The organism is Rhizobium aouanii (genome assembly GCF_037002925.1).
Lineage (GTDB): Bacteria > Pseudomonadota > Alphaproteobacteria > Rhizobiales > Rhizobiaceae > Rhizobium > Rhizobium aouanii.
On the sequence record NZ_JBAMYD010000001.1, the window covers coordinates 1 to 709429 of the forward strand.

The 709429-nt window shown below is 60.6% G+C and carries 663 protein-coding genes, 2 tRNA genes, 1 other RNA gene and 18 pseudogenes; 362 read left to right on the plus strand and 322 right to left on the minus strand.

Going from position 1 to position 709429, the window contains the following annotated elements; all coding sequences use genetic code 11:
• Window positions 1-38: 38 nt before the first annotated feature.
• Entirely contained in the window at window positions 39-278 is a 240-nt protein-coding gene (locus V8P77_RS00005; RefSeq protein ID WP_131714492.1) for a DUF6894 family protein, read from the minus strand.
• A 224-nt stretch (window positions 279-502) separates the two neighbouring features.
• Here V8P77_RS00005 and V8P77_RS00010 point away from each other — a divergent pair, with 224 nt between their 5' ends.
• Complete coding sequence (locus tag V8P77_RS00010; protein WP_335910694.1) at window positions 503-751, plus strand: hypothetical protein; 249 nt, start codon at window positions 503-505, stop codon at window positions 749-751.
• 291 nt (window positions 752-1042) lie between these two features.
• On the opposite strand, the gene V8P77_RS00015 is transcribed toward V8P77_RS00010, so the two are convergent.
• The 7 genes from V8P77_RS00015 to V8P77_RS00045 all read right to left on the minus strand — a co-directional run bounded on the left by V8P77_RS00015 (window position 1043) and on the right by V8P77_RS00045 (window position 6646).
• On the minus strand, window positions 1043-1258 hold the full coding sequence (locus V8P77_RS00015; protein ID WP_335910086.1) for a hypothetical protein: 216 nt from the start codon (window positions 1256-1258) through the stop codon (window positions 1043-1045).
• Window positions 1259-1469: 211 nt separating this feature from the next.
• Complete coding sequence (locus V8P77_RS00020) at window positions 1470-1901, minus strand: CBS domain-containing protein (protein ID WP_335910087.1); 432 nt, start codon at window positions 1899-1901, stop codon at window positions 1470-1472.
• Window positions 1902-2028: 127 nt separating this feature from the next.
• On the minus strand, window positions 2029-4011 hold the full coding sequence (locus tag V8P77_RS00025; protein ID WP_335910088.1) for a protein-L-isoaspartate(D-aspartate) O-methyltransferase: 1983 nt from the start codon (window positions 4009-4011) through the stop codon (window positions 2029-2031).
• Window positions 4012-4310: 299 nt separating this feature from the next.
• Window positions 4311-4796 carry a DUF305 domain-containing protein gene (locus V8P77_RS00030; protein WP_335910089.1) on the minus strand — a complete coding sequence of 162 codons (486 nt, stop codon included), beginning with the start codon at window positions 4794-4796 and terminating at the stop codon, window positions 4311-4313.
• A gap of 211 nt (window positions 4797-5007) precedes the next feature.
• Window positions 5008-5433 (minus strand): GNAT family N-acetyltransferase, encoded by a 426-nt coding sequence (locus V8P77_RS00035; protein WP_151520079.1) that lies wholly within the window; start codon window positions 5431-5433, stop codon window positions 5008-5010.
• 321 nt (window positions 5434-5754) lie between these two features.
• Window positions 5755-5994 (minus strand): hypothetical protein, encoded by a 240-nt coding sequence (locus tag V8P77_RS00040; RefSeq protein ID WP_335910090.1) that lies wholly within the window; start codon window positions 5992-5994, stop codon window positions 5755-5757.
• Window positions 5995-6145: 151 nt separating this feature from the next.
• Window positions 6146-6646: a YciE/YciF ferroxidase family protein gene (locus V8P77_RS00045; RefSeq protein ID WP_335910091.1), complete on the minus strand. Its 501-nt coding sequence runs from the start codon at window positions 6644-6646 to the stop codon at window positions 6146-6148.
• A 412-nt stretch (window positions 6647-7058) separates the two neighbouring features.
• Between V8P77_RS00045 and V8P77_RS00050 the strand changes: the two genes are divergently transcribed.
• Together V8P77_RS00050 and V8P77_RS00055 are read left to right on the plus strand one after the other, a co-directional pair.
• Window positions 7059-7586: a sigma-70 family RNA polymerase sigma factor gene (locus V8P77_RS00050; RefSeq protein ID WP_335910092.1), complete on the plus strand. Its 528-nt coding sequence runs from the start codon at window positions 7059-7061 to the stop codon at window positions 7584-7586.
• A 187-nt stretch (window positions 7587-7773) separates the two neighbouring features.
• A complete protein-coding gene (locus V8P77_RS00055) occupies window positions 7774-8574 on the plus strand; it encodes an SDR family NAD(P)-dependent oxidoreductase (RefSeq protein ID WP_335910093.1) in 801 nt (266 codons plus the stop codon).
• A 43-nt stretch (window positions 8575-8617) separates the two neighbouring features.
• On the opposite strand, the gene V8P77_RS00060 is transcribed toward V8P77_RS00055, so the two are convergent.
• Window positions 8618-9718, minus strand: coding sequence for a flavodoxin family protein (locus V8P77_RS00060; protein ID WP_335910094.1), 1101 nt, complete (start codon window positions 9716-9718; stop codon window positions 8618-8620).
• A 167-nt stretch (window positions 9719-9885) separates the two neighbouring features.
• Here V8P77_RS00060 and V8P77_RS00065 point away from each other — a divergent pair, with 167 nt between their 5' ends.
• Entirely contained in the window at window positions 9886-11283 is a 1398-nt protein-coding gene (locus tag V8P77_RS00065; RefSeq protein ID WP_335910095.1) for a cytochrome P450, read from the plus strand.
• A 42-nt stretch (window positions 11284-11325) separates the two neighbouring features.
• Here V8P77_RS00065 and V8P77_RS00070 read toward each other — a convergent pair whose 3' ends face one another.
• Genes V8P77_RS00070 through V8P77_RS00105 form a run of 8 tightly spaced genes read right to left on the minus strand, consistent with a single transcriptional unit; the run spans window position 11326 to window position 20764 of the window.
• Window positions 11326-12090 (minus strand): TIGR04290 family methyltransferase, encoded by a 765-nt coding sequence (locus V8P77_RS00070; protein ID WP_131665395.1) that lies wholly within the window; start codon window positions 12088-12090, stop codon window positions 11326-11328.
• Between the two features lie 32 nt (window positions 12091-12122).
• Window positions 12123-13178, minus strand: coding sequence for a UDP-glucuronic acid decarboxylase family protein (locus tag V8P77_RS00075; RefSeq protein WP_335910098.1), 1056 nt, complete (start codon window positions 13176-13178; stop codon window positions 12123-12125).
• A gap of 10 nt (window positions 13179-13188) precedes the next feature.
• On the minus strand, window positions 13189-14307 hold the full coding sequence (locus tag V8P77_RS00080; RefSeq protein ID WP_335910099.1) for a CgeB family protein: 1119 nt from the start codon (window positions 14305-14307) through the stop codon (window positions 13189-13191).
• Window positions 14304-15392 carry a CgeB family protein gene (locus V8P77_RS00085; protein ID WP_077977129.1) on the minus strand — a complete coding sequence of 363 codons (1089 nt, stop codon included), beginning with the start codon at window positions 15390-15392 and terminating at the stop codon, window positions 14304-14306. The genes V8P77_RS00080 and V8P77_RS00085 overlap by 4 nt, the downstream gene beginning before the upstream one ends.
• Complete coding sequence (locus tag V8P77_RS00090; protein WP_131665396.1) at window positions 15389-16519, minus strand: CgeB family protein; 1131 nt, start codon at window positions 16517-16519, stop codon at window positions 15389-15391. Before V8P77_RS00090 ends, V8P77_RS00085 begins: the two co-directional genes overlap by 4 nt.
• Window positions 16516-17595 carry a glycosyltransferase family 4 protein gene (locus tag V8P77_RS00095; protein ID WP_131661768.1) on the minus strand — a complete coding sequence of 360 codons (1080 nt, stop codon included), beginning with the start codon at window positions 17593-17595 and terminating at the stop codon, window positions 16516-16518. The genes V8P77_RS00090 and V8P77_RS00095 overlap by 4 nt, the downstream gene beginning before the upstream one ends.
• Window positions 17596-17618: 23 nt before the next feature.
• Entirely contained in the window at window positions 17619-19661 is a 2043-nt protein-coding gene (locus tag V8P77_RS00100; RefSeq protein ID WP_221944931.1) for an NAD-dependent epimerase/dehydratase family protein, read from the minus strand.
• Window positions 19658-20764: an NAD-dependent epimerase/dehydratase family protein gene (locus V8P77_RS00105; RefSeq protein WP_335910100.1), complete on the minus strand. Its 1107-nt coding sequence runs from the start codon at window positions 20762-20764 to the stop codon at window positions 19658-19660. The genes V8P77_RS00100 and V8P77_RS00105 overlap by 4 nt, the downstream gene beginning before the upstream one ends.
• A gap of 231 nt (window positions 20765-20995) precedes the next feature.
• Between V8P77_RS00105 and V8P77_RS00110 the strand changes: the two genes are divergently transcribed.
• From V8P77_RS00110 to V8P77_RS00125, 4 genes are all read left to right on the plus strand, one after another.
• A complete protein-coding gene (locus V8P77_RS00110) occupies window positions 20996-21982 on the plus strand; it encodes an MDR/zinc-dependent alcohol dehydrogenase-like family protein (protein ID WP_335910101.1) in 987 nt (328 codons plus the stop codon).
• Window positions 21982-23004, plus strand: coding sequence for a Gfo/Idh/MocA family protein (locus V8P77_RS00115; protein ID WP_335910102.1), 1023 nt, complete (start codon window positions 21982-21984; stop codon window positions 23002-23004). Before V8P77_RS00110 ends, V8P77_RS00115 begins: the two co-directional genes overlap by 1 nt.
• Window positions 23005-23169: 165 nt before the next feature.
• Window positions 23170-23379, plus strand: coding sequence for a helix-hairpin-helix domain-containing protein (locus tag V8P77_RS00120; RefSeq protein WP_025396608.1), 210 nt, complete (start codon window positions 23170-23172; stop codon window positions 23377-23379).
• A gap of 75 nt (window positions 23380-23454) precedes the next feature.
• Window positions 23455-24009: a DUF1003 domain-containing protein gene (locus tag V8P77_RS00125; protein ID WP_335910103.1), complete on the plus strand. Its 555-nt coding sequence runs from the start codon at window positions 23455-23457 to the stop codon at window positions 24007-24009.
• 366 nt (window positions 24010-24375) lie between these two features.
• Here the strand turns inward: V8P77_RS00125 and V8P77_RS00135 are convergent, their stop codons facing one another.
• From V8P77_RS00135 to V8P77_RS00150, 4 genes are all read right to left on the minus strand, one after another.
• Window positions 24376-26178: a thiamine pyrophosphate-dependent enzyme gene (locus tag V8P77_RS00135; RefSeq protein ID WP_335910104.1), complete on the minus strand. Its 1803-nt coding sequence runs from the start codon at window positions 26176-26178 to the stop codon at window positions 24376-24378.
• 125 nt (window positions 26179-26303) lie between these two features.
• Window positions 26304-26474, minus strand: a complete 171-nt coding sequence (locus V8P77_RS00140; RefSeq protein WP_335910105.1) for a hypothetical protein — start codon at window positions 26472-26474, stop codon at window positions 26304-26306.
• On the minus strand, window positions 26474-26626 hold the full coding sequence (locus tag V8P77_RS00145) for a hypothetical protein (protein ID WP_335910106.1): 153 nt from the start codon (window positions 26624-26626) through the stop codon (window positions 26474-26476). The genes V8P77_RS00140 and V8P77_RS00145 overlap by 1 nt, the downstream gene beginning before the upstream one ends.
• Before the next feature lie 59 nt (window positions 26627-26685).
• Entirely contained in the window at window positions 26686-27105 is a 420-nt protein-coding gene (locus V8P77_RS00150) for a response regulator (protein WP_151520095.1), read from the minus strand.
• 335 nt (window positions 27106-27440) lie between these two features.
• Between V8P77_RS00150 and V8P77_RS00155 the strand changes: the two genes are divergently transcribed.
• Window positions 27441-27701, plus strand: coding sequence for a hypothetical protein (locus V8P77_RS00155; RefSeq protein WP_003551523.1), 261 nt, complete (start codon window positions 27441-27443; stop codon window positions 27699-27701).
• A gap of 100 nt (window positions 27702-27801) precedes the next feature.
• On the opposite strand, the pseudogene V8P77_RS00160 reads toward V8P77_RS00155, so the two are convergent.
• Window positions 27802-28476 (minus strand): annotated as a pseudogene (locus tag V8P77_RS00160) (PQQ-dependent sugar dehydrogenase); the annotation flags it as partial.
• Between the two features lie 153 nt (window positions 28477-28629).
• On the opposite strand from V8P77_RS00160, the pseudogene V8P77_RS00165 reads away from it, so the two are divergent.
• A pseudogene (locus V8P77_RS00165) lies at window positions 28630-29342 on the plus strand (Crp/Fnr family transcriptional regulator).
• A gap of 32 nt (window positions 29343-29374) precedes the next feature.
• On the opposite strand, the gene V8P77_RS00170 reads toward V8P77_RS00165, so the two are convergent.
• Both V8P77_RS00170 and V8P77_RS00175 read right to left on the minus strand, forming a co-directional pair.
• Window positions 29375-29602: a hypothetical protein gene (locus tag V8P77_RS00170; protein ID WP_335910107.1), complete on the minus strand. Its 228-nt coding sequence runs from the start codon at window positions 29600-29602 to the stop codon at window positions 29375-29377.
• Window positions 29603-29697: 95 nt separating this feature from the next.
• Window positions 29698-30069 (minus strand): hypothetical protein, encoded by a 372-nt coding sequence (locus tag V8P77_RS00175; protein WP_335910108.1) that lies wholly within the window; start codon window positions 30067-30069, stop codon window positions 29698-29700.
• A gap of 260 nt (window positions 30070-30329) precedes the next feature.
• Between V8P77_RS00175 and V8P77_RS00180 the strand changes: the two genes are divergently transcribed.
• On the plus strand, window positions 30330-30629 hold the full coding sequence (locus V8P77_RS00180) for a hypothetical protein (protein ID WP_335910109.1): 300 nt from the start codon (window positions 30330-30332) through the stop codon (window positions 30627-30629).
• Complete coding sequence (locus V8P77_RS00185) at window positions 30629-30904, plus strand: hypothetical protein (protein ID WP_335910110.1); 276 nt, start codon at window positions 30629-30631, stop codon at window positions 30902-30904. Before V8P77_RS00180 ends, V8P77_RS00185 begins: the two co-directional genes overlap by 1 nt.
• Window positions 30905-31280: 376 nt before the next feature.
• Here V8P77_RS00185 and V8P77_RS00190 read toward each other — a convergent pair whose 3' ends face one another.
• Both V8P77_RS00190 and V8P77_RS00195 read right to left on the minus strand, forming a co-directional pair.
• Window positions 31281-32021 carry a Crp/Fnr family transcriptional regulator gene (locus tag V8P77_RS00190; protein WP_335910111.1) on the minus strand — a complete coding sequence of 247 codons (741 nt, stop codon included), beginning with the start codon at window positions 32019-32021 and terminating at the stop codon, window positions 31281-31283.
• 171 nt (window positions 32022-32192) lie between these two features.
• A complete protein-coding gene (locus tag V8P77_RS00195; protein WP_335910112.1) occupies window positions 32193-33572 on the minus strand; it encodes a sensor histidine kinase in 1380 nt (459 codons plus the stop codon).
• 281 nt (window positions 33573-33853) lie between these two features.
• On the opposite strand from V8P77_RS00195, the gene V8P77_RS00200 reads away from it, so the two are divergent.
• Complete coding sequence (locus V8P77_RS00200; RefSeq protein ID WP_335910113.1) at window positions 33854-34582, plus strand: Crp/Fnr family transcriptional regulator; 729 nt, start codon at window positions 33854-33856, stop codon at window positions 34580-34582.
• A 23-nt stretch (window positions 34583-34605) separates the two neighbouring features.
• Here the strand turns inward: V8P77_RS00200 and V8P77_RS00205 are convergent, their stop codons facing one another.
• The 5 genes from V8P77_RS00205 to V8P77_RS00225 form a co-directional block, all read right to left on the minus strand.
• Window positions 34606-34857, minus strand: coding sequence for a hypothetical protein (locus tag V8P77_RS00205; protein ID WP_373694570.1), 252 nt, complete (start codon window positions 34855-34857; stop codon window positions 34606-34608).
• A 71-nt stretch (window positions 34858-34928) separates the two neighbouring features.
• Window positions 34929-35189, minus strand: a complete 261-nt coding sequence (locus V8P77_RS00210; protein ID WP_335910114.1) for a hypothetical protein — start codon at window positions 35187-35189, stop codon at window positions 34929-34931.
• Window positions 35190-35264: 75 nt separating this feature from the next.
• A complete protein-coding gene (locus V8P77_RS00215; protein WP_335910115.1) occupies window positions 35265-35792 on the minus strand; it encodes a DUF4142 domain-containing protein in 528 nt (175 codons plus the stop codon).
• 187 nt (window positions 35793-35979) lie between these two features.
• The gene (locus tag V8P77_RS00220) at window positions 35980-36306 is read right to left on the minus strand and encodes a cytochrome c oxidase assembly protein (protein ID WP_335910116.1); all 327 of its coding nucleotides are present in this window, start codon (window positions 36304-36306) and stop codon (window positions 35980-35982) included.
• Window positions 36222-36671, minus strand: a complete 450-nt coding sequence (locus tag V8P77_RS00225) for a cytochrome c oxidase assembly protein (protein ID WP_335910117.1) — start codon at window positions 36669-36671, stop codon at window positions 36222-36224. The genes V8P77_RS00220 and V8P77_RS00225 overlap by 85 nt, the downstream gene beginning before the upstream one ends.
• 230 nt (window positions 36672-36901) lie before the next feature.
• Between V8P77_RS00225 and V8P77_RS00230 the strand changes: the two genes are divergently transcribed.
• The 4 genes from V8P77_RS00230 (at window position 36902) to V8P77_RS00245 (ending at window position 39253) form a co-directional block, all read left to right on the plus strand.
• Window positions 36902-38071 carry a zinc-dependent alcohol dehydrogenase gene (locus V8P77_RS00230; RefSeq protein ID WP_335910118.1) on the plus strand — a complete coding sequence of 390 codons (1170 nt, stop codon included), beginning with the start codon at window positions 36902-36904 and terminating at the stop codon, window positions 38069-38071.
• A gap of 53 nt (window positions 38072-38124) precedes the next feature.
• Complete coding sequence (locus V8P77_RS00235) at window positions 38125-38385, plus strand: hypothetical protein (protein ID WP_335910119.1); 261 nt, start codon at window positions 38125-38127, stop codon at window positions 38383-38385.
• Between the two features lie 86 nt (window positions 38386-38471).
• Complete coding sequence (locus V8P77_RS00240; RefSeq protein WP_335910120.1) at window positions 38472-38885, plus strand: gamma-glutamylcyclotransferase family protein; 414 nt, start codon at window positions 38472-38474, stop codon at window positions 38883-38885.
• A gap of 245 nt (window positions 38886-39130) precedes the next feature.
• Window positions 39131-39253 carry a hypothetical protein gene (locus tag V8P77_RS00245; protein WP_335910121.1) on the plus strand — a complete coding sequence of 41 codons (123 nt, stop codon included), beginning with the start codon at window positions 39131-39133 and terminating at the stop codon, window positions 39251-39253.
• On the opposite strand, the pseudogene V8P77_RS34755 reads toward V8P77_RS00245, so the two are convergent.
• From V8P77_RS34755 to V8P77_RS00275, 7 genes and pseudogenes are all read right to left on the minus strand, one after another.
• Window positions 39242-39529: pseudogene (locus V8P77_RS34755) on the minus strand (integrase core domain-containing protein); the annotation flags it as partial. The gene V8P77_RS00245 and the pseudogene V8P77_RS34755 sit on opposite strands and share 12 nt — an antisense overlap.
• A gap of 102 nt (window positions 39530-39631) precedes the next feature.
• Window positions 39632-39769: pseudogene (locus V8P77_RS34760) on the minus strand (DinB/UmuC family translesion DNA polymerase); the annotation flags it as partial.
• A gap of 115 nt (window positions 39770-39884) precedes the next feature.
• Window positions 39885-40358, minus strand: a pseudogene (locus V8P77_RS00255) (4-hydroxythreonine-4-phosphate dehydrogenase PdxA); the annotation flags it as partial.
• A gap of 455 nt (window positions 40359-40813) precedes the next feature.
• Window positions 40814-42013, minus strand: coding sequence for a mandelate racemase/muconate lactonizing enzyme family protein (locus V8P77_RS00260; RefSeq protein WP_335910123.1), 1200 nt, complete (start codon window positions 42011-42013; stop codon window positions 40814-40816).
• Between the two features lie 17 nt (window positions 42014-42030).
• A complete protein-coding gene (locus V8P77_RS00265) occupies window positions 42031-43392 on the minus strand; it encodes a mandelate racemase/muconate lactonizing enzyme family protein (protein ID WP_335910124.1) in 1362 nt (453 codons plus the stop codon).
• A gap of 55 nt (window positions 43393-43447) precedes the next feature.
• Window positions 43448-44614, minus strand: coding sequence for a mandelate racemase/muconate lactonizing enzyme family protein (locus V8P77_RS00270; RefSeq protein WP_335910125.1), 1167 nt, complete (start codon window positions 44612-44614; stop codon window positions 43448-43450).
• A gap of 55 nt (window positions 44615-44669) precedes the next feature.
• A complete protein-coding gene (locus V8P77_RS00275; RefSeq protein ID WP_132613942.1) occupies window positions 44670-45380 on the minus strand; it encodes a GntR family transcriptional regulator in 711 nt (236 codons plus the stop codon).
• A 207-nt stretch (window positions 45381-45587) separates the two neighbouring features.
• On the opposite strand from V8P77_RS00275, the gene V8P77_RS00280 reads away from it, so the two are divergent.
• The 10 genes from V8P77_RS00280 (at window position 45588) to V8P77_RS00325 (ending at window position 55610) form a co-directional block, all read left to right on the plus strand.
• Window positions 45588-47066: an ABC transporter substrate-binding protein gene (locus V8P77_RS00280; protein ID WP_335910126.1), complete on the plus strand. Its 1479-nt coding sequence runs from the start codon at window positions 45588-45590 to the stop codon at window positions 47064-47066.
• Window positions 47067-47140: 74 nt separating this feature from the next.
• On the plus strand, window positions 47141-48100 hold the full coding sequence (locus tag V8P77_RS00285) for a carbohydrate ABC transporter permease (protein WP_335910127.1): 960 nt from the start codon (window positions 47141-47143) through the stop codon (window positions 48098-48100).
• Window positions 48097-48987: a carbohydrate ABC transporter permease gene (locus tag V8P77_RS00290; RefSeq protein ID WP_131642828.1), complete on the plus strand. Its 891-nt coding sequence runs from the start codon at window positions 48097-48099 to the stop codon at window positions 48985-48987. Before V8P77_RS00285 ends, V8P77_RS00290 begins: the two co-directional genes overlap by 4 nt.
• A 10-nt stretch (window positions 48988-48997) precedes the next feature.
• On the plus strand, window positions 48998-50095 hold the full coding sequence (locus V8P77_RS00295; RefSeq protein WP_335910128.1) for an ABC transporter ATP-binding protein: 1098 nt from the start codon (window positions 48998-49000) through the stop codon (window positions 50093-50095).
• Window positions 50096-50119: 24 nt separating this feature from the next.
• Window positions 50120-51283 (plus strand): mandelate racemase/muconate lactonizing enzyme family protein, encoded by a 1164-nt coding sequence (locus tag V8P77_RS00300; protein ID WP_335910129.1) that lies wholly within the window; start codon window positions 50120-50122, stop codon window positions 51281-51283.
• A 21-nt stretch (window positions 51284-51304) separates the two neighbouring features.
• Window positions 51305-52054, plus strand: a complete 750-nt coding sequence (locus V8P77_RS00305; RefSeq protein ID WP_335910130.1) for a ribonuclease activity regulator RraA — start codon at window positions 51305-51307, stop codon at window positions 52052-52054.
• A 74-nt stretch (window positions 52055-52128) separates the two neighbouring features.
• A complete protein-coding gene (locus V8P77_RS00310; protein ID WP_335910696.1) occupies window positions 52129-52380 on the plus strand; it encodes a methyltransferase in 252 nt (83 codons plus the stop codon).
• A gap of 138 nt (window positions 52381-52518) precedes the next feature.
• Window positions 52519-53076 carry a c-type cytochrome gene (locus tag V8P77_RS00315; RefSeq protein ID WP_003542585.1) on the plus strand — a complete coding sequence of 186 codons (558 nt, stop codon included), beginning with the start codon at window positions 52519-52521 and terminating at the stop codon, window positions 53074-53076.
• A gap of 315 nt (window positions 53077-53391) precedes the next feature.
• Complete coding sequence (locus V8P77_RS00320; RefSeq protein ID WP_335910131.1) at window positions 53392-54195, plus strand: SDR family NAD(P)-dependent oxidoreductase; 804 nt, start codon at window positions 53392-53394, stop codon at window positions 54193-54195.
• A gap of 20 nt (window positions 54196-54215) precedes the next feature.
• The gene (locus tag V8P77_RS00325) at window positions 54216-55610 is read left to right on the plus strand and encodes an FAD-dependent oxidoreductase (RefSeq protein WP_335910132.1); all 1395 of its coding nucleotides are present in this window, start codon (window positions 54216-54218) and stop codon (window positions 55608-55610) included.
• Window positions 55611-55654: 44 nt separating this feature from the next.
• Here V8P77_RS00325 and V8P77_RS00330 read toward each other — a convergent pair whose 3' ends face one another.
• The 3 genes from V8P77_RS00330 to V8P77_RS00340 are packed head-to-tail and all read right to left on the minus strand — an operon-like array spanning window position 55655 to window position 58060.
• Window positions 55655-55990: a hypothetical protein gene (locus tag V8P77_RS00330; RefSeq protein WP_128400618.1), complete on the minus strand. Its 336-nt coding sequence runs from the start codon at window positions 55988-55990 to the stop codon at window positions 55655-55657.
• A complete protein-coding gene (locus tag V8P77_RS00335; RefSeq protein WP_335910697.1) occupies window positions 55990-56856 on the minus strand; it encodes a DUF6772 family protein in 867 nt (288 codons plus the stop codon). The genes V8P77_RS00330 and V8P77_RS00335 overlap by 1 nt, the downstream gene beginning before the upstream one ends.
• Window positions 56857-56914: 58 nt before the next feature.
• Entirely contained in the window at window positions 56915-58060 is a 1146-nt protein-coding gene (locus tag V8P77_RS00340; protein WP_335910133.1) for a mandelate racemase/muconate lactonizing enzyme family protein, read from the minus strand.
• Between the two features lie 160 nt (window positions 58061-58220).
• Between V8P77_RS00340 and V8P77_RS00345 the strand changes: the two genes are divergently transcribed.
• The 6 genes from V8P77_RS00345 (at window position 58221) to V8P77_RS00370 (ending at window position 63983) form a co-directional block, all read left to right on the plus strand.
• Window positions 58221-58976, plus strand: a complete 756-nt coding sequence (locus V8P77_RS00345; protein ID WP_335910134.1) for a FadR/GntR family transcriptional regulator — start codon at window positions 58221-58223, stop codon at window positions 58974-58976.
• On the plus strand, window positions 58976-59767 hold the full coding sequence (locus V8P77_RS00350; RefSeq protein ID WP_335910135.1) for an SDR family NAD(P)-dependent oxidoreductase: 792 nt from the start codon (window positions 58976-58978) through the stop codon (window positions 59765-59767). The genes V8P77_RS00345 and V8P77_RS00350 overlap by 1 nt, the downstream gene beginning before the upstream one ends.
• 131 nt (window positions 59768-59898) lie before the next feature.
• Window positions 59899-61146, plus strand: a complete 1248-nt coding sequence (locus V8P77_RS00355) for an ABC transporter substrate-binding protein (protein ID WP_335910136.1) — start codon at window positions 59899-59901, stop codon at window positions 61144-61146.
• A gap of 11 nt (window positions 61147-61157) precedes the next feature.
• Complete coding sequence (locus V8P77_RS00360; RefSeq protein WP_129421426.1) at window positions 61158-62081, plus strand: carbohydrate ABC transporter permease; 924 nt, start codon at window positions 61158-61160, stop codon at window positions 62079-62081.
• The gene (locus V8P77_RS00365; protein WP_335910139.1) at window positions 62078-62920 is read left to right on the plus strand and encodes a carbohydrate ABC transporter permease; all 843 of its coding nucleotides are present in this window, start codon (window positions 62078-62080) and stop codon (window positions 62918-62920) included. The genes V8P77_RS00360 and V8P77_RS00365 overlap by 4 nt, the downstream gene beginning before the upstream one ends.
• Window positions 62921-62933: 13 nt before the next feature.
• Entirely contained in the window at window positions 62934-63983 is a 1050-nt protein-coding gene (locus tag V8P77_RS00370) for an ABC transporter ATP-binding protein (protein ID WP_335910141.1), read from the plus strand.
• A gap of 30 nt (window positions 63984-64013) precedes the next feature.
• Here V8P77_RS00370 and V8P77_RS00375 read toward each other — a convergent pair whose 3' ends face one another.
• On the minus strand, window positions 64014-65015 hold the full coding sequence (locus V8P77_RS00375) for an ABC transporter permease (RefSeq protein WP_335910143.1): 1002 nt from the start codon (window positions 65013-65015) through the stop codon (window positions 64014-64016).
• Between the two features lie 40 nt (window positions 65016-65055).
• Window positions 65056-65796, minus strand: coding sequence for an ATP-binding cassette domain-containing protein (locus V8P77_RS00380; protein ID WP_335910145.1), 741 nt, complete (start codon window positions 65794-65796; stop codon window positions 65056-65058).
• 257 nt (window positions 65797-66053) lie between these two features.
• On the opposite strand from V8P77_RS00380, the gene V8P77_RS00385 reads away from it, so the two are divergent.
• From V8P77_RS00385 to V8P77_RS00395, 3 genes are all read left to right on the plus strand, one after another.
• Window positions 66054-67034 carry an NAD-dependent epimerase/dehydratase family protein gene (locus V8P77_RS00385; protein ID WP_335910146.1) on the plus strand — a complete coding sequence of 327 codons (981 nt, stop codon included), beginning with the start codon at window positions 66054-66056 and terminating at the stop codon, window positions 67032-67034.
• A gap of 48 nt (window positions 67035-67082) precedes the next feature.
• The gene (locus V8P77_RS00390) at window positions 67083-68069 is read left to right on the plus strand and encodes a substrate-binding domain-containing protein (protein ID WP_335910698.1); all 987 of its coding nucleotides are present in this window, start codon (window positions 67083-67085) and stop codon (window positions 68067-68069) included.
• 194 nt (window positions 68070-68263) lie between these two features.
• Window positions 68264-69046, plus strand: coding sequence for a FadR/GntR family transcriptional regulator (locus tag V8P77_RS00395; RefSeq protein ID WP_335910147.1), 783 nt, complete (start codon window positions 68264-68266; stop codon window positions 69044-69046).
• A gap of 100 nt (window positions 69047-69146) precedes the next feature.
• Here V8P77_RS00395 and V8P77_RS00400 read toward each other — a convergent pair whose 3' ends face one another.
• Window positions 69147-70934, minus strand: a complete 1788-nt coding sequence (locus V8P77_RS00400) for a tetratricopeptide repeat protein (protein WP_335910148.1) — start codon at window positions 70932-70934, stop codon at window positions 69147-69149.
• 147 nt (window positions 70935-71081) lie between these two features.
• Window positions 71082-73400 carry a membrane-bound PQQ-dependent dehydrogenase, glucose/quinate/shikimate family gene (locus V8P77_RS00405; protein WP_335910149.1) on the minus strand — a complete coding sequence of 773 codons (2319 nt, stop codon included), beginning with the start codon at window positions 73398-73400 and terminating at the stop codon, window positions 71082-71084.
• Between the two features lie 142 nt (window positions 73401-73542).
• Between V8P77_RS00405 and V8P77_RS00410 the strand changes: the two genes are divergently transcribed.
• Entirely contained in the window at window positions 73543-74763 is a 1221-nt protein-coding gene (locus tag V8P77_RS00410; RefSeq protein ID WP_335910150.1) for an acyltransferase family protein, read from the plus strand.
• A 589-nt stretch (window positions 74764-75352) separates the two neighbouring features.
• Complete coding sequence (locus tag V8P77_RS00415) at window positions 75353-75649, plus strand: hypothetical protein (protein WP_335910151.1); 297 nt, start codon at window positions 75353-75355, stop codon at window positions 75647-75649.
• A 150-nt stretch (window positions 75650-75799) separates the two neighbouring features.
• On the opposite strand, the gene V8P77_RS00420 is transcribed toward V8P77_RS00415, so the two are convergent.
• Window positions 75800-76456: a sugar transferase gene (locus V8P77_RS00420; protein ID WP_335910152.1), complete on the minus strand. Its 657-nt coding sequence runs from the start codon at window positions 76454-76456 to the stop codon at window positions 75800-75802.
• A 454-nt stretch (window positions 76457-76910) separates the two neighbouring features.
• On the opposite strand from V8P77_RS00420, the gene V8P77_RS00425 reads away from it, so the two are divergent.
• Window positions 76911-77660, plus strand: coding sequence for a Crp/Fnr family transcriptional regulator (locus V8P77_RS00425; RefSeq protein ID WP_335910153.1), 750 nt, complete (start codon window positions 76911-76913; stop codon window positions 77658-77660).
• Between the two features lie 191 nt (window positions 77661-77851).
• Here the strand turns inward: V8P77_RS00425 and V8P77_RS00430 are convergent, their stop codons facing one another.
• Entirely contained in the window at window positions 77852-78874 is a 1023-nt protein-coding gene (locus tag V8P77_RS00430) for a glycosyltransferase family 2 protein (RefSeq protein ID WP_335910154.1), read from the minus strand.
• A 133-nt stretch (window positions 78875-79007) separates the two neighbouring features.
• Window positions 79008-79919: a glycosyltransferase family 8 protein gene (locus tag V8P77_RS00435; protein ID WP_335910699.1), complete on the minus strand. Its 912-nt coding sequence runs from the start codon at window positions 79917-79919 to the stop codon at window positions 79008-79010.
• 308 nt (window positions 79920-80227) lie between these two features.
• Between V8P77_RS00435 and V8P77_RS00440 the strand changes: the two genes are divergently transcribed.
• Window positions 80228-80527: a hypothetical protein gene (locus V8P77_RS00440; protein WP_335910155.1), complete on the plus strand. Its 300-nt coding sequence runs from the start codon at window positions 80228-80230 to the stop codon at window positions 80525-80527.
• A 185-nt stretch (window positions 80528-80712) separates the two neighbouring features.
• Here V8P77_RS00440 and V8P77_RS00445 read toward each other — a convergent pair whose 3' ends face one another.
• The 5 genes from V8P77_RS00445 to V8P77_RS00465 form a co-directional block, all read right to left on the minus strand.
• Window positions 80713-82179, minus strand: a complete 1467-nt coding sequence (locus V8P77_RS00445) for a hypothetical protein (RefSeq protein WP_335910157.1) — start codon at window positions 82177-82179, stop codon at window positions 80713-80715.
• Window positions 82180-82302: 123 nt separating this feature from the next.
• Entirely contained in the window at window positions 82303-83688 is a 1386-nt protein-coding gene (locus V8P77_RS00450) for a polysaccharide biosynthesis/export family protein (protein WP_335910158.1), read from the minus strand.
• 6 nt (window positions 83689-83694) lie between these two features.
• Window positions 83695-84717 (minus strand): glycosyltransferase family 2 protein, encoded by a 1023-nt coding sequence (locus tag V8P77_RS00455; RefSeq protein ID WP_335910159.1) that lies wholly within the window; start codon window positions 84715-84717, stop codon window positions 83695-83697.
• The gene (locus V8P77_RS00460; RefSeq protein ID WP_335910160.1) at window positions 84714-86480 is read right to left on the minus strand and encodes a GumC family protein; all 1767 of its coding nucleotides are present in this window, start codon (window positions 86478-86480) and stop codon (window positions 84714-84716) included. Before V8P77_RS00460 ends, V8P77_RS00455 begins: the two co-directional genes overlap by 4 nt.
• 117 nt (window positions 86481-86597) lie before the next feature.
• The gene (locus V8P77_RS00465) at window positions 86598-87299 is read right to left on the minus strand and encodes a sugar transferase (RefSeq protein WP_335910162.1); all 702 of its coding nucleotides are present in this window, start codon (window positions 87297-87299) and stop codon (window positions 86598-86600) included.
• A 468-nt stretch (window positions 87300-87767) separates the two neighbouring features.
• On the opposite strand from V8P77_RS00465, the gene V8P77_RS00470 reads away from it, so the two are divergent.
• The 5 genes from V8P77_RS00470 (at window position 87768) to V8P77_RS00490 (ending at window position 93532) form a co-directional block, all read left to right on the plus strand.
• Complete coding sequence (locus V8P77_RS00470) at window positions 87768-88505, plus strand: Crp/Fnr family transcriptional regulator (RefSeq protein WP_335910164.1); 738 nt, start codon at window positions 87768-87770, stop codon at window positions 88503-88505.
• Window positions 88502-89851: a glycosyltransferase family 4 protein gene (locus V8P77_RS00475; RefSeq protein WP_335910166.1), complete on the plus strand. Its 1350-nt coding sequence runs from the start codon at window positions 88502-88504 to the stop codon at window positions 89849-89851. Before V8P77_RS00470 ends, V8P77_RS00475 begins: the two co-directional genes overlap by 4 nt.
• Window positions 89848-91092 (plus strand): glycosyltransferase family 4 protein, encoded by a 1245-nt coding sequence (locus V8P77_RS00480; RefSeq protein ID WP_335910168.1) that lies wholly within the window; start codon window positions 89848-89850, stop codon window positions 91090-91092. The genes V8P77_RS00475 and V8P77_RS00480 overlap by 4 nt, the downstream gene beginning before the upstream one ends.
• Before the next feature lie 80 nt (window positions 91093-91172).
• A complete protein-coding gene (locus V8P77_RS00485; RefSeq protein WP_335910169.1) occupies window positions 91173-92654 on the plus strand; it encodes a lipopolysaccharide biosynthesis protein in 1482 nt (493 codons plus the stop codon).
• A 50-nt stretch (window positions 92655-92704) separates the two neighbouring features.
• Window positions 92705-93532, plus strand: coding sequence for a glycoside hydrolase family 16 protein (locus tag V8P77_RS00490; RefSeq protein WP_335910170.1), 828 nt, complete (start codon window positions 92705-92707; stop codon window positions 93530-93532).
• 29 nt (window positions 93533-93561) lie between these two features.
• Here V8P77_RS00490 and V8P77_RS00495 read toward each other — a convergent pair whose 3' ends face one another.
• The 6 genes from V8P77_RS00495 to V8P77_RS00520 form a co-directional block, all read right to left on the minus strand.
• The gene (locus tag V8P77_RS00495) at window positions 93562-94635 is read right to left on the minus strand and encodes an ABC transporter ATP-binding protein (RefSeq protein WP_335910171.1); all 1074 of its coding nucleotides are present in this window, start codon (window positions 94633-94635) and stop codon (window positions 93562-93564) included.
• Window positions 94632-95561, minus strand: coding sequence for a PfkB family carbohydrate kinase (locus V8P77_RS00500; protein WP_335910172.1), 930 nt, complete (start codon window positions 95559-95561; stop codon window positions 94632-94634). Before V8P77_RS00500 ends, V8P77_RS00495 begins: the two co-directional genes overlap by 4 nt.
• The gene (locus V8P77_RS00505; protein ID WP_335910173.1) at window positions 95562-96584 is read right to left on the minus strand and encodes an SIS domain-containing protein; all 1023 of its coding nucleotides are present in this window, start codon (window positions 96582-96584) and stop codon (window positions 95562-95564) included.
• Window positions 96581-97426, minus strand: coding sequence for a carbohydrate ABC transporter permease (locus V8P77_RS00510; RefSeq protein WP_131630057.1), 846 nt, complete (start codon window positions 97424-97426; stop codon window positions 96581-96583). Before V8P77_RS00510 ends, V8P77_RS00505 begins: the two co-directional genes overlap by 4 nt.
• Window positions 97426-98310, minus strand: a complete 885-nt coding sequence (locus V8P77_RS00515) for a carbohydrate ABC transporter permease (RefSeq protein WP_335910175.1) — start codon at window positions 98308-98310, stop codon at window positions 97426-97428. The genes V8P77_RS00510 and V8P77_RS00515 overlap by 1 nt, the downstream gene beginning before the upstream one ends.
• A gap of 75 nt (window positions 98311-98385) precedes the next feature.
• Window positions 98386-99624: an extracellular solute-binding protein gene (locus tag V8P77_RS00520; protein WP_335910176.1), complete on the minus strand. Its 1239-nt coding sequence runs from the start codon at window positions 99622-99624 to the stop codon at window positions 98386-98388.
• A 223-nt stretch (window positions 99625-99847) separates the two neighbouring features.
• Here V8P77_RS00520 and V8P77_RS00525 point away from each other — a divergent pair, with 223 nt between their 5' ends.
• The 5 genes from V8P77_RS00525 to V8P77_RS00545 all read left to right on the plus strand — a co-directional run bounded on the left by V8P77_RS00525 (window position 99848) and on the right by V8P77_RS00545 (window position 105832).
• Window positions 99848-101059, plus strand: coding sequence for an ROK family transcriptional regulator (locus V8P77_RS00525; RefSeq protein ID WP_335910177.1), 1212 nt, complete (start codon window positions 99848-99850; stop codon window positions 101057-101059).
• Between the two features lie 358 nt (window positions 101060-101417).
• Window positions 101418-102773: an extracellular solute-binding protein gene (locus tag V8P77_RS00530; RefSeq protein WP_335910178.1), complete on the plus strand. Its 1356-nt coding sequence runs from the start codon at window positions 101418-101420 to the stop codon at window positions 102771-102773.
• 127 nt (window positions 102774-102900) lie between these two features.
• Window positions 102901-103785 carry a carbohydrate ABC transporter permease gene (locus tag V8P77_RS00535; protein ID WP_018446921.1) on the plus strand — a complete coding sequence of 295 codons (885 nt, stop codon included), beginning with the start codon at window positions 102901-102903 and terminating at the stop codon, window positions 103783-103785.
• Between the two features lie 10 nt (window positions 103786-103795).
• The gene (locus V8P77_RS00540) at window positions 103796-104710 is read left to right on the plus strand and encodes an ABC transporter permease subunit (protein WP_025395745.1); all 915 of its coding nucleotides are present in this window, start codon (window positions 103796-103798) and stop codon (window positions 104708-104710) included.
• A 12-nt stretch (window positions 104711-104722) separates the two neighbouring features.
• Entirely contained in the window at window positions 104723-105832 is a 1110-nt protein-coding gene (locus V8P77_RS00545) for a sn-glycerol-3-phosphate import ATP-binding protein UgpC (protein ID WP_064652204.1), read from the plus strand.
• Window positions 105833-105918: 86 nt separating this feature from the next.
• On the opposite strand, the gene V8P77_RS00550 is transcribed toward V8P77_RS00545, so the two are convergent.
• The gene (locus V8P77_RS00550) at window positions 105919-106392 is read right to left on the minus strand and encodes a cupin domain-containing protein (protein ID WP_335910179.1); all 474 of its coding nucleotides are present in this window, start codon (window positions 106390-106392) and stop codon (window positions 105919-105921) included.
• Between the two features lie 129 nt (window positions 106393-106521).
• Here V8P77_RS00550 and V8P77_RS00555 point away from each other — a divergent pair, with 129 nt between their 5' ends.
• Window positions 106522-107064 (plus strand): carboxymuconolactone decarboxylase family protein, encoded by a 543-nt coding sequence (locus V8P77_RS00555; protein WP_335910180.1) that lies wholly within the window; start codon window positions 106522-106524, stop codon window positions 107062-107064.
• Between the two features lie 4 nt (window positions 107065-107068).
• On the opposite strand, the gene V8P77_RS00560 is transcribed toward V8P77_RS00555, so the two are convergent.
• The 8 genes from V8P77_RS00560 to V8P77_RS00595 form a co-directional block, all read right to left on the minus strand.
• A complete protein-coding gene (locus tag V8P77_RS00560) occupies window positions 107069-109171 on the minus strand; it encodes a beta-galactosidase (protein WP_335910181.1) in 2103 nt (700 codons plus the stop codon).
• A 221-nt stretch (window positions 109172-109392) separates the two neighbouring features.
• Window positions 109393-110268 (minus strand): 2-hydroxy-3-oxopropionate reductase, encoded by an 876-nt coding sequence (locus tag V8P77_RS00565; RefSeq protein ID WP_335910182.1) that lies wholly within the window; start codon window positions 110266-110268, stop codon window positions 109393-109395.
• Entirely contained in the window at window positions 110265-111059 is a 795-nt protein-coding gene (otnI, locus tag V8P77_RS00570) for a 2-oxo-tetronate isomerase (RefSeq protein ID WP_335910183.1), read from the minus strand. Before otnI ends, V8P77_RS00565 begins: the two co-directional genes overlap by 4 nt.
• Window positions 111060-111069: 10 nt before the next feature.
• Entirely contained in the window at window positions 111070-112797 is a 1728-nt protein-coding gene (locus V8P77_RS00575) for an ABC transporter ATP-binding protein (RefSeq protein WP_335910184.1), read from the minus strand.
• A 10-nt stretch (window positions 112798-112807) separates the two neighbouring features.
• On the minus strand, window positions 112808-113998 hold the full coding sequence (locus tag V8P77_RS00580) for an ABC transporter permease (RefSeq protein ID WP_335910185.1): 1191 nt from the start codon (window positions 113996-113998) through the stop codon (window positions 112808-112810).
• Between the two features lie 10 nt (window positions 113999-114008).
• On the minus strand, window positions 114009-114995 hold the full coding sequence (locus V8P77_RS00585; RefSeq protein ID WP_025395736.1) for an ABC transporter permease: 987 nt from the start codon (window positions 114993-114995) through the stop codon (window positions 114009-114011).
• A 104-nt stretch (window positions 114996-115099) separates the two neighbouring features.
• Window positions 115100-117208, minus strand: a complete 2109-nt coding sequence (locus tag V8P77_RS00590; RefSeq protein ID WP_335910186.1) for a family 10 glycosylhydrolase — start codon at window positions 117206-117208, stop codon at window positions 115100-115102.
• Window positions 117209-117295: 87 nt separating this feature from the next.
• Window positions 117296-119221 (minus strand): ABC transporter substrate-binding protein, encoded by a 1926-nt coding sequence (locus V8P77_RS00595; protein WP_335910187.1) that lies wholly within the window; start codon window positions 119219-119221, stop codon window positions 117296-117298.
• A gap of 179 nt (window positions 119222-119400) precedes the next feature.
• On the opposite strand from V8P77_RS00595, the gene V8P77_RS00600 reads away from it, so the two are divergent.
• The gene (locus V8P77_RS00600; RefSeq protein ID WP_335910188.1) at window positions 119401-120420 is read left to right on the plus strand and encodes a LacI family DNA-binding transcriptional regulator; all 1020 of its coding nucleotides are present in this window, start codon (window positions 119401-119403) and stop codon (window positions 120418-120420) included.
• On the opposite strand, the gene V8P77_RS00605 is transcribed toward V8P77_RS00600, so the two are convergent.
• Complete coding sequence (locus V8P77_RS00605; protein ID WP_335910189.1) at window positions 120417-121187, minus strand: TIM barrel protein; 771 nt, start codon at window positions 121185-121187, stop codon at window positions 120417-120419. The two genes, V8P77_RS00600 and V8P77_RS00605, sit on opposite strands and share 4 nt — an antisense overlap.
• A gap of 143 nt (window positions 121188-121330) precedes the next feature.
• Between V8P77_RS00605 and V8P77_RS00610 the strand changes: the two genes are divergently transcribed.
• Both V8P77_RS00610 and V8P77_RS00615 read left to right on the plus strand, forming a co-directional pair.
• Window positions 121331-122119 carry an SDR family NAD(P)-dependent oxidoreductase gene (locus V8P77_RS00610; RefSeq protein ID WP_335910190.1) on the plus strand — a complete coding sequence of 263 codons (789 nt, stop codon included), beginning with the start codon at window positions 121331-121333 and terminating at the stop codon, window positions 122117-122119.
• 176 nt (window positions 122120-122295) lie between these two features.
• Window positions 122296-122760 (plus strand): RrF2 family transcriptional regulator, encoded by a 465-nt coding sequence (locus tag V8P77_RS00615; RefSeq protein WP_026158834.1) that lies wholly within the window; start codon window positions 122296-122298, stop codon window positions 122758-122760.
• 1 nt (window position 122761) lies between these two features.
• Here the strand turns inward: V8P77_RS00615 and V8P77_RS00620 are convergent, their stop codons facing one another.
• On the minus strand, window positions 122762-123889 hold the full coding sequence (locus V8P77_RS00620) for an acyl-CoA dehydrogenase (protein ID WP_335910192.1): 1128 nt from the start codon (window positions 123887-123889) through the stop codon (window positions 122762-122764).
• Between the two features lie 164 nt (window positions 123890-124053).
• Here V8P77_RS00620 and V8P77_RS00625 point away from each other — a divergent pair, with 164 nt between their 5' ends.
• A complete protein-coding gene (locus V8P77_RS00625) occupies window positions 124054-124830 on the plus strand; it encodes a metallophosphoesterase family protein (protein WP_335910194.1) in 777 nt (258 codons plus the stop codon).
• Window positions 124831-124859: 29 nt separating this feature from the next.
• Here the strand turns inward: V8P77_RS00625 and V8P77_RS00630 are convergent, their stop codons facing one another.
• The 3 genes and pseudogenes from V8P77_RS00630 to V8P77_RS00640 all read right to left on the minus strand — a co-directional run.
• Window positions 124860-128048, minus strand: coding sequence for an efflux RND transporter permease subunit (locus V8P77_RS00630; protein WP_131710030.1), 3189 nt, complete (start codon window positions 128046-128048; stop codon window positions 124860-124862).
• Entirely contained in the window at window positions 128045-129220 is a 1176-nt protein-coding gene (locus V8P77_RS00635; protein ID WP_335910196.1) for an efflux RND transporter periplasmic adaptor subunit, read from the minus strand. Before V8P77_RS00635 ends, V8P77_RS00630 begins: the two co-directional genes overlap by 4 nt.
• A gap of 262 nt (window positions 129221-129482) precedes the next feature.
• Window positions 129483-129806, minus strand: a pseudogene (locus tag V8P77_RS00640) (cation:proton antiporter); the annotation flags it as partial.
• Between the two features lie 318 nt (window positions 129807-130124).
• On the opposite strand from V8P77_RS00640, the gene V8P77_RS00645 reads away from it, so the two are divergent.
• The 3 genes from V8P77_RS00645 to V8P77_RS00655 are packed head-to-tail and all read left to right on the plus strand — an operon-like array spanning window position 130125 to window position 133345.
• Window positions 130125-130589: a MarR family winged helix-turn-helix transcriptional regulator gene (locus V8P77_RS00645; protein WP_335910197.1), complete on the plus strand. Its 465-nt coding sequence runs from the start codon at window positions 130125-130127 to the stop codon at window positions 130587-130589.
• Window positions 130582-131811, plus strand: a complete 1230-nt coding sequence (locus V8P77_RS00650; protein WP_335910198.1) for an HlyD family secretion protein — start codon at window positions 130582-130584, stop codon at window positions 131809-131811. The genes V8P77_RS00645 and V8P77_RS00650 overlap by 8 nt, the downstream gene beginning before the upstream one ends.
• Window positions 131804-133345 carry a DHA2 family efflux MFS transporter permease subunit gene (locus tag V8P77_RS00655; RefSeq protein WP_335910199.1) on the plus strand — a complete coding sequence of 514 codons (1542 nt, stop codon included), beginning with the start codon at window positions 131804-131806 and terminating at the stop codon, window positions 133343-133345. The genes V8P77_RS00650 and V8P77_RS00655 overlap by 8 nt, the downstream gene beginning before the upstream one ends.
• Before the next feature lie 58 nt (window positions 133346-133403).
• Here V8P77_RS00655 and V8P77_RS00660 read toward each other — a convergent pair whose 3' ends face one another.
• The 3 genes from V8P77_RS00660 to V8P77_RS00670 are packed head-to-tail and all read right to left on the minus strand — an operon-like array spanning window position 133404 to window position 135336.
• On the minus strand, window positions 133404-134021 hold the full coding sequence (locus V8P77_RS00660) for a DNA-3-methyladenine glycosylase (protein ID WP_168287580.1): 618 nt from the start codon (window positions 134019-134021) through the stop codon (window positions 133404-133406).
• A gap of 52 nt (window positions 134022-134073) precedes the next feature.
• Window positions 134074-134388, minus strand: coding sequence for a hypothetical protein (locus V8P77_RS00665; protein ID WP_025395721.1), 315 nt, complete (start codon window positions 134386-134388; stop codon window positions 134074-134076).
• Window positions 134389-134427: 39 nt separating this feature from the next.
• Window positions 134428-135336 carry a LysR family transcriptional regulator gene (locus V8P77_RS00670; RefSeq protein WP_335910200.1) on the minus strand — a complete coding sequence of 303 codons (909 nt, stop codon included), beginning with the start codon at window positions 135334-135336 and terminating at the stop codon, window positions 134428-134430.
• Between the two features lie 119 nt (window positions 135337-135455).
• Between V8P77_RS00670 and V8P77_RS00675 the strand changes: the two genes are divergently transcribed.
• The gene (locus V8P77_RS00675) at window positions 135456-136196 is read left to right on the plus strand and encodes an SDR family oxidoreductase (protein WP_335910201.1); all 741 of its coding nucleotides are present in this window, start codon (window positions 135456-135458) and stop codon (window positions 136194-136196) included.
• A 247-nt stretch (window positions 136197-136443) separates the two neighbouring features.
• Here the strand turns inward: V8P77_RS00675 and V8P77_RS00680 are convergent, their stop codons facing one another.
• Complete coding sequence (locus tag V8P77_RS00680) at window positions 136444-137355, minus strand: LysR family transcriptional regulator (protein WP_335910202.1); 912 nt, start codon at window positions 137353-137355, stop codon at window positions 136444-136446.
• A gap of 164 nt (window positions 137356-137519) precedes the next feature.
• Between V8P77_RS00680 and V8P77_RS00685 the strand changes: the two genes are divergently transcribed.
• The 7 genes from V8P77_RS00685 (at window position 137520) to V8P77_RS00715 (ending at window position 149017) form a co-directional block, all read left to right on the plus strand.
• Window positions 137520-138332, plus strand: a complete 813-nt coding sequence (locus V8P77_RS00685) for an alpha/beta hydrolase fold domain-containing protein (RefSeq protein WP_335910203.1) — start codon at window positions 137520-137522, stop codon at window positions 138330-138332.
• A gap of 46 nt (window positions 138333-138378) precedes the next feature.
• On the plus strand, window positions 138379-139569 hold the full coding sequence (locus tag V8P77_RS00690; protein WP_335910204.1) for an efflux RND transporter periplasmic adaptor subunit: 1191 nt from the start codon (window positions 138379-138381) through the stop codon (window positions 139567-139569).
• 119 nt (window positions 139570-139688) lie between these two features.
• Window positions 139689-142889 carry an efflux RND transporter permease subunit gene (locus V8P77_RS00695; protein ID WP_335910205.1) on the plus strand — a complete coding sequence of 1067 codons (3201 nt, stop codon included), beginning with the start codon at window positions 139689-139691 and terminating at the stop codon, window positions 142887-142889.
• A gap of 271 nt (window positions 142890-143160) precedes the next feature.
• Window positions 143161-144072, plus strand: a complete 912-nt coding sequence (locus V8P77_RS00700; protein WP_335910207.1) for an NAD(P)-dependent oxidoreductase — start codon at window positions 143161-143163, stop codon at window positions 144070-144072.
• Entirely contained in the window at window positions 144069-145853 is a 1785-nt protein-coding gene (locus tag V8P77_RS00705) for an IlvD/Edd family dehydratase (protein ID WP_335910208.1), read from the plus strand. Before V8P77_RS00700 ends, V8P77_RS00705 begins: the two co-directional genes overlap by 4 nt.
• 129 nt (window positions 145854-145982) lie before the next feature.
• Complete coding sequence (locus tag V8P77_RS00710; RefSeq protein ID WP_335910209.1) at window positions 145983-147800, plus strand: putative bifunctional diguanylate cyclase/phosphodiesterase; 1818 nt, start codon at window positions 145983-145985, stop codon at window positions 147798-147800.
• A 368-nt stretch (window positions 147801-148168) separates the two neighbouring features.
• Entirely contained in the window at window positions 148169-149017 is an 849-nt protein-coding gene (locus V8P77_RS00715; RefSeq protein WP_335910210.1) for a GNAT family N-acetyltransferase, read from the plus strand.
• Here the strand turns inward: V8P77_RS00715 and V8P77_RS00720 are convergent.
• Window positions 149014-149931, minus strand: a complete 918-nt coding sequence (locus tag V8P77_RS00720) for a DMT family transporter (protein WP_335910211.1) — start codon at window positions 149929-149931, stop codon at window positions 149014-149016. The genes V8P77_RS00715 and V8P77_RS00720 overlap by 4 nt on opposite strands.
• 191 nt (window positions 149932-150122) lie before the next feature.
• Between V8P77_RS00720 and V8P77_RS00725 the strand changes: the two genes are divergently transcribed.
• Together V8P77_RS00725 and V8P77_RS00730 are read left to right on the plus strand one after the other, a co-directional pair.
• Window positions 150123-151421, plus strand: a complete 1299-nt coding sequence (locus V8P77_RS00725) for an adenylosuccinate synthase (RefSeq protein ID WP_011653210.1) — start codon at window positions 150123-150125, stop codon at window positions 151419-151421.
• Window positions 151422-151481: 60 nt separating this feature from the next.
• Window positions 151482-154004: a hypothetical protein gene (locus tag V8P77_RS00730; protein WP_335910212.1), complete on the plus strand. Its 2523-nt coding sequence runs from the start codon at window positions 151482-151484 to the stop codon at window positions 154002-154004.
• Window positions 154005-154124: 120 nt separating this feature from the next.
• Here V8P77_RS00730 and rpoH read toward each other — a convergent pair whose 3' ends face one another.
• Window positions 154125-155033, minus strand: a complete 909-nt coding sequence (gene rpoH / locus V8P77_RS00735) for an RNA polymerase sigma factor RpoH (protein WP_003542378.1) — start codon at window positions 155031-155033, stop codon at window positions 154125-154127.
• Between the two features lie 189 nt (window positions 155034-155222).
• Complete coding sequence (locus V8P77_RS00740; RefSeq protein ID WP_335910213.1) at window positions 155223-156248, minus strand: RluA family pseudouridine synthase; 1026 nt, start codon at window positions 156246-156248, stop codon at window positions 155223-155225.
• A 42-nt stretch (window positions 156249-156290) separates the two neighbouring features.
• On the opposite strand from V8P77_RS00740, the gene V8P77_RS00745 reads away from it, so the two are divergent.
• Complete coding sequence (locus V8P77_RS00745) at window positions 156291-156677, plus strand: hypothetical protein (RefSeq protein WP_335910214.1); 387 nt, start codon at window positions 156291-156293, stop codon at window positions 156675-156677.
• Between the two features lie 7 nt (window positions 156678-156684).
• Entirely contained in the window at window positions 156685-157509 is an 825-nt protein-coding gene (locus V8P77_RS00750; protein WP_335910215.1) for a TrmH family RNA methyltransferase, read from the plus strand.
• Window positions 157510-157595: 86 nt separating this feature from the next.
• Here the strand turns inward: V8P77_RS00750 and V8P77_RS00755 are convergent, their stop codons facing one another.
• On the minus strand, window positions 157596-158759 hold the full coding sequence (locus V8P77_RS00755; RefSeq protein ID WP_335910216.1) for a coiled-coil domain-containing protein: 1164 nt from the start codon (window positions 158757-158759) through the stop codon (window positions 157596-157598).
• Between the two features lie 116 nt (window positions 158760-158875).
• A complete protein-coding gene (locus tag V8P77_RS00760) occupies window positions 158876-159463 on the minus strand; it encodes a DUF1134 domain-containing protein (RefSeq protein ID WP_335910217.1) in 588 nt (195 codons plus the stop codon).
• Between the two features lie 194 nt (window positions 159464-159657).
• Between V8P77_RS00760 and chpT the strand changes: the two genes are divergently transcribed.
• Entirely contained in the window at window positions 159658-160305 is a 648-nt protein-coding gene (gene chpT / locus V8P77_RS00765) for a histidine phosphotransferase ChpT (protein WP_003542366.1), read from the plus strand.
• A 120-nt stretch (window positions 160306-160425) separates the two neighbouring features.
• The gene (locus tag V8P77_RS00770) at window positions 160426-160788 is read left to right on the plus strand and encodes a response regulator (protein ID WP_003542364.1); all 363 of its coding nucleotides are present in this window, start codon (window positions 160426-160428) and stop codon (window positions 160786-160788) included.
• A gap of 218 nt (window positions 160789-161006) precedes the next feature.
• On the opposite strand, the gene ctrA is transcribed toward V8P77_RS00770, so the two are convergent.
• Window positions 161007-161708, minus strand: a complete 702-nt coding sequence (ctrA, locus tag V8P77_RS00775) for a response regulator transcription factor CtrA (protein ID WP_003542362.1) — start codon at window positions 161706-161708, stop codon at window positions 161007-161009.
• A gap of 436 nt (window positions 161709-162144) precedes the next feature.
• Here ctrA and V8P77_RS00780 point away from each other — a divergent pair, with 436 nt between their 5' ends.
• The gene (locus V8P77_RS00780; protein ID WP_335910219.1) at window positions 162145-162495 is read left to right on the plus strand and encodes a flagellar export protein FliJ; all 351 of its coding nucleotides are present in this window, start codon (window positions 162145-162147) and stop codon (window positions 162493-162495) included.
• Between the two features lie 206 nt (window positions 162496-162701).
• Here the strand turns inward: V8P77_RS00780 and V8P77_RS00785 are convergent, their stop codons facing one another.
• Complete coding sequence (locus V8P77_RS00785; RefSeq protein WP_335910221.1) at window positions 162702-162980, minus strand: GNAT family N-acetyltransferase; 279 nt, start codon at window positions 162978-162980, stop codon at window positions 162702-162704.
• A 55-nt stretch (window positions 162981-163035) separates the two neighbouring features.
• Here V8P77_RS00785 and V8P77_RS00790 point away from each other — a divergent pair, with 55 nt between their 5' ends.
• On the plus strand, window positions 163036-163602 hold the full coding sequence (locus V8P77_RS00790) for a paraquat-inducible protein A (protein WP_335910223.1): 567 nt from the start codon (window positions 163036-163038) through the stop codon (window positions 163600-163602).
• A 21-nt stretch (window positions 163603-163623) separates the two neighbouring features.
• On the opposite strand, the gene sciP is transcribed toward V8P77_RS00790, so the two are convergent.
• A complete protein-coding gene (sciP, locus tag V8P77_RS00795; protein WP_007533628.1) occupies window positions 163624-163899 on the minus strand; it encodes a CtrA inhibitor SciP in 276 nt (91 codons plus the stop codon).
• Window positions 163900-164281: 382 nt separating this feature from the next.
• On the opposite strand from sciP, the pseudogene V8P77_RS00800 reads away from it, so the two are divergent.
• A pseudogene (locus V8P77_RS00800) lies at window positions 164282-165090 on the plus strand (helix-turn-helix domain-containing protein).
• A 131-nt stretch (window positions 165091-165221) separates the two neighbouring features.
• On the opposite strand, the gene V8P77_RS00805 reads toward V8P77_RS00800, so the two are convergent.
• Both V8P77_RS00805 and cysQ read right to left on the minus strand, forming a co-directional pair.
• Window positions 165222-165947 carry a sugar transferase gene (locus tag V8P77_RS00805; RefSeq protein ID WP_335910229.1) on the minus strand — a complete coding sequence of 242 codons (726 nt, stop codon included), beginning with the start codon at window positions 165945-165947 and terminating at the stop codon, window positions 165222-165224.
• A gap of 662 nt (window positions 165948-166609) precedes the next feature.
• A complete protein-coding gene (cysQ, locus tag V8P77_RS00810; protein ID WP_335910230.1) occupies window positions 166610-167407 on the minus strand; it encodes a 3'(2'),5'-bisphosphate nucleotidase CysQ in 798 nt (265 codons plus the stop codon).
• Between the two features lie 543 nt (window positions 167408-167950).
• Between cysQ and V8P77_RS00815 the strand changes: the two genes are divergently transcribed.
• From V8P77_RS00815 to V8P77_RS00840, 6 genes are all read left to right on the plus strand, one after another.
• Window positions 167951-168853, plus strand: coding sequence for a branched-chain amino acid ABC transporter permease (locus V8P77_RS00815; protein ID WP_003542342.1), 903 nt, complete (start codon window positions 167951-167953; stop codon window positions 168851-168853).
• A gap of 4 nt (window positions 168854-168857) precedes the next feature.
• A complete protein-coding gene (gene livM / locus V8P77_RS00820) occupies window positions 168858-170249 on the plus strand; it encodes a high-affinity branched-chain amino acid ABC transporter permease LivM (RefSeq protein ID WP_335910231.1) in 1392 nt (463 codons plus the stop codon).
• Window positions 170249-171127, plus strand: a complete 879-nt coding sequence (locus V8P77_RS00825) for an ABC transporter ATP-binding protein (protein ID WP_027663854.1) — start codon at window positions 170249-170251, stop codon at window positions 171125-171127. Before livM ends, V8P77_RS00825 begins: the two co-directional genes overlap by 1 nt.
• Window positions 171127-171870, plus strand: a complete 744-nt coding sequence (locus tag V8P77_RS00830; protein ID WP_335910233.1) for an ABC transporter ATP-binding protein — start codon at window positions 171127-171129, stop codon at window positions 171868-171870. Before V8P77_RS00825 ends, V8P77_RS00830 begins: the two co-directional genes overlap by 1 nt.
• Before the next feature lie 19 nt (window positions 171871-171889).
• A complete protein-coding gene (locus tag V8P77_RS00835) occupies window positions 171890-172243 on the plus strand; it encodes a DUF6867 family protein (RefSeq protein WP_017961754.1) in 354 nt (117 codons plus the stop codon).
• A 120-nt stretch (window positions 172244-172363) separates the two neighbouring features.
• Window positions 172364-173485, plus strand: a complete 1122-nt coding sequence (locus V8P77_RS00840; RefSeq protein WP_017989237.1) for a branched-chain amino acid ABC transporter substrate-binding protein — start codon at window positions 172364-172366, stop codon at window positions 173483-173485.
• A gap of 270 nt (window positions 173486-173755) precedes the next feature.
• On the opposite strand, the gene V8P77_RS00845 is transcribed toward V8P77_RS00840, so the two are convergent.
• Both V8P77_RS00845 and V8P77_RS00850 read right to left on the minus strand, forming a co-directional pair.
• Window positions 173756-174673, minus strand: coding sequence for a response regulator transcription factor (locus tag V8P77_RS00845; protein WP_011653196.1), 918 nt, complete (start codon window positions 174671-174673; stop codon window positions 173756-173758).
• Window positions 174666-178052, minus strand: a complete 3387-nt coding sequence (locus V8P77_RS00850; RefSeq protein WP_335910235.1) for a hybrid sensor histidine kinase/response regulator — start codon at window positions 178050-178052, stop codon at window positions 174666-174668. The genes V8P77_RS00845 and V8P77_RS00850 overlap by 8 nt, the downstream gene beginning before the upstream one ends.
• 179 nt (window positions 178053-178231) lie before the next feature.
• Between V8P77_RS00850 and V8P77_RS00855 the strand changes: the two genes are divergently transcribed.
• The 18 genes from V8P77_RS00855 to ureG all read left to right on the plus strand — a co-directional run bounded on the left by V8P77_RS00855 (window position 178232) and on the right by ureG (window position 194896).
• Window positions 178232-180136: an acid phosphatase gene (locus V8P77_RS00855; RefSeq protein ID WP_335910236.1), complete on the plus strand. Its 1905-nt coding sequence runs from the start codon at window positions 178232-178234 to the stop codon at window positions 180134-180136.
• A gap of 196 nt (window positions 180137-180332) precedes the next feature.
• Window positions 180333-181625: an urea ABC transporter substrate-binding protein gene (gene urtA / locus V8P77_RS00860; protein WP_335910237.1), complete on the plus strand. Its 1293-nt coding sequence runs from the start codon at window positions 180333-180335 to the stop codon at window positions 181623-181625.
• A 115-nt stretch (window positions 181626-181740) separates the two neighbouring features.
• Window positions 181741-183378 (plus strand): urea ABC transporter permease subunit UrtB, encoded by a 1638-nt coding sequence (urtB, locus tag V8P77_RS00865; RefSeq protein ID WP_335910238.1) that lies wholly within the window; start codon window positions 181741-181743, stop codon window positions 183376-183378.
• A complete protein-coding gene (gene urtC, locus V8P77_RS00870) occupies window positions 183375-184538 on the plus strand; it encodes an urea ABC transporter permease subunit UrtC (RefSeq protein WP_335910239.1) in 1164 nt (387 codons plus the stop codon). The genes urtB and urtC overlap by 4 nt, the downstream gene beginning before the upstream one ends.
• Before the next feature lie 5 nt (window positions 184539-184543).
• Window positions 184544-185299 (plus strand): urea ABC transporter ATP-binding protein UrtD, encoded by a 756-nt coding sequence (urtD, locus tag V8P77_RS00875; protein WP_168331022.1) that lies wholly within the window; start codon window positions 184544-184546, stop codon window positions 185297-185299.
• A 224-nt stretch (window positions 185300-185523) separates the two neighbouring features.
• Window positions 185524-186219 carry an urea ABC transporter ATP-binding subunit UrtE gene (gene urtE / locus V8P77_RS00880; RefSeq protein WP_335910241.1) on the plus strand — a complete coding sequence of 232 codons (696 nt, stop codon included), beginning with the start codon at window positions 185524-185526 and terminating at the stop codon, window positions 186217-186219.
• A gap of 150 nt (window positions 186220-186369) precedes the next feature.
• Entirely contained in the window at window positions 186370-187191 is an 822-nt protein-coding gene (locus V8P77_RS00885; RefSeq protein WP_335910242.1) for an urease accessory protein UreD, read from the plus strand.
• A gap of 33 nt (window positions 187192-187224) precedes the next feature.
• Entirely contained in the window at window positions 187225-187527 is a 303-nt protein-coding gene (locus V8P77_RS00890; protein ID WP_003561955.1) for an urease subunit gamma, read from the plus strand.
• A 10-nt stretch (window positions 187528-187537) separates the two neighbouring features.
• Window positions 187538-187789 (plus strand): DUF1272 domain-containing protein, encoded by a 252-nt coding sequence (locus V8P77_RS00895; RefSeq protein WP_335910244.1) that lies wholly within the window; start codon window positions 187538-187540, stop codon window positions 187787-187789.
• Window positions 187790-187799: 10 nt separating this feature from the next.
• Window positions 187800-188105, plus strand: coding sequence for an urease subunit beta (locus tag V8P77_RS00900; protein ID WP_003561953.1), 306 nt, complete (start codon window positions 187800-187802; stop codon window positions 188103-188105).
• A 22-nt stretch (window positions 188106-188127) separates the two neighbouring features.
• Complete coding sequence (locus tag V8P77_RS00905) at window positions 188128-188535, plus strand: lysozyme inhibitor LprI family protein (RefSeq protein WP_335910245.1); 408 nt, start codon at window positions 188128-188130, stop codon at window positions 188533-188535.
• 16 nt (window positions 188536-188551) lie between these two features.
• Window positions 188552-189175, plus strand: coding sequence for a Urease operon accessory protein (locus V8P77_RS00910; protein ID WP_335910700.1), 624 nt, complete (start codon window positions 188552-188554; stop codon window positions 189173-189175).
• Window positions 189176-189178: 3 nt separating this feature from the next.
• Window positions 189179-190891, plus strand: a complete 1713-nt coding sequence (gene ureC / locus V8P77_RS00915; RefSeq protein WP_335910246.1) for an urease subunit alpha — start codon at window positions 189179-189181, stop codon at window positions 190889-190891.
• A gap of 31 nt (window positions 190892-190922) precedes the next feature.
• The gene (locus V8P77_RS00920; RefSeq protein WP_335910247.1) at window positions 190923-191594 is read left to right on the plus strand and encodes a TIGR02117 family protein; all 672 of its coding nucleotides are present in this window, start codon (window positions 190923-190925) and stop codon (window positions 191592-191594) included.
• A 331-nt stretch (window positions 191595-191925) separates the two neighbouring features.
• Complete coding sequence (locus tag V8P77_RS00925) at window positions 191926-192789, plus strand: GGDEF domain-containing protein (protein WP_335910248.1); 864 nt, start codon at window positions 191926-191928, stop codon at window positions 192787-192789.
• A gap of 86 nt (window positions 192790-192875) precedes the next feature.
• On the plus strand, window positions 192876-193517 hold the full coding sequence (gene ureE, locus V8P77_RS00930; protein WP_335910249.1) for an urease accessory protein UreE: 642 nt from the start codon (window positions 192876-192878) through the stop codon (window positions 193515-193517).
• Between the two features lie 6 nt (window positions 193518-193523).
• Window positions 193524-194195, plus strand: coding sequence for an urease accessory protein UreF (locus V8P77_RS00935; protein WP_335910250.1), 672 nt, complete (start codon window positions 193524-193526; stop codon window positions 194193-194195).
• A gap of 89 nt (window positions 194196-194284) precedes the next feature.
• The gene (ureG, locus tag V8P77_RS00940; RefSeq protein ID WP_003542294.1) at window positions 194285-194896 is read left to right on the plus strand and encodes an urease accessory protein UreG; all 612 of its coding nucleotides are present in this window, start codon (window positions 194285-194287) and stop codon (window positions 194894-194896) included.
• 71 nt (window positions 194897-194967) lie between these two features.
• Here the strand turns inward: ureG and V8P77_RS00945 are convergent, their stop codons facing one another.
• The 8 genes from V8P77_RS00945 to V8P77_RS00980 form a co-directional block, all read right to left on the minus strand.
• The gene (locus tag V8P77_RS00945) at window positions 194968-195651 is read right to left on the minus strand and encodes a Crp/Fnr family transcriptional regulator (protein ID WP_335910252.1); all 684 of its coding nucleotides are present in this window, start codon (window positions 195649-195651) and stop codon (window positions 194968-194970) included.
• Between the two features lie 168 nt (window positions 195652-195819).
• A complete protein-coding gene (locus tag V8P77_RS00950) occupies window positions 195820-199146 on the minus strand; it encodes an efflux RND transporter permease subunit (RefSeq protein WP_335910253.1) in 3327 nt (1108 codons plus the stop codon).
• A 12-nt stretch (window positions 199147-199158) separates the two neighbouring features.
• The gene (locus V8P77_RS00955) at window positions 199159-200349 is read right to left on the minus strand and encodes an efflux RND transporter periplasmic adaptor subunit (protein WP_335910254.1); all 1191 of its coding nucleotides are present in this window, start codon (window positions 200347-200349) and stop codon (window positions 199159-199161) included.
• Between the two features lie 397 nt (window positions 200350-200746).
• Window positions 200747-201718 (minus strand): ABC transporter substrate-binding protein, encoded by a 972-nt coding sequence (locus V8P77_RS00960; protein ID WP_335910255.1) that lies wholly within the window; start codon window positions 201716-201718, stop codon window positions 200747-200749.
• A gap of 58 nt (window positions 201719-201776) precedes the next feature.
• Entirely contained in the window at window positions 201777-202904 is a 1128-nt protein-coding gene (locus V8P77_RS00965; RefSeq protein ID WP_335910257.1) for an ABC transporter permease, read from the minus strand.
• A complete protein-coding gene (locus tag V8P77_RS00970) occupies window positions 202901-203830 on the minus strand; it encodes an ABC transporter permease (protein WP_335910259.1) in 930 nt (309 codons plus the stop codon). The genes V8P77_RS00965 and V8P77_RS00970 overlap by 4 nt, the downstream gene beginning before the upstream one ends.
• The gene (locus V8P77_RS00975; RefSeq protein WP_062943511.1) at window positions 203827-204207 is read right to left on the minus strand and encodes an endonuclease domain-containing protein; all 381 of its coding nucleotides are present in this window, start codon (window positions 204205-204207) and stop codon (window positions 203827-203829) included. Before V8P77_RS00975 ends, V8P77_RS00970 begins: the two co-directional genes overlap by 4 nt.
• A 179-nt stretch (window positions 204208-204386) precedes the next feature.
• Window positions 204387-205163: an ABC transporter ATP-binding protein gene (locus V8P77_RS00980; protein WP_335910261.1), complete on the minus strand. Its 777-nt coding sequence runs from the start codon at window positions 205161-205163 to the stop codon at window positions 204387-204389.
• Between the two features lie 94 nt (window positions 205164-205257).
• On the opposite strand from V8P77_RS00980, the gene V8P77_RS00985 reads away from it, so the two are divergent.
• Window positions 205258-205671 carry a cupin domain-containing protein gene (locus V8P77_RS00985; RefSeq protein WP_335910262.1) on the plus strand — a complete coding sequence of 138 codons (414 nt, stop codon included), beginning with the start codon at window positions 205258-205260 and terminating at the stop codon, window positions 205669-205671.
• Between the two features lie 58 nt (window positions 205672-205729).
• Here V8P77_RS00985 and hydA read toward each other — a convergent pair whose 3' ends face one another.
• The 3 genes from hydA to V8P77_RS01000 are packed head-to-tail and all read right to left on the minus strand — an operon-like array spanning window position 205730 to window position 209077.
• Window positions 205730-207184, minus strand: coding sequence for a dihydropyrimidinase (hydA, locus tag V8P77_RS00990; protein WP_335910263.1), 1455 nt, complete (start codon window positions 207182-207184; stop codon window positions 205730-205732).
• Window positions 207185-207218: 34 nt separating this feature from the next.
• Window positions 207219-207824 carry a hypothetical protein gene (locus V8P77_RS00995; protein WP_335910264.1) on the minus strand — a complete coding sequence of 202 codons (606 nt, stop codon included), beginning with the start codon at window positions 207822-207824 and terminating at the stop codon, window positions 207219-207221.
• Window positions 207824-209077 (minus strand): Zn-dependent hydrolase, encoded by a 1254-nt coding sequence (locus tag V8P77_RS01000; protein WP_335910265.1) that lies wholly within the window; start codon window positions 209075-209077, stop codon window positions 207824-207826. The genes V8P77_RS00995 and V8P77_RS01000 overlap by 1 nt, the downstream gene beginning before the upstream one ends.
• Before the next feature lie 301 nt (window positions 209078-209378).
• Here V8P77_RS01000 and V8P77_RS01005 point away from each other — a divergent pair, with 301 nt between their 5' ends.
• Window positions 209379-210029: a TetR family transcriptional regulator C-terminal domain-containing protein gene (locus V8P77_RS01005; RefSeq protein ID WP_335910266.1), complete on the plus strand. Its 651-nt coding sequence runs from the start codon at window positions 209379-209381 to the stop codon at window positions 210027-210029.
• Between the two features lie 5 nt (window positions 210030-210034).
• On the opposite strand, the gene V8P77_RS01010 is transcribed toward V8P77_RS01005, so the two are convergent.
• The 3 genes from V8P77_RS01010 to V8P77_RS01020 form a co-directional block, all read right to left on the minus strand.
• Window positions 210035-212602, minus strand: coding sequence for an HWE histidine kinase domain-containing protein (locus tag V8P77_RS01010; protein WP_335910267.1), 2568 nt, complete (start codon window positions 212600-212602; stop codon window positions 210035-210037).
• On the minus strand, window positions 212599-213135 hold the full coding sequence (locus V8P77_RS01015; protein ID WP_077979082.1) for a biliverdin-producing heme oxygenase: 537 nt from the start codon (window positions 213133-213135) through the stop codon (window positions 212599-212601). The genes V8P77_RS01010 and V8P77_RS01015 overlap by 4 nt, the downstream gene beginning before the upstream one ends.
• A 141-nt stretch (window positions 213136-213276) precedes the next feature.
• Entirely contained in the window at window positions 213277-214176 is a 900-nt protein-coding gene (locus tag V8P77_RS01020; protein WP_335910268.1) for a LysR family transcriptional regulator, read from the minus strand.
• A gap of 102 nt (window positions 214177-214278) precedes the next feature.
• Here V8P77_RS01020 and V8P77_RS01025 point away from each other — a divergent pair, with 102 nt between their 5' ends.
• Complete coding sequence (locus V8P77_RS01025) at window positions 214279-215301, plus strand: zinc-dependent alcohol dehydrogenase family protein (protein WP_335910269.1); 1023 nt, start codon at window positions 214279-214281, stop codon at window positions 215299-215301.
• Between the two features lie 57 nt (window positions 215302-215358).
• Here V8P77_RS01025 and V8P77_RS01030 read toward each other — a convergent pair whose 3' ends face one another.
• Window positions 215359-215769, minus strand: a complete 411-nt coding sequence (locus tag V8P77_RS01030; protein ID WP_335910270.1) for a rhodanese-like domain-containing protein — start codon at window positions 215767-215769, stop codon at window positions 215359-215361.
• A 67-nt stretch (window positions 215770-215836) separates the two neighbouring features.
• Between V8P77_RS01030 and ftrA the strand changes: the two genes are divergently transcribed.
• Together ftrA and V8P77_RS01040 are read left to right on the plus strand one after the other, a co-directional pair.
• A complete protein-coding gene (ftrA, locus tag V8P77_RS01035) occupies window positions 215837-216838 on the plus strand; it encodes a transcriptional regulator FtrA (RefSeq protein WP_335910271.1) in 1002 nt (333 codons plus the stop codon).
• A 470-nt stretch (window positions 216839-217308) separates the two neighbouring features.
• Window positions 217309-218319 carry an SDR family oxidoreductase gene (locus V8P77_RS01040; protein WP_335910701.1) on the plus strand — a complete coding sequence of 337 codons (1011 nt, stop codon included), beginning with the start codon at window positions 217309-217311 and terminating at the stop codon, window positions 218317-218319.
• 168 nt (window positions 218320-218487) lie between these two features.
• On the opposite strand, the gene V8P77_RS01045 is transcribed toward V8P77_RS01040, so the two are convergent.
• Complete coding sequence (locus V8P77_RS01045; RefSeq protein ID WP_335921685.1) at window positions 218488-220173, minus strand: glycoside hydrolase family 13 protein; 1686 nt, start codon at window positions 220171-220173, stop codon at window positions 218488-218490.
• A gap of 179 nt (window positions 220174-220352) precedes the next feature.
• Here V8P77_RS01045 and V8P77_RS01050 point away from each other — a divergent pair, with 179 nt between their 5' ends.
• The 4 genes from V8P77_RS01050 to V8P77_RS01065 all read left to right on the plus strand — a co-directional run bounded on the left by V8P77_RS01050 (window position 220353) and on the right by V8P77_RS01065 (window position 223429).
• Window positions 220353-220727 carry an alpha-amylase family glycosyl hydrolase gene (locus V8P77_RS01050; protein ID WP_373694569.1) on the plus strand — a complete coding sequence of 125 codons (375 nt, stop codon included), beginning with the start codon at window positions 220353-220355 and terminating at the stop codon, window positions 220725-220727.
• A complete protein-coding gene (locus V8P77_RS01055) occupies window positions 220724-221731 on the plus strand; it encodes a TIGR03885 family FMN-dependent LLM class oxidoreductase (protein ID WP_335910274.1) in 1008 nt (335 codons plus the stop codon). Before V8P77_RS01050 ends, V8P77_RS01055 begins: the two co-directional genes overlap by 4 nt.
• 119 nt (window positions 221732-221850) lie before the next feature.
• Complete coding sequence (locus V8P77_RS01060) at window positions 221851-222114, plus strand: DUF6766 family protein (RefSeq protein ID WP_335910702.1); 264 nt, start codon at window positions 221851-221853, stop codon at window positions 222112-222114.
• A 478-nt stretch (window positions 222115-222592) separates the two neighbouring features.
• Window positions 222593-223429, plus strand: coding sequence for an SIR2 family protein (locus V8P77_RS01065; RefSeq protein WP_025395659.1), 837 nt, complete (start codon window positions 222593-222595; stop codon window positions 223427-223429).
• On the opposite strand, the gene treZ is transcribed toward V8P77_RS01065, so the two are convergent.
• The 5 genes from treZ to V8P77_RS01090 form a co-directional block, all read right to left on the minus strand.
• Entirely contained in the window at window positions 223426-225414 is a 1989-nt protein-coding gene (gene treZ / locus V8P77_RS01070; protein WP_335910275.1) for a malto-oligosyltrehalose trehalohydrolase, read from the minus strand. The two genes, V8P77_RS01065 and treZ, sit on opposite strands and share 4 nt — an antisense overlap.
• Before the next feature lie 156 nt (window positions 225415-225570).
• A complete protein-coding gene (preA, locus tag V8P77_RS01075) occupies window positions 225571-226884 on the minus strand; it encodes an NAD-dependent dihydropyrimidine dehydrogenase subunit PreA (RefSeq protein ID WP_335910276.1) in 1314 nt (437 codons plus the stop codon).
• A gap of 15 nt (window positions 226885-226899) precedes the next feature.
• On the minus strand, window positions 226900-228261 hold the full coding sequence (locus V8P77_RS01080; protein WP_335910277.1) for an NAD(P)-dependent oxidoreductase: 1362 nt from the start codon (window positions 228259-228261) through the stop codon (window positions 226900-226902).
• A 408-nt stretch (window positions 228262-228669) separates the two neighbouring features.
• On the minus strand, window positions 228670-229665 hold the full coding sequence (locus V8P77_RS01085; RefSeq protein ID WP_335910705.1) for a sensor histidine kinase: 996 nt from the start codon (window positions 229663-229665) through the stop codon (window positions 228670-228672).
• A 192-nt stretch (window positions 229666-229857) separates the two neighbouring features.
• The gene (locus V8P77_RS01090) at window positions 229858-230652 is read right to left on the minus strand and encodes a response regulator (RefSeq protein ID WP_335910278.1); all 795 of its coding nucleotides are present in this window, start codon (window positions 230650-230652) and stop codon (window positions 229858-229860) included.
• 269 nt (window positions 230653-230921) lie between these two features.
• On the opposite strand from V8P77_RS01090, the gene V8P77_RS01095 reads away from it, so the two are divergent.
• Both V8P77_RS01095 and V8P77_RS01100 read left to right on the plus strand, forming a co-directional pair.
• Window positions 230922-231128 carry a NepR family anti-sigma factor gene (locus V8P77_RS01095; RefSeq protein WP_024319398.1) on the plus strand — a complete coding sequence of 69 codons (207 nt, stop codon included), beginning with the start codon at window positions 230922-230924 and terminating at the stop codon, window positions 231126-231128.
• A 9-nt stretch (window positions 231129-231137) separates the two neighbouring features.
• Window positions 231138-231695 carry an RNA polymerase sigma factor gene (locus tag V8P77_RS01100; protein ID WP_003542247.1) on the plus strand — a complete coding sequence of 186 codons (558 nt, stop codon included), beginning with the start codon at window positions 231138-231140 and terminating at the stop codon, window positions 231693-231695.
• Between the two features lie 256 nt (window positions 231696-231951).
• Here the strand turns inward: V8P77_RS01100 and V8P77_RS01105 are convergent, their stop codons facing one another.
• The 7 genes from V8P77_RS01105 to hemP all read right to left on the minus strand — a co-directional run bounded on the left by V8P77_RS01105 (window position 231952) and on the right by hemP (window position 236969).
• On the minus strand, window positions 231952-232353 hold the full coding sequence (locus V8P77_RS01105) for a hypothetical protein (RefSeq protein WP_335910279.1): 402 nt from the start codon (window positions 232351-232353) through the stop codon (window positions 231952-231954).
• 9 nt (window positions 232354-232362) lie between these two features.
• Complete coding sequence (locus V8P77_RS01110) at window positions 232363-232707, minus strand: DUF883 family protein (protein ID WP_017961708.1); 345 nt, start codon at window positions 232705-232707, stop codon at window positions 232363-232365.
• 146 nt (window positions 232708-232853) lie between these two features.
• Complete coding sequence (locus V8P77_RS01115; protein ID WP_335910280.1) at window positions 232854-233663, minus strand: heme ABC transporter ATP-binding protein; 810 nt, start codon at window positions 233661-233663, stop codon at window positions 232854-232856.
• A 9-nt stretch (window positions 233664-233672) separates the two neighbouring features.
• Window positions 233673-234785, minus strand: a complete 1113-nt coding sequence (locus V8P77_RS01120; protein WP_335910281.1) for a FecCD family ABC transporter permease — start codon at window positions 234783-234785, stop codon at window positions 233673-233675.
• Between the two features lie 2 nt (window positions 234786-234787).
• On the minus strand, window positions 234788-235717 hold the full coding sequence (locus tag V8P77_RS01125; protein ID WP_335910282.1) for a heme/hemin ABC transporter substrate-binding protein: 930 nt from the start codon (window positions 235715-235717) through the stop codon (window positions 234788-234790).
• Between the two features lie 11 nt (window positions 235718-235728).
• Entirely contained in the window at window positions 235729-236778 is a 1050-nt protein-coding gene (locus V8P77_RS01130) for a hemin-degrading factor (protein WP_335910283.1), read from the minus strand.
• 8 nt (window positions 236779-236786) lie between these two features.
• Entirely contained in the window at window positions 236787-236969 is a 183-nt protein-coding gene (gene hemP, locus V8P77_RS01135; RefSeq protein ID WP_011653154.1) for a hemin uptake protein HemP, read from the minus strand.
• Between the two features lie 175 nt (window positions 236970-237144).
• Between hemP and V8P77_RS01140 the strand changes: the two genes are divergently transcribed.
• The 5 genes from V8P77_RS01140 to hmuQ all read left to right on the plus strand — a co-directional run bounded on the left by V8P77_RS01140 (window position 237145) and on the right by hmuQ (window position 240086).
• The gene (locus V8P77_RS01140) at window positions 237145-237567 is read left to right on the plus strand and encodes a hypothetical protein (protein ID WP_168273102.1); all 423 of its coding nucleotides are present in this window, start codon (window positions 237145-237147) and stop codon (window positions 237565-237567) included.
• Between the two features lie 54 nt (window positions 237568-237621).
• Window positions 237622-238977 (plus strand): TonB family protein, encoded by a 1356-nt coding sequence (locus tag V8P77_RS01145; protein ID WP_335910284.1) that lies wholly within the window; start codon window positions 237622-237624, stop codon window positions 238975-238977.
• A gap of 108 nt (window positions 238978-239085) precedes the next feature.
• Window positions 239086-239493 (plus strand): DUF2325 domain-containing protein, encoded by a 408-nt coding sequence (locus tag V8P77_RS01150; protein ID WP_168343803.1) that lies wholly within the window; start codon window positions 239086-239088, stop codon window positions 239491-239493.
• Window positions 239490-239762: a hypothetical protein gene (locus V8P77_RS01155; RefSeq protein WP_335910285.1), complete on the plus strand. Its 273-nt coding sequence runs from the start codon at window positions 239490-239492 to the stop codon at window positions 239760-239762. The genes V8P77_RS01150 and V8P77_RS01155 overlap by 4 nt, the downstream gene beginning before the upstream one ends.
• Window positions 239763-239771: 9 nt before the next feature.
• The gene (gene hmuQ, locus V8P77_RS01160; RefSeq protein WP_335910286.1) at window positions 239772-240086 is read left to right on the plus strand and encodes a heme-degrading protein HmuQ; all 315 of its coding nucleotides are present in this window, start codon (window positions 239772-239774) and stop codon (window positions 240084-240086) included.
• A gap of 243 nt (window positions 240087-240329) precedes the next feature.
• Here hmuQ and V8P77_RS01165 read toward each other — a convergent pair whose 3' ends face one another.
• Window positions 240330-240701 (minus strand): DUF423 domain-containing protein, encoded by a 372-nt coding sequence (locus tag V8P77_RS01165; protein WP_221981380.1) that lies wholly within the window; start codon window positions 240699-240701, stop codon window positions 240330-240332.
• Window positions 240698-241108, minus strand: a complete 411-nt coding sequence (locus V8P77_RS01170; protein WP_335910287.1) for a group II truncated hemoglobin — start codon at window positions 241106-241108, stop codon at window positions 240698-240700. The genes V8P77_RS01165 and V8P77_RS01170 overlap by 4 nt, the downstream gene beginning before the upstream one ends.
• 168 nt (window positions 241109-241276) lie before the next feature.
• On the opposite strand from V8P77_RS01170, the gene V8P77_RS01175 reads away from it, so the two are divergent.
• From V8P77_RS01175 to V8P77_RS01190, 4 genes are all read left to right on the plus strand, one after another.
• The gene (locus V8P77_RS01175; protein WP_003542198.1) at window positions 241277-241840 is read left to right on the plus strand and encodes a TetR/AcrR family transcriptional regulator; all 564 of its coding nucleotides are present in this window, start codon (window positions 241277-241279) and stop codon (window positions 241838-241840) included.
• A gap of 18 nt (window positions 241841-241858) precedes the next feature.
• The gene (locus V8P77_RS01180; RefSeq protein ID WP_335910288.1) at window positions 241859-242200 is read left to right on the plus strand and encodes an SMR family transporter; all 342 of its coding nucleotides are present in this window, start codon (window positions 241859-241861) and stop codon (window positions 242198-242200) included.
• Window positions 242201-242391: 191 nt separating this feature from the next.
• Window positions 242392-243177, plus strand: a complete 786-nt coding sequence (locus V8P77_RS01185; protein WP_335910289.1) for a ThuA domain-containing protein — start codon at window positions 242392-242394, stop codon at window positions 243175-243177.
• A gap of 9 nt (window positions 243178-243186) precedes the next feature.
• Window positions 243187-244230: a Gfo/Idh/MocA family protein gene (locus tag V8P77_RS01190; protein WP_335910290.1), complete on the plus strand. Its 1044-nt coding sequence runs from the start codon at window positions 243187-243189 to the stop codon at window positions 244228-244230.
• A 157-nt stretch (window positions 244231-244387) separates the two neighbouring features.
• On the opposite strand, the gene V8P77_RS01195 is transcribed toward V8P77_RS01190, so the two are convergent.
• The 6 genes from V8P77_RS01195 to V8P77_RS01220 form a co-directional block, all read right to left on the minus strand.
• On the minus strand, window positions 244388-244783 hold the full coding sequence (locus tag V8P77_RS01195; protein WP_131710281.1) for a DUF1236 domain-containing protein: 396 nt from the start codon (window positions 244781-244783) through the stop codon (window positions 244388-244390).
• Between the two features lie 130 nt (window positions 244784-244913).
• Entirely contained in the window at window positions 244914-246023 is a 1110-nt protein-coding gene (locus V8P77_RS01200) for an ABC transporter permease (RefSeq protein WP_168305460.1), read from the minus strand.
• Between the two features lies 1 nt (window position 246024).
• Window positions 246025-247152, minus strand: coding sequence for an ABC transporter permease (locus V8P77_RS01205; RefSeq protein ID WP_027663907.1), 1128 nt, complete (start codon window positions 247150-247152; stop codon window positions 246025-246027).
• On the minus strand, window positions 247149-248906 hold the full coding sequence (locus V8P77_RS01210; protein WP_335910291.1) for an ATP-binding cassette domain-containing protein: 1758 nt from the start codon (window positions 248904-248906) through the stop codon (window positions 247149-247151). Before V8P77_RS01210 ends, V8P77_RS01205 begins: the two co-directional genes overlap by 4 nt.
• Window positions 248903-249916 (minus strand): secretion protein HlyD, encoded by a 1014-nt coding sequence (gene hlyD, locus V8P77_RS01215; protein WP_335910292.1) that lies wholly within the window; start codon window positions 249914-249916, stop codon window positions 248903-248905. Before hlyD ends, V8P77_RS01210 begins: the two co-directional genes overlap by 4 nt.
• Entirely contained in the window at window positions 249913-250614 is a 702-nt protein-coding gene (locus tag V8P77_RS01220) for a CerR family C-terminal domain-containing protein (RefSeq protein ID WP_335910293.1), read from the minus strand. The genes hlyD and V8P77_RS01220 overlap by 4 nt, the downstream gene beginning before the upstream one ends.
• Window positions 250615-251058: 444 nt before the next feature.
• Here V8P77_RS01220 and V8P77_RS01225 point away from each other — a divergent pair, with 444 nt between their 5' ends.
• Window positions 251059-251211, plus strand: a complete 153-nt coding sequence (locus V8P77_RS01225; protein ID WP_009988813.1) for a hypothetical protein — start codon at window positions 251059-251061, stop codon at window positions 251209-251211.
• Window positions 251212-251463: 252 nt separating this feature from the next.
• Complete coding sequence (locus tag V8P77_RS01230) at window positions 251464-251778, plus strand: hypothetical protein (protein ID WP_335910294.1); 315 nt, start codon at window positions 251464-251466, stop codon at window positions 251776-251778.
• A gap of 21 nt (window positions 251779-251799) precedes the next feature.
• Here V8P77_RS01230 and V8P77_RS01235 read toward each other — a convergent pair whose 3' ends face one another.
• Window positions 251800-252816 (minus strand): NAD-dependent epimerase/dehydratase family protein, encoded by a 1017-nt coding sequence (locus V8P77_RS01235; protein WP_335910295.1) that lies wholly within the window; start codon window positions 252814-252816, stop codon window positions 251800-251802.
• 282 nt (window positions 252817-253098) lie between these two features.
• Here V8P77_RS01235 and V8P77_RS01240 point away from each other — a divergent pair, with 282 nt between their 5' ends.
• Window positions 253099-254055 carry an endonuclease/exonuclease/phosphatase family protein gene (locus tag V8P77_RS01240; RefSeq protein ID WP_335910296.1) on the plus strand — a complete coding sequence of 319 codons (957 nt, stop codon included), beginning with the start codon at window positions 253099-253101 and terminating at the stop codon, window positions 254053-254055.
• Between the two features lie 97 nt (window positions 254056-254152).
• Here the strand turns inward: V8P77_RS01240 and V8P77_RS01245 are convergent, their stop codons facing one another.
• From V8P77_RS01245 to V8P77_RS01255, 3 genes are all read right to left on the minus strand, one after another.
• On the minus strand, window positions 254153-254458 hold the full coding sequence (locus V8P77_RS01245) for a hypothetical protein (protein ID WP_026188498.1): 306 nt from the start codon (window positions 254456-254458) through the stop codon (window positions 254153-254155).
• Between the two features lie 119 nt (window positions 254459-254577).
• Window positions 254578-256005 carry a mannose-1-phosphate guanylyltransferase/mannose-6-phosphate isomerase gene (locus tag V8P77_RS01250; protein WP_335910297.1) on the minus strand — a complete coding sequence of 476 codons (1428 nt, stop codon included), beginning with the start codon at window positions 256003-256005 and terminating at the stop codon, window positions 254578-254580.
• A gap of 39 nt (window positions 256006-256044) precedes the next feature.
• Window positions 256045-257469, minus strand: coding sequence for a phosphomannomutase (locus V8P77_RS01255; protein WP_335910298.1), 1425 nt, complete (start codon window positions 257467-257469; stop codon window positions 256045-256047).
• A 239-nt stretch (window positions 257470-257708) separates the two neighbouring features.
• On the opposite strand from V8P77_RS01255, the gene ung reads away from it, so the two are divergent.
• From ung to V8P77_RS01270, 3 genes are all read left to right on the plus strand, one after another.
• Window positions 257709-258410, plus strand: coding sequence for a uracil-DNA glycosylase (ung, locus tag V8P77_RS01260; RefSeq protein WP_335910299.1), 702 nt, complete (start codon window positions 257709-257711; stop codon window positions 258408-258410).
• A gap of 135 nt (window positions 258411-258545) precedes the next feature.
• Window positions 258546-259478, plus strand: coding sequence for a VOC family protein (locus V8P77_RS01265; protein WP_003542166.1), 933 nt, complete (start codon window positions 258546-258548; stop codon window positions 259476-259478).
• A gap of 11 nt (window positions 259479-259489) precedes the next feature.
• Window positions 259490-260095 (plus strand): alpha/beta hydrolase, encoded by a 606-nt coding sequence (locus V8P77_RS01270; protein WP_168305470.1) that lies wholly within the window; start codon window positions 259490-259492, stop codon window positions 260093-260095.
• 104 nt (window positions 260096-260199) lie between these two features.
• Here the strand turns inward: V8P77_RS01270 and V8P77_RS01275 are convergent, their stop codons facing one another.
• On the minus strand, window positions 260200-260442 hold the full coding sequence (locus V8P77_RS01275) for a KTSC domain-containing protein (RefSeq protein WP_003542164.1): 243 nt from the start codon (window positions 260440-260442) through the stop codon (window positions 260200-260202).
• Window positions 260443-260800: 358 nt separating this feature from the next.
• On the opposite strand from V8P77_RS01275, the pseudogene V8P77_RS01280 reads away from it, so the two are divergent.
• A pseudogene (locus V8P77_RS01280) lies at window positions 260801-261043 on the plus strand (TolC family protein); the annotation flags it as partial.
• Window positions 261044-261116: 73 nt separating this feature from the next.
• Window positions 261117-261908 carry a metallophosphoesterase gene (locus V8P77_RS01285; RefSeq protein ID WP_335910300.1) on the plus strand — a complete coding sequence of 264 codons (792 nt, stop codon included), beginning with the start codon at window positions 261117-261119 and terminating at the stop codon, window positions 261906-261908.
• Window positions 261909-262020: 112 nt separating this feature from the next.
• Here the strand turns inward: V8P77_RS01285 and V8P77_RS01290 are convergent, their stop codons facing one another.
• Both V8P77_RS01290 and V8P77_RS01295 read right to left on the minus strand, forming a co-directional pair.
• Complete coding sequence (locus tag V8P77_RS01290; RefSeq protein ID WP_335910301.1) at window positions 262021-263349, minus strand: UDP-glucose dehydrogenase family protein; 1329 nt, start codon at window positions 263347-263349, stop codon at window positions 262021-262023.
• Between the two features lie 269 nt (window positions 263350-263618).
• The gene (locus V8P77_RS01295) at window positions 263619-264218 is read right to left on the minus strand and encodes a transglutaminase-like cysteine peptidase (RefSeq protein WP_025395622.1); all 600 of its coding nucleotides are present in this window, start codon (window positions 264216-264218) and stop codon (window positions 263619-263621) included.
• Window positions 264219-264527: 309 nt separating this feature from the next.
• Here V8P77_RS01295 and V8P77_RS01300 point away from each other — a divergent pair, with 309 nt between their 5' ends.
• From V8P77_RS01300 to V8P77_RS01320, 5 genes are all read left to right on the plus strand, one after another.
• Window positions 264528-265952, plus strand: a complete 1425-nt coding sequence (locus tag V8P77_RS01300) for an O-antigen ligase family protein (protein WP_335910302.1) — start codon at window positions 264528-264530, stop codon at window positions 265950-265952.
• 289 nt (window positions 265953-266241) lie between these two features.
• The gene (locus tag V8P77_RS01305; RefSeq protein WP_335910303.1) at window positions 266242-267453 is read left to right on the plus strand and encodes a polysaccharide biosynthesis/export family protein; all 1212 of its coding nucleotides are present in this window, start codon (window positions 266242-266244) and stop codon (window positions 267451-267453) included.
• 74 nt (window positions 267454-267527) lie between these two features.
• Window positions 267528-268241, plus strand: coding sequence for a sugar transporter (locus V8P77_RS01310; protein ID WP_335910304.1), 714 nt, complete (start codon window positions 267528-267530; stop codon window positions 268239-268241).
• A gap of 51 nt (window positions 268242-268292) precedes the next feature.
• On the plus strand, window positions 268293-270569 hold the full coding sequence (locus tag V8P77_RS01315; protein ID WP_025395618.1) for a polysaccharide biosynthesis tyrosine autokinase: 2277 nt from the start codon (window positions 268293-268295) through the stop codon (window positions 270567-270569).
• Window positions 270569-271273 (plus strand): hypothetical protein, encoded by a 705-nt coding sequence (locus V8P77_RS01320; RefSeq protein WP_335910305.1) that lies wholly within the window; start codon window positions 270569-270571, stop codon window positions 271271-271273. Before V8P77_RS01315 ends, V8P77_RS01320 begins: the two co-directional genes overlap by 1 nt.
• 148 nt (window positions 271274-271421) lie before the next feature.
• Here V8P77_RS01320 and rapA2 read toward each other — a convergent pair whose 3' ends face one another.
• Entirely contained in the window at window positions 271422-272117 is a 696-nt protein-coding gene (gene rapA2, locus V8P77_RS01325) for a calcium-binding lectin RapA2 (RefSeq protein WP_335910306.1), read from the minus strand.
• A gap of 690 nt (window positions 272118-272807) precedes the next feature.
• Between rapA2 and V8P77_RS01330 the strand changes: the two genes are divergently transcribed.
• The 4 genes from V8P77_RS01330 to V8P77_RS01345 all read left to right on the plus strand — a co-directional run bounded on the left by V8P77_RS01330 (window position 272808) and on the right by V8P77_RS01345 (window position 278779).
• The gene (locus tag V8P77_RS01330) at window positions 272808-274418 is read left to right on the plus strand and encodes a right-handed parallel beta-helix repeat-containing protein (protein ID WP_335910308.1); all 1611 of its coding nucleotides are present in this window, start codon (window positions 272808-272810) and stop codon (window positions 274416-274418) included.
• Between the two features lie 425 nt (window positions 274419-274843).
• Entirely contained in the window at window positions 274844-276610 is a 1767-nt protein-coding gene (locus V8P77_RS01335; RefSeq protein WP_025395614.1) for a type I secretion system permease/ATPase, read from the plus strand.
• A gap of 15 nt (window positions 276611-276625) precedes the next feature.
• The gene (locus V8P77_RS01340; RefSeq protein ID WP_025395613.1) at window positions 276626-277933 is read left to right on the plus strand and encodes an HlyD family type I secretion periplasmic adaptor subunit; all 1308 of its coding nucleotides are present in this window, start codon (window positions 276626-276628) and stop codon (window positions 277931-277933) included.
• 150 nt (window positions 277934-278083) lie between these two features.
• Window positions 278084-278779, plus strand: coding sequence for an SGNH/GDSL hydrolase family protein (locus tag V8P77_RS01345; RefSeq protein WP_335910706.1), 696 nt, complete (start codon window positions 278084-278086; stop codon window positions 278777-278779).
• A gap of 42 nt (window positions 278780-278821) precedes the next feature.
• Here V8P77_RS01345 and V8P77_RS01350 read toward each other — a convergent pair whose 3' ends face one another.
• From V8P77_RS01350 to V8P77_RS01415, 14 genes are all read right to left on the minus strand, one after another.
• Window positions 278822-279298, minus strand: coding sequence for a glycosyltransferase (locus tag V8P77_RS01350; RefSeq protein ID WP_029872367.1), 477 nt, complete (start codon window positions 279296-279298; stop codon window positions 278822-278824).
• The gene (locus V8P77_RS01355; RefSeq protein WP_011653119.1) at window positions 279295-279753 is read right to left on the minus strand and encodes a glycosyltransferase family protein; all 459 of its coding nucleotides are present in this window, start codon (window positions 279751-279753) and stop codon (window positions 279295-279297) included. Before V8P77_RS01355 ends, V8P77_RS01350 begins: the two co-directional genes overlap by 4 nt.
• Window positions 279754-279962: 209 nt before the next feature.
• Entirely contained in the window at window positions 279963-280946 is a 984-nt protein-coding gene (locus tag V8P77_RS01360) for a glycosyltransferase (protein ID WP_335910311.1), read from the minus strand.
• Window positions 280943-281827, minus strand: coding sequence for a glycosyltransferase family 2 protein (locus tag V8P77_RS01365; protein ID WP_335910312.1), 885 nt, complete (start codon window positions 281825-281827; stop codon window positions 280943-280945). The genes V8P77_RS01360 and V8P77_RS01365 overlap by 4 nt, the downstream gene beginning before the upstream one ends.
• Window positions 281824-282798 (minus strand): glycosyltransferase family 2 protein, encoded by a 975-nt coding sequence (locus tag V8P77_RS01370; protein ID WP_335910313.1) that lies wholly within the window; start codon window positions 282796-282798, stop codon window positions 281824-281826. The genes V8P77_RS01365 and V8P77_RS01370 overlap by 4 nt, the downstream gene beginning before the upstream one ends.
• Window positions 282799-282889: 91 nt before the next feature.
• On the minus strand, window positions 282890-283858 hold the full coding sequence (locus tag V8P77_RS01375; protein WP_335910315.1) for a glycosyltransferase: 969 nt from the start codon (window positions 283856-283858) through the stop codon (window positions 282890-282892).
• A gap of 157 nt (window positions 283859-284015) precedes the next feature.
• Window positions 284016-284960, minus strand: a complete 945-nt coding sequence (locus V8P77_RS01380; RefSeq protein WP_335910316.1) for a glycosyltransferase family 2 protein — start codon at window positions 284958-284960, stop codon at window positions 284016-284018.
• Window positions 284961-285042: 82 nt separating this feature from the next.
• Entirely contained in the window at window positions 285043-285864 is an 822-nt protein-coding gene (locus V8P77_RS01385; protein ID WP_335910317.1) for a glycosyltransferase family protein, read from the minus strand.
• A 12-nt stretch (window positions 285865-285876) separates the two neighbouring features.
• Window positions 285877-286908 (minus strand): polysaccharide pyruvyl transferase family protein, encoded by a 1032-nt coding sequence (locus V8P77_RS01390; RefSeq protein ID WP_025395603.1) that lies wholly within the window; start codon window positions 286906-286908, stop codon window positions 285877-285879.
• Between the two features lie 30 nt (window positions 286909-286938).
• The gene (locus V8P77_RS01395; RefSeq protein ID WP_335910318.1) at window positions 286939-288441 is read right to left on the minus strand and encodes a lipopolysaccharide biosynthesis protein; all 1503 of its coding nucleotides are present in this window, start codon (window positions 288439-288441) and stop codon (window positions 286939-286941) included.
• Window positions 288442-288588: 147 nt separating this feature from the next.
• The gene (pssM, locus tag V8P77_RS01400) at window positions 288589-289491 is read right to left on the minus strand and encodes an exopolysaccharide glucosyl ketal-pyruvate-transferase (RefSeq protein ID WP_335910319.1); all 903 of its coding nucleotides are present in this window, start codon (window positions 289489-289491) and stop codon (window positions 288589-288591) included.
• Window positions 289488-289994, minus strand: coding sequence for an acyltransferase (locus tag V8P77_RS01405; protein WP_003542119.1), 507 nt, complete (start codon window positions 289992-289994; stop codon window positions 289488-289490). Before V8P77_RS01405 ends, pssM begins: the two co-directional genes overlap by 4 nt.
• Entirely contained in the window at window positions 289994-291145 is a 1152-nt protein-coding gene (locus tag V8P77_RS01410; protein WP_003542111.1) for a glycosyltransferase, read from the minus strand. The genes V8P77_RS01405 and V8P77_RS01410 overlap by 1 nt, the downstream gene beginning before the upstream one ends.
• Window positions 291146-291176: 31 nt before the next feature.
• Window positions 291177-292253: an endo-1,4-beta-xylanase gene (locus V8P77_RS01415; protein ID WP_335910321.1), complete on the minus strand. Its 1077-nt coding sequence runs from the start codon at window positions 292251-292253 to the stop codon at window positions 291177-291179.
• 204 nt (window positions 292254-292457) lie between these two features.
• On the opposite strand from V8P77_RS01415, the gene V8P77_RS01420 reads away from it, so the two are divergent.
• Window positions 292458-292832, plus strand: a complete 375-nt coding sequence (locus V8P77_RS01420) for a hypothetical protein (RefSeq protein WP_335910707.1) — start codon at window positions 292458-292460, stop codon at window positions 292830-292832.
• A gap of 31 nt (window positions 292833-292863) precedes the next feature.
• Here V8P77_RS01420 and V8P77_RS01425 read toward each other — a convergent pair whose 3' ends face one another.
• Complete coding sequence (locus V8P77_RS01425; protein ID WP_335910708.1) at window positions 292864-293754, minus strand: DUF6030 family protein; 891 nt, start codon at window positions 293752-293754, stop codon at window positions 292864-292866.
• 493 nt (window positions 293755-294247) lie between these two features.
• Between V8P77_RS01425 and V8P77_RS01430 the strand changes: the two genes are divergently transcribed.
• From V8P77_RS01430 to V8P77_RS01455, 6 genes are all read left to right on the plus strand, one after another.
• Window positions 294248-294673 (plus strand): helix-turn-helix domain-containing protein, encoded by a 426-nt coding sequence (locus V8P77_RS01430; protein WP_335910322.1) that lies wholly within the window; start codon window positions 294248-294250, stop codon window positions 294671-294673.
• A 9-nt stretch (window positions 294674-294682) separates the two neighbouring features.
• Window positions 294683-296530 (plus strand): peptide antibiotic resistance protein, encoded by a 1848-nt coding sequence (locus V8P77_RS01435; RefSeq protein ID WP_335910323.1) that lies wholly within the window; start codon window positions 294683-294685, stop codon window positions 296528-296530.
• A 20-nt stretch (window positions 296531-296550) separates the two neighbouring features.
• Window positions 296551-296763 carry a hypothetical protein gene (locus V8P77_RS01440; protein ID WP_335910324.1) on the plus strand — a complete coding sequence of 71 codons (213 nt, stop codon included), beginning with the start codon at window positions 296551-296553 and terminating at the stop codon, window positions 296761-296763.
• A gap of 42 nt (window positions 296764-296805) precedes the next feature.
• On the plus strand, window positions 296806-298014 hold the full coding sequence (locus tag V8P77_RS01445) for a YcaO-like family protein (RefSeq protein WP_335910325.1): 1209 nt from the start codon (window positions 296806-296808) through the stop codon (window positions 298012-298014).
• Window positions 298011-298718, plus strand: coding sequence for a TfuA-like protein (locus V8P77_RS01450; protein ID WP_335910326.1), 708 nt, complete (start codon window positions 298011-298013; stop codon window positions 298716-298718). The genes V8P77_RS01445 and V8P77_RS01450 overlap by 4 nt, the downstream gene beginning before the upstream one ends.
• A gap of 103 nt (window positions 298719-298821) precedes the next feature.
• The gene (locus V8P77_RS01455; RefSeq protein WP_003542090.1) at window positions 298822-299070 is read left to right on the plus strand and encodes a hypothetical protein; all 249 of its coding nucleotides are present in this window, start codon (window positions 298822-298824) and stop codon (window positions 299068-299070) included.
• Window positions 299071-299451: 381 nt separating this feature from the next.
• On the opposite strand, the gene V8P77_RS01460 is transcribed toward V8P77_RS01455, so the two are convergent.
• The 8 genes from V8P77_RS01460 to V8P77_RS01495 form a co-directional block, all read right to left on the minus strand.
• The gene (locus tag V8P77_RS01460) at window positions 299452-299658 is read right to left on the minus strand and encodes a hypothetical protein (RefSeq protein WP_003542083.1); all 207 of its coding nucleotides are present in this window, start codon (window positions 299656-299658) and stop codon (window positions 299452-299454) included.
• A gap of 1306 nt (window positions 299659-300964) precedes the next feature.
• Entirely contained in the window at window positions 300965-302089 is a 1125-nt protein-coding gene (locus V8P77_RS01465; protein WP_335910327.1) for a glycosyltransferase family 2 protein, read from the minus strand.
• A complete protein-coding gene (locus V8P77_RS01470; RefSeq protein ID WP_335910328.1) occupies window positions 302086-303840 on the minus strand; it encodes an ABC transporter ATP-binding protein in 1755 nt (584 codons plus the stop codon). The genes V8P77_RS01465 and V8P77_RS01470 overlap by 4 nt, the downstream gene beginning before the upstream one ends.
• Window positions 303833-304906: a glycosyltransferase family 2 protein gene (locus V8P77_RS01475; RefSeq protein ID WP_335910329.1), complete on the minus strand. Its 1074-nt coding sequence runs from the start codon at window positions 304904-304906 to the stop codon at window positions 303833-303835. The genes V8P77_RS01470 and V8P77_RS01475 overlap by 8 nt, the downstream gene beginning before the upstream one ends.
• Window positions 304903-307905, minus strand: coding sequence for a trifunctional glycosyltransferase/class I SAM-dependent methyltransferase/polysaccharide deacetylase (locus V8P77_RS01480; protein ID WP_335910330.1), 3003 nt, complete (start codon window positions 307903-307905; stop codon window positions 304903-304905). The genes V8P77_RS01475 and V8P77_RS01480 overlap by 4 nt, the downstream gene beginning before the upstream one ends.
• Window positions 307899-309119, minus strand: coding sequence for a glycosyltransferase family 2 protein (locus V8P77_RS01485; protein ID WP_335910331.1), 1221 nt, complete (start codon window positions 309117-309119; stop codon window positions 307899-307901). Before V8P77_RS01485 ends, V8P77_RS01480 begins: the two co-directional genes overlap by 7 nt.
• 31 nt (window positions 309120-309150) lie before the next feature.
• Window positions 309151-310104, minus strand: a complete 954-nt coding sequence (locus tag V8P77_RS01490) for an NAD-dependent epimerase/dehydratase family protein (protein WP_335910332.1) — start codon at window positions 310102-310104, stop codon at window positions 309151-309153.
• Between the two features lie 104 nt (window positions 310105-310208).
• Complete coding sequence (locus V8P77_RS01495) at window positions 310209-310529, minus strand: hypothetical protein (protein WP_335910716.1); 321 nt, start codon at window positions 310527-310529, stop codon at window positions 310209-310211.
• Window positions 310530-310960: 431 nt separating this feature from the next.
• On the opposite strand from V8P77_RS01495, the gene V8P77_RS01505 reads away from it, so the two are divergent.
• Window positions 310961-311122, plus strand: coding sequence for a hypothetical protein (locus V8P77_RS01505; RefSeq protein ID WP_335910717.1), 162 nt, complete (start codon window positions 310961-310963; stop codon window positions 311120-311122).
• A 2-nt stretch (window positions 311123-311124) separates the two neighbouring features.
• On the opposite strand, the gene V8P77_RS01510 is transcribed toward V8P77_RS01505, so the two are convergent.
• Window positions 311125-312495, minus strand: coding sequence for a peptidoglycan L,D-endopeptidase MepK (locus tag V8P77_RS01510; protein ID WP_335910333.1), 1371 nt, complete (start codon window positions 312493-312495; stop codon window positions 311125-311127).
• 609 nt (window positions 312496-313104) lie between these two features.
• On the opposite strand from V8P77_RS01510, the gene V8P77_RS01515 reads away from it, so the two are divergent.
• Together V8P77_RS01515 and V8P77_RS01520 are read left to right on the plus strand one after the other, a co-directional pair.
• The gene (locus tag V8P77_RS01515; RefSeq protein ID WP_335910334.1) at window positions 313105-313296 is read left to right on the plus strand and encodes a hypothetical protein; all 192 of its coding nucleotides are present in this window, start codon (window positions 313105-313107) and stop codon (window positions 313294-313296) included.
• Window positions 313297-314110: 814 nt separating this feature from the next.
• Window positions 314111-314920: a DUF8758 domain-containing protein gene (locus V8P77_RS01520; RefSeq protein WP_335910335.1), complete on the plus strand. Its 810-nt coding sequence runs from the start codon at window positions 314111-314113 to the stop codon at window positions 314918-314920.
• Here V8P77_RS01520 and V8P77_RS01525 read toward each other — a convergent pair.
• The 5 genes from V8P77_RS01525 to xylF form a co-directional block, all read right to left on the minus strand.
• Window positions 314917-315498 (minus strand): DUF488 domain-containing protein, encoded by a 582-nt coding sequence (locus V8P77_RS01525; protein WP_335910336.1) that lies wholly within the window; start codon window positions 315496-315498, stop codon window positions 314917-314919. The two genes, V8P77_RS01520 and V8P77_RS01525, sit on opposite strands and share 4 nt — an antisense overlap.
• A gap of 111 nt (window positions 315499-315609) precedes the next feature.
• Window positions 315610-315686, minus strand: a tRNA-Arg gene (locus V8P77_RS01530).
• 205 nt (window positions 315687-315891) lie between these two features.
• A complete protein-coding gene (locus V8P77_RS01535; RefSeq protein WP_003561812.1) occupies window positions 315892-316674 on the minus strand; it encodes an ATP-binding cassette domain-containing protein in 783 nt (260 codons plus the stop codon).
• 14 nt (window positions 316675-316688) lie between these two features.
• Window positions 316689-318002 (minus strand): sugar ABC transporter permease, encoded by a 1314-nt coding sequence (locus V8P77_RS01540; protein WP_168331108.1) that lies wholly within the window; start codon window positions 318000-318002, stop codon window positions 316689-316691.
• A 267-nt stretch (window positions 318003-318269) separates the two neighbouring features.
• Window positions 318270-319310 (minus strand): D-xylose ABC transporter substrate-binding protein, encoded by a 1041-nt coding sequence (gene xylF / locus V8P77_RS01545; protein WP_011653094.1) that lies wholly within the window; start codon window positions 319308-319310, stop codon window positions 318270-318272.
• 226 nt (window positions 319311-319536) lie between these two features.
• Between xylF and V8P77_RS01550 the strand changes: the two genes are divergently transcribed.
• A complete protein-coding gene (locus V8P77_RS01550) occupies window positions 319537-320760 on the plus strand; it encodes an ROK family transcriptional regulator (protein WP_335910337.1) in 1224 nt (407 codons plus the stop codon).
• A gap of 311 nt (window positions 320761-321071) precedes the next feature.
• Here the strand turns inward: V8P77_RS01550 and iolG are convergent, their stop codons facing one another.
• Entirely contained in the window at window positions 321072-322064 is a 993-nt protein-coding gene (gene iolG / locus V8P77_RS01555; RefSeq protein WP_335910338.1) for an inositol 2-dehydrogenase, read from the minus strand.
• A 281-nt stretch (window positions 322065-322345) separates the two neighbouring features.
• On the opposite strand from iolG, the gene V8P77_RS01560 reads away from it, so the two are divergent.
• Entirely contained in the window at window positions 322346-322627 is a 282-nt protein-coding gene (locus V8P77_RS01560) for a hypothetical protein (protein ID WP_003542043.1), read from the plus strand.
• 132 nt (window positions 322628-322759) lie between these two features.
• Window positions 322760-322921, plus strand: coding sequence for a hypothetical protein (locus V8P77_RS01565; protein WP_335910339.1), 162 nt, complete (start codon window positions 322760-322762; stop codon window positions 322919-322921).
• A 67-nt stretch (window positions 322922-322988) separates the two neighbouring features.
• On the opposite strand, the pseudogene V8P77_RS01570 reads toward V8P77_RS01565, so the two are convergent.
• From V8P77_RS01570 to V8P77_RS01580, 3 genes and pseudogenes are all read right to left on the minus strand, one after another.
• Window positions 322989-323797, minus strand: a pseudogene (locus V8P77_RS01570) (Hint domain-containing protein).
• A 214-nt stretch (window positions 323798-324011) separates the two neighbouring features.
• A complete protein-coding gene (locus tag V8P77_RS01575; RefSeq protein ID WP_335910340.1) occupies window positions 324012-324485 on the minus strand; it encodes a hypothetical protein in 474 nt (157 codons plus the stop codon).
• A 62-nt stretch (window positions 324486-324547) separates the two neighbouring features.
• Window positions 324548-325552: a LysR family transcriptional regulator gene (locus V8P77_RS01580; RefSeq protein WP_335910341.1), complete on the minus strand. Its 1005-nt coding sequence runs from the start codon at window positions 325550-325552 to the stop codon at window positions 324548-324550.
• 270 nt (window positions 325553-325822) lie between these two features.
• On the opposite strand from V8P77_RS01580, the gene chvE reads away from it, so the two are divergent.
• The 6 genes from chvE (at window position 325823) to araD (ending at window position 334138) form a co-directional block, all read left to right on the plus strand.
• Window positions 325823-326887, plus strand: a complete 1065-nt coding sequence (gene chvE, locus V8P77_RS01585; protein WP_335910342.1) for a multiple monosaccharide ABC transporter substrate-binding protein — start codon at window positions 325823-325825, stop codon at window positions 326885-326887.
• Window positions 326888-326979: 92 nt separating this feature from the next.
• Window positions 326980-328518, plus strand: coding sequence for a multiple monosaccharide ABC transporter ATP-binding protein (gene mmsA / locus V8P77_RS01590; protein ID WP_029872334.1), 1539 nt, complete (start codon window positions 326980-326982; stop codon window positions 328516-328518).
• Complete coding sequence (mmsB, locus tag V8P77_RS01595) at window positions 328515-329720, plus strand: multiple monosaccharide ABC transporter permease (RefSeq protein WP_335910343.1); 1206 nt, start codon at window positions 328515-328517, stop codon at window positions 329718-329720. The genes mmsA and mmsB overlap by 4 nt, the downstream gene beginning before the upstream one ends.
• A 117-nt stretch (window positions 329721-329837) precedes the next feature.
• On the plus strand, window positions 329838-330833 hold the full coding sequence (gene araD1 / locus V8P77_RS01600; protein WP_335910344.1) for an AraD1 family protein: 996 nt from the start codon (window positions 329838-329840) through the stop codon (window positions 330831-330833).
• Window positions 330834-330902: 69 nt separating this feature from the next.
• A complete protein-coding gene (locus tag V8P77_RS01605) occupies window positions 330903-332336 on the plus strand; it encodes an aldehyde dehydrogenase family protein (protein WP_131639671.1) in 1434 nt (477 codons plus the stop codon).
• A 62-nt stretch (window positions 332337-332398) separates the two neighbouring features.
• Entirely contained in the window at window positions 332399-334138 is a 1740-nt protein-coding gene (gene araD / locus V8P77_RS01610) for an L-arabinonate dehydratase (RefSeq protein WP_335910345.1), read from the plus strand.
• A gap of 140 nt (window positions 334139-334278) precedes the next feature.
• Here araD and V8P77_RS01615 read toward each other — a convergent pair whose 3' ends face one another.
• The 3 genes from V8P77_RS01615 to V8P77_RS01625 are packed head-to-tail and all read right to left on the minus strand — an operon-like array spanning window position 334279 to window position 337466.
• Window positions 334279-335103 (minus strand): transglutaminase family protein, encoded by an 825-nt coding sequence (locus V8P77_RS01615; RefSeq protein WP_335910346.1) that lies wholly within the window; start codon window positions 335101-335103, stop codon window positions 334279-334281.
• Between the two features lie 12 nt (window positions 335104-335115).
• Window positions 335116-336057 (minus strand): alpha-E domain-containing protein, encoded by a 942-nt coding sequence (locus tag V8P77_RS01620; protein ID WP_335910347.1) that lies wholly within the window; start codon window positions 336055-336057, stop codon window positions 335116-335118.
• Window positions 336057-337466, minus strand: coding sequence for a circularly permuted type 2 ATP-grasp protein (locus V8P77_RS01625; protein WP_168344519.1), 1410 nt, complete (start codon window positions 337464-337466; stop codon window positions 336057-336059). Before V8P77_RS01625 ends, V8P77_RS01620 begins: the two co-directional genes overlap by 1 nt.
• Before the next feature lie 581 nt (window positions 337467-338047).
• Between V8P77_RS01625 and V8P77_RS01630 the strand changes: the two genes are divergently transcribed.
• Window positions 338048-338950, plus strand: a complete 903-nt coding sequence (locus V8P77_RS01630) for a DMT family transporter (protein WP_335910348.1) — start codon at window positions 338048-338050, stop codon at window positions 338948-338950.
• 53 nt (window positions 338951-339003) lie between these two features.
• On the opposite strand, the gene V8P77_RS01635 is transcribed toward V8P77_RS01630, so the two are convergent.
• The 4 genes from V8P77_RS01635 to V8P77_RS01650 all read right to left on the minus strand — a co-directional run bounded on the left by V8P77_RS01635 (window position 339004) and on the right by V8P77_RS01650 (window position 343622).
• A complete protein-coding gene (locus tag V8P77_RS01635) occupies window positions 339004-340710 on the minus strand; it encodes a DEAD/DEAH box helicase (protein WP_335910709.1) in 1707 nt (568 codons plus the stop codon).
• 247 nt (window positions 340711-340957) lie between these two features.
• Window positions 340958-342073, minus strand: coding sequence for a DNA alkylation repair protein (locus V8P77_RS01640; protein WP_335910349.1), 1116 nt, complete (start codon window positions 342071-342073; stop codon window positions 340958-340960).
• Between the two features lie 14 nt (window positions 342074-342087).
• Entirely contained in the window at window positions 342088-343008 is a 921-nt protein-coding gene (locus tag V8P77_RS01645) for a hypothetical protein (protein ID WP_335910350.1), read from the minus strand.
• A 305-nt stretch (window positions 343009-343313) separates the two neighbouring features.
• On the minus strand, window positions 343314-343622 hold the full coding sequence (locus V8P77_RS01650) for a hypothetical protein (protein WP_138330303.1): 309 nt from the start codon (window positions 343620-343622) through the stop codon (window positions 343314-343316).
• A 319-nt stretch (window positions 343623-343941) separates the two neighbouring features.
• On the opposite strand from V8P77_RS01650, the gene V8P77_RS01655 reads away from it, so the two are divergent.
• Window positions 343942-347298, plus strand: a complete 3357-nt coding sequence (locus V8P77_RS01655; protein ID WP_335910351.1) for a PAS domain-containing hybrid sensor histidine kinase/response regulator — start codon at window positions 343942-343944, stop codon at window positions 347296-347298.
• On the opposite strand, the gene V8P77_RS01660 is transcribed toward V8P77_RS01655, so the two are convergent.
• The 3 genes from V8P77_RS01660 to mnmC2 form a co-directional block, all read right to left on the minus strand.
• Window positions 347292-347600 carry a type II toxin-antitoxin system RelE/ParE family toxin gene (locus V8P77_RS01660; RefSeq protein WP_335910352.1) on the minus strand — a complete coding sequence of 103 codons (309 nt, stop codon included), beginning with the start codon at window positions 347598-347600 and terminating at the stop codon, window positions 347292-347294. The genes V8P77_RS01655 and V8P77_RS01660 overlap by 7 nt on opposite strands.
• The gene (locus tag V8P77_RS01665; protein WP_335910353.1) at window positions 347597-347845 is read right to left on the minus strand and encodes a type II toxin-antitoxin system ParD family antitoxin; all 249 of its coding nucleotides are present in this window, start codon (window positions 347843-347845) and stop codon (window positions 347597-347599) included. The genes V8P77_RS01660 and V8P77_RS01665 overlap by 4 nt, the downstream gene beginning before the upstream one ends.
• Window positions 347846-347927: 82 nt before the next feature.
• Window positions 347928-348644: a tRNA (5-methylaminomethyl-2-thiouridine)(34)-methyltransferase MnmC2 gene (mnmC2, locus tag V8P77_RS01670; protein WP_335910354.1), complete on the minus strand. Its 717-nt coding sequence runs from the start codon at window positions 348642-348644 to the stop codon at window positions 347928-347930.
• Here mnmC2 and V8P77_RS01675 point away from each other — a divergent pair.
• The 8 genes from V8P77_RS01675 (at window position 348643) to V8P77_RS01710 (ending at window position 354141) form a co-directional block, all read left to right on the plus strand.
• Window positions 348643-349821, plus strand: coding sequence for an NAD(P)/FAD-dependent oxidoreductase (locus V8P77_RS01675; protein WP_335910355.1), 1179 nt, complete (start codon window positions 348643-348645; stop codon window positions 349819-349821). The two genes, mnmC2 and V8P77_RS01675, sit on opposite strands and share 2 nt — an antisense overlap.
• 114 nt (window positions 349822-349935) lie before the next feature.
• Window positions 349936-350643, plus strand: coding sequence for a DUF1045 domain-containing protein (locus tag V8P77_RS01680; protein ID WP_335910356.1), 708 nt, complete (start codon window positions 349936-349938; stop codon window positions 350641-350643).
• Between the two features lie 114 nt (window positions 350644-350757).
• Entirely contained in the window at window positions 350758-351681 is a 924-nt protein-coding gene (puuE, locus tag V8P77_RS01685) for an allantoinase PuuE (RefSeq protein WP_335910357.1), read from the plus strand.
• The gene (gene uraD / locus V8P77_RS01690) at window positions 351681-352181 is read left to right on the plus strand and encodes a 2-oxo-4-hydroxy-4-carboxy-5-ureidoimidazoline decarboxylase (RefSeq protein WP_025395557.1); all 501 of its coding nucleotides are present in this window, start codon (window positions 351681-351683) and stop codon (window positions 352179-352181) included. Before puuE ends, uraD begins: the two co-directional genes overlap by 1 nt.
• Complete coding sequence (locus V8P77_RS01695; RefSeq protein WP_025395556.1) at window positions 352178-352540, plus strand: HepT-like ribonuclease domain-containing protein; 363 nt, start codon at window positions 352178-352180, stop codon at window positions 352538-352540. The genes uraD and V8P77_RS01695 overlap by 4 nt, the downstream gene beginning before the upstream one ends.
• The gene (locus tag V8P77_RS01700) at window positions 352524-353045 is read left to right on the plus strand and encodes an ureidoglycolate lyase (RefSeq protein ID WP_335910710.1); all 522 of its coding nucleotides are present in this window, start codon (window positions 352524-352526) and stop codon (window positions 353043-353045) included. Before V8P77_RS01695 ends, V8P77_RS01700 begins: the two co-directional genes overlap by 17 nt.
• Window positions 353042-353398 (plus strand): hydroxyisourate hydrolase, encoded by a 357-nt coding sequence (uraH, locus tag V8P77_RS01705; protein WP_003541961.1) that lies wholly within the window; start codon window positions 353042-353044, stop codon window positions 353396-353398. The genes V8P77_RS01700 and uraH overlap by 4 nt, the downstream gene beginning before the upstream one ends.
• A gap of 2 nt (window positions 353399-353400) precedes the next feature.
• Window positions 353401-354141 (plus strand): metallophosphoesterase family protein, encoded by a 741-nt coding sequence (locus V8P77_RS01710; protein ID WP_335910358.1) that lies wholly within the window; start codon window positions 353401-353403, stop codon window positions 354139-354141.
• A gap of 22 nt (window positions 354142-354163) precedes the next feature.
• Here V8P77_RS01710 and V8P77_RS01715 read toward each other — a convergent pair whose 3' ends face one another.
• The 4 genes from V8P77_RS01715 to V8P77_RS01730 form a co-directional block, all read right to left on the minus strand.
• Entirely contained in the window at window positions 354164-355921 is a 1758-nt protein-coding gene (locus V8P77_RS01715; RefSeq protein ID WP_335910359.1) for a flotillin family protein, read from the minus strand.
• Window positions 355918-356565 carry an OB-fold-containig protein gene (locus tag V8P77_RS01720; protein ID WP_335910360.1) on the minus strand — a complete coding sequence of 216 codons (648 nt, stop codon included), beginning with the start codon at window positions 356563-356565 and terminating at the stop codon, window positions 355918-355920. Before V8P77_RS01720 ends, V8P77_RS01715 begins: the two co-directional genes overlap by 4 nt.
• 4 nt (window positions 356566-356569) lie before the next feature.
• The gene (locus V8P77_RS01725; RefSeq protein ID WP_335910361.1) at window positions 356570-357709 is read right to left on the minus strand and encodes a PspA/IM30 family protein; all 1140 of its coding nucleotides are present in this window, start codon (window positions 357707-357709) and stop codon (window positions 356570-356572) included.
• A 150-nt stretch (window positions 357710-357859) separates the two neighbouring features.
• On the minus strand, window positions 357860-358468 hold the full coding sequence (locus tag V8P77_RS01730; protein WP_335910362.1) for a CDP-alcohol phosphatidyltransferase family protein: 609 nt from the start codon (window positions 358466-358468) through the stop codon (window positions 357860-357862).
• Window positions 358469-358668: 200 nt separating this feature from the next.
• On the opposite strand from V8P77_RS01730, the gene V8P77_RS01735 reads away from it, so the two are divergent.
• From V8P77_RS01735 to V8P77_RS01745, 3 genes are read left to right on the plus strand one after another with little or no spacing between them, the layout of a single operon-like run.
• Window positions 358669-360453: a bifunctional alpha/beta hydrolase/class I SAM-dependent methyltransferase gene (locus tag V8P77_RS01735; protein ID WP_335910363.1), complete on the plus strand. Its 1785-nt coding sequence runs from the start codon at window positions 358669-358671 to the stop codon at window positions 360451-360453.
• Between the two features lie 9 nt (window positions 360454-360462).
• Complete coding sequence (locus V8P77_RS01740; protein WP_335910364.1) at window positions 360463-361791, plus strand: phosphatase PAP2/dual specificity phosphatase family protein; 1329 nt, start codon at window positions 360463-360465, stop codon at window positions 361789-361791.
• Window positions 361788-362228, plus strand: a complete 441-nt coding sequence (locus V8P77_RS01745) for a hypothetical protein (protein ID WP_335910365.1) — start codon at window positions 361788-361790, stop codon at window positions 362226-362228. Before V8P77_RS01740 ends, V8P77_RS01745 begins: the two co-directional genes overlap by 4 nt.
• A 64-nt stretch (window positions 362229-362292) precedes the next feature.
• Here the strand turns inward: V8P77_RS01745 and V8P77_RS01750 are convergent, their stop codons facing one another.
• From V8P77_RS01750 to V8P77_RS01760, 3 genes are all read right to left on the minus strand, one after another.
• Window positions 362293-363435 carry an alpha-hydroxy acid oxidase gene (locus tag V8P77_RS01750; protein WP_335910366.1) on the minus strand — a complete coding sequence of 381 codons (1143 nt, stop codon included), beginning with the start codon at window positions 363433-363435 and terminating at the stop codon, window positions 362293-362295.
• Window positions 363436-363558: 123 nt separating this feature from the next.
• Window positions 363559-364869, minus strand: a complete 1311-nt coding sequence (gene guaD / locus V8P77_RS01755) for a guanine deaminase (RefSeq protein ID WP_335910367.1) — start codon at window positions 364867-364869, stop codon at window positions 363559-363561.
• Complete coding sequence (locus tag V8P77_RS01760) at window positions 364866-366104, minus strand: urate hydroxylase PuuD (protein WP_335910368.1); 1239 nt, start codon at window positions 366102-366104, stop codon at window positions 364866-364868. Before V8P77_RS01760 ends, guaD begins: the two co-directional genes overlap by 4 nt.
• A gap of 112 nt (window positions 366105-366216) precedes the next feature.
• Between V8P77_RS01760 and V8P77_RS01765 the strand changes: the two genes are divergently transcribed.
• Window positions 366217-366903, plus strand: coding sequence for a Type 1 glutamine amidotransferase-like domain-containing protein (locus V8P77_RS01765; RefSeq protein ID WP_335910369.1), 687 nt, complete (start codon window positions 366217-366219; stop codon window positions 366901-366903).
• Between the two features lie 163 nt (window positions 366904-367066).
• Window positions 367067-367399: a hypothetical protein gene (locus V8P77_RS01770; RefSeq protein ID WP_003541942.1), complete on the plus strand. Its 333-nt coding sequence runs from the start codon at window positions 367067-367069 to the stop codon at window positions 367397-367399.
• An 87-nt stretch (window positions 367400-367486) separates the two neighbouring features.
• Here the strand turns inward: V8P77_RS01770 and V8P77_RS01775 are convergent, their stop codons facing one another.
• Window positions 367487-368383, minus strand: coding sequence for a LysR substrate-binding domain-containing protein (locus V8P77_RS01775; RefSeq protein WP_020051190.1), 897 nt, complete (start codon window positions 368381-368383; stop codon window positions 367487-367489).
• 101 nt (window positions 368384-368484) lie between these two features.
• Here V8P77_RS01775 and V8P77_RS01780 point away from each other — a divergent pair, with 101 nt between their 5' ends.
• Window positions 368485-368676: a hypothetical protein gene (locus V8P77_RS01780; RefSeq protein WP_335910370.1), complete on the plus strand. Its 192-nt coding sequence runs from the start codon at window positions 368485-368487 to the stop codon at window positions 368674-368676.
• On the opposite strand, the gene xdhC is transcribed toward V8P77_RS01780, so the two are convergent.
• From xdhC to V8P77_RS01800, 4 genes are all read right to left on the minus strand, one after another.
• Entirely contained in the window at window positions 368652-369467 is an 816-nt protein-coding gene (gene xdhC / locus V8P77_RS01785; RefSeq protein ID WP_335910371.1) for a xanthine dehydrogenase accessory protein XdhC, read from the minus strand. The genes V8P77_RS01780 and xdhC overlap by 25 nt on opposite strands.
• A 302-nt stretch (window positions 369468-369769) precedes the next feature.
• A complete protein-coding gene (gene xdhB / locus V8P77_RS01790) occupies window positions 369770-372109 on the minus strand; it encodes a xanthine dehydrogenase molybdopterin binding subunit (protein ID WP_335910372.1) in 2340 nt (779 codons plus the stop codon).
• 214 nt (window positions 372110-372323) lie between these two features.
• Window positions 372324-373790 carry a xanthine dehydrogenase small subunit gene (gene xdhA / locus V8P77_RS01795; protein ID WP_335910373.1) on the minus strand — a complete coding sequence of 489 codons (1467 nt, stop codon included), beginning with the start codon at window positions 373788-373790 and terminating at the stop codon, window positions 372324-372326.
• A gap of 27 nt (window positions 373791-373817) precedes the next feature.
• Complete coding sequence (locus V8P77_RS01800; protein WP_335910374.1) at window positions 373818-374594, minus strand: 3-hydroxybutyrate dehydrogenase; 777 nt, start codon at window positions 374592-374594, stop codon at window positions 373818-373820.
• 157 nt (window positions 374595-374751) lie between these two features.
• Between V8P77_RS01800 and glpK the strand changes: the two genes are divergently transcribed.
• The 7 genes from glpK to map all read left to right on the plus strand — a co-directional run bounded on the left by glpK (window position 374752) and on the right by map (window position 381228).
• Window positions 374752-376245: a glycerol kinase GlpK gene (gene glpK / locus V8P77_RS01805; RefSeq protein ID WP_335910375.1), complete on the plus strand. Its 1494-nt coding sequence runs from the start codon at window positions 374752-374754 to the stop codon at window positions 376243-376245.
• Between the two features lie 106 nt (window positions 376246-376351).
• The gene (locus V8P77_RS01810; protein ID WP_003541922.1) at window positions 376352-376726 is read left to right on the plus strand and encodes a YciI family protein; all 375 of its coding nucleotides are present in this window, start codon (window positions 376352-376354) and stop codon (window positions 376724-376726) included.
• A complete protein-coding gene (locus tag V8P77_RS01815) occupies window positions 376723-377982 on the plus strand; it encodes an RNA polymerase sigma factor (RefSeq protein ID WP_335910376.1) in 1260 nt (419 codons plus the stop codon). The genes V8P77_RS01810 and V8P77_RS01815 overlap by 4 nt, the downstream gene beginning before the upstream one ends.
• Before the next feature lie 100 nt (window positions 377983-378082).
• A complete protein-coding gene (locus V8P77_RS01820) occupies window positions 378083-378550 on the plus strand; it encodes an SRPBCC family protein (protein ID WP_335910377.1) in 468 nt (155 codons plus the stop codon).
• A 163-nt stretch (window positions 378551-378713) separates the two neighbouring features.
• Window positions 378714-379004 carry a GIY-YIG nuclease family protein gene (locus tag V8P77_RS01825; RefSeq protein ID WP_064247886.1) on the plus strand — a complete coding sequence of 97 codons (291 nt, stop codon included), beginning with the start codon at window positions 378714-378716 and terminating at the stop codon, window positions 379002-379004.
• Between the two features lie 362 nt (window positions 379005-379366).
• On the plus strand, window positions 379367-380428 hold the full coding sequence (locus tag V8P77_RS01830; protein ID WP_335910378.1) for an LLM class flavin-dependent oxidoreductase: 1062 nt from the start codon (window positions 379367-379369) through the stop codon (window positions 380426-380428).
• 41 nt (window positions 380429-380469) lie between these two features.
• Entirely contained in the window at window positions 380470-381228 is a 759-nt protein-coding gene (gene map / locus V8P77_RS01835) for a type I methionyl aminopeptidase (protein ID WP_020051178.1), read from the plus strand.
• A 267-nt stretch (window positions 381229-381495) separates the two neighbouring features.
• Here the strand turns inward: map and V8P77_RS01840 are convergent, their stop codons facing one another.
• A complete protein-coding gene (locus tag V8P77_RS01840; RefSeq protein ID WP_335910379.1) occupies window positions 381496-382071 on the minus strand; it encodes a PadR family transcriptional regulator in 576 nt (191 codons plus the stop codon).
• A gap of 166 nt (window positions 382072-382237) precedes the next feature.
• Between V8P77_RS01840 and V8P77_RS01845 the strand changes: the two genes are divergently transcribed.
• Both V8P77_RS01845 and sbmA read left to right on the plus strand, forming a co-directional pair.
• The gene (locus V8P77_RS01845; protein ID WP_335910380.1) at window positions 382238-383422 is read left to right on the plus strand and encodes a YbfB/YjiJ family MFS transporter; all 1185 of its coding nucleotides are present in this window, start codon (window positions 382238-382240) and stop codon (window positions 383420-383422) included.
• Between the two features lie 125 nt (window positions 383423-383547).
• Window positions 383548-384816 carry a peptide antibiotic transporter SbmA gene (gene sbmA / locus V8P77_RS01850; protein WP_335910381.1) on the plus strand — a complete coding sequence of 423 codons (1269 nt, stop codon included), beginning with the start codon at window positions 383548-383550 and terminating at the stop codon, window positions 384814-384816.
• Between the two features lie 97 nt (window positions 384817-384913).
• On the opposite strand, the gene V8P77_RS01855 is transcribed toward sbmA, so the two are convergent.
• The gene (locus V8P77_RS01855; RefSeq protein ID WP_335910382.1) at window positions 384914-385900 is read right to left on the minus strand and encodes a polysaccharide deacetylase family protein; all 987 of its coding nucleotides are present in this window, start codon (window positions 385898-385900) and stop codon (window positions 384914-384916) included.
• Between the two features lie 166 nt (window positions 385901-386066).
• Between V8P77_RS01855 and V8P77_RS01860 the strand changes: the two genes are divergently transcribed.
• From V8P77_RS01860 to der, 3 genes are all read left to right on the plus strand, one after another.
• A complete protein-coding gene (locus V8P77_RS01860) occupies window positions 386067-386651 on the plus strand; it encodes an NnrU family protein (RefSeq protein WP_335910383.1) in 585 nt (194 codons plus the stop codon).
• Window positions 386652-386857: 206 nt separating this feature from the next.
• Window positions 386858-387541, plus strand: a complete 684-nt coding sequence (locus tag V8P77_RS01865; RefSeq protein WP_335910385.1) for a tetratricopeptide repeat protein — start codon at window positions 386858-386860, stop codon at window positions 387539-387541.
• Window positions 387542-387559: 18 nt separating this feature from the next.
• The gene (gene der / locus V8P77_RS01870) at window positions 387560-388981 is read left to right on the plus strand and encodes a ribosome biogenesis GTPase Der (protein WP_168270630.1); all 1422 of its coding nucleotides are present in this window, start codon (window positions 387560-387562) and stop codon (window positions 388979-388981) included.
• 211 nt (window positions 388982-389192) lie between these two features.
• Here the strand turns inward: der and V8P77_RS01875 are convergent, their stop codons facing one another.
• Entirely contained in the window at window positions 389193-389630 is a 438-nt protein-coding gene (locus V8P77_RS01875) for a MarR family winged helix-turn-helix transcriptional regulator (protein ID WP_335910386.1), read from the minus strand.
• Window positions 389631-389790: 160 nt separating this feature from the next.
• Between V8P77_RS01875 and V8P77_RS01880 the strand changes: the two genes are divergently transcribed.
• Window positions 389791-390804 carry an alpha/beta hydrolase gene (locus tag V8P77_RS01880; protein ID WP_335910387.1) on the plus strand — a complete coding sequence of 338 codons (1014 nt, stop codon included), beginning with the start codon at window positions 389791-389793 and terminating at the stop codon, window positions 390802-390804.
• Between the two features lie 6 nt (window positions 390805-390810).
• Here the strand turns inward: V8P77_RS01880 and V8P77_RS01885 are convergent, their stop codons facing one another.
• On the minus strand, window positions 390811-391992 hold the full coding sequence (locus V8P77_RS01885) for a glycosyltransferase family 4 protein (RefSeq protein ID WP_025395522.1): 1182 nt from the start codon (window positions 391990-391992) through the stop codon (window positions 390811-390813).
• 244 nt (window positions 391993-392236) lie between these two features.
• Window positions 392237-393277 (minus strand): glutamine synthetase beta-grasp domain-containing protein, encoded by a 1041-nt coding sequence (locus V8P77_RS01890; protein WP_222022361.1) that lies wholly within the window; start codon window positions 393275-393277, stop codon window positions 392237-392239.
• Window positions 393278-393709: 432 nt separating this feature from the next.
• Between V8P77_RS01890 and gstI the strand changes: the two genes are divergently transcribed.
• A complete protein-coding gene (gene gstI, locus V8P77_RS01895) occupies window positions 393710-393901 on the plus strand; it encodes a glutamine synthetase translation inhibitor GstI (protein ID WP_335910388.1) in 192 nt (63 codons plus the stop codon).
• 235 nt (window positions 393902-394136) lie between these two features.
• Here gstI and V8P77_RS01900 read toward each other — a convergent pair whose 3' ends face one another.
• The 6 genes from V8P77_RS01900 to V8P77_RS01925 all read right to left on the minus strand — a co-directional run bounded on the left by V8P77_RS01900 (window position 394137) and on the right by V8P77_RS01925 (window position 400745).
• Window positions 394137-395057, minus strand: a complete 921-nt coding sequence (locus tag V8P77_RS01900) for a sugar kinase (RefSeq protein ID WP_335910389.1) — start codon at window positions 395055-395057, stop codon at window positions 394137-394139.
• A 232-nt stretch (window positions 395058-395289) separates the two neighbouring features.
• On the minus strand, window positions 395290-396276 hold the full coding sequence (locus tag V8P77_RS01905) for an ABC transporter ATP-binding protein (protein WP_335910390.1): 987 nt from the start codon (window positions 396274-396276) through the stop codon (window positions 395290-395292).
• Entirely contained in the window at window positions 396269-397276 is a 1008-nt protein-coding gene (locus V8P77_RS01910) for an ABC transporter ATP-binding protein (protein ID WP_335910391.1), read from the minus strand. The genes V8P77_RS01905 and V8P77_RS01910 overlap by 8 nt, the downstream gene beginning before the upstream one ends.
• Before the next feature lie 2 nt (window positions 397277-397278).
• Complete coding sequence (locus V8P77_RS01915) at window positions 397279-398196, minus strand: ABC transporter permease (RefSeq protein ID WP_018495229.1); 918 nt, start codon at window positions 398194-398196, stop codon at window positions 397279-397281.
• On the minus strand, window positions 398193-399116 hold the full coding sequence (locus tag V8P77_RS01920) for an ABC transporter permease subunit (RefSeq protein WP_222338577.1): 924 nt from the start codon (window positions 399114-399116) through the stop codon (window positions 398193-398195). The genes V8P77_RS01915 and V8P77_RS01920 overlap by 4 nt, the downstream gene beginning before the upstream one ends.
• Window positions 399117-399164: 48 nt before the next feature.
• A complete protein-coding gene (locus tag V8P77_RS01925; protein WP_335910392.1) occupies window positions 399165-400745 on the minus strand; it encodes a peptide ABC transporter substrate-binding protein in 1581 nt (526 codons plus the stop codon).
• Window positions 400746-401031: 286 nt separating this feature from the next.
• On the opposite strand from V8P77_RS01925, the gene bglA reads away from it, so the two are divergent.
• On the plus strand, window positions 401032-402678 hold the full coding sequence (gene bglA / locus V8P77_RS01930; RefSeq protein WP_335910393.1) for a beta-galactosidase BglA: 1647 nt from the start codon (window positions 401032-401034) through the stop codon (window positions 402676-402678).
• Window positions 402679-402681: 3 nt separating this feature from the next.
• On the opposite strand, the gene V8P77_RS01935 is transcribed toward bglA, so the two are convergent.
• The 3 genes from V8P77_RS01935 to ade are packed head-to-tail and all read right to left on the minus strand — an operon-like array spanning window position 402682 to window position 404889.
• The gene (locus V8P77_RS01935; protein ID WP_335910394.1) at window positions 402682-402936 is read right to left on the minus strand and encodes a ParE family toxin-like protein; all 255 of its coding nucleotides are present in this window, start codon (window positions 402934-402936) and stop codon (window positions 402682-402684) included.
• Window positions 402933-403133 (minus strand): hypothetical protein, encoded by a 201-nt coding sequence (locus V8P77_RS01940; RefSeq protein ID WP_335910395.1) that lies wholly within the window; start codon window positions 403131-403133, stop codon window positions 402933-402935. The genes V8P77_RS01935 and V8P77_RS01940 overlap by 4 nt, the downstream gene beginning before the upstream one ends.
• A 58-nt stretch (window positions 403134-403191) precedes the next feature.
• Window positions 403192-404889, minus strand: a complete 1698-nt coding sequence (gene ade, locus V8P77_RS01945) for an adenine deaminase (protein ID WP_335910396.1) — start codon at window positions 404887-404889, stop codon at window positions 403192-403194.
• A gap of 45 nt (window positions 404890-404934) precedes the next feature.
• Between ade and V8P77_RS01950 the strand changes: the two genes are divergently transcribed.
• Window positions 404935-405330 carry a hypothetical protein gene (locus V8P77_RS01950; protein ID WP_335910397.1) on the plus strand — a complete coding sequence of 132 codons (396 nt, stop codon included), beginning with the start codon at window positions 404935-404937 and terminating at the stop codon, window positions 405328-405330.
• A gap of 72 nt (window positions 405331-405402) precedes the next feature.
• Here V8P77_RS01950 and V8P77_RS01955 read toward each other — a convergent pair whose 3' ends face one another.
• The gene (locus tag V8P77_RS01955; protein WP_335910398.1) at window positions 405403-406506 is read right to left on the minus strand and encodes a branched-chain amino acid ABC transporter substrate-binding protein; all 1104 of its coding nucleotides are present in this window, start codon (window positions 406504-406506) and stop codon (window positions 405403-405405) included.
• 490 nt (window positions 406507-406996) lie between these two features.
• Between V8P77_RS01955 and V8P77_RS01960 the strand changes: the two genes are divergently transcribed.
• The gene (locus V8P77_RS01960) at window positions 406997-407911 is read left to right on the plus strand and encodes an HD-GYP domain-containing protein (RefSeq protein ID WP_335910399.1); all 915 of its coding nucleotides are present in this window, start codon (window positions 406997-406999) and stop codon (window positions 407909-407911) included.
• A 45-nt stretch (window positions 407912-407956) separates the two neighbouring features.
• On the opposite strand, the gene aptA is transcribed toward V8P77_RS01960, so the two are convergent.
• Complete coding sequence (gene aptA, locus V8P77_RS01965; protein ID WP_018243099.1) at window positions 407957-409282, minus strand: omega-aminotransferase AptA; 1326 nt, start codon at window positions 409280-409282, stop codon at window positions 407957-407959.
• A 286-nt stretch (window positions 409283-409568) separates the two neighbouring features.
• Between aptA and V8P77_RS01970 the strand changes: the two genes are divergently transcribed.
• Window positions 409569-411542, plus strand: a complete 1974-nt coding sequence (locus V8P77_RS01970; protein WP_335910405.1) for a PhoX family protein — start codon at window positions 409569-409571, stop codon at window positions 411540-411542.
• A 231-nt stretch (window positions 411543-411773) separates the two neighbouring features.
• Here the strand turns inward: V8P77_RS01970 and V8P77_RS01975 are convergent, their stop codons facing one another.
• From V8P77_RS01975 to V8P77_RS01995, 5 genes are all read right to left on the minus strand, one after another.
• On the minus strand, window positions 411774-412091 hold the full coding sequence (locus V8P77_RS01975) for an ArsR/SmtB family transcription factor (protein WP_003561417.1): 318 nt from the start codon (window positions 412089-412091) through the stop codon (window positions 411774-411776).
• Between the two features lie 115 nt (window positions 412092-412206).
• Complete coding sequence (locus tag V8P77_RS01980; protein WP_335910413.1) at window positions 412207-412956, minus strand: HugZ family pyridoxamine 5'-phosphate oxidase; 750 nt, start codon at window positions 412954-412956, stop codon at window positions 412207-412209.
• Between the two features lie 31 nt (window positions 412957-412987).
• Window positions 412988-414040: a choline ABC transporter ATP-binding protein gene (gene choV, locus V8P77_RS01985; protein ID WP_335910414.1), complete on the minus strand. Its 1053-nt coding sequence runs from the start codon at window positions 414038-414040 to the stop codon at window positions 412988-412990.
• Complete coding sequence (choW, locus tag V8P77_RS01990) at window positions 414037-414882, minus strand: choline ABC transporter permease subunit (RefSeq protein WP_017961531.1); 846 nt, start codon at window positions 414880-414882, stop codon at window positions 414037-414039. The genes choV and choW overlap by 4 nt, the downstream gene beginning before the upstream one ends.
• A gap of 70 nt (window positions 414883-414952) precedes the next feature.
• On the minus strand, window positions 414953-415909 hold the full coding sequence (locus V8P77_RS01995) for a choline ABC transporter substrate-binding protein (RefSeq protein WP_335910415.1): 957 nt from the start codon (window positions 415907-415909) through the stop codon (window positions 414953-414955).
• A 237-nt stretch (window positions 415910-416146) separates the two neighbouring features.
• On the opposite strand from V8P77_RS01995, the gene V8P77_RS02000 reads away from it, so the two are divergent.
• The 3 genes from V8P77_RS02000 (at window position 416147) to V8P77_RS02010 (ending at window position 419181) form a co-directional block, all read left to right on the plus strand.
• Window positions 416147-416749 (plus strand): thymidine kinase, encoded by a 603-nt coding sequence (locus V8P77_RS02000; protein WP_065280862.1) that lies wholly within the window; start codon window positions 416147-416149, stop codon window positions 416747-416749.
• A gap of 76 nt (window positions 416750-416825) precedes the next feature.
• A complete protein-coding gene (locus V8P77_RS02005; protein ID WP_335910418.1) occupies window positions 416826-417899 on the plus strand; it encodes a hypothetical protein in 1074 nt (357 codons plus the stop codon).
• A gap of 151 nt (window positions 417900-418050) precedes the next feature.
• The gene (locus V8P77_RS02010) at window positions 418051-419181 is read left to right on the plus strand and encodes a DUF2333 family protein (RefSeq protein ID WP_335910420.1); all 1131 of its coding nucleotides are present in this window, start codon (window positions 418051-418053) and stop codon (window positions 419179-419181) included.
• An 11-nt stretch (window positions 419182-419192) separates the two neighbouring features.
• Here V8P77_RS02010 and V8P77_RS02015 read toward each other — a convergent pair.
• Window positions 419193-419653 (minus strand): annotated as a pseudogene (locus tag V8P77_RS02015) (PAS domain-containing protein).
• 46 nt (window positions 419654-419699) lie between these two features.
• The gene (locus tag V8P77_RS02020) at window positions 419700-420425 is read right to left on the minus strand and encodes a helix-turn-helix transcriptional regulator (RefSeq protein WP_335910422.1); all 726 of its coding nucleotides are present in this window, start codon (window positions 420423-420425) and stop codon (window positions 419700-419702) included.
• Between the two features lie 478 nt (window positions 420426-420903).
• On the opposite strand from V8P77_RS02020, the gene V8P77_RS02025 reads away from it, so the two are divergent.
• Together V8P77_RS02025 and V8P77_RS02030 are read left to right on the plus strand one after the other, a co-directional pair.
• Complete coding sequence (locus tag V8P77_RS02025; protein ID WP_335910424.1) at window positions 420904-422583, plus strand: COG3904 family protein; 1680 nt, start codon at window positions 420904-420906, stop codon at window positions 422581-422583.
• 193 nt (window positions 422584-422776) lie between these two features.
• Entirely contained in the window at window positions 422777-424456 is a 1680-nt protein-coding gene (locus V8P77_RS02030; RefSeq protein ID WP_335910426.1) for a formate--tetrahydrofolate ligase, read from the plus strand.
• An 8-nt stretch (window positions 424457-424464) separates the two neighbouring features.
• On the opposite strand, the gene V8P77_RS02035 is transcribed toward V8P77_RS02030, so the two are convergent.
• From V8P77_RS02035 to V8P77_RS02045, 3 genes are read right to left on the minus strand one after another with little or no spacing between them, the layout of a single operon-like run.
• Entirely contained in the window at window positions 424465-424755 is a 291-nt protein-coding gene (locus tag V8P77_RS02035; protein WP_222273674.1) for a type II toxin-antitoxin system RelE/ParE family toxin, read from the minus strand.
• On the minus strand, window positions 424752-425105 hold the full coding sequence (locus V8P77_RS02040; protein WP_335910428.1) for a CopG family ribbon-helix-helix protein: 354 nt from the start codon (window positions 425103-425105) through the stop codon (window positions 424752-424754). The genes V8P77_RS02035 and V8P77_RS02040 overlap by 4 nt, the downstream gene beginning before the upstream one ends.
• Entirely contained in the window at window positions 425083-426096 is a 1014-nt protein-coding gene (locus tag V8P77_RS02045; RefSeq protein WP_335910430.1) for an extensin-like domain-containing protein, read from the minus strand. The genes V8P77_RS02040 and V8P77_RS02045 overlap by 23 nt, the downstream gene beginning before the upstream one ends.
• Before the next feature lie 208 nt (window positions 426097-426304).
• Here V8P77_RS02045 and V8P77_RS02050 point away from each other — a divergent pair, with 208 nt between their 5' ends.
• The 6 genes from V8P77_RS02050 (at window position 426305) to queF (ending at window position 433604) form a co-directional block, all read left to right on the plus strand.
• Window positions 426305-428563, plus strand: coding sequence for a TonB-dependent hemoglobin/transferrin/lactoferrin family receptor (locus V8P77_RS02050; RefSeq protein WP_335910432.1), 2259 nt, complete (start codon window positions 426305-426307; stop codon window positions 428561-428563).
• 265 nt (window positions 428564-428828) lie between these two features.
• Window positions 428829-431018 (plus strand): anthranilate synthase, encoded by a 2190-nt coding sequence (locus V8P77_RS02055; protein ID WP_335910433.1) that lies wholly within the window; start codon window positions 428829-428831, stop codon window positions 431016-431018.
• A 126-nt stretch (window positions 431019-431144) separates the two neighbouring features.
• Window positions 431145-431384: a hypothetical protein gene (locus tag V8P77_RS02060; protein WP_335910435.1), complete on the plus strand. Its 240-nt coding sequence runs from the start codon at window positions 431145-431147 to the stop codon at window positions 431382-431384.
• 15 nt (window positions 431385-431399) lie between these two features.
• Window positions 431400-432071: a DUF2161 domain-containing phosphodiesterase gene (locus V8P77_RS02065; RefSeq protein WP_335910437.1), complete on the plus strand. Its 672-nt coding sequence runs from the start codon at window positions 431400-431402 to the stop codon at window positions 432069-432071.
• 154 nt (window positions 432072-432225) lie between these two features.
• Window positions 432226-433140: a CDF family cation efflux transporter EmfA gene (gene emfA, locus V8P77_RS02070; protein WP_335910438.1), complete on the plus strand. Its 915-nt coding sequence runs from the start codon at window positions 432226-432228 to the stop codon at window positions 433138-433140.
• Window positions 433140-433604, plus strand: a complete 465-nt coding sequence (queF, locus tag V8P77_RS02075) for a preQ(1) synthase (RefSeq protein ID WP_335910440.1) — start codon at window positions 433140-433142, stop codon at window positions 433602-433604. The genes emfA and queF overlap by 1 nt, the downstream gene beginning before the upstream one ends.
• Before the next feature lie 179 nt (window positions 433605-433783).
• On the opposite strand, the gene V8P77_RS02080 is transcribed toward queF, so the two are convergent.
• Window positions 433784-434563 carry a DUF2076 domain-containing protein gene (locus tag V8P77_RS02080; RefSeq protein WP_335910442.1) on the minus strand — a complete coding sequence of 260 codons (780 nt, stop codon included), beginning with the start codon at window positions 434561-434563 and terminating at the stop codon, window positions 433784-433786.
• A gap of 332 nt (window positions 434564-434895) precedes the next feature.
• Between V8P77_RS02080 and V8P77_RS02085 the strand changes: the two genes are divergently transcribed.
• From V8P77_RS02085 to leuA, 4 genes are all read left to right on the plus strand, one after another.
• On the plus strand, window positions 434896-435480 hold the full coding sequence (locus V8P77_RS02085; protein ID WP_017961514.1) for an ATP-dependent Clp protease proteolytic subunit: 585 nt from the start codon (window positions 434896-434898) through the stop codon (window positions 435478-435480).
• Between the two features lie 162 nt (window positions 435481-435642).
• Window positions 435643-436872, plus strand: a complete 1230-nt coding sequence (locus tag V8P77_RS02090) for a benzoate/H(+) symporter BenE family transporter (protein ID WP_335910445.1) — start codon at window positions 435643-435645, stop codon at window positions 436870-436872.
• Window positions 436873-437021: 149 nt separating this feature from the next.
• On the plus strand, window positions 437022-437147 hold the full coding sequence (locus tag V8P77_RS02095; protein ID WP_335910446.1) for a hypothetical protein: 126 nt from the start codon (window positions 437022-437024) through the stop codon (window positions 437145-437147).
• Between the two features lie 154 nt (window positions 437148-437301).
• Window positions 437302-439053 (plus strand): 2-isopropylmalate synthase, encoded by a 1752-nt coding sequence (gene leuA / locus V8P77_RS02100; protein ID WP_335910447.1) that lies wholly within the window; start codon window positions 437302-437304, stop codon window positions 439051-439053.
• A gap of 91 nt (window positions 439054-439144) precedes the next feature.
• Here the strand turns inward: leuA and V8P77_RS02105 are convergent, their stop codons facing one another.
• The gene (locus tag V8P77_RS02105) at window positions 439145-439654 is read right to left on the minus strand and encodes a winged helix-turn-helix transcriptional regulator (RefSeq protein WP_335910449.1); all 510 of its coding nucleotides are present in this window, start codon (window positions 439652-439654) and stop codon (window positions 439145-439147) included.
• 5 nt (window positions 439655-439659) lie between these two features.
• Here V8P77_RS02105 and V8P77_RS02110 point away from each other — a divergent pair, with 5 nt between their 5' ends.
• Entirely contained in the window at window positions 439660-440640 is a 981-nt protein-coding gene (locus tag V8P77_RS02110) for a quinone oxidoreductase family protein (protein WP_335910450.1), read from the plus strand.
• Window positions 440641-440697: 57 nt separating this feature from the next.
• On the opposite strand, the gene V8P77_RS02115 is transcribed toward V8P77_RS02110, so the two are convergent.
• The 4 genes from V8P77_RS02115 to V8P77_RS02130 form a co-directional block, all read right to left on the minus strand.
• Window positions 440698-441537 carry an anti-sigma factor family protein gene (locus tag V8P77_RS02115; RefSeq protein ID WP_335910451.1) on the minus strand — a complete coding sequence of 280 codons (840 nt, stop codon included), beginning with the start codon at window positions 441535-441537 and terminating at the stop codon, window positions 440698-440700.
• 2 nt (window positions 441538-441539) lie between these two features.
• Window positions 441540-442049 carry an RNA polymerase sigma factor gene (locus V8P77_RS02120; protein ID WP_129419689.1) on the minus strand — a complete coding sequence of 170 codons (510 nt, stop codon included), beginning with the start codon at window positions 442047-442049 and terminating at the stop codon, window positions 441540-441542.
• A 187-nt stretch (window positions 442050-442236) separates the two neighbouring features.
• Window positions 442237-442797 (minus strand): tetratricopeptide repeat protein, encoded by a 561-nt coding sequence (locus V8P77_RS02125; RefSeq protein ID WP_335910456.1) that lies wholly within the window; start codon window positions 442795-442797, stop codon window positions 442237-442239.
• Window positions 442798-442956: 159 nt separating this feature from the next.
• On the minus strand, window positions 442957-443865 hold the full coding sequence (locus tag V8P77_RS02130; RefSeq protein WP_335910711.1) for a metallophosphoesterase family protein: 909 nt from the start codon (window positions 443863-443865) through the stop codon (window positions 442957-442959).
• Window positions 443866-443935: 70 nt separating this feature from the next.
• Between V8P77_RS02130 and V8P77_RS02135 the strand changes: the two genes are divergently transcribed.
• Window positions 443936-444415 carry an NUDIX domain-containing protein gene (locus V8P77_RS02135; protein ID WP_335910457.1) on the plus strand — a complete coding sequence of 160 codons (480 nt, stop codon included), beginning with the start codon at window positions 443936-443938 and terminating at the stop codon, window positions 444413-444415.
• A 23-nt stretch (window positions 444416-444438) separates the two neighbouring features.
• On the opposite strand, the gene V8P77_RS02140 is transcribed toward V8P77_RS02135, so the two are convergent.
• Window positions 444439-445449, minus strand: coding sequence for a glutathione S-transferase family protein (locus V8P77_RS02140; protein ID WP_335910458.1), 1011 nt, complete (start codon window positions 445447-445449; stop codon window positions 444439-444441).
• A gap of 254 nt (window positions 445450-445703) precedes the next feature.
• Here V8P77_RS02140 and V8P77_RS02145 point away from each other — a divergent pair, with 254 nt between their 5' ends.
• Complete coding sequence (locus tag V8P77_RS02145; protein ID WP_335910459.1) at window positions 445704-446267, plus strand: GNAT family N-acetyltransferase; 564 nt, start codon at window positions 445704-445706, stop codon at window positions 446265-446267.
• An 84-nt stretch (window positions 446268-446351) separates the two neighbouring features.
• Here V8P77_RS02145 and V8P77_RS34895 read toward each other — a convergent pair.
• Window positions 446352-446499: pseudogene (locus V8P77_RS34895) on the minus strand (IS6 family transposase); the annotation flags it as partial.
• A 131-nt stretch (window positions 446500-446630) separates the two neighbouring features.
• On the opposite strand from V8P77_RS34895, the gene V8P77_RS02150 reads away from it, so the two are divergent.
• From V8P77_RS02150 to V8P77_RS02170, 5 genes are all read left to right on the plus strand, one after another.
• The gene (locus V8P77_RS02150) at window positions 446631-448502 is read left to right on the plus strand and encodes a sensor histidine kinase (protein WP_335910460.1); all 1872 of its coding nucleotides are present in this window, start codon (window positions 446631-446633) and stop codon (window positions 448500-448502) included.
• Complete coding sequence (locus tag V8P77_RS02155) at window positions 448499-449833, plus strand: sigma-54-dependent transcriptional regulator (RefSeq protein WP_335910461.1); 1335 nt, start codon at window positions 448499-448501, stop codon at window positions 449831-449833. Before V8P77_RS02150 ends, V8P77_RS02155 begins: the two co-directional genes overlap by 4 nt.
• 288 nt (window positions 449834-450121) lie before the next feature.
• Entirely contained in the window at window positions 450122-451003 is an 882-nt protein-coding gene (locus V8P77_RS02160; protein ID WP_335910462.1) for a transporter substrate-binding domain-containing protein, read from the plus strand.
• Between the two features lie 97 nt (window positions 451004-451100).
• Window positions 451101-452549: an alanine/glycine:cation symporter family protein gene (locus tag V8P77_RS02165; protein ID WP_335910463.1), complete on the plus strand. Its 1449-nt coding sequence runs from the start codon at window positions 451101-451103 to the stop codon at window positions 452547-452549.
• Window positions 452550-452671: 122 nt separating this feature from the next.
• Entirely contained in the window at window positions 452672-453940 is a 1269-nt protein-coding gene (locus V8P77_RS02170) for a Na+/H+ antiporter NhaA (RefSeq protein WP_335910464.1), read from the plus strand.
• Between the two features lie 425 nt (window positions 453941-454365).
• Here V8P77_RS02170 and V8P77_RS02175 read toward each other — a convergent pair.
• The 5 genes and pseudogenes from V8P77_RS02175 to V8P77_RS02195 all read right to left on the minus strand — a co-directional run.
• Window positions 454366-454473 (minus strand): annotated as a pseudogene (locus V8P77_RS02175) (GNAT family N-acetyltransferase); the annotation flags it as partial.
• Window positions 454474-454477: 4 nt separating this feature from the next.
• Entirely contained in the window at window positions 454478-456547 is a 2070-nt protein-coding gene (locus V8P77_RS02180) for a hypothetical protein (RefSeq protein WP_335910466.1), read from the minus strand.
• Window position 456548: 1 nt separating this feature from the next.
• Window positions 456549-459362 carry a DUF4159 domain-containing protein gene (locus tag V8P77_RS02185; RefSeq protein ID WP_335910467.1) on the minus strand — a complete coding sequence of 938 codons (2814 nt, stop codon included), beginning with the start codon at window positions 459360-459362 and terminating at the stop codon, window positions 456549-456551.
• Complete coding sequence (locus V8P77_RS02190) at window positions 459359-460279, minus strand: DUF58 domain-containing protein (RefSeq protein WP_020051068.1); 921 nt, start codon at window positions 460277-460279, stop codon at window positions 459359-459361. The genes V8P77_RS02185 and V8P77_RS02190 overlap by 4 nt, the downstream gene beginning before the upstream one ends.
• Window positions 460280-460292: 13 nt before the next feature.
• Window positions 460293-461303 (minus strand): AAA family ATPase, encoded by a 1011-nt coding sequence (locus V8P77_RS02195; protein ID WP_017961495.1) that lies wholly within the window; start codon window positions 461301-461303, stop codon window positions 460293-460295.
• A gap of 158 nt (window positions 461304-461461) precedes the next feature.
• Between V8P77_RS02195 and V8P77_RS02200 the strand changes: the two genes are divergently transcribed.
• Genes V8P77_RS02200 through V8P77_RS02210 form a run of 3 tightly spaced genes read left to right on the plus strand, consistent with a single transcriptional unit; the run spans window position 461462 to window position 463982 of the window.
• On the plus strand, window positions 461462-462085 hold the full coding sequence (locus V8P77_RS02200) for a DUF1285 domain-containing protein (RefSeq protein WP_335910468.1): 624 nt from the start codon (window positions 461462-461464) through the stop codon (window positions 462083-462085).
• Window positions 462082-462732, plus strand: a complete 651-nt coding sequence (locus V8P77_RS02205; RefSeq protein ID WP_128405964.1) for a CoA pyrophosphatase — start codon at window positions 462082-462084, stop codon at window positions 462730-462732. The genes V8P77_RS02200 and V8P77_RS02205 overlap by 4 nt, the downstream gene beginning before the upstream one ends.
• A complete protein-coding gene (locus V8P77_RS02210; protein WP_335910470.1) occupies window positions 462729-463982 on the plus strand; it encodes a CCA tRNA nucleotidyltransferase in 1254 nt (417 codons plus the stop codon). Before V8P77_RS02205 ends, V8P77_RS02210 begins: the two co-directional genes overlap by 4 nt.
• Here V8P77_RS02210 and V8P77_RS02215 read toward each other — a convergent pair whose 3' ends face one another.
• The 3 genes from V8P77_RS02215 to hemF form a co-directional block, all read right to left on the minus strand.
• Complete coding sequence (locus tag V8P77_RS02215) at window positions 463983-464168, minus strand: DUF1059 domain-containing protein (protein ID WP_003565542.1); 186 nt, start codon at window positions 464166-464168, stop codon at window positions 463983-463985.
• 115 nt (window positions 464169-464283) lie between these two features.
• A complete protein-coding gene (locus tag V8P77_RS02220; RefSeq protein WP_335910471.1) occupies window positions 464284-464553 on the minus strand; it encodes a hypothetical protein in 270 nt (89 codons plus the stop codon).
• A gap of 102 nt (window positions 464554-464655) precedes the next feature.
• Window positions 464656-465567 (minus strand): oxygen-dependent coproporphyrinogen oxidase, encoded by a 912-nt coding sequence (hemF, locus tag V8P77_RS02225; RefSeq protein ID WP_335910472.1) that lies wholly within the window; start codon window positions 465565-465567, stop codon window positions 464656-464658.
• Between the two features lie 176 nt (window positions 465568-465743).
• Here hemF and V8P77_RS02230 point away from each other — a divergent pair, with 176 nt between their 5' ends.
• Entirely contained in the window at window positions 465744-466004 is a 261-nt protein-coding gene (locus V8P77_RS02230; RefSeq protein ID WP_017965345.1) for a hypothetical protein, read from the plus strand.
• Window positions 466005-466007: 3 nt separating this feature from the next.
• Here the strand turns inward: V8P77_RS02230 and V8P77_RS02235 are convergent, their stop codons facing one another.
• Both V8P77_RS02235 and V8P77_RS02240 read right to left on the minus strand, forming a co-directional pair.
• Entirely contained in the window at window positions 466008-467654 is a 1647-nt protein-coding gene (locus tag V8P77_RS02235) for a Na/Pi cotransporter family protein (RefSeq protein WP_335910473.1), read from the minus strand.
• A 209-nt stretch (window positions 467655-467863) separates the two neighbouring features.
• Complete coding sequence (locus tag V8P77_RS02240; RefSeq protein ID WP_335910474.1) at window positions 467864-468325, minus strand: tRNA (cytidine(34)-2'-O)-methyltransferase; 462 nt, start codon at window positions 468323-468325, stop codon at window positions 467864-467866.
• A gap of 386 nt (window positions 468326-468711) precedes the next feature.
• On the opposite strand from V8P77_RS02240, the gene V8P77_RS02245 reads away from it, so the two are divergent.
• The 3 genes and pseudogenes from V8P77_RS02245 to V8P77_RS02255 all read left to right on the plus strand — a co-directional run.
• On the plus strand, window positions 468712-470568 hold the full coding sequence (locus V8P77_RS02245; protein ID WP_335910475.1) for an ABC transporter ATP-binding protein: 1857 nt from the start codon (window positions 468712-468714) through the stop codon (window positions 470566-470568).
• Between the two features lie 99 nt (window positions 470569-470667).
• The gene (locus V8P77_RS02250; RefSeq protein ID WP_003541771.1) at window positions 470668-470937 is read left to right on the plus strand and encodes a ribbon-helix-helix domain-containing protein; all 270 of its coding nucleotides are present in this window, start codon (window positions 470668-470670) and stop codon (window positions 470935-470937) included.
• A 165-nt stretch (window positions 470938-471102) separates the two neighbouring features.
• A pseudogene (locus V8P77_RS02255) lies at window positions 471103-471246 on the plus strand (type II toxin-antitoxin system RelE/ParE family toxin); the annotation flags it as partial.
• 35 nt (window positions 471247-471281) lie between these two features.
• Here the strand turns inward: V8P77_RS02255 and V8P77_RS02260 are convergent.
• Window positions 471282-471512 (minus strand): CopG family ribbon-helix-helix protein, encoded by a 231-nt coding sequence (locus tag V8P77_RS02260; RefSeq protein WP_062944444.1) that lies wholly within the window; start codon window positions 471510-471512, stop codon window positions 471282-471284.
• A gap of 162 nt (window positions 471513-471674) precedes the next feature.
• On the opposite strand from V8P77_RS02260, the gene V8P77_RS02265 reads away from it, so the two are divergent.
• Window positions 471675-473588, plus strand: a complete 1914-nt coding sequence (locus V8P77_RS02265) for an ABC transporter ATP-binding protein (RefSeq protein WP_335910477.1) — start codon at window positions 471675-471677, stop codon at window positions 473586-473588.
• Here the strand turns inward: V8P77_RS02265 and V8P77_RS02270 are convergent.
• Window positions 473544-474476: an endonuclease/exonuclease/phosphatase family protein gene (locus tag V8P77_RS02270; RefSeq protein ID WP_335910479.1), complete on the minus strand. Its 933-nt coding sequence runs from the start codon at window positions 474474-474476 to the stop codon at window positions 473544-473546. The genes V8P77_RS02265 and V8P77_RS02270 overlap by 45 nt on opposite strands.
• Window positions 474477-474759: 283 nt before the next feature.
• Between V8P77_RS02270 and petA the strand changes: the two genes are divergently transcribed.
• The 4 genes from petA (at window position 474760) to V8P77_RS02290 (ending at window position 478201) form a co-directional block, all read left to right on the plus strand.
• Window positions 474760-475338, plus strand: coding sequence for a ubiquinol-cytochrome c reductase iron-sulfur subunit (gene petA / locus V8P77_RS02275; RefSeq protein ID WP_335910480.1), 579 nt, complete (start codon window positions 474760-474762; stop codon window positions 475336-475338).
• A gap of 14 nt (window positions 475339-475352) precedes the next feature.
• A complete protein-coding gene (locus tag V8P77_RS02280) occupies window positions 475353-476633 on the plus strand; it encodes a cytochrome b (RefSeq protein ID WP_335910481.1) in 1281 nt (426 codons plus the stop codon).
• Window positions 476634-476658: 25 nt separating this feature from the next.
• Window positions 476659-477543 (plus strand): cytochrome c1, encoded by an 885-nt coding sequence (locus V8P77_RS02285; protein ID WP_335910482.1) that lies wholly within the window; start codon window positions 476659-476661, stop codon window positions 477541-477543.
• A gap of 115 nt (window positions 477544-477658) precedes the next feature.
• Window positions 477659-478201, plus strand: coding sequence for an adenine phosphoribosyltransferase (locus V8P77_RS02290; RefSeq protein ID WP_335910484.1), 543 nt, complete (start codon window positions 477659-477661; stop codon window positions 478199-478201).
• A gap of 13 nt (window positions 478202-478214) precedes the next feature.
• On the opposite strand, the gene V8P77_RS02295 is transcribed toward V8P77_RS02290, so the two are convergent.
• Entirely contained in the window at window positions 478215-478682 is a 468-nt protein-coding gene (locus V8P77_RS02295) for a MaoC family dehydratase (RefSeq protein WP_335910486.1), read from the minus strand.
• 16 nt (window positions 478683-478698) lie between these two features.
• A complete protein-coding gene (locus V8P77_RS02300; protein ID WP_335910488.1) occupies window positions 478699-479208 on the minus strand; it encodes a MaoC family dehydratase in 510 nt (169 codons plus the stop codon).
• 81 nt (window positions 479209-479289) lie between these two features.
• On the opposite strand from V8P77_RS02300, the gene V8P77_RS02305 reads away from it, so the two are divergent.
• Window positions 479290-480372, plus strand: a complete 1083-nt coding sequence (locus V8P77_RS02305; RefSeq protein WP_335910489.1) for a hypothetical protein — start codon at window positions 479290-479292, stop codon at window positions 480370-480372.
• 366 nt (window positions 480373-480738) lie between these two features.
• Here the strand turns inward: V8P77_RS02305 and ychF are convergent, their stop codons facing one another.
• On the minus strand, window positions 480739-481842 hold the full coding sequence (ychF, locus tag V8P77_RS02310; RefSeq protein WP_027664117.1) for a redox-regulated ATPase YchF: 1104 nt from the start codon (window positions 481840-481842) through the stop codon (window positions 480739-480741).
• Between the two features lie 264 nt (window positions 481843-482106).
• Between ychF and clpS the strand changes: the two genes are divergently transcribed.
• The gene (clpS, locus tag V8P77_RS02315; RefSeq protein ID WP_335910491.1) at window positions 482107-482418 is read left to right on the plus strand and encodes an ATP-dependent Clp protease adapter ClpS; all 312 of its coding nucleotides are present in this window, start codon (window positions 482107-482109) and stop codon (window positions 482416-482418) included.
• A 31-nt stretch (window positions 482419-482449) separates the two neighbouring features.
• Here clpS and V8P77_RS02320 read toward each other — a convergent pair whose 3' ends face one another.
• The 5 genes from V8P77_RS02320 to V8P77_RS02340 all read right to left on the minus strand — a co-directional run bounded on the left by V8P77_RS02320 (window position 482450) and on the right by V8P77_RS02340 (window position 487714).
• A complete protein-coding gene (locus V8P77_RS02320; RefSeq protein ID WP_373694568.1) occupies window positions 482450-482902 on the minus strand; it encodes a GNAT family N-acetyltransferase in 453 nt (150 codons plus the stop codon).
• Window positions 482903-482907: 5 nt separating this feature from the next.
• A complete protein-coding gene (pth, locus tag V8P77_RS02325; RefSeq protein ID WP_335910493.1) occupies window positions 482908-483639 on the minus strand; it encodes an aminoacyl-tRNA hydrolase in 732 nt (243 codons plus the stop codon).
• 191 nt (window positions 483640-483830) lie between these two features.
• On the minus strand, window positions 483831-484544 hold the full coding sequence (locus V8P77_RS02330) for a substrate-binding periplasmic protein (RefSeq protein WP_335910494.1): 714 nt from the start codon (window positions 484542-484544) through the stop codon (window positions 483831-483833).
• 25 nt (window positions 484545-484569) lie between these two features.
• On the minus strand, window positions 484570-486921 hold the full coding sequence (locus tag V8P77_RS02335) for an EAL domain-containing protein (protein WP_335910495.1): 2352 nt from the start codon (window positions 486919-486921) through the stop codon (window positions 484570-484572).
• A gap of 184 nt (window positions 486922-487105) precedes the next feature.
• On the minus strand, window positions 487106-487714 hold the full coding sequence (locus tag V8P77_RS02340; RefSeq protein ID WP_003541728.1) for a 50S ribosomal protein L25/general stress protein Ctc: 609 nt from the start codon (window positions 487712-487714) through the stop codon (window positions 487106-487108).
• Window positions 487715-488062: 348 nt separating this feature from the next.
• Between V8P77_RS02340 and V8P77_RS02345 the strand changes: the two genes are divergently transcribed.
• Window positions 488063-489601 carry a hypothetical protein gene (locus tag V8P77_RS02345; RefSeq protein WP_335910496.1) on the plus strand — a complete coding sequence of 513 codons (1539 nt, stop codon included), beginning with the start codon at window positions 488063-488065 and terminating at the stop codon, window positions 489599-489601.
• A 220-nt stretch (window positions 489602-489821) separates the two neighbouring features.
• Here V8P77_RS02345 and V8P77_RS02350 read toward each other — a convergent pair whose 3' ends face one another.
• The 6 genes from V8P77_RS02350 to lgt all read right to left on the minus strand — a co-directional run bounded on the left by V8P77_RS02350 (window position 489822) and on the right by lgt (window position 495803).
• Window positions 489822-490754 carry a ribose-phosphate pyrophosphokinase gene (locus V8P77_RS02350; RefSeq protein ID WP_335910497.1) on the minus strand — a complete coding sequence of 311 codons (933 nt, stop codon included), beginning with the start codon at window positions 490752-490754 and terminating at the stop codon, window positions 489822-489824.
• 105 nt (window positions 490755-490859) lie between these two features.
• Window positions 490860-491681: a hypothetical protein gene (locus tag V8P77_RS02355; protein ID WP_335910498.1), complete on the minus strand. Its 822-nt coding sequence runs from the start codon at window positions 491679-491681 to the stop codon at window positions 490860-490862.
• 91 nt (window positions 491682-491772) lie between these two features.
• Window positions 491773-492924 carry a M24 family metallopeptidase gene (locus V8P77_RS02360; RefSeq protein WP_017961468.1) on the minus strand — a complete coding sequence of 384 codons (1152 nt, stop codon included), beginning with the start codon at window positions 492922-492924 and terminating at the stop codon, window positions 491773-491775.
• 5 nt (window positions 492925-492929) lie between these two features.
• Window positions 492930-493724 carry a peptidoglycan editing factor PgeF gene (gene pgeF, locus V8P77_RS02365; RefSeq protein ID WP_335910499.1) on the minus strand — a complete coding sequence of 265 codons (795 nt, stop codon included), beginning with the start codon at window positions 493722-493724 and terminating at the stop codon, window positions 492930-492932.
• 111 nt (window positions 493725-493835) lie between these two features.
• Entirely contained in the window at window positions 493836-494936 is a 1101-nt protein-coding gene (locus V8P77_RS02370) for a class I SAM-dependent methyltransferase (protein WP_335910500.1), read from the minus strand.
• Window positions 494937-494954: 18 nt separating this feature from the next.
• On the minus strand, window positions 494955-495803 hold the full coding sequence (gene lgt / locus V8P77_RS02375; RefSeq protein ID WP_335910501.1) for a prolipoprotein diacylglyceryl transferase: 849 nt from the start codon (window positions 495801-495803) through the stop codon (window positions 494955-494957).
• A 201-nt stretch (window positions 495804-496004) separates the two neighbouring features.
• Here lgt and V8P77_RS02380 point away from each other — a divergent pair, with 201 nt between their 5' ends.
• The 5 genes from V8P77_RS02380 (at window position 496005) to V8P77_RS02400 (ending at window position 498724) form a co-directional block, all read left to right on the plus strand.
• On the plus strand, window positions 496005-496265 hold the full coding sequence (locus tag V8P77_RS02380) for an accessory factor UbiK family protein (RefSeq protein WP_003541711.1): 261 nt from the start codon (window positions 496005-496007) through the stop codon (window positions 496263-496265).
• A 389-nt stretch (window positions 496266-496654) separates the two neighbouring features.
• On the plus strand, window positions 496655-497155 hold the full coding sequence (locus V8P77_RS02385; RefSeq protein ID WP_003541709.1) for a type III secretion system chaperone family protein: 501 nt from the start codon (window positions 496655-496657) through the stop codon (window positions 497153-497155).
• Between the two features lies 1 nt (window position 497156).
• Window positions 497157-497984, plus strand: a complete 828-nt coding sequence (proC, locus tag V8P77_RS02390) for a pyrroline-5-carboxylate reductase (RefSeq protein WP_335910504.1) — start codon at window positions 497157-497159, stop codon at window positions 497982-497984.
• Between the two features lie 10 nt (window positions 497985-497994).
• On the plus strand, window positions 497995-498336 hold the full coding sequence (locus V8P77_RS02395) for a tRNA-binding protein (RefSeq protein ID WP_072637683.1): 342 nt from the start codon (window positions 497995-497997) through the stop codon (window positions 498334-498336).
• 49 nt (window positions 498337-498385) lie between these two features.
• Window positions 498386-498724, plus strand: a complete 339-nt coding sequence (locus V8P77_RS02400) for a hypothetical protein (RefSeq protein WP_335910505.1) — start codon at window positions 498386-498388, stop codon at window positions 498722-498724.
• 3 nt (window positions 498725-498727) lie between these two features.
• Here V8P77_RS02400 and V8P77_RS02405 read toward each other — a convergent pair whose 3' ends face one another.
• Both V8P77_RS02405 and V8P77_RS02410 read right to left on the minus strand, forming a co-directional pair.
• The gene (locus V8P77_RS02405; RefSeq protein WP_335910506.1) at window positions 498728-499321 is read right to left on the minus strand and encodes a hypothetical protein; all 594 of its coding nucleotides are present in this window, start codon (window positions 499319-499321) and stop codon (window positions 498728-498730) included.
• 141 nt (window positions 499322-499462) lie between these two features.
• Window positions 499463-500107 (minus strand): MBL fold metallo-hydrolase, encoded by a 645-nt coding sequence (locus tag V8P77_RS02410; RefSeq protein ID WP_335910508.1) that lies wholly within the window; start codon window positions 500105-500107, stop codon window positions 499463-499465.
• A gap of 286 nt (window positions 500108-500393) precedes the next feature.
• On the opposite strand from V8P77_RS02410, the gene V8P77_RS02415 reads away from it, so the two are divergent.
• Window positions 500394-501011 carry a DUF1236 domain-containing protein gene (locus V8P77_RS02415; protein ID WP_335910509.1) on the plus strand — a complete coding sequence of 206 codons (618 nt, stop codon included), beginning with the start codon at window positions 500394-500396 and terminating at the stop codon, window positions 501009-501011.
• A gap of 183 nt (window positions 501012-501194) precedes the next feature.
• A complete protein-coding gene (locus tag V8P77_RS02420) occupies window positions 501195-501464 on the plus strand; it encodes a hypothetical protein (RefSeq protein ID WP_003541697.1) in 270 nt (89 codons plus the stop codon).
• A gap of 139 nt (window positions 501465-501603) precedes the next feature.
• Here the strand turns inward: V8P77_RS02420 and V8P77_RS02425 are convergent.
• A pseudogene (locus V8P77_RS02425) lies at window positions 501604-501871 on the minus strand (aminotransferase class IV); the annotation flags it as partial.
• A 217-nt stretch (window positions 501872-502088) separates the two neighbouring features.
• Here V8P77_RS02425 and V8P77_RS02430 point away from each other — a divergent pair.
• The 3 genes from V8P77_RS02430 to V8P77_RS02440 are packed head-to-tail and all read left to right on the plus strand — an operon-like array spanning window position 502089 to window position 504683.
• Window positions 502089-502580 carry a MarR family winged helix-turn-helix transcriptional regulator gene (locus V8P77_RS02430; RefSeq protein WP_335910512.1) on the plus strand — a complete coding sequence of 164 codons (492 nt, stop codon included), beginning with the start codon at window positions 502089-502091 and terminating at the stop codon, window positions 502578-502580.
• On the plus strand, window positions 502581-503282 hold the full coding sequence (locus V8P77_RS02435; protein ID WP_011652933.1) for a response regulator: 702 nt from the start codon (window positions 502581-502583) through the stop codon (window positions 503280-503282). It abuts the gene before it with no gap.
• 24 nt (window positions 503283-503306) lie between these two features.
• On the plus strand, window positions 503307-504683 hold the full coding sequence (locus tag V8P77_RS02440) for an ATP-binding protein (RefSeq protein ID WP_025395442.1): 1377 nt from the start codon (window positions 503307-503309) through the stop codon (window positions 504681-504683).
• Here the strand turns inward: V8P77_RS02440 and V8P77_RS02445 are convergent.
• Entirely contained in the window at window positions 504680-505141 is a 462-nt protein-coding gene (locus V8P77_RS02445; protein WP_335910513.1) for a winged helix-turn-helix transcriptional regulator, read from the minus strand. The genes V8P77_RS02440 and V8P77_RS02445 overlap by 4 nt on opposite strands.
• Before the next feature lie 34 nt (window positions 505142-505175).
• Here V8P77_RS02445 and V8P77_RS02450 point away from each other — a divergent pair, with 34 nt between their 5' ends.
• A complete protein-coding gene (locus V8P77_RS02450) occupies window positions 505176-506054 on the plus strand; it encodes an oxidoreductase (protein WP_335910514.1) in 879 nt (292 codons plus the stop codon).
• 260 nt (window positions 506055-506314) lie between these two features.
• Here V8P77_RS02450 and V8P77_RS02455 read toward each other — a convergent pair whose 3' ends face one another.
• From V8P77_RS02455 to V8P77_RS02465, 3 genes are all read right to left on the minus strand, one after another.
• Entirely contained in the window at window positions 506315-506770 is a 456-nt protein-coding gene (locus V8P77_RS02455; protein ID WP_017961454.1) for a BA14K family protein, read from the minus strand.
• 140 nt (window positions 506771-506910) lie between these two features.
• The gene (locus V8P77_RS02460) at window positions 506911-507126 is read right to left on the minus strand and encodes a cold-shock protein (protein WP_003561293.1); all 216 of its coding nucleotides are present in this window, start codon (window positions 507124-507126) and stop codon (window positions 506911-506913) included.
• Between the two features lie 486 nt (window positions 507127-507612).
• Window positions 507613-508503 carry a DMT family transporter gene (locus V8P77_RS02465; protein WP_335910529.1) on the minus strand — a complete coding sequence of 297 codons (891 nt, stop codon included), beginning with the start codon at window positions 508501-508503 and terminating at the stop codon, window positions 507613-507615.
• 98 nt (window positions 508504-508601) lie between these two features.
• Between V8P77_RS02465 and V8P77_RS02470 the strand changes: the two genes are divergently transcribed.
• Entirely contained in the window at window positions 508602-509072 is a 471-nt protein-coding gene (locus V8P77_RS02470; protein ID WP_335910530.1) for a DUF3052 domain-containing protein, read from the plus strand.
• Window positions 509073-509076: 4 nt separating this feature from the next.
• On the opposite strand, the gene V8P77_RS02475 is transcribed toward V8P77_RS02470, so the two are convergent.
• The 4 genes from V8P77_RS02475 to V8P77_RS02490 form a co-directional block, all read right to left on the minus strand.
• Window positions 509077-510219, minus strand: a complete 1143-nt coding sequence (locus V8P77_RS02475; RefSeq protein WP_335910531.1) for a PQQ-dependent sugar dehydrogenase — start codon at window positions 510217-510219, stop codon at window positions 509077-509079.
• Window positions 510220-510276: 57 nt separating this feature from the next.
• A complete protein-coding gene (locus V8P77_RS02480) occupies window positions 510277-511050 on the minus strand; it encodes a class GN sortase (protein WP_335910532.1) in 774 nt (257 codons plus the stop codon).
• On the minus strand, window positions 511040-513433 hold the full coding sequence (locus tag V8P77_RS02485) for a marine proteobacterial sortase target protein (RefSeq protein WP_507237384.1): 2394 nt from the start codon (window positions 513431-513433) through the stop codon (window positions 511040-511042). Before V8P77_RS02485 ends, V8P77_RS02480 begins: the two co-directional genes overlap by 11 nt.
• A 228-nt stretch (window positions 513434-513661) precedes the next feature.
• Window positions 513662-515290 carry an ArnT family glycosyltransferase gene (locus V8P77_RS02490; protein WP_335910534.1) on the minus strand — a complete coding sequence of 543 codons (1629 nt, stop codon included), beginning with the start codon at window positions 515288-515290 and terminating at the stop codon, window positions 513662-513664.
• 376 nt (window positions 515291-515666) lie between these two features.
• Here V8P77_RS02490 and V8P77_RS02495 point away from each other — a divergent pair, with 376 nt between their 5' ends.
• The 5 genes from V8P77_RS02495 (at window position 515667) to V8P77_RS02515 (ending at window position 519624) form a co-directional block, all read left to right on the plus strand.
• On the plus strand, window positions 515667-516869 hold the full coding sequence (locus V8P77_RS02495; RefSeq protein ID WP_018495440.1) for a pyridoxal phosphate-dependent aminotransferase: 1203 nt from the start codon (window positions 515667-515669) through the stop codon (window positions 516867-516869).
• A gap of 101 nt (window positions 516870-516970) precedes the next feature.
• Window positions 516971-517231: a type II toxin-antitoxin system Phd/YefM family antitoxin gene (locus V8P77_RS02500; RefSeq protein WP_335910535.1), complete on the plus strand. Its 261-nt coding sequence runs from the start codon at window positions 516971-516973 to the stop codon at window positions 517229-517231.
• Between the two features lie 2 nt (window positions 517232-517233).
• The gene (locus V8P77_RS02505) at window positions 517234-517620 is read left to right on the plus strand and encodes a type II toxin-antitoxin system VapC family toxin (protein ID WP_335910536.1); all 387 of its coding nucleotides are present in this window, start codon (window positions 517234-517236) and stop codon (window positions 517618-517620) included.
• 182 nt (window positions 517621-517802) lie between these two features.
• Window positions 517803-518708: a glycosyltransferase family 8 protein gene (locus V8P77_RS02510; RefSeq protein ID WP_335910537.1), complete on the plus strand. Its 906-nt coding sequence runs from the start codon at window positions 517803-517805 to the stop codon at window positions 518706-518708.
• Between the two features lie 46 nt (window positions 518709-518754).
• The gene (locus V8P77_RS02515) at window positions 518755-519624 is read left to right on the plus strand and encodes a 3-deoxy-manno-octulosonate cytidylyltransferase (RefSeq protein WP_335910538.1); all 870 of its coding nucleotides are present in this window, start codon (window positions 518755-518757) and stop codon (window positions 519622-519624) included.
• Between the two features lie 105 nt (window positions 519625-519729).
• On the opposite strand, the gene V8P77_RS02520 is transcribed toward V8P77_RS02515, so the two are convergent.
• Window positions 519730-520827 carry a calcium:cation antiporter gene (locus tag V8P77_RS02520; protein ID WP_335910539.1) on the minus strand — a complete coding sequence of 366 codons (1098 nt, stop codon included), beginning with the start codon at window positions 520825-520827 and terminating at the stop codon, window positions 519730-519732.
• A gap of 231 nt (window positions 520828-521058) precedes the next feature.
• Here V8P77_RS02520 and V8P77_RS02525 point away from each other — a divergent pair, with 231 nt between their 5' ends.
• On the plus strand, window positions 521059-521340 hold the full coding sequence (locus tag V8P77_RS02525) for a DUF2188 domain-containing protein (RefSeq protein ID WP_335910540.1): 282 nt from the start codon (window positions 521059-521061) through the stop codon (window positions 521338-521340).
• Here the strand turns inward: V8P77_RS02525 and V8P77_RS02530 are convergent.
• Together V8P77_RS02530 and V8P77_RS02535 are read right to left on the minus strand one after the other, a co-directional pair.
• Window positions 521317-521935, minus strand: a pseudogene (locus V8P77_RS02530) (GrpB family protein); the annotation flags it as partial. The gene V8P77_RS02525 and the pseudogene V8P77_RS02530 overlap by 24 nt on opposite strands.
• Window positions 521913-522839 (minus strand): LysR family transcriptional regulator, encoded by a 927-nt coding sequence (locus tag V8P77_RS02535; RefSeq protein ID WP_335910541.1) that lies wholly within the window; start codon window positions 522837-522839, stop codon window positions 521913-521915. The gene V8P77_RS02535 and the pseudogene V8P77_RS02530, both read right to left, overlap by 23 nt.
• A 94-nt stretch (window positions 522840-522933) precedes the next feature.
• Here V8P77_RS02535 and V8P77_RS02540 point away from each other — a divergent pair, with 94 nt between their 5' ends.
• Complete coding sequence (locus tag V8P77_RS02540; protein WP_335910542.1) at window positions 522934-523956, plus strand: NAD(P)H-binding protein; 1023 nt, start codon at window positions 522934-522936, stop codon at window positions 523954-523956.
• Here V8P77_RS02540 and V8P77_RS02545 read toward each other — a convergent pair.
• From V8P77_RS02545 to trxB, 6 genes are all read right to left on the minus strand, one after another.
• The gene (locus V8P77_RS02545) at window positions 523953-524753 is read right to left on the minus strand and encodes an aminoglycoside phosphotransferase family protein (RefSeq protein ID WP_335910543.1); all 801 of its coding nucleotides are present in this window, start codon (window positions 524751-524753) and stop codon (window positions 523953-523955) included. The genes V8P77_RS02540 and V8P77_RS02545 overlap by 4 nt on opposite strands.
• 75 nt (window positions 524754-524828) lie before the next feature.
• The gene (locus V8P77_RS02550; protein ID WP_335910544.1) at window positions 524829-525953 is read right to left on the minus strand and encodes an alkene reductase; all 1125 of its coding nucleotides are present in this window, start codon (window positions 525951-525953) and stop codon (window positions 524829-524831) included.
• Between the two features lie 25 nt (window positions 525954-525978).
• Complete coding sequence (locus V8P77_RS02555; protein WP_335910545.1) at window positions 525979-527145, minus strand: MFS transporter; 1167 nt, start codon at window positions 527143-527145, stop codon at window positions 525979-525981.
• Between the two features lies 1 nt (window position 527146).
• A complete protein-coding gene (locus V8P77_RS02560) occupies window positions 527147-527440 on the minus strand; it encodes an ArsR/SmtB family transcription factor (RefSeq protein ID WP_180694499.1) in 294 nt (97 codons plus the stop codon).
• Window positions 527441-527993: 553 nt separating this feature from the next.
• Complete coding sequence (locus tag V8P77_RS02565) at window positions 527994-528890, minus strand: LysR family transcriptional regulator VtlR (RefSeq protein ID WP_018446649.1); 897 nt, start codon at window positions 528888-528890, stop codon at window positions 527994-527996.
• A 22-nt stretch (window positions 528891-528912) separates the two neighbouring features.
• Window positions 528913-529887: a thioredoxin-disulfide reductase gene (trxB, locus tag V8P77_RS02570; protein ID WP_335910546.1), complete on the minus strand. Its 975-nt coding sequence runs from the start codon at window positions 529885-529887 to the stop codon at window positions 528913-528915.
• 230 nt (window positions 529888-530117) lie between these two features.
• Between trxB and V8P77_RS02575 the strand changes: the two genes are divergently transcribed.
• On the plus strand, window positions 530118-530585 hold the full coding sequence (locus tag V8P77_RS02575; RefSeq protein ID WP_025395421.1) for an Lrp/AsnC family transcriptional regulator: 468 nt from the start codon (window positions 530118-530120) through the stop codon (window positions 530583-530585).
• Between the two features lie 32 nt (window positions 530586-530617).
• On the opposite strand, the gene V8P77_RS02580 is transcribed toward V8P77_RS02575, so the two are convergent.
• Entirely contained in the window at window positions 530618-531964 is a 1347-nt protein-coding gene (locus V8P77_RS02580) for a sigma-54-dependent transcriptional regulator (RefSeq protein WP_335910549.1), read from the minus strand.
• A 4-nt stretch (window positions 531965-531968) separates the two neighbouring features.
• Complete coding sequence (locus V8P77_RS02585) at window positions 531969-533837, minus strand: sensor histidine kinase (protein ID WP_335910551.1); 1869 nt, start codon at window positions 533835-533837, stop codon at window positions 531969-531971.
• A gap of 223 nt (window positions 533838-534060) precedes the next feature.
• Between V8P77_RS02585 and V8P77_RS02590 the strand changes: the two genes are divergently transcribed.
• Window positions 534061-535395: a dicarboxylate/amino acid:cation symporter gene (locus V8P77_RS02590; protein WP_335910553.1), complete on the plus strand. Its 1335-nt coding sequence runs from the start codon at window positions 534061-534063 to the stop codon at window positions 535393-535395.
• Window positions 535396-535467: 72 nt separating this feature from the next.
• On the opposite strand, the gene V8P77_RS02595 is transcribed toward V8P77_RS02590, so the two are convergent.
• From V8P77_RS02595 to V8P77_RS02615, 5 genes are all read right to left on the minus strand, one after another.
• Window positions 535468-536526: a glycosyltransferase family 4 protein gene (locus tag V8P77_RS02595; protein WP_335910555.1), complete on the minus strand. Its 1059-nt coding sequence runs from the start codon at window positions 536524-536526 to the stop codon at window positions 535468-535470.
• 27 nt (window positions 536527-536553) lie between these two features.
• The gene (gene greA, locus V8P77_RS02600) at window positions 536554-537030 is read right to left on the minus strand and encodes a transcription elongation factor GreA (protein ID WP_003541639.1); all 477 of its coding nucleotides are present in this window, start codon (window positions 537028-537030) and stop codon (window positions 536554-536556) included.
• A gap of 185 nt (window positions 537031-537215) precedes the next feature.
• Window positions 537216-538481: a T6SS phospholipase effector Tle1-like catalytic domain-containing protein gene (locus V8P77_RS02605; protein ID WP_335910556.1), complete on the minus strand. Its 1266-nt coding sequence runs from the start codon at window positions 538479-538481 to the stop codon at window positions 537216-537218.
• A gap of 138 nt (window positions 538482-538619) precedes the next feature.
• Window positions 538620-542108, minus strand: a complete 3489-nt coding sequence (gene carB / locus V8P77_RS02610; protein ID WP_335910557.1) for a carbamoyl-phosphate synthase large subunit — start codon at window positions 542106-542108, stop codon at window positions 538620-538622.
• Between the two features lie 170 nt (window positions 542109-542278).
• On the minus strand, window positions 542279-542446 hold the full coding sequence (locus tag V8P77_RS02615; protein ID WP_335910558.1) for a hypothetical protein: 168 nt from the start codon (window positions 542444-542446) through the stop codon (window positions 542279-542281).
• Between the two features lie 341 nt (window positions 542447-542787).
• On the opposite strand from V8P77_RS02615, the gene ypfJ reads away from it, so the two are divergent.
• Complete coding sequence (gene ypfJ, locus V8P77_RS02620; protein ID WP_335910559.1) at window positions 542788-543708, plus strand: KPN_02809 family neutral zinc metallopeptidase; 921 nt, start codon at window positions 542788-542790, stop codon at window positions 543706-543708.
• Between the two features lie 168 nt (window positions 543709-543876).
• Here the strand turns inward: ypfJ and V8P77_RS02625 are convergent, their stop codons facing one another.
• A complete protein-coding gene (locus tag V8P77_RS02625) occupies window positions 543877-544872 on the minus strand; it encodes an aldo/keto reductase (protein WP_335910560.1) in 996 nt (331 codons plus the stop codon).
• A 386-nt stretch (window positions 544873-545258) separates the two neighbouring features.
• Here V8P77_RS02625 and V8P77_RS02630 point away from each other — a divergent pair, with 386 nt between their 5' ends.
• Together V8P77_RS02630 and V8P77_RS02635 are read left to right on the plus strand one after the other, a co-directional pair.
• Entirely contained in the window at window positions 545259-546503 is a 1245-nt protein-coding gene (locus V8P77_RS02630) for a TCR/Tet family MFS transporter (protein ID WP_335910561.1), read from the plus strand.
• Window positions 546504-546645: 142 nt separating this feature from the next.
• Complete coding sequence (locus tag V8P77_RS02635) at window positions 546646-548049, plus strand: MATE family efflux transporter (protein WP_335910562.1); 1404 nt, start codon at window positions 546646-546648, stop codon at window positions 548047-548049.
• Window positions 548050-548066: 17 nt separating this feature from the next.
• Here the strand turns inward: V8P77_RS02635 and V8P77_RS02640 are convergent, their stop codons facing one another.
• Window positions 548067-548387 carry a hypothetical protein gene (locus V8P77_RS02640; protein ID WP_025395407.1) on the minus strand — a complete coding sequence of 107 codons (321 nt, stop codon included), beginning with the start codon at window positions 548385-548387 and terminating at the stop codon, window positions 548067-548069.
• A gap of 280 nt (window positions 548388-548667) precedes the next feature.
• A complete protein-coding gene (gene carA, locus V8P77_RS02645) occupies window positions 548668-549873 on the minus strand; it encodes a glutamine-hydrolyzing carbamoyl-phosphate synthase small subunit (protein ID WP_222291107.1) in 1206 nt (401 codons plus the stop codon).
• Between the two features lie 269 nt (window positions 549874-550142).
• Here carA and V8P77_RS02650 point away from each other — a divergent pair, with 269 nt between their 5' ends.
• Window positions 550143-550598 carry a GatB/YqeY domain-containing protein gene (locus V8P77_RS02650; RefSeq protein ID WP_335910563.1) on the plus strand — a complete coding sequence of 152 codons (456 nt, stop codon included), beginning with the start codon at window positions 550143-550145 and terminating at the stop codon, window positions 550596-550598.
• A 3-nt stretch (window positions 550599-550601) separates the two neighbouring features.
• Here V8P77_RS02650 and V8P77_RS02655 read toward each other — a convergent pair whose 3' ends face one another.
• Window positions 550602-551492, minus strand: a complete 891-nt coding sequence (locus tag V8P77_RS02655; RefSeq protein WP_335910564.1) for a hypothetical protein — start codon at window positions 551490-551492, stop codon at window positions 550602-550604.
• A 668-nt stretch (window positions 551493-552160) separates the two neighbouring features.
• On the opposite strand from V8P77_RS02655, the gene dnaG reads away from it, so the two are divergent.
• From dnaG to V8P77_RS02730, 15 genes are all read left to right on the plus strand, one after another.
• Window positions 552161-554170 (plus strand): DNA primase, encoded by a 2010-nt coding sequence (dnaG, locus tag V8P77_RS02660; protein ID WP_335910565.1) that lies wholly within the window; start codon window positions 552161-552163, stop codon window positions 554168-554170.
• Window positions 554170-556038, plus strand: coding sequence for a DNA helicase RecQ (gene recQ / locus V8P77_RS02665; RefSeq protein WP_335910566.1), 1869 nt, complete (start codon window positions 554170-554172; stop codon window positions 556036-556038). Before dnaG ends, recQ begins: the two co-directional genes overlap by 1 nt.
• Window positions 556039-556107: 69 nt before the next feature.
• Window positions 556108-556836: a class I SAM-dependent methyltransferase gene (locus tag V8P77_RS02670; RefSeq protein ID WP_335910567.1), complete on the plus strand. Its 729-nt coding sequence runs from the start codon at window positions 556108-556110 to the stop codon at window positions 556834-556836.
• Window positions 556837-556900: 64 nt separating this feature from the next.
• Entirely contained in the window at window positions 556901-558088 is a 1188-nt protein-coding gene (locus tag V8P77_RS02675; RefSeq protein ID WP_335910568.1) for a glycine C-acetyltransferase, read from the plus strand.
• A 191-nt stretch (window positions 558089-558279) separates the two neighbouring features.
• A complete protein-coding gene (tdh, locus tag V8P77_RS02680) occupies window positions 558280-559317 on the plus strand; it encodes an L-threonine 3-dehydrogenase (RefSeq protein ID WP_335910569.1) in 1038 nt (345 codons plus the stop codon).
• A 466-nt stretch (window positions 559318-559783) separates the two neighbouring features.
• Window positions 559784-561841: an RNA polymerase sigma factor RpoD gene (rpoD, locus tag V8P77_RS02685; RefSeq protein WP_017961411.1), complete on the plus strand. Its 2058-nt coding sequence runs from the start codon at window positions 559784-559786 to the stop codon at window positions 561839-561841.
• Window positions 561842-562159: 318 nt separating this feature from the next.
• Window positions 562160-562453 carry a GYD domain-containing protein gene (locus V8P77_RS02690; protein WP_020050986.1) on the plus strand — a complete coding sequence of 98 codons (294 nt, stop codon included), beginning with the start codon at window positions 562160-562162 and terminating at the stop codon, window positions 562451-562453.
• 120 nt (window positions 562454-562573) lie between these two features.
• On the plus strand, window positions 562574-563704 hold the full coding sequence (locus V8P77_RS02695) for a DUF930 domain-containing protein (RefSeq protein ID WP_335910570.1): 1131 nt from the start codon (window positions 562574-562576) through the stop codon (window positions 563702-563704).
• A gap of 101 nt (window positions 563705-563805) precedes the next feature.
• Window positions 563806-563967 carry a hypothetical protein gene (locus V8P77_RS02700; protein WP_164986508.1) on the plus strand — a complete coding sequence of 54 codons (162 nt, stop codon included), beginning with the start codon at window positions 563806-563808 and terminating at the stop codon, window positions 563965-563967.
• Window positions 563968-564055: 88 nt separating this feature from the next.
• Window positions 564056-564853 carry an APH(3') family aminoglycoside O-phosphotransferase gene (locus V8P77_RS02705; protein WP_206987686.1) on the plus strand — a complete coding sequence of 266 codons (798 nt, stop codon included), beginning with the start codon at window positions 564056-564058 and terminating at the stop codon, window positions 564851-564853.
• Window positions 564854-564932: 79 nt separating this feature from the next.
• Window positions 564933-565739: a helix-turn-helix transcriptional regulator gene (locus V8P77_RS02710; RefSeq protein ID WP_206987688.1), complete on the plus strand. Its 807-nt coding sequence runs from the start codon at window positions 564933-564935 to the stop codon at window positions 565737-565739.
• A 378-nt stretch (window positions 565740-566117) separates the two neighbouring features.
• The gene (locus V8P77_RS02715; RefSeq protein WP_335910572.1) at window positions 566118-567014 is read left to right on the plus strand and encodes a DMT family transporter; all 897 of its coding nucleotides are present in this window, start codon (window positions 566118-566120) and stop codon (window positions 567012-567014) included.
• Between the two features lie 3 nt (window positions 567015-567017).
• Complete coding sequence (locus tag V8P77_RS02720; RefSeq protein WP_335910573.1) at window positions 567018-567734, plus strand: B3/B4 domain-containing protein; 717 nt, start codon at window positions 567018-567020, stop codon at window positions 567732-567734.
• Window positions 567735-567812: 78 nt separating this feature from the next.
• The gene (locus V8P77_RS02725; RefSeq protein WP_168329928.1) at window positions 567813-568211 is read left to right on the plus strand and encodes a DUF427 domain-containing protein; all 399 of its coding nucleotides are present in this window, start codon (window positions 567813-567815) and stop codon (window positions 568209-568211) included.
• A gap of 80 nt (window positions 568212-568291) precedes the next feature.
• Complete coding sequence (locus V8P77_RS02730; protein ID WP_025395393.1) at window positions 568292-568525, plus strand: DUF6894 family protein; 234 nt, start codon at window positions 568292-568294, stop codon at window positions 568523-568525.
• Between the two features lie 167 nt (window positions 568526-568692).
• On the opposite strand, the gene V8P77_RS02735 is transcribed toward V8P77_RS02730, so the two are convergent.
• Complete coding sequence (locus V8P77_RS02735) at window positions 568693-568938, minus strand: DUF6894 family protein (protein ID WP_020050977.1); 246 nt, start codon at window positions 568936-568938, stop codon at window positions 568693-568695.
• Window positions 568939-569071: 133 nt separating this feature from the next.
• Here V8P77_RS02735 and V8P77_RS02740 point away from each other — a divergent pair, with 133 nt between their 5' ends.
• The 4 genes and pseudogenes from V8P77_RS02740 to V8P77_RS02750 all read left to right on the plus strand — a co-directional run bounded on the left by V8P77_RS02740 (window position 569072) and on the right by V8P77_RS02750 (window position 570719).
• The gene (locus V8P77_RS02740; protein ID WP_335910574.1) at window positions 569072-569791 is read left to right on the plus strand and encodes a Crp/Fnr family transcriptional regulator; all 720 of its coding nucleotides are present in this window, start codon (window positions 569072-569074) and stop codon (window positions 569789-569791) included.
• Window positions 569787-569871 (plus strand): annotated as a pseudogene (locus tag V8P77_RS34765) (IS5-like element ISNeu3 family transposase); the annotation flags it as partial. The gene V8P77_RS02740 and the pseudogene V8P77_RS34765, both read left to right, overlap by 5 nt.
• A 47-nt stretch (window positions 569872-569918) precedes the next feature.
• Window positions 569919-570017, plus strand: a pseudogene (locus V8P77_RS02745) (IS5-like element ISNeu3 family transposase); the annotation flags it as partial.
• A 30-nt stretch (window positions 570018-570047) separates the two neighbouring features.
• Window positions 570048-570719, plus strand: coding sequence for a DUF922 domain-containing Zn-dependent protease (locus V8P77_RS02750; RefSeq protein ID WP_335910712.1), 672 nt, complete (start codon window positions 570048-570050; stop codon window positions 570717-570719).
• 93 nt (window positions 570720-570812) lie between these two features.
• Here V8P77_RS02750 and V8P77_RS02755 read toward each other — a convergent pair whose 3' ends face one another.
• Entirely contained in the window at window positions 570813-571571 is a 759-nt protein-coding gene (locus V8P77_RS02755) for an HAD family hydrolase (RefSeq protein ID WP_335910575.1), read from the minus strand.
• Window positions 571572-571712: 141 nt separating this feature from the next.
• Between V8P77_RS02755 and V8P77_RS02760 the strand changes: the two genes are divergently transcribed.
• The 4 genes from V8P77_RS02760 (at window position 571713) to V8P77_RS02775 (ending at window position 573679) form a co-directional block, all read left to right on the plus strand.
• The gene (locus tag V8P77_RS02760) at window positions 571713-572066 is read left to right on the plus strand and encodes a DUF1428 domain-containing protein (protein ID WP_025395387.1); all 354 of its coding nucleotides are present in this window, start codon (window positions 571713-571715) and stop codon (window positions 572064-572066) included.
• A gap of 154 nt (window positions 572067-572220) precedes the next feature.
• The gene (locus tag V8P77_RS02765; protein ID WP_335910576.1) at window positions 572221-572643 is read left to right on the plus strand and encodes a secondary thiamine-phosphate synthase enzyme YjbQ; all 423 of its coding nucleotides are present in this window, start codon (window positions 572221-572223) and stop codon (window positions 572641-572643) included.
• Window positions 572644-572848: 205 nt separating this feature from the next.
• A complete protein-coding gene (locus V8P77_RS02770) occupies window positions 572849-573154 on the plus strand; it encodes a hypothetical protein (RefSeq protein WP_003541573.1) in 306 nt (101 codons plus the stop codon).
• 177 nt (window positions 573155-573331) lie between these two features.
• The gene (locus V8P77_RS02775; protein ID WP_335910578.1) at window positions 573332-573679 is read left to right on the plus strand and encodes a hypothetical protein; all 348 of its coding nucleotides are present in this window, start codon (window positions 573332-573334) and stop codon (window positions 573677-573679) included.
• Window positions 573680-574180: 501 nt separating this feature from the next.
• On the opposite strand, the gene V8P77_RS02780 is transcribed toward V8P77_RS02775, so the two are convergent.
• Entirely contained in the window at window positions 574181-574921 is a 741-nt protein-coding gene (locus tag V8P77_RS02780; protein ID WP_131639557.1) for an SIMPL domain-containing protein, read from the minus strand.
• A 223-nt stretch (window positions 574922-575144) separates the two neighbouring features.
• On the opposite strand from V8P77_RS02780, the gene V8P77_RS02785 reads away from it, so the two are divergent.
• Window positions 575145-575564 carry a GNAT family N-acetyltransferase gene (locus V8P77_RS02785; protein WP_335910579.1) on the plus strand — a complete coding sequence of 140 codons (420 nt, stop codon included), beginning with the start codon at window positions 575145-575147 and terminating at the stop codon, window positions 575562-575564.
• Between the two features lie 101 nt (window positions 575565-575665).
• On the opposite strand, the gene V8P77_RS02790 is transcribed toward V8P77_RS02785, so the two are convergent.
• Entirely contained in the window at window positions 575666-575812 is a 147-nt protein-coding gene (locus V8P77_RS02790) for a hypothetical protein (protein ID WP_003541569.1), read from the minus strand.
• A gap of 253 nt (window positions 575813-576065) precedes the next feature.
• Here V8P77_RS02790 and V8P77_RS02795 point away from each other — a divergent pair, with 253 nt between their 5' ends.
• The 5 genes and pseudogenes from V8P77_RS02795 (at window position 576066) to mauJ (ending at window position 580745) form a co-directional block, all read left to right on the plus strand.
• Window positions 576066-576257, plus strand: a complete 192-nt coding sequence (locus V8P77_RS02795) for a hypothetical protein (protein WP_335910580.1) — start codon at window positions 576066-576068, stop codon at window positions 576255-576257.
• Between the two features lie 140 nt (window positions 576258-576397).
• On the plus strand, window positions 576398-577024 hold the full coding sequence (locus V8P77_RS02800; RefSeq protein ID WP_335910581.1) for an outer membrane protein: 627 nt from the start codon (window positions 576398-576400) through the stop codon (window positions 577022-577024).
• Window positions 577025-577170: 146 nt separating this feature from the next.
• Window positions 577171-577419: pseudogene (locus V8P77_RS02805) on the plus strand (OB-fold nucleic acid binding domain-containing protein); the annotation flags it as partial.
• Between the two features lie 885 nt (window positions 577420-578304).
• Entirely contained in the window at window positions 578305-578439 is a 135-nt protein-coding gene (locus tag V8P77_RS02810) for a hypothetical protein (protein WP_335910582.1), read from the plus strand.
• Window positions 578440-579392: 953 nt separating this feature from the next.
• Window positions 579393-580745, plus strand: coding sequence for a methylamine utilization protein MauJ (gene mauJ / locus V8P77_RS02815; RefSeq protein WP_335910583.1), 1353 nt, complete (start codon window positions 579393-579395; stop codon window positions 580743-580745).
• Between the two features lie 151 nt (window positions 580746-580896).
• On the opposite strand, the gene V8P77_RS02820 is transcribed toward mauJ, so the two are convergent.
• Window positions 580897-580972 (minus strand) — tRNA-Ile (locus tag V8P77_RS02820).
• Between the two features lie 199 nt (window positions 580973-581171).
• Between V8P77_RS02820 and V8P77_RS02825 the strand changes: the two genes are divergently transcribed.
• Window positions 581172-581540 (plus strand): response regulator, encoded by a 369-nt coding sequence (locus V8P77_RS02825; RefSeq protein ID WP_335910584.1) that lies wholly within the window; start codon window positions 581172-581174, stop codon window positions 581538-581540.
• Between the two features lie 122 nt (window positions 581541-581662).
• Here V8P77_RS02825 and V8P77_RS02830 read toward each other — a convergent pair whose 3' ends face one another.
• From V8P77_RS02830 to V8P77_RS02840, 3 genes are all read right to left on the minus strand, one after another.
• Complete coding sequence (locus tag V8P77_RS02830) at window positions 581663-581866, minus strand: hypothetical protein (protein ID WP_017961378.1); 204 nt, start codon at window positions 581864-581866, stop codon at window positions 581663-581665.
• Entirely contained in the window at window positions 581863-582528 is a 666-nt protein-coding gene (locus tag V8P77_RS02835; RefSeq protein WP_335910585.1) for an acyl-homoserine-lactone synthase, read from the minus strand. The genes V8P77_RS02830 and V8P77_RS02835 overlap by 4 nt, the downstream gene beginning before the upstream one ends.
• Before the next feature lie 143 nt (window positions 582529-582671).
• Window positions 582672-583397: a LuxR family transcriptional regulator gene (locus V8P77_RS02840; protein WP_335910586.1), complete on the minus strand. Its 726-nt coding sequence runs from the start codon at window positions 583395-583397 to the stop codon at window positions 582672-582674.
• A gap of 123 nt (window positions 583398-583520) precedes the next feature.
• On the opposite strand from V8P77_RS02840, the gene V8P77_RS02845 reads away from it, so the two are divergent.
• Window positions 583521-583715: a hypothetical protein gene (locus tag V8P77_RS02845; RefSeq protein ID WP_335910587.1), complete on the plus strand. Its 195-nt coding sequence runs from the start codon at window positions 583521-583523 to the stop codon at window positions 583713-583715.
• Window positions 583716-584155: 440 nt separating this feature from the next.
• On the opposite strand, the gene V8P77_RS02850 is transcribed toward V8P77_RS02845, so the two are convergent.
• Entirely contained in the window at window positions 584156-584395 is a 240-nt protein-coding gene (locus V8P77_RS02850; RefSeq protein WP_025395376.1) for a DUF2934 domain-containing protein, read from the minus strand.
• Window positions 584396-584417: 22 nt separating this feature from the next.
• Window positions 584418-584624 (minus strand): hypothetical protein, encoded by a 207-nt coding sequence (locus tag V8P77_RS02855; protein ID WP_335910588.1) that lies wholly within the window; start codon window positions 584622-584624, stop codon window positions 584418-584420.
• Window positions 584625-584982: 358 nt separating this feature from the next.
• Here V8P77_RS02855 and V8P77_RS02860 point away from each other — a divergent pair, with 358 nt between their 5' ends.
• Both V8P77_RS02860 and V8P77_RS02865 read left to right on the plus strand, forming a co-directional pair.
• A complete protein-coding gene (locus V8P77_RS02860) occupies window positions 584983-585366 on the plus strand; it encodes a BRA0787 family protein (RefSeq protein ID WP_222247039.1) in 384 nt (127 codons plus the stop codon).
• Between the two features lie 122 nt (window positions 585367-585488).
• Entirely contained in the window at window positions 585489-585902 is a 414-nt protein-coding gene (locus V8P77_RS02865) for a DUF4174 domain-containing protein (RefSeq protein WP_335910589.1), read from the plus strand.
• Window positions 585903-585967: 65 nt separating this feature from the next.
• Here the strand turns inward: V8P77_RS02865 and V8P77_RS02870 are convergent, their stop codons facing one another.
• Complete coding sequence (locus V8P77_RS02870; protein ID WP_335910590.1) at window positions 585968-586678, minus strand: GntR family transcriptional regulator; 711 nt, start codon at window positions 586676-586678, stop codon at window positions 585968-585970.
• Window positions 586679-586945: 267 nt separating this feature from the next.
• Here V8P77_RS02870 and V8P77_RS02875 point away from each other — a divergent pair, with 267 nt between their 5' ends.
• From V8P77_RS02875 to V8P77_RS02910, 8 genes are all read left to right on the plus strand, one after another.
• The gene (locus V8P77_RS02875) at window positions 586946-588034 is read left to right on the plus strand and encodes an ABC transporter ATP-binding protein (RefSeq protein ID WP_335910591.1); all 1089 of its coding nucleotides are present in this window, start codon (window positions 586946-586948) and stop codon (window positions 588032-588034) included.
• A gap of 54 nt (window positions 588035-588088) precedes the next feature.
• Window positions 588089-589387, plus strand: a complete 1299-nt coding sequence (locus tag V8P77_RS02880) for an ABC transporter substrate-binding protein (RefSeq protein ID WP_335910592.1) — start codon at window positions 588089-588091, stop codon at window positions 589385-589387.
• A 166-nt stretch (window positions 589388-589553) separates the two neighbouring features.
• A complete protein-coding gene (locus tag V8P77_RS02885) occupies window positions 589554-590468 on the plus strand; it encodes an ABC transporter permease (protein WP_027664196.1) in 915 nt (304 codons plus the stop codon).
• Between the two features lies 1 nt (window position 590469).
• Window positions 590470-591291: an ABC transporter permease gene (locus V8P77_RS02890; RefSeq protein ID WP_335910593.1), complete on the plus strand. Its 822-nt coding sequence runs from the start codon at window positions 590470-590472 to the stop codon at window positions 591289-591291.
• Between the two features lies 1 nt (window position 591292).
• Window positions 591293-592036, plus strand: coding sequence for an aspartate/glutamate racemase family protein (locus tag V8P77_RS02895; RefSeq protein ID WP_335910594.1), 744 nt, complete (start codon window positions 591293-591295; stop codon window positions 592034-592036).
• A gap of 4 nt (window positions 592037-592040) precedes the next feature.
• Window positions 592041-592652 carry a flavin reductase family protein gene (locus V8P77_RS02900; protein ID WP_335910595.1) on the plus strand — a complete coding sequence of 204 codons (612 nt, stop codon included), beginning with the start codon at window positions 592041-592043 and terminating at the stop codon, window positions 592650-592652.
• Window positions 592653-592820: 168 nt separating this feature from the next.
• The gene (locus V8P77_RS02905; RefSeq protein WP_335910596.1) at window positions 592821-593318 is read left to right on the plus strand and encodes a heme-degrading domain-containing protein; all 498 of its coding nucleotides are present in this window, start codon (window positions 592821-592823) and stop codon (window positions 593316-593318) included.
• A gap of 134 nt (window positions 593319-593452) precedes the next feature.
• Window positions 593453-594076 carry a DUF2799 domain-containing protein gene (locus V8P77_RS02910; RefSeq protein ID WP_335910598.1) on the plus strand — a complete coding sequence of 208 codons (624 nt, stop codon included), beginning with the start codon at window positions 593453-593455 and terminating at the stop codon, window positions 594074-594076.
• Between the two features lie 8 nt (window positions 594077-594084).
• Here the strand turns inward: V8P77_RS02910 and V8P77_RS02915 are convergent, their stop codons facing one another.
• Window positions 594085-595344, minus strand: a complete 1260-nt coding sequence (locus tag V8P77_RS02915) for an AGE family epimerase/isomerase (RefSeq protein ID WP_335910599.1) — start codon at window positions 595342-595344, stop codon at window positions 594085-594087.
• Between the two features lie 169 nt (window positions 595345-595513).
• On the opposite strand from V8P77_RS02915, the gene metH reads away from it, so the two are divergent.
• The 3 genes from metH (at window position 595514) to V8P77_RS02930 (ending at window position 600115) form a co-directional block, all read left to right on the plus strand.
• Window positions 595514-599287, plus strand: a complete 3774-nt coding sequence (metH, locus tag V8P77_RS02920; protein ID WP_335910600.1) for a methionine synthase — start codon at window positions 595514-595516, stop codon at window positions 599285-599287.
• Between the two features lie 196 nt (window positions 599288-599483).
• Window positions 599484-599717: a type II toxin-antitoxin system Phd/YefM family antitoxin gene (locus V8P77_RS02925; RefSeq protein ID WP_222285900.1), complete on the plus strand. Its 234-nt coding sequence runs from the start codon at window positions 599484-599486 to the stop codon at window positions 599715-599717.
• Complete coding sequence (locus tag V8P77_RS02930) at window positions 599714-600115, plus strand: type II toxin-antitoxin system VapC family toxin (protein WP_335910601.1); 402 nt, start codon at window positions 599714-599716, stop codon at window positions 600113-600115. The genes V8P77_RS02925 and V8P77_RS02930 overlap by 4 nt, the downstream gene beginning before the upstream one ends.
• A 3-nt stretch (window positions 600116-600118) precedes the next feature.
• On the opposite strand, the gene V8P77_RS02935 is transcribed toward V8P77_RS02930, so the two are convergent.
• A complete protein-coding gene (locus V8P77_RS02935) occupies window positions 600119-600883 on the minus strand; it encodes a GntR family transcriptional regulator (RefSeq protein ID WP_335910602.1) in 765 nt (254 codons plus the stop codon).
• Complete coding sequence (locus V8P77_RS02940; protein WP_335910603.1) at window positions 600880-601764, minus strand: glucosamine kinase nucleotide-binding domain-containing protein; 885 nt, start codon at window positions 601762-601764, stop codon at window positions 600880-600882. Before V8P77_RS02940 ends, V8P77_RS02935 begins: the two co-directional genes overlap by 4 nt.
• 521 nt (window positions 601765-602285) lie before the next feature.
• Between V8P77_RS02940 and V8P77_RS02945 the strand changes: the two genes are divergently transcribed.
• From V8P77_RS02945 to V8P77_RS02965, 5 genes are all read left to right on the plus strand, one after another.
• Window positions 602286-603545, plus strand: coding sequence for an ABC transporter substrate-binding protein (locus tag V8P77_RS02945; protein ID WP_335910604.1), 1260 nt, complete (start codon window positions 602286-602288; stop codon window positions 603543-603545).
• Between the two features lie 218 nt (window positions 603546-603763).
• Window positions 603764-604711, plus strand: a complete 948-nt coding sequence (locus V8P77_RS02950) for a carbohydrate ABC transporter permease (RefSeq protein WP_335910605.1) — start codon at window positions 603764-603766, stop codon at window positions 604709-604711.
• A gap of 9 nt (window positions 604712-604720) precedes the next feature.
• Window positions 604721-605560, plus strand: coding sequence for a carbohydrate ABC transporter permease (locus V8P77_RS02955; protein WP_017961350.1), 840 nt, complete (start codon window positions 604721-604723; stop codon window positions 605558-605560).
• Window positions 605557-606615, plus strand: a complete 1059-nt coding sequence (locus V8P77_RS02960; protein WP_335910606.1) for a Gfo/Idh/MocA family protein — start codon at window positions 605557-605559, stop codon at window positions 606613-606615. The genes V8P77_RS02955 and V8P77_RS02960 overlap by 4 nt, the downstream gene beginning before the upstream one ends.
• A 10-nt stretch (window positions 606616-606625) precedes the next feature.
• A complete protein-coding gene (locus V8P77_RS02965) occupies window positions 606626-607627 on the plus strand; it encodes an ABC transporter ATP-binding protein (protein WP_335910607.1) in 1002 nt (333 codons plus the stop codon).
• A gap of 41 nt (window positions 607628-607668) precedes the next feature.
• Here V8P77_RS02965 and V8P77_RS02970 read toward each other — a convergent pair whose 3' ends face one another.
• The 6 genes from V8P77_RS02970 to V8P77_RS02995 all read right to left on the minus strand — a co-directional run bounded on the left by V8P77_RS02970 (window position 607669) and on the right by V8P77_RS02995 (window position 613178).
• Window positions 607669-607998, minus strand: a complete 330-nt coding sequence (locus tag V8P77_RS02970) for an NIPSNAP family protein (RefSeq protein ID WP_335910608.1) — start codon at window positions 607996-607998, stop codon at window positions 607669-607671.
• 188 nt (window positions 607999-608186) lie between these two features.
• Entirely contained in the window at window positions 608187-609248 is a 1062-nt protein-coding gene (locus V8P77_RS02975; protein WP_335910609.1) for an ABC transporter ATP-binding protein, read from the minus strand.
• 12 nt (window positions 609249-609260) lie between these two features.
• Window positions 609261-610049: an ABC transporter permease gene (locus tag V8P77_RS02980; RefSeq protein WP_026265357.1), complete on the minus strand. Its 789-nt coding sequence runs from the start codon at window positions 610047-610049 to the stop codon at window positions 609261-609263.
• Complete coding sequence (locus tag V8P77_RS02985) at window positions 610046-610939, minus strand: ABC transporter permease (protein WP_131639526.1); 894 nt, start codon at window positions 610937-610939, stop codon at window positions 610046-610048. Before V8P77_RS02985 ends, V8P77_RS02980 begins: the two co-directional genes overlap by 4 nt.
• A gap of 71 nt (window positions 610940-611010) precedes the next feature.
• The gene (locus V8P77_RS02990) at window positions 611011-612114 is read right to left on the minus strand and encodes an ABC transporter substrate-binding protein (RefSeq protein ID WP_335910611.1); all 1104 of its coding nucleotides are present in this window, start codon (window positions 612112-612114) and stop codon (window positions 611011-611013) included.
• Window positions 612115-612305: 191 nt separating this feature from the next.
• On the minus strand, window positions 612306-613178 hold the full coding sequence (locus V8P77_RS02995; RefSeq protein ID WP_335910612.1) for a MurR/RpiR family transcriptional regulator: 873 nt from the start codon (window positions 613176-613178) through the stop codon (window positions 612306-612308).
• A gap of 179 nt (window positions 613179-613357) precedes the next feature.
• Here V8P77_RS02995 and V8P77_RS03000 point away from each other — a divergent pair, with 179 nt between their 5' ends.
• The 6 genes from V8P77_RS03000 (at window position 613358) to V8P77_RS03025 (ending at window position 621028) form a co-directional block, all read left to right on the plus strand.
• On the plus strand, window positions 613358-614128 hold the full coding sequence (locus tag V8P77_RS03000) for an N-formylglutamate amidohydrolase (protein WP_335910713.1): 771 nt from the start codon (window positions 613358-613360) through the stop codon (window positions 614126-614128).
• Between the two features lie 118 nt (window positions 614129-614246).
• A complete protein-coding gene (locus tag V8P77_RS03005) occupies window positions 614247-615809 on the plus strand; it encodes an amino acid permease (protein WP_335910613.1) in 1563 nt (520 codons plus the stop codon).
• 144 nt (window positions 615810-615953) lie between these two features.
• A complete protein-coding gene (locus tag V8P77_RS03010) occupies window positions 615954-617321 on the plus strand; it encodes a glutamine synthetase family protein (RefSeq protein WP_335910614.1) in 1368 nt (455 codons plus the stop codon).
• A gap of 230 nt (window positions 617322-617551) precedes the next feature.
• On the plus strand, window positions 617552-618937 hold the full coding sequence (locus V8P77_RS03015; RefSeq protein WP_335910615.1) for an aldehyde dehydrogenase family protein: 1386 nt from the start codon (window positions 617552-617554) through the stop codon (window positions 618935-618937).
• On the plus strand, window positions 618934-620085 hold the full coding sequence (locus tag V8P77_RS03020; protein WP_335910616.1) for an iron-containing alcohol dehydrogenase: 1152 nt from the start codon (window positions 618934-618936) through the stop codon (window positions 620083-620085). Before V8P77_RS03015 ends, V8P77_RS03020 begins: the two co-directional genes overlap by 4 nt.
• Window positions 620086-620314: 229 nt before the next feature.
• The gene (locus tag V8P77_RS03025; RefSeq protein WP_335910617.1) at window positions 620315-621028 is read left to right on the plus strand and encodes an AAA family ATPase; all 714 of its coding nucleotides are present in this window, start codon (window positions 620315-620317) and stop codon (window positions 621026-621028) included.
• Between the two features lie 75 nt (window positions 621029-621103).
• Here the strand turns inward: V8P77_RS03025 and V8P77_RS03030 are convergent, their stop codons facing one another.
• Window positions 621104-622504 (minus strand): L,D-transpeptidase, encoded by a 1401-nt coding sequence (locus V8P77_RS03030; protein WP_335910618.1) that lies wholly within the window; start codon window positions 622502-622504, stop codon window positions 621104-621106.
• 357 nt (window positions 622505-622861) lie between these two features.
• Between V8P77_RS03030 and V8P77_RS03035 the strand changes: the two genes are divergently transcribed.
• The 3 genes from V8P77_RS03035 to V8P77_RS03045 all read left to right on the plus strand — a co-directional run bounded on the left by V8P77_RS03035 (window position 622862) and on the right by V8P77_RS03045 (window position 624530).
• A complete protein-coding gene (locus V8P77_RS03035) occupies window positions 622862-623701 on the plus strand; it encodes an aldose 1-epimerase family protein (protein WP_335910619.1) in 840 nt (279 codons plus the stop codon).
• A gap of 71 nt (window positions 623702-623772) precedes the next feature.
• The gene (locus V8P77_RS03040; protein WP_017961334.1) at window positions 623773-624111 is read left to right on the plus strand and encodes a protein tyrosine phosphatase family protein; all 339 of its coding nucleotides are present in this window, start codon (window positions 623773-623775) and stop codon (window positions 624109-624111) included.
• Window positions 624112-624185: 74 nt separating this feature from the next.
• On the plus strand, window positions 624186-624530 hold the full coding sequence (locus V8P77_RS03045) for a RidA family protein (protein ID WP_025395342.1): 345 nt from the start codon (window positions 624186-624188) through the stop codon (window positions 624528-624530).
• Between the two features lie 143 nt (window positions 624531-624673).
• Here V8P77_RS03045 and V8P77_RS03050 read toward each other — a convergent pair whose 3' ends face one another.
• Genes V8P77_RS03050 through V8P77_RS03065 form a run of 4 tightly spaced genes read right to left on the minus strand, consistent with a single transcriptional unit; the run spans window position 624674 to window position 629494 of the window.
• Window positions 624674-626332, minus strand: coding sequence for a thiamine pyrophosphate-binding protein (locus V8P77_RS03050; RefSeq protein ID WP_335910621.1), 1659 nt, complete (start codon window positions 626330-626332; stop codon window positions 624674-624676).
• A gap of 13 nt (window positions 626333-626345) precedes the next feature.
• A complete protein-coding gene (gene caiB, locus V8P77_RS03055; protein ID WP_335910622.1) occupies window positions 626346-627548 on the minus strand; it encodes a succinate--glutarate CoA-transferase in 1203 nt (400 codons plus the stop codon).
• A gap of 26 nt (window positions 627549-627574) precedes the next feature.
• On the minus strand, window positions 627575-628531 hold the full coding sequence (locus V8P77_RS03060; RefSeq protein ID WP_335910623.1) for a DMT family transporter: 957 nt from the start codon (window positions 628529-628531) through the stop codon (window positions 627575-627577).
• Window positions 628532-628564: 33 nt separating this feature from the next.
• A complete protein-coding gene (locus tag V8P77_RS03065) occupies window positions 628565-629494 on the minus strand; it encodes an alpha/beta fold hydrolase (RefSeq protein WP_335910624.1) in 930 nt (309 codons plus the stop codon).
• Window positions 629495-629652: 158 nt separating this feature from the next.
• On the opposite strand from V8P77_RS03065, the gene V8P77_RS03070 reads away from it, so the two are divergent.
• The 4 genes from V8P77_RS03070 (at window position 629653) to metF (ending at window position 634237) form a co-directional block, all read left to right on the plus strand.
• The gene (locus V8P77_RS03070; RefSeq protein WP_017961328.1) at window positions 629653-630393 is read left to right on the plus strand and encodes a ribonuclease T2 family protein; all 741 of its coding nucleotides are present in this window, start codon (window positions 629653-629655) and stop codon (window positions 630391-630393) included.
• 98 nt (window positions 630394-630491) lie between these two features.
• Window positions 630492-632141 carry an energy-dependent translational throttle protein EttA gene (gene ettA, locus V8P77_RS03075; protein WP_011652822.1) on the plus strand — a complete coding sequence of 550 codons (1650 nt, stop codon included), beginning with the start codon at window positions 630492-630494 and terminating at the stop codon, window positions 632139-632141.
• A gap of 163 nt (window positions 632142-632304) precedes the next feature.
• Complete coding sequence (locus V8P77_RS03080; RefSeq protein WP_020050858.1) at window positions 632305-633330, plus strand: ArsR/SmtB family transcription factor; 1026 nt, start codon at window positions 632305-632307, stop codon at window positions 633328-633330.
• 1 nt (window position 633331) lies between these two features.
• Window positions 633332-634237: a methylenetetrahydrofolate reductase [NAD(P)H] gene (gene metF / locus V8P77_RS03085; protein ID WP_335910630.1), complete on the plus strand. Its 906-nt coding sequence runs from the start codon at window positions 633332-633334 to the stop codon at window positions 634235-634237.
• Window positions 634238-634716: 479 nt separating this feature from the next.
• Here the strand turns inward: metF and V8P77_RS03090 are convergent, their stop codons facing one another.
• The 5 genes from V8P77_RS03090 to V8P77_RS03110 all read right to left on the minus strand — a co-directional run bounded on the left by V8P77_RS03090 (window position 634717) and on the right by V8P77_RS03110 (window position 639883).
• Window positions 634717-635622 (minus strand): DMT family transporter, encoded by a 906-nt coding sequence (locus V8P77_RS03090; protein ID WP_335910631.1) that lies wholly within the window; start codon window positions 635620-635622, stop codon window positions 634717-634719.
• Window positions 635623-635745: 123 nt separating this feature from the next.
• Window positions 635746-636963 carry a lytic murein transglycosylase gene (locus V8P77_RS03095; protein ID WP_335910632.1) on the minus strand — a complete coding sequence of 406 codons (1218 nt, stop codon included), beginning with the start codon at window positions 636961-636963 and terminating at the stop codon, window positions 635746-635748.
• 81 nt (window positions 636964-637044) lie between these two features.
• The gene (locus V8P77_RS03100; RefSeq protein WP_335910633.1) at window positions 637045-637842 is read right to left on the minus strand and encodes a glycoside hydrolase family 25 protein; all 798 of its coding nucleotides are present in this window, start codon (window positions 637840-637842) and stop codon (window positions 637045-637047) included.
• Between the two features lie 125 nt (window positions 637843-637967).
• Window positions 637968-638642, minus strand: coding sequence for a class I SAM-dependent methyltransferase (locus V8P77_RS03105; RefSeq protein WP_335910634.1), 675 nt, complete (start codon window positions 638640-638642; stop codon window positions 637968-637970).
• Window positions 638639-639883 carry a BtaA family protein gene (locus V8P77_RS03110; protein WP_335910635.1) on the minus strand — a complete coding sequence of 415 codons (1245 nt, stop codon included), beginning with the start codon at window positions 639881-639883 and terminating at the stop codon, window positions 638639-638641. Before V8P77_RS03110 ends, V8P77_RS03105 begins: the two co-directional genes overlap by 4 nt.
• A 193-nt stretch (window positions 639884-640076) precedes the next feature.
• Here V8P77_RS03110 and V8P77_RS03115 point away from each other — a divergent pair, with 193 nt between their 5' ends.
• Window positions 640077-641501, plus strand: a complete 1425-nt coding sequence (locus tag V8P77_RS03115) for a serine hydrolase domain-containing protein (protein ID WP_335910636.1) — start codon at window positions 640077-640079, stop codon at window positions 641499-641501.
• A 101-nt stretch (window positions 641502-641602) separates the two neighbouring features.
• On the opposite strand, the gene V8P77_RS03120 is transcribed toward V8P77_RS03115, so the two are convergent.
• From V8P77_RS03120 to V8P77_RS03130, 3 genes are all read right to left on the minus strand, one after another.
• Window positions 641603-642547: a transglycosylase SLT domain-containing protein gene (locus V8P77_RS03120; protein WP_335910637.1), complete on the minus strand. Its 945-nt coding sequence runs from the start codon at window positions 642545-642547 to the stop codon at window positions 641603-641605.
• Between the two features lie 125 nt (window positions 642548-642672).
• Entirely contained in the window at window positions 642673-643308 is a 636-nt protein-coding gene (locus V8P77_RS03125) for a LysE family translocator (RefSeq protein WP_335910638.1), read from the minus strand.
• A 57-nt stretch (window positions 643309-643365) separates the two neighbouring features.
• Complete coding sequence (locus V8P77_RS03130; RefSeq protein WP_020050848.1) at window positions 643366-644577, minus strand: pyrophosphate--fructose-6-phosphate 1-phosphotransferase; 1212 nt, start codon at window positions 644575-644577, stop codon at window positions 643366-643368.
• Between the two features lie 409 nt (window positions 644578-644986).
• On the opposite strand from V8P77_RS03130, the gene V8P77_RS03135 reads away from it, so the two are divergent.
• From V8P77_RS03135 to murB, 17 genes are all read left to right on the plus strand, one after another.
• Window positions 644987-645694, plus strand: coding sequence for a J domain-containing protein (locus V8P77_RS03135; RefSeq protein ID WP_003541438.1), 708 nt, complete (start codon window positions 644987-644989; stop codon window positions 645692-645694).
• Window positions 645691-646452, plus strand: a complete 762-nt coding sequence (locus tag V8P77_RS03140) for an N-acetylmuramoyl-L-alanine amidase (RefSeq protein WP_335910639.1) — start codon at window positions 645691-645693, stop codon at window positions 646450-646452. Before V8P77_RS03135 ends, V8P77_RS03140 begins: the two co-directional genes overlap by 4 nt.
• 262 nt (window positions 646453-646714) lie before the next feature.
• Window positions 646715-647335 carry a lytic transglycosylase domain-containing protein gene (locus V8P77_RS03145; RefSeq protein ID WP_335910640.1) on the plus strand — a complete coding sequence of 207 codons (621 nt, stop codon included), beginning with the start codon at window positions 646715-646717 and terminating at the stop codon, window positions 647333-647335.
• Between the two features lie 83 nt (window positions 647336-647418).
• Complete coding sequence (locus tag V8P77_RS03150) at window positions 647419-648594, plus strand: NAD(P)/FAD-dependent oxidoreductase (protein ID WP_335910641.1); 1176 nt, start codon at window positions 647419-647421, stop codon at window positions 648592-648594.
• A 53-nt stretch (window positions 648595-648647) separates the two neighbouring features.
• Window positions 648648-649045, plus strand: an RNA gene (gene rnpB, locus V8P77_RS03155) — RNase P RNA component class A.
• A 415-nt stretch (window positions 649046-649460) separates the two neighbouring features.
• Window positions 649461-649898, plus strand: a complete 438-nt coding sequence (mraZ, locus tag V8P77_RS03160; RefSeq protein ID WP_335910642.1) for a division/cell wall cluster transcriptional repressor MraZ — start codon at window positions 649461-649463, stop codon at window positions 649896-649898.
• 17 nt (window positions 649899-649915) lie between these two features.
• Window positions 649916-650941, plus strand: a complete 1026-nt coding sequence (gene rsmH / locus V8P77_RS03165) for a 16S rRNA (cytosine(1402)-N(4))-methyltransferase RsmH (protein ID WP_335910643.1) — start codon at window positions 649916-649918, stop codon at window positions 650939-650941.
• 1 nt (window position 650942) lies between these two features.
• Window positions 650943-651419: a cell division protein FtsL gene (gene ftsL / locus V8P77_RS03170; RefSeq protein WP_335910644.1), complete on the plus strand. Its 477-nt coding sequence runs from the start codon at window positions 650943-650945 to the stop codon at window positions 651417-651419.
• Entirely contained in the window at window positions 651419-653179 is a 1761-nt protein-coding gene (locus tag V8P77_RS03175; RefSeq protein WP_335910645.1) for a peptidoglycan D,D-transpeptidase FtsI family protein, read from the plus strand. The genes ftsL and V8P77_RS03175 overlap by 1 nt, the downstream gene beginning before the upstream one ends.
• A 6-nt stretch (window positions 653180-653185) precedes the next feature.
• On the plus strand, window positions 653186-654706 hold the full coding sequence (locus tag V8P77_RS03180) for a UDP-N-acetylmuramoyl-L-alanyl-D-glutamate--2,6-diaminopimelate ligase (protein ID WP_335910646.1): 1521 nt from the start codon (window positions 653186-653188) through the stop codon (window positions 654704-654706).
• The gene (locus V8P77_RS03185) at window positions 654703-656136 is read left to right on the plus strand and encodes a UDP-N-acetylmuramoylalanyl-D-glutamyl-2,6-diaminopimelate--D-alanyl-D-alanine ligase (RefSeq protein ID WP_335910647.1); all 1434 of its coding nucleotides are present in this window, start codon (window positions 654703-654705) and stop codon (window positions 656134-656136) included. The genes V8P77_RS03180 and V8P77_RS03185 overlap by 4 nt, the downstream gene beginning before the upstream one ends.
• A 22-nt stretch (window positions 656137-656158) precedes the next feature.
• A complete protein-coding gene (gene mraY, locus V8P77_RS03190; RefSeq protein WP_130729266.1) occupies window positions 656159-657259 on the plus strand; it encodes a phospho-N-acetylmuramoyl-pentapeptide-transferase in 1101 nt (366 codons plus the stop codon).
• Window positions 657260-657266: 7 nt separating this feature from the next.
• Window positions 657267-658679: a UDP-N-acetylmuramoyl-L-alanine--D-glutamate ligase gene (gene murD, locus V8P77_RS03195; RefSeq protein ID WP_335910650.1), complete on the plus strand. Its 1413-nt coding sequence runs from the start codon at window positions 657267-657269 to the stop codon at window positions 658677-658679.
• 1 nt (window position 658680) lies between these two features.
• Window positions 658681-659835: a putative lipid II flippase FtsW gene (gene ftsW / locus V8P77_RS03200; RefSeq protein ID WP_017988955.1), complete on the plus strand. Its 1155-nt coding sequence runs from the start codon at window positions 658681-658683 to the stop codon at window positions 659833-659835.
• Window positions 659836-659841: 6 nt separating this feature from the next.
• Window positions 659842-660966, plus strand: a complete 1125-nt coding sequence (gene murG / locus V8P77_RS03205) for an undecaprenyldiphospho-muramoylpentapeptide beta-N-acetylglucosaminyltransferase (protein WP_335910653.1) — start codon at window positions 659842-659844, stop codon at window positions 660964-660966.
• Window positions 660963-662378, plus strand: a complete 1416-nt coding sequence (murC, locus tag V8P77_RS03210; RefSeq protein ID WP_335910654.1) for a UDP-N-acetylmuramate--L-alanine ligase — start codon at window positions 660963-660965, stop codon at window positions 662376-662378. The genes murG and murC overlap by 4 nt, the downstream gene beginning before the upstream one ends.
• On the plus strand, window positions 662375-663349 hold the full coding sequence (gene murB, locus V8P77_RS03215) for a UDP-N-acetylmuramate dehydrogenase (RefSeq protein ID WP_335910655.1): 975 nt from the start codon (window positions 662375-662377) through the stop codon (window positions 663347-663349). Before murC ends, murB begins: the two co-directional genes overlap by 4 nt.
• Window positions 663350-663353: 4 nt before the next feature.
• On the opposite strand, the gene V8P77_RS03220 is transcribed toward murB, so the two are convergent.
• The gene (locus tag V8P77_RS03220; RefSeq protein ID WP_335910656.1) at window positions 663354-664283 is read right to left on the minus strand and encodes a UDP-glucose 4-epimerase family protein; all 930 of its coding nucleotides are present in this window, start codon (window positions 664281-664283) and stop codon (window positions 663354-663356) included.
• Window positions 664284-664545: 262 nt separating this feature from the next.
• Between V8P77_RS03220 and aqpZ the strand changes: the two genes are divergently transcribed.
• The 10 genes from aqpZ to ligA all read left to right on the plus strand — a co-directional run bounded on the left by aqpZ (window position 664546) and on the right by ligA (window position 677372).
• Window positions 664546-665232 (plus strand): aquaporin Z, encoded by a 687-nt coding sequence (aqpZ, locus tag V8P77_RS03225; RefSeq protein WP_335910658.1) that lies wholly within the window; start codon window positions 664546-664548, stop codon window positions 665230-665232.
• Window positions 665233-665504: 272 nt separating this feature from the next.
• Complete coding sequence (locus V8P77_RS03230) at window positions 665505-666431, plus strand: D-alanine--D-alanine ligase (protein ID WP_335910714.1); 927 nt, start codon at window positions 665505-665507, stop codon at window positions 666429-666431.
• Window positions 666419-667351, plus strand: a complete 933-nt coding sequence (locus tag V8P77_RS03235) for a cell division protein FtsQ/DivIB (protein ID WP_335910659.1) — start codon at window positions 666419-666421, stop codon at window positions 667349-667351. Before V8P77_RS03230 ends, V8P77_RS03235 begins: the two co-directional genes overlap by 13 nt.
• The gene (gene ftsA, locus V8P77_RS03240) at window positions 667348-668679 is read left to right on the plus strand and encodes a cell division protein FtsA (protein ID WP_003561012.1); all 1332 of its coding nucleotides are present in this window, start codon (window positions 667348-667350) and stop codon (window positions 668677-668679) included. Before V8P77_RS03235 ends, ftsA begins: the two co-directional genes overlap by 4 nt.
• 56 nt (window positions 668680-668735) lie before the next feature.
• Entirely contained in the window at window positions 668736-670451 is a 1716-nt protein-coding gene (ftsZ, locus tag V8P77_RS03245) for a cell division protein FtsZ (protein ID WP_335910665.1), read from the plus strand.
• Between the two features lie 261 nt (window positions 670452-670712).
• Window positions 670713-671669 (plus strand): UDP-3-O-acyl-N-acetylglucosamine deacetylase, encoded by a 957-nt coding sequence (gene lpxC, locus V8P77_RS03250; RefSeq protein ID WP_020050823.1) that lies wholly within the window; start codon window positions 670713-670715, stop codon window positions 671667-671669.
• Window positions 671670-671927: 258 nt separating this feature from the next.
• Complete coding sequence (locus V8P77_RS03255; RefSeq protein ID WP_335910667.1) at window positions 671928-672797, plus strand: outer membrane protein assembly factor BamD; 870 nt, start codon at window positions 671928-671930, stop codon at window positions 672795-672797.
• Between the two features lie 5 nt (window positions 672798-672802).
• Entirely contained in the window at window positions 672803-674476 is a 1674-nt protein-coding gene (gene recN / locus V8P77_RS03260; RefSeq protein WP_335910668.1) for a DNA repair protein RecN, read from the plus strand.
• A 99-nt stretch (window positions 674477-674575) separates the two neighbouring features.
• Window positions 674576-675103 (plus strand): DUF6886 family protein, encoded by a 528-nt coding sequence (locus tag V8P77_RS03265; RefSeq protein ID WP_335910669.1) that lies wholly within the window; start codon window positions 674576-674578, stop codon window positions 675101-675103.
• Between the two features lie 112 nt (window positions 675104-675215).
• Window positions 675216-677372: an NAD-dependent DNA ligase LigA gene (ligA, locus tag V8P77_RS03270; protein WP_335910670.1), complete on the plus strand. Its 2157-nt coding sequence runs from the start codon at window positions 675216-675218 to the stop codon at window positions 677370-677372.
• A gap of 32 nt (window positions 677373-677404) precedes the next feature.
• On the opposite strand, the gene V8P77_RS03275 is transcribed toward ligA, so the two are convergent.
• A complete protein-coding gene (locus V8P77_RS03275; RefSeq protein ID WP_335910671.1) occupies window positions 677405-677935 on the minus strand; it encodes a GNAT family N-acetyltransferase in 531 nt (176 codons plus the stop codon).
• 280 nt (window positions 677936-678215) lie between these two features.
• Here V8P77_RS03275 and V8P77_RS03280 point away from each other — a divergent pair, with 280 nt between their 5' ends.
• Complete coding sequence (locus V8P77_RS03280) at window positions 678216-678806, plus strand: 3'-5' exonuclease (RefSeq protein ID WP_335910672.1); 591 nt, start codon at window positions 678216-678218, stop codon at window positions 678804-678806.
• Window positions 678807-678884: 78 nt separating this feature from the next.
• The gene (locus V8P77_RS03285) at window positions 678885-679379 is read left to right on the plus strand and encodes a CreA family protein (RefSeq protein WP_335910673.1); all 495 of its coding nucleotides are present in this window, start codon (window positions 678885-678887) and stop codon (window positions 679377-679379) included.
• Between the two features lie 276 nt (window positions 679380-679655).
• Here V8P77_RS03285 and V8P77_RS03290 read toward each other — a convergent pair whose 3' ends face one another.
• Complete coding sequence (locus V8P77_RS03290; protein ID WP_003541378.1) at window positions 679656-680126, minus strand: chemotaxis protein CheW; 471 nt, start codon at window positions 680124-680126, stop codon at window positions 679656-679658.
• A 320-nt stretch (window positions 680127-680446) separates the two neighbouring features.
• Here V8P77_RS03290 and V8P77_RS03295 point away from each other — a divergent pair, with 320 nt between their 5' ends.
• Together V8P77_RS03295 and V8P77_RS03300 are read left to right on the plus strand one after the other, a co-directional pair.
• Window positions 680447-681049 carry an SCO family protein gene (locus V8P77_RS03295; protein ID WP_335910715.1) on the plus strand — a complete coding sequence of 201 codons (603 nt, stop codon included), beginning with the start codon at window positions 680447-680449 and terminating at the stop codon, window positions 681047-681049.
• Between the two features lie 68 nt (window positions 681050-681117).
• Entirely contained in the window at window positions 681118-681996 is an 879-nt protein-coding gene (locus V8P77_RS03300; RefSeq protein ID WP_335910674.1) for a 50S ribosomal protein L11 methyltransferase, read from the plus strand.
• Between the two features lie 405 nt (window positions 681997-682401).
• On the opposite strand, the gene V8P77_RS03305 is transcribed toward V8P77_RS03300, so the two are convergent.
• Window positions 682402-682575: a hypothetical protein gene (locus tag V8P77_RS03305; protein WP_003541368.1), complete on the minus strand. Its 174-nt coding sequence runs from the start codon at window positions 682573-682575 to the stop codon at window positions 682402-682404.
• A gap of 279 nt (window positions 682576-682854) precedes the next feature.
• Between V8P77_RS03305 and V8P77_RS03310 the strand changes: the two genes are divergently transcribed.
• Window positions 682855-684690, plus strand: a complete 1836-nt coding sequence (locus V8P77_RS03310) for an aminopeptidase P family protein (RefSeq protein WP_335910675.1) — start codon at window positions 682855-682857, stop codon at window positions 684688-684690.
• Between the two features lie 67 nt (window positions 684691-684757).
• On the opposite strand, the gene V8P77_RS03315 is transcribed toward V8P77_RS03310, so the two are convergent.
• Window positions 684758-685066, minus strand: coding sequence for an AzlD family protein (locus V8P77_RS03315; protein ID WP_017965080.1), 309 nt, complete (start codon window positions 685064-685066; stop codon window positions 684758-684760).
• A gap of 3 nt (window positions 685067-685069) precedes the next feature.
• Window positions 685070-685801, minus strand: coding sequence for an AzlC family ABC transporter permease (locus V8P77_RS03320; RefSeq protein ID WP_335910676.1), 732 nt, complete (start codon window positions 685799-685801; stop codon window positions 685070-685072).
• Window positions 685802-685933: 132 nt separating this feature from the next.
• Between V8P77_RS03320 and V8P77_RS03325 the strand changes: the two genes are divergently transcribed.
• Complete coding sequence (locus tag V8P77_RS03325; RefSeq protein ID WP_168330171.1) at window positions 685934-686188, plus strand: DUF2164 domain-containing protein; 255 nt, start codon at window positions 685934-685936, stop codon at window positions 686186-686188.
• An 83-nt stretch (window positions 686189-686271) separates the two neighbouring features.
• The gene (locus tag V8P77_RS03330) at window positions 686272-687864 is read left to right on the plus strand and encodes a hypothetical protein (RefSeq protein ID WP_335910677.1); all 1593 of its coding nucleotides are present in this window, start codon (window positions 686272-686274) and stop codon (window positions 687862-687864) included.
• Window positions 687865-687917: 53 nt separating this feature from the next.
• On the opposite strand, the gene V8P77_RS03335 is transcribed toward V8P77_RS03330, so the two are convergent.
• Complete coding sequence (locus V8P77_RS03335; protein ID WP_335910678.1) at window positions 687918-688583, minus strand: dihydrofolate reductase family protein; 666 nt, start codon at window positions 688581-688583, stop codon at window positions 687918-687920.
• Window positions 688584-688677: 94 nt separating this feature from the next.
• Window positions 688678-689304 (minus strand): bifunctional nicotinamidase/pyrazinamidase, encoded by a 627-nt coding sequence (gene pncA, locus V8P77_RS03340; RefSeq protein ID WP_335910679.1) that lies wholly within the window; start codon window positions 689302-689304, stop codon window positions 688678-688680.
• A 673-nt stretch (window positions 689305-689977) separates the two neighbouring features.
• Between pncA and V8P77_RS03345 the strand changes: the two genes are divergently transcribed.
• Window positions 689978-690325: a hypothetical protein gene (locus V8P77_RS03345; RefSeq protein WP_335910680.1), complete on the plus strand. Its 348-nt coding sequence runs from the start codon at window positions 689978-689980 to the stop codon at window positions 690323-690325.
• Between the two features lie 138 nt (window positions 690326-690463).
• Here V8P77_RS03345 and V8P77_RS03350 read toward each other — a convergent pair whose 3' ends face one another.
• Window positions 690464-692944, minus strand: coding sequence for an ATP-dependent helicase (locus V8P77_RS03350; RefSeq protein ID WP_335910681.1), 2481 nt, complete (start codon window positions 692942-692944; stop codon window positions 690464-690466).
• A gap of 246 nt (window positions 692945-693190) precedes the next feature.
• On the opposite strand from V8P77_RS03350, the gene V8P77_RS03355 reads away from it, so the two are divergent.
• The 11 genes from V8P77_RS03355 to V8P77_RS03405 all read left to right on the plus strand — a co-directional run bounded on the left by V8P77_RS03355 (window position 693191) and on the right by V8P77_RS03405 (window position 707697).
• Window positions 693191-693667, plus strand: a complete 477-nt coding sequence (locus V8P77_RS03355) for a VOC family protein (RefSeq protein ID WP_335910682.1) — start codon at window positions 693191-693193, stop codon at window positions 693665-693667.
• A gap of 445 nt (window positions 693668-694112) precedes the next feature.
• Entirely contained in the window at window positions 694113-696056 is a 1944-nt protein-coding gene (locus tag V8P77_RS03360) for a PrkA family serine protein kinase (RefSeq protein ID WP_335910683.1), read from the plus strand.
• Between the two features lie 12 nt (window positions 696057-696068).
• Window positions 696069-697343 (plus strand): YeaH/YhbH family protein, encoded by a 1275-nt coding sequence (locus tag V8P77_RS03365; RefSeq protein ID WP_335910684.1) that lies wholly within the window; start codon window positions 696069-696071, stop codon window positions 697341-697343.
• Window positions 697340-698890 carry a SpoVR family protein gene (locus V8P77_RS03370; protein WP_335910685.1) on the plus strand — a complete coding sequence of 517 codons (1551 nt, stop codon included), beginning with the start codon at window positions 697340-697342 and terminating at the stop codon, window positions 698888-698890. The genes V8P77_RS03365 and V8P77_RS03370 overlap by 4 nt, the downstream gene beginning before the upstream one ends.
• A 123-nt stretch (window positions 698891-699013) precedes the next feature.
• Entirely contained in the window at window positions 699014-699268 is a 255-nt protein-coding gene (locus V8P77_RS03375; protein ID WP_335910686.1) for an antitoxin, read from the plus strand.
• 5 nt (window positions 699269-699273) lie between these two features.
• Complete coding sequence (locus tag V8P77_RS03380) at window positions 699274-699687, plus strand: type II toxin-antitoxin system VapC family toxin (protein WP_335910687.1); 414 nt, start codon at window positions 699274-699276, stop codon at window positions 699685-699687.
• 178 nt (window positions 699688-699865) lie between these two features.
• Window positions 699866-700786: an adenylate/guanylate cyclase domain-containing protein gene (locus tag V8P77_RS03385; protein WP_335910688.1), complete on the plus strand. Its 921-nt coding sequence runs from the start codon at window positions 699866-699868 to the stop codon at window positions 700784-700786.
• Between the two features lie 268 nt (window positions 700787-701054).
• Window positions 701055-702266 (plus strand): efflux RND transporter periplasmic adaptor subunit, encoded by a 1212-nt coding sequence (locus V8P77_RS03390; protein ID WP_335910689.1) that lies wholly within the window; start codon window positions 701055-701057, stop codon window positions 702264-702266.
• Window positions 702263-705418: an efflux RND transporter permease subunit gene (locus V8P77_RS03395; protein ID WP_335910690.1), complete on the plus strand. Its 3156-nt coding sequence runs from the start codon at window positions 702263-702265 to the stop codon at window positions 705416-705418. Before V8P77_RS03390 ends, V8P77_RS03395 begins: the two co-directional genes overlap by 4 nt.
• Window positions 705419-705691: 273 nt before the next feature.
• Window positions 705692-706690: a flagellin N-terminal helical domain-containing protein gene (locus V8P77_RS03400; RefSeq protein WP_335910691.1), complete on the plus strand. Its 999-nt coding sequence runs from the start codon at window positions 705692-705694 to the stop codon at window positions 706688-706690.
• 341 nt (window positions 706691-707031) lie between these two features.
• A complete protein-coding gene (locus tag V8P77_RS03405) occupies window positions 707032-707697 on the plus strand; it encodes a YiaD family glycine zipper/OmpA-like lipoprotein (RefSeq protein WP_003541337.1) in 666 nt (221 codons plus the stop codon).
• Window positions 707698-707748: 51 nt separating this feature from the next.
• Here V8P77_RS03405 and V8P77_RS03410 read toward each other — a convergent pair whose 3' ends face one another.
• Window positions 707749-708156 (minus strand): DUF2000 family protein, encoded by a 408-nt coding sequence (locus V8P77_RS03410; protein WP_335910692.1) that lies wholly within the window; start codon window positions 708154-708156, stop codon window positions 707749-707751.
• Between the two features lie 45 nt (window positions 708157-708201).
• Between V8P77_RS03410 and V8P77_RS03415 the strand changes: the two genes are divergently transcribed.
• Window positions 708202-709092, plus strand: coding sequence for an AraC family transcriptional regulator (locus V8P77_RS03415; protein WP_335910693.1), 891 nt, complete (start codon window positions 708202-708204; stop codon window positions 709090-709092).
• Window positions 709093-709429: the final 337 nt, after the last annotated feature.

Below are 709429 nucleotides of genomic sequence, written 5' to 3' on the forward strand. Positions count from 1 at the left end.
CGAAAAGTTGCTGGGTCTTCCGCTCCGCGCCAGGTAGATCAGCCCATTCGCTTAACCGCTTCCGAAAAAGGCAACACGAGCAGGATATCGCCTGTTTCGTTTCTGATCTCGACGCTTCTTGACGCAATGTCATATCCAAGCAGCACGGCACTGCTCATCAATGCACGCGCATCACGCACCGCTTCCATGCGAGCGGCATCCAAATCAGGAAGCTCGGTTCCTTCCCAGTCGTCGAGCGATCCTGCTTCAGACAGAATGTTGAAGTAGAAGCGTGGCATTCGAAATCCTTCAAAGCCCGGCACGGCCGGCAGGATAGCCTGTGCATTTTGCCTTTCCGTCGCGCTCAAAGCAACAGCATCGGCAACGCGTTCGCCACTGTGTCATGTCATCGCCGGCAATTGTGCGTAACCGCACTGACGGTTGGCCTTGGAAGATTGATGCACTACGGTTTTCTTATCGCGATCCGGGTGAGCTGTTGCGACGCTCAAGGAGGATGATTGATATGACGGAGTTAAATCTCTCACTCCAGATAGAAGACGTGAATGTGCTTTCGGATGCTGTTCGGACCTGGTACCGGCATAACCACGCCACGCCAACGGAACAATCAACACAGCTGCTTTGCAGCGCGGCGGTCGACCTCTATAATCAAGGACACAGGACGCGCGAGGAACTGATAACGCTGCTGATCATGAAGTTTGATAGCCTTCACTCACTGGACGTTAACGCGCTGACGTCCACGTCTCACCACTAGTGATATCGGTCTCCTCTCCTGGAGCGACTTCGGAGGGTGAAAAGGCGCTCTTATCGGATATTGGAGAACATCTAACTGCTGCAATCCCTCATTTCATTGTTCGATCAAGACATCGAACTCGTCACCGCAGCGGTTCGGCGATGGTGTACAGAGAACCACTGTGAGATCGATAGGCAGAAGGCCGCCGCGCCCTGACCCTTGCCATCGACCTCGTTCAGTACTCCACACATGTCCGTTCGTTTTTGGCGACCCGGCGGTTGGAAGGCAAAGTGCACGCGAGCAACTCGACGATCAGGCTGGATCACGGTTGGCGCCGTGATCTCGAAGCTGCTCAGTTTCGACGCGCTTGCTGTCCAGCCCACGCTCCTTCGAATGACGCGCCTTATCGCGGTTGGATAGGACGGCATTTTCGGGAACGTCACGGGCGTTCAGATCGGTCATGGCACCTGAACCGTCACCTTTGCCCGAGCGGCCCGGGCCTACATTCTTTGGGACTTGCTTGACCATGTGATTTCTCCTTTTAAAGCGTTTGCCGGGAATTATTTGTTTGTCCTGCCCTGTTGGCGCGGGTTCACGCCACCTTGAGGTGTCGTATCGTTCGCGACATCGCCTCCGACGGTATTCTCACCCTGGAGTTCGGCATCCTCGGGTGGCGTCTTGCCTCCGTCCACAGTCTCCTTGTGTCCATTGTCGTCTAAGTCCTCAAGCAGATTGTCTTTCAGGTCTGCGAATGCTCGCCACCGGGACGGGAAATGGCTGCGAGCGCCGGTCCTGCCGAACCGTCCGTCGCTGATACCGCCACATCGCCGAGCGAGAGAACGCCGACTAGCCGCTTGTCCCTGTTGAGGACGGGTAGACGGCGGATCTGGAGATCGCCAAAGTTGCCGAGCACGCTGTCGATGTCATCATCCTCGAAGCAATAGTTCACCTCTCGAGACATGACCTCGCCGATCTTCGTATCGGGTCCCATTCCCTTTGCGATCGCGCGAACCGCGATGTCGCGATCTGTCAACATTCCCACCAGGCGATCGTTTTCGCCGACTGGCACCACGCCCGCATCGAGCTCTGCCATAGTTGTAGCGGCATCACGGATCGTCTGCTCGGGATTGGCGATGTGAACGTCGCGGGTCATCGCTGCACTGACTTGCATGACGCGTCCTCCTCTGTGAAAGGACTCCAACTTCGCCAGCACGGAAATGTTCCAGGCCTAATTAAAAGCGGCTTCCGGCCTTCAAGCAGTTAAGGTCCGGCTCGTTCTCAGATGGAGGTGAGGCCGATCATAATCCGAAGGGATAGGTCTCATCGCCGCCGCCGGCGGCCATTGCCGGATCTTCGAGGGGTGTGACCGTGTGTGTCTCGTCCAGCCAGACGAATGCGTCATACTGGCGGGGCATCGACGTTTGCATGTAATGACTAAGCCGCTCGGATTCCGGTCGATAGATCACACCGATGAACCGCTGAAGCCGATCGTCGACAAGTTCCGCGTGAAGTTCCTTACTTCTATCGAAATCGAGGAGGAAACGCTCCTTGCCCGTTTCGTGGCACAGGCGTTCATAGCTGCCGGCGAGAGATGGCTTGATTTTCTTGATCTCGGCCGGACCATCCCAGTTGCTAGCGGCCAGGACCTCGCCGGAATTCGTGCCGAAGCCGATCAGGCTGGTTGATCCATCGAAGCGCTGGCGGCAGAGCTGACCAAGATTAAGTTCGTCGCGACCGGCGGCCATTTCGGTGAAGCGGGCATCGCCGATATGGGAGTTGTGCGCCCAGACGATGATCTTGGCGTCAGGCCCGTGAAAATCCACCAGATGCTCGATCGTCTCCGCCATATAAGTATCGCGAAGGTTCCACGCCTCGGGACCACCATAATACATGGTGCGATAGTAACGTTCTGCCGCGGCGAGCAATCGGGCCGACTGGGCGGCATCCAGGAACTCGTCTCCGTCGGTAGCCGCCGCTTCCAGCGATCGCTCCAGCAAGTCCTTGCATTGCTGGAGCACCGCGTCCTCGCAGGATCGGTGAGCGTCGGTCAGAACGGCTCGGCCATAGGTGGCGGGGTTGTTCTGCCAGGGACTGAGGCAACCATATCGTTCACGAGCGGCTGCGGCTGCGTGCGGATCGACACCGTCGAGGAAGTCGAGGACGGCCCGGATCGAGCCCGACATGTTATAGAGATCGAGCCCGTAAAAGCGGATTGGCTCGTTGCGCGAAGAGCCGCGAGCGCTGTTTTCTGCCTGCATCCAGGAAACGAAGTCGGAGAACTCCCTATTTCTCCACATCCAGGAGGGGAAGCGCTGAAACGGAGGATCACCACTCGCACGTCGTCCATTGATTATTCTGTTGATTGCGGCGGCATCGGGCCAGTCGGCTTCGACAGCGATCAGATTGAAGCCGTGGTTCTCGATAAGGTATCGGCTGACGGCTGCTCGCGCGCGGTAAAACTCCGAAGTTCCGTGTGTCGACTCGCCGAGAAGAACGATGCGGCTCCTTGCGAATCGATCGAAGAGCGTTGTGAAGCTCCGATCGTCAATCGATAGGAACTCTTCCGCGGCGTTCGCGATCAGGTCTTTCGGCGTCCTGGCCTGCGGCGCGGGCGTTGTCGGCGTGTACATCGGATGCCTTGCCGTCCAGGCGTCTTCTCCAATCAGCGGAACGAACATGACGCCGCCAAGGTCTTCCTCCTCGAATTGGGAAACGCCGGTTCGCGTGATACGCTTGAGCCGCTGCGGCTCGCCTTCGCCAACCGGAATGACAAGCCGTCCGCCAAGATCCAACTGCTCCTTCAGCGAAGACGGCACCTCCGGCACACCAGCCGATACGATGATGGCATCGAAAGGCGCGGCCTTGATCCAGCCCTTGCTGCCATCGCCGATACGCACATCGATATTGCGGTAACCGAGCTTTTCGAAACGCCGTTTTGCCTGGTTTGCCAGGGGTTCGTGCCGCTCCACGGTGTAAACATGCCTGGCGATACGGCTGACGAGAGCTGCCGCATAGCCCGAACCGGTCCCGATCTCCAGCACATTGTCGCCGGCGTCGAGATCGGCTTTCTCGATCATCAACGCGACAATGTAGGGTTGGGAGATCGTCTGGCCTTGGCCGATCGCAAGAGGTGCATCCTCATAGGCAAATTCTTCAAATCCCGGATCGACGAACAATTCTCGCGGAACGGTTCGCATCGCCATCGTAACGCTGCGGTCGTTGATGCCACGGCGGATGACATGCTGTTCCACCATTCGGTCACGGCTCTGGGCCCAAGTCATGGTCGGCTCCTATGATCGATTTCGAGTGTATCGAATCCGAACTTTTAGGGGATGCGCAGGTTCCATCGCTGGCGAATACAGGAGAACACTTCCCATCGGCCGGCGTTCGGTTTTATCGATTGGCGCGACGATCGGTCTTCGCCGCCGTGTGATCCCGGAGACAATACAGGAAGCAAAGTGGAACTCATCCATGACGGAAGAACGCTCGAAGGTACGTCAGCAAAGCGGACGCCTTCTGCCGATCGGAAGCAGTTTCATGACGGGCTGCGGATCACCGTGTGGCGCCGTACTGAAGGCGATCAGTCGAGATCGTTAAGGCGAGCTTGGATCGCATTCATCTGTTCGATCTCCTCGCGCTGGCCACGCGAAATTTTCGAGCATAGTGCAACGAGTTCCGGATCCTTCAGCGCCGCTTCTCCGCACATGAGAATTGCACCCGAATGATGGGGAATCATTGAGGCGATAAACTGCCTGTCGCCTATGAGAGCCTGCTTGCGCGTCCCTGCGAAGGCGACGGCGAGCAGGATCACCAGGCCGACATGTATGAGTGCGTTTAACCTCTTGTACATGCCGCCCATGGTCGCAAGCATGATAGTGCCCATCGGCGCAACCATCGTCAGCGCCATGTAGAGCATGTTGAGGTTATTCCGGAAGTCGCTCCATCCGTCGATCATTGAGAACATGACGAAGTACATGACGACGAGGCTGAGGAGTATGTTGACGGCGAACATTGCGTATGGATGCCTGCCCATGCCTTCATGTTCAGTATGGTCGCGATGTCGCATGACCGGCTTCCTTTGACCCTCAGATGCTGCACGATGGAAAATTTCCGCGGTGCATCGCTGGAAAAGAGATTTCGCTTAACTTTCCGGGCGCGGTTTGGTTCCCGGTCGCCGAAGTCGGTCTTCGGCGACCTCACGGCCATGGGCGGATGTCCCTCTCATACACATCAATTTCACCTGGCCTTGGCCCCGCGGCGCGACCCGGGGGGACTCGTTACAAGTGCTTTGACAGAAAGATACGAGCGTGCGCTGCAACTCCGAATTCTATCCGACCGAATTCTTGATAGCCTCGATGAACATAAAAACCCGGCGCCTGAAAGCTGCTCGTCTCAACAACAGCGCGGTGGCAGCCGCGCCTCTTGGCTTCCTCTTCCACAACAGCAAGAAGCCGCGCTCCATAGCCACTTCCGCGCAGGCGGTGCGGCAGAAAAAACATGTCGAGAAACAAGAGGCCCAGCTCAGTGCGGCCCCACAATCCACCCAAAACCTTTCCGGCAGGATCGTAAAGCTCCGCTCCGATTGGAGCGCGATCGTCAATTCCAGTTGCTTTCGTATTATACCGATAGAGCGCTACGGCGGCTCGTGCCTTTGCCTCTTGGCTGTGGGAAAGGTTGATTTTAAGATTGCCCGTTATAGACATCACGAATCCTTAAATGCCGACAGAAACCTTTTCAGACAGGGCTTCGCGTTATCGTTCCCAATCCAGGAATGCCAACTTAGGATGCGTCGTTAAATTACGACTCCGTTTTGGCGGTCTTGGGCTGATTGTATAGTTCCATTTGCCGTGGAAGGTGTGGTGGAAGATATTAATCGCGGCCATTTCGGCGTCGGAGATTTGATCCCGGCGGGATAGAGATTTTCATCGAGTTCGCAGCGATCACCGACACTGTCTACAAACAAACAGCAAAAAGGGGGAATCCACCAAATCCGATTTCCCGATTCAGAAATTTATCGATGCTTCCTAACCTCGTATCGATGCATGAAGCTGACCGCAGACCGTAAGGCTCTCGCGCATTGCCTTCACTCGCATTTCGGCATCTTCGAATGAGTAGGCCCAGATTTTGGCAGCCCAGACCGACGGACCCATCTTGTATTCGAGTGCGAACAGATAGATTGCCTGCCCGTCTTCGTCCTTTCTAACGAATTGAGCGTCGGGCCGTTCCCGCGTTTCGCGGAGCTTGTCAAAACTGATTACGCTCATATCGGAACTCATCCAACACTGAGGCATGATGCCTGTCGTCTACAGCTGGGCCTGCCGCCACTTCGTTCAGCGTCCACCGTTTTGGCTGCGAAACGCCAGATGATGAACGGCCGCCGCGCGGCGGCCGTGGAAGAGGCGAAGGCATCAGGAATCAGGCCGCTCGCTTTCCCTTGGCATTTGCTGAGGACTCGGCAATCTGCGTGAGCTTCTTGTCGGTCGCCTCTTCTTCCGCAAGCGTTGCCTGCAGCAGCGGCACGGCGTCCTTGAGCCCGAGTTGCTTTGCCCACGCGATCAACGTGCCATAGCGCGCGATCTCGTAGTGCTCCACGGCCTGTGCCGAAGAGATCAGTCCGGCATCCAGGGCAACCGCGCCCTTGAACTCCTCCATGATCTCATCAGCTTCGGCAATGATTCCCTGAATGGCTTCGCAGGTCTTGCCACGTGCCGGCTTGCCGATCATTTCAAAAACCTGTTCGAGACGTTCGACCTGGGCTTGGGTCTCGTCCCGATGTTGCAGAAAACCGGCCTTGCCTTCCTCCGACTGGGCGGCGCGGGCCATTTTCGGCAGCGCCTTCAGGATCTGTTTTTCGGCGTAGTAAATATCCTTGAGCGTGTCGAGGAACAGATCGTTCAGCGTCTTTTCGGTTGCCATTGAGTCCTCCTATGGCGTGTTGATGAGTTCTCGCTCGGTCGGACAGAGGCGGCGCCATCTCTGTCCGGCCAAGGACGAGACCGACTCAACGGGTTGCAGTCGGCGATAGATCAAACCATTGCCTACGTTTGTTGTTCCTGCCCTGCCTATCTTTTCACGAGATGTGGCCCGTTACACAACGGCGCTCGCCGGATAACGTGAATGTTATCAATGCTGTGCGGCATCGCGCAGGAACGATTTTTGCCGGATCGTCGTTTCGAGTTCGGTCGCCTTCCAGCGATTTCTTTGGGACGATCCGCCACCGCCTTCCGACATCTTCCTGCGTTCTGCTGCTTTGGAAGATTTTCGTCCGATATCGTACAGCAACAATTTAGATGTCCGGAACTTTCCTTTTCATCCCAGGAGAGAAAAAATGACGTCTCTATCTTCATCACGTCCCGCGTCGCATTGCCAAGAAGCATCCTCAATCGAGCTGGAGATTGTCGAACTGACACCGGCGTTGCACGCATTTGCCCGAAGATTCCTGCGTAGTGAGGACGACATCGATGATCTCGTGCAGGAAACGCTGCTGAAGGCGTTGAATTCGATCCAGCTCTACCATCCTGGCACCTCTCTCAAGTCCTGGCTCTTCACCATCCTTAGAAATACGTTCTGCAGCAACTATCGTCGGCGGAAGCGCGAGCCGGTCGGAATGGATGTGATCCTTGAACAAGTCGCGGTCGCCCCGAGCCAGGAGTGGGCGCTTCGCGAGCGTGAACTGCAACAGGCATTGACGCGCCTCTCCGACGACAGACGCCGTGCCCTGACGCTGGTGGCCGCCGGAACGAGCTATGAAGATGCCGCCAGGATCTGTGGCTGCCGGATCGGCACCTTGAAAAGCCGCGTCAGCCGCGCTCGGGAAACCTTGGTGTCGCTGCTTGGGGACCAGCTCATCGACTGATCACGCTTCGCCCCCGCAATCAACACCTATGGATATCGTCGGCCGCGCGTAGGTCGCAGCTGAACATACACACGCGTCCGCCGAGGCTCCCCGCATCGCACGTTGAAGGCCTAGCTCTTCGCCGGAACATATCGTCTCGTTCCCGGTTCGGTGGCTTCAGTTTTTTCCGAGGTTTAGGAGAAGAAACATGGACAGGAATGAATTTGGCAAAGGTCTTGCGGTGGTCACTGGCGCCTCCACCGGCATTGGCTATGAACTCGCCAAATGCGCCGCCCGGGAAGGCTATGATCTGATCATCGCCGCCGACGAGACACGCATCCAGCAGGCAGCGGCGAGCCTCAAAGAGTTTGGCACTTCGGTCGAGGCGATCGAAACCGACCTTTCCACCGAAGACGGCGTCGACCGGCTGATGGAAACCATCGAAGCTTCCGGACGTTCGGTCGATCTACTGATGGCGAATGCCGGGCGCGGTCTCGGCAAGGGTTTCCTCGACCAGGATTTTGCGGAAGCCAGGAAAGTCATCGATACAAACATCGTCGGGACCATCTATCTTGTCCAGCAGGTCGGCAATCTGATGCGCAGCCGCGGCGAGGGTCGCATTCTGCTGACTGGCTCCATCGCCGGTTTCATGCCAGGTTCCTATCAGGCCGTCTACAACGGCACGAAAGCCTTTATCAACAGCTTCTCCTTCGCGCTGCGCGAGGAATTGAAAGAGACTGGCGTGACCGTCAGCTGCCTGATGCCCGGCGCGACCGATACCGAATTTTTCCAGCGTGCCGATCTCATGGATACCTCCGTCGGACAGGCCAAGAAAGATGATCCGGCTGACGTCGCCAAGATCGGCTTCGATGCCATGATGGACGGTGAAGGGGATGTCGTCAGCGGCTGGAAGAATAAGCTGCAGGCAGCCGTCGCCAATGTGACGCCGGCAAGCATTCTTGCTCACCAGCATGCCAAAATGGCTGAACCAGGTTCAGGCAAGGAGTAGATTGCCCTGACGCGTCGATCCGGACGAGATCGGCAATCACCGTCTACTTTTCGCGCGGCTGCTTCAATCGTCTTCCGGCCGCGACCATCTTGCCGTTGCGTTGCGACGTGATGCCTTCCAACAGCGTTCGGGCGGCATTGCGCACCTCTTCCTGAAAGGCTTTATCTCTTTCGAAAGCATCGTGGCTGGTGGCGTAGGGCTCCCAATAACCGATGTAACGTTCGACCTCGGCCAAGGCGCCGGCCAGGATGAGGTCCATTGACGTCAGCCAATTCGAGACGCTGCGCCGGACATTCTCGACCCCTTCGGTATCGCCGTGGACGACGACCGAAAACAGGCGGCCGGAGAGATGGCGCGGATAGTCCCATCCCTGCATCTCAAGCGCCTTGGCCTCCTTGGCATGTTTGCCATGCGTGCTTGTCGGATCCGGGTTGCCGCCGTCGGCGCAGACGAGCCGGTCGATCATCAGTTTCAGCGGCGAGGGCGTCTGGTACCAGTTCACCGGGCTGACGATCATGATGCCATGTGCCTCGACCCACATCGGATAGATGTCGTTCATCCAATCGTGGATCTGTCCGAGAGAGTAGTTCGGGTAGCAGGAGCACGGCCAGTGACAGAGTGCGGCCGATGTCGAGAAGCACGCCTTGCACGGATGGATCTGTCGGCCGTATTCGGAAGCGATGCGGCTGAGGTCGAGGATATTGACCATGACGCCGGCGGCGGCAAACACCTCCTTTGCGATTTCGACCATCCGAAAACTTTTGGAAAGCTCGCCCGGACAGGTATGTTCGCTTCGTGACGAACCATTGATGAGGAGGACGCGCAATGGCGCGGTTTCGTCCTCGAAGCGCGCTTGCGCAGCGCGGATTTCGTCTCTCGCCGCGAGCCAATCGACGGCGAGATCATAGTCGGGATCGGCAAAGCCCGGTCCAGCCTTCCTGGTTATCGGGCTCTTTCGCGAATGGGCGTAAGCATCCCAGGCAGCCGCGGCGACTTTGCCGAGTTCGTCTTCCAAAGTCTCATACGCCCGGTCCTTGAACTGGCTCAGGAAACGCTTCTTGAATTCGCTCTCGTCGAGGCGAGGGCTCGGGCTGCCTTTTCGCGGTTCGAGGTCAGGGGTGGTTGCGGCTGGTTCATCAGGCATGGGACCTCCATTCATGCGCTCGAAACGCGGTGAGCCGGCTTCTGTTCCGCTGCCTCCAAGTTGCATCGTCTATCGAGGATCGGTGTTCAGGCCGGAACAATCGGCCGTTGTCCTGGTTCGGAAATAGCGCTGATCGGATATCCCATGCAGCAAGGGGCTTCGGGATCATGAATTCTCGCAACCAAGCCGTCTTTTCGAACGCAAGACCCGCCGGCTTCGTCCGGATAAATCGTGCCAGCTGGATCGACACATTGCGTGTGGTTGCGGCTGTCATGGTTCCGACGGCTGCCAAAGGTGTCATCATTCGCCGCCCGATCATGGAACGCCTGGCACAGCGGCAGGATCTGGACACCGGTGCTGTCAGGCAGATGCAGCGGCTGGTGAAGAAATATGGCAGGGCGCCTCTGCTGTTGCCTATCCCATTCCGGCCGCAGTTGCTGGTGCTCGACCCTGCCGACGTCTCGACGGTGCTCGAGTGTTCACCCCAGCCATTTGCCACGGCAACCTGGGAGAAACGCGCCGCTCTTGCGCATTTCGAACCGAAAAACGTGCTGATCTCACCTGCCTCGCGGCGGGCCGAGCTTCGGCCGATCCATGAACACGCTTTGGCAAGCGCGGACCGGCTGCATCCCTCTTCGGCCCGCTTCAAGACGATCGTCGATTCCGAACTCCTGGAGATTTTGGACGGCATCGGTTCCGGCGGGCCGAACGAACTCGATTGGTCTGCGTTCTCGCAAGCCTGGTTCCGGATTGTCCGCCGCACCGTACTCGGCGATCGCGCGCGCAACGACGTCACTTTGACGAAGACCTTGAACGACCTTCGAAGCCGGGCGAATTGGGCTTTTGCAGCTTCCATCGATCGGCACAAGCTTCGGCAGTTTCAGCAGCAGCTGGGTCAATATCTGCGCCAGCCGGAGGAGGGCAGCCTGATTGGTCGACTGCCGAAAGGCAGCGATTTCGATTTGGAAAGCCAGGTGGCCCAATGGCTGTTTGCCTTCGACGCCGGCGGGATTGCTGTTTTCCGGACGCTTGCGCTGCTTGCTTGCCATCCGAGCTACTGGGACAAAGCCGTTGACGAAGTTAAAGATCCCGAACTTGAGCGTCCCTTCACACGCAATTGCCTGCTCGAGGCTCTGCGTCTCTGGCCGACGACACCCGTCATTCTCAGAGAGCTGACCGAGGATATCAGATCCGGCGACAGGACCGTGGCGCGCGGCACGGGCGTCATTATCTTCGCACCCTTCTTTCATCGAGACCCCGAGCTGGCTTATGCCAACCGGATGGAACCGAGTATCTGGGGGCCCAACGACACCCTGCCGACAGTCGGATTCGTACCTTTCAGCGCCGGTGCTGCCATTTGTCCAGCCCACAATCTCGTACCGACGATTGCCAGCCTCGCCATCGGTGCGCTGTTGTCGCAGGCAGATATCACGCTGCTTCAGCCATCTCTGACAGTCGGCGACCTGCCCGGCACCCTCAACCACTTCGATATTCGGCTACGGCTGAGCAAGCGGCCGGTTGAAGCCCGTGCACCGCATGCTGCGGCAGGCTTTCCGCCTTATTGAAATCCAATGCTTCCCGCAGCTGTGGCCCGACGAACGAGTCTTTCAAGGCGCGGCCACCCGGGGCGGCTCCTCAACCGCATAATGGCGTTGGCCTCGTCGGCACAGATAGACCTCGCGTTCCGGATGATCGTCGATTCGAAAGCCGGCGCTGCGCAGCATCGCCTCGACCGCCGCCTGGTTGGGAATGAACCAGTTTGTCGGATCGGACGCGTAGCGTTCCTCGACAAAGAAAAGCTTCGGATATTCCGGCTGGTCGAAGATGCTCCATTCGGAAAAGTCGTAATCTTCCCTGAGGTCGGGAATGCGCTCGTCGCCGCGCTGGAGGCACTGGAACAGCATCATGTCGCCGACAGCGTGTTCATAAAGAAGATCCAGCGCCAGCAGGGGGTGGCGCAGGTGATAGAGCACGCCCATGAAGATCACCAGATCGAATTTCTCGCCTAGTCGAGCGACGTCATAGACCGACATCTGCCGGAACTCGATTTCGGCTTGCAATTGTTCCGCCGCGAAGCGGGCCTGCGCCAGGTAGCGCGGGTCGGAATCGATGCCGACGACACGGGCGGCGTTGCGGCGTTTCATCTCAAGGGCATAGAAGCCGGCGTTGCAGCCGACGTCGAGCACGCTGAGGCCGCTGAGATCGGCCGGCAGCACATGCTGAAACCCTTTCCACTTGAAGGTGGGATAGTCTCCGAGGAAATGATCGGCCGCTGTCATGTGGCCGCCGATGTTCAAATTCTGAAACCACGGCCCGAGTTCCTGAATCCGCTTTTGCAGTTCCTGATCTCTTGTCGGCTGTGCGGCATCCATCTGGCTCTCCTTCGTCGTTCATCGCTCACATGTCAGACGCCGATCGCAGTGCGTCCGGCTTTTGCACCTTGCCTCCAGTTCGAGCGCCGCGTGACCTTCGCGCCGTCGAAGCCGCCGTCAGGACGGGCCGCGGCGATGAACCAATCGGCGGTCAGGCGCAGACCTTCGGCAAGCGGGATCGTCGGCTGCCAGCCGAGAAGGTCTTTTGCCCGCGAAATGTCGGGCCGTCTGCGCTGCGGGTCGTCTTGCGGCAGCGGCCTGTGGACGACGACCGATGTCGACGGCATCATGGCCAGCACCATGTCGACCAGCTGGTTGATCGTGAATTCGCCGGGATTGCCGAGATTGACCGGGACGCCCGGATTGGGATCGACATCCATCAGCGCTATCAATCCTGCGACGAGGTCGCTGACGAAGCAGAAGGAACGCGTCTGGTCGCCGCTTCCAAAAATCGTCAGCGGCGCGCCTGATATGGCTTGCACCAGCAGATTGGAGATGATCCGCCCGTCGCTCGGCTGCATACGCGGCCCATAGGTGTTGAAGATGCGGGCAACACGTGCGTCCACCTTGCCGGCCCGCAGCATATCGAAGCAAAGCGCTTCCGCCGCCCGCTTGCCTTCGTCGTAACAGGCGCGCGGACCTGTGCAGCTGACATTGCCACGGTAGTCCTCCGTCTGCGGATGCTCGACCGGATCGCCATAGACCTCGCTCGTCGACGCCTGCAGGAGCGAGGCGCGATGCTGTTCGCCCAACGAAAGCAGATTGCCGGTGCCGGCAACGCAGGTCATCATCGTATGCACCGGGTCTGCCTGATATTGTGGGGGAGATGCCGCACAGGCGAGGTTGTAGATCTGGTCCAAAGGCTCTTCGAGGCTGAAGAGATGGCAGATGTCCTTTTCGATCAAACGGAACTTCGGATGGTTGATCAACGGCCGGACATTGTCCTCCGATCCGGTGATATAGCTGTCGACACAGATCACCCGGTCGCCGCGGGCCAGCAGCGCATCGCATAAATGCGAACCGACGAAACCGGCTCCTCCGGCGACAAGCACAGTCTTCACTCTTCCGTTTCGCGTCCTCTGCAGCATCATGCGTCTCCTAGGCTGAAATGGATTGAGGCTGGGGGCGACTGTCGTTCACCCCATCTTCTGGCAGTTCTCGCAAGGCGGCGGCGAGTTCACGAGCCCGCACCTCGCCGGTATGGCGCTCAAGCACCGTCGCCCTGGCGGCCGATGCCAGCGCACGACGCCCCTCGGGAGAGATTTTCGTCAGGGCGTCGATCACATGATCCGATCCTTTGGCGATGATGATCGCCTGACCGTCGGCAAAGAGTTCTTCCAGCCCGCGCCAGTCGTCGCTGATGATCGGCGTGCCGCAGGCAGCGGCCTCGAACAGCCGCACGCTGGGTGACCAGCCCGCGGCAATCATGTCGCTTCGCGTGACGTTGAGCGTAAAACGCTGCCGGCTGTAGAAGCTCGGATGATCGGCAGGTGGCAGGTGCTCGATCCGCTCGACATTTGCCGGCCAGTCGATATCCCCGGGATATTGAGGACCGGCAACTACGAAGCTCAGATGCGGCAGCTGCCTGGCAGGCTCGACCAGCAGCCGCTCCAGCGTTGGCTGCCGGTCGGAACTGTAGGTGCCGAGATAGCCGAAATCCCAGCGGAACGGCTCGCCCGTTGCCTGATATCGACTCGCATCGACGGAGCAGTAGAGAGCGATCGCCTTGCGCGCGCCGTATCGACGTTCGAGCCGCGCCAACACCTCTCCGCCCGAAAACGAGAAGCAGGCGTCGAAGGTCGCAAGCTGTCGGCGCGCCAGATATTCCTCGTCGCCACGGTCGAGTTTCGCCAGTGTGACCGGGGTGTCGATGTCGTAAAAGCACAGCCGTCGTGGCTTAAGGGCGGCGATCCTGTCGATAACGGAGACGCCGGATGGGACATATGACCCTATGATCACGGCGTCCGCCGCCTTGATCCGATCGGCATGGTTTTCGATCATCTCATCGATGTCGCTGTAGTGGACGAGCTGGCAGAAGCCGGGATCCGGAAGATCTCGATGCGCTGCGTACCAGGGCACGTCGCGCTCCAGGAACAGCACCCGGTGCCCCTCAGCGTGCAAGCCGCCGATGAGGGCGCGATAGGTCGTTGCGTGACCGTTGCCCCAGGACGACGACAAGGAGAGGCCGAGGATGACGATATCGAGCGGACCGGTCATTCGGCAGCCTCCGCTCGCGTGGCCCGGGCGCGGAAGATGGCATTGGCGGTCTCGGCGCGATTGCTATAGGTATGTTCGGCAAGCACGCGTCTCAGCGCCCGCTGTCCGATCGCCCTGGCCTGCTGCCATGTCAGACCGGCCAAAAGATCGGCGACATCCTGGCCGTCGCGCGCCACCAGGATTTCGTCGCCGGGCTTGAGAAACAGGTCGATGCCCTGCCAATAGTCGGTGATCAGGCAGGCGCCTGCGCCGGCCGCTTCGAAAACGCGGGTTGCCGGCGAAAAGCCATTTTCCGCCATGCTTGCACGCGAGATATTGAGCACCGCTTTCGGCGTCGCGTTGAAAGCGTTGTGGTCGCGGGTCGGGACATGCCCGATGTGAACGATGTTCGACGACAACGCTTTGTCACTCCAGCCGGACCCGCCGAGCAGAAACTTTTGCTGCGGCAGGCGTGCAGCCGGTTCGAGGAAAAATTGCTCGACCCGCGCTTCACGATCGGGCAGACGATTGCCGAGAAAGACTAGATCTGCGGTGAACCGCGCCTCTTCCTGCACCGGATGATGGGTTTCAGGATCGAGCGCGTTATAGATCGGCACACAGTCGGCTGCACCGAGGCTGCGATAGGCGTCGACCACGGGATTGCCGCCGCCATAGGTAAGGATGAGGTCTATCCGGCTCAAGGATTTGCGAAGCGGGTGCTCAGGGCTCTGCCGCAGCTCTGAGAGCGTTGCCGGCGCATCCACATCCCAAAAGATTTTCAGAGCCCGTTGTCTGGCGTGGCGAAGAACTTCCTGCAGCAGGAGATCGTCCTCGAAACCGACGCCGCTGGCTTTGACGACGATATCGGCCTCGGCCGCAGCCGCCGTCACCTCCTTCAGCGCCTCGATTGTGCCTTGGTAGACGACGACCTTGCACCATTCCGGCGGATCGATATCGCGGTTTTTCTGCCGGTCGTAGACGTCGGGCTCGTAGAAGGTGATGTCATAGCCCTTCTGCGCCAGAGCGCGCAGCAGGCCGCGATAATAAGTAGCGGCACCGTTCCAATAGGCGGAAACCAGGCTTGATCCGTAAAAGGCGATTTTCATTCGGCAGCCTCCTTGGCTGGCAGCTGCCCGACGACGCCCGCCGTGCCGCATTGCTCCAGAATCGAGAAGAGTTCATCGACGCGATGCCGGCAGGTATGCCGCGCGCGGATCGTCTCGAGACCCGATGTGATCAGCGCAGCCGCGAGAGCATCGTCCGTCATCACCTCGCGCAGCAGGCGCGTCATCTCCCGGCCATTCTCGGCGACGAGATAATCCTTGCCCGGCCTGAAAAGCGCCTCGGCATCGTGCCAGGGTGCTGAGATCAGCGGGATGCCGCAGGCCAACGCTTCGAAGACACGGATCGTCGGAATGCCGGGTAGGTTTTCGACATAGGGGCGCCGCGGGATATGCACGGTCGCTTTGTGGCCTGCGAAAGCGAGCGGCGCCTCTGCATTGGCGATCCAGCCGCCATAGACGATGTCTGCATCTTCGAGAGCATCGAGCGCCTGTTGAGGGTAACGCACACCGCGAACGGTCGTCTTCAACCGGAGCTCACGCGCGGGGCGGACGAGGAATTCCATCAGCTCGGTGGAGCGCTCGTCGTCACCCCAATTGCCGATCCAGATGAGATCGCCGGTCTTTTCGATCTCCGGCCTCGGATAAAACAGCGCGTCGTCGGCCGCCTCATGCCAGGTAAAGACCGATCTGCCCCAACCGGCCTGCAGATAGCGCTGCCGTAGCGTCTCGCCGAAGGCGAGCACGCCGTCATAATCTTCAAGCGTCAGTCCGGCGATATCGCCTTTTGCCGACACGGCCCGGTGATGTGTGTCGTGGAACAACAGGGTGAAATCGGCGCCGCTGCGCCGGGCTCGGCCGATCCGTTCCACCAGCGCCGGTTCCGTCCATTCGTGGACGACAACGACGTCGGCCTCGGCGATCGCCGCTTCGTGATCGAAATGCGGTCCGTAAATTTGCGAACGGAGCTGCGGGAACAGGTCGTGAAATTTCTCGACCGCCCTCGGCCCTTGATCGCTGAGCAGGTTGCTGCGGCTCCAGGATTCCTCGGGTTCGAGCGCCAGCGCCTCGTGATGGCGGCGGGTCAGCTCGCGCATGATGCCGCGCAGGAAGTGGGCGTTGCCATGGTTCCAGTCGGAAACCAGCGAATGGGTGTAAAATAGGAATTTCATGATTGCTCCGCCGCTACCGGGGTAAATTTGTCGTTCAGCAGCTGCGCATAGGTTTCGAGCACCGCTGCCGCCTGCCGTTCCAAACTGAAGGCTCGCGAGCGCTCCAGCGATCGCACCACGAGTTCGCCGCGCAATTGCTCGTCTTCGCTGAGGCGCATGCACACTGCTGCCAGGGACTGGGGATCATGCGGATCGAAGAACAGCGCGCATCCGTCCCATAACTCGCGATAGGTCGGGATATCGGACAGCACCAGAGCCGCGCCGCATCGCGCCGCCTCCAGGGCGGTCAGGCCGAAAGGCTCGTAAACGGATGGCGATACGACGATTTGCGCGCGCTGCATCAGGGCGATGGTCTTCGGATAGGACAGCGGTCCGCGATCGTCGGCGTCATTGAGCTGCAGTCGCTGTCCGTTGGGACCTGCGCAAGAACCTGCCATGACGACGGGCAGAGGCATCGCCGCTGCCGCCCTGTCGAGCACCGCGCCGTTTTTGCCCTCGTCCCACCAGCGCCCGGCCGCGAAGACGAAAATCTTCTTCGGACGCGGATCGGATCCGACGCGGCTGGCGTTGTGGACCACCTTCAGTCCGGAGAGTGGACCGTAGGCGGCTTGCAGTGCGTCCGCATGGCTCAGGCTCGGCGATAGTACCGCATCGGCGCGGTCGAAGCCCTCACGGTTTGCCTCGCGCTGCCAGACCCAGTCCGGCGGCACCGGCGTCCCGCGCACCGCGGCAAACCACGTGACGACGCAGGAATGGGAAACCGCGACAACGGGCAGCGGCGTATCGATGCCGGCGGCGTGGGACGGCAGGTTGAGATGCAGCAGATCGACGCGATAGTCTCTGGCGATCCGGGAGATTTCGGCGGGCGCGGCTGATATTTCGGCGCTGCTCGCCGCCATCCAGTCGAGAGGGGCATCGAGCCACACCAGCTGTCCCAGCGCTTTCGCCTCTGCGGTCTGCGTTGCCGACGGTGCGGGTCCGAGGCCTGCAAAGACGATTTCCATCCCCTGGTACCGAAACCCGGCGGCGAGATCCATCGCATAACGCCAGACGCCGCCAACCGCATCGAGGGTCATCAATATCCGGTTTCGTCGACGAATCATGCCGAGACCTTTCGATCGCGGCGCGGGATCGGCCGGCCGCCGAAACGGTTTTCGATGAGCCACTCGGCCAGATGCTGCAGTCCGCTTTCCCAGCCGACACGCGCGCTCCAGCCAAGCGTGTGCTGGAGCGCGCGGGTGTCTGCGACGAAGAAATACTGGTCGCCGGCTCGCCAGTCGTCGAAGGAGGTCTCGACCGGGCGCCCAATCAGCTTGCCGATCTCGCGCAGGACTGCGAGCACGCTGACGGCATTCGCCGGACCGCCTCCGAGGTTGAAGACGCGGCCCTTGATCCCGTCAATGCCATCGAGGACGCTGCGATAGGCGGCAATCGCATCCGCGACGTGCAGAACATCCCGGACCTGCTTGCCGTCGCCGTAGATCGACACGGGCTCTCCGGCGAGCGCCCGGATCAGGAAATGCGCCACCCAGCCCTGGTCCTCGGTGCCGAACTGGCGTGGGCCATAGATGCAGCTCATGCGCAGCACGGCCGTCGGGATGCCGAAGGATTTCGCATAATCCAGCACATATTGGTCGGCCACGCCTTTCGAGCAGCCATAGGGGGTGCAGAAATCGAGCGGCCTGTCTTCGCCGATTCCGTATGACCGGATGGTCGCGTCGACCGGCAGGTAGCGATCCTCGGCCTCACGCATGGCAATGTCATCGAGCCCGCCATAGACTTTGTTGGTGCTGGCAAAGATCACCGGAGCCTGGCGGCCGGCCTTGCGCACCGATTCCAGCACGTTGATCGTGCCGCGCGCATTGGCCTCGAAGTCGTCGATCGGATGGATGAGGCTCGTCGTGACCGCTGTCTGGGCGGCGAAATGAAAGACCGCCTTGGCGTCGGCAAAGGCTGCTTCGATGCTTCTCGCGTCGCGCACGTCGGCAAGCACCGGATGTACGTTTGAGCCATGTCTTTCGGTCAGCCAGCCGAGATTCTGATCGACGCCCGGCCGGCCGAGATTGTCGAGCACGACAACGTCTTCACCGTCCTGAAGGTAGCTGTCGGCAAGGTTGGAGCCGATGAAGCCGCAGCCTCCGGTGATGACGATCGGGGCGGCTCCCTTGGCGACGTTGGGGGTGGCGAGCCGGGCGACCTGCTCGAGCCGTTCGACGCCGCCTTCCATCAGCAGGCGCGCGAGCAGCTTCGGCTGGTTCTCATGGGTGACGGCACCGAGATGGTAATGCCGGGGGTCGAACCAGAGGCCTTCCTGCACCGGCACATCCGGCGGCACATCCCGCCAGGAATACCAATACATCCGGTCGGCCGGCACGCTCAGAGCCTTCACGAAACGCCGTGCCTGTTCCATCTCGTCGTTACGCCAGGTCGAATAACCGGTTTCGGTAATCCAGATCTCGGCCTTGTCGTTGAAACGGCCGATAATTTTCCGCATCTCGCCGAGATGCATGTCCCAGCCGCCCCAGGTGCCTTCCTCACTGTCCCATGTGCCGGGGAACCCGTGGAAGCCGACGGCATCGACGACGCCGAGCACGCCGCGCTCGCCCATCAGGTTGAGCCAATAGGGATCAAAGGGGCATGGTCCGCCGAGCACCGGCCGCCAGCCGCGATGTTTGGCCCAATAGGCGGCGGCGCCGACCATCTCGCAAAACAGCAGAAAGTCCTTGTCTTCGCGCCAGTCCCAGTCGAGCAGGTTGTTGGGCTCGTTCCACAATTCGATGTGACTGAAATACCGACCGTATCGGCTGAGCACGTGGTCGACGAAGTCGGCATAGGATTTGAGATCGGCCGGTGCGCCGGAAGACCGTCCTGTCCGGGATAAGGACGGCGGCGTGTAGTGAATGCAGGGCAGAAGATCGATCTCGCGCCCAAGCTTCGGGATCAGCCAATCAAACCATGCTTCGCCTCCTGGAGCGAGATATTCGGCCCATGAGAGATGCGTGCGCAAGTAGCTGGCGCCGCTTATACCGACATCTGCGATCGTCTGCGACGTCCGCTCGTATTCGCCCGGGCGGAACCACTCGACAAAGCCATAGGATCTCGAGGACGTGCCGGTCCCGGCCGACAATGCGGATTTTGTCATGATACCAGCCCTCTTTCCTCCAACTGCCGTTTCATCTCCGCGCCGCGATCGATCGCTCCGGCATGTCTCACCCAATCGGCGAAAGGTCCGAGCGCGTTTTCCAGCTTGAAGCGCGGCTCGAAGCCGAGCAGCTCGCGCGCCTTTGCGATGTCGGCAAAACAGTTGCGGATATCGCCGGAGCGCGCCTTGTTCATGATCTCGGGCCGTATTTCCGGCACGCCCATCGCATCGGCGAGAAGCGTTGCGACCTCAGCGATCGTGTAGGCTTGGCCGCTGCCGATATTGATCACATGTCCCGGAGCGTTGGGTTTTTCGAGCGCCAGGCGGAAGGCGCGCGCAACGTCGCGTACATGCACGAAATCCCGTCGCTGCTCGCCGTCCTCGAAGATCATCGGCGGCTGGCCATTGGCGAGCCTCGAGGCGAAGTTCGCCAAGACGCCGGTATAGGGGTTGGACAAAGCCTGGCCGGCGCCGAATACGTTGAAGAGACGGAGCGCCACCGCCTCGATGCCATAGGCTTCGCCAAAAATCAGGACCTGTTTTTCCTGCGCATATTTGGTCAACGCATAGATCGAGGCGAGATCGACGGGCTTTTCCTCATCCGTCGCAACCGGCCTCAGGATTTTGCCGTCAGCGCCGCGCAGGTTCCATCGGCCGGCCTTGATCTGGTCGCCGCGTCGCCTGACCAGATCAAGCTGCGCACCGTCGGCGGTTTCATAGCGGCCCTCGCCATAGACACTCATGGACGAGGCGACGACAACGCGTTTGAGCCGGCGACCGATCATCGCCTCCAGAAGAACGGCCGTGCCGAGATCATTGCCGCCGACATATCGGGCGATCTCGTACATCGACTGCCCGACGCCGACCTCCGCAGCGAGATGGATGACGCCATCGGCACCCAACAAAGCCCGTTCGACCGCGGTCTTATCCCTGACGTCGCCGCGCATGAATTCGGCAGCCTCGGGCAGCGCTGTTTCAGCATCGCCGTGAACCTGATCGATCAACGCATCGAGGACCCGCACCTCATAGCCGTTGTCGAGAAGCTCCTCGACGACATGTCTTCCGATGAAGCCGCAGCCGCCGGTTACAAGGATCATCGCCATCTGATTTCCGTCCGCTCAAGTTGAAGATGACCTGCCGAACCAAGCGCGGCGAAGATTGTTCCGGCTTCAATGTCATCTTCTTTGACATGTTCTTTGACATCATCCGGAACATCTGGCGGCGTCGCTGGTTCGGCGGCCAATCTATGAGCGAAATATTTCCTCGAAGATTAAGAAGCGGCCACCGGCGTCTGTAGGCAAGCAGACCGGCCATGGCAAACGAAGGAGCAATTCATGAACATGTTGGCAAGAGCGGCCGAGGGAGCAATCCGGGCGGCGATCATCACCGGCCCCGGAGAAGTGTCCGTCGAAGAGAGACCTCTTCCCCAGCCGAAGCCGGGCCAGGTCAGGATCAGGCTCGAAGGCTCGGGCGTGTGCGCCTCTAATCTTGGCCCTTGGGCCGGCCCGGAATGGATGACCTTTCCGACGGAGCCGGGTGGTCTCGGTCACGAGGGCTGGGGCAGGATCGATGCGCTGGGCGACGGGGTGTCTGGCCTTAACCTGGGAGATCGGGTCGCTGCGCTCTCATATCATGCCTACGCCACCCACGACATCGCGGATGCCGACATGGTCGTGCCGCTGCCGCCGGCGCTCGACCGCCAGCCTTTCCCTGGCGAGCCGCTCGGCTGCGCGATGAACGTATTCCGGCGCAGTCGCATCGAGGCGGGCCAGACCGTCGCCATCATCGGGATCGGATTTCTCGGCGCCTTGCTGACGCAGCTTGTCAGTGGCGCCGGCGCGCGCGTCATCGCCATCTCGCGCCGTCCGTTTTCCCTCGAAATCGCCAGGCGCATGGGCGCCGCCGAGACGCTGGCGATGGACGACCACTGGCAGATCATCGAAGCTGTAAGAGAGTTGACCGACGGTGCTTTCTGCCACCGCGTCATAGAGGCGGTCGGCAAGCAGTGGCCGCTCGACCTGGCCGGCGAACTGACTGCCGAGCGCGGCCGGCTGGTGGTGGCCGGATACCATCAAGACGGTCCGAGGCAAGTCAATATGCAGCTCTGGAACTGGCGTGGCCTCGACGTCATCAATGCTCACGAACGCGATCCCCTGATTTATATCAGTGGCATGCGCGAGGCGATCGAAGCGGTCGTTTCCGGCAGGCTCGATCCGTCATCACTCTATACCCATGTCTATCCGCTGGAAGGCCTGGGCGAAGCGCTCGACGCCACCCGGGACAGGCCAGATGGTTTCCTCAAGGCGATGGTGACGTGCTGATGAACAGGATGGTAGATCGCTCCCTGCAGACGCGGGTCAAGCCCGTGAGACTCGGCTTCCTCGGTATCGGCTGGATCGGCAGGAACCGAATGGAGGCAATTCTTCGCACGCGGATGGCCGAAGCCGTTGCCATCGCCGATCCCTGCGAGGAAATGATAACAGAAGCCCTGCGCCTTGCGCCCGATGCGGAAATCGTCGGCGGTCTCGATGCGCTCCTGTCGCTCGACCTCGACGGCGTCGTCATCGCCACGCCGAGTGCTCTGCACGCCGAGCAGTCGATCCGGGCGCTGCAGGCCGGTGTTGCCGTATTTTGCCAGAAACCGCTCGGCCGATCCGCGGCGGAGGCGGAAGCGGTCGTGGCCGCCGCCAGATTAGCCGACAGGCTGTTGGGCGTCGATCTCTCCTATCGTTATACGCAAGGCATGCAGCGCATTCGCGATCTGATCAGAAATGGCGAGCTCGGCACTGTCTTCGCCGCCGATCTGGTCTTCCACAATGCGTTTGGCCCCGACAAATCCTGGTTTTACGACAAGTCGCTGTCGGGTGGAGGATGCGTCATCGACCTCGGCGTCCACCTCATCGACATGGCGCTCTGGTGCCTCGACTTTCCGCAGGTCACCGACGTCACGAGTACACTAATGAAAGGCGGCGAGCCGATCAGCGCAGCGGGGGATGTCGAAGATTTCGCCATCGCCACTCTGACGTTGGCAAATGGCGCGATTATCCGCCTCGCCTGCTCCTGGCGGCTGCAGGCAGGATGCGATGCGGTCATCGGCGCCGACTTTTTCGGAACATCCGGGGGTGCATCTTTCAGGAATGTCGGCGGGTCGTTCTATGACTTTGCGGCCTGTCGCTTCCGCGGGACATCGACCGAAGAACTTGTTCGGCCTCCCGACGACTGGGGCGGCCGGGCGGCGGCGGACTGGGCGGCCCGGCTCGCCAGTGGTCAGGCTTATGATCCGTCCTGCGAACGGCTTGTCGAGGTCGCTGCAATTATCGACGACATCTATCGGCACGCATGAAGCGGCGGCGTCGGCACGGCCGGACAAAATCTTTGCAGTCATCGGTGAATCGGCTGGAACCGCCGAGCCTCTCGCCGGTTTTGGCGGTCGCAAATCATCTGCGGGATGGACATGGCCTCTCGACCAGCAGGGAAGACGTCGAAGCCGCGGGCAGCCTCGAGCGATATGCTCGCCCGCAGCAAAATCCCTGTCTGGATCGTCAAGGCGCTTCTGTCCAGCGGCATAAAGCGTGTCAGTAAATTGTCTTCGATGACCGACGACGAACTGCTGGCGCTTCCCGGCATCGGCAAGCGGGCGATCGAACTGATCCGATCATTTCAGAGCGCCCGCGAAAGCGGCGGGAGCCAGGCTCGGGGATTGCCTGTTCGTCGATGAAATGAGCGGCGCTGGTCAAACGCGAAACTCTCCGCCTTCACAGAGGTTGGATTTGCTTAAACATGGAAGCATTCAATGACGGCACCGAAATCCGAGCAGCAGCAGAGCATGATATCCAGACGTCTCGACCGCAACATCGATGCTCTGCTGAAGCGGCGGGAGCAGGAGGCGCGACAATCGAGCCGGCAGGAGCGGGCGGCCGATGCCATTACCCGTTTCGCGGGATCGATGATGTTCGTCTACCTGCACCTGCTGGTCGTCACGCTCTGGATCGTCGTCAATACCGGCCTGCTTCCGCTGATACCCGCCTTCGACCCGTCATTCGTCATTCTGGCGATGGTCGCGTCCGTCGAAGCGATTTTCATCTCGACATTCGTGCTGATCAGCCAAAACCGTATGGCGGAGGCCGACGACAAGCGCGCCGATCTCAACTTGCAGATCTGTCTTCTGGCAGAGCATGAGGCGACGGAGGTGTTGACCCTGGTTTCGGCCATCGCCGAGAAACTCGGCGTCGAAATCGAGACGAGAGAGGAGCTCGAGGAACTGAAAGAGCAGGTGACGCCGGAAGAGGTGCTGGACGAAATCGAAGAGAAAATGCGGCGTCGGGAAACCAACACGCCGCTGGCGTAAAGCGGCGCAATCGCGGAACCTGGCCTAAACCGGCAAAGACGCATTTGGTGGAATTGTGCGAAAACCTCGCCAAGGCGACTATACGGAAGGCGACGAACCAACGGGCAGACCGCGCTTTTTTCGAAGCATTAGCGAGATCGGCGATCGCCCATGTTCCGATGCCGTCTGCCGGATCCGGCGAGATGTTCGGCGGCCAGAAGATGCCGGATGGCGAGGCGAGAGCGAGACCGGACCTACCGGAGCGGACGATAAGAACCGGCGCAGGCGATGAGCTGCGGCGCGAAAGTTGCCACCGGCTGAAGACAAGCTGTTCACAATGCTCTTTCCACCAGGTCACGCGCGGGTCGGCGCACCTCCTTCGACGGCTCAAGGGATGCCCGGCAAATCGGTCGTGTTTTCGGATAGTTCCTTTTCCTGCTCTCCGGCGGCCATCATCTCGCGAAGCGGCGAACGCGACACATTTGCCTCGATCGCCTGATGACCCGACGTATCGGCAAGCGCCTCGCGGAAATTCTTGGCGTAGTTTTTCGGCATCTTCGGCGGCATCATCGGCTCGTATTGATCGACGAAGGCTTGAATGACCACAGGACCGGCCACAGAAAAAGCTTCCTCCAAAGTCGGCTCGATCTGATCGAAGCCGCTGATCGTGAAGCCGTGGCCTCCCATTGCCTCTGCCGCCTTGGCAAAATCGATCGGCGCCAGTTCGCAGGCAAATTGCGGGTTGCCGAGGAACATCATCTGCTCCCAGGCGATCTGGTTGAGCATGCCGTTGCAGATCACCAGTATTTTCAACGGCAGAGCCATTCGGACAGCGGTCGAGAACTCCCCGAGCTGCATGCCGAATCCGCCATCGCCGATGACCGCGTAGATCGGCCGTTTCGGATCGGCAGCGCCCGCCGCAATCGCATAGGGCAGGCCGGAGGCCATCGAGGCGAGCGCGCCGGAGACGGCGAACTGATTTTCCGTGCCGAGGTCGATGTGGCGCGCCGTCAGCTCGGTGTTCTGTCCGGAATCGGCGACCAGCACGCCATCGGCCGCGACGCGCCTGCCGAAGGCTCGAACCACGGCCTGCGCCTTCAAGGGAGCGCTGCGATCCGTCTCCATCGTCTCCATTTTGCGGCGCCAGTCGGACATCGCCGTTTGCGCCTGTTCCAGAAACGACCGATCCGTTTTGCTGTTCAGCCTGGGCTTCAGCAGCCGCAGCGTTTCCCGCGCCTCGCCCACGAGACCGGCATCGACGGGGAAGCGCAGGCCAATGCGCTGGGGATCGCTGTCGATCTGCACGCCGCGGGCGGCTTCGGGCCGCGGGTAATATTCGATATAGGGAAAGGAGGAACCGACGATCAGCACTGCGTCGCACTGCTCCATGATCTCCTGCGACGGGGCCGTGCCGAGAATTCCGATCCCACCGGTCGTCAAGGGATCGTCGTCGGCGAGAGCCGTCTTGCCGAGCAGGGCTTTGGCGACCGGCGCGGCGAGCAGGTCGGCAATCTCGCGCAGTTCCGCCTGGGCGCCTACAGCACCCCGGCCGGCGAGGACCGCCACCTTGCGCGCATCATTCAGTATCCGGGCCGCACGATCGAGCTCGCTGTCGTCGGGCACTTGACGGCCGTGGAAATAGCGGTTCGGTACATGTTTGGGGCGATTCCGTTTCGAGCGCGATTTCGCGTCCATCTCCTGAACGTCATTGGCGACGGAGAGATGGGCGACGCCGCGGCGCGAGAGCGCCGAGCGGCAGGCAAGGCTGGCGACGTTTTCCATGTGCGAGGCATCACTGACATGCGCATTGTAGATCGCGACATTGTCGAAGACGCGGGTCAGGTCGACATCCTGCTGGGTAAAGGTCTCGATCAGGTCGTGATACTGCGTCCCGGTGATGGCAAGCACCGGCATCTGATCGAGCTTGGCATCATAAAGACCCGTCAGCAGATGCGTGCCGCCCGGTCCGGACGTTGCAAGGCAAACGCCGAGATTTCCGGTGAATTTGGCGTAGGCGCTCGCCATGAAAGCGGCCGATTCCTCATGCCGGACCTGAATGAAGCGGATCTGGTCCTGGCGCTTGCGCAACGCCTCCATGACCCCGTTGATGCCGTCTCCAGGAAGGCCGAAGATCACCCTCACGTCCCACTCAATCAGCGTGTCTATCAATATGTCGGCGGCATTGCGCATCGAATTCGTCCTCAGTTTGTCAAAGATCGCAAACCTGCATCGCAGTGAAAGGTTCCGAGTGCACGTCCCTGGAAAAGCTGCGCGGGCGGCGAACCGATGTGGCAGGCAGGTATGCCAGAGCGCATTCACATCCTATGCGCCAAGCCGTAGACGAGGATCGTGACGTAAAGCAGGAAGGCGATGACGGCCACGGTCGCGATCAAGGTGACGGCAATGCGTCCGCCTTTCAGGCTGTTTCGCTGCTGTTGAGCGCTGGGACGGGTTGCCTGTACGGGATCGTTTTCGGGCTTGTCCATCAGGGCTTCGCTTCCGTCGACATCTTTGCAGGTTCGCCATTTCTGCCGCTTGCGTTAAACGAGATTATCGAGCCGAAAACGATCAAAAGCCCAACCAACGTGATGGCGCCGATGTAGATGATGAAAGCCTGACCGTCCGATCCCTGGTTCATCTGCCTCTCCCTTGGTTCGCCAAACCAAAGAACAACGGCAATGTTCCCGCCAGATGGCCTTATCGCGTCTTTTTGCTTTCCCTGCAGTCATCGACCACAATCGACGTCGGCCCCTGACGTATGCAGCGCATCACTTCCGTCAGCAATGTCGCGGGCTCGCATGGTTTTTCTAACCACACGCCCTCGGAAAATGATAAGGCATCCGGGTGCATCTTCCGCTGAGCACCGGTGTAAACGATGAATGGGATACGGCGGCCGCGCAAAGATCTGGCGATCGCTCCAGCGACGCCGTCTGTCAATTCGATGTCCATCACCACGAGATCGGGATCGTTCGCTGTCAGCCACTCTTCGGCCGCTCGACAAGACGACACTGTCTCTATCCGATCGAAGCCGGCGCCATGAAGGATGTCTTCCACGTCCATCGCGATGATAATCTCATCCTCCATCAGAAGGATGGACCTCGTTCCTGCAACGCTCATGGCCAAACTCCTAAAACAGGGAATTATACAATAGACCTTCCAGGCCGAAATGCAGGCTTCGTGCGCTATCGCACCGTTATCTACCTCGCTTTTTCTGCTGCGCCATGTCGTCATGGGAGATCAGTACCAGCGCGATTTGGTCGCTCGTATTCCTCCTCGGATTTACAACAAGGGTCGGGAGCGAAGTGCTCCAGCGCGGCATGATCCCGGAAGATGACCACGCACCCTCCGCGTCATTGCTCAAGCACGCCATCGGCTGGAACTTTCCCTCGCGCGGTCGGTTCGACGCCGTGCCCCGGGACAGACCGCGGGGCCCAAATCGAACGGAGGTTTCCATGACGACCGCAAATACGACGACCGATCATTCAGCAATTCGCAAATGGGTGGAAGCGCGCAAGGGACAACCTTCTCGCGTCAAAGGCGCCAAGCAAGGTGGCATATTGCGCATAGACTTCGGAGAGCCGGAAGAGAAGTTGGAAAAGATCTCCTGGGATGAATTCTTCGCCATTTTCGATGAAAACGAGCTGGCCTTTCTTTACCAGGACAAGACCGAGGATGGGATAAGCCGGTTCAACAAATTCGTCAGTCGAAAATGACTGGCTGATATCGTCGAGTAGGCCGTGCTGCCATCTGTATGCGCGCGAGGAATGCAGGCAAAGGCGAGACAGGACCGCGTCAAGTTTGTACACGATCGAGCTAAGGCGCGCCGGTGATGCGCCAGATCGTGTCGCCGACGTCGTCGGCGATCAACACCTCCAAAGGGCACATAGACAACCTTCTAGCCGTTGATTTGATATCGGTTCCAGCTTCCATGTTCGCCGATAAACGCTCCGCCTTGATATTCGCCCGGCAGATTTTGGGCGGTGTAAAAAACCATGCCGAGAGGTGCCACGTGGGAGCTCAGTGCATAGTCCGGACCGATCGCCTTGGCGACGAGGTCGGGCCGTTGCGGATTGACCCGCGGGTCGACATTCTGGCCGAAATAGCTGTAGGGCCATCCGTAAAAGCCACCGTCCTTGACCGACGTCATGCAATCCCGAACCAGGTTCGGGCCGAGTTCGTCACGCTCGTTAACGACGGTCCAAAGGGCAGGGGTCTGCGGTTCCCAACTCAATCCGTTGGGATTGCGCAAGCCATGCGCAAAAATACGGAGGCGGCCCGTCGGTCTGTCGACCTCCCAGATCGAGGCGCGATCCTTCTCGGCCTCCATACCGTTCTCGGTGATATTGCTGTTCGAGCCGACGCCGACATAGAGCGATCTGCCGTCCTCGCTGGCAACGAGGCACTTCGTCCAGTGGTGGTCGATCGGTCCACCGGGAGTTCGGTCAACACCGTGCCGGGTGCCGTGATTTTGGTTTCGCCCGGTTGATACGATTGAACCGTCGGGCCCTCTTGTTCACAGGAAACAGGGTCGCGCGGACGTCGGACCGTCTGTACGCTATGGCACAGTGTATTGCTCAATGATTCTAGACGGTTAGGTTCGCCGCAGCAACGGGCGAAGGAAGGCCGTATGTGGACGAAACTATGGATGATGAGCAATTGAATTTTAGAAATGAGCTGTTGCGGGCCATGGGCCCACAAGAGCGCGATCTGATCGTGCCTCATATGGAGCCAATCAGTCTCGATGTCCCCTTGATCCTTGAGATGGAGAATACGCCGGTCGGCGACGTCTATATCCTCGAGTCGGGGCTAGCATCGATCGTGGCGAGATTTCCGGGCGGGCGCGATATCGAAGTTGGCATCGTCGGCCGGGAGGGAATGACAGGTGCCGCCGTGATGCTCGGCGGCGACCAGTCCGCCAATCGGACATTCATGCAGGTCTCAGGCCACGGGTTCAAATTGCCGGCACCCATCCTTTCCGCGGCCATGGAAGGAAGCCCGGCCTTGCGCAGCCTGTTGCTCGCATATGTCCAGGCGTTGCTTGCGCAAACGACGTCGACGGTGCTGGCCACGCCAAACTAGAGGAGCGGCTCGCACGGTGGTTGCTGATGGTCCATGACCGAACGGACGGCATGACGATATCCCTGACTCACGAATTTCTCGCCGTGATGCTGGGGGTCCGCCGCGCCGGAGTGACGGTCGCGTTGCATCTGCTGGAAGGCAAAGGACTGATCCGGTCCACCCGAAGGCAGATCGTCATTCTCAACAGGCGCGGATTGATCGAAGAGGCGCATGGCTCCTACGGTGCGGCGGAAGAGGAGTATCGGCGGCTGATCGGCAGCGCTCTCGCGCGTTGAGCGATCTTTTGATCAACCGGCCGTGATCCGCGTCAGCGGCGGCGCTTGCGGGCCGATGCCAGGCGACCCACCGAAAGCAATTTGTTCTGGTCTGCCACTCCATGCCGGTAAAGGCTGATCAGCAATGCCGCAATCTCCTGCGTTTCAGGCGCTCGCAGAGGCTTGCCCGTCTCGCAACAGATGGCATTCAAAATCGCCCGCAGATGACTGAGATCAGCTGAATCAAGGGCTTTCAAATGAGCAGACTGAGAATCGAGCATAGCGCCGTTCCTGACACAAAGACTTCGGATTATGCATGCCTCATCATGAGGTCCGCACACGCCCAGTGCAACGCTCGGTACGCAAACGCACGCATCTAGTGATAATAGCCGGCACCGGGTCCGAACAATGCTTCTACGATCGCGTTGATGTCGGCGGCACGATTGCTGAGGACGAAGCCGGCTGAGAGTGCTTCGGCCCGATGCCCTTGAGCGAAGACGAAGGGTATGCGCCGCGTCTCCAGCCATTCGTTCATTAACAGCATCGCCTCGTCGGGGATGGTGACGTCGATGATCGCCGCGTCACATGCCAAGGTTTCATTTGAATTACGCATCGTGACCATATAGACGCTGCTGGTGACGACCACGGCTTGACGCGCGGCCCATGCCTTCTTGACGCCGTCTGAGACAAAGCCGGGTTCACCAATGATGACGATCGTCTTGCCAGCGACCGGACTGAGCGATTTCATAGCGGACGCCTGCAAAAGTTGTTTGGACCGTCATCACGCTGCCAAACGGCAGTTCAAGCCGGCGCCGACAGGCTGTGCGTACCATATTCAAGCTTGCCATGCGACGTTCCTTTAATCTGCCGAACCCGATCGTGCTGCGTTGGTTCCCGAGCCTATGGTGAGAGGAGGGGAGGCGAGGCGGATTCGTACGATTCCGCACCAGCGGTTGAAATCGAAAATCCGAAATTTTAGGATCGCCTTACATAGTGGGGAGGAACACGATGATGCAGCACTCGGGAATTACGAAGCCGGCTCTGCAGCCTGGTGATATCGCCATGTTGCAGACTGTTTTGCAGGGATGGTGCCAAGAAAAATCCTGTGGGATTGCCAGTCCGGCGGCGCAGCATGTTGCCAGAGAACTTGTATCCTGGTTCGAGTGTGGCATTCGAGATCAGCGTAAACTCAGCGGCTTGATGCGATATATGCATATGGACTTCAATGGTTTGCCGATCTCGGCGAAGACGCCGCGTCGTGAGCCTCTGCGGTCGGCCGGCAACATTGGCGAAACCGGTGTGCTGTGATGGACAAACTTGTTTATTTCAAAGCGATCGCCGCGGATCCGGCTGCTCTCGATGCCGTCGATCGGCAGATTATTGTGCGAAAGATCGTTGATGAGCTTCAAGAGATTTGCGACAGCGACGCAAGCGGCGGTGCCAACCGCTACCCGGCGCTCATTCGTCTGCTCCAGACGATCCGAGCGTCGACCATATCGATCGCCAAAGCCGATGACGAATGTTGGCAGAGGATTATCGATGAACTCTTCCAGCTTCGTGCGACGATGGTTGATCTTAGGTAGGTTGCAAGGCCACCCATTGATACGGCTGGGACAACCGTGATGCAGGACCTGCCTCAATCGACGTCTGTTTTTTGGAGTTGACTCGGCTGGCGACCTTTTTTTGAGGAACGGACCGAAGGTTATGGCATTGAATCCGCAGCGATGGGCGGCGATGCCAAGATTTACTTCAACATCGTTTCCTGTGCAGGGACGATCGCCGACTTCGAGGGTACCGAGCGAGCTAGAGACACTCGGTGATGCCAGGCATGAGGCTGTACGCGACGCCAGAGCGTTGATGAGCCATGCAGTGCTTTTCAGGGAAGGTATTTCAGCCAGAGAAATCCACGTGTGTTATGAAGGGCCGCCGTTCTCCCGGTCGTGCCTTTCACCGAAACGATCAGCCCTTCCGAGTAACCGATCGCCGGATCGGCAGTCCAATCAGGCGCTCATATTCCCGCTCCGGTATGCCATAGCTTCCTGCGGCAATCTCTTCTAATTTTGCTCTATCGATGATCCTGACATTGCCGCGGGTGGCCTTGATCGCCTTTATTCCTTCGATGATATGCAGCTCGTTGGTGACGCCCGATCGGCGTACGCCAAGCATAAGCGACAGGAATTCATGCGTGAGGGGCAGATCGTTTCCGACCAGCCGGTCATGGCACATCAGCAGCCAGCGCGCGAGCCGCTCATGCATATTGTAGCGCCCGTTGGCGAGAGCCGATTGGGACAGCTGTATGTCGCAACAATGCACGTAATTGAGGAGCAGATCGTTGACCACCGGAAATTCAGCCGACACCCGCTTGAGCGATTCGACGGCGACCAGCAGGCCGGAGCCGGCGACTTGAAGGAAGGTCCGGTTGGGTGTCGTATTGGTCTTCAGCACCACATGGGCTCCCACCATGCCCTCATATCCGACATGCCCCACCTCGACAGCTTCGTCTTCGGCGCTGGTCGCCACCATCGACGCCAGACCCTCCTCGATGAAACAGACATGGTCAATCGGCTGATCGGATTCGACCAGGACATGCCTGGTCGGCAGGTGGACCGTTTCGGCATCGGCAGTGAGCAGGTCGAAGGCATCAGCGGACAGAGCCTTCAGCAGCAAGTTACGAACGTCACGCTGATCGAGTGCGGGCATGCACGTCTCCTTCGGGAGGGAGCCCGCGCTCATACCAGGAGCCGTTGCGATCGTGGCAATGATCAGCTTATGCGTCAAAAAGGCTGATATGGCCATAATCGGGAGGGGCTTTGTGCGGTTTTGACAATTCCAACACCAGGCGCCAGACCCGATCCATCGCCCGGAATATCGTTATGGATTGCGTGGCAAGCGGATCAAAAATCTCGCGCCCGGCCGTTGATCCTCGATCTCAAGTTCCGCCTTCAGCTGCTGCACGAGACCCCGTACGACCCTCATCCCCAGGCTCTTGCCGTCGTTTTCAAAGGATGAAAATTCTGCCGGCAGTCCTTTTCCGCCATCGGCGACTTCGAGGAGGATTTCGTCGTCGGTACTGCGCGCCCTGACGGTGACACGGCCGGAGGCGTCGGGATAGGCGTGTTTGAAGGCGTTTGTCACCAGCTCGTTGACGAGAAGGGCGATCTGGATCGCGCGATCCGCATCGACGACCCATGGCTCCACGTCAACGGACACGTCGTGCTGCGAGGCTGATTGCTGCAGGCGTTGGCAGAGGCTCGACAGGAAATCCGCCAGATCCACCGTCTCGATATGTGGCTGACGCCACAATTGGTCATGCACCTGGGCAATGGTTCCAACGCGTGCCTCGGCATCGCTGAGGGCGCGCCCGACTTCCGGCTGTTGCGCCAAGCGAGCCTGCATCGCCAGCATGCCCGCTACCAGCATCAGGCTGTTTTTGACGCGGTGGCTGATCTCGCGCATCATGACCTGCTGATGTTCATCGGCAAAATGGCGCTCGGTGTCGTCGCGTAGAACTTTCAGGTAGCCGGCTCTGTCGCGATGGGCGCGAAGCGGCATGGTCAAGCCACTGCCCCAAAACGTCGTTCCATCCTTGCGCAGGTGAAATCGTTCGTTCTCTGCACGTCCGCGTTCGAACGCCGTTTTCATCTCGCTTTCCAGAGCATTCTCTTCACGATCCTCCGGCAGGAACAGGATGCGTGCGTCGCGACCGACGATATCCTGTTCCTCAAAGCCGAAAATGCGGCACGCCCCGGTATTCCAGCTGATGATCTGCCCGCCCTGATCAAGGGTGAAGATCGCATAATCCGTGGCGCTTTGGAGAATGAGCTGCAGGCGCTCCTGGCTGGAGCGCAATGTCTCGTCCTGCTGAAGCGTTTGTGTGCGGTCGCGAACGACCTTCATCAGGCCGTAGACGCCGCCGGCGTCGTTGCGAAGCGGCATCATCAGCCCCGAAGCCCAAAACATGCTGCCGTCTTTTCCAACGTGCCATCGATTGTCGTCGGCGCGGCCTTGGCGGAGTGCAACCCGCCTCTCCTTGAGCGGCACACCGGCGAGTTGGTCATCGAAGGAGAAGATGATCGCGCTGTTTTGGCCGATCATCTCATGTGGGGAATAGCCGAAGAGGTTTTTCGCACCCGCGCTCCATGTCGTCACCGTGCCATCGAGGTCCGTGGTGAAGATAGCATAGTCCAGGGCGCTCTCGACGATATGCCGATAGATGTCGGTGTCTTCACGCGGAAAGGCATATCGATCCATGCCGGTGAGCTCCCAGGAATGAATATCGGCTTACATTAGCATCTCCGCGGACAATTTCGCTGCGAGTGCGTTTGCGTACAGAGCAGAGCTAGGATCGACCAGCGCCGCGGAAGATTCGACATCACGCGAAAAGCGATAGATGGTCCGTCTACATCCGCGGCCGATGGACAAACGGCTTGCAATGAGATCTCTTGCGGCCCATAATTCGACCATCGTTGGCAGAATTCTTGGCGCCGACGGCTGGGAGACGATCCGCTCTTGCCACACAAGAGGGCAAAGTGATGCGTCCTTTCGAAAGCAAAAATCTCTTCCTGTTACACTTAACGACGCCACAGCTTGTGGTTTTCGAGAGAATCCTCGAACCGCTTGCGCTGCCACGCGATTTAGAACTTGCCTCGTTCGGTTTGCCGATCAGCCACTATTATTTCCTGGAAAGCGGCATCGCTTCGATGGTGGCGACTTCGCCTGAAGGTAAGAAAGCCGAGATCGGCCTGGTCGGCAAAGAGGGAGTATCGCCGCCAGCCTTGACGATGGAGGCGGAGGCATTTTCGTTTGACGTGATGATGCAGGTCGGCGGCGCGGGACGTCGTGTGGAAGCGCGGGCTCTTGCAGGGTTTCTGTTTGACCACCCCGCCGTTCGGCAACTGCTTGCGCGCTTTCTTCAAGGCTTCTTTGAGCAGGTCGCCCACACCGCCCTTTCCAATGCCGTTCATAAGATCGACGTCCGATTGGCGAAGTGGATATTGATGTGTCACGATCGTATGGATGGCGACGAGATTGCATTGACGCATGAATATATGGCGACCATGCTCGGAGTGCGCCGCTCCAGCGTCACCGAAGCGCTGCACATCCTCGAAGGCGAGCACTTCATCTATTCTCACCGGGGACTTGTTATCGTTCGCAATCGCACAAGCTTGGAAGCGTTTGCGGCTGACGCTTACGATGTTCCGGGAGTATCAGGCCGCAGCTGGCCCGATCTCGGCCATCGCTCATTGGCTGCGGTTCAGTAGCTCGTTGATATGGGACGTGCGTGCTATTGCAGGGTCAACCGTTCGGGCCGGCCCTTCCATTCCTTGTACGGCAACAGCATCTGGCCGGGAAACCGCCTTTCGATCGCGCTCTCCGTCAGAACGATCTTTGCGAAGACTTCATCGGTCGGCGAAGCTCGATTCAATGTTTCACTTCGCTTCTCCAGATCAGCCATCAGTTCGAAAAGCTCGTCGTCCGTCATCGCCTCGAGAGCCGAGGCGAACTCACGCTCCGAGACAGCTGCTAAATTCGTCACGATATACCTCCTGCCGATAGCGCGCTTGTGGCCTCAGCCAGAACGCATGCTGATCGACGATTGTTTGGGCGTCACTTTCCCGGCAGGTCCTTCTCCGTCGTCGCAGCAGCCGGAAGCCTTTGCTGCGACTGCTCCCTGTCCGAGGCGCGCACCGGGGCGGCCGGCGCCCGGGCAATGTAGACGCCCAATCCTAGCGCGCCGATGGCAACGATGAAAGCACCGGCTATCGCGAAGACAGACCGTCGCCCGTCCTGCTTGATCATTCCGAAAGCAAGGGCAATTCCGAGCAGCGCCGCTCCTCCTGCCACTGCAAACAACCAGAGATAATTCATCAGCTGGGCTCCCAATGTCCGGCCGCCTAACCCTGAAGGGCAAGGAAGGTTCCTGGAGGATGCTTCGGCGCAATTTTATTTGTTAAGCTCCTCCGCCATCTGCAGATGGTGTTCAAGCGCAGGTCTCGTGCTTGCTGCCCAAGCTTTCAACTCGGCATTGTCGCCGCCTTCGCCATAGCGCTTGAAGAGGTCGACCGCGTCCTCGTGCGCGGATTCCTGATCGGAATGATACTGCTTAACGAAATCATCGCCTTGAAGTCCCTTCAGCTTTTCGAGCATGTCCTGCTGGGCGCTCGTCATGGCGCTTGGCAGCTGCGCCTGCACCTTGCCGCCGGTAATCAGCGCCTTGAGTTCGCTGCTGGTCTTCTCGTGTTCCGTCACCATCTGTTGAGCAAAGACCTTGGTTGCAGCATCACCGCGCTCGAGTGCCAACTTGCTGGATTCGATCTCGAACATGTCGCTGGTGGCGGCCTCCTGCACGAAGTCCACAGTCTTCGGTGCAACGCCGATCAGCGAGTTGACTCCGGTCTTTTCCGCGGCGGATTGAGCCATGACGGGTCCAGCAAGCGAAACGGCGATTGAGGCGATGATAATGTTCTTCATGGTCTGGTCTCCTGGTTGGTGGCATCAGAACTTCAAAAGCGCCAAACTGTTCCCGTCCCGTGCAGCAATTGTCGCCGCGCCGGCCTTGATGCCTTGCGAACGGTATGCCTGCCGCCGAGCGGCTGCACGAAGAGACATGAGTACCACGGAGCTGCTTGGGCGCACGCTCCCGGTATTGCGCCGAGGTTCAACGCGGCGATCTCGCCGCGGCTGCGCTCCCTCCGGCTAAAAGCTCACCGGCCGACCGGATGATGGCTTGGGCGATCCTGATCAGGAACGCCGCGGCAAAGGGCAGTGATGCGGGAATCCACATCAAGAGCCCTGCGAGTTGCTGATCTTCAAGGGGCGGCAGGCCATAGGCCGGCGACGTCAGGAAGTGCGGACTGAACAGAGGGTGGGATGCAAAGGTCAGGTACGCCCCGAGCGCCGTCATCTGCAGAAGGGTTGCGGCGCAGACCACAAGTGCGCCGCCTGAAGGCCGTCGAGCATCGCGTAGGGCAGGGGCAGATGCCATAGCCAGAGCATCGTCGTGTGAAAGACGAATATGAAGATCGACGGCACTCGATCCAGAAGCATCGCGTGGCTAAAGACAAAGCGCCACGCGAGCGGCGCAACGAGCGAGATCAGTACGATATGATGAACTGCTCTTGCGGAGAATAATGCTGAACTGAGCGTACAAAGCGGGGAAACGAAGGCGACAGTGAAAAGAGCGATTGCGACGAGCCATTGTCCGACGCGCTTGTCCCGACGCGCCGGCAGCCAGGTTAACGCCGCCGCAATGCCGATCGCGAGCAGCAGGTAGGGGTCGAAATTCCAGTCCGACATCAGCAGTTGAGGTGCCGGCGCGCTGCCGCAGTAAGGATCAAGATTGAAGGTCATTTCATGCCCGCCATTGTCGATTCGGCCGCTAAACAAGCCCAAGGCGGATTTGTTCCGGCAAATGGATCCCCCTCGCTTTCTGATGGAACAACTCCCGCGGATCACGGTTTGGCTGTCTTGAGTTTCAAGACCAGGGACGGAAAAAATCGTCTCGCGGACGTTTCCAAAACCGAAAGAGTTGCAAGGCGGCGCGTCCGCTTTGCGCTCGGGATCGAAAGGCGGACGACGACATGAAAGCTCTGATCTGGCACGGCAAACACGACATCCGATGCGAGAGCGTTCCAGATCCTCAAATCGAGGAAGGGCGCGATGCTATCATCAAGGTGACGGCCTGCGCGATCTGCGGGTCGGATCTTCACCTCTTCAACGGCGTGATGCCGGACATGCATAGCGGCGACATCATGGGCCACGAGACCATGGGCGAGGTCGTCGAAGTCGGCAATGATAATAAAAAGCTCAAGGTCGGTGACCGTGTCGTGGTTCCCTTCACCATCTCCTGCGGCGAATGCTTCTTCTGTCAGCGCGGCTTTTATTCCGGATGTGAACGCAGCAACCCCGATCCGTCGAAGGTCAAGAAGATGTGGGGGAATTCACCCGCGGGCCTGTTCGGCTACACCCATCTTCTTGGCGGTTACAGTGGAGGTCAAGCGGAGTACCTACGCGTGCCTTACGCGGACGTCGGCCCGATCAAGGTGCCGGACGGACTGACGGATGAGCAGGTGCTCTTTCTCTCCGACATCTTTCCGACGGGCTACATGGCCGCTGACTTCTGCAATATTCAGCCGGGGGACACGATCGCGATCTGGGGCTGCGGCCCTGTCGGACAGCTGGCGATCAAGTCGGCCTTCATCCTCGGCGCCGAGCGCGTCATCGCGATCGACACCGTGCCTGAGCGGCTTGCTCTTGCCGAAGCGTCGGGAGCAACCACTCTCGATTTCATGGACGAAGACATCTACGACAAACTCATGGAGCTGACCAACGGGCGCGGCGCCGACGCGTGCATCGACGCGGTCGGCACTGAAGCCGATCCGTCGGCGAGCTGGGACTCACGGCTTGACCGCATTAAGGTCGCCACGTTCATGGGAACCGATCGCCCCCACGTGCTTCGGCAGGCAATCCATTGCTGCCGCAACTTCGGCACGGTTTCGATCGTCGGCGTCTATGGTGGTTTCCTCGACAAGATCCCGATGGGATCGGCGATCAACCGCGGCCTAACGTTCCGAATGGCGCAGACGCCGGTGCAGCACTACCTGCCGCTACTCATGGAGCGCATCCAAAAGGACGAAATCGATCCTTCGTTCATTATCACGCATCGTGCGACCCTCGACGAAGGTCCTGACCTCTACAAAACTTTCCGCGACAAGAAGGATGGCTGCATCAAGGTCGTTCTCAAACCGTAGGGAAAGTCGCGGACGTCCTAGTGTCACCGCCGGCATGGAAGAAAGGTCCGATCATGCAGAAGAAATCGAACGACCCTATCGAAGACCGAAATAAGCTGCGCCCACCGGAGATGGAGCTCGGGCCGATCCGACCCGAAGGTGAAGGCCCCGGTGCAGCTGTCGGCAAGCGCGTTAAAGCTCGAGCCGGCAGTCCTCCGGCGAGATCGCCAGCGACGCGCCGCGCCCAGCCGGACAATGAAAGGGTAGAAGGATTGCCCGAAACAGACGCAACAGAAAGCCTGGCGACGGCGCCACCTGTGATGAAGCGCGACTGAGCGTATTCCTCCTCGGCCGGATGGACAGGCGATCACGATCGCTCCAATCTTTAGGGGATTAGCCGATAACGCATGGGCTGGCCCGGATGACATCGAACCTTTTCGTTTTTGGAACTTTGAAGAAAGGTTTTCCTCTTCATGAGCAAGGACTTTCCCGCGCCAGGTTTCTTGGAATTTTCCAGACCCGGGAATGTTATCCGATGCTTATTGCCGGCCCTTGGTTTGCTCCGATGATGTTCAATGAACCCGGCATTGGCTATCGCGTCGTCGGTGAACTTTATGAGGCTGGCGAGAATACGATAGCAAGCTTGGATCGGCTGGAATCGATAGGCACACCCGGCAACCTGCGAGTGGCGGTAGACGTGGAACCAGTCGCCGGCGGGTCAATATGTTCAGCACTGGCATACATGAAATCGCGTCGGCTCGCCGATCCTGTTCACTCGACTTATCTGCGAGTCTACGAAGACTGGCGGTTTATTCCATTCGATCGGAGGGGCTGAGACGCCTGCAGCTTGGCACGAAATCCCATAAGCGCCGCATTGGCGGCGATGCAGACGGCTAGGGGTGCGGACAGCGGTTCTGCAGATGGCGGATCCTAGTCCGCCTCCGAAGTGCGTATCATCGCACGGCTGAGAGCGGCTGACGACGCTTAGTTCATCAGCCCACGCCGGCGCCGCATGAGAGCGGATCAGCTTAATTCTTGATAAAATGAAGTCGGAGACATGGATATGCTGGGGCGAAGGAAATGAAGCCAGCAAATATCGGGATCGCCGCGCTGGTTTTTACGATTGCTGTCTGGATTGTTATCGTGATGGCTGCGATGGGGCTTTCTGATATCGAGACGCCCGCGTCACTTCTAGATGCTTAGTCCCGGCATTTGCTGGAGCGGATCGAGGGTAAATCGTTCGGGCTGTGAAGCCCATGTCTTGCAGATGAACTCGTAGGGTGTGAGTCCCTTGAGGGTCTTGAGTCTGCGGCCGAAATCGTAAGCGGCGACGAAGTCGGCGAGGTGCTGACGAAGTTGATCGTGGCTTTCATAGTAGAAGCGTCTGACGGTGGCATCCTTGATGGTTCGGTTCGTCCTCTCGACTTGACCGTTGGTCCATGGATGCTTCGGCTTGGTCGTGCGGTGCTCGATATCGCTGGTGGCGCAGGTGTATTCGAAGGCATAGGCCCAGAAGCGTTCGCCATTGGCGATCGCTTCTTTGATCAGCGGCACAGCCGACCCTCCTGGGATCAAACATCTAATGCCCTGCGCCTCACAGTAGCGCCAGACCTTTTCGGCAAGCGGCTTCAGCTCAGCCGTCGCTCGGTCGAGATCATCAATATCCTCGACGAACGTGTCTTCCGCTCCCACCGATTTGGGGATGCGGTCAGGTCTGACCTAACGCTCGCCATGCACGCAATGATAAGGGATTTCTTCATCTTAGCTCCTCCTTTGAGATGAATCCGGCATGAGACCTCCTCCATGCCGGCATAGGCTGAATGCTGTGCGAAAATCAGGCGGCAGCGCAAACCGCGGCGGCTTTTTTCGCCATGCGGGCGGCAAGAAGCAGCGCTTCGCGGCTTGCGCCGACATCGGCGATGCCCTTGCCGGCAATGTCGTAGGCCGTGCCGTGGGCCGGCGTGCAGAGCGGGAACGGCAGCCCGCCCATCATGGTGACGCCCTTGTCGAAGCCCATGAGCTTCATGGCGATCTGGCCCTGGTCATGATACATGGTCATCACCGCCTAGGAGCCGCCGTCGCCGGCATGCGGGTTTAGGCCGGCCACCGCAATCCTCGGATTGTCGTAGCCGGCATTTTTCAGGCAGTTGCTGGTGAGTTCGATCTCGGCGAGGATCGCCTCGACGGAGCGCGCCGCCGCAACGTCCTTCAGCGGGATATGCGACGTTACGCGTGCATTCCAGATCTTTTCGAGGACGTTGAATTCGCGGACCTTGCCCTTGAAACCGATGACGTCCGCAACGAAGCGGGCGGGCGTCAAAGCCCGGCAGCGGAGTAGGCCGGACATAGTGGTTGTCACTGTCGCCGGGCACGATTGCGCCTAGATGGATGATGTTCCCGTTTGCGGGAATAAGTTCCATAAATGTGCTTACGCCTCATTGTTATAGTAAGTATTTGATATTATGGATTTATGTAGTGATTGTAGGCTTAAGTTATCGCGGTGATCCACTTTACAAGTCTCTGTGTTATCAGGCCCCCGCAACCAGATTCCAACATACACATACTCAAAAGCCCGCCTCGTGCGGGCTTTTTGCATTCCAGAAGTGACGCGTCCAGGATGCGGTAATCCGGATCCTTCAGTTCAACTCACTCCGAGCCAGGAATTCGGCTGCCTGTATTGTATCCAAGGCACCCGCTGTCTCCCTGAAGTAGGCAGGGTTTCCCAGAGGCAGCGATCGCCGACGATATAGAGTGGAGAGAGGTTCAGTCGAAGAAGCCCGCATCCTCTTCCCTGAGATATGTCCTGGCCGCTTCGGCGTCGATATCGAGGCCCAGCCCCGGCGCTTCCAGCAGGTCCACCATGCTGTCCTTCACGATCTGCGGCGGCAAGCCGATTACCAGGTCCTCCCACCAGGGGTCGGAGGCGGTCGGATATTCGAAGGCGATGTAATTTGCCGGCAAGGTGGCGCAGACATTGATCAACGCGCCGAGGCCTAGCAGGCCGTTAGCGATGCCGTGCGGTGCCATCAGGATCGAGTGCATGTAGGCGTGCTCGGCGACCCATTTGAGCTCGGCAATGCCGCCGACATCGGCTGGATCGGGGCCGATGACGCGTACCGCCTGCGTCTCGATCAGTTCCTTGAAATTGTGCCGCAGATAGATCTGCTCACCAGTGTGGATTGGAGTCGAGGTGGAAGTTGTCAGTTCCCGATAGGCCTGCGGATTGACCCACGGCACATAGTCGCCAGTCAGCATGTCCTCGAGCCACATCAAATTGTACTTCTCGACCGCGCGAGCGAACTTGATCGCATCAGGCAGCATCCAGCCCGGGCCGCAGTCGAGCGCCAGGCTGACTGTGTCGCCCAGCACTTCCTTCATCGCGATCACGCAGTCGAGCATGTGATTGAAGCCGCGCTCGCTGATCATGCCCTGATCCATGGCGCCGTGATAGCCTGCCTTCTTCTGCGTCACGCCGTAGTGGAAGTCCTCGAAAGTGTCCTTCATGTTGGAGTGGAAAGAGATTCCTTGCTTGACCATGAAGAAGTTCTGCGGCTGCTCCATCATCCATTTGACGTCGGCGGCGTAATCCTCCGGCCGGTCGCCCGTGCGTTCCTGGCGAATCGAACCATTGTAGACGCGCACCTTGTCCCGCACCTTGCCGCCGAGCAGTTTATAGACGGGCACGCCCGCGGCCTTGCCAGCAATATCCCACAGCGCATGCTCAATAGCGCTCACCGCCGCGCCGTACGGCTTGAAAGAGCCGCGTTGGCGGATCTTCAACATTACTCTTTCGACGTCGGTCGGGTCCTCGCCGATTAGCGCCTCGCGGAAATGCAGCACCCAGGGCTTGAGGTGGGACTTGGTGAATTCGACTTCACCCAAGCCATAGAGACCCTCGTCCGTAACGATGCGGACGATCGGGTGTTTGCCGATAACGGCGCAGCGGAGATCGGTGATCTTCATCTTCGTTCCTTTTCGCCTCAGCTCCAGGTGCGATCCCAGGAATACTCGTCGTCCCAGTGATCCGTAGGCTGCCAAATGCCGGTGATACCCGGCTGCAGATGCTGCGAGATCACCTCGTCGACGACGTCGTCAATCCCCAGGCCCGGCTTGTCCGGAACAGTGATGAAGCCGTTCTTCACCAACGGCTTGGGAAGACCCGTGACGATATCGTCCCACCAGTCAACATCGGCGGAATGGTATTCGAGCGCCATGAAATTTTCGGTCGCGGTCGCGACATGTGCCGCGGCCATTGCGGCGATTGGGCTTTCTGCCATGTGGATCGCCATGGCGACACCATGGTCCTGCGCCATGTCGCCGATCTTCTTGGTCTCGAGGATGCCCCCACTGGTGAGCAGGTCCGGGTGGATAACGGAGACGCCGCCACTGTTAAGCAGAGGCTCGAAGCCTTCCTTGAGGTATATGTCCTCGCCGGTGCAGATCGGCACCGTGGTTGAGTCCTGCAGTTGTCGGTACTGCTCGGTATACTGCCATGGGATCACATCCTCGAGCCAGGCTGGCACGTATTTTTCAATTCGCCTGGCAAGGCGAATGCCGTTCTGCACTGAGATGTGGCCGATATGGTCGATCGCGAGCGGAATAGCCATGCCGATGACCTCACGAACCTCGGCAATGTATTGCTCAAGGAAGTCGAGGCCCTTGTCGGAAAAGTGGAGGCCGGTAAACGGGTGTGGGACGTTATGCAAATCGTATGCAGCGTTGCGGACACGCCGCTCTTCAATGGTCTTCAGCGGACCGCGGCCGGGGTGGTCGCGGTAGCCTTCAAGTGAGCCGGCAGGAGACACGACCGCCCCGGGCACATCCGCGATCTGCATCAGTCCCAAGTCCATCTTGAGGAAGGTGAAGCCGAGCTCCATGCGCTGCTTGAGGCGCTTGCCGGTCTCGGTGCCGCTCGGCACGGTGGCGTCGGTATCGCAGTAAACGCGCACTTTCTCCCGAAAACGGCCGCCGAGCATCTGGTAGACGGGGACGCCATAGGCCTTTCCAGCAAGATCCCACAACGCGATTTCTACCGCCGATACGCCGCCGCCTTGCCGGCCGTGCCCGCCGAATTGCTTGATCCGGCGAAACAGTCGATCGATGTTGCAAGGGTTCTCGCCAAGCAACCGGCTCTTCAGCATCAGTGCGTAGGTGGCGCTGGCACCGTCGCGCACCTCGCCAAGCCCGACGATGCCCTGATTGGTGTAAATCTTAAGCAGCACTGAGGTGAACGGCGCGCCGATAATTTCGGCTACCCGCATGTCGGTAATACGAAGGTCGGACGGCTTGGAATGCGTGTTCACACGATCGAGCGCCTCGTCGGCTCCATCTGCCTCTAGCATGAATTAATCCTCGTTCTGATCGGCGGGGCTCATCCGCACACCCTTAGAGCGTTGGTTAGGCCAGCTCTATCTCGTGGCTTTGAAGGTAGTCGCGGTTCATTTCAACGCCGAGACCAGGCTTGGGCGTAAGCTTGAGGCTGCCGTTCGAGACATCGAGTGGCCTGTCGATGAGGTGATCGTATTTGCCCAGGTTCCACTCCGACGTTTCGAGTTTGTAGAAATTGGGAACCGTCATCATCACCTGCGCTCCCGCAACCACGTTGATTGGCCCTGCCGCGTCATGCGGCGAGACGGGAATGTAGTAGGCTTCGCATAGGGCAGAAATCTTCTTGAGTTCGGTAATGCCGCCGGTCCACGTGACATCAGGCATAATGTAGTCAGCTAGTCTGTTTTCGAGCACCGCCACGAAATCCCATTTCGTATGGCCGCGTTCACCCCACGAGATAGCGGCGCTGACCTTCTCACGGACCTGTCTAAGCGCACTGAGGCTCTCCGGTGGACAGGGCTCCTCGAACCAGTCGATCTGACCGGCTTCCTCGAGGCTTCGACAAAGGCGAATGGCGGTGGGAACGTCGAACCGGCCATGCGCATCGATGAGGATGTCGATGTCAGAGCCTGCCGTTTCGCGGATCAGAGCCGTGAGTTCGGCGGCTTCGCGCTCATCCTTGCGGGTCAGGCTGCCATCGAGGTAGCCGTCGCGCTGTTCGCGAGGCTGTCCATCGGCGGTGCGGCCTTGCTGGGGGAAAGGATCGAACTTGAGCGCAGTGTGGCCGGACTCGACGATGTCTCGGATTTCGCGGACAACAGCCTCATTGCTGGTAAATTTGGCCTGGTTGGGGTGGGTGTAGAGCGCAATTTCATCGCGTACCGGCCCGCCCAACAGCTCGTAAATCGGCTTACCCAAGACTTTGCCTTGGATGTCCCAGAGCGCTATGTCGATGGCGCTCACGCATTCGACCGCGGCGCCGCGACTGCCCATGTAGGTGAAGCTGCGGAATATCTTGTGCCACAGATACTCGATACGCGCCGGGTCCTCGCCTGTCACAGCAGCACCTATCTGCCTTAGGATCGTGCAGAGGGCGCGATTGGCGAGTCTCGTCGTGGTGGTGATCTCTCCCCAGCCGCTCACCCCCTCATCGGTCGTTACTTCGACGAACAGAAACTCTCCCCAATAGGAAGCATCGGACTTGATGAGCCACGGCCGCACGCTGGTGATTTTCATCTCAACTGCCCTTATCTGAGGTGGTTCGGTATAGCGATACTCCGGGCGAGGTATTCTATCCTGCCCGAGCGGCGTTACGCGCACGCATGTGTTCGAGGATGTGCCGGCCGGAGCCTTCGACATGGCGTGCAATGAGTTCGCCTGCCTCGTTTGCATTACCCGCTTTGACATGCGCGATGAGCTCGCGATGCTCGCTCAGGATCGCGGCACGCCGGGCGAGCGTGAAGTTGAAACGCCGGCTCACGGCTCGAAGCACTTCGCGGTGCTTCCACCAAAGCTCGGCGGCATGGCGGTTGTAGTGCCTTTGGTACATTACGGTGTGAAAGGCGGTGTCCAGCTCGCTGTGCCTGAACGTGTCGGCGAAGTTGTTCTCTTCGATCAAGCCTTGGATGCGTTCGAGTTCAGCAATGTCCTCGACGGTGGCCATGTTCACGAACCATCGCGTCAGGGCCGGCTCGATCAAGACTCCTATCTCGTAGATGTCCCGAACAAAATCCTGATCTATGGGCCGGACGCGCGCTCCGCGGTTGGGAAAGAAGGTGACAAAGCCCTCACCGCGCAACAGTTGCAGAGCCTCGCGCACGGGGTTGGTCGAGGTGCCGTGGCGCCGGGCGAGATCCGTGACCACAAGCCGCTCGTTAGCAGCGAGCCGCCCTTCGATGATGTCGTCCCTGATCAATTGATAAAGCGAGGCGCCCTCGCTGGAGGCCCCGATAGCGTCGATCCCTTCGGGTGGTTGTGCTTTAAAATCGCTTGTTTCGGCCAATGCTATCCCCAATCAATACATACACTGCTCGGATATCACGCGAGTTTTGGTTAAACAATGTACGATTTCTCTTATTGACAGGCAATCTACGATCTGAAAACGTATGATGAGGTCAAAGGGATACATTGGGTGGAAAGTCCCGCGGCCGGGGAGCAAAGACCGCTCGCCTCGACGCAGAGCGGCATGGGAGAACCTGGAGGATACCCTATGACGAGGATTTCACTCGGCGGTGCCGTCCTGCGCGGCACTATATCGACTGCTTTGATGCTATCACTGATGTCGGCCTCGGCGCTCGGCGCGCCGGTCGACTTGAGCAAATGGTCGCCGCAATATGTGCGCTCCATTGCCGGCACACAGAATTTTGACACGGCAGCTGATTGCGGCAAGGTCACCCCTCTCGACTACAAGGGGCGGCTGACTTTCTGGTATCAGGGCGTGTTCGAGGGCGACCCCGACCTCCTGCGCCAGTATTACAAGGAGTTCTTCGAGACCTTCCGCAAAACCTATCCAAACATCCAGCTTGAGGAACAAGCCCTCACGTATAATGACCTGTTGGACAAGTTCCGGACCGCGCTCTTGGGCAATGCAGCGCCCATGGCGGTCCGCCTGCAAATCCTGGGTGGCACCGAGTTCGCCTCAAAGGGATATTTGGAGCCGCTCAAACCTGAGGATGTAGGGTATTCGACCGAGGATTTCTGGCCCGGCGCCATGAAGGCTGTAACCTGGGAAGACGTCACCTACGGCATTCCAACCAACAACGAGACGATGGCGTTCATCTGGAACGCCGACATCTTCAAGCGTGCAGGCCTCGATCCGGACAAGGCCCCGGCAACCTGGGAGGACGTCGTCAAGTATTCCAAGCAGATCCACGACAAACTCGGCATTGCCGGTTACGGCCTCGTGGCTCGCAAGAATGCCGGCAATACGCCGTACCGCTTCATGCCGCAGCTGTGGGCCTATGGCGGCGGCGTCTTCGATGAGGCCACCGCCGATCCGACCTATAAGGAGGTCGAGCTCAATAGCCCGCAGAGCAAAGCGGCATTGCAAGCCTCCTACGATATGTACGTTCGCGACAAGTCGGTTCCGGTTTCGGCGCTCACCAACCAGCAGGCCGACAACCAGCCCCTCTTCCTCGCTGGCCAGCTCGGCATGATGATCTCGCATCCGTCCGACTACAACGTCATGCTCGATCTGCAGAAAAAGGCGACGGCCACCGACAAGGACAAGGCGCAGACCGTGATCGACAACATGCGCTATGGCTTGATTCCGACTGGCCCCGACGGCAAGCGTGCCGTCGTGTTTGGCGGCTCCAACATCCATATCCTGAAGCCCGAATATGTAGAAGGCGGCAAGGTAGACGAGCCGGCGGCAAAAGCTATCATCTGCATGTGGACAAGCCCCGAATGGTCACTGAAAATGGCTTATGCCGGCTCGAACCCGGGAAACCTCAACGGCTTCAAGACAAAATGGATGAAGGAACGCCTGGACAGCATCAAGTTCCTTGATGTCACGACCTCGATGCTGCCTTACGGCATCCCGTTCCCCGCACTGCCACAGTCCCCCGAGATCATGAACATCATCGTCCCGGACATGCTCCAGAATGCTCTGACTGGGGCCATGACCGTCGATCAGGCAGCGGACGACGCGGCCAAGAAGGTCAAAGACCTGATGGACGGTGGGCTCTAGTCCAAGTCCGACGATCTGACCGGCTGCGCAACGATCGCAGCCGGTTTCGTTCCCAAGGATGAGGGCTCTGCACAGTGACGATCTTGACTGCGAAGGCCGAGGTTCCCCGACGACTACGACCTCATAGGTCCGGAGTGCTGCGAAAGGTCTGGGAGCATCGCGCTGACTACGCGTACGTGCTTCCTGCGATCGCCGTCATGCTCATCGTCATAGCCTACCCTATCTATTACACGATCGAGCTGTCGTTCTTCAATACACCGCCTGGTCTGCAGCTTCGGGACAAGATTTTCGTCGGTTTCGACAACTACACTTCCATCCTCAAAAGTCCGGTATTCTGGACGGTTACCTCGAACACTCTTATCTGGACATTGGGATCGACCATCATCGCGTTTGTCCTGGGGTTCGGTTGCGCCCTCGCACTTCATCGTGACTTTGCCGGCCGCGCCATCCTGCGCGCGGTCCTGATCATTCCCTGGGTTATCAGCGCGGTTGCCGCGTCCTATATCTGGAAGTGGATCTACCATTCGGACTTTGGGATCATCGGCGCAGTGCTGGTTGGCCTGGGATTGAGCGATCGGCCACCGAATTTCATCGACAGCGTCAGTACCGTGCTGCCCTCGCTGATCGTCGTGAATATCTGGCGAGAGTTTCCGTTCGCCATGATCATGATGATGGCTGGCCTGCAGACGGTTCCCGACCAGTTGCTGCGCGCCGCAAAAGTCGACGGAGCCAATGCATGGCAGCGGTTCTGGCACGTCACCTTTCCGCACTTGAGAAACGTCTCGACGGTGACGATCCTTCTGTTGGCTGTGGCCAACTTCAACTCTTTCATCATCCCCTGGATCATGACAGGCGGCGGGCCGTCGAATGCATCGCATATCTGGATCACCCACATTTACGAACTCGCCTTTGGCCGCCAGCGCTGGGGAGTGGCATCGGCCTATTCGGTGCTGCTGTTCCTGATCCTGATGTCGCTCGGCTACTTCTACGTTCGTGCGCTGAGCGGCAATGACCGGAAGGGTGGAAGCGAATGAACACGATTGCCGAGACTGCTTCTCGAGGCCAGGCGCGTCACCGTATGCGCATCGATGGGTGGCGGTGGGGCGGACGTATCTTCCTTGTGTTCATGCTGCTTTACACCGCATTGCCGATGATCTGGATGCTGATCACCTCGATCAAGTCCGGTTTCGCGGCCATGCAATTCCCGCCGCAATGGTGGCCGGACGAACCCACTCTTGCCAGCTACCAGAAGCTGCTCGATCCGCAAAACAGCGTCGGCCAGGACTTCCTTCGTTTCTTCTGGAACAGCCTTTTCGTCTCCACTGCCACGACCATTCTTTCGGTGATCGTGGCGGTTCCGGCGGCCTACGCGTTTTCGCGCTTCACTTTCCCGGGCCGGAACTTTCTGTTCTTCGCCGTCTTGCTTCGCAATATGTTCCCGGCGGTTATCTTTCTCGTGCCGCTCTTCATCCTGATGCGCGCGATAGGGCTGGTGAATACGCATGGGTCGCTCGTTCTCACCTACCTCACATTCGGACTGCCGCTGGCAATCTGGCTCCTCAAGGGCTTCTACGACAATATCCCGGTGCAGCTCGAGCAGGCCGCGCGCATCGATGGGGCAACTCGGTTACAGGCCTTTCTCCTGATCGTGATGCCGCTCTCGGCGCCAGGAATTATCGCCACGGCGATCTATTCCTTCATCGGCGCGTGGAACGAGTACATCTACGCCTACACCTTCCTCTCCAAGAACGACCAGTTGACACTGCCGGTCGGCATTCAGCGCTTCTTCTCAGAAAATACGACGGACTTTCCCGGCCTTATGGCGGCCAGCTTTATGATGAGCGTGCCCGTCGTGGTCCTGTTCCTCGTCCTGCAACGATACTTCGTACGCGCCCTCACAGAGGGCGCAGTCAAGCACTAGGGAGTTGCCGGTGGCCCACGTGGTCCTCAAAGATCTTGTCAAGACCTATGGCAGCTTCAAAGCTGTCAACGATGTTTCGCTGACGGTCAACGATGGCGAATTTGTTGCGCTCGTCGGCCCTTCAGGCTGCGGCAAGACAACCACGCTCAATCTTGTGGCGGGGCTCATCCCCATCACATCTGGCGACATCGTCATCGGCGACCGGGTGGTTAACGACCTCGACCCCAAGGACCGCGACATCGCAATGGTGTTCCAGAACTACGCGCTCTATCCGCAGAAATCTGTCTATAAAAATCTGGCTTTCCCGCTGCAGATGCGCAAACTGCCAAGGGACGAGATCGACAAGAAGGTCAAGGAAGCAGCGCGCGTGCTCGACATGACGCAGCTGCTCGAGCGCAAGCCGCGCGAACTTTCGGGCGGTCAACAGCAGCGCGTGGCGCTCGGCCGTGCCCTCGTTCGCGACCCGGCGGTATTTCTGATGGATGAACCACTCTCCAACCTCGACGCAAAGCTGCGCGTGCAGATGCGGTCGGAAATCAAGCGTTTCCACCAGGACCTCAAGGCGACGATCATCTACGTGACGCACGACCAGCTCGAAGCGGTAACCATGGCCGACAGGATGGCGGTGATGAACGGCGGCTACCTGCAGCAATACGATTCACCGGCGCAGGTCTTTGCCCATCCGGTGAACATGTTCGTCGCCAGCTTCGTCGGCAGCCCGGCAATGAGCCTTGTTCCGTTGGAGGCATCGACGGCAAGCGGCAACACTGTGTTGACGAGTGCGGAGGGCTGGCGCCTCGAGCTTTCGCCAAACAACGCGCAGAAGGTCGCGAGGGCAACCACCAGGAAAGTCGTGCTCGGCGCACGTCACTCGACGATCAAGCTGCACAAGAGTGCGGTGCCAGGCAGCATTCCGGCCAAGGCCTACACGGTCGAGCCGACCGGAGACGTCACCTTCGTTCAGGCGTTTTTGTCTGGCGCCATCGTCAACGTCAGCGTGCCGCCGACCATTGCCGTCGCGCCCGACGAACAGATTTGGCTCGAGTTCGATCAGGAGCGGATGCATCTGTTCGACGGCGAAACAGAAATGGCCCTCAAGGCCAACTGAGACCAAGCGGATGCGTGTGAAACGATGACTAGGAAGCTTAAAATCACGGCAATCAAACCCTATCCGGTGTGGGTGGGAACGCGCAACCAGATGCTGGTCAAGGTCGAGACCGACAGCGGCATCTTCGGCTGGGGCGAGAGCGGCTTGAGCGGTCGCGAGAAGGCCGTGGCCGGCGCGATCGAGCATTATCGCGAGTTTCTCATCGGCCGCGACCCGATGCAGATTGGTCGGATCTGGCAAGAAGTTTATCGCAGCCAATACTTCGAAGGCGGGCGCGTTCTGCAGGCGGCGATTTCCGCGATCGACATTGCCCTTCACGACATCAAGGGCAAGGCGCTGGGCGTGCCGGCCTACGAACTTTTGGGCGGCAAACAGCGCGACCGCATTCCTACCTTCGCCTCGACCGGTGACGAGGCCGAGGGCGATGTTGCCATCGAACGAGCCCGCGAACTACGCGAACAAGGGTGGCAGGCGATCCGCTTCTTTCCCATCGGGCAAAACAGCAAGGACATCTTTGAACCGCGCCAGTCGATCGGCGCGACCGCAACTATGCTGAATAAGGCGCGCGAAGCGCTGGGCGACGAGGTCGTCCTCGGCATCGACTATCATCATCGGCTGTCGGTGGCAGAGGCGGCTAGCTTCTGCAACAAGCTCGGCCGTGGCGTGCTTGATTTCCTCGAGGAGCCGATACGAGACGAGACACCCGAGGCCTACGAATCCCTGCGCACGATGACCGACATCCCCTTCGCCATCGGCGAGGAATTTGCCAGCAAGTGGCAATTCCTGCCCTACATCGAACGCGGCATCCATCAGTTCAACCGGCTCGATGTTTGCAATGTTGGCGGGCTCACCGAAGCGATGAAGGTCGCTGGTTGGAGCGAGGCGCACTATGTGGACCTGATGCCCCACAATCCCCTCGGCCCAGTCTGCACGGCCGCGACCATCCATCTCGCCGCCGCGGTACCGAATTTCGCCTGGCTCGAGACCAGGGCACCCGAAGCAAAACTGGGCTTCGATAATTCCGACTTCTTCCCCGTGCAACCACGGCTCGACGGCCCCGACTATCCGGTCAGCGATCTGCCGGGGCTCGGCGTCGAGGTTAACGAAGAGGCGGTCAAGGCGGAGAGCTTTCGTTTCTGGGAAGCGCCTCACCTGAAGCGCCGCGACGGTTCTGTCACGAACTGGTAGTTTCATCCACCGGAGCCTAGAATGACGCATATACCCGACATAACGCGACCGACCAAAGAGCTGATCGACGCATTGAAGGAAATCGGCGCCGCGACGGTTTCCGGCACGCTTGGCCACATGGGCTTCCGCAATCCGCACATGGTCGGTCCCGTGCCGCAGAACCGCGGGAAGTCGATCGTCGGGCCGGCCCTGACGCTTCAATTCATGCCTCAGCGGCCGGACCTCTTCACCGAGGGAGAATATGCCGATCCGGAAACGCAGTTGCACCGGCACGTGCTCTATCATGTGCAGGAGGGCGATGTGGTCGTGGTCGACGCTCGCGGCGACATGAGCTCGGGCGTCTTTGGCGATATGATGTCGACCTATTTCAAAGGCAGAGGCGGCGCTGGCATCGTGATCGATGGCTGCATGCGCGATCGGCCCAATGTCGAGAAGCTGGATCTCCCCCTATGGCTACGTGGCTGGACTCCCAACTACCATGTGCAGACCAGCATCTATCCGAATGCGGTCAACGTTCCGATTGCCTGTGGCGGTGTCACGGTAATCCCCGGCGACATCATCGTCGCCGACGATGACGGGGTGGTGGTGCTTCCAGTCGCAATGGCCGCGAAGGTAATCGAAGAGTCGCAAAAGCATCACGATTGGGAGGAGTTCTCGCGAGTGAAGCTTATGGAGGGCGGGTCGTTGCAGCGCTACTATCCGCTGCATGACGATGCCCGCGGAGAATACGAAGAGTGGCGCAAAACAAACCGCTTGGAGAACCGAAGTTAGCCTATTGATTACCCTCGGCGGGTCGCGAACCTTCTGAGGTATCGCCGACGTCTACGCAAAAAATAGGGAGTCGAATTTCGCCGTGCGAGACCGCTGGCGGCAACTTCTTCGTACAGCTTCCCGGGGATCACGAGGTGGATCTCCTGTCGATGATCCTGCACGATTGGGACGAGGCCAAGAACCGCGCCCTGCTGCGCCGGTCCTTCGAGGCTTTGCCGAGCGGCGGCGCAGTGATCATTAGCGAGCTTCTCGTCAATGGCGAAAAGACCGGGCCGGCGCCGGCCGCGCTGATGAGTCTCAACATGCTGATCGAGACCGAAGGGTGAAACTACACGCCGGCCGAATATTCGGCGTGGCTCGAGGAAGCCGGAGTCCGGCACATCGAGACGGTTTGGTTCGACGCACCCGGCGCGAACGGCGCCGTAATCGGCCGCAAGCCCTAAAGCCATGGGATGGAGGTAAGTATGAGCATTCACGATTTCGGATCTGCTGTCACGCGCGTGGCGTGGCGGGCGGCCAGGCGGGTGTTGCCCGCAGCATTCGCAGCGCTGGCGGCGGCGATTGGATCGTCGCCTGCCGGCGCGGCCGACAGCGAGCTGGTCGAACGGGGGAAATACCTGGTGACCATCACGAGCTGCACCGATTGCCACACGCCGGGACATTTCCTCGGCAAGCCGGACATGACGCGTCACCTCGGCGGCTCCGAGGTCGGTTTCGAGATCCCCGATGTCGGGGTGTTCTACGGCCCCAACCTCACGCCCGATGAGGAGACGGGTCTCGGGCGTTGGAGCGAGCGCGATATCGTCACTGCGATCCGGACAGGCAGGCGCCCCGACGGACGCATGCTCGCTCCAATCATGCCGTGGCCCGCATTGGCGAAGCTCACCGACTCTGACGCCGCGGCGATTGCGGCCTATCTCAAGAGCCTGCCGCCGGTGAGCAACAAGGTGCCCGGACCGTTCGGGCCGGGCGAGGCGCCGACTTCGTTCGTGATGAAGATCGTGGCGCCGGCGGAGAAATAGGGCCGGCGCATTGCAGGGCGGCGCCCCTCCCATTGCCGCCTCGCGACTCGCGCGGAGTCGCCCCGGACGATTGCGCCGGAGTTCATTTCGGGAAGAGAACCTCGCCCTTGCCAAGCCCGCATTTTCGCCACCTGCCGCGCTTTTTGAAAGCAGCGCGATCAACGGCTTGCTCCCTCCGTCCTGAGTATTTGCCAAGCGAAACTCTGCTTCCAGACAGCGTATTGCCTCGACATTGCGCTTTACAACTATATAACATAGTTGCTACGTTACTAGCGATGGAAGCGGGCCTGCTGACTGGTTGTTAGACTGCCCTTAATGAAGGACGCTGCGACGATGTCTGGGACCTATGCCACTTTTTCCGACGATAGTTTTGCGGGCCGAAGCGTCCTTATCACGGGCGCAGCGAGCGGAATGGGTCTTGAAACGGCAAGGGCCTTCGCCAGCAAGGGCGCGGAAGTCGTCATGGCCGATCGTGACGAGGCGGGGCTGAAGCGCTACGGTGCGGAACTGCGCAGTGGCGGCGCGGCTGTTCACACCGTGACGGTGGATGTCAGCGATCAGGAAAGCATCGACAAGGCCTTCGATTATTGTGACGCCAATCTCGCGCGTCTCGATAACGTCGTGACATGTGCGGCGATCATCACAGCCAAGCGTATATTCGAGCAGGATCGGGCGCATTGGCATCGCGTGCTCGATGTCAATCTGCTCGGCACCTTCTTCGTCGTGCAGGGCGCAGTCAAACGCATGCTCGACAACCCCGATGGCGGCAACATCGTCTGTATCGCCTCGGATGCGGGCGTGCATGGCGGCGGCGGGCTGATTGCCGATACCGCCTATGCGGCATCGAAAGCCGGGACCCTGTCGATGGTCAAGTCGGTGGCGCGCGAACTTGCCGGCAAGAAGATCCGCATCAACGCGCTGAACCCCGGGCCGACGGATTCCCCGATGCACTCCCATATCGACCAGTCGCTGAAGGACCGCATCGCCGGCAATCTGCCGATGCGGCGCATGGGACGGCCGGAGGACATGGCGGCGGCAATCATGTTCCTGTGCTCGGATGCAGCCAGCTTTACCTACGGTGCCGCGCTCGATGTCGATGGCGGATCGATGTTCCGCTAGATCGGGGAGGGGATAAAGGCATGCAGCAGACAGCCCGCCGTTACGCCTATTCGGCTGATATTCCCGAACTCGATGATGTCGATGTGCTCGTCATCGGGGGCGGACCATCGGGATTATCGGCCGCGGTCGCGGCGGCACGTCTTGGCGTGCGGGTACGCCTCGTGGAGCGCTACGGCTTCCTCGGCGGCAATCTCACGGCGGGCCTCGTCGGCCCCTGCATGACCTCCTATTCGCTCGACGGCAGCCAGCAACTGATCCGCGGCATCTACGAAGAATTCGTTCAGCGGATGATGGCGCTCGGCGGCGCGCTGCATCCGAGTACGATCCCGGCAGGTTCGGCCTATTGTGGCTTCATCGTCTACGGCCACGACAAGGTGACCCCTTTCCAGCCTGAGGCGGCGAAGGTCGCGGCGCAGCGCATGTGCGTCGAGGCGGGAGTGGAATTGTTGCTGCACACCATGGTCGTCGATGCGATCGTCGATGACCATGATGCGGCCAACCCCCGGGTGCTCGGGGTTGTTTGCGCCGGCAAGGGCGGGCTGAGGAGCATTCGTGCCAAGGTCGTCGTCGATTGCTCGGCCGATGGCGATGTCGCCCATTATGCCGGTGTCCATACCCGTCAGGGCCGGGAAAGCGACGGCCTTTCCCAGCCGCAGACGTTGTTCTTCCGCGTGCAGAACGTCGATGACCAGGTGGTGGAGGATTACATCCGCGCGCATCCGCAGGATTTTCGGCCTTTCGCCTCGATCGTCGCCAAGGCGACGGCCGAGGGCCGCTTTCCCGCGCCTCGCCGCGGCATCGGTCTCTACAAGACCATGGAACCGGGCGTCTGGCGCATCAATACCGGCCGCGTGTTGCGCCGCAATGGGGCTGACGCCCTTGAGCTCTCGCTTGCCGAGGTCGAAGGCCGGGAGCAGACCGTGGCGCTGCTCGATTTCTTCCGGAACAACCTGCCCGGCTTCGAGCAGGTGGAGCTGCGGGACACGGCAACCCAGATCGGCGTGCGGGAAACCCGACGGATCGATGGCGCCTACGAACTGACGCTGCAAGATCTGCATTCCGGCCGCGCCTTCGAAGATGTCGTGGCGTTGTGCGGCTATCCGCTCGATATTCACGACCCCACAGGTTCGGGCGGTGGGACCGGTGGCCAGGGGCTTGATGCGGCCAATATCTACCAGATACCCTACCGTGTCATGCTGCCGCGCGTTCATGAGGGCCTGCTGGTGTCCGGCCGCGCGGTCTCGGCGACGCATGAGGCGCTCAGCGCCATTCGCGTCATGCCGCCCTGTTTTGCGCTCGGCCAGGCGGCCGGTGTTGCCGCAGCGCTTTCGGTCGGCAACAGGGCAAGCCCCCGGCATGTCGACTACGCGGATTTGCGCAGGGAACTTCTGGCCCAGGGCGCCTATCTTGGCTGACGGAAGGAGAAAGCGCGGAAGCTATATACCCGTGTTTTCTCAAGTCAGGCCTTCAGATGAAGGGTCACCAGCACGGTGCATTCGGCGCCATCGGCAAAGCGGGTTGCAACGCGCAGCCAATTGCCGAAGGCGTTGAGCCGGGCCACGGCAATGCCGTCCTGTTCGCCCGGCATGGCGAATTCCGTTCCTTCGCGAACCCAGTGCATGCCGTCAGGCGAGATTTCCACCCAGCCCTTGGGTGCAGTGCCGACGGGAGGCTTCAACGCCCGAATAAAGAACACGGCTTCATGCGCCCAGCCGGCCTCATAGGGTTCGCTCGCGGCGTCGCCGCTCCAGCGCTCATTGCGGGTTATCACCGCCGTGATGTTTTCGGGAAGCATCAAAAATCCCCAGAAATGCAGATGGAATCGACATAGAGAAAGGCGCGTTTGGCGACATCCGTCTCGGCGAACAGGCAGAAGTTCAACATGCACCAGAGGTTTCTCATCGCCGGAATGCGGATCGACTCGAAGCCGGATACATCGAAATTCCGGTCGTTGCATTGCAAGCCGGTCGCCTTCATGGAGGCGAGGTCGAAATCGAAGCGCATATAGCTCCAGTTCACCTTCGTCGGGATCTCGTTGTAGCAGAGCCGTTGCTCACCATCCGGCAAGTCCAGCCAGCCTTCGGGCGCCAGGTGATAGTGGCTTACGGTCTTGTCTTCCCGGCCGATGGCGGTGAAGGACGTGGTCTCACGTTTGTACTGCCATTTCTGCAAGTGCTTGCCGTCGAGTGCATTGAGAAAGCGCAGATGCGGCATAACCCGCTCGCCGTCTCCGTCCCGATCGCCGCATTGCAGGTCGAACAGGAAGCCGATCGATCGCACGTCGGTTTCCGATAGTTTCAGTTCCGTCGCCTCCGGCTTGAACGTAAAGAAAATCTCGAAGCGGATCGGGCCGCGCTTGCGGAAGGTATGGCGCTTGATTGCAACGTTCTGGGCACCCGGTTTTGCCTTTGTGGCGATCTTCAGCGCATAGGACGAATCCATGCCGCCGTGGGACCCTGCATCCCAATGTCCGAGAGTTGAGAGCATGGCGCTCGAGTGCTGGGCAAAGCCCGGCAGCATGGCGTCGAGGCTGTCCTCGTAGTTGCCGACCAACTGCGACCAGCCGCAATGCCCGCGCGAAAAATCGTCAAACGACAGGATGCGCGGCAGAGGATCGAAACGGCTGAGCGCCGGATCTGCGCGAAGCATGGCGAGCCTCATGGCTTCCATCATGTCTGCTGTGGAAGAGGGGGCTGATGTCGTCATTATGGCGTTGACCTCACTGTACGCGGAGCCGTTTGACGGCGTCCCAATCGATTTCGATGCCGAGACCCGGCCGTGTCGGCACGTCGAGCTGGCCATTCTTCTGGCGCAGGCAGCCGGGCGCCAGATCGGCCAGGTCGCGCTTGAAGGGGCTAAGATCGCATTCGCATTCCATCATCCGGAAATTCGGAAGGGCGGCCGCCAGATGCGCGCTGGCCGTCTCGCAGATAATGCCGGACATGCCGATATGCGGGGCGTAGCCCACATCATGCAGGGCGGCATAGTCTGCCATGCGCCGTGTTTCGGATATGCCGCCGGCACGGGCGACATCCGGCTGCAGGATTGAAAGGGTGCGGTTGGCGACAAGACGCTGCGCCTGATCGGCGGTAAAGTTGCTCTCTCCTGCTGCGAGCGGCACGTCGCAGCGTTTGCGAAGTTCTTCGTAACCTTGCTCGTTTTCCGGCGCCAGCGGCTCCTCGAACCAGAAGTAACCGTTGGCCGAAAGTGCCCTGCCGACTTCGACCGCCTGGTCCAGATCATAGGCCCAGTTGGCGTCGACACAGAGTTCGATATCGTCGCCGGCGCGCTTGCGCAGCCGTTCGATGCGCCGACAGGCTTCCTTGACGGGATTGGCCATCTTGACTTTGATGCGCGAGAATCCCTCGCCGATATAGCGCTCCAGTTCCCGATCCGCCTCAGCATCGTCGACCCAGTTTACGGCGGCGGCATAGACTTCGATCGTTTCCCGGCCGATGCCACCAAGCAGCTTGGCGATCGGCATGCCCGCGGCCTTGCCCATGATGTCCCACAGCGCAATGTCGACGCCTGCGATCGCCTCGATCAGCATGCCGCCGGCGCGGCCTGACAGCGAGCGCCGCATGGATTGCCAGAGCGCGCCGATGTTGCGTGCGTCCTGTCCGATCAGCCGTGGCTTTAAAGAGGTTTCGATCAGTTCCGCATAGGCCTTGGGCGAAAACCGGGCTAGAACCTCACCGACGCCGACGATGCCGGCATCGGTGCGCACCTCGATGAGGACCATCGAGACCTTGTGATAGGTGCCCCAGGACGTGACGGTCGGTTTGGGCAGCGTCTGGCTGAGCGGATGAGCGACGACATCTGAAATGAGGATCGCCGGCCCGGTCGAACGTTGCACTGAATCCATCGGCTCTTTCGTTCCCAATGTTTTGCTTGTTGCTCCGGGTTTTGCTCGCTGCTTTGGGGCGTGTCTGTTATTCCTAGCCAGATGTTGGCGACTTGGCAACTGATAAACCTAGTTGCTAAGTTGGAAACTGCATGTTAGCTTTATGAATATGAGGACCGAGATGAGTGAAATACCCGAAAGGAAACCCGTTTTCACCGCCAAGCCGCCCAACCCTTCGCGGTTGGCGGATGGGGTGTCCGATGCGATTGCCGCCGCGCTCTTTGATGGACGCATCTCGCCTGGCGAGCCGTTGCCGCCCGAAGGGGAGATCGCCAGGGAGTTCGGCGTCTCGAAGCCGATCGCCCGTGAGGCGCTTCGCCAGCTGACGGCAGCCGGGCTGATCTTCACCCAACAAGGCAAGGTTGCCCGGGCCAAGGCGCTGAGCGGCGAATCGATGGACAAAATCTACGGCTACGCGGTCCGCTCCAGTCTCAAGCGGCTGCGCGAAGCCAATGAAATGCGCCGCGTCGTCGAGACGGGAATTGCCCGGCTCGCCGCCGAACGTCGCGATCCGGAAGGTCTGGAGATCATGCGGCAGGGTTTGGCAGGCATGCTGGCTTCCGTGAAGGAGCCTTCCGGCTTTACCGCCGCCGACATCCTGTTTCACCTCGGTCTTGCCGTGACGACGGGTAATTACATGATCCGCGTGCACATGGAGAGCATGCGTTCCGTGCAGCGCGAAGTGTCGGAATTGTTTTCACGTCGCGCCAATCGCAGCGACGCTGACTGGCGAGCAACGATTGACCGGCATCAGGCGATTTACGACGCAATTGCAGTTGGTGATGCCGATCTCGCCGAGGAAAAAATCAGGCAGCATTTCGAAGCTGCCGACATTGCCTCGCTCGAGGTGGCCGACAAGTTGAAAGATGCCGAGTGATGAGCGCCGCGCGCTTCTCACTGAAAGACCGGCGCGTGCTGGTAACCGGTGCCAGTTCCGGCATCGGTCGGGCTGTTGCGCTTGGCCTTGCGGAGCATGGAGCGGAACTGATCCTGCATCATTTCGGTAATGAGACGGGCGCGTGTGAGGTGGCCCAGGCGACCGGCGGGACGGCGCCGGTACTGGAAGCAGACTTCACCGACGGGCGTGCGACGCAGGCTTTTGCCGATGAAGTGCTCAAAACACACGGCCCGATCGATATCCTCATTGCCAATGCCGCCATCGAACGTCGGCGGCCCTGGCAGGAATTGGATGAGGCGCATGTCAACGCCCATGTGGCATCGAATTTCTCGGCGCTGCTGACGCTGACGGCAAAGTTGGTTCCCCCGATGGCCGAGCGGGGCTGGGGCAGGGTCGTCGCCACAGGCAGTATCATGGCGGTGCGACCGCGGGCGGAAACGGTTGTTTATGCGTCGCTAAAGGCGGCGCAGTTGACTGCGATCAGGTCGATTGCGCGCGAAATCGGCCATCGCGGCGTCACGCTGAATGTGGTTTCGCCGGGTGCGATCGAGATCGAGGCCAATGCCGCGCGCTACGGCGACCCGGCGTTCCGCAAAGCGGTAGCCGCCAAGATCCCTGTAGGCAGGCCGGGCCAGCCGCAGGACCTGGTTGGGGCGTTTGTCTTTTTGTGCAGCGATGCTGCCAGCTACATTACGGGTGCAAATATCCCGGTCGACGGAGGATGGTCGATCGGAGACGCGCCCGGGAGCCTTCCGCACGCTGCCGGGTGAGCGGCCTGCGGCAGGTTTTCGAGATCATGCGGCGGAACCATCCGCCGTAGCTTGCAGCCAAATTCCAGGCGAATGCCGTTTGCATTCAGTCGGTGAAGGCTGATTGCCGACGACCAAAAAGGGAGGAAACCATGAAGGCCGCATTAGCAGGTATCGCAGCATCCGCGTTGACATTGTGCATATCGACGTCTGCCGTCTTCGCGACGGATCTCCGCATGACCGTCTGGACCGGGAGCGAGGCTCATCTGAAGATGCTGAATGGCATTGCGGAGAGCTTCAAAGCCACACATCCCGACGTCAACGTGAAGTTCGAGACCGTGCCGGTCAACGACTACACGCAGAAACTGACCTTCCAGATCGCCGGCGGCAATGCTCCCGATGTAGCCTGGATGATGGAGGATGCCGCTCCGGCTTTCGAAAACGCCAATCTTCTGATGGATCTCGGCCCGACGCTCAAGGCGGCGGAAGGCTATGATTTCGACGATTTCTCAAAGCCGGCCATGGGCCTGTGGCAGAAGGATGAAACGGTCTACGGCATTCCGTTCTCGACCTCGCCTTTCATGATCTACTACAACAAGGACATGTTCGATAAAGCCGGGCTCGAAGATCCGCTGACGCTCGCCGCCAAGGGCGAATGGAACATGGACAAGTTCCAGGAAGTCTCCAAGAAGCTCGCGGCAGCCAATCCCGGCAAATGGGGCTTCGAGTTCAAGGATGGCGAAGGCTATGCCTCTCGCATGACCCATGCCCTTCTGCCGCCAATCCGCGCCTATGGCGGCGACATCTGGTCGAACAAGGAATGCGGCTTCGACAAGCCAGAAGCCGTCAAGGCGGTCAAGCAGCTGCATGACATGGTCTTCAAGGACAAGTCCATCGTTCCGCCGGGCGAACAGGGCGATTACTTCTCCGGCAATTCGGCGATGACGGTCAACCAGATTTCCCGTGCTTCGAAGATGGCGGAAGCCGGCTTCAAGTGGGGCATCGCACCGTTGCCCACCGGCCCAGGTGGTGAGTCACCCGTTATTGGCCAGGCCGGTCTTGTTGTGTTCGCCGAAGGCAAGAATACCGAAATCGCCGCGGAATTCGTGGCGCATATGACCAATAAGGAGAACGTCGCCACCATGGCGCAGTTCTTCCCGCCGGCCCGTAAGAGCGTTCTGCAGGCCGATGCATTCATCAACGGCAACAAGCTCGTGCCGCCCGAGATGATGAAGAATGTGGCTGCCGCGATAGAAAAGGGCCGGGTGGTCTCGGCTAACGAAAAAGCGCCCCAGATCCTTGCCGCCATGGCGCCTCGCGTGGATGCCCTGTGGAAGCCGGATGCCGATGTCGATGCCGCCATCAAGGGCATCTGCGCGGCAATCCAGCCGCTGCTTTGATCAGAACGAAGATGGCCGATACCGTTCATAACTCCATTCGAACCGGCCAAAAGACCTGGCTGACGTTGAAGATGAGAGAGATGATGGAGGCGTGGCTGTTTGTCAGCCCCACCTTCATCGGCTTCCTCATCTTCTTCCTCGGTCCGCTCTGCGCAGTGGTCTATTATTCGATGACCGAATGGAACCTGCTCAGCCAGCAAGCCACCTTCGTCGGCCTTGCCAATTTTCAGAATGCGCTCCTCGAAAACCCTGACTTTTGGCTGGTGGTACGCAATTCGGTTATTTTCGCGATCGGTCTCGTGCCGCTCAACATGGCGCTCGCGCTCGCCTTGGCGCTCGCCCTTTCCCGGCCGTTCTTCGGGGTCGTGTTTTTTCGCACGGTGTTTTTCGCTCCCGTCATCACCTCGGCCATCGCCTGGGCGATCGTCTGGAAATTTCTGCTGCAGGGAGAAGGTGGTTTCATCAACCAGGTACTGGCGCTGGTCGGGATCACCGGTCCAAACTGGCTGCGTGAACCGAGCTGGGCCATGGCGGCGGTTATCGTCACCCGCGTCATCAAGATGGTCGGCCTCAACATGATCCTCTACATTGCGGCGCTGCAGGCGATCCCGCGGGACTATGAAGAGGCAGCGCGCCTGGAAGGCGCCTCGCGCCGGCAGATCTTCAGCATGATCACCTGGCCGTTGCTGGCGCCGACCACGCTCGTCATCATGGTCATCACGACGATCGGCTCTTTCAAGGTCTTCGATCACATATATCAGATGACCGGTGGCGGCCCGGAAAACGGCACGCTGGTGCTTGCCTTCTACATCTACCAGCAGGGCTTCAAGTTCTTCAATGTCGGCTATGCCTCGGCGCTCGCGATGATCATGTTCGTGATGATCATGGCGCTGACACTGGTGCAGGTGATGCTGCGGAGAAAGGGATCGGAGTGACCCAGCGCCAAATCCAGATCCTCTACCGCACCTGCTGGACGATCGCACTGCTGATCGCCGCCATTCCTTTTGTTTTCCCATTCGTTTGGATGGTGTCTGCCGGCTTCAAGAGCGTGACCGAGATATTCGGTGCGCCGACGCTTATTCCGCGCGTCTGGCGCTGGCAGAATTTCGTCGAAGTGTTCACCTACCAGCCGTTCGCGCGGCAGTATTTCAACTCGCTTTACATCGCGATCGTGGTGACGGCGCTCACCCTCGTCATCTCGTCCCTGGCCGGCTATGCGCTGGCGCGCATGCGGTTTGCCGGTGCCGGGCTGCTGATGCTTTTTCTGATCTCGGCGCTCATGGTGCCGGAGGAAGTGACGATCATTCCGAACTTCTTCCTGATACGTTGGTTTGGTTTGGTGGATACTCACTGGCCGCTGATCCTGCTGCCCACCTTCGGTCCTCATGGGGTGATGGCAACGTTCCTGATGCGCCAGTACTTCCTGGCCCTGCCCAAGGAACTGGAAGAAGCCGGCAGGATGGACGGCCTCTCACGCTTCGGCGTTTGGTGGAAGATAGCGCTGCCGATGGCGCGTCCGGCCCTGGCTGCGGTTTCCATCATCACCTTTCTGTTCTCGTGGAACCTGTTCCTGGAGCCGCTGATCTTTCTGAGCTCGCTCGACATGTTCACGCTGCCTTTGGCCTTGTCGAACTTCAACGACAGCTATGGCTTGCCGCTGTGGAACCTGCAGCTTGCCGCTACCAGCCTTGCCGTGGTGCCGATCCTGATCGTCTATCTGATCGCCCAGCGGCAGATCATCGAAAGTTTTGCGCTATCAGGCGTGAAGGGATGAGGAATTTTCATTCATGAGCAGTGTATCGCTTAAAGGCATCGAGAAACGCTTCGGCGCCGTCGAGGTCATCCGCGGCGTCGATCTCAGGATCGATCCGGGCGAGTTCGTCGTATTCGTCGGTCCGTCAGGCTGCGGCAAGTCCACCTTGCTGCGGCTGATTTCGGGGCTGGAATATCTCAGCGGCGGTGAACTTGCGATTGGCGGCCGGGTGGTCAACGAAGTGCCGGCTTCGAAACGCGGCGTTGCCATGGTCTTCCAATCCTATGCCCTTTATCCGCATCTGACCGTCCGGGACAATATGGGTTTCGGGCTGAAGGTCCGCAAAGTTCCGGCACCGGAGCGTCAGAAGCGCGTCGATGAAGCAAGCGCCACGCTGAAGCTCGAAGCATTGCTCGATCGCTACCCCCGCGAGCTTTCCGGCGGTCAGCGGCAGCGCGTCGCGATCGGCCGGGCCATCGTCGGAAATCCCGATGTCTTCCTGTTCGACGAACCGCTGTCGAACCTCGATGCAGAGTTGCGCGTGCACATGCGCTCTGAAATCGCCGCACTACACAAGCGGCTCTCCACGACGATGATCTATGTAACGCACGACCAGATCGAAGCGATGACGCTCGCCGACAAGATCGTGGTTCTGCGCGACGGCCGTGTCGAGCAGGTCGGCTCCCCCCGGGAACTATACGAGCGGCCGGCAAATATCTTCGTGGCCCAATTCATCGGAAGCCCAAAAATGAATCTGCTCCCGGCAGATATCGCGCCTTTGCTGATAGGCGCAACGGCAGCGGATACCGCCGCCGAAACCATCGGGATAAGGCCGGAGCATCTGATCGTCGTGGAACCTCGAGACGGGACGCTGCGCGGAACCGTCGGGCTTTGCGAATATACCGGGGCGGTAACGCTGCTTCACGTCAAGTTGCCCGCTGGGCATGATTGCCTCGTCCTGCACGACGGTCGTGACATGAAGGCGGGAAAACATATAGGGCTCACCGCCGATGTCTCGAAGGTGCACTTTTTCAATGGCAACGGGCAGAGAATAAAGAACACGGCTGCTCTTGGCGCGGGGTGAGACCAAAACGTGTAACAGGACCGGATACGTCTATTCGTCGCCCTGTCGCAAGTTGCGAAGTCGGTCGAAAAGCACGGCGAGCACGATTGCCCCGCCGATAAAGCATCCTTGCCAGAATGCGTTGATGCCGAGCAGACCAAGACTATTGCGGATGATCTCAATGAGCGCGGCGCCGACCAAGGCTCCGAAGGCGGTGCCGACGCCGCCGGCCAGATTGGCGCCGCCGATAACTGCGGCGGCAATGACCTGAAGTTCCATCCCGGCGCCGATGTTTGTGGTGACGGCGCCGAGCCAGCCGGTTTGAATGATGCCGGCCACTCCCGCCGACAAGGCCGAAATCATATAGACGATGACCTTGATCCTTGGCACGGGAACGCCGGTCAGTGTCGCGGCGTGCTCATTGCCGCCGATGGCAAAAACATAGCGGCCGAACTTGGTCCAGCGCAGCACGAAACCGGTAATAAGTGCCAGCACGACCATGTAAAGCACTGGATTGGCGATGCCGAAAACCCAGGCGCCGCCACCGAGCGCCAGGAGCTTATCGTGATCCGGTCCGAACTGGAAAACGACCGTGTTGTTGGACGCAACCATCGCCAGGCTGCGCGCAATCGACAACATGCCGAGTGTGACGACGAAAGGCGGGAAGCCGAGATAGGCAATCAATACGCCGTTGAAAGCACCGACCAGAAGAGCAGTGCCGATTGAGGCGGCGATGCCGACTTCAATACTGTATCCCGCGTGCATGACGACCGCCAGCACCATGCTGCACAGGCAAAGCACGGAGCCGACTGACAAATCGATGCCGCCGGTGATGATGACCAGCGTCATGCCGAGCGCGATAATGGCGACAAACGTGACGTTGCGGGTGATGTTGTAGATGTTCTTCGCCGTCGCAAAGGAGTCCGTCGCCGTCGACAGAAAAATGCAGGCGAGAATGACCGCAATCAGAACCCAGAATGTCTGGCCGCCCATGATGGTTGCAAGCCAGCTCCGTTGCTTCTGTCCGATCGTCTGGTCAAGTGTAACCGCCATCGTCGACCTTCTTCTTTCCTGTTGCAACGGACAGCATCGATCACACCTGTTCGATGGCGCCGGTGATCAGTCCCGTCACTTCCTCCGGCGAACTTGCCGCAATCTGCTTGTCGGCCACTTTTCTGCCCCGCCGCATCACGATCACGCGGTCGGCGACCGAGAAGACGTCGGGCATGCGGTGACTGATCAGGACAACGACAATGCCCCGGTCCCGCAATTGGCGGATCAGATTCAGAACCTCAGCCACCTGGCGTACGGAAATGGCTGCGGTCGGCTCGTCCATCAATACGATTTTCGCTTCAGACAGCATCGTGCGGCCGATCGCGACCGCTTGTCGCTGGCCACCTGACATTTGCTTGACGAGATCGCGCGCCCGCGTCTCAGATTTGAGCTCGCGAAATATCTCGCCGGCACGCTTGTACATGGCCTTGTGGTCGAGGATGCGAAGCGGCCATACGCCGCGGCGCAATTCTCGTCCGAGGAACACGTTCGCTGCCGCCGTCAGATTGTTGCAGAGCGCCAAATCCTGGTGAACGATCTCGATGCCATGCTGACGCGCTTCCTTCGGCCGATGAAGCACGAGGTCGGCGCCGTCGAGGCGCATGGCACCATCGCTCGGCCGGAAGTTGCCGGCGATCATCTTCACCAATGTGGACTTGCCAGCGCCGTTATCGCCCATCAGGCCGACCACTTGCCCCGCTTCGAGCGAAAACGAAACATCGTTGACTGCCTGGATGGCGCCGAAATGTTTGGAAATATTGGTGAGTTCGAGAACCGCCACCAGCCTCCTGGCCTCCCAAAACTTGCAGGCTATCCATCGCTCCGAACCGTGCTTATCTTCGACGCGAGGCTTGAGCGCGTTCGCTTTTCCAATGTCCTCCCTGGAAAAGCGATCAGGATCATTTACGCAAAACCCTGCGGCAGCGTCAACTGATTGTCCGGGTTATCGGCTTTATTGTCGCAAAAATCCGTTTTGTCAGACAAATATCATTTGACGAGAATAGCGCCCGGATATTAGCTATCAGTGGGAGAGAGAGCATGCTGATCCTTGTGACGGGTGCGACGGGCAAGGTCGGGCGGCGCTTCATTGCTGGGCTGCTTGACGATCCGAGATTTTCCAAAGCCCGTATTCGCGCGCTTTGCCATAACCGTGTGTGCGACGAGAGCGACCGTGTCGACGTCATCCACGGCTCGATCGCCGATCGCGATGTTGTGGCAGCGGCGCTGGCTGATGTCACGCATGTCGTGCATCTCGCCACATGCAAGGAAACGCCTGAAGACATCATGGATGTCACGGTCAAGGGTCTCTTTTGGCTGCTCGAGGAGTTTCGTCAGAACGTCACGGCACGCCAGTTCATCCTGATCGGCGGCGATGCGGGCATCGGGCATTTCCACTATCGCCACAATGGCCCGATCACCGAGAACGCTCCTCATTGTGCTTATCCGGGAAGTTATGCGCTCTCCAAGGTTCTGGAAGAGGTCATGCTGGAGCAGTTTGGCATTCAATACGGCCTCAATGGCTGTTGTCTACGCGCGCCCTGGATCATGGAGAAGGACGATTTCAAGTATTCGCTGTCTTTTGGAGACGACGTCTTTGGCGGTCCGGACTGGAAGACGCTCGTTCCGGAAGACGCGGCACGGCGCTATGCGGCGATGGGTACGGTGCCGCTGCTCTTGGATGCCGACGGACGTGCACTGAAGCGCAATTTCGTCCATGTCGACGACCTTGTATCGGCAATATTGGCAGCGATCGACAATCCGCGGGCGGAGCGGCAGCTCTTCAATATCTGCATGGATCGCCCCGTCGACTATGCTGAAGTCGCCGCCTATCTCTTGCGCACGCACAATCTCGGCTCTGTCGAGATACCGAGCCGCTTCCATTCCAATTGGATGGACAACAGCAAGGCGAAATACCTGCTGGATTGGCAGCCAAACTACGATCTCGAAATGCTTATCGACTCGGCCTGGCAATACGAGCGTTCGAAGGAGGAGCCTCGCATCGTGTGGTATCCGGGTTGATTTCGTGTGGCGGGCACGTGGTGTCCGTCTGTTTCAAGGGAGGAAACTATGAGGAAGGCATTACTACTTGCAGCCGCAGTCTTAGCACTCACCGCCGGACAGGCGTTGGCGAAGAAGCAACTCGTCATCGTCGTCAAAGGCCTCGACAATCCGTTCTTCGAAGCAATCAATCAAGGTTGCCAGAAATGGAACAAGGAGAACCCCACTTCGGAATACGAATGCTTCTACACCGGTCCGGCATCGACATCCGATGAAGCCGGTGAAGCGCAGATCGTTCAGGATATGTTGGGCAAGGCAGACACGGCTGCAATCGCAATTTCGCCGTCAAATGCAAAGCTCATCGCCCAGACTTTGAAGACCGCCAATCCGACGGTTCCGGTGATGACACTCGATGCCGATCTTGCCGCCGAGGATGCAGCCTTGCGCAAGACCTATCTTGGCACGGACAATTACCTGATGGGCGCCCGCATCGGGGAGTACATCAAGAAGGCCAAGCCGAATGGCGGCAAGATCTGCACGATTGAAGGCAATCCGGGCGCAGACAACATTCTACGCCGCGCCCAAGGCATGCGCGACACGCTCACTGGTCAGAAAGGCCTCACCGCTCTGAAAGGCGAGGGTGGTTGGACCGAGGTCGCCGGTTGCCCGGTGTTCACCAATGACGATGGTGCCAAGGGTGTTCAGGCAATGACCGATATTCTCGCGGCCAATCCCGACCTGGACGCTTTCGGCATTATGGGTGGCTGGCCATTGTTCGGTGCGCCGCAACCCTATCGCGACCTGTTCAAACCGATGGCCGACAAGATCGCCAGCAACGATTTTGTCATTGGTGCGGCCGACACGATCGGCGACGAGGTGGCCATTGCAAGGGAAGGCCTCGTGACTGCGCTCGTCGGCCAGCGGCCATTCGAGATGGGCTACAAGGCACCTTCGGTGATGATGGATTTGATTGCCGGCAAGCCGGTTGAAGATCCGGTCTTCACCGGGCTCGATGAGTGCACAAAGGATACAGTCGACACCTGCATTCAAAAGTAGGTTCACGGTTTGGCGCACCCGGTTCAAGGGTGCGCCGACTGTCCTCACGAGACGGATCGAGAGATCCGCTGGGCTTGACGCGCCCTGAATTCCGCGCTTTGTGCCGGCGTCAATCGCAGGCGACTTCCTCGTTATTACGATTGTTTTGATCATACGTGCAGACAGTCGAAAGAATGCTGAGGCAGTAGAAATAAATGCCTGACAAAAAATCGGGAAAGCCAACGGCTGCGGTCGAGGTGGTGATGGTTGACCGTTCGGCCACCACAAGGCGCCCAAATTCTCCCCGCATGACTGGGGCGAGTGTTCATGTGTCTTTGGCAGGCGAGATCGGTCTGCGAATCGTGCGCGGCGACTATCCGCCCGGTACGATCCTGCCAAATGAGGCAAAATGGTCGGAAGTCTTTGACGTCAGCCGATCGGCGGTGCGCGAGGCGATCAAGATGTTGATGGCCAAGGGCCTGCTTTCTTCCCGCCCGAAAATCGGCAGTTGGGTCGAACCCAGGGAGCGCTGGAACCTGCTGGATCGGGATGTCCTGGGCTGGTATGCCGCATCTCCCGATCGCGAATCCTTTCTGAGGGCCGTGCAAGAACTCAGGCATATGATCGAGCCGGAAGCGACCGCGCTTGCTGCGGAGCGGCGAACTGAGGAGCAAATGAACGCGATCAGCCAGGCCCTGCGTGACATGGACCAGGCGACATCGCTCCAGCAGCGGACAGAATCCGATACGCGATTTCACATCGCGATCTTACGCGCCTCCGGAAATGACCTGCTGGTGCCGCTCGGCGTCTTGATCGAATCGGCGCTGAACCACCTCTTCGCCCATGTCACGCGGGAGGAAGACAATTTGCGATATGCGCTGAAACTTCACGAAAATATTGAGAAAAACATCCGATTGCAGCGACCGAACATGGCGCGCAACGCAGTCCGCAAGGTGCTGGCAAATACCGACGAAATCATTGCACGGTGGTCACGATAGACGTTTGCGACCGGCGGGCTGAGGAAGCGGTCGCCAGCCCGCGTGCACGCGTCCGTCATAGAACGAGCTGTTCGCGGTATCGGCTCGACAGCTGCTCTTCTCAGCACAGGCCAAGATCCGCCACGGTAAGTCCTGCCTTACGAAGTCCTTCCGCGCGGCGGTCAAAATCCTCGGGGTTTCGAAATGGAAGGACCCGCCGGCGGCGCTCGACAGAAAAATCAGGATTGATCCGGAGGGCCCTCTCCCAGGCCTGCCGGCTCTCCTCCGGCCGGCCGAGGTGCCCATAGCATGAGGCAAGCAGGGCGTAGGCGGTCTCCGACTGGGAGTTTTGCTGGAGCCGCTGCTCGATCGCGACAATCGCTTGTTCATATTCGCCGAGAGAAAAGTGCGCATCGGCGCGAAATTGGAAGAGAATTTCCGGATGGTGCGGGTCGAGCCGCATCGATGCATCGAGTGTTTCCAGGGCGCCGGCAGGATCGCCGGAGAATATCTGGATATGGGCCAGCAGTATCAGGAGATCTGCGGAGTTGGGGGAAAGCGTGAGGCCCTGCTGCACTTCTGCCCGCGCCCGGTCCAGTTCCCGGTTCCACATGCAGGCCATGCCCAGTGCGAAGCGGCCGTTGGGCTGTTCCTCGGCCATTTCAACGGCCTGCTGCGCGAGATCCATCCCGATCCGCAGCGAGCTTTCCGGATCGGTGCTCCAGGCGTTGACGTAGTCGAGCACGTGGGTGAAGGAAATGAGTGCCTGGGCGGCCGCATATTGCGGATCGATGGCGAGGGCGTCGGCCGCCAGGCTGCGGGCGGCTCTGTTTCCGGTTCGAGTATGGGCCGACGCCTGCTCGCGGCCACGTAATAACAACTCGTAAGCGTCGACATTGAGTGCGCGCCCTTGGGCTAATCGATCCTGGTCGCCATGCGTGAGGTTCAGCCTGAGCGCGGCCACGATCTCCTGCGTGAGCTCATCCTGAACTGCGAAAATGTCGGTGAGGTCGCGATCAAACCGGCTGGCCCAGATATGTCCGCCATTGCTCGCGTCGATCAATTGGGCGGTGACACGCACACGGTTGCCGGCCTTGCGCACGCTGCCTTCTAGGACATAGCGGACGCCGAGCGCCTTGGCCATCTCAGGCACGGAGGCTGTTACATTCTTGTAGACGAAGGATGAGTTGCGGGCGATCACGTGCAGCTCGGACAGCTTCGAGAGATCGGTGATGATGTCCTCGCTGATACCGTCGGAGAAATACTCCTGTTCGGCATCGCCGCTCATGTTGTTGAACGCCAGTACGGCGATGGAGGGTTTGTCGGGAACGGCCGGAACTGACGGCATTTCGATTGCGGACCGCACCTGTGGTGCCGGGTTCGGCCGCGGAGTTCCGATCTGAAGCGAATAGACCTGCATCGGTTCAGCGATATTCTTGAGCTCAATTTTGCCGAGATCGGTCACGGCAAGATCAAGCCGCGCTTTCACCTGGCGGTAGGCGTCTTCGGAAAGACAGATGGCGCCAGGCTTGGCAATTCCCTCCAACCGCGCAGCGATATTGACGCCGTCGCCCATCAAGTCGCCGTCATTCTCTTCGACCACATCTCCCAGATGGATCCCCACCCGGAACTCGATGCGATGTTCGGGCGACACGCCGATATTGCGCTCGACCATGGCGGTCTGCACTTCGATCGCACAGCGCACGGCGTCCACAACGCTGCGAAACTCGATGAGGCTTCCGTCACCGGTACGCTTGACGACACGGCCATTGTGCACGGCAATGGTCGGATCGATCAGGTCGCTGCGCAACGTTCTCAGCCGCGCCAGGATGCGATCCTCGTCCGCACCGGCGAGACGGCTGTAGCCGACCACATCTGCGACCAGGATCGCCGCCAGTTTTCGCGTCACGCTCGTAAGTCCCAATTCCTCGTCGGATCAAAATAACACAGTGTGACCGGCAACGCCGCCAAATCCGATTGCCTTCGCTGAGAAGCGGTCCGGTGGCGGGTTGCTTGGATTTGAAGATGGTCGGTGAGGCTTACGCGATATCCGCGGCTAAGCTCCGTCTTTCAGAGAGAAGGCAAGGACGTAATCGCCGACATCCTTCGAATAGGGTGCGCCGCCAACCGATATCAGGACATATTGCTTGCCTGTCTTCGGTGAGACGTAGGTCATGGGCGTTGCGCTCGAGCCAACCGGCAGGGGATATCTCCAGAGCTCGGCACCGTTCTCGGCGTCATAGGCGCGGATATAATAGTCCTGGAAGCCGGCGAAGAAGACGATTCCGCCTGCGGTCGCCGAAGTGCCGGCATAGCTTGGCAGGCCCATCGGCATAGGCAGCTTGGTTTTGATCTTGAACGGCCCGAGTTCTTCGGCTGTGCCGGCCGGAATCTGCCACGCGATCTTGCGCGTCTTCAGATCGACTGCAGTGACAGTGCCGAAGGGTGGTTGGGTGCAGGGAACGCGGAGCCTCGATGTCCACATCTCGGTGGCCATGGCGTAAGGCGTACCGCGCTGCGGGGCGGAGGGGCCGTGTGCCGTTGTGGTCAGAGCAAAGTCGACGTATTCGGCGCGCGGAATGAGTGTGAAGAGACTGGGGACGCGGATATCGTTCATGAAGACCCTGTGGTTGGGCAGATCGACCGATACACTTCCCCAATTGAGGCCACCCAGATTTCCCGGCTGCTGGATCGCATATTGCGTGCCGATCGGGGTGAAATCGCCGTCGTAGCGCATCTTGCGGAAGGCGATGCGGCATGCCAGCTGATCGAACATCGTCAGGCCCCAGGCCGTCTGCTCCGTCACGCGCTCCGCACCGATCGTCGGCATGCCGACGGAGTAGGGCTGCGTCGGGGAGAGTTTCTCTTCCGGCACGCCGCCTTGCTGCGGCACCGGCTTCTCCTGAACTTCGGCAAGCGGTGTGCCGGTTCGGCGGTCGAGGAGAAAAAGCTGCCCGCGTTTGGTGGTCTGCAGCAGAGCAGGCACAGTGGCGCCATTGCCGTCAGGCAGGTCGACCAGGACCGGTTGGGCCGGCAGATCATAGTCCCAGATATCGTGATGGACGGTCTGGAATTTCCATTTCTCCCGACCCGTCGTCACATCGAGTGCCACCAATGTCGCATTGTATTGATCGGCGAAGGCAGGGCGATTGACGCCGTAATAATCCGGCGTGGTATTGCCGAGCGGTGCATAGATGAGGCCAAGCTTGTCGTCGAATGCGGCCGTCGTCCACATGTTGGGCGTGGCCCGCGTATAAGTCTGGCCCTCCGGCGGGAGTTTGGTGATCTCCGGGTTGCCGAGATCCCATGCCCATTCGAGTTCGCCGGTGACGACGTTGAACGCACGGATGACGCCAGAGGGTTCGCCGACCTCCTGATTGTCTGTGACCCAGCCTCCGACGACGATCAGGTTGCGGGCAATCAGTGGCGCCGATGTCTGGAAATAATAGCCCGTCTTGACTTCGCCCATGCCCTGGGAAAGCTGGACGGTGCCGTTGTCTCCGAAGTCCTTGCAGGGCGCGCCCGTCTTGCTGTCGATCGCCAGGAGACGGGCATCGATCGTCGTCTGTACCATGCGCTCATTGCAAAGACCATCGGCGGACTGGGCTTCCGTCGGCATCTTGTAGTAACCGAGGCCGCGGCAGCGTTGCCAATAAGGCGCCGTCGCCTTGGGATCGAAAGTCCAGCGGGGTTTGCCGGTATCTGCATCGAGCGCTGCGATCACATCTGTCGGCGTGCAAGTGTAGACCGTGTCGCCGATCTGCAGCGGTGTGTTCTGATCGGCGCCATCGCCTTTTCCAGTGCGATATGTCCAGGCAAGATCGAGCTTGGAAACATTGCCGCGGTTGATCTGATCGAATGGGGAATAACGATCGCCTGCCGTGGTGCGGCCATAGGATGTCCAATCGGAGGGAGAGTTGTCGCCCTTGGCGGTTTTATAGGCGGTGATGTCGGCGGAGGGGCGGATGATCCCATGCGGCACGAAGCTGAGACCGAAACCGGCGACAAAGATGAGAGCGGTCACCAAGGCGCCGCCATAAGAGAGCTTCCGGTTGGCGGCCGGGGAAAGCGACGGTGCAAAGAGAAGAGCAAAGCCCGCCAGCGCGATAGGGGACATCAAGCGAGCAAACAGCGCCCAGAAATTGAGACCCGACTCCCATAGCGCCCAGGGAAGGGTGAAAACGGCGACAAGCAGGACGATGAGCCCGCCTGGCGTCTTCCGGCGCCACAGCAGAAGCGCGGCAACCAGATAGGCAAGCCCGACGATGGCGTAATAGGGCGAGCCGCCGAGGCGCAGCAGCCAGGCGCCGCCTCCGATCAGCCCCAATCCGATAAGGGCGAGAACAATACAAAACAGGGTGGCCAGAAATTTCATAGTCTCCTCATCCAATCCGCCGCCCGATCACCTGGATTCCAACTCCGACCGTCGCATCGCCCTCGGGAAGCACAGGGCCATGGGTTGATGGTCAGAGACGTGTCTTCGGGAGAGGGCTGCTCTCTCGTTCAATTTTTACCTGATGTACCTGTGGTCACTGACACGCGGCCCCGACCCGGCAATGATGTCGCCGCCGCTCTGCGGCAACGGCTTGCCATTCCAAATCGAGTCAATACTTCTGAAAGGGGCACAGATGGTTCTCGGCGAAAAGCTTGATCTAGCGAACGGGCGACCGACAGGATTCGACTATATGCGATTACTGTTAGCCTTTTCAGTGCTTTGGATACACACGGCTCGCGTCACCTATGGCGATGATCTGTTTCTCTGGGAGTCACCCTTCCGCCCTGTCATCAAGTCAGTTCTGCCCATGTTCTTTGTCCTGAGCGGGTTTCTGGTGGCTGGCAGTCTCGAACGATCGAAGACATTGATCTCTTTTCTCGGCAATCGATTTATCCGGATCTATCCCGCTCTCGCGGTAGAAGTGTTGCTGGCTGCCTTTATACTCGGAGCGATCTATACAGAGTATGACCTGCGTGACTATTTCACCGATCCTCAGTTCTTTACATATCTGATGAATGTCACAGGGCACATTCACTTCAATCTACCCGGGGTATTCCTTGATAATCCTGACGCCGCAATGGTGAACGGGCAGCTCTGGACGGTGCCCTTCGAGCTTGAGTGCTATGCCGTGATCGCCGTGCTCTTCCTGCTCGGCGTGGTCAGGCGGCGGGTGATTGCCCTTATCGCCACGCCGGCGTTGATCATAGCCTTCGGTATTGCAAGATATTGGAAACATGGAAGCGATTGGGCAACCATGCCGACGACCGCGTCGGGCAATCTGCTCATTTGTGCTTTTCTTGTGGGGGTGACCTTCCATCTCTACAAGGACAAGGTTCTTTGGGATATCCGAATTTTCCTCGCCTCTGTGGCAATGATTTTGTGGGCCTACTGGTTCACCTCCTTTGGGGACTTCATTGCCATTCCGGCCATGGGATATGTCACGGTCTTCCTTGGTCTTACCTCGCCCCGCAAGCTCGGCGTTCTGCGTGGGGCCGACTACTCCTACGGCGTCTTCCTCTATGGCTATCCGATCCAACAGGCGTTCGTAGCGCTCGGCCCCTGGGCGCATAACTGGTGGTTGAACGGCATCGTCTGCAGCATTGTTGCCGCTTGCTTTGCCGCCTTCTCGTGGAGATTCATCGAAAAGCCGGCGTTGAAATTGAGGAAACAAGTCACCTGGCTGGAAAACCTCAGTCTCCAACGCGGCGTAAAACGGCAACTGGCCAGCGCGGTCTCGAAATAGGTTTGTCGATATCGGCCTCGAGGCTGGCAATTCCATTCAGGTGCTCAACCGGCAAGGACATCAGCAGGGCTCGCCATAGCGGCGGCCCTGTTTCGTTGTTGCCTGACCGATCACCTCGGACAAGTATCCGGATCTGTCGATGGGCCGTGTTTCCGTAGGCTGCTACGCAACCTTGATGCGGTCGATGTTACGCGCCGGATGAGCATAAGCCCGTTCGTTGCCAGGCGCATATGCGCTCGAGCGTAAGCCTATGGCCAAATTCATCTTTTCAGGAATATCAAATGAGTGTTCAGCTCGGCGAGAGAACGCCACAGCTGCATTATCGGCTCCTGTATAAGCCTCAGATACCTAAATCTTTCTGACCGCAATATCCAAGGATTTCTTGGGTTTAATCGGTAGAGCGGCCCCGCTGGATGAATAGTCGAATATTCTCCGGCGTTGTTCCGTCGATTTGCTGGGCTGCTATTAGCAATATTTTAACCGCAATAGGTAAAATACTTTAATCGGACTTCGTTTCGACTTTGGGTTTTTGTCATGTCATCGAGGGCTGACGGTGGCTTGAAGGAGGTGTGAAGAGAGGATCAGAATAATGCTGAAGAGCACGCTCGTCGTGGTTGCCGTCTCTATCGCCGCCGGAGCGACCATTCGCGCCTCGGCCTTTGCAATCTTTGCATTTCTGGTGGTCACGGCCTTGGGCGGCGTGATCCTGCTGAAAGGTTCCTCCTTGACGGAGGCGATCGTTTCTTGCGTCGAAGTGCTTGTATTGATGGAGATATGCTATCTGGCGGGTCTATTCGCTTTCTCCTTGTGGCATATTCAAAAGCGTCGGAAAAAGAACTCCATTACTGAGCGCTCCCATCTCACGGGCAAACGCCCTCATGGGTAATGACATGACCGAGGTGGCAGGACGCTCGGTTGCGCTATCTCAGTGTGTCTAAAGCGCGTCGCAATATTTTAGGTTCGCTTGCCGCGCCTTGGTCTTTGGTTTGCGCACGTCTTTATCGCAAAACCGCAACACAGTTTTACGCGACATGCTTTAGGAATCGACTTTGGGCAGCAACGCGTGCCGGGAAAGCAGCGCCGACAGCGTTTTTGCCATGATCACGAAATCCAGCCTGAGCGTCCATTTGGACAAATATTCGACGTCGAGGGAAATTCCATTCGGATCGCTGACGTCGTTGTGCGCGCTGGTTTGCCAATGGCCAGTCAGGCCGGGACGGACGGCCATGTAGGCATAGGCATGTTCACCGTAACGCGGCAGCTCTTCTTTGGTAATGGCGCGAGGCCCGACGAGGCTCATTTGACCCAGCAACACGTTGATCAATTGCGGAAGCTTGTCGAGGCTAGATCGCCTCAAAATATCGCCGACGACCGTGACGTGCGCGTCGGTCGCTGCGTCGGATCCTGTCGTCCGAAACTTGAGGCAACCAAACTCTTTTCCCTTATAACCGATCCTGCGATGGGAATTGAAAACAGGGCCCCAATCGCTTAGCGTGACGATGACTGCCGCCGACAGGAGGAGTGGCGACAGAAAAAATAAGAAACTTGCCGCAATGATGATGTCCAATGCGCGCTTCAGAATTCTGCTGATCAGACGGGGTTGTGACGAATTGAATGGACGCCTTTCCTGTCGAGCCCTGTCGAAATCCCGCCAAGGTCCGGTTGGGTTGATACCCTGATTTTTTCCCGCCACCCGTGTCTCCGTTAGACGAATTCCAGAAATCACAATCAAAGCTTTGTTTTAATGCAAGTTTGATGTCTGTGACCGAGGTCATAATTATGAATAAATTATTTATACACTAAAGAAATTCTTGCTAATATTTAGAATATTACCTTTGTTTCTGAGCGTACAACAGTAATGTTATTTAGTTATTTTAAAGCTGTAATGTTTTTATTATGTTTTGGCGGAGGTATTCTATATATAGACAATTGTCATAAATTGTATAAAAATCGTCATACAGGCCAAAAGAATTGTCTGCGATAGATTTCAATATGAATTTTATTATATATAAACGTGAGGAGCCTTCATATTTTATGTATAGTTTAAATACGACATTTTTATTTTATTATTATTTGACTTTCTAATTTAACGTATTACGAATGTCGCTCAAGACAATAGATCAGTTAGTCTGCGTGGAGTTGCGCGTATGGACGGGGCGATTAGCACCAGGGACAACAGGACTAGAAGAAGCGCGGCGCGAATAAGCGAAGCGGTTACTTGCGGGTCTGCAGGTATTGTTTACGACGGCAGGGCGGATTTGGATCACGAGTTCCCGTTTTACCGCTCGAGTGTTCGAAAGTTTCGCCGCGGTGAGATTATTGCCGGCGCCGGCGTCGTCCTCGACGTGTTCGCCCGCGTACAGCGCGGAATGGTAAGCGCAAGCACCCCGCTTGCCGATGGACGAGAGTTCATCGTGGAAATTGTTCCGAAAGGTGGCTTGATCGGCGAATTGGAGGTGCTCCGCAAGCAGTCTCTCAGCCTGGAATATCGGGCCTCGTCGGATTGCGAACTGCATTACTTCGACGGTCGGTTGCTGCGGGACCTGTGTGCGAACGATCCGCAATTTCAGGTGAAGATTCTGTCGAAGGCGCTGGCGCGTGTTTCCGAACTCGAACTGCGGATCATTTCCAATGCCGGATCGAGTCTAAGGCAGAGACTTGCCCGAACGCTGCTGCGTCTTTCTGCCCTCTACAGAATGGATGCGCAAAATAGCGGCGACGAGCTGATCATCTCCCAGCACGAGCTGGCCGCGACACTGCCGGCGTCGCGTGAAAAGGTCAACCAATGCCTGCGGCGCTTGCGCGAGAGCAAAGTGGTCGACGGAACACAGGGCAAAATCCGCATTCTCAATCGGAAGGCGCTGGAGGCTTATGCCGAGGGGGCGGGTCTCGGCTGAGGTCGTTGCCGCGATAAAAAACGGAACGGCAGAAAGCCTCGACAGAACCCGCCGCCGGCGGGTTTTGTGTTTGATGACAGTGCGAGTTGATAGTCAGACGAAGCAGGCTGAAGGATCAGGTTGGCGTCTTAGCACTTGTCTTCATGCATCTCGTCCCAAAATCGCTGCGCATTTTGGGACGGCATGCATACTTAGACTTCGCTCTCGGAAGCATTCCTCCAATATTTCCAGCCTTCACCCTGTATGAGCCCGTGATCGGACAGGTCCTTCCAGCTTCTGTAAGTGCCCGTATCGTCATAGACGAAGTCATCCATGTCCTTGCCTGAGGAGTATACGGTATATTCTTCCGTATGTTGGGACCGGTGTGCCGCATCGGCGACCTTGTGCACGAAGGTCGACAGGAACTTGAAATGCAGAAGGGCGCCGGATACGCCGAGCGCTCCGCGCATGTCGCCTAAATTCAGGGAGAGCGGCCAGACCTGGTGTGACGATTTGAGAAACAGACGTTCACCCGCCACATAGACAAGGGGTATTTTGTTCAGCGCGGGGCCGTCCCAGAGCCGGTCGTGGAAATAGACGCGCCCGCGAATGCCGCCCTTGATCCATATCGTCCGGTTGCGTTTGTCGAAATGCGCCACATAGCCGGAGCGGTCGAAGAGATTGCAGACCTCGAGCGGGTTGCGACCGGGTTCGCATATGTTTTCGAGAACGGGATGCGGGCTGTACATGTCGATCATGACCGAACGGAGGGAATGGCCGCCCATGGAATCGATATAGGAAGTCAATTGATCGATCGGCCGTGTGTCGCAATGCGGATAGACCAGGAACTCGTCTGCATCGACATACAGGACCCACTTCTCCCGGCAGTGGCGGTTGATGACTTCGTTGATCCAGTCGTTTCCGAACCTCGCCGCCTTGTAGGAACCGTGAGCCGAAAGAAGGGAGACATCGTCGAAGCCGGACAGCAACTCGGCCGTGCCGTCGGTCGAGCCGTTGTCAATACAGATGAAATGCTCGAAGCCGAGATCGCGATAATACTGAAGGAAGAAGGCCAACCGGTGCCCCTCGTCACGGATGACGCAGATGACGACGTGGCGCGCCTGCTTGAGCCCGTTGCGCAGCAGGTCGTAGCGAACCTGCCGAGCCTTGAGCGACCGGCGCAGACGGGCTTTTACGTAATGCGAGATACTGGCGGCGGAAGCCCTATAACTCATATTCTGTCCTGAACATTATCCATTCCTGGAATGAATGGATGAATAGTTTGCGCTTCCGTCTGCAAATCCACGGCTCGGTCGGCGACGCTGAGTTCAGTCACGCGGACACTCAGCTCGTACCAACAATACATCATCATACGGCGTAATCGCCAACCAGCAGGCTCTGGACCCGAGGATTGGATTCGTCTTTCTCAATCGCGTGTTCGATACGCGCCCGTATCGATCGATATTTATAGAGCATCTTACGATCGAAGCTTATTCCGCGATATAGCGAGTTGTAAATCGGGTGTGCTTTGCGCAGGTCGACGTACACTTGGCTTTCTTTATCGGTCCAGGGAAAGAAGGTTCCATGCCATGGCTTCGGATGCGCCATATAATGGACGATCGACAAGGAGGACATGTTCACCAGATGAAGGAATTGTTTGGGAAAGTTCCAGCGGTTCGATACCAGGATCAGCGATGAACCGCAGACATAATTTAATGCACCCTGATCGTGTTTGCCCTCGCAAGCCTCGGGATTTTTAGCAAAAAGATCAAGCGCCTCCTGCCCGATCCAGCCGTTGCGATGGAATTTCAGGACGCCTGCGTTGAAATAGTGGCTGTCCTTTCCGGTGTCGAGGAAGTCATGGATCGCCGTGTAATCGCGCGCCGCGAAAAACCTGCCCTCGGGCACAGCGGCACTTTCGAATGCACCGAGATCGCTGACGATCTGGGTATCCCCATCGAGGTAGATGATCTGGGTATAGTTGGAAGGCAGGATCTCGCAAAGGACCAGCTTGGCCATCGTGCTGACGCTGATGCGTCCCTGGAAATGCGAACTGTCGAGCTTGCCGAGCGAGTCCTGCAGCGCTTCGGTGGCATCGGTCAATATGACCCCACTCCTTGCGAGCAGGGCTTTCAGCTCTTCGAAATTGTCGAGATGTTCCGACATCAGAACGCAGACGTCGGTCGCAGGGCTTGCGAATTTGCGAGCCTGAAGCGCCGAGAGAATGGTCGGAAATGAATACTCGACATCCGTGACGTAGACGACGCACTGGTTGTTCATGTCATCACCTTTCCGATTGTACGCAATGCAAATAAACCGGTGTTGTCTTTGCGAGGCGAGGGAACCTTTGTGAATTGAGCCGACGGGTCTGTCATATGAAGGCCCCGTTCGGTATATATAGGCCAGCATCCAGTGCGCTGGTGCTGAATCGGTGTCTGGCTTTCGGCGGCTTTTGTATGTTTCATTGTTGAGATGTTCACCATGAAGAGTGCCTTGCCTGTCATAAGGCTATGTTTCGACATGTTGTTTCGCGGTGCGGCGATTGGTGCCGGGACCCTTGTCGGAATGCGGAGGGAAGGGGGATTGTCATGTTGATCACCACGCTCGGGGCAGCCGTGATTTCGATCGCTGCCGGGGCTTCCATCCGCGCCTGGGCTTTCGCGATTTTTGCAATCCTGGTGGCAATCGGCTTCGGCGGCGTGGCTTTTGCCGGCGGGTCTTCCGTGATCGCGGCCATGCTCTCCGCTATCGCCATCCTCATGCTCATGGAAATCGGCTATCTGGCAGGCGTGTTCCTGTCGGGGCTTTTGCGGCGCAGTGCCAAGCTGCGCGAAAACAATTCCGTTGCAGATAGCGTCGCGACCACCAGCGAGCGCCCGCAAGGCTGATGTCGACATAAAACCTACAGCATGGCCTTCCGCGACTGACCTTCGACGGCGTTTGTTCGATGGACTGCTTTTACAGGCGATTCTGGAAAGATGCGGTGCGGCAGGCCGGCTTCGGCCCAATGCGGGCACACCGATGGCTCGACGAGATTGCCATCCCGCGCCGTGGCGGAGTTCCAAAGCGGGCGTCATCGTGTTGAAAACATCGGCGCTCTCATCAGAGATGTCGATGTCTCCAGCGGGGTTCGATTAGTGAGCGATCGGGTCGCGCGCCGGGGAGAGGTATTGGTTGCCAGGCAGCCGGCCGCCAGACCTGCCGTTGTGCTGAACAGCAAGCCGAGATCCGTGCCGCTCCCCGATATCGCCGCGGAGGCGACCTGCGCGATGGATGCCATAACCGCAGCGTTTCCGATTGCATGCGTCTCCCGATCGCCTGACATGTGCCGGCCGGAGGCCCTTGCAAGGCTGTACAGGAAGGCGGCGAAGAGAAGAGTGCCGGTCAATCCGACATTGGAGAGCAACGCAGCGATAAAACTCGAGGCCCGAACCGTGCCGAGCCCAGCGCCGAAGGTGGCGGTATCGACGAATGCGATCAATGCAAGTGTATTCCAGGCGGTGCGCTCTTCACCGGATTGCGATTGGAGCTTGTCCGACAAGGTGGTGCTCATCAGGCCGGCGATGGAATTCCACGCATCGGGGACAAGGCTGAGTGCGACGATGGCGCAGGGAATCAAGAACAGCGTTATCACCAGGAAAGTCACATGCGGGGTCTTGGCGGGGCTGCTAATCAGTCGTTTCAGGCAAAACAGAACGAACATGCAGACAACGAAAATGCCGGCAATATAAGCGGTTGTCGATGTGCAGAGGACGATCGTCGGGCCGATGAAAAGCGTTGCAAGTCCTGCCATACGGCTTTGGACGCGCTCCAGCCAGAGCAGAAGCGTGAAGGAAAAATAGGCTAATGCGACTGCGCCATAAGTGCTTGCTTCGGGGAACGGGCCGACGATGCGTTTGAAGCCGCTGATCGTCTCGGCCGTATGCATCGTATAGTTGGCGTTTCTGATGACATCGAGCAGGTAGGACTGGTCGGTCAGGAATGTTCCGATATCAATCAATGCCAGGGTAAAACATGCGATCGAGGCGACGATTAACTGCAGTGCGATGAAACGGGCATAGCCGAGCCTGGCAAGCCCCGAGACGACGGCAAAGCAGGCGAGGTCGCCGAGCAGATAGACAGACTGGCTGAGATTGGACGAACCCGGCGACAGCGGAGCGGCCACCGTCGACATCATGCCCGTGGCGTCTCGTGCAGAGGAGTAGACGAGGGTCGCGCCTGCAAAGATGCGCGGCAAAAAGAAAGATGATGCCACGGAAAACAGAACGTAGGCGGCAAACCAGAAACCGGGACCCGGATAGGCCATGCTGGCGAGCGTCGCCTGTGTTTGAGCCGGGCGCAGCAGGGCGGCTACCACGAGAAAAAGCACGAGAAGATGGCTTGGCTGGATGCTGCTGCCGCCGAGCGCGGGCAATTGCAGAGCTGCTGCGGCTCCGAGCAGCGTCGACAGGCAAAGAGTCGTGATCGCAAAACGCGCGCCGTTGACCATGCTGAGCAGGCCAAGCAGCAGAACGATGAAGCCGATCGGTTCTATCGACATGCTTCAGATCCCGATCCGGACGGAGCGGGGGAGGCATCGGGTTTGCCGAAAACCGGCATCCGCCTTCCGACGCAATGCCCGACGCGAAAGCCGCCAGCTGTCGTTAATGGTCACGACCGCCCCCTAATTCGATCCCGTCTGGGATATCCAGCCGGGAGCCGCCTGATTGTCGCCTGCTACATCAGACAGCGGGACTGCCGAGCTTTGCTGCTGTGGCGCGGACTGCAGCTGCAGCTGCAGCGACGGCGTCTGGAGATCCGTGTCGATGCCGATTTCGACGACATCATGTGGCCGCAAGGTGGTCGTCTCGTCCGCCTCGATGTCGCGATAAGTGCCATCGTCGTTGCGACGCACGATCCTGTAGTTCTTTTGCGCCCTGCCAAGACCCGGCGTGTCCGTATTCATCTGGGCGAGTTGCGCGCTGTAGCCCGCCTGTTCGCCCAGAAGCTGAGCCACTTGAATGTCGATTGCCGCCCTGCCGATCGCGAGATTGACCTGGTTGAGGAGCTCCTGGTTTTCGCTGTTCTGCCGGTTGACGATATTGATCTTCGAGCGATCGGCTTCGCTGAGCCCCTGGCGAGCCGTGGTCAGGGCGACCTCGAGATCGATCAGGGTGCCTTGTGCATCCGCAACGCCGCGGTCGACCGTGATCTGCCGGGAATTGCTGACCAGACCCTTGCTCACCAGGCTGTTGACATTATCCAGTTCCTTTTGCGCAAGGTCGATCTGCCGCTTTTGCGAATTGATCTTGGCCTCGAGCGATTGGACCTGCTGACCGTAGAGACGGGCGAGGTCGCTCGCCGCTTCGATCTGGCTTTCGATATCGACGCGTCGCAGCCGCATCAGGTTCAATTCCTGCGCCTTCAGCTTGTCCACATCGGGTGTTCCGGCGAGTTCGGCAGGGATCTCGAAACTCTGTTCGCCGGCGATCTCGGCGCGCAACCGCGCCTGGCGCATCAGAAGATCGCGCCGGTTGAGAATGGCGGTTCGGTAGGCGCCGGCGGCCTGGATCCGGTCGCGCTCGAAGACAGTATTCTCTTCGCGCTCCCGAAGGAAGCCGCCGGCGATGCTGACGGCCTTCATGACCGTCATATCGGCCTCAAAAGCATAGCGCCCGGGGGTCTGCACGGTCCCGGTTACGAAGATCGGCGCATGCTGGGCAATTTCCACGGCGATGAACGGCTTTCCCGGCAGTTCGGCCTTTTCGGAGAGCGCAGTGGCGATCGCATCGGAAACCTGCTCCGTCGTCTTGCCGATCGCCTGCACCTGGCCGGCGATCGGAATCGCCAGATTACCGGCATCGTCGACTGTATATGTTCCGCCGAGGGCTTCCCAGCTGGCATACCGGGAATCCGACGATCGCCATTCGACGACACGCAGTCTCACCTGATCTTCCGGCACGAGGGTATAGTTTTCCGCACGGGCGACGCTCCAGCCGCTCACGCAGGAAAATACCAGCAAGGCAAGGGCGACGGAGATGAGGCGACCGGACAAGGATGTACGCTGCATTGTCTGCTATCTCCGTTTCGTTGCGATCGACGGCGAAGGCATTTCGCGCGGCGCGGGATTGCCGAATTCCAGGATGCGGGCCGGAGAGACGCGGCCGACAAGAAGATCGGATAGCGCCAGCAAATTGCCGTTCAAGCGTCCCCATCGGTCGATCAGGCGGTCATTGAATAATAGACCCCGCGTATTCGCCAGGATGTTGCGGCCGATCTGTGCGACAGCACGGCCCTTCGACATCGTGCCCTTCCGGATCAGGTAGACAGGATTGGCAACCTGCGAATAGCCGAGTCTTCGGCCGGGCTGACGCCCGGATCTGACGCCGAGATGGACGCCGCGAGCGCCTTCGACACGCACGGACCTGCCGTAGCGGGCGAGGGACCGGCTGAAATCGACATCCTCGAGCCAGCCGTAGAGCGGTAGCTGTTCATCGAAGGCCAGCGCGTGCTGGAGAACGGGTGAAAGGCGAATCGCCATGTTGCATCCGTAGGCGTTATAGACCTCCGTCACCTGCTCAGCCCCTTCACCGGCTGTTTCAAGAACCTGCAGGGCCTTTGGCATGCCGAGGCCGCCCTCGAGAACGCCATCGGCCAGGACCTCGCCGGTAGCGATCGCCACGTCGGGGTTTGCCGCAAAGACAGCCGCCATCCGCGACAGGAAGGTCGTGGCGGGAATGAAGTCGTCATCCAGGAAGATCAGAATATCCGTATCGGCCGCAGCGGCCTGGATGATCCTGTTGCGCTGGGAGGTCAGGCCACGGCTGCCGACGATGACTTCCACATCGAGGCGGTCGGCGAGCCCGGCGGCATCGTCGATCACCGGCACGCAGACGATCAGCCGCTCGGCCTGGTCCGGCAGGGCGGTGAGATAATCGACGGTCTCCCGCAGTATCGAGGGGCGGCCTGCCGAAGCAATCCCCACGGCCATTCGCAATGGGTGGTGCGCGCGGCCCGCCATGGCTTCAGCGCCACAAGGCATAGGCGCCGGTCCGATCGGGCTGTCCTGCCTAGTTGCCTCTGCCGAAGGTGAAGTCATGACTGTAATCTTTTCGGTGCATGGTTGATGATCGCGCCGAGGATCTCCGCGCCGACATTCCGCAGGGTGTCGATGACGTGCATGGTATCGTCGATCGAGGTGTGTCCGTGCGAGGTGACCACGAGGACACCATCCAGTTCCGGAGCGATCGCATTGGCATCCGGCGAAGCAGAGAATGCGGAAATGTCGACGAATATGGCGTCGAACTCCTTTTTCAGGTCGGCGAAGCTCAACTGCGTGCGGCGGGAACTGAGGCGAATGGCCGGCGTCACCGCTTCGACTTTGCCGAGGGGTAGGAATTTCAGCGTCGGGGTGAGGGGCAATGCCGCCGTACGGATCAGCTCGCCATTGTCGAGAACATCGACGAGGCCTGTGGAACTATGGGGCGCGATCGATTTGCTGAGCGACGATTTCTGCGCAGCCGCATCGATCAGTAGCGTCTGCGCTCCCGATATCGACGAGAGTACCGCAAGTTCGCATGCTATGGTCGATGCCCCGCTGCCGGGATTGACGGCGACGATTCCAATGACGACCCGGCGTTTGCGCCGAAGACCAACGACCGTCGCGCTCAGCTCCGCCATGCCTGAAATAACAGGATAGGCGGCTGCGGTGCCGCTGCTGCCGGTACCGGCGGCGAGGAAACGCGCAGAGTGACCATTGCGGGTCCTTGATGACGCCAGCAAAGTGACAAAGGGCAGCCCGCCGGCTTCCGCGATCTGATGGGGCCGGACGATCCGGCGATCGCCGGCGTGCCTTATCATGGCGAGTGCGAAGCCGACGCCAAGACCAACCGCCGCCGCAAAGGCGATGATGAGCGTGCCGCGTGGTCTGGCTTTCGAAAGAGGCAGGGTGGCCCGGGAGACGATCGTGGCATCCGACACCGGGTAGGTGATGCGCTGCTTGGCTTCGGTCAACTGGTTCAAGGTATTTTCATAGAGGGTGCGGCGGGCGTCAGTCGCGCTCTGCAGCTCCGCAAGCTTGAACTGATCGCGCGGATTGCTCGTGAAGCTGGCCAGGGCACTGGCAGCTTCGGCCAGTCCACGCTGCTGCTCGCTTACGAATCTTGACAGCCAGTCGCTGTATTGCCGGGACGCATTGGCCTTCATCGCGATATTCTTCTGGATATATTGCCTGGCGAGCGTGTCGGCGATGTCGACGGCCTTCTGCGGGGTCGATGCTGCAGCCGATATCTCGATGATCGTCGAACTCCCGATCCGGCGTACTCCCATCATGTTCAGCAGCCTGGCGATCGCCCGATTATGGATCCGCCCGTCCTCGATCTGCTGTTGCGGCTGTGCGTCACGCGGTCCTGCGCCTGCCGCTTCCTGCAATGCCGTATCCGGCTCGGAAGAAACCCCCATCAACCAGTTCTTTGCCCTATCCTGCAGCGAAGGCGTCTGATCGACAAAATCAGGATCGGTATCGAGACCAAGTGCCCTTACCGTTCCACCGACGACATCGCTGGATTTGGCGATCTCCAACTGTCCCTCGATGAACGCGTCTTCCGCAAAAGACCTCTGTGCTTCGGAGCCGCTGACCTGGGGGACGATCACAAGTTGCGTGTTGGCAACGAACGTCGGTTCGGCGGTCAGCACGTAGCTCCCTGCCATTACGAGGAAAGCGAAAGTCGTCGCCGCAATCCACAGCCAGCGCATTCTGAGAAAGAAGAGCATATCCCGCAAGGTGAGCGGCGAATTCCCGCCAGTGGCTGCGGTAGGCAGAGATATCGGAGAAACACCGCTGAAGATCGTGCTTGAGGTCATGTCGTCCTAATCCAAAATAGCGAGATCACGGAGTAGCCAGTAGTGGCAGCTTGGAGGGACGGGGGAGTAGCGTGTCTTCCGATTCCAGGCATGATCGGCGGCTCTCTCCATGAATGCTCAATACGAGCCGCGCTGCGAAAACAGAGCGGGAATGGTCTTGGCAATGATGACGAAGTCCCTGCCGAGCGACCAGTTGTTGAGATAGTGAACGTCGAGGGAAACCCGGTACTCGTAACTGACATCATTGCGCCCGCTGGTCTGCCAGTGACCGGTCAGGCCCGGGCGGACGGCCATGTAGGCCCATATATGCTCGCCGTAGCGCGGCAATTCCTCGGCCGTGATCGGCCGGGGGCCAACAAGGCTCATGTCGCCACGCACGATATTGATCAGTTGGGGAAGCTCGTCGATGCTCGAACGCCTGAGGATATCACCGACGGCCGTGATCCTCGGATCGTCCTTCAGCTTGCGTGTCTCTTCCCATTCGCTTCGCGCAGCCGGGTTGTTTTGCAGCAATTCGGCAAGCTGAGCACTCGCGTCGGTCTTCATCGTGCGAAACTTGAGGCATCCGAACGGCGTTCCGCCGACGCCGATGCGCGTATGGGAATAGAAGACCGGGCCGCGGTCGCTTATCTTCACGATCATTGCGACGATCAACAGAAGCGGGGAAAGCAGGATCAGGGCCGTGACTGCGATGAGCAGGTCTAGCGCGCGCTTCGACGATCTGCCTGCCGCACGGGGCCGGGAGGAATGGAGATCGCCGCCTTTCGCGGACCGTCCGACACGCGACCAAGCCTCGAAACTATGTGCTTCCCATGTCATCGGTGGTCTCCAAAACATTCCGATTAAGAACCGTTCAAAGTTTGCTGCGCCGCACTCTGGTTGTCTGTTACCAAGGTCATAATCCTTAATAAATTCTTTATGCTACTAACGGGCATTCGAGAATTCGGATTATACCTTGATGGCCTTCTTTTCATTTCAAGCGACAATCTAATCTAATTCGTGGTGATTATCCGCTGACAGTTATTTATCAGTTTTGATATCATCATTTCGATTATTGCCTCTTTTTATTCAGTAAGGCATTTTAATAGGCAGTCATCTTCGATCGCGTGGCGGTTTTTTGGCTTCATCGAGATTTTGAGTTCCTTTTATGGTGTATATTTTGTTTTGAAGCTAAGTATATACTTTATCTTTACGTCATATCCCCGTGATGTTATTTGACTCTCATATTAAGACAATATAAATGATGCAGTGCAGCATTGCCTATGGTTATCGAGTGGAGTTATGCGCATGGATGGGGCGACACACGCATCAGATCGCAGGGCCGGCATCGGCAAGGCGGCGATATCGGCTAACGGCGGCGTTCATCTGAACAGCCGCATCGTCATCGACGACGAATTCCTTTCCTGCCGGTCGAGCGTCCGGCGTTTCCGGCGCGGCGAGATCATCGCCGGGGCCGGCGTCCTCGTCGATACGTTCGCGCGCGTCCATTCGGGGGTGGTCAGCGCAAGCACGATGCTGCCCGACGGCAGGGAATTCATCGTCGAGATCGTTCCGAAATCCGGCCTCATCGGCGAGCTCGAGGTTCTGCGCAGGCAGACATTGAGTCTCGAATACCGCGCCGGGTCCGCCTGCGAGCTGCATTTCTTCGAAGGCCGGCTGCTGCGCGACATGTACGCCAGCGATCCCTGCTTTCGCGAAAAGGTCTTCTCCAGGGCGCTGGCGCGTATTTCAGAGCTTGAACTTCGGATCATTGCGAATGCGGCGTCGAGCTTGCAATCGAGGCTGGCCAGCACGCTGCTGCGGCTCTCGACTGTTTATGGAAAAGATGCGGCAAACAGCGGCGACGAGCTGATCATCTCGCAAAATGATCTGGCCGCGACGCTGCCCGCGTCCCGCGAGAAGGTCAATCAATGCCTGCGGCGCCTGCGGGAAGGCAAGATCATCGACGGGGGCCAGGGCAGGATCCGCATCCTCAACCGCAAGGCGCTGGAGGCCTGCGCCAACGGCGCGGTTTCGGTGAAGTGATGCGCCCGTCGCTTCCCGAGGCCCTTCGATCCGCCGCAAACGTCGGCCGCTTTCCCGGCCCCGGCACCACAAAGATCGATCGCGTGGTCATCATCGACGACTATTCGGTGGCCAGAGGCGGTGCGACGGCGCTGGCGGTGCTGTCCGCCAAGCTTTTTCGGGGCCTCGACATCCCTGTGACCTATATTTGCGGGGATGACGCCGCCAATGCGGAGCTCATCGCACTCGGTGTCTTAATGGTCGGGCTGAATAGCCGCGACCTCCTCAGTGCCGAGCGTGCGAAGGCTTTCGTGACCGGCATTCACAATGGCGCCGCCGTCCGCATGGTCGCGAACTGGATTGCCGCAAACGACACCGCCAACACCGTCTACCATGTGCATGGCTGGCACCAGATCCTGTCCCCGGCAATTTTCAGGGCGTTGATGCCGGTCGCCAGACGATGTGTGGTGCACGCGCATGATTTCTTCACCGCCTGCCCCAACGGCGCCTTCTTCGACTATCAGGCGCAGGAAATCTGCCTTCGACGTCCGCTCGGCGGAAGCTGTATTGCGACGGCCTGCGACAAGAGAAGTTATTCGCACAAATTGTGGCGGGTTGCCCGCGGTTCCAATATTCTTCGGCGGCTGAAGGATCAGGCCGATTTCGGCCGAATCATCCTGCTGCACGAGAAGATGGCAAGCTTCCTCGTCAGCGCCGGATATCGGCCCGAACGACTGACGACGATCCGCAATCCCGTCGCTCCGCTCTCCATCAAACGCATCGAGGCGGAGGCCAACGAGGAGTTCGTCTTCATCGGACGGCTGGACGAGGAGAAGGGCATAGAGGACGCCGTGGCCGCCACGCGCAAGGCCGGCGTCAAGCTCTGCGTGATCGGAGACGGGCCGCTGATGCCGCTGGTCGCGGCTTCGGGAGATCATATCAGGGCCGTCGGCTGGCAGTCGCATGCGGAGATCGGCCCGACCATCCGCAAGGCGCGTGCACTGTTGATGCCGTCTCGCTATCCCGAGCCGTTCGGCCTCGTCGCTATCGAAGCGGCCAGAAGCGGTCTGCCGGTCATCATGTCGCGCAGCGCCTTTCTTGCCGAAGAAATGCAAAGAGCCGGCATGGCGATCGCCTGCGATACGGCCGACGAAAGCGCCTTTGCCGATACTTTGACGCGATTTAGCCAAATGCCGAGGCATGAGGTCCGCGCCATGAGCGAACGGGCTTTCCGGCTGTCGCCGGATCTCGCCTCGACCCACGAGGAATGGCGCGACGCGCTTCTTGCCGAATATCACGGTCTGATTTCGGCAAATGTGGTTCCCGAGCTGACGGACGGTGTGGCGATACAAGGAGTATTCAGTTGACCCTGAAAGCAACAACCTCTCTTCCCGATGCGAGGGCATTTCTCGGCGATGCGCCCGTGATGGCGAAAAGACGTGTCACTGATGCCGGAAGCTCGGGCGAAACCAAGCAGCTTCGTGTCGCCATCGTGCATTATTGGCTCGTTTCGATGCGCGGCGGCGAGAAGGTCGTCGAAGAGCTGTGCCGCATGTTTCCGCAGGCCGACATCTTCACCCTCGTCTGCAACCGCGATCGCATTAGCGATTTTCTGAAGACGCGGAACATCCGCACATCCTTCCTGCAGAAGATCCCCGGTGCAAAGCGGCATTATACCAAGATGTTGCCGCTGATGCCTTTCGCGCTCGAGCAGTTCGATCTGCAGGATTACGATCTCGTGCTGTCGAGCGAATCTGGACCCGCCAAGGGCATCATCACGCGCGCCGACGCCCTGCATGTCTGCTATTGCCATTCGCCGATGCGCTACATCTGGGATCAGTTCCATGTCTACCGCCATGGCCTGCCCTGGGTCGGTCGCGCCTTGATGTCGATCACCGCACCCATGCTGCGCGCCTGGGACGTGACGACCTCCTCGCGGGTCGACGTGTTCGTTGCCAATTCCGATTATGTCGCAAGCCGCATCCGCCGCTTCTACGACCGGGACTCCATCGTCATCCATCCGCCGGTTGCGACCGACGATTTTGCGGTGGGGAAGGGGAAAGGCGAATTCTATCTCTATGCGGGACAGCTGACCACCTACAAGCGGCCCGATATCGCCGTTCGCGCCTGCACCGAGGCCGGCAGGAAACTGGTCGTGATCGGCGAGGGAGAACAACTGGCCTATCTGAAGTCGATCGCCGGACCGACCGTCCAGTTCCTCGGCCATCAGCCCTTCAACGTTCTGCGCGACCATCTGTCACGATGCCGCGCCCTGTTGTTTCCGGGCACGGAGGATTTCGGCATCCTTCCGGTTGAGGCCATGGCATCAGGGCGGCCGGTTCTGGCTTTCGATGCCGGCGGCGCCAGAGAAACCGTGTCCTCGCCGAAGGTCGGATTTCGTTTCGCTGAGCAGACCACGGAAGCTTTGTTGGAAACGATGGCGGCGTTCGAAGAGGTGGAGGACGATATCGATCCGCATGCCATCCGCGCGCACGCGCTGAAATTCTCTTCCACCGTGTTCCGCGATCGTCTGTCCAGTCTCATCGAGCAACAGCTATCCACCCATGGCGACCGATCGGCCGACGTCTTCAGAAGACGGCCGGGCTGAGGGCAAGGAACGGAGCTGCCTGCCCTGCCGCCGCGACCGAAACCGTCTCAAACCCTCGACGAGGAATAGATAAACAGACCATGTCAAGCGTATCTCAGAGGACAGCGACGGCGAGCATCTGGACCATCAGCGGAAAATTCTTCGCGCGGATGCTCGATTTCGTCAGTCTCCTTGTTCTGGCAAGGCTTTTGAGTCCGGCGGATTTCGGCCTGGTCGCCATCGCGACCTCGGTGCTGGTCATCGTCGAGGCGATTCTGGACCTGCCGTTGACGCAGGCCCTGATGCGCCAGCCATCGCCTTCGAACGAGATGTTCGCCACGGCCTTCACGCTTAGCCTGCTGAGGGGGCTCGCCATCAGCCTGCTGATGATGATCATTTCCTGGCCGATGGCGCTGATCTACGGCGATTCCCGGCTTTTCGCCCTTGTCGCCGTTCTGTCGATTGCGCCCGCCATGCGCAGCATCGTCAGTCCGCGCATGGTTCTTTTCATGCAGCGGTTCGATTTCAAGCGCGAGTTCGCTCTCGATCTCATCGCCAAGGGATCGACATTGCTGTTTGGGGTGGGTGTAGCTGTGGCAACAGGCAGCTATTGGGGGCTGGCGATCGGAGCGGTCGCCGGCCCGACCGCGGCGATGATCACGTCCTATGTCTTCGCGCCGATGCGACCGACGTTCAGCCTCTCCGAATGGAAGCATTTTCAGGACATGATCAGCTGGAACACCGTCTCGCAGGTGCTGAATTCGATCAACTGGCAGCTGGACCGGCTGCTTCTACCCCGTTTTACGGGCCTGTCAACCTTCGGCGCCTTCAGCGTCGCCGACAATATCGCGGGTATTCCATACCAGACCTTCGTCGGACCGTTGCTGCGTCCGCTGATGGCGGCATTCTCCACTGTCGAAGACCGCCGCAATCTGGTCGTCGCCTATTTGAAGGCGACGAACGCGATCACCTTCGTCGCGGCGCCCATTCTCATCGCGCTCGCCCTTCTCGCCGAGCCGACCGTGCGGATCCTCGTCGGCGAGAAATGGGCATCATCCGCGCCGATCCTGCAATGGCTGTGCCTTGTCAGCCTGCTCGGTCTGCCCGCGAACATGATGCCGCCATTGGCGATGGTCATGAACAATACCCGTTATGTCGCCCTCAGGATGTTTGCCGAGTTCGCCGTCAGGGTTCCGGTCACCATCCTGGGCATTGCCTATTTTCAGGTAGCAGGAGCACTGGGCGCGCGGATCGTGGCGGTGCTTGTCGCCTATGCCGCATCGCTGATCATCACGCGGCGGCTGATCGGCGCAACATTTGCCGCTCAGTTGAATGCCTTTTTACGGCCTCTGGCCGCGAGCTTGCCGATGATCGCTTTCCTGCTGTGGATGGAGCCGATGCTTGTCGCCATGCCTGCCGGCCTTAACCTGATCGTCAGCCTGGCGCTCTGCGGCGGGGCGGCAGTGGCGATCTTCTGGGTCTTTGCGCTGCTCGTGTGGCAAATTGTCGGAAGGCCCGACGGCATCGAGACCATCGTCGTCCAAAGGCTCATGCCGCGACGAAACGGAGTTCTCATTTCATGATCGAGACAAGTGTAGTCCAACGATTGATTTGGCGTTTTCGGAGGAGCAGAATGCGTTACGGGATATCTTCTAAGGCTTTGGGTTTGCTGATCGTTATCGGTCTGGGGGCGTTGCCCGGCCAGCCCAGCGTGGCTCAGGAACCACTCAATATCAATGCGTACCAGCTAACGTTCGAGGAGAGTTTCGACAGTCTCGACGTCTCGGCCTGGGGGGAGAGAAGCTCCCGCTGGATCGCCCATACGCCGTGGAACGGCGATTTCGGTGACGCCCGCTTCACAGATCCCGCCCCCGGCTTTCCGTTTACTACCGATCAGGGAATTCTGAAGATCGAAGCGCGTAAGGAGGCCGATGGAACCTGGCGCTCGGGCCTGTTGTCGTCAGTGAACCCCAAAGGCGAAGGGTTCTCGCAGCAGTTCGGCTATTTCGAAGCAAGGATGAAGCTGCCGCCGGGCAAGGGCGTTTGGCCGGCCTTTTGGCTCATCGGACTCGACCGGTCGAAATACACCGCCGAGATCGACGTCCTCGAATATTATGGACGCGCGCCCTACGAATTCAGCATGGGCTTTCATATCTGGCGTCAGAGCCAGGGCGGCCAGAACAGCACCGGCGGCCATTGGCAAAAGGTCCAGGACGGAATTTTGAACAGCGATTATCACACCTACGGCGTCGATATCCAGGCCGACAAAACGAGCTTCTACTTCGACCGTCAGTTCATCTGGAGCTTCGACACGCCGAAGGAATTCCACATGCCGTTCTATCCGCTGGTGAACCTGGCACTCGGCTCGGGTTGGCCGATCGATGAAACGCCGAATCCTTCCATTCTGCTCGTCGACTATATTCACGTCTACCAGCGTAAGCCTACTGACGCGGCGAATTGAACAGCCGACGGGGGATTGCCGTTCCGTCGCTAACGGCCGCAGCTGAGGCCGGTTTGCGGGTCGAAGAGATGCATTGCTTCCTCGTCGAAAAAGAGGGTGAGCTTTTCGTTGTCGCGGATCGGCGTACGTGGCGGCAGGCAGGCCATCAGGCGCTGATTTCCGGCAAGGGCGGTGACGACGAGTTCCGGGCCGGTCAGCTCTGCGACCTCAAGGGTTGCCTCGATCGACGGGCCGGCGCCGTCCGTGCGAAGCGCCTCGGGACGGATGCCGAGGATAAGGTCGCGGCCATTGCCGGCCGCCTGGCGGAAACGGGTGGGCAGCGGCAGGATCGCATCGGAGCCTGAAAGCGCCAGGCCACCGTCGCGCGCTGTCGCCTTCAGCAGGTTCATCGGCGGCGCGCCGACGAAGGTCGCGACATAGAGCGTTGCCGGATGGTTGTAGATCTCCTCCGGCGTGCCCAACTGCTCGATGCGGCCGTCGCGCATGACGGCGATGCGGCTTGCAAGCGTCATCGCCTCGATCTGGTCATGGGTGACATAGACGACCGTGGTCTTCAGCATCTGATGCAGCCGCTTGATCTCGGTGCGCATCTCCATGCGCAGTTTGGCATCAAGGTTGGAGAGAGGCTCGTCGAAGAGGAAGACCTCCGGCTTGCGCACCAGCGCCCGGCCGATCGCGACGCGCTGGCGCTGGCCGCCGGAAAGCTGGCTCGGCTTGCGGTCGAGGAGGTTTTCGATCTGCAGAAGTTTGGCGGCATCGCGCACGGCCTTGTCGCGCTCGGGTGCTGCCACCTTGCGCATTTCCAGGCCGAAGCCGATGTTCCGGTGCACCGTCAGATTGGGATAGAGCGCGTAGGATTGAAAGACCATGGCGATGTCGCGGTCCTTCGGATGCACGCCGAGCACCGAGCGGCCGCCGATCCTGACATCGCCGCTCGTTGCCTCGGCAAGGCCGGCGATGATGTTCAGCAGGGTGGATTTGCCGCAGCCGGAGGAGCCGAGCAGCACCAGGAATTCGCCGCTTTCCAGCGAGATGTCGATGCCTTTCAGCGTCTCGATGTCGCCGTAGGCCTTGCGGATGTTCTGAATGTCGAGCGCGCTCATCGCAAGGGCTCCTGAAGAGATGTCGGGCCGCCATAGCTGCGGGGAAGAGTGGAGATGGCGCGCGAGGCAACGCCGGTTCCCGCCATCAGGCAGGAAACCAGCGGCTCACCGCTTGCGAGCGCGGCAAGGAAGGCGGCGTTGAAGACATCGCCGGCGCCGATCGTATCGACGACCTCGACAACGGGCGCTGCCACCGAAACCAAGCTGCCGTCCGGCCCGATCGCGAGAGCGCCGTCCGGGCCGCGTTTGACGACGACGATCGCACCCGCCGGCATATGCGACCTGATGTGACGCGCGGCCTCGATCGGATCGGCGATGCCGGCAAGCGTCGTCGATTCGACCTCGTTCAGCAGCGCGACACCGCTGCGGGAAAGCCAGGCGCGTGTCGCTGCGCAATTCTCGTCTGTCCAGCCGTCGAGCGGCCAGCCGGTATCGAGCGCAACGGTGATGCCATGGCTGTCGGCCCAGTCGAAGAACTTGCCGTATTCTTCTGTCAGATCGTCGGTCAGGAACGAGCCGCAGAGAAGCGCGTAACCGCCCTGCAGTCTTGCGCCCTCGATGACGGCGAACACGTCGGCCAGGCTGAAACGCGGCAGGTGGCCCCTCGTCGTGAAGAAGGTGCGCTCGCCGTCCGGATGGGTGATGCCGACGGAGAGCGTCGTTTTCTCAGGACGTACCGGCCACCTCTCGGAACGGTGGCCGAAGGCATCGCTCAGCCAGCGGCCGAACTGGTCGCTGCCGATATTGGCAGCGATCTCGAATTCGACGCCGAGCGCTTGCCAGGCGAGCGCGCTGTTGCCGGCGGCTCCGCCGACGCGCAACTCGTCATGATCGACGATAATTTCCGTCCCGGCCTTCGGCCAGGGGGTGGTCGGTCCAAGGATCAGGTCGACGTTGACGTTGCCGATGACTGCAAGCGGCCGCATTCATTCGCTCCGGGTGATTTTGGTGGATCGAACCGGCGTTCCGGCATTCTCCACGCGGGCATCGGCAAAGGCGATCATCAGCCGCTGGGCGACCGGCAGCATGGCGAAGATCGCGGCAAGACCGGTTGCAGGCGCAAAGCGGATCGTCACCGCGCCGGCGACGGGCGCTTCGCCCGAGGCGTCGAACAGGATGACCGGGGCGCCTGTCTCGACGGCGGATGTCGCCATTGCCGTCACCAGGCCAGCCGTCTCGTCCAAGCCGCGGAATAGCACGACGCCGATCTCCGGCCCCAGCATCTCCATCGGACCGTGGCGCAGCTGGCCGCCTTCGAGCGAGAAGCAAGGACGGCGCGACAGCTCGGTCAATCCGAGCGCGAGCGCCTCGGCGATACCCTGCAGCCGGCGGCCCGACGTGACAATGGTCGCGACGTTTTCCAGCGCCGAGAGCGCGGCGGTGATGTCATGATCTTCCGGCGCCCTGAGGGCGGCAAGGGCGGTGTCAGGATCTTCGCCGAGGGCGGAAAGGATTGCCAGATGCAGGGCGAAAGTCACCGTCAGGCTGCGGGTCGCGGCGAAGGCGAGCTCGGTGCCGCCGGCGCCGACCAGGGATGGTGCGGTTTTAGCCAGGAAGGAGCTGCCTTCGAGTGTCAGGCCGAAAGTCTCCTCCGTGCCCCCGGTTTCGCCGAACCAGCGCACGACTTCGGCGCTTTCGCCGGATTGCGAGGTGACGAAGATCGTCCTGCCGGTAATCGGCAACGGCTGGCCGAGCTGCTCGGAGAGGGGCAGGGCGACGGCATCGATGCCGAGCGCCCGGTAGAGCGGCTCGACGGCGCGGTTGACGGCATGCGAGCCGCCCATGCCGACGAGTAGCAGTCCGCCGGTCTTCTTCAGCGAAGCGGCGGCCCTGACGGCCATCGGCTGGGCCGCTCCATAGGAGGCGATCGCATCGGCATGCTGGCGCGCCATTTCACGATCGATTGCCGCAAGTCCGGCCGGTCGGATTCTTTCTGCTGTCATGTTCATCCCTTGACGCCGCCGCTGGTGAGCCCCGAAATCAGGGCGCGTTGCATGACGAGACCGATCAGCACCGGGGGCAGGGCGGCGAGCACACCTGCCGTCGCGATCAGTCCGTAATCGGAAACGCGGCCGCCGGCGAGATCGGCAATGGCGACGGTCAGCGTCTTGGCGCGCTGGTCGGAAGTGAAGAGCAGCGCATAGAAGAATTCATCCCAGGCAAGCAGGAAGGCAAAGAGGCTGGACGTCGCGACCACGGGGGCGGCCAGCGGCAGCGTGATGATCCTGAGCGTCTGGAACAGGCCGGCGCCGTCGATCATCGCGGCGGATTCGATCTCCCTCGGGATGGAATCGAAGCCCGACTTCATCAGCCAAGTGGTGAAGGGCGCAAGGATGGTGAGATAGACGAGGGCGAGACCGAAGACGTTGTTCAGCATGCCGAGATGGGAAAGGCCCATGTAAAGCGGCACGGCGAGCGCCACCGGCGGCAGCATATAGGTGGCGATGACCATCGACAGCGACCATCCCACAGCAGGCGTGCGCGACACGGCCCAGCCGGCCGGTATGGCCAGCACGATGGCGGCGATCGTCGCCATACCCGCCACCTCGATGCTGTTTCGCAGCGACGAGGTGAAGGCGGCGCCGGCGCTGTTTTCGAGCGTCGAGAGCAGCACGCCGTAGCGAGAGAAATCCGCCGTCTGCGGCCACCAGCGCAGCGGCTTGGCCGCAAGGTCGGCGGCCGGCGAGATGCTCATGATGAACAGCCACAGGATCGGCGCCAGGATGACGGCGGCAAGCAGCAGCGCGCAGAGGTGGATGAAGGCGGAAAAAAGTGGACTCTGGCGTTCCATCACGCTGCACTCCCCGCGGTCTTGCGCACCAGGGCGGCGTAGCCGGCAGCAAGCAGCGTCACCAGCAGCGTGACGATCAATGCCAGCGATGCGCCCGAGCCCGCCCGTTGGAACGAGAAGGCCTCCTGATAAACGAGGATAGACAGCGTACGCGTGCTGTTGGCCGGGCCGCCGCGGGTCATGACCCAGATGATGTCGAACACCTTGAAGGCTTCGATCGTGCGCAGCACCAGGGCCACCATCAGCGGGCCGGCGAGATAGGGCAGGATGACGAAACGGAAGCGGGCGAAAGCGCCGGCGCCGTCGACCAGCGAGGCGGCGTTGATGTCGCGCGGCACGGCCTGGAGGGCGGCCAGCGCGATCAGCGCCACCAGCGGGAAATTCTTCCAGCAATCGGCGACGATCAGGGCCGCCAGCGCCGTGCCCGGTTCGCCGAGCCAGGAACGGTAGGCTTCCAGCAGGCCGAGTTGAGTGAGTGCGGCGTTCAGCGCGCCGTATTCCGGATTGTAGATCAGCCGCCAGAGCGTGGCGTTGACGACGGTCGGCAGCGCCCAGGGCAGGATCATCAGGGCGCGAAGCGCGGTGCGACCGCGGAATTGCTGGTTCAGCAGCAGGGCGGCGAGCACGCCGATCACCATTTCGGCGGCGACCGAGACGATCGCGAACCATGCGGTGGTGATGAGCGTGCGCTGGAAATTCGAACCGGAGATCATCTTCACGTAATTGTCGATGCCGACGAAGCTGCCTTCGGTGCCGACCAGCTTGGCGTCGGTGAAGGAGAGGCCGACGGTATCGATCAGAGGCCAGCCGATGACTGATATCATGACCACGAGAAGCGGCAGCATCAAAAGCCACGCGCGCGTTGTCAGCCAAGTGCTCGACATCGAGGCGACCCTTTATTCTTCATAGGTTCTGAAGACCGGGCGACGGCGGGCGCCGCCCGGGGTTTCATGCGTTGCTCAGAGGCCGCTATTGTCGGCTGCCGACTTCAGCGCGTCCTCTGGCGAGGACTGGCCAAGCAGCGCTTCCTGGATCGCCTGCTGCAGCGCGGTCGAAAGCTCCTGATATTTCGGCGTCGTCGGGCGCGGATACATGGCGGCAAGGCCGACCTTGGCAGCCGAGATCAGCTCTTCCTGGCCCTTGGTGACCGCCGGATCCTCATAGGAGGACGCCCAGATCGGCAGGCTGAGCTTGGCATAGGCATTCTGCGTTGTCTGCGAGGTCATGAAGGTAATGTATTTCCAGGCTTCATCAGGATGCTGGCTGGCCGAGGTGATGCCGAGACCCATCGAGCCGTTGACGGCAGAAGCCTCGCTCTTGCCTGTAATACCCGGCGCCGGCACGACGCCGACCTTGCCTGCGACCTTGCTGTCCTTCGGATTGTTGGCCATGTTGTACATGTAGGTCCAGTTCAGCGCGAAGGCGGCCTCGCCGTTTTCGAAGACCTTGCGGACGTCCTCTTCGAGGAATTCCTTGGAGTTCGGATTGGTGAGGCCGGAGGAATAGCTGGAAACCATGTATTTCAGAGCATCGAGGCCGCCGCCGGTCTGGAAGGCCGGCTTGCCGTCCTTCAGGAAATCGCCGCCATAGGCGCTGACGAGCGTGGTATAGTCGCAGATCGCGGCTTCGGCCTGCGACCAGCTCCAGGCGATCGGCGTCGCGAGCAGGCCCTTGTCCTTGATCGTTTTTGCCTGCTCGGTCAGTTCGTCCCAGGTTTTCGGCGGAGCCTTGATGCCGGCCTTTTCGAGGATTTCCTTGTTATAGAACAGATATTTGGTGTCGAGAATCCACGGCATGCCGTAATGTTTGCCGTCATATTGCACGGTGGTCCAGGCACCCGGCAGCACGCCCTTCTTCATCTCGTCGGTGACGCGCGAGGAGACGTCGACCAGCACCTTGTTGGTGGCGTATTCGGCCGGCCAGATGACGTCGAAGAGGACGACGTCATAACCGCCGCCGGAGCCTTGCGCCAGCACCGTCTTGTCGTGCAGGCCTTCATAAGGAACGAATTCGAGATTGACCTTGATATCGGGGTTCGCCTTGGCGAAAGCGTCGGTCATGGCGCGTACATCGGCCTCGCTATAGGCGGCCTGCGCCATGAAAAGCGCGTTCAGCGTCGTTTCGGCGAAAGCGTGCGGCGCAAGGGATGCGCCGATCAAGGCCGCACCCAGAAGCGTCTTGTTAAAGGATTTCAGCATTGCAGCCTCCAGTTTTTGATATTTACGCATTGCCGAGGGCGATCCTCCGCCATCGGTGTTCGAGAGGGCACGCGCGGAAAGCGTGCCGGTTCGTCGTCTCGGAGCGTCGTCGGAGCCGTTGCCCGGCTCCCGTGTTCCCTGGAACACTCCGGTTCCTTAATAAGTCAAGTGTCTTGACTTATTACTTCTTCAACATTCTATTGGAGTCAAGAGGGAATTGCACATGAATGACAGCCGCCCGATCCGGGCCAAGAGCGGCACTAATCACGAAGGCACCAGCGCGCATAACCGGCGCGTGATGATCGATGCCCTGCGGGTCAACGGCGCGCTTTCACGCGCCGATCTGGCGCGGGCGACGCGGCTGACCAAACAGACGGTATCCAATATCATCGAGGAACTCGAGCGAGACGGTCTTGTCACTTCGCAAGAGGCGGTGAGGAGGGGCAGGGGGCAGCCGTCGACACCCTATCGGCTCGTGCCCGAAGGCGCCTTTGCAATCGGCCTGCAGATCGACCGGCATGTGACGCGGGCGGTCGCCGTCGATCTCGTCGGCAGCGTTCTCGTGCGTGACGAGGCCGGCCTTCCGCACGGAGGTCCGTCGAACGGGACGAAGGTCATCCTCGACCTCGTCGCCGGCATACGCTCAAAGCTTGCCGGGATCGTCCAGCAGTCGGAAAAGCGGTTGGTCGGCCTCGGCGTCGCCATGCCCGGGCCTTTCGGGGTTGCCGGCAGTGGCGACGATCCTTGGATGATGGAGGCCTGGCAGAAATTTCCGTTGTTGGAAACGCTGACCGCCGGCACCGGGCTCGATGTCGGCCTGCAGAACGATGCGGCGGCGGCGGCGACCGCCGAGCGCATGGTGGGAGCCGCCCATGGCCTCGACCACGCTGTCTGCCTCTTCGTCGGCTATGGCATCGGCGCCGGCCTCATTCTGAACGGCGAACTCTACCGCGGCACCAACGGCAATGCCGGCGAGATCGGCATGGCGTTATTGTTTGCCGACGGCAAATCGACGCCGCTCGAACATCGCGCCTCGCTCGCCTCGCTCTATCAGCATCTATCGGTCGATCCCGCCGATCCTCATCTCCACGCACGCATCAACGGTCTTGCCTTGAGAGGCGATCAAAGCATCCACGCCTGGGTCGACGCAGCGGCAGTGGACCTGCGCTGGAGCATCCATCTGATCGAGACGCTGTTCGATCCGCAGACGGTGATCCTCTGCGGCAGCGCACCTGAGGCGCTGGTGAACAGGTTGATTGCGGCCATCGGCCCGTTGCTGCCCTCGATCGCCGAACGTCGTGGCCGCACGCTGCCGCGCCTGCAGCCCGGCATGGCTGATCCCTGGTCGGTGGCGCTTGGCGCTGCCGCCGGACCGATCAGCCGTGCATTCGATCCTCGTTTTGCGGCGATCCTGAAGGATTCCCTTCAATCCTGAGGCCTAGACCCTCAGGTTGCACACCAGTGCAACGGCCAAAATGTCAGCGTTTTTGCAAGTTTCGTTGCGGTGGAGTAGCCGAATAAAGGCACTCTGTCACAATATAAATGAATATTAAATATCCCCCAAAATTCCATTGTTTCGAATATAGCTATAATTTATTTACAATATGCTGAAGCAAGATTTGAAAATTCTCTAAATATTTCCCTGAAATTTGCGAATAACGGTTGTGTGAAGGTTTTATGACGACTGTGTTTAGATAATTTCATGTCATGTAATATTCATTGGCCGCGGCAATTTGAACCAGCTAATAGGGCGTGCGCTGAAAGTGCGCGTCCCTTTTACGTTCGAGGTTCTCATGCAAGCCAAGCTTCTCGGCGCCGTCGGCGCCCTTCTCGCTACAGCGTTTCTTGCTGGTCCCGCTGCCGCCGCCGATAAGACCAAGATTGACTTCTGGTTCGGCAATTCCGGTGACATCGCAAAGCGTGTCCAGGAGCAGTGCGATCGCTTCAACCAGTCGCAGGCCGACTACGAAGTCGTCTGCACCAGCCAGGGCAGCTACGACGCGTCCCTGCAGAACACCATTGCTGCCTTCCGCGCCGGCAAGCAGCCGACCATCGCCCAGGTCTCCGACGCGGGCACGCTCGACATCATGCTCTCTGGCGCCTACTACCCGGCGAACAAGCTGATGACCGACATGGGCTACACCGTCGACTGGAAGGACTACTTCTCCGGTATCTCCGGCTACTACGCGACATCGAAGGGCGAGATGTACTCCTTCCCCTTCAACTCCTCGACCGCTCTTCTCTACTGGAACAAGGATGCCTTCGCCAAGATCGGCAAGGATCATGCTCCGGCAACCTGGAAGGAAGCAGGCGAGGACCTCAAGGCTCTGAAGGATGCAGGCTATGCTTGCCCGCTCGGCTTCGACATCTCCAACAACGAAGTCTGGCAGTACATCGAGCAGTTCGAAGCCGTAAACGGCGAAGCGATCGCCACGAAGAAGAACGGCTTTGAAGGTCTCGACGCCGAGCTGGTGTTCAACAAGAACCCGCTTCTCGTCAGCTACATCAAGGACCTCAAGTCCTGGTACGACAACAAGCTTGTCGTCATCAAGAATAAGGCTGTCGGCCAGACCTTCGTCGAAGCCTTTGCCGCTGGCGATTGCCAGGTTATCCTAACCTCGGTCGGCGATCACGGCAACGTTGGCCGCACCGCCAAACAAGGCATGAACTGGGACGTTGCCATGCTCCCGACCTACGGCGATGCAAGCCGTCACAGCTCTTACGTCGGCGGCGCTTCGCTCTGGGTTCTGAAGGGTCATTCCGACGCTGAATACAAGGCCGCCGCGGCCTTCTTCAACTTCATTGCAAAGCCGGAAGAAGCTCTTACCTGGTCGACCGTTACCGGCTACATCCCGGTTCGTAACTCCGGCTTCGAATATCTGAAGAAGCAGGGCTTCTACGACAAGGCTCCTTATGCCGGCCGTGAACTCGCCATTCAGAGCCTGACCGCATCGCCTGCTGACGATGCGGCTCCGCAGGGCATCCGCCTCGGTGGCCTGCTGCAGGTCCGCACCGAAATCGCCAATGGTCTGCAGGCAATCTTCGTCAACAATGCCGACGTCCAGGCTTCGCTCGACAGCGCTGCCGAACGCGGCAATACGCTGCTGCGTCGCTTCCAGCAGACTTACAAGAACGTTCAGCTCCCCTGATCGCTTGATATGAGCCGCACCCGGCCCGCGTTTCGCGCGCCGGGTGCGTCTTTGTAAGTCTCTAATTTGTCGCGGCTGCGAACTCGCTGCCCGCGCCTAAACCAAATCAGGCCGAAAACGACCACTCATGGAAAAGCGCGTCACTTTCTCGTCGACGACGATCGGACTGCTCTTCGCATTTCCGATGCTGTTGCTGATCTTCGTCTTCTTCTATTGGCCGAGCGCGCAGGCGCTCTATTGGGCGTTCACGCTCGAGCAGCCATGGGGCGGCGGCAATGCCTGGGTCGGTTTCGACAATTTTAGACAGCTGCTCACCGATCCGATCTATTGGGACTCGATCACCCGCAGCATGATCTTCGGCTTCAGCTCTACGGCCATCGCCATGGGGCTGGCGCTGATCCTGGCGCTTTTGACGGATCGTGAACTGCGCGGCCACAAAGTCTACCGGTCAGTCTTCATCTGGCCTTACGCAATTGCCGCTCCCGCTCTCGGCCTCGCCTTCCGCTTCATCCTGGCGCCGGAGGCCGGCCTTCTGTCTGTTATCAACCATGTCTGGCCAGGCCTCTGGAACCCCGCACTCGACGGCAAGGATGCGATGATCGCCGTCATCGTCGCCTTCTCCTGGAAATATATCGGCTACAACTTCATCTTCTTCCTCTCGGCGCTGCAGGGCATTCCGCGCTCGCTGATCGAGGCCGCCGCAATGGATGGTTCGGGGCCGATGCGCCGGATCTGGGATATCCAGCTGCCCCTGTTGACGCCGACGCTGTTCTTCCTGCTCGTCATCAACATCACCGAGAGTTTCCAGGATTCCTTTGGTATCGTCGACGTCATGACGCAGGGCGGCCCGGCGCGCGCCACCGAGCTCATGGTCTACAAGATCTATTTCGACGGCTTCAGGGGTCTCGACTATTCGGGCGCTGCAGCGCAGTCCATCATCCTGATGGTGCTCGTTGTCCTTCTCACCATCTTCCAGTTCCGCTTCATCGAGCGGCGCGTGCACTACAAGTGAGGTCGCGGACATGATCGAACGCACGCCGATATTCAACTTTATCTGCTATAGCCTTCTCGCGCTCGGCATGGTGATCGCGCTTCTGCCTTTCGCCATTGTCATCATCGCCTCGACGCTTGATCTGGAGACGGTCAATCGTGTGCCGCTGCCGCTGATGCCGGGCTCGCATTTCTGGGAAAACGCTGAGACCGCCTGGGTTCGCGCCGATCTCGGCAACAAGCTGTTCCACAGCATCATCTTCGCCGCAACGGTCGGCGCCGGCAAGGTCATGCTGTCTTCCATGGCAGCTTTCTCGATCGTCTACTTCCGCTTCCGTGGCCGGTATGTGATTTTCTGGATCATCTTCATCACGCTGATGCTGCCACTGGAAGTCCGCATCGTGCCGACCTATTCGATTGCGGCCAATGCGCTGCAGCCTTTCCAGACGATCCTCGACGTTACTGGCATAAGCTGGCTCGTTGCGCAGATCACCGGTCTTCAGATCAAGCTCGAATGGGGTCTGCTGAATTCCTATCCCGGTCTCGTTTTGCCGCTGGTCGCAACCGCAACCGGCACCTTCCTCTACCGGCAGTTCTACCTGACGGTTCCCGACGAGCTTGCCGAGGCCTCGAAGATGGACGGATCGGGCCCGGTCCGGTTCTTCTGGGATATTCTGCTGCCGCTCTCGCGGCCAAATATGATCGCGCTCTTCACCATCATGTTCGTTTGGGCCTGGAACCAGTATCTCTGGCCGCTGCTGATCACCACCGATCCGAATTTCGGCATCGCCGTGACGCAGCTCAAGACCCTCATCCCGTCCGAATTCGGCCTGCCCGATTGGAACGTCGCCATGGCCGGAACCCTGATCATCATGTCGCCGCCATTGATCCTCGTCATTCTGATGCAACGCTGGTTCGTACGCGGCCTTATCTCCACCGAGAAGTGAAGGAGTACTCCCTTGGCACCGATCTCCATTCGTGGCGTGAAGAAAAACTACGGCAAGACCCCAGTCGTTCACGGCGTCGATCTCGACATTCAGTCGGGCGAGTTCATCGTCATCCTCGGTCCGTCCGGTTGCGGCAAGTCCACGCTGCTGCGCATGATTGCCGGTTTAGAGGAAATCACCGGCGGGGAAATCGCCATTGACGGGCGCGTCGTCAACCAGCTGGAGCCGCGCGAGCGCGGCTGCGCCATGGTGTTCCAGAACTATGCGCTTTATCCGCATATGAGTGTTGCCGAGAATATCGGCTATGCATTGAAGGTGGCCGGCGTCTCGAAGGCGGAGCGTCAGCGGCGCATCGGCGAGGTCGCCAAGGCGCTCAGCCTCGAACCTTTCCTCGAACGCCGGCCGGCCGCCCTTTCCGGCGGCCAGCGCCAGCGCGTCGCCATGGGCCGGGCGATGATCCGCGAACCGAAGGTGTTTCTCTTCGACGAGCCGTTGTCGAACCTCGACGCCAAGCTGCGTATCGCCATGCGCGCCGAAATCCGCCGCCTGCACCGCCGCCTCGGCGCAACCTCGATCTTCGTCACGCATGACCAGACCGAGGCGATGACGCTGGCCGACCGGCTGGTGGTGATGAACGGCGGCAGGGTGGAGCAGGTCGGCACGCCGGAAGAGGTCTATCATCATCCGGTTTCGCGCTTCGTCGCGGGCTTCGTCGGCACACCGGCGATGAACCTGCTCGAGGGTACGATCAATGATGAGGGCGTCTTCGTCTACGATCAAAGCCGCAAGGTCGCACTGCCGCGCGAGCGCGCCGCACCGCTGAAAGGCAAACGAGTCGTGCTCGGCATGCGCGCCGAGGCTGCCCGGCTGGTGGCCCCTGATGCGCCGGGTGCCCTTGTCGCAACGGCCGATTTCATCGAAGAGCTCGGCGCAAGCCGCATCGTCCACGCCGATTTCGATGGGCTGCCCTTTGCCGTGGCGCTGACTGAGGCCGTGAAGGTGAAGTCGGGCGATCCGATCGGCATCGCAATCGATTACGACCAGATCCACCTCTATGCCGCCGATACCGGCCGGATCATCGAGAACCCTGTTATGAACAGCGCAGGCGCCGTCCACGCCTAAAGCGGTCTGCGACGATCCTTTGCGATGATCTTGACAGAGCGTTCGGCGGCTGAGGATGTCAGCCACGTGCGCGAAGGTGAATTGCTCTAACGGTGTATCGGGTCGATCCACGCGACGTCCTCCGGCTTTTCTACCGGCTCGATGTCGAGGTTGACGACGACCGGTTCCTGGCCTGAACGGACGAGAACGCATTCCAGCGTCTCGTCGCGGCTGGCGTTGATCTCCTGATGCGGCACATAGGGCGGTACGTAAATGAAGTCGCCGGGGCCGGCCTCGGCGGTATATTCCAGATGCTCGCCCCAGCGCATGCGGGCCCTGCCCTTGACCACGTAAATGATGCTTTCGAGGTCACCGTGATGATGGGCGCCGGTCTTGGCGTTGGCATGGATCGTCACCGTACCGGCCCAGATCTTTTCGGCGCCGGCGCGCGCATTGTTGATCGCGGTCGCACGATTCATGCCCGGCGTCTGCGCGGTGTTCGGATCGAGCGAATTGCCAGGAATGACCTTGACGCCACGTTCCCGCCAGTCGACATGATGATGCTCGTGGTCGTCGCTCATGCCTTGCCTCCAGCTTCGATTTGGTCAGTCTAGGCGTCAGGTCGGCAGCGGCCAAGCAAATTTGCCGCTGCGCAGCCCACAATATCTCGCGCCTGGCGGCTTCTGTGCAGCAACGAAAGAATGAACCCGATGAGCCACCTCCCGCAGATCGACTACAACAGTGCTTCTGAAGAGGTTCGTGCGGCGCATGACGAAGAAGTCAGGCTGCGCGGACGCATGACCAACATGAAGCGGACGCTGCTGCATTCGCCGGCCGCCCATCGCATCTATGCCGAATGGTTCACGCTACGCGCCGAACTCGATCCTGCCGTCAGCGACCGGGCGATCTGGATCTTCTCGCATGCGATCTCGAAGGCGGCGAAATCGAAGATCGCCATCACCTTCTTTCGCCGGGCGCTGATCAACAAGGGTTTCAATCCCGATGCGCTGGAGTTTTCAGACGAGGAAGCGCTGCTCGACGCCTTCGGCAAGGCGATCGTCGCCGATTCCAACGCTGTTCCCGCCGAACTCTGGGCGAAGCTGAAAGAGCGCTACGAGACCAAGGTGCTTGTCGATCTCGTCGCCTTTGCCGGCATCATGCTGGCCACCGCCGTCTTCAACAATGTCGTCGAGGTCGACTTCGATCCCGAGCTTGAAGCCTTTTCCGAAGGCGCCAGTTCATCCGCATCCTGAAATTTCAGCTATCGAGCGGCAGGATCAGTGCGTCGCGCGCCGGCACAACGATGGCGCCGTCACTGACATAGTCGATGGGCCAGGCGGCCTTGCCTTGCGCCAGTGCTCCCTCGGCCAGTGTCACCTCGGTCGTCTGTGCCGTCCTTGTCGGGTTGACGAGCCAGAGGAAGCTGCCTTTCTCCCCCTCGTGGATGCGGGCGAAGAGTGCGGCATTCGACAACGTCACGTGGCGCTTCTTCCCACTCCATCTCAAGAGCTCAGCAAAGAAAGCGCCGTTCGCCTTCCCCTGGGTGCGGTAATAGGCCACGGAAGGATTGGTGCCGATCAGCAGCGTGCGGCCCTTGCCATAGGCGTTTTCGACCACGGCAAGACGACCGTCAGTGAAATGGCCGCGCCCGGTTCCGCCCGCCAGCCGGTAGGATTGCAGGAATCCGCCGCCATTGACGGCGGCACCGTCGAGATCGAAATGGATGCGGTCACCGATATCGGGCATGAACTCGACCTCTTCCTCTCGCGCGCCAAAAACCTCGTCGAGGCCCATGTTCGGCTGAACGGTGCCGACATGGCCGCGATCGCCGAAATAGCCGGGGCATGCTTCGGCAATCAGCGTGCCGCCGTTTTCGACCCAGGCTTTCAGGCTCTTTGCCTGCTCCGATGTGAACATGATCGGATAGGGGAAATAGAGGAAATCATAGGCCGCGATATCGTCGATATGCACCCAGTCCGGCTGCACGCCATTTTCGAGAAAGGCGCGATAGGCCCCCCACATGGCTTCGGGATAGGGTTTCTCCTTGCGGTCGTGGTTCAGGAGGTAATCGAATTCCTGCGTTTCGCGAACGACGAGGATGCCGACTTCGCCGCGCAGGGGCTTTGCCTCCCAGAGGGGGCCTTGCGCCTTGTCATTTGCCCATTTCGCCATGGCGCTTGCCATGTCGGAGCGCGGCGTGCGCGAGCCGTCCATGCCGTAGGAGCCGAAGGCGCCGAAGAGCGGGCCATCGAGCAGCGGGCGCCAGCGCAGATTGATCACGCCGCGGGCGCCGCCGGCAAGCGAGGTCATGCTCCAGAGGCGGATATCCTCGGGCTCGGCGATGCGGCCATCCTCCTTGTCGCGGCCGATCACCTGCGGCTGCAGCCAGAGCGGGCCGCCCTGGCGCTCGGCGTGCCAGAACGGCTTGCCGCGGGCGGCAGCGCGGTTGATGTCGACGCCGTACCAGTTCTTCCAGGCTTCCGACCCCTTGCGGGCCTGGATCCAGGTGAAGCCGTAAACCTCGACCTTGGAGGCGGCGAGCCAGTCGTCGCATCCGTTGGCCGCCATGTTGGGAATTGCGCCGGATATGCCGTGGGCAACGATGGTGTTCTTCTGGTCGACGGCGCGGATGGTGTCGATGCGCCATTGCATTTGGTCGTAGAAATTGTCGCGCTTGAACCGCAGCCAGTCGATACATTCGGGGTAGGGCGCCATGTGCACCGGCGGCTCGATATCGTCCCATTCGCCATAGCTGTAGCGGTACCAGGCTTTCGCCAGGACCTTCAGGCTGCCGTACTTCTTCTCCAGCCATTTGCGAAAGGCTGATTTGGCATAGGGGCTGTAATCGACATCGGCGGAATAGTTGCACTCGTTCCAGACGTCATAGCCATAGATCGCCGTATGATCCTTGTAGCGGGTGGCGAGCGCGGTCAGGAACTTGCCGGCGGCTTCCTTCACTTCGGGGCAGTTCAGCGTCAAGGCGCCGGCGCCGCCGCCATTGTTGGAGAAGCCGCCGGTTGCCGACGACACGCCCATATAGGAACCGAGTTTGGTGCCGTCGGCATTGACCTGCAATGCATGAGCATATTTGCGCACCGCCCAGTCCGGCACGGCATGAATCAACTCGGCGATAACGGTCTTGATGCCGTTTGCGGCGGCAAGGTCCATCTGGCGGTCATATTCCTCCCAATCGTAGACGCCGGGGGCGGTTTCGATCGCGCTCCACATGAACCAGTGGCGGAAGATGTTGAGGCCGTCCTGCCCGGCGGTGGCGTAGTCGCGTTCCCAATCTTCGCGGGGCGGATTGGACTTGCGGAAATAGACGGCGCCGTAGGGGAGCTGGATATCGTTGTTGAGCATTTTCCTGTCCTTCTCTGTCGATGCTCGGACATGGCTTCGCCGTCCGGAAAGAAGGCTCCGGCACTCGGCAATCGAAGATGTCGTCCGGCTGTTCTAAAAAGCGTTGATCTAGAGCATGATGCCGAAAAGTGTGAGCGGTTTTCGGACGACATCATGCTCTAACTATTTAATTTAGAACAGGATTCAGATTTTAGGCCGAACAGGCCTAAAATCATCCTGTTCTACCGCGGTCCTCCGGCGAGGAGTTCCAGGGTGCGGATGAGGGCGGAATGGTCGCGTTCGCCGTCGCCATTGGCGATCGCGGCATTCATCAGCTGTTGCGTGGCGGCTGTGTTCGGCAGCGACAGATCGAGTGCGCGGGCGGCATCGACGGCAAGCGTCATGTCCTTGCGGTGCAGGCGGATGCGGAAGCCGGGCTCGAAGGTCTCCTTGACCATGCGCTCGCCGTGCACTTCGAGGATGCGCGAAGCGGCAAAGCCGCCCATCAGCGCGGAGCGCACCTTGGCCGGGTCAGCACCTGCCCTCCTGGCAAAAAGCAGCGCTTCGGCAACAGCCTCGATCGTCAGGCCGACAATGATCTGGTTGGCGACCTTCGCCGTCTGCCCGTCGCCGCTGCCGCCGACATGGGTGATGTTCTTGCCCATCTTTTCGAAAAGCGGCCTGGCCCGCTGGAAAGCCTGCACCTTGCCGCCGACCATGATCGTCAGCGAGGCGGCCTTGGCGCCGACCTCACCGCCGGAAACCGGAGCATCGAGATAATCGCAGCCGAACGCCTCGATGCGCTTGGCGAATGTCTTGGTGGCGACCGGCGAGATCGAACTCATGTCGATGACCAGCTTGCCATTGGAAAGGCCGGAGGCGACGCCGTCTTCGCCGAAGAGCACCGCCTCGACATCCGGTGTATCCGGCAGCATCAGGATGATGATGTCGGAGGCCAGCGCCACCGCCCTGGCGCTGGCGGCGGCTTTGCCGCCCTTGTCGACAAGATGTTGCGAGGCTTCCTTCACGCGGCTCAGATGCAGCGTGTGGCCGGCATCGATCAGGTGTTCCGCCATCGGGCGGCCCATGACGCCAAGTCCGATAAATCCAATGTTCATGCTGCCCTCGCTGACTTCAGATAGGGTTTCATCCAGCCGAGGCCTTCGCTGGTGCCGGATTTCGGCTTGTATTCGCAGCCCACCCAGCCGTGGTAGCCGAGGCGATCGAGTTCGGAGAGGATGAAGCCGTAATTGATCTCGCCGGTGCCGGGTTCGTTGCGCCCGGGATTGTCGGCGATCTGGACATGGGCGATCTTCTCCTTCAGCCGGATGAAGGTGGGGATCAGGTCGCCCTGCATGATCTGCATGTGGTAGAAATCATACTGGATGTAGAGATTGTCCGAGCCGACCCGGTCGAGAATGCGTTCGGCATCAGCGGTGGTCGACAGGAAGAAGCCGGGAATATCGCGCAGGTTGATCGGCTCGACCAGCAGCTTGACGCCGGCGTCGGCACAACGCTTTGCAGCATATTTCAGATTGTCGACCAGCACCGTTTCCAGCGTTTGAAGGTCCGCACCCCTAGGCACCAGGCCGGCGATGACATTCACCTGCCGGCAATCGAGCGCTGCGGCATAATCGAGCGCCTGCGCGACCCCGTTGCGGAACTCCTCTACGCGGTCCGGCAGGCAGGCGATGCCACGCTCGCCGCCGGCCCAGTCGCCTGATGGCACGTTGAAGAGCGCCTGTTTCAGGCCGCTCCCCTTCAGCGCCTCGGCGACTTTCTCCTTGGGTTCGGCATAGGGGCCGAGATATTCGAGGGCGCCGAAGCCGTCCTTTGCGGCTGCCGTGAAGCGGTCGAGAAAGGGCAGGTCCTGGTAGAGGAAGGAAAGGTTGGCGGAAAATTTCGGCACGGGAACGTCCTTAGATATTGGCAGGCGCGACGAAACGATGCCGGTGCAGCATGCGCTTGTCGCGAGGGTCGGGATTGGGAACGGCGGAGATGAGGCTCTTGGTATAGGCCTCCTCGGGAGCGGTGCAGATCTGTTCGGCCTCACCGAGTTCGACGATTTTGCCGCGATGCATGACGGCAACGCGATCGCAGAAATAACGCACCACCGAAATATCGTGGGAGATGAAGATGAAGCTCAGGTTCAACCGCTGGCGGATATCGAGCAGCAGGTCGAGGATCTGGCTGCGGATCGAGACGTCGAGTGCCGACGTTGCCTCGTCGGCGATGATGATGCGTGGATCGAGCGCAAGGGCGCGGGCGATGCCGATGCGCTGGCGCTGGCCGCCGGAGAAGGCATGGGGATAACGCTCCATGCCCATCGGGTCGAGACCGACCAGGCGCATCAGTTCGGCGACGCGGTCCTCCAGCGCCTTGCCCTTGGCCAGCCCGTTGACAACAAGCGGATCGCCGATCACTTCCTTGACGGTCATGCGCGGATTGAGCGAGGCGAACGGGTCCTGGAAGACCAGGCGGACTTCGCGGTGGAAGGTGCGGAGTTCGCGCTTGGTGAGTTTCGTGACGTCGATCTCGCTGCCGTCCTTGCCGCGATAGCTGATGCTACCCGATGTCGGCTCGACGGTGCGCAAGATGAGCCGGCCAAGCGTCGTCTTGCCGGAGCCGCTTTCGCCGACGATGCCGAGGTTTTCGCCGGGATAGAGATCGAAGCTGGCGTCGTCGACGGCGCGTAGCGTATTGGCCTTGCCGTGCCAGCCGTAGATCTTGCCAAGGTTACGGACGGACAGGATCGGCTGCGGCGCCTCTGGCGAGAGCGCCACGGCGGGCAGCCGGCCTTCGACATGGTGAGTCAGCTTGACCGTCGAGGCCAGCAGTTGGCGGGTATAGGGATGCTCGGCGGCATGGTAGATCGCATCCACCGGTCCGCGCTCGACGATGCGGCCGAAGCGCATGACGGCAACATCATCCGCCACTTCGGCGACGATCCCCATGTCATGGGTGATGAGCAGCATGGCCATGCCGCGTTCGACCTGCAACCGCTTGATCAGGTCGAGGATTTCGGCCTGGGTGGTGACGTCGAGCGCCGTCGTCGGTTCGTCGGCGATGAGAATGTCGGGATTGCCGGCAAGCGCCATGGCGATCATGGCGCGCTGGCGCATGCCGCCGGAGAATTCGAAGGTGTAGCGGTCGGCCATCTTGTCGGGGTTCGGAATTTCGACCTGGCGCAACAGCTCGACAGTCCTTTCGCGGGCGGCGCGATGATCGAGATTGCTGTGCAGGCGCACCGCCTCGATGATCTGCGAACCGATGGTGTGAACCGGCGACAGCGAGCTCATAGGCTCCTGGAAGATCAGGCCGATGCGGCGGCCGCGGATGGCGCGCATCGCCCGGTCGGACGGCTTCAAGGCGGCAATGTCGATGACCCCGTTACCCCGCGTGACCCCGTCGCCATTGCTGAGCAGGATGCGGCCGGAAACGATGCTGCCGGGGCTGTCGACGATCTGCAGCAGCGAGCGGGCGGTGACGCTTTTACCGGAGCCGCTTTCGCCGACGAGGCAGAGCGTCTCACCGCGTTTCAGCTCGAAGCTGACATTTTCGACGGCGTGCAGGATGTGGGTGCGCAGCCGGAAATCGATCGAGAGGTTTTCGACGGAGAGAACGACGTCGTCTGAAAGATCGGTCATGGTTTCCTCCTCAATTGTCGTAGGGGTCGGCGGCATCGCGCAGGCCGTCGCCGAAGAAATTGAAGGACAGGACGGCGACGACGACTGCGAGTGACGGCCAGATCAAGAGCCACGGCGCGGTGGCGACGGTGCGGATGTTCTGGGCGTCCTGCAGCAGCACGCCCCAGCTGACGACCGGCGGCTTGAGGCCGATGCCAAGGAAGGAAAGCGAGGTCTCGGCGACGATCATGGTCGGCACGGCCAGCGTGACGACCGCAAGGATGTGGCTCGTCAGCGACGGGAGGATGTGGCGGAAGATCAGCCGCGCTTCGCTCGATCCGTCGAGCCGGGCGGCGACGACGAAATCCTCGCTGCGCAGCGCCAGGAACCGGCCGCGCACCTCCCGCGCCAGGCTGGTCCAGCCGAGCAGCGAGACGATGATCGTGATGACGAAATAGACATTGACCGGCGACCACGTCAGTGGGATCGCCGCCGCCAGGCCAAGCCATAGCGGGATGGTCGGCATGGCGCTGACGACCTCGATGACGCGCTGGATCAGTGTATCCACCCAGCCGCCATAGAAGCCGGAGATCGAGCCGAGCACGACGCCCAGGATCAGCGACATGGCGACGCCGACGAGGCCGATCGACATGGATACGCGGGTGCCGTAGACGAGGCGCGAGAAGACGTCGCGGCCGAGCCGGTCGGCGCCGAGAAGGTACATCGGGTCGTTCTGGTTGAGGGGGCCGATCAGGTGGCGGTTCATCGGGATCAGGCCCCAGAGATCGTAGGTCGCACCTTTGACGAAGAAGCCGATCGGAACGACCTTGGTGTCGTCGACAACGAACGTGCGGCGCAGCGCCACCTTGTCGATCTCGACCTTGTAACCCTTGACGTGGAAATTGAACTCCGAGCTGCCGTCCGGCTTTTCGACGAAGAAGCTGAAGCCCTGCGGCGGGGCATAGGTATATTGCGGCCGTGAGGTGATCGGCAAAGCCGGCGCCAGGAATTCGGCGAAGAGGCCGACCAGATAGAGGAAGAGGATAATGGCGCCGGCCACCATCGCCACCTTCTGACGGATCAGTTTGCCGGCGACCAGCCGCCAGGGGCCGATGGCAGCGGTCGAGACGGTCTTGCCCTGTTTCAGCGGGCTGATCGAGGGGCCGTCGGCAACGGTGTGAAGCGGACCCGCATGAGTTCCGAAGGTTTCGTGCGTGCTCATCGCATTCCCCTCAATTGAACCGGATGCGCGGATCTAGCAGCGCCAGCAGCAGGTCCGACAGCAGCATGCCGACAAGGGTCAGCGCGCTCAAAAGCAGGATGAAACTGCCGGCGAGATACATGTCCTGCGAGATCAGCGCGCGGAAAAGCAGCGGGCCGGCGGTCGGCAGGTTCAGCACGATGGCGGTGATCGTCACGCCCGAGACGAGATGCGGCAGCACCCAGCCGATCGCCGAGACGAAGGGATTGAGCGCGATTCTGACCGGATATTTGAGGATCACCTTGTATTCCGGCAGTCCCTTGGCGCGGGCGGTGACGACATAGGGCTTGTGCAGCTCGTCGGTCAGGTTGGCGCGCAGGATACGGATCATCGCTGCCGTTCCGGATGCGCCGATGATGATGATCGGGATCCAGAGATGGGCGAGGAAATCGCCGACCTTGGCGAGGCTCCAGGGCGCCTCGGCATACTCAGGCGAGATCAGTCCGCCGACGCTCTGGCCGAGATATTTATAGGCGATGTACATCAGCGTCAGCGCCAGGATGAAGTTCGGTACGGCAAGGCCGATGAAGCCGAGAAAGGTGAAGACGTGATCGCCGATGGAGTGGCGGCGGACGGCCGAGTAGATGCCGATCGGCAAGGCGACGATCCAGACGAAGAGCAGGCTCAAGAGCGAGATTACCAGCGTCGAGCCCATACGCGCCCAGATCAGCCCGGAGACGGGCTGGCCCCACTCGAAGGAGTAGCCGAAGTCGCCGCGGCTGACGATGCCCCAGATCCATTTCAGATATTGGACATAGAAGGGGTCGTCGAAGCCGTAGATTTCCTTCAGCCGCTCGATCTGCGCGGGATCGACGGTCTGGCCGCTGTCGCTCATGGTGGCGATCATCGAGGTCAGGTAGTCACCCGGCGGCAGCTGGATGATCAGGAACGAGATCAGCGACATGCCAAACAAGGTCGGGATCATGTAGAGCACGCGCTTGAAGATATAGCCAAGCATCGAAACGTTTCTCCTCCCGTCGGGAACGCTGTGACGCGCTTCCCCCGGATCTTCACCCGCCTTCGGCCCTCCAGGCCGAAAGCGCTCCTTCGTCGCGTGTCACCTCATTTCCAGGTGAGATGCAGGACCTCCAGCCGATCGATACCAGGCACCTCCACCTGCGCGCGGCCATTCCCGAAGCTGAAGCTTGCGGCGCGGTCGGCAACGACGAGCCACGCCTTCGCCACCGATCGGCCCTCCGGAATCTCCACCGAAACGGTCTGCGCCGCCAGAGGGTAGTTTTCGCGGATCGGGCCCTTCATCATCATCGGGTTGGTAAGGTTGAAGAGGCTGAGCGCCATGCCCTCGTCGTTTTCGCGTAGCGCCAGGTCGACAACACCCTTGCCTTCGACGGTGACGCGCGGCGTCTTGCCGAGCGCCCAATGGACGGCATTGGCGATGAGGCGGGCGTGATCGACGGCGAAAACTTCCCAAAAGATCTCGCCGATATTCCAGGGGATATAGACCGTGCGCCCGCCCTTGCCAGTTTCGCGGGCGATGACAGCAGCACCATTCGGGTCTTCACGCGGATAGACTTCTTCCATCGGCAGGTCAGGGAAGTCGGGAACGTAGAGGAAGGGTGTCGTCGCGTCGTCGGATGGATCGACATGGATGAGGCGGGTGCCGCCCATGATGCGCTCGGCGTCTTCATAACCCCGGTTGATCGGGTGATCGCCGGAAAGGGCGACATAGGTATTCTTGACGATGCCGCGCGGGCCGGAGACAAATTTTGCACCGAGTACGTCGGCAAGGCCGAAATCCAGCCGCTTCTTGCCGAATTCATCGCGTAGCGATGTCTCGTAGGAGGCTATCACGCTGCCGCCGCGATCGACATAAGCGCGGATCGCCGCGTTCTGCGCATCCGAAAGACACGAAGCGTTGGCAAGGATGATCAGCTTGAACCGATCGAGGTTTTCTGCGCTCAGCACCTGATCCGAAAGCAGTTCGAAGGGCAGGCGGGCTTCGACGAGGGCATGGTAGAGACCGAGATCGTGCTTCTCGGCAGAATGGCGTTCTTCCGGCGCCCAGTGGCGCAACGTCGTCGAGGGATCGATGACGGCGATTTCGGCGGTCGGCTTCATGCTTTCCAGCACCGGCTCGACGGCTGCCTGCAGGCCGAATGCGTCGGCCACCGGCTCGACCCAGCGTTTGTCGGGCACGACACCGTTGAACTTGGTGAACCAGGCATAGAGACCGTGGGCCGTGCCGTCGTTGATCCAGAGCTGCATCTCCTCACCCGAGGTGACGGCATCCTTCCAGCGATATTCCTCCTCGGGGCCGATCGAGGTGATCAGCACGACCGGGCGGTCGGGGAAGGTGGCGCGGATACGCTTGCCGTTGCGGCCAGCCGACCAGCCGAGCTCGAGCCCCTTGCGGCCCTGGTGATCGACGACGAGGAAGGGGCAATGCTTGGCGATGACCGAGAGGTCGAACTCCATCAGCGAAGCGCCGCCCATGTTCGGGATGAAGCTCGCATGCGGGCGGATCGCCTTCACCGCGTCGTCCCACTGGGCGATCATGTCTGTCAGTACGCGGCGGCGCCACTGCACCCAGGCCTGCCAGGCCGGATCCTCGGCATCGGGCTTCTTCGGCAGGGCGTGGCCGGACATGTCCTTGAAGCGGCGGGCGCTGTCTTCGCTATAATCGACGCCGTGGCCCTGCCAGCGATTGGCGAAGACCGCGTCGATATCGTATTTGCGGACGATCTCCTTGACCACCTCAGGCATGAAGACGCTGTTGTAGTCGCCGTAAGCATTGGTCACCCAGACATCGGGATAGGCCCAGTGGCGGCGCGGCGTGCCGTCGGCATTGATCATCACCCATTCCGGATGGGCTTTGGCGGCGTCGTCATGGATCGCATGCGGGTCGACGCGGGCCATGACATGCATGTCGAGCTTGCGGGCGGCATCGACGAGCGCGCCGAAGATATCCTTGTCGCCGAGATATTTGCTCACATAGTGGTAGGGCACTTCGCTCGGATAATAGGCGATATAGCCGCCGGCACTGAGGCAGACCGCGTTCGATTTCGTGCGTTTGAAGACATCGATCCAGAAGGCCGGGTCGTATTTCTCCGGGTCGTCTTCCACGAAGGTCAGCTGGGTCCAGCGGGTCGCCGTCTTGAACCAGTCCGGCGTTCTCAGCGTGTGGGTATTCTGTTTCCTGGCATCGAGCATCGTCTTCATCCAATCATTAGCAAAAGAAGAGCCTCGGCGCCAACCGGAGGGCCGGCGCCTGGCATGCCTCATGGAGAAAAAAGGCCATCAGGCCTTATAGAACTGCTCCGGCATGGTCGGAGCGGGTGTCGGCCAGCCGAAGGAGTTCGGCATGATCTTGGTGATGTTCTTCATGTTGTTCTTGACGATGCCGTATCCATCAGGCGGCAGCGAGATGCCGAAGACATAGAAATTGTCGGCGGCGCCTTGAAGGATCTGCTTCATGACCTCGCGCTGGCCTGATGAGTCGGAAGTCGCCTTCAGCTTGTCGTAGAGCGCAAGCTGGCTCTTCGTGCTTTCCGGCGGTTCCTCGGCATTGGCATTGGCGCGGTCGCGATACCAGAGTTGCCAGGCCGGGGCGTACATGGCGTTGGCATCGGTCGGCACGTAATAGCGCGGGTCGAGCATGGCGGCGACGCCGCCATTTGCGCCGAACTGGTGGGCGGTCGCATCGAAATCGCGACCCTGGCGGACGCGCGTCTCCCAGAGCGAACGGTCCATCGAGCGCATCTGCGCATCGATGCCGACCGCCTGGAACATCGGGATCACCAGCTGGAAGAGATCGAGGAAGACGGCGCGCGCCTGGTCGATCTCGAAGATGATCGTCAGGCGGCGGTCCTTTTCGTCGAGGCGGAAGTTCTGGTCGTCGCGCTTCGGCACGATCTGATCGAGCATGGCATTCGCCTTGTCGACGTCATAGGCCGTGAACTGCGTGGCGAGCTGCTCGTTGTAGAGCGGGTCTTCCTTCTTGATCGATGCCTGGGCAGGTGCCCCCTGGCCGACGAGCACCGCGTCGATCAGCGACTGCCGGTCGAGGGCGGTCGAGAGTGCTGCACGGAAATCCTTGTTCCGGAAGAGCTTCCGCTTGGTCTCGTCATTGTGGTTCAGGTTGAAGATGAAATTCATCACATTGGCTTCAGTCGAAGTCAGCGTGTAGAAATCATAGCCGCCCTGTTCACGCGCATCGTAGAGAACCGACTTGTTGTTCGGCGTGGCGATATACTGGTCCATCAGGTCGACTTCGCCCTGCATGGCCTTCAGCAGCAGAACCTGCGGGTCGGCGACCATCTGGTAGACGATACGGTCCATATAGGGCAGCTGGTTGCCCTCGGTGTCGACCTTCCAATAGTAGGGATTGCGTTCGGCAACGGCGCGTTCGGTGTTTTCGCCGGGCGCTATCGTGAACATCCAGGCATGCACGCAGGGTTTCTTCGAGGAGTTCAGGAAGAAGGCGTTGTCATCCTGGAAACCGGCGGCCGCCTGGAAGGAGGCGATCCAGCTTTCAAAGCCGCGTTGCTTGGCGAGTTCATCGGCTTTCGGATTGAAGTCGATGTGGAACTGCTCGAGATAATGTTTCGGTGTGCGTGTCGTCTGGTCGTTGTTTGCCCAGGCGACCTGCAGCGGGAACAGGCCGTTCGGCTTGTCGAAGGTGACCTTGAAAGTCTGCTCGTCGACGATCTCCAGCTTGGCCGGCTTGCCGCCGGACTTCCAGTGATCCTGACCGACGAAGGCGACGCGTTTGTCGGTGAAAACGGTGTCGTACCAGAACTTGATGTCGGCGGTGGTGTAGGGATGGCCGTCCGACCATTTCATGCCCTTGCGCAGGCGGATCGTATAGACCTTGGAGTCGGCGTCGCCCTCGAAGGACTCGGCGACATTCAGCGTCACGCCAGACCAGTCAGGCGTATAACGCAACAGCGGCTCGTAGGCTTGATAGCGGAAAAGCATCGACAGCGACCCGCCGCCGACCAGCGCCATGTTCCAGTCGCCGCCGTATTTGCCGACGCTTTCGACCGGTTTGACGACGAGCGGATTTTCAGGAAGCCGCTCCTTCAGACCCGGCAGGGCGCCGCTCGACACCTTCGTTTTCAGGATATCCGCTTCCTTGAAGTCAGCGGCGAAAACCGGCAGAGCCGGCAATATCAGAGCGGCCGACGTCCCGGCCAGAAACGCACGTCGTTTCAGCTTGATCATAGGGATCTCCTCCAAAAATCCGTGCCCTTATCATTATTTTTTGCTGTGGGCTGGGATGAGGGAAAGATTACATTTGGATATTGTTAGGTAAAGCGTTATGTTTCCGTTAGTGTATAAATTTGCTTTACCGGCGCGGTTGCTATAGCCAGCGCGCATCAATCGAACGCTGAGGGTGCCACGTGGGAAGCAGGGGCCGGGTTACGTTACAGACGATCGCGCGGGAGGTCGGCCTGTCGAAATACGCCGTGTCGCGGTCGCTTGCCGGCAAGAGCGGCGTCAGCGAAGAAACGCGCGCGCTGATCCGCGAGACGGCGCAGCGCCTCGGCTATACCAAGCCCGCCGGGCAGGGTGGTGCGGGCGAGGTCGCGGTCGTCTTTCACGATCTCGATGCCATCAACAGTGAGCTCTATATGCAGGTGCAGAACGGTGTGCAGCGCGAGGCTCATCGGCTGGGCATGACGCTGCGCGTACGCTGGACCCATGATTCCGGCCAGTTGGAAGAGCTGGCGCGCAGCTGCGACGGGCTGATGCTCGTCGGTCCGCATGCCCGTGAGGCCGTGGCGGCGGTGAGTGCCACCGGCGTTCCAATCGTGCGTTTCGGCTGGGTCGATGCGCTCGAACAGATCGACCATGTCGGCGGCACCGACCATGAGGCAGGGCAGGCGGTGGTGGAGTATCTGGTCGGGCTCGGCCATCGGTCCATTGTTTACGTCTATGGCATGCCAGGCCTGCGGGGGCGCCAAGAGCGGCACTACGGCGCCCGCGAAATCGCCGAACGTTATCCTGACGTTGCGCTTCATGTTATGCAGTTTGACGAAGAGAATGGCTTCAGCGCGGCCTTCCGAGCGCTCGTGGAAAAAGGCATCCGGCCGACGGCTTTTTTCTGCGCCCATGACGGGCTGGCACTGACCGTGGTTTCCGAACTGCTCGGCCAGGGATACCGCATTCCCGACGATATTTCGGTCGTCGGTTTCGGCGACTACTCGCCGGCAACGCAGATCTCACCGGCGCTGACGACGGTGAGGATGGAGGGGCAGGAATGTGGAGCGGTCGGGCTGCGGCTTTTGCTCGAGCGCATCGAAAATCCGCGCCTGCCGGGCATGCCGGCGCGGCGCATCATGATTGCCTCGCGCATTATCGAGCGCCGCTCGGCCGGACCCTGCAAGGCGGCGGCAAGCGTCGATGCCGCCGAGGTTTAACCGCCGAGCGAAGCAATCGCGGCCTTGACCGCGTCCGCGCCGGGTCTGGTCGGCCGGTATTCCAGACCGACGGCGCCGTCGTAACCGTTGGCAAAGATCCAGCCGAGGCGTCGGGCAAGGTCGATATCGCCGGAGCCCGGTTCGTTGCGACCAGGGTGATAGGCGACATGGACGTGGATGATACGGTCGAGACGGCCGTTTAGCACCTCCTCGGTGCGCTCGTCCATCACGGCGGAATGGTAAATGTCGTAGACGATGCCGATTTCAGGGCGGGCGACGTCATCGATGATGTCGAGACCTTCGCGGGTCGAATCGAGGAAATAGCCGACATGGTCGATGCGGATGTTGAGCGGCTCGACGCCGAGGCGGACACCGCTGCCTTTGAGGATATCGGCGCCGGCTCTCAGCGTTTCGGTGAGCGCCCTGCGCTGTTCTCTGCGGGTCAAGCCCGGGAGATCGTCGCCCGCCTGGGCAATCAGCACCGGCGCGCCGAGACGTTTGGCGACAATGACGGATTCGGCAAGGCCTTTCAGCCAGGTCTGCCGATTGGCGGCGTCGGTCAGCGCGATCATCGGTTCGGCGACGAGGCTGGAGACGGCAAGGCCGGTTTCCTTCAGCGCCGCCTCGATCGCGTCCAGATCCTTGTCGGTCCAGCGCCAGAACTCGATCGCCGGGAGGCCGGCCGCATGGGCGCGGCGGATGCGATCGGCAAAGCTGTCGCCCTCTTCGGCAAACAGCCACTCTATGCAGGCTGAATAACGTCGCATGAAAACTCCTCCCATCTGTTGATGCAGGCATGCGACAGATCGGCGCCTGCCGCAAGAGGAGTGCAGGCGCTTGACGCCCGGGGCTCATTGGCGGAACACTCAGCACATCAGGCCGGGATCTCCGGCCGTTTGCGGAGGAAGACATGGATCTCGGATTGAAGGGAAAGACTGCCGTGATAACAGGTGCGTCGGTCGGCATCGGGCTGGCGATCGCCGAGGGACTGGCGGCTGAGGGCGCCGACCTTGTGCTGGCAGCCCGTGGCGGCGAACGGCTCGAGGCGGAAGCCGTCCGTATCGCCGAGAAGTACGGCGTCAGCGCCGCCGCTGTCGCGGCCGATGTGGCGACGGTTGCGGGAACCGAGGCGATCATCGCGGCGGCGGCCGAAAAAGGTGGCGCTGATATCCTCATCAACAATGCCGGCACCGGATCGAACGAGACGGTGATGGAGGCGCCCGACGAGAAGTGGCAGGACTATTGGGACCTGCATGTGATGGCCGCCGTGCGGCTGGCGCGCGGCATCGCGCCGCAGATGAAGCAACGCGACGGCGGGGTAATCCTGCACAATGCCTCGATCTGCGCCGTCCAGCCACTCTGGTACGAGCCGATCTACAATGTCAGCAAGTCGGCGCTGATGATGTTTTCGAAGACGCTTTCGACCGAGCTCATCAAGGACAATATCCGCGTCAACTGCGTCAATGCCGGCCTGATCCTGACGCCCGACTGGATCAAGACCGCCAAGCAATTGACGGCGGAAACCGGCGGCAACTGGGAGGGCTATCTGCAGAGCGTCGCCAACGAGCACGCCGCCTCCAAACGCTTCGGCACGCCCGAGGAACTGGCCAACGTCTTCGTCTTCCTGAGTTCGGAGCGTGCGAGCTATTGCATCGGCTCGACCTATTTCGTCGATGGCGGCATGCTGAAGACGATCTAATCGAGGCGGCTGACGAGGTGCGCGGCGGCCGCTCCTTCTTACGGCTGCCGCGCGCACCTGTGGACGTTGCCGATACAAGCTATAAATAATAGCTATTTTGTTGTATGTTCACGCTTTTGACGCTATTTGCCTGCTATTGGCAGGATAGATACTGCGATTTCTACAAGGCGACGACGATGCTGACGAAAAAGGGAAAATACGGGCTGAAGGCGCTGGTCGACCTGGCGCGGCTGGCGCCGGGTGAGACCGCCTTCATCAACGACATCGCGGCCCGCAACAATATCCCGAAGAAGTTTCTCGATACGATCCTGCTCGAACTGCGCAATGTCGGCATCCTGCGCTCGAAGAAGGGACCGGGCGGCGGCTATTCCCTGTCGCGGCCGGCAACCGAAATCCGCATCGGCCATGTCATCCGCACGCTCGACGGGCCCTTAGCGCCGATCCGCTGCGCCAGCCGTACGGCTTACGAGGCCTGCGACGACTGTGCCGATCCGGAAACCTGTCAGGTGCGGCGCTCGATGACCGATGTTCGGGACGCGATCGCCGCCATTCTCGACAATATGACCCTCGAGCAATTCGTCGCCGATGGCGGCCGTATCGACGGACCCAAGGAAGAATTCCCGATCTCCGCCGCCAGCTGAATTAGGCTCTCCCGGGCTCCGACATATATTCACCTGCGGTATGCACCAGCTTATCCCGCGGCAACGATAGCGCGTGAATGCGGGCATTGCGCCAATGGCGATCGAGATTGAGCCCGATGCCCACCGACGTTTCCCCTGCAAGTTCAAACAGCGCGTTTGCGGTGTCGAGCGCCGTTTCCCCGGCAAGGATCGCGGCCGCCGAGCAGGAGAAATGCGCGTCCGCCATCGCGGCCTCAACTGGATTGACCTGGGCAATGTCGAGTTTGCGGCCAGCCCGTTCCAAGGCTGCCGCCGTTGCTTCGATGCGAATGGCGCGTTCGCCGATCTGGGGAAGGACGGTCGTGCTGCGATCGCCAATTGCGGTCATCAGGTCGCTCCATGCGGCCCGGGCGATGCCCAGGCTGACGCCCGCCTTGAGCAGCAGGCCGAGCGAGATGCCGGTCGAATGTCCGGAGGAGGGAGCAGGCGCAATCGCATCGGCATTGACATGAAGCGTTCCGACGATCGCCGTCGCTGATCCATTGGTGCGCTGGCCGAAGCCGTCCCAATCATCGACCACCTGCACGCCTTCTTCACCGCGTGCGAGGTAGAGCGTCACCGGGCGGCTGGGAGGAGCGGTGGCGGCAGCGGCGATCCAGTCGGCGAATAGAATACCGGGCACTTGGCGCGTGCGCCCGCTCAGGCGGTAGCCCGGGCCTTCGGCGGTCAGTTCGGTCCCGTCGGTGAGGGCGGTGCCCGCGAAGCGGTCGCCGAGCAGCACGCGGGCAAACAGCGATGCCTTCAAGTCCTCGGCAGCCTGCGTGCGGAGCGTTTCCAGCGCAGAAAAATGCCTTTCCAGCGCCTCGCCGATCGATGCATCGCCCTCAGCGATGATTGCAACGATTTCGGCAAGCAGGGCGTTCGACACGTCGAGCCCTTCATGGTCTGGCGGAACAGTGATTGCCGTCAGCCCCGATACAGACAGCGCATCAAGCTCGGCAAAGGGCAGGATGCGGTTGATATCACGTTCGCTCGCCTGATGCCGGAATGCGGCGGCGAGGTCGCGGGCCGTGGATATCGCCTCCTCTTCGCTTTCGATGCGATGCGCGGGAGGCCTCAGGCTCTCATGAAATTGCGATACCGTTCCCATCGGTCACTCTTTTCTCGACGGATACAGGAGTGAGGGATTGCCCCTCAAATGATAAGGCCGGTTTTTCTACAAAACCCGGGTGCTTTGAATTTTCTTACCAGCTTGATTGCCCTGTTCTCCACGCTACTTACGGTGAAGTGGGGCTTCCTTGATCGAGAAATATGATGAGCGACTCTCGTGCTCGCAACAGCGAGGTTTCGAAAATGGCACGCCAGCCGAGACCGCGCCTGACGCTGGATATTGCCGCGATCCCAACCTATGCGATCGGCGATATTCACGGTCGGTACGATCTGCTTGTGAAAGCCGAGGAGGCGATCCTGCGTGATGGCGCGCGGCTGCCCGGGCGAAAGCTGATCGTCACGCTCGGCGACTATATCGACCGCGGCCCTGAGTCGGCACAGGTCATCACCCATCTGATGGAGCCTCCACCTAATGGATTCGACCGCATCTGCCTTGCCGGCAATCACGAAGTCGCCATGCTCGACTATATCGACGGCTGGATCTCCTATGACGATTGGATGCAGATGGGGTCGGCGGAGTCGCTCAAATCCTATGGCCTCGATCCGGAGCATCTACCGCTGGTCTTTCCCTCCGGCGCGAAGCTCGATGCCTTCATCCGCCAGTCGCTGCCGCGTACGCATATCGATTTCATGCGGGCGATGCCTGTCCTGCTGGAGACGCCGAGCGTGATTTTCGTGCATGCCGGCATCAATCCGAAGCTGCGGCTCAGTGAGCAGACGGACGAGGATCTGGTTATCATCCGCCAGCGGTTTCTCGAAAGCCGGGTGCCGTTGCCGAAACTCGTCGTTCACGGTCATACGCCGAACGATGAACCCGACATACGGCCGAAGCGGCTCAATATCGATACGCGCGCCTATCGCAGCGGCAAACTCACCGTCGCTCGCTTGTGGCAAGGCCGAGTGCATCTGTTTTCGACCTGACTTCCGTTTCCTCAGCCGATGAGATCGTCTCAGACGACCCCTTCCTCGACCGGCTCTGTCTTCGCTGGTTCCACAGTGGCCGGCCGTTTACGGCGCCAGCCGCGTAGCACGACGTAGAAGACCGGGGTCAGGAACAGGCCGAAGATCGTCACGCCGAGCATGCCCGAGAAGACGGCGGTGCCAAGCGACTGGCGCATTTCGGCGCCGGGGCCGGTGGCGATAGCAAGCGGCAGAACACCGAAGATGAAGGCGAATGCCGTCATCAGGATCGGGCGCAGGCGAAGATGGCTGGCCTCGATGGCCGCCTCCACCGGCGACTTGCCCTCGTCTTCCGCCTGCCTGGCGAACTCGACGATCAGAATGGCGTTCTTGGCTGCAAGGCCGATCAGGACGATCAGACCGATCTGAGTCAGGACATTGTTGTCCATTCCCCTTAGCGAGACCCCGATCAGCGCCGCAAGCACCGCAAGCGGGACGATGAGAATGATCGCGAGCGGTAGAACCCAGCTTTCATATTGTGCCGCCAGCGCCAGGAAGACGAAGACGACGGACAGGGCGAAGATGTAGATGGCGGTGTTACCTGTGTGGGTCTCCTGATAGGCGAGTTCGGTCCATTCGAAGGTCGTCCCCTGCGGCAGGATCTTTGCCGCTAAGGCCTCCATCTTGGCGATGGCATCGCCCGTCGACGTGCCTGGCGTCGGATTGCCCTGAAGCGGCACCGAGACATACATGTTGTAGCGCTGGACAAGGGCAGGGCCGCTGGCATCCTGGATGTCCATCAGGGTTCCGAGCGGAACCAGCGCGCCGGTCGCCGAGCGGACCTTCAGGGCAAGGATGTCATCCCGGTCCATGCGGTATTGCCGGTCGGCCTGGGCGCGAACTTGGTAGACGCGACCGAACGCATTGAAATCGTTCACATAGGCGACGCCGAGATTGATGGAAAGGGCGTTGAAAATGTTGGGGATCGGCACATTCAGGAAACGCGCCTTGTCGCGGTCGATCGCCAGGAAGTATTGCGGGCTGGCATCGGAGAATGTCGTAAAGACGCCGGTCAGCCCCTCGGTCGTTGCCGCCGCACCCATCATCTGCCGGGCGAGGCCGAGCACGCGGGTCATATCGGCGTTTTCGAGATCGGATATCTGCATCTTGAAGCCGCCGGAATTGCCGACGCCACGCACGGATGGCGGTGGAATGGCAATGATGAAGGCTTCCTGGATGCTTTGCAGCTTTCCGTAAAGCTCGCCAATGATCTTGTTGGCGTTCTCGCCGCCTTCTTCACGTTCGGCAAAGGATTTGAACGGGACGAAGACGACGCCGGCATTCGAGGCATTGGTGAACGTCGCCCCGCTGAAGCCGGCAAATTGCACGGCATTGCCGACGCCGGGCACGGTGCGGGCGATATCGCCCACCTGCTTGACGACGGCATCGGTACGCGCGAGCGAGGCTCCATCAGGTAGCTGTATGACGATGATGGCGTAACCCTGGTCCATGGTCGGGATAAAGCCCGCGGGAACTTTCGTGCCCATGTACCAGGTCGCTCCGAGCAGGCAGACGAAGGTGACCATCGCGGCTGTCAACCCAATCCAGCTGCTGACCAGATGCCGAACGGTCCATGAATAGCCGGAACTCAGGCGATCGAATCCATGATTGAAGCCGTCTGCAAGCCCTCTTCCCAGACGGGACGCGACATTCGTACGCTTGGTTTCATGGTCATGGGTTTTCAGCAAGATGCCTGCCAGCGCGGGCGAAAGCGTCAGCGAATTCAATGCGGAAATTGCAGTGGTGACGGAGATCGTCACCGCGAACTGCCTGTAGAATTGTCCTGAGATGCCTGGAATGAAGGCTGTCGGCACGAACACGGCGATCAGCACCAGCGAGATGGCGACGACGGCGGTTCCGACTTCGTCCATCGTGACATGCGACGCCTGTTTCGGCGTCATCCCGCGCGCCAGATTGCGCTCGACATTTTCCACCACCACGATCGCATCGTCGACGACGATACCGATTGCCAGCACGAGGCCGAACAGGGTGAGCATGTTGAGCGAGAAGCCGAAGGCCAGCAGAACGGCGAAGGTGCCGATCAGCGATACCGGGATGGCGATGATGGGAATGATCGCGGTTCGCCAGGATTGCAGGAAGACGAGAACGACAATCGCCACCAGGATGGCCGCTTCGGCGATGGTTCGATAGACCTCAGTGATCGAGTCCGAGATGAATTCGGTCGTGTCATAGACGATGCGATATTCCAGGCCCTGCGGGAAATTCTGGGATATGTCCTTCATGATCGTCTGGACTTGATGGGCGGTGTCCAGGGCGTTGGTTCCCGGCCGGGCGAAGATGCCGAGGGCAACCGCGGGATCGTTGTTGAGATAACTGTTGGTGACGTAATCCTGTGCGCCGAGTTCTATCCGGGCGACATCCTGCAACTGTACGAGCCGGCCCGATGTCGTCGATTTCACAATGACATATCGGAACTCGCGCACGTCGGAGAAGCGGCCGTCCGTTCGCACCGTATATTCGAATGCATTCTTGCCGGTGACGGGTGGGGCACCGATCTTGCCGCCTGACACCTGGACATTCTGATCTCTCAGCGCAGCGACGACGTCGTCGGATGTCATCCCGTAGGCGGAGAGCTTTTCCGGGTCCAGCCAGATTCGCATCGAATACTGGCGCTCGCCGAAGAGCTGCACGTCGCCGACGCCGTCAAGGCGAACGAGAACGTCACGGATACGGTTGCGGGCGTAGTTCGAGACGTAAAGCTGGTCATAGCGGTGCGATGGCGAAAGCAGGTGCACCACCATCATCAGATCGGGCGAGCTTTTGTCGGTGGTTACGCCAAGCCGCTGGACTTCCTCGGGAAGACGGGGAAGGGCGATGGAAACGCGGTTCTGGACAAGCACCTGGACCTTGTCGAGATCGGTGCCGAGCTTGAAGGTGATCGTCAGCGACATGGCGCCGTCGGCGCTGGAGTAGGACGACATGTAAAGCATGTCTTCGACGCCGTTGATCTGTTGTTCAAGCGGCGTCGAAACGGTATCGGCGATCGTCTGCGGGTCGGCACCCGGATAAGAGGTGCGCACGACGATTGTCGGCGGCGCTATCTCGGGATACTGCGATACCGGCAATTGCGTATAGGCAATGCTGCCGACGACGAGAAAAAGGATCGAGATGACCGCCGCAAAGATCGGCCGGTCTACGAAAAAATGAGCAAATCTCATTGTCCGTTCTCCGCGCCGGCGGTTTCCGGCGCAGTGTCCTGCCGCTCCGGCGGCAGTTCGGTCATCTGAGGCGTGATCTTTGCACCCGGCCGGGCGCGCATCAGGCCGTTGACGATGATCGTCTCGGTGCCGTCGAGGCCCTCGCGTATGACGCGGTAGCCGTAGAGACGCGGTCCGGGCCTTACGGGCTTGGTCGACACCGTGCCGTCTTCGGCGACGACATAGACGACGCGCTCATTCTGGTCCGAGCCGATTGCCTCGTCGGGGACGAGAATGGCCTGGTAGGTGTTGGAGGCTTCGACCTGTATGCGACCGAAGAGGCCGGGCTGAAGGACGAGATCGGGGTTGGGGAAGCGGGCACGCAGACGAATGGTGCCGCTCTCATTGTCGACCCGGTTCTCAGCGAAATCGAGCTTTCCCTTGAATGGTTTGGCAGTGGGATCCGAGATCGTGACCGATACATCCAAGCCGCCGCCACCCTGCTGGAGATCCTTGCCCAGTTTGCGCGCCGTGTCGGCGAAATTCAGCAGGCGGCGCTCGTCGACGTCGAAATAGAAATCGATCGGGTCGAGAGAAACGATCGTGGTGAGCACGGTCTGATCGGTCTGCACGAGGTTGCCGGCCGAGATCAGCCGGCGGTCAATGCGGCCGCTGAGCGGCGCCTTGATCTCGGTATATTCCATGTCGAGAGACGCGCGATCGGCTGCGGCCTGCGCGCCGCGGACATTGGCTTCCGCCGAATTGAATTCGCGGCGGCGATCTTCCAGCGTCTGCGCCGACTGGCTGCCGCTCGCAGCAAGCGATTGCGCGCGCTTATATTGCGCATCGGCAAAGACCAGGGCGGACTGCGACGATTCGAGCGTCGCCTTTGCCTGATTGAGCGCGGTTACGAACGGCCTCTGGTCGATGATGAAGAGCAGATCGCCCTGCTTGACCAAGGCACCGTCCTGGAAATGGATTTCCTGCAGGTAACCACCGACGCGCGAACGAACGGAGACTTCGTCGACCGGCTCGAACCGGCCGATGAACTCGTCGCTATCGACGACATCGCGAACGACCGGCTTGGCGACCGTGACGGGCGGGGGCGGCGGGGCGCTCTGGGCCAATGCGGGCAGAGGCATGAATGCGGCGATACAGCCAAACACCACCATCTGTCGAAGCGCGTAAGTCATGCCGGTCCTCCAATCTTGGCGGCCGATTCACTGCCGCCAACCTCAAGATGAAGCGCTGCTGTTCATGTCTTGCTGCTTTGAACGAAGGCCTCTGGCCCCCGTGATTTCTCCGGCGTCCAATCCGTTGGAAAAGAAGGCCGGCAGGCAATGCCGATCAGAAAAATCGTAACCCTATGGAATTGGACTATAAACGGCAGCGGAGAAAAATTGCAAATGCCAATTGGTAACGATTCCGGAATCCATGAAAACGTCACACATGGCGTCAGTTTTCGACGATCTCGTCTCTGCCGGGCGGCAGGGCTGCGAGTTCGGCCCAGTCGAGTTCCTGTTCCAGCATGTGAAAGACATCATCGTCGATCTCGTCGGCGCGGCGCATCGCTGCCAATCTGCGGCGTTTCGCGACGGTGGCGTTGCGGCGCTGCTTGTCGAGCCTGCTGACCTCCCGCGGGTGTTTTCCGTCAGCGGCGATTTCGCGCTCGGAGGTGTAGACGTCGCGCAGGATACGGGTGGATTTGTCCTCGTCGCCGGCGAGTTCGGCAAGCGCCGCATCGATCAACGTGACGCGGGCTCTGGCGAGGTCGCGATCCCGAATTTCCTGGAGAACTGCAGAAAGACGATCGCCACCAGCAGCAGCGTCAGCATGCTTTCGAAGAACGCCATCGAGCTCCCCAATGCGCGCCTCCGGAGGAGGCTGTTCTTGCCGCTGAATTAGGGCGGAGCTGTGCTGCGGCTACCGGCTGGTGCTTGTAAACGGCGAAAGGAGAAACTGCAGGCTATGCTTGGCCCCGTCTGCGGCATTTTAGCCGCCTTTACTGAATCTCCGTCCATGCCCTTGTGCCGTGCATATGCTCAATATATCTACCGATATTATAAGGATGCTTATAAATAACGGTCACAGGTTTTCATGAACGCCACTCCGACCCTCGGTTTCCTTCTCCACGACGTCGCACGGCTGCTGCGTAAGCGGTTCGAGCAGCGCGCGAAGTGCCTTGGGCTGACCCGGTCGCAATGGCAGACGCTTGCCTATCTCTCGAATAACGAAGGTATCCATCAGGGTGGCCTTGCCGAAATCCTCGAAGTCGAGCCGATCACGCTGGTTCGCATTCTCGACAAGCTCGCCGAGCGCGGGCTGATCGAGCGCCGCCAGCACCCGACCGACCGGCGTATCTGGCTGCTCTACATGCGCGACGAGGCGCACCCGCTGCTCGCCGAAATGCGCGAGTTGGGCGACACCACCCGCGCAGAGGCGTTGCAAGGCGTCTCAGTCGAGCAGCGCGAGCAGCTTTTCCACATCCTATCCTTAATGAAGACGAACCTGGTTCAGGCGTGCCGGAGCCCGGTTGACGAGAATGAGACGAACGATGGCTGATCAATCCCCTCTCCGCGTCGTTGCTGACGCCAATGTCAAGACCAAGACTCCTGTCGAAGACAACGAAGCGAAACAGCAAGAAACGGTAGCCGAAGCGCCTTCATCCAATTCAGCGCCGGCTGCCGCCGTGGCTGCGCCTGGCGGCAACAAGGTCCGCCGCCGGCGCAGTCTCACGCGGCCGATCCTGTTCGCCCTGCTGCCGGTGGCACTCGTTGTCGGCGGTTATTATTACGTCAATGGCGGCCAGGTAATGTCGACCGACAACGCTTATATCCAGGCCGACATGGTCGGGCTTACCACCGATGTCTCGGGTATCGTCGACCAGATCAACGTCCATGAGAACCAGGCGGTCGAGGCGGGGCAGGTGCTCTTCAGCCTGCGGTCGGATTCTTTCAAGATCGCGCTTGATGGCGCCAAGGCGCAGCTCGGCGCGCAGCGCAACCAGATCATGAATCTCAAGGCCAGCTATCAGCAGTCGCTTGCCGAGATCACGCAGGCGCAAGCCGATCTGCCCTATTATCAGGATCAGTTTGACCGGCAGCAGAACCTCGTCAACAACGGCAGTGCGACGCAGTCGGCCTATGACGAAGCCAAGCACAATCTGGAAGCCGCGCAGCAGAAGGTTGCCGTCGCCAAGGCGGAAGCCGCAACGACACTGGCCCAGCTAGGCGGTAATGCCGACCAACCGATCGAAGAGAACCCGCTCTACCTGCAGGCCAAATCGCAGGTCGACAATGCCCAGCGTGAACTCGACCACAGCGTCGTCAAGGCACCGTTTGACGGCATCGTCACCAATGTCAACGCCCTGCAGGTGGGCTCCTACCTGCAGGCTTCGCAGCAGGCCTTCTCGCTTGTTGCCACCGACCACCTGTGGATCGCCGCCAGTCCGAAGGAAACCGAGCTTACCTATGTCAAGTCCGGCCAGACGGCCGAGATCTATGTCGACACCTATCCCGGCGTGACATGGAAGGGCAAGGTCGAGAGCATCAGCCCGGCCTCCGGCTCCAGCTTCTCGCTGCTGCCGGCGCAGAACACCACGGGCAATTGGGTGAAGGTCGTTCAGCGCATTCCGATGCGCGTCAGCATCGAGGACGCCGACGGCAAGCCGCCGCTGCGCGTCGGCATGAGCACGGTGGTCGATGTCGAGACCGGTCATGCCCGCGGCCTGCCTGATTTCGTCAACAAGCTTCTGGGTCGGCCTCAGGGCAAGGATCATGAGTAACGCTCCCGCTTCTCCGGCGACGCCGATTGCCAATCGCGGTGCGATCACGGCCTGCGTCATTCTCGCCGTCATCATGCAGGCGCTGGACACGACGATCGCCAACGTGGCGCTGCCCTATATCCAGGGCAGCGTGTCGGCCTCTGCCGACCAGATCAACTGGGTGCTGACCTCCTATATCGTCGCGGCGGCGATCATGACGCCGCCGTCGGGTTTCCTCGCCGCCAAGTTCGGCCGCAAACGCGTGCTGCTCGTCGCCATTGCCGGCTTCGTGGTGGCCTCCGTCCTCTGCGGCCTGGCGCAATCGCTGAACCAGATCGTCGCGTTCCGCCTGTTGCAGGGCCTGTTCGGCGCGTCGCTGGTGCCGCTTTCCCAGGGCATCCTCCTCGACATCTATACGGTCGAGGAGCGCGGTTCGGCGATGGCCCTTTTCGGCGTCTCGGTCATGGTCGGGCCGGTGCTTGGGCCTGTCATCGGCGGCTGGCTGACCGACAATATCAGCTGGCGCTGGGTGTTTTATATCAACGTGCCGATCGGTGCGCTGGCATTCATAGGCATCGTCGTCTTCGTCACCGAGACCAAGAGGGATCTGCTGGCCAAACTGGACTGGTTCGGCTTCGGGATGATGAGCCTCGGCATCGCTGCGCTGCAGCTCTTCCTCGACCGCGGCGAGCAGCTCAACTGGTTCTCTTCCGGTGAGATCATGCTCGAGGCGTTGATCTGCGCCTCAGCCTTCTATCTGCTGATCGTGCATACGCTGACGGCGGAGAAATCCTTCGTGAACCCGAAGCTGTTCCTCGACCAGAACTTCTCGATCAGCATGATCTTCATCTTCGTGGTCGGCATTACCTATCTCGCCTCACTGGCGCTGATGACGCCCTATCTGCAGACGCTGATGGGCTATCCCGTCATCACCGCCGGCATCGTCATGGGGCCGCGCGGGCTCGGCACCATGCTCTGCATGTTCATCGTCGGGCGGATGGTCGGCAAGGTCGATACGCGCGCGTTGCTGGCGCTCGGCTTGGGGCTCACCGCGTGGGCAATGTACGACATGACCGGCTGGACACCCGACGTCTCGCAATGGACGATCGTCTCGGTCGGCTTCATCCAGGGCGCCGGCCTCGGCTTTCTGTTCGTGCCGCTGACGACGATCGCTTTTTCCACGCTGCCCGCCCATATGCGCGGCGACGGCACCGGTCTCTACAACCTGTCGCGAAACATCGGCTCGGCGGTCGGCATCTCGATCGTCTCGGCGCTGATCGTCGAAAACACGCAGAGCAATCATGAATCGATCGCGGCCTATGTGACGCCGTTCAACCACGCCTTCAATGCGGTGGCCGCGCAGGGGCTCAGCCCGGTGACGGCGGCCGGCCGCGCCTCGCTCAACGAGATCATCACGCTGCAAGCGACCATCATCGCCTATATGGATGATTTCAAGCTGCTGATGCTGATGTCGCTTGCGGTCATTCCGCTGGTTCTGCTGCTGCGCAAGCCGAAGGCAGCACCCGCCGTCGACCATAGCGCGGTGATGGAATGAACTCCAGATTCGCGCAATTCCGGACGAAAAACCGCTTCGCACTTTTCCTAGAATTGCTTTAGCGGAATGGCTTGCTGAGAAAACGCGATCCTTGAATGCCGAAGCGCCATGGTGCTTCGGCATTTTTCGTGATTCCGATGCGTTTTCCCGAGACGATCGGTACAGGTGCTGACGGCGTGATCGCATAGGGCGGGCGATCGAGCAGCCTGTCATTGATACCGATATCGATGCCGAGTGCCTGGCAGAGCTTGCCGGGGCCGCTGCAGAGCGCCGTCAGCATATCGGTGCCGCGCCGCTCCATCATCTGAGGGATTCCCGTTTCCGGCTCCAGGGCGCGGATGAGTGCAGCCGAACCCGGATGGCAGACGAAATTCAGGCACCAGTACATGCCATAGATGCGGTAGATATAGACATTGCCCGGCTTGCCATACATTGCGCCGTTGCGCTTGGTCGGGCCGCGGAAGCTGTGCGAGGCCTCGTCATCGGGAAAATAGGCTTCGGTCTCGGTGATGCGTCCGCCGACGCCGTCCACGGTCAGATGGCAGCCGAGCAGGTCGCGAGAGACGGCGATCGCATCGCGCTCGAAAAACGTCCTGAGGCTTTCGCCGGTGAGGGTGCCGGTGCCGATCGCACCTGATATCGTTCCACCATCGGTCATGGTCGACGCAGATAACATTCAGCGCGCTCGCCGTCATCCCGAAACGCTTCATGTTTTTCGGCAGGAGACATCAGCGGCCGGCATTCGGATCGCGCATCGGGATTGAGGATGATGTGACCGAGACGGGGTCGCTCGCCGGGAAGGAATCTTCCAGACCCTCCTCCAGCTCTTCTTCGAGCAAAGCAGGGTCCTTGCTGCGCGCGCCGTCGCTATGGACAGGTTCGATCGCTGCGGCAAGCAGGGCTTTGGCCCGCAAGACGGCGTTTTCCGACGTCAACTCAGGCGTGCTCCGCAGCGTCACGGCAATGCTGTCTTCGCCTTCGCCGCCGAACTCGACGACGAAGCCATCTTCCGTCTGGTAGACGGTGATATCGTTGAGTGCCATGGCCGATCTCCGAGGGCGCTCATATTAGCAAGGCGCAAATTAGTGAAGCGCGTTTTTGGAATTTTGTCGAGCAAAGACCTTCACCAGCCAGTCGATGAAGACGCGCACGCGTGGCGAAAGCTGGCGGTTGCGGGGGTAGAGCAGGGAAACCGGTGTCGGGGTCAGCGGAAAATCCTGCAGTATCTGGACCAGCGTTCCCGCGGCAAGGTCTTCTTCGGCGTGATAGCGCGGGATCTGGATCATGCCGAGGCCCATCCTCGCCGCTGAAATATAGCTTTCGGCGGCGTTGACCGCGACGGTGGCGGGAATGGTGATGTCACGCACCGTGCCGCGGACGGTGAATTCGAGCGGCAGCAGGCTGCCGGTGCCGCTGGAGTGGAAGCCGACCATGCGATGGCCGGCAAGCCGGTCGGGATGCTGCGGCAGACCGTGGCGGGCAATGTAGGCAGGAGAGGCGAGTGTCACCTCATCAAGCATGGCGACGCGCCGGGCGACCATGTCGCTATCTCCAGGCGTGCCGACGCGCAGCACGCAATCAATGCCCTCACGCACGAGATCGACCAGCCGATCGCCCTCGCTCATGTAGAATTCGATCTCCGGATAGGTCTCCAGGAAGGACGGCAGGCTCGGCAGCACGAAATGGCGGACGAGCGTGCCGTGCACGTCGACACGCAGCATGCCCTTCGGCCTGGCGCCGGCAAAGGCGCCTTCGGCTTCTTCAATATCGGCAAGGATCGACAGGCAGCGCTGGTAATAGGCTTCGCCATCGAGCGTCGGACTGACATGGCGCGTCGTGCGCTGGAGCAGGCGCACGCCGAGGCGGGCTTCCAGCCCCTTGACCGCATCGGTGACGGTCGAGCGCGGCAGGCCGGTGTCCTCGGCGGCAAGCGTGAAGCTGCGGCGTTCCACGACACGGCAAAACACGCGCATGGCGTCAAATCTGTCCATCTGTTTGTTCGCTATTCCCGGATAGTAATGCCGAATAATGCCCGATTATCCGCAAAAGGAAAAGGCGCATCTTCTCCTCATCGAAAACGCGCTGCGGCGCAGAATGAAGGAGAAGGACAATGGCTTCCAACGAAAACAAGGTCGCATTGGTGACCGGCTCGTCCCGCGGCATTGGTGCAGCGGTCGCCGAGCGTCTCGCCAAGGACGGTTTCACCGTCGTCATCAATTATTCCGGCAATGCCGTTTCGGCCGAGGAACTGGCAAAGAAGATCGAGCAGGCCGGCGGCAAGGCGCTGACGGCGAAAGCCGATGTCAGCGACACCGAAGCCGTCCGCCGCATGTTCGATGCCGCGGAAACCGCTTTCGGCGGCGTCGATGTGCTCGTCAACAATGCCGGCATCATGATGCTCTCTGCGCTTGCCGAGGCCGACGACGCCAATTTCGACCGCCAGATCGGCGTCAATCTGAAGGGCACCTTCAATACGTTGCGCGAGGCAGCCAAGCGTCTGCGCGACGGCGGCCGAGTCGTCAACTTCTCGACCTCAGTCGTCGGCCTGAAGCTCGAAACCTACGGCGTCTACGCCGCTACCAAGGCTGCCGTGGAAACGCTGACGGCGATCATGGCCAAGGAGATGCGCGGCCGCAACATCACCGTCAACGCCGTCGCGCCCGGCCCCGTCGCCACCGACCTTTTCCTCAACGGCAAGTCGGACGAACTCATCGCCCGCACGGCGAAAATGAACCCGCTGGAACGCCTCGGCACAGCGGAAGACATCGCTTCTGCGGTTGCCTTCCTCGCCGGCCCGGACGGCGGCTGGATCAACGGCCAGACGCTACGCGCCAATGGCGGCGTGATCTGACGAAGCCGGCGGCGGCCCGCCGTCATCGCAAATATGTGAATGCGATTGCGGAATTTTCCCTTATAATGCTGCGGGGAGTGCGTATATCTGCTCTATCGCGAGAGAGTGGAATTCCCTGCCACTCTCTTTGCGAACCTCCAGCGCCTGCCGCGCCCTTGCTACGGTGCGACAGGCTTGATGTTCAAAGTTGCAGATTGCGGCCCGTCGAAGGTTTCCCCCGCCTTCCGGGCCGTATTTGTCTTGGCGCTCAGCCGTCGTTCAGTCTCGCCTCGACCAGAAGTTTCACCAGCCAGTCGACGAAGACGCGGACCTTGTTGCTGAGATGGCGGTTCGGCGGATAGACCACATAGAGCGGCAGCGGATCGCGGCGCCAGTCCGGCAGCACGCGAACAAGTTCGCCCTTTGCCATCGGCTCGCGCGCCATGAAGATCGGCACCTGCGCGATGCCGAGGCCGGTCAGCGCCGCCGTCAGATAGGTGCGGCTATCATTGACCGAGGCGATGTAACGCGGACTGGTCTCGATCACCTCGTTGTGCCGGCGGAATTCGAAGGGCAGCGTCCGGTTGTTCTGGGCGCGGAAATAGTTGACGGTGTAATGATCCGCCTCCAGATCCTCGGGCCGCTCGGGCATGCCGAATTTCTGGATGTAGCTCGGCGCAGCACAGGTGATCATCTCGACTTCGGAGACGCGCCGCGCAATCAGCGACTGGTCGGCCGGCGTGCCGGCCCTCAGCGCGCAATCGACATTTTCTGCAAGATAATCGACCGTGCGGTCGCCGACGCCGAGGTCGATACGGATATCGGGATAACGCTGATAGAAATCGCAAAGTGCCGGAACGACGATCCAATCGGCGAAAGCGCCGGCCATCTCGACGCGCAGCCGCCCGCTCGGCAGGCTCTGCGAATTGGAAAGGCTGCCGTCGAGTTCCTCCAACTCCGAAATGATATGGGCGGCGCGCTCGTAATAAAGCGCGCCGTCCGTGGTCACCATGACCCGGCGCGTGGTACGGTTCAAAAGCTTGGTGCGCAGATGCGCTTCCAGGCCCTGGATGAGATTGGTCACCGTCGCCTTGGGCATGGCGAGCATGTCGGCGGCGCGGGTGAAATTGCCCGTCTCCACAACACGAATGAAGACGCGCATTGCCGAGAGCTGATCCATCGGTTTCAAATCCGCAGTTTGCGTTGCACCATTGTTCGAGATCTGGAACAGTGTTATCGCGTTATAGCTTCTTATTCCCTGGTTGGAATAACAATATCTTTTTTATGCAAAATGCAAGCGGCAGCCGTTGTCGGCTTGTGGCTGACGCAAAAGAGACCGGAACCATGACGGTGGAATGGAAAGATATGATGCTGGATAAGGTGGCTATCGGCCCCGTTTCCGCACGTATCTACATGGGCGCCGATTATGGTAAGGGCCCGCCGATTGTGCTTTACCTGCACGGCGGGGCTTTTCTCGACAGCGACAAGGCGGCCGACCGGCCGGTAGCGATGAGCCTCGCCAAAGCCGGCGCCATCGTCGTCGACGCTGATTACAGCACGCTGTCCGGCAACATATTTCCGAAGGCGCTGGAAGTTTCCTTCTCCGTTTTTACCTATCTCGCCAACAAACGCGCCGGGCTTGGCGACCGTAAGTCGTTGCTCTTCGTCGCCGGCGAGGAGGCGGGCGGCAATGTTGCCGCCGGCGTGGCGCTGAAGGCGCGCGACCAGATGCCGGACGCGCTCGACGGCCAGGTTCTGATTTCGCCACTGCTCGATCCCTTCATGGGCACTTCCTCGATCCGCAAGGCTGAAGCCATCGGCATGCGCCAGCGCTGGACGGAGGGCTGGAGCCACTATCTGAGCGGCGGCGGTTGCCACCCCTATGCGGCGCCTTGCCTCTGTTCGCGTATTTCAGGCGTCGCGCCAGCGCTGATATTTACCGCGGAGGATGATCCTCTGCACGACGAAACGATTGGTTACGGTGTCCGCCTGAAACAGGCCGGCGTCGGTGTGCGCCAGCATGTCCTTCCCGCCGGGACGGGCTGGCCCTCGATATATGGTGGGAAATCCGACGGAGCGCCCGACTGGCAGGAAAACGTCAGCCGCCATTTCGGAAGCTTCCTTCGGGAGGTAAGCGTCCAACCGCAATTGCATTGAAGAAGACCTGATATTTCGGCGGCTTAGAGCCGCAAGGAGAGTACTAATGACGTCCAGAAGTAAGCGCTGGGCCCTGATGGGCGCCGGCATAGCCCTTATTGCGTCCATTTCCGGCGCTGCGTTGTTTTTCGAATTGCCGATGAGCACGACCGCCACGGCTGCTTCCGCCCCCGCGCAGGCTCCCGCTGTGCCGGTGACGGTTGCCGTCGTCGCGGCGCGCGACGTGACGGCCTGGGAAAGTTTCTCCGGCCGTCTCGAAGCAGTCGACCGGGTGCAGGTGCGTTCCCGTGTCGCCGGCGCCATCCTCTCGGTGGCGTTCCGCGAAGGGGCGCTGGTGAAACAGGGCGACCTGCTCTTCACCATCGACCCGGCTCCCTACCAGGCGAGCGTGGCGCAGGCGCAAGGCCAAGTCGCTTCGGCCGAAGCCAAGGTCAGTCTGGCGCAGACCGAACTCGACCGCGGCCGCAGGCTTTCCGACAACCGCACCATCTCGCAGAGCGATCTCGATCAGCGTCAGAGTGCGCTGGCTGAGGCCCAGGCGGGACTGCGTTCGGCGCAGGCCGCACTGCAATCGGCCCAGCTCGATCTCGATTATACTGAGGTGCGGGCTCCGGTGTCCGGCCGCATCGGCAAGATCGAGGTGACCGCCGGTAACCTTGTGGCGGCCGGGTCGGCCTCGCCGGCGCTGACGACGCTCGTTTCGGTCGATCCGATCTATGCGAGCTTCAATGCCAGCGAAGAGATGGTGACGCGGGCGCTCGCCCAGCTTCCGCAGACGGACAGCGCCCTGCCTCCGGTCGAAGAGATTCCGGTCGAGGTCGGCACGCTGACCGATACAGGCACGCCGATCAAGGGCAAGCTGCAACTGATCGACAACGAGGTCGATGCATCAAGCGGCACGATCGGCGTTCGCGCCGTCTTCGATAATCCGGGCGGACGTCTCATCCCCGGCCAGTTCGTGCGGGTGCGCATGGGCCAGCCGAAGGCCGAGAACAAGATCGTCATCAGTGACCGCGCCGTCGGCACGGACCAGGACAAGAAGTTCGTCTTCGTCGTCGATGGCGAGAACAAGGTCGCCTATCGGCAGGTCCAGCTCGGCACCGTGGCTGACGGTCAGCGGGTGGTCGATGGCGGCCTGAACGTCGGCGAGAAGATCGTCGTCAACGGTCTGCAGCGCATCCGTCCAGGCGCAGTCGTCGCGCCTCAGATGGAAGAGAAGGTCGCGACCGCGCAGTAAAGACTTTCGCCTTCCCCTGAGGGGGAGGGCCAATACTCGAAATGATACGACCCGCCGGCGGCTCCCAAACCGCCGGAGAGGGACTTTGCATCCATGTTCACCCCGGAGAGGGCTTTGATATGAACATCTCCAGATTCTTTGTCGACCGCCCGGTCTTTGCCGGCGTTCTTTCGGTCCTCATCCTGGTTGCCGGCCTGATCGGCCTGCGCGCGCTGCCGATTTCCGAATATCCGGAGGTCGTGCCGCCGTCGATCGTCGTGCGCGCTACCTATCCCGGCGCCAACCCAAGCGTCATCGCCGAAACGGTGGCGACGCCGCTCGAAGAGCAGATCAACGGCGTCGAAGGCATGCTCTATATGGCCAGCCAGGCGACATCGGACGGCGTGCTCAACGTCACCGTCACCTTCAAGCTCGGCACCGATCCCGATAAGGCGCAGCAGCTTGTGCAGAACCGCGTTTCACAGGCCGAACCGCGCCTGCCGGCGGAAGTCCGTTCGCTCGGCATCACCACAGTCAAGAGCTCACCCAACTTCATCATGGTCGTCAACCTCGTCTCCGACGGGAACAATCACGACATCACCTATCTTCGCAATTACGCGACGCTCAACGTCAAGGATCGGCTCGCCCGCATCGCAGGCGTCGGTCAGGTGCAGGTCTTCGGCGCCGGCGACTATTCCATGCGTGTCTGGATCGACCCGCAGAAGGCAGCCGAGCACAATCTTGCCGCCAGCGACATCAGCAGCGCGATCAGTTCCCAGAACATCCAGGCCGCCGCCGGTATCATCGGCGCATCGCCGAGCCAGCCTGGTGTGGACCTGCAGCTCAACGTCAATGCCCAGGGCCGCCTGCGCACGCCCGAGGAGTTCGGCAACATCATCGTCAAGACGGGCGCCAATGGCGAGATCACCCGCCTTCGCGATGTCGCCCGTATCGAGCTCGGTGCTGCGGACTACACGCTGCGTTCGCTGCTCGACGGCAAGCCGGCCGTTGCCGTCGCGGTTCTTCAGGCGCCCGGTTCGAACGCGATCGAGATCGCGGACAATGTGAACGCGACCATGGATCAGCTGCAGCTCGCCATGCCTGAGGGCGTCAAATACGAGATCGTCTACGATACGACGAAATTCGTGCGGGCCTCGATCGAGAAGGTCATCGACACGCTGCTCGAAGCCATCGCGCTCGTCGTCCTCGTCGTCATCCTGTTCCTGCAGACGTGGCGCGCCTCGATCATCCCGCTGATCGCGGTTCCTGTCTCGATCATCGGCACTTTCGCGGTCATGTATGTCTTCGGCTTCTCGATCAACGCGCTCAGCCTGTTCGGACTGGTGCTTGCGATCGGTATCGTTGTCGACGACGCGATCGTGGTGGTCGAAAACGTCGAGCGCAATATCGAGGAAGGCCTGTCGCCGCGGGCTGCCACCTACAAGGCGATGAGGGAAGTCTCCGGTCCGATCGTCGCGATCGCGCTGGTGCTCGTCGCGGTCTTCGTGCCGCTTGCCTTCATCTCCGGTCTGTCGGGTCAGTTCTACCGCCAGTTCGCGCTGACGATCGCGATTTCGACCGTCATCTCGGCCTTCAACTCGCTCACGCTGTCTCCGGCTCTGGCAGCCCTTCTCCTGAAGAGCCATGATCAGCCGAAGGATTGGCTGACGCGGTTCATGGACGCTATCTTCGGCTGGTTCTTCCGCGGCTTCAACCGTGTCTTCGGCGCGGGCTCGAACGCCTACGGCAAGGGCGTTGGCGGGCTGTTGTCGCGCAAGAGCATCGTCATGGTGATCTATCTGGCGCTGGTCGGTACGACCTACAGCCTGTTCAGCACGGTCCCCGGCGGCTTCGTGCCGTCGCAGGACAAGCAGTATCTGATCGGCTTTGCCCAGTTGCCGGATGCCGCAAGCCTTGACCGCACGGAAGACGTCATCAAGCGCATGACCGACATCGCGCTGGCGCAGCCGGGCGTTGCCAATGCGATTGCCTTCCCGGGCCTGTCGATCAACGGCTTCACCAACTCCTCGAATGCCGGCATCGTCTTCGTGACGCTGAAGGACTTCGAAGAGCGCAAGACGCCTGATCTCTCGGGCGGCGCAATCGCCATGGCGCTGAACCAGAAGTTCGGCGTCATCCAGGATGCCTTCATCGCCATGTTCCCGCCGCCGCCGGTCAACGGTCTCGGCACGACGGGCGGTTTCAAGCTGCAGATCGAGGATCGTGCCGGCCTCGGCAATCAGGCGCTCGACGAGGCGACCAAGGCCGTCCTTGCAAAAGCCTATCAGACGCCTGAGCTCGCCGGGCTGTTCTCCAGCTTCCAGATCAATGTGCCGCAGCTCTATGCCGATCTCGACCGTGCCAAGGCCGAGCAGCTCGGGGTTTCCGTCACCGACGTTTTCCAGACGCTGCAGATCTATCTCGGTTCGCTCTATGTGAACGACTTCAACGCCTTCGGCCGCACCTACAGCGTCCGTGTACAGGCCGATGCGAAATTCCGTGCCCAGCCGGAAGATATCGGCCAGTTGAAGGTCCGGTCGGCATCAGGTGAGATGATCCCGCTTTCGGCCCTCTTGAAGGTGGAACCGAGCACCGGTCCGGAACGCGCGAACCGCTACAACGGCTTCCTTGCCGCCGATATCAACGGCGGTCCGGCACCGGGCTTCTCGTCGGGTCAGGCGCAGGCGGCAATCGAGAAGATCCTTCACGAGACCCTGCCTGCGGGCATCGACTTCGAATGGACGGATCTGACCTATCAGCAGATCCTGGCCGGCAATTCGAGCATCGTCGTCTTCCCCCTGGCACTGTTGCTCGTCTTCCTCGTGCTGGCCGCCCAGTATGAAAGCCTGACGCTGCCGCTTGCGATCATCATGATCGTGCCGATGGGCGTGCTGGCTGCGCTGACCGGCGTCTGGCTCACCGGTGGAGACAACAACATCTTCACCCAGATCGGTCTTGTGGTGCTTGTCGGTCTATCGGCGAAGAACGCGATCCTGATCGTCGAATTCGCCCGCGAACTGGAGTTCGAGGGAAGGACACCGCGGGAGGCCGCGATCGAGGCCAGCCGCCTTCGCCTTCGCCCGATCTTGATGACTTCGCTCGCCTTCATCATGGGTGTGGTGCCGCTCGTCGTCTCCACAGGCGCGGGCGCGGAAATGCGCGCGGCCATGGGTGTCGCGGTCTTCTCGGGCATGATCGGCGTGACCTTCTTCGGCATCTTCATGACGCCGGTGTTCTATGTGCTGTTGCGGCGGCTGACGGGCAACCGTCCGCTCATCCAGCACAAGCCGGACGAACACAAGGAAGAAGAGGCGGAGGTCATCCGGCTCGCGGCGGAATAAACGGTATTCAACCTTCCTTTGTCGAGTAAATCGGGCGGGAACTTCGGTTCCCGCCCGTATCGGTTTCAGGGCATGACGCTGAAAAGTGCGCGCGGGTTTTCGGACGACATCCTGCTCTATTTCTGTGATCTGGATGCGGATGATTTATGCCCATCCCGTCTAAAGTTATCCGCATCCAGGGTGTTCCACAAAAATGCGTTACGTCCGTCAAAACGGTTTGCAACGATGGGCGAGGGGACTATCAAGGACGGACAACAGTTGGGAGGACTGAATGACGAGTTCGAGAAAAGGTCACGACGGCAGGCGGATCGCCTTTCTCGGCACCGGCCTGATGGGGGCGCCGATGGCTCGCCGGCTGCTTGGCGCGGGCTTTGCCGTCACCGTCTGGAATCGCGATTCCAGCAAGGCCGAACCGCTTGCGGGAGACGGCGCGATCTGCGCGAGAACACCTGATAATGCCGTTTCGGGCGCCGACGTCGTCATCACCATGCTGACCAACGCCGAGGCGGTGAAGGACGTGTTGTTCGACCGCGGAGCAGCCAATGCGATGGCGCCTGGCACAACCGTCATTGACATGAGTTCGATCGCCCCGCATTTCGCCCGCGATCATTCCACGCGACTTGCCGACCGCGGCATCCAGCATGTCGACGCGCCGGTATCAGGCGGCGTCGTCGGGGCGCAAGCCGGTACGCTGGCGATCATGGCGGGCGGCGACGACGGGGTGATCGACGGGCTTCAAGACGTCTTCGCGCCGATGGGGCGCGTGACCCGCGTCGGCCCGAGCGGGGCAGGCCAGCTTGCCAAACTTGCCAACCAGCAGATCGTCGCGGTGACGATTGGTGCCGTCGCCGAAGCCATGATACTGATTGAGGCTGGCGGCGGCTCGCCGGCGGCCTTCCGGGACGCCATTCGCGGCGGCTTTGCCGAGAGCCGTATCCTCGAGCTGCACGGCAAGCGCATGGTCGAGCGGCAGTTTACGCCAGGCGGTTCATCCAGCAACCAGTTGAAGGATCTGACCGCCGCCATGGAGACGGCCAAGAGCCTGTCGTTGACGCTGCCGCTGACTGCGGCGGTACATGCCGAATTCAGCGAATTCGTCGCCAATGGCAATGGCGAAAAGGATCACAGCGGCCTGCTCCTCCATCTCGAAGAGAAGAATGCCCGGCCAGGAGGAAAACAGTGACGGACAGCCATTCGCCGAAGCGGCCCCTGCGTTCACAGGACTGGTTCGACAATCCCGATCATATCGACATGGCAGCGCTCTATCTCGAGCGCTTCATGAATTACGGCATCACGCCGGAAGAGTTGCGCTCCGGCAAGCCGATCATCGGGATTGCCCAGAGCGGCAGCGATCTTACGCCCTGCAACAGGGTGCATGTCGAGCTCGCCAAGCGGGTGCGCGACGGCATCCGCGATGCCGGCGGCATTCCGATCGAGTTTCCGACGCATCCGATCTTCGAGAACTGCAAGCGCCCGACGGCGGCACTCGACCGCAATCTCGCCTATCTCGGCCTCGTCGAAATCCTCTACGGCTATCCGCTCGACGGTGTCGTGCTGACCACCGGCTGCGACAAGACCACGCCTTCGGCGATCATGGCGGCTTCGACGGTCGATATTCCGGCGATCGTGCTCTCCGGCGGCCCGATGCTCGACGGCTGGCACGAGGGGGAGTTGGCGGGCTCCGGCACGGTGATCTGGCGGATGCGACGGAAATATGCGGCAGGCGAGATCGATCGGGAGGAGTTCCTGCAGGCGGCGCTCGATTCTGCGCCTTCCGTCGGCCACTGCAATACGATGGGCACCGCATCGACGATGAATGCGCTGGCCGAGGCGCTCGGCCTTTCGCTGACCGGCTGCGGCGCCATTCCGGCCGCTTACCGCGAACGCGGCCAGATGGCCTACCGCACCGGGCGGCGCGCCGTCGAAATCGTGTTCGAGGATCTGAAGCCGTCGGATATCCTGACGCGCGAGGCTTTCCTCAATGCGATCCGCACCAATTCGGCGATCGGCGGCTCGACCAACGCGCAGCCGCACCTGGCCGCGATGGCGAAGCACGCCGGCGTCGAACTCTATCCCGACGACTGGCAGGTATATGGTTTCGATATCCCGCTGCTGGCCAATGTCCAGCCTGCGGGCGCCTATCTCGGCGAGCGCTTTCATCGCGCCGGCGGTACGCCGGCGATCATGTGGGAACTCCTGCAGGCCGGAAAGCTCGATGGCAACTGTCGTACGGTGACGGGTAGAACGATGGCCGAGAACCTGGACGGCAAGGAAGCCCGCGACCGCGAGGTCATCACGCCGTTCGCCGAGCCGCTGAAGGAGCGGGCGGGCTTCCTCGTTCTCAAGGGCAATCTCTTCGATTTCGCGATCATGAAGATGAGCGTGGTCTCGGAGGATTTCCGCCGGCGCTATCTTGAGGAACCCGGGCGCGAAGGCGTGTTCGAGGGCAAGGCGGTGGTCTTCGACGGTTCCGAGGACTATCACAAACGCATCAACGACCCCGAACTCGGCATCGACGAAAATACCATCCTCGTCATCCGCGGCGCCGGGCCGATCGGCTGGCCGGGTTCGGCTGAGGTCGTCAACATGCAGCCGCCGGATCATCTGCTGAAGCGCGGCATCCGCAGCCTGCCGACGATCGGCGACGGCCGCCAATCGGGCACTGCGGACAGTCCATCGATCCTCAACGCCTCGCCGGAAAGTGCCGCTGGCGGCGGTCTCGCCTGGCTTCATACCGGCGATACCATCCGCATCGATTTCAACCACGGGCGCTGCGACATGTTGGTCGAGGACGCCGAGATCGAACGGCGCAAGGCTGATGGCATCCCGCCGGTGCCGGCGGATGCGACGCCATGGCAGCAGATCTACCGCCGCTCGGTGACGCAATTGTCGGACGGCGCAGTGCTAGAGGGGGCGGCGGAATTCCGCCAGATCGCGAAAAATCCGCCGCGGCACAACCACTGATCTTGAAATGGTATAGACTGCAAGGCCTTTGATCCAAAAGGGGAAGTCGTAACGAACAGTTCACCTATTCACTAGTTCGGTCATCAGGACAAGGCTTCCTTAATGCCGGCTTGAGACCATATTGCCGTTATGCAAGCTTCTAAGGCTGGGACCGCGTTGCCAGAGAACAAAGCCACACGATCCGAACACGAGTTTCAGGATCTTCTGCGTCGGCTCGAACTCGCTCTCGATGCATCCCGGATCGGTGTCTGGGAGCATAGCATCGAGCAGGGCGGAATCTTGTGGGATGCGCAGATGCATCGTCTCTACGAGACCGGCGAGACGTGCCGGCTGGTGCCGGCATCACTTTGGTCCAATGCCATCCATCCCGATGATCGCGAGCGAGCCGAACGCGACTTCGAGCAGGCGATCGCGATGCGCGGCGCCTATAACTCGCAATTCCGGATCGTGCTGCCGAGCGGTGAAATCCGCCATATGCGCTCGCGCGCCCATTTCTACGTGGATGCGGAAGGGGAGCCCTCCTTTATCGGCGCCGAATGGGATGTGACGGCCGACGTCGTGCTCAACGCGGAACTGGCGCGGCAGAAGGTGGTGGCCGAGGCGAGGGCACTGGCGCTCGAAGAGAGCAATGCGCGCATCGAGCATGTCGCCGATCACGACTATCTCACCGGTTTGCCGAACCGGCGCCTTCTCGACAAGCGGCTGGCGGAGCTGCCGGCCGACAAGAGCATCACGACGCTTGGCGTGCTGCATCTCGACCTCGACCAGTTCAAGCAGATCAACGACAGCCATGGTCATGCGGCAGGTGACGCGGTGCTCCGGGCCGCAGCCCTTCGCATCACCGCGGCCATTCCTGCGAATGGCATGGTCGCCCGCGTCGGCGGCGACGAATTCGTCATCGTGCTGGTCAATTTCACCGATCTGGCGGAATTGAAGCTGATCACCGAGGATGTCCAGCGCCGGCTGCGGAAAAAGATCCGCTTCGGCCAGGAGATGCTGCAATCAGGCGCTTCGCTCGGCGTTTCCTGGAGCGGCGATCGGCGGGCGCGCAATCTGCTGGCCGAATCCGACCTGGCGCTATACCAGGCCAAGAAGCTCGGCCGCAACCGTGTCGAATTCTTCACGCGGCAATTGCAGGAGGATCTGCGCTCCAAGCGCCGCCTCGCCGAAGAGCTGAAGCTCGGGCTAGAGCGCGGCGAAATCCTTCCCTATTATCAGGTGCAGCTCCACGCCCGAACGCGGGAAGTCATCGGCTTCGAGGCGCTGGCGCGCTGGAAACATCCGGAGAAGGGCGTGCTCGCCCCGGGGGTATTCCTGAAGATTGCCGACGAACACGGGCTTGCGGCGGAAATCGATGCGGCGATCCTCAAACGCGTTCTCGAAGACCGGTTGTTCTGGCTGTTGCACGGCCTTGCGGTTCCGCGCATCGCCGTCAATATCTCGGCGTCACGACTTGCCGATCCAGCGCTGCTCGACAAGCTCAGGAGACTCGACATTCCGCCCGGCGCGATCGTCTTCGAACTTGTGGAGACGATTTTCCTCGACGACAGCGACGAAAAACTGCTCGATCATATCGGCGATATCAAACAGATGGGCATCGACATCGAGATCGACGACTTCGGATCCGGCCATGCTTCGCTGATCGGTCTCGTCAAGCTGCGGCCGAAGCGGCTGAAGATCGACCGGCAGCTCGTCAACGAGGTCGTCACCTCCGCCGAGCAGCGGCGCGTGGTGGGGTCGATCGTGGAAATCGCCAAGGCACTCGATGTCGAGGTGATCGCCGAGGGCATCGAGACCGAGGCGCATGCCGTCGTGCTGGCGCAGCTCGGCTGCGACGGCCTGCAGGGCTATGCCTTCGGTTATCCCGCACCGGCGGTCGAGACAGACTGTCTTTTCTCATCGATGACGCGCCGAGTCGAAAAGCAGAAGACCGCGATGGGCAGTTGAATGGCCGGTGATCCTTCCGCGGGCGACTGTCGTCGCTCCCGGTTTTAGCTGCGTCGCGGAGGTGATTTCGGACGAATGCTTCTCTCGTCTTTCAAATTGGCAGGCAGTATCTTTTCGGCGCGGCCTTTTATTCGCATCGGCTGGAAGATAATTGAGGCGCAAGTAATTTTCTTGAGCTTGCAACGGCATTGTTTCATGGTAATGCGGAAACGAAGCTTTCTGTATTGCATCGAAAAATGATTATACGCGTCGTCAAGTCAATGAGCGCGGCTCTCCATCGTTCGCAGATGCAATCGGGGGCTGGGGCCTGACAATTGCTTTGCCGTTGCCGGGATGGACTTGCGGGACATTCAATCTGGGAAAGTTGCATGAATTCGGAATTTGCCGTTCGTTCGATGCGGCCCGGCGAACTGGAACTCGTGCTCGAATGGGCGCGTCAGGAAGGCTGGAACCCTGGCCTCGACGATTCGCTTGCATTCAACGAGGCCGATCCGTCGGGATTTTTCGTCGGCTCCATCGGTGAAGTCCCCGTCGGCTCCATCTCGGTCGTCAAATATGGCGATATTTTCGCGTTCCTGGGCCTCTACATCGTCCATCCCGATTTTCGCGGCAAGGGTTATGGCAAGGCGATCTGGGCGGCGGGCATTGCCAGCGCGGGAGATCGCACGATTGGTCTCGACGGCGTCGCCGCACAGCAGGACTACTACCGCAAGGCCGGCTTCGAACCCGCCTATTCCACCATTCGTTACGGCGGTCTCGCTACTTCCTTGCCGGTTTCGACGCTTGTCGCGCAGCCTGTACTGGATTCACGCCTCGAAGGCCTGCAGCGATATGATTCGGCGATCTTTCCGCAGCCGCGAGGCGCCTTTCTCGCTGCCTGGTGCACCGCCCGCAAGGGCCGCCGTTCGGCGGTAGTGCGCAAGAGCCACAAGATCCGCGGTTACGGCACGATCCGCCGCTGCTACGAGGGCTACAAGATCGGCCCGCTCTTTGCCAACGATGCCGACAGCGCCGCGGCGCTGCTTGCCGAATTGATCCCCGAGGCGAAGGGGGCTGCGGTCTTCATCGACATTCCCGCAGAGAACCGCGAGGCGGTCGCGCTTGCCGAAGGCATCGGCCTTCAACCGGTGTTCGAAACGACACGCATGTATCGCGGACCGGCCCCGGCCATCCCGCTGAAGCACGTCTTCGGCGTGACGACGCTGGAGCTTGGTTAATCCACTGGTGAGGCTGGAACGGTCGGAGCCGAAGCTTTCGGCCGGCCCTTTTCGGCAATGGCGATACCGCCCAAGGTCAGCACCAGCGCGATCACATGGAAAGACTGCAGCTTCTCGCCGATCAGGGCGACGGAGAGCAGCGTTCCGAACACCGGCACCAGATTGATGAACAGGCCGGCCCGGTTGGCGCCGATCGCCACGACGCCCTTGATATAGAGGATCTGCGCCACCAGCGAGGGAAAGATCGCCGTGTAGAGAGTGATGACCCAGCCGGCTTGGTCGGGCCATTGTGCCGCACCCCGGCCCGCTTCCCAAAGGAGCAGCGGCAGTGAGGTCAGCATGGCGCCGAGCGCCGGGACCGCCATCAACGTGCGCCAGTCGAGCGGCGGTTTCCAGCGCAGGAAGATCGTGTAGACCGAATAGGCGGCAATGGCGATCAGCATCAGCCCGTCGCCGCGGTTGAGGCTGAGTTGCAGCAGCGTTGCGAGGTCGCCATGTGCGGCAGTCAGAGCGACGCCGATCAGCGTCATCCCGAAGCCGAGACATTGCGCCAGCGAGATGCCGGTACGGAAGAACATGAAATTCAGCAGGAAGATCAGCATCGGGATGCCGGCCTGCTCGATGGCGACGTTGATCGCCGTCGTATATTGCACGGCTGAATAAAGCATGGCGTTGAAAAGGGTGTAGCCGATGACGCCGTAGAAGAGGAGCAGCGGCAGGTTCTTCCTGACCACCGGCCAGTCCTTCCGCAGTTGCGGTACTGAAATCACGGCGATCATCGCGACGGCGAGGAACCAGCGCAGGAAGGTCAACATCATCGGGCTGATGTGCCCGAGCGCGAGTTTGCCGGCGACGGAGTTGCCGCCCCAGCAGAGGGTGGCGATAACGAGGCAGATATAGGCCGTGGCTTGCAAGAGCGTTCTTCCCGTCTTTCCGCGATCGCCGAGCGGCGTTTTGTGAGGGGAAATAGCCTGTCGGCTGCTGATTTGTCACGTAAAAAGCCCAATCTGCTGTGACAACAGGGTCGCTTTCCAAAAAACAAAGCTTTATAGATGCGCGGGTTTGAGCAGGTGCGCGGTTTCGCGCCGGTAACAGGAAGAGTTGGATGACGAACGTAGTCGTGGTCGGTTCGCAATGGGGTGACGAAGGCAAGGGCAAGATTGTCGACTGGCTTTCGGAGCGTGCGGATATCGTTGTGCGCTATCAGGGCGGACACAATGCCGGCCATACGCTCGTCATCGACGGCACCAGCTATAAGCTCTCGCTGCTGCCGTCTGGCGTCGTGCGCCCGGGCAAGATGGCCGTCATCGGCAACGGCGTCGTCGTTGATCCGCATGCGCTGATCGCCGAGATCGGCCGGCTGGAGGCGCAGGGCGTGACGGTCACGCCTGACAATCTGCGCATTGCAGACAATGCGACGCTCATCCTGTCGCTGCATCGCGAACTCGACGCGATGCGCGAGGATGCGGCGTCGAACAGCGGCACCAAGATCGGCACGACGCGCCGCGGTATCGGCCCGGCCTATGAAGACAAGGTCGGCCGCCGCGCCATCCGCGTCATGGATCTTGCCGATCTCGACAGCCTTTCCGGCAAGGTCGACCGTATTCTGACGCATCACAATGCGCTTCGCCGCGGCCTCGGCGTTGCCGAAGTCAGCCACCAGGCGATTATGGACGAACTGACCTCGGTCGCCGATCGGGTGCTGCCCTTTCGCGATACGGTCTGGCTCTTCCTCGACAAGGAGCGTCGCAAGGGCTCCCGCATCCTCTTTGAAGGCGCGCAGGGCACTCTGCTCGACATCGATCATGGCACCTATCCCTTCGTGACCTCGTCGAACACGGTGGCCGGTCAGGCCGCTGCCGGTTCCGGCATGGGACCCGGCTCGCTCGGTTATATCCTCGGCATCACCAAGGCCTATACGACGCGCGTCGGCGAAGGCCCGTTCCCGACCGAGTTGAAGGACGCGATCGGTGAGTTCCTTGGTGAAAAAGGTCATGAGTTCGGCGTGGTGACCGGACGCAAGCGGCGCTGCGGCTGGTTCGACGCCGCACTGGTGCGCCAATCGATCGCCACCAACGGCATCACGGGCATCGCGCTCACCAAGCTCGACGTGCTCGACGGTCTCGAGGAATTGAAGATCTGCGTCGGCTATATGCTCGACGGCGAACAGATTGATCATCTTCCCGCAAGCCAGGGAGCGCAAGCTAGAGTCGAACCGATTTACATCACGTTGGAGGGATGGAAGGAATCGACCGTCGGCGCCCGCAGTTGGGCGGATCTGCCGGCACAGGCGATCAAATATGTTCGCCAGGTCGAAGAGCTGATCGGGGCACCCGTCGCGCTCCTTTCCACCAGCCCGGAGCGGGATGACACGATACTTGTGACCGATCCGTTTGAGGATTAAGCTCACGGGTCACTGTGGAGGATGGTTCGGTAGAGTGCCGGACTTCTTGAGAAAGTACTGATGGCGGATTTTATTGCAGTCATTCGGCGGGCCGTCGACGGCCTGGCTGAAAATACCCCCGAGATGCGGGTGAAAGTCTACGAACGTGCCCGCGGCGCAGTGCAGCGGCAGCTCGAGAATATGAAGCCGCGTCCGCCGGAAGCCATGCTGCAACGCCAGCTCGAAAAGCTCGAGGCTGCCATCCGCGAAGTGGAAGGCGAACACTCCGAGGCGATGCCGCTCGATGAGCCGGTTGCGGCTGTCGCCGCGGCGGAATCCTTCGAAGAACAAGCGGTTCCCGACGAAAGCGAACCGGCGCCGGAGACGGCTGTCGAGGAACCGGTCTACGAAGCCTATGCGGAACCGCAGGCGGCCGAGGCCGCCGACGAGCCCGATCATGTGGAAACCGCCGCGCCGGAGGAAGCTGAGGAAGAGGTCGCTGCGGAGGAGCCTCTTTCCCAGGAAACGCTCGTTTCCCCTGAAGCACCCGTTCCCGAGGAAGCCCCTGTTTCCGACGAGACACCGGATTCGCCGGACATATCGGGTCCCGCCGAGACATACTGGCATCCCTCGCATGAGGAGGAAGCGCCGGCCGAGGAATGGCATGCCGGCGAGGCGCGCGACGTCGCTGCCGAGGACGTGCCGGCCGAACATGACGGCTGGGAAGCGCCACCCGCCGGGCATCGCGAGGAGCAAGCCCACGAACAGCGTGCTGGCGAGCAGCATCCCGTGGAAGCCGAAGAGATTGCGGCCGAACCGGCGGCGGTGGAAAGCGACGAGCCTGACGCGGAGGAGGCTTCCGAGCCCGCCGAGCCGCTTCAGCCGGTCACGCGCGGCATAGATCACGCATCGAACCGGCTGGTGGAGCCGGTTGCCGATTTCGATCGCCCGCAGGAGTTCGTCGAGCACAGCCGCGAGGAGCCGTTGCAGGCCGAAGCTGCGGCGCATTTCGACCCCGTCTGGACCGAGCCCGTTGCTGAAACGCCGGCTCCGGCACCCAAGGATGCGGAGACTGAATGGGCGGAAGAGGAACTCCGGCAATATTCGGAGACGGCGCCGGCGCCGATGACCGCCGATGCCTCGGCGCGCGCCTTCGAAGACGTGATAGCAAGCCTCGAAAAAGTTGCACCCGCCGCCGTCATGCCGGCCGCCAAGGAAAGTTTCTCCTGGGAGACGGCTGCCTTCGACGATCTGCCGCCGATCGAGGCCGGCAACAATAAGAAGACGCCGGTTGCCTCTCATTTCGACGATGTCGATATCTTCGCGGAAGTGCACAACGGCAAGCCGGCGCCTGCTAGCGGCGCGGCGAGCGAGGACTGGCGCGAGGCGAAGGCGCTGCGCGGCTACGACCGCCGCGGCTCTGTCGCCGCTGATGACGATGACGCCAATCCGTCGATGGATATCGATCAGATTGTCGCCTCCAAACTGCAGGGCAAGAGCTTCCGTATGGAGCCGAAGCGCCGCCGCATCGGCATCGGCACAGTGATCACGCTCATCTTCGCACTCATCCTGATCGGTGGCGGCGCCTATGCCGGCTGGACGAACAGGGAGGCGCTGGTGGCGATGGTCGACGGGCTCGTCAGCTCGGCACCGTCGCAGGCGACCCGGAACGAGGCGGCAACGCCGCCGGATGGCTCGGCGACGCCTGCCCAGCCGGGCGCGGTGACGCCAGCCCAGCCAACCACACCAGGAGCGCAGAATACTCCAGCGGCGCCGGCGAATCCGCAGGTAGCGTCCATGAACAATGACGGCGCTGCGGCCAATTCGAAATTCACCCAGCGGCTGCTGACGGATGGAACCGAGGTCGACAGTGGCCCGGCGACTGTGCCGGGAACGCCGACCGCGGAAGGAAAGTCGGTCGCCGAACAGAATGTTGCGGCAGCCGATACGCCGCCTGCCAGCGCACAGGGCGATGCGGCACCCCCCGACACGCGGACGCCGAACGGCCCGGTGGCATCGCCGCCGCAGACCGCGCCCGTCGGTTCGTCGCAAAAGATGTTCCTCTATGAGGAGCGCATCGGCCAGAGCTCGCCGACGGCGATCGAGGGATCGGTCGTCTGGAGCGTGCAGCACGAGGCCGGCCAGGATGGCCGGCAGGAAGCGACGGTGCAGGGCAATGTCACGGTTCCCGAGCGCAATCTCTCGGCTCTCGTCACCTTCAAGCGCAATTCCGATCCGTCGCTGCCGGCAAGCCATCTCGTCGAGATCGTCTTCTCGGTGCCGCCGAATTTCGAAGGCGGCAGCATCGACAGCGTCCAGCGCATCTCGATGAAGCGCACGGAGCAGGATCGCGGTGACGCGCTGATCGCGGTTCCGGCCAAGATCACCGACGATTTCCACATGATCGCGCTCAACGACTACCCTGATGCGCGCAAGGCCAATCTCGACCTGATGTCGACCCGCAACTGGATCGATGTTCCGATCACCTACCGCAACGGTCGCCGCGCGCTGCTGACGATGGAAAAGGGCGGTACGGGAACGGACGCCTTCAATACCGCGATCAAGGAATGGACTGCGCTCGGAGATGTGTCGACGAGCCAGTGACGGTTCCGCGACGCCAGCGTTCCCGGATCTTGGCGCGGTGCCGAGGCTGCGGACAAAGATGAATGAAAAAGGGCGGGCCGCAAGGACCCGCCTTCTTCAATTGTATCACGCGACAGGTTTTTATGCCGTGGCTTCGACGACCCGGACGGCCTTGGCGCGTTCCAGGGCTTCCTTGCGGACGGCGTCCTGCACCTTTTCGAAGGCGCGGACCTCGATCTGGCGAACGCGTTCGCGGCTGATGTCGAATTCAGTCGAAAGGTCTTCCAGGGTCACTGGATCCTCGGCGAGGCGGCGAGCCTCGAAGATGCGGCGTTCGCGCTCGTTCAGCACGCTCATCGCTTTCGCCAGCATGCGCCGGCGGGTGTCGAGCTCATCCTGTTCGATCAGCACGTCTTCCTGGCTGTCATGGTCATCCACCAGCCAATCCTGCCATTGGCCGCCGTCACCTTCGGCTGCCTTGATCGGCGCGTTCAACGAGGCGTCGCCGGAGAGGCGGCGGTTCATCGAGATGACCTCCTCCTCCGAGACGTTCAGCTTGGTGGCGATCTCCGAGACGTGCTCCGGCTTCAGGTCGCCGTCATCGATTGCCTGGATGCGGCCTTTCAGGCGGCGCAGATTGAAGAACAGGCGCTTCTGGTTGGCGGTCGTGCCCATCTTCACCAGCGACCACGAACGCAGGATATATTCCTGGATCGAAGCCTTGATCCACCACATGGCGTAGGTGGCGAGGCGGAAGCCGCGCTCGGCATCGAACTTCTTGACGGCCTGCATCAGGCCGACATTGCCTTCGGAGACGACTTCGCCGATCGGCAGGCCGTAGCCGCGATAACCCATCGCGATTTTCGCGACGAGGCGAAGATGGCTGGTGACGAGCTTGTGGGCGGCATCCCGGTCGCCATGCTCGGCATAACGCTTGGCGAGCATGTATTCCTGCTGCGGCTCCAGCATCGGGAACTTGCGGATTTCGTCGAGGTAACGATTGAGACCGGCTTCACCGGCGGTAATGGACGGCAAGGTATTTCGGGCCATAGTGCACCCTCCTAAAGTGAATTCCGGTTCCCGATGAAACGCATCCTCGCGTTAAAAAAGGCAAACCGGGACGTGCGGCTCTACTGCGAGCCCGCACTAAGTCAATATACAGATAAGTGTGGCGAAACGGCGGTTCAAGGTGCCGCTCACGCAGGTGTGAGTTGCGCAGGCGGCATTCGGAGCTCGGCTTTATCGCCGCAGCGCTTCGACCAATTCGACCATATCATCCGGCAGCGGTACCTCGAAATGCATGATTTCGCCGGTGCGCGGATGCTCGAACTGCAGCATGAAGGCATGCAGTGCCTGGCGGCCGAAACCGTTGACGACTGTGCGGATCTCTCCGGGGAGGAGATTGGCCTTGGTCTTGAAGCCGGCGCCGTAAACCGTGTCGCCGAGCAGCGGATGGCCGATATGGGCCATGTGGACACGGATCTGGTGGGTGCGGCCGGTTTCGAGGCGGCACTCGACCAGCGAGGCGAACGCGGTTGCGTCCGGCTTCTCATGGAAGCGCTCGATCACCTGGTAGTGTGTGATCGCCTCGTCGGCGTCCTGACTGTCGGGGCGTTTGACGGCGCGGCGCGTGCGGTCGCCGGTGGCGCGGCCAAGCGGCGCTTCGACCGTGCCCGACAGTGAGCGGGGCCGGCCCCAGACGATTGCCTGATAGGCCCGCTCCAGCGGCATGGTGCGGCCATGGTCGGCAAATTGCAGCGACAGGTGGCGATGGGCAATATCGTTCTTGGCGACGACCATGACTCCTGTCGTATCCTTGTCGAGACGGTGGACGATGCCGGGGCGGCGCACGCCGCCGATGCCGGAGAGCGTATCGCTGCAATGGTGGATCAGCGCGTTGACCAGTGTCCCCGTCCAGTTGCCGGCGCCGGGATGGACGACGAGACCGGAAGGCTTGGAGATGACGATGACGTCGTCGTCCTCATGGAGGATATCGAGCGGGATGTCCTCGCCCTGCGGCGTCGGATCTTCCGGCTCCGGCAGCGTGAGTTCGAAACTATCGCCGGTGCGCACCTTGCGCTGCGGGTCGGTGACGGGTTCGCCGCGCAGAAAAACCTGGCCGTCCTTGATCAGCGCCTTGATGCGGCTGCGCGAAAATTCCTCGCCGATCTGCGCCGTCAGCCAGGCATCCAACCGGCCTTCGGCAGTTTCATCGGCGGTCAGGACTTTTCTATTGCCGGCTGCTTGTTTAAAGGGGTCGCTCAAGACGCTTCTTCTCCGACGTATTTTTTAGAACGGGACGCACAGATGACAGCAATCGAGCCAGACGACCAGGAAGAGAAGCCCCTTGATCCGGCGATGGAAAGTGTCCGGCGCAAGATGGTCCGCCTGCAGATCGTCTCCGGCGCCATCATGTTCGTGAGCCTTATGGCGGTCTTCGGCGCGGTTGTCTACAAGGTGATGCACAGCGAGCCGAAGGAGACGGCGTCCGCTGTTGCAGCCTCCAGCGTACCCTCGGATGCGCCGCTTGCGGCAATCGTTTCCCTGCCGCTCGGCTTCAAGGTGCAGTCCACTTCGTTTTCGGCAGGGCAGCTTCTGTTCTACGGCGAAACGGTCGAGGGCAAGAACAAGGCGCTGGTCTACGATCTCAGGACCGGCCGCACCGTCGCCGACGTCACTGTTACGGGCAATTGAGGCCGGCATGGCCGCCGTCCCGATCGACATCGACAGTGCCGACGATCCGCGCGTCGCTGAATTCCGCGAGATCCGCGAGCGCGACCTGACGGGCCGAGAGAACCGCTTCATCGCCGAAGGCACCGTCGTGCTGCGCATGCTCGCCGAGGCGCATGCTGCAGGCAGCGGCTTTTTCGCCGAGAAGATCCTGCTGCTGCGCAACCGCGTCGAGGGCGTGCTGCCCATCCTGGAGCGGTTTCCGGCCGATGTGCCGGTCTATGTCGCCGGGGCGGATGTGCTCGACGGCGTCGTCGGTTTCCATCTGCATCGCGGCGTTCTCGCGCTCGGCCGGCGTGAGGAGCGCGGGGAGGCGGCACTTCTCGACGCGCTGCCGGAACGGGCGCTGGTGCTCGTCGGCTGCGGCATTTCCAATCACGACAATGCCGGCTCGATGTTCCGCAATGCGGCCGCCTTCCGGGCGGATGCGGTGCTGCTCGACGAAACCTCCTGTGATCCACTCTACCGCAAGGCGCTGCGTGTCTCGGTCGGTTCGGTGCTGAGTGTCCCGCACCGCCGCGGCGGCAAGGCGCTCGATGGACTCGTGGCGCTTGCCGAACGGGGCTTTGCCATCTGGACGCTTTCACCGCACGGCAAGACCGATATCCGCGCCATTCCGGCCTCGACGCGCATGGCGCTCGTCGTCGGGACCGAGGGCGAGGGGTTGCCGGAGGCGCTGCTTGCGCGGTTCCAGAGCGCGCGCATTCCACAGTCGGAGGAACTCGACAGCCTCAATGCCGCGACGGCGACGGGGATCGCGCTGTTTTCCATGGCCTCAGCGATGGGCCGGCTCTAACGCATATCCCTCTCAAATCGGATTGACTTTCAGGGGTCTGCGTCAATTCAAACATGATGGTCAAACATGATGGCGCGCCGCGCGTCCTATCGGACGCTCGCGGGATCGGCGAGGATTGCGGTTGCCCTGTCGGCAAGGCTGACACGATCGTTCGGGTTCTTTTCCGCAGCTTCGACGAGCAGCGTGCGGATCGGCGAGGAGGGACCCTCGTTCAGGGCGGTCAGCGCCACCATATTGGCGGCGATCGAGGCAATCTCCTCTCGGATCGCACCATCGCGTCCGGCTACGGCCTTTGCCTTTTGCAGGCGCTCGGCCAGGTCGGCGCTGCGTTTACGGACATCCTCGCCCAGCTCAGCCGTGACGATGGCGGTGTCGAGCGTGGATGTGGTCGTCTCTTCCGTCATTTCCGCCGGCAGTTCCGCGGCCATCCCGGCAAGGCCGGCGTCGCGCAGCACCCGGTTGACCTTGCGGATCTCGGCGTTGGCGGCCTTCAACTGCTCCTTCAACCTGGCGATCTCCTGCTGGCGGCGAGCGACCAGGTTTTCCTTTTCGATGGCGGAAGCGCTCTCGCGCGCGGCCTTATCCTCCAGGCGGATCACCATATGCTGCTGCTGCGTCAGTTTCTGTTCGGCATCCTTGGCGCGCTTCTGCAGCAGGCTGACGTCCTGGCGCAGCGTGTCGCGTTCGTCGCGCAGCGCGTTGACGCGGAATTTCAGGCTCTCCGCCTCGGTCTCGCGCGCGGCCAAGTCTATTCTCAGACCATCGGCCTGTTCACCGAGCTTGCTCAGCCGCGTCCGCATCGTCGCCAGTTCGCTCTCCTTGTTGGCAGCGGACTGCTCGGCAATATGCAGATTGGTCTTCAACTGGCTGATATAGTTCTCGTCCTTGCGCAGATGCGAGCGCTGGTCGGCCGCCTCGACATGCATCTCGCCGATCTGGGCCTGCAATTCGCCGATCTCGGCGGCAAGCCTGCCGGCATCGACGGCGAGGGCGTCGTGGCGAAGCTGGAACGACAGGGATTTCTCGCGCTCGCGCAGAAGGTCCTGGGTGGTGCGGGCGTTTTCGGCGGCATAAAGCGCGCGCACCATGTCTTTCTGGGCGCGAACCTCCTGCGGGCTCAGCGGCATCGTCGCTTTCAGCCGGTTCTCAGTATACCAGACGATGCGGCGGTGAACGGCGGGCGAGACCAGAAAGACGAGAAAGGCCGCAGTCAGGAAGCCCAATCCGAACAACAGAGCATATTCGATCACGGCGCGGCCATCAGTAAAAAGGTTGATACGAGGTCAGCCGCGATGATTAAGCACGCGTGACGCGCATGGCAAGGCCGCCGGTGGCGCCGGCGGCAGATTCGAGCGGCTTTGAGGCCTCAGAAGGGGTTCCAGGTCGGCGCCTGGGTGATTTTGAGATAGCCGACATTGACGCCGAGGCGAGCACCGACGCCGGTGCGGATCGGCACGACCAGCACGTCGTTGTTCTTGAGCAGCGTCATGCCGAAGCCGGCGATCACATAGGCCGAGCCGCTGACGCCGCCGAAGCGGGCATAGATGCCGTTGACGGAGGGCAGGTCGTAGACCAACATCATTACACGTGAGCCCTGGCCGCCGTAGTCGAGGCCGAGCGAGGGGCCTTGCCAATAGAGATTGTGCTCGCCGGCGTTCTTGGTGTTCAGCTGGCCTTCGCCATAGGTAAGGCCGGCGATGAAGGCGCCGCCGCCTTCCTGTCCGAGGATATAGCCGTTCGGCAGGCCGTATTTCTGGAAGGCGCTCTCGACCACCTTGGCAAGTCCGCCGCTAGCGGAGCCGAAGAAGGAGTGGCCGGCGTCGACGATTTCCTGCATCGTGTACTGACCGTTATCCTGGGCAGCGGCCGGTGCGGCAACCATCAGCGAGGAAAAGATGAGGGCCGAAAGCAACTTGCAGAAGCCGATGAATCGGTGCGGAAATCGAGGGCGCATGGTGTCATCCGTTCGTCGTTTGGCTGAGAGCGGGCAACCGCTCGCGGCGATTGGTGCATTTTGCGCCGATGATCTTAACAATCGGTTTACCAAATATGGTGTCATTATGGCACCGAGTACGATCGCAAACTTCGCGCAATTTTGATGAAGCATATTCCGGGCGCAATGAAATTGCCGCCCATCAGGAGACAATGATGTCCAAGAACCCCAATCTCACCCTGTCCGGCCCGGATCTGGCCGCGCTTCTTTGCAGCCGCGTTTGCCACGATGTCATCTCGCCGGTCGGCGCGATCAATAACGGGCTGGAGCTCCTGGATGAAGGCGGCGCCGATGCCGATGCGATGGACCTGATCCGCACCAGCGCGCTCAATGCTTCCGTCCGCCTGAAATTTGCACGTCTCGCCTTCGGCGCGTCGGGCTCCGTCGGCGCCTCGATCGACACCGGCGAGGCCGAGCGTGCAGCCAAGGATTTCGCCGTCGCCGAAAAGAAGACCGAGGTGATCTGGAACGGACCGCGCGCCATCGTCGCCAAGAACCGTGTCAAGCTGCTGCTTAACCTCTTCCTCGTTGCCTATTCCGCCATTCCGCGCGGCGGCGTGCTTGAGGTAACGCTCGAAAATCCCGAATTCGATGCGAAGTTCAAGCTCACGTCCAAAGGCAAACTGATGCGCCTGCCGCCGAAGTTCGTCGAGATATCGACCGGCACTATCGAGGAAGCGATCGATGCTCATTCGATCCAGCCCTATTACACCGTGCTTTTGGCGCAGGAGTGCGGAATGACGCTTGATCACAGCGCCAGCGCCGACGAACTGGTGTTCACGGCAGTGGCTGCGGCAGCCTGACTTCGGGGTACGGGCCTGTGTCGGCGCCCGTCCGGTAACGTTTCGTTAGGCTGATGGACCTATTCTCCTAGGTTGTAAGAGGCCTCTTGCTGCGACGAATGCGGGGGCAAAGGAGCGGCCATGCAAAGGTTCATGATCACCGATAATTCGGACATCGTCCGCAAGGTCGGCAAGCGCATTCTCTCCGAACTCGACTTTCTGGTCAGCGAGGCCTCCAACGCCGGCGAGGCGCTGCAGCGCTGCCAGGCGGAGCTGCCGGAATATCTGATCGTCGATTCCGGCATGGAAGGCGCCCTCGATCTCATCGCCGCTATCCGCGCCATGGAGGGCGGCAAAGAGGTCAAGATCTATTACTGCGTCGTCGAGGCCGATCTGAAGAAACTGATGGCGGGCAAACGGGCCGGGGCCACCGACTTTCTGCTGAAGCCGTTCGATCGCAAGATCCTGACCGCCGTTTTCGGAAACCGCGCGATCGCCGCCTGACGGGCAGATCTCTTCCGCCGATATCGGCACCACCGGAGCATGATGCCGCGTGCAAGCGGTTTCGGCCGCCCCAGGCTATTTCCTAGATCGAAAGAACAGAGGATTTCAGGCCGATCCGGCCTGAGGTGAGAGCGGATTCTTATTGCGCGGGCCGAAACGAAAAATCCCGCCGAAAAGGCGGGATCTTCGTTTATCCGATAAGGGGATCGGAAAAAATATCAGGCGGTTTCGGCGTATTCGGCACCATCCGGCTCGCGAAGAACGTAACCACGGCCCCAGACAGTCTCGATGTAGTTGGCCCCGCCGGCGGCGTTGGCAAGCTTCTTACGGAGCTTGCAGATGAAGACGTCGATGATCTTCAGTTCTGGCTCGTCCATGCCGCCGTAGAGGTGGTTCAGGAACATTTCCTTGGTGAGGGTGGTGCCCTTGCGGAGCGAAAGCAGCTCCAGCATCTGATATTCCTTGCCCGTCAGGTGGACGCGCTGGCCGCCGACTTCGACCGTCTTGGCATCGAGGTTGACGATCAGCTCGCCGGTCATGATGACCGACTGGGCGTGGCCCTTGGAGCGGCGGACGATGGCGTGGATGCGGGCGACAAGCTCGTCCTTGTGGAACGGCTTGGTCATGTAGTCGTCAGCGCCGAAACCGAGGCCACGAACCTTGTCTTCGATGCCGGCCATGCCCGACAGAATGAGGATGGGCGTCTTGACCTTGGACAGCCGGAGAGTGCGAAGCACTTCATATCCGGACATGTCGGGCAGGTTCAGATCGAGAAGGATGATATCATAATCATACAGCTTGCCCAGATCGACGCCTTCTTCACCGAGATCGGTGGTATAAACATTGAAACTCTCTGATTTCAGCATCAACTCGATGCTCTGCGCCGTCGCGCTGTCATCCTCGATTAGAAGTACCCGCATAATTATCCCCTTTACCGCCGCCGAAAGGTGGTCTGGCCCCCTACACGATACCGAACACGCTACGTGATTTGAAAGCTGCCACGAAATGGTTAACAAATTCTAATTCACTCTGGCAAGGAGTATCGAATTTATTAAACAATTTTTCCATTTCTCTGTTTTCCAATAGGAATCTCAAAAAGGCGCCCCTCAACTTTAACATTAGGAAACAGCGCTAAGTGATTCATCCGACTCGCCAATGAAAAGGTTCGAACTTCATGCCTCTGCATTTACCGACCCTTAAATCATCGGGCCTATCATTAACGATGCCCGTAAACGAAAGGTTACCAGCGGTAGGTATTTGTTAATATCGCGGGAAATTTTTTAGCAAACCGTGTCAAAGCGGCGCGCAGGGCGGTTTCAAGTTGAGCCGGGGTCTCGCATCACGGGAGTAATGCGTATGAAGTCGCGAGAAAATCTCGTTCGCCTGAAGGAATTTCAGGTGAACGAAAAACGACGTCAGTTGCAGCAGTTGCAGATGATGATGTCCGAATTCGAACGGATGACGAAGGATCTGGAGAGCCAGATCGTCGTCGAGGAAAAGAAGTCCGGTATTTCCGACCCGAATCACTTTGCTTATCCGACCTTCGCCAAGGCCGCGCGTCAGCGGGCCGACAACCTGCAGGTTTCGATCAAGGAACTGAAGATGCAGGAAGAGACGCTGGAAATGGCGCTCGAGGAGATGCAAGCGGAATATGCAAGGGCCACAGCGCTGGAAGAGCGTGACGGCGGCGCCAGAGCAAGGGCGTAAGAGAAACGGCTGGGTGCCGGCTTCGGCGCCTTGGGATCGCCACTGAGAAGCCATGTATGATGGGCGCGCTGTCCGTTATACATGGCTTTTGGTGTTTGCCTTATGTCGTCGCTCCCACCGGAAACGAGTTTCGTCCGCCCGCCGGGACGATTTATTTTATGCATGTCCTTGTCCCAAACCCGCTGTGCGCTTTTGGGCGACATGCATTAATTCACGACATCCTTCCATTCCGGATGGCGTTGCGCCTGCGCCTTGAAGAATGGGCAGAGCGGGATGATCTTCCAGCCGCCGGTGCGGGCTGCCTCCACGGCGTGGAGCGCCAGTGCCTGGCCGACACCTTTACCGCGCAGCGATTCGGGAACGGCCGTGTGATCGATGATGACCAGCTTCGGCGATGTGCGTGAATAGGTCATCTCCGCCTCGTGCCCTTCGACCTCGGCCGCATAGCGGCCGCCCGAGACGCCTTCCTCACTTCGAATGTCCATTGTCTTTCCTCACGAGCGATATTGTCGTAGCGGACCGTGACATGGCGGCGCGGTCGTGCCAAGCCGTGGAGGCAATACAGACAGGAGACAGAGTGTTCATGCAAAATGTCGGATCGATGAGAGGTTCAGGGCAATGAGTGCGCTTTCGATGGCTCGCCCCGTGCTTCTCGTGGCTGCGCCGTTCTTCCTGGCGCTCGGCCTCGTTTTGCCGCTGGTCCGTTTCGAGACGCTGTATTTCTTCGACGAAACGCCGTCGCTCATCGAAATCATCGTCTCGCTTTGGCAAGGCGGGGACAGGCTGCTGGCGGCAATCGTCGCCCTGGTTTCGATCCTGCTCCCGTTTCTGAAGATGATCGGCATCACCGTGGAGGCGATGGGGATCACCGCAGAAGGGACGGCCGCTGGGGGTGGGGCCGGCAGCCTGTTCTATCGTCGCGTCGTACCGCATCTGTCCAAGTGGTCGATGATGGATGTGCTGCTCGTCGCGATCGTCATTGCGGCGGCGAAGACGACGGGGCTGGCGGATGCCTTCACGCAGCCCGGTCTCTGGTGCTACGCGGCCTCGTCAATGATTTCGGGCCTTCTTCATTCCCTCATGGGAGATGCGTCCGGCCCGAAATGATGTCGTCGATGCTGGGTGTGATCAGTGACGATATTGCTGAATGCGCGTGGTGCGCAGGCCGGCAAGACCGTGGCTGTTGATCGACGACTGCCAGGACAGGAATTCTTCGACCGTGAGCGTGTAACGCTCGCAGGCCTCTTCCAAGCTCAACAAGCCACCGCGGACAGCCGCGACAACCTCTGCCTTCCGGCGAATCACCCAGCGCCGCGTATTGGGCGGCGGAAGATCCGCGATCGTCAGGGGGCTGCCATCGGGGCCGATGACATATTTTACTCGGGGACGTATCATTTCGGTCATTGGACTCTCTACACAACGCAAGACCACGAGCCCCACTCTAGCTTGCCACATTTAAAAATTGCCTAAACCCATCGTAAGACTTTGATAACAAATTTAGACGCCCGCCCTGGCCGGTGATGGGGGCGGCTGACTGCCGCTACGTCAATTTGTAGCGCCTGCATGGGAGCCATGCGGAATAAATATTAGCTGATTTCCCGGGACGATCTTATAAGTGCGACAACATAAGAATGAGCGCAAGACTTCGTCTCCGTTCTTCCCGTTGTATCAGTCCAGTTCGCGTTTTTGATGCTTCGTATCCTCGGGATGCGGGCAGAAGCTGCCTTTGCTGATGCCCCGGCGCGAACTTTTCGGCGCCGGTAGCAAGGTCGAGCCGAAGTTGGCCATACGAGGATACGAAGATGAAAGACGTGAACGCGCAGTCGGCGACTGCGCTGAGGATGCTGCATTTTCGCCTTCGCAGGCCGATGGCGCCGGGGTTTCGTCCGACGACGGCAACGAACGGCTCGACGAGATGGCGAAGCTTGCGGGCTTCGATTTCTATCTGCTCTCGGCCTTCCCGCGGGGCGACCGCACAGCTTTCACCGAAAACCGGTTGATCAGCAATTGGCCGCAAGCCTTGTTGGCTTTTACGAGGCTGCCGATCTCTTCTATACAGGAGACTGGTGACCGCGATGAAGCGGACGATCGTCCCGATCTTCTGCGAGGAGGGGTCGTTTGCGGGCAGCGCCGCCAATCAGGAAGACCGCAAACTCAACACGCTCTTTCAGATGCACGGGCTGAAGAATACCTTCGCCTTCACGCTGCACGACGCTGACCTGAAACAATACATCTTCGCCTTCTCAGGCCGCGGTCCTATGCCCACCCGAGAGCAGGCGATGGCGCTGCTCTACGGCGGCATGGAGCTTCTGGACAAAGTTTCGCGTAGCGGCAGCGCGGAGGATGATCCGTTGGAGACGCTCATCCGGCGCGAAATCGAATGCCTGCAATTCAACGTGCTACAGCGTCCTTTGCGCGTCTAAAAAGACGCGGGGTGCTGTAGTCGGCGGCCGCAAGAGCAGCGACGAGATCGCGATTATTCTGGATTTCTCGGCGCATACGGTGATGGGTTATCTGAAGAGCGCGATGCGCAAGCTCAATTCGGTCAGCCGCATGCAGGCGGTCGCCAGAGCATTCCGGTACCGGCTGCTCTGAGGCAGCCGGCCCTTTCTCACAAAGCTAAAGCTGGAAAGCATGTCGCGCAAAGTGTGCATCGCTTTTTGTGCGACATGCGCAAAAACAAAGACTAAAGCGCGAGGAGCGAATCTGAAAGATCGCGACGCGCTTTAGAAGCCTTTTCCGCGGGTCAGCTCCGACACGACGGTTCCGACAATGATGCGCATGTCCATCCAGATTGAGAAATTTGCAACATAGTAAAGATCGCTGGCGATGCGGGCGCGGGCCTTGGCCGGACGATCGGTCGGGCCGCGCAGGCCGCGCATCTGGGCAAGACCCGTCATCCCGGGGCGCATCGCATGGCGCTGATGGTATTCCGGTACGAGCTCTTCGTAGAGCACGCCGCCGGCGCGCATGCCGATTGCATGGCAGCGCGGACCGACGACCGACATGTGGCCCAGCAGCACGTTCAGCAGCTGCGGCAACTCATCGACATTCGTGCGGCGCAGAATAGCGCCGACGCGGGTGACGCGCGGATCGTTCATCACCGTCTGGGCAACGCCGGAGACGTCGCAGAGGTCGGTGCGCATGGAACGGAACTTGTAGACCTTGATGGCCTTGCAGTTCTTGCCCCAGCGGGTCTGCTTGAAGAGCACCGGTCCCGGGCTGTCGATCTTGATCAGCAGGGCGACGAACAGAAGGAAAGGGGCGAGGACGAGGAGGGCGCTCAACGACGAAACAATGTCGAACGCCCGCTTCAGGACCAGATCCACCAACGGCGCCTGCGGCGCATCGCTATGGATAACAGGGGTCTGGATCTTCAGGCTCGGCTGCTGGCGGCGGCTCGGCCGGAAGGACTCTGTCGAAATGCTGTTGTTTAATTCCGTGATGCTCAAGGATCGTACTCTGTTGTCTTCGAGGGGGCGCGGCGGCAATAGGCGATCAATGGTTTAACCCTGTCACCAGGGCTGCACTCAGGTCTTTAGTAACCCTACTAAAACGGAAAAATGCGACAATTGTGTAATGGTGTCCAGAGAAATATCGCATCGCAGCAAATCTTTCGCATTTGCGTTAAGTTGAGGCAAGCTCATGATATTTCGTTAATAATTGGAATTTCGTCAAGGTTTTTAGGACTTTGGCGAGGGTTCGCCGGGGCTGGCGACGCGCCGTTTCGGCACGTGACCTAGGTCTCCTAAGCGTATTTCTTAATGGAACACGAGGCGAAATTTCTCTGATGAAGATATCGATCATTCTGGAAGGCGTATCAGAATGTGACAGAATCAAGGCAGGATTGGTGGTGGGACAGCGTCTAGAAAAGATGCGGACGACGAGTTCACGGCCAGAATCAGTTGGTGAGACCCGATCGCGTGAATCACTCCACAGCTGGAAATGGACACGCTTCCAGATACGCAGGGGGAGGTTATTTGGCGTGCAAAAAGACGGCCCGCTCAGATGGGGCGCTGGTCGGAGATCGCGGATTGTCGCGGCAGGCCTCAACGCGTTGCGGCAAGGCAAGGGAATGCGCCGCCGGCCGGTATTCAGCGATATCCGCGGGTGATTACACCGGTTCGAGGACGCGTTTCCTGCCACCCCAGGAGATGAAGTTCGGGTTGGCGAAGTCGAAATCGGCCGCCGTTCCGGTCTTTCCGTAGGTCAGCGGCATTCCGTCCAGCGTCACCGTCGAACCGCCGGCAGCACGCAGCACCGCATCACCGGCCGCGGTGTCCCATTCCATCGTGCGGGTGAAGCGCGGATAGACGTCGGCTTTGCCTTCGGCCAGCAGGCAGAATTTCAGCGAGGAGCCGATATTGGTGCATTTGAAGATTGCGTGGTCGGCGAGGAAGCTTCCGGTCTCCGGGCTGTTGTGGCGAAGGCTAGCAAGCGCCAGTCTGTCGGCCGGCTGTTCGCGCACCGTGATTGCGCTGCGTGCGCCCACCGTGAAATCGTCCATGACGACGAGCCTTTCGGCGTGACCACGTTCCCCCGAAAAGGCAAGCGCGAGCGCCGGCGCATAGACGATACCGGCCACTGGGGTGCCGTTCTCGATATAGGCGATGTTGACTGTGAATTCCTGTCGCCCGTCGACGAATTCACGGGTGCCGTCGAGAGGGTCGACCAGGAAGAAGCCTCGGCCGGCGATGTCAGGCACCTTGCCGGCGGCGACCGATTCTTCTGCCACGATGGGTATTTCGGGATAATCTCTGGCAAGATGAGCGAGGATGATGCGTTCGGCCTCCTCGTCGGCGACCGTGACCGGACTTGCATCCGCCTTCATGGCGACGGGGAAGCCTTCGCGCAAGACCGTGATGATGGCCTTGCCGGCTTCGAGCGCCGCCTTTTCAAATGTCCTCAGCATTGTCCTTTGCCGTTCGCCACGCGGCGAGCACCCCGCTGTCGCTCGTCCGCAAACCATCCCAGTCACAACCAGATACTCAAGCTATATATGGTGTTCCCCATTGTGCTCCGCATCCCTCAATACGCAGCCTGATGATGCTACCATAAGTTTTCAGCCTTGTCAGATGAAGATGCGGCATCGCTGGTGAAATGGCATTCGTCAAAGGGGCTGCCTTGGGGTCTGAATTTGCTCCATCTTCCGATTCTGTGGAATAGCTTACGCAGCAAACCGTGTAGGAAAGCGACGGCGATATCTCCGGGTGGTTAACCCGGTGGTGGTTTCTGGCTAAAAATAGGCCCCACTCTGCCGTTTTTCTGTGGATTTTGGTTCAAAACGCGCCATTTAGGCCTGTTCTGACAAGAATCTGTCGGAGTAAATCCTTTTTGTCTTCACATTTCCAACGAAACCGCTATGCATTCGGCCTATGAGGTTCTCTGAAACGGAGAACTGAAGAACCAAAAAGAGATGCAGCATGTTTCGCTCGCATCCAGGGGAAAATGACATATGGAGTATTTCGTCCAGCAGCTCTTAAATGGGCTGACGCTCGGATCCATCTATGGCCTTGTGGCTATTGGCTATACGATGGTTTACGGCATTATCGGCATGATCAATTTCGCCCATGGCGACATCTTCATGCTCGGTGGCTTCGCCGCTCTTATCGTCTTCCTCGTCCTCACATCCATCTTCGCAGGTCTCCCGGTGGCCGTTCTGCTGCTGGTGATGCTTGTCGTTGCGATGCTGATGACGAGTTTGTGGAATTGGACGATCGAGCGCGTCGCATACCGGCCCCTGCGCGGGTCCTTCCGCCTGGCGCCGCTGATTACCGCGATCGGCATGTCGATCACGCTGTCCAACTTCATCCAGGTGACGCAGGGTCCACGCAACAAGCCGATCCCGCCGATGGTGAGCTCGGTCTACCAGTTCGGCAACATCTCGGTGTCGCTGAAGCAGATCATCATCATCGTGATCACCGCAGTGCTGCTCACGATCTTCTGGTACATCGTCAATCGCACCGCACTCGGCCGTGCCCAGCGCGCCACCGAGCAGGATCGCAAGATGGCCGCGCTGCTCGGCGTCAACGTCGATCAGACGATCTCCATCACTTTCGTTATGGGTGCGGCACTCGCGGCCGTGGCCGGTACGATGTACCTGATGTATTATGGCGTCGCCTCGTTTAACGACGGCTTCACCCCTGGTGTGAAGGCCTTCACGGCAGCCGTTCTCGGCGGTATCGGTTCGTTGCCCGGCGCCGTCTTCGGCGGCCTCCTTATCGGCCTTATCGAGTCGCTGTGGTCGGCATACTTCACCATCGCCTACAAGGACGTCGCGACCTTTGCGATCCTGGCTTTCGTGTTGATCTTCAAGCCGACCGGCATCCTCGGGCGGCCGGAAGTCGAGAAGGTATAACGTCATGGCAAATTTCGAAAATTCTGCAGGCAAGCCCGATGCCGGACTTGTCCGCAAAGGCCTTACCGAAGCTCTTTTCGCCGCCGTCCTGTCGTTCGGCATGTTCGTTCTCTATGTCGGCCTCAAGACCGACCAGAACATCAGCAACGAGTTGATCATTGTCCAGCGCTGGGGCCTGCTTGCGATCTTCGTCGCGATCGCCGCCATCGGCCGCTTCGCCATGGTCGTTTTCATCAGGCCGAATATCGACCGCCGCAAGCTCAGCAAGGCGCGCGAGGGCGAGCTCGATATCTCGACAGAGAAGAGCTTCTTCCACCGGCATTTCCTGAAGATCGCGCTGATAGCGCTGCTGCTTTATCCCATGGTGGTGGTGGCGATCAAAGGCCCTCAGGGCTCGCTGACATATGTCGACAATTTCGGCATCCAGATCCTGATCTATGTGATGCTCGCCTGGGGGCTGAACATCGTCGTCGGCCTCGCCGGCCTGCTCGACCTCGGCTATGTCGCCTTCTATGCCGTCGGCGCCTATTCCTACGCGCTGCTGTCCAGCTATTTCGGGCTGTCTTTCTGGGTGCTGCTGCCGCTTTCGGGCATCTTCGCGGCACTCTGGGGCGTCATTCTCGGCTTCCCGGTGCTGCGCCTGCGCGGCGATTACCTTGCCATCGTGACGCTTGCCTTCGGTGAAATCATTCGTCTCGTCCTCATCAACTGGACTGAAGTGACGAAGGGCACCTTCGGCATCTCGAGCATCCCGAAGGCAACACTCTTCGGCATTCCCTTCGATGCGACGGCCGGCGGCTTTGCGAAGCTCTTTAACCTGCCGATCTCCTCGGCCTATTACAAGATCTTCCTGTTCTATTTGATCCTGGCGCTCTGCATGCTGACGGCCTATGTCACCATCCGGCTGCGCCGTATGCCGATCGGACGCGCCTGGGAAGCTTTGCGCGAAGATGAGATCGCCTGCCGTTCGCTCGGCATCAACACGGTGACGACCAAGCTCACCGCCTTTGCGACGGGCGCGATGTTTGCCGGTTTCGCCGGCTCGTTCTTCGCCGCCCGCCAGGGCTTCGTCTCGCCGGAGTCCTTCGTCTTCCTCGAATCGGCCGTCATTCTCGCCATTGTTGTCCTTGGCGGCATGGGATCGTTGACCGGCATCGCGATCGCCGCCATCGTCATGGTCGGCGGCACCGAGTTGCTGCGCGAGATGAGCTTCCTAAAACTCATCTTCGGACCCGATTTTACGCCGGAACTATACCGCATGTTGATCTTCGGCCTCGCCATGGTTGTCGTCATGCTGTTTAAGCCGCGCGGCTTCGTCGGATCGCGTGAGCCGACAGCCTTCCTCAGAGAGCGCAAGGCGATATCCGGAAGCTTCATCAAGGAGGGCCATGGTTGATGAGCCCCGTAACGACGAATACGATGTCTGACGACACTCTTCTCAAGGTCGAACACCTGTCGATGAAGTTTGGCGGCCTGATGGCCATCAACGACTTCTCCTTCGAAGCCAAGCGTGGCGATATCACCGCGCTGATCGGGCCGAACGGCGCCGGCAAGACCACCGTCTTCAACTGCATCACCGGCTTCTACAAGCCGACGATGGGCATGATCACGTTCAACCAGAAGAGCGGCAAGCAATACCTGCTGGAGCGCCTGCCGGACTTTCGCATCACGAGGGAAGCCAAGGTCGCGCGTACCTTCCAGAACATCCGGCTGTTCTCCGGCCTGACCGTTCTCGAAAACCTGCTGGTTGCCCAGCACAACAAGCTGATGAAGGCATCGGGTTATACGATCCTCGGCCTTATCGGTGTCGGCCCCTACAGGCGGGAAGCGGCCGCTGCAATCGAGCTTGCCCGTTTCTGGCTCGAGAAGGCCGACCTGATCGACCGCGCCGACGACCCCGCCGGCGATTTGCCCTACGGCGCCCAGCGGCGTCTCGAAATCGCCCGCGCCATGTGCACCGGCCCGGAGCTGCTTTGCCTGGATGAACCGGCTGCCGGCCTCAACCCACGGGAATCGGCAACGCTCAACGCGCTGCTGAAGAGCATTCGCGCCGAAACCGGAACGTCGATCCTGCTGATCGAGCACGACATGTCTGTGGTCATGGAAATCTCCGACCACGTCGTTGTCCTCGAATATGGTCAGAAGATTTCCGATGGCACGCCGGATCACGTGAAGAACGATCCGCGGGTCATCGCGGCCTATCTCGGTGTCGAGGATGAAGAAGTGGAAGAGGTGATCGCAGCCGTCGAGCAGCTCGAAGGAGGCGCAAACTGATGGGCGATGAAGTAATGACGGGTCAACCGCTCCTTCAGGTGAATGGCGTCGAAACCTATTACGGCAATATCCGGGCGCTGGCCGGCATCGATGTCCACGTCAACAAGGGCGAGATCGTCAGTCTGATCGGCGCCAACGGCGCCGGCAAGTCGACACTGATGATGACGATCTGCGGCAGCCCGCAGGCCCGCACCGGTTCGGTGGTCTTCGAGGGCCGCGACATCACCCGCATGCCGACGCATGAAATCGCCCGTCTGCGCATTGCACAGTCGCCGGAAGGCCGCCGCATCTTCCCGCGCATGACGGTTCTGGAAAATCTTCAGATGGGTGCAGGGCTCGACAATCTGAAACACTTCGCCGAAGACGTCGAGAAGATCTTCACGCTCTTCCCGCGTCTCAAGGAGCGTCACGCCCAGCGGGGTGGAACACTTTCGGGCGGCGAGCAGCAGATGCTGTCGATCGGCCGCGCGCTGATGGCGCGCCCGAAGCTGCTGCTTCTCGACGAACCCTCGCTCGGTCTTGCGCCGCTGATCGTCAAGGGCATTTTCGAGGCGATCAAGAAGCTCAACGAGGCGGACGGGCTGACCGTTTTCCTCGTCGAGCAGAACGCGTTCGCCGCCCTCAGGCTTTCTCACCGCGCCTACGTGATGGTGAACGGCAAGGTGACGATGAGCGGCTCCGGCATGGAGCTTCTTGCCAATCCCGAGGTCCGGGCCGCCTATCTCGAAGGCGGAAGACACTAGGTCGAAAGGAGAGTTTGACATGCAGGGACTTTTCTTCGAAGCGGATGCCGGCCCCCTTGTGGCGATCCGCGTCATCGTCTTGCTCTTAGGCTTCTGGACGGCCTGGCGCGCCGGCAAAGCGGTTGCCGAGGGCTGGAGCGACTATCCGCTGGTCATCGTCTATACATTTCTGCTCGCCTGGGCGATGCAGTTCCTGCATCATGCCCTGTTCAATGGGCCGATGCTCAACGCCTTCTACTATATCCTCGACTTCGTGACGCTGCTGGTGTTCTCGACGGCCGGCTTCCGCTACCGCCGCACCAATCAGATGGTTAACAACTATTACTGGCTGTACGAAAAAACTTCCGCGTTTTCGTGGAAGGACAAACATTGACAGTCCGTTGAAACTAGGCATGAATTGCCTTCCGAGTGGAACAGCTTTCCTGGCGCAGTCAATGGTGGGTAGTGCGCTGGGCCTTGGACCGGAACCCGCCCAAAAATTGGGAGTAATAATATGAAGAAGTCTCTTCTGTCGGCAGTGGCTCTGACGGCGATGGTCGCCTTCAGCGGCAACGCGTGGGCCGACGTACTTATCGCTGTCGCTGGTCCGCTGACTGGTCCGAACGCCGCGTTCGGCGCTCAGCTCCAGAAGGGTGCTGAACAGGCAGCCGCCGACATCAACGCGGCTGGCGGCATCAACGGCGAGCAGATCAAGATCGAGCTCGGCGACGACGTCTCCGACCCGAAGCAGGGTATTTCGGTCGCCAACAAGTTCGCTGCTGACGGCGTCAAGTTCGTCGTCGGTCACTTCAACTCGGGCGTTTCGATCCCGGCTTCGGAAGTCTATGCCGAAAACGGCATCCTCGAAATCACCCCGGCCGCGACGAACCCGACCTTTACGGAGCGGGGCCTCTGGAACACCTTCCGCACCTGCGGCCGTGACGACCAGCAGGGTGCCATCGCCGGTAAATATCTTGCCGATCACTTCAAGGACGCCAAGATCGCTGTCGTTCACGACAAGACCCCCTACGGTCAGGGCCTTGCCGACGAAACCAAGAAGGCTATGAATGCCGCCGGCGTCACTGAAGTCATATATGAAGGCATCAACGTCGGCGACAAGGACTTCTCGGCCCTCATCGCCAAGATGAAGGAAGCCGGCGTCTCGATCATCTATTGGGGTGGTCTGCACACCGAAGCCGGTCTCATCATCCGTCAGGCGGCTGACCAAGGCCTGAAGGCAACGCTGGTTTCTGGCGACGGTATCGTTTCGAACGAACTGGCCTCGATCGCTGGCGACGCCGTCGCCGGTACGCTGAACACCTTCGGCCCCGATCCGACGGCGAACCCTGCGAACAAGGAACTCGTCGAAAAGTTCAAAGCCGCTGGTTTCAATCCGGAAGCTTACACGCTCTATTCCTACGCTGCGATGCAGACGATCGCCGGGGCCGCCAAGGCTGCCGGTTCGCTGGATCCTGAGGCCGTTGCCAAGGCCATGAAGGAAAAGGGCCCGTTCCCGACCGTTCTCGGCGACATTTCGTTTGACGAAAAGGGCGACCCGAAGATTCCTGGCTACGTCATGTACGAATGGAAGAAGGGTCCGGACGGCAAGTACAGCTACTTCCCGCAGGGCATGTAAGCCTCGCTCCCCTTTATGGGACATGATTATCGAAGCCCGGTTCCGACCGGGCTTCTTTCTTTTTGCGGGTGTTTCAATTCCGGCCTGGCTACCGTGCCGCAATCGCTCATCGATCGATCCCACGAAGACGGCGCGTTATGGCGCCCGGCAGCTCGCTTCGGAGGGGTTGCTGACGGCGAAAAACGGTACGATCCCGCGCTTCGGCGGATGGAGACCGTCATGGTCCCGCGGCATCTCGGCAGCGCCACGGAACTAGCCTCCATCACCCTCTTACATCTCGTACAGCACGTGCGTGGCTTTCACGGCGGCCGAGGCGCGGTTCTCGACGCCGAGCTTCACGTAAATCTGTTCGAGGTGTTTGTTCACCGTCCGCGCCGACAGTCCCAATATTTCGCCGATGTCGCGGTTGGCCTTGCCCTTGGCGATCCAGAGCAGCACTTCGGATTCGCGCTGGGTGAGCGAGAAGCGCTGGCGCAGCACCTCGTCGTCGCTGCGCTGACTGGCGGCGGTGAGGCGGAAGAGATATTCGTCAGGGCCGATTGCGCCGAGGAAGGCGAGCTGCAACGCTGCCTGGCCGGCATGGGCGATCGAGATGATGCCGTCGCGCACTGCGGCGACGCGGTCGCGCATCCAGCCGGCGATATGGCGGGCGACGATTTCCATGCCGTCGTCGCTGCCCATGGCGGCATTAACCAGCCGTGTCGCTTGCGGCGTTGACCAGTGGATGGCGCCGTCGCCCTTGACTGCCAGCAGATGGCGGCCGGCTGCGTCGAGGGCGATGCGGGCGCTTTGGGCCGAGCGAGCGTTGCGCAGATGGACGCGGATGCGGGCGCGCAGTTCATCGATGTTGATCGGTTTGCTGAGATAATCGACGCCGCCGGATTCCAGCGCGTGCACGACATGCTCGGTCTCGGTCAGGCCGGTCATGAAGACGACAGGCACCTGCGCCACCGCGGCATTCGCCTTCAGCCGGCGGCAGGTCTCGAAGCCATCCATACCCGGCATCACCGCGTCGAGCAGGATGAGATCGGGCGTGATGCGCTCGACGATACCAAGTGCCGCCGTGCCCGATGTGGCGATCAGCACGGAGAAGCCGGATTGTTCGAGCGCGTCGGTCATGAAGCCGAGGGCTTCGGCGGAGTCGTCGACGAGCAGAACGATGTCGCGGGGGAGGGCCGGCTCAGCCAATGGATTCCACCTTTTCGTCGAAGTCGTGCAGGAAGGTCATGAAGCCGGCGAGATCGAAGGCGGCGACATAGGCGCGAAGTTCCTCCGTGAATGGCTGATTTGCCTCCACCTTGGCAAGGTCCGAAAGCTTGGCTTCAATGCCTCTGATATAGCCGATCTCGCCGAGCCGCAGCAATTCCTGCAGATGGGCAGCACCTGGACTTAGCATCGGCGCTTCGATCTTGACAGAAACGGCTGGCGTGGCATCGGCATAGATCCATGTCACGCCGAGATGCAGGGCGAGCTTGTCGCGCAGTTGGCGGATGTCGACCGGCTTGCCGATCGCATCATTGTGGCTGTCGTCGCTGTCGCTGAGAACGGCCGCATCACCGATATTGGCCGACAGCATCAGCACCGGCGCCGTCTGGCCGGCCTCACGCAGACGCGAGACGAGCTGCCAGCCGTTCATGCCGGGCATCAGAATATCGACGAGGAAAAGGTCCGGCATGATGCCCTCGATCAGCGTCAGGCATTCGCCGCCGCCTGCCGCTGTCAGCACGATGAAATCGAGCGGCGCCAGGATCTCGCGCATCATCTCGCGGTGGTCCTCGTTATCGTCAACGACGACGACCGTGCGGCGCGGGCCGTCATAACCGACAATCCGCTTCTCCTGCGGCGCGGCGGCCACGGCACGCATGACAGCGGACAGCATCAGCCGGACGCGGAAGGTCGAGCCTTCGTCCTTCACGCTTGCAACCGAGATCTCGCCGCCCAGCGTATTGGTCAAAAGCCGGGTGATGGTGAGGCCGAGGCCGAGTCCCGGCATCGGCCGCACGCTTTCGGCCTCGCCGCGCTGGAAGGGTTCGTAGATACGGGGCAGGTCTTTCTCCGTGATGCCTCGGCCGGTATCGGCAACGGTGAAGGTCGCGACCTGGCTGCGATAGCCGACGTCGAAGGTGACGCTGCCCTCATCAGTGAACTTGATGGCATTGGAGAGCAGGTTGACCAGGATCTGGCGCAGGCGCTTTTCGTCGGTGCGGACGAATTGCGGCAAGGCCGGCGCGCGCTCATGGATGAAGGCAAGCCCCTTTGCCTGTGCCTGCGGGCGGAACATATCGACGATCTGGTCGAGGAAATCCTGGATGTTGATCTCGTTGGAATAGACCTGCAGGCGGCCGGCTTCGATCTTGGAAATATCGAGCAGGCCGTCGATTAGCCCGGAGAGGTGCTCGGCGCTGCGGCGGATGACCTTGATCGAGGATTGGCGCGGCGCCGGGATGGTCTCGTCGCGTTCGAGGATCTGGGCGTAGCCGAGCACGGCGTTCAGCGGCGTGCGTAATTCATGGCTGAGCCCGACGACATAGCGGCTCTTGGCACGGTTGGCGGCCTCGGCGGTTTCCTTGGCGTTCTGCAAGGCGGCGTCGGTCTTCTTGTGGGCGGCGATTTCCTTGAGCAGCAGCGTGTTCTGGCGTGAGGATTCCTCCTCGGCAACGACGCGGCTGTCATGGGCGAGCACATAGAACCAGCAGACGACGCCTGAGATCACCGAGAAGACGAAGAAGACGATGAGGATGGTGCGATTGACGACCTCGCCCGTCTCGGGCGAGGCGGAGGCGACCTGATGGGCAATCATCGCCAGGATTGCGCCGATGGCGGTCAATGCCAGCACGACGGCGATGCCGTAGCGGCCAAGGCGCGTCGTCAGCTTCCCCAGAATGGCTTCCGGCAGCAGCGCCTTGGCGACGGTGCCGACCTGCGCGTTGAAACGGGCGGCCGGCTTGCACATGTCGTGGCAGCGGCTGTCGAGCGAGCAGCAGAGCGAGCAGATCGGCGCGGCATAGGCCGGGCACCAGGCCATGTCCTCTGGCTCGAAGGGATGCTCGCAGACCGAGCAGGTGATGTTCGTCAGGTTTTTCCAGCTCTGGCGCGGCTTGCGGGCGAGATAGAACTTGCCTTTCGTTGCCCAGGCGATGACAGGCGAGGCGACCAGCGCGATGACGAGGGTAATATAGGGAGCGAGCGAGGCGGCGATTTCCCCGAAGGCGCCGAAATGGGCAATCAGCGACACCGTCGCCGACAGTGTCATGGCGCCGAGGCCGACCGGGTTGATGTCGTAGAGGTGGGCGCGCTTGAACTCGATGCCGGGGGGAGCCAGCCCCAGCGGCTTGTTGATGAAGAGATCGGCGGAGATCGTGCAGAGCCAGGCCATGGCGATGATCGAGAAGATGCCGAGCGTCTCCTCCAGCAGCCGGTAGATGCCGAGTTCCATCAAAAGCAGGGCGATTGCGACGTTGAACACCAGCCAGATGACGCGGCCGGGATGGCTGTGGGTCAGCCGCGAAAAGAAGTTCGACCAGGCGAGCGAACCGGCATAGGCGTTCATCACATTGATCTTCAGCTGCGAGACGACGACGAAGGCAGCCATCAACAGCAGCGCGCCATTGTGCCAGGGGACCATGTAGCCGAAGGCGGTCAGATACATCTGCGCCGGGTCGGCGGCGCGATCGAGGGGGACGCCCGAGGTGAAGGTCAGCACGACCAGAAATGAACCAGCAAGCAACTTCGGCGCGCCGATGATGACCCAGCCGGGCCCGGCGAGAAAGATCGCCAGGCGGTGGCGCCACTTGCGCTGCGGGTCCGGCGGCAGGAAGCGCAGGAAGTCGGCCTGTTCGCCGATCTGCGACATCAGCGCCAGGATGACGGCGGAGGCCGCGCCGAACTCCACCAGATCGAATTCGGCGATGGTGCCGGGCGGGCCGGAGGCATGGCGGATGCCGGCAAAGGCGCGCCAGAGATCGAATTTTTCCCAGTCCAGCAGGGCGATAAAGATGAAGGGCAGGATATTCAGCACGATCCAGAAGGGCTGGGTTATCAGCTGGAACTTGCTGATCAGCCGTACGCCGTGCGTTACCAGCGGGATCACCATGACGGCGCTGATGATGTAGCCGATCCAGAGCGGGATGCCGAGAGTGAGCTCCAGCGCCCCGGACATGATCGATGCCTCGATCGCAAACAGCATGAAGGTGAAGCTCGCATAGATCAGCGAGGTGATGGTCGAGCCGATATAGCCGAAGCCCGCGCCGCGCGTCAGCAGATCGATGTCGACGCCGTGGCGGATGGCGTAGCGGCTGATCGGCAGGCCGATCGCCAGCATGGCGACCGAGGCGACGACAATGGCGTAAAAGGCGTTGGTGGTGCCGTAGGAGAGGGTGATCGCGCCGCCGATCGCCTCCAGCGCCAGGAAGGAGATTGCGCCGATCGCCGTCTGCGAGATGCGCTGCGAGGAGAAATGCCGGGCGCTCTTGGCAGTGAAGCGCAGCGCGTAATCTTCCAGCGTCTGGTTGGCGACCCAGCGATTGTATTCACGTCTTACCGGAATGATGCGTTGGCGCGCTGCCATGTCTTCCTTTCCGGCATTCCGGTTGGGCTCATCGTCTCTCCGGCAGTTTTGGCGGGATGGTTGGGAAAGGCAAGAGGCAGGCACCGACTGGTTCACAGAATGGCAATATTTTTGCAATTGATCTGTCACATAAGGGCTCTAACTCTCCCGGCGTTCGTTCAACCATTTCGGGTATCACCATGTCTGTTTTAAGCCTTTGCCGCCTGAGCACCGCCCTCGTCTGCCTCCTTTCGATCGTGCCATCGCTTGCCAGCGCCGAGCAGGCCACGGCGGCGAAAGCGCCTTATGCGGAGGCCGGAAACACCAACAAACGCGGTGATGCCTGCTTCTCGACGGTGGACACCAACGCCGCCGTTCATCTTCTCTCCGGCTTCCTCGAAATCTGGACCCCGCGCACGCCTTTCGTCGATGCGGGTGTCGAGGCCCCGGCCAAGGACAATTGCCCAGCGATCGCCAAGACGGATTGGGAGGGCATTCCCGCCAGTAAGACCGACGGCCATATCGTCAACCAGGCTGTCCATGACGCCAACATTGCCTATGTCGTCAATGCGACGCGGGCGCGGACGGCCGATCAGGCGGTGGCCGCCTATCTCGACGATCGGCGCGGCAAGAATGCCAGCATCGTCGATGGCCTCGGCCCGCTGACGGATGCCTGGAAGGCAGGCTCGAAGCAGACCACCACGATCACCGAGGTGGCGGCCGATGCGACAACGGTCAAATATGACGACAAGGGCAATAATCGCGGCGCCGGCAGCAAGCCGGACACGGAAAACAAGACCGATGCCAATCCCGACATGGGCCTTGCAGTCGACTTCATCATTGCCGCAAGCGGTGACGGCTCGACGGAGCCTGCCAAGCGCTACTTCAAATACGCTCGTCCCTACCGCTGGAGCCAGGAGGTATCGGTCGTCCCGACGCTGGAGCCTGCCAAGAGCGGCAAGCCGGTTGAGGACGGCGGTTTCCCGAGCGGACATACGGCGGAAGCCTGGCGGGATGGGCTCGCCATGGCCTATCTCGTGCCGCAGCGCTTTCAGGAAATGATCACGCGCGCCAGCGAGTTGGGTGAAGATCGCATCCTCGCCGGCATGCATTCTCCTCTCGACGTGATGGGCGGCCGGATGCTCGGCACCGCCACGGTCGTCTACAATCTGAACAAGGCCGACAATGCGGCGCTGAAGAGCGATGCTTACGCCCAAGCGCAGGCATGGCTCGTCGCCAAATCAGGCGTTGCGGATGCGGGCGCGCTCGAGGTTGCCGCCCATGCGGCACCGCTGACTGCAGATCGTTTCGCCGATCATGACGCCAATCGCGCTTACGTGCTGCAGCGCCTGAGCTACGGCCTGCCGACGATCCATGCGACCGATCAGCCGGCGCGTGTGCCGCAGGGCGCCGAAGCGCTTCTGGAAACGCGTCTGCCCTATCTGGACAGCGAGCAGCGCCGCGACGTGTTGAAGACGACGGCGGTTGCGTCCGGCTACCCGCTCCTCGACGATGCGGAAGGTTACGGCCGCCTCAACCTGTTTGCCGCCGCCGACGGGTACGGCGCGTTCGAACAGGACGTGACCGTGACGATGGACGCGGCAAAGGGCGGTTTCGATTCGATCGATACCTGGCGGAACGATATCGGCGGCAAGGGCAGGCTGGTGAAGCGCGGCGACGGCATCCTCGGGCTGTCGGGTGCGAACAGCTACGCCGGCGGCACTGTGCTGGAAGAGGGCGCGCTGGTGGCCCTGTCGCCGTCGGCCTTCGGTCTTGGCGGGCTGACAGTTAACGGTGGTTCGCTGGTTCTGGCGACCGACAGGCCGCTGACCGTGAGCGGCGATTATCAGCAGCTCGCCAATGCCGCGGTGAAGCCGGCGCTCAGCGCGAACGGCGGAGGTACGTTGGTCGTCGAGGGCAAGGCGGCGCTGGCCGGCGACCTTAACGTGACGGTTGTCGATGGCTATGTCCTGACGCCCGGAACCAAGATCGAAATCCTGAAGGCGAGTGCCGTGACCGGCACCTTCGGCAAGTTCACCGTCTCCGGCCACAAGGCGAGCCTCTCCTTCGGCCCGACATCAGTCACCTTGACGATCGACGGATAATTCCTCCGAGAGAATCGACAGGGCATCTCCCGCGGTGGGGGATGCCCCCTCTCTCCCGGCCTGCTGCCTGTTTGCCCCCCGCGCCTACGTCAATCGACGTATGTGTTTTCGCGCTGCAGCACCCGATAGTTCTTTAAGCAACAGTTAATCTCCGTTTCCGGTCTGTTGCGGAACAAGAAGAGGGGAGTTCAACCAGATGAATCTCAAATCCACTATTACGGGCGCAGCGCTCGGCGCCGTCATGGCGGCGTCGTCCGCCTTCGGCGGTGCAGTTGCCGCCGATGACACGATCAAGGTCGGCATTCTGCACTCGCTCTCCGGCACCATGGCCATCTCCGAGACCACGCTCAAGGACGCCATGCTGATGCTCATCGACGAGCAGAACAAGAAGGGTGGCCTTCTCGGCAAGAAGCTCGAGGCCGTCGTCGTCGACCCGGCTTCCGACTGGCCGCTGTTTGCCGAAAAGGCACGTGAGCTGATCCAGAAGGACAAGGTTGCCGCCGTCTTCGGTTGCTGGACGTCCTCGTCGCGCAAGTCCGTTCTGCCGGTTTTCGAAGAGACCAACTCGATCCTCTTCTACCCGGTCCAGTATGAAGGCGAAGAGTCCTCGCGCAACATCTTCTACACCGGTGCTGCTCCGAACCAGCAGGCTATTCCTGCTGTCGACTACCTGATGGAAAAAGAAGGCGTCAAGCGCTTCGTTCTCGAAGGTACGGACTACGTTTATCCGCGCACGACCAACAAGATTCTCGAGGCATACCTGATTTCGAAGGGTATCCCGAAAGAAGACATCATGACCAACTACACGCCGTTCGGCTTCTCCGACTGGCAGACCGAAGTTTCCAAGATCAAGGAATTCGGTTCGGCCGGCAAGAAGACCGCCGTCGTCTCTACGATCAACGGCGATGCCAACGTTCCGTTCTACAAGGAACTGGGCAACAAGGGCATCAAGGCAACCGACATCCCCGTCGTCGCCTTCTCGGTCGGCGAAGAAGAACTTGCCGGCCTCGACACCAAGCCGCTCGTCGGCCATCTCGCTGCCTGGAACTACTTCGAGTCGGTCGAAAGCCCTGCGAACAAGAAGTTCATCAAGGAATGGCACGCTTTCACCAAGAACGACAAGCGCGTAACGAACGACCCGATGGAAGCTGCTTATATCGGCTTCAACGCATGGGTTAAGGCCGTCCAGGCTGCCGGCACGACCGATACCGACAAGGTTCTCGATACGATCATCGGCGTCAGCGTTCCGAACCTCTCGGGCGGCTATGCGACCGTCATGCCGAACCACCACATCACCAAGCCGGTGCTGATCGGTGAAATCCAGGCCGACGGCCAGTTCGAAATCGTCCAGCAGACACCTGCCGTCGTCGGCGACGAATGGTCGGACTTCCTGCCTGACTCCAAGGACCTGATCTCCGATTGGCGCAAGCCGATGTCCTGCGGCAACTTCAACGTTGCTACGGGCAAGTGCGGCGGCAAGGGCTCCTGAGTACGACCTCGATCCGATGATTGCCTGAAGGCTTCCGTCCGGGTTTGATCCCGGGCGGAAGCTCCGTCCCAGCGATTGCGCCGCGAGGCCAACACTATCAAGGGCGAGAAAGCCGATGTATCGCGCCATAAAGATTTTCCTCATCACGGTTTGCCTGGCATTTTCAGGCCTGACATTTTCGGGCGTGATAATCTCGAGCGAAGTCCACGCCCAGGACGATATCCACGTGCTTATCGATGCGCTCGGCGTCGGCGACTTCCCGGAACGAGAAGCGGCCATCAAAGCGCTGGTCGCATCCAAGGACCAGCATGTCAGCCAGATCCTGCAGCAATTGAGCGACGGCCTTCTCTACGTCAATTCCGATGGCGGCCCGGTTCTTCTCCAGGGCGGTACCGATGACGAACCGACCTATTCCGATCCGATCACCGGCGAAGCCGCTGCCGATGTCGATCCGGATCTGATGACGAAGGTCAAGATCAACAACGCGCTTCGCGGCGTCATCGGCACCGCCACCAGCCAGCTGACGCTGATGAGCCCGGACCGTTCCGCGCGGCTTGCCGCGGCGCAGGGCCTCCTGAAAGATGCCGAACCCGCCAATCTCGACCTGCTGAACACGGCGCTTGCGGCCGAAAAGGACGCTGAGATCAAGAATACGATGGAAGCGGCGCGCGCAGTGCTGCTGCTCAAGACGGATGCGAGCGTCGAAGACAAGAAGGCTGCGATCGATACGATCGCGGCGCGCGGCAATCGTGATGCGCTGACCATCCTCACGACCGCACTCGAAACCGCGCCTGACGACCTGAAGCCTGCGATCCAGGCGGATATCAGCTCCATCAATCGCAGCCTGGCGCTGTGGGATATCGTCCAGAATATTTGGTACGGATTGTCTCTCGGCTCGGTACTGCTGCTTGCCGCGATCGGCCTTGCCATCACCTTCGGCGTCATGGGCGTCATCAACATGGCGCATGGCGAAATGGTGATGATCGGCGCCTACACCACCTATGTGGTGCAGGAATATATTACCTCCGCCTTTCCTGAACTTGCCGATTATTCGCTGGCCTTTGCCGTGCCTGCGGCCTTCGTCTTTACCGGCTTCGTCGGTCTGGTGATCGAGCGCGCCGTTATCCGCTATCTCTACGGCCGGCCGCTCGAAACCCTGCTCGCCACCTGGGGCGTGTCGCTCATCCTGCAGCAGGCGGTGCGCAGCATCTTTGGCCCGACCAACCGCGAGGTCCGCAATCCGACCTGGATGTCCGGCGTCTTCGATCTCGGCGGGCTCTCCATTACCTGGAACCGACTGTGGATCATCGTCTTTTCGATGGTGGTCTTTGTGGCGCTGCTCCTGCTGCTCAAACGGTCCGCCTTCGGCCTGCAGATGCGTGCCGTTACGCAGAACCGGCGCATGGCGTCGTCGATGGGCATCCGCACCGGCTGGGTCGATGCCTTCACCTTCGCGCTCGGCTCGGGCATTGCCGGCATTGCCGGCGTGGCGCTCAGCCAGATCGACAATGTCTCGCCGAACCTCGGTCAAGCCTACATCATCGACAGCTTCATGGTCGTCGTCTTCGGCGGTGTCGGCAATCTCTGGGGTACGCTGGTCGGTGCACTCTCGCTCGGCGTCGTCAACAAGTTCCTCGAGCCCTTCGCCGGCGCCGTACTCGGCAAGATCCTGGTGCTCGTCATCATCATTCTCTTCATCCAGAAGCGTCCCCGCGGGCTCTTCGCACTCAAAGGAAGGGCGGTGGAAGCATGATAACGGCCTTCCTTCTCCGATCACTCGATCGCAAGATCGTCATTGCCATCGGCCTCCTGCTTCTGGTCGCCGTCCTTGTGCCGGTCCTGAACCTGATGACGGGGCCGACCAATCCGCTGCACGTGCCGACTTATATCATGTCGCTGTTCGGCAAGTATCTGACCTATGCGCTGCTGGCGCTGGCGCTTGATCTGGTCTGGGGCTTCTGCGGCATCCTCTCCCTCGGCCACGGTGCCTTCTTTGCGCTCGGCGGCTATGCCATGGGCATGTATCTGATGCGCCAGATCGGCACGCGCGGCAGCTACGGAGACCCCATCCTACCCGACTTCATGGTGTTCCTGAACTGGAAGGATCTGCCCTGGTTCTGGTACGGCTTCAACCATTTCTGGTTTGCGGCGCTGATGGTGCTCGTCGTGCCCGGCCTGCTCGCTTTCGTCTTCGGCTGGTTTGCTTTCCGCTCACGCGTCAACGGCGTCTATCTCTCGATCATCACCCAGGCGATGACCTATGCACTGCTGCTGGCCTTCTTCCGCAACGACATGGGCTTCGGCGGCAATAACGGCCTTACCGATTTCAAGGACATTATCGGTTTCAACGTCCAGGCTGACGGCACGCGTGCAGTCCTCTTTGCGGCAACTGCGATCTTCCTTGCTCTATCGCTGCTGCTCGCCTCGGCGATCGTGCGCTCGAAGTTCGGCAAGGTGCTGGTCGGCGTGCGCGATGCGGAAAGCCGCACGCGCTTCCTCGGTTACCGCGTCGAGCACTTCAAGCTCTTTACCTTCGTCGTCTCGGCGATGATGGCTGGTATTGCCGGTGCGCTCTACGTGCCGCAGGTCGGCATTATCAATCCCGGCGAATTCGCGCCTGCCAATTCGATTGAAGTCGTCATCTGGACGGCGGTCGGCGGGCGGGCGACGCTGATCGGCCCGATCATCGGCGCGATCCTCGTCAACGGCGGCAAGACGATCTTCACCGGCCTCTTCCCGGAGTTCTGGCTGTTTGCGCTCGGCGGCCTCTTCGTTGCCGTCACGCTGTTCCTGCCGAAGGGTGTCGTCGGCACGATTGCGCAATATCTCGGCAAGCGGAAGGTCGTCTCCAAGGCGGCACCACCGGCGGCTGCGGAAGACGGTATCGAGCCGAAAATCCAGGCAGCGGAGTGAGCGCCATGATCCCCGACGTCAAACCCACCAGCGTGCTTTATCTCAACGGCGTTTCGGTTTCCTTCGATGGCTTCAAGGCGCTGAATTCACTGTCGATCGTCATCGAGCCCGGCGAGTTGCGCGCCATCATCGGCCCGAACGGCGCCGGGAAGACGACGATGATGGATATCATCACCGGCAAGACCAGGCCCGACGAGGGTGAGGTGTTCTTCAACGGCACGATCGATCTTACCAAGAAGGACGAGGCCGATATCGCCCAGCTTGGCATCGGCCGCAAATTCCAGAAGCCGACGGTCTTCGAGAGCCATACGGTCTGGGACAATCTGGAGCTGGCGCTGAACCGCCGTCGCGGCGTGTTCTCGACGCTGTTCTACCGGCTTTCGGGCGAGGACAAGGCACGTATCGAGGAAATCCTCGACACGGTGCGGCTGACGCACCGCCGCGACGAATTCGCCGCCAATCTTTCACATGGACAGAAGCAGTGGCTGGAGATCGGCATGCTGCTGGCACAGGAGCCGAAGCTGTTGCTGGTCGACGAGCCGGTGGCCGGCATGACGGATGCGGAGACGGCGGAAACTGCGATCCTGCTGAAGGATATCGCCAAAACCCGGTCGGTCGTCGTCGTCGAACATGACATGGGCTTCATCCGCGACCTCGGCGTCAAGGTGACCTGCCTTGCTGAGGGATCGGTGCTGGCCGAAGGGTCGATCGATTTTGTGAGTTCGGATCCGAAGGTCATCGAGAACTATTTGGGGCGGTGAGGGATGATGGATACATCGGATGTTGATGGGTGTGTCACCCCTCCCCAACCCCTCCCCACAAGGGGGAGGGGCTTAACCCCGGCGCTCGCTCATCGCTACGATTGCCAGCTTTCCTATGATCTCCTGAGAAGTGGGACGGCAGCTCCGAGTTTGCCCCTCCCCCTTGTGGGGAGGGGTTGGGGAGGGGTCTTTTTTGGACCCGCAAAGATTCAGGAGACGGCATCATGCTGACAGTCGAAAACGCAAACCTCCACTACGGCGCCGCTCAGGCGCTGCGCGGCATCTCGATCAAAGCGGAGATGGGCAAGATCACCTGCGTGCTGGGGCGTAACGGCGTGGGGAAGAGTTCTCTTCTGCGCGCCGTTACCGGCCAGCATCCGCTGTCGGCCGGTACCGTCACCTTCAATGATACCAAGCTCAACGGCCTACCGCCTTTTGCCCGCGCCAAGCAGGGCATCGGCTATGTGCCGCAGGGGCGCGAAATCTTCCCGCTGCTGACAGTCAAGGAAAATCTGGAAACCGGCTTTGCTCCGCTTGGCCGCCGCGACCGCAACATCCCCGATGACATCTTCAGTCTCTTCCCGGTGCTGAAGTCGATGTTGTCACGTCGCGGCGGCGATCTTTCCGGCGGGCAGCAGCAGCAGCTGGCGATCGGGCGCGCCATGGTGACGCGGCCGAGGATTCTCGTGCTCGACGAGCCGACCGAGGGCATTCAGCCATCGATCATCAAGGATATCGGCCGGGCGATCCGCTTTCTGCGCGACTCCACAGGCATGGCGATCCTGCTCGTCGAACAGTATCTCGATTTCTGCCGCGAGCTTGCCGACTATGTCTACATCATGGATCGCGGCGAAATCGTGCATGAAGGTCTTGCCGAGACGCTGGATACGCCGGAGGCCCGCCGCCACCTGACTGTCTGACCGGCAGATGCCGCATTTTGCAGCAGAGCGCGCGGCGCCTGGAAAACCGTCCGCCGCCGCCAGAGGTCTGCTCGGGACGGCATAGGAATTGCTTGCTTTCCGTTATCCGCGCGCTTGAATGAAAACAGGGGCGCGACCGAAAGGGACGATATGACGATTGCGGCGGCAGGCACGAGACCGCAAAGGGCGGAAGGGCGTGGGCATCTGGCGGCAAAGCTGTTCGATGGCCGCACGCGCATCCGTGAACTCTATCAGGAGGGGGCAGCGAAGATCCGCCTGCCCGATACCTTCGATGCCTCCATGGAAGCCGTCATCATCAATACCGCTGGCGGTTTGACAGGCGGCGATCGGATGGATTGGAGCGTTGATGCCGGCGCCGGCACGCGCATCGACGTCACCACTCAAGCTTGCGAGAAGATCTACAAGGCATCGGCCGGCATCGCCGAGGTGGCAACCAGCATCACGGTCGGAGCCCAAGCCCGCGTCGACTGGCTGCCGCAGGAAACCATCCTCTTCGACCGGGCCGCACTTTTCCGCCGGCTGGATGTCGATCTTGACGAGAGCGCCGAATTTCTGGCTGTCGAAGCCGTGCTGCTCGGCCGCAAGGCGATGGGTGAGACGGTGATATCAGGGCTCTTCCGCGACCGCTGGCGCATCCGCCGCTCGGGTCAACTTATCCATGCCGAGGAACTCAGATTTTCCGAAGGCGTGGCGGCGCTCGCGGCGCGGCAGGCCGTGCTCGGCGGACAGGTGGCCTTTGCGACGCTGCTTTATGCCGGGCCGTTTTCAGAAGCCTATCTCGGGAAGGTCCGGCCGCTCGTCGAAGGATCGATGGGCGGCGCGAGCGCTTGGAATGGCAAGCTCGTCGTTCGCCTTGCCGCAGCCGACGGCTTCTCGCTCAGAAAAATCCTGATCCCCGTCATTTCCGCCTTGCGCAATGGTGCGCCTGTGCCGAAAGTCTGGAATCTATGAACTTAAGCATTCGGTCAAGCAGATGGACAAGCGATGAACCTCACTCCGAGAGAAAAAGACAAGCTGTTGATTTCCATGGCGGCGATGGTGGCGCGGCGGCGGTTGGAGCGCGGCGTCAAGTTGAACTATCCCGAAGCGATCGCGCTGATCAGCGACTTCGTCGTCGAAGGCGCCCGCGATGGCCGCCCGGTTGCCGAGCTGATGGAAGCCGGCGCCCATGTGATCGGCCGCGACCAGGTGATGGAGGGCATTGCCGAGATGATCCATGACGTGCAGGTGGAGGCAACGTTCCCTGATGGAACCAAGCTCGTCACCGTGCACGAGCCGATCCGGTGAGGAGATAGGGATGCTCGAGCTCAGGCCCAATTGCGAATGCTGCGACAAGGATCTGCCGCCTACTAGCGCTGAGGCACGGATCTGCACCTACGAATGCACCTTCTGCGCCGATTGCGTGGACGGCGTGCTGAAGGGTGTCTGCCCGAACTGCGGCGGCAATCTCGTTGCCAGGCCTATTCGGCCGGCGGCGATGCTTGCCAAGAATCCGGCGTCGACGAAGCGTGTGCTGAAAGCCGAGGGCTGCGCGCCCAAGGCGGCTTAAGGAGGACGAGATGATTCCAGGCGAGATCATTGCCGCAAGCGGCGACATCGAACTGAATGCCGGCGCGCCGACGGTGACACTGGAGGTTTCCAATACGGGTGATAGGCCGGTGCAGGTCGGCAGCCACTATCATTTCGCCGAGACCAATGCGGGACTTTCCTTCGATCGCGCGGTAGCGCATGGCAAGCGGCTCGATATTCCGGCGGGAACGGCGGTGCGCTTCGAGCCGGGGCAGACTCGCTCGGTGACGCTGATCCCGCTTTCCGGCAAGCGCGAGGTCTACGGTTTCCGTCAGCTGGTGATGGGCAAGCTTTAAGAACAATAGGCTGGAGGAATGCATGCGCTTGAATATCTGCCTCGTCGGGGCGGCGATGCTGCTGACGGCAGGTGCTGCCTCTGCTGAGGATATCGATTGCAACAGTCCCAAGACGCAATCGGACATGACTGCCTGCGAGGCGATGCGCCATGAGGCCGCCGACAAGACTTTGAATGTGCAATACAAGAAGACCCGCGCCGTGCTGGCAGCGATCGACAAGGACCTGGATGGCGACTTGAAGGGCGCGGAGCAGGCGCTGGTCAAGGCGCAGCGCGCCTGGATCGATTATCGCGACGCTGAATGCGACACCTTCGGCTTTCAGGCCCGCGGCGGCACGATGGAGCCGATGCTGGTCGCCGGATGTCTCGCCAATATTACGGACAAACGTACACAAGAGCTGAAAGAGCTCGAAGATGCGATGAGCAACTAGGGTGATCAGGAAGATCATGATCGTCGGTAATGGCGAAGTCGAAGAAGGGGTGGCGGGCATCATCGATGCCGCCGATTTCGTCATCCGCTTCAATGATTGCCGCTCCTATGGCGCCGGCGGCAGCCGCACGGATGCCGTTGCGGTCTGCAATACCGGCCGGCCGGCAAAGGCGATGCTCGGTTCGCGTGAGTGGCGGGCCCATCCCGGCGTCGTGTCGGCTGGCGAAATCTGGAGTGTGCGCGACCCTGAAAAATTCGCCGCGATGCGGGCGCCGCTTGCCGTCTCGCATCCGGAACTCGACGATTTCTGCGACGACTATACCGATGAGTTCAGTGTTTTCTGCACAGACACCGGCAAGAAGCACGTCGTCATCGGCAACTCGGTTCACGAGGCCGTCGATGCCTCGCTTTCGGCCTTTGCTCCTTCGCCCTATGTCGTGCCGAGCAGTGGTATGATCGTCATTGCCGAAGTGCTGAACACATCTGCCGAGGCCGAGGTGACGCTCGCCGGCTTCGGCCACGCCGGCTGGGAATGGCACCCGTTTTCGGCCGAACGACAGCTGGTCGATAGCTATATTGCCGCTGGCCGCCTCAAGCGGCTCGGCGGGAAAACACTTGTCTCTTCCTCCCAAGGAGCCTGATAGATGCCCTACAAGATCTCGCGCGCCGCCTATGCCGGCATGTTCGGACCGACCACTGGAGACAAGGTGCGCCTTGCCGATACGGAGCTCTTCATCGAGATCGAGAAGGATTTCACCACCTATGGCGAGGAGGTAAAGTTCGGCGGCGGCAAGGTGATCCGTGACGGCATGGGCCAGAGCCAGGTGACGCGGGCCGATGGCGCGGTCGATACGGTCATCACCAATTCGGTAATCGTCGATCATTCGGGCATCTACAAGGCCGATATCGGGCTCAAGGACGGGCGTATCGTTGCGATCGGCAAGGCCGGTAATCCCGACATGCAGCCGGGTGTCAACATCATCGTCGGCCCCGGCACGGAGGCGATCGCCGCCGAAGGCAAGATCGTCACTGCTGGCGGTATGGACAGCCATATCCATTTCATCGCGCCGCAACAGATCGAGGAAGCGCTGATGAGCGGCATGACCTGCATGCTCGGCGGCGGCACCGGTCCGGCACACGGCACGCTTGCCACCACCTGCACGCCCGGCCCCTGGCATCTCGCGCGCATGATCGAAGCGGCCGACGCCTTTCCGATGAACCTCGCCTTTGCCGGCAAGGGCAACGCCTCGCTGCCGGGAGCGCTGACCGAAATGGTGCTGGCGGGCGCTACTTCGCTGAAGCTGCACGAGGATTGGGGCACGACGCCAGGCGCCATTGACTGCTGCCTGTCGGTTGCCGACGAATACGACGTGCAGGTGATGATCCACACCGACACGCTGAACGAAAGTGGCTTCGTCGAGGATACGATCGGCGCGATCAAGGGCCGCACCATCCATGCCTTTCACACGGAAGGAGCCGGCGGCGGGCATGCGCCTGACATCATCAAGATCTGCGGCCAGCCGAACGTCATCCCCTCGTCGACCAATCCGACGCGTCCCTATACGGTCAATACCATCGCCGAGCATCTCGACATGCTGATGGTCTGCCACCATTTGTCGCCGTCGATCCCTGAGGATATCGCTTTTGCCGAAAGCCGGATCCGCAAGGAAACAATCGCCGCCGAAGACATCCTGCACGACATCGGCGCCTTCTCGATCATCTCGTCCGACAGCCAAGCCATGGGCCGAGTCGGCGAGGTGGCGATCCGCACCTGGCAGACGGCCGACAAGATGAAGCGTCAGCGCGGCCGGCTGAAGGAGGAGAAGGGCGACAACGACAATTTCCGCGTCCGCCGCTATATCGCCAAATATACGATCAACCCGGCGATCGCCCATGGTCTCAGCCGTGAGATCGGCTCGGTCGAAGTCGGCAAGCGCGCCGACCTCGTGCTGTGGAATCCTGCCTTCTTCGGCGTGAAGCCCGATATGGTGCTGCTCGGGGGCTCGATCGCGGCCGCGCCGATGGGCGATCCGAACGCCTCGATCCCGACGCCGCAACCGGTGCACTACCGGCCGATGTTTGCCTCCTATGGCAAGAGCCTCACCAATTCCTCCGTCACCTTCGTCAGCCAGGCCTCGCTCGATGCCGGCCTGAAGGGCCGGCTCGGTGTCGCCAAGGACCTGGTCGCGGTGAAGAATACGCGCGGCGGCATCTCCAAGGCATCGATGATCCACAACGATCTGACACCCGAAATCGAGGTCGATCCCGAGACCTACGAGGTTAGGGCGAACGGTGAGCTGCTGACTTGCGAGCCGGCGACGGTGCTGCCGATGGCGCAGCGCTATTTCCTGTTCTAGGCCCACCTCCGATGCGTGATGGACGGCTGCGATGAGGACAGGCATCCGCTGGTTGTTACGCATCGTATTCCTGCTCGTGCTTGCGGCGGCCTGCGGAACCTTCATCCCCCGGCCGCTGATTGCGCCGGTCGAGGCGTCGTCTGCCGCAGTGACGCATCGGATTCTGCTGCTGTCAGGCCCGATCCATACTGATATTGCCATTCCGCTCGACGCGGAAACGCGGGCTGCCTTTTCCTTCCTCGACAATACCGATTTTCCGCTCAGCCATCCGAACGCGGAGTGGCTCATTATCGGCTGGGGCGGTCGTGCGTTCTATCTGGAAACTCCTACATGGGCGGAGCTGAAGCCGCTGCCGGTGTTGCGCGCGCTGACGATCGACCGTTCAGTGCTGCATGTGGACCTTGCGGGCCCTATCAATGAGCCGCAGCCCACCGTTACGGCATTCAATGTCAGTGACGATCAATTGGTACGGCTGCGCGACTTTATCTCCGAGAGCTTCGTCCGCGACGCGGGCGCGGTGGTGCCGATTACGGGTGCGGGCTACGGCGAGATCGACCGGTTCTTCGAGGCCAGGGGATACTTCAACGCCCTCTTCGGCTGCAACACCTGGACTGCCGCTGCCTTGCGCTCGGCGGGGCTTCGAACCGGCATCTGGAACCCGCTTCCACAAGCATTGCGATTGTCTGTTTCTGTCTACAATTGAAGCAGCTGTCGGGCGAGTCCGCTCTTAAAGTGAATTGTGAATAGCGCTCTCCATTTGGTTGTAAAAATCGATGGAAAAACCGGTATTTTCTTTAGCTAAGCCATTCTGAAACATCGACATCTCGAAGCTCGATAAATTCCTTTTATTTCAAGTACTTAATCGTATATCCGCGCTGTTCGATTCAGGGATTGGAAAGCTGCATCCCTTGCTAGAAAAGTTCTGTCTACCGAAACGTCCTATACCGTTCGAATTTTAACGAGTCAATTAAGACACCCGCAGCAATTGGGCTCTTATCAATGCCTGGAAACGCCGAGCAGGAAGGTTGATTCTCATGAGAAACTGGATTTCGCTGCAGGCCGATTTCGGCGATCTTCAATACCGCAGGAACGTCTATGTCTTCGCCCTGAAGATGGCTTTTCTTGCCGTTATTCTGTCAGGAGTCATTATCGCATTGACGATGCCGTCGCTCGATCTCCTCGGGCTCCTGCCGGTGACGCTCGCGCATGCGATCGGATTCAGCGCGATCTTTTCCTGGCTGATCGGCGGCACCGTTTCCGGCATGCTGTCGCTGTTTGCCGGTTTTGCCATGCGCGACCTCGCGCTCTCGCGAGCTGAGTTCGAAAAGCTCAGCCGCACGGATACGCTTTCCGGACTGCTCAACCGGCGCGCCTTTACCGAGGCGCTTGAGAATACCGATGGCAACGCGTCGCTGGTGATTTTTGACGTCGACCGTTTCAAGACGATCAATGACCGCTTCGGCCATGGCTGCGGCGATGCTGTCATCATCGCCGTGTCGGCCATGCTCACATCCGCCTTCGATGAGATGTCTGTCGTCGCGCGGCTGGGTGGGGAGGAGTTCGGCGTCATCGTTTCCGGCGAGCCGCTGGAGGCACGGATGGAGCGCATCGAAAGCGTCCGAGCCCGGATCGCCGGCGGCGCCATCAGGGCCGAGGGACACGATATCCGCATCACCGTGTCCGGCGGCGTTGCCGATCTGGTCGCCGGGCGCAACAAGCAGGCGGTCTATGCCTCCGCCGACCGGGCGCTCTATCTCGCCAAGGCGCTTGGGCGCAATCGCGTCGTGCACGAACGGGAGGGTCTGCATCATGCCTGGCACGGACTTATCGATAACGGCCGCGACGGCGAGAACAGAGGGCCGGAGAGCGACAATGTGATGCAGGCTTACGGAATATAAGAGTGGGGCCTGGACGAAAGGCCATTGGTGCTTGCATCGGGAAGAGCTATTTTGCATGGTCGTCCTCTCAGCAAAACGGACATGTCATGCAGCGCGTCACCTCCTATCTTCCCGCCGGAACCCCTTCTTCCCACCCGATCGCCCAGGTCAAGCTGCCGCATGATCTGCGCCATTTACGCCGCAAGCTGCTGCATCTGGAAAATGGCGAGATGGTCATGCTCGATCTCAAGGATCCGGTGCTTTTCGCCAATGGCGACCTCCTCGTGCGCGACGATGGCGAACTGATCGAGATCCTCGCCGCCGACGAGAAGCTTTTCGAGATTCGCGGACGCGACCGCACGCATCTGGTCGAGCTTGCCTGGCATCTCGGCAACCGGCATCTTGCCGCCCAGATCGAGGAAGACCGCATCGTCATCCTGCGCGATCACGTGATCCGCACAATGCTGCAGGGTCTCGGCGCCGTCGTCCTCGAGATCGACGAGCCGTTCCAGCCGGCACGCGGCGCCTATCATTCCCAAGGCGGGCATTCGCATGGGCATGATCACGATTACAACCACGGGCATGATCATAATCATGGCCACGACCATGATCACGAACATGGCTACGAGCATGAGCATGAGCACCGCCACGATCGCGGTCATGATCATGACCACGGACAGGATCATAGTCATGACCACGGACGGGATCATAGTCATGACCACGGACATCGCGACCACAAGCATGACTAAGCTTTGATGACGCAAGACCGCGAGCTGCAGGCACTGCTGCGCCTGACGGCATGGCTCTCACCGGCCTTTCCGATCGGCAGCTTTGCCTATTCGGGCGGGCTGGAACGGGCGGTTGCCGACGAGCTCGTCACGGATGCTGCCTCGCTTGCGGCCTGGACCGACACGCTGATCGGCAATGGTTCTGTCTGGAACGATGCCGTGCTTCTGGTCGAAAGCCACAGGGTCCACGTGGAAGCCATGCGCCTTGCCGAGATCGCCGCGCTCGCCGAGGCGCTTGCCGGATCACGCGAGCGCCACCAGGAAACGATGCTGCTCGGCGAGGCTTTCCTCGCAGCGGCGCGGGCCTGGCCGGACGGGGTGTTCGAGCGGCTGCCCGACAAGGTCGCTTATCCCATTGCGATCGGTGCGGTAACGGGCGCCCATGGCATAAAGCCCGAGAAGGCGCTCGCCGCCTTCCTGCACGCCTATGCCTCACAAGCCGTTTCATCAGGCATCCGCCTCGGCGTCGCCGGACAGAGGAATGGCGTGGCCGTGCTTGCCGGGCTCGAAGATCGTATCGCCGAGGTCGCCCGGCTGGCGGCGGCCTCGACGCTCGACGATCTGGGTTCGGCGACGGTGCAGGCCGATATTGCCAGCCTGCGCCACGAGACGCAGGCGACGCGGCTGTTCCGCTCGTGATTGTCCGAAATTATCGCGAAGGCTGCGTCATTTGACGGTGGCGCAGGCGGGCGGCTTCGCTATCATCGGGTTCGATTGGAGTAAGACACATGAAATCAAGAAACGGACCTTTGCGTGTCGGCATTGGCGGGCCGGTCGGCTCGGGCAAGACGGCGCTGACCGAAAAGCTCTGCAAGGCGATGCGCGACGATTATTCCGTCGCCGTCGTGACCAACGACATCTACACGACCGAGGATGCCGAGGCGCTGGTGCGGATGCAGGCATTGACTTCGGACCGCATCGTCGGCGTCGAGACAGGTGGCTGCCCGCATACTGCCATTCGCGAGGATGCGACGATCAATTTGCAGGCGATCGCCGGCCTCAACCAGCGGATCCCCGATCTCGACGTCGTCTTCATCGAATCCGGCGGCGACAATCTGGCAGCGACCTTTTCGCCCGATCTTGCCGATATCACCATCTATGTCATCTCCGTTTGCCAGGGCGAGGAAATCCCGCGCAAGGGAGGCCCCGGCATCACCCGATCGGACCTGCTCGTCATCAACAAGAAGGATCTGGCGCCCTATGTCGGCGCCGATCTCGAGGTGATGGACCGGGATGCAACGCGCATGCGTGCGAGCCGCCCTTTCGTTTTCTCCGACATGAAGCGCGGCGACGGCGTCAGCTCGATCGTCAGCTTCCTCAGGGAGCAGGGCGGGCTCTAAAGCGCGTCACGAAACCGCTGCACAGTTTTGCGCGATATGCTTTAAAGCTTTTTGGCATCGTCCTCTGACGGTCAGATCTGCCGCAGCACGGTGATGTCACTGATGGTGATCGCCCGGCCGCGGACAGTTACACCTTTCGTCTTCAGCGCCGAGAAGGCGCGCGAAAGCGCCTCCGGTGCGAGGCCGAGTTTGCGGGCAAGTAGATTTTTCGGAAAGGGCAGCCGCAGCGAAGCGGTCGCACCGTTCTCGACGCAATGGGTCAGCAGATAGTTTGCCACGCGCTGCGGCGCGGTCTGCATGCGGTCGCTTGCCAGGCATTCCATCGTCGAGATCAGATGCAGCGACAGGCTGCGCATGATCGCCTTGCCGATCCGCGGCCGCTCGTCCAGCAACAGCCGAACCTTGGGAATGCGGAAGCGCGCCAGCACGGCACGATCCATCGCCTGCGCACCGTAGCGATAGGTTTCGTCGGTATGGATCAGGCATTCGGCGAAACTGTCGCCGGGCTCGCAGATGCGGATATCGGCCTGCCTGCCGTCGCCATTGTGGCGATGGAGTCTGACATAACCGCTGAGCACGCAATAGAAATAAGCCGCCTTGTCGCCCTCCTCGAAGAGAACGGCGTGCGGATCGCAGAGGAGAATGGTGGCGCAGGCGCGCAGGGCTTCAGCCTCGTCGTGGTCGAGCCCGGCCATGAAGTCAGCCTTGGCGAGCACAGCGGCCTCATGGCTGTCGAATGTCGGCGTCCTGTTCATCTCCCGGTCTCCTGATATGGCCGGTCCTTCGAATTCCATGTGCATACGGGGTAAAATAGGGGAGGGAGACGATGGCGGAATTGATTTCGGTCAATCGCCGGAAGTGAACAGCAAAAACGAAACGGGCCGGGAGATCGCTCCCGGCCCGTTCATTTCCTGAGTTTTGCTTTATTCCGCCGCGAAGGGCGGCAGACGGAGCACGTTGGTGTCGTTGCCGTGGGCGCTCTTGCGTTTGCTTTCCGGCTTTTCGATCGCGGTCAGGCGCTCCTCCAGCGAGTCGATGTCGTCGCGGTTCTCGCGGGTGACGCGGGTGAGATCCTCGCGCGACAGCGGCAGCTCCTCGTCGTCCTTCCTGCCGACCAGGCGGCCGAAAGCCCAGCCGAGCAGGCGGGACAGATCGTCCATGATCAGGAAGAAGGAGGGCACGACGACGAGCGAGAGCACGGTCGAGACGATGATGCCGCCGATCACTGCAATTGCCATCGGCGCGCGGAATGAGCCGCCTTCGCCGACGCCAAGTGCGGAAGGCAGCATGCCTGCCGACATGGCGATCGAGGTCATGATGATCGGCCGGGCGCGCTTGCGGCCGGCTTCGACCATGGCCTCGACGCGGGCCATGCCTTGATGGCGCATCTCGATCGCGAAATCGACGAGCAGGATGGCGTTCTTGGTAACGATACCCATCAGCATCAGGATGCCGATCATCACGGGCATCGACAGCGGATTGTTGGTGAGGATCAGGCCGGCCGCGACACCGCCGATGGCGAGCGGCAGCGAGAACAGGATGGTGAAGGGCTGGATCACGTCCTTGAAGAGCAGGATCAGCACCGTCAACACCAGCAGCAGGCCCATCAACATGGCGTTGACGAAACTCTGCTGCATCTCGGTCTGCACCTTGGTGTCGCCGCTTTCTGCAAGACGCACGGAAGCCGGAATATTGGCCCCATTGACTATCTCGCGGAAGCGGGCGGACGCTGTGTCGAGTGCGACGCCCTGGGGCAGGTCCGAACCGATCGAGACGACGCGGTAGCGGTTGTTGCGCTTGATCGAGCTTACGCCTTCCGAATAGTCGATATTGGCGACGCTTGCGAGCGGAACGGTGCCGCCGCTGGCGGTCTGGATCTTCAACGTCCGGATGGCCGCGAGATCGCGACGCATGTCGACTGCGGCCTGGACCCGGATCGGAATCTGGCGATCGTCGAGCGAGATCTTGGCAAGGGCGGCATCGACGTCGCCGATGGTGGCGACGCGGATGGTCTCGGAGATCTGCTGCGGCGTGATGCCGAGGCGAGCGGCTTCATCCATGCGCGGATGAACCTGCAGTTCCGGACGGGGCAGGGAGCCGTCGGCGCTGACATTGGCAAGCAGCGGATCGGCGCGGAGCTTGGATTCCAGGATACCGACGGCGTCGTTCAGGTCCTTCTCGTTCTTGGAAAGAAAGTTGAAGGAGAGGTCGCGTTCGCCGCGGTCATTGAGCTTCAGGATTCGGACATCGGGAATGTCGCGCAGCTTGGCAAAGACTTCCATTTCGATGTCCCATTGCGGGCGTTCGCGGCCATGGACTTCCACCTTTGGCAGTTTCGGGCCAATGACCGGGATATCGCCGAGCACGTCGTTGACCACCTTCTTGACGAGCGATTGATCGAGCTTGTGAAGCGCGAGCGTGATGGTCGCACGGCGCAGTTCGAGATCGCCCTTCGGCGACGCGCCGCCGAGGACGAAGACGCTTTCGACGCCGTTGATGTCCTTGACCCTGTCATAGATCGCATCCGTCGTCTTCTCGGTATCGTCGAGCCGTGCATTGGGCGGCAACTCGACGGAGAGAACGATGCGTGAGGCATCTTCCGGCGGCAGGAAGCTGCCTGGAACCTGCATCAGCAGCAAAACGGAGCCGATCAGGAAAGCGAACGCGACAATCAGCGTGGCATAACGCGAATACCAGCGTCCAGTCGTGCCGCGTATGAGACGCGTGTATCCCCGCATCAGCAGGCCGTCATTGTCGTGATGGTCGTCGACGCCGTCTTCGGCGCGCATGAGATAGGCGGCCATCATCGGGGTGATGAGGCGCGCGACCATCAGCGAGAAGAAGACGGAGAAGGCGACGGTCAGACCGAACTGGATGAAGTATTGGCCCGGAATGCCCGGCATGAAGGAAACGGGCACGAAGACAGCGATGATGGTGAAGGTAGTGGCGATGACGGCAAGGCCGATCTCATCAGCTGCCTCGATCGCCGCCCGATAGGGCGTCTTGCCCATCTTGATGTGCCGAGCAATGTTTTCGATTTCCACGATCGCGTCGTCGACAAGGATGCCGGTCGCGAGCGTCAGAGCGAGGAAGCTGACGAGGTTCAGCGAGAAGCCCATCATGTCCATGACCCAGAAGGTCGGGATCGCAGACAGGGGAAGGGCGATTGCAGAGATCAGGGTCGCACGCCAGTTCCTAAGGAACAGGAGGACGACGATGACCGCGAGTAGCGCACCTTCGAGCAGCGTATGAATGGCGGCTTCGTAGTTGCCGTAGGTGAAATAGACCGAATCATCGATCAGTTCGATCTTCACATTCGGATTTTCGGCTCGCACCTTGTCGAGGTTTTGTGCCACGGTTTCGGCGACGCTGACTTCGCTGGCGCCCTTCGAGCGGAAAACGCCGAAGGTAACGACCGGCGTAGCGTTGAATCGCGAGAAGGATTTCGGCTCCTCATAGGTGTCCTTGATAACGCCGAGATCGGATAGTTTGACGAAGCGGCCGTTCGGCAGGCCAATGGTGGTATTGGCGAGGTCGGCGACGTTGCGGGCGTCGCCGAGAACACGGATCGCCTGTTCGCTGCCCGCCACCTGGCCGCGACCCGAACCGAGGTCGATGTTGGTGCCGCGCAGCTGCTGGTTCACGCTCGCGGCAGTGATGCCATAGGCATTGAGCTTGTCAGGGGTGAGTTCGATACGCACTTCGCGATCTGCGCCGCCGTAACGGTCTACACGGCCGATGCCGGCCTGGCCCTGCAGCGAACGTTTGATCGTGTCGTCGACGAACCAGGAAAGTTCTTCCAGCGACATGGCAGGCGAGGAAACGGCGAAGGTCTGGATCGCCTGCCCCTCAACATCCACCTTGGAGACGATCGGTGCTTCGGCCGTTGCCGGCAGATCGCTGCGAATGCGGTCGATCGCATCCTTGGTGTCCTGGACAGCCTGTTCGGTCGGCACTTCCATCCGGAACATGACGTTGGTTTGCGAACTGCCGTCGGTCACCGTCGACTGGATTTCGTCGATGCCGGTGATGGAGGCGACCGCGTCTTCGATCTCCTTCGTCACCTGCATTTCGAGTTCAGCCGGCGAAGCGCCGCTCTGCGTCACGCTGATCGAAACGAGCGGCACGTCGATGTTCGGAAAGCGCGTGATCGGCAGCGCATTGAAGGACTGCATGCCGATGAACATCAACAGGCAGAAGGCCAGGAGCGGCGCGATCGGATTTCGAATGGACCAGGCTGAAAAATTCATCGGATGGTCTCTTTAGTTGGAAGCCGGGGGCTGTTCACGCACCGGTGTGATGTGGTCGCCGTCGCGGACGTAGGCGCCCGCCTTGGCCACGACCTCGTCGCCGGTCTTCAATCCTTCGACGATCTCGACATAAGCACCGTCCTGGATGCCGGTCTCGATCTTGGCGAATTTCACCACGCCATCCTCGACCTTGCGGGCGGAAGAGCCTTCATTGCCGGTGAGCACCGCTGTCAGCGGAAGTGATACGCCCTCCGTCTCGCGCACGATGATCTCGGCGCTGCCGTACATGCCGGAACGCGCCTTGCTGTCATCGTCGATGGAGATATGGACGAGGCCGAGGCGGGTGACGGGATCGACGGTCGGCGAAACCAGACGCACGGCGCCGGAAAGTTTCTCGCGGCTGCCGGAAAGCGAAATCGTGGCCTTCTGGCCAGCCGTCACCCTGACGATATCGCTTTCGGCGATTTCGGCGACAAGCTCGATATCGCCGTTGCGGATAAGCGTGAACATCGGGTCGCTGGTGCCGGCGGCAATGGCGCCGACCTTGGCGTTCTTTGCCGAGATCGTGCCGGCGACCGGCGTCTTCACATCGGTGCGCGCCAGCTTCAAATCCGCATCTGCGATCTGGCTGTCGAAGACCTTGAGATCGGCTTCGGCGACCTCGATCGCCTGTTCGGCGGAGACGACGCGGGCATTGGCGGCGGCGGCAGTCGCATCGGCCTGTTCGACCTGGGCGGTGGAAACGGTGCCCTTCTTGACCATTTCCTGGGCGCGGGCCTGTTGCTGCCTTGCCTGCTCGGCATTGGCCTGCGCCTCGATGAGCTGGGCGCGCAACTGGGCGAGACTTGCCTCGCCCTTGGCCTTCGTCGCCATCATCTGGCTCTTTTCCAAGACCAGTGCGTCATCGTTGAGCGTCGCCAACGTGCTTTCGGCCTGAACCTTGTCGCCGACATCGGCCTTCAGCGTGCGGATCGAGAGGCCTTCGACCTGCGGCTGGATATAGACTTCCTCGACGGGTTTGACCGTTCCCGTGCCAATGATTCGGTCGACGAGGGTGCGGTTCACCGCCGTGGTGACGACGATCGCCGGCAGGTTCTGCTGCGGTTTTGCGACCGGCGCTTCCTGCGAAAATGCGGTGGATGCAGCAAGTGCCGCTGCAAAAAGTGTAGAGGCGCCTAGAATTCCAATCGGCTTGCGTGCCATGCGTCGTCGTCCAATCTTATGATAAGGTTGGCCGAACTCGAGCGTCTGCCACTCAGCGCGCGATCAGGCCACTGCCCTTCCTGCATTCTCAGAGGTATCCGCCGATCCTTTGCCGTCTTCATCCCTCGCCGGCAAATTCGGCTTGTAGGTGGTATCGATTTGCTCGATCTACAAGTCCGGCAGAAAACAATTCCCCTTCAGGCAATAATAATTACCATTCCGACGTCAATCAATCACCGCAAGGTTATGTCAACATTACGAAGATTGATCGCGCTCATCCCTAAGACGTTTGACGCCCGATAAATGCGACAGTTGCAAGGCATTTTTTTCGGTTGGGCCGAAATAGACAAAACGCGCGGGAGATCTCCCGCGCGTTTCGCTTCGCAATCTCGCCGAATTATTTGGAAGCGGCGTCGGTGATGTCGTGCGTCCAGGCACCCGACGGCTCCTTGCTGATGATCTTCTGATCGAGCAGCGCCTTTGCCGTGCGGGCATAGAGCGCCTCGTCCAGCTTGCCGGAACTGTCGCCGACCAGCTTGGCGACTTCGCCCATCATGCGCTTCTGATGGTTGTCGTCCTGGCCGCCATTGTCCATGACGATCTCAGCGGCTTCGTCGGGATTCTCGGTGGCGTATTTCCAGCCCTTCATCGAAGCGCGGACGAACTTGACCATCTTCTCCTTGAAGGCCGGGTCTTTCAGCTTGTCTTCCATCGCATAGAGGCCGTCTTCGAGAAGGTCGTTGCCCATTTCAGTGTAGTTGAAGACCGTCAGTTCTTCCGGCTTGAAGCCGGCATCGATCGCCTGCCAGTATTCGTTATAGGTCATGACGGAGATGCAGTCGGCCTGCTTCTGGACGAGCGGCTGCACGTCGAAGCTCTGCTTCAGCACCGTGACGCCGTTCGGCCCGCCGTCGGTAGAAAGGCCCAGCTTGTTCATCCAGGCGAAGAAAGGATATTCGTTGCCAAAAAACCAGACGCCCAGCGTGCGGCCCTTGAAGTCGGCTTCGGTCTTGACCGGGCCGTCCTTGCGGCAGACCATTTCCAGGCCCGACTTCTGAAAGGGCTGGGCGATGTTGACGAGCGGAACGCCCTTTTCGCGGGCAACCAGGGCGCCGCCCATCCAGTCGACGATGACATCGGCACCACCGCCGGCGATCACCTGCTCGGGGGCGATATCGGGACCGCCCGGCTTGATGTCGACGTCGAGGCCTTCTTCCTTGTAAAAGCCCTTGTCCTTGGCGACGTAATAGCCGCCGAACTGGCTCTGCGTGACCCACTTCAGCTGCAGCACCACCTTGTCGGCGGCCATTGCATGGGCCGATGCAAGCGACATCGCGCTCGCCATCATTGCAACCATCAACTTTCTCATTTTCTTATCCTTACCCTCTGAAGTTATGCACGGACCCGTTTCTGGAGCCCGCACGCGCCTAGCCACCACGGATAGACGGATGCCAGAACGTCACCGCCCGTTCGGTCAGGGCGATGATGCCATAGAAGATCGAGCCGGCCAGCGCCGCGACGGCGATTTCCGCCCAGACCATGTCGACATTCATGCGGCCGATCTCGGTGGAGATGCGGAAGCCCATGCCGACGATCGGCGTCCCGAAGAATTCCGCAACGATGGCACCAATCAGCGCCAGCGTCGAGTTGATCTTCAGTGCGTTGAAAATGAAGGGCATGGCTGCCGGAAGTCTGAGCTTCAGCAGCGTCTGCCAATAGCCTGAGGCATAGGTGCGCATCAGGTCGCGCTCCATGCTGCCGGAGGCGGCAAGGCCGGCGACGGTATTCACCAGCATCGGGAAGAAGGTCATGATGATGACGACGGCGGCCTTCGACGGCCAGTCGAAGCCGAACCACATGACCATGACAGGGGCGACGCCGATGATCGGCAGGGCCGAAACCATGTTGCCGATCGGCAGAAGGCCGCGGCGCAGGAAGGCGATGCGGTCGGCCAGCACCGCGACGACGAAGCCACTGAGGCAGCCGACGATATAACCGATCAGCACCGCCTTGAAGATCGTCTGCCTGACGTCAGCGCCGAGGATCGGCAGCGACGCCATGAACCGCAGCCCGATGGCGCTCGGCGGCGGCAGCAGGATGAAGGGAACGCCGGCGCCACGCGTGACCGCTTCCCAGAGAATGAGGATCCAGGCGCCGAAGATCGCCGGGATCATGAGCTGGAGCGCCGACTTGCCGGAAGTGGTGACGGGCTGCAGTGTCGACAGCTCGGTGACGCATCGCCAGGCAAGCAGCCAGCAGGCGAAGAGCAACAGGAAGAAAGCCCGCGTCGCCGTACCCTCGTTGCCGGAAAGAGCGGAAAGCAGCATCCAGGCGGCGCCATCCGCGCCGATAAACAGCACGGTGGCACGGTAGGCCGGCGGCTGCGGCGCCAGGGACAGCAGGGCAGCCGCGATGACGATGGTGAAAATGAGGCTTGCCGTGCCGTCGGTGAGGGGGCGCGCCGCGCCCTCGGCCAGGAGCGGCAGGGCCGTCAACGCGCCGACGCAGAGGAGGAGGGCGACCACGGCTTGCCAGGAGAAAGCCAGATGTTTCATGCCGCCCTCCCGCCCATGGCGCGGTCGACGATCTTCGCCGCAACGCCGACGATCGCAACCAGGATACCCGCCAGCAGCGATCCGGCGACGAGGGCGGCCCAGATATCGATAGTCTGGCTGTAATAGGAGCCGGCGAGTAGCTTCGAGCCGATGCCGGCGACAGCACCCGTCGGCAGCTCGCCGACGATGGCGCCGACAAGGCTGGCTGCGATCGCGACTTTCATCGAGGTGAAGAGGAAAGGGATCGAGGCTGGAACGCGCAGCTTCCAGAACGTCTGCATCGGGCTGGCATAATAGGTGCGCATCAGGTCGAGATGCATGATCTCAGGCGAACGCAGCCCCTTCACCATGCCGACGGCGACCGGAAAGAAGGAGAGGTAGGTGGAGATCAGCGCCTTGGAGACGAGGCGGGAGGCGTCGGAATCGAGGTTCAACAGATGCGCAACGGCATTGTCGCCGGTCAGTACGTTGTAGGAGATGATGACGATCATCGGCGCGATGGCGAGGATCGGTATGGTCTGGCTCGCCACCAGCCAGGGCATCAGCGAGCGGTCCATGGCGCGGTTGTGGACGATCAGCACGGCGAGGAGGATGCCGAGCAGCATACCGAAGCCGAAGCCGAGCAGGGTGGAGGAGAGCGTTACCCAGCTGTGATAGACGAGGCTGCGATTGCTCGAAAGGCTGCGCAGAAAGGTGTTCTCGTAGACGTTCTGCGCCACCTGATGCGGCGCCGGCAGGATAGGCTTTGGCTGCGCCAGCGTCTTGCCGATGAATTCGAGGGTGGTGGGTGTGGCGCCGGCGCGGCCGTCCATGTCGCGCTGGAACGGCGCGTTCATCAGGATGGCGGCGACATACCAGATGACGACAAGCGCCAGCAGGATGGTGGTGACGGGGACGATCTTATCCTTGAAGGTGTCGGGTTTCATGCCAACGGCTCCTTCAAGAATGGAGCAGCGTGTTTCTCGACGGTGAGAAACACGTAATCGGGTCCATCAAGTACTTGGGCATTGTCGAAGCGCAGCACTTTGAAACCCTCATTGCGCAGGAATGCATCCCTGGCAAGATCGTGGCGGCGGCCGTCGGCAGTCTCGTGGCTGTCACCGTCGACCTCGACGATCAGTCGTGCTGAAAGCCAGGCGAAATCGGCGATATAGGGGCCGATCGGCGTCTCGCGCCTGAACCGCGCGCCATAGGGCCTGAGATCGCGAAGCATATCCCACATGGCAGCTTCCGCCTTTGTCAGTTCGCGGCGGAGGCGTTTTGCCGTTTGGCGGGTTTTGAGGGTGATGTTTGAGTGTGGCATCTAGACCCCTCCCCAACCCCTCCCCACAAGGGGGAGGGACTTAACCGTCGAACCCGTGGGTCGCTGCAGCGCTCTCCCGCGACGTTCCATAGAGAATTCAGCGAGCGCCGCGTGCTTGCCCCTCCCCCTTGTGGGGAGGGGTTGGGGAGGGGTCTTGCCAAACAACACGCTCCCGCTCCTCATGCGTGCCCCGTCCTCAGCCCTTCGCGGACGCGATGGGCGATTTCCAGGAACTCGGGGGTTTCGCGGATGTCGAGCGGGCGTTCGGCCGGCAGGGTCGAGTCGATCACATCGGTCACGCGGCCCGGGCGGGGAGACATCACCACGATCTTGGTCGAGAGATAGACCGCCTCGGGGATGGAATGGGTGACGAAGCAGATCGTCTTGTTGGTGCGGGTCCAGAGTTTCAGCAGTTCTTCGTTCAGATGGTCGCGGACGATCTCGTCCAGGGCGCCGAAGGGCTCATCCATCAACAGTAGATCGGCGTCGAAGGCGAGTGCACGGGCGATCGAGGCGCGCTGCTGCATGCCGCCGGAAAGCTGCCAGGGGAATTTCTTCTCGAAGCCCGAGAGACTGACGAGATCAAGCGCTTCGGCGATGCGCCGCGTCCGCTCGGCGCCGGAATAGCCCATGATCTCCAAGGGCAGGGCGATGTTGTTTTCGATGGTGCGCCAGGGATAGAGCGCCGGCGCCTGGAAGACATAGCCGTAGGCGCGGGCCTTGCGAGCCTCTTCCGGTGTCATGCCGTTGATCGAGATCTCGCCAGACGTGCTCTTCTCGAGATCGGCGATGACACGCAGGAAAGTGGTCTTGCCGCAGCCCGACGGGCCGATGAAAGAGACGAAATCGCCCTTGTGGACATCGAGATTGACATTGCTCAGTGCACTCACCGGGCCGTCATTCGCGTGGTAGGTGAGACAGAGATCCTTGGCGGATACGACGGAGGGTGCTTGCATCAATGCGACCAGTCTTGTTTTCGCCGCGGGAGCGCGGTTTGCGTGCTATCATTACCGCCGGTTTTATCGGCGACACACTCCATGGAGGATGAGGATGGACGCGACATCAAAGCCCACCTGCCACATCGTTCGCCCCAATCATGCCTATGACGGCAAGCAGGGGCTCAGCTATTTCCAAGGGGTCGCGGCCGAGACGGTCGGCGCCAAGGGCATCTGCATGCACCTCCTGACGATCCCGCCGGGCGTACGCGCCAAGGCGCATCTGCACGAGGCGCACGAGACGGCGATCTACATGCTCTCCGGCGAGGCCCATACCTGGTACGGAGACCGGCTCGAGCATCACGTCATCGTCCATGCCGGCGAACTTTTCTATATCCCGGCCGGCGTGCCGCACCTGCCGGCAAACCTCAGCAGCACGCCGTGCACGGCGATCATCGCCCGCACCGATCCGAACGAGCAGGAAAGCGTCGTGCTTCTGCCGGAGTTGGACGCTTTGGTGACGGCGTGAGGTCATTGGCATAGGGGCAGCGGTCCCCGGTTGATGGCCGTATCGTCATGCGCCATCGTCATACGCCGCTTGCCGGAATGCCGCTCCGCGTCACCTTGCGCGGCGCGGTGATGTCCTTCCACTGGGAAAGCGCCTTGCTGACAGCCGTGACCGGCTCGCGCCTGACAAATTCGCCGTGGCCCTCCTGCGTCTTGATGGTGTTTTCCTCGATCGCGACTACGCCGCGCGTCAGCGTATAGCGCGGCAGGCCGGTCACTTCCTTGCCTTCGAAGACGTTGTAGTCGATCGCCGACTGCTGGGCCTCGGACGAGATGGTCTTGGAACGTTGCGGGTCCCAGACGACGATGTCGGCATCGGCGCCGACAAGGATCGCGCCCTTCTTCGGATAGATGTTGAGGATCTTGGCGATGTTGGTCGAGGTGACGGCGACGAATTCGTTCATCGTCAGCCGCCCGGTGTTGACGCCATGGGTCCAGAGCATCGGCATGCGGTCTTCGAGGCCGCCGGTGCCGTTCGGAATCTTGGTGAAATCATTGAGCCCGAAGCGCTTCTGCGCCGTGGTGAAGGCGCAATGGTCGGTGGCGACGACCTGCAGCGAGCCGGAGGCAAGCCCTGCCCAAAGCGAGTCCTGATGCTGCTTGTTGCGGAAGGGCGGCGACATCACCCGGCGGGCCGCGTGATCCCAGTCGGGATTGGAATATTCGCTCTCGTCGAGAGTGAGGTGCTGGATCAGCGGTTCGCCATAGACGCGCATACCCTTGGCACGGGCGCGGCGGATCGCCTCATGCGCCTGTTCGCAGGAGGTGTGGACGATATAGACCGGGCAGCCGGCCATGTCGGCGATCATGATGGCGCGGTTGGTAGCCTCGCCCTCGACTTCGGCCGGGCGGGAATAGGCATGGGCCTCGGGGCCGTTATTGCCCTCGGCGAGCAGCCTTGCCGACATCGAGGCGACGACGTCGCCGTTTTCGGCGTGCACCAGCGGCAGGGCGCCGAGTTCAGCGCAGCGCTGGAAGGAGGCGAACATCTCGTCATCATCAACCATCAGCGCGCCCTTGTAAGCCATGAAGTGCTTGAAGGTGTTGATGCCCTTGTCGCGGACGATGGTCTCCATCTCCTTGAAGACCTGCTCGCTCCACCAGGTGACCGCCATATGAAAGGAATAGTCGCAATTGGCGCGGGTCGATTTGTTGTCCCACATGGTCAGCGCCTCGAGCAGCGACTGGCCGGGGGCGGGCAGGGCGAAATCGACCACCATCGTCGTGCCGCCGGAAAGGGCGGCGCGCGTGCCGCTCTCGAAATCGTCGGAAGAATAGGTGCCCATGAAGGGCATTTCGAGGTGGGTGTGTGGATCGATGCCGCCGGGCATGACATAGCAGCCGGTCGCATCCAGCGTCTCGTCGCCCGAGAGGTTCGGACCAATCTCGATGATCTTGCCGCCGTCGATCTTCACGTCAGCCTTATAGGTCAGGTCGGCGGTGACGATGGTGCCGTTCTTGATGACTGTGGTCATGGCTGCTGTTCCTTTTCCCTGCGATCTTATTGTCTTACGGCTCCACTGCCATCGTGGGCGTGCCGTTTCTAAACAGCGCCGCACCCTTGGCGATAAGGCTGTAGACGGCCTCCTCACTCAACTCATTCGGCTTGTCGTGCTTCTCTTCGTAATACCAGTCGGGCTGCTCAAGGACGTCAATGCCACCCACCGACAAGGACCAAAAACCATCGCATTCGCGAAAGTAAAAATCCTTGCCGTCGATCAGCCCGGTTGACTGTACGGGTTGGCTGCCCTTGGGACGTTCGATCAGTATGCCGGGCATGGAAGGGGCGAGTTCTATCCGAACGACGCTAGGCCCAGGCCCGGAGATATAGTAGGTTTGGTGGAGCGCATCTGGGTCGCGGTCATCTGAATCGGCCAGCTGAACACCAGAAGGTTCATATCGCCAAAGGCTTGATATTTGCGGAAGCCTGATCCGCTCGCCTGCTGTATTGATGCCAATGTAGAAAATCTGCACACTAGGGACGTCACCCCACGGTCCTTCGCTCACTGGTGTCACATTGGCGGTGGCCCACGCGAGGTCGTCGGCGGTTCGCTGAGTTTCGAACTTAAAGATATCAGCATAATCGAGATAAGTCGTTGGCAAGTCTGGCGCCATCACACCACAATCTCCGCCGTTTCCACCACCGCATGGAACAGCACATCGGCTCCCGCCATCGCCCATTCCTTGGAGATTTCTTCAGCCTCGTTGTGCGAGAGCCCACCGACGCAGGGGCACATGACCATCGTCGCAGGTGCCACCTTGGCCGCCCAGCAGGCGTCGTGGCCGGCGCCGGAGATGATGTTCATGTGGCTGTAGCCGAGCCGCTCGGCAGCCTCGCGCACCGACGTGACCAGTTTCGGATCGAAGGTGATCGGCTCGAAGTGGCCGATCGCCTCGATGGAACAGCCGACGCCGAGTGCATCGGTGATCTCAGGCGCTTTCGCCTCGATCTTTGCCCGCATACGGTCGAGTTTCTCTTTGTCGGGCGAGCGGATGTCGACGGTGAAGACCACCTTGCCAGGCAGCACGTTGCGGGAGTTTGGCGAGAAAAACACCTGGCCGACGCCGCCGACGGCGCCCGGCTGTTCGCCCATCGCCACGTCCTGGACCATTTCCAGAATGCGGGCCATGGCGAGACCGGCATTGACGCGCAGGTTCATCGGCGTCGAGCCGGTATGGGCTTCCTTGCCGGTCAGCGTGAATTCCAGCCACCAGAGGCCCTGGCAATGGGTGACGACGCCGATCTGCTTTTCCTCGGCTTCGAGGATCGGTCCCTGCTCGATGTGATATTCGAAATAGGCGTGCATCTTGCGGGCGCCGACTTCTTCGTCGCCAACCCAGCCGATACGCTTCAATTCGTCGCCGAACAAATTGCCCTCGGGGTCCCTGCGATTATAGGCAAAGTCCAGGCTGTGCACGCCGGCGAAGACGCCTGACGCCAGCATGGCAGGGGCAAAACGCGCGCCTTCCTCATTCGTCCAATTGGTAACAACGATCGGATGTTTGGTCTTGATGCCGAGATCGTTCATGGTGCGCACGACTTCGAGGGCCGCAAGCACGCCGAGCACACCGTCATATTTGCCGCCGGTCGGCTGGGTGTCGAGATGCGAGCCGACATAGACGGGCAGAGCATCGGGATCGGTGCCGGGGCGGGTGGCGAACATCGTGCCCATGCGGTCGACGCCCATGGTCAAACCGGCATCGTCGCACCATCTTTTGAAAAGGCTGCGGCCTTGCGCATCGGCATCCGTCAAGGTCTGGCGATTGTTTCCGCCTGCAATACCGGGGCCGATTTTCGCCATCTCCATGAGACTGTCCCAGAGACGGTCGCCATTGACGCGCATGTTCTCGCCTGGTGCTGCCACCATTTCGTATGCCCTCACCTGTTTGCGGCAGTCATGCAAAGGGCATGCCCGCCTGTTCCCGTGGTCCTTTCCTGCGCCCCCTTATTGGTTTTGTCGAGCGCCGGAAAATCGCCAGTTGCCTTTGTTTTGCATCTGGCGGATAATTTGACCGATTGGTAAACATTACAACTTCCACCGCCGGGCTCAAGACGAAAATCACGAAAATTGCCGATAAAAATACGGGCAGTTGCTCAAGAAGGCGGCGGGGATCGCTTCCGGAAAAACTTGAGCGAAGAAGTTGAATTTCAAGGGGAAATAACAGCCTGTGACCATACCGAGAGCAGCGAAAACCCTGAGGCGGACGCGAATCCAGGAGGAGAAAGAAGAGCAGATCCTGGAAGCGGCCCTCGATGTGTTTTCGGCAAGCGGCTTTCGCGGCTCGACCATCGACCAGATTGCCGAAGTGGCCGGCATGTCGAAACCCAACCTGCTCTATTATTTCCGCACCAAGGAAGCCATGCACCGGGCGCTGATCGACCGGGTGCTCTACACTTGGCTGGAGCCGTTGCGGGCCTTTAACGCCGAGGGCAATCCGGAGTCGGAAATCCGCAGCTACATCCGCCGCAAGCTGGAGATGGCCCGCGATTTTCCCCGCGAGAGCCGGCTTTTCGCCAACGAGGTGCTGCAGGGCGCGCCGCATATCGAGGACGAGCTGAAGGGACCGCTGAAGGAACTGGTCGACGAGAAGGCGGAGGTCATCCGCGCCTGGGCGAAATCAGGCAAGATCGTCAAATGCGATCCCTATCACCTGATCTTCTCCATCTGGTCGACAACGCAGCATTACGCGGATTTTGACGTTCAGGTGCGTGCCGTGCTGGGGCAGGAACATTCGGGCGAAGGGCGCTTCGAGGATGCGGCGCGGTTTCTGGAACAGCTCTTCATCGGCGGCCTGCGACCGGATCCCCTGGAGGCGTGAGGCTCTTATCCTCTCCGCGAGAGCGGAACCCGGGCAAGAATATCCGTCATGCCCTCCATCGTATAAGGCTTCTGTAGCACGGGCGCGTCCGAGTGGCTGTTGGCCTGGGCGATGCCCTCCCCATAGCCCGTGGCAAAAACGAAGGGCACGCCTTCGGCAGCCAGCCGGTCGGCAATTCCGAAACTCGTCTCATCGCCAAGATTGACATCGAGAAGCGCCAGATCGAAGGACTGGCCTGCCAGAATTTCCATCGCCTCAGTGACACTTGGCGCCGTAGCCACGTCGGCGCCCAGGCGGCGCAGGATGTCCTCGCCATCCATGGCGATGATCAGATTGTTTTCCACCAGCAGCACGTTCAGGCCGAAAAGCGGCTGATCGTCGGGATTGGTCTTGGGTTCGGTCGTTCCGAGCGGAGCCGGATTTGATCGTTCGCTCGTGGGGCCGACGACATGTCGCGCGGGGATGGAGAAATCGGCCTCGAGCCCATCCTTGGCGTAGCGGACCTCGGCTTTGCCGCCAAGGTCATAGGGGATCGAGCGGCGGATGATCGTCGAACCGAAGCCATGGCGTTTGGGTTCGACGACGGGTGGACCATTCTTTTCGCGCCAGCTAATGCGCAGATTGCCCTCGTCGTCGCGATGCCAGCCGAGTTGGACGGTGCCGCTGCCAATTCCGGAAAGGCTGCCATATTTGGCGCTATTGGTCATCAGCTCATGGAAAACAAGGGCGGCGGTGGAAAAGGCCTGCGGTTCCAGCAGCACATCCTCGCCGCTCATCTGGATGCGTTGCGCGTTTTTCCCGAGATAGGCGGCGGTCTCTGCGAGCAGCAATTGCCGAAGCGAAGCGGGCGCCCAGTGATCGCGGGTGATCTGGTCATGGGCGCGGGCGAGTGACTGGATGCGGCCCTCGAGCTGGCGAATGTAGTCGCCAAGGCCGACCGACGTTGCCTGCGACTGCCGGATAATGCCGGTGATGAGGCTCAATATGTTGCGGACGCGGTGGTTCAGCTCGGCAATCAGCAGTTCCTGGCGCTCGTTTGCCGTCTGGCGCGCCATGCTGACCTCGTCGGTGAGGCGCAACACCACTTCGATCAGTGTGACGCGGATGGTTTCGGCGACACGGCGCTCGGCGTCCGTGAAAGGAAGGGAGCGGCCGCGCACCAGTTCCGACCAGGCTTCGAAACTCTTGCGCGGCGTCAGCCTCGGGCCGTTCGGCCCGTATTCCACCGGCTTGTGTGGGTCGCCGCCCCAGCGGACGGTGCGCACCAATTCCTGACGGAAAAGCACGACATAATCGCGCGGCGAACGCGAGATCGGGATGGCGAGCATGCCTGCCACCGCATCGTCGACCTCAAGGTCCGGATAGGTTTCTGAGAGCCTGTCCACGGCATAGATTCGGCCGGCAGCGCTACGGTTGAGGTGGCGGACGAGGGCTGCGAAACTTCTCTCATTCGGCCCGATGCCGGCGAGTGCCAGCCGGCCGTTGATCCAGACGCCGATCCCGTCAGCAGGAATGGCATCGGCGAGCGCCTCAATCAGCCAGGCCGGATCGTCGAGCAGGCTCGCATTGTCTGCCACGGAGGTGAGAAGCCGGTCGGCGATGCGGCGCGCCTTGGTCTCGTAGTCGAGAGCCAGCCGCCGTTCGCGGCTTTCAAGACGCGACGCAAACATCTGACCGAAGAGTTCGGCAGTGGAGCGGCTTTGGGCCGAAGGCAGACGCGGGCCGTAATGATGGCAGGCAAATAGGCCCCAGAGCTTACCGTCCACGACGATCGATATGGAGAGCGAAGCGCCGACGCCCATGTTTTTCAGATATTCGATGTGGATCGGCGAAACAGAACGCAATACCGACATGGAGAGGTCGAGCGGCTGGCCGTGCTCGTCGCGTTGCGGCAGGATCGGGACCGGGACGGCGTCGACATCGGCAATGATGCGGAACAGGTTGCGCAGATAGAGCGCGCGCGCCTGCACCGGAATGTCGGAAGCCGGATAGTGCAGCCCGAGAAACGAGCCGATGCCGGCCCGGGCGGCTTCCGCCACCACTTCGCCGGAACCGCCTTCGTCGAAACGATAAACCATGACCCGATCGAAGCCAGTCAAGGCGCGCGCCTGTCTTGCACCTTCGCGGAAGAAAGCCTCCAGTGTTTCCGTGTGGTCGAGGCGGGACATCATGCTGCGCATGGAGAGCGAAGCGGCGTCGCGCCGGTCATCCTGGCAGCGCTCGCCTTCGATGATGACCTCACCTCCGTTCAGGTGCAGGGCAATGTCGAACCTGTTTTGATCGGGCATCAGGGCAATGCCGAAAATGCGCTCGGCGACGTCGGGACCGCGCAGCGTGGTAAGCTTGTTGCGGACGGCGTGGAGTGCTTCGGGTGTGATCAGCGAAACAACGGGACGGCCGATCGCGTCGGCCTGCGCAACATCGAGAAACTCCACCAGATTTGCGGAGGCGCGGGTGACAATCCAGTCTGAGGATATCGCCAGGAGAAAGCCGAAAGGTTGAACCGATCCAAGCTGGTGGATCGGTTCACGGTCGCAGTTGGTGAGATCGACAGGTTCGTGCGTGCCGCTCATGGCACGGTTTCCAGCGTGAGTTGCCCCGCTTTTAGGAAGAGATCGAAGACATTGCGAGCGGCCGTGACGGCAGCGCCGGGATCGTCCACCTTGCTCGCGTCAAGACGATCCATGAAGAGCCGCATGGCGCCCTTCGGGCCTTGGGGGGTCAGGTAGCTGCTGGGCAAATGATCAGGCACGGCCTTGGCGAGCAGCGCGCCGCCGAGCTTGGAGCCTTCCAGGACATAGGCAGCACCCCAGACCGCTGCTTCGCAATGCAAGGCGGGTTGAGGAAGGGGCGCGGGCAATCGATCGCCGAGTTCCCTAATGTCGGCAGCGAGCAGGTGAGCGCGCCTTCGTTCCGACCAGTTGGGCAGCAGGCGAGCGATCCCGGCTTCCTCAAGCGCATGTTCGACTGATGGTACGACCTGGGCATGCGCGCGGAGGAATGCCTTGTAATCCTGGGTGCGTGAGAGATTGAAACTGCCGAAGAGAGCGTCGACCGCGGCGTGGCAATCTGCAGTTTGTGCGCGGAGAGCGCTGCGAAGTGACATGCTGACCGTGTTCCGAGTGATATGGCGGTCGTCCACAACGGACGGTGAACTATCGGATATACTGCTGCATCGGGTGATTTCCAGGGAAACGTATAGGAATTACATGGGTTTCTCGTCGCTCGCAGACGCGTGGCGAGCGCTTCAGCCCATCATTGCCGGCAGTCCTGCGGCGAGCGTATCGATCGCGAGCCGCACCTTCGGCAGCATGACCGGAGAGCGCAGCCAAACGGCATGGGCATCGAAGACATTGGCCGGTTCCTGCTTCAACACCTGAATGAGCCGGCCTGCCAGCACCTCCTCGCGGACCAGCCAGCAGGGGAGCCAGGCAAGTCCGCGCCCGGCGACGGCCGCATCGGAAATCGAAGCAAGGTCGTCGAGCCGCAGCCGCGCCTTTGGCGGCATCCGCCGCCCGGGATCGGTTGCAGTGGGAAAGATCCAGCCCCTATCGTCATCGCCCCGCCTATAAACGATGCCTTCATGCTGCGGAATATCGAAGACCGTCTGCGGTGTGCCATGTTTTTCCAGATAGGCGGGCGATGCGCAGACGGTCATGCGCTGGCGAGCGATCGCCCGGGCCATCAGATCCGGATTGTCCTTCAGCGGCCCGTTGCGGACGACAAGATCGAAGCCGTCCTCGAGCAGGTCGACGACACGGTCGTTAAAGGAAAGGTCGAGTTCGAGGTTCGGATGCTCATCGAGCAGGCGTGCGAGGACCGGCGCGATGCAGTGGCGGCCGAAGAGCACCGGCATTGAGATGCGCAGCCGGCCGCGCACATCACGCCGTCCGGATTCCAGCATCGCTTCCCCGAGGCGGATTTCCTCGACCGCGCGAAGGCAGCGCTCGTAGAAGAAGCGGCCTTCCTCGGTAAGGCTCTGCATGCGTGTCGTACGGTTGAAGAGGCGCACGCCGAGACGCTGTTCCAGCCGTGCGATGGTTTTGCCGACGGCCGAACGCGTGAGATGGAGCCGCTCGGCGGCAGCCGAAAAGCCACCTGCCTCGACGGCTTCGACAAAGATCGAGATACCCTTCAGCTGTTCCATTTTGTTTCCTCTTTGGAACCATTCTGGAGAATTAATATCGCAACTGGTGCGAAATATTCAACGATATCCTTGTCCTCCCTGCAATGAACAAGGAGCAAGACAATGCAGACAACACGGCAATGGCAGATCGACGCGGTAGGGCCGGAGCGCCAGCTGGCGATCGGCGAGCGGAGGCTCGAACCGGTTTCGGGAAATAGCGTTCTGGTGCGGACGGAAGCCGTCTCGCTGAATTTCCGCGACCGGTTGGTGATGGAGAGCGGCATGGGGTTGCCGCTGCAATTTCCCTTCGTGCCGGCTTCCGATATGGCGGGTGTCGTCGAGGCGGTCGGACCCGAGGTCAGCCGTTTCAAGCCGGGAGATCGGGTCATCTCGACCTTTTCACCCGACTGGATCGACGGACGCGGCTTGGGCGATGCGCGCACGCCACCTTACAAGACGCGCGGCGGCTTTTATCCCGGCGTCCTCTCCCAATACACCGTGCTGTCGGAGGAATGGTATTCGCGCGCGCCTGACACGCTCGATGCGGCGCAGGCGAGCACCTTGCCCTGCGCCGGGCTAACAGCCTGGTTCGCACTGATCGAACGCGGCGGTCTGAAGGCCGGCGATAAGGTGCTGGTGCAAGGCACCGGCGGTGTGGCGCTCTTCGGTCTGCAGATCGCCAAGGCGCATGGCGCGGAGGTCTTCATCACATCGGGCAGTACGGAGAAGCTCGAACGCGCCGTTGCCCTTGGCGCCGATCACGCGATTAATCGCCATGAGGGCGACTGGGTTGAGCAGCTCTATCAGTTGACCGGCGGCTATGGCGCCGATCACGTGCTTGAGATCGTCGGCGGCCCACATCTCGGCCAGGCGCTGAAGGCGGTGGCGATCAATGGCCGCATTTCCGTCATCGGCGTGTTCGAGGGGTTCGAGGTTTCCGGCCCGGCCGGCCCGTTCCTGCTCAAGGCGCCTGTTGTGCAGGGCATTTCCGTCGGCCATCGCCGTGCGCTTGAAGATCTGGTGCGGGCAATCGACCAGACCGGTCTGAAGCCTGTGATCGACAAGCGTTATGCCTTCGACGAATTCCCTGAGGCGCTCGATCATCTCTATCGCGGGCCTTTCGGCAAGGTGGTCGTCGAGTTCTGACGGTCGCGGTTTTCTCTTCTCCCCGCTGCAATAATTGTAGGGGGAGAAGGGAGGCCATCAGGCGGCAGCAGGGACGCCCTGTTCGAAGGCGAAGCCTTCATCGGCCCAGCCGGTCATTCCGCCGATCATCAGCTTGGTCTGAAGGCCGAGATTGGCGAGGCGGAAGGCAGCCTTGTCGGCGCCGTTGCAGTGCGGGCCGGCGCAATAGACGACGAGGAGTGTATCGCTTGCCCATGTCGACATGCGGTGCGCCGTCATCTTGCCGTGCGGCAGGTTGATGGCTCCGGGAATGTGGGACTCTGCGAAGAGCTGCGGCGAGCGCACGTCGAGGAGAACGAAATCGACTTTGCCGGCCGCAAAGGCGGCATGCATGTCGGAGCAATCGGTTTCGAAAGCGAGCTTGGCGGCAAAGTGAGCGACGGCGGCATGCGGAGCTGCAGCAGGTGTTTGGGAAATGGGGCTTGGCATCGGTTTTCCTTTTTCTGAAGTTGCCGCCTGGTATTGCCGATGCTAAAGCTTTGCGAAATTGGCCATCATGACCGACAGCGTAAAGATCATGCCAAATTCATTGCCGCCGCAGACGAAAGGACCGCTGGTCGCCGCACTTGCCTATGACGGGCTCTGCACCTTCGAATTCGGCATCGCCTACGAGGTCTTCGGCCTGCCACGGCCGGAAATGGGCGAAGGCTGGTATCGCTTCTCGGTTTGCGGCATCGAACCGGGTCCGCTTCGCGCTGCGGGAGGGCTGACGGTGGCAGTCGACAAGGGACTGGAAGTGCTTGACGAAGCGGACCTGATCGTCGTGCCGGGTTGGCGGTCGATCGATGCCGCCGTTCCTGAGCCGCTGGTTTCAGCGCTCAAGGCCGCGCATGAACGCGGCGCAAGGATCATGTCACTTTGCTTAGGTGTTGCCGTTCTTGCCGGGTCGGGTCTGCTAACGAACCGCAGGGCGACGACGCATTGGCGTTATGTCGCCTCGATCGCCGCGCGTTATCCCGACATCGCACTCGACGCCGACGTTCTCTACATGGACGAAGGCAGCCTGCTGACGGCGGCGGGCAGTGCTGCCGGCATCGATCTCTGCCTGCATGTGGTGCGCGGCGATTTCGGTTCGGAGGCCGCAAACCGCGTCGCCCGCCGTCTGGTCGTGCCGCCACACCGCGAAGGCGGACAGGCGCAGTTCATTCACGCGCCGGTTCCCGAGGAACGCGAGGGTATCCGCTTGGGGCCGCTGATCGAATGGATGCGCGAAAGCCTTTCCGAGGACCAGCCAATCAGCCTGCTTGCGAAAAGAGCGGGCATGAGCATGCGCACCTTCCAGCGGCGCTTCGAAGCGACGACGGGCCTCAGCGTCGGCGAATGGCTGCTGAAGGAGCGGCTGCGTCATGCCCGCGATCTGCTGGAGAAGGAACTTGCCGTTTCGCTCGATGACATCGCCGCTGCCAGCGGCTTTGGAACACTGGCAACCATGCGGCATCATTTTCGCGGGCGGCTCGGGACAAGCCCTCATGCCTATCGAAAATCATTCGGTGGCTAAGGCATCCTTTGCCTGCATTTAACCTAGCTAGAGCCTTTCCGGGTTAGATTGAAGCATTCTGTTGGCTCAAACGGAGTTGGATGGTCGACCGGCCGGCGCGCGTCGTAGCCAAGTTCTACGGCCAAGCCGGCCGATCGATCAGCCGGCCCGTTTCAGCCAACCCGAAGGGCCGGGCATCTTTCCGCCAGGGCAAAGGCGATCGGCTCGGACGTACCTAGGGGTATGCCCTTCGCCAATCGCCTCTGCCCTGACGAAAACCTGCTCCGGCAGAATGCTGCAATCTAACCCGGAAAGGCTCTAAATGGCCGCTCTCGATCGCATCTCGAGAGGGCGCGTGGTGATGAGCGACATCTCAGCACGCTCCGAGACAGCAAGAGTTGCCTGAAAAGGCGCGATGTTCGCTGGCCGGGAACTTCAATGGCGCCGGGTTGTTTGCGCAGAAAGTGGTAAATCGGAAGGACGCTTCGACTATGACAACCAATCTCAAGCATGCTGTCGTCGTCATTACCGGCGCATCGAGTGGTATCGGCCAAGCCGCAGCCGAGGCATTCGCCAGGCAGGGGAGCAGGCTGGTGCTCGCGTCGCGCAACGGTGCCGCGTTGGAAAAAGTGGCAGAGGGCTGCCGCCTCCTTGGCGGCGAGGCCACTTCAGTTGTTGCGGATGTCACCGACCCCGATGCCGTCAAGGCTCTTGCCTCGAAAGCTGCCTCGTTCGGCAAGATAGATGTCTGGGTCAGCAATGTCGGAGTCGGCGCGGTTGGTCGGTTCGAGGAGACGCCCATTGAAACGCATGAGCAGGTCATCCGCGCGAACTTGTTGGGACATATCAACGACGCACACGCGGTTCTGCCGGTGTTTCTGCGCCAGGGGAGAGGCGTCTTCATCAATATGATTTCGCTCGGCGGTTTTGCAGCGGCGCCGTTCGCCACAGCCTACAGCGCCAGCAAGTTCGGGCTTCGCGGATTTTCCGAGGCCTTACGGGCGGAGGTGGCGGATAAGCCTCGCATTCATATCTGTGATATTTACCCCGCCTTCGTCGATACGCCCGGCCTGATGCATGGCGCCAACTATGTCGGCCGGAAGGTCTCCGCGCCGCCGCCGCTGATCGATGCTCGGCGCGTTGCCGAAGCCATAGTCCAGGTGGCAAAACATCCGCGAGCAACGACCACCGTTGGCGCCGTAACTAACGCAACACGTCTCGCTCACTTGCTGGCGCCAAACCTGGCGGCGCGTTTGCTCGGCCGCTTCATGGCGGCCTATTTCAACCGCGCATCACCTGTCGCGAAAAGTGACGGTAATCTCTATCGGCCTTCCCAGGACACGGCACATATCGATGGCGGTTTACGCTCGCGCTCGCGGTCATCGCTGCCGGCGCCTCTGATGCTGGGCCTTGCAGCCCTTGCTTCCTTCGCGGTCGGCGCGGCCATAGGATCGAGGGGCAGCCGGCGCCAGCCTCTTTCTCTGCCCCGGCGCTTGCGATAGCCGAGAAGATCCCAGCCTCGAGCACAGCAAAAGCCCAAGCAACTGTGATCGGATACCAGCTTCACCTAGAGCATGATGCCGAAAACTATGAGCGGTTTTCGGGCGACGTCATGCTCTAACTCTTGAATTGAGAACAGGATTCAGATTTTAGGCCGACCCGGCCTAAAGTCATCCTGTTCTAGACGCTATGGCGAAGGCCTCGTATGGGCTGAGTTCAATGGTCTCGTTGATCATGTTCACCGGTTCATAATTGCAGATGAGACATCCTCCGTTCATGCCGAGCTCCGATGGCAAACTCAGCGCAATGTGCCGTGGGGTGAAGTTGGCGACGACGATCATCCGAGTCCTCTCGAATGTACGGGTATAGACGAAGACATCAGGGTGTTGGTCGAGCCAGGATCGGTATTCCCCGTATACGATGACAGGGCACGTCTTCCGGAGAGCGATCAATTTGCGATAGTGGTTCCAGATCGAGCTCTCGTCCCTAATGGCCGCTTCAGCGTTGACCTTCGGATAATTGGGATTGACTTCGATCCAGGGCACGCCGGTCGAGAAACCGCCATAAGGGGCAGCACTCCATTGCATCGGTGTGCGGGCGTTATCGCGGCCGTTCTCGTTTGCTCCGCGAATAAACTCTTCTGGGGAAAGGCCGGCCTCCACGTGCAGCCTGTGCATGTTGAGGGTTTCGATATCCCGGTACTGTTCGATGGAGGTGAACGGGACGTTCGTCATGCCGATCTCCTCACCCTGATAGATGAAAGGCGTGCCTTTCAGGAGATGCAGCACGGTCGCCAGCATCTTGGCGGACTCCACGTGATAGCCGGTGACATCGCCGTAGCGCGAGACGGCGCGTGGCAGATCGTGATTGCCCCAGAAGAGCGAATTCCACCCATCTTCGGACAAGGCAAGCTGCCACTTGCTGAGGACCGTCTTGAGATTCACGAGGTCAAGCGGTTTCGGGCGCCATTTCCCATAGACCGTGTCCCATTGCTGGGTGACGTGCTCGAACTGGAAGATCATCGACAGTTCTTGGCGGTCACGCCCGGAATAGAGGAGGGCCGCGCCGGGAGTGGCGCTCCAGGCTTCACCAACCGTAAGAATGTCGCGGCTGCCAAACGTCCTGGCATTCATCTCCTGCAAATAGTCGTGCAGATGCGGTCCGTCCTTGATGAGCTCCCGGTCCACCTGCTTGCCGATGTAATCAATGACATCCATACGGAAGCCGGCAATGCCGCGCTCGAGCCACCAGTTCATCATGTCATAGATTTCCGCCCGTACCCTTTCGTTCTCCCAATTGAGGTCCGGCTGACGGCGGGAAAACATATGCAGGTAATATTCGCCTGTTGCGGGGTCCAGTGTCCACGCCGGCCCGCCGAAGGAGGACTTCAAGCCGTTCGGCGGTCCTCCGCCCGGCGCAGGCTTTCGCCAGATGTAGAAGTCGCGGAATGGGTTGTCCGAACCCTGACGGGATTGAAGAAACCACGGATGCTCATCGGAGGTGTGGTTCACGACGAGGTCGAGCATGATGCCGATTCCTCGATCTTTCGCCTCCGCCACCAACAGGTCGAAATCTGCGAGCGTGCCAAACTCGGAGGCGATGTCCCGATAGTCGGATATGTCGTAACCATTGTCGTCCATCGGCGACTTGTAGATCGGCGATAACCAGATGATGTCGATCCCGAGCTTCTTCAGATAATCGAGCTTTGATGTAATGCCGGGGAGATCGCCGATGCCATCTCCGTTCGAGTCGCAGAAGCTGCGCGGATAGACCTGGTAGACAGTTGCCGTATGCCACCATTTCGGTTGGAGAGGTGATCGCTCGGGACCTCCCAGCGGTGTCGTGGACTGATCCATCGGAGGCTTTCCTATCTGTTCGGGATATTGGAAAACACCGGTGATGTCTGCAGGTTCCACCGGGCCAGACCTTCCTTCCGCTTCCCCCGACACCCATGGACTTGGCGCAATCCGAGGAACCCGCTCGTTCCGGAACCGTTAGAAGGGGTGGCAACACAGATTATCGGGAGACCGTCGCGGTGCCGAACCGAAGCAGCAGCTGGTATGAGGAGGCAGTGATCTACAGCATTGATGTCGAGGAATTCGCCGATGGAAATGGCGACGGCATTGGCGACTTCGTGGGCCTGACTGAAAAGCTGACCTACCTTTCAGAACTCGGAATCGAGGATCCGGCTGTTTTAGTCCACGGCTTTGAAGACGCCGGGTCGCTTCTGTTGCTCGTCCACAACCTTGCTGGCCGGCGTATTAAGACGGAAATCAATTTTGGCGGAATGCAGCCTGGGAAGTTTCGAGATCTGATCGGCGAGGTGGAGTACGCAGGCGCCATCCAGCCACGCCTGGAACTCGAGCCCTATGCCTACCACTGGTTTATTTCCGAGGGCAACGGATCATGACTCTCATCGGCTATCACGCGTCCCATGAACAGTTTTCGCCAAGCGAGCTTCTCGGATATGTGCAGGCTGCGGAAACTGTAGGTTTCGGTGCCGTGATGTCGTCCGATCACCTGACGCCGTGGAGTGAGAGGCAGGGTCAGTCGGGCTTCGCTTGGGCTTGGTTAGGGGCGGCGCTCCAGGCCACGCGATCTATTCCCTTCGGTATCATAACAGTCCCTATGGGCTGGCGTTATCATCCAGCGATTACCGCACAGGCTGGCGCGACGATCGCGGAAATGTTTTCGGGACGGTTGCCGTGGATAGCGGTGGGTAGCGGGCAGGCCATGAATGAACACGTCATCGGTGAACGCTGGCCTTCCAAGGCGGAAAGAAATGAACGGCTGCAGGCGGCGGTAGAGATCATGCGGGACTTGTGGTTGGGGAAGCTTGTCAGTCGGGCAGAGCCCATCAAAGTCGATCAAGCCCGCGTTCATTCTCTCCCTGATGAGATCCCGCGCATTGTTGCCGGCGCTCTTTCGCCAGAAACGGCCGAGTGGGCGGGAGGCTGGGCGGACGCGCTTATCACCATCAATCAGCCGCCCGACAAGCTCGGCAAAGTCGTCGACGCCTTCCGGCGTGGCGGCGGGCAGCAAAAGCCGCTCTATTTACAAACGCATATTTCCTATGCCGGCTCCGAAGAGGAAGCCAGAGCAAGCGCTTTCGAGCAGTGGCGAAGCAACGCAATTTCTGCTGCGATCTCGGAAACCCTTCGTTTGCCCGAGGAGTTCGATGAGGCGTGTCTGAAGGTGCGGCCGGAAGATATGGACGAGCATGTGCGCATCTCGGCCGATCCGCAACAGCATGTCGAGTGGCTAAAAGCCGATGTCGAGATGGGATTTGAAGAAATCTATATTCACAATGTGGGGCGCAATCAGCGCGAGTTCATCGAAGCCTTCGGACGCGAGGTCCTCCCCGCCTTCAGGACTGGCACACCGGTTGCGGCATCGAGCTCCCTAGGGGAATGACTTGAAAGGCCGGCCAGGGGATTAGCTGATGAGGATCTCAACAAATGCGGCTGATCTCGCACTCACCGCCCCAGTTGTCCAAAGGAGGTATCATGTTCAAGAAATAGGCCTACGCCTGGATCACCGTCGGCTTCTTTCTATTTTCGCTCACCGGCCATTGGTTATTTGGTTGGTTTGCTTTTGTCGGCGAGCAGCAGAACCACGGTCAGGTGCCTGATGTTAATGCCTATCTCATGGAGATGGGCAGAGACACCTTTGAAAATTGGCAGTCCGAATTCCTGCAATTGCTCTGGCAGGTCGTCGGTCTTGCCGACTTTCTCTATATCGGATCTCCGTCTTCGAAGGAAACGATGACCGTACCGAAGCGAAGCTGGACGCTCTGATCAGATTAAATGCCGGAGAGAAGGCTGATGCGATCATTGCCGAAATCGACAAGCACTTCATGAGAACCGGCGGACATGCGGGACCGTACGCCCACGACTTGAAACGCGCAGAGGCCCACAGAGGATCGGCGACGCCACTTAGCGGTTCAGCTTTTCATGGAAGCGCAGGACCGCTCTAACCTTTTGTTTTCGCGCAATTCCGGACAGAAAACCGCTTCGCACTTTTCCTGGAATTGCTCTGGGCAGGCTCAGGCGGACCACGAAGCTGCCGCATCCTTGCAGCCGGACCCGCCGAGAGAGGCGCGAACCGTGCTGCGTGGTGACGGATTGCGGAGGACAGCAGTCATGCGCGCCAAGGAAATCCAAAGCGGTCACGGCTCTTCCTGCGCAACGTCTTTAAAGCACCTCACGGAGGTACGCTAGCGCACGGAAACAACTCTCTCCGGACCACGTTCGGTCTACGGCATCAGGAGGATTCGTGCCACACGATGAACAGATACTGGCGATCGCCAGCGCGCTTGAACGCCGGCAGGCCATTTTATTCGTTGGGGCAGGAATATCGATGAGCGTCGGTTTGCCGTCATGGACCTGCCTCATCGACCACATGTTGACGGACCTCGGCCTGCCTTCGTCGTTCGCCGCCGCTCACGGCACGACCTACCAGGAAATTGCCGAATATTACCGGTTGAAGCACGGTTCATTGTCTCAATTGGTCGAATGGATGAAATGCGAGTGGCAGATTTTGCCGGAGCAACTGAGGACATCGGAGTTGCATCGGCTCATCGTCGAATTGGATTTTCCTCTCGTTTACACCACTAATTACGATGCAAATCTCGAAATGTCCTATGAGACGTTCGGGCGGCCATTCACGCGGATCACAAGCGCGAAAGACATGGCGACCGCGCCGGTCGGCAAAACTCAAATCGTCAAATACCACGGCGATTTCTCCGATCCGGACACACTGGTGCTGACAGAATCGGATTACTTCGATCGCCTGTCTTTTGATGCTCCTTTGGACATTAAATTCAGGAGCGATGCTTTCGCCTCGACATTGCTGTTTATCGGCTACAGCATGTCCGATCTGAACATTCGCTTTTTGCTCCATCACCTGTGGTCGACATGGCGGCGAACCGGACTAGACCGACACCGGCCGCCGCTGTTTCTCTTCATGCACGAGCCGACCGAAGTTCAGGTGCATGTTCTGAAGAGGTGGGGCGTTACCGTCCTCAGCGGCGATGGCGAGAGTTCAGGCGACTCCCTCTCTCATTTTCTCGAACGTCTGCTTCAACGACGAAACGCGAAGGCCCGCAGTTAGGTGCCAGGGTCTCCGGCTCGCAAGATGCCGGCTTGCCAGTCCTCTATAGGCATTGCTGAGGCGTTTTGCCGATTCTGGAGTTTTAATGGGGCGAGGACCAGGGCAATATCCCCGTTCAATACCCAACGCTTCCGAAAATCACACGGGCGGCGTCCGCTGCCACCGTAGGCGGCATCTTCACTCGACCAAGAGAGATGCCATTGGTGAGCTTCTGGTGGAGAAAAAAGCGGATCCGGCAGACTATCGATCACGAGGTCATTGCCGAAGTTGATCAACAATATTCTCTCGTCCGACGGTTTCTCCGCGAAGAACCTCAGGAGGAAGGCGCAGCTGGACAAAATATTACCGTCCATTTGGCCGTCACGAGCGCAGGCTTGGCGAGAAAATGCCTTGTTCGTCTGACGTAGATTCAGCAGGTCGCGATGAAGCAGCACGACCGCCACGTTCCTCTCCCATTCAGCCCAATCGAGCTTCACCTTCTCAAACGTCGTGCGAGCACACGGATCCGCCATCTGTCTGATGAGCTCTTCATCCCTCAGGTTCGGGAATTGGCTGATGAAACCGCGCCGCCCCTGCCGGACGATGTCGGCGATTTCCCCTTGGTGATCTGCAAAATAATAGAACGGAGAAGAGGAACCAAATTCCTGCCCCTGAAAGAGCATGGGCGTTTGCGGCCCCAGCAGTTGGAGCGCCGTCAGAGCCCGAAGGCGGGCTGGCGATGTTATCTGGCCGATCCTGGCGCCTGTGCCGGAATTGGCGACCTGGTCGTGATTCTGGAGGAAGTGCACGAAATTCCACGGCTTGAGGTCGAGCCCAGCCGTTCCACGCGGTTTATCCTGCCAATCATATCGCTGCCCCTGAAACAGGCAGCCATATTTGGCGGCAGAAACGAGCTCCTGGGCCGCACCGCGGTGATCATGATAATAGGCTTCGCTGCGGCCGGTTAGCGCCACCGTCGCGGAGCGGTGGAAATCGTCATTCCATAAGGCGTCCAGCCCATGCCCTCCCGCATCAGCCGGCCGCACCATGTTGGTCTGTTGCGGCTCATTTTCGCTCACGAGGTAGATCTGCCGCTGTCCCGCTGCTGCCCGAGCCTCCCTCGCGATGACCGTGATGATGTGTTCGTGGCTCGAATCAAACAAGGCCTGCGTGGCGTCGATACGCAGTCCATCAAAGTGGAATTCGTCGATCCAGTAGGCGGCATTCTTCGCGACATATTCGCGAACGCCACGGCTGTTCGAACCGTCGAAGTTGATCGACTTGCCCCATTCGTTCGAGTAACGCTCTGTGAAATAGTCGGGCGTGAATTCGCAAAAACGCTCGCCGTTACCGAAGTGATTGTAGACGACGTCGAGGATCACCCCAATGCCGATCCGGTGGGCTTCATCGACGAAACCGCGCACATCATCCGGTGTTCCATAGAGCCGGGTCGGAGCGTAGAGCAAAGTGCCGTCGTAACCCCAGCCGAATTCGCCTTCAAACTCATTTATCGGCATTACTTCCAGGCAGTTGATGCCGATAGCGCGAAGTCTTTCCAGCTTTTCCCGGGCTGCCGCAAAGGTACCTTCCCTTGTGAAGGTGCCGATGTGCATCTCATAGAGGGCAGCTCCGAAGGCGGGTATTCCTTGCCAATCGTGATCACTCCACTGGTACCGCGCCGGGTCCACGACGACTGATGGCCCCGATGGGCCATCCGGCTGAAAACGCGAGGCAGGATCGGCAAGAAGATCATCCGCGTCTCCAAAGTGAAATTGGTATCGCGTCCCTGCATCCAGGCCGGGCAGATGGAGGCAGAAGTAGCCGCCGTCCTCCGCCGTCATCTGATGTTGGGAATTTCCCTCGATCACGAGGAAACAGCGTTCTCTGGCAGGGGCCCATAGCCTGAACGAAACGCCGCCGGCATCAACCTCCGCTCCGATCGGGAGGCGTCGGCGCGAACGGCGACGCATCGTTTTCGACTTTTCGCTGCTTGAGTGGTCGTGCATGGCTCTCTCGTGGAATCGCCTGCGCTAACTTCGGCAGCCTTATGATGTTCCCGTAATCGCCTTTAGCCACCTTTGGAGCCGCCCATCAAGCCCGAAACTTGCATTGCGGTACAGGGCAATACCGCGAACCGAGCTTGTCCGCGGCATTGCAAGTCCTCACTCCGCCGCCTGACGCGCCATCGGGTTGTTCGGGTGTGTGGTCCAGTTGGCGTAGTTCGGGTCGACGACGCGGCCGGTGCGTTTGTCGAGGGTGCCGGCGGGAAGCTGCTCCATGGTGATGCAGTTCTCGACCGGGCAGACGCTGACGCAGAGATTGCAGCCGACGCATTCCTCGTCCACTACCTCGAAATGGCGAACGCCATCGACGAAGTTGGTGATCGCCTGGTGCGAGGTGTCCTCGCAGGCGATGTAGCAGCGGCCGCATTTGATGCAGGCGTCCTGGTCGATCTTCGCCTTGGCGATGTAGTTGAGGTTCAGATATTGCCAGTCGGTGACATTGGGCACGGCGCGGCCGGTGATATCTTCAAGGCTGCGATGGCCCTTTTCGTCCATCCAGTCGGAGAGGCCAGTGATCATCTCCTGGACGATCTTGAAGCCGTAGGTCATCGCCGCTGTGCAGACCTGGACGTTGCCGGCGCCGAGGACGAGGAATTCGGCGGCGTCGCGCCAGGTGGTGATGCCGCCGATGCCCGAGATCGGCAGGCCGTAAGTTTCGGGATCGCGGGCGATCTCGGCCACCATGTTGAGCGCGATCGGCTTTACCGCCGGGCCGCAATAACCGCCATGGCTGCCCTTGCCGCCGACCGTCGGGTTGGGGGCGAAGTTATCGAGATCGACGGAGACGATCGAATTGATCGTGTTGATCAGCGACACGGCATCGGTGCCGCCGGCCTTGGCGGCGCGGGCCGGGCGGCGGATATCGCTAATGTTGGGCGTCAGCTTGGTGATAACAGGCATGCGGGTGTACTGCTTGCACCAGCGCACGACCATCTCGATATACTCAGGCACCTGGCCGACCGCCGAACCCATGCCGCGCTCGGACATGCCGTGCGGACAGCCGAAGTTGAGCTCGATGCCGTCGGCGCCGGTCTCTTCAACCAAGGGCAGGATCGCCTTCCAGGCCTCTTCCTCGCAGGGAACCATGATCGAGGCGATCAGTGCCCGGTCCGGCCAGTTCATCTTCACCTGCTTCATTTCCCGCAGGTTGGTGTAAAGGTCGCGGTCGGTGATGAGCTCGATATTGTTCAGACCGAGCAGGCGGCGGTCGGCGCCCCAGATCGCGCCGTAGCGCGGGCCGTTGACGTTGACGACGGGCGGGCCTTCCTCGCCCAGCGTCTTCCAGACGACGCCGCCCCAGCCGGCCTTGAAGGCGCGCTCGACGTTGTAGGCCTTGTCGGTCGGCGGCGCAGACGCCAGCCAGAACGGGTTCGGGGATTTGATGCCGACGAAATTATTGCGTAGATCAGCCATTGTTCATTCTCCCCTTCAAGCAACGGCGACAGCCGGAGCGGCTGCTACGGACAGGGTGCGATGGATGGATTCAGCCGCGTCGCGGCCGTGGGCGACGGCCGAAACCGTGAGATCGTCACCGCCGAAGACGCAGTCGCCGCCGGCCCAGACGCCATCGAGCGACGTACGGCCTTCGCCATCGACAGCGATGCGGCCGGATTCCATGCGCAGCGAACCGAGACCAGAGGCGTCAAAGCTCTGGCCGATCGCTTTGAAGATCTGGTCGGCGGCAATCACACCGGTTTCGCCGGTGCCAACGAGGCGGCCATCGAGGATTTTGGTATATTCCACTTCGATCGCGGCGACTTTGCCGTCCTGCGACAGGATCGATTTCGGCGCCAGCCAGTGGCGGATGATGACGCCCTTGGAGCTTGCCAGATCCTGTTCGAATTCGGAGGCGTTCATTTGCTCCTTGCCGCGGCGGTAGCAGATCGTCACCTCCTCGGCGCCAAGCAGCTTTGCCTGCACGGCAGCGTCGATCGCCGTCATGCCGCCGCCAAGGACGACGACGCGGCGGCCGATGGCGATGTCGCTCTTGTCTTCGGCCTGGCGGAGGGCGGCGATGAAGTCGACGGCGTCGTCGACGCCTGTAAGGTTTTCGCCCTCGATGCGCAGCGCGTTGACGCCGGCAAGGCCGATACCGAGGAAGACGCCGTCAAATTGCGCCTGTAGATCGGAAAGCGAGAAGTCGCGACCGAGACGCTGCCCATGCCGAACCTCGATGCCCCCTATCGATAGGACGTAGTCGACTTCCCTCTGGGCGAAATCGTCGACCGTCTTATAGGTGGCGATGCCGTATTCGTTGAGGCCGCCGGATTTTTCCCTGGCATCATAGATGACGACGGAATGGCCGTTCACGGCCAGGCGATGGGCGGCGGCAAGGCCGGCCGGGCCCGCGCCGACAACGGCGATCGTCTTTCCGCTCGGTTCGGCCCTGGCATAGAACTGCCGGCCGGCCTGCATGGCTGCATCGGTCGCATAACGCTGCAGGCGGCCGATCTCGACCGGCCGCTCTTCAGCCGTGTTGCGCACACAGGCCTGTTCGCAGAGCTCTTCGGTGGGACAGACGCGGGCGCACATGCCGCCGAGGATGTTCTGGTCGAAGATCGTCTTTGCCGAGCCGATCGGATTACCGGTCGAAATCTGGCGGATGAACAGCGGAATGTCGATCGAGGTGGGACAGGCCGTCATGCATGGCGCGTCATAACAGAAATAACAGCGGTCAGCGGCGACCAGCGCCTCATGATTATCGAGGCGCGGATGAAGATCGGAAAAATTAGCGTCATACTCGGCGGGCGAAAGCCGGCCGGCATGAATCCCGGTTTCCAGTCGTTCCATTGAAGTTCCCTCATTATTGGTAAACGGCCTGTGAGGGAAAGCGTAACTCAGGTTTAAAAATTTATCAAACGGTAAAATTTTGAAGATTTTTGTGTGTGTTCCCGCAAGTAATCGATTGTTTTTGCTGGAAGAATTTAATCGACCTTCATCGTTGAAACGGCTGAGCGCGCGACGAGGGAAGGGCATCCGAAAAAAGATGTAAAAAAGCCGAATTTTTTTCGGATGGCAGGGAACCAAAGTTTGATGTCGTCGTTATTGCGATATCCGGATGGTGATCGCATCGACCCAACATGCGCGCCCCCAACCCACTATCCGGACGTACTCACGGTCCCCTCCCGGTGAGTGAAGACAGCCGGTGCGCCGCCCTCGCACCGGCTGTTTTTCCGTCTTCGGCTGTCTCCAGGGCTTTCACACTCGCTTGAAGATCTCGAATTCGGTTTCCGGAATGGTCAGACGATACTCGATGCGGCCGGGAACGAGGTTCAACTCCGCCTTGCCGTTGACCGACGAAGGCACGACACGCTCCAGCACGGTGCGGCCGAAGCTGTTGTCGCTGAATTCGTGGACTTCTGCCTGATCATGCAGAACTTCCGCCCAGGCGACTTCGATCGCCTTTCTGTCGTTGATCATGGCTTCGCGGCAATTCAGCGTGATAGAGGCGGCACCGCCAGCAATCGCGCCGAAGGAGGCGGAGTTGACGATGAGTTCATGGAGGGCGAGCCCGAGATGGACGGCGGCATTCGGTGTCAGGTGAGCGTTGATGCCATAGATCGGCATGGAGCCGGCCGTCTCCGGCCAATAGGGAGCAAACTGCTTTTCGGCGAGTTCGAAGAGATAGGCGCCGCGCCAGCTCGAATCCGTGATCAGGTCCTGCGAGTTGGAAAGCGATTGCAGCCGTCCGCGGAATTTGAGGAGGAAGCTGTCGAGAGAGAGCGTGTTGCGGGCCGTCTGGGTGGCAATGCCTTGAATTATGGCGAGAAGGTTCTTCGAGCGGTGTGAGAGTTCGCGCAGCAGCGATTTCAGAACTTTTTCGCGATGCCGGCTTTCGGTGACTTCAGCGATGACGGACAGAAGTCCATATGCGCCGCGTTCGCCGGTGCGCTGGATCTTCAGTTCATAAGTGCGCCGTTCGCCGTCGACGTCGATCTCGACCTCGGCATTGTTGGGGATGCCGGTTTCCAGCACCTTGTGCTTCAGCGCCGTCAGATATCGGCCGTGCGCATCGCCAAAGAGGACAGCGTCGCTGCTGCCGGGCGCAAAGAGTGCTGCAAAATGCGGCGGCAGATTTTCGGCGTAGAAAATCGACAGTCGGGCGTCCTGGCAGAGGATCGAAATCCCGGCGCTGCCGAGCGCGCGTTCCATCATTGCGGCTTTGCCTTCGAAGGTAAAAGGCATGCCGGACAATGGTTCAGTCGTATTCACTCGGCCGCCTTTCCTTGTGACATCTTGAACGTCGCTGAAGGGAGCGCCCTTCCAGACACCGCCTGCCAACTCTAGAACAAAGCGCTGCAAAAACCGTTAAAGCCACCGGAGCGTCCCGGTAGCACCGGAACGCCTGCTTTGGCGATTTGGTTCCGAAGGCCGGAAAATTGCGTCTCAGGCGGCTACTCTGGTCGATTCATTGAAGAAAAGAGCTTGGCTGATCAATGCCTTGACCATGTCGGGATTGAACGGCTTGGTGACAAGGAAAGTCGGTTCCGGGCGCTCGCCGGTGAGAAGCCGTTCCGGGAAGGCAGTGATGAAGATCACCGGTACGCTCGACGTCTTGAGAATGTCGTTGACTGCGTCGATACCGGAGCTGCCATCGGCAAGCTGGATGTCGGCCAGCACCATGCTCGGCTTGGTCTTATTGTAGAGCGCCACGGCCTCCGCATGCGTACGGGCAATGCCGGTGACGCGATGGCCGAGGCTCTCGACCATCTGCTCGATATCCATAGCGATCAGCGGTTCGTCCTCGATGATCATGATATCGGTTGCGACCTGACGGGAAATCTCCTGCGACGCGACGTCGAGCAGATGCATGACATCCTGTTCTTCGGTTTCCAGGATTTCGGAGATTTCGGCGACGCGGAAATTCTCCACGGAGGCGAGCAGGAAGGCCTGACGGGCGCGCGGCGAAACCTTGGAAAGGTTCAGCGTGGCACGCTGCTCCCACGCATAGGGCGAGGTCGGCTCTGGAATCTGGACTGCGGTGGAACCAAACAGTTGCGTGAACAGTTTGTAGAGTGCGACCCGGTCATTCGCCGTATCCGGGAAAATCGACAGATCGGCGATGATGGCTTCAAGAACGGCGGCGACATAAGCGTCGCCCGAAGTCTGAGTGCCGGTAAGGGCGCGGGAATAGCGGCGCAGATAAGGAAGGTGCGGCGCAATCCGAGTAGAAAGTGTCATTAATGGGCTCCTGCATACAGGCCGGCATTGGCTTCAATGAGCGGTTAACGTCGCCTTGATAAAAAAGTTCCGGAACGGCAGGAACTTTTTTCGTCGCGCCGCATTATTCCAGCCGACGAAGAAAGGGCGTAGCGTTTTGACCCATGCAACGGCAAATGCCAGCGACATCGACAATCAAACGTTCGATGTCGATGGTTGAAATCGTTTTTGATCCCATCCACGCCCCTCGACACGCCCCTCGAACAGACAACCGGCGAGAAGACGAATTGATGACTACACGCAAGAAAGAAGCAGCCGATCAGCGAAAGCTGGAGCTGCGGGCAAGCGACATCCTGGACCCGAACAATCAGATAGGCGTCAGGCTGCGGTCGCTCTATGCGGCTGCACAGGATGAGGCAATTCCCGATCGTTTTCTCGACCTTCTCGAAAAGCTCGACCATGCTGAAATGATGGCTTCTGCCAAGATGGCCGAATAGGATCGTCGCATGGAAGATAAATCGCAACCCAGCTTCAAGCGGGAACTGCTGGCGGCACTCCCAAGCCTTCGCGCCTTCGCGATCTCGCTTATCGGGCGGCACGACCGTGCCGATGATCTCGTCCAGGACACCATCATGAAAGCCTGGGCCAAGCAGGATCATTTCGAGATGGGCACCAATATGAAGGCCTGGCTCTTTACGATCCTGCGCAACGAACTCTATAGCCAGATGCGCAAGAGCGGCCGCGAAGTGCAGGACAGCGACGGGCTGTTCACCGAATCGATGGCGATGCACCCCTCGCAATATGGCGCGCTCGATCTGCAGGACTTCAAGAAGGCGCTCGACCAGCTGCCGCCGGATCAACGCGAGGCGATCATCCTCGTCGGCGCCTCGGGTTTTTCCTACGAGGAGGCGGCCGAAATCTGCGGCTGCGCCGTGGGCACCATCAAGAGCCGCGTCAACCGGGCCCGCCAGCGGCTGCAGGAGTTGCTGCAGATCTCAGGCGAGGCTGATTTCGGCCCCGACGCCACCTCGGCGCCGTTGACATCGAAGGCTTTCGCGTTCTGACAAGAGTTATATTTTGGAGGAAAGCCGGCCGCCCTCGGGGCGCCGGCTTTTTGCGTTTTTCGGTTATGCCATTGATATAATTGGGTGTATTCGCCTCTCATCCGGCTGCCGCCACCTTCTCCCCGCAAGCGGGGCGAAGGGACATGTCGCACACCCTCACCGTTCCCACCTCGCTCTCGAAGGGCACGTCCCCTCTCCCCGATTTTACGGGGAGAGGGTTAGGGTGAGGGGCAGCCGTTTGCTGCACGTCTCTCAATCAATCCTCGCGCTTTGACCCTACCAGATTGGCCGCGACGATTGCTGCCAAAACACCGGCGGTCAGGAGCGGCTGGGCGCGGATTAGACCGAGCCCGACTGTTGCCAGCGATTCGAGCGCCGCACGGCGTTCGCGGGTGCGGCGTGCTTCCCGGGCGTTGATGATCGACATCACCACCAGGGCGATGATGGCGATGAGCAGCGCGCAGGCGGCCAGGAAGAGAGCAGCGCTGACAGGGCCGTAGATGCCGGCAAGCCAGATGGCGCCGGCGGTGACGGCCAGCGCGTAGGCGGTGAGAAGGAAGAGCGCGGCAAGCGCAATGAAGATGCTATTGCGCTTGGCGCGCGCAACGGTCCGGTGCACGCTTGCGCCTGTCAACAGGCTGAGGATCGGTAAGAGCATCGCGCTTCCTCAGCGGCGGGCGAGGAAGGCGATGGCAAGACCAAAAGCGGCCGCGGCGCCGATGGTCGCTAAGGGATGCTTGCGCACGGTCTCGCGCATTTCCGTCGCGCCGCGCTCATAGCCGTGCTGCAATTCGCGCAGCAGGTCCTCGCTACGGCCAAGCAGCTCCTCATAGCCGGCACCGGCCTGGCTGCGGATTTTCTCGCCCTGGTGGCGTGAGCTCTTGCCGACGAGGCGCGTCAGTTCCGCGAGTTCGTCGCGCAACGCTACGATCTGCTCCTCGATGCCCGATTCCAAATTGTGGAAGGTGCCGTTGCGGCGGCTGCGGCCGGACTGGAAGATAGAATAGCTCATGGCTGTCTCCATTGGCTGGGGCGCGCGCAAGCCCGCCTAATTCGCACGAGGGTCACCACCGTCCGTTGCATGAATGATATCGCCCGGCATTGACCCAGATCACTGCCGACAACGTGCCGGGCGCTCAAAAGTTCCGCTCGCGGCGCTCAGCGGCGGGAAATGGCGCTGTGGGCGAGCACGAAGGGCGTGCCATCTGATGGTACCTGGTTGATGCGCAGCGCGCAGCCGAACACCGAAAGCATCGTTTCGTTCGTCAGCACTTCACCAATGCTGCCGGCGGCAGCGAGTCGGCCAGATTTCATCAGCACGATGCGGTCGGCAAAGAGCGCCGTCAGGTTGAGATCGTGCATGACGGCGATGACACCGCCGCCGAGTTCGCAGAAATTGCGGGCGAGCGTCATGATGGTCAACTGGTGGCTGATGTCGAGGCTCGAGACCGGCTCGTCGAGCAGCAGCCAGCAGGGCTTGCCGTCGACGACAGGCTCGGCGATCTGGCAGAGCACTCGGGCAAGCTGCACACGCTGCTGCTCGCCTCCAGAGAGTTCCTGATAGAAACGGCCTTCGAAGCCGGTCAAGTCGACGGAGGCAAGCGCTGCTGCCGCCGTCTGCTCGGCCTTGTCGGGATGCAGGTTGAGACCTGACGTCAGGCCCATGCGGACGATCTCGCGCACGGTGAAGGGAAAGGAGATGGTGCTTGCCTGCGGCAGCACGCCACGAATGGCGGCAAGCTGCCAGGGTTTCAGCCCCTTCACCTCGTCGGCGCCGATGCGCACCGAGCCGCCATAGGCAAGTTCGCCGGAGATGGCTTTCATCGTCGTCGTCTTGCCGGAGCCGTTTGGCCCGGCAATCGCCGTCAGCTCGCCGGCTCTTGCCGTAAAAGTGACGTCGCTGATGATGGTTTTGCCGGAAAGGCGCACGGAGACGCCGGAAGCTTCGATCGTCTCAATGTCGCTCACAGGGGGCACTCACAGGGCAAGGCGCGAACGCTGCCGCAGCAGGATCCACAGGAAGAACGGTCCGCCGACCGCCGCGGTGATGATGCCGATCGGCAGCTCGGCCGGGGCAACCAGAGTGCGCGCCAGGACATCCGCGAAGATCAGCAGGGAACCGCCGAGAAGAGCTGCGGCCGGCAGCAGGAAACGATGGTCGGGGCCGATCGCCATGCGCAGGATATGCGGCACGACGATCCCGACGAAACCGATGCCGCCGCTGACGGCGACAGACGCGCCGGTCGCCGCAGCGACACCGACGATCGCGACATTCTTCAGCCGCTGCACTGGAACGCCCATATGAAAGGCGGCCGCCTCGCCGAGCGTGATGGCATTGAGGCCGCGCGCCATGAAGGGCAGAGCGGTGAAGGACAACAGGATGATCGGGCCGGCGGCGGCGATCTTCATCCAGGTGGCGCCGGCAAGCGAGCCCATGCTCCAGAAGGTCAGGTCGCGCAGCTGCTGGTCGTTGGCCATGTGGATCAGCAGTCCCGTGATGGCGAGGGCGAGTGCGCCGAGCGCGATGCCGGCAAGCAGCATCGTCGCCACCGAGGTCTGTCCGTGACGGGTGGCGATCCTGTAGAGCAGCAGCGTCGTGACGAGCCCGCCGCCGAAGGCCGCCGCCGGCAGAGCGTAGATACCGAGAAGCGCCTCGAGCGGAGCTGCGAGCCCGCCGCCGAGCACGATCATCGCGACCGCGCCGAGGCTTGCGCCGGAGGAGACGCCGACGAGGCCGGGATCGGCCAGCGGATTGCGGAACAGGCCCTGCATCACCGTGCCGGAAACGGCCAGTGAAGCGCCGATCAGGAAACCGAGGATCGCCCTGGGCAGGCGGATATCGAAGATGATGATCCGGTCACGCGTGCTGAGCGCCGCCTCGGAGCCGGCCATGTTGCTGATGACGTCGAGGATCGAGGCATCCGAGGCGCCTGTTGTCACCGAAAACAGCATCGAAAAGACCGAGCCGACGACGAGCAGCGCGATCGCCAGCAAGGCGAGCCGCGTCCTGTCGCCCGCCTGCCTGATTTCGCGGATGTCCGCCATCGGGAATCGTCGCCTTCGTTCCACCATGGCTTGCGGCAGGGCCATGATCAGCCCCCGTAGATCGCCGTGTTGAGCTCACGCGCGGCGGCTGCGGTGCGCGGGCCGAAGCCGAGCAGGTAGATGCCATCCATTCGGATGATCGCTTTTTTCTCGCCTGCCGGCGTCAGTGCGATCGCCGGCTGAGCCAGCAGGTCCTCGTTCTTGGTGCCGGCGCCGTCGCCGCGATTCATCATCAGGATGATGTCGGGCTTGGCTTCGATGATCGCCTCGTCCGTCAACGGCTTGTAGCCGGGGAATGCGCCGACGGCGTTGATGGCGCCGGCGAGCTTGACGATGCCATCGGCGGCCGTGCCGGTGCCCGATGCCATGATCCGGCCGTTCTGGGCGCTGAGGATGAAGAGAACGCGCTTGCGCTCGGCCTCCGGGCGCTTTTCGGCATCGGCGATCGCCGCGTCGAGATCGGCCGCGACCTTTTCTTCAAGCGCCTTCGCCTTGTCGGGCACGCCCAGCAGCGTGCCGACACGGTCGATCTTGGCGATGATGCCGTCGCGGGTAAAGGCGCTCGGCACGGTCTCGAAGGGCACGCTGGCATTCTTCAGCACAGCCAGCGCTTCCTGCGGGCCCGAACCTTCGACGGCGATGATCGCCGTCGGGTTCATGGCGAGGATGCCTTCCGGCGAGAGCGCACGCATGTAACCGACGTTCGGTAGCTTCAGCGCCGCCTCCGGATACATGCTCGTCGTGTCGCGGGCAATCAGCCGGCTTTCCTCGCCGAGCGCATAGACGATCTCGGTGATGTCGCCGCCGACCGAAACCAGGCGCGACGTGTCGAGCTTCTTTTCCTCGGCGTGGGCGGCGCGGATGAAGGCGAAGCCTTCGACGGTCGACGCCGTCGGGATCAGCGGCAGCGCCATGACCGCCGCCGTCAGGGCCAGTTCCCAAGGGCGGATCCGGCGCAGGTTGTTACGCATCGTCATCGTTGCGATCCTTATGCGGCCACGCTTGCTGCCCGCGGCAGGTTTTCCATGATCTCGCGCCACTCGGCGCGTTCGTCGGAACCTTCCTTCCGCTTGCCGAAGAACTGGATGATCATCTCGCCTTCGGCATTGTAAGCCTCCAGTGAGGTGACGTGGCCGTCCGTGGTCGGCTTGCGTACGGCCCAGGTCTCGGCGATGTGATCCTGGCGCAGATGCAGGTGAAAGGTCGGATCCATGATATTGATCCACGGACCCATCGGCTGCACGTTGAAGATCGGGCCGGAATGGATCTGGACGATGCCGTTATTGGCGACGAAGCACATGATCGGCAGGCCGGATTTCACCGAGGCATGCATCATCTCTGCCGTCGCGCTATTGTCGAGCTTCCAGGCATAGTCGTCGCCGACGGTGCGCACGGCCGCCCGGCGGCCGATCTTCAGGCGCTTCAGCATGCCGAAGAACTCATGCGTATCGGTGAGCTTGCTCCAGTTGTCGCGCAGCTCGTCGCGGTTGACGTCGGCGGTTTCATCGACGGCATTTAGGGTCTCAGCTTCGACAAATTCCTGCGACTGGTCTTCCAGCTTCAACTCGGCGACGATCGCGTGATAGGCCCCGACATTCGAGCCCGGGCGCAGGTGCACCTTATGCACGGCGTTGCCGGCTTTATCGAAATATTGCAGGCTGAGGCGCTCCTGGTCGCCATCCTTCTTGGAGACGGCGAAACCATGCGCCCAGCGGCTCGGGAAGATGCGCAGATCGATATTCTCGCCGAGAACGATCGCGGCCTGCGCACCGCTCTTGATGTTTTCGAAGACACCGATCTTCTCGTGAACGGCACTTTCGTTGCGCGACAGCGCCATCACTTCGCCGAGGCCGGCCACGCGCTCGAGAAGCTTCAGCGCACTGCCATCGATGCGGGTCACGCTGATGCCTGTTTCGGCGGCGACGAGGGCTGCTTCGGAAATCTTCAGCTGGGCGGCGATATCGCGCTCGCGCATTTTCGGATTCTCGGCGCGAAACGCACGGATTTCGGCTGGCGCCGGTCTTGTCTGTTCGGTCATGTCCTACCCTACTTATTGAGAATGAGCTTGCCCTGACGGGTGATCTTCAGGCGATAGACCAAGCCGTCATGTCTTATCATGATCTCGTTCGTGCCGCGGAAAAGATCCGCGCTTTCGACGATCCGGTGCTGCGCCGCAGGCTCGCTCTGCAGCGGCACATGCTTAAAACTATCTGGCTTTTCAACCATCATTTGGTTGGCAATTCCGTGAGGCCGGTGATCAGGGTCCCCGGTTGTGATGACAATTATCTTGACTTTATTACTCACAGTTTTTTAAAGACGCAATAGGAGACTAATGCAGTCAAGTTTTTGAGATTGCTGATATGAGGCCGCCTGGCGGCGGTTCGCGACAATAGCGGAGAAGATGATGACGGTTAGGTTTGCGGCTGTTGCAGCCGGCATGGTGATGGCAGTTTCAGGCATATGCCAGGCGCAGGATGCGGCAACCGCCAAGCTGGATGTCGAACTCAATGCTCTGGCGCCATCGCAAAAGGGCTGCATGATGACTTTCGTCGCCGAGAACAATCTCCAGACCCCGATCAACAAGATCTCCTTCGAGCTTGCCTTTTTCAACGACAAGAATGCCGTCGACCGCATCACCGTGCTCGACTTCCGCGATCTGCCGCAGGGCAAGAAGCGCGTGCGCCAGTTCGATATGCCGAATGTGAAGTGCGAGACGGTCACCCGCATCATCATCAATGACACGCCGGTCTGCGACGGTCCGGCGGCCGGCGAATGCATGAAGGGTCTCGTCACCCGCTCGCAGATTTCGGTTCCCTTTGAGGGCTAAGAACACGCCGGGAATGAACCCCGGCGGGCATGTCCAGACTGTCCGAGGCATAAGATGGCAATTTCAGCGAAGACCAGATCGAGACAGGTGCTCATCGGGGAGCCGGACGCTGACGGCAGTCTGAACGACAACCACATGCATCCCGGCCACGAGCTTTCCGATCTGCGTAATGTGCAGCGGCAGCCGGCCGGCGAGGCGGTAGTCCACTATGCGCGTTTCGCGCAGATACCCCCCTTTCCCGATCATCCGGAAGCCGAGCCGACAGCCTCTGTTCCTGCGCCGCCGATGGATGCGGCGGTGGAAAAGCAGGGGGACGAGAAGAAGCCGGTGCGGCGACGGGTGGCGCTGACCTGCATCTGCTCCCTGATCTTCCATGCGACATTGGCCGCCGTGCTGATCGTTGCCTTTCCCGAGGCGCCGGAGGAGGCGGTCGAAGAAGCCGGTCAGGCGATGAGCGTCGTCATGTACGGTGATTTCGATGTCGATCAGACGGCAGCCGGTGAGACCGAAACGACCGTGCAGCAGGAAATTATTCCGGAGCCTGTGCAGCCTGAGACGATCCAGCCGACGGAAACGGCCGAATTGCAGCCGGAAGCCGTGCAGCCGACCGAAGTCGCCCCTGTCGAGACGCAGGATCCCATTCAGCAGGCTCCTGCGCCGGGAGTGACGCGTGTTTCGCCGGAAACGGCTGCGGCTGTCGAACCTGAGATCCTGGTGTCCGAAGTGCCGGCGGAGGAGTCCGTCGCGCAGCCGATGTCGACGGTCGTTCCCGAACAGCAGCAGGTGCCGGTCGATACGGTTTCGCCTGGGGTGCAGCCGACTGCGGTCCAACCGACCGAAGTGCAGCCCGCGGAAACCCAGCCGGAAGTCGCGGAGACCCCGCAAGAGGTGAAGCCTGTCGAAACCGCCGAAGTCCAGCCGGAGCCGGTACAGCCTGAGGAAGTTGTCACGCCGACACCGAAGCCCAAGGTGACGACGCAGGAGAAGCCGAAACCGGTCGAGAAGAAGCGGCCGCCGCAAAAGGCAGCGGGCAGGAATGGCGAGCAGCAACAGAATTCGAAGCGCGGCATTACCGAAGGCGATCCGTCAGCCCAGTCAGACCGTAATTCGCAAGCCGCCAGCAATAATAACGGGGTAGGCACAGCTGCCCGCGCCAACTATGGCGGAAAGGTTCGTGCACGCATCCGGCGCGCCCTTCGCGAGCCGAAGAATGTTAGTGGGACGGCCGGAGTGAGGCTGACCATCGCTGGAAGCGGTAATCTTGTCTCTGCTGTCATCTCCAGAAGCTCGGGCGTTCCGAAGATCGATCAGGCGGCTGCCGACGCTGTGCGGCGTGCATCACCCTTCAGTCCGCCTCCAGGCGGAATCTCGATGAGTTTCACGCAGGTCTTCGAGATCGGGAGGAAATAAATATGACAAAAGCAATCAACTTTATACTTTACTCTAAAAATCAAGTTTAATAAGGTCCACCCGCACACGCAGGAATCGTGTGACGATCAACGAGCGAACGGGTGGCATATGGCTCGCAAGGGCAAGAAGGGTTCGAACCGGGAGGTCCGCGACAGCGCGGGCGAGGACGCTGGTCAGGCATCCTCCGGGCGATCCAAACTGGATGGCCGCAGTTTCCTCTATGTCGGTGGCCGCGACTGCCAGGTGGCGCATCTTCGCCAAATCGCCAGCAATTTCGGCGCTGAGCTCATCCACCATGATGGCGGTCTGCGCGAAGCGGTTTCTCGCATCGATACTCTGCTTCCCTCGGTCGACTGCGTCTTCTGCCCGATTGACTGTATCAGCCACGATGCCTGCCTGCGTGTGAAGACCGGCTGCAAGAAGTTCAGCAAGACCTTCATCCCGCTTCGCAACGGCAGCAAGTCCAGCCTGGAGCGTGCGCTGCAGACGATGAACGAACGAGACAATTCCCGATGAACGACCAGCGCCCCGACGGCTTCACCATGATCGGCCTGCATAAGCTCGCCGCGCAGACAGGCGAGGGCCTCGTGCCCGAACTTTACGAACTTTTCCAGCAGCATGCTGAACGCCAGCAGATCTACCAGACTGTGACGCTGTTCCCGACCTGGGAAGCGCGCATGCCCGGGGAAGCGACAACAAGACCGCTTGGCCCAGCAGCGGCAAACGGCGATAATGTTCTCGCCTTTCCCTTGCGTTCTGCAAGGGCGGGCAAGAGGAAGGCGTAGGGAGATCCCATGTATATCGCAATGAACCGCTTCAAGGTTGCAACCGGGAGCGAAGGCGATTTCGAGACGGTCTGGCGCAATCGCGATTCCAGCCTGCCCGAGGTGCCCGGTTTCATCGAATTCCGCCTGCTGCGCGGCAAGGCCAACGAAGAGGAGGGCTATACGCTCTATTCCTCGCACACGGTCTGGAAAAGCGAAGCGGATTTTCAGAACTGGACGAAGTCCGAGAGCTTTCGCACGGCGCACCGCAATGCCGGCGATCACAAGGCGATCTACAAGGGGCCGCCGGTCTTCGAGGGTTTCAACGTGGTCGAGGGCATTTAATTGTAATTGATGCGGCGTGACTTAGCTCTTGGTTGAAATTTTGACTTTGTATTCGCCTTGGCCCCACGCACACCCTCATTCCTGTGCCCGTCACAGGAATCCAGCCACGGCGCGTCCGCGCCGTGAGTGAACCAATGCCGAGGGGAAAAGTCTTTTGCGCCCAAGGACTTGGGCGCACTGGATTCCTGTGACAGGCACAGGAATGAGGGAGGAGAGGGCTTGAGCGGTCAGTAAAAAGCTCTCTCAAGGCCTGACGCGCAGAACCGCGCCTGCCGCAACGGCCAGCCAGCCAAGCATCATCGCCCAGCCTCCGGTCGGCGCGGCGTAGGGGAAGAGGCCGGAGCCGGAGAAGCGCAGGGTGACGAGATCGCCCGCAAACAGCAGCGTTCCGACAATCATCAGCAAACCGGCCAGCCAGGCGGTTCTGAGCCTGACGTTGCCGAGAGCCAATGCCAGCAGCGCAGGGGCGTGGGCAAGGCACATGGCAGATGCGGATGCCGCAAGATTGGCCTCGCCGCCGCCATGGGCAGCAAGGGCGGCAAGCGCCACGCCGGCTACGCCAAACAGGCCGGCGAAGAGATAAAGCACCGGCTCCAGACGCGCGTTCAAGCTCATGATTGTTCCTTGTTGTCGGTGGCCTTGTTCTGCAGGTGATAGGCGAGCCGTTCCACCGGCGCCCATATGAGATCGCGCAGCGCCTGGCTTGATATCGTCTCGTCAAGCGCGCGGCGGAAGCAGAGCAGCCATTCGTCGCGCTCGACAGGGCCGATCTCGGCGACGAAATGGCGGCTGCGCAGACGCGGATGGCCGCGCTTGTCGGTATAGAGCGGCGGGCCGCCGAGATAGCCGGTCATATATTCGTAGAATTTTTCTTCGCTGCCCGTAAGGCTCGGCGGGTGCACGGCGCGCACGTTTCTCGCCTCCGGCAAGCTGTCCATCAGTTCGTAAAAACGGTGCGTCAGCGCCCGCACGACAGGATCGCCGCCGATCGCCTGATATAAGGCGGTGATCTTCTCCGTCACGAAACCATCCCCATTGCCTCAACCATTCCCCGGCCTCTTCATGCACCGGGCGGAAAATGATCGCAACTGTCATCAAGGTGCCGCGGCATTTCGCGCATAATGCCGGGGCGGCAGGATGGCGATCGATTCTCCTTGACAATACCGTCCGGACGGTATCTTTTAATCTGCATGTCGAACGCTCATCATCGCAAGAAGCAGCCCGTGCTCGTGCGCCAGCAATTGCTGGAGGTTGCCGCGCGCCTTGCTGCCAGCGACGGGATGGCCGCCGTCACGCTCGATGCGGTTTCCGCCGCGTCCAGCGTCAGCAAGGGCGGGCTGCTGCATCACTTCCCGACGAAGAATGCCCTGCTCGATGCGCTGTTCGAGAGCCTGCTCGAAAAGTTCGACGCCGATATAGAGGAGCTGATGCGCGGCGATCCGCTGCCGCAGGGCCGCTTCACCCGCGCCTATCTCAGGGCGGTATCCGGTCTCAAGGAACGTCCCGACGATTCCAGGAGTTGGACGCAGGTGACGATCGCGCTCCTTGCCGAACCCCGGCTGCGTCTTCGCTGGCGCCAGTGGGTGCAGGCGCGGGCCGAGGAATATATCGGCACCGATTCCTCCCTCGACGCACAAGTCGTGCGTTTCGCCGCCGACGGACTTTGGTTCGCAGATACGTTGGAAAGCCATGATATCAACGGCGTTCTGAGGCGGGATCTCATCGATCGCCTAGTCGAACTGACCGGCAGGTAATTCGAAAAGGAATCCGCCATGAGCCAGGCCGCCGTCTACGGGCTGCTGTTTGCAGCCATTGTGCTCGAGGTCATCGGCACGACCGCGCTGCAACTGTCGCAGCAGTTCACCCGCATCGGGCCGACGGCACTCGTCGTCGCCTGTTATGCGGCCGCCTTCTATTGCCTGTCGTTGACGCTGAAAAGCATCCCCGTCGGTATCGCCTATGCGATTTGGAGCGCTTTGGGAATCGTGCTGATTTCCTCGATCGGCTTGGTGTTCTTCAAGCAGCGCCTCGACCTGCCGGCAATCGTCGGGCTCGGGCTGATCATAACAGGCGTTTTGATCGTCAATCTATTTTCTAAATCGGTTTCGCATTGATATTGCTGTAATATTGCCAGGCGGGTTTTCCGTCTTCGGCCGGTAAATTTTCCCCTTTGTCAAAATACTGACAAAGGTCTATGTGTTCCTTGGACGTGGTGGAGACGAGGCGCAGCCAGCGACGTTTTCCAAAGCGCTTTGAATCCCGCCTTCCCGCCTATCGATATTTCCATGTTCTACAGGAGCACATCATGGCCATTCGCACCGTCGTCTGGGGAGAGAATATCCACGAGAATACCAATGATATCGTCCGGGGGATCTATCCCGAGGGCATGCACACGACGATCGCCAATGCGCTGAACACCGATCCAAGTATATCGGCCACGACAGCGACGCTGCAGGAGCCGGAACACGGCCTCAGCGAAGCCCGCCTTACTGAGACCGACGTCTTGACCTGGTGGGGCCACAAGGATCACGGCGCGGTCTCCGACGTCGTTGTCGAGCGTGTCGCCAAGCGCGTCTGGGAAGGCATGGGCCTGCTGGTGCTGCATTCCGGCCATTTCTCCAAGATCTTCAAGCGGCTGATGGGCACACCCTGCGCGCTGAAATGGCGCGAGGCGGGCGAACGCGAGCGTTTGTGGACGATCAACCAGCGCCATCCGATCGCCGCCGGCATCGGCGAGCATTTCGAACTCGAGAACGAGGAAATGTACGGCGAGCAGTTTTCGGTACCGGAACCGCTTGAAACGGTATTCATCTCCTGGTTCCAGGGCGGCGAAGTGTTCCGCTCGGGCCTGACCTGGCGCCGCGGCGCCGGCAACATCTTCTATTTCCGCCCGGGCCACGAGACCTATCCGACCTATCACGACGTCAATGTCCAGAAGGTGCTGATCAACGGCGTGAAGTGGGCCTATAACCCTGAGGGGGCGTTGACTGGTATAGCCGACGCTCCAAATGTGCCGGTAGAAAAGGCATTGGAGCCGATCGTCGAACGCGGCCCGAGACTGCACCAGGCCGGCGAAGCCGGTTACCGCTGAGGAGCATCCATGCGACTACTCGTTCTTGGCACGGGGGTGATGGCGAAAAACCAGCTCGCCCGCTTTCCGCTTATCGACGGCGTGACGGTGGTCGGCGCCGTCGACACCGATCCCGAGCGGCTTTCGGCTTTTGCCGACAAATTCAACATCGAAAAGCGGTTTCTTTCGCTGGAGGAGGCGATTGCCTGGGGTGAATTCGATGCGGCGACAAATGTCACGCCCGACCGCATCCATCACCCGACGACGATGGCGCTGATTGCTGCGGGCAAGCATGTGTTCTGCGAAAAGCCGCTGGCGGAGAACTATGCGAAGGCGCTGGAGATGACGGAGGCGGCCGAAAAGGCCGGCGTCATCAACATGGTCAACCTCACCTATCGCAACGTCGCGCCGCTGCAGCGCGCCCGTGAGATGGTGCTCGCCGGCGAGCTCGGCACGATCAGACATGTGGAAGCCTCCTATCTCCAGAGCTGGCTGGTGTCGCGTGCCTGGGGCGACTGGCGCACGGAATCGACCTGGCTGTGGCGGCTTTCCACCGGCCACGGTTCGAACGGCGTGCTCGGCGACGTCGGCATCCATATTCTCGATTTCGCCGCCTATGGCGCGGCGACCGACATCGACCACGTTTTTGCGCGGCTGAAGACCTTCAACAAGGCGCCGGGCGGCCAGATCGGCGAATATCTGCTCGATGCCAATGACAGCTTCACGATGTCTGTCGATTTCGCCAATGGCGCGCTCGGCGTCATCCATGCCAGTCGCTGGGCGACAGGCCATCTGAACGAGTTGAAGCTGCGCATTTATGGCGAGAGAGGCAGCCTGGAGGTGATCCATCGTCCCAGTGGTTCCGAGCTGCATGGTTGCCTCGGCGAGGATGTCGAGAGCGCCACCTGGACGAAGATCGAGGTTGAACCGGTGGCGACCAACTACCAGCGTTTTGCCGAGGCCGTGGCAAGCGGCATCCAGCCGGACCCGAACTTCCGCCACGCCGCCAACCTGCAGAAGGTGCTCGACCTTGCAATGGTGACCGAACGCGAGCGCCGCGAGCTGAAGGTCTGATCCTGCTTCAGAGGCGCTGCCGCAGGGGTTTACGCTGCCGCGTCATCTTCTCCGCCTATTTGCGCTGATCGGCACCTGGCGCAGGCGCACGAAAGACGGCCCCGCCGAAGCGGGGCCGGAAGTTGCCGAGCCGCAACAAGCGGCTTCGGTTGCCTGATTATTCGATGACCTGCACCACGCGGTGGGTGCGGGGTTCGACAATCACGCGTTGATTGTTGATCACCGTATAGGCATATTTCGGATTGTCAGGCACCGGCGTCACGACGACATCCGCCGGAAGCGGCTTGCCGACGACGATCGGTTCCTGGACGACCACGGAGGCGGTCGGGGCCGGCTGCTGCTGGACGTAGGTGACGACCTCGCGCGGCGGCGGATCGATCACTGCGCCGGCGACACCGCCGGCCACGCCGCCAACGGCGGCACCCACAGGACCGCCGACGATTGCGCCGGTGATGGCGCCGCCGGCTGCACCGGTGACGGCTCCGTCAGCGAGCGCATTGGTGGCGAGCGACGACAGCGCAAGGGCGCTGGAGACAAGTAGGATCTTGTACATTTTGCTTCTCCTTTGCTGGGGTTGCGCTTGGGTAACGACCGCGTCAATCCGAGGTTCCGGCCGCAGAGAGTCACGCTTTGGAAGGCCGGTTCACATTCTGTGAGGCGGCTGAAGCCTGAGTCCGGAGGCATTATTCCAGCCGCCGGCGGAAGAGCCAGGCTGCGGCGCTGAGGGTGACGGTAGCAATCAGCGCCAGCGGGATCGTCTGGTTCACCACCTCGCTCAGCGGGATATCCTTGAGGAAAACGCCTTTGACGATCACCAGGAAATAGCGCAGCGGATTGATCAGGGTTACCGGCTGCAGCCAGCCCGGCATGTTCTCGATCGGTGTCGCAAAGCCGGAGAGCAGCATGGCCGGGACCATGAACAGGAAGGCGCCGAGGATCGCCTGCTGCTGTGTCATCGACAGCGCCGAGATGAACAGGCCGAGGCCGGCGACCGAACCGAGATAGAAAATTGCGCTGCCGTATAGCAGGAAGAGCGAGCCGCGCAGCGGCACGTCGAAGAGGAAGACGGCGGCCAGGATATAGACGGTGATGTGGAAGAGGCCGATCATCATCGGCGGGATCAGTTTGCCGATCAGGATCTCGTGAATGCGCAGCGGCGAGACCATCAGCTGGTCGAAGGTGCCGAGTTCGCGCTCGCGGGCGATCGACAGCGCCGTGACGATCAGGCCGATCAGCAGCGCGATGCTGGCGATCAGGTTCGGCACCATGAACCATTGATAGGTGAGGTTCGGGTTGAACCAGTTGCGCGGCACTGTCGAGACGATGTCGGCGCCGGCACGTTTGCCGGCCGGCGTCTCGGCGGCGAGGGCGGCGCCGATCTGCGAGAGATAGCCCGCGACGATCTGCGAGGCGTTGGAACGGCGGCCGTCAAGCACCACCTGCAGATCGGCCGGCGCTCCCGCCTCAATATTGCGGGAAAAGTCCGGGCCGATCTCAACGGCGGCAATGGCCGTCTGGTTGTCGATCGCCACCCGGACTTCCGCCTGGCTTCCTGCAATCTCGATTTTCCGGAAGGTCGGCGAGCCATCGATGCGCTCGATCAGTTCCTGGCCCCAGTGGCCGCTGTCGCGGTTGAGGATCATCACGTCGACATTGCGGACTTCGAGCGTCGCCGCATAGGAGAAGACGAGAAGCTGGACGATCGGCGGGCCGATCAGGATGGCGCGGCCCTTGGGATCACGCAGCACGGCGAGCAGTTCCTTGACGATCAGGGCGTAGAGCCTTGTCCACATCTCAACCGATCCTCTTTCTGGTGCTGCGCGCCGCAAGCACGAACATGATGGCGCCGATCGTCAGCATCACGCCGATCGCCTGCAGAAACATCGGCCAGATATCGCCGGCCAGGAACACCGTCTGCAGGCTGGGGATCAGATAGCGCGCCGGCACGATGAAGGTGATCCACTGGATCACGGTCGGCATGGAATTGATCTCAAAGAGGAAGCCAGACAACAGGAAAGCAGGGAGGAAGGCCGAGATCAGCGCCAGCTGCGAGGCGAGGAACTGGTTCTTCGTTGCCGTCGAGATCAACAGGCCCTGGCCAAGCGCCGGGATCAGGAAAGCGGCCGACAGCGCGTAAAGAGCCGCGACCGAGCCGCGGAACGGCACGCCGAAGAGAAAGACCGCAAGCAGCACGCAGAGCGTCATCGAGGTGAGGCCGAGCAGGAAATAGGGCAGGATCTTGCCGGCGAGCAGTTCGACCGCCGTTACCGGCGTCGCCATCATCGCCTCCATCGTGCCTCGCTCCCATTCGCGGGCGACGACGAGCGAGGTCAGAAGCGTGCCGACCAGCGTCATGACGATGGCGATCGAGCCGGGCACGAGGAAATTGCGGCTGGTCAGTTCGGGATTGAACCAGAAGCGCTGCTCGACCGAAATGGCGGGACTGTGGGAGGCGACATCCGCCTGCCTCTGCCGCTCCCAGTTGGCGACAGTACCTTGGGCATAGTTCTGCACGAAATTCGCCGTGTTCGGTTCGGAGCCATCGACGATCACCTGGATATCGGGACGGTTGCCGGCGGTATAGCGCGTGGTGAAATCGGCGGGAATGACGACGATGCCGCGCAGCTTGCCGAGCACGAGGTCTTCCTCGAACAGACGCCGATCGCGGCTGATGGCCACATCGAAATAGCGCGATGCCTGGAAACTGGCCGACAGATCCTGCGTCAGAGGCGTCATCTCCTCGGTCACGAGGCCGATGCGGGTGCGGGTGGTATCGAGCGAGACGCCGTAGCCGAAAAGAAAAAGCAGAATGAGCGGCAGCACGAAGGCGATGAGGATGCTGCTCGGATCGCGGATCGCCTGAAAGCTTTCCTTGCGCACGAGGGCCAAGAGACGTCGCATCCGGCCGGAGGAGGTGCTCATGCTGCATCCTCCTTCTCGGATTGCTGCACCAGGGCGATGAAGGCATCCTCCATTGTCGGGTCGGGCAGCTCCTTGGTCGCGACGCGGGCCTTCAATTCATCGGGCGACCCGAGCGCGATCGAGCGGCCGCGATAGATCAGCGAGATACGATCGCAATATTCGGCTTCGTCCATGAAATGGGTCGTGACGAGCACGGTGACGCCCTTTTCGACCAGGGCGTTAATATGCGTCCAGAATTCGCGCCGGGTGATCGGATCGACGCCGGATGTCGGTTCGTCGAGGAAGAGGGCGCGCGGCTCGTGCATGACGGCGCAGGCGAGCGCCAGACGCTGCTTCAGGCCAAGCGGCAGGTCCTTGGCCGGCTGACTGATATGGCGGCCGAAATCGAAGATGCTGGCCATCAGCGCGATGCGCTCGTGCCGGTGTCTTCCGCGAAGACCATAGACGCCGGAGAAGAATTCGAGGTTCTGCATGACGGTCAGATCGCCGTAGAGCGAGAATTTCTGCGCCATATAGCCAAGCTGGTTGCGGGCCTCGGCGGCATCGCGGCGAAGGTCGAAACCGGCAACGCGGCCTTCGCCGCCGGTTGGCTTCAGCAGGCCGCAGAGCATCTTGAAGGTGGTGGATTTGCCGGCGCCGTTCGGGCCGAGCAGTCCAAAGATTTCGCCGCGGCGGATATCGAAGCTGATATTGTCGGCAGCAGTGAAATCGCCGAAGCGCTTGGTTAGCCCCTTGGCCTCGATCACCGGCCGGTCGTCCTCGCCTTTCGTTGGTTCTTGCGCCTCGGCCAGCCTCGAACGGCCGCCAGGACCACCACCCAGCATGTCGATAAAGGCATCCTCGAAGCGTGGCGGGGCAGGGGTGAGTGTTGCGCCATCGCCGGCCGAGCCGATATTCGGTTTCTTGTCCCTGGCGGCGACGAGGCGGATCGCTTCGCCCTGGATCACGCCGTCGATGACGCCATCGGCCTGCAGAAGCCCGGCAAGCACCTGCCGGCGGCGCCCTGTCATGCCCGAGACGCGGAAAACCCGGTCACTGACGCGGCCGGTCATGTCATCAGGTTTTCCCGAAAAGAGCAGCTTTCCCTGGTTCAAGAGCAGCACATGGTCGCAGGCTTCAGCCTCGTCGAGATAGGCGGTCGACCAAAGGACACCGATGCCTTCCTTCGTCAGGTTCTCGACCATCTTCCAGAGATCGCGGCGCGAGATCGGATCGACGCCGACGCCCGGCTCGTCGAGCAGCAGCAGGCGCGGCTTCTTCAGAAGCGCGCAGGCAAGGCCAAGTTTTTGCTTCATGCCGCCGGAGAGCTTTCCGGCGAGCCGGCCGGTGAAACGCTTGAGATCGGTGAAGGTCAGCAGCTCGTCGAAGGCGCTTGCGCGTTCGCTTTTCGGCAGGCCGCGCAGATCGGCATAGAGATCGAGGTTTTCCTGCACCGAAAGGTCCTCATAGAGGCCGAAGCGCTGCGGCATGTAGCCGATCGCCGCCTGGATGCCGGCGGGGTTCTTGCGCGTGTCGAAGCCGAGAACCTCCATCGTTCCCGTGTCGGGCAGCATCAGGCCGGTCATCAGGCGGATCAGCGTCGTCTTGCCGGCGCCGTCAGGGCCGACGAGGCCGGTGATTGCGCCGCCGCCGATCATGCCGGAGACGGCGTCAAGGGCGGCTGGCGCATCGCCAAAGCGCTTGGTGACGCCGTCGATCCGGACGAGCGGCTTGTCGCCCGAACCTGTCTGGGGGCCGGTCTCGGCGGCGGTCATTGTCCGCCCGCCGTCGGCGTGGGAAAACGCACGGTAACCGGCATGCCCTGGCGCAGATCCGGGCCGGGCTTGTCGATGACGATCCTGAGGCGATAGACGAGGTCTGTTCTCAGCTCCGGCGTTTCCACCGATTTCGGGGTGAATTCGGCAACCGGCGAGATGAAGCCGATCGTGCCTTCATAGGGTTTGTCGGGTGCCGTATCGGAGGTGACCGCAACCTTCATGCCGGGATGGATGCGGCCGAGATGGGGTTCGGCGACATAGGTGCGCACCCAGACGGGTTCTGTCAGCGACAGCACGAAGACGGTGTCTGCCGGCGAAACGATCGCGCCATTCTCTCTGACGCGGGAGAGGATGACGCCGTCGTTCGGCGCGCGCAGTTCGGTATCATCAAGCGAGGTGCGGGCGGAGGCAAGCGTTGCCTGCGCCGCCTTCAACTGGGCGTCGGCGGCGGCGATATCCTCAACACGGGAGCCTTCCAGCAGCAGTTTCAATGCCTCGTTGGCGGAGTCGGAGCGTGCGGCGGCCATGGCCCTTGCAGCGGTCGCCTGATCAAGGCTTGCCTCGGAGATCGTGCCCTGCGGGCGCAACTGGCGGGCGCGGTCATAGGCGAGGTTGGCATTGCGGAGATCGGCGATACTTTCGTCATAGGCGGCGCGCGCCTGGGCAATCTCTGTCGGCCGCGGACCGGCCTTCAGCTTGTCGAGCGTTGCCTGGAGGGCTGCGACATTGGCTTCGCCCGAGCGGACCGCGAATTCATAGGGTGCTGCATCGAGCTTTGCCAGAACCGTTCCCGTTTTGACGACATCGCCTTCGTCGGCATGGAGTTCGGCGAGACGGCCGCTGACACGGAAACCGAGCGAGACCTGGCGGATATCGACATTGCCGTAAAGGACGAACTCGCGGCGGGCCTCAGGCAACCAGCCGAGCTTTTGGGGCAAGGCGTACCACCAGGCGGCGGCACCCGCCGCAACGAGAAGAAGGATGGCGATGGGAAGGATGCGTTTCATGCCGCGCCTCCATTCAGCGGTCCGATAGTATCGACCAGCTCGGCGGCAAGGCGGCGCACGGTTTCCACCTGTTCCGGGCCGACGCCGTCCCACTCCATCTGGGCGAGCACGGCTGCATGGGCGACGCGAAAGACGAGGATGCTGCCGAGAAGGGTGAAGGTGCGCAGGCGCACATGTTCCGAGGCGGGATCCTCATGAAGGATGGCGCCGATCAGCCGCCGGCTCATCTCGATCATCGGCCGCATGAGGCCCTGATAGACCCGTGCGAAGGCTTCTGTCGGCTCCATCTGCTCGCGGATCAGGAAGCGCGCCCAGGATTCGGACTCCTTGCTGACGAACAGCGTCACCATGGTCTGCAAAATCTCGGTCAGGAAACGGCGAGCCTCCGCTTCAGCAAGCGGTTTGCCTCCAGCGTCGAGCGCCAGCAGATGCGCGCCGACGCGCGCCCTCATGTCACCGACATGCGTATTGATCCGCATCATCAGATATTCGGCGGTGGCGATGTAGAGTCCTTCCTTGCTGCCGAAATAATAGGGGATTGCCTGCAGGTTGACGCCGGCCGTGTCCGTGAGCTGGCGCGTCGAAGCACCGTCGAAGCCATAACGGCCGAAGACGTCGAGGGCGGCGGATAGCATCTTCTGACGCGCGATCTCGGCACGGGCGGAGGCCGGTGACTGGTTGTCGTGTTCTTGGGTCATGACAGTTTTATAACGCCGATAGACAAATAAGTCAATCGAATGATATATTCTGAAAGCGATGTTATCGGCCGATGCCTTTGCTGAGGCAAAGGCAAGAACGTGGCATCGCTCATGGCTGGACGCGTGATCTGATTAGGGATGAGATATGCCGTTCAACGGTCCAGCGTCAATTCGGATCAGGGCGATCTCAGCTGTTCTGGAAAACGTTCGGAAACAAGGCAAAGAGACCCGTGGGGACGGGTCTCTCAGGGTTCTCGGGGTGGGAAGAGGAACCAAGCCTCGGGGTCGGCTGCTAACAGGTAGCGATACAATATCGCTAATTTTCACGACACTAATATGTCTGGTGCCGACCGGCTGCGAAACAAAAAGCCCGCCACTTTTTCGTGATCCCTGTGACCATGTTTTGACACAAAACTGCCTTGCTCGTTCCGTATCGCCGGTTCGATGCGTATTCAGATTTATATTATCGCGCTGCTGCTTAGCGCCATCATGTGGTCGATCTCGTTCGATGCGGCGCGGGAATCCTATCATGCCGCGCAAAGCGCGGGACTGATGCCGAACCTGCACATCAATAAGAAGCTGGATCGCATTCTGTAGTCTGCGATGCAGCGTCCGGTCATGGCCGATGTTGCATTCTCGGCCGCAGGCGGTACCTATTTGCTTGTGCCTCCCGAGCCCTTCCGGACAGAAAATCAAATTTCGTAAAATTTGACCGATCCGCTTAAAAGCCCTGAAAATCCTGATGTGTAGAGTGGTCTCATGAAAGCGACCGAAGCGTGGACAGACGCATCGATCGTTTGGAGCCCGGGCGAACCGAAAGCCCGCCGATCCACAAACGGGGATTTCGACATGCACAAAACTCTTGCCGCCATTGCCTTGAGCCTGACCATCACTGCGGCTGCCGGGCCGGCATTCGCCATTGGCCCAGCCAGCCTTGCCCGCGACCTGATGTACACTTCCGCCATCGGCCATTCGCCCGAGGTTCCGTTGACGACACGCGCCGGCTTCGTGCGTCCAGGCGTTCCGTTCGTCCTGCGCAGCCCGGCTGCAATCGAAGGTGAGGGCTACCGGCTCAAGACCTATTCGCAGCGCCTGACCGTTGTCGTTGGTTACGTATTTTCGACGGCCGTCGAGGCCGTGCAGGCCGTTACGCTTCTCCGCTGATATCTCGCCAGATTTCCTGTTCTAGGCGTCGAGTTGACTGCGCACGTCGATGTACCAGTCGATGAAGGCCTTGACCCCGACTTCCAAGGTCGTATCCGGCTTGTAGCCCGTCAGAGCGACAAGCAGATCGGGGGCTGCGAAGGTGCGCGGCACGTCACCCTTCTGCATCGCCAGCATCTTGCGGATGGCAGGACGGCCGAGCGCCTTTTCCACGGTTTCGACGAAATCCATCAGGCTGACCGGCTGGCCGCCGCCAATATTGACGACGCGAAAGGGCGCCTGGTGCGAAAGCGTTTCGACAGCCGTGTTTTCGAGGCGATTTTCCTCGGACGGGACGACCGCCGATAGCCTGGCGATCGCCTCGATGAGATCGTCTATATAGGTGAAGTCACGGCTCATATTGCCTTCGCCGTAGATCTCGATCGGCTGGCCTTCAAGCATGTTCTTGGTAAATTTGAACAGCGCCATGTCGGGCCGGCCCCACGGGCCATAAACGGTGAAAAAACGAAAGGCCGTGGTCGGAATCTTGTGAAGATGGGCATAACTGTGCGCCATCAGTTCCATCGATTTCTTCGTCGCCGCATAGATGGTCAGCGGCTCGTCGGCGCGATCGGTCTCGCGAAAGGGGACGGTTGCATTGGCGCCATAGATCGATGATGTCGAGGCCAGCATCAGATGGCGGATTTCGACGCGCCGCGCGATTTCCATGATATTCCACGAGCCTTCGACGTTCGAACGAAGATAGGCCTCGGGATTTTCCAGGCTGTAGCGTACGCCGGCCTGTGCGGCGAGGTGAATCAGGATGTCGGGCTTGGCTGCCAGAACGGCCGCTTCCAGCGCTGGCCGGTCCTCGAGCATTGATATAACGGGTTTGAAGGCCGGAAACTGGGAGAGTGCCGCATGGCGCATCTCCTTGAGCTTGACGTTGTAATAGGAAGTCAGGCCGTCGAAGCCTGTGACGTCATGCCCCTCTTGCAGCAGGCGCCTGGCCAGATGAAAACCGATAAAGCCGGCAGTCCCTGTAATGAAGTAGCGCATTCCCACCTTTTCTCGACTTCCTGCCGACGGCAAAGAGCCGATTCCGTATCAAGTGACCCCACTTACAAGATAAAAAGAGACCGAGTCGATAGGTCTTTGAACGAGAAGGCCACAGCACCGTCTCTACCGCGGCGGGACTGTCCGCTGTTGCCTTGCCGGATGAGGGCGGGACCATCGATATCGTCTGTCGGTCGGCCGCAACTCCTAGCCGTTATGCTGCATTGCAACATGGTGGCTTTGCATGTTATGGCCGGCCGGTCGTCTGCAAGCAGGTCAGGGTCGATGAGAGATATAATTTATTGGATTCTCTGCGCGTTTCTGACCGTTGCCATCGCGATCGTGTCGTTACGCTATGTCACGAACTTCTGGCTCCTGTCCTTCGTCTACAGTTTTCAACTTCACCTCGGCGTTGTGTTCGTCGCTGCCAGTCTCGTCGTTCTGGCTATCAAAAGGCAGATTTACGGCTTTATCCTTCTGCTTGCCTCGCTTCTTCTCATCGCTCACAGCGTCATCATGCTGCGCGAGTTCTCGCAGGGCGACAGAGGCACCGACAGGCCGCCGCTTTTTCGTCTGATATCGTTCAACATCGCGATCGACAACTGGAAAAACTCGACTGAAATCACCGACATGGTGATCGCGTCGAATGCCGACGTCGTCAATCTGCTCGAAGCCAAGCCGCTGACATTTCACCTGCAGCAATTGTTCAAGGCCTATCCCTACCATATCGGCTGCGATACCGGGAAGGATACATGCGATACGCTGGTGCTGTCCAAACGCCCGTTCGTCAGCCGGCAGGTCGCAAGTATGGGCAGCCTGCGAAAAGACAGGCTTTTTATAGCAAGCGTCGACTTCGGCGGCGAGACCATCAATCTGGTTTCGGCGCACCTGACCAAACCATATTTCGACGATTTCCAGATGGCTGAATTGGAAGATCTCGGCAAAGCGCTTGGCGCGATCGACGGCCCGCTGGTGCTGTCAGGCGATTTCAACTCCTCGGCGATTGCCCCGAGCATCCAAGCTTTCTTGCGCGAGCAGAAGCTGAAAACGATCACGCCAGAACCGGCAACATGGCCGATCGGCGCCGGCGCGCTCGGGATCGCCATCGACCACATATTTGCGCGCGCGCCGCTTCATCTGACATCGCTGAAACGTCTCGATGACAACCTCGGCTCGAACCATTCGGGTCTGATCGCCGACTTCGTTCTCGACAAGGATGGCGAAGCGTCACCGGCAAAATGATTTTGCCCGGGCAAAGACAAGCTTGCCTGGGCAAAGACAAGCTTGCCTGGGCAAAGACAAGCTTGCCCGGGCAAGACTAGCTTGCCGGAGGCATAAATCAGAATCTGGTTCGGCCGCCTTTTTTGTCGATCATCTGAAAGGTCTTGCCGTCGGTCTTCACGTTGACGCAATCGGTCTTCTTGCTGGGGAACAGGACGCACACCTGGCCATTGGTTATCTTGTAGCCATTCTTATTGCCGTCGCGATATTCGTAGCCGTTCTTGCCTTCTTTCAGTTCGGACGTACCGGGCAGGTGCTGGCGAATTTCCGATTCGCTTGCGGTTCGCATGCTTGCCGTTTCGGCAAACGCCATTCCCGGCACCATAATTGCAAGAAATCCGGCGAGGACGGGCAAGGTACGCATCAGGGGGATATCTCCGGTCATGTCTGTCGGTACATCCATTCTACGAGAACCCCAAGAGGAAATTCAACAGCGAGGATGGTTGCGCTGGAAAAGGCCCGACCGTCGCTCCGGCTGCGATTTTACGTTCTTCCAAACTCATCGACGATACGGATGATGTCGTCCTCTCCGAGATAGGAGCCCGTTTGAACCTCGATCAGCTCGAGAAGAATCTTGCCGGGGTTGGCGAGGCGGTGGACTTCGCCCAGCGGAATGTAGACGCTTTCGTTCTCGCGCAGCATACGCACGTTCTCGCCGACCGTCACCTCAGCCGTTCCCTTGACGACAATCCAGTGTTCGGAGCGATGGTGGTGTTTTTGTAGCGAAAGCTTCTTGCCCGGCGTGACGAAGATGCGCTTCACCTGGAAGCGATCGCCGTTGAAGATGGAGGTATAGCCGCCCCACGGGCGATAGGATGTCGGATGGGTTTCGGCGAATTTCGCAGTAGTGGAAGACGAGGCCAGCATTTTGACCAATTGTCCAACATTCTGGCTGTCTTTGAGCGGCCCGACATAGACGGCGTCCTCGCTGGCGATGACGGCGACATCCTCCATGCCCTGGACGGCAAGATGCACGCCATGGGTCATGACGAGCGAGTTGCGGGTATTGACGACGGTGGTGTTTGCAGCGGCGACATTGCCGTTGTCGTCGCGTGCGCCTGATTTCCAGACGGCATCCCAGCTTCCCATGTCCGACCATTTGAACGGCGAGGGGACGACGGCGGCCTTGGAGGTCTTTTCCATGATCGCGTAGTCGATTGATATATCGGGGCTCTTGGCGAAATGGTCGGCGTCGAGGCGGGTGAAATCGAGGTCGCGGCTTGCCTTCGAAACGGCCTTGCTGGCCGCCTTCAGCACATCGGGTGCATATTCCTGCAGTTCGGCGATGAGTTCCGTCACCGGGAACATGAAGATGCCCGAGTTCCAATAGAAGCCGCCGTCGGCGAGCATCTGCTCGGCTTTCTCGAGTGCCGGCTTTTCGATAAAGCGCTTGACCTTGTGCGCACCGTTTTTGAGCGCGTCGCCGATCTCGATATAGCCGTAGCCTGTCGCCGGCTCCGTCGGGTTGATGCCGAAAGTGACGAGGCTGCCTTCGGCAGCGGCATCGCGGGCGATGCGGATGCAATCGAAATAGCTATCATCGGCAAGGATCTCGTGATCCGAAGCGAGCATCTGGATGATGGTGCCCTTGCCGAACAGCTCGCCAGCGAGCGTTGCAGCGGCGGCCACTGCCGCGGCAGTGTTGCGGGCGACCGGTTCAAGCAGCACCGCAGCGAGAGGGACGGCGAGCGCGCGGGCCTGCTCGGCGACCAGGAAGCGGAATTCCTCATTGGTGACGACGATCGGGGCTTCATAGAGCTCCGGATTGGAAACGCGTTCAAGGGTTTCCTGAAACAGCGTCTTGTCGCCGACGAACTGGATGAATTGTTTCGGTGCGGTGGCACGGGAAAGCGGCCAGAGCCGCGTGCCTTTGCCGCCGGCCATGATCACGGGAACGATTTTCTGCGTCATAGGCGGGTTCCTTGAAAAAAAAGCGTGTTCGTCGCATGTTTAGCGGGCTTCTGCCCAGTCTCGTATACGTGTTAGCCCGGCGGTCAGAAGATCCAGGGCTGCTGTCTCGCTCCTGGCCTCCACGTAACAGCGCATTTCCGGCGCATTGCCGGACGGGCGGAAATGGATGATCCTGCTGTCTTTCAGTGTCACGCGAAGTCCGTCGATGTCGGACTTCGTCGCCACTTCGCCGATCGGCCGCAGCAAGGCCGAAAGATTTTCATCGGTGGCACGCAGATACTGCATCAGCGCCGCGCTCGTCTCGACCGGAAAATTCTCCAAGCGGTCGGCGGCGGCAAATGGCAGATGATAGGAGGCGGCAACGGCCGAAAGCGGCTGCTTGCGGGTGGCGGCGAGCGACAGGATCGCGAGCATCGGGATAAAACAATCGCGCGTCGGCAAGGCACGCACGTTCCGGCCGTTGATATCAAAGGCGGTTGCGGTCAGCAGCCCGCCATTGGCTTCAAAGCCCATGACATGATCCCTGCCAGCCGCCACGGCCTCTTCCATGCCTGATATGACGAAGGGTGAGCCGACGCGGGTGCGCCGGACGGCGAAAGAGCCCGCGGCCTCGATGCCGGAATTGGAGGTAACCGGTGTCACCACCGTGCCGGCACCGAGGAAATTGGCTGCCACTAGGCCGAGAAGGTCACCGCGCAACGGCGTGCCGGTTTCGTCTGCGACCAGCGGGCGGTCGCCGTCGCCATCGGTCGAGACGATCGCATCGAACTTGTGCTCGGACACCCAGCGCTTCATCAGCGTGATCGTCTCGTCGGAAACGGCTTCGGTGTCGACGGGAATGAAACTCTCCGAACGTCCAAGAGCGGTGATCTCGGCGCCGTAATGGGCGAGAACGTCAACCAACAGGTCGCGGGCGACGCTGCTATGCTGGTAGACACCGACCTTCATGCCGGACAGCGCGCCTTGCGGAAGCAGGGCTGCATTGCGTTCGAAAAAGAGCTGCCGGCAGATCGCTTCATGCTCCTCCGTCTCGGCTGGCGCCTGCGTCACCGCTTCACCGGTTCGCTCGATCTCGGCCGCCAATGCGGTGATATCAGCCTCGTCCGATTTGTCGATCTCACCATCCGGGCGATAGAATTTGATGCCGTTGCGGTCCGCCGGAATATGCGAGCCCGTAATCATCAGGCAGGCGGCGTTGCTCTCGAGGCCATAGAGGGCAAGGGCGGGTGTGGGGACGGTGCCGCAGTCGAAGATCCGGAAGCCGAGCGCGGCAAGCGCACCGGCACAATTCCCCGAGATTTCAGGGCTTGAATCGCGAAAATCGCGGCCGATCAGAATGACGTCGCCGGCCTGCGCCTTACCGGTCTGCAGCAGATATTTGCCGAACGCGGTGGCGTAGAGGGCGGAGGCGCGTCCCTTGAGGTCGACTGAAAGTCCGCGAAGGCCGCTCGTGCCGAATTTCATGGGAAGACATGGCTCCGATTTCACCATCAGAGTTCTACTCAGGCCGCCTGCCGGCGTAAATACCGAAGCCATCATATAGTTAAATACGGACGATGATGCCTCGGACAGCCTCTCGCAATCTTCTCTCACCGAATTCTGAAGGTGCAGACGCATTGCCGCGCCGGCAGGCATTGCAGCGTAGATCGATTTTGTTAGAACCGTGTGTCCGTTGTTTCGTCATATGCGAAGGATTTTCCTAGATGAGCGATACATCCGTCAGTCTCGAGGAGAGCTGGAAGGCCGCGCTGGAGGGGGAGTTTTCAAGCCCCTACATGCAACAGCTCAAATCCTTCCTCGTCGCGCAGAAGCAGGTCGGCAAGCGGATTTTTCCCAAGGGCAGCGAATATTTCCGCGCCCTCGATCTGACGCCGATCTCCAACGTCAAGGCCGTCATCCTCGGCCAGGACCCGTATCATGGAGTCGGGCAAGCCCATGGACTGTGTTTCAGTGTCCGGCCGGGCGTGCGCATACCGCCCTCCCTGGTCAATATCTACAAGGAGATAGAGACTGATCTTGGCATAGCGCCGGCACGTCACGGTTTTCTCGAACATTGGGCAAAGCAGGGCGTACTCCTGCTAAACAGCGTGCTGACCGTCGAGGAAGGGCAGGCGGCTGCTCATCAGGGCAAGGGGTGGGAACGCTTCACCGACGCCGTCATCCGCAAGGTCAACGATGAATGCGAATCCGTGGTCTTCATGCTGTGGGGTTCCTATGCTCAACGCAAGGCCGCCTTTGTCGATACGACGCGGCATCTCGTGCTCCGGGCGCCGCATCCCTCGCCGCTTTCGGCCCATAACGGTTTTTTTGGCTGCGGGCATTTTTCGAAAGCGAATGCCTTCCTGCAGTCGCGCGGACGTGCGCCGATCGACTGGCAATTGCCGGCCGATCCCCATGGGGCGTAGGTGTGAACGGACTTTGTCGTTCGTTCACTAAAAGAAGACAATGCGTTTTGGTCTACGGGTCTGTTCGACGGGAGTTTCAGCGCGCATCTTAGCCTCATCGAAAGCCCGCAACGGCGGGCATGAAAGGGGTTTGACATGCTCGATCAGATCAAGGGTCTGCACCACGTCACGTCGATGGCGCAGGATGCCCGCACCAACAACCAGTTTTTCACCAATGCGCTCGGCCTGCGACGCGTCAAGAAGACGGTGAATTTCGACGCGCCCGATGTCTATCACCTCTATTATGGTGACGAGACCGGTGCGCCCGGCACGGTCATGACCTATTTCCCGTTCCCGAAGATGGCGCAGGGCCGTCCCGGTACCGGCGAAGTCGGCACGACGGTGTTTTCCGTTCCGCAAGGCTCGCTCGGCTTCTGGAGCGATCGCTTTGCCGCGCTTGGTGTCGGCGGCCTGAAGGCCGAGGAAAGTTTCGGCGAAAAACGACTGAATTTCTCCGGCCCGGATGGCGATGGCTTCGCGCTCGTCGAGGTCAAGGATGACGCCCGCCAGGCCTGGACACATGGCGGCATCAGCGAAGACCATGCCATTTACGGCTTCCACTCCGTCGCCATGCGGCTGAGGGACGAAGGCGCTACGGCCGAACTCTTGAAGTTCATGGGTTACGAGGTCGCCGAGGAAAGGGACGGCGTCAAGCGGCTGATCAAGCCCTCCGGCAATGGCGCGCATCTCATCGATCTCGAGACCATGCCGAACATTGCCCGTGCCCTTCCGGGTGCCGGCTCCGTCCACCATGTCGCCTTCGCCGTCGAAAACCGCGAGAAGCAACTCGAAGTGCGCAAGGCGCTGATGGACACCGGCTATCAGGTCACGCCAGTGATCGACCGCGATTATTTCTGGGCGATCTATTTCCGCACGCCGGGCGGCGTGCTGTTCGAGGTCGCGACCAATGAGCCCGGCTTCGACCGCGACGAGGATACGGCCCATCTTGGCGAAGCCCTGAAACTGCCGCAACAGCACGCCCATCTTCGCGCGCTGCTCGAGCAGCATCTGCAGCCGCTCGAAGTGTGAGGAGAGGCGATATGACCGAAACCGGATATGTGCACCGGCTGCATGCCGGTGCACCTGATAAACCCATCCTGCTGGTGCTGCACGGCACCGGCGGCGACGAGAACCAGTTCTTCGACTTCGGCCGGCGCCTGCTGCCTGAAGCAACGATTCTCTCGCCGCGCGGCGATGTTTCCGAACACGGTGCGGCGCGGTTCTTTCGCCGCACCGGGGAGGGGGTCTACGACATGCCCGATCTCTCACGCGCGACGGAGAAGATGGCCGCCTACGTCAAGGCATTCGCTGACGAGTACCAGGCTTCCCATATTCTCGGCCTGGGTTTTTCGAACGGCGCAAATATTCTTGCCAATGTCCTGATCGAGAAGGGTATCTTCGATGCCGCGGTTCTGATGCACCCGCTCATTCCGTTTCAACCCGAAGCCCAGTCGACGCTGGCGGGAAGAAAGGTGCTGATGACGGCCGGGCAACGGGATCCTATCGCGCCCATCTCCATGACCGAGGCGCTGTCCGAGCATCTGAAAAACCGAGGGGCGGAGATCAGGGTGGTCTGGCATCCCGGCGGTCACGAGATTGCGCCGCTCGAGATCAATGCGGTCCGCGATTTTCTCGGCGGTTATTGACGGCGTGCACCATCGGTCGGCGGGAAACTGGTTTGCGGGACCGGCGAATGCCGGTCCCGCATCTTTGCTGAAACAAGGATCCTATCGTCGTGATCGATAGGACATTAGGGGCGAGGAGGATATTTGCCCCTGATTGCCTTCATGTAGAAATTTCCCGGTGATTCCGCCATCGTCAACCCGACGACGACGCCCTTGGGAACGCCTTCATATTCTCGCCTCTGACCGTTGGTCAGATAGACCCGTAGATGCCGGCTGTCTTCGTCGTAGGTGATCGCCTCGATAAGTTTCGAATCAACCGCAGTTTCCACTTTGCACCCCGCAATTTTGGATCTGAGATTCCTGATCAAGAAATGTCATTCACACTCGCAACGCACCATCATTATGCTGCGCTGCAGGGGCGTCAAGCATCATCTTCTTTAACGTTCATTTTTTCCTGATGGCTATCGTTATGGTTGATTTTTACAGCTTTTTCGGAGGTGTGGCCTGTGGAAATCCGATACCTGTGGCTCCTCCATTTGGGGAATATTAGCCGATAACGTCGCGAGAAACGCAATAATCGCCGGTTTAACGCCAGATTAACCATCATATAGCAAATTATAGCGTAATATTAACCGCGGCACCCTCCCAAGTATGAATGATTACATCCGCAAGGCGGGGCGTGACCTCGCCGCTGCAACGGCCAATATCGGCGTTGCCGAGTCGCGGGCGCTGCGCGCTCAGGTGAAGACCACGCAGGAGACTCTTGCGCTTTCAATCGGGAGCTACAAGGATGGACAATCATCCTTGCTTGATGTGCCGGATGCGCAGCGTTCGGCCGCGACCAGTCAGGCCAAGCTGGCGCAGGCGGTGCATCAAATGGCGAAGGACTATGTCACTCTGAATGTGGCAATCGGTTCGGGTTACAACTTCGGTGGGGCCGCGATCAGGCCAAATTCTTATGAACACTGAGCCTCATGCCGTTTCAGCGATGGATAAGAGATGGATTGTTTCCGACAACCCGCGATTCGGTCGGGTCTCATAAATGGGTTCCATGTTTAACTATCTAGCGCCGTGGCGACAACAGATACCGATACTGGCTGGCAACCGTAAAAGACGCGCTCGCCTGACGTTTGCCGAAGGCGAATTCGCTGCGGTCTACGCGATGAGCGATGTTCACGGATGTTATAAAGAACTCGTCGAGGCGCATCGCCGCATCGAGGAGGATGCCGCGCGCATTCCGGGGCCGAAGCTCATCGTCATGCTCGGCGATTATGTCGATCGCGGGCCGGATTCGAGCGCGGTGCTGGAATTCCTGAGCAGGACCCCGCCGCCGGGGTTTCAACGTTTCGTCCTGTGCGGCAATCATGACGCGGAGCTGGTGAATCTCTATCGCAAACCGGCGCGCATTCTTGAATGGCTTGGCTTTGCCGGAACGGAGACGTTGCACTCATACGGTATCGATATCGAGCATCTGCTGCAGTCGGCGGCTGGAAGCGAAACAATCGCCCGCGTCATTCGCAACATGATACCCGAGCGGCATATCCAATTTCTGGAATCGCTGCCGGTCATGCTGCAGATGGGAAGGATCCTCTTTGTTCATGCGGGCATCAGGCCCGGCATCGACCTCAAGAGGCAGAAAGACAGCGACCTTATGTGGATCCGTCAGCCCTTCCTGGATGAAGGGCCGCAGCTTCCTGTCCTCGTGATCCACGGCCACACCCCGGCGCGAATCCCGACATTCGGTCCGCAACGCATCGGTATCGACACTGCGGTTTCGGCGACGGGCCGGCTGACTGTGCTGACAATAAAGGGGACACGGGTCGGAATTCTTTAATCGGTGAGTATGATGTCGTCCGAAACGCTTACACCTCGGGGGCATGCTCAAAACCAAACGCCGCGGATTATGCTCCGCGGCGTTAGGACGATCAAATGTTCAGGAGGCTATCTCAGGCGCCGGTCGTTTCCTGATAAAGGTTGGTGCCGATGCCGGTATAGGTAAAGCCGTGTTTGCGGACTTCGTCGCTGCGGTAGATATTGCGCAGATCGATCAGGATCGGAGCGCGCATCGACTGCTTGAGGCGACTGAAATCGAGCGCGCGGAACTGGTTCCATTCGGTGACGATGACAAGCGCATCCGCACCAGCAGCCGCTTCGTAGGGGCCGCTCGCATATTCGATGTTCTCGATCACCTTGCGGGCGTTTTCCATTCCCTCGGGATCGTAGCCGACCACTTGCGCGCCGTTGTCCTGGAGGGTCTGGATGACTGCGATCGCCGGGCTGTCGCGCATATCGTCCGTGTTCGGCTTGAAGGTCAGGCCGAGGATCGCGATCTTTTTGCCGCGAATGTCTCCGCCGACGGCCGAAATGACTTTGCGTCCCATCGCCCGCTTGCGGTTGTCGTTGATCGAGATCGTCGTCTCGATGAGACGCATCGGCGCGTCGTAATCCTGCGCCGTTTTGGCAAGGGCAAGCGTATCCTTGGGGAAGCACGAACCGCCGTAACCCGGGCCGGCATGCAGGAACTTGGAGCCGATACGGCCGTCGAGACCGATTCCGCGCGAAACGTCCTGGACGTTAGCGTCGACCCGTTCGCAGAGATCGGCGATCTCGTTGATGAAGGTGATCTTCATCGCGAGAAATGCATTGGCCGCATATTTGATCAGTTCTGAGGTCCGGCGGGTGGTGAAGACCAACGGGGCCTGGTTGAGATAGAGCGGGCGGTAGACCTCGGTCATGGTTTCGCGCGCCCGGTCGTCGTTCAGGCCGACGACGATACGGTCGGGGCGCTTGAAGTCTTCGATCGCCGCACCTTCACGCAGGAATTCCGGATTGGAAACGACGGCGACATCCGCCGCAGGATTGGTTTCGCGCATGATGCGCTCGACCTCGTCTCCGGTGCCGACCGGCACCGTCGACTTGGTGACGATAACGGTGAAGCCTTCCACATAGGTGGCAATCTCGCGTGCAGCGGCGTAGACATAGGAAAGGTCTGCGTGGCCGTCGCCGCGCCTGGACGGCGTGCCGACTGCGATGAACACGACATCGGCGCTGCGGACGCTTTCGCCGACATCCGTCGAAAACGACAGCCGGCCGGTGCTGGTATTTTCGGCGACCAATTGCTCCAGGCCCGGCTCGTAGATCGGAATGCGGCCTTCGCGAAGGGCTTCGATCTTACTCAGATCCTTATCGACGCAGATGACGTCGTGGCCGAAATCCGCAAAGCAAACGCCTGAAACGAGGCCGACATAGCCTGATCCAATCATCGTGATGCGCATATTTCCCTCAAATCATTAGAGTAGAACGTCATGCTGCGTCGCAGCATGACGTTCGTCATAGTTAATCTGGACGAAAAGACAATACCGAAGATCGCCTGAAACCCACATCGAAAATCGAACTCCGGGCACAGCAAGTTGCTGCACGCTGCCCCGTCGATAGCCAAAACATAGGTTTGTGTGGGCGATATGACAAGTCGAGCGGCTCGTCAGAGCAGGCTCGACTTCAATCCGGAAACAGGATCAATCAGTCTATGTCGCTGCCTCGGCTGTTATAGCCGGTACCAGACATAGGGGTCTGTTCCCGATTGAATCTTGTCCCAGCGCAGATCGGTATCGCGCCAGTTCTTGATGCTGCTTTTCCTGTTGTCGAGGACGAGATCGCCCTTGTCGGTTCTGACGACGAGGACCGCATGTCCTTCACCGGAGGGGGTATATGCCGTCGCGATGCGCAAAGCGCGCGACGACCAGCCCATCGCGATCAGCCGACTGCGCTTGGTCAGTGCGAAATCTTCGCAGTCGCCGCTGCGCACATTCACTTTCCAGACGTCGCCATTCAGTTCGTTGCGGGAGTCGTTCCGGCCGATCATCGTACGATTGACGGCGGTGTTGACGTCCTTCAGTTGCAGCATTTGCTTGTCCGTCATCGCAACGACCGCCAAACCATTGTTGTCGCGGCATTCGGTCGGGTTCTGAGCGCAGAACAGCACCTGGGCGAAAGGCGGAATGATCTTGCCTTTTTCAGAGATATAACTGACCGCCGAACTACCGGTCAGACCGCGGGCAAAACCAGCGGGGCCGGCGGCAAATGCCGAGCATGCATTACCTGCTGTAAAGGCCAGTGCCAGAAGTGTAACGACTGTTTTCTTCATCTCTTAAATCCCCGTTACGGGCAACCGATTGAGATCAGGCTTGCCTTTTGTCTCGGTCAATGGCATGGCGATCTGATGATCTGCCAAGTATTGGGCGCAGAATATCTGTCCCGTTTCTGCTGCTTGGAAGGAGCATAGCCAGGCCTTGTCTCGATTGGCTTAAACCTTTCGCGACAATTTTAGACGATGTGGAATTCTGTTACACTTTAGCACGCAAGCGCTTGATGTTCAACTTATGTTAGTACGAGTAAATTAATCTCTTCGGTTGCAATCACTTTGGTCGCCGCCTTCTCTGGTAAACGAATTCACATGTTCTCCAACCTCATCAATAAGCGGGTCTTGCGAGAGGTTTTGCTTTTTGCCTTTATCGGCCTCGTTATATTGACTCTCATACCGTTCGGGAGCGTTACACCCTTGGCCTTCGCCTTCTCCGCGATCGGGATGTTTGCCCTCGCCATCATCTCGGGACTGCTGTTCGGAGAGCCGAGACAAAGCAGATGGGTTTTCAGTATCGCTTTGTTTCTACTCGTCGTACTGGCGGGCTGGACGTTCATCCAAACCATCGAACTGCCCTCCAATTGGTTGGCGAATCCCGCCTGGAATGCCGCGCGTGACCTGGCTGGTGCGCAATCCGCGGCGATCTCGGTCGAGCCGGCCGACACGCTCGCGTCGATTCTCTGGATTGCCCTGCCTTTCGTCACATTTCTGACCGGGCTGCTCTTATGCGATACTGACCAGCGCGCGCGGAAAGTGCTGACAGGGCTCGGGCTTACGGCGGGCATTGTCGCTGTTTTCGGCCTGCTGCAGTTTTTGCTGTTTCCCAACATCCTGATCGTCGTGGAGAAACGCGCCTACCTCGACAGCCTGACTGCGGTCTTTGTCAACCGTAATACCGCCGCGACCTTCCTCGGGCTTGGAACGCTGCTGATGCTGACCCTGGTCAGGGACATTACCCGAGCCTATTCGAACTATCTGCCCGGCGAGCCGGGCCGAAACGCGCTTCTCTTGAGATCGTGGATCTATATCCTGCTCTTATGCGCATGCTTCACCGCGCTGATGCTGAGCCGCTCGCGCGCGGGGATATTTGCCACCTTTGTTGCCGCTCTCATCTATTTTCCATGGCTTGTCATCAATTGGAACGGCTCGAGGCGTCATCTGAGACCGGCGCCAAGATGGCGTTCGTTGCTGAAACTCCTCTCGGCGATTGGTTTCGTCGTGCTGCTGCTGACGGTGTTTGCGGGCCAGGCGATTTTGCGCGCGCAAGAGCGGCGACTCGAGGATGATGATCGGTTTTGCATTCTGCCGGGCATATGGCGTGCCATTTCGGATCATTGGTTGACGGGAACGGGGCTCGGAACCTTCCGGACCGTGTTTTCCGCCTACCGCGATCCGGCTTGCGGAATTTTCGGGGTCTTCGACCGCGCGCATAATTTCTATCTCGAAGGATTTCTGGGCCTCGGAATATTGTTCCCGATCGCGACGGTCCTTGCCTTCTCCGTGCTTGCCAGAGTGTTCCGGCGCGGGTTCGCCCAAAGACGGCGCCTGAGGCCCTATGTTCTTCTTGGCCTGGCGGCGACCGTTTTGGTCGCCCTTCATGCGACGGTCGATTTTTCGCTGCAGATACCGGGTTTTGCGGTGTTTTACTCCGCCTTCCTGAGTGCGGTTGTCGCGATATGCCTGGGACGCAGCAACGGAGAGGCGGACATGGCATATGAGCGGCCGTTAACCACGTAAAGCTTAAATGGATGGATTTTAATAAGATTTTCGGAAAAGATCGATTGTGCAGGTGCGAACGGTTGACTCTGAAACCCAAGAAATTTTATAGCGGGTGCAGCCTTCGGATTGTTGCGACGCAAGAAAAGTCGGACCGAAGTCGTTTTTCGCTTCCTAAGAGGCTCGGCGTTGCCAGCCTGCCACAGTTAGGGGAATGTTAATCGGCTTTCAGTGTTATTGATCGGGGATTGTCTTGTATTTTGTCAGATTGCGGGGCAGTAGCTTCAGGGGCGTAAACGCAGGGTATTCTATGGGTTGTTCTCGTATCGGTAGTACACGCGTCGCCATTGTTGTAGCGCTAACGACTATATTGGCAAGCTGCACCTCGTTGCCAAGATCCGGTCCCGATCACAAAGACGTTGATCGAGGTGCGGCGGTGAAAGTGACAACGAAGGAACGTCGCGTCGGTATCGACTACGCCCTGGTTGATCTCAGCAAGAACGTCCTGTCATATTTTACCGCTCCGCAGCCGACCTCGTTCAAAGGGTTTGGTGGTGGTCGAGGCGGGGCGCCTGAAATTCCGCTCGGTTACGGCGACGTCGTCCAGGTCGCCATTTTCGAAGCTCAGTCGGGCGGTCTCTTCATTCCGTCTGATGCAGGTAGCCGACCCGGCAATTACATCTCGCTGCCGGAGCAAACCATCGATAGAAACGGAACGATCACAATTCCTTATGCGGGCCGGGTTCCGGCTGCCGGTCGCCTGAAGGAGACCGTGGAGCAGGACGTCGAGGATCGCCTGGCGAGCCGCGCGATCGAACCGCAGGTGGTTATTACGACAACGACAAGCCGCTCCAGTCAGGTGGCTGTGCTCGGTGATGTCAACAATCCCCAGCGCGTCGAGATCAGCCCGGCCGGTGAGCGTGTTCTCGATATCATTTCCGCCGCGGGCGGTTTGACGACCAACAATATCGAAACGAATGTGACGCTGCAGCGCCGCGGCAAGACGGCAACCGTCGCCTACACTACGCTGTTGAAGAACCCGGCCGAAAATATCTATGTTGCACCGGATGATACGATCTCGATCGATCATGAGCGCCGCACCTATCTTGCGCTCGGTGCCGCAGGCACCAGCGGTCGCTTCGATTTCGAAGAGTCCGATCTGACCCTTGGAGAGGCAATTGCCAAGGCGGGCGGCCTACGCGACGATCGCGCCGACCCGGCTCAGGTCCTGCTCTATCGTCTTGTCCCGAAGAAAACGGTTCAAGCGATGCATGTGGACACGACGAGATTTGCGGGTGAAATGGTTCCGGTGATCATTCGTGCGAATATGCGCGACCCGGCAACCCTGTTTGCTGTTCAGCAATTCAAGATGGAAGACAAGGATATTATCTATATTTCCAATTCGGACTCTGTTGAACTGGTCAAGTTCCTTGACATCGTGAACTCGGTATCTTCCACTGTTTCCGGAGTGGCCGACGATGCGAATGATACCCGCAACGCGGTACAGGATCTTGGAAATTGATTGCAATAGGCGGGCCGGCATCGATCGCGGATGATCAATGCCGGCGGCCTATATAGCGGATTTGGTGAAGGACTATGGTTATGGCAGGGTCAGGTGTTTATCGTAAGCTTGCATATAGCGGAATTGTCGTCGCGATGTTTGCCGGCATGAATTCAAGCGCTTTTGCGGCAGCTTGCTTGGGTCCGGCAAATCTGACTTCCGTCGATGTCAGCGGATTTACGGCTAACCCGGCCGTTCTGCTCGACATGTCCGATCCGTTGGTTTTGTCATCGCTTGTTCGCGCGTTGGTTGGAAGCAGCAATGATGCGCTGTCGCCAGTGATCGAGCAGGCCAAGAAGGCCGGTGCCGCACAGATGGCGGCTATCGGCTCCGGTCTCGGACGGGCCGCAAACAGCTGCCAGGTGACGGATCCGCAATTCAAGCTGGCGATCGAAAAGGCTGTTGCCGAGGCGGCGAGCGCCGATCCGAACCTGGCGCCGCTGCTTGCAGCCTTTGCAAAGGTCCTTGCCGAAGGCGGGACCGCGGCACTCGGCCCGGGTGCAAGTGCTGCCGCCGCCGCATCCGGCATCGGCAATGACGGGCAAGTTGGACAAACCGGGCCTGGAGCGGACGATGGTACGCCGTTCGACGGCGCTGCGACAACAGCGGGTACGCTGAAGGTTTCGAATGCCGGCGCAGATGATTCATCGTCAACTTCAACGACGACGATCCTCAGCACCGGAGCGGGAGGGCAGTCGTCTACCGATACGACGGAGTCGACGAGTCAGAGTGTCCCGGTCATACAATAGCTGGAATTGCCCTTAGATCTTAGCGCTTGACGCCTTTGTTGGAGATCGAAATTGCTATCGCCAGATAAACTTACACCGCGTATCGACCCCTCCCGCGATACCGGGAATGATGCTGATTTCATCGATTTCGACAAGCTCATCGCAATCGCCCGCCGACAGTGGCGGATGGTTGCGGCGTGCGGTTTCGCCTTTGCCATTCTCGGCATTGTGTATGTGTTGACTTCGGTGCCTGTCTACACCGCCGACACGAGCGTGCTGATCGACCGCAGCGATAGTCAGGTGATCAACCAGTTGGCGGCTTTCGGCCAGATGGACGACGACGAAGGTACTGTCCTCAGTCAGGTCGAGCTTTTGAAGTCCGACACCATCGCCTATGCTGTTGTCGATAAACTGAAACTCGTCGACAATCCGGTGTTCACGGCACCGAAAAGCTCGCTTTTTTCTGTTTCAACGTTGAAATCATTCGTGAATTTTCGGTCATGGTTTGCCGATGACGCAGCCGTCGCACCCGATCCGGAAAGGAAGCGGCGAAGCGCTGCGGAGACCGTCGCGGGCAACATCGACGTCGAACGCGTCGGTCGCTCCTATGTCCTCGATGTCAGCTATACCGCGCAGTCGCCCGATCTGGCGCGTGATATCGCGGCTGCCATCGCCGACGTCTATCTCGTCGACAAGCTCAATTCGAAATACGAGGCGACACGCCGGGCCGGCCAGTGGCTGCAGGAGCGTATCGAAGAGCTCCGGCAGCAGGCGCTGGACACGGACCTTGCGGTTCAGAAATTCCGCGGCGAGCATGGGCTTGTCGAGGCCGGATCCGGTACGCTGATCAGCGAGCAGCAGCTTTCCGAGATCAATACCCAATTGATCAATGCGCAGGCCGAGACAGCGAAGGCCGAGGCAAGATATGCGCGCGTCAAGTCGATCATCGACGCCAAGCAGACCGATGCGATCGTCACGGATGTGCTCGACAGCTCCATTTCGAACGACCTGCGCAAGAAATATTTGGAGGCTTCGAAGCTCGAGACCGAAATCGAGGCGCGGCTCGGCCCTGACCACGTCCAGGCGGTTCGGCTTCGTGCGGAAATGGAAGAATATAAAAGGCTCATGTTCGATGAGTTGAACCGCATCGCCGAGAGCTACCAAAGCGAGCTGCAGGTCGCAAAGTCGCGGGAAAATTCTTTGCGCGACAGTGTCACGCAGGCGACGGGCGTTGCCGCAACGGCTGGCGAAACGCAGGTGCAGCTTCGCGAACTCGAGCGTACGCGCGATACCTATAAGAATCTCTATCAGAGCTTCTTGACGCGCTACCAGGAAGCAATTCAGCAGCAGAGCTTTCCGATTACCGCTGCGCGCATCATCACGACGGCGGAGACGCCGACGAAGCCGAGCGCTCCGAAGAGAGCTCTCGTTGTTGCTTTCGCGATGTTCGTGGGATGTGCATTTGGAAGTGGTATAGCTGCATTCCGCGAATTCCGGGATCGGTTCTTCCGCACCGGCGATGATGTCCGGGACGTGCTCGATGTCGAGTCTCTCGGTGTCATGCCGCTGATTGAAAACAACGTCGACGATCCGACGCTTGTTGATCCCAGCAATCCGCGAAGCATCGCCAGGGGCGGGAAGACCACGACCTATGTCGAGGAGCATCCGCTCTCGGCATTTGCCGAGACGCTTCGAAGCGCCAAGATTGCCATCGACCTCAGTGCTGCCGATCAGCGCTGTAAGGTCATCGGTGTCGTGTCGAGCTTGCCCGGCGAGGGGAAATCGACGACATCCATCAATTTTGCCAAGCTCCTGGCAATGCAGGGTGCGCGTTGCCTGCTTATCGATGGCGATATGCGCAATCCCGGTGCCACCCGGGCGATCGGCCGCCATGCCGAGGCCGGCTTGCTCGAGGCGATCGTCGACAGCCGTCCGCTCAAGGATCTGATCCTTCTGGATCCAAAAACAAAGCTCGCATTTTTGCCGACGGTGGCACGATATCGTGTTCCGCATTCGTCGGAGCTACTCGCGTCACGCGGCATGGATCAGCTTCTTGAAACGGCGCGTCAAAGCTTCGACTATATTATCGTCGACCTGCCGCCCTTGGCGCCGGTTGTGGATGCGCGCGCTATCAATTCGAAGCTCGATGCGGTGGTTTTCGTTATCGAGTGGGGAAAAACATCACGCAAGGTCGTGCAGTCGACCCTGCTGTCCGAGCCGGAACTCTATGCGAAATGCGTCGGTACTATCTTGACCAAGGTCGACCCGTCGCAGATGAAACTCTACCGGACATTCGGTTCGAGCGAATATTATTATAAGCGTTATTCGCGATACTATACCGAAAGCTGATGATCCGCAGTCAGTCCGTTTCGATTACCAGGATCGCCTTCGTTATCGTCACCGTCGTCTTGGCGGTGCTGGCCGGTCGAGAGCTCTACGCTTCGATAAGAACGGCCAGCATCTCGATCGTCGCCGAAAGGATCGAGCGTGGCGAGACCGTTGCGGATGATGTCGTGACCAAATATGCGTCGCGCAGTGTCGACGTCGTTGGCGGACACTATTGTCGATCCGACATCGTGGCTGCTGGCGTGACCCTCGTTCTGGCGCAACTCGATCGGCAGAACGTCAATGTCAATTACGACGGCTGGGCCGCTGCGGCCTCGAGTGCGCGCCAGTATCTGCGGCATGCGCTTTCGTGCATGCCGACGAACAGCAATTTTTGGCTTCGTCTTGCGGCGGTGCAGTCGACAATTGCGGAAGAGCCGGTCTCGATCGCGGGAATGATGAAGCGTTCGGTTGTGCTCGCGCCCAACGACCAGGTGATGATCCTGGCGCGATTTTATTTCTGGAACGGTTTCACTGATGCAACACTTGCCGCGGCAAAGAGCGTGCTCGACAGCGATCTCATGACCATGCTGAAGCGGGGCGATCGCTGCAGGGTCAATGCCACGATAAGAGAGATCAGCCCACAGCTCCGACCGATCTTCGATCGAAGCTGGACGAGCGTCGGAGAGGCCGCGACGGCGCGGTTCCGACAGCGCTGCAGCAAGTAATCATCGAGGCTGGTTCTTAAAGACAGTTCCGAGATCGTGGCCGGCAGGCTGAGCAGCTACGGCTCTTTCTCTTGGGCGAATTCAACTTGCATAAAACAACGCCCGCAGCCTGCGCGGCGGGCGTCGCTTTTTGGTTGGCGATTGATGATCAGACTTCTGCGTCCGCGCCAGTGATATTGAGTGTCAGAACGCCGGCGTCGGTGTGGCCTTCGCCGTCGGAGATCTTGTAGAACTGGATGGTCTCCGTGACCTGGTCCCCCGGAGCGATATCTGCTGTCAGATCATAGGTGAATGATCCATCCGCTTTTACATGGAACGTGCCATAGGTGCCGGCGACGTCGGTCGTTGCGCTCGGGTCGCCGTTTACGGTCGTGGTGCCGAATAGGCGGAGGAAGAGATGACCATTGTCGCCGGCAATGTCGTTGTCCAGGGCGTTGCCGCTGATGGCGTCGCCTTCGGTGAAGCTGTAGTTGTCGTCGACTGCGATCGGCTTGACTTGGGTTACGCCCTGAATATTCAGGGTGAACAGGCCGACATCGGTGTGACCGGCACCATCAGAGATCTTGTACGAGACCTTCTCCTGGAGCAATTCACCATTGGTGAAGCCGACCTTGGCAGCGTCGCTCAGAACATAGGTATAGCTGCCGTCCGGCTTGACGAAGAAGGTGCCGTAATCGCCCTGGATCTCGGTGACCTGGCTGTTGCCTTGCTTGGAGCCAACGCCCTGCTGATCGAAGAAGCGAAGGAACAAGTTCCCATCGGATGTATCGTTCGCCAGCAGATTTCCGGAAATAGCGTCGGTTTCCAGGAATGTTGCACTATCATCTGTAGCATGAATAGCCATTACTGTCTCTCCTCGAATTGTTTCTTTGCTAGGCCAATTCTGACCTTTAGCGAGCTGGGCGATTAAGGATATCTTAATACAGAGAGTCAAGGGTGCAATTAACAGCAAGTGAACATTTTCGGGGGTATTATACAATAATGACACACCTGTAACACGCATAAGGCAATGAAACGCATGGTAATTATTACGTTAATAATAAGTGAAAATACCAAATGGTAGATTCTGACCTCTGTTTCTTCAGAGTAGAAGAATGTTTATTCAGGGGCAATTTATAAGAATACGCGGAGGTGCTTATGCGCAGATGAGATGTTGATATAATCACTACGGGCTACAGCCTGAAATCTCAGTCTTGCTTCGGTTCCCGCACCGGCGTCTGCTTTTTGACGAAGTAACCGATGTCATCATTTTGTAACATTTGTTTATCAAGTAATGTTTCTCTCGAGACGCAATTGGCGTAAACTTATATGCGATGCGTTGAGAATAATCTTATTTACACTAGAGATATTGTGTAACATCGTCATAACTGTGCGACGCAATTTTTGTCGCAATGCAATATATTCGAGAAACGAAGATGTTTTGTGGGGAGCGTAAGAATTATCGCGAGATAGAACGCATTTTAGTGTTCCATTTTAGCAGGCAGAGAGAGATCCGCGGGTAAAAGATTTTCCAGTATCTTTGGGAGATCACGGCGTGACCGTCTACTATGTAAATTCGGCGACAGGATCCAATCAGAACAGTGGAGTGAGCGAGCAGTCGGCTTTCGCGACGCTTTCCGCTGTCGAATCCTTGAGGCTAAAGCCGGGAGACAGCGTGCTGCTTGCCGCTGGCAGCGTGTTTAACGAGCAATTCGACCTGAAATACTCCGGCACTGTCAGCTCTCCGATTACAATTGGCAGTTACGGCGTTGGCGATGCGCCGGTTATTCACAGTAGCAATGACGGCATCCACGGCTCGAAGGCTTCAAACATCATCGTGGAGAACATCAAGATTGCTGATACCGGCGGTGCGGCGATATATGCGGGAAATGTCTCCAACTGGACCGTCCGCAACGTCGAGGTCGAAAATACCGGACTTGCCGGCAAGCCCGGTTCCGTCAATTTCCAGAGCAGCCAGAACATTACCATCGAGAACAGCAAGATTTCCGGGGTAAATGGAGACGGCATCTGGATGGATAAAGTGATGGGCGTTACCATCGTTAATAATCTGGTCATCAACAGCCAGGGCGCTGCGGCAGACGCCGTTCAGTTGAACGACAGCAGCAATATCCTGATCAAGGGTAACCACCTAGAGCAGACAGAGACCAATAGCGCGAAGGGCGTCCTGGTGCTTGTTCGGGCTGTAAATGCAGCAGTCGAGGACAACACTGTGATCGGCGGCGGTTTCGGGATAGGTGCCAACGCGGGCACGAATATCGCCATCCACGACAACGACATCTCGGGATATGGCGGCTATAGTTGGTCCTACGGTATCGGCCTTGGCGATCAGGGCAATGCGACAAATTATGATATCAGTGGAAACTATATTCATGACGGCGTCTGGGGCGTGTCGATCAGCGCCGCAGGCTACCCAAGTTATGCACGCACCGATATCGATATTTATGGCAATGTCTTTGACGACCTGTCGTCCTCGGCGCTGAAGGTCGACAGGCCTGCATCAGGCTCTTTCCATGAAAATATCATCGACAGCGCGGTGTCGACGTTGATGATGCCCGTCGCAATTGCCCTCCAGAGCACCTTCTTGATCAACGACAATAAGACCTTGGAGCAAGCGCAGGCCGAACTCGACGCCACGAGTGGCAACACCCCGTCCAACAGTGAGACGCCTACCACGCCGGTTGTGGAGCCGCCTGTCGAACCGTCAACACCGACGCAGACAAGCACTCCTCCGCCCGCGGACGAAGTGCAGGTTCCGACCGCACCCACCGTCGCCGTTCCCAGGATTGTCGCAGCCCATGACAGCCTGAAAATCTCCACGGATACGGGCAGCACCTATCATGGCAACCTCCTCGAAAACGATAGCGCAATCAATGGAACCGTGCTGCTTCGTCGCTTCGGTGACAGTGCCGTGGACAAGCATGGCCTGACGCTGACCGGGAAATACGGCGTCATCCACGTGGAGAGCGATGGTGATTACACCTATACGGTCGATGCGGAGAAAATCGCCGGTCTCAGCGGAAAGGTCAGTGAAACCTTCCAATACAAGATTTCTGACGGCGCTTCTCACATCGATACCGACTCGCTCGGCGTGTATATCAATGTGGACGCGTTCCATAGCAGCCAAGCGTCGCACCTGCTGGTTTGAGTCACGCCAAATTAGAGAGCGCCGGCGGCGGTCGAAGGCGCGGATAAAAAATAGTTCCGCCGTTCATAGGAAAAATGAACTATAGATTGAATTTATAGTTAGCGCCCCAGTAAACGTCGATATTATGCGCGCGATACGTTCATCCCTCTGCGCCGTTGTTGGCCAATTTTCGATTTTCACTTGCTTAGGTTGGTATATTTAGCGTAGCGTTAAGTTAGAATCCCTGAAGCCGCTCGTTATAAATTGGAATTTTTGGTCACTTTTTGGTTGGATTCATGTAATAGGTCGTGGGCTTGCAAGCGGGTCCTGGGCCGGTGTCGGGGGTCCAAGGCAGTCGTGTCATTGATCGGGCGTGATGGACCCGGAGCTGGAGTGTGCGCCAGCATATTTGCTTTCGTGCGATGCGGTAAGAGAGGGATTACTTCGTGTTTCAGAGTTCAGCAGCTGATGTCAGCGAGCCATCCAAAGCATTAAAGAAATGCAAGGGCGGGCTTGTTTTCATTGGAATAGCAAGCGCGCTTATCAACATCCTATACCTTACAAGTTCATTTTTTATGCTTGAGGTGTATGATCGGGTCATTCCCAGCAAAAGCATACCTTCGCTGGTTGTCCTGGCAATACTTGCGTTGATGCTTTACACGTTTCAAGGAGCGTTCGAGGTTCTGCGAAGCAGGATGCTGGTGCGTGTTGCCGGAGCGCTTGACGAGATGGTGAACGGGCGCGTGTTCCGGGCGCTGATCAAGGCTCCGTTGAAGGTCAAAATCGGCGGCGACGGGCTTCAGCCATTGCGCGACTTCGACCAGATCAGAACCTTCCTGTCCGGCCAGGGCCCGACAGCGATGTTCGATCTGCCATGGTTGCCGTTCTATATCGTGATCTGCTTCCTCTTTCATCCGGCGATCGGCTATATCGCGATTGGTGGATCGCTGGTTCTTGCCATCCTGACATTCATGACCAATCAGGGAACACGTACGCTCTCAAAAAAGCAGTCTGACTCCGCCAATATGCGAAATGCCTTCGCGCAGACCTCGATCCGCAACTCCGAGGTCATCCACGCCATGGGCATGGCAGGCACGATGGCCGAAATCTGGGACCGCAAGAACAGTGAATACCGGACGATCACCCGGCAGGCATCGGATATCGGCAATGGATATGCGACCTTGTCGAAGATTTTCCGTATTGCTTTGCAATCGGGAACGCTCGCGACCGGCGCGATCCTGGTCATTCAGGGGCAGGCCTCTTCGGGCATTATCATCGCCGGCTCGATATTGACCTCTCGCGCCCTGGCGCCTGTCGAAGCGGCGATCGGGAATTGGCGTGGTTTCGTTTCTGCTCAGCAGAGCTGGGCGCGGCTTTCGAGCCTGTTAAAAACCATTCCCGAGATTCCGGCTCCCCTTGCACTCGCGGCTCCTACCAAGCAAGTCACTGTCGAAGGACTGGCGAGCGGGCCACCGGCGGGTCAGCGCCTGGTCATTTCGGATGTCAGCTTCGGCTTACGGGCAGGGAGCGCGCTTGGGGTCATTGGGTACAGCGCCTCGGGTAAGTCGTCGTTGGCGCGGGCGATGATGGGTATCTGGCCGACCGTCAGAGGATCCATTCGCCTCGATGGCGCAGCACTCGACCAGTGGGACGGAGACGCACTTGGCCGGCATATCGGTTATCTCCCACAGGATGTGGAGCTTTTCTCGGGGACTGTTGCCCAGAATATCTGCCGTTTCGCGAAGGAGATGTCGCCTGAGGCGGTGGTTGCTGCGGCGAGGGCGGCGCGTGTTCACGATCTCATTCTTCGTCTGCCGAACGGTTACGAAACCGAAATCGGCGAAGGCGGTGCTGCGCTTTCGGCTGGCCAGAGACAGCGTATAGCGCTTGCAAGAGCGCTTTACGGCGACCCATTCCTCGTCGTGCTCGATGAACCAAACTCCAATCTCGATGAAGAAGGCGAGCGGGCGCTGAGTGCCGCGATCATGAGCGTGCGGGCGCGGGGCGGCATTGTGGTCGTCATCGCACATCGATCCGGCGTTCTGGCGGTCTGCGACTTCGTGCTGATGATGCAGGATGGCCGCATGATCGCGTTCGGTCCCAAAGAAGAAGTTCTGGCGAGAGTCAGCCGGCCGGAAGCGGCGCGCACGCCGATTGCCGAGCGCGTGGCTCAGCTTAAAGTCGTCGTCGATGGCATGAATGCGGCCGAATAGGCCAGAGGGAAGATTGTGAGCAAAGTTATCAGTGAATCGAAACGCTCCCTCAATCGGCATGTTGCCGTTGTCGGTGTGCTGTCGATAGCCCTCGTTTGCGGCATTGGCGGTTGGGCGGCGACGACAGAGCTTTCGAGCGCAGTCATCGGCGAGGGCGTGATCGTCGTCGACGGCGATGTCAAGAAGGTCCAGCACCTGACAGGTGGTATCGTGTCGGAATTGCTGGTTTCCGAAAACGACCATGTGACGGCAGGGCAGGTGCTGATACGGCTCGATGGGACGACGACGAGAGCGAATCTCTCGATTGTCGAAAGCACGCTCGCTCAGCTTTATGCGCGCCGCGCCCGTCTGAAGGCGGAACGAATCGGGGCAGATTCGTTCGAGGTCGAGGAAAACATCAGGGATTTGACATCCAGCACCTCCGCAGAGAAGCTTCTCGATGGCGAGCAGAAGTTGTTCGACAGTCGCAGGACGGCGCTTATCGGAATGAAGAGCCAGTTGGCATCGCGCAAGGACCAACTGGGCGAGCAGGTAAAGGGATTGGTCGTTCAGATCAATGCCACCAACGATGCCTTGGCTTTGATCGAACAGGAGCTCGAGGGCATTGATACGCTCTACAAGAAGGGGCTCGTCACGCTTCAGCGTCTGAATACGCTCAAGCGCGCTCGCGCCGATCTCCAGGGCAACAGCGGCCAGGAAATCGCAGCTAAGGCGGAGGCCGAAGGTAAGGCAATCGAGATCGATCGCCAGTCGATCCAGCTGGATGAGGATCGTCGTTCAGAGATTGCAAAAGACCTGACCGACGTCGAGGCGCAGATCGCCGAATATGAAGAACGCCGCGGAACCGCAGTCGATCAGCTGCACCGTCTCGACATTACCGCACCGTTGACCGGGCGAGTTCACGAACTTTCGGTTCACACCGTCAATGGTGTTATCGATCCCGGTCAGACGTTGATGCTCGTCGTTCCCGAAAATAACGAGCTTACGGTCCAGGCGAAAGTCGCCACCCGCGATATTGATCAGGTTCACGTCGGCCAGTCGGTCGATGTGCGTTTCAGCGCTTTCGATCAACGCACGACGCCTGATGTGGCCGGTGAGATTACCTCGATCGCGCCCGATATCGTCAAGGATGAGCGCACGGGCATCAGCTACTATCCCCTGCGCGTCAAGCCGAAAGCTGAAAGCATTGCCAAATTGAAGACGATAAAGCTCTATCCCGGCATGCCGGCGGAGGTCTTCATCAAGATCGGCGACCGGACCGTGATATCCTATCTGACGAAGCCGCTGACCGATCAGATGCAGCACGTATTTCGCCAGGAGTGATTGGCGGCTGTTTCACGCCGTTAAGAGCTCCGACGTTTCAAAGCCGCCGTTGTCATCTACCAGGATGGGGATTGGATGGTTTCGCATTGCTCGAACAGGCATGCGCGGCCATTTCACGAAATTGTCTCAAGCCTGCTGCAAGGTCTCCTCATGATATGTTTGCAGTTTTGGCGAGCGGTGCTGATTGAGAGGCGACCGGCCTATGGACTGGTTGTGTTTCTGGCGTGTCTGTTGATGCTTTCGGCGGTCAGGAACGGCTATGCCGATAGTCCTCTGCCGCTGAAAATAGTGGCCTTCGGCACATCCTTGACGGCGCGGGGGGGATGGCAGCCTGCCCTTGAGACAGAGCTTGCAGCCTGCCTGCAGAAGCCGGTGAAGGTCGAGAGCGTTGCAAAAAGCGGGGAAACGTCACTGTGGGCTCTGACCCAGATCGATCGCGTCGTTGCCGAGCAGCCGGATATCATCCTGATTGAGCTCTACGCCAATGATGCGACATTGCATCGGTTCGTGTCGCTTGCGCAAAGCCGAAAGAATATCGGCGACATCCTCGACCAGCTTCAGAAGCGCCTGCCGCAAGCGCGGATCATCGTCATGGCCATGAATCCGTTTTCAGGATTGCGTGGGCTGATCCGTCCCTTTGTCGACAGTTATGTCTCCGCACATCAGGCGGAGGCGCAAAAACGTGGTCTGGAGTTTGTCGACCACCGGCCCAACTGGGAGCGTCTGACGCCGGATGACCTGGCCACGGCAATTCCTGATGGCGTGCATCCTCTGCCCGACACAGCCTCCAAAATCATTGCGCCTGAACTCGTCAAACGTATCGCCGGCAACAATTGCGGAGAATGAAAATTCGCTCGTAAGCGTCAGAGGCTATGACGGCTCTCGGGGTCAGACTGCCGTAATATAGTTTTTCAGGTAGGTGACCAGTGAAGCCCGACCGGCTTCCGACGAATCTTCGTGAGATGGGCTATCCAGCTCTTCAAGCAGATAGTTCCGGAGATCGTCATCGGTGTGTGCGACATAGATGCCCGGCCGGCCCACGAGCTGGCTCACCGTGGCGAGCTGATGGTCGTTTCGGTGCTCGCCGAGAGCCGCCTGTCGGGGAACGAGAATGATCGGCTTCCCAAAACGCTTGGCCGTAAGCACGGTGCCAATTCCCGCATGAGAGACGATGACACTTGCATCGCGAAAGACTTTGTCAAAGTCCTTGGGCTCGATATTCTTGATCCATTTCATATTCTGTGGCGTGTAGGTGCCCTTGCCGATCTGCGCCAGAACCGGTTTCGACAGTTCGTTTGCGAAGGTGTCGACAGCCTTGACGAGGCGATCAAACGGCAGCTGCGTTCCAACGGTGACAAGGATCAAAGGACAGCTCCTGCGTAATGGGGGCCATCCGGCCTCGACAGATGTTGCCATTGCGTGAGCCAGAGCGTCGCAATATGGCCGGCCAGTTTACCCGATAGAGACAGCTTCTCGACATTGGCGACGCTATCGATCCAGATCGTCCGCTTGCCCGTCAATTTGCCGGCCAGCAGGCAAAAAAGCCCTGGTGCGGCACCGGTCGAGATGATGACGTCGGGCCTGTGCTTGATGACGATGGAGAAGGCGGTGAAAAAGCACCGGATCGACATGGTAATCGAGTCGCGGCTGCAATCGGGAAGGACTAGTCCGCCCCGAATGTCGTATTTTGCAAGCAGTCCCGGGATGGTCGTTGCAAAGACGATATCGCAGCCCTCGAATGCGCCGCGCATGGCCATCAGCTGTTCCCAGTGGCCGCCTCCTGACGAGGCAGCGAGAACCTTCAATTTTTTCTCAGTCATAGACAGGCATCTCCTATATTTGACCGATGGATAAGGGCGAAAACCGTTCTGTTCGAACAGCGATCGTGTCACGATAGTTCAGTAGAAGTGTACCATTTCTGGCCCGGTCGGTTGAAGCCATGAAGTTGATAAACCGGCAATTACGCATGATGTTTTCGTCTGAAACAGCATAACGGCCAAGTCTCATCCGAGCGCGCCCGCGCAAATGATCAGTGAGCGGCATTGGGTTTGTACTCCTGATATGCATGCCCGAGAATCCCGTTAACCATGCCCGCGCCGCGCAGAACATGGGTGAGGGCACGCATGCCCCAATAGGGTGAAATCAGGATCGCCGGCAGCATGGCCAGCCCAAGCATGACTCTCGTGGCGCCATAGGCCGCTCGGTAGATCCGGCGCTTCAGGTTGCCGTGCAGTACCTCGCTGACTGCGAAGGTATTGCCGAGCCGGTATTGTCTTTGCAACACCCATTTCCAGGTCATTCGGTTCGCAGGTACGATATCGTAGACGAGTGCCTTGTCAGCCCAGAAAACCTGCATGCCACGGCGAATGGCCTGGTTGAAGAAGAGGTAGTCCGTGCCCCCGGTGAAGCGCATCTTCTCTTCAAAACGCAGGCTCCAGGAGCGGATCAGGGGATAGTCGAACATGACGTTGTTCGAGGCTGCATAGGAAATACGTTGACCGTCGGTGTTCTTCTTACGCTCGAACACTCTTGCCTTGATGAAATATTCCGGTGGGTTTTCCGGATAGACCGGTTGGACGGGGCCATAGACGCAATCGGCGCGGTTTTTCTCCCGGGTCTCCAGCATCGCGTCCAGCCAGCCGTCGACGGGCCATTCGTCATCATCGAGAAAACAGAAGAGGTCAGTGCCTGGAGGTGCCGAGTCCAGTGCGCGATTGCGTGCAAAGGGTATGCCCTGGTTTTGTTCGATGACGTAGATCAGGTCGTAGGCGCCTGTCTGGCCAAAGCCCTCCACCGTGGCCTTTGCGCTGCCGGCCGCATCATTGTCCACTATCACCATGGTGAGATGATAGGGACGGTCCGGATGCCGGATTTGGCGGGTCATGACGTCAAGCAGCTTGGCGATCCCGTCCAGACGCCGATAAGTCAGCACACCGACCGCAATGTTCAACGGCGAAGCACCTGCCTGATCGGCGCCGACAGATGAATGCGGAAAAGTCTCTTGCTGATTCATGACTGTCCTCTCCGCAGCATATTTCCCAAACGCTTGCGCGCCGCCATCAAGGCCACTTCGGTCGCGGCGGCATCGCCGAACGGGCCGCCGGCTACGGTATTGCGAGCTTCGCTCCTCAGTTTCAGGAGCGATGTCGTTTCGGCAATTCCGCCGGCCACGAGGCTCTTGCCGAGTGCCTGGAGGCCGTCATAGCGGCGTGCCAGTTCCAATCCTGTCGCGATCATGATCCGCGGGCGCAGTGTTTTTGCCCTGCTCGTGCCCGTATAGCGGTTCGAGGCATGAATGCGTTGAAAGGTCAGCGGTGTTTCGACGATGGCGCCGCGGCCGAGAAAGGCAGCAGCAAACTTGATATAATTGTCGCTGAGGACGACGTCTGTCGCGACGGACATTGGCAGTATCTGGGACAGCAGATTGCGGCGGAAGCTCAAGCCCGATGTCGGAACCGGAAGCGAGGGAAAGCCGCCCCTGCGAAGCGTATCCCGCTTGTCGAACAGCGTCACCTGCAGCTCCGCGGGAGGCTGATCGTCTTCATTGGTCGTCACGCGGTCGAAGCACCAGTCGATCTCGTTGCGATCGTAGATCTCGGCGATGCGCGCGAGTTTGCCCGGCAAAAACGCATCATCGGCATCGAGGAGAAAGAGGATATCGCCGCTTGCGGCCGCAAAACCCGCATTGAAGCTCGATGCCTGCCCACCATTTTCCTTCAATACGGTCAGGATCCGCTCGCCATAGGAAGCAAGAATCTCTTGGGAATCATCGGTGGAGCCATCGTCGACCACGATCACTTCGAAGTCGGGATAGACCTGCGACAGAACACTGTCGATGCATGGGCGCAAATACTGGCCGTAATTGAAATTGTTGATAAGCACCGATATTTTCAATGCACGACCTCCTGCGCTAGTCGACCAGAATGATTTACCGCCGGTGCGTACCGGCGAAGTCCGGCGCGGTAGCCACGCATGTAATAGTACTTCCAGATGGCCCAGAACCGCTTCTTTGATCGCGGCAACGGATAAAGGAGGGCTGCCCGAACCGCCCAGTTGGCGCTCTCGATCCAGGTTCTTAAGGGGATTCCCCCGATCCTTATACCTTTTGGAATGTCCTCGGCGAAGAGCGCTGGCATTCCATAGCCAAGACGTTCCCCACGCTTCTGTACCCAAGCCTCTGTCACGCTAGAGGCTGGAATCCAATGATGAACAATGGCCTCGGCGCACCGATAGGATTTCACGCCGCTTCGCGATAGGCGGCTGACAATTTCCGTATCCTCTCCCATTGCGAAAAGACCTCCTGGAAGCGGCCCGATATCTTCGCGGAATCGAATATTGCTGCCAAGCAATTCGCGACGCACAGTCGTGTTCGGACCCCAAATTTTTGTCGGGTCGCATGGGCCATTGGATTCCTGGTCGGCTATGGCGAAGGTTGATCCCATGGGAATCCAGTCCAACAGCGGATCCCCATGGGGATAATGCTCCCAATTTGGAAGAATTCGGCCGCCTATAACGCCGAAATCCGGGTTCGCCTCCGCGCATGCAGCGATTGAACTCAACCAGTTCGCATCTGCCTCGACGTCGTCGTCCGTAAAAACGATCAGCGCTCCTCGAGCTATCGCCAGAGCTGCGTTCATAGCTCCTGATTTGCCTGGGCGGGTATGACTAACAACAAACATTGGAAGCTTCTTCGCATATTGATCGAGAAGCTGCTGTGTTTCGTCTTGACTGTTGTTGTTGACGGCAATCAGTTCCCATTGTTCGACTGGAAGGTTTTGCCCCAACATCGAATCCAGCATCTGTTGAAGCCGTCTACTGGCGCCGTTGAAGGACGAAAAGATGACACTAATTCTCGGATCCGTCATCAAACCCACTCGCCTCCTGACGTGCGAAAATCCTGCCCGCTGCTTCCGTAGCTGGAGCGCTTCCGGTCGATGCCACGGTTTAATACTTTCGTCATTTGGCACCGACCTGAGAGTAGATCGTTTTATTTATCGTAGATCGCTGCTTGAGAAATTGGCGCAGGATCCCCTGTCTCACTGACTGCGCCCAGAGCAATTTGAAGCGAACGCCGCTTAGCGGAAATCTCTTGACGACGACGCTGGCGGGCACCATCAGAAGCCATCTCAAGGCGCTAAGGATGGGCAGACCGGCAATTTTCGTTTTGCTGTCGAAGAGGTCCGGCCGAACGATAACCAAGCCCATGCCATAACGCTCGCCGCGTCGCAAAACCCAGCCTTCGTTCACATAGCCCTTCCTGACAATGTGCCGAACCCTAGGATGCCGCGAGTGAAAAGCCTTGGCTCCATTCTTCTCCAACCTGAGAGCGAAAGCAGTATCCTCCCCCATGGGGAACTGAGCGACAGTGGCATCCGGGCCGAGGCCGTCGTGAACGATATAACCGGATCCTAAAATGGAACGACGGAAGGCCGAATTCGGCCCCGATATCAATGCCGCTGAAATCGGCCCCTCGGGTAGACCGCCATTTAGCGCGTAAAGAATCCCCAGATGCCCATACTTGACTAACCACGGTGCAGGCCTTTCCTCCCATTCGGGCGTGATTAAGCCGCCGAATATGGCAAACTGTGGCTGCTCATCTGCCAAGGTGAGAAACTGCTCGATCCAATCCGGCGCGGGAATGACGTCGTCATCGGTTAAAATGACGAGTTCGCCCTCCAGATGGCGGAAGCCCAAAGTCAATGCGTACTGCTTACCTTGTTTTGGCTCAAAATAAACTTCCAGCGGAAGCCGCGCCTTAAAGGAATTCAAGACTGATGCTGTGTTGTCGCTGCTGTTGTTGTCGACTGCGACGATTTTCCATTCTTCCTTCGGTAGGGTCGAAGCGCATAGTGCGTCAAGCATCGTTGGCAGGGTTTTCTCGCCGTTATAAGTTGAGAACAGTATTGTGACCTTGACTTTGCTCATTTGATGCTCCGGACTCATTTGGTCGGATCGCTCTCCAGTGCGGATTGGGTCACGCCTTACCGATGGCCTGTCATAGAACGCTGTCGCTGCGTGGCCGCATACTGCCATAAATTGCTGATGGGCACCGTAGATTTTAAATTACTGCCTCGGCAATGAATTACTGTGTCATCGTCTGAGAAACGTATCGGCGAATTCCGGCGCGATAGCCACGCATGTAATAATATTTCCAGATCGCCCAGAAACGTTTCTTCGATCGCGGCAGGAGATAAAGCATTGCTGCCCGGAAGGCCCATTGTGCGCTTTCGATCCAGGTCGGAAGCGGAACTCCGCTTAACCTCACCCCTCCAGGCACCTCGTCGGGAAAGAGCGCCGGCATGCCGTAGCCAAGCCGCTCGCCTCTTTTCTGTACCCAATCCTCCGTCACGCTCGATGCCGGAATCCAATGATGGACCACGGCCTCGGCGCATCGATAGGACTTGGCGCCATTGGCGGCCAGGCGAATGATGATTTCCGCATCTTCACCCATGGCAAAAATCTTTCCGGGAAGAGGACCGATATCTTCGCGGTAGCGCACGCTTGTTCCAAGCAGCTCTCGCCGGACGATCGTATTCGGACCCCAGACTTTCGTCGGGTCACACGGTCCGCTTTGGGTGTCATCGACTATCGCAAAGGTGGATCCCATCGGAATCCATTCGATAAACCTGTCTTTTGGTTCTTTCTCCCAGTCAGGGACGATTCTGCCGCCGAAGACGCCATAACTCGGATGGGCTGCGGCGCAGTCGACGATCGCTTTCAGCCAGTTCGGTTCGGCACGAACATCGTCGTCCGTAAAGACGACGAGATCCCCCTTCACCCGATCCAGGGCGATATTCAGCGCGCCGGACTTTCCCGGCTTGCGCTGCTGCAGGATGGTGATGGGAAGCTTGTCGCTATAGGTTTCCAAAAGATCAAACGTGCCGTCATTGCTATTGTTGTCGACGGCTATCAGTTCCCACCGATCATGGGGAAGCTCTTGGCGCACCAAGGAATCCAAAGTATGGCGCAGCCGGCGGCTGGCGCCATTGTAGGATGAAAAGAGCACGCTGACCAATAGATCCGACATCAGTTAACAACCCTCTTGGTGAAGTCGAAAAAGAAGAGCTTCATATTTTGACCGCCTGTGCGATGTTGAATGGGATCGACGTTTACGCGGGTTTCGACCTCGTCTTACCGAAAAACTCGCGCCTGTGACCCTCGCCGAGTATCCTCAGCCTACGAAGATTGCGCAACCACCGTCGCGGTTTGGTGAGTACACCGCGGTTCAGGAAATACTGTCGCAGCAGGCTCGGTGCCTGACTATGCGATCCGCCGTGGGCGACCCGATAGACCGCCCCGCGAAAGGGAAGCTTCGTGAGCGGCGCTCCCCGTTGCGCAAGAATATCCGCTATGCGGACATGGCTGCCGAGCATCGACTTGATCCAGTCGAGCGAAGCATCCTCAAAGCGGGTCGGCAGTTCATAGAGATCGGCACGAATGATCAACGAGGTACCGCAGAGATGGCTGAAGTCGTCGTGGCCAAACAGGAAATTGCCGCCATCGTCCCAGATGTAACCGTGGTCGATCGTCCATCCGTTGGCGTCCCGATGATCGGATACGTGCTGAACGAGCCTGGAGCTGACGAAGTCATCGTCATCGACAATCATGAAGAAACGACTGTCGGTGGCGTTCAACATGCCACTGAGTACGCGACGACCTTTGTCTGCCCGGAAGGCATCAAGGAAGTCTTCCTTGCTGCCCTTCCCGAGTTCATGCAGGTCGTTCGGCGGAAAGGTGACGCGCACCGCGGAGAATTTCTCCGGCAAGTCGGGCAGGTCGGCTCCTTCGTTTGCGACGATGATTCCGCGCCAGTCTCCATTGGTCTGGTTGGAAATGGAGGCCACGGTCTGGGTCAGATTTGCCTTCAGCCTGCTCCAGTCGCGGGCATTGTCCTGATGTCGGACCGGGATAATGAAGGTGACAAGTGGCATCGAATGACCCCCTTAAGCCCGCAAGCTCACAGCTTCTTTTTGATCGACACGCCCCTTGGCCGCCTGACCACGCGCCCACTCGATTCCGTCCTCGAGCGAGGTAGCCTTGTATGAAAGGTCGGTTCCGCCGGAGAATGCATTCATGAAGCGGCGGATCTTTCCATAGCTGTTGTCCAGTACGGCATGCGGGCGGCCGAGCAGCAGCGAGCAGATATGGACGTGCAGGCGATCGGTCACGATTGCGCGAGCACGCGAAATCTGGCTGATGCCGCGCTCGAAGCGGTTGTGTGCCGCAGCGTCCAGCCTGCGCAAGGCAACTTCGCTTGGCTTCAATGCGAGATAAGCCGAAGCTACCCCCAGCTTCTTGGCGATATCCACCTTGCGTTTCGACTCGGTAATCCAGTCTTCCACAGGAATATCGGAAGGAATCTTGCGATCGCTACCGCCAACCCGTTCCGCATCCTCGCGCAACATGGCGAGGACAGGAATCTGTGTCGCCCTTTCCGGAAGCGGGCCGATGGCAAAAGCCATATCGGGGCATAGTCGTACGGTGCAGTCGAAGTGTTTCTCGGAAAACTCCTTCGATTCTTCGTCGCGCACGAGCAGTACGAAATTCTTGTGGCGCCCGATTGCCCGTTTGGATTGCTCGATGCGCTCCGGCGAACTGTAGTGGATCGACTGCGGGAACTGGATGATCTGCCGATCCGGGAAACGCTCCATGATGGCTTCACGGAAATCCTGGTGGGCAACCCAGATATCGCCGAAATTGCCGCCGCCGTGAATGAAGATCGGGCCGGTCGGTACCCGCCGTTTTAGTTCGTCGGCGGAGAAGTCGTACAGCCTGGAAACATAGTCCGGGCGCTTGCCGAAGCGGTCCTTGAGATAGGCCATCTCCCCCAACCAAATTGCCGAGTCGCCGCAATTGCGGATGTCGGGAAAGTCGAGAATCGCAAGCGGTTCGTCGCGCGAGACATAGTCCTTCAGGCAATCATGGATCATGCCATTGAGTTTTGCGATCAGCTCCGATCTGGATTGGCTGGTCATTCTGCCTCTCTTGTTGATGTTCGTTTAACTTCAGGCCGACTTGGCTACGGCAATACGTTTGGCTTTTGACAGGAACTTGACAATAATGCGGTGAACTTCGGTTTCCGGGCCGTTTGGCTTGTTCATCGCGAGCCAAAGAACAAAGCTCGATCCGACATAGATGATGCCGCCGGTGATAACCAGAACGGCGAGATGAAGGGCCAAGTGCAGCTTGTCGGTGGGCATGCTGAGAATATTCGACAATCCCCAGACGCCGGCGGCCATCAAGGCGACGCTGGCAAGCGCGCGAAAGTTGGCCGCGAGCTGCTGGAAGAATGGCAGGTTGATCAAGCGCTTGACGAGAAGCATGTTGACCACGGTGGAAATCAGGCCCGTCAACACGCGTGCATAAACGACGCCCGGAAGCCCGGCCATCATGAGACCAGCGATGATGATGGGAACGCGAACAACCAGCATCTGCGAGTCGCGGATAAACAGCATCTTGGTATGACCCTTTGCCATGCCCAGCGGCTGGACGAGCGAACCCAGCGTCTGCAGGGCAAAGACCGATGCGAGCGCCTGCACGATGAAGATCGCAGGAACCCACTTCTCTCCCAGGGCAAGCCGCATCATCGGATCAGCCACAACAGCCATGCCGATTCCCGCCGGAAGCGCCACCGCCGCCAGAAGCGCCTGTGCGCGCTGATAGGCCGCGATCAGCCGGACCGGGTCGTTGCGGACTTTGGAAAAGCCCGGATAAATCGTCTGGTTCAACGGCGCTGTGGCCTCGCGGGTCGGCAGCGTCGAAAGGGTGTTGCCGACAGTATAATGGCCAAGCTGCGTGGCGCCCAGCATCTTGCCGATCAGCAGATATTCGATCCGCCAGTTCAGCGTGTTGACGATCTGTCCGGCGGTCAGCCAGAGCGAGAACGAAAACAGTTCCCGTGCATGGCGGAAGGTTATGCGCGGCCAGAACGGCAGCACGGTATAGGAAACGATGATATTGGTCACCTGATAGGCGAGGGTGCCGATAACGAGAGCCCAATAACTCTGGTAGATGGCAGCAATTGCCACCGTTACGACGAAGCCGACCAGCTTTTGCGAGACGTTGAGTACGAATTCCTGCCAGAAGATCAGGTCACGCTGGAGCATGACGCGGCGTGGATTGGCCAGCCCACTCAGAAGCAGGCTGAAACTCAAGGCAAGCATCACGCTCGTCAGCCGCGGCTCGTTATAAAACTCGGCGATCGGATAGGACGCGGCGGCAAACAGCAGCGCCAATACCGCGCTTCTCGTCACGCTCAACGTCCACACCGCGCTGAAGTGAGTTTCGCTGGGAGACTCGTGGCGGATAAGTGCCTGGTTGAGCGAGAGTTCGGTCACCGAACTCAAGATGATCTGGATCGTTGTTGCAATGGCGACGAGACCAAAATCGGCCGGCACGAGATACCAGGCGAGGACAAAGGTGCTGAGTGCCGAAAGCCCGTTGACGATGGCACGGGACAGACTCAGCCACATGCTGCCCTGAATCAACCGGTCGGTAACGCTTCTCATGGGCGAACGGCTCCTGAGGTCGACGACGTCGACCATCCAAGCGGGCTGCGCGCCCATCCCGAGTGCTTCTCCCTCTTGCAGGTGCAAGGGGTGTTGATGGAGTTGGAAAGCATCATGCCTTGTTGCCTCGTCACGGGGTCTGCGACATTAAAGGGCGCCTGCCGCTTTCGCGGAAAAATCTTGCTTCAGCCGGCTCAGCTCGACCAGCATTCTCTCGTGCGCTCTTACGATAGACTCATCGGAGCTGAGCTGTCCCGGCTTCTCGGCTACCCGCTGAAGGGTCTTGACCGTAGAACCGAAGACATAGTTGCCGGTCATCTGCCGGATGCGGCGGTGGCGGAACGTTATGTTCTTCAACAGGTAAGTGTTTTTTCGCACCAGCGACGCTCCTGCTTCAACGAGGTTCGATGGACCGATTGGATCGAAGTCGATCTCCAGATCGAGCGCACTCGCCCAATCATACCACTTGGCGCGATTGCCCGGCGCGATCGGCCGGATCGCCCGCCAGGGAACGCGCAGCGCGTCTGAGATAATGCAGCCATGCATCGCCTCGGAGACCACCTTATGCGATGCGCTGATTTCGGTCAGAACCTTTTCCACCGACCAGCGAGGATCGATATAGTGAATGCCGGCGAGATCGCAGACTTTATCCCAGCTGCCGTACATGGCGCTTTCATAGTGCGGCATGAAGGAGACCGGATAACGCTTCTCGATGCTTTTGGCATCCCAGCAGCTGCGCGTGAGGATGCCCGAATCGCCGATGGCGTAGCTCGGATCGATGCCGAGGATTTCCGCGGTCTTCTTTCCGCGCACGAAATAGAAGGTCCAGTTGCCGTCGACTTTTGGCGGGTTGGTGTAGCCGCCATAACCCGAGCCGAAGACAATCTTCTGTATGTTCGGGTCGAAATTATCGTAGAGGATCGAACCGATGCCGAGAAAAAGCTGGCCTTCGTCGTCGTCGAAGAAGCCTGGCAGCAAGCGCTCCCAAAGCCAATGATTCAGTTCGTCGCCAAAATTCTCGTGCTTCCCCCGGTAGGCAAACATCTTCATCGTGCTTCTCCAGTCGGCAAATGCGTCACGATCTGCGAGACCGTCTCGTCTTCGCGTGCCATGCGTCCGTAACGCGAAATGATCTTGATGTCGCTGCGGATAATCTTTGCCGGGTTGCCCGCCACGAGCGAGCGCGGCGGCACGTTCTTGGTCACCACCGAGCCCGAGCCGATGACACATTCGTCGCCGATCTCGACGCCGGGCAGAATGATGCTGCGGGCGCCGATGAAGCAGCGCTTGCCGATCCTCGTGTGGAGGTAGAGCCCGCGTGTGAGATCGTGGGTGAGAATCGCAGCCTCAAAGGCGACGTAAGTTTCCGCGCCGATATGCAATCCCTTCGGGTTGGTCTTGTCGAAACGAACGCTCAAGGAAAAGCTTGCCGTCGGATCGATGTCCATTCCCCAGAACTTCGTATAGTAGAGCCATTTGGCCGTCACAATGCTGTTCCGCAGCGGCCGAAATACATTCAGTCCCCACTTCGGCTTTTTTCCTGTCTGCACCATCAAGTCCGACCCCGGCTGGAAAATTCGTCTAGCACGGAACTGTAATAGTCCTCGAGCATCCCCGTTTGGCGACGTAAGTCGAAACGCTCGGCCACCAGAAGCGGTGCCCGCGCGCTAAAGGCTGTCCACAGAGCCTGGTCGTTGAGCAGCCTTCCGACCGCCTCCGCCATTCCTGCGACATCCCGCTCCTCCACGAGATAACCAGTTTTCCCCTCTTCGATCGCTTCGCCTACGCCTCCCGAGCGAAATGCGACGACCGGAGTACCGACGGCTTCCGCCTCTAGATTGGCGAGGCCGAAAGCTTCGGCGTGACCATTGTCGAGGGTCACGCTTCCATGAAGATAAAGCTCCGCACTGGCGAGCAGATCTCTTATCTCAGTCTGCGACAGATTTTCATGGATCGTGACGCTTGGCAAGGAACGACGCGCCAGTGCTTCGATTTCCTCCTTCAACGGACCCTGGCCGACCATGACGAATTCGACCGGGGTGCCGGCGGCGGCCACCCGTGAAAGCGCATCGATCATGAAGCGATGGCCCTTGTAGTCGACGAAGCGGGCAATTGAAACCACGAGCCCTTTTTTTCGCGGACGAGGCTCCATTTTGAAGAGATCGAGATCGATGCCGATATGATGGCGATAGACGCGTTCAGCACGAAAGCCGAGCGCCAGGAGCCGGTCGCGGATGAAATCGGAAACGGCGATGTTCCAGCTGTTCCAGCCGGCCATCTCGCTCCGGCCCTTGGCGAAGAAACGCACCTGATTGAAGCCGCCCGGCTTTTTCGGGTCACCGCGATAGGTGGCGTCGAAGCCGTGGAACGTCGTGACCAGCGGCTTGCCGGCGGCGCGTGCCAATGGGCCGATGACGTACCCGTTCTTGCCAAAATGGGCGTGAACGAGATCGGCTTTGCCGATCGCGGGAAAGAGGAAGGGAAGGCCGATCTGCGGGATTTTCAGAAGCAGTTCACCGGCCCGTGCAACGGGCGACCGACGGATGTCATGAACCGGAACAGTGGATTTTTTTGTATGGGCCGAGGAAATTCGCGAGCCAGCAAGGATTTCAGCTTCGAAAGAACGAAACGCTACCGCCTGGTTGAGAACAAATGCCTGGCTGGCAGGCAAAAATTTTTCCACATAAATAACGGCTTTTTTCATGAATCTGTTTGCGTCTCCGTTGTCTTGTGCATCACATCGCCTCTATTGCCCGCCGGATTCCGTCAACCGCACTTCTTGGCGCATTGTTTTCGTCGTAAAGATTAACGCGCTTCGTGCAAGCCGCAGCGGGATCGGTCGCTTTCTCATCGGGCTCGCCGTATTTTTCCGACATGCCCCATACCGTCACGCCTTTCAAGTCACCATGTTCGGCGGCAACGGCAATCACGTCACTGAAAATATCGGCGTAGGATGCCGGCGTGAAGGCTTTGTCGCGGTTCAGGAAGTGACAGGACGCATCCAGTTCGGTGATGAAAACACCGACACCCATGCCCTTCAGCGCCGCGCAGAAGCGCCCCATTCCTTCCGGATCGATCCGGTCGAGGCCGGGGCGGAAATGCGCCTGCAGACCTACCGCATTGATCGGCGTTTTTTTGGCGACGAGATTCTCGACGATTTTCAGGATGCGCGCGCGCTTCTGTTCGAACACGTCGGATTTTTTCTCCAGATGCGTTTCGTTGAGCACCAGCGTCGCGCCCGGATTGGCCTGGTGTGCCATGTCGAAACTCATACGGATATAATCGTCGCCAAGAAGGCGTCGGAAAACACAATCCCGCAGATCCGGTGCATCATACTCCAACGGTTCGTTTACCACATCCCAAGCATCGATCGAGTTCTTATAGCGAGTGACAACCTGTTTTATATGACGGTTCATCGTCGCCTGAATGGTCTTTGCGTCGGTGATGTCAGACACCCAGCCCGGGACGCGATACCAGATCAGCGTGTGGCCATAAACCCTCATGTTGTTTTTGCGTGCAAATGCAACCATACGGTCAGCGCTGCCGAAGCTGAAGACACCCGGTCTCTTTTCGGTCGCACTCCACTTCAGTTCGTTTCGCGGCGTTATTGAATTGACGTTGTCGATGTAGATCTCGGCAGCGATTGGATCGTTGATGTTTTGCAGATCGATTGCCGATCCGAATCGGAACGACTTCCTGTCGGCAAGGACGCGCAGCCCTGCAGCGGCAGGCATCTGTGCCAGGGCCTGGCGGCCCGTACGGACATACAGCAGAGCGAGCGGAACCGAGGCGAGGAAACGTCTTCTATTCATTCTATCTCTCACTGTTAGCTTTTTCATGTCCGTGGTGGAATTTGAAAGGCGGACTCGTCGGCACCGATCCATCACAAGATTCGTGTTCAATTCAGCAGAGTAAATACAACCTCAAATATACTTTCCCCGCAGGGGATATTGTCAGTGTCTTCTAGACTTTTCAGCATATTCCAAGATATATACCGCTCGGGGAGGGCGCTCGTGATGGAAGATTGGTCCAGCTATCTGATGAGCTATTTTCACATGGCATTTCAAAATGCCGTTTTTTTTATGGCGACCGTTCGAAACGGTCTGTCTCTTCTCGATGACTGGCAGTTCGCGGTTCTTGTTCTCGCTATCATCGGCATCATTTCCCTCCCGTTCGCAGCGCTGGTCAGAATGTCGTGGCGGTTGCGCCGATCGGAAATCGTCATTCGCTCGCTGAACGAAGACCTTGCGCAAGTCACCCAGGACCTCAATGTCGAGCGTGTCTGGCGTCTGGCGGGTGGGGACAGCACCGAACGGCCGAGTGCGGACAGTTTGAAAGAGCTCTACAAGATAATGGCGAGACATCATGACGATGCGAGTCACATGGCGTGATCAGTCCGTGCGTGGCATGAAGCCGAAGACCCTAATGCCGATGTTCCTGACTTTCAGCCGGCGCTTCGGTATGGGGAGGCTTGGAGACTGATTCCGGTTGCGCGCTGTCGATCTCGACTGCGGGGTCCGGCAACGGCAGCCATCTTCTGCCGGAAAAATAATTTCTGGTACTTTTCTGAGGTCCTGAAGTCGCATCCAGCGAGAGCGTGAAGTTGTAATTCCCGGGATTGAGTACCTCGCGGGTGAAGCCGATACTGGCTCCGAAGCCGTCTTCCTTGATGTCGTTCAGATTCTTGATCGCGTTCAGGGTCTCGTGAAAATCGAGCCATTGCGGTTGCCGCAGCATGATTTCGAAAATTCGCAGAATGCCGGGATCGAGCTGGCCATTTTCATCGGTCTCGGGATTGATGATTTTCACGCGCATATTGTTGATCGTGCCGGCGGCGTCGCCGCGAACGATGACGAAGATGGAACTCGGGAGCTGATCCTTCTCCCGCTTGCCGCTCTGCTCGAAAAAGCATTCAAATGTATCGGCGTTGAAACTCGCCGCAGCCCAATCGCTGGTTTCGATGCCGGCATTGCGCAGCGCCGCACACATTGCGGCGCCGGATATCCGCCATGTCCGCAGGAAAGTCGACGCGGTCTGTGCCATCGGCGGTTCGATGATATGCAATGGAAGCATGAAGGTGGCCGGTGGTGTGGGGCGGGGAAGGGCTTTGGGGGGAGGCGGTCTGACCTGCTGGGGAAAGAGATCGAAGCCAAAATAATGGCTAACCGTCTTTAGGTGTTTCATGTTGTTGGAAAGCAGCACCGTTCCCATGACCAGCGAGAGGGAAATCGTCAGCAGCAACCAGAAGACCACGGGAACCCGCGGTTTCCCCACCGGCTGTTTTGCATATGCGGACGACGAATTATCGGGCAAGCTTGTCTTCTCCGGCGCGCGAGAAGGGGTTTCGATCGGGCTGTCTAAATCCAGCAGTATACATTTATCCGTTAAACATCTTTGGCTTCTTGTCGGCAATTGGCACCTTTGTGCCTCGTCATTGGGCATATCAAATTTTGGTCGAAAAACACGCTGAGCACGCTGCTGCTGGATGCCGGCTTCGACAATGTTCGTTTTGAGTATGTCGGAAGAATTCCCGTTTTCGCCAAGTCGATGATCGCCGTTGCACACAAGCGTCCTAGAGGCGGTGTCGGAGCGGCATTGATTTCGGGCGGCATTCCCGCTGCGAAGTGTGTGATAGAGCGCGGGGTGCATCCGCGCCAAATGGATGCCGGCTGCGATAATCCACAGGTTGTTTTTACTGTGTGTGCTGCTGAAAAAAATCCTTACGAAATATTTACTTTTAGTTGCATTCTTGCTTAAACTCTCCATTATGCAGCCGGCGTGCTGATAAAGCGGGAGACTTATTCACATGAAGGCTAAATCGCCGAATTCGATCGACGTCTATGTTGGCAACCGCGTAAGAGTTCGGCGGAAGACGCTCGGGATGACCCAGAACGGCTTGGCCGAACTTCTGGGCATTACCTTCCAGCAGATCCAGAAATACGAAAAAGGAACGAATAGAATAGGTGCCAGCCGCCTTCAGCGCATATCGGAGATTCTTCGCGTGCCCGTCGGCTTTTTCTTCGAGAATGGCGGCTCCGGGCCGGTCGACGGCGAGACCAGTGAATTGAACAGCTTTTTGTCCTCGAAGGAGGGGCTGGCGCTCAACAAGGCATTCATCGCCATCGAGGATCCGAATATCAGGCAAAAGCTGGTGGCGTTGGCCAAAAGCCTGGCAGTCGCGGGATTGTCCGACAATGACAGCGAGTTGCAGGATTCGGTTGTGAACAGCTGAGGACGGATTGTGCTCCACCTGCAGACATTCGGCGATCTGCGGTTGATCGAGACAAATGGCGACGCAATTCGCTATCCGATCAAGGGCCTGTTGATGATGGCCCATCTCTATGCCGGCGCGAGCCATGAACTCAGCCGTTATGAATTGGCGCAGTTTCTATGGAATGACGTCGAACCCGAGCCGGCGCGGCTCAATCTGCGCAAACTGCTTTCCCGCATCCGCGAGACAGACGGCGGACGCGCCGAAATGCCCTTCGATTTCACCGCCACCACGGTTCGCCTCAACACGCAGGCGGTTTTCAGCGATCTCGATATTTTTCGCGCCGGCGGTTCGCCGCTGGAGCGGCTGAACGCGATCGCCGAATTAACCCAGCGTGGGTTCATCGGAAATATCAAACCAGCGACAAAGTTGATAGAGGCGTGGATCAGGGCGCAACGAGACGCTCAGGCGCTGCAATTGCGGCAGGCATTGCTGGATGCGTTGCCGGATGCGCAAAAGCCCGGCGCGACGCGCTCCATTTCCGGTGCCGCCCTGCAGATCCTCGAACGGGATCCGAACGACGAGCAGGTCAGAGCCTTGCTGCACCGGCTATCCGGCGGTTCGTCCCTCAGCGAGAGATTGCCGAACGGCGACGGCCAAGCAAGGGTGCAGGTGACGCGTTCCGAGGCCGGCGGTGAGACAACTGCCGACATCGAACGCATATCGCAGGCGCCGCTGATTCTACCGCGTCTGGTGCTGCTTCCCCCGACATCGAAACATGCCGATGCCGGGCTAGCGCTTGCCAACGCCCTGATCGAAGACGTGACGATCGAACTCTGCGCGCTCAGAAATATTTCCATTGTGGCGCCTCATACGGCTGTCCAGATCCGCCGCGACTCCGAGAAGGCTGCCGTGGTCGCCCGTCACTCGATCGCCTATCTTCTGGATACACGGCTATCCGAAGAGGGGTTATTCGCCCAGCTGGTTTATTTTCCCACGGACGAGATCATCTGGGCCAATCGCTTTACGATGACGCCCGATATATTGCCGCGTCAGAGACGGCTGATCGCCCAGCAGTTGACCATGTCTGTGGCCCGCGAGCTGGCTGAAAACGAGGAAGAGCGCTTACGCTTTGAAGCCAATCCTGAGGCCTATCACGCCTATCTGGTCGGCTCGAGCCTGATGGGCAAGTTGACATTGCCGCATATCCGCCGGGCCCGAAAAGCTTTCAAGCAGTCGCTGTCGCATAAGGCGGATTTCTCTCCGTCATTTACCGGGCTGGCAAGGACCTTCACCAGCGAGTGGCTCGTGACGGCGCAGGGAAACAATGAGCTGCTGCGTCTGGCGGAGCAGAATGCGCTTCGGGCCATCGAGCGGGATCCGGCATCGGCGGCGGGCCATCGCGAGCTTGGCGTCACCAAACTCTATCTCGGCGATGTCGATGCCAGCGTCGCCGCACTTGATTTGGCGGAACAACTCAGCCCGCATTTTGCCGATGTCATCTACAGCCATGCCGACACGCTCGTGCATGCATCTCGCCCCGGCGATGCGCTCGCCAAGATCAAACGCGCGATTTCGCTCAATCCGATCGCCCCTGACGCCTATCTGTGGTGTGCTGCAGGAGCGAGTTTTTTCCTGGAACAGTACGAGGAGGCTATCGCCTATGTCGAGGCGATGAAAGACAAAGCGCCGGCCCATCGCATCGCCGCGGCCAGTTGCGCAATGATCGGCGATCGGAAACGGACGCTATTCCATCGGCAACGGGCCGAAAGCATCAACCCGGTCTTCGACGTCGAGAAGTGGCTCGCCATCGTTCCCTTCAAGGAAGATTGGCAAAAAGAGCTTTATCGGGAGGGCCTGCTGAAGGCCGGTTTTTAACAATAGCTGAGGGGCACTACATGGCGAAAGCTGTTATTATAGGAATTCCTGGTGAGGCGGGTCTCTGGCTTGCCGATCTCGGCGCAGGTGCGGTCACGCCTCTCAATCCAACGGGGGAATTGGCGACTGCTAACGGCCTGCGCAAAGCCGGCGGCACATTCGTGAAGGGCGTCGACCTCGCTGTCGCGGTTTCCTCGGCGCAGGTTGCCCTTTCCGGTCACGTCGACGGCTGAACCAGCATTCTGACGCACCGGTCCATATATTCCGACAGGGTCATGTCGCCGCGGGAAACCCTTTCCCGCGTCGAACCTCTTTTGGCCGGGTTCGGCATCACCAGGGTTGCGCGACATACCGGACTGGATGACATCGGAATCCCCGTCTGGTGCGCATACGCCCCGAATTCCCGCTCGATCGTGATTGCTCAGGGAAAGGGCCTGACCGATCTCGATGCCAAAGTATCCACCGTCATGGAAGCCCTCGAACGGGCGGTCGCCGGCGAACCGTCCGTCGATCTCGTCCATGGCAGCTCTTCTCGTCTGCAGGCAATGGGGCACAAGACCGACACGCTGAACTGCCTGATCGCTGTCCACAAACCCGATCTCGGAACCGACGAGCAGACGGAATGGGTTGTCGGCGTCAATATCCTCACTGGCGACGAGGTTTATATCCCCTTTGAAGCGGTGGTGCTCGACCGCACACGTGACGCGCGATACTGGATGTCGTCCGACGGCCTGGCCTCGGGAAACAATGACGAGGAGGCGATCTTTCACGGCGTCCTGGAGCGTATCGAGCGTGACGCCCATGTGTTGTGGCAGGTGGGCGCGGAAGCCGATCGTTATGCCGGCTGCACCGATCCCCGCGGCTTTCAGGACGGCGCCCTGGACGGGTTGATCGACAAGATCGAAACATCGGGGTTGGCGCTCAGGCTCTTCGATATCACCAGCGACATCGGGATCCCCTGTTTCACCGCCATGCTGGGTCCTGGGGATCTCCTTCTAAGCCCTCGGGATCTTCACGGCGCCGGGGATATTAGGCTTGGGGACACTCGCCTCGTCGAGGTGACCGGCGGTACCGGGGCTCATCCGTCTCCCGTGCGCGCGGTCATTCGGGCGGTGACGGAAGCCGTGCAATCCCGGCTGACCTATATCAGCGGAGCCAGGGACGATATTTCTCCGGCAAGTTTCTCACGATGCCTGCCGCCGCTGATGCGGCGGGCCTTCGATGCCGTTGCCGCACCGCCCGCTGCCACTATCGGCGGTGACGGGATGTCAGGACACAGGCAACAGGATCTGGCGCAATTGCTGCAGCATGTGCTCGACGCGCTCAGAAACAGGCGGATCGCTTCGGTGATCGCCGTGCGCCTCAGCAAGGACACGCTTCCGTTCAGTGTTGTCAAGATTGTCATTCCCGAGCTCGAAAATCCGGAGGGCGCGCGCGCCCGGCAGTTTGGAACGAGGGCGCTTGCCAGGGCGATAGGGTTTTGAAGCTCATTTTCGCAGGTCCCAGTCTTCCCGATGCGGCGTCGCTTGCCGGCGAGGGGATACGCGTCCTGCCGCCTGCCACGCAAGGTGATGTCCTGGCGGCGGTGGAGCAGGGCGCCAATGTCATCGGCCTGATCGACGGTGGCTTCGAATATGCCGCACCGGTCTGGCACAAGGAAATTCTCCATGCTCTGTCGCTGGGCGTCGCGGTTTTCGGGGCGGCAAGCATGGGCGCGTTGCGCGCTGCCGAATGCCATCCGTTCGGCATGATCGGAATCGGCCGCATTTTCGAAGACTATCGCACCGGCCGGCTGGTCGACGATGCCGCCGTCGCGCTCACGCACGCACCGAGCGCGCTGGGCAGCCAGCCGCTGACGGTACCGCTCGTCAACATCAGCGCAACGCTCGATGCGATGGAGGATCGCGGACTGCTGGAAGGTCGGTTGCGCCAACAGCTCGAAGATGCCGCAAGCGCGATATTCTTCAAGAGGCGAACGTGGCGGGCTGTCGTCGAGCAGTGTGCAGGGCTGGCCCAGCCGGATCGGGCGGATCTGCTGGCGGCAATTCTGTCGAATGCCATCGATCAAAAACGCATCGATGCCTTGACGTTGCTGAAAGCCGTGCAGGGCGCCCGCGACATTCGCTCGGGTGCCGATCTGCCCTGGAAACTGCATGACACCTCATTCCGGACACGCTCAGCATTGTGAATCGAAGACGACAATAGTCACCGAGGGTTGTGTCACGCTTTTTTCACGGGCTGGATCATCTCCACACGCGTATCATTTCTTCAATTCATTGGAGAAATGGGGCATGGGCGTGACATCGGTTGTCAAGATAGATGCAGACCAAGGGGCGGAAGACGGTCTGGAAGAACTCGTCGCGTTGGCGCGGATGATCGCCTATGCGCGACAGGTGGCTCAGGATGTCAAACTGCCGTTCGCGACGAATTGCCTCGACCTTGCGCTCGAGGCCGTGAAGCAGGAGGTCGGGGAGGGCTTGACCAGGGAATTGGCCGAATTGAGCTCCCCGGTTCCGCAAGTGAGCGTGAGAAGTCATTAGTACGGCGCGTCCGATAGGACGCGCCGAGAACGCTCCATCACTTCAATCCCGCGATAACCCCGAAAATCAGCTTCGATTTTCGGGGTTATGCGTGTGGTTGCGCGCAGCCGCGCAGTCGTCAATCGAACGGAGCCGTTTTCAATCGCAGTGAGATAACGCGCTGAAACGGACGCCCGGTGTGGGCTGCTTCGGCGCTTCGGGTCAATTGTAGGTTAGGGAAGCCCGGCTCGTTTCCGGCCGCTGGCGCTTTATTCAGAAGCTGTTCGACATCCGAGCGAGGGGCAAGCGGCTTCGCTGACGTTGCCTCCGGGCAGGGAGGCGGCGCGATTTCGCACTCGATGTCTTCTGCACGACCAGCCGATTAACGACCGACCCTTCATCTTAATGGGTCAGGTTGCGCTTCTGGGCCAGCAACAGAATGTAATCGTCGGCAATGTCTGCGATGGCCATTGCAACTTCCGCCGGATCGCATCCCTCGACCTTCGTATTTGCAATGAACTGATAGACCGCCTTTTCGATCTGCTTCCGGCAGATCATCACGCGCTCATCGTAACCAAATTCCGGAATCTGCGATGCTATATCACTCATCAGGTCGGCTCCCTCACTACTTACAGTGACCATGACACAAATTATAAGTTGAGCAAGCAAATGCTTTATGAAGGGTTAATTCGTTGGCGAGGTGCGACCATTTCGACACAGGTCCGGATGTGAGACAGGCCATTGGCGTGTTGAATCAGGACTGAACAACTTCGCCAAAGCATATCGGTTGTTTCGTATCGGGAGGCTCCTCAAAGAGGACAGGCATGTCCTACGCCGCGGGTTTTGCGTCGATATTTCTATTGGCGAGTACAGGCTTATATGCCGACCTTCGAAATGACAGACCGAATGCTGTTGGCTGAATCAAATCGGTACAGGTCGCAGGGAGTTTAGAAATATCTTTATTTATCTATATATTAGGCTTTCATCCGGCAGTCTTGAATCGCGTCAGCAACTTTTTCCCGCGCAACCATCCCAGGATTGTTGGGCCATCGGCTGTGACAACCTCACCAATGATGAAGGCAGTTGCCGGGTCGTTGAGGGCCAGGGGCGGGAAGTGGCGGTCGGTAGATCTTCTGTTCCCGCGTCGAAGGTAATGCCGATGTTTAGGCACAATAAGTTGGTATCGATAATTGAGTGTAGTAAGTAAAATTTTATCAAAAGGTAAAATTATGAATTGCAAATAATGGTTGTATTCAAAAATCAGTTATAAGATTACTAAGTTTCCATATCCTAATAATCGTAGGATGTGTTCTTCTTTGATGCGGTATCGATACTTATAAAATTCTATCGGATAATAATTTCGACTTAATGACGATCTTTCTGTCTCTGCAATTTCATTGTGGATCCGAAAGCATCCCCAAGATGAATTGAAGTGTCGGGCGAAATATTGACAAAAAAGAACCAGAACTTTGATCTTCACTTGTCGATGATGGAGGATTTTCTGATCAAACCGATCTCAACAGCATAATATCGTCATCCGAAGTAAGATCTATTTATGCTGAGTAGAGATAATCGCGATCGTATTTTGTGGTAACCCGCCGAGAAGCAAAGTTGAGGACCCGTCGGGGTGGGTGACGGGTCCTCGGGCAGGAATGCTTGCACAGTGCGTATGTATTATTACAGTTAAAATCGGTATTGTCGAAGATTATTATTGGGGTGATTGCTTTTCTCATAACTTGTTCGATTTTTTGCTAATTACTATTCTGCTAAACTATCAAGGTTTGTAATGCAAAGTAACGAGGTAGTCGCTACGCCGATTGAAGTGATGGGTTGTTAAACCTTTAGCTGTTTCAGCGGCCGAGCAAAAAACTGCCATCAGCGCTGGTGCCACCGACAGACGTGTAGCCGACAGGCATCAAGCCTCCTGCGACGAGGTCGCCGCAGAGCATTCGCCGGAGCGATCGATCTCCGACAAGCGGCTGAGCAACGCCTTCGTTCTAAAGCGAGACCAACCGCCGACCAATGGGAGAAGCGGATCTATCTCTTCGAATTTCCTGAGATTCTTTTGCCTTTGTTCTCTAGCTGGCCAGATTTTCGATAGCGCCCTGCGTGTGGTTCTCTTGGCTTTTGAAAGGATCAATTTAGCGAGGGTGCCGGAAGCAAGCATTGGGCTATGATGATAAATGTGTTTGAGCGAGGTCGCGGCGCTGTTCCAATCTTTCAAAGCCGCAAATTTTGAAAATGCATAAAGATGGGCCGACGCGCGGGCGCAACTAACGACCAAAGTAGGAAGCTGTGGATTGCGGGCGATACATTGCTCGGTCACCGCCAGAAGCGATCGCGCCATCCGCGACATGTCTGAAGACATGGCTGCTGAATGGATACGATAACCCACCAGACCCAACGGTACCGTCTCGATCTTGAAATGCTCAGCGGTACGAAGTTCGAAATCGAAATCCTCGCAACCTCCAATTCCCTTGCTGACATAGCTTGGATCGTAGCCGCCGATCTTGCCAACGACGGCACGGCGGATCATGAAGCCGCTGCCATTGCCGACGAAGCGGAATACGAGATGACGGGTGAGAATAGAGTCCCGAGCGTTAAGCGACGAGCCGGATCTTGTGCAAAATCCCTCGGGGTCGATGATACGGTGAAGAGAGTAGACCGCGCCCCAGGTGTTCGGCAAAGGCTGGAGAGCTGAAAGCATTCTTTCGATATAGGTCGGATGCCATAGGTCGTCCGCATCGAGGAAGGCGATGTAGCTGGACTTCGATGCCTCTATCCCGGTATTGCGGGCTGCGGCGACTCCGCGGTTTTCTGTCGACAAAATCCGGATCCTTGGATCACTCGCGGCGAAACGGCGACAAATCGAGGCTGTGTCGTCCGTCGAGCCGTCGTCGACGACGACGATCTCCAGCGCCTTGTGGGTCTGGTCGATGACGGACTGGAGCGTCTGGGCAAGGTAGTCTCTGGCGTTATAGGCGGGGATCACGACGGCCACCCGAATCCCGGACATCGTTGACATATCCATCTCCGTCACCCGAGCTTCGACGTGGGAGCGGAGGGGCGGAGATCGATCCGATTCTTCATCAGCCTGGCCACAGCGGGTCGATGGCTAACGACGATGAGCGTTCTGCCGGCGTCTTCTTTCATCGCCGAAAACACCCGCATCTCGGTCTCTTCGTCGAGCGCGCTCGTCGCTTCGTCCAACAGCAGGATCTGAGGCCGGCCGGCGAGCGCGCGCGCCAGGCCTATGCGCTGCCTTTGTCCGCCCGAAAGCCGGATCGCCTCGTCGCCCAGCCATTCATCGAAGCCATACGGCAGATCGTTGATGAACTCCGTTGCGCAGGCCACATCGGCCGCCCAGCGGATATCCTGCTCCGAGATATCGCGACGAAACCGGATGTTGTCGAGGACTGTGCCCTCCATCAGTTCTACGTCCTGACCCGACACGGAGAGCAGTTTCAGCCAACTGGAACGGTCGATGGCTGCGAGGTCCCTGCCGTCAATGGTGATCATGCCTTGGGTCGGCGGGTTGAGATCGAGAATCATGTTGAGGATTGTGGTTTTGCCGGAGCCGCTCGGCCCCGTCAGAGCCGTCGTTTCGCCCGCCCTGATCGAAAAGCTGAGATCGTGAACCGCCGGTGCGTTCGCCCGCTCATAGATGAACGAGACCTCGTGGAAGACGATCGCCTCCGCCAGGCGGGTGACTTTCTCCCCTTGCGCGGTCTGCTTGATGTCATCCTTCTCTGCAAGCAGCGCCAGGACGTTCTGCAGCGACGCTTCCATCTCGTAAAGGCTCAGGATCTGGGAGTCGAATCCCTTGATATGTGGCTGAAGCCTGTAAAGAAGGATCGTCGCCGAGAGCGCCGCCTTGAAATCCACCGGCAGGAATTCCGAGGATAGAATGATCGTCAGGATGACCCCGAAGGTCAGGATTTCGCTGAGAAGCGAGGTCGTCGCCCCCATCCAGTCCGAACGGCGCCAAGTCTGGCCGACGTCGCTGGAAAGCGCCCCGAAGAGTTGCTGGTGGCGCTTCTCCAGGCCGAAGCTTTTGACGGCCTTCAAAGTCTGCAGCGTCGTCCAGCTCAGCTGGGTCAGGGCTTCCACCGCAGCCAGCGCCGATGCGCCGAGACGGCGGTAGGCGCCGGCGAAGAGGCCGAGTGCAAAATTATGGATGAAACCGAAGGCGAGGGCGAGCAGGGCGATCGGCCAGGCCATCACCAGCATGCCGATGCCGAAGATCACGATCGTGCCGAAATTGACCCCCAGCCGCACCAGGCTGGAATGGGCCGAGGAGACCGCGTAAACTTCGGTGGCGATGACGTTGATCAGGTCGCTGCGCTCATAGTCCTGAAAGCGCTGGAAGGGCATGGTCAAGATCTTGCCGTAGAGGCGATCTCGCATGCGATCGCTGATCTGGTGGTTGACCGCGCTGGCAATGAGCGAATTGGCGCATCCGAGCAGAATCCGGAACAGGATGGAGCCGATGAGGATGCCGATCATGACAGGCTTGGAAAGACTGAGATCGATGCCGCCGAAAAACGAAGGAAGCCATGCAACAGCCGAGCCGGAAACGGGAGCCTGCTGCCCGAGAAGAAAGACCAGGCTGACCAGAAAGGTAATGCCGACCATTTCCGAGAAGCCGGTGAGAATGCCGAGGATGATCATCACCGTCATCTTGAGCCGCAAAGCCGGCACCAGTTGCCGAAGCTCGCGAAACCGGGCGGCGACGACCAGGTTATAGGCGCGTCCCGGCTTCGAGGAGGCGGGTTTCCGAAACCTATTCATGGCCGGCCACCTGCGATGATATCGGGCTCACCGCCTGCCCGGCAGGCATGAATCGATCGCTGAATGCTGTTCCGGCTTGCGGAATGGTCGCTCCCGCAAAGCGGGTCCTCGGGCGAGGCGAAGGTTTTTTGAGGAGGCGCTTTGCTATCTGGATGCCGTGGCGTTTTACCTGGCGCCAGCTCTGCCGCATGCCATGGATGATGAGCTTAGCGGGGTATTTCGCCATCATCGGCGCCAGTTTCTTGACCTGGACATAGTCGCGATCGGCAAGCGCCTTGTTGAAATACCAGTGCGTCGTGTTGAACTGGGCCGTCCGGATGTCGCTCATCAGTCCCGGATACCGGGCGATGATCGGGGCCATCACCAGGGCGTGGGATTTCAGCATCCGATAGGCGTTGCTGGACATGTTTCCCCTGGTGAAGCGATAGCCGGTGAGGAAATCGGGAACAAGCGCAAAGGGCAGCGTTTCGGCCAGGGCGAGGTAAAGTTTCAAGTCTTCGCAGCCCTCGGCGCCGTTGTCGCGAAGGCCTGCGTCATAGCCGCCGCAGCGAAGCAGCTCGGCTCGCGGCATCAGCGGCGTGCTGCCATTGCCGATGAAGTTTTCCCGCAACAGAGGTTCGAAGATGTTCCCCTCGTGCATGACGGGGCGGGAATGGCCGAAAATAACACCGTTCTCGTCGATCGCTGCGTACCAGTTGTAGGCGACCCCATGTCCGTCGGGCAATTTCCGCACGGCCTGAAGTTGCAGCTCGATTTTCTCGGGATGCCATATGTCGTCGGCATCGACCGGGGCGATATAGAGGCCGCGCGCCTCCCTGATGCCGTGGTTGCGAGCGCGCGCAACGCCACCATTTTCCTGGCGCAGGACACGGACACGGCGATCGCTCCGGCCATAGTCCTGCGCGAGATCGAAGGTCCCGTCCCGGGATCCGTCGTCGACCACCAGTATTTCGAGTTTGTCGTAAGACTGTTTGGAAACGCTGGTCAGCGTTTCCAAAAGCGTCTTCTCGGCGTTGTAAGCCGGTATGACGACGGAGATCAGAGGGGCCGCTGATTTGGTTGTCATCCGATGAATTCTCCCGGCAGGCCGATCAGTTCAGGAAAGGCTTCCAAGGGACGATCGCCGCGGACCTCGAGGCGCGGCAGGGCGAAAAGACTATCGGAAAAATTGGCCGTCGCCGGCCGCGTGGTAAACCCGATGCCGTAGCCCGCCAGCGCCAGAATGCCCGGGACCCGGAAGTCCGTCGCGCCATAGGGCAGCGCAATCGCCTCCACCGTGGCGTCCAGGCGGCTCTGCAGCGCATGGCGCGACAGCATGGCTTCGGCCAGCAGGGTTTCGTTGTCCATCGCACTGGCCGGTGTGTGGGATGCGAGGTGGGAGCCGAAGCTGATGCCTTTTTGGTGCAGCGCCTGGATATCCGGCCACGACATCAGCGCAGCAGGCTCTCCATGGGCCGAATCCCAGTCGGACCGGCCGCCGACCTTGTCGGTCACGACAAAAACGTCGGCGCTGAGATCATTCTCGGCCAGGATCGGATAGGCGTTGGTACTGAAATCCAGGTAGGCGTCGTCGAAGGTCAGCATAACCGGCCGGCCCTGGATCGGCCTGCCGCTGCGGAAAAGATTTGTCAGCGTCGGCGCCGTCACCGCGTAATAGCCGTGGCGGCGAAGGAACTGCATCTGCTTGCGGAAGATCTCCGTCGGCGTGCGGAAGCGGCGCAGTGCGGCCGGTCCATCCTCGGCGATCCTGTGATACATGAGAATGGGAACCGAGTTCGTCACCTCCGTCGTCCACGCCGCCTGGCGCGACACGCCGGCCGGTCCGCGGACGACGTGCTTTGCCACATCGACATCCATTGGCGTTCCATGCGGCTCGACCCGCAGCACAGGATCGGTCACGGCGGCCTTTCGGAACCGGTGGATCGCGTAAAGCTCGGTGTCGATCGTCTCCTCAAGAGCGAGCCTGGCCTCTTCGATCAGGACCTGTTTGATCGTTGCGACGCCGAAAGGATGGCCCCAATCGAAACCGGTACGGCCGGGTTCGTCGTGGCGGATATGGGCATGGGCGGTGATCAGACAGCCACCGGGCTTCAGCGCCGCCGCCATTTTCCGGCAGGCTGCGGCAAGCATCTCCTCGTCCTTCATGTAATAGAGGACTTCGGAGCAGATAATGAGATCCTGCTCGGGCGGAAGATCTTGTCTGACGAAATCGAGAACGCGGAGCTCGACATTGTCATGGCCGCGGCACCGTTCGATCGCCCGGGCGATCGCGCGCTGGGAAATATCGGTGGCCGTCAGATGGCCGACCTTTTGCGCCAGCTTCTCGGTGAAGATTCCCTCGGCGCAGGCGAGCTCGAGAGTTTTGTCGATCCCCGGCGGGATGAGGCTCAATGTCTGCGCATATTTGACCTGCTCGTAAACCGAGAGGTAGTTCCATGGATCCGGGCGTTCGAAGATATGTTGCCAATAGTCTTCTTCGGAATGAACGGCGGAAGCCCGCTTGTCTTTCTCCGGCTTGATGCCGGCGGCATGCCGGACGGACGGCGACAGGCCGCGTCTGATGTCGCGCAGGATGGCAGACAGCCGGGCGTCGTTATCCTGCTTGTCGCTTGGCGCAGAGGCAAGGAGGGCCTCGCGCCCGACATGCGCCAAAAGCCGTTCGAGACGTCCTCGCCGCCGGCCGCTACGGATGATGAGGCCGCCGAACGCTCGGTAGCCGCGCAGTGCCTCCCTTGTCCAGGAACCGGCATAGGCGAGCGTGCGCGGCGTCTGTAGATGCTCTTCGGCCTGCATCTCCTGCATGATCAGCCGGATCTGCGCCCGGATCGAAAGATCGCCCCAGAACAGCCCGACGAAAGAGCCGACATGCTCGTCGGCTGAGAAGGCGTGCATGACGAGCGTATCTGCCTGTTTGCCTTTAGGGATCCTGGCAAGCCTGCCAAGCTCGACACTGACCACCTGGAGGTTGCCGAGTGTGAAGGAGCGCAAAAGATTTCCGGCGGTCAGCTGCCAGCCGATGGTTTCGATGATCTTGCGCCCGGTGCCAGGGAAGGAATGTCGCTCGATCACGCGGATTAGCGAAAGGAAAGTCGGCTGCCATTTGGCGAGGGCATCGATGAGCTCGTCGTTCCCGTCGGCGAGCAGCCCCGTCCGCAGCCCATGCAGGATCACTTCGACAAGAAAGCCCTCCTGTCCGGCGAGGTCGGGGATCTCAGGCAGCAAGGCCGCAAGGGTTGCGACATCAGGCGCCGGATCGAGCCTGGCGCAGGCGGCCCAGGCGAGCATGCGCAACTGGCTGAGAGCCGGCGTCATCCATCCGGTCTCCGGCCCTTCGGTCGACACTTCTTCCTGCATCCGCAGTGCTTCCGCCTTGGTCGTGACGCGGACGGCGTCACGCACCAGCTTGAGCGGGTCGCCGGAGAGCGAGCCCGCCTTCATGCGGTAGAAAGCCAGGCATTGCTCGACACGGCGAAATTCGGCGCCTGCAAAGGCCATGCGCAGCCAGAGCTCCCACTCCTCGCCGGTCTGCAAGGTCTCGTCCATGCCTCCCAGCCGCTCGAAAAGGCTTTTGGGAAAGACGACCGTATGGATGGCAAGGGCGCAGAAGGAGGAGAACTCGCGCTTGGCGGCGTCGCCCGCCAGGGCGGGGGGCTGCTCCACCCGCATCAGCCTGCCATCCGGGGCAACCCGGCGGAAGGCGCAATAGGCGATAACTGCTGAAGATGAATCCTCTGCCACCGGCTGCATGCTGTCGATGAAGGTCGGATCCAGCCAGTCATCGGCATCCAGCATGCATAGCAGGGGTGCGGCTGCCAGTCTTGCGGCGTGGTTTCGTGCCGCCGCGGCGCCGGCATTCGGCTGACGGGCGGGGAGAATGCGGCTGTCCGTTTTTGCGATGGCCTCGAGAACCTCCCAGGTGCGGTCGGTCGAACCGTCATCGACCACGACAGCCTGCCAGTTCGATCGCGTCTGCTGCTGCAGGCTGGCAAGACATTCGGCAAGCGTATCGGCTGCATTATAGGCGGGGATGAGGAATGAAATGTCAGGCGTCGCGGCGATCACCATGCGGGCCTCTTCCATCGCCGCAGAACGTATAGAGCGCCGTTTACGCTTCCGAGCATTTCCTGCTTCAAGAAGAAGTCATGCGACGTCGCGCCTTTGCGCAGGCGTTTGCGGATCCGTCCGACATAATATCTAGGAAAGGAGATGAGGATGCGCCTGAGGTTGCCGCCGTTTCCGGTATTCTGATACTGGACGAGCAGCGCCGCTATATGGCCGCTCATATATTGGTAGATCTGTTTGGCGAGGCCTTTCATATCCTTGCGATGAAAGTGCCAGGATACGGCTGTCGGCTCGTAGCGGCAGACATGGCCATGATGGAGGAGTCGGTTCCAGTATTCGGAATCGCCTGAGCATCCGGCAGCGCCCATATCCAGGCGGACATCGAAGAGGCCGATCTCCTCGAAGACCTTGCGGCGGAAGGCCTGACTTGCGCCGGCTCCGATCGTCCAGACCGGAGCGCCGTAACGCCTGTGTAGGCCATAGAAATCCTGATCGAAATCCTGCCGCAGATAGCCCCTGCCAAAGCTCCAATGCTTCTCGAAGATAAATTGTGCGGGCGTTGCAAGTTCTCCGGGAAGAACCAATCCGGTTACGCAGGCGATCTCCGGCAGATCGAACCCCTTCATCAGGTTCTCCAGCCACCGCTCGTGGAGGACGACGTCATCATCCGTAAACGCGACGAATTCGGTTCTCGCCGCACGAACTGCCGCATTGCGCGCATAATCCAGCCCGACCCGGTCTTCGCGGACATAGGTTGCGCCCGATTCCTCCACCACACGACGTGTCGCATCACCGGAGGAGGCATTATCGACCACGATGATCTCGATGGGGCTGAGCGACTGTTTGGGGATCGAAGCCAGGCACCGGCGTAGTTCCTCCGGCCGGTCCTTGGTGCAAATCAGAATGCTGACGTCGGGGTTGCGCACCGGCGTTTGCGCGACATGACGCGCATGCTCGAGGGTCTCGGGCCGCACGATACGATCGGCGAGTGCCGCCGCCGTCTCGGGCCTTTCGATATAGGTCTGTCCGACGGGAAGACCATCCGACAGAAAGACCACGAGCCCATCGGAGATCGGGGGCGAAACGGCATCGAGACGAGAGGAGGCGAGATCGAGATAGTGAATCGGTACGGGAAAACTCATATCCTTCAGATCGGACGGAATTGCTTCTCGCATCATCACTCTCTCAATCGCACCGTGAACATACGCCGCGTGCATCCAAGACGCGAGTCTCGAAAGCCGACATGGTTTATTCCGCGGCGTGCCTCATTTGGTCCCTGAACCAGTCGAGAGTCATCGCCACGCCCTGTTCGTAGGTGATCTTGCATGACCACTCGGGCATGACATAGTGCGCATTGGTCAAGTCCGGCCGTCTGTTCGTGGGGTCCTGCGGAGGTGACGGTTCGAAGATGATCGGCACGTTGCCGACAAGTCTGGAGACATATTGCGCGACTTCGAGAACCGAAATCTCGCGATCATTGCCGACGTTCAGGGGTCCCTTGTAATCGGTTTCATTCATCCAGAAATATCGCGCGAAACCATCGACGACGTCATCGACATAGCCCCAGCTGCGAGACTGAAGGCCGTCGCCGAACACGGTAATCGGGCGGCCCGAGAGCGCCTGGGTGATGAAGTTGGAGACCGCGCGGCCATCGTCGGAACGTGTCCGCGGGCCATAGATGTTGAAGGGACGAACGATCTTGACGTCGAGCCCCTGGGTGCGCTGCATCTCGAACAGCAGCGACTCCGTGCATCGTTTGCTCTCGTCGTAGGACGATCGCGGTCCCGTGCAGTCGACCTGGCCTTTGTAGGATTCTGGCTGCGGCGACACCAGAGGATCGCCATAGACTTCGGAAGAAGAGGTGAAACCGAAACGTCCGCCCTTCTTCAGCAAGTCGAGCAACCGGAATGCCCCGAGAAGATTGGCGGAGATCGTCCTCTTCGGCTCCTTCATGTACCACGGCGGCGATGCGGGGGATGCAAGGTGATAGATTTCGTCGAATTTCTCCGAAGTCTGCAGCGTCTCGACGTCGGATTTCACGAAGTGGAAACGGGGGTCCCTGATGTGCGCGATATTTTCGAAAAGCCCGGTCCAGAGGTTGTCAACAACGACCAGCTTCTGAATGTCCGTCCTCAGCAAAAGTCGATCACACAAGTGGGATCCGATGAAGCCAGCCCCGCCAGAAATCAATACGCTTTTCATTGCATTGCGCCTCGTGACTTGAGAAATGTACCTGTTTATTAGCATCACCTGTAATGCACGACAATTATTTAGAATGGTTCTAAAAAAATACTCGCTTATTAATGTTAATTATTAAATTTGCCTACTTTAAGGTGATACGTGTCGCTGCCGATGCCGCGCTCGATGACGAGCGACCGCGCCGGACCGGATGATACAGATGAGCGTTGCGCGATCATCACGACCTGCCCTATCTCGACTATCCGTGCCATGAGAAGGCCGCCCCCATCTGCGGGTACGATCGAAGGAATCCGCATGGTTTCGAGAACCTCTCCGACGCGTTCCGGATCCAGAGCTGAGGTTGCTCGAAAAGCATGTCGCTCGGCGGCAACGGGGATCCTTGATGTGTGGTATATTTTCGAAAGGTCCGGTGTAAAGATTGTCAACAACAACCGGTTTCCGGACATCACTTCCTAAGTAGAAGTCGGTCACAGGCGATCCAATGAAGCCGGCTCTGCCAGAAATTGATACGCTTCTCACATCAACGCGCCTCGTTACTTTAAGATATATTATTGTTATTACAGCGATCGAACATTTAGTATGGGCACGAAGTCCGGGGTTGAATCGGACTTTGGTCTGAATTTCCTGCGCGCGGAAACGGTCGTCGTCGTCGTTCGAAAATCCAAACTATGGCGCCTGCGCGTCTTCTCAAGCGCCTGGACAACGTTTTAACACATTGGATCTACCTCATTTTTCCCGAGCATAGATTCCGATTTTCGGGCCGATGCGCGCGCATCGGCCATAAAGTGTGGCAATTGTTTAGGAGGTCCAAAAAAAAGCTAGTCGGCCACAGTGCGGTCCTCCATTCCTACGCAGATACATGGAATGTCACACCTTCGTGGTGCCGCTCGGCTGTTGCTGGTGGCCGCACAGGCTTCTGGCACTGGGCGGCGACGCCTGGTTTCTCGGGACTGCCAGCCCGGTTCTCACCATGGTCGTTCTGGCGGTTTCGACCGGCTTCGTGCTGCGCATCAAGGATTGAGGTCAGCCCTCCGGGGACGACGCAAGCCGGTTGGCATCGAACTGGGCGGCGACCGGAATGATATCCTCACCGGAGGTCGCGACATTCGCCTGACGATGAACCGTGCGCGGGGAAACGCGAGGCGCGCTCAATTCCATCATCTCGCCAGGAGAATGCAGCGCCCATTTCATCAGCGCCGTTTCGGACGTCGATCCGAGGAAATTTGCTTCTTCCCAGGAAGCGGTCATGGGCAGGGAGGCGATCATATTCGTGCCCTGCTTGGAGGCCTGGTGTGCAGCAAGGCGGGGTTCGAAGCGGGCGTAGGCCGGCAATGCCGGCGCCGGCTTATCCGGAAGGACATCAATTGGGCCGATCGACGCAGTCTCTATTTTGTCATCCAGGCCCGCGTCGTGCTTGAGGGCGGGCGGGCGCATCGCCGGTATCGGAATCGGGAAAGATGAAAGATCCGGAGCGGACCGTTTGTCATCGCGCGGGGCGGCGCCGGTCTGGAGTGCCAGCGCATTCAATGCCCGGCTTTTCGGCGTGGGCAGAAGCGCCGTCACGAGTTTATTGTCTGTGGTATCGCCGCTCGACCTGGTCGACGCGCTCACGTCTTCGTCTTCTCCCGCGGTGCTGGCGATCTGGATCGAGGCAGTGCTGCCCCGCTTCCTGTGGTTCGCAACCGCCTGATTGTATCCCGGCAGCGGCCGGCCATCGGCCGGCAGATGCATCGTCTGCCCATTCGGGAATATGCGAGCGAGTTCCTGCCGGGACATGCGGGGCCAGGCCCTGACGTTGCCGACGTCGAGATGCACGAAGGGCGACCCCGAGGTCGGATAATATCCGACACCGCCGACCTGCATCTGCATTGCCAGCGCACGCAGCGTCGAAAGCTTCACGCCGGGAACGTAGAAATCCATCGCCTTGCCCAGCATGTGCTGGCTCTTTTTGGCGACGCCCGTGCTGCGCGAACGGTTGCGGAGCATGTTGTTGGTGCTGGGCGAACGATAGGCGGAGACGATGTGGATGTAGTCCTTGCCGCCGCTGCGCTTGTATACTTCCCAGACCAGGTCGAGCAGCCGGGGATCCATCCGGGTCGGCTCGTTCCTTCGCCAGTCGCGCAGAAACCGATTGATCTGGGCGAGGCCCTTTGGATCGAACTTTCCGTCCCGCTTATAGGTAATCGTGGCCCTCTCGCCCGTATGGGTAAAAAACAACTTCAGGGCACGATCTTCCGCCGAGGCAAATGATGCAGAGCCGACAAGTGCCGGCAGCGCAAACAGAGCCGGCAGAATGGTCTTGGCGACAAACCGTTCCGCACGCGACAGGAGCGTGGCAAGTCCGCCCAAGGCTCCGCCCGATAATCCTTGCACTGGATACTTCAACACGAACAATTCCGTCCTACATCAAACACTCGATGACGTGCGGGAATCTCCGCATCCCTCACGCTCAGTAAAGCCAGCTTATGGTCAACAAATTGCTAACAAGGGGATGAGGAAGCTCGGTGAAGTGAGGATGTGGGTCATCTGAGGTGCGATATAGCCTTGCCAACGAGTTTGAGTGCATGGGGATTGCCGAAGTGCATCGGCTGAAGTGGAGCGGCCGCCGGTCGTACCCGCGGGGAGTTGGCATAAGCGCGACCCGGCCGATCGAATCTCCGGCGCCCGTGCGTCCAGCCCAATTCATTTCCGAAGCCTCAGCAGCGCAACAGTCGCGAAGATCGCCACCAAGGCAACAATGGCAAACTGCCCGCTGGCTGTGGCGTTCATTCCGAGAACGGAAATCGTGAGACTGTCAGATTGCATGGCGCACCTTTCACTAAAAGAAACGGTGCTGCCTGCTGCTGCGCACTTATGCGCCCTATCGCTCGGAAGCAAGTGGCCAAGTGTTCGTAATTGCTAACCACAACATGTTTTGGATGCGGCTGTGGACATCTTGAGGAACGCTCTTGGCACGTAATCGCACTCTGTTCCCCTCATTGGAAGGCGCTGAAGCGCGCCCCCATGAGCGCGACGGCTGACGCCGGCAGCACAGTCTCATCAGATAGCGGGCGGACCGTTCTGCGTTTTGACGAGTACCTGCCAGCGAATGTCGCCTTTGCCGGGGGAGTGTTGACGATGATTCTGCGGTGGGAGGGGATTGCCAGCATTGCAGGCCGCTTCATCTCGGCAGTTCGTGCAGATGTAAATGCCTGACCATGGCGCTGTGGTACCCGGTGTATAGATTGCATCGAAATCGGCACTGTCACTCTTCACGAGTTCACTGGCATTTTTGTATAGCGCCATCTGTTTCTTCCTTTTTGGGTTGCATTAGTACGGAAGCATGCACGCAGCAAGTCGACAACACTAGAAGTGGAATTTCTCGCACGTCTGGCAGTTAATCCACATTTTTACACAACTCATGGGAGGTAAAGTGGACGCTCTTTTCGCCGTCGACGAAAGGGCATTAACCAATCCTCCGAATTCAAAGATGATTCGGGTGCTTCAAATCGGAGCGCGATCACCGTGACGGCGAGGCCCGTCACAAAACACCAGCGTGACGCTGGGAGGGATGATCACAAGAGCAGGGATCCAGCGCCCATTGCGCACCCGAAATGCTTGAAGGAACTAGTGAGCACCTTTCAAAATACCGAATACCTGCCGCCAGTTGCGGTTAAGTCGTCGATTTCCGCCCTGGGCGTTTTCGAGGGCTATGGTTCGACGTTTGGCGGTGATCCAGCTAGCGCCTCCGGCCGTTCCTTCTCCGGCGGCACCCAAAGCTGCCGCTGAACGAGTGGCGGGAGCAAAAGCCCGTCTCGCACAGGCGCCGCGCGCCTAACAAAATCTGAATAGCTTGAATGGGTCGGGGATGCGGCCGCCGGAACGGGAGGAAGCGGGTGATTTCACGAAAACCAGAAATGGTTGTGCGTCGTCCGGACCAAACAGCAACGCTGGATTGACTTCATTCTCTGCTGGTGGCTGGAATTCCAAACAACCGTGATTCAACGGCGGATTTGTCCAGGAGCAAAGCATGGCAATCGTCGATGCCCGCATCCTCATTCTCTGCAAGACGTATCCCTCGCCCAGCGGCAAGTATGCGGAGACTACATGTGTGGCCGGGATGGATGAAAAGGGCAATCTGGTTCGCCTCTTTCCGGTCCCGTTTCGCCTGATCGCAGAGGAGCAGCAATTCAAGAAGTGGCAGTGGATCAAGGCCAAGGTCGAGAAGGCTAAGAAGGATCATCGTCCGGAAAGCTTCACCATCAAGGTGGATACTATTGAAGGTGGGATCGTAATCCAGCCAGGAAAGGATTGGGCCGAACGGCGACGGTTGCTAGCGGCGATCAAACCCTACGACCATTTCGATGACATCGAGGCGGCGCGTCTGGCCGGCCGTATTTCCCTTGCCATGCTGAAACCCGCGCGGATCCTTGGTGTGGATATCGAGGCTGTTTCCAATCCGGACTGGACGGACGAGGATTTGGCAAAGCTCGTGAATGGCCAGACGCAGGGAGGCCTTTTCGATCGAGAGGACAAGCCGTCGATCAGAACCCTCAGGAAGCTGCCGTTCGACTTCTACTATCGATACGAATGCGGCAAGGGAACCACTGCGAAAACCTTCAGGCACAAGCTTGTCGACTGGGAGGTTGGGGCACTCTATTGGAATTGTGACCGACTGTACGGCGCGGACTGGGAACGCCACTTCCGGGAAAAGCTCGAGAAGGACATACCGTCGAAGGATCTGACGCTGCTGATGGGAAACCAGCATCGGTTCCAGGATCAATGGCTGATCATCAGCTTGATTTATCCGCCGCACCAGATGCAGGCAGAACTTTTCTAGGCCGGCGACCGCTTCGGTAGCTTTTCTTGATTGCGCAGGTAACGAGCGGGATCGTCACCGAACAGATGCAGCATCTGGTAGCCGAAAGCTCCCATTCGTTCGCCTACGATAAAACGATGACAGGTTTTCGGATCGCGCTCGAAGCAGAGCAAACAGACAGCCTGATCTTCGGAGGCGGCTGCGAGCTTTTCGATGGCAGCCGCAGATTCGGGCTGGTCGACATGCGCCGTGTAGATCGTTCTGAAACGATCGAAGTCACCAGCCTTCGCTGCTTCTCTTCCTTCCTTCGGATCTCCAAGCTCCTGCATGGGGAGGTACTTAATCCCGACACTCTCCAGATGCTCACGAAGAGAATTCTTCGAGAATCCTTTTTTGCGAGATAGGGGAACTGCCCGGACGTCGGCCACTGCTTCGACACCAACAACGGTGAGCGTCTTCACGAACCGTTCGATGTCGGTGCCTTCGTAGCCGATCGTGTACACAGTTTTCATCCGGTGCTCCTTGTCCGCCACATTGAATGGCGTCGCTGGCTCCTCGCTTGCGCGGGCAGCGCGCCTCGGTACGACATCGATAGTCATGCCGCCAGAGGCTTCATCAATTGCGTTTGTTCGTGAAGCTCTGGAAGCAAGAGCTCCAGCGCGCGGTGGCATCATTCGTTATCTATGTCTTCGGTATGGACAAAATAAAAATGGCGCACCCGACAGGATTCGAACCTGTGACCTTTGGAATCGGAATCCAACACTCTATCCAGCTGAGCTACGGGTGCATGCCGAAGGCGGTTTGAATCGCCTGTCCGATGGGTGGTTCTTAGCCTAGCTTGCGGCCGGCTTCAATCGCGAAATTCTCAGAAATACGGGTGCTTGCGGTTTGGCGGGTGTTTTTATCCATCAACCTGGGAACCGTTGCATGAAAACTCCGCCGGCCTTGCGGGCGGCGGAGTGTGATTGTTGTGGGCTGTCGCCTTACGGCGGTCAGATCTGCATGGCGCCGGGGCCGGGGATGGCCTTTGACGGCACCTTGCCGAGGATAATCATGCCGAGGACTTCGTCCTTGGTCACGTCCTCGGTGCGGGCGTGGCCGACGACCTGGCCGTTTTTCATCACCGAGACGCGGTCGGCGAGGTCGAAGACGTCGTGGATGTCGTGGCTGATGAGGAAGATGCCGATGCCTTCCTTCTTCAGCTGCTTGATCAGCTCGCCCACCTGCGCCGTCTCCTGGGGGCCGAGGGCCGCCGTCGGCTCGTCCATGATCAGGATGCGGGCGTTGAAGAGGATCGCACGGGCGATCGCCACCGATTGCCGCTGACCGCCCGAAAGCGCCTTCACCGGCTCCTTGAAGCGCTTGAAGTTGGGGTTCAGCCGCCCCATTACCTCGCGGGCCGAGGCTTCCATCGCGACGTCGTCGAGCGTGCCCCAGCGGGTCTTCAGCTCGCGGCCGAGATAGAGGTTGGCGGCGGCGTCGACATTGTCGGCGACGGCGAGCGTCTGGTAGATCGTCTCGATGCCGTATTTCTTGGCATCGCGCGGATTGCGGATGTCGGCGGGCTCACCGTTGATCAGGATCTCGCCGCCATCACGCTTGTAGGCGCCGGAGAGGATCTTGATGAGCGTCGACTTGCCGGCGCCGTTATGCCCGAGCAATGCCACGACTTCGCCGGGGTAGAGATCGACCGAGGCATTGTCCACGGCGTGAATGCCGCCGAAGGAGATCGAGATGTTTTTCAGTTCCACGAGGGGAGTGCGTTGATCAGCCATGTCTAGGGCTCCTCTCACTTGGCACGGGCGCGGTAGACGGTGTCGAGCCAGACCGCCACGACGAGGACGGTGCCGACGACGACGCTCTGCAGCGGCGTATCGACATGCGCAAGCACCATGCCCGATTGCAGCGACTGCATGACGAGCGCGCCGAGCATGGCGCCGGCGATGGTGCCGGTGCCGCCTGCCAGCGACGTCCCGCCGATGACGGCGGCGGCGATGGTGTAGAGCTCGTCGAGCGTACCCTGCGAGTTCGTTGCGGCGTTGAGGCGGGCGGTGGAGATCGCCGCTGCTATGGCTGCGAGGATGCCCATCAGCGCGAAGATGCGCACGGTGACCCAGCGCGTCTTGATGCCGGCGAGCTCGGCCGCTTCGGGGTTGCCGCCAATTGCGAAGACGTAGCGGCCGAAGCGCAGCCTTGTCGCGATGAAGGTCATGATGATGCCGACGACGATAGCGATCAGCACCGGCACGGCGATGCCGTAGGGAATATCCAGACCGGTTTCGGGCCAGGGAATATTGTTGGTCTCGGCATATTTCTTGGCGATGTTGATCGGCCAGTAATAGCTGTTGGCGATCCAGACCGCACCGAGGATGAGCACGCAGCTCAGGACGGCGAGGAAATATTCAGCCCATATCGGCCGGCGCGGGAAACCGAAGCGGCGGCGCTGCCGGCGCGAGCCGACGATACTGGCGATGACGAAGAGGCAGGCGCAGATGCCGACGATCCAGCTCCAGGTGGCGCCGATCGAGCCTTCCGCGCCGCCGCCCATGATGCGGAAGGTCTGGTCCATCGGGGCAACCGTCTGGCCGCTGGTGACGAGCCAGGTCGCGCCACGCCAGACGAGCAGGCCGCCGAGAGTGACGATGAAGGAGGGAACGTTCAGGAAGGCGATGATGATGCCCTGGAAGGCGCCGATGAGGCAGCCTGCCGCCAGGCCGACCAGCAGCGTGATCGCCCAGGTGAAGGGGCTGTCGAAGCCGATATATTCCGGCAGGATCTTGGCCTGCGTCACGCCCATGATCATGCCGCAGAGGCCGAGCACGGAACCGACGGACAGGTCGATGTTGCGGGTGACGATGATCAGCACCATGCCTGTCGTCATGACCGCGATGTCGGTCGTCTGGACCGAGAGGTTCCAGAGATTGCGCGGGGTCAGGAAGAGGCCGCCGGTGATGATGTGGAAACCGATCCAGATGATGATCAGCGCGCCGATCATGCCGAGCAGACGTGTGTCGATCTCGGTGGCGCGGAAGAAGCGGGTCACCGGACTGGCTTCCGCCGCTCGCGGTCCGCTTGATGTTGTGGATTTTACCATTTCGGCCATGGGTTTGCCGTTCCCCCACTTTGTTTGGACGGATGCGCCGGCGCGCTAGAGGCTGCCATCGGCGTCATGCGTCTGTTCTTCAACTTAACCATCGCGATGCTTCCGGAAGCCGGTCGCGTGGCGTCGCGACACCCTTCCGGCAGGGAATGAAAACCCGCGATGGTGCGGTGAGGCGGAGAAAACTTCGTCGTTGGAATTCTCATCCGCATCCGGCGCCGCAACGGTGTTCCGCTGCGGCGCCGGCAATTTTAGCTTACAAGCCTTGGCTTACTTGCAGGCAGCGACGCTGTCGGCCTTGACGCCCTGGCACGCTTCCGCCTTGGAGATCCAGCCGGCGTCGATGACGACGTTCAGGTTTTCCTTGGTGATCGCAAGCGGCTTCAGGAAGACCGACTGCATTTCGACGCCCTTCGGGCCGCCTTTGAAAGCCTGGGCGCCGTCGATCTTGCTCATGTCCTTGCCGCCGGCGAGGTCGAGAGCGATTTCTGCGGCGCGCTGGCCGAGTTCGCGGCTGTCCTTCCAGACGGAAACCGTCTGCGTGCCGAGAGCGATGCGGTTGAGCGCTGCCTTGTCACCGTCCTGGCCGGAAACCGGAACGGAGCCGGCGAGGCCCTGTGCGTCGAGAGCGGCGATGGCGCCACCGGCGGTGCCGTCATTCGAGGCGACGACGGCGTCAACCTTGTTGTTGTTGGCGGTCAGGAACTGCTCCATGTTGCGCTGAGCGTTCTCCGGCAGCCAGCCGTCGGTATAGGCTTCGCCGACATTCTTGATCTTGCCGGCGTCGATGGCGGCCTTCAGCACTTCCTGCTGGCCCGAGAACAGGAAGTCTGCGTTCGGATCGGAAGACGAGCCCTTGATGAAGACGTAGTTGCCTTCCGGCTTGGCCTTGAAAACGCCCTCAGCCTGCAGGCGGCCGACTTCCTTATTGTCGAAGGTGATGTAGAAGGCAGCCGGGTTTTCGATCAGGCGGTCATAGCCGACGACGGGGATGCCTTCAGCGGCGGCCTTTTCAATCGCCGGGCCGATCGCGTCGGAGTCCTGGGCGAGGATGATCAGTGCGTTGGCGCCCTGCGAGATCAGCGATTCGACGTCGGTAAGCTGCTTGGCGGCAGAAGACTGCGCGTCAGCGGAAATATATTTGGCGCCCTTGGCTTCGAGAGCCTTCTTGATGGCGGCTTCGTCCGTCTTCCAGCGTTCTTCCTGGAAATTCGACCAGGAAACACCGACGACGAGATCGGCAGCCATGGCAGCAGTATGCACGGAAACGAGGATGGCAGCACCCGCCATCAGTTTCAAAATAGACTTCATAATGTCCTCCCGAGTGGATTGCGACCGGCCCAGCCCATGCTTCCTCCGGCCACCGCGAATAGCTGTCGAGAAAGGTTCGGATTTTTTTCTCGACAGTCGAGAAATTTAGTGTCAGAGATTTTTTCAACTGTCAACACTGCACTGCCGGCTTAATTTCCTTGCAGAATAACGGCCGGAGATGCAGTGGAAACCGAGGGTGGCATCAGCAGGAGGAGAGGCGGCATTCATGCTGACCAAGTCGAGCACGGAGCTGGTCCGGCAGAGAAACAGCGTGCTCGTGCTGTCCGTGCTGCGTCGCCACGGTGCGCTCGCGCATACCGAAATATCCGATTTCACCCGGCTTTCGTCGGCCACCATTTCGGCGATCACCGCTGAGCTGGAAAAAGCCCAGATCATCGAAAAATCGGAACAGCAGCCGGCAAGCGGCCGCGGCCGGCCGCGCGTGCTGCTGCGCCAGCGGCGCGATTGCGGCTATCTCATCGTCGTCATCATCTCCTCGGATGCGGTGCAATATTCGCTGGTCGATTATGCCGGCAAGCTGATCGACCGCTTCAGCGAGGAACGTTCGCATGATCCGGCAGGGGCCGTCCGCTTCGTCGCGGCCGTGCGGGCCGGGCTTTTGCGCATTCTCGATCGCTCGAAGATCAGCCAAGAAAAGGTGCTGCTGATCTCGATCAGCAGCAAGGGGCTGGTCGATTCCACCGAGCCGGTTCTCGTCTGGTCACCGATCTTCGGCAGCGAGCAGATCGATTTCGAATCAGCACTTCGGCCGGAATGGCAGGCCAAGGTGATCCTCGATAACGAGACGCTGCTGGTCGCGGCGGCACTCGGCGCGCGTGAAGAGATGGTGAAGGGCGCCGATTTCCGCTCGCTCGCCGCCCTTTCGCTCGGCCATAGCGTCGGGCTCGGCATCGTCAGGCGCGGGAACCAGACGGGCCAGGAGATATCGGCGCCCAATTTCGGGCACATGCTGCACATGGCCAATGGCGGGCTCTGCCGCTGCGGCACCCGCGGCTGCATCGAGGCCTATGCCGGTTTCTACGCGATCCTGCGCAGCGCCTTCGAAGTGCCGCTCGACACGATTCCGGCAAAGTTCGTGCCGGTGGCGGAACTGGACAAGATCGCCGCCAAGGCGCGCCAGGGCCACCGCGTCCCCGCCTTCGCCTTCCGCCAGGCGGGGCTGGCACTCGGCAACGGGCTGTCGCGCATGCTGAGCTTGACGGAGCGCATGCCGATCGCCATCACCGGGCCGGGCACGCGTTATTACGACCTTCTTCGGCAAGGGATCGAAGAGGGTCTGGGGCAGTCGCATATCGTGCGCATGGAAGGCATGCCCGAAATCAGGGTGGTGGCCGACGAGCAGATCCTCGTCTTCGAAGGACATCTGAACCGGGCGCTATCCGTCATCGACGAGGATATCGTTGTCTCGGGCATCCCGGGAGCGGATTGAGGATGCATCGCTAAGGGCGAATGATTGGGCTTCGGCACAGGTCAAAGCTATCAGATTCATTCATCAGTCCGGTCTGTACCCCAAAGAAAACCCCTCCCCACAAGGGGGAGGGACTTAAATTGCCGCACCCGCTTTCCAAATCTTCGGCGTTTCGGGATGGGCGGCGCAGCTGCCGCAGGTTAGCCCCTCCCACCTGTGGGGAGGGGTTGGGGAGGGGTCTTTTTTGAGGTCCGCCCGCACTTCATTAAACGCGAAATGGCCGGGCTAGCGCCCGGCCATCTCATGCATGGCTTCCGGTCGGGAGAGGGCCGTCAGCCGATCTTGATGAGCTTGCCTTCCTTGACGGACTGGACCGCGGCATCGGCGAGTGCCAGCGCTGCGAGACCATCGGCGCCTGATGGAGAGATCTTGGTACCCTTCTCGATCGCGGCGATGAAGCCGGCAATCTCGTTGGCATAGGCTTCGGTATAGCGGGTCATGAAGAAATCGTGCAGCGGCGGGCGGGTATAGCCGTCGCCGTTTGCAACCTCGATCGAAACAGGACGCTGGTTCTCGGCCGAGACGAGGCCCTTGGAACCATGCACCTCGATGCGCTGATCGTAGCCATAGGTGGCGCGGCGGGAGTTGGAGATGACGGCCTGCTTGCCGGATTTCGTCTGCAGGATCACCGAGACGCTGTCATAGTCGCCGGCTTCGCCGATCGCCTTGTCGACGAGCACGGCGGCGGTCGCCAGCACCGAGACCGGCTCCTCGCCGAGCAGGAAGCGGGCCATGTCGAAATCGTGGATCGTCATGTCGCGGAAGATACCGCCCGAGCGCTTGATGTAATCCACCGGCGGGGCGCCGGGATCGCGCGAGGTGATCGTCACCATCTCGACATCGCCGATCTTGCCTTCGTCGATGACCTTGCGCACAGCCATGAAATGCGGGTCGAAGCGGCGGTTGAAGCCGACCATCAGCTTGGCGCCGGTCTCCTCCACCACCTTGATGCAGGCCTTGACGCGGGCGACGTCGAGATCGATCGGCTTTTCGCAGAAGATCGCCTTGCCGGCGCGGGCGAAGCGCTCGATCAGATCGGCATGTGTATCCGTCGGCGTGCAGATGACGACGGCGTCGATATCCTTGGCGGCTTCGATCGCCTCGATGGTGCGGACCTCGCAGCCATAGGCGGAGGCGATGGCTTCGGCTGCCTGCGGAAAGGCGTCTGCGACCGCGACGAGCTTTGCATTGGCGTCGCCGCTGACAGCCTTCGCATGAACCTTGCCGATGCGGCCGGCGCCGAGAAGACCAAATCTCACTGTCATTCCAACCTCCCTTGAATTCGGAACAAATAAACCGAATTGTCAAATTTCTGGAATTTTCATTCCACCTTCTCTGCGTCGCGTCAAGCCCGCGGATCTTTCACATTTGCAAGATTCGACCCGGAGCATTTCCGGCTCGGAATGAAGCGTTCTGCTGCAGCGGGCTTGTCGAACATTCGATACCGTTTGAGCCAACAGAATACTTTAATCTGGCCAGGAAAGGCTTTAGAGACAAGCGCGGCACAGGCCGAGGGCAGTGCGACATATCCGAGCGCGGGGTAAAGATGCAGCTGATCGATCCGAACCATCCGGCATACCGGCGCCTCTGGGTGCGAGTTGCCATCGTTGCCGTCTGCTTCGGCTGGGCCGTGGTCGAGTTCGTCACCGGCGATCCGTTCTGGGGCGTGCTCGCGGGCGGGGCGGGGGCCTATTCCTTCTATATATTGTTCTGGACCTTCAAGCCGCAGCCGCCGGCCACCGAACCGGCCGCGCAGCCTGACGCCGAGGAAGAAGAAGGGCCTGCGGCGACCGCTGAAAAGCCTTCCAAGGACGGGCAGGCGGAATAATCAGCGGGCGATTCGCCGCAGCGCTTCGTCGCATTGTCGCGAAGGGCGGGGCAACACCGTCGGGGGTGATTGGCGCGGGCATGCTGGCCGGCGGTGCGGGTGTCTATTCCTTCTATATGCTGATCTGGCTATATGCTGATCTGGGCCTTCGATCCGAAGCCGCCGGAGACGGCGACAGTTGTCACACCCGATGACGCGGACGGGGACGGGCCGGCAGGCGACGAGAAGAAAGCCGAAGAGAAGAAGCGCGCCGCGATCTTTCCGATGCGCGCCACGCTTGAGGTCTTTGTTTGATACGATCGCAAAACCGACGCACGGCTTCACGTGCAGCCAGCCCGATCCCCGGCGCATTCCCGTCCTGTCAGAGTGACAGTTCCTTGGCTTGCGCGTCGATCTTTTCGCAGGCATTCCCGAATGGATCGTGCATCGGTACCAGCGGCGAGACGCCGAGCAGGAAAAGCGCTTTCAAATGTGACCAGCCACCTCCCAGCAACGGCGCAAAGGATGTCATCACAATGCGTTCCTTGCCATAGAGACGTTCGTACTCTGCAAAATTGCAGAAGTTCTCGTGATTGCTGTTCTTCAGATGGAAGGACTCGGTCTCAGCGCCTTCGTCGTGCCGTTCACGAGGTCCTTCACCTGGATCAAAACGCCGTCCAGATATAACGCATGGCCAGGCGACAGATAGAGATCCGAATGGGGTGTGTGCCCGTCCAGGGCGTGGCGGGAAACCCGGATCGGCACGACGTCCTTGTGCCAGCGCGCGCCGCTCTTCTTGAAGCTTTGGCGGCCGACCCACTTTACCGGACGGGTGCTGCCGTCAGGAAGGGCAACGCGATCGCCGATGCTGAGATCCTCGACAGGCTTCTCACCGCAATCCGTGAGGATCGCCGTTCCCCGCAGGAAGCAATTTGGGCCGCTCCCGCTCCCGCTGCCGCCACCGCCACTGGAGCCACCACTTCCGCCTGAGCCACCGCTCCCGCCCGAGCCTCCGCCTCCACCGGAGCCACCCCGTCCCCAAAGCCGCCCCAGCGCGTTGGCCGGAGAGGTGGTAATTGCTGTAGCCAAGGCGGCCACGCCGGCAAGACGAGCACCAGCGGCTGCGGCTACACCTAGAAAATGTCTGCGCGCAGTATTGCGTGGTAGCTTCGGATCTTCCGTAGATGACATGTCGGCGCTCCCTGAAAACATCCCGAAATACGCTATTGCCGGTAGCAAAAAGCAGCATATTTCTCTGCTACCCGAGCGCGAAAGAATCAGACTGAGCACCATGAGCATCGGTTGAAGCGCAGGAAAAACAGCCCATATAAGAGCTCGCGAATCGAGCCGGAAACGGCGGCTCTTCCAAAGCTTTGGAACGTTTGCCTGCGTTCGCGAGAAAGCGTCAGCTGTGCGGCAGGCGGCGCATCGCCTCGTCGATCAGCAGATTGGCGATCATCATGCGCCTGTTGGCATTGTCGCGGAAAAGCTCCGCGACGCCATCAGGATGATTGGCCTTGGCAAAGGCGCGGCGCTTCTCACGGAGTGTCAGCGGTGTATCGGCGGCGGAGATCGACAGTTCCGCGGCAACCTCCTGCGGTGTCGTGCGGGCGAGATGATCCGGCATGACGGGCTCGGGTGGAGGCGCAGCCGTCGGTTCCTCCGCGATCGCGGCGGCGGGATCGAGTTCCAGATTCTCGAAATAGGCCTGGCCGACGCGTTGCGAGGCGGCCGAGACACCTTCCATGACATCGAAGGCAAGCCCGGTGGCAAGGCCGGAGACCCGATGGGCGGCCGGCGCTTCGGCGTCTTCGTCCGTCTCGTCCTCCGCCTTCAGCCGCTCGAGGACTGATTGAAATACCGACTGTCCGAACAGCATCCGCCCCCCTTTCGACGCGTGCATTAAAGGCGGGCAAGATGGCGCAGGGCTTGCGGGTGTCGTCAGCTGGCCTGCTTGCGGCTCTCCTCGAGGATGATGTCGTAGAGCAGCCTTGCGCTTGGCGGCAGCGCCCGTTCCCTCGCCGTGATCATGCTGTAGGGCTTGACGTTGATGTCAAAATCGATCGGCAGCATGTGCACATCGGAGGCATTTGAGCCCTGGTTGGCGAGGAATTGGGCGACGTCGACGGCGACGGGAGCGATCGCATCGGTTTCGCAGATGATGGCGCAGGTGAGCAACAGCGAGGAGGTGTTGACGATGTTCTCCGGCAACGCCACGCTGCGCGACAGGAAGACGTCCTCGATCGTGCGGCGAAGCAGCGTGCCGGGCGGCTGGAACACCCAGTCGTAATCCCTGACGTCGGCGAGGGTGCTCACCTTCTGCTTCATAAGCGGATGGCTGCTGCGCACGATCAGGCAGGCCCGCTCGATGCCGATCTCCGTCACCTCGAACAGGCGGGGGTTGAGATCATCGGGAATGCGGCCGATGATGAAGTCATGGCGGGCGGCGAGCAGCTCGCGGGCAAGCACGTTGCTCGTCTCCACCTGGATGTTGATCTCGATGCCGGGATAGGCCTTGCGCACCTTGTTGATTGCCGGAACGACGAGGCTCATGGCCGGCGCCGTCACCGCGCCGATGAAGACCGAGCCGCCCTTGCCGCTCTTCAATTCGCCGATCTCGCGGCTTGCCTCGCGCAGCTCCAGGAGGATCTTCCGAGCCCTCCGGGCAAGCGCTGCGCCGAAGGTCGTCAGCACCACGCCGCGGGCGACGCGCTCGTAGAGCGGTGTCTTGGTGATCGCCTCCATTTCCGACAGCATGCGCGATGCGGCGGGTTGGGAAATGTTCAGAACGTCGGCTGCGGCGGAAATCTGTCCGCTATCTTCGATTGCGACGATCATGCGCAGGTGATTCAGCTTAAGTCCTGCACGTAAAAGGCCGTCGTCGCCGAAGTTGTCGCTGTGGATATCGACGTGATCCATCGAAAATGGCTCGGAAACAATCGTCATGGTTGCAGCCTCCTCACTGCGCTCCATCAAAAGTAATACTTTTTAACGATATACCAAAATTGTTATGCATATTACCACTTATTCTATTTGACAGTTATAGGAATCCATACCAGTTTGCCGCCGTGTGCTGGTTGGCACTCAACACGTGTGAGATCGTGGAGGAGACCTACTTCGTTTCTCACCATCTGAAGTAACGATCCAATACGGAACCTGCCACAGTTTCGGGGCGGGCGATTTTTCGTCCGCCGTCTATTAACAAGGGAGAGAGAAATGAAATCCATTATCTCATTGATGGCTGCGGCCGCCTTCGGCGTCGCTTCGTTCGTTATGCCTGCCATGGCGCAGGACAAGGGACTCGTGGGCATCGCAATGCCGACGAAGTCTTCGGCTCGCTGGATCGACGACGGCAACAACATCGTCAAGCAGCTCGAGGCCGCCGGCTACAAGACCGACCTGCAATATGCTGACGACGATATTCCGAACCAGCTTTCGCAGATCGAAAACATGGTCACCAAGGGTGCCAAGGTTCTCGTCATCGCTTCGATCGACGGCACGACGCTTTCCGACGTTCTCCAGAAGGCTCATGACGCCAACATCAAGGTCATCGCCTATGACCGTCTGATCCGCGACTCGGCCAATGTCGACTACTATGCGACGTTCGACAATTTCCAGGTCGGCGTTCTGCAGGCTGGTTCCATCGTTGACGCCCTCGGCCTCAAGGATGGCAAGGGTCCGTTCAACATCGAACTGTTCGGCGGCTCGCCGGACGACAACAACGCCTTCTTCTTCTATGATGGCGCAATGTCCGTCCTGCAGCCGTACATCGACAGCGGCAAGCTCGTCGTGAAGTCCGGCCAGACCGGCATGGACAAGGTCGGCACGCTGCGTTGGGACGCTGCAACGGCCCAGGCCCGCATGGACAACCTGCTCTCGGCGAACTACACCGACGCCAAGGTCGATGCAGTCCTGTCTCCCTATGACGGCCTGTCGATCGGCATCATCTCGTCGCTGAAGGGCGTCGGCTACGGCACTCCGGACCAGCCGCTCCCGGTTGTTTCCGGTCAGGACGCCGAAGTTCCGTCGGTCAAGTCGATCATTGCTGGCGAACAGCACTCGACGGTCTTCAAGGACACCCGCGAACTCGCCAAGGTCACTGTTGCCATGGTCGATGCCGTCATGTCCGGCAAGGAGCCCGAGGTCAACGATACGAAGACCTACGACAACGGCGTCAAGATCGTTCCGTCCTATCTGCTGAAGCCGGTTGCTGTCGACAAGACCAACTACAAGCAGATCCTCGTCGACGGCGGTTACTACACCGAAGACCAGCTGAAGTAATGAGAGGGACCGGAACCCGCGCTTGCGGGTTCCGGTCTTCGATTTTATGATTGCCCGGCCGCTCGACGGCCGGAGGCGCTGGAAGTTTGACTATGGACAATACCATCCTCGAAATGCGGAGCATCACCAAGACGTTCCCGGGCGTCAAGGCGCTGGAGAATGTGAACCTCAAGGTTCGCCAGGGTGAGATCCACGCGTTGGTAGGCGAAAACGGGGCCGGTAAATCGACCCTGATGAAAGTGCTATCGGGCGTCTATCCGACAGGAAGCTATGAAGGCGACATCGTCTATGAAGGCGAGACGCGCAACTTCAAGGTCCTGAAGGACTCCGAAGAAATCGGCATCGTCATCATCCACCAGGAGCTGGCGCTCGTGCCGCTGCTTTCGATCGGCGAAAACATCTTCCTCGGCAACGAGAATGCCAAGAACGGCGTCATCAGCTGGGAAGAGACGTTCAACCGCACGAAGAAGCTGCTCACCAAGGTGGGCCTACGGGAATCTCCGAACACTCTGGTCACCGATATCGGCGTCGGCAAGCAGCAGCTCGTCGAGATCGCCAAGGCACTGTCGAAGAGCGTCAAGCTGCTCATCCTCGACGAGCCTACCGCTTCGCTCAATGAGAAGGACTCGGACGCGCTGCTCAATCTGCTGATCGAGTTCCGCAATCAGGGCATCACTTCGATCATCATTTCCCACAAGCTGAACGAGATCCGCAAGGTCGCCGACCAGATTACTGTCCTGCGCGACGGCATGACCGTCAAGACGCTCGACTGTCACACGGACGAGATCAGCGAAGACATCATCATCAAGAATATGGTGGGCCGAGATCTGGCCGACCGTTATCCGCCGCGCTCCGTGCCGATCGGCGAGACGATCTTCGAAGTGAAGAACTGGAATGCCTATCACCAGCAGCACCGCGACCGCCAGGTGCTGCACGACATTAACGTCAATGTCCGCAAGGGCGAGGTCGTTGGCATCGCCGGTCTCATGGGTGCCGGCCGCACCGAATTCGCCATGAGCGTTTTCGGCAAATCCTATGGCCACAAAGTCAGCGGCGAGGTCTTCGTCAATGGCAAGGCTGTCGATGTCAGCACCGTGCGCAAGGCGATCGATGCCGGTCTTGCCTATGTCACTGAGGACCGCAAGCAACTCGGTCTCGTGCTCAGCGACAGCATCCTGCACAATACGACGCTTGCCAACCTCAATGGGATTTCGAGCAATAGCGTTATCGACGACATCAAGGAGATGAGGGTCGCGACCGATTACCGGTCGAAGCTGCGCATCCGCTCCTCTGGCGTCTTCCAGGAAACGGTCAATCTTTCGGGCGGCAACCAGCAGAAGGTGGTGCTGTCGAAGTGGCTGTTTTCCGATCCCGATATTTTGATCCTCGACGAGCCGACCCGCGGCATCGACGTTGGCGCAAAGTACGAAATCTATACTATCATCAACCAGCTTGCCGCCGATGGAAAGGGCGTTCTGATGATCTCGTCGGAAATGCCCGAACTGCTTGGCACATGTGACCGCATCTACGTGATGAACGAAGGACGCATTGTCGCCGAATTGCCGAAGGGAGAAGCAAGCCAGGAAACTATCATGCGCGCTATCATGCGCTCAGGGGAGAAGAGACAATGACTCCGGTCAACCCGACAACCGAGCATAGCAACGTCGTTTCCGTTGCCGATTATATCCGCGGCAATATTCGTGAATACGGCATGCTCATCGCACTCGTCGCGATCATGGTGTTCTTCCAGTTCTATACCGGCGGCATCCTCTTCAAGCCGGTCAACCTGACGAACCTTGTTCTGCAGAACTCCTTCATCGTTATCATGGCGCTCGGCATGCTGCTTGTCATTGTCGCCGGCCATATCGACCTGTCGGTGGGTTCGATCGTCGCCTTTGTCGGCGCGCTCGCGGCGATCTTCACCGTGTCATGGGGCATGAACTTCTGGCTTGCCGGTCTGATCTGCCTCATTGTCGGCGGCATCATCGGCGCGGCGCAGGGTTATTTCATCGCCTATCACCGTATCCCGTCGTTCATCGTGACGCTTGCCGGCATGCTTGTTTTCCGCGGACTGACGCTGACGGTTCTGAACGGCAAGAACATCGGTCCGTTCCCGAAGGAGTTCCAGGTTATCAGCACCGGCTTCCTGCCGGGCGGCATGATCGACATTGCCGGCACACCGGTGCAGTCGACCTCGCTGATCCTGACCGTGATCCTGCCTGTCATCCTCTTCTATCTCGCCTGGCGCCGCCGCAAGGTGAACGAAGACCACGGGATCGATGTCGAGCCGATGAGTTTCTTCATCGTCCAGAACCTGGTCGTTTCGCTCGCCATCCTGTGGATCGGCTATCTGCTCTCCACCTATAAGGGCCTGCCGAACGTTCTCATCGTCATGCTGGTGCTGATTGCGATCTATGCCTTCATCACCCGCCGGACCACGATCGGCCGTCGCATCTATGCCATGGGCGGCAATTCGAAGGCGACCAAACTTTCAGGCATCAACACCGAGCGGCTGAGCTTCTACACCTTCGTCAATATGGGTGTGCTTGCAGGTCTTGCCGGCATGATCATCGCCCTTCGCCTGAACTCGGCAACACCGAAGGCCGGCGTCGGTTTCGAACTCGACGTCATCGCGGCCTGCTTCATCGGCGGCGCCTCGGCATCCGGCGGCGTCGGCAAGATCACCGGCGCGGTCATCGGCGCGTTCATCATGGGCGTCATGAATAACGGTATGTCGATCGTCGGGCTCGGCATCGATTTCCAGCAGATGGTGAAGGGCCTCGTGCTTCTCGCCGCAGTGTTCTTCGACGTTTACAACAAGAACAAGGGCTGAGCGCCTCAAGGCGCCAGCCAGGCATTCGCAGCCTATGAATGATGGATTCCGGCTCCTGATGGAGCCGGACAGGCGGAGCCTTTTCCTGTCTTCGCCGAAACGAGAAGGATCGCAGACGTGCTTATTTCACAGATCAAGGGTGCAAACGGAGAGATCATCGTCGCCGTGCGTGAGCAGGGCGGCGCTGCAAGGTTGGTCAAGAACGCCGTCAGCGTTTACGCACTGGCGATGGAAGCCGCAGACGGCGGCAAGTCTCTTGCCTCGGTCATCGACGCGCATGGCTACGGCGATGCCGTCGATCTTGAAAAGGCCTATGCGGAAGGCCGCTTCCTTCCGCCGATCACCCATCCAGATGCCGCGCACCTGCATCTGACCGGCACCGGCCTGACGCATTTGGGCTCGGCGGCAACGCGCGATTCCATGCACAAGAAGACCACCGAAGCCGCCGAGGAAACCCTCACGGACTCGATGAAGATGTTCAAGATGGGCCTTGAGAATGGCAAGCCGAAGGCCGGCGAAAAGGGCGTTCAGCCCGAATGGTTCTACAAGGGTAACGGCCATGGCGCCGCAGCCCCCGGCGCCCCGCTCATCTCGCCCTCCTTCGCGCTCGACGGCGGCGAAGAGCCGGAGATGGCCGGCATCTACGTGATCGCCAAGGACGGCTCGCCCTTCCGTATCGGTTTTGCGCTGTCGAACGAATTTTCCGATCACGTCACCGAGCGGATCAACTATCTCTATCTCGCCCATTCGAAGCTGCGCCCGGCCAGCTTCGGCCCGGAAATCCGCGTCGGCGCGGCCCCTGAGGATATTCGCGGCACCTCGCGCATCAAGCGCGGCGACAAGGTGATCTTCGAAAAGCCGTTCCTGTCCGGCGAGGCGAACATGTCGCACACCTTCGCCAATCTGGAATATCACCATTTCAAATATGGCCTTTTCCGTGCTCCGGGCGATGTGCATGTCCATATGTTCGGCACGGCGACCCTTTCCTTTGCCGACGGCGTCAAGACCGAAGAGGGCGATGTCTTCGAAATCGAAGTTGCCGAATTCGGCCTGGCGCTCCGCAATCCGCTGAAGGTGGCCGCCGAGGAAGAGATCGCCGTCAGGCAGCTCTGAATTCAGGATCTGGCCGCATTCGGCGGCCGGCTCTTTGCTCGTAAACGGTAAAGGAGGCTTGTTAAGCCCATGACCATTTATCAAAACCTGATCGCCGGCGAATGGGTCGGCTCGAACGCGACGAAGAACATCAACCCGTCGGATACGAATGAGGTCGTCGGCCTCTATGCCGACGGCAGCGCTGATGATACGAGAAACGCCATTGCCGCCGCCAAGGCCGCCTTCCCGGCCTGGTCGCGCTCCGGTATCTGGGAGCGCCACGTCATCCTGAAGAAGACGGGCGACGAGATCATGGCGCGCAAGGACGAGCTTGGCGCGCTGCTTGCCCGCGAAGAAGGCAAGACGCTGCCGGAGGCGACGGGCGAGGTGATCCGCGCGTCGCAGATCTTCGAATTCTTCGCCGGTGAGGCGCTGCGGCTGGCCGGCGAGGTTCTCCCGTCGGTTCGCCCGAATATCGGCGTCGAGATCACACGCGAGGCGCTCGGCGTCATCGGCATCATCACCCCGTGGAATTTCCCGATCGCCATTCCCGCCTGGAAGATCGCGCCGGCGCTCTGCTACGGCAACACCATCGTCTTCAAGCCGGCCGAACTGGTGCCTGGCTGTTCCTGGGCGATCGTCGATATTCTCAACCGCGCCGGCCTGCCGAAGGGCGTGCTGAACCTCGTCATGGGCAAAGGCTCGGTCGTCGGCCAGGCCATGCTCGAAAGCCCCGACGTTCACGGCATCACGTTTACCGGTTCCACCGGCACTGGCAGACGTGTCGCCGCCGCCTCCATCGAGCATAACCGCAAGTTCCAGCTGGAAATGGGCGGCAAGAACCCGATGGTCGTGCTTGACGATGCCGATCTCAACGTCGCCGTCGAGGCCGCCGCCAATTCCGGCTTCTTCTCGACCGGCCAGCGCTGCACCGCCTCCTCGCGCCTGATCGTCACCGAAGGCATCCACGACAAGTTCGTCGCAGCACTGACCGACAAGCTGAAGACGCTGGTCGTCGACAACGCCCTGAAGGCCGGCACCCATATCGGCCCCGTCGTCGATGAGCGGCAGCTGAAGACCGACACCGACTATATCGAGATCGGCAAATCGGAAGGCGCTAAACTCGCCTTCGGCGGCGAGGTGATCTCGCGCGACACGCCCGGCTTCTACCTGCAGCCGACGCTGTTTACCGAAGCGACCAACCAGATGCGCATTTCGCGCGAGGAGATCTTCGGGCCTGTGGTCTCGGTGATCCGGGCGAAGGATTACGACGAGGCGCTTGCCATCGCCAACGACACGCCGTTCGGCCTTTCGGCCGGCATCGCCACGACCAGCCTGAAACATGCGACGCACTTCAAGCGCAATTCCGAAGCCGGCATGGTGATGGTCAACCTGCCGACGGCAGGCGTCGATTTCCACGTGCCGTTCGGCGGCCGCAAGGGCTCGTCCTATGGCCCGCGCGAGCAGGGCAAGTACGCCGCCGAATTCTACACAACCGTCAAGACCGCCTACACGCTGGCTTGAGACTGAGCGCGATGGCCCGGACCGTACGGGGCGGTCCGGGGATATCCTGAAGGACAGAGATAATGACAAAGAAAGCGGAATGGCCGCGCAGGCTGAGGTCGCAGGAATGGTATGGCGGCACGAGCCGCGACGTGATCTATCACCGCGGCTGGCTTAAGAACCAGGGTTATCCGCACGACCTGTTCGACGGCCGGCCGGTGATCGGTATCCTCAACACCTGGTCGGATATGACCCCGTGCAACGGTCATCTCAGAGAGCTCGCCGAGAAGGTGAAGGCGGGCGTATGGGAGGCCGGCGGTTTCCCGCTCGAGGTGCCGGTGTTCTCGGCATCCGAAAACACGTTTCGTCCGACCGCGATGATGTACCGCAATCTTGCGGCGCTCGCGGTGGAAGAGGCGATCCGCGGGCAGCCGATGGATGGCTGCGTGCTGCTGGTCGGCTGCGACAAGACCACGCCGTCGCTTATCATGGGGGCGGCTTCCTGCGACCTGCCGTCGATCGTCGTCACTGGCGGCCCAATGCTGAACGGCTATTTCCGCGGTGAACGCGTCGGCTCGGGCACGCATCTGTGGAAGTTTTCGGAAATGGTGAAGGCCGGCGAGATGACGCAGGCCGAATTCCTCGAGGCGGAAGCCTCGATGAGCCGTTCGTCGGGCACCTGCAACACCATGGGCACCGCCTCCACCATGGCTTCCATGGCCGAGGCGCTCGGTATGGCGCTGTCGGGCAATGCCGCGATCCCGGGCGTCGATTCCCGCCGCAAGGTCATGGCGCAGCTGACCGGCCGGCGTATCGTGCAGATGGTCAAGGACGACCTGAAGCCGTCCGAGATCATGACGAAGCAGGCTTTCGAAAATGCCATCCGCACCAATGCGGCGATCGGCGGATCGACAAACGCCGTCATCCACCTGCTCGCCATCGCCGGCCGCGTCGGCATCGATCTTACGCTTGACGACTGGGACCGCTGCGGCCGCGACGTGCCGACCATCGTTAACCTGATGCCGTCGGGCAAGTACCTGATGGAGGAGTTCTTCTATGCCGGCGGCCTGCCGGTAGTGCTGAAGCGCCTCGGCGAGGCGGGCCTCCTGCACAAGGATGCGCTGACGGTATCCGGCGAAACCGTCTGGGACGAGGTCAAGGACGTCGTCAACTGGAACGAAGACGTTATCCTGCCGGCCGAAAAGGCGCTGACAGCTTCGGGCGGCATCGTCGTGCTGCGCGGCAACCTCGCGCCGAAGGGCGCGGTGTTGAAGCCTTCGGCAGCTTCACCGCATCTGCTGGTGCACCGGGGCAGGGCTGTCGTGTTCGAGGACATCGACGACTACAAGGCCAAGATCAACGACGACAGCCTCGACATCGACGAAACCTGCATCATGGTCATGAAGAACTGTGGGCCGAAGGGCTATCCCGGTATGGCCGAGGTCGGCAATATGGGGCTGCCGCCGAAGGTGCTGAAGAAGGGCATCCTCGATATGGTGCGCATTTCCGACGCCCGCATGTCCGGAACGGCCTACGGTACCGTCGTGCTGCACACATCACCCGAAGCGGCGGTCGGCGGGCCGCTCGCGGTCGTGAAAAACGGCGACATGATCGAGCTGGATGTGCCGAACCGTCGGCTGCATCTCGACATTTCTGAGGAGGAACTGGCCCGGCGGCTCGCCGAATGGCAGCCTAACCATGATCTGCCCACATCCGGCTATGCCTTCCTGCATCAGCAGCATGTCGAAGGGGCCGATACCGGCGCCGACCTCGACTTCCTCAAGGGATGTCGCGGAAACGCGGTCGGCAAGGACAGCCACTGAGCCGATCAACGTACGACAAGAAAAAGGCGGGCATCACCCGCCTTTTTCTTGTCCCCTTTGTGAGAACGCTGCACGACTTTTTCAGGCGCGCAAAGGATTGGGAACGCTTTGAATTGTCGCCTCGCTTTCGGGCTGTGCGCTCAGCTCTGGCTCTGGCTTTGCATCTGTCCGCCGTCCTCGACCTTCACGGTGACCGACAGCGTTTCGCCCGGCGTGCCAATGCGCATGCCTGAAATCGGCGCGGCGTCGCGATAGCAGAGGCCGGAGGCGACTCTGATGTAACGGGCATCCGGGCAGATCTCGTTGGCGGGATCGAACCCGACCCAGCCGAGGCCGGGAATATGGGCCTCTGCCCAGGCATGGGTCGCGGCCTGTTCGATCTTTTCCTCCATCATCAAATAACCGGAGATGTAACGCGCCGGCACCTGCAGGGCGCGGGCAGCGGCAATGAAGATGTGCGCATGGTCCTGGCAGACGCCGCTCTTCCTCTCCAGCGCCTGTTCGGCCGTCGTCTCGGTGTTGCTGGTGCCGGGCTTATAATCGACCGTCTCATGGATCGCTGCCATCAGCGCATGCATGCGGGCAAGCTCATTGTCACCGCTGACGCCCTTGATGAGTTCCTTCACCAGCTTGCCGCCCTTGGTCAGCGGTGTGTCGCGCAGGAAGAGCCAAAGTGGACAGAAGCCGGTATGCGGGCCGGTGACGCCGTTGTTGTCCTCCGTCTCGACTTCGCCTTCGGCCAGGATGCGCGTTACGTCCTGCTCGCCTTCCAGCGAGACCAGATTGACATGATTGCCGTACTGGTCGTCATATTCTACTTCCGGCGTGGCACCCTCGACGTTCAGGGCCCAGCCGAGCACTTTCTGTGCTGATGTCGTCGGTGGCGTCAACCGCAGCCGTTGCAGCGAGAATTGCGCCGGTTCGTCGTAGCGGTATTCGGTGAGGTGGCTGATCTTCAGTCTCATGTTGTTATCCGCTTATACATAGAACCGGTAGCCATCGGAAATTTCCGCGCCGAGCTTGTTGTTGCGCGAGACGAAATCCTCCAGGAACTCGTGCAGGCCCTGATCCATGATATCCCGGATCGCCCTCGTCTGCAGGGTGGTGCGGATTGCATCCGCGGTATCATGGGCAGGAAGCCGCGCCTCGTAATCCTGGGCGAGATAGCCGAGATTGCTGACGATCTTCTCGTAGCAATAGGCAAGCGAGCGCGGCATCTGGACATTCAGGGTCAGGAAGTCGGCAATGTTCATCGCCCGGTATTCGCCGTCATAGGCCCAGCTATAGGCGCGGTGCGCGGAAACCGAGCGCAGGATCGATTCCCACTGCACATTGTCTAGGGAGGAACCAACGGCCGAGACCGAGGGCAGCAGCACGTAATATTTCACGTCGAGGATGCGGCTGGTATTGTCGGCCCGCTCGATGAAGGTGCCGATGCGGGCAAAGTTATAGAGCTCGTTGCGTAGCGTCGAACCATGGAAGGCGCCGCGGATGAGGCCGGCGCGGCGTTTGATGACGTCGATCACCTCTGGCATTTCGGCCGCCTTGACGCGCTTTTCGAGCAGCGACTTCAGGTCGATCCAGCATTCGTTGGTCGCTTCCCAGGTCTCCCGCGTCAGCGCCGTGCGCACCATGCGGGCATTGTTGCGGCCGGAATCGATGCAAGACATGACGCTCGACGGATTGCTGCGATCGCGCAGGAGATAGTCGATCGCATCGGCGTTGGTCAGCTTGTTGTGGCCTTCGTCATAAGCCTCACGCACACCCGCGCTTTGCAGCACGCCATCCCAATTGTCATCGCCGGTGCTGCTGCGGGTCAGCGACATGCGCAACCCCGCATCGATCAAGCGGGCTATATTTTCGGCGCGCTCGATGTAACGAAACATCCAGTAGAGGCCATTTGCTGTTCTTCCGAGCATCAGTCCTCCAATACCCAAGTGTCTTTGGTGCCGCCGCCCTGGCTGGAATTGACCACCAGCGAGCCCTGCTTCAGCGCCACGCGGGTCAGCCCGCCCGGAATGATCTGCACCTTGTCGGATACAAGCACATAGGGGCGAAGGTCGACATGGCGCGGCGCAATTCCCTTGTTGACAAGGATCGGCACGGTAGAGAGCGACAGCGTCGGCTGGGCGATATAATTGTTCGGCTTGGCCTTCAGCTTCTCGGCGAAATCGGCGCGCTCCTTCTTCGATGCCGTCGGGCCGACCAGCATGCCGTAGCCGCCGGAGCCGTGCACCTCCTTGACGACGAGGTCTTCCAGGTGTTCCAGCACATATTTCAGGCTGTCGGCTTCCGAACAGCGCCAGGTCGGCACGTTTTCGAGCAGCGCCTTGCGGCCGGTATAGAATTCGACGATCTCGGGCATATAGGAGTAGATCGCCTTGTCGTCGCAAATGCCGGTGCCCGGCGCATTGGCGATGGTGATGTTGCCGGAGCGGTAGACATCCATGATGCCGGGAATGCCGAGCGCGGAATCGGACCGGAAGGTCAGGGGATCGAGGAAGTCGTCGTCGACGCGGCGGTAGAGCACGTCGATCGCTTCGTAACCGCGTGTCGTCCTCATCTTCACCTTGCCGTCGATGACGCGCAGATCCGCGCCCTCGACCAGTTCGACGCCCATCATGTCGGCGAGGAAGGAATGCTCGTAATAGGCGGAATTGTAGATGCCCGGCGTCAGCACGGCGACACGCGGTTTGCCCTTGCAGCCGGGAGGCGCCAGCGAGGCGAGGCTCTGGCGCAGCAGATAGGGATAATCCTCGACACGCTGCACCTTGTTCTCATGAAAGAGTTCAGGGAACATCTGCATCATGGTTTCCCGGTTTTCCAGCATGTAACTGACACCGGAGGGCGTGCGGGCATTATCCTCCAGCACGTAAAACTGGTCCTCGCCGGTGCGCACGATGTCAGTGCCGACGATGTGAGTATAGACGCCGCCGGGCGGCCGGAAGCCGATCATTTCGGGGATGAAGGTGACGTTGTTCTCGATCAGCTCGCGCGGAACGCGGCCGGCGCGGATGATCTCCTGCTTGTGATAGATATCGTCGAGAAAGGCATTCAGCGCGATCACCCGCTGCTCGATGCCCTGGGCGAGCTTGCGCCATTCGCGGGCGGAGATGATGCGGGGAATGATGTCGAAGGGGATGAGTTTTTCGGAACTGTCGGCATGGCCGTAGACCGCGAAGGTGATGCCGGTCTTCCGGAAGATGTTTTCCGCATCGCGGGATTTGGCAATCAGATGCGCCCGGTCTTGGCTGTTGTACCACTCGAAGTATTTTTCGTAAGGCGGGCGAGGACTTTCGTCCCCGGTAATCATTTCATCAAATGCCAAAAGCGCGGCTCCCCTTTTTCTTCATTTGAATACAACGCAAATGGCAATGCAAGAACCATGCGCAGTTCGAGGAAAAGATTTTGCGCTGCGGGAAGCGGGTGAAAATCTGGGCATTTAGAGTGATGCGGTGCGGCATGGCGGATAGTGGATCTCGATGCTTGCGCAAAATCTGAGCATGTGATTGTTTTTCGTTCGGTAGATATGGAGGGAGCTCAGCCTCACCACACGGTCCGTCATTCCTGTGCTCGTCACAGGAATCCAGCCGACGCGCGTCTGCGCGGCGAATGATTCGAATACCCTTATGAAAAGAGTCTCCCGCGCCCAAGGACTTGGGCGCGCTGGATCCCTGTGACGAGCACAGGGATGACGGAGAGCGGGAAGATCGCCGGCGATTCTTCGTTGCGGTGGCATGATGTCGATCTGCCGACGGCTCGTTCGTCATGTTGAAAATATCATCCCTCCGGCCAATCCACTCAACCCAGCCATCAGCGAAATTTCAGATAAGCATCAACGCTTCGCCTTTGACGGCAGCCGCCAGCTGGGGCTATCAGCACGGCCACCCCTCTCTCCCGAGCCGCTCCATGTCCCTCGATCGCCTAGCTCCCACCGTCTTCGTCCTGCTTTGGTCCACGGGCTGGGTGGTGGCGAAATACGCCTCGCTGCATTCCGAACCCTTCACCTTTCTTTCGATACGCTACGCTCTGTCGGCGGCGGCCTTCCTGGCGCTCTGCCTGGTGGTGCGGGCGCAATGGCCAAAAAGCCGGGCGACGGTGCTGCGCGCCGTCTATTCCGGCTTCTTCCTGCATGGTTTCTACCTCGCCGGTCTCTGGTGGGCGATCGCCAACGGCGTGCCGGCCGGCATATCGGGCATCATCGCGGCGCTGCAGCCGCTGCTGACGGCGATGGCCGCTCCCTTCCTCATCGGCGAGCGGCTGCAGCGGGCTCAGAGGCTCGGCCTTGCCCTCGGCTTCGTCGGCATTGCCATCGCCATTTCGCCGAAGCTGCTCGATCCGGCGACCGCCGATCTGACGCATGCCGCCCTGCCGCTGGCGATCAATCTCGCCGCTATGGCGTCGGTCACCTACGGCACGCTCTATCAGAAGAAACACTTGCAATCCGGCGACCTCAGAACCATCGCGACCCTGCAATATGTCGGCGCGCTGATCCTCACCCTACCGCTTTCGCTGATCTTCGAGCATCAACATTTCGACGGCGCCGCGCAAGCCTATGGCGCGCTGGCCTGGTCGGTCTTCGGCCTGTCGATGGGTGGCGTCGGACTGCTGCTCTATCTGATCCGCCGGGGTCAGGTGTCACGCGCCGCCTCGCTGATCTACCTGATGCCGCCGGCTGTTGCTCTCGAAGCCTTCATCGCCTTCGGGGAACCGCTGACCCTGCCGCTGATCGTCGGCACCGTGGTCGTCGTGACAGGCGTCTATCTCACGAACCGCAAGGCGTTCAGCGAGCATAGGCCTGCGGAGGCGTGATAATAAAAAGGCCGGAGATATCCCGGCCTTTCTGCTTTTCAGTCGCTCGACGATCAGGCGCGTTCGCGGCGCTGGCCGCCACCGTTGCGGGAGCCGGAGCCACCGCGACGGTTGCCGCCGTTGCCGTCGCGGCGCGGTTCGCCGGCCTGGGCCTGTTGCGGGCCGCGGTCCTCGCCATGCTTGCGGGCCGGGCGGCCATGGGCGTGACGGCTGTTGCCGCGATGATGACCGCTCGGCTCACCATTGGCATGGGCGCCATGATGGGCTGGACGCTGTGGTTTTGCAGAGGCGCGGAAATCGGAGGTCGAGGCCAGATCGTTGTCGGGGCCGAGATCCGGGGTCGCTTCACCGCGGCGCTGACCGCGGAAATCCTCGTTGCGGCCGGTCGGACGCTCCGGACGCGGACGACGCTCCTCGCCGCCGGCGCGGACTTCGCTGCCTTCACCTTCGCGGCGCGGGCGGCGTTCCTGACGGCTGCCGCGATGCTCCGAACGGTTCTGGTCGCCACGACCCTGGCCGCCATTACGATTGCGGTTATTGCCATTGCCGTTGGCACGGCGGGATCCGCCGCTGATGTTTGCCGGCGCTTCGCCGCTTGCGACAGTGATGTCGATGCCCATCAGGCGCTCGATATCACGCAGCAGCTTGGCTTCGTCGGGAGCGCAGAAAGCGATGGCGATGCCGTCGCGACCGGCGCGCGCCGTGCGGCCGATGCGGTGGACATAGGCGTCAGGCACTTCAGGCAGGTCGTAGTTGTAGACGTGGCTGACAGCCGGGATGTCGATGCCGCGGGCGGCGACGTCGGTGGCGATCAGCGTCTTGATGCTGCCATCGCGGAAGGCCTTCAGCGCCCGTTCGCGCTGGCCCTGGCTCTTGTTGCCGTGGATCGAGGCAACGGAATAGCCGATATTCTCGAGATGCTTCATCAGCTTCTCCGCACCGTGCTTGGTGCGCAGGAAGACCATGGCGCGGCCGTCAGGGTTTTCGGTCAGCGACTTGCGGAGCAGTTCCGTCTTGTCGTTCTTGCCGCCGACGAAATGGACGTACTGTTCGACCTTGTCGGCAGCCTTGCCGGGGGGCGTGACTTCGACCTTGACGGGATCGACGAGATATTCGCCGGCGAGATCGGCGATCGCCTTCGGCATGGTGGCCGAGAAGAGCATGGTCTGGCGCTTTTTCGGCACCATCTTGGCGATCTTGCGCAGATCATGCACGAAGCCGAGGTCCAGCATCTGGTCGGCTTCGTCGAGCACGAGATAACGAACCGCAGTCAGCGTGATCGCGCGGCGATTGACGAGGTCGAGCAGGCGGCCCGGCGTGGCGACGAGGATATCGGTGCCTTTTTCGAGCTGAAGCTGCTGCTTGTTGATCGAGACGCCGCCGACGACGACATTGATCCGCAGCGACGATTTGCGGATGAACTTCTTCAGGCTCTCGGCGATCTGGTTCACCAGTTCGCGGGTCGGTGCGAGGATCAGCGTACGCGTCGTGCGGTTGTCGGGGCGCCGTTCGTCGGCGAGCAGCTTTTCGATCAGCGGCAGGCCGAAAGCGGCAGTCTTGCCGGTGCCTGTCTGGGCAAGGCCGATCAGGTCGCGGCCTTCGAGGAGGAGAGGAATGGCATGTTCCTGGATCGGCGTCGGCGTTTCGATGCCGAGCTGGAACAAAGTAGCGACGATCGGCTTGGAGACACCAAGCGATTCAAAATTAGTCAAGGTATAATCTTTCGGGGCGCCACAATGACTATCGCCGGAACGCACCATGCGATCCGGTTTCATTCTGGCGTCAAGAACCCCGCGTGAAGTGGGAACTTGTGAGTTGGAAAAAGCTTTCCAGCGCTTCTGGCCGCTCATGGGAAGTGCGGCGCTCTATCGAAATGCGCTTTTGTCCCTTCTTCCTGCGTCTGTATTTTTCAGCAGGGGCACGCTCACGCGGCGGCCGGAAGGGTGAAAGCTGACCCGCATTTGGGCTAGTTCGCGTGGAAAGTCAAGTGCAGTGCACAAGAAAGCCTCAAGCTGGGTCAGGTGAGGGCATGACGAGGACGAAGCTTTGCGATGCGGTCTCCGCGCCGTTGACGAGGATGGCGATGCGATGTTCGCCTGGATAATAGCGTCGCGTGGTGATCGGCCGCATGGCGTGGCGGCGCTCAATTGTATGGTTTTGTCCCGGAGCGAGCATTATCGCCTTGCACTTGAAGACCTTGGGTGAGAGCGAACCGTCGCTCTTCACATGGTGAATGGCGTAGTCGATCATCAGTGACTGCGTGATCTCGCCGGCGTTTGTCACCCGGATTTCGAAATCCAGCCCTTCGCCGAACATCACCTCAGCATTCCTGAGCCGCAGTTCGCATTCGAGCGAAGCGGTGGCGGCGAAGCCGAAATTGGCGAGCGCCTGCGCGTGGCCTTTCTTCAGAAGCGTACGCGAGGCATGTTTCAGCAGCCAGCGGCGTTCGGATGAAGCGCCGTCGATATGACTGGCGATGAAGGCGGCGACCAGATCCGGGTGGTCCTTGGCGACGTCGTTCAGGCTGTTGGCCACGGAGCGGCGGACATAATCCTCCGGATCATCCATCAGCGCGGTTAGGATGGGCAGGATCGGCGCCGGATCCTTCACGAGCTGCGGCAGACGCATCGCCCAGGGCAGGCGCGGCCGCGTTCCCTCGCTCGCCAGCCGGCGCACATGCTGGTCGGGATCGTCGAGCCAGCCGGAAATGATGGCCAGTGCGCGCTGCTGGTCGCGGTGGATAAAGGGGCGGATGCCGAACTCGGCGGTGAAATGCGGCGTCAGCGCCTTCAGGAGATCGAGACCGAGATCGAAGTGATCAAGGCCGCGTGCGGCGATGAACTGATTGACCGGCAGCAGCATCCAGCCGGAGAGCCCCGGCCTGCCGGCGGCGGGCAGGCTTGCCGTCAGGATGGCTGCGGCCTCTCGGAAATCACCGGGAAGCGTGGCAAACAGCGCGTCGCGGATCAGGGCCGAGCGCTCCATCAGCTCCAGCGCTCCGAGGCCGTCGGTCGCCAGCATCACGAAGCGGCTTCTATCGAAAGTCGGCGCGTTGCCGGCAATGCGATCGGCCATATCACCGACCAGTGCTTCATGCAGCAGGTTCTTGAGCGGTTCCGGCATGCTGGTCCTCCCGCTTATCTGGCGGTCGCGAACGTCAAGTTCGGATAGAGCCGTTTAGCGACGGCGCGCCGCATGGCGATAGCGAGATCGTCGTGGAAGATTTCCAGCGCTTTGCTCGCTTCCTTCGGCGTGAGCCAACCGTCAGCAAGACGCCAGCGGCGGAAGAACAGCCAGTCAAGTTCGATCTGGCGTAGGAACTCCAAGCCTCTTCTTGCCTGTTCGGGCGTGTCGGGCGGGCCTATAGAGGCGTTCGGCCCATATTTAGTGCGCGACTCTTCTACAGCTGATGCACTTCGCTTCACCGCGGCCGTGACATCGGCGCCGGTGATGGTGACAAGTTTGTCCATTTCGGCGCGGATATCAGCTGGTATCGTAGCGAGGGCTTGCTCGACCGCTTTAGAGAAACGGGGATCGAAGGTGACATCCATTTCCCATTCCTCTGGCCAGTCTCGCCAGAATACGGTTTCAGCAATGTCGGTCCAACGGCCTTCGGCCAGTAACCCCACTGCCCGAAGGACTGACAAGACTTCGGATGTTGCGAACGCGGGACCAAGACCGTTAGCAGCAGCGATGTTCGGCGGAGGTGGAGAAGGTGCGCCTATCCGGTAAACGACCCAGTCACCCGTCGCTAGAGGCACACTGCTGTCAGGCAGGCGATAAGATAGCAACCTCTGCTGTGCAGCCAGTCGAAGCACCGAGACGCACAGGTCGTCCCAACGCGGCAGTTCGTCAGGTAGTCGGGCATTCTTACGCGGGATCGCACCTCCGCGGGTTTCATCAGCCTCACCAAGTGCCACCAGAGCGTCACAACCGATCTGATAGGCCGTTAGGAACATATGGTCCCAACCCTCTTCCTCATCGGTGCGAGGGAGGTTTCGGGATAGGAAATCGACAACGTCTGTCGCCCAACCGGCAGTTGGGATGTTCGTGGCCATTCCGTCTCTGCCCATCTGCATGCTTAATGTCCGGCTGAATGCTTGAAATGCGATCGATAGCGAAAGCATGGCGCGTGAACGCTATGAGCGGATTACTAGCTGCCTTTTGCGATATTTGACAGAGCGCGAACAGATTGCCTATCGAGGATTTAGCGCGGAATTATTGCTCCGGCATTGTGGAGCAAAAGCGTTTCGTCAGATTGAGTGAGGTCGTGGGCATTGCGCCATCGGCACTGATGTCGAAGCTCGCCGTTGTGCTGAATCGGCGCCGCCGGGAGGTCAAGCGGCGCCGAATTGAGGCTTCTTTATTCCGGGCAGACTTTGACGCGGTAGGGCTCGCCCCAGCGATCGTGCCGCCATTCGATATGGCAATAGGACGGCCGATAATAGGTCCTATAGACGGGATAGGGGCGATAAACAGGATAGGCGGGATAGACAGGATAGGCGGGGCGGGCTGCCTCCGACAGAAGAGCACCGCCGACGACGCCAGCGGCAAGGCCGCCCCAGAAGGCATCGCGTGGACGGGCATCGGCGGTGGTAGCGGTGGCGAGCGAGGCGCCGGCAAAGGTCAGCGCGATCAGGCCCGTCGCCATGGTCTTATGAAGAACGGACATGGTATTTTCCTTTCATGGGCATGGCTTCCACAAAGCCATGCCGAAGACTCGGCCTAGATCGCGGCGGCGCAATGGCCGCGCAAGCGGTTTCGGGCATTAAATTTTCGTCATGATTTCCACGGATCCCGACGTCGAAAGGATTTGTGACGGGTGTCCTTTCAGTCTCGTGCAAGCCGGGGCTGGTAATCCCGAAATGTCTTCAGCTTGGTGAGCCGGCTCGTAAAATTCCGCTGTCGAATTTATGGTTAAAACCTTGTTAAAAGCCTTGGCGTTATAGTTTTTGTAGTCGATATTTCATTTATTGCGGGAGCGATATTTTTTGAAATCAGCCGGGGAACTTCTGGAGTTGGCTTGCCGCCGGATCGCTGATCTGGATACCCCGGCCTATGTCAAGAACAGCGAGCTGCGTTATATCGCCGTCAACGAGGCCTATGCCCGCTTTCTAGGCCGCGAGATTTCCGATTTCATCGGCAGGCGCAGCCGCGAGCTTCTCGACCGTCCCGAGGAAGAGGAGCGCGAGGACAAGGAACGTCGCGCACTGGTGTTCGGCACCGAGGAAAACGCCATCTGCTTCGATGCGGCGGGGGTCGACCATGAGCGCATCCAGATCGAAAGCTTCTCGCCGTCGCCGGACCGGGCTTACGTGCTCGGCATTTTCGAAGTGCGAGCGGCGCCGCGCCGGGCCGCGGACGATAGCGCCGCCGCCGATTTCGCCCGCGTGCGCGAGGCGCTGGAACAGCTCGACCACCCGATCGGCATCTTCGCCAAAGACGGCCGGCCTCTGGTCGTCAACGCCGCCTATCGCAACTGCGAGAAAACGGTAGCCCCTAGCGATTCGAACTGGCACGCGAGCGTCGACGAACGCGACCTGCTGCGCACCATCATGGAGGATCTGCCGGTCGCGGTTTTCGTGCGCGACGAGAAACATCGCCTCGTCTATGCCAACCAGTATTATGAGACTTTCAGCGGCCATGAGCGTTCGCGGATGCTGGGAATGACCGAATATGAAATGTTCGGCTCGGAGGGCGGCGAGGCGATCTACCAGGAAAACCGGCTGTCGCTGGAACAAGACCTGTCGCAAGAGCTGGAAGGCGTAATGCCGAGCAAGGATGGCCGCATCCATCCCGTGATCTCGCGAGTCAAGCGTGTCGTGACGGCGGACGGGCGAGCCTATGTCGTCGGCTCCTTTTCTGACATTTCACCGCTCAAGGAGCGGGAGAAGGCACTGATCGAAGCGCGGAAGCAGGAAGAAGTGCTGCACCGGGATATCGAGAATATCCTGCGCTCGCTGCCGGTCGGCGTGCTGATCCTCGATAACGACCACCAGATCCTCTACGTCAACGACGAATTCTACAGCATCTGGGAGCTGCCGCTCGACGATCGCTTTGACGGCCGCCCCTTCATCGACGTCATCCGCCGCAATTATGAGCTCGGTCGCTACGACGGCACGCAGACGCCCGAGGAGATTTACGATTTCCGCAAGCACCTGTTCGAGACCGAGGAGCCCGAGCCGATCGAGCTCGGCTGGGCGGGCGGCAAATCCGTCATCTTCGATAGCCGCCGTATCTCGAACGACCGGATCCTGCTCACCTATGCCGACATTACGGCCGTGCGTGAGCGGGAAAATGAAGTCCACGAGGCCCGTGCCGCGCTGGAACATCTCGGCGAGTTGTTGCGCGACGCGACGCATGCCATGCCGCAGGGCCTAGCCATCGTTCAGGACGGCATTATCAAGATGTCCAATGAGGCGTTGGCTCATATCCTGGAGATTCCCGCCACCTATATCGAGACCGGGCAGGGTTGGCTCGGCATGTTCGAGTTCTGCGCGGCGCGCGGCGACTTCCACGAGGACGCGGTCGAGATTCTGCAAGGTTGGCGCGACAATATCGCGGCCAGGTTGCCGATCTCCACGGCCTTCCATGTCGGCGGCGAGCGCTGGGTGAACATGGATGCGACGGTCAGCAAGGGGCAGCACTGGGTGGCGCTTTTTACCGACGTCACCGAGCTCAAGAGCCGCGAGGAGGAGCTGCGCCAGCTGCTGTCGCGCGCCGAAGCCGCCGATCGCGCCAAATCCGAATTCCTTGCCAATATGAGCCATGAGATCCGCACACCGATGAACGGCGTGCTCGGCATGGCGGAGCTGCTCGCCAAGACCAATCTCGATACGCGCCAGAAGACCTTCGTCGATATCATCGTCAAGTCGGGCAATGCGCTGCTGACGATCATCAACGATATCCTCGACTTCTCGAAGATCGACGCCGGGCAGATGAAACTGCGCAAGGCCGCCTTCGATATTACCGAAGCGGTGGAGGACGTGGCGACACTCTTGTCCTCGCACGCCGCCGAGAAGAACATCGAACTGCTGGTGCGGGCCGCACCCGATCTGCCCGCCACCGTGATCGGCGACGCCGGGCGCTTCCGCCAGATCGTCACCAATCTCGTCGGCAACGCCGTCAAGTTCACCGAGCGCGGCCATGTCTTCGTCGATGTTGGCTTCCAGCCGGCGGCCGGCGGCGAGATCATGGCGTGCATCCGCATCGAGGATACCGGGATCGGCATTCCGCCGGAGAAGCTCGAATCGGTGTTTGATAAATTCTCGCAGGTGGACGCCTCGTCGACCCGGCGGCATGAAGGAACCGGCCTCGGTCTTGCGATCACCGCCGGGCTCGTCGATCTTTTCGGCGGTTATCTCAACGTCGAAAGCGAATGGGGCAAGGGCTCCGTCTTCACCATCAATCTGCCGTTTGCGGTGGCGGCCGCCCACCTTGAGCCGAAGCCGTTGCCGATCAACGTGCAGGGTGCGCGTATCCTCGTCGTCGACGACAATGAAGTAAACCGGCGAATCCTCACCGAGCAGCTGTCTCTCTGGGGCTTCGACGGCGTGGCCGCCGAGGGCGGCGGCACCGGGCTTGCAATCCTGGAGGCGGCGGCCAATCTCGGCGTCACCGTCGATGCCGTCGTGCTCGACTACCACATGCCCGATATGAACGGCGCCGATGTCGCGCGCAGGCTGCGCGCCGATCCCCGCTTCGTCGAACTGCCGATCATCTTCCTGACATCGATGGATATTTCGGGCACGGAAAAAGAATTCGCGGCGCTGAACGGCCACGCACATCTGATGAAGCCGGCGCGCGCCAACGTGCTGCGCAACACCGTGGTCGAAGTGGTGCGCGCCAGCCGCGTCAAGCAGGCATCCGAGGCCGAGATCGCTCGGCTGCAGACGGAAGCGGTCGTGCCGGCGCCTGCGCCGGCGCCGCAGAAACGGACCGCTGAATTCGTCGACGTGCTCGTCGCCGAGGACAACGAGGTCAACCAGATTGTCTTCACACAGATCCTGCAAGGCACGGGTCTTTCCTTTCTCGTCGTCGAGAATGGCGAGGAGGCGGTCGCCGCCTGGGAGAGGCATGCGCCGCGCATCATCATGATGGACGTCTCGATGCCCGTCATGAACGGCCATCAGGCGACCCGGGCGATCCGCGAACGGGAAAAGGGGCCGGGCCACCGGGTGCCGATCATCGGCGTTACCGCTCACGCGCTCGAAAGCGACCGCGAACTTTGCCTCGATGCCGGCATGGACGACTACATGTCGAAGCCGATCAGCCCCGAGCTGCTCGAGGAAAAAATCCGTCAGTGGCTCGGAACGAGCGAGCAGCAGCCGGAGCGCACCAGCTACTGATTTGAACCTTCGGAAAACAGGATGCTCTCGAAATCCTGAGCGCCGTTGAGGATATGCAGGATCTCGATACGATCCTCGCCAATGCGATAAAAGATCAAATAGTTGCCGTAAGGACGGCGGCGAACGCCGGTGTGTTCGTAACGTGGAACCAATGAAAAACCGTTCGGTGTTTCTGCCAGACGCTCACACCGTTCCAGCAGTTCTTGGATGAAGCTTGCCGCCCGCTGCGGATTGTCCTCAGCGATATAGTCGCCAATACGTTCGAGATCCGCCTCCGCCTGCGCGGTGATGAGGACGATCACGAACGGCCGTCATATTTGGCCGCAAGGCGGGCGGCGACATCGCTGATGGGCTTGAAGCGACCTGCTTCCGCGTCGGCGATCCCCTGGCTGATTGCCAGATCGAGCGCCATCAGCCGTTTTTCCCGCTCCTCGACAAGCCGGACACCTTCCCGCAGAACTTCACTGCGAGAGTTGTAACGCCCCGATTTCACGAGTTCGTTCACATAGTTTTCGAGTTGCTGTCCAAGATTCGCGCTGCTGGCCATATTGGTTCCTCTCGGACTATTATCGCACAGAGTGATAACTGTTAGCAACGCAGCCGTTTGAATCGATCGCACTTACCCGAGTTTACTTGATGCCGCAGAGCATTTCGCGCTTGCCGGCAAAGCCCTTGCGGCGCTCGACGGCAAAACCCGCGGCGATGAGGTTGCGGCGCACGAAGCCAGCCGCCGCATAGGTGGCGAAGGTGCCACCGGCTGCGCTTTTCTCACAGACGAGCCGCATCAGCTGCTCCGACCACATATCGCTGTTGCGCGACGGGGCGAAGCCGTCGAGATACCAGGCGTCGAAGCCGGGCGTGGCTGCCGCCACGCCCTCCAAGGCATGGCCGCAGACCACGCTGAGCATCGTCTGGGCATCGAGATCAAGCTCAACGATGCCATCAGGCGCTTGCGGCCACGCCGCTGTCAGCGCCTCGCGCTCGACATCGATCTCCGGCCAGTGCGACAGCGCCCTGCCGATTTCTTCGCCGCGCATCGGATAAAGTTCGAAGGAGGTGAAATGCAGGTGCTGGCCGTCTGCACGGTGGAGCTTCCATTGCCGCCAGGTTTCAGTGAAGTTCAGGCCGGTGCCGAAGCCAAGCTCGCCGATCTGGAATCTCTGCCGCCCATTCCAGCGCTCCGGCAGGCCGTTGCCGGCGAGAAAAACATGGCCGCATTCCAGCCGCCCATCGGTCTGGCAATAAAAATGATCGCCAAAGGCGGTGGAATAAGGCATATCGCCGTCGCGCCATTCGAGCGGCTGCGGCGCACCTGCGCCAATCTGATCGGGGTTCACGTCTGTCATGGAAAAAGCCGATAATCCTCAGCCGACCTCAGGTCAATCGTCCTGCGAATTGCTGATCGTCGGTGGCGGCATCATGGGCCTCTGGGCGGCCGTCCATGCCGAGCGCCGGGGCATCCGGACTCTTATCAGTGACGCCGGCAGATTGGGCGAGGGTGCAAGCGGCGGCCTGCTCGGCGCGCTGATGCCGCATATGCCGGACCGGTGGTCGGAGAAGAAGCAGTTCCAGTTCGATGCGCTGGTCTCGCTCGAAGCCGAGATCGCCGCCCTCGAGGCCGAGACCGGACTTTCTGCCGGTTACCGCCGTTCCGGGCGGCTGATCCCGCTGCCGAAGCCCCATCTCACCACAATAGCACGCGGCCACTGCGAGGACGCCGAACGCCATTGGCGGGCGGGAGACCGCCGCTTCCACTGGCATGTGCTCGACCGGCCGCTGATAGACGGGTGGATCGAGGCGTCTGCCGGCGAGAGCGGCTTCGTGCATGACACGCTCGCCGCCCGCGTTGCGCCCCGCTTGCTGATCGCAGTGCTTATCGCCTACCTGCGGCAGGCAAAGCATGTTCGCATTCTGGAGCATGCGACGGTTGCCGGCCTTGATCCCGATCGCGGCATGGCCGAAATCAACGGCGAAACCATCGTTTTCAGCCACTGCATCCTGGCCGCCGGCCATCAGTCCTTTCAGTTGTTGCAGAACCTGACGCCGGGGCTGAAACAGCCGCTCGGCCAGCCGGTCAAGGGGCAGGCGGCATTGTTGAAAGCCGATATCGACCCGGCACTGCCGACGATCTTCCTCAACGGGCTCTATGTCGTCGCGCATGAAGGCGGACACGCGGCCATCGGCAGCACCAGCGAGAACCGCTTTGGCGATCCGACGTCGACCGACGCCCAGCTCGACGCGCTGATCAATGCGGCGCGTGGCATCGTGCCCCCCCTTCGCGACGCCACCGTTGTTGAGCGCTGGGCCGGGCTTCGCCCGAAGGCGATCGATCGGGATCCGATGATCGGTCGCCACCCCGACCACCGGCGCCTGATCGCGCTGACCGGCGGCTTTAAGGTCAGTTTCGGCCTCGCCCACCGGCTGGCGGAGGCGGCGATATGTATCGCAGGCGATACAGACTGCGAATTTTTGCTGCCGGAAAGCTTCGCAATTTCAAGCCATATTGCGGTGGCTTCACGTTAAACGTGAATTAGACGCCACTGCCTTTCGTTATTCTGTCATGCAAATCACCTATCTGCTTGCGCATCGACAGCGCCGGATCTGAACGGCGCTCACTTCCTTGATGGAGGAAATTGCATGCGCTATGCCATTTGCTTCACGCCTCCGGCGAGCGACCCGTTGTCGCTCGTGGCCGCCAATTGGCTTGGCCGAAACGTGTTTTCGGGCGATATGATGGAGCCTCCGGCAGTTCGTGGCCTCGGCATTCACGAGATCGCCTTCCATACCGCCGTGCCGCGGCGCTACGGATTTCACGGCGTTTTGAAGGCGCCGTTCCACTTGTCGCGCGACATGCCCGAATCGCAACTCCTGCGCGATCTCATGCGTTTTTCCGGGACCTTCGTTCCCTTCCAGATTCCGCGTATCGAAGTCGCTCGGCTCGGCAATTTCTACAGCCTGCTGCCAAGCACGCCCTGCGAGCAGATCCAGTATCTCGCCTCGGCGATCGTGCAGGAATTCGATCGTTTCCGCGCACCGCTCAGCGAGGCCGAGATCGAACGCAGCGATCCGGATGGGCTGTCGGCGACGCAATTTTCCAATCTGCATCGCTGGGGCAATCCCTATGTGATGGAGGAGTTCCGCTTTCATATGCCGGTGACAGGCCCCGTCAACGCGATCGACATGCCGCGCATCGAGCCGGCGTTGCGGACGATCTTCGAGCCTGTCCTCCGCGAACCTGTCACGGTTTCGAACGTGGCTCTGATGATCGAGGAGGGCACTGGCGGTCCTTTCCGCGTTCATTCGCTGCATCCGATGGGCAAGGTCAGCGCGCGCAAAATCGCTTGAGTCTGCCGATGGGCTAAAGGCTTGTGCCGTAAGGCAAAATCCGGCGGAGCAGTTTCCGTCTCGACATTCCAGCTGCGGATGCTACCGTTCCCCGTCTTTTCAGAAGGTGATTTGATGGTATCCGAGACTTATCCGCGCAATCTCGTCGGTTATGGGCGTCTGACGCCCGATCCGAAATGGCCGGACGAGGCACGCGTCGCCGTGCAGTTCGTCATCAACTACGAGGAGGGCGGCGAAAGCTCGATCCTCGACGGAGATCCGGCTTCGGAAAACCTGCTGTCGGAGATCGTCGGTGCGGCCGCCTGGCCGGGGCAGCGCAACCTCAACATGGAATCGATCTATGAGTATGGTTCGCGTGCAGGCTTCTGGCGGCTCTGGCGGATGTTCACCGATCTCAAGGTGCAGGCAACCGTCTACGGCGTGACGCTGGCGATGGCCCGCAACCCCGAGGCCGTCGCCGCGATGAAGGAGGCCGGCTGGGAGATCGCCACCCACGGTTACCGCTGGCTGGAATACAAGGATTTTCCTGAAGATCTGGAGCGCAAGCATATCCTCGAAGCCGTGCGCCTGCACACCGAACTCACCGGCGAGCGGCCTTACGGCATGTACCAGGGCAAGCCTTCCGACAATACGCTTCGGCTGGTGCAGGAGGAGGGCGGTTTCCTCTATTCCTCCGATTCCTATGCCGACGACCTGCCTTATTGGGTGAAGGGCGTCGACGGGAAACCCTTCCTGATCATTCCTTATACGCTCGAAACCAACGACATGCGTTTTGCGACGCCGCAGGGCTTCAATGCCGGCGATCAGTTCTTCACCTATCTGAAGGACGCCTTCGACACGCTTTATGAGGAAGGCAAGGCGGGCAGCCCGAAGATGATGTCGGTCGGATTGCATTGCCGCCTCGTCGGACGTCCCGGCCGGGCGGCGGCGCTGAAGCGCTTTATCGAATATGTGCTGAAGCACGACAAGGTCTGGATTCCTCGCCGCATCGAGATCGCCGAGCACTGGCACAAGCATCATCAGCCGGAAGCGCTCTGATGATGTCGCGCGAGGATTTCGTCTCCCGCTTCGGCGGCGTCTTTGAACATTCGCCTTTCATCGCCGAGCGCGCCTATGACGGCGGCCACTTGAGAGAGCCGCTGACGGCGGCCGGCGTGCATGCGTCGCTAACCGCCGTCTTCCGGGCGGCAAGCCCGGAGGAGCGCTTCGGCGTGCTCAGCGCCCATCCCGACCTTGCCGGGCGCCTCGCGATAGCAGGTGAACTCACCGAAGACAGCCGGAAGGAGCAGTCCGGCGCCGGTCTGGACCGTCTGAGCCCGGCCGAACATGCCCGCTTCACCGAACTCAATTCGGCCTATGTCGAAAAATTCGGCTTTCCCTTCATCATCGCCGTCAAGGGGCTCGGCAAGGACGATATCCTGTCGGCCTTCGAAATACGGATCGGCAATGGCAGGGACGAAGAATTTGCGACCGCGACGGCGCAAGTCGAGCGAATCGCGCTGCTGCGCCTGACGTCAATGCTGCCGGAGGCTGAATGAAGGAGCGGCGCGCGATCGACTATCTCAATGAGATGTATGAGGCGGCATCCGAAGCGCTGTCTTTCGTCGGCGGAATGGATGGGGCGGCATTCGCCGGGGACAAGCTCACTTTCAAGGCGGTCACCTTTTGCCACTTCACCATCGGTGCCGCGGCATCCCGCTTGCTGGTGACTCATCCGGAATTTGCGAGCGAGCATCCCGATCTGCCGTGGACGAAAATCTGCGGCACGGGCAACCGTATCCTCGACGGTGTCTTCGATCTCGATCCTTCCGACATCTGGGAGGCGACGTATCGCACGCTGCCGGAGCTTCTTTCGGCGATCGATGCCATCCGTCACTGGCATGCCGAAGGTGAGTGAACGATTGCCCCCACATCTCGACATCCGTCGACTTACGAGATCCGCCTTTGCTCCCTTCGGCGAGGTGATCGAAGCCGACCCGGCCTCGATGCGGCTCATCAATGGCGGCACGACGGAGCGTTTCCATGCGCTCGCCGCCACCGAGGCGACGGGCGAGGGTGCGCGCGTCATCATCAACCTCTTTCGTGGCCAGCCGCGCAGCTTCCCCTATGAAGTCACCATGATGGAGCGCCATCCTTTCGGCAGCCAGAGTTTTTCGCCGGTCTCGGGCCGTCCTTTTCTGGTCGTCGTCTCCGAGGATGAGAACGGCCGCCCGGGCAGGCCGCAGGTGTTTCTGGCGCGCGGCGACCAGGGCGTGAACTATCGCCGCAACGTCTGGCATCATCCGCTGATGGCGCTCGGCCAGGCCTCGGATTTCCTGGTCGTCGATCGCGATGGGCCGGGCAATAATCTGGAAGAATACTTCTTCGAAACCCCTTATATCATCAAAGAACCAGCCCCATGACCGGACTGACCACGCATGTTCTCGACACCGCTCTCGGCAAGCCGGCCGAGGGCTTGAGGATCGATCTTTTCCAGCTTGACGGCGAGATTCGCAGACATCTGAAGACGGTCGAGACCAATGCCGACGGCCGGGTGGATGGCGGCCCCATCCTCATTGGTGAAAATTTTCGGGCCGGCACCTATGAACTGGTCTTCCACGCCGGCGATTATCTGAGGGCCAGCGGCACGCCGTTGCCGCATCCCGCCTTCCTCGATCTCGTGCCGATCCGCTTCGGCATTGCCGACGTCACGGCGCATTACCACGTGCCGCTGCTGATTTCGCCCTATGGCTATTCTACCTACCGAGGCAGCTAAAAATGCGGTTTGCGGCAATTGCCGATATCCATGGCAACCATCTGGCGCTCGAGGCGGTGCTTGCGGATATTCGTGCGCAGGAGATCGATGAGATCGTCAATCTCGGTGATTTCTTCAGCGGCCCGCTCGAGGCCGGCAGCACGGCAGACTTGCTGATGCCGCTTAGCCTGACGTCGGTCCGCGGCAATCACGACCGCTATCTGATCGAGCAGGATCCGGCCTCCATGCATGCTTCGGATGCGGCCGCCTACCGGCAATTGATGCCATCCCACCTCGACTGGCTGCGCGGCCTGCCGTTCGATACCGTTTATCGCGGCGAGGTCTATCTCTGTCACGCAACGCCGAAGGACGACAATCTCTACTGGCTGGAATCGGTCTCGGCGGAAGGCTTCGCCTTCCTGAAGCCGATCGAGGCGATCGCGGCGCTGGCCGAAGGCATCGACCTGCCGCTGATCCTCTGTGGCCACAGCCACATCCCCCGCGCTGTGCGCCTCTCCGATGGCCGCCTGATCGTCAATCCAGGCAGCGTCGGCTGCCCGGCCTATGACGACGAGTTGCCTTATTATCACAAGGTCGAGACCGGCCATCCGCTGGCAAGTTATGCCATTCTGGAAAAGGGGACGGGCGGATGGACATGGCAGGCCCGAACCGTCGCCTATGACCATATGGCGATGTCGGCACTGGCCGCCGAAAGAGGCCGTGCCGACTGGGCAGGCGCGCTGGCAGCGGGTTGGGTGAGATAATCCAAACCCGCTTGCGCGGCGATCAGTCCTTCTTCGGTGCTGGCTTCGGCGCCGGAGGGATGATCGTTTGTGTCGGGGCTGCGGCCGGTATTGCCGGCTTTGCCGGGGCTGCGGCGGGCGTCGCCGGTCTTGCCGGTTTTGCACCATCGAGATTTCCAAGGAGAGATGAGATGGCATCGTCGCCTTCGAAGCCGGCTTCCTTCAACAATTTGTCGAGGATCGGTTTGTTCGCCTGGTAGGAGAGGAGCTGGCCGGCCAGTCCTTCACCGAGCCCGATGCCGTTTCCGCCGCCCGCTCCGTTTCCACGGCCAAGCATGCCGCCGGTGTCGAATATCCTGATATCGGAGATCTTCTCGATCGGCTTGACCGCTTCGGCGAGGGCCTGCGGAATGATGCGGATCCGTTCGCGGGTGATCTCGAACTCGATGATAGCAGGGCTCAGCTTGTTGCGCGCGTCGTTGAGCAACGCCTCGCTCTCGGCCGCGGCCTTGCCGGTTTCGAGAATGCCCTTGGCCTTGATGATCGCCGCATCCGCCTCGGCGATGGCGAGCGTCTTGATGGCCTCGGCCTGGTCGCTTGCCGCCTGTTTTTCGGCTTCGGCGCCGACGGTGACGGCAGTCGCTTCCGTCTCGGCTTTCTTGCGTGCGTCGATGACGGCAATCTGCTTTTCTCGTTCGGCAATCTCGATTGCCTTGGCGGTGCCGACCTTTTCTTCTGCTGCTATCGCCAGCGCGCGGGCCGTTTCCGCAGCCGCCTTCGCTTCGGATTCTTCACGGCTCTTGTTGGCAACGGCGATGGCGCTTTCCTGTGCCACGATCTGGAGGTCACGCTTGGCTTCTGTTTCGCGTTGCTGGACGGCGCGGGCGGCGTCGATGTTGGCGCTTTCGCGAGCCTGCTTGGCAGAGGCCTCGCGTTCGGCGATCGCCTGTTCGGAAGCGATGCGGGCTTCTTCTTCGGCGCGTTTTGCGGCCTGCTCCTGCTGCGCGGTTTCGGCGCGTGTCGCCGCGGATTTGTTGGCGATGTCCCGTTCCTGGCTGAGTTCGGCTTCCCGCTTGGTCCGCTCGATGGTCAGCGATTGCTGGCGGGCCTCGAGATCCTTCTGGGCAATGGCGACTTCGGTGTCGCGAACGATCTCGTTTCGCTCCTTCTTGCGTCCCTCGGTAATGCGGGTCAGTGCCGCAAGACCCTGCGCGTCGAAGAAGTTGTTGGCGTTGAAATGCTTGATATCGGTCTGGTCGAGGCGTGTCAGCGACACGGATTCGAGCTCGAGACCGTTCGACTGGAGATCGGCGCCAACAGCTTCCTGCACGGCCTTGACGAAGTCCATGCGCTGTTCCTGCAAAGCATCGAGGTTCATCGTCGCCGCCACCGAACGAAGGCCGTCGACGAATTTCGCCTCGATCAGGATGCGGAGAGCCTCGGCGTCGTTGGTGCGGTTGCCGAGTGTCTGAGCTGCAAGCGCAATCGAGGAGGCATCGGGTTTCACGCGCACATAGAATTCGGCGCCGATGTCGACGCGCATGCGGTCCTTGGTGATCAGTGCATCGCCTTCGCCGCGGCGAACCTCGAGCCGCAATGTCTTCAGGTTCACCCGGGCAGTCGAATGGAAGATCGGCAGGACGACCGAACCGCCGTCGAGCACGACCTTCTGACCGCCGAGACCGGTGCGCACATAGGCCTCATCGCGGCTGGAGCGCGTGTAAAGAGAGGCGAGGACAAAACCGATGCCGAAGATCAGAACAATCCCAATGCCGGCTGGTAGAATAACGTCGTACATCATTGCTGCTCCCTCAAAGATTGATTGTCCGCATCGGCGGGGTCGACCGGCGCGGGAATGGCGATAAACACATTTGCCTTGTGATCGACGAGAAGAACCGAAGCGCCGATCGCGAGCGGACCTTCGCCCTTGGCGGCTCGGGCTCGAAGCACATGCCAGTTTCCATGCTGATCCTTGACGCGGACGCGGCCCGGCAGCCCCTGATCGAGCGGGCCGATCGAGACCTCGGCGGTCCGGCCGAGCAAGGCGTCGAGATCGACCGCATAGGTTTCGTCGTGCGGTACAGCACGCGCCACGGTTCTGCTTGATGCCCTGACCATGGGGATGGTTGCGAGCGCGGCAAGTATGACGGCTATAAAGCTTGGCAGCGGCGCCCAGAAGGCGTTGGCGACGGCCTGCAAGGCAAAGCCCGTCATCGCGAAGAAGCCGAGCGTCAGCATCATGAGAATCAGCAGCGGAACACCGCCGAGATTGAGCCAGGAAAGGTAAGCCAGGATGCCGTCATGGCCATGAACCTCCGGCTTTCCCAGAAATTCCGTCATCGAAAAACCCATGACCATCGCGAGCATCTCGATCGCGGTCAGGCCGACAAGGATCGCTGCGGCGATGGCAAAGGGCGCACATTCGGGGGAGAAAAGAAGTGCCATCGTGTTATCGGTTATCCGCCTTGAAGCGTGCGAGCCGGGCTTCGATTGCCTGTTCGCGGTGCAGCCGGTCGAGTTCGTCCAATTCGGAACTGTGGCCATGCTCGCCAGCGGGAACTCCGGTCAGTCGCGAGACGGCTGCGGCAGCGCGGGCAGCATCTGCACCCGGTGCGGGCTGGTTGTGACCGGTCGCTGCTTGTTCGGGATGCCGGGTGATACTGCGCTTGAAATCGGCGAGGCGAGCGTCCGCCTCGCGGCGCGTGGCGAGCACGGCCTGCAAGGCCTTCTGGCCTTCGTCCACTTGTTCCCTGGCATCGGCCAGCGCCTTATCGAGCGCTGCGATCTGGGATTCGAGATCAATCTGACGGGCGACGCCGGCCTTTGCCAGGTCATCCCGCCCGGAGGAGACGGCGAGGCGGATCTTCTGGTCGAGCGCGTTCATGTCTTCGACGATTTCGTCCCGGCGGCTCTGGATGCGGTATTCCTCCGCACGCGCCTTGCCGAGATCGGTGCGGGCCTCATCAGCCGCCGCATCGATCTCGCGAACCGCCTGTTCGATGACGGCGATCTTGTTTACGCCTTCCGCCTTGTCGATCGCTGCATTCGCGATGCCCGCGATCAGGCGACCCATGCGTGAGAGAATGCCTTCGTTCGTCATGTTTTCCTCCATCCGAGCGGAATTCGGCGTGACGCCGATGTGAATCTCGTAACGGTCCTGGCCCGCAACGAGGTAGGCTGGAAAAATACTCTCCCATCCCCGTGAATAACCCGCGACATCGAAGGGCACGGCAACGCGTCCGTGCACCGTGGCGATCGTCAGGTCCGAGGGGCCCTTGATGGCGAAGAGCTTGTCGTCGAGCGGCAGATGCGGCGGATCGGCGGTCACGCCGCGATTGGCGGCGAAATCGCGAAGGCCGAGCGTGACCAGCCTTGCCGGCAGGCCCGTTTGCTCGCGGACAGTTTCATAGGCAAGGTCATGCAGCACGACGAGATTGGCGCCCGCCTTGTCGGCGACGAGGCTGGTCAGGATTTCGATCATCCTGAGATAGGCGGCAATGGTGTCGTCCAGCGCCTGCCGGGCGTAGTCGTCAGGCGCCAGCATGTAGCGCAGCAGTGATGGATGCGGTGTCTTGCCTGTGGTAACCATAGGTAAAACATAAAGTACCGCTTTCGTGCTTTCAAGAGGTCGCGCTAAAAATACAACCTAAGCTTAACGTTCGGTTAGAAGGAGAGAATCGACACAGTTTTAGGATCACATTTGCCGATGGAAAACTCGGTAGCGGATCGGCGGTCGCTCCTATCGGGCGGCCGTGTGTGCCTCGCGAATGCCGGCACTGATGCGGTTGATGATCGTCCATATGAGAAGTAGAGCCACCACCGCCCAAAGCCACGATGTCCATGCTGCAAACGTCCCACCAACCGCGACAAAGATGCCGAGCGCGCCGAAGAGCACGGCACGGTCGCTTTTGCCCAGCGGCCCGTCGTAACGCCGGCTTGCCCCGACCGTTTGACCCAGAACGCCGGTAAATTCCGCCAGCACCGAGAGGAATATGACGGCCATCGCCGGCATCAAACCATTCGGATCGATGAGCGCAAACGGCAAATACAGGGCGACATCCGACACAACATCACCGATCTCGTTCAGATACGCGCCTAAAATGCTCTTCTGCCCATGTTCGCGCGCGAGCATGCCGTCAATGGCGTTGAGGCCCATGCGCAGGAGAAACCATATAGGCACCAGCAGGAACCAATGCGGCAGGGCGACGCTCAGAAAAAGGCCCAATGCAACCGACACGGCGGCGGCAACGGTCGTCACCTGATTGGCGGTGACGCCTCGCGCCGCGAGGGAGCGCACCAGAGGGCGAAGAATATTCTGAAACCGGGACTTCAATTGATAAACAGACATGCGACCTCAGTGGAATATCGTGGCGTTTGATCAGTCTATCCCGGCTCGGGCAGTACAGATCGTCGTACCTGTGGGAAAGGCCGGACTTCATATCGGTTCACGCAAAGGACTTACATTTGCAACTAGACTTTTGCAATGAAAGCAACTCACTGTGCCGCCAATGGATGCAACCTATCCACCTATCAGAATTGGAGAAGACCGTGCTGCAAACTGCCGATAGTGTGCAACCCTTCTCGACGGCCAGACCAATGCGTGAATCCGAATTCGCATCGCATGATGGCACGCGACTGTTTTACCGGATGTGGCCCGCGACCGGTGCTTCCCCGAAGGGCGCAGTCATTCTTCTCCATCGCGGCCACGAGCATAGCGGCCGCGTCGCCCATCTCGCAACCGAGCTCGGCCTCGATGATTTTGCTTTCTACGCCTGGGACGCACGCGGCCACGGGCGTTCGCCGGGAGAGCGCGGCTATTCGCCATCCTTTGCGGCCTCGACGCATGATCTTGATTGCTTCGTCCGCCATGTCAGCGAAACCAGCGGTGTTTCAGTCGAAGACATCGCCGTCATTGCACAAAGCGTCGGCGCGGTTCTGGCCACCACCTGGGTGCACGACTATGCGCCGCCAATCCGTGCGCTCGTGCTGGCCTCCCCAGCCTTCAGCGTCAAGCTCTACGTGCCTTTTGCCAAGGAAGGCATTGCGCTCTGGGACAAGCTCAAGGGGACATTCTTCGTCAACTCCTATGTCAAGGCGAGGTTTCTGACGCATGACCCCGAGCGCATCGCCTCGTACGAATCCGACCCATTGATCACCCGGCCGATTGCCTCCAACATCCTGTTGCAGCTCTATGAGGCGGCAGCCCGGGTCGTCGCCGACGCCCGCGCCATCACCGTGCCAACCCAGCTGCTGATCTCCGGCAGCGACTGGGTGGTGCGACACGCGCCGCAGCACCGGTTTTACGAAAACCTCGGCAGCCGCATCAAGGAACGGCATGTGCTTGCCGGCTTCTACCATGACACGCTCGGCGAAAAGGACCGCGCGATTGCCCTGGCCGAGGTCCGCCGTTTTATCGACGCGTGTTTCGCCGAGCCCTGGGCACCTGCCGACCTTCGCACCGCCCATATCCAGGGCTATACCAAGGACGAGGCCGACCGGCTCGCGAGCCCGCTTGATGCGACATCCCCACGCGGCATCTACTGGGCGCTCAGCCGCCTCAACATCAAGATCGGCGCTCTGGTGTCAGAAGGCATAAGGACCGGGGTCAAGACCGGCTTTGATTCCGGCTCGACGCTCGATTACGTCTACGAGAACAAGCCGCGCGGGCTCGGCCCCGGTGGGCGTTTGATCGACAAGGTGTTTCTCGAGGCGATCGGCTGGCGCGGCATCAGGCAGCGCAAGCTGCACCTGCAGGAGCTGATCGACCGCGCGCTGCAGCGCCTGAAAGCAGCCGGCCGCAGTACTCATATGCTCGACATAGCGGCCGGGCATGGCCGTTATGTCCTTGATGCGATCGAGACGGCTGCCGTGCGTCCCGATAGTGCGCGATTGCAGGACTATTCCTCCATCAACGTCGACGCCGGCCGCAACAGCATTGCCACGCGCGGACTGAGTGATTTCGTGAGCTTCCGCCAGCAGGATGCCTTTGACGGCGAGGGGCTGGCTGCAATCACGCCGGCTCCGGATCTCGCGATCGTCTCCGGCCTTTACGAGCTGTTTTCCGACAATGCGCTGATCGCCGCTTCGCTCGATGGGATCGCCCGTGCGATGCAGCCCCATGGTCTGCTCGTCTACACCAACCAGCCATGGCATCCGCAACTGGAGATGATCGCCCGCGCCCTGACCTCGCACCGCGGCGGCGAGGCGTGGGTGATGCGGCGGCGGACGCAAGAGGAAATGGACCAGCTGGTCGCCGCAGCCGGTTTCCGCAAGATCGAGCAGCGCATCGACCAGTGGGGCATTTTCACCGTCTCGCTGGCTGAGAGAGTCTGAGGGCAAAGCGTGGAGAAGGCACGTTCAACTTTTTCTCAGACAGCGCTGGTCCCGAAGCGGGCAGCGCTCTGGCTCGCCTTCCTGGCGCCGTTCTTCTATCTGAGCTATGGCGGGGCCAATTGGCTGGCATCGCAACGCGTTCATGTGCCGAACGTCGCCTTCGCATGGGAAAGCGCCATTCCGTTCCTCGGATGGACCATCATTCCATATTGGTCGATCAATCTGTTCTATGCACTCTGCCTGTTCATCAACACGGCGCCGCGCGATGTGGACAGGCTGGCGAGGCGTTATCTGACGATCCAGATAGTAGCTGTAGCCTGCTTTACTGCGTTTCCGCTCGAAGCGACCTTCGTGCGGCCGGCAACGAGCGGCCTGCCGGGCTTCATGTTCGCCGTCCTCGGTGGCTTCGATAAGCCGTTCAATCAAGCGCCGTCGCTCCATATCGCACTCCTGGTGGTGATATGGGATCATCTGCGCGGCCGGTTGCCGCGGAAGGTGCGGCTTCTCTGGCACCTCTGGTGCTTCCTGATCGGTGTCTCCGTGGTGACCACGTGGCAGCATCACATCATCGACATACCGACCGGCATGCTACTTGGTCTGTTTGCCATCTGGCTTTTTCCGCGTGATGCCGGTTCACCTCTCGCGAATTTTACGATGAGCGGCGATCCAAAGTCGCGCCGTCTCGGTTTCTATTATCTGTGCGGTGCCATCGCATTTCTCGGCCTTGGAGCGCTATGCACGCCCTTATCGGCAGCGGCGCTTCTGTTGCTCTGGCCGGCTGTTGCGCTGGCGATCGTCGCGCTCGGATATTTCGGCGCCGGCCCGCAAATATTTCAGAAACGCGTCGATGGCCGGGCCACGCTAACCAGCCGCTGGCTGCTGGCACCCTACCGGCTCGGCGCTCTCATCAATATTCGGCTCTGGACCCGGAGGATGCCGGCTTCTGTGGCGATCGCCGACGGCGTCCATCTCGGTCGTTTTCCGCGTCGCCACGAGGCCAACCGTTTTGCCACGGTGATCGACATGACCGGCGAACTTCAGCGCCCGAGCGGGACGCTCGCGCGCTGGTGCAGCTTTCCGACCCTTGATCTTACAGCCATCGACAAGATCCAGGCGCTCGCCGCGGCAAACCTCATCGAGATTGCGCGCCAGCAGGGACCGGTTCTCGTCTGCTGTGCGTTGGGCTTCCAGCGGAGCGCCTGCGTCATCGTGCGTTGGCTGCTCATCAGCCGACGTTGCGAAGATCCAGCCGAAGCAGTGCGGCTGATCGAACGGGCGGGGCGGCGTGTTCATTTGCCCGCAGATAGTATCCACGCCGTGACGGAGGGCTTGCAATGACGCAGTGGAATGCCGCGGCCTCGGCGGCAGCGCGAAATCTCGGCCGCAATTCGATCTTCTGCGGGCTGACAGCGCTGCTGCCACTGATTGCCGGCCCGATCGCCGTGCAATATCGAGGCTTCGCTGCATCGCTCGGCTGGCTTTCGATACTCGTTTTCTGCGTGATTGTCCTTGCGCTGGCGGTCCATCTTCTCTTCGATGCGCTGCTGTTTCGTCTCGCGTCGAGCCACGAGACCGAGGCCGCCGGTCTTGCCGCCGTCGACGACCTGCTGTCCAGGATGCAGCTTCGCAAGCCTGAGAAGACGCCGACTGGCCTGGAGAAGCGGATTGCCGGATCGCGCCGTATCGTCTGGCGGCAGCGTTTTGCGCTCGCCGCCTGTCTCGTGATTTTCGCGATCCTTCTGTTCGATGCAAGCGGCGGCCTGCCGCTATGCTGAATCGCATGCGGTCGATTGCATGATGGCTGGCTCGTGACTCTTCTAAGCTGGCTTCTCAAGCAGGTCACTGCCGCCCGTCGATGATCGACGAATTCACGTCGTTGATGTCGCGCTTGCCGCAGAGCGCCATGGTGATGTCCATCTCCTTGCGGATGATGCCGAGCGCCAGCGATACGCCTTCCTTGCCCATGGCGCCGAGGCCGTAGAGGAAGGGGCGGCCGATATAGGTGCCCTTGGCGCCGAGCGCCACGGCCTTCAGCACATCCTGGCCGGAGCGGATGCCGCCGTCGAGATGGACCTCGATACGGTCGCCGACGGCGTCGACGATCTTCGGCAGCATGCTGATCGAGGAGGGGGCGCCGTCAAGCTGACGCCCGCCATGATTGGAGACGACGATCGCATCGGCGCCGGTATCGGCGGCCGCCTTGGCATCCTCCGGATCGAGTATGCCCTTAATGATCAGCGGGCCGCCCCATTGTTCCTTGATCCAGGCGACATCCGCCCAGGACAGCCGGGGGTCGAACTGCTCGTGCGTCCATGCCGAGAGCGAGGCGATACTGGTGACATTTTTCGCATGGCCAACGATATTGCCGAAGTTGCGGCGCTTGGTCTGCAGCATATCCAGGCACCAGAAGGGCCGGGTCGCCATCTGCCAGACATGTTTCGGGGTGAATTTCGGCGGCGCCGACAGGCCGTTGCGCAGGTCCTTATGCCGTTGGCCGAGGATCTGCAGATCAGCGGTCAGCACCAGCGCCGAGCATCCGGCCGCCTTGGCGCGATTGATGAGGTTGAGGACGAAATCCTTGTCCCTCATCACGTAGAGTTGGAACCAGAAAGGGCGTGTCGTCGCTGACGCCACGTCCTCGATCGAGCAGATGCTCATCGTCGAAAGCGTGAAGGGAACGCCGAACTCCTCGGCAGCGCGTGCCGCCAGCATCTCGCCGTCGGCATGCTGCATACCCGTCAGGCCGGTTGGCGCCAGCGCCACCGGCATCGACACTTTCTGGCCGATCATCGTCGTTTCCAGCGTGCGGTTGGTCATGTCGACCATCACCCGCTGGCGCAGCTTGATCTGGCTGAAATCGCTCTCGTTCGCCGCGTAGGTCGATTCCGTCCAGGCGCCCGAATCTGCATAGTCGAAAAACATCTTCGGCACACGGCGCTGTGCGAGCTTTTTCAGGTCGGCGATGGTGAGCGGAGTGGCCATGAATTGAACCTTCACATCTGAATGCGGTCGTCGGCCATAACATGAATTTGGCAGGAGCGTTACGGGAAATTGGGGCCGCGCCGGGTGCCTTTCACTGTCCGAATTCGAGAGTAACAGGGCGTGTCATTGAAGCTCCTTCTTCAACGCAACGCCAGCCACATAGGTCTCGGCGATCGCCCGGTCGTCGCCCATCGTCTGCAGCAGGAAGAGTTCCTCGGGCAGCGTCTTCACCACTTCCATCTTCAGCGCCATGGCGGGCGTCGCCGTTGCATCGAGAACGACGAGATCGGCCTCGGTGCCGGTTTCCAGCGTGCCGATCCGGTCCGCCAGCGACAGGGCCTCGGCATTGCCGCGCGTCATCAGGTAATAGCTTTCCAGCGGGTTCAGCCGTTCGCCGAGCAACTGCTGGATCTTGTAGGCCTCGTCCATCGTCCGCAGCATCGAATAGCTGGAACCGCCGCCGATATCGGTCGCCACGCCGATACGGACCGGCTTCTCCCGCCGCGCCAGCGCCTTCAACGGAAACAGTCCGGAGCCGAGGAAGAGGTTCGAGGTCGGGCAGTGGACGGCGACGGCACCCGCCTCGCTCATGACGTCGGCCTCGCGCTCGGACAGGTGTATGCAATGGCCGAAGAGGCTCTTCGGCCCGAGCAGGCCGTAGCGGGCATAGATGTCGGTATAGTCGATCGCGTCGGGATAGAGTTCGCAGGTGAATCTGATTTCGTCGTGATTTTCCGAAAGATGCGTCTGGATGTGCAGATCGGGAAATTCGCGGGCAAGGACTGATGTCGCTTCCATCTGAGCCGGTGTCGAGGTGATGGCGAAGCGCGGGGTGATGGCAACGTGGTTGCGGCCCTTGCCATGCCAGTCCGCTATCACCTGGCGGGTCTCGTCATAGCCCATCTCGGGCGTGTCGAGCAGGCCCTGCGGAGCATTGCGGTCCATCATCACCTTGCCGCCGACCATGCGCATATTGCGTCTCATCGCCTCGGCGAAGAAGGCGTCGGCCGAGGTCTTGTGCACGGAGCAATAGGCAACCGCTGTCGTCGTGCCGTGGCGGATCAACTCGTCGTAGAAATGCGTGGCGATCCTTTCAGCATGTGCGCTTTCGACGAAACGGCATTCCTCGGGAAAGGTATAGGTATTCAGCCATTCGAGCAGGTTGGCGGCGTAGGAGGCGATCACCTGCATCTGCGGAAAATGCAGGTGCATATCGATGAAGCCCGGCATGATCAGATGCGGGCGGTGGTCAATCTCCGCCGTGTCCGCGGCTGCTTTTGCCTGGACGTCGGCATAGGGGCCGATAGCCGTGATCAGCCCATCTTCGACCAACAGGCCGCCATCCTCTTCGTAAAGATAGCTTTGGCTGTCGGCGAGGCTTAGCGGCGCGCGGTGAAAGGAAAGCAGGCGGCCGCGCAGGAGTGTCGTCGTCATTGTTTCTTGCCTTCGACTGCGCTCTCGAACCAGGCGACCAGCAGCTTGCGTTCGTCCGGCGTGATGTCGGTAATGTTGCCGGGCGGCATGGCATGGCTGCGGCCCGCCTGTATATAGATCTCGCGGGCATGGGCGGCGATTTCCGCGTCGTTTTCGAGCATCACGCCATTGGGTGGCCGCACGATACCCTCATAGACCGGCTCGGCCGCGTGGCACATGGAACAGCGCGTCGAGACCAGTTGCTTGACGGCGGGGAAATGCGGATCGCCGGCGAATTGCTGGAAGGCGGGCGCGACCGCTGCCGTATCCGTTTCGCCGGTCAGCAGCTTCGGCGCGGTCGAAAGCCACATGATCAGGATGAAAAGGATGACAGTGACGATCCAGGTCCAGGTCGGCCGGCCTTTCCTGGCATGCGTCGTGTTGAACCAGTGGCGGATGGTGACGCCCATCAGGAAGACCAGAGCCGCGATCACCCAGTTGAACTGCGTACCGAAAGACAGCGGATAATGGTTCGACAGCATGAAGAAGATGACGGGCAGCGTCAGGTAGTTATTGTGCAGCGAACGCTGCTTGGCGACCTGCCCATATTTAGGATCGGGAACCCGTCCGGCGATGAGGTCGGCGACGACGATCTTCTGGTTCGGAATGATGATCATGAAGACGTTGGCCGACATGATCGTCGCGGTGAAGGCGCCGAGATGCAGGAATGCGGCCCGGCCGGTGAAGAGCTGCGTATAGCCCCAGGCCATGAAGACGAGCACGACATAGAGCACCGCCATCAGTCCCCAGGTGTTCCGCCCAAGCGGCGACTTGCAGAGCAGATCGTAGACGACCCAGCCCAGCGTAAGCGACCCCAGCGAGATCAGGATCGCGACGGGCGGGCTGATATCCAGCACATGCCGGTCGATCAGGAAAAGGTCAGCGCCGCCGTAATAGACGATGCACAGCATCAGGAAGCCTGATATCCAGGTGAAATAGCTCTCATATTTGAACCAGGTCAGGTGCTCCGGCATCTGGGCGGGCGCCACCAGATATTTCTGGATATGATAGAAGCCGCCGCCATGGACCTGCCATTCCTCGCCATAGGCGCCGGGTGGCAGATGCGGGCGTTTCACCAGTCCGAGATCGAGCGCGATGAAATAGAAGGACGATCCGATCCAGGCGATCGCGGTAATGACATGGAACCAACGCGCCGCGAAGGCGAGCCATTCCCATGCTATGGCATATTCATACATCGAGTTCCCCTATCTTCCTCCGACTCGTGACATTGCGGAAATTTTGACGGGGAGGGAAGAGGAGATTGAAGGACACGCGCTCAATCGCTGACGCGGCCAAAGGAGCAATGGAATGATCACCGCACTCTACAGCGATCAGGTCATCGCCGAAAACGCGCCGATGGACCGGCGGCTTGCCGCGCTCGTCCTCGCGCGCGGTAACCGCATCGGCTATATCGCCTCCGGTCCGGAGCCGCAGCGGGAGTTTTTCAGCGAGAAACGGCGGTATTATCGCAGCTACGGGCTTTCTCTCGATCTCTTCGTCGATCTCGACGTGCTTTCCGGTGACGAAGAGATCGGCCGGCTGTTTTCGTGTAGCGCCATTCATCTCACCGGCGGCCACACCGGCGATTTTCTGAGACGGCTGCGCCAAAGCGGAATGCTGGAGAAGCTACGCGCATGGGCGCGTGATGACGGCATCGTCGTCGGAACCAGTGCCGGGGCGATTTTGATGACGCCGACAATCGCCGTCGACGCGCTCTTTTCCGCCAGTTCCCCCGATGCGGTGCGGGATAGCGCGGCTCTCGGTCTGGTACCCTTCGAGTTCTTTCCGCATCTGAACGATGATCCCGGCTATCCCTCCGCGCTGCTTCGCTATAGCGAGACGACGGTAACCCCTATTCTCGCATGCCGGGACGGCGAAGGTCTCATCCTCGGCAACGGGCTCGTTGAGATCTTCGGCGCTCCGCTGATGATTTCCGGCGGTTTTGCCGAAGCTGCCGATCGCGGCCGCATCGCCGATCTGCTGTCCCGTGCCTAAAAGCTGCCGAGAAGGCTGTGCATTATCTCTGCTTTATGCTCGATCTGCTAATTCAGCAGACCTTGAACTATGACGACTCGCTTACAGTTATTTTGCAGGCCGCCGGAATAAAATAAGAACCGTTAGATCATCGGCGGCGCATTCATCGACGGAGAAGATGCCCATGCGCAGCATTCTGACGTGTGTGATGATTGCGTATGCGTCGTTGGCGATGGCTCACGACGCACCCTCGGGGTGGAGTTATGACCCCTATTGTTGCAACGGCAACAGTCATAATGGCGATTGCCAAATGATCCCTTCGAAAAGCGTGGCGGTGACGCCAGGCGGATATCGTGTGACGCTGATGCCGGGTGACCACCGGCTGGTCACGCATGCTCATGTCTTCCTGCTGCCAATGACGAAGGCAATGCAATCCGGCGATAACGACTATCATCTCTGTCTGTTCCCGAACGAGGATACGCCGCGCTGTTTCTATGCGCCGGAAATGGGATTTTGAAGCCGAGCCAGAGGGCCGGACCCGGCTCACGAACCGGGTCCGGCATGTCGTTGTCCGAAAATGGCTGCACTTTTTAGGTGACATGCATCAATTTCCGGCTGCCTTCATCTCTTCGAGGATCCAGTTGCGGAAGGCCTTGATCTTGGGCACGTTGCGACGGTTTTCCGGGTAGACGAGCCAGTAGGCCTTGCCGTCGCTGCGGGTCAGTTCGAAGGGTTGATAGAGCCGGCCAAGCGCGATCTCGGCCGCATAGAAGGCAGGATGAAGGATGGCGACGCCATGCCCGGCGATCGCCGCATCGGCTTCCACCGCCTGAGAGCCGAGCTGGTTGCGCGGGCGCCGATCGAGATCCGTGTCTGTGACGCCGGCTGCCTCGAACCATTGTTTCCACCAGATGTCGCCGGCGTCGAAGATATCGAAGTTCAGGAGATCGCGCGGCTCCCTGATGCCACCTGCCGCCTCCGCCAGCTTCGGGCTCAGCATCGGCGTGAACTCCAGGCCCATCAGCCGGTGCAGCGCCAGCCCCGGCCAGTTGCCGTCGCCCCAGCGGATGCCGACATCGATCTGCTCGCGGGCGAAGTCGATGATGTCAGAGCTCGCCTGAAAGCGCACCGCGATCGCCGGATGTTTCAAGTGGAAGGAGCCAAGGCGCGGCGCCAGCCACTTCGAGGCGAAGGTATGGGTCGAACTGATGGCGAGCGTACCTTCGACGCTGTCGCGCGCCGTCGCCATCGCGTCGTGCAGCATGGCGAAAGCTTCGGTCACCTTCGGGGCCAGCCGCTCGCCGGTGTCTGTCAGTGCGATCTGGCGGGGACGGCGCAGGAAGAGCGGCTCGCCGACATTCTCCTCCAGCAGCTTGATCTGGTAGCTGACGGCCGTCTGCGTCATACCGAGTTCGTCGCCCGCCTTGGTGAAACTTCCGAGCCGGGCAGCGGCCTCGAAGACGCGCAACGCATTCAGCGGGAATTGTTTCGACAGCTTCATGGATAAGTTCTCTTTATGCAGGCAGACGGTCGTTCGATTGGAATTGCAGCATTTTTGCCGGCAAACTGCAACTCATACCATCAAACCATCGAGGTGATGTCATGGATTGCTATGCTATCGAACAGAGCCCGACGCAGCAGACAATCGGAATTTTCCGGCGCATCGGCGGCCGGCTGGCGCGGAGTTGGTGCATGCCCAGCCTCGATCTCGACACGATGCCCGATCGCGTCAAGCGCGATCTCGGTTTCCTCGATGGGCGCGATCCCTATTACGAGGACGAGCGCATGCGGTAGGCAGCGAGCGCCGTCAGGATCTCGGCGGCGGTCATGGCGGCGATCACCTCAGGGCGCTTGTCCCTGACCACGGCGCCGCCGATCGGCAGCGTCAGCCGCTCGAGCCAACCACGCTCTCCGCCGCCTTCGCGGGAAAGCCAGTTGGCGAAGGTGGCGCGCTTGGTCGCCGAGCCGATCATGCCGGTATAAGCGAGGTCGGTCCTTTCCAGCGCTTCGCGGGCAATAAGGAAATCCAGCGCGTGGTCGTGCGTCAGGATGACGATCGCGCCGCCGGCCGGAATATCCTTCACCAGTGCTTCGGGCATCGGCACGAGCCGCGTCTTCGTCTCGGGAGGCAGGTTGGCGAGTTCCTCCTGCCGCGTCTCGACGACCGTCACAGACAGCGGCAGCGGCGCAAGGGCCGTTGCCAGCGCCCGTCCGACATGGCCGGCACCGAAGAGATAGACCTCCGGCAGGCGCTCGATCTCACTGGTTAGCCTGGCCTCGATTTCTTCGGCAACCGCCTGCGTCACCCGGCGAAACCGTAATTGCGTGCGCCCACCGCAGCACTGGCCGATATCAGGCCCGAGCGGGATATCCATCTCCGCCACCCCGCCGGTTCCCGCCAACATGTCCCGCGCATTCGCGATCGCCATGAACTCGAACTGCCCGCCGCCGATCGTTCCCCACAATGCGGTTTGCGATACCAGCATGAAGGTGCCGGCTTCGCGTGGGGTCGAGCCCTGCGTGCTGGTGATGTCGACGAGGATACAGTCTGGGTGGGTGGCAAGGAAGGAGTTGAGGTCGGTCATGGGTGGATGGCCGACGGGTTCGCGGGTGTGTCACCCCCCTCTGTCCTGCCGGACATCTCCCCCACAAGGGGGGAGATCGGTATGAGGCGGCGGCTTCCCGGAACAGAGAAGTCGTAGCGTAGAGTCGGACTTTGGTGATGTAGCGGCAGGATAGCGAAGCGCAAAGCATTCCGTCTTGCTGATCTTCCCCCTTGTGGGGGAGATGTCCGGCAGGACAGAGGGGGGTATCGCTCACTCCAAGCTTTCTGCCCGTCCCGATCAACCGTCAGGGCCAACAAACCAGCCGGACGCGTTTCCATCTGCTACACCCGCTTCATCCGCTCGACCGCCATCAGCACCCGTTCCGGCGTCGCCGGGGCGTCGAGCCTCGGGCAGACCTTGTAGTTGGCCACACTTGCTACCGCCATCGACAAGGCTTCCAGCACCGAGATCGCCAGCATCAAGGGTGGCTCGCCGACGGCCTTGGAGCGGCCGATGGTGGCCTCAGTGTTCTCGGACCATTCGGCAAGGCGGACGTTGAAGATCTTCGGGCGGTCGGAGGCGAGCGGAATCTTATAGGTCGAGGGAGCATGGGTGCGCAGTCGGCCCTCGTCGTCCCACCAGAGCTCTTCCGTCGTCAGCCAGCCCAGTCCCTGCACGAAGGCGCCTTCGACCTGGCCCATGTCGATCGCCGGGTTGAGCGAGCGGCCGACATCGTGGAGGATGTCGGTGCGATCGATCAGATATTCGCCGGTCAGCGTGTCGATCGAAACCTCGGTGCAGGAGGCGCCGTAGGCGAAATAATAGAAGGGCGTGCCGCGGCCGGCCTTACGGTCCCAGTGGATCTTCGGCGTCTTATAGAAGCCGGCGGCGGAAAGCTGGACGCGGGCGAAATAGGCCTGCTTGATGAAATCGGGGAAGGAGATCTCGATCTCGCCGACGCGCACGCGGTTCGGCAGGAAGACGACGTCAGCGGGCCCAACCTCCCATTTCTCGGCGGCAAAGGCGACCAGCCGTTCCTTGATCTGACGGGCGGCGTCATAGGCGGCCATGCCGTTCAAGTCCGAGCCGGAGGAGGCGGCGGTGGCCGAGGTGTTCGGCACCTTGGCCGTCGTCGTCGCGGTGATCTTGACGCGGTCGATATCGACCTGGAAGCTGTCGGCCAGCACCTGCGCCACCTTGGTATAGAGGCCCTGGCCCATTTCGGTGCCGCCATGGTTCAGGTGGATCGAACCGTCCTGGTAGACGTGGACGAGGGCGCCTGCCTGGTTGAAGGCGGTCATGGTGAAAGAGATGCCGAATTTCACCGGCGTCAGCGCGATGCCCTTTCTTATGTAGCGGCTGTCGCGGTTGAAGGCGATGATGGCGTTGCGCCGCGCCCGGTATTCGGCCGTTTCCTCCAGTTCCTCGACGATGCGGGTGATGATGTTGTCCTCGACCTCCTGATGGTAGGGGGTGAGCGTACGCCCGGAGCCCGGCTGGCCGTAGAAATTCAGTTTGCGGACATCAAGCGGGTCCTTGCCGACGGCATAAGCGATCTCCTCGATGAAGCGTTCGGCGCCGAGCATGCCTTGCGGTCCGCCGAAGCCGCGAAAGGCGGTGTTGGAGACGGTGTGTGTCTTTAGCGGCTTAGAGGTCAGATGCACATGCGGATAGAAATAGCTGGAATCGGCATGGAAGAGGGCACGATCGGTCACCGGCCCTGAGAGGTCGGAGGAGAAGCCGCAGCGCGCCGCGTAAGTTGCGTCTACCGCGTGGATACGGCCTTCGGCGTCGAAGCCGAGCTCATAATCGACGAGGAAATCATGGCGCTTGCCGGTGGCGCTCATATCCTCGTCGCGGTCCGGACGGAATTTGATTGCGCGGCCGAGCTTCTTGGCGGCGATCGCCGCAAGTGCGGCGAACTGATTGCCCTGCGTTTCCTTGCCACCGAAGCCGCCGCCCATGCGGCGCACGTTGACGGTCACGGCGTTGGAAGGAATATCGAGCACGTGACCGACGATGTGCTGGATCTCGCTTGGATGCTGCGTCGAGGACCAGACGGTGACCTCGTCGTCCTCGCCGGGGATCGCCACGGCGATATGGCCTTCCAGGTAGAAATGCTCCTGTCCGCCGATGCGCATCTGACCTTTCAGACGCATGGCAGCATTCGTCATTTCCGTGTCCGGCTCGCCGCGATGCAGCGTCATCGGGGTGATGACGAGCGGGCTGCCATTAGCGAGCGCGCCGTCGATATCGCTCCAGTGCGGCAGGTCGCGATAGTCGATCTTTGCCAGCTGCGCGGCGCGGCGGGCGGCATCACGCGTCTCGGCGATGACGGCAAAGATCGGTTGGCCGTGGAACTGAACTAGAGTTTCGGCGAGAAGCGGCTCGTCATGGCTGCCGTTGGAGCTGACGTCGTTGACGCCGGGCACGTCCTTGCCGGTGAAAACCCAGACGACGCCGGGATGCGCGGCGACTGCGGAAAGGTCGATGCTGAGGATTTCGGCATGCGCCCGCTCGGAGAGGCCGAGGGCGCCATGCAGCAGACCTGCGGGCTCGGGAATATCGTCGATATAATCGGCGGTTCCGGTGACATGTTTATGCGCTGAATCATGCCGCAGCGAGCCGTGCATCGGGCCCGATATGATGACTTTGCGGTCTTCGAAGGTGGACTTGTCCATTAGCGGTGTCCTCTACGACCGGCACCGTTTTGACGGCGGCCCCTCATCCGGCTGCCGCCACCTTCTCCCCGCTTGCGGGGAGAAGGGACATGCCGCGCCATCTCCGTTCCTCGCCACCTCTCGCAGGGCACGTCCCCTCTCCCCGCAGGCGGGGAGAGGGTTAGGGTGAGGGGCGATGTGGTGACTGTGGGAGGCCAGTTAGCGAAACAAACCATCACGCTACCTCCTCGAACCGCTTCAACTCCGCCGGCGCGCCCACGGTCTCCAGATAGAACCGCGTCAACAGGTTCTTCGCCGTCAGCTGCCGGTATTCCGCCGTGGCGCGCCAGTCGGTCAGCGGCTGGTAGTCGGCGTCGAAGGCGGGGCGGGTTGCCTCGATCGTTGATTCCGTCCAGGGCTTGCCGATCAGTTCGGACTCCACCGTGCGGGCGCGTTTCGGCGTCGCAGCCATGCCGCCGAAGGCGATGCGGATGTCGGTAACCGTCTCGGCCTCATCGAGCGTCAAGAGGAAAGCGCCGAGCACGGCGGTGATGTCCTCGTCGCGGCGCTTCGTGACTTTGTAAGCGGCAAAGCGGCTGGTCTCTTCAGGATAGGGCACGAAGACGCTCTCGACGAATTCGCAGGGCTTTCGGTCCTGCTTGCCATAGGCGATGAAGAAATCCTCGAGCGGCATTCTGCGCTGGCCTTCCAGGGACCGCAGCGTCAGCGTCGCGCCGAGCGCGATCAGCGGCGGCGGGCTGTCGCCGATCGGCGAGCCGTTGGCGATGTTGCCGCCGATCGTGCCCATGTTGCGCACCTGCTCGCCGCCGATGCGATCGATCAGTCGCCCGAGCGCCGGGATTTTCTGAGAGATTGCTTCGAATGCCCTGCTGTAGCTGACGCCGGCGCCGATGGTGACGCCGTCTTCGTCTTCTCTGACAGACTGCAGTTCGCTCAAATGATTGATGAAGACCACCGGGCTCAGCCTGCGCATCTGCTTTGTCACCCATAGGCCGACATCCGTCGCGCCGGCGACGATGATCGCGTCAGGTTCCTGCGAGAGAACTTCGGCCAGTGCCTGGATCGAAGCCGGCACGATCAGCCGGTCTTCGCCATTCTCGATCCTGATCGTACCGCTCGCCTGCATTGCCCAAAGCCGCGAGACGATTTCAGAGCGCGTCCGTTCCAGCGGGTCGAAGAGCGCGCTCGGCCGCATCAGGCTCACCTGCTCGGCGGCCTTGACGATCGGCTCATAGCCCGTGCAGCGACAGAGATTGCCTTGCAGCGCCTTTTCGATTTCCTGGCGGCTCGGCTTTTCCTTGGCGAGCCAGAGACAGTAAAGCGACATGACGAAGCCCGGGGTGCAGAAGCCGCATTGCGAGCCATGACAATCGACGAGCGCCTGCTGCACCGGATGCAGCGCGCCATCTCTGCCGGCCAGATGCTCGACCGTCACCACGTGGCTGGCGTGCAGCGAGCCGATGAAGCGGATGCAGGCATTGACGGATTCATAGGTGAGCTTGCCATCGGCAAGCCGCCCGACGAGCACGGTGCAGGCGCCGCAATCGCCCTCGGCGCATCCTTCCTTGGTGCCGGTCAGGCGCCGCTTCAACCGCAGAAAATCAAGAAGCGTCTCGGTCGGCGCGACATCGGTAAGCTCAATGTCCTCGCCATTCAGGATGAAGCGAATGCTGTCGTTCATGATGTTCCCGGTTGTTTTTCCAAATGGTTAAGCCGCCGTCCAGCCCCCGTCAATCGAGATATGCGTTCCGGTCACCTGGCGGGCTGCGTCGCTGGCGAGGTAGAGCGACAGTGCGCCGATCTCCTCGGCCTTGACGAATTCATGCGTCGGCTGCGCCTTGAGGATGACTTCGCTCTTTACCTGATCCTCGGTCATGCCGCGGGCCTTGGCGGTGTCCGGGATCTGCTTCTCGACGAGCGGCGTCAGCACGTAGCCGGGGCAGATGGCGTTCACGGTCACGCCGAACTCGGCAAGCTCGAGTGCTGCCGTCTTGGTCAGGCCTAATATACCATGTTTTGCCGCGACATAGGCGGATTTGAAGGGGGAAGCGACAAGCCCGTGGGCGGAGGCGATGTTGATGATGCGGCCATGCTTCTTCGTCTTCATCAGGGGGATCGCGGCGCGCATCGTATGAAAGGAACTCGAAAGATTGATCGCGATGATCTGATCCCATTTCTCGATCGGGAAATCCTCGATCTTCTCGACGTGCTGGATGCCGGCATTGTTGACCAGGACATCGACGCCGCCGAAGGTCTTCGCTGTCGTTTCGATCAGGTCGGCGATCTCGGCCGGCTTCGTCATGTCGGCCGGATGATAGATCGCCCGGCCTTTGGACAATGATTCAAGTCGGTCAACGATCGCGTTGATTTCATCAGCCTTTCCGAAACCATTGATGACGACGTTGTCGCCCGTTTCGGCGAAGGCAGTGGCGATCGCAAGGCCGATGCCGCTGGTGGAACCGGTGACGACGACTGTTCTGCTCATGCTGTTCTCCCTGAAATCGCGATGCTGCGTTGCAGCGTTGGCTGCGAGGTTATGCCCAAAGCCGGCAGGCTGGCAATTCCGCTTTATTCGCTTTTCTCGCCTGCATCCGTGTCCTATTGATTTGTCACGATAATCGAGATGTTAAGGGAGGGATTTCATGAGCGGATATGTCCTGGCGATCGATCAGGGAACGACGTCGACGCGGGCGATCGTCTTCGATGGCGACATGCATGTCGCCGGCAAGGGCCAGAAGGAATTCACCCAGATCTATCCGCGCTCCGGCTGGGTCGAGCACGATCCCGAGGAGATCTGGGATTCGGTCGTCTCCACCGTCCACATGGCGTTGCGCGATGCCGGGATCGAGGCTAGCGATCTTGCGGCGCTCGGCATCACCAACCAGCGCGAAACCGTCGTCGTCTGGGAGCGCGAAACGGGCCGGCCGATCCAGAATGCCATCGTCTGGCAGGACAGGCGTACGGCAAGCTATTGCGACAATCTGAAACGGCAGGATCTCGAGCGGCTGTTCACGAAGAAGACCGGGCTGATCCTCGATCCCTATTTTTCCGGTACCAAGCTCTCCTGGATGCTGGCTAACGTGAAGGGCGCGCGGGCGCGCGCTGCCAGGGGCGATCTCTGCTTCGGCACGATCGACACCTTCCTGATCTGGCGGCTGACGGGGGGCAAGAGCTTCGTCACCGATGCCACCAACGCCTCGCGCACGCTGATGTACAACATTGCCGAAAACGCGTGGGACGAGGATCTGCTCGATATTCTGAGGATCCCCGCCGCCATGCTGCCGGAGGTCAAGGATTGCGCCGCCGATTTCGGCACGGTCGATCCTGATATTTTCGGTGCTGCGATCCCGATCCTCGGCGTGGCCGGCGACCAGCAGGCAGCGACCATCGGCCAGGCGTGTTTTGCGCCGGGCATGATGAAATCAACCTACGGCACCGGCTGTTTCGCGCTGCTCAATACCGGCGCCGATATGGTGCGTTCCAAAAATCGGCTGCTGACGACTATTGCCTATCGCCTGAATGGCGAGACGACCTATGCGTTGGAGGGGTCGATCTTCATCGCGGGCGCCGCCGTGCAATGGCTGCGGGACGGGCTCGGCATCATCGGCAGCGCCGCCGAGACCAATGCCCTTGCTGAAAGGGCCGATCCGACCCAGGAGGTCTATCTCGTGCCCGCCTTCACCGGTCTCGGCGCACCACATTGGGATGCCAAGGCGCGCGGCGCGATCTTCGGGCTGACGCGCAACAGCGGGCCGGCGGAACTCTCCCGGGCGGCATTGGAAGCCGTCTGCTACCAGACCCGCGATCTGCTCGACGCCATGCAGAAGGACTGGAAGAACGGCGCCGAGGACACGGTGCTGCGCGTCGACGGCGGCATGGTCGCCTCTAACTGGACGATGCAGCGCCTTGCCGACCTGCTCGATGCCCCGGTCGACCGCCCGGTCATTCTCGAGACGACGGCGCTGGGAGCCGCCTGGCTCGCCGGCAGCCGGGCAGGGGTGTGGCCGGACCGGGACGGTTTTTCCGCGACCTGGAAACGCGATCGGCGGTTTGAGCCGGAGATGGACGAGAAGGTGCGGGCGGCAAAGCTCAAGGGTTGGAAGAATGCGGTTAGGCGGACGCTGAGCGAGGGGTGATAGAGAGCCTGTTCGTTCATGCAAAGGCGATTGCCCATTCATAATTTTTGATGCGGCCTGTCGGCTAAGCGGTTACTCCTTCGTCATTTGGAAAGAGGAGTGAGCGATGCTTTATGCAATCCTTTGTTACGCCCATGAGGAAACCGTCTTCGCCTGGAGCAAGGAGGAAGAAGCTGCCGTCATGGAGAAACTCTACGCCGTGCAGGAGCCACTTGCCGCATCCGGCAAACTCGGCCCTGTCGGCCGGCTGATGCCGACGACGGCTGCGACCACGGTGCGCAAGGGCAGGGACGAGCCCTTGGTCATCGATGGGCCTTTTGCGGAAACGAAAGAGGCGCTTCTCGGCTTCTATGTGGTCGACTTCGAAACGCTCGACGAGGCAATCGCTTTCTCGAAGCAGCTTTCATCCGTCAATCCAGGTTCCACCTCTTACGAAATTCGGCCTTTCTACGTCTTTAGGCCCGGAGATGCTTCATCATGACAGACATTGCCTGGATCGACCTCGCGCTTGCATCGGCCCGCCCGAAGGCGCTTGGCGCGCTGCTGCGCTATTTCCGCAATCTCGATACCGCGGAAGAGGCGTTTCAGGAAGCGTGTCTGAGGGCGATCCGGACATGGCCGGAGAAAGGGCCGCCGCGTGATCCGACAGCCTGGCTCATCTTCGTCGGCCGCAACAGCGGCATCGACGCGGTGCGCAAGCGGGCGAAGATCCAGGCTCTGCCGGATGAAGACGTCATTTCCGATACCGAGGATGCCGAAAGCGATATCGCCGAGCGGCTGGACGAGTCCCATTATCGCGACGATATCCTGCGGCTGCTGTTCATCTGCTGCCATCCCGATCTGCCGGCAACCCAGCAGATCGCGCTGGCGCTGCGCATCGTCTCCGGCCTTTCGGTGTCGCAGATCGCGCGTGCCTTCCTGGTGTCCGAAAGCGCCATGGAACAGCGCATCACCCGGGCCAAGGCGCGCGTCGCCAAGGCTGGGGTGCCTTTCGAAACGCCGAGCCCGCAGGAAAGAGCGGAGCGGCTCTCGATCGTCAGCACGATGATTTACCTGATCTTCAACGAGGGCTACAGCCAGGCCGATCCCAGGCATGAGGCGGCCGCCTTCAGCGACGAGGCGATCCGGCTGGCGCGATTGATGCTGCATATCTTCCCATCCGAACCGGAGCTGATGGGGCTGCTTGCGCTCATGCTCCTGCAGATCTCGCGCCGGCCGGCGCGCTTCAGCGCCGAGGACGAGATCGTGCTGCTCGAAGATCAGGACCGGTCGCTCTGGAACCAACCGCTCATCAATGAGGCCTTGGCGCTGCTCGACAAGGCGCTGCGCCATCGTCAGCCCGCTCCCTATCAGATTCAGGCAGCGATTGCCGCCATTCACTCCCGCGCAAAACGCGCCGAGGATACCGATTGGGCAGAGATCGATCTGCTCTATCGCGCGCTGGAGCGTCTCCAGCCGTCGCCTGTCATAACGCTGAACCGGGCCGTCGTCGTCTCCAAGCTCCACGGTGCGCAGGATGCGCTCGACCTCATCGATCCGCTTGGCGAAAAACTCGGCGGTTATTTCTACTATCACGGCCTACGGGGCGGACTGCTAAAGCAACTTGGTCTGACCGGGCAGGCGCGCGAGGCCTTCGACCGCGCCATTGCGCTTGCGCATTCGGCGGCTGAGGCAGCCCATATCCGCCGGCAGATCGACAAGATGCAGGAAGAGACCACCCAGCCGATCGCAAAATAAAATGCGAAAAAGCCGGCGCGTTGTCGGAACGGCGAACTCTGACACGTCCTTGTAACAACCTGACAGGAAACAGGTTTCATTCAAATGGAGAAATGTCGAAATGACCGCCAACACGCAACATGAACTCGTCCTCGTTCGCGAATTCGACGCGCCGCGCGAGAAGATCTACAAGGCATGGACCGATCCTGATCTGCTGAAGCAGTGGTTCGTGCCGCGCCCGTGGGGTGTGACGGAAGTAACGCTCGACGTCCGCGCCGGCGGTTCCAGCACCGTCGTGATGCAGGATCCCGAGGGCAATCAATACCCGAACCACGGCGTCTATCTCGAGGTCGTCGAGAACGAGAAGATCGTCTTCACCGATGCCTATACCAGCGCCTGGATGCCTTCCGAGAAACCTTTCTTCACGGGCGTGATCCTGCTCGAAGATCTCGGCAACGGTCGCACGAAATATACGGCCAAGGCGCTCCACTGGCGCGCCGAGGACAAGGAAGCGCATGAGAAGATGGGTTTCCACGAAGGATGGGGCAAGGCTGCGGACCAACTGGCGGAGTTGCTGGCGAAGATGTGAGCGGTAACGGAGCCGCCCTGCGCGGCCCTTTTCGTCATCTGCCGTGTGAAGTCATTCGAGAGATGAGTCCGCTCGCCCCTTGAAGTGCTTGATCCGGAATCGAAATTGGTGATCGGCAGTCTCTCCAGGTGCCTATTGGCACGACGTGTGCCAATCTTCCGCCATGAAGGGCTACGTCTATATCCTCGCGTCGAAACGCAACGGCACGCTCTATACCGGCGTGACGCGCGACCTGGCCGGGCGTCTGCACGAACACCAGAATGAGCTGACACCGGGCTTTACGTCGAGATACGGCGTCAAGACATTGGTCTGGTTCGAGGAGCATGATCTGCTGACCACTGCGATCACGCGTGAGAAGACGATCAAGAAGTGGCCGCGGCAATGGAAGCTCAATCTGATCGAGCGGGAGAATCCTGAATGGGAGGATATTTCGTTTCATCTGTTGGGCTTGTGAAGAGTCTCTGGTCGCGCGGACGCGCGACTGCTGGATTCCTGTGACAGGCACAGGAATGAGGGAGCAAGAGGTGCGCATCCTGCCACTCATATCCCTTATCATTCAAAGCCTTATTACCAGATGTTAGATTGGGGAAGCAGTTGTTGTTGAACTCCACGAATGCCAAGAACTCCCTCATTCCTGTGCCTGTCACAGGAATCCAGCAGCGCCGTGTCCACGGCGCAAAGACTCTTTGCCATCCTATTGATGCCTGAAACATCACGCCACCCATCGATTTTCTCGAACATTCCGTTCCAGAATTTGTATTTGCGCTCCATCCTCGGCATCCTTATCTCAGCCGAGAATTCAACAGGATGCCGATGATGGAACTGGGGCTTTACACATTCGCCGACGTCAATCCCAACCCCTCCCGCAGCAAGGGCGCGGAAGCGGCCGAGCGGCTGAACCATCTTATCGAGGAAATCGAGCTTGCCGATCAGGTTGGGCTCGACGTCTTCGGCCTTGGCGAGCATCACCGGCCGGATTATGCGGCGTCTGCTCCGGCGGTCGTGCTGGCGGCGGCTGCCGTCAAGACCAGGAATATCCGGCTGACCAGTGCGGTCACCGTGCTCTCCTCCGATGATCCGGTACGTGTCTTCCAGCAGTTTTCGACGCTCGATCTGATCTCCAGCGGTAGGGCCGAAATCATGGCGGGGCGTGGCTCCTTCATCGAGTCCTTCCCGCTGTTCGGCTATAATCTCGAAGACTACGACCAGCTTTTCGAGGAGAAGCTCGATCTGCTGCTGGCGCTGCGCGACAGCGAGGTTGTGGAGTGGAAGGGCGAGCTTCGCGCGCCGCTCAATGGGCGCGGCGTCTATCCCAGGCCGCTGCAGAATACGTTGCCGCTCTGGGTCGCGGTCGGCGGTACGCCGCAGTCGGTAGCGCGCGCCGGCGCGCTGGGCCTGGCGGTGGCGCTGGCGATCATCGGCGGCGAGCCTCGCCGTTTTGCGCCGCTCTTCGATCTCTACCGCGAGGCCGCGCGCCGGGCGGGGCAGGATCAGTCAAAGTTGAAGACCAGCATCAACGTCCACGGCTTCATCGCCGACACGACGGCGGCAGCCGCCGACCAATTCTACGGGCCGCAGGCGGAGGTGATGAACCGCATCGGCCGCGAGCGCGGCTGGGGGCCGACCAACCGCGCGCATTTCGACATGTCGCGCGGGCCTGATGGAGCGCTCTTCGTCGGTGATCCCGAAGTGGTCGCCGAAAAGATCATCGCCCATCATGGGCTCTTCAAGAACGACCGCTTCCTGCTGCAGATGGCGATCGGCCTGATGCCGCATGCCGACATCATGCGCGGCATCGAGCTTTACGGCACGAAAGTCGCGCCGATCGTCAGAAAGGCGTTGACTGGCAGCGCCGAAGGGGCGAAAGCCACGGCTTGAAAGGCGGCCACGGCCGTCCTGCGCAAGACCGGAAAAGACGAATGGTTATTGCAAACGACGACGAGCTGGTAAAGCTCAAGGAGATCGGCCGCATCTGCGCAAACGCCATTCAGGTGATGGCGGCGGCGATGGAGCCCGGCATGACGACGCTGGAGCTCGACCAGATCGGCCGCAAGGTGCTCGAGGATTCGGGCGCGCGTTCGGCGCCGGAGTTCTGCTACCAGTTTCCGGGCGCCACCTGCATCAGTATCAACGAGGAAATCGCCCACGGTATTCCCGGCCCGCGCGTCATCCGCGCCGGCGATCTCATCAATATCGACGTCTCGGCGGAAAAGGATGGCTTCTTCGCCGATACCGGCGCCTCCTTCACGATGCCGCCGGTCAAGCCGAAGATCGAGCGGCTCTGCCGCGACGGCAAGCGGGCGCTCTGGGTCGGGCTCAATCAGGTGAAATCGGGCGAGCCGCTCGCCAAGATCGGCACCGCCGTCGGCGCCTTTGCGCAGAAGAACCGTTATACGCTGGTCGCCAATCTGGCGAGCCACGGCGTTGGCCGCTCGCTGCATGAGGAGCCGGCCGAGCTCTCGACCTGGCCGGACCCTTCGGAAAAACGGATGATGACCGAAGGTCTCGTCTTCACCGTCGAGCCGTTTCTCTCGCTCGGCGCGACATGGGCCGAAGGCGGCGACGATGCCTGGACGCTCTATGCCGATCCGAAGGCGCCGACCGTGCAATACGAACACACGGTGGTCGCGACGCGCAACGGGCCGGTGATTTTGACCTTGCCGGACGAGCGGGCGTAGGCTGGGACCGGTGTTTATTCCGGCTGGGTGAGAGCACCCGCCTCGCCCTTCGAGGCCCCTGCGGAGCACCTCAGGGTGAGGCTCTCTTGGAGACTTCACGCGTTGGCAGCAGAAGCCGTGCATTCTCCACACCTTTGCGGCATCCTCAAACGCACCTCACCCTGAGGTGCGAAGCCCGCAGGGCATAGCCTCGAAGGGTCCTGCCGCAACGCCGCTTCTTGCCTGCCTCCTGGCACGAACCCTCGCCCCACCATTCGACTCTCGTCCTCAGCCCCGCGTTCCCGGCCTGCCGCCTTGCAGGATTTCGGTGGCGGCGCGTTCGAGGATGCCGGCGATGCGGGCGGCTTCGGGTTTCGACCAGGGATAGCGCATCCTGAGCGCCGAGCGCAGCAGCATGCGGGCGGCGCGGATATCGCCGCCGTCCTGCATGAAGTCGCCGTCATCGCCATCGTCGGCGCCGTGACGGTCGGTTTCGAAGACACGCTTCACATAGGCCATCTTCTCCCCGATGCGTTCGAGCTTGGCGAGCGTGTGCAGGATCATGTCGCGGTTTTCCTCGACGCGGCGGCGGCCTGCCTCGGTGATGCGATAGAGCTTCTTGGCGCCGTCGGCCTCGACCTCGGCAAGGCCGGTTTCCTCGAGATAAGTGAGCGCGGGATAGATGACGCCGGGGCTGGGCACATAGAAGCCGCCGGAACGCTCCTCCAGCAACTTTATCAATTCATAGCCGTGGCGCGGTTGCTCAGCGAGCAGCGCCAGGATGACCAGTTGCAGATCGCCTGCCGCGAATTTGCGGCCCATGCGGAAAGCGTCGCCGAACATGCCGCCTTTAAAACCTCTCATGACTCGTCCTTTCATCGTTAGATGTATCGTTTACTATGTCGTAAAACATATATCGTAAGATATCTCCTTTCAAGTGCAGCCAAGAATTTCTGATGTTTCGGGAAATTGATCGATCGATCAGAATTAGTCATTTGTGACGCCGGTGCTGCGGCGCGATAAGCGCTGCATGCTTTCCCGCAACACTCACTCCCGGCCGAATCTTGTCTCCACCGCCGCTGCCGGCGCCGTTGCGATGGCTGCTGCAATGGGCTTCGGACGCTTCTCCTACACGCCGATCCTGCCCGGGATGATCAGCGGTGTGCCGCTTTCGGCGGCAGATGCCGGCTTCATCGCATCGGCGAATTTTGTCGGTTATCTCGTCGGCGCCGTGCTGGCCGCCTATGGCTGGGCGGCGGGGCGGGAGCGGCTGGTGGCGCTGCTGTCGCTGCTTGCAACTGCCATCCTGCTTGCCGCCATGGCTACCACCGATTCCGTCCCCGTCTTTGCCATCATTCGCTTCCTGGCTGGCGTCGCCAGTGCCTTTGCGATGGTCTTCACCTCGTCGATCGTGCTTAGCCACGGGGCCGCTGCCGGAAACGATCATGTGCAGGCGGCGCATTTCGGCGGGCCGGGCGCTGGCATCGCCCTGTCCTCGGTCATGGTGTTTCTGATCGGCCTCGGCTTTCACGATGGGCCGGGCGGCTGGCGGGCGGACTGGATCGGCGGGGCGCTTTATTGCGCGGCAAGCCTCGTCGTCGTTTTCCTGCTGCTGCCATCGGCGCCGGCGCAATCGGCGCAGGCCGGCAAGGAGCCGGTGCTCGCCTGGAACCGGCCGATGGTGCTGCTGACGCTGTCCTATGGCCTGTTCGGCTTCGGCTATGTCATCACCGCGACCTTCCTCGTCACTATCGCGCGCCTTTCTGCGACCGGACCCGTCGTCGAATTCCTCTGCTGGTTCATCGCCGGACTGACGGCAACGGTAGCGCTGTTTGCCTGGAAGCCGCTGGTCAAGCCGCTCGGGCTTGGCGGCGTCTATGTCGCAGCCCTTCTGGTCGAGGCCGCGGGCGTACTTGCAACCGTGGCACTGCCGCCTTCTGTCGCGCCGCTGATCGGCGGTGCGCTGTTCGGGGCAACGTTCCTGGCGATTACTGCTTTTGGGCTGCAGATCGGCCGCAAGCTTTCGCCCGAGAGCCCGCGGCGGATCCTGGCGATGATGACGGCCGCCTTCGGCGTCGGCCAGATCGTCGGGCCTGTTGTCGCCGGCTGGATCGCCGAGCGCACGGGCAGCTTCACCGTGCCCACGATGATCGCGGCCGCGGCCTTGATCGTCTGCGCGGCGCTGGTGATGCCGGTGATCAAGAAAATCGCCTAACCGGTTACATCTCCGTAACAATTGGCTGAACCCATTGCTGCTTCCTTCGAACTGCCTTAGTTTCCGGCACAATCAGTGTTCGACGACACTCCCGAGACTCACAGTTCAGGAAAGCAAAACCTCCCGTGTTTCATTCGTTTTTTCCGCAGCCAAAGCTGTTCTTTACGTCGCTCGCAATCTGGACTCTGGCTGCGATTTTTGGCTGGTATTTCTTTGCCGCTGGTCTTGGTGCTTCTCTCGGTTTCACACCGGTCGCTGAGGATCAGCAGCCGATCGATCTCTCGTTCTTCCTGCTGCCTGAAAACGTTTGGTTCTACAGCTATTTCTTTCTGTCGGCGGTGATCTTCTGCGGCGCCTGGCATCTGAAGGCACTGCACCATCCCTGGAAGCTATGGTCGGTCTGGGGTTCTGCCCTGATAATCTTCGTGACCTATTTTGGCGTCCAGATCAGTGTGGTCATCAACAACTGGCGCCGGCCGTTCGGCGATCTTCTGCAAAATGCGCTGGCGAAGAAGCCGGGTATTGGCGTCGAGAACTTCTACGATCTATTTCTTATTTTCGCGCAGATCGCCTTCCTCAGTATGTTCGTCTCGATCCTGACCGACTTTTTTACTAGCCACTATATCTTCCGCTGGCGGACCGCGATGAACAATTTCTATATGGCGAATTGGGAAAAGCTTCGTCATATTGAAGGTGCATCCCAGCGTGTGCAGGAAGATACGATGCGCTTTTCCAGCACGCTGGAAGGTCTCGGCATCAACCTGATCAATTCAGTCATGACGCTGGTCGTCTTCCTGCCGATCATGCTAGCGCTGTCGCACTACGTGACGACGCTGCCGGTGCTTGGCGAAGTGCCGAACTCTCTCTTCTGGCTGGCTATCTTCTGGTCGGCCTTCGGCACAGTTCTACTCGCTTTCGCGGGTATCAAATTACCTGGGCTGAATTTCAAGAACCAGCGCGTGGAGGCGGCCTACCGCAAGGAACTAGTCTATGGTGAGGATCATCCCGACCGAGCGCAGCCGCCTACGGTTCGGGAACTGTTTTCAAGGGTGAGAACGAATTATTTCACGCTCTACTTCCACTATGTTTATTTCAATATTGCTCGCTCGTTTTATCTGCAGGCGGACAATCTTTTCGTCTACTTCTTTATGGCACCTACCCTCGTCGCCGGCGCCATCACCTACGGCATCTTCCAGCAGATACTGACCGCATTCGGCCAAGTCAGCAATTCCTTCCAGTATCTTGTTAATTCCTGGACGACGATCATCGAGCTGCTGTCGATCCACAAGCGCCTCAAGGCCTTCGAGGCGGCCATAGATGATGAACCGCTGCCGGAGATTGACCAGCGTTATCTAGAGCGGGAAGCAGCAGGTATCGCGCATGCTGATGGTTGATGGGTGGGCTTGTCCGCGATCGAAACGTCGGCGTGTGCGGCCCCTATCTCATCCAATAAGACCTACAGACACCTTGCGGTTTTGGTCGCAGCCGTCATCAAAGACCTGACGTCTGCAGTTTCCCGCGCGCCTCGATCATCGGGATCGCTTCCGAATAGCTGACGCAGGCCACATCCGTTCGGTGGCAGACGTCGCTGACCAGTCGGTCGAGGGCGCGCCAGTAGGCGCCGCCGTTCATTTCGACGAAGTGGAAGCCGAGCTGCAGCGGGATACGGACGCCGGCATATTGCTTGTCGAAAGCCTCCTTGAAGGCAGCATAGGCGCGATCCTCGAATTCCGCGGAATCGGCCGTATCCTCCTCACCCTTGGAATGGCGGACGAAGAGATTGTAGTCCATGCCGATAATCGGCTTGTCGTTCGGGCCTTCGGGGATCAGCGGCAGGCCGAAGCGGATGATGCCGTCTTCCTCGACAGGCATGGCAGGCCCTTTGGTGACGAGGCTCGCGTCATAGGTGAAGCCCGCCTTCTTTTCGGCGGTGATCATGTCGGCGCCCGCAGTTGCCGAGAGATAGGGGGCGCGAAAGCCCTTGATGCCGTGCTCGACCAGATCCTGCCAGCCGGCCGGCTCCTGGAGACGGACGCTTTTCCAGGCATTCTCAAGCGTCGCGTGGAAGGTGGCGTACTCGGCCGACCAATCGGCCTCGCTCCAGAGGCGGCCGTCGAAATGGCCACAGGCATGGCTCGATATGTCGTGGCCTTCGAGATGGGCGTGCCAGATATTGCCGAGGCGCTCGCGGATCTCGTCGTCGCTCTGGGCGAAGCCGACATTGGATTTTCCGCGTTTCTGGTGCGGCGCCTGATAGGCCTTTTTCGCCGCCTCGTTCATGAGGAAAGTGCAGGAGAGAAAATAGGTGAAGTGGGCGCCGTTTTTCGCGGCCATCTCGCGGCTCTTCAGCCAGAGCGCGTTGTTGTGGGCGCCGTCGAAGGAAATGATGACGAGCTGTTTCGGCCGGTCGGCCGCCTCGGCGATTGCCGGAACCAGGAGCGAAACAGAAAGGCAGGCGGAGAGGAGGGAACGAGACATGGGCACCGCGACAATTTGTTCGCGGTTTCCCTCCGATAGAATTGCGGCGAAGCTGCGGTCTCGCTGGCATTTTTTCACGCCAGCCGTTAGAGCCTTTCCTTGTCAGATTGAATCATTCTGACCACGAAGGCTCTACCCATGACGAACGGCACGGAAGGGATCCGCAATGACATTGCTTATCATCGGCATCATACTTTTCCTCGGGGTGCATCTGGTGCGGGTGGTATCTCCCGGCTTTCGCCGTTCGATGATCGCAAGCTTCGGAGAGAAGGGCTGGCGAGCGGCCTATTCGATTGCCAGTATCGCCACGCTGATCCTTTTGATCTACGGCTTTGGACAGGCGCGGCAGGTGACCGGCGTGCTTTACAATCCACCGGTCTGGATGGCGCATATATCAATCACGCTGATGCTGATCGCGATGATCTGTCTCGTCGCCTCGCTGCTGCCGGCGGGGCATATCGCGACCAAGACCAAACATCCGATGGTACTGTCGGTTAAGATCTGGGCGCTGGCGCACCTGCTCGCCAATGGCGAGACGTCGTCGGTTCTGCTGTTTGCCGCCTTTCTCGCCTGGGGCGTTGTCCTGCGCATTTCCTTGAAACGGCGGCAGCGGGCGGGCGAGATCACGCTCCGACCGTTCGTCTCGGCCAAATACGACCTCTATGCCATCATCATCGGCATCGTCGTCTGGGCGCTGATCACCTGGAAGCTGCACGAATGGTTGATCGGGGTTTCGCCACTCGTCATGTGACCGACGCATAACCCCAAAAATCGATTCCGATTTTTGGAAAGGATTATGCGCGGATTCAAAGTGTTAGAGCGTCCTTAGCGCGTCCTTTTAGACGCGCCGCGCTCTAATCTTTCACATCCCCCTTACAACGGCGGCAAAATGGAGTAGAAGGCCCGACAATATGCGTTTTGCATGGCGTATGGGTATTTCCGCGGCCGGAGACGAGAATGGCATTCAACGACGACAGCTTCATCCGTGAAGTCAATGAGGAATTGCGGTCTGACCAGATGAAGGGCGTCTGGCGCCGGTTCGGCCGCTATATCGTCGTCGTCGCCATCCTGATCGTCGTCGGCACCGCCGGCAAAGTTCTCTACGACTATTGGGACGACAATCGTTCCTCCGGCACCGGCGACCAGTTCCTGGCGGCGATGAAGCTTGCCGACGAGAACAAGAACGACGAGGCGCTGGCCGCGCTCGACAAACTCGAGAAGGAAGGCCACGGCGCCTACCCCGTGCTGGCGCGCATGCGGGCCGCAACCGTTCAGGTGCAGAAGGGCGATACCGCCGCGGCAATCGCCGCCTTCAACGAGATCGGCAAGGACAATGCCGTTCCGGCTGCCGTGCGCGATGCCGCCAAGATGCGCGCCGGTTGGTTGCTCATCGAGAACGGCACTTACGAACAGGTTTCGGCGGCGATCGAGGCAATGGCCGTTCCGGGCAACGCCTTCCGCCATTCGGCGCGCGAGGCACTCGGCCTTGCCGCTTATAAAGCCGGCAACATGGCGCAGGCGCGGCAGTGGTTCCAGTCGATCGTCGATGATACTGACAGCCCGCGCAATGTTGCCAATCGCGCCCATATGATGCTTGATCTGATTACCGCATCCGGCAAGGCGCCCGCCGCTCAGGGCTGATCGCGTTAAGGACAAGATATGAGTTTCACGGTCGCGATCGTCGGTCGTCCGAATGTCGGCAAGTCGACACTTTTCAACCGGCTGGTAGGCAAGAAGCTGGCGCTTGTCGATGACACGCCGGGTGTTACCCGCGACCGCCGGCCGGGCGATGCGCGGCTGATGGGCCTGACCTTCACGATCATCGACACGGCTGGTCTGGAAGAGGCCGACGCGGAAAGCCTGCAGGGCCGGATGCGGGCGCAGACCGAAGCGGCGATCGACGAGGCGGATCTTTCGCTTTTCGTCGTCGACGCCAAGAGCGGATTGACGCCCGTCGATACCGACCTTGCCGAAATGCTGCGCCGGCGCGGCAAGCCGGTGGTGCTTGTCGCCAACAAATCCGAAGCGCGCGGCTCCGACAGCGGCTTCTATGACGCTTATACGCTCGGCCTCGGCGAGCCGACGCCGATTTCGGCAGAACACGGGCAGGGCATGCTCGACCTGCGCGATGCGATCGTCGCGGCGATCGGCGAGGACCGTGCCTATCCCGAGAAAGAGGATGTGGCGGTTACCGACGTCGACATTCCGCAATCATCAGACGAGGGCGACGAGGACGAAGAGCCGACCTATGACGATACGAAGCCGTTGCGCGTGGCAATCGTCGGGAGGCCGAATGCCGGCAAGTCGACGCTGATCAACCGCTTCCTCGGCGAGGACCGGCTGCTGACGGGACCGGAAGCGGGCATCACTCGCGATTCCATCTCGGTCGAATGGGACTGGCGCGGCCGCACCATCAAGATGTTCGACACGGCCGGCATGCGCCGCAAGGCGCGGGTGATCGAGAAGCTGGAGAAGCTTTCGGTCGCCGACGCATTGCGCGCCATCCGCTTCGCCGAAACCGTCGTCATCGTCTTCGATGCGACGATCCCCTTCGAGAAGCAGGACCTGCAGATCGTCGACCTGGTGTTGCGCGAGGGGCGTGCCGCCGTGCTCGCCTTCAACAAGTGGGACATGATCGAGGACCGGCAGGCTGTGCTTGCGGATCTGCGCGAAAAGACCGACCGGCTGCTGCCGCAGGCGCGCGGCATTCGCGCCGTGCCGATCTCCGGCCAGACCGGCTGGGGGCTCGACAAGCTGATGCAGTCGATCATCGATACCGACAAGGTCTGGAACAAACGCATCTCGACGGCGCGGCTCAACCGCTGGCTGGAGACACAGCAGATCCAACATCCGCCACCGGCCGTTTCCGGCCGCCGCATCAAGCTGAAATACATGACACAGGTCAAGGCCCGCCCGCCGGCTTTCATGATTTCCTGCACGCGGTCGGACGCGCTACCGGAATCCTATACACGCTATCTGATCAACGGCTTGCGCGCCGATTTCGACATGCCAAGCGTGCCGATCCGAATTCACTTCCGTTCGCCGGACAATCCGTTCGAAGGCAAGAAGAGGCGGACGTAGGGTTCAGGGGCCTCGTAGTGGGAGCACCCCCCTCGGCCCTGCCGGGCATCTCCGCACCTGTGGGGAGATCGGATGGGCGTTAAGGCTTCCCAAAACAACTACACTTGGCCATTAGAATATCGACAGAGAGGGACGAAGCGTTTGCCTCCTGCTGATCCCGGCAGGGCAGAGGGGGTACCACAAGCACTGTGATACCCAGTCCGGTTAGCAGCTAAACCACGCTTTTGTTCAGCGCCTCACGCAGCGCCACGATCTCGGCCTGGAGGCGGGTGAGGTCGACTGCGTCGCGGCCACTGGCGGCGGCGATGCAGCCGGGGATGCCGATCGCCTTTTCCTTGAGGCGCTTGCCTTCGTCCGTCAGCCGAAGCACCACGACACGTTCGTCGTCCTTGCTGCGTTCGCGGCTGACATAACCGGCGGTTTCCAGGCGTTTGAGCAAGGGGGTCAGCGTGCTCGATTCCAGGAAGAGTTTTTCGCCGAGGCCGCCGACGGTCTGGCCGTCCCGCTCCCACAGCGCGACCATGGCGAGATATTGCGGATAGGTGAGGCCGAGCGTGTCGAGAAGCGGCTTGTAGACGCGATTTAGCGCGTGGCTTGCCGTATAGACGGCGAAGCAGATGAAATTGTCGAGCTTCAGCTGATCCTGCATGGGCTATCTCCAGAACTGAGGGAACCTATATCGTGCGATAAATAATCGGAAGCGACTTTTATGCATAACAGGCATGCGAAGATTTAAATTGCCCAATAAACAATCGTGCGCGATATAAATCCTGTGTTCAGGACGAACATCAAACACAGAGGATAAGACAATGTCGACCATCAAGACCACCGTTTCCGCAGCAGCACTGCTAGCAGCCTCCGCCGTCGGCGCGCTTGCCGATCCGGTACTCGAACCGACAACGCAGAAATTCATCGACGGGCTTGCCGGCGGCAAGCCGATCTACACGCTGTCGCCGGCCGATGCCCGCAATGTCCTGGCCGGCGCGCAGAAGGGCGATGTGAAGAAGCTTGCCGCCCAGGAAGAGGACAGGGTCATCAAGGCCGGTCCGACAGGCAGCATCAAGCTGCGCATCGTCCGCCCGGAACATGCCAAGGGCGCGCTGCCGGTCATTCTCTATTTCCATGGCGGCGGCTGGGTGCTGGGCGATGCCGATACGCATGACCGGCTGATGCGCGAGATCGCCAACGGCGCCGATGCCGCCGTCGTCTTCGTTGACTACGAGCGCTCGCCGGAAGCCCGCTATCCCGTTGCCATCGAGCAGGCCTATGCTGCGACCAAATATGTCGCCGAACATGCCAAGGAGTTCAAGGTCGATGCCTCCAGGCTGGCGGTCGCAGGCGATAGCGTCGGCGGCAACATGGCGGCGGTGGTGACGTTGCTTGCCAAGGAGCGTGGCGGTCCTGCCATCGACCAGCAGGTGCTGTTCTACCCCGTCACCGACGCCAATTTCGACAATGGTTCCTACAATGAGTTCGCTGATGGCCCGTGGTTGACGAAGGAAGCGATGAAGTGGTTCTGGAACGCCTATCTGCCCGATGAAGCCAAGCGCAAGGAGCCGACGGCCTCACCGCTGCAGGCGTCGCTGGAGCAGTTGAACGGGTTGCCACCGGCGCTCGTCATCGTCGACGAGAACGATGTGCTGCGCGACGAGGGCGAAGCCTATGCCCGCAAGCTCAGCCAGGCCGGTGTCCGCGTCACGTCGATGCGCTATAACGGCACGATCCACGATTTCGTGCTGCTGAACGCCATTGCCGAAACGCCTGCCGCGCGCAGCGCGATTGCGGTCGCGAACGACACGCTTCGCAGCGCGCTTCACAAGTAAAACCAATCAGTCTGCGGACGGGAGAGGCCCGGCGGTTTCGCCGGGCTTTCGGCCTCTCGGCAGCGACTTGGCATACTGCCAGGCCTTCTTCCATTTCGGCGTGATGACGCCATTGGCGGCGCGGATATTGTTGATGAACTGCAACGTCGCCGCTTCCCAGGAATATTGCATGGCAAGGTCGCGGGCCTTGTTGCGCGAGGCGGCGAGAGCCGCAATGCAGGCGGCCTGAAGGTCGTGATCGAGTGCGCCGATCTCGCTGTCCTCGCCGATGATGTCGAGCGGACCGGTGACGGGATAGGCGGCGACCGGCACGCCCGAGGCCAGCGCTTCGAGGATAGTGTTGCCGAAGGTGTCGGTCAGCGACGGGAAGACGAAGACGTCGGCCTGGGCGTAGGTCTTTGCCAGTTCCTCGCCAAACTTCACGCCGGTGAAGTGTACCTCGGGATAGCGCTGCTCCAGTTCAGCGCGCGCCGGGCCGTCGCCGACGACCACCTTAGAGCCCGGCAGATCGAGATCGAGAAAGGCCGGCAGGTTCTTTTCCAGCGCCACGCGACCGACCGTCATGAAGATCGGGCGAGGGAGGCCGAATGGCTCATCTTCAAGCGGCATGGGGTGGAACTGCGTGGCATCAATGCCACGAGTCCAGGGCATCAGGTTCTTGATGCCGCGCGCCGATAGCTCGCGGGCAAGGCTCGGTGTCGCGACCATGCAGCCGGCGCCGCCATTGTGGAACCAGCGCACGAAGGCGTAGAGCCAGCTCTGCGGGATCGGCAAGCGGGCGGAAACATACTCCGGAAAGCGCGTGTGATAGCTGGTCGAGAAGGGCATGCGCTTGCGCAGGCACCAACGGCGGGCGGTGAGCCCTAGCGGGCCTTCGGTGGCGATATGCACGTAGGACGGATTATGCTTTTCGATCTCGCGGGCGACGCTGCGGTAACTGGCGAGCGACAGGCGGATCTCGGGATAGGTCGGGCAGGGAATGCTGTTGAAGCGCTCCGGCGTCACCATCGAGACTTCGACGCCCATCTTCGCCAGTTCGCGATTGGTGTTCTCGATCGAACGGACGACGCCATTGACTTGCGGATGCCAGGCATCGGTGACGATGACGAGCCGCTCCGGCAGGTTTCCGGCGGCTGCGGCATTGGCCCAGCTCTCGCCGCTATAGGTGTTTGCCGGACGTTGCAGCATCTCACGATTTCCATCTGCGTCGCAATGATCTGGCAACGCCTAACCCCTCAGCGGGGTTCCGGAACGGCGATTCCCGCTTCTCTATTTTGAGGCATGACCATGATGGAAATATTACAGCCCGTTCGCAATGTTTGCAGGGCTTTCGCCAACTCGATCGCCTTGATTATGTCAGTGGCGGGCGGCGGTTTTCATGTGGGGAAAAGAAGGTCACGGCGCCGGTCGTGGACCGGCGCCGTTCGGGAGGTCAGGCGGCAGCAGAAGCCGAGCTTGCAGTCGGAACTTCCGAGATCGTCTTCAGAACCTGCGAAGCGATCTGGTAGGGGCAGCCCTGCGAGTTCGGACGGCGATCTTCCAGATAGCCCTTGTAGTCGTTCTTGATGAAGGAGTGCGGCACGCGGATCGAAGCACCACGGTCGGCAACGCCGTAGGAGAACTTGTTCCACGGAGCAGTCTCGTGCTTGCCGGTCAGGCGCTTGTCGTTATCGGGGCCATAGACCGCGATGTGGTCCATCAGGTTCTTGTCGAACTGCGCCATCAGCGCTTCGAAATATTCCTTGCCGCCGACTTCGCGCATGTACTTGGTCGAGAAGTTGCAATGCATGCCCGAGCCGTTCCAGTCGGTGTCGCCGAGCGGCTTGCAGTGATACTCGATGTCGATGCCGTATTTTTCGGTCAGACGCTGCAAGAGGTAGCGTGCCATCCAGATCTGGTCGGCGGCCTTCTTGGAGCCCTTTCCGAAAATCTGGAATTCCCATTGGCCCTTGGCCACTTCGGCATTGATGCCTTCGTGATTGATGCCGGCAGCAAGGCAAAGGTCGAGATGTTCTTCGACGATTTCGCGGGCAACGTCGCCGACGTTCGAATAGCCGACGCCGGTGTAATAAGGACCCTGCGGAGCCGGGTAGCCCTGCTCAGGGAAGCCGAGCGGACGGCCGTTCTGGTAGAAGAAGTATTCCTGCTCGAAGCCGAACCAGGCATCTTCGTCGTCGAGGATGGTCGCGCGGGCATTCGATGCGTGCGGCGTGACGCCATCCGGCATCATGACTTCGCACATGACGAGAGCGCCGTTGGTACGGGCCGGGTCGGGATAGATGGCGACCGGCTTCAGCACGCAATCGGAGCTGCGGCCTTCAGCCTGCTGCGTCGAGGAGCCGTCAAAGCCCCAGAGCGGAAGCTGTTCCAGCGTCGGGAATACGTCGAATTCCTTGATCTGCGTCTTGCCACGCAGGTTCGGTACCGGAGTGTACCCATCGAGCCAAATATACTCGAGCTTATATTTTGTCATCGTGACTCTCTCAATGCTACGAAGGTGAGCAAATCCGGAGGTGATCTCGGCGCGCAAGCGCATCCGACCGCCAGGGATGACGCTTTAAAAGCACGTAGCGTGCCAGTTTTGGCGCGACGCGAAAGAAAAATCGCGAATCAGCGGGCCGGCCGATTTTTTCCCTTTTGGAAAATCAGGCTGTTTTTAACGTTGATAGACAGTATCGGCCATGAAAACGCACTTTTCCCGTCTGGAACTGGATGAAAATTGCGGCGTTAGGCTGAAATGATGAAGTGTTAAACAAATTATCGGAAGCTTTTAGTCGAGACAGCATGCCGACCGATTACAATTGCAACATTGCCCTTATTTTATGCAATTTGCATAAACTATGTGCATTGTGCTATGTAGATGGTCCTGAAATGTTGATGCGCCGAACTGAATGGAGGCGATCTCATGCCCACCGGTTTCCATCGTGAATCCGCAACGATCTACCAGTTTCCCGTTAAGGCGATACGAAACGCCAACCGGTTCGAACGCGCCAGGTTGATGGAGCGCGAGGCCGCAGACGTCTGCGATGCTGCGCTCGACAGCTGCTGGTACCATGACGAGGCGGTTCGCGACGCCGATCGGCCGGCGAAGTCCTGATTTCCCCTAGATCAGGATGATTTTAGGCCCGATCGGCCTGAAATCTCAATCCGGAAATCAAAGAAATAGAGCATGATGTCGTCCGAGAACCGTGCACACTTTTCGGCATCATGCTCTAGCAGCGGGCAAACGATGCCGACAAAGCGGGGAGCGCTCGCATATGGCGCTCATACTGCGTCAGCATGTGCGGCCTAAAAGCATGTTTCGCTAAGCGAATCTGAAAGATCGCGCCGCTTTAGCCGCCATCCAATCCAAGCTTTTCCCTTACGACCAATGCGCCATGTTCGCTGACGACGCGGGCAGCGACCTTTGCTGCGAAGCGGGCGGCGGCAGGTGCATCGCCGGCTTCAAGATATCGTGCGAGAAAAGCGCCGTTGAAGCTGTCGCCGGCGCTGGTCGTGTCGACCACCTTCTCCACCTTTTCAGCCGGAACGAAGGTTTGCTCGCCGGCAAAATTCAGCGTGACACCGTCCGCGCCGTTCTTGACGACGATATGGACGGCGCCCAGTGCGCGGTAGCGGTGGATCGTCGCCTCGATGGAATCGTCGCCGAAATGGGCGGCCTCGTCATCGAAGCTCGGCATGACGAGCACGGAGGAGCGGGCGCCTTCGCTGATCGTCGTGTGCATGACGTCGTAGCTCGACCAGAGCCGCGGGCGGATGTTCGGATCGAAGACGACGAGCTTGCCGGCGGCCTTGGCGCGGCGGACTTCGGCGAGCAGCGTCTCGGCATCCTCATGCGGCAGGATGGCAAGCGTGATGCCGGAGAAATAGACGACTTCAGCGCTCTCCACCGCCTCGCGCAGGCGGTCGGGATCGGCTGCCAGGCTGCGGGCGGCGGCGCTGTCGCGCCAGTAGCTGAAGGAGCGCTCGCCGTCCTTCAGGTTGATCATGTAGAGGCCGGGCGTCCTGCCCCTGATGCGGCGGATGAGGCTGGTGCCGATGCCCGCCTTGTTGATGAAGGCGACCATTTCGTCCGACATGGCGTCGTCGCCGAGCGCAGTGAAATAATCGACCGACCAGTCGGGGCCAAGGCAGGCGCGGGCATACCAGGCGGTGTTGAAGGTATCGCCGGCAAAGCCCTTGCGCAGCATTCCGTCGCCTGCCTGGGAGAGTTCAACCATGCATTCACCGATCGATAGAAACCGTCCGCTCACCTCGTCCTCCCGGCATTAGAGCGCCGCGCGTCCAACGGACGCGCTAAGGACGCTCTATCACATTGAATAGGCGCATAATCCTTTCCGAAAATCGATTCCGATTTTCAGGGTTATGCGCGGGTCTTCATCCGCTGATACGCGGAGAGTATGAAGGTGGCAAGCGCCTATATTCGGGAATGGAAGCCCGCCTTCGCGAGCGGGGCAAAGGCCGCTGGTGCGGCCTTCGTTCCTTTCAAGGCCTATCCATGTGATAACAGGCGGCCGTCTGGCCGGGGCGGACCTGCTCGGTCGGCGGCATTTCGGTGCGACAGATGTCGGTCGCCTTCCAGCAGCGCGGCGAGAAGACGCAGCCCTTCGGCGGGTTGAGCGGCGACGGCGGGTCACCCTGCAGGCGGATGCGGGTGCGCAGGCGCGCAAGTTTCGGATCCGGGATCGGCGCGGCGGAAAAGAGTGCCTGCGTATAGGGATGGGCGGGATGATCGAAGACGGTGGCGCAGTCGCCGGCTTCCACGACCCTGCCGAGATAGAGCACCAGCACATCGTCGGAGATCAGGCGCACGACGGAGAGGTCGTGGCTGATGAAGATCAGCGTCAGGCCGAATTCCTTGCGCAGCTTGCGCAGAAGCGTGATGACCTGGCCCTGGATCGAGACGTCGAGGGCCGAAACCGGCTCGTCGCAAATGATGAGCTTCGGTTTGGTGACCACCGCGCGGGCAATGCCGATGCGCTGCGCCTGGCCGCCGGAGAATTCATGCGGATAGCGGTTGATCATCTCCGGCACCAGGCCGACGGCAGTCATGATCTCGCGGACGCGTTCGGTGCGCTCGGCCCTTGATAGCTTCGGCTCGAAGACGGTGAGCGGCTCGGCGATGATGTCGCCGACTGTCATGCGCGGGTCGAGCGAGGCGATCGGATCCTGAAAGATGATCTGCATGTCGCGGCGGGCGGCGCGCATTTCCTCATCCGTGAGGTCGAGCAGGTTGCGGCCCTGCCAGAGGATGCGGCCTTTCTGCGATTTTAACAGTCGCAGGATGGAGCGGCCGAGCGTCGACTTGCCGCAGCCAGATTCGCCGACAATGCCGAGTGTGCGGCCTTCGCCGAGGTCGAAGCTGACATTGTTGACGGCGGTGAGAAAAATCGGCGGCTTGAAGAGGCCTTTCGCCGGCAATTCGAACTGGGTCGTCAGGTTCTCGACCCTCAGAAGCGATCGTTCAGCCATGGTTCAGCAGCTCCTCACGACGCGGGAAGGGGTGGTAGCAGGCGGCGCAGTGATGCGGCGCCAGCGTTTCGAGCAATGGCGGACGGTCGATGCAATCGTCCTGGACTTGCGAACAGCGCGGCGAAAAATTGCAGCCCTTCGGCAGGTGCTGCAGGTTCGGCGGGCGGCCTGGGATGACGACGAGGTCGTCGACATCCTGGTCCGGGCGCGGGATCGAGGCATGCAGCGCCGCCGTATAGGGATGCGCCGGATTGTCGAAGAGCTCATCGACCGGCGCCTCCTCGACGATGCGGCCGGCATACATGACGGCGACGCGGTCGGCGAGGCCGGCAACGACCCCGAGATCGTGGGTGATCATGATCAGCGCGGTGTTCATCTCCGCCGTCAGATCGTTGAAGAGATCGAGGATCTGCGCCTGGATGGTGACGTCGAGCGCGGTCGTCGGCTCGTCGGCGATCAACAGTTTCGGCCGGGTGAGCAGCGCCATGGCGATGACGATGCGCTGGCGCATGCCGCCGGAGAGTTCGTGCGGATAGAGATGAAAGCGCCGTGTCGGGTCGGGGATGCCGACGCGTTTCAGCATGTCGAGGGCAGCAGTGGATGCGGCGCGCGCCGTCAGCCCGCCGTGCACCTCGAGCTGTTCCGTCAGCTGCCGGGAAATCTTCAGCGATGGATTGAGGGCGGTCATCGGATCCTGGAAGACCATGGCCATGTCCTTGCCGCGGATCTGGTCGAGTTCGCGCGGTTTCAGCGCCAGCACGTCCTTGCCTTCGAGCAGCGCCTGCCCCGTCGGCTTGCCGTTCTTGGCGAGCAGCCCCATGATGCCGAGGAAGGTCTGGCTCTTGCCGGAGCCGGACTCGCCGACGATGGCGATGCGTTCGCCGCGCTTGACCGTCAGATTCATGTTGGAGACGGCCTTGACGTCTCCATCCGGTGTTTTGAAGGTGATCGAATAATCTTTGAGTTCGAGAAGCGTGTCTTTTTGCGTTTCTTGGGGCATCTTTAGCGATCCTTCGGGTCGAACGCGTCGCGCAGGCCGTCGCCGATGAAGAGCAGGCTGAGCAGCAGCGCCACGAGGAAGCTTGCCGGGAAGACCAGCAGCCACGGCATGCTTTCCATGGCATCGGTTCCTTCGGCGATCAGCGTGCCGAGCGAGGTCAGCGGTTCCTGCACGCCGAAGCCGAGATAGGAAAGGAAGCTTTCGGTGGCGATGATTTCAGGCACCGTCAACGCTGCGAAGATGACCACCGGGCCGACGAGGTTCGGGATGATGTGCTTGATGATGATCTTGAACGGCCGCTGCCCGGATGCGCGGGCCGCTTCGATGAATTCGCGATGCTTGATCGACAGCGTCTGGCCACGCACGATGCGGGCCATGGTCAGCCATTCCAGCGCGCCAATGGCGGCAAACAGCAGATAGACGTTGCGGCCGAAGATCACCATCAGCAGGATGACGAAGAGGATATAGGGAAGCGCGTACATGATATCGACGAAGCGCATCATGATCGCATCCAGCCTGCCGCCGATATAGCCCGATACCGCGCCGTAGAGCACGCCGATGAAGACGGAGACGACGGTCGCCGTCAGCGCCACGGCAAGCGAGACGCGGGTGCCATAGAGGACGCGGGCGAGAAGGTCACGGCCATTCGGGTCGGTACCGAAATAGTGGCCGGTTTCGATCGAGGGCGGTATGCGGAAGGCCGCCCAATCCGGATCCTCGTAGTTGAAGGGAATGAACCAGGGGCCGAGGAAGGCAGCGAGGATCAGCACCGTCAGGACGACGATCGACAGGACGGCCGCCTTGTTGCGCCCGAGGCGGCGCAAGGCATCCTTGGTGAGCGAGCGGCTTTCGGGCGCAAGGCCCTCCGCCTCCAGAAGTTCCTGGGCGAGCAGCTCACGTTTTGCGGGGTTGAGGATCATCGGTTTCTCACTTTCGGATCGAGCCACGCATAGGCGATATCGACGAGAAGATTCAGGAACACGATGAGCACCATGTAGAAGATGACCGTGCCGAGAACCATGCCGTAATCGCGGTTCAGCGCTGCGTTGACGAAATAGCGGCCGATGCCGGGCAATCCGAAGATGCTTTCGACAACCAGCGAGCCGGTGAGAAGGTAACTTGCTGCTGGACCCAGATAGGAGACGACAGGCATCAGCGCAGGCTTCAGCGCGTGGCGCATGACCGTCAGGCGGGGGCCGATGCCTTTGGCCTTGGCGGTGCGAATGAAATTCTGGTTCATCACCTCGATCATCGAGCCGCGGGTGATGCGCGAGATGCGACCGGCATGCGGCAGGGCGAGCACGACGATCGGCAGGATGAGGTATTTGATCGAGCCATCACCCCAGCCGCCGACCGGAAACCATGCGAGATGGATGCCGAAGACGAGCTGCAGGATGGGTGCAATCAGGAAGTTCGGTAGCACGACGCCGATCAGGATGAGCGCGCCCAGAATATAATCCGGCGCCTTGTTCTGGTAGAGCGCCCCAAGACAGCCGACGGCCACGCCGACAATGATGGCAATCAGGAAGGCAGCCGTACCGATGGTGAAGGTGTAGGGCAGACCGATCATGATCTGCTGGGCGACGGTGAAATCTTCGCTGGCGAAGGAGGGGCCGAGATCGCCCCGGAGCAGGTCACCGACATAGATCAGGTACTGCTGGATGAGCGGCTTGTCGAGATTGTAGTGGGCGGCAAGGTTCTTCAGGATCACCGGCGGCAATGGCCTTTCGCCATCGAAAGGGCCGCCGGGGGCAAGGCGCAAAACAAAAAAGCAGGCTGTGACGGCGATCCACAAAACGGGGATCGTCGATAGCAGGCGACGGAGGGCGTATTTGATCATGATCGTGGGCCGGTCCTTCCCGCAGTGCGCGGGAAGGACCGTTTTCCCTTACTCTTTCATCGACAGCCAGCGGGTGCGGTGGATGTCCTGGATATTGTCGACGAAGCCGTCGATCTTCGGCGAGACGACATTCTTCGAGACGTAGTAATAGATCGGCAGGGCGGCGGATTCATCCAGCGCCAGCTGTTCGGCCTTCTTGAAGATCGCGGCACGTTTGGCGAGATCCGTCTCGGCGTTGCCTTCCTTGATCATCTTGTCGTACTCGGGATTGGACCAGCGGCCGTAGTTCATCTGCACGCCCGTCACCAGAAGGTTCAGGAAGTTGTCCGGATCGTTGTAGTCGGCAAGCCATCCGGCGCGGCCGATTTCGACCTGGCCACGCTGCATCTGGTCGTAATGCACCTTGGTTTCGGCATTGACGAGCTCGACATTGACGCCGAGTGGCTTCCACATGGAAGCGATGGCGACGGCGATGCGCTTGTGATTGTCGTTGGTGTTGTAGCTGAGCACGGCGTGCAGCGGCTTGTCCGGGCCGAAACCGGCTTCGGTCAGAAGCTTCTTGGCTTCGGCGACCTTCTCGCTATAGGGCAGGTCCTTCCAGCTGACATAGGCCGGCTCGCCGTAATTTGCCGTGCCCGGCGGCACCCAGGAATATGCCGGCAGTTCGCCGGTGCCGAGGATCTGCGGGCCGATCACTTCACGGTTGATCGCCATGGAGAGAGCCTGGCGGACGCGCTTGTCGCTGAAGGGCGGCTTCTGCGAGTTGACGACGTAATAGTAGAGGCCGGAGAAGGGGGCGACATGCGCCTGGCCCGGCAGGTTCTTCTTCATCCACTCGTACTGGTCGGTCGGGAAGTCGGTGAGGATGTCGAACTCGCCGGCACGGTATCGTTTCAGCGCGGCTTCCTGATCCTCGAGCACGAAGAACTTCGCGCCATCGATCTTCAGGTCCTTGGTGTCGTACCATTGGTCGTTCTTGACCGTCGTTACATGCGAGCCCGGAACCCATTCGACCGGCTTGTAGGGGCCGTTGGTGACGATGTTGCCGATCTTGACCCAATCCTGACCCTTCGCCTCGACGACATGCTTCGGCAGCGGATAGGCGGTGTAATGCATCAAAGCATTGATGAAATAGGGAGTGGAGTTTTCAAGTGTGATCTCCAGCGTCTTGTCGTCGATCGCCTTGACGCCGAGCTGGTTGAGATCGGTGATCTCACCCTTGTTGATCTTTTCCGCATTCTTGATGGTGAATTGCAGATAGGCATAATCGGCGGCGTTCTTCGGGTCGACGAGGCGCTGGAAGGCGAAGACGAAGTCTCCTGCCGTTACCGGCTGGCCATCGGACCACTTGATGCCGTCGCGAAGCTTGAAGGTGTAGACCTTGCCATCAGGCGAAATCGTCCAGCTTTCAGCCTGGCCGGGGATCGGATTATCCTTGGCGTCCTCGGTGACGAGGCCTTCGAAAATGTCGCCGGCGATACGGTTCTCCCAGTCGCCGGAGAGCTTTTGCGGATCGAGCGACTGCGGGTCGCCACCATTGTGAATGTTGAGCGTGGCCGCATGGGCCGAAAACGCCAGCAATGTGCCAAGCATTGCAGAGGCGAGAAATTTTTTCGCGAAATGGTTCATGGTGGGTCCACCTTTCTAGGCTTTTCGCCTTTATTAGACATTTGTTCCCGGTGTTTGACCTCTTACGTGCAGGTCAGCGCGCACATTATCGCAAAGGCTTTGCGTTGCAACCCCAAATCCGGAGGGTGGAACCGGGTTGTGGACAAGCCTATATACGTCTCCCCCTTGTCGGATCGCGACGATGCGTCGCGGCGTTTCGCAACGCCTTCATAACCGCTTCACATGGTTGTCTTTTGTTTCGTCCGCTTTAGTGTGGCGAGCGCAAACGAGGCAGGAGATGTAGCCGATGGCATTGCAAGCAGGCGGGAGTGCGGACTGGTGGCGCGGTGCGGTGATCTATCAGGTCTATCCGCGCTCTTTTCAGGACACCAACAGCGACGGTCTCGGCGATCTCAGGGGAATCACCCGCCGGCTGCCGCATATAGCCAGCCTCGGCGTCGACGCGATCTGGCTCTCGCCTTTCTTCAAGTCGCCGATGGCCGACATGGGCTACGACGTTTCTGATTATTGCGACGTCGATCCGATCTTCGGGACGCTCGCCGATTTCGACGAGATGATGGCCGAAGCCCACAGGCTCGGCATCAAGGTCGTTATCGACCAGGTGATCTCGCATACCTCCGACCGGCATCCCTGGTTCGTCGAGAGCCGGTCGAGCCGGACCAATCCTAAGGCGGATTGGTATGTGTGGGCCGATCCGAAGCCTGACGGTACGGCACCGAACAACTGGTTGTCGATCTTCGGCGGGCCGGGCTGGGAATGGGATGGCGTGCGCCGGCAATATTACCAGCATAATTTCCTGACCTCGCAGCCGGACCTCAACTTCCACAGCAAGGCCGTGCAGGATGCGGTGCTGGAGACGGTGAAGTTCTGGCTCGATCGCGGCGTCGACGGCTTCCGCCTGGACACGGTCAACTATTATTTCTGCGACAAGCTGCTCAGGAGCAATCCGCCGCACGAGCCCGACGAGGATGACGCAGGCCTCGATGCGCCCGATACCAATCCCTACGGCATGCAGAACCACCTCTACGACAAGACGCAGCCGGAAAATGTCGATTTCCTCAAGCGCTTCCGGGCGCTGCTCGATCAGTACGAGGATCGCACGACCGTCGGCGAGGTCGGCGACGGGGCGCGTTCGCTGAAGACGGTTGGCGCCTATACGAGCGGCGGCGATAAGCTGCACATGTGCTACACATTCGACCTGCTCGGGCCGGATTTCACCGCCGAGCATATCCGCGGCTGCGTCGAAGCCTTCCAGAAAGCAGTCACGGACGGCTGGGTCTGCTGGGCTTTTTCCAACCACGACGTCATGCGCCATGTCAGCCGGTTTGCGCTGACGGAGGAAGAGCGCCCCGCCATCGCCAAGCTGGCGATCTCGGTACTTGCGGCGCTGCGTGGCTCGATCTGCCTCTATCAAGGCGAGGAACTCGGCCTGCCCGAAGCGGAACTCGCCTTCGAGGATCTGCGCGACCCCTACGGCATCCGCTTCTGGCCGGCCTTCAAGGGCCGCGATGGATGCCGCACGCCGATGCCCTGGGAAGCCGGCAAGGCGCATGCGGGCTTCACCTCGGCGGAAAAGAGCTGGCTGCCGGTGCCTTACGAGCAGGCAGCGCTTTCCGTGGACACGCAGGAGGCGAGCGAAATCTCGGTGCTGCATCACTACCGCAGGACGCTCGCATTCCGGAAGGGCCACCCGGCGCTGATCGACGGCGACATGACCTTCATCGGCACCAATCAGGATCTGCTCGCCTTCACTCGCGAAAAGAACGGAGAAAAACTGCTCTTCGTTTTCAACTTGACGCGCAAACCGGCGGAATTCCGCCTGCCTGAAGGCATGGTGCTCGGGGAGCCGCTTGAGATGCCGGGCTTCGAGGCAGTGGCAGGCACGGGGGTCGTGACGCTTGCAGCGCTGGACGGGTTTTGTGCGCGGATCTGAAAGCTATTTTAGCAACTTATCATAATCTGCATGAGAGCCGATCCAGAACCAGACGATATCGTCCCCGTCTCTGACGGCCAAAGCTCTCCACGACGTGCCAACGCGCGCCGACCAAAAGCGGCCGACGCGCTTGAAATGGAGAGATGGATGTCTCAGGTCTTGTTTGAGTAGATCGAAGTTCTCGTCGGCCAGCTTCCGTACCTGTTCGGGCAAGCCGTCATAGGCCTCCCAGAAGGCCGGAGTCGCGTGGTGTTTCAAAGCCGTTTTGTCTTTCCGGCATGAAAATCGGCAAAGGCCTTCTCCGCGAGATGATCGAGCTTGCCGCTTACGGCGTCTTTTTCCATCTGTCGATCCCAACGTTCGGCTTGAAGGGCTTCAAACCAAGCGGAAAAGGCTTCGAACTCCTGCTTGTTTAGTTCGGCGATGGATTTTTCAATCTGTTCCAGCTTCGTCATCACGGGCTCCAGCGATATTGCAAAATAGGCGCTGCCGGGGGATTTGCAAAGTCTTCCCTCATCCAATCAGCGCGAACTTGTCCACGTCAACCATGCCGCGGTCGGATATCTTCAGGTGCGGGATGACCGGCAGCGGCAGGAAGGCGAGCTGGAGGAAGGGTTCCTTCAGCGTGGCGCCGAGCGCCAAGGCGGCTTTGCGCAGATGGTGCAGCGTATCGCGGACTGTCTCGTAGGGCTCGAGGCTCATCAGGCCTGCGATAGGCAGGGCGATTTCGCCGGTGACTTTGCCGTCCTCGACGACGACGAAGCCGCCCTTGATTTCGCCGAGGCGGTTTGCGGCGAATGCCATGTCGTCCTCGCTGACACCAACCACGCAGATATTGTGGCTGTCATGGCCGACGGTCGAGGCGATCGCACCCTTCTTTAGGCCAAAACCCTGGACGAAGCCGTTGGCATGGTTGCCGTTCTTGCCGTGGCGCTCGATGACGGCGACCTTGATGATATCGTTGGCAAGATCGACCGCCGTCTCGTTGCCCTTGACGGGCAGGCGATAGCGGCGATGTTCGGTGATGATCTTGCCCGGGACGACGCCGATGACAGGCGTTTCGCCTTCGGCGAACGGTACGCCGAAATGGGCGGCGTTGACGGGCCTTGCTTTGACGCTGTCGAGGCCGATCGGGGCAACCAGCCTGCGCGTGGAAAAGAGCGCGTCGGTGACGCGGCGGCCAGCGGAAAAGACCATGTCGGCACGGCAGTTTTCCAGGCTGTCAAGAACCACCAGATCGGCGCGCCAGCCCGGCGCCACCAGGCCACGGTCTTTGAGGCCGAAGGCGCGGGCGGCCGAAATCGAGGCGGCGCGGTAGATCGCCAGAGGCTCGACGCCGCTTGCGATCGCCGTGCGGATCATGTGATCGAGATGGCCCTGTTCGGCGATGTCGAGCGGATTGCGGTCGTCGGTGCAGAGCGCGAGGAAGGGTGAAAGCCGCTCGGTGATAATGGGCATCAGCGCCGCGAGATCCTTGGATACCGAACCCTCGCGTACGAGGATATGCATGCCCTTGCGGATCTTTTCCAAGGCTTCGCCGGCGGTCGTGCATTCGTGCTCGGTGCGGATGCCGGCCGAGAGGTAACCGTTGAGGTCGTTGCCGGAGAGCAGCGGCGCGTGACCGTCGATATTGCCGCCCTGGAAGGCGTCGAGCTTGGCCATGCAGACGGGATCCTTGTGGATCACGCCGGGGAAATTCATGAATTCGGCAAGTCCGAGCACCTTCGGATGGTGGCGGAAGGGCAGGAGGCGCTCGATCGGCAGATCGGCGCCGGAGGTTTCGAGATGCGTCGCCGGAACGCAGGAGGAGAGCTGGACGCGGATGTCCATGATCGTCTCCAGCGCGGATTCGAGAAAGAATTCGATGCCGGCGGTTCCGAGCACATTGGCGATTTCGTGCGGATCGCAGATGGCGGTGGTGACACCATAGGGCAGAACGCAGCGATCGAATTCATGCGGTGTGACGAGCGAAGATTCGATGTGCAGATGTGTGTCGATGAAGCCTGGAACGACGATCCTGTCCGAGATATCGATCTCGGTTTCGCCCTCATAATTTCCTGAGGTGCCGACGATGCGATCGGCGCCGATGGCAATGTCCGACTGGACGAGTTCGCCGGTGACGAGGTCGAAGAAACGGCCGCCCTTCAGCACGATATCAGCCGGCACGCGGCCGACACCCTGGTCGATCAGACGTTCGAGCTTGGTGGTCATGAATTGCTACCTCTTCGACTGGTTTTTGCCGCTGATGCCAAGCGAATGCTGGAAAACATTTGGGTTGTATTTCCGGTGGCTTTTGCCTCTGTGGCAGCAGTGCTAGTGAAGCGAGAATACAGATGTGAACTTCCAACTCAAGGCCATGATATGAAAGCAATTATTTCGGCAGCTTGCGCGGCTGTCCTGCTGTTGAGCGGATGTATGAACAACTCTGCGATACTCAGGACCGACAAGCATGGGAAGGTGAGTGAGGTCATTCTCGAAAAGTCGACCGGAAGTGTCGCTTCTGACGAAGATCTGAAGCGTGTTTTGATCTCCAGTTTCTACGCGCGTGTTTCGAACCCGACACCCAGTTGGACTTATCGTCAGCCGATGGTGCTTAATAAACACCCGACGGTGGAAAGCTATCTGCGTGAGGATAAGAGGCAGCGGGATTGACCGGCAGCCCCTCTGTCAAAATACAAATCGGGCGCCGCGAGGCGCCCGATCCTGTTTTACTAGATCCGCCAATCACTCGGCGGCGACGATCTTACCGGCTTCCCACTTGTAGAGCGAGAAGCTCTGCGAGGTCAGGTCGCCGGTCTCGCCGTAGGTAACCTTGCCGATGGCGGACGGGATCTCCTTGCCGTCCTTCAACGCGGTCGCGACGGCTTCCGCATCCTCGGCGCTGCCGGCCTTCTCGATGCCGGCCTTCAGCACTTCGACGGCGGCATAAGCGTTCAGCGTGAAGGCTTCGGCGGGGATGTTCTTGGCGGCGAGCGCGTCGGCTGCGGCTTTGGAATCCGGGCTCTTGGTGGCGTCCGAAGCGTTGGTGAAGATCGTGCCTCCTGCCGCATCCGTGCCGATTGCCCAGAATTCAGTGTTGGAGAGTCCGTCGCCGCCGATGATCGTCGTGTTGGCGGCGAGGTCATGCAGCTGGCGGGCGAGCAGGCCGCCTTCCGGGTGGTAGCCGCCGAAATACACCACATCGACCTTCTCGGACTTGATGCGGGTGGTGAGCGCGCTGAAATCCTTGTCACCAGGCGTGATCGCGTCGTTGATGACTTCGGTGATGCCGCCGGCGTTCAGCGTCGCCTTGAAGGCGTCGGCGAGGCCCTTGCCGTAGGCGCCCTTGTCGTTGACGATGGCGACGCGCTTGTCCTTGAAATTCTTCAGCACATATTTGGCGGCGACTTCGGCCTGCTGGTCGTCGCGGCCGCAGGTGCGCAGCACGTTGGTCAGACCGCGCTTGGTCAGGTCGGGGGCCGTCGCGGTCGGGGTGACCATCAACACGCCGTTTTCAGCAAGCACGTCCGAAACGGGAATGGCGACGCCTGATGTCACCGGGCCGACGACGAAGCGGATGCCGTCGCCGACGACCTTGTTGGCGGCGGAAACGCCCTGTTTCGGTTCGCCGGCATCATCGGCCAGTTCGAGGACGACCTTCTCGCCGAGAATTCCGCCCTTCTTGTTGATCTCGTCGACGGCGGTCTGCGCACCGTTTTTCACCTGGTCGCCATAGGCGGCGACGGGGCCGGTCAGCGGCGCGATCAGGCCGATGGTGATATCGGCATGGGCAAGCGGCGCAAAGGCGAGCGACGCGACGAGGGTCGCCGTCAATGTCTTGAGGGTCATTGTCTGTCTCCTTGGATGGGGTCATTCGACCCGCGATGAAGCGTCGCGCCGGCTTTTCCGGATCGTTCAACGGCCCCCAGGCCGTGCCAAGGACGATCGATATCGGCGCGATCGATGCGCCCTCCGGCCATATTTGGCTCGAATGGGCGCAACGGCAAGATTTCTAGGGATTTTGGTGAAATTCCGCAAGTTGATAACAAAATGAAACGAAAATCGAGCCGATCCGGCGCGAAATAATCCAAAATCGTCGATCGTGGCGCCGTCTGCCGATTTCTGGAGGGTGCTGGTACACCCGCATTCGCCCGGTGCGCCGATGAACCTACTGAATGTCGCGGAACCTCTCTTCGTCTTTCTGAATATTAGAATTCTGTTTTGAGATTAACACTTGATTCTACCAATCGGTGTAGAACCATTGTTCGCGCATATAGTGCTGCGATGCAAAAGAACGGTCGATAATAAACAGAGAGATATTTCAGGAACAGAGATCTGGATGCTCAAGCGTATCGAAGCCAGACAGGTGCGCAACGGAATGTTTGTGGAGGCGATCGAGGGTGCATGGCAGGACCCTCTTCTGTCCAAGAGAAGATTTCTGCTGCGCCGTGAAGTCGATGCCCTGAAGCTTCGCAAGAGCGGCATTGAAGGTGTTATCATCAACACCAGCAGAGGCCTCGACATCGACGGTCTGCCAGGCGGCAATATCGAGATCGACACGAAGGCGGCACGCGAGACCATCCAGAAATCCGTGCAGGTCCTGGAAAGCGTTTTCGGCCGGCTCCAGCATGGTGATGGCATCAGCTTCGATCAGGTGGCGCCGGTGATTTCCTCGGTCTCCAAGTCAATAGATGACAATCCCACTGTCTTTCTGAGCGTTACGCGTCTGAAATCCAAGGACGAAGTGACGTTTCTGCATTCGCTTTCGGTGAGTGCGCTGATGATCCTTTTCGGCCGTCATCTCGGACTTGACGAGACGACCGTGCAGATGCTCGGTACGGCAGGATTGCTGCACGACGTCGGCAAGCTCGAAATTCCTCTCGAGATACTCAACAAGGAAGGGCGACTGGACGAGGACGAGATCAAGATGATCCGCGATCATCCGGAAAAGGGGCATGCAATCCTGTCGCGCCAGGAAGGCATGCCGGAGATCGTTCTCGACGTCTGTCTCAATCATCATGAGCGTATCGACGGCAAGGGCTATCCCCGCAGGCTTTCCGAGGCGCAGGTCAGCTTCCATGCGCGTCTTGCTGCTATTTGCGACGTCTATGACGCCATGACCTCCGTGCGGCCGTACAAGGCGCCGTGGAGCGCGAGCCAAGCACTGAAATGGATGCTGGGCAATGAAGGGCAATTCGATCGCCGGCTTCTGAAGAAATTCGCCCTCTGCCTTTCCGTCGCCGCCGTGACCTGAGGCCTATCCACCGCAGGCCGTTATGGCGGAAGTCTTCAGAGCTTTTCAAATGTTGTTCTGGAGGATCGTCCGCAGCTTGCCGAAGAGCTCGTCGATGTGGTGCTTCTCGATGATCAGCGGCGGGGAGAGCGCGATGATATCGCCGGTGGTGCGGATCAGCAGGCCGCTTTCATAGGCTTTCAGGAAAGCGGTGAAGGCGCGCTTGGTCGGCTCGCCGGCGATCGGGTCGAGTTCGATGGCGCCGATCAGGCCGGTGTTCCTGATGTCGATGACATTGGGGCAGTCCTTCAGCGAATGCAGCGCGTCGGCCCAGTAGTCGGAAAGCTCGGCGGCGCGTGTCAGCAGGCCCTCTTCCTTGTAGGTGTCGAGCGTGGCGAGGGCTGCGGCGGAGGCGATCGGGTTGCCGGAATAGGTGTAGCCGTGGAAGAACTCGATCATGTGCTCCGGGCCGTTCATGAAGGCATCATGAATCTCGGAGGTGACAAAGACGGCGCCCATCGGAATGACGCCGTTGGTCAGTCCCTTGGCGGCGGTGATCATGTCGGGCTTGACGTCGTAATATTGCGCGGCAAAGGGGGCGCCGAGGCGGCCGAAGCCAGTGATGACTTCGTCGAAGATCAGAAGGATGCCGTGTTTGGTGCAGATCTCGCGCAGCTTCTGCAGGTAGCCCTTCGGTGGGATCAAGACGCCGGTGGAGCCCGCCACCGGCTCGACGATGACGGCGGCAACGGTGGAGGCGTCATGCAGGGTGACGATACGCTCGAGCTCGGTGGCGATGTCGCCGCCATGCTCGGGCTCGCCGCGGGTGAAGTTGTTCTTGCCGGGCTGGTGGGTGTGCGGCATGTGATCGACGCCGGTCAGAAGCGTGCCGAACATCTTGCGGTTGGTGACGATGCCGCCGACGGAGATGCCGCCGAAATTGACGCCGTGATAGCCGCGCTCGCGGCCGATCAGGCGGAAGCGTGATCCATTGCCCTTCACGCGGTGATAGGCGAGCGCCACCTTGAGCGCGGTCTCGACGGATTCGGAACCGGAGTTGGTGTAGAGAACGTGGTTCAGGCCCTCAGGGGCAATGTCGACCAGGCGGTTCGCCAGTTCGAAGGCCTTGGGATGGCCGAGCTGGAAGGCCGGCGCGTAATCGAGTTCGCCGGCCTGCTCGCGGATCGCCTCGGTGATCTTCGGGCGGCAGTGGCCGGCATTGACGCACCAGAGGCCAGCCGTGCCGTCCAGCACCTGACGGCCGTCATGGGTCGTATAGTACATGTCCTTGGCGCCGACGAACAAACGCGGCTCCTTCTTGAACTGGCGATTTGCCGTAAACGGCATCCAGAAGGCGCGAAGATCGTTCGGTGCATTGAGGCGATTGGACATGCTGTTCTCCTGGCCGCCGACGGCCCTTTTCCGGGGCTTCACGCCCATATTTTACTGCCCGGTCAAATTATCAGGGCTTCCCAAGGCGTCAACGGGAAAAGTCCCCAGAGCCCCTCCTGACGGGAGGCTCAACTTGCGTCGCTCGGAAATATCCAGGGGTCAGGCACCGCAGGCTGCCCGTCATCAATCCTTTGCCTCGGCTTGTTACAAAAACCGATGGCTCGCAGGGCGCAATTGCATTTCATCAATTCACTGAAATCAAAAGATATTTCGATCGGAGATACTGATGTCTGACCGCCAGAAGACAAGGGCGCGCCCCACGCGGCGCCATGCATTCGCACCAAGTTACGGCGCCATTCTCGAAGAGGGCGTTCGCCGCCGCAGCGTGCTCAAGGGCTTTCTCGCAGCGATGGGCGCCGTGGCACTTTCGCCGGCGCTCGGAACCGCACATGCCGAGGCTGCCGGCTCCAGCCTGACATTTCCGGAACTCAAGCGCGTGCGCGATACCGCCGACCACTGGCCGGAGGGCTATGAGCGCCAGATCCTGGCGCGCTGGGGCGATGCACTGTTTGCTGACAGCCCGGAATTCGACATTGCGACACTGGATGGCAAGGCTGCCGAGCGTCAGTTCGGCTACAATAACGACTTCACGCAGTTTCTGCCGCTGCCCTGGGGCGAGAAGAGCTCCGACCATGGGCTGATGGTCGTCAGCCATGAATATGCCGCGCCTTTCCTGATGTTTCCCGGCCTGACCGACGAAAACTACCGCGAGAAGCTGACGGACAATCAGATCCGCGCCATCATGGCCGCCCTCGGCGTCTCGATCTTCGAAGTGAAGAAGACGGACGGCAAATGGGCGATCGTCAAAGACGGCAAATACAATCGCCGCATCCATATGAGCACCGAAATCGGCATCTCCGGTCCCGCCGCCGGCGACGACCGTCTGAAGACCAAGGCCGATCCGACCGGCACGGTCGTGTTCGGGACGATCTCGAACTGCAATGGCGGCATCACTCCCTGGGGCACGATGCTTTCGGGCGAGGAAGGCGCCATGGACGTCTTCGCCGGCGACTACAAGAAATTGCCGAACCAGGAGCTGGTCGAGCGCCAGGGCTGGGACGAGGACGAGAACGATATCTATTCCGTCAGCCGCATCGAGCCGCGCTTCAAGTTCGAGGAAGAGCCGAACGAATGGATGCGTTTCGATTGGGTGGTCGAGATCGACCCGTTCGATCCGACGGCAAAGCCGGTCAAGCGCACCTCGCTCGGCCGCATGACGCATGAGGGCGCTCAGTGTTGCGTCGCCCCTGACGGCCGCGTGGTGGTCTTTATGGGCGATGACGACGATTTCGAATATATCTACCGCTTCGTCACCCGCGATCCCTGGAACCCGAACGATCGCGCCGCCAACAAGGACCTGCTCGACCACGGCACGCTTGATGTCGCCAAGTTCGAAAGCGACGGCACGGTGACCTGGATCCCGCTCATTGCGGGCGAGGGGCCGCTGACGGCGGAAGCCGGCTTCAAGAGCCAGGCCGATGTCGTGCTGGCGCCGCGCGCCGCAGCCGATCTCGTCGGCGCGACGCCGATGGACGGACCGGAAGGCTTCATCCCGCATCTCGGCACAGGCAAGCTTTACGTCGCCATGACGGAGAACGAGGACCGGCTGCCGAAGGTCGAGGGCGGCGACGAGAAGGAGATGGTCAACATCGCCAATCCGCGCGGCCCCAACCCGCACGGTCACCTGCTGGAGCTCGCAGCACCCGGCGGTCCCGAAAAGCCGGATTATGCCGCCGAGAGCTTCAAGTGGGACGTCTTCATCCTCTGCGGCGATCCTGCCAAGGCTGAGGATCAGGCGATGTTCCATCCGGCCACGACCTCGGCCGGCTGGTTCACAGACCCCGACAATCTCGCGGTCGATCCGGCCGGACGCCTCTGGGTCACCACCGACGGCCCGCCGCCGGAAGGCATAGCCGATTCCGTCTATGTGATGGATACCGAAGGCCCGGGCCGGGCGCTGCCGAAGCTGTTCTATATTGCGCCCGTCGGCTCGGAAGCCTGTTCGCCGACCTTCACTGCGGATGGCAGCAGCGTCTTCCTCTCGGTTCAGCATCCGGGCGAATTGCGGATGGCCGACAACGAGGATGCGACGTCGATGGAGGATGCCGGCACCAACTGGCCCGACTTCAAGCCCGGCATGCCCGCCCGCCCGGCGTTGGTGGTGCTGAGCCGCACCGATAACGGTGTGGTCGGCAGTTAAAGCAATTCCGCCAAAACTGCGCGGCGGTTTTACGTCTGGAATGCACCAAAACAAAAGATCGATAGCGGGACGGGTGCTCCGGCGCGATCGGCCATCATTCTAAAAGCACGACCGGCAAATCGCAAATTTGCCGGTCGTGCCATAAGGTTCAGGTGCTGAAATATCGTTGCCAAGCCTCCGGGAACATCCCCTTCAGCAGGACATCGGCCGACATTCATGTCAGCGCTATCATCAGGCGGCGGATCTATTCCGGTTCTGCACGAGGTAGATGTCTTCGAGCGTTGCCAGAATCTTCATGACCGGTTCGGAGGTGCTCGAATAATAAATGGTTTGTGCGTCCCGGCGGGTCTTGACCAGCTTTTGAGCGCGCAGTTTCGAGAGGTGCTGAGAGAGAGCCGACTGGCTGAGCCCGACCTGCGTCGCAAGCACGCCGACGGCCACTTCGCCCTTCACGAGGCTGCACAGGATCAGCAATCTTTTAGGGTTGGCCATGGCCGACAATAAAGCTGCCGCCACATTCGTGTGATCGGCCAAATCAGAGGTTTCCATATGTTATCTTCCTAATGCGAAACGTACATCAAGCGGGTTGGCGGAGAGCGCCAGCCGGATTTTTGACTGACACCAAAAGCTACCAACTAGGCTCGAAGATTGTATATACCTAAATTTAAGGTATCGAGTATGCTACTTTAGACATGTTTGAACAAATGTGATCGGCATCCACAGCGAGGGTTTCGAACTCGTATCGCAGCAGCAAGTCGCCGGAAATCATGTCGAAACCTGAGGAATCGATACCACAAATGCGCCAAGGACCCGATTCCGGCGCCTTTAGCCTGATAGCGAGGACTTCGGCGATATCGGGATGGCGTTCTATTAAATCTCGCACTGTCTCTGCCGCCTCGGCGGCAATCGCCTCATTCGCGGCCGACTGGATTACGAGATCATTCCCATCAAGCAAGTAGGCGCGGCCGAATCCGCCATTGAGGCTGGCCTGCTCCGGCTTGAGACGGAAGAACAGGAAATCAGGAAAGTCGATATAAAGCGCCGCCTTGCTGTGGCGATCGAGAAAGCGCATACGGATACGCTCATAGATTGCATTGCCACGCTCGACGGGTTCTGCCAGGCATTGGGTCGTCAGACGGGGATAGGCGAGGGGGTCGCCCTTGCCGGGTTCACCGGTCAGGAGCGAAGCGCGCGGGTCCTTGGCGAGCGCTTTGGTGTGGGCCGACAGCCTCGACACGAGGATCACGGGCGTTCCGTCGATGTCGGTAGCGACCAGCACGCGGCTGGCGAAGGGAAAGCCGGTCTCGGGATCGAGAACGGCGATCGCAGCATAGCTGGCGGAGCGCAACAACACGCGAGCGAGCTTGCGGGCTTCGTCGTCGGTTTCGCGTAAGGGCGAGGGCTGATCTTTCATATCCGCTTTGTGACAAAGCGCGTGGAAAACATCAAGCTTCCTGCTTGCGGCGATGACGGGTGAGGCCGGCGACGATATCCTGGGCCGAGATGGTGCCGACGATCGCGCCGTTCTCGACGATGCCGATACTGCCCGGCTGGCGGGCAAGCGCATCGAGAATATCGATAAGCGGGGTCGCGGCGCGGGCCGTGGCGCTGACGCTCATGCCGGCGGCAGTCTGGCCGAGGCCGGACTGCATGACGTCGGCGGCCGTCAGCATGTTGATCGGATTGAGGTTCTGAACGAAATCGGCGACATACTGGTCGGCGGGGTTCTTGACGATATCGTGCGGCGTCCCGCACTGGATGATGCGGCCGCTCTCCATGATGGCTATGCGGTTGCCGATGCGGAAGGCCTCGTCGAGATCGTGGCTGACGAAGAGGATGGTCTTCTTCAGCCGCCGCTGGAATTCCAGGAGTTCATCCTGCAAGCGGGTGCGGATCAGTGGGTCGAGCGCCGAGAAAGGCTCGTCCATGAGCAGGATCGGCGCGCCGGTGGCAAAGGCGCGGGCGAGCCCGACACGCTGTTGCATGCCGCCCGAAAGCTCGTTGACCTTGCGATCGGCCCATTTCGTCAGGTTGACGAGTTCAAGCTGTTCGCCGACGCGGAGCTTGCGTTCGGCTTCCGGCATGCCGGCGAGCTCGAGACCGAAGCCGACATTGTCGGCGACGGTGCGCCAGGGCAGAAGGGCGAATTGCTGGAACACCATGGAGACGGTGTGGGTGCGCAGGTCGCGCAAGGCCTTGGCATTGCATCTATAGGGGTTGACGGGGCCGGTGGCCGCCGAGACCGCGACATCGCCACGCACCACGGGAGCGAGCCCGTTGACGGCGCGCAGCAGCGTCGACTTGCCTGAGCCGGAAAGACCCATCAGCACCAGGATCTCGCCTTCCTCGATCGTCAGCGAGGCGTTGGCCACACCGAGCACAAGACCGGTGGCGGCGCCGATCTCGTCGCGCGTTTTGCCCTGGTCGACCATGGCAAGGGCTGCTTCCGGCCGATCGCCAAAGACGATGCTGACATTGTTAAAGCTTACCGCGGTCATGCAGCGCCTCCTTCACCCGCTGTGCGGAACATCCGGTCCAGAATGATTGCCAGGATGACGATGCAGAAGCCCGCCTCGAAGCCCTTGGCGATATTGACGGTGTTCAGCGCACGGACGACGGGCACGCCAAGCCCGGGAGCGCCGACAAGGGCGGCGATGACGACCATCGACAGCGACAGCATGATGGTCTGGGTGAGACCGGCCATGATCTGCGGCGTGGCGAAGGGAAGCTCGATCTTGCGCAGCACCTGTATCGGCGTCGCGCCGAAAGCCACGGCCGCTTCGACGAGGGACGGCGGCGTCGAGATGATGCCGAGACGCGTCAGCCGGATCGGGGCGGGGATTGCGAAGATGACGGTCGCGATCAGGCCCGGCACCATGCCGAGGCCGAACAGGATGAGCGCCGGGATCAGATAGACGAAAGTCGGTATGGTCTGCATGAGATCGAGCACCGGGCGCATGGCAGCATAGACCCAAGGGCGGCGGGCGGCGGCAATGCCGAGCGGAATACCGATCACCATACAGACGAAGGTGGCGGCGAGCACGAGAGCGAGCGTCTCCGTCGTTTCCTTCCAATAGTCCTGGTTCACGATCAGCAGCAGGCCGAGACAGGTGAAGACGGCAACCGCGATCGACCGGCGCAGCCAAAAGGCGATGGCGGTGATGGCAGCGATGACGATCAGCGGATGAGGCTTCTGCAGCACGAAGAGCAGGCCGTCTATGGCGCTCGACAGGAGGAAGGCGATCTGGTTGAAGAACCATTCGCCGTTCGAGGTCAGCCAATCCACGAAGGACTTGGCCCAGGGGCCAACGGGAATCTTAAATTCGGTGATCCAATTCAAGGGCGCGCCTATCCAAAAAACAACAATCGGATAAAATGAAACGGGGCGGAGAACCGCCCCGTTCATATCATTAGAGGCCGAGGCCGGTCTTGGCGGCCGCGAGGGCTTCGCCGCTGCCGTCGCGGGTCTTGACGCCCGCAAGCCAGGGCTCGAGCGCTGCGGGGTTCGCCTTCAGCCATTCGGAAGCCGCAGCTTCCGGCTCCTTGCCGTCGTTGAGGATCTTGCCCATGATCTGGTTCTCCATGTCGAGGGAGAACGTCAAATTCTTCAACATCATGCCGACATTCGGGCATTCGTCGAGATAACCGGCACGCACGTTGGTGAAGACCTTGGCACCGCCGAAGTCAGGGCCGAAGACGTTGTCGCCGCCTGTGAGGTAGGTCAGCTTGAAGTTGGTGTTCATCGGATGGGGTTCCCAGCCGAGGAAGACAACGGGCTTGCCTGCTTTGTCTGCACGAGCGACCTGGGCGAGCATGCCCTGTTCGGAGGATTCGACGACTTCCAGATCCTTCAGGCCGAACTCGTTCTTCTCGATCATGTCCATGACGAGGCGGTTGCCGTCATTGCCGGGCTCGATGCCATAGATCTTGCCGTCGAGCTCGTCCTTTTGGGCGGCGATGTCCTTGAAGTCCTTGATGCCGAGCTCGGCTCCCTTGGCGTTGGTGGCAAGCGTATACTTGGCGCCGACGAGGTTGGGGCCGAAGGATTCAACCGACTTATCGTCGATATAGGGACGGACGTCCTTTTCCTGTGTCGGCATCCAGTTGCCGAGGAAGACATCGATGTCCTTGTTCTTCAGCGAGGTATAGGTGACCGGCACCGAGAGAACCTTGACGTCGGTCTGGTAGCCGATGCTCTTCAAGACGACGGATGCGGTGGCGGTGGTGGCGGTGATATCCGTCCAGCCGACGTCCGAGAAACGAACGGTGGAGCAGCTGTCGGGATCGGCGGCGAAGGCGGCGGTCGCAACGGAGAGGGCGGCGACGGCAGTTGCGGTGACGAGTTTGAACGTGCTTGTTGTTTTCATTTTTAGACTCCCAGTCTTTAAGTTCCCAAGCCAACCATCAATAACCGAGTTTGACAAGCGACCTCAGTGCGTTTGCGCCGTATCGACCCATGCGATTGCGACGTCGGCGGATTTTTTGGCAATGCCTTGTTTTCGGGGCTCTCAGCGGTTTTCGAGCCGGATTCCTGTGATTATCGCTCACTCAGGGCTTTTCTTTGCCATTCCGAGCTTTCAATAAGCCGATCAAGGAGAAATCGGATGGCAAAACTCTATTTCAACTATTCAACGATGAACGCCGGCAAGTCGACGATGCTGCTGCAGGCCTCCTACAATTACCAGGAGCGCGGCATGCGCACGGTGCAGCTGATCGCCGCCTTCGACGAGCGCGCCGGCCGAGGCGTGATCGGCTCGCGGATCGGCTTGGAGGCCAGCGCCATTCCCTTCGAGCCGCATGAGGATCTGTTCCGGTTGGTTGCGACGCTGAGCGGCGAAGGAGCACCGATTTCCTGCATCTTCGTCGACGAGGCGCATTTCATGACGCCTGTCCATGTCTGGCAGCTTGCCCGCGTCGTCGACAGGCTCGGCATCCCTGTGATGGTCTACGGGCTGAGAACCGATTTCCAGGGCAAGCTGTTTCCTGCCTCGCAGGAACTGCTGGCGATCGCCGATGAAATGCGCGAAGTGCGCACGATCTGCCATTGCGGGCGTAAGGCGACGATGGTTGTGCGGCTCGACGCGGAAGGAAAAGTATTGCACGAAGGCGCGCAGATCGATGTCGGCGGCAACGAGAAATATGTCTCGCTCTGCCGCAGGCACTGGGACGACGCGATGAACGGTGCCTGGATCGCCGAGCCGGTCTGAAGCCGGCGACGCCGCCTGTTTTCTTTGGCGCCGCAAGCGACTAGCTTGGGGTCAGGAGATTCCTTGGAGAGGCTTGGTGCGCAAACCCCCGTCATTCGACAGCCAGTACGAAGCTGCAGGCAGCCTTGCCGAAAGGATTGCAGGCGAGGGAGCCTATTGTGTGGCCGCGATCGGCGCCTTCAGCGGCGACGAAACACAGTCGGCCGACGAGGTCTTCCTTGAACAGAATGCCCGCTTCCAGGCCCATATCGCCGATGCTGCGGCGCTCGACGCCCAACTGGCCGAGCTGGTCTTTTGCCTCGATCGGCTGACGGCCGAGGTCTCAGCCGATCTCGACAGTTTCCGAGGGTTGACACTGCGCGAGAAGATGGCCGGCTGGGTGTCGCGCCAGCGGATGTGGCGCATGTATACCGAACGCGTTCGTGAGGCGCCCGTCATCGAGCGGCTGCTCGACCTTTTGACGAAATCGGACGCGCTCGCGGGGCTGATCGCCGGCCAGCGCGCTGCGCTCACCGAACGGCACAGGACAGCCGAACTCAGCCTTGTCGACATCGTCGAGCAACGGCGCCGGCTGGTCGTTTCCATCGATATCGCCCGTCTCAAGATGAAGGAGCTCAACGCCAAGGCGCTGACGACGCAGGGCCGTATCGGCGTCTATGGCAACAGGGCGCATTGGGAGCAGATGGAAGCGGAGCGGCGGGCGCTGAAGGCGGAAGCCGAGCGGATTTCCGCCGGAGAGCACGAGATGCGCGACGATAGCCAGCGGCGTGAGCGCTTCATCGGCCTGTTCCAGGCCTTTGTCGATTCGCTGAACGGCCGGATCGCTGCCTGCAACGTGCTGCTGCGCAAGCTGTTGATCGACGTGGAGGAGCGGCTGATCATCTACCAGGCGCAGGTCGATACCGACCGGCCGGGCATGAAGGTGAGGATCAAGCCGGAACTCTTTCCCGATATCGCCGCGCCGATCAGGCTGTTTGAGAAGGGCATGCTGGTCGCCCCGGACCTGGAGCGGCGCAAGAGCCGCGCCCATCTCGAATTCGCCAGAAGGTTTCCGACCTATGCCGAACCGCCGCCGGACACATCGGGAGCGCCTCTGATCGACACGGCGCGCAGGTCCTTCCGTTTCAGCCTGCCTTTCCTGCGCTCCTGACCAGCAGGGGCGCAGGCAGTATTCCTCTTGCGCAATGCTTTCATTCCGAAAAATCGAAGGGCTCGTGTTGTGCTCGGCCCATCGAGCGCATATGTGGGATGCAGCGGGGCGGCAATGTCCCGATGTTCGCCTCGCCTGACAGGAGACGACGATGCTTGACCGGATAGCCGGTTTTTTCAGGCTGATCGGCCAGACGATCGGTCGCTGGGCCCGCCTGTTTTCCGCCTGGGCCTTCTGGCCCTTTCTTGCCGCGCATGGCTGGTATCAGCGCCGGAGCTGGATGATCCGGCTGCCGGTCATCGCGTTCGTGGCGCTGCTGGTCGTGCTCTACGGTTATTTCTTCTGGCAGACGCAGATCTGGTCGAATTTCAACACCGCTTTCGTCGAACAGTACCGGCTTTCCGAACGCAAGGTTGCCGCGGGGCAGGAAGTGCCGGTCGCCGAGGGTGCCAATGCGACGGCGCCGAAGACCTGCCAGCGCTCGGCGATCGTCGACGTCGCGGCCGATCTGACCGATTTCAATGTCAACCAGAATGCATGGATCTCCTCCATGCTGCTCTACAAGATGGGCTTCTTCGGCATCGACTGGGATCATACTCCCTTCCTCGACAACAAGGCGTCGTTCCAGCGCGGCATCAACCAGGCGGTCCGGCGGACTTCGGCGGAGCTTGTCGATACGCTCGGGCGCGTGCGCGGCACCTCGGGCATCAACAACGACCTGCAGACCGCGCGCGGCTACCTGCAGTTCGACGAATACAGCTGGTATTTCGGCCTCAACCCCTTCGGGCTAAAGACGCCGACGCCTTCCTATTACCGCTCGGCGATCGGCAGCCTGCGCAAGTTCAACACCGATCTCGCCCTCTGCAACGTCGTTTTCGACGGCCGCGCCGACAATCTGATGCAGTTCATCGACCGCATCGCCAACGATCTCGGCGGCACCTCCGACATGCTTGCCGAGCGCTCGGAAAACCACAATCGCGGCTGGTTCGATACCCGCGCCGACGACCGGTTCTGGTTCGCCTATGGCCAGCTCTATGCCTACTACGCCATCCTTGCCGCCGCGCAGGCGGATTTCTCGCAGGTGGTGCAGGAACGTAATCTCGGCGCGATCTGGGGCGGAACGACGCGGCAGTTCCAGGCCGCACTGCGCATCCAGCCGGCAATCATCTCGAACGGCCGCGAGGATGGCTGGATCATGCCGAGCCATCTCGCCACCATGGGCTTCTATATTCTGAGGGTGCGCTCGAACCTCGTCGAGATCCGCTCGGTGCTTGACCGCTAAAACGTCTGGAGTCAGCGGGGTATCGTGTTGTCCTCGAAGCCGACGACGCGCAGTTTCTCGACGAATTCATAGGTGATGCCGACGATGCCGCCGCCGCTTTCATCATTTCGGAAGCGGCCGACGCTACGCACCAGCTTGTAGCCGCCAAGCCGGTTGTCGACACGATAAACGAAATGGAAGCCGACGCCGTGACGGCTTGCCTCTTCGAAGGTTTGGGCGATCAGGCTGCGGTCTTCCTCGTGGATGCGCGACATCAGCTCTGTCAGGTTGACAGGGCGTCGCTGTAGGGGAGGCCGAAGATCGCATGGACATCCTCGCTTGCAAAGAAATGTCCTGTCTCGATGTCGATGCGCCAGAAGCCGAAAAGACGATAGGCAGCAAGCATCTGGACGACTTCCGCATCGGTGATGCCGATGTGGGCGCGGGATTGTTCTGTCTTGTCAATAACGGGCTGTTCGAAGTGAAGAGGCACGATTCCCCCAGATCACGGGACGACGTGCCGACTCTCTTCTGATTCCTCAGTTGATCAGCTTCAATCGAATTGCCTTAGCTACCAACTGGGTCCGGTTGACGCAATCGAGTTTTTTGATCGCGTTCGTCATATAGGCGTTCACAGTATGGTCCGAGAGCGTCAGGATCTGACCGATTTCGATCGAGGTCTTGCCTTGGGCAGTCCAGCGCACAACTTCTAGTTCGCGCGTCGACAGCGCGTTATGCGTGCATTCTTCGTTGCGTTTGACTGCATTGTATGCATCGAGTGCATGGAGAATGATCATTGCCAGCTCGTTGATTTCGCTCTGGCCGAGTGCGGCGCGCTCGCCGCAGAACCAGAAGACCAGGCGCTGGCCGTCGGTTGCAATGGTCGGCATGGCAATGCCTGCCGGTATGGCATGGCGCAGCATCAGGGCACGCAGTTCGACGGAGAAAGCCTGACCATTGGAGGCGTCGTTGAGGTGCCAGGCCGGCGGCACGGCAGACGCTCTTAACCTTACGCCGAAAGGGCAGTCGCGCATCATGTAGGCACGGTCGAAATCCCTGACATAGGCGGCCGGAAGCGAGCTCTCGATCAGCAGGGGTTTCAAGAGAAGGTCTTCCGGGGAGGGGGCGTGCATCAGCGTCGCATGCGACAATCCGAAGGCTGTGGAGACCCTGCCAAGCGCCTGCGCAAATAGGCTGCGCGTTCGTGCGGTCGAAAGTTCTGTCGAAAGCAATGACTGTCTTTCAGAGGTAGTCATGTAAGACATTTGTACGCCTCCGGAAGCCCAATGTTACCGCTATCAAATACAGAAAATCGGCGGGATGCTAGCCCCAATTGACCTAACGCAAGCCGATTCATTCGAATTGTGAAAAATTAGCCACGGTAGTGCGCGCCTCGGTTGAGTTTCGACTTGCAAAAATAGCGTTGCGGTACCTTTGAGTTCTTTAATGGCGGCATAGGGATGGTCTCGTGCAGGCGGGCAAGGAGAGAATCACTTGGGAGAGTTTTGCGGAAGAACTCGGCTCTCTCCGGCACGGGCGCAAAGGTGGTGGACCGGTCTGCCTGCAGCGCTTTGCGCTGGAGCAGGTGAACTGCGTGAACGCGGCCGCAGCGGGTCGCCATTTCAGCCTGATTGCGGTGAGAGAACAGAGATAAGAAGAATGGCAGCAGGCGGCGAAATCTGACTTGCTGGCAGTCAATCCAATTGCTAAGCATATGCTCAGTATAACTAAGGCAATTTAATCGTGCGCTTTGCAATTTCCCTTTTGGTGAAGTGTCTATTTTCCAGATTATTACTTGTTTTTCTCCTTTTGACCTTGCCGATCGGAGCGGCAACTTCGCAGGCTGCCGGGGAGAAGAAGGCGGCGCATCCCCCGATGAATTTCATCCTCGTGCGTAGTCTCCTCTGCCAGGAAAACTGTCCGGAATGGATATCGGCGGAGGGGCGCATAACGTCCGATACGCCCGCGCGGCTCAGAAAAATCCTCAAGAAGATCGGCGGCCGTAAATTGCCGGTCGTTTTCCGTTCGGAAGGCGGCGACGTCGATGCCGCTTATGCGATGGGCCGGATGATCCGTAAGGCCGGGCTGGAAACGGCGGTCGGCGGCACACGGCTCAAAGATTGCCCGGTCGGGGATACGCGCTGTCAAGCCGCTATTGCCAAGGACGGCAGCGCGGTCGGTTATACCTATTCGTCCGGTGCATACTGCTTTTCTGCTTGTCCGCTGGCGTTCGCCGGCGGTACGTCGCGTGTCGCATCGCAATGGGCCTTTATCGGCGTCCACCAAATCACGACCGTCTACAACAAGGTGCGTGTTTCCTATCGCATCGAATACAAGATCGTGAACGGCAAGAAAAAGGAGATCTCCCGCAAGGAGGTCGGACGCAAGGTAGCGGGACGGAGCAGTTCCACCAAACTTGGAAAGAAGGCCACCGTTGCCTTGACGACCTATTTGAAAGAAATGGGTGTCAGCGAGGATCTGATCGGTCTGATGATGAGCGCCACGCCTGACAGCATCAACATCGTAGCGCCCGCCGACGCACTGCGAATGGGGCTTTCGACGGACATGCTGGCTTATAATGAATGGCCCGGAATGCCGCTCTGCGCGCCGGATGCAGCGGCCGATGCCGCCTGTCACAGCCATCCGGCAGCCGAAGCGCCCGTGGCGGTTGAGGCGCCTGTATATAAGACGCCCGTGCAGGATACGGCCGCAGACACAAGCGGGAGTCTGCTGAAAACCCGGCCGATGGACTTCCTCCTGATGTTCAATGGCAATTGCCGGGAAGAGTGCACGCAGTGGATTTCCGCGGATGGAGACATCACGCCGGATACGCCGGCTCGGCTGAAGGCGATGTTGACGACGCTCGGCGAAAGAAAGCTGCCGGTCGTCCTTCAGTCCAATGGCGGGGACATGGATGCGGCTTTCGCGATGGGGCGTATGATCCGTGCGGCAGGTCTGGAGACCTCGATTGGCAGAACGCAGTTGCCGAATTGTCCAAAGCTGGATCCACGTTGCAAAGCCAGCATCGCCAAAAGCGGACCGACCGAGGGCGAAGTCTTTGCCGGCCGTGCGTACTGCCTTTCGACCTGTACTCTTGTCCTGATGAGCGGAACGCCACGGATTGTCGGATATTCCGCGATCGGCCTCGCCAGGCCCACGACGGCTGAATATACGAGATTCTTCGCTTATTTCGACGAGATGGGGGTGAGCGCCGAGACATACGAGACGATGATGTTCGCGACATCAATCGAGCGCGGGACTATACTTCGTTCTCATGCGCTCAAGCTTGGCATCGTCAATGGTATCATCCCTTATGATGAAGAGCCCGGCTTGCACGTCTGTGGGCCGGAGGCGAAGGAAAGCCTTCGATGCCCGAGAAAAGCTGAGGCAGAGATCGTTCCTGTTGCTGCTTCGGTCAATTGATCTCAGGACGCGAAAGAGCATAGCTCGACGTTTCGTGTCGGGCTGCCGCTTGTTTAAGCTCCGAAGGCGCCTCGTGTTGCCCGTTTAGCGGCCGCAAGGCGTGGCGCTATTCACACCCCGCCGATATTTCGCTATCTCGATGAAGAGAAAAACAGCGACTCCGCTCCCGCGGAGGTCGGATGGGGAAACATCCATGCCATCAATCAAATCCGATATCGAAATCGCGCGTGCCGCGGCCAAAAAGCCGATCTTCGAAATCGGGGCGAAACTGGGTATTCCGGTCGAGCAGCTCGCTCCCTATGGTCACGATAAGGCGAAGGTCAGCGCCGAGTTCATCGCCGCGCAAGCGGGCAAGAAGGACGGCAAGTTGATTCTCGTCACCGCGATCAATCCGACACCGGCCGGCGAGGGCAAGACGACCACCACCGTCGGGCTCGGCGACGGGCTGAACCGGATCGGCAAGAAAGCCGTAGTCTGCATCCGCGAGGCCTCGCTCGGTCCGTGCTTCGGCGTCAAGGGCGGGGCGGCCGGCGGTGGTTATGCGCAGGTCGTGCCGATGGAAGACATCAACCTGCATTTCACCGGCGATTTCCATGCGATCACATCGGCGCACAATCTGCTGGCGGCTATGGTCGACAACCACATCTACTGGGGCAACGAAGAGAATATCGACATCCGCCGCATCACCTGGCGGCGGGTCATGGACATGAACGACCGGGCGCTCAGAAGCATGGTCTCATCGCTCGGCGGCGTCGCCAACGGTTTCCCGCGCCAGGGCGGGTTCGACATCACCGTCGCCTCCGAGGTGATGGCGATCCTCTGCCTCGCCACCGACCTCAAGGATCTGGAGCAGCGCCTCGGCGACATCATTATCGGCTATCGTTTCGACAGGACGCCGGTACATGCGCGCGACCTGAAAGCCGACGGCGCCATGGCGGTGCTGTTGAAAGATGCGATGCAGCCGAACCTGGTGCAGACACTGGAGAACAACCCGGCCTTCGTGCATGGCGGGCCCTTCGCCAATATCGCCCATGGCTGCAATTCGGTGACGGCGACGAAGACGGCGCTGAAACTCGGCGACTATGTGGTGACGGAAGCAGGCTTCGGCGCCGATCTCGGAGCGGAAAAATTCTTCGACATCAAGTGCCGCAAGGCGGGGCTGAAGCCGGATGCGGCGGTGATCGTCGCGACCGTCCGGGCGCTGAAGATGAATGGCGGGGTGAAGAAGGAAGATTTGGGTTCCGAGGATGTCGCGGCGCTGAAGAAGGGCTGCGCCAATCTCGGCCGGCACGTCGCCAATGTGCGCCGTTTCGGGGTGCCCGTCGTCGTGGCGATCAACCATTTCGTCTCGGATACCGACGCCGAGATCGCGGCGGTCAAGGAATTCGTCTCGAGGCTTGGCGCCGAGGCGATCCTCTGCCGTCACTGGGCGCTGGGTTCGGCCGGCATTGAGGAACTGGCGCACAAGGTGGTGGAACTGGCCGAATCCGGGCAGGCGAAATTCCAGCCGCTTTACGGCGACGATCTTTCGCTGTTCGAGAAGATCGAGATCGTCGCCTCGAAGATCTATCACGCCGGCGAGGTGACGGCCGACAAGGCGGTGCGCGACCAGTTGCAGACATGGGAGGAGCAGGGTTACGGCAAGCTGCCGATCTGCATGGCGAAGACGCAATATTCCTTCTCCACCGATCCGAACCTGCGTGGCGCGCCGGAAGGCCACATCGTCACCGTGCGAGAAGTGCGACTTTCGGCGGGAGCGGGCTTCGTCGTCGCCATCACCGGCGAGATCATGACAATGCCCGGCCTGCCGAAATCGCCGTCGGCGGAACGGATTTTCTTGAACGACCAGGGTTATATCGAGGGGTTGTTTTAGAGCCGGCTTCAGAAGCTCTTCGGCCACCGCAGAGATGTATGCAAGATGGTTAAAATTTCAATTTCGTTTTCTTTAGCGCGATATGCGACAATATAGGGAATGTCGCTTAGCACCATTTCCCTTGTCCCTGCGACACGACCGACTTTTCCCATCAACGGATAGTCCGGCAGTGTCTCCACGATGGATTGGATACGGGCGATGACCCTCCCTGCGGCGCCTTGATCGTGACGGGCGATGTAAGCGCCGATATGATCAAGGCGGGCAAGCGCTCTGCGGGTCCATTTGATACGCAGGCTCATTTTCCAGAAGGGCTGCCGATATATTTTGACAGGATTGCGGCGACATCCTCATCGGAGGCGAAGTCACTTTGCTCGGCTTCGCGAACGGCAGCCTCGATCTCGGAGAGTTGCCATTCCTCCCGTTCGATGAATTCTTCGATCGCGACGGCTGCGATTTCGGCCGACGAAAGCTTTCGCCTTTCGGCTAGGCGATCCAGACGGGAAACTGTGGAATCTTTCATCTGGAAGCTCAACAAGGTCATGGTAGGCACTCCGCCGGTTCCTTCGTGCCGAAGTTTAGTGGTTGGATATCCCGATTCAAGCGGGAATCGCAATTCTTGGAAATAACTAATGGCAATAACGATAGCCACCCTTCCTCTCGATGATGTCGAGGTGGAAATGGGTTTCGTGGGCGGCGTCGCTTTCGGGGTCGAGGACGGTGGTGAAGTAGAGGCAGCCGGCGGCGCTGACGGTGCGCTGGAAGGCGCCGGTGAGGGTCGAATCCTCGCGGCGGGAGCGAACGGCGACATCCTCGCCCTTTTCAAAATGGAAGCTCGCAATATCGATCGCGTTGCCGCGGGCATGTTCGGAGATCTTGCCGGTTCCGGCGCCGTTGCGCAGGCGGCACATATAGGAGGTTGCCTGGTTGACGGTGGTGATGCGGCCCTGCTCCGGCAGGGCGGCGGAAGCCGCCGGGATGACGCTGTCCTTCATCCAGCGAGCAAGGGCGAGCGCCGCCGGGCAGCGGATCGTCGCCTCCGGCTTCAGTCTGATGCCGGGAAGGGCTTCGGAGACGATGATCGGCTTGTCGATGCCGCAGCCATTACCATCGTCGATGCGCGGTGCTTCTTTGAAGACGACGCCCAGGGACTGGAGTGCGGCCGTGCATTCGGCATGCTCGGCGTCGCTTTCGGGTTCGATCGTCAGGTGTTGCTCTTCAAGCGTCTGCTCGCCGGGCGGCTTACTTTCTTCCGTCGGCGGCTGCGAGCTTTCGGGGCTGCCCGGCGGCCGTGGCGGACCTTGCATCGGCTCTGTCGGCTCGGGCTTTGACGGTGCGGCCTGCGGCGTTGGCGGCGGGTGCGGTACCGGTGCCTGCGGATTCTTTAGACCGGGTTTCGGCTGAGGGGCCGGGACCTCTTCAGGCGCGGGCGGTTCCGCCTTTTTCGAGGACGGGGAGGTGGGGCTGGTCGACTGTCCGGCATCTGGCCGAGGTTCGGGCATCGGGCCTTGCGGGGGCAGGCGGGCGCCGGCAAGAAAGGCGGTAGCGGCGAAAAGGATCGCCAATGTCGAAAGTTTTCTCAACGCGTCCGATTCCTCGTATTCATGGCTAAAGACAACGCATGAGGGCGGTTTTCGTTGCAATTGTGCAACGTCCTTGAAGATCGCTAAAACTTGATTGATATATTCAACATAAAACGACGACTTATGTTGACAATGATCCTCATGTTTTTTATGCGGCGAAAAGAAGGCGGAATTCTGCTTCGTCTTTGTTCGCAAAGCCCAGCCAGCCCATCGAGCGTTCGACGCGCCACGACCAGCCAGCCCGGTAATCATCATGAGAGGGTAGGTTATGATCGTCCGGCATTGGCGCTCGGTTCTATTGGTCTGCACGGCAGTTGCAGCTGTTCTTCCTGTTTCGCAGTCTTTCGCGCAAAACGCTCCGGCCACCACGCCGGAAGCGACGGCGGATGACAGCACCGTCTTGCAGAAGATCGTCGTCAAGGGCAAACGCGTGGCGCCGGGCAGCGTCGCCGATACGCCGCTTGCCACCGAGATCACTGCCAAGCAGCTAGAAGAAAAGCAGGTCACCAATTTTGACGATATCGGCCGCAGCGTCGATGCAGGCGTGAATTATTCGCGTGGTGACGCAGGCTTCAACCTGCGCGGCCTTTCCGGCGCTCGCATCCTGACCACCATCGACGGCATTCCGATCCCCTATATTTCGAACAGCTCGCGCCAGGGTGCCTTTGCGCCGGCCAACGCCAACGGCGGCGGCGACACCTTCGATTTCGATTCCCTATCCTCGCTCGATATCGTGCGCGGCGCGGATTCGAGCAAGGGCGGTTCCGGCATGCTCGGCGGCGCCATTGTTCTCAATACGCTGGAGCCGGAGGATCTTATTCCCGAAGGCCGGGATTGGGGTGCGATCGTCAAGTCGACCTATGACAGCGAAGACCGCAGCATTTCCGGCTCGGCCGCCGCTGCCAAGAAGATCGGCAACACGTCGATCCTCTTTCAGGGCGGCTACCGCAAGGGCCATGAACGCGACAATATGGGCGACAACGACAGCTACGGTGCTCTTCGCACCGAGGCGAATCCGGCTGATTTCGATCAGAACAACCTGCTCTTCAAACTGCGCCAGGAGCTGGAAGGCGGCCATCGCATCGGCTTGACAGCGGAACGATTCCGCCGCGATCTTAAGACCGACCTGCGCCAACTCCAGGGAGGCACCAGTCCTCGCAACTTCATGATCGACAATTATGACGGTCGCGAACTGCGTGACCGCGATCGCGTATCGCTCGATTATGATTATGAAGCGCAGTCCTCCGATGCGTTCTTCAGCAGTGCGCGTGCCACGCTCTATTGGCTAGATTTGAAGAAGGAAGCCGGCAGCAGGGGCCGTACGACCGCCAATGTGGCCTATGGACGTAACAACGAGATTGAAAACGAGACCTGGGGCTTCAGCGGCACCGCGACGAAGGATTTCGAATATCCCGGTCTCAGCCACTCCGTTCGGCTGGGCCTCGACCTCGGCGTTTCGAGCTGGAGCCAGTATAGCTGGGCACTTTGCCCGACGCCCACAACGTGCCCGGCGCTAAATAACCAGGCGGAAGTGCCCAATGTCGACAGCCAGAATCTTGGGCTGACCTTCGAAGACAAGATCGAAATCGGCAATACCGGCTTCGCGCTGACACCCGGCTTCCGCTTTGACTGGTTCAACTACAATCCCTCGACCGGCGGGAGTTTCGCAAACAATACCGGGCTTACCCGTTTCGGGGACCTGAACGACCGAACGGAAGCCGGCCTGTCACCGAAGATTCTTGCGACATACGACCTGACGCCTGACGTGCAGCTCTACATGCAGCTGGCAGTCGGCTTCCGCGCACCCACCGTGGACGAACTCTACAGCCGCTTCTACAACCCGACGGGCCGCTACGCCCAACTCGGCAATCCCGATCTGGAACCCGAAATCGGCCGCGGCGTCGAAATCGGCGCTAATTTTGACACGGGCGATTTTACTGGTCGGGTCGCGGCCTTCCACACCCGCTACCAGAACTTTATCGAGACGGTGACGAGCGTCGACGCGACCGGCTTTATGGAATTCAACTACACGAACGTGTCTGCGGCCACGATCTCCGGTATTGAAGCCAGCGCCGCCAAGACATTCAATAACGGCATAAATCTGCATGCGTCACTTGCCTATGCCTATGGCAGAAATGAAGAAACCACCCAGCGCCTACGCTCGGTGGCACCGTTCAAGGCGATCGTCGGCGGCGGCTGGAGCAACGAGAATTTCGGCTTCGACCTTTCCTCGACGCTGTCGGCCGGCATGCTCACCGACCATCTCGATACGCCCGTCACCAACACCGCCGACACGACCTTTGATGCGCCCGGCTACGCGATCGTCGACCTGACCGGTTGGTGGACGCCGGAACAGGTGCCGGGCCTGCGCGTGCAGGCAGGCGTCTACAACATCTTTGATCAGGAACATTACAACGCGCTCGCCGTGCGCGAGGTCAATCTGAGCTCGGCGACGGCGTCCCAGCCGCGGGAGTGGTATTCGGAGCCGGGCCGTACGTTCAAGGTCTCGATCACCAAGACTTTCTGATCGCGATCACGCCTTCAAGGCTGGGGACGGGCGGCTTTTGGGCCGCCCTTTTCATTCCGGCATTCGCCTCTTGCGCAATCGTTGATCTCAGGCTAACAATTTTCCCATGATCAAGTCCTTGAACATTGCTGTTTGGTGGTGGGTTCGCTAAGGCGGCCTCGACCAATCGTGTCCAAAGACGACGAGTGAGCCGCCCGAAACTTCGAGGCGGCTTTTTTTGTTTTATGGCCGCCTGTCGTCCGGGCCCCGATAACGGAGTGGAACAATGGTAACGATCCTGCGGGATGATGGTGCGGAAATCTACGAGACCAAGGGCGGCGTATCAGTCACGCGGCAGCGGCGGGCGATCCCCTACGGCGATGCGGTCTCTTCCTATGTCGACAAGCTCGATGAGCGCCGCGGCGCGGTGTTTTCGTCGAACTACGAATATCCGGGCCGCTATACCCGCTGGGATACCGCCGTTGTCGATCCGCCGCTCGGCATCTCTTCCTTCGGGCGCGACGTCTGGATCGAGGCCTATAATGAACGCGGCGAGGTGATTCTCGGCTTCGTGACCGAGCGGCTGAAGACGGTGTCCGACATCGTGCTCGGCGCGTCCTCGGCTCGCCGCCTCGACCTCACCGTCAAGACGCCGGACCGGGTGTTCACCGAGGAAGAACGCTCGAAAATGCCGACGGTCTTCACCGTGCTGCGCGCCGTCACCGACCTGTTTTATTCGCAGGCGGATGCGAGCCTCGGGTTCTACGGCGCCTTCGGATACGACATCGCCTTCCAGTTCGACGCGATCGATCTGAAGCTGACGCGGCCCTCCGATCAGCGCGACATGGTGCTCTACCTGCCGGACGAGATCCTCGTTGTCGACAACCACGCCGCCAAGGCCTGGGTTGACCGTTACGACTTCGAAAAGGGCGGCGTGTCGACCGAGGGCAAGGCCGGCGATATTGCTGCCGAACCGTTCGTACGCACCGATGCCATCCCGCCGAAGAGCGATCATCGGCCGGGCGAATATGCCGAGCTTGTCACCAAGGCGAAGGAAAGTTTCCGCAAGGGCGACCTTTTCGAAGTCGTGCCTGGGCAGAAATTCATGGAGCGCTGCGACAGCAAGCCGTCCGACATTTCAAAGCGGCTGAAGGCGATCAATCCGTCGCCTTATTCCTTCTTCATCAATCTCGGCCATCAGGAATATCTGGTCGGCGCTTCCCCCGAAATGTTCGTACGCGTTTCCGGCCGCCGCATCGAGACCTGCCCGATTTCGGGCACGATCAAGCGCGGCGACGACCCGATCGCCGACAGCGAGCAGATCCTGAAACTCCTGAATTCCAAGAAGGACGAGTCCGAGCTCACCATGTGCTCTGATGTCGACCGCAACGACAAAAGCCGTGTCTGCGAGCCGGGTTCGGTCAAGGTAATCGGCCGCCGGCAGATCGAGATGTATTCGCGCCTCATCCACACGGTCGACCATATTGAAGGGCGGCTGCGCGATGACATGGACGCTTTCGACGGTTTCCTCAGCCACGCCTGGGCTGTCACCGTCACCGGCGCTCCGAAGCTCTGGGCGATGCGCTTCATTGAGAGCCATGAAAAAAGCCCACGCGCCTGGTATGGTGGGGCGATCGGCATGGTCGGCTTCAACGGCGACATGAACACCGGCCTGACGCTGCGCACCGTGCGCATCAAGGATGGTATCGCCGAGGTGCGCGCCGGGGCGACGCTGCTCAACGATTCCATTCCTGACGAAGAAGAAGCCGAAACAGAATTGAAGGCCTCTGCCATGCTTTCCGCCATCCGAGACGCCAAAACGGGCAATTCCGGCAGGGTCCAGCGCGACGTCGCAAGCGTCGGCAAGGGTGTCAGCATCCTGCTCGTCGATCACGAAGACAGTTTCGTCCACACGCTCGCCAATTACTTCCGCCAGACAGGGGCGACGGTTTCGACCGTGCGCACACCGGTGCCGGAGGAAATCTTCGACCGGCTGAACCCGGACCTCGTTGTGCTGTCGCCCGGACCCGGAGCGCCCAAGGATTTCGACTGCAAGGCGACGATCAAGAAGGCGCGGGCGCGCAACCTGCCGATCTTCGGCGTCTGCCTCGGCCTGCAGGCGCTGGCCGAAGCCTATGGCGGGGAATTGCGCCATCTGGCGCTGCCGATGCACGGCAAGCCCTCGCGCATCCGCGTGCTGGAACCTGGCATCGTCTTCTCCGGCCTTGCCAAGGAGGTAACGGTCGGCCGCTACCACTCGATCTTCGCCGATCCCTCGACGCTGCCGCGCGAGTTCATCATCACGGCGGAAAGCGACGACGGCACCATCATGGGCATTGAACACGCCAAGGAACCGATCGCCGCGGTGCAGTTCCATCCGGAGTCGATTATGACGCTCGGCGGCGATGCCGGGATGCGGATGATCGAAAATGTCGTGGCGCATCTGGCGCGCAAGGTGAAGACGAAAGCTGCCTGAGGATTTCGAGGGTTATTCGGCCTGCCCTTTCCCCGACTGCGGGAGGGGCAGGCCGTTTTCGAAAGGCCGGTTGACTTCTTCAGACAAATCAGAACATTTCAGGAACGATCAATCGGGATATTCGACGTGGCCAATGCTGAAAAGTTCATCGTTCTTCCCTATCGCAAGAACCGCGGCAATCTCGTTCCCGCTGAAATGCGCCAGGCATCGAACTCCGTCAGCGCGGAGAAAATCGCCTCGGCGATGTCGGAGCGTTTCGTCGGCGTGGCGGCTTATGCCGTGATCGTCGATGAGGAAACCGGGGATATGTCGTCGCCGCGGCTGCTTGCAAAATACGGTGAGATTGCCGATCTCAACGCCGCCTGAGGCGCGCTTTTCACTATGGAGACGTCGCTCTACCTGCCGGTTAAAGCTTTCCTGGAGGCGGCGGGTTATGTCGTGAAGGGTGAGGTCGGAGGGTGCGATCTCGTGGGCCTCAGCGATGCCGAGCCGCCGGTTGTGGTGGTCTGCGAACTCAAGCTCTCTTTCAACCTCGAACTGCTTCTCCAGGCGGTCGACCGCGCGGCGATGAGCGACGAGGTCTGGGTCGCGGCCCGCGTCTCCGCCAAGGGTCGGGGGCGGGAGACCGATAAACGCTATCGCGATCTCTGTCGCAGGCTCGGCATCGGCATGCTCGGCGTCTCCGATGCCGGCGAGGTCAGCATCATCGTCAGCTCCGTCTCGCCGATGCCGCGAGCCAATCCCAAGCGGCGCACGCGCCTCGTCAAGGAGCATCAGCGCCGCCACGGCGATCCCACCGTCGGCGGCAGCACGCGGGCTCCAATCATGACCGCCTATCGTCAGCAGGTGCTGCTCTGCGCCGCCGCAATCGAGCGTGGGGTCGGGCGGCCGCGGGATATGAAGGCTCAGGTGCCCAATGCCGGCCGGATCCTGCTCGACAACGTCTACGGATGGTTCGAACGCAAGGAGAAGGGCGTCTACGCCCTGACGCCTGCAGGGCAGGCGGCGCTCTTGCGCTGGCCGCAGACTATTCTCTCCGAGCCTGCTCCTTGAGCCACGCGAAAGGGGAACCTCATTGCCCTTTGACAAATCCGCCGTCTTCCCCCATATCACCTTCAACTGAACCGCCTGCGCGACATTCGCGTGGGCGGTTTTGCGTTTCAACGGCTCGGAAGCTGCAATTCATTCGCAACCGCAGGGGAACGATATGAGTGACAACGGCGATCTTACGGTTCGCAAGCTGGCGATGTGGGGGATTCCGCTGTCGCTCGGCGTCATGGCGCTGAAGATGGTGGCCTGGTGGGTCACCGGGTCGGTGGCGCTGCTGTCGGACGGGCTCGAATCGTCGGTCAACGTCGTTGCCGCCTTCATCGCCTTCTTCGTCATCCGCTATGCGCAGAAGCCGGCCGATCACGACCATCCCTTCGGTCACCACAAGGCGGAATATCTGTCTGCCGTCACCGAGGGCGTACTGATCGTCGTCGCTGCCCTGCTGATCGTCAACGAGGCGGTTGGCTATCTCGCCGAGCCACGCATGCTGGACGCACCTGTGCTCGGCCTTGCGATCAACTTCGCGGCCGGTGTCATCAATGCGATCTGGGCGCGGCTGCTGATCCGGGCCGGGCGAAAACACCGCTCGGCGGCGCTGACGGCGGACGGCCAGCATATCATGTCCGATGTGGTGACCTCGGTCGGCGTGCTCGTCGGCCTGCTGCTGGCGCTGGCGACCGGTTATGCGATCTTCGATCCGGTGCTTGCCATCCTCGTTGCCGTCAACATTCTCTATCAGGGCTGGAAGGTGATCTCGCAGTCGATCGGCGGGCTGATGGATCATGCGGTCGAGCCGCAGGAGGAGGCGGCGATCAAGCAGGCGATCGCTACCCATGCGGACGGCTCGATCGGCGTGCACGACCTGAAAACGCGGCGCGCGGGCAAAGTCACATTCATCGATTTTCACATGGTGGTGCCGGGGGCGATGTCCGTGCGGCAGGCGCATGATATATGCGACCGCCTTGAGGATGCCATCAGGGCGGTGCACGAGGGCGCCACTATCGCAATTCATGTGGAGCCGGAGGGCGAAAAGGCCCATGGCATCCGCGTCAAAGTCGTGAAGGAGGTATAATGCCGAGTACCGATGTTTCCAGCCTGTCGATGCTGGGTCACCAGACCGAAACCGCGAGATCGCCGGAGGAGGCGGTGCTCGAAAAAGTGCCGTCCAACCATGCCGGCACCGATTACGTCGTGCGCTTCACCGCGCCGGAATTCACTTCGCTCTGCCCGATGACCGGGCAACCGGATTTCGCCCATATCGTCATCGACTACATTCCGGGCGAATGGCTGGTGGAGTCGAAGTCGCTGAAGCTCTTCCTGCATTCCTTCCGAAATCACGGCGCCTTCCACGAGGATTGTTCGGTCTACATCGCCAAGCGCATCGTCGAGTTGCTCGATCCGAAATGGCTCAGGATCGGCGCCTACTGGTATCCGCGCGGCGGCATTCCGATCGATGTCTTCTGGCAGACGGGCAAGCCGCCGGAGGGCGTGTGGCTGCCGGAACAGGGCGTTGCCACCTACCGCGGCCGTGGGTGAGATGCGTTCGGGCGCAGCCCGAGCAATCGATACTTCTTTCATCGCAATTCCGGACGAAAAACCGCTGGGCACTTTTTCTGGAATTGCTCTCAATCGATTGCAGCGGCGAACGCCCTGAGCTTAGAGCGAAGGGCCGGGCAACGGTGCGGCAACCGCTGCCCATCTCTACCCGCTAGATCTCACACATCCGCAACGTCGTCGCCGGACGAGTCGTCAGTGGAATCGTCGCCGTCGTAATCGGCCTGCTGCAGGTTGGCGTCGTTGTCATCGGCTGTGTTGTCGGAGGCCTGGCGGGCGTCATCGTTGCCGTAGTAATTGTTGATGACGGTTTCTTCGGTGGGCGCGCTGGCATTGCCGAAGGGATTGGCGCCGAAGGGCGAGCCCCAGCCGAGCGAGGACATGTGGTTGCCGAAGATGCCGCTCAGCGAATTGGCGAGCAACATGCCGCCGGCCACGCCCGCTGCCGTGCCGAGCGAGCCGCGCAGGAAGCTGCCGCCGGCCGACGGCGCATAGGCCTGCTGGCTCCAGGGGCCGGTCGGCTGCTGCTGCGTCTGGCGGGCATTGCTGTCGCCGCGGGGATCGTCATAGCCGCGGGACTGCTGGCCCCAGGGGCCGGGATTGGAGGAGCCAGGGTTGGAGGGAACTGGGGCCGGCTGCTGCGTCTGGGTATTGCCGAAAATCGAACTCAGGAAACCGCCGCCCTGTTCGGCTTGGCGGTGTTCGCTCTCGCCGGCTTCCAGCTGGCGGACACGCTCTTCGAGTTCCTTGATGTGGTTGGCAGCCGCCTCCAGTCCCTTTTCCTGAACGATGACGGCCTGGGCGAGATAATAGGTGGCAGAGGGCTGTTCGCGCGTCGCCTGGTCGATCAGGGCTTCGGCGTCGCGGTCGCGCGGTGTGGCCGCGGCGGTGCGTACGCGGTCGAAGAGGGCGGTCAGCAATTGGCGTTCTTCGGGTGACATTGTCCTGCCTCCTAATCATCTAGAGCGCCGCGCGTCCGATAGGACGCGCTAAGGACGCTCTATCAATTTAAAACTGCGCATAATCCTTTCCGACAATCGATTCGATTGTCGGGGTTATGCGCTGGCGGCGTTTGCCGCGTGAGGGTTGAGGTAGGAACCGATTTAGGCTTTTCAAAGCCTTTCGCCGTTACAATTCAGTAAGGCTTGCAGAACGGCGCGCGGCTTCTTAAGGATATCTCCATCGCTTCGGTGCCTTGTGTTTTTCCCGCATTGTTTTAGGCATTGAGTCGCACTATGTGCGAGGAACCCGAATTCATCTCCAAGAGGTTCGAATGAACGACGAAGACCAGGACGACAAGACGAAGGAACTGCCGCTCGGCAAGGAAACGGAGGCGAATCTTTTCAAGTCGCGTTCGATCTTCATCTACGGACCGATCAATCAGGAATTGGCGCAGAAGGTCTGCTCGCAGCTCGTGGCGCTTGCCGCGGCCAGCGACGAGGACATTCGCATCTATGTCAATTCGCCCGGCGGCCACGTCGAATCCGGCGATTCCATCCATGACATGATCAAGTTCATCAAGCCGAAGGTCTGGATGATCGGCACCGGTTGGGTTGCCTCGGCCGGCGCGCTAATCTATGTCGCCACTCCGAAAGAGCGGCGCCTGTGCCTGCCGAACACGCGCTTCCTGCTGCATCAGCCCTCCGGCGGCACGCGCGGCATGGCATCCGACATCGAAATCCAGGCGCGCGAAATCATCAAGATGAACGAGCGCCTGAACAGGATCATGGCGGAGGCCACTGGCCAGCCGCTCGACAAGATCGACAAGGATACGGATCGCGACTACTGGCTTTCGGCCGAAGAGGCGAAGGACTATGGCCTCGTTTCACGGATCGTGACGTCGCAGGCCGATATCTAAGTTTTCTCAGCCAAAGCTGCCAAAAACCCGCCCTTGCCTGCCGATCGCAGGTGAGGGCGTTCTCTTTTCGGATAGTGCTTGAACGGAGATGATCTTCCAGCGGCAAGGTCTGAACGGAAAGCAATGAATCCGGACTTGCGTCTGGGACGGCCATCATGCTCCATGCGCCATTCGCGCAGCTCGAGTCCCGCCATGCTCAAAGATTTTTCCGTCCAAGCCCTGTTCATGGGCCTGCTGACCGCCTTCGTCGGTTCCGCCAGTTCCTTCGCCGTCGTGCTGCATGGGCTTGAGGCGGTCGGCGCGACGGATGCGCAGGCGGCGTCCGGCCTGATGGCATTGTCGATCTCCATGGGCATCTGCGCGATCGTGCTCAGTGCAGTGACGCGATTGCCGATCAGTATCGCTTGGTCGACGCCGGGCGCCGCGCTGCTGGCAAGCACCGGGGCGATCGAGGGCGGCTTCAATGCGGCGGTCGGGGCATTCCTGGTCTGTGCTGCGCTGATCATCGTCGCCGGGCTGTTCAAGCCGCTCGGCCGGGCGGTTGCCGCCATTCCCGCGCCGCTTGCCAATGCGATGCTTTCCGGTGTGCTGATCGGCCTCTGCTTCGCGCCGGTTAAGGCGATCGGCTTCAATCCGCTGTTCGGCCTGCCGATCGTCGTCGCCTGGATCGTCGTCGGCGCCTTCAAGCGGCTCTGGGCGGTGCCTGCAGCACTCGCGGCTTTCGTGCTGGTGCTCGCCTTCGGCGTCGATATCCCTGACGGTGCGCTCGGCTCGCTGGAACGATCACTGGTGCCGACGGCGGAGATCGTCCGGCCGGTGTTCAACCTTGCTGCTTTCATCTCGATCGCGCTGCCGCTCTTCATCGTCACCATGGCCTCGCAGAACATTCCCGGCATCGCGGTGCTGAAAGTCAATCACTACGATCCGAAGCCCGGTCCGCTCTTTGCCGTCACCGGCTTCTTCTCGCTGCTGTCGGCGCCGTTCGGCGGCCACGCCGTCAATCTGGCGGCCATTACCGCGGCGATGTGCGCCGGACAGGATGCCCATGCCGACCCGAAGCGGCGCTATTGGGCGTCGCTGATTGCCGGCGTCGGTTATGTCATCCTCGGGCTGCTCGCCGGTGCGGTGACGGCCTTCGTGGCGCTCGCGCCTCCGATCCTGATCGAGGCGGTGGCGGGGCTGGCGCTGGTCGGCGCCTTCTCGTCCTCGGCAATGTCAGCCTTCCAGGCGCCGGACTCGCGCGAGGCGGCGGCAATCACCTTCCTCGTCACCGCCTCCGGCGTTTCCTTCGGCGGTATTTCTGGCGCCTTCTGGGGCCTGATCGCCGGTGGGCTAATGCTCGCGCTGTCGCGGCTGGTGAAGATTTGGAAAGACCGAGCTCAGTCGAGGTAACGGAAGGTCGTTGTGCTATCCAAATGACGGATCCTGGCGCTTTCAGGCAACTCCGCCGGCAATAGGCGGGCAGTTCGTCGACCGTTGGCGACGACCAAAAGCCGGGCAAGGACTTGCCAGCGTCACCGCCCGAGGTTATAAGCGCGGTCATGAAGACCACCGGCGCCAGAATTTCCAACACGATTGCACGCGGCCGCATCGCCCTGCGTGACGTCTCGCGCGCCCTGACCTCGCTTCTTCTCCTCGGCCTTACGCGCGGTTGCCGGGTCCTTTGAGGAGCGCCCGGCGGCCGAAAGCCCGCCCGGCCATCGCTCCTCGCGACTCACTTTCAAATTTGACCTAACGACCGACAAGGTCCGCATTTGTTTATCGCCAAGCCCGACGTGATCGGCTAAGAGCGGGCAAATGCCGGGACGAGGAGACGATACGATGGACGCGAAGACGCAATCCCCCCGAGATAAGATGGCCTCCAAGAGCGAGATGAGCCCTGCAAAAGGCATGCCCGACGCCGCGGTGAAATATCGGGCCTATCCGCAGGTGAACATTCCCGACCGCACATGGCCGACAAAGACCATTACCAAGGCACCGGTCTGGTGTTCGGTCGACCTGCGCGACGGCAACCAGGCGCTCGTCGACCCGATGGGCCACGATCGCAAGGCGCGCATGTTCCATCTGCTGATCGAGATGGGCTTCAAGGAAATCGAGATCGGTTTCCCCTCGGCTTCGCAGACCGATTTCGACTTTGCCCGCTGGTGCGTGGAGGAGGGCAATGTGCCCGACGACGTCTCCCTGCAGGTATTGGTGCAGTGCCGCCCGGAACTCATCACCCGCACCTTCGAAGCGCTGGAAGGCGCAAACCGGCCGATCGTGCACTTCTACAACTCCACCAGTGAGCTGCAGCGCCGCGTCGTCTTCGCCAAGGATGTGCAGGGCATCAAGCAGATCGCCGTCGATGCCGCCAAGATGATCACCGATATGGCCACGAAGGCCGGCGGCGGTTACCGTTTCGAATATTCGCCGGAGAGCTTTACCGGCACGGAACTCGATGTGGCGCTGGAGATCTGCAACGCCGTCATCGAGGTCGTCAAGCCGACGCCCGATAACAAGCTGATTATCAACCTGCCGTCCACCGTCGAGATGGCGACGCCGAACGTCTATGCCGACCAGATCGAATGGATGTGCCGCAACCTCGACAATCGCGAGAACCTGATCGTTTCGCTGCATCCGCATAACGACCGCGGCACCGGCATTGCCGCTGCCGAACTGGCACTGCTGGCAGGGGCCGACCGCGTCGAAGGCACGCTGTTCGGCAATGGCGAGCGCACCGGCAATGTCGACATGGTGACGATGGCGTTGAACATGTTCACGCAAGGCGTCGATCCAGAGATCGATTGCTCGAATATCGAGCGCATCAAGGAAGTGTTCGAATATTCGAACCAGATGGCGATCGGCGAGCGTCATCCCTATGTCGGCGAGTTGGTCTATACGGCCTTCTCCGGCTCGCATCAGGATGCGATCAACAAGGGTATGAAGGCAGCACAGGTCGCCAACCATCCCGTGTGGGAGGTCCCGTACCTGCCGATCGATCCGCGCGATGTCGGTCGTTCCTACGAGGCGATCATCCGCATCAACTCTCAGTCCGGCAAGGGCGGCATCGCCTATATCCTGCAGCAGGATTACGGGCTGAACCTGCCGCGTAACCTGCAGGTGGAATTCCGCGAGGATATTCAGCGCATCACCGACGTAGAGGGCAAGGAGCTTCCGTCCCGGCGCATCTACGACCGCTTCATCGAGCGCTACGTGACGCAGCCGGAAGGGCGCCTGCGCTTCATCGATCATCACACCTATCCCGACACTGAGCACAAGGGCCAGCGGATTGTCGCAGCCGAGATTACCGACAATGGGGAGATCAAGCGCATCGAGGGGCGCGGCAATGGTCCGATCGACGGCTTCATCAATGCGCTGTCGCATTATCTCGGCATCGAGATGTCGGTAGAGGACTATTCCGAGCATTCGCTCCAGCATGGCTCAAACGCGGCGGCGATATCCTATGTCGAGACCTCCTATCCCTGTGGCAAGCTCTTCGGCGCCGGCATCAATACCAATATCGTCGCGGCATCGCTGGAAGCGATCGTCTCGGCCGCTAACCGCGTGCTCGACGTGAAGGCCGGCAAGGCCTGATTTCGGAAAGCCTCAGGCCGCGGCCGCACTACTGCATAATTCCTAAAGCCGGAATCGATTTAAGGATAAAATTATGCAGCCATTCAAAGTGTTACAGCGTCCTTTGCGCGTCTGAAAAGATGCGCGGCGCTGTGGCGCGGCGCGGCCTGACGATGCAGTCGGCAATCTCGCCGACTTCGTTGCGCGCCTCTGCGTGGCGCTGGCCCCATTGGCAGAGCGCCAGCAGCACCGGTTCGAGACCAAGGCCGAGTTCAGTCGCGCTGTACTCGACACGGGCGGGGACCTCGGCAAAGACTTGGCGGGCGACCAGCCCGTGCTCCTCCATCTCGCGCAGCTGCTGGATCAGCACCTTCTGGGTAATGGCGGGCATCATCCGCTTCAGTTCCGAAAGACGCTTCGGGCCGGAGAAGAGGTAATAGAGGATGATGGGTTTCCAGCGTCCTGAGATCACCTTCAGCGCACGCTCGACCGGCAGCTCGGGCAGTCTTTTCATCGGCTCAGCCATGGTCACCTCCTGGTGGGTATGGCACGAAAGAGTGTGTATTTTTATCTGATAGTCTATTGCTAAACCTGCCCCACGCCAATCAGACGTGAGGTTCATCTGTCATGAAAGCCGTCCAATTCACTCGCTTCGGTCTTCCCGATGTCCTCGAGGTCGTAGAACTGCCGGTTCCCCAGCTGGGGCCGGGTGAGGTTCTCGTCCGCGTCCATGCGGCGGGTGTCAACTTCTTCGAGGTGTTGATGCGGGCCGACCGCTATGCCGTAACGCCCGACCTGCCGATGGTTCCCGGTGTCGAGGTCGCGGGTACGATCGAGCGAGCAGGGCCTGGTGCCGACCGCTCGCTCATTGGCATGCGGGTTGCTGTTCCTCTCTTTGCCATCGGACGAGGTTCGGGCGGCTATGCCGAATTCGTCGCGGTCGATGGCGGGGCGGTGATGCAGCTGCCGGATGCGGTTTCCTTCGAGGCGGCTGCCGGGCTGATGGTGCAAGGGCTGACGGCCTTGCATCTGCCGCGCTGCAGTCCCGCGAAAGGCAAGAATGTTCTCGTGAGTGCGGCAGCGGGCGGTGTCGGGTCGCTGCTTGTGCAGCTCGCGAGACGTGACGGGGCGAAGATGGTGATCGCGGCGGCGAGCAGTGACGAGAAGAGGGCGCTTTCCCTGTCTCTCGGCGCCGATCATGCGGTCGATTATACGGCGCCTGGCTGGCAGGAGGACGTTAAGAGGCTCACTGGAGGGCTCGGCGCGGATATCATCTATGAAACCGTCGGCGGGGCATTTTCAAGGGCGGCGCTCGATGCGCTGGCGCCTTGCGGCGAGCTGGTGCTGGCGGCGATGGGGCGGTTCGGGCTTGAGGCGGCCGATGTCGAGCACATGCTTGACGACAATCAGTCAATCAAGGGATTTTCGCTGTTGCCGCTGCTGACGCCTCAGGGGGTGCGGGAGGATCTTGCCGAACTCTTCGAGCTTGCCGCGGCGGGTGCCCTGACGGTTATCGACGGCGGTCGTTTCCCACTGCATCAAGCGGCGGAAGCGCATCGCGCCATCGAAGGGCGGCGGGCGGTCGGCAAGGTGGTGCTGGTGCCTTAAATCAAAGAAGGCGACGTACGATGTCGTGCGACACCGCTCGGCATCATGCTCCGGCAATCAGATCGCGGTGGCGATCTCCATGGCGAGCTGGCCGAGCGTTGCTTCGGCGGAGGGGCCGGCAAGCACATAGGAGGTGCCGGCATTGTGCCAGGTCACGAGGCCGATCTCGTCCTTGATCGTTTCCTTGAAGTCGTCGGTCTCCGGCGGCTGTGCGTCCTTGCGGAAGCAAATGGAGATGATGTCGCCATCGGAATTAGAATAGACGAGCTGTCCGACAGGGCGGCTGTCGCCGAGGATGACGCGCGCGCCCTGGAAGGTCCAGGCTTCGGCGCTGAGATCCGGCACGCGGAAGGGCACGCCGATCGCCGTCGTCAGCCAGCTGGAGATTTCCTCGGCCTGCGAGGCGGGTACTTCGACGAGATGACGGGGCTGGCGGATCAGCAGGCGTTGATAGGCGGTGACGTCGCCCAGCCAGTCGCTGGTATTGGCCGGTGCCGTGTTGGTGGTGCTGGCAATCTCGTCGGCATCCGGCGCGGTGCCGACGAAATAGCCGATGCCGCAACCAACGACGAAGAGAATGAGAGCGGCGGCCAGCGCCTGCGGGCCGCTCGGCGTCAGTTTCACTTGCGGGCGCGTGGCACGCTGGGCGATCGGCGTCTTCGGCGGCTGCGTGCTCTTGATCGAGCGGACGAGGGCGAGCGGCACCGGCTCCTTCAGGATATCGTCGAGGCGCCGGCGGCCGAAATCAGCCCCGTGGCGAAGCTTCTCATGCAGCCGGCGTGCATTCTCGTCGCTTGCCAGACGCTGCTCCAGTTCGTGCCGCTGTTCGGGCGAGACTTCGCCGTCGAGAAGGGCGGTGAGCTGGGCTTCGAGCGGCAATTTCCTAAGATCGAGCAAATTCAGAACCTGTGGATCGGGTGGGTGCCGGCAAGCCCGGCGAAATGCAGCCTCGCGGTCGCGAGCTGCGAGACGACGTTTGCCACCGGAATGCCCATGATGTCGGCGGCCTGCTGGTAGCTGTGGCCTTCGACGTCGACCAGCAGGAACATGCTGGAAACGCCATCCGGCATATCGGAAATCATGTGATGGATGGTGTCGGGATCGACCGCAGCCGAACGTTCGCGCGCGGCCTCGCGAATATCGGTGACGTTGCCGCGGACGGAAGCCTTCGGCTTGCGCTTGCGGTTGTCGTCGGTCCATTGCTGGCGGGCAAGCGTGTAGATCCAGCTTTCCAGCCGGCCTTCGCCGCTCCATTGATGGCCTTTGGCGATGGCGCGCTGACAGACGGCTTGAACGAGTTCATCGGCCACGGCAACCTCACCCGCGAGCGTGATCGCGAAGCGGCGAAGGCGGGGCAGGAGGCCGACGAGATCACGCCGGAGATCGATGGTCGTTGCGGGCTGACGCATTGTCTATCCAAGAAGCATTCACAATGGTTTCGCGGACGAAGGGTTCGCCGTCGGGCGCGAAACCGACTTTATCGACGCCGTCGATGCATGCGCTTTATGAAACAAGTCTCCTGCACTTCGCAAGCATCCGGTCATCTTCATCCCTCTTTCCCAAGGGATTTTCGTATTGTGGCGTGCAAAGCTTGCGTCAATATGTCTTGTAGCCGTTCAAGCTTTGCAGCAGGGAGCGATAGGCCCAGGTGCCTTCGCCGCCGCGATCACGGATTTCGACAAGCTGGACGCGAGCACCCTGGATGTCTCCCTGTTCAACCAGCGCCATGCCCATATAGGAGCGGGCGAGGATATAATTCTCATCCACCTGCAGCGCCTTGCGGTAGTAGGACATGCCGAGCTCCATGCGGCCGGCCTTGCGGTTGGCGTAGCCGAGATAGTTCAGGACGCGCGGGTCGTTCTGGTTGCGAGCGAGATTGAGCACAGTGATGGCGTTGTCATACTGGCCGGCATAGGCAAACTCGCGGGCGAACTGATAGAGATCGTCGTCGTTGAAGCTGCTCTTCTTCGGGGTGACACATTCCTTCTTGGCCTTGTCCCAGACCTTGCCGCCGGTGCAGGTCTTGGTCGTTTGGGTCTTCGGCGGCGGATTGGTGTCATCGTTGCTGTCGCCGGCCGCGAAAGCGGCCGTGGCGATGCCGAAGGCAAAGCCGGCGGCGAGCGAAAGTCTGGACAGGTGGCGGAAAGAAAAAGTCATCGGCGCGCTCCGTTCTCAGGCAATGCGTTTGCTCGGATTGTACGCTTACCACTAAAAATACCAAGAGGGTAAGCAACCTCTGTGGCAAATCTTGCGGCGGCGGCAGGACGTCTTCGCAGATTGATTCAAGTGCTGCACAAAAAGAGTCTGGAACTGGAGCTAAGACGCGAAAATATCGGCGCTTTCCGGCATCACCGCGTCGCCGGCCCTGTTGAGGCTGAAGCGCTCGCCGCTGAGCTCCCAGGCGCCGGGAGAGCCGTCGATGGAGAAGAGGTTGTAGGCGGCGGGCGGCTTGATGCTGCCCGGTCCCTGCGAGGCAGAGGCGATGCCGACGACCGGCACCGGCTGCATCTGGCCGCGCAGCCAATGCAGCGTGTTCAGGTGCGTATGGCCGTGCAGCACGAGTTCGGCGCCGCCTGTCGAAATCACGGCGGCGAAGCGGCGGATGCCGATCATCCGTTTATAGAAGGCCGTGGCGCCGCGGATCGGCGGGTGATGGATCATGACGACGCGGAAGAGACCGGCTTCGCCAGCCGCACGCAGTATGTTGACAGTATCGCGGGCCTGTCGCGCGCCGAAAAAGCCAGAGGCGGCGAAGGGAGGGGTGGCGACCGCCGTCGAACAGCCGATAATCGCGACTTTGCCGCGAACGCGCAGATAAGGAAAGATATGGCGGTTCTCCGGCCATTGCGGCGGAGCGAGATCGCCGCGGACATAATCGTACCAGGCGCGCATCGACCTCTCGTAGGAGCCGGGCACATAGGCATCGTGATTGCCGGGAACGACCGACGTGTCTGCGGGATCGCCGAGCGCGCGCAGCCAGGCGGCGGCCGAGCGGATCTCGATGCCGCTCGCCAGATTGACGAGGTCGCCGGTGACGGCCAGGTGATCGGCCTGATGGGCGCGGATGTCGTCGAGCAGCAGATCCAACGTGCTGCCGAAAAGGTGCTTGCGTCGATTTCGATGCCAGTTCACAAAGCCTGTTATGCGTTTTGAAAACAGCTCTTGAATGGAAAGACTGGGCAACGGCCCGAGGTGGACGTCGGAGATATGCGCGAGCTTGAACATGCTACGAGACATAGACCAGCTTATTGACAAATCAAACACATCCGGCGCGATGAAGAGCTGAAACGGAGCGATGGTGGATAAAGAGAACCGGCCCCTTTACATGAGGCTGGCGTTGCGCCTGCTCCATGTCTATTTCAGTTTCGTCCGCAGCATGACCGTGGGCGTGCGGGCTGCCTGTTTCGATGCAGCCGGGCGCATCTTTCTCGTGCGTCACAGCTATATCGGCGGCTGGCACATGCCGGGCGGCGGGCTGGAGCGCAACGAGACGGTCGAGGAAGCGCTCGTCAAGGAATTGCGCGAGGAGGGCAACCTCAGGATCATCGGCAAGCCGCAGTTGATCCAGGTCTATTTCAATACCACGACCACAAGGCGCGACCATGTCGTCTTCTACCGCGCGACCGTCGAGCAGACCGCCCCTCGGCCGCCGGACTGGGAGATATCCGACAGCGGTTTCTTTTCTCTCGACAGCCTGCCCGAAGGCACGACCAAGGCCACGCATCGCCGTCTCGCCGAGCTTCGCGGCGAGCAGGAGCCTGCCCACCGCTGGTAAGCTTCAGGCAGCCATTCAAATTGCTACAGTGTCCTTTGCGCGTCTGAAAAGACGCGCGGCGCTGTAGCACGGCCGTGCGGGCTGTCGAGATCGAGCACCGGGCCGACCGGAACGATGCCGGTCGGATTGATCGTCTTGTGGCTGCGGTAATAGTGCTGCTTGATGTGGTTGAGGTTCACGGTCTCGGCAACGCCCGCCGTCTGGTAGAGGTCGCGCAGATAGTCAGGCAGGTTGCGATAGTCGGCGAGGCGGCGGATGTTGCACTTGAAATGGCCGACATAGACGGCGTCGAAGCGCACCAGCGTGGTGAACAGGCGCCAGTCGGCCTCGGTCTGACGGTTGCCGAAGAGGTAGCGGCCCTTGCCGAGGCGTTCGTCGAGCATGTCGAGTGTTTCGAACAGCTTGGCCACATTTTCCGCATAGGCTTCCTGGGTGGTGGCAAAGCCTGCCTTGTAGACGCCGTTGTTGACGGTGTCGTAGACGGTGGCGTTCAGCGCATCGATGTCGGAGCGAAGGTCCTCGGGATAGAAATCGGCCTTCGAGTCGGTCAGCCCGTCGAAGGCGCTGTTGAACATGCGGATGATCTCGGCGGATTCATTGTTGACGATCGTGCCGGTTTTCTTGTCCCAGAGGACGGGAACGGTGACGCGGCCGGAATAGTGCGAATCGGCTTTGGCATAAATCTGCCAGAGCGTCGACGCGCCGAATAGGTGGTCGCCGGTGGCGCCGTCGCCGATCTTGAACTCCCAGCCATTCTCGACCATCAGCGGATCGACGACCGAGACTGAGATCAGCTCTTCGAGCTTCTTCAGCTTGCGGAAGATCAGCGTGCGATGCGCCCAAGGGCAGGCGAGCGAGACATAGAGGTGGTAACGCCCGGCCTCGGCCTTGAAGCCGCCGCTGCCGGAAGGCCCGGCCTCGCCGTCCGACGTCACCCAGTTGCGGAACTGCGAGGGCTGCCGCTTGAAATGGCCCTTGCTCTCCTTCGTGTCGTACCAGGCGTCATGCCAGACGCCGTCCACCAGCATTCCCATGATCTTCATTCCCTTGATTGCGTGTTGGAACGGAAGATATCGCAGATTGCAGGGCTTTACAGGCGGCAAAGATTGAACAGTGCGTCACGTCGTTCGGGCGCTGCATAATTTCGTCCGCGCGCCTCTCGAAAAGACGCGCGGCGCTGTCATCGTGCATTTTGGGTTGGACGACAGAAATTTTTCCTGCTATCGGCCTTTTCACGATTTTCGGACCCCTGCCTGATGTTCATTTCCAGAAACCCGCGACGACGCTGATGCTCCCGAACGCCCAAGGCGTGTTCGAGACCCATCAATCTGTCCATCCGGTTTCTGTCATCATGTACAAGCACGATCTCGTCTACCTCACTGAAGACGCGTCTCATGACGCCGCCATCGAACACATCAACGAAGAAGCCTTCGGTCCCGGCCGCTTCACGCGCGCTGCCGCGCGCATCCGCGAGCAGGGTCCGCATGATCTGTCGCTTTCCTTCATTTGCACCGATAATGGTGAGACGATCGCCTCTGTGCGCATGACGCCGGTGCTGGCCGGCACGGTGAAGGGCCATCTGCTCGGCCCGCTTGCCGTCCGCCCCTCCCACAAGAACAAGGGCATCGGCCGGGAACTGGTGCGGATCGCGGTGGAGGCGGCGAGACGCAAGGGCTCGGAAGCCGTCATCCTCGTCGGCGATCCACCCTATTACGGCCCGCTCGGCTTCGAGAAGGTCGCCTACAACGCGCTGTCCTTTCCAGGCCCGGTCGATCCCCATCGTGTGCTCGTCGTTCCGATCGTCGAGGGCGTGCATGAGCGGCTGAAAGGCACGATCGCCTGGCGCGGATGATTAGAGCGTTTCCGGCAAAACATGAAACGCCGGGGACTAAAATCTAGGATCCTGCAACCCGCGCGTTGACTCGTCGGACGGCATGCCACCGATGGAAGTCACGACCACGGGCAAAATGCCTGGTGTCCATTCGCGCTGGTTTCTTTCGGCGCAACCGCTTTGCGTAAGCCGGAGCGAACTTACAGGCCCCATCGCCGGATACGACAACGCCGCGCTCCAACGGCATTTCCTCATCATCTGCAGGCTTTGCCGCCGCTTTCGCTGCGACAATCATGGCATGGAATTGGATCTACTCGCATCTTGCCTCTATTGACCTATGAAAAATCGGAGCATTAAATTCATTTCCCTGCCATCTTCAGAGGTATGAATATTTCCGACAAGAACATGCGCCGCCCTGTTGCAGCGGTTGTTGCGCTGCTGGCCGTCGCCTCCATCACGCTCGCCGGCGTTGCGGGTTACAGGTTGGGTTACGCCAAGGCGATGACGGCGCTCATGTCCGACTCCGGCCATCGGCTTGATCTTTTCACAAGTACTGCGGTCTTGATGATCAACCGGCTGAGCAGCATTCCGGCAACCATCGAGTTGAATGCGGATGTTGTCTCTCTTGTCAGTGGCGAAGCGCCCCGGAATGTCGAATCCGTCAACCTCTTCCTCCACAGACTGAGCGCCCAGCTCGGCAGCGAGGCGATCTTTGTCGCCGATGAGCAGGGCCTGGTCGTCGGATCGAGCAACACGACCCGGCAGGATGACAGCCGGCTTGGAGCGGACATTGCCTATCGCCCCTATTATCAGGATGCCCTGTCCGGCTTCGTCGGGCGGCATTTCTCGCTTGGCGAGGCACGCGATACGCCCGGATATTTCGTCGCCTACCCGATCCACAACGGCAATCGTGTCACCGGCGTCGCCACCGTCAAGATCAGCCTCAATCCGGTGGTTGATGCGTTTCCGCTGCTTGGCAAGCCGGCGCTGATCGCGGATCGCGACAACGTCGTCATTCTCTCATCGCAGAAAGATTGGCTCTATACCTCCCTCACGCCCGTCTCCGTCGACCAGCGCGTGGATCTGGAACTGACCGGTATGTATGGCCGCAATCGTATTGGGGCCTTTCCCCTTACTGTCGAGCTCAACACCGAAGCGGCATCGCTCGGGCTCGATACCGTCGTCGATATTCCGGCCGGTGATAACAGCCGCCAGACGCAGCTGTTGATTCAAGGGCGCACGCTCGACGGCATGGATTGGCGGCTGCTGGTCTTTTCCGACCTTGCCGATGTTCGCTCAGAGGCGATGATCGCGGCAGCTCTATCCTCGCTCTTAGCCACATTCCTGTTCACGCTTGTCCTCTTCGCAAGGCAGCGGCGCCGTGCCGCCCGGCAGAAACAACAGGCGCGACAGGCGTTGGAGCGGGCGAATGCCGAGCTCGAGGAGACGGTCGCGCGCCGCACCCGGGCGCTTACGGATGCCAATGCCGAACTCCTCCGGGAAATGGCGGAGCGCATCCAGACGGAAGCCATGCTGCGCGCCACGCAGGACGATCTCGTCCAGGCCGCCAAGTTGACGGCGTTCGGCGAGTTGGCTACCGGCATCACACACGAGCTCGCCCAGCCGCTCGGAGCCATTCAGACGCTTGCCGGCAATGCTCGCGAATTTGTCCGGCGCGGCGACATTGCCAATGCCCAGGGCAATCTGGCGATCGTCGACGATCTGATTGAGAAGATCGGGGGGATCATCCATCCACTGAGATCCTTTGCGCGAAAATCCCCGGCCGAGCCTGAGGAGGCCAACGTCTCGGCTGCGGTTCGCAACGTGCTCTTCCTACTCGACGCGCGCCTTCGCACTGCAGAGATCGCGGTGGCCAACGCCTGCGACAGATCGACGGCAACCGTCTGGTGCAATCGCAACAGGCTCGAGCAGGTGCTCGTCAATTTGATCGCTAACGCCATCGATGCGATGAATCTTGCGGAGACGCGGGATCTCGGCATTCACGCCGGGCAAAGGCCCGATGGGCGCGTTTTCATCGCCGTCGAAGACAGCGGCAAGGGCCTTGATGCGACGCAGATCGAGACGCTGTTTGTTCCCTTCAGCACGACCAAGGAGACTGGATTGGGGCTGGGACTGGCGATATCGCGCGGCATCGCCCGCGACTACGGTGGCGATCTCCTTGCAAGCAACCGGCCGGAGGGGGGCGCCATCTTTCTGCTGCTGCTTCCGCAGCCACCATCGAGGGTTGGTCCATGAATGGCCGTTTCACTGTTCTCGTCATCGAGGACGATCACAATCTGCGGCTCGGTTGCGTTCAGGCCATCCAGCTCGCCGGCATGGAGGCGCTCGGATTCGACAAAGCCGAGGACGTCCTGCGTCTACTGAAGCCGGACTTTGAGGGCATCGTCGTCACGGATCTCAAGCTTCCAGGCATGGACGGCTTGAGCGTTGTCAAGCGCTGCGCGGAGCTCGACCGTGACCTGCCGGTGATTGTCGTCACCGGCCATGGCGATATCGCGGTCGCCGTCGAGGCGATGCGCAGCGGTGCCTATGAGTTCATGACAAAGCCTTTCGGATCGGACAGGCTGATCGATGTCGTTCAGCGCGCGCGGGAGAAGCGGATGCTGACACTGGAAGTCTCCGATCTGCGTCAGCGCCTGGCCCGCCTCGATGGTGTCGAGGGCAAGCTGATCGGCAAATCGGCGCAGATCCGCAGGGTGCGCAGCGTCATTGCCGATATCGCCGACGCGAATGTCGATGTTCTTCTTCTGGGAGAGACGGGCGTCGGCAAGGAACTCGTTGCACGGGTATTGCACAGGCATTCGCGCCGCAGGAACGCATCGTTGGTCTCCGTCAGTTGCACGGGGATCGCCGACGAACTGCTCGAAAGCGAATTGTTCGGCCATGAAGCGGGGGCTTTCCCGGGCATTTCGCAACGCCGAATCGGCAAGGCCGAGCACGCGACACGCGGCACGCTGTTTCTCGACGAGATCGACGCTATTCAGCCGAATGTGCAGATCAAGCTGTTCCGGCTGCTTCACGACCGAACGATCGAGCGGGTCGGGTCGAACCGCAGTATCTCCGTCGAGTGCCGTGTCGTAGCCGCTGCCGGTATCAATCTCCACGAGCGCGTGCAGGCGGGCGCTTTCCGTAGCGATCTTTATTATCGCCTCAGCGCCGTAACGATCGAATTGCCGCCGCTGCGGGAACGGCGCGAGGATATTCCGATCCTGCTTGAGCATTTCATGCTGCATGCCGCCGACCGTTTCCGCAAGCCGCATCCGTCGGTGACGACCGAACAGATGAACCGACTCATGGCCTATTCCTGGCCCGGGAACGTCCGCGAATTGCAGACCGTCGCAGATTGTCTTGTCCTTGGTGTTGCATGGCATGGTCTTTCCGATCCGGCGCTTGCCGAACAGGCTTCATCGCAATCGCTCGCCGAATGGGTCAGCGACTTCGAGCGCAATCTGATCGCCGCCGAACTCCGACGCTTCGGCGGTAGCCTTGCGCAGACGGCCCGTGCCCTCAAGGTGCCGAAGGCGACACTGCACGACAAAATCCGCAAATACAAGATTTCGGAGTAGGCGGCACCAGGCGGCGGTCTCTGCCGCGTTCGGATGCCCGAACAAAAAACCGATGCGATATTCGGATGCCCGAACGAAAATTCGGTCGCTATGAGCAATAATAATGCAATTTCAATCTATTAAAATTTTCCTAACGTAAGTCTTTTTTGTGATGCAACAAAATTCGGCATCGTGGCAAACTGCACAAATAGAGACCGCCAAAGGGTCTCAGGCAACCGATATGCGCGTCGCCTGTCACCTGACGTCATATCGATCGTGAACAGTGGGGGTACGATGGGGAAGTCTTGCATGGCAGCCCTTGCAGCCGCTTTGGTCGCTGGCATGGCGTGCACCGCCTATGCCGATGAAACTGCGACGCTAAAGCGGATCGCCGCGACTTCAACGATCCGGATCGGTCAGCGCGTGTCGTCCGTGCCGTTTTCCTACCATGCCGACCGACGGCGCGTGGTCGGGTATTCGCAAGACATCATGCTGAATATCGTCGCCGCCGTTCAGAATGAACTAAAACTGCAGTCGCTGACCATCGCGCTGGCGCCTATCACTTCGCAGAACTGGATCCCTTTGCTGATAAACGGCACCATCGATATCGAGTGCAGTTCGACAAGTCATACCGTTGATCGCGAACAGAAAGTCGCTTTCTCCAACACCATTTTCGTCATTGGCACGCGCATCCTGTCGCACAAGGATGCCGGAATAAAGGATTTTGGTGATCTTGCTGGGCGGCGGGTCGTCATCACGGCGGGAACAACCGCCGAGCGTTCGCTGCACAGGTTCAACGAAGAGCATTCGGCAGGCATGGTCATCACCGCCGCGAAGGAACACGACGTGGCGTTCCAGCAGCTCGAAGCAGGGACCGTCGCGGCCTTCGTGATGGACGATGCGCTGCTCTATGGTGAACGCGCCAAGGCGAGAGAACCGGATGACTGGATCGTCACCGGAACGCCGCTCGCGCTCGAAGCCTACGCCTGCACCATGCGCAGGGACGATGCGCCGTTCAAAGCGCTGGTCGACAGGGCGATCGCGACACTGATGGCCTCCGGTGAGGCGCGCACTCTCTATGATAAATGGTTCACGCAGCCAATTCCGCCGAAAGGCATGAACCTCAACTGGCCTATCTCCAATCGTCTGGTCGAACTGTTCAATGCACCGAACGATCGGCCGATCGAATGACAGCAGAAGCGCTGGAGACCCGGCACCGCCGACAAGGATAATCACGCATTCCCAGGCCGCAATGCCATTCCATCAAAAGCAACAGGAGAACACTGGCATGACGACAATCATAAGCTTCCTCAATACCTTCTTTTGGGGCTATGTCCTCATCTACGGGTTGCTTGCGGTGGGGGTATATTTCACCGTCCGCTTGGGCTTCCTGCAACTGCGCCACTTTCCGGAGTTCATCCGCGTCGTCATGCGGGCGCCGGAAACGGACGCAGCGGGCATCACGCCGTTTCAGGCGCTCTGCACGAGCCTCGCCTCGCGCGTCGGAACTGGCAACCTGGCGGGCGTCGCCGTGGCAATGACGCTCGGTGGGCCTGGTGCGCTTTTCTGGATGTGGGTCGTTGCGGCGCTCGGGATGGCCACTGCTTATGCCGAAAGTACGCTAGCGCAATTGTTCAAGGTGCGTGGTCAAACTGGTGAATACCGGGGCGGTCCTGCTTTCTATATCGCGCGCGGGTTGAATGCGCCCTGGGCGGCCGCAATTTTCGCAGTATGCCTTCTCTTGGTATTTGGACTTGTCTTCAACGCGGTGCAGGCCAACTCTATTGCCGAGGCGATGAACGGTGCGTTCGGCGTGCCGAAGCTCGGCGTCGGTGTCGTGATTGCCGTCATTTCCGGCGTGGTCATCTTTGGCGGCATCAAGCAGATCGCGCGTTGTGCCGAATATGTCGTGCCGTTCATGGCGGTCGCCTATCTCGGCGTTGCGCTCTATGTGCTGATCGTCAACATCGCCGATGTGCCGGCAGCACTCGCTCTTATCGTCAAGAGCGCCTTTGGCTTAGAACAGGCGGTTGGCGGTATCGCTGGCGCCATGCTGAACGGTGTCAAGCGAGGCCTTTTCTCGAACGAAGCCGGCATGGGTTCGGCGCCGAACATTGCCGCGGCCGCTACGCCCAATCCGCACCACCCGTCCTCGCAAGGTATGGTGCAGGCGCTCGGCGTCTTCATCGATACGCTGCTGATCTGCACCGCTACGGGGCTGATGATCGTCCTGTCCGGCGCCCTGGTTCCAGGAGGTGAACTGACCGGTACACCGCTGACCCAGGCTGCCATGACTGCGCATATCGGCGGTGCGGGGCATTATTTTATCGCCATCGCAATCTTCTTCTTCGCCTGGACCTCGGTGCTCGGCAACTACTCCTATGCCGAGAATGCGCTGGTCTATCTGGGGCTCGACTCCAAGGCGGGCCTAATGTGCGCTCGCATCGGCTTGCTTCTCATGGTCCTCTGGGGTTCCTACGAGAGCGCCACCACGGTGTTCGACGCGGCCGATGCATCGATGGGCCTGATGGCGGCAATCAACCTCGTGGCGATTTGCCTGATGTCGCCATTGGTCATCAAACTGACACGTGATTACTTCGAGCAGAACCGCTCAAAAACACCGGTCTTCGATCCGAACATGTATCCGGAGCTTGCAGGAAAAATCGACGCCGAGATTTGGCACGAGGTATCGGCATCTCCGGTTGCCAGCGCAGGGCTGAACCCCGCCAGGGCCTGATACCATCGTCACCATCCACCCGCCGACTATCCGGCGGGTGGTTTCACGACAGGAAATAGTCTTCAACTGCTGGCGGCATGGCGATCGCCAACGCCGGAGACGAAGCCGGCCAGGAGAACTGCATGTATCGCGCGTGGAAATTCTTGAGTGAATATTCGCTGCTTCTGATTATCGGCGCGGGTGTGGCGCTGATCTGGGCAAATATCTCGCCGGAAAGCTATCACGCGCTTGTCGAATTTACCCTCTGGGAAAACGCACCTGTCGGCCATTTGCACATAGATCCCGAAGGCCACGGACACAGGACGCTGACCATCCATTATCTGATCAATGACATGTTAATGGCTCTTTTTTTCGCGATAGCGGGAAAGGAAGTTTGGGAAGCCATCGCCTTGCCGGACGGATCGCTCAGGGGCAAGAAAGCAGTGACCCCGCTGATTGCAACGATGGGCGGAATGCTTGGTCCCGTGACGGTCTATCTTCTAGGCGCGGCCGCTCTCGGCAAGTTCGCGCTGCTCGCCAATGGCTGGGCAATCCCGACGGCCACCGACATCGCCTTTTCCTACCTCGTCGGTCGGCTTGTCTTCGGCGCCGGTCACCCCGCGGTGATGTTCCTGCTCCTGCTTGCCATTGCCGACGATGCGGCAGGTCTTGTGATCCTCGCGATCTTTTACCCACAGGGCGATCTCGCACCAGCATGGCTCCTGCTCTCATTTGGCGCAGCGATTGCCGTCTGGTTCCTTGCCAACCGGCTTCCGCGCATGCTCGATGCGTCGCGTCCTGCCCTTCCGGCATCCACCTTCGTTCTGCAAAAACTGTCCTTCTGGCCCTATCTGATTGCGGGAGCTGCCAGTTGGTACGGCTTTCACCAAGCCGGCATCCATCCCGCGCTCGGCCTGTTGCCAATCATCCCTGCGATCCCGCATTCCGACGTCGAGTTCGGCTTCTTTGCGGAGGAGGAGGAACATCAGACGGACCTCCTGAATACCATCGAGCACAGGTTGAAGTCGCCTGTCGAAGCCATCCTTTTTCTGTTCGGACTTGCCAATGCCGGGGTGGAGTTTTCGGCCATCGGCGAGGCAACGTGGCTGGTCTTCCTGGGCTTGGTCATCGGCAAGCCGCTCGGTATCGCTGCCATGGGCTGGATCGCGGCTCGCCCGCTCGGCTTTGGTCTGCCCGTCGGTATGCGCATGTCAGATCTGCTCGTGCTCGGTTGTGTGGCGGCTATCGGCTTTACGGTTTCGCTGTTTGTGGCGGGTGTGGCCTTTCCGCCGGGGCCGGTGCAGGACGCCGCCAAAATGGGCGCCCTGTTTTCCTTCGCCGCCGCCGCGATCGCCATCGCAGCCGGCAAACTCGTGCGGGTGAAGCGCCAGGCTTTACCAGCTGCAATTTGAGCGGTCGACATCGAAGCAACAACGTTTATGGCGGACATACGGCCAAATCTCAAGGCTGTATCGCTCCGTCGGAATACCTCTCCAATCCACCCAAGTCGCAGCATCCCGGAAGTATTCGCCTATCCCGAGCACGTCCCTGCCGTGGAAGGGATAATTGACCTCCGGCAGACCGGCATAAACCCGTGAGGAGTGGTCGCAGAGCTTGGCCGGGACTTCATGGCGAGTGCCTCGTGTGGCCGTTGCAGTCTACATAGTCGATGGTGTGTTCGACCAGGAGGCAAGCGCTAGCACCACGCTTGTGCAACCCAAAGATCGCAAGTTCCATACTTTCGACGAGGGTGAACTCGAATTTGCACAAAGAATCTCAATATCTAGAGGATTCTCCTGAGAAAGCCCAGGTGCGGCCTTCCGGAAAGTCCTGAAACTCGCCGAAGACTTGGGCCGACATCGGCGTTGTTGAAGGCCGAGAGCGCATCGGTGATCACCGCCAGTTGCTCCGGCGAGGGCGAGGCGGTGAGCTCGAATTCCGGAATGAGATTAGCGTCCTTCGCGCCACCACATGGCGCCGAAGGCGAGCAGCAGGATGCCGACGCCGGCGAAACCGGCAAAAAGCGGCAGCGTGTTGATGCCCTTCAAAACAGTCTCGTTGGTCATGCGGATCATCATGCGATCGTTGTCGGAGACGCGGACCTGGCCGCGCACCGGCAGGATCGGCGGCACGGAGATCGCGCCATTTTCGTTGGAGGCGCGGGCGACGAGACCCTTGCTTCTGTCGGCGACCGGCTGCAGTAGATCGGTCGTAGAGATCATCGCCTTGAATTCCGGTGCGTCGACGGCGCCGATATGGACAAGCGTCGAGAGCCTGCCGTTGCGGATTTCGAAGAGGCCGATTTCGTCCATCCTCTTCTCGGCCTTGTAGAGCCCGGGTTCCGACTGGGTCAGCGGCAGGGTTTCTGTCTTGCCGGAGGGATAACGTACGGTGGCGTTGCCGGGATTGTCGCCGATCGTCTGGCGGGTGACTTCAAGGGTCCGGCCGGAGGCGCGCGCCGTCAGCGCTTCTTCTTCGAGCGCCGGCTCCTTCATCAGCCAATGGGCGATACGGCGATAGAGCGAAACGTTCGGACCGCCGCCTTCGAAGCCACGCGCCCAGAGCCAGCCCTGATCGGAAAGCAGCATGGCGACGCGGCCCTGACCGGCGCGGTTCAGCACCAGCAGCGGGTGGTTGTCGGCGCCGAGCATGATCGTCTCGCCCTGCGGCCGGTCGACATCGACACTGCGGAACCAGCGGCCCCAATGCGGCGGATCCTCACCCGAGCCGTCAAGGCCGCGCGTGACGGGGTGTTTGCGGCCTTCCTCGGAGAGGCGGGGATAAAAGGCCTTCTCGATCATTTCTCCGGTGGGCGTTGCCGGCAGAACCGAGGAAAGCGGCGTCAAGGCAATCGAATCGGGGCCTGCATGCTCGGGACCGGCGGCGATCAGCAGCGCGCCGCCATTGTCGACATATTGCGCGATGTAATCGTAGTAGAGCAGCGGCAGCACGCCGCGGTGCTGATAGCGGTCGAAGATGATCAGGTCGAAGTCCTTGATCTTGTCGACGAAGAGCTCGCGCGTCGGGAAGGCGATCAGCGACAGCTCGTTGATCGGTGTGCCGTCCTGTTTTTCCGGCGGACGCAGGATGGTGAAGTGGACGAGATCGACCGAGGCATCGGATTTCAGCAGGTTGCGCCAGGCGCGCTCGCCTGCATGCGGCTCGCCGGAGACGAGCAGGACGCGGAGATTCTGGCGGATGCCGTCGATGACATGGACGGCGCGGTTGTTGGCGGTGGTGACTTCGCCGGGAAGTGCCGCGACCGAGAATTCGAGCACATTGCTGCCGCCACCCGGGACCTTGAAGGAGAACGGCGTATCCTGCCCGGGTGTCGCCTGCAGGGTGGCGATCTCGTCACCATTCAGCTTCACCGTGACATCAGCCATGCCGCCGGGGCTCGGGCCGTCGTCGAAGACGCGCAAAACGACCTGCTGCTCTTCGTTGACGATGCCGAAGCGCGGCCCTTTGATGACTTCGATGCGGCGATCGAATTCGTTGGCCTTGCCGGTTACGAGGCCATGGATCGGCGCGTCGAAACCGAGCGCCTGATTGGCGCCCGGAACATCATGGACTTCACCGTCAGTCAGCATGATGGCGGCGCCGATACGGGCGGGCGGGACATCGGCAATGTTGGCCGACAGCGCGTCGAACAGGCGCGTGGAGGGCACGTCGGAATTGACGTCGCCTTCGACATCGACGAAGCGGGGCTCTATCTGGGGGAAGCGGGCGAGCTGTCCCTTCAAGGCCGCAAGCGCATCGTCGGTCATCTTGACGCGATCGGGTGTCTGCTGGCTCTGGCTTCGATCGACAAGAACGGGAACGATCGTCGACAACTGATCCCGATCTTCCTGCAGCAGCACAGGATTGGCAAGCGCGGTCAGCATGGCGAGCGCTGCCAGTGTTCTGATCCAGGCGCCACGAATACCGCGCCAGATCGCGAGGGCGGCGATAACGGCGCTGACGACAGCCAATGCAGCCAGAACCGACCAGGGCAGGAAGGGCGAAAAGTCGAATGTCATCTCATTGTCCTAACCGTTCGAGGAGGTCGGGAACATGGACCTGGTCGGTCTTGTAGTTGCCGGTCAGCATGTACATCATGATGTTGACGCCGGAACGGTAGGCATATTCGCGCTGCGTTTCATCCGACGGCACGGTCGGCATTATCGGTACGCCGTTCTCGTCGATCGCCCAGGCGCCGGCGAAATCATTGCCGGTGATCAGGATCGGCGAAACGCCGTCGGCCGTCGCCGCCGATTTTTCGCTCGGCCCCTGACCGCCTTGCCGGGCCTCGATCCAGAGAGGACTGCCGGCATAACGACCGGGAAAGCTCGACAGGAGATAGAAGGATTTCGTCAGCACGTGATCTGATGGTACCGGCTCGAGCGCCGGGATGTCGAGATTGGCGAGGATCGCCTGCAGCCTCTCACCGTTGGCGCTGACATTGCCGCCATTGTCCAACGCGCTGATCTGATCGCGCGTATCAAAAAGCACGGTGCCGCCATTGCGCATATAGGCATCGATGCGGCTAATTGCCGCCGACGATGGCATCGGCGCCGTTGCCGACACCGGCCAGTAGATGATCGGATAGAAGGAGAGCTCGTCTTTGGTGAGGTCGATGCCGACGGGCGGTGCCGGCTCCAGCGTCGTGCGAAACGTCAGGAACTGGGTCAGTCCCTCGAGACCACGCTCGGAAATATTGTCCACATCCTGTTCGCCGGTGACGACATAGGCGAGATGGGTGTTGTCAAGCCTCTGCAGGATGATGTCGTCGCCGGGCTTGGAGTCGTCGGCGTGAAGCGTGCCTGGTTGCATGAGGAAGCTGGCGCCGACGGCGACCGCGATCATCGCGGCGGTGCGGACAGCCGGGCGCAATCGCGAGAACGCGCCATTCATGAAGAGGACGATCAGGCTATCGGCCAAGAGCAGCAGGAAGGCGGCGAGAAAGAGCGCAGGTTTTGCCGACCAGCTTTCGCCGCCGACCAGGCCTTCGCGCACGGCATTGGTTCCTGTTGTGTCGAGTGGCTTCAACTCGGCGTTCTCGGGCAGCACGTTCAAAGAGGTGAAACCATCCTCCGAACCGTAGAGCCCCGGAGGGTTGTCGAAATTTGCCGTCGGTTCGACTCCGGCCTGTGGAATGAGCGGCCGCGCCGATCCCGTCTCGGAGACGAGCGTGCCCTTGGCCGTCAGCATGCGGAATGGCGGCAGAGTTTCGGAGACACGCACATTGCCGCGCGCCTCCGATGTCACGCCGCCCGAGCGCGATATCTGCAGGAGGTGACGCAGCATGTCGACGAAAGTGCCGGAGATCGGCAGATCGGACCAAGTTGCTTCCGCGGTGACGTGAAACAGCACGATCTGGCCGGAGGCGAGCTGCTTCATCGTGACGAGCGGCGTGCCGTCAGCCAGGCTTGCCCAGGTGCGTTCGGCAAGATCGGGCGTTGGTTCGGCAAGCACCTGCCGCTTGACGACGACATCGGCGGGACGCGCTATGCCGGCGAAAGGCCCGATACCCGGAAATTCGGCCAGCGACTGCGGCTCGCTCCAGGACAAGGTGCCGCCCAGCGCCCGTTCTCCCTGACGCAGGATGACAGGGATCAGCGGATCGTCCGCAGGGGCTGCCGCCATGCGCGGGCCGGCAAAACGCAGGAGCATGCCGCCATTCGATATCCAGCGCGTCAAAGGCTCGTAGGTCTCCTCCGGCAGCCGGCCGATATCGGCCATGATAATGATCGAGGGATTGCTGGCGAGAAGTTTTGGTATTGCGACCGAAAGATCAGAATCGGCAGGTTGGATCAGATCCGCATAGGGTTGCAGCGCCCGCTGGATGTAATAGAGCGGCGAGAGCAGCGGCTGGAACTCGTCCCCTCCTTCACCTGACAGCAAGACGACGCGGCGGCGCTTGAATGCGTCGTCGAGAAGGTGGACGGCGCCTGCCGTCACGCCATTATCGACGCTGACGCGCGCGAAATCGTTGCGCATCTCGAAGGGGGCGGTGATCGAACTGGTCGCAACGCTCTGGCCGGGGCGGAAGTCCGCCCTGCCATTGGCGATCGAGCGCCCCTGGGTATCGACGGCGTTCAGCGCTACCGATGCGGCCTGCGCACTGTTGAGCCGCGTGACCTTGACGGTCATGGCATCCGCCGCATTGTTGGCCGCCGTGATCGCGACTGTCCGCGCGGCATCGCCCTCGATCAGGCGCAGATCGGCGGGCTGGAGTTCGGCGAGCCTGCGCACGGTCGCGTCGTCGGGCTTGGCGGCGGCGCCGTCGGTCAGGAAGGCGATGGTACCGGGCTTGATGCCGTTCAGCGCGGCGCGCAGCGCCTGGAAGGCGCGTTCGCGGTCCGGCACAAGCGGTCGTGGCTCGGCGGCGCGCAGCTTGTCGCGGGCGGCAGCGGCGGTGCCGGGCACGGCGTCGTTGGTCGGATCGGCGGTGAAGGCGATCGACACTGGCGTGCCGGCGGATTCGGCATCGTCTATCAATGCGTCGGCGGTCTGGATGCGGCGCTCCCAGTCGGGTGCCGACGCCCAGCTGTTGTCGACGAAGAGGACGAGTGGGCCACCTGATGCGAGTGAACTGGTGCGTGGATTGAAAACCGGATCGGCGATCGCAAGGATGATGGCGGCAGCGAGCAGCATGCGCAGCAGCGTCAGCCACCACGGGCTTTGCGCCGGCGTCTCCTCGCGCTTCAGCACCGAGGCTAGAATTTTCAGCGGCGGAAAGACTTCGGTCTTCGGACGTGGCGGCGTCAGCCGCAGCAGCCACCAGATGACGGGCAAGGCAAGGAGCGCGCCGAGAATGGCGGGATAGGCGAAAGCGAAGGGAAGGGCGTTCATAGCTGCCCTCCATGCGTAGCCTTGGCCGGCATGCCGGACAGATACATGTGCACCGCGACCAGCGCCTCCGACGCAAGGTGATCGGTGCGGTGGCTCGCGAAGGTCCAGCCGAGATGGCGCAGCGACTGGCCGAGGCTGTCCCTGCGAGCGAGGTAGGCGTTGCGATAGGCCTCGCGGATATGTTCGGCGCGGCCGGAGATAAGCTTGGCGCCGCTCTCGGGATCGGTGAATTCGGTGCGGCCGCTATAGGGGAATATCTCTTCGGCGGGATCTGATATCTCGACCACGTGGCCGCGCAGGCCACGGCGGGCAAGCGGGCCAAGCCGTTCCATGATTGCCGGCGCATCGTCGAGGAAATCGCCGATAAGGACGAGGTCGCTCCAGCCGCGGATCATCGCCGTTTCCGGCAGGCCGCCGGTCAGCGGCGTGTGCATGAGAGCGGCTGCGAGGCGTTCGGCGGCGTTACGGGCGGAGGCGGGTTCCATGATGCCGGGGCAGCCGATGCGCTCGCCGGAGCGGGCGAGGATCTCGGCAAGCGCCAGCATGATGACCAGCGCGCGGCTTTCCTTGGAGACGCTGCCATAGCTCGACTTGTACATCATCGAGGGGGACATGTCGCACCAGAGCCAGATCGTATGCGCTGCCTCCCATTCGCGCTCGCGCACATAGGTATGATCGTCGCGGGCGGAGCGACGCCAATCGATGCGCGACAGGCTCTCGCCCTCGGCATAGGGACGGAACTGCCAGAAATTCTCGCCGATGCCGCGCTTGCGGCGGCCATGCCAGCCGGCGATCACCGTGTTGGCGATGCGCTTGGCTTCCACCAGGCAGTCCGGCACCAGGGCGGCCCGCTGCCTGGCGCGGGAAAGGGCATCGCTGCCGGGTGTCGGATTGACGATCTGTCCGATAGATGCCACGCGTCCGGCTTCCTTATCCCTTTGCCTGCTTGACCAGTCCGGCGATGACGTCACGCACCGACATGCCTTCGGCGCGGGCGGCGAAAGTCAGCGCCATGCGGTGCTGAAGAATGGGTTCGGCGAGCGCGAAGATATCGTCCAGAGACGGGGCGAGACGGCCTTCGTAGAGCGCGCGGGCACGCGCGCAGAGCATCATCGCCTGGCCGGCGCGCGGGCCGGGGCCCCAGGCGACATTCTTGTCGGTCGAGGCATTGCCCTGTCCTGGGCGGGCGGAACGCACCAGCGCCAGGATGGCATCCACGACCGTGTCGCTCACCGGCATCTGGCGCACCAGGGTCTGGATCTCGAGCAGCCTCTGCGCATCGATGATGGCTTCCGGCCGGGTTTCGCCCAGGCCCGTCGTCTCAAGCAGGATCTGGCGCTCGGCGGCGAGTTCGGGATAATTGACGTCGACCTGCAGCAGGAAGCGGTCGAGCTGGGCTTCGGGCAGGGGGTAGGTGCCTTCCTGCTCGAGCGGGTTCTGGGTGGCAAGCACATGGAAGGGCGCCGGCAGGTCATAACGCTGGCCGGCGATTGTGATATGGTATTCCTGCATGGATTGCAGAAGGGCCGACTGGGTACGCGGCGAGGCACGGTTGATCTCGTCGGCCATCAGGAGCTGGGCGAAGACCGGGCCCTTAACGAAACGGAAGGAGCGGCGTCCACTGTCGTCCTGGTCCATCACCTCGGAGCCGAGAATATCCGAGGGCATCAGATCAGGCGTGAATTGGATGCGGTTGGCGGCAAGGCCGAGCACCTCGCCGAGCGTCGTCACCAGTCTGGTCTTGGCAAGGCCGGGAACGCCGACGAGCAGGGCATGGCCGCCTGACAGCACGGCGAGAATGGTATTCTCGACGACGCTTTCCTGACCGAAGATTACTTTCGAGACTTCACCGCGGATGGCGGCGATATCGGAGAGCGCCTTTTCGGCGGCGGCGACGATCGCCTTTTCATCGAGGCTGGCTTCGGTCTTCATCATACCCATGCGTATCTCCAACGGCTGAAATCATTCGGCAGCGAATCGGCGGACTTATACATGTGCCTCATGCCCGATAGAGTTATGGAGATGTGGCGGGCTGACAAGTTCGTTGCGAATGACTATCTCGTGACTTTACTTCGTTAAGGACAAACCGGGACGGAAGAATGGCAGCCGAGGAAATCAGCGGACAGGCGGATGCGGCGGGACTTGCCGCACTGATTTCGCGCGCGTCTCAGGAAAATGCTGGCAAAAAACGAGGATTACCGCCGGTCGAGCGGTGGAATCCGCCTTTCTGCGGCGATATCGACATGGAAATCCGGGCGGACGGTACCTGGTTCTACATGGGCACGCCGATCGGCCGACCGGCGCTGGTGCGGCTGTTCTCGACGGTTTTAAGAAAAGACGACGACCAGAAGACCTATCTCGTAACTCCTGTGGAAAAGGTCGGTATAAGGGTCATCGACGCGCCGTTCATCGCCGTGGAGATGAGCGTGACGGAGGGGCAGGGCCAACAGGTGCTGACCTTCCGCACCAATGTCGGCGATGTCGTGGAGGCGGGAGGAGAGCATCGGCTGCGCTTTGCCATTGCGGGCAAGAATGCCGAACTGAAACCCTATCTGCATGTGCGCGGGCGGCTGGAGGCGCTGGTGTCGCGTGCGGTGATGTATGAACTGGCGGCACTCGGCGAGGTGCTCGACGTGGAGGGGCGGGCGATGTTTGCCGTCCGCTCCGCAGGACAGGTCTTTGCGATGATGCCGGCCGATGAACTGGATACGCTTTCCCGATGAATGATGCGATTACCCAACGTTATCCGCTGTTTTCCGCAGCCGAATTCCGCCGCCGCGCGCTCAACCAGAATGGTGGGCCGGTCGATCATGCCTGGCGCGATCACGGGGACCACATCCTCAATCCCGATATCGTCGCCGAGGTCGAGACCTTCAAACTGCGCGACGCCGCCGTGCTCGTGCCCGTCGTCGACGACGGCGAGGAAGCGCATGTGATCTTCACCAAGCGCACGGCGACGCTGCGCAAACATTCCGGGCAGATCGCCTTTCCCGGCGGCTCGATCGATCCTGCCGATATCTCGCCCGAAATGGCGGCGATCCGCGAGACGGAGGAGGAGATCGGCCTGGCCGGTTCCTTCGTCGAAACCGTCGGGCGGCTGCCGAATTACCTTGCCTCGACGGGCTTCCGCATTACGCCGGTGCTCGGCGTCGTCTCGCCGGGCTTTGCGCTGACGCTGAACCCGACCGAGGTGGACGACGTGTTCGAGGTGCCGCTTTCCTTCCTGATGGATCCTGCCAATCACACCCGCGACAGACGTGTCATCGACGGCATCGATCGGCATTTCTATCGCGTGCCTTATGAAACCAGAATGATCTGGGGCATCACCGCCGGCATCGTCCGCACGCTTTACGAAAGGCTTTATGCATGACCGGCATCGCCGACCAAGCATGGTTCCGCGACCCGGCCCTCGGCCGGATCTTAGCGCTTCTCAACGCCGATGGCGGGGAAGGGCGGGTGGTTGGCGGAGCGGTGCGCAACAGCCTGATGGGCCTGCCGGTCAATGATGTCGACATAGCGACGACACTCAGGCCGGAGAAGGTGATGGAGCGGGCGGCGGCGGCCGGCATCAAGGCGGTCCCAACCGGCCTGGAGCACGGCACGGTGACGCTGGTCATCGACGGTAAGCCCTTCGAGGTGACGACGCTTCGCACCGACATCGAGACAGACGGGCGCCATGCCAAGGTTGCCTTCAGCACCGACTGGAAGGCAGACGCCGAGCGGCGGGATCTGACGATCAACGCGCTTTATGCCGATGCAAAGGGCGAGGTGGTGGATCTCGTTGGCGGACTTGCCGACATTGAGACGCGTAACATCCGCTTCATCGGCGATGCCGCAAGGCGTATTGCCGAGGATCATTTGCGTATCCTGCGCTTTTTCCGCTTCTTTGCCTATTACGGTTCCGGGCGGCCGGATGCAGAGGGGCTGAAGGCGTGTTCCCTCGCGCGTTCGAAACTGACGACGCTTTCGGCAGAACGCGTCTGGTCTGAACTGCGAAAGCTGCTTGGCGCCGACGATCCCGGCCGGGCGCTGCTCTGGATGCGGCAGGTGGCAGTGCTGACGGAAATCCTGCCGGAATCGGAACGATGGGGGATCGATGCGATCCCTTCGCTGATCACCACCGAAAAGGCGCTCGGCTGGACGCCCGATCCGCTGCTGCGTCTTGCGGCGATCGTGCCGCCCGATGCGGTGCGCATGGAGGCGCTTGCGGCCCGGCTCAAGCTCTCGAATGCGGAAGCGGCCACACTCAAGGCCTGGGCAATGGCAGCGCCAGTCAATGACGACATGTCGTCAGCCGCCTTCGAACGGCTGCTTTACCGGAACGGTGCCAACGGCATCACGACACGGCTGAAGCTGGCGCTTGCGGTTGCGCGCGGCAAGGCTGAAAGCGATTTCGACGAAATGGCGCGGTCGGCGCGGCTTGTCAAGCTGCTGGACAGGGCAATGCATTGGAAGAAGCCACGGTTTCCGCTGAATGGCGGCGACGTGATTTCGGCAGGAATCGCGTCCGGCCCGCGCGTCGGCGAGCTGCTTGCCGGTCTTGAAAACCAGTGGGTGGAGGAAAACTTCGTTTCCGACCGGGCGGCGCTGCTCGCCCGGCTGCAGGAACGCGTGCAATAATCAGGCTGCGTTCACCTCGTCGCGAATGCGAGCCTTGATATTATCCACCATGTTCTCGCGGATCGTGGTTTCGCCGTGAGCATTTTTCAGGTGCTCGACGGCACGGCGGACCACCTCGGCGTCGCTATCCGCCCGTGTATGCCAGGCGCAGCCCGGAACGAGAGTGCCGCATTCGAAAAGTCGCATGGTCTTCTCCTCTGTTCGAAACACAACGACGATCGCGATCTTACGCGATTTATGAATGTGCGGGGGGAGGGAAGGTTCCCGGCCGGCATCGATATGCCGGCCAGTAAAAGCCATGTCAGTCGGGCATCGCCCAAGCTCTGTAGGTATCCAAAAGGTGGGCGGGCATGTTGCTGTTTGCGGCCGCTGCCTCGTTCTGCAGCTGCTCCGGCGACTTTCCGCCGGCCAGTTGCAGCTTGACCTGCTCGATGAAGCAGGACAGCGGCAGATCCGAGCCGCTCTTGGCCCGCAGTTTCTCCGCGATGCGCGTCAGAAACTCGGACGTGTCGATCGTGCGGGATGTTTCCTGGACATCCGTGGACGCTGGCGAGCCGCTTTGTATCGTCATGACAATCCTCCTCCGATTGTTATGCACATACATATAAGTTAGGACACACTGAATTTTCGTGAAGGTCTATCAACTCGAATTTATCGACGAGATATCACAGTTTCATGGCCAGCGCACGACAGGGGGCAGCGATGAGAGAATGGATTCAACATTGCCGCCGGTTTTCAGGCCGAAGATCGTGCCGCGATCATACAGCAGATTGAATTCGACGTAGCGCCCCCGGCGGATCAATTGTTCGTCACGATCGGCCTCTGTCCACAATTTGTTGAAGTTGGAGCGGACGATTTTCGGGTAGACCATGGCGAAGGCCCGGCCGACATCACGTGTGAACGCGAAATCGGCGTCCCAGCCGCCGGTTTCCTCGCTTGAATGCAGCCAGTCGTAGAATATGCCGCCGATGCCGCGGGCCTCGTTGCGGTGTTTCAGGAAGAAATATTCGTCGCACCAAGCCTTGTAGGCATCGTAATCGGCGACGGCATGATTGCGGCAGGCGATCTCCATGGCCTTGTGGAAGAGCTGACTGTCCTCGTCCTCCTGCGTGCGGCGGCGCGACAGCACCGGCGTCAGATCGGCCCCGCCGCCGAACCAGCGGCTGGTGGTGACGACCATGCGGGTGTTCATATGCACCGCCGGAACGTTGGGGTTCACGGGATGGGCGATCAGCGAGATGCCTGAGGCCCAGAAACGCGGATCGTCCTTGGCGCCGGGTATCTGGCCGCGGAAATCCGGGGCGAATTCGCCGTAGACGGTGGAGGTATGGACGCCGACCTTTTCGAAGACGCGGCCTTCCATCATCGACATCCGGCCACCGCCGCCGGCGCCGTTTTCGCGCGACCAGTCCTTGGCGACGAAGCGGCCGGGGTCCTGATCGGAGAGCGGACCTTCCAACTCATCCTCGATGGCTTCGAAGGAGGCGCAGATCGTATCGCGCAATCCCTCGAACCAATTGCGGGCAGCAGCCTTCTTCTCTTCGATATCGTCAGGCAAGCCGATCGGCAGTTCCGGTCTTTCCATTTACGCCTCCGACGGTCGACATCTCCTTCGGAGGCGACTCGCTCATTCTTCATTGCAGCCACGATTAGCAGTTGGTGCCGCATCTCGCCAAGCGTGGCCAAGCACCGGTAGCGCTTCCAAGATTCGACTCGCAAATCGAGAATTTCGATATTACCTTTTACTAGGAGGTAGGTTTGATGAAAAAAGTTCCAGGGCCTCCGTCCTTCGACGGCCTGAAGCGCAGGATAGCAAGACATCGGGCGGAAAATCCTCCGCGCAAGAAAGACCACTTCGTGCGTGAGACATATTGTCTCGGCCTCATGGACGCACGCGCAAAGGCGCGCGAATGGTTCGACGAATATCCGAAAGCCGCCTACTGGACCGAGGTGGAAAGCTGGCGCCAGCTCGACGGCGACCAGATCGAATTCACCATGCGCCGTCTGCCTTCGGCGGACTGACCGTTACTTTGCGGTTGCCCGCACGCGGCTTTCGATCAAGAGGCCGTTTTCATCCATGATCGGATGCGCCACGGACACGATGTGGGCGTTGATGCGCTTCAGGTCGCGCAGCATGTCGAGGTGCAGCGAACTGGTCTGCAGGCTGTCGGCACGGCCGTCGCGCAGACGTTCGAGGTGGCGCTTGGCCGACTGCTTTTCCATCCGGCGCACCTCGACTTTTACTTCCATCATCTGACGGGCGAGATTGAAATCGCGGGTGACCAAGATCGTCTGGGCGACGCGCAGATTGTCGATCGTCAGATCGAACAGCTTTCGCAGTTCCTGATGACCGTCCTCGGAAAATTTCAGGCCAAGGGAGATCTTCTTCGCCACCTGCTCCGCCAGGCCCTTCTCGATGATGTCGCCCATATGTTCGAGATTGATTGCGTAATCGATGACGACGATCGAACGGCGGGCGTTTTCGTCGCTGAGCCCCTCGCGGCCGAGCTTTGAAAGATAGACCTTCACCGCCTGCTGCAGCCGGTCGACGCGCTCTTCGAGAGCCGGAATCTCGGCAAGCTTGGATGCATCACCCTGCTCGAAGCCTTCGGAGACCCGGATCAGCATGCGCTCGATGAGATCTCCGACGCCGAGCACTTCGCGGGTGGCGCTGGCAAGGGCAACGACCGGCGTCGCAAGCTCCTGCGCATCCAGATATTTCGGGGCGCTCTCAGGCTCGGCTTGATCCGGCACCAGCCGCGTCATCAGGGTGGCGAGCGGCCGGGAGAATGGCCAGGCAACTGCTGCCAGCAGAAGGTTGAAGGCAAGATGCGCGTCGACCGGCAGCTTGGCGGGGCCGAAGGGCAGCATCTGAATGAGTTCGGCGCCATATCCCGCCAACGGCAGGACGATGAGACAGCCGAGCGCGCGGACGGCGAGATTGCCGAGAGTGACGCGCCGCGCCGAAACCGGGCCGGACAATGTCGCGACAACAGGTGGTATTGCGCCGCCGAGATTGGCGCCGAGGACGAGCACGATGACGAGTTCGGCGGAGACCACGCCGGCCGAGGCAAGCGACAGGATGAGCACCACCACCGCAAGGCTCGACGAGGACGCGGAGGCAAGTGCTGCCGAGACGATCATTGCCACGGGCAGGGCGCCGTTCAGCAGGCCGATGAAGGCGGCAAGGGCGGGGGAGGTGCGCATCGGCTCCGTCGCAAGGCCAAGGAGGTGCAGCGACAGCAGCATCAGACCGATGCCGATCAGCGCAGTGCCACCGCCTTGGCTGGTGCTGGAACGGCCGCGGCAAAGCACGATGCCGGCAAGAATCAGGAGAGGAGAGAGCCATTCGATGCCGGTAGCCACGATCCAGGCGGTGATCGCAGTGCCGACATTGGCGCCGAGCAGGACAATCTGCGCCATGCGCGGCTTGATCAAGTCACGCTCGACGAAGGAGGCAGTCATCAGCGCCGTCGCTGTGGAGCTCTGTAGCGCGATGGTCGCGACGAGGCCTGACAGGAAAGAACGAAGGCTGCCGCGCGTGCCGGTCGTCAGACCTGTTCTCAGGCGGGCGCCGAAGGCCCTGGACACGCCATCCTTCACCTGTGCGAGGCCGAACAGCAGCAGAGCCACGGCGCCGAACAGGTTGATCATGATGATTGTAGCGTCCATTTTGTTATTTTATTCTTCTTTCACGTTCTGAGAGCGTGGTTTTACTAAGTAAACCTTTTCAAACCATTGGAATATTAAAGGTCGTGGAGCAGTTTTTATTGTTCGGCTAATAAATATAAACCCGTTTGACGGCTTGGCAATGTCAGTTTCCGACAATGCGGAGCTGATTTACGATTGCGCCGGCTTATTCTCCGCCAGTCTGATGTCGTTCAAACCCAGGCAGTCTGGCGCATCGCCTCGCCGACGATCATGGCGGCCGAGATAGCGACATTGATCGAGCGCTGGCCTTCGACCATCGGGATTAGGATGCGTGCATCGGCTGCTTCATGGACCTGATCCGGCACTCCGGCGCTTTCGCGACCGAAGAGCAGGATATCGTCCGGGCGGAAGGCAAAATCGGTGTAGCGCTCCGAGGCCTTGGTCGAGGCGAGGATCAGGCGGCGGCCGGTGGTCAGACGCCATGCCTCGAAGCGGTCCCAACTGACATGGCGGGTGAGGGCGGCGGCGGCGATATAGTCCATGCCGGCCCGTTTCAGGTTGCGGTCGGAGATGTCGAAGCCGGCGGGCTCGATCAGATCGACAGCGAAGCCAAGGCAGGCGGCAAGACGCAGGATGGTGCCGGTATTGCCTGCTATATCCGGCTGATAGAGTGCCAGTCTGAGTGAAGTCATGATGCGCCGTTTTTCTGCTTTCGCCGCTCAAGGCCTAATGCAACTGTGATTTCGGCGCAACAGGGCGCGTTTTGACCCGAAGAGATGAAATTTTTGGCACAACAGGGCTGGAAAATTCCTCGTTTTCGCGTTATCGGTGCATATCTTCAATCGCCAGCAAGGAGCGCCAGAATGAATATTTTGCTGTATGTGCGCCTCCCGGCCGTGATGCCAAGCGGTGCGATTTTCCGCCGATAGTGCGGGTTTCTTCCCTGAATTTCCTTTTTTGATCCATTGTGCGGCTGTCTCAGCCTCGCCCCTTAAACGTTCGGTTCCCATATGTGCTTGCATAGCGCTGGGATGGCGCGAAGCCGGGAGCCGGAACGCTGACGTTTCGGAGCAATTTCATGTTTGGCTGGTTCGAACAGCGACTCAATCCCTTTCCAAGCGAGGACCCTGTCGCCCCGCCGAAAGGTCTCTTCGCCTTTTGCTGGCATTACAGCAAGCCGGCTGCGCCCTGGCTCGGCCTGATGGCCGTGCTGACCGCGCTGATCGCGATCGGCGAAGTGGCGCTCTTCCAGTTCCTCGGCGACATCGTCGACTGGCTGACCAATGCCGACCGCGCCACATTCCTGGAGAGAGAAGGCCACAAGCTTTTCTGGATGGCGGCGCTGGTGCTGGTCGGCCTGCCGCTGACGGCCGGGCTTGATTCGCTCATCATGCACCAGATGATGCTCGGCAATTATCCGATGATCGCACGCTGGCAGATGCACCGCTTCCTGCTGCGTCACAGCATGTCGTTCTTCGCCAACGAGTTTGCCGGGCGTGTCGCCACCAAGGTGATGCAGACCTCGCTTGCCGTACGCGAAACGGTGATGAAGATCCTCGACGTCTTCGTCTATGTCGTCACCTACTTCCTGACGATGATTATCGTGATTGCGGCGGCGGACTGGCGGCTGATGATCCCGATCCTCGTCTGGCTCGCGGTCTATATCAGCATCGTCGCCTATTTCGTGCCGCGGCTTCGCAAGATCGCGGCGGCGCAGGCGGATGCGCGTTCGATGATGACGGGCCGCGTGGTCGACAGCTATACGAATATCGCGACGGTCAAGCTGTTTTCGCATGCGGGCCGCGAGGAGGTCTATGCCAAAGAGGGCATGGACGAGTTCCTGCAGACCGTGCACAAGCAGATGCGCAAGGTGACGCTCTTCCACATCTTCGTCTACGTGAACAATTGCGTTGCGCTCTTCGTCATCTCGGGCCTATCGATCTGGTTCTGGCTGAACGGCGCGATCTCGGTCGGCGCCATCGCCATCGCCATCGGTCTTGCCATGCGCGTCAACGGCATGTCGCAATGGATCATGTGGGAAGTCTCGGCGCTGTTCGAGAATATCGGCACAGTCTATGACGGCATGGAGATGATGAGCAAACAGCACGACATCGTCGACAAGCCGGGCGCACCCACCCTGACGGCGAAGAAGGGCGCGATTCACTACGACCGCATCCGCTTCCACTACGGCAAGAGCAAGGGTGTCATCGACAACCTGTCGCTCGACATCAAGGCAGGCGAGAAGGTCGGTCTGGTCGGCCGTTCCGGTGCTGGCAAGACAACGCTGATGAACCTGCTGCTGCGCTTTTACGATCTTGAGGACGGCCGCATCACGATCGACGGGCAGGATATCGCCGGCGTCTCGCAGGAAAGCCTGCGTTCGCTGATAGGCGTGGTGACGCAGGACACCTCGCTGCTGCATCGATCGATCCGCGACAATATCGCCTATGGTCGTCCCGAAGCAACGGACGACGAGGTGATCGAGGCCGCCAAACGAGCCAATGCCTGGGAGTTCATCGAAGGCCTCGTCGACATGCAGGGGCGAGCGGGGCTCGACGCGCAGGTCGGCGAACGCGGCGTCAAACTGTCAGGCGGCCAGCGGCAGCGCGTCGCGATCGCCCGCGTCTTCCTGAAGGACGCGCCGATCCTGGTGCTCGACGAGGCAACCTCGGCGCTCGATTCGGAAGTCGAGGCGGCGATCCAGGAAAACCTCTTCGCCTTAATGGAGGGCAAGACGGTGATCGCCATCGCCCACCGGCTGTCGACGCTGACGGAGATGGACCGGCTGATCGTGCTCGACAAGGGCCGGATCATCGAGGCCGGCTCGCACAGCGAACTGATCGAAGCAGGCGGTATCTATGCCGACCTCTGGAACCGCCAGTCCGGCGGCTTCCTCTCCGATCACGCCGAGGAGGCGGAAGTGGCGGCGGAATAAAGCTCGGCCCTTCCTGCGGAAACGGGGAGGGCCTGCTTAACTGTTGAGAACAATTAAGAGGCTGTGCTACATTTCCTGGTCTCTACAAGGATATCGCTTATGGCGACCGTGACGATTTCACTGCCGGACAGCCTCAAGGCTTTTGTCGAAAGTCAGATGGCCAGCAAGGGCTATGGCAATGTCAGCGAATATTTCCGCGGCCTCGTTCGTGATGCGCAGGCGCGCGAAAACGAGGCGCGGCTCGAGGCTTTGCTGCTCGAGGGCCTGGCATCGGGTGATGCCGTAGAGGCAACGCCGGCATTCTGGAGCGATCTGAGAAAAGATGCCGCGCAGTTGCTAGCCGCGCAGAGCAAAAAGAAGTCGCCGTGAGGCTTACAGTCAAGCCGGCAGCTCGCAACGATATTCTGTTGCAGCTTATCTATCTTGCGGAGCATGGCGGAGAGAGCCTAGCCAGCGGTTCCTGCATGCGACCGAGCAGTCTTCACACGCCTTCTCGACTATCCTCATTCCGGCACGCCTAAAACATTCGTCAACTCGCATTTGACGGGCGTTAGATCATGGTCTGTTTCGGGTTTCGAGGATATTCGCGCTTATTATCTTGTCGAGGGTGACGTAGTTACGATCTTGCGCGTTCTGCACGGCCGCCGGGATGTTATTGGCATTCTTGGCGAGGATTGAAGCCCGCCGACGACCATGCGGACTTGTTTTTCCGCTCACAGACTGTCGGCCCAGTCGATCACGCGGTGATGCTCGACGACGACCATGGTGTTGGCGGCCGCGATCGTGCGCAGGGCGACGAGGCGGCGGTGCTCCTCCTGATCGATCCAGGTGGCAATGGCCTCGGCGACGATCTCGTCGCGCGGCAACCCCAGGGCGAATGCCAGGGCATCCAGCCTTTCTGCAAGCGGAAGCGGAACATGCACATCGAGCATTTTCGTTTCCATGGAAGTGGTCTCCGGTAAAGCGCGATCGTAACGTCAGATTGTGACCGGTTCGGGGGCATTCAATGGGTATGCCGCCGATGTTACCGATAATTACCAAAATATAACATTCTGTCCGCTTTTCATTCCCTTTGCCGGTCCGGCTAATCCGCCTATATCGCTTCTATGTTGCTGAACCCCATCCTCCGCCGGTTCGAAACCTGGATCGATCCGTTCCGCCCACGCGCCAATCTGCAGCCGCCGCGTTCGACGCTCGGATTCATCTGGTTCTATATCGGCCAGGCGAGGATGCCGTTCATCGCCATGCTAGTTCTCGGCGGCACGTCGGCGGCGATCGAGGCAGCGCTCTTCTGGTTTGTCGGGCGGCTCGTCGATATCCTCGGCAGCATCACGCCGGGTGCCGGCTGGAGCGGTCTTCTCGCAGCCCATGGCGGCGAATTGTTCGTGATGCTCGCCCTCATCGGGCTGGTGCGCTTCGTCGTCGCCTTCCTGATCGCGCTCGTCGATCAGCAGGTGATCACGCCCGGCTTCTACAATCTCGCACGCTGGCAATCCTATCTCCACGTCTCCAGGCAATCCTTGTCGTTTTTCCAGAGCGATTTTTCCGGACGCATCGTCACCAAGGTCTGGTCGGCCGGGCAGGCCACCGGCGATCTCGTCACCTCGCTGATGGAAAGCGTCTGGTTCGTCGGCATCTATGCGGTCACGACGCTCGTGCTCGTCGCTCGGCTGGACTTTTCCCTTGCCGCCGTCGTGCTGTTCTGGCTTGGCGCCTTCAGCCTGCTTGCCCGCCACTTCGTCCCGCGGATCCGCCATCATTCCCGAGAAACGGCGGAAGCCGGATCGATGCTAAACGGCAGGATGGTCGATTCCTACAGCAACATGCAGACGCTGAAGCTGTTTGCACGCGACGAGGAGAGCGACCGCTACATGCGGCAGGGCTTCGATATCTATCAGGATACGGTGCTGCGCTTTACGCGGTTCATCACCGGCGTCAGGGCCTCGATGGCGTTGCTTTCCGGCCTGATGATCGTGACGATGGCGGGCCTGAGCGTCGATCTCTGGCTGCGCGGCCTCATCAGCTCGGGTGCCGTGGCATTCTCGCTGGCGCTGGTGCTCAGGCTGAATTTCCTGCTCGGACGGTTGATGACGCAATTCAACGGCATCATGCGCAACCTCGGCACCATCCAGAACGCCGCCGAGCTGATCTCCCAGCCTCTGGGGCTCGTCGACCGGACCGATGCGAGGAGCTTGGTGATCCGGCAGCCCGGCATCCGTTTCGACAATGTTTCCTTCCGCTACGGCAAGGGCCACCAGCCGGTCGTCGAGAATTTCTCGCTAACCATCCGCCCGGGCGAAAAGGTCGGGATCGTCGGCCGTTCGGGCGCCGGGAAATCGACCCTGATGAACCTGCTATTGCGCCTCTACGATATTCAGGACGGCCGCATTCTCATCGACGGCCAGGATATATCAGCCGTGACGCAGGAATCCCTCAGGATGCAGATCGGCGTCGTCAGCCAGGACACCTCGCTGCTGCATCGTTCGGTGCGCGACAACATCCTGTTCGGACGGCCGGATGCCGGCGAGGAGGGGCTGGTCGAGGCGGCCAGGCGCGCCGAAGCCATCGACTTCATCGAACGCCTGCAGGATCAGCAGGGCCGCAGAGGTTTCGATGCGCATGTCGGAGAACGCGGCGTCAAACTGTCCGGCGGGCAGCGGCAGCGTATCGCCATTGCCCGCGTCATGCTGAAGGACGCGCCGATCCTCGTTCTCGACGAAGCGACGTCGGCGCTCGATTCGGAAGTGGAAGAAGCGATCCAGTCCAATCTCCACCGGATCATGGAAGGCAAGACGGTGCTTGCGATCGCCCATCGGCTGTCGACGATCGCCGCGCTCGATCGGCTGATCGTCGTCGATCTCGGACGGATCATCGAGGAAGGCAGCCATGACGCACTGCTTCGCCACGGCGGGCTCTATGCCGAACTTTGGGCGCGCCAGTCCGGCGGCTTCCTTGCTACGGATGAGGATGCAGGCTCAAGGGTCGACGACGAATTCCGCCATGAGGCCAAAATGATTTGATCCGAAGCCGTTCTCGATGCGGCGGACCGATTTCAGCCGCAGCGGCGCCCGGGTAAAGATATGATCGATCGGAATACCGAAGGCGCCGGCGCGGATCGGCCATGTTGCGGGCTCCAGCGATGCCGTGCCCAAGCCTTGAGTGCGCATGAGATGCTGCACGTCGGGCGCGAGAATCGATGTATTGAAATCACCGGCCAGAACGAGCGGTCCCGAAAGGGTAGGGATGACCTCCGCGAGATCCCAGATCTCCAAACCGTGGAACTCGTCGTAATAAGGTTTGGTCAGGTGCGCGGCGAGGAAATTGACCTTCTGGCCATCGAAATCGACCGTCGAGATCGTCAGCCGGTTGCGCCAGAGCAGGCCGAGATTGCGGATGCGGGGTTCGATCAGCGGACGCTTTGACAGCACCAGCGTATCGCATTGCTCCATGCCGACACCGCAGCCGATATAATAGGGATAGATCTTCAACAACCGCGGCAGTTCCGACAGCAGCGGCTCGGCCTCCAGGATGTTGACGACATCGGCGCCTGAGGCGATGACCATGTCGGCGATGTCAGGGCCGTTTGCGAAATTATCGTTCTCGATATTGAAGGACATCAGCCTGAACAGGGCCGGGCGGCTCTCCTCGACTGATGGTTCGACGAATTCGCGCATCATCACGATGCCATGGACTGCAAGAACCACCGATACCGCGAGGGTCAGCAGGCCATACCAGTGCCGCTTGACGAGAAGGGCTGCGACCGCGGCCACCGCGCCGGCCGTAGCCAGATGAACCTGGAAGCTGTAAAAGAAGGACAGCAAATAGAAATCGGTGACGTATCGCAGGGAGACGATGGCGAGAACAAGCGTCGTAAGAACGCTGAATACGCAAAAAATCGTGTCTCTCATCCGCTCCGGTCCGGCTCACTGGCATGGCTCGGACTGCGCCTATCACGAGGGCATTTTTGTTGCAATGCAACATAATGGCAAGCGCGTGTTTGCCTTAAAAAATTCATCCGAAATTTCCCGCGACATTGTGCCCTCATCCCCTTGCCAAGGCTGGACATAATTTGCGATCAAGCATAGAACGCGCCGGATTGCTGGGGAATCTATGGCCGAATTGTGTCTGGAGAGATTCGCCGGCAGAGGGGTAGGGCGGAATTCCGCGAAAATTGCGCAGAGGATGTTAGCCGTGAGCGAACACGAAACGACAAGCGAGGGCACGGGCGAACCCACTCGCCGTGATTTCCTTTATCTCACCACTGGTATGGCGGGCGCCGTCGGCGCCGTCGCGGTCGCTTGGCCGTTCATCGATCAGATGCGTCCTGACGCTTCGACGCTCGCTCTCGCCTCCATCGAAGTCGACGTTGCCAGCCTTGAGCCCGGCATGTCGCTGACGGTCAAATGGCGCGGCAAACCGATCTTCATCCGCAATCGCACCCCGGAAGAAGTGACGGCCGCAGCCGATGTTCCGCTATCGGATCTCAAGGACCCGATCGCGCGCAATGCAAACCTTCCCGCCGACGCTCAGGCAACGGGTGTTGACCGTTCGGGCGGCAAGGATAAGGAAAACTGGATCGTCATGGTCGGCACCTGCACGCATCTCGGCTGCGTACCGCTCGGCCAGGCCGGCGAATACAATGGTTGGTTCTGTCCCTGCCATGGCTCGGTCTACGACACGGCCGGCCGCATTCGCAAAGGTCCTGCGCCCGAGAACCTGGCGATACCGACCTTTTCATTTGTGTCCGATACCAAAATCAAGATCGGTTGAGGGGAGACTGATATATGAGTGGCCATTCCAGCTACGAGCCATCAACCGGCCTCGAGAAATGGGTCGATGCGCGCCTTCCGCTGCCGCGCATGGTCTATGATAGTTTCGTCGCCTATCCGGTTCCGCGTAACCTGAACTATGCCTATACTTTTGGCGCAATGCTCTCGGTCATGCTGATCCTGCAGATATTGACGGGTGTGGTTCTCGCCATGCACTATGCCGCCGAGACGACGATTGCCTTCAACTCCGTTGAAAAGATCATGCGCGACGTCAATCATGGCTGGCTGCTGCGCTACATGCATGCCAATGGCGCGTCTTTCTTCTTCGTCGCGGTCTACCTGCATATTGCCCGTGGCCTCTACTACGGCTCCTACAAGGCGCCGCGCGAAATTCTCTGGATTCTCGGCGTGGTCATTTATCTCCTGATGATGGCGACCGGCTTCATGGGTTACGTTCTGCCCTGGGGCCAGATGTCCTTCTGGGGTGCGACCGTCATCACCGGCTTCTTCTCGGCCTTTCCCCTGATTGGCGAATGGTTGCAGCAGTTCCTACTCGGCGGCTTTGCCGTCGAACAGCCGACGCTGAACCGCTTCTTCTCGCTGCACTACCTGCTGCCCTTCATGATCGCCGGCGTCGTCGTCCTGCACATCTGGGCGCTGCACGTCACCGGCCAGACGAACCCGACGGGCGTCGAGGTCAAGACGAAGACGGACACGGTGCGCTTCACGCCCTATGCGACCATGAAGGATGCTCTCGGCGTATCGGTCTTCCTGCTGGTCTATGCCTATTTCGTCTTCTACATGCCGAACTTCCTCGGTCATGCCGACAACTACATCCCGGCTGACCCGTTGAAGACGCCGGCCCACATCGTTCCGGAATGGTACTTCCTGCCGTTCTACGCGATGCTGCGTTCGATCACCTTCAACGTCGGCCCGATCGATTCCAAGCTCGGCGGCGTGCTGGTGATGTTCGGTGCGATCATCGTGCTGTTCTTCCTGCCCTGGCTCGACACTTCCAAGGTTCGCTCCGCGGTCTACCGTCCCTGGTACAAGGTGTTCTACTGGCTGTTCGTGATCAACGCGATCATCCTCGGCTGGCTCGGATCGCAGCCGGCGGAAGGTGACTTCGTCTGGATCTCTCAGGTCTGCACGCTCCTCTACTTCGCATTCTTCCTGGTTGCCATGCCGGTGCTCGGCCTCCTCGAGACGCCGCGCCGCATCCCGAACTCGATCACTGAAGCGGTGCTCGAGAAGCGCAACAAAACAGCTGCCGCCAATGCAGCGGCCAATGCGTAAGCGCGCGACGGAAGGGAACAGGAACATGAAAACGCTTGTTGCAAGCATTCTTTCGTTCGCATTCGCCGCCGGTTTCGGCAGTGCCGTGCTGGCTCAGGAGGCGACGCCCGCCAACGGTGCAGCTCCGGCCCATCACGAGGAAAGCGAAACGCCGCACTATCCGCTGAAGCATCCGAAGGAGGAGGAATGGTCTTTCGCTGGTCCGTTCGGCCATTACGACAAGGGCCAGCTCCAGCGCGGCCTCAAGGTCTACACCGAAGTCTGTGCAGCCTGTCATTCGATGAAGCTCGTGCCTTTCCGCACGCTCGACGAGCTCGGCTATTCCGAGGCGCAGGTGAAGGCCTTCGCCGCGAACTACGAGGTCCAGGATGGTCCCGACGCCAGCGGCGAGATGTTTACCCGCAAGGCGGTTCCTTCCGATTACTTCCCGTCGCCTTTCCCCAATGCTGAAGCCGCGGCTGCTTCCAACAATGGCGCGGCTCCGCCTGATTTTTCGCTGATTGCCAAAGCCCGCTCAGTCGAGCGCGGCTTTCCGCAGTTCGTTTTCGACATTTTCACGCAATATCAGGAAAGCGGCCCGGACTATATCCACGCATTGCTGACCGGCTATGAAGAACCGCCGGCCGGTTTCCAGGTGCCGCAGGGGGGACATTATAACCCTTATTTCAATGCTGCCGCCGTCCTTGCCATGCCAAAGCCGCTCTCTGATGGCCAGGTGACCTATGACGACGGCGCGCCGGCGACGGTCGACCAGTATTCGAAGGACGTCACCGCCTTCCTGATGTGGGCAGCGGAGCCGCATCTCGAAGAGCGCAAGCGCACAGGCTTCATGGTCATGATCTTCCTGATCATCTTCACGGTGCTGATCTACCTGACGAAGCGCTCGATCTACGCCAACAAGGAACACTGAGCGGTTCCCGATCGACATCCAAAAGGCGGCTTCGGGCCGCCTTTTTTGTTGGTTCCGCCCTTTGCAATTGATAGGGTGCGGCCAGTTTCATACCCTCGCAGAATATGGACTTTCCATGGACAATACGACTTCGGAGCTCGCTGCCAGCATCCGCTCCATTCCCGACTACCCCAAGCCCGGCATCATCTTCCGCGACATCACCACGCTGCTCGGCAACCCCCGGGCTTTTCGCCGGGCGGTCGACGAGCTTGTGCAGCACTATGCGGGCACGAAGGTCGACAAGATCGCCGGCATGGAGGCGCGCGGTTTCATTCTCGGCGGCGCTTTGGCCCATCAGCTTTCCTCGGGCTTCGTGCCGATCCGCAAGAAGGGCAAGCTGCCGCACGAGACCGTGCGCATCGCCTACAGCCTGGAATATGGCGTCGACGAGATGGAGATGCATCGCGATGCGGTGCAGCCCGGCGAGAAGGTGATCCTGGTCGACGACCTGATCGCCACCGGTGGCACGGCAGTGGGTGCTACGAAGCTTTTGCGCCAGATCGGCGCGGAAGTGGTCGGTGCGTGCTTCGTCATCGATTTGCCGGATCTTGGCGGCCGCAGGAAGCTGGAAGAGCTCGGCGTCGACGTGCACACGCTAGTCGAATTCTCCGGGCACTGATCGGGCGCCATTGTCAGTCGAATTCGAGGACGCTGCTTTCGAACCGGATGACCGGCTCGCCATTCTGATTGACGCCCTCGCAGAGGATGGTGTTGAGGTGCCACCCCGGCCGCGACGCAAGCGCCCGGCTGGAGAGGAAGGCGACGGAATAGGTCACGACGTCGCCGACGAAGACCGGCCGCAGCCATTGCAGTTTCTGGAAGCCGGGTGAGGGGCCGAGGTTCGGCGACGTCAGACCCTTTTGCGCGAGTGCAGCACTCTGCCTTTCCCAGAAGGCGAGGAAGGTCCGCATCCAGGCCGCCGTAGTGTGCCAGCCTGAGGCGCAGAGATCGCCGAAGAGGGTGTCCTTGGCGGCTTCTTTGTCGATGTGGAAACGCTGCGGATCGTAGCGCGTCGCGAAACGGATGATGTTTTCCTCGGTAAAAGTATAGCTGCCGATCTCGGCCTTCTCGCCAACCGCGTAAAGCTCGGACATTCTCATGCTGACGCCTCCGGGCTCATGCTGACGCCTCCGGGCTCATGCTGATGTCTCCGGGCTTATCGATATCGGCTGGCCGGGAGCGCATGCCGAACATGACCGAATTCTCCGAGACGCAGACGAGTTCGCCGCGTTGGTTTTCCACCTCATGACGGAATTTGACGATGCCCATGCCGGGGCGCGAGCGCATCGGCCGGGCTTCGAGCACGGTCGAATGGCCCGACAGCGTGTCACCGGCAAGCACCGGCTTTCGCCATTCCATCAGATCGACGCCCGGCGCACCCTCGCAGAGCGAATGCAGCACGTAGCTGTCAGCCATCATGCGCATGAACATCGAAGAGGTGTGCCAGCCGGAGGCGGCAAGTCCGCCGAGAATGCTGGCGCGGCCGGCAGCCTCATCAAGATGCATCGGCTGCGGGTCGAACTCGCTTGCGAACTCAATGATTTCCCCGGCGGCCACCGGCTTCGGGCCAAGCGCAAAGCGGCGGCCGGGCTGGAAATCCTCGAAGGAAAGCTTTTCTGCCGACATTCGCTTCTCCCGCCATATGCAGCGCACAATGCTTACAATAGCATCCGCGCGGGCTCAATGATTCCGGGGAGATAAACCGGCATGACTGAACTAAGGTCGATACTCGACGAGGCCGTGCGCCAGGAGCTGATTTCGCCGGAGGCGGGTGGGCGACTTTTGCCATTTCTCATTGAGCGCGGGGTGGCGGTGGCCGAAGAGCAGCCGGCAATGGCGGACGCGGGGCAGGCCTGGTCGGATACGGAGACGCCGCGTTTCGTGCGAGGCTTTCATGACGTGCTCATTACCGTCGGCGTCATCGTTGCGCTCGTCGGCCTCTGGGGCCTTGCTCCGCTTTACGCCGTGCCGGCTGCCATCATCGTGCTTTCGGAAATCCTGGTGCGGCGTCAGCGGCTCGCCTTGCCAGCCGTCAGCCTGACGATCGCGCTGTTCTGCTGGACATGCCTGTTGATGTCCCATTTCTTCCCGCCGTGGATGCCGGCTTCCCAATCTTTCGGAGCGGAGGCGACGCAGCTCGTCGCCGGCTTCCCAATCATCCTCGGCGCCTATTATGTCCGCTACGGCGTGCCGCTGTCGCTGGCGCTCTGCATCATGTCCGTGCTTGCCTTCGTCCTCACGCTGCTTTTGCGCCTGGTGCAGTGGGCAAGCGGTAATCCGGCGTTTTTCCTCGATCATCCCGTCGTGCTGGCGCTGGTTGCCCTCATCTGCGCGCTGGGACTGCTTGGGACGGCGCTTTATTTCGATCTCGGCGACCGTTTGCGGCGGACAACGCGTTCGGATATTGCTTTCTGGCTGCATCTCGGCGCCGCGCCGGCGTTGCTCTACAGCACCGTTTCCCTCCTGTCTCTGGGGGAAGGCGTCCGTATCTTTGACGTAGGGAACATGTCAGCCGGCACGCCTGTGGTCGTCGCGACCGTCGCGGCGTTGATGCTGATCGGCCTCATCATCGACCGGCGCGCCTTCGTTACCTCCGGGCTGCTATCGCTCGGCGTTGCGATCTTCGGTGTCGTGCGGAAGGGAAACGCGACTGTCGATACCTATATCTTTACGACGTTGATCGTTGTCGGCACGATCGTGCTCATTATCGGAACGGGCTGGATGCCGCTTCGGCGGCTGGTGCTCAGGGCACTGCCTCCGGCAATCGCAAACAGGCTGCCGCCCGGCTAGAGCCTTTCCGGGTTAGATTGAAGCATTCTGTTGGCTCAAACGGAGTCGGATCGTCGACCGGCCGGCGCGTCGTAGCCAAGCTCTACGGCCAAGCCGGCCGGTCGATCAGCCGGCCCGTTTCAGCCAACCTTCCCGCAGATTTGCCTGGCAAATCTGCAAGACTTAGAAGTACCGGACGCCCCTATTGCTTCGCCATGGCGAAGCAGTGCGGCCGGTGGGCCGGGCATCTTTCCGCCAGGACAGAGGCGATCGGCTCGGACGTACCAAGAGGTATGCCCTTCGCCAATCGCCTCTGCCCTGACGAAAACCTGCTCCGGCAGAATGCTTCAATCTGACCAGGAAAGGCTCTAGGCGGCAGCGATTTCATCAGGTGTTGAAGCGGAAATGGATGACGTCGCCGTCCTGGACGACGTATTCCTTGCCTTCGTCGCGTGCCTTGCCGGCGTCCTTGGCGCCGACTTCGCCGTTGTATTTGATGTAGTCGTCATAGGCGATGGTGTTGGCGCGGATGAAGCCGCGCTCGAAATCCGAATGGATGACGCCGGCGGCCTGCGGCGCCTTGGTGCCGCGCTCGATCGTCCAGGCGCGCGTTTCCTTCGGGCCAACGGTGAAATAGGTGATGAGGTGGAGCAGCTTGTAGCCGGCGCGGATCAGCCGGTCGAGGCCCGCCTCGTCAAGGTCGAGGGCGGAGAGGAATTCCTTGGCTTCCTCCTCGGGAAGCTGGGCGACCTCCGCTTCGATCGCCGCCGAGATGACGACGGTTTCGGCACCCTGTTCCTTCGCCATGACGGCGACGGCCTCGGTGAATTCGTTGCCGGTCGAGGCATCGCCTTCGGCGACGTTGCAGACGTAGAGCACCGGATGCGAGGTCAGAAGATTGAGGCTCTTGAGGATGACGATTTCTTCCGCATCGAGCGTCGACAGCAGCGTGCGCACCGGCTTGCCTTCGTTGAGCAGCTTCAGCGAGGCTTCCATGATCGGCAGCATCGCCACCGAATCCTTGTCCTTGCCGGTGGCGCGCTTGCGCGTCTGCTCGGTGCGGCGCTCCAGGCTTTCGAGGTCGGCAAGCATCAGCTCGGTCTCGATCGTCTCGGCATCGGCGACCGGGTTGATGCGGCCCTCGACATGAGTGATGTCGCTGTCTTCGAAGCAGCGGAGCACATGGACGATGGCATCGACCTCGCGGATATTGGCGAGGAACTGGTTGCCGAGGCCTTCGCCCTTCGAGGCGCCGCGCACCAGGCCGGCGATATCGACGAAGGAGATGCGGGTCGGGATCAGTTCCTTCGACTTGGCGATGTCGGCAAGCTTGCGCATTCGCGGATCGGGAACGGCGACTTCGCCGGTGTTCGGCTCGATGGTGCAGAAGGGGTAGTTCGCCGCCTGTGCCGCCGCCGTCTTGGTGAGCGCGTTGAAGAGGGTCGATTTGCCGACATTCGGCAGCCCGACGATACCGCATTTGAAGCCCATGGCTTGATCCATATCTATTGGTAACTTTGCCCTGCCTATGCGGGAATGGCCGCCCTGGGTCAAGGGTTCGCAACATGAATTGAAGGTCGCCGGCTCTCCGGATGACAGGAAGGCTGCGGCGATTCTCGAAAAACGTGGCCGGAATTGCCTCCTGCTCTCCGCGGAATAACACTCCGTCATTGAACTGCCGTGCTTACGGTGCAATATATTGATGGCGGACGTTTTCTCCGCCTTTTCCATGTCATCAACGGGTGGATTTTTCCGATGAGTGACAATGACATTGCCCTGAAACCGAAGGCCAAAGTGAAGCTCAAGCTGGACAAGCCGAAGCTCTACAAGGTCATTCTCATCAATGACGATTATACGCCGCGCGAATTCGTTATCATGATCCTGAAGGCCGTCTTCCGCATGAGCGAGGAGACCGGCTACCGGGTGATGATGACGGCGCACAAGCTGGGTTCCTGCGTGGTCGTGGTCTGCGTCAGGGACATCGCCGAGACCAAGGCCAAGGAAGGCATCGAGCTTGCCAAGGGCATGGGCTTTCCGCTGATGTTCACCACCGAACCGGAGGAATAGGCGCTTTCCGCGGGCCGCCCCGAATATGGAGTCAGGGCCGGCGGATCTGATAGCCGGTCTTGTCCTGCACGAAGCCGCAATTCTCGTAGAAGCGCAACGTTGCCGGATTCTTGGAGCCGGTAAGCAGCATCACCTTGTAGCATCCGATGTTCCACGCCTCGGCGACCGCGTGGCCGATGACGGTGCGGGCATAACCGCGCTTGCGATGATCGGCATGGGTGACGACGTTTTCGATGAGCGCATAGGGCGCGCCGTTCCGTGTCAGGTTCGGCACGACGACGCTTGTGACGGTGGCGACGGCGACCTCACCCGCAAAACCGATGAAGACGGTCATGCCGGGCTGGGCCAGGATGGCGGAAAAGCGTTCTTCGGCAATGGCCTCGTCAAGAACCGGATCCGTGGGGTTCAGGTGACGGTAAAGCGTCATGAGACCGGCGAGATCGCCGCGGGCAGCCGGGCGGATGATGACGTCTTGATCGGGCATCGTTCTCAATCGCCCTTTTTGCCAAACATCTTTTTCAGCATGTCGGCCATCGGGCCGGTGGCCGGCAACTTCGGCTGATTGTGGTTGCGGGCCTGATGGATATGCGACTGGCCGGCCGGCTTCTTCTCGACGTCCTTCTTTTCTTTCGCCGGTTTCTCCTCCTCGGCCTTTCCGCCGAGCGCCAGCGCAATCTTGTTCATCAGCTGCGAATCTTCGTTTCGCACCAGCATGTCGGCATTGTCGGCGAGCGTGTCGAGAAGCGGCTCCAGCCAGGCCTTGTCGGCCTTGGCGAAATCGCCGAGCACATGGTTCTGCACCATTTCCTTGATGCCGGGATGGCCGATACCGAGGCGTAGCCGCCGGTATTCCCTGCCGCAATGGGCGTCGAGCGACTTGATGCCGTTGTGGCCGTTGTGGCCGCCGCCAGTCTTCAGCCGCGCCTTGCCCTGGGGAAGGTCGAGCTCGTCATAGATGGCCACGAGATCGGCCGGCTGGAGCTTGTAGAAACGCATCGCCTCGCCGACGGACTCGCCGGAAAGGTTCATGAAGGTCTGCGGCTTCATCAGCAGCACTTTCTCACCGCTGACCTCGCCCTCGGCGATCTCGGCCCTGAACTTCTTCGACCAGGGCGAAAAGCTGTGGCGCCGATGGATGGCGTCGACGGCCATGAAGCCGATATTGTGGCGGTTGCCGACGTATTTGCCGCCGGGATTGCCGAGACCCGCGATGATCAGCATGGCCTGTCTTTCCTCGCTAAAGCATGTCGCGCAAAAGTGTGCAGCGGTTTTGCGACAATCACATGCGTAAAAACAAAGACCTAAAGTGCGAGGAACAAATCTGAAAGATCGCGACGCGCTTTAGAACTTCCCGCCGTTCACCAACGCGAAATGAAAGCAAAGTCAAGCGGAAAGGGCAGATATCTTCGGAGTCAGTCCGACAGGTTCATGCCGTATTTCAGGAAGATCTGCTTTTGGTCGCCATCGGCGATCAGCTTGTCGAGGGCAGCCTGCATCCTGGCGAGCAGATCGTCCGGAAAGTTCTTCTCGCAGGCGATGCCCATTGGCTGGGCGGAGAGCACGGTCACCAATTCCACCGGCTGGTCTGCCTTCAGCTTTTCGAAATAGAGTTCGGAGATCGGCATCATGTCGATGCGCCCGCCAAGCAGCTTGCGCAGCGTCGCGTTGAAGTCGCTGGCGACATCGAGCTTGGTGAAGCCCTTTTCCTTCAGGATCGTCTCGGTGTAATCCTCGCGCTGGGTACCGATCGTATATTTCTTCGCTTCGTCCAGATTGCCGGCGGTGACGCCCGAGCCCTTTCGCGTGATCAGGATATTGCGGTCGATGAGCAGCGGTTCGACCCATTTGAACAGGGGGTCGCGTGCGCCGTTGTGGGCGGTCGCAAAGACACAAGTCATCGGCGCCGTGCGGGCAAGGCTGAAAGCACGGGCCCAGGGCATGATCTCGATCGTGTAGTCGACGCTGATCGCGGCCATTACCTTTTCGACCTGCTCGACGGTCGCACCCTTGATCTCCTTGCCTTCGCGATAGTTGAAGGGTGCATAGTCCTCGGTCGTGAACGTCACCGTTTGCGCATGGGCGGTGCAGGGCAGCGCCAGGCATGCGAGAAGCAGGAGCATTTTCATCCGCATCATCTCCTTGGTTCTTCGTTCACGAGGCGCGTGCGACGGCCGATTGCGAGGCCGTCAGGTCCTCGATCAGCGTGGCTGGGTGCTGCGGACGATGGAAGAGATAGCCCTGGCCGTAGTCAAGCCCCATCTGATGGAGCGTGCGGCATTCCTCTTCGGTCTCGATACCCTCGGCAATGACGGTGCAGTTCATTTTGTGGGATAGCGTGGTGATGCCTTCGATCAGCATGCGGCTCTTCTGGCGTACGTCATCGTCGCCGTCGTTGATCGCGCGGGTGAAGGATTGGTCGATCTTGATGATGTCGACAGGGAAGCGGTTGAGATAGCTCAGCGACGAATAGCCAGTGCCGAAATCGTCGAGCGCGATGCGGCAGCCGAAGCGACGAAGCTCTGTGACGATCATACGAATCTGCGGGTTGTCGTGCATCAGCACGGCTTCGGTGATCTCGACGACGATGCGCTCGGGACGGATGCCGTGCCGACCGACGATGGCGGCAAGACGGGCCGGCAGCGCCGGCTCGAACTGCAACGGCGAGAAGTTGATGGCGAGATAGGTATCCTGCATGCCTGGTATGCGGGAAATCTTGGCGAGGTTGGCGACCGCCTTTTCCATGATGACGTTGCCGACGCGGACGATCTTTGCCGTCTCCTCGGCGACGCTGATAATCTCGGCCGGCGGCATCAAGCCCTTCTGCGGATGGTTGAGGCGCATCAGCGCCTCGAAACCGGCAATGCCGCGGCCGTTAAGGGTGACGATCGGCTGCAGGAAAGCCTCGAACCAGTTGTCGACCAGACCGGCTTCGATATTGGCCTCGATCTCGGCGCGGCTGCGGGCACGGTCGAGCATGGCATTGTCGAAGAGCTGTGCGCCGTTCTTGCCGTCGCGTTTCTTGGCATACATTGCCATGTCGGATTTTTGCAGCAGCTCGGCCGCGGTTGCGGCATGGTGCGGATAGATGGCGATGCCGACGGAAGCGCTCAGATGCATGTCGGGAGCGAATGGCGTTTCGAAGATCGAGGCGATCTGCTCGCACATCACCTTGGCGCGGCTTTCGGCGTCCTTGGCCGGCAGCAGGATGGCAAATTCGTCGCCGCCGAGACGGGCCGCCTCGTCGGAGGGGGCAAGGTGGGTCTTCAGGCGCTCGACGAGCTCGACCAGCGCCATGTCACCGGCGGCATGGCCCATATTGTCGTTGATCCACTTGAAACGGTCGAGATCGACGAAGAGACAGGCGAGTTCCTGGCCGGCGGCATCGGCGGCGGCGATCTTGTTGTCGAGGACGGCTTCGAAGCCCTGGCGGTTGAGAAGCCCGGTCAGGTGATCGGTGATTGCCTGGCGGTGGTTGCGGTCCTCGGACGCCTTGAGTTCGGTCACATCGGTCATGACGGATAGCGAGAGGCGGTCTTGAGCGCCAGCTCCCGCCTCCGATTCCATGATGAGGACGTCCATGGTGCGGCCATCCAGGCAAACGAACTTGACGGTGACGGTCATGCCGCTTTCGGCTTGGCGGCGCTTGACGAATTTGTCGCGGGTCGCGGGGGTGACGAGATTGGCGAAGTTGCGGCCGATGACGGCGGCGCGGTTATAACCTGTGGCAAGCAGCCAATAATCGCTGACGGCGGTGATGCGGTCTTCCTCGTCGAGCGAGAAGAGCATGGCGGGGGTCAGATTGTAGATATCGGTGGCGCGGCGGTGGGCAATCTTCAGCTCCTTTTCCTCGCTTTCGAGCTTGGTCTGCATCTCGTTGAAGCTATGGGCAAGCCGTCCCATCTCGTCGTTCGACTGCCAGTCGACATGATGGCGGGAGCCCAACTGGCGGGTGGCCTCGATTGCCGCCGTCAGCCGCATCAGCGGCTGGATGACGAAGAAGCGGTTGCCGATCAGCGCCGTGCCGAAAACGGTCAGCACCGCGAAGATGAAGATCGAGATGAAGACGACCTCTTCCTGCTTCAGGCCGGAAAACAGGCCGAGTGCCGGATAATAGACGCTGATGCTGCCGAGGTTCTTCGGACCGTCGATGGTGTTGTAGATGATGGCGCGCGACACCTGCACCAGCTTGCCGTCGAAGGAGCGCGGAATGGTGGACTGGCTGACGTCGAGCTGGCCTGACTGGTCACGCACTTCGACCCTGACGATGGCGCCCTGGGAAACGACCGTCGCGCTGATCTGGGTGACGCTGTCCTCATCGAGGTCCCACAGCGGTTTGGCCAGCGCCTGGGCATTGGCGACAAGAAGAACGGAGATATGGTCGCGTATTTCCTTGTCGGCCCGTTCCGAGGAAAGAAAAAGGAAGAGAACAAAGAGGGGAGCGACAAAAACAAGCAGCGCTCCGCAAACTATCGCAAAAAATCTGTTCTCAACGGAATTGTTCATGGTTCCGTCTACTCCCCGGGCCGGCCGTATTTGCTGTCGCGCGTTGAGGCGGGCTTCTTCGCAGCTGACGGAGCATGCTTTCACGAATTTGTTAAATGTTGCTGAAACGGGGCGTTTCCGGGCAATGAAAAGCCCGCTTTCCAGGGGAAAGCGGGCCATATGCTTTACAAATTGGTCGAAGCGATCAGGCTTCGGCTTCGCCTTCCGCGGCGCTCTCGTCGATGCCGGCAGCCGGAGCGATGATCGTCGCGATCGTGAAGTCGCGGTCGATGACCGGGGTGACACCCTTCGGCAGGGTGACTTCCGCGATATGGATGCTGTCGCCGATCTTCTTGCCGCTGAGGTCAATGTTGAAGAATTCAGGGATCGCATCGGCCGGGCAGTGAACTTCGACTTCATGGCGAACGATGTTCAGAACGCCGCCGACCTTCAGGCCCGGGGACTTCTCTTCGTTGATGAAGTGCACGGGGATTTCGACGGTCACCTGGGTGTTGCCGGAGACGCGCAGGAAATCGACATGCATCGTGAAGTCACGGACCGGATCGAGCTGGTAGTCCTTCGGCAGAACCTTGTGCTTCTTGCCGTCGACGTCGATCGTCGCCACGGTGGTCATGAAACCACCGGCGTGAATGCGCTTCGTCACCTCATTGGTGTTGAGAGCGATGGCAATGGGGGCCTGCTTGTCACCATAGATGACAGCGGGAATCAAACCGTTGCGGCGAAGTTCACGGGCGGACCCCTTACCAACCCGTTCGCGCGCCTCGGCCTTGAGCTCGTAAGTTTCCTGGCTCATGGCTATTCCTTTCGAGGTTATTTGGAGAGTTCGGCGGCGGGCAAAGCCTTGTTCCGACGAACCGGAGGCGGTATGACCCGACCTCATCCGCGTTGCCTCCAAGGGTGTCTACACGGACCGGTGGCCTATATTATAAGTCGATCGGAAACGCAAGTTGCGGATTCAGGCCATTTTCCGGCTATACAAGCGCTCCGGCAAGCCGAAAGCGCAGTCGGAATCGAGGCGCTTCTATCTCACGGCTCCGCAAGCAACAAGATTCAGCAATTCCCGCTCCGGTCGAGGTTGACATCGGCGCGCTTCCCCTTTTTGGATGCCGCATTCAAAAAGCGGCTGAGGAGAAATCGGACTATGCGTCTCAAACTTGTCACGGCAACGAGCTTGCTGGCACTTTGCCTTGTCACCACGGCCCAGAGCGCCGAGATCAACCAGGACGGCGCCAATGCGGTCAAGGACACTCTGACGAAGCTGCTTCCCGAGGATATGGCAAAGAGCGGCTTCATCAGCGTCAATCCGGCCGGCACGCGCTACGAGATCATCTATGATCTGGCGAAGCTGCTGACCAAGGTCGATCCGGCGAAATTCGCGATCAGTGGGCTGACGCCGTTCTCGACGTTCGCCACGCCCCTCGACAGCGGGCTCTGGAATATCGAGGGTGACAACAAGCTCAACGTCTCTGGCCATTTTAAAGACCCGGATCAGAAAACAACGAATTTCACCTATTCCATCGCTTCGATCGTCTACAGCGGTGTTTTCGACCCAGCAATCAGCTATCTGCGCTCAGGCACCTTCGCGATCAAGGACGTCAAGGTCGCCAGCAAGTCTGAGATTGCAGAAGTCAGCGCCAGAATCGCCAGCATGGACCACAAGCTGAGTTCGACGGACAGTTCAGGCGGCAACGGACGTATCGATTTTGTCGGCAGCGCCTCGATGTCTGGTTTTGTCGAGCAGGTTTCCAGTCTGCAAATGCCGCCCATCGAACTTCGTGCCGGCTCAATCCATGTCGATGCCAAGGTGAACGGCCTGCCGGCGAAGCAGATTCGCGAGATGGTCTTCTTCGCGCTCGAGCATCTCGATGAGAAGGAATTGAGCGCGGAAAATACCGACAAGATAAAGGCAATAGTGAAGGAAGCTTTTCCGCTTCTGACCTCGTTCAGCGAGACGATCGGGGTCAACGACCTGGCCGTCATAAACGAGATGGGCAAGGGCGGTGCCAAGGCATTCGGCTACAACCTCGCCATCGAAGGGCCAAGCGACGCCATGCGTTTCGGCTTCGGCATGAACGCCCAGGAGATCAGCCTCGACACGCCGCTAATGCCGGCAAATTATGCGCCATTCATGCCGACCAATTTCGATTTTCAGCTCGCTGTTCCGAACCTGGATTTCGCAAGCTTCGGCGACGCCCTCATGGCGGTGGATTTCAATGACAAGGCACCCGAGAAGACCGGCGAGGAGATGGCGAAGAAACTCTTCCGCGACGGCCTGCTTATGGTGGAGTTTCCGAAGGTCAGTGCCAAGTCTGAGGTCTACGACCTCGACATGACGGGCAAGATCGAGGGGCGGATCGACACAGAGAAGGACTATTCGATGGAGGCGACGATCCTTGCCCGCGATCTCGACAAAACGATTGCCGCGGTTCAGGAGCTTGCCAAGACGGATCCTGATCTCAACCAGGTCTCCTTCGGCATCATGATGGTGAAAGGTTTCGCCAAGACCGATGCAGATGGCCGCTCGCGCTGGGACATCAGTGTCAGCCGGGATGGTGCAGTCGTCGTCAACGGCCAGCAGATCAAGGGGCCGGATGGTCCGGATCAGGATCAGGGGCTGGAGACTGAGCAGGAACCGGATCAGGGGCAGGATACGGTACCTGCGCCACCGCAGCAGCCTTGAGCATTATCACTTGGTATCCGAAATGAAAGGAAGCCGGCCTTGTGCCGGCTTTTGCGCCTTACGTCACAAGCTTCGCCGAAACCAACTATCGGGCGGCCGCTTGCGAACGCGGCTCCGCCACAATCAACGGCCAGCAATTCATGCGGCTCGGAGGGCATGCCCAATAATAGCTTGGTCCATCTAATGCAGAAATTGAAAGCCGGTCGAATGCCGGCTCTCTTTAATCGAACAGGCTGGAGACGGACTCTTCCTGAGCTGTTCGGCTGATGGCTTCGCCGATCAGAGGGGCCGTGGTCACGATGCGGATATTGTGCGCCGAGAGAACCGCCGTGGTCGGCTGGATCGAATCCGTGATGACGAGTTCGCGAAGCTTCGAGGAAGTGACGCGGGTGACTGCGCCGCCCGAGAGAACGCCGTGGGTGATATAGGCGGTGACGCTGGATGCGCCCTTGGCCAGCATCGCGTCGGCCGCATTGCAGAGCGTGCCGCCGGAATCGACGATATCGTCGATCAGCAGGCAGTCCTTGCCGGCTATGTCGCCGATGATGTTCATGACTTCGGATTCACCCGGCCGATCGCGACGCTTGTCGACGATGGCCAGAAGACAGTCCAGCCGCTTGGCAAGCGCGCGGGCGCGAACCACACCACCGACGTCAGGCGAGACGACCACGACGTTGCTGAGGTCATAATGGCTCTTGATGTCGCGCGTCAGCACGGGCATGGCGAAGAGATTATCGGTCGGAATATCGAAGAAGCCTTGGATCTGCCCGGCATGGAGATCGAGCGTCATGACACGGTCGGCGCCGGCTTCTGTAATGAGGTTCGCGACCAGCTTGGCGGAGATCGGCGTGCGGCCTGAAGCACGGCGGTCCTGACGCGCATAGCCGAAATAGGGAAGGACGGCGGTGATGCGGCGGGCTGACGAACGACGCATGGCGTCGATCATGATCAGCAGTTCCATCAGGTGGTCGTTTGCGGGAAAAGCGGTCGGCTGCACGAGGAAAACGTCCTCGCCGCGCACATTTTCCTGGATTTCCACGAAGATTTCCTGATCGGCAAACCTTCGAACACTGGCTTTCCCCAAGGGAACATTGAGATAGTTGCAGATCGCTTCGGCGAGTTGCCGGTTCGAATTGCCCGCGAAAACCTTCATTTTGGTCCGCCTGTTACGCGCTGATAGCCGCGCTTTTTAGTCAGCTTCCCCGTGAATGCAAGGGCAAAGGCGCCACAGGCTTCCATATTTGCAAAAAGTTTGTGACTAACCGCCCTGGGCCTGCCGCCAGGAAGAGAATCCCGCGATGGTTTTCGAGGCGATCTGCTGCATCACCGAGGCCGGAACGCCCGCCCATGGATCGGCCGCGGCCGTCGGCACGCTTTCCTGGCCCTGGATGCGGTGCAGGCGGCCCCCGCCGCTGTCGAGAATGTCCCAGACATAGACCACGGTGACCTTGCCGTCGTCGCTGAAGGCGGAGAGGTAGCCCTTGAGGATGTAGTCGCTGCTCGCGTCGTTCGAACTCTTGATGGAAAGGCCGTGCGCGCGCGCCTCGGCACCGAGCTGGCGCGAGAGCGGTGTCACGGCCTGCACCGGCGCGCCGATGATCGGTAGGAAGCGCACGGTATTGCCGCGGGCGGAGGAGGAACTGGGGGGGAGGGCGGCGGTCTGCTGCGGCTGTTGTGCCTCGGCCGGCGGAGCCGGCTGTGCGGCAAGTTCACCACTGGCCGCCGGTGGGGGCAGCGATTGTCCGTCGATCGGGGCAGAGGCGGCCGGTGAGGAGCCGCTTCTCGACAGGGCGTCTGCCTGTTCCTGCATCGTCGTCGGCGCCGCGCCGGTGCCGGGTCGATAGGCCCGCTGCGACTGATCATAGGCTGGATGGTAGCCGCCCTGCTGCGAGCTTCCCGAGAAACGCGGCTGGCGGGTGCCTGCCAAGCGCTCGGCTTCGCTCTGCGTCACCGGGCTCGACGGGGCGCCCCCGGAGGAATTGCCGATGTCGACCTGCGGCGTCAGCGCATCGGTCGTGTTGCAGGCTGTCATTAGAGCCATGACGAACAGGAGCGTGGGCACAATCGCAGCTCGCGTCATCCCTTGGTCCGTCCTTCCCGCAATCGCAATCAGCCCCACCCGAATTTATGCGGGTGGGGACGGTCGTCTGTCAATTCCGGATTCTCACCGGTCAGAGCCCGATGAAATCGAGCGGATGGCGGGATAGCGCGCGCGGCGCATCCGCAGTCGTCAGATAGGTCTGGCCGAGCGTCATCGCCGTGCCGGTATCGGAATCGGCGATGATCATGTGCACGAAGAGCGACATGTTCGGCTCGATCGGCTGCGGATTGCCGACATGGAACATCTGATGCTCCATCCAGGAGGGCGAGAAGCGGGCGCCGAGCGAATAACCGCAGGCATTCAGCCGGTGGCGGGCCAGGCCGCGCTCGTCGATGATCCTGGCATGCATGTCGAAGACATCGCCGAAGGTCTGGCCGGGCTTGAGCACGGTCTCGATCGCCTCGATGGTTTCGCGGCAGGCGTTGTAAAGCTCGCGGTGGCGATGCGTCGGTTCGCCGATGACGATCGTGCGCATCATCGCGGCATGGTAATGCGCATAGGCGCCGGCCCATTCGAGCGTCAGCTGGTCGTTGGCGTCGAGCTTACGGCGGCCGGCCTTGTAGCGGCAAAGCAGGGCGTCGGCGCCGGAGCCGATGATGAACTCGTTGGCGGGGTAGTCGCCGCCGCCGGAAAAGATCGCGCCCTGCATGGCGGCGAGGATATCGGCCTCGTCGGCGCCGGGTTTTGTCAGCCGGATCGCGGCATCGAGCGCATCGTCGGCGAGCACGGCGGCGCGCTCGACATAGGCGACCTCCGTCGGGCTCTTGATCAGGCGCAGGCGGCTGACGAGGTAGGAAGCGTCGACGATCTGGCCGAAGGTGGTCAATTGCGCGTCGAGCAGCCGGGCGACGCGGCCGGTCATGCCGTGCGTATCATATTCGATGCCGATGCGGGCGCCGAGCAGGTCCATTTCGACCAGCAGGTTCTTCAGGTCGAGCGTCGGGTCGGCATTGACCCGGTCGACCCAGATATGGATGTCCTCAAGGATCGAGGTATGCCTAGCCTGGCGAAGATCGGCCGAGCGGGTGATCAGCGCCATGGTGCCGTCGCTCTTGACGACCAGCGTCTGGAAGAAGCAGTAGCCGAAGGTGTCGTAGCCCGTCAGCCAGTACATGCTTTCCTGGGCGAAGAGCAGCAAGGCGTCGAGCTTTTCTTCCTTCATCTTCTCGGTGAGGCGCGCAAGCCGGCTTGCGAATTCGGCTTTTTCGAAGTGCAGTGCCATTCTGCTCAAGTCTCCCTGATTGATATCGCGGAAATCTGGCGGCCGTAATCCGGCTCCTTGCGATGTGTCGTCCTGCGGTAGGAAAAGAAGCGCTCGTTGTCCACATAGGTGCAGAGGCCGAGGCTTTCGGCACGCACGCCGGCTTTCGTCAGCCGGTCGACCGTCAGCGCCGGCAGGTCGAACATGGCGTGGCCGGGTGTTGCGGAAGGCACGAAAAAGCACTCGTCCTCCGGGTTTTCGACGACGAAACGCTCGACGAACTCAGGACCGACCTCATAGCTCGCCTGGCTGATCGAGGGGCCGAGGCAGGCGACGATACGAGCGCGGTCCGCACCGAGCGCCTCCATGGCGGTGATGGTATTTTCGAGCACGCCCGTCAGCACGCCCTTCCAGCCGGCGTGGGCAGCGCCGATGACGCGATTGCCGGGGTCGGCAAACAGGATCGGTCCGCAATCGGCGGCGAGCACGCCAAGCGCAATGCCAGGGGTGCGCGTTACCATCGCATCCGCGTCGGGGCGGGCGCCGTCGTAATCGGCGCCCATCGTCACGACGTCGGCGGAATGGACCTGATGCACGGTTGCCAGCCGCTCGACCGGCAAGCCGAACCAGGCGGCGACACGACGGCGGTTTTCCAGGACCTTGTCGCGTTCGTCGCTGGAGCCGAGGCCGACATTGAGGCCGCGATACAGCCCTTCGGAAACCCCGCCCGCCCGAGTGAAATAACCGTGCCGGATCGTGCTGCCGGCCGCTTCGTTCAGTAGCGCGCTTTCGATCGGTGCGGGAGAGGCCGCGTCCTGCATCTGTGATTCCGGGGTTTTCGAGGGGTTTGTTATTATCCCAAGCGCATCGCATATGCGGCGCGCTTCAAGTTCTTGTTTCGGGCGGATGTTGAACCAGCCGCGTGCGCCCTGTCAATCCACCGGACGAAAGGGCATGAGATCGAGGGCGGGATAGGAGACCGCCATCACCTTGAACAGTTCGCCCATCCGGCCTTCACCGGCGCCGGCGAGCCTTTCGACCGCCGCCTGGATGACCTGCTGGGTTTGCGGTTCCCGATCGCGGCCGAGCGCGGTTGCGCGCTCGAGGATGCCGAGGCCGGTCAGGAAATCACCCTGATGCAGGGCGCCGTTCAGATGGAGGCCGGCCGCAAGTGCCGTTTCGGCGAGCTGCTGGAAGTCGACATGGCTCGTCAGATCGGCTTCGCCGGGATGGGCGAGCGGCGGGTCGAATTCATGCATGCGCACGGCCTGCAGCGTATCTCCGAAACCGGTGACGAGATGGCCGTAGTCGATCGTAAGCGCCGTGCCGCCGAAGGCGCGCAGCCGCTCGCAGATCGCCATCATCACCGCCTGGCGAGCAGGCGAGATCTCGAAGAGCGTGCCGACCGGCACGTTCTGCACCGGTTCGGGCAGCAAGGTGGGATCGAGGCCGGCGACGCCGGCGGCGAAAGTCAGCTCGCCATCGGCGTCGATACCGACCATGCGCTCACGGAACCCCGTTGGCATGCGGACGAACTGGCGGATCGGGATGGCGTCGAAGAGTTCGTTGGCGGCAATCAGCGTGAAGCCGGGCGGTACTTCGTCGAAGCCATCGTGCCAGGTGATCTTGTCGCCGTGGGGTTCGAGCGTCTGGCTCTGAACGTCGCGCAGGCGCTCGCTGGTTTCGACGAGATGCACGGTCATCGCGTCGAAAAGCGGTGGAGCGATGCGGGAGATGACGCGCAGCATGTCGGCCATCATGGTGCCGCGGCCGGGGCCGATCTCGACGAGGCGGACGTCTGTCGGTGTGCCATGGCGCTGCCACGCATGGACGATGAAGACGCCGATCATCTCGCCGAAGATCTGGCTGACTTCGGGCGCGGTGACGAAATCACCGGAACGGCCGAAGGGCTCGCGGGTGCGGTAATAGCCGTGTTCGGGGTCTGCGAGGCAGAGCGAGAAATAATCGGTGACGCTGATCGGGCCGTTGGCCTGGATAATCGCCTTGATCTTTTCGCCTAGAGCGGTGGTCATGTCGCGCGTCCTGCCGTTTCAGAGCTGCAGCGCAGCCTGGCGGCGGGCCCGCAGCACCGCCCAGAGGCCAAGCAGGATCATCGGGAAGGAGAGCACCATGCCCATGGTCAGCCAGTTCGTGCCGAGCAGGTAACCGAGCTGGGCATCAGGCTCGCGGAAGAATTCGACGAAGATGCGCGACAGCGCATAACCGCAGACGAAGACGCCTGTAATGAAGCCGGGGCTTTTCAGCGCGCGCATGCCATAGACGAAGGCGGCCAGCACCAGGAGCAGAACGATGCCTTCGAGACCGGCTTCGTAAAGCTGGCTCGGATGGCGGGCGAAGGGACCGCCGGTCGGGAAGACAACGGCCCAGGGCACGTCGGTCAACCGGCCCCACAGCTCGCCATTGATGAAATTGGCGATGCGGCCGAAGAACAGACCGAAGGGAACGACGGCGGCGACAATGTCGAACAGGCTCCAGACCGGGATGGCGTTACGGCGGGCAAAGAGGATCATGGCGATCGTCGTGCCGGTCAGACCGCCGTGGAAGGACATGCCGCCGTTCCAGATCTCGAGCGCACGGACGGGAGTGCGCAGGACGGCGGGGAGATCATAGAAGAAAATATAGCCGAGACGACCGCCGAGGACGACGCCAAGCGCTGCCCAGACGATGAAATCATCGAGCTGCGTCTTTGATATCGGCGAGACGTTGCCGGGCCAGAGACTGTCATTGGCGGCGATGCGACGCGCATAGGCCCAGCCGAGCAGGATGCCGGCGACATAGGCGAGACCGTACCAATGAATCGCCAGCGGGCCGATCGAAAAGGCGATCGGATCGATATCCGGGAAAGGCATGATGGCAAGGAGATTGGCTGCTGTCGGCAAGGTTTTCCACCTGTTGAGTTGCGCGGAACATGCCGCTGCGATCCCGGACGGTCAAGTCCATTGTTCGTGATGGCCCGTTCCCGGCCGGTTCCGGCAAGCTTATCCCGTGTAAAGCGCTTGCATCGTCGATGGCGAAGCCCTACCTCAATCCTCGAGGCCCCGAAGGGCTGAATTCACCTCATGCGAAGGGAGAGAAACGCCATGACGACCGGAACGAACCGCATCATGGACGAATTCGCCAAGCTGATGACCGATGCGGCCGGTGCCGCCCAAGGCGTCCGCAAGGAGATCGAAACCGCCTTCAACGCCCAGGCCGAGCGTTGGCTGAACAGCATGGACATCGTCAAGCGCGAAGAGTTCGAGGCCGTGCGCGAGATGGCGATCAAGGCACGCGACGAGAACGAGGCGCTTGCCGCCCGCATCGCAGCACTCGAGGCGAAGCTTGCCGGCGAGGGCGCTTAAGTCCCGATACGACACAGATGCGGCGTTGCCTTCATGCCACACGCCGCATCTTCCTTAAAAAAACCAGGTGAGTTTTCCACCTGTGGACACTGCCAAAAAAGCCAATTCGCAGAGTCGCTTATTCTCCCTTCTGAATTGAATTTCGAAGAGCCTTTCCACAGTGGTCGGTCCTATTTTCCCTTCAGGGGGCTGGCAGGGGGCAAGGGGCGCTATACACTGATTTTAAATGATGATTCGAAGCGACTTGGTAAGCTCCGGGCAGGTTATCTGCGTTAAGTCTGGCAGCGGTTCAACGATCATCCGAGTGGTGGTTCCGGTATTTTGCGTGTGTCTTTCTTGTGTTCGTACACCAAGTTAGGTCGCATTCGTTCCGGTCAAGAAGGTGCTGCATGAACCTGATGGAATTGGAAGTCGAGCGTCAGTCGAACCCGGTCGATATGATCGAGTACGTTGCCTCCAACAATGACTGGTCGTTCGAACGGTCCGGCGAGGACGAGATCGCGATGACGGTCGAGGGGCGCTGGACGGACTACCACGTCTCCTTCTCCTGGATGGAGGAGTTCGAGGCGCTGCATCTTGGCTGCGCCTTCGATATCAAAGTTCCCGACATCAGGGTCAACGAGGTGGTCAAGCTGCTCTCGGCGATCAACGGGCAGGTGCTGATGGGTCATTTCGACCTCTGGCGCCAGGAAGATGTCGTCATATTCCGCCAATCGCTGTTGCTTGCCGGCGGCGCGGAGCCCACCAATCGCCAGGTGGAGGTGCTGCTTTCCAGCGCGCTCGACACCTGCGAAGCCTATTTCCAGGCGTTCCAGTTCGTCGTCTGGTCCGGCATGGAAGCGACGAAGGCGATGGAAGCCGTGCTGTTTGAAACGGTCGGCGAGGCATAAGATGCCGACGATCCCTTTCTCCTCGACACATCCAGTCGTTCTGATCGGTGCCGGAAACATGGGCGGGGCGATGCTCTCCGGCTGGCTGAAAAGCGGCGTTCCAGGCTCGGCCGTCATCGTTGTCGATCCCGGCCCGTCGCCGGCGATGCTTTCGACGATCAGCGAGGCTGGCGCGACCCATCTGACCGCGCTTCCTACGGATTTGAAGGCAAGCGTGCTGTTCCTCGCGATCAAGCCGCAGGTGATGGAGACGGTGCTGCCGGCGGTGAAGAGTGCCGTCGGGCCGGAGACGGTCGTCGTCTCGGTCGCGGCCGGCAAGACGCTCGGTTTTCTCGAGAGGCATCTCGGCAAGGCCGCCATGGTGCGGGCCATGCCGAACACGCCAGCCATGATTGGGCGCGGCGTCACCGGCGCTTTTGCGAATTCACGGGTCAGCGATCCGCAGCGTGAACGCGTCCATTCCCTTCTGCGCGTCTCAGGGCCGGTCGAATGGGTGCCGGCGGAAGCCGATATCGATGCCGTGACGGCGCTTTCGGGCAGCGGTCCGGCTTATGTCTTCTATCTCGCCGAATGTATGGCGGAGGCAGGCCGTAAACTCGGCCTGCAGGCGGACCTCGCCATGCGTCTTGCGCGGGAAACAGTCGCGGGGGCTGGTGAACTCATGCACCAGTCCCCCGACGACGCTTCGCGGCTGCGGGAGAATGTGACCTCTCCTGGCGGCACCACGGCGGCGGCGCTTGCCGTGCTGATGGCCGAAGACGGCATGCAGCCCTTGTTCGACGCAGCCCTTGCTGCGGCGCGCAAGCGGGCCGAGGAACTGGCTGGCTGACGGAGACCATATGGCAGAAGAGATCACCTATGCCGATTTCGAGCGTGTGGATATCCGCGTCGGCACGATCATCGAAGCCAGTCCTTTTCCGGAGGCGCGCAAGCCGGCGTTCAAACTCCTGATCGATTTTGGTCCTGATATCGGCATCAAAAAATCCTCAGCGCAGATCACCGTGCATTATACGCCGGAAAGCCTGATCGGCCGGCAGGTGCTCGGCGTCGTCAATTTCCCGCCGCGCCAGATCGGGCCGTTCCGCTCGGAAGTGCTGACGCTGGGTTTCGAGGATGAGAACGGCGCGATCGTGCTTGCTGCAGTCGAACAGCCGGTGCCGAACGGTCGAAAGATGATGTAAACTATCGCAGCGATTGTCAGTTGCTAGTGTCGCGCTTCCCGGATAAGTAGTGAAAACTACTTTGGGGGAACTGATGTCTGCTGTTCAAGGGCTCACTACTGAATCTGAAATTTCTGAAGCCGTACTGAAAATATTGGCGGGCTTGCCAAGCGGAAAAGCGACGTTCCGTCATCTTATTCGTGAAATTCCAAACTTTGTTAAGCTTACTCCTGCTGACCATGCGGTATCCGAGACTCGCCCTAATGAACACGTCTGGGAACAGCGAGTTCGTAATATATCCTCACATAGAAAAAGCGAGAAGAATTACATAGCTGCGGGTTATCTTGTTAAGGTCAACGGTGGGCTTCAGATCACGGAACTTGGAAGGCAACACGCGAAAAAAATATGAAAGCTAAAAAGACAGGCTTTTGTAGCCTGGTTTAAACCACTTTATCTCAGTTCTATCCGAGGCGCTTTTGTCCCATACGAACCAAGCGTAGGCAGTGGTTCCGCTTCCCTTTACGGTAGCGCCCGCGGGGTAAAAGGTAATCCTTTCGCTGAATATCCAAACGCGACTCGGCGGAGTTGTCGAAAAAATTGTATTTGCTCGATTGACGCCTTCAAGGAACGCTAGTCTTAACAAAAGCGCAAATTTTTTCCCTGCTAGTCTCGTCCCATTTTTTACGAAAGCTTCTGCACTATTATACGGCGGATTTGTAATGATATTATCATATTTCCTGTTCTGAGTTATGAAATCGATACCACTTTGCCCATAGCCTCTATCAAAAAGGTCTGAGCTAAAAACGCTGTTACCACGCTTTTCGAGGACATGGGACATAGCCCCGTTCCCGCATGCGCATTCCCAAATGTCGCCGGAAAAAGCTTCATTGTCGATAAGCGCGTAAGTTGCCCATGGTGGAGTTGGAAAGAAATCTGGCCCATCTAGGTCTGCAAATCTCTTTGTCGTAGGTTTGAAGCCACCATTCAGATGGTAAGTGTCATCCATAGATTCCTCCAATCTGAAAGCTTCAACGCTGGAAACTGCGCTCATTGGCTTGCGTCAAGCTGAATACCCCTAAGTGCCTCGTCGCAATCAATTGTCGAGCGGATACTTGTACTCGGGAGAATAGATTTGCTCGAACCTTTGCTATGCTTCCCGCAGGAATGGATTGCTTCGTCGCTCGTCGCCGATGCGGCTGCCGGGGCCGTGGCCGCAGATGAAGCCGACGTCGTCGCCGAGCGGCAATACCTTGTCGCGGATTGAATCGAGAAGCTGTTGGTGATTGCCGCCGGGCAGGTCGGTGCGGCCGATCGAGCCGTTGAAAAGCACGTCGCCGAGATGAGCGAAATTCTGCGCACGGTTGAAATAGATGACATGGCCGGGGGCGTGGCCGGGCGTGTGATAGACCTCGAATTCGTGGGTGCCGAAAGAGATCTTGTCGCCGTCCTTCAGCCAGCGGTCGGGCACGACGTCGCGCAATCCTGATATGCCATATTTTTCAGCCTGCGTTTCGATCCGTTGCAGCAGCGGCAGATCGTCCTGATGCGGGCCGACCACGTCGATGCCGAGGGCCTCCTTCAATTCACTGGCGCCGCCGGCATGGTCGAGATGGCCGTGTGTCAGCCAGATTTCTTTGATGGTCAGGCCGTTCTGGGCAATCGCCTGCAGGATCAGCGGCACGTCGCCGCCGGGATCGACGACGACGCCTTCCTTGGTATCGGGATCGAAGAAGATCGTGCAGTTCTGCTGGAAGGGTGTCACCGGAATGATGCCGGCCTGGAGCATGCCCATATCTGCCTCGCTTGGTGTCTCTGCTGCTTCGGGTATAGTCCGAAACCACGGCAAGGACAGCCGGAATCTTCCGTCATTGCGGCCTGCCTCACGGCAAAAAGTCGGACTGCAACAAGAGTTTATGCCTCTCTTCGCCATTGCCCTAGAGCGGAAAAATCGAATTTTCTTCAATTCTTCAAGGACTTGGATGAAATCTCCCACAAGCGGCGTTTCGCTGGGCAGAGTGCCGGGGAACATCGTGGAACCCCGCGCGTTGTCAGCCCATCGAAACCAAGGAGACGCTCATATGACCTTGAAGAGAAACATTCTGTTGGCTGGAGCCGTGCTCCTGGCGAGCGGCGGTCTTGCGCAGGCGGAGATGATGGCGACGACGGTCAATGATCTCAACGTTCGCGCCGGTCCGGGTCCGCAATATCCCTCGGTCGGTCTTGCCACCCGCGGCTCGACCGCGGTGCTCGACGGTTGCATCGAAGGCAGCCGCTGGTGCCGTGTCGACGTCAACGGCATGCGCGGCTGGGTCTATGCCGACTATCTGCAGGTCGATCACGGCGGCAGCTCTGTCATCGTCGAGCAGCACCGCGACGAGATCGGCGTTCCCAGCGTGACTTACGAGTCGACCGCGAGCGTCGTTCCGGTCGATCCGCAGCCGGCGCCGGGCGACGAGTTGCTCGGTCCGGTCGGCGCTGTCGAGACGATCACTCCGCCTGAGACGGTCCGCACCTATATCGAGACCAATCCGGGTGAGACGGTGCAGCTTGGCGGCGATGTCGTCGTCGGCGCGGAAGTGCCTGCAGATGTCACCTTCCAGACGATTCCCGACTACGAGTACCGCTATACCAGGATCAACGATCGGCCGGTGCTGGTCGATCCCGGTACACGCCGGATCGTCTACGTCTATCAATGACGTGATCGACAGAAACTGAGACGAGGCGGACGTCGGACCGCCTCGTTCCGGGGCGCTGCTCCCTGCCTTAATCCCGCATCGGTTGATTTTTCTTAACGCTTTCCTCCAAAATATGATAATATACTAATATGCCGAAGGTTCGGCATGGGTCGGCGGTCGGGGAGATCGCCAGAGGAGGAAATCATGGAAGCGCTACTTCCGCTCATCACACAATTGATTGCCGGTGCAATCGGCGGCAACGCCGCGAGCGCCGCTTTGAAGCAGCAGGCGATCAATGTCGTCGCCCGTACGATCGCGGGTGCGATCGGCGGCGTTGCCGGCGGTATGCTGCTCAGCATGGTCGGTGGGGAAGCGGCTATGACCGGCCTGATTGCCGACGGCATCGGCGGCTTGATCGGCGGCGGCATTCTCTCGACGCTCGCCGGACTGGTCATGGCACGGGCGCATAGATAAAAGGCCCGACGGTTTGGTATCTACGGCGCCGCGTCTTTTCAGACGCGCAGAGGATGCTGTGGCACTTTGAACTGCTGCAACCTTAAATCGATTCCGATTTAAGGAATTATGCGGTAGCCGGACCGATTGCGTGAGGGTCTTATTCGGCGGCGACCGCCGCCGGATAGACTTCCTTCATGTGGTCGTTCATCCGTGTTTCGAGATCGTCGACGGCGTGAAGCGATACGGGCCGATTTCGGAAACCGGGTTGATGACGTCTGGCGGGTGATACCGTTCAGGAAGCAATCCGAGGTCGGCGTGTGAATGACGCCATCCTTGATGAATAAGATGTTGGCGCCGGTCGCCTCAGTGACCTGACCGAGATAATCGAGCATCATCTCCCCAAACTCCTCCGGCGCTTCAAACGCTATGCCTGTTGATTGTTGTCCCCATTACGTTTTATCCACAGACGCAAGGGGAAATCGCGTATTGCGTCGGAGTGCCGGACGCCCAGGGAAATGAGGGACCGTACGGGGCTCCCGCAGAGTTCGCGGAAGCTAATAGCGACGCAAATTTATGTCAATGAGGCTGACATATCTTCGCGAAAGCTTCCGGCAGCGCGCGGAAAAAGAAAGGAAATGCCGAGTGTCACGACAGACCGGCCCGAAAGCAGGCAAGCCGGAGCCGCTAGCCACGCCGATGGAAGATACTGACATCATCGATTTCGAGATCATTGAGCTGTTCTTCTTCGCCTATCGCGACTTCGTTTCCGATCCTGACGCTATCCTCGAAAAGAGCGGCTTCGGCCGGGCGCATCACCGCGTCGTGCATTTCGTCAACCGCAATCCCGGCATGACGGTAGCCGATCTTCTCGAAACGCTGAAGATCACCAAGCAGAGCCTTGCAAGGGTGCTGAAACAGCTGATCGACTCAGGCTATATTCGCCAGGTGGCAGGTCCTGAAGACCGGCGGCAGCGCAAGCTCTATCCGACGAAATCGGGACGAGAACTGGCGCTTGCCCTTGCCGAGCCGCAATCGCGCCGCATTGAGCGGGCATTCGAAGGGGCTTCTGCGGAGGTGCGGGAGGGCGTAAAAGGTTTCCTCAGCGGCATGCGGGACAGACAGAAGGCGGATTGAATGGCGGTCAAGACAGATATTTCCGATGATGCGGCGCACTTGCTGGTGGTCGATGACGACTCCCGCATCCGTGCGCTGCTCAATCGTTATCTCGCCGAGAACGGCTTCCGCGTCACCGTCGCCGCCGACGGCGCCGAGGCGCAGCGCAAGCTCGCCGGTCTCGACTTCGACCTGATCATCATGGATGTGATGATGCCCGGCGAATCCGGCATCGAGGTTACCCGCGGGCTTCGCGCCATCAAGAACGTCCCGATCATCATGCTGACGGCGCTGGCAGAATCGGGCAACCGCATCGAAGGCCTCGAGGCGGGCGCCGACGACTATCTTTCCAAGCCATTCGACCCGCGCGAACTGGTGCTGCGCATCAACAACATCCTGCGCCGCAACGCCGGCGGCGAGGGACCGAAGATCGAACAGGTGATGTTCGGCCCCTACACTTTCTCGCTGACCCGCAAGGAGCTGAAGAAAGCCAGCGAGGTGATCCGGCTCACCGACCGCGAGCAGGAGATCATGCTGCTCTTTGCGCGCCGCGCCGGCGACACGATTCCCCGCCATGAACTGATCGGCAACGATACCGAAGTCGGCGAGCGGACGATCGACGTGCAGATCAACCGGCTGAGGCGTAAGATCGAGGACGATCCGGCCAATCCCGTCTGGCTGCAGACCGTGCGCGGCATCGGATACAGGCTGAGCATCGACTAAACTCAAGGTTCGGGACCGGCGCTAATGGTGACGATCGACAGCTTGCGGCGGGAAGACCGCACTTCTGCGCCGGGCTGGCGCTCGATCGTCCGCTGGCTGCGCCGGCGGCTGCCGACCGGACTTTACGCGCGCTCGCTGCTGATCATCATCATTCCGATGGTGCTCCTGCAATCCGTCGTCGCCGCCGTTTTCATGGAGCGCCACTGGCAAATGGTAACGGAGCGGCTGTCGCTTGCGGTTACCCGTGACATCGCCGCGATCATCGAGATCATCGAGACCTATCCGCAGAATTCGGACTATAGCGAGATCATCCGCATCGCCCGCGACCAGCTCAGCCTGCAGATCTCGATCGAGCCGGACGGCGACCTGCCGCCACCGCGCGTCAAGCCGTTCTTCTCGATCCTCGACGGCATCCTCAGCGACGAGATCACCGACGAGATCCATCGGCCTTTCTGGATCGACACGGTCGGCAACTCGAACCTCGTCGAGATCCGCATCAAACTCGACAACAAGATCCTGCGGGTGCTGACCAAGCGCAGCCAGACCTATGCCTCGAACACGCATATCTTCATCGTTTGGATGGTCGGCACCTCGCTGGTGCTGATCGGCATCTCGATCCTCTTCCTGCGCGGGCAGATCCGGCCGATCCTGACCTTGGCGCGCGCGGCCGAAAGCTTCGGCAAGGGGCAGAAGCCCGATAATTTCTATCCGCGCGGCGCCGACGAGGTCAGGCGCGCCGGCCTTGCCTTCATCCTGATGCGCGAGCGAATCGAACGGCAGATCGAGCAGCGCACCGCGATGCTCTCCGGCGTGAGCCATGATCTGCGCACCATCCTCACCCGCTTCAAGCTGCAGCTGGCGCTGGCCGGAGACAATCCCGACCTGCATGGCCTCAACGATGACGTCAACGACATGCAGACCATGCTGGAGGCCTACATGGCCTTCGCACGCGGCGAGGTCGAAGAGGATGTCGGCGAGCTGAAACTCAGTGAGATCTTCGCAAAGCTGGAATCCGATTTTGCCCTGCACGGTAAAAAATTCAGCTATTCCATCGAGGGCGATGACGATATCTCCGTTAGGCCGAACGCCTTCATGCGTCTCGTCACCAACCTTGCCTCGAATGCGCGCCGGTATGCCGATAGGCTCGACATCGAGGCCAAGCACAATGCCAAATGGCTGACCGTCATCTTCGACGATGACGGGCCTGGCATTCCCGAAAAGAACCGTGAGGACGTGTTCAAGCCGTTCTTCCGGCTGGATACGGCGCGCAACCTCGATGCGTCAGGCACCGGGCTCGGCCTGGCGATTGCCCGCGACATTGCCCGCAGCCACGGCGGCAACGTCACGCTCAGTGACAGCCCGCTCGGTGGGTTGAGGGCAACGATCCGCATTCCGGCTTAAGCGTTGGCGGTAGCCGTCAGCTTCACGGCTTTGCGCGCATCGAAATCGTCCAGGCGTTGGACGATCCAGCGCCATAGCGAGGCGACCTGCATGAGGAGGTCGCGTCCGAGCGGCGTCAACTCGTATTCGACGCGCGGCGGCACTTGGGGATAAAGCGTGCGGATGACGAGGCCATCCCTTTCGAGGGTGCGCAGCGTCTGCGTCAGCACTTTCTGGCTGATGCCCTCGACCCTCTCCATAAGGCGCGAGAAGCGCAGGGGCGCGCCGGCATCGGAGAGCACATGCAGGATGCGCAGCGGCCATTTCGCTGCCGCCCGCTCGATCAGTTCGCGGGCCCGCGCATCCTGTTCGTCCGTCATGCTGCTGCAGAAATCGAACATGTCGCTACTCACGTCAGTTACCTCAAGGTGTGTATAGATCGTCTGGGTACCTTCTTTCGATCGGATACAATAGAGCATACATGAGCCGGGAACCAAAGAAGGAGGGTTTCCGATGTCCAGGGTCTGGTTGATAACAGGGAGTTCGCGCGGTCTCGGCCGGGCGCTGGCGGAGGCGGTATTGACCGCCGGCGACAATCTGGTGGCGACAGCGCGCGATCCCGGCCAGCTTGCCGATCTTTCCGAAGGGTATGGCGATCAGGTCCTGACGCTGGCGCTTGACGTGACCGACGAGGCGGCGGCAGCGGCGGCAGTCAAGGCTGGTGTGAAGAGGTTCGGGCGCATCGACGTGCTTGTCAACAATGCCGGCTACGGCAATGTCGGCTCGATCGAAGATAGCAGTCTTGCCGATTTCCGAGCCCAGATCGAGACCAACCTCTTCGGCACCGTTATCATGACCAAGGCGGTCATCGCCCTGATGCGCGGGCAGGAGGCGGGACACATCATCCAATTCTCTTCCGTCGGCGGCCGCATCGGCCCTGCCGGACGCGGTGCTTATTCGGCGGCGAAATTCGGTGTCGAAGGTTTTTCCGAGGTGCTGGCGAAGGAGGTCGCGCCATTCGGCATCAAGGTGACGGTGATCGAGCCTGGCGGCTTCAGGACGGATTTCGCCGGCACTTCCACGGTGCTTGCCGAGGGGCGGGCGGAATATGCGGAGACGGTCGGCGCTACGGTGCGCTTCCAGCGCGAATACGACGGCCGCCAGCCCGGCGATCCGGCCAAAGCGGCTGCGGTCGTCATCCACATTGCCGGTCTCGAAGAGCCGCCGTTCCGGCTGCTGCTCGGCAGCGATGCGGTCCACAATGTCGAAAAGGCGGATGCGGCGCGTATCGAAGCCGATCGGATGTGGCGCACCGTCAGCGTCTCGACCGATTTCGATGCCGAAGCCGACTCCGTGCCCCAGATCAGGACGATTCTAGGCCGATCGGCCTAAAATCTGAATCCTGATCTAAATCAAATAGAGCATGATGTCGTCCGAAAACCGCGCACACTTTTCGGCATCATGCTCTAAAGCGCGTCGCGATCTTTCAAATTCGCGTGCCGTGCTTTAGGTCTTTGTTTTTCCGCATGTCTTTGCCGCAAAACCGCTGCACACTTTTGCGAGACATGCTCTAGGAAAAGAAGGCCGGCTGACGCAGGCAAAACAAAAGCGCCGCTGAGAAGCGGCGCTTGGCGTTGAGGATAATCGTGGGATCAGCCGGCGGTGCAGAAGTGGCTGCGGCCGTCATAGCCGATATAGGTGCCGCTGCGCGGATCGAAGGAGCGGTAACGGTAGGAGCAGTAGCGCTGCCATTGCGGCGACCAGGGCTCAACCGCTGTGCGAACCGGCGCGTAATATTGCGGCTGATCGACATAGACGCGGCGCGGGGCGCGATACACCGGAGCGGGCTCGTAGTAGTCCGGCTCGTAGGCCGGGTCAATGTAGCGGCGCTCTTCGTAAACCGGACCGTTATTGGCATTGGCGATGGCAGAGCCGACGATCAGGCCGGTCGCAAGGCCGACGGCGCCGCCGACCCACGCATCGTTGTTACCGTGATTTCCATGGCGCCAGTGGCGGTCGCGGGCCGACGCTTCACCGATAGCGGAAAGCGTGAGTGCGGCAGCGGTTGCCGTCAGCAGAAGGGTCTTGGCGAGCCTGTTCATAAGCATAAATCCTAATCCCGGGAACCGAACGCCGGTCCCTTTCTCGATGGTCACAGTCGTACAGATTTGTAGCTGAACGAAGGCTGAACAACAAACCCGGCATCGCTGCCGGGCTTCAACTCGAATTCGCCAGCCTTGTTAAGGGTTCAGCCCGCAATCTGCAGATTGACGGCTTTAGGGCCCTTGCCGCGGCGATCCGGCTCCGTGTCGAAGCTTACCTTCTGGTTTTCCGTCAGACCGGCCAGGCCGGAGGCCTGAACGGCAGAAATGTGAACGAAGATATCGGCGCCGCCCCGGTCCGGCTTGATGAAGCCGAAGCCTTTGTCGGTATTGAAGAATTTTACAGTGCCAGTCTCTGCCATGCCTCAGGTCCTTTTCTCTCTGCCCGCCATCCACACGGGCAGCATCATAGCATTGCCTCCTTGCGGGAGGTGTTGGCAGGCAATTCTTGAAATTTGAGAAAAAGGTCCCCTCTACCTCGGCCTGTCCCAGGCAGGACTTTCGCCCGCCATTTTTGGAACCGGCTGACCGGAATATTAGCGTTCCCGGCGCGCAAATACTTAAGGACTTCCCATGCTCGCAAAATGCCCGAACGCGCTGAGAGTGCTGCGTTTAAAGGATTTTGGCAAGCAAAAGTTTTTTAACGTGTCGTTCGGGGCACACCCCTGCCGACATCCAATTTGCGCAAAAACGCAAAATTTCCTTCGCCGATAGGGAATGATTAACGTTTTATATCGTCTGCAATATAAGTTCCGAGCAGATTTTCCCAAAAATGCAACGTGAACGCGTCTCCCGCATCCGATGAATTTTTTTTCCGATGGGTGACTCACCCATATTTGGACGCGTGTTCACGTGGCTGGCAGGCGTCGGCGGGTCAATCCCGGCACAAGTTCGACCACAAGCATAGCGATAAACATTAGCGCGCAACCTGCATAACCTGTTACCGGCATCGTTTCGCCGAGCAGCAGGGCTGCAAGCGAGGCGCCGAAGAGCGCTTCGGAAGAGAGAAAGATCGCGGCCTGCGAGGGCGTCGTGTAGCGCTGGCCGATCGCCTGCAGCACGAAAGCCACGCCCGAGGAGAAGATGCCGACATAAAGGATCTCCGGCGCCGCGGCCTGTATCGCCGAAAGGCTGATAGGTTCCACGGCTGCGGCAACGGCCAGCGCACAGACTGCGGTGACGGCAAATTGCGTGGCGGAGAGCGCGAGCGGCCTCCCGGTCTCGGAAACGGTCGTGCCGGCAAGGGTGATCTGGATCGCCCAGAAGACGGCACAGACGACGGTCAGCAGATCGCCAGGTGTCAGCGCCGAGAGATGGCCGCCGGACAGGAGATAGATGCCGGTAACCGCCATCAGCGCGCCCGGCCAGATGATCCAATGCGGGGCACGGCGCAGAAAGAACACGGCGATCAGCGGTACGAAGACGACGTAGAGGCCTGTGATGAAGCTGGAATTCGTCACTGTCGTCGTCTGAAGGCCGACCTGTTGCGTGGCTGCTCCGCCGAAAAGGGCAAGGCCGATCAGGATATAGAGTTTCGCATGGCGTGCGCTGGTTTTCTCCTTTGCCTTGCGCGCTTCAAAAAGGACGAAGGGCAGCACGGCCAGCGTGGCGACGGCAAACCGCAGACCGATGAACCAGAAAGGGCCGATCGCCTTCATCGCCGTCGACTGCGCGACGAAGCCGCCGCCCCAGATGGCAGCTGCAAGCAATAGGAGGAGGTTCGCCTGAACGCGCGTCATGTCGTCCTCGATGGGAAGGAGATGTGCCCGAGCGGTTAGCAGTTGCGTTTGCTTTCGGCAAGGGTGAAGACTTCGTGTCGGTAGACGGAGGTGAGGACATGCGACGCGAGGAACGGAAGCCGGCCGGCGATGCGGCGGTAGCTGGGACAGCAGGCTATTCCGGCACGCCGCTCGTCAGGAAACTCGGCCTCGCACAGGGGCAGGCAGCGGCTCTTCTCGGCATTCCCGAATCGATCGGCGACATCAATGGTTTCGCTGGTTTTGCTTCGGTCGTCCATGCGCTTCCCGAGACGCCTCAGCGTGCATTCGACTACGTGCATCTGTTTACGACAGAACGTGCAGCGCTGGAGGCCATCGCGCCCGCGCTTTTTTGTGTCCTGAGACCGGACGGTATAGTCTGGATCTCCTGGCCGAAGAAGAGTTCACGGGTTTCGACCGATATCACCGAGGACGTGCTGCGGGATGTTCTGCTCCCAACCGGTCTGGTCGACGTCAAGGTCTGCGCCGTCGACGAGATCTGGTCCGGTCTGAAGTTCGTCATCCGCAAGGAACTGCGCGGCGCGTTGTGACGTCTTAGCCGTTGCGGGCTTGGGCTCTCGATATCCTGAGCAGCGCGCCGTTATTCTCGTCCGTCACCATCAGCAACGCACCGTCGGGTGCGACGACGACGTCGCGGATGCGGCCGTATTCGCCCTTGAACATACGCTCTTCGGCAACGAAGGCACCGCTCTCGTCACGCTGCATGCGCGAGAGCAGCTGGAACTTCAGCGCCGCGACCAGGAAGTCGCCGTCCCATTCCGGGAACATGGCGCCGCGATAGACGGCGAGCGCGCCAGGCGCGATCGAAGGGTCCCAATACTGCAGCGGCTGTTCCAGCCCTTCCTTGGCGGTGCCTTCGCCGATCTCGGCGCCCGAATAGTCTCGGCCATAGGTGATGATCGGCCAGCCGTAATTCTTACCGGCCTCGGGCTGATTGATCTCGTCGCCGCCGCGCGCACCGTGTTCGACGGTGTAAAGCTTGCCGTCCTTGGCATCGAAGGCAATGCCCTGGGGGTTGCGGTGGCCTTTCGACCAGATCTCCGGCAGACCCCTCCCGCCGTCCTTGAAGGGATTGTCGGCGGGGATGCTGCCGTCGGGATTGATGTGGATGATCGAGCCGGCGTTGTCCTGCCAATCCTGCGAGCGCTTGCGGTCGCCGCGGTCGCCGACGCTGATGAACAGTGAACCATCACCTGATATCGCAATGCGCGAGCCATAGTGGATGTTGCTTGAAGTGAAGCGTCGCATGGTGAAGATGGGCGTCACGGTCTCGAGCGTCTTTTCGTCTTTGGAAAGCGTCGCGCTGAAGGCTTTGGTGCCGGAGCCCTGCCGGTCGGCCATGGCGGCAGTGAAATAGAGCTTTCTGCTCGTGGCAAAGTCCGGAGCGAGCGCCAGGTCCATGAGGCCGCCCTGGCCGCGGGCGCTGACCTTGGGCACATTTCCGATTGGATCGGATAGTTTGCCATTGCGGATAATACGCAGGCGGCCTGGCCGCTCCGTGACGAGATAGGCGCCGTCGGGCAATGCCTCGACGGCCCAGGGATGTTCGAGGCCATCGGCCAGTTTTTCAACACGGACGGCTGGGCCTTGCGTGTTCACGGTACCTGCCGCATCGGCCGACACTGCGCCCGCGAAGATCAGCGCTGCCGCGAAATGGAAGGCGGATATTCTCTTCATTTGCTTCCCCGTCGTCTCATCATGCTGAACGTGGAGCGGCAGGGAAGGGCTTCAACCTCATTGGGCCTGCAATAACGGCTTTGTGTTTGCCGGTTGAACGGAGCCCGTCGCCTGGCTATCGACCAGTTCTGCCTCGACGATGTAGCGCAACGGTCCGCGCTCGGTGGCGTCGAAGGGCCAGCAGGTGGTCAGCGCGAGACGGCGGCCATTGGAAGAGGGATCGATGCCGCTTGCATCCCATTGGGCGATGCGGCCCTCGCCGGCCTTGAAGGTCAGCACCTTGCCGTCACGGCGGGTGACCTCGATCGTATCGCCAGGCCTTACATATTGCAGCCAGCGGAAATGCGTGTCGCGATGGGCGGCGATGACGGAGGTGCCTTCCTCGCCGGGCTGCGGCGTGTTGACGAGCCAGGCCGGACCGAAGGCCAGAGCCTCGCCGGAGGCGCCGGAGAGCACGATCGCCTCCTTGCCGAGGCGCGGGGCGCGCACCTTGGCCTCCGTGGTGAAATCCGCCCAGGGCCAGGGTTTTGTCTCTTCGCCTCGCAATTCGGCGGCGAATGCGCGTTTCAGCAGGATCTGGGAGAGCTCCGCTTTCGCCTTGAGCAGAAAGCCGTCGCCGATCAGCGCCAAGCCATAGAAGGCAAGGCCGGCGATGGCAAAGGCGATCGCCTTTTCGATCGAGGAAAGACGCCAGAGGAAGAAACCCTTCTTCTGACGCGGTTTCGGCATGTCGTGGGCCATGGCGGCGGCCATGGCGAGTTCCAGATAGGTCGGAAGCGGCTCGAATTCGGCCGCTTCGCCGTTCTGGTTTGCAGAGAGCCTAGAGACCATTTCGCTTGGCTCCGACTGCGATAATGCCCTTGAGGCGTCGCCGCCAGACGGCCAGCCCGCTTGCCGCCGTCAGTGCCACGAGCAGCATGGTAAGCCCGCGGATGATCTGCTCGTCGGCGCGTGTCGCCGTCTGCGGCAGGTTCACGGTAGAGCTCTTCTGCGCGATCATGGTGGCGGCCTTGGCGGTCGGGGCTGCGGCCATCATGTTTGCAATCTTAGGCGATGCGGCCAATTCCGGTGTTTCGGCCGCAGCCAGCTCCGGTCCGACGTTTCCTGTCGGCGCAGCCGAGCCATGGCGTTCTGCGCCGCCAGGCGGGACAGCGTTTTCGCCGAAGACCCTCTTGAAGTCCCAACCTTCAGGCAGGTTGAGCGGCAGCTTGGCCGAGCCGAGCGGCTGATCGGCCGGGCGCGACGGGGTGACATCGACGGCGACCAGGCTGGTGACGCGGGAGACGAGGTGGTGGGCGAGCGCCACGGTCTCGATATCCTTGTCGAGCGCGGCCGGATCCTGACGCTCATAGGCGCGGGCCTCGAAATCGTCGATCTTGCGGCGCGCCCAGAGCTTGGAAATGCCGGTGCCGTCGGCGGCATTGGCGATATCCATCTCGACGCGCCAGGGCTGGTCGCCTGTCTTGCCGATGATCTGCAGCTTGCCGGCGGGCTTCGCCTCAGGCAGCTCTGCGGTCAGCACGACTGGTTCGCCGCTGTAGAGGTCCGGCATCGGATTCGGCGTGATATTCTCGGCTTCGATGCCTTCGAATGTCGCGGCGATATCGGTCATGGCTGGGTTCTGCAGCTTGGCGAAAAGCTCGCCCATGCGGCTTGCCACCTGGTCGGTCGAGCCGATCGCCGTGAATGTGCCGCGGCCGATCTCGGCAGCCTTGGTCATGAAATAGGTGTTCGGCGCCGAGCCGATGCCGACGGTGAAGACGCGGGCATCGCCGCGATTTGCGGTGATTTCCTGGAAGAGCTGCCGTTCGTTGCCGATCGCGCCATCCGTCAGGAACACGACCTGACGCAGCGCTCCGCTTGCGACTGGTCCCTGGTTTCGCAACGCATCCTCAAGAGCAGGCAGCATTTCCGTGCCGCCGTCGGCAGTCAGGCCTCTGACATAGGCGATCGCCTTTTCGCGATTGTCAGGCGTCGCAGCAACGAGACCCTTGAAATAGTCCGTCATCGTATCGTCGAAACGGATGACGTTGAAGCGGTCTTCGGGGTTCAGTTTGGAGATGGCAAGCGCCAGGCTCTGCCTCGCCTGCTCGATCGACGGGCCGGACATGGAACCGGAATTGTCGATGACGAAGACCACCTCGCGTTTTGCCGGCGGCGTTGCCGTATCCGGGGCCGTGGGCGGGGTGACGAAGGCGAGCAGATAGGTCTTACCAGCAATCACTTCGCGGAAGAGGCCGGCGCTCGGCATCTTGCCGGGAGCGGCCTTCCAGGTGAGTTCGAAATCCTTATCGGCGGGAACGGTGTCCGCCTTCAGGCTGATCGTCCTCGCCTGGTCGCCATCCTGGCTGATATCGACCGCGTGGAAGGACGATTTGACATCGCCGAGCGGGAAACCGGCCCGGAGGTCGACGGTCAGCGAAACCGGATTGATCCTGGCATTCTCACGCGGATCGAGCACGGGGGCTTCGATCTTATCGCGGTTTTCCACCGGGTCGCGCGGCGTGGCGAAACCGGCGCCGTTGTTGAACTCGACAGTCTGAACGATCGGCGCCGGATTGTAGCGCGGAGCGACGACCATCGGGAAGCGCAGCGAGAACTCGCCGCCCGACTGGTGGATGGTCTGCTGGTATTCGATCTGGACGACGATGGTTTCGCCGGGACCGATATTGGCGACCTGGTTGGTGAAGATGTTCGGCCGCTGCTGCTCGAGCAACGCCGTCTTCTTGCCCTCGGCCTTGGCCTGCTCGTAGATCTCGCGGGCTTCCTGGCGCGGTTTGATCTGGCCTTCGATGAAGCGTTCGCCGATCTGCATTTTCAGCGCGTCGACGGCGGAATTGTCCGGCAGCGGGAAGACATAGGTGCCTTCGACCCAACCCTGGCTCGGATTCTGGAAGCGCTGCGTCACCTTCACCCTGGCGATCGGGCCGGAGACATCGATGGCGACGTCGGTTTTCAGCCGCGGCGCTTCGACATAGAAGCCCGGCTCCTTCGACGGAAAGAGCAGCGAGCCGCTATTGACGTCGTTCGGCCGGACAAGCGCCGCAAGCTGGGCGGATGCCGGCGGCGTCTCGGCAGCGCGGGCGGCGGAGGCAAGCCCCAGTATCGCTGCGATGCAGGCGGCAAAGGCGGTGATGGCAACAAGGACTGAAACGGAAAATCGGCGCGCACGCATGCGCCCTATGATAAACTCATCTTCCAGAAACATTGGCATACCCTCAATAACCAATTTCGGATGCCGGATGATGCGGCTTCGATCTCGGCGCGTTCGCGACGGAATTGCGGCGTGGCGCGGCATTTGTTGCGGCTTATTCGTGGCGACGGCGAAATCCGGCCATCTCTCTGAATTCAAAAGACGAAAAACATGATCGTCAGCACCGCGAAAGTAATGCGCTGGAGGCCTTACCCTGTTTAAGTCCGCGGCCTCAGATTGTCGCGATGTTCAAGGACGGGTGATTCTGTAGACCAGCAAATCGTCCGAATCCACAAGCTTGGTTGCGGTCTTGTCCAGATAGTCGATGACGCCAACATGATGCTCGACGAACCGCAAGTCCTGATGGTCGGTGGCGTTCTTGGTTACGCCGAACAGATCCGCGCCTTGCGCCCGCAGTTCATCGAGCTGGGCGATCGCCGTGGCATCATCCGCAACGAATTTCGACCAGTCCGCATCGCCTCCTCCAGGCGGGAACACCCAGCCGCGCACCCTGCTGTAGTAGACTGCGACGGGGTCGCCGACGTCGGGCGCGGTAGCGACAACGAGATCGCCAGGTTTCGCCAGCCGGGCCAGTTCCTCGCCAAGCAGCTTGCCGTTCATGGCGATTGGCTTCTTCATCGTCCTGACGAGGGGCAAGGTCGACCAGGCAAGCGCGATGGCCACGATGCAGATCGCGCGAAGCACGACCGCGGGGGTCAGAACCGTTCGCGATGCAAGCGTTGCCAGAAGAAGTGCGCCGCGGCCGCAGAACATCGCGACCGGCACATGGAAGATGTGGAAGTTCCACACATTGCTGGTGATCTCGCCTGCCGCCGCCAGATAGAGGATCGTGGCCGCGGCCGCCCATACATAGGGAATGGCCGAAAGAGTGCGTTGCTTCGGGTCTTCGGCGGGGCTGCGCGGCATCCACAAGCCGACCGCCAGCAGCACCAGGAACGGATAGCCGTAGAACCACCAGACCGACGTGTTCCACGCCGATTTGAAGTAGAACCTGTCCTTGACGTATGCCCAGAAGCCGTCATCCCAGATATAGCCGCCGCCGGCGATATGAAAGGGCGGATAGCTGCGGCCGAGATAAATCGCCCAGATGTAATAAGCGGCGATGATAGCCAGGCTCAGAAGCCCCGACAGGAAGACCGCGGTCGCCTGCTTTCGTTTCTTCTCCCGAATCCAGTAGACCATCAGGTAGAAGATGACGGCGCCGGCAGCGATGCCTGGCAGCTTTGACAGCACGCCGAGCGAGAAGCTGAGCGTGGCGAGCGGCAAGAGCCAGCCGCCGCCGCCGGCCCAGTATTTGACGAACAGCCAGACACCAAGAGTGACCAAGGCCAGCATCGCGGGATCGGGAAGAAAGGAGCTGTCGATCATGATCGCCGCCGGCATCAGCGCATAGGCGAGTGCCGCCGCGTGGGCGTGCATCTTGTCCCAGCATAGTGCCGTCAGCCTGTGTAGCGAAAACACCGTCACCAGACCGAAGAAGGCCGCAACCGTGCGGCCGAACCAGTCGTGCCAGCCGAAGAGTTGGTAGAGCAAGGCCGTGAGATAGCTGACGATCTGGAACTCGCGGCCCTGATAGCTTGGCCCGGGCCCGGTCCAGCTGACCTCAGGAAAGAAGATGTTCCAGCTGCGCTGCTGGAAATTGTCGGCCATCATTGCGGTGCTTATCTCGCGCCAGCTGAAGCCGTCGACCAGCGGCAAGGTGATCTTATGAAACCTGAAGACGATGGCAATAAACAGGATGCCCAGCAAGATCGCCGTGTCGAGGCTCGGGTATTTGCGAGCAGCCATGTTCCGGCCGATGGTCTGCTGCTGACATTGCTGACCTTGGGCACGATCCAATTTCGGGTCGTCGCTCATCTAAACCGTGTCCTTCCCACTGACGCCCGACACCGCACGATACGCGCCGGCATCGGATCGAGAGGAAGATTAGGCTGGACGGAATCTCGCCGCAAGCGCGGTCGGCTGGCCGCAGCCGATCGGCGTGATGTCGAAGGTCAGGTCATTCGGATGTTGGCGATGATCTTTAAGCTCCTCTCGGAGCGTTTCACCTGCGGGTCGCAAACCCTTTCGGAAAGAGACGGGGGGCGGTTCGCCGGTGCGGCGAAGCGATCAATAAGAATCATTGCCCCCATCACGCCTTTGCGCTTGAAATGCCGTCATACATTGGACATAGAGCTAACCGCAGAACTCCGGTCCCGGCTTTCTGCCCGTTTCAACCAATAGGACCGATATCATGGCCTTCCTTGCCGATGCTCTTTCCCGTGTGAAGCCTTCAGCCACCATCGCCGTCTCCCAGAAAGCGCGCGAGCTGAAAGCAAAAGGACGTGACGTCATCGGCCTTGGCGCGGGTGAACCGGATTTTGATACGCCCGATAATATCAAGACGGCCGCCATCGACGCGATCAACCGCGGCGAGACGAAGTACACGCCGGTTTCCGGTATCCCGGAATTGCGCAAGGCGATCGCCGCCAAGTTCAAGCGCGAGAACGGCCTCGATTATTCCTGGGAGCAGACGATCGTCGGCACCGGCGGCAAGCAGATCCTTTTCAACGCCTTCATGGCAACGCTGAATCCCGGCGACGAAGTCGTCATCCCGGCGCCCTACTGGGTTTCCTATCCTGAGATGGTGGCGCTGTGCGGCGGCACGCCGGTTTTCGTTTCGGCCACCCAGGAGCACAACTTCAAGCTCCAGGCCGCCGATCTCGAAAAGGCGATCACGCCGAAGACCAAGTGGTTCATCTTCAACTCGCCGTCCAACCCGACGGGGGCGGCCTATACGCAGGACGAGCTGAAGGCGCTGACGGATGTCCTGATGAAGCATCCGCAGGTCTGGGTGCTGACCGACGACATGTACGAGCACCTGACCTATGGCGACTTCAAGTTCGTCACGCCTGTGGAAGTCGAACCGAAGCTTTACGACCGCACGCTGACGATGAACGGCGTCTCCAAGGCCTATGCGATGACCGGCTGGCGTATCGGCTATGCGGCCGGTCCGATCCAGCTCATCAAGGCCATGGACATGATCCAGGGTCAGCAGACCTCGGGTGCGACGTCGATCGCCCAGTGGGCGGCTGTCGAAGCGCTGAACGGCACGCAGGACTTCATCCCTGCGAACAAGAAGATCTTCGAAGGTCGTCGCGATCTCGTCGTTTCGATGCTGAACCAGGCCAAGGGCATTGTCTGCCCGGTGCCAGAAGGCGCCTTCTATGTCTATCCGTCCTGCGCCGGCCTGATCGGCAAGACGGCTCCGTCGGGCAAGGTGATCGAGACGGACGAGGATTTCGTTTCCGAGCTTCTGGAAACGGAAGGCGTCGCCGTCGTTCACGGTTCGGCCTTCGGTCTCGGCCCGAACTTCCGCATCTCCTACGCGACTTCGGAAGAGCTGCTCGAGGAAGCTTGCCGCCGCATCCAGCGCTTCTGCGGCGCCTGCAAGTAAGCGGTTCTCAAAGACATCAATCGAAGGCCTACTGGCGACGGCGGGCCTTTTTCTTTGCGGCGACGTTGACGATGTAGCTGCATGTAGCTACATTTACCTGCATGAAGACCGTTTCGATCCGTGATGCGAAGAACCGCCTGACCGAACTCGCCCGTGAGGTCGAGGAAGGTGAAACCATTGTCGTGACACGCAACGGCCGGCCGGTGTTCGATCTCGTGCCGCATCAAAAACGCGGCGGTTTGAACGTGGAAGCCGGCGAAGCCTATCTTCGTTCCAAGGGTATCACGCGCACGGAGATGTATATCGCCGACGACTTCGACGATCCTTTGCCGGAAGATTTTCTTCTCAAGCCGCTGCCGTGATCATGCGTCTGCTGCTTGACACGCACATGGTGATTGCAATTGCCCAGAAGAAACTGGCGGAGCGTTTTCCGCGTGTCGAGCAGGTGCTTTCGGACGGTGCCGCCATCGGTTTCGTCAGCGTCGCCAGCCTCTGGGAAATTGCCATCAAGACAAGGCTTGGAAAATTGCAGCCCGGATTGCCCCTCGAGACCATTCCCGTTTATCTAGGAGAGACCGGGCTGACGATCCTGCCCATCGATATCGCGCACGTCATCACCGCCGCCGACCCCGAGCCGGAGACGCGCGATCCCTTTGATCGCTTGCTACTCGCTCAGTGCAAGGTCGAGGGACTGCAGCTTACAACAGTCGACCGGCTGCTCGTCGATCATCCATTGGCGCTGCGGCTCTAAGTTCACGTTCCGATTCAATATGCTCCTCATCTGAATCCGCTTTGCCTCGCAAGTCGTTGAAATCCGATTCAAAACGTGACGCGGAGCGACGATCAGGCGGGTGATCTGCGGTTGCGGGTTGGCATCAAACCAACTAGATATCCGGCATCAAGTTTAAGTTGCCGCTTCGGGAGGCCGGGATTTTGCAGCAGAGTGCCGTGATCGTCTGTTCGGATGTCAACATGCTGCCGGCCGCCTGCTGCACCCTGCTTTCCGTCAAGCGCAATCTCTCAAGTTCCACTGTGGAGTTCCTGCTTCTCGGCATCGACCTCAAGCCGAACGAGATCGCCGAGGTCGGAAATTTCGCGCGGCTGCACGGCATGGCAATCAAGGTGCTGCCCTACCATACGCCGGATACGGCGCTGCAGGCGCGGGGCCGCTGGTCGGGTGCGACGCTGGCGCGGCTCTACATGGATCTGCACATTCCCGATCATGTCGAGCGGCTGCTTTATCTCGATGCCGATGTGCTTGCGGTTGCGCCGGTCGACGACCTCTTCACCATGAATTTGCAGGGCAGGGCGCTTGCCGCCATAGACGATTATGTCATGGCCTTTCCCGAGAAGGCCGGCGCACGGCAGCGGAAGATCGGCATGCGCGAGGGCGGGCGCTATTTCAATGCCGGCGTGCTGCTGTTCGACTGGTCTGCCTGCCGGTCGAGGGGGCTTTTTGCCAGGACACGGGAGATTTTCGAGGAGCGGTCGCATCTCTTTGAGAATAACGACCAGGATGCGCTAAACGTCACTTTCGATGGCGACTGGCTGGTGCTCGATCCGCGCTGGAACACGCAGACCGGTCTCCTGCCTTTCGTCGGCCGGCCGGTGATCATCCATTTTACCGGCCGGAAAAAGCCGTGGCAGGCGACTGTGCCTTGGGTGCATCGCCGGATGGCCAAGCGTTATGCCGAGGATCTCGCCAATACGCCATGGGCTTCCTTCTGCAGGCAGCCGTCGATGACGGGCCGGATCGCGGCGTTCCTTTCGCATTTGGGAAAGCGGATCGGCGGGCTGGCGCGGCTGGCACGGACACGCGCTTATTTCAGCAACAGCTAGTCGGACGGCAAAGCGCATCGTCCTTGGAAAGTGCATGTGAGCCGATATGGAAGCAATCCCCAGCGACACGCAGACCATGGCTACCCCGGATAGCGGCTTCAATTTTCTGACGCCGGATGCGTGGAAGGCGCTGTTGTCGCACTATTCCCACGTCGTGCTGGTGGCAAACAGCGAAGCCGTCGATTTCACACGGCTGCGAAGCGAGTTGCCGGAGACGGCGCTCTACGTCTTCTTCAACAATGTCTATAAGGTGCTCGACGAGCCCTTCGCCGGCCATGCGGTGCTGTTTGCCCGCAGCGGCGTAATGGGCGCCAATATCGTCCACCGGCGCGAGGCGGCGGATGTCCTGCGCTTCTTTGCTGGCGACGATTTTTTGGGTGTCGTCAACATTCGCGTCTCCCCGGAGGAAAACTTCAGCGAGGAGGGCCGCTTCGAAGGCGCTGAAACCCGCCACCTTGATCTGACGAAAATGCTCGTCGACCTCTATCCGGTGGGCAAGATCGCGACGAGTGGTTTTGCAGTAGCGCTGTGGCTCGCCGAGCTGCAACTGCCGGGCAAGATCCTGCTTGCCGGTTTTTCGGCGAAGAGGAGCGAGAAGTGGAAGGTCTTCGACGTGCACGACTGGACGTTCGAGCAGATCTTCCTGCGTCTCTTTGCACGGATGGGCACGATCTCGATGATGGGCGGCGTGGATACCAGCCCCTATGCGGCAATTGCCAGACGGTTTCCACAGGTGCCGCCGATCGAGATCGCGATTACGGCGGCCGAAGTCCTGTCGGAACGGCTCCACAACGCAAATAGCCAGATCGACAGGCTCATGTCCGTCACCAAATCCATCCGCGCCATCGAGGGTTTCTTCCGGCGCTTCAAGCCGAAAACCCGCAAGCAGCGTTTCCTCGAAAAGTCGAAGGAATGACTGTCGAAAGCTCTCCTCAAAAGGTGGGCTGTCAGGCTGCTCTCTGAGTTGACGTTACGCGTGCGGATCACTGCTATCCGTTCCCCTGTCGGGAAGACGAAGCCTTCAAAGCCCCAGCGCCGTCAGCATGATGAAGGTGGCGAAGAGGATGAAATGTGTCATGCCCTCGATGGCGTTGGTCTCGCCGTCGTTGAGGTTGATTGCCGCGGCAATCAACGTGATCGCCACCATCACCGTCTGTACCGGGGTCATCGCCATGAGGAAGGGCTGGCCGGTATAGAGCGCGATCGCCTCCATGACGGGCACAGTCAGGATGACCGTCGACAGCGAGGCGCCCATGGCGATGTTGACCGTCGCCTGCATGCGGTTCCTGAGCGCTGCCCTCAACGCGGTCAGGATCTCGGGGGCGGCCGAAATCGCTGCGACGACGACGGCGGTCACGGCGATCGGGGCACCGCTGTCGCGCAGGCCTTCGGCCATGAAGGCAGCCATGAACTCCGCGAGCAGGCCGATAATGACGACGCCGACGAGAATGGTGGCAATCGAGATCGCGGCCGCCTCGTCGTGGTCATGCTCATGCGGACTTTCCTTTTTCCGTTCGGAGCGCGGATAGCTGTAGCTGAAGAAATAGCTGTGCTGGCCAACCTGCATGCGCAGGAAGAGGCCATAAAGCGCGATCATCGCGACGATGGTGAATGCGGAATAATAGTGCCATTTGTCGCTCGGCACGAATTCCGGCACAATCATCGAGATGCCCATGGCGGTGAGGATCATCACGCCGTAGGTCTTGCCGGAATTGTCGTTGTAGGGCTGTTCGCCGTGCTTGAGGCCGCCGAGCAGGGCGGCCAGGCCGAGAATCCCATTGATATCGAGCATCAGCGCCGAATAAATCGTGTCGCGCACCAGCGTCGGCGAGCTCTCGCTGCTCATCATGATGGCGAGGATAATGACCTCGACGGCGACGGCCGAAAGCGTCAGGATCATCGTGCCATAGGGATCGCCGACCTTGACGGCGAGCAGCTCGGCATGATGGGCAACGCGGATCGATGCGAGCACGATGGTGCCGACCAGGCCAGCGGCGGCAATCAGCGCGAGGCCGCGCCCCATTTCGATCACCGCGTGTTCGAAGAAATAGGCGATCGCTGCAACGACAAGTGCGGCGACAAGAAACTTTTCCTCTTTAAAGCGTGACGCGATCCCCAAGCCTCAGCTCCTGTCCCGATTCATGCCTTCTATCTAAGTCACTGATTTCGCATATCAAGCGAGCCTCGATCGAGCGCCATTTGCAGTCTTCGGCGTTTAATGGAATACTGAACGTCATCGGGGCCGGAAAGCAGATCGCGGCGTCCTCGAATTCTCGTCAAGCGGCCGCGATTATCCGGATCTTTTCCGGAAGCGTGCGAATGCGCAACAAGAAGATGAGGAGACGGATGCATGATCAAGGTGGTCTACGAAGTCGTGCCGCATGACGGCGGCTGGGCCTACAGGCTGGGAGGTGTCTATTCAGAGGCATTCCCGACCCATGCCGAGGCGCTCGAAGCTGCGCGCATCGTCGCGGCCGAACAGCAGGTCGGCGGCGATTCCGCCGAGATCAGTTGGCAGGACGAGAACGGCAAGTGGCATGAGGAATATGCCGAGGGCGGCGACCGGCCGGAAACCGAGGTGGTGGACGGCCTGTGGAAGGATCGCACCGCCGGGGCCTCGCAAGGCATCTGAAATTAGCGATCGTCCATCGACGAATTCGCGCTTATGCGCGGTATAACCGTCGCCGTCCATCCGGAATTCGGCCGCCAGCCTGCGTTTCAGTGCGGCATAATCGGCCGCTGCATGTGGATGCGCGATGAGATAATCCCGGAAAGCCAGCCTGTTTCGATGCGTGCCGTTGCCTGCCGGGCAAAGGTAGACCCGTTCCGCCGGCACTGAATCTCTCGATAAAAACGCCTGCTGCATAATTCCTTAATCGGAATCGATTTAAGGGTAAAATTATGCAGCCATTCAAAGTGCTACAGCGTCCATTGCGCGTCTGAAAAGACGCGCGGCGCTGTAGACTTCGTCGTCATAGCGGTTGCCGCGCGGCTCATAGCCTTCGGCCAGAAGCCTGCGTGTGGCGTCCTCGATGTGCTCGAGGCCGGGAAGAGCGATGTCGATATCGATAAGCGGTTTGGCGATCATGCCTGGTACGGACGTGCTGCCGATATGATCGATGGGCAACCTGCGGCAGCAAAGCCAGAAGCCTGCCGCGGATGCGCTGGAAGGCTTGCGGCCATTGCAGATCATAGGGCACGAGCTCAACCGGATTGTGCGTTGCCATCTCGTTCCCGCCAGGTCGAATATCGATGATAGTCCTGCAGCCCCTTGACCAGCGCGTCGAAAGTGGTCCGGCAGCGCGGCGAAGACTTCAGGTTCTCATGCATCGCCACCCAGGTGCCGAGCGGAATGGTGAAGGCATCGGGCAGGACGTGGACAAGGTCAGGGTCCTCGCGGGCAAGTCCGATCTGGCAGATGCCAATGCCGACGCCAGCTCGGATTGCGGAAAGCTGGGCAAGATTGCTGTCGGTCCTGTAGGAGAATTTGATGCCGGGCATCGCATAACGTTTCATCACCATTCGGACATAGGCCGTCTGCCGGTCGAAGCCGATAAGCCGGTGGTTTGCGAGGTCAGCCAGGGTTTGCGGAATGCCGTGTCGTTCGAGATAGCGGCAATGGGCATGAAAGCCGAGCGGGATATCGCCGATGCGGCGCACGACGAGTGCATGCTGCTGCGGCTCGGCCATGCGCACGGCGATATCGGCCTCGCGGTTCACCAGGTCCTCGATCATATCGGATGCCGAGAGCTCGATCTGCAGTTCGGGATAGGTCTCCTGCAGCGGTCCGAGAATCGCCGGCAGCACTTCGACGGCGATAACTTCGCTGGCGCTGACCCTGACCGTTCCCGCCACACGCTCTCGCTGACCGGATGCGGTGCGCAAAAGGGCGGCGGTGGTTGCCGCCAGCGTTTCGGCGTAGGGCTTTAGCGCCAATGCGGCGTCGGTCGGCAGCAGCCCGTTCGGTGAGCGGGTGAAGAGTTCGGCGCCGATCGCCAGTTCCAGTGCATCGACATGGCGGCCTATGGTCGGCTGCGTCAGCCCCAGTTCACGGGCGGCGGCCGAAAGCGACCCCTGCTGAAGCACGGTCAGAAAACTGCGGTAGAAATCCCAACTTGGCTCCACACTCATATATTTTTGTATAGCAGATGTATTTCTTTCGTCAATTTCGTTGATGTCATTCTGATGGCATGATCCTCTCATCCGATCGAAGGAGATGATTGTCATGAGCAGCGAAATGAAGATGACGGCCCTTATTCTCGGTGCGACAGGCGGTATCGGCGGCGCGGTTGCCCGCAAGCTGCTTGCGCGCGGCTGGCGCGTCCGGGCGCTGAACCGTGACGCCGCCAGGGCGTCGAGGAGCGAGCCGGCTTTCCAATGGGTGCAGGGCGATGCGATGAATGCGGGCGACGTCCTGAGGGCGGCCGAAGCGGTCGGCCTGATCGTCCATGCCGTCAATCCGCCCGGCTATCGCGACTGGGAAAGGCTGGTGCTGCCGATGCTCGACAATACCATCGCCGCTGCTCGCGCTGTCGGCGTGCGCATCGTGCTGCCGGGCAACGTCTATAATTTCGGTCCCGATGCCTTGCCGGCACTGACGGAAGAAAGCCCGCAAAATCCAGCGACGAAGAAAGGGGCGATCCGCGTCGAAATGGAGAAGCGGCTGAAGGTCGCGTCGGAGTCCGGCACCGGCGTCATCATCGTCAGGGCAGGGGATTTCTTCGGCCCAGGCACGACGGCCAATAGCTGGTTTTCGTCTGGTCTCGTGACTCCAGGCAAGCCGGTCGGCACGATCAGGAACCCGGGTCGGCGCGGCGTCGGTCATCAATGGGCCTACCTGCCAGACATGGCTGAAACTATCGCCCAGCTCATCGAGCGGGCCGATCGGTTGCCGGCCTTCGCCGTCTATCACATGGAGGGCTTCTGGGATGCTGATGGCATGCAGATGGCTGAAGCGATCAAGCGCGTTGCCGGCGGCAAGGCGAAGATCGGTGGCTTTCCCTGGTGGATCGTGCCGCTGGCGGCGCCCTTCGTTCCTGTGATGCGGGAAATCAAGGAGATGCGCTATCTCTGGAAGGTGCCGGTGCGGATGCGGAACCCCAGGCTTACGGCTGAGCTCGGCAGGGAACCGCAGACATCGATCGACGAGGCGGTCAGGGCTTCGCTCGTGGCGCTCGGCTGCCTGCCCGAACCGCATCGTGGCACGGCGGCCGCCCTTATCGGGCACCCGTCGCAGAACGCTGGTTAGCTCTCGAGTTCGGCCAGCGCGATCCGGGCGACCGTCAGGGCCGTTTCTGCCTGCTGAATATTCGGATCACCGAGGAACCAGACGGCGGAAAGACCGGAATAGGCGGCGATCCATTGCAGCAGCCGCTTCGGCTCCAGCTTCGCCTCCGCTGAGACGATGGCGAGCTGGCGGCGGAAACGGGCGGGATCGGTGATGACAGGCAGTTCTTCGTTGGCGAAGATATTGGCGAAATCGAAGCCGCGCTCACCATGGAGCCGCTTCGGATCGATCGCCAGCCAGCCGCGTGCCTCGAAATCGAGGATATTGTCGTGGTGGATGTCGCCGTGGAGGATGGTGACATCACGCTGATCGGCAAGGAGGACGTTGGCGATCGCAGAGCAATCGGCAAGCGTGCCGCCATACTTGCCTGCTGCCGGCTCCAGATCGCGGAACCAGCGGGTAAGGGGGATGGGATCGGGAAGCGGTTTTTCGCGCGGGGCATGCAGCCGTGCTGCCGTCCCGCAGAGGATGCGGCTTGCCTCATCGTCTTGGCCGTTCATCGCCATGGCAAGCAGCGAGCGTTTTCCCGTCGCCCTTTCGAGCAGCACGGCATCGCCCTCATGGGCATAGACATAGGCTGCGCCGTCACCGTCCCACCACTGCATCAGAAGCGCGCCGTATCGTTCGTCGATATCGGCCGCCACTTTCAGCATGGCAGGCTTATCCTGCCAGAGGACCGGCAGGAGGCGGCTGGAGTGGGTGATGATGGGCTCGCCGTCTGATATCAGCGACCAGCGATCAAGGTAGGAAGCGAACATGACGGCACCCTACAAAAACGCGTTGAAGATGGAAATCCCGCCTTTCAGCGGGATTCGCGTTCGCGTGTGAAAGGTTCAGGCGACCTTTTCGAGAATGGGATAGTCGATATAGCCCTTGCCGGTGCCGCCATAGAAGGTCGACTGGTCGGGCGTGTTGAGCGGCAGGTTGTGTTCCAGGCGCTCGACGAGATCGGGATTGGCGATGAAGGGTTTGCCGAAGGCGACGAGATCGGCGCGGCCGCTTGCGACGGCGTCGATCGCCAGATCGCGATCGTAGCCATTGTTGACCATCCAGTCGGCCTTGCCGCCGGCTCTTTCATACGCTTGGCACAGCGCCTTGTAATCGAAGGGGGGATTGTCGCCCTGCTTGTAGTCGCGGTCGCCGCCGGTCTGGCCCTCGATGACATGGATATAGGCGAGCTCGTATCTGGCCAGCCCTTCGACGACATGGGTGAAGGTCGCCTGCGGATTGGAATCGTAGCTTTCGCCTGATGGCGTTACCGGCGAGATGCGGATCGCGGTGCGGCCGGCGCCGATTTCCTTGACCACGGCATCGACGACTTCGAAGGTCAGACGGGTGCGGTTTTCGATCGAGCCGCCATATTGGTCGGTGCGGTCGTTGATACCGTCGCGGATGAACTGGTCGAGCAGGTAGCCGTTGGCGCCGTGGATCTCGACACCGTCGAAGCCGGCGTCGATCGCCGCACGGGCAGCCTTGCGGTAATCCTCAATGATGCCGGGGATTTCGGCGGTTTCGAGCGCGCGCGGTTCGGAGGTATCGGCAAAGCTGCCGGTGCCGTCGGCATTGACCAGATAAGTCTTGGCCTTGGCGATGCGGCTGGTCGATGAAACCGGCTTGCCGTCGTTCGGCTGCAGCGTCGTGTGCGAGATACGGCCGACATGCCACATCTGGACGACGATCTTGCCACCGGCTGCGTGAACGGCGTCAGTGACGCGCTTCCAGCCGTCGATAGCCTCTTTGCTGTAGAGGCCCGGCACGTTGGCATAACCCTGGCCCTGATGGGTGATCGCCGTTGCTTCGGTGATGATGAGGCCAGCGGTAGCGCGCTGACGGTAGTATTCGACGTTGAGGTCGTTGGGGATTGCGCCCGGCGAGCGATTGCGGGTGAGCGGCGCCATGACGATGCGGTTCTTGACGGATATGTCGCCGACTTTCGTGGGGTCGAAAAGCTTGGCCATGATGGTCCTTTCTTTTGCGGGAGGATCACTCGGCAGGGGCGAGGGCGGCCCGGCCCCTGGCGGAGAGATAGGTGAGTGCCGTGGCCCCGAGGCCGATCAGGGCCATCAAGGCCGCGGCGAGCGGAACGCGGGTGAGATCGAAGCCGGCGTCGATGACTAGGCCGCCCACCCAGGCGCCGAGCGCATTGCCGGTATTGAAGGCGCCGATGTTGATCGTCGAGACCAGGTTTGGTGCGTCCTTGCCGAAGCCGACGACGCCGACCTGAAGCGCCGGCACGGCGGCAAAGCTTGCCATTGCCCAAAGGAAGAGGGTGATTTCGGCCGGGATGAAGAAGCGGCTCGTATAGCTGAAGGTGATCGAGGTGATGGCGATCGCGGCGAAGACGCCGGCAAGCGTTGCGCCGAGCCGCCAGTCGGCGAGTTTGCCGCCGACGAGGTTGCCGATGGTCAGCCCGAGGCCGATCAGGAACAGCGTCCAGGTGACACCCTCCGGCGAAACGCCGGTGACGTCGCGCAGCAGCGGCGCGATATAGGTGAAGAGGGCGAACATCGAGGCGGCGAAGAAGACGGTGGTGGAGAGTGCCAGCCACAGGCCGCCATTCCTGAGTGCCGCGATCTCGCGCAGGATGCTGCCGTTTTGTTGCTGCTTGTCCCTGGGCAGGATGGCGATCAGGCCGAGAATGGTGGCGATACCGATGACAGTGACGACGCCGAAGGTGGCACGCCAGCCATAGGCCTGGCCGATCGCAGTGCCAAGCGGCACGCCGAGGACATTGGCAAGTGTCAGGCCGGTAAACATCAGTGCGACGGCGCGAGCCTTGCGGTCTTCGGCAACGAGGCCGGCTGCGACCACCGAGCCGATGCCGAAGAAGGCGCCGTGGCAGAGTGCTGTCACGACGCGGGCGATCATCAGCACCCAGTAGTCGCTCGCCAGAGCGCAAAGCAGGTTGCCTGCGATGAAGAAGGCCATCAGCGCAATCAGGGCGGTGCGGCGCTTCAGCTTCGCAGTCGAAATCGCCATCACAGGTGCGCCGACCGCGACCGCCAGGGCATAACCGGTCACCAGCCATCCGGCCTGCGGAATGCTGACCGAGAGATCGGCGGCGACCTCCGGCAACAGACCCATGATGACGAATTCCGTGGTGCCTATCGCAAACGAGCTCAAGGCAAGAACGAGGAGGGCGAGGGGCATTCTAAAGGTCCTGCGTCAGTTGCTTGAGGAAGGCGGCGATGGTTTCTTCGTTGCGCTTGTAAAAGATCCACTGGCCGACGCGTTTGGTGGTGACGAGACCGGCACGATGCAGCGTGCCGAGATGGGCCGAGACCGTCGACTGCGACAGGCCGCAGCGCTCGAACTGGCTGGCGCAAACGCCCATTTCGAAAGGATGCTCCTGCGAGGGGAAATGCTTCTCGGGATTTTTCAGCCAGTTCAGAATGTCCATCCGGGTGGGATGGGCGAGCGCCTTGATAATTTCGTCTTTGTCCATCGTGGTTTGCCGAACTATAAATCGTGTCTGACCGATATATCGATCGTCAAGCCTCGATATGCAAATCACGGAGGCGTGAGGCGGTGGATTTTATTGAATGAGCAAATTTTGGGCAAAAAAAGAGGGCCACCGGAAAACCAGGGCCCTTATAATTGTGAAGGTCAAAAAACCTCCAGAGGGGAACAGCTAATGCGGTGGTACTGGGAGAGAAACCACAAGATGCATCAGCTGAGAGGGATATGGTGCTTCCTTGAGCAGGTTTCAATGCTTTTTTGTGCATGTCTGCTATGCGTCGCACAATTTTTTTGCGATGCGGCATTTCGCTGAGGAAGAAAGGCAAAAAAAGAGGGCCACTGGAAAACCAGGGCCCTTATAAGTGTGAAGGTCAAAAACCTCCAGAGGGGAACAGCTAATGCGGTGGAACTGGGAGGAAAAGCCACCATGTGCATCAGCTATGTGCGATATGGTGGTTTATTGGGCAAACGGCAACCCTCATTTGTGCATGCCAGTCATGCGTGTTCTGCATAGTCGGCAATTCATCAATAAAACCAGCTCAAAAGTTCCAGTTTCTGGCTTTGCTGACGATGAAATCGCGGAAGGCTTTCAGCTTGGCGGCGTTCTTGATCTCGTCGGGATAGCAGAAATAGGTGTCGAAGGAGGGGACGTCGGCGTTGATCGCCAGCTGAATCAGGCCTGGGTCGCGGCCGACGATGTAATCCGGCAGGCAGGCGACGCCGATGCCGAGAAGGGCGGCGCGCTTGATCGAGGTCTGGCTGTTGATCTGCAGATGCGGAATACGCTTGTTGTCGGATGAGCGGCCGGCGACCTCAAGCCAGTTGACATCGAGCAGATAACTCGGTGCCGGCTCGCCGAAGGTGATGATGCGGTGATTGTCGAGATCCTCGACCTTCTGCGGCTCGCCGTGACGGTTGATGTAGGAGGGGGCCGCATAGACGTGCATGTGCACGGTGAAGAGCTTGCGCTGGATGAGGTCGGATTGTTGCGGCTGGCGCAGGCGAATCGCGCAGTCGGCATGACGCATGTTCACATCCACTTCCTCATTGTCGAGGATCAGCTGGATCTGCACATCGGGATAAAGCTGCAGGAATTCCTGGATCTTATCGGTCAGCCAGCCCTGGCCGAGGCCGACCGTCGTCGTGACGCGCAGCTTGCCGGATGGCGTCTCGGTCGTCTCGGTGAGCTGCATCTTAACGGTTTCGAGCTTCAGCAGCACGTCATGGGCGGTGCGGTAAAGCAGCTCGCCCTGTTCCGTCAGAATCAGGCCGCGCGCATGGCGGTGAAACAGCTTGGTGCCGACATCCTGCTCCAGCGCGCTGACCTGGCGGCTGATGGCGGATTGGGACAGATGCAGTTTATCCGCCGCATGCGTGAACGAACCCGCCTCGGCAGCTGCGTGAAAAATACGCAGCTTGTCCCAATCCAATGGCATTCCCCCACCCCTCATGCCGATCTTACTCCGCGGCCACGGCGACGGGCATGTGGCCCGTCAGATATCGCTCGGCTTCAAGTGCTGCCATGCACCCCAGGCCGGCGGCAGTGATCGCCTGGCGGAACGTATCATCCGTCACGTCGCCCGCGGCATAGACGCCGTCCAGGCTGGTCGCAGTCGAATCCGGCGCGGTCCAGAGATAACCATTGTCCTTCAGCTTCAGCTTGTCCTTGAACAGCTCGGTTGCCGGCGCATGGCCGATGGCGACGAATACGCCGTCGATCGCCACCTCGGTGATCGCGCCGGTTCTGACGTCGCGCAGGCGCGCGCCGGATACGGATTGCGGCATCGGCGGCTTGGCCGGCGTGCCGGTAATCTCAGCCACTTCGGTATTCCACAGAACCTTGACATTGTCCTTGGAGAACAGGCGTTCCTGCAGGATCTTCTCGGCTCGGAAGAAGTCGCGACGGTGCACTAATGTGACCGACTTGGCGATGTTGGAGAGATAGAGCGCCTCCTCGACGGCGCTGTTGCCGCCGCCAACCACGATCACATCCTTGTTGCGATAGAAGAAACCGTCGCAGGTGGCGCATGCCGAAACGCCGAAGCCCTGGAAATGCTGTTCGCTCTCGATGCCGAGCCACTTGGCCTTGGCGCCGGTGGCGATGATCAGCGTATCGGCGGTCCAGATCTGGCCGCTGTCGGTGCGGGCGACGAAGGGGCGCTGGTTCATGTCGACTTCGGTCACGAGGTCGTTGACGATCTCGGCGCCGACATGTTTTGCCTGCTGCAGCATCTGTTCCATCAACCAGGGACCCTGGATCGGATCGGCAAAGCCCGGATAGTTCTCGACATCGGTGGTGATCATCAGCTGGCCGCCCTGTTCGAGACCGGCGATCAAAACCGGTTTCAGCATGGCGCGCGCGGCATAGACCGCGGCGGTATAGCCTGCGGGTCCGGAACCGATGATGAGCACCTTCGTGTGGCGGGCAGGCATGTCATTTCCTTTCGACTGGCAGGAGGGCGGCGGCTAGATAGCGATTGCGGCCGTTTCGCGCCCATGCGCCATTTATGAACTTCCAATGCTTTTATTCAAGGGCAGCCTTGCGTTACCAACAAGGCAAATCACCCGGATGTGCAAGAATCCGTCATCGGCGTGAAACTTTCTTGCGTATTCCGCGGCTTTATATAGAAGCTCCCCGCGGAGAATTAAAGAAAGGCAATGATGTGGGTCGTGCGGAACTCGATGTCATCGACATAAAGATACTTCGGGAGCTGCAGGCCGATGGCCGCATGACCAATGTGGAGCTCGCCGATCGCGTCGGCATCTCGGCGCCGCCTTGCCTGCGTCGGGTGCGCAAGCTCGAGGAAGCCGGCATCATCGAGGGCTATCACGCGATGCTGAACAGCCCGAAGCTCGGCTTCGACCTCGTCGCTTTCTGCATGGTCGGCCTCAAGCATCAGTCGGAAGGCAATCTCAAGGCCTTCGCCGCCGCCACCGCCGAATGGCCGCTGGTACGCCAGGCCTGGATGGTCTCCGGCGACAGCGATTTCCTGCTGCATTGCGTGGCGGAGAACCTCACCGGCTTCCAGGATTTCGTCATCGAGGTGCTGACGGCGAACGAACACGTCGATACCGTGCGCACCATGCTGACGATCCGGCAGGTGAAGAAGCTGGGGCTGGTGGAAGTCTAACACCACCTCGGCAGGCCAAACATCATCGCCAACTACTTGCGCGAGATATAGCCGCCTCGATTGATGCCGTGGCGCTGGAGTTTGTCGTAGAACGTCTTTCTCGGAATGCCGAGCGCCTCGATGGTGCGGCGCACGTCGCCGTCATTGGCCGACAGCGCGTCGCGAATGATCTCCGCCTCGTATCGTTCCAGCCGTTCGGGAAGTGTCCCGCCTGTGGGCTGCGGAGAGACCGCCGCCGTTGCCCCACCTTCCACGCCAAGCACTACGCGTTCGGCATAATGCGAGAGCTCGCGGACATTGCCCGGCCATGTGTGCGAGGCGAGATGCCGCCGCACATCCGGTGAAAGCGGCGGGACATCGCGACGGAAGCGCTCGGCGGCGCGAGCGGCGAAGTGGGAAAACAGCAGCGGAATATCATCGCGACGTTCTCTCAGCGGCGGAATGGAGATCGTCACGACATTCAGCCTGTAATAGAGATCCTCGCGAAAATTGCCGCGCACCGAGGGATCCCCGAGGTCGATCTTGGCAGCCGCGATGACGCGAAGATCGACCGGGCGCACCTCGTTGGTGCCGAGCGGCGTGATCTCGCGCATCTCCAGCACCCTCAGCATCTTGACCTGCGTGGCGGCCGGCATGCTTTCGATCTCGTCGAGGAAAAGCGTGCCGCCGCTTGCATGTTCGATGCGGCCCGTGCGGCGCTTTTGGGCGCCGGTAAAGGCGCCGGCCTCGTGGCCAAACAGTTCGCTTTCGATGACGGTTTCGGGCAGGGCGCCACAGTTCAGCGCCACGAAATTGCCCTTCCTGCGGTGGCTCCACTGATGCAGGATCTGGGCAACCACTTCCTTGCCGCTGCCCGTTTCGCCGGCGACGAGCACGTCCACATCGGTATCGGCGATGTGGCGAAGAATGTTTCTGAGGTTTTCCATGACAGGCGTCTGGCCGATCAGCGGCAAATTCTCCTGCGCATCTTCGGCTGCCTTCCGCAGCATGCGGTTCTCCAGAACAAGCCGCCGCTTCTCGCTTGCGCGACGCACGCTCTGGACCAGCCGATCGGCTGCGAAGGGCTTGGCGATGAAATCATAGGCGCCGTCCTGGATCGCCTGAACGGCCATGGGAATATCGCCGTGGCCGGTCATCAGGATCACCGGCAGGTCGACATCCATGCCCTGCAGCGTGGCGAAGAGCTGCAGTCCATCGATCTCCGGCATGCGGATATCGGTGACGACGGGGCCGGCAAAGTCCGCCGGCAGATCCGCCAGTGCGGCTTTCGCACCGTCATAGGCGAAAACGGAAAATCCGGCGAGTTCGAGCGTCTGGGCGGTGGCGCGGCGCAGATCCTTGTCGTCGTCGATCAGCGCAACAGGGGTCGGCGTTTCCATGATCTCAGGCCTTCCTTAGCTGAACGATAAACCGGGTTCCGCTGCTGTCGCTTAAAACCTCCATCCGGCCGCCATAGTCGCCGATGATGTCCTTGGAGATCACCAGGCCGAGGCCGAGGCCGCTTTCCTTCGAAGTATTGAACGGCGTGAACAAGCCCTTGCGGATCTCCGGCGGGATGCCGGGACCGTTGTCGGCAACCGTCACCGTTACCATCCCTGCATCGGTGGATGTTCTGACCTCGACGCGACCCTCTCCGGCCCTCGGCGCCACCGCCTCCAGGGCGTTCTGAAGCAGATTGATCAGCACCTGCTCGAGACGGATCCGGTTTCCCATCACCTGCAGCTCGGCGGGTGGCAGGTCGATGTCGAGCGTATCCATGCGGCCGGCAAACCGGCTGCGCAACAGCATCACCGCGCCCTCGATGACGTCCTTCAACCCGGTTGGTTCGGCGCTGCCGCGGCCTTTGCGGGCAAAGGTCTTCAGCTCCTCGGTGATCGAACCTATGCGCTCCGTCAACGCCGCAATGCTTTCGAGATTTTCGCCGGCAGGCGCCGTCTGGCCGCGATCGAGGAAGGTGCGGGCGTTATCCGCATAGGCACGAATGGTTGCCACCGGCTGGTTGATCTCATGGGCGACGCCGGCTGCCACCTGACCTAGAATGGCTAGCCGGTTGGCCTGCACCAGATCCTGTTGCACGGCCTGCAATTTCTGTTCCGTGCTCTTGTGGCCGACGATTTCAGCCTGCAGCCGGTCCCGCGCCTGGCTGAGATCCAGCGTCCGCTCGGCAACGCGCCGTTCCAGTTCCTCCCGCGCCCGCTGTTCGCTGGAGATTCGCAGGCTGATCACATGGCGGCGGCGCAACAGGAAGGCTGCTCCGGCCAGCAGCGGCAGGAGTATCAGCAATGCCAGCATGCGGGCTTCACGAATCCCCGCATCGACTGACGGCTCGAGCGCCACGAGATGCTGCAAATGCCATCCGGTCGCCGGCACCGACGTTGCGACATCGAGAAACCTGGTTTTTCCGGCATCGCCGGGCATGACGATCTCGATGACATCGAGCCCGTCGCCGAGGTTTCGGACCATGTCGAGAGGCAGCGGTTGAAGCGGCGCATCGCCGAATTGAAGGCTCTCGCGGATCGCCGTCAGCCGATCCTCGGCGATCCGGCCGATCGTCATGAACCGCCATGATGGAAGACTGGTGATGAGGACAATGCCGCGCTCGTCAACGACGTAGGACGGGGTGCCCGAGGCATTCCAATCCGCCTCGATGTCGTCGAATTCGACCTTGACCACGACGACGCCCAGCAGGCCATTGGCGCCCGAGATCCGCTGGGAGATATAGAGGCCCGGTTTCTTGCTGACCGTGCCGAGCGCGAAGTGCTCGGCCTGTCCTCGCTCCACCGCCCCCTGAAAATACTCCCGGAAACGATAGTCATTGCCGACGAAGCTCGTCGGTTCGCGCCAGTTGCTGGCCGAAACCGCCATGCCGTCCTTGTTGATGACATAGATGACGGCGGCCTTGGTGCCCACTGCCAGCATTTCCAGCTTCTGACTGAGTCGGTCGAACGTGCCGACATCGCTGCCTGCCAGTGCCGCGGCGATTGCGGTATCTTGCGACAGCACGAAGGGAAGCGCCCGGTATTTTTCGAGAACCGTGCGCAGCAAAGCCGCATTCAGCCTCGCATCCATGCGGGCCTGTTCCTCGATGGCGGCCTCCGCCCGGTGCCGACCGATCTCGCCGCTGGCCCACAGGCTTGCCACGACAGCGAGGAGGGCGAGCACGGCATAGGCCCACCACATCCGGCGGATGCGGTGTTGCAGGGGCAGGGAAGGCCACAATTTCTGCGACACGGACATGGCGGATTTGTGCATCTTTCTGCACGAAACGCAAACGCATTTGTGCGGATTTCCGCATTGCTGAATTAGTCATCAGCGGTCCTGTAAATTTTCTTTAATAAAATCAATTTGTTGGTGGGCTTCGTAAAACTGGCACGCCGATTGCGAAGGAGGTGGCAACAACGGCTGAGCTGTTGGACTTGAAGCGAACGGCTCGGGAGGCCGGAGTTCGTTCCGGACGAGCCATTAGGAGGACATCATGATCGCAGCACCACTCGATGCAGTCGCAGACGGCAAGGGCAGGAAGCCCTTTTATACCCATCTTTACGTCCAGGTTCTCGCGGCCATCGCCGCGGGTATCCTTCTCGGCCATTTCTATCCCGAATTCGGCACCCAGCTGAAGCCGCTCGGCGATGCCTTCATCAAGCTCGTCAAGATGATCATCGCCCCCGTCATCTTCCTGACGGTTGCGACCGGCATTGCCGGCATGAGCGACCTGCAGAAGGTCGGCCGCGTCGCCGGTAAGGCGATGCTCTACTTCCTGACATTCTCGACATTGGCGCTCATCATTGGCCTGATCGTCGCCAATGTCGTCCAGCCCGGCGCCGGCATGAACATCGATCCTGCCTCGCTGGATCCGGCTGCCGTCGCCGGCTACGCCGCAAAGGCGCATGAACAGAGCATCGTCGGTTTCCTGACCAACATCATCCCGACGACGATCGTCGGCGCTTTTGCCGATGGCGACATTCTGCAGGTACTGTTCTTCTCGGTGCTCTTCGGCATCGCGCTCGCCATGGTCGGCGAAAAGAGCGAACCGGTCGTCAACTTCCTCAATGCCCTGACAGCGCCCGTATTCAAGCTCGTCGCCATTCTCATGAAGGCTGCTCCGATCGGCGCCTTCGGCGCCATGGCATTCACCATCGGCAAGTACGGCGTCGGTTCGATCGCCAATCTCGCCATGCTGATCGGCACCTTCTACGTCACCTCCCTGCTCTTCGTCCTCGTCGTTCTCGGCGCCGTCGCCCGCTACAACGGCTTCTCGATCGTGGCGTTGCTGCGCTACATCAAGGAAGAACTGCTGCTGGTCCTCGGCACCTCGTCTTCGGAGGCCGCCCTTCCGGGACTGATGAACAAGATGGAAAAGGCCGGCTGCAAGCGCTCGGTCGTCGGCCTCGTCATTCCGACAGGCTATTCCTTCAACCTCGACGGCACCAACATCTACATGACGCTGGCGGCGCTGTTCATTGCCCAGGCAACCGGCATTCAGCTGTCCTGGGGTGATCAGATCCTGCTGCTCTTGGTGGCGATGCTGAGCTCCAAGGGTGCCGCAGGCATCACCGGCGCCGGTTTCATCACGCTTGCCGCAACGCTCTCCGTCGTCCCATCCGTACCCGTCGCCGGCATGGCGCTCATCCTCGGCATCGACCGCTTCATGTCCGAATGCCGGGCACTGACCAACCTCGTCGGCAATGCGGTTGCGACGATCGTCGTCGCGCGTTGGGAAAATGAGCTTGATACGGCGCAGCTCGCTGCGGCACTGGGCGGCCAGACCGGAGAGGATATTTCGGCTGCCGGGCTCCAGCCGGCCGAATAGTCAGCCGCTATTCCTTATCCTTAGAATCCCTGCAGCGGCCCGTTATCCAACGGGCCGTTTCTCTGTTCTGCTTCAGCCGCGATTGTCACCGAGAAGGCGATCGTAAATCGCGCCGATCGCGCTTGCTTCCTTCTCCAGCGCAAAATTCGTCCGGACATGCCGTAGCGCATTCTCGCCATGGGCGACCGCCAGAGCGGGATCGGCGATATAGGGCGCGATTGCCCGCGTCAGCGCCTCGCCATCGCCGGCGGCGACGACCGAGCCCGTCTCGCCCGTGACGATGAGCTCGGCATAGGCGCCGGCGTCCGATGCCACCACCGCAGTGCGCGAGGCCATGGCTTCGAGCGGCGTCAGGCCGAAGCCCTCATTGCGGGAGGGGGCGACGTAAAGCGTCAGGCGTCGATACCAGACCTTGATGTCAGGCACTTCGCCGAGGAAGAGGATACGGTCGCTGAGCCCGGCGGCCGCGACATCCGCCTTCAGTTTGTCGCCAAATGCCGTGTGTTCGACCGTCACCCGGCCGGAGACGACCGCCGTCCAGTCGGGATGCTGTGGCAGCAGTTCGATCATCGCCCTGACGAAAAGATCAGTGCCCTTCTGGTGGCGTACGCGGCCGAAGCAGCCGATGAGATGGCGGCCCGGCAGGCCGGTGGCGGCGATGCCGTCCTCCGCAGTTTCCGGTGGATGGAACAAGGCAAGATCGACGCCGTGCTGGATCACCGTGTGCGGCACATCGAGGAACGAGCCGGATCGATCGCTGGTCGCGATGACGGCGTCCATGCGGCGGATCAGCCATTTGGTATAGGCGGTGTGCCGGCGTTGCGCGGCCGAGGTGAAGAGAAGCTTCAGCCGCATGCGCAACAGATGGCGCAGCAGGATGCCGACAGCCATCTCGTTGTTGCGGCGAGCGTGCCAGACACGCCGGCGCCGGCGCGCCGGCGGGCGCCAGAGGCCGAGGAGCTGCCGCCCCTTAAGTTTCGGCAGGTCCTCCGGCAGGCCGGGGCCGAGTGTCGCGATCTTCATGCCGAGCCGGATCTGGCACGGGATGAGCTGGACGATGGTCGACGTGACGCCGGAGAGCCGGCGCTTGAAATTGGGCGAGATGATCTCGACGTCACGAATATCCGGCAAGGGAGGGGTCTCGCGGCTGGCGGGCGATCAGCCCCAGGAAACCTGGAGGATTTCGTAGGCCTTGGAGCCGCCCGGCGCATTGACCTCGATGGAATCGCCGACTTCCTTGCCGATCAGCGCGCGGGCGATCGGCGAGGAGATGGAGATGCGGCCGGCCTTGACGTCGGCTTCCTGGTCGCCGACGATCTGGTAGGTCTTTTCTTCCTCGGTGTCCTCGTCGATGAGCTTCACCTTGGCGCCGAACTTGATCTTGTCGCCCGACATCTTGGTGAGGTCGATGACCTCGGCGCGCGCCGTCAGGTCTTCCAGCTCGCTGATGCGGCCTTCATTATGGCTCTGAGCTTCCTTGGCGGCGTGGTATTCGGCGTTTTCGGAAAGGTCGCCATGGGCACGGGCTTCAGCGATCGCCTCGATAATTCGAGGGCGCTCCTCCTGCTGACGCCAGCGCAGCTCTTCCTGCAGCTTGACGAAACCGCCCGGTGTCATCGGTACCTTTTCAACCATTTTTCTGTCCTTCAATCCTCGTATCCGCACAATCAGCGGCGAACACAAAAGAAAACAGGTCCCGAAGGGGAGCTTCGGAACCGTGCCACAATCTTAGTCGGACGCTTATAGCAGATCGCCAAGACCGATTTCCAGAAAATTCGCATAAAAGAAGCGCGGCTCGCCGTAACCTCGGGTGTCGCGCCTCAAAATTGTGCAGGAGGCGGATGGTCCGGCCCATCCTTGGCCGGCGGGCGGTTCGACCATGGCTCTATCGTGAAGCTTCCCTGCCGCGGGAGGTTCGAGGACAGATTTCCGCGATCGATCACCGACTGGTGGATGACCGCACCGTCAGGAATGAAACGGCGATCCTGGAGCGGCAGGTAGATCCCTTCCGTGTTGCCGCGCTTGCGCCAGGAGGTTTCGGGCACGCGGCGGGGAACATATTCGAGAAGCCGCCATCCGGCGGTCATCGAATGGTGAGGATTGGCTTGCGCGTTCGGGGCCACGTAGTTCTGGATCGGCCTGCTGTTGTTCCCGAGCACGACTGCCTTGACCGTCCGGTCGATATAGTCGAGGCCGGTCTGCCTGGTTTCACTGATCATCCATTCGAGCGGGATCTTGATGATGCCGCTTTCCTTTTCCGGGTAGCCGCCGCCGATGTCGCCGTGGACGCCGGCAAACCAGACTTCCTTGACGTTCTGTGGCACCGGCTCCTTCGGCCGGAATGGCCCACCCCAATATTCCTGCCCCGGCGTCCACGGCATCGGGTTGAACATCGTCCGCCGCTCGTCGATCGCCATGGCATGGCGCACCCATTCGACGCTCGGATTCTTCCTGGTGAAGGGCAGGGTCCTTAGCTGCGGCACCCATTTGCCCATCTCGATCACCGAGGCTACGGTATCGAAAAGCCCGAGCAGCTTGATCTTCGGCCGGTAGGTCTTCAGCGTCCTTTCATAGAGCCGCATGCTGGAGAAGGCAGATGGAGCATCATCGTCGGTCGCGCCGACGAAGCCGCCGGCCTTCGCTTCGTTGTCGGAGATGCCCTTGTAGGTCCTGTAGGCATAATCGATGAGATTGACATGGTGCCGGCTGACGATGCCGAGCGCATGGATGAAGCCGGCGAGAACCCGGGCGCTATAGGCGCCGCGGCTGAAGCCGAAGATATGGATGCGGTCGCTATCCTCACCGCTGCTGCGTGGCGCGTGCTCATAATTGTCGACGATGAAGCGGTAGGCTTCCTTGACGTTCTGGTCGAGACCCCACCCGGTCGCCAGGCCCCAGACTTCGATGCTCTTGCGATAGGCCCTGGACCAGGCATTGGCCGCGCCAAATGTGCCCACACCGGGATCGTAGTAGACGATTTGCTTCGACGAACGTTTCAGAACGCCGAAAAGCCTGAGGATATTGGTGCGGTCCGCCGCAATCTCGTTCGACGTGCCATCGAAGAGAATGACGATATTCTTGCTCATGCTCGCCCCCCGTTTGCGGGAATGCTAACATGATCGCGGAAGATGTGCATTGGACGAAGCGCGAAGGCCGCGCCTTGTTTCTCATTCGAATTCGGGACAGGAGCAGGCGCGCGCGCTGCGCCCGCCTGTGGACCGATCTCAGGCGAAGTAGCTTTGCAGCGGCCGTACTTCCAGATTGCCGGCCTTCAGCGCCTTGATCGCCTGGGCGGCGGCCTCTGCGCCTGCCATCGTCGTGTAGTAGGGCACCTTCTGCATCAGCGTCGCACGGCGCAGCGACTTGGAGTCCGAGATCGCCTTGTTGCCATCGGTGGTGTTGATGACGAGCTGGACCTGGCGGTTGCGGATCGCGTCCTCGATGTGCGGACGGCCTTCGAGCACCTTGTTGATCTTGGTGGCGGTGATGCCGTTTTCGCCGAGGAAGCGGGCGGTGCCGCCGGTTGCCAGCACTTTGAAGCCCTGCTCGACGAGGATGCGGATCGCCGGCAGCACGCGCGGCTTGTCGGCGTCGCGGACGGAGACGAAGACCGTCCCGTCACGCGGCAGCTCGACGCCGGCGCCGAGCTGCGACTTGGCGAAGGCCAGCGCAAAATCGGTATCGAGGCCGATGACTTCACCCGTCGAGCGCATTTCCGGGCCGAGCAGGGTGTCGACGCCGGGGAAGCGGGCGAAGGGGAAGACGGCTTCCTTGACGGCGATGTGCTTGAGCTTGCGCGGATCGGGCTTTTCGCCGTAGGCGGCGAAGGTCGCATCGAGCTTCTCGCCAGCCATGACGCGGGCGGCGATCTTGGCGATCGGCGCGCCGATGGTCTTTGCGACGAAGGGCACGGTGCGTGAGGCGCGCGGATTGACTTCGAGAACGTAGACGGTGCCGTCCTTGATGGCGAACTGGACGTTCATCAAGCCGCCGACATTGAGCGCCTTGGCCATGGCCTTGGCCTGGCGCTCCAGCTCGTCGAGCATCTCGTTGGAGAGCGTGCGCGGCGGCAGCGAGCAGGCGCTATCGCCGGAATGGATGCCGGCTTCCTCGATATGCTCCATGATGCCGGCGACATAGACGTCGGTGCCGTCGGAGAGGCAGTCGACGTCGACTTCGATGGCGTGGCTAAGATAGCTGTCGAAGAGCAGCGGGTTCTTGCCGAGCAGGGTGTTGATCTGGCCGGTCTTGTCGTTGGGATAACGCTGCTTGATATCCTCCGGCACCAGTTCCGGCACGGTATCGAGCAGGTAGCTCTGCAGCTGGCCTTCCGAATGCAGGATCTGCATGGCGCGGCCGCCAAGCACGTAAGAGGGGCGAACGACCAGCGGGAAGCCGATTTCGGTGGCGACCATGCGGGCTTGCTCAACCGAATAGGCGATGCCGTTGTTCGGCTGGTTGAGGTCGAGCTTCATCAACAGCTTCTGGAAGCGGTCGCGGTCCTCGGCAAGGTCGATCATGTCAGGCGCGGTGCCGAGGATCGGGATGCCGTTCTTTTCCAGCGCCTCGGCAAGCTTCAACGGCGTCTGGCCGCCGAACTGGACGATGACGCCGACGACTTCGCCCTTTTCCTGTTCTGCCCGCAGGATCTCGATCACGTCCTCGGCGGTCAGCGGCTCGAAATATAGGCGGTCCGACGTATCGTAGTCAGTCGAGACGGTTTCCGGGTTGCAGTTGATCATGATCGCTTCATAACCCGCATCCTTCAGCGCGAAGGCGGCGTGGCAGCAGCAATAGTCGAACTCGATGCCCTGGCCGATGCGGTTCGGGCCGCCGCCGAGGATGACGACCTTCTTGCGGTCCGACACTTCAGCCTCCGAGCGGGCGGCGCCGACAAAAGGCGTCTCATAGGTCGAATACATATAGGCGGTCGGCGAGGCGAACTCGGCCGCACAGGTATCGATGCGCTTGAAGACAGGGCGGACGTTCAGGCTGTTGCGGAATTCGGCGACTTCCTTCGGGCGCTTGCCGGTCAGCGTCGCCAGGCGCGCGTCGGAAAAGCCCATGGCCTTCAGCATGCGCAGATTGGCGGCATCATCCGGCAGGCCGTGCTCGCGGATGCGGGCCTCCATCTCGACGATCGCCTTCAGTTCGGCGATGAACCAGGGGTCGATCTTGCAGCCTTCGTGGACTTCGGCCTCGCTCATGCCCTGGCGCAGCGCCTGGGCGACCATGCGCAGGCGATCGGGCGTCGGTGTGCCGATTGCAGCGCGGATGGCGTTCTGGCTGGATTCGCCCTCTTCAAAGCCGGGGATCTCGATCTCGTCGAGGCCGGTCAGGCCGGTTTCCAAGCCGCGCAGCGCCTTCTGCAGCGATTCGGCGAAGGTGCGGCCGATCGCCATGACTTCGCCGACCGATTTCATGGCGGTCGTCAGCACCGGTGAGGCGCCGGGGAATTTCTCGAAGGCGAAACGCGGGATCTTGGTGACGACGTAGTCGATCGACGGTTCGAAGGAGGCAGGCGTTGCGCCGCCGGTGATGTCGTTATCCAGTTCGTCAAGCGTATAGCCGATCGCGAGCTTGGCGGCGATCTTGGCGATCGGGAAGCCGGTGGCCTTCGAGGCGAGGGCCGACGATCTCGAGACGCGCGGGTTCATTTCGATGACGACGAGGCGGCCGTCTTTCGGATTGACGGCGAACTGGACGTTCGAGCCGCCGGTCTCGACCCCGATCTCGCGCAGCACCGCGATCGAGGCGTTGCGCATGATCTGGTATTCCTTGTCGGTCAGCGTCAGCGCCGGCGCGACGGTGATCGAATCTCCGGTGTGGACGCCCATCGGGTCGATGTTTTCGATCGAGCAGATGATGATGCAGTTGTCCGCCTTGTCGCGGACGACCTCCATTTCATATTCCTTCCAGCCGAGCACCGATTCTTCGACGAGCACCTCGGTGGTCGGTGAGGCGTCGAGGCCGCCGCCGACGATCTCGAAAAATTCCGAGCGGTTGTAGGCGATGCCGCCGCCGGTGCCGCCGAGCGTGAAGGATGGACGGATGATGGCGGGCAGGCCGACATGGTCGATCGCCTGGGCGGCAATCGCCATGGCATGGCTCATGTAACGCTGCTTGCGATCGCTCTCACCGAGGTTCCACTGGTTTTCCAGCTCGTCCAGCGCCTTGTCGAGGTCGGATCCCGAGAGGCTTTCGCGCAGCTTGATGCGCTCGGCCTCGTGCGTCTTGCGGTCGAGGTCCTTGATGTCGGTGGCGTTCGCCAGCATCGAGCGCGGCGTTTCCAGCCCGATACGGGCCATTGCTTCGCGAAACAGCGCGCGGTCCTCGGCCATGTCGATGGCGGCGGGCTTGGCGCCGATCATCTCGACATTGTAGCGGTCGAGCACGCCCATGCGCTTCAGCGAAAGCGCGGTGTTCAGCGCCGTCTGGCCGCCCATGGTCGGCAGCAGTGCATCCGGGCGTTCCTTGGCGATGATCTTGGCGACGACCTCGGGGGTGATCGGCTCGACATAGGTGGCGTCGGCAAGGCCCGGATCGGTCATGATCGTCGCCGGGTTGGAGTTGACGAGGATGACGCGGTAGCCTTCCTCCTTCAGCGCCTTGCAGGCCTGGGTACCGGAATAATCGAACTCGCAAGCCTGGCCGATGACAATCGGTCCCGCGCCGATGATAAGGATCGATTTGATATCTTGGCGCTTCGGCATGGGTGCTTCCGTTTTCTGGCTGCGCAGAAAGCCGGCCAGGGTGGGAGATCACCGGGTCGGGTCGCGCATGCTGGGTCTTTTCAGGCTAGAAGCGGCTTATAGGCAAATGTATTTGCAAACGGAACCCCATAAATCGCGGAATCGACAGGAATCCAACAGGGCGCGAAAGGCTATTTCTCCCCAGGCACGACCAGCGCCCGGATTTCGCCGCGACGCGCCGGGTTGGTGATGGCTTCCGGCGCTTCCTTAAGTCCGATCCGGCTGGATATCGGCGGCTCAAACATGATCCTGTCACAGGCGACGAGATCCGGCGACGCGGCCGTGGGTGAAGGGTTCACACATGCGGGTCCGCCCGTTCATTTACGGGAACAATATCGTGCCCCTGAAAGTTCGCGGTCGAGAAACTGGAGGCTGTGATGGTAGATCCTAAAGACAAAGACCCGGCAGAAGGCTCGCGGGAGACCGTGGATAAAGAGTTGGCGCGTCAAGAGGAGGGAAAGTCGCAAGGCACCGTCCCGAACAACGCCGGACAGAAAGGGCCAGCGCAACCACGCTCCACGAACAAGTGACGCCGCCCAGGCGTTTGTTTTCGGTGTGAATGAAGTCGCTGGAATTCCGGCAGCCGACGGATATATAGACTCCTTGAGTGCAAGCACAGGCATTGCCGGGGAGAACGAAAATGGAATGGAGAGGCCGGCGTCAGTCAGACAATGTCGAGGATCGCCGCGGCGGTCCGACCGGCGGCGGTTTCGGCCGCGGCGGTGGCTTCAATTTTCCCTCCGGCGGCGGCGTTCGCCGCGCCGGCGGGGGCTTGAGCATCGGCACGATCATCTTCCTCGTCGTCATCTATTTCATCTTCAAGGCGATGGGCATCGACCTGATGCAGGTGCTGGATACCGGCGGCACGACGAGCGGTCCCGGCTACGAGCAGAGCCAGTCCGGCGGAACACGCACACCCGCCAATGACGAGATGACCGCCTTCATGCGCACCGTTCTTGCCGAGACCGAGGATACCTGGCAGGGCATCTTCCAGGCGCAGGGCCAAAATTACGAAGAGCCGCGTCTCGTGCTGTTCTCGGGCTCGACGGCATCGGCCTGCGGCTCCGCATCATCTGCAACAGGTCCGTTCTACTGCCCGAGCGACCGTAAGGTCTATCTCGACACCGAATTCTTCCAGGAGCTTTCCGACCGCTTCGGCGCGTCAGGTGATTTTGCCGAGGCCTATGTCGTTGCCCACGAAGTCGGCCATCACGTGCAGAACCTGCTCGGCATCCTGCCGAAGTTCAACCAGGCCCGTCAGCGCATGAGCGAGGCCGACGCCAACAAGATGTCGGTGCGCGTCGAGCTACAGGCCGATTGCTTTGCGGGCATCTGGGGCAAATATACCCAGCAGAAGGGCCTGCTCGAGTCAGGCGATCTGGAGGAAGCGCTGAACGCCGCCCAGCAGATCGGCGACGATTCGCTGCAGAAGCGGTCACAGGGCTACGTCGTCCCGGAAAGCTTCAACCACGGTACCTCGGAGCAGCGGGCCAGATGGTTCAAGCGTGGCTTCGACAGCGGCCAGCTGTCGGCCTGCGATACGTTCTCGGGACCGGTTTGAGGGCTCGTGTTGCGGAGTGATTGCCCTTCGCTTGCGCTGAGCGCATTCGCTCCTGTCGTCGCTCACCCCCTTGCATTTTCAACCTGCATCCATTGAAGATGGGTGCAGGTTGAACATGCAAGGGGGCCGCGCGGCACGACGCTCATAGCCCTGCGACCCACTCTACAGTTACTTCTCGCTGTCCATGTGCTGCAGCATATGCTCGGGATAACGCCCACCCGCGGCGGCGTCTTTCGGCACGGCGCGTTCGATGGCGGCGAAATCTTCCGGTGACAGGTCGACGGCGCGGGAGCCAAGCGCCTCGGTCAGCCGATCGCGGCGGCGGGCGCCGATGATCGGGACGATGTCCTTGCCCTTGGCGGCGACCCAGGCGATGGCGATCTGGGCGACCGAGACGCTCTTTACCTCGGCAATCTCGCGCAGCTTCTCCACCAGAGCGAGGTTCTGCTCGATATTGCCTTCCTGGAAGCGCGGGCTGTAGGCGCGGAAATCGCCGGGCGTTCCGCCCTGGCCCTTCTGCCAGTGGCCGCTGATCAGGCCGCGCGAGAGCACGCCGTAAGCGGTGATCGAGATGCCGAGTTCGCGTGTCGTCGGCAGGATCTTCTCCTCGATGCCGCGCGAGATCAGCGAATATTCGATCTGCAGGTCGACGATCGGGGCGACAGCGGCGGCGCGGCGGATGGTGTCGGCGCCGACTTCCGACAGGCCGATATGCCTGACATAACCCGCCTTGACCATGTCGGCGATGGCGCCGACCGTGTCCTCGATCGGTACGTTCGGATCGAGGCGGGCGGGACGGTAGATGTCGATATAGTCGACGCCGAGGCGCTGCAGCGTATAGCTGAGGAAGTTCTTCACCGCGACCGGGCGGGCGTCGATGCCGTTCCAGCCGCCGACTGGATCGCGCAGGCCGCCGAACTTGACGCTGATGACGGCGTCCTCGCGCCTGCGGCCCTTCAATGCCTCGCCGATCAGCATTTCGTTATGGCCCATGCCGTAGAAATCGCCGGTGTCGAGCAGGTTGATGCCGGCATCGAGCGCGGCATGGATCGTCGCGATGCTTTCTGCGCGATCTGAGGGGCCGTACATGCCCGACATGCCCATGCAGCCGAGGCCGATGGCGGAGACATCGGGTCCGGTCTTTCCCAAACGATAGGTCAGCATTGTCGTCTCCTTCTTCTGCTCCGCACGGTGCGATCGAGCATCCGCGCCGGGCGGCGTTTTACCGCTTTTGCATCCGGGCGATAATCGGACGGCGTCGAACAGGCTGTGCGGGGAAATGCACAATGTCCGGTCTTCTCTTGTGATCTGGATGCCGTCGCGGCGATTGCAAGGGAACGCATCGCCCGGCGATCTCCTGGGCGGCTCTCGATTTTCTGAAGCTGGAACGACAGCGCGCGCCCTGCGGTTGAGGTATCTCATAAGTTTCCCGCTGAGCATTATCAAAAACTTTGAAATGTTCACGGATTGTTTCGGTTTCTTTTCTGAGCTATGTCACTTTCTCGGCGACGAGATCGTCTTTTCAGAACCAACCGCTGTAGAGATGCCTCATGCTAGACCCGAAATTCGTTCGCCGCGGCCTGTTCCTGGTCTTCATCATCCTTTTCCTCGACATTATCGGCATCGCCATCATCATGCCGGTGCTGCCTGCCTATCTGGAGCAACTGACTGGCGGCAGCGTCAGCGAGGCGGCGATCGACGGCGGCTGGCTGATGCTCGTCTATGCCGGCATGCAATTCCTGTTCGCGCCGCTGCTCGGAAACCTGTCCGACCGTTTCGGCCGCCGGCCGATCCTTTTGCTTTCGGTGCTGACCTTCGCGATCGATAACTTCATCTGCGGCATCGCCACCAGCTTCTGGATGCTGTTCGTCGGCCGCTTGCTTGCCGGCATAAGCGGCGGCAGCTTCGCCACCTGCTCGGCCTATATCGCTGATATCAGCACGGAGGAAAACCGGGCGAAAAATTTTGGGCTGATCGGCATCGCCTTCGGCGTCGGATTCACTATCGGCCCCGTCATCGGCGGCATCCTCGGGGAATTCGGCCCGCGCGTGCCCTTCCTCGGCGCGGCCGCGCTGTCGCTTGTCAATTTCATCGCCGCCTGCTTCCTGCTGCCGGAGACGCTGGAGGCGAAGAACCGCCGCCGGTTCGAGTGGAAACGCGCCAATCCGCTCGGCGCGTTGCGCCAGATGCGCCATTACCCCGGCATCGGCTGGGTCAGCCTCGTCATGTTCCTGTTCTTCCTTGCGCATGCCGTCTATCCCTCGGTCTGGTCGTTCGTCTCGACCTATCGCTACGGTTGGAGCGAGGGACAGATCGGTCTGTCGCTCGGCATTTATGGCATCGGCGCTGCGCTCGTCATGGGGCTGGTCCTGCCGCGCGTCGTGCCTCTGCTCGGCGAATGGAAAACGGCGCTTCTCGGCCTCTGCTTTTCAGCTGCAGGACTGACCGGCTATGCCTTCGCCTGGGAGGGCTGGGTGGTCTATGTCGTCATCGTCGCGACCGTCATCGAAAACGTCGCCGACCCGCCGCTGCGCAGCATCGCCGCCGGCATGGTGCCGCCTTCGGCGCAGGGTGAGCTGCAGGGCGCGCTGACCAGCCTCAGCAGCATCACCACCATTGTCGGGCCGCTGATCTTCACGCAGATGTTTTCCTATTTCACGCGGCCTGAGGCGCCTGTCACTTTTGCCGGCGCGCCGTATCTCACGGCCGCCGTGCTCATCCTTCTGGCCGCCGGGGTATTCCTCACAAGGGTTCGGGTGAGGGAGCCGGCCGAGGCGCTGGAAGCCACGGGCTGATCGATCAGAAATGGTGATGCGATGATGAATTTTTCATCATCTGCCTTATCTGGGGTAGTTCTTTGTGGGGCTTTGCTCTAAGTCCGGATGTTATTTCGCCGCAAGCTGTGGCGACGCATATTTCAATCACAGGACTGGTGTCATGGACACGCCGATCGACGCGCGCAGGCTTGCGCCGACAAACGATAATCGTTGGGGCGCACATTTCCGTGCGACGCTGGCGCTCGGCATTCCGCTGATCGGCGCGCAGCTTGCCCAGCTCGGTATCCACACCACCGATGTGATGATCGTCGGACGTCTCGGCGCCGAGCAGCTGGCGGCGATGGTGCTGTCGGCGCAGTTCCTGTTCACGATCCTGATCTTCGGTTCGGGTTTTGCCATCGCCGTCATTCCGATGGTGGCGCAGGCCTATGGCCGCGGCGACGTCGTCTCGGTGCGCCGATCGCTGCGCATGGGTCTCTGGGTGGTGATCGGATTTTGGATCATCATGCAGCCGGCCTTCTTCAATGCGGAACAGATCCTGCTCTTTGCGCAGCAGAAGCCCGAGGTGGCCAAGCTCGCCCATGGTTATATCATGATCGGCCAGTTCGGCGTGCTGCCGGGCCTGCTCTTCAACGTCATGCGCTCGCTCGTCAGCGCCATCGGCAAGGCAGGCATCATCCTCAACGTCACCATCGCCACGCTGGTGATGAACGCGATCTTCGCCTATATGCTCGTGCTCGGCCATTTCGGTTTTCCGGCGATGGGGCTTGAGGGCGCGGCGATCGTTTCGGTCGTCGTGCAGACGGCCGGCTTCCTCTTCATCCTTGCTTTCGTGCAGCGCCGGGAAGAGACGCGGCGTTACGAGATCTTCGTGCGGTTCTGGAAACCCGACTGGCACGCGCTGCTGGAGGTCATCCGGCTCGGTTTCCCGATCAGCGTTACCCTCCTTGCCGAGGTCAGCCTGTTCACGGTAGCCTCACTGCTGATGGGCTATATCGGTACGATCGAGCTTGCCGCCCACGGCATTGCCCTGCAATGGGCCTCGATCGCCTTCATGATCCCGCTAGGCCTCAGCCAGGCGGCGACGGTGCGCGTCGGTGTCGCGCACGGGCAGGGCGATTATCAGGGGCTGGTGCGCGCTTCGATCATGGTTGTTGTCATCGCCTGCGCCATCTCGGCAGTCGGCTCGGTGCTCTTTGCCACCATGCCGCAATTCCTCGGCAGCTGGTTCCTCGACGTCAACTCGCCCGAGGCGTCCGAAGTGCTTGCCTATGCCGGGCCGCTGATCGTCGTTGCCGGGCTTTTCCAACTCGTCGACGGGCTGCAGGTGGTTGCCAATGGATTGCTGCGTGGCCTCAAGGACGCCCGCGTGCCGATGATCATGGCGTTGATCGCCTACTGGCCGATCGGCTTCTTTCTCGCCTGGGCCTTTGCCTTCCCGCTCGGTTTCGGCGGCATCGGCATCTGGTTTGGCTTCCTCGTCGGGCTGGCCGCCGCCGCCGTCATGCTCTGCGCGCGCTTCTACCTTCTCCTTCGCCGGGAGGGCGCAATGGCCGGCGCCTGAGCCGGCCGGCGCTGCGATCAGGCCGCGACAGGCTTGTAGCCGGCGATGTCGGCGCGGATGCCGAGACGCGCAAACATTTCCTGCGGATCGAAATTCGCACCCTTATGGGCGGCCGCCACGGCTGCCCGCGCGCGCTCGACGACTTCGGTATTTTCCCATTCGGCAATGGTGACGAAATTGAATTCGCCTGGACCAGCGACCTGCTCCAGCACCCTGTGATCGATGAAACCGTCCTGCACCTCCAACACCTTGTGGGTCATCATCACTTTGACGAGAAATTCCTCGCGTGCCGCCGCCGGCACGATGAACTTGTCGACTCGAAAGAAAGCTCCGCTCATCCAGTTTTCTCCTGCATCAGATGTCTGCAGGCAGATCTGTAATTCCTCAAGTTAAGCTGAGGTCAATAGGCGGATAAAGAAAAAGGCCCGCCTGAGCGAACCTTTGGGCTACCGACAAAGCGGGCCAACTCCTCTTTCGTCATGCTCGGGCTTGTCCCGAGCATCTGCCTTCGGTCGATATGTGGCAGATCCTCGGCACAGGGCCGAGGATGACGAAGAGTGAGGTTTGTCAACAAGTTAAAGGCCGACCATGGCGGTCGGAAATCGCTATGGCTTGAAATCAGCGTTCGGCGAGCGCCGGTTCGCCCTTCTTCTCGCGCACCATGTTGATGAAGCGGCGGAAGAGATAATGGCTGTCCTGCGGGCCGGGAGAGGCTTCCGGATGGTGCTGGACCGAGAAGACCTGCTTGCCGAGGACGCGCAGGCCGCAATTGGTGCCGTCGAAAAGCGAAATATGAGTCTCTTCAACGCCATCCGGCAGCGACTTCGAGTCGACCGCGAAGCCGTGGTTCATCGAGACGATCTCGACCTTGCCTGTGGTATGATCCTTGACAGGATGGTTGGCGCCGTGATGGCCCTGATGCATCTTCTCGGTCTTTGCGCCGAGTGCCAGGCCCAGCATCTGATGGCCGAGGCAGATGCCGAAGACCGGGATATCGGTCTTGATCAATGTCTTGATCACAGGCACGGCATAGTCGCCGGTTGCCGCCGGATCGCCCGGGCCGTTCGACAGGAAGATGCCGTCCGGCTGCATGGCGAGCACGTCTTCGGCGCTCGTTGCGGCCGGCACGACGGTCACCTTGCAGTCGAGGCCGGCAAACAGGCGCAGGATGTTGCGCTTGACGCCGTAATCGAGGCAGACGACGTGGTATTTCGCGTCCGCCGCCTTGAGTTCACCATAGCCTTCATTCCACACCCACGGCGTTTCGGTCCATTGCGAGGACTGGCCCGACGAGGCGATCTTGGCGAGGTCGAGACCTTCGAGGCCGCTCCAGGCTTTGGCTTCGGCCTTCAGCGTCTCGATGTCGAAGACGCCGTTCGGATCGTGGGCGATCACCGCGTTCGGAGCGCCGTTCTCGCGGATCCACGCGGTCAGCGCGCGCGTGTCGATGCCGCAGAGACCGATGACACCGCGGGCCTTCAGCCATTGGTCGAGGTGCTTGGCGGCACGGTAGTTCGAGGGCTCAGTGATGTCGGCCTTGAAGATGACGCCGACGGCGCCGTGGCGGGCGGCAGGCGTCAGATCCTCGATGTCTTCATCGTTGGTGCCGATATTGCCGATGTGCGGGAAGGTGAAGGTGACGATCTGCCCGAGATAGGAGGGGTCCGTCAGGATCTCCTCATAGCCGGTGAGCGCGGTGTTGAAGACCACTTCGGCCGGCACCTTGCCGGTGGCGCCGATGCCCTTGCCTTCGATGACCGTGCCGTCGGCAAGAACGAGCAGGGCGGTCGGCTTTTCGATTGTCCAGGGTGCTGTCGCGGTCATCTTCATCCCGTTTCCGGCAGGTGGGCGCGTTGCCGCGCTCGTCGCCATTTGATCTCGCAGGCGTGTGGACACGGCAATGCCGCGCGCTTCAGGCCTGATCACGAATTTTGGTGCAGGTGGCGGTAAATAGCCACGCAATCGCTTAGCGTCAATCTTTGTAGCCGAGATCGGGACCGTTTTCCTGCGCTTTATCGCACTGACCGCGCAATTTATTTGATCCGCCGCATCGGCGTGGTTTATGAAGCGGCATCAAAACAGGAGTGAAGACCATGCTGCGCGATCAACTCGCCACCCAGCTGAAAGAGGCGATGAAGGCCAAGAATGCGGAGCGGCTTTCCACCGTCCGGCTGATTCAGGCTGCGGTCAAGGATCGCGATATCGCCAACCGCGGCATTGGCAAGGAGCAGGCGAGCGACGACGAGATCCTGCAAATCCTCGCCAAGATGGTGAAGCAGCGCGACGAATCGGCCAAGATCTACGAGGAGAATTCCCGGCCGGAGCTTGCCGCCAAGGAGCGCGCCGAAATCACCGTCATCCAGGATTTCATGCCGAAGCAGCTTTCGGACAGCGAAGTGCGCGCCAACATCTCGGCGATTATCGCCGAGACGGGTGCCGCAGGCGCCAAGGACATGGGCAAGGTGATGGCGGCGCTGAAGGAGCGTTATGCCGGCCAGATGGATTTCGCCAAGGCGTCGGCGACCGTCAAGGAACTATTGAACGGATAAGTCTCAGATAGCTTGCCTTGCCGGCGGTTCGTCACGGACCGCAGGCCCGAGCGCTGCTTCGGCGGCGGCATCGATGATGGCGAATTTCGCCGCCTGATAATTCCAGTATTCGCGGATGAAATGGGCCGACAGCCAGAAGTCGCCCTTGCGGGAGGGTTCGGTCCAACCGACGCTCTCCATGGTCGCTGCCTGCGTCAGAAGCCGCTTCAGATGGGTGTTGGAGATCATGAACCGTTCGCGGATTTCTCTGAGCGACAGAGGGCCGAGAACGACGCGTTCGGCCGTTCTGGGAAATTCGGGAAGGCGCGAGATCAGGTAGTCCATCACCAGACCGCCGGAATTCGCCCAGTTGAAAAGGTTGAATGTGGCGCCCGGATTGCGCACCGCTTCGCTTCCGATGATCGCCTTTGCGATCAGCGGCTGGATCGCCGCCATCATCGCCGGAGGATCGGCGGTGATCTTTTCGGCGCGCCCACCGCCGTCGAGGCTGTCGAGGATCATCATATGGGTGACGAGCCATCGGGTGAAATGCTGCTCGGCGATTTCGGTGGGTTTCAGGTAACGTGTGCGCTTGTCAGGGCCGGGAACCGGCCGCAGGAAGCGATAGGCCAGCATTTCCTGCATGAAGGCCGCGGCTGTGTTGCGGCTGGCGATGTTGTTCCTGACCGCAAAATCGATGAAGCGGCCGGAATAGAGACCGCCGCTCTTCCCGTCGTCGGAATAACCGTAGTGAAGCGCGAAGCCGGCATGGGCCATCAGCCAGCGCTGCTGCGCGGCGAAGATCGAGGCGATGCGCGGGCTCTCGCGATAGATGGCGAGCATCTGATCGGCGCAATGCAGGATGGCAGCGAGAAAGCGATCGTCTGCTGCAAGATTATCCGCGGTAAAAGCCATTTGGAGAGGTCCAGGGAGTTCGGCGCATACATCTTTCATGCAGGCGCTGCCTGTCAACGGCTTTGTCAATAAGCGGTTAATTCAAAGGGAGAGTTGTCGCAAGGAGAGCCAAAATTTAAGAAGGCAGGAGCTGGGGGCGCTCCTGCCTTCTTGCTCTTTGCTTCCACCGGCACGCAAGGCCGAAGCCCAAGCCGGAGGGTATTTGCAAAGGCACCCTTGCGAAGCGGCGCCGGGGGTAGGGATGGTGCTTCGCTCGGGGATCGCTTTGTTGAGATCGAACCTATTGCGGGTTGGCTGCTTATTCAAATTACAAAAAAATAATAATTGCCGGAATCGGCGGTTTGGGAGGCGCCGAGGCGGACTTTCGGGAGGTGGCGCGAGGGATGATGAGGCGCAATCATATGATGGGATAATCAATTGTTTCCAAAAGATTTTTCTAATTCTGTTAAGCGCCGCTGCTCCTGCTCAAGCTTTTCCGACGGCGGAATTCCAGCTCCGAAGGGACAATAATGTCGCACCCTGTCGCAGGGGGCGATAACGCGTTGTTGATTGGATAACCGGCGCCGCCGATGACCGCGCGCATAGCCTGTGAATAGCGGGTTTTCATGACAAGTTTCGTGGCGTGGAGCGGCAAAGCAGCTTATATGGAGAGTGGCCAAGAGGTATAAATGCGCTTTTCCAACACCTTTCTCGATGATATTCGCGACCGCGTTCCGATTTCGAACGTGATTGCGCGCCGCGTGAGCTGGGACAAACGCAAGACCAATGTGTCGCGCGGCGATTACTGGGCCTGCTGCCCGTTCCACGGCGAGAAATCGCCGAGCTTTCACTGTGAGGACCGCAAGGGCCGTTATCATTGCTTCGGCTGCGGCGTCACCGGTGACCATTTCCGCTTTCTCACCGAGTTGGAGGGCCTGAGTTTCCCGGAGGCCGTGCAGCAGATAGCCGATATGGCAGGCGTGCCGATGCCGCTTGCCGATCCTGTGATGGAGAAGCGCGAGAAGGAGCGCGGCTCGCTGATCGACGTCATGGAAATGGCGACACAATTTTTCCAGGATCAGTTGCAGACGGCGAATGGGGCGAGGGCGCGCGCCTATCTGCGCGACCGCGGATTGACGGGGCGCACCATCGAGACCTTCCGTCTCGGCTATGCGCCCGACAGCCGCAATGCGCTCAAGGAATTCCTCGCCGGCAAGGGTGTCTCCAAGGAGCAGATCGAGGCCTGCGGTCTGGTCGTCCATGAAAACGTGCCGGTTTCCTACGATCGTTTCCGCGACCGCATTATGTTCCCGATCCTTTCGTCGCGGGAAAAGGTGATCGCTTTCGGCGCACGCGCCATGTCGGCCGACGCGCCGGCGAAATATCTGAACTCCAACGAGACTGAACTCTTCCACAAGGGCAATGTTCTTTACAATTTTGCCCGTGCGCGGCGGGCGATCCAGGGACCTGGCCGCGGTGATTCTCAGGACGACAATGCGACCGGCACCATTATTGCCGTCGAAGGCTATATGGACGTGATCGCGCTCTATCAGGCGGGCATCGAGAATGCGGTCGCGCCGCTCGGCACGGCGCTCACCGAAAACCAGCTCGAGCTGCTGTGGAAGATGGTGCCGCAGCCGGTGCTCTGCTTCGACGGCGACGGCGCCGGCATCCGCGCGGCCAATCGCGCCGCCGAACTGGCGCTGCCGCATCTGAAGCCCGGCTATTCTGTCCGCTTTGCGCTTCTGCCCGATGGCAAGGATCCCGACGATCTGGTGCGCGATGACGGGCGGGCGCCTTTCGACAAGGTGATGAGCCAGGCAAAGCCGCTCTCCGAGATGCTGTGGAGCCGGGAGGTCAACACCGGCAAGTTTGACACGCCCGAGGCACGCGCCGAACTCGAGGCGCGGCTGAAGCAACTGGTCGCCGTCATCGCCGACGAGAACGTCCGCCGTCACTACCAGCAGGATATTCGCGATCGGCTGAACGTCTTCTTCCAGCCGCAGTTCCAGAACCGCAACAATGGCGATCGCCGCGGCGGCTTCAACGGCAACGGCAATTACCGGACGGGCCGCGACAATGCGGGCAAGGCCGGGCCGAAAAGTCCCAGCGTCATTTCCGAAAGGCTCGCCCGCTCAGGCCCCGTGCGCGGCCATCAGAACAATACGGCTCTGCGCGAAAGCGTGCTGGCGCTGACCGTCGTCAATCATCCCTCGCTGATGATCGACGATTATGACGAGATCGCCGCGATCGAATATGACAGCCGCGAGCTGCAGCGGCTCTGGTCGGCGATGCTGGGAGCAGCTGCGGCCGTCGCCGGCCCGCATCTGACGCGCGAATATCTGACCGAAAGGCTGGAATTCGAAGGCTTCGGCCCGCTCATCAAGAGCCTCGACCAGCAGGTGCGCAATGCCCGGCTATGGATCGCGACCGAGGAGGCTGCGATGGAGGATGCGCGTGAGGGATACCGGCAGGCACTGGCCTCCCACAAGCGGGCAAAGGCGCTGCGCCGGCAGAAGATCGAACTCGAGCGCGAGATCGCGCTGGCAACCGAAGCCGGCGACGGCGAGGCGATCGTTCAGCTGATGCGAGCACAGCAGGAAGTGCATTTCGAAGGGGTGCGCCTTGAGAACCAGGAGGCCATCATCGATGGCTTCGGCGTGCTTTCCGGCCGCGTCAAAGGGGCGGCGAACCACTGATGTCGCTGACCGAACGAAACGAACCGGGCTTTTCCGCTTCCGGCGCGCTGTTTTCTTCCGGCCGCTCGCCGCTCGATATCCTCAAGCAGGTCTACGGCTATTCCTCCTTCCGCGGCAAGCAGCAGCAGGTGGTCTACCATGTGGTTTCCGGCGGCGATGCGGTCGTGCTCTTTCCTACAGGTGCGGGCAAATCGCTGTGCTTCCAGATCCCGGCGCTCTGCCGCGACGGTGTCGGCATCGTGGTTTCGCCATTGATTGCGCTGATGCGCGATCAGGTGGAGGCGATGAAGCAGCTCGGCATCCGGGCGGCCGCGCTCAATTCGTCGCTGTCGCGCGAGGAGTTCGTCGAGGTTCGCCGCGCGCTTTCGGCGGGCCAACTCGACCTTCTCTACGTCACGCCCGAGCGTATTCTGACCGATGGTTTCCGCGAGCTGATCGCCAACGAGACGATCGCGCTGTTTGCGATTGACGAGGCCCATTGCGTCTCGCAATGGGGCCATGATTTCCGGCCGGAATATCGCGAACTCGGCCGGCTCGGCGAGCAATATCCCGGTGTGCCCAGAGTGGCACTGACGGCGACGGCCGATCCGCATACGCGCGACGACATGATCGAGCGGCTGGGGCTCGATACTGCCGAGATCTTTACCACCAGTTTCGACCGGCCGAATATTGCCTATGAGATCGTCGAGCGCGACCAGCCGCGCCAGCAGCTGTTGCGGTTCCTGTCCGGCCACAAGGGCGACAGCGGCATCGTCTATTGCCTGTCTCGCGCCAAGGTCGAAGATACGGCCGAATGGCTGAACGGGCAGGGCATTCGTGCCCGTGCCTATCACGCCGGCATGGACAGGGCGGTTCGCGACGCCAATCAGGATGCCTTCCTGAAGGAAGAAAACCTTTGCCTGGTCGCCACCGTCGCCTTCGGCATGGGCATCGACAAACCGAACGTGCGTTATGTCGCCCATCTCGACCTGCCGGGTTCGGTAGAAGCCTATTATCAGGAAACTGGGCGTGCCGGCCGCGACGGCCTGCCGTCCGAGGTCTGGATGGCCTATGGCATGGCCGACGTCATCCAGCGCGGCCGTATGATCGACGAGGGCAATGCCGCCGCGGAGATCAAACGGGTCGAACGTGCCAAGCTCAATGCGTTGCTGGCGATCTGCGAGACCGCCTCCTGCCGCCGCCAGGCAATCCTTGCCCATTTCGGCGAGGCGCATGCCGGTCATTGCGGCAATTGCGACACCTGCCTGAAGCCGGTCGAGACCTGGGAGGGCACGGAGGCGGCGATCAAGGCGCTGGCCGCCATCTACCGCACCGGCGAGCGTTTCGGCGCTGGCCATGTCATCGATGTGCTCCTCGGCAATGTCAACGAAAAGACCGAACGTTTCGGCCACACCGAAATGCCGGTCTTCGGGGCCGGCAAGGACATTCCGGCGCGCGTCTGGCAGTCGGTCTTCCGCCAGCTGCTCGCCATGGGGCTGATCCGTGTCGACCACGAGGCCTTCGGGGCGCTGAAGCTCGAGCCGGAGGCGCGCGCCGTCTTCAAGCACGAGCGGCAGGTGTTCTTCCGCAAGGACCGCCCGGCCTCGGAACGGCGCACGAAGAAGGCGGAGCGCAGCGAGCGCAAATCGGGACTATCAGGCGCAGACGGCAATCTCTTCGAGGCACTGCGGGCCGAGCGCATGGCGATTGCGAAATCGCTCGGCGTGCCGCCCTATGTCGTCTTTCCCGATACGACGCTGATCGCCTTCGCCACGGAGCGGCCTCGCAGCCGCAAGGAATTGCTCGCCATATCAGGCGTTGGGCAGGCGAAGCTCGAGCGTTACGGCGATGCCTTCCTGGAGATCATCCTGGCGCAGGACAACGGGTGAGCGGACCCGTCTGATCCTTGAGATCCGGCGAGGGGGCATGGTAGTGCTGCCTCTAAAGGAGGAGCGCCGATGGCCCAGAATATCTACGACCGACCGGAATTCTTCGCCGGATATAGCGGCATGAGACGATCCGTTCACGGGCTCGACGGAGCATCGGAGTGGCCGGCGGTGCGCGCGTTGCTGCCCGATCTTGCCGGCAAGCGCGTCGTCGATCTCGGCTGCGGCTTCGGCTGGTTTTCGCGTTTTGCCGTGAGCAAGGGTGCTGCAAGCGTGCTTGCGCTCGACATCTCGGAAAAGATGATCGCCAGAGCGAGGGCCGATACGGCGGATGCCGCGATCACCTACGAGATCGCCGATCTCGAGCATCTCACGCTTGCTCAAGCCTCGTTCGATTTCGCCTATAGCTCGCTGGCGCTGCATTATATCGAGGATTTCGCCGGTCTCGTCGCGACCGTCTATCGCGCGCTCTTGCCGGGATCGCAATTCGTCTTCACCATCGAGCATCCGATCTTCATGGCGCCGACCAATCCCGCCTGGGCAACCGATGCCGAGGGGCGGCGCGTCTGGCCGCTCGACCGCTATTCCGTCGAAGGTCCGCGCATCACCGACTGGCTCGCCAAGGGTGTGGTCAAGCAGCACCGCAAGCTCGGCACGACGCTCAACACCTTGATCGCGGCCGGTTTTGCCATTCGCCATGTCGAGGAGTGGAGCCCGAGCGACGATGAGCTCCACGCCAATCCAGATTGGGCGGAGGAGATGGACCGGCCGATGTTCCTGCTGATTGCGGTCCAGCGCTGAGAAGACAAGCCGGCGGCAATATGCTAACCCGGCGGGCAAACGAAATCTCTGGGAAAGGCCGTCCATGACCTCGCAATTTCTCTCCCATCTCCGCAACGAGATCTCAGCGCTGAAGGATGCCGGCCTCTACAAATCCGAGCGCGTCATCAGCTCCAAGCAGGCGGGCGAGATCGCGATTTCCACCGGCGAGCGGGTGCTGAACTTCTGCGCCAACAATTATCTCGGCCTTGCCGACAACGAAGAGCTGGCCGAGGCCGGCAAGCAGGCGCTCGACCGATACGGCTACGGCATGGCTTCGGTGCGCTTCATCTGCGGCACGCAGGAAGAGCATAAGCAGCTCGAAGCGCGCATCTCCTCTTTCCTCGGCATGGAAGACACGATCCTCTATTCCTCCTGCTTCGACGCCAATGGCGGCCTGTTCGAAACGCTGCTGTCGGAAGAGGACGCGATCATCTCGGACGCGCTGAACCATGCCTCGATCATCGACGGTGTGAGGCTCTCGAAGGCCAAGCGCTTCCGCTACGCCAACAACGATATGGCAGCGCTCGAGGAGGAACTGAAGAAGGCCGAAGGCAGCCGCTTCAAGCTGGTCGCCACCGACGGTGTCTTCTCGATGGACGGGATCATCGCCAATTTGGGCGGCGTCTGCGACCTCGCCGACAAATACGGCGCGATGGTCATGGTCGATGACAGCCATGCCGTCGGCTTCGTCGGTAAGAATGGCCGCGGTTCGCCGGAATATTGCGGCGTCGAGGGCCGGATCGACATCATCACCGGTACGCTCGGCAAGGCGCTTGGCGGCGCCTCCGGCGGCTATACCTCCGCCAAGGCAGAGGTCGTCGAATGGCTGCGGCAGCGCTCGCGGCCCTATCTGTTTTCGAACACGCTGGCGCCCGTTATCGCCGCCGCCTCGCTCAAAGTGTTCGACCTCATCGAAAACGGCGATGCCTTGCGCAAGCGCCTTTCCGACAATGCCGATCTGTTCCGCACTGAAATGACCAAGCTCGGCTTCACGCTTGCCGGCGAAGGCCATCCGATCATTCCCGTCATGCTGGGCGACGCCAAACTCGCCCAGGATATGGCAAGCCTGATGCTGAAGAAGGGGATCTATGTGATCGGCTTCTCCTTCCCCGTCGTGCCAAAAGGCCAGGCCCGCATCCGCACGCAAATGTCGGCGGCGCATTCGCGGGCGGATGTGGAGCGGGCAATCGCGGCCTTTGCCGAGGCAGGGCGGGAATTGGGTGTGATTTGAGTGGGGTTTGAGAATAGGGTTTGCCCCTCACCCTAACCCTCTCCCCGCCAGCGGGGAGAGGGGACCTGCCAAACGCAGCGTTGAGGGGAAGGAAGCCGGTGCGGCATATCCCCCTTCGCCCCGTGTGCGGGGAGAAGGTGCCGGCAGGCGGATGAGGGGCTGCGACAGATACGGAGCCAAGGAATACAGATATGTCGAACATGATGAAGGCGCTGGTCAAAGCAAAACCGGAGGTCGGGCTCTGGATGGAGAATGTGCCGGTGCCCGAGGTCGGCCCGAACGATGTGCTGATCCGGGTGAAGAAATCGGCGATCTGCGGCACCGACGTGCATATCTGGAACTGGGATCAGTGGGCGCAGAAGACCATTCCGGTGCCGATGGTGGTCGGCCATGAATTCTCCGGCGAGATCGCCGAGATCGGCTCGGCGGTCACCCGCTATCATGTCGGCGAGCGGGTCTCCGGCGAAGGGCATATCGTCTGCGGCAAGTGCCGCAACTGCCGGGCGGGCAGGGGGCATCTCTGCCGAAATACGCTCGGCGTCGGCGTCAACCGGCCGGGTTCGTTCGGCGAGTTCGTCTGCATTCCCGAAAGCAATGTCGTGCCGATCCCGGATGATATTTCCGACGAGATCGCCGCCATCTTCGATCCGTTCGGCAATGCCGTGCACACGGCGCTCTCCTTCGACCTAGTCGGCGAGGATGTGCTCGTCACCGGCGCCGGGCCGATCGGTATCATGGGTGCGCTCGTCGCCAAGCGATCCGGCGCCCGCAAGGTCGTCATCACCGATATCAATCCGCACCGGCTGGAGCTGGCGGGCAAGCTCGGCATCGACCACGTCGTCGATGCCTCCAAGGAAAACCTCGCCGACGTGATGAAGGCAATCGGTATGACGGAAGGATTCGACGTCGGGCTCGAAATGTCGGGGGCCGCGCCCGCCTTCCGCGACATGATCGACAAGATGAACAATGGCGGCAAGATCGCCATCCTCGGCATCGCGCCGGCCGGCTTCGAGATCGACTGGAACAAGGTGATCTTCAAGATGCTCAATCTCAAAGGCATCTACGGCCGCGAGATGTTCGAGACCTGGTACAAGATGATCGCTTTCGTCCAGGGAGGCCTCGACCTTGCGCCCATCATCACGCACCGGATCGGCATCGACGATTTTCGCGACGGCTTCGAGGCGATGCGGTCGGGCAACTCCGGCAAGGTCGTCATGGACTGGATGTGAGGGGTCGAACGGTTTGTGCCGCCGGCACAACAGCAAAACCGGCAGAAAATCCTGCGTATAAGACCGCGCGGCGGGGCAAAATATTTGCTGCCCTTGTCTTTTGTTCGCCGCATCTTAAATAAGGTTCGCAATCGCTGCCGCGGTTCAAAGCCTGTGGATAAGGCTTTTTCCGAGTTTTCGTGAGCTTTTTTTCTGGAAAAGCTTGACGAGAACAAAAAATGTGGGAATCACCGTTCGACTTGTTGAATGGTGAACTGGGTCAAGGCGGATCGCGCAACCATGGCCGGAAATCCAAAAGCAAGAAAGCTTTGCTGTCCGGTGCCGGTAATCGTGGTTAATCAGGCTTTAAATGTCATCCCGTTAGGTGGGCAAGGTGATTCGAGGGCGGCGCGTGCGGCGCGTCAGGCCCTGAGACAGCCCGTTCACCGTAGCGAGATTGGATAGCGTCAGGAAGGCGACGATATAAATGGCAACCAAGGTCAAAGAGAACGAAGACGCGGAAGTCGAACGCGACAGCGCAAGCGACGGCCCTCTTCTCGATCTTTCCGACGACGCGGTCAAGAAGATGATCAAGGCCGCCAAGAAGCGCGGCTATGTGACGATGGACGAGCTCAATGCCGTCCTGCCGTCAGAAGAAGTGACGTCCGAGCAGATCGAAGACACGATGTCGATGCTGTCCGACATGGGCATCAACGTCATCGAAGACGAGGAAGCCGAGGAAGCCGGTGCTTCCGGCGGCAGCGATGACGACGACGCCGGCGGCGACGAGGAGAGCGAAGGCGGCGAACTCGCGCCTTCGAGCGGCACGGCGTTGGCGACCGCCAAGAAGAAAGAGCCGACCGACCGTACCGACGATCCGGTTCGCATGTACCTGCGCGAGATGGGCTCGGTGGAGCTTCTTTCCCGCGAGGGCGAAATCGCGATCGCCAAGCGTATCGAAGCCGGCCGCGAGACGATGATCGCGGGTCTCTGTGAGAGCCCGCTGACCTTCCAGGCGCTGATCATCTGGCGCGACGAGCTCAACGAAGGCACGACGCTGCTGCGCGAGATCATCGATCTCGAAACCACCTATTCCGGTCCTGAAGCCAAGGCTGCGCCGCAGTTCCAGAGCCCGGAGAAGATCGAAGCCGATCGCAAGCTGGCAGAAGAGAAGGAAAAGACCCGTCGCGCCCGCTCCGGCGACGACGACATCACCGATGTCGGCGGCGAAGGCCTGCCTCCCGAAGAGGAGGAAGAGGACGAGGACGAATCTAACCTTTCGCTGGCGGCGATGGAAGCCGAGCTTCGCCCGCAGGTGATGGAGACGCTGGATACGATCGCCGAGACCTACAAGAAGCTGCGCAAGCTGCAGGACCAGCAGGTCGAGCAGCGGCTGTCGGCTTCCGGCACGCTGTCCACCGCCCAGGAGCGCCGCTACAAGGAACTCAAAGATGAGCTCATCAAGGCCGTCAAATCTCTGTCCTTGAACCAGAACCGCATCGACGCCCTCGTCGAGCAGCTCTACGACATCAACAAGCGCCTCGTTTCCAACGAGGGTCGCCTGCTGCGTCTGGCCGAATCCTATGGCGTCAAGCGCGACTCCTTCCTGGAACAGTACCAGGGCGCCGAGCTCGACCCGAACTGGATGAAGTCGATCGGCAATCTGGCCGCCCGCGGCTGGAAGGAATTCGCCAGGGGCGAAAACACGACGATCCGCGACATTCGTCAGGAAATCCAGAATCTGGCGACCGAAACTGGTATCTCGATCTCGGAATTCCGCCGCATCGTGCATATGGTGCAGAAGGGCGAGCGCGAAGCGCGTATCGCCAAGAAGGAAATGGTCGAAGCGAACCTTCGCCTCGTCATCTCCATCGCCAAAAAGTATACGAACCGCGGCCTGCAGTTCCTCGACCTCATTCAGGAAGGCAATATCGGCCTGATGAAAGCGGTCGACAAGTTCGAATACCGCCGCGGCTACAAGTTCTCGACCTATGCGACATGGTGGATCCGTCAGGCGATCACCCGCTCGATCGCCGACCAGGCCCGCACGATCCGCATTCCGGTGCACATGATCGAGACGATCAACAAGATCGTCCGCACATCGCGCCAGATGCTGCACGAGATCGGCCGCGAGCCGACGCCGGAAGAACTGGCCGAAAAGCTGGCCATGCCGCTCGAAAAGGTCCGCAAGGTCCTGAAGATCGCCAAGGAGCCGATCTCGCTCGAAACCCCTGTCGGTGACGAAGAGGATTCGCATCTCGGCGATTTCATCGAGGACAAGAATGCGCTGCTGCCGATCGACGCCGCCATCCAGGCGAACCTGCGCGAGACGACGACCCGCGTTCTCGCCTCGCTGACGCCGCGCGAAGAACGTGTTCTGCGCATGCGCTTCGGCATCGGCATGAACACCGACCACACGCTCGAAGAAGTCGGCCAGCAGTTCTCGGTCACCCGCGAACGTATCCGCCAGATCGAGGCGAAGGCGCTGCGCAAGCTGAAGCATCCGAGCCGCTCCAGAAAGCTGAGAAGCTTCCTCGACAGCTAAGACTTCGACGACACCGTTCTCATTGGAAAAGCCGGGCTTCATGCCCGGCTTTTGCTGTTCGTGATTAATACCAATGATCCCGGTGCCTTTCTTGTCCCTCCGTGGTGACAAGCCTATAATCCGGCCACGGGAAGGGATCGATCGCCGCGAGCGAGCGAGAGCTGACGTGTGCCTAGGTGAATCAATCCTCCGTTAGATCCGGATGATTCAGACCTGACGGGCCTGAAATCTGAATCCGGATCCACATCAAAGAAATAGAGCATGACGCTGTCCGAAAACCGCTGACACTTTTCGGCACCATGCTCTGGGAGGTGCGACATGACCACTTACATTCTTTTGATCAATTGGACGGATCAGGGCATCCGCAATGTCCGCGACTCGGCAAAACGGCTCGACGCCGCGAAGAAATTGCTCACCGGCGTCGGCGGCTCCTTCAACCAGTTCTATCTGACGATGGGCGGGCACGATATGGTCGCCGTCTGCGAGGCACCCGATGACGCCGTCATGGCGCATTTTACCCTCTCGCTGGCGATGGGCGGCAATGTCCGCACGGAGACGCTGAAAGCATTCCCGGAGGCTGCCTATCGGGATCTCATCGGCTCGCTCGGGTAGCCGGAGCCGGAAATCGTCGATCTTGAAGGTTGCGGAGCGTTAGCGGCGCTGGCAGGTGGCCGACGATGGCGCGGCCGACCAATAACTTTCATCGCTGCTCGATCACGCGGTTTTTTTCTTTTGTGGCTTGATGCTGCCGGCTTTAGAGGCCACATCGCTGCTGTGACAGAAGAAGACGTGGAACCGGCGGAAACGCAGCACGAAACGGGAAAACAGCGGCCTGAAATCCGCTGGAGCGTCGTCGCGTCCGTTGCTGCCCATATTCCTATCGTTGCTCTTCTCATTTTCGGGCTGCCGAAAATCGAGCCGAAGCCTGCCGAAGACGAGAGCGTGAAGGTGGAACTCGTCCCGCCGCCGGAGGAGAAAAAGCCGGAGCCCAAGCCCGAGGAAAAGCCACCGGAGCCGAAGCCGCCGGAAGAGGCCAAGAAGGAACCGCCTCCGCCTCCGCCGCCACCACCGCCACCGCCAGCGCCAGCGCCGGAAGCTGCAAAGCCACAGGCAGAACCTCCAAGGTCGTCGCGTACCTTTCGTCCGGTGCTTGAATTTGCCGATAAGGGTTCTGCGCCGAAAGAAACGGAACAGGGAGAGCCGCAGCAGGCAGAAGCACCAAAGCCACCAATTGCTGATGTAAAACCGGAGGAGGTACCAGTCGAGCCGCCGCAGCCCGAAAAGCCTCAAGTTTCGGAGACAATGCCTGCTGCAAATCCGGTGCCTCAGGATATTGAACTTCCACAGGTGGAGACTGTTGAGTCCAATCCCGAAAAGAACGGGCCGGCTGCCACAGGGCAGGACGAGGCAAAGACGAATTTCGAGCAGCCGAAGCCAACCAAGGACACAACGGTGCAGGCGCCTTCGACACCGCCAAAAGCCGAGGCCAAGGAGGCAGACAAAATGATTAAGGCGAAGACGCTGTTTTCCGAAAGGGCCATCGCCAGTCCGATGATCAAGACCGCAATCAGCAATCTGCCGCGAGGCGAGCGTATCAACCAGCTTTGCCAGACCGAACTCAGGCAGCAACTAATCCATTCGGCCGCGCAATATCAACCGCATTGGCTACCTTCCTACTCGCTTTTGAGCGGAAGTGTACTTGATGCACGCCGCGGTGCCTTCAAGAGCCGCAATGAATGGTTTGAGGTCAGATTCAGATGCGAAGTGGATAATGATGCGACGAAGATCATATCCTTCGAGTATGATGTCGGAAAATCGGTTCCGCGCAGCGAATGGAAAAGCCGTCGTTTTCCTGAAGATTAACGATCAGGAGGGAGTTCGGCCAATGCAACAGCCACGCGCAAGCAACCCTACCTAGCTTCTTCCCATGGCCGTGATGATCCGGTGAAGAAGAGGACAATGATATGTCGAACGAGATCGAGCGTTTTTTTGAGCATCAGGACGAAGCCGTCAGTGCGCTGTTCCTGGAAAACAAGGGCGACGAGCTGACCGATATTCTGGTGGCTGCTCTGGAAGAGGCTTTCGAAATCCTTCTCGAAGCCGCGCCCGCCGAAACTGTTCATTGAGGTCGCAGGGGGCTCGCTCGAGCGATCGCGCCGCTTGCGCTGTCCCGCCTTGTCGGGATAATGCGCCAGCACCAATGGCCTAGATATCATGTCGATTTTCCAAGAGGATCAACCGCCGTCGGCGGGCGCGCTCGATGCCCGTCTGGCCGGTTACCGGTTCGAACGCGATGCGCTCGGCCGCTCCGCCGCAAGTGTCTTCCGGCTGGAAGCTCTCCGATTGCCGACGCTTTATCTGAAGGTCGAAGAGGTCGGTCCTTTTGGCGAACTCGCCGACGAGGCGGCCAGGCTTTGCTGGCTCAAGGCTTCCGGTCTGCCCTGTCCCGATGTTATAGCAGAGGACAGCGACGGTGTGCACAACCGGTTGCTGATCAGCGCGCTTCCCGGGAGTGATCTCGCCAGTACGTCAGTGCTGACGCCGCTTGCGCGGGTTGAACTGCTGGCAGTGGCGCTTCTTGACCTGCATCGCCTGCCGATCGCGTCCTGCCCCTTCGACAATCGGCTGGAGATGCGTGTTGCTGTAGCGAAAGCGCGGATGCAGGCCGGTATCATCGACGAGACCGATTTCGATGAGACGCGACTTGGAAAGAGTGCCGAAGCCCTGTTTGCCGAACTCGAAAGCGGGAGGCCTGGCCGCGAGGATCTCGTCGTCACCCATGGTGATGCCTGTCTGCCGAATTTCATCGCGCCGGAAAAGGGATTTTCGGGTTATATCGACTGCAGCCGGCTTGGCGTCGCCGACCGCTATCAGGATATCGCGCTCGCCTGCCGCAGCATCGCCTCCAATTTCGGCGAGACGCTGGTGCAGCCCTTCCTTGATCGCTACGGCATGCCGGCCGCGGATCCGGCGAGACTCGATTATTATCAGCTGCTCGACGAGTTCTTCTAGGCAGCCAGTCTGGCCGGAATGATTGCGTCATCTCGCTGTGGCTGGCAGAGTGGCCGGCGATCGGACCTGCGGACAGAGAATGGCGAAAAACCAGTTCAGGATGTTGCGCTCGGCGCTATCAGGCGTCGAAGCGGTAGAGGCGGAAACGCATCACAGCTTTGCGCGCCATACGCATGAGCAGTTCGGCATCGGTTTGATGTCCGCCGGGGCGCAGTCGTCGCTCAGCGGCCGCGGCATGGTGGAGTCTGAGGCCGGCGACATCATCACGGTCAATCCGAACGAAGTGCATGATGGCGCGCCGATCGGCGAGGGCCGGTCGTGGCGCATCCTCTATTTCGATCCCGCCATCGTCAGCGGTCTGTCACGAGAGATCAGCGAAAGCGGGGTAGGGCGGTCGGAAATCCCGCATCCCGTCATCCGCAATGCGGCGACCGCCGCCCGCTTCGAAATGCTGTTTGGCGCGGTGACCGGCGGCAGGGCGGCGGAGGATCTGCTCCGCGAGGAACTGCTTCTGCAACTCGTCGCCGACGTCATGCGGGAGCGCTCTTGTACCGAAGAGCGGCCAATGGTGCCGGCGTCGATCCGCGCGGCTCGAGATCTGATCGACGACGATCCGCTTGCCGCCGTCTCGCTTGCCGATCTCTCCAGGGAAAGCGGGCTCAGTCGCTTCCAGGTGCTGCGCGGTTTTGCCAAGGCGACCGGCCTGACGCCGCATGCCTATCTCGTCCAGGCCCGCATCCATATCGCCCGCCGGCTGATCGCTCAGGGCATGCCGCTTGCGGAGGCGGCCTTTGCCAGCGGCTTTGCCGACCAGAGCCACATGACGCGGGTCTTCGTGCGCAAATACGGCCTGTCGCCGCGCCTCTATGCCGGCGCCTTTCTCTGAGCGGTGCTGGCATGTCGAGCCTCGTCACCGGCACGGCGATGCTGGCGGAAGGCGGAGTTTCGATCAGCAGGACGTAGGGTCGGTGATGGAGAGATCAGTCCTCCGTGCCTGAGGTGCAGCCACCCGCCCTCGTCCTTCGAGGCTCCGGCCTTTGGCCTGCGCGCCTCAGGATGAGGGCTAGTCGGTGCGCCGTGCCGCTTCACTTCCCGTTGAACCAGGCCGCAACCTCTCTCCAGCCTCATCCTGAGGTGCCCCGTAAGGGGCCTCGAAGGACGGGGCTGGCCGCGCGCTTTAGTTCTTTGTTTTATGCCTGCAATTTCGTTCAAGACCCTGATCCATCCCTGCTGTTTTGTCGGCGCATCCAAGAGGAGACGCCGAATGTCGAGACAGGTTCAAGGTTATGTCTATCTGGCGCTGGCCATGCTGACCGTGGGGAGCACCGTCATTGCAAGCAAGCTCATCGCGTCGGGCCTGCCGCCGTTCAGCGCCACCGCATTGCGCTTCGCCATCGCCTTTCCAGTCCTTCTCGTGCTGATGCGGGCGACCGGCGCGCGGCTGCCGAAACTCTCCAGGCAAGATCGCTTCACCCTTTTCATTCAGGCCGGGGCCGGCAGTGTCGGTTATACGACGCTGCTGATCTCCGGCCTCAGCCTGACCTCGGCCGCCGATGCCGGCGTCATCATCGGCACGCTGCCGGTGGTCTCGGCCGCAATCTCCATCCTGCTGCTCCGGGAACGGCCGCAGCCGGCTCTGCTTCTTGCCGTGGCGCTTGCAACGGCGGGCGTGCTGTCGATCGCCTTCACGCCGGATGCCGCCGGAGGATCGCTCTCCGGCAATGCACTGATCTTCGTGGCAGTCGTCTGCGAGGGGCTGTTCATCCTGCTGAACAAAAGACTGAAGACGGAGGTTGCACCGCTTGCCCTGTCGACGCTGATGGCCGGCATCGGCTTTATCGTTGCCGCCATCCCGGCTGTTTTTGAAGCGCCTTTCCCAGATGGTATTTCGGCAAGCGCTGTCGCCGCCGTCGTCTATTATGCGCTGGTGCCGACCGTCGGCGGATTTCTGCTGTGGTATGCGGGGGCAGAAAGGGTGAGCGGCACGGAGGCCGCGCTCTTCACCGCGCTGGCGCCGGTTTCCGCCGTCATGCTTGCCTTCGTCATCCTTGGCGAGCCGGTCGGGCTCAGCCAGATCGCCGGCATCGCCTGCGTGCTTGCGGCCGTGCTCGGGCTTGCCTTTGCCGGGCGCCAGACAGTGAAACTTGCCGGAGGGAGATAGATCATGCAGTTCAGCCATTCCGATGCCATGTGGCAGGCCTTTCCGGAGCTTCGCGCCGCCGCGCTCCATGCCGACGGCATCCATGCGGATGCCGATGTCGAGGCGGTGATCGCAGATTTCAACGCAATCGCCGAGGCCCGGCTGACGCAAGCGCAGGAAGGCGAATTCCCCGAAATCCGGGCCTGGCGGCGCGGCTTTTCCCGCATGGGGCTGAAGCCGACGCAGTATCGCTGCGCGTCCGAGGCGCTGCTGCGCCGCTTCCGCCAGGAACACGCGCTGCCGCGTCTGCATCCGCTCATCGATCTCTGCAATGCGATTTCGCTCGCCTTCGCCATTCCGATCGCCGTCTTCGACACCGAAAAGATCGCGGGCGATCTCGAAGTCCGGCGAGCCAAAGGTGACGAGACCTATCTGACCTTCGGCGGCGACGTCGAACATCCGGAGCCGAACGAGGTGATCTTCGCAGACGGTAAGGAGAGGGCGCATGCGCGGCGCTGGACGAACCGGCAGAGCGGGCTTTCGGCAGTGCAGGCGACGACGCGCTCGGTGCTGATCGTTGCGGAGGCCTTGCACGCCTCCGCCGGCGACGACATCGCCAGGCTGATCGAAACAGTTGCGGATGCGCTTGTACGGCACTGGCCGGCGACGCCGAAGATGGCGATGCTGAGCCTGGCATCGCCACGTTTCGAATTCCGTGGATTTGAGGCTCACGACGCTTGATGGCTTGGGCCGGCGACATGTCCGCCCTATCTCAGTGGGATCGATACCTCCTGGAGACGAATCCCCATGTCAGAAAAGATGTCAGATAAGTCGATCAAGATTCCGGGGCCGGATCATCCGATCAGCGTCGAGCATAATCCCTCCCGCGTCGTCGTCACGCTCGGCGGCAAGACGATTGCCGATACCCGCAATGCGCTGACGCTGCGCGAGGCTTCCTATCCGCCGGTGCAGTATATTCCGCGTCGGGATGTGGACATGTCGCTGCTTCAGCGCACCGACCACGCCACCCATTGCCCCTATAAGGGCGACGCCTCCTATTACAGCATCATTCCGGGCGGCGAGCGTTCGAAGAATGCCGTCTGGACTTACGAGGCGCCGAATGCCGCAGTCAGCAGCATCAAGGACCATCTCGCCTTCTATCCCGACCGCGTCGACGGCATCGAGGAAATGGCCTCTCCGGAAGCCGGCGCCTTCTGACGCTGCGCATGACATCGAAGCCTTTCCGGCGGAACATGTTCGCCACGGGACCGTTAGGGTGATCTAGCGGGGGATAAGTCGTGCCGAAATTCTACTTTCAGCTTTTCGATCGGGATGGCGTCGGGGCGACCGAGACGGGATATGATTTCGACTCTGTCGAGGCTGCGAAAGCGGAGGCGCGGCGCGTTCTCGCGGAAATGGCCGCCGAAGGCTTGCCGGCTGCACCTTTGAATATGCTGTCGGTGGAACTCTTCGATGAAAGCCGGCGGCCGCTGGCAGAAATCCGGCTGATTCTCGAAGAAATTTCGAAATAGCCGCGACCGGCGCGCCTGCCTTGAATAGCCCGATCGAGCCGAAGCAATCAAAAGACTATGTCAAATTTAATTGCCGGCCATGAGGGCGGGTCTTAGCGTCGCATGACAATCGACCGAGTCGGATTGATGCGTATGTGTGACCGGCGGCAGCCCTTAAACGGCGGCCGCTATCGTAAGACGTCGAGCCATTCATTGCTGAAGACGAGACTGGCAACCGTGACCGGATCGCCCTTCTCGTTGCGAACGGTGACGGCGATCGTCATGCGATCGCCCGCGGGCAGTTCGTCACGGGCCACATCCAGCAGGATGCGGGTCACCTCTTTCGGAATGTCTTCACGAGATCTGAGCTCGGTGCCGTGCTCGTCGCGCGTGGGACCTTCGCCGTTGTGTAGATCGAAATAGTAGCGAGCCATGTTTTTTCCTGCGCGTCACAGGGAGAAATCACAGATGAAGACAATTGTTCCCGAGGCTAGGCATTGATTCTTATGCAAAATACAGGTCGCATCGAAATGGTCCGGAGCTTTTGCGATATCGGCGGACAAACCCGTGATTGAATCTCTGCTGCTGAACCTTGGAAGCCGCGATGTGCTGTCGGCCGAGGAGGAAAGCCATCTCAGAGCGATCATCGTCAAAGACAGGCACTTCGTTGCCGGAGAGGATCTCGTCTCCGAGGGAAGCAGACCGGCTTACAGCACGCTGCTGCTCGATGGTTTTGCGGCGCGCTACAGGGTGATGGCCGATGGCAGCCGCCAGATCACCGCGCTGCATGTCGCCGGCGATTTCGTCGATCTGCATGCTTTCCCGATCAAGAAGATGGATCACGGCATTGTTGCGATGTCGTCCTGTCACGTCGCTTTCGCCGATCATGCCGATCTCAAGGCGATCACCGAAGGCATGCCGCATCTGACCCGGATGCTCTGGCTTGATACGTTGGTCGACGGCGCCATCCACCGCGAGTGGATCGTTGCCATGGGCCGGCGTTCCAAGCGCGCCCATATTGCTCACCTCGTCTGCGAACTCTTCGTGCGGCTGCAGGTGGTGAAGCGAACGCGGGGCGCTAGCTTCCACTTTCCGTTGACGCAGATCGAGATGGCCGACGTGCTCGGCCTTTCCGTCGTTCATCTGAACAAGACGCTGCAGGCGCTCAAGCGCGAGGGCGTGTTCACCTGGGAGAACCGGACGATCACCATCGTTGACTGGGAACGTCTACAGGAAATCGCCGAATTCGATCCCAGCTATCTCAGCATCTCCAGGGAGCCGCGATAACCGGTTGTTTGTGAACGGGTGTTTGTGAGTGCTGCGCTCGGGCGCACACTTGCGGGACCCTGCCGGAGCGCTACGGCAAGTGGAGACGGTCCCAGCACCATCGTGCGTGCCCATCAACAGGCAGCGAGGGAAAAAGGGGGCCAAGGATCAGGCGCTGGGGCGTTCCAGAGGTGGACTGACGACCAATATCCATATGCTGGCCGATGCACTCGGGCGTCCTTTGCGCTTGCCCGCCGGCCGCTCGAAAGCAATGCATATGCATGACGCGTTGAAAGCGGCGACCGCTCCCGTTAGGTTCGGCCCGAAACATCATTCGGCGGAGCCGTGCGTGACGACAAATTTTCTATCCTGTGTGCTGGCGGCGGGTTTCATGTCGGTGCCGGCCGTGGCGCTGGCCGAGTGGCAGGCAGTTGAAGAGGTGCGGCCCTATTCGATATCAGGCACGTCGGGGGCCGGGCTCTATGCATCGATCGGCGAGCGTGGCCCGAAGGCGGGCGGCTTCGGCCGGGCAATCGCGCATACGACGTTCAAGCTGACCTGGACCAGGAAATACGAACCGCAGGGTAATGCCTGCGTTATCGTGACCAACCGGCCGAAGCTCATCATCAGCTATACGCTGCCGAAACCATCTGCCGAGCTGCCGACCGCCGTGAAGAGCAGCTGGGAGGCCTTCATATCAGGTGTGCAGGCGCATGAGCGGGTGCATGGCGAGACCATCAAGGAGATGGTCAGGGAGATCGAGGTGATGAGCATCGGCCTCACCGTTGCCGACGATCCTGATTGCAAGAAGATCAGGATCGAGCTGACCCGCCGGCTCGGTGAGATCTCCCAAAGACAGCGCCAGCGCGGCCGCGACTTCGACAAGATCGAAATGGGTGACGGCGGCAATATCCAGCAGCTCATCCTCAAGCTGGTGAATGGCCCCTGAGGGGGCCGAAGCGGATAACGGGCGACCTTCTCAGGGCGGGCCTAGCAAGCCAAATGCATGGGGCTCACCTTAGGAGCGCGCGCTTCGTCGCCATCAAGCCTCGGTGAGTGCGTTCAGATCGCGGACAAGGGCTATCAGCTGCGGCAGCAACTCTATTTGATACCGCGGCGAGGGCAGCGAAGTGGGCCAGGCGTTTTTCGGGCCGAAATAGACGGCATGCATGCCTGCGTTGTCTGCTCCAACAATATCGGCCTCGGGATTGTCACCGACGAAGAGACAGTTGTCGACGGGCAGGTCGAGACGGCCAGCAGCCAGCTCGAAAATTTCCCGTGCCGGTTTACGAAGGCTGATATCTCCTGAAATGACCACCAGGTCGAGCCCTTCGTTCAGTCCAGCCGCCTCGATTTTCGGTCGCTGAACATTGGCTTCGCCATTGCTGACGACGCCGACTAGAACGCCGTATTGCTTCAGCGCCGAAATGGTCTGTTTTGCCCCTGACATGGGAACAGCCATGGTGGGATACACTGTCTCGAAGTCATGGAAGAGGGCTGCAGCAAGGTCGCCTGGAAGACCGAATGTCTCCGTCAGGCGCGGATAAAGATCGCGCTTTCTAACCAGGCCGGCCTTCTCCAGCCGCAGGAATTCAGCAATGTAGCGCTGTTCCTCGACACCGTGCTCGCCAAGACGAAATCCCTGGTATTGGAGCGGCAGGAAGGTGAGGACGGCAGCGGTCTTGTCGATGAGTGTCTCGTCAAGATCAAAAAGGACCGCTCTAATCATGGTGTCCTGCCGATGCTCACTCGAAGGATTGTTCTGCAAAGCCGGTAAAGCGGAAAACCGGATCGGGGTCAAACCTCATAAATCGAGTGAACGATCGACAGCGGCGCAAATCCGAGATGAAAGGGCGGTTGAGCGCTTCGTCCCTGGACCTGCCTGGCCGCCGTCCTATCTCCTCCGCGATAACAAGGCGCAGACACGCAGAGGAGGAGTACAATGTCCTATGTCGATGGTTTCATCGTGGCGGTTCCGAAGGGGAATATCGAGGCCTACAAGGAATTCTCGACCTTCGCCGGCTCGATCTGGAAGGAATATGGCGCGCTCGAATATGTCGAATGTATCGGCGACGACGTGCCCTACGGCGAGTTGACCTCCTTTCCCCGCGCCGTGCAGGCCAAGGACGACGAGGTGGTGGTGTTTTCCTGGATCGTCTACGGCTCGCGCCAGGAGCGCGACGATATCAATGCCAAGGTGATGGCTGATCCCAGGCTCAAGGGCGACCAGTGGCAGATGCCCTTCGACGGCAAGCGGATGATCTACGGCGGCTTCGAGACGCTGCTCAGGCTCTGATCGCCCGCGCAAGCTTGACTTTGCGCACGCAACCATCGACTTGCCCGGGCAAGCTTGACTTTGCCCCGTGAGCTTGACTTGCACGCGCAAGCTTGACTTGCGGCAAGCAGCGCGCCAACTCGCGAGAGATGAAATCTCGAAGCGGGAGAGCGCCTTGCCCCAGACGATCCTCACCTTGCCCACACGCGGACAGGGTCTTTATGAGTTCACCCACCAGGCGGAGGCCTTCATCAGCGCGTCGGGGCGGGAGGAGGGGCTTCTCACGGTCTTCGTGCGCCACACATCCTGTTCGCTGCTGATCCAGGAAAATGCCGATCCCGATGTGCGCACCGATCTTCTCTCCTTCTTCCGCCGCCTCGTGCCGCCGGCCTCGGATCCCGACATGGGCTGGGTCGTGCACAGAGCCGAGGGGCCGGACGACATGCCGGCGCATATCAAGGCGGCGCTGACGCAGGTCTCGATCGGCATTCCCGTCGCCGATGGGCGGCTGATGCTCGGCACTTGGCAGGGCATCTATCTCTACGAACATCGCGACCGGCCGCACCGGCGCGAGGTCGTGCTGCATCTCAGCCCGTGAAGAGAGTTAATCCCAGATCCGGATGATCCCTCCGGATCTCAATCGAAGAAGGAGTGCATGATGTCGTCCGAAAACCGCTTACACTTTTCGGCATCATGCTCTTGTGAATGCAAACTGAATGCCCGGTTCGAACGCCATTCAGTTTGCTGCGTTTACTGTCGAGACAATCCCTGAAGGGAGAGCTTCCAATCGACGGAGACACCCCATGACGCATTTCCTGACCAAGGCTTCGCTTGCCGCATTGCTCGCACTCTGCACTATTCCGGCCACCGTTTCCACGGCGGCCGCCGCCGGACCGCAGACGAACTTCGTCGTCGAGGCGCAATATCATCGTCCAATCCGCGGCTGCTCGCCGATGCATGCGGTGCGCAAGGCGCGTGATTTCGGCCTGCGGAGAGCCCATATCACCCGCATGTCGCCGCGGGTCGTCGTCGTTGCAGGACGCGACCGCCGCGGCTGGGACAGGATCACTTTCGCGAATGTCCGAGGCTGCCCGCTGATCCGGCGCTGAGGACTGCGACGGCAAGCGCCCGATGCGGCGCTTGCCGTCCGCTTTGGCCTTGACGCTGACACTTTCAGCCGTCTCTTCTCTGACCTGTATAAGTGATTCCAAAACGACGCTTCGGCGTAATGCGGATTAATGGGAGGGCGGCTTGACCGGCCCGACTTTCAAACGAAAGGTTTTTCGATGATGCAGTTTCTGGCAAAGGCGGGTCTTGCCGTCATGCTGACAGCCGGCACCCTGGCCGGTACGGTGGCCCCGGCCGCCGCCCAGTTGAATATCATTATTGGCGAGCCGGACCGTGGTCCGCCGCAGGATTACCGCCGTCCGCCTCCGGGCCCGGGCTACGGCCGGCCGTCGCGCGGCTGCAATCCGCAGCTCGCCGAAAACCTCGCCCGGGATTACGGCTTCCGCCGCGCCCGGGTTGTCGACATCACGCCACGCCGCGTGATCGTCCAGGGCTGGACGCGTCGCGGCCAAGATGAAATGAGCTTCGGCAATGTGCGCGGTTGCCCCGCCCTGCGCCGCCGCTAATCAATGGAAGAAAACGCCGCCTCGCTCCCCGATGCGGCGGCACTGCATAATTCCCTAAATCGGAATCGATTTAGGGTTAAAATTATGCAGCAATTCAAAGTGTTACAGCGTCCTTTGCGCGTCTGAAAAGACGCGCGGCGCTGTAAAAACCGCCTTTGCCAGTCTCCCCGGATCGGCAAGGGCGGTTTTCTTTTTGCGCTCAGTCTGACTGCGCTCTTTCCTCCGGCATCATCGCGGGTCCTGTGCCACGGCTGTCCGGTTGGCGCCAATGGCTGCCCCTCACCCTAACCCTCTCCCCGTTCTGACGGGGAGAGGGGACGTGCCCTGCGAGAGCGAGCGGGGAACGGAGAGGGCGCGGCATGGTTCCTTCGCCCCGTTTACGGGGAGAAGGTGGCGGCAGCCGGATGAGGGGCCGGCATCGGCGTTCTCTTGGGCCGAGGAGCAGAAGATGACATTGAACCGAGCCCCGCGCGTCTGAAATGACGCGCGGGGCTGCAATGTTTACTGCTCGATCGCGAAGGTCACGGTGACGCTGACATTGTAATTGTTCTCGCCGCCCTGGACGGGAACGGCAGCGTCGGAGGCCTCCTTCATCATCGTGGCGCGATAGACCGGCTGCGGCATTGCGCGCGGCACATTCTCGTTGATCTCGAGGATGCGGCCGAGCTTGACGCCGGCGGCTTCGCTCAGCGTCTTTGCCCTCTTGACGGCATCGGCGACCGCGGCCTTGCGTGCCTCTTCGATCGCGGCGTCCGGCTTGTCGTTGGTGAACTGGATTTCGCCGCCCTGGTTGATGCCGAGGGTGACGGACTGGTCAATCACCGCGCCGAGCTTGGCGAGATCGCGCAGCCTGACGGTGACCGAATTGATGGTCTGGTAGCCGATTAGTTGCGGCTGCTGCTGCTGGCCGTCGACCGGCTGCGGATAATTGTACTGCGGCTGGATGGAAAAGCCGGAGGTCTGCAGGTCGCGCTCGGCAATACCGCCGCTCTTCAGCGCGGCAAGTACGTCGTTCATCGCCTTGTTATTCTCGTCGAGCGCTTCGCGGGCGGTTTTCGCCTGCTTGACGACGGCGAGATTGACGACAGCCATATCGGGAGCGACGGACGATTCGCCATCGCCGGTCACCGAAATCACCGGCTCTCGCGGCTTTGCCTCCTGCGCGAAGGCGGGCGCTGCGGCGGCGAGCGGCAGCGCCAGAAGGGCGGTCATCAGGACAGTTCTGGTATAGATCGGCGCCATGTTTTCATTCCTTGGTTGTCGTTTCCCGGAACAGCTTTCTGTCGGTTGATTGTGAAGCTATTACGGCGGAAAAGACAGGCGCATGCGTAGCGAGAAAAAAATCTAAGGGGCGCCTGCGTTGGAGCTTGAAACCGGAGGACGTCGGCCGACCTTAAAAGCCGAAACGGCTGGAACGGAACCGACGGCTTACTATTATCTGGCGACCATCAACGATGAGGAAGCAATGTTCGAAACGCTCGATCCCGTCCCCTCCGAGATCGCCACCGCGATTTCCGATGGCCTGAACGCCTTCAACGAAAGCGCTGAGATCAGACGCGAGGCCTTCGCCATCGTCTGGCGGGAAAACGAAAGGCTTATCGCCGGAATAACGGCGTCCGTTTCCTTCTCGGTTCTTTTCATCGGCAATCTGTGGGTCGAAAAATCGCTGCGGCTCAGCGGCATCGGCCGGAAGCTGATGGCGGCGGCGGAAGAGGAAGGGCGCCGCCGCGGCGCCGTCATGGCCTGTGTCGACACGCTGTCGACCCAAGCGCCGGACTTTTACCCGAAGCTCGGATATGTCGAGTTCGGCAGGGTAAGCGGGCATGCCGGAGGCCGGCCCGTCGACCGCATATGGTTCCGGAAGGAGTTGTCCGCCGCGGCCTGATCAGGAGCCGCTGACGGTTTCCACGTCCGATGTCATTGCAGGGATATGTGAGGTCGCTATCGCGCGGGACGCGGGTCAGGTTGCCGGCGCCAATCGTCCGGCTAGGCGCCGAAATCGTCCATGAAGGACGGATGGATGGCTGGCTTCCGCTCCTCGCGTGCGTTTCGAATACGTTGGGGAACAGCACCGAGACCGGCGACAAAACGGGTGAGGAGATTGCGGTTGAAAAGTTTCTGTATGGCACTCATGGCAGTTTACTCATTCTTTTTTTTGTTAGCCGGCAGCATATATTTTGCCCAGGCTGCCATAACAATGGGCAATTTTGCATGACAGTTATGTGACGGTGCATGGCTGGAGAGGAGCTGGCCTAAAAGGTGATCACATTGGCGTTAGAACGGGCCGCCGAGGGCGGTCAGTCACGATAAATCCTCGTCTGTGGTCGCCGTGGCGTGGTAGATTGCCGCTTGGGGTAAAACCATGCCCTCCGAAGGAGAAGCTCAGATGAACCGATTTTTCGCATTTTTCGCGACCGGAACGCTGATCAGCCTTGCCACGATCATTTCGGGCTGCACATCGTCCGGGAGCGTCGACCAGACGTCGTCGATCGGCGGCGGTTATTATGAGCGTCAGCCGCTTAATCCCGCGTGTGGGGGTGGGTTTAGACCTAGCGACGGGCGGTCTTGCAGTTATTAGATGGCGCGATACTTGTCACGACCACTTTGGCGCATATGTTCTCTAATCGTATAGTTCTGCGAGTGTGCCTTTAGCGTTACAGCTATTTGTTGAGTTGGGCTGTATCCTCTGGCGTGTTGTAAGACATGGGGTAAACGAAAATGAAGCTAACGATCGCCACCGCTTTTCTAGCACTTGTCGCAACGACCGCGTTTGCGGCGGATGCCGTACAGGACATCCCGCCCGCTCCTGTTGCGGCTGCGCCGGCTTTCACCTGGTCAGGTCCTTATCTCGGTATCGATGGCGGCGCCAGTTGGCTAAACGGTGACTTCAGCGTCGGCGGGGCCAGCGATTCTCAGGATTTCAACGGCGGCGTCTTCGGTGGATTTGTGGGTTACAATTTCCAGTTCGACAACAACTTCGTTGTCGGTATCGAGGGCAACCTCGAACACAACTGGAACGAAGAGGAAGCGCTGGGAGCGGACGTTGGGACCGATTGGGCCGGCGCTGTTCGTGGTCGTGTCGGCTACGCCTTCGACAGAGCGCTGCTTTACGGCGCAGCTGGTTGGACCGCCACGCGCGGATATGTGGACCTGCCGGGACTCGACAAGGAAACGGAGACCTTCAACGGTTACACCGTCGGCGCTGGCGTCGACTTTGCCATCACCAACAACATCTTCGGCCGCGGCGAGTATCGGTTTAATGACTTCGGCGAGAAAGACATTCTCGGCGTTGATGTCGACCTCGACCAGCACGAACTCAAGTTCGGAATCGGCGTGAAGTTCTAAGAACTGTCTGTCGGATCAGCAGGAGGAAAGCCCCGCCGGAAAAAAGCGGGGCTTTGTGCGTTTCATGACAATGCCAGGAAAGTCCTTCAATTAAGCCTGACTGCAAGAGTCGGTTGAAAAACGCTCGGTCAAAGGTCTAAGCTCCAGAACAACCGTTCGATCTCAATAATGTCCTTGCCGGGCTTGCCGACCGGAATATTTATTTCAGACATCCGACTGGCGGGGGCGACGAGTTTGCTCACGGTTCGCCCGGCAGCCCGGATTCTCGGGATCGAGCGCCGCTACCCAATGTAAGGGATATCTTCATTCCCTTATGCCGAATTCGGCATAACGGGATTTATCCCGAGCCCGATACTATGCCGAGTAAGTTCCCTAAGGCCCGAGATTTCCGGTAGTCCAGGATCGAAAGCTCGGCATAGTTTGAACGCGTTGGAAGACGGGTTTCGCCCAAAGCAGTTATCGCCGTATCGCGTCTCCGCTAAGTTAAGATGCGGGTCGCACGAGTTCTCGCAGCCGCGTAACAGACTTCGAGGGAAATTCTCCTTCGCCCCACAGCTTCGCATAGCCCACGAGACCATGTGCATCGAGGACCCGGTCGGCAGCCCGAAGAACAGCAGCTCCAAAAGCGCCAATCTCACAGATTTCGTCGATTACGACCTTTGCTGCCTCAGTCGGTTTACTGGACCAGAGTTCATCGAACTCAAATATGCGAACTCTGATTCCGTCCCCAACCTTGTCGACAACCTACCGATACTCCCCAGGCTCTTCCCAGAAATGCGCCTCCGATTGAGTTTCCCCGGACATGACACGACATGCTGCATCGACAAGCTCTTCGAGAGCATGCCCCAAGTAGGAGGCCGTAATCGTGACAGAGGAAGACCCAATGGCCACATCGCATGACGCCCATCCGATTGTGTTGGCTCTAAGCTGGTAATTGATGTGTACGACGGGTACCTGCGGTAATGTCGAATCTGCCATTGGAATTTGGTACACCATGAGGGTGTGGGACGACAAACGAGGTTTACAGGATGGGCAGATTCCAGCCCGAAGCCGCCCGTCCCACCGCTACCGATTTATTGCGGCTGGCACTACCGTGAGAAGGTTTGGGCCTAAATTTATAAAACGGTGTTCGCGATAAAAGATATAAAGTCGTCAGCCTCCGGCTCGAATGTGGGACCACCCATGTCGAGACAGAAGACCCCCTCGCCGAGAGAGGGGCAAAGGCAGTACCTCCACGAGGCACCGGTGTCCGCAATGGAGAAATCGTTGGCACGTGGGTAATGGACGAGAACGAGCATTCGTCGTTTATCCCGGACGGCGCATCGGAGCCATTGTTTTTCGATGTCTTTCTCGGTTCGCTCTGTCGGCGAATTGAGGATTGGTTGCAGAACAACACCGGCAGTGTTGCCGGGTGACGGGAGCGCTGGATGGTGGACGGAAGTGGGAGGTGTTGCGGGCACGGCCTCGTTGCAGGCGTTTGGCATAGGCCCAAGACAGCAACTTGTTGATCGGCCGAACTTGGCCTTCCTCTTGTAGATGCTGGCAAGTAGGGCCGATGAGGCGTCCCGATAACTGACGTTGTCGATCAAGGTTTTGTTATTTGCTGAAAGCCCTTCGCCAGCGCTCGCTGCCACGATCAAGGTTGCCTCGGCCACACCTACAGATGTCCTTTGGGCAACGGCGATATAGGGAGCCGCAACCTGTCGAAGGGGTCCCATTCACCCGATTGACTGCAGATCTGGAGTAGTTGGAGGCTCGGTGCGGTCATGAATCCAGAGCGAAGGTTAAGCCCGGTCGGCGAACATCCGCCATCTCGCCAGCAGCTTGTATTGGCAGAAGGCGCCTTGAGGCGCGGATGCCATATCCGGCGCGCACCGGGTCAGGTCGCATTGAAACGCTTGGGTTCCACGGCAAAAGAATAGCAAGCGGCAACGACCAGGGCTTTGGAAAACAAGGCAGAAGTCCTGTCGCAAGTCCTTCCAACCAGTAGAGAACTTAAGTTTATAGGGAGAACAACCTGCGACAGGGAAATTCGGCTTCTGTCCCGGGACTATGTGAAGGGACTTTTCGGGCACGGCCGGTGTCATTGGATATGCGGACGCCTACGGCTACGGTCTCGATCAAGGCGCTCTTGAACGGTACTTCGGCTCGATTGGCTTGGCGACGTCGGAGGGCTTTTCCTATAGCAAGGTGAGCATCGAGCGTGCGTCAGCGGAAAAACCGTCGCAGTTTGAATGCACCCTTCCAAGGCTATAGCGAAGTCGCTTGGGGTGCTGAAGCCATAGACTTGCCTTCCGCCGATTCAAGCCCCTTTGAGGCTGCTTCAAGTACCCTTCGAAGGACGCCAAGGAGTTGATAAAGCATAGCCATGGTCGAAAAAGTAGCCGTCCCAAAGTTGCAGGATCTATATGTCGGCCGACTTGCTATGAGAGGCGATTGGGTAGTGGCTTGTGTTCGCTCTCAAATGGCTTGGCCGATTGTAACGACAGAAGTGTTGTTCCGGAAGCGCACAATCTTCCTCATACCTTGGGCCGATGCTGGAGGATCAGCCGGGATAATGTATCCCGCCGCCGCTGTCTCTTTACAGCCTGACGAAGACCGGGATTCGGGGCAGCTGCTGATAAGCCATTTTCTCAGTTCACTGGCCTGGGCACATGGGCAGTCTATCGAGATCGAACAGTGGAGTGGAGGAAATTTGCCGCGATCCATGGGCGGGTTCAATGGGCCATATGTTGCCACCCCTGATTTTCTTCACCCTTACGTGCCTGATCCTGCAGACGCTAAGGCCCGTCTGGCACTTGCCCTCTATCGGGAGGGGCTTGGTCTGAATAATCCTGCCTACGCGTGCTTGAGCTTCTTCAAAATTCTCAACATCTTTAGGGATAAAGGTCCAGATCAAATTGCTTGGATTGACGATACGATTCCTAAGATCAAAGACAGTCGGAGAGCGCGAAATCGCATCTCCTCCCTCCAGAATTCGAACGAGACACCAGGCAAGTACCTTTACGGGTCCAACCGCTGCGCTGTGGCCCACGCCTTTGGCACTACTGCAAACCCTGAGGATCCGGCTGATATGCGGCGGATGCGACAAGATTTGCCTGTTGCTCAGGTGTTGGCGGAATACGCCATCGAGCACCACTTCGGTGTGAAGAGCAGCCAAACGATTTGGGAAGAGCACCTTTACGAACTCAAGGGCTTCTACGAAATATTCGGCGAAGGTGCCGTGGCGACCATAAAGGCAGGCGCCTCGCCGGAGCGAAATCTTTGGCCGCTGCTTCCTAGGCTTACAGTGTCGTTGGCACGCAGTGAAGGGTTCGCGGCGCTAACCAACCTTCGTTCTGAGGTAATAGCGATTGCGGATGGCTGTGCGACTGTCATGTGCACCTCTGATGACAACCTTACAGAGATGGTGCTGTGGCTGAATTTCGCAGAGGAACGACTACAGATAAATGTGAAGGATGGGCTGAGGACGGCCGACGACGGATCGGAGGGGGCGGCCAGAAGCTACGCAAGCGTCATGCGATTTGTTCGCGACTATATACTCAACGGTGTCCTTGAAGTGTGGGATTGGGATCAGCGGAGACTGCTTGGTAAATGCGATGCCTTCATTCCGTTGAATGTCGATCTCGAGGCAACCAAAAGAGCTTATGATTCAATCATTAGAAATTACGAAAATCTAGCCGAGGTACGTTCGAAATCGGGGAACTTTGGTGGAGACTAGGTCCGCAGCTCCCACCATCATCGAATGACGCGCCATCAAACCCCGCCCTCAAGCATGCTTCAAAAGATCTCGAAAATTCCGGAATCTAGTGTCAAAATTCCGGTTTCGCGTCCGGCTACAGCGACCGGCGAGATACAGCATCTTGAAATGTTGGTGGGCCCGGAGGGACTCGAACCCCCAACCAAGCGGTTATGAGCCGCCGGCTCTAACCATTGAGCTACAGGCCCTTGGCGCCGTGTCCGGCGCTTGGGTGCCGGGGCAATGGTTCCCGCAGCACGGTTTCCGCTCTAACGCAAATCCGGGGGAGCCACAAGCGGTGAGCGCAAGCATCTGTGGACGATGCATATTTCGTGGGCAGCCACTGGAACCTTCCCGCGTGGGCCACACTTATCCAAGTCACATTCCGCATGAAGAGGGCGATCGCAGATGGTGGCTTCGAACAGTGCCGTGGTGCTCATCGTGGAGGATGAGCCGCTGATCCGGTTCAATATCCTCGATGTGCTGGAGGAGGTCGGTCATGTGACGCTGGAGGCGGCGAATGCCGACGAGGCTCTGGTGGTGCTGAAGGGCAGGCAGGATGTCGATATCCTGTTCACCGACGTCAACATGGCCGGTTCGATGGACGGTCTCCAGCTTGCCAATCGGGTGCGGGCGATGCGGCCGAACATCGGCATCATCATCACCTCGGGCATGGTGCGGCTCGATCCGATGGCGCTGCCCGCCAATACCGCCTTCCTGCCGAAGCCCTACATGCACGACACGCTGATTTCGACGATCAATTCCCTGATGACGTAACGGCAATACCCTGATGACTGGACAGGGGCGCGCAGCCGCAAAACGGGGACTGTTTTTGCGGCTGCGCGCGAGGCGCCGGGAGACATGCTCGTCTTCAGGCGGGGCGGAGGGGAACCACACCCTCAGCTGAAGCTGCTCTTCAGCGCCTCGTTCTCGTGATGGGCCTTCTTCTCGTAGATCGTGAACAGCGCCATCGAAAGGAGATAGGAGAGGAAGGGATCCCCTATCTGCGTGGCGATGTCGCGGGATGCGAGAACATGGCGCTCGAGAGCGCCGATATCCTTCTGTATTGCGGTCTGCGTGGTGGTTTCAGCGAGGCGATTCATGCTGCCATCTCCAGGAATTGGGTCACGACCGAGCGGGCCGGCACGTGCCTGACATAAAGGGGTAGGGTGAGGCCGAGGGCGGCGCGCATCTTGCGCAGCACCCGGTCCGATACTTCGAAGGCGCCGCAGCAGACGGGGTATTTGCCGTAGCCGTCTGCACGGCCGAGTTCTTCCACTTCGGCGCCGGCGCGCTTGTAGACGCGCTTGAGGTAGGGCTCATAGTTGGAAATCATCGTATGGATGCCGTGATCGAGCGCGCATTCGCAAAGCGCAAGCAGCATCATGGAGAAGGCGCGACCGGCATCGACATGGGGGAAATCCTTGGCGATCGCCTCTTCGTCGATGCACATGCGCGTGCCTTCCCAGATGCCGGGGGCGATAAGATTGGCGGCGTCAGGAAACGTCTCGCGGAAGACGTCGTAGAGAAGGGTCGGGCCTGTCGTCGGCATCAGGCGCATGCCGCCATAAAGGCGGGTGCGGCTGTCGTTGCACCAGACGAGATAGGCAGGGGCGAGCGAATCGTAGCTGTCGCGTTCGTAAGGGCCGATGACGGGAACGTCCCAGCCGAGCGTATCGGCGAAGACCTTCTTGCGCAGGCGAAACATCTGGTCGAGTACGGCAGCGTATTTCTGATACTCATGTGCCTGAATGATAACGAACATTTTGCCCTCCAGCGTTTTCAAGTTCGTGGAGAGCACAATGGTTCATGCGGGCCGGTTCGGAAATTCCCTCAGATGGGCCCCCTCAGATGAGGGGGGCGCATGTCGCGCAAAAGTGTGCAGCGGTTTTGCGACAACGACATGCGCTAGGGATTGATGATGCGCAATTGCACGGCCCGCGAGGCGGCGGCCGAGATCGTGGCGCAGCCGAGCTTGAAGCGGGCAGTCTTTAGATAGTCGCGCGTGGTGTGCTCTGAAATGCCGAGGATGACCGAAATATCTTTGTAATCCTTGCCCAGCGCCGTCCAGTGTAGACACTCGATCTCGCGCGGCGACAATGCCGGCACCGGATCGTTTTCGCCATGCAGCTCGTAGACGGCCTTGCGGTGGATGAGATGGGCGATCTCGATCCATTCGTTGCGGCTGCGGCGGACGAGTTCGGCCCATTCTTCCGCCGGTATGCGGGCATTCAGCGACAAGAGCGCGCGGCGCTGCGCCTTGTCGGCAACGGGAATGGAGTAGCCGTTGCCGCCGATACCGTGCTTCTGGGCATCGACCAGCATGGCATAGGCCTCCGGCGTCGGCTCGACCTCGCTCCAGTCGAAGGGCAGCTGACGTTCAAAACCCTGTTTGACGATCGGATCGACCTTCACATAGCTGTTCAGGAGGTAGCGGGAGACCCAGGCATCCGGGTAGGTGGTGCGCACGAAGGGCGAATCGATCTTGCTCGCGATCGTCTGGGCGAGATGGTAGGTGACGAAATCGAGACCATATTCCGCCTGGAGAATGCGGATGGCTGCATCCACATTGGCCGCAGCCTTGATCTGTTCGAAAGCGGACTCGAACTTTTCGCTGTAGGTATTCTCGATCATTTCCACTGCCCCAATTCCCTCAATCCTACCGTGAGGACCGTCACAAATACAAGGCATCCCCACATATGCGGGGAATGACAGTTTGGCCCCCATCTGCTAGCGCCTGTCATGAGGAGGCCTCATATGGACAGCAAGAGACCGTTCGAGATTGCCGAATGCCAGCAGGCGGCCAAGGGGCTCAAATCCAGCTGGCAGGATATGGCAGGCTCTGAAGCGCTGATCCGCGCGCTCGTTGCCGAACGCAACGGCGACACGCCGCTGGCGCTGTTCTGGACCGAGGTCCACCGGGCGATCTGCGAGGAAAGCAAAGCTTTCTGACGATTGGCTTCCGGAAGAACGGCTCAGGCTTTTCTCCGCAATTTAGGCCGGGCAGCCAGGCTGGTCGGCGGGGGTGCCCTACCGCTTTTCTCCAACGCTGCCGGTGAACACGTCTTCATTCTTGTCGCGATTCGATTTGATGGCGAAAGGATCGGACGTTTGATTCTGGATCTATGGTTAAGAAAACCGCATAATTTCAGCAGTTTGTGCCAAAATGGCTTGACGGAGCATTTGCGGCCGGAGCAATGGTGTCTGTGGAAACGGTTACACTCCGCTCACCTGTGCAGCGCTGGCTGCAGAGCGTTCGGATGTCATCACTGATGCGGCATCCGTTTCAAACTGTACAACGATAAGTGGGGAACCAATTTCCCGAGTGGTGGCAGGGAGATTTTCAGGCCCGCTTCCGGCTCAGCCTGGGCTGAGCCGGCACGAGGGAAGGGTCAGCCTGCCTTCGTCGAAGGATTGACCCAGTCCTGACGCGGCATTTCGGGCCGCTGCGGTTTCGGACGAAACTTCACCAGCACCTCGCGGCCATCGACGGAGGCCTGCGTGCGTTCAAGCGCATCGCGTTCGGCAACCGCTTGGCGCCAATGTTCGTCGTCGCGGCCATCGGGGCGGCCCTGTTCCTCCCAGATCGCGTAAGCTCTTTTGCTAATCCATTCGTGGCGTCTGTCGCTCATCTATCCGTTCCGTTCGAAAGTGTTATTCGGCAATTCTGTCCTGCAGAATCGGTGGCCGGCGTTTGGCGGCCATCAGCAGGTCGAGCTCGATCGAGGAGGGCCCGAAACGGGTGAACAGACTTTCGGCCTGCTCGTTTCGCAGGCCGTATTTGGAGGCGAATTCATCAAGGCTATAGGGACGGCCGCGCAGGATTCTGCTTCGGCGCTCCGGTTCACGGATTTGCGTCATTGGTGGTAACCCCAGTCGGTTTGGCGAATGTGAGAACAAAACAGATTACAGCGCCAAAAGTTCCGTGATTCCGCAGCGATTTCTGCCCTTTGTGCCATTCCGGACCGATCTCAGGCGGGCGGCAAAATATTTGGCGAATGGCGGGTCCCGAGAAAATTTCCACTAAAACATGCAAGAATATCAGGGCGTTATGGAATTGGCTTCCATGCGCGCATATAAATGGGCTTTACCCCGGCGCGTTACTCTATAGAATCAATAGTGTTATTCGGTTCGCAGGGGCAGCAAAACGTTCCGTTCCCCGCGTTTGGCGCGACCGATACCGGAGGATTTGGCCTCAACCCATCAAGAGGAGACAGACATGATGAATGCACTGCCGCCACTTCATGACGGCCATGCGCCGTTCGACCTCCAGCAGCTATTTCGCGAAGCACTCTATGCCTTCGAGGAATGGGACAGTGAATTGACCGAACCGATCGTGACCTACGAAGGACGGGTCATGCCCATCAGCTTCGTTTTCGAAGCCATGCGCGAATGCACCGACATCGTGCCGATGAACATCGTCGGCGCCGTCACCGAACGGCTGACCAAGCCATGGGAGGGCGAAGGCCCGCTCGACCAGATGACCTTCTCGACGGCGGCGCGCGTCATGCGCGTCCTGGTGCGCAAGCGCCTTCACGTCACTGGGGCTGCGGATCTCGTCGCCGTTTCGGCCCACGCGTCCGAAGACCAGGGCCGCGACTGACAAAGTGAGGATCGCGGCCATGGCTGCGATCCTTTTCCGCTTTTTGGCGGAACCTCGCTTATTCCCAGCCGTTTAATCCGGCAGGCACGGCCACATCAAGTAATGGCCTGGGAATGAGCACCATGCTGAAATCCATCGTTCATGAAATCATCGGCACGCCCCGGCGTGAGCCTGAGCTTCCGCAATCGCTCGAACAGTTTCGCGACAGGAAACGGGTGCTGATCATCTTTGCCGATGCGCAAGACGATCGCGCGCTCATCCAGGACGAATGGCTGCGCAAGGCGCATATGCGCCTCATCGAAGAAGACGTCGAGGTGTTCAGCATTGCCGGCGGCGGCGCATTTGCGCTGTTCGACGATGACTGGGACCTCGATGCCGACGATATTCGCGATCGGCTGCAGGGACCGCCGTCCGGCGAGTTCGGGCTGATCCTGATCGGCCGCGACGGAACCGTTAAGCTGCGCTCGAGTGAGCCGATGAGCGCCGAGGATATCTTCGCAGCCTTCGAGATGTTGCCGAAGAAGACGCCCTGGTAGGGTTTCAAGAGTTCGTTTAAAGCGGGGCGCGGTGGATCATCCGCGTCGCGCGTCTTTTTGCATGTTCAGAGTTCGAAGGCTTCCTTGAGGCCCAGGCTCTTGCGCTCGCGCAGGTCGAGATCAGCCTCGATATGGGTGATGTGGTGCAGCATCAGCTGGCAGGCGCGGTCGAGTTCGTCGGCTTCGATCGCCGAGATGATGTCACCATGTTCGGAATGACCGCAGCTCGAGGCGGTCGACTGGCCGTAGAGCGCAATCACCAGGGATGAGCGGGCGACGAGCTCCTCCATGAAGCGCTGCATGATCGAATTGCCTGATATTGCCGCCAGCGTCAGATGAAAATCGCCGGATGCCTTGATTTCAGCGCGGCGCGCCGTCTGGCCACGCTCGCTCATCAGGCGGCCTTCTTCCAGCAGAAGCTGTCTCAGATGTGTAATATCATCAGGCGTGATCCGCGCTGCGGCCTCGCGCAATATGCCTGGTTCGACCAGGCGGCGGGCGGAAAAGATCTGGCGAGCCTCTTCGGGCGAGGGATAGGCGACGAAGGCGCCGCGGTTCTTCTCGACGCTGACAAGGCCTTCATAGGAGAGCGCCTGGAGAGCGGCGCGCGCAAGCGTGCGGCTGACGTTGAAGAGATTGCCGACATCGCTTTCCGAAAGCTTTGTGCCGGGAGAGAGCCTGCGCTCGACAATCGCTTCGCGAATGGCATCGCGGATCTGTTGCGCGCCTGTTTCGGCGGAGTCTTCGGCCTGCTGAGCCTTGGCGGCGGATTTCATGAAATTTATTTCCTGATGGTCGGCAAACCATACCCGGCTTCCCGGCAAAAGTTAAACAGAATTTGTGCCCGAAATGGCCGCAAAATTGTATACGATGTTTTGCACAAATTGCGCACGATAGCCTAAATCATGTGCAAATGGTGTTGCGCCCCTAATTTGCTCTCTCAATAGCGGTTTTGATAAAACCGTTATTTCACAATGACTTCCTGTGAGCAACGGAGTCTGGCACGGCAGATGCATCGTCTTTTCCAAACAGGGGAAGGCATGATGTCGAAAGCGGCAGAGATCGATATAGTATCCGTTTCGAAGGTCTATGGCGCGACGACGGCGGTCCATGCGATCAGCCTGAAAATTCCGGCCGGCTCCTATTGCTGCTTCCTCGGCCCATCGGGCTGCGGCAAGACTTCAACGCTGCGCATGATCGCCGGCCATGAGAGCATCTCGTCGGGCGACATCAGGCTCGGCAATGCCGTCGTCACCGATTTTCCGCCGGCCAGGCGCGGCACGGCGATGATGTTCCAGTCCTACGCGCTCTTCCCTCATCTCGACTTGATCGACAATGTCGCCTTCAGCCTGAAGATGAAGGGTGTCGACAAGCAGGAGCGGCGGGCCAAGGCGCTCGAGATGCTGAAGCTGATGCAGATGGAGGCCTATGCCGCCAGGCGTCCGGCCCAGCTTTCCGGCGGCCAGCAGCAGCGCGTGGCGCTGGCGCGCGCGCTGATCACCGATCCGGAAGCGCTGCTGCTCGACGAGCCGCTGTCGGCGCTCGATCCGTTCCTGAAGATCCGCATGCGCGCCGAACTCAAGAAACTCCAGAAGTCGCTCGGTATCACCTTCGTGCACGTCACCCACAGCCAGGAAGAGGCAATGGCGCTTGCCGACGTCATCGTCATCATGAATGACGGCCGGATCGAGCAGGCGGCAGCCCCGCGCGAGGTCTTCGAGCGGCCGGCGACGGCCTTCGTCGCGCGGTTCATGGGCGACCACAACGTGCTCTCCGGCCGGGTGACGTCGAGCGAGAACGGTGTGCTCGTCATGACCGTGCCGGAAGGTCAGAGCTTTTCCGTGCGCGGGACGGGCAGGGAGGTCGGCGAGCCCGTCGATATCGGCATCCGCACCGACCGCGTGCGCCTGCAGGTGGCGACCGAATGGACGCTCGGCTTCGACGGCATCGTCTCCAACATCGAATATCGCGGCTCTTCCGTGAAAATCACCGTCCTCGGCGCCGGCAGCGACGACTTCACCGTCATTGCCGACGACGGCGACTATTTCGCCCGGCCGGTCGCCGTTGGCGACACAGTCTCGCTCAGCTGGGCGCTCGAGGATGCCGTGCTTCTCGGCCGCTCTTCCACATGAGCCATCACCATCAAGAACACTGAACCTTCCGCATCCAAGAAAAGGGGAACTGACATGACGACTGAATCGACATCGACCAAGGCGGAGAAAGGCCTTTCCCGCCGCGCGCTGCTGAAGACGGGTGCTGCCGCCGTCGGCGCCATCGCCGGCTCCGGCGCCATCACCGGCTTTCCAACCATCTGGGCGCAGACGAACATCACGCTTCGCCAGTTCGGCACCGGCGTTTCGAACATCAATGCCATCGCCGAGAAGTGCAAGGCCGATCTCGGCATCACGCTGGAGATGACGGCAACCGATTCCGACGCCGCCGCCCAGCGCGCCGTCACCCAGCCTGACAGCTACGACATTGCCGACATCGAATACTGGATCGCCAAAAAGGTGTTCCCGACCGGCGTGATGCAGCCGATGGACGTCAAGAAGCTGAAATATTACGACAAGATCGTGCCGCTGTTCATCAACGGCAAACTGAAGGCAGACAGCGTCATCGCCCAGGGCACGGCGCCGCACACGGTCGGCTTCGTCGAAGCGCAGGATTCCAAGAAATTCGCCAAGGAAGCGACGCAGTGGATGACGATGGTTCCGACCATCTACAATGCCGACACGCTCGGTATCCGCCCCGATCTCGTCGGCCGCGACATCACCAGCTGGGCCGACATCATGGATCCGAAGTTCAAGGGCAAGACCTCGATCCTCAATATTCCGTCGATCGGCATCATGGATGCGGCGATGATCATGGAAGCCATGGGCAACATCAAATATGCCGACAAGGGCAATATGACCAAGGAAGAGATCGACAAGACGATCGAATTCCTGATCAAGGCCAAGGGCGAGGGCCAGTTCCGCGCCTTCTGGAAGAGCTTCGACGAATCGGTAAACCTGATGGCGTCGGGCGAAGTCGTCATCCAGTCGATGTGGTCGCCGGCCGTCGCCGCCGTCCGCTCCAAGGGCATCGCCTGCAAGTATCAGCCGCTCAAGGAAGGCTATCGCGCATGGGGCGGCGGCCTCGGCCTTGCCTCTCATCTCAAGGGGGCGCAGCTCGACGCCGCCTATGAATACATCAACTGGTACACGTCGGGCTGGGTCGGCGGCTACCTCAACCGCCAGGGCTATTATTCCGCCTGCATGGACACCGCCAAGGAGTTCATGTCGGCCGACGAATGGGGCTACTGGATCGAGGGCAAGGCTGCAACCGGCGACATCATGTCGCCCGAGGGCAAGGTCATGGAGAAGGCAGGTGCAGTGCGCGACGGCGGCTCGTTCGAAGCCCGCATGGGTGCTGTCGCCTGCTGGAACTCCGTCATGGACGAAGACCGCTACATGGTCCGCCGCTGGAACGAGTTCATCGCGGCCTAAGCGACCGTCGTTTTTCCCCTCCCCAACCCTCCCCACAAGGAGGAGGGAGCCCGGAGGCGGTGCGGCAAAGATACTCCCTCCCCCTTGTGGGGAGGGTTGGGGAGGGGTCTTCTCGAGCCCTCTTCTTAACGACCAGACGAATGACGAGCTTCCGAAAGGGTAAGGGATGGCGACCATCGCAGCGGAAACGGAGGAGGATGGCCAGGGTGCGCGCGGCGGGCGCGGACTGAAGCTTTCCCCATCGGCGATCTCCTATCTCCAGGCGACGCCGCTGTTTGTCATTCTCGGCTTGTTCTTCCTGCTGCCGATCGCGATGATCGCGGTCGTCAGCTTCTGGGACTACGACTTTGCCGGTCTCTATCCCGATTTCCTGACGATGAACTACACCGACACGCTCGGTTCGTGGGTGACGTGGAAGATCTATCTCAACACGCTGAAATTCACTGCGATCGTCTGGGCGCTGACGCTCGTCATCGGTTTCTGGGTCGCCTATTTCCTGGCCTTCCACATCCGCAAGACCTCGACGCAGATGATCCTCTTCCTCGTCTGCACCGTGCCGTTCATGACGTCGAACATCATCCGCATGATTTCGTGGATCCCGGTGCTCGGGCGCAACGGCCTCGTCAATTCGACGCTGATCAAGATGGGCATCATCCCGCAGCCGATCGAATGGCTGCTCTATTCCGATTTCGCCGTCGTGCTTGCCATGGTGCATCTCTATACGCTGTTCATGGTGACGCCGATCTTCAATACGCTGATGCGCATCGACCGGTCGCTGTTCGAGGCGGCGCGCGATGCCGGCGCCTCCGGCTGGCAGGTGTTGTGGAACGTCGTCATCCCGCTCGCCAAACCCGGCATGGCGATCGGCACGATCTTCGTCGTCACGCTCGTCATGGCTGACTTTTCGACGGTGCAGGTGATGTCCGGCGGTCAGAGCGCTTCGGTGGCGCTGATGATGAAGAACCAGATGTCGCTGCTGCAATATCCGGCGGCTGCCGCCAATGCCGTGGTGCTGCTCGCCGTCGTGCTGTTGATGGTCGCGGCCATCCTGCGCGTCGTCGATATCCGCAAGGAGCTTTGAGATGAGCCACGAAAAACGCGGCCTGGAATTCTACCTGCTGGCGCTCTTCTTCATTATCTTCGTGCTGTTCCTCTACGGGCCGCTTTCGGCAATCCTGATCCTCTCCTTCCAGGGACCGGACGGCGGCCTGACCTTCCCGATGAACGGGATGTCGACGCACTGGTTCTTCAACCTGTTCGAACAGCAGGCGGTAGGCGATTTCGGCGCCTCGTTCCGCCGCTCCTTCACCCTCGGGCTGATGGTGATGGTGGTGACCGTCGTGGTCTCGCTGCTCGCCGGCCTTGCCTTCCGACGCCGTTTCGCAGGCTCGACCGCGCTGTTCTACGCCACGGTCGCAAGCCTCGTGGTGCCGTCGATCATCATCTCGCTCGGCATCGGCGTCGTTTTCCAGGAGGGAGGGCTGAAACCCGCTTGGTATTCGTCGGCCTTCGGCGCCCATCTGACCTGGACGCTGCCCTTCGGCGTGCTGATCATGTTTGCCGTGTTCAACCGCTTTTCGCCGGCCTATGAAGAGGCGGCGCGCGACCTCGGCGCCAGCTCCTGGCAGACGTTCCGCCATGTCGTGCTGCCGATGATCGCCCCAAGCCTGATCGGCGTCGGCCTGTTCGGCTTCACGCTCTCCTATGATGAATTCGCCCGCACGCTGATGACATCAGGCACCTACAACACGCTGCCGCTCGAAATCTACGGCATGACGACCAACGTCACGACGCCGGTGCTCTATGCACTCGGCACGGTGACGACGCTGTTTTCCTTCACCATCATTCTCCTCGCGCTCGGCATCATGACGATGCTCAGCCGGCGGCAGGCAAAGATAGACTGACATGCGCATCCTCATCGTCAATCCGAACACCACGGCCTCCATGACAGAGAAGGCCGCCACCGCCGCGCGGGTGGTGGCGGCCTCCGGCACGGAGATCATCGCGGCCACCTCGCGCATGGGGCCGGTTTCCATCGAGGGGCATTACGACGGGGCCTTAGCGATCCCCGGCCTGCTCGCCGAACTCAAGGAACGACAGGGGGTGGGCTACGACGCGGCTGTTATCGCCTGTTTCGACGATACCGGGCTCGAAGCGGCGCGAACCTTTGCCGATGTGCCGATCCTCGGGCTTTGCGAATCCGCCGTGGTGACGGCGGGCTTCCTGGCGCAACGCTTCACCGTGGTGACGACGCTGGAGCGCTCGCGGGTGCTGATCGACAATCTGGTGCGCCGCTACGGCATGGGCGACCGCGCCAAGGTGCGCGCCTCCGACATCCCGGTGCTGGAGCTGGAAGATGCGGCCTCGGGCGCGATCGGCAAGCTCAGAGACGAGATCGAGGGGGCGCTTTCGGAAGACGGCGCCGAGGCGATCGTGCTCGGCTGCGCCGGCATGACCGATCTGGCGCGCGAGCTGCAGGAGATCTACGGCGTGCCGGTCGTCGATGGTGTCGCCGCCGCCGTCAAGCAGGCCGAAGCGCTGGTATCGCTCGGACTTTCCACCAGCAAGCGCGGCTCCTACGCCTCGCCACTGCCGAAATCTTTTACCGGGGCGATGAGCGGTTTCTCGCCGGTCCTGAAGGTCGGCTGAACCGATGGCCATTTCCTTCGATTTCAAACAGCTCACCGAGCGCGAACGCTACAAGCTGATGATCGGCACGATCATTCCGCGGCCGATCGCGCTGGTGACGACGGTCGACGAGAACGGCCGGGTCAATGCGGCGCCCTTCAGCTTCTTCAACTGCCTTTCGGCCGATCCGCCGATCCTTGCGATCGGGGTCGAGAACAATGTCGACATGTCGTTCAAGGACACCAGCCACAATATCCGCATGACCGAGGTGTTCACGGTCAATATCGTCTCCTTCGCGATTGCCGAGGCGATGCATGTCTGCGGGGCCAAATATCCGCGCGGCGTCGACGAGCTGAAGCAAGCGGGCCTGACGGCGATGCCGGGCGAGAAGGTGGCCTCGCCCTTCATCGCCGAGTCGCCGGCCGCCTTCGAATGCAAGCGGCATGTGACGCTGGAGCTCGGCCGCTCACGGCAGATCGTCATGGGCGAGATCGTCTTTGCACATTATCGCGACGGGGTCGTCGATCTTGAACGGCTGCATGTCGATCCGGCCGCGGTCGATGCCATTGCGAGGCTCGGCGGCGATACCTGCGCCACCATCCGCGACCGTTTCGAGATGCTGACGCCAAAGCTTTGACATAGGGCATTTCCGTTTCTTCGAGTCACGAAAATGCTCCACCTCTTTGTCTTCGCGCAATTCCGGACGCTGGAATTGCTCCAGGGGTAGGCTCAAGTTTTTGCTTTACTTTTTCGGCTCCCGCGAGAATGGTCTGCACGGATTATCGCGGCAGAGGAGCGCTTACCCATGACAATCGAGAACGATCTCAGCCGGATCGCGGAGCAGGAGAAAGTGCTGAGCTTCGACGCCTTCGACCTGACGACGGCATGGCAGCTCGGCAAGCTCCTGCAGGAACTCGCCACCGAGCGCGGCCTCGGCATCGCGATTGACGTGACCCTGCATTCGATGCCCGTTTTCTATGCGGCACTCCCGGGTGTGACGCCCGATAACGTCAACTGGGTCCGCCGCAAGCGCAACATGGTGCTGCGTTATTTCCGCAGCAGCTATGCCTCCGGTCTGAAGCTGCAGAAGGATGGCAAGACGGTCGAGGATAACGGGCTTTCCGGCGCCGACTATGCGCCGCATGGCGGCAGTTTCCCGATCAACGTCAAGGGCAGCGGCTGCATCGGCGCCGTCACCGTCTCGGGACTGCCGCAGCGTGACGACCATAATCTCGCGGTCGAGGCGCTGGCGCTGATGCTCGCCAAGGATCTGGATACGCTGCGGCTCGCCCCGCCGCTTTGATGCGGCTTCTTTCGCCGTAATTTTGACAGAAAAAAGCCATGAAAACTGCAAATTCGCGTCGCTGCTCCGGTGACGCGGGCTTATCCTGCGGCTAAGCTGCGGCATCGCACTCCTCATTTAGCCCCCGGGACGCCATGATCCGCTTGTTCCTTGCGCTTGCCGCTGCCATCGGCTCCGGCCTTTTGCTTGCCTCCTGCAACACGCTGTCCAAGGAGGAATGCGTTGCTGCCGACTGGCGGGTGATCGGCGAGAGCGACGGCGCGGCGGGCCACGAGCCGCAACAGCGCTTCGCCGCGCATGCGAAATCCTGCGAGCGGGTCAAGATCGTGCCCGATCAGACGATCTGGTTTCAGGGGTATCAGGCCGGTCTCGTGCGCTATTGCACGCCGCTTAGCGGGCTTGCGCGCGGCCAGGCAGGTAGCGGCTACGCCAATGTCTGCCCGCTCGAGACCGCGCCCGGTTTCCTGCGCGGCTTCGGCCTCGGCAGCAAGCAGCATGACCTGCAGGCGCGTCTCAGCTCGATGCAGAACGACTATAGCTTCAAAGAGACAAGCATCGATGAGCTTTCCGACAAGCTCAGGGATGCAAAAGATGATGAAAGGTCGGAGATGCGCCGGCGGATCGAGGATCTGGAGGACGACCTGCACGACATCCGCCGCGACCAGCGCGACGTGCAGGACGAACTGGAGCGCGTCAACGAGGATGTCGAGTGGTTCCAGCGAAACCCGAACGCCGAACTGCCGGCGCCGGGTTACTGATCTCCGGCTCAGATCCTGCCGCCGGCCTCAGTGATGCCCTTTGTCAGGCTGCCCGTGGCCGGGAAGAGCGGGATGAGGCAGGCCTGCAGGGCGTGATAGATATCGCCCTTGCCGGGGAACAGCGAGTGCGAGGGGACGAGATTTTCCGTCAGTTCCTCGTGCCAGCCGCCGTTCTTATGGTCGATGAAGGCGCGCTCGATCACGTTCCAGATCTTGCGATAGCTCTCTTCATGGAAATCGCTCGGCAGGTGCTCATTGAGAAAATGTGCGGCGGCCGCACCTTCGCAAGCCGGCCACCAGAGCTTGTTGCGCTTGGCGGGCTTGTCGTCCCAGTCGAGCGTGTAGAAGAAGCCGCCCTTGTCGTTGTCCCAGCCGAGCGCCATCGATTGGGCAAAGAGGGCCTTGGCCGCATCCGGCATCCATTCGATGCGTTTGCCGCCGAGTGCCCAGAGCTGCAGGATGAGGCGAGCCCATTCCAGCCAGTGGCCGGGCGTCGTGCCGGCCGGGCGGAACATTTCGTTCGGATGATAGTAAGTCTTGTCGAGGTTCCATTCGGCGTCGAAATGCTCGGCGACGCGCCAGTCGACCGAACCGGCCGCGCGGCGGATGACGAGATCGGCGATGCTTTCGGCCTCGGTGAGGTACTGCCTGTCGCCGGTGGCTTCAAAGGCCGCCATCAGCGCTTCGGTCAGATGCATATTGGAGTTCTGGCCGCGATAGGCGCCGCCATCGAGCGGTTGCCAGTCGGCCGTGAACTCCTCGGCAATCGCGCCGTGTTTCGCTTCCCAGAACTTCGTGTTCAGGATCTCGGTGATATCGGCGAGCATGCCGTCGGCAAGCGGATGACCGATCGTCTTTGCCGATGAGGCAGCGAGCAGCACGAAAGCATGGCCATAGCCCTGCTTGTTGGAATCAACGGGACCGTCATTGTTGAGCGACCAGAAATAGCCGCCGTTTTTCCGGTCGCGGTGGTGATTCCAGATGTAATCCATGCCGTGGTCGACGACGTCGGCCGCACCGGGGCGGCCGAGCAGGGTGCCGATCGAGAAACAATGCACGGCGCGCGCGGCGATATGGATGCCGCGGACCTGGCCCTCGGCGTCGAGAGGCCTGCCGGTTTCGTCGAGATCGTAGAAGCCGCCCTTGGGATTGACCGAATTGTGCTGGAAGAAATCGAAGAGACCATTCGCTTGGCTCAGCAGCCAGCCGCGGTGATAGGCGCGGGTCGTCCAGTTTCCAAGCACGGCGTTGCCGGTTGCGGGTGCCATGATGCTCCTCCGATTTCGTGCACAAAGCGTTGTAAACGCCTATATAGGCGTCGTGCGAGTCTGTCATCCGGCGAGATTTGCAAAGGACGAAATCGACAGGCATATATTGACATAAAGATATCTTTATGTGATTTGGAAGTCTGGTCTTACGACGTCAAGGAGCCTTCCCGTGTTTGACAATCTCTTTGGCCCCACAGGGGGCAAACGTGACGGCAGTGAAGTTTTCGCAGCTTTGAAACAAGCCGCGAGCGAGCGCATCCTTGTTCTCGACGGCGCCATGGGCACGCAGATCCAGGGGCTCGGCTATGACGAAGACCAGTTCCGCGGAACGCGCTTCATCGGCTGCGCCTGTCACCAGAAGGGCAATAATGACCTTCTGATCCTGACCCAGCCGGACGCGATCGAAGAGATCCATTACAGATACGCCAAGGCCGGCGCCGATATTCTCGAGACCAACACCTTCTCCTCGACCCGCATCGCGCAGGCCGATTACGAGATGGAAGGTGCCGTCTACGACCTCAACAAGGAAGGTGCAGAGATCGTGCGCCGGGCAGCACAGCGCGCCGAGCGCGAAGATGGCCGCCGCCGCTTCGTCGCCGGCGCCATCGGGCCGACCAACCGCACCGCTTCGATTTCGCCCGACGTCAACAATCCGGGCTTTCGCGCCGTCACCTTCGACGATCTGCGTTCGGCCTATGGCGAACAGATCGACGGGCTGATCGATGGCGGCGCAGATATCATCCTCATCGAGACGATCTTCGACACACTGAACGCCAAGGCTGCGATCTTTGCCTGCGAGGAGCGCTTCGAGGCCAAGGGTGTGCGCCTGCCGGTGATGATCTCGGGCACGATCACCGACCTTTCCGGCCGCACGCTTTCGGGCCAGACGCCATCTGCCTTCTGGAATTCGGTGCGCCATGCCAATCCCTTCACGATCGGGCTCAACTGCGCGCTCGGCGCCAATGCGATGCGCCCGCATCTGCAGGAGCTTTCAGGCGTCGCCGACACCTTCATCTGCGCCTATCCGAATGCCGGCCTGCCGAATGAGTTCGGCCAGTATGACGAAACGCCGGAGCTGATGGCGGCGCAGATCGACGGCTTCGCGCGTGAAGGCCTCGTCAATATCGTCGGCGGCTGCTGCGGCTCGACGCCCGAGCATATCAAGGCGATCGCCGAGACCGTTGCCAAGTACAAGCCGCGTGCCATTCCCGAGCATCGCCCGTTCATGTCGCTGTCGGGCCTCGAGCCTTTCGAGCTGACCAAGGACATTCCTTTCGTCAATGTCGGCGAGCGCACCAACGTCACCGGCTCGGCCCGCTTCCGCAAACTGATCACCAACGGCGATTTCACCGCAGCGCTCGATGTCGCCCGCGACCAGGTCGAAAACGGCGCGCAGGTGATCGACATCAACATGGACGAAGGCCTGATCGATTCCGAAAAGGCGATGGTCGAGTTTCTCAACCTGATCGCCGCCGAGCCTGACATCGCCCGTGTGCCCGTGATGATCGACTCGTCGAAGTTCTCGATCATCGAATCCGGCCTGAAGCGCGTCCAGGGCAAACCGATCGTCAATTCGATCTCGCTGAAGGAAGGCGAGGAGAATTTCCTCGCCCAGGCGCGGCTGCTGCACAATTACGGCGCTGCCGTCGTCGTCATGGCCTTCGACGAGACGGGGCAGGCGGACAGCTACGACCGCAAGGTGGAAATCTGCACGCGCGCCTACAAGCTGCTGACCGAAAAGATCGGCTACCCGCCTGAAGATATCATTTTCGACCCGAACATCTTCGCGGTCGCGACCGGCATCGAAGAGCACAATAATTACGGCGTCGACTTCATCGAGGCGACGCGGACGATCCGTGAGCGCATGCCGCTGGTGCATATTTCGGGCGGCGTCTCCAACCTGTCCTTCTCGTTCCGCGGCAATGAGCCGGTGCGTGAGGCGATGCACGCCGTGTTCCTCTACCACGCCATCCAGGCGGGCATGGACATGGGCATCGTCAATGCCGGCCAGCTTGCCGTCTACGACAATATCGATCCGGAGCTGCGCGAGGCCTGCGAGGACGTGGTGCTGAACCGCCGACCTGACGGCACCGAACGGCTGCTCGAAGTGGCGGAGAAATTCCGTGGCGCAGGCGCCAGGGAAGGCCGCGTCCAGGATCTCTCCTGGCGCGAATGGAGCGTCGCAAAGCGTCTCGAACACGCGCTGGTCAACGGCATCACCGAATATATCGAGGCCGATACCGAGGAGGCGCGCCAGCAGGCCGCCCGGCCGCTGCATGTCATCGAAGGGCCGCTGATGGCCGGCATGAACGTTGTCGGCGATCTCTTCGGCTCGGGCAAGATGTTCCTGCCGCAGGTGGTGAAGTCGGCGCGCGTGATGAAGCAGGCGGTCGCCGTGCTGCTGCCGTACATGGAAGAGGAAAAGCGCCTTAACGGCGGCGACCAGCGTCGGTCTGCCGGCAAGATCCTGATGGCGACGGTCAAGGGCGACGTGCACGATATCGGCAAGAACATCGTCGGCGTCGTGCTTGCCTGCAACAATTACGAGATCGTCGACCTCGGCGTCATGGTGCCGGCGACGAAGATTCTCGAGACGGCCATTGCCGAGAAGGTCGACGTCATCGGCCTCTCCGGCCTGATCACGCCGTCGCTCGACGAGATGGTGCATGTTGCCGCCGAAATGGAGCGCCAGGGCTTCGAGATCCCGCTGTTGATCGGCGGGGCGACGACCAGCCGCGTGCATACGGCCGTGAAGATCCATCCGGGCTACAACAAGGGGCAGACCGTCTACGTCACCGATGCGAGCCGCGCCGTCGGCGTCGTCTCGGCGCTGCTGTCGCCGGAAACGCGCCAGAGCTACGTCGATGATGTAAGAGCCGAATATGCCAAGGTGGCGGCCGCCCATGCGCGCAGCGAGGCCGAGAAGGTGCGCTTGCCGTTGCCCCGGGCTCGCGAGAATGCTCACAAGATCAACTGGTCCGCCCACCAGCCGACCAAGCCGCAATTCTTCGGCACGCGGGTGTTCGAGGATTACGATCTGGCCGAGCTTGCCAAATATATCGACTGGACGCCGTTCTTCCAGACCTGGGAGTTGCGCGGCCGTTATCCAGCCATTCTCGAGGATGAGAAGCAGGGCGAGGCGGCGCGTGCGCTCTGGACAGATGCGCAGGCGATGCTGAAGAAGATCATCGACGAGAAGTGGTTCCGCCCGCGCGCCGTCATCGGCTTCTGGCCGGCCGGCGCCGTCGGCGACGATATCCGGCTGTTCACGGACGAGAACCGCAGCCAAGAGCTTGCCACCTTCTACACGCTGCGTCAGCAGCTTTCCAAGCGGGACGGGCGGCCGAACGTGGCGCTCTCCGATTTTGTGGCGCCGGTTTCAAGCGGCGTTGAGGATTATGTCGGCGGCTTCGTGGTGACGGCCGGCATTGAGGAAATCGCCATCGCCGAGCGTTTCGAGCGGGCGAACGACGATTATTCCTCGATCCTCGTCAAGGCGCTGGCCGACCGCTTCGCCGAAGCTTTTGCCGAGCGTATGCATGAGCAGGTGCGGCGCGAATACTGGGGCTATGCCAAGGACGAGACGCTCACCAAGGAAGATCTCATCACCGAAGCCTATGCCGGCATCCGCCCGGCGCCCGGTTATCCCGCCCAGCCTGACCACACCGAAAAGGCAACGCTGTTCAAGCTGCTCGACGCGGAAAGGGCGGCTGGCGTGAAGCTGACGGAAAGCTATGCGATGTGGCCCGGTTCGTCGGTTTCCGGCCTCTATATCGGCCATCCCGACTCCTATTATTTCGGTGTCGCCAAGGTGGAGCGCGATCAGGTGGAAGACTATGCGGCCCGCAAGGGCATGCAGGTTTCCGAGGTCGAGCGCTGGCTCGGACCGGTGCTGAACTACGTGCCGCGCAAGACGGACGAGCAGATCGAAGACGCGGCCTGATTGCCGCGTCTTCACGGTCGCTTAGGGCGGCGTCCTCAGAGATTGATTCAATAAATGAAAAGCCGGAAGGGATTCACCTTCCGGCTTTATGATTTTGATGCGGCTCAATAATTGCCCGCATTCAGGCTGGTTGAATTTGATAGCGGAATTGACGATGAGGCGGTATACTTAGTCAAGTTAGCTAATGAGGGCGACGATGCAAGTTACCATCCATGCCGCAAAGACCAATCTGTCGAAATTGATCGACGCCGCCCTTTCCGGTGAGGAAGTGGTGATCGCCAAGGGGCGCAAGCCTGTTGTGAAGATCATTCCGATTGTGCAGTCTTCCTTCAAGATCGGCCTGCTCAAGGGGCAAGTTGTCGGAAATGGGCCCGACTTTTTTGAGCCCCTGGATCAGGGCGAGCTTGCGGCTTGGGAAGGGAGCGAGTGAACTCGCTGTTGCTCGACACCCATGCCTGGGCATGGTCGCTGACCGGCGACGAGCGGCTCTCGGCCAAGGCGATCGCTCTGATCGAAAAGGCGGAGACGATTTTCGTCAGCCCAATATCCCTATTTGAAATCGGGCAGAAGGTTCGTCTCGGCAAGTGGCCGGAGATGGAGCCTTTCATCGGCCGGTTGCCGGAACTGCTGCATGAACAGGGTGGCATTGCCGCTGCATTGACACCGGAAATCTGTCTGACCGCAGCCATGATGGACTGGATACATCGCGATCCGTTCGACCGGTTTCTTGCTGCGACCGCCATGCAGAATGGGATACCGCTTATCTCCGCCGATGCGATCTTCGATGATCTTGTCGGAAATCAGCTTTGGATCGCCCGCTTCTGGTAGGGCTTACGTCACCGCGATCGTCAGTTCTGCAACAAAGTCATAGGCGTCGCCGCGATAGAGCGAGCGGGTGAATTCCACGGCGCGGCCGGAGCCCAGATAGGAGATACGCTCGATCGACAGGCCGGCCGCACCTGCGGAGACGCCGAGAAGCTGGGCGTCGGCTTCCTTCATATTGGTGGCGGAGATGCGCTGCACGGCGCGCACCGGGCGGACCTGGAGGCGTTCGAGTTCGGCATAGAGCGAATTGGTGACGGCCGAGGGATCGGGCAGGAATTCGCCGGAGACGCTGGCATTCTCGATCGCCAGCGGCTGATCGTCGGCGATGCGCAGGCGGGAAAGGCGCGAAACCTTGACGTCGGTACCGAGGCCAAGGATCATCATCTCGTCGGGCGAGGGTGTGTGGACGCCTTTGTGCAGCCATTCGGAGCGGGAAGACATGCCGCGGCGCGCCATGTCCTCGGTGAAGGAGGTAAGCTGCGACAGGCGCTGCTCGACCTTGGAGACCGGCTTGGCGACAAAGGTGCCGGAACCGTGACGGCGCACCAACAGGCCGTCGGCGACGAGTTCATCGATCGCCCTGCGAACGGTGACGCGACTGACGGCGGCTAATTCGGCGATGTCGCGTTCCGGCGGCAACGCATCGCCGTGCCCGAGCGTGCCGGTGCGCACAGCTCCTTCGAGCGTGCGGCGCAGCTTGACGTAGAGCGGGCCTGTGCCGGCTGCCTGCAGGCGCTCCAGGGAAAAGAGGGTGGCGAGGTCGTCGGTCATGCCGCACCTCTCTGCCTGTTGTTCAAGAGCTTGACCGCAAGGTCCACCGCGCCCTGCAGAGCATCGCCTTTCGGCTTGGCAAGCATGGACTTGTAGCGTTCGGAAAGCCAGGATTCGTAGGCTTCGGCAAGACCGCCGAGCAGGCAGATCGATGGGCATTCGGGCCAGAGCAGCGCTTCGAGACTTTCGCCGATCGCCGTTGCCGCATCCGTGACGATGCCGACTGCCACGGCATCGCCCTTGGCCGCATGTTCGAAGACGGTGGGGGCGTAACGGGCAAAATCCTTCGGCCTTGCCGAATGGGCGAATTCGACGATGCGTTCGGGATCATTGCCGTATTCGGTCATGACCGCGTTAGTGATCGGCGATGCCGGACGCACCCCATCATGGGCAAGCAGCGATCGTTCCAGGAGGTCGCGGCCGAGGCGGGCACCGCTTGCCTGGTCGCCGACAACGAAACCCCAGCCGCCGATGCCGTTCAGCAGACCGTCCTTGCGGGCATTATAGACCGAGCCTGTTCCGAAGGCGCCGACGATGCCGTCGGCATCGCCGAGCGCACCCTGCAGGGCGATCAGCGCATCGGTGACGACGCGGCCCTCGGCAAAGGGCAGGGCCTTTTCGATTCGCCTGCCGTAATCGCCGACATTCGCCCCGGCGACGCCGACGACGGCTGCGACAGAGGAAAGGGTTTCAACAGCAAGCCCGGCATCGCCTAGTGCCTGCCGGGCGGATTCGACGATGTTGAGAAGAGAATTTTCCAGATCCGACAGGATGTTGGCAGGGCCTGATTTGCCGCGGCCGATGACATTGCCGTTCCTGTCCGCGACTGCGGCCCGGCAGCTCGTTCCGCCGCCGTCTATGCCGATTGCAAGCTCCGTCATCGGGCCTCCGAATATGCCGTTCCCCATCGTTTTGAATACAATACCAAAAAAATACCATTTACCAAGTGGGAATAACCGAGAAAATCCATCTTTTTATCACATTGATTTTGTTTAATAAAATTATTTAGTCAATTTAATCTGGCCAAAAAGTTAAATTCGGCTGGACAATTGGTATTTTTTTGGCCTTAATTCGGTAAAAGGGAACAGCACTTCGAGGCCCACGAAAACCGGCAGTTAAACCAAGCCGGACCGCTCCGAGGATGATCGAGATGACGACCCGCCGGCCCATCAAGCTGGTGACGAAGGTCAGGCATCCATCGGCTTTCCCCGCCATTTCGCCACCCCGGCCGCCGGGAAGGCGCGCAGTTCGGCCGCAGGTGTCCGCCTTCGTGTCCGTCGAGCTTTCGGGACCGGCATTGCTGGCGGTCCTTCAAGGGGCGTTGGGTGTTTCCTCAGACACGCCAATTGCTTGTTTCAGATCAAAAACAGCGCCTCGCGGCGCTTTAAAACAGGAGAGGGAAATGAAAAACACTGCTCTGAAAAGCTTGCTGCTTGCCTCCAGTCTGCTGAGTTCAGCGGGCCTCGTCCACGCCGCCGACGTCACGCTGACGGTCGAAAGCTGGCGTAACGACGACCTGCAGATCTGGCAGGAAAAGATCATCCCGGCCTTCGAAGCGAAGAACCCGGGCATCAAGATCGTCTTCTCGCCGACCGCGCCGACCGAATACAACGCCTCGCTGAACGCCAAGCTCGATGCCGGCTCCGCAGGCGATATCATCACTTGCCGTCCGTTCGATGCCTCGCGCGAACTCTTCAACAAGAAGCAGCTTGCCGACATCACCAGCCTGCCTGGCATGGAGAACTTCTCGCCGGTCGCCAAGGCCGCCTGGAGCACCGACGACGGCAAGTCGACCTTCTGCGTGCCGATGGCTTCGGTCATCCACGGTTTCATCTACAACAAGGATGCCTTCGACAAGCTCGGCATCTCCGTGCCGAAGACGCAGGACGAATTCTACGCAGCGCTCGACAAGATCAAAGCCGACGGCACCTACATTCCGCTCGCCATGGGCACGAAGGACCTCTGGGAAGCCGCCACCATGGGCTACCAGAACATCGGCCCGAACTACTGGAAGGGTGAGGACGGCCGCGCCGCCCTGATCGCCGGCAAGCAAAAGCTGACGGATGCCGAGTGGGTCAAGCCTTTTGAAGAGCTTGCCAAGTGGAAGCCCTATCTCGGCGACGGCTTCGAAGCCCAGACCTACTCCGACAGCCAGAACCTCTTCACGCTCGGTCGTGCAGCGATCTATCCGGCCGGTTCGTGGGAAATCTCGATATTCAACAGCCAGGCTCAGTTCAAGATGGGCGCCTTCCCGCCGCCGGTTCCAAAGGCAGGCGACACGGGCTACATCTCCGACCATCCGGATATCGGCGTCGGTCTCAACGCAAAGAGCACCCATGCCGAGGAAGCCAAGAAGTTCCTCAGCTGGGTCGCTTCGCCCGAGTTCGCCGATATCTACGCCAACTCGCTGCCAGGCTTCTTCAGCCTGAACTCCACCCCGGTCAAGATGTCCGATCCGCTCGCTCAGGAATTCGTTTCCTGGCGCGGCCCGTACAAGTCGACGGTGCGCTCGACCTACCAGATCCTGTCGCGTGGCACGCCGAACCTCGAAAACGAGACCTGGGTCGAATCGGCCAACGTGATCAACGGCACGGATACGCCTGCGGTTGCCGCCAAGAAGCTGCAGGATGGCCTCGACAGCTGGTACAAGCCGGCCAAGTGATGTGATGAGGGGCGGCGTTTGCAGCCCCTCATCCGGCCTGCCGGCCACCTTCTCCCCGCTTGCGGGGAGAAGGAGACACGCAGCGACCTCTCAGCCCGATATGGCATCTCAGCAGGGCGCGTTCCCTCTCTTCCCAGGTGGCATAGAGTTAGGGTGAGGCGCAACGTTTTCCATCTGCGCTGCGCCTAGCGGCCAGTCGACAAGAACAGGCAAAAGCCATGAGCGAAACCGACAACGTGGCCGACATCGTCCCGATCAGGCGCCCGGTGCGCTGGCACATCTTCGTCTTCATGCTGCCGGCGCTGATCGTCTATTCCGCCGTCATGGTACTGCCGCTCATCGAAACGCTCCGGCTGTCGCTCTACAATACGGTCGATGGGCAGCCGGCCTTCGTCGGACTGGCAAATTTCAAGGTGCTGTTCGGCGACGCGCGCTGGGCGCGCGATTTCTGGAATGCGCTGGTCAACAACCTGATCTTCTTTGCCATCCACATGTGCGTGCAGAACCCGATCGGCGTGGCGCTTGCCGCCCTGCTTTCGGTGCCGAAGCTGCGCGGCGTCGCCTTCTACCGTACGGCGATGTTCCTGCCGACGCTCTTGTCCTTCGTCATCGTCGGCTTCATCTGGAAGCTCATCCTTTCGCCGATCTGGGGGGTGGCGCCCTGGATGCTCGATCTCATCGGCTTGAAGTTCCTGTTCGCCCCCTGGCTCGGCAAGTCCGGTTCGGCGCTGATCGCGGTATCGCTGATCTCGAACTGGCAATATATCGGCATTCCGATGATGCTGATCTATGCCGCACTGCTCAGCATCCCCGAAGAGGTGATCGAGGCGGCCGAATGCGACGGCATTACTGGTTGGGCCCAGTTCTGGAAAATCAAGTTGCCGCTCATCCTGCCGGCGATCGGCATCATCTCGATCCTGACCTTCGTCGGCAATTTCAACGCCTTCGACCTGATCTATACCGTGCAGGGGGCGCTCGCCGGGCCTGACATGTCGACCGACATTCTCGGCACGTTGCTTTACCGCACCTTCTTCGGTTTCCAGCTTCAGCTCGGCGACCGCTCGATGGGCGCGACGATCGCCACGGTGATGTTCCTCATCATCCTCGCCGGCGTCTCGCTTTATCTCTTCGTCATACAGCGGCGCATGCGTCGCTACCAGTTCTGAGGAGCGCGCATGTCCAAGGCACGCACATCTCCCATCCGCACCGGCCTCGTGCATCTGGCGCTGAGCGCCTATACGCTGGTCGCGCTGTTTCCGGTGTTTCTGACCATCGTCAACTCGTTCAAGGATCGTGCTTCGATCTTCCGCGAGCCGTTGATGATCCCGACGCCGTCGACCTTCAGCCTCGTCGGCTATCAGACGGTGCTCGGACAGGGCGATTTCGCCACCTATTTCCAGAACAGCTTCATCGTCACGATCGTCTCGATCCTGCTGGTGCTGCTCTTCGGCGCCATGGCGGCCTTTGCGCTTTCCGAATACCGTTTCCGCGGCAATATGCTGCTCGGGCTCTACATGGCGATCGGCATCATGATCCCGATCCGTCTCGGCACGGTGGCGATCCTGCAGGGCATGGTGGCGGCCGGCCTCGTCAATACGCTGACGGCGCTGATCCTCGTCTATACCGCGCAGGGCATACCGCTGGCGATCTTCATCCTGTCGGAATTCATGCGCACGGTTTCGGACGATCTGAAGAATGCCGGTCGCATCGACGGGCTTTCCGAATATGCGATCTTCTTCCGCCTGGTGCTGCCGCTGGTGCGCCCGGCCATGGCGACGGTTGCGGTCTTCACCATGATCCCGATCTGGAACGATCTCTGGTTCCCGCTGATCCTGGCGCCCTCCGAGGCGACCAAGACGGTCACGCTCGGCTCGCAGATCTTCATCGGCCAGTTCGTCACCAACTGGAATGCGGTGCTGGCGGCCCTGTCGCTGGCGATCCTGCCGATCCTCGTCCTCTATGTCATCTTCTCGCGGCAGCTGATCCGCGGCATCACGTCAGGAGCCGTCAAGTGACCGAAAAACCGATCCGCGTGCTCGTTGCCGGCCTCGGCAATATGGGCCGCAGCCATGCGCTCGCCTATCATAACAATCCAGGCTTCGAGATCGTCGGTCTCGTCAACCGCTCGACGCCGGAGCTGGCGGCCGAGCTGCAGGGCTATACGATCCATCCCGACTTCACGACGGCGCTCGCCGAGCTGAAGCCGGACCTCTGCTCGATCAACACCTATTCCGACAGCCATGCCGATTATGCTGTCGCCGCCTTCGAGGCCGGCTGCGATGTCTTCGTGGAAAAGCCGCTGGCGACCACCGTCGCCGACGCCGAGCGCGTCGTCGCGGCAGCCAGGAAGGCGGGGCGCAAGCTGGTGATCGGTTATATCCTTCGCCATCATCCCTCCTGGATGAAGCTGATCGAGGAGGCACGCAAGCTCGGCCCGCCTTACGTCTTCCGCATGAACCTCAACCAGCAGTCCAGCGGCCCTACCTGGGCGACGCACAAGTCGCTGATGCGCACGACCTCGCCGATCGTCGATTGCGGCGTGCATTATGTCGACGTCATGTGCCAGATCACCGACGCTAGAGCCGTCGAGGTACGCGGCATGGGGCTGCGCATGTCCGACGAGATCGCTGCCGACATGTATAATTACGGTCACCTGCAGGTGCTGTTCGAGGACGGTTCCGTCGGCTGGTACGAGGCCGGCTGGGGCCCGATGATCTCGGAAACAGCCTTCTTCGTGAAAGATGTGATGTCGCCGAAGGGTGCGGTGTCGATCGTCATGGATCCGAACGCCAGGTCCGACGATATCGACACGCACACCAAGACCTCGGTGATCCGTCTGCACACGGCCGAGACCGGCCCGGACGGCAAATTCATCCGGCCCGACCAGGACATGACGATGGAAGGAGAGCCCGGTCATCAGGCGCTCTGCGACCTGGAACAGGCCTTCATGCTGAGGGCGATCCGCGAGGATCTGGACCTCGACCGCCATATGGCGGATGCGGTGGCGTCGCTGCGCATCTGCCTTGCCGCCGACGAGAGCGTGCGCACCGGCCGGCCGGTCAGATTATAAGGAAAGACCCGTGGGATCGCTTCAACTCAAATCCATCCGCAAGACCTATGGCACGCATGAGGTGCTGAAAGGCATCGACCTCGAGGTCAAGGACGGCGAATTCGTCATCTTCGTCGGGCCGTCGGGCTGCGGGAAATCGACGCTGTTGCGCAGCATTGCAGGCCTTGAAGACGTCACATCAGGCGCCGTCGTCATCAATGGCCGCGATGAGACGTTGACGCCGCCGGCCAAGCGCGGCATCGCCATGGTGTTTCAGTCCTATGCGCTCTATCCGCATCTGACGGTCAAAGACAACATGGGGCTTGGTCTCAAGCAGGCCGGCACCGCCAAGGATGAGATCGATAGGCGTGTCGGCAAGGCGACCGGCATGCTGTCGCTGGAACCCTATCTGGCGCGCCGGCCGGCCGAGCTCTCCGGTGGCCAGCGCCAGCGCGTCGCCATCGGCCGCGCCATCGTGCGCGAACCGGAACTTTTCCTGTTCGACGAGCCGCTGTCGAACCTCGATGCGGCGTTACGCGTCCAGACCCGCCTCGAAATCGCCCGGCTGCACCGCAGCCTGAAGGCAACGATGATCTATGTCACCCACGACCAGGTCGAGGCGATGACGCTTGCCGACAAGATCGTGGTGCTGAATGCCGGCGCGATCGAGCAGATCGGTTCGCCGATGGAACTCTACAAACGACCGGCCAATGTCTTCGTCGCCGGCTTCATCGGCTCGCCGCAGATGAATTTCATCGCGGCGGAGAAGGTCGGCGACCACAGCGCCAAGACGATCGGCGTGCGTCCCGAACATCTGACGTTGTCGCGCGAACAAGGGACCTGGGCTGCAAAGGTCGTGCATGTCGAGCATCTCGGCGCCGACACGATCATCTATCTGGAATCCGACCAGTACGGCCTGCTGACCGCACGTCTGTTTGGCGAGCATCAGTACGAGCCGGACGAGATCGTCTATGCAACACCGGACCAGGCGCACGTGCATCGTTTCGATACCGACGACCAAGCGATCCGCTGAGCGCATGACTGAACGGAAAAGCCCAGCGGCGGGCTTTTCATTTACAGTCGGCGTGCGCAGGTTTGATCAGCCGAGCACGGGCCGCATGAAGCTGCGTTCATAGCTGACGATACTGCGGTTATGTTTGTCGAGTTCGAAAGCCGCCTGACATTCCGGATCGCTTGCGATGCGTGTCCGGTAGTCCTCGTAGGGGCAAGGCTCGGGAAGGAAAACAATGCAACGGCAATGTTGTTGGCGCCTTCGGACGGCAGGAAATAACCGTGATGGGTGCCGCCCATCCTGTTGACGATCGGAATCCAGAGCCGGGCATACTCCTCGAATTCGGCAAGCTTGTACGGATCGATGACATAGCGCAGGTGGCAGGTAATCATTGACATATCCCATTGCGTAGAACGCCGGGCGTAGGGCTACCCGGCTGGTTTGCTCAACTTCTGGCACCGACCCGGAGTGTTCAGTGCTTGGCGGTGATGGCTGCATTACGATTGCTGACAGGTCAAACGATCTAAAATGAAACAGGCGCCGTTTCGCGGCGCCATTTGTCTCAACAGTATTGGCGAAATCAGTCGCGGATGATCAGCAGGTCGGCCGCCATGAAACGCAGCGTCACTGTTTCTCCGGCCTTAGGCGGGGCGGTCCCGGGGCTGTTGAACATGTCGAAGGAGATGACGTTGCCACCGACATTCATGCGGGTGCGGATGACCGACCCCAGGAAGTGGGCCGAAACGACCTGGCCGGTGAGCGCCGTGTCGCTCCTGACCGTGTCGGAGAGCGAGCCTGCTTCCGGACGCAGGGCCAGCGAGATGGTTTCGCCAGCCTTGTGAGCTGCCACCGACTGCTTCAGCGTGATATTCTGATCGCCGATCTGGATGCTGTTGTTGTCGGGATCGACGACCGTGGCTTCGATCAGGTTCAGCGTGCCGACGAAGGAGGCGACGAAGCGCGTCGCCGGCGTGTTGTAGATCTCGAAGGGCGAACCGATCTGGTCGGCCTTGCCGGCATTCATGACGACGATGCGGTCGGAGATCGACAGGGCTTCTTCTTGGTCGTGGGTGACGAAGACCGTGGTGATGCCAAGCTGCTGCTGGATCTGGCGGATTTCCTCACGCAGCGAGACGCGGATCTTGGCGTCGAGCGCGGAGAGCGGCTCGTCGAGCAACAGCACCTGCGGCTTGACGGCAAGTGCGCGCGCAAGTGCGACACGCTGCTGCTGGCCGCCCGATAGTTGATAGGGAAAGCGGTCGGCCAGATGATCGAGCTTGATCAGGCCAAGCATCTCCTTGACGCGGGCGTCGATCTGAGGCTTCGGCGCGCCGGCGACCTTGAGGCCGAAGGCGACGTTGTCATGCACGGTCATATTGGGGAACAGCGCGTAGGCCTGGAAGACCATGCCGATATTGCGCTGGTTCGGCTTCAGCGAGCTCTGATCCTTGCCGTTGATGGTCAGCGTGCCGCCGGTTGGCGTTTCGAAGCCAGCGATCATGCGCAGGACGGTCGTCTTGCCGCAGCCCGACGGGCCGAGGAAGGAGATGAACTCGCCCTTCTCGATCGTCATGTTGAAGTTCTTGACGACCTGCACCGGGCCGAAGGATTTCTGAATGTTGGTCAGTGTGAGAAAGGACATGAGCCAGTTACCTTAAGCCTTTGCCGGGCGGGCTTTGCCGACGCGGGAAACGAGGTTGAGCAGGCCCATGCTGAGCCAGGTGATCGAGAAGGCGATGACAGCGAGCGCCGAAGGCTCATAGGCCTTGTTGGCGCCGACGAGCTGCAGGTAGGGACCGAAGGCCGGACGGTTGAGCAGTGCGGCGAAGGTGAATTCACCCATGACGATCGCGAGCGTGATAAAGGCGCCTGAAAGCACGCCGCTCATGACGTTCGGGAAAATGCACTTGAACATGATGGTCGTCCAGCTGGCGCCGAGACTTTCGGCTGCCTCCGTCAGCGTGCGGACGTCGATGGCGCGCATGGCGGTATCGACGGCGCGGTACATATAGGGCAGGGACAGGGTGATATAGGAAAAGACCAGCAGGATGTTGGTGCCGGTCGTCGAACCCGTCAGCGGCAGGTAGGACGACGAATTATACATCCTGAGGTAACCGAAGACGATGACGATTGCGGGAATCACAAGCGGCAGCAGCGTGATGAATTCGACGACGGGGCGCATCTGCGGCAACCGCAGCCGCACCCAATAGGCCGTTGGCACGACGAGCAGCATGCCGAAGACGATGGTGAGCAGCGCCATCAGCATGGAGTAACCGAAGGTCTCGCGAAACTGAATATCTGAGAAGACCGACTCATAAGCGTCGAGGCTGTATTCGCCGCGGCGCATGCGCAGCGAAAACTCGATGGTGCCGATCAACGGAATGACGAAATAGGATGCACCTAGAATAACTGCGATCCAGGCTCCAAGACGTTGAGCTTTCATTTCTGCCACCGTTCGGCGCGCATGCGCAGCAGGAGGTAAAGGACGTTGGAGACGCCGGTGATGACGATCATGCCGAGCGCGATGGCGTAACCGAGGTTGGCATTATGCAGAACGTCGCCGCGGATCTGCGCATAAAGCAGGATCGGCACGATGTTCAGCGAGCTGCCGGTCAGCGCAAAGGCTGTGGCGATGGCGCCGAAGGCATTGGCGAAGAGCAGCAGCGTCGTGCCGAGTAGGCTCGGCCAGAGGATCGGCAGCGCGACCATCGTCCAGTACTGGCGGTTGGTGGCGCCGAGAATCTGCGAGGCTTCGCGCCATTCCTTCTTCATGCCGTCGAGGGCCGGCGTCAGGATCAGCACCATCAGCGGGATCTGGAAATACATGTAGGTGATGGTGAGGCCGAAGAAGGACAGCAGATTGAAACCGGTGCCGTAGAGATTGAAGCCGAACCATTCGCGCAGGAAGATCGTCACAAGACCGGTGCGGCCGAGCGTTGCGAGGAAGGCGAAGGCGAGCGGCACGCCGGCGAAATTCGAGGCGACGCCGGAGAAGGTCAGCAGTGTCGAGCGCACGGAGGCGGGCAGACCGCCGAGCACGACGGCCCAGGCAAGGAAAAACCCGATCAACGCGCCGCCGAGGGCGGAGGCGACCGAGATGCGGATACTGATCCAGTAAGCGCTCATGATCGATGGCGTAAAAAGATCGCCGATATTCTTGAGCGTGACATCGCCCTCGGGCGTCAGGAACGCGCCCACCACGAGATAAAGCGTGGGGATGATCAGGAACAGCAGGGAGAAAATAATGAAGGGTGCGATGCCCAGCCAGTCGATCACGCGGTCTTTGTTGATCAAGGGGGCACTGCTCGCCATCGGCGTTGAAACGGTGCTCATGGAAAAGCTCATCCTGGGGCGTCGGAGTGAGAAAACCTCCCCGCCCTGCGGCGGGGAGGCAGGATCAAACTTTACTGAACGTTGGCGCCGACGACGGAATCCCAGTTCTTGGTAATGGTTTCCTTGGCGGCTGCCTGCTCTTCCAGCGTCGGGAAGACAGCCTTTTCATAGGCTGCTGCCGGCGGCAGCTTGTCGAGGAGCTCCTTTGGGATTTTGTTGTTTTTAGCAAGATCGTTGAAGCGGATCGGGTGGCAATAGCCCTTCAGCCAGCCGAGCTGACCTTCGTCGGAATAGAGATATTCCATCCAGAGCTTGGCAGCGTTCGGGTGCGGAGCGAAGGCTGAGATAGCCTGAACGTAGACACCGGCAACGACGCCGGTCTTCGGAACGACGACCTCGAAGGGAGGATTGCCCTTCAGGCCTTCGCCCCACGAGAGGGCGTTGTAGTCCCAGGCGATGACGATCGGCGTGGAGCCCTGCGCGAAGGGAGCAGCCTTGCCGACGACCGGCACGAAATTGCCGCTCTTGTTCAGTTCGGCGAAGAACTTCAGGCCTTCTTCGCCTGCCTTGGCCGCGTCGCCGCCGGATGCGGAAAGACCAGCGGCATAGACGCCCTGGACAGCCTGGTTGGCGCTGCGCGGATCGCCTGCGAGGGCGACGCTGTTTGCATAGTCGCTCTTTTTCAGGTCGGCCCAGTCAGTCGGCGATTCCTTGACGAGATCCTTGTTCACCAGGAGCGCGAGAACGCCGTAATAGTCGCCGTACCAGTAGCCTTCAGCATCCTTGGCGGTATCCGGAATGGAATCCCAGGTGGAGACTTTGTAAGGCTGGATCAGGCCGTCTTTCTTGGCAGACGGGCCGAAAGAGAGGCCGACGTCGATGACGTCAGGAGCCTGCGGGCCGGTGTTGCCCTTGTTGGCCTTGATGGCTTCGATTTCGTCGCCCGAACTTGCATCCGGGTTCAGTTCGTTGACCTCGATGCCGTACTTGGCCTTGAAGCCGGCAATGACGTCGCCATAGCCGCACCAGCTGTGCGGAAGAGCGATCGTCGTCAGTGTGCCTTCCTTCTTGGCGGCGGCGATAAGTTCAGCGCTCGGCTCGGCGGCGGCAATCGTGGTCGAGGCCACGATCAGCGCAGTAGAAAGCGACAGAAGTCGAGAAATGTTAGAGATCACTGTTGTTCTCCTTCGGGTTTTCAGTGTCTGGCGATGCTGTTAATGAGATTACATGAAGCTTGTGTGACAGTTGGATGACGTTAATTCTGCTGTGAATAGCGGGGGTTGTGACAAATGCTCCATTTGCGACAACGTCGTCTGTTTCCGCGAAAAATCCGTCATTGTTTTTCTTCTGTTTTAGTCTTGCCCTCCTAGCCCGGTTTGCGGAAAAGCCTGGTCTGTTCGAACAGGCCTTCCAGCGTCTTCATGCGCTCCTTCGTCTCGTCCCAGGTCGAATTCTGAACGGCCTCGATCAGCGCTTCGACGATGAAAAGGGTGACGACGGAGGAATCCCAGGCCGACGGCGCCTCGATCCGGACACGGAAGGCATGCCTGGCGAGCTTGGCGGCCGGCGAACCCCACTGGTCGGTGAAGACGATGATTTCGGCGCCGCGCTTGCGGGCGGCGGTCGCGAGGCTCACCATCTCCTGCTCGTAGCGACGGATGTCGAAGATGATCAGGATGTCGCCGGCATTCATGTTGAGGACATATTGCGGCCAGCTGCTGGAATTCGACGATAGCAGCGTCGTTGCCGGCCGGATGACCTGCATATGGGTGAAGAAATACTCGGCAAGCGCGCCGGTGATGCGACCGCCGACGAAATAAAGGCCGCGCTTGCGGTTGGAGAGCAACGCGGCGACGCTGTCGAAGGTCGCGGTGTCGAGATCGGTCAGCGTCTGGCGCAGATTGCCCATGATGGCATCGGCGAAACGGTTGAGAATATGGGTGCCCGGCGCGTTCTGCGCCCAGCGGTCGTGCTTGGCGATGGGGTTGGAGATCGTCGCCTCGACTTCCTGATGCAGATGCGCCTGAAAGTCCGGGTAACCCTTGAAGCCGAGTTTCTGCACCATCCGCACGACGGTCGGCGTCGAGACGCCGGCGTTCTCGGCGATCGTGGTGATGCTGCCGAGGCCGGAAACCGGGTAATTGTCGAGCAGGCTTTCGGCCAGCTGCTTCTCGGCACGCGTCAACACCCCCAAATGCGAGTGTATGACGTCCGAAACCGTCTTCGACGCAATTGTCACTTAGTTATGCTCCCCGGGATGGTCTGGCGCCACTTTCCCGCTCAAAGTTAACAACGCTGTCACAATCCATGTCAACCACTGTCATGAAAAGAAATTTTCAGTTCATGCTTGACACTGGCCGGAACCTGAAGAATTCTTTTCTTCATCAAGAATTTGTTAAGGGATAAGGAGTGGCGCCTTTGGTGCTGACCCGGCCGAAAATCCTCAGCGAAGCGGACGGCGACTGCGTTGGGATCGAACGCATCCACGGCCGGAGCCCGGTGCTTCTCATCTGCGAGCACGCTTCGAACGCGCTTCCAGCCGTTTTCGGCGATCTCGGCCTGCCCAGCGAAGCGCTCTCCAGTCACATCGCGTGGGACCCGGGCGCGCTGGCGGTCGCCCGTATCCTATCGGAAGCGCTTGACGCGACGCTCGCCTACCAGCGGTTCTCCCGGCTTATCTACGACTGCAACCGGCCGCCCAGTTCACCTGGCGCCATGCCGGAGACCAGCGAGATCTACGCCATTCCCGGCAACAGGAATTTGAGCCCGGAAGAGCGGCTTGCGCGCACCGACTCGCTTTACGTGCCTTTCCACGACGCCATTCGCGGGCTGATCCGTGATCGCCGGGCTAGGGGGCAGGACAGCATCATCGTGACGATGCACAGCTTCACGCCGGTCTATCACGGCCGCGAACGCGCAGTCGAACTCGGCATATTGCACGATGAGGATAGCCGGCTCGCCGACCTTATGCTGAGGGCAGCGGCCGAGGCGCCGCTTTACAGGACGGAACGCAACGAGCCCTATGGACCCGAGGACGGCGTGACCCACACGCTGATCCTGCACGGGCTTTCGAACGGCTTGCGCAATGTGATGATCGAGGTCCGCAACGACCTCATCGCAGACGATAGCGGCCAAGGGGTCATGGCTGACTATCTAAAAGGGCTGCTCCAGCAAAGTCTGGACGCCTGATAAAAAGAAGACCCGAGGGAGCAGTTTATCTGCGGACGTCCGCATGGCGAAAATGCCACGGACAATTGGCACTGAATCGGCCCGCAATCCCGCGGCCGACCGTGAACAGGGGGAAGTCATGTCGGATTATACCGAACTGGACAAGAAGCAGGATGTGCACATCCTGCATTCCATGGGCTACGCCCAGGAACTCGAACGGCGAATGAGTTCATTCTCGAATTTCGCCGTCTCATTCTCCATTATTTGCATCCTTTCCGGCGGCATCAATTCGCTGGCGCAAGCGACCTCCGGTGCCGGCGGTGCGGCAATCGGCATCGGCTGGCCACTCGGCTGCTTCATCTCGCTCGTCTTCGCCGTCGCCATGGCGCAGATCAGCTCGGCCTATCCGACAGCCGGCGGCCTCTATCACTGGGGCTCGATCCTCGGCAACCGCTTCACCGGCTGGCTGACCGCATGGTTCAACCTGCTCGGTCTCGTCACCGTGCTCGGCGCCATCAATGTCGGCACCTACTATTTCTTCATGGGTTCGTTCGGCACGAGCTATCTCGGGCTGACGGACACCATCACGGTGCGGATCATCTTCCTGGTCATCATCACCGGCGCGCAGGCACTGGTGAACCATATGGGCATCGGGCTGACCGCAAAGCTGACGGACTTCTCGGGTTACCTGATTTTCGCAACCGCCATCGCGCTTGCGGCGGTGTGTCTGTTGTCGGCCCCGTCCTATGAATTCGGCCGGCTCTTCACCTTCGCCAACTATTCCGGCGAAGCGGGCAGTAATGTCTGGCCGACGACGTCGGGCAGCTGGGTTTTCCTGCTCGGCCTGCTGCTGCCGATCTATACCATCACCGGCTACGACGCTTCGGCCCATACGTCGGAAGAAACCGTCAAGGCGGCGCACTCCGTTCCGCGCGGCATGGTTTCCTCCGTGCTCTGGTCGGCACTCTTCGGCTACATCATGCTGTGCTCCTTCGTGCTCATGCTGCCAAACATGGACGATGCTGCAAAGCAGGGCTGGAACGTATTCTTCTGGGCGATGGACACGCAGGTCAACGCGACCGTGAAGGACATCCTCTACCTCGCGATCCTCGTCAGCCAGTGGCTATGCGGCCTTGCGACCGTCACCTCGGTCTCGCGCATGATTTTTGCCTTCTCTCGTGACGGCGGTCTGCCGGCATCGAAGGCGCTCTCGAAGGTCAGCCCGAACTATAGAACGCCGGTCGCGGCCATCTGGACCGGATCGATCCTGTCGGTACTTTTCGTCTGGTTCACCTCGCTCGATTTCATGAAAATCGGTGAGACGCCGGTCTACACGATCGTCGTCTCCTGCACTGTCATCTTCCTCTTCTTCTCTTTCGCGATCCCGATTACCCTCGGCCTCTTCGCCTGGGGCACATCGAGATGGGACAAGATGGGTCCGTGGAACCTCGGCGAGGGCCTCTTCAAGCTCTTTGCGGTGCTATCGATCATCGCGATGATCCTGATCTTCATCCTCGGAATCCAACCGCCGAACGGCGCCGCGCTTTACGTTACCGTGGGCTTCCTCTTGCTGACGGCGATCGTCTGGTTCGGCTTCGAAAGCCGCCGCTTCAAGGGGCCGCCGATCGGTGCCGAAGTGGCAAAGCGCCAGGCCGAGATTGCGGCGGCCGAAGCAGCTGTCGGCGAAAGCGGTGAACGTTAAGCAGCAAGGCTTCCCTCTCAAATGGCGGGGCCGCATCCTGCGGCCCCATCACCGGTTCAACGAAAAGGCATCGGGCCGCAAAGTCCGGCCGAACGCATGCGATTTCGTTGCCCCGATTTTCAATCCCATTCAGGCGGATCAATCATGAGCAGCAGTTACACGATCGACGATCTCAGGAAGGATGTTGCCGAAGGGCGCATCGACACGGTTCTGGCCTGCCAGGTGGATATGCAGGGCCGGCTGATGGGCAAGCGTTTCCAGGCGGAATATTTCATCGAGAGCGCCTGGAAGGAAACGCACAGCTGCAACTACCTGATCGCCACCGACATGGAGATGGAGACCGTTTCCGGCTACAAGGCGACAAGCTGGGAGAAGGGTTACGGCGATTACACGATGAAGCCGGATCTGGCGACGCTGCGCCGCATTCCCTGGCTCGAAGGCACCGCGCTGGTGCTTTGCGACGTGCTCGACCATCACACGCACGAGGAGGTTGCCCACTCGCCGCGCGCGATCCTGAAGAAGCAGGTGAAGCGGCTCGAGGATATGGGCATGAAGGCCTATATGGCCTCCGAGCTCGAATTCTTCCTGTTCGACCAGAGCTACGAGGCAGCACAGGCTTCCGGCTACCGCAACCTCAAGCTCGCCAGCGCCTACAATGAGGACTACCACATCTTCCAGACCACCAAGGAGGAAGAGGTGATGCGGGCGATCCGCACCGGGCTGCAGGGCGCCGGTATTCCGGTTGAGAACTCCAAGGGTGAGGCATCGGCCGGCCAGGAGGAGATCAACGTGCGCTACGCCGATGCGCTCGCCATGGCCGACCGGCACGCGATCATCAAGAACGGCTGCAAGGAGATCGCCTGGTCGAAGGGCAAGGCCATCACCTTCCTGGCCAAGTGGAATTACAATGCCGCCGGCAGTTCCTCGCATATCCACCAGTCGCTCTGGAGCCTGGAGGAAAAGCCGCTGTTCTTCGACCATACCGGCAAATACGGCATGTCGCCGCTGATGCACAATTACGTCGCCGGACTTCTCGCCCATGCGAGCGAGATCACTTATTTCCTGGCGCCCTACATCAATTCCTACAAGCGCTTCATGGCCGGCACGTTTGCGCCGACGAAGGCGATCTGGAGCAAGGACAACCGCACGGCCGGTTACCGGCTCTGCGGTGAGGAGACCAAGGGAATTCGTATCGAGTGCCGCGTCGGCGGCTCCGATCTCAATCCCTATCTCGCCTTCGCCGCGCTGCTTGCCGCCGGCATTGACGGCATCGAAAACAAGCTCGAACTCGAAGCGCCCTTCGTCGGCGATGCCTATGGCGGCAAGGGCGTTCGCGAGATCCCGCGCACGCTGCGCGCCGCGGCGACTGAAATGACGGAGTCGGCAATGCTGCGCAAAGCCTTCGGCGACGACGTGATCGACCACTACACCCGCGCTGCCGAATGGGAACAGGAAGAATACGACCGCCGCATCACCGACTGGGAAGTGGCGCGCGGTTTCGAAAGAGCTTAATAGGCATTTGCGACTTGCAGCACCTCACCCTAACCTTGCCGGGGTCGAGCCACTGGTCTCGACCCGTCCTACGGACCCCCGTAAGGGACGTGCCAAACGCAGCGTCGATGTTGGGGAAAGGCGGTGCAGCATATCCCCTTCGCCCCATCTACGGGGAGAAGGTGCCGGCAGGCGGATGAGGGGCCACAGCCTCACTCAAATTTTGAAGAATAGAGGACAGGAAACAGATCATGGCAATGATCCAATGCATTTCACCGGTTGACGGGTCGGTCTATGCCGAGCGCGCAACCCTTTCTCTCGATGCCGCCAAGGATGTCGTGGCGCGCTCCCGCAAGGCGCAGAAGGCCTGGGCGAAACGGCCGCTCGAAGAGCGTGTACAACTGGTGCTGAAGGGTGCTGCGCGGCTGAACGAAATGTCCGACGTCGTCGTGCCGGAGCTCGCCTGGCAGATGGGCCGGCCGGTCAAGTATGGTGGCGAATACAAGGGCTTCAACGAGCGCTCGAACTATGTCGCTTCGATCGCGGCGGACGCGATGGCGCCTGTTGTCGTCGAGGAGAGCGATCGTTTCGAGCGGCGCATCGAGCGCGAAGCGCATGGTGTGGTCTTCGTCGTCGCACCATGGAACTATCCCTACATGACGGCGATCAACACGATCGCGCCGGCGCTGATGGCCGGCAACACGGTCGTGCTGAAGCATGCCTCGCAGACGCTGCTGGTCGGCGAGCGGCTGGTGCAGGCTTTCATTGAGGCCGGCGTTCCCGAAGACGTGTTCCAGAACGTCTTCCTCGATCATGAGACGACGTCGGCGCTGATTGCCGCCGGCAGCTTCAATTTTGTCAACTTCACCGGATCGGTTGAGGGCGGGCGGTCGATGGAGCGGGCGGCTGCCGGCACCTTCACCGGTCTCGGCCTCGAACTCGGTGGCAAGGATCCGGGTTATGTCATGGAGGACGCCGATCTCGAGGCGGCCGTCGACACGCTGATGGACGGCGCGACCTACAATTCCGGCCAGTGCTGCTGCGGCATCGAGCGCATCTATGTGCATGAATCGCTCTATGACGCCTTCGTCGAGAAGTCGGTTGCCTGGGTGTCGAACTACAAGCTCGGCAATCCGCTCGATCCCGAGACGTCGCTAGGGCCAATGGCGCATAAGCGCTTCGCCAAGGTGGTGCGCGAGCAGATCGCCGATGCGGTTTCCAAGGGCGCCAAGGCGCTTGTCGATCCCAAGCTTTTCCCGCAGGATGACGGCGGCGCCTATCTCGCACCGCAGATCCTCGTCGATGTCGACCACTCGATGGCCTTCATGCGCGAAGAGACATTTGGTCCGGCAGCCGGCATCATGAAGGTGAAGAGCGACGAGGAGGCACTCGCTCTGATGAACGACAGCCAGTACGGGCTGACGGCCTCGCTCTGGACCAGGGATGCCGAGCGGGCAGGGCGGCTCGGCCGCGAGATCGAAACCGGCACCGTTTTCATGAACCGCGCAGACTATCTCGACCCGGCGCTTTGCTGGACCGGCGTCAAGGAAACCGGCCGCGGCGGCTCGCTGTCGATCATCGGCTTCCACAATCTGACGCGTCCGAAATCCTTCCATCTGAAGAAAGTGACAGCATGAGCAGCAACATCACCGCAAACTGGAGCTATCCGACATCGGTCAAGCTCGGCCGGGGCCGCATCGCGGAACTGGCCGGCGCCTGCAAGAGCCTCGGCATCAAAAAGCCGCTGCTCGTCACCGACCGTGGCCTTGCCTCGATGGCGATCACCAAGACGGCCCTTGATATTCTCGAAGATGCCGGTCTCGGCCGGGCGATCTTTGCCGATGTCGATCCGAACCCGAACGAGAAGAACCTCGAAGCCGGCGTCAGGGCTTTCAAGGACGGCGGCCATGACGGCGTCGTCGCCTTCGGCGGCGGCTCCGGCCTCGATCTCGGCAAGTGCGTCGCCTTCATGGCCGGCCAGACGCGGCCGGTCTGGGACTTCGAAGATATCGGCGACTGGTGGACGCGTGCGAGCCTCGAGGGCATCGCCCCGATCGTCGCTGTGCCGACAACGGCAGGCACCGGTTCGGAAGTCGGACGCGCCAGCGTCATCACCAATTCCGAAACGCATGTGAAGAAGATCATCTTCCATCCGAAGTTCCTGCCTGGCGTTGTCATTTCAGATCCGGAACTGACGGTCGGCATGCCGAAGATCATCACGGCCGGCACCGGCATGGATGCCTTCGCCCATTGCCTGGAGGCCTATTCCTCGCCCTTCTATCACCCGATGTCAGCCGGCATCGCGCTCGAAGGCATGCGTCTCGTCAAGGAGTTCCTGCCGCGCGCCTATCGGGAAGGCACCGATCTCGAAGCCCGCGCCAACATGATGGCCGCTGCCGCCATGGGAGCGGTCGCCTTCCAGAAGGGGCTCGGCGCCATCCACGCGCTATCGCACCCGATCGGCGCCGTCTACAACACCCATCACGGCATGACCAACGCGGTGGTGATGCCGGCGGTGCTGCGCTTCAACCGCAAGGCGATCGAGGAGAAGATCGGCCGTGCTGCGGCCTATCTCGGCATTTCTGGCGGTTTCGACGGGTTCTACGATTATGTGCTGAAGCTCCGCTCCGAACTTGGCGTGCCGGAGACGCTTTCGGCGATGGGAATCGCTGACGACCGCATCGACGAATTGTCGGCCATGGCGATTGAAGATCCGAGCGCCGGCGGCAACCCGGTTGCAATGACACTCGAAAATACCAAGGCCCTTTTCAGGGATTGCTTCTGACAACATAAAAGCGGACCTACAGACTGGCCTGGAAAAACCTCGGTTTTCCAGGCTTTTTTCGTTTCGATGACATCCCTATTTTTAGGGATGTGAAAAATACCGGCTGCAATTCGCCGCGCGTGTTTCGAATTTGTTAACCATGATTAGAAAGGATGCATTAACCGCACGATGCTCCGACGGTGCGTAAAAGAGCGATTCCAGCTCGCACCATCCCTTCCGAGGACCGAACATGCCTGTCATCACATTCGCAAATACCAAGGGCGGCGCCGGCAAAACGACCGCTGTTCTGCTGCTCGCGACCGAACTTGCCCGCAAAGGTTATCGCGTCACCATCCTCGACGCCGACCCGCAGCACTGGATTTCGCGCTGGCACGAAATATCAGGTCATGTGGCCAATCTTTCGGTAATCGATTTCGTTACGACTGCGTCGCTGCCAGTGCATATCAGCGAGAACAAGCACAATACCGACTATTTCATCGTCGATCTGCCGGGTGCGCGCAATCCGCTGCTTGCCACCGCCGTCGGCCTTTCCGACCATGTGCTGATCCCCATTCAGGGCTGCGCGATGGATGCGCGCGGTGGCGCGCAGGTGCTCGAACTGCTGCAGTATCTGGATGAGAAGGCCGGTATTAAGATCGGCCATTCGGTGGTGCTCACCCGCGTCAACTCGATGGTGACGACGCGGGCGTTGCAAGTCGTCAAGTCGCTGCTCAGCGAGCGGCATGTGCCGGTGCTCGATACGGCTATCATCGAACGCTCCGCCTTCCGCGACATCTTCGACTGTGGCGGCACGCTGCACACGATCGATCCCACACGCGTCAGCAACCTCGACAAGGCACGGGAAAACGCCACCTGTTTTGCCGAAGAAATGATGCGTAAGCTGCCGGTGAGGCTGACGGCATCCGCCCACGTGATGAGCCCGATGGTCCGCTCGGCCGCCTGAATATATCCCCCACCTGATACGACGAGGCCGCCGGAGCGATCCGGCGGCCTCGTCGTTGTTATCGTCAGAATGATTTCAGTCGACGAATTCGACCGTCACTCCCGGCTTGACCATCTTGGCAAGCTCGGTGGCATCCCAGTTGGTCAGCCGGATGCAGCCGTGGCTCTGAGTGCGGCCGATCTTCGAGGGCTCGGGCGTGCCATGGATGCCGTAAGTCGGCCTGGAAAGCGCCATCCAGACGGTGCCGACGGGACCGTTCGGGCCGGGCGGAATGTTGAGGATCTTGTCATTGGCGCCCTGCTGGAAATTGATCTTCGGATTGTAGGTGTAGCCGGGATTGAATGCGACGCGCTCGACGTTGACCGTGCCTGACGGAGAGGGGGTATCAGTGGAGCCGATCGACGCCGGATAGGCGGCGAGGAGATTGCCGGAGCCGTCATAAGCAAAGACCTGCTTACGGCCCTTGTCGGCGATGACGCGGGCGACCGCACCGCTCTTTGGCTCGCCCGGATTGACGACCTTGATGATGGTGCCGGGAACGGTGAAGTCGGCGCCGGGGTTCATCTCCTTGAGGAAGGCCTCATCCATGTGGAAACGCTCGGCGAGCATTTCGGTGGTCGAGGTGTAAGCCAGCGACGGCAGCAGCGCCTTATGCGAATAGTCTTCCGGAATCTCGGCGACGAAGGGGCCGGCCGCATCGGCCGGCGTAATCGTATAGCTGACGACGGGCAGGCCGCCGGTCATGCGCAGCTCTTCCAGAATGGCGTCGGTGTTGTTCGGGTCGAGCTTCGAGCCGGTCATCTGATCGTAGGCTAAGATCGCCTTGGTGACGTTCGAACCCATATGGCCGTCGATGACGCCGGGGGAGACGCCGGCGCGGTCGAGGAAGACCTGCAATGCGACGATCTCCGGCTTCGATTTGTTGTTCAGCGTGATGACAGGTTCATCGGGTGCGGCCTTCGGCTGATTGGCGGGCGGGATCTGCTGGTCGGGATCGATCGAGGCATAATCGTCGCCGGGCTGCGGATTGCCGATGCTGTTATCCTCGGGATAGGGCTGGTCGCCGAGCGGCTGGCGCTCGATCGCGGCATCGCGCGGTATGCCGCCGGTGACGGCGCCGCGCTCGGAATAACGCGTATCGCCATAGGGATTGTTGTCGGAATAATAGGGGTCGTTGCCGTACTGGTCGTTATAGACCTCGCGCGGGCCGGGCCGCGGCGGATAGTAGCCGCGGGCGCGCATCTCGGTGGCGACGACGTTGCCATAGTCGTCGATCAAGACGCGATTGCCGCTACGGTCGCGGGCGTAGATATAGCCGGCTGGAACATAGTCGAGGATTTCGCCGCTCGGCGTCACAAGCACGATATCGCTCTGGCGGCGATCGCGGAACTGCTGCGCGCTTGCCTGCGGCGCTGTAGCCGCAAGAGCAGCCAGGACGGCCGCGAGACAAATTGCCGACTTCAAAAAGCGATCCACGTATCATACCTCGATCAGTGACTGGCAGACACACACCTGCGAATTTTGACGCTAGTGTGGAATTTATGAAAGCGTGCTGAACAAAATATGAAAATCACTAAGATTTCCTTTTACTCATAAACGTTTGCGTCCTTGTGTCAGTTCCGCAAAATTCACGGTTGCGGCAAAAACACAAGATGGGAGCCGCACCGATTGACGAAAGGCGGCGTGAAACCTAACGCTAGCGCATCGTCCTTTCCGAAAAGCGGAATCGAGTTACGGAATGCATGATGCGAGGATTCAAAGTGTTAGAGCGTCCTTTGTGCCTCCGGAAGGACGCACGGCGCTAAAGAGCCGATAGTCCCTGAGGAGACCGCGATGATCGAATTTACCGCCGCAAGCGGGCCACGCCTGATGCTGGATGAAACATCGGTGCTGGATATCGGCGGATGCATCGTCGAAGGCGTCGACATCGCCCCGAAACGCGCCATTCCCGACGACGGAGACCCGCGAATCGATCGCTCGCTCGAAGGCTTCCTGTTCACCTGCGGGCCGGACCATATCCGCCACCGCCAGCCGATCCCCGGCCGGGACGACGGCAAGGTCTATCCGCTGCACGGATCGGCCTCCGGTCATGCGGCAAAGGTGCTGTGGACGAAGTTCGAGAACGGCAATGCCGAATGCCGTGCCGATATCGACATTGTGACCGTCGAGGGACTGCCGCAGCGCATCGAGCGGCTGTGGCGGATCGATGGGGCGACCGGCGAGGTGCGGCTCGAGGACCGGGTCGTCAATACGAGCGACCGGACGGTGCCGACCTTCCTGATGTACCACATGAACACTGGCGGCAAATGGCTGGACGATGGCACACGGCTCGAAGGCCGGATGCTGGAAAATGGCGGTTTCCCCTGGGCCTTCGGCGAGGAGCCGGGCGGCATCTTCTGCGTCGCGGCGCCGGCGACGGAGGAGGGTTTCGCGGAAATCCGCCTCGGACCGATCGCCGCAATCGGCGGCAGGACGCTGCGCGTGCGCTTTCGCACCAATACGCTGCCCTATCTGCAGGTCTGGCGGAACCAGAAGGCGCCGGCCCATATCATCGGCATCGAGCCGGTTTCGCATCGCTGGATATCGCGCGACGAGCTTGAGGCAGCCGGTGAGTTCAATATGCTGGCGCCCGGCGAGGGCCGCCGCTATGCGCTGACCTTTGCCTTCCTGTGAGCGAAGTGTTGTTGACGCTGGCAGACCTCCGTCGTAGACCTTCAGCCCAAGATTTTTGAGGAGACAAGACGATGGATATTCGCCAGATCGACGATGAATATTCGGTTTCGGGCCAGATCACGCTTGAGGAGCTCGACGAGATCAAGGCGTTGGGCTTCAAATCGATCGTCTGCCACCGTCCCGACCACGAAAGTCCCGACCAGACGTCGTTCTCCGTCATCGAGGCGCGCGCGAGGGAGCTCGGTCTCGAAATTGCCCATGTGCCTGTTGGGCCGATGGGCGTGACCGAGGAAGCCGTGCAGGGCATGGTCGACGCGCTCGACGAATTCCCGCGGCCGATGCTCGGCTATTGCCGTTCCGGCGCACGCTCGACGGCGATCTACCAGAAGACCCACCACATCCGCAATTGAGCCCCGTTCCGGGTGCCAATTTTCCGGCGCTGAACCTCAGCGCCGCCACCTTCCAATCACTCAGGAGACTATTGATGAGCATCAAGCGTATCGACGTCGGCGCGCGCATGAGCGGCGCCGTCATCCACGGCAATACAGTCTATCTCGCGGGCCAGGTCGGCGAGGGCGAAAGCGTCACCGATCAGTGCAAGTCATCGCTTGCCGAAGTCGACCGCCTGCTTGCTGCATCTGGCAGCAGCAAGTCGAAGATCCTGCAGACGATCATCTACCTCGCCGACATCGCTGATTTCGCCGAGATGAACGCCGTCTGGGAAGGCTGGATCGATCCGGCCAATCCGCCGGCCCGCGCCACCAGCGAAGCCAAGCTCGCTGCGCCGAAATACAAAGTCGAGTTCATCGTCACGGCCGCACTCGATTAAGGTCGCTGCGTCCCTAAAGCGCGTCGCGATCTTTCAGATTCGCTCCTTGCGCTTTAAGTCTTTGTTTTTACGCATGTCGTTGTCGCAAAACCGCTGCACACTTTTGCGCGACATGCTTTATCCTTCAAGGCCGGTGAGTTTTCTCACCGGCTTTTTGTTTGCGCGATTTCGGAGAGCGTGCGCGTCGGCGTGATCGCTTCGGGATCGAGCTTGATTTCGATGATCGCGGGTTTGCCACTGGCGCGCGCCCGCTCGAAGGCCGGGGCGAAATCCTCGGTCTTTTCCACCGTCTCGCCATGGCCGCCATAGGCGCGGGCAAGGGCTGCGAAGTCGGGATTGGTCAGATCGGTGCTGCTGACGCGGCCGGGATACTCGCGCTCCTGATGCATGCGGATCGTGCCGTAGATGCCGTTGTTGACGACGATTGCGATGATCGGCAGGCTGTAGCGGATGGCGGTGGCGAATTCCTGGCCGTGCATCAGGAAGCAGCCGTCACCGGCAAAGCAGATGACCTCGCGCTCGGGAAAGAGCCGCTTGGCGGCCACCGCCGCCGGCAGGCCGTAACCCATCGAGCCGGAGGTGGGGGCGGCTTGGGTGCTGAAGCGGCGGAAACGATGGAAGCGGTGCACCCAGGTGGCGTAGTTGCCCGCACCATTGGTGAAGATCGTCTCCGGCCCGGTATTGGCCTCCAGCCATTCCATGATCGGCCCCATATGGACGGCGCCCGGACCTGTCGACGGCGGCTTCGACCAGGCGAGATAGGCCTGGTGCAGGCGGGTGGTGCGCTCGGTCCAGTGCGGTTCGGCCGGCGCTTCCAGATCGGCGAGGGCGGCCACGAAATCGGCAGGTGCTGCGCAGATGGCAAGATCCGGACGGTAGATGCGGCCGAGCTCCGAAGGGTCGGGATAAATATGCACGAGCGATTGCTGGGGGTAGGGAATATCGATCAGCGTATAGGATGAGGACGGCATTTCCGACATGCGGCTACCCAGCAGGATCAGCAGGTCGCTCTCCTTGATCTCCTTTGCCAGCACCGGATTGATGCCGATGCCGACATCGCCGGCATAGCAGGGATGGAGATGATCGAACAGCATCTGCCGGCGGAAGGAGCAGCCGACGGGGAGCTGGAAACGCTCGGCGAAGCTCTGAAAATCGGCGACGGCATCGGCATCCCAGCGTGTGCCGCCAAGGATCACCATCGGCCGCTCGGCCTTCAGCAGGCGGAGATAAAAATCGTCGATCTGGCGGCGGCCGGGATGAGCCTCGACGTTGGCATAATGCCTGGCGCGGGGTGCCTCGACCTCATCGCGCAGCATGTCCTCCGGCAGCGTCAGCACGACTGGGCCGGGCCGGCCGGAGGTTGCGACCGCAAAGGCGCGGGTGACGAACTCGGGAATACGGGCGGCATCGTCGATCTCGCCCACCCATTTGGCGAATTCGGTGAAGGCGCGGCGGAACTCGACCTCCTGGAAGGCCTCGCGCTCACGCGCTTCGCGCTGCACCTGGCCGATGAACAGGATCATCGGGATCGAGTCCTGCTTGGCGATATGCAGGCCGGCGGAGGCGTTGGTGGCGCCGGGGCCACGGGTTACCATGCAAATGCCGGGTTCGCCGGTCAGCCTGCCCCAGCAATCCGCCATCATCGCCGCTCCGCCCTCCTGGCGGCAGACGAGGACGTCGATATCGCTGTCGCGCAACGCGTCGAGGACTACGAGGAAGCTCTCGCCGGGCACGCAGGAGAGACGCTTGACGCCGTTCGCCTTCAGCGCCTCGACGATCAGTTCTCCGCCCGTCTTCTTCATGACAATGCCTTCTTCATGACGATGCCTTCCTCTCGCGCTCGGCGAGTTCCGCCAGAATTTCTGCCTGGTGTTCGCCGAGACGCGGGCTCGGCCTGATATAGCGTAGCGGCGTCTCCGACAGCACCACAGGCGTCCTAACGCCGGGGATCACGGTGCCGGCGGCATCCGCAAGGTCGATGCGCAGGCCGCGGGCCTGCACCTGCGGATGGGCGAACATTTCCTCGATCGTGTTGATTGCGCCTGATGGAACCGCATTCTCTTCGCAGGCCTTCAAGAGATCCGCCTTCTGCCATTTCAACGTTTCGGTGGAGACGAGGCGTCGCACTTCGCCGTGATTGCCGACACGGGCTTTGTTGGTGGCGAAACGCTCGTCGCCGACGATGGCCTCCAGGCCGAGGATGGTGCAGAGGCGGCGGAACTGGCCGTCGTTTCCAACCGCGAGAATGAGGTACCCGTCCGCCGTCGGCACGACCTCATAGGGCGAGATATTGGGGTGGGCGTTGCCGAGGCGGGTCGGCGTCTCGCCGGAGACCAGGTAATTCATGTTCTGATTGGCGAGCACGGCCGATTGCACGTCGAGCAGGGCCATGTCGACCAACTGGCCCTCGCCTGATTTCAAGGCGTGGATCAGGGCGGCTTCGATCGCCGAGACGGCATAGATGCCGGTGAAGATATCGGCAATGGCGACACCTGCCTTCATCGGCTGGCCGTCCGGCTCACCGGTGATCGACATGAAGCCGGACATGCCCTGGACGATATAATCGTAGCCGGCGAGGCTGGCATAAGGCCCGTTCTGGCCGAAGCCGGTGATCGAGCAATAGACGAGCTTCGGGTTGATCTTGCGCAGGCTGTCATAATCGAGCCCGTATTTGACGAGGCCGCCGAGCTTGAAATTCTCGATGACCACGTCGGCGGTGGAGACGAGGCGGCGGACGAGATCCTGGCCTTCGGCGCTCTTCAGGTCGGCTGTGACGGAGCGCTTGCCGCGATTGGCGGCGTGGTAATAGGCGGCCGAGAGATTTTCGCCGTCGACGCCTTCGACGAAGGGTGGCCCCCATTGGCGCGTATCGTCGCCGCCGTCGGGATTTTCGACCTTGATGACGTCGGCGCCGAGATCGGCGAGCATCTGTCCCGCCCAGGGGCCGGCGAGCACACGGGCAAGCTCGATCACCCGGATGCCGGCAAGCGGCGGTTTTTTCGTCACGGTCTCCGTCATGTTCCTCCGGGCTGTCATTCTTCGATCTAGGGCGCCAGCGTCGCCTCTGATGTACCGGATACCGGTTTCGATGCAAAGCGGCGCTCGCGCCAGACAATGTAGAAGCCCGACGCCATGATAATCATGATGCCGAGCCATTTGATCGCATCCGGGAAGTCGCCAAAGACCAGCCAGGCGAAGATCGTCGCCGAGACGATCTCGAAATATTGCAGCGGCGCCAGCGTCGAGGCTGGTGCTGCGCGATAGGCATAGACGCCGAGGATGCCGGATATCGCGGCCATGGCGCCAACGCCGGCGACATAGAACCAGGCGCGGCCATCCGGCATGACCGGATCGAAGAGATCGGAGCCGGTTCCCTGGCCCAGGAAAAGCAGGATGGCGCAGAAGAGCAGGCCCCAGATGCTCATCTGGAACTGCATCGCCCAAGGGTCTTCCCTATGCGAGAGGACGCGCGTCATCAGCACGAAGATGGCGATGCAGAGCGCGCTGACGACAGGCAGAAGCGCGATGTAGCCGACTTCTTCGAAACTCGGCTGAATGATCAGCATCGCCCCGAAGAAGCCGACGCCGCAGGCGCTATAGCGCCGCCAGCCGATCGTTTCCTTCAGGAAAATGCTGCCGAGGATCGTCAGAATGATCGGCTCGACGAAGAAGATCGCAATCGCGTCGGCGACCGCCATGTATTTCAGCGTGGTGACGAAGGAGATCATTGAGACGGTGATGATCGCGCCGCGGATGGCATGGAACAGGTTCTGGCGCCAGGAAAAATCGGCGAAGCTGCGCCGCCATATCACAATCGGCAGCATGCAGACCGCCTGCACGGCGAAGCGGCCGGCAGTGATCTCCGCAGACGGGACGGTGACGATGGCAAGCTTGGCGAAAATATCGATGAGCGGCGAGAACATCACCGAGACAAACATCAGCACAAGCCCCGTCGTCACGTCGGAGGCGGACGAAACGGGGCGGGCGGAGGTGCTGTTCATGATGAAATCCCTGTTATTCAGGATATTGGTCGCTCAGAATCTTGCGACGACCCTGTCGCACCAGTCCGCGAAAGCCGCGATTGCCGCATCCGCGCCGATCTCATTCAGCGTCTCGTGCCGCATATCCTGATATATCTCAGTGCTGATACGGGAGAAGCCTTGACCTTTCAAATGGTTTGACAGCCAGTGCACGGCTTTTCCACGCTCGGTCGCCGGGTCTTCTCCGCCGCCGACGAGATGGATCGGCATGTCTCGCGGCAGCCGGTCGAGGTGGATTTTCTGTGGCGCGCGAAAGGTCAGTTCGAAGAGATCGAGCCAGAGGGAGACCGAGGCATCGAAGCCGCAGAGCGGATCGGCGACATATTTGTCGACTTCATCAGGTCTGCGCGACAGCCAGTCGAACTCGGTGCGGCGGCCGGGAATGGATTTGCCCCAGGCGCCGAAGGTCAGCTTCGGCAGCAAGCCGCTCGGTACGTCGGAGCCCTTGAACATGCGCTCGGCAAGCAGGATCGCCTGGGCGGCGCGGCCGGCAAGACCGACGGCGAAATTCGAATTCCAGACGGCGACGGCATCGAAGTCGGCCGGAGCGGTGACGGCAGCGTTAAGCGCGATGAGGCCGCCCATCGAATGGCCGAAAAGGATCAGCGGCAGACCGGGATGGCGGGAGGCGGCATGGCCGCGCATGGCGACGACGTCGCCGATCACCCTTTCGACCCCGCCGCGCCGGGCGAAGCGGCCGACCGGTGCATCGGGTGCTGTCGTCTCGCCGTGGCCGCGGTGATCATGGGCGTAGACGTGATAACCGCGCGCCGCCATCGTCTCGGCAAAGACGGCGTATCGTTTCGAATGTTCGGCCAAGCCATGGGATATCAACAGGATGCCGCGTGGAGGGGTGATGGCCTCAGCATGGTGATAGGCCAGCAACGCCCCTGGCACGGCGAGCCTTTGCGTTTCAGAAAACATGTGGGTCCTCCCGGCGACAACAGACCAGATCGCCGGGTAATTGCAACATGGTCATTTGATTATCTGATAACAATTTGCGGCCTTGTTGCGATTCAGGGTTGCGGCCTTTCGATTTTGATGCTTATTTGTTCCTGTATTGTTCTTTTTTGGGGGTTGAAATGAGCAGCATGCAGTTGCGTACCTTGACGTTTGCCGTGTCGATGATTGTTGCCGGCGCCGCCGTGGCGCAGGAGGCTGGCGGGCGCACCCGCTTCATTCTTGCGGCAAGCTGGCAGCCGGCCTTTTGTCAGACGAACCAGAAGAAGGCCGAGTGTGCGAGCCAGACCGGCGAGCGCCCCGACGCGACGAACTTTTCGTTGCACGGACTTTGGCCGATGCGGCAGGATTATTGCGGCGTAAGCGCCGAGCAGAAGGCCGCCGACAAGGATGGCGACTGGAACAAGCTGCCGGAGGTCACGCTTGCGGCCGAGACGAAGACGGCGCTCGCAAAGGCGATGCCCGGCACGCAATCCGGCCTGGAACGGCATGAATGGGTGAAGCATGGCACCTGCACGAAGATGAGCGCCGACGACTATTTCGGCGTCGGCATGCATCTCGTGGGCGCACTCAACGCGTCGGCCGTGCGCGATCTCTTCGCTGCCAATATAGGCAAGCCGGTCAAGGCCGACGCGATCAAGGCGGCTTTCGACAAGAGCTTCGGGCCGGGTGCCGGCGACCGCGTCAAGATGAGCTGCCGGCGGGCCGGTAATGTCAGGATGATCAGCGAACTGACGATCGGGCTTTCGGAAGCCGCCGGGGCGGCATCGGCGAAAAGTGCCGGCCTCGCCGATCTGATCCAGGGTGCTGGAAAAACGTCGTTCGGTTGTGACGAGGGCGTCGTCGACGCTGCGGGCTTTTGACCGGAAATCCTGAGTAAACCGGGTTTCGGCGTTGCCCGCAGGCGCTGTTTCGCCTACATAGCGGCACAATCGAAGTTTCCCGCCCGGAGCAGCGCAGCATGGCACGTCAGTTTATCTATCATATGTCCGGCCTCAACAAGGCCTATGGCAACAAGAAGATCCTGGAGAATATCCACCTTTCGTTCTACCCGGATGCCAAGATCGGTATCCTTGGTCCGAACGGCGCGGGTAAATCCACCGTGCTGCGCATCATCGCAGGTCAGGACAAGGAGTATACCGGCGAAGCCTGGCTCGCCGAAGGTGCGACGGTCGGCTATCTGGAGCAGGAGCCGCATCTCGATCCCAACAAGACGGTGTTCGAGAATGTCATGGAAGGCGTTGCCTCGAAGACGGCCGTCCTCGATCGCTACAATGAATTGATGATGAACTATTCCGACGAGACGGCGGAAGAGGGCGCCAAGCTTCAGGACGTCATCGACAGCCAGAACCTCTGGGATCTGGAAAGCCAGGTCGAGATGGCGATGGAAGCCCTGCGCTGCCCGCCGCGCGACGCCGAAGTCACCAGCCTTTCCGGTGGTGAGCGCCGCCGTGTCGCGCTCTGCCGCCTGCTGCTTTCGCAGCCCGATCTGCTGCTGCTCGACGAACCGACCAACCACCTGGACGCCGAAACCATTGCCTGGCTCGAAAAACATCTGCGCGACTATCCGGGCGCCGTGATGATGATTACCCACGATCGCTATTTCCTGGACAACGTCACCGGATGGATCCTCGAACTGGACCGCGGTCGTGGCATTCCTTACGAAGGCAACTATTCGGCCTACCTGCAGGCGAAAGCCAAGCGCATGCTGCAGGAAAGCCGCGAAGACGCATCGCGCCAGAAGGCGATCAGCCGCGAACAGGAGTGGATCGCTTCCAGCCCGAAGGCCCGTCAGGCCAAATCCAAGGCGCGTATCAAGTCCTACGAGCAGCTGGTGGATGCCGCCGAAAAGCAGCGTCCCGGCGACGCGCAGATCATCATCCCGGTCAGTGAGCGCCTCGGCCAGGTGGTCATCGAGATGGACGGCATCACCAAGGGCTTCGAGGGCCGCACGCTGATCAACGACCTGTCGATCAAGCTGCCGCCAGGCGGCATCGTCGGCATCATCGGCCCGAACGGCGCCGGCAAGACGACGCTATTCAGGATGATCACCGGCCAGGAAACGCCGGATGGCGGTTCGATCCGCATCGGCGAGACCGTGCATCTCGGTTATGTCGACCAGAGCCGTGACACCCTTGCGGCCGACAAGACGGTCTGGGAGGAAATCTCCGGCGGCGCCGAAATCATCAAGCTCGGCAAGTTCGACATGAACTCCCGTGCCTATTGCGGCGCCTTCAACTTCAAGGGCGGCGACCAGCAGCAGAAGGTCGGCAATCTCTCTGGTGGTCAGCGCAACCGTGTTCACCTTGCCAAGATGCTGAAGGCCGGCGGCAACGTTCTGCTGCTCGACGAACCGACCAACGACCTCGATACGGAAACGCTGGGTGCCTTGGAGAACGCGCTGGAAAATTTTGCCGGCTGCGCCATCATCATCAGCCACGATCGTATGTTCCTCGACCGTCTGGCGACGCATATCCTCGCTTTCGAAGGCGACGGCCATGTCGAATGGTTCGAAGGCAACTTCGAGGATTATGAACAGGACAAGGTTCGCCGCCTCGGCCCCGACGCCCTCAACCCGGGCAGCCAGGCTCACAAGCGCCTGACACGCTGATTTCACTCATTTTCCGTTTGCGAAAGCCCCGGTTCGGCCGGGGCTTTTTCATGGCAGGCCTTGTCGCAATTTGAGCAGCCAATTTCGCGGAGAGTGCGAATTGCCGCTTGCCACCGCTTTTCAAATCACATAAAGATATCTTTATATCTTGATTGGATCGAAGATGAGCGAACCCTTGAAGCTTGGACTGGATGCGCTGGTGGACGTCTTGAAGGCGGCCGGCGAGCCCACGCGCCTGCGTCTTCTGGCGCTTCTTGACGGCGGCGATCTGACGGTGACCGATCTTACCGAAATTCTCGGCCAATCCCAGCCCCGCATCTCCCGCCACCTGAAGCTGCTCGGCGAGGCCGAACTGATCGAACGCTACCAGGAGGGCGCCTGGGCCTATTTCCGCCTCAAGCAGGACGGTAAGGCCGCCATGCTGGTGCGGGCGTTGCTGAAGCATGTTTCTGAGAACGATCCGACCATCCTTCGCGACGGCGAGCGGCTTTCGCAGGTCAAGCGCCAGCGCGCCGAGCGGGCACAGGCCTATTTCAGCCGCAACGCGGCCGAATGGGACGAGCTTCGCCGCCTGCATGCCGCCGATGAGGAGGTCGACGCCGCCGTCATCCGGCTGCTCGGCAGCCAGCCGATCGACTCGCTGCTCGATCTCGGCACCGGCACCGGCCGCATCCTCGAACTCCTGTCCGGGCTCTACCGCCGGGCGACCGGCGTCGATGCCAGCCGCGACATGCTGAGCGTGGCGCGCGCCAATCTCGACAAGTCCCGCATCACCAAGGCCACCGTGCGCCACGCCGACATCCTGAACCTGCCGTTCGAGGGACAGGATTTCGATCTGGTGACGATCCATCAGGTGCTGCATTTCTTCGATCAGCCAGAGATTGCGATCGCGGAAGCGGCGCGCATGCTCCGGCCGGGCGGCCGGCTCGTGGTCATCGACCTTGCGCCGCACACGCTCGAATATCTCCGCGACGAGCATGCGCATGTCCGTCTCGGCTTTTCGCACCAGGCAATGTCCGACTGGTTGCGCAAGGCCGGGCTCGACGTCGAGCAGGTCGTCGATCTTCATCCGGGTCAGCAAAGCGGGCAGGGGTTGACGGTCACCGTCTGGCTCGCGCGCGATCCGAGGCGCCTCATGGCTTCGCAGACGAGCGAAGGCGCCGAACCTACATTTGCCGGGAGGGTATGACATGGCTTTGAAAAACGAAGCACGCGGCCGCAACGAGATTAGAGTCTCCTTCGAATTCTTCCCGCCGAAATCGGAGGAGATGGAAGGCCAGCTCTGGCACGCCGTCGGCCAGTTGCAGGACTGGGACCCGGATTTCGTCTCGGTGACCTATGGCGCCGGCGGCACCACCAAGGCGCCGACACTCTCCACCGTCACGCGCTTCCTCTCGCAGACGCCGCTTGCCACCGCCTCGCATCTCACCTGCGTCGGCGCGACGAAGGAAGAGACGCATCAGGTGGTCGACACCTTCCGCAAAGCCGGCGTGACGCATTTCGTGGCGCTGCGCGGCGATGCGCCCGGCGGTGCCGGCGCGCCCTACCAGCCGCATCCCGGCGGTTATGCCAATGCGGCGGAGCTGGTGGCCGGCCTGAAGGAAGTCGGCGATTTCGAGATTTCGGTTTCCGCCTATCCGGAAAAACACCCGGAAAGCCGTGATACGGCGGCCGATATCGACATGCTGAAGCGCAAGGCCGACAATGGCGCCGACCGGGCACTGACGCAGTTCTTCTTCGACAACGACAATTTCGAGCGCTACCTGGAGCGGGTGCGCGGCGCCGGCATCTCGATCCCCGTCGTGCCCGGTATCATGCCGATCCAGAACCTGACGCAGCTCAAGCGTTTCGCCGGGGCCTGCGGCACTGTTATCCCCGCCTTCCTCGACGAGCGCTTTGCGGGCTTCGACGACAAGCCCGAGGAGCGAGCGAAGGTCGCCGCCGAAGTCGCTGCCGAACAGATCGAAGATCTCGTCCGGCGCGGTATCCACGACTTCCATCTCTATACGATGAACCGTGCGCCGCTGGTTTCCGCCGTGCTCGACAATCTCGGCCTCTCGCGCCGGGTAGCAAAAAGTGCGGGCGCAGCCGCCTGATCTTTGCGCGTCTGAAAGACGCGCGGCGCTGTAAAAGTGAAAAGCGCATGTCGGGCGGGACATGCGCTTTTTCGTTGGCGGATTGATCAGTTCTTCAGGAGTTTAGGCACTATCAGTCATTACACTTTCGTCGGCCAGCTCAGATGAAGAGCATGGACAAGACGAAAGCAAACGCTGCACTGACCAACAGAACATTCAAGGATTGCGTGAGTCCCATGTCTGTCTCCTCGCGTTAACCGGCCAATAATATGTCTGAAATATGTCGGTTGGGAAGCAGATCTTATGCTGCGCTGCAGAAGGGTTCAGTGGATAAGTCGAATAGCGATTCGGCAAGCATTTGAAATTATTTGTTAATTTTCAAAAAATTTTGTTCACAGATTTTAACATGTCGTTAAATCGGGCGATTGCGCATTTACCTATGCGCCCAAAACATGGCAGGATCGCAACCGGTTGAAAACATGTGGAATTCGCAACCAGCATCAGGCGGCCTTGGCCAGCAGCCGATAGGCGCGGCCGTCGAGAATGACGAGGCCGAAACCGATCAGCGCCATGCCGGCAAACTCGCTCAGTGCCAGCCTTTCTCCGAGGAAGAGCACGCCGAGAAGGATGGCGCTCGGCGGCACCAGCAGGGTGACGAGCGAGGCATTGGTGGCGCCGGCCGCCGCCATGATGCGGAAATAGAGGATGTAGCCGAAGGCGGTCGACAGCAGCGCCAAAGCCAGGATGGCGAGGAGGGCATCGAGCGGCGGTGCGGCAAGCGCCCAGGGACGATCGGCCAGCAGCGACAGCGGCAGCGCAATCAGCGAAGAGGCGGTCAACTGGCCGGCTGCGGTAACAGGGGCGGGAACATTCTTGAAGCGTTTGCCGTAAGTGGCGGCGAAACCATAGGAGATTGCGGCAAGCACGGGAAGAAGCAGCGCCCAGAGCGGGGCCTGGCCACCGGCCGACATGCCGGGGCCGATCAGCACGATCGTTCCGGCCAGCCCGACGAGGCAACCGGCGATCTTTGTCGGCGACAGCTTTTCGTCTGAGGTGAAGTAGTTGGCGATCAGCACGGTCCAGATCGGCGTCGTCGCATTCAGGATCGCCGCAAGACCGGCGCCGATGCGGGTCTGGCCGAAGAAGATCAGCGCATGCGGCAGGGCGTTGTTGATGAGCCCGAGGATCAGGAATTCGCGCCAGCGGGCCTTGAGGATCGCATAGAAGTCGAAACGGCCGGCGATATAAATATGCAGCGCCAGCGCTGCGAGCAGCAGCCTGAAGAAGACGAGAGTCAGTGGCGGCACGTGGTGGACGGCGATGCGGGCAAAGAAGAAGGAGCCGCCCCAGATCAGGCCGAGCAGCACCAGCAGCCCCCAGGTCCAGGCATTCATTCTGCTGTCCATGCAGATTCCTCCACCGCAAGCCGTTTTGCCGAAAGCCGGTTTTCGATTTCATGCTTTAGCGCAGGCGGCGGACCGCGCCACCCGTTTCTTGCGAAGCGGGCGGCGGTTGGGCGTCCGCGGGGATCAGAGGGCGTTGAGAAGGGCCGGCGTCGCCCAGCCGTCGGCCGGCATGCCGAGGCGTTGCTGCTCCTTCTGGATCGCGACGCGTGTGCCGGAACCGAGAATGCCGTCGATTTCTCCGACATCATGGCCGAGCGACTGCAGCTTGGTTTGCAGCGCCTTCATCTGATCGCTGGCGAGCCCCTGTTCCGGCGCGCCCTTGAGATAGGGTTCGGCGCCCGAAAGGCGTGTTCCGAAATAGGCGGCCGAGGTCGTGTAGATGAACGACTTGTTCCATTCGAGATAGATCTTGAAATTGGGATAGGCGATGAAGGCCGGTCCCATGCGGCCCTGCGGCAGCACAAGGTCGCCTTCGAGATCGCCGAAAGCTGTATTGCCGTCGCGCGGCTTGACGCCGAGTGCGAACCATTCGGCGGCCTTCATCGTGCCGCCAAGACCAGATTTCTCAAAGGGCAGGTTATCGGGCACGGTCACTTCCTGCAGCCAGGGCTGGCCGCGCTCGAAGCCGAGATGCTGGATGAATTTCGCCGCCGTCAGGATGGCGTCCGGGCTGCTCTGTTTCAGGCGGACATGGCCGTCGCCGTCGCCATCCATGCCGTAGGCAATGATGTCGCGCGGCAGCATCTGCACCTGGCCGATCTCGCCGGCCCAGGCGCCGGTATTGGTGGCGGGGTCGAGGTCGCCATGCTGGACCATCTCGATAAGGGCGATCAGCTGCGGGCGGAAGAGTTCCGGGCGGCGGCAGTCATGCGACAGCGTCACCAGAGCGTTGCGGGTGTTGAAATCGCCCTGGACGGCGCCGAAATCGGTTTCCATCGCCCAGAAGGCGGTGATGACGCCTGGGGGCACGCCGAATTCCTGCTCGGCGCGGGCAAAGACATCGGCATATTGCTTCATCTTCTGGCGGCCGATGTCGAGGCGGGCCTGGCTGACGGTGCGCTGGGAGAATTCGAGGAAGGTCTGCTTGAAGACGCCCTGCGCGCGATCGCGACTCAGGACCTTGGGATCGATCTCGGCGCCGGCGAAGGCCTCGTCGGCGGCTGCCGCACTGGCGCCGGCTGCGACCGCATCTTTCTTGACGCCTTCGAGGAAGGTGGATAGATCGCCGCCGCAGGGCGCTGCCGGGGCTGCGCCCGGCGCCTGCTGGGCGGACGCGCCGCCTGCGAGGGCGAAGGCAAACAGAAGGGCGAGTGCAGAGCGGCTTGCGAGCGAGCGGTGCATGGATGCGGTCCTTATATCAAACAGATTTCCGTCGCTTTCACAGACGAATGTGACGGAAGCAAGAAACATCGCAAGACGTTACTAAGAATTTCTATCCTTGGAAACGGCGGCGACCCAATTGTTCCAGTTCTTTGCGCTGCCGCCAAAGACATTGATGTCGGTCGGCCCACGGATGCCGGGAATAACGCCGGTCGAGGTATATTGCCAGAAGGCCCAACGGCGGTCGGAATAGGTCTCCTCGGGGTGTTTTGCCACCGAACGGACCCAGAAATGATAATCCTGGAAGTAGCCGACGAGATTTTCGCGGTGGAAATCGACCGAGGTATAGATGATCGGCCGCTTGCCGTAATAGGCCTCCAGCCGGTCCATGAAACGCTGCATTTCGGCGCGCACCGTTTCAGCGTCGGGACGGTAGCGGCAGGTCTTCGATTCGCCGTTCCATTCGACGTCAAGCACCGGCGGCAGGCGCATGGCCGCCTTCGGCACGTTGCGGATGAACCAGTCGGCCTGCTGATCGGCGGAGGAGCAGAAATAGTAGAAATGATAGGGAGCGTGCGGGATGCCGGCGGCGCCAGCCTCTCGCCAGTATTCGTCGAAGCGCGGATCGAGCCTGTCCTTGCCTTCGGTGGCTTTGATGAAGGCGAAGGCGACGCCGGAATTCTTCACCGTGCCCCAGTCGATATCGCCCTGCCATTTGGAAATATCGATGCCGTGCACCGGATTCTGCTGCGGATGCTTTGCTCCGAAATCCTGGGGATCGGTGTCCTTGAAGCGCGTCTTCGGCTTGATCGACGCCGTTTCGAGATAGTCATAACCCGAGGAGCTGCAGCCGGCCAAAAGGACGGCCAAGGGCAAAACGCAAAACAATAGCCGGCGCATGGGCGTCCCGTCGTAGCTCGAATGATCTCTTTGCCCCACAGCCTGACCTTCGAAAAAGACGAGTCGGCAGAGGATAACCCTTTTTTCACCATATCAACGTAAAAAATCGGTTAGTTTCAAGCGAATTATGAGCGCTTGCTGATAATGGCTGCCCGCCAGGCATAACCGCCGCCGACGGTATTAAACAACAATGTCGCGTTGTTTTCATGGGCTTGCGCTTCCAGGACCTCGCGCAGATCGTGACGCGGCGTGACGTGGAATTTCGCAAGCCAAGACTGCAGCATGCGCCGGAACCAGCCCGGCAGGCCTTCCTGCTGGCCGAAATCGACGATGTGCAGCTGGCCGCCGGGACTGAGGGCGGCGATCGATGCATCGACGGCGCGCTGCCAGTCCGGGATCATCGACAGGGCGTAGGAAATCAGGATGCGGTCGAAGCCGCTGACGCCGAATTCGCGCGGCGTGAACGCCGTGGCGTCGGCGACGCGGAATTCCGGGATTGTCGCCTTGTTGGCGAAGGTCTTGCGCGCTGAAATCAGCATTTCCTGGGAAATGTCGAGGCCGAACAGCTTGGCGGTCGGGAAATGCCGGTGGGCGAAGGCCATGTTGCGCCCGGTGCCGCAGCCGACTTCAAGCAGGGTGCCGCCCTCGGGAACGTCGAGATTACGGATGGTGCTGTCGCGGCCGAGAAGATAATATTTGCGGGTGAGGTCGTAGATATGGCGTTGATAGCGATACATGCCATCCATCAGGCTGGCATGTTCATCGTCCTTTGCTGCCATATCGGTATCGACCTTGGTCACGCCTTCTTCCCATAAATGTGGAAGCCGCCGTAGATCGCCGAGCGATCGAGCGCAGTCAGCTCACGCGACTTCTCCTCGAAGTAATCCCACTGGTCGCGGATTACCGGAGCCAGTCGGCCTTCGATGATGCTCTTTTCGGCGGCGGTGCGGAAGATCACGCGGGCGCCTTCGCGCGCCGTGCGGGTAATCTCCCTCCAGACGTCGTTCAGCTGCTCGTCCGTCATCCAGTCCTGCGCGTCGAGCAGGATATATCGGTCGCGCGAGGCGGCCGGCTCGCGGGCCAGAAGCTCGGTGAAGCTTGCGTGGTGAACGTTGACGCGGTCGACATTGGCGCGGATCACCTGATAGTGTTCCGACTTCAGATAGGTCGGCAGCGGGCCTTCCGCCTCGGTGCCGTAGCGACGGCCGAAGGCCTGCCAGGCGAAATAGTTGTCGCTCATCGGGAAATGACAGGCGAGCTTTTCCAGGCGGTGCTTCAGCACCGGCGCGATCGAATGATCCGCAGCAAGGCTTGCGAGTTCGTCATATTGCTGCGGCGGAATGCCGAGGCCGAAGAGCGAGCTTTTGCGGCCGGTGATCCAGCGCACGACCGGCTTTTCGAAGAGCGGCGCAATCTGCTCGTCGAAGAACTGGCGCTGCTCGCGGATCGAGCGGGTCTTGGTCATCTCGCGCAGCTTGACGCCATGCAGGCGGGCAAGAAGGTGGGCGGCGCCGATGAAGCGGCCGAGCAGGCCCGTTTCGTAAATGTTGCGGTCGAAGACTGTGACGCGGCGACGGCCGAACTTACGGCCGTTCCAGTAGCTGCGGGTCGCCTCATCGAGGCGGGCGGCGAGATGCTGGTCGTAGGCGCGGCTGTTCGACTTCTCGTTCGGCATTGCCAGGAAGCGGACGAGATCGGCATGGCCGGGAAGGTGCTTGAAGGCGGCAAGCTTCAGTCGGTTCAGCGCGATGTGGTGCGGGTTGAGATCGACGACGTCGATCGAGGCCGGCGCCTTGGAGAGATAGGCGAGCATGTTGCAGCCGCCGGAGCCGATGGTGACGATGCGATGGTTCGGTTTCAGCTCCATCGCCTGCATGTCGAGATCCGGATCCTCCCAGATCTGCGGATAGACGAGGCCGGAGAAGAGAAGCCCGAAGAGACGCTCGGAAAAGCCATCCTTCGAAAAAGCCTTGTGGCGAAGAAGGGCGTCTTTGAGTTTCCGGTTCTTGCGGAAGCCGGCATCCGGTGCAAATTCTGACATGAGTCTGTCACCTTTTTAGCGTTCAGGGCGTGTAGCGCGCCACTGCTACAGTTTGATGACGTGGGCTGTGGGCGCGCGCCGTTCGAAAACATCAAACTCCTCTGAAAGTGATCGAGGCGACGGATCTTCTTCGCGCCGCCCCCTTTCCGGCAGACGGAATTCCTGCTTCTCTCCGGGCATTCGGAGGAATGCCATGCGATTTGTCCCGCGTGTCCTGAAGGCGCTTACTCTCCTTCTTGTTCTCATCGTCGTTGCCGGCGCTGCCTGGTTGTTCGTCAGGCCGCCGGAACTTTTGCGCGTCGGCGACGGCTATGCCGCCAAGATTGTCTGTTCCAATGTCTTCATCGCCGGCCGCAACGCCGAGGACGTGCTGGAGGACGATGTGCAGGCGCCGGGAAACCCGCTGCTCCGGCTTGTGCGCGTCAGCGTCGACCGTGACAACGGCCGCGTGACGGCTCGCTTCATGGGGTTGTTCGCATCGAGTTATGCGCTCTATCGCGGCGGGCTCGGCTGCACGAGTGTGCCGGACGGCGATTTCGAAGCGGCGGCGAATGCCGTGCCCTTCGATCCGCCGGCCAAGATGGAGACGAACGATGCATTATGGCCGCAGGGCGAGGGCGTCGGCGATTCCGACGGGAAGATTGCCGCTGTGCTGGCCGATGCCGGGCTTGCCGGCCCGGCCATGCGGGCGGTCGTGGTGGTGCGGGATGGTCGCATCGTCGCGGAAGCCTATGCCCCCGGATTCTCGGCGAAGACGCCGCTGATCGGCTGGTCGATGACGAAGACGGTCAATGCGGCGATCCTCGGCCGCCTGATGCTCGACGGCAAGGTCTCCTTCGACGACGATCATCTGCTGGCGCAGTGGAAGGACGATGCACGCGCCAAAATAAAGGTTTCCGACCTGCTTGGCATGGAAAGCGGCCTTGCCTTCAACGAGAATTATGGCGATGTCGCCGACGTAACGCGCATGCTCTATCTCGATCCCGACATGGTATCGCTGCCGGCCCATGCGCCGGTGGAGGCGGCCCCCGGCAAGCGATTCCGCTATTCGAGTGGCACGGCGGTGCTTTTGTCGCGCATCTGGATGGACAGGGTCGGCAACGCTCAGGCGGCCTTTGCTTATCCGCATGACGCGCTGTTTGCGCCGCTGGGCATGACGAGCGCCGTATTCGAGCTCGATGCGCGCGGCACGTTCGCCGGGAGCTCCTATCTCTATGCGACGGCGCGTGATTGGGCGCGCTTCGGGCAGTTTCTGCTGCAGGACGGCGTGTGGAACGGTCGGCGGCTACTGCCGGAGGGTTTCGTCGGCGCCATGCGCACGCCGACGGCTGCTTCGAACGGCCGGTACACGCAGGGCCAGGCCTGGCTCGCTCCCGGCGGCGGCTCGAGCGCCGCGTTTGGGCTGCCGGAGGATACGTTCTGGCTGACGGGGCATGACGGGCAGAGCATGGCGATCGTGCCGTCCGCCAATCTGGTCGTGGTTCGGCTCGGACTGACGCCGAGCTGGTTCGGCTACCAGCCGCGGACGCTACTCAAGGCGATCCTGGCGGCCTTGCCGCAATCGGGAGCGCCGGAGCAGCAGGCCGGATCGCAACGGCAAGCCCAGCCGCAGCCATAAGGCCCGGGTTTGTTCAATCTCTGCTGCATATTCAAATGCTACAGCGTCCTTTGCGCGCCTGAAAAGACGCGCGGCGCGGTTGTTTCAGCAATTGCCGGGTTTCAGTAGTTACCGTGGGCGATGTCGGTCATGCCCTTGCGCTTGGCGTCGTAATAATAGCCGCGGGCGTAGAGGCGAACGGCATCGTCTTCCTTGCTGTCGGAGACGAGCCAAGCGCCGCGCAGATATTTCGCGGCATATTTTATGTTGGTTTCGGCATCGAAGAGGCCGCCCGGGGCACCGTCATAGCCCATGGACTTGGCGGTGTTGTACTTGATCTGCATGAGGCCGAAATAGCCGCGCTTGTTGTAGGCCTTCGCATTATAGCGGCTCTCGCGGTGGACGACGCGATGGAGCAGCGTCTCGGGAATTTCGTAGACCTTCGAATATTTCTGGATGAGCTTGGTGACAAAGCTCTTCTCGACCGTAGGTGCATCGTCTTTGTCGTCGTCGCTGAACATCGGGGGGGCGGTCGGCGGATCGATCGGCCCGGATTCGTCGAAACCGTAATCCATGCCGGCGCGCGGCGTGGTGTCGACTGCGGCAAGTGCTGCAAGCGCGCTGTTTTGCGGTGTCGCGGCAAAGGCAAGCTGCGTCGTCGGCTGTGCCGGCGTTCCCGGACGCGGCGTCGGCACGACGGACTGGATCGCCGTCATCTCGGGCGTCAACGGAATCTGCGCGTAGGCTGCCGGCTGTATGCCCGCCTGCATGGTGAGATCGGCAGGCTGAGAGGCTGTCACGGTCGGCATCGCCGTTGCGGTCAGGGAGGGGGATGATGCCTGGGGAATGGTGGCGCCGGCAACCGCCTGACCGGCTGCGCCTTCGGCTGTCGGGATCGCGGCGAGTGTTGCATCTTCGCCGGGTTTCGGCATTGGCACGACGGTCTGGGCAGCTGTCAGTTCGGCCTGGGAGGTGTATTCGACGCTGGCGCATCCCGTCATCACACCGCAGAGTATCGTGGAAACGATAAGACTACGTTTCAGGCCGGATAATCCGATCGCTACCATTCCGCCACTTTCGTGAAATCGCGCCGCCCCGGCAGCGTATAAAAGTTACCAAAAGCCTTAAGCCCTGGTGACCCCATTAACCTATTCGTGGCATTCCGGCAACCACGGAATATTTCGGAATATTTCTACGCTGCAATACGGCGATACCCGGCCGTTACGGCGCCTGCAGCGATCAGCAGAGTGCCTCCGGTTCGGTTTACGGCGCGCTGGATGCTCGCCTTGCGAATCAGTCCGCGCGCGCTATGGGCGAGAAAGGCGTAGGCGGAAGCGTTGAGGATCGCCAGCACGAGGAAGGTCGCTTCCATGATCGCCATCTGCCCGACGAAGGGCAGGGCCGGATTGAGGAACTGCGGCACGAAGGCGACGAAGAAGATGATGCTCTTCGGATTGAGGGCGGTGACGAGATAGGCGTGGAGGAAGATCTTGAGCGACTTCTCCTCCGGCAGATTGTCGTTGTCGGCAACCGGTTCGCCGATGATGGGAGCCCGCCAGAGCTTGATTCCCAGCCAGATCAGATAGGCGCCGCCGATCCACTTCAAGACGGTGAAGAGGGTCGCGGAGGCGGCCAGGACGGCACCGAGACCGAAGAGAGAGGCCGTCATCGCCGTGAAGTCACCAAGCGCCACGCCGCCCACCGTCGCGAACGCCGTCCGGCGCCCATGACCGAGCGCATAGGAAACGACGAGCAGTATCGTCGGCCCCGGTATGGCCAGCATGATGGCGGATGCGGCCGCAAAAGCGAGCCAAGCTTCAAGTGACATGGTGTCTCCTCCTATTCCTCAGGAACAAGCAAAGACATCATATTAACCATCCGTCAATCACGCTTCTTTGTATTTCTGGCCTATATTGTCCATGACTTCGGCAAACCATGCCGTCGAAAGGTCAAAAGCCTTGCCGCCCTTGATGCGCGGGAATTCTATAGTGCGCAATTTACCGTTCTGGCCTTCATCATGGCCGGTGACGCCGGAGACCTTATTGAGCGCGCTTTCGACGGCGAGATCGACCATGCTCTGGATCAGCCTGAGGTCATCGCCGTTGGCGGGCGCCGAGCGGGCGAAATAACCTGATTTCTGCACCAGGGAACGCTCGGCGTCGAGCAGATTGGCGAACTGTTTCTGGAACCAGGCGCCGACATTGATCGTGTCGATTTTCACATGGCCGAAAGCATCGCGCTTGACGGTCTCGCCGGCGGCTTCGCGCTCGGCGACGATGGCGTCGAGGCAGGCGCCTTCCGAGACGAAGACCGTGGCGTGGCCGTTGCGGTCCATGCTTTCCTTCAGCCGGGCGGCCTCGGCGTCGAGGTCGAAGGCCATCTCAGGCAGGTAGACGGCGTCGATACTCTTCAGGTGCGCGTCCATCATCAGGCCGTCGACATACTGGTTGCGGCTGGTGCGCTGCAGATAGGCGCGGGCGGTGGCCGCCGTCAGCCAACCGCAATGGCGGCCCATGACTTCATGGATGACGAGGGTGCGGGGGGCGGCGGTCTGTTCGTTGCCGACATTGTCGAAGAAATGAGCGCCGACTTCGGCGGCCGTCCAGGCGCCGAGCGACTGGCGGATCGGCACGACGTCATTGTCGACAGTCTTCGGCAGGCCGACGACGGTGAGATCGTAGCCGTTGGCGGCGAGGTAGGCGGCAAGGTCGGCGGCCGTGGTGTTGGTGTCGTCGCCGCCGATCGTGTGGAGAATGGTGATGCCGTCATTGGCGAGGCGTTCGGCGGCGACCCGCAGCGGGTTCTCGCCTTCCTTGACGAGGCCGCGCTTGACGCAGTCGGCGGCATTGGTGAGCTTGACGCGGCTGTTGCCAATCGGCGAGCCACCGTAGCGGTGCAGCAGCGGCGCCTTTTCGCGCATCGCGCGGCTGATCTCGATGCTGTCGCCAAGGAGCACACCCTGGTAACCCGACTTGTAAGCGACGATTTCGAGTTCGGGCGCGACGTCGCTATAGCGTTCGATGAGGCCGCCGACGGCGGACGAAAGACAGGGCGCCAGGCCTCCGGCGGTCAGCATTGCGACTTTCTGTTTGGCCATGATCCCTCCTACGGTGTTTCGGTGCGGCAGCTTAGCTAGCGCATGGATGCGGCAGGGAAAGGGCCCTGTAAAGTAAAGAATTTACGAAAAATGCGCCTTTCTGCCGTGTTGCATCGTAAAGGCGACGCGAAGTGCTGATATAATCGTTTCAACCCGGTCTGCGTGTCGGGAACTGCCCGTGGAAATTTCCGCCGCGAGCTCCGGAATCCACATGCCCGGCAATGCCGGCGACCGCCGGCCATGCCCTCACGCGAGATGAAAGCGGGCGTGATGAATCGTTTGCTGCGGTGCGACAATTACCAAATCGTGAAAACTGTGTTCGGCCCTACGACGAATAGTCGCCTTGCAAAGGCTGCGATTCTTTGGTCAAGCTGTTTCTCTATAAGTTGACAAGTGTGTGAGATTTTCGATGTCCTTCTGGGAAAAACTGTTGAATGCCATTGGCAATACCGCAGGCAATGCGCTGTCTGCGGTGGTCGAGGCTATCCGCACGGTTTTTGAAGGCGATCCCGAGACCCGGCGTAAGGTGGCTTTCTCGGTGGCGATCATCGCGCTGTCGGCCAAGATGGCCAAGGCCGACGGCATCGTCAGCGAGAAGGAGGTCGAAGCTTTTCGCGAAATCTTCGAGTTTCCGCAGGATCAGGCGAAGAATGTCGCCAGGCTCTACAATCTCGCGCGGCAGGACGTCGCCGGCTACGAAGCTTATGCCGAACGGCTCTCCACGCTCTGCGTTACCTGTGCGGCCAATTGCCCGGTGCTGGAAGACGTGCTCGACGGCCTCTTCCACATCGCCAAGGCCGACGGGCTGATCCACGAGAAGGAACTGAATTTCCTGGGCCATATCGGCGAGATCTTCCAGATGAGCGAAACCCGCTTCGAGCAGATCGCCGCCCGCCACGTCTCGTCCGGCGGCGATCCCTACAAGGTGCTCGGTGTGTCGCCTTCGGATGATTTCCCGACCATCCGCCGCCGTTACCACGGCCTCGTCAGCGAACATCATCCCGACCGGCTGATCTCGCGCGGCGTGCCGAAGGAATTCCATGTGATCGCCAATGAGCGCATGGCGGCGCTGAACGCGGCCTATGAGGCGATCGAGAAGGAACGCCGCGCCGCATGACCTCTTTCGAGGCCGACTGCAGAAGCGCCCGCGTGCAGCCTTCGCCGAACCATGGCGAACGGGCGGACGGGCGCCGTCCCGACATGATCCTGCTGCACTATACCGGCATGCCGACGGCAGATGGCGCGCTCGACTGGCTCTGTCGCGCCGAAAGCCAGGTCTCCAGCCATTATTTCGTGCATGAGAACGGCGAGGTGGTACAGCTCGTGCCGGAGACACGGCGTGCCTGGCACGCGGGGAAAAGCAGCTGGCACGGCGAGACCGACATCAATTCACTGTCGATCGGCATCGAGGTCGCCAATGCAGGCCATCCCGGCGGGCTTCCTGATTATCCGAAAGAGCAGATCGCCGCGGTGATCAAATTGTGTCGCGACTGTGTCAAACGTTGGTCGATCGCGCCGGAACGGGTCCTCGGGCATTCCGATGTCGCTCCGATCCGCAAGGTCGATCCGGGCGAGAAATTCCCCTGGGCCGCGCTCCACCAAGCAGGCATCGGGCACTGGGTCGAGCCGGCAACGATCACCGGCGGGCGCTTCTTCCAACGCGGCGATACCGGCCAACCTGTGGAAGCGCTGCAGTCGATGCTGTCTCTTTATGGTTACGGCACTGAAATCACAGGCGAATTCTCGGAAAAAACGGCGGGTGACGTCGAAGCTTTCCAGCGGCATTTTCGGCCCGAACGGATAGATGGCATCGCCGATTTCTCGACGATCGACACGCTGCACCGGCTGCTGTCGGCTTTGCCGCGTTATTCCTGATTCCTCGACAATTACTGAAACGCCGAATTTCGCACTGCAGCGCGAAATTCGGCCTGCCACATCATTTCCCTATTATCTCCTCATTGCGATGGTCTAAGAACGTCCGCCAAGCGGGGCTCGGGCTTGTTTTCGAGTTAAACCAAGGGCGTTATGTGAAACGATAAGAATTACCGGGAATCCAGATCGGTCCTTGATCTGGTATTCATTGTGACAGCGAGGCGCGCCGTCCGGAAATTCTTTGGGTCGGAGTGTTCAAGACTACATGAGAAAACTGATTGTTGTTGCTGCAACATGCGTTGGCATGGTGCTGGCGGGAAATAGCTTTGCCTTTGCGAATGATTGGGGTGTGCGAGCCGATGCGCCGGTGAAGAAAGTCGAGCGTCCTTCGAAGAAGACAGAGCGTCCGTTGAAGAAAGCGGAGCGTTCGGTCAAGCCGGCGAAGCGTCCGCTCAAGACGGCGGAACGCCCGCTGAAGTCGGTCGAGCGCCAGAGCGGTTACCCCGTCGCCAATGTTTCCGGCAATTCCTATTCCGTACTGATCAGCAAATATGCGAACCAATATGATGTACCGGTTGCGCTTGCGACCGCGGTCATCCGCATTGAAAGCAATTTCAATCCGAATGCGCGCGGCAGCCACGGTGAAATCGGCCTGATGCAGATAAAGCCTGCAACTGCCCGCATGATGGGCTATTCCGGCAGCGCCAAGGGCCTGTTCGATCCGGAAACCAACATCAAGTACGGCATGAAATATCTGGCTGCCGCCCATGATCTCGGTGGTGGCGAGACCTGCAACACCATCCTCAAATACAATGCCGGCCATGGCGCCACGCGCATGAACCCGGTGTCCAAGTCCTATTGCGGCAAGGTTCTGGCAATGCTCTGAGCGCTGAAGCGCATATCCCTGACAAAGAGCTGGATGATTCAAGATGATTGCTATGGTATCGCTGGAATTTAGCGAGGTGCGATATGGCGGTCGATTTCAGGTTCATCGTTATCGGCCGCGGCATGATGGGTGCCGCGGCCGCAAAATATCTGGCACGCCAGACGGACGGCGTCGCCGTCATCGGCCCTGATGAGCCTGATGACCGCAAGGCGCATCAGGGCGTCTTCGCCAGCCATTATGACGAGGGGCGCATCACCCGCACCATCGATCCCGACCGCAATTGGGCACTGCTCGCCAACCGCTCGATCGACCGCTATGGCGAGATCGCCCGCGACAGCGGGATCGATTTCTATCGCGAGGTCGGCTGCGTCGTCGTCGCGCCGACCGGGGGCGATTATCTCGAGAAAACCCGACAGGCCGCCGTTTCACTCGGCGTCGAGACCAGCCTGCTCGACGAGCAGGGGCTGAAGGCTGCCTTTCCCTTCTTCGCCTTTCCCGATGGGGGCGCGGGCGTCTTCGAGGCGAGGGGGGCCGGCCACATCAGTCCGCGTAAGCTTGTGAAAGCCCAATCGTTGCTGGCGGAAAAGGCAGGCGCCACGATCATCCGCGATCATGTCGTTTCGATCCGCAGCGAAGGTGGGTCGGCTGTCGTCGAGACATCAGATGGCCTGAGCCATCGTGCTGAAAAGGTGCTGCTGGCAGCTGGCGGATTTTCCATTGCGGAGAATCTGTTACCGCAGCCCGTTGCTATGACTGTTTATGCCCGGACCGTGACGCTTTTCGAGGTAAGCGATGCCGACGCGGCGCGCCTGGCCGCGATGCCGTCGCTCATTCTCCGGGCGCCCGGCATCGATATCTACCTGCTGCCGCCCATCCGGTATCCTGACGGTAAATTCTACCTGAAGATCGGCGGCGATCCTGACGATCTGGCGCTCCGCGACGACACGGAAATGCGCGCCTGGTTCAAGACCGGGGGGCGCGATACGGTGCGCGCGCATCTCAAACGCATCGTTGAAGGTCTTGTGCCCGATATGGTGCCGCTTTCGATTTCGACGGCCGCCTGCGTCGTGTCGCATACGGAAAGCGGCTATCCGATGATCGGCTATAGCTCATCGCCCGAGATCGCGGTGTTGACGGGCTGCGCCGGGACGTCGGCCAAGAGCTCGGACGAAATCGGCCGGCTTGGAGCCGAGCTGCTTTTGTCAGGAAGAATCGGCGAACAGGGCTACTCGACGGATTTCACACCGCAATTTCGGTAGGTAAATTTTGATTTCGATAGCAATTGCGATCTCTCTCGTTTATGGGAGCCCTGCCAGTTGGCTGGGCAGCCGCGCTTTACCAATGCCGAAAGGCGGTAGGGTGAGGAAAGTCCGGGCTCCACGGAAACACGGTGCCGGATAACGTCCGGCGAGGGCGACCTCAGGGAAAGTGCCACAGAAAGCAAACCGCCTGTCATGACAGGTAAGGGTGAAAGGGTGGGGTAAGAGCCCACCGCATCTCCGGCAACGGAAATGGCACGGTAAACCCCACCGGGAGCAAGACCGAATAGGGATGACGCGGTAGGCCGAAAGGTCTTCCGGCTGGTTTCCAGGCCAGTCATCCGGGTGGGTTGCGTGAGGCAGCGTGCGAACGCTGTCCCAGAGGAATGGCTGCCACGTTCCGGTTCGCGCCGGAGCCATACAGAACCCGGCTTACAGGCCAACTGGCGATTATCATCTTGAGGGCGCGGCAGCCGGATTTTCAGCGTAAGTCGCTGAAACCGGCTGTTTTCAAGCAGATGTTTATGCATCCATCGGATGGATTTTTCCTTTAGGGACACCAATGCGTGTCATTTGTAAGATGACGCCGCTAACCCTTTGTTAAACTTAACGGCTTATAAATTTTTGATCATGCGTCTATTGCAAAGTAGGCCTATCCCATTGACGCCCATATGGTCCCATGCTATCCCAAATGCGCACTGCACCAGGGCAATTATCTGCCCATTTATCGCAAAGCAAAGGCGTCTTCCTCTCCGGAAGCGTCGGAGGGGTTTTTGCTCATCCGGCTTGCGAAGTTGTGCCTGATATCGGGAGTTTCGGGCGTCTCATGGTCGTCCGGATCCCTGCGGGAACGGATGTTTCGTGTCATGAGCCGCTTCCTTTCGAATGCGACCAACAGGATCGACGCCAAGGGCAGGGTTTCCGTGCCTTCGGCTTTCCGATCCGTGCTGGCGCAGCGCAATGTCCAGGAGCTCTACGGCTTCCAGGACTTTGTGTTTCCGGCGATCAGCATCGGCGGTCCGGATCTTCTCGAAAGATTCGAACGGCAGATTGCTGCGGAGGATCCGTTTTCGCCGGATGCGAACGAGATGTCGCTTCTCATTCATGGAGGCGGGGTCTTCATGAAGCTCGACGCCGAGGGGCGGCTGATGGTCACGGATTTCATTCGTGGCTTTACCGGCATCTCGGACGAAGTGACCTTCGTCGGTCGGGCGGATCATTTTCAGCTCTGGCAGCCGCAGGCTTTTGTGGCCGCACAGGCGCAGGCACGAGGGGAGCGCAAGCTGGCGGGCAAGCGTTCCTGAAAGAACGAGGGAACGGAATGGTGGCGAATCCTGGCGGAGGTTCAACTGATGCCGGTGGCGGACCGGTTCGTCACGTTCCTGTTCTTCTCGACGAAGTCCTTGCGGCATTGGCGCCCGCGCCCGGCAAACTCATCCTCGACGGTACGTTCGGTGCGGGCGGTTACAGTTCAGCCATCCTTGCTGCCGGTGCCGAGGTGATCGCGCTCGATCGCGATCCGACGGCAATTGCGGCTGGCCAAGCGATGGTTGCCGCCCACGGCGGTCGTCTCAGGCTCGTTCATTCTCAATTTTCGCATCTTGCCGACCATGCGCCGCACGGTGGGCTCGACGGTGTCGTGCTCGATATCGGCGTCTCCTCCATGCAAATTGACGAGCCCGAACGTGGTTTCTCCTTCCAGAAGAGCGGGCCGCTCGACATGCGCATGTCGGCCGAAGGCGTTTCGGCTGCCGATGTCGTCAACCGCGCCAAGGTTGCCGATCTCATTCGCATCTTCCATTTTCTCGGCGAGGAAAGCCAGGCGCCGCGCATCGCCCATGCGATCGAGAAACGCCGCGAGGAAAAACCGTTCGAAACGACACGCGATCTTGCCGGTCTCATCGAACTCGTTACGCCGCGGAAGATGAAGGACAAGATCCATCCGGCAACGCGCGTCTTCCAGGCCTTGCGGATCTTCGTCAACGACGAGCTCGGCGAGCTGGCGCAGGCGCTGTTTGCGGCGGAAACGGTACTGAAGCCCGGCGGGCGGCTCGTCGTCGTTACCTTTCATTCGCTCGAAGACCGCATCGTCAAGAAGTTCTTCTCCGACCGCGCCGGCAAGGCGTCGGGTTCGCGGCATTTGCCGATCGCGCATGAGCGGGCGGCAACCTTTGCGCCGGTCGGCAAGCCGATGGTTTCGGCAAGCGAGGCGGAGGCGGAGAGCAATCCGCGCGCCCGCTCCGCCAAGCTGCGCGCCGGTCTGAGGACGGACGCCGCCGCCGAGGCCGCGGATATGTCGCTCTTCGGATTTCCCAATCTTGCCAGTCTCGGAAAGCTTGGAGGTTGATATGCTGAGAACGTTCGATCTCGTGCTCATCGGCGTCATGACGGCCACCGCCGCCGTGACCTACACGATCAAGCACCGCGCCGAATTGAAGGTCGAGGAGGTTCATCGCCTCGAAGCAGAGATCAAGCTCGAGAAGGACACGATCGACCTTCTCAAGGCCGACTGGGCGCTGCAATCGCAGCCGAACCGGCTGGAGCGGCTGGTCAAGGCCTATAGTGACGAATTGAAACTGCAGCCGACGGAATCGACGGCGCTCGTGCATGCCAAGGAATTGCCGATGCTGAAATCCGAGGTTCCCGTGCCTGACGTGACGGAGGCAAAGGTCAGCGCCAAGAGCGCGACCGTGGCCAGCGCCAAAGGCGCGCCAGACACCAAGGGCGCGCAAGCCACCGCCAAGGCGCATCCCGTTCCGATGCCCGCGCCGCGCGGCGAGGCAGAGGATGCAGACCAGATCGAAACCGGATCGGTGGAGGAATAATGTCGTTTCTTTCCCGCATCATGGTTTTGAAGAGCCAGGCGCATTTCTCCGCCGGCGTCTATAACCGGTTTGGTGGTCCTTCCCCCGCCGGCCTGGCGATCGAGGGGTCGCGAAAGAAGAAATCAGGGCAGGCAAAAAGCCGCGTCGGGCTGCTGATCCTAGGCTTCATGGGTGTCTACGCCGTCATCGGCGGCCGTCTCGTCGAATATGCGATGAAGGATCAGGAGGTCGTCTCCAGCATCCTGCCGCCCGACCGGCTGATGGCCTCGCGCCCCGACATTCTCGACCGCAACGGCGAGGTGCTGGCGACCGACATCCGCACTGTCTCGTTATTTGCCGAACCGAACAAGATCGTCGATGCCGACGAGGCGGTCGAGAAGCTTGCAACAGTGCTGCCCGAACTCGACGTCAGGGACACTTATAAGAAGCTCTCGGTCAAGACTTCGCATTTCGCCTGGCTGCGCCGGCAACTGACGCCGAAGCAGCAGAGTCAGATCCTGGCGCTCGGCATTCCCGGCATCGGTTTCCGGCCGGAGAAGCGCCGCTTCTATCCGGGCGGGGCGACCGCCGCGCATATCCTTGGTTACGTCAACATCGACAACCGCGGTGTCGCCGGCATGGAGAAATTTATCGACGATCAAGGCCTTGCCGACCTCGCCTCCGTCGGCATGACCAGCGACCAGCCGCTCGAGCCGGTGCGCCTGTCGATCGACCTGCGCGTGCAGAACATCGTTCGGGACGCGGTCGTCAATGCCGTCAACAACTTCCAGGCCAAAGGCGCCGGTGCCGCGGTCATCGATGTGCATACGGGAGAAGTGCTGGGCATGGCATCGGCGCCGGATTTCGATCCGAACGATCCGCAGGAAGGCGCCAAGGAGGGTTGGCTCAACCGGATGACCAACGGCACCTTCGAAATGGGTTCTACCTTCAAGACCTTTTCGTTGGCCATGGCGCTCGATAGCGGCAAAGTGAAGATGACCGACAGTTTCGATGCCAGCAAATCGATCTATATCGGCGGCTTCACCATCCACGATTTTCACGGGCAGCGCCGCTGGCTCACCGTTCCCGAGATTTTCCAGTATTCTTCGAATATCGGTACAGCGCGCGTCATCGATATCGTCGGCATCGACGCTCAGAAGGACTATCTCACCAAGTTAGGCCTCTTGACGAAGATGCAGACCGAACTGCCCGAAGTGAAGATGCCGAGCCAGCCGCGCGTCTGGAAGAAGATCAATTCGATCACGATTTCCTTCGGCCATGGCGTCTCGACGACGGCGCTGCAGACAGGGGTGGCGGCTGCCGCTCTCGTCAACGGCGGCAAGCTGATCGAGCCGACATTCCTACCGCGCACACGCGAACAGGCTGATCAGATCGCCAAGCAAGTCCTTAAGAAGTCGACTAGCGACGAAGTGCGCTATCTCCTCGATTTCAACGGTTACAAAGGGTCGGGGCGGGTCGCCCGCGTGCCGGGTTTTGCCGTCGGCAGCAAGACCGGTACGGCGGACAAGGTGGTGAATGGGCGTTACTCCTCGACGCTGAATTTCAACTCCTTTATCGCCGCCTTCCCGATCGACAATCCCAGATATGCCGTGATCACTTTCTGCGACGAGCCAAAAACGGGCGAAAAGCAATATGGCGGAACGCTCTCCGCAGGTACCGCCGGTCCGATCGCCCGCGACATCATCAGCCGCGCGGCCCCCATACTCGGTATCGAGCCGAAATTCGGGGAGGGCGGATCGGCCTTGCTGGTGTCTTATTGAGTGTGAATGAATATCGACGCCGATTCGCGAGGGGTGAACCGGCTTCAAGAGAGAAAAGTGCATTCGATGAAATTGCGAGACCTGGCCGGAGATCAGTTTCCGGAACTTGAAGCACAGATCGAAGGCCCGGCAGGCCTGCTTGATATTTCAGGCCTGTCTTCGGATAGCCGCAACGTGGCGCCGGGCAATATCTTCATCGCGGTCGCTGGCACCAGGGCTGATGGCGCGGGCTTCATCGCGGATGCCGCTGGCCGCGGCGCTGCCGTCGCGATCGCCTCCCAAGCCGTCGATGCTTCGATCCCCGTGCTAGTGGTCAAGGAGCCGCGCCGTTTCCTTTCCATCGCCGCCGCGCGTTTCCACGGCAGGCAGCCCGACACCATGGTCGCCGTCACCGGCACGGCCGGCAAAACCTCCGTCGCTTCTTTCACCCGGCAGATCTGGGCGCATGCCGGCCACGCGGCCGCGATGATCGGCACGACGGGCGTCGTCTCGCCGACGCGCAACGAATATGGTTCGCTGACGACGCCCGATCCGGTGTCTCTTCACCAGCTGCTGGCCGAACTCGCCGAAGAAGGCGTGACGCATGCCGCCATGGAGGCCTCCAGCCACGGTCTCGACCAGTGCCGGCTCGACGGGGTTAGGCTTGCGGCCGCCGCCTTCACCAATCTCGGCCGCGACCACATGGATTATCATCCGACCGTCGAGGCCTATATGGCCGCCAAGATGCGGCTTTTCGCTACGCTGTTGCCAAAGGGGTCGCCGGCGGTGATCTTTGCCGACGATCCGTGGTCGGCGCAGGCGATCAAGGCCGCGACCGATGCCGGTCACGATATTCGTACCGTCGGGCGAAAGGGTGATTACCTCTCGTTGAAGCGCGTCGAGCACTTCCGTCACAAGCAGATGGCCGAGATCCATATCGGCGGCGAGATCTTCGAGGTGGACATTCCGTTGGCTGGCGATTTTCAGGTGGCCAACGCGCTGGTCGCCGCAGGGCTTGCCATGTCGACCGGCATTGAGGCGAAGGTTGCGATGGCCGCGCTCGAGAAACTCATCGGCGCGTCCGGCCGTCTCGAACTCGTCGGCCATACGAAAGACGGCGCACTCGCCTATGTCGACTACGCCCACAAGCCGGATGCGCTGGAAAACGTGCTGGGCTCGGTCAGACCCTTCACCACCGGCCGCGTCATCGTCGTCTTCGGCTGCGGCGGCGACCGTGACCGCGGCAAACGACCGATCATGGGCGAAATCGCCTGCCGACTGGCCGACGTCGTTATCGTCACCGATGATAATCCGCGTTCGGAGGAGCCGGCATCGATCCGGGCTGAGATCATGGCGGCAGCAAGCTGCGCCGCGGAAATCGCCGATCGCGCCATGGCGATCCGCGAGGCTGTGGGCATGCTGAGATCCGGCGATACGCTGATCGTCGCCGGCAAGGGGCATGAGGAAGGGCAGACGATCGGCGGCGTCACCCTGCCGTTCTCCGATCATGCGGAGGTGCGCAAGGCCTTGGAGGAGTTGAAATCTTGAGCTGGCTCTGGACGACGGAAGACATGATCGCAGCGATGGCGGGGCGCCCTTTCGGCACTCCGCCCGAAGGCATCACCGGCATTTCCATCGACAGCCGCTCGATTGCTCCAGGCGAAGCTTTCTTCGCGATCAAGGGCGACCGCGTCGACGGTCACGACTACGCCTCGATGGCGATGGCGAACGGCGCTTCCCTTCTCGTCGTCAGCGAGGCGAGGCTTCCCGCCATGGGCCGCCTGACGGTGCCGATGATCGTCGTGGAAGACGTGCTCGCGGCACTTGGCCGGCTCGGTCTTGCCTCGCGCGAGCGCTCGCGGGCCCGGATCATCGCGGTGACGGGATCTGTGGGAAAGACGACCACCAAGGAAATGCTGCGGCATGTGCTGTCGCCCTCCGGCAAGGTGCACGCCTCCGTCGCCTCCTTCAACAATCATTGGGGCGTGCCGCTGACGCTGGCGCGTATGCCTGAGGATACGGATTACGGCGTCTTCGAAGTCGGGATGAACCACCCCGGAGAGATCCGGCCGCTGGTGGCGATGATCCGTCCCGAGGTCGCCATCATCACGACGATCGCGCCGGCGCATCTCGGCAATTTCAAGAGCATCAAGGAAATTGCCGCCGCCAAGGCCGAGATCTTCGACGGGCTCGAACCCGGCGGCCATGTCGTGCTCAACCGCGACAACGACCAGTTCAATTTCCTCGACCGCACGGCGCAGTCGCTCGGCATCGAGCATATCCATTCCTTCGGCCAGCATGCCAAGGCCGAATTCCGGCTCGCAGAATTCAACGGCTCCGACGAGAATTCGACGCTGTGGCTGACGATCGGCGGCGAGACGCTGGAGGTCGCGCTGGGCGCGCCGGGCCGCCATATTGCCGAGAATGCGCTCGCAGCGCTCGGCGTCGTCAGGATCGTCGACGCCGATATGCATAAGGCGATCGAAGCGCTTGCGACGCTGAGGCCGGAAAAGGGCAGAGGCAAGCGCCACCGGCTTGTCATCGGCGGCGGCAGCTTCACGCTGATCGACGAGAGCTACAACGCCAATCCGGCCTCGATGCGCGCGGCAATCGCGCTGCTGGCGGCGTCCGAGCCGACCGGTCGCGGACGCCGTATCGCCGTGCTCGGCGACATGCTTGAGATGGGCGATTATGCGCAAAAGGTCCATACCGACCTTGCCGTGCCGCTGCTTGCCGCCGGCATCGAGCATGTCTGGCTCGCAGGAGCCGAGATGGCTGCGCTCAAGGAATCGTTGCCGGAAAGCGTCCATATCGAATATCGCGAGAACACGGACGAATTGACGGATTATGTATTGAACTCGGTCGCGCCAGGCGACGTGTTGATGGTGAAATCGTCTCTGGGCATCGGTTTTGGCAAGATCGTCGCCGCGCTCCTTGACAAGTTCCCGCCATTTGCCGACACGCAACGCGAATTTTGATCGGGTAAACAAGGGGCCCTGAATGCTGATCTGGCTTGTCGAACTGTCGGAATATTTCAAATTTCTGAACCTGTTCAGATATATTACCTTCCGCACAGGGGCCGCTCTCTTCACCTCAGCGCTGATCGTCTTCCTGTTCGGGCCGACGATCATCAATTCGCTGCGCGTCCGGCAGGGCAAGGGCCAACCGATCCGAGCCGACGGACCGCAGACGCATTTCAAGAAGGCCGGTACGCCGACCATGGGCGGGCTGATGATCCTTGCCGGCATCGTCGGCGCGTCGCTGCTCTGGGCCGATCTTTCCAATGTCTATGTCGTCGCCACATTGCTGGTGACGCTGGGCTTCGGAGCGATCGGCTTCTACGACGATTATCTCAAGGTCACGAAGCAGAGCCATATGGGCTTTTCCGGCAAGGCGCGTCTCGGTATCGAATTCGTCATCGCCGGCATCGCCGTCTATTTCATGATGCGCACCGCCCTTGCCTCGGGGATTGCCGGCTCGACCTTCGGCTCCTCGATCGCCTTTCCCTTCTTCAAGGACTTCATGATCAATATCGGCATCATGTTCGTCGTCTTCGGCGGCTTCGTCATCGTCGGCGCCGGCAATGCCGTCAATCTGACCGACGGCCTTGACGGGCTTGCCATCGTGCCTGTGATGATCGCCGCCGCCTCCTTCGGCGTCATCGCCTATCTCGCGGGCAACGTGGTGTTTGCGAATTACCTGCAGATCAATTTCGTGCCAGGCACCGGCGAACTCGCCGTCGTGCTCGGCGCCGTCATTGGCGCCGGCCTCGGCTTTCTCTGGTTCAACGCACCGCCGGCCGCCATCTTCATGGGCGACACGGGGTCGCTGGCACTCGGTGGCACGATCGGCACTGTCGCCGTCGCCACCAAACACGAGATCGTCATGGCAATCATCGGCGGCCTCTTCGTCATCGAGACGCTGTCGGTCATCATCCAGGTCGGTTTCTTCAAAATGACCGGCCGGCGCGTCTTCCTGATGGCGCCGATCCATCATCACTTCGAGAAGAAGGGCTGGACCGAGAGCCAGGTGGTAATCCGCTTCTGGATCGTCGCCGTCGGCCTTGCGATGCTCGGCCTTTCGACGCTGAAGCTCCGGTGAGGCGGCGATGATCCCGGTCACGACGCTCAAGGACAGGAAGGTCGCGCTCTTCGGGCTCGGCGGCTCCGGCTTTGCCACCGCCCGGGCGCTGATATCCGGCGGTGCCGAGGTGACCGCCTGGGACGACAATCCCGACAGTGTCGCCAAGGCCGCTGCCGAAGGCATCAGGACCGAAGACCTGCACAGCATCGACTGGAGCCAGCAGGCGCTGTTCGTGCTGTCGCCCGGCGTGCCGCTCACCCATCCGAAGCCGCATTGGACCGTCGATCTGGCGCGGGCGGCCGGCGTCGATATCGTCGGCGACGTCGAGCTCTTCGTGCGCGAGCGCCGCGCCCATGCGCCGGATTGTCCTTTCATCGCCATAACCGGCACCAACGGCAAGTCGACCACGACGGCGCTGATCGCCCATATCCTGAAATCATCAGGCTACGACACGCAGCTCGGCGGCAATATCGGCACTGCCGTGCTGACGCTCGATCCGCCGAAGGCCGAGCGTTATTACGTCGTCGAATGCTCCTCTTACCAGATCGATCTGGCGCCGACACTGGACCCGTCTGCCGGCATCCTGCTCAACCTGACGCCCGATCATCTCGACCGTCACGGCACCATGCAGCATTATGCCGATATCAAGGAAAGGCTGGTCGCCGGCAGCGATGTCGCGATCGTCGGCGTCGACGACAGCCATTCGGCGCTGATTGCCGACCGTGTCGAGCGGGCAGGCGTCAAGGTGGTCCGTATTTCGCGCCGCAATGTGCTGGCCGACGGCATCTATGCCGAGGGCACCAAACTCATCCAGGCCGCCGGCGGCGCCATGCTGCCCTTCGCCGATCTCGACGGCATCCAGACGCTGCGCGGCAGCCATAATGCGCAGAACGCCGCCGCAGCCGTCGCCGCCTGCCTCGCCGTCGGGGTTTTCGCCGACGACATCCGCACCGGTCTTGCCTCGTTTCCCGGCCTCAAGCACCGCATGCAGCCGGTCGGGCAGCGTGGCCGCGTCGTTTTCGTCAACGATTCCAAGGCGACCAATGCCGATGCCGCAGCGCCGGCTCTTTCGAGCTATGATCGCATCTATTGGATCGCCGGCGGCTTGCCGAAGACTGGCGGGATCACGACGCTTGCTCCCTATTTTCCGCGCATCGCCAAGGCCTATCTGATCGGTGAGGCTGCGGCGGAATTCGCCGCGACGCTCGGCGAGGCCGTGCCTTACGAGATCTCGGGCACGCTGGAGCGCGCCGTCGCGCATGCGGCCGCCGATGCCGAACGCGACGAGAGCGCTGCTTCGGCCGTGATGTTATCCCCGGCTTGCGCAAGCTTCGACCAGTATAAGAACTTCGAAGTCAGGGGCGAAGCCTTCGTCGGCCACGTGGCGGCGCTTGACGGTATTGCGATGCTGATCGGTCCGGCAACAGGAGAGAAATGACATGGTAAGCCGCGCGGAACGTGGGCCTCTGGCCGATTGGTTCTGGACCATCGACCGCTTCTTCCTGGCAATGTTCATCTTCCTGATGGGCATCGGCTTCATGCTGTCGTTTGCGGCATCTCCTGCGGTCGCCGAACGCATCGGGCTCGAGCCCTTCCACTTCGTCAAGCGCCATGCGGCCTTCATGATCCCTTCGATCGGCGTCATGCTCGGGCTGTCGTTCCTGACGCCACGCCAGGTGCGGCGAACCGCAATTCTGATCCTGATCATCTCGGTCGCCATGATGGTGCTGGTGCTGTTCGTCGGGCAGGAGGTCAAGGGTGGCAGGCGCTGGATCTGGATCGCCGGCCTTTCCATCCAACCCTCGGAATTCATGAAGCCCGCCTTCGTCGTGGTCTGCGCCTGGCTGTTTGCCGAACACGCGCGCCAGCCGGAGATCCCCGGCAATCTCTTTGCCATCATTCTGTTCGGCATCGTCGCGGCCCTTCTCGTCGCGCAGCCGGATCTTGGCCAGACGATCCTGACCACGGCCGTCTGGGGCGGGATGTTCTTCATGGCCGGCATGCCATGGATCTGGATCATGCTGCTCGGCATCGGCGGCGCCGGCGGCCTGCTCAGTGCCTATTACGTCTTTCCGCACGTCGCCGGCCGAATAGACAAGTTCATGACCGGCGAGGGTGATACGTTCCAGATCGACACCGCGCGCGAGGCGATCATTCGCGGCAGCTGGTTCGGCCAGGGACCGGGCGAAGGCATCGTCAAGCGCATTATCCCGGATGCGCATACCGACTTTATCTTCTCGGTCGCGGCCGAGGAGTTCGGCATCGTCTTCTGCATGGCGCTCGTCGCGCTGTTTACCGTGCTGGTGCTGCGCGGCCTCTCGCATGCCTATCGCGAGCGGAACGACTTCAACCGCTTCGCTGTCGCCGGCCTGGTGCTGCAGATGGGCATCCAGTCGATCATCAATATCGGCGTCAATCTCGAACTGCTGCCGGCAAAGGGCATGACGCTGCCGCTGATTTCCTATGGCGGCTCGTCTATGGTGGCGATCTGCGTCACCGCCGGCTTCATTCTGGCGCTGACGCGCCATCGACCGGAAAAACGCGCACAGGACAGGAGCCTCTTCCGTGTCCCGCACGGCATGCCGGCGGAGTAGAAGACCATGAGCAAAGGCATCGTGCTGCTTGCCGCCGGGGGAACCGGCGGCCATGTGTTCCCGGCGGAGGCGCTGGCTTTCAAGCTGAAGGAGCGCGGCTATTCGGTGCATCTCGTAACGGACAGCCGGGCCGAGCGGTATGCCGGCAAGTTCCCGGCCGAGGAAATCCATGTCGTGCCGTCGGCGACGATCGGCTCGAAGAACCCGGTTGCTGTCGCCCGCTCGCTATGGACGCTCTGGAGCGGCATGCGGGCGGCAAAGAAGCTGATCCAGCGGCTGCAGCCGGTCATCGTCGTCGGTTTCGGCGGTTATCCCACCGTGCCGCCGCTGCTTGCCGCCACCCGGCTCGGCGTGCCCTCGATGATCCACGAGCAGAACGCGGTGATGGGACGCGCCAACAAGGCCTTGGCAACCCGCGTGCAGGCCATTGCCGGCGGTTTCCTGCCGGAGGGAGGCGCTGCCTTTCCGGACAAGACGGTGACGACAGGCAATCCGGTCCGCCCGGCGATCATCGCCGCGGCCGAGGTGCCTTACACGCCGTCGCATGCGGGCGAGGCTTTCAATCTCGTCGTCTTCGGCGGCAGCCAGGGCGCGCAATATTTCTCCAAGGCGCTGCCGACGGCGATCAGCCTACTCGACGACGCGCTTCGCGTGCGTCTGCGCATCACTCAGCAGGTGCGTCCCGAGGACATGGAGATGGTCAGCGGCTGCGTCGCCAAGCTGGAGATGGGAGCGGATATCGCACCCTTCTTTACCGACATGGCCGAGAGGCTGGCGAGGGCGCATCTCGTCATCTGCCGTTCGGGCGCCTCGACGGTTTCGGAAATCTCCGTGATCGGCCGGCCTGCCGTGCTCGTGCCTTACCCGCACGCTCTCGATCACGACCAGGCGGCGAATGCGGCGGCACTCGCTGCGACCGGCGGGGCGAAGGTGATCGCCCAGTCGGAGCTTTCGCCGGAGAAGATCGCGGCGATCCTGACGGCTGTGATGAACGATCCGGAAAAGCTTTCGCACATGGCGGCGGCGGCGAAACTCGCCGGGAAACCCGATGCCGCGAACTTGCTTGCCGACATGGTTGAGGCTATTGCCGCCAGACGGACAATTGCGGAATTCAAGAGGACACGCGCATGAAACTGCCGAAGACGATCGGTCTCGTCCATTTCATCGGCATCGGCGGCATCGGTATGAGCGGTATTGCCGAGGTGCTGCACAATCTCGGCCACAAGGTGCAGGGATCGGACCAGGCCGACAGCGCCAATGTCCAACGCCTGCGCGACAAGGGCATCGAGGTCTTCGTCGGCCACCGGGCCGAAAACCTAGGTGAGGCCGAAGTCGTCGTCGTCTCGACGGCGATCAAGAAGAGCAATCCGGAGCTCATCGCCGCGCGCGAAAAGCTGCTGCCGGTGGTGCGCCGCGCCGAAATGCTCGCCGAGCTGATGCGCTTCCGCAATGCAATCGCCATCGGCGGCACGCATGGCAAGACGACGACCACCTCGCTGGTCGCCGCGCTGCTCGAAGCCGGCGGGCTGGACCCGACCGTCATCAATGGCGGCATCATCAATGCCTACGGCACCAATGCCCGCATGGGCGAGGGCGAGTGGATGGTGGTCGAGGCCGACGAATCGGACGGCACATTCCTGAAGCTTCCGGCCGATGTCGCGGTCATCACCAATATCGACCCGGAACATCTCGACCATTACGGCAATTTCGACGCCGTGCGCGCCGCCTTCCGGCAGTTCGTCGAGAACGTGCCGTTCTACGGCTTCGGGGTCATGTGCCTTGACCATCCCGAAGTGCAGTCGCTGGTCGGCCGCATCGAGGACCGCAAGATCATCACCTATGGCGAGAACCCGCAGGCGGATGTGCGCTTCAAGAATGTGCGCATCGACGGCACGCGCTCGATCTTCGACGTCGAAATCCGCCGCCGCCGCACCGGCCAGGTGATCGAACTCAAGGGGCTGGTCATGCCGATGCCCGGACGGCATAATATCTCCAACGCCACGGCCGCGATTGCCGTTGCCAACCGGCTCGGCATATCGAGCGCAGATATCGCCAAGGGGCTTGCCTCCTTCGGCGGCGTCAAGCGCCGCTTCACGCTGACCGGCGAGTGGAACGGGGTGCAGATCTTCGACGATTACGGCCATCATCCGGTCGAGATCAAGGCGGTGCTGCGCGCCGCCCGAGAATCCTGCGAGGGGCGCGTCATCGCGGTCCACCAGCCGCACCGCTATAGCCGTCTTGCGAGCCTGTTCGAGGAATTCGCCGCCTGCTTCAACGATGCCGACAGCATCTTTCTGGCACCCGTCTATGCGGCGGGCGAGGATCCGATCGAGGGTATCGATTCGGTTTCGCTGGTTTCGCGCATCAAATCCGGCGGCCATCGCGACGCCCGCTTTCTGACCTCCGCGGAGCTTTTGCCGCAGATGGTCGCTGAGGTTGCAAAGCCAGGTGATTTCGTGGTTCTGTTGGGGGCTGGGAGCATCACATCCTGGGCGGCGGCGCTGCCCAAGCAATTGGAAGGCCTATCGGGAAAGTCCGTATGAAACAGGTGAATGGGGAAAAGCTTCTCGCGTCTCTCGGAGACGGTGTAAAGGATATCCGCGGCCGTATCACGCCGGATGCCCCGATGGACCGCGTCACCTGGTTCAGGGCCGGCGGCCTGGCCGAGCTGATGTTCCAGCCGCATGACGTCGACGATCTCATCGCTTTCCTGAAGATATTGCCGGAAGAGGTACCGCTGACGGTGGTCGGCGTCGGCTCCAACATCCTGGTGCGCGACGGCGGCATTCCCGGCGTCGTGCTGCGCCTGTCGGCCAAGGGGTTCGGCTTCGTCGAGCTTGCCGGTGAAAACCGCATCCTGGCCGGCGCCATCTGCCCTGATAAGCATCTGGCGGCGATGGCGATGGACAACGGCATCGGCGGCTTCCATTTCTTCTACGGCATTCCGGGCGGCATCGGTGGCGCTGCGCGCATGAATGCCGGCGCCAACGGTGTGGAGACGCGGGAGCGGCTGATCGAGGTCCATGCGGTCGACCGCAAGGGCGACAAGCATGTGCTTTCCAATGCCGAGATGGGCTATTCCTATCGCCATTCGACCGCATCCACAGATCTGATCTTTACCTCCGTGCTGTTCGAGGGCTATCCGGAAGAGCGCGCGCAGATCCGCGCCGAGATGGACGCCGTGCGCAACCATCGCGAGACGGTGCAGCCGGTACGCGAAAAGACCGGCGGCTCGACCTTCAAGAACCCGGCTGGTCATTCGGCCTGGAAACTGATTGACGAGGCAGGCTGCCGCGGTCTCGTCATCGGCGGAGCACAGATGTCGTCGCTTCACTGCAACTTCATGATCAACATGGGGCAGGCAACCGGCTATGATCTCGAATATCTCGGCGAACAGGTGCGTCGCGAGGTCTTCGAAAAAGACGGCATCAAGCTCGAATGGGAAATCAAACGCCTCGGCGTCTTCATGCCCGGTCGTGAGGTGCGTCCGTTCCACGGTGTGACGAGCGAATAACGGTTTACGTCACTGCAAGCTTCAGGCCTTCCCGCGGCGTGACGAGAGGCGACCAGCCGAGCACGTCGCGGGCATGGGATATATCGACCTGCAGGGAACCGCAAAGACGCTGGTAGACGGCGCTCTTTCCCGTGACCCTCGCGCCCATTTGCAACAGCGCTGGGGGGAAGGGGAGCAGCATCGGTTTGACACCCAGCCCTGCAGCAATCCCTTCGATAAGCCCGGGAGTCGAAAGATCTTCTCCATCGCCTGCGAGAAAGGTCTGGCCGGTAGCACCCGGATGCTTCATTCCGGCGATGATCAGATCGACGAGATTTGGAAGCGCGACCAGTGTCCGGCGGTTCTTCAGCGACGCGAAAGGGAGCGGTATCTTCTTCCTGACAAGTCCGACGAGCAGGGCGAAATTGCCCCTCGCGCCGGGTCCATAAACGAGCGGCGGGCGAATGACCACGACTTCCATGCCTGTTCGGGCGGCGATTTCATGCAGCCCGATTTCAGTTTCCAGCTTCGAGATGCCATAGGGATCGATCGGCATTGGCGTATCGTCATGTCGGAAGGGCCGATCGTTCTCCTCGCCATTGACCTTGATACTGCTGATGAAGACGAACCTTTTTACGCCTGCGCGGGCGGCTTGTTCGGCGAGGTTCAACGTGGCGACGGTGTTGATCCGGCGAAATTCCGCAAGCGGATCGGCTGCGCGGTCGTTCATGATGTGAACACGAGCGGCGAGATGGACGATGACATCGATACCTTCGAGAACCGCTGTCCAATCGGTTTTGCTTGTTAACTCGATGGGGAAATGCCGCACAGATGTCGGGAAGCTGGCGGCTGCAGATCGCGTCGTCACCGCAAGCTCGCATATCCGCTCTCCATGCAGTCTTTCGACGAGTGGCCCACCGACAAAGCCGGCTGCGCCGGTAATGAGGCATCGCATGATCTGTTCCCGTTTTGCCGTGAGTGTTCCGGTTACCCGGAAGTGCCCACGGCATCAATAAAAAGCCGTGACGTTAGAGCGCCGTGCGTCCTTCCGGACGTACAAAGGACACTCTAACACTTTCAATCCTCGCCGCACCTACTCCTCTCCACCCGTTTCTCGATCCTTGCGTGAAGCTTGCCGCGGCAATGTCCACGCGCTTGACCGGAATCGAATTGTAACGGATTCATTTGAACTCTTGGTTGAGGTTAAGGGGGCGAGCATGCAAAAGAGTCTAGTTGCTGAGTTTCTCGGGACGTTCTGGCTGGTCTTCGGCGGATGCGGTAGCGCCGTGCTAGCCGCGGCCTATCCCGAGCTTGGGATTGGTTTTGTCGGCGTGGCCTTTGCGTTCGGTCTGACCGTGCTCACCATGGCCTATGCCGTGGGCGGCATTTCGGGCGGTCATTTCAATCCCGCCGTCTCGCTCGGCCTTACGGTTGCCGGACGGTTTCCGGCGGGGCGCCTCGTTCCCTATATCGTCGTGCAGGTTGTCGGCGCCATCGCCGCGGCGGCGCTGCTTTATCTCATCGCAAGCGGCAAGGCGGGTTTCGAACTCGGCGGCTTTGCCGCCAACGGATATGGCGATCATTCTCCGGGCGGTTATTCACTGCTTTCGGCGCTGCTGATCGAAGTGCTGCTCACCATGTTCTTCCTGATCATCATCTTGGGGTCGACCAGCAGCCGGGTGCCTGCGGGCTTCGCGCCGCTTGCGATCGGCCTCGGGCTGACGCTGATCCATCTCGTCGCTATCCCTGTGACGAATACCTCGGTCAATCCGGCGCGTTCCACCGGCCAGGCGCTTTTCGTCGGCGGCTGGGCGCTGCAGCAGCTCTGGCTGTTCTGGATTGCGCCGATTGCGGGTGGCGCGCTCGGCGGGCTCGTATGGAAGTTCCTCGACGACGCCGACTGACTGCAAGAAACTAATCTAACTCATTGAGCCCGCGCGGTTTTTCTGTGCGGGTTTTTCTATTTTCGCGGATCGGCGGCATCTTCGATATGGCAATCGCGAAGAAGAGAAGGTTAAAAAATCAAGGGCGCGGCAAGACGAAGTTAACGAAAGTAAACACTTCATTAACCATAATGATGCTCTACTGCACTCAGGTCGGACAAAGGCTGAAACGGCGCAGACAGCTTCGCGCAAGCGTCGATTTCGAAAATGGAAGTTATTTTTCGGGGGTGTTGATGAGTCGCAAGCATGTTGCTGTCCTGATGGGCGGATTTTCCTCGGAAAGGCCTGTCAGCCTTTCCTCGGGAAAGGCTTGCGCAGAAGCTCTCCAGGCAGAGGGCTTCGACGTGACGCGCATCGACGTGGCGCGCGACGTTTCCGAAAAACTCGCGGCGCTGAAGCCCGATGTCGTCTTCAATGCGCTTCACGGCCCGTTCGGCGAGGACGGCACCATTCAGGGCATCCTCGAATATCTCGAAATCCCCTATACGCATTCTGGCGTTCTTGCCTCAGCGCTGGCGATGGACAAGGCCAAGGCGAAGCGTGTCGCTGCTGCCGCGGGCATTCCGGTCGCCGAATCGCAGGTGGTCAACCGTTTCGCCTTTCCTCCGACGCATCCGATGAAGCCGCCCTATGTGGTGAAGCCCGTCCGCGAGGGGTCGAGCTTCGGCGTCGTCATCGTCACGGAAGATCAGGCCCATCCGCCGCAGATCGTCAGCTCGCCCGAGTGGCGTTACGGCGAGGAAGTGATCGTCGAGCGCTATGTTTACGGTCGCGAACTCACCTGCGGCGTCATGGGTGAAACTCCGCTCGGTGTCACGGAAGTGGTGCCGCAGGGACACAATTTTTATGATTACGACTCCAAGTATGCGGCGGGCGGTTCAAAACACGTCATCCCCGCGAAAATTTCACCGAATATTTACCAAAAAATACAAACATTGTCCCTAAGGGCGCATCAGGCAATCGGTTGTCGCGGCGTCAGTCGGTCCGACTTTCGTTACGACGATCGTTTCTCCGAAGACGGCGAAATCATCTGGCTGGAGGTCAATACCCAGCCAGGGATGACTCCAACCTCGCTCGTGCCCGAAATGGCCGGTCATGCCGGCTATTCCTTTGGTCAGTTTCTCCGGTGGATGGTGGAGGACGCGTCTTGTTTGCGTTGACGGTCAAGAGGATAGGGCGCCCCAGCCATCATGCCGTGCTTCCGATCGTGGAGGCCGAAGAGCGGTTCGTGCTGCCGCGACCATTGCGCCGGGTCACGCGCTTTCTGATCAGCCTCTGCAGCGGTCGCATCTACATTCCTGTTCATACGGGCACGGTCTCGGCGCTCGCCTTCCTGGCTGCGACGGGGCTTTACGGCATGTCGCTCGGCGGCCACACGGAAGCCGTGGCGCAGGCGACGACGACGGCCGCGGGTTTTGCGATCGAGGACGTCAAGGTCTCCGGCAATTCGGAGACCTCCGAAATCGAGATCCTGCAGTTGATCGGACTTGACGGCACGACCTCGCTGGTCGCCCTCGACGTCGATGCCGCCCGCAGGAAGATCGCGCATCTTCCCTGGGTCGAAAATGTCGAGGTCCGCAAGATTTATCCGAAGACGATCGAGGTGAAGCTCAAGGAGCGCCAGGCCTATGCGATCTGGCAGCACGGGCAGGAGCTTTCCCTGATCGAGAAGAACGGCAGCGTCATTGCGCCGCTACGCGACAACAAGTTTTCGGCGCTGCCGCTCGTCGTCGGCCGCGATGCCGAAACGGCGGCGGCTTCGCTCGACGAAGCCTTCTCGAAGTGGCCCGACGTGAAGGCCCGCGTGAAGGCCTATGTCTGGATATCCGGCCGTCGCTGGGACCTGCATATGGACAACGGCGTCGTCGTCAAGCTGCCGGAAGACGGTATCGACCAGGCGCTGGCGACGCTTTCGAAGTTCGACAAGGAGCATCAGCTCCTGGAGCGGGACATTGCCGCAGTCGATCTCAGGCTGGCCGACAGAACCGCGATCCAGTTGACGCCGGAGGCGGCGATCCGCAGGCAGACGGCAGTGACGGAGCGTACGAAGGAATTGAAGAAGGCGGGGCAGAATATATGAGCTTGTTCGGTTCATCCCATTTCGGATTGCCGCGCCTGAAGCCGCTTTCGTCGAAGCGGTCACATGTCGTTTCCGTGCTCGACATCGGCTCGACCAAGGTCGTCTGCATGATCGGCCGGCTGACACCGCGCGAGGAAAGCCAGATCCTGCCGGGCCGCACGCACAATATCGAGATCATCGGTATCGGCCACCAGCGTTCCCGTGGCATCAAGACCGGCGTCATCGCCGATCTCGACGCGCTGGAAGGCGTCATCCGTCTCGCCGTTGATGCGGCCGAGCGCATGGCGGGGCTGACCGTCGAAAGCCTGATCGTCAACCTGACGGCCGGCCGGCTCGGCAGCGATATCTACACCGCGACGATCGATCTCGGTGGCCAGGAAGTCGAGCTCAACGATCTGAAGAAGGTGCTGTCGGCCGCTTGCCAGCAGTCGCTGCGCCAGGACCGTTCGGTGCTGCATTCGCTGGCGACCGGCTTCTCGCTCGACGGCGAGCGCGGCATCCGCGATCCGCTGGCGATGTATGGCGATGCACTCGGCGTCGACATGCATGTGGTAACGGCGGAGCGCTCGGCGCTGAAGAACCTCGAGCTTAGCGTCAACCGCGCGCATCTGTCGGTCGAGGGCATCGTTGCGACGCCCTATGCATCAGGCCTTGCGGCTCTCGTCGACGACGAGGTCGAGCTCGGCTGCGCGGCAATCGACATGGGCGGCGGCACGACGACGATCTCAGTCTTTGCCGAAGGCAAGCTCGTTCATACGGATGCCGTCGGCCTCGGCGGCCATCACGTCACCACCGACCTGGCGCGCGGCCTTTCGACCCGCATCGAGGATGCGGAGCGTCTGAAGGTCGTGCATGCCTCGGCGCTTTCGAATTCCTCCGACGAGCGCGAGCTGATCTCGATCCCGCCGATCGGCGAGGACGATCGTGACCAGCCGTCGCAGGTGCCGCGGGCCTTGGTCTCGCGCATCGTATCGGCCCGTATCGAGGAGACGATGGAACTGATCCGCGACCGGATCCAGCGCTCCGGTTTCAGCCCGATCGTCGGCAAGCGCGTTGTGTTGACCGGCGGGGCGAGCCAGTTGACCGGCCTTGCCGATGTGGCGCGGCGCATCCTTGCCCGCAACGTCCGCATCGGCCGCCCGATGGGCGTCTCGGGGTTGCCGACGGCGGCCAAGGGCCCGGCCTTTTCGACGGCCGTCGGCCTGATGATCTATCCGCAGGTCGCGGACATGGAGACACATGCGTCACAGAGCGGTCTGCTCATGTCGCTTGGGGGAAATAACAGCCGCATAGCCCGCATGGGCCAGTGGCTGAAGGAAAGCTTCTGAAATTTGCGTAATTGGCCGGCGTGGCGATGCGGCCAGAGAGAGAAGGAACAGGTACCATGACCATCAAGCTGCAAAAGCCTGACATCACAGAGCTGAAGCCGCGCATCACCGTGTTCGGCGTTGGCGGCGGTGGCGGCAATGCCGTCAACAACATGATTACCGCCGGCCTCCAGGGCGTCGACTTCGTCGTCGCCAACACGGATGCGCAGGCGCTGACGATGACGAAGGCCGAGCGCATCATCCAGCTCGGCGTCAACGTCACCGAAGGCCTCGGTGCCGGCTCGCAGCCGGAAGTCGGCCGTGCGGCCGCCGAGGAGTGCATCGACGAGATCGTCGATCACCTGAACGGCACGCATATGTGCTTCGTCACCGCCGGCATGGGCGGCGGCACCGGCACAGGTGCTGCTCCAGTTGTCGCACAGGCGGCCCGCAACAAGGGCATCCTGACGGTCGGCGTCGTCACCAAGCCGTTCCATTTCGAAGGCGGGCGCCGCATGCGCCTGGCCGAGATGGGCATCCAGGAACTGCAGAAGTCTGTCGATACGCTGATCGTCATTCCGAACCAGAACCTCTTCCGCATTGCCAACGACAAGACGACCTTCGCCGATGCCTTCGCCATGGCTGACCAGGTTCTCTATTCGGGCGTTGCCTGCATTACCGACCTGATGGTCAAGGAAGGCCTCATCAACCTCGACTTCGCCGACGTCCGCTCGGTGATGCGCGAGATGGGCCGCGCGATGATGGGCACCGGCGAAGCCTCCGGCTCCGGCCGCGCACTGCAGGCTGCAGAGGCTGCGATCGCCAACCCGCTGCTCGACGAAACCTCGATGAAGGGCGCTCAAGGCTTGCTGATCTCCATCACCGGCGGTCGCGACCTCACGCTCTTCGAAGTCGACGAAGCCGCGACACGCATCCGCGAGGAAGTCGATCCGGACGCCAACATCATCCTCGGCGCCACCTTCGACGAATCGCTCGAAGGCATCATCCGCGTCTCGGTCGTCGCAACCGGCATCGACAGGGCGATGAACGAAGCCGCCGAGCGCAGCTTCCAGCCGGCCGCAAAGCCTGCTATCCGTCCTTCCGCGGCTGTTGCTCCGGCAGCGGCCGCACTTCAGCCTGCCCCCGTGATGCAGGCACCGAAGGCCATGGATCCGATCGCGCAGACCATCCGCGAAGCCGAGATGGAACGCGAGCTCGAAATTCCGGCTCCGCGTGCTGCCGCACCGCTGCAGCAGCCGGCGGCACAGCAGGAAACCTTCCGTCCGCAGAGCAAGATCTTCGCGCCTGCACCGGAAGCTCCGGCAATGCGTCCTCAGGTACAGCAGCAGGCTCCGGCGCCCGCCATAAGCCAGCCGGTCATCAGCCAGCCGGTCCAGCAGCAGCCCGTCCGGCAGGAGCCGACCATCCGCCAGGCGCCCGAACCGATGCGCATGCCGAAGGTCGAGGATTTCCCGCCCGTCGTTCAGGCCGAACTCGACCACCGGGCGCAGCCGGCTTCCGCACATGCGGCGGAAGAGCGCGGTCCGATGGGTCTGCTCAAGCGAATCACCAATTCGCTTGGCCGCCGCGACGACGACGCCGTTGCCGCCGATATGACCGCAGCACCGCCGGCCGCTTCGCAGCAGCGCCGTCCGCTGTCGCCGGAGGCAAGCCTCTACGCACCGCGTCGCGGCAACCTCGACGACCAGGGTCGCGCGGTTCCGCAGGCCCGGATGATGCAGGAAGACGACCAGCTGGAAATCCCGGCATTCCTGCGTCGCCAGTCGAACTGAGGCCGTGTTTCGGCACCTCTCATGCCCGGGATCAAGGTCCCGGGCATTGCTGTTTTTTCGCCCGTGATTCGCAAATGATTTCAATCGCGTGACTTCGTAACAAAGCGAAAGAAACAGTGATTTGGATTGGAGCGCCGGCGCACGTAAGTATGGTGCAACGAAACTGCCCCAGGAGACCTTTCGACAGGCTCCAGCTGCAGAATAAACGATGACCGCGCCGATCGGACAGACCGCCGGTGCGGAAGAATAAAGGCAGAATTTATGGCAATTGGCTTGCTGGGTTTTCAAACGACGGTATCGCGTCCCGTGACGCTTTCGGGCATCGGGGTCCATTCGGGCGCTGACGTTTCGATCACCCTGAACCCGGCCGAATCGGGCACCGGCGTCGTTTTCCAGCGCCTGCATGACAATGGCGACATCACCGAACTCAAGGCCGTTTCCTCGCAGGTCGGCAATACCGACCTCTGCACCGTACTCGGCTTCTCGCCTGCCCATTCGGTCGCGACGATCGAGCATGTCATGGCCGCCGTCTATGCGCTCGGCCTCGATAATGTGGTGATCGAGGTGCAGGGCTCCGAAATGCCGATCATGGACGGCAGCTCGCTGCCCTTCGTTGAGGCGATCGAGCAGGTCGGTCTCGTCTCGCTAGGCGTCAAGCGCCGCTATATCCGGATCACCAAGCCGGTGCGAATCGAACATGGCGGCTCCTGGAGCGAATTCCGCCCCTATGACGGCACGCGCTTCGAAGTCGAGATCGATTTCGATTGCCCGCTGATCGGCCGGCAGAAATGGGCCGGCGACATGACCGCCGCCGTCTTCAAGGCCGAGCTTTCCCGCGCCCGCACCTTCGGTTTCATGCGCGATGTCGAGCGTCTCTGGGCGTCGGGCCACGCGCTCGGCTCTTCACTCGAAAACTCCGTCGTCATCTCGGACGACAACACCGTCATCAACGTCGAAGGGCTGCGTTACGCCAAGGACGAATTCGTCCGCCACAAGACGCTCGATGCCGTCGGCGATCTGTCGCTTGCCGGCGCCCAGTTCATCGGCTGCTACCGCTCCTATCGCGGCGGTCACAAGATGAATGCCAATGCGCTGAAGGCGCTGCTCGCCGATCCCTCAGCCTACGAGGTTGTGGAGACGTCGACGCCGCGCCAGCGCGTCGCTGCCCGCGAACTGATTGCAGTCAGCGCTTCGGAATTCGCTCCCTGGTCGGCATGACCTCCAGCATATTCTCAAGACCAGGCCGCCTCTTTCCCGGAGGCGGTTTTTTTATGTTCGGCCGCGTCTGCGGCAATAGGCCGATGCTTGGCCGCCACAGGTCGGGAAGAAGTTGAAAAGGCCGTCATTTCTGCGGCTGCTGCCACAAAAATGCGTTAATGCCTTATCATTGCGTTGCTCTTGATGCACATTTGTGGCTAGAAACGCCGGCGAGGCGTGGCTGCCGTGGAGAGAGCGGCAGCAGTGGGGTTCTTTCGAATGGGTTATGCAGGATCTGAAGGTATGATGAAGACAGCGCGCGCTTTGTTCGCATCGCTTCTGGTGCTCAGCGCAGGCGCCTTGATCTCCGGTTGCCAGTCGGACCCCGATATCGACATCACCAAGCTCGGCCTCGAAACCGATCCGCCCGACGTGCTCTACACCCAGGGCCTTGCCAATATGAAGGCCGGCAACATGGCGGAAGCGGGGCGCAAATTCGACGCGATCGACCGCGAGAACCCGTTCTCCGAGTGGGCGCGCAAGGCGCTTGTGATGAGCACCTTCGTCAAATACCGCCAAGGCCGCCTGGACGATGCGCTTGCTTCCGGCAACCGCTATATGTCGCAATATCCGAAGTCCCAGGATGCCGCCTATGTGCAGTATATCATCGGTCTCACCTATTCCAAGCAGATCGTCGACGTGACGCAGGACCAGCGCGCCTCGGCCAAGACGATCGAGGCGATGCAGGCCGTCATCGACAACTATCCGAACTCCGAATATGTCGACGACGCACAGGCCAAGATCCGCTTTGCGCGCGACCAGCTCGCCGGCAAGGAAATGCAGATCGGCCGCTACTACATGGAGCGGAAGGAATATCTCGCCGCGATCTCGCGCTTCCGCATCGTCGTCGAGAAATATCCGAACACGAACCAGATCGAAGAGGCCTTGGCGCGTCTCGTCGAAGCCTATTACGCCATGGGCATCGTCGACGAGGCGCAGACAGCCGCTGCCGTTCTCGGTCACAATTATCCCGACAGCCAGTGGTACGCTGATTCCTACAAGCTGCTGCAGAGCGGCGGTGCCGAGCCGCGTGAAAACAAGGGCTCGTGGATCGCGGCTGCGGGCAAGAAACTTCTTCTCGGTTCCTGAGGCCAATGCTGATCCAGCTTTCGATCCGCGATATCGTCCTGATCGAGCGGCTGGATCTTGCCTTCGAGACCGGCCTCTCCGTGCTGACGGGCGAGACCGGAGCGGGCAAATCCATCCTGCTCGACAGCCTGTCGCTGGCGCTCGGTGGGCGCGGCGACGGCGGCCTGGTGCGCCATGGCGAGGACAAGGGCCAGGTGACGGCGGTGTTCGACGTCGGCATGGAACACGGCGCCCGCACCCTCCTGCGTGAAAACGGCATCGACGACGAGGGCGACCTGATCTTCCGCCGCCAGCAATCGGCGGATGGGCGCACCAAGGCCTATGTCAACGACCAGCCGGTCAGCGTGCAACTGATGCGCCAAGCCGGTCAGATGCTGGTCGAAATCCACGGTCAGCACGACGATCGCGCCCTTGTCGATACCAATGCCCACCGAACCCTGCTCGATGCCTTTGCCGGCCTGACCGACGAGGTTTCGGAGGTCTCCCGGCTCTATCGCCTGTGGCGTGACAGCGAGCGGACGCTGAAGAAGCACCGCGAGAAGGTGGAAAGTGCGGCGCGCGAAGCCGACTATCTGCGCTCTTCCGTCGAGGAACTCGAGAAGCTTTCGCCGCAGGACGGCGAGGAGGAAGAGCTCGCCGATCGCCGGCAGAAGATGATGAAAGCCGAGCGAATCGCCGGCGATATCGCCGAGGCGTCCGAATTCCTGAACGGCAATGCCTCGCCGGTGCCCCATATCGCATCGCTGGTGCGCCGGTTGGAGCGCAAGAGCCATGAGGCGCCGGGACTGCTCGAAGACACCGTGACGCTGCTCGATGCCGCGCTCGACCAGCTTTCCAACGCGCAGATGGAAGTCGAGGCGGCACTGCGCAAGACCGAATACGATCCCAGGGAGCTGGAGCGGGTGGAGGAGCGTCTTTTCGCGCTCAGGGCCGCCTCGCGCAAATATTCGGTGCCCGTCACCGAGCTGCCGGCGCTTGCCGTCCGTATGATCGCCGATCTTGCCGATCTCGATGCGGGCGAGGAGCGGCTTGCGCGGCTCGACGCCGAGGTCGGCCTAGCGCGGGAAAATTACGATGCGGCGGCGCGCTCGCTGTCAGACAAGCGCCATCATGCCGGCACAGCATTGGCTGGGGCCGTCATGGCCGAGCTGCCTGCGTTGAAACTCGAACGCGCCCGTTTCATGGTCGAGATCACCACGGATGCGGGCGAGGCGTTGGCAGAAGGCGTCGACGTCGTCGAGTTCCATGTCCAGACCAATCCCGGCACGCGGCCGGGCTCGATCATGAAGGTCGCCTCGGGCGGCGAGCTGTCGCGTTTCCTGCTGGCGCTGAAAGTGGCGCTCGCCGATCGCGGATCGGCCCCGACGCTCGTCTTCGACGAAATCGATACCGGCGTCGGCGGCGCGGTGGCCGATGCGATCGGTCAGCGGCTGAAGCGGCTGTCGGAGCGGGTGCAGGTGCTGTCGGTCACGCATGCGCCGCAGGTCGCGGCGCGGGCGGCGACACATCTCTTGATTTCTAAGGGACCGTCGGCTGACGGTTCGGAAAAGATCGCCACGCGCGTCGCGACGATGGCGCAGATGGACCGCACCGAAGAGATCGCCCGTATGCTCGCCGGGGCTTCGGTCACCGAAGAGGCGAGGGCGGCGGCAAAGCGGCTCCTGGCCGGCAACGGCTGATTTTTCTCCCGATGCTCTTTCCGCGCGGCCCGGCGGGATGACAATCACCCCGCAGCACGATATGCGCTGAAGCTTCCTGATCGGCGGCGAGCTCATGCCATGCGGCTTTTCCATTTCAGCGACGATTCCGGTATTGCGGCGTTCGAGCCACGCCCGGTTCGCGCCCCGTCTGCCCGCGCGCCCGGCCGAGAATGGCTGAACGGTCCGCTCGTCTGGGCAATCGATGCCGATCATGATTTCATGTATCTCTTTCCGCGCGATTGCCCCCGCGTCCTGCTCTGGGCGACAGCCGATACGCCGGAGGCCGAACGGCGGCACTGGCTCGGCGACCGGCGCGCCGCCGCCTACGTCGAGCGCCGTTGGCTGGAAAGGCTCGAAGCGGAGACGATCCACCGTTACGAGATGCCGGCAGAAAGCTTCGAGGATCTGGATGATGCGGGCATGTGGGTGGCCCGCAGACGCGTCATTCCCCTGGAGAGGACCGCCATCTCGCGGCTCGGCCAGGAGTTTGCGCCGCGCAGGGTGGAGCTTCGGGTGGTCGATAGCCTGCGGCCGTTGAAGGGCCTCTGGAACACCAGCCTGCATGTCAGCGGCATCCGGCTGCGCAACGCCAGGGATTGGGAATAGGCCGGGTAGACCAATCATCCCAATGCAGGATATCCAGCCTCTCTTTTCATCCGGCAATTTTGCTCTAAAAACAATCCAGATTTTCTGGCCAGATTCTCTGGAGTGATGTTCCATGTCCACCGAAGGTTCCACCGTCGACACGTTGACGATCGAAGAGGCTGCCGCCGAGCTCGAACGGCTGGCAAAGGAGATCGCGCATCACGATGCGCTCTATCACGGCAAGGACAGGCCGGAGATTTCGGATGCCGATTACGACGCGCTGAAGCGCCGCAACGATGCGCTGGAAGTGCGTTTTCCCGAGCTGATTCGCGAAGACAGCCCATCGCGGCATGTCGGCGCAGCGCCCTCGGTCACCTTCGCGCCCGTCGTTCACGCGCGGCCGATGCTTTCGCTCGACAACACCTTCTCGCAGGAGGACGTGCAGGATTTCGTCGCCGGCGTCTATCGTTTCCTCGGCCGTCTGCCGGACCAGTCGATCGCCTTTACTGCGGAACCGAAGATCGACGGCCTCTCGATGTCGATCCGTTACGAGAACGGCAGGCTCACGACGGCTGCGACGCGCGGCGACGGCACGACGGGGGAGAATGTCACCGCCAATATCCGCACCATCGCCGAGATCCCCAACAAGCTGCCGAAAGGCGTGCCCGCCGTCGTGGAAATCCGCGGCGAAGTCTATATGGCCAAGAGCGACTTCCTGGCGCTGAACCGGCAGATGGAGGCGGAAGGCAAGCAGACCTATGTCAATCCGCGCAACACCGCGGCCGGGTCGCTGCGCCAGCTCGACGCCAAGGTGACGGCGAGCCGCAAGCTGAAATTCTTCGCCTATGCCTGGGGCGAGATGTCGGAGATGCCTGAAGATACGCAATTTGGGATGGTGCAGACCTTCAAGGACTGGGGTTTTCCCGTCAATCCGCTGATGAAACGGCTGAACTCGGTCGCCGACATCCTGTCGCATTATGACGAGATCGGCCTTAAGCGCCCGGATCTCGACTACGACATCGACGGTGTCGTCTATAAGGTCGACAGCCTCGAACTGCAGGCACGGCTTGGCTTCCGCTCGCGTTCGCCGCGCTGGGCGACGGCGCATAAGTTTCCTGCCGAACAGGCTTTCACGATCGTCGAGAATATCGACATTCAGGTCGGTCGCACCGGCGCCCTGACCCCTGTCGCACGTTTGACGCCGATCACCGTCGGCGGCGTGGTCGTCACCAATGCGACGCTGCACAACGCGGATTACATCAGGGGTATCGGCAATAGCGGCGAGCGCATTCGCGAGGACGAGCACGATATCCGCATCGGCGATACCGTCATCGTGCAGCGAGCCGGCGATGTGATCCCGCAGGTACTCGACGTCGTCATGGAGAAGCGCCCGGCCGAGGCCAGGCCTTATGAATTTCCGAAGACCTGCCCGGTCTGCGGTTCGCATGCCGTGCGTGAAAGACATGAGAAGACCGGCAAGCTCGATTCCGTCACCCGCTGCACCGGCGGCTTCATCTGCAGGGCGCAGGCGACGGAGCACCTGAAACATTTCGTTTCGCGCAACGCTTTCGATATTGAAGGGCTCGGTTCGAAGCAGATCGACTTCTTCTTCGAAAACGAGGACGCGTCGCTGCAGATCCGCACCGCGCCGGATATCTTCACGCTGGAGAAGCGTCAGGAGCAATCGCTGACCAAGCTGGAGAATATTGATGGCTTCGGCAAGGTCAGCGTCGGCAAGCTCTATGCGGCGATCACCGAACGGCGCAGCATCGCGCTCCACCGCTTCATTTACGCGCTCGGCATCCGTCATGTCGGCGAGACCACGGCGAAGCTTTTGGCGCGCTCCTATGGCACCTATGCGGCCTTTGAAACCGCAATGCGAGAGGCCGAGGCGCTTGCCGGCGACGCCTGGAGCGATCTCAACGCCATCGAAGGTATCGGCGAGGTCGTGGCGCGCGCCATCGTCGAATTCTACAAGGAGCCGCGCAATGTCGAGGTGATCACCCGACTGCTTGAGGAAGTGACGCCCGAGGAGGCCGAACAACCAAAGACGGCAGGCAGCCCGGTTGCTGGCAAGACCGTGGTTTTCACCGGCTCGCTGGAAAAGTTCACCCGCGACGAGGCGAAGGCGAGGGCGGAAAGCCTCGGCGCCAAGGTGGCGGGATCGGTCTCGAAGAAGACCGACATCGTCGTCGCCGGCCCCGGCGCCGGCTCCAAGCTCGACAAGGCGCGCGAACTCGGTGTGCAGACGATGGACGAGGACGAATGGCTGGCACTGATCAACGGGTGAGGGGCTGACGGCAAGCCGCCAACCCCGCTTGCTCATAACCTGAGCCGCGCCATCGTATAGGCGTCGACATACTCGCCTGATCGAAAGCCGAAGGCCTTCAACAGACCTTCCTGTTCGAAGCCGAATTTCCGGTAGAGGCCGATGGCGACGTCGTTATCGGTGTAGACGGTCAGTTCCAGCCGTTTGATATCGAGCCAGTTGTCGGCGGCCTCGACAAAAGCGGCGAGCAGGATCCGCCCGAAACCGCGGCCGGTGAAGTCGTCATGCACGCCCATGCCGATGCTGGCGACGTGCTGCCGGCGACCGGAAAGGCGGTTGAGGCCGCCATTTCCGACGATCCTGCCATTTTGGGTGACGACGAGGTTGAGCGCGCCTGGCGACGGGTTTTCCATGTATTTGCGAACCTCTTCGACCCGCTGGTACGGCGGCCGTAAGGTGCCGGCCCGGTAGCCCGGCAGATTTATCAGATCGGTGATCTCCTCCGCATCGGACAGGTGGACGGCGCGCACGAGGACACCATCCGGCAGGCTCGCTCGGGGTTCATTCTCTTCGCTTTCGGACATTCATGCTCTCCGTTTGTTTCAGGAGGAGAGCCGGCTTTGCGAAAACCCTGCTCGCCTCGGCAGGGTTTTCGGGATGATCGGATCGCTGCTAACGCGCCATCGCTCCCGCGTACCCTGCAAGGGTCGTGGTGTGATGGATAAGCGCTGCCATGGTCATGGAACCGATCATGGCAACAAGTTTCGATATGCGGGGTAAAAAGTCAACCGGGCGTCGGATCGATTTGCGTGGCCGGAAGCGGGACGGTATTTCTGTGGCCGAAGAAATGATTCGGGTGCTGATTTGAAGACCATCGCGATTGACTTCGAGACGGCGAACGAACAGCGCGGCAGCGCCTGTTCCGTCGGGCTTGCCTGGATCGAGGACGGCAGGGTGACGCGCGTCGAGGAGCGGCTGATCCGGCCCCGAGACATGCGCTTTTCCGGGATGAACATTGCCATCCACGGCATCCGGCCGGAGCATGTCGAGGATGCGCCCGAGTTTCCCGAGGTGATGGACGAGTTTCACGAGGATTTTCGCGGCGCGACCATGATCGCGCACAATGCCGCCTTCGATTTCAGCGTCTGGCGGGCGAGCCTCGATCTCTACCGGCAGTCCTATCCGGAGTTAACCTATCTCTGCAGCCTGAAGATGGCGCAGCGGATCTGGCCGCATTTCCTCTCGCACCGGCTGAACCTGATCGCCGAGCATCTCGGCCTGCGTTTCGTGCACCACAACGCCGCCGAAGATGCCGCCGTCTGCGCAGCGGCTGCAATCGAGATGGCAAGGGCGGTCAAGGCTCATGCCGTCCACGCCATACCGGCATTGATCGGCATGAAGCCAGGTCGGCTGACGGCGCGGGCCTACGAGCCCTGCACCTGCCGAAAAGCCTGATCCCTTTCTGGAAACGTCGTTTTCTTGCAAAGCATGGGTGCGTGCTTATCTAGAATGCGGATTATTCAGGGAGCCGCCATGTCCAGACTGCGCAATCTTCTCCTCGCCGCCTTCTCTTTCGCCGCCATCTCTACAGGTGCTGCCTCGGCCGAAGTCGTAGGCAAGGTCGGGGTCGACTGGATCGGCAACGACATCATCGTCGATGCGGTCTCCGACCCTGACGTCAAGGGCGTAACCTGCCACGTCACTTATTTCGACCGCAGCCTGATCGACCGGTTCAAGAACGGCAACTGGTTCGAGGATCCGTCCAACAATTCCATTGCCTGCCGGCAGACGGGGCCGATCGAGATCGGTAATATCGACCTGTCCAAGGGCGGCAGCGAGGTGTTTCGCCAGGGCATGTCGCTGATCTGGAAGACGCTGGTCGTCAACCGTATCTACGACAAGACCAACGACACGCTGATTTATCTCGCCCATTCGCGCGAACTGACCGACGGTTCGGCGAAGATGTCGATCTCGACTATTCCGCTCTACGGGCAGAGCGTTGTCTGGAAGAATGGGAAGCCGCAATAGGGCGCAAGGTGCACCGGGTTTGGGCAGCGCCCTCATGCCTGTGCTTGTCACAGGCATGAGGGCGCCCAAGTCCTTGGGCGCGAGAAGACCTTTCCATAGAGGCAAATAGGTCATTCACCGCGCCCGACGCGCGGTGGCTGGATCTCTGTGACAGGCACAGAGATGAGGGAGGAGAGGAAGTGCCACGCCGCGAAGCGAGGCGAAACTACTTCCCCAATTCCTAAAATCAAAAAGGCCCGGACGAGCCGGGCCTTCGAATTCAAGATATGAGTATCCTCAGGCGGCCTGTGTCAGCTCATCGGCAATGACCGTGTCGAGGTTCAGGAAGCAGACCATGGTCTTTTCGAGCGCGACGATGCCGCGGCAGAAGGCGCGCTGGGCCTCCGGGATGATTTCCGGCGGCGGCTGCAGGTCTTCGCTCTTGATGGTCATCATGTCGGAAACCTGCTCGACCAGCAGGCCGACCAGCTTGCCGGCGATGTCGGTGACGATGATCGCCGAGCGCTCGGAAGGCTCGGTCATCTTCATGCCGAGGCGGCAGGCCATGTCGATGACGGGGATCACGGCGCCGCGCAGGTTGATGAGACCCAAGACGTAGGGCGGGGTGTGCGGCATCGGTGTCACTGGCGCCCAGCCGCGGATTTCGCGGATGGCCATGATGTCGATGCAGAATTCCTGATCGCCCAGGTGGAACGAAACGATTTCGAGATAAGCGCCCGACTGCTTGATGGCGTTATTGTTGTTCATGGTCAGAATTCTTCCCAGTTGTCCCCAGCGGGAGAGGCGATGTAGAACCGCCGTTAAATATAGATGTGACGGCTTAAGTCTTTCCTAACGATATGTATTTTCGGAATGGCCGTCGCTCTAGAGTAAGCTTTTCAAACACATGCATTTTTGATCCGTGCAGATTCCTGGGGGCGGATTTGGTTGCCGTGGCAGTTTCTACCGGTGAGACAATTCAACACGGGTTCGAAAACATATTCTTGAATTGCGCGCCTCCGCTCGAGGCTATAATCACGCCAGCAGGGGCGGGCCGCGCGTCTCCGCCTGGATCGAGGATCATGCCAATGAAGACATTCCGCATCGCCGTCTGGGTCGGTGTCCTGATACTTGCCGGGTTTCTTGGCGCGGTCACGCTCTACCTGACGAAGTCGAAGAATGTCGTGGCGGAAGCGCCTTTCGGCGTGCCCTTCACCCTGGTCTCTCAGAGCGGGCAGCCGATCACCGAGGAGGCGCTGCGCGGCAAGCCGACGGCGCTGTTCTTCGGCTTCACCCATTGCCCGGAAGTCTGCCCGACGACACTTTTCGAGCTGAACGGCTGGATGGAGAAGGTCGATCCGAAGGGCGATAAGCTGCAGGCCTATTTCGTGACCGTCGATCCGGAGCGCGACACGCCCGAGATCATGAACGAATACGTCTCCAATGTTTCCGAGCGCATCACCGGCATTTCAGGTGCGCCTGATAAGATCGCCGAGGTCGTCAAGGGGTTCCGCGTCTACGCCAAGAAGGTGCCGGTCGACGAGAAGGATCCGAACGGCGACTATACGATGGATCACACCGCTTCGGTCTTCCTGCTCGATTCGGCCGGGCGGTTTGCCGGAACGATCGCCTATGGCGAAAACCCGGACACGGCGGTAAAGAAGCTGGAGAATCTCGTCAGCAAGGGGTGATAGTTTCAGCGTGATGGGGCGTTGGCTCGATCGGCGGCGGGCAACGGAAACGGGAAAGACCGCCTATCGTGAGTGAAATCCGCCTTTACGTGACGACGACCGAAGCCAAGGCCGAGGAGATCCTCGACCTTCTGAGCGCGGTCTTCGGTGAAGAAGACTTTGCCATCGGCACCACCGAGATCGATGAGAAGAAGGATATCTGGGAAGCCTCGATCTACATGATGGCCGAGGACGAGGCTGAGGTGCTATCCCGCGTCGAGGACGCATTGAAGGCCTCTTTCCCCGATGCCCGGCTGGAGCGGGAAGTCATCCCCGAGATCGACTGGGTGGTGAAATCGCTGGAGGGGCTGAAGCCCGTTCGGGCGGGGCGTTTCCTGGTACATGGATCGCATGACCGCGACAAGATCCGCCCCGGCGACATCGCCATCGAGATCGATGCCGGCCAGGCCTTCGGCACCGGTCATCACGGCACGACGGCGGGCTGCCTCGAGGTGATCGATAGCGTGGTGCGTTCGCGCCCGGTCCGCAACGCGCTCGATCTCGGCACCGGCAGCGGCGTACTGGCGATTGCGGTGCGCAAGCTCAGGAACATACCGGTGCTGGCGACCGACATCGATCCGATCGCGACGAAGGTGGCGGCCGAGAACGTCCGCCGCAACGGCATCGCCTCGGGTATCGTCACCAGGACCGCGCCGGGCTTTCATGCGACGGCCTTTTCCGAGCATGGTCCCTTCGATCTCATCATCGCCAACATTCTCGCGCGGCCGCTGATCCGCATGGCGCCGAAGCTTGCGACGCATCTTGCGCCTGGCGGATCGGTCATTCTCTCCGGCATCCTTGCTGGGCAACGCTGGAAGGTGATCGCCGCCTATAGCGGCGCGAGGCTTCGCCATGTGCGGACCATATGGCGCAATGGCTGGGTGACCATTCACCTCGATCGGCCGTGATGAGGGCGAGAGTTGGGGAGGCGAATGCGGTGTCCTCTTCTCCCCAGCGGGGAGAAGTGCCGGAGCGATAGCGAGGCGATGAGGGGGGTGAGCGGCGAAGCCGCGAATGCGCTGAGCGCAGCGAAGGGCAATGAATGGCGTGCCGTGTGGCCCCCTCATCCGACCCTTCGGGCCACCTTCCCCGAGGGGAGAAGAGGGAGCAAGCTGCGACCTGATCATTCCATAGGATATAGGATAGTGTACCGTGCCTTGTTGAAGACAACAAAAAAGGCGGTGCCGATGGCACCGCCTTCGACCGGTCTATCCGGTCAATGCCCGCGAGCTCAAGGGGAGGAGCGCTCGAGCGGGCTCTACTGCATTCCAATAGGCCGGTCCGGGAGGGAGGAGACGGACTGGCTTTCAGGCTTAGAACGCGTAGCTGGGGGCGCCCTTGTGGCGCGTGGCCCGCTGGCCGGCGCCGAGCAGCTTGAGGCTGTCTTCGTTCTGCGGGCGGCGGGCGCCGATCACGTGACGCACGGTCTGGCGTTCGCCAGCCTGCACCGGGCTGCTATATGCGAAGCGCGAGAGAGAGGCGGTCATTTCAAGAATTCCTTTGTTTACAGGTTCATCGCGAACCGTTCGATGACGCCTATATAGCTATTCTGAAATGCGGAGGCAGAGGGTTTTGCTCATGGGAGCCATGCGGCCAATGCATAAAGCGTGCCAAATTAACTTTTGGCGTCACAGTTCTGTCAAAATGTTGAGCGGTCCCAGGGGTTTCGACTCGTTTTGTCGCTTTTTCTCCCCATCGGTTGAAATTTCGCTAACATGGCCGGCATCCCATTAACCGGATTCGTCTCAATCATTCGGGTTTCCAGCATGTTTCAGTCTTTCGAGGTTACCTCCACGCCGCAATTCGGCAGGGATCGTGTGTTGGCGCTGCGCGCCAGTTTCGATTCGCTCGGCATCGACGCCTTCCTCGTGCCGCGCGCCGATGAATTCAACGGCGAATATGTTCCCGCATGTTCGGAGCGCTTGGCATGGCTGACCGGCTTTATCGGCTCGGCCGGCATTGCGCTGATCCTGCGCACGCAGGCGATCGTCTTCGTCGACGGACGCTATGTGACGCAGCTTGCCGAACAGGTCGACGGTTCGGTCTTTTCGGGTGGCGATCTCGTCAACGAGCCGCCGCATGTCTGGCTTGCCGCAAACGGTGCCAAGGGCCTGCGGCTCGGCATCGACCCCTGGCTGCATGCCGGGGCCGAGGTGCGCCGTCTGGAAAGGGCGCTGTCGGAGATCGGCGGCACATTGGTTTTCCTGCCGCACAATCCGCTCGACAGGCTTTGGGACGACCGGCCGGCCGAGCCGCTTGGCGCGGTCAGCATCCAGAACGTCGCGCAGGCCGGTTTGCTGGCGCGAGAGAAGATCGCGACGATCGCCGCCGATCTTTCGAAGAAGAATCTTGCGGCGGTGTTGATCGCCGATCCCTCTTCGGTCGCCTGGACCTTCAATATTCGCGGCGCCGATGTGCCGCACACGCCGCACCCGCTGGCGCGCGCCATCATCCATGCCGACGGCCGGGCCGAGATCTTCCTCGACAAGCGCAAGACCGGCATCGAGCCGGAGGCCTATCTCGCGCAGATTTGCACGCAGCTGCCGCCATCGGCGCTGGAAGAAAAGCTCGCCGCCGTCTCCAGGGACGGCGGCCGCGTGCTGATCGACCCTGACATTGCCGCCTATGCGTTGGCGGAGATCATCCGCAAGGCGGGCGGCGAAGTGGTGGAGGGCGCCGATCCCGCCAAATTGCCGCGCGCAGTGAAGAACGACGTCGAGATCAACGGCTCTGCCGCCGCGCATCTGCAGGACGGGGCGGCGATGGCGGAATTCCTTTATTGGCTGTCGCAGACGAAGCCGGGCACGGTGAGCGAGATCACGGCTGCCGAGCATCTCGAAGCGGCTCGCGCCCGCGTCGGCCAGAGTATGCAGAACCCGCTGAAGGATATTTCCTTCGACACGATTTCGGGCGCCGGCGAACATGCGGCGATCATGCATTATCGCGTGACGACCGAGACCAACCGGATGATCGAGGCCGGCGAACTCTTCCTGATCGATTCCGGCGCGCAATATATCAACGGCACGACCGACATCACCCGCACCGTCGGCATCGGCGCTGTTTCGGAAGAGCATCGGCGCTTCTTCACGCTGGTGCTGAAGGGGATGATCGGGATCAGCACGGCGCGTTTCCCGAAGGGCACGCGCGGCTGCGATCTCGATCCGCTGGCGCGCATCGCCTTGTGGCGGGCCGGTGCCGATTTCGCTCACGGCACAGGCCATGGCGTCGGCTCCTATCTCTCGGTGCATGAGGGGCCGCAGCGCATCTCCAGGCTGTCGACTCAGGAACTGCTGCCCGGCATGATCCTTTCGAACGAGCCGGGCTATTACCGGCCCGGCAGCTTCGGCATCCGCATCGAGAACCTGATCTATGTGCGCGGGGCCGAGGAGATCGAGGGCGGCGATGCGCCGATGCTCGGATTCGAGACGCTGACTTTCTGCCCGATCGACCGCAGCCTCGTCATCCCCGAGCTTCTGACCCATGACGAACTGCACTGGTTCAACGACTATCATCGCCGCACATGCGAGGCGCTGATGCCGCTCATCCACGATCACGATGTCAGGGCATGGCTCGAAAACGCGACGCTGCCGCTGGAATATTGAGAAAGCGGCGTCAGCCTTAGCGACGCTGTAGTACCTTGAATTTCTGCGCCGGCTTTCGGGCCGGTACTCAGGCGCCGATCGTGTGGCGCCAGGTCATCACGACGATCCACGCGGCGACCAGCATCCATGTATGGGTGAAGCGCAAGCCGATGAAGAGGGCGGCGATCAGCGCCAGCTTCGATTCCCAGCCGCCGATGAAGAAGGCGGGTGCGACCAGCGTCGTCAGCACGGCGGCCGGCACGGCATTCAGCGCCGCCTCCATGCGCGGGGGGATGCTCTTCATTCGGGTGATGAGGATATAGCCGCCGATGCGGGTGGCGAAGGTGGCGGCGGCTGCGGCGAGGATGACGAGCGCCATGTGAAGATCGAATTCCATGGCTTAGACCTCGTGCACTTCGGATTTAAGGGCGTCGGCTTCGAGATCAGCCTCTTGCGGCGGCAAAGGCAGCACGGCGGCGAGTAGGATGCCGACGGCAGCACCGAGGCTGACATGCCAGGGCGAGCCGACATAGCGGTAGGCGAGTACGGAAGCCACAGCGCTGACGAGCGCCACGGGCAGGAAATTATCGCGCTTGCGGAAGCCGAGGACGATGCCGAGGAAATAGGCCGGCAGCAGGATATCGAGGCCGATCGCCTTCGGATCGCCGATGAAGCCGCCGAGCATGCCGCCGATGACGCTGATCAGCACCCAGGGAATGTAGATGATGATGCCGAAGCCGAGATACCAGTCGAAGGTGAGCGGACGGCCCGCTTCGCCGCGCTTCACCGCTTCGGCAAATTGCGGATCGACGAGCAGAAAGAAGGTGAAGAATTTCTGCACCGGCGTGAAATGGCCGATGTAGCGGGCCAGCGCCGCCGAATAGAGCACGTGACGGAAATTGACGGCGAGGATCGACAGTACGATCAGCCAGGCGTGGACATTGTGTCCGAAGAGTTCGATGCCGACCATCTGACTGGCGCCGGCATAGACGGTGGCGCTCATGAAGGCGGCTTCGGAGAGCGACATGCCGTTTTCGACCGCAAGCGCTCCGAAGAGGGCGCCAAAGGGCGCCGATGCCAGCGCAACGGCGGAGCCGCCCCGCAAACCTTCTACAAAGTCGGCGCGATTCATGGGATCTTTCCTGTTGGAATTCAGGTTTTCCCTTATGGTCTGCGGCCTGCGACGGCAATTGAATTTCATTGATTGACCAATCGATTTCGCTGAACCATCAAACTCCCGATCGCATTCGGCAAAGAGGAAACCATGAAGAAGATCGAATTTTCGAAGGAAGAAAAGGCTGAGATCGTTTCGCGCATCCGCGCTTATTTCGACCGGGAGCTGGATCCCATCGGCGCCTTGCCGGCTGAATTCCTGCTTGATTTCTTCGTCGAGGAGATCGGCGCGTACGTCTACAATCGAGGGCTGAGGGATGCGCAGGCAGCCCTGTTGAAGCGAATGGAAGACATGGCCGAAGATATCCATCTGCTTGAGAGGGAGGAAAAAATTCTAGCGCCTTAGAATCAAACCAGAGCCCTCACTTAACGCCAAATTATGTCTGCGCCGATATGGTCGGGACGCTTTCTTTCACCGGGTTGCGTGTCTTGGCCTTGATTGTCTCTGTTATCGATGAACCTCGATCCGCCAAACTCGGCAAGGCGTTGATCTTCATGACCTGGCTTGCGCTGGCGTCTGCGCTTTGCTGGTCCGAAACCGTCTGGCGTGACGAGGTCCGTGCATTGTCACTGGCCCTTCAGGGGGACAGTTTCATCGATATGCTTCGCCAGATGCATGGCGAGGGGCATCCTGCTCTCTGGTATATCCTGCTGCGCGCCGCCTATGTCGTGGTTGGCTCGCCTGTCGTCCTGAAGATCGTCGCCCTGACGATTGCGGCGGCTGCGGCCTATCTTCTGGTTTTCAGGCTGAAACTGCCGCTTTCCATCATGCTGCTGTCGTTGTTCAGCAGCTTTTCGATTTTCGAATATGCCGCGATGTCGCGAAATTACGGCATCAGCATGCTGGTGATTTTCCTTATCGTCCTGAATTGGGAGAAAGGAACACGCAACGGCATATTGCTTGGCCTTTTGTTTGCCTTGCTGGCAAATACCAACGTCCATTCGATCGTGCTGGTCGGCGGCTTCCTCGCCTATTGGTTTTTCACTTTGCTTCTGGCGCGACCAAAGCGTCCTCTGAACGAATATCGGGCCTTTGCGACAGCCGCTGCCATTGCCGCGGTTGGAATTGTTCTATGTTTCCTAACGGTCTATCCGACCTTCAATGATACGGGGCAGAACGATCTCAGCGGCAAGAATTTCGCTTTGCTTGCCCTCGGTGCGCTTGCCGTGCCCAGTTCCCATTTTATGGAATTCTATCCCAACCGCGTCCTTGAACTGGTCGTGGCATATCCGTTGGCCTCCCGTATTTTCGCAGCGTTGATGTCCGTGCTTATCTACGCCAGCCTGTTGGCGCTGGCGAACCGGCGGCCGGCGATGATCGCAGCCGGACTGGTTCTGTTAGGGCTTTCGCTGCTTTTTACGCTTGTCTATCCGGGCGGATACAGACATCAGGCGCTCTGGCTGGTTTTCATGATCGCGATCACCGCTTTGACCAGGCGTACCCAGCGCGAGGGGGCGGGCGCTGCCGGCATCGAGGCTACTGGCGGGATCGTAAGGTTCGGGCGTCTGTGCTTCCTGATATTGCTGGCGCTACAGGTCGTGTCCGGTATCGAAAAGGTCAATCGGGCCTTCATAGCCGAAATTCCCCTGAGCCGAAGCAAGGATTTCGGTGCGTTCATGCAATCGCGCCCTGATCTCAAGGACGCGGTCATCATGGCGGATCCCGACTATCTCGTGGAGGCCTTGCCCTATTACGTCTCCAACCGCACCTATCTTCTGCGCGAGGAGCGGTTCGGCGCCATCGTGCGATATACCCGCAACGCGCGGCTTTCGCTCAGCCTTGCCGATATCCTCCAATCAGCACGCCGATTGCAGCAGAGTGAGCGGGTGCCTGTCATCATTCTTCTCTCGCAGCGGCTCGATCGGATCACCGCTCCCGTCTCCTTGCGTGAAAGCTACGTGTGGCGGCTGTCTCTGACGCCAGAGGAGATTTCGGCTTTCCAAAGCGCGACAGAGCTCGTCAAAAGCTTCGGTGCGGTTGCCGGAAGCGATGAGACATACGACGCCTATGTCTTGAAATAAGAAGCCAGACAGCTGCCCGCCTAGCCTCCGCTCTTTCGTTCGCCCGCGCTTTCTCAGCCCTCGCGCTTCATCCGCTCCCGGCGTGCGAGTTCGGCCTGCGAGGGCTCGGCCATCGCGAAGCTGCCGGTTTCGACCTCGCCGGCGCGCTTGTAGACGCTCATGATGACGCCGGTCGTCGATACCGAGCTGGCGGTGAGCTTCAGGGCCGCCGGCTTGGCGCCCTTGCCGAACAAGCGCTTGCCGGGGCCAAGGATGAGCGGGAAGGTCAGGAGCCGGAGTTCGTCGATCAGGTCGTGCGCCAGCAGGGTTTGCAGCAGGCCGCTGCTGCCCTGCGTCAGGAGGTCGGGACCGTCCTGCTGCTTCAAACGGGCGATTTCGACGGCGGCATCGCCGCGCAGCCCAAAGGAATTTTCCCAGGTGAGCGGCTCTTTCGAGGTGGTTGCGACATATTTGGTCGCGGCATTGAAGGCTTTTCCGATGGGATCGTCTTTGCCGACGAAAGGCCAGTGCGCCGCGAAGATCTCGTAGGTCTTGCGGCCGAGCAGCAGTGCGAAGGGATCGGTAAAAATCCCGTCCATGAAAGCGCCCATCGGCTCGTCCCAGTAATTGACGGTCCAGCCGCCAAGGGTGAAGCCGCCGGTCGGATCCTCCTGCGGCGCGCCCGGCGCCTGCATGACGCCATCCAAGCTCACGAAGGCTGCGGTAACAAGCTTTCTCATCTCTCAACTCCCTGACTGGTGTGTTCAGAGCCAAGGACGGATGGACCTGTGCCGATCCGACATCCGCCACACTGTCTTTTGTCGCTGATCTCTATCAGCCGGCCAGGGCCTTGGCGCTGTCGATGATCGCGATGCCATGCGCCCGCATTTCGTCGATGGCGGCGGCAACATCTTCAGGCGTGATGCCGCGGCTTGCATCCTCGATGAAGCGCACGCGGATACCCGGCATCATCTCCAGTGCGTCGAGTGCGGAGAACTTGACGCAATAGTCGGTCGCCAGCCCGCAGACGTCGAGGTCGGTGACGCCTTGGCCCTGCAGGAAATCGGAAAGGCCGGTCGAAGCATCGCGGTCATTGTCGCGGAAGGCCGAATAGCTGTCGATATGGGGATCCTCGCCCTTCTGCTGGATCAGATCGATCTCTTCGGATTTGAGTTCTGGATGCAGTTCGGCATCGAGCGTGCCCTGGATGCAATGGTCGGGCCACATCATCTGCGGCTTGCCCGACAGTTCTCCCATCTCGAAGGGAGCGACACCGGGATGGGCGGAGGCGAAGCTGCCATGGCCCGGCGGGTGCCAGTCCTGCGAGGCGACGATCAGGTCGTATTTGCCGCTGTCGATCAGCCTGTTTGCGACGGGAACCACCTTGTCGCCCTCCGGCACCGGCAGATTGCCGCCCGGACAGAAGCCGTTTTGAATGTCGACGAGCAGCAGCGCTTTCATCAAGGCCAATCCCTTCGCTTATTGCATTGTAAGATGCCAAAACACCGAACGCATCAACTAGTGGATTTCCAGGCGCGGACGCGCAAGTGTTAATTCTGGCACCAGGGGTAGTAAGTCGTCAAAACAGAATGCGCTGATGCAATTGCGAGAATTGTGGAGCTTTCTCGTGTTGAGATGGAACGGAGGGGAGCGGGATCGCAGACAACAGCAAGCCGGAGACAACGGCAATTGCCACCAAATTCGATCTGCCTGCGTAAGACGCTTTTGCGGGGCATGATGGATCGAGGCTCCGCCGGCGGCGGAGCCCGGATCTCGACCTGCTAGACAGCAGCCACGTCGTCGGCTGTGGAATCACCTGCTGCTGCGGAAGCGCCGTAGGTATTTGCGATAGGTTTCGAGGGCGCGGTCGACGCACGTTAACCCTCGTTTACAAAGCTGTTTCGTTGGAATTCTTGTTTTTTAGCTATAGCTTTGTCTGGGGCGATTAAATCCATGCCCGAGTTTGCCTGAAATTGCCGTAACGCAGCGCACGGAGGAGCTATGGGCGGAGTGCCGGGGTTTACGCGGCTGCGACATTTCGTCTGCTTTCTGCGAGAGGTGACATCAAGCCGACCTTGCTCCGGGTCATGAATTCTGCCTTTCTTACCCTCAGAAGCAAGGCGGGAGCGAAGCCATGTCAGAGCCGGATCCCAACGAAAAGATCGATGCGACGTTTCGCAACGGATCGCTGACAGCAGCCGGGATCATCCTTGGCTTCTCGCTCAATTTCATCAGTGTCTGGGTTTCCAACCCCAACGACTGGAGCCGCATCGATATTCTGCCGATGCTGTTCCTGACCGTGGGCATCGCCGTCCAGGTGAAGGTCTTTGCCGATCTGCTGGCACGGAACTCCCTGATTGCCGCCAACTATGATCGGTCGCGCCGGCTCTTTCTGATCGGGTTGGGAATCGTCGCCGCGGGCATGGGCATAGCGCTCGTCAACGATATTCTCGGACTTGGAAGGATGCGGATGCTCGGGTGAGCGTTCTCGCGCGGGGCCGACGGTTCAGTTGTTCATCGGAGCGCGGAACCGGAGCAGCCTTTTACGCAATTTCCGGCAAAACCGCTTCGCGCGTTGCCTAGGAAAACGATTCGCACTTTTCCTGGAATTGCTTCAAGGTCACACGCGCTCAACGAACCCGTCCAATACGCGCTTCTGTCCGGCCCGGTCGAACTCGATCGTCAGCTTGTTGCCTTCGATGCCGGTGATGTTGCCGTTGCCGAATTTGAGGTGGAACACGCGGTCGCCAAGCGTGAATCTCGACGGTTCCGACGAGGTCGATTTCGCCACCAGTTCGCCTTCGATCGTGCGCCCCTTCGGGCCGCTTTCGCCATAGCCGATGCGTTCGACGGCGTGGCCGGAGCGGGTGCCCCAATTGTCGCGCGTAGCGTCGGTCTTGTTGGCCTGGGCGCGTTTCCAGCCGGGAGTGGAATAGGAGTTGGCGAAGGGTTCGGCCTTGTCGAAGCGGGACTGGCCGTAGCCGCCGCGGCCGTAACCGCCGTAGCTCTGCTCCATTGCGGCGACCTCGACATGGGTTTCCGGCAGTTCGTCGAGGAAACGTGAAGGCAGGGTCGATTGCCAGAGCCCATGGATGCGGCGGTTGGAGACGAACCAGATGTGGCAGCGGTGCTTGGCGCGGGTGATGCCGACATAGGCGAGGCGGCGTTCCTCCTCCAGGCCGGCGCGGCCGCTCTCATCCAGCGAGCGCTGGTGCGGGAAGAGGCCTTCTTCCCAGCCGGGCAGAAAGACGGTGTCGAATTCCAAGCCCTTGGCCGAGTGCAGCGTCATGATCGAGACGGCATCGAGGTTCTCGTTGGTCTCGGCATCCATCACCAGGGAGACGTGTTCGAGGAAGCCGCGCATCGACTCGAAGCTTTCCATCGAGCGGATCAGTTCCTTGAGGTTTTCGAGGCGGCCGGGGGCTTCAGCGCTCTTGTCGTTCTTCCACATGTCGGTATAGCCGGACTCTTCGAGGATCTGCTCGGCAAGTTCGGTATGCGGCGTGTTTTCAAGCAGTTCCTGCCATCGGCGGAAAGATTGAATCACGTCGAAGAGCGCCTTTCGCGCCTTCGGCTTCAATTCGTCCGTCTCGATGATGTCGACTGCTGCCGCAAGCATCGGGATATCCCGGGCACGGGCATAGTCGTGCAGCGCCCGCACCGTCGTATCGCCGAGGCCGCGCTTCGGGGTGTTGACGATGCGCTCGAAAGCGAGGTCGTCGGAGGCTTGAGCAACGAGGCGGAAATAGGCCATGGCATCGCGGATTTCGAGGCGCTCATAGAAGCGCGGGCCGCCGATGACGCGATAGTTGAGGCCGAGGGTGACGAAGCGGTCTTCGAATTCGCGCATCTGGAAGGAGGCGCGCACGAGGATCGCCATGTCGTTCAAGAGATGCTTGCCGCGCTGGAGCTGCTCGATCTCCTCGCCGATGGCGCGGGCTTCCTCCTCCGAATCCCAGGAAGCGTGGACCTGCACCTTGACGTCATCAGGATCGGAGCGGTCGGTGAACAGCGTCTTGCCGAGGCGGCCCTCATTATGGGCGATCAGATGGGCGGCGGCCCCGAGGATATGTTCGGTCGAGCGGTAGTTGCGCTCGAGCTTGATCACCTTGGCGCCGGGGAAATCCTTTTCGAAGCGCAGGATATTGTCGACCTCCGCGCCGCGCCAGCCATAGATCGACTGATCGTCGTCGCCGACGCAGCAGACGTTCTGCGGCTCGCCCTTGGGGCGCTGGGCGAGAAGCCTGAGCCACATGTACTGGGCGGTGTTGGTATCCTGGTACTCGTCGACGAGGATATAGCGGAAGCGGCCGTGATATTCCTTCAAGAGATCCGGGTTCTTGCGGAAGATCGCGATCGGATGCATCAGCAGGTCGCCGAAATCGCAGGCGTTCAGCGTCGTCAAGCGCGCCTGATAGGCAAAATAGAGATCGCGGCCGCGGCCATTGGCAAAGGCGCGGGCGTCGCCCTCGGGGATATCGGCGGGGCCGAGGCCTTTGTTCTTCCAGGTGTCGATCATGCCGGCGAACTGCTTGGCCGGCCAGCGCTTGTCGTCGAGGCCTTCGGCCTGGATGATCTGCTTGATCAGGCGGACGACGTCGTCGGTATCGAGAATGGTGAAATCGGAGCGCAGGCCGACAAGCTCGCCGTGGCGACGCAGAAGCTTGACGCCGATCGAATGGAAGGTGCCGAGCCAGGGCATGCCTTCGACGGCGCCGCCGACCAGCAACGCGATACGCTCCTTCATCTCGCGGGCCGCCTTGTTGGTGAAGGTGACGGCGAGGATCTGCGAGGGGAAGGCGCGGCCGGTATTGAGGATATGGGCGATGCGGGTCGTCAGCACGCGGGTCTTGCCGGTGCCGGCGCCGGCGAGCACGAGGACCGGGCCTTCCAACGTTTCGACGGCTTCGGTCTGCTCGGGGTTCAGCCCGGCGAGATAATCCGGTCGCTTGCCGCCGTCGCGAGCCGCCATGGCGCGGGCGGCGATACCGCCACCGGCGGCGGGCGCCCTTTCGGCGGGTGCGGCAGGCGGCTGCGGCTTGCGCGCCATCTCGCCCGGTTCTTCGTCGAAGAAGGGCATATCGTCGAAACTATTGCTCATGGCGCGTAATGTAGTGATTCGGGAAGGAAAGACCAGAAAAGATGTTCTGCTTTCATTCCCGAGCCGGCGCTATCCCAGGCGGTATGTTGCGGGCGGCAATGCCGCCGCCGAGCCCGGCTGCGGTCGGCGTGCGGGCGGGCAGGGCTAAAATTCCGATCGCGGTGTGTCGGAACTGGTGCAGGTGGGGCGTCCTTGGATCATCGGACACCAGTCCGGATCAACACCCGTCAACAAGGAGGCCGTTTCATGCCGAAGGTCGTTTCAAATCTCTGGTTCGCCGAGGAAGCGCGCGAAGCTGTCGAATTTTATGTGTCTGTTATCCCGGACTCCAGGATCGGCCGCACCACCATATTGCCGGCGGAAACGCCGAGCGGGCCTCCCGGCAGCGTCGAGCTGATCGAGTTCACGCTCGCCGACCAGGCCTTCCTGGCCATGAAGGCCGGCCCGCTCGATAGTTTCAACCATTCCTTCTCGATCGCGATTCTCGTGGAAAGCCAGGCCGAGATCGATCGCGTCTGGAATGCCTTTCTCGCGAACGGCGGCACGCCGGAAGCCTGCGGCTGGCTGAAGGACCGCTGGGGCCTTTCCTGGCAGATCGTCCCGCGCGTGCTTTCCGAGATGATCGCCGACAGCGATCGTGAGCGGGCCAGGCGTGTAACCGAAGCGATGCTCGGCATGGTCAAGATCGACGTCGCTGCGCTCGAGGATGCGTTCAACGGCTGAAGGCCTGCGGAGACATGATCGCAATATCCGGCGCATGATCGTCACGCGCCCATTCTCTAAGAATATTCCGTTTCCAAGAATATCCCGAATTTTCCAGCGTCGTATCGCCCGTCGCACATCGATATTCACCGATCGAACGGGCTCGCCGCCTGCCGATCGCTGATTTTCGGGATCTCGAATCACGGGCGGTATTGCACACCTTTTTCATCTTTCTGTCACGTCGTGAAATGTGCTGATACCGCGATGGCGTCTTTCTGAACTATACTGACCAACAGTTTCGTACAGTAATTAAAGAACCGGTGGATGCACAATTTCGTGCATTGCTAGAAACGGCCGGTGAGCGTGGAATAACTGACGAAACTATTGATTCTCAGGAACGTCATGGCCATCTCGATGGTTATAGGGACACCTGAAGCCTGTGGCATTAACCTTGAATGGAGGGCCCATGCTGAGCGAATCCGTATTTGATGCGTTCACCCGCAGCTATGATGCGCGTCGCGAGACCGATATGTCGATCGCGGAGTATCTCGATCTTTGCAAAAAGGAACCGCTTGCCTATGCCAATGCGACCGAGCGGCTGCTCGCCGCGATAGGCGAGCCGCAGATGGTCGACACCGCCAGGGACACCCGCCTCGGCCGGATCTTCATGAACCGGACTATCCGGATCTATCCGGCCTTTGCCGGTTTCCACGGCATGGAAGAGACAATCGAACGCATCGTTTCCTTCTTCCGGCACGCGGCGCAGGGGCTCGAGGAGCGCAAGCAGATCCTCTATCTGCTCGGCCCGGTCGGCGGCGGCAAGTCATCGCTGGCGGAGCGGCTGAAGCTGCTGATGGAGCTTCATCCGATCTACGTGCTGAAGGCCGGTGACGAGATCAGCCCGGTTTTCGAAAGTCCGCTCAACCTCTTCGACCCGGACACGATGGGATCGCTCCTGCAGGAGCAATACGGCATTCCGCTGCGGCGCCTGAGCGGACTGATGAGCCCGTGGTGCCTGAAGCGGCTCGACGACTTCGGAGGCGATATTTCCCGCTTCCGTGTCGTCAGGGTACAGCCTTCGCGGTTGCGCCAGATTGCCATCGCCAAGACCGAGCCTGGAGATGAGAACAATCAGGATATCTCGTCGCTGGTCGGCAAGGTCGATATCCGAAAGCTGGAGACCTATTCCCAGAACGATCCCGATGCCTACAGCTATTCGGGCGGCCTCAACCGCGCCAATCAGGGCATCCTCGAATTCGTCGAGATGTTCAAGGCGCCGATCAAGATGCTGCATCCGCTGCTGACGGCGACGCAGGAGGGGAACTATATCGGCTCCGAGAATATCGGCGCCATACCCTTCTCCGGCATCGTCCTTGCGCATTCGAACGAGGCGGAGTGGCAGACCTTCAAGGCCAACAAGAACAACGAAGCGTTCATCGACCGCATCTGCGTGATCAAGGTGCCTTATTGCCTTCGTGTCACGGAAGAGCAGAAGATCTATGAGAAGCTGATCGAGGGGTCGGAACTCGCCGATGCGCCATGCGCCCCGGCAACGCTCGAAATGCTGGCCCGCTTCTCCGTGCTTTCACGCCTGCGCAAGCATGAGAATTCGACCTTTTTCTCGAAGATGCGCACCTATGACGGCGAAAGCCTGAAAGAGACGGATCCGCGTGCCCGCAGTGTCCAGGAATATCGGGATGCCGCCGGCATCGACGAGGGCATGGACGGAATATCGACCCGCTTCGCCTTCAAGGTGCTCGCCTCCACTTTCAATCACGACACCACGGATATCGGCGCTGACCCGGTTCACCTGATGTATGTGCTGGAGCAGTCGATCCGCCGCGAACAGTTTTCCGACGACGTCGAGAAGCGATATCTGGAGTTCATCAAGGCCGATCTTGCGCCGCGTTACGCAGAGTTTATTGGCAATGAAATCCAGAAGGCCTATCTTGAGTCCTATGCGGACTACGGACAGAACCTGTTCGACCGCTACGTCGATTATGCCGATGCCTGGATCGAAGATGTGGACTTCAAGGATCCCGATACCGGCCAGCTTCTCGACCGCGAGCTCCTCAACCAGGAACTGACGAAAATCGAAAAGCCGGCGGGAATCGCCAATCCGAAGGATTTCCGCAACGAAATCGTCAAGTTCTGCTTGAGATCGCGGGCAGCCAACGGCGGAAAGAATCCGTCATGGACGAGCTACGAGAAAATCCGGGAAGTCATCGAAAAGCGAATGTTCTCGCAGGTCGAAGATCTTTTGCCGGTCATTTCCTTCGGATCGAAGAAGGATTCCGAAACGGAAAAGAAGCACAGCGAATTCGTCTCGCGCATGGCCGCGCGGGGTTACACGGAGAGGCAGGTTCGGCGCCTCGTCGAATGGTACATGCGCGTCAAACAGGCAAGTTAATGTGGAGCCAATATGCACATTGTCGACCGTCGGCTAAATCCGCGCGGTAAAAGTCTGGAAAATCGGCAGCGGTTCCTTCGACGCATGAAGGGCGCCGTGCAGCAGGCGGTAAAACGTTCTCTGCAAAACCGCAACATTCGCGATGTGCTCGACGGCGGGGAAATCAGCCTGCCGATCGATGGAATGGCCGAGCCGAACTTGAGAAGGGGCGACGGCGGCATCCGCGACCATATCCTGCCTGGAAACAGGGCCTTCGTCGAAGGCGACATTCTTCCGCGCCCGCCGGGGAGCAGGGGCGGAAAACCCAAGGATGCGGGTGAGGGCGACGGCGAGGACGGCTTCCGCTTCGTGCTGACGCGCGAGGAATTCCTCGATGTGTTCCTGGACGATCTGGAACTGCCCGACCTTGCCAAGCGACGCCTGGCCGAAACCGAGGAGGAAACTCCGTTCCGTGCCGGTTATTCCGTGTCGGGATCGCCGTCCAACATCGCCGTCGGTCGCACGACCAGGCTGGCGATGATGCGCCGTGTCGCGCTTCACCGTCCGCGCCGCGAAGAAATCGAAGCCCTGCAGCGGCAGATCGAGGAATGCGAGGACGACGAGAGCCGGCTGGCGCTTGAGGCAAAACTCAAATCCCTGACGGAAAAAAGCCGGCGCATTCCCTATATCGATCCGCTCGACGTCAGGTATCGCCGCTTCGAAAACGAGCCGAAGCCTGTGGCGAAGGCGGTGATGTTCTGCTTGATGGACGTCTCCGGCTCCATGTCGGAACACATGAAGGATCTGGCGAAGCGGTTCTATCTGCTGCTCTACCTTTTCCTGTCGAAGCGCTACAAGAAAGTGGAGATCGTCTTCATCCGTCACACAGACAAGGCGGAGGAGGTCGACGAGGAAACCTTCTTCTATGGTCCGGCAACGGGCGGCACGCTGGTTTCCAGTGCGCTGGCGGCAATGCGGGCGATCATCGCGGCGCGTTTCGATCCGGCGGAATGGAATATCTATGGCGCCCAGGCCTCGGACGGCGACAACGCCCATTCGGACGGGAATCTGAGCGGACAGCTGCTGCGCGAGATTTTGCCGCTGTGCCAGTATTTCGCCTATATCGAGGTCGGCGAAGAAGGCGGTGACTCCTCGGTATCCCGCTCACCACTTTGGATGCTCTATGACGGGATCCGTTCCGAACTGCAGCCGCTTTCGATGCGCAAGGTCTGCCGGCGAAACGAGATATTCCCTGTTTTTCACGATCTCTTCCAGAAACGTGACGCACAGTCGAGGGTGACGCCATGACCATGACGTTGAGGCCACGAGAGCGGCTATTATTCGAGGGGGCCGACTGGGACTTTTCAACGCTCCAGCGCATTCACGACGCCTGCGAGGAGATTGCGCTCGGCGAACTCGGCCTCGACGTCTATCCGAACCAGATCGAAGTCATCACCTCGGAGCAGATGCTCGATGCCTATTCCTCGACCGGCATGCCGCTTTTCTACCGCCATTGGTCCTTCGGCAAGCACTTCGCGCATCACGAAACCTTCTACCGCCGCGGGATGCGCGACCTCGCCTATGAGATCGTCATCAATAGCTCGCCCTGCATCTCCTACCTGATGGAGGAGAACACGGCGACGATGCAGACGCTCGTCACCGCGCATGCGGCTTTCGGTCATAACCACTTCTTCAAGAACAACTATCTCTTCAAGCTCTGGACCGATGCGGAAGGCATCCTCGACTATCTCGATTTCGCCAAAGGCTATATCGCTCGCTGCGAGGAACGTTACGGAGAGGTTGCCGTCGAGCGCACGCTCGATGCTGCCCATGCGCTGATGTCGCACGGGGTGCATCGGCACGCGGGTAAGAACACGCTCGACCTTCGCCAGGAGGAGAAGCGGCAGCAGGAACGCCGAGTCCACGAAGAGCAGATGTTCAACGACCTGTGGCGCACGGTTCCCGTCGGCAAGGCCAAGAAGACGGGCGACATCGGCCTGGAAAAGCGCCGCGCTGCTCTTGGTCTTCCACAAGACAACCTGCTTTATTTTCTCGAGAAATCCGCGCCGCGGCTGCAGCCGTGGCAGCGTGAAATCCTTCGTATCGTCCGCCATGTCGCACAATATTTTCATCCCCAGCGACAGACCAAGGTGATGAACGAAGGAACCGCCACCTTCGTCCATTACCAGATCATGAACCGGCTTCACGAGCGTGGGCAGATCAGCGACGGAAACTTCCTCGAATTCCTGAAGTCGCACGCCAATGTCGTGTTCCAGCCGAGCTACGACGACCGGCGGTTCTCGGGCTTCAACCCCTACGCGCTGGGTTTTGCGATGATGCAGGATATCGAGCGGATCGTCACGAAGCCGACGGAAGAGGATCGCGCATGGTTTCCTGATATCGCGGGACGCGGCGATGCGATGGCCGTCCTGCGCGACATCTGGGCCAATTACCGGGACGAGAGCTTCATCAGCCAGTTCCTCAGCCCGAACCTGATCCGGCAATTGCGGCTGTTCCATCTCTACGACGATCCGGAGCAGACCGAGGGGGTACTGGTTTCGGCGATCCACAACGAGCGTGGATATTTGCGCATCCGCCGCCAGCTCTCCCGCGAATACGATATCGGCTGGACCGATCCGGCGATCGATATCGTTGACGTCGACCTCGCCGGCGACCGCCGCCTGCTGCTGCAGCACATCGTCATGAATGGCTGCTATCTCCAGGAAGCCGACATGAAACTCGTCCTGCAGCATCTTGCCGATCTCTGGGGCTACGATGTCCTGCTTCAGGAAATCGATGATTCCAACACCGTGGCGAGAGAACACACGGCGAGCCCGCGTAAGATCGTTCAGTGATCGGTCGTTTTCTTGAGGCGCCGGACTTAGGGGCTCGAGAGTTGGTAGTTAGGGCGGATGAAGCTCTTGCTCACTGCTGGCTCGCGGTATATATCATGATAGCTATCGCAATGCGGAGGCATCATGGCAACGAGAACAGCCAAGATTTTTACGACCGGCCGCAGCCAAGCGGTCAGGCTCCCTGCGGAGTTCCGCTTCGAGGGGAGCGAGGTGTTCGTCCGTCGTGATCCGAAGACCGGCGATGTCATTCTGTCGCGCAAGCCGGATTCATGGGATGGTCTCTTCGAACTTTATGGCAAGGATCAGGTTCCGGACGATTTCCTGGGGCCAGACGACCGCCGTCAGCCTTCGCATGATCGTGATCCATCCGAAGGCTAGAAGGAATGACAGCCTGGATGCTCGATACCATTATGGTGAGCCATGTGATCAAGGGTGATCGGCCGGAGATCATCGAAAGGTTGGCCGCGCTTCCGATGGAAGACATCGTCATCTCATCGATCAGCGAAGGGGAGCTGTTCTACGGTCTTGCCAAGCGAGGCCATCCGAAGGCGCTGTCGGAACGGATCCGCCAATTCCTGCTTCGGGTCGACGTTCTCCCTTGGGATCACGATGTCACGCGAACTTATGGCGACCTGCGCGCTGCCTGTGAAGCCAAAGGGGTGACTCTGGCGCCCCTTGATATAATGATTGCCGCTCATGCCGTTGCAACTGCCGCAACCCTCGTCACGCGCGACAAGGCTTTTGCTCGCGTTTCGGAGCCTCTGAAGGTCGATGACTGGGCGAATGAAGGAGGCTGAATCGTTCACGCCGCCTCTCATGCCCGGAAAACGCGGGTCGACGATCAGCAATTATCGGTGGTAACGAACACAAAGGCTTAGTAACTTACCGCCGCTGCAATAGCCCATGATCTCCAATCGACCAGTTTCAGCCTTTGCAGCGACCTTTCCCGGGGGGATAGCGCGGAGACGAAAGACCATGAGTGAAACGCGGCGCAAGCTGACGACGATCTTCTGTGCTGACGTGCAGGACTATACGCGGCTGATGGGGGCCGACGAGGAGGGGACGCTTGCAAGCCTGAAGCGCTGCCGGGAGGCGATGGGGCGCCTGATCGAAAGCCATGGTGGCCGCGTCATCAATACCTGGGGCGACGGGCTGATCGCCGATTTCCCGAGTGTGGTCGAGGCGGTGCGTGCGGCCGTCGACACCCAGAACGAACTCGCGGGTTTCAACGCCCGCCGCCCGGCCGACGGTCGCATGCTCTTCCGCATAGGCATCAATCTCGGCGACGTGATCGTCGAGGGCGACGACATCTATGGCGACGGCGTCAATATTGCGGCGCGGCTGCAGACGTCGGCTGCGGCAGGCGGCATCGTGATATCGAGCACCGTCTATGACCAAGTTCGCAACAAGGTCGCGGTCGGTTTCGAGTTTCTAGGACCGCTGATGGTGAAAAATGTCGATGAAGGCGTGCCGAGCTACGCGGTGAAGATCGGCGATACCAGGGACGAGACGCCATCTGCAGAACGATCCGGCCCCGCGCGGCCGCAGCCGGCGCCGGTTATGGCGGCCGCTAAGGCCGAGACAACCCCAGCGCCGGGCGGACACAGGTTGTATGGCGTGCTCGGCATCATCGCCGCCGTCCTGATCGGCATCAATCTCCTGTCGTGGCAGGGCGTCTTCTGGGCGCGCTTTCCGGTGCTTGCGCTGGCTGTCGTCGCGGCGCTCGCCTGGAACCGCGACCAGAACCGGTTCAATCGCAAGATCACCTTGCTGGCGATCCTGGCGCTCGGCCTTGCCGGCATCAACATCTTCACCTGGACGGGGCAGTTCTGGGCTGTTTGGCCGATACTGGGCATTGCGGCCGTGATGGGCCTGCGGTGGTCGATGCGCCGATAGGCATCCAACCCGCATCCTCAGGGATTTTGTACGGTATCTTGCCCGACAATCGGCGGGATCAAAGACACGGGCGAGTGTTCATTCAAGCAAAAGTGAGCGGCCGGGTTATTTCCATTCTTTGCTGATATTACAAATCGGTAATGCCGGCTGCTTATGCTTGCCGGTAAGCTGTAAACGCGCGATATTGTCGCATCAGACGGGAATCTCGATCCCACAGCGCCTCTTTCGACCGACCCTGGTCCAACCTCGAGTCCCTCCGGAGACGTGAATGGCCTTTTGGAAGCAGTTTATACTTTCGCTCATCGTCATTATTGCCGGCTTTGCCGCGTGGGTTTTCTTTGTGCCCGGCGCCGGCGATACGATGCGCGATGCGGGCATTCCAGACAGCATCGTTTCCAAGATCGCGCCGAAGGCCGAGGACAGCGCGGGTGTCGACTCTCCGGCCGGGGCGCAAGGGCGGCAGCGCGGCGAGGGACAAGGACAGGGGCAGAACCGCCGCAATGGCGGCGGGCGCAACAGCGCCACTCTCGTCGCGACGCAGGCCGTCGTCCAGGGTATCGTCAACGACCGCCTGAACGCGATCGGCACCGGTGACGCGATCCGTTCGGTGGCGGTCACGCCGCAGGCATCGGGGACGATTCGCGAAATCCTCATCAAGTCCGGCGACAGGGTGAAGGCCGGCCAAGTGCTCGCCAGGCTCGACAGCGAGGAGCAGGTGATCGCTCGCGGCCAGGCTGATGTGGCGGTAAAGGCCGCCGTCGAGAAGTCCAATCTCTACCACAACATCAAATCCAGTGTGTCGCGCATGGATGTATTCGATTCGGAGATCGCTGAGCAGGGCGCGCGGCTGCAGCTGCAGGCCGCCGAACTCAATCTCGCACGGCGCAACATCACCGCGCCGATCGACGGCATCGTCGGCATCGTGCCGGTCAATATCGGCGACAACGTCACGACGAGCATCCCGATCGTCACGCTCGACGACCGTTCGGAAATCCTCGTCGATTACTGGGTGCCGGAGCGCTTCGCCAATACGGTGTCGGTCGGCCAGCCGGTCGAGGCGATGTCGGTCGCAAGGCCGGGGCAGGTATTTTCAGGCGTGGTCGAAGCCGTCGACAACCGTATCGATGCGGCAAGCCGCACGCTTCGCCTGCGCGCCAGGATCGACAATAGTTCGGACGAGCTGCGGGCCGGCATGTCCTTCAGCGTCAGCATGAAATTTCCCGGCGATAAATATCCGGCCGTCGAACCGGTCGCCGTGCAGTGGGATTCGCAGGGCTCCTTCGTCTGGCAGGTGACCGACGACAAGTCGCACAAGGTGCGGGTCAGCATTGTGCAGCGCAATCCAGATTTCGTGCTGGTCAAAGCCGACCTCAAAGACGGCGACGTGATCGTGACGCAGGGCCTCCAGCGCGTGCGTGAGGGCGGGGCGGTGCGTGTGAGCGCCGATGTCGCCGCGACTGCGGAGGTCGCCACCCAATGAACGTGACCGAGATTCATCAGGACAGAGCGTCGGGCAAGCAGAGCTTCACCGCACTTTTCGTTCGCCGGCCGATCCTGGCGCTGGTGTTCAACACCCTGATGGTCGTCGCCGGCCTTGCGGCTTACCTCGGCGTCGAGGTGCGCGAACTTCCGGATGTCGACCGTCCCGTCGTCACCGTGCGCACCACCTTCGACGGCGCATCGCCGCAGACGGTCGACCAGGAACTGACCAATGTGATCGAAGGGGCGGTCGCGCGCGTCAGCGGCCTGAAATCGATTTCGTCGACCTCGTCCTTCGGTCAGAGCCGGGTGACGCTGGAATTCTCGGATGCGATCGATCTCTCGGTCGCCGCCAACGACGTGCGCGACGCGATCGGCCGCATTACCCAGAACCTGCCCGACGAAGCGGATGCGCCGCAGATCGTCAAGGCGGATTCAGATTCCTCGGCGATCATGCGCCTTGCCGTCACCTCCACCAATCTCAACATGGACGACCTGACCCTGCTGGTCGAAAACGAGGTGATCGATCGCCTCGCCTCCGTCGACGGGGTTGCCGACGTCGAGGAATATGGCGACCAGGAGAAGGTCTTCCGCGTCGATGTCGACCAGGGGGCTCTTGCCAGCCGCGGGCTGACCATCGGTGACCTGACGAAGGCACTCGACAATGCCGCACTCGACGTGCCGGCCGGCTCGCTGAAGAGCAATACGCAGGACATCGTGGTGCGAGCCACCGCCAACCTGCAGACGCCGGCGGATTTTTCTAACGTCATCCTGCAGGACCGCGTCAGGCTCGGCGACGTCGCGACGGTGATGCTTGGGCCACGCGACGGTGAAACGGCGCTTCGCTCCAACGGCAAACCGGGCATCGGCCTCGGCATCATCCGCCAGGCGCAATCGAATACGCTGAACATCTCGACCGGTATCAAGGCCGCCGTCGACCAACTGTCGAAGACGCTGCCCGAGGGCACGACGATCGCCATCACCAGCGACGACGCAGTCTTCATCCAGGGTGCGATCCACGAAGTGGTGCTGGCGCTGGTGCTTGCCGCCGTCATCGTCACCGCCGTCATCTACCTCTTCCTGCGCGACTGGCGGGCGACGCTGATCCCGGCGGTCAGCATGCCGGTGGCGCTGATCGGCACGCTGGCGGCGATCTACATGGTCGGCTTCTCGATCAACATCCTGACGCTGCTCGCAATCGTGCTGGCGACCGGCCTCGTCGTTGACGATGCGATCGTCGTGCTCGAAAATATCGTACGCCGGCGCTCCGAAGGTATGGGGCCGCGCGCTGCTGCCGTGCTCGGAACGCGCGAGGTGTTCTTCGCCGTCATCGCCACGACGGCGACGCTGGCCGCGGTGTTCATTCCGCTCTCCTTCCTGCCGGGACAGGTCGGTGGCCTCTTCCGCGAATTCGGCTTCGTGCTCGCCTTCTCGGTCGGTCTGTCGTCGATCGTGGCGCTGACGCTGTGTCCGATGCTCGCCTCTCGCATGCTGACCAAACCGATGATCGAGGATCACGGCGCGTTCGGCCGCTTCGGCGCAGCGCTTGCCGATCTCTACAAATGGGCGCTGCACGGCTGTCTCAACGCGCCCTTCGTCGTCATCCTGTTCTCGGTGATCTTTGCCGGTGCGGCACTCGTCGCTTTCTCGACGGTGAAGAGCGAGCTGACGCCGGAAGAGGACCGGTCGATGGTGATGATGCGGCTGACGACGCCCCAGGGATCGAGCCTCGAATATACCCGCGACAAGATGCAGCTGGTCGAGGAATATCTGCAGCCGCTCGTCGACAGCGGCGACATCCGCAATATCTTCTCGATCTCCGGCCAGGGCGGTTCGCTGAACAGCGGCTTCATGGTGCTGACGCTCGCTCCCTGGGGAGAGCGTGACAGGACGCAGACGGAGATCGTCGGCGATATCAACCAGGCAGCCTCCAGGGTGCCGGCCCTGCGCGGCAATGCTATCTCATCGAACAGCCTTCGCATCCGCGGCGCCGGCAGTGGTCTGCAGATGGCGCTGATCGGCAATGATCACGAGGCGCTGACGGCGGCGGCGGCCAAGCTGGTTCAGTCGCTCGAGGCCACCGGCCAGTATGATACGCCGCGCCTGACCAACGAGCCCAGCCAGGCGCAGGTGTCGGTGGCGATCGATCGCGAGCGCGCCTCGGATCTCGGTATCGATATCACGGGGCTTTCGACGGCGATCCAGTCGCTGCTCGAAGGGCGCTCGGTGGTTGACGTCTTCGTCGACGGCGAATCCTATCCCGTGCTTCTGACCTCGACGACGCGGCCGATCGACGATCCGACCGACCTCGAGAACGTGTTCCTGAAAACCGGCGACGGCAAGATCGTGCCGATGTCGGTCATCGCCACGATGAAGGAAGGGTCGGTCGCGCCGCAGCTCAACCGCGAGCAGCAGCTCGCCTCCGTGGCGATCACCGCCGGCCTCAGGAACGGCATGTCGCTCGGCGATGCCGTCAGCCAAGTGACGGCGCTTGCCGAGCCGCTGCTGCCGGCAGGCTCGCGCCTGCTGCCGCTCGCCGAGGCGGCGACGCTCGAAGAGAATTCGAGCGGCATGGCGCTGACCTTCGGCTTCGCCATCGTCATCATCTTCCTGGTGCTGGCCGCGCAGTTCGAAAGCGTGCTGTCCTCGCTGATCATCATGTCGACGGTGCCGCTTGGTCTTGCCTGCGCCGTCTTCGCACTTGTTATCACCGGCTCCAGCCTCAACATCTACAGCCAGATCGGCCTGGTGCTGCTCGTCGGCGTCATGGCGAAGAACGGTATCCTGATCGTCGAATTCGCCAATCAGCTGCGCGACCGGGGCGAGGATGTGCGTCCCTCGATCGAGAAGGCCTGCGCGCTGCGCCTTCGCCCCGTGATGATGACGATGATCGCCACCATCCTCGGCGGCGTGCCGCTGGTCTTTGCCCATGGCGCCGGTGCCGAAGCACGCGTTGCGCTCGGCTGGGTGATCGTCGGCGGCCTCGGTTTCGCGACGCTGGTGACGCTGTTCATCACGCCGGTTGCCTATCTGCTGCTTGCCCGCTTCGCCAAACCGCACGCCCACGAGGAAGCGCGCCTGCACGAAGAGATGTCGGTCGCCACACGGCCGCGCGCCGCACCCGAGGACGAGCAGCTGCAGGCCGCCGAATAAGGTTTTATCCGACTGTGAAACGCCGCCGGCCAACCTCGTCCGGCTGCGTTTCTTATGGTGTATGAAACCTTGCAAAATTAGCTAAATTACTTCTGAAGTTTAGTCGTTTGTTAAGCATAAACGGCAATGATTGTGACCAGTAACCGACTGGTCTTCTTCGTTTCTTGAAGGCTGCGATGCGCTGAAGTTTCAGCGACCCCGGACATGAATGTCCGTGCGGCACGGTTCATTTTTAGTTCAGTTTGCGTCTGTTGTGTTTTGGAGTTTAGTCCCGTGAGTATTTATCAGCGCGTCTCCGTGGATGCGGCGCTTCATGTGCTGCGCGATATCAATCGGAATATGACGGTCACGCAAAACCACATCACGACGGGTATGCGTGTCGAAAAAGCCAGCGACAACGCCGTCTACTGGTCGATCGCCACCACCGCGCGGACCGACAATAAGGCCGTTTCGGCCATCCAGGATGCGCTCGGCATGGCCGCAGCGACGATGGGAACGGCCTATACCGGCGTTCAGAGCGTCATCGACGTCGTTTCCGAAATCAAGGCAAAGCTCGTTGCCGCGACCGAAGACGGCATCGACAAGAACAAGATCAACGAAGAGATTAAACAGCTGCAGGAGCAATTGCGCAGCGTTTCGGAATCGGCGACCTTCAACAGCGACAACTGGGTGGTCCTCGCCAACGATGCGACGCCGACGCAGCCGCGCCAGATCCCGGCCTCGTTCATCCGCAACGCCGACGGCACGATCTCGATCGGCATGCTGAGCTACCATATCGACAACACGCCCGTCGGAGCGACGACCTCCAAGGACGCGCGCTACCTGATCGATGACCGTGCCACCGGTTCCGGCGAATACGGGGTGCTGACATCGGCCTATTTCGCCACCGAACTCGGTGCTGCGCAAAACTACGTGCTGATGACGAGCAAGAACGGCACCACCACCGGGCAGGTGGTGATCTCGGTGACATCAAGCACGACGCAGGGCCAGATCGGCCAGATGATCAGCGTCGTCGATGCCGCGCTGACGCAGCTGACGACGGTCGGTTCGGCCTTTGGCGCGCTGGAAAAGCGCATCAACCTGCAGAACGACTTCGCCACGAAACTGCACGACAACATCACCGCCGGCATCGGCCGGCTTGTCGATGCCGACATGGAGGAGGAGTCGAGCAGGCTGCGGGCGTTGCAGACACAGCAGCAGCTCGGCCTGCAGTCGCTGAACATCGCCAACGCGACTTATGACACCATGCGGCAGCTCTTCCAGAACTTCTAAAGCATATCGCGCAAAAGTCTGCGGCGGTTCTGCGATGACGACATGCAGCGATATCAGCATGCAAGGCGGCACCCACCCGGCCAACCGCCCTCGTGGTTCGAGACGGCCCTTCGGACCTCCTCACCATGAGGGCTGATCGTTGTGCCTTGCCGGCGGAGGATGATCGCTGTGCATTGCCGCCGCGCAGGAGCGGTCAACCGCTAAAACTGGTGATATCAGCGCATTCCCGCAACATGGCTGTGTTTCGACGTCCGAATTTGCCCTATCAGGAGAACATCTTCATTTTCTTGCCGCAATCCTTGCCATTTGCTCGCATCAGTCGAACGGAGACCGTCCTGTCCATGATCAAAAAATTCATACTTCTCGCTATTGCCGCAAGCTATCTCAGTGCCTGCACGACGACCGATCCCTATACTGGTGAACAGAAGGTTTCCAATACGGCCGGCGGCGCGGCGCTTGGCGCGTTGGGCGGTGCTCTCGTCGGCGTGGCTGTCGGCGGCGGCGGCCACGGCAAGCGCAATGCGGCGTTGATCGGCGCGGGCGTCGGCGCTCTCGCCGGCGGCGCGATCGGCAATTATATGGACCAGCAGGAATCCGAGCTTCGCGCCCAGCTCGAAGGCACCGGCATTTCGGTGACCCGCAACGGCGACAACATCATCCTCAACATGCCCTCGAACATTACCTTCGACGTCGACCAGGACGCGGTGAAGCCGGGCTTCTATCCGACGCTGAATTCGGTGGCGATCGTGTTGCGCAAGTTCAACCGCACGCTGATCGACGTCAACGGCCATACGGATTCAACCGGCAGCCTGCAGCACAATCAGGACCTGTCGCAGCGCCGAGCACTTTCGGTTGCCGATTATCTCGGCGGCCAGGGCATCGACCAGCGCCGCGTCTCCGCCGTCGGTTTCGGCCCGTCGCAACCCGTCGCCTCCAATGCGAGCGAGGCCGGCCGCGCGCAGAACCGCCGCGTCGAGATCCAGATCGCGCCGATCACGCAGGGCTGATTCTGGCTCATATCGTTTGCGGAAAGGCCGGGTCACGCCCGGCCTTTTTCGTCAGCGCTGCATCGTCGCGCCCTTGGTGATCTTGTCGACGATCTTCTTTTCGGCGCGTAGCGCGATGCCGACCACCTTGGCGTCTTCGGGCGCAAATTCTGCGAAGACGGCGCGGTTGGCCGCGTCGTGGCCGGTCGCAAACATCTCCTCGATAAACAGCGAGCTGGTGATATCGCGCTCCAGCGCGCGGCGGTGAACGGCTGATATCGTCGCCTCGTCGGCGGAGAGCACGATGATCGGCTGGACCGATAGGGGATTGTAGAGATTGCCGGCGCGGTCCCTATAGGCTTCGCCGATGATCTCGGGATGCCGGCCGGCGATGCCTGTCATCAGGAAGGCGGTGACGTTCAGCTTCTGCCAGCCGGCAAGATTGTTTCGCAGGACGAGGGCAATTTTGGTATCAAACATCGGACGATCTTTCACCTATCTACGGGTTATGGAGTATCGGGCGCGTTGAACCAGGACTTACATCCGCAGGTCTTCGAAGGTCTTGAACGTTTGTGCGCGGGACGATCCGGCAACGCCATCCTCGCTGCGCCAGCCTTTCCCGGCATCGAGCGCATCGAGGCGCAGTTCTCAGGCAATGCTTTCGAGCCGCACCGGCACGACACCTATGCACTCGGCGTGACTCTGAAGGGGGTTCAGACCTTCCGCTATCGCGGCGAGCGGCGCTTCAGCCTGCCGGGGCAGGTGATCGTGCTGCATCCCGACGAAGAGCATGACGGCGGGGCGGGAACGGAGGATGGGTTGCAGTACCGCATGCTCTATCTGGAGCCATCACTGCTTCTTGAATGCCTGAAGGCGGATGGCGTCGGCCTGCCTTTCGTCGATGAACCCGTGATCGGTGATCCGGCGCTGGCGGGCGTGTTGCTGGCGGCTCTCGGCGAACTCGACCGCGAACTGGACGCGCTTTTCGTCGACGATTTCGTATCGCAGGTGGCGGGTGGGCTGACGCGGCATGCGCGCCTGCCGCCGCGGCCGCTGGGCCTCGTCGCCTGGCGGCAGGCGCGGGCAGCACGGGATTATCTCGAGGCGCATGCGACCCGGGCAGTGAATTCCGGCGAGCTTGAGGCGGTGACGGGGCTCGATCGTTTCGCGCTGTCGCGGCATTTCCGGGCGGCCTTCGCCACCAGTCCGCATCGCTACCTCCTGATGCGTCGGCTGCAGCGGGCCCGGGCGATGATCGGCGCGGGCGAGGGGATTTCCGATGTGGCGGCGGCGACCGGCTTTGCCGACCAGAGCCATCTCAACCGCCATTTCAAGAAGGCCTATGGCATGACGCCCGGCCAATGGGCAGCGCTCGCGCACAACCCCAAGCAGGACACTAGAGCCTTTCCGGGTTAGATTGAAGCATTCTGTTGGCTCAAACGGAGTCGGATGGTCGACCGGCCGGCGCGTGTCGTAGCCAAGCTCTACGGCCAAGCCGGCCGGTCGATCAGCCGGCCCGTTTCAGCTAAACCTTCCCGCAGATTTGCCTGGCAAATCTGCAAGACTTAGCGTCCCCGGACGCACCTATTGCTTCGCATGGCGAAGCAGTGCGGCCGGTGGGCCGGGCATCTTTCCGCCAGGATCAGAGGCGATCGGCTCGGACGTACCAAAAGGTATGCCCTTCGCCAATCGCCTCTGCCCTGACGAAACCTGCTCCGGCAGAATGCTTCAATCTAACCCGGAAAGGCTCTAG

What these genes read in the sequence shown, in the direction of transcription:
- V8P77_RS00005 (WP_131714492.1), bottom strand. Translation starts at nt 278, where the DNA reads ATGCCACGCTTCTACTTCAACATTCTGTCTGAAGCAGGATCGCTCGAC.
- V8P77_RS00010 (WP_335910694.1), top strand. Translation starts at nt 503, where the DNA reads ATGACGGAGTTAAATCTCTCACTCCAGATAGAAGACGTGAATGTGCTT.
- V8P77_RS00015 (WP_335910086.1), bottom strand. Translation starts at nt 1,258, where the DNA reads ATGGTCAAGCAAGTCCCAAAGAATGTAGGCCCGGGCCGCTCGGGCAAA.
- V8P77_RS00020 (WP_335910087.1), bottom strand. Translation starts at nt 1,901, where the DNA reads ATGCAAGTCAGTGCAGCGATGACCCGCGACGTTCACATCGCCAATCCC.
- V8P77_RS00025 (WP_335910088.1), bottom strand. Translation starts at nt 4,011, where the DNA reads ATGACTTGGGCCCAGAGCCGTGACCGAATGGTGGAACAGCATGTCATC.
- V8P77_RS00030 (WP_335910089.1), bottom strand. Translation starts at nt 4,796, where the DNA reads ATGCGACATCGCGACCATACTGAACATGAAGGCATGGGCAGGCATCCA.
- V8P77_RS00035 (WP_151520079.1), bottom strand. Translation starts at nt 5,433, where the DNA reads ATGTCTATAACGGGCAATCTTAAAATCAACCTTTCCCACAGCCAAGAG.
- V8P77_RS00040 (WP_335910090.1), bottom strand. Translation starts at nt 5,994, where the DNA reads ATGAGCGTAATCAGTTTTGACAAGCTCCGCGAAACGCGGGAACGGCCC.
- V8P77_RS00045 (WP_335910091.1), bottom strand. Translation starts at nt 6,646, where the DNA reads ATGGCAACCGAAAAGACGCTGAACGATCTGTTCCTCGACACGCTCAAG.
- V8P77_RS00050 (WP_335910092.1), top strand. Translation starts at nt 7,059, where the DNA reads ATGACGTCTCTATCTTCATCACGTCCCGCGTCGCATTGCCAAGAAGCA.
- V8P77_RS00055 (WP_335910093.1), top strand. Translation starts at nt 7,774, where the DNA reads ATGGACAGGAATGAATTTGGCAAAGGTCTTGCGGTGGTCACTGGCGCC.
- V8P77_RS00060 (WP_335910094.1), bottom strand. Translation starts at nt 9,718, where the DNA reads ATGCCTGATGAACCAGCCGCAACCACCCCTGACCTCGAACCGCGAAAA.
- V8P77_RS00065 (WP_335910095.1), top strand. Translation starts at nt 9,886, where the DNA reads ATGAATTCTCGCAACCAAGCCGTCTTTTCGAACGCAAGACCCGCCGGC.
- V8P77_RS00070 (WP_131665395.1), bottom strand. Translation starts at nt 12,090, where the DNA reads ATGGATGCCGCACAGCCGACAAGAGATCAGGAACTGCAAAAGCGGATT.
- V8P77_RS00075 (WP_335910098.1), bottom strand. Translation starts at nt 13,178, where the DNA reads ATGCTGCAGAGGACGCGAAACGGAAGAGTGAAGACTGTGCTTGTCGCC.
- V8P77_RS00080 (WP_335910099.1), bottom strand. Translation starts at nt 14,307, where the DNA reads ATGACCGGTCCGCTCGATATCGTCATCCTCGGCCTCTCCTTGTCGTCG.
- V8P77_RS00085 (WP_077977129.1), bottom strand. Translation starts at nt 15,392, where the DNA reads ATGAAAATCGCCTTTTACGGATCAAGCCTGGTTTCCGCCTATTGGAAC.
- V8P77_RS00090 (WP_131665396.1), bottom strand. Translation starts at nt 16,519, where the DNA reads ATGAAATTCCTATTTTACACCCATTCGCTGGTTTCCGACTGGAACCAT.
- V8P77_RS00095 (WP_131661768.1), bottom strand. Translation starts at nt 17,595, where the DNA reads ATGACCCTCGATGCGGTTGGCGGCGTCTGGCGTTATGCGATGGATCTC.
- V8P77_RS00100 (WP_221944931.1), bottom strand. Translation starts at nt 19,661, where the DNA reads ATGACAAAATCCGCATTGTCGGCCGGGACCGGCACGTCCTCGAGATCC.
- V8P77_RS00105 (WP_335910100.1), bottom strand. Translation starts at nt 20,764, where the DNA reads ATGGCGATGATCCTTGTAACCGGCGGCTGCGGCTTCATCGGAAGACAT.
- V8P77_RS00110 (WP_335910101.1), top strand. Translation starts at nt 20,996, where the DNA reads ATGAACATGTTGGCAAGAGCGGCCGAGGGAGCAATCCGGGCGGCGATC.
- V8P77_RS00115 (WP_335910102.1), top strand. Translation starts at nt 21,982, where the DNA reads ATGAACAGGATGGTAGATCGCTCCCTGCAGACGCGGGTCAAGCCCGTG.
- V8P77_RS00120 (WP_025396608.1), top strand. Translation starts at nt 23,170, where the DNA reads ATGCTCGCCCGCAGCAAAATCCCTGTCTGGATCGTCAAGGCGCTTCTG.
- V8P77_RS00125 (WP_335910103.1), top strand. Translation starts at nt 23,455, where the DNA reads ATGACGGCACCGAAATCCGAGCAGCAGCAGAGCATGATATCCAGACGT.
- V8P77_RS00135 (WP_335910104.1), bottom strand. Translation starts at nt 26,178, where the DNA reads ATGCGCAATGCCGCCGACATATTGATAGACACGCTGATTGAGTGGGAC.
- V8P77_RS00140 (WP_335910105.1), bottom strand. Translation starts at nt 26,474, where the DNA reads ATGGACAAGCCCGAAAACGATCCCGTACAGGCAACCCGTCCCAGCGCT.
- V8P77_RS00145 (WP_335910106.1), bottom strand. Translation starts at nt 26,626, where the DNA reads ATGAACCAGGGATCGGACGGTCAGGCTTTCATCATCTACATCGGCGCC.
- V8P77_RS00150 (WP_151520095.1), bottom strand. Translation starts at nt 27,105, where the DNA reads ATGAGCGTTGCAGGAACGAGGTCCATCCTTCTGATGGAGGATGAGATT.
- V8P77_RS00155 (WP_003551523.1), top strand. Translation starts at nt 27,441, where the DNA reads ATGACGACCGCAAATACGACGACCGATCATTCAGCAATTCGCAAATGG.
- V8P77_RS00170 (WP_335910107.1), bottom strand. Translation starts at nt 29,602, where the DNA reads ATGCTCGATTCTCAGTCTGCTCATTTGAAAGCCCTTGATTCAGCTGAT.
- V8P77_RS00175 (WP_335910108.1), bottom strand. Translation starts at nt 30,069, where the DNA reads ATGAAATCGCTCAGTCCGGTCGCTGGCAAGACGATCGTCATCATTGGT.
- V8P77_RS00180 (WP_335910109.1), top strand. Translation starts at nt 30,330, where the DNA reads ATGATGCAGCACTCGGGAATTACGAAGCCGGCTCTGCAGCCTGGTGAT.
- V8P77_RS00185 (WP_335910110.1), top strand. Translation starts at nt 30,629, where the DNA reads ATGGACAAACTTGTTTATTTCAAAGCGATCGCCGCGGATCCGGCTGCT.
- V8P77_RS00190 (WP_335910111.1), bottom strand. Translation starts at nt 32,021, where the DNA reads ATGCCCGCACTCGATCAGCGTGACGTTCGTAACTTGCTGCTGAAGGCT.
- V8P77_RS00195 (WP_335910112.1), bottom strand. Translation starts at nt 33,572, where the DNA reads ATGGATCGATATGCCTTTCCGCGTGAAGACACCGACATCTATCGGCAT.
- V8P77_RS00200 (WP_335910113.1), top strand. Translation starts at nt 33,854, where the DNA reads ATGCGTCCTTTCGAAAGCAAAAATCTCTTCCTGTTACACTTAACGACG.
- V8P77_RS00210 (WP_335910114.1), bottom strand. Translation starts at nt 35,189, where the DNA reads ATGAATTATCTCTGGTTGTTTGCAGTGGCAGGAGGAGCGGCGCTGCTC.
- V8P77_RS00215 (WP_335910115.1), bottom strand. Translation starts at nt 35,792, where the DNA reads ATGAAGAACATTATCATCGCCTCAATCGCCGTTTCGCTTGCTGGACCC.
- V8P77_RS00220 (WP_335910116.1), bottom strand. Translation starts at nt 36,306, where the DNA reads ATGGCATCTGCCCCTGCCCTACGCGATGCTCGACGGCCTTCAGGCGGC.
- V8P77_RS00225 (WP_335910117.1), bottom strand. Translation starts at nt 36,671, where the DNA reads ATGACCTTCAATCTTGATCCTTACTGCGGCAGCGCGCCGGCACCTCAA.
- V8P77_RS00230 (WP_335910118.1), top strand. Translation starts at nt 36,902, where the DNA reads ATGAAAGCTCTGATCTGGCACGGCAAACACGACATCCGATGCGAGAGC.
- V8P77_RS00235 (WP_335910119.1), top strand. Translation starts at nt 38,125, where the DNA reads ATGCAGAAGAAATCGAACGACCCTATCGAAGACCGAAATAAGCTGCGC.
- V8P77_RS00240 (WP_335910120.1), top strand. Translation starts at nt 38,472, where the DNA reads ATGACATCGAACCTTTTCGTTTTTGGAACTTTGAAGAAAGGTTTTCCT.
- V8P77_RS00245 (WP_335910121.1), top strand. Translation starts at nt 39,131, where the DNA reads ATGAAGCCAGCAAATATCGGGATCGCCGCGCTGGTTTTTACGATTGCT.
- V8P77_RS00260 (WP_335910123.1), bottom strand. Translation starts at nt 42,013, where the DNA reads ATGAAGATCACCGATCTCCGCTGCGCCGTTATCGGCAAACACCCGATC.
- V8P77_RS00265 (WP_335910124.1), bottom strand. Translation starts at nt 43,392, where the DNA reads ATGCTAGAGGCAGATGGAGCCGACGAGGCGCTCGATCGTGTGAACACG.
- V8P77_RS00270 (WP_335910125.1), bottom strand. Translation starts at nt 44,614, where the DNA reads ATGAAAATCACCAGCGTGCGGCCGTGGCTCATCAAGTCCGATGCTTCC.
- V8P77_RS00280 (WP_335910126.1), top strand. Translation starts at nt 45,588, where the DNA reads ATGACGAGGATTTCACTCGGCGGTGCCGTCCTGCGCGGCACTATATCG.
- V8P77_RS00290 (WP_131642828.1), top strand. Translation starts at nt 48,097, where the DNA reads ATGAACACGATTGCCGAGACTGCTTCTCGAGGCCAGGCGCGTCACCGT.
- V8P77_RS00300 (WP_335910129.1), top strand. Translation starts at nt 50,120, where the DNA reads ATGACTAGGAAGCTTAAAATCACGGCAATCAAACCCTATCCGGTGTGG.
- V8P77_RS00305 (WP_335910130.1), top strand. Translation starts at nt 51,305, where the DNA reads ATGACGCATATACCCGACATAACGCGACCGACCAAAGAGCTGATCGAC.
- V8P77_RS00315 (WP_003542585.1), top strand. Translation starts at nt 52,519, where the DNA reads ATGAGCATTCACGATTTCGGATCTGCTGTCACGCGCGTGGCGTGGCGG.
- V8P77_RS00320 (WP_335910131.1), top strand. Translation starts at nt 53,392, where the DNA reads ATGAAGGACGCTGCGACGATGTCTGGGACCTATGCCACTTTTTCCGAC.
- V8P77_RS00325 (WP_335910132.1), top strand. Translation starts at nt 54,216, where the DNA reads ATGCAGCAGACAGCCCGCCGTTACGCCTATTCGGCTGATATTCCCGAA.
- V8P77_RS00330 (WP_128400618.1), bottom strand. Translation starts at nt 55,990, where the DNA reads ATGCTTCCCGAAAACATCACGGCGGTGATAACCCGCAATGAGCGCTGG.
- V8P77_RS00335 (WP_335910697.1), bottom strand. Translation starts at nt 56,856, where the DNA reads ATGAGGCTCGCCATGCTTCGCGCAGATCCGGCGCTCAGCCGTTTCGAT.
- V8P77_RS00340 (WP_335910133.1), bottom strand. Translation starts at nt 58,060, where the DNA reads ATGGATTCAGTGCAACGTTCGACCGGGCCGGCGATCCTCATTTCAGAT.
- V8P77_RS00345 (WP_335910134.1), top strand. Translation starts at nt 58,221, where the DNA reads ATGAGTGAAATACCCGAAAGGAAACCCGTTTTCACCGCCAAGCCGCCC.
- V8P77_RS00350 (WP_335910135.1), top strand. Translation starts at nt 58,976, where the DNA reads ATGAGCGCCGCGCGCTTCTCACTGAAAGACCGGCGCGTGCTGGTAACC.
- V8P77_RS00355 (WP_335910136.1), top strand. Translation starts at nt 59,899, where the DNA reads ATGAAGGCCGCATTAGCAGGTATCGCAGCATCCGCGTTGACATTGTGC.
- V8P77_RS00360 (WP_129421426.1), top strand. Translation starts at nt 61,158, where the DNA reads ATGGCCGATACCGTTCATAACTCCATTCGAACCGGCCAAAAGACCTGG.
- V8P77_RS00370 (WP_335910141.1), top strand. Translation starts at nt 62,934, where the DNA reads ATGAGCAGTGTATCGCTTAAAGGCATCGAGAAACGCTTCGGCGCCGTC.
- V8P77_RS00375 (WP_335910143.1), bottom strand. Translation starts at nt 65,015, where the DNA reads ATGGCGGTTACACTTGACCAGACGATCGGACAGAAGCAACGGAGCTGG.
- V8P77_RS00385 (WP_335910146.1), top strand. Translation starts at nt 66,054, where the DNA reads ATGCTGATCCTTGTGACGGGTGCGACGGGCAAGGTCGGGCGGCGCTTC.
- V8P77_RS00390 (WP_335910698.1), top strand. Translation starts at nt 67,083, where the DNA reads ATGAGGAAGGCATTACTACTTGCAGCCGCAGTCTTAGCACTCACCGCC.
- V8P77_RS00395 (WP_335910147.1), top strand. Translation starts at nt 68,264, where the DNA reads ATGCCTGACAAAAAATCGGGAAAGCCAACGGCTGCGGTCGAGGTGGTG.
- V8P77_RS00405 (WP_335910149.1), bottom strand. Translation starts at nt 73,400, where the DNA reads ATGAAATTTCTGGCCACCCTGTTTTGTATTGTTCTCGCCCTTATCGGA.
- V8P77_RS00410 (WP_335910150.1), top strand. Translation starts at nt 73,543, where the DNA reads ATGTACCTGTGGTCACTGACACGCGGCCCCGACCCGGCAATGATGTCG.
- V8P77_RS00415 (WP_335910151.1), top strand. Translation starts at nt 75,353, where the DNA reads ATGCTGAAGAGCACGCTCGTCGTGGTTGCCGTCTCTATCGCCGCCGGA.
- V8P77_RS00425 (WP_335910153.1), top strand. Translation starts at nt 76,911, where the DNA reads ATGGACGGGGCGATTAGCACCAGGGACAACAGGACTAGAAGAAGCGCG.
- V8P77_RS00430 (WP_335910154.1), bottom strand. Translation starts at nt 78,874, where the DNA reads ATGAGTTATAGGGCTTCCGCCGCCAGTATCTCGCATTACGTAAAAGCC.
- V8P77_RS00435 (WP_335910699.1), bottom strand. Translation starts at nt 79,919, where the DNA reads ATGAACAACCAGTGCGTCGTCTACGTCACGGATGTCGAGTATTCATTT.
- V8P77_RS00440 (WP_335910155.1), top strand. Translation starts at nt 80,228, where the DNA reads ATGTTGATCACCACGCTCGGGGCAGCCGTGATTTCGATCGCTGCCGGG.
- V8P77_RS00445 (WP_335910157.1), bottom strand. Translation starts at nt 82,179, where the DNA reads ATGTCGATAGAACCGATCGGCTTCATCGTTCTGCTGCTTGGCCTGCTC.
- V8P77_RS00450 (WP_335910158.1), bottom strand. Translation starts at nt 83,688, where the DNA reads ATGCAGCGTACATCCTTGTCCGGTCGCCTCATCTCCGTCGCCCTTGCC.
- V8P77_RS00455 (WP_335910159.1), bottom strand. Translation starts at nt 84,717, where the DNA reads ATGACTTCACCTTCGGCAGAGGCAACTAGGCAGGACAGCCCGATCGGA.
- V8P77_RS00460 (WP_335910160.1), bottom strand. Translation starts at nt 86,480, where the DNA reads ATGACCTCAAGCACGATCTTCAGCGGTGTTTCTCCGATATCTCTGCCT.
- V8P77_RS00465 (WP_335910162.1), bottom strand. Translation starts at nt 87,299, where the DNA reads ATGACATGGGAAGCACATAGTTTCGAGGCTTGGTCGCGTGTCGGACGG.
- V8P77_RS00470 (WP_335910164.1), top strand. Translation starts at nt 87,768, where the DNA reads ATGGATGGGGCGACACACGCATCAGATCGCAGGGCCGGCATCGGCAAG.
- V8P77_RS00485 (WP_335910169.1), top strand. Translation starts at nt 91,173, where the DNA reads ATGTCAAGCGTATCTCAGAGGACAGCGACGGCGAGCATCTGGACCATC.
- V8P77_RS00490 (WP_335910170.1), top strand. Translation starts at nt 92,705, where the DNA reads ATGCGTTACGGGATATCTTCTAAGGCTTTGGGTTTGCTGATCGTTATC.
- V8P77_RS00495 (WP_335910171.1), bottom strand. Translation starts at nt 94,635, where the DNA reads ATGAGCGCGCTCGACATTCAGAACATCCGCAAGGCCTACGGCGACATC.
- V8P77_RS00500 (WP_335910172.1), bottom strand. Translation starts at nt 95,561, where the DNA reads ATGCGGCCGCTTGCAGTCATCGGCAACGTCAACGTCGACCTGATCCTT.
- V8P77_RS00505 (WP_335910173.1), bottom strand. Translation starts at nt 96,584, where the DNA reads ATGAACATGACAGCAGAAAGAATCCGACCGGCCGGACTTGCGGCAATC.
- V8P77_RS00510 (WP_131630057.1), bottom strand. Translation starts at nt 97,426, where the DNA reads ATGGAACGCCAGAGTCCACTTTTTTCCGCCTTCATCCACCTCTGCGCG.
- V8P77_RS00515 (WP_335910175.1), bottom strand. Translation starts at nt 98,310, where the DNA reads ATGTCGAGCACTTGGCTGACAACGCGCGCGTGGCTTTTGATGCTGCCG.
- V8P77_RS00520 (WP_335910176.1), bottom strand. Translation starts at nt 99,624, where the DNA reads ATGCTGAAATCCTTTAACAAGACGCTTCTGGGTGCGGCCTTGATCGGC.
- V8P77_RS00525 (WP_335910177.1), top strand. Translation starts at nt 99,848, where the DNA reads ATGAATGACAGCCGCCCGATCCGGGCCAAGAGCGGCACTAATCACGAA.
- V8P77_RS00530 (WP_335910178.1), top strand. Translation starts at nt 101,418, where the DNA reads ATGCAAGCCAAGCTTCTCGGCGCCGTCGGCGCCCTTCTCGCTACAGCG.
- V8P77_RS00535 (WP_018446921.1), top strand. Translation starts at nt 102,901, where the DNA reads ATGGAAAAGCGCGTCACTTTCTCGTCGACGACGATCGGACTGCTCTTC.
- V8P77_RS00540 (WP_025395745.1), top strand. Translation starts at nt 103,796, where the DNA reads ATGATCGAACGCACGCCGATATTCAACTTTATCTGCTATAGCCTTCTC.
- V8P77_RS00550 (WP_335910179.1), bottom strand. Translation starts at nt 106,392, where the DNA reads ATGAGCGACGACCACGAGCATCATCATGTCGACTGGCGGGAACGTGGC.
- V8P77_RS00555 (WP_335910180.1), top strand. Translation starts at nt 106,522, where the DNA reads ATGAGCCACCTCCCGCAGATCGACTACAACAGTGCTTCTGAAGAGGTT.
- V8P77_RS00560 (WP_335910181.1), bottom strand. Translation starts at nt 109,171, where the DNA reads ATGCTCAACAACGATATCCAGCTCCCCTACGGCGCCGTCTATTTCCGC.
- V8P77_RS00565 (WP_335910182.1), bottom strand. Translation starts at nt 110,268, where the DNA reads ATGAACATTGGATTTATCGGACTTGGCGTCATGGGCCGCCCGATGGCG.
- V8P77_RS00575 (WP_335910184.1), bottom strand. Translation starts at nt 112,797, where the DNA reads ATGACCGATCTTTCAGACGACGTCGTTCTCTCCGTCGAAAACCTCTCG.
- V8P77_RS00580 (WP_335910185.1), bottom strand. Translation starts at nt 113,998, where the DNA reads ATGAGCACGCACGAAACCTTCGGAACTCATGCGGGTCCGCTTCACACC.
- V8P77_RS00585 (WP_025395736.1), bottom strand. Translation starts at nt 114,995, where the DNA reads ATGCTTGGCTATATCTTCAAGCGCGTGCTCTACATGATCCCGACCTTG.
- V8P77_RS00590 (WP_335910186.1), bottom strand. Translation starts at nt 117,208, where the DNA reads ATGCTCGATGCCAGGAAACAGAATACCCACACGCTGAGAACGCCGGAC.
- V8P77_RS00595 (WP_335910187.1), bottom strand. Translation starts at nt 119,221, where the DNA reads ATGATCAAGCTGAAACGACGTGCGTTTCTGGCCGGGACGTCGGCCGCT.
- V8P77_RS00605 (WP_335910189.1), bottom strand. Translation starts at nt 121,187, where the DNA reads ATGCGACGTTATTCAGCCTGCATAGAGTGGCTGTTTGCCGAAGAGGGC.
- V8P77_RS00610 (WP_335910190.1), top strand. Translation starts at nt 121,331, where the DNA reads ATGGATCTCGGATTGAAGGGAAAGACTGCCGTGATAACAGGTGCGTCG.
- V8P77_RS00615 (WP_026158834.1), top strand. Translation starts at nt 122,296, where the DNA reads ATGCTGACGAAAAAGGGAAAATACGGGCTGAAGGCGCTGGTCGACCTG.
- V8P77_RS00620 (WP_335910192.1), bottom strand. Translation starts at nt 123,889, where the DNA reads ATGGGAACGGTATCGCAATTTCATGAGAGCCTGAGGCCTCCCGCGCAT.
- V8P77_RS00625 (WP_335910194.1), top strand. Translation starts at nt 124,054, where the DNA reads ATGAGCGACTCTCGTGCTCGCAACAGCGAGGTTTCGAAAATGGCACGC.
- V8P77_RS00630 (WP_131710030.1), bottom strand. Translation starts at nt 128,048, where the DNA reads ATGAGATTTGCTCATTTTTTCGTAGACCGGCCGATCTTTGCGGCGGTC.
- V8P77_RS00635 (WP_335910196.1), bottom strand. Translation starts at nt 129,220, where the DNA reads ATGACTTACGCGCTTCGACAGATGGTGGTGTTTGGCTGTATCGCCGCA.
- V8P77_RS00645 (WP_335910197.1), top strand. Translation starts at nt 130,125, where the DNA reads ATGAACGCCACTCCGACCCTCGGTTTCCTTCTCCACGACGTCGCACGG.
- V8P77_RS00650 (WP_335910198.1), top strand. Translation starts at nt 130,582, where the DNA reads ATGGCTGATCAATCCCCTCTCCGCGTCGTTGCTGACGCCAATGTCAAG.
- V8P77_RS00655 (WP_335910199.1), top strand. Translation starts at nt 131,804, where the DNA reads ATGAGTAACGCTCCCGCTTCTCCGGCGACGCCGATTGCCAATCGCGGT.
- V8P77_RS00660 (WP_168287580.1), bottom strand. Translation starts at nt 134,021, where the DNA reads ATGTTATCTGCGTCGACCATGACCGATGGTGGAACGATATCAGGTGCG.
- V8P77_RS00665 (WP_025395721.1), bottom strand. Translation starts at nt 134,388, where the DNA reads ATGGCACTCAACGATATCACCGTCTACCAGACGGAAGATGGCTTCGTC.
- V8P77_RS00670 (WP_335910200.1), bottom strand. Translation starts at nt 135,336, where the DNA reads ATGGACAGATTTGACGCCATGCGCGTGTTTTGCCGTGTCGTGGAACGC.
- V8P77_RS00675 (WP_335910201.1), top strand. Translation starts at nt 135,456, where the DNA reads ATGGCTTCCAACGAAAACAAGGTCGCATTGGTGACCGGCTCGTCCCGC.
- V8P77_RS00680 (WP_335910202.1), bottom strand. Translation starts at nt 137,355, where the DNA reads ATGGATCAGCTCTCGGCAATGCGCGTCTTCATTCGTGTTGTGGAGACG.
- V8P77_RS00685 (WP_335910203.1), top strand. Translation starts at nt 137,520, where the DNA reads ATGACGGTGGAATGGAAAGATATGATGCTGGATAAGGTGGCTATCGGC.
- V8P77_RS00690 (WP_335910204.1), top strand. Translation starts at nt 138,379, where the DNA reads ATGACGTCCAGAAGTAAGCGCTGGGCCCTGATGGGCGCCGGCATAGCC.
- V8P77_RS00695 (WP_335910205.1), top strand. Translation starts at nt 139,689, where the DNA reads ATGAACATCTCCAGATTCTTTGTCGACCGCCCGGTCTTTGCCGGCGTT.
- V8P77_RS00700 (WP_335910207.1), top strand. Translation starts at nt 143,161, where the DNA reads ATGACGAGTTCGAGAAAAGGTCACGACGGCAGGCGGATCGCCTTTCTC.
- V8P77_RS00710 (WP_335910209.1), top strand. Translation starts at nt 145,983, where the DNA reads ATGCAAGCTTCTAAGGCTGGGACCGCGTTGCCAGAGAACAAAGCCACA.
- V8P77_RS00715 (WP_335910210.1), top strand. Translation starts at nt 148,169, where the DNA reads ATGAATTCGGAATTTGCCGTTCGTTCGATGCGGCCCGGCGAACTGGAA.
- V8P77_RS00725 (WP_011653210.1), top strand. Translation starts at nt 150,123, where the DNA reads ATGACGAACGTAGTCGTGGTCGGTTCGCAATGGGGTGACGAAGGCAAG.
- V8P77_RS00730 (WP_335910212.1), top strand. Translation starts at nt 151,482, where the DNA reads ATGGCGGATTTTATTGCAGTCATTCGGCGGGCCGTCGACGGCCTGGCT.
- rpoH (WP_003542378.1), bottom strand. Translation starts at nt 155,033, where the DNA reads ATGGCCCGAAATACCTTGCCGTCCATTACCGCCGGTGAAGCCGGTCTC.
- V8P77_RS00745 (WP_335910214.1), top strand. Translation starts at nt 156,291, where the DNA reads ATGACAGCAATCGAGCCAGACGACCAGGAAGAGAAGCCCCTTGATCCG.
- V8P77_RS00750 (WP_335910215.1), top strand. Translation starts at nt 156,685, where the DNA reads ATGGCCGCCGTCCCGATCGACATCGACAGTGCCGACGATCCGCGCGTC.
- V8P77_RS00760 (WP_335910217.1), bottom strand. Translation starts at nt 159,463, where the DNA reads ATGCGCCCTCGATTTCCGCACCGATTCATCGGCTTCTGCAAGTTGCTT.
- chpT (WP_003542366.1), top strand. Translation starts at nt 159,658, where the DNA reads ATGTCCAAGAACCCCAATCTCACCCTGTCCGGCCCGGATCTGGCCGCG.
- V8P77_RS00770 (WP_003542364.1), top strand. Translation starts at nt 160,426, where the DNA reads ATGCAAAGGTTCATGATCACCGATAATTCGGACATCGTCCGCAAGGTC.
- ctrA (WP_003542362.1), bottom strand. Translation starts at nt 161,708, where the DNA reads ATGCGGGTACTTCTAATCGAGGATGACAGCGCGACGGCGCAGAGCATC.
- V8P77_RS00780 (WP_335910219.1), top strand. Translation starts at nt 162,145, where the DNA reads ATGAAGTCGCGAGAAAATCTCGTTCGCCTGAAGGAATTTCAGGTGAAC.
- V8P77_RS00785 (WP_335910221.1), bottom strand. Translation starts at nt 162,980, where the DNA reads ATGGACATTCGAAGTGAGGAAGGCGTCTCGGGCGGCCGCTATGCGGCC.
- sciP (WP_007533628.1), bottom strand. Translation starts at nt 163,899, where the DNA reads ATGACCGAAATGATACGTCCCCGAGTAAAATATGTCATCGGCCCCGAT.
- cysQ (WP_335910230.1), bottom strand. Translation starts at nt 167,407, where the DNA reads ATGCTGAGGACATTTGAAAAGGCGGCGCTCGAAGCCGGCAAGGCCATC.
- V8P77_RS00815 (WP_003542342.1), top strand. Translation starts at nt 167,951, where the DNA reads ATGGAGTATTTCGTCCAGCAGCTCTTAAATGGGCTGACGCTCGGATCC.
- livM (WP_335910231.1), top strand. Translation starts at nt 168,858, where the DNA reads ATGGCAAATTTCGAAAATTCTGCAGGCAAGCCCGATGCCGGACTTGTC.
- V8P77_RS00825 (WP_027663854.1), top strand. Translation starts at nt 170,249, where the DNA reads ATGAGCCCCGTAACGACGAATACGATGTCTGACGACACTCTTCTCAAG.
- V8P77_RS00830 (WP_335910233.1), top strand. Translation starts at nt 171,127, where the DNA reads ATGGGCGATGAAGTAATGACGGGTCAACCGCTCCTTCAGGTGAATGGC.
- V8P77_RS00835 (WP_017961754.1), top strand. Translation starts at nt 171,890, where the DNA reads ATGCAGGGACTTTTCTTCGAAGCGGATGCCGGCCCCCTTGTGGCGATC.
- V8P77_RS00840 (WP_017989237.1), top strand. Translation starts at nt 172,364, where the DNA reads ATGAAGAAGTCTCTTCTGTCGGCAGTGGCTCTGACGGCGATGGTCGCC.
- V8P77_RS00850 (WP_335910235.1), bottom strand. Translation starts at nt 178,052, where the DNA reads ATGGCAGCGCGCCAACGCATCATTCCGGTAAGACGTGAATACAATCGC.
- V8P77_RS00855 (WP_335910236.1), top strand. Translation starts at nt 178,232, where the DNA reads ATGTCTGTTTTAAGCCTTTGCCGCCTGAGCACCGCCCTCGTCTGCCTC.
- urtA (WP_335910237.1), top strand. Translation starts at nt 180,333, where the DNA reads ATGAATCTCAAATCCACTATTACGGGCGCAGCGCTCGGCGCCGTCATG.
- urtB (WP_335910238.1), top strand. Translation starts at nt 181,741, where the DNA reads ATGTATCGCGCCATAAAGATTTTCCTCATCACGGTTTGCCTGGCATTT.
- urtC (WP_335910239.1), top strand. Translation starts at nt 183,375, where the DNA reads ATGATAACGGCCTTCCTTCTCCGATCACTCGATCGCAAGATCGTCATT.
- urtD (WP_168331022.1), top strand. Translation starts at nt 184,544, where the DNA reads ATGATCCCCGACGTCAAACCCACCAGCGTGCTTTATCTCAACGGCGTT.
- urtE (WP_335910241.1), top strand. Translation starts at nt 185,524, where the DNA reads ATGCTGACAGTCGAAAACGCAAACCTCCACTACGGCGCCGCTCAGGCG.
- V8P77_RS00885 (WP_335910242.1), top strand. Translation starts at nt 186,370, where the DNA reads ATGACGATTGCGGCGGCAGGCACGAGACCGCAAAGGGCGGAAGGGCGT.
- V8P77_RS00890 (WP_003561955.1), top strand. Translation starts at nt 187,225, where the DNA reads ATGAACCTCACTCCGAGAGAAAAAGACAAGCTGTTGATTTCCATGGCG.
- V8P77_RS00895 (WP_335910244.1), top strand. Translation starts at nt 187,538, where the DNA reads ATGCTCGAGCTCAGGCCCAATTGCGAATGCTGCGACAAGGATCTGCCG.
- V8P77_RS00900 (WP_003561953.1), top strand. Translation starts at nt 187,800, where the DNA reads ATGATTCCAGGCGAGATCATTGCCGCAAGCGGCGACATCGAACTGAAT.
- V8P77_RS00905 (WP_335910245.1), top strand. Translation starts at nt 188,128, where the DNA reads ATGCGCTTGAATATCTGCCTCGTCGGGGCGGCGATGCTGCTGACGGCA.
- V8P77_RS00910 (WP_335910700.1), top strand. Translation starts at nt 188,552, where the DNA reads ATGATCGTCGGTAATGGCGAAGTCGAAGAAGGGGTGGCGGGCATCATC.
- ureC (WP_335910246.1), top strand. Translation starts at nt 189,179, where the DNA reads ATGCCCTACAAGATCTCGCGCGCCGCCTATGCCGGCATGTTCGGACCG.
- V8P77_RS00920 (WP_335910247.1), top strand. Translation starts at nt 190,923, where the DNA reads ATGAGGACAGGCATCCGCTGGTTGTTACGCATCGTATTCCTGCTCGTG.
- V8P77_RS00925 (WP_335910248.1), top strand. Translation starts at nt 191,926, where the DNA reads ATGAGAAACTGGATTTCGCTGCAGGCCGATTTCGGCGATCTTCAATAC.
- ureE (WP_335910249.1), top strand. Translation starts at nt 192,876, where the DNA reads ATGCAGCGCGTCACCTCCTATCTTCCCGCCGGAACCCCTTCTTCCCAC.
- V8P77_RS00935 (WP_335910250.1), top strand. Translation starts at nt 193,524, where the DNA reads ATGACGCAAGACCGCGAGCTGCAGGCACTGCTGCGCCTGACGGCATGG.
- ureG (WP_003542294.1), top strand. Translation starts at nt 194,285, where the DNA reads ATGAAATCAAGAAACGGACCTTTGCGTGTCGGCATTGGCGGGCCGGTC.
- V8P77_RS00945 (WP_335910252.1), bottom strand. Translation starts at nt 195,651, where the DNA reads ATGAACAGGACGCCGACATTCGACAGCCATGAGGCCGCTGTGCTCGCC.
- V8P77_RS00950 (WP_335910253.1), bottom strand. Translation starts at nt 199,146, where the DNA reads ATGAATTTTTCAGCCTGGTCCATTCGAAATCCGATCGCGCCGCTCCTG.
- V8P77_RS00955 (WP_335910254.1), bottom strand. Translation starts at nt 200,349, where the DNA reads ATGGCACGCAAGCCGATTGGAATTCTAGGCGCCTCTACACTTTTTGCA.
- V8P77_RS00960 (WP_335910255.1), bottom strand. Translation starts at nt 201,718, where the DNA reads ATGAGAAAGTTGATGGTTGCAATGATGGCGAGCGCGATGTCGCTTGCA.
- V8P77_RS00965 (WP_335910257.1), bottom strand. Translation starts at nt 202,904, where the DNA reads ATGAAACATCTGGCTTTCTCCTGGCAAGCCGTGGTCGCCCTCCTCCTC.
- V8P77_RS00970 (WP_335910259.1), bottom strand. Translation starts at nt 203,830, where the DNA reads ATGAAACCCGACACCTTCAAGGATAAGATCGTCCCCGTCACCACCATC.
- V8P77_RS00975 (WP_062943511.1), bottom strand. Translation starts at nt 204,207, where the DNA reads ATGCCACACTCAAACATCACCCTCAAAACCCGCCAAACGGCAAAACGC.
- V8P77_RS00980 (WP_335910261.1), bottom strand. Translation starts at nt 205,163, where the DNA reads ATGCAAGCACCCTCCGTCGTATCCGCCAAGGATCTCTGTCTCACCTAC.
- V8P77_RS00985 (WP_335910262.1), top strand. Translation starts at nt 205,258, where the DNA reads ATGGACGCGACATCAAAGCCCACCTGCCACATCGTTCGCCCCAATCAT.
- hydA (WP_335910263.1), bottom strand. Translation starts at nt 207,184, where the DNA reads ATGACCACAGTCATCAAGAACGGCACCATCGTCACCGCCGACCTGACC.
- V8P77_RS00995 (WP_335910264.1), bottom strand. Translation starts at nt 207,824, where the DNA reads ATGGCGCCAGACTTGCCAACGACTTATCTCGATTATGCTGATATCTTT.
- V8P77_RS01000 (WP_335910265.1), bottom strand. Translation starts at nt 209,077, where the DNA reads ATGGTGGCAGCACCAGGCGAGAACATGCGCGTCAATGGCGACCGTCTC.
- V8P77_RS01010 (WP_335910267.1), bottom strand. Translation starts at nt 212,602, where the DNA reads ATGAGCGGCACGCACGAACCTGTCGATCTCACCAACTGCGACCGTGAA.
- V8P77_RS01015 (WP_077979082.1), bottom strand. Translation starts at nt 213,135, where the DNA reads ATGTCACTTCGCAGCGCTCTCCGCGCACAAACTGCAGATTGCCACGCC.
- V8P77_RS01020 (WP_335910268.1), bottom strand. Translation starts at nt 214,176, where the DNA reads ATGGAACAGCTGAAGGGTATCTCGATCTTTGTCGAAGCCGTCGAGGCA.
- V8P77_RS01025 (WP_335910269.1), top strand. Translation starts at nt 214,279, where the DNA reads ATGCAGACAACACGGCAATGGCAGATCGACGCGGTAGGGCCGGAGCGC.
- V8P77_RS01030 (WP_335910270.1), bottom strand. Translation starts at nt 215,769, where the DNA reads ATGCCAAGCCCCATTTCCCAAACACCTGCTGCAGCTCCGCATGCCGCC.
- ftrA (WP_335910271.1), top strand. Translation starts at nt 215,837, where the DNA reads ATGACCGACAGCGTAAAGATCATGCCAAATTCATTGCCGCCGCAGACG.
- V8P77_RS01040 (WP_335910701.1), top strand. Translation starts at nt 217,309, where the DNA reads ATGACAACCAATCTCAAGCATGCTGTCGTCGTCATTACCGGCGCATCG.
- V8P77_RS01045 (WP_335921685.1), bottom strand. Translation starts at nt 220,173, where the DNA reads ATGGATCAGTCCACGACACCGCTGGGAGGTCCCGAGCGATCACCTCTC.
- V8P77_RS01055 (WP_335910274.1), top strand. Translation starts at nt 220,724, where the DNA reads ATGACTCTCATCGGCTATCACGCGTCCCATGAACAGTTTTCGCCAAGC.
- treZ (WP_335910275.1), bottom strand. Translation starts at nt 225,414, where the DNA reads ATGCACGACCACTCAAGCAGCGAAAAGTCGAAAACGATGCGTCGCCGT.
- preA (WP_335910276.1), bottom strand. Translation starts at nt 226,884, where the DNA reads ATGGCTGATCTACGCAATAATTTCGTCGGCATCAAATCCCCGAACCCG.
- V8P77_RS01080 (WP_335910277.1), bottom strand. Translation starts at nt 228,261, where the DNA reads ATGGAACGACTGGAAACCGGGATTCATGCCGGCCGGCTTTCGCCCGCC.
- V8P77_RS01090 (WP_335910278.1), bottom strand. Translation starts at nt 230,652, where the DNA reads ATGACACTTTCTACTCGGATTGCGCCGCACCTTCCTTATCTGCGCCGC.
- V8P77_RS01095 (WP_024319398.1), top strand. Translation starts at nt 230,922, where the DNA reads ATGACTACACGCAAGAAAGAAGCAGCCGATCAGCGAAAGCTGGAGCTG.
- V8P77_RS01100 (WP_003542247.1), top strand. Translation starts at nt 231,138, where the DNA reads ATGGAAGATAAATCGCAACCCAGCTTCAAGCGGGAACTGCTGGCGGCA.
- V8P77_RS01105 (WP_335910279.1), bottom strand. Translation starts at nt 232,353, where the DNA reads ATGCTCTTACCGATCCTCAGCCTGTTGACAGGCGCAAGCGTGCACCGG.
- V8P77_RS01110 (WP_017961708.1), bottom strand. Translation starts at nt 232,707, where the DNA reads ATGAGCTATTCTATCTTCCAGTCCGGCCGCAGCCGCCGCAACGGCACC.
- V8P77_RS01120 (WP_335910281.1), bottom strand. Translation starts at nt 234,785, where the DNA reads ATGGCCCTGCCGCAAGCCATGGTGGAACGAAGGCGACGATTCCCGATG.
- V8P77_RS01125 (WP_335910282.1), bottom strand. Translation starts at nt 235,717, where the DNA reads ATGACGATGCGTAACAACCTGCGCCGGATCCGCCCTTGGGAACTGGCC.
- V8P77_RS01130 (WP_335910283.1), bottom strand. Translation starts at nt 236,778, where the DNA reads ATGACCGAACAGACAAGACCGGCGCCAGCCGAAATCCGTGCGTTTCGC.
- hemP (WP_011653154.1), bottom strand. Translation starts at nt 236,969, where the DNA reads ATGATGGTTGAAAAGCCAGATAGTTTTAAGCATGTGCCGCTGCAGAGC.
- V8P77_RS01140 (WP_168273102.1), top strand. Translation starts at nt 237,145, where the DNA reads ATGACGGTTAGGTTTGCGGCTGTTGCAGCCGGCATGGTGATGGCAGTT.
- V8P77_RS01145 (WP_335910284.1), top strand. Translation starts at nt 237,622, where the DNA reads ATGGCAATTTCAGCGAAGACCAGATCGAGACAGGTGCTCATCGGGGAG.
- V8P77_RS01150 (WP_168343803.1), top strand. Translation starts at nt 239,086, where the DNA reads ATGGCTCGCAAGGGCAAGAAGGGTTCGAACCGGGAGGTCCGCGACAGC.
- V8P77_RS01155 (WP_335910285.1), top strand. Translation starts at nt 239,490, where the DNA reads ATGAACGACCAGCGCCCCGACGGCTTCACCATGATCGGCCTGCATAAG.
- hmuQ (WP_335910286.1), top strand. Translation starts at nt 239,772, where the DNA reads ATGTATATCGCAATGAACCGCTTCAAGGTTGCAACCGGGAGCGAAGGC.
- V8P77_RS01165 (WP_221981380.1), bottom strand. Translation starts at nt 240,701, where the DNA reads ATGAGCTTGAACGCGCGTCTGGAGCCGGTGCTTTATCTCTTCGCCGGC.
- V8P77_RS01175 (WP_003542198.1), top strand. Translation starts at nt 241,277, where the DNA reads ATGTCGAACGCTCATCATCGCAAGAAGCAGCCCGTGCTCGTGCGCCAG.
- V8P77_RS01180 (WP_335910288.1), top strand. Translation starts at nt 241,859, where the DNA reads ATGAGCCAGGCCGCCGTCTACGGGCTGCTGTTTGCAGCCATTGTGCTC.
- V8P77_RS01185 (WP_335910289.1), top strand. Translation starts at nt 242,392, where the DNA reads ATGGCCATTCGCACCGTCGTCTGGGGAGAGAATATCCACGAGAATACC.
- V8P77_RS01190 (WP_335910290.1), top strand. Translation starts at nt 243,187, where the DNA reads ATGCGACTACTCGTTCTTGGCACGGGGGTGATGGCGAAAAACCAGCTC.
- V8P77_RS01195 (WP_131710281.1), bottom strand. Translation starts at nt 244,783, where the DNA reads ATGTACAAGATCCTACTTGTCTCCAGCGCCCTTGCGCTGTCGTCGCTC.
- V8P77_RS01200 (WP_168305460.1), bottom strand. Translation starts at nt 246,023, where the DNA reads ATGTGGACAAGGCTCTACGCCCTGATCGTCAAGGAACTGCTCGCCGTG.
- V8P77_RS01205 (WP_027663907.1), bottom strand. Translation starts at nt 247,152, where the DNA reads ATGAGCACCTCCTCCGGCCGGATGCGACGTCTCTTGGCCCTCGTGCGC.
- V8P77_RS01210 (WP_335910291.1), bottom strand. Translation starts at nt 248,906, where the DNA reads ATGACCGCCGCCGAGACCGGCCCCCAGACAGGTTCGGGCGACAAGCCG.
- hlyD (WP_335910292.1), bottom strand. Translation starts at nt 249,916, where the DNA reads ATGAAACGCATCCTTCCCATCGCCATCCTTCTTCTCGTTGCGGCGGGT.
- V8P77_RS01220 (WP_335910293.1), bottom strand. Translation starts at nt 250,614, where the DNA reads ATGACCCAAGAACACGACAACCAGTCACCGGCCTCCGCCCGTGCCGAG.
- V8P77_RS01225 (WP_009988813.1), top strand. Translation starts at nt 251,059, where the DNA reads ATGCGTATTCAGATTTATATTATCGCGCTGCTGCTTAGCGCCATCATG.
- V8P77_RS01230 (WP_335910294.1), top strand. Translation starts at nt 251,464, where the DNA reads ATGCACAAAACTCTTGCCGCCATTGCCTTGAGCCTGACCATCACTGCG.
- V8P77_RS01235 (WP_335910295.1), bottom strand. Translation starts at nt 252,816, where the DNA reads ATGCGCTACTTCATTACAGGGACTGCCGGCTTTATCGGTTTTCATCTG.
- V8P77_RS01240 (WP_335910296.1), top strand. Translation starts at nt 253,099, where the DNA reads ATGAGAGATATAATTTATTGGATTCTCTGCGCGTTTCTGACCGTTGCC.
- V8P77_RS01245 (WP_026188498.1), bottom strand. Translation starts at nt 254,458, where the DNA reads ATGCGTACCTTGCCCGTCCTCGCCGGATTTCTTGCAATTATGGTGCCG.
- V8P77_RS01250 (WP_335910297.1), bottom strand. Translation starts at nt 256,005, where the DNA reads ATGACGCAGAAAATCGTTCCCGTGATCATGGCCGGCGGCAAAGGCACG.
- V8P77_RS01255 (WP_335910298.1), bottom strand. Translation starts at nt 257,469, where the DNA reads ATGAAATTCGGCACGAGCGGCCTTCGCGGACTTTCAGTCGACCTCAAG.
- ung (WP_335910299.1), top strand. Translation starts at nt 257,709, where the DNA reads ATGAGCGATACATCCGTCAGTCTCGAGGAGAGCTGGAAGGCCGCGCTG.
- V8P77_RS01265 (WP_003542166.1), top strand. Translation starts at nt 258,546, where the DNA reads ATGCTCGATCAGATCAAGGGTCTGCACCACGTCACGTCGATGGCGCAG.
- V8P77_RS01270 (WP_168305470.1), top strand. Translation starts at nt 259,490, where the DNA reads ATGACCGAAACCGGATATGTGCACCGGCTGCATGCCGGTGCACCTGAT.
- V8P77_RS01285 (WP_335910300.1), top strand. Translation starts at nt 261,117, where the DNA reads ATGGGTTCCATGTTTAACTATCTAGCGCCGTGGCGACAACAGATACCG.
- V8P77_RS01290 (WP_335910301.1), bottom strand. Translation starts at nt 263,349, where the DNA reads ATGCGCATCACGATGATTGGATCAGGCTATGTCGGCCTCGTTTCAGGC.
- V8P77_RS01295 (WP_025395622.1), bottom strand. Translation starts at nt 264,218, where the DNA reads ATGAAGAAAACAGTCGTTACACTTCTGGCACTGGCCTTTACAGCAGGT.
- V8P77_RS01300 (WP_335910302.1), top strand. Translation starts at nt 264,528, where the DNA reads ATGTTCTCCAACCTCATCAATAAGCGGGTCTTGCGAGAGGTTTTGCTT.
- V8P77_RS01305 (WP_335910303.1), top strand. Translation starts at nt 266,242, where the DNA reads ATGGGTTGTTCTCGTATCGGTAGTACACGCGTCGCCATTGTTGTAGCG.
- V8P77_RS01310 (WP_335910304.1), top strand. Translation starts at nt 267,528, where the DNA reads ATGGTTATGGCAGGGTCAGGTGTTTATCGTAAGCTTGCATATAGCGGA.
- V8P77_RS01320 (WP_335910305.1), top strand. Translation starts at nt 270,569, where the DNA reads ATGATCCGCAGTCAGTCCGTTTCGATTACCAGGATCGCCTTCGTTATC.
- rapA2 (WP_335910306.1), bottom strand. Translation starts at nt 272,117, where the DNA reads ATGGCTATTCATGCTACAGATGATAGTGCAACATTCCTGGAAACCGAC.
- V8P77_RS01345 (WP_335910706.1), top strand. Translation starts at nt 278,084, where the DNA reads ATGATATGTTTGCAGTTTTGGCGAGCGGTGCTGATTGAGAGGCGACCG.
- V8P77_RS01355 (WP_011653119.1), bottom strand. Translation starts at nt 279,753, where the DNA reads ATGACTGAGAAAAAATTGAAGGTTCTCGCTGCCTCGTCAGGAGGCGGC.
- V8P77_RS01360 (WP_335910311.1), bottom strand. Translation starts at nt 280,946, where the DNA reads ATGAATCAGCAAGAGACTTTTCCGCATTCATCTGTCGGCGCCGATCAG.
- V8P77_RS01370 (WP_335910313.1), bottom strand. Translation starts at nt 282,798, where the DNA reads ATGACGGATCCGAGAATTAGTGTCATCTTTTCGTCCTTCAACGGCGCC.
- V8P77_RS01375 (WP_335910315.1), bottom strand. Translation starts at nt 283,858, where the DNA reads ATGAGCAAAGTCAAGGTCACAATACTGTTCTCAACTTATAACGGCGAG.
- V8P77_RS01380 (WP_335910316.1), bottom strand. Translation starts at nt 284,960, where the DNA reads ATGTCGGATCTATTGGTCAGCGTGCTCTTTTCATCCTACAATGGCGCC.
- V8P77_RS01385 (WP_335910317.1), bottom strand. Translation starts at nt 285,864, where the DNA reads ATGCCACTTGTCACCTTCATTATCCCGGTCCGACATCAGGACAATGCC.
- V8P77_RS01390 (WP_025395603.1), bottom strand. Translation starts at nt 286,908, where the DNA reads ATGACCAGCCAATCCAGATCGGAGCTGATCGCAAAACTCAATGGCATG.
- V8P77_RS01395 (WP_335910318.1), bottom strand. Translation starts at nt 288,441, where the DNA reads ATGAGAAGCGTTACCGACCGGTTGATTCAGGGCAGCATGTGGCTGAGT.
- pssM (WP_335910319.1), bottom strand. Translation starts at nt 289,491, where the DNA reads ATGAAGATGTTTGCCTACCGGGGGAAGCACGAGAATTTTGGCGACGAA.
- V8P77_RS01405 (WP_003542119.1), bottom strand. Translation starts at nt 289,994, where the DNA reads ATGGTGCAGACAGGAAAAAAGCCGAAGTGGGGACTGAATGTATTTCGG.
- V8P77_RS01410 (WP_003542111.1), bottom strand. Translation starts at nt 291,145, where the DNA reads ATGAAAAAAGCCGTTATTTATGTGGAAAAATTTTTGCCTGCCAGCCAG.
- V8P77_RS01415 (WP_335910321.1), bottom strand. Translation starts at nt 292,253, where the DNA reads ATGAATAGAAGACGTTTCCTCGCCTCGGTTCCGCTCGCTCTGCTGTAT.
- V8P77_RS01420 (WP_335910707.1), top strand. Translation starts at nt 292,458, where the DNA reads ATGGAAGATTGGTCCAGCTATCTGATGAGCTATTTTCACATGGCATTT.
- V8P77_RS01430 (WP_335910322.1), top strand. Translation starts at nt 294,248, where the DNA reads ATGAAGGCTAAATCGCCGAATTCGATCGACGTCTATGTTGGCAACCGC.
- V8P77_RS01440 (WP_335910324.1), top strand. Translation starts at nt 296,551, where the DNA reads ATGGCGAAAGCTGTTATTATAGGAATTCCTGGTGAGGCGGGTCTCTGG.
- V8P77_RS01445 (WP_335910325.1), top strand. Translation starts at nt 296,806, where the DNA reads ATGTCGCCGCGGGAAACCCTTTCCCGCGTCGAACCTCTTTTGGCCGGG.
- V8P77_RS01455 (WP_003542090.1), top strand. Translation starts at nt 298,822, where the DNA reads ATGGGCGTGACATCGGTTGTCAAGATAGATGCAGACCAAGGGGCGGAA.
- V8P77_RS01460 (WP_003542083.1), bottom strand. Translation starts at nt 299,658, where the DNA reads ATGAGTGATATAGCATCGCAGATTCCGGAATTTGGTTACGATGAGCGC.
- V8P77_RS01470 (WP_335910328.1), bottom strand. Translation starts at nt 303,840, where the DNA reads ATGAATAGGTTTCGGAAACCCGCCTCCTCGAAGCCGGGACGCGCCTAT.
- V8P77_RS01475 (WP_335910329.1), bottom strand. Translation starts at nt 304,906, where the DNA reads ATGACAACCAAATCAGCGGCCCCTCTGATCTCCGTCGTCATACCGGCT.
- V8P77_RS01480 (WP_335910330.1), bottom strand. Translation starts at nt 307,905, where the DNA reads ATGGTGATCGCCGCGACGCCTGACATTTCATTCCTCATCCCCGCCTAT.
- V8P77_RS01485 (WP_335910331.1), bottom strand. Translation starts at nt 309,119, where the DNA reads ATGCACGCGGCGTATGTTCACGGTGCGATTGAGAGAGTGATGATGCGA.
- V8P77_RS01490 (WP_335910332.1), bottom strand. Translation starts at nt 310,104, where the DNA reads ATGAAAAGCGTATTGATTTCTGGCGGGGCTGGCTTCATCGGATCCCAC.
- V8P77_RS01505 (WP_335910717.1), top strand. Translation starts at nt 310,961, where the DNA reads ATGGAATGTCACACCTTCGTGGTGCCGCTCGGCTGTTGCTGGTGGCCG.
- V8P77_RS01515 (WP_335910334.1), top strand. Translation starts at nt 313,105, where the DNA reads ATGAGCGCGACGGCTGACGCCGGCAGCACAGTCTCATCAGATAGCGGG.
- V8P77_RS01520 (WP_335910335.1), top strand. Translation starts at nt 314,111, where the DNA reads ATGGCAATCGTCGATGCCCGCATCCTCATTCTCTGCAAGACGTATCCC.
- V8P77_RS01525 (WP_335910336.1), bottom strand. Translation starts at nt 315,498, where the DNA reads ATGACTATCGATGTCGTACCGAGGCGCGCTGCCCGCGCAAGCGAGGAG.
- V8P77_RS01535 (WP_003561812.1), bottom strand. Translation starts at nt 316,674, where the DNA reads ATGGCTGATCAACGCACTCCCCTCGTGGAACTGAAAAACATCTCGATC.
- V8P77_RS01540 (WP_168331108.1), bottom strand. Translation starts at nt 318,002, where the DNA reads ATGGCCGAAATGGTAAAATCCACAACATCAAGCGGACCGCGAGCGGCG.
- xylF (WP_011653094.1), bottom strand. Translation starts at nt 319,310, where the DNA reads ATGAAGTCTATTTTGAAACTGATGGCGGGTGCTGCCATCCTCGTTTCC.
- V8P77_RS01550 (WP_335910337.1), top strand. Translation starts at nt 319,537, where the DNA reads ATGCTGACCAAGTCGAGCACGGAGCTGGTCCGGCAGAGAAACAGCGTG.
- iolG (WP_335910338.1), bottom strand. Translation starts at nt 322,064, where the DNA reads ATGACAGTGAGATTTGGTCTTCTCGGCGCCGGCCGCATCGGCAAGGTT.
- V8P77_RS01560 (WP_003542043.1), top strand. Translation starts at nt 322,346, where the DNA reads ATGCAGCTGATCGATCCGAACCATCCGGCATACCGGCGCCTCTGGGTG.
- V8P77_RS01565 (WP_335910339.1), top strand. Translation starts at nt 322,760, where the DNA reads ATGCTGATCTGGGCCTTCGATCCGAAGCCGCCGGAGACGGCGACAGTT.
- V8P77_RS01575 (WP_335910340.1), bottom strand. Translation starts at nt 324,485, where the DNA reads ATGCTGTTCGGACAGTCGGTATTTCAATCAGTCCTCGAGCGGCTGAAG.
- V8P77_RS01580 (WP_335910341.1), bottom strand. Translation starts at nt 325,552, where the DNA reads ATGACGATTGTTTCCGAGCCATTTTCGATGGATCACGTCGATATCCAC.
- chvE (WP_335910342.1), top strand. Translation starts at nt 325,823, where the DNA reads ATGAAATCCATTATCTCATTGATGGCTGCGGCCGCCTTCGGCGTCGCT.
- mmsA (WP_029872334.1), top strand. Translation starts at nt 326,980, where the DNA reads ATGGACAATACCATCCTCGAAATGCGGAGCATCACCAAGACGTTCCCG.
- mmsB (WP_335910343.1), top strand. Translation starts at nt 328,515, where the DNA reads ATGACTCCGGTCAACCCGACAACCGAGCATAGCAACGTCGTTTCCGTT.
- V8P77_RS01605 (WP_131639671.1), top strand. Translation starts at nt 330,903, where the DNA reads ATGACCATTTATCAAAACCTGATCGCCGGCGAATGGGTCGGCTCGAAC.
- araD (WP_335910345.1), top strand. Translation starts at nt 332,399, where the DNA reads ATGACAAAGAAAGCGGAATGGCCGCGCAGGCTGAGGTCGCAGGAATGG.
- V8P77_RS01615 (WP_335910346.1), bottom strand. Translation starts at nt 335,103, where the DNA reads ATGAGACTGAAGATCAGCCACCTCACCGAATACCGCTACGACGAACCG.
- V8P77_RS01620 (WP_335910347.1), bottom strand. Translation starts at nt 336,057, where the DNA reads ATGCTCGGAAGAACAGCAAATGGCCTCTACTGGATGTTTCGTTACATC.
- V8P77_RS01630 (WP_335910348.1), top strand. Translation starts at nt 338,048, where the DNA reads ATGTCCCTCGATCGCCTAGCTCCCACCGTCTTCGTCCTGCTTTGGTCC.
- V8P77_RS01635 (WP_335910709.1), bottom strand. Translation starts at nt 340,710, where the DNA reads ATGGTGCGTTCCGGCGATAGTCATTGTGGCGCCCCGAAAGATTATACC.
- V8P77_RS01640 (WP_335910349.1), bottom strand. Translation starts at nt 342,073, where the DNA reads ATGCCGGAACCGCTCAAGAACCTGCTGCATGAAGCACTGGTCGGTGAT.
- V8P77_RS01645 (WP_335910350.1), bottom strand. Translation starts at nt 343,008, where the DNA reads ATGGCCACGAACATCCCAACTGCCGGTTGGGCGACAGACGTTGTCGAT.
- V8P77_RS01650 (WP_138330303.1), bottom strand. Translation starts at nt 343,622, where the DNA reads ATGTCCGTTCTTCATAAGACCATGGCGACGGGCCTGATCGCGCTGACC.
- V8P77_RS01665 (WP_335910353.1), bottom strand. Translation starts at nt 347,845, where the DNA reads ATGGCCAGCAGCGCGAATCTTGGACAGCAACTCGAAAACTATGTGAAC.
- V8P77_RS01675 (WP_335910355.1), top strand. Translation starts at nt 348,643, where the DNA reads ATGGAAAAAGCCGATAATCCTCAGCCGACCTCAGGTCAATCGTCCTGC.
- mnmC2 (WP_335910354.1), bottom strand. Translation starts at nt 348,644, where the DNA reads ATGACAGACGTGAACCCCGATCAGATTGGCGCAGGTGCGCCGCAGCCG.
- V8P77_RS01680 (WP_335910356.1), top strand. Translation starts at nt 349,936, where the DNA reads ATGCGCTATGCCATTTGCTTCACGCCTCCGGCGAGCGACCCGTTGTCG.
- puuE (WP_335910357.1), top strand. Translation starts at nt 350,758, where the DNA reads ATGGTATCCGAGACTTATCCGCGCAATCTCGTCGGTTATGGGCGTCTG.
- uraD (WP_025395557.1), top strand. Translation starts at nt 351,681, where the DNA reads ATGATGTCGCGCGAGGATTTCGTCTCCCGCTTCGGCGGCGTCTTTGAA.
- V8P77_RS01695 (WP_025395556.1), top strand. Translation starts at nt 352,178, where the DNA reads ATGAAGGAGCGGCGCGCGATCGACTATCTCAATGAGATGTATGAGGCG.
- V8P77_RS01700 (WP_335910710.1), top strand. Translation starts at nt 352,524, where the DNA reads ATGCCGAAGGTGAGTGAACGATTGCCCCCACATCTCGACATCCGTCGA.
- uraH (WP_003541961.1), top strand. Translation starts at nt 353,042, where the DNA reads ATGACCGGACTGACCACGCATGTTCTCGACACCGCTCTCGGCAAGCCG.
- V8P77_RS01710 (WP_335910358.1), top strand. Translation starts at nt 353,401, where the DNA reads ATGCGGTTTGCGGCAATTGCCGATATCCATGGCAACCATCTGGCGCTC.
- V8P77_RS01715 (WP_335910359.1), bottom strand. Translation starts at nt 355,921, where the DNA reads ATGATGTACGACGTTATTCTACCAGCCGGCATTGGGATTGTTCTGATC.
- V8P77_RS01720 (WP_335910360.1), bottom strand. Translation starts at nt 356,565, where the DNA reads ATGGCACTTCTTTTCTCCCCCGAATGTGCGCCCTTTGCCATCGCCGCA.
- V8P77_RS01725 (WP_335910361.1), bottom strand. Translation starts at nt 357,709, where the DNA reads ATGGTTACCACAGGCAAGACACCGCATCCATCACTGCTGCGCTACATG.
- V8P77_RS01730 (WP_335910362.1), bottom strand. Translation starts at nt 358,468, where the DNA reads ATGTCTGTTTATCAATTGAAGTCCCGGTTTCAGAATATTCTTCGCCCT.
- V8P77_RS01745 (WP_335910365.1), top strand. Translation starts at nt 361,788, where the DNA reads ATGACGCAGTGGAATGCCGCGGCCTCGGCGGCAGCGCGAAATCTCGGC.
- V8P77_RS01750 (WP_335910366.1), bottom strand. Translation starts at nt 363,435, where the DNA reads ATGGCCACTCCGCTCACCATCGCCGACCTGAAAAAGCTCGCACAGCGC.
- guaD (WP_335910367.1), bottom strand. Translation starts at nt 364,869, where the DNA reads ATGACGACGACACTCCTGCGCGGCCGCCTGCTTTCCTTTCACCGCGCG.
- V8P77_RS01760 (WP_335910368.1), bottom strand. Translation starts at nt 366,104, where the DNA reads ATGTATGAATATGCCATAGCATGGGAATGGCTCGCCTTCGCGGCGCGT.
- V8P77_RS01765 (WP_335910369.1), top strand. Translation starts at nt 366,217, where the DNA reads ATGATCACCGCACTCTACAGCGATCAGGTCATCGCCGAAAACGCGCCG.
- V8P77_RS01770 (WP_003541942.1), top strand. Translation starts at nt 367,067, where the DNA reads ATGCGCAGCATTCTGACGTGTGTGATGATTGCGTATGCGTCGTTGGCG.
- V8P77_RS01775 (WP_020051190.1), bottom strand. Translation starts at nt 368,383, where the DNA reads ATGAAGCTGTCGAAACAATTCCCGCTGAATGCGTTGCGCGTCTTCGAG.
- V8P77_RS01780 (WP_335910370.1), top strand. Translation starts at nt 368,485, where the DNA reads ATGGATTGCTATGCTATCGAACAGAGCCCGACGCAGCAGACAATCGGA.
- xdhC (WP_335910371.1), bottom strand. Translation starts at nt 369,467, where the DNA reads ATGACCGACCTCAACTCCTTCCTTGCCACCCACCCAGACTGTATCCTC.
- xdhB (WP_335910372.1), bottom strand. Translation starts at nt 372,109, where the DNA reads ATGGACAAGTCCACCTTCGAAGACCGCAAAGTCATCATATCGGGCCCG.
- xdhA (WP_335910373.1), bottom strand. Translation starts at nt 373,790, where the DNA reads ATGAACGACAGCATTCGCTTCATCCTGAATGGCGAGGACATTGAGCTT.
- V8P77_RS01800 (WP_335910374.1), bottom strand. Translation starts at nt 374,594, where the DNA reads ATGAGCAGAACAGTCGTCGTCACCGGTTCCACCAGCGGCATCGGCCTT.
- glpK (WP_335910375.1), top strand. Translation starts at nt 374,752, where the DNA reads ATGAGCGGATATGTCCTGGCGATCGATCAGGGAACGACGTCGACGCGG.
- V8P77_RS01810 (WP_003541922.1), top strand. Translation starts at nt 376,352, where the DNA reads ATGCTTTATGCAATCCTTTGTTACGCCCATGAGGAAACCGTCTTCGCC.
- V8P77_RS01815 (WP_335910376.1), top strand. Translation starts at nt 376,723, where the DNA reads ATGACAGACATTGCCTGGATCGACCTCGCGCTTGCATCGGCCCGCCCG.
- V8P77_RS01820 (WP_335910377.1), top strand. Translation starts at nt 378,083, where the DNA reads ATGACCGCCAACACGCAACATGAACTCGTCCTCGTTCGCGAATTCGAC.
- V8P77_RS01825 (WP_064247886.1), top strand. Translation starts at nt 378,714, where the DNA reads ATGAAGGGCTACGTCTATATCCTCGCGTCGAAACGCAACGGCACGCTC.
- V8P77_RS01830 (WP_335910378.1), top strand. Translation starts at nt 379,367, where the DNA reads ATGGAACTGGGGCTTTACACATTCGCCGACGTCAATCCCAACCCCTCC.
- map (WP_020051178.1), top strand. Translation starts at nt 380,470, where the DNA reads ATGGTTATTGCAAACGACGACGAGCTGGTAAAGCTCAAGGAGATCGGC.
- V8P77_RS01840 (WP_335910379.1), bottom strand. Translation starts at nt 382,071, where the DNA reads ATGAGAGGTTTTAAAGGCGGCATGTTCGGCGACGCTTTCCGCATGGGC.
- V8P77_RS01845 (WP_335910380.1), top strand. Translation starts at nt 382,238, where the DNA reads ATGCTTTCCCGCAACACTCACTCCCGGCCGAATCTTGTCTCCACCGCC.
- V8P77_RS01855 (WP_335910382.1), bottom strand. Translation starts at nt 385,900, where the DNA reads ATGTCTCGTTCCCTCCTCTCCGCCTGCCTTTCTGTTTCGCTCCTGGTT.
- V8P77_RS01860 (WP_335910383.1), top strand. Translation starts at nt 386,067, where the DNA reads ATGACATTGCTTATCATCGGCATCATACTTTTCCTCGGGGTGCATCTG.
- V8P77_RS01865 (WP_335910385.1), top strand. Translation starts at nt 386,858, where the DNA reads ATGGCATTCAACGACGACAGCTTCATCCGTGAAGTCAATGAGGAATTG.
- der (WP_168270630.1), top strand. Translation starts at nt 387,560, where the DNA reads ATGAGTTTCACGGTCGCGATCGTCGGTCGTCCGAATGTCGGCAAGTCG.
- V8P77_RS01875 (WP_335910386.1), bottom strand. Translation starts at nt 389,630, where the DNA reads ATGCAGGATCAGCTGAAGCTCGACAATTTCATCTGCTTCGCCGTCTAT.
- V8P77_RS01880 (WP_335910387.1), top strand. Translation starts at nt 389,791, where the DNA reads ATGTCGACCATCAAGACCACCGTTTCCGCAGCAGCACTGCTAGCAGCC.
- V8P77_RS01885 (WP_025395522.1), bottom strand. Translation starts at nt 391,992, where the DNA reads ATGCTGCAACGTCCGGCAAACACCTATAGCGGCGAGAGCTGGGCCAAT.
- V8P77_RS01890 (WP_222022361.1), bottom strand. Translation starts at nt 393,277, where the DNA reads ATGACAAAATATAAGCTCGAGTATATTTGGCTCGATGGGTACACTCCG.
- gstI (WP_335910388.1), top strand. Translation starts at nt 393,710, where the DNA reads ATGCCCACCGGTTTCCATCGTGAATCCGCAACGATCTACCAGTTTCCC.
- V8P77_RS01905 (WP_335910390.1), bottom strand. Translation starts at nt 396,276, where the DNA reads ATGGCTGAACGATCGCTTCTGAGGGTCGAGAACCTGACGACCCAGTTC.
- V8P77_RS01910 (WP_335910391.1), bottom strand. Translation starts at nt 397,276, where the DNA reads ATGCCCCAAGAAACGCAAAAAGACACGCTTCTCGAACTCAAAGATTAT.
- V8P77_RS01915 (WP_018495229.1), bottom strand. Translation starts at nt 398,196, where the DNA reads ATGATCCTCAACCCCGCAAAACGTGAGCTGCTCGCCCAGGAACTTCTG.
- V8P77_RS01920 (WP_222338577.1), bottom strand. Translation starts at nt 399,116, where the DNA reads ATGATCAAATACGCCCTCCGTCGCCTGCTATCGACGATCCCCGTTTTG.
- V8P77_RS01925 (WP_335910392.1), bottom strand. Translation starts at nt 400,745, where the DNA reads ATGAACCATTTCGCGAAAAAATTTCTCGCCTCTGCAATGCTTGGCACA.
- bglA (WP_335910393.1), top strand. Translation starts at nt 401,032, where the DNA reads ATGGCATTGCAAGCAGGCGGGAGTGCGGACTGGTGGCGCGGTGCGGTG.
- V8P77_RS01940 (WP_335910395.1), bottom strand. Translation starts at nt 403,133, where the DNA reads ATGACGAAGCTGGAACAGATTGAAAAATCCATCGCCGAACTAAACAAG.
- ade (WP_335910396.1), bottom strand. Translation starts at nt 404,889, where the DNA reads ATGACCACCAAGCTCGAACGTCTGATCGACCAGGGTGTCGGCCGCGTG.
- V8P77_RS01950 (WP_335910397.1), top strand. Translation starts at nt 404,935, where the DNA reads ATGCTGGAAAACATTTGGGTTGTATTTCCGGTGGCTTTTGCCTCTGTG.
- V8P77_RS01955 (WP_335910398.1), bottom strand. Translation starts at nt 406,506, where the DNA reads ATGACCCTCAAGACATTGACGGCGACCCTCGTCGCGTCGCTCGCCTTT.
- V8P77_RS01960 (WP_335910399.1), top strand. Translation starts at nt 406,997, where the DNA reads ATGCTCAAGCGTATCGAAGCCAGACAGGTGCGCAACGGAATGTTTGTG.
- aptA (WP_018243099.1), bottom strand. Translation starts at nt 409,282, where the DNA reads ATGTCCAATCGCCTCAATGCACCGAACGATCTTCGCGCCTTCTGGATG.
- V8P77_RS01970 (WP_335910405.1), top strand. Translation starts at nt 409,569, where the DNA reads ATGTCTGACCGCCAGAAGACAAGGGCGCGCCCCACGCGGCGCCATGCA.
- V8P77_RS01975 (WP_003561417.1), bottom strand. Translation starts at nt 412,091, where the DNA reads ATGGAAACCTCTGATTTGGCCGATCACACGAATGTGGCGGCAGCTTTA.
- V8P77_RS01980 (WP_335910413.1), bottom strand. Translation starts at nt 412,956, where the DNA reads ATGAAAGATCAGCCCTCGCCCTTACGCGAAACCGACGACGAAGCCCGC.
- choV (WP_335910414.1), bottom strand. Translation starts at nt 414,040, where the DNA reads ATGACCGCGGTAAGCTTTAACAATGTCAGCATCGTCTTTGGCGATCGG.
- V8P77_RS01995 (WP_335910415.1), bottom strand. Translation starts at nt 415,909, where the DNA reads ATGAAAACAACAAGCACGTTCAAACTCGTCACCGCAACTGCCGTCGCC.
- V8P77_RS02000 (WP_065280862.1), top strand. Translation starts at nt 416,147, where the DNA reads ATGGCAAAACTCTATTTCAACTATTCAACGATGAACGCCGGCAAGTCG.
- V8P77_RS02010 (WP_335910420.1), top strand. Translation starts at nt 418,051, where the DNA reads ATGCTTGACCGGATAGCCGGTTTTTTCAGGCTGATCGGCCAGACGATC.
- V8P77_RS02020 (WP_335910422.1), bottom strand. Translation starts at nt 420,425, where the DNA reads ATGTCTTACATGACTACCTCTGAAAGACAGTCATTGCTTTCGACAGAA.
- V8P77_RS02030 (WP_335910426.1), top strand. Translation starts at nt 422,777, where the DNA reads ATGCCATCAATCAAATCCGATATCGAAATCGCGCGTGCCGCGGCCAAA.
- V8P77_RS02035 (WP_222273674.1), bottom strand. Translation starts at nt 424,755, where the DNA reads ATGAGCCTGCGTATCAAATGGACCCGCAGAGCGCTTGCCCGCCTTGAT.
- V8P77_RS02050 (WP_335910432.1), top strand. Translation starts at nt 426,305, where the DNA reads ATGATCGTCCGGCATTGGCGCTCGGTTCTATTGGTCTGCACGGCAGTT.
- V8P77_RS02055 (WP_335910433.1), top strand. Translation starts at nt 428,829, where the DNA reads ATGGTAACGATCCTGCGGGATGATGGTGCGGAAATCTACGAGACCAAG.
- V8P77_RS02065 (WP_335910437.1), top strand. Translation starts at nt 431,400, where the DNA reads ATGGAGACGTCGCTCTACCTGCCGGTTAAAGCTTTCCTGGAGGCGGCG.
- emfA (WP_335910438.1), top strand. Translation starts at nt 432,226, where the DNA reads ATGAGTGACAACGGCGATCTTACGGTTCGCAAGCTGGCGATGTGGGGG.
- queF (WP_335910440.1), top strand. Translation starts at nt 433,140, where the DNA reads ATGCCGAGTACCGATGTTTCCAGCCTGTCGATGCTGGGTCACCAGACC.
- V8P77_RS02080 (WP_335910442.1), bottom strand. Translation starts at nt 434,563, where the DNA reads ATGTCACCCGAAGAACGCCAATTGCTGACCGCCCTCTTCGACCGCGTA.
- V8P77_RS02085 (WP_017961514.1), top strand. Translation starts at nt 434,896, where the DNA reads ATGAACGACGAAGACCAGGACGACAAGACGAAGGAACTGCCGCTCGGC.
- V8P77_RS02090 (WP_335910445.1), top strand. Translation starts at nt 435,643, where the DNA reads ATGCGCCATTCGCGCAGCTCGAGTCCCGCCATGCTCAAAGATTTTTCC.
- V8P77_RS02095 (WP_335910446.1), top strand. Translation starts at nt 437,022, where the DNA reads ATGAAGACCACCGGCGCCAGAATTTCCAACACGATTGCACGCGGCCGC.
- leuA (WP_335910447.1), top strand. Translation starts at nt 437,302, where the DNA reads ATGGACGCGAAGACGCAATCCCCCCGAGATAAGATGGCCTCCAAGAGC.
- V8P77_RS02105 (WP_335910449.1), bottom strand. Translation starts at nt 439,654, where the DNA reads ATGAACCTCACGTCTGATTGGCGTGGGGCAGGTTTAGCAATAGACTAT.
- V8P77_RS02110 (WP_335910450.1), top strand. Translation starts at nt 439,660, where the DNA reads ATGAAAGCCGTCCAATTCACTCGCTTCGGTCTTCCCGATGTCCTCGAG.
- V8P77_RS02120 (WP_129419689.1), bottom strand. Translation starts at nt 442,049, where the DNA reads ATGCGTCAGCCCGCAACGACCATCGATCTCCGGCGTGATCTCGTCGGC.
- V8P77_RS02125 (WP_335910456.1), bottom strand. Translation starts at nt 442,797, where the DNA reads ATGACTTTTTCTTTCCGCCACCTGTCCAGACTTTCGCTCGCCGCCGGC.
- V8P77_RS02130 (WP_335910711.1), bottom strand. Translation starts at nt 443,865, where the DNA reads ATGTTCAAGCTCGCGCATATCTCCGACGTCCACCTCGGGCCGTTGCCC.
- V8P77_RS02135 (WP_335910457.1), top strand. Translation starts at nt 443,936, where the DNA reads ATGGTGGATAAAGAGAACCGGCCCCTTTACATGAGGCTGGCGTTGCGC.
- V8P77_RS02140 (WP_335910458.1), bottom strand. Translation starts at nt 445,449, where the DNA reads ATGGGAATGCTGGTGGACGGCGTCTGGCATGACGCCTGGTACGACACG.
- V8P77_RS02145 (WP_335910459.1), top strand. Translation starts at nt 445,704, where the DNA reads ATGCTCCCGAACGCCCAAGGCGTGTTCGAGACCCATCAATCTGTCCAT.
- V8P77_RS02150 (WP_335910460.1), top strand. Translation starts at nt 446,631, where the DNA reads ATGAATATTTCCGACAAGAACATGCGCCGCCCTGTTGCAGCGGTTGTT.
- V8P77_RS02155 (WP_335910461.1), top strand. Translation starts at nt 448,499, where the DNA reads ATGAATGGCCGTTTCACTGTTCTCGTCATCGAGGACGATCACAATCTG.
- V8P77_RS02160 (WP_335910462.1), top strand. Translation starts at nt 450,122, where the DNA reads ATGGCAGCCCTTGCAGCCGCTTTGGTCGCTGGCATGGCGTGCACCGCC.
- V8P77_RS02165 (WP_335910463.1), top strand. Translation starts at nt 451,101, where the DNA reads ATGACGACAATCATAAGCTTCCTCAATACCTTCTTTTGGGGCTATGTC.
- V8P77_RS02170 (WP_335910464.1), top strand. Translation starts at nt 452,672, where the DNA reads ATGTATCGCGCGTGGAAATTCTTGAGTGAATATTCGCTGCTTCTGATT.
- V8P77_RS02180 (WP_335910466.1), bottom strand. Translation starts at nt 456,547, where the DNA reads ATGACATTCGACTTTTCGCCCTTCCTGCCCTGGTCGGTTCTGGCTGCA.
- V8P77_RS02185 (WP_335910467.1), bottom strand. Translation starts at nt 459,362, where the DNA reads ATGAACGCCCTTCCCTTCGCTTTCGCCTATCCCGCCATTCTCGGCGCG.
- V8P77_RS02195 (WP_017961495.1), bottom strand. Translation starts at nt 461,303, where the DNA reads ATGGGTATGATGAAGACCGAAGCCAGCCTCGATGAAAAGGCGATCGTC.
- V8P77_RS02200 (WP_335910468.1), top strand. Translation starts at nt 461,462, where the DNA reads ATGGCAGCCGAGGAAATCAGCGGACAGGCGGATGCGGCGGGACTTGCC.
- V8P77_RS02205 (WP_128405964.1), top strand. Translation starts at nt 462,082, where the DNA reads ATGAATGATGCGATTACCCAACGTTATCCGCTGTTTTCCGCAGCCGAA.
- V8P77_RS02210 (WP_335910470.1), top strand. Translation starts at nt 462,729, where the DNA reads ATGACCGGCATCGCCGACCAAGCATGGTTCCGCGACCCGGCCCTCGGC.
- V8P77_RS02215 (WP_003565542.1), bottom strand. Translation starts at nt 464,168, where the DNA reads ATGCGACTTTTCGAATGCGGCACTCTCGTTCCGGGCTGCGCCTGGCAT.
- V8P77_RS02220 (WP_335910471.1), bottom strand. Translation starts at nt 464,553, where the DNA reads ATGACGATACAAAGCGGCTCGCCAGCGTCCACGGATGTCCAGGAAACA.
- hemF (WP_335910472.1), bottom strand. Translation starts at nt 465,567, where the DNA reads ATGGAAAGACCGGAACTGCCGATCGGCTTGCCTGACGATATCGAAGAG.
- V8P77_RS02230 (WP_017965345.1), top strand. Translation starts at nt 465,744, where the DNA reads ATGAAAAAAGTTCCAGGGCCTCCGTCCTTCGACGGCCTGAAGCGCAGG.
- V8P77_RS02235 (WP_335910473.1), bottom strand. Translation starts at nt 467,654, where the DNA reads ATGGACGCTACAATCATCATGATCAACCTGTTCGGCGCCGTGGCTCTG.
- V8P77_RS02240 (WP_335910474.1), bottom strand. Translation starts at nt 468,325, where the DNA reads ATGACTTCACTCAGACTGGCACTCTATCAGCCGGATATAGCAGGCAAT.
- V8P77_RS02245 (WP_335910475.1), top strand. Translation starts at nt 468,712, where the DNA reads ATGTTTGGCTGGTTCGAACAGCGACTCAATCCCTTTCCAAGCGAGGAC.
- V8P77_RS02250 (WP_003541771.1), top strand. Translation starts at nt 470,668, where the DNA reads ATGGCGACCGTGACGATTTCACTGCCGGACAGCCTCAAGGCTTTTGTC.
- V8P77_RS02260 (WP_062944444.1), bottom strand. Translation starts at nt 471,512, where the DNA reads ATGGAAACGAAAATGCTCGATGTGCATGTTCCGCTTCCGCTTGCAGAA.
- V8P77_RS02265 (WP_335910477.1), top strand. Translation starts at nt 471,675, where the DNA reads ATGTTGCTGAACCCCATCCTCCGCCGGTTCGAAACCTGGATCGATCCG.
- V8P77_RS02270 (WP_335910479.1), bottom strand. Translation starts at nt 474,476, where the DNA reads ATGAGAGACACGATTTTTTGCGTATTCAGCGTTCTTACGACGCTTGTT.
- V8P77_RS02280 (WP_335910481.1), top strand. Translation starts at nt 475,353, where the DNA reads ATGAGTGGCCATTCCAGCTACGAGCCATCAACCGGCCTCGAGAAATGG.
- V8P77_RS02285 (WP_335910482.1), top strand. Translation starts at nt 476,659, where the DNA reads ATGAAAACGCTTGTTGCAAGCATTCTTTCGTTCGCATTCGCCGCCGGT.
- V8P77_RS02290 (WP_335910484.1), top strand. Translation starts at nt 477,659, where the DNA reads ATGGACAATACGACTTCGGAGCTCGCTGCCAGCATCCGCTCCATTCCC.
- V8P77_RS02295 (WP_335910486.1), bottom strand. Translation starts at nt 478,682, where the DNA reads ATGAGAATGTCCGAGCTTTACGCGGTTGGCGAGAAGGCCGAGATCGGC.
- V8P77_RS02300 (WP_335910488.1), bottom strand. Translation starts at nt 479,208, where the DNA reads ATGTCGGCAGAAAAGCTTTCCTTCGAGGATTTCCAGCCCGGCCGCCGC.
- V8P77_RS02305 (WP_335910489.1), top strand. Translation starts at nt 479,290, where the DNA reads ATGACTGAACTAAGGTCGATACTCGACGAGGCCGTGCGCCAGGAGCTG.
- ychF (WP_027664117.1), bottom strand. Translation starts at nt 481,842, where the DNA reads ATGGGCTTCAAATGCGGTATCGTCGGGCTGCCGAATGTCGGCAAATCG.
- clpS (WP_335910491.1), top strand. Translation starts at nt 482,107, where the DNA reads ATGAGTGACAATGACATTGCCCTGAAACCGAAGGCCAAAGTGAAGCTC.
- V8P77_RS02320 (WP_373694568.1), bottom strand. Translation starts at nt 482,902, where the DNA reads ATGCCCGATCAAGACGTCATCATCCGCCCGGCTGCCCGCGGCGATCTC.
- pth (WP_335910493.1), bottom strand. Translation starts at nt 483,639, where the DNA reads ATGCTGATCATCGCGGGTCTCGGCAATCCCGGCGGCAAATACGTCGGC.
- V8P77_RS02330 (WP_335910494.1), bottom strand. Translation starts at nt 484,544, where the DNA reads ATGAAAATGCTCCTGCTTCTCGCATGCCTGGCGCTGCCCTGCACCGCC.
- V8P77_RS02335 (WP_335910495.1), bottom strand. Translation starts at nt 486,921, where the DNA reads ATGAACAATTCCGTTGAGAACAGATTTTTTGCGATAGTTTGCGGAGCG.
- V8P77_RS02340 (WP_003541728.1), bottom strand. Translation starts at nt 487,714, where the DNA reads ATGAGCCAGGAAACTTACGAGCTCAAGGCCGAGGCGCGCGAACGGGTT.
- V8P77_RS02345 (WP_335910496.1), top strand. Translation starts at nt 488,063, where the DNA reads ATGCGTCTCAAACTTGTCACGGCAACGAGCTTGCTGGCACTTTGCCTT.
- V8P77_RS02350 (WP_335910497.1), bottom strand. Translation starts at nt 490,754, where the DNA reads ATGAAGGTTTTCGCGGGCAATTCGAACCGGCAACTCGCCGAAGCGATC.
- V8P77_RS02355 (WP_335910498.1), bottom strand. Translation starts at nt 491,681, where the DNA reads ATGACGCGAGCTGCGATTGTGCCCACGCTCCTGTTCGTCATGGCTCTA.
- V8P77_RS02360 (WP_017961468.1), bottom strand. Translation starts at nt 492,924, where the DNA reads ATGGCACTGCACTTCGAAAAAGCCGAATTCGCAAGCCGGCTTGCGCGC.
- pgeF (WP_335910499.1), bottom strand. Translation starts at nt 493,724, where the DNA reads ATGCAGGACGCGGCCTCTCCCGCACCGATCGAAAGCGCGCTACTGAAC.
- V8P77_RS02370 (WP_335910500.1), bottom strand. Translation starts at nt 494,936, where the DNA reads ATGACCACCGCTCTAGGCGAAAAGATCAAGGCGATTATCCAGGCCAAC.
- V8P77_RS02380 (WP_003541711.1), top strand. Translation starts at nt 496,005, where the DNA reads ATGACGACCGGAACGAACCGCATCATGGACGAATTCGCCAAGCTGATG.
- V8P77_RS02385 (WP_003541709.1), top strand. Translation starts at nt 496,655, where the DNA reads ATGAACCTGATGGAATTGGAAGTCGAGCGTCAGTCGAACCCGGTCGAT.
- proC (WP_335910504.1), top strand. Translation starts at nt 497,157, where the DNA reads ATGCCGACGATCCCTTTCTCCTCGACACATCCAGTCGTTCTGATCGGT.
- V8P77_RS02395 (WP_072637683.1), top strand. Translation starts at nt 497,995, where the DNA reads ATGGCAGAAGAGATCACCTATGCCGATTTCGAGCGTGTGGATATCCGC.
- V8P77_RS02405 (WP_335910506.1), bottom strand. Translation starts at nt 499,321, where the DNA reads ATGGATGACACTTACCATCTGAATGGTGGCTTCAAACCTACGACAAAG.
- V8P77_RS02410 (WP_335910508.1), bottom strand. Translation starts at nt 500,107, where the DNA reads ATGGGCATGCTCCAGGCCGGCATCATTCCGGTGACACCCTTCCAGCAG.
- V8P77_RS02415 (WP_335910509.1), top strand. Translation starts at nt 500,394, where the DNA reads ATGACCTTGAAGAGAAACATTCTGTTGGCTGGAGCCGTGCTCCTGGCG.
- V8P77_RS02420 (WP_003541697.1), top strand. Translation starts at nt 501,195, where the DNA reads ATGGAAGCGCTACTTCCGCTCATCACACAATTGATTGCCGGTGCAATC.
- V8P77_RS02435 (WP_011652933.1), top strand. Translation starts at nt 502,581, where the DNA reads ATGGCGGTCAAGACAGATATTTCCGATGATGCGGCGCACTTGCTGGTG.
- V8P77_RS02440 (WP_025395442.1), top strand. Translation starts at nt 503,307, where the DNA reads ATGGTGACGATCGACAGCTTGCGGCGGGAAGACCGCACTTCTGCGCCG.
- V8P77_RS02445 (WP_335910513.1), bottom strand. Translation starts at nt 505,141, where the DNA reads ATGCTCTATTGTATCCGATCGAAAGAAGGTACCCAGACGATCTATACA.
- V8P77_RS02450 (WP_335910514.1), top strand. Translation starts at nt 505,176, where the DNA reads ATGTCCAGGGTCTGGTTGATAACAGGGAGTTCGCGCGGTCTCGGCCGG.
- V8P77_RS02455 (WP_017961454.1), bottom strand. Translation starts at nt 506,770, where the DNA reads ATGCTTATGAACAGGCTCGCCAAGACCCTTCTGCTGACGGCAACCGCT.
- V8P77_RS02460 (WP_003561293.1), bottom strand. Translation starts at nt 507,126, where the DNA reads ATGGCAGAGACTGGCACTGTAAAATTCTTCAATACCGACAAAGGCTTC.
- V8P77_RS02465 (WP_335910529.1), bottom strand. Translation starts at nt 508,503, where the DNA reads ATGACGCGCGTTCAGGCGAACCTCCTCCTATTGCTTGCAGCTGCCATC.
- V8P77_RS02470 (WP_335910530.1), top strand. Translation starts at nt 508,602, where the DNA reads ATGCGACGCGAGGAACGGAAGCCGGCCGGCGATGCGGCGGTAGCTGGG.
- V8P77_RS02475 (WP_335910531.1), bottom strand. Translation starts at nt 510,219, where the DNA reads ATGAAGAGAATATCCGCCTTCCATTTCGCGGCAGCGCTGATCTTCGCG.
- V8P77_RS02480 (WP_335910532.1), bottom strand. Translation starts at nt 511,050, where the DNA reads ATGGTCTCTAGGCTCTCTGCAAACCAGAACGGCGAAGCGGCCGAATTC.
- V8P77_RS02485 (WP_507237384.1), bottom strand. Translation starts at nt 513,433, where the DNA reads ATGCCAATGTTTCTGGAAGATGAGTTTATCATAGGGCGCATGCGTGCG.
- V8P77_RS02490 (WP_335910534.1), bottom strand. Translation starts at nt 515,290, where the DNA reads ATGAGCGACGACCCGAAATTGGATCGTGCCCAAGGTCAGCAATGTCAG.
- V8P77_RS02495 (WP_018495440.1), top strand. Translation starts at nt 515,667, where the DNA reads ATGGCCTTCCTTGCCGATGCTCTTTCCCGTGTGAAGCCTTCAGCCACC.
- V8P77_RS02500 (WP_335910535.1), top strand. Translation starts at nt 516,971, where the DNA reads ATGAAGACCGTTTCGATCCGTGATGCGAAGAACCGCCTGACCGAACTC.
- V8P77_RS02505 (WP_335910536.1), top strand. Translation starts at nt 517,234, where the DNA reads ATGCGTCTGCTGCTTGACACGCACATGGTGATTGCAATTGCCCAGAAG.
- V8P77_RS02515 (WP_335910538.1), top strand. Translation starts at nt 518,755, where the DNA reads ATGGAAGCAATCCCCAGCGACACGCAGACCATGGCTACCCCGGATAGC.
- V8P77_RS02525 (WP_335910540.1), top strand. Translation starts at nt 521,059, where the DNA reads ATGATCAAGGTGGTCTACGAAGTCGTGCCGCATGACGGCGGCTGGGCC.
- V8P77_RS02535 (WP_335910541.1), bottom strand. Translation starts at nt 522,839, where the DNA reads ATGAGTGTGGAGCCAAGTTGGGATTTCTACCGCAGTTTTCTGACCGTG.
- V8P77_RS02540 (WP_335910542.1), top strand. Translation starts at nt 522,934, where the DNA reads ATGAGCAGCGAAATGAAGATGACGGCCCTTATTCTCGGTGCGACAGGC.
- V8P77_RS02545 (WP_335910543.1), bottom strand. Translation starts at nt 524,753, where the DNA reads ATGTTCGCTTCCTACCTTGATCGCTGGTCGCTGATATCAGACGGCGAG.
- V8P77_RS02550 (WP_335910544.1), bottom strand. Translation starts at nt 525,953, where the DNA reads ATGGCCAAGCTTTTCGACCCCACGAAAGTCGGCGACATATCCGTCAAG.
- V8P77_RS02555 (WP_335910545.1), bottom strand. Translation starts at nt 527,145, where the DNA reads ATGCCCCTCGCCCTCCTCGTTCTTGCCTTGAGCTCGTTTGCGATAGGC.
- V8P77_RS02560 (WP_180694499.1), bottom strand. Translation starts at nt 527,440, where the DNA reads ATGGACAAAGACGAAATTATCAAGGCGCTCGCCCATCCCACCCGGATG.
- V8P77_RS02565 (WP_018446649.1), bottom strand. Translation starts at nt 528,890, where the DNA reads ATGCCATTGGATTGGGACAAGCTGCGTATTTTTCACGCAGCTGCCGAG.
- trxB (WP_335910546.1), bottom strand. Translation starts at nt 529,887, where the DNA reads ATGCCTGCCCGCCACACGAAGGTGCTCATCATCGGTTCCGGACCCGCA.
- V8P77_RS02580 (WP_335910549.1), bottom strand. Translation starts at nt 531,964, where the DNA reads ATGGAAACGCCGACCCCTGTTGCGCTGATCGACGACGACAAGGATCTG.
- V8P77_RS02585 (WP_335910551.1), bottom strand. Translation starts at nt 533,837, where the DNA reads ATGCACAAATCCGCCATGTCCGTGTCGCAGAAATTGTGGCCTTCCCTG.
- V8P77_RS02590 (WP_335910553.1), top strand. Translation starts at nt 534,061, where the DNA reads ATGATCGCAGCACCACTCGATGCAGTCGCAGACGGCAAGGGCAGGAAG.
- greA (WP_003541639.1), bottom strand. Translation starts at nt 537,030, where the DNA reads ATGGTTGAAAAGGTACCGATGACACCGGGCGGTTTCGTCAAGCTGCAG.
- V8P77_RS02605 (WP_335910556.1), bottom strand. Translation starts at nt 538,481, where the DNA reads ATGAGCAAGAATATCGTCATTCTCTTCGATGGCACGTCGAACGAGATT.
- carB (WP_335910557.1), bottom strand. Translation starts at nt 542,108, where the DNA reads ATGCCGAAGCGCCAAGATATCAAATCGATCCTTATCATCGGCGCGGGA.
- ypfJ (WP_335910559.1), top strand. Translation starts at nt 542,788, where the DNA reads ATGGAATGGAGAGGCCGGCGTCAGTCAGACAATGTCGAGGATCGCCGC.
- V8P77_RS02625 (WP_335910560.1), bottom strand. Translation starts at nt 544,872, where the DNA reads ATGCTGACCTATCGTTTGGGAAAGACCGGACCCGATGTCTCCGCCATC.
- V8P77_RS02630 (WP_335910561.1), top strand. Translation starts at nt 545,259, where the DNA reads ATGCTAGACCCGAAATTCGTTCGCCGCGGCCTGTTCCTGGTCTTCATC.
- V8P77_RS02635 (WP_335910562.1), top strand. Translation starts at nt 546,646, where the DNA reads ATGGACACGCCGATCGACGCGCGCAGGCTTGCGCCGACAAACGATAAT.
- V8P77_RS02640 (WP_025395407.1), bottom strand. Translation starts at nt 548,387, where the DNA reads ATGAGCGGAGCTTTCTTTCGAGTCGACAAGTTCATCGTGCCGGCGGCG.
- carA (WP_222291107.1), bottom strand. Translation starts at nt 549,873, where the DNA reads ATGACCGCGACAGCACCCTGGACAATCGAAAAGCCGACCGCCCTGCTC.
- V8P77_RS02650 (WP_335910563.1), top strand. Translation starts at nt 550,143, where the DNA reads ATGCTGCGCGATCAACTCGCCACCCAGCTGAAAGAGGCGATGAAGGCC.
- V8P77_RS02655 (WP_335910564.1), bottom strand. Translation starts at nt 551,492, where the DNA reads ATGGCTTTTACCGCGGATAATCTTGCAGCAGACGATCGCTTTCTCGCT.
- dnaG (WP_335910565.1), top strand. Translation starts at nt 552,161, where the DNA reads ATGCGCTTTTCCAACACCTTTCTCGATGATATTCGCGACCGCGTTCCG.
- recQ (WP_335910566.1), top strand. Translation starts at nt 554,170, where the DNA reads ATGTCGCTGACCGAACGAAACGAACCGGGCTTTTCCGCTTCCGGCGCG.
- V8P77_RS02670 (WP_335910567.1), top strand. Translation starts at nt 556,108, where the DNA reads ATGGCCCAGAATATCTACGACCGACCGGAATTCTTCGCCGGATATAGC.
- V8P77_RS02675 (WP_335910568.1), top strand. Translation starts at nt 556,901, where the DNA reads ATGACCTCGCAATTTCTCTCCCATCTCCGCAACGAGATCTCAGCGCTG.
- tdh (WP_335910569.1), top strand. Translation starts at nt 558,280, where the DNA reads ATGTCGAACATGATGAAGGCGCTGGTCAAAGCAAAACCGGAGGTCGGG.
- rpoD (WP_017961411.1), top strand. Translation starts at nt 559,784, where the DNA reads ATGGCAACCAAGGTCAAAGAGAACGAAGACGCGGAAGTCGAACGCGAC.
- V8P77_RS02690 (WP_020050986.1), top strand. Translation starts at nt 562,160, where the DNA reads ATGACCACTTACATTCTTTTGATCAATTGGACGGATCAGGGCATCCGC.
- V8P77_RS02700 (WP_164986508.1), top strand. Translation starts at nt 563,806, where the DNA reads ATGTCGAACGAGATCGAGCGTTTTTTTGAGCATCAGGACGAAGCCGTC.
- V8P77_RS02705 (WP_206987686.1), top strand. Translation starts at nt 564,056, where the DNA reads ATGTCGATTTTCCAAGAGGATCAACCGCCGTCGGCGGGCGCGCTCGAT.
- V8P77_RS02710 (WP_206987688.1), top strand. Translation starts at nt 564,933, where the DNA reads ATGGCGAAAAACCAGTTCAGGATGTTGCGCTCGGCGCTATCAGGCGTC.
- V8P77_RS02715 (WP_335910572.1), top strand. Translation starts at nt 566,118, where the DNA reads ATGTCGAGACAGGTTCAAGGTTATGTCTATCTGGCGCTGGCCATGCTG.
- V8P77_RS02720 (WP_335910573.1), top strand. Translation starts at nt 567,018, where the DNA reads ATGCAGTTCAGCCATTCCGATGCCATGTGGCAGGCCTTTCCGGAGCTT.
- V8P77_RS02725 (WP_168329928.1), top strand. Translation starts at nt 567,813, where the DNA reads ATGTCAGATAAGTCGATCAAGATTCCGGGGCCGGATCATCCGATCAGC.
- V8P77_RS02735 (WP_020050977.1), bottom strand. Translation starts at nt 568,938, where the DNA reads ATGGCTCGCTACTATTTCGATCTACACAACGGCGAAGGTCCCACGCGC.
- V8P77_RS02750 (WP_335910712.1), top strand. Translation starts at nt 570,048, where the DNA reads ATGCATGACGCGTTGAAAGCGGCGACCGCTCCCGTTAGGTTCGGCCCG.
- V8P77_RS02760 (WP_025395387.1), top strand. Translation starts at nt 571,713, where the DNA reads ATGTCCTATGTCGATGGTTTCATCGTGGCGGTTCCGAAGGGGAATATC.
- V8P77_RS02770 (WP_003541573.1), top strand. Translation starts at nt 572,849, where the DNA reads ATGACGCATTTCCTGACCAAGGCTTCGCTTGCCGCATTGCTCGCACTC.
- V8P77_RS02775 (WP_335910578.1), top strand. Translation starts at nt 573,332, where the DNA reads ATGATGCAGTTTCTGGCAAAGGCGGGTCTTGCCGTCATGCTGACAGCC.
- V8P77_RS02780 (WP_131639557.1), bottom strand. Translation starts at nt 574,921, where the DNA reads ATGGCGCCGATCTATACCAGAACTGTCCTGATGACCGCCCTTCTGGCG.
- V8P77_RS02785 (WP_335910579.1), top strand. Translation starts at nt 575,145, where the DNA reads ATGTTCGAAACGCTCGATCCCGTCCCCTCCGAGATCGCCACCGCGATT.
- V8P77_RS02790 (WP_003541569.1), bottom strand. Translation starts at nt 575,812, where the DNA reads ATGAGTGCCATACAGAAACTTTTCAACCGCAATCTCCTCACCCGTTTT.
- V8P77_RS02795 (WP_335910580.1), top strand. Translation starts at nt 576,066, where the DNA reads ATGAACCGATTTTTCGCATTTTTCGCGACCGGAACGCTGATCAGCCTT.
- V8P77_RS02800 (WP_335910581.1), top strand. Translation starts at nt 576,398, where the DNA reads ATGAAGCTAACGATCGCCACCGCTTTTCTAGCACTTGTCGCAACGACC.
- V8P77_RS02810 (WP_335910582.1), top strand. Translation starts at nt 578,305, where the DNA reads ATGGACGAGAACGAGCATTCGTCGTTTATCCCGGACGGCGCATCGGAG.
- mauJ (WP_335910583.1), top strand. Translation starts at nt 579,393, where the DNA reads ATGGTCGAAAAAGTAGCCGTCCCAAAGTTGCAGGATCTATATGTCGGC.
- V8P77_RS02825 (WP_335910584.1), top strand. Translation starts at nt 581,172, where the DNA reads ATGGTGGCTTCGAACAGTGCCGTGGTGCTCATCGTGGAGGATGAGCCG.
- V8P77_RS02830 (WP_017961378.1), bottom strand. Translation starts at nt 581,866, where the DNA reads ATGAATCGCCTCGCTGAAACCACCACGCAGACCGCAATACAGAAGGAT.
- V8P77_RS02835 (WP_335910585.1), bottom strand. Translation starts at nt 582,528, where the DNA reads ATGTTCGTTATCATTCAGGCACATGAGTATCAGAAATACGCTGCCGTA.
- V8P77_RS02840 (WP_335910586.1), bottom strand. Translation starts at nt 583,397, where the DNA reads ATGATCGAGAATACCTACAGCGAAAAGTTCGAGTCCGCTTTCGAACAG.
- V8P77_RS02845 (WP_335910587.1), top strand. Translation starts at nt 583,521, where the DNA reads ATGGACAGCAAGAGACCGTTCGAGATTGCCGAATGCCAGCAGGCGGCC.
- V8P77_RS02850 (WP_025395376.1), bottom strand. Translation starts at nt 584,395, where the DNA reads ATGAGCGACAGACGCCACGAATGGATTAGCAAAAGAGCTTACGCGATC.
- V8P77_RS02855 (WP_335910588.1), bottom strand. Translation starts at nt 584,624, where the DNA reads ATGACGCAAATCCGTGAACCGGAGCGCCGAAGCAGAATCCTGCGCGGC.
- V8P77_RS02860 (WP_222247039.1), top strand. Translation starts at nt 584,983, where the DNA reads ATGATGAATGCACTGCCGCCACTTCATGACGGCCATGCGCCGTTCGAC.
- V8P77_RS02865 (WP_335910589.1), top strand. Translation starts at nt 585,489, where the DNA reads ATGCTGAAATCCATCGTTCATGAAATCATCGGCACGCCCCGGCGTGAG.
- V8P77_RS02870 (WP_335910590.1), bottom strand. Translation starts at nt 586,678, where the DNA reads ATGAAATCCGCCGCCAAGGCTCAGCAGGCCGAAGACTCCGCCGAAACA.
- V8P77_RS02875 (WP_335910591.1), top strand. Translation starts at nt 586,946, where the DNA reads ATGTCGAAAGCGGCAGAGATCGATATAGTATCCGTTTCGAAGGTCTAT.
- V8P77_RS02880 (WP_335910592.1), top strand. Translation starts at nt 588,089, where the DNA reads ATGACGACTGAATCGACATCGACCAAGGCGGAGAAAGGCCTTTCCCGC.
- V8P77_RS02885 (WP_027664196.1), top strand. Translation starts at nt 589,554, where the DNA reads ATGGCGACCATCGCAGCGGAAACGGAGGAGGATGGCCAGGGTGCGCGC.
- V8P77_RS02890 (WP_335910593.1), top strand. Translation starts at nt 590,470, where the DNA reads ATGAGCCACGAAAAACGCGGCCTGGAATTCTACCTGCTGGCGCTCTTC.
- V8P77_RS02895 (WP_335910594.1), top strand. Translation starts at nt 591,293, where the DNA reads ATGCGCATCCTCATCGTCAATCCGAACACCACGGCCTCCATGACAGAG.
- V8P77_RS02900 (WP_335910595.1), top strand. Translation starts at nt 592,041, where the DNA reads ATGGCCATTTCCTTCGATTTCAAACAGCTCACCGAGCGCGAACGCTAC.
- V8P77_RS02905 (WP_335910596.1), top strand. Translation starts at nt 592,821, where the DNA reads ATGACAATCGAGAACGATCTCAGCCGGATCGCGGAGCAGGAGAAAGTG.
- V8P77_RS02910 (WP_335910598.1), top strand. Translation starts at nt 593,453, where the DNA reads ATGATCCGCTTGTTCCTTGCGCTTGCCGCTGCCATCGGCTCCGGCCTT.
- V8P77_RS02915 (WP_335910599.1), bottom strand. Translation starts at nt 595,344, where the DNA reads ATGGCACCCGCAACCGGCAACGCCGTGCTTGGAAACTGGACGACCCGC.
- V8P77_RS02925 (WP_222285900.1), top strand. Translation starts at nt 599,484, where the DNA reads ATGCAAGTTACCATCCATGCCGCAAAGACCAATCTGTCGAAATTGATC.
- V8P77_RS02935 (WP_335910602.1), bottom strand. Translation starts at nt 600,883, where the DNA reads ATGACCGACGACCTCGCCACCCTCTTTTCCCTGGAGCGCCTGCAGGCA.
- V8P77_RS02940 (WP_335910603.1), bottom strand. Translation starts at nt 601,764, where the DNA reads ATGACGGAGCTTGCAATCGGCATAGACGGCGGCGGAACGAGCTGCCGG.
- V8P77_RS02945 (WP_335910604.1), top strand. Translation starts at nt 602,286, where the DNA reads ATGAAAAACACTGCTCTGAAAAGCTTGCTGCTTGCCTCCAGTCTGCTG.
- V8P77_RS02950 (WP_335910605.1), top strand. Translation starts at nt 603,764, where the DNA reads ATGAGCGAAACCGACAACGTGGCCGACATCGTCCCGATCAGGCGCCCG.
- V8P77_RS02955 (WP_017961350.1), top strand. Translation starts at nt 604,721, where the DNA reads ATGTCCAAGGCACGCACATCTCCCATCCGCACCGGCCTCGTGCATCTG.
- V8P77_RS02970 (WP_335910608.1), bottom strand. Translation starts at nt 607,998, where the DNA reads ATGATTACCTGCCACCTGCGCTATGTCATCGATCCGTACAAGCTTGCC.
- V8P77_RS02975 (WP_335910609.1), bottom strand. Translation starts at nt 609,248, where the DNA reads ATGTCCTTTCTCACACTGACCAACATTCAGAAATCCTTCGGCCCGGTG.
- V8P77_RS02980 (WP_026265357.1), bottom strand. Translation starts at nt 610,049, where the DNA reads ATGAAAGCTCAACGTCTTGGAGCCTGGATCGCAGTTATTCTAGGTGCA.
- V8P77_RS02985 (WP_131639526.1), bottom strand. Translation starts at nt 610,939, where the DNA reads ATGAGCACCGTTTCAACGCCGATGGCGAGCAGTGCCCCCTTGATCAAC.
- V8P77_RS03005 (WP_335910613.1), top strand. Translation starts at nt 614,247, where the DNA reads ATGTCGGATTATACCGAACTGGACAAGAAGCAGGATGTGCACATCCTG.
- V8P77_RS03010 (WP_335910614.1), top strand. Translation starts at nt 615,954, where the DNA reads ATGAGCAGCAGTTACACGATCGACGATCTCAGGAAGGATGTTGCCGAA.
- V8P77_RS03015 (WP_335910615.1), top strand. Translation starts at nt 617,552, where the DNA reads ATGGCAATGATCCAATGCATTTCACCGGTTGACGGGTCGGTCTATGCC.
- V8P77_RS03020 (WP_335910616.1), top strand. Translation starts at nt 618,934, where the DNA reads ATGAGCAGCAACATCACCGCAAACTGGAGCTATCCGACATCGGTCAAG.
- V8P77_RS03025 (WP_335910617.1), top strand. Translation starts at nt 620,315, where the DNA reads ATGCCTGTCATCACATTCGCAAATACCAAGGGCGGCGCCGGCAAAACG.
- V8P77_RS03035 (WP_335910619.1), top strand. Translation starts at nt 622,862, where the DNA reads ATGATCGAATTTACCGCCGCAAGCGGGCCACGCCTGATGCTGGATGAA.
- V8P77_RS03040 (WP_017961334.1), top strand. Translation starts at nt 623,773, where the DNA reads ATGGATATTCGCCAGATCGACGATGAATATTCGGTTTCGGGCCAGATC.
- V8P77_RS03045 (WP_025395342.1), top strand. Translation starts at nt 624,186, where the DNA reads ATGAGCATCAAGCGTATCGACGTCGGCGCGCGCATGAGCGGCGCCGTC.
- V8P77_RS03050 (WP_335910621.1), bottom strand. Translation starts at nt 626,332, where the DNA reads ATGAAGAAGACGGGCGGAGAACTGATCGTCGAGGCGCTGAAGGCGAAC.
- caiB (WP_335910622.1), bottom strand. Translation starts at nt 627,548, where the DNA reads ATGACGGAGACCGTGACGAAAAAACCGCCGCTTGCCGGCATCCGGGTG.
- V8P77_RS03060 (WP_335910623.1), bottom strand. Translation starts at nt 628,531, where the DNA reads ATGAACAGCACCTCCGCCCGCCCCGTTTCGTCCGCCTCCGACGTGACG.
- V8P77_RS03065 (WP_335910624.1), bottom strand. Translation starts at nt 629,494, where the DNA reads ATGTTTTCTGAAACGCAAAGGCTCGCCGTGCCAGGGGCGTTGCTGGCC.
- V8P77_RS03070 (WP_017961328.1), top strand. Translation starts at nt 629,653, where the DNA reads ATGAGCAGCATGCAGTTGCGTACCTTGACGTTTGCCGTGTCGATGATT.
- ettA (WP_011652822.1), top strand. Translation starts at nt 630,492, where the DNA reads ATGGCACGTCAGTTTATCTATCATATGTCCGGCCTCAACAAGGCCTAT.
- V8P77_RS03080 (WP_020050858.1), top strand. Translation starts at nt 632,305, where the DNA reads ATGAGCGAACCCTTGAAGCTTGGACTGGATGCGCTGGTGGACGTCTTG.
- metF (WP_335910630.1), top strand. Translation starts at nt 633,332, where the DNA reads ATGGCTTTGAAAAACGAAGCACGCGGCCGCAACGAGATTAGAGTCTCC.
- V8P77_RS03090 (WP_335910631.1), bottom strand. Translation starts at nt 635,622, where the DNA reads ATGGACAGCAGAATGAATGCCTGGACCTGGGGGCTGCTGGTGCTGCTC.
- V8P77_RS03095 (WP_335910632.1), bottom strand. Translation starts at nt 636,963, where the DNA reads ATGCACCGCTCGCTCGCAAGCCGCTCTGCACTCGCCCTTCTGTTTGCC.
- V8P77_RS03100 (WP_335910633.1), bottom strand. Translation starts at nt 637,842, where the DNA reads ATGCGCCGGCTATTGTTTTGCGTTTTGCCCTTGGCCGTCCTTTTGGCC.
- V8P77_RS03110 (WP_335910635.1), bottom strand. Translation starts at nt 639,883, where the DNA reads ATGTCAGAATTTGCACCGGATGCCGGCTTCCGCAAGAACCGGAAACTC.
- V8P77_RS03115 (WP_335910636.1), top strand. Translation starts at nt 640,077, where the DNA reads ATGCGATTTGTCCCGCGTGTCCTGAAGGCGCTTACTCTCCTTCTTGTT.
- V8P77_RS03120 (WP_335910637.1), bottom strand. Translation starts at nt 642,547, where the DNA reads ATGGTAGCGATCGGATTATCCGGCCTGAAACGTAGTCTTATCGTTTCC.
- V8P77_RS03125 (WP_335910638.1), bottom strand. Translation starts at nt 643,308, where the DNA reads ATGTCACTTGAAGCTTGGCTCGCTTTTGCGGCCGCATCCGCCATCATG.
- V8P77_RS03130 (WP_020050848.1), bottom strand. Translation starts at nt 644,577, where the DNA reads ATGGCCAAACAGAAAGTCGCAATGCTGACCGCCGGAGGCCTGGCGCCC.
- V8P77_RS03135 (WP_003541438.1), top strand. Translation starts at nt 644,987, where the DNA reads ATGTCCTTCTGGGAAAAACTGTTGAATGCCATTGGCAATACCGCAGGC.
- V8P77_RS03140 (WP_335910639.1), top strand. Translation starts at nt 645,691, where the DNA reads ATGACCTCTTTCGAGGCCGACTGCAGAAGCGCCCGCGTGCAGCCTTCG.
- V8P77_RS03145 (WP_335910640.1), top strand. Translation starts at nt 646,715, where the DNA reads ATGAGAAAACTGATTGTTGTTGCTGCAACATGCGTTGGCATGGTGCTG.
- V8P77_RS03150 (WP_335910641.1), top strand. Translation starts at nt 647,419, where the DNA reads ATGGCGGTCGATTTCAGGTTCATCGTTATCGGCCGCGGCATGATGGGT.
- mraZ (WP_335910642.1), top strand. Translation starts at nt 649,461, where the DNA reads ATGAGCCGCTTCCTTTCGAATGCGACCAACAGGATCGACGCCAAGGGC.
- rsmH (WP_335910643.1), top strand. Translation starts at nt 649,916, where the DNA reads ATGGTGGCGAATCCTGGCGGAGGTTCAACTGATGCCGGTGGCGGACCG.
- ftsL (WP_335910644.1), top strand. Translation starts at nt 650,943, where the DNA reads ATGCTGAGAACGTTCGATCTCGTGCTCATCGGCGTCATGACGGCCACC.
- V8P77_RS03175 (WP_335910645.1), top strand. Translation starts at nt 651,419, where the DNA reads ATGTCGTTTCTTTCCCGCATCATGGTTTTGAAGAGCCAGGCGCATTTC.
- V8P77_RS03180 (WP_335910646.1), top strand. Translation starts at nt 653,186, where the DNA reads ATGAATATCGACGCCGATTCGCGAGGGGTGAACCGGCTTCAAGAGAGA.
- mraY (WP_130729266.1), top strand. Translation starts at nt 656,159, where the DNA reads ATGCTGATCTGGCTTGTCGAACTGTCGGAATATTTCAAATTTCTGAAC.
- murD (WP_335910650.1), top strand. Translation starts at nt 657,267, where the DNA reads ATGATCCCGGTCACGACGCTCAAGGACAGGAAGGTCGCGCTCTTCGGG.
- ftsW (WP_017988955.1), top strand. Translation starts at nt 658,681, where the DNA reads ATGGTAAGCCGCGCGGAACGTGGGCCTCTGGCCGATTGGTTCTGGACC.
- murG (WP_335910653.1), top strand. Translation starts at nt 659,842, where the DNA reads ATGAGCAAAGGCATCGTGCTGCTTGCCGCCGGGGGAACCGGCGGCCAT.
- murC (WP_335910654.1), top strand. Translation starts at nt 660,963, where the DNA reads ATGAAACTGCCGAAGACGATCGGTCTCGTCCATTTCATCGGCATCGGC.
- murB (WP_335910655.1), top strand. Translation starts at nt 662,375, where the DNA reads ATGAAACAGGTGAATGGGGAAAAGCTTCTCGCGTCTCTCGGAGACGGT.
- V8P77_RS03220 (WP_335910656.1), bottom strand. Translation starts at nt 664,283, where the DNA reads ATGCGATGCCTCATTACCGGCGCAGCCGGCTTTGTCGGTGGGCCACTC.
- aqpZ (WP_335910658.1), top strand. Translation starts at nt 664,546, where the DNA reads ATGCAAAAGAGTCTAGTTGCTGAGTTTCTCGGGACGTTCTGGCTGGTC.
- V8P77_RS03230 (WP_335910714.1), top strand. Translation starts at nt 665,505, where the DNA reads ATGAGTCGCAAGCATGTTGCTGTCCTGATGGGCGGATTTTCCTCGGAA.
- ftsA (WP_003561012.1), top strand. Translation starts at nt 667,348, where the DNA reads ATGAGCTTGTTCGGTTCATCCCATTTCGGATTGCCGCGCCTGAAGCCG.
- ftsZ (WP_335910665.1), top strand. Translation starts at nt 668,736, where the DNA reads ATGACCATCAAGCTGCAAAAGCCTGACATCACAGAGCTGAAGCCGCGC.
- lpxC (WP_020050823.1), top strand. Translation starts at nt 670,713, where the DNA reads ATGGCAATTGGCTTGCTGGGTTTTCAAACGACGGTATCGCGTCCCGTG.
- V8P77_RS03255 (WP_335910667.1), top strand. Translation starts at nt 671,928, where the DNA reads ATGGGTTATGCAGGATCTGAAGGTATGATGAAGACAGCGCGCGCTTTG.
- recN (WP_335910668.1), top strand. Translation starts at nt 672,803, where the DNA reads ATGCTGATCCAGCTTTCGATCCGCGATATCGTCCTGATCGAGCGGCTG.
- V8P77_RS03265 (WP_335910669.1), top strand. Translation starts at nt 674,576, where the DNA reads ATGCGGCTTTTCCATTTCAGCGACGATTCCGGTATTGCGGCGTTCGAG.
- ligA (WP_335910670.1), top strand. Translation starts at nt 675,216, where the DNA reads ATGTCCACCGAAGGTTCCACCGTCGACACGTTGACGATCGAAGAGGCT.
- V8P77_RS03275 (WP_335910671.1), bottom strand. Translation starts at nt 677,935, where the DNA reads ATGTCCGAAAGCGAAGAGAATGAACCCCGAGCGAGCCTGCCGGATGGT.
- V8P77_RS03285 (WP_335910673.1), top strand. Translation starts at nt 678,885, where the DNA reads ATGTCCAGACTGCGCAATCTTCTCCTCGCCGCCTTCTCTTTCGCCGCC.
- V8P77_RS03290 (WP_003541378.1), bottom strand. Translation starts at nt 680,126, where the DNA reads ATGAACAACAATAACGCCATCAAGCAGTCGGGCGCTTATCTCGAAATC.
- V8P77_RS03295 (WP_335910715.1), top strand. Translation starts at nt 680,447, where the DNA reads ATGAAGACATTCCGCATCGCCGTCTGGGTCGGTGTCCTGATACTTGCC.
- V8P77_RS03305 (WP_003541368.1), bottom strand. Translation starts at nt 682,575, where the DNA reads ATGACCGCCTCTCTCTCGCGCTTCGCATATAGCAGCCCGGTGCAGGCT.
- V8P77_RS03310 (WP_335910675.1), top strand. Translation starts at nt 682,855, where the DNA reads ATGTTTCAGTCTTTCGAGGTTACCTCCACGCCGCAATTCGGCAGGGAT.
- V8P77_RS03315 (WP_017965080.1), bottom strand. Translation starts at nt 685,066, where the DNA reads ATGGAATTCGATCTTCACATGGCGCTCGTCATCCTCGCCGCAGCCGCC.
- V8P77_RS03320 (WP_335910676.1), bottom strand. Translation starts at nt 685,801, where the DNA reads ATGAATCGCGCCGACTTTGTAGAAGGTTTGCGGGGCGGCTCCGCCGTT.
- V8P77_RS03325 (WP_168330171.1), top strand. Translation starts at nt 685,934, where the DNA reads ATGAAGAAGATCGAATTTTCGAAGGAAGAAAAGGCTGAGATCGTTTCG.
- V8P77_RS03335 (WP_335910678.1), bottom strand. Translation starts at nt 688,583, where the DNA reads ATGAGAAAGCTTGTTACCGCAGCCTTCGTGAGCTTGGATGGCGTCATG.
- pncA (WP_335910679.1), bottom strand. Translation starts at nt 689,304, where the DNA reads ATGAAAGCGCTGCTGCTCGTCGACATTCAAAACGGCTTCTGTCCGGGC.
- V8P77_RS03345 (WP_335910680.1), top strand. Translation starts at nt 689,978, where the DNA reads ATGTCAGAGCCGGATCCCAACGAAAAGATCGATGCGACGTTTCGCAAC.
- V8P77_RS03350 (WP_335910681.1), bottom strand. Translation starts at nt 692,944, where the DNA reads ATGAGCAATAGTTTCGACGATATGCCCTTCTTCGACGAAGAACCGGGC.
- V8P77_RS03355 (WP_335910682.1), top strand. Translation starts at nt 693,191, where the DNA reads ATGCCGAAGGTCGTTTCAAATCTCTGGTTCGCCGAGGAAGCGCGCGAA.
- V8P77_RS03360 (WP_335910683.1), top strand. Translation starts at nt 694,113, where the DNA reads ATGCTGAGCGAATCCGTATTTGATGCGTTCACCCGCAGCTATGATGCG.
- V8P77_RS03365 (WP_335910684.1), top strand. Translation starts at nt 696,069, where the DNA reads ATGCACATTGTCGACCGTCGGCTAAATCCGCGCGGTAAAAGTCTGGAA.
- V8P77_RS03370 (WP_335910685.1), top strand. Translation starts at nt 697,340, where the DNA reads ATGACCATGACGTTGAGGCCACGAGAGCGGCTATTATTCGAGGGGGCC.
- V8P77_RS03375 (WP_335910686.1), top strand. Translation starts at nt 699,014, where the DNA reads ATGGCAACGAGAACAGCCAAGATTTTTACGACCGGCCGCAGCCAAGCG.
- V8P77_RS03380 (WP_335910687.1), top strand. Translation starts at nt 699,274, where the DNA reads ATGACAGCCTGGATGCTCGATACCATTATGGTGAGCCATGTGATCAAG.
- V8P77_RS03385 (WP_335910688.1), top strand. Translation starts at nt 699,866, where the DNA reads ATGAGTGAAACGCGGCGCAAGCTGACGACGATCTTCTGTGCTGACGTG.
- V8P77_RS03390 (WP_335910689.1), top strand. Translation starts at nt 701,055, where the DNA reads ATGGCCTTTTGGAAGCAGTTTATACTTTCGCTCATCGTCATTATTGCC.
- V8P77_RS03395 (WP_335910690.1), top strand. Translation starts at nt 702,263, where the DNA reads ATGAACGTGACCGAGATTCATCAGGACAGAGCGTCGGGCAAGCAGAGC.
- V8P77_RS03405 (WP_003541337.1), top strand. Translation starts at nt 707,032, where the DNA reads ATGATCAAAAAATTCATACTTCTCGCTATTGCCGCAAGCTATCTCAGT.
- V8P77_RS03410 (WP_335910692.1), bottom strand. Translation starts at nt 708,156, where the DNA reads ATGTTTGATACCAAAATTGCCCTCGTCCTGCGAAACAATCTTGCCGGC.